This window comes from Afipia sp. GW822-FHT04G07, from assembly GCF_058800765.1.
This window is the reverse complement of the sequence record NZ_JBXAMP010000001.1, coordinates 1,108,418-1,963,357: the sequence shown is the minus strand read 5'-3', so window position 1 is coordinate 1,963,357 and position 854,940 is coordinate 1,108,418. Positions and strand designations below refer to the sequence as shown.

805 protein-coding genes, 4 tRNA genes, 5 pseudogenes and 1 riboswitch (2 of these 815 only partly in view) are annotated in these 854,940 nt (G+C 60.6%); of the genes and pseudogenes, 478 read left to right on the top strand and 336 right to left on the bottom strand.

All coding sequences use genetic code 11. The features are described from left to right. Positions 1-873: the 3' portion of a DUF5996 family protein gene (locus AC1RKJ_RS09630; RefSeq protein WP_492790837.1), read on the top strand. It extends 48 nt beyond the left edge of the window; only the last 873 of its 921 coding nucleotides appear in the window; its start codon lies beyond the left edge, outside the window; it ends in the stop codon at positions 871-873. Positions 874-1,348: 475 nt separating this feature from the next. Here the strand turns inward: AC1RKJ_RS09630 and AC1RKJ_RS09625 are convergent, their stop codons facing one another. From AC1RKJ_RS09625 to AC1RKJ_RS09595, 7 genes are all read right to left on the bottom strand, one after another. Then, entirely contained in the window at positions 1,349-2,443 is a 1,095-nt protein-coding gene (locus tag AC1RKJ_RS09625) for a hypothetical protein (RefSeq protein ID WP_492790836.1), read from the bottom strand. Between the two features lie 15 nt (positions 2,444-2,458). Next, a complete protein-coding gene (locus tag AC1RKJ_RS09620) occupies positions 2,459-3,076 on the bottom strand; it encodes a glutathione S-transferase family protein (RefSeq protein WP_492790835.1) in 618 nt (205 codons plus the stop codon). 71 nt (positions 3,077-3,147) lie between these two features. Then, on the bottom strand, positions 3,148-3,990 hold the full coding sequence (locus tag AC1RKJ_RS09615; protein WP_492790834.1) for a fumarylacetoacetate hydrolase family protein: 843 nt from the start codon (positions 3,988-3,990) through the stop codon (positions 3,148-3,150). A 106-nt stretch (positions 3,991-4,096) separates the two neighbouring features. Beyond that, positions 4,097-4,954, bottom strand: coding sequence for an MBL fold metallo-hydrolase (locus AC1RKJ_RS09610; RefSeq protein ID WP_492790833.1), 858 nt, complete (start codon positions 4,952-4,954; stop codon positions 4,097-4,099). Between the two features lie 75 nt (positions 4,955-5,029). Next, positions 5,030-5,815, bottom strand: coding sequence for an SDR family oxidoreductase (locus AC1RKJ_RS09605; protein ID WP_492790832.1), 786 nt, complete (start codon positions 5,813-5,815; stop codon positions 5,030-5,032). A 73-nt stretch (positions 5,816-5,888) separates the two neighbouring features. Then, positions 5,889-7,496, bottom strand: coding sequence for a GMC family oxidoreductase (locus tag AC1RKJ_RS09600; RefSeq protein ID WP_492790831.1), 1,608 nt, complete (start codon positions 7,494-7,496; stop codon positions 5,889-5,891). A 64-nt stretch (positions 7,497-7,560) separates the two neighbouring features. After that, the gene (locus AC1RKJ_RS09595) at positions 7,561-8,991 is read right to left on the bottom strand and encodes a coniferyl aldehyde dehydrogenase (protein ID WP_492790830.1); all 1,431 of its coding nucleotides are present in this window, start codon (positions 8,989-8,991) and stop codon (positions 7,561-7,563) included. A gap of 318 nt (positions 8,992-9,309) precedes the next feature. Here AC1RKJ_RS09595 and AC1RKJ_RS09590 point away from each other — a divergent pair. Beyond that, positions 9,310-9,386: transfer RNA gene (locus tag AC1RKJ_RS09590), tRNA-Met, on the top strand. A gap of 63 nt (positions 9,387-9,449) precedes the next feature. Here the strand turns inward: AC1RKJ_RS09590 and AC1RKJ_RS09585 are convergent. Then, entirely contained in the window at positions 9,450-9,974 is a 525-nt protein-coding gene (locus AC1RKJ_RS09585) for a GNAT family N-acetyltransferase (protein ID WP_492790829.1), read from the bottom strand. 111 nt (positions 9,975-10,085) lie between these two features. On the opposite strand from AC1RKJ_RS09585, the gene AC1RKJ_RS09580 reads away from it, so the two are divergent. The 11 genes from AC1RKJ_RS09580 to AC1RKJ_RS09530 all read left to right on the top strand — a co-directional run bounded on the left by AC1RKJ_RS09580 (position 10,086) and on the right by AC1RKJ_RS09530 (position 18,977). Continuing rightward, positions 10,086-11,327: an MFS transporter gene (locus tag AC1RKJ_RS09580; protein ID WP_492790828.1), complete on the top strand. Its 1,242-nt coding sequence runs from the start codon at positions 10,086-10,088 to the stop codon at positions 11,325-11,327. A gap of 120 nt (positions 11,328-11,447) precedes the next feature. Next, positions 11,448-12,047: a superoxide dismutase gene (locus AC1RKJ_RS09575; protein WP_492790827.1), complete on the top strand. Its 600-nt coding sequence runs from the start codon at positions 11,448-11,450 to the stop codon at positions 12,045-12,047. Positions 12,048-12,117: 70 nt separating this feature from the next. Continuing rightward, positions 12,118-12,492: a fluoride efflux transporter CrcB gene (gene crcB, locus AC1RKJ_RS09570; RefSeq protein WP_492790826.1), complete on the top strand. Its 375-nt coding sequence runs from the start codon at positions 12,118-12,120 to the stop codon at positions 12,490-12,492. A 365-nt stretch (positions 12,493-12,857) separates the two neighbouring features. After that, positions 12,858-13,070, top strand: a complete 213-nt coding sequence (locus AC1RKJ_RS09565) for a hypothetical protein (RefSeq protein WP_492790825.1) — start codon at positions 12,858-12,860, stop codon at positions 13,068-13,070. A 2-nt stretch (positions 13,071-13,072) separates the two neighbouring features. Then, positions 13,073-13,825 (top strand): metal ABC transporter ATP-binding protein, encoded by a 753-nt coding sequence (locus AC1RKJ_RS09560; protein WP_492790824.1) that lies wholly within the window; start codon positions 13,073-13,075, stop codon positions 13,823-13,825. A 5-nt stretch (positions 13,826-13,830) separates the two neighbouring features. Then, positions 13,831-14,700, top strand: a complete 870-nt coding sequence (locus AC1RKJ_RS09555) for a metal ABC transporter permease (protein WP_492792699.1) — start codon at positions 13,831-13,833, stop codon at positions 14,698-14,700. Positions 14,701-14,711: 11 nt separating this feature from the next. After that, a complete protein-coding gene (locus AC1RKJ_RS09550) occupies positions 14,712-15,611 on the top strand; it encodes a metal ABC transporter substrate-binding protein (RefSeq protein WP_492790823.1) in 900 nt (299 codons plus the stop codon). Positions 15,612-15,661: 50 nt separating this feature from the next. Continuing rightward, entirely contained in the window at positions 15,662-16,717 is a 1,056-nt protein-coding gene (locus AC1RKJ_RS09545) for a CobW family GTP-binding protein (RefSeq protein ID WP_492790822.1), read from the top strand. Further along, a complete protein-coding gene (locus AC1RKJ_RS09540; protein ID WP_492792698.1) occupies positions 16,717-17,736 on the top strand; it encodes a WD40 repeat domain-containing protein in 1,020 nt (339 codons plus the stop codon). The genes AC1RKJ_RS09545 and AC1RKJ_RS09540 overlap by 1 nt, the downstream gene beginning before the upstream one ends. 16 nt (positions 17,737-17,752) lie before the next feature. After that, a complete protein-coding gene (locus tag AC1RKJ_RS09535) occupies positions 17,753-18,475 on the top strand; it encodes an MgtC/SapB family protein (protein ID WP_492792697.1) in 723 nt (240 codons plus the stop codon). A gap of 166 nt (positions 18,476-18,641) precedes the next feature. Beyond that, positions 18,642-18,977, top strand: a complete 336-nt coding sequence (locus AC1RKJ_RS09530) for a hypothetical protein (RefSeq protein WP_492790821.1) — start codon at positions 18,642-18,644, stop codon at positions 18,975-18,977. 75 nt (positions 18,978-19,052) lie between these two features. Here AC1RKJ_RS09530 and AC1RKJ_RS09525 read toward each other — a convergent pair whose 3' ends face one another. From AC1RKJ_RS09525 to AC1RKJ_RS09495, 7 genes are all read right to left on the bottom strand, one after another. After that, the gene (locus AC1RKJ_RS09525; RefSeq protein ID WP_492792696.1) at positions 19,053-20,450 is read right to left on the bottom strand and encodes a homospermidine synthase; all 1,398 of its coding nucleotides are present in this window, start codon (positions 20,448-20,450) and stop codon (positions 19,053-19,055) included. A gap of 171 nt (positions 20,451-20,621) precedes the next feature. After that, positions 20,622-21,029 carry a nucleoside diphosphate kinase regulator gene (gene rnk / locus AC1RKJ_RS09520; protein WP_492792695.1) on the bottom strand — a complete coding sequence of 136 codons (408 nt, stop codon included), beginning with the start codon at positions 21,027-21,029 and terminating at the stop codon, positions 20,622-20,624. An 11-nt stretch (positions 21,030-21,040) separates the two neighbouring features. Beyond that, on the bottom strand, positions 21,041-21,526 hold the full coding sequence (locus AC1RKJ_RS09515; protein WP_492790820.1) for a GreA/GreB family elongation factor: 486 nt from the start codon (positions 21,524-21,526) through the stop codon (positions 21,041-21,043). Positions 21,527-21,843: 317 nt separating this feature from the next. After that, a complete protein-coding gene (locus AC1RKJ_RS09510) occupies positions 21,844-22,233 on the bottom strand; it encodes a RidA family protein (RefSeq protein ID WP_492790819.1) in 390 nt (129 codons plus the stop codon). A 291-nt stretch (positions 22,234-22,524) separates the two neighbouring features. Next, positions 22,525-23,127, bottom strand: coding sequence for a GNAT family N-acetyltransferase (locus AC1RKJ_RS09505; protein ID WP_492790818.1), 603 nt, complete (start codon positions 23,125-23,127; stop codon positions 22,525-22,527). Between the two features lie 169 nt (positions 23,128-23,296). Further along, positions 23,297-24,439: a type III PLP-dependent enzyme gene (locus AC1RKJ_RS09500; RefSeq protein WP_492790817.1), complete on the bottom strand. Its 1,143-nt coding sequence runs from the start codon at positions 24,437-24,439 to the stop codon at positions 23,297-23,299. 635 nt (positions 24,440-25,074) lie between these two features. After that, entirely contained in the window at positions 25,075-25,335 is a 261-nt protein-coding gene (locus tag AC1RKJ_RS09495) for a hypothetical protein (RefSeq protein WP_492790816.1), read from the bottom strand. A gap of 149 nt (positions 25,336-25,484) precedes the next feature. On the opposite strand from AC1RKJ_RS09495, the gene AC1RKJ_RS09490 reads away from it, so the two are divergent. The 6 genes from AC1RKJ_RS09490 to AC1RKJ_RS09465 all read left to right on the top strand — a co-directional run bounded on the left by AC1RKJ_RS09490 (position 25,485) and on the right by AC1RKJ_RS09465 (position 32,245). Continuing rightward, positions 25,485-27,596: a M3 family metallopeptidase gene (locus AC1RKJ_RS09490; RefSeq protein WP_492790815.1), complete on the top strand. Its 2,112-nt coding sequence runs from the start codon at positions 25,485-25,487 to the stop codon at positions 27,594-27,596. 83 nt (positions 27,597-27,679) lie between these two features. Then, positions 27,680-28,330 (top strand): DUF1007 family protein, encoded by a 651-nt coding sequence (locus AC1RKJ_RS09485; protein WP_492792694.1) that lies wholly within the window; start codon positions 27,680-27,682, stop codon positions 28,328-28,330. A gap of 143 nt (positions 28,331-28,473) precedes the next feature. Further along, on the top strand, positions 28,474-29,568 hold the full coding sequence (locus AC1RKJ_RS09480) for a nickel/cobalt transporter (protein ID WP_492790814.1): 1,095 nt from the start codon (positions 28,474-28,476) through the stop codon (positions 29,566-29,568). A 49-nt stretch (positions 29,569-29,617) separates the two neighbouring features. Beyond that, entirely contained in the window at positions 29,618-30,652 is a 1,035-nt protein-coding gene (gene hemH / locus AC1RKJ_RS09475) for a ferrochelatase (protein WP_492790812.1), read from the top strand. 162 nt (positions 30,653-30,814) lie between these two features. After that, a complete protein-coding gene (locus tag AC1RKJ_RS09470) occupies positions 30,815-31,783 on the top strand; it encodes an SPFH domain-containing protein (protein ID WP_492790811.1) in 969 nt (322 codons plus the stop codon). Between the two features lie 18 nt (positions 31,784-31,801). Beyond that, the gene (locus AC1RKJ_RS09465; RefSeq protein WP_492790810.1) at positions 31,802-32,245 is read left to right on the top strand and encodes an NfeD family protein; all 444 of its coding nucleotides are present in this window, start codon (positions 31,802-31,804) and stop codon (positions 32,243-32,245) included. A gap of 6 nt (positions 32,246-32,251) precedes the next feature. Here the strand turns inward: AC1RKJ_RS09465 and AC1RKJ_RS09460 are convergent, their stop codons facing one another. Further along, positions 32,252-33,265 (bottom strand): KpsF/GutQ family sugar-phosphate isomerase, encoded by a 1,014-nt coding sequence (locus tag AC1RKJ_RS09460; protein WP_492790809.1) that lies wholly within the window; start codon positions 33,263-33,265, stop codon positions 32,252-32,254. A 246-nt stretch (positions 33,266-33,511) separates the two neighbouring features. Between AC1RKJ_RS09460 and AC1RKJ_RS09455 the strand changes: the two genes are divergently transcribed. Together AC1RKJ_RS09455 and AC1RKJ_RS09450 are read left to right on the top strand one after the other, a co-directional pair. Beyond that, entirely contained in the window at positions 33,512-35,170 is a 1,659-nt protein-coding gene (locus AC1RKJ_RS09455; protein ID WP_492790808.1) for an outer membrane beta-barrel protein, read from the top strand. Between the two features lie 199 nt (positions 35,171-35,369). Next, a complete protein-coding gene (locus AC1RKJ_RS09450) occupies positions 35,370-35,564 on the top strand; it encodes a hypothetical protein (RefSeq protein ID WP_492790807.1) in 195 nt (64 codons plus the stop codon). A gap of 146 nt (positions 35,565-35,710) precedes the next feature. Here AC1RKJ_RS09450 and AC1RKJ_RS09445 read toward each other — a convergent pair whose 3' ends face one another. The 4 genes from AC1RKJ_RS09445 to AC1RKJ_RS09430 form a co-directional block, all read right to left on the bottom strand. Next, positions 35,711-36,982, bottom strand: coding sequence for a serine hydrolase domain-containing protein (locus tag AC1RKJ_RS09445; protein ID WP_492792693.1), 1,272 nt, complete (start codon positions 36,980-36,982; stop codon positions 35,711-35,713). A 243-nt stretch (positions 36,983-37,225) separates the two neighbouring features. Further along, the gene (locus AC1RKJ_RS09440) at positions 37,226-37,609 is read right to left on the bottom strand and encodes a BA14K family protein (protein ID WP_492790806.1); all 384 of its coding nucleotides are present in this window, start codon (positions 37,607-37,609) and stop codon (positions 37,226-37,228) included. Positions 37,610-37,765: 156 nt separating this feature from the next. Beyond that, positions 37,766-39,445 carry a glycosyltransferase family 39 protein gene (locus AC1RKJ_RS09435; RefSeq protein WP_492790805.1) on the bottom strand — a complete coding sequence of 560 codons (1,680 nt, stop codon included), beginning with the start codon at positions 39,443-39,445 and terminating at the stop codon, positions 37,766-37,768. A 160-nt stretch (positions 39,446-39,605) separates the two neighbouring features. Continuing rightward, positions 39,606-40,718, bottom strand: a complete 1,113-nt coding sequence (locus AC1RKJ_RS09430; RefSeq protein ID WP_492790804.1) for an ATP-dependent DNA helicase — start codon at positions 40,716-40,718, stop codon at positions 39,606-39,608. Positions 40,719-40,932: 214 nt separating this feature from the next. On the opposite strand from AC1RKJ_RS09430, the gene AC1RKJ_RS09425 reads away from it, so the two are divergent. From AC1RKJ_RS09425 to AC1RKJ_RS09415, 3 genes are all read left to right on the top strand, one after another. Beyond that, on the top strand, positions 40,933-41,325 hold the full coding sequence (locus AC1RKJ_RS09425; RefSeq protein WP_492790803.1) for a DUF4345 domain-containing protein: 393 nt from the start codon (positions 40,933-40,935) through the stop codon (positions 41,323-41,325). A gap of 21 nt (positions 41,326-41,346) precedes the next feature. Then, a complete protein-coding gene (locus tag AC1RKJ_RS09420) occupies positions 41,347-41,511 on the top strand; it encodes a hypothetical protein (RefSeq protein ID WP_492790802.1) in 165 nt (54 codons plus the stop codon). Positions 41,512-41,631: 120 nt separating this feature from the next. Continuing rightward, on the top strand, positions 41,632-42,870 hold the full coding sequence (locus AC1RKJ_RS09415) for an aminotransferase-like domain-containing protein (protein WP_492790801.1): 1,239 nt from the start codon (positions 41,632-41,634) through the stop codon (positions 42,868-42,870). A 52-nt stretch (positions 42,871-42,922) separates the two neighbouring features. On the opposite strand, the gene flbD is transcribed toward AC1RKJ_RS09415, so the two are convergent. The 8 genes from flbD to AC1RKJ_RS09375 form a co-directional block, all read right to left on the bottom strand. Continuing rightward, the gene (gene flbD, locus AC1RKJ_RS09410; RefSeq protein ID WP_492790800.1) at positions 42,923-44,299 is read right to left on the bottom strand and encodes a sigma-54-dependent transcriptional regulator FlbD; all 1,377 of its coding nucleotides are present in this window, start codon (positions 44,297-44,299) and stop codon (positions 42,923-42,925) included. A gap of 54 nt (positions 44,300-44,353) precedes the next feature. Next, the gene (gene fliN, locus AC1RKJ_RS09405; protein ID WP_492790799.1) at positions 44,354-44,713 is read right to left on the bottom strand and encodes a flagellar motor switch protein FliN; all 360 of its coding nucleotides are present in this window, start codon (positions 44,711-44,713) and stop codon (positions 44,354-44,356) included. Continuing rightward, positions 44,710-45,369: a FliH/SctL family protein gene (locus AC1RKJ_RS09400; protein WP_492790798.1), complete on the bottom strand. Its 660-nt coding sequence runs from the start codon at positions 45,367-45,369 to the stop codon at positions 44,710-44,712. The genes fliN and AC1RKJ_RS09400 overlap by 4 nt, the downstream gene beginning before the upstream one ends. Further along, positions 45,369-46,472: a flagellar motor switch protein FliG gene (fliG, locus tag AC1RKJ_RS09395; protein ID WP_492790797.1), complete on the bottom strand. Its 1,104-nt coding sequence runs from the start codon at positions 46,470-46,472 to the stop codon at positions 45,369-45,371. Before fliG ends, AC1RKJ_RS09400 begins: the two co-directional genes overlap by 1 nt. A 6-nt stretch (positions 46,473-46,478) precedes the next feature. Beyond that, entirely contained in the window at positions 46,479-48,092 is a 1,614-nt protein-coding gene (gene fliF / locus AC1RKJ_RS09390) for a flagellar basal-body MS-ring/collar protein FliF (protein WP_492790796.1), read from the bottom strand. Between the two features lie 185 nt (positions 48,093-48,277). Continuing rightward, positions 48,278-48,553, bottom strand: a complete 276-nt coding sequence (sciP, locus tag AC1RKJ_RS09385) for a CtrA inhibitor SciP (RefSeq protein WP_002714638.1) — start codon at positions 48,551-48,553, stop codon at positions 48,278-48,280. Positions 48,554-48,756: 203 nt separating this feature from the next. Continuing rightward, positions 48,757-49,464, bottom strand: a complete 708-nt coding sequence (locus AC1RKJ_RS09380; RefSeq protein WP_492790795.1) for a flagellar hook assembly protein FlgD — start codon at positions 49,462-49,464, stop codon at positions 48,757-48,759. Between the two features lie 10 nt (positions 49,465-49,474). After that, positions 49,475-51,001 carry a flagellar hook-length control protein FliK gene (locus AC1RKJ_RS09375; RefSeq protein WP_492790794.1) on the bottom strand — a complete coding sequence of 509 codons (1,527 nt, stop codon included), beginning with the start codon at positions 50,999-51,001 and terminating at the stop codon, positions 49,475-49,477. Between the two features lie 298 nt (positions 51,002-51,299). On the opposite strand from AC1RKJ_RS09375, the gene mnmA reads away from it, so the two are divergent. Together mnmA and AC1RKJ_RS09365 are read left to right on the top strand one after the other, a co-directional pair. Further along, positions 51,300-52,475, top strand: a complete 1,176-nt coding sequence (mnmA, locus tag AC1RKJ_RS09370) for a tRNA 2-thiouridine(34) synthase MnmA (RefSeq protein WP_492790793.1) — start codon at positions 51,300-51,302, stop codon at positions 52,473-52,475. Positions 52,476-52,558: 83 nt separating this feature from the next. Further along, positions 52,559-53,197 carry a class I SAM-dependent methyltransferase gene (locus tag AC1RKJ_RS09365; RefSeq protein ID WP_492790792.1) on the top strand — a complete coding sequence of 213 codons (639 nt, stop codon included), beginning with the start codon at positions 52,559-52,561 and terminating at the stop codon, positions 53,195-53,197. A gap of 33 nt (positions 53,198-53,230) precedes the next feature. Here AC1RKJ_RS09365 and AC1RKJ_RS09360 read toward each other — a convergent pair whose 3' ends face one another. Beyond that, positions 53,231-53,476, bottom strand: a complete 246-nt coding sequence (locus AC1RKJ_RS09360) for a hypothetical protein (RefSeq protein WP_492790791.1) — start codon at positions 53,474-53,476, stop codon at positions 53,231-53,233. Positions 53,477-53,696: 220 nt separating this feature from the next. Here AC1RKJ_RS09360 and AC1RKJ_RS09355 point away from each other — a divergent pair, with 220 nt between their 5' ends. The 4 genes from AC1RKJ_RS09355 (at position 53,697) to ychF (ending at position 56,643) form a co-directional block, all read left to right on the top strand. After that, positions 53,697-53,933: a hypothetical protein gene (locus AC1RKJ_RS09355; protein ID WP_492790790.1), complete on the top strand. Its 237-nt coding sequence runs from the start codon at positions 53,697-53,699 to the stop codon at positions 53,931-53,933. A 208-nt stretch (positions 53,934-54,141) separates the two neighbouring features. Beyond that, positions 54,142-54,885, top strand: a complete 744-nt coding sequence (locus AC1RKJ_RS09350; RefSeq protein WP_492790788.1) for a 50S ribosomal protein L25/general stress protein Ctc — start codon at positions 54,142-54,144, stop codon at positions 54,883-54,885. Positions 54,886-54,906: 21 nt separating this feature from the next. Beyond that, the gene (gene pth / locus AC1RKJ_RS09345) at positions 54,907-55,512 is read left to right on the top strand and encodes an aminoacyl-tRNA hydrolase (protein ID WP_492790787.1); all 606 of its coding nucleotides are present in this window, start codon (positions 54,907-54,909) and stop codon (positions 55,510-55,512) included. Positions 55,513-55,545: 33 nt separating this feature from the next. Beyond that, the gene (ychF, locus tag AC1RKJ_RS09340; protein ID WP_492790786.1) at positions 55,546-56,643 is read left to right on the top strand and encodes a redox-regulated ATPase YchF; all 1,098 of its coding nucleotides are present in this window, start codon (positions 55,546-55,548) and stop codon (positions 56,641-56,643) included. Between the two features lie 154 nt (positions 56,644-56,797). On the opposite strand, the gene AC1RKJ_RS09335 is transcribed toward ychF, so the two are convergent. Beyond that, positions 56,798-57,103: a DUF4282 domain-containing protein gene (locus tag AC1RKJ_RS09335; RefSeq protein ID WP_492790785.1), complete on the bottom strand. Its 306-nt coding sequence runs from the start codon at positions 57,101-57,103 to the stop codon at positions 56,798-56,800. A gap of 280 nt (positions 57,104-57,383) precedes the next feature. Here AC1RKJ_RS09335 and AC1RKJ_RS09330 point away from each other — a divergent pair, with 280 nt between their 5' ends. Then, positions 57,384-57,842: a MaoC family dehydratase gene (locus AC1RKJ_RS09330; protein WP_492792692.1), complete on the top strand. Its 459-nt coding sequence runs from the start codon at positions 57,384-57,386 to the stop codon at positions 57,840-57,842. Positions 57,843-57,850: 8 nt separating this feature from the next. Beyond that, on the top strand, positions 57,851-58,336 hold the full coding sequence (locus tag AC1RKJ_RS09325; protein WP_492790784.1) for a MaoC family dehydratase: 486 nt from the start codon (positions 57,851-57,853) through the stop codon (positions 58,334-58,336). 98 nt (positions 58,337-58,434) lie between these two features. On the opposite strand, the gene AC1RKJ_RS09320 is transcribed toward AC1RKJ_RS09325, so the two are convergent. The 4 genes from AC1RKJ_RS09320 to AC1RKJ_RS09305 form a co-directional block, all read right to left on the bottom strand. Next, a complete protein-coding gene (locus AC1RKJ_RS09320; protein WP_492790782.1) occupies positions 58,435-58,845 on the bottom strand; it encodes a hypothetical protein in 411 nt (136 codons plus the stop codon). A gap of 176 nt (positions 58,846-59,021) precedes the next feature. Next, positions 59,022-59,936 carry a hypothetical protein gene (locus AC1RKJ_RS09315; RefSeq protein WP_492790781.1) on the bottom strand — a complete coding sequence of 305 codons (915 nt, stop codon included), beginning with the start codon at positions 59,934-59,936 and terminating at the stop codon, positions 59,022-59,024. A gap of 260 nt (positions 59,937-60,196) precedes the next feature. Further along, positions 60,197-60,628, bottom strand: coding sequence for a nuclear transport factor 2 family protein (locus AC1RKJ_RS09310; RefSeq protein WP_492790780.1), 432 nt, complete (start codon positions 60,626-60,628; stop codon positions 60,197-60,199). 238 nt (positions 60,629-60,866) lie between these two features. Next, positions 60,867-61,112, bottom strand: coding sequence for a hypothetical protein (locus tag AC1RKJ_RS09305; protein ID WP_492790779.1), 246 nt, complete (start codon positions 61,110-61,112; stop codon positions 60,867-60,869). A 178-nt stretch (positions 61,113-61,290) separates the two neighbouring features. Between AC1RKJ_RS09305 and AC1RKJ_RS09300 the strand changes: the two genes are divergently transcribed. Next, positions 61,291-62,571, top strand: a complete 1,281-nt coding sequence (locus tag AC1RKJ_RS09300) for a serine hydrolase domain-containing protein (protein ID WP_492790778.1) — start codon at positions 61,291-61,293, stop codon at positions 62,569-62,571. Between the two features lie 23 nt (positions 62,572-62,594). Here the strand turns inward: AC1RKJ_RS09300 and AC1RKJ_RS09295 are convergent, their stop codons facing one another. Next, positions 62,595-63,047 carry a nuclear transport factor 2 family protein gene (locus tag AC1RKJ_RS09295; RefSeq protein WP_492790777.1) on the bottom strand — a complete coding sequence of 151 codons (453 nt, stop codon included), beginning with the start codon at positions 63,045-63,047 and terminating at the stop codon, positions 62,595-62,597. Between the two features lie 129 nt (positions 63,048-63,176). Then, positions 63,177-63,968, bottom strand: coding sequence for a hypothetical protein (locus AC1RKJ_RS09290; RefSeq protein ID WP_492790776.1), 792 nt, complete (start codon positions 63,966-63,968; stop codon positions 63,177-63,179). A gap of 114 nt (positions 63,969-64,082) precedes the next feature. On the opposite strand from AC1RKJ_RS09290, the gene AC1RKJ_RS09285 reads away from it, so the two are divergent. Next, entirely contained in the window at positions 64,083-64,262 is a 180-nt protein-coding gene (locus tag AC1RKJ_RS09285) for a hypothetical protein (RefSeq protein ID WP_492790775.1), read from the top strand. 28 nt (positions 64,263-64,290) lie between these two features. Here AC1RKJ_RS09285 and AC1RKJ_RS09280 read toward each other — a convergent pair whose 3' ends face one another. The 3 genes from AC1RKJ_RS09280 to uvrB all read right to left on the bottom strand — a co-directional run bounded on the left by AC1RKJ_RS09280 (position 64,291) and on the right by uvrB (position 68,426). Continuing rightward, entirely contained in the window at positions 64,291-64,653 is a 363-nt protein-coding gene (locus AC1RKJ_RS09280; protein WP_492790774.1) for a tRNA-binding protein, read from the bottom strand. A 415-nt stretch (positions 64,654-65,068) separates the two neighbouring features. Next, positions 65,069-65,434, bottom strand: a complete 366-nt coding sequence (locus tag AC1RKJ_RS09275) for a hypothetical protein (protein ID WP_492790773.1) — start codon at positions 65,432-65,434, stop codon at positions 65,069-65,071. A gap of 76 nt (positions 65,435-65,510) precedes the next feature. Next, on the bottom strand, positions 65,511-68,426 hold the full coding sequence (gene uvrB, locus AC1RKJ_RS09270; protein ID WP_492792691.1) for an excinuclease ABC subunit UvrB: 2,916 nt from the start codon (positions 68,424-68,426) through the stop codon (positions 65,511-65,513). 153 nt (positions 68,427-68,579) lie between these two features. Here uvrB and AC1RKJ_RS09265 point away from each other — a divergent pair, with 153 nt between their 5' ends. Further along, positions 68,580-70,562, top strand: coding sequence for an alkyl/aryl-sulfatase (locus tag AC1RKJ_RS09265; RefSeq protein WP_492790772.1), 1,983 nt, complete (start codon positions 68,580-68,582; stop codon positions 70,560-70,562). A gap of 93 nt (positions 70,563-70,655) precedes the next feature. Here the strand turns inward: AC1RKJ_RS09265 and AC1RKJ_RS09260 are convergent, their stop codons facing one another. From AC1RKJ_RS09260 to AC1RKJ_RS09250, 3 genes are all read right to left on the bottom strand, one after another. Continuing rightward, a complete protein-coding gene (locus AC1RKJ_RS09260) occupies positions 70,656-70,883 on the bottom strand; it encodes a hypothetical protein (RefSeq protein WP_492790771.1) in 228 nt (75 codons plus the stop codon). A 96-nt stretch (positions 70,884-70,979) separates the two neighbouring features. Beyond that, the gene (locus tag AC1RKJ_RS09255) at positions 70,980-71,582 is read right to left on the bottom strand and encodes an SCO family protein (RefSeq protein WP_492792690.1); all 603 of its coding nucleotides are present in this window, start codon (positions 71,580-71,582) and stop codon (positions 70,980-70,982) included. A 50-nt stretch (positions 71,583-71,632) separates the two neighbouring features. After that, entirely contained in the window at positions 71,633-72,745 is a 1,113-nt protein-coding gene (locus tag AC1RKJ_RS09250) for an MBL fold metallo-hydrolase (protein WP_492790770.1), read from the bottom strand. 256 nt (positions 72,746-73,001) lie between these two features. Here AC1RKJ_RS09250 and AC1RKJ_RS09245 point away from each other — a divergent pair, with 256 nt between their 5' ends. Both AC1RKJ_RS09245 and AC1RKJ_RS09240 read left to right on the top strand, forming a co-directional pair. Continuing rightward, positions 73,002-73,706 (top strand): glutathione binding-like protein, encoded by a 705-nt coding sequence (locus tag AC1RKJ_RS09245; RefSeq protein WP_492790769.1) that lies wholly within the window; start codon positions 73,002-73,004, stop codon positions 73,704-73,706. Between the two features lie 4 nt (positions 73,707-73,710). Beyond that, positions 73,711-74,412, top strand: a complete 702-nt coding sequence (locus tag AC1RKJ_RS09240; RefSeq protein ID WP_492790768.1) for a glutathione S-transferase family protein — start codon at positions 73,711-73,713, stop codon at positions 74,410-74,412. An 86-nt stretch (positions 74,413-74,498) separates the two neighbouring features. Here the strand turns inward: AC1RKJ_RS09240 and AC1RKJ_RS09235 are convergent, their stop codons facing one another. Then, positions 74,499-74,729 (bottom strand): cysteine-rich CWC family protein, encoded by a 231-nt coding sequence (locus AC1RKJ_RS09235; RefSeq protein WP_492790767.1) that lies wholly within the window; start codon positions 74,727-74,729, stop codon positions 74,499-74,501. 108 nt (positions 74,730-74,837) lie between these two features. Between AC1RKJ_RS09235 and AC1RKJ_RS09230 the strand changes: the two genes are divergently transcribed. Both AC1RKJ_RS09230 and AC1RKJ_RS09225 read left to right on the top strand, forming a co-directional pair. Next, the gene (locus tag AC1RKJ_RS09230) at positions 74,838-76,334 is read left to right on the top strand and encodes a DUF1800 domain-containing protein (RefSeq protein ID WP_492790766.1); all 1,497 of its coding nucleotides are present in this window, start codon (positions 74,838-74,840) and stop codon (positions 76,332-76,334) included. Positions 76,335-76,336: 2 nt separating this feature from the next. Next, positions 76,337-77,578: a DUF1501 domain-containing protein gene (locus tag AC1RKJ_RS09225; RefSeq protein ID WP_492790765.1), complete on the top strand. Its 1,242-nt coding sequence runs from the start codon at positions 76,337-76,339 to the stop codon at positions 77,576-77,578. Here AC1RKJ_RS09225 and AC1RKJ_RS09220 read toward each other — a convergent pair whose 3' ends face one another. Together AC1RKJ_RS09220 and olsA are read right to left on the bottom strand one after the other, a co-directional pair. Beyond that, the gene (locus tag AC1RKJ_RS09220) at positions 77,579-78,520 is read right to left on the bottom strand and encodes an aldo/keto reductase (RefSeq protein ID WP_492790764.1); all 942 of its coding nucleotides are present in this window, start codon (positions 78,518-78,520) and stop codon (positions 77,579-77,581) included. Positions 78,521-78,531: 11 nt separating this feature from the next. Continuing rightward, complete coding sequence (olsA, locus tag AC1RKJ_RS09215; protein ID WP_492790763.1) at positions 78,532-79,377, bottom strand: lyso-ornithine lipid O-acyltransferase; 846 nt, start codon at positions 79,375-79,377, stop codon at positions 78,532-78,534. A 97-nt stretch (positions 79,378-79,474) separates the two neighbouring features. Here olsA and AC1RKJ_RS09210 point away from each other — a divergent pair. Both AC1RKJ_RS09210 and AC1RKJ_RS09205 read left to right on the top strand, forming a co-directional pair. Beyond that, positions 79,475-79,854 (top strand): annotated as a pseudogene (locus tag AC1RKJ_RS09210) (YkvA family protein). 299 nt (positions 79,855-80,153) lie between these two features. Continuing rightward, the gene (locus AC1RKJ_RS09205; RefSeq protein ID WP_492790762.1) at positions 80,154-80,510 is read left to right on the top strand and encodes a DMT family protein; all 357 of its coding nucleotides are present in this window, start codon (positions 80,154-80,156) and stop codon (positions 80,508-80,510) included. Between the two features lie 179 nt (positions 80,511-80,689). Here AC1RKJ_RS09205 and AC1RKJ_RS09200 read toward each other — a convergent pair whose 3' ends face one another. Then, positions 80,690-80,869: a hypothetical protein gene (locus AC1RKJ_RS09200; protein WP_492790761.1), complete on the bottom strand. Its 180-nt coding sequence runs from the start codon at positions 80,867-80,869 to the stop codon at positions 80,690-80,692. 209 nt (positions 80,870-81,078) lie between these two features. Then, positions 81,079-81,750 carry a glutathione S-transferase family protein gene (locus AC1RKJ_RS09195; protein ID WP_492790760.1) on the bottom strand — a complete coding sequence of 224 codons (672 nt, stop codon included), beginning with the start codon at positions 81,748-81,750 and terminating at the stop codon, positions 81,079-81,081. A gap of 563 nt (positions 81,751-82,313) precedes the next feature. On the opposite strand from AC1RKJ_RS09195, the gene AC1RKJ_RS09190 reads away from it, so the two are divergent. The 9 genes from AC1RKJ_RS09190 to AC1RKJ_RS09150 all read left to right on the top strand — a co-directional run bounded on the left by AC1RKJ_RS09190 (position 82,314) and on the right by AC1RKJ_RS09150 (position 91,305). Beyond that, complete coding sequence (locus AC1RKJ_RS09190) at positions 82,314-83,516, top strand: pyridoxal phosphate-dependent aminotransferase (protein WP_492792689.1); 1,203 nt, start codon at positions 82,314-82,316, stop codon at positions 83,514-83,516. Positions 83,517-83,645: 129 nt separating this feature from the next. Continuing rightward, positions 83,646-84,167, top strand: coding sequence for a DUF992 domain-containing protein (locus AC1RKJ_RS09185; RefSeq protein ID WP_492790759.1), 522 nt, complete (start codon positions 83,646-83,648; stop codon positions 84,165-84,167). A gap of 190 nt (positions 84,168-84,357) precedes the next feature. Continuing rightward, positions 84,358-84,840 carry a DUF992 domain-containing protein gene (locus tag AC1RKJ_RS09180; protein ID WP_492790758.1) on the top strand — a complete coding sequence of 161 codons (483 nt, stop codon included), beginning with the start codon at positions 84,358-84,360 and terminating at the stop codon, positions 84,838-84,840. A gap of 271 nt (positions 84,841-85,111) precedes the next feature. Next, the gene (locus AC1RKJ_RS09175; protein WP_492790757.1) at positions 85,112-87,178 is read left to right on the top strand and encodes an elongation factor G; all 2,067 of its coding nucleotides are present in this window, start codon (positions 85,112-85,114) and stop codon (positions 87,176-87,178) included. 116 nt (positions 87,179-87,294) lie between these two features. Beyond that, positions 87,295-87,567, top strand: coding sequence for a helix-turn-helix domain-containing protein (locus AC1RKJ_RS09170; RefSeq protein ID WP_492790756.1), 273 nt, complete (start codon positions 87,295-87,297; stop codon positions 87,565-87,567). A 62-nt stretch (positions 87,568-87,629) separates the two neighbouring features. After that, complete coding sequence (locus AC1RKJ_RS09165; protein WP_492790755.1) at positions 87,630-89,396, top strand: SulP family inorganic anion transporter; 1,767 nt, start codon at positions 87,630-87,632, stop codon at positions 89,394-89,396. A gap of 53 nt (positions 89,397-89,449) precedes the next feature. Continuing rightward, positions 89,450-90,280: a shikimate dehydrogenase gene (locus AC1RKJ_RS09160; protein ID WP_492790754.1), complete on the top strand. Its 831-nt coding sequence runs from the start codon at positions 89,450-89,452 to the stop codon at positions 90,278-90,280. 13 nt (positions 90,281-90,293) lie between these two features. Next, complete coding sequence (locus AC1RKJ_RS09155; protein WP_492790753.1) at positions 90,294-90,599, top strand: hypothetical protein; 306 nt, start codon at positions 90,294-90,296, stop codon at positions 90,597-90,599. Positions 90,600-90,672: 73 nt separating this feature from the next. After that, a complete protein-coding gene (locus AC1RKJ_RS09150) occupies positions 90,673-91,305 on the top strand; it encodes a single stranded DNA-binding domain-containing protein (RefSeq protein ID WP_492790752.1) in 633 nt (210 codons plus the stop codon). Positions 91,306-91,394: 89 nt separating this feature from the next. On the opposite strand, the gene AC1RKJ_RS09145 is transcribed toward AC1RKJ_RS09150, so the two are convergent. Beyond that, positions 91,395-92,570 carry an alpha-hydroxy acid oxidase gene (locus AC1RKJ_RS09145; protein ID WP_492790751.1) on the bottom strand — a complete coding sequence of 392 codons (1,176 nt, stop codon included), beginning with the start codon at positions 92,568-92,570 and terminating at the stop codon, positions 91,395-91,397. Between the two features lie 94 nt (positions 92,571-92,664). Here AC1RKJ_RS09145 and AC1RKJ_RS09140 point away from each other — a divergent pair, with 94 nt between their 5' ends. From AC1RKJ_RS09140 to AC1RKJ_RS09095, 10 genes are all read left to right on the top strand, one after another. Next, the gene (locus tag AC1RKJ_RS09140; protein WP_492790750.1) at positions 92,665-92,847 is read left to right on the top strand and encodes a hypothetical protein; all 183 of its coding nucleotides are present in this window, start codon (positions 92,665-92,667) and stop codon (positions 92,845-92,847) included. A gap of 68 nt (positions 92,848-92,915) precedes the next feature. After that, positions 92,916-93,116, top strand: coding sequence for a hypothetical protein (locus tag AC1RKJ_RS09135; RefSeq protein WP_492790749.1), 201 nt, complete (start codon positions 92,916-92,918; stop codon positions 93,114-93,116). A 221-nt stretch (positions 93,117-93,337) separates the two neighbouring features. After that, positions 93,338-94,687: a phosphoglucosamine mutase gene (gene glmM, locus AC1RKJ_RS09130; protein ID WP_492790748.1), complete on the top strand. Its 1,350-nt coding sequence runs from the start codon at positions 93,338-93,340 to the stop codon at positions 94,685-94,687. 208 nt (positions 94,688-94,895) lie between these two features. Beyond that, positions 94,896-96,137, top strand: coding sequence for an MFS transporter (locus AC1RKJ_RS09125; protein WP_492790747.1), 1,242 nt, complete (start codon positions 94,896-94,898; stop codon positions 96,135-96,137). Between the two features lie 344 nt (positions 96,138-96,481). Beyond that, on the top strand, positions 96,482-97,327 hold the full coding sequence (locus AC1RKJ_RS09120; protein WP_492790746.1) for an outer membrane protein: 846 nt from the start codon (positions 96,482-96,484) through the stop codon (positions 97,325-97,327). Between the two features lie 158 nt (positions 97,328-97,485). Further along, positions 97,486-98,313, top strand: coding sequence for an outer membrane protein (locus AC1RKJ_RS09115; protein WP_492790745.1), 828 nt, complete (start codon positions 97,486-97,488; stop codon positions 98,311-98,313). 94 nt (positions 98,314-98,407) lie between these two features. Then, positions 98,408-98,986, top strand: a complete 579-nt coding sequence (locus AC1RKJ_RS09110) for a glutathione S-transferase family protein (protein WP_492790744.1) — start codon at positions 98,408-98,410, stop codon at positions 98,984-98,986. Positions 98,987-99,168: 182 nt separating this feature from the next. Further along, on the top strand, positions 99,169-100,341 hold the full coding sequence (locus AC1RKJ_RS09105; protein ID WP_492790743.1) for a phosphoserine transaminase: 1,173 nt from the start codon (positions 99,169-99,171) through the stop codon (positions 100,339-100,341). Positions 100,342-100,520: 179 nt separating this feature from the next. Continuing rightward, a complete protein-coding gene (gene serA / locus AC1RKJ_RS09100; protein ID WP_492790742.1) occupies positions 100,521-102,110 on the top strand; it encodes a phosphoglycerate dehydrogenase in 1,590 nt (529 codons plus the stop codon). Positions 102,111-102,337: 227 nt separating this feature from the next. After that, a complete protein-coding gene (locus AC1RKJ_RS09095) occupies positions 102,338-104,026 on the top strand; it encodes a methyl-accepting chemotaxis protein (RefSeq protein ID WP_492792688.1) in 1,689 nt (562 codons plus the stop codon). A gap of 62 nt (positions 104,027-104,088) precedes the next feature. Here AC1RKJ_RS09095 and AC1RKJ_RS09090 read toward each other — a convergent pair. The 3 genes and pseudogenes from AC1RKJ_RS09090 to AC1RKJ_RS09080 form a co-directional block, all read right to left on the bottom strand. Further along, a pseudogene (locus AC1RKJ_RS09090) lies at positions 104,089-104,377 on the bottom strand (GIY-YIG nuclease family protein). 70 nt (positions 104,378-104,447) lie between these two features. Next, positions 104,448-105,431: a Bug family tripartite tricarboxylate transporter substrate binding protein gene (locus tag AC1RKJ_RS09085; RefSeq protein WP_492790741.1), complete on the bottom strand. Its 984-nt coding sequence runs from the start codon at positions 105,429-105,431 to the stop codon at positions 104,448-104,450. 132 nt (positions 105,432-105,563) lie between these two features. Continuing rightward, positions 105,564-106,514 (bottom strand): DMT family transporter, encoded by a 951-nt coding sequence (locus tag AC1RKJ_RS09080; protein WP_492790740.1) that lies wholly within the window; start codon positions 106,512-106,514, stop codon positions 105,564-105,566. A gap of 259 nt (positions 106,515-106,773) precedes the next feature. On the opposite strand from AC1RKJ_RS09080, the gene AC1RKJ_RS09075 reads away from it, so the two are divergent. Next, positions 106,774-107,241, top strand: a complete 468-nt coding sequence (locus AC1RKJ_RS09075) for an MAPEG family protein (RefSeq protein WP_492790739.1) — start codon at positions 106,774-106,776, stop codon at positions 107,239-107,241. A 26-nt stretch (positions 107,242-107,267) separates the two neighbouring features. Here AC1RKJ_RS09075 and AC1RKJ_RS09070 read toward each other — a convergent pair whose 3' ends face one another. Next, positions 107,268-108,179: a DMT family transporter gene (locus AC1RKJ_RS09070; protein ID WP_492790738.1), complete on the bottom strand. Its 912-nt coding sequence runs from the start codon at positions 108,177-108,179 to the stop codon at positions 107,268-107,270. A 260-nt stretch (positions 108,180-108,439) separates the two neighbouring features. Here AC1RKJ_RS09070 and AC1RKJ_RS09065 point away from each other — a divergent pair, with 260 nt between their 5' ends. From AC1RKJ_RS09065 to AC1RKJ_RS09055, 3 genes are all read left to right on the top strand, one after another. Then, the gene (locus AC1RKJ_RS09065) at positions 108,440-109,732 is read left to right on the top strand and encodes an adenylosuccinate synthase (protein ID WP_492790737.1); all 1,293 of its coding nucleotides are present in this window, start codon (positions 108,440-108,442) and stop codon (positions 109,730-109,732) included. A gap of 92 nt (positions 109,733-109,824) precedes the next feature. Next, on the top strand, positions 109,825-111,432 hold the full coding sequence (locus AC1RKJ_RS09060; protein ID WP_492790736.1) for a hypothetical protein: 1,608 nt from the start codon (positions 109,825-109,827) through the stop codon (positions 111,430-111,432). Positions 111,433-111,436: 4 nt separating this feature from the next. Beyond that, positions 111,437-112,081, top strand: coding sequence for a formyltransferase family protein (locus AC1RKJ_RS09055; RefSeq protein WP_492790735.1), 645 nt, complete (start codon positions 111,437-111,439; stop codon positions 112,079-112,081). Positions 112,082-112,281: 200 nt separating this feature from the next. Here the strand turns inward: AC1RKJ_RS09055 and AC1RKJ_RS09050 are convergent, their stop codons facing one another. Then, positions 112,282-112,536: a hypothetical protein gene (locus AC1RKJ_RS09050; RefSeq protein ID WP_492792687.1), complete on the bottom strand. Its 255-nt coding sequence runs from the start codon at positions 112,534-112,536 to the stop codon at positions 112,282-112,284. A gap of 385 nt (positions 112,537-112,921) precedes the next feature. Here AC1RKJ_RS09050 and AC1RKJ_RS09045 point away from each other — a divergent pair, with 385 nt between their 5' ends. Both AC1RKJ_RS09045 and AC1RKJ_RS09040 read left to right on the top strand, forming a co-directional pair. Beyond that, a complete protein-coding gene (locus AC1RKJ_RS09045; RefSeq protein WP_492790734.1) occupies positions 112,922-113,398 on the top strand; it encodes a hypothetical protein in 477 nt (158 codons plus the stop codon). A gap of 215 nt (positions 113,399-113,613) precedes the next feature. Next, complete coding sequence (locus tag AC1RKJ_RS09040; RefSeq protein WP_492790733.1) at positions 113,614-114,588, top strand: Bug family tripartite tricarboxylate transporter substrate binding protein; 975 nt, start codon at positions 113,614-113,616, stop codon at positions 114,586-114,588. A 323-nt stretch (positions 114,589-114,911) separates the two neighbouring features. On the opposite strand, the gene AC1RKJ_RS09035 is transcribed toward AC1RKJ_RS09040, so the two are convergent. The 3 genes from AC1RKJ_RS09035 to AC1RKJ_RS09025 form a co-directional block, all read right to left on the bottom strand. Beyond that, positions 114,912-115,871 (bottom strand): Bug family tripartite tricarboxylate transporter substrate binding protein, encoded by a 960-nt coding sequence (locus tag AC1RKJ_RS09035; RefSeq protein WP_492790732.1) that lies wholly within the window; start codon positions 115,869-115,871, stop codon positions 114,912-114,914. Positions 115,872-116,083: 212 nt separating this feature from the next. Beyond that, complete coding sequence (rpoH, locus tag AC1RKJ_RS09030) at positions 116,084-116,983, bottom strand: RNA polymerase sigma factor RpoH (protein WP_492790731.1); 900 nt, start codon at positions 116,981-116,983, stop codon at positions 116,084-116,086. Between the two features lie 217 nt (positions 116,984-117,200). Beyond that, positions 117,201-118,349 (bottom strand): RluA family pseudouridine synthase, encoded by a 1,149-nt coding sequence (locus AC1RKJ_RS09025; protein WP_492790730.1) that lies wholly within the window; start codon positions 118,347-118,349, stop codon positions 117,201-117,203. On the opposite strand from AC1RKJ_RS09025, the gene AC1RKJ_RS09020 reads away from it, so the two are divergent. The 7 genes from AC1RKJ_RS09020 to AC1RKJ_RS08990 all read left to right on the top strand — a co-directional run bounded on the left by AC1RKJ_RS09020 (position 118,243) and on the right by AC1RKJ_RS08990 (position 124,435). Further along, the gene (locus AC1RKJ_RS09020; RefSeq protein WP_492790729.1) at positions 118,243-118,590 is read left to right on the top strand and encodes a hypothetical protein; all 348 of its coding nucleotides are present in this window, start codon (positions 118,243-118,245) and stop codon (positions 118,588-118,590) included. The two genes, AC1RKJ_RS09025 and AC1RKJ_RS09020, sit on opposite strands and share 107 nt — an antisense overlap. Before the next feature lie 146 nt (positions 118,591-118,736). Next, positions 118,737-118,811 (top strand) — tRNA-Glu (locus AC1RKJ_RS09015). 106 nt (positions 118,812-118,917) lie between these two features. Continuing rightward, positions 118,918-119,220, top strand: a complete 303-nt coding sequence (locus AC1RKJ_RS09010) for a hypothetical protein (RefSeq protein ID WP_492790728.1) — start codon at positions 118,918-118,920, stop codon at positions 119,218-119,220. Positions 119,221-119,300: 80 nt separating this feature from the next. Next, positions 119,301-119,969, top strand: coding sequence for a hypothetical protein (locus tag AC1RKJ_RS09005; RefSeq protein WP_492790727.1), 669 nt, complete (start codon positions 119,301-119,303; stop codon positions 119,967-119,969). A 227-nt stretch (positions 119,970-120,196) separates the two neighbouring features. Beyond that, positions 120,197-121,522, top strand: a complete 1,326-nt coding sequence (locus tag AC1RKJ_RS09000; protein WP_492790726.1) for an ABC transporter substrate-binding protein — start codon at positions 120,197-120,199, stop codon at positions 121,520-121,522. A gap of 269 nt (positions 121,523-121,791) precedes the next feature. Beyond that, positions 121,792-123,420, top strand: coding sequence for an NADP-dependent glyceraldehyde-3-phosphate dehydrogenase (locus AC1RKJ_RS08995; RefSeq protein WP_492790725.1), 1,629 nt, complete (start codon positions 121,792-121,794; stop codon positions 123,418-123,420). Between the two features lie 145 nt (positions 123,421-123,565). Next, entirely contained in the window at positions 123,566-124,435 is an 870-nt protein-coding gene (locus tag AC1RKJ_RS08990) for a hypothetical protein (protein WP_492790724.1), read from the top strand. Positions 124,436-124,842: 407 nt separating this feature from the next. Here AC1RKJ_RS08990 and AC1RKJ_RS08985 read toward each other — a convergent pair whose 3' ends face one another. Beyond that, positions 124,843-126,075 carry a multidrug effflux MFS transporter gene (locus tag AC1RKJ_RS08985; RefSeq protein WP_492790723.1) on the bottom strand — a complete coding sequence of 411 codons (1,233 nt, stop codon included), beginning with the start codon at positions 126,073-126,075 and terminating at the stop codon, positions 124,843-124,845. 255 nt (positions 126,076-126,330) lie between these two features. On the opposite strand from AC1RKJ_RS08985, the gene htpX reads away from it, so the two are divergent. After that, entirely contained in the window at positions 126,331-127,260 is a 930-nt protein-coding gene (htpX, locus tag AC1RKJ_RS08980; protein WP_492790722.1) for a zinc metalloprotease HtpX, read from the top strand. Between the two features lie 92 nt (positions 127,261-127,352). Here the strand turns inward: htpX and AC1RKJ_RS08975 are convergent, their stop codons facing one another. Next, on the bottom strand, positions 127,353-127,553 hold the full coding sequence (locus tag AC1RKJ_RS08975) for a cold-shock protein (protein ID WP_235098904.1): 201 nt from the start codon (positions 127,551-127,553) through the stop codon (positions 127,353-127,355). Positions 127,554-127,692: 139 nt separating this feature from the next. Next, the gene (locus AC1RKJ_RS08970; RefSeq protein WP_492790721.1) at positions 127,693-129,456 is read right to left on the bottom strand and encodes an adenylate/guanylate cyclase domain-containing protein; all 1,764 of its coding nucleotides are present in this window, start codon (positions 129,454-129,456) and stop codon (positions 127,693-127,695) included. Positions 129,457-129,652: 196 nt separating this feature from the next. On the opposite strand from AC1RKJ_RS08970, the gene AC1RKJ_RS08965 reads away from it, so the two are divergent. Further along, positions 129,653-131,218 (top strand): glycosyltransferase family 39 protein, encoded by a 1,566-nt coding sequence (locus AC1RKJ_RS08965; RefSeq protein ID WP_492790720.1) that lies wholly within the window; start codon positions 129,653-129,655, stop codon positions 131,216-131,218. 63 nt (positions 131,219-131,281) lie between these two features. Here the strand turns inward: AC1RKJ_RS08965 and AC1RKJ_RS08960 are convergent, their stop codons facing one another. The 3 genes from AC1RKJ_RS08960 to AC1RKJ_RS08950 form a co-directional block, all read right to left on the bottom strand. After that, the gene (locus AC1RKJ_RS08960) at positions 131,282-131,530 is read right to left on the bottom strand and encodes a hypothetical protein (protein WP_492790719.1); all 249 of its coding nucleotides are present in this window, start codon (positions 131,528-131,530) and stop codon (positions 131,282-131,284) included. 155 nt (positions 131,531-131,685) lie between these two features. Next, on the bottom strand, positions 131,686-132,729 hold the full coding sequence (locus tag AC1RKJ_RS08955; protein ID WP_492790718.1) for a YcjF family protein: 1,044 nt from the start codon (positions 132,727-132,729) through the stop codon (positions 131,686-131,688). Further along, entirely contained in the window at positions 132,726-134,195 is a 1,470-nt protein-coding gene (locus AC1RKJ_RS08950; RefSeq protein WP_492790717.1) for a YcjX family GTP-binding protein, read from the bottom strand. The genes AC1RKJ_RS08955 and AC1RKJ_RS08950 overlap by 4 nt, the downstream gene beginning before the upstream one ends. A gap of 202 nt (positions 134,196-134,397) precedes the next feature. Between AC1RKJ_RS08950 and trhA the strand changes: the two genes are divergently transcribed. Next, a complete protein-coding gene (trhA, locus tag AC1RKJ_RS08945) occupies positions 134,398-135,093 on the top strand; it encodes a PAQR family membrane homeostasis protein TrhA (protein WP_492792686.1) in 696 nt (231 codons plus the stop codon). 35 nt (positions 135,094-135,128) lie between these two features. Further along, positions 135,129-135,926 carry an SDR family oxidoreductase gene (locus tag AC1RKJ_RS08940; protein ID WP_492790716.1) on the top strand — a complete coding sequence of 266 codons (798 nt, stop codon included), beginning with the start codon at positions 135,129-135,131 and terminating at the stop codon, positions 135,924-135,926. Between the two features lie 108 nt (positions 135,927-136,034). Here the strand turns inward: AC1RKJ_RS08940 and AC1RKJ_RS08935 are convergent, their stop codons facing one another. The 4 genes from AC1RKJ_RS08935 to AC1RKJ_RS08920 form a co-directional block, all read right to left on the bottom strand. After that, complete coding sequence (locus AC1RKJ_RS08935) at positions 136,035-136,889, bottom strand: HTD2 family dehydratase (RefSeq protein WP_492790715.1); 855 nt, start codon at positions 136,887-136,889, stop codon at positions 136,035-136,037. After that, positions 136,886-138,010: a CaiB/BaiF CoA transferase family protein gene (locus tag AC1RKJ_RS08930; RefSeq protein ID WP_492790714.1), complete on the bottom strand. Its 1,125-nt coding sequence runs from the start codon at positions 138,008-138,010 to the stop codon at positions 136,886-136,888. Before AC1RKJ_RS08930 ends, AC1RKJ_RS08935 begins: the two co-directional genes overlap by 4 nt. An 8-nt stretch (positions 138,011-138,018) precedes the next feature. Further along, positions 138,019-139,182: an acyl-CoA dehydrogenase family protein gene (locus tag AC1RKJ_RS08925; RefSeq protein WP_492790713.1), complete on the bottom strand. Its 1,164-nt coding sequence runs from the start codon at positions 139,180-139,182 to the stop codon at positions 138,019-138,021. 114 nt (positions 139,183-139,296) lie between these two features. Continuing rightward, on the bottom strand, positions 139,297-140,565 hold the full coding sequence (locus AC1RKJ_RS08920; protein ID WP_492790712.1) for a cytochrome P450: 1,269 nt from the start codon (positions 140,563-140,565) through the stop codon (positions 139,297-139,299). A 260-nt stretch (positions 140,566-140,825) separates the two neighbouring features. On the opposite strand from AC1RKJ_RS08920, the gene AC1RKJ_RS08915 reads away from it, so the two are divergent. Both AC1RKJ_RS08915 and AC1RKJ_RS08910 read left to right on the top strand, forming a co-directional pair. Then, a complete protein-coding gene (locus tag AC1RKJ_RS08915) occupies positions 140,826-142,304 on the top strand; it encodes a methyl-accepting chemotaxis protein (RefSeq protein WP_492790711.1) in 1,479 nt (492 codons plus the stop codon). Positions 142,305-142,519: 215 nt separating this feature from the next. Then, the gene (locus AC1RKJ_RS08910; protein ID WP_492790710.1) at positions 142,520-143,692 is read left to right on the top strand and encodes an isovaleryl-CoA dehydrogenase; all 1,173 of its coding nucleotides are present in this window, start codon (positions 142,520-142,522) and stop codon (positions 143,690-143,692) included. 22 nt (positions 143,693-143,714) lie between these two features. On the opposite strand, the gene AC1RKJ_RS08905 is transcribed toward AC1RKJ_RS08910, so the two are convergent. Both AC1RKJ_RS08905 and AC1RKJ_RS08900 read right to left on the bottom strand, forming a co-directional pair. Then, entirely contained in the window at positions 143,715-144,500 is a 786-nt protein-coding gene (locus AC1RKJ_RS08905) for a DUF2927 domain-containing protein (RefSeq protein ID WP_492790709.1), read from the bottom strand. A gap of 178 nt (positions 144,501-144,678) precedes the next feature. Next, positions 144,679-145,251, bottom strand: a complete 573-nt coding sequence (locus tag AC1RKJ_RS08900) for a L,D-transpeptidase (protein ID WP_492790708.1) — start codon at positions 145,249-145,251, stop codon at positions 144,679-144,681. 394 nt (positions 145,252-145,645) lie between these two features. Between AC1RKJ_RS08900 and AC1RKJ_RS08895 the strand changes: the two genes are divergently transcribed. From AC1RKJ_RS08895 to AC1RKJ_RS08885, 3 genes are all read left to right on the top strand, one after another. Beyond that, positions 145,646-147,190 (top strand): acetolactate synthase large subunit, encoded by a 1,545-nt coding sequence (locus tag AC1RKJ_RS08895; protein ID WP_492790707.1) that lies wholly within the window; start codon positions 145,646-145,648, stop codon positions 147,188-147,190. Positions 147,191-147,256: 66 nt separating this feature from the next. Continuing rightward, positions 147,257-147,475, top strand: coding sequence for a hypothetical protein (locus AC1RKJ_RS08890; protein ID WP_492790706.1), 219 nt, complete (start codon positions 147,257-147,259; stop codon positions 147,473-147,475). Positions 147,476-147,785: 310 nt separating this feature from the next. Beyond that, positions 147,786-147,947: a Flp family type IVb pilin gene (locus tag AC1RKJ_RS08885; protein ID WP_492790705.1), complete on the top strand. Its 162-nt coding sequence runs from the start codon at positions 147,786-147,788 to the stop codon at positions 147,945-147,947. 11 nt (positions 147,948-147,958) lie between these two features. Here the strand turns inward: AC1RKJ_RS08885 and AC1RKJ_RS08880 are convergent, their stop codons facing one another. Then, positions 147,959-148,351 carry a hypothetical protein gene (locus AC1RKJ_RS08880; protein ID WP_492790704.1) on the bottom strand — a complete coding sequence of 131 codons (393 nt, stop codon included), beginning with the start codon at positions 148,349-148,351 and terminating at the stop codon, positions 147,959-147,961. Between the two features lie 327 nt (positions 148,352-148,678). On the opposite strand from AC1RKJ_RS08880, the gene AC1RKJ_RS08875 reads away from it, so the two are divergent. Then, positions 148,679-149,440, top strand: a complete 762-nt coding sequence (locus AC1RKJ_RS08875; RefSeq protein ID WP_492790703.1) for an outer membrane protein — start codon at positions 148,679-148,681, stop codon at positions 149,438-149,440. 3 nt (positions 149,441-149,443) lie between these two features. On the opposite strand, the gene AC1RKJ_RS08870 is transcribed toward AC1RKJ_RS08875, so the two are convergent. The 3 genes from AC1RKJ_RS08870 to AC1RKJ_RS08860 all read right to left on the bottom strand — a co-directional run bounded on the left by AC1RKJ_RS08870 (position 149,444) and on the right by AC1RKJ_RS08860 (position 151,682). Then, positions 149,444-149,518, bottom strand: a tRNA-Val gene (locus tag AC1RKJ_RS08870). Between the two features lie 143 nt (positions 149,519-149,661). Further along, entirely contained in the window at positions 149,662-150,963 is a 1,302-nt protein-coding gene (locus tag AC1RKJ_RS08865; protein ID WP_492790702.1) for a hypothetical protein, read from the bottom strand. 146 nt (positions 150,964-151,109) lie between these two features. Beyond that, positions 151,110-151,682, bottom strand: coding sequence for a DUF1134 domain-containing protein (locus AC1RKJ_RS08860; protein WP_492790701.1), 573 nt, complete (start codon positions 151,680-151,682; stop codon positions 151,110-151,112). Between the two features lie 124 nt (positions 151,683-151,806). Between AC1RKJ_RS08860 and AC1RKJ_RS08855 the strand changes: the two genes are divergently transcribed. Next, the gene (locus AC1RKJ_RS08855; protein ID WP_492790700.1) at positions 151,807-152,316 is read left to right on the top strand and encodes a YHS domain-containing (seleno)protein; all 510 of its coding nucleotides are present in this window, start codon (positions 151,807-151,809) and stop codon (positions 152,314-152,316) included. Here the strand turns inward: AC1RKJ_RS08855 and AC1RKJ_RS08850 are convergent. Beyond that, positions 152,310-153,170 carry a 3'(2'),5'-bisphosphate nucleotidase CysQ family protein gene (locus AC1RKJ_RS08850; RefSeq protein ID WP_492790699.1) on the bottom strand — a complete coding sequence of 287 codons (861 nt, stop codon included), beginning with the start codon at positions 153,168-153,170 and terminating at the stop codon, positions 152,310-152,312. The genes AC1RKJ_RS08855 and AC1RKJ_RS08850 overlap by 7 nt on opposite strands. Positions 153,171-153,373: 203 nt before the next feature. On the opposite strand from AC1RKJ_RS08850, the gene chpT reads away from it, so the two are divergent. The 9 genes from chpT to AC1RKJ_RS08805 all read left to right on the top strand — a co-directional run bounded on the left by chpT (position 153,374) and on the right by AC1RKJ_RS08805 (position 163,327). Continuing rightward, positions 153,374-154,021 carry a histidine phosphotransferase ChpT gene (chpT, locus tag AC1RKJ_RS08845; protein ID WP_492790698.1) on the top strand — a complete coding sequence of 216 codons (648 nt, stop codon included), beginning with the start codon at positions 153,374-153,376 and terminating at the stop codon, positions 154,019-154,021. 212 nt (positions 154,022-154,233) lie between these two features. Further along, positions 154,234-156,909, top strand: a complete 2,676-nt coding sequence (locus tag AC1RKJ_RS08840) for a hybrid sensor histidine kinase/response regulator (RefSeq protein ID WP_492790697.1) — start codon at positions 154,234-154,236, stop codon at positions 156,907-156,909. A gap of 11 nt (positions 156,910-156,920) precedes the next feature. Beyond that, a complete protein-coding gene (locus AC1RKJ_RS08835; protein ID WP_492790696.1) occupies positions 156,921-157,391 on the top strand; it encodes a chemotaxis protein CheW in 471 nt (156 codons plus the stop codon). Positions 157,392-157,475: 84 nt separating this feature from the next. Beyond that, the gene (locus AC1RKJ_RS08830) at positions 157,476-157,841 is read left to right on the top strand and encodes a response regulator (RefSeq protein ID WP_492790695.1); all 366 of its coding nucleotides are present in this window, start codon (positions 157,476-157,478) and stop codon (positions 157,839-157,841) included. A gap of 92 nt (positions 157,842-157,933) precedes the next feature. Further along, complete coding sequence (locus tag AC1RKJ_RS08825; protein WP_492790694.1) at positions 157,934-159,109, top strand: protein-glutamate methylesterase/protein-glutamine glutaminase; 1,176 nt, start codon at positions 157,934-157,936, stop codon at positions 159,107-159,109. Next, on the top strand, positions 159,106-159,975 hold the full coding sequence (locus tag AC1RKJ_RS08820) for a CheR family methyltransferase (protein ID WP_492790693.1): 870 nt from the start codon (positions 159,106-159,108) through the stop codon (positions 159,973-159,975). The genes AC1RKJ_RS08825 and AC1RKJ_RS08820 overlap by 4 nt, the downstream gene beginning before the upstream one ends. Before the next feature lie 135 nt (positions 159,976-160,110). After that, the gene (locus AC1RKJ_RS08815; protein ID WP_492790692.1) at positions 160,111-160,941 is read left to right on the top strand and encodes a chromate resistance protein ChrB domain-containing protein; all 831 of its coding nucleotides are present in this window, start codon (positions 160,111-160,113) and stop codon (positions 160,939-160,941) included. Continuing rightward, the gene (gene chrA / locus AC1RKJ_RS08810) at positions 160,938-162,338 is read left to right on the top strand and encodes a chromate efflux transporter (RefSeq protein WP_492790691.1); all 1,401 of its coding nucleotides are present in this window, start codon (positions 160,938-160,940) and stop codon (positions 162,336-162,338) included. The genes AC1RKJ_RS08815 and chrA overlap by 4 nt, the downstream gene beginning before the upstream one ends. A gap of 107 nt (positions 162,339-162,445) precedes the next feature. Beyond that, positions 162,446-163,327 (top strand): DUF1259 domain-containing protein, encoded by an 882-nt coding sequence (locus AC1RKJ_RS08805; protein ID WP_492790690.1) that lies wholly within the window; start codon positions 162,446-162,448, stop codon positions 163,325-163,327. Positions 163,328-163,558: 231 nt separating this feature from the next. Here the strand turns inward: AC1RKJ_RS08805 and ctrA are convergent, their stop codons facing one another. Next, a complete protein-coding gene (ctrA, locus tag AC1RKJ_RS08800; RefSeq protein ID WP_044414657.1) occupies positions 163,559-164,260 on the bottom strand; it encodes a response regulator transcription factor CtrA in 702 nt (233 codons plus the stop codon). A 369-nt stretch (positions 164,261-164,629) separates the two neighbouring features. Here ctrA and fliI point away from each other — a divergent pair, with 369 nt between their 5' ends. The 4 genes from fliI (at position 164,630) to AC1RKJ_RS08780 (ending at position 168,415) form a co-directional block, all read left to right on the top strand. Further along, the gene (gene fliI / locus AC1RKJ_RS08795) at positions 164,630-165,955 is read left to right on the top strand and encodes a flagellar protein export ATPase FliI (RefSeq protein ID WP_492790689.1); all 1,326 of its coding nucleotides are present in this window, start codon (positions 164,630-164,632) and stop codon (positions 165,953-165,955) included. A 105-nt stretch (positions 165,956-166,060) separates the two neighbouring features. After that, complete coding sequence (gene fliJ / locus AC1RKJ_RS08790; protein WP_492792685.1) at positions 166,061-166,480, top strand: flagellar export protein FliJ; 420 nt, start codon at positions 166,061-166,063, stop codon at positions 166,478-166,480. 297 nt (positions 166,481-166,777) lie between these two features. After that, entirely contained in the window at positions 166,778-167,326 is a 549-nt protein-coding gene (locus AC1RKJ_RS08785; protein WP_492790688.1) for a sigma-70 family RNA polymerase sigma factor, read from the top strand. 45 nt (positions 167,327-167,371) lie between these two features. Continuing rightward, the gene (locus tag AC1RKJ_RS08780) at positions 167,372-168,415 is read left to right on the top strand and encodes an anti-sigma factor (protein ID WP_492790687.1); all 1,044 of its coding nucleotides are present in this window, start codon (positions 167,372-167,374) and stop codon (positions 168,413-168,415) included. A gap of 174 nt (positions 168,416-168,589) precedes the next feature. Here the strand turns inward: AC1RKJ_RS08780 and AC1RKJ_RS08775 are convergent, their stop codons facing one another. Both AC1RKJ_RS08775 and flhA read right to left on the bottom strand, forming a co-directional pair. After that, positions 168,590-168,799, bottom strand: a complete 210-nt coding sequence (locus tag AC1RKJ_RS08775) for a hypothetical protein (protein WP_492790686.1) — start codon at positions 168,797-168,799, stop codon at positions 168,590-168,592. A 304-nt stretch (positions 168,800-169,103) separates the two neighbouring features. Next, the gene (gene flhA, locus AC1RKJ_RS08770; RefSeq protein WP_492790685.1) at positions 169,104-171,236 is read right to left on the bottom strand and encodes a flagellar biosynthesis protein FlhA; all 2,133 of its coding nucleotides are present in this window, start codon (positions 171,234-171,236) and stop codon (positions 169,104-169,106) included. A gap of 294 nt (positions 171,237-171,530) precedes the next feature. Between flhA and AC1RKJ_RS08765 the strand changes: the two genes are divergently transcribed. The 5 genes from AC1RKJ_RS08765 to AC1RKJ_RS08745 all read left to right on the top strand — a co-directional run bounded on the left by AC1RKJ_RS08765 (position 171,531) and on the right by AC1RKJ_RS08745 (position 176,272). After that, positions 171,531-172,766 carry an MFS transporter gene (locus tag AC1RKJ_RS08765; protein ID WP_492790684.1) on the top strand — a complete coding sequence of 412 codons (1,236 nt, stop codon included), beginning with the start codon at positions 171,531-171,533 and terminating at the stop codon, positions 172,764-172,766. A gap of 91 nt (positions 172,767-172,857) precedes the next feature. Then, complete coding sequence (panD, locus tag AC1RKJ_RS08760) at positions 172,858-173,205, top strand: aspartate 1-decarboxylase (protein ID WP_492792684.1); 348 nt, start codon at positions 172,858-172,860, stop codon at positions 173,203-173,205. Between the two features lie 42 nt (positions 173,206-173,247). Next, complete coding sequence (locus AC1RKJ_RS08755; protein WP_492790683.1) at positions 173,248-174,378, top strand: 8-amino-7-oxononanoate synthase; 1,131 nt, start codon at positions 173,248-173,250, stop codon at positions 174,376-174,378. Next, on the top strand, positions 174,375-175,016 hold the full coding sequence (bioD, locus tag AC1RKJ_RS08750) for a dethiobiotin synthase (protein WP_492790682.1): 642 nt from the start codon (positions 174,375-174,377) through the stop codon (positions 175,014-175,016). Before AC1RKJ_RS08755 ends, bioD begins: the two co-directional genes overlap by 4 nt. Next, on the top strand, positions 175,013-176,272 hold the full coding sequence (locus AC1RKJ_RS08745; RefSeq protein ID WP_492790681.1) for an adenosylmethionine--8-amino-7-oxononanoate transaminase: 1,260 nt from the start codon (positions 175,013-175,015) through the stop codon (positions 176,270-176,272). Before bioD ends, AC1RKJ_RS08745 begins: the two co-directional genes overlap by 4 nt. Positions 176,273-176,297: 25 nt before the next feature. On the opposite strand, the gene AC1RKJ_RS08740 is transcribed toward AC1RKJ_RS08745, so the two are convergent. Then, positions 176,298-176,510, bottom strand: a complete 213-nt coding sequence (locus AC1RKJ_RS08740; protein WP_492790680.1) for a DUF1328 domain-containing protein — start codon at positions 176,508-176,510, stop codon at positions 176,298-176,300. A gap of 195 nt (positions 176,511-176,705) precedes the next feature. Here AC1RKJ_RS08740 and AC1RKJ_RS08735 point away from each other — a divergent pair. Continuing rightward, positions 176,706-176,781 (top strand) — tRNA-Ile (locus AC1RKJ_RS08735). Between the two features lie 164 nt (positions 176,782-176,945). Here the strand turns inward: AC1RKJ_RS08735 and AC1RKJ_RS08730 are convergent. The 5 genes from AC1RKJ_RS08730 to AC1RKJ_RS08710 form a co-directional block, all read right to left on the bottom strand. Further along, positions 176,946-178,538: a recombinase family protein gene (locus AC1RKJ_RS08730; RefSeq protein WP_492790679.1), complete on the bottom strand. Its 1,593-nt coding sequence runs from the start codon at positions 178,536-178,538 to the stop codon at positions 176,946-176,948. Next, on the bottom strand, positions 178,535-179,041 hold the full coding sequence (locus AC1RKJ_RS08725) for a DUF2924 domain-containing protein (protein ID WP_492790678.1): 507 nt from the start codon (positions 179,039-179,041) through the stop codon (positions 178,535-178,537). Before AC1RKJ_RS08725 ends, AC1RKJ_RS08730 begins: the two co-directional genes overlap by 4 nt. 2 nt (positions 179,042-179,043) lie before the next feature. Beyond that, entirely contained in the window at positions 179,044-179,436 is a 393-nt protein-coding gene (locus AC1RKJ_RS08720) for a DUF3489 domain-containing protein (protein WP_492790677.1), read from the bottom strand. Positions 179,437-180,137: 701 nt separating this feature from the next. Continuing rightward, positions 180,138-180,476, bottom strand: coding sequence for an integrase core domain-containing protein (locus tag AC1RKJ_RS08715; RefSeq protein WP_492790676.1), 339 nt, complete (start codon positions 180,474-180,476; stop codon positions 180,138-180,140). A 51-nt stretch (positions 180,477-180,527) separates the two neighbouring features. Beyond that, positions 180,528-180,818 (bottom strand): hypothetical protein, encoded by a 291-nt coding sequence (locus AC1RKJ_RS08710; RefSeq protein WP_492790675.1) that lies wholly within the window; start codon positions 180,816-180,818, stop codon positions 180,528-180,530. A 447-nt stretch (positions 180,819-181,265) separates the two neighbouring features. Here AC1RKJ_RS08710 and AC1RKJ_RS08705 point away from each other — a divergent pair, with 447 nt between their 5' ends. The 18 genes from AC1RKJ_RS08705 (at position 181,266) to AC1RKJ_RS08620 (ending at position 198,781) form a co-directional block, all read left to right on the top strand. Continuing rightward, on the top strand, positions 181,266-182,210 hold the full coding sequence (locus tag AC1RKJ_RS08705) for a GntR family transcriptional regulator (RefSeq protein ID WP_492790674.1): 945 nt from the start codon (positions 181,266-181,268) through the stop codon (positions 182,208-182,210). A 30-nt stretch (positions 182,211-182,240) separates the two neighbouring features. Further along, positions 182,241-183,476 carry an aconitase X gene (locus AC1RKJ_RS08700; protein WP_492790673.1) on the top strand — a complete coding sequence of 412 codons (1,236 nt, stop codon included), beginning with the start codon at positions 182,241-182,243 and terminating at the stop codon, positions 183,474-183,476. Then, on the top strand, positions 183,473-183,949 hold the full coding sequence (locus AC1RKJ_RS08695; RefSeq protein ID WP_492790672.1) for an aconitase X swivel domain-containing protein: 477 nt from the start codon (positions 183,473-183,475) through the stop codon (positions 183,947-183,949). The genes AC1RKJ_RS08700 and AC1RKJ_RS08695 overlap by 4 nt, the downstream gene beginning before the upstream one ends. Before the next feature lie 136 nt (positions 183,950-184,085). Then, positions 184,086-185,105 (top strand): ABC transporter substrate-binding protein, encoded by a 1,020-nt coding sequence (locus tag AC1RKJ_RS08690; protein ID WP_492790671.1) that lies wholly within the window; start codon positions 184,086-184,088, stop codon positions 185,103-185,105. A gap of 99 nt (positions 185,106-185,204) precedes the next feature. Then, entirely contained in the window at positions 185,205-186,047 is an 843-nt protein-coding gene (locus AC1RKJ_RS08685) for an SDR family oxidoreductase (protein WP_492790669.1), read from the top strand. Between the two features lie 12 nt (positions 186,048-186,059). Further along, positions 186,060-186,899 (top strand): ABC transporter ATP-binding protein, encoded by an 840-nt coding sequence (locus AC1RKJ_RS08680; RefSeq protein ID WP_492790668.1) that lies wholly within the window; start codon positions 186,060-186,062, stop codon positions 186,897-186,899. After that, the gene (locus tag AC1RKJ_RS08675) at positions 186,896-187,672 is read left to right on the top strand and encodes an ABC transporter permease (RefSeq protein WP_492790667.1); all 777 of its coding nucleotides are present in this window, start codon (positions 186,896-186,898) and stop codon (positions 187,670-187,672) included. Before AC1RKJ_RS08680 ends, AC1RKJ_RS08675 begins: the two co-directional genes overlap by 4 nt. Before the next feature lie 101 nt (positions 187,673-187,773). Continuing rightward, positions 187,774-188,604 (top strand): SDR family NAD(P)-dependent oxidoreductase, encoded by an 831-nt coding sequence (locus AC1RKJ_RS08670; RefSeq protein ID WP_492790666.1) that lies wholly within the window; start codon positions 187,774-187,776, stop codon positions 188,602-188,604. A gap of 1 nt (position 188,605) precedes the next feature. Continuing rightward, positions 188,606-189,793 carry a thiolase family protein gene (locus AC1RKJ_RS08665; RefSeq protein ID WP_492790665.1) on the top strand — a complete coding sequence of 396 codons (1,188 nt, stop codon included), beginning with the start codon at positions 188,606-188,608 and terminating at the stop codon, positions 189,791-189,793. Between the two features lie 2 nt (positions 189,794-189,795). Beyond that, complete coding sequence (locus tag AC1RKJ_RS08660) at positions 189,796-191,286, top strand: hypothetical protein (RefSeq protein ID WP_492790664.1); 1,491 nt, start codon at positions 189,796-189,798, stop codon at positions 191,284-191,286. A gap of 41 nt (positions 191,287-191,327) precedes the next feature. Beyond that, positions 191,328-191,825 carry an acetyl-CoA carboxylase biotin carboxyl carrier protein gene (locus tag AC1RKJ_RS08655; protein WP_492790663.1) on the top strand — a complete coding sequence of 166 codons (498 nt, stop codon included), beginning with the start codon at positions 191,328-191,330 and terminating at the stop codon, positions 191,823-191,825. 40 nt (positions 191,826-191,865) lie between these two features. Then, a complete protein-coding gene (gene accC, locus AC1RKJ_RS08650) occupies positions 191,866-193,239 on the top strand; it encodes an acetyl-CoA carboxylase biotin carboxylase subunit (protein WP_492790662.1) in 1,374 nt (457 codons plus the stop codon). 16 nt (positions 193,240-193,255) lie between these two features. Beyond that, complete coding sequence (locus AC1RKJ_RS08645) at positions 193,256-194,806, top strand: class I adenylate-forming enzyme family protein (protein ID WP_492790661.1); 1,551 nt, start codon at positions 193,256-193,258, stop codon at positions 194,804-194,806. After that, positions 194,799-195,275 (top strand): PaaI family thioesterase, encoded by a 477-nt coding sequence (locus AC1RKJ_RS08640; RefSeq protein ID WP_492790660.1) that lies wholly within the window; start codon positions 194,799-194,801, stop codon positions 195,273-195,275. The genes AC1RKJ_RS08645 and AC1RKJ_RS08640 overlap by 8 nt, the downstream gene beginning before the upstream one ends. Positions 195,276-195,377: 102 nt before the next feature. Then, complete coding sequence (bioB, locus tag AC1RKJ_RS08635) at positions 195,378-196,433, top strand: biotin synthase BioB (RefSeq protein WP_492792683.1); 1,056 nt, start codon at positions 195,378-195,380, stop codon at positions 196,431-196,433. A gap of 54 nt (positions 196,434-196,487) precedes the next feature. Then, positions 196,488-197,618 carry an 8-amino-7-oxononanoate synthase gene (locus tag AC1RKJ_RS08630; protein ID WP_492790659.1) on the top strand — a complete coding sequence of 377 codons (1,131 nt, stop codon included), beginning with the start codon at positions 196,488-196,490 and terminating at the stop codon, positions 197,616-197,618. A 169-nt stretch (positions 197,619-197,787) separates the two neighbouring features. After that, complete coding sequence (locus AC1RKJ_RS08625) at positions 197,788-198,486, top strand: DUF2270 domain-containing protein (RefSeq protein ID WP_492790658.1); 699 nt, start codon at positions 197,788-197,790, stop codon at positions 198,484-198,486. A gap of 169 nt (positions 198,487-198,655) precedes the next feature. After that, positions 198,656-198,781: a hypothetical protein gene (locus tag AC1RKJ_RS08620; protein ID WP_492790657.1), complete on the top strand. Its 126-nt coding sequence runs from the start codon at positions 198,656-198,658 to the stop codon at positions 198,779-198,781. A gap of 590 nt (positions 198,782-199,371) precedes the next feature. Here AC1RKJ_RS08620 and acuI read toward each other — a convergent pair. The 3 genes from acuI to AC1RKJ_RS08605 are packed head-to-tail and all read right to left on the bottom strand — an operon-like array spanning position 199,372 to position 201,375. Next, on the bottom strand, positions 199,372-200,358 hold the full coding sequence (acuI, locus tag AC1RKJ_RS08615) for an acrylyl-CoA reductase (NADPH) (protein WP_492790656.1): 987 nt from the start codon (positions 200,356-200,358) through the stop codon (positions 199,372-199,374). 48 nt (positions 200,359-200,406) lie between these two features. Beyond that, on the bottom strand, positions 200,407-200,718 hold the full coding sequence (locus AC1RKJ_RS08610; RefSeq protein ID WP_492790655.1) for an NIPSNAP family protein: 312 nt from the start codon (positions 200,716-200,718) through the stop codon (positions 200,407-200,409). Between the two features lie 36 nt (positions 200,719-200,754). After that, positions 200,755-201,375, bottom strand: coding sequence for an NADPH-dependent FMN reductase (locus AC1RKJ_RS08605; RefSeq protein WP_492790654.1), 621 nt, complete (start codon positions 201,373-201,375; stop codon positions 200,755-200,757). A 217-nt stretch (positions 201,376-201,592) separates the two neighbouring features. On the opposite strand from AC1RKJ_RS08605, the gene AC1RKJ_RS08600 reads away from it, so the two are divergent. The 8 genes from AC1RKJ_RS08600 (at position 201,593) to AC1RKJ_RS08565 (ending at position 209,136) form a co-directional block, all read left to right on the top strand. Beyond that, a complete protein-coding gene (locus AC1RKJ_RS08600; RefSeq protein WP_492790653.1) occupies positions 201,593-202,516 on the top strand; it encodes a LysR family transcriptional regulator in 924 nt (307 codons plus the stop codon). Between the two features lie 156 nt (positions 202,517-202,672). Further along, on the top strand, positions 202,673-203,455 hold the full coding sequence (locus AC1RKJ_RS08595) for an alpha/beta fold hydrolase (protein ID WP_492790652.1): 783 nt from the start codon (positions 202,673-202,675) through the stop codon (positions 203,453-203,455). After that, positions 203,452-204,627, top strand: coding sequence for an LLM class flavin-dependent oxidoreductase (locus tag AC1RKJ_RS08590; protein ID WP_492790651.1), 1,176 nt, complete (start codon positions 203,452-203,454; stop codon positions 204,625-204,627). Before AC1RKJ_RS08595 ends, AC1RKJ_RS08590 begins: the two co-directional genes overlap by 4 nt. Before the next feature lie 228 nt (positions 204,628-204,855). Further along, positions 204,856-206,151, top strand: coding sequence for an MFS transporter (locus AC1RKJ_RS08585; protein ID WP_492790650.1), 1,296 nt, complete (start codon positions 204,856-204,858; stop codon positions 206,149-206,151). Positions 206,152-206,186: 35 nt separating this feature from the next. Then, complete coding sequence (locus AC1RKJ_RS08580; RefSeq protein ID WP_492790649.1) at positions 206,187-206,651, top strand: cupin domain-containing protein; 465 nt, start codon at positions 206,187-206,189, stop codon at positions 206,649-206,651. A 15-nt stretch (positions 206,652-206,666) separates the two neighbouring features. After that, entirely contained in the window at positions 206,667-207,464 is a 798-nt protein-coding gene (locus AC1RKJ_RS08575) for an alpha/beta fold hydrolase (RefSeq protein ID WP_492790648.1), read from the top strand. 73 nt (positions 207,465-207,537) lie between these two features. Further along, complete coding sequence (locus tag AC1RKJ_RS08570) at positions 207,538-208,329, top strand: SDR family NAD(P)-dependent oxidoreductase (protein ID WP_492790647.1); 792 nt, start codon at positions 207,538-207,540, stop codon at positions 208,327-208,329. Positions 208,330-208,341: 12 nt separating this feature from the next. Continuing rightward, complete coding sequence (locus AC1RKJ_RS08565; RefSeq protein ID WP_492790646.1) at positions 208,342-209,136, top strand: SDR family NAD(P)-dependent oxidoreductase; 795 nt, start codon at positions 208,342-208,344, stop codon at positions 209,134-209,136. Positions 209,137-209,560: 424 nt separating this feature from the next. On the opposite strand, the gene AC1RKJ_RS08560 is transcribed toward AC1RKJ_RS08565, so the two are convergent. Next, the gene (locus AC1RKJ_RS08560) at positions 209,561-211,543 is read right to left on the bottom strand and encodes an FAD-binding monooxygenase (protein WP_492790645.1); all 1,983 of its coding nucleotides are present in this window, start codon (positions 211,541-211,543) and stop codon (positions 209,561-209,563) included. Positions 211,544-211,756: 213 nt separating this feature from the next. Next, positions 211,757-212,215: a MarR family winged helix-turn-helix transcriptional regulator gene (locus AC1RKJ_RS08555; RefSeq protein ID WP_492790644.1), complete on the bottom strand. Its 459-nt coding sequence runs from the start codon at positions 212,213-212,215 to the stop codon at positions 211,757-211,759. 225 nt (positions 212,216-212,440) lie between these two features. Between AC1RKJ_RS08555 and AC1RKJ_RS08550 the strand changes: the two genes are divergently transcribed. The 5 genes from AC1RKJ_RS08550 to AC1RKJ_RS08530 all read left to right on the top strand — a co-directional run bounded on the left by AC1RKJ_RS08550 (position 212,441) and on the right by AC1RKJ_RS08530 (position 220,361). Continuing rightward, positions 212,441-213,601, top strand: coding sequence for an amidohydrolase (locus tag AC1RKJ_RS08550; RefSeq protein WP_492790643.1), 1,161 nt, complete (start codon positions 212,441-212,443; stop codon positions 213,599-213,601). A 28-nt stretch (positions 213,602-213,629) separates the two neighbouring features. Further along, the gene (locus AC1RKJ_RS08545; protein ID WP_492790642.1) at positions 213,630-214,976 is read left to right on the top strand and encodes an MFS transporter; all 1,347 of its coding nucleotides are present in this window, start codon (positions 213,630-213,632) and stop codon (positions 214,974-214,976) included. Positions 214,977-215,380: 404 nt separating this feature from the next. Further along, positions 215,381-216,535, top strand: coding sequence for an efflux RND transporter periplasmic adaptor subunit (locus AC1RKJ_RS08540; RefSeq protein ID WP_492792682.1), 1,155 nt, complete (start codon positions 215,381-215,383; stop codon positions 216,533-216,535). A 4-nt stretch (positions 216,536-216,539) separates the two neighbouring features. Further along, positions 216,540-219,713 carry an efflux RND transporter permease subunit gene (locus tag AC1RKJ_RS08535; protein ID WP_492790641.1) on the top strand — a complete coding sequence of 1,058 codons (3,174 nt, stop codon included), beginning with the start codon at positions 216,540-216,542 and terminating at the stop codon, positions 219,711-219,713. Between the two features lie 159 nt (positions 219,714-219,872). After that, positions 219,873-220,361, top strand: a complete 489-nt coding sequence (locus tag AC1RKJ_RS08530; protein ID WP_492790640.1) for a CYTH domain-containing protein — start codon at positions 219,873-219,875, stop codon at positions 220,359-220,361. Between the two features lie 284 nt (positions 220,362-220,645). Here AC1RKJ_RS08530 and AC1RKJ_RS08525 read toward each other — a convergent pair whose 3' ends face one another. From AC1RKJ_RS08525 to AC1RKJ_RS08505, 5 genes are all read right to left on the bottom strand, one after another. Then, positions 220,646-221,152, bottom strand: coding sequence for a flavin reductase family protein (locus tag AC1RKJ_RS08525; protein ID WP_492790639.1), 507 nt, complete (start codon positions 221,150-221,152; stop codon positions 220,646-220,648). A gap of 3 nt (positions 221,153-221,155) precedes the next feature. Further along, positions 221,156-222,634, bottom strand: coding sequence for a 4-hydroxyphenylacetate 3-hydroxylase family protein (locus tag AC1RKJ_RS08520; protein WP_492790638.1), 1,479 nt, complete (start codon positions 222,632-222,634; stop codon positions 221,156-221,158). 66 nt (positions 222,635-222,700) lie between these two features. After that, positions 222,701-223,345, bottom strand: a complete 645-nt coding sequence (locus AC1RKJ_RS08515; protein ID WP_492790637.1) for a MarR family winged helix-turn-helix transcriptional regulator — start codon at positions 223,343-223,345, stop codon at positions 222,701-222,703. A 42-nt stretch (positions 223,346-223,387) separates the two neighbouring features. Continuing rightward, positions 223,388-224,155: a maleate cis-trans isomerase family protein gene (locus tag AC1RKJ_RS08510; RefSeq protein WP_492790635.1), complete on the bottom strand. Its 768-nt coding sequence runs from the start codon at positions 224,153-224,155 to the stop codon at positions 223,388-223,390. Beyond that, positions 224,145-224,843, bottom strand: coding sequence for an isochorismatase family protein (locus AC1RKJ_RS08505; protein WP_492790634.1), 699 nt, complete (start codon positions 224,841-224,843; stop codon positions 224,145-224,147). The genes AC1RKJ_RS08510 and AC1RKJ_RS08505 overlap by 11 nt, the downstream gene beginning before the upstream one ends. 134 nt (positions 224,844-224,977) lie before the next feature. Here AC1RKJ_RS08505 and AC1RKJ_RS08500 point away from each other — a divergent pair, with 134 nt between their 5' ends. From AC1RKJ_RS08500 to AC1RKJ_RS08485, 4 genes are read left to right on the top strand one after another with little or no spacing between them, the layout of a single operon-like run. After that, positions 224,978-225,967: a Bug family tripartite tricarboxylate transporter substrate binding protein gene (locus tag AC1RKJ_RS08500; RefSeq protein ID WP_492790633.1), complete on the top strand. Its 990-nt coding sequence runs from the start codon at positions 224,978-224,980 to the stop codon at positions 225,965-225,967. Between the two features lie 15 nt (positions 225,968-225,982). After that, on the top strand, positions 225,983-226,471 hold the full coding sequence (locus AC1RKJ_RS08495; protein WP_492790632.1) for a tripartite tricarboxylate transporter TctB family protein: 489 nt from the start codon (positions 225,983-225,985) through the stop codon (positions 226,469-226,471). Then, the gene (locus tag AC1RKJ_RS08490; RefSeq protein ID WP_492790631.1) at positions 226,462-227,961 is read left to right on the top strand and encodes a tripartite tricarboxylate transporter permease; all 1,500 of its coding nucleotides are present in this window, start codon (positions 226,462-226,464) and stop codon (positions 227,959-227,961) included. The genes AC1RKJ_RS08495 and AC1RKJ_RS08490 overlap by 10 nt, the downstream gene beginning before the upstream one ends. Positions 227,962-228,006: 45 nt before the next feature. Continuing rightward, on the top strand, positions 228,007-228,909 hold the full coding sequence (locus AC1RKJ_RS08485; RefSeq protein WP_492790630.1) for a polysaccharide deacetylase family protein: 903 nt from the start codon (positions 228,007-228,009) through the stop codon (positions 228,907-228,909). 91 nt (positions 228,910-229,000) lie between these two features. Here AC1RKJ_RS08485 and AC1RKJ_RS08480 read toward each other — a convergent pair whose 3' ends face one another. From AC1RKJ_RS08480 to AC1RKJ_RS08445, 8 genes are all read right to left on the bottom strand, one after another. Then, a complete protein-coding gene (locus AC1RKJ_RS08480) occupies positions 229,001-230,371 on the bottom strand; it encodes a lipopolysaccharide biosynthesis protein (RefSeq protein ID WP_492790629.1) in 1,371 nt (456 codons plus the stop codon). Further along, complete coding sequence (locus AC1RKJ_RS08475; protein ID WP_492790628.1) at positions 230,364-231,170, bottom strand: nucleoside/nucleotide kinase family protein; 807 nt, start codon at positions 231,168-231,170, stop codon at positions 230,364-230,366. The genes AC1RKJ_RS08480 and AC1RKJ_RS08475 overlap by 8 nt, the downstream gene beginning before the upstream one ends. Before the next feature lie 25 nt (positions 231,171-231,195). Beyond that, positions 231,196-232,725 (bottom strand): nucleoside/nucleotide kinase family protein, encoded by a 1,530-nt coding sequence (locus AC1RKJ_RS08470; RefSeq protein ID WP_492790627.1) that lies wholly within the window; start codon positions 232,723-232,725, stop codon positions 231,196-231,198. A 75-nt stretch (positions 232,726-232,800) separates the two neighbouring features. Next, positions 232,801-234,732, bottom strand: a complete 1,932-nt coding sequence (locus tag AC1RKJ_RS08465) for an AAA family ATPase (protein WP_492790626.1) — start codon at positions 234,730-234,732, stop codon at positions 232,801-232,803. Beyond that, positions 234,729-236,735, bottom strand: coding sequence for an asparagine synthase (glutamine-hydrolyzing) (asnB, locus tag AC1RKJ_RS08460; protein ID WP_492790625.1), 2,007 nt, complete (start codon positions 236,733-236,735; stop codon positions 234,729-234,731). Before asnB (AC1RKJ_RS08460) ends, AC1RKJ_RS08465 begins: the two co-directional genes overlap by 4 nt. A gap of 1 nt (position 236,736) precedes the next feature. After that, positions 236,737-238,041, bottom strand: coding sequence for an O-antigen ligase family protein (locus tag AC1RKJ_RS08455; protein ID WP_492790624.1), 1,305 nt, complete (start codon positions 238,039-238,041; stop codon positions 236,737-236,739). Continuing rightward, positions 238,038-239,378, bottom strand: a complete 1,341-nt coding sequence (locus AC1RKJ_RS08450) for a glycosyltransferase family 4 protein (RefSeq protein ID WP_492790623.1) — start codon at positions 239,376-239,378, stop codon at positions 238,038-238,040. Before AC1RKJ_RS08450 ends, AC1RKJ_RS08455 begins: the two co-directional genes overlap by 4 nt. Before the next feature lie 350 nt (positions 239,379-239,728). Next, entirely contained in the window at positions 239,729-240,385 is a 657-nt protein-coding gene (locus AC1RKJ_RS08445; RefSeq protein ID WP_492790622.1) for a LuxR C-terminal-related transcriptional regulator, read from the bottom strand. 547 nt (positions 240,386-240,932) lie between these two features. Between AC1RKJ_RS08445 and AC1RKJ_RS08440 the strand changes: the two genes are divergently transcribed. The 4 genes from AC1RKJ_RS08440 (at position 240,933) to AC1RKJ_RS08425 (ending at position 244,847) form a co-directional block, all read left to right on the top strand. Further along, positions 240,933-241,787 carry a LuxR C-terminal-related transcriptional regulator gene (locus tag AC1RKJ_RS08440; protein ID WP_492790621.1) on the top strand — a complete coding sequence of 285 codons (855 nt, stop codon included), beginning with the start codon at positions 240,933-240,935 and terminating at the stop codon, positions 241,785-241,787. Positions 241,788-241,856: 69 nt separating this feature from the next. After that, a complete protein-coding gene (locus AC1RKJ_RS08435; RefSeq protein ID WP_492792681.1) occupies positions 241,857-243,125 on the top strand; it encodes a lactonase family protein in 1,269 nt (422 codons plus the stop codon). A gap of 23 nt (positions 243,126-243,148) precedes the next feature. Continuing rightward, positions 243,149-244,462 (top strand): polysaccharide biosynthesis/export family protein, encoded by a 1,314-nt coding sequence (locus AC1RKJ_RS08430; RefSeq protein WP_492790620.1) that lies wholly within the window; start codon positions 243,149-243,151, stop codon positions 244,460-244,462. A 34-nt stretch (positions 244,463-244,496) separates the two neighbouring features. Then, complete coding sequence (locus AC1RKJ_RS08425) at positions 244,497-244,847, top strand: VanZ family protein (protein WP_492790619.1); 351 nt, start codon at positions 244,497-244,499, stop codon at positions 244,845-244,847. Positions 244,848-244,896: 49 nt separating this feature from the next. On the opposite strand, the gene AC1RKJ_RS08420 is transcribed toward AC1RKJ_RS08425, so the two are convergent. The 6 genes from AC1RKJ_RS08420 to AC1RKJ_RS08395 all read right to left on the bottom strand — a co-directional run bounded on the left by AC1RKJ_RS08420 (position 244,897) and on the right by AC1RKJ_RS08395 (position 256,305). Beyond that, on the bottom strand, positions 244,897-246,315 hold the full coding sequence (locus AC1RKJ_RS08420) for an HlyD family type I secretion periplasmic adaptor subunit (RefSeq protein WP_492790618.1): 1,419 nt from the start codon (positions 246,313-246,315) through the stop codon (positions 244,897-244,899). Next, complete coding sequence (locus AC1RKJ_RS08415; protein WP_492790617.1) at positions 246,254-248,425, bottom strand: type I secretion system permease/ATPase; 2,172 nt, start codon at positions 248,423-248,425, stop codon at positions 246,254-246,256. The genes AC1RKJ_RS08420 and AC1RKJ_RS08415 overlap by 62 nt, the downstream gene beginning before the upstream one ends. A gap of 85 nt (positions 248,426-248,510) precedes the next feature. Continuing rightward, positions 248,511-252,638, bottom strand: a complete 4,128-nt coding sequence (locus tag AC1RKJ_RS08410; RefSeq protein ID WP_492790616.1) for a beta strand repeat-containing protein — start codon at positions 252,636-252,638, stop codon at positions 248,511-248,513. A gap of 32 nt (positions 252,639-252,670) precedes the next feature. Then, positions 252,671-253,387 (bottom strand): sugar transferase, encoded by a 717-nt coding sequence (locus AC1RKJ_RS08405; protein ID WP_492790615.1) that lies wholly within the window; start codon positions 253,385-253,387, stop codon positions 252,671-252,673. A 6-nt stretch (positions 253,388-253,393) separates the two neighbouring features. Beyond that, positions 253,394-254,635 (bottom strand): DegT/DnrJ/EryC1/StrS family aminotransferase, encoded by a 1,242-nt coding sequence (locus AC1RKJ_RS08400; protein ID WP_492790614.1) that lies wholly within the window; start codon positions 254,633-254,635, stop codon positions 253,394-253,396. A gap of 11 nt (positions 254,636-254,646) precedes the next feature. Then, positions 254,647-256,305 (bottom strand): NAD-dependent epimerase/dehydratase family protein, encoded by a 1,659-nt coding sequence (locus AC1RKJ_RS08395; RefSeq protein ID WP_492790613.1) that lies wholly within the window; start codon positions 256,303-256,305, stop codon positions 254,647-254,649. Between the two features lie 856 nt (positions 256,306-257,161). On the opposite strand from AC1RKJ_RS08395, the gene AC1RKJ_RS08390 reads away from it, so the two are divergent. The 4 genes from AC1RKJ_RS08390 to AC1RKJ_RS08375 all read left to right on the top strand — a co-directional run bounded on the left by AC1RKJ_RS08390 (position 257,162) and on the right by AC1RKJ_RS08375 (position 259,610). Beyond that, the gene (locus AC1RKJ_RS08390) at positions 257,162-257,911 is read left to right on the top strand and encodes an oxygen-binding di-iron domain-containing protein (protein ID WP_492790612.1); all 750 of its coding nucleotides are present in this window, start codon (positions 257,162-257,164) and stop codon (positions 257,909-257,911) included. A gap of 54 nt (positions 257,912-257,965) precedes the next feature. Beyond that, positions 257,966-258,367 (top strand): ester cyclase, encoded by a 402-nt coding sequence (locus AC1RKJ_RS08385; protein ID WP_492790611.1) that lies wholly within the window; start codon positions 257,966-257,968, stop codon positions 258,365-258,367. Position 258,368: 1 nt separating this feature from the next. Beyond that, a complete protein-coding gene (locus AC1RKJ_RS08380; RefSeq protein WP_492790610.1) occupies positions 258,369-258,974 on the top strand; it encodes a TetR/AcrR family transcriptional regulator in 606 nt (201 codons plus the stop codon). Between the two features lie 72 nt (positions 258,975-259,046). Continuing rightward, complete coding sequence (locus tag AC1RKJ_RS08375; RefSeq protein WP_492790609.1) at positions 259,047-259,610, top strand: c-type cytochrome; 564 nt, start codon at positions 259,047-259,049, stop codon at positions 259,608-259,610. A gap of 95 nt (positions 259,611-259,705) precedes the next feature. Here AC1RKJ_RS08375 and AC1RKJ_RS08370 read toward each other — a convergent pair whose 3' ends face one another. Next, positions 259,706-260,836: a helix-turn-helix transcriptional regulator gene (locus AC1RKJ_RS08370; protein ID WP_492790608.1), complete on the bottom strand. Its 1,131-nt coding sequence runs from the start codon at positions 260,834-260,836 to the stop codon at positions 259,706-259,708. A gap of 306 nt (positions 260,837-261,142) precedes the next feature. On the opposite strand from AC1RKJ_RS08370, the gene AC1RKJ_RS08365 reads away from it, so the two are divergent. Then, entirely contained in the window at positions 261,143-262,231 is a 1,089-nt protein-coding gene (locus AC1RKJ_RS08365; RefSeq protein ID WP_492790607.1) for a hypothetical protein, read from the top strand. A 135-nt stretch (positions 262,232-262,366) separates the two neighbouring features. Here the strand turns inward: AC1RKJ_RS08365 and AC1RKJ_RS08360 are convergent, their stop codons facing one another. After that, entirely contained in the window at positions 262,367-263,020 is a 654-nt protein-coding gene (locus AC1RKJ_RS08360; protein ID WP_492790606.1) for a TetR/AcrR family transcriptional regulator, read from the bottom strand. Between the two features lie 740 nt (positions 263,021-263,760). Between AC1RKJ_RS08360 and AC1RKJ_RS08355 the strand changes: the two genes are divergently transcribed. From AC1RKJ_RS08355 to AC1RKJ_RS08330, 6 genes are all read left to right on the top strand, one after another. Next, positions 263,761-265,407, top strand: a complete 1,647-nt coding sequence (locus AC1RKJ_RS08355) for a fatty acid--CoA ligase (protein WP_492790605.1) — start codon at positions 263,761-263,763, stop codon at positions 265,405-265,407. Positions 265,408-265,587: 180 nt separating this feature from the next. Beyond that, complete coding sequence (locus tag AC1RKJ_RS08350; protein WP_492790604.1) at positions 265,588-265,974, top strand: phasin family protein; 387 nt, start codon at positions 265,588-265,590, stop codon at positions 265,972-265,974. A 220-nt stretch (positions 265,975-266,194) separates the two neighbouring features. Next, positions 266,195-266,965 (top strand): acetoacetate decarboxylase, encoded by a 771-nt coding sequence (locus AC1RKJ_RS08345; RefSeq protein WP_492790603.1) that lies wholly within the window; start codon positions 266,195-266,197, stop codon positions 266,963-266,965. Between the two features lie 9 nt (positions 266,966-266,974). Further along, positions 266,975-267,937 (top strand): 3-hydroxyacyl-CoA dehydrogenase NAD-binding domain-containing protein, encoded by a 963-nt coding sequence (locus AC1RKJ_RS08340; RefSeq protein ID WP_492790602.1) that lies wholly within the window; start codon positions 266,975-266,977, stop codon positions 267,935-267,937. A 66-nt stretch (positions 267,938-268,003) separates the two neighbouring features. Beyond that, on the top strand, positions 268,004-269,206 hold the full coding sequence (locus AC1RKJ_RS08335; protein WP_492790601.1) for a CaiB/BaiF CoA transferase family protein: 1,203 nt from the start codon (positions 268,004-268,006) through the stop codon (positions 269,204-269,206). 41 nt (positions 269,207-269,247) lie between these two features. After that, a complete protein-coding gene (locus AC1RKJ_RS08330; protein ID WP_492790600.1) occupies positions 269,248-270,024 on the top strand; it encodes an SDR family oxidoreductase in 777 nt (258 codons plus the stop codon). A gap of 161 nt (positions 270,025-270,185) precedes the next feature. Here AC1RKJ_RS08330 and AC1RKJ_RS08325 read toward each other — a convergent pair whose 3' ends face one another. From AC1RKJ_RS08325 to AC1RKJ_RS08305, 5 genes are all read right to left on the bottom strand, one after another. Continuing rightward, positions 270,186-271,517 (bottom strand): MFS transporter, encoded by a 1,332-nt coding sequence (locus AC1RKJ_RS08325; RefSeq protein WP_492790599.1) that lies wholly within the window; start codon positions 271,515-271,517, stop codon positions 270,186-270,188. A gap of 1,127 nt (positions 271,518-272,644) precedes the next feature. Continuing rightward, the gene (locus AC1RKJ_RS08320) at positions 272,645-273,733 is read right to left on the bottom strand and encodes an ABC transporter ATP-binding protein (RefSeq protein WP_492790598.1); all 1,089 of its coding nucleotides are present in this window, start codon (positions 273,731-273,733) and stop codon (positions 272,645-272,647) included. Then, positions 273,726-274,505 (bottom strand): ABC transporter permease, encoded by a 780-nt coding sequence (locus AC1RKJ_RS08315; protein WP_492790597.1) that lies wholly within the window; start codon positions 274,503-274,505, stop codon positions 273,726-273,728. Before AC1RKJ_RS08315 ends, AC1RKJ_RS08320 begins: the two co-directional genes overlap by 8 nt. Continuing rightward, a complete protein-coding gene (locus AC1RKJ_RS08310; protein ID WP_492790596.1) occupies positions 274,505-275,311 on the bottom strand; it encodes an ABC transporter permease in 807 nt (268 codons plus the stop codon). The genes AC1RKJ_RS08315 and AC1RKJ_RS08310 overlap by 1 nt, the downstream gene beginning before the upstream one ends. Positions 275,312-275,386: 75 nt before the next feature. Next, entirely contained in the window at positions 275,387-276,436 is a 1,050-nt protein-coding gene (locus tag AC1RKJ_RS08305; RefSeq protein WP_492790595.1) for an extracellular solute-binding protein, read from the bottom strand. Between the two features lie 224 nt (positions 276,437-276,660). On the opposite strand from AC1RKJ_RS08305, the gene AC1RKJ_RS08300 reads away from it, so the two are divergent. The 12 genes from AC1RKJ_RS08300 (at position 276,661) to AC1RKJ_RS08245 (ending at position 290,189) form a co-directional block, all read left to right on the top strand. Further along, positions 276,661-277,356 carry a GntR family transcriptional regulator gene (locus AC1RKJ_RS08300; protein ID WP_492790594.1) on the top strand — a complete coding sequence of 232 codons (696 nt, stop codon included), beginning with the start codon at positions 276,661-276,663 and terminating at the stop codon, positions 277,354-277,356. Continuing rightward, a complete protein-coding gene (locus tag AC1RKJ_RS08295) occupies positions 277,356-277,757 on the top strand; it encodes a RidA family protein (RefSeq protein WP_492790593.1) in 402 nt (133 codons plus the stop codon). Before AC1RKJ_RS08300 ends, AC1RKJ_RS08295 begins: the two co-directional genes overlap by 1 nt. A 397-nt stretch (positions 277,758-278,154) precedes the next feature. Beyond that, a complete protein-coding gene (locus AC1RKJ_RS08290) occupies positions 278,155-278,547 on the top strand; it encodes a 5-carboxymethyl-2-hydroxymuconate Delta-isomerase (protein ID WP_492790592.1) in 393 nt (130 codons plus the stop codon). Position 278,548: 1 nt separating this feature from the next. Continuing rightward, the gene (locus tag AC1RKJ_RS08285; RefSeq protein WP_492790591.1) at positions 278,549-279,415 is read left to right on the top strand and encodes a fumarylacetoacetate hydrolase family protein; all 867 of its coding nucleotides are present in this window, start codon (positions 278,549-278,551) and stop codon (positions 279,413-279,415) included. 388 nt (positions 279,416-279,803) lie between these two features. After that, a complete protein-coding gene (locus tag AC1RKJ_RS08280; RefSeq protein WP_492790590.1) occupies positions 279,804-280,820 on the top strand; it encodes a TRAP transporter substrate-binding protein in 1,017 nt (338 codons plus the stop codon). Between the two features lie 153 nt (positions 280,821-280,973). Continuing rightward, the gene (locus AC1RKJ_RS08275; RefSeq protein WP_492790589.1) at positions 280,974-281,468 is read left to right on the top strand and encodes a TRAP transporter small permease; all 495 of its coding nucleotides are present in this window, start codon (positions 280,974-280,976) and stop codon (positions 281,466-281,468) included. Positions 281,469-281,474: 6 nt separating this feature from the next. Next, positions 281,475-282,779: a TRAP transporter large permease gene (locus AC1RKJ_RS08270; RefSeq protein ID WP_492792680.1), complete on the top strand. Its 1,305-nt coding sequence runs from the start codon at positions 281,475-281,477 to the stop codon at positions 282,777-282,779. Between the two features lie 41 nt (positions 282,780-282,820). Beyond that, positions 282,821-284,890: a methyl-accepting chemotaxis protein gene (locus AC1RKJ_RS08265; RefSeq protein WP_492790588.1), complete on the top strand. Its 2,070-nt coding sequence runs from the start codon at positions 282,821-282,823 to the stop codon at positions 284,888-284,890. A 262-nt stretch (positions 284,891-285,152) separates the two neighbouring features. Further along, the gene (gene hpaE / locus AC1RKJ_RS08260) at positions 285,153-286,673 is read left to right on the top strand and encodes a 5-carboxymethyl-2-hydroxymuconate semialdehyde dehydrogenase (protein ID WP_492790587.1); all 1,521 of its coding nucleotides are present in this window, start codon (positions 285,153-285,155) and stop codon (positions 286,671-286,673) included. 75 nt (positions 286,674-286,748) lie between these two features. Beyond that, positions 286,749-287,549 carry a 2-oxo-hept-4-ene-1,7-dioate hydratase gene (hpaH, locus tag AC1RKJ_RS08255; RefSeq protein ID WP_492790586.1) on the top strand — a complete coding sequence of 267 codons (801 nt, stop codon included), beginning with the start codon at positions 286,749-286,751 and terminating at the stop codon, positions 287,547-287,549. Between the two features lie 199 nt (positions 287,550-287,748). Then, entirely contained in the window at positions 287,749-288,729 is a 981-nt protein-coding gene (gene hpaD, locus AC1RKJ_RS08250; RefSeq protein WP_492790585.1) for a 3,4-dihydroxyphenylacetate 2,3-dioxygenase, read from the top strand. After that, positions 288,726-290,189, top strand: a complete 1,464-nt coding sequence (locus AC1RKJ_RS08245; RefSeq protein WP_492790584.1) for an NAD-dependent succinate-semialdehyde dehydrogenase — start codon at positions 288,726-288,728, stop codon at positions 290,187-290,189. Before hpaD ends, AC1RKJ_RS08245 begins: the two co-directional genes overlap by 4 nt. 10 nt (positions 290,190-290,199) lie before the next feature. Here the strand turns inward: AC1RKJ_RS08245 and hpaR are convergent, their stop codons facing one another. Then, positions 290,200-290,745 (bottom strand): homoprotocatechuate degradation operon regulator HpaR, encoded by a 546-nt coding sequence (gene hpaR / locus AC1RKJ_RS08240; RefSeq protein WP_492790583.1) that lies wholly within the window; start codon positions 290,743-290,745, stop codon positions 290,200-290,202. 156 nt (positions 290,746-290,901) lie between these two features. On the opposite strand from hpaR, the gene AC1RKJ_RS08235 reads away from it, so the two are divergent. Further along, positions 290,902-291,501 (top strand): hypothetical protein, encoded by a 600-nt coding sequence (locus tag AC1RKJ_RS08235; protein WP_492790582.1) that lies wholly within the window; start codon positions 290,902-290,904, stop codon positions 291,499-291,501. A 147-nt stretch (positions 291,502-291,648) separates the two neighbouring features. Here the strand turns inward: AC1RKJ_RS08235 and AC1RKJ_RS08230 are convergent, their stop codons facing one another. Genes AC1RKJ_RS08230 through AC1RKJ_RS08220 form a run of 3 tightly spaced genes read right to left on the bottom strand, consistent with a single transcriptional unit; the run spans position 291,649 to position 296,308 of the window. Continuing rightward, entirely contained in the window at positions 291,649-294,192 is a 2,544-nt protein-coding gene (locus AC1RKJ_RS08230; protein ID WP_492790581.1) for a branched-chain amino acid ABC transporter ATP-binding protein/permease, read from the bottom strand. Continuing rightward, positions 294,189-295,064 carry a branched-chain amino acid ABC transporter permease gene (locus tag AC1RKJ_RS08225; protein ID WP_006019414.1) on the bottom strand — a complete coding sequence of 292 codons (876 nt, stop codon included), beginning with the start codon at positions 295,062-295,064 and terminating at the stop codon, positions 294,189-294,191. Before AC1RKJ_RS08225 ends, AC1RKJ_RS08230 begins: the two co-directional genes overlap by 4 nt. A gap of 35 nt (positions 295,065-295,099) precedes the next feature. After that, positions 295,100-296,308, bottom strand: a complete 1,209-nt coding sequence (locus tag AC1RKJ_RS08220) for an ABC transporter substrate-binding protein (protein WP_492790580.1) — start codon at positions 296,306-296,308, stop codon at positions 295,100-295,102. A 160-nt stretch (positions 296,309-296,468) separates the two neighbouring features. Here AC1RKJ_RS08220 and AC1RKJ_RS08215 point away from each other — a divergent pair, with 160 nt between their 5' ends. From AC1RKJ_RS08215 to AC1RKJ_RS08145, 15 genes and pseudogenes are all read left to right on the top strand, one after another. Next, on the top strand, positions 296,469-297,476 hold the full coding sequence (locus AC1RKJ_RS08215; RefSeq protein ID WP_492790579.1) for a polysaccharide deacetylase family protein: 1,008 nt from the start codon (positions 296,469-296,471) through the stop codon (positions 297,474-297,476). A 63-nt stretch (positions 297,477-297,539) separates the two neighbouring features. Further along, a complete protein-coding gene (locus AC1RKJ_RS08210; RefSeq protein ID WP_492790578.1) occupies positions 297,540-298,745 on the top strand; it encodes an amidohydrolase family protein in 1,206 nt (401 codons plus the stop codon). A 196-nt stretch (positions 298,746-298,941) separates the two neighbouring features. After that, the gene (locus AC1RKJ_RS08205; protein ID WP_492790577.1) at positions 298,942-299,694 is read left to right on the top strand and encodes a TetR/AcrR family transcriptional regulator; all 753 of its coding nucleotides are present in this window, start codon (positions 298,942-298,944) and stop codon (positions 299,692-299,694) included. A 395-nt stretch (positions 299,695-300,089) separates the two neighbouring features. Then, a complete protein-coding gene (locus AC1RKJ_RS08200) occupies positions 300,090-300,833 on the top strand; it encodes an oxamate carbamoyltransferase subunit AllH family protein (RefSeq protein ID WP_492790576.1) in 744 nt (247 codons plus the stop codon). Between the two features lie 216 nt (positions 300,834-301,049). After that, positions 301,050-302,642 (top strand): gamma-glutamyltransferase family protein, encoded by a 1,593-nt coding sequence (locus AC1RKJ_RS08195; protein ID WP_492790575.1) that lies wholly within the window; start codon positions 301,050-301,052, stop codon positions 302,640-302,642. A 240-nt stretch (positions 302,643-302,882) separates the two neighbouring features. After that, positions 302,883-303,080: a hypothetical protein gene (locus AC1RKJ_RS08190; RefSeq protein WP_492790574.1), complete on the top strand. Its 198-nt coding sequence runs from the start codon at positions 302,883-302,885 to the stop codon at positions 303,078-303,080. A gap of 10 nt (positions 303,081-303,090) precedes the next feature. Continuing rightward, positions 303,091-304,341 (top strand): YlbE family protein, encoded by a 1,251-nt coding sequence (locus AC1RKJ_RS08185; RefSeq protein WP_492790573.1) that lies wholly within the window; start codon positions 303,091-303,093, stop codon positions 304,339-304,341. Continuing rightward, positions 304,338-305,870, top strand: a complete 1,533-nt coding sequence (fdrA, locus tag AC1RKJ_RS08180; protein ID WP_492790572.1) for an acyl-CoA synthetase FdrA — start codon at positions 304,338-304,340, stop codon at positions 305,868-305,870. Before AC1RKJ_RS08185 ends, fdrA begins: the two co-directional genes overlap by 4 nt. Then, positions 305,857-306,822, top strand: a complete 966-nt coding sequence (arcC, locus tag AC1RKJ_RS08175) for a carbamate kinase (RefSeq protein ID WP_492790571.1) — start codon at positions 305,857-305,859, stop codon at positions 306,820-306,822. The genes fdrA and arcC overlap by 14 nt, the downstream gene beginning before the upstream one ends. Before the next feature lie 9 nt (positions 306,823-306,831). Next, positions 306,832-307,215, top strand: a pseudogene (locus AC1RKJ_RS08170) (gamma-glutamyltransferase); the annotation flags it as partial. Positions 307,216-307,383: 168 nt separating this feature from the next. Next, a pseudogene (locus AC1RKJ_RS08165) lies at positions 307,384-307,609 on the top strand (alpha/beta hydrolase); the annotation flags it as partial. 12 nt (positions 307,610-307,621) lie between these two features. Continuing rightward, complete coding sequence (locus tag AC1RKJ_RS08160) at positions 307,622-307,888, top strand: hypothetical protein (protein ID WP_492792812.1); 267 nt, start codon at positions 307,622-307,624, stop codon at positions 307,886-307,888. A 58-nt stretch (positions 307,889-307,946) separates the two neighbouring features. Further along, a complete protein-coding gene (locus tag AC1RKJ_RS08155) occupies positions 307,947-309,275 on the top strand; it encodes an FAD-dependent oxidoreductase (protein ID WP_492790570.1) in 1,329 nt (442 codons plus the stop codon). A gap of 10 nt (positions 309,276-309,285) precedes the next feature. Beyond that, positions 309,286-310,029: an enoyl-CoA hydratase/isomerase family protein gene (locus AC1RKJ_RS08150; protein ID WP_492790569.1), complete on the top strand. Its 744-nt coding sequence runs from the start codon at positions 309,286-309,288 to the stop codon at positions 310,027-310,029. Next, on the top strand, positions 310,026-311,615 hold the full coding sequence (locus AC1RKJ_RS08145) for an acyl CoA:acetate/3-ketoacid CoA transferase (protein ID WP_492790568.1): 1,590 nt from the start codon (positions 310,026-310,028) through the stop codon (positions 311,613-311,615). Before AC1RKJ_RS08150 ends, AC1RKJ_RS08145 begins: the two co-directional genes overlap by 4 nt. A 17-nt stretch (positions 311,616-311,632) precedes the next feature. Here the strand turns inward: AC1RKJ_RS08145 and AC1RKJ_RS08140 are convergent, their stop codons facing one another. Beyond that, positions 311,633-312,313: a GntR family transcriptional regulator gene (locus AC1RKJ_RS08140; RefSeq protein WP_492790567.1), complete on the bottom strand. Its 681-nt coding sequence runs from the start codon at positions 312,311-312,313 to the stop codon at positions 311,633-311,635. 221 nt (positions 312,314-312,534) lie between these two features. On the opposite strand from AC1RKJ_RS08140, the gene AC1RKJ_RS08135 reads away from it, so the two are divergent. From AC1RKJ_RS08135 to AC1RKJ_RS08100, 8 genes are all read left to right on the top strand, one after another. After that, positions 312,535-313,713, top strand: a complete 1,179-nt coding sequence (locus tag AC1RKJ_RS08135; protein WP_492790566.1) for an ABC transporter substrate-binding protein — start codon at positions 312,535-312,537, stop codon at positions 313,711-313,713. 106 nt (positions 313,714-313,819) lie between these two features. Further along, positions 313,820-314,680 (top strand): branched-chain amino acid ABC transporter permease, encoded by an 861-nt coding sequence (locus AC1RKJ_RS08130; RefSeq protein ID WP_492790565.1) that lies wholly within the window; start codon positions 313,820-313,822, stop codon positions 314,678-314,680. Beyond that, the gene (locus AC1RKJ_RS08125; protein ID WP_492790564.1) at positions 314,677-315,615 is read left to right on the top strand and encodes a branched-chain amino acid ABC transporter permease; all 939 of its coding nucleotides are present in this window, start codon (positions 314,677-314,679) and stop codon (positions 315,613-315,615) included. Before AC1RKJ_RS08130 ends, AC1RKJ_RS08125 begins: the two co-directional genes overlap by 4 nt. Continuing rightward, positions 315,605-316,378, top strand: a complete 774-nt coding sequence (locus AC1RKJ_RS08120) for an ABC transporter ATP-binding protein (RefSeq protein WP_492790563.1) — start codon at positions 315,605-315,607, stop codon at positions 316,376-316,378. The genes AC1RKJ_RS08125 and AC1RKJ_RS08120 overlap by 11 nt, the downstream gene beginning before the upstream one ends. Further along, on the top strand, positions 316,371-317,075 hold the full coding sequence (locus AC1RKJ_RS08115; protein WP_492790562.1) for an ABC transporter ATP-binding protein: 705 nt from the start codon (positions 316,371-316,373) through the stop codon (positions 317,073-317,075). The genes AC1RKJ_RS08120 and AC1RKJ_RS08115 overlap by 8 nt, the downstream gene beginning before the upstream one ends. A gap of 29 nt (positions 317,076-317,104) precedes the next feature. Next, entirely contained in the window at positions 317,105-317,860 is a 756-nt protein-coding gene (locus tag AC1RKJ_RS08110; protein WP_492790561.1) for an enoyl-CoA hydratase/isomerase family protein, read from the top strand. Positions 317,861-317,895: 35 nt separating this feature from the next. After that, positions 317,896-319,038, top strand: a complete 1,143-nt coding sequence (locus tag AC1RKJ_RS08105; RefSeq protein ID WP_492790560.1) for an acyl-CoA dehydrogenase family protein — start codon at positions 317,896-317,898, stop codon at positions 319,036-319,038. A 321-nt stretch (positions 319,039-319,359) separates the two neighbouring features. Then, positions 319,360-319,980 (top strand): GntR family transcriptional regulator, encoded by a 621-nt coding sequence (locus tag AC1RKJ_RS08100; protein ID WP_492790559.1) that lies wholly within the window; start codon positions 319,360-319,362, stop codon positions 319,978-319,980. Between the two features lie 10 nt (positions 319,981-319,990). Here the strand turns inward: AC1RKJ_RS08100 and AC1RKJ_RS08095 are convergent, their stop codons facing one another. From AC1RKJ_RS08095 to AC1RKJ_RS08075, 5 genes are read right to left on the bottom strand one after another with little or no spacing between them, the layout of a single operon-like run. Next, the gene (locus AC1RKJ_RS08095; RefSeq protein ID WP_492790558.1) at positions 319,991-321,100 is read right to left on the bottom strand and encodes a Zn-dependent alcohol dehydrogenase; all 1,110 of its coding nucleotides are present in this window, start codon (positions 321,098-321,100) and stop codon (positions 319,991-319,993) included. A 35-nt stretch (positions 321,101-321,135) separates the two neighbouring features. After that, positions 321,136-321,432, bottom strand: coding sequence for a DUF6166 domain-containing protein (locus tag AC1RKJ_RS08090; RefSeq protein WP_492790557.1), 297 nt, complete (start codon positions 321,430-321,432; stop codon positions 321,136-321,138). A 21-nt stretch (positions 321,433-321,453) separates the two neighbouring features. Then, positions 321,454-321,651 (bottom strand): hypothetical protein, encoded by a 198-nt coding sequence (locus AC1RKJ_RS08085; RefSeq protein ID WP_492790556.1) that lies wholly within the window; start codon positions 321,649-321,651, stop codon positions 321,454-321,456. A gap of 24 nt (positions 321,652-321,675) precedes the next feature. After that, positions 321,676-322,074: a hypothetical protein gene (locus AC1RKJ_RS08080; protein ID WP_492790555.1), complete on the bottom strand. Its 399-nt coding sequence runs from the start codon at positions 322,072-322,074 to the stop codon at positions 321,676-321,678. 24 nt (positions 322,075-322,098) lie between these two features. After that, positions 322,099-322,890, bottom strand: a complete 792-nt coding sequence (locus tag AC1RKJ_RS08075) for a sterol desaturase family protein (protein WP_492792679.1) — start codon at positions 322,888-322,890, stop codon at positions 322,099-322,101. Between the two features lie 45 nt (positions 322,891-322,935). Between AC1RKJ_RS08075 and AC1RKJ_RS08070 the strand changes: the two genes are divergently transcribed. Continuing rightward, positions 322,936-323,373: a hypothetical protein gene (locus AC1RKJ_RS08070; RefSeq protein WP_492790554.1), complete on the top strand. Its 438-nt coding sequence runs from the start codon at positions 322,936-322,938 to the stop codon at positions 323,371-323,373. Positions 323,374-323,414: 41 nt separating this feature from the next. On the opposite strand, the gene AC1RKJ_RS08065 is transcribed toward AC1RKJ_RS08070, so the two are convergent. After that, positions 323,415-324,965: a L,D-transpeptidase gene (locus AC1RKJ_RS08065; RefSeq protein WP_492790553.1), complete on the bottom strand. Its 1,551-nt coding sequence runs from the start codon at positions 324,963-324,965 to the stop codon at positions 323,415-323,417. A gap of 249 nt (positions 324,966-325,214) precedes the next feature. On the opposite strand from AC1RKJ_RS08065, the gene AC1RKJ_RS08060 reads away from it, so the two are divergent. The 3 genes from AC1RKJ_RS08060 (at position 325,215) to AC1RKJ_RS08050 (ending at position 328,655) form a co-directional block, all read left to right on the top strand. Then, complete coding sequence (locus tag AC1RKJ_RS08060; RefSeq protein WP_492790552.1) at positions 325,215-326,396, top strand: peptidase M15; 1,182 nt, start codon at positions 325,215-325,217, stop codon at positions 326,394-326,396. 205 nt (positions 326,397-326,601) lie between these two features. Next, complete coding sequence (locus tag AC1RKJ_RS08055) at positions 326,602-327,630, top strand: putative zinc-binding metallopeptidase (RefSeq protein WP_492790551.1); 1,029 nt, start codon at positions 326,602-326,604, stop codon at positions 327,628-327,630. Next, positions 327,627-328,655, top strand: coding sequence for a D-alanine--D-alanine ligase family protein (locus AC1RKJ_RS08050; RefSeq protein ID WP_492790550.1), 1,029 nt, complete (start codon positions 327,627-327,629; stop codon positions 328,653-328,655). The genes AC1RKJ_RS08055 and AC1RKJ_RS08050 overlap by 4 nt, the downstream gene beginning before the upstream one ends. Positions 328,656-328,773: 118 nt before the next feature. Here the strand turns inward: AC1RKJ_RS08050 and AC1RKJ_RS08045 are convergent, their stop codons facing one another. Further along, complete coding sequence (locus tag AC1RKJ_RS08045; protein WP_492790549.1) at positions 328,774-329,790, bottom strand: LLM class flavin-dependent oxidoreductase; 1,017 nt, start codon at positions 329,788-329,790, stop codon at positions 328,774-328,776. A gap of 298 nt (positions 329,791-330,088) precedes the next feature. Here AC1RKJ_RS08045 and AC1RKJ_RS08040 point away from each other — a divergent pair, with 298 nt between their 5' ends. The 12 genes from AC1RKJ_RS08040 (at position 330,089) to AC1RKJ_RS07985 (ending at position 342,229) form a co-directional block, all read left to right on the top strand. Then, a complete protein-coding gene (locus tag AC1RKJ_RS08040; protein ID WP_492790548.1) occupies positions 330,089-331,054 on the top strand; it encodes a 2-hydroxyacid dehydrogenase in 966 nt (321 codons plus the stop codon). Between the two features lie 421 nt (positions 331,055-331,475). Beyond that, the gene (locus AC1RKJ_RS08035; protein WP_492790547.1) at positions 331,476-331,925 is read left to right on the top strand and encodes a hypothetical protein; all 450 of its coding nucleotides are present in this window, start codon (positions 331,476-331,478) and stop codon (positions 331,923-331,925) included. A gap of 5 nt (positions 331,926-331,930) precedes the next feature. Continuing rightward, positions 331,931-332,266 carry a MaoC family dehydratase gene (locus AC1RKJ_RS08030; protein ID WP_492790546.1) on the top strand — a complete coding sequence of 112 codons (336 nt, stop codon included), beginning with the start codon at positions 331,931-331,933 and terminating at the stop codon, positions 332,264-332,266. Positions 332,267-332,274: 8 nt separating this feature from the next. After that, entirely contained in the window at positions 332,275-332,739 is a 465-nt protein-coding gene (locus AC1RKJ_RS08025; RefSeq protein ID WP_492790545.1) for a MaoC family dehydratase, read from the top strand. 10 nt (positions 332,740-332,749) lie between these two features. Next, complete coding sequence (locus AC1RKJ_RS08020) at positions 332,750-333,151, top strand: RidA family protein (protein ID WP_492790544.1); 402 nt, start codon at positions 332,750-332,752, stop codon at positions 333,149-333,151. After that, on the top strand, positions 333,148-334,824 hold the full coding sequence (locus AC1RKJ_RS08015; RefSeq protein WP_492790543.1) for a thiamine pyrophosphate-requiring protein: 1,677 nt from the start codon (positions 333,148-333,150) through the stop codon (positions 334,822-334,824). Before AC1RKJ_RS08020 ends, AC1RKJ_RS08015 begins: the two co-directional genes overlap by 4 nt. An 85-nt stretch (positions 334,825-334,909) precedes the next feature. Beyond that, positions 334,910-335,872 carry a Bug family tripartite tricarboxylate transporter substrate binding protein gene (locus AC1RKJ_RS08010; protein ID WP_492790542.1) on the top strand — a complete coding sequence of 321 codons (963 nt, stop codon included), beginning with the start codon at positions 334,910-334,912 and terminating at the stop codon, positions 335,870-335,872. 7 nt (positions 335,873-335,879) lie between these two features. Beyond that, entirely contained in the window at positions 335,880-336,650 is a 771-nt protein-coding gene (locus AC1RKJ_RS08005; protein ID WP_492790541.1) for an enoyl-CoA hydratase/isomerase family protein, read from the top strand. Between the two features lie 102 nt (positions 336,651-336,752). Continuing rightward, a complete protein-coding gene (locus tag AC1RKJ_RS08000; protein ID WP_492790540.1) occupies positions 336,753-338,174 on the top strand; it encodes an aldehyde dehydrogenase family protein in 1,422 nt (473 codons plus the stop codon). Next, the gene (locus tag AC1RKJ_RS07995) at positions 338,171-340,282 is read left to right on the top strand and encodes an acetate--CoA ligase family protein (RefSeq protein WP_492790539.1); all 2,112 of its coding nucleotides are present in this window, start codon (positions 338,171-338,173) and stop codon (positions 340,280-340,282) included. Before AC1RKJ_RS08000 ends, AC1RKJ_RS07995 begins: the two co-directional genes overlap by 4 nt. Positions 340,283-340,289: 7 nt before the next feature. Next, positions 340,290-341,177: an IclR family transcriptional regulator domain-containing protein gene (locus tag AC1RKJ_RS07990; RefSeq protein WP_492790538.1), complete on the top strand. Its 888-nt coding sequence runs from the start codon at positions 340,290-340,292 to the stop codon at positions 341,175-341,177. Further along, on the top strand, positions 341,174-342,229 hold the full coding sequence (locus AC1RKJ_RS07985) for an NADH:flavin oxidoreductase (protein WP_492790537.1): 1,056 nt from the start codon (positions 341,174-341,176) through the stop codon (positions 342,227-342,229). The genes AC1RKJ_RS07990 and AC1RKJ_RS07985 overlap by 4 nt, the downstream gene beginning before the upstream one ends. A 48-nt stretch (positions 342,230-342,277) precedes the next feature. Here AC1RKJ_RS07985 and AC1RKJ_RS07980 read toward each other — a convergent pair whose 3' ends face one another. From AC1RKJ_RS07980 to AC1RKJ_RS07970, 3 genes are read right to left on the bottom strand one after another with little or no spacing between them, the layout of a single operon-like run. Then, the gene (locus AC1RKJ_RS07980) at positions 342,278-343,876 is read right to left on the bottom strand and encodes a class I adenylate-forming enzyme family protein (RefSeq protein WP_492790536.1); all 1,599 of its coding nucleotides are present in this window, start codon (positions 343,874-343,876) and stop codon (positions 342,278-342,280) included. Between the two features lie 21 nt (positions 343,877-343,897). After that, a complete protein-coding gene (locus AC1RKJ_RS07975) occupies positions 343,898-344,683 on the bottom strand; it encodes an ABC transporter permease (protein WP_492790535.1) in 786 nt (261 codons plus the stop codon). Then, the gene (locus tag AC1RKJ_RS07970; RefSeq protein WP_492790534.1) at positions 344,680-345,477 is read right to left on the bottom strand and encodes an ABC transporter ATP-binding protein; all 798 of its coding nucleotides are present in this window, start codon (positions 345,475-345,477) and stop codon (positions 344,680-344,682) included. The genes AC1RKJ_RS07975 and AC1RKJ_RS07970 overlap by 4 nt, the downstream gene beginning before the upstream one ends. A 302-nt stretch (positions 345,478-345,779) precedes the next feature. On the opposite strand from AC1RKJ_RS07970, the gene AC1RKJ_RS07965 reads away from it, so the two are divergent. From AC1RKJ_RS07965 to AC1RKJ_RS07950, 4 genes are all read left to right on the top strand, one after another. Continuing rightward, positions 345,780-346,442 (top strand): TetR/AcrR family transcriptional regulator, encoded by a 663-nt coding sequence (locus tag AC1RKJ_RS07965; protein WP_492790533.1) that lies wholly within the window; start codon positions 345,780-345,782, stop codon positions 346,440-346,442. Between the two features lie 139 nt (positions 346,443-346,581). Continuing rightward, positions 346,582-347,340, top strand: a complete 759-nt coding sequence (locus tag AC1RKJ_RS07960; protein WP_492790531.1) for an enoyl-CoA hydratase-related protein — start codon at positions 346,582-346,584, stop codon at positions 347,338-347,340. 27 nt (positions 347,341-347,367) lie between these two features. Next, complete coding sequence (locus AC1RKJ_RS07955) at positions 347,368-348,537, top strand: thiolase family protein (protein WP_492790530.1); 1,170 nt, start codon at positions 347,368-347,370, stop codon at positions 348,535-348,537. Continuing rightward, positions 348,537-348,956: a Zn-ribbon domain-containing OB-fold protein gene (locus tag AC1RKJ_RS07950; protein WP_492790529.1), complete on the top strand. Its 420-nt coding sequence runs from the start codon at positions 348,537-348,539 to the stop codon at positions 348,954-348,956. The genes AC1RKJ_RS07955 and AC1RKJ_RS07950 overlap by 1 nt, the downstream gene beginning before the upstream one ends. Before the next feature lie 90 nt (positions 348,957-349,046). Here the strand turns inward: AC1RKJ_RS07950 and AC1RKJ_RS07945 are convergent, their stop codons facing one another. Then, positions 349,047-350,150, bottom strand: coding sequence for an ABC transporter substrate-binding protein (locus AC1RKJ_RS07945; RefSeq protein ID WP_492790528.1), 1,104 nt, complete (start codon positions 350,148-350,150; stop codon positions 349,047-349,049). Between the two features lie 475 nt (positions 350,151-350,625). Between AC1RKJ_RS07945 and AC1RKJ_RS07940 the strand changes: the two genes are divergently transcribed. Genes AC1RKJ_RS07940 through AC1RKJ_RS07930 form a run of 3 tightly spaced genes read left to right on the top strand, consistent with a single transcriptional unit; the run spans position 350,626 to position 353,420 of the window. Next, positions 350,626-351,819 carry a cytochrome P450 gene (locus AC1RKJ_RS07940; RefSeq protein WP_492790527.1) on the top strand — a complete coding sequence of 398 codons (1,194 nt, stop codon included), beginning with the start codon at positions 350,626-350,628 and terminating at the stop codon, positions 351,817-351,819. A 15-nt stretch (positions 351,820-351,834) separates the two neighbouring features. After that, positions 351,835-352,164 carry a 2Fe-2S iron-sulfur cluster-binding protein gene (locus AC1RKJ_RS07935; protein ID WP_492790526.1) on the top strand — a complete coding sequence of 110 codons (330 nt, stop codon included), beginning with the start codon at positions 351,835-351,837 and terminating at the stop codon, positions 352,162-352,164. Next, complete coding sequence (locus AC1RKJ_RS07930; protein ID WP_492790525.1) at positions 352,161-353,420, top strand: NAD(P)/FAD-dependent oxidoreductase; 1,260 nt, start codon at positions 352,161-352,163, stop codon at positions 353,418-353,420. Before AC1RKJ_RS07935 ends, AC1RKJ_RS07930 begins: the two co-directional genes overlap by 4 nt. Positions 353,421-353,473: 53 nt before the next feature. Here the strand turns inward: AC1RKJ_RS07930 and AC1RKJ_RS07925 are convergent, their stop codons facing one another. After that, entirely contained in the window at positions 353,474-354,001 is a 528-nt protein-coding gene (locus AC1RKJ_RS07925; RefSeq protein ID WP_492790524.1) for a MarR family winged helix-turn-helix transcriptional regulator, read from the bottom strand. Positions 354,002-354,118: 117 nt separating this feature from the next. Here AC1RKJ_RS07925 and AC1RKJ_RS07920 point away from each other — a divergent pair, with 117 nt between their 5' ends. The 7 genes from AC1RKJ_RS07920 to AC1RKJ_RS07890 are packed head-to-tail and all read left to right on the top strand — an operon-like array spanning position 354,119 to position 361,004. Further along, the gene (locus tag AC1RKJ_RS07920) at positions 354,119-355,294 is read left to right on the top strand and encodes an ABC transporter substrate-binding protein (RefSeq protein WP_492790523.1); all 1,176 of its coding nucleotides are present in this window, start codon (positions 354,119-354,121) and stop codon (positions 355,292-355,294) included. A gap of 54 nt (positions 355,295-355,348) precedes the next feature. After that, positions 355,349-356,239, top strand: a complete 891-nt coding sequence (locus AC1RKJ_RS07915; protein WP_492790522.1) for a branched-chain amino acid ABC transporter permease — start codon at positions 355,349-355,351, stop codon at positions 356,237-356,239. Beyond that, positions 356,232-357,266, top strand: a complete 1,035-nt coding sequence (locus AC1RKJ_RS07910; RefSeq protein WP_492790521.1) for a branched-chain amino acid ABC transporter permease — start codon at positions 356,232-356,234, stop codon at positions 357,264-357,266. Before AC1RKJ_RS07915 ends, AC1RKJ_RS07910 begins: the two co-directional genes overlap by 8 nt. A gap of 11 nt (positions 357,267-357,277) precedes the next feature. Then, on the top strand, positions 357,278-358,006 hold the full coding sequence (locus AC1RKJ_RS07905; RefSeq protein ID WP_492792678.1) for an ABC transporter ATP-binding protein: 729 nt from the start codon (positions 357,278-357,280) through the stop codon (positions 358,004-358,006). Further along, a complete protein-coding gene (locus tag AC1RKJ_RS07900) occupies positions 358,006-358,716 on the top strand; it encodes an ABC transporter ATP-binding protein (protein WP_492790520.1) in 711 nt (236 codons plus the stop codon). The genes AC1RKJ_RS07905 and AC1RKJ_RS07900 overlap by 1 nt, the downstream gene beginning before the upstream one ends. 49 nt (positions 358,717-358,765) lie before the next feature. Continuing rightward, positions 358,766-359,533 (top strand): SDR family NAD(P)-dependent oxidoreductase, encoded by a 768-nt coding sequence (locus AC1RKJ_RS07895; protein ID WP_492790519.1) that lies wholly within the window; start codon positions 358,766-358,768, stop codon positions 359,531-359,533. 34 nt (positions 359,534-359,567) lie between these two features. Next, entirely contained in the window at positions 359,568-361,004 is a 1,437-nt protein-coding gene (locus AC1RKJ_RS07890) for an NAD-dependent succinate-semialdehyde dehydrogenase (protein ID WP_492790517.1), read from the top strand. A 146-nt stretch (positions 361,005-361,150) separates the two neighbouring features. On the opposite strand, the gene AC1RKJ_RS07885 is transcribed toward AC1RKJ_RS07890, so the two are convergent. Next, positions 361,151-361,489, bottom strand: coding sequence for a hypothetical protein (locus AC1RKJ_RS07885; RefSeq protein ID WP_492790516.1), 339 nt, complete (start codon positions 361,487-361,489; stop codon positions 361,151-361,153). Positions 361,490-361,649: 160 nt separating this feature from the next. On the opposite strand from AC1RKJ_RS07885, the gene AC1RKJ_RS07880 reads away from it, so the two are divergent. Genes AC1RKJ_RS07880 through AC1RKJ_RS07870 form a run of 3 tightly spaced genes read left to right on the top strand, consistent with a single transcriptional unit; the run spans position 361,650 to position 366,654 of the window. Next, positions 361,650-363,128, top strand: a complete 1,479-nt coding sequence (locus tag AC1RKJ_RS07880; RefSeq protein ID WP_492790515.1) for a cytochrome P450 — start codon at positions 361,650-361,652, stop codon at positions 363,126-363,128. Then, the gene (locus AC1RKJ_RS07875) at positions 363,125-365,173 is read left to right on the top strand and encodes a hypothetical protein (protein ID WP_492790514.1); all 2,049 of its coding nucleotides are present in this window, start codon (positions 363,125-363,127) and stop codon (positions 365,171-365,173) included. The genes AC1RKJ_RS07880 and AC1RKJ_RS07875 overlap by 4 nt, the downstream gene beginning before the upstream one ends. 14 nt (positions 365,174-365,187) lie before the next feature. Next, complete coding sequence (locus AC1RKJ_RS07870; RefSeq protein WP_492790513.1) at positions 365,188-366,654, top strand: Dyp-type peroxidase; 1,467 nt, start codon at positions 365,188-365,190, stop codon at positions 366,652-366,654. Between the two features lie 13 nt (positions 366,655-366,667). On the opposite strand, the gene AC1RKJ_RS07865 is transcribed toward AC1RKJ_RS07870, so the two are convergent. Beyond that, positions 366,668-369,883 (bottom strand): ATP-binding protein, encoded by a 3,216-nt coding sequence (locus AC1RKJ_RS07865; protein ID WP_492790512.1) that lies wholly within the window; start codon positions 369,881-369,883, stop codon positions 366,668-366,670. 278 nt (positions 369,884-370,161) lie between these two features. Between AC1RKJ_RS07865 and AC1RKJ_RS07860 the strand changes: the two genes are divergently transcribed. Continuing rightward, positions 370,162-370,881: a Crp/Fnr family transcriptional regulator gene (locus AC1RKJ_RS07860; protein ID WP_492792677.1), complete on the top strand. Its 720-nt coding sequence runs from the start codon at positions 370,162-370,164 to the stop codon at positions 370,879-370,881. Positions 370,882-370,910: 29 nt separating this feature from the next. On the opposite strand, the gene AC1RKJ_RS07855 is transcribed toward AC1RKJ_RS07860, so the two are convergent. Further along, positions 370,911-371,156 (bottom strand): hypothetical protein, encoded by a 246-nt coding sequence (locus AC1RKJ_RS07855; protein WP_492790511.1) that lies wholly within the window; start codon positions 371,154-371,156, stop codon positions 370,911-370,913. An 11-nt stretch (positions 371,157-371,167) separates the two neighbouring features. Between AC1RKJ_RS07855 and AC1RKJ_RS07850 the strand changes: the two genes are divergently transcribed. The 9 genes from AC1RKJ_RS07850 (at position 371,168) to AC1RKJ_RS07810 (ending at position 381,724) form a co-directional block, all read left to right on the top strand. Next, the gene (locus AC1RKJ_RS07850) at positions 371,168-372,490 is read left to right on the top strand and encodes a LacI family DNA-binding transcriptional regulator (protein ID WP_492790510.1); all 1,323 of its coding nucleotides are present in this window, start codon (positions 371,168-371,170) and stop codon (positions 372,488-372,490) included. A gap of 143 nt (positions 372,491-372,633) precedes the next feature. Next, on the top strand, positions 372,634-374,115 hold the full coding sequence (locus AC1RKJ_RS07845; protein ID WP_492790509.1) for an FAD-binding oxidoreductase: 1,482 nt from the start codon (positions 372,634-372,636) through the stop codon (positions 374,113-374,115). A gap of 38 nt (positions 374,116-374,153) precedes the next feature. Further along, positions 374,154-375,680 carry a xylulokinase gene (gene xylB / locus AC1RKJ_RS07840; protein ID WP_492790508.1) on the top strand — a complete coding sequence of 509 codons (1,527 nt, stop codon included), beginning with the start codon at positions 374,154-374,156 and terminating at the stop codon, positions 375,678-375,680. Between the two features lie 3 nt (positions 375,681-375,683). Then, entirely contained in the window at positions 375,684-376,736 is a 1,053-nt protein-coding gene (locus AC1RKJ_RS07835) for an ABC transporter ATP-binding protein (RefSeq protein ID WP_492790507.1), read from the top strand. 55 nt (positions 376,737-376,791) lie between these two features. Continuing rightward, positions 376,792-378,105: an ABC transporter substrate-binding protein gene (locus tag AC1RKJ_RS07830; protein ID WP_492790506.1), complete on the top strand. Its 1,314-nt coding sequence runs from the start codon at positions 376,792-376,794 to the stop codon at positions 378,103-378,105. 64 nt (positions 378,106-378,169) lie between these two features. Beyond that, on the top strand, positions 378,170-379,030 hold the full coding sequence (locus AC1RKJ_RS07825; RefSeq protein ID WP_492790505.1) for a carbohydrate ABC transporter permease: 861 nt from the start codon (positions 378,170-378,172) through the stop codon (positions 379,028-379,030). After that, positions 379,030-379,863, top strand: a complete 834-nt coding sequence (locus tag AC1RKJ_RS07820; protein WP_492790504.1) for a carbohydrate ABC transporter permease — start codon at positions 379,030-379,032, stop codon at positions 379,861-379,863. The genes AC1RKJ_RS07825 and AC1RKJ_RS07820 overlap by 1 nt, the downstream gene beginning before the upstream one ends. A 2-nt stretch (positions 379,864-379,865) precedes the next feature. Continuing rightward, positions 379,866-380,642 carry an SDR family NAD(P)-dependent oxidoreductase gene (locus tag AC1RKJ_RS07815; protein ID WP_492790503.1) on the top strand — a complete coding sequence of 259 codons (777 nt, stop codon included), beginning with the start codon at positions 379,866-379,868 and terminating at the stop codon, positions 380,640-380,642. Further along, positions 380,639-381,724, top strand: coding sequence for a glycerol dehydrogenase (locus tag AC1RKJ_RS07810; protein WP_492790502.1), 1,086 nt, complete (start codon positions 380,639-380,641; stop codon positions 381,722-381,724). Before AC1RKJ_RS07815 ends, AC1RKJ_RS07810 begins: the two co-directional genes overlap by 4 nt. 69 nt (positions 381,725-381,793) lie before the next feature. On the opposite strand, the gene AC1RKJ_RS07805 is transcribed toward AC1RKJ_RS07810, so the two are convergent. Further along, the gene (locus tag AC1RKJ_RS07805; protein WP_492790501.1) at positions 381,794-382,855 is read right to left on the bottom strand and encodes a ketopantoate reductase family protein; all 1,062 of its coding nucleotides are present in this window, start codon (positions 382,853-382,855) and stop codon (positions 381,794-381,796) included. Between the two features lie 285 nt (positions 382,856-383,140). Beyond that, positions 383,141-384,043: a LysR family transcriptional regulator gene (locus tag AC1RKJ_RS07800; protein ID WP_492790500.1), complete on the bottom strand. Its 903-nt coding sequence runs from the start codon at positions 384,041-384,043 to the stop codon at positions 383,141-383,143. 165 nt (positions 384,044-384,208) lie between these two features. On the opposite strand from AC1RKJ_RS07800, the gene AC1RKJ_RS07795 reads away from it, so the two are divergent. Genes AC1RKJ_RS07795 through cnbZ form a run of 6 tightly spaced genes read left to right on the top strand, consistent with a single transcriptional unit; the run spans position 384,209 to position 389,515 of the window. After that, the gene (locus AC1RKJ_RS07795) at positions 384,209-385,420 is read left to right on the top strand and encodes an amino acid ABC transporter substrate-binding protein (RefSeq protein WP_492790499.1); all 1,212 of its coding nucleotides are present in this window, start codon (positions 384,209-384,211) and stop codon (positions 385,418-385,420) included. A gap of 28 nt (positions 385,421-385,448) precedes the next feature. Beyond that, positions 385,449-386,315 (top strand): branched-chain amino acid ABC transporter permease, encoded by an 867-nt coding sequence (locus AC1RKJ_RS07790; RefSeq protein WP_492790498.1) that lies wholly within the window; start codon positions 385,449-385,451, stop codon positions 386,313-386,315. Further along, on the top strand, positions 386,312-387,247 hold the full coding sequence (locus AC1RKJ_RS07785) for a branched-chain amino acid ABC transporter permease (protein WP_492790497.1): 936 nt from the start codon (positions 386,312-386,314) through the stop codon (positions 387,245-387,247). The genes AC1RKJ_RS07790 and AC1RKJ_RS07785 overlap by 4 nt, the downstream gene beginning before the upstream one ends. Beyond that, complete coding sequence (locus AC1RKJ_RS07780) at positions 387,240-387,989, top strand: ABC transporter ATP-binding protein (protein WP_492790496.1); 750 nt, start codon at positions 387,240-387,242, stop codon at positions 387,987-387,989. The genes AC1RKJ_RS07785 and AC1RKJ_RS07780 overlap by 8 nt, the downstream gene beginning before the upstream one ends. Beyond that, positions 387,982-388,713 (top strand): ABC transporter ATP-binding protein, encoded by a 732-nt coding sequence (locus AC1RKJ_RS07775; protein ID WP_492790495.1) that lies wholly within the window; start codon positions 387,982-387,984, stop codon positions 388,711-388,713. Before AC1RKJ_RS07780 ends, AC1RKJ_RS07775 begins: the two co-directional genes overlap by 8 nt. A gap of 46 nt (positions 388,714-388,759) precedes the next feature. Beyond that, a complete protein-coding gene (gene cnbZ, locus AC1RKJ_RS07770) occupies positions 388,760-389,515 on the top strand; it encodes a 2-amino-5-chloromuconate deaminase CnbZ (protein ID WP_492790494.1) in 756 nt (251 codons plus the stop codon). Between the two features lie 510 nt (positions 389,516-390,025). On the opposite strand, the gene AC1RKJ_RS07765 is transcribed toward cnbZ, so the two are convergent. Continuing rightward, entirely contained in the window at positions 390,026-390,952 is a 927-nt protein-coding gene (locus AC1RKJ_RS07765; RefSeq protein ID WP_492792676.1) for a helix-turn-helix domain-containing protein, read from the bottom strand. 154 nt (positions 390,953-391,106) lie between these two features. Between AC1RKJ_RS07765 and AC1RKJ_RS07760 the strand changes: the two genes are divergently transcribed. From AC1RKJ_RS07760 to AC1RKJ_RS07735, 6 genes are read left to right on the top strand one after another with little or no spacing between them, the layout of a single operon-like run. Continuing rightward, entirely contained in the window at positions 391,107-392,327 is a 1,221-nt protein-coding gene (locus AC1RKJ_RS07760) for an amino acid ABC transporter substrate-binding protein (RefSeq protein WP_492790493.1), read from the top strand. A 32-nt stretch (positions 392,328-392,359) separates the two neighbouring features. After that, a complete protein-coding gene (locus AC1RKJ_RS07755) occupies positions 392,360-393,229 on the top strand; it encodes a branched-chain amino acid ABC transporter permease (RefSeq protein ID WP_492790492.1) in 870 nt (289 codons plus the stop codon). Continuing rightward, complete coding sequence (locus tag AC1RKJ_RS07750) at positions 393,226-394,170, top strand: branched-chain amino acid ABC transporter permease (protein WP_492790491.1); 945 nt, start codon at positions 393,226-393,228, stop codon at positions 394,168-394,170. The genes AC1RKJ_RS07755 and AC1RKJ_RS07750 overlap by 4 nt, the downstream gene beginning before the upstream one ends. Then, positions 394,167-394,916 (top strand): ABC transporter ATP-binding protein, encoded by a 750-nt coding sequence (locus AC1RKJ_RS07745; protein ID WP_492790490.1) that lies wholly within the window; start codon positions 394,167-394,169, stop codon positions 394,914-394,916. Before AC1RKJ_RS07750 ends, AC1RKJ_RS07745 begins: the two co-directional genes overlap by 4 nt. Further along, positions 394,909-395,625 (top strand): ABC transporter ATP-binding protein, encoded by a 717-nt coding sequence (locus AC1RKJ_RS07740; RefSeq protein WP_492790489.1) that lies wholly within the window; start codon positions 394,909-394,911, stop codon positions 395,623-395,625. The genes AC1RKJ_RS07745 and AC1RKJ_RS07740 overlap by 8 nt, the downstream gene beginning before the upstream one ends. Before the next feature lie 55 nt (positions 395,626-395,680). After that, positions 395,681-397,132, top strand: a complete 1,452-nt coding sequence (locus AC1RKJ_RS07735; protein ID WP_492790488.1) for an aldehyde dehydrogenase — start codon at positions 395,681-395,683, stop codon at positions 397,130-397,132. A gap of 149 nt (positions 397,133-397,281) precedes the next feature. Here the strand turns inward: AC1RKJ_RS07735 and AC1RKJ_RS07730 are convergent, their stop codons facing one another. Genes AC1RKJ_RS07730 through AC1RKJ_RS07720 form a run of 3 tightly spaced genes read right to left on the bottom strand, consistent with a single transcriptional unit; the run spans position 397,282 to position 399,908 of the window. After that, positions 397,282-398,277, bottom strand: a complete 996-nt coding sequence (locus tag AC1RKJ_RS07730) for an ABC transporter substrate-binding protein (protein WP_492790487.1) — start codon at positions 398,275-398,277, stop codon at positions 397,282-397,284. Between the two features lie 39 nt (positions 398,278-398,316). After that, complete coding sequence (locus AC1RKJ_RS07725) at positions 398,317-399,141, bottom strand: ABC transporter ATP-binding protein (RefSeq protein WP_492790486.1); 825 nt, start codon at positions 399,139-399,141, stop codon at positions 398,317-398,319. Then, positions 399,138-399,908, bottom strand: coding sequence for an ABC transporter permease (locus AC1RKJ_RS07720; protein WP_492790485.1), 771 nt, complete (start codon positions 399,906-399,908; stop codon positions 399,138-399,140). The genes AC1RKJ_RS07725 and AC1RKJ_RS07720 overlap by 4 nt, the downstream gene beginning before the upstream one ends. Before the next feature lie 110 nt (positions 399,909-400,018). Between AC1RKJ_RS07720 and AC1RKJ_RS07715 the strand changes: the two genes are divergently transcribed. The 3 genes from AC1RKJ_RS07715 to AC1RKJ_RS07705 are packed head-to-tail and all read left to right on the top strand — an operon-like array spanning position 400,019 to position 403,531. Beyond that, the gene (locus tag AC1RKJ_RS07715; protein ID WP_492790484.1) at positions 400,019-401,146 is read left to right on the top strand and encodes a mandelate racemase/muconate lactonizing enzyme family protein; all 1,128 of its coding nucleotides are present in this window, start codon (positions 400,019-400,021) and stop codon (positions 401,144-401,146) included. Positions 401,147-401,163: 17 nt separating this feature from the next. Beyond that, positions 401,164-402,759, top strand: coding sequence for a GMC family oxidoreductase (locus tag AC1RKJ_RS07710; RefSeq protein WP_492790483.1), 1,596 nt, complete (start codon positions 401,164-401,166; stop codon positions 402,757-402,759). Positions 402,760-402,808: 49 nt separating this feature from the next. Next, on the top strand, positions 402,809-403,531 hold the full coding sequence (locus tag AC1RKJ_RS07705; protein WP_492790482.1) for a GntR family transcriptional regulator: 723 nt from the start codon (positions 402,809-402,811) through the stop codon (positions 403,529-403,531). A 10-nt stretch (positions 403,532-403,541) separates the two neighbouring features. On the opposite strand, the gene AC1RKJ_RS07700 is transcribed toward AC1RKJ_RS07705, so the two are convergent. From AC1RKJ_RS07700 to AC1RKJ_RS07665, 8 genes are all read right to left on the bottom strand, one after another. After that, positions 403,542-405,332, bottom strand: a complete 1,791-nt coding sequence (locus AC1RKJ_RS07700) for a chloride channel protein (protein WP_492790481.1) — start codon at positions 405,330-405,332, stop codon at positions 403,542-403,544. After that, positions 405,329-406,168, bottom strand: a complete 840-nt coding sequence (locus tag AC1RKJ_RS07695) for a formylglycine-generating enzyme family protein (RefSeq protein ID WP_492792675.1) — start codon at positions 406,166-406,168, stop codon at positions 405,329-405,331. The genes AC1RKJ_RS07700 and AC1RKJ_RS07695 overlap by 4 nt, the downstream gene beginning before the upstream one ends. Positions 406,169-406,354: 186 nt before the next feature. Beyond that, the gene (locus AC1RKJ_RS07690) at positions 406,355-407,995 is read right to left on the bottom strand and encodes an arylsulfatase (RefSeq protein WP_492790480.1); all 1,641 of its coding nucleotides are present in this window, start codon (positions 407,993-407,995) and stop codon (positions 406,355-406,357) included. Between the two features lie 47 nt (positions 407,996-408,042). Then, a complete protein-coding gene (locus AC1RKJ_RS07685) occupies positions 408,043-408,789 on the bottom strand; it encodes a GntR family transcriptional regulator (protein WP_492790479.1) in 747 nt (248 codons plus the stop codon). Positions 408,790-408,832: 43 nt separating this feature from the next. After that, the gene (locus tag AC1RKJ_RS07680) at positions 408,833-409,885 is read right to left on the bottom strand and encodes an ABC transporter ATP-binding protein (protein ID WP_492790478.1); all 1,053 of its coding nucleotides are present in this window, start codon (positions 409,883-409,885) and stop codon (positions 408,833-408,835) included. Then, complete coding sequence (locus AC1RKJ_RS07675; RefSeq protein ID WP_492790477.1) at positions 409,882-410,721, bottom strand: carbohydrate ABC transporter permease; 840 nt, start codon at positions 410,719-410,721, stop codon at positions 409,882-409,884. The genes AC1RKJ_RS07680 and AC1RKJ_RS07675 overlap by 4 nt, the downstream gene beginning before the upstream one ends. Next, a complete protein-coding gene (locus AC1RKJ_RS07670; protein WP_492790476.1) occupies positions 410,718-411,638 on the bottom strand; it encodes a carbohydrate ABC transporter permease in 921 nt (306 codons plus the stop codon). The genes AC1RKJ_RS07675 and AC1RKJ_RS07670 overlap by 4 nt, the downstream gene beginning before the upstream one ends. Before the next feature lie 26 nt (positions 411,639-411,664). Then, complete coding sequence (locus AC1RKJ_RS07665; RefSeq protein WP_492790475.1) at positions 411,665-413,059, bottom strand: ABC transporter substrate-binding protein; 1,395 nt, start codon at positions 413,057-413,059, stop codon at positions 411,665-411,667. Between the two features lie 118 nt (positions 413,060-413,177). Between AC1RKJ_RS07665 and AC1RKJ_RS07660 the strand changes: the two genes are divergently transcribed. Continuing rightward, complete coding sequence (locus tag AC1RKJ_RS07660) at positions 413,178-414,149, top strand: ATP-dependent 6-phosphofructokinase (protein WP_492790474.1); 972 nt, start codon at positions 413,178-413,180, stop codon at positions 414,147-414,149. Between the two features lie 64 nt (positions 414,150-414,213). Here the strand turns inward: AC1RKJ_RS07660 and AC1RKJ_RS07655 are convergent, their stop codons facing one another. The 10 genes from AC1RKJ_RS07655 to AC1RKJ_RS07610 all read right to left on the bottom strand — a co-directional run bounded on the left by AC1RKJ_RS07655 (position 414,214) and on the right by AC1RKJ_RS07610 (position 426,155). After that, positions 414,214-414,903: a response regulator gene (locus AC1RKJ_RS07655; RefSeq protein WP_492790473.1), complete on the bottom strand. Its 690-nt coding sequence runs from the start codon at positions 414,901-414,903 to the stop codon at positions 414,214-414,216. Further along, positions 414,900-417,584 carry a DUF4118 domain-containing protein gene (locus AC1RKJ_RS07650; protein WP_492790472.1) on the bottom strand — a complete coding sequence of 895 codons (2,685 nt, stop codon included), beginning with the start codon at positions 417,582-417,584 and terminating at the stop codon, positions 414,900-414,902. Before AC1RKJ_RS07650 ends, AC1RKJ_RS07655 begins: the two co-directional genes overlap by 4 nt. 23 nt (positions 417,585-417,607) lie before the next feature. Next, positions 417,608-418,210, bottom strand: a complete 603-nt coding sequence (gene kdpC / locus AC1RKJ_RS07645) for a potassium-transporting ATPase subunit KdpC (protein WP_492790471.1) — start codon at positions 418,208-418,210, stop codon at positions 417,608-417,610. Positions 418,211-418,221: 11 nt separating this feature from the next. Continuing rightward, a complete protein-coding gene (gene kdpB / locus AC1RKJ_RS07640) occupies positions 418,222-420,276 on the bottom strand; it encodes a potassium-transporting ATPase subunit KdpB (protein ID WP_492790470.1) in 2,055 nt (684 codons plus the stop codon). 38 nt (positions 420,277-420,314) lie between these two features. After that, positions 420,315-422,024 carry a potassium-transporting ATPase subunit KdpA gene (gene kdpA, locus AC1RKJ_RS07635; RefSeq protein WP_492790469.1) on the bottom strand — a complete coding sequence of 570 codons (1,710 nt, stop codon included), beginning with the start codon at positions 422,022-422,024 and terminating at the stop codon, positions 420,315-420,317. Positions 422,025-422,051: 27 nt separating this feature from the next. Next, positions 422,052-422,138: a K(+)-transporting ATPase subunit F gene (gene kdpF / locus AC1RKJ_RS07630; protein ID WP_492792674.1), complete on the bottom strand. Its 87-nt coding sequence runs from the start codon at positions 422,136-422,138 to the stop codon at positions 422,052-422,054. 273 nt (positions 422,139-422,411) lie between these two features. Continuing rightward, entirely contained in the window at positions 422,412-422,825 is a 414-nt protein-coding gene (locus tag AC1RKJ_RS07625; RefSeq protein ID WP_492790468.1) for a hypothetical protein, read from the bottom strand. Continuing rightward, a complete protein-coding gene (locus AC1RKJ_RS07620) occupies positions 422,822-424,066 on the bottom strand; it encodes a glycosyltransferase family 4 protein (RefSeq protein WP_492790466.1) in 1,245 nt (414 codons plus the stop codon). The genes AC1RKJ_RS07625 and AC1RKJ_RS07620 overlap by 4 nt, the downstream gene beginning before the upstream one ends. Before the next feature lie 20 nt (positions 424,067-424,086). Continuing rightward, positions 424,087-425,364: a glycosyltransferase family 4 protein gene (locus tag AC1RKJ_RS07615; protein ID WP_492790465.1), complete on the bottom strand. Its 1,278-nt coding sequence runs from the start codon at positions 425,362-425,364 to the stop codon at positions 424,087-424,089. Continuing rightward, positions 425,361-426,155: a WecB/TagA/CpsF family glycosyltransferase gene (locus AC1RKJ_RS07610; RefSeq protein WP_492790464.1), complete on the bottom strand. Its 795-nt coding sequence runs from the start codon at positions 426,153-426,155 to the stop codon at positions 425,361-425,363. The genes AC1RKJ_RS07615 and AC1RKJ_RS07610 overlap by 4 nt, the downstream gene beginning before the upstream one ends. Positions 426,156-426,359: 204 nt before the next feature. Between AC1RKJ_RS07610 and AC1RKJ_RS07605 the strand changes: the two genes are divergently transcribed. After that, positions 426,360-427,463, top strand: a complete 1,104-nt coding sequence (locus tag AC1RKJ_RS07605; RefSeq protein WP_492790463.1) for an endo-1,4-beta-xylanase — start codon at positions 426,360-426,362, stop codon at positions 427,461-427,463. Between the two features lie 21 nt (positions 427,464-427,484). Here AC1RKJ_RS07605 and AC1RKJ_RS07600 read toward each other — a convergent pair whose 3' ends face one another. The 10 genes from AC1RKJ_RS07600 to AC1RKJ_RS07555 all read right to left on the bottom strand — a co-directional run bounded on the left by AC1RKJ_RS07600 (position 427,485) and on the right by AC1RKJ_RS07555 (position 439,556). Next, positions 427,485-428,918: a lipopolysaccharide biosynthesis protein gene (locus tag AC1RKJ_RS07600; RefSeq protein WP_492790462.1), complete on the bottom strand. Its 1,434-nt coding sequence runs from the start codon at positions 428,916-428,918 to the stop codon at positions 427,485-427,487. A gap of 2 nt (positions 428,919-428,920) precedes the next feature. After that, the gene (locus AC1RKJ_RS07595) at positions 428,921-429,976 is read right to left on the bottom strand and encodes an acyltransferase family protein (protein WP_492790461.1); all 1,056 of its coding nucleotides are present in this window, start codon (positions 429,974-429,976) and stop codon (positions 428,921-428,923) included. Continuing rightward, a complete protein-coding gene (locus AC1RKJ_RS07590; protein ID WP_492790460.1) occupies positions 429,973-431,088 on the bottom strand; it encodes an acyltransferase family protein in 1,116 nt (371 codons plus the stop codon). Before AC1RKJ_RS07590 ends, AC1RKJ_RS07595 begins: the two co-directional genes overlap by 4 nt. 48 nt (positions 431,089-431,136) lie before the next feature. After that, positions 431,137-432,234 carry a glycosyltransferase gene (locus AC1RKJ_RS07585; RefSeq protein WP_492790459.1) on the bottom strand — a complete coding sequence of 366 codons (1,098 nt, stop codon included), beginning with the start codon at positions 432,232-432,234 and terminating at the stop codon, positions 431,137-431,139. Positions 432,235-432,253: 19 nt separating this feature from the next. Then, positions 432,254-433,585 (bottom strand): VpsF family polysaccharide biosynthesis protein, encoded by a 1,332-nt coding sequence (locus tag AC1RKJ_RS07580; RefSeq protein ID WP_492790458.1) that lies wholly within the window; start codon positions 433,583-433,585, stop codon positions 432,254-432,256. An 83-nt stretch (positions 433,586-433,668) separates the two neighbouring features. Continuing rightward, a complete protein-coding gene (locus AC1RKJ_RS07575) occupies positions 433,669-435,981 on the bottom strand; it encodes a GumC family protein (RefSeq protein ID WP_492790457.1) in 2,313 nt (770 codons plus the stop codon). Then, positions 435,962-437,401 carry an outer membrane beta-barrel protein gene (locus AC1RKJ_RS07570; RefSeq protein ID WP_492790456.1) on the bottom strand — a complete coding sequence of 480 codons (1,440 nt, stop codon included), beginning with the start codon at positions 437,399-437,401 and terminating at the stop codon, positions 435,962-435,964. The genes AC1RKJ_RS07575 and AC1RKJ_RS07570 overlap by 20 nt, the downstream gene beginning before the upstream one ends. A 316-nt stretch (positions 437,402-437,717) precedes the next feature. Continuing rightward, positions 437,718-438,302 carry a polysaccharide biosynthesis/export family protein gene (locus AC1RKJ_RS07565; protein ID WP_492790455.1) on the bottom strand — a complete coding sequence of 195 codons (585 nt, stop codon included), beginning with the start codon at positions 438,300-438,302 and terminating at the stop codon, positions 437,718-437,720. Positions 438,303-438,506: 204 nt separating this feature from the next. Then, entirely contained in the window at positions 438,507-439,217 is a 711-nt protein-coding gene (locus tag AC1RKJ_RS07560; protein ID WP_492790454.1) for a metallophosphoesterase family protein, read from the bottom strand. Between the two features lie 120 nt (positions 439,218-439,337). Continuing rightward, positions 439,338-439,556, bottom strand: coding sequence for a hypothetical protein (locus tag AC1RKJ_RS07555; protein ID WP_492790453.1), 219 nt, complete (start codon positions 439,554-439,556; stop codon positions 439,338-439,340). Between the two features lie 499 nt (positions 439,557-440,055). Here AC1RKJ_RS07555 and AC1RKJ_RS07550 point away from each other — a divergent pair, with 499 nt between their 5' ends. The 11 genes from AC1RKJ_RS07550 to AC1RKJ_RS07500 all read left to right on the top strand — a co-directional run bounded on the left by AC1RKJ_RS07550 (position 440,056) and on the right by AC1RKJ_RS07500 (position 452,338). After that, positions 440,056-440,820 (top strand): sugar transferase, encoded by a 765-nt coding sequence (locus AC1RKJ_RS07550; protein ID WP_492790452.1) that lies wholly within the window; start codon positions 440,056-440,058, stop codon positions 440,818-440,820. Between the two features lie 69 nt (positions 440,821-440,889). Then, positions 440,890-442,323: a mannose-1-phosphate guanylyltransferase/mannose-6-phosphate isomerase gene (locus tag AC1RKJ_RS07545; RefSeq protein ID WP_492790451.1), complete on the top strand. Its 1,434-nt coding sequence runs from the start codon at positions 440,890-440,892 to the stop codon at positions 442,321-442,323. A gap of 61 nt (positions 442,324-442,384) precedes the next feature. Continuing rightward, positions 442,385-443,176: an FkbM family methyltransferase gene (locus AC1RKJ_RS07540; RefSeq protein WP_492790450.1), complete on the top strand. Its 792-nt coding sequence runs from the start codon at positions 442,385-442,387 to the stop codon at positions 443,174-443,176. An 87-nt stretch (positions 443,177-443,263) separates the two neighbouring features. Next, entirely contained in the window at positions 443,264-444,589 is a 1,326-nt protein-coding gene (locus tag AC1RKJ_RS07535) for a UDP-glucose dehydrogenase family protein (RefSeq protein WP_492790449.1), read from the top strand. A gap of 316 nt (positions 444,590-444,905) precedes the next feature. Continuing rightward, entirely contained in the window at positions 444,906-445,685 is a 780-nt protein-coding gene (locus AC1RKJ_RS07530; protein ID WP_492792673.1) for a FadR/GntR family transcriptional regulator, read from the top strand. 61 nt (positions 445,686-445,746) lie between these two features. Beyond that, positions 445,747-446,580 carry an ABC transporter ATP-binding protein gene (locus tag AC1RKJ_RS07525; RefSeq protein WP_492790448.1) on the top strand — a complete coding sequence of 278 codons (834 nt, stop codon included), beginning with the start codon at positions 445,747-445,749 and terminating at the stop codon, positions 446,578-446,580. Beyond that, positions 446,580-447,458: a branched-chain amino acid ABC transporter permease gene (locus tag AC1RKJ_RS07520; protein ID WP_492790447.1), complete on the top strand. Its 879-nt coding sequence runs from the start codon at positions 446,580-446,582 to the stop codon at positions 447,456-447,458. The genes AC1RKJ_RS07525 and AC1RKJ_RS07520 overlap by 1 nt, the downstream gene beginning before the upstream one ends. Then, positions 447,458-448,498 carry a branched-chain amino acid ABC transporter permease gene (locus tag AC1RKJ_RS07515; protein WP_492790446.1) on the top strand — a complete coding sequence of 347 codons (1,041 nt, stop codon included), beginning with the start codon at positions 447,458-447,460 and terminating at the stop codon, positions 448,496-448,498. Before AC1RKJ_RS07520 ends, AC1RKJ_RS07515 begins: the two co-directional genes overlap by 1 nt. A gap of 19 nt (positions 448,499-448,517) precedes the next feature. Next, positions 448,518-449,696: an ABC transporter substrate-binding protein gene (locus tag AC1RKJ_RS07510; protein WP_492790445.1), complete on the top strand. Its 1,179-nt coding sequence runs from the start codon at positions 448,518-448,520 to the stop codon at positions 449,694-449,696. Positions 449,697-449,701: 5 nt separating this feature from the next. Continuing rightward, positions 449,702-450,514: an ABC transporter ATP-binding protein gene (locus AC1RKJ_RS07505; RefSeq protein WP_492790444.1), complete on the top strand. Its 813-nt coding sequence runs from the start codon at positions 449,702-449,704 to the stop codon at positions 450,512-450,514. Between the two features lie 21 nt (positions 450,515-450,535). After that, positions 450,536-452,338 carry an AMP-dependent synthetase/ligase gene (locus AC1RKJ_RS07500; RefSeq protein WP_492790443.1) on the top strand — a complete coding sequence of 601 codons (1,803 nt, stop codon included), beginning with the start codon at positions 450,536-450,538 and terminating at the stop codon, positions 452,336-452,338. A 33-nt stretch (positions 452,339-452,371) separates the two neighbouring features. Here the strand turns inward: AC1RKJ_RS07500 and AC1RKJ_RS07495 are convergent, their stop codons facing one another. From AC1RKJ_RS07495 to AC1RKJ_RS07475, 5 genes are all read right to left on the bottom strand, one after another. Next, on the bottom strand, positions 452,372-452,821 hold the full coding sequence (locus AC1RKJ_RS07495; RefSeq protein ID WP_492790442.1) for a RidA family protein: 450 nt from the start codon (positions 452,819-452,821) through the stop codon (positions 452,372-452,374). Positions 452,822-452,904: 83 nt separating this feature from the next. Then, positions 452,905-454,551, bottom strand: coding sequence for a benzoate-CoA ligase family protein (locus AC1RKJ_RS07490; protein ID WP_492792672.1), 1,647 nt, complete (start codon positions 454,549-454,551; stop codon positions 452,905-452,907). A gap of 54 nt (positions 454,552-454,605) precedes the next feature. Beyond that, entirely contained in the window at positions 454,606-455,802 is a 1,197-nt protein-coding gene (locus tag AC1RKJ_RS07485) for an acyl-CoA dehydrogenase family protein (RefSeq protein ID WP_492790441.1), read from the bottom strand. Between the two features lie 147 nt (positions 455,803-455,949). Then, positions 455,950-456,786 (bottom strand): alpha/beta hydrolase, encoded by an 837-nt coding sequence (locus tag AC1RKJ_RS07480; RefSeq protein WP_492790440.1) that lies wholly within the window; start codon positions 456,784-456,786, stop codon positions 455,950-455,952. 36 nt (positions 456,787-456,822) lie between these two features. Beyond that, positions 456,823-457,326 carry a MarR family winged helix-turn-helix transcriptional regulator gene (locus AC1RKJ_RS07475; protein WP_492790439.1) on the bottom strand — a complete coding sequence of 168 codons (504 nt, stop codon included), beginning with the start codon at positions 457,324-457,326 and terminating at the stop codon, positions 456,823-456,825. A 478-nt stretch (positions 457,327-457,804) separates the two neighbouring features. Here AC1RKJ_RS07475 and AC1RKJ_RS07470 point away from each other — a divergent pair, with 478 nt between their 5' ends. From AC1RKJ_RS07470 to AC1RKJ_RS07445, 6 genes are read left to right on the top strand one after another with little or no spacing between them, the layout of a single operon-like run. Beyond that, positions 457,805-458,932 (top strand): ABC transporter substrate-binding protein, encoded by a 1,128-nt coding sequence (locus AC1RKJ_RS07470; RefSeq protein WP_492792671.1) that lies wholly within the window; start codon positions 457,805-457,807, stop codon positions 458,930-458,932. A 54-nt stretch (positions 458,933-458,986) separates the two neighbouring features. Next, the gene (locus tag AC1RKJ_RS07465; RefSeq protein WP_492790438.1) at positions 458,987-459,907 is read left to right on the top strand and encodes a branched-chain amino acid ABC transporter permease; all 921 of its coding nucleotides are present in this window, start codon (positions 458,987-458,989) and stop codon (positions 459,905-459,907) included. Between the two features lie 8 nt (positions 459,908-459,915). Next, positions 459,916-460,899: a branched-chain amino acid ABC transporter permease gene (locus tag AC1RKJ_RS07460; protein ID WP_492790437.1), complete on the top strand. Its 984-nt coding sequence runs from the start codon at positions 459,916-459,918 to the stop codon at positions 460,897-460,899. Then, positions 460,896-461,648 carry an ABC transporter ATP-binding protein gene (locus AC1RKJ_RS07455; protein WP_492790436.1) on the top strand — a complete coding sequence of 251 codons (753 nt, stop codon included), beginning with the start codon at positions 460,896-460,898 and terminating at the stop codon, positions 461,646-461,648. The genes AC1RKJ_RS07460 and AC1RKJ_RS07455 overlap by 4 nt, the downstream gene beginning before the upstream one ends. Further along, the gene (locus AC1RKJ_RS07450) at positions 461,648-462,346 is read left to right on the top strand and encodes an ABC transporter ATP-binding protein (protein ID WP_492790435.1); all 699 of its coding nucleotides are present in this window, start codon (positions 461,648-461,650) and stop codon (positions 462,344-462,346) included. The genes AC1RKJ_RS07455 and AC1RKJ_RS07450 overlap by 1 nt, the downstream gene beginning before the upstream one ends. A 46-nt stretch (positions 462,347-462,392) precedes the next feature. Then, positions 462,393-462,851 (top strand): cupin domain-containing protein, encoded by a 459-nt coding sequence (locus AC1RKJ_RS07445; protein ID WP_492790434.1) that lies wholly within the window; start codon positions 462,393-462,395, stop codon positions 462,849-462,851. Between the two features lie 43 nt (positions 462,852-462,894). Here the strand turns inward: AC1RKJ_RS07445 and AC1RKJ_RS07440 are convergent, their stop codons facing one another. The 3 genes from AC1RKJ_RS07440 to AC1RKJ_RS07430 all read right to left on the bottom strand — a co-directional run bounded on the left by AC1RKJ_RS07440 (position 462,895) and on the right by AC1RKJ_RS07430 (position 465,905). Further along, complete coding sequence (locus AC1RKJ_RS07440; RefSeq protein WP_492790432.1) at positions 462,895-464,139, bottom strand: flavin-dependent oxidoreductase; 1,245 nt, start codon at positions 464,137-464,139, stop codon at positions 462,895-462,897. A 93-nt stretch (positions 464,140-464,232) separates the two neighbouring features. Further along, the gene (locus AC1RKJ_RS07435; RefSeq protein ID WP_492790431.1) at positions 464,233-465,084 is read right to left on the bottom strand and encodes an enoyl-CoA hydratase family protein; all 852 of its coding nucleotides are present in this window, start codon (positions 465,082-465,084) and stop codon (positions 464,233-464,235) included. A 59-nt stretch (positions 465,085-465,143) separates the two neighbouring features. Beyond that, positions 465,144-465,905, bottom strand: a complete 762-nt coding sequence (locus AC1RKJ_RS07430) for an SDR family NAD(P)-dependent oxidoreductase (protein WP_492790430.1) — start codon at positions 465,903-465,905, stop codon at positions 465,144-465,146. A gap of 199 nt (positions 465,906-466,104) precedes the next feature. Between AC1RKJ_RS07430 and AC1RKJ_RS07425 the strand changes: the two genes are divergently transcribed. From AC1RKJ_RS07425 to AC1RKJ_RS07395, 7 genes are all read left to right on the top strand, one after another. Beyond that, on the top strand, positions 466,105-467,727 hold the full coding sequence (locus AC1RKJ_RS07425) for an ABC-F family ATP-binding cassette domain-containing protein (protein ID WP_492790429.1): 1,623 nt from the start codon (positions 466,105-466,107) through the stop codon (positions 467,725-467,727). 130 nt (positions 467,728-467,857) lie between these two features. Beyond that, positions 467,858-468,547 (top strand): RNA polymerase sigma factor, encoded by a 690-nt coding sequence (locus AC1RKJ_RS07420; RefSeq protein ID WP_492790428.1) that lies wholly within the window; start codon positions 467,858-467,860, stop codon positions 468,545-468,547. A 97-nt stretch (positions 468,548-468,644) separates the two neighbouring features. Beyond that, positions 468,645-469,178: a DUF4142 domain-containing protein gene (locus tag AC1RKJ_RS07415; RefSeq protein WP_492790427.1), complete on the top strand. Its 534-nt coding sequence runs from the start codon at positions 468,645-468,647 to the stop codon at positions 469,176-469,178. Positions 469,179-469,188: 10 nt separating this feature from the next. Next, positions 469,189-469,512 carry a cupredoxin domain-containing protein gene (locus AC1RKJ_RS07410; RefSeq protein ID WP_492790426.1) on the top strand — a complete coding sequence of 108 codons (324 nt, stop codon included), beginning with the start codon at positions 469,189-469,191 and terminating at the stop codon, positions 469,510-469,512. Between the two features lie 14 nt (positions 469,513-469,526). Continuing rightward, complete coding sequence (locus AC1RKJ_RS07405) at positions 469,527-469,775, top strand: hypothetical protein (protein ID WP_492790425.1); 249 nt, start codon at positions 469,527-469,529, stop codon at positions 469,773-469,775. Positions 469,776-470,086: 311 nt separating this feature from the next. Beyond that, the gene (locus AC1RKJ_RS07400; protein WP_492790424.1) at positions 470,087-471,520 is read left to right on the top strand and encodes an L-lactate MFS transporter; all 1,434 of its coding nucleotides are present in this window, start codon (positions 470,087-470,089) and stop codon (positions 471,518-471,520) included. A 166-nt stretch (positions 471,521-471,686) separates the two neighbouring features. Beyond that, the gene (locus AC1RKJ_RS07395) at positions 471,687-471,812 is read left to right on the top strand and encodes an MFS transporter small subunit (protein WP_492790423.1); all 126 of its coding nucleotides are present in this window, start codon (positions 471,687-471,689) and stop codon (positions 471,810-471,812) included. Positions 471,813-471,942: 130 nt separating this feature from the next. Here the strand turns inward: AC1RKJ_RS07395 and AC1RKJ_RS07390 are convergent, their stop codons facing one another. From AC1RKJ_RS07390 to AC1RKJ_RS07340, 11 genes are all read right to left on the bottom strand, one after another. Further along, entirely contained in the window at positions 471,943-472,998 is a 1,056-nt protein-coding gene (locus AC1RKJ_RS07390; protein WP_492790422.1) for an ABC transporter substrate-binding protein, read from the bottom strand. Positions 472,999-473,000: 2 nt separating this feature from the next. Then, complete coding sequence (locus tag AC1RKJ_RS07385; RefSeq protein WP_492790421.1) at positions 473,001-473,333, bottom strand: hypothetical protein; 333 nt, start codon at positions 473,331-473,333, stop codon at positions 473,001-473,003. After that, complete coding sequence (locus AC1RKJ_RS07380) at positions 473,330-474,088, bottom strand: ABC transporter ATP-binding protein (RefSeq protein WP_492790420.1); 759 nt, start codon at positions 474,086-474,088, stop codon at positions 473,330-473,332. The genes AC1RKJ_RS07385 and AC1RKJ_RS07380 overlap by 4 nt, the downstream gene beginning before the upstream one ends. Continuing rightward, entirely contained in the window at positions 474,085-474,891 is an 807-nt protein-coding gene (locus AC1RKJ_RS07375) for an ABC transporter permease (protein ID WP_492790419.1), read from the bottom strand. Before AC1RKJ_RS07375 ends, AC1RKJ_RS07380 begins: the two co-directional genes overlap by 4 nt. Further along, positions 474,888-475,667 (bottom strand): ABC transporter permease, encoded by a 780-nt coding sequence (locus AC1RKJ_RS07370; RefSeq protein WP_492790418.1) that lies wholly within the window; start codon positions 475,665-475,667, stop codon positions 474,888-474,890. The genes AC1RKJ_RS07375 and AC1RKJ_RS07370 overlap by 4 nt, the downstream gene beginning before the upstream one ends. 179 nt (positions 475,668-475,846) lie before the next feature. After that, a complete protein-coding gene (locus tag AC1RKJ_RS07365; protein WP_492792670.1) occupies positions 475,847-476,620 on the bottom strand; it encodes an SDR family NAD(P)-dependent oxidoreductase in 774 nt (257 codons plus the stop codon). Between the two features lie 2 nt (positions 476,621-476,622). Next, positions 476,623-477,120, bottom strand: a complete 498-nt coding sequence (locus AC1RKJ_RS07360; RefSeq protein WP_492790416.1) for a 2,4'-dihydroxyacetophenone dioxygenase family protein — start codon at positions 477,118-477,120, stop codon at positions 476,623-476,625. Then, positions 477,110-477,904 (bottom strand): FadR/GntR family transcriptional regulator, encoded by a 795-nt coding sequence (locus tag AC1RKJ_RS07355; protein ID WP_492790415.1) that lies wholly within the window; start codon positions 477,902-477,904, stop codon positions 477,110-477,112. The genes AC1RKJ_RS07360 and AC1RKJ_RS07355 overlap by 11 nt, the downstream gene beginning before the upstream one ends. 245 nt (positions 477,905-478,149) lie before the next feature. Further along, positions 478,150-478,428, bottom strand: a complete 279-nt coding sequence (locus tag AC1RKJ_RS07350; RefSeq protein WP_492790414.1) for a DUF1488 family protein — start codon at positions 478,426-478,428, stop codon at positions 478,150-478,152. 237 nt (positions 478,429-478,665) lie between these two features. Then, a complete protein-coding gene (locus tag AC1RKJ_RS07345) occupies positions 478,666-479,442 on the bottom strand; it encodes an SDR family oxidoreductase (RefSeq protein ID WP_492790413.1) in 777 nt (258 codons plus the stop codon). A 20-nt stretch (positions 479,443-479,462) separates the two neighbouring features. Then, the gene (locus tag AC1RKJ_RS07340) at positions 479,463-480,164 is read right to left on the bottom strand and encodes a GntR family transcriptional regulator (RefSeq protein ID WP_492790412.1); all 702 of its coding nucleotides are present in this window, start codon (positions 480,162-480,164) and stop codon (positions 479,463-479,465) included. A gap of 178 nt (positions 480,165-480,342) precedes the next feature. Here AC1RKJ_RS07340 and AC1RKJ_RS07335 point away from each other — a divergent pair, with 178 nt between their 5' ends. From AC1RKJ_RS07335 to lipP1, 6 genes are all read left to right on the top strand, one after another. Then, positions 480,343-481,599: an ABC transporter substrate-binding protein gene (locus tag AC1RKJ_RS07335; protein WP_492790411.1), complete on the top strand. Its 1,257-nt coding sequence runs from the start codon at positions 480,343-480,345 to the stop codon at positions 481,597-481,599. Between the two features lie 106 nt (positions 481,600-481,705). After that, positions 481,706-482,584, top strand: coding sequence for a branched-chain amino acid ABC transporter permease (locus AC1RKJ_RS07330; protein WP_492790410.1), 879 nt, complete (start codon positions 481,706-481,708; stop codon positions 482,582-482,584). Positions 482,585-482,595: 11 nt separating this feature from the next. Further along, on the top strand, positions 482,596-485,115 hold the full coding sequence (locus AC1RKJ_RS07325) for a branched-chain amino acid ABC transporter ATP-binding protein/permease (protein WP_492790409.1): 2,520 nt from the start codon (positions 482,596-482,598) through the stop codon (positions 485,113-485,115). 16 nt (positions 485,116-485,131) lie between these two features. Then, the gene (locus AC1RKJ_RS07320; protein ID WP_492790408.1) at positions 485,132-486,070 is read left to right on the top strand and encodes a 3-hydroxyacyl-CoA dehydrogenase; all 939 of its coding nucleotides are present in this window, start codon (positions 485,132-485,134) and stop codon (positions 486,068-486,070) included. Positions 486,071-486,123: 53 nt separating this feature from the next. Further along, positions 486,124-487,047: a 3,5-dioxohexanoate:acetyl-CoA acetone transferase gene (gene kce, locus AC1RKJ_RS07315; protein ID WP_492790407.1), complete on the top strand. Its 924-nt coding sequence runs from the start codon at positions 486,124-486,126 to the stop codon at positions 487,045-487,047. 9 nt (positions 487,048-487,056) lie between these two features. Beyond that, positions 487,057-487,998, top strand: coding sequence for a LipP1 family hormone-sensitive lipase (lipP1, locus tag AC1RKJ_RS07310; RefSeq protein WP_492790406.1), 942 nt, complete (start codon positions 487,057-487,059; stop codon positions 487,996-487,998). A 4-nt stretch (positions 487,999-488,002) separates the two neighbouring features. Here lipP1 and AC1RKJ_RS07305 read toward each other — a convergent pair whose 3' ends face one another. Then, the gene (locus AC1RKJ_RS07305) at positions 488,003-488,464 is read right to left on the bottom strand and encodes an Lrp/AsnC family transcriptional regulator (protein ID WP_492790405.1); all 462 of its coding nucleotides are present in this window, start codon (positions 488,462-488,464) and stop codon (positions 488,003-488,005) included. A 133-nt stretch (positions 488,465-488,597) separates the two neighbouring features. Here AC1RKJ_RS07305 and AC1RKJ_RS07300 point away from each other — a divergent pair, with 133 nt between their 5' ends. From AC1RKJ_RS07300 to AC1RKJ_RS07220, 17 genes are all read left to right on the top strand, one after another. Then, on the top strand, positions 488,598-490,961 hold the full coding sequence (locus tag AC1RKJ_RS07300; RefSeq protein ID WP_492792669.1) for a thiamine pyrophosphate-binding protein: 2,364 nt from the start codon (positions 488,598-488,600) through the stop codon (positions 490,959-490,961). Between the two features lie 116 nt (positions 490,962-491,077). Then, positions 491,078-491,866 (top strand): DeoR/GlpR family DNA-binding transcription regulator, encoded by a 789-nt coding sequence (locus tag AC1RKJ_RS07295; RefSeq protein ID WP_492790404.1) that lies wholly within the window; start codon positions 491,078-491,080, stop codon positions 491,864-491,866. Between the two features lie 202 nt (positions 491,867-492,068). Beyond that, positions 492,069-493,613 (top strand): glycerol-3-phosphate dehydrogenase, encoded by a 1,545-nt coding sequence (gene glpD / locus AC1RKJ_RS07290; RefSeq protein ID WP_492790403.1) that lies wholly within the window; start codon positions 492,069-492,071, stop codon positions 493,611-493,613. Further along, on the top strand, positions 493,610-494,689 hold the full coding sequence (locus AC1RKJ_RS07285; RefSeq protein ID WP_492790402.1) for an ABC transporter ATP-binding protein: 1,080 nt from the start codon (positions 493,610-493,612) through the stop codon (positions 494,687-494,689). Before glpD ends, AC1RKJ_RS07285 begins: the two co-directional genes overlap by 4 nt. A gap of 118 nt (positions 494,690-494,807) precedes the next feature. After that, on the top strand, positions 494,808-495,893 hold the full coding sequence (locus AC1RKJ_RS07280) for an ABC transporter ATP-binding protein (protein ID WP_492790401.1): 1,086 nt from the start codon (positions 494,808-494,810) through the stop codon (positions 495,891-495,893). After that, positions 495,893-496,795, top strand: coding sequence for a carbohydrate ABC transporter permease (locus tag AC1RKJ_RS07275; protein WP_492790400.1), 903 nt, complete (start codon positions 495,893-495,895; stop codon positions 496,793-496,795). Before AC1RKJ_RS07280 ends, AC1RKJ_RS07275 begins: the two co-directional genes overlap by 1 nt. Continuing rightward, the gene (locus AC1RKJ_RS07270) at positions 496,795-497,601 is read left to right on the top strand and encodes a carbohydrate ABC transporter permease (RefSeq protein ID WP_492790399.1); all 807 of its coding nucleotides are present in this window, start codon (positions 496,795-496,797) and stop codon (positions 497,599-497,601) included. The genes AC1RKJ_RS07275 and AC1RKJ_RS07270 overlap by 1 nt, the downstream gene beginning before the upstream one ends. A 2-nt stretch (positions 497,602-497,603) precedes the next feature. Further along, positions 497,604-497,930, top strand: coding sequence for a DUF2160 domain-containing protein (locus AC1RKJ_RS07265; RefSeq protein WP_492790398.1), 327 nt, complete (start codon positions 497,604-497,606; stop codon positions 497,928-497,930). Between the two features lie 103 nt (positions 497,931-498,033). Further along, entirely contained in the window at positions 498,034-499,770 is a 1,737-nt protein-coding gene (locus AC1RKJ_RS07260; RefSeq protein ID WP_492792668.1) for an ABC transporter substrate-binding protein, read from the top strand. 391 nt (positions 499,771-500,161) lie between these two features. Next, the gene (locus tag AC1RKJ_RS07255) at positions 500,162-501,037 is read left to right on the top strand and encodes a branched-chain amino acid ABC transporter permease (RefSeq protein ID WP_492790397.1); all 876 of its coding nucleotides are present in this window, start codon (positions 500,162-500,164) and stop codon (positions 501,035-501,037) included. A 9-nt stretch (positions 501,038-501,046) separates the two neighbouring features. Then, on the top strand, positions 501,047-502,198 hold the full coding sequence (locus tag AC1RKJ_RS07250) for a branched-chain amino acid ABC transporter permease (protein ID WP_492790396.1): 1,152 nt from the start codon (positions 501,047-501,049) through the stop codon (positions 502,196-502,198). Further along, the gene (locus AC1RKJ_RS07245; protein ID WP_492790394.1) at positions 502,195-502,953 is read left to right on the top strand and encodes an ABC transporter ATP-binding protein; all 759 of its coding nucleotides are present in this window, start codon (positions 502,195-502,197) and stop codon (positions 502,951-502,953) included. Before AC1RKJ_RS07250 ends, AC1RKJ_RS07245 begins: the two co-directional genes overlap by 4 nt. Positions 502,954-502,963: 10 nt before the next feature. Next, the gene (locus AC1RKJ_RS07240) at positions 502,964-503,743 is read left to right on the top strand and encodes an ABC transporter ATP-binding protein (protein WP_492790393.1); all 780 of its coding nucleotides are present in this window, start codon (positions 502,964-502,966) and stop codon (positions 503,741-503,743) included. Positions 503,744-503,817: 74 nt separating this feature from the next. Continuing rightward, positions 503,818-505,656, top strand: a complete 1,839-nt coding sequence (locus AC1RKJ_RS07235; RefSeq protein ID WP_492790392.1) for an AMP-dependent synthetase/ligase — start codon at positions 503,818-503,820, stop codon at positions 505,654-505,656. 116 nt (positions 505,657-505,772) lie between these two features. Next, positions 505,773-506,972: an ABC transporter substrate-binding protein gene (locus AC1RKJ_RS07230; RefSeq protein ID WP_492790391.1), complete on the top strand. Its 1,200-nt coding sequence runs from the start codon at positions 505,773-505,775 to the stop codon at positions 506,970-506,972. Between the two features lie 95 nt (positions 506,973-507,067). Then, a complete protein-coding gene (locus tag AC1RKJ_RS07225) occupies positions 507,068-508,063 on the top strand; it encodes a phosphotransferase family protein (RefSeq protein ID WP_492790390.1) in 996 nt (331 codons plus the stop codon). Between the two features lie 62 nt (positions 508,064-508,125). Further along, positions 508,126-508,500 (top strand): DUF6285 domain-containing protein, encoded by a 375-nt coding sequence (locus tag AC1RKJ_RS07220; protein ID WP_492790389.1) that lies wholly within the window; start codon positions 508,126-508,128, stop codon positions 508,498-508,500. Positions 508,501-508,503: 3 nt separating this feature from the next. Here the strand turns inward: AC1RKJ_RS07220 and AC1RKJ_RS07215 are convergent, their stop codons facing one another. Further along, positions 508,504-509,283 (bottom strand): enoyl-CoA hydratase-related protein, encoded by a 780-nt coding sequence (locus AC1RKJ_RS07215; protein ID WP_492790388.1) that lies wholly within the window; start codon positions 509,281-509,283, stop codon positions 508,504-508,506. 221 nt (positions 509,284-509,504) lie between these two features. Between AC1RKJ_RS07215 and AC1RKJ_RS07210 the strand changes: the two genes are divergently transcribed. After that, positions 509,505-510,800, top strand: coding sequence for an acyl-CoA dehydrogenase family protein (locus AC1RKJ_RS07210; protein ID WP_492790387.1), 1,296 nt, complete (start codon positions 509,505-509,507; stop codon positions 510,798-510,800). Positions 510,801-510,892: 92 nt separating this feature from the next. After that, positions 510,893-511,672 (top strand): helix-turn-helix domain-containing protein, encoded by a 780-nt coding sequence (locus tag AC1RKJ_RS07205; RefSeq protein ID WP_492790386.1) that lies wholly within the window; start codon positions 510,893-510,895, stop codon positions 511,670-511,672. Here the strand turns inward: AC1RKJ_RS07205 and AC1RKJ_RS07200 are convergent. From AC1RKJ_RS07200 to AC1RKJ_RS07190, 3 genes are all read right to left on the bottom strand, one after another. Beyond that, positions 511,669-512,331, bottom strand: a complete 663-nt coding sequence (locus AC1RKJ_RS07200; RefSeq protein WP_492790385.1) for a glutathione S-transferase family protein — start codon at positions 512,329-512,331, stop codon at positions 511,669-511,671. The genes AC1RKJ_RS07205 and AC1RKJ_RS07200 overlap by 4 nt on opposite strands. Before the next feature lie 82 nt (positions 512,332-512,413). Further along, a complete protein-coding gene (locus tag AC1RKJ_RS07195) occupies positions 512,414-513,565 on the bottom strand; it encodes an acyl-CoA dehydrogenase family protein (protein WP_492790384.1) in 1,152 nt (383 codons plus the stop codon). Positions 513,566-513,593: 28 nt separating this feature from the next. Then, complete coding sequence (locus tag AC1RKJ_RS07190; RefSeq protein WP_492790383.1) at positions 513,594-514,760, bottom strand: acyl-CoA dehydrogenase family protein; 1,167 nt, start codon at positions 514,758-514,760, stop codon at positions 513,594-513,596. Positions 514,761-514,964: 204 nt separating this feature from the next. Here AC1RKJ_RS07190 and AC1RKJ_RS07185 point away from each other — a divergent pair, with 204 nt between their 5' ends. From AC1RKJ_RS07185 to AC1RKJ_RS07160, 6 genes are read left to right on the top strand one after another with little or no spacing between them, the layout of a single operon-like run. Beyond that, positions 514,965-515,828, top strand: coding sequence for a beta-keto acid cleavage family enzyme (locus AC1RKJ_RS07185; RefSeq protein ID WP_492792667.1), 864 nt, complete (start codon positions 514,965-514,967; stop codon positions 515,826-515,828). Positions 515,829-515,877: 49 nt separating this feature from the next. Beyond that, the gene (locus AC1RKJ_RS07180) at positions 515,878-517,482 is read left to right on the top strand and encodes an AMP-binding protein (protein WP_492790382.1); all 1,605 of its coding nucleotides are present in this window, start codon (positions 515,878-515,880) and stop codon (positions 517,480-517,482) included. Positions 517,483-517,497: 15 nt separating this feature from the next. Beyond that, complete coding sequence (locus AC1RKJ_RS07175; RefSeq protein ID WP_492790381.1) at positions 517,498-519,117, top strand: acyl-CoA carboxylase subunit beta; 1,620 nt, start codon at positions 517,498-517,500, stop codon at positions 519,115-519,117. Continuing rightward, on the top strand, positions 519,114-521,090 hold the full coding sequence (locus tag AC1RKJ_RS07170) for an acetyl/propionyl/methylcrotonyl-CoA carboxylase subunit alpha (RefSeq protein ID WP_492790380.1): 1,977 nt from the start codon (positions 519,114-519,116) through the stop codon (positions 521,088-521,090). Before AC1RKJ_RS07175 ends, AC1RKJ_RS07170 begins: the two co-directional genes overlap by 4 nt. A 12-nt stretch (positions 521,091-521,102) precedes the next feature. Further along, positions 521,103-521,879, top strand: coding sequence for an enoyl-CoA hydratase/isomerase family protein (locus AC1RKJ_RS07165; RefSeq protein ID WP_492790379.1), 777 nt, complete (start codon positions 521,103-521,105; stop codon positions 521,877-521,879). A 4-nt stretch (positions 521,880-521,883) separates the two neighbouring features. Beyond that, positions 521,884-522,774, top strand: coding sequence for a beta-keto acid cleavage family enzyme (locus tag AC1RKJ_RS07160; protein WP_492790378.1), 891 nt, complete (start codon positions 521,884-521,886; stop codon positions 522,772-522,774). On the opposite strand, the gene AC1RKJ_RS07155 is transcribed toward AC1RKJ_RS07160, so the two are convergent. From AC1RKJ_RS07155 to AC1RKJ_RS07135, 5 genes are all read right to left on the bottom strand, one after another. Continuing rightward, on the bottom strand, positions 522,771-523,562 hold the full coding sequence (locus tag AC1RKJ_RS07155) for an enoyl-CoA hydratase (protein WP_492790377.1): 792 nt from the start codon (positions 523,560-523,562) through the stop codon (positions 522,771-522,773). The two genes, AC1RKJ_RS07160 and AC1RKJ_RS07155, sit on opposite strands and share 4 nt — an antisense overlap. A 23-nt stretch (positions 523,563-523,585) precedes the next feature. Further along, on the bottom strand, positions 523,586-524,770 hold the full coding sequence (locus AC1RKJ_RS07150; RefSeq protein WP_492790376.1) for a CaiB/BaiF CoA transferase family protein: 1,185 nt from the start codon (positions 524,768-524,770) through the stop codon (positions 523,586-523,588). Positions 524,771-524,787: 17 nt separating this feature from the next. After that, the gene (locus AC1RKJ_RS07145) at positions 524,788-525,219 is read right to left on the bottom strand and encodes a GlcG/HbpS family heme-binding protein (RefSeq protein ID WP_492790375.1); all 432 of its coding nucleotides are present in this window, start codon (positions 525,217-525,219) and stop codon (positions 524,788-524,790) included. A 2-nt stretch (positions 525,220-525,221) separates the two neighbouring features. Further along, complete coding sequence (locus AC1RKJ_RS07140; protein WP_492790374.1) at positions 525,222-528,221, bottom strand: FAD-binding and (Fe-S)-binding domain-containing protein; 3,000 nt, start codon at positions 528,219-528,221, stop codon at positions 525,222-525,224. Positions 528,222-528,370: 149 nt separating this feature from the next. Next, on the bottom strand, positions 528,371-529,114 hold the full coding sequence (locus AC1RKJ_RS07135; protein WP_492790373.1) for a GntR family transcriptional regulator: 744 nt from the start codon (positions 529,112-529,114) through the stop codon (positions 528,371-528,373). A gap of 216 nt (positions 529,115-529,330) precedes the next feature. On the opposite strand from AC1RKJ_RS07135, the gene AC1RKJ_RS07130 reads away from it, so the two are divergent. The 4 genes from AC1RKJ_RS07130 to AC1RKJ_RS07115 all read left to right on the top strand — a co-directional run bounded on the left by AC1RKJ_RS07130 (position 529,331) and on the right by AC1RKJ_RS07115 (position 533,787). Beyond that, positions 529,331-530,542, top strand: a complete 1,212-nt coding sequence (locus tag AC1RKJ_RS07130) for a pyridoxal-phosphate-dependent aminotransferase family protein (protein WP_492790372.1) — start codon at positions 529,331-529,333, stop codon at positions 530,540-530,542. A 98-nt stretch (positions 530,543-530,640) separates the two neighbouring features. Next, the gene (locus tag AC1RKJ_RS07125; protein WP_492790371.1) at positions 530,641-531,624 is read left to right on the top strand and encodes a Bug family tripartite tricarboxylate transporter substrate binding protein; all 984 of its coding nucleotides are present in this window, start codon (positions 530,641-530,643) and stop codon (positions 531,622-531,624) included. An 87-nt stretch (positions 531,625-531,711) separates the two neighbouring features. Next, complete coding sequence (locus AC1RKJ_RS07120; RefSeq protein WP_492790370.1) at positions 531,712-532,251, top strand: tripartite tricarboxylate transporter TctB family protein; 540 nt, start codon at positions 531,712-531,714, stop codon at positions 532,249-532,251. 24 nt (positions 532,252-532,275) lie between these two features. Further along, complete coding sequence (locus tag AC1RKJ_RS07115) at positions 532,276-533,787, top strand: tripartite tricarboxylate transporter permease (protein ID WP_492790369.1); 1,512 nt, start codon at positions 532,276-532,278, stop codon at positions 533,785-533,787. On the opposite strand, the gene AC1RKJ_RS07110 is transcribed toward AC1RKJ_RS07115, so the two are convergent. Continuing rightward, positions 533,784-534,146 carry a hypothetical protein gene (locus tag AC1RKJ_RS07110; protein WP_492790368.1) on the bottom strand — a complete coding sequence of 121 codons (363 nt, stop codon included), beginning with the start codon at positions 534,144-534,146 and terminating at the stop codon, positions 533,784-533,786. The genes AC1RKJ_RS07115 and AC1RKJ_RS07110 overlap by 4 nt on opposite strands. Before the next feature lie 169 nt (positions 534,147-534,315). Between AC1RKJ_RS07110 and AC1RKJ_RS07105 the strand changes: the two genes are divergently transcribed. Continuing rightward, on the top strand, positions 534,316-535,719 hold the full coding sequence (locus tag AC1RKJ_RS07105; protein WP_492790367.1) for an amidase family protein: 1,404 nt from the start codon (positions 534,316-534,318) through the stop codon (positions 535,717-535,719). Between the two features lie 438 nt (positions 535,720-536,157). Beyond that, entirely contained in the window at positions 536,158-537,618 is a 1,461-nt protein-coding gene (locus tag AC1RKJ_RS07100) for a hypothetical protein (RefSeq protein WP_492790366.1), read from the top strand. Between the two features lie 12 nt (positions 537,619-537,630). Here the strand turns inward: AC1RKJ_RS07100 and AC1RKJ_RS07095 are convergent, their stop codons facing one another. From AC1RKJ_RS07095 to AC1RKJ_RS07060, 8 genes are all read right to left on the bottom strand, one after another. Beyond that, positions 537,631-538,836, bottom strand: a complete 1,206-nt coding sequence (locus AC1RKJ_RS07095; RefSeq protein ID WP_492790365.1) for a CaiB/BaiF CoA transferase family protein — start codon at positions 538,834-538,836, stop codon at positions 537,631-537,633. Between the two features lie 53 nt (positions 538,837-538,889). Then, complete coding sequence (locus AC1RKJ_RS07090; protein WP_492790364.1) at positions 538,890-540,122, bottom strand: phenylacetate--CoA ligase family protein; 1,233 nt, start codon at positions 540,120-540,122, stop codon at positions 538,890-538,892. A gap of 123 nt (positions 540,123-540,245) precedes the next feature. Then, positions 540,246-541,085: an ABC transporter ATP-binding protein gene (locus AC1RKJ_RS07085; protein ID WP_492790363.1), complete on the bottom strand. Its 840-nt coding sequence runs from the start codon at positions 541,083-541,085 to the stop codon at positions 540,246-540,248. 160 nt (positions 541,086-541,245) lie between these two features. Next, positions 541,246-542,526 carry an ABC transporter substrate-binding protein gene (locus AC1RKJ_RS07080; RefSeq protein ID WP_492790362.1) on the bottom strand — a complete coding sequence of 427 codons (1,281 nt, stop codon included), beginning with the start codon at positions 542,524-542,526 and terminating at the stop codon, positions 541,246-541,248. Between the two features lie 67 nt (positions 542,527-542,593). Further along, complete coding sequence (locus AC1RKJ_RS07075) at positions 542,594-543,667, bottom strand: branched-chain amino acid ABC transporter permease (protein WP_492790361.1); 1,074 nt, start codon at positions 543,665-543,667, stop codon at positions 542,594-542,596. A 2-nt stretch (positions 543,668-543,669) separates the two neighbouring features. Further along, positions 543,670-544,563: a branched-chain amino acid ABC transporter permease gene (locus tag AC1RKJ_RS07070; RefSeq protein WP_492790360.1), complete on the bottom strand. Its 894-nt coding sequence runs from the start codon at positions 544,561-544,563 to the stop codon at positions 543,670-543,672. Continuing rightward, positions 544,560-546,491, bottom strand: coding sequence for a long-chain fatty acid--CoA ligase (locus AC1RKJ_RS07065; RefSeq protein ID WP_492790359.1), 1,932 nt, complete (start codon positions 546,489-546,491; stop codon positions 544,560-544,562). Before AC1RKJ_RS07065 ends, AC1RKJ_RS07070 begins: the two co-directional genes overlap by 4 nt. Beyond that, complete coding sequence (locus tag AC1RKJ_RS07060) at positions 546,488-547,309, bottom strand: ABC transporter ATP-binding protein (RefSeq protein WP_492790358.1); 822 nt, start codon at positions 547,307-547,309, stop codon at positions 546,488-546,490. The genes AC1RKJ_RS07065 and AC1RKJ_RS07060 overlap by 4 nt, the downstream gene beginning before the upstream one ends. Before the next feature lie 272 nt (positions 547,310-547,581). Between AC1RKJ_RS07060 and AC1RKJ_RS07055 the strand changes: the two genes are divergently transcribed. Next, complete coding sequence (locus tag AC1RKJ_RS07055; protein WP_492790357.1) at positions 547,582-548,256, top strand: Crp/Fnr family transcriptional regulator; 675 nt, start codon at positions 547,582-547,584, stop codon at positions 548,254-548,256. Positions 548,257-548,293: 37 nt separating this feature from the next. On the opposite strand, the gene AC1RKJ_RS07050 is transcribed toward AC1RKJ_RS07055, so the two are convergent. The 6 genes from AC1RKJ_RS07050 to AC1RKJ_RS07025 all read right to left on the bottom strand — a co-directional run bounded on the left by AC1RKJ_RS07050 (position 548,294) and on the right by AC1RKJ_RS07025 (position 554,289). Next, positions 548,294-549,220: a cation diffusion facilitator family transporter gene (locus AC1RKJ_RS07050; RefSeq protein WP_492790356.1), complete on the bottom strand. Its 927-nt coding sequence runs from the start codon at positions 549,218-549,220 to the stop codon at positions 548,294-548,296. A gap of 52 nt (positions 549,221-549,272) precedes the next feature. Then, positions 549,273-549,968 carry an ABC transporter ATP-binding protein gene (locus AC1RKJ_RS07045; RefSeq protein ID WP_492790355.1) on the bottom strand — a complete coding sequence of 232 codons (696 nt, stop codon included), beginning with the start codon at positions 549,966-549,968 and terminating at the stop codon, positions 549,273-549,275. Beyond that, on the bottom strand, positions 549,968-550,732 hold the full coding sequence (locus tag AC1RKJ_RS07040; RefSeq protein WP_492790354.1) for an ABC transporter ATP-binding protein: 765 nt from the start codon (positions 550,730-550,732) through the stop codon (positions 549,968-549,970). Before AC1RKJ_RS07040 ends, AC1RKJ_RS07045 begins: the two co-directional genes overlap by 1 nt. Next, positions 550,729-552,030, bottom strand: coding sequence for a branched-chain amino acid ABC transporter permease (locus tag AC1RKJ_RS07035; RefSeq protein ID WP_492790353.1), 1,302 nt, complete (start codon positions 552,028-552,030; stop codon positions 550,729-550,731). The genes AC1RKJ_RS07040 and AC1RKJ_RS07035 overlap by 4 nt, the downstream gene beginning before the upstream one ends. Beyond that, positions 552,027-552,974 carry a branched-chain amino acid ABC transporter permease gene (locus AC1RKJ_RS07030; RefSeq protein WP_492790352.1) on the bottom strand — a complete coding sequence of 316 codons (948 nt, stop codon included), beginning with the start codon at positions 552,972-552,974 and terminating at the stop codon, positions 552,027-552,029. Before AC1RKJ_RS07030 ends, AC1RKJ_RS07035 begins: the two co-directional genes overlap by 4 nt. 82 nt (positions 552,975-553,056) lie before the next feature. Further along, entirely contained in the window at positions 553,057-554,289 is a 1,233-nt protein-coding gene (locus AC1RKJ_RS07025) for a branched-chain amino acid ABC transporter substrate-binding protein (protein ID WP_492790351.1), read from the bottom strand. 272 nt (positions 554,290-554,561) lie between these two features. On the opposite strand from AC1RKJ_RS07025, the gene fcl reads away from it, so the two are divergent. Next, a complete protein-coding gene (gene fcl / locus AC1RKJ_RS07020; protein WP_492790350.1) occupies positions 554,562-555,497 on the top strand; it encodes a GDP-L-fucose synthase in 936 nt (311 codons plus the stop codon). A gap of 26 nt (positions 555,498-555,523) precedes the next feature. On the opposite strand, the gene AC1RKJ_RS07015 is transcribed toward fcl, so the two are convergent. Further along, positions 555,524-555,808, bottom strand: a complete 285-nt coding sequence (locus AC1RKJ_RS07015) for a DUF3551 domain-containing protein (protein WP_492790349.1) — start codon at positions 555,806-555,808, stop codon at positions 555,524-555,526. 86 nt (positions 555,809-555,894) lie between these two features. Here AC1RKJ_RS07015 and AC1RKJ_RS07010 point away from each other — a divergent pair, with 86 nt between their 5' ends. Together AC1RKJ_RS07010 and AC1RKJ_RS07005 are read left to right on the top strand one after the other, a co-directional pair. Continuing rightward, positions 555,895-556,341, top strand: a complete 447-nt coding sequence (locus AC1RKJ_RS07010) for a DUF1810 domain-containing protein (protein ID WP_492790348.1) — start codon at positions 555,895-555,897, stop codon at positions 556,339-556,341. Between the two features lie 14 nt (positions 556,342-556,355). After that, positions 556,356-556,811, top strand: coding sequence for a secondary thiamine-phosphate synthase enzyme YjbQ (locus AC1RKJ_RS07005; protein ID WP_492790347.1), 456 nt, complete (start codon positions 556,356-556,358; stop codon positions 556,809-556,811). Between the two features lie 79 nt (positions 556,812-556,890). Here AC1RKJ_RS07005 and AC1RKJ_RS07000 read toward each other — a convergent pair whose 3' ends face one another. The 4 genes from AC1RKJ_RS07000 to AC1RKJ_RS06985 all read right to left on the bottom strand — a co-directional run bounded on the left by AC1RKJ_RS07000 (position 556,891) and on the right by AC1RKJ_RS06985 (position 564,900). Further along, positions 556,891-559,356, bottom strand: coding sequence for a CaiB/BaiF CoA-transferase family protein (locus tag AC1RKJ_RS07000; RefSeq protein ID WP_492790346.1), 2,466 nt, complete (start codon positions 559,354-559,356; stop codon positions 556,891-556,893). A gap of 98 nt (positions 559,357-559,454) precedes the next feature. Next, the gene (locus AC1RKJ_RS06995; protein WP_492790345.1) at positions 559,455-562,601 is read right to left on the bottom strand and encodes an efflux RND transporter permease subunit; all 3,147 of its coding nucleotides are present in this window, start codon (positions 562,599-562,601) and stop codon (positions 559,455-559,457) included. Further along, positions 562,601-563,854, bottom strand: a complete 1,254-nt coding sequence (locus AC1RKJ_RS06990; RefSeq protein WP_492790344.1) for an efflux RND transporter periplasmic adaptor subunit — start codon at positions 563,852-563,854, stop codon at positions 562,601-562,603. Before AC1RKJ_RS06990 ends, AC1RKJ_RS06995 begins: the two co-directional genes overlap by 1 nt. 197 nt (positions 563,855-564,051) lie before the next feature. Beyond that, positions 564,052-564,900, bottom strand: a complete 849-nt coding sequence (locus AC1RKJ_RS06985) for a uroporphyrinogen-III synthase (protein ID WP_492790343.1) — start codon at positions 564,898-564,900, stop codon at positions 564,052-564,054. 248 nt (positions 564,901-565,148) lie between these two features. Here AC1RKJ_RS06985 and purU point away from each other — a divergent pair, with 248 nt between their 5' ends. Then, on the top strand, positions 565,149-566,012 hold the full coding sequence (purU, locus tag AC1RKJ_RS06980; RefSeq protein ID WP_492790342.1) for a formyltetrahydrofolate deformylase: 864 nt from the start codon (positions 565,149-565,151) through the stop codon (positions 566,010-566,012). 7 nt (positions 566,013-566,019) lie between these two features. Here the strand turns inward: purU and AC1RKJ_RS06975 are convergent, their stop codons facing one another. The 4 genes from AC1RKJ_RS06975 to AC1RKJ_RS06960 form a co-directional block, all read right to left on the bottom strand. Next, positions 566,020-566,496: an SRPBCC family protein gene (locus AC1RKJ_RS06975; protein ID WP_492790341.1), complete on the bottom strand. Its 477-nt coding sequence runs from the start codon at positions 566,494-566,496 to the stop codon at positions 566,020-566,022. Then, positions 566,493-566,828, bottom strand: a complete 336-nt coding sequence (locus AC1RKJ_RS06970) for an ArsR/SmtB family transcription factor (RefSeq protein ID WP_492790340.1) — start codon at positions 566,826-566,828, stop codon at positions 566,493-566,495. The genes AC1RKJ_RS06975 and AC1RKJ_RS06970 overlap by 4 nt, the downstream gene beginning before the upstream one ends. A gap of 17 nt (positions 566,829-566,845) precedes the next feature. Next, positions 566,846-567,526 carry a glutathione S-transferase family protein gene (locus tag AC1RKJ_RS06965; protein WP_492790339.1) on the bottom strand — a complete coding sequence of 227 codons (681 nt, stop codon included), beginning with the start codon at positions 567,524-567,526 and terminating at the stop codon, positions 566,846-566,848. Positions 567,527-567,638: 112 nt separating this feature from the next. Further along, entirely contained in the window at positions 567,639-568,100 is a 462-nt protein-coding gene (locus AC1RKJ_RS06960) for a baeRF12 domain-containing protein (protein ID WP_492790338.1), read from the bottom strand. 181 nt (positions 568,101-568,281) lie between these two features. Here AC1RKJ_RS06960 and AC1RKJ_RS06955 point away from each other — a divergent pair, with 181 nt between their 5' ends. Next, entirely contained in the window at positions 568,282-569,397 is a 1,116-nt protein-coding gene (locus AC1RKJ_RS06955; RefSeq protein WP_492792666.1) for a cobalamin-independent methionine synthase II family protein, read from the top strand. A gap of 96 nt (positions 569,398-569,493) precedes the next feature. Here the strand turns inward: AC1RKJ_RS06955 and AC1RKJ_RS06950 are convergent, their stop codons facing one another. From AC1RKJ_RS06950 to AC1RKJ_RS06930, 5 genes are all read right to left on the bottom strand, one after another. Then, positions 569,494-570,726, bottom strand: coding sequence for an HlyD family secretion protein (locus AC1RKJ_RS06950; protein ID WP_492790337.1), 1,233 nt, complete (start codon positions 570,724-570,726; stop codon positions 569,494-569,496). Further along, on the bottom strand, positions 570,719-571,171 hold the full coding sequence (locus AC1RKJ_RS06945; protein ID WP_492790336.1) for a hypothetical protein: 453 nt from the start codon (positions 571,169-571,171) through the stop codon (positions 570,719-570,721). Before AC1RKJ_RS06945 ends, AC1RKJ_RS06950 begins: the two co-directional genes overlap by 8 nt. Positions 571,172-571,713: 542 nt before the next feature. Further along, positions 571,714-572,613 carry a sigma-70 family RNA polymerase sigma factor gene (locus tag AC1RKJ_RS06940; RefSeq protein WP_492790335.1) on the bottom strand — a complete coding sequence of 300 codons (900 nt, stop codon included), beginning with the start codon at positions 572,611-572,613 and terminating at the stop codon, positions 571,714-571,716. Further along, positions 572,600-573,064: a carboxymuconolactone decarboxylase family protein gene (locus tag AC1RKJ_RS06935; protein ID WP_492790334.1), complete on the bottom strand. Its 465-nt coding sequence runs from the start codon at positions 573,062-573,064 to the stop codon at positions 572,600-572,602. The genes AC1RKJ_RS06940 and AC1RKJ_RS06935 overlap by 14 nt, the downstream gene beginning before the upstream one ends. 57 nt (positions 573,065-573,121) lie before the next feature. Next, complete coding sequence (locus AC1RKJ_RS06930) at positions 573,122-573,883, bottom strand: SDR family oxidoreductase (protein ID WP_492790333.1); 762 nt, start codon at positions 573,881-573,883, stop codon at positions 573,122-573,124. Between the two features lie 251 nt (positions 573,884-574,134). Between AC1RKJ_RS06930 and AC1RKJ_RS06925 the strand changes: the two genes are divergently transcribed. Beyond that, positions 574,135-576,081 (top strand): AI-2E family transporter, encoded by a 1,947-nt coding sequence (locus tag AC1RKJ_RS06925; protein ID WP_492790332.1) that lies wholly within the window; start codon positions 574,135-574,137, stop codon positions 576,079-576,081. A 27-nt stretch (positions 576,082-576,108) separates the two neighbouring features. On the opposite strand, the gene AC1RKJ_RS06920 is transcribed toward AC1RKJ_RS06925, so the two are convergent. Continuing rightward, positions 576,109-576,516 (bottom strand): META domain-containing protein, encoded by a 408-nt coding sequence (locus AC1RKJ_RS06920; RefSeq protein ID WP_492790331.1) that lies wholly within the window; start codon positions 576,514-576,516, stop codon positions 576,109-576,111. A gap of 199 nt (positions 576,517-576,715) precedes the next feature. On the opposite strand from AC1RKJ_RS06920, the gene AC1RKJ_RS06915 reads away from it, so the two are divergent. From AC1RKJ_RS06915 to ahcY, 3 genes are all read left to right on the top strand, one after another. Further along, complete coding sequence (locus AC1RKJ_RS06915; protein ID WP_492790330.1) at positions 576,716-578,059, top strand: hypothetical protein; 1,344 nt, start codon at positions 576,716-576,718, stop codon at positions 578,057-578,059. A 56-nt stretch (positions 578,060-578,115) separates the two neighbouring features. After that, the gene (gene metK / locus AC1RKJ_RS06910; protein ID WP_492790329.1) at positions 578,116-579,312 is read left to right on the top strand and encodes a methionine adenosyltransferase; all 1,197 of its coding nucleotides are present in this window, start codon (positions 578,116-578,118) and stop codon (positions 579,310-579,312) included. Positions 579,313-579,479: 167 nt separating this feature from the next. After that, positions 579,480-580,916 carry an adenosylhomocysteinase gene (gene ahcY, locus AC1RKJ_RS06905; protein WP_492790328.1) on the top strand — a complete coding sequence of 479 codons (1,437 nt, stop codon included), beginning with the start codon at positions 579,480-579,482 and terminating at the stop codon, positions 580,914-580,916. Between the two features lie 81 nt (positions 580,917-580,997). Here ahcY and AC1RKJ_RS06900 read toward each other — a convergent pair whose 3' ends face one another. Next, the gene (locus AC1RKJ_RS06900; RefSeq protein ID WP_492790327.1) at positions 580,998-581,159 is read right to left on the bottom strand and encodes a hypothetical protein; all 162 of its coding nucleotides are present in this window, start codon (positions 581,157-581,159) and stop codon (positions 580,998-581,000) included. 141 nt (positions 581,160-581,300) lie between these two features. On the opposite strand from AC1RKJ_RS06900, the gene rocF reads away from it, so the two are divergent. Next, entirely contained in the window at positions 581,301-582,266 is a 966-nt protein-coding gene (gene rocF, locus AC1RKJ_RS06895) for an arginase (protein ID WP_492790326.1), read from the top strand. Between the two features lie 57 nt (positions 582,267-582,323). On the opposite strand, the gene AC1RKJ_RS06890 is transcribed toward rocF, so the two are convergent. Further along, positions 582,324-582,500: a hypothetical protein gene (locus AC1RKJ_RS06890; RefSeq protein ID WP_492790325.1), complete on the bottom strand. Its 177-nt coding sequence runs from the start codon at positions 582,498-582,500 to the stop codon at positions 582,324-582,326. Between the two features lie 183 nt (positions 582,501-582,683). Beyond that, positions 582,684-583,199: a hypothetical protein gene (locus AC1RKJ_RS06885; RefSeq protein WP_492790324.1), complete on the bottom strand. Its 516-nt coding sequence runs from the start codon at positions 583,197-583,199 to the stop codon at positions 582,684-582,686. A 282-nt stretch (positions 583,200-583,481) separates the two neighbouring features. Between AC1RKJ_RS06885 and AC1RKJ_RS06880 the strand changes: the two genes are divergently transcribed. From AC1RKJ_RS06880 to AC1RKJ_RS06870, 3 genes are all read left to right on the top strand, one after another. After that, complete coding sequence (locus tag AC1RKJ_RS06880) at positions 583,482-583,691, top strand: cold-shock protein (RefSeq protein WP_426527188.1); 210 nt, start codon at positions 583,482-583,484, stop codon at positions 583,689-583,691. Positions 583,692-583,934: 243 nt separating this feature from the next. After that, positions 583,935-585,404 carry a flavin-containing monooxygenase gene (locus tag AC1RKJ_RS06875; RefSeq protein WP_492790323.1) on the top strand — a complete coding sequence of 490 codons (1,470 nt, stop codon included), beginning with the start codon at positions 583,935-583,937 and terminating at the stop codon, positions 585,402-585,404. A 21-nt stretch (positions 585,405-585,425) separates the two neighbouring features. Then, the gene (locus AC1RKJ_RS06870; RefSeq protein ID WP_492790322.1) at positions 585,426-585,851 is read left to right on the top strand and encodes a cupin domain-containing protein; all 426 of its coding nucleotides are present in this window, start codon (positions 585,426-585,428) and stop codon (positions 585,849-585,851) included. Between the two features lie 6 nt (positions 585,852-585,857). Here the strand turns inward: AC1RKJ_RS06870 and AC1RKJ_RS06865 are convergent, their stop codons facing one another. Then, a complete protein-coding gene (locus AC1RKJ_RS06865; RefSeq protein WP_492790321.1) occupies positions 585,858-586,739 on the bottom strand; it encodes an alpha/beta hydrolase in 882 nt (293 codons plus the stop codon). 147 nt (positions 586,740-586,886) lie between these two features. Between AC1RKJ_RS06865 and AC1RKJ_RS06860 the strand changes: the two genes are divergently transcribed. Further along, on the top strand, positions 586,887-588,185 hold the full coding sequence (locus tag AC1RKJ_RS06860; protein WP_492790320.1) for an amidase: 1,299 nt from the start codon (positions 586,887-586,889) through the stop codon (positions 588,183-588,185). 18 nt (positions 588,186-588,203) lie between these two features. Here the strand turns inward: AC1RKJ_RS06860 and AC1RKJ_RS06855 are convergent, their stop codons facing one another. The 3 genes from AC1RKJ_RS06855 to galE all read right to left on the bottom strand — a co-directional run bounded on the left by AC1RKJ_RS06855 (position 588,204) and on the right by galE (position 591,896). Then, positions 588,204-588,899 carry a fumarylacetoacetate hydrolase family protein gene (locus tag AC1RKJ_RS06855; protein WP_492790319.1) on the bottom strand — a complete coding sequence of 232 codons (696 nt, stop codon included), beginning with the start codon at positions 588,897-588,899 and terminating at the stop codon, positions 588,204-588,206. 61 nt (positions 588,900-588,960) lie between these two features. Then, a complete protein-coding gene (locus tag AC1RKJ_RS06850) occupies positions 588,961-590,763 on the bottom strand; it encodes an ABC transporter ATP-binding protein (RefSeq protein WP_492790318.1) in 1,803 nt (600 codons plus the stop codon). Between the two features lie 119 nt (positions 590,764-590,882). Further along, positions 590,883-591,896 (bottom strand): UDP-glucose 4-epimerase GalE, encoded by a 1,014-nt coding sequence (gene galE, locus AC1RKJ_RS06845; protein WP_492790317.1) that lies wholly within the window; start codon positions 591,894-591,896, stop codon positions 590,883-590,885. 216 nt (positions 591,897-592,112) lie between these two features. Between galE and waaC the strand changes: the two genes are divergently transcribed. After that, positions 592,113-593,060, top strand: a complete 948-nt coding sequence (gene waaC, locus AC1RKJ_RS06840) for a lipopolysaccharide heptosyltransferase I (protein ID WP_492790316.1) — start codon at positions 592,113-592,115, stop codon at positions 593,058-593,060. 136 nt (positions 593,061-593,196) lie between these two features. On the opposite strand, the gene AC1RKJ_RS06835 is transcribed toward waaC, so the two are convergent. Beyond that, positions 593,197-593,619, bottom strand: a complete 423-nt coding sequence (locus AC1RKJ_RS06835) for a hypothetical protein (protein ID WP_492790315.1) — start codon at positions 593,617-593,619, stop codon at positions 593,197-593,199. 13 nt (positions 593,620-593,632) lie between these two features. After that, positions 593,633-594,238 carry a hypothetical protein gene (locus tag AC1RKJ_RS06830; protein ID WP_492790314.1) on the bottom strand — a complete coding sequence of 202 codons (606 nt, stop codon included), beginning with the start codon at positions 594,236-594,238 and terminating at the stop codon, positions 593,633-593,635. 193 nt (positions 594,239-594,431) lie between these two features. Between AC1RKJ_RS06830 and AC1RKJ_RS06825 the strand changes: the two genes are divergently transcribed. Beyond that, the gene (locus AC1RKJ_RS06825; protein ID WP_492790313.1) at positions 594,432-594,773 is read left to right on the top strand and encodes a hypothetical protein; all 342 of its coding nucleotides are present in this window, start codon (positions 594,432-594,434) and stop codon (positions 594,771-594,773) included. A gap of 62 nt (positions 594,774-594,835) precedes the next feature. On the opposite strand, the gene AC1RKJ_RS06820 is transcribed toward AC1RKJ_RS06825, so the two are convergent. Both AC1RKJ_RS06820 and AC1RKJ_RS06815 read right to left on the bottom strand, forming a co-directional pair. Next, complete coding sequence (locus AC1RKJ_RS06820; RefSeq protein ID WP_492790312.1) at positions 594,836-596,005, bottom strand: ERF family protein; 1,170 nt, start codon at positions 596,003-596,005, stop codon at positions 594,836-594,838. A 25-nt stretch (positions 596,006-596,030) separates the two neighbouring features. Next, on the bottom strand, positions 596,031-596,861 hold the full coding sequence (locus AC1RKJ_RS06815; RefSeq protein WP_492790311.1) for a YqaJ viral recombinase family protein: 831 nt from the start codon (positions 596,859-596,861) through the stop codon (positions 596,031-596,033). Between the two features lie 94 nt (positions 596,862-596,955). On the opposite strand from AC1RKJ_RS06815, the gene AC1RKJ_RS06810 reads away from it, so the two are divergent. Next, positions 596,956-597,204 carry a helix-turn-helix transcriptional regulator gene (locus AC1RKJ_RS06810; RefSeq protein ID WP_492790310.1) on the top strand — a complete coding sequence of 83 codons (249 nt, stop codon included), beginning with the start codon at positions 596,956-596,958 and terminating at the stop codon, positions 597,202-597,204. A 348-nt stretch (positions 597,205-597,552) separates the two neighbouring features. On the opposite strand, the gene AC1RKJ_RS06805 is transcribed toward AC1RKJ_RS06810, so the two are convergent. Then, entirely contained in the window at positions 597,553-598,110 is a 558-nt protein-coding gene (locus tag AC1RKJ_RS06805; protein ID WP_492790309.1) for a hypothetical protein, read from the bottom strand. Between the two features lie 20 nt (positions 598,111-598,130). Further along, positions 598,131-598,784, bottom strand: a complete 654-nt coding sequence (locus AC1RKJ_RS06800) for a hypothetical protein (protein WP_492790308.1) — start codon at positions 598,782-598,784, stop codon at positions 598,131-598,133. 521 nt (positions 598,785-599,305) lie between these two features. Here AC1RKJ_RS06800 and AC1RKJ_RS06795 point away from each other — a divergent pair. Continuing rightward, entirely contained in the window at positions 599,306-599,482 is a 177-nt protein-coding gene (locus tag AC1RKJ_RS06795) for a helix-turn-helix domain-containing protein (RefSeq protein WP_492792665.1), read from the top strand. A gap of 748 nt (positions 599,483-600,230) precedes the next feature. Then, positions 600,231-601,175: a glycosyltransferase family protein gene (locus AC1RKJ_RS06790; protein ID WP_492790307.1), complete on the top strand. Its 945-nt coding sequence runs from the start codon at positions 600,231-600,233 to the stop codon at positions 601,173-601,175. Here the strand turns inward: AC1RKJ_RS06790 and AC1RKJ_RS06785 are convergent. Continuing rightward, positions 601,172-601,930 (bottom strand): methionyl-tRNA formyltransferase, encoded by a 759-nt coding sequence (locus tag AC1RKJ_RS06785; RefSeq protein WP_492790306.1) that lies wholly within the window; start codon positions 601,928-601,930, stop codon positions 601,172-601,174. The two genes, AC1RKJ_RS06790 and AC1RKJ_RS06785, sit on opposite strands and share 4 nt — an antisense overlap. A 48-nt stretch (positions 601,931-601,978) precedes the next feature. On the opposite strand from AC1RKJ_RS06785, the gene AC1RKJ_RS06780 reads away from it, so the two are divergent. Next, positions 601,979-602,968, top strand: coding sequence for a DegT/DnrJ/EryC1/StrS family aminotransferase (locus tag AC1RKJ_RS06780; RefSeq protein ID WP_492792664.1), 990 nt, complete (start codon positions 601,979-601,981; stop codon positions 602,966-602,968). Positions 602,969-603,315: 347 nt separating this feature from the next. Here the strand turns inward: AC1RKJ_RS06780 and AC1RKJ_RS06775 are convergent, their stop codons facing one another. The 3 genes from AC1RKJ_RS06775 to waaF all read right to left on the bottom strand — a co-directional run bounded on the left by AC1RKJ_RS06775 (position 603,316) and on the right by waaF (position 605,605). Then, the gene (locus AC1RKJ_RS06775; protein ID WP_492790305.1) at positions 603,316-603,858 is read right to left on the bottom strand and encodes a D-glycero-alpha-D-manno-heptose-1,7-bisphosphate 7-phosphatase; all 543 of its coding nucleotides are present in this window, start codon (positions 603,856-603,858) and stop codon (positions 603,316-603,318) included. After that, entirely contained in the window at positions 603,855-604,448 is a 594-nt protein-coding gene (locus tag AC1RKJ_RS06770; RefSeq protein WP_492790304.1) for a D-sedoheptulose 7-phosphate isomerase, read from the bottom strand. Before AC1RKJ_RS06770 ends, AC1RKJ_RS06775 begins: the two co-directional genes overlap by 4 nt. An 80-nt stretch (positions 604,449-604,528) precedes the next feature. Continuing rightward, entirely contained in the window at positions 604,529-605,605 is a 1,077-nt protein-coding gene (gene waaF / locus AC1RKJ_RS06765; protein WP_492790303.1) for a lipopolysaccharide heptosyltransferase II, read from the bottom strand. Between the two features lie 204 nt (positions 605,606-605,809). Between waaF and rfaD the strand changes: the two genes are divergently transcribed. Genes rfaD through AC1RKJ_RS06745 form a run of 4 tightly spaced genes read left to right on the top strand, consistent with a single transcriptional unit; the run spans position 605,810 to position 611,482 of the window. Further along, a complete protein-coding gene (gene rfaD, locus AC1RKJ_RS06760; RefSeq protein ID WP_492790302.1) occupies positions 605,810-606,790 on the top strand; it encodes an ADP-glyceromanno-heptose 6-epimerase in 981 nt (326 codons plus the stop codon). A gap of 23 nt (positions 606,791-606,813) precedes the next feature. Beyond that, complete coding sequence (gene rfaE1 / locus AC1RKJ_RS06755) at positions 606,814-608,286, top strand: D-glycero-beta-D-manno-heptose-7-phosphate kinase (RefSeq protein ID WP_492790301.1); 1,473 nt, start codon at positions 606,814-606,816, stop codon at positions 608,284-608,286. Next, the gene (locus AC1RKJ_RS06750) at positions 608,283-609,557 is read left to right on the top strand and encodes an O-antigen ligase family protein (protein WP_492790300.1); all 1,275 of its coding nucleotides are present in this window, start codon (positions 608,283-608,285) and stop codon (positions 609,555-609,557) included. Before rfaE1 ends, AC1RKJ_RS06750 begins: the two co-directional genes overlap by 4 nt. An 8-nt stretch (positions 609,558-609,565) precedes the next feature. Next, positions 609,566-611,482 carry an SDR family NAD(P)-dependent oxidoreductase gene (locus AC1RKJ_RS06745; protein ID WP_492790299.1) on the top strand — a complete coding sequence of 639 codons (1,917 nt, stop codon included), beginning with the start codon at positions 609,566-609,568 and terminating at the stop codon, positions 611,480-611,482. A 2-nt stretch (positions 611,483-611,484) separates the two neighbouring features. Here the strand turns inward: AC1RKJ_RS06745 and AC1RKJ_RS06740 are convergent, their stop codons facing one another. Beyond that, a complete protein-coding gene (locus AC1RKJ_RS06740; protein WP_492790298.1) occupies positions 611,485-612,498 on the bottom strand; it encodes an MraY family glycosyltransferase in 1,014 nt (337 codons plus the stop codon). Between the two features lie 244 nt (positions 612,499-612,742). On the opposite strand from AC1RKJ_RS06740, the gene AC1RKJ_RS06735 reads away from it, so the two are divergent. After that, on the top strand, positions 612,743-613,120 hold the full coding sequence (locus AC1RKJ_RS06735; RefSeq protein WP_492790297.1) for a hypothetical protein: 378 nt from the start codon (positions 612,743-612,745) through the stop codon (positions 613,118-613,120). Between the two features lie 17 nt (positions 613,121-613,137). Here the strand turns inward: AC1RKJ_RS06735 and AC1RKJ_RS06730 are convergent, their stop codons facing one another. Then, complete coding sequence (locus tag AC1RKJ_RS06730) at positions 613,138-614,208, bottom strand: glycosyltransferase family 4 protein (RefSeq protein ID WP_492792663.1); 1,071 nt, start codon at positions 614,206-614,208, stop codon at positions 613,138-613,140. A 597-nt stretch (positions 614,209-614,805) separates the two neighbouring features. On the opposite strand from AC1RKJ_RS06730, the gene AC1RKJ_RS06725 reads away from it, so the two are divergent. Further along, positions 614,806-616,290: a porin gene (locus tag AC1RKJ_RS06725; protein WP_492790296.1), complete on the top strand. Its 1,485-nt coding sequence runs from the start codon at positions 614,806-614,808 to the stop codon at positions 616,288-616,290. 1,005 nt (positions 616,291-617,295) lie between these two features. On the opposite strand, the gene AC1RKJ_RS06720 is transcribed toward AC1RKJ_RS06725, so the two are convergent. Then, on the bottom strand, positions 617,296-617,661 hold the full coding sequence (locus tag AC1RKJ_RS06720; protein ID WP_492790295.1) for a hypothetical protein: 366 nt from the start codon (positions 617,659-617,661) through the stop codon (positions 617,296-617,298). Between the two features lie 354 nt (positions 617,662-618,015). Here AC1RKJ_RS06720 and AC1RKJ_RS06715 point away from each other — a divergent pair, with 354 nt between their 5' ends. The 29 genes from AC1RKJ_RS06715 to AC1RKJ_RS06575 all read left to right on the top strand — a co-directional run bounded on the left by AC1RKJ_RS06715 (position 618,016) and on the right by AC1RKJ_RS06575 (position 647,976). Then, on the top strand, positions 618,016-618,660 hold the full coding sequence (locus AC1RKJ_RS06715) for a winged helix-turn-helix transcriptional regulator (RefSeq protein ID WP_492790294.1): 645 nt from the start codon (positions 618,016-618,018) through the stop codon (positions 618,658-618,660). Continuing rightward, entirely contained in the window at positions 618,657-619,172 is a 516-nt protein-coding gene (gene nusG, locus AC1RKJ_RS06710; RefSeq protein ID WP_492790293.1) for a transcription termination/antitermination protein NusG, read from the top strand. Before AC1RKJ_RS06715 ends, nusG begins: the two co-directional genes overlap by 4 nt. A 110-nt stretch (positions 619,173-619,282) precedes the next feature. After that, on the top strand, positions 619,283-620,224 hold the full coding sequence (locus AC1RKJ_RS06705; protein ID WP_492790292.1) for a Gfo/Idh/MocA family oxidoreductase: 942 nt from the start codon (positions 619,283-619,285) through the stop codon (positions 620,222-620,224). 5 nt (positions 620,225-620,229) lie between these two features. Further along, on the top strand, positions 620,230-620,814 hold the full coding sequence (locus AC1RKJ_RS06700; RefSeq protein ID WP_492792662.1) for an acyltransferase: 585 nt from the start codon (positions 620,230-620,232) through the stop codon (positions 620,812-620,814). An 11-nt stretch (positions 620,815-620,825) separates the two neighbouring features. Further along, complete coding sequence (locus AC1RKJ_RS06695; protein WP_492790291.1) at positions 620,826-621,821, top strand: NAD-dependent epimerase/dehydratase family protein; 996 nt, start codon at positions 620,826-620,828, stop codon at positions 621,819-621,821. Positions 621,822-621,842: 21 nt separating this feature from the next. Next, positions 621,843-622,991: a DegT/DnrJ/EryC1/StrS family aminotransferase gene (locus tag AC1RKJ_RS06690; protein ID WP_492790290.1), complete on the top strand. Its 1,149-nt coding sequence runs from the start codon at positions 621,843-621,845 to the stop codon at positions 622,989-622,991. A 7-nt stretch (positions 622,992-622,998) separates the two neighbouring features. Beyond that, positions 622,999-624,879, top strand: coding sequence for an asparagine synthase (glutamine-hydrolyzing) (gene asnB, locus AC1RKJ_RS06685; RefSeq protein ID WP_492790289.1), 1,881 nt, complete (start codon positions 622,999-623,001; stop codon positions 624,877-624,879). A 115-nt stretch (positions 624,880-624,994) separates the two neighbouring features. Continuing rightward, the gene (locus tag AC1RKJ_RS06680; RefSeq protein WP_492790288.1) at positions 624,995-625,288 is read left to right on the top strand and encodes a hypothetical protein; all 294 of its coding nucleotides are present in this window, start codon (positions 624,995-624,997) and stop codon (positions 625,286-625,288) included. Beyond that, entirely contained in the window at positions 625,285-626,316 is a 1,032-nt protein-coding gene (locus AC1RKJ_RS06675; protein ID WP_492790287.1) for a GNAT family N-acetyltransferase, read from the top strand. The genes AC1RKJ_RS06680 and AC1RKJ_RS06675 overlap by 4 nt, the downstream gene beginning before the upstream one ends. Before the next feature lie 187 nt (positions 626,317-626,503). Next, on the top strand, positions 626,504-626,845 hold the full coding sequence (locus AC1RKJ_RS06670) for a hypothetical protein (RefSeq protein WP_492790286.1): 342 nt from the start codon (positions 626,504-626,506) through the stop codon (positions 626,843-626,845). A gap of 3 nt (positions 626,846-626,848) precedes the next feature. Continuing rightward, complete coding sequence (locus AC1RKJ_RS06665) at positions 626,849-628,126, top strand: ABC transporter ATP-binding protein (RefSeq protein WP_492790285.1); 1,278 nt, start codon at positions 626,849-626,851, stop codon at positions 628,124-628,126. A 28-nt stretch (positions 628,127-628,154) separates the two neighbouring features. Beyond that, positions 628,155-628,886 carry an ABC transporter permease gene (locus AC1RKJ_RS06660; protein ID WP_492792661.1) on the top strand — a complete coding sequence of 244 codons (732 nt, stop codon included), beginning with the start codon at positions 628,155-628,157 and terminating at the stop codon, positions 628,884-628,886. 5 nt (positions 628,887-628,891) lie between these two features. After that, positions 628,892-629,788: an NAD-dependent epimerase/dehydratase family protein gene (locus tag AC1RKJ_RS06655; protein ID WP_492790284.1), complete on the top strand. Its 897-nt coding sequence runs from the start codon at positions 628,892-628,894 to the stop codon at positions 629,786-629,788. Then, positions 629,785-630,294: a GNAT family N-acetyltransferase gene (locus AC1RKJ_RS06650; RefSeq protein WP_492790283.1), complete on the top strand. Its 510-nt coding sequence runs from the start codon at positions 629,785-629,787 to the stop codon at positions 630,292-630,294. The genes AC1RKJ_RS06655 and AC1RKJ_RS06650 overlap by 4 nt, the downstream gene beginning before the upstream one ends. Before the next feature lie 20 nt (positions 630,295-630,314). Further along, positions 630,315-631,019, top strand: coding sequence for a WbqC family protein (locus tag AC1RKJ_RS06645; protein ID WP_492790282.1), 705 nt, complete (start codon positions 630,315-630,317; stop codon positions 631,017-631,019). Positions 631,020-631,047: 28 nt separating this feature from the next. Next, entirely contained in the window at positions 631,048-631,788 is a 741-nt protein-coding gene (locus AC1RKJ_RS06640; RefSeq protein WP_492790281.1) for a hypothetical protein, read from the top strand. Beyond that, positions 631,778-632,689 (top strand): class I SAM-dependent methyltransferase, encoded by a 912-nt coding sequence (locus AC1RKJ_RS06635; protein WP_492790280.1) that lies wholly within the window; start codon positions 631,778-631,780, stop codon positions 632,687-632,689. Before AC1RKJ_RS06640 ends, AC1RKJ_RS06635 begins: the two co-directional genes overlap by 11 nt. 66 nt (positions 632,690-632,755) lie before the next feature. Then, positions 632,756-634,123, top strand: coding sequence for a glycosyltransferase (locus AC1RKJ_RS06630; protein ID WP_492790279.1), 1,368 nt, complete (start codon positions 632,756-632,758; stop codon positions 634,121-634,123). A gap of 10 nt (positions 634,124-634,133) precedes the next feature. Further along, positions 634,134-635,489, top strand: coding sequence for a hypothetical protein (locus AC1RKJ_RS06625; protein WP_492790278.1), 1,356 nt, complete (start codon positions 634,134-634,136; stop codon positions 635,487-635,489). 40 nt (positions 635,490-635,529) lie between these two features. Next, positions 635,530-637,443 carry an asparagine synthase (glutamine-hydrolyzing) gene (gene asnB, locus AC1RKJ_RS06620; RefSeq protein WP_492790277.1) on the top strand — a complete coding sequence of 638 codons (1,914 nt, stop codon included), beginning with the start codon at positions 635,530-635,532 and terminating at the stop codon, positions 637,441-637,443. A 69-nt stretch (positions 637,444-637,512) separates the two neighbouring features. Next, positions 637,513-638,322: a class I SAM-dependent methyltransferase gene (locus AC1RKJ_RS06615; protein WP_492790276.1), complete on the top strand. Its 810-nt coding sequence runs from the start codon at positions 637,513-637,515 to the stop codon at positions 638,320-638,322. Between the two features lie 24 nt (positions 638,323-638,346). Next, positions 638,347-639,282 (top strand): NAD-dependent epimerase/dehydratase family protein, encoded by a 936-nt coding sequence (locus AC1RKJ_RS06610; RefSeq protein ID WP_492790275.1) that lies wholly within the window; start codon positions 638,347-638,349, stop codon positions 639,280-639,282. Between the two features lie 15 nt (positions 639,283-639,297). Further along, positions 639,298-640,227 (top strand): NAD-dependent epimerase/dehydratase family protein, encoded by a 930-nt coding sequence (locus AC1RKJ_RS06605; RefSeq protein WP_492790274.1) that lies wholly within the window; start codon positions 639,298-639,300, stop codon positions 640,225-640,227. A 100-nt stretch (positions 640,228-640,327) separates the two neighbouring features. Then, positions 640,328-641,110, top strand: coding sequence for a class I SAM-dependent methyltransferase (locus tag AC1RKJ_RS06600; protein WP_492790273.1), 783 nt, complete (start codon positions 640,328-640,330; stop codon positions 641,108-641,110). Between the two features lie 5 nt (positions 641,111-641,115). Continuing rightward, complete coding sequence (locus AC1RKJ_RS06595; protein WP_492790272.1) at positions 641,116-642,183, top strand: NAD-dependent epimerase/dehydratase family protein; 1,068 nt, start codon at positions 641,116-641,118, stop codon at positions 642,181-642,183. Next, a complete protein-coding gene (wecB, locus tag AC1RKJ_RS06590; protein WP_492790271.1) occupies positions 642,180-643,223 on the top strand; it encodes a non-hydrolyzing UDP-N-acetylglucosamine 2-epimerase in 1,044 nt (347 codons plus the stop codon). Before AC1RKJ_RS06595 ends, wecB begins: the two co-directional genes overlap by 4 nt. Beyond that, positions 643,220-644,482 carry a glycosyltransferase family protein gene (locus AC1RKJ_RS06585; protein ID WP_492790270.1) on the top strand — a complete coding sequence of 421 codons (1,263 nt, stop codon included), beginning with the start codon at positions 643,220-643,222 and terminating at the stop codon, positions 644,480-644,482. Before wecB ends, AC1RKJ_RS06585 begins: the two co-directional genes overlap by 4 nt. A 28-nt stretch (positions 644,483-644,510) precedes the next feature. Continuing rightward, positions 644,511-646,490, top strand: a complete 1,980-nt coding sequence (asnB, locus tag AC1RKJ_RS06580; RefSeq protein WP_492790269.1) for an asparagine synthase (glutamine-hydrolyzing) — start codon at positions 644,511-644,513, stop codon at positions 646,488-646,490. Between the two features lie 52 nt (positions 646,491-646,542). Beyond that, positions 646,543-647,976 (top strand): glycosyltransferase, encoded by a 1,434-nt coding sequence (locus AC1RKJ_RS06575; RefSeq protein ID WP_492790268.1) that lies wholly within the window; start codon positions 646,543-646,545, stop codon positions 647,974-647,976. Positions 647,977-647,982: 6 nt separating this feature from the next. Here AC1RKJ_RS06575 and AC1RKJ_RS06570 read toward each other — a convergent pair whose 3' ends face one another. Then, positions 647,983-648,825: an FkbM family methyltransferase gene (locus AC1RKJ_RS06570; RefSeq protein ID WP_492790267.1), complete on the bottom strand. Its 843-nt coding sequence runs from the start codon at positions 648,823-648,825 to the stop codon at positions 647,983-647,985. Positions 648,826-648,930: 105 nt separating this feature from the next. Here AC1RKJ_RS06570 and AC1RKJ_RS06565 point away from each other — a divergent pair, with 105 nt between their 5' ends. Next, a complete protein-coding gene (locus AC1RKJ_RS06565; protein WP_492790266.1) occupies positions 648,931-650,595 on the top strand; it encodes a hypothetical protein in 1,665 nt (554 codons plus the stop codon). Here AC1RKJ_RS06565 and AC1RKJ_RS06560 read toward each other — a convergent pair. Further along, positions 650,592-651,563 (bottom strand): lysylphosphatidylglycerol synthase transmembrane domain-containing protein, encoded by a 972-nt coding sequence (locus AC1RKJ_RS06560; protein WP_492790265.1) that lies wholly within the window; start codon positions 651,561-651,563, stop codon positions 650,592-650,594. The two genes, AC1RKJ_RS06565 and AC1RKJ_RS06560, sit on opposite strands and share 4 nt — an antisense overlap. Before the next feature lie 214 nt (positions 651,564-651,777). Here AC1RKJ_RS06560 and AC1RKJ_RS06555 point away from each other — a divergent pair, with 214 nt between their 5' ends. The 8 genes from AC1RKJ_RS06555 to AC1RKJ_RS06520 all read left to right on the top strand — a co-directional run bounded on the left by AC1RKJ_RS06555 (position 651,778) and on the right by AC1RKJ_RS06520 (position 662,418). After that, positions 651,778-653,061: a nucleotide sugar dehydrogenase gene (locus AC1RKJ_RS06555; RefSeq protein WP_492790264.1), complete on the top strand. Its 1,284-nt coding sequence runs from the start codon at positions 651,778-651,780 to the stop codon at positions 653,059-653,061. Positions 653,062-653,080: 19 nt separating this feature from the next. Then, entirely contained in the window at positions 653,081-654,079 is a 999-nt protein-coding gene (locus tag AC1RKJ_RS06550; protein ID WP_492790263.1) for an NAD-dependent epimerase, read from the top strand. Positions 654,080-654,101: 22 nt separating this feature from the next. Further along, complete coding sequence (locus tag AC1RKJ_RS06545; RefSeq protein ID WP_492790262.1) at positions 654,102-655,514, top strand: mannose-1-phosphate guanylyltransferase/mannose-6-phosphate isomerase; 1,413 nt, start codon at positions 654,102-654,104, stop codon at positions 655,512-655,514. A 189-nt stretch (positions 655,515-655,703) separates the two neighbouring features. Next, a complete protein-coding gene (locus AC1RKJ_RS06540) occupies positions 655,704-656,717 on the top strand; it encodes a Gfo/Idh/MocA family oxidoreductase (protein ID WP_492790261.1) in 1,014 nt (337 codons plus the stop codon). Between the two features lie 43 nt (positions 656,718-656,760). After that, complete coding sequence (locus tag AC1RKJ_RS06535; RefSeq protein ID WP_492790260.1) at positions 656,761-657,906, top strand: DegT/DnrJ/EryC1/StrS family aminotransferase; 1,146 nt, start codon at positions 656,761-656,763, stop codon at positions 657,904-657,906. A gap of 46 nt (positions 657,907-657,952) precedes the next feature. Beyond that, the gene (gene murJ / locus AC1RKJ_RS06530) at positions 657,953-659,479 is read left to right on the top strand and encodes a murein biosynthesis integral membrane protein MurJ (RefSeq protein ID WP_492790259.1); all 1,527 of its coding nucleotides are present in this window, start codon (positions 657,953-657,955) and stop codon (positions 659,477-659,479) included. 73 nt (positions 659,480-659,552) lie between these two features. Next, positions 659,553-661,856 carry a xanthine dehydrogenase family protein molybdopterin-binding subunit gene (locus AC1RKJ_RS06525; RefSeq protein ID WP_492790258.1) on the top strand — a complete coding sequence of 768 codons (2,304 nt, stop codon included), beginning with the start codon at positions 659,553-659,555 and terminating at the stop codon, positions 661,854-661,856. Between the two features lie 112 nt (positions 661,857-661,968). Then, on the top strand, positions 661,969-662,418 hold the full coding sequence (locus AC1RKJ_RS06520) for a cytochrome c (RefSeq protein WP_492790257.1): 450 nt from the start codon (positions 661,969-661,971) through the stop codon (positions 662,416-662,418). A 95-nt stretch (positions 662,419-662,513) separates the two neighbouring features. Here the strand turns inward: AC1RKJ_RS06520 and AC1RKJ_RS06515 are convergent, their stop codons facing one another. Next, positions 662,514-662,933 (bottom strand): CHRD domain-containing protein, encoded by a 420-nt coding sequence (locus AC1RKJ_RS06515; protein WP_492790256.1) that lies wholly within the window; start codon positions 662,931-662,933, stop codon positions 662,514-662,516. Between the two features lie 88 nt (positions 662,934-663,021). Here AC1RKJ_RS06515 and AC1RKJ_RS06510 point away from each other — a divergent pair, with 88 nt between their 5' ends. From AC1RKJ_RS06510 to AC1RKJ_RS06500, 3 genes are all read left to right on the top strand, one after another. Then, on the top strand, positions 663,022-663,939 hold the full coding sequence (locus AC1RKJ_RS06510) for a c-type cytochrome (RefSeq protein ID WP_492790255.1): 918 nt from the start codon (positions 663,022-663,024) through the stop codon (positions 663,937-663,939). A gap of 155 nt (positions 663,940-664,094) precedes the next feature. After that, positions 664,095-665,072, top strand: a complete 978-nt coding sequence (locus AC1RKJ_RS06505; RefSeq protein WP_492790254.1) for a DMT family transporter — start codon at positions 664,095-664,097, stop codon at positions 665,070-665,072. Between the two features lie 222 nt (positions 665,073-665,294). Further along, positions 665,295-667,079 carry an adenylate/guanylate cyclase domain-containing protein gene (locus AC1RKJ_RS06500; protein WP_492792660.1) on the top strand — a complete coding sequence of 595 codons (1,785 nt, stop codon included), beginning with the start codon at positions 665,295-665,297 and terminating at the stop codon, positions 667,077-667,079. Positions 667,080-667,435: 356 nt separating this feature from the next. Here the strand turns inward: AC1RKJ_RS06500 and AC1RKJ_RS06495 are convergent, their stop codons facing one another. Beyond that, complete coding sequence (locus tag AC1RKJ_RS06495) at positions 667,436-667,678, bottom strand: Lrp/AsnC ligand binding domain-containing protein (protein ID WP_492790253.1); 243 nt, start codon at positions 667,676-667,678, stop codon at positions 667,436-667,438. A 158-nt stretch (positions 667,679-667,836) separates the two neighbouring features. Between AC1RKJ_RS06495 and thiD the strand changes: the two genes are divergently transcribed. From thiD to AC1RKJ_RS06470, 5 genes are all read left to right on the top strand, one after another. Next, complete coding sequence (thiD, locus tag AC1RKJ_RS06490) at positions 667,837-668,637, top strand: bifunctional hydroxymethylpyrimidine kinase/phosphomethylpyrimidine kinase (protein ID WP_492790252.1); 801 nt, start codon at positions 667,837-667,839, stop codon at positions 668,635-668,637. A gap of 115 nt (positions 668,638-668,752) precedes the next feature. Further along, a complete protein-coding gene (locus tag AC1RKJ_RS06485) occupies positions 668,753-669,412 on the top strand; it encodes a class I SAM-dependent methyltransferase (RefSeq protein ID WP_492790251.1) in 660 nt (219 codons plus the stop codon). Between the two features lie 57 nt (positions 669,413-669,469). Next, positions 669,470-670,267 carry a UDP-2,3-diacylglucosamine diphosphatase gene (locus AC1RKJ_RS06480; RefSeq protein ID WP_492790250.1) on the top strand — a complete coding sequence of 266 codons (798 nt, stop codon included), beginning with the start codon at positions 669,470-669,472 and terminating at the stop codon, positions 670,265-670,267. Continuing rightward, on the top strand, positions 670,267-671,340 hold the full coding sequence (locus tag AC1RKJ_RS06475) for a glycosyltransferase family 4 protein (protein WP_492792659.1): 1,074 nt from the start codon (positions 670,267-670,269) through the stop codon (positions 671,338-671,340). Before AC1RKJ_RS06480 ends, AC1RKJ_RS06475 begins: the two co-directional genes overlap by 1 nt. Positions 671,341-671,403: 63 nt before the next feature. After that, the gene (locus AC1RKJ_RS06470) at positions 671,404-672,384 is read left to right on the top strand and encodes a threonine ammonia-lyase (RefSeq protein ID WP_492790249.1); all 981 of its coding nucleotides are present in this window, start codon (positions 671,404-671,406) and stop codon (positions 672,382-672,384) included. Between the two features lie 48 nt (positions 672,385-672,432). Here AC1RKJ_RS06470 and AC1RKJ_RS06465 read toward each other — a convergent pair whose 3' ends face one another. Continuing rightward, positions 672,433-673,476 (bottom strand): hypothetical protein, encoded by a 1,044-nt coding sequence (locus tag AC1RKJ_RS06465; protein ID WP_492790248.1) that lies wholly within the window; start codon positions 673,474-673,476, stop codon positions 672,433-672,435. Between the two features lie 98 nt (positions 673,477-673,574). Here AC1RKJ_RS06465 and AC1RKJ_RS06460 point away from each other — a divergent pair, with 98 nt between their 5' ends. After that, a complete protein-coding gene (locus tag AC1RKJ_RS06460) occupies positions 673,575-674,768 on the top strand; it encodes an MFS transporter (RefSeq protein ID WP_492790247.1) in 1,194 nt (397 codons plus the stop codon). On the opposite strand, the gene dgcA is transcribed toward AC1RKJ_RS06460, so the two are convergent. Continuing rightward, entirely contained in the window at positions 674,765-675,769 is a 1,005-nt protein-coding gene (gene dgcA, locus AC1RKJ_RS06455) for an N-acetyl-D-Glu racemase DgcA (protein ID WP_492790246.1), read from the bottom strand. The genes AC1RKJ_RS06460 and dgcA overlap by 4 nt on opposite strands. 122 nt (positions 675,770-675,891) lie before the next feature. On the opposite strand from dgcA, the gene AC1RKJ_RS06450 reads away from it, so the two are divergent. The 3 genes from AC1RKJ_RS06450 to AC1RKJ_RS06440 are packed head-to-tail and all read left to right on the top strand — an operon-like array spanning position 675,892 to position 678,667. Next, the gene (locus tag AC1RKJ_RS06450; protein WP_492790245.1) at positions 675,892-677,025 is read left to right on the top strand and encodes an ABC transporter permease; all 1,134 of its coding nucleotides are present in this window, start codon (positions 675,892-675,894) and stop codon (positions 677,023-677,025) included. Between the two features lie 10 nt (positions 677,026-677,035). Next, positions 677,036-677,806, top strand: a complete 771-nt coding sequence (locus AC1RKJ_RS06445; protein ID WP_492790244.1) for an ABC transporter ATP-binding protein — start codon at positions 677,036-677,038, stop codon at positions 677,804-677,806. Positions 677,807-677,854: 48 nt separating this feature from the next. Next, positions 677,855-678,667 (top strand): MlaD family protein, encoded by an 813-nt coding sequence (locus AC1RKJ_RS06440; protein WP_492790243.1) that lies wholly within the window; start codon positions 677,855-677,857, stop codon positions 678,665-678,667. A gap of 698 nt (positions 678,668-679,365) precedes the next feature. Here AC1RKJ_RS06440 and AC1RKJ_RS06435 read toward each other — a convergent pair. Next, positions 679,366-684,327, bottom strand: a complete 4,962-nt coding sequence (locus AC1RKJ_RS06435; protein ID WP_492790242.1) for an apolipoprotein A-IV repeat region-like domain-containing protein — start codon at positions 684,325-684,327, stop codon at positions 679,366-679,368. A gap of 400 nt (positions 684,328-684,727) precedes the next feature. Here AC1RKJ_RS06435 and AC1RKJ_RS06430 point away from each other — a divergent pair, with 400 nt between their 5' ends. Both AC1RKJ_RS06430 and AC1RKJ_RS06425 read left to right on the top strand, forming a co-directional pair. After that, on the top strand, positions 684,728-685,105 hold the full coding sequence (locus tag AC1RKJ_RS06430; RefSeq protein ID WP_492790241.1) for an Hpt domain-containing protein: 378 nt from the start codon (positions 684,728-684,730) through the stop codon (positions 685,103-685,105). Positions 685,106-685,208: 103 nt separating this feature from the next. Then, on the top strand, positions 685,209-685,529 hold the full coding sequence (locus AC1RKJ_RS06425) for a 2Fe-2S iron-sulfur cluster-binding protein (protein WP_492790240.1): 321 nt from the start codon (positions 685,209-685,211) through the stop codon (positions 685,527-685,529). 402 nt (positions 685,530-685,931) lie between these two features. Here AC1RKJ_RS06425 and AC1RKJ_RS06420 read toward each other — a convergent pair whose 3' ends face one another. From AC1RKJ_RS06420 to AC1RKJ_RS06410, 3 genes are all read right to left on the bottom strand, one after another. Continuing rightward, complete coding sequence (locus AC1RKJ_RS06420) at positions 685,932-687,971, bottom strand: autotransporter domain-containing protein (protein WP_492790239.1); 2,040 nt, start codon at positions 687,969-687,971, stop codon at positions 685,932-685,934. A gap of 136 nt (positions 687,972-688,107) precedes the next feature. Then, positions 688,108-689,070, bottom strand: coding sequence for a helix-turn-helix transcriptional regulator (locus AC1RKJ_RS06415; RefSeq protein WP_492790238.1), 963 nt, complete (start codon positions 689,068-689,070; stop codon positions 688,108-688,110). 135 nt (positions 689,071-689,205) lie between these two features. Further along, the gene (locus AC1RKJ_RS06410; RefSeq protein WP_492790237.1) at positions 689,206-689,649 is read right to left on the bottom strand and encodes an acyl-CoA thioesterase; all 444 of its coding nucleotides are present in this window, start codon (positions 689,647-689,649) and stop codon (positions 689,206-689,208) included. Between the two features lie 187 nt (positions 689,650-689,836). Between AC1RKJ_RS06410 and AC1RKJ_RS06405 the strand changes: the two genes are divergently transcribed. Next, positions 689,837-690,865 (top strand): NAD(P)/FAD-dependent oxidoreductase, encoded by a 1,029-nt coding sequence (locus AC1RKJ_RS06405; protein WP_492790236.1) that lies wholly within the window; start codon positions 689,837-689,839, stop codon positions 690,863-690,865. Positions 690,866-690,922: 57 nt separating this feature from the next. On the opposite strand, the gene AC1RKJ_RS06400 is transcribed toward AC1RKJ_RS06405, so the two are convergent. Both AC1RKJ_RS06400 and AC1RKJ_RS06395 read right to left on the bottom strand, forming a co-directional pair. Next, a complete protein-coding gene (locus AC1RKJ_RS06400) occupies positions 690,923-692,944 on the bottom strand; it encodes an SGNH/GDSL hydrolase family protein (RefSeq protein WP_492790235.1) in 2,022 nt (673 codons plus the stop codon). A gap of 50 nt (positions 692,945-692,994) precedes the next feature. Continuing rightward, positions 692,995-694,056, bottom strand: a complete 1,062-nt coding sequence (locus tag AC1RKJ_RS06395) for a lysylphosphatidylglycerol synthase transmembrane domain-containing protein (RefSeq protein WP_492790234.1) — start codon at positions 694,054-694,056, stop codon at positions 692,995-692,997. Between the two features lie 396 nt (positions 694,057-694,452). On the opposite strand from AC1RKJ_RS06395, the gene AC1RKJ_RS06390 reads away from it, so the two are divergent. After that, complete coding sequence (locus tag AC1RKJ_RS06390; protein WP_492790233.1) at positions 694,453-694,959, top strand: YciE/YciF ferroxidase family protein; 507 nt, start codon at positions 694,453-694,455, stop codon at positions 694,957-694,959. A 99-nt stretch (positions 694,960-695,058) separates the two neighbouring features. On the opposite strand, the gene AC1RKJ_RS06385 is transcribed toward AC1RKJ_RS06390, so the two are convergent. After that, a complete protein-coding gene (locus AC1RKJ_RS06385) occupies positions 695,059-695,493 on the bottom strand; it encodes a hypothetical protein (RefSeq protein ID WP_492790232.1) in 435 nt (144 codons plus the stop codon). A gap of 123 nt (positions 695,494-695,616) precedes the next feature. Here AC1RKJ_RS06385 and AC1RKJ_RS06380 point away from each other — a divergent pair, with 123 nt between their 5' ends. Then, positions 695,617-696,255, top strand: a complete 639-nt coding sequence (locus AC1RKJ_RS06380) for a hypothetical protein (RefSeq protein ID WP_492790231.1) — start codon at positions 695,617-695,619, stop codon at positions 696,253-696,255. 75 nt (positions 696,256-696,330) lie between these two features. Here AC1RKJ_RS06380 and AC1RKJ_RS06375 read toward each other — a convergent pair whose 3' ends face one another. Continuing rightward, positions 696,331-699,345: an autotransporter family protein gene (locus tag AC1RKJ_RS06375; RefSeq protein WP_492790230.1), complete on the bottom strand. Its 3,015-nt coding sequence runs from the start codon at positions 699,343-699,345 to the stop codon at positions 696,331-696,333. Between the two features lie 363 nt (positions 699,346-699,708). On the opposite strand from AC1RKJ_RS06375, the pseudogene AC1RKJ_RS06370 reads away from it, so the two are divergent. Continuing rightward, positions 699,709-699,969, top strand: a pseudogene (locus AC1RKJ_RS06370) (transposase); the annotation flags it as partial. A 164-nt stretch (positions 699,970-700,133) separates the two neighbouring features. Here the strand turns inward: AC1RKJ_RS06370 and AC1RKJ_RS06365 are convergent. After that, the gene (locus tag AC1RKJ_RS06365; RefSeq protein ID WP_492790229.1) at positions 700,134-700,559 is read right to left on the bottom strand and encodes a universal stress protein; all 426 of its coding nucleotides are present in this window, start codon (positions 700,557-700,559) and stop codon (positions 700,134-700,136) included. A 143-nt stretch (positions 700,560-700,702) separates the two neighbouring features. After that, positions 700,703-701,233 carry a SixA phosphatase family protein gene (locus AC1RKJ_RS06360; protein WP_492790228.1) on the bottom strand — a complete coding sequence of 177 codons (531 nt, stop codon included), beginning with the start codon at positions 701,231-701,233 and terminating at the stop codon, positions 700,703-700,705. Positions 701,234-701,367: 134 nt separating this feature from the next. Here AC1RKJ_RS06360 and AC1RKJ_RS06355 point away from each other — a divergent pair, with 134 nt between their 5' ends. The 5 genes from AC1RKJ_RS06355 to AC1RKJ_RS06335 all read left to right on the top strand — a co-directional run bounded on the left by AC1RKJ_RS06355 (position 701,368) and on the right by AC1RKJ_RS06335 (position 708,970). After that, entirely contained in the window at positions 701,368-702,789 is a 1,422-nt protein-coding gene (locus tag AC1RKJ_RS06355) for an NAD(P)/FAD-dependent oxidoreductase (RefSeq protein ID WP_492790227.1), read from the top strand. 181 nt (positions 702,790-702,970) lie between these two features. Further along, positions 702,971-703,489: a peptide-methionine (R)-S-oxide reductase MsrB gene (msrB, locus tag AC1RKJ_RS06350; RefSeq protein WP_492790226.1), complete on the top strand. Its 519-nt coding sequence runs from the start codon at positions 702,971-702,973 to the stop codon at positions 703,487-703,489. 184 nt (positions 703,490-703,673) lie between these two features. Next, positions 703,674-705,494 (top strand): flagellar hook protein FlgE, encoded by a 1,821-nt coding sequence (locus AC1RKJ_RS06345; RefSeq protein ID WP_492790225.1) that lies wholly within the window; start codon positions 703,674-703,676, stop codon positions 705,492-705,494. Between the two features lie 61 nt (positions 705,495-705,555). Next, positions 705,556-707,451 (top strand): flagellar hook-associated protein FlgK, encoded by a 1,896-nt coding sequence (gene flgK, locus AC1RKJ_RS06340; RefSeq protein ID WP_492790224.1) that lies wholly within the window; start codon positions 705,556-705,558, stop codon positions 707,449-707,451. Positions 707,452-707,458: 7 nt separating this feature from the next. Continuing rightward, the gene (locus AC1RKJ_RS06335) at positions 707,459-708,970 is read left to right on the top strand and encodes a flagellar biosynthesis protein FlgL (protein ID WP_492790223.1); all 1,512 of its coding nucleotides are present in this window, start codon (positions 707,459-707,461) and stop codon (positions 708,968-708,970) included. 78 nt (positions 708,971-709,048) lie between these two features. Here AC1RKJ_RS06335 and flbT (AC1RKJ_RS06330) read toward each other — a convergent pair whose 3' ends face one another. Next, positions 709,049-709,483, bottom strand: a complete 435-nt coding sequence (gene flbT, locus AC1RKJ_RS06330; protein WP_492790222.1) for a flagellar biosynthesis repressor FlbT — start codon at positions 709,481-709,483, stop codon at positions 709,049-709,051. Positions 709,484-709,792: 309 nt separating this feature from the next. Between flbT (AC1RKJ_RS06330) and AC1RKJ_RS06325 the strand changes: the two genes are divergently transcribed. From AC1RKJ_RS06325 to AC1RKJ_RS06305, 5 genes are all read left to right on the top strand, one after another. Then, complete coding sequence (locus AC1RKJ_RS06325) at positions 709,793-711,346, top strand: flagellin N-terminal helical domain-containing protein (RefSeq protein ID WP_492790221.1); 1,554 nt, start codon at positions 709,793-709,795, stop codon at positions 711,344-711,346. A gap of 272 nt (positions 711,347-711,618) precedes the next feature. Further along, entirely contained in the window at positions 711,619-713,184 is a 1,566-nt protein-coding gene (locus tag AC1RKJ_RS06320) for a flagellin N-terminal helical domain-containing protein (RefSeq protein ID WP_492790220.1), read from the top strand. 160 nt (positions 713,185-713,344) lie between these two features. Further along, positions 713,345-713,725 (top strand): flagellar biosynthesis repressor FlbT, encoded by a 381-nt coding sequence (gene flbT, locus AC1RKJ_RS06315; RefSeq protein ID WP_492790219.1) that lies wholly within the window; start codon positions 713,345-713,347, stop codon positions 713,723-713,725. 3 nt (positions 713,726-713,728) lie between these two features. Then, positions 713,729-714,094 carry a flagellar biosynthesis regulator FlaF gene (flaF, locus tag AC1RKJ_RS06310; RefSeq protein WP_492790218.1) on the top strand — a complete coding sequence of 122 codons (366 nt, stop codon included), beginning with the start codon at positions 713,729-713,731 and terminating at the stop codon, positions 714,092-714,094. Positions 714,095-714,118: 24 nt separating this feature from the next. Beyond that, complete coding sequence (locus AC1RKJ_RS06305; RefSeq protein ID WP_492790217.1) at positions 714,119-714,484, top strand: hypothetical protein; 366 nt, start codon at positions 714,119-714,121, stop codon at positions 714,482-714,484. Positions 714,485-714,504: 20 nt separating this feature from the next. Here AC1RKJ_RS06305 and AC1RKJ_RS06300 read toward each other — a convergent pair whose 3' ends face one another. From AC1RKJ_RS06300 to AC1RKJ_RS06285, 4 genes are all read right to left on the bottom strand, one after another. Continuing rightward, positions 714,505-714,867 carry a hypothetical protein gene (locus tag AC1RKJ_RS06300; RefSeq protein ID WP_492790216.1) on the bottom strand — a complete coding sequence of 121 codons (363 nt, stop codon included), beginning with the start codon at positions 714,865-714,867 and terminating at the stop codon, positions 714,505-714,507. Between the two features lie 198 nt (positions 714,868-715,065). Further along, a complete protein-coding gene (locus AC1RKJ_RS06295) occupies positions 715,066-715,554 on the bottom strand; it encodes a hypothetical protein (protein ID WP_492790215.1) in 489 nt (162 codons plus the stop codon). A gap of 21 nt (positions 715,555-715,575) precedes the next feature. Then, on the bottom strand, positions 715,576-715,917 hold the full coding sequence (gene flgJ / locus AC1RKJ_RS06290) for a flagellar assembly peptidoglycan hydrolase FlgJ (protein ID WP_492790214.1): 342 nt from the start codon (positions 715,915-715,917) through the stop codon (positions 715,576-715,578). Beyond that, positions 715,917-716,999, bottom strand: coding sequence for a flagellar basal body P-ring protein FlgI (locus AC1RKJ_RS06285; RefSeq protein WP_492792658.1), 1,083 nt, complete (start codon positions 716,997-716,999; stop codon positions 715,917-715,919). The genes flgJ and AC1RKJ_RS06285 overlap by 1 nt, the downstream gene beginning before the upstream one ends. A 330-nt stretch (positions 717,000-717,329) precedes the next feature. Between AC1RKJ_RS06285 and AC1RKJ_RS06280 the strand changes: the two genes are divergently transcribed. Continuing rightward, a complete protein-coding gene (locus tag AC1RKJ_RS06280) occupies positions 717,330-717,734 on the top strand; it encodes a flagellar assembly protein FliX (RefSeq protein WP_492790213.1) in 405 nt (134 codons plus the stop codon). Between the two features lie 301 nt (positions 717,735-718,035). Continuing rightward, complete coding sequence (gene dksA / locus AC1RKJ_RS06275; protein ID WP_006021432.1) at positions 718,036-718,401, top strand: RNA polymerase-binding protein DksA; 366 nt, start codon at positions 718,036-718,038, stop codon at positions 718,399-718,401. 102 nt (positions 718,402-718,503) lie between these two features. Here the strand turns inward: dksA and AC1RKJ_RS06270 are convergent, their stop codons facing one another. From AC1RKJ_RS06270 to flgF, 5 genes are all read right to left on the bottom strand, one after another. Next, positions 718,504-719,685, bottom strand: coding sequence for a GGDEF domain-containing protein (locus AC1RKJ_RS06270; protein WP_492790212.1), 1,182 nt, complete (start codon positions 719,683-719,685; stop codon positions 718,504-718,506). A 291-nt stretch (positions 719,686-719,976) separates the two neighbouring features. Then, positions 719,977-720,735, bottom strand: coding sequence for a flagellar basal body L-ring protein FlgH (flgH, locus tag AC1RKJ_RS06265; protein ID WP_492790211.1), 759 nt, complete (start codon positions 720,733-720,735; stop codon positions 719,977-719,979). 5 nt (positions 720,736-720,740) lie between these two features. Further along, the gene (gene flgA, locus AC1RKJ_RS06260) at positions 720,741-721,772 is read right to left on the bottom strand and encodes a flagellar basal body P-ring formation chaperone FlgA (protein WP_492792657.1); all 1,032 of its coding nucleotides are present in this window, start codon (positions 721,770-721,772) and stop codon (positions 720,741-720,743) included. A gap of 11 nt (positions 721,773-721,783) precedes the next feature. Continuing rightward, positions 721,784-722,572: a flagellar basal-body rod protein FlgG gene (gene flgG / locus AC1RKJ_RS06255; protein ID WP_492790210.1), complete on the bottom strand. Its 789-nt coding sequence runs from the start codon at positions 722,570-722,572 to the stop codon at positions 721,784-721,786. Positions 722,573-722,584: 12 nt separating this feature from the next. Continuing rightward, a complete protein-coding gene (flgF, locus tag AC1RKJ_RS06250) occupies positions 722,585-723,352 on the bottom strand; it encodes a flagellar basal-body rod protein FlgF (RefSeq protein ID WP_492790209.1) in 768 nt (255 codons plus the stop codon). A gap of 367 nt (positions 723,353-723,719) precedes the next feature. Here flgF and fliL point away from each other — a divergent pair, with 367 nt between their 5' ends. The 5 genes from fliL to AC1RKJ_RS06225 all read left to right on the top strand — a co-directional run bounded on the left by fliL (position 723,720) and on the right by AC1RKJ_RS06225 (position 730,448). After that, positions 723,720-724,208 carry a flagellar basal body-associated protein FliL gene (gene fliL / locus AC1RKJ_RS06245; protein WP_492790208.1) on the top strand — a complete coding sequence of 163 codons (489 nt, stop codon included), beginning with the start codon at positions 723,720-723,722 and terminating at the stop codon, positions 724,206-724,208. A gap of 17 nt (positions 724,209-724,225) precedes the next feature. Next, a complete protein-coding gene (fliM, locus tag AC1RKJ_RS06240; RefSeq protein WP_492790207.1) occupies positions 724,226-725,431 on the top strand; it encodes a flagellar motor switch protein FliM in 1,206 nt (401 codons plus the stop codon). Then, positions 725,428-725,892 carry a DUF6468 domain-containing protein gene (locus AC1RKJ_RS06235; protein WP_492790206.1) on the top strand — a complete coding sequence of 155 codons (465 nt, stop codon included), beginning with the start codon at positions 725,428-725,430 and terminating at the stop codon, positions 725,890-725,892. Before fliM ends, AC1RKJ_RS06235 begins: the two co-directional genes overlap by 4 nt. Further along, positions 725,889-726,653, top strand: a complete 765-nt coding sequence (locus AC1RKJ_RS06230; RefSeq protein WP_492790205.1) for a MotE family protein — start codon at positions 725,889-725,891, stop codon at positions 726,651-726,653. The genes AC1RKJ_RS06235 and AC1RKJ_RS06230 overlap by 4 nt, the downstream gene beginning before the upstream one ends. 117 nt (positions 726,654-726,770) lie before the next feature. Then, the gene (locus AC1RKJ_RS06225; RefSeq protein ID WP_492790204.1) at positions 726,771-730,448 is read left to right on the top strand and encodes a tetratricopeptide repeat protein; all 3,678 of its coding nucleotides are present in this window, start codon (positions 726,771-726,773) and stop codon (positions 730,446-730,448) included. 62 nt (positions 730,449-730,510) lie between these two features. Here AC1RKJ_RS06225 and fliP read toward each other — a convergent pair whose 3' ends face one another. Further along, complete coding sequence (gene fliP / locus AC1RKJ_RS06220; RefSeq protein ID WP_492790203.1) at positions 730,511-731,269, bottom strand: flagellar type III secretion system pore protein FliP; 759 nt, start codon at positions 731,267-731,269, stop codon at positions 730,511-730,513. Continuing rightward, complete coding sequence (locus AC1RKJ_RS06215) at positions 731,266-732,243, bottom strand: flagellar biosynthetic protein FliO (RefSeq protein ID WP_492790202.1); 978 nt, start codon at positions 732,241-732,243, stop codon at positions 731,266-731,268. Before AC1RKJ_RS06215 ends, fliP begins: the two co-directional genes overlap by 4 nt. A gap of 368 nt (positions 732,244-732,611) precedes the next feature. On the opposite strand from AC1RKJ_RS06215, the gene flgB reads away from it, so the two are divergent. The 12 genes from flgB to AC1RKJ_RS06155 all read left to right on the top strand — a co-directional run bounded on the left by flgB (position 732,612) and on the right by AC1RKJ_RS06155 (position 742,394). After that, positions 732,612-733,022: a flagellar basal body rod protein FlgB gene (flgB, locus tag AC1RKJ_RS06210; RefSeq protein WP_492790201.1), complete on the top strand. Its 411-nt coding sequence runs from the start codon at positions 732,612-732,614 to the stop codon at positions 733,020-733,022. A 29-nt stretch (positions 733,023-733,051) separates the two neighbouring features. Further along, positions 733,052-733,474: a flagellar basal body rod protein FlgC gene (flgC, locus tag AC1RKJ_RS06205; RefSeq protein WP_492790200.1), complete on the top strand. Its 423-nt coding sequence runs from the start codon at positions 733,052-733,054 to the stop codon at positions 733,472-733,474. Positions 733,475-733,490: 16 nt separating this feature from the next. Beyond that, positions 733,491-733,814, top strand: a complete 324-nt coding sequence (gene fliE, locus AC1RKJ_RS06200; protein ID WP_492790199.1) for a flagellar hook-basal body complex protein FliE — start codon at positions 733,491-733,493, stop codon at positions 733,812-733,814. Positions 733,815-733,855: 41 nt separating this feature from the next. After that, a complete protein-coding gene (gene fliQ / locus AC1RKJ_RS06195; protein ID WP_492790198.1) occupies positions 733,856-734,119 on the top strand; it encodes a flagellar biosynthesis protein FliQ in 264 nt (87 codons plus the stop codon). Between the two features lie 95 nt (positions 734,120-734,214). After that, positions 734,215-734,985 carry a flagellar biosynthetic protein FliR gene (fliR, locus tag AC1RKJ_RS06190; RefSeq protein WP_492790197.1) on the top strand — a complete coding sequence of 257 codons (771 nt, stop codon included), beginning with the start codon at positions 734,215-734,217 and terminating at the stop codon, positions 734,983-734,985. A gap of 9 nt (positions 734,986-734,994) precedes the next feature. After that, positions 734,995-736,068 carry a flagellar biosynthesis protein FlhB gene (flhB, locus tag AC1RKJ_RS06185; RefSeq protein WP_492790196.1) on the top strand — a complete coding sequence of 358 codons (1,074 nt, stop codon included), beginning with the start codon at positions 734,995-734,997 and terminating at the stop codon, positions 736,066-736,068. Positions 736,069-736,198: 130 nt separating this feature from the next. After that, positions 736,199-738,757, top strand: coding sequence for a cell cycle histidine kinase CckA (gene cckA, locus AC1RKJ_RS06180; protein WP_492790195.1), 2,559 nt, complete (start codon positions 736,199-736,201; stop codon positions 738,755-738,757). Positions 738,758-738,931: 174 nt separating this feature from the next. Next, positions 738,932-739,888 carry a Tim44 domain-containing protein gene (locus AC1RKJ_RS06175; RefSeq protein ID WP_492790194.1) on the top strand — a complete coding sequence of 319 codons (957 nt, stop codon included), beginning with the start codon at positions 738,932-738,934 and terminating at the stop codon, positions 739,886-739,888. A gap of 189 nt (positions 739,889-740,077) precedes the next feature. Further along, positions 740,078-740,728, top strand: coding sequence for a lectin (locus AC1RKJ_RS06170; RefSeq protein ID WP_492792656.1), 651 nt, complete (start codon positions 740,078-740,080; stop codon positions 740,726-740,728). A 66-nt stretch (positions 740,729-740,794) separates the two neighbouring features. Next, entirely contained in the window at positions 740,795-741,502 is a 708-nt protein-coding gene (locus AC1RKJ_RS06165; RefSeq protein WP_492790193.1) for a glutathione S-transferase, read from the top strand. Positions 741,503-741,598: 96 nt separating this feature from the next. Continuing rightward, positions 741,599-742,006, top strand: coding sequence for a (R)-mandelonitrile lyase (locus tag AC1RKJ_RS06160; protein WP_492790192.1), 408 nt, complete (start codon positions 741,599-741,601; stop codon positions 742,004-742,006). Between the two features lie 175 nt (positions 742,007-742,181). Then, the gene (locus AC1RKJ_RS06155; protein ID WP_492790191.1) at positions 742,182-742,394 is read left to right on the top strand and encodes an LIM domain-containing protein; all 213 of its coding nucleotides are present in this window, start codon (positions 742,182-742,184) and stop codon (positions 742,392-742,394) included. A 4-nt stretch (positions 742,395-742,398) separates the two neighbouring features. Here the strand turns inward: AC1RKJ_RS06155 and AC1RKJ_RS06150 are convergent, their stop codons facing one another. Further along, positions 742,399-742,566, bottom strand: a complete 168-nt coding sequence (locus AC1RKJ_RS06150) for a hypothetical protein (RefSeq protein ID WP_492790190.1) — start codon at positions 742,564-742,566, stop codon at positions 742,399-742,401. A gap of 206 nt (positions 742,567-742,772) precedes the next feature. On the opposite strand from AC1RKJ_RS06150, the gene AC1RKJ_RS06145 reads away from it, so the two are divergent. Further along, the gene (locus AC1RKJ_RS06145; protein ID WP_492790189.1) at positions 742,773-743,120 is read left to right on the top strand and encodes a hypothetical protein; all 348 of its coding nucleotides are present in this window, start codon (positions 742,773-742,775) and stop codon (positions 743,118-743,120) included. An 11-nt stretch (positions 743,121-743,131) separates the two neighbouring features. On the opposite strand, the gene AC1RKJ_RS06140 is transcribed toward AC1RKJ_RS06145, so the two are convergent. From AC1RKJ_RS06140 to AC1RKJ_RS06120, 5 genes are all read right to left on the bottom strand, one after another. Continuing rightward, complete coding sequence (locus AC1RKJ_RS06140) at positions 743,132-743,584, bottom strand: hypothetical protein (protein ID WP_492790188.1); 453 nt, start codon at positions 743,582-743,584, stop codon at positions 743,132-743,134. A gap of 207 nt (positions 743,585-743,791) precedes the next feature. Then, a complete protein-coding gene (locus AC1RKJ_RS06135; RefSeq protein WP_492790187.1) occupies positions 743,792-743,968 on the bottom strand; it encodes a hypothetical protein in 177 nt (58 codons plus the stop codon). 967 nt (positions 743,969-744,935) lie between these two features. Then, entirely contained in the window at positions 744,936-746,363 is a 1,428-nt protein-coding gene (locus AC1RKJ_RS06130) for a DUF8370 family protein (protein ID WP_492790186.1), read from the bottom strand. 20 nt (positions 746,364-746,383) lie between these two features. Further along, a complete protein-coding gene (locus tag AC1RKJ_RS06125) occupies positions 746,384-746,866 on the bottom strand; it encodes a hypothetical protein (protein ID WP_492790185.1) in 483 nt (160 codons plus the stop codon). 210 nt (positions 746,867-747,076) lie between these two features. Further along, complete coding sequence (locus tag AC1RKJ_RS06120) at positions 747,077-747,616, bottom strand: hypothetical protein (protein ID WP_492790184.1); 540 nt, start codon at positions 747,614-747,616, stop codon at positions 747,077-747,079. A gap of 172 nt (positions 747,617-747,788) precedes the next feature. Between AC1RKJ_RS06120 and AC1RKJ_RS06115 the strand changes: the two genes are divergently transcribed. Then, positions 747,789-749,441 (top strand): fumarate hydratase, encoded by a 1,653-nt coding sequence (locus tag AC1RKJ_RS06115; RefSeq protein ID WP_492790183.1) that lies wholly within the window; start codon positions 747,789-747,791, stop codon positions 749,439-749,441. Between the two features lie 126 nt (positions 749,442-749,567). Here AC1RKJ_RS06115 and AC1RKJ_RS06110 read toward each other — a convergent pair whose 3' ends face one another. Beyond that, complete coding sequence (locus AC1RKJ_RS06110; RefSeq protein WP_492790182.1) at positions 749,568-750,149, bottom strand: TetR/AcrR family transcriptional regulator; 582 nt, start codon at positions 750,147-750,149, stop codon at positions 749,568-749,570. An 84-nt stretch (positions 750,150-750,233) separates the two neighbouring features. Here AC1RKJ_RS06110 and AC1RKJ_RS06105 point away from each other — a divergent pair, with 84 nt between their 5' ends. Continuing rightward, positions 750,234-751,571 carry a carotenoid oxygenase family protein gene (locus tag AC1RKJ_RS06105; protein WP_492790181.1) on the top strand — a complete coding sequence of 446 codons (1,338 nt, stop codon included), beginning with the start codon at positions 750,234-750,236 and terminating at the stop codon, positions 751,569-751,571. 140 nt (positions 751,572-751,711) lie between these two features. Here the strand turns inward: AC1RKJ_RS06105 and AC1RKJ_RS06100 are convergent, their stop codons facing one another. Next, positions 751,712-752,008 (bottom strand): hypothetical protein, encoded by a 297-nt coding sequence (locus AC1RKJ_RS06100; RefSeq protein WP_492790180.1) that lies wholly within the window; start codon positions 752,006-752,008, stop codon positions 751,712-751,714. Between the two features lie 189 nt (positions 752,009-752,197). Between AC1RKJ_RS06100 and AC1RKJ_RS06095 the strand changes: the two genes are divergently transcribed. After that, complete coding sequence (locus AC1RKJ_RS06095; RefSeq protein WP_492790179.1) at positions 752,198-752,800, top strand: cysteine hydrolase family protein; 603 nt, start codon at positions 752,198-752,200, stop codon at positions 752,798-752,800. 19 nt (positions 752,801-752,819) lie between these two features. Here the strand turns inward: AC1RKJ_RS06095 and AC1RKJ_RS06090 are convergent, their stop codons facing one another. Genes AC1RKJ_RS06090 through AC1RKJ_RS06080 form a run of 3 tightly spaced genes read right to left on the bottom strand, consistent with a single transcriptional unit; the run spans position 752,820 to position 754,404 of the window. After that, positions 752,820-753,380, bottom strand: coding sequence for an inner membrane-spanning protein YciB (locus tag AC1RKJ_RS06090; protein WP_492790178.1), 561 nt, complete (start codon positions 753,378-753,380; stop codon positions 752,820-752,822). A gap of 9 nt (positions 753,381-753,389) precedes the next feature. Next, positions 753,390-753,803, bottom strand: coding sequence for a hypothetical protein (locus AC1RKJ_RS06085; protein ID WP_492790177.1), 414 nt, complete (start codon positions 753,801-753,803; stop codon positions 753,390-753,392). A gap of 43 nt (positions 753,804-753,846) precedes the next feature. After that, positions 753,847-754,404: a hypothetical protein gene (locus tag AC1RKJ_RS06080; RefSeq protein WP_492790176.1), complete on the bottom strand. Its 558-nt coding sequence runs from the start codon at positions 754,402-754,404 to the stop codon at positions 753,847-753,849. Between the two features lie 112 nt (positions 754,405-754,516). Here AC1RKJ_RS06080 and AC1RKJ_RS06075 point away from each other — a divergent pair, with 112 nt between their 5' ends. Next, positions 754,517-755,254 carry a TetR/AcrR family transcriptional regulator gene (locus AC1RKJ_RS06075; RefSeq protein ID WP_492790175.1) on the top strand — a complete coding sequence of 246 codons (738 nt, stop codon included), beginning with the start codon at positions 754,517-754,519 and terminating at the stop codon, positions 755,252-755,254. Between the two features lie 32 nt (positions 755,255-755,286). Here AC1RKJ_RS06075 and AC1RKJ_RS06070 read toward each other — a convergent pair whose 3' ends face one another. Beyond that, positions 755,287-755,946, bottom strand: a complete 660-nt coding sequence (locus tag AC1RKJ_RS06070; protein WP_492790174.1) for a hypothetical protein — start codon at positions 755,944-755,946, stop codon at positions 755,287-755,289. A gap of 185 nt (positions 755,947-756,131) precedes the next feature. Between AC1RKJ_RS06070 and AC1RKJ_RS06065 the strand changes: the two genes are divergently transcribed. Then, on the top strand, positions 756,132-756,848 hold the full coding sequence (locus tag AC1RKJ_RS06065) for an SET domain-containing protein (RefSeq protein WP_492790173.1): 717 nt from the start codon (positions 756,132-756,134) through the stop codon (positions 756,846-756,848). A 55-nt stretch (positions 756,849-756,903) separates the two neighbouring features. Here the strand turns inward: AC1RKJ_RS06065 and AC1RKJ_RS06060 are convergent, their stop codons facing one another. The 3 genes from AC1RKJ_RS06060 to AC1RKJ_RS06050 form a co-directional block, all read right to left on the bottom strand. Then, the gene (locus AC1RKJ_RS06060) at positions 756,904-757,080 is read right to left on the bottom strand and encodes a hypothetical protein (RefSeq protein ID WP_170978694.1); all 177 of its coding nucleotides are present in this window, start codon (positions 757,078-757,080) and stop codon (positions 756,904-756,906) included. 143 nt (positions 757,081-757,223) lie between these two features. After that, positions 757,224-757,625, bottom strand: a complete 402-nt coding sequence (locus tag AC1RKJ_RS06055; RefSeq protein WP_492790172.1) for a hypothetical protein — start codon at positions 757,623-757,625, stop codon at positions 757,224-757,226. Positions 757,626-757,657: 32 nt separating this feature from the next. Then, on the bottom strand, positions 757,658-757,903 hold the full coding sequence (locus AC1RKJ_RS06050; protein ID WP_492790171.1) for a hypothetical protein: 246 nt from the start codon (positions 757,901-757,903) through the stop codon (positions 757,658-757,660). 262 nt (positions 757,904-758,165) lie between these two features. Between AC1RKJ_RS06050 and AC1RKJ_RS06045 the strand changes: the two genes are divergently transcribed. Next, on the top strand, positions 758,166-759,008 hold the full coding sequence (locus tag AC1RKJ_RS06045; protein WP_492790170.1) for a helix-turn-helix domain-containing protein: 843 nt from the start codon (positions 758,166-758,168) through the stop codon (positions 759,006-759,008). Between the two features lie 61 nt (positions 759,009-759,069). Beyond that, positions 759,070-759,729 (top strand): DsbA family oxidoreductase, encoded by a 660-nt coding sequence (locus tag AC1RKJ_RS06040; protein ID WP_492790169.1) that lies wholly within the window; start codon positions 759,070-759,072, stop codon positions 759,727-759,729. Between the two features lie 126 nt (positions 759,730-759,855). Here the strand turns inward: AC1RKJ_RS06040 and AC1RKJ_RS06035 are convergent, their stop codons facing one another. Beyond that, a complete protein-coding gene (locus AC1RKJ_RS06035) occupies positions 759,856-761,109 on the bottom strand; it encodes an MFS transporter (protein WP_492790168.1) in 1,254 nt (417 codons plus the stop codon). A gap of 101 nt (positions 761,110-761,210) precedes the next feature. On the opposite strand from AC1RKJ_RS06035, the gene AC1RKJ_RS06030 reads away from it, so the two are divergent. Then, positions 761,211-762,005, top strand: coding sequence for an AraC family transcriptional regulator (locus AC1RKJ_RS06030; RefSeq protein WP_492790167.1), 795 nt, complete (start codon positions 761,211-761,213; stop codon positions 762,003-762,005). 12 nt (positions 762,006-762,017) lie between these two features. Here the strand turns inward: AC1RKJ_RS06030 and AC1RKJ_RS06025 are convergent, their stop codons facing one another. From AC1RKJ_RS06025 to AC1RKJ_RS06015, 3 genes are all read right to left on the bottom strand, one after another. After that, positions 762,018-762,962 (bottom strand): cupin-like domain-containing protein, encoded by a 945-nt coding sequence (locus AC1RKJ_RS06025; protein WP_492790166.1) that lies wholly within the window; start codon positions 762,960-762,962, stop codon positions 762,018-762,020. Then, positions 762,959-764,191, bottom strand: a complete 1,233-nt coding sequence (locus AC1RKJ_RS06020) for a GNAT family N-acetyltransferase (protein ID WP_492790165.1) — start codon at positions 764,189-764,191, stop codon at positions 762,959-762,961. Before AC1RKJ_RS06020 ends, AC1RKJ_RS06025 begins: the two co-directional genes overlap by 4 nt. Positions 764,192-764,542: 351 nt before the next feature. Continuing rightward, complete coding sequence (locus tag AC1RKJ_RS06015; protein WP_492790164.1) at positions 764,543-764,797, bottom strand: PilZ domain-containing protein; 255 nt, start codon at positions 764,795-764,797, stop codon at positions 764,543-764,545. Positions 764,798-765,099: 302 nt separating this feature from the next. Between AC1RKJ_RS06015 and AC1RKJ_RS06010 the strand changes: the two genes are divergently transcribed. Next, positions 765,100-765,369 carry a hypothetical protein gene (locus tag AC1RKJ_RS06010; protein ID WP_492790163.1) on the top strand — a complete coding sequence of 90 codons (270 nt, stop codon included), beginning with the start codon at positions 765,100-765,102 and terminating at the stop codon, positions 765,367-765,369. A 478-nt stretch (positions 765,370-765,847) separates the two neighbouring features. Beyond that, positions 765,848-766,933, top strand: coding sequence for a recombinase RecA (gene recA / locus AC1RKJ_RS06005; protein WP_492790162.1), 1,086 nt, complete (start codon positions 765,848-765,850; stop codon positions 766,931-766,933). A 364-nt stretch (positions 766,934-767,297) separates the two neighbouring features. Here recA and gcvP read toward each other — a convergent pair whose 3' ends face one another. The 3 genes from gcvP to gcvT all read right to left on the bottom strand — a co-directional run bounded on the left by gcvP (position 767,298) and on the right by gcvT (position 771,787). Then, complete coding sequence (gene gcvP, locus AC1RKJ_RS06000; RefSeq protein WP_492790161.1) at positions 767,298-770,165, bottom strand: aminomethyl-transferring glycine dehydrogenase; 2,868 nt, start codon at positions 770,163-770,165, stop codon at positions 767,298-767,300. A gap of 71 nt (positions 770,166-770,236) precedes the next feature. Continuing rightward, positions 770,237-770,602 carry a glycine cleavage system protein GcvH gene (gene gcvH, locus AC1RKJ_RS05995; protein WP_492790160.1) on the bottom strand — a complete coding sequence of 122 codons (366 nt, stop codon included), beginning with the start codon at positions 770,600-770,602 and terminating at the stop codon, positions 770,237-770,239. A 21-nt stretch (positions 770,603-770,623) separates the two neighbouring features. Then, the gene (gene gcvT / locus AC1RKJ_RS05990; RefSeq protein ID WP_492790159.1) at positions 770,624-771,787 is read right to left on the bottom strand and encodes a glycine cleavage system aminomethyltransferase GcvT; all 1,164 of its coding nucleotides are present in this window, start codon (positions 771,785-771,787) and stop codon (positions 770,624-770,626) included. A gap of 133 nt (positions 771,788-771,920) precedes the next feature. Continuing rightward, positions 771,921-772,025, bottom strand: a riboswitch (glycine riboswitch). A gap of 295 nt (positions 772,026-772,320) precedes the next feature. Here gcvT and alaS point away from each other — a divergent pair. Next, positions 772,321-774,987 carry an alanine--tRNA ligase gene (gene alaS / locus AC1RKJ_RS05985; protein ID WP_492790158.1) on the top strand — a complete coding sequence of 889 codons (2,667 nt, stop codon included), beginning with the start codon at positions 772,321-772,323 and terminating at the stop codon, positions 774,985-774,987. A 148-nt stretch (positions 774,988-775,135) separates the two neighbouring features. After that, complete coding sequence (gene ybaL, locus AC1RKJ_RS05980; RefSeq protein WP_492790157.1) at positions 775,136-776,830, top strand: YbaL family putative K(+) efflux transporter; 1,695 nt, start codon at positions 775,136-775,138, stop codon at positions 776,828-776,830. A gap of 83 nt (positions 776,831-776,913) precedes the next feature. Here ybaL and AC1RKJ_RS05975 read toward each other — a convergent pair whose 3' ends face one another. From AC1RKJ_RS05975 to AC1RKJ_RS05965, 3 genes are all read right to left on the bottom strand, one after another. Further along, positions 776,914-778,128, bottom strand: coding sequence for an NADP-dependent isocitrate dehydrogenase (locus AC1RKJ_RS05975; RefSeq protein ID WP_492790156.1), 1,215 nt, complete (start codon positions 778,126-778,128; stop codon positions 776,914-776,916). Positions 778,129-778,660: 532 nt separating this feature from the next. Then, entirely contained in the window at positions 778,661-780,250 is a 1,590-nt protein-coding gene (locus tag AC1RKJ_RS05970; RefSeq protein WP_492790155.1) for an MFS transporter, read from the bottom strand. Beyond that, on the bottom strand, positions 780,237-781,406 hold the full coding sequence (locus tag AC1RKJ_RS05965; RefSeq protein ID WP_492790154.1) for an HlyD family secretion protein: 1,170 nt from the start codon (positions 781,404-781,406) through the stop codon (positions 780,237-780,239). The genes AC1RKJ_RS05970 and AC1RKJ_RS05965 overlap by 14 nt, the downstream gene beginning before the upstream one ends. Before the next feature lie 188 nt (positions 781,407-781,594). On the opposite strand from AC1RKJ_RS05965, the gene AC1RKJ_RS05960 reads away from it, so the two are divergent. Both AC1RKJ_RS05960 and AC1RKJ_RS05955 read left to right on the top strand, forming a co-directional pair. After that, the gene (locus tag AC1RKJ_RS05960) at positions 781,595-782,785 is read left to right on the top strand and encodes a TrmJ/YjtD family RNA methyltransferase (protein WP_492790153.1); all 1,191 of its coding nucleotides are present in this window, start codon (positions 781,595-781,597) and stop codon (positions 782,783-782,785) included. 110 nt (positions 782,786-782,895) lie between these two features. Then, on the top strand, positions 782,896-783,387 hold the full coding sequence (locus AC1RKJ_RS05955) for a GlcG/HbpS family heme-binding protein (RefSeq protein WP_492790152.1): 492 nt from the start codon (positions 782,896-782,898) through the stop codon (positions 783,385-783,387). 85 nt (positions 783,388-783,472) lie between these two features. Here AC1RKJ_RS05955 and AC1RKJ_RS05950 read toward each other — a convergent pair whose 3' ends face one another. Continuing rightward, entirely contained in the window at positions 783,473-783,790 is a 318-nt protein-coding gene (locus AC1RKJ_RS05950; protein ID WP_492790151.1) for a DUF1476 domain-containing protein, read from the bottom strand. 292 nt (positions 783,791-784,082) lie between these two features. On the opposite strand from AC1RKJ_RS05950, the gene purC reads away from it, so the two are divergent. Genes purC through purQ form a run of 3 tightly spaced genes read left to right on the top strand, consistent with a single transcriptional unit; the run spans position 784,083 to position 785,846 of the window. Next, positions 784,083-784,850, top strand: a complete 768-nt coding sequence (gene purC / locus AC1RKJ_RS05945; RefSeq protein ID WP_492790150.1) for a phosphoribosylaminoimidazolesuccinocarboxamide synthase — start codon at positions 784,083-784,085, stop codon at positions 784,848-784,850. A 5-nt stretch (positions 784,851-784,855) separates the two neighbouring features. Further along, positions 784,856-785,098, top strand: coding sequence for a phosphoribosylformylglycinamidine synthase subunit PurS (gene purS, locus AC1RKJ_RS05940; protein WP_492790149.1), 243 nt, complete (start codon positions 784,856-784,858; stop codon positions 785,096-785,098). 49 nt (positions 785,099-785,147) lie between these two features. After that, on the top strand, positions 785,148-785,846 hold the full coding sequence (purQ, locus tag AC1RKJ_RS05935) for a phosphoribosylformylglycinamidine synthase subunit PurQ (RefSeq protein WP_492790148.1): 699 nt from the start codon (positions 785,148-785,150) through the stop codon (positions 785,844-785,846). 88 nt (positions 785,847-785,934) lie between these two features. On the opposite strand, the gene AC1RKJ_RS05930 is transcribed toward purQ, so the two are convergent. After that, complete coding sequence (locus tag AC1RKJ_RS05930) at positions 785,935-787,284, bottom strand: protoglobin domain-containing protein (protein ID WP_492790147.1); 1,350 nt, start codon at positions 787,282-787,284, stop codon at positions 785,935-785,937. 230 nt (positions 787,285-787,514) lie between these two features. Further along, positions 787,515-787,976 (bottom strand): PaaI family thioesterase, encoded by a 462-nt coding sequence (locus tag AC1RKJ_RS05925; RefSeq protein WP_492790146.1) that lies wholly within the window; start codon positions 787,974-787,976, stop codon positions 787,515-787,517. 238 nt (positions 787,977-788,214) lie between these two features. On the opposite strand from AC1RKJ_RS05925, the gene purL reads away from it, so the two are divergent. Further along, positions 788,215-790,428, top strand: a complete 2,214-nt coding sequence (gene purL / locus AC1RKJ_RS05920) for a phosphoribosylformylglycinamidine synthase subunit PurL (RefSeq protein ID WP_492790145.1) — start codon at positions 788,215-788,217, stop codon at positions 790,426-790,428. 42 nt (positions 790,429-790,470) lie between these two features. On the opposite strand, the gene AC1RKJ_RS05915 is transcribed toward purL, so the two are convergent. Further along, positions 790,471-790,908 (bottom strand): DUF427 domain-containing protein, encoded by a 438-nt coding sequence (locus tag AC1RKJ_RS05915; RefSeq protein WP_492792655.1) that lies wholly within the window; start codon positions 790,906-790,908, stop codon positions 790,471-790,473. Between the two features lie 47 nt (positions 790,909-790,955). On the opposite strand from AC1RKJ_RS05915, the gene AC1RKJ_RS05910 reads away from it, so the two are divergent. Both AC1RKJ_RS05910 and AC1RKJ_RS05905 read left to right on the top strand, forming a co-directional pair. Then, a complete protein-coding gene (locus tag AC1RKJ_RS05910; RefSeq protein ID WP_492790144.1) occupies positions 790,956-791,192 on the top strand; it encodes a BolA family protein in 237 nt (78 codons plus the stop codon). Positions 791,193-791,213: 21 nt separating this feature from the next. Then, positions 791,214-792,398 carry a low temperature requirement protein A gene (locus tag AC1RKJ_RS05905; protein ID WP_492790143.1) on the top strand — a complete coding sequence of 395 codons (1,185 nt, stop codon included), beginning with the start codon at positions 791,214-791,216 and terminating at the stop codon, positions 792,396-792,398. Positions 792,399-792,403: 5 nt separating this feature from the next. On the opposite strand, the gene egtD is transcribed toward AC1RKJ_RS05905, so the two are convergent. Both egtD and egtB read right to left on the bottom strand, forming a co-directional pair. Next, positions 792,404-793,381: an L-histidine N(alpha)-methyltransferase gene (gene egtD / locus AC1RKJ_RS05900; RefSeq protein WP_492790142.1), complete on the bottom strand. Its 978-nt coding sequence runs from the start codon at positions 793,379-793,381 to the stop codon at positions 792,404-792,406. A gap of 22 nt (positions 793,382-793,403) precedes the next feature. Next, entirely contained in the window at positions 793,404-794,699 is a 1,296-nt protein-coding gene (gene egtB / locus AC1RKJ_RS05895; RefSeq protein ID WP_492790141.1) for an ergothioneine biosynthesis protein EgtB, read from the bottom strand. A gap of 277 nt (positions 794,700-794,976) precedes the next feature. Here egtB and grxD point away from each other — a divergent pair, with 277 nt between their 5' ends. After that, a complete protein-coding gene (grxD, locus tag AC1RKJ_RS05890; RefSeq protein ID WP_492790140.1) occupies positions 794,977-795,312 on the top strand; it encodes a Grx4 family monothiol glutaredoxin in 336 nt (111 codons plus the stop codon). 136 nt (positions 795,313-795,448) lie between these two features. Then, positions 795,449-796,732, top strand: coding sequence for a serine hydrolase domain-containing protein (locus AC1RKJ_RS05885; RefSeq protein ID WP_492790139.1), 1,284 nt, complete (start codon positions 795,449-795,451; stop codon positions 796,730-796,732). A 15-nt stretch (positions 796,733-796,747) separates the two neighbouring features. On the opposite strand, the gene AC1RKJ_RS05880 is transcribed toward AC1RKJ_RS05885, so the two are convergent. Next, complete coding sequence (locus AC1RKJ_RS05880; protein WP_492790138.1) at positions 796,748-797,815, bottom strand: threonine aldolase family protein; 1,068 nt, start codon at positions 797,813-797,815, stop codon at positions 796,748-796,750. Between the two features lie 268 nt (positions 797,816-798,083). On the opposite strand from AC1RKJ_RS05880, the gene AC1RKJ_RS05875 reads away from it, so the two are divergent. Next, entirely contained in the window at positions 798,084-799,283 is a 1,200-nt protein-coding gene (locus AC1RKJ_RS05875; RefSeq protein WP_492790137.1) for a serine hydrolase domain-containing protein, read from the top strand. A gap of 73 nt (positions 799,284-799,356) precedes the next feature. Here AC1RKJ_RS05875 and rpsD read toward each other — a convergent pair whose 3' ends face one another. The 6 genes from rpsD to rpe all read right to left on the bottom strand — a co-directional run bounded on the left by rpsD (position 799,357) and on the right by rpe (position 804,215). Beyond that, a complete protein-coding gene (gene rpsD, locus AC1RKJ_RS05870) occupies positions 799,357-799,974 on the bottom strand; it encodes a 30S ribosomal protein S4 (protein ID WP_492790136.1) in 618 nt (205 codons plus the stop codon). A 195-nt stretch (positions 799,975-800,169) separates the two neighbouring features. After that, entirely contained in the window at positions 800,170-800,571 is a 402-nt protein-coding gene (locus AC1RKJ_RS05865) for a cupin domain-containing protein (RefSeq protein ID WP_492790135.1), read from the bottom strand. 84 nt (positions 800,572-800,655) lie between these two features. Then, positions 800,656-801,456 carry a glutamate racemase gene (gene murI / locus AC1RKJ_RS05860; RefSeq protein WP_492790134.1) on the bottom strand — a complete coding sequence of 267 codons (801 nt, stop codon included), beginning with the start codon at positions 801,454-801,456 and terminating at the stop codon, positions 800,656-800,658. 42 nt (positions 801,457-801,498) lie between these two features. Continuing rightward, positions 801,499-802,038, bottom strand: coding sequence for an MOSC domain-containing protein (locus tag AC1RKJ_RS05855; RefSeq protein ID WP_492790133.1), 540 nt, complete (start codon positions 802,036-802,038; stop codon positions 801,499-801,501). Positions 802,039-802,104: 66 nt separating this feature from the next. Continuing rightward, positions 802,105-803,409 carry an adenylosuccinate lyase gene (purB, locus tag AC1RKJ_RS05850; RefSeq protein WP_492790132.1) on the bottom strand — a complete coding sequence of 435 codons (1,305 nt, stop codon included), beginning with the start codon at positions 803,407-803,409 and terminating at the stop codon, positions 802,105-802,107. A 104-nt stretch (positions 803,410-803,513) separates the two neighbouring features. Continuing rightward, positions 803,514-804,215, bottom strand: coding sequence for a ribulose-phosphate 3-epimerase (gene rpe / locus AC1RKJ_RS05845; RefSeq protein WP_492790131.1), 702 nt, complete (start codon positions 804,213-804,215; stop codon positions 803,514-803,516). A gap of 299 nt (positions 804,216-804,514) precedes the next feature. Here rpe and AC1RKJ_RS05840 point away from each other — a divergent pair, with 299 nt between their 5' ends. Beyond that, the gene (locus AC1RKJ_RS05840) at positions 804,515-805,114 is read left to right on the top strand and encodes an EF-hand domain-containing protein (RefSeq protein ID WP_492790130.1); all 600 of its coding nucleotides are present in this window, start codon (positions 804,515-804,517) and stop codon (positions 805,112-805,114) included. Between the two features lie 117 nt (positions 805,115-805,231). Continuing rightward, positions 805,232-806,407 (top strand): outer membrane beta-barrel protein, encoded by a 1,176-nt coding sequence (locus AC1RKJ_RS05835; RefSeq protein WP_492790129.1) that lies wholly within the window; start codon positions 805,232-805,234, stop codon positions 806,405-806,407. Positions 806,408-806,507: 100 nt separating this feature from the next. On the opposite strand, the gene AC1RKJ_RS05830 is transcribed toward AC1RKJ_RS05835, so the two are convergent. Beyond that, entirely contained in the window at positions 806,508-806,768 is a 261-nt protein-coding gene (locus tag AC1RKJ_RS05830) for a hypothetical protein (protein WP_492790128.1), read from the bottom strand. Between the two features lie 181 nt (positions 806,769-806,949). Next, the gene (locus AC1RKJ_RS05825; protein ID WP_492790127.1) at positions 806,950-807,951 is read right to left on the bottom strand and encodes a P1 family peptidase; all 1,002 of its coding nucleotides are present in this window, start codon (positions 807,949-807,951) and stop codon (positions 806,950-806,952) included. A 91-nt stretch (positions 807,952-808,042) separates the two neighbouring features. On the opposite strand from AC1RKJ_RS05825, the gene AC1RKJ_RS05820 reads away from it, so the two are divergent. Then, complete coding sequence (locus tag AC1RKJ_RS05820) at positions 808,043-808,777, top strand: cytochrome c biogenesis CcdA family protein (protein WP_492790126.1); 735 nt, start codon at positions 808,043-808,045, stop codon at positions 808,775-808,777. A 67-nt stretch (positions 808,778-808,844) separates the two neighbouring features. On the opposite strand, the gene AC1RKJ_RS05815 is transcribed toward AC1RKJ_RS05820, so the two are convergent. The 6 genes from AC1RKJ_RS05815 to AC1RKJ_RS05790 form a co-directional block, all read right to left on the bottom strand. Further along, complete coding sequence (locus AC1RKJ_RS05815; RefSeq protein WP_492790125.1) at positions 808,845-809,960, bottom strand: branched-chain amino acid ABC transporter substrate-binding protein; 1,116 nt, start codon at positions 809,958-809,960, stop codon at positions 808,845-808,847. A 116-nt stretch (positions 809,961-810,076) separates the two neighbouring features. Then, positions 810,077-810,436, bottom strand: a complete 360-nt coding sequence (locus AC1RKJ_RS05810) for a DUF6867 family protein (protein ID WP_492790124.1) — start codon at positions 810,434-810,436, stop codon at positions 810,077-810,079. Further along, positions 810,436-811,173, bottom strand: a complete 738-nt coding sequence (locus tag AC1RKJ_RS05805) for an ABC transporter ATP-binding protein (RefSeq protein ID WP_492790123.1) — start codon at positions 811,171-811,173, stop codon at positions 810,436-810,438. The genes AC1RKJ_RS05810 and AC1RKJ_RS05805 overlap by 1 nt, the downstream gene beginning before the upstream one ends. Next, positions 811,170-812,012, bottom strand: coding sequence for an ABC transporter ATP-binding protein (locus tag AC1RKJ_RS05800; RefSeq protein WP_492790122.1), 843 nt, complete (start codon positions 812,010-812,012; stop codon positions 811,170-811,172). The genes AC1RKJ_RS05805 and AC1RKJ_RS05800 overlap by 4 nt, the downstream gene beginning before the upstream one ends. Before the next feature lie 7 nt (positions 812,013-812,019). Further along, entirely contained in the window at positions 812,020-813,357 is a 1,338-nt protein-coding gene (gene livM, locus AC1RKJ_RS05795; protein WP_492790121.1) for a high-affinity branched-chain amino acid ABC transporter permease LivM, read from the bottom strand. A gap of 8 nt (positions 813,358-813,365) precedes the next feature. Continuing rightward, entirely contained in the window at positions 813,366-814,280 is a 915-nt protein-coding gene (locus tag AC1RKJ_RS05790; protein ID WP_492790120.1) for an ABC transporter permease subunit, read from the bottom strand. Positions 814,281-814,439: 159 nt separating this feature from the next. On the opposite strand from AC1RKJ_RS05790, the gene AC1RKJ_RS05785 reads away from it, so the two are divergent. Both AC1RKJ_RS05785 and AC1RKJ_RS05780 read left to right on the top strand, forming a co-directional pair. Continuing rightward, entirely contained in the window at positions 814,440-814,682 is a 243-nt protein-coding gene (locus AC1RKJ_RS05785) for a hypothetical protein (RefSeq protein WP_492790119.1), read from the top strand. A gap of 228 nt (positions 814,683-814,910) precedes the next feature. Next, the gene (locus AC1RKJ_RS05780) at positions 814,911-815,441 is read left to right on the top strand and encodes a hypothetical protein (RefSeq protein WP_492790118.1); all 531 of its coding nucleotides are present in this window, start codon (positions 814,911-814,913) and stop codon (positions 815,439-815,441) included. Here the strand turns inward: AC1RKJ_RS05780 and AC1RKJ_RS05775 are convergent. The 3 genes from AC1RKJ_RS05775 to AC1RKJ_RS05765 are packed head-to-tail and all read right to left on the bottom strand — an operon-like array spanning position 815,414 to position 817,972. Continuing rightward, positions 815,414-815,806 carry a carboxymuconolactone decarboxylase family protein gene (locus tag AC1RKJ_RS05775; RefSeq protein ID WP_492790117.1) on the bottom strand — a complete coding sequence of 131 codons (393 nt, stop codon included), beginning with the start codon at positions 815,804-815,806 and terminating at the stop codon, positions 815,414-815,416. The genes AC1RKJ_RS05780 and AC1RKJ_RS05775 overlap by 28 nt on opposite strands. Positions 815,807-815,816: 10 nt before the next feature. Then, positions 815,817-816,599, bottom strand: a complete 783-nt coding sequence (pcaD, locus tag AC1RKJ_RS05770; protein WP_492790116.1) for a 3-oxoadipate enol-lactonase — start codon at positions 816,597-816,599, stop codon at positions 815,817-815,819. Positions 816,600-816,616: 17 nt separating this feature from the next. Further along, complete coding sequence (locus AC1RKJ_RS05765) at positions 816,617-817,972, bottom strand: 3-carboxy-cis,cis-muconate cycloisomerase (RefSeq protein WP_492790115.1); 1,356 nt, start codon at positions 817,970-817,972, stop codon at positions 816,617-816,619. Positions 817,973-818,143: 171 nt separating this feature from the next. On the opposite strand from AC1RKJ_RS05765, the gene AC1RKJ_RS05760 reads away from it, so the two are divergent. The 14 genes from AC1RKJ_RS05760 (at position 818,144) to AC1RKJ_RS05695 (ending at position 830,475) form a co-directional block, all read left to right on the top strand. Then, the gene (locus tag AC1RKJ_RS05760; protein WP_492790114.1) at positions 818,144-818,593 is read left to right on the top strand and encodes an SRPBCC family protein; all 450 of its coding nucleotides are present in this window, start codon (positions 818,144-818,146) and stop codon (positions 818,591-818,593) included. A 209-nt stretch (positions 818,594-818,802) separates the two neighbouring features. Beyond that, complete coding sequence (locus tag AC1RKJ_RS05755; protein ID WP_492790113.1) at positions 818,803-819,288, top strand: (2Fe-2S)-binding protein; 486 nt, start codon at positions 818,803-818,805, stop codon at positions 819,286-819,288. A 24-nt stretch (positions 819,289-819,312) separates the two neighbouring features. Next, positions 819,313-820,119: an FAD binding domain-containing protein gene (locus AC1RKJ_RS05750; protein WP_492790112.1), complete on the top strand. Its 807-nt coding sequence runs from the start codon at positions 819,313-819,315 to the stop codon at positions 820,117-820,119. An 18-nt stretch (positions 820,120-820,137) separates the two neighbouring features. Further along, positions 820,138-821,046, top strand: coding sequence for an AAA family ATPase (locus tag AC1RKJ_RS05745; protein ID WP_492790111.1), 909 nt, complete (start codon positions 820,138-820,140; stop codon positions 821,044-821,046). Between the two features lie 13 nt (positions 821,047-821,059). Then, positions 821,060-822,256 (top strand): vWA domain-containing protein, encoded by a 1,197-nt coding sequence (locus tag AC1RKJ_RS05740; RefSeq protein ID WP_492790110.1) that lies wholly within the window; start codon positions 821,060-821,062, stop codon positions 822,254-822,256. An 11-nt stretch (positions 822,257-822,267) separates the two neighbouring features. Beyond that, positions 822,268-822,597: an XdhC family protein gene (locus AC1RKJ_RS05735; RefSeq protein WP_492790109.1), complete on the top strand. Its 330-nt coding sequence runs from the start codon at positions 822,268-822,270 to the stop codon at positions 822,595-822,597. After that, positions 822,594-823,304 (top strand): XdhC family protein, encoded by a 711-nt coding sequence (locus tag AC1RKJ_RS05730; RefSeq protein ID WP_492790108.1) that lies wholly within the window; start codon positions 822,594-822,596, stop codon positions 823,302-823,304. The genes AC1RKJ_RS05735 and AC1RKJ_RS05730 overlap by 4 nt, the downstream gene beginning before the upstream one ends. Continuing rightward, positions 823,301-824,905, top strand: a complete 1,605-nt coding sequence (locus tag AC1RKJ_RS05725) for an NTP transferase domain-containing protein (protein ID WP_492790107.1) — start codon at positions 823,301-823,303, stop codon at positions 824,903-824,905. Before AC1RKJ_RS05730 ends, AC1RKJ_RS05725 begins: the two co-directional genes overlap by 4 nt. A 90-nt stretch (positions 824,906-824,995) precedes the next feature. Beyond that, positions 824,996-825,406 carry a DUF4189 domain-containing protein gene (locus AC1RKJ_RS05720; protein WP_492790106.1) on the top strand — a complete coding sequence of 137 codons (411 nt, stop codon included), beginning with the start codon at positions 824,996-824,998 and terminating at the stop codon, positions 825,404-825,406. 148 nt (positions 825,407-825,554) lie between these two features. After that, the gene (locus AC1RKJ_RS05715; protein WP_492790105.1) at positions 825,555-826,265 is read left to right on the top strand and encodes a TetR/AcrR family transcriptional regulator; all 711 of its coding nucleotides are present in this window, start codon (positions 825,555-825,557) and stop codon (positions 826,263-826,265) included. After that, the gene (locus AC1RKJ_RS05710) at positions 826,262-827,032 is read left to right on the top strand and encodes an HlyD family secretion protein (RefSeq protein ID WP_492790104.1); all 771 of its coding nucleotides are present in this window, start codon (positions 826,262-826,264) and stop codon (positions 827,030-827,032) included. The genes AC1RKJ_RS05715 and AC1RKJ_RS05710 overlap by 4 nt, the downstream gene beginning before the upstream one ends. Further along, positions 827,029-827,970 carry an ABC transporter ATP-binding protein gene (locus tag AC1RKJ_RS05705; RefSeq protein ID WP_492790103.1) on the top strand — a complete coding sequence of 314 codons (942 nt, stop codon included), beginning with the start codon at positions 827,029-827,031 and terminating at the stop codon, positions 827,968-827,970. The genes AC1RKJ_RS05710 and AC1RKJ_RS05705 overlap by 4 nt, the downstream gene beginning before the upstream one ends. Further along, positions 827,967-829,115, top strand: a complete 1,149-nt coding sequence (locus tag AC1RKJ_RS05700; RefSeq protein WP_492790102.1) for an ABC transporter permease — start codon at positions 827,967-827,969, stop codon at positions 829,113-829,115. Before AC1RKJ_RS05705 ends, AC1RKJ_RS05700 begins: the two co-directional genes overlap by 4 nt. A 43-nt stretch (positions 829,116-829,158) precedes the next feature. Further along, complete coding sequence (locus tag AC1RKJ_RS05695; RefSeq protein WP_492790101.1) at positions 829,159-830,475, top strand: adenylate/guanylate cyclase domain-containing protein; 1,317 nt, start codon at positions 829,159-829,161, stop codon at positions 830,473-830,475. A 6-nt stretch (positions 830,476-830,481) separates the two neighbouring features. On the opposite strand, the gene AC1RKJ_RS05690 is transcribed toward AC1RKJ_RS05695, so the two are convergent. From AC1RKJ_RS05690 to AC1RKJ_RS05675, 4 genes are all read right to left on the bottom strand, one after another. Further along, on the bottom strand, positions 830,482-831,762 hold the full coding sequence (locus AC1RKJ_RS05690; RefSeq protein WP_492790100.1) for an MFS transporter: 1,281 nt from the start codon (positions 831,760-831,762) through the stop codon (positions 830,482-830,484). Positions 831,763-831,877: 115 nt separating this feature from the next. Then, entirely contained in the window at positions 831,878-832,648 is a 771-nt protein-coding gene (gene bcsS, locus AC1RKJ_RS05685) for a cellulose biosynthesis protein BcsS (RefSeq protein ID WP_492790099.1), read from the bottom strand. 140 nt (positions 832,649-832,788) lie between these two features. Beyond that, positions 832,789-833,250 carry a DUF488 domain-containing protein gene (locus tag AC1RKJ_RS05680; RefSeq protein ID WP_492790098.1) on the bottom strand — a complete coding sequence of 154 codons (462 nt, stop codon included), beginning with the start codon at positions 833,248-833,250 and terminating at the stop codon, positions 832,789-832,791. Between the two features lie 27 nt (positions 833,251-833,277). Continuing rightward, positions 833,278-834,081 (bottom strand): DUF72 domain-containing protein, encoded by an 804-nt coding sequence (locus AC1RKJ_RS05675; protein WP_492790097.1) that lies wholly within the window; start codon positions 834,079-834,081, stop codon positions 833,278-833,280. Between the two features lie 294 nt (positions 834,082-834,375). Here AC1RKJ_RS05675 and AC1RKJ_RS05670 point away from each other — a divergent pair, with 294 nt between their 5' ends. The 8 genes from AC1RKJ_RS05670 to AC1RKJ_RS05635 all read left to right on the top strand — a co-directional run bounded on the left by AC1RKJ_RS05670 (position 834,376) and on the right by AC1RKJ_RS05635 (position 841,496). Then, positions 834,376-835,488, top strand: coding sequence for a glycosyltransferase (locus tag AC1RKJ_RS05670; protein WP_492790096.1), 1,113 nt, complete (start codon positions 834,376-834,378; stop codon positions 835,486-835,488). Continuing rightward, positions 835,485-836,984 carry a glycosyltransferase family 39 protein gene (locus AC1RKJ_RS05665; RefSeq protein ID WP_492790095.1) on the top strand — a complete coding sequence of 500 codons (1,500 nt, stop codon included), beginning with the start codon at positions 835,485-835,487 and terminating at the stop codon, positions 836,982-836,984. The genes AC1RKJ_RS05670 and AC1RKJ_RS05665 overlap by 4 nt, the downstream gene beginning before the upstream one ends. A gap of 213 nt (positions 836,985-837,197) precedes the next feature. Continuing rightward, entirely contained in the window at positions 837,198-837,521 is a 324-nt protein-coding gene (locus tag AC1RKJ_RS05660) for a hypothetical protein (protein ID WP_492792654.1), read from the top strand. Positions 837,522-837,651: 130 nt separating this feature from the next. Next, a complete protein-coding gene (locus AC1RKJ_RS05655) occupies positions 837,652-837,792 on the top strand; it encodes a hypothetical protein (RefSeq protein ID WP_492792811.1) in 141 nt (46 codons plus the stop codon). Next, a complete protein-coding gene (locus AC1RKJ_RS05650; RefSeq protein WP_492790094.1) occupies positions 837,785-838,081 on the top strand; it encodes a hypothetical protein in 297 nt (98 codons plus the stop codon). Before AC1RKJ_RS05655 ends, AC1RKJ_RS05650 begins: the two co-directional genes overlap by 8 nt. An 83-nt stretch (positions 838,082-838,164) precedes the next feature. Continuing rightward, positions 838,165-838,368 carry a hypothetical protein gene (locus AC1RKJ_RS05645; RefSeq protein ID WP_492790093.1) on the top strand — a complete coding sequence of 68 codons (204 nt, stop codon included), beginning with the start codon at positions 838,165-838,167 and terminating at the stop codon, positions 838,366-838,368. A 26-nt stretch (positions 838,369-838,394) separates the two neighbouring features. After that, positions 838,395-839,123, top strand: a complete 729-nt coding sequence (locus tag AC1RKJ_RS05640; RefSeq protein WP_492790092.1) for a sensor histidine kinase — start codon at positions 838,395-838,397, stop codon at positions 839,121-839,123. An 807-nt stretch (positions 839,124-839,930) separates the two neighbouring features. Beyond that, positions 839,931-841,496 (top strand): DUF5677 domain-containing protein, encoded by a 1,566-nt coding sequence (locus tag AC1RKJ_RS05635; RefSeq protein ID WP_492790091.1) that lies wholly within the window; start codon positions 839,931-839,933, stop codon positions 841,494-841,496. A 218-nt stretch (positions 841,497-841,714) separates the two neighbouring features. Here the strand turns inward: AC1RKJ_RS05635 and groL are convergent, their stop codons facing one another. Further along, positions 841,715-843,358, bottom strand: coding sequence for a chaperonin GroEL (groL, locus tag AC1RKJ_RS05630; RefSeq protein ID WP_492790090.1), 1,644 nt, complete (start codon positions 843,356-843,358; stop codon positions 841,715-841,717). Between the two features lie 56 nt (positions 843,359-843,414). Continuing rightward, positions 843,415-843,732: a co-chaperone GroES gene (locus AC1RKJ_RS05625; RefSeq protein WP_492790089.1), complete on the bottom strand. Its 318-nt coding sequence runs from the start codon at positions 843,730-843,732 to the stop codon at positions 843,415-843,417. 498 nt (positions 843,733-844,230) lie between these two features. On the opposite strand from AC1RKJ_RS05625, the gene AC1RKJ_RS05620 reads away from it, so the two are divergent. From AC1RKJ_RS05620 to AC1RKJ_RS05605, 4 genes are all read left to right on the top strand, one after another. Continuing rightward, positions 844,231-844,545, top strand: a complete 315-nt coding sequence (locus tag AC1RKJ_RS05620) for an usg protein (protein WP_492790088.1) — start codon at positions 844,231-844,233, stop codon at positions 844,543-844,545. A 113-nt stretch (positions 844,546-844,658) separates the two neighbouring features. Then, on the top strand, positions 844,659-845,246 hold the full coding sequence (locus AC1RKJ_RS05615) for a cupin domain-containing protein (protein ID WP_492790087.1): 588 nt from the start codon (positions 844,659-844,661) through the stop codon (positions 845,244-845,246). 64 nt (positions 845,247-845,310) lie between these two features. After that, positions 845,311-846,120: an aminoglycoside phosphotransferase family protein gene (locus AC1RKJ_RS05610; RefSeq protein WP_492790086.1), complete on the top strand. Its 810-nt coding sequence runs from the start codon at positions 845,311-845,313 to the stop codon at positions 846,118-846,120. Positions 846,121-846,299: 179 nt separating this feature from the next. Continuing rightward, positions 846,300-848,858 carry a bifunctional diguanylate cyclase/phosphodiesterase gene (locus AC1RKJ_RS05605; protein ID WP_492790085.1) on the top strand — a complete coding sequence of 853 codons (2,559 nt, stop codon included), beginning with the start codon at positions 846,300-846,302 and terminating at the stop codon, positions 848,856-848,858. 18 nt (positions 848,859-848,876) lie between these two features. On the opposite strand, the gene AC1RKJ_RS05600 is transcribed toward AC1RKJ_RS05605, so the two are convergent. From AC1RKJ_RS05600 to AC1RKJ_RS05570, 7 genes are all read right to left on the bottom strand, one after another. After that, a complete protein-coding gene (locus AC1RKJ_RS05600; protein ID WP_492790084.1) occupies positions 848,877-849,467 on the bottom strand; it encodes an NAD(P)H-dependent oxidoreductase in 591 nt (196 codons plus the stop codon). Further along, positions 849,415-849,600: a hypothetical protein gene (locus AC1RKJ_RS05595; protein WP_492792653.1), complete on the bottom strand. Its 186-nt coding sequence runs from the start codon at positions 849,598-849,600 to the stop codon at positions 849,415-849,417. The genes AC1RKJ_RS05600 and AC1RKJ_RS05595 overlap by 53 nt, the downstream gene beginning before the upstream one ends. A gap of 53 nt (positions 849,601-849,653) precedes the next feature. Next, positions 849,654-850,406: an SDR family oxidoreductase gene (locus AC1RKJ_RS05590; protein ID WP_492790083.1), complete on the bottom strand. Its 753-nt coding sequence runs from the start codon at positions 850,404-850,406 to the stop codon at positions 849,654-849,656. 66 nt (positions 850,407-850,472) lie between these two features. Next, positions 850,473-851,219, bottom strand: a complete 747-nt coding sequence (locus AC1RKJ_RS05585) for a proteasome-type protease (protein WP_492790082.1) — start codon at positions 851,217-851,219, stop codon at positions 850,473-850,475. A gap of 86 nt (positions 851,220-851,305) precedes the next feature. Then, complete coding sequence (locus tag AC1RKJ_RS05580) at positions 851,306-852,130, bottom strand: transglutaminase family protein (protein ID WP_492790081.1); 825 nt, start codon at positions 852,128-852,130, stop codon at positions 851,306-851,308. A gap of 42 nt (positions 852,131-852,172) precedes the next feature. After that, the gene (locus tag AC1RKJ_RS05575; RefSeq protein ID WP_492790080.1) at positions 852,173-853,117 is read right to left on the bottom strand and encodes an alpha-E domain-containing protein; all 945 of its coding nucleotides are present in this window, start codon (positions 853,115-853,117) and stop codon (positions 852,173-852,175) included. Positions 853,118-853,120: 3 nt separating this feature from the next. After that, complete coding sequence (locus AC1RKJ_RS05570) at positions 853,121-854,536, bottom strand: circularly permuted type 2 ATP-grasp protein (RefSeq protein ID WP_492790079.1); 1,416 nt, start codon at positions 854,534-854,536, stop codon at positions 853,121-853,123. 241 nt (positions 854,537-854,777) lie between these two features. Between AC1RKJ_RS05570 and AC1RKJ_RS05565 the strand changes: the two genes are divergently transcribed. Then, positions 854,778-854,940, top strand: the 5' end (the start) of a protein-coding gene (locus tag AC1RKJ_RS05565) for a competence/damage-inducible protein A (protein WP_492790078.1). Its footprint extends 575 nt past the window's final position; 163 of the gene's 738 nt are visible here — the first part of the coding sequence; its start codon is at positions 854,778-854,780; the stop codon falls past the right edge of the window.

Sequence of the window (854,940 nt, the reverse complement as noted above, 5' to 3'; positions counted from 1 at the left end):
ATTGGATGGCAGGATACCTGCGCGACCTTGCACATGTGGACGCAGGTCGTCGGCAAGATCCGCCTCGCGCTGGAGCCGATGGTCAACCATTGGTGGCAGGTGCCGCTTTATGTCACCACCACCGGCCTGACCACGTCGGCGATGCCGTACGGTTCGCGCAGTCTCCAGATTGATTTCGACTTCTGCCGTCATGTTCTTGTCGTCACCACCAGCGATCCGCGGCGTGTCGAGTTCGCGCTCGCGCCTTATTCGGTTGCGGAGTTCTACGGCAAGACAATGAGCGCGCTGCGCGATCTCGAAGTCGAAGTCGCGATCTGGACGATGCCGGTCGAAGTGCCGGGAGCCATTCCCTTTGAGCAGGATCACGATCACAAGTCCTACGATGCGGGGGCCGCTCAGCGATTCTGGCGCGTCCTGATGCAGACGGATCGCGTCATGAAGCAGTTTCGCGCTGGCTTCACCGGCAAGGTGAGCCCGGTGCATTTCTTCTGGGGCAGCTTCGATATGGCGGTGACGCGCTTCTCGGGACGAACCGCGCCGCCGCATCCTGGCGGCATGCCGAATCTCGGGGATTGGGTGGCGCGCGAGGCGTATTCGCACGAAGTCTCGAGTTGCGGCTTCTGGCCGGGCAACGGCGGCTTCGGCAAGGCTGCGTTTTACTCCTACGCTTATCCCGCGCCACCGGGATTTGCCGATGCGCCGCTGCGTCCATCGGCGGCCGTGTTCGATACGAACCTGCAGGAGTTCGTTCTCGACTACGACGCCGTCAGAGCGGCGGCCGACCCGGACGCCATGCTGCTCGAATTTTTTCAAAGCACTTATGACGCCGCCGCCAACGCCGGCAACTGGGACCGCGCCGCGCTGGAGCGGTAGATCTCGCAAGACCTGTTGTCATTGCGAGCGATGCGAAGCAATTCAGACTGAGGGTTGCGGCCCGTGGGACGAAGAACTGGGATTGCTTCGTCGCTTGCGCTCCTCGCGATGACGAAAGACGAGGATCAGCGATCGTTCCGCCGACGATTGGTGACTTGACTTTCGTTGTTTTGGATTATATTCCTATTACATTCAGGCCGCGATGTTTCATGAGCAGCGCGGCACGAAACCTGAGTGACGACGGTGGAGCGCCGGGAGGCGCAGCGCCTGTCATCTCAGGCGCGCGCGGCCCTCGCAAGGCTGCGCGGCGGACTCGATCGCAAGAGTTCGCCAAAAGGTGCCTCGCAAGCACCTTGGCGCCTCCCGCCGCTCCATCGTTCGCGCGTCCGCGCGAGACTTGGAGTTTTACAAAGCTCGGACGCATTGATTTGCGCCGCGAGATCGATGTGGGCTGTTTGAGATTCGGATAACGAGATTACGCCCGAAACCGCCCGTCGTCCGTTGCGCCGAGCGGACGCGACCGGATCGTCCATGTCAGCGGGCCGGGAACGCTTTCGGATCCTGCCGTTGCGAAGCCGAGCGACAGTCGCCGGTCATGCGCGTCCATCAATCCTTCGACCAGACCTGTGAGCGCTTTCAGGCACGCAGGATGATAGTCGGGCACGCCTGCGATCAGGCTCCATTGTGCCTGTGTCACCGTGACGGCGCCGTTCACTGTCGTCATGTCGGCGTCGTCGCCCTGCGACCGCAGCAGCCCGAGCAGAAATGCGCCGAAGCCTTGGGGGCTGTGGTCCTGAAGCGCGGGGAAATCCGCGGCGAGATCGGTGTAAAGCTGCATCCCGATCAGCCGCCCTGTCAGGTGCAGCAGATGTCCTGCATCGTGCGGCCCGAACAGTTGCACCATCACCGGCAACGCGGAGCGGACATATTCCATCGCGTAGTTGCGGTAGGCTTTTTCGAGGCGCGATCGCGGCCACGCCGCAGTCGCGAGCTTCGGCGCGGCTGCCGGATCGAACAGCGGCGCTTCGAGCTGCCGTGCGAAGGTCAGTCGCTCGTCGGGCGCAAGATCGCGGTCATATTCGTAATAAAAACCCTCGAGGCCGTTCTGGCCGTCGACGGTCTGCTTCGTACAGACGAAACCGAGCCGCGGGTTCTTGAACGACACGCCGTTATGCGCGTGCCAGCCGCGCAGCATCGCCGTCGAGACGTCGCCGGGAACGGCGCAGGCGGCGGTGCCGCGCCAGATCCAGCGCGGCGGCGGATAGCGTATCCAGGCCTTGCGGTCGGACTCGCGCATGTACTCGACATTCACGCCGCCGATTTGATTGCTGAGATAATGATACTGCGCAGCAGCGACCGCGTGCGGTGCCGTCGTCAGTCCGAATTTTTCGATGCCGGCGAGAAAGCGCTCGTGGTGCTGGCGGCGGAAAACACGAAATACAAACTCCGCCGCGTCGGCGGTGCTGCGCCTGGTCACCACCGACATGATCAGGCCGGTGAAGTAACCGTGGTAAAGATCGGCGACCGCGTGCCAGGCTTTGAAGTTTGTCTCGTCCGCGCGGTCGTTCATCGTCGCCTCTTTGGCTCAGGCCGGCGGCGGCACGGTGGTTCTGACTGATTCCCGCTGCATCATTTTTTCATGGAATGCGTCGAGCTTCGGAAACGTCTTGCGCCAGCCGCAATCGGGAAACCGGAAATCGAGGTAGCCAAGCACGCAGACGATGCCGATCTGCACGATGTCCAGCTTGCGCGTCAGAACGTCGGGATGCGCTTCGTAGCGCGCCAGACCATCCCATGCGCGCTTGAACTGGTCGTCGGCCCATCCAGCCCAGAGAAATTCTGGTGGCCGCAACATCTTCTCATAGCGGCACAGCAGCAGCGCATCCAGCATGCCCTGAAGGATGGAATGATCGGTCTTGACCTGCCATTTCGCGGGTCCGGATGCAGGGATCAGCTTGCCGCCGGCCAGTTCGTCAAGATATTCGGCGATCACGTAGGAATCGACGATGACCTGGCCGCTATCCAGGATCAGCGCGGGAATTTTTCGCAGCGGGCTGATGTTGCGCGCATACTCTTCGTTTTCGGTGACCGGGATCGCCTTGATCGGAACGGCAAACTCGATCTTGTCGAACAGGCCAAGCTCTATCGCCGCGATGCGGATCTTGCGCGCAAACGGCGACGCCGGTGAATAGGCAAGTTTCATGGAGCGTTCCTGCTGAAGAAAATAAGCCGCAGGCTCCGGCGCGAACGCCGGAGCCTGACATGGAATGCGGCTTAGGCCGCGACGATTTCCTGGCGCTGTGCGCCGAGACCGTCGATGCCGAGCGTGACGACGTCGCCGACGTTGAGGAATTTCGGCGGCTTCATGCCCATGCCGACGCCGGGCGGAGTGCCCGTGGTGATGATGTCGCCCGGGAGCAACGTGGTGATCTCCGACAGATAGGAGACGATCTTGGCGACGCCAAAAATCATCGTGGCGGTCGAGCCGGTCTGGCAGCGCGTGCCGTTGACGTCGAGCCACATGCCGAGTTTCTGCGGGTCCGGGACTTCATCGGCGGTCACGATCCATGGGCCGAGCGGGCCGAAGGTGTCATGCGACTTGCCCTTGGTCCATTGTCCGCCGCGTTCGATCTGGAAAAACCGCTCCGACACATCGTTGCAGACCGCGTAGCCCGCGACATGCTTCAGTGCGTCGGCCTCGGAGACATACTTGGCACGAGTGCCGATGATGATCGCGAGTTCGACTTCCCAATCGAGCTTGGTCGATCCGCGCGGCTTTTCGACGTTGTCATTCGGCCCGCAGAGGCTGGTGTTGGCCTTGATGAAAACGATCGGCTCCGACGGAATCGCCATTCCTGCTTCGGCGGCGTGATCGGCATAGTTCAGTCCGATAGCCAGGAACTTGCTGAATCCCGAAACCGGTGCGCCGAGGCGCGGATTGCCGTCAACCAGAGGAAGAGAGGCCGGGTCGAGGGCGGCGAGCTTGGCCAGCCCCGCTGCGGACAGGGCTTCGCCCGTGATGTCCTTGACCTGCGCCGACAGGTCGCGGATGCGGCCGGAGCGGTCGATCAGTCCGGGCTTCTCCTGGCCCACGGCGCCATAACGAACCAATTTCATAGGCTATTCCCCTTTGTTCTTGTCCGATATTCCATTCGTCGGATGTTTCATGCGACACGGCGCAGGGAAATTCAACCTCAACCGCTCTGTGTGCAGTGCGTTCTTGTCAATTGTGATTGCGCTCCGCGGTCAGTCTGAAAGCATCTCCGTCCCGCACGAGATGTCCCGGATCGAAATGGCCGCCAAACACCAGCGTTGGCGTGTCCGCAAAGCGCGAGAACAGCATTTTCCGCGTCTCGATGGACTGGATCGGGTCGGAATCCACCGTGGACGACCAGCCGAGATGCGCCATCTGGCAGGGATTGTGCGCGACGTCGCCGGTCAGCAGCGCCTCCGCGCCGTCCGACCAGATGAGAACGCTCATGTGGCCGGGACTATGGCCGGGCGTCGGGATCAGGGACACTTCGTCGCAAATGCGATGGTCGCTGCTCACCAGATCGGCCAATCCCGCTGCCACGACCGGCTGAACCGAATCCTCGAACACCGCCTTGTGCTCGCCCTCAGTGCTGTGCGCGGCCCAGTGATCGTATTCGGTCCTGCCGAACACGTAGCGGGCGTTGGTGAACGTCGGCACCCATTGGCCGTTCACGAGCTTCGTATTCCAGCCGACATGATCGACATGAAGATGCGTGCAGAGGACGATGTCGATGGCGTCCGCAGGAGCGCCTGCCGCTGCAAGATCATCGAGATATGGCGTGTCGAGATTGTTCCAGCCCGGCATGGAGCGGTTCGATTTCCCATTGCCAAAGCAGGTATCGACGATGATCTTTCGCGCCGGTGTCTCGATGATCCACGATTGCACGTTCATCTTGAGGCGGCCTTCGGGCGTCGCGTAATGCGGCGCCAGCCAGGATATTTTCTGGTTTTCTTCAGACGTTGCCTGCGGGAGAATGAATCGCGTGCCGCCGACGGTTGCGGCTTCCACGATTCTGGTGACTTTGACCCGGCCCACGGTCCAGTGCATCAAGCCTGCTCCCGGTGTTTTGTTTTCCGCAGTACAGCCCCGGCTCTGTGTCCGTCAGAACCGGGGCTCAACGCGTTACATCGTGCCGGGATAGGCGCCGCCGTCGAGCAGGATATTCTGGCCGGTGATGAAGCCGGATTTTGCGCCGCACAGGAATGCGCAGGCGAGGCCGAATTCTTCCGGATCGCCGAAGCGGCCAGCCGGATTTGCCTTCATGCGTTGCTTGAGCACTTCGTCCGGCGAAATGCCCTGTGCCTTTGCGGCGGCTTCGAGCATCGGTCCGCGAACGCGGTCGGTGTCGAACGGGCCGGGCAGCAGGCCGTTGATCGTGACGTTGGCGATCACCGTCTTGCGCGACAGGCCGGCGACGAAACCGGTGAGACCGCTGCGCGCGCCGTTCGACAATCCGAGAATATCGATTGGAGCCTTCACCGCGGCCGATGTGATGTTGACGATGCGGCCGAACTTGCGGGCCATCATGCCGTCGACGGTGGCCTTGATGAGTTCGATCGGCGTCAGCATGTTGGCGTCGATCGCCTTGATCCAGTCGTCGCGTGTCCAGTTGCGGAAATCGCCGGGCGGCGGGCCGCCTGCGTTGTTGATCAGAATGTCCGGATCGGGACACGCCTTGAGCGCGGCTTCGCGTCCCTCCAGCGTGGTGATGTCGCCGACGACTTCCGTCACCGTCACTTTCGGGTTCGCCTTGCGGATGTCCGCCGCCGTCTTCGCCAGCGCTTCCGCGCCGCGCGCGGTGATGGTGACGTGCACGCCTTCATTGGCGAGCGCGATGGCGCAGGCGCGCCCCAGTCCCTTGCTCGCCGCGCACACGATCGCTCGCCGTCCTGAAATTCCGAGATCCATTGTATCGCTCCTCTTGTTGCGTTTCTTGGTTGATGGCGTCCGCTGTATTGCCCGATCTGCGCATTCCGCGCAATCAGTGCAGGCGCATCTCTGCCTTGATCATGTCGGCGGCCTTTTCGCCAATCATGATCGTTGGTGCGTTGGTATTGCCGCCAATCACATCCGGCATGATCGATGCGTCGGCTATACGAAGCCCCTCGATGCCATAGACCTTGAGCGTTGGATCGACCACGGCCATCGGATCGTTGACGCCCATCTTGCAGGTGCCGACGGGGTGATAGACCGTGTCGGTTCTCGCGCGCAAAGCGGTGCGGATATCGTCGTCGGACTCCACGCCAGCGGTAAATGCATCCGAGGTCTGGATTGCTTTCAGAGCGGGCGCATCGAGCAAACGCTTCGTGGTCTTGAAGCCCGCGACCATCGCCTCAAGATCGTCAGGGTCGCCGAAGAAATTCGGATCGATGGCGGGCGGCTGCATCGGGTCGGCGCTTTGCAGCCAGACGCTGCCACGGCTTTTCGGGCGAAGCAGGCAGACGTGACACGAAAAGCCGTTTCCGAAAAACGGCGTGCGGCCGTGGTTGTTCACCACCGCCATGCAGAAATGAAGCTGGATATCGGGCAATTCCAGGTCGGGTCGCGTTTTGAGAAATCCGCCGCACTCCGCGATGTTCGATGTCATCGCGCCGCGCCGCTCGCGGCGATACTGGAAGATCGATTTGATGATACGGCCGATCCCCTTGAGCGTTAGCCCGGTGAAATTCGGATTGCCGGATCGGAAGCCGAACACGAAATCGGGATGATCGTGCAGGTTTTTGCCGACGCCGGGGAGGTGATGCACCGGTGCGATGCCGTGCCTGGCGAGTTCGGACTGATCTCCGACGCCGGACAGCATCAGCAGTTGCGGCGTCTGGAATGCGCCAAGACCGAGGACGATCTCGCACCGCGCATGAATCTGCCGGGTCTCCTTGCCCTGCCGGAATTCGATTCCGGTGGCGCGCTTGCCGTCGAACAGGATGCGTGTCGCGTGTGCGCCGGTGATCACATGCAGGTTCTTGCGCGCTTCCATGAAGGGATGAATGTATCCGCGCGCGGCGCTCCAGCGTTCGCCGTTTTTCTGCGTGACCTGATAGACGCCAAGGCCTTCCTGCTCCTCGCCGTTGAAATCCTCGTTGATCCGGAACTGCGCCTCACGCGCAGCTTGCAGGTAAATCTCCTGAACGGGATTGTCGGTCTGAAGCTTTGTGACGCTCAAGGGTCCGCCCTTGCCGTGATAGAAGCCGTCCAGTTCGCTGTTGTCTTCGGAGCGCTTGAAGTAGGGCAGCACGTCCGCATAGGACCAGCCGGTATTGCCCATCGATGCCCAGCGGTCGTAGTCGGCCTTGTGGCCGCGGATGTAACACATCGCGTTGATGGCCGATGATCCGCCGAGGCCCTTGCCGCGTGGCTGATAGCCGATGCGGCCGTTAAGGCCGGGCTGCGGTACGGTGCTGAACGACCAGTTGTTGACCGGGCCGGACACCATCAGGATCAGCGCGCCGGGCGTGGTGACGACCCAGTTGTCATCCTTGCCGCCGGCTTCCAGCAGCGCGACCGAAACGTTGGGATCTTCCGACAGGCGGCTCGCGACGGCGCAGCCGCCTGAGCCCGCGCCCACAACCACGTAATCGAATGTGTTCGCCATCGTTGCCCCCGCGACAAAATTTTTTACACCGGCATTGATGCCGATCGTACCCAACCCCGAAATTTTACGACATGAAACGCAGCAGCTTGATCAGGCGCGCGATCTTGCTGCCGTAAGGCGGATAGAGATCGGCGAGCCGGTTGAGCGGCGAGCGATAGAACACCGGCTTCATCTTGCTCAAGCCGCGGAAACCCCATTCGCCGTGATAGGCGCCGATGCCCGATGCGCCGACGCCGCCCATCGGCTGATTGGCCTGTACGAAATGAAACAGGCAATCGTTGATCGTGACGCCGCCGGACACCGTGCGGGCGAGAACCTCGTCGCGCGCCGCGTTGTCCTTGCCGAACCAGTAGAGCGCCAGCGGACGGTCGTTGGCGTTGATGTGGTCGATCGCGGCATCAGTCGTGTCGCATGCGAGCACCGGCAGGATCGGCCCGAAGATTTCTTCCTGCATCACCTTCATGTCGGCGGTCGCGCCGCTCACGAAGGTCGGCGGAAACTTGCGTTTCGTCTTCCATGCGGGATCGCTTGCTTTCGCGGGCTGTACGATAGTCGCGCCGCGCGCGGCGGCATCCTCCACCAGACTTTCCAGCCGGGCATAATGCCTGTCGGAAACGATCGAGGTGTAGTCCTTGTTGCCAGGGCTGGTGCCGAACATGCGCTTGACCGCGCTGTTCGCCTTGGCGACGAATTCATCCGCGCTGCTGCGCGCGATCAAAACATAATCCGGCGCGATGCAGGTTTGTCCCGCATTCATCAGCTTGCCGTAGACGATGCGTTCGGCGGCCTCGGCGATGTCGGCGGAGCGGTCGATGATCGCCGGCGACTTGCCGCCGAGTTCGAGTGTGACCGGCGTCAGGTTGCGGCCTGCGGCTTCGGCCACCAGCCGTCCGACCCGGGTCGAGCCGGTAAAGATCAGATGATCGAAGGGCAGGGCGGCGAATTGTTCCGAGATGTCGCCGTCGATGCCGGTTACCATCAATTCAGTGTCGTCGAATTTTTCCGCGATCAGTTTTTGCAGTAACGCGGAAAATTGCGGCACCAGGTCGCTCGGCTTGATCATGACCCGGTTGCCGGCCGCGATGGCGGCGATGGCGGGCGCGAGTGTCAGTTGCAGCGGATAATTCCATGGCGCGATGATGCCGACCACGCCGAGCGGCTGCGGCAGCAATTTGTTTTTTGCGGGAAAATACTGCAGCTCGGTGGCGACGTGTTTCGGCGCCATCCAGCGGCTGAGGTTTTTGGTGGTGTGCTTGATCTCGGCGAGCACGAATAGCGTCTCGGCAATCAGCGTTTCCGTTGATGAGCGGTTGCCGAAATCCGCGGAAATCACCTCGGCGAATTTCTTTTCATTGTCGGCGACAATCGCGCGCAGACGGGCGAGCCGGTCGCGCCGCTCGGCGAGGGTGGGCGACGCCGCCCGCGACAAGGCCACGGCGCGGCGGAAAATGTCGTCGATGCCGCCGGCGGCGGGATTCCTCACGGCCTGGTTCATCGGTTCCTCCCGCCCGGTTTTTGCGTATCGGTGCCCAACTGGTTCCGTTTCAAGGCTGGTCTTTCGCAAACGTATTGGCAAGTCTGCCGCAGGGGGCGTCAGAGAGCCGAGACAAGAAGCGCGGAATTGCGGTCAGGCGTCATAAATTCGTGAAAAAGATCGCCCACAGGCCTTTCCAAAGCAGGGTGCCGTTGGTACATACCCCTCGCACCATGGGCGTTTGCCTTGGCAGCCTTCTCTCGCCTCCGGACGGGTTGGATCGACGCCATCGGCGTTGAAACGTCGTCCGTCCGCTTTTGAAGGCGCGCAACGGTTTATCGCGGGGTGGAGCAGCCCGGTAGCTCGTCAGGCTCATAACCTGAAGGTCATAGGTTCAAATCCTATCCCCGCAACCAAACACCAAGCCCTTGAAAACGTGATGTTTTCAGGGGCTTTTTGTTCTCACCAATGTTGTCGTTTCACCACGGCAGGCCGCAGAGATCGATGGTGCCTTCGCGCAGCAGGCGCTTGATCTTGAGGACGTAGGGCGCCATCGCAGTGAACGGTGCCCGTCCGCCGGGCTGTTCGGCGTAGACGGGGCCGTTGAAGGTCTGCCAGCCGAGCTTTTCATACAGCGCCGCGTTGTGCGGTTCGCAGAACAACATGCCGAAATCGGTGCCGCGCTCCTCGGTCAGCGTGTGGATTGCCGCGTTGATCGCCAGCGCCGCATAACCGCGCCGGCGGCAGTCCTCGCGCGTTGCCACGCCGCCGATCCCGCCGATGGTCACCTTGCGGCCATTCCATGTGCCGGTGCGGCGGGTGATCCCGACATGGCAAACGACCTCACCGTCCATCTCGATCATCACCCGGAGGTCAGGATGGGCAAACGCGATGTGCCCCCACGGCAATGCCTTGACGACCTCGGGCGGCCACACCGCCGAGAGCAGAGGCTTTGCGGCAGGCCAACTGGAATCTCCGGTCGCAATATCGATCTCGATGCTCATTTTCTTGCTCACCAAGGTCCGTGCACATCAGCGTTGTGTTTTGATCGGATGGTAAAATGACGATTCCGATGCAATCATTCTGTTTTAGTGATCTTAAGGGAAGATTCCACTATGCAGGCCGCTCAACTCAGCTCCTATCAGCGCTGGTCCATCTTGATCGGCGCATCCGTGATGTTGAGCCTGTCGATGGGTATGCGGCAGAGCTTCGGGCTTTTCCAGCCCTCGATCCTGCATGATACCCAGATCACCAGCGCCGACTTCTCGCTTGCGACGGCAATCCAGAACATCGTCTGGGGCGTGACGCAGCCGTTCGTCGGCATGTTCGCGGATCGTTACGGTTCTCGCTATGTGATGCTCGCCGGCGTCGTCATCTACATGCTTGGCCTTGTCACCATGATTTTCTCGACCACCGCGCTGATGTTCACCCTGGGCGCTGGCATCTGCGTCGGCATCGCGCTGTCCTGCACGGCGTCGAGCATGAGCATGACGGTGTCGGCGCGTGCGGTGTCCGCCGCCAAGCGCAGCGTCACCATGGGAGCAATTTCCGCCGCCGGCTCGATCGGTCTCGTCATCGCGTCGCCGATGGCGCAGGCGCTGATTTCCAATGCCGGCTGGCAGATCGCGCTGGTCGGTTTCCTCGGGCTGGCTTTCGTCATGCTGCCCTCGGCGTTCAGCGCGGGCAAGGCCGACAAGATCGAGATCGACAAGGCGGATGATCTGAATCTCTCGCTGGGCGCGGTGGTGCAGTCGGCGCTCGGCCATTCCGGCTATGTCATCATGGCCGTGGCGTTCTTCGTCTGTGGTTTGCAGCTTGTCTTCATCACGACACACCTGCCGAACTATCTTGCGATCTGCGGCCTCGATCCGTCGCTCGGCGCGCAGGCCCTGGCGCTGATCGGACTGTTCAATGTTTTCGGGTCTTATGCGTTCGGCTGGCTCGGAGGACGTTATCCCAAGCAACTTCTGCTCGGCGGCATTTACATCGTGCGTTCACTGGCGATCGCGGTTTATTTCATCCTCCCGGCGACGCCGACTTCGACCCTCATTTTCGCGGCAGTGATGGGCTCGCTCTGGCTCGGCGTCATTCCGCTGGTGAACGGCCTCGTCGCGCAACTGTTCGGCTTGCGTTTTATGGCGACGCTGACCGGCATCGCTTTCTTCAGCCATCAGGTCGGATCGTTCATCGGAGCTTGGGGCAGCGGCCTGATCTTCGATCACCTTCATAGCTACGATCTGGCGTGGAAAAGCGCGGTCATCATTGGATTGATCGCGGGATCGGTCCAGATGCTGATGAATGTGCGTCCGCCGAAGGCGAAGGACGAACTGGCCGGAGCCCTGCCCAAAGCAGCTTAAGCGCACGGCTCGCCGCGATCTGCGGCTATTCCTCGCGGCTTACCTGTTTCCCTCCCCGGGAAACCTTCTATAGTGCGCCGCGTTGACACGTCGTCACTCACAATTTGCGGAAGTAGACCCATGACTTTCACTCTCCCAAACTTGCCTTATGCCCATGATGCGCTCCAGCCTTACATGTCGAAGGAGACGCTCGAGTATCATCACGACAAGCATCATCAGGCTTACGTGACCAACGGCAACAACCTGCTGAAAGGCACCGAGTTCGAGGGCAAGTCCCTCGAGGACATCGTGAAGGGCTCGTTCGGAAAGAACGCGCCGCTCTTCAACAATGCGGGGCAGCACTACAACCATCTCCATTTCTGGAACTGGATGAAGCCCAACGGCGGTGGCGACAAGCTCCCCGGCAAGCTCGCAAAGAAGATCGATGAGGATCTCGGCGGTCTCGAGAAGTTCAAGACCGATTTCGCAGCGGCCGGCGTCGGCCAGTTCGGCTCCGGCTGGGCGTGGCTCTCGGTCAAGAACGGCAAGCTCGAGATTTCCAAGACGCCGAACGGCGAAAGCCCGCTGGTGCACGGCGCGACTCCGATCCTCGGCGTCGATGTGTGGGAGCATTCCTACTACATCGACTATCGCAATCGCCGCCCTGATTATCTCAAGGCGTTCGTCGATCACCTCGTGAACTGGGAATACGTCGAGTCCCTGTTTGTAAAAGCAGTTTAAGACACCCGGATTGAATCAAGGGGCCGCAATTCGCGGCCCCTTTTTTTGAAGCAACTCCGATGAATTTCTCATGAGCTACATTCTGGTTTTCTTCGGCGGCGGACTGGGTGCTTCGCTCAGACATGCGATCAACGTCGGTTGCGCCCGTGCGTGCGGCACCAACTTTCCCTACGGTACTTTCGTGATCAACATCACCGGATCGCTGGTGATGGGCCTCATTGCCGGATACCTCGCCTTCAAGGGCGAGGCGTCGCAGCCGTGGCGGCTGTTCATCATGACCGGCATCCTCGGCGGCTACACCACGTTCTCAGCGTTCTCGCTGGATGCGGTGCTGCTTTATGAGCGGGGCGAAGTCGGCCTTGCTGCGTTTTACGTGGTGGGGTCGGTGGTTCTGTCGATCGCGGGACTGGTAGCCGGTCTCGCGCTGGTGCGGCATTTCACCTGAGCGGCCCGGCGTAGCGACCCCTGGTGCCCCTTGGCGGGCCGGTGGCGGGCTTTTCAATTGAGGCTGTTGCGTTCAAGAGTGGCGGTGCCGCGCCGCAGGTGGTCGCCTATGCCGTGGCGAGGGCCTGTTTGCGGCCCAGTGGCTCATTTTGCGGGAAATCCCTTTATGTCGGCCGATTCGTCCGGTTCCGGACCGCTGTATCGACCTGTTTCGGCTTCTGGCGGCGGACTATCTGCATGATGATCGGTAAGCGGTAAGTCCCGGCTGTCATCGCGGAACCGTGGACTTGGGTTATGTTATAATATAACATTCCGAGTGAATTGAGGGGTTCCGAGCCCCGGTCCACCGATCTGGAAAGCTCCACCATGGCCCATACCCACGGGCACACCCACACTCATGACGACGCCCATGGGCACGATCATCCGCACAGCCACACGCACAGTCATGGCCCTGCGTCGCCGCACCCCGCACAGCCGGTGGCGTGGTCGATTCTGCGCATGACGCTGGGCGCACGCCTGGCGGCCGCCATGGTCATCAGCGCCGCCCTGTGGACGGTCGTTCTGGTGGCGATGAGGTGAGCATGGCGGCGCAGATCAAGCTTCGCGACGTGACCCTGGGCTACGACCGTCATCCGGCCGTGCATCATCTCAGCGGCGAGGTCGCGGCTGGTTCGCTGGTGGCGGTGGTTGGTCCCAACGGCGCCGGCAAGTCGACGCTGTTTCGCGGCATCGTCGGCATTCTCAAGCCGCTCGCGGGTGTGATCGGGCTCGGTGGTCTCGATCCGCGCGACATCGCCTATCTGCCGCAAACTGCCGACATCGATCGCAGCTTTCCGATCTCGGTCTACGATTTCACCGGCACGGGACTTTGGCGGCGCAAGGGAATCTTCGGCGGGCTCGGCAAGGACGAGCAGCGGCGAATCCGGGATGCGCTCGCCGCCGTCGGCCTCAGCGGCTTCGAAAACCGTCCGATCGGCACGCTTTCGGGCGGCCAGATGCAGCGCATGCTGTTTGCCCGCGTGCTGTTGCAGGACGCGCGCATGATCGTGCTGGATGAGCCGTTCAACGCCATCGACGCCAAGACGTCGTCCGATCTGATTGCGCTGGTGCGGCGCTGGCATTCGGAGCAGCGCACCGTGCTGGCGGCGCTGCATGACATGGACCTCGTGCGTGCGAATTTTCCGGAAACGCTGCTGCTGGCGCGCTCGAAGGTGGCATGGGGCAAGACCCTGGAAGTGCTGACGCCGGAAAATCTGCTGGCCGCACGGCATATGTGCGAAGCCTTTGACGACGGCGCAGCGCCCTGCGCCGATACTCCATCGCAGGCGGCGTGAGTCTCATGGTCTATGACGCGCTGATCGCGCCCTTCACCGAATTCGAATTCATGCGCCGCGCACTGGCTGGCGTGATCGCGCTGGCGCTGGGCGGCGCGCCGATTGGCGTGTTCCTGATGCTGCGGCGGATGAGCCTTGTCGGCGACGCCATGGCCCACGCGATTTTGCCGGGAGCAGCCATCGGTTTCCTGTTGTCCGGCCTCAATCTGTTCGCGATGACATTCGGCGGACTGGTCGCGGGGTTCGCGGTTGCGTTTCTTGCGGGCGTGGTCGCGCGCACCACAGAACTCAAGGAAGACGCCTCACTGGCGACATTCTATCTGGTGTCGCTGGCGCTCGGCGTGACCATCGTGTCTATCAAAGGCACCAACATCGATCTGCTGCATGTGCTGTTCGGCAACATCCTGGCAATGGACGACCAGACCCTGCTGGTGATTGCGTTCAACGCCACCATCACACTTCTCATTCTTGCGATCATCTACCGGCCGCTGGTGATCGAGTGCGTCGATCCGGTATTCCTGCGCACGGTGAGTCGCGCCGGCGCACCCGCGCATCTGGCGTTTCTCGCGCTTGTGGTGATCAACCTGGTTAACGGCTTTCACGCGCTCGGCACATTGCTTGCGGTAGGGTTGATGGTGCTGCCCGCCGGCATCGCGCGGTTCTGGTCGCGTGACATTACCGGCATGATCGGCATCGCTGTCGCAAGCGCCGCGCTGTCGGGCTATGCGGGGCTGTTGCTATCGTTCCACACCAAGGTGCCGTCAGGCCCGGCGATCATTCTGGTCGCGGCGGCGCTGTACGTGATCTCGGTGCTGTTCGGGAGCGTCAGCGGCCTCGTGCGTCAATTGTTTCCCGGCCGCCATCTCGAAGCGTGATCGGAAAAACCATGCGTTTGTTTCTGATCCTTGCCGTTACCATGTTCGCGGCCTTGAGCCCGGTGCAGGCCCAGGAGCGGCTCAATGTGGTTGCGACGTTCTCGATCCTCGGAGATTTTGCGAAAAATGTCGGCGGCGACCGCGTCAGCGTGACGACGCTGGTTGGCCCCAACAGCGACACCCACGTCTATACGCCGACGCCGTCCGACGCGAAAAAGATCACCGATGCGAAACTTGTGATCGTCAACGGGCTGGGACTGGAAGGCTGGTTGCCGCGTCTGGTCAAATCGTCCGGCAGCAAGGCCGCGACGGTCGTTGCCACGAAGGGAATCGCGACACGCAAGATCGAAGGCGGCAGCCACGATCATGGCCACGCTGGCGAAGACGCGGACCCGCACGCCTGGCAATCGGTGGCCAACGCGAAGGTCTATGTTGGCAATATCCGCGATGCGTTGATGACGGCTGATCCTGCCGGTGCTGATGCCTACAAGGCCAATGCCGCGGCTTACCTGTCAAAACTCGATGCGCTTGATCGGGACGTCCGCGAGGCGATAGCGAAAATCCCGCCGGAACGCCGCAGCGTGATCTCGACCCACGATGCCTTCGGCTATTTTGCGGTGGCCTACGGCATCAAATTCATCGCGCCGCAGGGCGTCTCGACCGAATCCGAACCCAGCGCCCGGGACATCGCGGCCATTATCACTCAGATCAAAAAGCAGAAAATTCCGGCTGTTTTTCTGGAAAATGTCAGCGATCCGCGGCTGATGCGCCGGATTGCCTCCGAGACCGGGGCGAATATCGGCGGAACGCTCTATTCGGACAGTTTGACTGACGAAAAGGGGTCAGCCCCCACTTACATTGATATGGTCCGGCACAATATAAAGGCCCTGACCAGCGCGCTTTCGAGCTAGGGCAGGGGCCACCCCGCCGCCGGGCGCGCGATTGATTGCCTGGAGATTCCATGTCTGAAGCCGCTGCCACCAAAATCCCTGTGACCGTTCTGACCGGCTATCTCGGCGCCGGGAAGACCACGCTGCTGAATCGCATCCTGTCCGAAAACCACGGCAAGAAATACGCCGTGATCGTCAACGAATTCGGCGAGATCGGGATCGACAACGACCTCATCATCGGCGCGGATGAAGAAGTGTTCGAGATGAACAACGGCTGCGTCTGTTGCACGGTCCGCGGCGACCTCGTTCGCATCATCGACGGGTTGATGAAACGAAAAGGCAAGTTCGACGCCATCATTCTCGAGACGACGGGCCTCGCCGATCCCGCGCCGGTGGCGCAGACCTTCTTCGTCGATGAAGAGGTCCGCGAGAAGACCATGCTCGACGCGGTGGTGACCGTGGCTGATGCAAAGTGGCTGAGCGACCGGCTCAAGGATGCCCCGGAGGCCAAGAACCAGATCGCGTTCGCCGACGTCATCGTGCTGAACAAAACCGATCTCGTGAGCAAGGCTGAGCTGGCCGAGGTCGAGGCCCGCATTCGCGCGATCAATCCATACGCGACCCTGCACCGGACCGAGCGTGCGCAGGTGAAACTGTCGGACGTGCTGGAGCGCGGCGCGTTCGATCTCGACCGCATTCTGGAAATTGAACCGGAGTTTCTCGAGGACGGCGGTCATGACCATGACCACGATCATCACCACCACGACCATCATGGCCACGATCATCATGATCACGGCCACGCGCACGGTGGTCTGAAGCACTATCATGACGAGGATATGCAGTCGCTATCGCTGCGCACCGACAAGCCGATCGATCCCACCAAATTCATGCCATGGCTGCAGGAACTGGTCGCCAAGGATGGCGAGAAGATCCTGCGCTCCAAGGGCATCCTGTCGTTCAAGGGCGATGACGATCGCTATGTATTTCAGGGCGTGCATATGATGCTGGAGGGCGACCATCAGCGGAAATGGAAGAAAGACGAGGCGCGTGAAAGCCGTCTCGTTTTCATCGGTCGCGAGTTGCCCGAGCAGGCCATTCGTGACGGGTTCGAGAAAACCATCGCGTGATGAAAGAGTTCAATCCGGCCCCTGAGACGGCCTCCATCGTTTCCGTCACCGATCGCGTCACCAAGGTAGCGCTCGCGGCGCCCGCGACGGCCGTGCATTTCCTCGGCGAGGTCGCAGCGTTCGTCGGCGCGGAAGAAACCGTTACGTTTACGAACGGCGAAGACGACGCGAAATCTGTCGCTGTTCATGGCGGCGGCATTCTGTGTTCGGCATCGGACGGCAAACGCATCATCATGGGCGGCGACGACGGCAAACTGGTCTCCATCGACGCCAAATCAAACGTCGAGACGCTGGCGACTGATGCCAAGCGCCGCTGGATCGACAACGTGGCGCTCCATGCCGACGGCGCGGTGGCGTGGTCCGCCGGGAAGACGACTTTCGTCCGCGCGCCGAAAGGCGAGGAGAAAACGCTCGATGTGCCGTCGACCGTCGGCGGGCTGGCGTTCGCGCCGAAAGGCGTCCGGCTCGCGGTCGCGCATTACAACGGCGTGACGCTGTGGTTTCCCAACATGGGCGCCAAGCCGGAATTCCTGGAATGGAAGGGATCGCATCTCGGCGTCATTTTCAGCGCCGACAACAGGTTTCTCGTCACTTCGATGCACGAATCCGCGCTGCATGGCTGGCGGCTGGCCGACTCGCGGCACATGCGGATGACCGGATACCCGGCGCGGGTGCGCTCGATGTCATGGAGCGTCGGCGGAAAATTTCTCGCCACCTCCGGTTCGGACAGCGTGATCCTGTGGCCATTCGCGAGCAAGGACGGCCCGATGGGCAAGGAGCCGTTGATGCTTGCCCCGTTGCAAGCGAAGGCGACGGTGGTGGCCTGCCATCCGAAGGACGACATCTTCGCGGTCGGCTACAGCGATGGCACCATCCTGATGGTCCGCATTGAGGACGGTGCGGAGATCCTTGTGCGCAAAAACGCCGGTGAGCCGGTGGCGGCGCTGGCATGGAATGCAAAGGGATCGCTGCTCGCTTTCGCGGCCGAGGACGGCGATGCTGGACTGCTCAACCTGTAGTGAGTATTCAGGCGTCATGCGCTTCCTGACGACCTTTCAGACTTTAGATTTTTTGGACACCCTTGCCAGTCTGACGGCGGCATTTGTGCTGGGCACCTTGATCGGGGCCGAGCGGCAATATCGCCTGCGCACGGCCGGTCTCAGAACCAATGTGCTGGTCGCTGTCAGCGCCGCGGCCTTTGTCGATCTTGCAATGCATCTGACCGGTCAGGACGGCGCGGTACGCGTCATCGCCTACGTCGTATCCGGCATCGGCTTTCTGGGCGCCGGCGTCATCATGAAGGAAGGCATGAACGTGCGCGGCCTGAATACGGCTGCGACGCTGTGGGGTTCGGCAGCCGTCGGTTCCTGTGCAGGTGCCGACATGATCGCGCAGGCAGCCGCGCTCACGGTGTTCGTCCTTGCGGGCAACACGCTGCTGCGCCCACTGGTGAATGCTATCAACCGCAGCCCGCTGGACGCGCGCGCATCGGAGGCGACCTACGAGTTCATGCTCACGGTAGATGCGGCAGCGCTGAGCGATTTGCGCGAGCTTCTGGTCGAAAAACTTGAAGCGGCAAAGTATCCGGTGAGCGATGTCAACGTCATCGATCGCGCGGAGGGCGTCGTGGAGATCGTCGCCACGCTGGTCAGCACTGCCGTCGAAGCCAAGGAACTCGATGCCGTCGCAACCGATCTGGCGCGGCGTCCGGGCGTGCGTCATGCGACATGGGACGTCAGCACGAGTACGAAGGATTGAAACGGCGCAATAGCGCGAAAGCGACATCTATTCGTCGTCGTTGATGCGCCGGTTCCGTGTCGTCATTCACAATTCATTGAGTGCGACATCACGCACGCGTGTGAAAACAGGAACCTTCGCTCTGACGGTCCGTTGCCTTTCCATTGGGCGACGAACGGGTGCAGAGATGACTCCAGACGAAAAACGAAAAGCCAGACGAACCGACTTTCTTCTGTCCGCGTTGCTGGTCACCGCCGGATTGACGCTGTCGGGAATTTCCCTGATGCAATTGGCATCGCGCGGCGAAATCCATCTGGCGCAGGCGACGCAACCGTCGGACTCGCAACCCTCCGTGCCGGCCGGCAAGACCGATGGGCCGGCTGAATCAACGCCGGGCGGGACGCGGCCCACAACTCCCGCACCGGAGCCCGCGCGTCCCGATGCCGATGCCCAGAAGGCTGGCTCAAAGGCAGCGCTTCCGCCAGCGCCGGCCGAGAAGATGGGTGAGCCGATCAAGAAGTAAAAGTTACGCGTTCAAAACAAAAAAGGCCGGACATGTGTCCGGCCTTTTCCTATGCGTGTCCGTGGACTGGCGTGGTCACCACCGCACCAGAACATTCCGGAACTGCCATGGATCGCTGGTGTCGATGTCTTCCGGAAACAGTCCCGGACGATCTGTCAGCGGGGTCCAGTCAGTATAGTAGCCCTTCACCGGTCCGAGATACGGCCTCTGGATTTCAAGCAGGCGGTCGAAATCCATCTCGTCGGCTTCGACGATGCCGGCGGTCGGATTCTCCAACGCCCACACCATGCCGCCGAGTACGGCGGAGGTCACCTGCAGGCCGGTGGCGTTCTGATAGGGGGCGAGCTTCCGCGTTTCCTCGATGGAGAGCTGCGAGCCGTACCAGTAAGCGTTGTTGTCGTGGCCATAGAGCAGCACGCCAAGCTCGTCGATGCCATCGACAATCTCGTTTTCATCAAGGATGTGATGCTTCTCCTGCGCCTTAGCGGCGCGACCGAACATTTCGTGCAGCGAGAGTACCGCATCATCTGCTGGGTGATAGGCATAGTGGCAAGTCGGCCGATAGATGACCTTGTCTGATGCGTCGCGCACCGTGAAATAGTCGGAGATCGAGATTGACTCGTTGTGGGTGACGAGGAAACCGTATTGCGCGCCGCGGGTCGGACACCAGGTGCGCACGCGCGTGTTGGCGCCGGGCTGCATCAGATAAATCGCCGCGCCGCAGCCGGCTTCGTGCGTGTGTGCGTTTTCAGGCATCCACTTTTCGTGGGTGCCCCAGCCGAGTTCGGACGGCTGCACGCCTTCCGACAGGAAGCCTTCCACCGACCACGTGTTGACGAATACGTCCGGCTCTTTCGGTTTCTTCGAGCGCTGGGTATCGCGTTCGGCGATGTGGATGCCTTTGATGCCGGCCTGGCGCATCAGGTCCGCCCATTCGCCCTTTGTCTTCGGTTTAGGGGCGTTGAGCTTGAGGTCAGAGGCCACATTCAGCAGGGCCTGCTTGACGAAGAACGAGACCATACCAGGGTTGGCGCCACAGCACGACACGGCCGTCGTCGAGCCTGCGGGACGGGCCTTCTTTGCGGCCAGCGTATTCTCGCGCAGGGCGTAGTTGGAACGCGCTTCCGGACCCTTCGACGCATCGAAATAGAAGCCGAGCCAGGGCTCATTGACCGTGTCGATATAGAGCGCGCCGAGCTCGTTGCAGAGCTCCATGATATCGGTAGAGCCGGTGTCGACTGAAAGGTTGACGCAGAAACCCTGGCCGCCGCCTTCGGTAAGCAGCGGAGTCAGCAGTTCGCGGTAATTGTCCTTGGTCAGGCCCTGCTGGATGAAGCGCACATTGTGCTTCTCGCAATGTGCCTTGCGGCCTTCATCCTTGGGATCGATCACCGTGATGCGCGACCTGTCGTAATCGAGGTGCCGCTCGATCAGCGGCAGCGTGCCTTTGCCGATAGAGCCGAAGCCGACCATGACGATCGGGCCGCTGATGCGCGCGTGAACAGGGCTTGTGCTCAAGATTGTAACTCCAGATCAGACAGGGACATGCTGCCGCGAAGACCTACGGCAACTTGGGGGGGACGGCAACGCCGCTTTGGCGTCAGCTTTTCATAAAACGGTCTTGAAACCGCGCTTCAGCGGCCATCAGTCGTGCGACGGATAGGCCTTGAGCACGGTCAGGGAGCGCCATCGGCCGCCCGGCGTCTGGAACTCGATGGTCTGTCCCGCGGACAGACCGATCAGCGCCGCGCCGATCGGGGTCAGAATGGAAATCTTCCCGGTCTCGACATCCGCAGCCTCTGGATACACCAGAGTCACGGTTCGCTCCTGCGTGCTGATGTCGTCGCGGAACGTGACGTCGGAATTCATCGTCACAAGTCCGGGCAGAACGCGGGCGTCAGGCAGCACCTCGGCGCGCTCGATCTCGCGCGCGAGAAAATCGGTCGTCTGCGGATATTTCATGGCCGCCGCCTCCGCGAGATTTCGCAGCCGATCGATGTCGGACAGGCGCAAGGAAATTGGCGGAAGTTGTGGTTGCAGGTGGCTGATCATCATATTCACCGTCAAGCTGCTGTGGGACCGGAAGGGTCGGGGTTTTCTTCGTTGGCGCGGGCGAAATTCTTCATGTCCCGGCGCTGCAAAAGCGAAACCACCCCGGCCGGCGGATCGAGATTTTCCACCGTGGCGGTGTGCTTCACGCCATCAATTCCGGCGTAGCGGATACGGGCACCGGCATGGAGCCCGACAAGCGCTGCGCCAAGCGGCGACAAGACGGAGAGATGCATCTGATTGTTCCGGAAGTCGCCGGGCAGAACGAGAACACGGCTTTCGAGGGGCTCTCCGTCATCCGCGCGAAACGTCACCCATTCGTTCAGACGAACGGATCGCGACGGCACGGCAGATGGATCGTAAACGGTCGCGCGATCCAGTTCGGACAACAGGAATTGTCCGATCGGATGGCGGCTGTTGACGGCTTGTACCGCTACCTGCTTGAGCGGGCGAAGATCGCCGGAGGCGATGCTGACCGGCGGAATGGAATTCGACATCATGATGCGCCTCGCAACGCGACGCCGCGGCATCGTGGATGCCGAGCGTCTTCAATCTTCAGTTGGGAGAGGGGAACAGCAATAACCCGGGACGGCGCGGACGCGCGTCCGCCCGGGTCACCTTCGGGTTTGAAGGCGACCTGCGTGAAGCAGCAAGCGGTTATTGCAAATGTTCGACATGATGATCTTAAGCTAGGGTGGCCGGCAGGAAAGTCAACGGACCAACTGCGACATGTTGGCTCGCATACGAGCCAACATCCTGGTGAATTTCATCCGATATGACGTCAGGCGTTCCAGCGCGTAAGGTGCTGCCCTGCGCTTCAGGCCGAGCGGCGCTTCGCCGTGACTTCGATCTCGACCTTCATCTCCGGCTTGTAGAGGGCGGAGACCGCAACGATCGTTGCCGCCGGACGGATATCGCCGAGCGTTTCTCCGCACACGGCGAACACCGCGTCGAAGTCCTTGGCGTCGGTCACGTAATAGGTCGCGCGGACGAGGTCGGCCATTTCGAAGCCGCCTTCCTTCAGCGCAGTGCCGATGACTTTGAAGCAATTGCGCGTCTGTTCGGCGACGTCTTCGGGCAGGACTTTCGTAACGGGATCATAGCCCGTGGTGCCGGCGACGAAGCAGAAGTCGCCATCGACGACGGCGCGGCTGTAGCCCGCGATTTTCTCGAACGGCGATCCGGATGAAATCAGGCGGCGGGTCATGTCGTGAACCTCATAAAAGCGGCATTGCGCGCGAGTTTGAAGCCCACGCAATGCCGCGTCTTGGCGCTCAAATCAAGCGGCTATAGAGGGTCCAAATCGGGCCCATTAAAACCCGCCAGGCTGCGGTTTAGTTGCGCCGTGGCGTTCTCGTCGAGATGCGGATCGCGCTGAGAACCGGACGCCGCGTCGGCGAACGCCACCAGCGCTGGAACAGATCGGCTGCAAGCTGCAAAGCAAAAATGAGCATCAGCATGGTCCTCAGTCGCGACGGTTTGTTCATGGCGTGACCGATCACGCTGCGCGGAGCGCAAGCCGACGGGTTTTCCCGCCCGTCTTGGCGCGGGGCGTCCGCGCCTTCATGCCGGTGGCCACGATCATGCCCCAGGCTTCGTCCAGCGCGCCCTCACGCAGTTCGACCGCCAGCAGCCGGTCGCGCTCGAACGGGCCGGGCAGTGATAGTTCGCCGGTTGTCTCGGCTGAGAAGCCGAAGCGGGCGTAATAGGCCGCATCGCCGCGCAGGATGACGGCGCCGTGGCCGCGCGCCTTCGCGGCCGCCAGCGCGTGCGTCATCAGCGCCGCGCCGACGCCGAGCTTGCGGCAGGAGGCTTCAACGGCCAGCGGGCCGAGCACCAGCGCCGGAATGCCACCGGCGCTGACGTGCCACAACCGCACGGTACCGACCACGCGCCCTTCATGCACCGCGGAGAAGGCGAGGCCTTCGGCGGGCGCACGTCCGTCGCGCAGTCGCTGACAGGTGCGCGCATGACGGCCTTCGCCGAAGCACGCATCCAGCAGCGCTTCACGCGCAACGACGTCCGAGGCCCGCTCCGCACGGATCGCGAACGGAGCAGCGTCGGTGGTGAGGGCGGTGGTCTTTTTCCAAACAGCAGTCATGGCACGTCAGTCCCCACTCCAAACGGACAAGCGTCCGCGGAGTGTTGTCAGCAAAATCGCGATGTGACGGGATGGAAGCCGGCGGACCGGCTTCCGTTCTCTCGAAAGAACCGGATGCGCTCGGGCGCAAAACCGGTTCCCACTTTTGCTAGCGCATCTGGCGCAGCGATCAGATGTGGTAGGTCTTCAGCGGCGGGATACCGTTGAAAGCCACCGACGAGTAGGTCGACGTATACGCACCCGTGCCTTCGATCAGCAGCTTGTCGCCGATCTCGAGCGTGACGGGCAGCGGGTACGGCACCTTCTCGTACAGCACGTCGGCCGAGTCGCAGGTCGGGCCGGCGAGAATGCACGGAGCCATATCCGCGCCGTCGTGCGGCGTCTTGATCGCGTAGCGGATCGACTCGTCCATCGTCTCGGCGAGGCCGCCGAACTTGCCGATGTCGAGATAGACCCAACGGTTCTCGTCGTCGTCACTCTTCTTGGAGATCAGAACGACTTCCGTCTCGATGATGCCCGCGTTGCCGACCATGCCCCGGCCCGGCTCGATGATGGTCTCCGGGATCTGGTTGCCGAAGTGCTTGCGAAGCGCACGGAAGATCGACCGGCCGTACTGCACGACAGGAGGAACGTCCTTGAGGTACTTCGTCGGGAATCCGCCGCCCATGTTGACCATGGACAGGTTGATCCCACGCTCGGCGCAGTCACGGAACACCGTCGAGGCCATCGCCAGCGCGCGATCCCACGCCTTCACCTTGCGCTGCTGCGAACCGACGTGGAACGAAATGCCCACCGGCTCCAGGCCAAGACGCTTGGCGAGGTCGAGAACGTCGACTGCCATTTCCGGGTCGCAACCGAACTTGCGCGACAGCGGCCACTCGGCGCCTGCGCAGTCATAAAGAATGCGGCAGAACACCTTCGCGCCGGGCGCGGCACGGGCGATCTTCTCGACTTCGGCCGAGCAGTCGACTGCGAACAGGCGAATGCCGAGCGCGAAGGCGCGCGCGATGTCCCGCTCTTTCTTGATCGTGTTGCCATAGGAGATGCGATCGGGCGTCGCACCGGCAGCCAGCGCCATCTCGATTTCGGCGACGGTCGCGGTGTCGAAGCACGAGCCCATCGAGGCCAGCAGCGACAGCACCTCCGGCGACGGGTTCGCCTTCACCGCGTAGAACACGCGTGAGTCAGGGAGCGCCTTCGCGAAGGTCTGGTAGTTGTCGCGCACGACTTCGAGGTCGACGACGAGACATGGCTCGGTGTCGAGGCCCTCGCTGCGGCGGTTGCGCAGGAATTCCTGGATACGATCGGTCATAGCACTCTCCCAAACGGCCCTGCCAAACGATCTGGCGATGAACCGTCCAAAAAATGATGTCGGATATGAGCGCTTTGGCTGTCACGCGATGGAGGCGCGACCGAAGCCATAACACTCAGACCAAACTGTGCTGCCGTGGATTGGTTGGGAAAGCTCCCGCCCGCACACCTGGCAATGAAGGACAAGCCTCTTCGGTATTCGCGCTGGCTGGTGGAAAGCCAACAGAGACCAAAAAAGCCCGATCCGTCGTTGCTTTAAGTCGCGTCCCCCGTTGAGAGCGGGGTGCGCCGGTTCGCCTCCGGCTGCCAGTCACGGTTGCAAGGAGCAAAGTCGCCTTCAACGGCATCCCTGGAGAGAGATGCTGGCCTCTTAAGTCCAGACTGACCTAAGCGACCCTCGGCTTCTTCGTCCCTTGGCGGCTGTCCGGCCTCTTGTCCGGATACCTACCGACTGACACACGACCACAGGCACGTGCGAAATTGGGCAAGGGTGAAATATGAGTTTTGACTCGGTGGTGCAAGTATTTTTTTGCCCGCGAGGCAAGTTTCCCCAGCGCGTGATCGAAATGTCGCGCGGGCATTAACGAACGGCGAGGAAAGATGAACGCGCGTTAAGTTTTCAACGCGCGTGCAGTCTCAGATCTTGCGGGTAAACGGCTCGACGCGCTGAGCGCCGCGCACGAACGCAATCATGATGGCGACTCCGATCAGGAAGAGCACGATCTGGACGATGTGAGCGCCGGTGTCGCTGAGGCCGAACAGGATCGCGAGCGCCCAGCCGCCGGCAAAAGCCGCGCCGAACACCTCGGCGCCGATCAGGATGGCGGCGCTGATGACGGTGACGACACTGGGCCACGCGATTTCGCGGGCATTGGCTTCGAGCTTCTTGGCATTCATGACTTTGTGATCCCGTTCGGGCGGCAATCTCTGCGAAATCGTCGTCTCAATCAAGCCGTAAAGGCGTAAAAAAGCCTCACCGGATGATATACAGAAGTCCGGAAAATCGCTGCAATTAAGGCTCCAAGAAGGCCTGCATAAAGGTTCACATGTCAGAAGCCGCCAAGTCTTCCCCTGTCGCCAAGCCTGCCGACGCCGCGTCCTCATCTCACGCCAACCCACTGCTGGCGGCCTGGCGGACCCCGTTCGAGACGCCGCCTTTTACCGACATCCGGCCCGAGCATTTCCTGCCTGCCTTCGACAAGGCCTTCGCCGACCATTCGGCGGAGATCGAGGCCATCAAGGCCGATCCTGCGGAGCCCACGTTCGAGAACACCATCACGGCGCAGGAGCGCGCGGGCAAGCTGCTCTCCAGGGTGGCGGGCGTGTTCTACGATCTGGTCTCGGCGCACTCCAATCCGGAGCTTCTCAAGATCGAGACCGAGGTGGCGCTCAGAATGGCGCGGCACTGGAATCCGATCACCATGGACGCCAAGCTGTTCGCCCGCGTCTCGAAGCTCCACGACAAGGCCGCCTCGCTCAAGCTGACGCCGGAGCAGGCGCGGCTGCTGGAGCGGACCTGGACCGGCTTCCACCGCGCCGGCGCTGGCCTCTCCGAGGCCGCCAAGGCGCGGACGGCGGAAATCAACGAGCGGCTGGCGCATCTGGCGACCTCGTTTAGCCACCATCTGCTCGGCGACGAGCAGGACTGGACCATGGAGCTTGGCGCAGACGATCTCGCCGGTCTGCCTGCCAGCTTCGTCGCCGCCGCCAAGGCTGCTGCGGAAGAGCGCGGCCAGCCCGGCAAGATGGTGGTGACGCTGTCGCGGTCCTTCGTCGAGCCGTTTCTGAAGGATTCCAGCCGCCGCGACCTGCGCGAGAAGGTCTTCAAGGCCTTCACCGCCCGTGGCGACAACCGGAACGACAACGACAACAGCGCGATCATCCTCGAGGTTTTGAGGTTGCGCGAGGAGCGGGCGAAGCTGCTCGGTTATCCGAGCTTCGCCGCCTACCGTCTTGAAGACTCCATGGCCAAGACCCCGGAGGCCGTCCGCGGCCTCCTTGAGCGGGTCTGGAAGCCGGCGCGGGCCCGTGCGATGGCCGACCGCGACGCCTTGCAGGGGCTGATCGCGGAGGAGGGCGGCAACTTCAAGCTCGCCGCCTGGGACTGGCGCTACTACGCCGAGAAGCTGCGCCAGCGCCGCGCCAATTTCGACGACGCCGCGATCAAGCCGTATCTGGCGCTCGACCACATGATCGACGCCGCGTTCGACTGCGCGACGCGGCTGTTCGGCCTGACCTTCACCGAGCGCAAGGATGTGCCTGTCTGGCATCCGGACGTGCGGGTGTGGGAGGTGAAGGACGCCAAGGGGAATCACAAGGCGCTGTTCTACGGCGACTACTTCGCGCGGCCCTCGAAGCGCTCGGGCGCGTGGATGACCTCGCTGCGCGACCAGCAGAAGCTCGACGGCGATGTCGCGCCCCTGATCATCAACGTCTGCAATTTCTCGAAAGGCACCGACGGCCAGCCCTCGCTGCTGTCGCCCGATGACGCCCGCACGCTGTTCCACGAGTTCGGCCACGGCCTGCACGGCATGTTGTCGAATGTGATGTATCCGTCGCTGTCCGGCACCAGCGTGTTCACCGATTTCGTCGAACTGCCGTCGCAGCTTTACGAGCACTGGCAGGAACGGCCGGAGGTGCTGCAGAAATTCGCGCGGCATTACCAGACCGGCGAACCGCTGCCGGAAGATCTGCTCAAGCGCTTCATCGCCGCGCGCAAGTTCAATCAGGGGTTCGCCACGGTGGAATTCGTTTCTTCCGCGCTGATGGACCTCGAATTCCACACCCAGCCGGCGGCCTCGATCACCGACGTGCGTGCGTTCGAGAAGCAGGAGCTTGAGAAAATAGGGATGCCCGCCGAGATTTCGCTGCGTCACCGGCCGCAGCAGTTCGGCCACATTTTCTCCGGCGATCACTATGCGTCGGGCTATTACAGCTACATGTGGTCCGAGGTGATGGACGCGGATGCGTTCGGCGCGTTCGAGGAAGCCCACGACATCTTCGACCCGGCGGTGGCGAAACGCCTGCACGACGACATTTATTCGTCGGGCGGATCGCGCGATCCGGAAGATGCCTATGTCGCCTTCCGTGGCCGCAAGCCGGAGCCAGACGCGCTGCTGCGCCGTCGTGGCCTGCTGAACGAACCTGAAGCTGCATAGGGCATGATCCCGAAAAGTGGGAACCGGTTTTCGGAAAAGATCATGCCCAAACAAGAGATCAAAGATTGCTCATGACCGCCACGATGCGCCGTCTCATTCAGTGCTTGAGCCTTGTAGCGATGCTTGCACTCGGCACGGGTGCCGCGCAGGCGCATCCGCATGTCTGGATCGTCGCCAAGAGCCAGTTGGTCTACGCGCCCGACGGGTCGATCACCGGCGTGCGCCACGCCTGGACCTTCGACGACATGTTCTCGACCTATGCGCTGCAAGGTCTGGAGCAGAAGACCAAGGGCGTTTACACCCGCGAGGAACTGGCGGCACTGGCGCAGACCAACGTGGAATCGCTGAAAGAATATGCGTTCTTCACGTTCGCCAAGGCGGGCGCCACTGGCAGCCAGAAGAAAGAGAAATTCAACGATCCGGTCGACTACTATCTTGAATACAAGGACTCGGCGCTGACGCTGCACTTCACGCTGCCGTTCAAGACGCCGTTCAAGACGTCCGCGCTGGCGCTCGAAGTGTTCGACCCAGCTTACTTCATCGATTTTCAGTTGAACGAGAAAGATCCCGTCACGCTGGTCGGCGCGCCGGCCAACTGCAAGCTGGCGGTTCAGCGCCCGAGCGACGGCAGTGCGCAGGCGCAGAAGATGAATGAGGACACGTTCCTCAACGGCGACAATTCAAACTACGGTGCAATGTTCGCCAACAAGATCAGCGTGGATTGCCCGCAATGATGACAGAGTTTTGTCATTCCGGGGCGCGAGCAACGCGAGCGAACCCGGAATCCAGGATCATAATGGGAAGAGTGGATTCCGGGCCTGCGCCAAGGGGCGCATCCCGGAATGACGCCTGGGGTAAAATCGCTGTCGTCTCGTTGATGCTTGTCGCCGCAGTCTACCTCGATGGCATTCTTCATGCAGCAGCGGCACAGAACCCGTTCGGCGCGCCGAAGGGTGCTGTTCCCGACTCCCAGGTTGGCGGCATCGTCGGCTGGCTGCTCGCCAAGCAATCCGAATTCTATCGCCAGATGTCGGCGACCATCCGCGCCGCCAAGACCGATGGCAGCGCGGTGTGGGCGCTGCTCGGCATTTCCTTCGCCTACGGCGTCTTTCATGCCGCCGGTCCTGGCCACGGCAAGGCGGTGATCTCGTCCTATCTCGTCGCCAACGAGGAAACCGCCAAACGAGGAATCGTGCTGTCGTTTGCCTCGGCCCTGATGCAGGCGCTGGTGGCGATCGCGATCGTCGGTATCGGCGCGGCTGTTTTGAACGTCACCGCCGGTCAGATGTGCAGCGCCGAGCGCGTCATCGAGATCGCGAGCTATGGCCTGATCGCCGCCTTCGGCGCGCGGCTGGTCTGGACCAAGGGCGGCGGATTTGTCCGCGCGCTGCGGTCGTTGCGAGCGCCCACGCCGCAACTCGTTCCTGCGATGGCGCATGCGCATGGCCATGATCATGCGCACGATCACCAGCCCGCGCATTCGCACGACGCTGCTCATGCGCGCGTTGCCCACGATCACGCACATCATCACGACCACGATCACGGTCACCATGATCATGGTCATCCGGATCATGTGCATGATGAACACTGCGGCCACTCGCACGGCCCGACGCCTGCTGAGCTCGCCGGTCCCGGCGGCTGGGCGCGTGGCCTCAGCGCGGTGCTGACGGTAGGCATCCGGCCATGTTCCGGCGCCATCCTGGTGCTGGTGTTCGCGCTGGCGCAGGGATTGTTCTGGGCCGGTGTCGCAGCGACCTTGCTGATGGGGCTCGGCACGGCGATCACCGTCTCAACCATTGCGATCATCGCTGTATCGGCCAAGGGTCTCGCGGGGCGGATCGCTTCGGGCCGCGATGGTGGCGGCGCAGTATTGCTGCGTGGCATCGAGTTCGGCGCGGCGGCGCTGGTGCTGATCTTCGGCGTGGGCCTGCTGCTGGGATATATCGCCGCGGAACGCGTCACCTGCTTCTGATGTGCGCTGCCTTGACAACAACGAGGCAAAGCGCGATGCCAAAACCATCATGACAGTTGTTCCACTCGATGCGCATCGGCCGGCCCCACAGGCAGCGCCCGCGCGTGTCGGTGTGCTGCTGGTCAACCTCGGCACCCCCGACACCGCCGACGCCAAGGGCGTCCGCGTGTATCTGCGCGAGTTCCTATCCGATCCGCGCGTGATCGAAAATCAGGGGCTGATCTGGCAGGTGATCCTCAACGGCATCGTGTTGCAGGTTCGTCCCGCCAAAAAGGCGAAGGACTATCTGAAAATCTGGAATACCGAAAAGAACGAGTCGCCGCTGAAGACCATCACGCGCGCGCAATCCGACAAGCTTGCCGCATCGATCTCGGACCAGAAGCATGTCGTGGTCGACTGGGGGATGCGCTACGGCAATCCCTCGATCAAGTCGCGTATCGATGCGCTGACTGCGCAGGGCTGCGATCGAATTCTGGTGATGCCGCTCTATCCGCAATATTCTGCGTCGACCTCGGCGACGGTGGTGGACAAGGTGGCGCTCGCCCTGAAGGACATGCGCGCGCAGCCGACCGTGCGCTTCACGCCGCCGTACTACGACGAGCCGTGCTATATCGATGCGCTCGCCGTCTCGATCGAGCGTCATCTGGCGACGTTGCCCTACACGCCGGATGTGATCATGGCGTCGTTTCACGGAATGCCGCAGTCTTACATCGACAAGGGCGATCCGTATCAGGCGCAGTGCGTCGCGACGGTGGATGCCCTGCGCGCGCGCATGGGACTAGACGACAAGAAACTGATGCTGACCTTCCAGTCGCGCTTCGGATATGCCGCGTGGTTGCAGCCCTACACCGACAAGACTATCGAACGGTTGGCCAAGGATGGGGTGCGGCGGATTGCCGTCGTGACGCCCGGCTTCTCGGCGGATTGCCTCGAGACGCTTGAAGAAATTGCCCAGGAAAACGCTGAGATTTTCCACAAGGCCGGCGGTCAGGACTTCTCGGCCGTTCCCTGCCTCAACGACAGCGACGAGGGCATGGACGTGATCCGGCAGGTCGTGCTGCGCGAGTTGCAAGGCTGGATATAAAGAGGCTGGCCAAGCCGCCGGTTCTGGCCTCCATGCGGGCCATCGCGATCTTGTCCCTCGAACCATTCTCCTGTTTGGCCGACCAAGAGCAGGGCGGCTATCGCACGTCCATGCTAGGCTGACCCCAACACGCCGCGTTTCGGGTTCATCAGGGAGCTTTCAATGTCCGGTTTCGATATTTTTGCGATTGCGCTTGTTCTGCTTGTGATCTTTACGCTGTTCGCCGGTGTGAAGACGGTATCGCAGGGCTACGACTGGACCATTGAACGGTTCGGCAAATACACCCGCACCCTGGAGCCCGGCCTCAACATCATCATCCCTTATTTCGACCGCGTCGGCCGCAAGGTGAACATGATGGAGCAGGTGATCGATATTCCGGAGCAGGAAGTCATCACCCGGGACAACGCCACCGTATCGGTGGACGGCGTCGCGTTCTATCAGGTGTTCGATGCCGCCAAGGCGAGCTACGAAGTGTCCAATCTCAACCAGGCGATCGTGACGCTGACCATGACCAACATCCGTTCGGTGATGGGTGCGATGGATCTCGATCAGGTGCTATCGCATCGCGACGAGATCAACGAGCGGCTGCTGCGCGTGGTCGATGCCGCCGTCTCGCCGTGGGGCCTCAAGGTCAACCGCATCGAGATCAAGGATATCGTGCCGCCGGCCGATCTCGTCGAGGCAATGGGCCGTCAAATGAAAGCCGAGCGCGTCAAGCGCGCTGACATTCTGCAGGCTGAAGGCCAGCGGCAGTCCGAAATCCTGCGCGCGGAAGGCGCCAAGCAGTCGCAGATTCTTCAGGCCGAAGGCCGCAAGGAAGCGGCGTTCCGCGATGCCGAGGCGCGTGAGCGCTCCGCAGAAGCCGAAGCGAAAGCGACGCAAATGGTCAGCAACTCCATTGCCAGCGGCGACGTCGCCGCGCTGAACTACTTCATCGCCGACAAGTACATCAAGGCGTTCGGACAACTGGCCGAATCGCCGAACCAGAAGATCATCATGCTGCCGCTGGAAGCGACGGGAATGCTGGCGTCGCTCGGCGGCATTGCCGAGATTGCCAAGGCGACGTTCGGAGAAGGTGGATCGGCGTCCGCGCCGCGCCGCCCGCCGACCGTTCCGAACACCAAGTCCTGAACAGGAGGCTGGCAACCGATGGCGGACCTTCTGTCGAAACTCGAGACATGGAATTGGCTCATCATCGGCATCGTGCTGATGGGGATTGAGACATTCGCGCCGGGCGTTTTCATGCTGTGGCTCGGACTCGCCGCCCTGATCGTCGGGGTGCTGTCGTTCAGCATCGCGTGGTCATGGCAAATGCAGGTCATCGTGTTCGCGGCGCTGTCGATCGCGATGGTGCCGTTGTGGCGCTATTACTCCGGCCGCAACGCGAAGCCGACCGACAAGCCGTTCCTGAACAAGCGTGCGGCGGGTCTGATCGGCCGCGTCTTCACGCTGGAAAAGCCGATTGTCGATGGCGTCGGGACGGTCAAGATCGATGATACGGTATGGCGTGTCTCGGGACCGGACGTGCCGTCCGGCAGCCGCGTCAGGATTGTGAGCGCGGATGGCGCGAGCCTGACGGTGGCGGCGGAATAAGTGTCGCTAGGCCACGCCCGCGCGCAGGATGTCGTGCAGATGCACGATGCCCACCGGCTTCTTGCCCTCGGTCACGATCAGCGCAGTGATCTTCGACGAGTTGAGAATTTCCAGCGCCTCGCTGGCAAGCAGATCCGGGCTAATGGTTTTCGGGTTCTTCGTCATCACGTCGTCGACGGTTGCGGTCATGAGGTCCGGCCGCATGTGACGACGCAGGTCGCCGTCGGTGACGATGCCGGCGATCTCGCCGCGTGAATCCACAATACCGACGCAGCCGAAGCCCTTCGATGTCATCTCCACAAGCGCGTCGGACATCTTGGTGCCGAGCGGCCGCACCGGCACGGCGGCGTCCTTGTGCATCAGGTCGCGCACGAATTTCAGCATTGCCCCCAATTTGCCGGAAGGATGCAGCGCGCTGAAGTCCAGTGCGGTGAAGCCGCGGCTTTCCAGCAGCGCAACCATCAGCGCATCGCCGAGCGCGAGCTGCATCAGCGACGAGGTGGTCGGCGCGAGATTGTGTGGGCAGGCTTCGCGCGCCTTCGGCAGCGTCAGCACGATGTCGGCGGCGGCGCCGAGCGTGGAGTCCGCCTCGGAGGTTACCGCGATCAGGCCGATGCGAAAACGGCGCGAGTAGTTGGTGAGGTTCTTGAGTTCGGCGGTCTCGCCGGACCACGACAGCGCCATGATGACGTCGTCGGGCGTGATCATGCCGAGATCGCCGTGACTCGCTTCCGCCGCGTGCACGAAGAAGGCAGGGGTGCCGGTGGAGGCGAACGAGGCAGCCATTTTCTTGCCGATGTGGCCGGACTTGCCGAGACCCGTCACGATCAGGCGGCCCTTGGCGTCGCGAATGCGCTTGACGGCGGCTTCGAAGGCCGGACCGAGATCGGATTGCAGCGCGTTCACGAGCGCGGTGATGCCGCTGGCCTCGGCGTCGAGGGTGCGCAGGGCGGAGTCGATGGCGGCGGATGTGGCGCGGGTCGCGGAAGGGGTCGCTGTCCGCGATTTTGAAGAGGCCATGTGGGGTTCCAATTGAGCGGGAGCGGGCGCGATGCGCGCGCTTCGATCCGGGGCTCTACCTAGCACATCGAAACCGCCGACGCGACGCGCCGTTGCGCTGCCTAACCCCCCGTTAACCATAATTGTTTTAACTCTGTTAACGGCGCTGGCTCGCGCCGGGTGGCGGCGTGTCCGTCGTAATTAACTGAATTTGTTTGATTTTTCGATGCGGTCCCGACGGTTTCGGGAGCGAAAGGTGAGTGAAAAGTGCCAGGTCGGCAGCAACCAGTCCGGTTGTGGGACCATCGCTGGCGCGCGCCGCAATGGTGCGCGCTGCCGGTGTGCTGCCTGCTGATCCTGTTGCACCCGGCAGCGGCCGCTGCTCAGACGCTGACCCGCGACATGATGAACCCGACGCAGGATGGATTCGCGCCGCGCGACCAGTCGGCGCTGCGCCGGACGGCGCAGAACGCCGGCGATCAAGACCCCAACGCAAGTCCCAAAGCGTCGTCGCGTATCGGCGCGATTCCGACTTACGGGATTCCGGCAGCGTCTGGCGCATCCGACAGCGGATTCGATTCACTCAATCGTATTCGCAGGAAGCCGAAACTCTATCCCGGTGCGCCGAAGCCGAAGTTCGTCGGTCCCGGCAATCCAGCGCCGTCCGTATCCAGAGCGAGGGGCGCGGCGCCGGTGTCGCCGTCGGTCGCCGGCACTTTTCCCGGCCAGCCGCCGCGCCGCCGCCTGAAGCCCGATGACGATCCGTTCGCCAATGTCGGCTTCCACACCGGCTCGTTTCTGACCAAGGCCGCGGTCGAGGTCTGGGGCGGATACAACACCAATCCCGGCCGCATGAACGAGCCCAAGGGCTCGGCGTTCTATACGGTTGCGCCCGAACTCCTCATCGCGTCGGACTGGGAACAGCATTCGCTGATCGCCGATCTGCGCGGCTCGTTCACCGGCTACGGCACCACGTTTCCTCCGCTCGCGACCGGACCGTCGCCGGTGCCGACCAGCATCGACACGCCGGCCTTCGACGGCAAGATCCGCGGTCGCGTCGATGCCACACGCGACACCCGCATCAACACCGAACTGCGGATGCGCGTCTTCACTGACAACCCCGGATCGCCGAACATTCAGGCGGGCCTTTCGCAATATCCGCTGGCGACGACCATCGGCGGCACCGCCGGCGTCGAACATGATTTCAATCGTCTTCAGGTTTCCGTCGCGGGCCTCGCGGATCGCACGACCTACCAGCAATCAAAGCTCACCGACAACACGACCTCCAGCAACGACGACCGCAATTTCAACCAGTTCGGCTTGCTCTCGCGCGTCAGCTACGACCTGATGCCGGGGGTGAAGCCGTTTGGAGAAGTCTCCATCGACACGCGCAAGCATGACGTGGCGGCGGATCGTTCGGGTTATCTGCGCGATTCGAACGGCGGCTACGTCAAGGCCGGTTCGACGTTCGAGTTCTCCCGGCTGCTGACCGGCGAGGCCGCCGTCGGCTATTCGCTGCGGACCTATCAGGATCCGCGTCTCACCGACATGAAAGGCCTGCTGACCAGCGCGTCGCTGATCTGGACCGCGACGGGACTCACCACGGTGACGCTCGCCGCCACATCATCGATTGACGAGACCACGTTGCCCGGTGTGTCGGGCGTGATCTCCCGCGATTACTCGCTCCAGGTCGATCATGCGTTTCGCCGCTGGCTGATCGGCACAGCGAAAGCCGGCACCGGAACGTCGGACTATGACGGCACGCGCTTCGACAAGCGCTACTTTGTGGAAGGCGATCTCGTTTACAAACTGTCGCGCACGTTCCACATCAAGGGGCAGGTGCGTCACGATTGGCTGGAGAGTTCGATCTCCGGGGCGAACTCCGCTGCGACTGTGGTGATGCTCGGCATCCGCGTGCAGCGCTGAGGCGCGCCTCGTCCTTCGCCATGCACGGTCTGCTTGCGGCATCCATTTTTCGGTCTGAATAAACTGGCGTGGATAAACGGGATAAGCCCGCATGGCGCTCGCGAGGCGATTGACAGATTGCGAACGATAAGAACAAATAGGGAACGTATTCTGATCTGCCGACTCGCTTCTGAAGCGGGCATCACCACGGAGAGCAGCCATGTTCAGACCGGCAACGCAAACCCAGATCGATGACTACGACCGCGCGGTGGACAGCGTGATCGCAACTTGCGGCGGCGACATCCGCGGCGCGCTCAAGGCGCTTCTCATCGCCAACGAGTTTCTGGAGGAAGAGTTGAGGCGGGCGGTGGGGGAGTCCCCGGAAGATTCCATACCGCAGCGGAATGTTGCGTAGAATCTCCCCGCCCGTCATGGCCGGGCTTGGCCCGGCCATCCACGTGTTTCCTTTGACCTTGCAAGCAAGACATGGATCACCGGTCAAGCCCGGTGATGACGACCGCGTATGTTGAGTCGTTGTGTGCTATCTCGCGCGCCACACGTCTACTTCATCAATTCCTTCGCCACGGCCATGTACATCGGCAGCGAGACCGGATCGTTGGCGGCGTTGGCGGCCATCGGATGCGAGGCATAGCGCACGATCACCATTTCGGCGGTCGGATCGACATAGATGCTCTGGCCGTAGATGCCGCGCGCCGTGTAGGCGTTGTGCTCGTTGTGGGTGATCCACCACATGTCGCGATAGGACCAACCCTTCAGCAGCGTATAACCGGCCTTGGCGAAGTCCTCCTTCTTGCCGCCCTGTGTCACGTCGGCGACGGCGGCTTCAGGAATGACCTGCTGTCCGTTGAACTTGCCTTTATTGCGCATCATTTCGCCGAAACGCGCGAGGTCGCGCAGCGCGGTGTTGTATCCGCCGCCGCCGGATTCGGTGCCGACGCTGTCGACCATGAAGTAGCCGTCCTGCTCGGCGCCGAGCTTCGACCAGATTTCCGACGACAACAGCGCCGCCAGAGACTGGCCTGAGGCGCGCTTGACGATCCAGGCCAGCACTTCGGCGTTCGCCGTCTTGTAAGCGAAGGCCTGTCCGTGCTCGCCTTCCTTGTTCAGCTTGACGAGGAAGTCGTAGAAACTGCGCGGCCCCTGATAACCGGGCGCGATCGGCATCATGCCGCCGGCGCGGGCGTAGTCGAACACCTCGGCGTTCGGATCGGAATAGTTTTCCGAGAACTTCACGCCGATGGTCATGTCCATCACTTGGCGCACGGTGGCGTCGCCATAGGCCGTGTCCTTCAGTTCGGGCACATACTTCGTGACGGGGGCTGCGGGATCGAGCTTGCCGTTGGCCGCGAGCACCGCCGCCAGCGTGCCGACGAACGACTTCGTCACCGAGAACGCGATGTGTGGCAGTTGCGGGCTGCCTTCACCGAAATACTTTTCATAAACGACCTTGCCCTTGTGGAGCACGAGAATGCCGTCGGTGTAGGTCAGTTGCAGCGCGTCGTTGAGGGTGATCGGCTTACCGTCCATCGTTGTGATGGCGACGGCGCCGAGATCGCGCTCGGCGCGCGGCAGCGGCACCACAGGTCCTTCGCCGCGAGAGACGGCGGCGGTCGGCACGAGTTCGCGGAAGTGGCTGAACGACCAGCGCGTGTTCGGGAAACGTGACGACGAGCCATCGATAAAGCGGATGGTCTTGTCCGGCGGGGGCGGAAAGCCCTGCATCATGCCGAGCGTCTTCGGATCGGTCTGCGCTGCGGTTGGAAGCGGCTGGGTTGTCTGCGCATCTGCGGTGAAGTTCGACAGCATGGTCATTCCGATGCAGGTGAACGCTGTGCAGGCGATTGTGCGCGTGATGCGATGGGTCATGAATTTCCTCACTACGGTTTTTGCGCCTTCGTTTCAGCGAAGTTGTGGAAAGCCTATCCGAGCACCTTTCGGCAGGCCAGCGCCGATTGTGAGAAAACAATCACGCCGCGTTGTTTTGCGAGGGCATGAAGCTGGCATGAAAAAAGCCGCCGGGCGACGCCGGCGGCTTTGCAATCAAAAGGCGGAGAATTACGGGCAGGGATAGCGGTTGCCGTCGTTGTTCAGGTACGTGCCCGAGCGCGGATCGTAGGAGCGGTAGCGCTGCGAACAGTAGGCCGCGTTCTGCTGGGCCTGCGCCGACGATGCCGCGATCGCGCCGCCGATGATCGCACCCGCCGCAAGGCCGATGCCGACGCCCGCGGCGGTCCCACCGTAACCGCGATGACGATGGCCGTAATATCCGCGATGGCCATAGCCGCGGCGGTAGTACTGCACATTCTCGACATTGCTCGAGGCGGCTACGCCGGACAGGACCATGTTGGTCATCAGCGGCGCGGCAGATGCGGGCGCCGAGAGAGCGAACGTTGTGGCACCGGCAAGCAGCGCTGCGGCGAGAAGTTTTGCTGTTCGCATGTGTATTCCTTTTTTCAGTTTCTGGAAAATGGCTGCAGGCGGATGGAACTAGCATTCGCGCTGCGAAACGCTAAGACAATGCCATAGCTGACATGAAATGCCGATTAATAATCCGTATCAAATATGACGATATTGTGCGGTCGATAATGCCGCAGGCTATTCTTCGCGCTCGCGAACAGCGCGGCGATCCTTCACGACGCCGATAGTGACGCCCATGCGCTCGATCCTGGCGATGACTTTGCCCGCGAGCGTGCGGTCGCAGTTCATGTGCGTCGGTGCGATGTAGAAATCCGCGAGACGCCAGTCATACATCCTCAGCCATTGCAGGTTCGGCCGCGCGTACTCTTCATAGGAAACGCGCTCGCCGCAAACGGCGACGCGATAGACGTTGGTCTTCGCGGTCGCAGGCTCGGTGCGGTCGAGGAAGTCGTGCAGTTCCTCGACGGCCTCGGGCATGATGTTGACCCAGTAGTCGGTCACGAACCGTCGCGACGCGCCTTCCAGTCCGCCGACAAACTGGTTGTAGTAGAGATATTCGTAGGGGTGCAGGTGATACAGCTTGCCCGCCGTCCATGTGTATCCCGTGGCGACGACCGCGAGCCAGACGATCATGGTGCTGCGATGCAGCCGCGCTAGCGCGCCGATCGAGGTGCTGATGCCGACGCCGGCCAGAATCGCGATCGGCGGAAACACAAACAGGAAATGGCGGCAGCCGTCGAGCGCGGGTCCTTCCGTGATGACTTGACACGCCACCGGAAAAATCGCGGCGAACGCAATCAGCCCCAGTTCGCGGCGGCGCATGCCGCGAAGGCCGCCGGCGCGTGCCGGCAGCACGATCAGCGCCAGCGCCAGAAGAGCCCCGCCAAGTGTCAGCAGCGGCAGCCGGATCGCGATATAGGTCGGCACGTAATAGCGCGGAACGTCCGCCATCTCGTAGACCTTGCCGAACAGGATCGTGCGGATGTGATAGTGAAACTCGCTGAATGACAGGAGCCCGCGGACCGGATTGAGCGGCGACAGCGCCGCCCACGGCCATGCCGCGATCATGATGACATAGGCGATCACGAAGGCAGGCAGTAACCACAGCGCCGATGTCATCGCGAATTGCGCGCGCGCCTGCCAGTGACCGATCACGGGACGTGGCAGATTGATCAGGACGGCGAAGCCGGCATACCCAACCAGCAGCAGGCTGAGCGACCTGATGCCCAGCGCGGCGCCGGTCATCACACCGAAGCCGATGATGTCGCGGATACGGGGCGTTGGCAGATCGCGCGTGGCGCGGATCAGGAAATACATCGCACCGGCCATGAAGGAGGCCATCGGAATTCCCTTGGTGTGATTGTACATCCCGCCGTACCACGAGCCGCACAGCGCCAGCGCGACGATAGTGAAGAAAGCCGCGCGGGGCCCGGCGATCAGCCGCGCGGTCGCCGCTGCAGCACCGATGCCGCCGATTCCGATCAGCGCGCACAGCAGATGACGCAGCTCATACTGGTCGACCGGCAGGATCTGGCCCAGTCCCAGCGCTGCGATATCGAACAGGCCGCCGTAAAGATAAAGATTGTCGAGCTTGAACAGCGACTGGTCGGTGAAGCCGCTCTTGTAATACGCGACGATCAGCTCGCCATACTGGTGCTGCAAACCCTCGTCGTTGGAAATCGCGTAGTTCTGAAACGTCCAGACAGCGAGAATGAGAAGCGTGGCCAGCGCGGTCCATGAGGCGAGGTCGAAGACACTCCGCTCGCTGAGCCAGCGGACCGATCGCTTCAGCCGTTCGCTGGCGCCAGCGACGTCGCGGCCGGAAACATCCAGCCCCCCTGTGACGAAATCGGCCATCCCCCGGCGTTCCTCAGCCCGCTTTTGCGGAATACATGCGCCATGCCCCCACGGCGAAGCCGGCGTCTGCCGCCGGCTTGGAATGACCATAGGTGTGAAAAAGGCACTTGCTCAAGAAAATTGCATTTTGCGGTGCGATAACGGGCGTCAGCAAAAGGTATTAAACGACCACCGTTAACCGTTTCGCGGCGCGGGTAATGCCGGTGTAGAGCCAACGGGCGCGGCTGTCCTGAAAGGCGAAGCTTTCGTCGAACAGCACGACGTCATTCCATTGCGAGCCCTGCGACTTGTGCACGGTCAGCACGTAGCCATAGTCGAATTCGTCGTAGGGGCGCCGCTGCTCCCACGGGATATCCTCGATACCTCCCCCGAAGCAGTCCGCGCGCACCGAAACCTTGGTGACCTTTGCGCCGCTGAGGTCCTCATCGGGCGAAAGTCTCATCGTGATGATTTTCGATTTCGACGCCGCGCGCGATTTCACCCGCCACAGCCCGCCGTTGAACAGCACCTTCTTGCGATTGTTGCGCAGGCACACCAGCTTGTCGCCGGCCACCGGCAACGGATCTTCGATGTTCTGCTTTTGCCGCACACGCATGTTGTAGGCGCGGCGTGTGTTGTTGCGGCCGACCAGAACCTGATCGGCGCTCATCACCCGATCGGGGTCGAGCGCGTCGCGCCGCACCACTTCGCTGTCGCCGAAGGTGCCGAGATCGAGCGAGCGGCCCTCGCGCACCGCCATCGACATCCGCACGATGGGATCGTCCTGCGCCTGACGATGGACCTCGGTCAGCATCGCGTCGGGTTCGGCATCGGTAAAGAAGCCGCCGCCCTGGATCGGCGGCAGCTGCGCCGGATCGCCCAGCACAAGCAGCGGACAATCGAACGACATCAGATCGCGGCCCAATTCAGCATCGACCATCGAGCATTCGTCGATGACGATCAGCTTGGCCTTGGACGCCGGCGCGTCGTCCCACAACTCGAAGCTCGGCTGCTCCTCTCCGGATTCGCGGGTCCGGTAGATCAGCGAATGAATCGTCGAGGCGTTGTCGCAGCCCTTGTTGCGCATCACCAGCGCGGCCTTGCCGGTGAACGCCGCGAACTTCACCGCGCCGTCGACGCCGTCGGCGATATGCCGCGCCAGCGTGGTCTTCCCGGTGCCGGCATAGCCGAACAGCCGGAACACCGGCGGCGTGCTGCCTTTTCCCGGCTTGGCCTTGAGCCAGTCGGCGACGGCGCGGAGCGCCTGATCCTGATGCGGCGTGAAGGTGGTCATGAAGGCGGTCGAATGATCTTTAATCGAGAGAAAGTGAGGCGAGAAAGCGTGCGCAGCATCGCCGGGCGCCAGATGTGCATAGCTGACTCGCGGTTGTCACGATGGCAAATAATGCGGTCAGCCGTGACGAAACATCCGTCGCAATCGCCGCCGCTTCTCATATATGGTTCGGGCGGCATTATCCAACGCCTCAGGTTTTGCAGGTCTTTCGCATATGGAACGGCTCTTTCTTCAGATCGCCACGGCGGTCAGTGCGCTGGTGCTGCTCGGGATCGGCGCTTCGGGCGTGATGCTCGGCGTGCAGTTCCTGCACGGGGCCGGCACGATCACGGTCGACAACTACTTCCGTTTTCTCTCCGGCGTGATCGCCGCCATCGGCGTCGTGTTTTTGATCTCGGTCCCTCATGTGGAACGCTATCGCGAGCGGTTCGCGATTCTGACCTTTGCGATTGTGGTGGGTGGTTTTGCCCATCTCTATTCCGTTTCGCTTCATGGCATTCCGAGCATCGGCACGCTGTTCGGCCTGTTCATGGAACTGGTCTACGCGCCGCTGCTGTGGCTGCTGCAACGGCATGTCGCGAGGCGCGCGGCGCTGCATCCGCACTGAGATCGAAGTGGACCGCGCATCGTGACCCTTCTCAAGCGTCTCGTCATTTCCGTCGTCCTGCTGTTCATCCTCGTGGTGTTCGGACTGTTCGCGTTCAATTTTTACCGCCAGTACACATCCGGGGACGACCCCGACGCCAGGCCGCCGGTGATCTATGAACGTTCCAACAGGCCATCGCGCGCCTGATGCGCTGCGAAGCCGTTGCGCGGGCGGACGGTGTCTTTATAAATTGCAGCCAAGACGTCCGGGGAGAACCCGGCGATGAGGGTGTCCCTCATGAAACAATAAAAACGGGGAGACGCCGTCATGAGTGCATCATTCGATTATACGCCGCTGCTGGCCGCAGGTTTGCCGCCCGCCGCGGCGAAATGGACCGGTTTCCCCAAATACAACTTCGTCGGCGGCAACAACGATGCCGATCAGGTGCCGGTCGATCGGCTGCTGGCAGCATCGGCCGCGGTGCTGACGCGCGAGGGCGCGACGCTTGCGACCTACGGCCTGAACAGCGGCCCGCTCGGCTATCGTCCGCTGCGCGAGTTTCTGGTGGGCAAGCTCAAGCGCGACGCCGGCATTGACTGCACCGCGGATGAAATTCTCATTACGTCCGGATCATTGCAGGGGCTCGATCTCGTCAACGGCATTCTCACGTCGCCCGGCGATACGGTGCTGATCGAGCAGGAATGTTATCAGGGATCGATCACACGGCTGACGCGGCGCGGCGTCAACATCGTCGGCATTCCGCTCGATCACGACGGGATGCGGACCGACGCTGTCGCGACAGCGCTCGCTGAGCTCAAGGCCAAAGGCATCCGCCCGAAATATATCTACATCATTCCGACGGTGCAAAATCCCACCGGCACCATCATGAGCGAGCAGCGTCGCGCCGAGCTGCTGAAGCTGTCGGACGAGTACGGCGTTCCGATCTTCGAGGACGATTGCTACGCGGACCTGATCTGGAACGGTCAGCGCCCGCCCGCGCTCTACGCCATGAGCCAGACCAGCAATGTCATTCATATCGGCTCGTTCTCGAAATCCGTCGCGCCCGCGCTGCGCGTTGGTTACATCGTCGCGCCTTGGGCCGTGCTGTCGCGCATTTTGAGCATCAAGACCGACGCGGGGTCCGGCGCGCTGGAGCAGATGGTGCTGGCGGAATTCTGCGCGGCGCATTTCGACGATCACGTGCCGAAGCTGACGCGCGGTTTGCGCCTCAAGCTGGAGGCGATGATGGAGGCGCTGGCCGAACAGTTCGGCACCGCGGCCGAGTTCGACGATCCGCGCGGCGGGATATTTCTGTGGGTCAAGCTGCCGGATAACGTCGATACGATGAAGCTGTATCAGGCTGCACAGGCCGCCGGCATCGCGATCAATCCCGGCACCGAGTGGTCCGTTAACGCCGCGCACAGCCAAAGCCGGTTGCGGCTGTGTTTCGCCAGTCCGTCGGTGCAGGACATTCGCGACGGCGTCGCCGCACTGGCCGAGGTGTGTCGCCGCGAGTTCGGCGTACCCAGCCGCAGCGCGAACGTCGAGCGCAAGGCGTCCATCTAAAAGAAAACGCCAGCGCGTCGCGCTGGCGTTCATCAAGACCAGTAGGCGAAGATCAGGCCGCGGCCACGCCCCGCATTTCGCCCGAACCTGGCGGCGGGATCGGCTGGCCGTCGTCGGCATACTCGTTGAGCTTGTTGCGCAGCGTGCGGATCGAGATGCCGAGAATGTTCGCCGCATGGGTGCGGTTGCCGAGGCAATGCTTCAGTGTCTCGAGGATCAGGTCGCGTTCGACGTCCGCTACGGTGCGTCCGACCAGCGCGCGCGTCACCTGCTCGGCGGCGAAGGTTGCATGGGCCACAGCGGGCGGCGTCTTGGTGATATCGAGCCGGTCGCCATCGGGCGAGAGAATGGCGTCCGCGCCGATCTCGTCGCCGCTCGCCATCAGCACCGCACGGTGCATGGTGTTTTCCAACTCGCGGACGTTACCCTGCCAGCGGTTGGTGGTCAGCACGCGGCGCGCGTCCGCCGAGATCGGGCGCAATGCAACGCCATTGGCGTCCGCATATTTTTTGGCGAAATGCTGCGCCAGTTCGAGAATGTCGGCGGGGCGGTCGCGCAGCGCCGGAATTTTCAGGTTCACGACGTTCAAACGAAACAGCAGATCTTCGCGGAATTTTCCTTCGCGCACGGCGTCGGCGAGGTTGCGGTTCGATGTCGCGATGATGCGGATATCGACCGGCACCGGGCGGGTGCCGCCGACGCGGTCGATGACGCGCTCCTGAATCGCGCGCAGCAGCTTGGATTGCAGCCGCACATCCATCTCGGAGACTTCGTCCAGCAACAGCGTGCCGCCGGTGGCTTCCTCGAATTTGCCGATGCGGCGTGCGATCGCGCCGGTGAACGAGCCCTTCTCGTGGCCGAACAGTTCAGACTCCAGGAGATGCTCCGGGATCGCGGCGCAGTTGATCGAGATGAACGGCTTGCGCGCGCGGCTCGAGCGGGTGTGGACATAACGCGCCAGCACTTCCTTGCCGGTGCCGGATTCGCCGGTGATCATTACCGACGCATCGGAGCCCGCGATCTGCTGAGCGAGCTTGACCACCTTGGCCATCGCGTCGTCGCGGTAAATCAGGTCGCGCGAGTCGTTGGCGACGGCCGCAAGCACCGCGGCGATCAGTTCGGGATCGGGCGGCAGCGGGATGTATTCCTTCGCGCCGGCGTGGATGGCCGCGACCGCGGCCCGTGCATCAGTGGTGATGCCGCAGGCGACGATGGGAACGTGGATGTGTTCGGCCTCCAACCGGATCACCAGGTCGCGGATGTCGAGGGCGACATCGACCAGCATCAGGTCGGCGCCCTTGCCGCCGCGCACCACGCGCATCGCCTGGTCGCTATCCTCGGCGTGGGTCACCGTCGCGCCATTGTCCATGGCGATCTTGGTGGCGGTGGTGAGCTGGCCTTTGAGTGTGCCAACGATGAGAAGCCGCATGGTGTTCTCCTGTTATCGTGCCCGCGTCATTCCCGGCGCGGGTTGTCAGATTGGTTAGGCGCGTTCCGCCTTGATGATTTCGGTCATGGTGACGCCAAGCTTGTCCTCGACGAGAACGACTTCGCCGCGCGCCACCAGCCGGTTGTTGACGTAGATGTCGATGGCCTCGCCGACGCGACGATCCAGCTCGAGCACAGTGCCCGGCCCGAGCTTCAACAGGTTGGCGACATCCATCTTGGAGCGGCCGAGCACGGCAGACACCTGAACCGGAACATCGAACACCGCTTCGAGGTCGGCGGCGATGCGTCCGGCGTGATCGTCGTCGTCGTAAAAACTCTGATCGTCGAGGACGGGCGGCGCATCCGCGGCATTCAGTTCGGGAAGCGGGACGTTGTTGTTATCTGTGTCGCTCATGGTCGATCCTCATGGCCGGAGATGCCGGCCTGATTGCGGGACGCCAAATAGCGGCCCACGAGTTCGTTGATTTTCGTTTCGATCGCTGCGCGGTCGAGCGTCACGCCGCCGTCGGCCCATTCGATCTTGCAGTCGGCGGAAGCGATGTCGGGCTCGGCGAGAATGACAAGCCGTCCTTCGAAGCCGCTCCGCTTGGCGAGTTGCTCGATCTTTTCGCGTGCGGCGTCGTAAAGCGCATCGTTGATCCGCACCACGATGTGTGGGGTCGAGGTCAGGTGCCGGAAACAGTCGCTGACCAGCGCCATGATCTCGGTGAGCGGTTCGGCCGCCATCAATTCGGTGCAGAGTTTGCGGGCCACCGCGAGTGCGACGTCCACCGCCTCGGTTTCCATCCGCTCTTCGATGGTCGAGAAGCGGCCGGCAATGGCCTTGGTTGCGATGCCGATTTCCTCCAGCGCCAGCGCCATGCGGCGGTCGCTCTCCGCCTTGGCCTCGTGCCGCGCCGCCTCAAACCCCGCGCGATAGCCGCGCGCTTCGGCGTCCGCGAGCCGCTGGGCTGCTTCGACCGCGGATGCGGCGCGCTCCTGCGCGGTTTCCTTCACCGGCTCGGGTGCGGCGAAGTCGAGATCGAACAGGAATTTTGCGGGTGCGCCCATCAGTACACCAACTCGTCGTCGGCGCGGTTTTTCTGCAGCATGATTTCGCCCTTGGCCGCGAGATCCTTGGCGAGATTGACCAGCAGCGCCTGCGCCTCATCGACATCGCGCAGCCGCACGGGACCCGCCGCGGCCATGTCGTCCAGCAGCATCTTGCCGGCGCGGCTCGACATGTTGCCCATGAAGAAGTCGCGCACGCTTTCGTTGGCGCCCTTCAGCGCGATACCGAGCTTGTCCTTGTCGACATGGCGCATCAGCGTCTGCGCCGAGCCGGAATCCAGCTTTACGAGGTCGTCGAAGGTGAACATCAGCGCCTTGATGCGCTCGGCGGCTTCGCGATTGTCTTCCTCGAGCGAGGTAATGAAACGGGTTTCGGTCTGGCGGTCGAAATTGTTGAAGATTTCCGCCATCACCTCATGGGCGTCGCGGCGGCGGGTCTGCGACAGGTTCGACATGAATTCGATGCGCAGCGTCTGCTCGACGCGCTCGATGACTTCCTTCTGCACCGCTTCCATCCGCAACATGCGGTTGACGACGTCGAGCGCCATCTCCTCGGGCAGGATCGCCAGCACGCGCGCGGCATGTTCCGGCTTCAGCTTCGACAGCACGACGGCGATGGTCTGCGGATACTCGTTCTTGAGGTAGTTGGCGAGAACCTCTTCCTGGACGTTGGAAAGCTTTTCCCACATGTTGCGGCCGGCCGGCCCGCGGATCTCATCCATGATGCCGTGGACCCGGTCCGACGGCAGATACTGCTGCAGCAGCCGTTCGGTGGCGTCGAAATTGCCCATCAGCGCGCCGGAGGCCGACATGCGCGAGACGAATTCGAGCATCAGGTCTTCGACGACATCGGCTTCGACTGTGCCAAGCGACGACATCACCATCGAGAGCTCGCGCACTTCGTCGTCGTCCAGCATGGACCAGATTTTCCCGCCGTACTGTTCGCCGAGCGCGAGCATCATGATGGCGGCGCGCTTCGGTCCGGACATCGGCGCGGTTTTCGCACGGCCGTTCTGACGGGTCGCCAGCGTCGCGACAACACCTGCGATGTCGCTGGTGTTGGCGTTTTGAACGTTGGTCGTGAGCGCGGGTGTCGTTGCCATATCTGATCAAGCCGGTTCGGAAAGCCACTGACGAATAATGGAGGCGGTTTCGGTCGGGTTGCGGTCGGCCAGTTCGCCGACGCGGTGGACGGACTGGGCGTGGACCTGACCCTGGACCTGGGCGACATCGATCATCTGTGCGGTCGCGGCGTTGGCGATCTGCTGCTGCGACGGGGCCGGCGGAGCTTCCGGCAGGGCCGGGAGCGGGGCGGCAAGGGCAGCGGCCGCATCGGCGGCGAGCACGCGCTTGAGCAGCGGGCGCACCACCATGAACACGACGATGACGCCGAGGATCAGCATCACGCCCAGCTCGACGAAGTACATGATGTCGTCCTTGGTGAACTGGAACATGCCGAGAAAGCCCTTGGGGGCTTCGGTCGGGATTACCGACGGCGATTCCGCGAATTTCAGGTTGACGACCTGGACCTGATCGCCGCGCTTCTCGTCGAAGCCGATGGCGGAGCGCACCAGCGTGCCGATCATTTCGAGGTCTTCCTTCGGGCGTGCCGCGTAGACGACTTCGCCCTTCTCGTTCTTGCTGTAGCTGCCATCGACCAGCACGGCGACCGAGATGCGGTTGACGCGGCCGGCTTCGGTCACTTCGGTCTTGGTGACGCGGGAAATCTCGTAATTGTTGATTTCCTCGCTCTTCTTGCTCTGGTCTTTCGCGGTGGCGGCGCCGCCGCCCTGTCCCTGGCCGCCGGGCAGTTCATTGTTGACGGTGACCTGACCGTCATTGGCGTTCGCGGTGGCGGCCGACTCTTCGCGCGACTGGCTGGAGCGCAGCACGCGGCCTTCGGGATCGAACTTGTCCGAGGTCTGGGTGATCTTGTTGTAGTCGAAGTCCGCCGAAAGCTGGACCCGGGCGCGACCTGAGCCCACCACCGACGAGACGATGGTTTCGACCTGATCGCGCATGCGCTTCTCGAACGACGCACGGCGTTCGTCGCCGCTGCCGTCGCCGGTGGTGTCGCCGGATGCGCCGTTGGCCAGCAATTGCCCGGCTTCGTCGACGATGGAGACTCGCTGCGCCTTCATGCCGTTGACGGCAGAGGCCACGATATGGCGGATAGCGCGGACCTGCTGCGGCTCCAGCGCGCCGCGGACGCGCAGCACGATGGAAGCTGAAGGCTCAGGCGTTTCGCGCGAAAACAGCGGCCGTTCCGGTAGCACCAGATGGACCCGCGCCGCCTGGATGCGGTCGATGGCCTTGATGGTGCGCGCCAGTTCGCCTTCCAGCGCGCGCAGATGATTGATGTTCTGGACGAAGCTGGTGGAGCCGAGTGCGTCGGATTTATCGAAAATCTCGTAACCGATGCCGCCGCCCTTGGGCAGGCCGCCTTCGGCGAGCTTCATGCGCAGCCGGGTGACCTTGTCCTTCGGCACCATGATGACGGCGCCTTCGTTCTTCAGGTCGTAGGCAATGCCCTGGCGGTCCAGATCCTTGATGATCGCCGAGGAGTCTTCGTAGCTGAGGTCGGTAAAGAGCGTCGTCATCGGCGGGGTGGTGACCCGCATGATGACGAAGCCGAAGAATCCGACGAGGGCGAGCGTGACGGCGGCCATAGCCGCCATTCGTGCCGCACCCAGACCTTTCAGGAAGGAAAACAGACCCTGCAACGACCCAGCCCCACAGATTCGGTACCGCGCACCGACTGGGCAGAATTTGCCTAGGTATGGTTTCCATATGGTTAACGCCGGTTAACGGCTGGGGAGAAAAAGTGAAAATGCCGAAAACCGGCTTCTTTTATGAAGCCGGTTTTCAGAAAATTGCGATGAAATGGACGGCGAGAGCGCCGAAAGGCTTATTGGCGGTACTGCTGGATGCGGGTGGTGCGCAATCCGGCCAGGCCGTGCTGGTCGATGGAGAACTGCCAGGACAGGAATTCGTCGACAGTCAGGGTATAACGGCTGCAGGCTTCCTCGAGGGACAAGAGGCCGCCGCGAACGGCTGCCACAACCTCGGCCTTACGGCGGATAACCCACCGTTTGGTACCGGGCGCCGGGAGATCCGCGATCGTCAGCGGACTGCCATCTGGCCCGATGACGTACTTTACCCTCGGGCGGTGGGGTTCTGTCATGGTGTACTCACAAACTCGAAACAACTGAACTCGTGGGAACAAGGTACCCCCGTCGGCTTAAAATTTGCCTAAGCCCAAGCCTCCAATACGATTCTCCTTGGATTTGCCCAAAACGGGGCAAGCCGGCCCCCAAGAGGGACCGGCTTGCCGGACGACAAAATTGTGCTTGAAAGCATGCCGCGCTGGCGCGGCTGTCACATTATCTACGTGGCGGCGCCGGCAGCCACGACCCGCTTGATCTGATCGAGCGTGTAATTCTTTCCGCCGATCGACAGCAGCGCCGGGCTCGCGGTCAGATCGACGGAGTCGACCTTGCCCTGGATTTCGGTGGAGATCGCGACATCCTTGCCGTTGGTGTCCTTCGCGGTGACCGTCATCTTGTAATCACCTACCGGCCACGAGGCGCCGTCATTGCCCTTGCCGTCCCAAACGAAGCTGGAGTTTCCGGAGCCGATGGCGAAGCTGCCGGAGTAGGCGGTCTGGCCCGCTGAATTCGTGATGGTGATGGTGGCGCTCGAGTTCGACGGCGCGCTGAAATTCCAGGTCGCATTGCCGTCGAAGCGCGCGGTGCTGCCGTCAACGGCAACGGTCTGCCCGACGAATACCAGTGCCTGGGTCGATTGCGCGGTCTTTTCGATATTGACCAGCGACTCGAGCTGGCTGTTGGACTTCAGTTGCTGCTCGACCTGCGCGAACTGCACAAGCTGCTGGGTGAACTGATTGGTATCCAGCGGGTCGAGCGGGTTCTGGTTCTGCAACTGCGTGGTCAGCAGCATCAGAAAGGACTGAAAATTATCCGCGATGCCGGTCGTGCTGCTGCTGGAGCTGCTCGAACTCGAGCTGCTGCTGGAAGAGCTCGCCGCGGGCGCCGATGTCGGCATTGTCCCAATGGTCGCTGCATCAACCGCCATGATCGTCTCCTCAAATCCTGATGTCGACGCCGCTGCTCGATCCGAGCATGCGGCCGTAAGTCCGTCCTGCGACCTGCGCAGGCACTGTGTCTTCTTCGGCGATCATGACGCGCTGGGAATTGCGGCCCGATCCGTTGTCGTTGTTCTGACCCGACGACGACTGATCGCGCAGGCTGAACTGCAATCCGCTGTCGCCGGTTTTCAGGCCTGCGTCTTCCAGCGCCTGCTGCAACTGCGGCGCATCCCGGCGCAGCATGTCCAGTGTCGCAGGCCGCTCCACTGTCAGGTGCGACGTGACGTTACCGTGCTTGTCCACGTCGAGCCGAACGTCGATCCGGCCGAGTTCGGCGGGATCCAGACGAATCTCGAAGCGGCTGCTGCCGCCGGCCGCGCGCAGCGCGATATCGACCGCAAGTCCGTTCAGCGGGACTGGCATTCCGGCTGCAAGCGGCGCTGCCGGCATGGGGATTGCCGTGAGATTGGCGGCGTGGACCTGCGCCACCGATTGAACGGCGACAGGTGACTGCAAGCCGGGATCGGGCTGCGCGACCTGCAACGGTGCGGGCGCGGAGGAGGCGCGCTGCTCGCTTTGCGGCGTGTGCTTCGCGGTGCGTTCCGATGATTCGCTTTTTTCAGCGGTGCCGGTGTCCGTGGCGGCCTTGTCGTGCTCCGCCGGTTTGTCGTCAGCGGTCGCCGTGCCGTTTTCCGACGTGATGGCGTGATCCGACACGGGTTTGGCCGATACATCGGCCGCCTGCTTGCTGTCCTTGGCAGGCGCGGGCTCGCCATCCTTCGCCAGGATTTCGGTCTTGCCGCTGTCCGACTTGATAACCTGAGCAGCAGCAGAGATCGTCGCAGCGGAGGTTTCCGGCGCGGCGGTCTCGATTGCGGGAGTTGTCTCGGTCTTGACGGCGGCGCCGGTGGTTGCGGTCTCTGCAGCCTCAACTGCCTGTGCCGCCGATGCGTCGGCTGGCGCAGCAGTGACGGCAGAGGCGCTGGCGATGGCAGCGGTTGCTGCAATGGTTGTTGCGGACGCCGTATCGTCAACGGCTGGAGCGGTCGCAGCGATCACGACCGCGACCGGGTCGGTCACGATGGCAGGGATTACCGCCGTAACAGCTACAGTGGCAGCGCTAGCGGCTGCGGTTGTGTCGCCATCCTGTGGCTTGTCGTCGGTCTTGGCATCGCCGGACGCGGACTTGGTCTTGCCGGGCTTGTTGCCGGCGGCGGTCGCGTCGGTTGGCGTGGAGGAATCGGCGTCCTGCTTGGAGGCGCTGGACTCGTTATTCGAGGGTGTGGTGGAGGCATCGGCCTGCGGCCGGTCATTGCCCGGCGCAGGCGTATCGCTCCCGCGCACATCGCGGCGCGGCGCATCGGTGGCCGGACGAGCCGCGCGGTTGGTGTCGGAGGCTGCCGCAGCGTTGCTGTCGACCAGAGCGGAAAAGCCGTCCGAAGGCGGCTGCTCGGCGCGCGGCTGCTTCGCCTGCGAACCGTAGGTGGAGTTGGAGACGGCTGGTTCCGGGGTGACGCTGAACACGGGCGGCCTTTCAAATTGCTGCTCATCTGATTGAGCAAGGACCGGGCCACCGGGAGCGAAAGAAAATATATATATTTTTCAAATAGTTATTTGGTATTCGTGTCGCCAGATCGGGGCGCAGGACCGGGGGCTTTCTGCCCGGCGGCAAGATTTTCCCCATGCCGCGCCGTGGGTTTCATTGGAATAGATCAACGCGGGCTGCGATTGCCTCGTGGTGGGTCGGACTATAAGTAAAGTGCGATCCGGGCGATGACCGGATGCGGGGGCCGCGCCCCCGGAACAAAAGATCGGCCGCACCATGCTCAACAGCCTCGACCTCGAAGGTCGCCCGGAAGACACCCGGGTCGTCGTCGCCATGTCCGGCGGCGTCGATTCCTCGGCGACGGCTGCGCTGCTGAAGGCCGAAGGCTACGACGTGGTCGGCATTACCCTGCAGCTTTACGATCATGGCGCGGCGACCCACCGCAAGGGTGCCTGCTGCGCCGGTCAGGACATTCACGACGCACGCGATGTCGCCGCGCGCCTCGGCATTCCGCATTATGTGCTGGATTATGAGAGCCGCTTCCGCGAGTCGGTGATCGAGAGCTTTGCCGAAAGCTACGTCCACGGCGAGACTCCCGTGCCCTGCATCGAATGCAACCGCTCGATCAAGTTCCGCGATCTGCTGACCACGGCGCGCGACCTCGGCGCGAAGGCGCTGGCCACCGGACATTATGTCGCCTCGCGGCGTCTTGCCGATGGATCGCGTTCGCTGGTCTGCGCCGCCGATGCCGACCGCGATCAAAGCTATTTTCTGTTCGCCACCACGCAGGACCAACTGGCCGACGTGCGGTTTCCGCTCGGCGACATGACCAAGGCGCAGACGCGCGAACTGGCGCGCCGGTTCGGTCTGTCGGTGGCCGACAAGCACGACAGCCAGGACATCTGTTTTGTGCCGACCGGGCGCTACACTGACGTGATCGAGCGGCTGAAGCCGAACGCGATGGAGCCCGGCGACATCGTCGATCTCGATGGCCAGGTGCTCGGCCGCCATCAGGGCATTGTCGGTTTCACCATCGGCCAGCGCCGCGGCCTCGGCATCGCGGCGAGCGCGCCGCTGTATGTCGTTCACCTCGATGCGGCAACGCGCCGCGTGGTGGTCGGTCCACGCGAGGCACTCAACGTCCGCCGGATACTGCTGCGCGACATCAACTGGATCGGCGACGGTGAACTGGATCGCGCGGTCGGCGATGGCCTCGAGATGTTCGTCAAGGTGCGCTCCACCCGCGCGCCGCAGCCGGCGTGGCTGCGCCGCGTCGGTGATGCTTATGAAGTCGAACTCGTCGATGGCGAGGAGGGCGTGTCGCCGGGACAGGCCTGCGTGTTCTACGATGCCCCTGCGGGACAGGCGCGTGTTCTTGGCGGCGGGTTCATCAGCGCCGCTCCGCGCATGATTCGGCCCGCGCCGGGCCTGCGCGAAGCTCTTGCCGGATAACCTCTGATCCTCCAAGAATAAGAAGGCTTTCCGGCGCGGATCGTGCTGGAACAAGAACAAGTATTGCGTAACAGGGCGGGGACATGACCAACGACATCGATCGGGCCGGAGTGGCGAAGGCCTACGCCGCGTGGGCGCCGGTCTACGACATGGTGTTCGGCAAGGTGTTCGACGAAGGCCGCAAGTCGACGATTGCGGTGGCCGACGCCATCGGCGGCCGCGTGCTCGATGTCGGCGTCGGCACCGGACTGTCGCTGTCGGATTATTCGCGCACCACGAAGCTGCACGGCGTGGACATTTCCGAACCGATGCTGCGCAAGGCGCAGGAGCGCGTGCGCGCACAAAACCTCACCAATGTCGAAACGCTATCGGTGATGGACGCGAAAAATCTCGCATTTCCGGACGGCGCGTTCGATGCGGTGGTGGCGCAATACGTCATCACGGCGGTGCCGGACCCGGAGGCCACGCTCGACGATTTCATGCGTGTGCTGAAGCCCGGCGGCGAACTCATTCTGGTCAATCACATCGGCGCCGAAAGCGGACCGCGCAAGATTTTTGAACTGGCCTTCGCGCCGCTGGCGCGGCGGCTCGGCTGGCGTCCGGAGTTTCCGTGGCAGCGGCTGGTGAACTGGGCCACCCAACATGGCGGCGTGACGCTGGTGGAGCGGCGGCCGATGGCCCCGATGGGACATTTCTCGCTGATCCGTTACAGGAAAGATTGAACTTCAGCAGGTCGTTGACGTCCGGGATGGACGTTATTTCGCGCCGTCGTTGCCTTCGCCCTCGCGATGCCCCATCGGGCCGCGGCCCAGCACACCGTAATCGCTGGATTTTGTGCCATTGCCCGTCACGACCTCAGCCGAGGCCAGCCCGAACTTGAGAAGTTCGCGCACGGCGGCGGCCCGCGTCGGCATCCGGTGCTTGAACCGAAAATCATCGATCGCGGACAATTCTTCAGGTGACAGCATGATTTGCAGGCGCTCCCCGCGCAAATCGTTCATTTTTTCCTCCTGTCAGGTGGTCCGGAGCGCTCCCGGGCAAGTCAGTTTCGGCAAGTCAGGTTCGGGTGAGTAAACTACTCAATTCACTCATGGGCCCCAAGTTCCCCATCTTCCGCGGAAGTCGCCAAATTAGTAAAAAACTCTTTTATTTTCAATAAGTTATGAGTTGTGTTGGAGTTATTCTGGTGTATCGTCCATTCGGGGGTTGGGTCTTTTCAGAATGGATATTTCGATGGTCAACAACACCTCCGCAGAACTTCGCGAATGGGCCGCCCGGTGCGAGGACGGGGCAGCTGCCACAAGCGACGAAAACGAGCGCGCGTCATTGCTTCGGAAATGCGAGGCGTTGCGCGCTTTGGCCGATCAGGAAGACTGGCTGACGGGCCAACCGGCCGACGCTTCGCGGGCGAATGGTGCGGTTTTTCCTGCGTCGAACCGGCAGCAGGCGGCAGAGTAGGCCGTCTCGCGCCTTGGTTTTTCGGCCTGCGACCCGCCGGCGCCTGGGTCAAAACAGCCAATAATATCCCCTCATTTCCTTGTATTTCCGGTCCTTTGGGGCTAAGAACCCGCCACGTCCGCGGCCCCCGCACCCCTGGAGGCTTGTCGCGGCGTGAAACCGGGCCGCTTTGCGGCCCTTCACTTTTCAAGACTCAAGGAACTGAACAATGGCGACCGTCAAGGAATTGAAGGCGACCGCTCGTCCGAAGGCCGGCAAGGGGGCCGCTCGGGCTGAACGTCGCGCTGGCCGTATCCCGGCAGTGATCTATGGCAACAACCAGCCCCCGCTGACCATCTCGCTCGACGACGCAGAACTGCGTCTGCGCATCAATGCGGGACGTTTCCTCACCACGATTCACGACATCGAACTCGACGGCAAGAAGCACCGCGTGATTCCGCGCGACTTCAGCCTCGATCCGGTTCGCGACTTCCCGCTTCACGTGGATTTCCTGCGCCTCGGCGAAGGTGCGAAAATCCGCGTCAGCGTTCCGCTGCACGTTCTCAACGCGGAAACCGCACCTGGCGTGAAGCGCGGTGGCACGGTCAACATCGTGACCCACACCATCGATCTCGAAGTGCCTGCGGATAACATCCCGCAGTACCTCGAAGCCGACGTCGGCAAGCTCGACATCTCGGGCTCGCTGCACATCACCGACATCAAGCTGCCTGCGAACGTCAAGCTGCTCACGCGCGACGACGCGACGCTGGTCACCATCGTTCCGCCGTCGGGCTACGCCGAAGAGCAGAAGGCGGCTGCGGCTGCTGCTGCCGGTGGTGCTGCGCCTGCGGCCGGCGCTGCGCCTGCAGCTGGTGCTGCGGCTCCTGCTGCTGCCGGTGCGAAAGCGCCTGCGGCTGGTGGCAAGGCTCCTGCCGCTGCTGCGGCAAAGCCTGCTGCCGACAAGAAGAAGTAAGCGGCCAAGAGAACCCGCGCCATGCGCCTGTTCGTCGGACTGGGAAATCCCGGCGCGAAGTATCAGGGCAACCGGCACAATATCGGGTTCATGGTCGTCGACGAGATCGCGCGGCGTCACGGATTTGGTCCGTGGCGCCGTCGCTTTCAGGGCGAGACCTCCGAAGGCCATCTCGGCTCCGGGCGCGTCATTCTGCTGAAGCCCACGACTTACATGAACGAGTCGGGCAACGCGGTCGGCGAAGCAACGAAGTTCTTCAAGATGGGCGTCGGCGACATCACGGTGTTTCACGACGAGATCGAACTGCCGCCCGCGAAGCTGCGGGTCAAGATCGGCGGCGGTATTGCGGGGCATAACGGGTTGCGCTCGATCTCAGCGCATGTCGGCAACGATTATCGTCGCGTGCGGCTCGGCGTCGGGCATCCCGGCGTCAAGGATTTGGTGCATCAGCACGTTTTGTCCGATTTCGCCAAAAGCGAAATGCCTTGGGTCAGCGCGCTGTGCGAAGCGGTCGCCGACAACGCGGCGTTTATCGTCACCGGGCAGGACGCGTCGTTTGCAAACAAGGTGCATCTTGCGATGGATGCAAAAGGTTTCACATCGAAGGACGACGGCAGCGCAAAGTAATTCGCGCATCGTCCGGAAAATTCAGGGCAGGTTATGGGTTTCAAATGCGGCATCGTCGGACTGCCCAATGTCGGCAAGTCCACACTGTTCAACGCGCTGACGGAAACGGCGGCGGCGCAGGCGGCGAACTATCCGTTCTGTACCATTGAGCCGAATGTCGGCGCTGTCGCGGTGCCGGACCCGCGGCTCGATCAGCTGTCGGCGATCGCGAAATCGCAGCAGATCATTCCGACGCAACTGACCTTCGTGGACATCGCGGGTCTGGTGCGCGGCGCGTCGAAAGGCGAGGGCCTCGGCAACCAGTTTCTCGCGACCATCCGCGAGGTCGATGCGGTGGCGCATGTGGTGCGCTGCTTCGAGGATTCCGACATTACGCATGTCGAGGGCAAGATCGCGCCGCTGGCCGACATCGAGACCATCGAAACCGAACTGATGCTGGCTGATCTCGACAGCCTCGAGAAGCGCGTCGACAACCTTTCCAAGAAGGCCAAGGGCAACGACAAGGACGCCAAGGAGCAGCTCGAACTGGTCGAGCGCTCGCTGAAGCTGCTGCGCGACGGCAAGCCGGCGCGGTTTCTCGAGCGCAAGCCCGAGGAGGAGCGCGCGTTCCGGATGCTCGGGCTGCTGACCTCGAAGCCTGTTCTCTACGTCTGCAACGTCGAGGAAGGCGCAGCCGCCACCGGCAATGCGTTCTCGCAGGCTGTGTTCGAGCACGCGAAAAAGGAAGGCGCCGTCGCGGTTGCGATTTCCGCCAAGATCGAATCCGAGATCGCGACGCTGTCACGCGAGGAGCGCGTCGACTTCCTTGACACTCTGGGACTGGAAGAGGCCGGCCTCGATCGGCTGATCCGCGCCGGTTACGAGCTGCTGCATCTCATTACGTATTTCACGGTCGGCCCCAAGGAAGCCCGCGCCTGGACCATTACCAAGGGCACCAAGGCGCCTGCGGCAGCGGGCGTGATCCATACCGACTTCGAGAAGGGCTTTATCCGCGCCGAAACCATCGCCTATGCGGATTACATCGCGAACGGCGGTGAGTCCGGCGCGCGTGACACCGGCAAGCTGCGGCTGGAAGGCAAGGAATATGTCGTCGCCGATGGCGACGTGATGCACTTCCGGTTCAATACGTAAGCGTATTCTCTCGCAGTTATTAACGTGTGTCATTGCCGGGCTTAGGCCCGGCAATCCATCTTTCCGAGACCTATTTTTAGATGGATGCGCGGGTCAAGCCCGCGCATGACGATCCCATAGAGGGCGGCTCACGCGCCCGTCTCTCTACTTTCGTTCAAAGCTGTCGTTCGCGCTCGCGGCCTTGATCGCGGATCGCGCCGAGATGCTCGTTGATCCGGAAGATGATCAGGATCAGTTCCGCGCTGATGCGCGAGAAAATAATTCCCACGACGATTCCCGCCAATGCCGACAGGAGCTGGATGAAGCCGCCGAACGGGCTGACCGCCATCAGCGTCAGCGCGGAGAAGACGCCTGCAATGCCGAACAGGATAATCAGCGCGATCACCAGCCAGTAGAATGCCTTGATGATGGTGGGCGATATGAACCTGTCCCACTGGAAGAGATCCTGGAATTGAAACATGGGCTTTTCTCCAGATGAGCCGCGAGGTGGAGGGCGGCAAGCGAACGATCGCATGAGCGACCGGCGCGCCGCCGGGACAATGACGAATCAGCGATGGCTGAATCGCCCGGATGCCGCCGGTTGTCGCATATCGCCTGAAAAGGCGAAAGACGACGCGAAACGGATGGCTTGAGGTGTCTCGAAATAACGGCCAAACTGCGTCTAATTCTGACGCGTTTTCTTCACGCGAACCGGTATCCACTTCGCTGGAAAACGCTCGGCCCACAACGCGATCGAGATGATGAAACTCACATTCGAAGACTTCAAGCCCGGCCATTTCGGCACATTCGGACCGCACCACGTCTCCCGGGAAGATATTATTTCATTCGCCTCCGAGTTCGATCCCCAGCCCATGCACCTCGACGAGGAGGCTGCGAATCGATCCATGCTCAAGGGCTTATCGGGATCGGGCTGGCATATGTGCGCGCTCCTGATGCGAATCTGCTGGGACGGCTTCATTCACAACATCGCATCCGCCGGTGCGCCGGGGGTCGATGAAGTGCGGTGGGTTTCGCCGCTGCGGCCCGGCGACGATCTCACGGTGCTGGTCGATGTGGTTAGCACCCGCGAATCCAGAAGCCGTCCGGACGTCGGCTTCGTTCATATCAAGAACGATATGCGCAACGCGTCGGGACAGACGCTGATGCTTGCAACGCTTCCCCTGATGGTGATGCGGCGCGCCGCGGCCGGCGCGAGCTAAGGACCGACATGCCCTATTTCGAAGACATCACCATCGGCGATCGCCGCGAAACGGGATCGTTCACGTTCACTGCGGAGAATATCAAGGCGTTCGCCGCGAAGTTCGATCCGCAACCTTTTCACCTCGACGAGGAAGCGGGGCGCAAGTCGGTGTTCGGCGGTCTCGCGGCGTCGGGCTGGCATGTCGCCGCGGCCAACATGAAACTGCTGGTGGCGAACTTCAAGCGCGAGGCCGAGGAAGCTATAGCGCGCGGCGAGAAGCCGGTCGTGTCCGGACCGTCGCCGGGTTTCCGCGAGTTGAAATGGCTCAGGCCGGTTCTCGCGGGCGATACGGTGACCTATGCGTCGGAAGTCATTGCCAAGCGGACGCTGGACTCGCGGCCTGAGTGGGGGCTCGCCAGTTTCATGAACACCGGCACCAATCAGCGCGGCGAACTTGCGTTCTCGTTTATTGCACAGGGCTTCATTCTGCGGCGGCCGGTCAAGGGCGGCTAAAGCGTGACACAAAAAAAACGCCGCCACTCCCGAGGGAGAGGCGGCGTTAGTCCAGGGAGGTTGCCCAAGGGCGATCACGCCCCAGAGAATAAATTCGTTCAGTCCTGGCGCGGTTCGGGAGCCGAGCGTTTCCACTGCGCCAGATTGTCCGCGATCATCCGCGTCGATTTCATCGCGGTCTGGCCGAGCTGAGCGTAGCCGGCAAGCTCGCGCTGGATGCGCTGACCTTCATTGTGCATCAGTGTGCGAAGACCTTCGAGCTCCGCAATCAGCGTCTCGATCTCGCTGAGCGATGCACCGGCGACGCGATGGATCAGCGTGTTGACGTTGCTGACGGCCGCATCGGCGGAGGCATCCGCAGGCGCATCCGCGCCCGGCGCGGCCGGCGTCCTGCGAAGATAGGCGACGTCCTTGCGGACGAAGTCGCGAATTCCTGCCTCGACTTCGGAAACGGCTGCGAGGTTCTTGTCTTCATCCATCAGTTCGGTTTTCTCTGCTTGCGCATTCATCGGCTGTTCCTTGTTTCGCTGGTTGGAGCGAGCGCGGATGTCCCCCGCACGACGAGTTAGCGGTACATCAGTCCAGCCGATCGTGACCACAACGCGGCAAATATGGGGCGAAGGTCAATTCATACCGTGGACAAAACGAGAATGCCCGGGATGGTAGCTGTCCGGTTAAGCGGAACTTACCATTGGCGCCTGAAGCCGGCCGTCAGGCTGCCGTTGGCGGCACCGTCCGGGGTCTCGCTGATGGAGCCGGTCACGGTGACAGCACCGAACAGTTTTTGCTCCGCGCCGAACGTGCGCAGCCACTTGTTGTCGGTCGTGGAGTGGGTTTGACCAGCGATGAAACTCGTGCCGGTTTCGGCGATTCCGAGCTTTGCGGATTGTCCGGTTTCATAAATGCGCGATGCCGCGCCGAGGCCGAACACCGGCACCAGGGTTTGTTGCGTGACATTGTATCCGTTTTGCAGCGTGAGCGAATACTGATCGCCGCCGAACGGGATCTTCTTGCTCAGCGACGTTCCAAATTTGCTTTGGTCGGCTGCCGGATCGGTACGCGCCTCGATGGCGGTCTTGTCCCAGATCGAGCCGACGCCGGGCGCGGTCATTGCCGCCCACGCGCTGCCGGTCGACTGTGACAGTTGATTGTCGTGCGCGAGCTTTTGCGCCAGAACTTCCGACGAGGTCATCGGTGTCCGGGTCGTGACGTTGAGATCTGCGCCGACGCGCGTATCCCAGAACGGCGTGAGCGGTTGTTTGATCGCCACGGCGGACGATCCGTCCGGTTTGTCGGAGCGGCTCCATGACCATGCGTCGCCGCCGGGCACCGCGGCCGCTTTCCGTCCGATCGCCGCGGGCGTCTCATAGGGTGACGTGGGATCGGTATTGAGTACGCTCCAGTCGACAGTCGCCGGATCGATGTCATCCGGCGCGGCCGTTTCAGCAGCCTCCACAGGCGTCTCGTTTGTTGTCTGCGAAAAAATGTCGTCCACGGTCTGCGCGAAAACGGCCGTCGCAACGCACAGGTTGCCCGCGATCGCGAGTGCGATCCATGTCCAGGCGCGTGATGAGGCGGATTGCGGGTGTCTCAGGGGCATTGCATGTCGTCCGCGGCGTTCGTCAATCGATCCTGGCTGATCTGGAACGACGTAGGTTAATATCACCTTTCGGCATGGCCCGCGCGCGTTCGTGCACGCCGGCGAGATCAGACCATGTCTCAATGACGTTTGTCGCAATTGTGTCTGTGCGGGTTCAATCCGCCGTGATCGCGCGATTGATGATTGTGACACAAACAAAAATGCCCCACGGGAGCGGGGCATTTTTGAAACGGTTGAAGCTTCGCGGCAGCGACGCGACGTCAGGCAATCTGGGGCAGATGAATCTGACGGCCCAGCGTCTGCTCGACCAGGTCGAAGGTATCGACCAGCGCGCGCAAGCTGGTGAGGCGGCCGCCCCTGAACTGCGCGAAATGCGCCACCCTGACGCTGATCGGATTGCCCGACCTCGTCGGCGTCAGCGAGTATCGCATCAGGGATGCGGCCGTGTCGTCGCCGAGCATGATCGACTCGCGGTCGAAGCGATGAAGCTGCACGAGATCGGACATCTGGCGCACGACATCGATCACGGCTCTCTTGCCGCGCCGGGCGCCGAAGAAGGCAAACATGTCGATAGGGCCGTAGATCGCCCAGTCGACGTTATCGTCGAGAACGGAATCAAGTTGGTCGAACTGGCGTTCGTTCAGTGCGCGATGAAACGCGCGTGAAAAACGCCAGAGGCTGTGCTCTGTCATTTTATTTGGTCCTGAAATGTCATTACTGAACAGCAAACGGTCCAGAGGGCGTCTTCAATGACGCCGTGCCGGTGTGCTGGAATTCCCACTGTTGGGGCTGAAATATAGGATTCCTTGCGAAGGACAAGTTCCGATATTGCAACGCACAAATGTGGAAAACGCGGCTTTGTCGCCTAAAACGCCCGCATTGAGCCGGTCAGCACAAACGATTGCAGCGTTTTTGGAAGGGATTTGGCCCTCAGGTGTCGCGGTCCATGCGGATGCGCGACTTTGAAGCGAGGATGCCGGCGCAGATGGCCCCGCCGAGTCCGCCGAGGACGCTGCCCGCGGGAGCGAACGTAAAGAAGACTAGCATCGCGCTTTGTCCTTCAAAGTCGCTGGTCGGGACGATGTTGACCCATGCGATTCCGGCGAGAACGCCGACCGCGGCGCCGAGAATGAGACCTGCGATGGTCCCGAAAGCGGCGAGAATGACTGACTTCATGAACCCCCCGTGGCCGGGATCGAGGCCCCGGCCAGATGTTGTCGCGGGCGTCGGCAAGCAGGTTCATTCTCGAAGGGGAAGCAAATCGGGCCGGAGGGTCAGGGCGGCTTGAACGCTGCGCCGTCCCGCGTCATCTTCGCGCTTTATAAGATCATCAAGAAATTTTCAGGACGCGTTCATGACATTTCCCTTTTTGAGCCGGCTGCGCGCGGTACTCCCGTGCATGCTATTGCTGCTGCTGGCTTCCGGTGCTGCCGCATCCGGTGCGAAAGATACGGACTGCGGGCCGTCGTTCTCGATATCGGGGCCGGATGCGGAAGCCTACGGCGCGGGTCAGAACTATCCGCTCGGCACCATCGCGGATCGCACCCGTCAGGACCGCATGGTCGCGACCTTCAGCAATTTCGACAAGCTGTTGCCGGCCCATGTGGTCTTGCAGCCGGACACGCCGTTGCCGCTGGCGCGCAACTGCGACCGGATGGTCTGGCACTACGACTTCAACGGCGAGCGCAGCACGGTCGATCGCTATCTGGCGCGGCATCCGGCGACGGGCCTTCTGGTCGTGAAGGATTCGACTATCCTGTTCGAGCGCTATCAATACGGCCGCCGCGACACCGATCGTCTCGTTTCGCAATCGATGGCGAAGACCATGGTGGCGATGCTGGTCGGGATTGCCGTGAACGACGGCAAGATTCGCTCCATCGATGACATGGCGCAGGACTATGTATCCGAACTGAAGGGAAGTGCCTATGGCCAGACGTCGCTCCGCGCTCTGCTGACCATGAGTTCGGGCGTGGCGTTTTCCGAAGCCTATGATGGCCACGACGATTTTGGAAAGTTCAGCCGCGACCTGCGTCGCTCCGATCTGCCGAACGCCGGAACGATCCTCGCGCGCTACAACAACCGCACGGCGCAGCCGCTGACCCGGTTCGCCTATGCCAGCACCGAGACAGAGGTTCTGGGTCTTGTGCTGATAGCCGCAACCGGAAAGCGCCTCGCAGACTATCTGTCGGAGAAAATCTGGAAGCCGATGGGCGCAGAAGACGAAGCCAGCTGGACCGTCGATGGTCACAATCAGGAGCAGGCCTGGTGCTGTCTGGCCGCGCGGCTGCGCGACTATGCCCGCTTCGGTCTCTTGCTCGCCAGGGACGGCGGCGGAATCATCCCGCAAGCGTGGGTGATGGAAGCGACCACCGCGCCTGCGGATTCATTTCGCGCGCCACGTGTGGCGACGCCGAACCTTGGTTACGGCTATCAAACATGGATCGTGCCGGGGAAACGGCGGATCTTTGCGGCGCTCGGCGCGAACGGTCAGGCGATCTTCGTCGATCCCGCCTCAAAGCTGGTGATGGTGCATACCGCCGTGCGGCTGAAACCGAACAAGGATCCGGCGGCGCGTGAGATGTTCGCGCTATGGTTCGGGCTGGTGCAGGAACTCGGCGTTTCGGCGGCGCGCTGAGATCCGGCAGGGCTTCTGCCCAGCTATCGCATTGCGTATCTCACGCGTGCGGCGAATTCATCGGTCAGGTCGTGGCCGAGCAACTGCTGTACCAGATCGAAGGAATCGAACAGTGAGTGGTGCTCCACGATGCGTCCGTCCCGCAGCGTAAAGAAATCCCCGGTATTCAGCCTGATGACGCGCTGATCGCCGCGTTTTTTCAGCGTCGCCTGCACGAAGGCTGCGGCCTTCGTTTCATCCGCGACGATAAAATCAATCGTATGGCGTCTGTCGGAGTAGTGCTCCTGCTGAATCCAGATCGACTCGGCGATCCATTCCTTGCCCTTCTTGAGGCCAAGATGCGGAAAGATTTCGACAGGTGCGTAGGTGAGCGAGGTAAATGCGTCGCCGCAGCATTCTGCCATGCGTGCGGCGTCACCGGCGTAAAAAGATTCGATAAAAGTCCGCACACAGTGTTCGGACCGGTCGTTATTCATTGCAGTGTCTCCCCAAGCTGGCGGTTCCGTAAGTGGGAACCGCGCGGGGAGCAAGCTGCCTTTGCCGCAAGGTTTAACGAAGTCTCTCCAATCTATTTGCGATTTTTCAGGGCGCGATGCGTGGGGCAATCACTGGTAATTCACGCTCCATTGGGAGACCTGCGGGCGTACCCGGCGCAGTACGAGATTTTTCGAGGCGATCGACTGGTCCCCTGTCACCGACGCGAAGCGCGGCGGCAACGGATTGGCGATGCCCGGCTCGAATTTGATTTTCAGCGTGCAATCCCCGGGCAGATCCACGAATGGGCCCTTGAGCCCCGACGCGACGCCGCCATTGATCCCGCCAAATCCCGTCACGCTGAAGCCGGTGCCGTTGGCTTTTTCCAGATCCTTCAGCGTAAGCCCGTTGCGTACTCCGCCCGGGCCCGTCCAAGTCGACGGGGCCTCGATGGAAATGGACGCCGGTTTGCTGCGGGTCTTGTCGTCTTTCCAGAAGACGACCACACGTTTGGTCGGATCCTCGTCGAAAATCACACTGGCCTTGGTCAGGACGTTGCTTGAAAGTTCGACGTCCTTGAAAGCGACGTGCTTCGCGCCGAACTCCGTTACGAGCTTCGCGTGGGTGGTGTCCTTGGCGAACGCGCCTTCGCAGGCGAGGGATGGAGCTTTCGGCGCATCCTTCAGAGTGTTGAGCGGCGTATCCTGCGCCAGCGGCTCGGATGGTTTGGCGGGCTTCTCGGCTTTTCTGGCCAAGGCTTTTTCTCTGGCCAAGGCTTTTTCTGCAATCAAGACATCGGATGCGCAGAAGGCGACGAGCAGAACCAGCAGCGTACCGAGACTTGCCATACGCAAATGCATTTTCTTGGTTCCGTCCTGGATCCTTGGTGCCGTAGTCATAAAAGAAATCACGGCATACGCCAAGGCGGCAGAAGGATTCGCCTGACCAGCCGGACAATCGGCTTATTCGCCGCAGCATAAACAAGGAACGGCCGATCCCGGATCGCGTTGTCATATTGATCCAGCAGGAGAGCCGACATGAACAAGACCGTTCCGCGCGTTCCGGAAGACAATCGCAGCGACAAGGGGCCGAGCAGCGCCGCGCAGGCTCCGGTCGATACCACCAAAGGGCATCGCGACGACGAAAAGAGGAATATCGACGAGCAAGGCGATCACGCCAACGTCAAGCAGAACACATCCAACCGACGGTCCGGGTAATTTTTGCGATCTGAGGAGCCCGGTCGTCTCAGAAAATCTTTGCGCCGGGCGCGACGATGTCGCTGCCTTTATCATCCTTGCGCGGCGACAGCAGGATGATCTTGCCGTCGGCGGCGGGCGCGCCGAGGATCAGCACCTCGGACATGAAGCCTGCGATGTTGCGCGGCGGAAAATTGCAGACGCAGACCACGAGCGTGCCGACCAGTTGCCCGGCGGTGTAGTTGGTGATCTGCGCGCTCGACCACTTCTCGCCAAGCTCTCCAAGATCGACGCGCACTTTCCACGACGGATTGCGCGCCTTGGGAAACGGCTGCACGTCAAGAACGCGTCCGACGCGAAGTTCGACCTTGGCGAAGTCGTCGTAGGTGATGGGAGCGGAGGTCACATTCATCGGTCGCGTTCGAACTGCCGGGTGTGATGCGTCTACATCTTCAGCGTAGCGGAAGGAACATCATGGCTTCGCTACAATATATTGTTGTCTAGATGAGAGAATCCACGTGGGCAAGGTGTCCGCAAACTCATCAACGTTCGGGATAGACAGAATTGCTTCCGGTGCTAATATATTTTTGCTCCCGACGGGACGATGGACTGCTGTCCTTAACGCAGCGACAGCATGATCACTTTAATCCGTCCAGTCCGGCGCACCGAGGTTTCTCGGAGAAGCCCGCGATGACGCGGCGCAAATTTGAAGGCGTAAGCCAACAACGTGGCGACGAAAACGTCGGCGGCGTGATTTGTGATGTCCGCTCGGCGCGCCTTCAGCGACAGATCGTCTGAGAGATCCGCTGTATCACAAGCGCGCGCGATCAGGCCTTGGCTTTGCCGGTCGCTTTTTTAGCGGTCTTCCTGGAGGCTTTCTTCGCGCTCTTTTTTGCCTGCCTGGCGGTTGCATCCGCCTTCTTCGCGGCGGCGGTTTCAACCGCCTGCCGGATGGACCGCGCATAGCTGTAAGCAGCGTTGTCGGCGGACATCTGAAGCCGCTTCACGGTGGCCGTGCCGATTTCAAGAATGTCTTTCGCAAGCTGCCGGTAATGTAGCTTGCTCCCAGCGTCCTTGGCCTTGGCTGCAAGGGCGATAGTGCGGTCTCGCCGTTTTTTCACGGCAGCCGTCAGGGCCTTGTTCTGTTGCTTTGCAAGCTGACGGATGAGCGCATCGAGATCGGCGTCGGCCATTTAATCAATCCCCAGGTGACATACAGACATCTGGGAATGACCTAGCAGGCGCATAGGGGGCTTTGCAAACACGTGCCTACCGCTTCTTCCATCCGCCGCGCTTGCCCGGCGTGCCGCCCGTGGAGCGCGGAGAGGGGCCGCTAGAGCGGCCTGAAAACTCCGGCCCGGACTGACGCGAGTTGGTTGGCTGGAAAACCTTGCTCTCGGTGCCGGGTCCCATCTCGTCCAGTGTCGGCTTGCGGGGCCGCGCAACACTTTTCCGGTCCGGCTTCACTTCATGCCATGAGGCGATGCCCATCTCGTCAAGGTCCGGCTTGTGGACGCGGGATTTGTTGCGCGCCGCCTTGTCCAGTTGCGCCGGCAAGTTCGCCGCGTCGCCGTACTTTTTCTTGCCGGCATAGGCGCCGGCCTTTGCCGCGACACCACGCTGCTTGATGGTGGGGTCGTCCACCACGGCGAGTTCTGTCGCGCGCAGTCGCTTCACTTCATCGCGTAGCCGTGCGGCTTCCTCGAAGTTCAGATCGGCGGCCGCTTCCCGCATCCGCGTTTCGAGATCGGCAAGCACCGCCTCGAAATTGTGGCCGATGCTCATGACGTCGTCCGCGATACCGCCGCCGCCGATGTCCACCAGCACATGGTCGCGCTCATAGACGCTGCCGAGAATGTCGCCGATGTCGCGTTTGATGCTTTCAGGCGTGATGCCGTGCAGTGTGTTGTATTCGACCTGCTTCTCGCGGCGGCGATCGGTTTCGGCGATGGCGCGCTCCATCGATCCGGTAATCTGGTCGGCGTAGAGAATGACCTTGCCGTCAACGTTGCGCGCGGCGCGGCCGATGGTCTGGATCAATGATGTCTCGCTGCGCAGAAAGCCTTCCTTGTCGGCGTCGAGAATGGCGACCAGCGCGCATTCCGGAATGTCGAGGCCTTCGCGCAACAGGTTGATGCCGACCAGCGCGTCGAACGCGCCAAGCCGCAAGTCGCGGATAATTTCGATGCGCTCGATAGTGTCGATATCGCTGTGCATATAGCGCACGCGAATGCCCTGTTCGTGCAGGTATTCGGTGAGATCTTCCGCCATGCGCTTGGTGAGCACGGTGATGAGCGAGCGATAGCCCGCCTGCGCCGTGGCGCGCACTTCGCCGACGAGGTCGTCGACCTGCGTGCGGGCGGGGCGGATGTTCACCGGCGGATCGATCAGGCCGGTCGGACGAATGACCTGCTCGACAAACACGCCACCGCTTTCGTTCAATTCCCAGCTTCCCGGCGTCGCCGACACCGCGACTGATTGCGGGCGCATCATGTCCCACTCTTCAAACCGCAGCGGGCGGTTGTCCATGCAGGAGGGCAGGCGGAAGCCGTATTCGGCCAGCGTCGCCTTGCGGCGGAAGTCGCCTTTGAACATGCCGCCGATCTGCGGCACCGTGACGTGGCTCTCGTCCGCGAACACCAGCGCGTTGTCGGGCACATATTCGAACAGCGTCGGCGGCGGCTCGCCCGGCTTGCGGCCGGTGAGATAGCGCGAATAGTTCTCGATGCCTGCGCAGCTTCCGGTCGCTTCCATCATTTCGAGATCGAAGGTGGTGCGCTGCTCGAGCCGCTGCGCTTCGAGCAGACGGCCTTGATCGTGCAACTGCTCCAGCCGCCATTTCAACTCGGCCTTGATGCTCTTCATGGCCTGAATCAGCGTCGGGCGGGGCGTCACATAATGGGAGTTGGCGTAGACCTTGATGAATTCCAGTTCGTCCTGCTTGTGGCCGGTGAGCGGATCGAACTCCTCGATGGTCTCGATGGTGTCGCCGAACATGTTCACGCGCCAAGCGCGGTCTTCATAGTGCGCCGGGAAGATGTCGATGGTGTCGCCGCGCACGCGGAAGGTGCCGCGCGTGAAGTCAGCCTGGGTGCGCTTGTATTGCAGCGCCACCAGATCGGCGATGAGCTGGCGCTGGTCGATGCGCTCGCCCTTTTTCATCGCGAAGGTCATCGCGGTGTAGGTTTCCACCGAGCCGATACCGTAGATGCACGACACAGACGCCACGATGATGACGTCGTCGCGCTCCAGCAGCGCGCGCGTCGCGGAATGGCGCATCCGGTCGATCTGCTCGTTGATCGAGGAATCCTTCTCGATGTAGGTGTCGGTGCGCGGCACATACGCTTCGGGCTGGTAGTAATCGTAATACGAAACGAAATACTCCACCGCGTTGTCGGGGAAGAAGTTCTTGAACTCGCCGTAAAGCTGCGCGGCGAGCGTCTTGTTCGGCGCGAGAATAATCGCGGGCCGTTGCGTGGCCTCGATCACCTGCGCCATGGTGTAGGTCTTGCCGGAGCCGGTGACGCCGAGCAGCACCTGCGTGCGGTCGTTGCGCTTGATGCCCTCGACCAGTTCCTTGATCGCGGTCGGCTGGTCGCCCTTCGGCTCATACTCGGATTTGATCTCGAAACGCACGCCGCCTTCGGACTTCTCCGGACGGGGCGGGCGATGCGGCGCCCAGATTTTGACTTCGCCATTCTCGCCGCGGAATTCCGGGCGGCCGTCGCGCACCAAAGCTTCCAGCGCATCGGCGGTGGCCTGCACGCCCAGCGCTTCCATCTTGTTGCGCGGCGGACGGGCCATCGCGGCTGCGTCTTCTTCCTCGGTGGTGTAACCGAGTTGCTTCGCCAGTTCGGGATCGAGCGTCGGGATCGGCGCGCTGGTGCCGTAATTGGCCTGTGGCGCTTCCTCAAACCCCTGCCTTGGACCGGTGTCGTCGCCGACGGTCTTTGGCGTCGAGGCGCGGGCGCGGTGGATCGCGGCTTCGCCGCCGGAGCGCCGATCCTTGGAATTGTCCGGCGGCGGCTGCAAGCCGGTACCCGATCCCATTCCGCTCTCGCCGCGATTGATCGCCGGGTTCAGCAATTCCGCCAGCGCAGGCCCGATCGGCTGCACATCGGGACGATGTGCTTTCGATTTTGGGGTTTTGGAGGACTTCTTCGGGGAATCGGGTTTCTTCGCCATGGGCGGAATATGGGATGCGAAGCGGGACCAGAAAAGGGCAATTCCTTCGTCGGCCTCGATGAAGTTTGCGATGAAATTGACGCGGTTGCCCTGATAGGCTGGAACTAGCGCGTGGCACGTGCCGAGGACCACGCGACAGTCCGGGAGCTTCTTATGCCATCGTCGCGCATCGCCAGCCTGCTGGCCGCCACCCTGTTGGCCATCGCGCCCCTTTCATCCGCTTTCGCCCAGTCCAAAGACGCCGAGCCCGCCAGCCGCGCGGTCAACGACACTTTCCTCAAGGCGCTGCCCTTCAGCGACCGCGCCGATTTCGAGGATGCCAAGCGCGGCTTCATCGCGACGCTGCCGGACGGCATCATTCCCGGCCCCGGCGACAGGCCGGCCTTCAACACCAAGCAATACGATTTCCTGAAGAACGATCAGGTCCCGCCGACGGTCAATCCCAGCCTGTGGCGGCTGGCCCAGCTCAATGCCATCAACGGCCTCTTCAAGGTCACCGAGCGCGTCTATCAGGTGCGCGGTCTCGACATCGCCAATCTCACCATCATCGAGGGCGACAGCGGCCTGATCCTGATCGACCCGCTGCTGTCTAATGAGACCGCGAAGGCCGCGCTCGATCTCTACCTGAAGAACCGCCCGGCCAGGCCCGTCGCTGCCGTGATCTACACCCACAGCCACGCCGATCATTTCGGTGGGGCGAAAGGCGTCATCAGCGAGGACGATGCGAAGTCCGGCAAGGTCAAGGTGATCGCGCCGGACAAGTTCATGGAGCATGCAGTCGCGGAGAATGTCATCGCCGGCAACGCGATGGCGCGTCGCGCGCAGTATCAGTTCGGCAGCGCGCTGCCGGTTGGCGACAAGGCGCAGATTGATACCGGTCTGGGCAAAGCGCTTGCCAGGGGCACCATTTCGCTGATTCCACCGAACGACCTCATCAGGCAATCCTATGAGACGCGCACGATCGACGGCGTCGAGATCGAATTTCATCTGGTGCCGGGCTCCGAAGCGCCGTCCGAGATGATCATGTATTTCCCGCAGTTCAAGCTGTTGAACATGGCGGAAGACGCCACCCACAACATGCACAATCTCTACACCATCCGCGGCGCGGAGATTCGCGATGGCCGGTTGTGGTCGCGCTACATCAGCGAGGCAATCGAACGCTACGGCGACAAGACTGACATCGTGATTGCGCAGCACCACTGGCCGATGTGGGGCAACGAGCGCATCGTGGCGTTCCTGAAGAAACAGCGCGATCTCTACAAATTCATCCACGATCAGACCGTGCGGCTGCTCAATCACGGTCTGACATCGACGGAGATCGCGGAGCGGCTGAAGCTGCCGCCGTCGCTGGCGAACGACTGGGCGTCGCGTGGCTATTACGGCACGCTGAGCCACAACGCCAAGGCGGTCTATCAATTCTATCTCGGCTGGTACAATGCCAATCCCGCCGATCTCAATCCGCTGCCCCGCGCGGAGGAGGCGAAGAAGCAGGTCGAGTACATGGGCGGCGCGGAGGCCACGATCAAGCGTGCGCGCGACGACTTCAAGGCGGGACAATATCGCTGGGTCGCCAGCGTGATGAGCAAGGTGGTGTTCGCCGATCCTGCCAACAAGGAGGCGCGCGATCTCGGCGCCGATGCGCTCGAGCAACTCGGCTACCAGAGCGAGGCGGCGACCTGGCGCAACGCCTATCTGTTCGGCGCGCTGGAACTGCGCAACGGCGTCGGCCAGCAGGCGCCGTCAACGGCCAATGCCGATCTGCTGAAGGGCGTGTCGATCGATCTCGCCTTCGATGTCCTCGGCGTGCGGCTCAACGCCGCGAAAGCCGAAGGCAAGACCATCGTCATCAATTGGATCTTCACCGACCTCAACGAAACCTATGTGATGAACCTTGAGAACTCCGCGCTGACGCACACGTCCGGCAAGCTCTCGGACAAGGCCGACGCCAGCGTCACGCTGACCCGCGCCGCGCTCGACGCCATCACGCTCAAGCAACGGACGTTTCTCGGTAGCGTGCTGACCGGCGATGTGTCGGTCGGCGGCAATCCGCTGAAGCTGCGCGAACTGTTCGGGATGCTCGATGAATTCTCGCCGGGGTTTGAGATCGTGGAGCCGAAAAAGGCGGCGGTGGAATAGGACGTCACGCCTCAGCGGCGCCACCTGCGGTCCTGGCGCGCGTTCGCTCGAGGAAAAAAAGGAAGGGGACACATGTCCCCTTCCGGAAAAAGATCAGTTCGTGCAGACCTTGATGGTCTTCATGCCCGCCTCTGCCTCGGTGCGGGTCGTGAACACCTTGCTATCGCCAACGACGACCGTCGTTGTCGTTGTCGGCTTCTTGTCCACAATGGTGCACTTCTTTGTGGACGTGTCCTGAACGACATAGAATTCCGCCGCCTGCGCGTAGGTTGCGCTGGCCAGCATCGCTACAGCACCAAACAAAACAACAAATTTCCTCATGATGGTTCCTCCGGTTGGTATGTGTCCCCGGCATTGAACCTTCGAGAAAGCCAGTTGTTCCTGTTTGAAGGGAGAGATGGGCTTCCCGGAACCGCGCTATCGTTCGGGCTTTCCGGCCAGATGCGGGCGGATCATCCCGGCCATTTTCGCGGCGTCGGTGCCCGGCGGAAAGAAGCCGAGATATTTTCCGTCACGGTCGATCAGATAGATGAACGCCGAATGGTCGACGGTGTAGTCGTCCGGCTTCGGTCCCGTTGAGACGCGCTTGTAATAGACCCGGTAGGCGTCGGCGGCCTGTGACACGTCCTTGATGCTGCCGGTCAGTCCGATCAGCCGCGGATGAAACAGCGTCACGTATTGCGCGAGATGTTCGACGGTGTCGCGCTCGGGGTCGAGCGTGACGAACAGCGGCTGGACGCTTGCGGCGTCCGCGCCGAGCTGATCCATGGCGAGCGCGATGGCTTGCAGATCTGTCGGGCAGATGTCGGGACAATAGGTGAAGCCGAAGTAGACCAGCATGAGCTGGCCCCGGAAGTCGGCGTCGGTGCGGACCTTTCCGGTTTGATCCTTGAGCGCAAACGCGCCGCCGACTGGCTCGCGATTCCACATCACCGCGTCCATCAGTTCGGCTGCGGAGCGGGATGAACTTTGCGCCGACGCGGGCGCGGCAATCCAGAAGCCGAACAGCAGCGCGGCGATCACCGCCGCGCCGCGTTTCGCGATTAACCTCGCAAGGAGACCACTCGTGCTCACGCGCTGAAGAGCAGGCGGCTGCCGGTCGAGACGTTGATCACGTTGTCCGGCATCTGTGCGCGCGCTTCGAGCAGGAAGTTCAGTCCGCTGCAATGCATCGGAATGACGACATCGGGCTGGAGCGCCTTGATCTCGCCGACGATCTGCTTGAGATAGTCAGCTGGCGCCGGTCCGAGATGGAATCCGCCGACCACGGCGTGAACCTTCTGGACGCCAGAGATTTCCTGCGCCTGCCGCACCGAATTTACGATGCCGACATGGCCGCAGGAGGAAATCACCACAAGGCCCTTGCCACGGATGTTGAAGCATGTCGCGTGCTCGTGGACATGCTCGTCCGGAACGAAATTGCCTTGCAGTTCGGCGGCGGTGTAGTGGCCGTAGTCGCAGCCCGCGCTTTCCGGCTTGTAGTCGACGAACGTGTTCGGCAGGATTTTTTCGACGCTGTTGCGCTTGATCTTGCCAGTGGTGAAGGCGTGGCCTTCGATCACCGTGGGCGTCTCGCACAGGATTGTCTGCACCTTCTGCGCCGTGATCTGCTTGCGATCGAGCACGCCGCCTTCGCCGAACTGGCCAGTGGAAGCGCGGCTGACGCGATGGCAGAAATTATCCTCGCCGCCGGCATAAAGCTTCACGTCGGGCGGAAGCACGCTGCGATATTTTTCGAGAAAGCCGATCAGGCCGCCGTAGTGATCGATATGGCCGTGGCTGACGATCAGCGCGTTGATCTTCGCCGGATCGACCTTGAGCAGGCCGATATTGTTGATGATGGCGGGCGAGGTGTAGCCGAAGTCTAGCAGGATGTTGCGGATATCTTGTTCACGCTGCGATTCCAGAAACAGCGACAGGCCCCATTCGTTGTGAAGGACGTTGCGCGCGTCGGCGCTGCGCCCGCCGCCCGGTCCTTCGTGAACGACACCGTTCACGGTGCTGCCTTTCAGGAACTGGTCGTGCTGCTGATCGACCAGCACGCGGATCGACAGCTTGTCGATGGTCGGCACCTGGATCGGCGCAGCATTGGCGACTCCCATGCAGGAGAAACCGCCGGTCGCGGCCAGCCCCATCGCCGTCGAAAGCTTTAGAAAATCACGCCGTGCGAATTGTTGTGTCATTGTCGACCTTTCCTGACCCCAAAATTTTCTGACTAAAGTTCGGATTTGCCGGAACTCTATCTGCGGGACGCGAGAGGGACTGTTCTTAGTTTTGATCGGAGCGACGAAAATCTTCCACGATCACAAGCTTAGAACGAATGAAATATATTTGATATGTGCCGGGCGGCATTGACTTCGCAGGCGCGAAGCGCAAGTTTCATGCAATCGCATTGACTTTGCGGCACCTCCCCGATGTTTCCAATCCAAGGATAACGAGATGATCGATCTCTATTACTGGCCAACGCCGAACGGTCACAAGATCACGATGTTCCTCGAAGAAACCGGCGTTCCCTACACGATTCACCCGGTCAACATCGGCACGGGCGATCAGTTCAAGCCGGAGTTTCTGGCGTTTTCGCCGAACAACCGCATGCCGGCGATGATCGATCCGGCCCCTGCGGACGGCGGCAAACCTGTGGCGATCTTCGAATCTGGTGCGATTCTGATCTATCTCGCGGAGAAGACCGGCCAGTTTCTTCCCGCGGACCTGCGCAAGCGTTTTGACGTGATCCAGTGGCTGATGTGGCAGATGGGCGGCCTCGGCCCGATGGCCGGACAGAACCATCATTTCAGCAACTATGCGCCGGAGAAAATTCCCTACGCGATCGATCGCTATGTCAACGAGACCAACCGGCTCTACGGCGTGCTCAACAAGCGCCTCGCGGATCGTGACTATGTCGCGGGCGAGTATTCCATCGCCGACATGGCGGCCTATCCGTGGATCGTGCCGTATGAGCGGCAGGGCCAGAAGCTGGAGGACTTTCCGCATCTCAAGCGCTGGTTCGAGGCCATTCGCGCCCGGCCCGCGACGGTGCGCGCCTATGAACAGGGACCGAAGGTCAACCCCAGCATCGGCAAGACGTTTACCGACGAACAGAAGAAGGTGCTGTTCGGACAGACCGCTTCCGTCGTGAAAGGTTGAGACGATGACCGCGGCGCGAAAGCTTTTCGAACTGTGCGGCACCGATCCGGAGCGGGTGTTCAGTCCCTATTGCTGGCGCATCCGCATGGCGCTGGCGCACAAGGATCTGAACGCGGAAACGATTCCGTGGCGCTTCACCGAGAAGGATGCGATCGCGCCGCACCGGTCGGACAAGGTGCCGGTGTTTCTCGACGGCGATACATCCGTCGCGGATTCCTGGGCCATCGCGAACTATCTCGAAGACACCTATCCCGACCGGCCATCGCTGTTTGGCGGCGCGGGTGGCCGCGCCATGGGCCAGATGCTGAACTGGTGGGGCGATATTGCCGTGGTCGGCGGCATTTTCCCGATGATCGCTGCCGACATTCATGACCATCTGCGGCCGGCCGATCAGGTCTATTTCCGCAAGACCCGCGAAGCGCGTCTCGGCAAGACGCTGGAGCAGGCGGCGGCCACCCGGGATATGGCCGTCGAGGAATTCCGCAAAAGCCTCATGCCGATGCGCCTCACGCTGAAGACGCAGGCCTATCTCGGCGGTGACGCGCCGAACTACGCCGATTACATCGTGTTCGGCCCGTTTCAATGGGCGCGCGCGACCAGCGCGTTCAAGCTCCTGAAGGAAGACGATCCGATCTATGCATGGCGCGAACGGCTGCTCGACGCGTTCGGCGGCATGGCGCGGAATTCGCCGGGTTATACGGTGTAAAATTAAATGTCATTCCGGACGGTCCGCGAAGCGGGCTGATCCGGAATTCAGAACGACATAAAAGATAGATTCCGGGTTCGCTCGTTTCACTCGTGCCCCGGAATGACGGGTAGAGATTCCTGTATTTCCGCCGCCGCGCGCAGGCAGGTCCGGCACAGGCAGTCTTCGCCTTCGGCAGGCATCGGCAGCTTGGCGGTTTCGTCCATGCACCAGCAATGCCCGGAGAGGTCGCAGGTGAACGCGGTTCCGCAGCGCGGGCAATTCAACGCCCGCTGCGCTGCAGCCTTTCCTGTCGGCTTTGTCACGATGCCATTCACGATTTTGTCGAATCCTTCATGTGACGTTCAGGCCGGAAGCGATCATAGTCTTGACCACCGGCGCAGTATTGGCCTTTGCGTCGGCGAGTACAACCGCGAGATTTCCGCATGGCGCGCGACCCGCAAGGCGCTCTCATCGCACTGAACCGGTTTGGCCTTGGCGCGCGCGGGGGCGCGGCCAGTGATTTCACCAGCGCGGCATCCGATCCTCGCGGCTTCGTGAAGGCGGAGTTGGGCCGGCCCAACGCGGCGCTGCTCGATTCCCCGGGTTTGCAAGGGACCCCGGAGCTGGCGCAGGCGGTGTTTGACTATCAGAAAGACGTGAAGCAGCAGCGCGAGGCCGCGGCGAAAACGGCGCAGGCGAAAATGCCGGGCGACGGCGCGATGGAGGCGCAGGCCACGGCGAAAACAGATCCGGCGGCCAGCACGATGATGTCGCCCGATGCGATGCAGCCGAATGCAGCAAAGCCCAAGGAGCCGCCGAAGCCGCTCAACATCATTCAGAAAACCTTCCGCGCCGAGGCGCTGGCACGGATTCAGCGGGCCACCATGACCGAGAGCGGATTCGTCGAGCGCCTCGTGGCGTTCTGGTCGAACCATTTCTGCATTTCCGCGAACAAGGGCGAACTGGCGCGGATATGGGCCGGCGCGTTCGAGCGCGAAGCGATCCGCCCGCACGTGCTGGGACGGTTCGGCGATATGCTGCGCGCTGTCGAGCAGCATCCGGCGATGATCTTCTTTCTCGACAACCAGCAGTCGATCGGACCGGACTCGCGCGCAGGGAAAAATCGCAAGAAGGGCCTGAACGAAAATCTTGCGCGCGAGATCATGGAGCTGCATACGCTCGGCGTGAACGGCGGCTATACCCAGGCCGACGTCACCTCGCTGGCGCGGATCATCACCGGCTGGACCTTCGCGGGCAGGGAGGGAAAGATCGGAGCGCCCGGCACATTCATCTTCAACGCCAACGCACATGAGCCGGGGCCGCAAAAGCTGCTCGGCAAGGTCTATGACGACACCGGCGTCGGGCAGGGCGAGGCCGCGCTGGCCGACATCGCGCGGCATCCGGCGACCGCGAAATTCATCGCGACGAAATTTGCGCGGCATTTTGTTGATGACGACCCGAAGCCCGCGCTGGTGGCGATACTCGAACGCACGTTCCGTAAGACCGATGGCGACCTGCGCGCGATGACACTGGCGCTGGTCGATGCCGACGAGGCGTGGCAGGCGCCGATGACCAAGATCCGGATGCCGTATGAGTATCTGGTCGCTGCCGGTCGGATGATGGGGCGCATTCCTGAAGACCCGCAGCGCTATCTCGGCGGGCTGAACGTGCTGGGCCAGCCGCTGTGGACGCCCGCCGGTCCGAACGGATTTGCCGATACCAATGCGGCATGGGCCGCGCCGGAAGGGCTCAAGCTGAGACTCGACATCGCGTCGCAGATTTCGTCGCGCATCGCTGATACTGTCGATCCGCGGGCGTTGCTCGATGTCGTGGCGGGCGAGGCGGCCTCGACCGAAACACGGCAGACCATCGAGCGCGCGGAATCGAAGCAGCAGGCGTTCGCGCTGTTGCTGATGTCGCCGGAATTCCAGAGGAGATGAGCATGTCGAACGTCCTGATGGATTGCTGCGAAAGCCACACCCCGCGCGGACTGACCCGGCGCGCGCTGCTGATGGGCGGCGCGACGTTCGCCGCATGGGCTTATTTGCCGAAATTCGCGCGGGCGAAAGACGGCCGCGATCCGCGCTTCGTCACCATCATCCTGCGCGGCGCGCTGGACGGCCTTGCCACCGTGGCGCCGGTCGGCGATCCCGATTACGCCGGTCTGCATGGCTCGATTGCGCTGACGCGCGACGGCCCGCACGCCGCGACCGAGCTGGACTCATTCTTTGCGCTGCATCCCGCGATGCCGGCTTTTGCGCGGATGTACAAGGAGAAGAAAGCCGCCGTGGTTCATGCGGTGGCGACCTCCTATCGCGAGCGTTCGCATTTCGACGGGCAGGACGTGCTGGAAAGCGGACTGGCCGGCCCCGGCCGCGTGCAGAGCGGCTGGCTCAACCGCGCGCTGGAAGCGCTGCCGCGCGGGGAGCGGGTCATGAGCGGTCTTGCAGTGGGCCCGACCACGCCGCTGGTGTTGCGCGGCGCCGCGCCGACGGTGGGGTGGGTGCCGCCCTACATTCCACAGGCCGCCGATGACACTGCGATGCGCCTTGTGAATCTCTACAACCATCGCGATCCGGCGCTGGCTGCGGCGCTGTCGCAAGGTTTGCAGATCGACAAGATCGCCGCCAACGATGACGGCATGAAGCCGAAGCCCGGCATGAACGGCGTTGGTGCGATGAAGCTCGCGGCCAAGGGTGCCGCGCGCCTGATGGCGGCGGACGATGGCCCGCGCATTGCGGCGTTGGCGTTCGACGGCTGGGATACCCACGCCAACGAAGGCGGGCCGGTCGGGCGGCTGGCGCAGTTGCTGTCGGGTCTCGACGGCGCGCTGGCGGAATTCGAGAGCGGACTCGGCGAGCGCTGGCGCGATACCGTGATTGTGGTCGCCACCGAGTTCGGCCGCACCGCGCGTATCAACGGCACCGACGGCACCGATCATGGCACGGGCACTATCGCGTTGCTTGCGGGCGGCGCGGTCAACGGCGGCCGGGTGATTTCCGACTGGCCGGGATTGAAGCTTGCGAATCTTTACGAGAATCGCGACCTGAAGCCGACCACCGATCTGCGCGGTGTCATCAAGGGCGTGCTGCGCGATCACCTCGGCCTCGGCGAGCGGGTGCTGGCCGAAGCTGTGTTTCCCGATAGCGGTGCGGTGAAGGCGATGCAGGGGCTGGTGGTTTGATCAGCCCTTGGTAATCCCGTCGATCTGCGCCATCTCTTCCGCCGTCAGCTTCCAGTCGATCGCCTTGACGTTCTGCTCGATCTGTTCGACGCGGGTGGCGCCGGCGATCACGCTCGACACCTGTGGCCGCGCTGCCAGCCATGAGAACGCCAGTTCGAGCATGGTCCTGCCGTGCGCGGTCGCGAACTCCTGCAGCTTCTGCACGATGTCGAGATTTTTTTCGGACATGTAGCGATTGAGCAAAGCGGGCGCCTTGGCGAAGCGCGTATCGGCGGGAGCAGCCTCGCCGCGCTTGTATTTTCCGGTCAGCAGGCCGCTCGCCAGCGGGAAGAACGGCAGCACGCCGAGATTGTAGGCCTCCGCGGCCGGAAACAGATCCTTCTCATTGTCGCGGACGATCAGGCTGTATTCGTCCTGGCACGACACGAAGGCATGGGTGTTGATGCCACGCGCAGTGAGTTGCGCCTCGGCGATGCGCCATGCCGGAAAATTCGAGCAGCCGATGTAGCGCACCTTGCCCTGACGGATCAGGTCGTCCAGCGCGCGCAGCGTTTCCTCGATCGGCGTCAGAGGATCGAAGTCGTGCTGCTGGTAGAGATCGATGTAATCGGTCTTCAGCCGGCGCAGGCTGTCTTCCACCGCGTTCATGATGTAGCGCCGCGACGCGCCCTGCTTGGTGCCGTCGTCGCTCATCGCCTTGGAAAATTTTGTCGCCAGTACGATGTCCTTGCGGCGGTCGCCCAGCACTTGCCCGAGTACGGTTTCCGAGCCACCACGCCCGGCATAGATGTCGGCGGTATCGAACAGCGTAATGCCGAGATCGATCGCCTTGTGGATCACCTTGCGAGAGGTTTCGAGGTCGGTGCGCTGGCCGAAGTTGTTGCAGCCGAGGCCGACAGCGGACACGCGCAGGCCGGAGCCGCCGAGATTTCTGATGTCCATGATCTTTCCCGTCAGGTTTGTTCGAGCGCCGGAACGGCGGGCGCCGCCGCTTCTTCCGTACCTGACGGCTGCGCCGCTGGCGAGCGTAAAGCGCGCGCCGTCATCCGCCGCACCGCGGCTTCCGCGTCGCGTGCGATCTGCTTGCGGTCCGCGGTCATGCCGTAGCCCACGGCATCGCCCCAACTTACCGTGACGTCGACCGCGCCCGACGACAGCACGCCGAGCAGGTGCGGCACCAGTTCGGCTTCGCTATACCATGCCACCTTGTCGCGCAGCGCGCGCCCGACCGGCACGCCGCCGTAGCGCACGTAGGCGATCGACACCGGCTGCACCGTGACGCGATCGTGATGCGTGGAGTCGCCGATGGTGTGATGGACGGCGCCGATCAGCGCCGAGCGGAACGGCAGGATGCGGATGCCGTCGCTGGACGTGCCTTCGGGAAACAGCACGACGGCATCGCCGCCTTGCAGGCGGTCGCCCATCGCGCGCGCCGCGTCGCCGGTCTTGTGACGCCGCTCGCGTTCCACGAAAATCGTGCGCTGCAATTTCGCCAGCCAGCCGAACAGCGGCCAGTTCGCGACTTCCGACTTTGCGACGAACACTACCGGCGCGATCGCACTCAGCACGATGATGTCGAGCCATGACGCATGGTTCGACAGGATCAGCACCGGGTTTTCCTGCGTGCGTGCGCCGACCTGCGTGATCCGGATGCCGATGATCGCGCAGGCTGCGCGATGAAACAGGTTCGGCACGATGCGTTGCAGCCGGTTGTTGAGCAGGATGCCGGCCAGCTGAAACGGCAGCAGCAGCAAGGCGACACCAACAAGAATGAGGATGACGGGAAGGGCGCGGATCATGAGGACGGGTCTTGCAAAGGCGTGGCTCGGTTCATACGCGGAAGATGTCAGATTATAACGGGTGATGAGCGGTCCGCAAAAGCGGTAGAGTTCCCGGATGATCGAGCGATTGAAAAGCTGGGCGCGTGCCATCAAGCGGGACGTGGATGCCATTTACCTCGCGAGCCGCGACCCGCGCGTTCCGTGGCACGCGAAGGCGCTGGCCGTGGCGGTCGCGGGGTATGCCTTTTCGCCCATCGACCTCATTCCCGATTTTATTCCGGTGCTGGGTTATCTGGATGACCTCATCATTGTCCCGCTCGGCATCATGCTTGTTCTCAAGTTGATCCGCAGGAGATCATGGCGGAGCATCGCGATGCGGCGGCATTGGCTTTGGATCGTCCGGTCAGCCGTGCCGCAGCCTGTGTGATTGTCGGCATATGGGTGACATCCATCGCGCTAACGGGATGGTTTGCTTGCCGCTATCTCGCCGCATGACCACGACAGACCCGTCTCTATTCTGTTTTACAAAAAAGATGCGGCCCCGGCCGGATACAGCGCAGAGGGGATTTACGCGACCGGGGACCGCCTGAACGCGCGATCTGTGACGGGGGACGGATCGAGCGCATCCGGAGGCTAGGCAGGCATGGTTACAGGGCTGTGACAGGGCAGGTTGTCCACAGGGCGTTATATTTGATCCTTTGAATGCCCGTCTTTGCGGGGCCGGCATCGTGGGCTTGTTGCGTGCAACGCTCCGGTTCAGAGTCTGTGAAATCGTTCAGCCCGAAAGGTTATCCATGCCCACGACGATGTCGCCCTATCTGCTGCCGATCCTGATGCTGTTGGCTTCCAACGTCTTCATGACCTTCGCCTGGTACGGTCACCTGAAGTTCAAGGAATCCTCGCTGCCGCTGGTCATCATGGTGAGCTGGGGTATCGCGTTCTTTGAGTACTGGCTTGCGGTGCCGGCCAATCGCTGGGGCAGCGCGGTCTATTCGGCGGCGCAGCTCAAGACGATGCAGGAAGTCATCACGCTGGTCGTGTTCGCCGGATTTTCGGTGCTGTATCTGAGGGAGCCGCTCGGCTGGAATCACGCGATCGGTTTTGCCTTCATCGCCGCCGGCGCGTTTTTCATCTTCCACAAGTGGTCGTGATCGCCGGAATCATGGCCGCGCGCCTGCGTCGCGATCAGAAATCCTGCAACGAGGATGATCGCGAGCGTAAGCGACGCTGAAACCACAACAACCGGCGTTTTCATCCGTGCATCTCCACCCGCGCGCATCATCGTGCGGTCGCGGGACATCACAGGCGCGCAGGGGAAACGGGTCGGGCCTTAGCCGACGATCGGCGTGGCGGCCACGGCCCTGATCGACAATGCCGTGAGGGTGACGATCACGCACAGCGACAGCGCCGCCATGGCCAGCGAGGCGACAACGGCATTCGTCAATCTGGACGACGCAACGCGCACAGACTTCAGTTCAAAACCAATTCCTGAAACGGTCGACCGAATCATGGTCGTGAGTCCTCATAAGGCGGCGAATCACCGCTGTCGGGAAAATCACAGGAATCGCTGTCAAATTTGCGGCGCGGAAGCGCCAAACGTGGCAAAACCGGGGCAACATCAACAAAATCAAACGGTTATGCCCGCTATCCCCGTAATCCCACACGGGTTTGAGCATGATCGGGCCCGCGCAGCCTGCGCCGGCTTTCAGGTCCGGGAAACTAGGCTTCGGCGGTGAGGCCGGTCTCGGTGCCGGGGGCGGTTTCGGGCGCTGCGACCTCGGCTGGCTTCCAGGCCATCGTGACGAATCGCGGCTCCTGTTCCACTCGCTTGAGCCAGGCCCTCACCGACGGATACCCCGAAAGGTCGAAATCGCACTGGTTGGCGACGTGGGTATAGCCGTACATCGCGATGTCCGCGACCGTGAGATGTCCCGCAGCGAAATAGTCGTTGGTCTTGAGGTGATTTTCCATCACGCGCAGCGCGGCGTAGCCCCGCTCCATCCAGTCTTCCAGCGAATGGGTTTGCAGGTCGCGCCCGCCGCGCACCAGCACCAGCCAGAAATAAGCGGCGCCGACGCTGGGCTCCAGCGCATGCTGCTCGAAGAACATCCATTGCAACGCCTGCGCGCGCGCGATGCGGTCTTCCGGCGCGAGCGAGGTGCCGACCGCGACGTACCAGAGGATCGCATTGGATTCGGCGAGATAGCGGTCCTCCGCGACTTCCAGCAGCGGCACCTGACCGCTTGGATTGCGCGCGAGAAATTCCGGCGTGCGGCTTTCGCCGCGCAGAATGTCGACCTCGATGGCTTTGTACGGCGCGTTCAACAGCGCCAGCGCAAGGCGGACCTTGTAGCTGTTTCCGGAGCGCTGCATCGAGTAGAGTTTGTACATGCGGACTTTCGTGACGCCTCCGGGCCGACTTTCGTGAAGCCATCCGGCGATGACCGGCGCGAAGCAAAATTCGAAGCCGGACCCGACCCCAAGGCGATGTAACAATGAGGTCCTGCGCTACGTGCTGCAAGGCCTCGGGGTTAGAAAAAGTCAAATCCATCAGGATCGGGCGGTTGCAGGCGATTTTATTCTGTGGAGCACGCCCCGGCGCGTCAATTCGATGCACGTCGGCGTGAGGGAAAGGCGCGCAAACGCGTGCGGTCGTGATCGCCCAATTTGTTCGCACTTGCGTCAAGATTGTGAGGGCGCTGCGCTTCGGACGCCGGCCGCCAGCGTTGCCAAAAATGATTCAATTGCGGGGCAGGATTTACGAATGTTGCAGCGGACTCGTCGCGCGCTGGCCGGACGGTGCGCGCGGTCAACTTTCTGTGCCGATGTGGCCTATTTCGCCGGTTTTCGGCAAAGTTTCTTGCGATGCAGCGCAGCCCGTTTTAGGGTGCGCGGCCCGCTCAAATCGCGAATCCGGGCCTTCGCGACCCATCAGAATCCCACAGGAGAACATGATGCCGTTTCTGTCCGCTGCGCTTGACCGTGTGAAGCCGTCCGCGACCATCGCGGTCACGGATAAAGCACGTCAGCTCAAAGCCGCGGGCCGCAACGTCATCGGCCTTGGCGCAGGCGAGCCGGATTTCGACACGCCCGCCAACATCAAGCTGGCGGCGATCCACGCCATCGAGGCCGGCAAGACCAAGTACACCGCGGTGGACGGCATTCCCGAACTGAAAGAGGCGATCATCGCCAAGTTTCAGCGCGAGAACGGCCTGACCTACAAGCCGAACCAGATCACGGTCGGCACCGGCGGCAAGCAGGTGCTGTACAACGCGCTGATGGCGACGCTCAACCCGGGCGACGAGGTCATCATTCCTGCGCCGTACTGGGTGAGCTACCCGGAGATGGTGGCGCTGGCCGGCGGCACCTCGGTGCCTGTGGTCTGCACCGCGGAGTTCGGTTTCAAGCTGCAGCCGGCAGCGCTCGAAGCCGCGATCACGCCGAAGACCAAGTGGATCATCCTGTGCTCGCCGTCGAACCCGACGGGGGCTGCCTACAAGCGCGCCGAACTGAAGGCGATCACCGACGTGCTGATGAAGCATCCGCATGTCTGGGTGATGACCGACGACATGTACGAGCACCTTGTCTACGACGACTTCGAGTTCACCACCCCGGCGCAGGTCGAGCCGAAACTGTTCGACCGCACGCTGACGGTGAACGGCGTCTCGAAAGCTTACTGCATGACCGGCTGGCGCATCGGCTATGCGGGCGGCCCGCAGCAGCTGATCTCCGCGATGGCGACCATCCAGTCGCAATCGACGTCGAACCCGTCGTCGATCGCGCAGTGGGCCGCTGTCGAGGCGCTGAACGGGACGCAGGATTTCATCCCCGCGAACAACGCCGTGTTCAAGGAGCGCCGCGACCTTGTGGTGGCGATGCTGAATCAGGCGACGGGCATTTCGTGCCCGCGGCCGGAAGGCGCGTTCTATGTTTATCCGTCCTGTGCCGGGACCATCGGCAAGACCGCGCCGTCGGGCAAAAAGCTCGCGACCGATGAAGATTTCGTGACCGAGCTTCTGGAAACGGAAGGCGTCGCGGTGGTGCAGGGATCGGCGTTCGGGCTCGGCCCGGCATTCCGCATTTCCTACGCCACGAAAACCTCGGATCTCGAGGAAGCCTGCAAGCGCATCCAGCGTTTCTGTGGAAACCTGCGCTAACAAGCTAACAAAACGTCATCCATGATGACGGCATTTTGAAAGCAAATAAGGGAAGCGCCTTGTTTTCGCCACGGCGCTTCCCTTTTGTCCGGCGGCCAAATCACAAGCCAATAGCCGGAGTTCAAATCCATGCGTCTTCCATCACTTCTCGGTGTCGCTTTCGCGGCCCTCGTCGCTTCTTTCGCCACGGCCAACGCCCAGCAGCAGGGCGTGCGCGTCGGCGTGCTTGAATGCCGCGGCGGTCAGAACGTCGGCATGGTCGTTGCGTCCAACACCACGTTGCAGTGCGTTTACCGCGGCGAAGGCCGCCGGCCGGAGCCCTATCTGGCCCATGTCTCGCGCTTTGGCGTCGACCTCGGCGTCACCGAGAACACCAGCCTCGCGTGGGCGGTGCATGCCCCGACCCAGCGGATCGGCCGCGGCGATCTCGCCGGCAGCTACGGCGGCGTCGGCGGCAACGTCTCGTTCGGCCTCGGCGGCGGCGGCAACCTCCTGTGGGGCGGCTCGCAGAACTCCTTCGCGCTTCAGCCGCTCAGCCTGCAGGGCCAGACCGGCGTCAACGTGACCGGCGGCGTCGTCGGCCTCGATCTTGAACCGGTCGGCTATCAGCGCCAGTACAAGAAGAAGCGTCATCATCGCCGCCATCGCTAAGCTGGCGAATGAGATGGAAAGGCCCGCCCCGGCGGGCCTTTTTCTTTGCGTTAAGCCTTTGAAAAAGAATGTGCCGCTGAAACGCTGCGGACTTGCGAACCACTACACTGGTATGACTAGATGCGCTGATCTTTCGTGCCTTATTTCAAATCGTCGGTTCATTTCGCGACATTCAGCCGGAGAGACCCCTATGCGCCGCCTTTCGACTTTGCTGTCCGTTGCCGCAGCCGGACTCGTTGCAGCATCCATTCTCGCCCACGCGCAGTCGGGAAGCACCCAGGTCGGTGTGCTGGAATGCCGTGGCGGGCCGAACATCGGCATGATCGTCGGATCGGTCACCAATCTCGGCTGCGTCTTCCGTTCGCAGGGCCGTCCGGACGATCTCTACACCGCGCGGATCACCAAGGTCGGCGTTGATCTCGGCATCACCACCGAGACCGCGCTGTCCTGGGCGGTGTTCGCGCCGACCGTGCAGTTCGGTCCCGGCGATCTGTCGGGCAATTATGGCGGCGTCGGCGCCAGCGCCGCGGTTGTTGCCGGTGTCGGCGGCAACGCCCTGATCGGCGGTTCGCAGAATTCCTTCGCCTTGCAGCCGCTGAGCGTTCAGGGCCAGACCGGACTGAGCGTCGCCGGCGGCGTGCAGAGCCTGGAGCTTCGGCCGGGCCGGTTCTGATCGCAAATAAACTCAAGTGCATCGAAGCCCGCTGGAAACGGCGGGCTTTTTTATAGGTGTTCACGATGCTGCGCAGCGGCATGGTTCCCGCTTGCCAACCGCGCCGCTCCTTGAGACGATCATGGCGCCGACCCGCATGAGCGCATTCCGCAGAAGTGAAACGGAGCGAGCGGACTGCGCGCAGCATTGAAGTGAGAGCGTTCCGGCGGCGACCGGATTTGCACTTCGCCGGGACAGCTTGAAGCGGGCCGTGCTCCATGAGGAGACGGCAATGGGACAAGACGCGACAGGGCAAGACAACCTGAGAAGTCCCCGCGGTCCCCGGTGCATTGCGCTGGTGGGCCCTTTTCAGAGTGGCAAGACCACATTACTCGAAGCGATCCTGGCCCGGACCGGGGCCATTCCCAAAGCAGGCACCATCGAGGCGTGCAACACCGTCGGGGACCAGTCTCCGCCGGCGCGCCACCATCGCATGAGCGTGGGTCTGACGGCCGCGACCACGACGTTCATGGGTGACACCTATACGTTTATTGATTGTCCCGGCTCCGTCGAATTCGCGCATGACATGCGCGCGGCGCTGCCGGCGGTCGATGCCGCGGTCATCGTGTGCGAGGCTGACGAGCGCAAGCTGCCGCAGTTGCAACTCATCATGCGAGAACTGGAAGATCTGGGCATTCCGCGCTTCCTGTTTCTCAACAAGATCGACAAGGCCAACAAGCGCATCCGCGAAACGCTCGCGACCCTGCAGCCGGCGTCGCGCACGCCGCTGGTGCTTCGCCAGATTCCGATCTGGAAGGGCGATCTCATCGCAGGCTTCGTCGATCTCGCGCTGGAGCGCGCGTTTGTTTATCGCGAGCACATGCCGTCCGAGGTGATCGATCTCGAGCCCGGCGATCTCGACCGCGAGAAGGAAGCACGGCTCTCCATGCTGGAGAAGCTGGCCGATCACGACGACCGCCTGCTCGAACAGTTGCTCGAAGACATTCCGCCGCCGCGCGATGCGGTGTTCGACGATCTCGCCAGCGAGTTGCGCCAGGGCCAGATTTGTCCCGTGCTGCTCGGCTGCGCCACGCGCGAGAACGGCGTGCTGCGGCTGATGAAGGCGCTGCGCCATGAAGCGCCCAATGTGACCGCGACGGCAAAACGTCTTGGTGTGTCCGACGAAAAGAGCGCGCTGGCTTACGTAATGAAGACCACGCATCTCCAGCACGGCGGCAAGCTCTCGCTCGCGCGTGTGCTGCTCGGACAGATCGCCGACGGCGACACGATGCTGTCGTCCGGCGGCGGAACGGGACGGGTCTCCGGGATCGTCGCGCCGAATGGCGGGAGCGATGCCAAGCGCGCGTCGGCAACGGCGGGCGATACGGTTTCGCTCGGCAAGCTGGATTCGGTCAGGACCGGCGAGACACTGGGTAACGGCAAGACCGCGCCCGCCGCGCTGGTGGAGGTTGCGACGGCTGCGCCGGTGCTGGCGACCGCGCTCGCGGCGACGGATCGCAAGGACGACGTCAAGCTCGGTCAGGCGCTGGCACGCCTCGTCGAGGAAGATCCGTCGCTCAGCGTCGTGCACAACCCGCTCACCCATGAAATGGTGTTGTGGGGGCAGGGCGAGATGCATCTGCGGGTCGCGGTGGAGGGCCTGAAGGACCGCTTCGGCGTCAGCGTCAAACAGCATGCGCCGCCGGTCGGCTATCAGGAAACCATCCGCAAGACGATTACGCAGCGCGGGCGTCACAAGAAGCAATCCGGCGGCCACGGCCAGTTCGGCGATGTGGTGCTCGTCATCAAGCCGTTGCCGCGCGGCAGCGGTTACGTTTTCACCGAGAAGATCGTCGGCGGCGCGGTGCCGAAGAATTACATCGGCGCGGTTGAAGAGGGCGCGGGCGACGGCCTCGCGCGCGGGCCGCTCGGCTTCCCGGTGATCGATGTCGAGGTGACGCTGACCGATGGCTCCTACCACAGCGTCGATTCGTCGGATCAGGCGTTCCGCACGGCTGCGCGCATCGGCGTCACCGAGGCGCTGCCGCAATGTGCTCCCGTGCTGCTCGAGCCGATCCATGTGGTGGAAATCGTCTGTCCGACCGATGCGACCGCGAAGATCAACTCGATCCTGTCCGGGCGGCGTGGACAGATTCTCGGCTTCGACACGCGCGTCGGCTGGAGCGGTTGGGATCTGGTGCGCGCGATGATGCCGGAGGCCGAAATCGGCGATCTGATCGTCGAGGTGCGCTCGGCGACGGCCGGCGCCGGGGGCTTCACCCGGCAGTTCGACCATATGTCCGAAGTGACCGGCCGGGCGGCCGACCAGATCATCGCCGCGCACCGCGCGGCGGCATAGGCTGACCTCGAAGATTCGCTTCTAATGTGAGTGCAAAGCGGTCTCTGGTGATGTATTATACATCACTGAGACCGTTTTTTACTTGCATTCTGGTCGTTCAAGATGGAATTTTGGCATTGATCACATCATCACAGATGCGGGCGGCTCGCGCACTTCTGGGTCTCGACCAAAAGACGCTTGCCGACATGGCCGGTGTGTCGCTTCCGACCATCCAGCGGATGGAAGCCAGCGGCGGCAATGTGCGGGGCATCGTGGACTCGCTGACCAAGGTGGTCGATGCGCTGAATCGTGCGGGCGTCGACCTGATCGGTGACGGCGCGCGAAGCGAGGGCGGCGGACGCGGCGTGCGTCTGAGAGAGCCGCCTCCGGGGCGCGTGGAACAGGAGTGAGGCCGGCGATGCGCCGGCGAACACAACGCGGCGATGCCGCGTGAGACGCAGGCGCAGGACACATGGACGCCAAGCACTTGGACGCCAAGCATTTGGACGCATCGAGCGCGCAGTCGAAGCCGCAGCCGACATTCGCCGAACTGTTCACGCCGAAGTTCGTCACGGTCTGGCGCGAGGGATATGGGCTCGATGCTTTCCGCGCCGACGTGGTCGCGGGCCTGACCGTCGCCATCGTCGCGCTGCCGCTGTCGATGGCGATCGCGATCGCCTCCGGCACCACACCTGACCGGGGGCTCTACGCCGCCATCTTCGGCGGCTTTGTCGTTTCGCTGCTGGGCGGCAGCCGCTTCCAGATAGGCGGCCCCGCCGGCGCATTCATCGTGCTCGTTGCGGCGTCGGTCGCGCGCCACGGCATCGACGGTGTGCTGCTGGCGACAATGATCGCAGGATTGATTCTCGTCGTCGCCGGTTTCCTGCGGCTCGGCACCTACATCAAGTTCATTCCCTATCCCGTGACGGTGGGATTCACCGCCGGCATCGCGGTCATCATCTTCGCAAGTCAGATCCACGATCTGCTTGGCGTCACGCTCGCGGGCAAGGAGCCGGGCGAACTGATTCCGAAGCTTGCGGCATTGGCGGGCGCCATCGGCACCACGAATGCTGCGGCGGTTGCGGTTTCGGTCGTGACAATCGCCATCATCGCGGGCTTGCGGAAACTGCGGCCGACATGGCCGGGGATGCTGATCGCCGTCATCGTCACCGGCGTGGTCGCGGCGCTGCTGTCGCTGCCGGTGGAAACCATCGGCACGCGGTTCGGCGGCATTCCGCAATCGTTTCCGATGCCGTCGTTTCCCGCCGTCACGCTGGCGAAAGTCCAGGCCGTGCTGCCCGATGCGATGGCTTTCGCGCTGCTCGGCGCCATCGAGTCGCTGTTGTCCGCCGTCGTCGCCGACGGCATGACGGGCCGCCGTCATCGCTCCAACAGCGAACTGGTGGCGCAGGGCTTCGCCAATATGAGTTCGGCGCTGTTCGGCGGCATCTGCGTGACCGGCACCATCGCGCGCACCGCGACCAATGTTCGCGCCGGCGCGCGGGGCCCGATCGCGGGAATGCTGCATTCGCTGTTCCTGCTGGCGTTCATGCTGCTGGCGGCACCCCTGGCGAGTTACATTCCGCTGGCGACACTCGCCGGGGTGCTCGCCGTTGTGGCGTGGAACATGGCGGAGAAGCACGAGTTCGCCACGCTGCTCCGGACATCATGGGGCGACGCGGTGGTGCTGCTCGCGACATTCCTGCTCACGGTGTTCCGCGATCTTACCGAGGGTATCGTGGTCGGCTTCGCGCTGGGCGCGCTGTTGTTCATTCATCGCATGTCGCTGGTCACCGGCATTGACCGTTACGCGCCGCTCGCCGTGGACGACAAGGCGGATACGGCAAACGGCGACCGCAAACGCTACGATCCGGCGCTCGCGTCCGATCCCGACATCATGGTCTATCGCATTACCGGCGCGTTCTTCTTCGGCGCGGTTGCAGCCGTGGCGTCGGTGCTCGATCGCATTTCCGGCTACAAGGCGCTGGTGATCGACTTCAAGGACGTGCCGCTGCTGGATTCCACAGCCGCCAACGCCATCGCCCAGATTGCGCTCAAGGCGCGGCGTCAGGGTGTGCGAGTGTTCATCACCGGCGCGTCGCCGGACGTGCGGCGAACGCTGCTGTCCTATGGCGCGCGGCCGCCGCAGGCAAAATACCGGTCCGACATCGCGAGCGCCGTCGCGGAGATCAAGCGGCTGGATCAAGCGATTGACAGCGCCGGGCGTCGCGTGATTTGACCCGACAGCTTACACCGTTTGGTGTATGCCGATCAGGTCGAACCGGAGCCTTCATGAGCAACTCTCCCGCCGCGTGTCTGATCGGCTGGCCTGCGGCGCATTCGCGTTCGCCGCTGATTCACAAATTCTGGCTGAAAGTCTTCGAGATCGACGGCGATTATCGCATCGAGGCAGTGGAGCCTGCGGCATTCGCGGACTTCATCGGCGGTCTCAAGGCGCGCGGTTATCGCGGCGCCAATGTCACGATCCCGCACAAGGAGCAGGCGCTGGCCCTGTCGTCGCCCGATGCGCGGGCGCGCGCGGTTGGTGCTGCCAACACGCTCTATTTTCACGGCGAGGAATTACGTTCGACCAATACCGATGTCGAAGGCTTCATCAACAATCTGGATGCCAGTGCGCCGGGCTGGGACAGCGCGGAAGACGTGCTGGTCCTGGGTGCAGGTGGATCGTCTCGCGCGGTGATCTTCGGATTGATCGAGCGCGGCATCAAGCGCGTGCATCTCGCGAACAGGACGGCGTCGCGCACGCAGTTGCTGGCCGATCAGTTCGGTGCGCAAGTGCAGCCGCTGGCATGGGACGCGATCGACACCGTGTTGCCGCGCGCGGGATTGCTGGTGAACACCACCTCGCTCGGCATGAAGGGCCAGCCGCCGCTCGCCGTCGACGTGACGCTGCTTCCGTCTTCTGCCACCGTCGCCGATCTGGTTTATGTGCCGCTTGAAACGGATTTGCTGAAAGCTGCAAAAGCGCGTGGCCTTAAAACCGCCGACGGCCTCGGGATGCTGCTGCATCAGGCCGTGCGCGGCTTTGAACTGTGGTTCGGCAAACGTCCTGCCGTGACGCCGGAACTGCGAGCGTTGGTCGAGGCGGATTTGACGAAGTGAGGATGAAACAGTCGTGAACAGAACCGGAAAATTCATCGTGCTTGCGGCGCTCGCGCTGGTGATCTTCAGCGCCTACACCGTCTATCAAGGCGCGCAGGGCTTCAATCCGGCCTCGATCGATGATGTGAAGAAACGGATGCAGGCCGACTTCGCCGCGAAGAATATCACCGTGACGGAGATTACCATGCTTCGGCGCGGCCCGCGGGAACTTGCGGGCTCCGTGAAACTGAAAGCGCCGGGCTCGGACGAAATTCAGCAGAAGAATTGCACCGCGACCATGGCCGAGGACAAGGTCACCACATCGTGGAGTTGTCAGTAACACCTGCGTGACGGACGGAAATATTCCGGCTGCGCGAGCGTAGATCATGTTGGGGCCCTCCGGAGAGACCAACATGACCGTCAATCGCCTTGCTTCGCTGCGCGTTGCTGCCATATCCGCGCTGCTTCTGTCGTCGTCCTATGCTTTCGCGCAACAATCCCCGACCAGTTCCACGACGCGCGTGCGCGGAACCGTTGAAAGCCTTGAAGGCGAAACACTGCATGTCAAATCGCGCGAAGGCGCGGATGTGACGCTTCACTTGCCGATGAGCGCCGGCGTGGCGGGCGTTGCGAAAATGTCGCTCGCCGACGTCAAGGTCGGCTCTTACATCGGTGTCACGTCGGTGCCGGATTCCGACGGCAGCCAGAAGGCCGTCGAGGTCCATGTGTTCCCGGAAGCCATGCGGGGCACCGGCGACGGTACGCGGCCGTGGGATTTGAAGCCGAACAGCAGCATGACCAACGGCGCGGTCGATGAGCGCACCGTCGCCGGAAATGACGGCCACACGCTGACGGTGAAATACAAGGGCGGCGAGCGCAAAGTTCTGGTGACGCCGGAGACGCAGGTCGTGACCTATGTTCCCGCCGCGCGTTCCGACATCAAGGCGGGCACGCCGGTGTTCGCGATCGCGACCAAAAAGCCGGACGGCACGCTCGATGTCGCGCGCCTCAGCGTCGGCCGCGACGGCGTTTCGCCGCCGATGTGATCGGGACATAAGCCGTCATTGCGAGGAGCACGGCGGCGAAGCAATCCAGTTCTTGTTTTCTGGATTGCTTCGCGGCGCTGGCAACGACGTTAGTTCTTCGGGCTGCTCACCGCGTTGGTTTGCATGTAGTCCGTCAGCACGCGGCGGTCGATCTCGTCGATGCGGTTGATGCCGCACAGCCCCATCGTCGTGCTCAGCTCCTTGCCGATCACGTCAAGCGCCGTGGCGACGCCGGCCTGTCCTCCGGCGCCGAGGCCGTAGATATAGGCGCGGCCGATCATGCAGGACTTCGCGCCGAGCGCGAGCGCGCGCATCACATCCTGTCCCGAACGAATTCCGCCGTCGAACATGATCTCGGTCTGCGAGCCGACATCCTGCACGATGTCCGGCAGCACCGAGATCGACGACGGCGCGCCGTCGAGCTGACGCCCGCCGTGGTTCGAGACCACGATCGCTTCCGCGCCGGTCTTCGCGGCGAGGCGCGCGTCGGCGACATCGAGGATGCCCTTGATGATGAGCTTGCCTGGCCAGATGCTGCGGATCCACTCGACGTCTTTCCAGTTCAGCGTGGTGTCGAACTGCGAGGCGACCCATTCCGACACCGAGCCGAGATCGTGCGTCCCCGAGACGTGGCCGGCGATGTTGCCGAAATTCCGGCTCTTGCCTTTCAGGATACCGGACACCCAGCCCGGCTTGGTGGCGAAGTCGACAATGTTCTTCAACGTCAGCAATCGCGGCGGCACCGACAGGCCGTTCTTGATGTCCGCGTGGCGCTGCCCCAGCACCTGAAGATCGACGGTCAGCACCAGCGCGCTGCACTTCGCGGCGATGGCGCGTTCGATGAGTGACTTCGCGAAACCGCGGTCCTTCATGACGTACAACTGAAACCAGAACGGCTTGTCGACATTCGCCGCGACATCTTCAATTGAACAGATCGACATGGTCGAAAGCGTGTAGGGAATGCCGAGCGCCTGCGCTGCGCGGCAGGCGTAAATCTCGCCGTCGCCATACTGCATGCCGGTCGAGCCGACAGGCGCGAGAATCAGGGGCATCGCCGCAGGTTCGCCGAGAATGGTGGTGTTCAACTCACGCTTGGAGACGTCCACCAGAATGCGCTGGCGAAACTTGATCTTCTCCAGGTCGCTGACATTGGCGCGCAGCGTGTCTTCCGAATAGGAGCCGCGGTCCACGTAGTCGAAGAAAGCCCTCGGCACGCGACGCTTGTGGATCTGCCGCAGGTCTTCGATGCAGGTAATGTTCTTCATTGGACGCGTCCTCGGGTCATTGCATTCTTGATTTCAGCGATCATCTATCATGGTTGAGGCGCGTGCAAATAGCCGCTGCACCGTGGAGAGGCTCATGAGCAATAAAACCTCCAGTCCCAAATCAGCTAAAGCAGCCAAGGAGGCGGAAGCCGAGAAGCGCAAGCTGGATGATGAATTGGACGAAGCCCTGCGCGACACCTTTCCTGCCTCCGACCCGGTCAAGCTGACCCAGCCCGATCCGCACGTCGAGCCCGATCCCAAGGAGTCGAGGGATTGAAGGCCCTCGCGCCCCGGAACATGGGCTCTTTCCAGACGTTGTCCCTGTGAACCAGACAGGAGAGACAAATGGCCGATACAGGCACCAAGGCGCGGGACCATAAAATCGGGGATCAGGGCAAGGACGAGAAGGGCTCCAAGGCCCACAAGGACAAACTCGACGATGCCCTGAATAAGGGCCTCGAAGAATCGTTTCCCGGGTCGGACCCGGTGAGTGTGACCCAGCCTCCGCCGTCCAAGCACGATGAAGACATCAAGCGGAAAAGCTGAAACACGCAGTGTTTCGCGTGGATTTCTGAAAAATACCTTCTTGTTCAACAAGATAGATGCCGTTGCCTATTCCGGGCGGCGGTAATGATTCATCATATTTTTTGAAGGATTGCAGGCCGCAGAGGCTTTATAATCAGCTTCGCGCTACATTGGGGCGCTCGCCAGAGCCACGCAGGTCCTTATCGGCGCCTGCCCGGAGACTCGGCGAAGCAGGGGAATTCATGGCTCGCAAGTACTTCGGCACCGACGGCATCCGCGGCCGCGCCAACAGTCTCATTACGCCCGAACTGGCCCTCAAGGTCGGTCAGGCGGCAGGGCTGGTTTTCCAGCGCGGCGAGCATCGTCATCGCGTGGTGATCGGCAAGGACACGCGGTTGTCCGGCTACATGATCGAGAACGCGATGGTGGCGGGTTTCACCTCGGTCGGCATGGACGTGCTGCTGCTCGGCCCGATGCCGACGCCGGCCGTCGCGATGCTGACCAAGTCCATGCGCGCCGATCTCGGCGTGATGATTTCCGCCTCGCACAACCTGTTCGACGACAACGGCATCAAGCTGTTTGGGCCCGCCGGATTCAAGCTGTCTGACGACGTCGAGGCGCAGATCGAACTGCTGATGGACGACAATCTCGACAAGCGGCTTGCGGAGAGCGCCAGTCTCGGACGCGCGCGCCGCATCGACGGCGTCCACGACCGTTACATCGAATTCGCCAAGCGCACGCTGCCGCGTGATCTCAGCCTGGACGGGCTGCGCGTCGTGGTCGATTGCGCCAATGGCGCGGCCTACAAGGTGGTGCCGGAAGCACTTTGGGAATTGGGCGCGGACGTCATTTCCATCGGCGTCGAGCCGGATGGCTTCAACATCAACAAGGATTGCGGTTCGACCTCGCCGGAAGCGCTGTCGCGCAAGGTGCGCGAGATGCGCGCCGACATCGGCATTGCGCTCGACGGTGACGCCGACCGCGTCATCATCATCGACGAGCGCGGTCATGTGGTAGATGGCGACCAGTTGCTGGCCGTCATCGCGCAAAGCTGGAAGGACGACGGGCGTCTCGCAAAGCCGGGCATCGTCGCCACGGTCATGTCTAATCTCGGGCTCGAGCGTTACCTCAAGGATATCGGCATCGAGCTGCTGCGCACGCCGGTCGGCGATCGCTACGTGCTCGAGCAGATGTTGAAGGGCGGCTACAATCTCGGCGGCGAGCCGTCGGGCCATATCATCATGTCGGACTTCGCCACCACCGGCGACGGCTTTGTCGCAGCGTTGCAGGTTCTCGCTGTTGTGAAAAAGCTCGGCCGGCCGGTGTCGGAGGTCTGCCATCGCTTCGAGCCGATGCCGCAAATTCTCAAGAACGTGCGCTACCGCACTGGCAAGCCGCTCGACAATCCGCAGGTCAAATCCGCGATCGTCGATGCCGAGAAGCGCCTGAACGGAAGCGGCCGCCTGCTGATCCGGCCCAGCGGCACCGAGCCGGTCATTCGCGTGATGGGTGAGGGCGACAACCGCGATCTCGTCGAGGAAGCGGTGGACATGATCGTGTCGGCGCTCGGAACGGCGTCGGCTGCGGCCTGATCCCTTTTTCACCTCTCCCCGTTCACGGGGAGAGGGAGTGCATCCGCAGCGACGTCGGATTTCCGGTCGTCTCGGCCTGCGCCGGACGGCCAAGAAACTCGCAGTCTGGCCAATCCGGCACATCAGCCATGGGTAATCGTGTCTGGCGACCTCGCCGCCGAATTTGTATTTCAGGCGCATTCGTTTTGAAGTTTGCCGGGAAACTGCCGTGAACAAGCCCGTTATCCTGTCTGAAGACACCCTTGCCGCGCCGATCGTTGTGGACGAGCCGCCGAAAGCTGTCGCGGCTGCGCCCGCTTTCGCCGTCATCGGTGCCATCAGCGTCTCGCATCTGCTGAACGATCTGATGCAGTCGCTGATCCCGTCGGTCTATCCGATCCTCAAGGACAACTACGCGCTCGACTTCAGCCAGATCGGGTTCATTACGCTGGCTTTCATGTTCACGTCGTCGCTGCTTCAGCCGGTGATCGGCGCGTACACCGACAAGCATCCGAAGCCGTTCTCGCTGGCGCTCGGCATGGGCTTCACCTTCGCGGGTCTGATCCTGCTCAGCGTCGCGCATCACTACTGGGTTATCCTGCTCGCGGCCGCATTGGTCGGCACCGGCTCGGCGGTGTTCCATCCGGAATCCTCGCGCATCGCGCGGATGGCGTCGGGCGGCCGGGTCGGAATGGCGCAATCGGTGTTTCAGGTCGGCGGCAATTTTGGCAGCGCCATCGGTCCGGTGCTGGCGGCGCTGATCGTCGTGCCGTTCGGGCAGGGTAGCATCGCATGGTTCTCGCTGGTGGCCGCGCTCGCCATCGTCATTCTCTGGCAGATCGGCCGCTGGTACAAGCCGCGCGTCGCGCAGCGCAAGAGCGCGTATGCAGTCGCGGGAGAGGAACGCTCGTCGGCGCGCACCCTTGTCGCGCTGACGGTGTTGATGGTGCTGCTGTTCTCCAAGGCGTTCTACACCGCGAGCATCGGCAGCTATTACACGTTTTTCCTGATCCAGAAATTCGGCATCACCACGCAGGCGTCGCAGATCTATCTGTTCCTGTTCCTCGGCGCGAGCGCGGTCGGCGTGTTCTTCGGCGGCCCGCTGGGCGATCGCTTCGGCCGCAAATACGTCATCTGGTTCTCGATCATCGGGGCGCTGCCGTTCACGCTCGCGCTGCCCTATGTCGGCCTGTTCTCCAGCGCGGTGCTGAGCATCCTGATCGGATTCATCATCTCGTCGGCGACGCCCGCGATCATCGTCTATGCCCAGGAACTGATGCCGCATCGTCTCGGCATGATCTCCGGGTTGTTCTACGGCATGGCGTTCGGGTTCGGCGGCGTCGGCGCCGCGGTGCTGGGCCAGATCGCGGACTGGAAGGGCATCGACTTCGTCTATCAGATCTGCGCATTCCTCCCGGCGATCGGGTTGCTCGCGATCTTCCTGCCGCAGATCAAGCGCAGCAAGCTCTGACGTTTTTCGTCATTGCGAGCGAAGCGAAGCATCCAGTTTCCCACATCAAGGAATGGATTGCTTCGTTGCAAACTCTCCTTGCAATGACGAACGGCCGTCCGCGCCGTGGCCGCTTGCGTCAGGATTCCTGACCTGATTTCCATCAATGCATCGTTAGGATTTGCGGCGGGTTTGCGGCGCGCGGCGCCGCGCGCGTTAGGAAAACGTTTACTGCCTCGCTTAACGCCGATTAAATTTCACGGTTAAAAATTAGGGTTAAGTGCGGCTTAAACATTTGGTGCCATCGTCCGCTACGAGTTTTGTAAGTGAGGCCGTTCGCCTCATTGGACACGAGGACTGGACCAATGCGTACCCTGAAGAATCTGATCGCCGTTGGCGCGGCGACTTTGATGTCGACGGCAGCTCTCGCTGCAGATCTCCCGCCGCCTCCGCCGATGTATGTTCCGCCACCGGTCGAGGATTTCGGCGGCTGGTATCTGCGCGGCGACATCGGCATCAGCAATCAGAAGGTCAAGCGCCTCAACAATGCGCTCGATGCGACACTGCTCAGCCAGACCCAGCGTCTCGGGTTCGACAGCGCCGGCATCTTCGGCCTCGGCGCCGGTTATCGCTTCAACAACTGGTTCCGCATGGACGTCACGGGTGAGTATCGCGCCGGTGCGACCTTCTCGGGTCTCGACCTGAACACCTTCTCCGACGGGGGACTTCTCGCCAATGGCGCCGATAACTATCGCGCCATCAAGTCCGAGTGGCTGTTCATGGGCAACGCCTACGCCGATCTCGGCACATGGTGGTGCATCACGCCGTTCGTCGGTGTCGGTATCGGTACCGCACGCGTGCAGATCGCGAATTTCACCGATCAGGGTTTGACGGTTGGTGGAACGACACCCGGACCGAGTTCGGCTTATGCAGATACAGCATCGCGCTGGAATTTCGCCTGGGCCGTCCACGCCGGTCTCGCCTACCAGATCACGCCGAGCATGACGATGGAACTGGCTTACCGTTACCTCGATATGGGCGACGGCATCACCGGAGACATCCGGGCGTATGACGGCACCAACAACATCTACAATCCGATGACGTTCAAGCACATCACGTCGCACGATCTGAAACTCGGCGTGCGCTGGGCGATCGATCCGGCGCCGGCTTATCTACCTCCGATGCTGCCGCCGCTGATCCGCAAGGGCTGATCCGACTCCAGACGACCTCGACGTCTCTCCAGACGAATTTCACGGCGCGGATTTTTCCGCGCCGTTTTCTTTTTCGCGGAAAGCGCGGCGACAACGAATGATTAAGGTTAACGCGGCATGATCGAACACAGTTAAGCGTTTATGACGGAGTTTCTGTGATGCGTCGGATTGTGTTGGCGATGATGATTGCCGCAAGCGTGCAAGGCGCGCAGGCTGCCGACTTTCCCGATCTTCCGATCCTGCGCGGCATGCTGCGCGATAGTCCGCGCACCACGCGATGGCAGGGCTTCTATGTCGGTGGGCAGGTTGGGTATGGCTCAGCCGACATGAATTTTGCGGGGTCCAACAACGCGCTGATTGGTAAAGCGCTCGGTCCGAATAACATCCTTCTGGATACCGTGTTGTCGGTCTCGGAAGCGCAGAGCAAGGTCAACCTGCATCAAACGGCGGTCGGCGGCTTTGTCGGCTACAACGGTCAGTGGGATGATGTCGTTCTCGGTGTCGAAGCCAACTACATGCATGGCAAGTTCACAGGAGCGTCAACGGTTGCGCCTGTTCCGCTGACTTATGTCACGCCATTCTCTGATGGCCTTTATCATACCATCGGGCTGAATTCATCGCGATCCATTTCCATTACGGACATGGGCACCATTCGGGGTCGTGCCGGTTACGCGATCGGTAATTTCCTTCCGTATGTTTTCGGTGGCCTCGCGCTAGGAAACGCAAACATCACAAACAATGTGGTGGTGACTGACAGGTCGGGCGCGACGTTTCTCACCGCTTCAAGCGGTCCTCTTATAACTTATACGGCAGCCGATGGAATCAGCGGCAAGATGCTTTACGGCTATACAGCGGGTCTTGGTACCGAAGCGATGCTGTTCGGCGGTCTATTTGCGCGAGCGGAGTGGGAGTATATTCGTTTCGTCAACGCCGGGGGCGACGTCAGCATCAACACCGTGCGCGGCGGCGTCGGCTACCGGTTCTGATCCGGCCGCCATCTGAAATTCATTCTTGCGGCTCTTGTCGTTGACACGGGCCGTTTTGCCTGTTGGGCTGGCGGCGCAGGGAAAGGCGGCGCACATGAAAATCTATGGCGACCTGAAATCCGGCAATTGCCTGAAGGTGAAGTGGGTCTGCGACAAGCTCTCGCGGCGCTACACCTGGGTTGAGATCGACACCATGAAGAGCGAGAGCCGCACGCCGGAGTTCCTGAAACTCAACGGCGCGGGACAGGTGCCGGTGCTCGAACTCGACGACGGGCGCACGCTCGCGCAATCCAACGCCATCATCCGCTATCTGGCGCGGGGAACCGATCTCATCCCGGCGGAGGCCTTTCTGGCCGCGAAAATGGACGAGTGGCTGTTCTGGGAACAGTACAACCATGAGCCGTACATCGCCGTGTGTCGTTTCCAGATGGTCTATCTCGGCAAGTCGCTGGGTGATCTCGATCCGGAAAAGGTCAAGCGGGGATACAGCGCATTGGCGCTGATGGAGCATGAGCTGAAGCAGCGGCGTTTCTTTGTCGGCGAGGCGCTGTCGCTCGCGGACGTGTCGCTGCTGGCCTACACCCGCATCGCCCACGAGGGCGGCTTTCATCTCGACGGCTATGATGCGGTCAAGCGGTGGATTGTGGAGTCCGAAGAGGCGCTGGGGCTCTAAGCCGTTCCTTCTCCCCGTAAAACCCGGGAGAGGGAGCCGCCTAGTCGCGGCGGTCCCCGTCCGCATCCCAGCTTTGTGATTTTCGCCCGGCGAAGTTCCTTGACGAAAACCCCAACCTTCCATATTGACGGCGGCGGGACACCTCCCCCCAACGGGAGGCTAGCTATCTGGAAGGATAGAGAATGACTGTAGCGAAGCCCGGCTCAAAGCCGAACGTGCCGCATTTCTCCTCTGGCCCCTGCGCCAAGCGCCCCGGCTGGAACCCCCAAAATCTCAAGGACGCAGCCCTCGGCCGTTCGCATCGCGCGAAGGTCGGCAAGGCCAAGCTCAAGCTCGCGATCGATCTGACGCGCGAAGTGCTTGAGGTGCCCGCCGACTACAAGATCGGCATTGTGCCAGCGTCCGACACCGGCGCCGTCGAGATGGCGCTGTGGTCGCTGCTCGGGCCGCGCCCGGTCACCACCATCGCGTGGGAATCCTTCGGCGAAGGCTGGGTCAGCGACATCGTCAAGGAATTGAAGCTCAAGGACGTCGTCAAGCTCCATGCGGGCTATGGCGAGATCCCGGACCTGTCGAAGGCCGACAAGAACTCGGACATCGTGTTCACCTGGAACGGCACCACCTCCGGCGTGCGGGTTCCGAACGCCGACTGGATCGCGGCCGATCGCGAAGGCCTGACCATCTGCGACGCGACCTCCGCCGCATTCGCGCAGCCGCTCGATTGGCCGAAGCTCGATGTCGTGACCTTCTCCTGGCAGAAGGCGCTCGGCGGCGAGGCCGCGCACGGCATGCTCATTCTCTCGCCGCGCGCCGTCGCGCGCCTCGAGAACTACACGCCGCCGTGGCCGCTGCCGAAGATCTTCCGCATGACCAAGGGCGGCAAGCTCAACGCCGGCATCTTCGAGGGCGAAACCATCAACACGCCGTCGATGCTGTGCGTCGAGGATTATCTCGATGCGCTGAACTGGGCGAAGTCCGCCGGCGGCCTCAAGGGCCTGATTGCGCGCGCCGACGCCAACACCAAGGTGCTCGCCGACTGGAAGGCGAAGACGCCATGGGTGGATTTTCTCGCCAGGGATGCGGCGATCCGCTCCAACACCTCAGTGTGCATGAAGGTGATCGACCCGGCGATCACGTCGCTCTCCGCCGACGCGCAGGCCGACTTCGCGAAGAAGCTGGTCGCAGCCGTCGAGAAGGAAGGCGCGGGTTACGATTTCGCGCATTATCGCGATGCCCCCGCGGGTCTTCGCATCTGGTGCGGCGCGACTGTCGAGGCGAAGGATGTCGAGATCCTCACCCGGTGGATCGACTGGGCCTTCGCCGAGACCAAAGCCTCGCTCGCCAAGGCGGCGTAGCTCTCTTTCACCTCTCCCCGTTTACGGGGAGAGGTCGACCGCAAAGCGGTCGGGTGAGGGGCTTCTTCATCAGTTTGAAATGCCCCTCACCCCGACCCTCTCCCCGCAGGCGGAGAGAGGGAGCAGCGTCAGCCACAAATTCTCATTCAGAGCGTTCTGCTCCATTCAGGATCACATCAATGTCCAAACCCAAAGTTCTCATTTCCGACGCGCTGTCTCCCGCCGCCGTGCAGATCTTCAAGGATCGCGGCATCGACGTCGATTTCCAGCCGGATCTCGGCAAGGACAAGGACAAGCTCGCCGAAATCATCGGCAACTATGACGGCCTCGCCATCCGCTCCGCCACCAAGGCGACCGCGAAGATCCTCGAGAAGGCGACCCGCCTGAAGGTGATCGGCCGCGCCGGCATCGGCGTCGACAATGTCGAGATTCCCGCGGCCACGGCCAAGGGCATCATCGTGATGAACACGCCGTTCGGAAATTCGATCACCACCGCCGAGCACGCGATTACGCTCATGCTGGCGCTGGCCCGCGAAATCCCGGCCGCCGACGCCTCGACCCAGGCCGGCAAGTGGGAGAAGAACCGCTTCATGGGCGTCGAGATCACCGGCAAGACGCTGGGCGTCATCGGCGCCGGCAACATCGGTTCGATCGTCGCCGATCGCGCGCTTGGGCTGCGCATGAAGGTCATCGCGTTCGATCCGTTCCTGTCGCCGGAGCGCGCCAAGGACATCGGCGTCGAGAAGGTCGAGCTTGAGGATCTGTTCAAGCGCGCCGACTTCATCACGCTGCACACGCCGCTGACCGACAAGACCAAAAACATCATTGATGCGGTCTCGCTCGCCAAGATGAAGAAGGGCGTGCGCATCATCAACTGCGCGCGCGGTGGTCTGGTGGACGAGGCGGCGCTGGTCGATGCGCTGAATTCCAAGCAGGTCGCTGGCGCAGCCTTCGACGTGTTCGTCGAGGAGCCGGCCAAGTCCAACGTGCTGTTCGGTCATCCCAATGTCATCTGCACGCCGCATCTCGGCGCCTCCACCACGGAAGCGCAGGAAAACGTCGCGCTGCAGGTCGCCGAACAGATGTCCGATTACCTGCTGACCGGCGCGATCTCCAACGCCGTCAACTTCCCATCGATCACGGCGGAAGAAGCGCCGAAGCTAAAGCCGTTCATTGAACTGGCGGAAAAGCTCGGCTCGTTCGCGGGCCAACTGACCGAGAGCGGCATCGCCAAGGTCACGATCACCTATGAAGGCGTGGTCGCGGACATGAAGATCAAGGCGTTGACCTCAGCGGCGCTGACCGGGCTGTTGCGTCCGATGCTGGGTGACGTCAACGTGGTATCCGCGCCGGTGGTGGCAAAGGAGCGCGGCATGGTCGTGGACGAGGTGACCCGTGCCGCGCGGAGCGACTATGAAAGCCTGATCACGGTCACCGTCGCGACCGAACGGCAGGAGCGGTCGGTGTCCGGCACGGTCTATCACGACGGCAAGCCGCGTCTGGTCGACATCAAGGGTATCCGCGTCGATGCCGAGTTCGGCAAGTCGATGATCTACATCACCAACGAGGACAAGCCGGGCTTCATCGGCAAGTTCGCCTCGCTGCTCGGCGATGCCAAGATCAACATCGCGACGTTCCATCTCGGCCGCAACGAACAGGGCGGCGACGCCATCGCGCTGGTCGAGGTCGATGGCGCGGTGCCGGCCGATGTCCTCGCCAAGGTGTCGGCGTTGCCGCAGGTCAAGCAGGCCAAGGCACTGAAGTTCTAAGGCTTTGAAGTTCTAAGGGCGACGTTTCAGACGCATCCATCGTCGTCCCGGCGTTCGCCGGGACGACTCAAAGATCGATCTTCGCATCAAGCGGGCCGGAGCATCTCCGGCCCGCTTTGTTTTTCGGCGAACGACCGCGAGGGTGCATGGGTAACCAACCCGAAAGGAAGTTTCGATAATTGATGGGACGAATCCGCGCAGAAGCGCGGCTTGCCCCGGAGCCCATCGTGAAGCTGCTGAACAATTTGCCGATCACCGCCAAGCTCGCAATTCTTGTCGGTGTGACCCTGCTTGGCCTCAGTGCCGCCGGTCTGTATTCCGCCTACATGATGCAACGGGAAATGATGAGCGCGCGCGAGGCGCAGACCCACGCGCTGGTGGAAACCGCGCGCAACGCTGCGATCGGGCTACAGAAGCAGGTCGAAGCCGGAAAAATGACCAAGGACGCGGCCATCGCGGAGTTTGCCCGCTTTGCCCGCACGATGACCTACGACAAGGGCGACGGCTACATGTTCGTCTACGGCATGGACGGCATGACCATCGCGACGCCGGATCCCAAACAGATCGGCACCATTCGCCTCGACATCGAAACCAACGGCCGCAAGCTGGCGCGCGAACTGCGCGACGGCGTCGCGGCCAAGGGCGACGTCACCCTCCGCTATGAATACTACAAGCCCGGCGAGGAAAAGCCGATCCGCAAGCTCTCCTATGCGGTGGCTATTCCGGGCTGGAACATGTTCGTCGGCACCGGCGTTTATCTCGACGATCTTGACGCCAAGCTGATGCCCATCATCATGGCGCTCGGTGCAGCCATTCTGGGGATCGGTGTGTTTTCCGGAGCCGTGGCCTGGATCATCGGCCGCAGCATCACCCGTCCGCTCGGCCTGCTTGGCGCCCGGATGCAGACACTGGCCGATGGCCAGCTCGATGACGAGATTCCGGGCAGCGGCCGCCGCGACGAAATCGGCGCGATGGCGTCGACCGTGCAGGTCTTCAAGGACAACGCGCTGCGGATTCGCGGCCTCGAGCAGATGGAAGCCGAAGCCGGAAAGCGCACGGCTGCGGAGCGGCGGGCGGCCATGAACAGCATCGCCAGCGATTTCGAGAATAGCGTCAACGGCATCGTGCGGTCGGTGGCGGCGTCGGCGGCGGGCATGCAGGTCACCGCGGAATCCATGACGGCATCCGCCAGCGACGCAAGCGCCCGCGCGGCCACGGTCGGCTCGGCGTCGGAGCGGGCGTCGGACAACGTCGGTACTGTCGCGGCTGCTGCGGAAGAACTGTCAAGTTCGGTCGCGGAAATTGCGCGTCAGGTCAACCAGTCCAACGAGATCGCCAGCAAGGCCGTCGGTGACGCCGAGCGCACCAACGCGACGGTCCGGGTTCTGTCCAGCGGCGCCGAGAAGATCGGCGAAGTGGTGCAACTCATTCACTCCATCGCGGCGCAGACCAACCTGCTTGCGTTAAACGCGACCATCGAGGCCGCGCGCGCGGGCGAGGCGGGACGCGGCTTTGCAGTGGTCGCCTCCGAGGTCAAGGCGCTGGCCAACCAGACCGCCAAGGCCACCGAGGAAATCTCCGCTCAGGTTGCGGCCATGCAGGCCACGACGAATGACGCGGTGGTGTCCATCGGCGGCATCACCGAGACGATCGCGCGGATGAGCGAGATCACCATGAACATCTCCAGCGCGGTCGAGGAGCAGGGCGCGGCGACGCGCGAGATCGCGCGCAACATCCAGTCGGTAGCGGCGGGATCGAACGAGATCAGCGATCACATTGGCGGCGTCAGCGCGGCTGCGGCCGCGACCGGCACGGCGGCGTCGGATGTTCTGTCCAGCGCGCGCGATCTCGACCAGCAGTCGGGCATGCTGCGCTCGGCAGTGGATGAGTTCCTGGGCAAGGTGCGGGCGGCTTAAGACTCAGCGCGTATATCGCTACATCAAGGTGTCGTCCCCGCGAAAGCGGGGACCCACGCTTCCTAAGAAACTCCGGAGATGGCAAGGTCAGACAGATCGGGCCATTCCGGATTGTCCTTTTCGATTAGCTCGATTTTCCAGGCCCTGTTCCATTTCTTGAGCTGTTTCTCCCGGCGGATTGCATCCGACGCGTGTCGTAGCCTTCAACGTACACAAGACGGTCAACAGCGTAGCGTTGCGCGAATTCTGATCCGCGGTCGAGAAAGCCGCAGAGCAAGATTGTTCGTGATGCCGATATAGAGTGCCGTTCGGCCGGCTCGCAAGAATGTAAACGTGATACGTCACACTCATTCAATCGCCCGAACTTTCTTTTGAGCAATGGGTCCCCGCTTTCGCGGGGACGACACTGTGGGTGTTCAGCTCACTGCTTCTCGATCTTGGCTTCCCTGATCAGCTTCTCCCAGACCACGAGCTGTTCTTTCAGGAACGCATCGAAGCTTTCCGGCGTGCCCGAGAAGGCTTCCATGCCGCGCTCGGCGAGTTCCTTCTTGATGTCGGGCCGCTCCACGACCTTGCGGATTTCCGCGTTCAGCTTCGTGACGATGTCCTTCGGCATGCCGGCTGGGCCGAGATAGCCCTGCCACGACGTGATGTCGAAGCCCTTCACCGTTTGATCCATCGTCGGCAGATCGGGCAGCAGCGCGGAGCGCTTCACGGTCGTGACCGCCAGCGCCTTCAGCACCTTGCCGTTGACATGCGGCAGGCCGGTCGGAACATCGACGAACATCATGGAGACGCGGCCCGCGATCACGTCGGTCAGCGCCGGCGGTGAACTCTTGTAGGGAACGTGAAGAAGGTCGATCCCGGCCAAGGTCGCAAACGTAGCGCCTGAAACGATCGCCGATGAGCTGCCGCTGGCATAGGAGTATTTGCCGGGATCCTTCTTCGCCAGCGCGATCAGTTCGGCGACGGAGTTGGCCGGAATGTCCGGATTGATGACGAGCATGAACGGCAGATCGCCGGTTCGCGCGATCGGCGTGAAATCCTTGATCGGATCGTAAGTCATGTTCTTCAAGAGATACGGATTGGCCGAGTGCGACGTGTTGGTCGTCACGAACAGCGTGTAGCCGTCCGGCGCGGAGCGCGCGACATAGCTCGCTGCGATCGATCCGTTGGCGCCGGGCTTGTTGTCGATCACGATGCCGACGCCGAGTGCGGTGCCGATCTCCTTGGAAATGATGCGCGTCATGCTGTCGGTGCCGCTGCCGGCCGCGAACGGCAGCACCAGCGTGATGTTCTTGTTCGGGTAACCGGCGTTCTGCGCCAGCGAGGCGCCGCCTGTCAGTGTGCCCGCGAGTGCAAGCGCGGCGGCGATCGATACCGCCGTCCTTTTCGATGTGGCCATTCCGTCGTCTCCGCCCTGTTCGTTTTTTTGACGCGTGGACCGTCAGGCAAACGGCCTGCGGCGCCGCCGCGTCAGACTGCGCGAAGTCGGGAGGAAATGCGAGGGGTGCGCGCCACGTTGCGGCGCATCAAATCAGGGTCTGGAAACCGGCGTCCGTGCCGAGCCTTTGCGGGACGCGGTGAAAATACCCACCAGCACCAGCGCGTAACCGGCCAGATGGAACAGCTCCAGCTTTTCGCCTAGCAGGAGGATCGCCATCGCCGAGCCGAACACCGGCACCAGATGGAAGAAGGGCGCGGCGCGGTTGGGGCCGATCAGTTCGATGCCGCGATTGAAGAAAATATAGGCCAGCGTCGAGGGAAAGATCACGACGAAGACCAGTGTGGACACGGTGAGAGTGTCGAATTTCAAGAGGTCGCCGCTGGAAATCTCCCACCCCACCAGAGGAATGAGCATCACGGCGCCGGTGCCGGTGGTGAAAGCGATCAGCGACAGCGGATTGATCTTCGGACGTTTCGGCATCAGGGCGGAATACAGTCCAAACACGAACAGCGCGCCGGCGAAACTGATGTCACCTGAATTGACCTGGATCGCCGCCAGCGCGGCGAGATCCCCGCGCAGGATGATGACGAGCACGCCGAGCAACGAGACGAGGATGCCGCCAGCCTGCATCCATGACAGCCGCACGCCGAACAGCATCAACGACCACAGCGCCACGAACAGCGGTCCCGACGACTGGATCAGCAGCGCGTTCAGCGCCTGCGTGTGCTGGAGGCCCCAATAGGACAGCGCATTGTTGAAGGCGAAGCCGGTGAGAGCCAGCATCAGCAGCAGCGGAAGGTGCCGGCGTATGGTCGGCCAGTCGCGTTGCATGTGAGACCATGCGAACGGCGCGACAACCAGGAATGTTCCGGCCCAGCGCAGGAACGTCAGCGCAAACGGCGGGACGTGACCCGCCACGTATCGCCCAAGCACGATGTTCGCTGCCCAGAACAGCGCCATCAGACTGAGCATCAGATAGGGCTGATTGACCAGCCAGGAAACGAGCGACGGCTTGCGCAAGGGCGGATCGGCAATGGTCATGGGTCTTTGGGAAAGAGGACATGCCAAGTTGTGCCGATATCCACGGCGTTCACAACCGCCAATCCCGGATTGCTACCTTGCGCTGCGCGGGCATCGCGCGGTGTTTTCACCGCTTTCTGCGGGCGAAAGAGGTATCAGATCGCGTCCGGCGCGGACATGCGGACTGTCGCTGGCAACCAGTTCGGCCGTTCAGCCCTAGCCGACGTGCACTTTCGTGTGTTTGAATAATCGGGATCGCCTGAACGCAAAGGCAAGCGCCATGGACAAGCTCAGCTTCCACAATCCGCTTTTCAATGCCTATGCGATCGCGGCCTGCATCATGATTCTGAAAGCCGTCATGATGTCGTGGCTGACGGTGGTTCGGATGATGCAGGTCAACGGCGGGTTTCGCTCGCCGGAGGACATCAGGAAGACGACTCTCAATCCCAATCCAAGCGCCGAACAACTGGCGCCCAATGAATACGTGGATCGCATCCGCCGAATTCAGTTGAACGATCTCGAAAATCTGCCGTTCTTCCTGGTTGCCGGATTTCTCTTCATCCTGACCGAGCCATCGATAACGCTCGCCCAATGGCTGCTGTACGGCTACGTCGTTTCGCGGCTGCTGCATTTTGCTGCCTACTTCACGGCAAGAACTCACGACACGCGCGCAACGCTTTGGACGATCGGCTCCCTGATTCTCATCTTTATGAGTTGCTGGACGCTTTTTGTTGCGTTCCGTCAGTGACGTCCGAACTGCGGCAGCGCCCGCAGCTATCGCATGCTAGCGGGCGTTGGCGCGGCCGGCTGCGCTGAAGCCCGCCGCGCGGCGATGAAGACGCCCACCAGCACCAGTGCGTAACCCGCCAGATGAAACAGCTGCAGACGTTCGCCGAGGAAGGCGATGGCCATGGCCGATCCGAACATTGGAATCAGATGAAAGAACGGTGCCGCGCGGTTGGCACCGATCAGCTCAACGCCGCGGTTGAAGCACAGATACGCCACGATCGAGGGGAAGATCGTGAGATAGACCAGCACCGCGAGATTGTGCGGCGTGAACTGCACCACCGGGCGGGTCGACAGTTCCCATATGAACATCGGAATCAGGCACGCCGCGCCGCAGCCGAAGGTGAATATAAGAAACGACAGGTTGTGAATCGCGGGCCGCTTGACCGACAGCGCTGAGTAGAATCCGAAGATAGCCAGCGCCACGAGATAGATCAGGTCGCCCTTGTTCAGGTTGATCTGCGACAGTGCGTCGAGGTCGCCCCGCAGCAGGATCACCAGCACGCCGCAAAGCGAGATCACGATGCCGATCGCCTGCGCCGCGGTCAGCCGGACGCCGAGCAACAGCAGCGACCAGATCGCCACGAACAGCGGCCCTGACGATTGCATCAGCAGCGCGTTCAGCGCCTCGGTATATTCCAGCGCCACGTATTGCATGACGTTGAAGATGCTGATGCCGGTCACCGAGAGCACCACCATCGTGCCGAAGCGTTCGCGAATGGCGGGCCAGTCGCGGACGAGATGCGGCCATGCGAACGGCAGCACGATCAGGAAGGCGAGCGTCCAGCGCAGGATGGACAATGTGACCGGCAGAAATTGGCCCGCGACGGCGCGGCCGAGCACGGCGTTGCTCGCCCAGAACAGCGGCGTCAGGGTCAGCAGCAGGTATGGCCTGTTCATGAGCCATGATGTGGCGGATGGCGGGGCGGGAGCGTTCATGTCGATGGCGGATTATGGGCTTTGCAAGGAAGGCGGGGGCGGGCCGGAATTATTCGGGGATATCAATGATTTGCACCCCATTCAGCGCCCCCGTCAACGCCCGTTGGCGCTTGCGTCCCATGCGCGCATCCGTTATCCGGTGACATGCCTCGCAAGCGCGCACCCTGCTGCAAGGCGCTGGAATTCCGGCGGATTTGCGGGTTGCGGGAGATTGTCTGGAAATGGCCAATGTTGTCGTCGTCGGCGCCCAGTGGGGCGACGAAGGGAAGGGCAAGATCGTCGACTGGTTGTCGGAGCAGGCGGACATCGTCGTTCGCTTTCAGGGCGGCCACAATGCCGGCCATACGCTCGTCATCAACGGCAAGACCTACAAGCTCGCGCTGCTGCCCTCGGGCGTGCTGCGGCCGTCGAAGCTGTCGGTGATCGGCAATGGCGTGGTGTTCGACCCGCAGGCCTTTCTCGCCGAACTCGACAAGCTGCGTGCGCAGGACGTCTCGATCACGCGCGACAATCTGCGCGTCGCCGAGAACGTCACGCTGATTTTGCCGCTGCATCGCGAACTGGATTCGGTGCGCGAGAACGCCAGCAAGGCGACTGCCATCGGCACCACCCAGCGCGGCATCGGCCCTGCTTATGAGGACAAGGTCGGCCGCCGCGCGATCCGGCTGATGGACCTCGCCGATCCGCAGACATTGCCGCACAAGATCGATCGTCTGCTCGCGCATCACAACGCGCTGCGCCGCGGCCTCTCGCTGCCGGAGATCGATGGCGCGGAAGTCCTGAAAGACCTGATGGCGATTGCGCCGCAGGTGCTGCCGTTCGCGGATTCGGTCTGGAATCTGCTCGACCACAAGCGCCGTGAAGGCAAGCGCATCCTGTTCGAGGGTGCGCAGGGCGCGCTGCTTGATGTCGATCACGGCACCTATCCCTACGTGACCTCATCCAACACCGTGGCGGCGCAGGCCGCGACCGGCACCGGCATGGGACCCAGCTCGGTCGGTTATGTGCTCGGCATCTGCAAGGCCTATACGACGCGTGTCGGGCAAGGGCCGTTCCCCACCGAACTCACCAACGAGATCGGCGAACTGATCGGCCAGCGCGGCAAGGAGTTCGGCGTCAACACCGGGCGCAAGCGCCGCTGCGGCTGGTTCGATGCCGTGCTGGTGCGGCAGACCGCCCGGACCTGTGGCATCCATGGTCTCGCGCTCACCAAGCTCGACATCCTCGACGGCTTCGACGAGATCCAGGTCTGTGTCGGCTACACGCTCGACGGCAAGGAGATCGATCACCTTCCCGCCGGCGAGGGCGCGCAGGCGCGCGTCGTGCCGATCTACGAGACCATTGAGGGCTGGAAAGAGCCGACCGCCAATGCCCGCTCGTGGGCGGATTTGCCGGCGCAGGCGATCAAGTACGTTCGGCGGGTCGAGGAACTTGTCGGCTGCCCAATCGCGCTGCTTTCCACCAGCCCTGAACGCGAGGATACTATCCTCGTGCAAAACCCATTCGAGGCTTGAACAAAACATGGCCTGTCATGTGTGGACTGTGTTCTGTTAATTGACGTTTTTTAATTACAGGGTTCGCTGAGAATCCTGCAAACTGGACCAGGATGGCTGATTACTACCCGCTCATAGCCCGCGCCATATCCGGACTGGACCCCAGTGCTCCCGGCGAGCAGCGCCGTGCGCTCTATGAGCGTGCACGGACGGCGCTGATCTCCCAGTTGCGCAGCGTGCAGCCCGCGCTGAGCGAAGCCGAGATCACGCGCGAGCGTCTTGCGCTTGAGGATGCGGTTCGCAGGGTGGAGGCCGATGCCGCCCGGCGCGCCGCCGCCCATCAGGCCGCATCGCAGGATGCGCAGCGCGACCAGGCCGCAGCGGACCGGTCGCCAGCCGGTCCACCATCATCGTCTCAATCCAGAGCGCCTGTCCCGGCTGGCCGCCGGGATGGTCCGCGTCCCGGCGATGCGCTGCGCGAAAGCGCGCGCAACGCGCGAACCGCCAACACTTCGCCGGCCCCCGGCCGCGACCGGCCGCCCGGGCTCAACGGCGGTCCGGCCGGTGCATCCGCAGGGCCTGAGCCCCGCCCGCCACGTAATCTGCGCGGCGATCAGCCGCCGCCACTGACACGGGCGCAGCCTCCGGTTCCGCCGGGTCTGCCGTCATCGATGCGCGACGTGCGGGCGCGCGATCAGCGCTCCGACGACACCCGGATGCTGGATGACTTCACGCGGGACGCGCGTGCGGGACGCCGCCCACCTCAGGGATCGGGACTGCGCGACGTGGTCGCGGATGCCAACGATCTTGGCAGCGCCACCCGTTCGGCGCGGCGGAGCTATGCCCAGCATGAAGCCGACGGCCGTGGACCTTCGGCCTACATCGACGATGCCGACGAGGCGGGGCGGTATCAGCCGACCGACCGTCCGCGCGCGCGCATCAACACGCGCGATGAGCCCGAGAAAAAAAGAGGCGGCTTTCCGCTCAAGACCGCCATCGCGGTCTGCATTGCCGTTATCGCCATCGGCGGCGCTGTCTGGGGCGGACCGAAAGCCCTGTCGCTGTTCCGGTCGCTGACCAAGCCCGCGCCGCAGGTCACGGACACGGCGCCGAAGGATGCCTCCGGCACACGGCCGAAGATCACCGACCGGGTGGGACAGCCGGGCGCAACGCAGATCGCGCCGGTGGCGCAGCGCGTCGTGCTCTATGACGAAGATCCGTCTGCGCCGCAGGGCAAGCAGTATGTCGGCTCGGTGATCTGGCGCACCGAAGCGGTCAAGGTGCCCGCCGGCCAGCCGCCCGACATCGGCGTGCGCGCCGACATCGACATCCCCGAGCGGAAGTTCAAGATGTCGCTCTCGATCCGGCGCAACACCGACGCTTCGCTGCCCGCGAGCCATACCGCCGAACTGACATTCGTGCTGCCGCCGGACTACGGCACCACCGTCGCCAACGTGCCCGGCGTGCTGATGAAGTCCAACGAGCAGGCGCGCGGCACGCCGCTGGCGGGTCTGGCGGTCAAGGTCACAGACGGGTTCTTTTTGGTTGGGCTGTCGAATGTCGACGCCGACAAGTCGCGCAACCTGCAGCTTTTGAAAGAGCGGTCATGGTTCGATATTCCGCTGGTCTATGCCAATCAGCGCCGCTCCATCATCGCCATCGAGAAGGGCGCGCCGGGCGAACGCGCGTTCAACGAAGCGTTCACGGCCTGGGGGCAGTAACTTCATGAAGATAACACTCGCCGGCTCGCGCCATTTCGGTGTGGAGACGCTGAACATGATGCGCGGTCATGGCATCGAGGTGATCCGCGTCGTGGTGGCGGACGGAGAGGACCGGCTCGCAGCCGCGGCCCGCGCGGCGGGCATCGAGGTCGTGGTGCAGGCGAAGCCGAAACTGATCGTCGCATCTGAAATCGCGCCCGACACCGATCTGATCGTGACCGCGCATAGCCACGCGCTTGTCAGCCAGGAGGCGCTGAAGGCCTCGAAGCACGGCGGCATCGGGTATCATCCCTCGCTGCTGCCGCGTCATCGCGGCATCGCCGCGATCGAATGGACCATCAAGGAAGGCGACCCGATCGCGGGCGGCACGATCTATCATCTCTCCGAACGGCTCGACGCGGGCGCCATCGCTGCGCAGGACTGGGTGTTCGTGAAGAAGAACGAGACCGCGCGGGAATTATGGGAGCGGGCGCTGGCGCCGCTCGGCTTGCGGCTGCTCGCGCAGGTGATCGATCAGGCCAAGACCAGCGGCAACCTGCCGTCGATGCCGCAGGATGAGCAGTTCGCCACCAACGCGCCAAGGCTTGATGTTGAAAAACGGCTTGATGTGGAAAAGCCGCACGCCGCGGCGAAGAGCGCAGCGTCGTAGATATTATCTGGATCTTTTGTATCGACGACTGCCGAACTGGCAGTTTCTCTCAGGCGTCATTGCCGGGCTTGACCCGGCAATCCATCGTCTTCGCAAAATGCTCTTTTCAAGGAAGTCGTGGATCACCGGGGGGCAAGCCCGGTGATGACATTTGTTGGCATTGCGGATTCAATAAACATCCTTGCAATCGTAGCCAAGGATCACGCCGCCCGCGTCTCGCCGACCCGCACGGCGCGCGACACCAGATCGGTCGCGTCGGTCACACCGCCGGCAGCCTCGCGCACGATGGTCTGCGCCATCTTCGCTTTCGTCGCCGGCGTGCGATTTTCCACCGCGATGTTTTCCACCGCGATGTCGAGAATGCGCCTGAGCGTGGCGACGTAATCCGGATCGAATTTTTCTGCGAGATTTTCCCGGGCGTTTCCTTGGAGGTTTTTCTGCGGATGGATGACCATGTACTTTTCCTCTTTCGGTATTTCATCGCGCGATTGCGAAGCGTGGGATGTCGCCGCGATTGCGCGCTTGGTGAGCGGGCGGAACATGCCGCCGCAATGGGGCAGATGTGAGTCAGCGGGACGAATTGCACCCTGCATACGGCGATGTGAAATTGGAAAAGCTCCAGTCACATTTCTTTCAAGAATGCAGCGCTGCCGCGGCGCAATTTGATCGGAGCGAGCGAGAATCGCACCACATCTTGTGTCCATCGATGGACAATCCGCGCGCCGAGAGGCATGATTTCACACCGTCGACATAAGAGTAAACGCAAACGCACGCAAATTTTACGACAGCCCGTTGCGTCAGGATTTCATGACAGATTTTTCATGTGGAAAGTGACCGGCGATGTTCCCGAAAACCTTCTCCCGAACGGCCTTTGCGCTGCTGGCTTTTGCCATACTGGCTTTTACAGCAGTCTTGGGGCCGCTGGCCGCGGAATATGTCGTGCCGAGCAAGCCGTTCCTTGAGAAGAACGGATTTGATCTGCGTTCGGCGGGATTCAGCATTCGCCTGGCCAACGATCCCGCGAGCCAGCGCGCGCTGAAGGCGCTGCCGCCGCATCGCTTCGTGATTCACACCAAAGCGGGCGGCGTGCCGCGTTACGTCTACGCCGATCCGGGCGTGTGCAATTGTATTTTCAGCGGCACGCGCGACAACTACAAATCCTATCTCGAGATTCTTCGCCAGCCGATCCCCGGCGTCGCCGACGTCTCGCCGGATTACAAGACGCAAGCCAGCGCGCTGCTGATGGACGAGCCCGCTTATTTCGGCGTGCTCGACAACGACGACACCATGTCCGACTATTTCAGGGATTATCTCTAGAGCCTTCCGGCGTTATGCTTTGACGCGTTTTCTTCACGCGAACCGGTGCCCACTTCGCTTGAAAACGCTATGGCTGCGCATTCTTGTGCGTCGCCACACAATGGCTGCGCCGATTGTGCACTTGTGACCTCAGGATTTTGTTTGTTACGTTTCCGGTGTTGTCCATCAACACATGCTGACCGCGCGCCAAGTCGCGGCAGCCGGGAGGTAACGAGATGACGTCACGACGCGCCGCGATCGGTTTGATCGCGATGAGCTTTGCTGCATGTTTATCGATTGTCGGCGCTGCGGCGCAGGATTACCCCACGCGCCCTGTGCGCTGGGTGGTTGGTTATCCGCCCGGCGGCGCGACGGATATTCTCGCTCGCCTGGTTGGCCAACGGCTGTCCGAACGTCTGGGACAGCAGTTCGTCATCGAGAACAAGCCGGGTGCGGGCAACAATGTCGGCACCGAAGCGGTGGTGAACGCCGATCCGGATGGCTACACGGTCCTGCTCGTCAATCCCGCCAACGGGATCAACGCGTCGCTCTATGCGAAACTGAGTTTCAATTTCATCCGCGACATCGCGCCGGTCGCGGGCCTTGCGCGGGTGCCGAACGTCATGATCGTACCGCCGGATTTCCCTGCGAAGACGGTGGCCGAATTCATTGCCTATGCGAAGGCCAATCCCGGCAAGGTCAACATGGCCTCAAGCGGCAACGGCACATCGATTCATCTGTCCGGCGAATTGTTCAAGGCCATGACCGGCGTCGAGATGCAGCACATTCCCTATCGCGGCTCCGCGCCCGCGATCACGGACATGCTCTCGGGCCGCGTGCAGGTGATGTTCGACAACATGCCTTCGGCGATCTCGCACATCAGGGCGGGAACGCTGCGCGCGCTTGCGGTGACGACGACCTCGCGTTCGGCTGAATTGCCCGACGTTCCCACCGTGGGCGACACCGTGAAGGGCTACGAGGCCAGCGCGTGGTTCGGTATGGGAGCGCCCGCCAAGACGCCGAAGGACATCATCGCCAAGCTCAACAAGGAGATCAACGCGGTCCTTGCGGAGCCCGAGATGAAGAAGAAGATCGCGGAAATGGGCGGCGTCACGCTGGTCGGCACGCCGGAAGACTTCGGCAAGATCATCGTCTCCGAAACCGACAAGTGGGAGAAGGTGGTGAAGTTCGCCGGGGCGAGGGTGGATTAGGTTTCGAGGCCGAGCCGCTTCACATCGAGAACCTGAGGCGCTCGACGTCATTGCGAGCGCAGCGAAGCAATCCAGCTTGAAAAGCAAGAACTGGATTGCTTCGTCGCTACGCTCCTCGCAATGACGGACGCGCTTAACGCAAATATTGCGTCATTCTCCGGTCATCCCGCGAAAGCGGGGATCCATTCTTTGCTCAAGCCATGAAGCCGCAGTCTTGAAGACCGGTCCCCGCTTTCGCGGACGACATTGTGGGGGATGCGTCGTCATTCGCGGACGTCCTAACTGAGCGTCGCGTGCGAAAAGCCCGCAGGTTCTTCGCCGGATCACTTGATCCCCGCCGCCTTGACGAGCGCTGCGCTCGCAATGGTTTCGCGCGCGACCAGCGCGTCCATCTCGGCGGGCGTCATCGGCCATGGTTCGACGCCGAGTTTCTTGAGGCCGGCCTGCATGTCAGGCGTCGCCAGCACCCTGGTGCCCGTTGCATGGAGCTTGTCGACGACCTCCTTCGGCGTTTTCGACGGCACGAACACGCCGAACCAGATCGCGCTGTCGGCGTCCTTGAGGCCGATGTCCGGCGGCGAAGGCACGTCGGGCAGATCGGCGACGCGCTTCGGTGTCGAAACAAGCAGCGCGCGCACCTGGCCGCTCTGGATCAGCGGCAGCGCCGTCGCCAGCGGGCAGAAATAGAAATCGATGCGGCCGCCGAGAATGTCGGTGATCGCCTCCGCGCCGCCGCGGTAGGGAATGTGGGTCGCATTGAGTCCGGCGGCGAGGCGGAATTTTTCGGCGCTGATGTGAGTTGCGCTGCCGATGCCGACCGAACCGAAATTGATGGACGCGTCTGCCTTCTTCGCGGCCTCGATGAATTCCTGCGCCGTCTTCCACGGCTTCGACGGCGACGTGATCATGACGTTCGCGCTGTAGCCGATCATCAGCACCGACGACAGGTCCCTGGTGGCGTCGTAGGTGAGATCCGTGAAAATCGCCGGGGCGATGGTGATCGCGGAGGAATGCGCCAGGATCGCATAGCCGTCCGGATCCGAGCGGACGACAGAGGCGGTTCCGACCGTGCCTCCGGCGCCGGCGCGGTTTTCAACGACGATCGGCTGCCCCAGTTCGGTGGTGAGACGATCGAACAACATGCGCGGCACCACGTCCGTCGCGCTCCCTGCGCCGAAGGGGATGGTGGCCTTGATCAGTTTCGACGGCCATGTCTGTGCGGCGGCTGATGCGGATATGAGCAGGCACGCGAAAATCGTCAGCCGTTGCAGGGTCGTTCGCATGGGTTGCCCTCGTTGCATCTTTGCGCCGTGCATTCTGCACCGGCCTGCCGGGGGCATTGCAAGAATTATTCCGCAGAGGGGACAAATGCGGGTCGCTTTCGGCAACAAAAAAGCCGGCCCGAAGGTCGGCTTTTTAATTCGTGATGCGCGGGACGTCTTTACCGACGCATGATCCGATCCGAAAACCGGTTCCCACTTTTGGGGATCATGCGTTAGTACGCCGCTTCCATCGCCGCGTGTTCGGCGCGGGCGATGGTGGTCTTCACCGCCGCCTGCACCTTCTCGAACGCGCGGACCTCGATCTGCCGCACGCGCTCGCGCGACACGCCGAATTCGGCGGCGAGGTCTTCCAGCGTCATCGGCTCTTCGGCCAGACGCCGTGCCTCGAAAATGCGGCGCTCGCGGTCGTTGAGCACGCCCATCGCGCCGTTCAGCGCGCTGCGGCGGTGATCGAACTCCTCGTGCTCCGCCATGATGGCTTCCTGGTTGGGCGAGGTATCGACCAGCCAGTCCTGCCATTCGCCGGGTTCGCCGTCGTCACGGATCGGTGCGTTGAGCGACGCATCGCCGCCGAGACGGCGGTTCATGTCGACAACGTCCTGCTCGGTGACGCCGAGGCTCGTCGCGATCTGCTTCACCTGTTCGGGGCGAAGATCGCCCTCTTCAAGTGCGGAGATCTTGCTCTTCGCCTTGCGCAGGTTGAAGAACAGCTTCTTCTGGTTCGCGGTGGTGCCCATTTTCACGAGCGACCACGAACGCAGGATGTATTCCTGGATCGACGCCTTGATCCACCACATCGCGTAGGTGGCCAGGCGGAAGCCCTTTTCGGGCTCGAAACGTTTCACCGCCTGCATCAGGCCGACGTTGCCTTCAGAGACGACTTCCGAAATCGGCAGGCCGTAGCCGCGATAACCCATGGCGATCTTGGCCACGAGCCGCAGATGGCTTGTCACCAGCTGATGCGCCGCGTCGCGGTCGTCATGCTCGCGCCAGCGCTTGGCCAGCATGTACTCCTGCTGCGGCTCCAGCATGGGGAACTTGCGGATTTCGGTCAGGTAGTGAGAAAGGCCGGATTCTCCGTTGAGAACCGGAAGTGTAGCTGCACGGGCCATGTTGCGCCCTCCAGTTTTCACGCCCCCGATAGCGGCGGGCGAGGCAGGCAAGCCGCTGTGTCAAAGCCGGCAGCGCTGCAATGTTCCGCGCGGGGACGATCCCAGCGCAGGTGCAACATACTCCAAAACCCGAGGGGGAGGGAAGAACAAAACGTGGTCACGAAGGCGTGACCCGGGTTAAATGTCTGTAACCATGCGTCTTTTTAGCGCACCATCTTTAGTCTGTGCTACGCAAGGCCGCCTCAAGCAGAACTAAATCCTCCGGCAGGGCCGATTCCCAGTGGAGAATTTCTCCGCTCGAAGGGTGCTCTAACACCAGCAAATATGCATGGAGGGCCTGTCTGCCAAGGGCAGTCAGGGCGGCCTGGCTTTTCGGGCCGAGCTGACGGGCCTTGGTCTTGAAACCGGCGCCGTAAACATCGTCGCCCATCAGGGGATGGCCGAGATGAGCGAGATGGACGCGGATCTGATGGGTGCGTCCCGTCTCGAGCTGGCAGGCCAGCAGGGAGGCCACCGGCTTGGTATCGCGGCCGAGAAACGTCTCGACCGTTTCCCAGTGGGTGATGGCTTCGCGGCCGCCTTGCCGGACCGCCATTTTCTCGCGGGCGTGGGGGTGGCGGTCGATCGGCTCGTTGATGGTGCCGCTTTTGCGGTTCGGCGCGCCCCACGCGAACGCCATATAGCCGCGGCGCATTTCGCCGGTGCGGCCGTGGTCGGCGAACTGCGCCGAAAGCGACTGATGGGCGCGGTCGTTCTTGGCGACCACCATCAGGCCGGTGGTGTCCTTGTCGAGCCGGTGAACGATGCCGGGGCGGCGCACGCCGCCGATGCCGGAAAGGCTTGCGCCGCAGTGAGCGATCAGCGCGTTGACCAGCGTGCCGGTCTCATGCCCCGCCGCCGGATGCACCACGAGGTTCTTCGGCTTGTCGATGACGATGATGTCGTCGTCCTCGAACACGATATTGAGCGGAATGTCCTCGCCTTCGGGCTCGGCCGCGATGGCCGGCGGCACGTCGATTGTGATCGTATCGCCCGCTTTGACATGATAAGCGGGGTCGTGAACCGGGCGAGGGTTGTCTTGGCCAATGCTGACCTGGCCCGCGAGGATCAACGCCTTCAGGCGCGAACGCGACAGGCCGGGACTGCGCACGGCCAGCACGCGGTCCAGCCGTTGCGATCCTTCATCGCCCTCGACCGTGACGGTGTGGAGACCGGAAGTCTCGTCGCGTTCGTTTTCGTCCTGATCGGAAGAGTCTTGCATGTCTGAAACTGTTACGCCTGAAACTGTTGTGCCCGATCCGACACCCGAGCAGGCCGCGCTGATCGCGCGGGTGCGCAGGATGATGTTGATCGCAGGCCTGACCACGGCGATTGGCGTGGGAGCCTTGCTGGTGGCCATCGGCTACCGCCTTTTCCGCGCAGAGGGAAGCGTTCAGGTGACCGATGTGACGGCCACCCTGCCGAAAGGCGCGCGGATTGTCTCCACGGCGGCCTTGGGCGACCGGCTCGCGGTGACCGTCGAGATCGGCGGCGCGACCGAAATCCGCACCTTTGACGCCAAGACCCTGAAGCCGGTGGGGCGGCTCAAATTCGCCAACGAGCCTTAAGCGTTCGCGACGCGCGCGCTGGCCGGCGTTCCATTCGCTCGCGCGTCGGTGGCGGATCGCGCCGCGAAGCGAGCGCATAGTTGGATTTCGCAGGCTCTCAAGCCTTGCAGGTGCGCCGTTTCGAGGTTATTCCCTTCCCCGCGCTTGCTCCCTTCGTCTAGCGGTTAGGACGCGGCCCTCTCAAGGCTGAAACAGGGGTTCGATTCCCCTAGGGAGCGCCAGTGATTTCAAAGACTTGCATGCTATTCTGAATTGAAGCGCTATCGCGTCTTTACACTATTCTCCAACAGCTATTTTTCAGCTCTCGCGAACTGATCTGGCACAAAAATGGACCCGAGCGAGACGATCGAATTACTCGACAAGCTCGAAGCGCTCGGCTTCACCAATCAGGCTTTCTCCAAACTCCACCACTTTAGATTGGTTGGTCGAAATGCCACGATCGGCCGTCATCGCGCTTACTGCGAGGGCACTGCGTCGTTCGCAGCCGACGGCGCAAATGTATTGGTGCAGCGTCGGCTGAAGCTGGTTCTCAATGCTTATCAAGCCGGCGGATTTAGCTCGGGCCGAATAGCGGTTTTTATTGCTCTCGCTGAGGCAGCTTTTTCTGAGATTCTTTCTGAAGTAAGCTAGCTCATCCACCGCCCGAAACCGTCGTTTAACGTTTGACGCCACGGTTCCGCGACCTACAATCCCGTTGCTTGGGGGCGGTAATGAATAAGAGTGGGCTTGCGTTACTCGGCCTGGCTGGGCTTATTTTGTCTGGCTGTATCACCACATCGATGCAGGGATATGCGGATCGCGATTTACCCGCTCGACCCGTACAGCGCATCGTTACTTATGTGGTTGCGCCCATCGCGTTGGCACCAAGTCTGCAAACCAGTATCGCGGAGGAAGCCGGCAAAAACGGTGTTTCATCCGAGGACGCTTATTCGCTGTTGCCGCCGACCCGCACTTACAACGACGCGGACATCCGAAAAATTCTCAACGAGAGCGGAATCGACGCTGTTCTGATTGTTAACGTCGGGGACACTGGCGTGTTGAAAGAATATGCCGGTACTTTTTTTCAGGGCCAGTACTCTGGGACGTCTGACGCAAGCGGCACGATTACACGAAGTGGAAACATTGCGAACGCGTCGCTCTCGGGAAATTCGTCCGGGACGATGACGGGCACGGCCACACCGATCATCAGGCATAGCCGGCAGACGACGTTCAATGCGCGGCTGATCGAGGTTACTACTGCTCGCAATCTTTGGGTTGGATCGGGGCAGGTTAGCGCCGGCGGCAAGCTCTTTGTGGGCAACGGAGCAAACGCATCGCAAACAGCCTCAGCAATTTTCCAGGATTTAAGAATGAAGAAAGTTATCGGTCGAGCATCATAACGCCCAAAGATCGTTACACGGGCGCTTTTGTGTCTCTTCACAATATCAACCCGATTATTGCTCTGCACTCTCACGCAGCGTGCATTGATCGCCTCGCAGCCAGATGATTACATCGCCGCGCTGGGGCACGGCATGTCAGGCCCATTCAAGAAGGAAGCTCAATCACGCAAACGATCATCTGAAAATGATTGGCCGATCAACGGCCGATCCATAGGGAGGAGACGCTTATGACCGATTTCACACCGGATCGCCGATCTCTGCTCAAAGGAAGCGCCGCCACGCTGGCTGCGGCTGCGACCATGTCGGCCGACCAGATGCTCGGCTACGCCAAGGCCTGGGCGCAGACCGCCCAATGGAAGCCGGAGCCCGGCGCCACCATCAACATGCTGCGATGGAAACGCTTTGTGGAGGCCGAGGACGTCGCCTTCATGAAGATCGTCGACGCCTTCCAGAAGGCCACCGGCGTTAAGGTCAACATCTCCAATGAATCGTTCGACGACATTCAGCCGAAAGCATCGGTCGCCGCCAATACCGGGCAGGGCCTCGACATGGTGTGGGGTCTGTATTCGCTGCCGCATCTGTTCCCCGAGAAGTGCACCGACGTCACCGACGTCGCCGAATATCTCGGCAAGAAATACGGCGGCTGGGCGGCTTCGGGCGAGGCTTACGGCAAGCGCGGCAACAAGTGGCTCGGCATTCCGGTGGCCGCGAGCGGCGGCCTTGTGAACTATCGTATCGGCGCCATGCAGAAAGCCGGCCACAAGGAATTCCCGAAGGACCTTGGCGGCTTCCGCGATCTCATCGCGGGCCTGAACAAGAACGGCACGCCTGCGGGCATGGCGCTCGGGCACGCGACGGGCGATGCCAACGGATGGCTCGCATGGTCGCTGTGGGCGCACAACGCCTACACCGTCGACAAGAACAACAAGGTCATCATCAACTCGCCGGAGACGGCGAAGGCGCTGGAATACGTCAAGTCGCTGTACGTGAATTTCATTCCCGGCACGGCATCATGGAACGACAGTTCCAACAACAAGGCGTTTCTGGCCAACCAGCTTCATCTCACGACCAATGGCATCTCGATTTATGTCGCCGCGAAAAAGGAAAATCCCGCCATCGCAGCGGACATGGATCACGCGCATCTGCCGGTCGGGATCAGCGGCCAGCTCCGGGAGCAGCATCTCGGCTTCCCGATCCTGATTTTCAAGTTCACCAAATATCCGCAGGCCTGCAAGGCGTTCACGGCCTTCCTGATGGAAGGACCGCAATTCAACCCGTGGATCGAGGCAGCGGGCGGATACCTGTCGCACTTCCTGCTGGCTTACGACAAGAATCCGATCTGGACCGCCGATCCGAAGAACACGCCGTATCGCGATGTCGCCAAGCTGGCGTCGACGCCCGCGGGCATCGGCACGTTGAACGAGAGCGCCGCGGCCGCCATCTCGGATTTCGTCGTGGTCGATATGTTCGCGAACTACTGCACCGGCCGTGAGGACATCAAGGGCGCGATGGCCGGAGCGGAACGGCAGTTCAAGCGGATCTACCGAGCTTGATGAGAAGCTGACGGTTCCCGCGCGCGGCGATCAAATTGCCGCGCGCGGGAAAAATTCCGTGAGCATCGCTTGCGCTCCTCACGATGACGCCCATTTGCGCGGCACGTCATAAAAAATATGACTGCACAATATCATTTCGACTCAATCGGCAGTCAAACTAGACTGGCCCCACAAGGACTGGCCCGTTACTCCCGCCGGTCCCTCCGCCCTGTCCATGTCCGCAATTTTCCCCGGGCACGACCCTGCGGACACGCGCAATCGATGAGGACATGATGCTCACGTCGCAGCAGTTGAAAAGTCTTTTCCCAGAAGAGAGCCAGCTCAAGGAATGCGGTTTGCCGCCGCCGATTCATCAGCGCGACACGCTGGTGAACGGCGTGCTGGAGAAGTGGACCGGGCCGGTGGAGACGGTGCGTTCGGCGATCTGCGTGCGCAAGTCCGATGGCTCGCTGCAGCAGGTGGAGCTTGGCAGCCATCCCGTCGGCGGCATACCGGACGCGAAGATCGCGCTCGATGCCGCGGTCGCGGCCTACGACAACGGGCGCGGCGAATGGCCGACCATGACGGTCGCGCAACGCATCGACTGCATGCAGGATTTCACCCGGCAGATGGTGGCGCGACGCGAGCAGATCGTAAATCTCATCATGTGGGAGATCGGCAAGACGCTGCCGGACTCGCAGAAGGAATTCGACCGCACCGTCGAATACATCAAGGCGACCATCGAAGCGCTGAAGCGCCTCGACAACGACAACTCCCGCTTCACGGTCGTGGAAGGCACCATCGGGCAAATCCGCCGCACGCCGCTCGGCGTGGTGCTGTGCATGGGGCCGTACAACTACCCGCTCAATGAAACCTTCGCGACGCTGATCCCGGCGCTCATCATGGGCAACACCATGGTGTTCAAGCCGCCGAAGTTCGGCGTGCTGCTGTTTCAGCCGCTGCTCGAAGCGTTCCGCAGCGCGTTTCCGAAGGGCGTCATCAACACGGTCTACGGCAAGGGCTCCGAGGTGGTGCCGATGCTGCTGGAATCCGGCAAGGTTAATGTGCTGACGCTGATCGGCTCCAGCCGGGTTGCCGACCATCTCAAGAAGATGCATCCGAAGGTCAACCGGCTGCGCGCCATTCTCGGGCTCGACGCCAAGAATGCCGCCATCGTGCTGCCGGACGCCGACGTCGAACTCGCGGTGAAGGAATGCCTGCTCGGCTCATTGTCCTTCAACGGCCAGCGCTGCACGGCGCTCAAGATGCTGATCGTGCATCGCTCGATCGTTGATAAATTTCTGGCGCGGTTCACCGAGGAGTTTGGCAAGCTGAAAGCGGGGATGCCATGGGAGAAGGGCGTTACGCTGACGCCGTTGCCCGAACTCGGCAAGGTCGAGCACATGACGCGGCTGGTCGCGGATGCAAAAGACAAGGGCGCCAAGGTCATCAACGAAGGCGGCGGCGTCAGCGAGGGCACGCTGTTCTATCCGGCCGTGGTTTACCCGGTGAAGGAAGGCATGTTGCTGTATCGGGAAGAGCAGTTCGGGCCGATCGTGCCGGTGATGGCGTTCGACGATGTCGACACCGCGCTCGACTACGTCATCACGTCAGAACATGGCCAGCAGGTCTCGATCTTCAGTCAGGATCCGGAAACCATCGGACGGCTGGTCGACCCGTTGGTCAATCAGGTCTGCCGGGTGAACATCAATTGCCAGTGCCAGCGCGGGCCGGACGTTTTCCCTTTCACCGGCCGGAAGGATTCGGCGGAGGGCACGCTGTCGGTCACCGATGCGCTGCGCTCGTTCTCGATCCGCTCGATGATCGCGGCGAAGCAGACCGAAGACTCCAAGCGGCTGCTCGACGACATCGTGCGCGACCACAAGTCGAACTTCATAAATACTGGGTTCATTTTGTAGTCGATACAAAACTCACGGACGGCTGCGCGAGCCGACGTGAGTTCAATCGATGCGATCTCTCAGTTGGATTGGCGCTCCGTCCTGGTAACGAATTTTCAACCAATTCGTGGTTACCAAATAGTAAACCCATTCGGAGTTCGCGCTCATGACCGACCACAACGCCGACGGCGAGATCAAAGACACCGGTGACAAGGCTTCGGGCCATCACGATGAAGCGTCGGTGGTGCCTGAATCCGGCAACGTGGTTCATGAAGTGAAAGCACCTGAAGACGGCGCTCGCACCGCGGTCGCGAAGCAGCCGTCCAAGGAAATCACCCTGCAGCGCCTGACGCCGCACACCTCGTGGGAAGACTATGCCTTCCGCGATGAAGCCACGCATGAGCAGGCAGCCAACGCCGCCGCGTCCGAACCTGTCGCAAGCCGCCGCCTGTCGATGGCGGCCATCGTCGCCATCGCCGCTGCGGTCGGCGCGATTGGCGGCTCGCTCGCGACGGTTGGCGCGGGACACTACTTGAAGAATGATCAGACGGCGGCTGTCGCGGCCTCGGCTTCCACCGCCGCCGCCGAACACGCGCGGACGGTCGACAGCGCCATCGCGAAGATCAACGCCGATATCGCCGCGCTCAAGACGGGCAACGCCGCGCAATCCGCGAAACTCGCGGAACGCATCGATCGTGTCGAAAAGGCTCAGGCCGAGCCTGCCGCGAAACTGGCGAAGCTGAGCGACGCTGTAGAAAAGCTGCGCGCACCCGCACCGGTGGCGGCGGCAACTCCGGCGCCGGAAACCACCGGCTCGATCAAGCCCGCCGCAGCACAGCCCAGCCGGCTTCCGGTTGTCGAAGGCTGGGCGTTGCGTGAAGTGTTCGATGGCACGGCGACGGTGGTCGGTCGTGCAGGAATCTTCGACGTGATTCCCGGCGATCCGCTGCCGGGTGTCGGACGGGTCGATGCGATCCGCAAACAGGACGGCCGCTGGGTGGTCGTCACCAGCCGCGGACTGATCGTCGCGCGCTGACATCGCGGAGCCTTTTGTTTCGACGCGCTTCTTCAGCGGGCCGGCGCCCGGTTTGCTCGAAAAGCGCCGGAAATCCGCGATGTTTAACGCGGTTTGAATGCTAAAATTTGAGCGTTCACTTGAACGGACCAGCATGATCTCGCTGGCATGATGCAGCCTCTGATGAAGAGGAATGAGCATGCCTGCATATCGACTGAGCCCGCGCCTCCGTGTGGTTAACTTTTTCGCTCACGACGTCACTGATGTCGTGGGTCAGGAGCCGCGTCCGGCGAACGACAATAACTGCCCGTTTTGCGGCGGTGTGCTCGAGCCCGGCGACAACCCAGCGGATTGTTCCGGTTCCACGTCCGGCGCGTGGCCGATGATCCCGTTCCCCAAGGGGTGGGGCGCGTCCTGTTAAAGAGAGCCTAGCGCGCGGGAACCGCGCGCCTCTGCCCGGCCAGATACAAAATCAATCCCAGCATGGTTAGCGCGGCCTGTACGACACCGATGGCAAGTGTCGCGCTCGCGATCGAAGCCGTCAGCACGACGCCGATGGCGGCTCCCGCCATCTGAAGGAACCCCAGCAGCGCCGACGCGAGACCCGCCCTGTCGCCGAACGGCTGCAGGGCCGTCGCCGTGACCAGCGGGCTTACCATCCCGAATCCGGTCAGAAAGATCATGACCGGGATGAAATAGCTCCAGATCGAATGATCGGCCCAGTGCGCCAGCAGCAGCACGATGCCGCCGAGCGCCGCGATGCCAAGCCCGATGATGGTCGCGCGGGCATGTCCGAGCCGGACCGCGATGCGCGGCGCCGCCATTCCTGAGGCGAAGACCGCGAATACCGTTGTCGCGAAGAACAACCCGACCTGGATCGGCGAGAAACCCAGTCCGTCGATCAGGATGCGCGGCGACACCGAAAACATCGCGAAGATCGCGCCCATAAAGAGCCCGATGGTTCCGGCCGGCGCGATGAAGCGCAGGTCGGTGATCAATCCCCAGTAGCCGCGCGCGATGGACGCCGGCTGGATCGACACGTTGCCGTCGGCGCGGTGGGTTTCCCCGACATATTTGTAATAGGACGCCGCGACGATCGCGCCGAACAGGCCGACCACGAAGAATTCAGAACGCCATCCGGATGTTGCATCGAGCAGCCCGCCGATCAGCGGCGAGAAACCGGGAGCCGCTGACATCGCGACCATGATGAAGGCCAGCGCGCGGGTCAGGTCTTCGCCGCTCAACAGATCGCGGGCAATGGCGCGCGACAGCACCGACGCGGCGCAGGCGCCCAGCGCCTGAATGGTCCGGCCGACCAGCATCATCGGCAGGGTGGTGGAGAATTCGCACCACACGCTGCCCAGCACGAAGATGCCAAGTCCGAACATCACGGGCTTCCAGCGTCCGAAGCGGTCGGACAGCGGGCCGACGACCAACTGGCCGACGGCGAACACTGCAAGATAAACGCTGATGGTCGACGAGACCGCCGCGGTCGAGACGTTCAGGTCCTTCGCCATCGAGGGCAGGGACGGCAGCAGGATGTTCGTCGCGAACGATCCGACGGCGGCAAGCGCCGCAAGGACAATGATCCGCGCGGACATGGATGATCGCGCCTGGAGTGCGGTCGCGCTGCCGCTGTCGCCGATGTTCTGGATCGTCATTTGGAAATCCTCTTTGCACGCTTTTTATATGACGATCATCATATATCAAAACGGATACTGGCCCCGTCCGGGCAGCCCTCCCATGCGCGGACGCGCAATGAACGGGGCGGACGCGCACGGGCGGCGGGTTCCGGCGCGAGCGGCATCGCCAGCGCGGCTTGGCGCCGCAGGCGCGGCGATCTTGAAATAGGCCAGTGAGTCTCACCATTTAGGAAGGATGATAGTCACGAACCAAACGCGCATCAGGAGGCGGGGATGAGTTATTTCAAGACGGCGGTTCTGCTCGCCGGTCTGACGGCCCTGTTCATGGGCGTCGGTTACTTGATCGGCGGAGCGGGCGGTGCGTTGATTGCGCTGATCGTCGCGGCCGGCACGAACCTGTTCGCCTACTGGAATTCCGATCGCATGGTGCTGTCGATGCACGGCGCGCAGGAGGTCGATGAGCGCACCGCACCGGATTTCGTGCGGCTGGTGGCCGAGCTTGCGGGCCGCGCACAGCTGCCGATGCCGAAGGTCTACCTGATGGACAATCCGCAGCCGAACGCGTTTGCGACCGGGCGCGATCCCCAGCATGCCGCGGTGGCGGCGACGACGGGACTTCTGCAATCGCTGAGCCGCGAGGAACTCGCCGGCGTGATTGCGCACGAACTCGCGCATATCAAGAATCACGACACCCTGATCATGACCATCACCGCGACCATCGCGGGCGCGATCTCGATGATCGCGCAGTTCGGCATGTTCTTCGGCGGCAACCGGGGCAACGGTGGTCCGGGCATCGTCGGCTCGCTGGCGATGATGATCCTTGCGCCGCTGTCGGCGACCATCGTGCAGATGGCGATCAGCCGGACGCGCGAATATTCAGCCGATGATCTGGGCGCGCGCATTTGCGGGCAGCCGATGTGGCTCGCGTCCGCTCTGGTCAAGATCGATAACGCGGCGCATCAGATCCCGAACATGGATGCGGAGCGCAGTCCCGCCACGGCGCATATGTTCATCATTAATCCGCTGTCCGGCATGGGCATGGACAATCTGTTCTCGACCCACCCTTCAACGGAGAACCGTGTGCGGGAATTGCAGCGTCTTGCAGGAGAGATTGGCGCTCGGGGCGGAGCGGCTGCCGCGCCAGCGGGCCCTGCGCGTGGAGCGCGCGGTCCCTGGGGTGGACAGCGCGGCCCGTGGGGCTAAGAGAGCCGAGTCATGAGCCGGGTTCTGTACCCGGCGCGCGCATCGCAGAATAAGCAAAGGTCCGATCCAGCGTTCTGAACCGGACCTCCCTATCAAACCTTGAGATTTTCCGCGGAGGTCTTGCCGCGGTTTGCGACTTCTTCGTACTCGACCGACTGTCCTTCATTGAGCGAAGAAAGTCCCGCCTTCTCAACTGCCGAGATATGAACGAACACGTCCTTGCCGCCATTGCTGGGCTGAATAAAGCCGTAGCCCTTGGTGGGGTTGAACCACTTCACAGTACCTTTAGCCATTCCGTCGTCTCCAGAGGGTAAGACCGATAACAAAGTGTCGAACCCCGCGGGTGGCGTGTCCAACGGCGTGCAGAATACGCGGGAAGCGCGTTTCTTGATAGTGAAAATGGCGGACGCCCTGCCGCACCGGCCCTTTCGCTCAAACTTTGCGCGAATCCGCCGTTTTTTTCACTGCTGCAACTGCGAAATCGGCGACGAGGGCGGACAACATTGCAGCCTTCGTGACCGTATGGACGATCAGCGGTTCGATCCGGCCTCGGATCGGCACCTCGACATGGGGCAGACCGCCAGCGGAAACGTTGGCCGTTTTCAGGACATCCTGCGACAGCACCACCTCGCAGGACAGGGCCTTGGTCATGTCCTGCAAGCGTGCCGCGACGTTCACGGAATCGCCGAGCGCGGTGAAAACCGTGTGCTCCTGCGAGCCGATGTCGCCGATGATGACTTCCCCGCCGTGAATCCCGACCCCGAAGCGCAGCGGTTCCGGCACATCGTCGCCGAGAAATTCGTTCAGTGCATCGACATGGACCGCGATCCGGGATGCGGCTTCGATGGCCTGCCGGCAGGCGGTTTGCGGACTGGCGGAAAGCCCGAACAGCGCCAGCTGGCCGTCGCCGACAAACTGGTTCGGCTGGCCGCCGCATTCGACAACGGCCTGCGACACCGCGGTAAGAAAGCGATTGATGATGAAGACGGTATCGAACGGCAGCAGTTGTTCGGCGAGCTTGGTTGACCCGCGCATATCCACGAACATGCTGACGAGATAGCGCTCCTTGCCGGGATGGACCGGCGCCATGTTCGAAGCCGCCGATACGCTCGTATGCGGCGGGAATATCTGGAAGAACGAAACGTCTGTCTTGGGCCGCAGCTGGCAGGCAAGGCGGATCGCGGGATCGCCGCCGGTGCCGACGCGCTCCAGCACGAAGGTCTCGCGGTTCGACGGCACGGGCAATGCGCTGCAATCCCCGATGATCCGGATGCGGCAGGTCGAGCAGCGCGCCCGGCCGCCGCAAACGCTCGAATGCGGGATATTGAAGCGCGTGCTCGCCTCCAGCACGCTGAGGCCGATCGGCATGCGGATGGTCTTGCCGTTGCCGTAGGACAATTTGATGAGGCCGCGCCGCCGCTCCAGCAGCGCCCGGATACCGCGCGCCCCCAGGGTCAGGCCGATCAGGCCGAAGTATCCATAAAGCACAGTGGAACTGATGGTCTCGATCGCAGCCTGATCCGCGCTGGTCCCGACCTTGTCACGGGACAGGTTCTCCGCCCGCCATTCCGGCGCAGCGCTGGCCCGCGCGACCGTCCGGCCGGCCTGATACAATCCGAGCAGGGACAGCGTCGGCAGGATCACGGCGAGCGCGAGCAGCAGCGACGATATTTTCCTGAAGTACGGTTTGGTGCGGACCCAGAAATAAATTCCGATGCAGCCGTGCACCCAGGACACCACCAGCACGGCGGCCATCATCCACTTGAGATGCGGCCGGAACACCCAGTAGGCGAACAGGACCTGCGGGTAATCCTTCTCGTGGCCGAACAGCGGCGCGGCGACGCGCACGCCGACCAGATGTCCGATGACGAAAACCGGAATAGCAAGACCGAACACCAGCTGCGTGGCCTCGATGCCGGTCCAGCGAAACTGCCGGCGCGCATAGAGCGCCCAGATTCCGAGGCTGAGATGGATCAGCACGGCGGCGTAGAAGACGATCAGCACCGGCCAGCTTTGCCAGAACAGCATGTGGTAGGTGAGCATGGCATCCATCGCGCTGAGCGAGATGTTGCCGAGCGCATGATTGGCAAAGTGGCTGATGAGATAGGCGAACAGCACAAAGCCGGTCGCAAGCCGCACCTGACGAATTCCAATTCCGCGCATGACCCGGCTGACGGATGAAACGGTCTCTGCCATGCGTCAAATCTTCCGGGACATTGAAAAAAACTGAATATGCCGCCGCATCCGGTGGTCCGGGATGCGCCGGAAAAATCCTAAACGAGACTTCGGCTGGACGCCATGGGCGGCCTATCGGGCGTGCACACCTCATCATGCCGGACAGGGGGAGGGTACGGTTTGACTTCACTGGCGCGGTCGCGGAAAAGCTAACCGCATGGGGAAGGCGAACACGGCCAGCACGACAAAACCGGACTCTTTGACGCCGCGCGCAAGGCTTGTCGCGGCGGCGGCGATTGCCGTGATCGTGACATTGCAGGTGGTCTATGCCGCGATCACCGATCTGCGCACGGACGAGGCGTATTACTGGACGTTCTCGAAAGAAAGCGTGCTGTCCTATCTCGATCATCCGCCGATGGTCGCGTGGCTGGTGCGTTTCGGTACGGCGATCTTCGGCGACACCAGTTTCGGCGCGCGATTCGGCGTGCTGCTTGCGATGTGGATCGGCGTGGCGGTCCTTGCCGACATCGTCTGGCGGCTGACGCGCGACCGCCGCGCCGTCGTCCTCGCCGTGCTGATGCCGTTCGCGGCCCCCGAGTACGGCTTGTTCGCGTCGCGAATCCTTCCCGACGCCGCGCTGATTATGTTCTCACTCGCGATGGTCTGGTCGCTGGTGCGTCTCACTGAAAACAATGATGGCCGCTGGTGGCTGGCCGCCGGGCTGTTCGGCGGGCTGGCGCTGTTGTCGAAGTACACCGCGGTGTTCCTCGTTCCGGCCATTGTGGCGTTCGTGCTGGTGCCGCCATGGCGCGCGCGATGGCTGCGCAGTCCCTGGCCGTGGGTGTCGATGGCGATTGCGCTGCTGGTGTTTTCGCCGGTGCTGATCTGGAATTGGCAGCATGACTGGGCGTCGTTCCGCTTTCAGTTCATTCGCGTCGGCGCGGACCACGGCGTCTCGGCGCGAACTGTCGGCGATTTTCTCGGGCTGCAACTGGCCCTTGTCGGCCCGATCCTGTTTCCGGTGGCGCTCGCCGGCTCCCTGATGCTGGCGTGGCGCGGCTATCGGCAGCAGAGTCCGGCGTTCATTCTCGTCTCGATCTGTGCGCTTGCGCCGTTCGCATACTTTTTGTGGAAGTCGCTATCGCTGCGGATCGGGGACACCTGGCCGCTGCTGATCTGGCCGTTCGCCTTTACGGCGGCGGCGATCAATCTTGCCGAGATACGGAAAGAACCGCGCGCAGGCTGGATTACCCGCACGGCTGAATCGTGGGCCGTGGCGGCGGTCGCGCTCGGCGTCGTGCTGAACGTCGCGATTTTCTATTATTATGCGGTCAGCAACTTTGCCTTCGCGCCGACCAAGGATCCGGTCGCGAAGGAAGCGGGCTACGGCGAGATCGCCGCGCGCGCGAAGGCGGTGGCGGCAGAGACCGGCGCGACATGGATCGCGACGCTGGATTACCGGATATACGCGGAGCTGCGCTGGCATCTCAAGGACAGCATCCCTGTGGTGCAGGTGAATGAGCGCAGCCGCTTCATCGGCTTCAGGGACATGGCGAGCGCCGCCATGCGATCCGGCGTCGGGCTTTACGTGGACAGCGCGCCCAACGACGGCAATGTGATCGAGACCGGCACGCCCGCCAGGTTGCAGCAAGTGGGGCAGGCCAATCGCACGTGGCGCGGCGCGGTGATCGAGCCGTTCGCGTTCAAGACGGTGAGGGGATGGACGCCGGAGTTGTCGCCGCCGCCGGACTCGCCGTTTTACAAATGGCGGCTGCTGAACTGAGTCAAAGAAAAATCCCGACCGCGCGATGCGGCCGGGATTTTCGATTTAAGGCTAAGCCCGAGATCAGTAGCAGACGTTCACGGTGCGGTAGCGGATACCGCGCGCGGTGCGGACGCGCCGCGTCTGGTAGCAATCGTCGTCGGCATAGCCGCCGCTCACGATCACCGGGCTGAAACCGTAGCCATAGCCATGACCCCAGCCGTGGCCCCAGTGATGGCCATGCCAGCCGCCGGCGGACGCCGCGGTGGGAGCGAGGGCGGCTGCGCCAAGCGCAGCGGTGGCGGCAAGTGCGAGAGCGAATTTGCGAAACATGGGTCTTCTCCTGCGTAGCGCCGTCGGCGCGGGTTGGGTCAAATCCATCCATCGCAAATTGGTCGCGCGGCCCGCAGAACAGGTTCACGGATACCGCTAGGCCCTGAAAAACCTCGGGTTTTGCCCAGGCGAAGCCGCTCGGGACTTGAAGCCGCTCAGGACTTGGCCTCGCCGTCGCCCGCGCGGCGCAGCAGGTCCTTCACCAGATCGGACAGCGCCGGGCGCGGCAGCGCCGCGAACGGCAGTGGCCGCGTCACGTCCACGGCGGCGAGGCCCAGCCGCGCGGTGAGCAATCCGTTGAGCAGCCCTTCGCCGAGCTTGGCCGACAGTTTCGCGGTGATGCCGTGGCCGAGCATCTGCTGGATCAGGTTGTCGCTGGCGGCCATGCCGCCGGTGAGCGCGAGATGCGCGATCACATGACGCATCAGCCGGATCATGCCCAGAGTGCCGGGCCGTCCGCCATAGAGCCGCGCCAGCTGCCGCACCAGACGCAGCGCCGCCGCGAACACGAACAGCATGTCGATGACCACGCCGGGGCTGACGGCGGTGACCAGCGAGACGCGCTGCGCCGCGCTTGAGATCAGCCGCCGCGCTTCCTGATCGAGCGGCGTCATCAGTTCCCGCTCGGCAAGCCGCACCATGTCCGCGCCGTCGATGATGTCGCGGCCGTGTTCCTCCAGCGCCGCGCGGGCGCGGGCGAGCCGTGGATTGTCGTGGGCCACCTTGAGCAGATCGCGGACGATGGCGTCGCTTTCCTTGCGGTCGTCGCTGAGAAGAACCGCGTTGGCGCGCGCGTGCAGCTTCTCGATGGTTTCCAGCCGGGCGAGGCTCAGCGCTTCGCGCGCGATGATCACCACCAGCGCCAGCACGGCGAAGATTGCAAAGACAAGGCCGATATAGCCGAGGCTGGCGCTGCGGTTGAACAGGTCCTCGACCAGATTGGAAATGCCGAGGCCGAGCGCGAGCGCTACCAGCCCGCCGAGCGCGGTCCAGAACACGCCGCCCCAGCCGAAGCCCCTTCGGACCGGGACAACCGGCTCATCGATGACGACGGGCAACTGGGCGGGATCGGATTCCGGCGTGATGTGAACCTTGCCGCGTGAGGGACGCGACAGTTCGTCCTCGGCGTCCATCAGGATGACGCGGGGATCGTCGAGCTTGAACGCGGCCGGCTTGCGGTGATGCGGCTTGTCGCTCATTGCAGCTTGTCTCCGATCAGAAACTGAAGCGCACGGTCGAGGCGGATATGGGGCAAGGCGGGCTCTTCGCCACCTGTGCGCTCGAGCAAGGGCGGCCGGAATCGCAGAAACCGGAAATCCGTCTGGTCGGATGTGCTGTTGCTCAGGCCGCGAAACGCGCCATCGCCGCTGAACAGGTCGTCGAGCCTGGCGGGAAGGTCACCGGGAAAGGTTGCGGCCTCCGTCTCGCCGTCGAACACCTCGTCGCCGGACATCTCGCCTTCCTCCGGGGTGCCGAGGATCGAGGGCAGCTTCTCGCGCCCCTGCTGCACCATCGCTTCGCGGGTCGCGCGGACGGCGGCGAGCGCCACCACATCGACCGATGCGCCCGCGAACTCAGCGCGCGCGGCGGCGCGCTCCACCATGCGCTTCAGGATCGCTTCCAGCCGGTCGTGGCTGGAGCGGTGCAGATGGTCGGCCTTGGTCGCGGCGAAAAGAATTTTATCAATGCGCGGCCGGAACAACGTGTTGAGGATCGTGCTGCGGCCGATGTTGAAGCAATCGAGAATGCCGGACAGCGCGCCTTCGAGATCCTGCAGCGCTTCCGGTCCCGCGTTGAAGGCCGCCAGCGCGTCGACCAGCACGATCTGCCGGTCGAGCCGGGTGAAGTGATCGCGGAAGAATGGCCGCACCACGACGTCCTTGTAGGCTTCATAACGCCGCCGCATCATCGCCCATAGCGATCCGTCCGGCGCGGTGCCGTCCTGCGGCACGTCCAGCGGGGCGAACGTCAGCGCGGGCGATCCCGCGAGATTGCCCGGCATCAGGAAGCGGCCGGGCGGCAGCAGGCTCATGGCGAAACGCTCGTCGCGGCAGGCGCGCAGATAGTCCGTGAACAGTTTCGCTGCGGTCAGCGTCGCCTGTTCGTCCTCGCGTTCTTTCGGTTCGAGCGTGGCGAGATGGGCGTGCCACTGCGCCGCCAGACGCGCGCGAGGTTCACGCCGCGACAGCGCGAGACTTTCCGCCGACCATTGCTCGTAGCTTTTGTTCAGCAGCGGCAGATCGAGCAGCCATTCGCCGGGATAGTCCACAAGGTCGAGCGTCAGGGTGCGCGTCGCGCTGTTCTGGCGCTGGTATTCGATGACAAGACGCAACTCGCTGATGTCCACGGTCGAACTCGGCCAGCGCCGGTCTTCGATCAGGGTTCGGACGTGGCTCTCATAGGCAAAGCGCGGCACGGCGTCGTGCGGCTGCGGCTCGAGGCGGGCGCGGGCGATGCGTCCCGTCGCCAGCGACTCGAACACCGGAAACCGGCCGCCGCGCAGCAGGCCATGCACCAGCGCTGTGATGAAGACGGTCTTGCCCGCGCGCGACAGCCCTGTGACGCCGAGCCGCACTGTGGGATTGAACAGGCTTTCGCCGTATTCGATCAGCGACTGGATCGAAAGGCGCGTTTCCTCGACGATGTCCGAAAAGCTGGGTGCCATAATTCGATCAAGACTTTATCGGACAGAGGAATACGAGAGAAAAGAACAGACCTCGCGACAGTTTTGTGAAGCTGGAGATTTATGCGGCGGAAATCAAGTTTCAAAAGCACATGAATCTTGATCGATCCGTTTCGCCAGTTCATTGACCGTCGCCGGAATATCCTTTCTGCTCGACGGTGAGGTACATCAGTTGGCCCGGACGATCTTCAGATTGAAGCAACTCAGCTCTCATGCCCGCGTCGCCGGCGGCGGCGTGGTCCGCTGGGATTACGATCGCGCGGAGCTGATCGCGGACGGCGTGGTCCATGTCCTCGGCATCGCGTTGGGACTGATCGCCGCAACGGCGCTTGTCGTCCTCGCGGCCATGTATGCCTCGGCAAAGGAAATCGTCTCGGTTTCGGTCTATGTCGCCGGTCTGCTGGCCATGCTCGGCCTGTCCGCGACCTACAATCTGTGGCCGGTCTCGCCGGTGAAATGGGTGCTGCGGCGGTTCGATCACTCGGCGATCTATATTCTGATCGCGGCGACCTACACCCCGTTCCTCGCGCAGATGAACGATCGCTTCATGGCGACGGCGTTGCTGGTCGGCGTCTGGTCGGTCGCGGCGGCAGGCATCGCGCTCAAGATCTTTCTCCCCGGCCGGTTCGATCGTCTCTCGGTCGGGCTCTATCTCGCCATGGGATGGAGCGGCATCATTGCCTACGACAGCCTCGTGTCGTCGCTGCCGACCTCGACGCTCTGGTTCATCGCGGCCGGCGGGCTGATCTATTCCCTCGGCGTGATCTTTCATGCGTGGGAGCGGTTGCGATTTCAGAATGCGATCTGGCATTCCTTCGTATTGCTTGCTGCCGCGCTGCACTACACCGCCGTCCTCGATATGGTTCTGGTCGCGGCCTGATTGATCTGCCGGCGCTTCCCGCCTAAAACCTCCGCATGAAAGTTGCAGGTAAAGTTGTCGTCGTCACCGGCGGCGCGAATGGCATCGGCCAGGCGCTCGCTGAAATCTTCCATCGCGAAGGCGCGGCCAAGGTCGTCGTCGCCGATCTCGACGGCGCGCGGGCAAAGACCGTCGCGGACTCCATCGGCGGCGCGTCGTTCGCCTGCGATGTCGGCAAGGAGAGCGATATTCTCCGCGTCATCGACGAAACCGAAAAGCAGTTCGGCCCCATCGATCTGTTCTGCTCGAATGCGGGCATCGGTGGCGGCTTTGACATGATGTCTGAAAATGCCGGTGGGACGTCGGACGAGCCGTGGGCGCGAAGCTGGGCGATCCATGTCATGGCGCACGTCTATGCGGCGCGGCACCTAATCCCGCGCATGAGGGCGCGCGGCGGCGGATACTTCCTCAACACCATTTCGGCGGCCGGATTGTTGTCGCAGGTCGGCAGTGCTGCCTACTCGACCACCAAGCACGCTGCCGTCGGTTTCGCGGAAAATCTTGCGATCTCGCACAAGGCGCACAACATCCGTGTTTCGATCCTCTGCCCGCAGGGCGTGGAAACAAACATGATCAGGGGAATGCCGAAGGGTCCGCAGTCCAACGACGGCAATCTCACGCCGGAAGAAGTCGCGCAATGTGCGCTGGACGGCATCGACCGCGAGACGTTTTTGATTCTGCCGCATCCGCAGGTGATCGACTACATGCGCAGGAAGACCGAGAATTACGACCGCTGGATCGGCGGCATGGCCAAACTTCAGGCCATCACGCGTGAGATGTTCGGGAAGAAGTAGGGCGCTACCGCGCGCTCCATCGTCATTGCGAGGAGCGCAGCGACGAAGCAATCCAGTTTGTTCTCAAGGGTGGATTGCTTCGCTTCGCTCGCAATGACGAATGCGCCGTTACCAGCTCGCGGTGCCCTTCATGGTCGGCGCGCCTGCTGCGTTCGCCGTCCACACTTCCAGCGCGCCGTCCTTCTCATTTCCGTTGACGCTGAATTCCGCGCCGTCGAACAGCGGATTGACGCCGCGATAGACGAATTTCGCGGGCGCCTTGCCGCCGCGCTGCTTTGCCGCGAATTCGATCAGCAGCGATGCCTGCAACGGGCCGTGGACAATCAGGCCCGGGTAGCCTTCGACCTTGGTGACGTAATCGCGGTCGTAGTGGATACGGTGGCCGTTGAAGGTCAGCGCCGAATAGCGAAACAGCAGCACCGGATCGGCCATATGGGTTTCGCGGATCTTTCCTGCCGGAGTGGGTGCGGGCGCGGCAGCCAGTTTCGCGTCGCCCGCAGGCGCAAGGTCGCGGTAGACGATGTCGTGCCGCTCGCGAATGGCTGTGCCGCGCGGCGTGGTGATGGTGTGATCCACCGAGACAAAACACAGCGAGCCTGTGCTGCCGGTTTTCATCGTGACGTCCGAGATGCGGGACGCGCGGGTCACCGTATCGCCGACGCGCAGCGGGTCGATGAATTCGATCTGTCCGCCCGCCCACATCCGGCGCGGCAGCGGCACCGGCGGCAGGAAGCCGCCGCGCGCGGGGTGTCCGTCAGTTCCGATCTCGCTCATGGGGACGACCGGCTGCGCGAGGCACCAGTGCGTGGTGAGCGGCGCGGCGTCGCCTTCCTTCGGAGTGCCGATGTCGAGAAACAGCGTCGCGCGCAGGCCCTTCACCAGTTGCGCGGTGATGATGTCGGACGCTTCCTGGGTGCGGCCGATCCACTGGCGCAGGTGATCGATGTCAGGCTTGGCGGTCATGGTTTTTTGCTCGCCTTCAATGCGCTCTCGACGGTGTGGGTGCCGATCGACGGGATCGCGCCATAAGTTCGCGTCTCGCCGACGATGATCGCCGCCGGTGCGGGATAGCTCACCACGCCATTCGGTGAATCGACGTCGATGCGCCGCAGATGCGGATGCGACGACAGGCCTTCCATGGTGTTGACCTCGGCAAACGCGATGTCGGCATCCGCAAGCCGTTTCAGGAGTTCATCGCGCGTCAGTTTGACAAACGCGGCGGCGACCGTGTCGTCGGTCAGTTTTCGGTTGCGCACGCGCTCGACCATGCTGCCGAAGCGCGGATCGCCCGGCAGGTCGGGCATGTCGATCACCTTGGCGCAGAACACTTTCCATTCGCGTTCGCTCTGAATCGAAATCAGGATTTCGTTGCCGTCCTTTGAATGAAAGACGCCATAGGGCGCGACCGACGGATGCGCGAGACCCATGCGCTTCGGCGGATTTCCGTTCTCGGCATTCAGCAGCGGCACCGTGAGCCAGTCCGCCATCACGTCGAACATCGAGATGCGGATGTCGCGGCCCTTGCCGGTTCGTCCGCGCGCGATCAGCGCTTCGAGAACGGCGGCATGTGCGGCAGCGCCAGTCGCAACGTCGACGATGGACATGCCGACGCGCGAGGGCGCTTCGGGGCCGCCGGTGACCGAGCACAGTCCGGACTCCGCCTGAATCAGAAGATCGTAGGCCTTGCGGCTGGCATAGGGGCCATCGTCGCCATAGCCGCTGATGGTGCAGGAGATCAGCGTGGGATAGTCCTTCAGCAAACGCTCGCGGGAAAATCCGAGCTTGTCCATCGAGCCGGGCTTGAGGTTTTGCACCAGCACGTCGGCGCTCGCGATCAGCGTCTCGAGCGCCTTGCGTCCCTCGTCGGTGGCGAGATCGATGACGACGGATTTCTTGCCGCGATTGAGCCAGACGAAATAGCTGCTCTGGCCTTTCGCCGCCGCGTCGTAGTCGCGGGCGAAGTCGCCTTCCGGGCGTTCGATCTTGATGACGTTCGCCCCGGCGTCCGCCAGCCGCGAGGTGCAGAAGGGAGCAGCGACAGCCTGCTCGACGGCGACGACGGTTAATCCTTCAAGCGGCAGCATGGATGTTCTCAGTAAGAGCGCGGCATGCCGAGCACATGCTCGGACAGATGCGACAGGATCAGGTTGGTGGAGATCGGCGCGACCGAATACAGCCGTGTCTCGCGGAACTTGCGCTCGATGTCGTATTCCTCCGCGAAGCCGAACCCGCCGTGGGTCTGGATGCAGGCGTTGGCCGCCTCGAACGATGCATCGGCCGCGAGCATCTTGGCCATGTTGGCTTCCGCGCCGCAATCCTTGCCCGCTTCATAAAGGCGGGTGGCTTCCCGCACCATCAGTTCGGCGGCGCGCATGTTGGCGTAGGATTTCGCGATCGGAAACTGGATGCCCTGGTTCTGGCCGATCGGACGGCCGAACACCGTACGCTCCCTGGCGTAGTCGCTGGCCTTCTTGATGAACCACTTGGCGTCGCCGACGCACTCCGCTGCGATCAGGATGCGCTCGGCGTTCATGCCGGACAGGATGTAGCGGAAGCCCTTGCCTTCCTCGCCGATCAAATTCCCGGCGGGAACCTTCATGTTGTCGAAGAACACTTCCGTCGTCGCGTGGTTCATCATGGTGCGGATTGGCCGGATGGTCAGCCCGCCGGCCTTCTTCGCCTGCTGCATGTCGACGATGAAGACGGACAGTCCGTCGGTGCGCTTGGCGGCCTGTTCCTTCGGCGTGGTGCGCGCCAGGAGGATCATCAGGTCGGAATACTCGGCGCGGCTGGTCCAGATCTTCTGGCCGTTGACGACGTAATGGTCGCCGTCGCGTTTGGCAAACGTCTTGAGCGAGGTGGTGTCGGTGCCGCTGGTCGGCTCGGTCACGCCGAAGGCCTGCAGGCGCAGTTCGCCGCTCGCGATGCGCGGCAGCCATTTGGATTTCTGCTCCTCGCTGCCGTGCCGCAGCAGTGTGCCCATGGTGTACATCTGGGCGTGGGTGGCGCCGCCGTTGCAGCCAGCGCGCTGGATTTCCTCGAGGATCGCGGCGGCCGCTGACAGTTTCAGGCCCGAGCCGCCGTATTCTTCAGGGATCAGCACCGAGAGATAGCCGGCGTCGATCAGCGCCTGGACGAATTCCTTCGGATAGGCCATCTCGCGGTCGAGCTTGCGCCAGTACTCGCCGGGAAACTGCGCGCAAAGCTTGGCAACGGATTCACGGATGTCTGAAAAGTCTTGTTCTTGATGGGTCATGCGGGGTGTTTGGCAGATCGCCGTCCTGTGTTCCAGCGGTTCGGACGCGCAGCCGCATTCCGATTTTGCATCAGTGAGAAATGGCGGCTTGCCGTGTGCCGCCGGCGTTCGGGATCAGGTGTTAATGCGAACCGGCAGGGTCTCGTAACCCTTCACGAAGCTCGAATAGATGCGGGTCGGCTCGCCCACGACTTCGATATTGTCGAAGCGTTTCAGGATCTCTTCCCAGATGATCTTGAGCTGCAAATCCGCCAGCCGCATGCCGACGCAGCGATGGATGCCGAAGCCGAACGACATATGCGTGCGCGGGCGGGCGCGATCGATGATGAAGCTGTCGGGATTTTCGATCACGTCGCCGTCGCGGTTGCCGGAGACGTACCACATCACGACGCGGTCGCCCTTCTTGATCAGCTTGCCGCCGAGTTCGGTGTCCTGCAGCGCCGTGCGGCGCATATGAGCCAGCGGCGTCTGCCAGCGGATCACCTCCGGCACCATGGTTTCGACCAGCGCATGGTTGGCGCGCAGCTTGTCGTATTCGTCCGGGTTCTCGTTCAGCGCGAGCACCGATCCCGTCATCGAGTTACGGGTGGTGTCGTTGCCGCCGACGATCAGCAGGATGAGGTTGCCGAGCAATTCATCGCGGTTCATGTGGCGCGTCGCGTCGCTGTGCGCCATCATCGAGATGAGGTCGCCCTTCGGCGGTGCATTGACGCGCTCGTTCCACAGGCCGATGAAATAGTCGGCGCATTCGCCGAGTTCTTTCAGCCGCGCCTCCTCGCTTTCATAGATGCCGCTTTTCGGCAGCGCGGTGGCAAGATCGGACCAGCGCGTCAGCTTGCGGCGGTCTTCCCACGGAAAATCGAACAGCGTAGCCAGCATCTGCGTGGTGAGTTCGATGGAGACGCGCTCGACCCAGTTGAAGGTTTCGTTGCGTGGCAGGTTGTCGAGGATTTCCGCCGAGCGCTCGCGAATGAGAACGGCCATGCGATCGAGCGGCCCCGGCGTGAACATCGGCTGCACGGTCTTGCGCTGCGGACCATGCTTCGGTTCGTCCATCGCGATGAAGCTCGGCCAGCTGTAGTCTTCGGTAACGTCGCGCAGAGAGATGCCGCCGAGCTTGACGTCGGACGAAAAGATCGCCGCGTTGGTGTCGACATGCATGATGTCGTTGTACTTCGTCACCGACCAGTAATCGCCGACCGGACAGGTCGTGCAGTAATGCACCGGCTCTTCCTTGCGCAGCCGCTCGAAGTACGGCCACAGCGTATCGCTTCGAAATAATTCCGGCGCGCCGGGATGGAATTCCGACAGCGGCATGGAATACGCCTTCTCACGGGCGGCCTTCTGGCGCTCGTCGCTGGCAAGCCTGATTGTGCCGTGCATCACTCCGCTCCCTTTGGGCGCTTCCGTGTCGATTCCGGAAGCTTGTCGTTCGGAGAATTACACTCTCTCGACGGCTGGGAGGCAAGCGCGCGAGAGCCGGTCGCCGCAGCGCCTGGGCCGCGCCTGCTCGAATTTTCGGCGGTGAGTGGTAAAAATGTATGCAACTGAAACGTGAAAATACGAGAGCCTGCACGCTGATAGAGTTTGGTTAACGGATATCCGCTAATTTAGGGGCGTCTCACCCAGAAAGGGCGCGCAGGATGCCATTCTTCAGATCCCATGAAGTTAGTGCAAAACTCGAGGCGTTTGACAAATCGCAGGCCGTTATCGAATTCGAGATGGACGGAACGATCGTCACGGCGAACCCCAATTTCCTGAACGCCATGGGGTACCGGCTCGACGAGATCGCGGGCAAGCATCACAGCATGTTCGTGGCTGCGGAACTTCGCGAGGGGGCCGAGTACCGCGAATTCTGGGAGGCACTGCGCCGGGGTGAGTACCAGTCGCGCGAGTTTCTGCGGGTCGCCAAGGGCGGCAGGCCGGTCTGGATCCAGGCGTCCTACAATCCGCTGCTGACCCGCAGCGGCAAGCCTTTCAAGGTGGTCAAGCTCGCCACCGACATTACCGAGCAGAAACTCCGGAATGTCGATTACGAAGGCCAGATCAAGGCCATTCACAAGTCGCAGGCCGTGATCGAATTCAATCCCGACGGCACCGTCATCACCGCGAACGACAATTTCCTGAAGACCCTTGGCTACCGGCTGGACGAAATCCAGGGCAAGCATCACAGCATGTTCGTCGAGCCCGCGTACCGGGACAGCGCGGCCTATCGCGAGTTCTGGGATTCGCTGCGCCGTGGCGATTATCAGGCGGCCGAGTACAAGCGCCTTGGCAAGGGCGGCAAGGCGATCTGGATTCAGGCCTCCTACAATCCGATTACGGGGGCGGACGGCAAGCTCGCCAAGGTGGTCAAGTTCGCCACCGACACGACGGCCCAGGTTGAAGACCGCCTTCGCCGTAGCGAGTTGCAGAAATCCATCGACATCGATCTCGGGCAGATCACCGAAGCGGTGGCTTCGGCGTCCGAACGGGTGACATCCGTTGCAAGCGCCTCGACGCAGACCTCCTCCAACATGCAGGCGGTTGCCTCCGGTGCGGAGGAGCTTGCGGCGTCCGTCAGCGAGATCAGCCGCCAGTCGTCAGACGCGCTCACCATTTCGATGCAGGCCGTGAAGCAGGCCAATGAAACAAGCACCATCGTGTCGGGTCTTGCCGTCGCCGCCCAGAAGATCGGCGACGTGGTCAAGCTCATCAACAACATCGCCGAACAGACCAACCTGCTGGCGCTCAATGCCACCATTGAGGCGGCGCGCGCCGGCGAGGCGGGCAGGGGCTTTGCGGTGGTGGCGTCGGAGGTGAAAAGTCTCGCGACCCAGACCGCCAAGGCCACCGATGAAATCAGCGCGCAGATCGCTGAGGTTCAGGGAACCACGACCAGCGCGGTCAATGTCATCGAGGCGATCACCCAGACGATCTCGCGCGTTAACGAAATCTCGGCGGCAATCGCGGCCTCGGTGGAAGAGCAGGCGGCCGTGACCCAAAGCATTTCGGAAAATATGCAGGTGGCGGCGCGGGGCGTGACCGACATCAACGCCAACATGAACGACATCGCCGAGGCGACGCGTTCCGTCGATGAATCGACCCGCAAAGTCAGGGAAGCCTCGCGCGCGCTGGGATAACCCGGCGCTCCAGCGATCGAAATTGCGGGCGAAATGTCAGGCGCAAGACATTTCGCCCGATTGCTTTGTGGCCATCTCGCCGGCGCGGTGAGTGGCCAACGAGAGGCGCCGGCGGTGGTCCGGTGCTTCCGCTCTTCTCCCCGCAACCGGCCCGTGGCATTGTCCGGCCGAACAAACACCGGCCTGCGTAAGAGCCGCGTCCTGGGAGAAATTCGATGAGTTCGAACGCGCAAAGTGTCTTCAATTTCGATCTGGGCGAGACCGCCGATGCGATCCGCGAGACCGTCCGTGATTTTTCGCAGAACGAGATCGCGCCGCGCGCCGAGGAGATCGACAAGAGCAATCAGTTCCCGCGCGATCTGTGGCCCAAGATGGGCGAACTAGGTCTGCTCGGCATGACCGTCGAGGAAGAGTACGGCGGCTCGGGTCTGGGTTACCTCGAACATTGTATCGCGATGGAGGAAATCTCCCGCGCGTCCGCGTCGGTCGGTCTCTCGTATGGCGCGCACTCCAATCTTTGCGTCAATCAGATCCGCCGCAACGGCAACGATGCCCAGAAGAGGAAGTATCTTCCGAAGCTGATCTCGGGCGAGCATGTCGGCGCGCTGGCGATGTCCGAGCCGGGCGCCGGGTCCGACGTGGTGTCGATGACGACGCGCGCCGACAAGAAGGGCGATCGTTACGTCATCAACGGCAACAAGATGTGGATCACCAACGGGCCGATTGCCGAGACGCTCGTGGTTTACGCCAAGACCGATCCGGCGGCGGGCCCGCGCGGCATGACCGCGTTCCTGATCGAAAAGGGCATGAAGGGATTCTCCACCGCGCAGAAGCTCGACAAGTTCGGGATGCGCGGCTCCGACACCGCTGAACTCGTGTTCGAGGATTGCGAGGTGCCGGAAGAAAATGTGCTGGGTCACGTCGGGCGCGGCGTCAACGTGCTGATGTCCGGCCTCGACTACGAACGCGCCGTGCTGGCCGCCGGACCGCTCGGCATCATGCAGGCCTGCCTCGACGTGGTGATGCCCTACATCCACGAACGCAAGCAGTTCGGTCAGCCCATCGGCAACTTCCAGCTCGTGCAGGGTAAAGTCGCCGACATGTACGTGGCGATGAATGCGTCGCGCGCCTACGTCTATGCTGTCGCGAAAGCCTGCGACCGCGGCGAGACCACGCGCGAGGATGCGGCCGGCGCGATCCTGTACGCGGCGGAACGCGCGACCGAATGCGCGCTCGACGCGATCCAGTTGCTCGGCGGCAACGGCTACATCAACGACTATCCCACCGGGCGATTGCTGCGCGACGCCAAGCTCTATGAGATCGGCGCTGGCACCAGTGAAATCCGCCGGATGCTGATCGGACGCGAGCTGTTCGAAAAGACGGCGTAGTTCGTTCTACTTCGCCCCGCGCTTACTGCGGCAGGTTGTTGATCTTTGCGACCCAGGCCCGCACCTCGGGCAGGATCGCAGGCAGCAGGCCGCGGACTTCATCGACGGTCATCCCGGCCTTGATGCGCGGATCGTACAGGATGTTCATGATGTACTGGTCGTACACGTCGAAGAATCCCATCGAGACCTCGTCGTTGAACATGGTCCACGGCACCGTGTCGGTGTCGTTGATCGGCCCGAGCGATTGCAGCAGTTCCTCGTAGGCGCAATCCAGAAACACGAAGTCGCCGTTGTCGACCGTGAGGATCACATCCGAGCGCTGGATCTCGTAGTTGTCGTTCTTGCGGAATCCCGAGAGACATTGCGGGTCCAGCGAGTCGTGAATTTCCTTGGCTTTCTCGGCGCCATAGAACGCCGTGATCGTTTTCTGAAGGTCGCGGTCGCGGACCAGCGTGATGATGGTGTTGGCATCGTCGCGCTTGTGCGCCATGGCAATGTCGAGATGCTGGACGCGCTTTCCGATGTCGCCGACCACCTTTCCGATCTGCTTCTGGCGGTCGGGGCGGGTGGAGCCGTCGATGAAGACGCGTACCGGCATCTGATATTTGCGGATGCGGTCGACGCGCCCGGCGAGATGATATTCCGCGCCGAATGCCGTCTTCAGGAAACCGTCGATGATTTCCGTGTCGGTGAATGTCTTTTTTTCAATGCGCTGGCGCGCGCCGACGGACATTTCCGCGAACGCCGGCAGCGACACGCAGAGCGCGAGACCCAGCGCTACTGCGATGCCGGGCGCGAGGCGCCACATTGTGAGAGATGCTCTCATTGCAGCCAGAGCTACCGGTGGCGAGGTCTGCGCGCAAGGGAACTGGCAGGCTATATGACGATAAAACGACAAAGACCGGCCGCGAGGGCCGGTCTTTGAGGATTTTTTGGCAGGGTCCGATCCGTCGTGACGGCTCTCAACCTCTGCCTTGTTTCTGATCTCAGTTCTTGACGATCACGGTCGCGCCGACCGAGACGCGGTTGTAGAGATCGATCACGTCGTCGTTGACCATGCGGAAGCAGCCCGAGGAGACGGCCTGGCCGATGGTCTCCGGCTCGTTGGAGCCGTGGATGCGGTAAAGCGTCGAGCCGAGATACATGGCGCGCGCGCCGAGCGGATTGTCGGGACCGCCGACCATATGGCGCGGCAGGTCCGGGCGGCGGCGCAGCATCTGCGCCGGCGGCGTCCAGCTCGGCCATTCCTTCTTCGCGGTGATGCGGTGAACGCCGCCCCAGCGGAAGCCGTCGCGGCCCACGCCGATACCGTAGCGCAGCGCGCGGCCGCCTTCCTGAACCAGATACAGCCGGCGTTCCCTGGTATCGACGATGATCGTGCCCGGCGCGTAATTGCCCTGAAAGCTGACCGTCGTGCGGGGGACAGGACCTGATCCGCCTCCGCCGCGATTCATTCCGAAAATATCCAGAAACGGGTTGAATTCCTGATCCGCCATCGCGAACCCGGAGCCGGCGACCAGGGTCGCTGCGGTAAGAATTACGGTCAAAAGGCGCGTCATTAGAATCCTCGTAAAAGCCCGTCAGACGGTGCCGGAAAAAGATCAGCGAGCGAAGCGCGGCGTCGAAGCTCACAGGTGCCACGAACCCGCGAGAAAGGCCACAATTTCGTTGTTTTCGCAACCCACGGACGCGTGATGGCGTAGCCCCATGCGTCCGGAGCCTTTGACGAACTGTCATAAGGATGGTTGATCTGATCCAGTGTGGTGGTTCGCAAGTCCGCATCAATTTTGAAGCGCGTCCTGTTTGCGGACTTGCGAACCAAAACCACACTGGGATTATGGGATTCTATTGTCCTTTTGAATCCGAAGTTCGCCATGGGGCGCGCTGCGAAATGAGGCGAACTTCGGATTCAGGACACTAGCTCAATAAGAAACCTTGAAAGGGAGTGACTCGATGAACGGTGCGGAAAGCCTGGTGCGAACTTTGGTCGCGGGCGATGTGAATGTCTGCTTCGCCAATCCGGGAACATCGGAGATGCACTTCGTCGCGGCGCTCGATCGTGTCGACGGTATGCGGTGCGTGCTCGGTCTGTTCGAAGGCGTCGTGACCGGCGCCGCCGATGGTTACTACCGGATGGCCGGGAAGCCGGCATCGACCTTGCTGCATCTGGGACCGGGCCTCGCGAACGGTCTCGCCAACCTGCACAACGCCAAGAAGGCGCATTCCGGCATCGTCAATATCGTCGGCCAGCACGCCACCTATCACATCGAATACAACGCGCCGCTGACGTCGGACATCGAAGGCATCGCCCGGCCGATGTCGGCCTGGGTCCGCACCTCGCCGGATTCGAAATCGATCGCGCGGGATGGTGCTGCGGCGATCGCTGCGGCCAGAAGTCATCCGGGACAGATCGCGACGCTGATTTTGCCCGCCGACACCGCATGGAACGAAGCCGACGGCGTCGCGCAGGTGCCTGACGAATCGCAGCGCGCCAGTTATTCGCCGAAGGCCGTGGATGAAGCCGCCCGCGTTCTGCGCAGCGGCGAGCAGACGCTGCTGCTGCTGACCGGCAAGGCGCTCACCGAAGAGGGACTGGCGCTGGCCGCGCGAATCGCCGGAAAGACCGGATGCAAGGTGATGGGCCAGACCTACAATCCGCGCATGGCGCGCGGGCGCGGGCGTTTCTCCATCGACCGCATTCCTTACGTGATCGAGCAGGCGCTGCCGATCCTGAAGAATTTCCGCCACATCGTTCTGGTCGAGACCAACGACCCGGTGGCGTTCTTCGCCTATCCGAACAAGCCGAGCCTGTTGAAACCGGAAGGCTGCGAGGTTCATCGCATGTGTGAGGCTGGCGAGAATTCGGTTGCGGCCTTGCATGCTCTGGCGGATGCGCTCGGCGCGAAAGCTGCTGACGCCAAGCCGCAGCAACTCGTCGAACTGGCGAAACCCACCGGCGCGCTGACCCACGCCTCCATCGCGCAGGCGATTGCGATGGCCATTCCCGAAAACGCCATCGTGGTCGATGAATCGATCACCACCGGCCGCGGTTTCTTTCCGCCGACGGCTGCCGCCGCGCCGCACGACTGGCTTCAGAACATGGGCGGCTCGATCGGATTTTCGACGCCGGTTGCGACCGGTGCCGCAGTTGCATGTCCGGACCGCAAGGTGATCTGCATGGTCGGCGACGGCAGCGCGATGTACACGCTGCAGTCGCTGTGGACGCAGGCGCGCGAAGGCCTCGACGTTGTCACGGTGGTTTTCGCGAACCGCACGTATCAGATTCTCAAGGGCGAATTTGCAGGCGTCGATGCGGGCGAGCCGGGACGCAAGGCGCTCGACATGCTCAACATCGACAACCCGGCGCTCGATTGGGTGTCGCTGGCGAAGGGCATGGGCGTGTCGGGTGTATCCGTCACCACAGCCGAGGATTTTTCAAAGGCGCTCACTGACGCCGTGCGTGAAAAAGGTCCGCGGCTCATCGAAGTCCTGATGTGACATGACGAGGGAACCCGGTGCGGGCTTGCGGCGTTGACCTCCGCAAGCTGTTCACCGGATTTCCTCATGAATGTTTTTCAGGGCTCGTCATTCAGCCCCGACACCATCGCCGCCATGACGCAGGCCTTTCAGGAGGCCGTCGAGACCTTGCCGTTTCCGGTCGGGTCGGCGCGCGTTCAGGCGCTGGCGAAAAACATTGTCGAGTTGGCCGCGCAAGGCGAACGCGATCCGGAGCGCATGAAACTGTTGGCGCTGCTGGCCCTGAAATCGGCCGGGCACGGCTGACGGGGCCGCAGTCGCGCGCCGCCGGGCGGTATCATGAAAAGGTTGAATTAAGTTTTTTACAGGCTCTTGCCGCTAGGTTAGCCGTGGCCTCGGGATAGTGGTCCGATTCCAACATTCGCATTCCGTTTCGGCAGGCATTTTTGCGAATGTTGGAATCAAAGGACCACTAGAAATATAAGCTCTGGTGGAGTTTTGGATTTGTCATTCGCGTCGCGGACTCGCGGCCGAGTGGGGCACGAATGTCAAATCCACTCCACCAGGTTCGTATCGCGAGGCCGTCACGTGCAAGAACTGCGGTGAGGATGATCTCATGAAAACGGTGATTGCTTTTCTTCGCGACCAAAAAGCCGCGACCGCGATCGAATACGCTCTGGTCGCGTGCGGCATCGCGGTTGCTGTCATCGGCGCGGTCAACGGTCTCGGCCTCCGGCTCGGTACCACCTACGAAAACGTCCGCGCGGCGCTCCAGTAACGTCGGTTACGTCATGCGCGGCGTCTCTTTCCTGAATCCGTGACGGCTTCCCTTCGTTCAGCCCACGCCAATATCAACGAACACAGCGCGGCTGGAATCGCACCCATCAAGGCTGTGGTCACATCTAGACCTGGCTGACCAAGGGAGCGTGCGACAAGCTCTGCCAGGATAGCCGCGACCGGCATCGTCGCGATGAGGCGCACGTAAAGCGGCTGGCGCGACAGCGCCCAGTCTACTCCTGCCGTCAGCCAGGCGGGGACAATTGCGAGCACGTATGCGTACCCCATCAGCCAGGTCAGGAAGCCGATTCCGGGAGGATCGCGGAGCAGCACCGGATCGGCGGCAATGTAAACGAGCGGCACGAGTGGCGGAAAGAGAACCGTGAAAATCAGAAACCGCTTCATGTAAGCTCCCAAAACTGTTGGTCGCCTTTAACAAGGTTTGCGTTCACGTTGATACGCGAAGATTTTTGAGCATTGTGTGCACAAGCTAGTGCGTTGAGCGGGCGTCAAAGATCCTTCAACGCAATGATCTTTTTCTTGAGCGCCAATTGCGCGCTCGCGCAACTGGAGCCGCCAGCAAGGCGTTTGCCGGTAAAATGAGAGTGTCTGGAATGGACGGCCCGCTCAACTGGCAGCCTTAATCCACCGACTGTGCCACATAGGCTACTTTACGACAGTCCGCTTTCGCCTAAAGTGCTTCCCTGCTCTGGGCATTCGTTGGGGTATCGAATGAAGAAGCTTTTAATTGCTGCTGCTGTTGCCGCTCTCTCCGCAACCGCTGCGCAGGCCGCAGATGTTGCGGCCCGGACTTACACAAAAGCCCCGCCGATGGCCGCCGCGCCTTATAATTGGTCGGGCATTTATCTGGGCGTGAATGTCGGCGGTGCACAGACACGATGGGACGGATCGTTTGTCTTGCCGCCAGCCGCCACCGTTGGCTCTCGATCTACAACTGGCATCGTTGGGGGCTTTGTTGGCGCTCAATACCAATGGCAGTGGCTGGTTGTCGGCATCGAGGGGCAAGTTGCAACCCTTTTCGACAACCAGTTCAATGGTTCGGTGTGTACTCCGCCAGCAGCTTGTGGGGGCACCGCCGTCTACCAGACCCGATTTACAGATGCGCTCTATACCGGGGGCGGCCGCGTTGGCGTCGCTCTGGATAAATGGATGCCTTACTTCACTGGCGGATACGCAGCAACGAAGCTTGACTATCGAGGTTTCAACCCAGCCGTACCGGCTTTCTTTGCGTCGTCGAGCAACAATCGAGACGGCTACTACGTCGGCGGCGGCGTGGACTGGGCTATCTATCAGAACTGGATCGTTGGCGTAGAATATCGCCACTACGACTTCGGAACGCAAACCGTGTTTCCCGTGACACCTGCCGGAACGCCCGCCATTGAACAAAACAACGTAGCGGCCAAGATTGACTCGGTCACAGCCCGGCTCAGCTACAAGTTCAACTGGAGCGGCCCTGTTGTTGCGAAATACTGATCTTGGTGGGCGCACAAGGGATCGAACCTTGGACCTCTCCCGTGTGAAGGGAACGCTCTCCCGCTGAGCTATGCGCCCGGGAACGGCCGGTGACGGCCGCGCAGGCCGGGATTTACGGAACGGCAGGCCATAGTGTCAAGCGCGGCCTGTCCGCCTGACGGGATTTCGCCTTAAATCGCCAGTGAAAGCGTGATCTTGCCGGTGAAATGCGGCGGAATGCGTCAGGTCGGCTGGCGCGCACGGGAGGCATGGGCCTGCAAGGCCCGGATGCGCTCGGCGAGGGTGCCGCGCGCCTCGGTCGTCGCTCCATTCGCGGATGCGCCGTTCGGAGCTGATCCGTTCGCCGTGGTGGCTTTGACGATGGCGCTGATCGCGGGCTTCTGTTCCTCCGACGCGAGGATTGCTTCAATCGGCGAGTCCGGGCCTTCGAGCGTCACGGCGAGCTTCGCGACCTCGGCGGCGATGTCGTTGATGCGTTCGCGCAGCAGCGCATTTTCCATCCGCTCGGTGGACCAGGAACTCTCGGCCTGCTGCTGGATGAGATTGATGTCGCGCTGAAGTTTCGCGCGCTCGTCGCGGGCGACGCCGAGTTGTTCTTCGAGCGAGGCTTTTTCGGCGCGAAGTTTTTCCACCGCCGCCGAATTGCCGGCGCCCGAGGTCATGTCCTCGCGCAGTTTCTGCTCGGTCTGTTTCGCGGCCTCGGCCTGCTGGCGCAGCAGGTTGTTCTCGTATTCGCGTTCGGCGAGGATCTTGCCCTGCAGGGCGAGACGGTTTTCGAGATCGGTGACGCGCGCCGACAGCATCTCGGTCTCTTTGGTCTGCAATACAAGCTGACGGTCGAGATCGCCGACCCGTCCGTTTAAATCTTCCACTTTTCCACGCGCGGCGCTCAACTCGCGCGTCGCGATGTCCGCTTCGTTGCGATGATCGGTGAGCCGCTGCTGGCTGCCGGCGAGGTCCTTCTCGGCGTCGCTGACGCGGTTTTGCAGAACCTCGATCTGGCTGCGGACCGCGACCAGTTCGATCTGGCGGCTTTCGGCCGTCATCGAGCGCTCGGACAATTCGCTGTTGAGCTTCGCCAGTTCGGTCTGCTTGTCGGAGAACTGCTGTTCGGCGGTTCGCAGCAACTGCGTTTTGGTGGCGAATTCTTCCTCGGTCGCGCGCAACTGATCCTTCAGCGCTTTCTCGCGCGCTTCGAGGGAGAAGATCGCGGCGTTCTTTTCGCCAAGCTCGATCTTGAGGCGATTGATCGCGTCCGATTTCTTGCCGAGGTCGGCAAGCTGGCTGCTGGTCTTGTTCTTGAGCTGCTCGACGCTCATTTCGAGCCGGCGCGCGGACATTGCGAACTCGGCGCGCAACTGATCCTTGTCGGCCTGAATTTCGGCCATCGAGAGCGGAGTCGCGGCCTCAAGCCGTTTCGTCGTCAGCCGCACCGCACGGTTATGCACCAGCGGCACGATCATCAGACCGAACAGCATCGAGACCAGAAAACCGATCGCCAGATACATGATCGGCTCGACCATAGGCATTATCCCTGCGCCAGAATTAACGCGGTCACCATGCCATGGCGGGCGGGGAAAAAGCTAGCCGGACAGTGCGTTAACGTGAATCCGCCGGGCCGCTCGAAAGCGCGCCCGCAAGGCCGTTCCGGTAAAGCCGGACGGCAGCGTCAGAAGGGATTCCAGGTCGCGCGCGGGGTGAACTTCAGGTAGCCGATGTTGGCGCCCAGCCGCAGGCCGACGCCGGACCGGATCGGGACCAGCACGATGCCGTTCGCCGTCAGCGCCGTCATGCCGAATCCGCCGATGATGTAGGCGGAGCCGTCGATGCCGGCGAAGCGCTGATAGATCGCGTCGGTGGCGGGCAGATTGTAGACCAGCACCATGGTGCGTGCGCCGTCGCCGCCCCAGTCGAAGCCGACCGACGGCCCCTGCCAGTAGACCCGCAAATCGCCGGCGTTCTTGGTGTAGAGCGTGCCTTCGCCATAACGCAGACCGGCGACGAAAGCGCCGCTGCCTTCCTCTCCGAGCACGTAGCCGTTGGGCAGGCCCCATTGGCTGACAGCGCGCTCGATCACCGAGGCGAGGCCCCGGGACACGCCGCCGAAGAACCGGTGGCCTGCTGCCGACAGTTCGTCGGGGCCATAGCTGCTGCCGCCGGCGCGCTGCTGGGCAGAAGCCGGCATCGCCAGGGAAATCGTCGCTGCAAATACCAGCGCCGCAACACGCGAAGCGAAGGTCATGAAAGAAAACCCCTTGGAGCACCAGATGGCGGAGTTTCATGTCCATCGCTTAACCCCTTGCTGACAAGCACAGGCCTAAGCTGCGGTCCCACGTCCCCGACTCGAATGTTTATCGGCATCAACTATGACGGCACGGCGGCAGGAAGACAAAGGGCTCTACCTTAGAATTGCCTGCCTTGCGGTCCTTGCGGGCGCTGCCGGGCTGGCCGGACCGTGCGCCGGAGCATGGGCGGCGGTCACTGAACGGGTGGTCGTCAACCGCCACAGCGGCCTTGCCATCGATGGTTTCGATCCGGTGGCCTATTTCACGGATGCCGAGGCGGCCAAAGGACAGCCTGCGGTCGAGGCCAACGAGGGCGGGAGCATCTGGCGCTTCCGGAATGAAGCCAACAGGGCCATTTTTCTGGCCCATCCGGAGATTTACGGACCCCAATTCGGCGGCTACGACCCCATCGACGCCGCGCGGGGCAAGATCGTCGCGGGACGGCCCCAGTTGTGGCTGATTTCGGGCGGGCGGCTTTATCTGTTCAGCCGCGAAGACAACCGCAGCGCCTTCGCGGCCGATCCGAAGGGCGTGCTGAAACAGGCCGGGAGCAACTGGCCGGTGCTGGTGGAAACCCTCTCGAGCTACTGATCCAAGCTTCTTGGTCGAAGGTTACCGGCCACAGTGGCCGGGTCGCCCCATGCGATGAATTCCGGAACCAGAAAGCCCTCGCGGGCCTCCCCGAAGCGCAGGGCGGCTCCCTTGCTGTCCGTGATTCTGCCGCCTGCCGCCGTGACCACGGCATGACCGGCCGCCACGTCCCATTCGGATGTCGGCGACAGCCGGGGGTAGATGTCGGCGCCGCCCTCGGCGACGCGGCCGAACTTGACCGCCGAGCCCAGGGCTTGCCGGATCGCTCCGGGGCGGGCTGCGATGAAGGCTTCGGTCCGCTCGTCGCCGTGCGACCGGCTCACCGCCACGATCCACGCACCGCCCGGCGCGGGGTGAGGGCGGGTCCGGATCGGCTGGGCCGAACGGGTTTTGCCGTCTTTCGTCACCATCAGCCGCTCCGATTGCCGGCCCACAAGTCCGCGCCAGACCAGCCCAAGCGCGGGCGCGGCGATGATCCCGAGAAGCGGCACGCCGGAACTGATGAGCGCGACATTGACGGTATATTCGTCGCGCCCGGCGATGAACTCCTTGGTGCCGTCCAGCGGATCGACCAGAAAAAAGCTGTGTCCGTAAGGGCGCTCGGCCAGATGGGTGCGTTCTTCCGACAGCGCGGTGATGTGCGGCGCGAGTTTGCTCAATCCGCTCGCAATGATGCCGTCGGCGGCCATATCCGCTTCCGTCACCGGCGAGCCGTCGGACTTGCCGTCGATCTGCATGGTAGAACGGCTCACCGCGAGGATGGCCGCGCCGGCCGCGACCACGATGTCCGTCAATGGCTCCATCAGGGCTGCCGCAGCATCCACATCGATCGCAGGCCCGGAGGTTTTGGTCATTGATCGGTCCCGGTTGCGCGCATATTGGCCTTCAATCCGCTGCGGTTGCTGTGGTTCATATTCCCTCGTCGGTGGCAGCAGAAGCAGCCGCAGTGTATCAAATCATAGAGCAGGCGTGATTCGCCGCGTCAGCACCGCGCAGCCTTATCGTTATCGTGGTTGCAGGAAATCGCCGAGAATCTCAAGACAATCCAAGGAATCTCATGTCTGGCACGTCGACCCCCGGTCCCACTCCCGACGCTCTCGAACTCGCCGCGCTGATGTGCTCGCGTGTCTGTCACGATCTCATCAACCCCGTCGGCGCGATCGTCAACGGCCTTGAGGTGTTCGACAGCAGCAATAAGGAAGACGACAAGGAGTTCGCGCTCGACCTGATCCGCAAGAGCGCGAAATCCACCTCCGCGCGGCTGCAGTTCTGCCGCATCGCCTACGGCGCCGCAGGATCGGCTGGCTCGCAGATCGATCTCGGCGAGGCGCAGAAGATGACGCGCAATCATCTCGAGGACGAGAAGACCAAGATCGTCTGGAATCTGCCGCACGTCCTGATGGCGAAGAACCGGGTCAAGCTGCTGCTGAACATGTTCGTCATCGCGCAGCAGGCGATCCCGCGCGGCGGCCAGCTCATCGTCGATCCTGTCGGCGAGGCCGACACGATGGGCTTCACGATTCGCGCCGCCGGCACCAACGCCCGCGAGCCACAAAACGTCGCGGCTCAATTGAACCTCGACAATGCCGGGTCGGTTTCCGCCCATGCCGTCCAGCCTTATTACACGGCGCTGCTGGCGCAGGCCTGCGGGCTGAAGGTGACGCTCGCGGCAGAGCCCGACGCGGTGACCGTCACCGCGGCCTGACGTCCGGTTCTGACGTTCGCGTCGGCCGCATCTTCATAAACTCTTAATGATCGGCGCCCCGGAGAGCACGTCTTTCCGGGGCGATGCCTATTAGCGCTTTGTTCAGCGCGTTCTTTTCTGATTACTCAACCATTATTAAACGCTTTGTGTTGAAACTGACTGCATTCGGGAGGCGTGCGTTGCACGCCCGTTTTGCGTGAAGGCCTGGTTTCATGGACGATCTGTTGCGTGAATTTCTGACCGAGACCAATGAGAGTCTCGACACTGTCGACAATCAGCTGGTTCGTTTCGAGCAGGATCCGAACAACGCAAAAATTCTCGATAACGTTTTCCGGCTCGTTCACACGATCAAGGGGACCTGCGGCTTTCTCGGATTGCCGCGCCTGGAAGCGCTCGCCCACGCCGCCGAGACGCTGATGGGAAAATTCCGCGACGGAATGCCGGTCACCGGTGCCGCCGTCACGCTGATCCTGAGCACGATCGACCGCATCAAGGAAATTCTCGGACAACTCGAAGCGACCGAGGCCGAACCGGAAGGCGCCGACGTCGATCTGATCGACGCGCTTCATCATATGGTCGATCAGGGCATGGCTGCGATGGCGGCGCCTGCTGCCCCGGCCGCCGCGACGGCTGGCGTCATGACCGGTCAGACGCTCGAGCGCGAACTGCGCCCCGGCGAGGTCTCGCTGGATGAGCTGGAACGCGCGTTCCGCGAAACCGAAATGGAAATTCCCTCGCCGCCGATTGCTCCCGCTCCCGCGCCGGCTCCGAAGCCGGCCGCCGCGAAGCCAGCGCCGAAGCCGAAAAAGCCGGTGATCGAGAACGACACCGCCGAAGGCGACAAGGTCGCCAACCAGTCGATCCGCGTCAACGTCGATACGCTCGAACATCTGATGACGATGGTGTCCGAGCTGGTGCTGACCCGCAACCAGTTGCTCGAGATCAGCCGCCGCAACGAGGACTCAGAGTTCAAGGTGCCGCTGCAGCGGCTCTCCAACGTCACCGCCGAATTGCAGGAAGGCGTCATGAAGACGCGCATGCAGCCGATCGGCAACGCCTGGCAGAAGCTGCCGCGCATCGTGCGCGACCTGTCGAGCGAACTCGGCAAGCAGATCGAACTTGAGATGCACGGCGCGGATACCGAACTCGACCGTCAGGTGCTCGACCTGATCAAGGATCCGCTGACGCACATGGTCCGCAACTCGGCCGATCACGGCCTTGAGTCGACCGCCGACCGCGTTGCCGTCGGCAAGCCGGAGCAGGGCACGATCCGCGTCTCCGCCTATCATGAGGGCGGCCATATCATCATCTGCATTGCCGATAACGGGCGCGGCCTGAACACCGAGCGCATCAAGGCGAAAGCGGTTTCCAACGGGCTGGCGACCGAAGCCGACATCGACAAGATGTCCGAAGCGCAGATCCACAAGTTCATATTCGCGCCCGGCTTCTCGACGGCCGCGGCGGTGACGAGTGTCTCGGGTCGCGGCGTCGGCATGGACGTGGTCCGCACCAATATCGACCAGATCGGCGGCACCATCGACGTGAAGTCGGTGCCGGGCGAGGGGTCGAGCTTCACCATCAAGATTCCGCTGACGCTGGCGATCGTCTCCGCGCTGATCGTGGAAGCCGCCGGCGACCGTTTTGCGATTCCGCAATTGTCCGTGGTCGAACTCGTCCGCGCCCGCTCCAATTCGGAGCATCGCATCGAGCGCATCAAGGACACGCCGGTGCTCCGGCTGCGCAACAAGCTGCTGCCTCTGATGCATCTGAAGAAACTTCTGAAGATCGACGACGGCGCGGAGATCGACCCCGAGAACGGCTTCATCGTGGTCACGCAGGTCGGCAACCAGACATTCGGCATCGTCGTCGACGGCGTTTTTCATACCGAGGAAATCGTCGTCAAGCCGATGTCCACCAAGCTCCGCCATATCGGGATGTTCTCGGGCAATACGATTCTCGGCGACGGCGCGGTCATCATGATTATCGATCCGAACGGGATCGCCCAGTCGCTCGGGACCGCGGCCGCGACGCAAAGCGAGATCGGAGATGAAAGCGCGGCGATGCGCACGAATTCCGACGCGCAGCTGACGTCCCTGCTGGTGTTCCGCGCCGGATCGGCGCAGCCGAAGGCGGTGCCGTTGGCGCTGGTCACGCGGCTCGAAGAAATCGCGGTCGAGAAGATCGAGTTCTCGAACGGCCGCTACATGGTTCAGTACCGCGAGCAGCTCATGCCGCTGGTGGAGATCGAAGGCGTGTCGCTGCGGGAAAACGGCGTGCAGCCCATCCTCGTGTTCTCGGACGATGGCCGTTCGATGGGCCTCGTGGTCGATGAGATCATCGACATCGTCGAGGAGCATCTGAGCATCGAAGTGGCAAGCACCCGCGATGGCGTGCTGGGCTCGGCCGTCGTGAAGGGCCAGGCCACCGAAGTGATCGATGTCGGACATTTCCTGCCGATGGCCTTCGCGGATTGGTTCAACCGCAAGGAAATGCGCCCGTCGGCGAACGCCCAGACCGTCCTGCTGGTGGATGACTCGGCATTTTTCCGCAACATGCTGGCGCCGGTGCTGAAAGCCGCGGGCTATCGCGTGACCGTCGCGCAGAGCGGACAGGAAGGTTTGACCGTGCTGCGTTCCGGCAACCAGTTCGATGTGGTCCTGACCGACATCGAAATGCCGGACATGAACGGGTTCGAGTTCGCCGAGGCCATCCGCGCCGACCGGCGCACCGAAGCGATGCCGATCATCGCGCTGTCGTCGCTGGTTTCGCCGGCCGCCATCGAGCGCGGCCGTCAGGCCGGCTTCCACGATTATGTCGCGAAGTTCGATCGTCCGGGACTGATCGCGGCGCTGAAGGAACAGACCGCCGATATGACTCAGGCGGCGTAAGGAAAATGACCATGGATGCAAACGTCGAGAGCGCCGACCGCGGGATCACCGAATACGTGACCGCGATGATCGGCGGCCAATTGTTCGGACTGCCGATTTCGCGGGTCCAGGACGTGTTCATGCCGGAACGGCTGACGCGGGTGCCGCTGGCGTCGGCTGACGTCGCCGGTGTTCTCAATCTCCGTGGCCGGATCGTCACCGCGATCGATATGCGCGCGCGTCTCGGTCTCTCCAGGAACGACGACGGCCGTCCCCCGATGGCGGTGGGTGTCGATCTGCGCGGCGAGTCCTACGGCCTGTTGATCGACAGCATCGGAGAGGTTCTCAAGCTTGCCGACGACAGCCGCGAGGTGAACCCGGTCAATCTCGATCCGCGGATGGCGAAGATGGCCGGCGGCGTCCATCGGCTCGATGGACAATTGATGGTGGTCCTCGATGTCGATCGCGTTCTGGAGATCGCGCCAGACATGATGGCCGCCTGACGATTTAAAAGAAGAATTTGGGAAGCAACGCACAAGATCCCGTCGAGCGCCGCCAAGCGGGAACGGCAGAAACATGAGGCTAAAATGAAGACATGTTTGATCGTTGACGATTCGAGCGTCATCCGGAAAGTCGCGCGGCGCATCCTGGAAGGTTTGGACTTCCAGATCGTCGAGGCCGAGGACGGCGAGAAGGCCATGGAAGTCTGCAAGCGCGGAATGCCGGACGCAATCCTGCTCGACTGGAACATGCCCGTGATGGACGGTTATGAATTCCTGCGCAACCTGCGCCTGATGCCCGACGGCGACAGGCCAAAGGTGGTGTTCTGCACCACCGAGAACGATGTCGCGCATATCGCGCGCGCGCTGCACGCCGGCGCGAACGAGTACATCATGAAGCCGTTCGACAAGGAAATCGTGACGGCGAAGTTTCATGAGGTCGGCCTGATCTGACGCTGTGCTGGAACGGCGGCCTGCGGCCGCCGTCCGGATCGTTTGTCTGAAGTCGTTCTGTTACCTTCGGTTGCGTAGAGTTGGTTGTCCTGATGAGCGTTGCAGTCCTGAATCCGCCCGGCTCGGCTGCACAACGGCATGAACCGTTGCGCGTCATGGTGGTCGACGACTCCGCCGTCATTCGGGGACTGATTTCCCGCTGGATCGAGGCCGAGCCCGACCTGACGGTCGCCGCGTCAATCCGGACCGGGCTGGACGCCGTCAATCAGGTCTCGCGCGTCGATCCCGATGTTGTCGTTCTCGATATCGAAATGCCGGACATGGACGGCATCTCGGCGCTGCCGTTGCTGCTCGAGAAGAAGCGCAACCTCGTCATCATCATGGCGTCGACCCTGACCCGCCGGAATGCGGAAATCAGTTTCAAGGCGCTGTCGCTCGGTGCGGCAGATTACATTCCAAAGCCCGAGAGCACCCGCGAGATTTCCGCCGCCGACATCTTCAAGCGGGATCTGATCGAAAAAATCCGCCATCTCGGCGCGCGGCTGCGCCGTTCGGCGGTCGTTCCCAGCCCTTCGCTTTCGCCAGCGGCGGAACCGGCGCGCGCGCCGCTGCCACGGACGCCGGCCGGCACGCTGCCGCCGGTCGCCCATCCGAAGCTGGTGATCCGGCCGTTCAGCGCCGCGCCGCCGCGCGTTCTCCTGATCGGTTCATCGACGGGCGGTCCGCAGGCGCTGATGAGTTTGGTGGCCGGCATCGGACCTGTGATCGACCAGTATCCCGTTCTCATCACACAGCACATGCCGCCGACCTTCACGACCATTCTCGCAGAGCATCTGGGGCGCGTGAGCGGACATCCCGCCCATGAGGCCGTCGATGGCGAAGCGGTGACGGCGGGGCGGATTTATCTCGCCCCCGGTGGCCGCCATATGCGCGTCGCGCGCTCCGGCGCCGGCGCCGTCATTGCGCTCGATGACGGACCCCAGATCAATTTCTGCAAGCCGGCCGTCGATCCGCTGTTCGCGTCGGCTGTCGATGTCTGGCACGCCGGAATTCTCGCGGTCGTGCTGACCGGGATGGGATCGGACGGCTCGCGTGGCAGCAGGACCATCGTCGATGCGGGCGGCAATGTGGTCGCGCAGGATGAAGCCACCAGCGTGGTGTGGGGCATGCCGGGCGCCGTCGCCAATGCAGGACTTTGCGCGGCCGTTCTGCCGCTGAACCAGATCGCTCCAAAGGTTGTTCGTGTATTTTCGGGAGTTCGCGCGTGACACCTTTGGATTACGAGTTTCTGCGAAAGCTTCTGAAGGACCGGTCTGGATTGCTGTTGTCGTCCGACAAGCAGTATCTGATCGAAAGCCGGCTGCTGCCGCTTGCGCGCAAGGCCGGATTGGCGGGCATCGGCGAACTGGTCCAGAAGATCAAGGCCGGCTCGGAAGCAACGGTCGTCGATGTGGTCGAGGCGATGACCACCAACGAAACATTCTTCTTCCGCGACAAGGTGCCGTTCGAAAACGTTCGCGACACCGTTCTTCCCCAGTTGCTGAAGGTGCGCGCCAATCGCCGCAGCCTGCGCATCTGGTGTGCGGCGGCATCGACCGGGCAGGAGCCTTACTCGCTCGCCATGATCCTGAAGGAAGCGCTGCCCGCGGGCTGGCGCGCGGAAATCGTCGCGACCGATCTGTCTCAGGACGTTCTCGAAAAGGCGAAGTCGGGAATCTACAGCCAGTTCGAGGTTCAGCGCGGTCTGCCGATTCAGATGCTGGTGAAGCATTTCAAGCAGGTAGGCGATGTCTGGCAGCTCAATGCCGACATTCGCGCCATGGTGCGTTACCAGCAGATCAACCTGCTTCAGGATTTTTCCCATTTCGGTGTTTTCGACATCATCTTCTGCCGCAACGTGCTGATCTATTTCGACCAGCCGACCAAGATCGATGTGTTCGGTCGCATGCAGAAGGTGAACGAGCCCGACGGCTACCTTTTCCTGGGTGCCGCGGAAACGGTGATCGGGCTAACCGACGCCTATCGGTCTGCGCCGGATATGCGCGGCGTCTATATCCCCAACCCGGTGCGTTCGTCGCCATCGCTGGTGCCCGGGATGGGAACGTTCAGTCACAAGGCGGTCGCGTCGAGCTGACGCTTCACCGGAACGCGACGCGCGCGTCATTGACAACCAGCCGGCCCTAAGGTCTAAAATAGGGCATGGGGAAGCGATCTCCCCACGAGGCAACATGCCCAAGAATCGCGTCCATTCTCGTCAGAGGGACGCATCATGTCTTCCATCAATTCAATCTCACCCGACAAACTCGTCCGGCTGATCGGCACGCCCAAGTGTCCGGCCCTTATCGATGTTCGCCTCGCGGAGGACATCGCCGCTGAGCCGCAATTCATTCCGGGCGCGCGCCGCCGAGACCATGAGTCAGTTGCCAACTGGGCGTCCGAGTTCTCCGGCCGTGCAACCGTTGTCATTTGCAAGAGAGGCGGGAAGCTGAGCGAGGGTGTCGCCGCCTGGCTCCGTCACGCCGGAGCTTCAGCCGACGTGCTGGAAGGCGGCCATGAAGCCTGGGCGAAGGCGAAGTTCCCGGTGGTGCCCGTCGCGAAGTTACCGCCGCGCGATCAGCAGGGGCGCACGATCTGGGTGACGCGCTCGCGGCCGAAAATTGACCGCATCGCCTGCCCATGGCTGATCCGGCGCTTCGTCGATCCGTCCGCGGTCTTTCTTTTTGTGACCGCTTCCGAAGTGGAGGAAGTCGGTGAACGTTTTGGAGCGGTGCCGTTTGACATTGAAAATGTCTTCTGGAGCCATCGCGGTAAACTGTGCACCTTCGATGTCATGATCGAGGAGTTCGGTCTCGACACTGCGCCTCTCAAGCATCTGGCAACGATCGTGCGCGCTGCTGACACCGCGGTTCTCGACCTTTCACCAGAGGCGCCGGGATTGCTTGCAGCATCGCTTGGCCTGTCGCGAATGTATTCGGACGATCTCGAGCAGCTCGATGCAGGACTCGCGCTCTATGACGCGTTCTATCGCTGGTGCCGCGATGCCACCGACGAAACCCATAACTGGCCTTCCCATAAAGCAAAAGTGAAAGCCAAGGCATGAGCGATGTAACGACAACGTCCGCGTTTTCCGCTGAGCGGAGCACTCCGGTCTTTCCAACTCCAAGGGAAGCCTTCTGGGTCTGGTTCCGGGTCGCGATGCTCAGCTTCGGCGGTCCTGCCGGACAGATCGCGGTGATGCACCGCATTCTGGTGGAGGAGAAGCACTGGGTTTCCGAGAGCCGATTCCTGCACGCGCTCAACTACTGCATGTTGTTGCCCGGTCCTGAGGCGCAACAGTTGGCGACTTACATCGGCTGGCTGATGCATCGCACGCGCGGCGGCATCATCGCTGGCGGCTTGTTCATTCTTCCCGGCGTCATCGCCATCATGGCGCTGAGCTATATCTATGCCGCCTTTGGCAATGTCGGATTTGTCGCGGCGCTGTTCTTTGGTCTCAAGGCTGCGGTGCTGGCGATCGTGATCCAGGCTGTTTTTCGCGTTGGCAAACGCGCGCTGAAGAACCGGATCATGCAGGGACTTGCGGCCGCTGCATTCATCGCAATTTTCTTCTTCGACGTGCCGTTTCCCGTGATCATTCTGACCGCCGGGCTGATCGGCTATTTCGGCGGCCGGGCCGGCCTTCCCGCATTTGCTGCGGGCGGCGGACATGACAGCAAGACGTCGACTGCGCTGGTCGATGCCTTGCTTGGCGATGAATTGCCCGATCATGCGCGCCCGACTGTTGCGCGCTCGTTGCGGATCGCTGTGGTCTGGCTCCTTCTATGGCTGACACCGGTGGCGTTGCTCTTCCTGATGCTTGGAGGGGGTAACGTGTTTACCCAGATCGCGGTGTTCTTCAGCAAGATGGCCATGGTGACATTCGGCGGAGCCTACGCCGTGCTGGCCTACGTCGCCCAGCAGGCCGTGGAAAATTATCACTGGCTGCGACCGCATGAGATGCTCGACGGACTAGGCATGGCGGAAACAACGCCCGGACCCTTGATCATGGTGCTCCAGTTCGTGGGCTTCATGGCGGCCTTCCGCGATCCGGGGACGCTGCCGCCGATGGTCGCAGGAACGCTCGGTGGCCTGCTTGCGACGTGGGTGACATTCACGCCGTGTTTCTTGTGGATTTTCCTCGGAGCCCCGTTCATCGAGACCCTGCGCGGCAACAAGGCGCTCACCGGCGCGTTGTCGGCGATCACGGCAGCGGTGGTCGGCGTGATCCTCAATCTTGCGATCTGGTTCGCGATCCACACCGTCTTCCGGGAAACGTCTCCGGTGCGCGGTTTCGGGATGTCGTTCGATGCCCCGCTGCTCTGGAGCGTCGATCCGTGGGCGCTCGCCCTTTCCGTCGCGGCGGCAACAGCGATCTTTCGCTTCAACACAGGGATGTTGCAGACGTTGGCGGCCTGCGCCTCCGCCGGAATGCTGCTTTATTTGGCCGGAGCTCTCTGACCCACATCATATATGGGGTTCCAGGATCGTCATGACGAAGGAGTAACGAAACGAATTCGCATCGAAAGAGTTCGGGCTGGGAAATGAAAACCGAACGGAGAAAACCAATGCGTATTCTCGGATGGTTGTTGAGTGCAATGCTTGTCACCGCAGCGCACGGCCAAGACATAAACTGGAATCAGGTGGATGATGTCTTGGGGCGGACGGCAACCGTTACCAAGGATGTCCATCGCTATGGATTTCCGCGCACCGACTTGAACGTGACCCTCGACGGCATAGCAATCAAACCGGCTCTCGCGCTCGGCGGATGGGTTGCGTTCCAGCCTAAGGGCAACCAGGCCATGGTGATGGGCGATCTGGTGTTGACGGAGAGCGAAGTTAATCCGGTGATGGCCAGGGTACTTTCCGATGGGATGGAAGTGACCGCGGTTCACAACCATCTTTTGCGCGCCTCTCCGGCGACTTTCTACATGCACATCGGCGGACACGGTGATCCCGTGAAAATGGCGATGACAATCCGCGAAGCGCTTGTGCTCAGCAGGACGCCCGGCGTCGTTGCTCCCGCAACAACGGGTGCGCTCGCCGCGCTCGATCTCGACACCGCAAAATTGGATGAGGCGATTGGAGTTAAGGGCCGCGCCGCCGGCGGAGTGTATCAATTTGGCGTGCCGCGGGCCGACACCATCACAGATAGTGGCATGGCCGTTCCCGCAGCGCTGGGTTCGGCCCATGCCATCAATTTTCAACCCACCGGAAACGGTAAGGCTGCGATCACCGGCGACTTCGTGGCTTTGGCCGAGGAGGTCAATCCGCTTGTCAGCGCGCTTCGATCGAATGGCATCGAGGTCACGGCTATCCATAACCACATGCTGATGGATGAGCCCCGCACGTTCTTTATCCATTTCTGGGCAAATGACGACGCGGTGCAACTCGCGAACAGCCTGAGAGCGGCACTCGAGAAGACCAACGTGCCGCCGAAGGAAAAATGAAAGGGTGCAACGCAATCTGCGGCCGCGCCGGGCCTCGCGATAAGGTTGCCTTATCCCGCCCCGGCTTCGCCTTATCGGCCGAAGTTCGCCGCCAGTTTGCCCTATGCGCGTAATGGCTAAAAGCCGGTCGCCACGCGGCGAGATTGTGCCTTTTCCAAACAAAAACCCCGCCATTTGCGGCGGGGGTTCAGTCTGGGAGGTGAGCCGTACAGGCTCCGGTACAACCCGATATCAGGCAGGAATGCGGACTTCCTCTTCGTGAGGCTCGCGCAGCACGTAGCCGCGGCCCCAGACGGTCTCGATGAAGTTGCGGCCATCCGAAGCGTTCGCGAGCTTCTTGCGCAGCTTGCAGATGAAGACGTCGATGATCTTGAGTTCGGGCTCGTCCATGCCGCCATAGAGATGATTGAGGAACATCTCCTTGGTGAGGGTGGTACCCTTGCGGAGCGAGAGCAGCTCCAGCATCTGGTATTCCTTGCCCGTCAGATGGACGCGCTGGCCACCGACTTCGACGGTCTTGGTGTCGAGATTGACGACCAGATCGCCGGTCTGAATGACCGACTGGGCATGACCCTTGGAACGGCGGACGATCGCATGGATGCGAGCGACCAGTTCGTCCTTGTGGAAAGGCTTGGTCATGTAGTCGTCGGCGCCGACGCCGAGACCCTTGACCTTGTCCTCGATGCCGGCGAGGCCGGAGAGGATCAGGATGGGTGTCTTGATCTTCGAGACACGAAGCTGCTTGAGAACATCGTAGCCGGACATGTCCGGCAGATTCAGGTCAAGCAGGATGATGTCGTAATCATAAAGCTTTCCGAGATCGACGCCTTCTTCTCCGAGGTCCGTCGTATAGACGTTGAAACTCTCGGATTTGAGCATCAGCTCGATCGACTGCGCAGTGGCGCTGTCATCTTCTATCAGCAATACGCGCATGCCAGTCCCCTATAGTCGCCGCTCCGGGCGTCAGGCCGGCCGCATACTTGCGGCACTGGAGAAACGCCTTTGAACAACTGATTCGGATCCTGACGACATATGGTTAACAAATGCTGATTCGTGTCTGCAAGCTCTATCGTGCAATTTTTGTCGAATCGCACTAAGATATTGCGGGTAAGCAGCTTTTCGTAGCCTAGCCGTTCAAGTTCCACATTAAGAGCCGGGCCTAACCGACTCCTGCGACTCACACCTTCGTTCTGAAGGTCGAGCGCTCTCAGTCACCAAAGACAGTGACGCAATGATTAACGATGCGGGTAAACACGGGGTTAAGGGACAGGCGCGAAATCGTCGAAACTTAAGGTTTTCGCAATGAAGGCGCTTGCCGAACAGATATCCGACATCGACGGCGTCAACATTTATGGCCGAGTGGTCGGCGTGCGCGGTCTCATGGTCGAGATCGCGGGACCGATCCACGCCATGTCGGTGGGCGCGCGCATCGTTGTGGAGACCGGCACCAATCGATTCATTCCGTGCGAGGTGATCGGCTTCACCGGCAGCAACGCCGTTGTCATGCCGTTTGCGGGACTGGAAGGCGTGCGGCGCGGCTGCCGCGCCGTGATCGCAAATGCAGCCAGCCAGGTTCGTCCGTCCGCGTCCTGGCTTGGACGTGTCATCAATGCGATGGGCGAGCCGATCGACGGCAAGGGACCGCTGACTCAAGGCCCGTCACCGATGCCTTACCGGAACGCGCCGCCGCCGGCCCACTCCCGCAAAAGGGTAGGCGCGCCGCTCGATCTCGGCGTGCGTGCGCTTAATACATTTCTCACCTGCTGCCGGGGCCAGCGCCTCGGCATCTTCGCGGGCTCAGGTGTCGGCAAGTCGGTGCTGCTGTCGATGCTGGCGCGCAATGTGGACGCCGACATTTCGGTGATCGGTCTGGTCGGCGAACGCGGCCGCGAGGTGCAGGAATTCCTGCAGGACGATCTCGGAGAAGAAGGCCTCGCGCGGTCGGTGGTAGTGGTCGCGACTTCGGACGAGCCCGCCTTGATGCGGCGGCAGGCTGCTTACCTCACGTTGGCGATCGCCGAATATTTCCGCGACGACGACAAGGATGTGTTGTGCCTGATGGACTCGGTGACGCGCTTTGCGATGGCGCAGCGTGAAATAGGCCTGTCCGCAGGCGAGCCGCCGACCGCCAAGGGCTACACGCCCACGGTGTTTACGGAATTGCCGAAGCTGCTGGAGCGCGCGGGTCCGGGTATGGGGGAGGGTACCATCACCGGCATCTTTACCGTGCTGGTGGATGGTGACGATCACAACGAGCCGGTGGCCGACGCGGTGCGCGGCATTCTCGACGGACACATCGTCATGGAGCGGGCCATCGCCGAGCGCGGCCGCTATCCGGCCATCAACGTCCTCAAGTCGGTTTCGCGGACCATGCCAAAATCGGCCGATCCGGCATTCTGGCCGACCATCACCAAAGCCCGCCAAACCATGGCGACGTACGCCGATATGGAGGAACTGATCCGGCTTGGCGCCTACCGGGCCGGGTCCAGCCCTGAGGTCGACGAGGCGATCCGGCTGCATGAGCCTCTGGAGGACTTCCTGCGGCAGGCCAAGGATGAAGCGACCGGTTTGGCGGAGGGGTACCGGCGATTGGAGCAAATCCTGCAAACCTTGGAAACGGAACGCTAACTTTGTCGGGCCATGATCCAGCATCTGTGTTTGACCGGGGGGGCCCTTGTGGGGAAGCCGGTTCCGTCCCGCTTTCAGATTGGGACTTCTGGGGAGTACGAGTCGATGAAGTCACGTGAAACGCTGATCCGCCTGAAGAAATTTCAGGTAGACGAAAAGCGCCGAAGGGTTGCTCAGATCGAGGGCATGATCGCTGACTTCCAGCGCATGTCGGTCGATCTGGAGCGCGAAATCCAGCATGAGCAGGATCGCGCCGGCATTCAGGACCCGTCCCATTTTGCCTATCCGACTTATGCCAAGGCCGCGATCCAGCGCCGGGAGAACCTGACCCGCTCCGCCGATGAACTGCGGGTTCAGCTCGAGGATGCCAAGGCCGTGCTGGGCGAGGCGTTCGAGGAACTCAAGAAGGTCGAGTTGCTGGACGAGCGCGATCAGGCGCGGGAGCGCGCCGAGGAAAACGCGCGCGAGCAGGCCGATCTCGACAGCATTGGCTTGATGCGCGCCCGGATCGGGGCGATGGCCTGAGGTCCGCGGCGGGGAGCCTTTCGGGCTCACCTGCCGGGCCAACAGGAACAGCGGACAGAGGTGCTGGTTTTCGCAATCTGTTTCCGTGATATGAGACCCGGGCCGCAACGCCCGGGTTTTGCTTTTTCGCGACTTGGAATCGGCCGAGTTTGTCGCCTGACAAGAGGTCATTCGGCCGGTTGTTCATCCGGCGGAAGCTGGACCGGATGCAGGCAAGGTGTGATACGAAGGCGAAATCGCGACATCGCGGTTTGAGACGGCCGGTTGCGATAGAACGATATATTTTGAGGGAATTGAATGCTGACGCCGGCTGAATTGATCTGGCTGCTTGCATCTGTTGCGAAGGGGGACGAGGCCGCATTTGAGCGCCTTTATGCTGCCACCCGCGCGAAACTCTTCGGCGTAGTCCTGCGTATCTTGAGGCGTCAGGATCTGGCGGAGGAGGTTGTCCAGGAAGCCTACGTCAAGATTTGGAACAGCGCCGGTCAGTTCAACCCGGCGATGGCATCTCCGATCACCTGGATGGTTTCGATTGCCCGCAATCGCGCGATCGACGTTGTACGTAAACGCAGCGAGGCGTCGATTGAAGACGAGCCGGCGGCGATGGAGGTGGCTTCCGACACGCCCGATCCGCTGGCGCGGAAGGAAATGACGGAGGAGTTGAAGCGAATTCTGGAATGTGTCGGTCAACTCGATCCCGACCGGCAGAAGCTGGTGCTGCTGGCGTATTACAACGGATGGAGCCGGGAACAATTGTCGGAGAAGTTCAACACGCCGCTGAACACCGTCAAGACATGGCTACGGCGCAGCATGATTGATATTCGCGAATGTCTCGGGTTGGCATGAATTCGTCGGCAGGGACTCTTTTGAAATAGTTTCGATTGGTATGAAATGAACTACAGCGAAGACCATATCGCACTCGCGGCGGAATACGCTCTCGGTACTCTTGACGCCGATGAGCGCGCGCTTGTCGAAACTATGATGATTGTCGATCATGGCTTCATGGAAGTGGTCGATGCGTGGGATCGTAAGCTCAGCCCGCTGCACCAGATGGTCGCGCCCGTCGAGCCGCCGCCGCATCTGTGGGATAACATCAAGAACGCCATCGGCATTGTCGATCAACCAGCTCAGCCGGTTTCAGAACCCGAGCCGGTCGGGCAGAGCCCAGTTTCCCCGACCGTGTCCGACCAGTTCGAATACGCGAATATCGGTTCGCAGCAGCCGGAAGACACAAGTTCTGTCAGCGCGACACCAACTGGCGATGCCGATGCGCCGGCTGCCGCCACCGTCGCGTCGGATCAAGCTGCGCCGGACCGCGCGGAGACCGCGGCAGCGATGCCTGAAATTATGTCCGGACCGGTCGTCGATCAGCCGTCGAATGTCGTTGCTTTGTCGGATCGCAAACGCGGCGGGTCCAGTGCATTCGGTTGGGTGATGACGGCCGTTGCTGCTTCGCTCGCCGGGGTGATCGCGCTCCAGGCCTATCGTCCTGAACTGCTGCCTGAAAATCTTCGCGTGAAGCCGAAGATTCAGGTCGTGGAGGTGGCCGCGCCCGCAGCGCCGCTGCCCGCGCAATTCGTCGCGGTGCTCCAGCAGAACGCCGCAGCGCCCGCATTCATTCTGACGGTGGACACCGCCACGAAGAATTTCACCGTGCGCAAGGTCGGCGCCACGCCGGAGCCGGGCAAGAGCTATGAACTCTGGCTCGTGTCCGACAAGCTCCAGCGCCCGCGTTCTCTCGGCGTCATCGGCGGCAGCGACTTCACGATCCGTCCTTCGCTGGCGGCTTACGATGCCGAGACGATCAACAAGGCGACCTATGCAGTCACCATCGAGCCCGAAGGCGGCTCGCCGACCGGCGTCGCTACGGGGCCGATTGTCTACACGGGCAAGCTGGTCGAGAGCGTGCCTGCGCTTCCCGCGCAGCCGCGCTGACTATTTTTGGTACGATCTTTTCCGAAAACCGGTTTCCATTTTTCGGGATGCCCCCAAAATCCGGACAACAAAAAACCCCCGTGGGGAGCGGGGGTTTTTCGGTCTCAGACTTGGGGTCTTCTGAGCAATCACAAGGCGACTTCGGGGGGCGGGGAAGAGAGCCTCGTGAATTCGTTAGCGGATCGTCGATAGATCCGAACTGGTCATGACAACTGCTTTATTGGCCTTCACTGCCGGACCGCTGACGCGGGCCGTCTGGGTCAAGCCATTATCCGAAAGGCGCGCAGAGATACCGAAACCCGCGACGCCGATCGCTGCGACAAGCGCAACGACAACGATCTTCAAATGGGTCATGCGATCTGCACTGTAAAACGAATGGTTCATACAAACCTCCCGCCGCCTTTTGATGCGGTCGAACGTTCGTCTCGTTCGCCTGCCCGTGGGTTCAATGACCTCACGTGTTAAGAACGTAATTGGCAGGGATTCGTTTCCAAGCGGCCTTCACAAACGAGTGAAATGTCTTGAACTCCCGAGAGGTCGATAAACCAATCTTGGTTTTCCAAGCAAAATCAGTATGTTGACCCGGTCTATTTTGCCGCGCTGCGGTACGGAAATTTTGTGGATGCGACGAAATGCTTGTCTGTGACAGGAAAGTCGCAGCTTTTTTTACCTGGAGCGGGTGCCCGCGCTAGATGCTTCCGACCGTCTTAAGGCGGGCTCGGGGATGAATTTCCGCCTGCGAAAGCACCGTGGTCTGGGCGCGGAACCGTTCCACCAGCGAGCGCACGAACGGCCGGATCGCGGCCGATGTGACCAGCACCGGCGCCTCACCTTCGCGCGCGGCCTGCTCGAAACGGTCGCGCACCATGGTCATGAATTCCGACAGTTTTGACGGCTGCATCGCAAGGCTGCGCTCCTCACCGGTGCCGATCAGCGATTCCGCGAAGGCCTGCTCCCACTTCGCACTGAGCGCGATCAGCGGCAGGTAGCCGTTCATCGATGTGTTCTGCGCGCAGATTTGCCGCGCCAAGCGCGCGCGAACATGTTCGGCGAGCGTTGACGGATTGCGCGAGAAGGCGAGCCCGTCGGCGATACCCTCGAGAATGGTGGACAGATCGCGGATCGAGATGCGTTCGGCCAGCAGCAATTGCAGGACGCGCTGGATGCCCGACACGGTGATCTGGTTCGGCACGATGTCCTTGACCAGTTCACCCTGTTCTTTCGGCAGGTCTTTCAGGAGTTTCTGCACTTCGCCATAGGAGAGCAGATCCGACATGTTGTTCTTGAGCAGTTCGGTGAGATGTGTGGACAGCACCGTCGCGGAATCGACCACGGTATAGCCCTTGAGCGAGGCTTCTTCCTTGAGGGAGGCTTCGACCCAGGTCGCGGGCAATCCGAAGGTCGGCTCGGTGGTGTGGGTGCCCGGAACGTTGACCTGGTTGCCGGCGGGATCCATGACCATGAACTGGTTGGCCCAGATGCGGCCGGTGCCGGCATCAACTTCCTTGATCTTGATGACGTAGGTGTTGGCCTCCAACTGCACGTTGTCGAGAATGCGCACGGCGGGCATCACGAAGCCCATTTCGGTGGCGAGCGAACGGCGCAGCGCCTTGATCTGGTCGGTAAGGCGGTCGGTGCCGTCGGGTCCGTTCACCAGCGGCAACAGCGCGTAGCCGAGTTCGATTTTCAGATCGTCGATCTTGAGCGCGCTCGAAATCGGTTCGTCTGCGGCAGCTGCGGCGGCCGCGGCGGCAGCCGGTTCGGCGGCGACCCGGGCCTCCTCGACCTTGACGGCGCGGTTGCGGTTGCGTGCGCTCCACGCCAGCCAGCCGGCGCCGCCCCCGAGAAAGAGGAACGGGAGCATGGGAATGCCCGGAAGCATCGCCAGCACCAGCATCACGCCCGATGACATGCCGAGCGCCTGCGGATAGCCCGACAACTGCTTCATCATCGCCTTGTCGGCGGCGCCGGTGACGCCGGCCTTCGAAACCAGCAGGCCCGCGGCCGTGGAGACGATCAGCGCAGGCACCTGCGTCACGAGGCCGTCGCCGACCGTCAGCAGCGTGTAGGTGCGGGCGGCGTCGGCGAAGCCCATTCCCTGTTGCGCGACGCCGATGATGATGCCGCCGATTACGTTGATGAACACCACCAGCAGTCCGGCGATGGCGTCGCCGCGCACGAACTTGGAAGCACCGTCCATCGCGCCGAAGAAGCCGCTTTCGTCTTCCAGTTCCTTGCGGCGGTGTTTGGCGGTTTTCTCGTCGATCAGGCCGGCGGAGAGGTCGGCGTCGATCGCCATCTGCTTGCCGGGCATGGAGTCGAGATGGAACCGCGCCGCGACTTCTGCGATGCGGCCTGAACCCTTGGTGATGACGACGAAATTCACGATGACGAGAATGGTGAAGACGATAATTCCGATGACGAAATTGCCACTCATCACGAAATTGCCGAACGCCTCGATGACATGACCGGCGGCGGCGGTGCCTTCGTGGCCGTGCGATAGGATCAACCGCGTCGAGGCGAGGTTGAGCGACAGCCGCAGCATCGTGGAAATCAGCAGGATGGTCGGAAAGGCGGAGAATTCCAACGGCGTCTGGATGAACAGCGCCGTCATCAGGATCAGGATCGATAGTGTGATCGAGATCGCCAGAAACAGATCGAGCACCACCGCCGGCAGCGGCAGGATGAGGACGACGAGAATGGTGAGAACACCGAAGGCGAGCGCGAGATCGCCGCGCTTGAGCATGGTGCCGATGTCGGTGAAGTTGGGGAACCCCGAGGCTTTTGCCGGGCTGCCCTGGCCTGCCGTTAGATCAACCATCGTTGCCGCTTCCCCACGCGCGTGTCTGTCACGAGCCCCAAAGACTTGAGCGGCGGCCGAAGGGCCACCGTTCCTAAAGTGAGGCACCGCACTGGCATCCACGGGCATTCCCCCGGCTCTGCACGACAGACGACACTCGACTTCACCCGGCAAAATTTGCCCAGTTTATGGTTAGGAAAGAGTTAACGCGGAAAGCAGCGGCTAAAATGCCGCGCTCGGGAGGATGATATTCTCGCATATCCCCCATTCGGAGAATGACTTGACCGGCGGCTCAAGGGCGACGAAGTTGCCCCTGTGCCGGGTTCCATCGATTCAGTCTCCCATCCAGCGGGTTTCACGCCGGACTCACGTGCGGCGTGGGTGCGGCTGGGTATTGCCGTCATCATCGGATCGATCGGCAGCGTCGGCATGTGGTCGGTGGTGGTTGTCATCCCGATCGTGCAGGCCGACTTCGGCGCAACGCGGGGCGCGGCATCGCTGGCGTTCACCTGCACCATGCTCGGTTTCGGCTTGGGCGGCGTCGCGATGGGCCGGCTGTCGGATCGCCTCGGCATCGTGTCGGCCATTTCCATCGGCATCGTGGCCATGCTGCTGGGCTACGTCGGGGCAGGTTACTCTGCTGCGCTCTGGCAATTCAATCTGATGCACTTCCTGATCGGCCTCGGTGCCGCGGCGACTTTCGGGCCGCTGATGACGGAGGCGTCGCACTGGTTCAGCCGCCATCGCGGTCTGGCCGTTACCATTGCGGCCAGCGGAAACTACATCGCAGGCACGTTCTGGCCGACGGTTGTCGAACGCGGCACCGCTTATGCCGGCTGGCGCGCCACGCACATCGCAATCGGGATCGGCTGCACCATCGTCATGGTCGTTGTGGTTGCGATCCTGCGCTGGCAGATCGGCAGCGAAACCGTGCGCTCACATGAAAATGCGCCGCCGCCGCGCGTGGATCTGCGGCTCAATACAAATACGCTGACGATCATGCTTTGCATCGCGGCCGTTTCCTGCTGCGTGGCCATGTCGATGCCGCAGGTTCATATCGTCGCCTATTGCGGAGATCTTGGATACGGCGTCGCGCGCGGCGCCGAAATGCTGTCGCTGATGCTGGCCTTTGGCATCGTCAGCCGGATCGGCTCGGGCTTCCTCGCCGACCGTATCGGCGGTCTGCGTACGCTGCTTGTCGGCTCGATCGCGCAAGGCGTGGCGCTGCTGTTCTATCTGTTCTTCGACGGACTGACGTCGCTTTATATCATCTCCGCGATGTTCGGGCTGTTTCAGGGCGGCATCGTGCCGAGCTACGCCATCATCGTTCGGGAATCGATGCCGGCCAGCGAAGCTGCGACCCGGGTGGGCATTGTGATCTTCGCATCCGTGATCGGCATGTCTTTCGGGGGGTGGGTCTCGGGCGTGATCTTCGACGCAACCGGTTCTTACGCCGCCGCGTTCCTTAACGGCGTGGGCTGGAACGCGCTGAACGTCACCATCGTGGTGGCGCTGCTTCTGCGCGCCCGCCAGCGCATGGCTTTTGCCTGATTTTTCAGTGAAGCTAAGGGTTGACCGCAAGGAACGGGCGTCCTAACGGACATTCGCGCGAGATATTGCGCGCCGCAACCAGAGCATGTCGATGCAAGTCACGCTGATGAAAGGCAAGATCCACCGCGCGCATGTAACGGAAGCGGATCTGCATTACGAAGGTTCGATTTCAATAGACCGCGCGCTGATCGACGCCGCCGGTTTCCTCGTCAATGAACGGGTCGACATCTACAATATCGACACCGGCGCGCGTTTCTCGACTTACGTCATCGAAGCGCCGGCAGGCTCCGGCACGATCGGCCTGAATGGCGCGGCGGCGCGGCTTGCGATGATGGGTGACAAGGTTATCATCGTAGCTTACGCGAATTTTGACGACGCCGAGGCAAGGCAGTTTCAGCCGCGCGTCGTTCTCGTTAATGAGAGAAACCAGAAGTTGTAACTTCTTGTTACCGGTTTCCATCGCGCAGACAGGATGTGATGTATGCACGAGCTGTTCGAGGCGGATTTGCTCGATCTAGCGGGCAGGGGGCGATTGCGATCGCTGCGTGAGCGGGCCGGGATCGATTTTACCTCGAACGACTATCTGGGTCTCGCTGAATCCGATGAGTTGAAGCGCGCTGCAATCGACGCGGTGGCACGCGGCGTTCCGGTCGGTGCCGGCGGATCGCGGCTGCTGCGCGGCAACCATCCTGAGCACGAGGCGCTTGAAGCGGAAGCGGCTGCCTACTTCGGCGCGGAGACTGCACTCTATTTCGGTGGCGGCTATGTCGCGAACTTCGCAATTTTCTCGACGCTGCCGCAGCGTGGCGATCTTGTCGTTCATGACGAGCTGATTCACGCCAGCGTTCATGAGGGCTTGCGCAGTGGCCGTGCCGACCATGTCGGCGTCGCGCATAACAACATCGAAGCATTCGATGCTGCGATCGTCCGCTGGCGCGCTGCCGGCGGCAAGGGGCGTCCATGGCTTTCCGTTGAAAGTCTCTACAGCATGGATGGCGACAGCCCCGACCTCGCTGGCCTGTTCGCCGTCGCCGATCGTCATGAGGCGATGGTGGTCATCGACGAGGCGCATGCGACTGGCGTCCTGGGTCCGCAGGGACGTGGGTTGGCAGCGGCGTTCGAGGGGCGCGACAATGTCATTACGCTGCATACCTGTGGCAAGGCGTTGGGCACAGTCGGCGGCTTTGTTCTGGCACCACGCACGATCCGGGATTTCCTGGTCAATCGCTCGCGCCCCTTTATCTTTGCTACTGCTCCATCGCCGCTGGTTGCTGCGGTCACACGTAAAGCGCTGGAGATTTCCCGCACCAACCCGGAGCGCCGCGAGCGGCTGGCGCGGCTGGTTCAGTTCGCGGGTCATGAGCTTCGCCGCAGCTGTCATATGACTGCTTCCGGTTCCCAAATTCTTCCCATTATCATCGGTGCGGATCGTGCGGCGGTCGCTATCGCGGCATCGCTGCAACGCCGGGGTTTTGATATTCGCGCGATCCGTCCACCGACCGTCCCCGAAGGCACGGCGCGGCTGCGCATCGCGCTGACATTGAATATCGATGAGGCCATCGTCACCGACCTGTTCGGCGCGCTTGCCGAAGACATGCGGACAGCCGCATGACCGTGCGCATCGTTGTCACGGGCACGGATACAGGAATCGGCAAGACGGTTTTTTCGGCGGCACTTGCGGGCGCGCTCGATGGGTTCTACTGGAAACCTGTGCAGGCCGGCCTTGATGAAGAGACCGATTTTGAGACAGTGCTGCGGCTGTCCGGGCTTCCGCGCGAGCGACTGTTGCCTGAGGCTTATCGGTTGAAGACGCCGGCGTCGCCGCATCTCGCCGCGAAGATCGACGGCATTGCCATCGATCGGGACGCGCTTCTTCTGCCGGAGGTTGACCGTCCGCTGGTGATTGAAGGGGCCGGTGGCCTGATGGTGCCGCTAACAGAGAGCGACACATATATAGATGTCATGGCGCGATGGCGGGTGCCCGTCGTGCTGTGCGCACGAACCACACTGGGCACGATCAATCATAGCCTCTTGTCCATTGAAGCGCTGCGCCCGCGAAATATCCCGCTGCTCGGTGTCGCCTTCATCGGCGACGAGAATGTAGAATCCGAGCGGATCATTTGCGCCATGGCGCGCGCGAAGCGTCTTGGCCGTCTGCCGCATCTTGCGGAGCTGACAGGCGAAACCTTGCGCTCAGCCTTCGCATCGCATTTCGATGTCGCCGACTTCCTCAAGGATGCGCCCCGATGACAACGACATCGCCGGTCTGGCATCCATTCACGCAGCACGCAGTTCAGCCTGAAGCCACGATGATTTCGAAAGGCGAGGGGGCATGGCTGGAGACGCCCGACAGCAAGCGCATCTTCGATGCGATTTCATCTTGGTGGGTCGTGACTCACGGCCATCGCCACCCTCACATCGTACAGGCAATCAAGGACCAGGCGGATCGGCTCGACCAGGTGATCTTTGCCGGATTCACCCATGAGCCGGCGGAGAAACTGGCGAGGCATCTGGTTGCGATCACGCCGCCGGAACTGAAGTATGTTTTCTTTTCCGACAGCGGATCGACCTCCGTGGAAGTCGCCCTGAAAATGGCGCTGGGTTACTGGCAGCATCAAGGCAGTAAACGCAGCCGCATTCTTGCACTTGAAGGCGCCTATCACGGCGACACCATCGGTGGCATGTCGGTTGGCGAGCGCGGCGTTTTCAATGCGCCCTATGATCCTCTGCTGTTCGACGTCGAGCGGATTCCGTTTCCTGCGCCAGGCCGGGAGGACGCGACGCTGGGTGCGCTGAACGCTGCCTGCAAGCGCGGCGATGTTGCCGCGTTGATTGTCGAGCCTTTGGTTCTCGGAGCCGGGGGCATGTTGATCTATCCGCCGCACGTGCTGGCGGAGATGAAACGCATCTGCGGAGCACATGACGTGCTCTTGATTGCAGATGAAGTGATGACGGGGTGGGGACGCACGGGCACGTTGTTTGCCTGCGAGCAGGCGGGCATCGCGCCGGATATTGCCTGCTACTCGAAAGGGCTGACGGGTGGTTCGGTGCCGCTGGCGGTGACGCTCTGCCGCGCGGATATTTTCGACGCGCACTATTCGATGGACCGCAGCCGCACATTCTTTCACTCCAGTTCGTACACGGCGAACCCGATCGCCTGCGCCGCCGCTCTGGCCAATCTCGAAATCTGGCAGCGCGAACCGGTGATGGAGCGCATCGCTTCGCTTGCCTCACTACATCAGGAGAGGCTCGCACGGTTTCGCGACGACGACCGCTTCATGAACGTGCGTCAGATCGGAACCATCGCCGCGCTCGATATTGCGGTCAAGGATGCTGGCTACCTCGCCGACATCGGGCCGCGTCTCTATCGCGGATTTCTCGCGCGCGGTTTACTGATCCGTCCGCTCGGCAACACGATCTATCTCATGCCGCCTTATTGCAGCACGGCAAACGACCTCGATCTGGCTTATGACGCCATCGATGAGCTGGCGGGGAAGGCCGCCTGAAGACCCGCTTATATTGTCGTCGGTACTATCCGCTGATGGCCACGAACGCCGACGCCAACCCTGAGCTGCTGACGGCCGAGCTGACGAAATAGCAGAATCCGAGAAGCGCGAGAAATCCAAGAAAAAACAGGCCGAACAGGATCATCGAGATCCGCTTGGTGAATTCCGAAATGTTGGCAAGGCCGAGGCCTCCTGCGATCAGCGACAGAACGAGAAACAGGACAGCCCAGCGAAACACATGTATCTCCTGTTGGTCCTCAAGACTTCTTTTGCTGCGGGGCAGGCGACTGGCTGGAATATCCCTCGAAACACAGGCGAACGACGCCACAGCCCGGGATATGTTCCAGATGATCGGCGCACGCGATTGCCCAGAGGCGTCGGTCATTGTATGGGGATGATTGCACCGTTATTTGCCCCGTTGCGGGGGCCGGCGGGGCCTGTAGCTCAATGGTTAGAGCCGACCGCTCATAACGGTCTGGTTGCAGGTTCGAGTCCTGCCGGGCCCACCACACAGTCCTTCGATATCCGTGATATCGCGAGAGCGACGAGAAAAGCCCGCTGTTGGCGGGCTTTCTGAAACTACCTGTCGCTCAATCGGTCTCAGAGACCAGCATACGGTTGATTTTGGCGGTTTGTCTCTGTGGCTGGAAAATCCTGTTCCCCAGCTAGCTAATCAGGCCTGTAGGCCAAGGCTTCGGTGTTGGGCTGCCCAGAGCTCGGGCAAATCGCGAATGGTTGAGATTCCAACTCCTCTCGGAAGATGTCCGTTCACAGCAGCTTGGACGAGGGTTGGCGATAGAAACGCGAGGGAGATTGTCAAGTTGACTTGCCGCAGGGTGCATTTCTCACGCGACGCGATTTGTTGAGTAGATGTGACGCTGCCTGAGATGAGTTTGTCGACCCAAAGTCGGCCTTGAGCGATCGCCTGGACGAGCTTTGCTCGCGTTTCGGACCGGATCGGTCGTTTATCCATGCGCTGTGATGATTTTGCTGGCGGGATAATTTCTCTGGCGACTTTGGAGGGCGGTTTGGACCACGGAACGGTGAGGACGGAGGGTTGAGCATTACGCGATTTGCCCTTGGCTTCTAGCTGGGCCTTGGTCGAAAGCTGAACTTTCAACGTGCTCAGGCCAACTTCGACACGTTCAATGTGACCGCGGATGTCTGATGCGGAACTAAAGTTTGTCTGCTTCAGGTGCTTCTGAACAGCATCGAATACCAGCTTTTCAATTAGCGGCGCTGGTACCCGCGGGACACTGCCAGTATTTCGGGACTGACCCCGTAGGAGGTTGCCCGAGATGTAGTAGCGATAGCGAACACCTTTTTTGAGCTTCGAGGTCGGTGTCATCCGGTTGCCGCGGTCATCGAAGATGCGGCCCATGAGCAGGGCCTCGGAGTTATTTCTAGCTGTGGCGGTCGCTTGGCGTTGCTGGTCGAGTTTGGCTTGGACGGCGTCAAACAGCTTGCGCTCAAGGACTGGCTTCTGCTCGCCTTGCAGGACCTCGTCCTTGTATTTGACCTCGCCGATATAGAAGCGGTTGCGGAGAAGATGAGCAACCGGTCCCCTGCCGAAGGGGATGCCTCCGATGATCTTGCCGGTCGATAGAGGTCGGCGCTTCGTGGTGATGCCGCTCTTTCGTAGATCCTCAAGGAGCGTACCGATGCTTCCAAGTTCGAGATACCGACGGAAGATATGACGAACGGTCTTGGCCTCGCTCTCGACAATGGTGATTTTGCGATTTTTGGCCCTGTAGCCGAGTGGAACGACGCCCCCGACCCAAAGTCCCTTGCGCTTTGAAGCTGCTATTTTATCTCGAATGCGTTCCGACGTGACCTCGCGTTCGAACTGGGCGAAGGACAGCAACACATTGAGTGTCAGCCGTCCCATGGATGTCGTAGTATTGAACTGCTGCGTGACCGACACAAACGAGACGCCGTGCTTATCGAAAAGCTCAACAAGCTTGGCGAAGTCAGCCAATGATCTCGTCAGGCGGTCGACCTTATAGACGACGATGACGTCGATCCTTCCTTCCTGAATATCAACAAGGAGTTGTTGAAGGGCAGGCCGGTCAGTTGATCCCCCGGAGAAGCCTCCATCGTCGTACCGCTTGCGAAGCTGCGTCCATCCCGCATGTGCCTGGCTTTTGATGTAGGCAGATGCTCCTTCAAACTGAGCATCGAGAGAGTTGAAATCCTGATCCAGGCCGGCATCGGTCGACACGCGCGTATAGATCGCGCACCGAATGGTCTTACGGTGGCTGCTCATCGGTCGGTCCTTGCTTCCTTGCCGATAGTGCCGTCTCGCAGGCCGAAAAACCTAGGGCCGTTCCAACGCGTGCCGGTCATGGCAAAGGCTACCGCAGAAAGGCTCCTGTAGGTCTTCCCGTTCCAGGCAATCCCATCAGTCATCACCATGACGCGATGCTGACGACCCTTCCATTCCCGCATCAGGACCGTGCCGGCTTCTGCCTTGGTCTGCCGCCGATCATGGGCTTCAAGCTGTGAGGCAACGACGCTCCGGGATTTGGTCCCGCCGCTTCGTTCAAGCGCAGCTTTTGTCGCCGCGTCGAGATCGCCGAATGCGTCAGCCTGCAGCCGATAAGCAAGGACACCAAAAAGCAGGTGCTTTGGCAGATGGGAAAGGGCAGGCTTTCGGAAGTTGGTCTTCCAGCGGGCCTGCAATCCGCGCAGATCGAGACCGCGCAACTGCGCGATCTCGCTTTCAATCGAGTTTCTCAAAGACTGCCTCAAGCCGCGCGTGCACGCCATGGCTAGGCCATCGAGCTAGTCACGGTATCTTTGGTCGTCGATGATCGTGCAGCTTTGATGCGATAGAGGCGGTCTTTGCCCGGCTTCTCCGAGGTGAGGTCAAGTTTCAACCGCTTGCGCACAACACCGGCAAGAAAGCCCCGCACCGAGTGCTGCTGCCAGCCGGTTGTCTTCATCATCGCCGCTACTGTCGCGCCTTGTTTGGAGCGAAGCATCGCCAGCACTTTGTCGTGTTTGGTTTCTCCGTTTATCGACGAGGCCTTGGCCGCGACCGAGGCTGGGCTGATCCGCCCAGCGAGCGGCTTTCTATGTTGCTGTGCGGAATGGGGAGCAGTGGCTCGAAGCAGCGTTGCGCCACGTTTCGCGGCGGTCTTCTTGGGTTTAGCTTTTTTCACGAAAATCTCCTGAGATTGCCGCGGCAATGTCTGCCGCACGACCTCGACCCCGCGCACTGGCGGGGCAATCTCAGGGAGCCACTATGGGCGGCTCACAGATGTAGCAATGCTCGAATTGCTCTTCATTGCCAGTCATTTCTGATGTGAAATGGGACGGAATATTGGGTTCGAATCCTATTCGCCCAGCCAACCAGTGCGGCTTTCAGAGAATATCCTTCTTAGATGCCAGAAAAGCCCGCCAAATGCGGGCTTCTTTGACGTCGATGAGTCTCCAAGATACCAATTGTCGAACTTTTGCGGCGCGAATTCCCGAAAGTCTCCGGCTATCTATTGAAAAATTCCCGTTTTCTGGAGACTCGCTCTGGAGACCAGAGAATAATCCACTACACGGTGGGTGAATCAGTCGGAGCGATTTTTAGCATTCCAGACTTCGCCGAAGCGGATCGAGAGACCGGGTTCGAACTAGACTGGTTGAGTTCGAATCCTCGTTCTCCAAGATAGAGATGCCACTCTCCACGGTTTCAGTTGGGGAGTATTCCCGCAGTCGCGGATCACCGGAGGAGGGGCGTTACGCCCGCGGGCAGAGCCGCATTCTTGCCCAAGCCACCGATCAGAAGATCGGCCGTGCCACGTGCAACTTGATCGACAGTCCATGATCCATCGGATCTGTACCATTTGGTGACCCTGTGTGTACCGAAAACCTAAACCCGGACGTAGTGATGTTGAAGTCCGCCAAGGATGGCGTGTGATTTGATGTTCCGGTCCGCTGAATTTGGAGAGATCGACGTATCTTTGTTCAACGATCGATGCGTTCTGACGCTGTTGTAATAATCAGCATAGGATTTCAGAATCCGGCGCAGATGCGCCTCGCCCAAGACAATGATGTGGTCCACACACTCACGCCGGATCGATCCGATCAGCCGTTCGGCGAAGCCGTTCTGCCAGGGTGAGGTTGGTTCAGTGGGCGTGTCCCGGATCCCCATCGCGCGCAATCGGCGTGTGACGATGGTGCCAAAGATGCGATCCCGGTCGCGGATCATGTAGCGCGGGACTTCATTCCACGGGAATGCTTCGGTGATCTGGCGCGCAACTCACTCCGCGGTCGGATGTGCTGTGACGCTGATCCAGACCAGTTCTCTGCGATCCAGCCGCACTATGATGAAAGCGTAAAGCAGGTCGAAACCGATAGTCGGGACAACGAACAAGTCCATAGCGGCAACATCCGGTGCGTGATTACGCAGAAAGGTGCGCCATCCCTGGCTTGGCGGCCCGCACCGTTTGATCATGTATTTGGCGACACTCGGCTGCGCGACCTGAAACCCGAGCTTAAGCAGCTCACCGTGGATGCGCGGAGTTCCCCAAAGTGGGTTCTCCACGCTCATCCGCTGGATCAACACACGGAGGTTCGTTTCGATCTGCGGTCGCCCTCCCAGTGGGCGCGACTTCCAACGCCAGTAGCAGCGAAGCCGGCCCTGTGCCAACGCACCAGCGTCTCGGCTGGATGATTGTAAGAACCTTCAAGATTGATGGAAGCCAGCGATACAGCTGGATAAAAAACCAACGATCGTTGTTCGTCAGCCGTGGCCGATCGCGCATCTTGCGCTGCAAAACGATCAACTGATGTCGAAGTACTGCGTTCTCAGCTTCAAGCCGGTTCTTTGGTGAGGCCAAAATCCCCAGAAAGAAACGTAGTAGCCCAATCATCCCATCAGCTTAGGCGATTCCGTCACCTCATCAACGGGGGATAAGGTTTTCAGTACACACAGGCTTGTCGGCCAGGCGCGGTTGCCCAATGTTTTGGATTTTTTCCGGATTTCGCAGTTTATGTCTTGCATAGGGATATAACGTTATATAACGTCTTATCATGTTATAAGGCGAGGTCATCCAAGGCGCGTGATGGTTCCGCTCTCCTTGAGGATGAATCGCAAGCTAGGTGGGTCATGCCGCAAGTCGATAAGCAAAAGGCCGGTTCGTTGCGGACGTTGTCTCGGCAAAGCCTCGAGCCTCTCTATGAGCAACTGGCCACCCGTATCAGCAATCAGATCCAGAGCGGAGAGTTGCCGGCGGGCACCAAGCTTGAGAGCGAAGCGGAGTTGATCGCCAGATATGGTGTCAGCCGGATCACCGTGCGTCAGGCGATCGCAGTGCTCCGGAAGCAGGGTAAGCTGATGGCGCGGCGCGGCAAGGGCACCTTTGTTGCGGAGAAGGTGGTCTCGCAGCGTCTTGATACCTTGCAGGGCTTTTATGATGCGTTGCGCAGTCAGGGCCTCGATCCGCAACTTCAACTGCTTGAGTTTTCGCCCGATGCCGGAGCGCAGGATCTCGCTCGACCAAGCGAAGCTGATTTACCGGTCCGTCTGAAGCGTCTTTACTCTCTTGACGGTCAACCGTTTGCGCTTGTGATCGGCTATTTGCCGAGCCGGGCTGGAGAGATTAGCGCTGCCCGCGTCGAGCAGATGAACGTCTATCAAATCTTGGGCGAGCATCTCGGCGTTCGCGTTGCGCACGCCGAAGTGACAATCCGGTGTCAGCGGCCTCCTGCGGAGGTGGCTAAATTGTTCGACCTGAAACGATCGGAATCCATGCTTGTGATGGATCGGCAATCGTTCGCGCAGGATCGCAGCGTCTGCGAGGCCATGCGGATCTACATCGTCGCAGAGCGCTATCAGTTCAGCCTGCATGTCACTGGCGCGCTTGACATAGCGCGAGGCGTACAACCGGTCACCTTCGACGAGCGGCCGTTATTGCGTCGCGCCGTGTCTCCCGTGGAATGAGATTTTTAGTCGTCTGGTATCGAGGTTGTGATGAAGCTGAATGCCGAAGAAAATGCGATGCTTGCAGGCGAGTTCGGTCCGGTGCCGCAGATCGCTATTCAGCATCAGATCAAGGTTGGCTCTTTCTTCGGTGCGCATGATTTCGTGCCCGTCAGTCAGGCGCATGTTATGGCGGATACCGAAAGTCTCGGCGAGGCCGGCGTGCAATGGCTTGAGACGTTGGCCGCTGAACAGGTCGGTCGCCATCGGGTGTGCATTCCGACGATCACCGATCCGCGCGGCACTGATTTCACCAAGGCCAGCGCGCTCGGGCAGGCGTCTTGGATGCTGTCGCTGGAGCGGCGCGCGATCAATTCGTTCGTCAAACTCGGCGTCTCGATGACGAACACCTGCATCAACTATCAAACCATTCAGGCGCCCGTGCGCGGCGAACATCTCGCATTCGGCGATACCGGTGTGGTGATCTATTCAAACTCGGTTTGCGGAGCAAAATCGAATTTCGAAGGCGGCCCGTCAGCGATTGCTGCCGGGCTGACCGGTCGCACACCACGTTACGGATTTCATCTGGATCAGCACCGTCGCGCGACGTTGCTGATTCGCGTCGAATGGGCGCCTGTGACGCTGAACGATTGGGGCGCGCTCGGCGCAGTCGTCGGTAAGCTCGCCGGCAACTACTGGTCCGTGCCGGTTCTCGAAGGACTGACGGAAGTGCCCGGATCGGATGCGCTGAAGCATTTTGGCGCGTCAATGGCGAGCTTCGGTTCCATCGCGCTGTTTCATATCGTCGGCATCACGCCCGAAGCGCAGCGGCTCTCGGATGTCGGCGGCGATCGGCTTGAAGTCGCCCATCGCGTTGGCGAGGCCGAGATACGCGCGCTGCAGGCGCTCTACGAGAACAATGAAGAGATCGATGTTGTCGTGTTCTCGGCACCGCAGTTGAGTCTCTACGAGATGCGGGAGCTCGCGAACATGTGCGATGGCCGTCGCTTTACTAGGCCGCTGCTCGCCGTGACCAGCCCCCAGGTCAAGACCGACGCCGATCGCTTCGGTCTCACGGAGTCGATCGAGGCGGCTGGCGGACACGTACTCTCCGGCATGTGTTTCTATCAGTCGTATGCGCGGGAAATCGCCGAGGCCAACGGCTGGAAGCGCCTGGCAACCAACAGCGCCAAGCTTGTGAATATTCTCGGCGGCTACGGATATTCGGTCAATCTCGCTTCGATGGAGCGTTGCGTTGCAGCCGCCGAAACAGGGAGGCTCAAATGACGCAAGGGACCGCAGAAATTCTTGGCCGCTCACACACCAAGGTCTTCCAGGCGCGACAGGCGATGGGAGATACTGTGATCGGCGAGGCGCTCGTCGCCCAGGACAATTTTTCGGCGCGCTACGATCTTGATCGGATCGCCGGCATTTTTTCGCGACCGACCCATCGCCTGGTTGGCCAGTCCTATGTCGGCAAGATTCTGATCTTCGATACCGCCAAGGGCGGCGTTGCCAGCGCGTGGATGCTGCATGAAATGGTCTCGCGCAGCGTCGCGCCGATCGCCTTCGTGTTCAACAGCGTCAATCCCATTCTTGTGCAGGGCGCATCCTTCGCGAATCTCACGATGCTCGCGGGCTTTGACGAGGACATCACGTTGAGCGTCCCGTCCGGTGCGATGGTGGAGATCGACGGCAGGAGCGGTGTGCTGCGGATCGTGGATGAAAAGCCCTCTAGCCGCCGGCCGGAGCAACGTTGATGTGTCTGATCGCGCAGAGTGCGGCGCTGACGCGCGCCGTCCTGAGTGGAGTTTAACATAGCCGCGACAGCGGCAATGCAAGAGCCGAAAAGGCCAGCAAAATTGTCAGAGTATTGCCAGTGAGGAGGAGGCCGCAATGAAACGATCGAATACCGTGCTGGGACTTTGTCTAACGGCAGGTCTGTTGAGTGCAGGCGCGATGGCGCGCGCGCAGGAGAAGCCTGTCGTCCGCTTTCATGAGTATGGAAAGATCATTCTTCATCTGCCCAACTGGGTGATGATCCAGAAGGGATTTTGCGAGAAATACAGCATCAAGTGCGAGGCGGTTACGCTCGCAAGTGCGCCGCTCGCGCAGGCGGCATCGGCAGCGGGCAGTGTCGATATTGTCAACAGCACAATCGATACGACGTTGCAGGCGATTGCAAAGGGCAACGATCTGCAGATCTTTGGGGGGTACTGGAACAATAATCCCTACATCCTGGTGGCGCGGGCCGGTCTTCCGCTCGCTCACAAGAATGAGGGTTACCCCGGCAACATGGCCGACCTGAAGGGACTCAAGGTCGGCGTGACCACGCGCGGCAGCTCGGCCGAAATCTTCGTGAAGGCTCTGCTGAGAGAGGCGGGAATGCCGATCGACAGCGTGTCGTACATTCCGGTTGGCGGGCCGGTGACAGCCTACGCGGCCATCGTGGCCAAGCAGGTCGATGCGGCATTGAGCTGGGACCCGGTCCCGGCGCTGTGCGAAGCAGCCCAGACCTGCTCGTCGATGGTGGATATGCGCAAGGGCGAAGGCCCAGCGAGTTTCAAGTCGCTCAACAGCACGTCTGTGTTCCTGCAGGCGCAGCGTCAATACATCAAAAAGTATCCTGAACGCATCGAGGCCTTCGAGCGCGCGCTTGCCGACGCGGTGGCCTGGATTCAGGACCCGACGAACGCCGACGAGGTGTTGGCGATCACGAAGAAAAATATTGTGCTCGGCGAGAACATCCCCAATCGCGAGAAGGTCTATGAGCTGATGGTGCGTGATGCGATTCCGCACTTCACGTCTTCGCTGGTGCCGTCATCGATCAAGGGGTGGCATGACTTCCTGCTCGAGAACAAGGTGATCGACAAACCTCTTGCCGTCGACACGCTGCTTTACAAATCTGCATCCTGACCAAAGCCACCAATCGCTCGGAACCAAACGACGAAAGTTGAGCGCTTGAAATCTATCGACGCGGTCCAACGGATGTCGGCTGCGCAAAGGGAGGACGTAATGCAGATCAAGGGAGCGGTCGCCCTCATTACCGGTGGTGCTGGCGGGATCGGCGCGGCCATTGCAAGGCAACTGACCACCGCCGGCGCCGCCGCAATCGGGATCGGTGATCTCGATTTGGCGGCAGCGGAGCGCACGGCGGATGAACTCGGGAAAACTGGCGTCCGAACGTTCGCGGCGAAAGTCGACGTCGGCGATGCGGCGCAGGTGAGCGCGTTCATCGACCGTGCCGAGAAGGCTCTCGGGCCAGTTGACCTGATGTGTTCTAACGCCGGCATTTTCACGGCATCCACCGAAGAGGCTTCCGACCACGATTGGGAGAGAAGCTGGCGAGTGAACGTCATGTCCAATGTCTATGTCGCGCGCGAGATCGTACCCAGGATGATCGCGCGGGGGGGCGGCCATCTGATGATTACCTGCTCGGCGGCCGGTCTGCTGGCCAACCGCAACGCGCCATATATGGCGACCAAACATGCGGCGGTCGCGTATGCGGAATGGTTGGCCATCCAGTACCGAAGCCGTGGGCTGATGGTCAGTGCTTTGTGTCCGCTGGGTGTACAGACGTCGATGCTTGAAAGACTGGTGGCGGAAGACGGCGCCGCTGCCGCGGGGGTCCTCGCGGGAGGGGATGTGCTTCCACCCGAGCAGGTCGCCAAGATTGTGATTCAGGGGATTACCGCGCGGCGGTTCCTCATCCTGCCGCATGAAGCGGTGCGCGAACGGATTGTGAGCAAAGCGTCCGACCGCGATCTGTGGATCGGAAGCATGGAGCGGCAATACGGCATTGTGAACAGTACGCACGTTGCAGCCGGCGACTCGGATGCTGCGATGGCGCGGTCCTGAGAGGAAACGGCCATGAATGCTTCCCATCGCGTCTTCGAGCCGGCGCGTCTTACGGAACAAGGCGCGTCAGCTATCGAATTTTCCGGCGTTACCCACACCTTCGCGGGTGGAATGCAGGCCGTCACGGATGCCTCGCTGTCGGTGCGGGCTGGTGAATTTGTTTCGATTGTCGGGCCAAGCGGCTGCGGCAAGACGACGATCTTAAATCTGCTGGCGGGACTTCTGCCGCTGCAGACTGGCGTCATGACAGTGGCCGGTCGTCCGCCGCGTGCGGGTCGGCATGATGTCGCTTACATGCTGGCGAGAGACAGCCTGTTTCCCTGGCGCACTGCGCTGCAGAACGCGATGGTGGGCAGCGAATTTCGTGGCGTGAAGGAATCCGAAGGCCGGGCGCGCGCGCTTGAATTTCTCAAGCGTGTCGGCCTTGAACGATTTGCCGATAATTATCCGAAGGCGCTGTCGCACGGCATGCGTCAGCGTGTGGCGCTGGCGCGCACCTTCACCCTGAAGTCGCCGGTTCTGCTGATGGACGAGCCATTTGGCGCGCTCGATGCGCAAACCAAGCTTCAGCTTGAAGACATTCTGATGAACCTGTGGAACGAAGAGCGGCGCACCGTCGTGTTCATCACGCATGATTTGTCGGAAGCCGTGACATTGTCCGATCGCGTGATTGTCATGTCCGCACGGCCCGGTCGCATCGTTGACGATGTCACGATTCCGTTGCCGCGCCCGAGGTCGGTGCGCGCGCTTCAGCGCGACCCGCTCTATCACGAGCTCTACGCCAAGATATGGGGACGTCTCGAAGTCGCCGTCGAGCAGGCGAGCTTGGAATCGGAGATATCAGGCCAATGAGCACGCTGTATTCGGCAAAGGCTGAAAAGTGGTGGGTCATCCCGTCGATCCAGATCGCTGGATTCACCGTTGTGGTGTTGCTGTGGGAGTGGGTGTCGGTCAACAGGATCATCGACCCTCTATTCATCGGGCGTCCTTCCGGCATAGTTCGTTACCTTGAAACGTCGATTATGGACGGGACGATTCCGACAGAGACGGCGTGGACTCTGGGCTCCACGCTGGCCGCGTTCGGCCTCGGCAGTGTCGCGGGTATTGCCTTCGGTCTCTTGTTCGCGGTCTATCCCATTGCTGAGAAAGTTCTGGAGCCGCTGTTCTCCGGGCTCAATTCGCTGCCCCGTGTCGCGCTCGCTCCGCTGTTTCTTCTGTGGTTCGGCCTAGGCGTGGCCTCGAAAATCGCGCTGGGCTTTTCCCTGACGTTTTTCATCGTGCTGGCGAACACGGTCGCCGGAGCGCGGAGCGTCGATCGCGACTTTCTCATCCTGTCGGAAACGCTCGGCGCGTCGAAGGCGGTGGTGTTCTTCAAGGTGATGCTGCCGAACGCGATCCCGACGATTTTTTCGGGGCTCAAGCTGGGGCTGATCTATGCCCTGCTTGGCGTGATCGCGGGCGAGATCATCGCATCAGAGCACGGGTTAGGGCAGCTCCTGACCTACCTCGCGGGCACCTTCGACACCAATGGCGTATTCGGTGTGCTTCTGGTGCTGGGCATCGCCGGGGTCATTCTGACCAAGGCCATGACGGGGCTTGAGAAGCGCTTGCTGCGCTGGCGATGACGGCTGCCGCGTTATCGCGCGGATGCCGACATATCTTTGATGAATCGACACGGCGTGTGACGCGCCGCCGGATGTTGCCGCAAGTGGTTGAGGAGGCTGACGTGAAGAGATTTGCAGACAAGGTGGCCGTGGTAACAGGTGGTGCTTCGGGTATGGGGCTCGCGGTTGCCGAAGGGCTGCTCGCGGAAGGTGCGCGGGTCTCGCTCGTTGATCAGAACGCAGCCGCGCTGCGCGACGCACTGGCGGCGCTGGGGACCGATAACGCCAGAGGCGTCGTTGCCGATGTCACCAGCGAACAGCAGATCGGGGATGCCATAAATGGCGTCGAGGCGGCGCATGGCCGTCTCGATATTATCTGCAACGCGGCCGGCATTGTCGGTCGCGGGACGGTGGAAGAAACGGACGCGGTGCTGTGGAATCGGATTGTCGGCATCGATCTCGCTTCGATTCACCTGACGGTACGTGCGGCGATACCCGCGATGAAGCGAACCGGAAGTGGTTCTATTGTTAATATCGCATCGGTGGCGGGTCTGCGCGGCACGGCCAGCGTCAACGTCGCTTATGCCGCAGCCAAGGGCGGCGTCATTGCCTTGACGCAGCAACTAGCAGCCGACCTCGCGCCGTATCGCATTCGGGTCAATGCGGTCTCGCCCGGATTTGTAACGACGCCGATGAATCAGGACATGCGCTCCGCCGGGCTTGACCGTTTGTGGGTCGGGCGGATCCCGTTGCGGCGCTATGCGCGCCCGGAGGAACTGGCCAACGTCATCCTGTTTCTGGCGTCGGAGCAGGCAAGCTATGTCACCGGAGCCAATCTGGTGGCCGACGGCGGTTTGTCCTCGGTCCTCGCTCCCGATCCGGTGCCGTTCGTCGATGAGACCGGGGGCGCGGCGGGATCAGGCGACAGTAGCGTACTCACCGGAGCAAGATAGGATGAGCGGGACAATTATTGCGGACGCGACGCGTACCCCGATCGGAAAACTCGGCGGCATGCTGCGTGACCATTCGGCGATCGATCTGGGCGCGCATGTCGTCCGGACGCTGGTCAGTCGCAGTGCGGTCGAGCCGCAGGAGATCGACGAGACATACTTCGGAACCGCGATTCACGGCAGCCATACGCTGGTTGCCGCGCGGCAGGTCAACATCAAAGGCGGGCTTCCGCCGGATACGCCGTCTCTCACCGTCGATCGCGCTTGTTGCTCGTCGATGACGGCAATCGGCCTAGCGGACATGCGCATCCGGATCGCTGAAGCGAACATCGTGCTGGCTGGCGGCATCGAGAGTTGCAGCAATGCGCCCTTTCTCCAGCGCGGTGTGCGCTGGGGCCGGCGCTTGGGCGATTTCACCGTTGAAGATCCGTTGCAGTTCCGCAACCCGATCAACGGCGAGCCGCTTGCGCGAGTCACGGGAGAGGTAGCCATTGCCCATGGTGTCGGTCGTGAAGAACAGGATGACTGGGCCTTTCAGAGCCATCAGCGTTTCTTTGCCGCGCTGGATCGCGGTTACTTCAGTGGCGAGATCGCGCCTGTTACCGCCGAAGCACAAGGCCGCAAGCAAAATCTCGAGACCGACGAAGCACCGCGACGCAATCTGCTTCGCGAAAAGCTCGCCGAATTGCCGGTCGTCTACCAAAGCCCGACGATTACCGCAGGCAATGCGCCGGGGCTGAACGATGGCGCGGCGGTCGCTCTGCTGATGTCGGCGGAAGAAGCCCGCAAGCGCGGGATAACACCGTTGTGCGAAATCGTCGGCCATGTCCAGCTCGCCGGCGCGCTCGATTCATCGCCGGTCCTGCCGGGGCGAGCTATCGCGGCGCTTCTGAACAAGGCCGGCGTCAAGCTGTCGGATATCAAGCGCATCGAGATCAACGAGGCATTTGCCGCCATGCCTCTGGTGTCGAGCAAATTTCTCGCAGATGGCGATGACGCTCTGCTGAAGCGCCTGCGCGCGATGACCAACGTCAATGGCGGCGCCGTCGCTATTGGGCATCCAACCGGCGCGAGCGGCGCGCGGATTTCCATGACGGTCGCGCGGGCGGTCCGTGAAGCAGGCGGCGGTTACGGTATTGCGGCCATTTGCGGCGGATTCGGCCAGGCCGATGCCCTGCTGGTGAAGGTGTGAGCATGTTGAAATTCATCGATGAGACGATGCGCGACGGGCCGCAATCGCTATGGGCGACGCGGATGGATACGCGCACCATGCTCGAGGCAAGCCCCCTCATCAACAAAGCGGGGTTCGACCGGGCGACGGTGATCTCCGGCGCCTCGTTCGAGACCGCGGTCCGCTTTCTCGGCGACGATCCCTGGGAGCGGATGCGTCTGGTCCGTAGTTATCTGCCGGACACGGATATCGACATTCTGATCCGGAGCCGCAACCTGTTCAGCTGGAACCGCTATCCGGACGAGGTCGTCGAATTGCTGTTCCGTTGCCTGCAGCGCAATGGTGCAAAGTCAGTCAAGGTGTTCGATGGCCTGAACGACGTCAGCAATATCGCCGCGCATTGCCGTATCGGCAAGAAGCTCGGTCTGCAAGTCACTGGCATGATCACCTATTCGAAGAGCCCGATCCACACCGACGAACATTATGCGCAGAAGGCGCGCGAATATCTCGATCTCGGCGTCGACGGCATTGTGGTTGCCGATGCCAGTGGCATTCTCGACGGCCCGCGAACTGTATTGTTGCTGGCAGCAATCAACCGCGGAGCGGAGAACCGGCTGCCGATCGAATTCTATGCGCACGCCTCCATGGGTCTGGCGCATGACTCCTATCGCGCGGCGCTGAAAGCTGGCGTGTCGGCCGTGACCACGGCGGCGGAGCCGTTGGCGAACGGCGAATCGCTGCCGGCGACCCACGACATTGTGCGCATTGCGAACGAGCTGGGCATCCCTGTTCCGCTCGACATGGACGTCGTGCGGCGGCTGGACGATTACATGTATTGGGCGGCATACCGGGAGAACAAGCAGGTCTTCCCACTGGCGACCTTCGATCCGGTTACCTATGACCGTTTTGTCGAGCATCAGATTCCCGGCGGAATGATTTCGAACTTCCGAAATCAGTTGCGGGAAGCCGGGCTCATGCATCGCCTTGACGAGGTGCTGCACGAAGCTGGCCGGGTGCGCGCGGAACTTGGCTATCCGATCATGGTGACGCCGTTCTCGCAGTTCGTCGGCGTGCAGGCGACGCTCAATATCATTCAAGGGGAGCGTTACAAAACGATCCCGAATGAGGTTCGCCTGTTCGCACTCGGATATTACGGGTCCACCGGCGCGCCGATCGATCCGAATGTGCTGGATCGCATTCTTAACGGAAAGTCAGCCGAGCGCATCGTTCTGAAGGACTTTTACGAAGAGCGCGTCCTGGACAGTTTCAGGCAACAGAACGGGCCGTTCAGGTCTGACGAGGAGCTGTTGCTGCACCTATTTTATGGCCGGCCGACCGTCGAGGCGATGGAGAAAAGCAAGAACGTCTTCATGGGCGGCAACGCGATCAAGACGCCGCTCAAGATTCTGGTCGAAGAGCTCACGAAGCAGACAACCATCAAAGCATTGCGGATCGAGAAGCGCGGGCTTGCGGGCAATCGCGGCCCGCTCCGCATCGCCATGGACTACGCCTAGTCGGATCGACAGCACCCGTTTGTGATATCTGGAGATGTAACGTGGATTATCCTCTGACCTACCGTGATGTCGTTGACATCCTGACACTCATCAAATCTGCCGACCGGTGCCGCAGTGCGACCATCGAAGTCGGTGATTTCAAGATCAGCATTACCGGGCAAGACGGCGCGGAATTGTCGCAGCCTGCCCAACGCCTGGCGATTGCACCGAACGCGGCGGCGGCGCCACGCCCGGCCGATACTGCCGCTAAGGCCGCGGCGCCAGTCGCTGCGGCGCCGGTGAATCTGATGGCTGATGGCCACTACATCAGGGCACCGATGCTCGGCACATTCTACCGCGCCCTCGAACCCGGTGCGCCGGCGTGCGTCGAGGTCGGCGATGTCGTCGGCCCCGAGGATACCATCGGGCTTATCGAGGTGATGAAACTGTTCTCCACAGTGACCGCGGGCGTCCACGGGCGCGTGGTCGAGATCCTCGCCGAGAACTCCGTGCTGGTCGAGTTCGATCAGCCGTTGATTCGCATCGAGCCGATTGGTTGAGCTCGTTTCTGTCGTTCACAGTGCCACTCTGAGTAAGCCGATGACCGCAGGTCGCTTCCGTCGCGTTTTCATTGCCAACCGGGGCGAGATCGCGGTTCGTATTATCCGGGCTTGCAAAAGTCTGGGTATCGAAACCGTGATCGGCGTGTCTGCTGCTGATCGGGACACACTTGGCGCGCGTCTCGCCGACCGGGCGATCTGCATCGGTCCAGCTGCGGCCAAGGAGAGCTATCTGAACATGAATGCGCTCATTGCCGCGGCACAGGGCACAGGGTGCGACGCCATTCATCCCGGCTATGGATTTCTCTCTGAACGCGCGGCGTTTCAACGGCTCTGCGCGGAAGCGGGGATTGCTTTCATCGGCCCGAGCGCTGACGCCATCGAAAAGATGGGCGACAAGATAACCGCCATTTCAATGGCCAAGCGCGCAGGCGTGCCGATTGTACCGGGAAAAGAGAAAGTCTCGTCGCCGGAGGAGCTTCTCGAGGCGATCGATGAGGTGGGCCTTCCTTGTTTGATCAAGGCGACTGCCGGCGGCGGCGGTCGCGGTATGCGGGTCGTGCGGGAGTTGGGGGCGGCGACGGCTGCATTCAAGAGCGCGCAGGCGGAAGCTTTGGCGGCGTTCGGCGACGGAGCGCTCTATCTTGAAAAATACATCAGCAGGGCACGCCACATCGAAATTCAGGTGCTGGCCGATCACCACGGCAATGTCTGTCATCTGTTCGAGCGGGATTGTACGGTGCAGCGCCGCCATCAGAAATTAATCGAGGAAGCGCCATCGGTGGTGCTGGCGCCAGCCACCCGGACGGCGATGGCCGAAGCGGCGTTGGCGCTGACCCGGGCCGCCGGCTATACCAATGCCGGCACGGTCGAATTCGTCTATGACATCGACAGCGATCACTTTTATTTCCTGGAAATGAATACGCGCGTTCAGGTTGAGCATCCGGTGACGGAAATGATCACCGGCATCGACATCGTGCGCGAACAGATACTGATCGCAGCGGGCGAGAAACTCTCGTTCTCTCAGGATCAGGTCAGGATCGACGGCGTTGCAATCGAATGTCGGATCAATGCCGAGGATGCGGCGAGAGACTTCCAGCCGATACCCGGCCTAATCACCGCATGGTCGCCGCCGGAGCAGGCCGGCGTGCGGCTCGATACCCATTGTTATGCGGGTTACCGCGTGCCGCCGTACTACGATTCGATGATCGCGAAAGTGATCGTCCATGCGCCGACTCGAGAAGCGGCGATCGCGCGCATGGATCGGTATCTCGCTGAATTCAACGTCGAGGGCATTACGACAACCATCCCATTCCAGCGCCGGGTCATCACGCATCGCAGTTTCGCCGCTGCCGAGGTGACAACGACGTGGGTCGAGAACGAATTGCTGCGGGAAACGGCTGTAACAGCCTAGCTATGGAGAGCTCAAAATGAACCTGATCGATTTCTTCAACCGGAATGTTCATATGTTTCCGGACAAGGCCGCGCTGATTTTCCAGGATCAGTCATGGAGCTACAAGCAGGTCGATGACCTGGCGTGCCGCGTTGCCAATGGCCTGGCAACATTCGGGGTGCAGCGGGAAACCAAATGCGCGGTGATCAGCCGCAATCATTGGCTGTCGTTCGTGGCGCTGCTCGGCATTCTGAAGTCACGCGGGACGTGGGTTCCGATCAATGTCGGAAACGCTGAAGAGGATCATCTATATATTCTGGACTTCTTCGATGTCGAAGTCCTGTTCTATCAGAAGGAGTTTGAGGCCCTAGCGCGCCGTGTGCGCGAGGAGATTCCGGCCATTCGTCATTTTATCTGTATCGATGGCGCGGGTGAGTGTGGTCCCGCCATGGAAGAGTGGATGGCGCATCAGTCCGACGAAGCTGTTCTGCTGCCGCTGGATCCCGATGGGATGTGCATGCTGCGTGGCACCGGCGGAACCACCGGGCGGCCGAAGGCGGTGATGAACACCAACCGCAATTTCATGGCGATGATTGCGAACTATCGCTCGCGGATGCAGTCGGACGGCTCGTCGGTCTATCTGGCTGCAGCGCCGTTGTCGCATGCTGCCGCGATGTTCGCCTTTATCAATATTGCGCTTGGCGGAACCATGGTGATTCTGCCGAAATTCGACGCGCTGGCGGTGATGTCGTCGATCGAGAAACATCGGGTGTCGCTGATCTATCTGCCGCCGACCGCGATTTATGGCTTGCTGTCGCATCCGCGCGTTCATGATTTCGACTATTCGTCGTTGCGCTATTTCCTCTACGGGGCGGCGCCGATGTCGGCGGCGAAACTCGGCGAGGCGATTGGTGTGTTCGGCCATGTCATGACACAGGCTTACGGTCAGCATGAAGCGCCTGCAGGAATCACGTTCCTGAGCGCGGGGGAGCATCTCGACAGCAACGGAGAGATCGATGAAAAGCGCCTTTTGAGCTGTGGTCGTCCGGCGCCCTTCACGCGGGTAGCACTGATGAACGACGATGGTGAATTCGTCGCCAGAGGTGAGGTCGGCGAGATTGTCGCTCAGGGCGATATCGTCATGCGCGGTTACTACAAGAATCCAGAGGCGACCGCGGAAGTGTCCAAGTTTGGCTGGCATCACACCGGCGATCTCGCCTACGAAGACGAGGACGGATTCCTCTATATTTGCGATCGCAAGAAAGAAATTATCATCACAGGCGGATTCAATGTCTATCCGCTCGAGGTCGAGCAGGTGATTCAGTCACATCCGGCAGTTCAGGATTGTGCCGTTGTGGGTGTGCCGGACGCGAAGTGGGGCGAAGCCATCAAGGCGGTTGTCGAACTCAAGCCCGGCGAACCAGCTCTCGCCGAGGACCTGATCGCGATCTGCCGGGAACGCCTTGGCCCGGTGAAGACGCCGAAGTCAGTGGATTTCGTAGCGACCCTGCCACGTAGCGCGGTTGGAAAAGTCATGCGTCGAGCTGTGCGGGACACTTACTGGGTCGGAGAGACGCGCCGTGTCTGACCTTGGGGATAGCGACCGCGAGAGCATTCGACCGCGCAAGTTGCGCGATCTGAATGTTCCGCGCGAGGCGCTTGAACGGGCGCTGGACACGCATTCGCAGACATTTGGCACGTTCTTCCTGGCTCGGTTTCTGGGTTTTGGAGTGTCGTTTGACCAGGACACCTGTACCGTGACGTTCGAGGTGCGCGAGGACATGCACAACCCTCGCGCAGTGTTGCAGGGCGGCGTGATCGCCACCGCTCTGGATGTGGCGATGGGGCATCTGATCAATCACTTGCAAAGTGCGGCTGCGACGATTGCGCTCAACGTCCAGTATCACCGCCCCATTTCAGATGGCCGGTTGCGGTGCGTCGCGCAGGTTCTTCATCGCGGCTCGCGGGTCTGGTCCATGACCGCATCTGCCTACGATGGCGCCGACAACCTGATCGCGTCGGCGACATCGAGTTTTCAAGTCTTGCGACCGGCCTAGCCGGGAACGAGATCGACGGCCGCGGCCACAAGCTTCGCAGTGCGTCGGCTGGATTTAGTCGCTATCGGATGGGAGTTTTCGATGACACAGCAAGTGAACGCGATGCAGTCTTTCTCGATCTTGAACGGCGACTGTCGGCCGGAGCAGGGTGTTGATCCGGGAGCGGCGAAGTCGTTCGTGATCCGCCATGACTGGTTGAGCGAAGAGACTGCTGCGATCTATGATTCTCCGTTTATGGATCTGGTGTTCAGGGCGCAGACGATTCATCGCATGGTGTTCGATCCTAACAAGATACAGTTCAGCCGGCTGTTGAATATCAAGACCGGCGGTTGCCCGGAGGATTGCGGCTACTGCAGCCAGTCCGCCCATCACGATGCCGGGGTGCAGGCCTCCAAGCTGATGGACCCGGCGCGGGTGATCGAGGAAGCCAGGGCGGCCGCGGCGGCTGGCGCGACGCGATACTGCATGGGCGCGGCCTGGCGCTCGCCGAAGGCCCGTGACATGGGTCCCGTGATCGAAATGGTCAAAGGTGTCAAGGCGCTCGGCATGGAAACTTGCATGACGCTCGGCATGCTGACGCCGGATCAAGCGAAGCAACTGGCCGATGCCGGACTGGATTATTACAACCACAACATCGACACTTCCGAACGGCATTACGACTCCATCGTTCACACCCGGACCTTCGGCGATCGGCTAGAGACGCTGCGGCATGTCCACGACGCCGGCATGAAAGTCTGCTGCGGCGGAATTCTCGGTCTTGGCGAGCAGCCGCTCGATCGCGCCGAGATGCTGCGAACGCTGGCCAACCTTCCGGAGCATCCGGAGAGCGTGCCAATCAACATGTTGATTCCGATTGAAGGCACACCGCTTGCCGACGCCGCGCCGATCGATCCGATTTCCTTCGTGCGCACCGTGGCGCTGGCGAGAATCCTGATGCCGATGTCCGACGTCCGCTTGTCGGCGGGACGCACAGCGATGACCGACGAAATGCAGGCGCTTTGCTTCATGGCCGGCGCCAATTCGATCTTCATCGGCGACACGCTTTTGACCGCGACCAATCCAAGCGAGGATAAGGACCACCAGTTGCTTATGCGACTCGGAATGGAACGAACGGAAGCAAGGACGACCATGACGGGATCCGTATCGGCATCGGCTTAACTGTTCTAGTCCGGTTGACGAAGCTGAGCTCAGTCAGCGATGTGAGGTGCGACGATGCATGAGAAATTTGAAGCAGATTTGCTCGAACTCACGGGGCGGGGCCGGTTACGGACGCTACGCGGGCGGTTTGGCATCGATTTCACGTCGAATGACTATCTCGGCCTGGCGGAATCGGACGAACTGAAAAAGGCCGCCGTCGATGCGCTGGCGCGCGGCGTGCCGGTCGGATCGGGCGGATCGCGATTGTTGCGAGGCAATCATGCGGAGCACGAGGCGCTGGAGAGTGAAGCAGCCGCTTATTTCGGGGCAGAGACGGCACTCTATTTCGGCGGCGGATATGTCGCCAATTTCGCGATCTTCTCGACGCTGCCGCAGCGTGGCGATCTCATCGTCCACGACGACTTGATTCATGCGAGCGTCCACGAGGGACTGAGCCGTGGCCGCGCCGAGTCGGTCGGCGTTCCGCATAACGATGTTGATGCGTTCGAGGCTGCGATCGTGCGCTGGCGCGCGGCCGGGGGGAGGGGGCGGCCCTGGTTGTCGGTTGAGAGCCTCTACAGCATGGACGGAGACAGTCCGAATCTGCCGGACTTGTTTTCGGTTGCGGACCGTCACGATGCGATGGTCGTGATCGACGAGGCGCATGCGACGGGTGTGCTTGGGCCGCAGGGGCGAGGGCTCGCTGCGCCGTTCGAGGGCCGTGACAATGTCATCACGCTGCACACCTGCGGCAAGGCGCTCGGCACGGTGGGCGGCTTCATTCTTGCGCCGAGAATTGTCCGCGATTTCCTCGTCAACCGCTCGAGGCCCTTTATCTTCGCGACCGCGCCCTCGCCATTGGTCGCGGCGATCACGCGGGCTGCTCTCGAAGTATCCCGTACCAATCCCGAGCGGCGGGAACGGCTGGCACGTTTGGTTCAGTTTGCGGGGGCTGAGCTTCGTCGTTGCTGCGGTATCGAACCCTCCGGTTCGCACATTCTGCCTGTGATCATCGGTGCCGATCGCGCGGCGGTGGCGCTCGCTGCGTCCTTACAGCACAGAGGCTTCGACATTCGTGCGATCCGCCCGCCGACCGTCCCCGAAGGCACCGCGCGGCTTCGCATCGCGCTGACACTGAATGTCGATGAGGCTATCGTCTCAGAGCTGTTTGCAGCTTTGGCTGAGGACATACGGCAGGCTGCATGAACATGCGCATCGTTCTAGCGGGTACTGGCACCGGCACCGGCATCGGCATCGGGAGGACTGCTTCTGTTGCCGCACTCGCCCGGGCTCTGGATTGGTTCTACTGGAAGTCGATTCAGGCCCTGCATCTCTTTGGAGAGTCGAGCGGAGTCAGTTGCGGAGGAGAGCTGTAATGAATATCTCGCCACGTGACTTTGAAACACAGGTGCCGGTTACTATGTTTCCTGCAACCTCGCAGGAGTTCATCAACGTGATCGCGCATTATTACAGGGGCGAGATCGCGCGTATGGCAGGGTGGCGGGACCGTATCGACCGGACGACGAATTGGGCTATTACATGCGTCGCGGCGATGCTGTCCATTTCATGGTCTGGGCCAGCGCACCGTCATGAGATTCTGCTGTTCGCAATGATTATTGTTTCCATGCTTCTCGTGATCGAGTCCAGGCGCTATCGATTTTTTGACGTCTATCGCCGCCGGGTCAGGACAATCGAGCGTCATTATTATGCGCAGGTCTTCAAGCCCGAACGTGGTGCCAATCTGGATTGGGCGAATAGCCTCGGGGATGATCTGCGTTTGCCAACATTCGTTATCAGCAGACGTGAAGCGTTCTGCCATCGCCTTCGCCGAAACTATCTTTGGCTGTTCACGATTCTCCTCGCCGCATGGATGCTCCAGATTTCCCAATTGGAGATCTTGCCGGGGTCGTCTGATCTGAATTGGGCCAACCTGACCCTGAACGCCTCCATCGGCTCGTTGCCCGGTGTTGCAGTAGTCGCTGTGGTCGTAGCGTTTTACTTGACCTTGATTTCAGCGGCTCTGATCTGCAGACGATCGGACGGTGAACTTGTTATTGGCCGCGTACACGTTTAACGGCACGGTGCCGGGCATTCGGCACCGCCAATCGAGCTCAGAAATATGCGATATTAGGGACGAGTAACGCGCGCTCAGGAACTGAGCTCGTGGGAAGCGATGTGCTGATCTACCCACGCCGGGCCTTCGAGATGCGGCGGGCATACCGAGCAATAATTGGGAGTGGTCCATGAATATTGCCATCAAGGCGGCCTGGGCCTGCGCACCTGCAGAAGAGTACGGACTTGCAGGCATACCCATCGCCGAGATGCAGGCGAAGTTCTTAAACCCCGTCGCATTCTATCCCGACATGTAACTGGGTGTGATGTTGGGGCGGATCGAAACACCGACGCCAACGGAGAAAGTCTCATTCATTCTGCGTCCTTTCTGACCGGGCCGCCGGCGTACCTTATAATAACGAGCGCGGTGCGGCTCGATCGGGTCTATTTTCGTTTCCGCAATCCCTGATCGGCCCTGAAAATTCGCTGTTCCGGGCCTGTTCGATCCCTGTTCTTTGCGTAGGGAATTCTGCGAGAAAACCCTGCCAAATGGGCGTATCTCACACTTGCTGCGTGGAAAATTGCCCCGAATTCAGAAAATACCCTGTTCTTTTCCCTGTTAGCAGGGAATCCGGCGAGAGACTGGTCCGATCATAACTGGGTCGCCCACCAACAATATCAATAGCTTGAGTCGGTCCTGCACAAAGGCTGCGCGCCCATAGGTCGAACTCTCTCGATGTAAATTGACTGCCATTGTCGACCTCGATGCTTCGCGGTTTGCAAACATGGCGATGGCTCGGTTGAGCGTCGATATGATTGTCGGACGTCTTGGCTTGATATCCGACCCAAAGCGCAGGACAGATCCTAGAGAAATTACCGTCCGAACGATGCAGACCAAAGCAGGCCACTAGACGTTGACGTCGACAACGGTCCGGCCCCGGATTTTTCCCTCAAACAGTTTGCGCACGACATCGGGAACGTCTGCGAGACCGACTTCATGCGTTGTCCGTGCAAGCTTCTTCAGGTCCAGATCTCGTGCAAGACGTGACCAAGCCTCGATCCGCGCCTCCTGCGGTGTATTCACGGAGTCTATGCCAGCAAGGGTAACGTTGCGCCGGATAAAGGGCAGAACCGAGCCCGGAAGATCAAGACCCTGAGCCAGGCCGCAGGCTGTCACGACACCACGGTACTTCGTCTGCGCCAGGACGTTGACGAGTGTATGACTGCCGACGGAGTCGACGGCCCCGGCCCAACGCTCGTCGGCAATTGGACCTTTCGGCTCCGAAAGTGTCCGCCGATCTATGATGTCCGCAGCGCCCAGACTCCGCAGATAGCCGACCTCCTCAGGACGACCAGTCGATGCAACGACGCGATAACCGAGACCAGACAATAATGCGATCGCGATGGAGCCAACGCCACCATTCGCGCCCGTCACGAGGATGTCGCCACGAGCCGGCGTAATGCCGCCGTGTTCGAGAGCAAGGACACTTAGCATGGCCGTATAGCCTGCCGTGCCGATAGCCATGGCGTCCCTTGTCGAAAAAGGTTCTGGCAGCTTGACCAGCCACTCCCCTTTTACGCGCGCTTTCTGCGCATATCCGCCATGATGGGTTTGGCTCAGCCCCCAACTGTTAGCAACAACGCGGTCTCCGACTGAAATGCCGGGATAGGACGATGCCTCCACGATACCCGCAAAATCGATGCCCGGTATCAGAGGAAACTTGCGAATGACCTCCGTGCGCCCGGTAATCGCGAGCGCATCCTTGAAGTTCACGGTTGAATAGTCGATTGCAATGGACACATCTCCAGGCATGAGGTCTTGCTCACTCATCTCGACTACGCCCGTCGAAATCTTACCACCTGTCTTGTTTGCCACCAGCGCCTTGAAGGTCATCGGCCTATCCTGATCCAGTTTTCGAGATGAGAGCGTACGGTACGGCTGCTAACGGACGGGCTCAGGTTGAAGGACGATGGTTGTTTGTGCCGCGACGAGTGCGCCGTTGGTTTCCGAATCCCGTTTGACGGCCTGCCACTCTGGATCGCCCTGGAACGCTTTCCAAGCAGCCTGGCGTTTCTCATCCGTATCGAACTGCGTCAGATAATAGAGTTTCGAAGGATCGGCCGCATCCGAATAAACCCCGACTACGCCGATGCCATGCCTGGCGAAGAAGCGCAGCGTGTGCTTCATGAAGCGATCCTTCATCGCCGGAGCCGCGTTATCCGCAGCCTGATAGGTTTTCCATTCAAAGATCATGATATGCCTCGCGTGATGTGGGAATGCGCGCATCTTTCAGCAGGCGCGAGCGGCTTTCTTTTGATCGGCTGCATTTGCGGAAAGATTGGCCGCGATGTTCGACAGTGCGAAGGCGGCGACTTGTTCGGCGAGAATCGTGAGGCCGGGTTGCCAGTTGACGGCTTCGCAGGAGGACGATTGCTTCACATCGGTCTGGATCGCCATGGCGTAAGGTGTCGGCCATCCCCTCAGAGCATGGATGACGGATCGCATGGTCACTAGCGTGGTGCCCATCGCTTGGGCGCCGTTCGCGCAAACGATACAGCCGACGACCCGACCTTCGAGATAAGGCAAATCGTCACCACGCATCTCTTCCGTATAATCGAGCACGTTCTTGACGATTCCGGACATCGAACCGTGGTATCCCGGTGAGGCGATAATGACGCCGGATGCGCGACGAAGCGCATCAATCAGGTGAATGGCGCCGGGATTGTTCTGCGCGACACCCATCTCAAAGGGAGGGAGTATGAGATCGGGACCGGCGAAAGCAAGAGTGTCGCATCCGGCCGCACCCACCAGAGAAAGCGCGGATCGTAAGGCCCGCTCGGATGTCGAACCGGCGCGAGTTGAGCCGCCGATCCCAACAACGAGCGGACGGCTGTAAGCATTCTTCTTCATTAGGATTGCCTCAGTGGATTGGCTGGATTTGCTTATGTATGCAAAGCTGTTTCAAACGCAGGCGGCGCGCGGAGAGGGCGACGCCGCCATCACACGAGAGCAATTCAGGATATGAAATAGGTGCAGGGCGCACTACGTCTACAAAACAGAAGGTACATATCAACAATCGCAATACCTGCCGGTTGCAATGCGAAAGAGGAGAGGGCGGTCCCTAACGATGGAAATTAAGCAGATTCGCTATTTCATGTGGGTGTACGAGGAGGGGTCTTTCAGCAAGGCTGCCCAGAAGGCGAGGGTGGCGCAGCCCGTGCTCAGCATGCAGATTCGCCGTCTAGAAGACGAGTATGGCGTTCAGCTCTTCGAGCGTCATGCACGAGGTATCAAGCCGACCGATGCGGGCGAAAAATTATACGGTCGATGCGTCGCGATTATGCTGAATGTTACTCTCGCGGAAGAGGACCTGCGTCCAGCGCATCACGAGGACATGTTGACCGGTCAAATTCACGTCGGTCTGTCGGGGATGTTTAATCGCAGCCTGCTCAAGAATGTTCTACTGCCATTCATGGAGCGGTATCCGCAAGTTGATATCACCATCTCTGAAAGTTACACCGGCACGCTCGTGGAGTGGGTTAGGGATGGCATGATCGACTTTGCCTTGGGTGCCCGGCCTGTTGTCGAAGGAAATCTGGTCCAACGGCTGGTGTACCAGGACCGCGTGGTTCTTATGAGTGGTTCTCCACTGTTTGGGCCTTCATTCAGCCCGTGCGACCTCACGCGCACCGATCGACTGAAGTTGATCTTGCCGACGACGAAACACAGTTTCGGAAAGGTCACTCAGGAGTACATTGAGCGCGGCATTATCAAAGTCGCGAAAGTTATCGAGATCAACAGCACGGTTGGATCCGTAGGAATAGCCATGAATTCGGACTGGGCGGTGATGGCCTCATTCATTGCTGTGCTCGATGATTTGGAAAATCCGGGAGCGTACATTTATCCGGTTACTGCGCCTGCAATTCCCTTTGATCTCTATGCGGTTTATGATCGTCGCCGGCCTCTTAGTGCCGTCGCGAGAAAATTTATTGAAATGATTGAAGCAGAACTAGGAAAAGTCGACGAGCTATGGAGCAGAATGCCGCAGTAGCGTGTAAACGCTTTGCTGTTGGCCGGGTGCTAGTGTGCACTAGCAGCATTAGATTTCTTGATATCATCCATATGAGTTTGAAAGGTAGTGGTAAGTAAGCATCTATGTAGATTGCGCCAACGGTTGTGAAGTTGAGCAACAGAAAGCGCGTTCTACATGACACCAACTGGTCAAGTAATTGAAGTCGACGGCGTTGCCGTAGGCCTGCTGCGGCAAGGCAAGGGCAAGCCGGTCCTGTTTATCCACGGAGCCAACGGAGTTGCCGGTTGGCTTCCGTTCTTTGAGAATCTTTCCGGTAAGTACGATCTGATCATTCCCGATCATCCAGGATTCGGTCGCTCCGACGATCCGGAATGGATACGCAGCGTGCCGGATCTGGCGTTTTTCTATCTCGATTTGATGGAGAAGCTTGACCTGCGTGATGTTCATCTGGTCGGAACATCAATGGGCGGATGGATTGCTTCCGAGATTGCAATCCGCAACGAGAGCCGACTTGCCAGCCTCACGATGGTCGGGCCTGCCGGCGTTAGAATCAAGGGCGTGCCGTTCGGAGACATCTTCATGTGGTCGAACGAGGAGGCTACACGCAATATCTTCTTTAATCAGGCCATTGCGGATCGCTTGCTGTCGGTCAAGCCGACCGATGAGCAACTCGATGTGATGATGAAGAACAGATTCGCGGTGACGAAATACGGCTGGCAGCCGCGCATGTTCAATCCAGATCTGGAAAAGTGGCTGCACCGAATCAAGATTCCAACGTTCATTGGCTGGGGCAAGGAAGACAAGATCATTCCATCCAGCTACGCCGAGCGCTGGAAACAGCGTATTCCGCACGCGAAGGTCTCCATCTATGAGAGCTGCGGACATCTTCCGCATATTGAAGCGTCGGATGCCTTGTTAGCCGAGGTTAAAACTTTCATTGATGGGGTAGCGGTATGAAGTTCGTTCTGTTTCATCTGATGCCGTATCGAAGCTTGGACTTCGTAGCGGCCAAGAAGTATCGCTCCGCCTGGACGTTGCTGCCAAACAGCTTCTACGATCCGGCCAAGGGCGCGGAAGACTACGCTGCCTACATCGAGCAACTCGTCAGTGGCGAACGGCTTGGATTCGACATTATTAGCGTCAACGAACATCATCAGACGGCATACGGCATGATGCCTGCGCCAAATCTGATTGCCAGCGCGCTCATTCAGCGAACAAAGAACGTCAAAATCGGTGTATTTGGCCGAGCTCTTCCTTTGGTGAACAATCCGATCACCATCGCGGAAGAATTCGCGATGTTGGATAACATGTCGAGGGGGCGGCTTATCGTCGGCTTCGTTCGCGGTATCGGGTCGGAGTACCACACGTCAGGCATCAATCCGGCTTTCTCTCACGAACGCTTCCACGAGGCTCACGATCTGATCGTAAAGTCTTGGACGCAGCCGGGTCCGTTTGCCTTCGAAGGTGATCACTTCACGCTGAATTATGCGAACCCATGGCCGCGTCCCGTCCAGAATCCGCACCCGAGGATCTGGATTCCTTCACAAGGTTCGGCTGAAACAATTCACTGGGCCGCCGCACCGGAAAGAAAATACCCTTTCGTCGTGACATTCAGCACGGCCGAAGCAGTTGAAAAATACCTCAAGGTCTATCGCGGCGAGGCGGAAAAATTTGGCTACGAGGTGTCGTCCGATCAGCTGGGCTGGGCCGCGCCGATCTATGTTGCGGATACCGACGAACGTGCTCGCGAAGAAGCGCGTGAACCATTGGAGCGGCTCTTCAACGACTATCTGCCCATGCCTTGGGAAATGCTCATTCCACCCGGCTATTCATCGCTGGCTTCGTCAAAGGCGCTGGCAAAGGTGCGGACTGGCCTCGGCATCGAAAGACAGACGCTGGAACAACTCGTCGAGAAAGGCACGGCGATCATCGGCAGTCCGAAAACCGTGCGAGAGAAGATCGAGCAGATGCGCGATAAGACTGGCCTTGGAAACATGGTCTGTCTGTTGCAGTTCGGAACGCTGAACGATGAGTTGACGAACAGGAACATCGAGCGGTTTGCTTCGGATGTGATGCCGTTCCTCCAGGATCGTGCGCCAGCCAGGAAGGATGCGCAGCCAGCTGCTTAGGCTGGCCTCGCTAAACGCGGATGGCATACCCGCGCACCGAAAAAGATAAATCGCGGTTATGTCATCGCTTAGCTGCTTCGATGATCGAAGTATCCCGAGTCAATGCTGTTGTATCTAGCGGACAAATGAGGAGTGGCAGGAGCTTTCGGTAGGTCCTGATGAGAATGCGCGTCAAAAACATGACAGCCGCAAGCAATGCGGCCTTTGGTCTTCAAGGGGAGTTTGGAAATGGTTACGGGGCAGCTGACGTACGACAAGCGGGAAAAGCGAAGTGTGCTTTTCTCCACGGTTCTCGGGTTTGGTCTGGATTTCTATAACATTCTGATTTTGGCATTTCTCATGGGCGCGATTCAAAAGTCGCTGGGGATCACGCTGACAGAAGCGGGTATCATCACAACGGTCACCCTAATAGGGTCGGTTCTCGGAGGGATCATCTTCGGCTGGCTTGGCGACAAGATCGGCCGCAAGAATTCCCTGATGTTGACGCTGGCGCTATTCTCGCTAGGCGCAATAGCATCTGCTTTCGCCTGGGATTTCAATTCTCTTCTTGTGCTGCGTGCCATCACAGGCATCGGACTTGGCGGCGAATGGGGCGCTGGCATCGTTTTGTTCAATGAGGTGTGGGACAAGAACAGGCGCGGCTTCGGCAGTTGCGTCGTCCAGGCCGCGTCTTCCGGCGGTATCGCCGCTGCTGCTGTTGTATCGGTGTGGGCGTTAGGGACATTCGGCCCCGACTGGGGTTGGCGTATTGCTCTCCTTACAGGCGGTTCTCCGATCCTCCTTATGATCTACGTGCGCTTCTGGATGCCGGAATCCAAAATCTGGGCCGAGTATGAGCGGATGCGCAAGGCGGGGGAGCTTCCACCGGAGAAGGCCAAATCGGGCAGCCCGCTGATCGAGATTTTCAAGGGGGCCTCACTTCTCTACACGGTGTTGGGATTTGCAGTCGTGTCCGGCTACATGTTCGCCTTCTATTCGGTGTCGGTGTTTATTCCGGGCTACATGGTCAAGCTTGGTGCGGCGCCCGCGACGGTGCGCGACGTGACATTGCTGTTTGCGCTGGTGCTGGCGATCACTTTCCTTGTGTTTGGGTGGTACTCCGACCGCCTTGGCCGCAAGCTCAGCATCGTGTTGCCAATGCTGCTTAGCCTTATCGGTTTCTATGGCATCTACATCTCTAAGGATGCGGCTTTCCCAGGTTCGCTTTGGATCTGGCCGCTCTTTGCCTGGTATCTGGTTTGGGGCGTAGGTCAGGTTGCCGCCGGCATGTTCGGCGCCTGGTTTTCGGAACTCTACCCGGTTGAGCTGAGGTCGAGCGCTGTTTCGACGATCTACATGATCGGTCGTGGCGTCGGCAGTCTTGCTCCGTATGTTGTACCGCTCGTAGCCGCGCAGACCGGCGGCAATCTTCTCAACGGCATGATGATAGGCGGCGTGGCGGCGGTTATCTGCCTCGTGGCTGCGCTGCTCCTGCCTGAGACGGCGGGGCGCAACTTTGCGGTGATCGAAGCGAAGGCCCGGTAGATATCAATGAAGTTGCAGCAACCAAGGGGATACGCATGAGCGACGTTCTGAGAGAAGTAGTTACGATTAATGGCAAGAATGTCGTTCTTGCGCACCATGCGTCGCCGGTCGAAAACGCAGGCGTGCTCGAGTATCCGGAGATTTTCCGAATGCTCAATATTTTCGACGCCAAGTTCACGCCGAGTAACAAAAACAAGGCGGATGGCACGCCACTGCGGATCTACTCCGCGGACCGCGTCAAGATCGACCTTTCCAAGCGCAGCAAGGAAGACATGGGTTTCTGGCATCGGAACATTGATGCACATGAAGTTATCATTTGCATAAAGGGCGCTTTGCGCTGGGAAACCGAGATGGGGACACGGACGATGCGTCCGGGGGACATGCTGTTCATCCCCAAGGGCATCGCTCATCGTTCGATGCTTTGCGAAGATTCCACCGACGAGAATGTCCTCATCGAACTTAAGCTCGCGGACGATCTCACTTATGTCGGCGAAGACTAGGAAAGGCCTTCTTCAATGAAAATCGAAGTTAATGGCGTCTCGATTCACTGCGAGACCGAAGTTCAAAACAAGAATGCTCCCTGGATTACGTTCTCACACGCGTTGGCGAACAACCTGACAGTTTGGGACGATACTGTCGCTGCGCTCAAGGCGGACTACCGCATTCTTCGTTACGATCAGCGGGGACACGGGGAAACCCAGGCAGTGCAGGGGCCTTATGACTTTCCAATGCTGATGCAGGATGCCATGGGTCTTTGGGATGCGCTGGGCATCGAAAAGAGTCATTGGGTGGGCTTGTCGATCGGTGGGATGATCGGATACGGCCTCGCGATCTCTGCGCCCGGCAGACTGCATTCGCTTACGGCTTGTGACTCGCGGCCGGATGCGCCGCCCGACTACGCGGCCTATTTCCAATCGCGAATCGACAAGGCGCGCGAGAAGGGTATGGAGGGCGTGGTTGAGTCGACAATCGAGCGTTGGTTTACTCCCGAGACGGTCACAAAGAATCCTCCGGCGCTCGACAAGGTTCGGCAGATGATCCGCTCGACCAGCCCGGTCGGTCATGAGGGATGTTGCAAGGCGTTACAGACATTGGCATTCGGTGCAAGGCTGCATGAAATCCGCGTTCCAACGCTGATCATCGGTGGCGCCAAGGATAAAGGTGCGCCGCCGGAGATTTTGGCCGAAGCGGCAGCGAAGATTCCGCGCGCCCGACATGCGGTGGTGCCCAACGCCGGGCATATCGTCGCAATGGAAAATCCGCAGGGTTTCCTCGCCGAGTTGAACGCGTTTCTCTCGACTGTCGGCTCGTAAGAAGCCGAGAGCGGTTTCCGTGCCGTGCGGCCTGCAAGAAGACTAGGATGGTAGCTAGCGCTGGGAGTTGGCTGTGCAAGGCAAGGATATGTTCAATCTCGATGGTCGGGTTGCTTTTGTGACTGGAGCCGCAAAAGGACTCGGCTTCGCGATGTCCGAAGCTGTTGCCGAGCAGGGCGCGACTGTCGTGATGACGGATATCGACAGGGCTGCTCTGTCGGACGCTTGCGCTCGGCTGACCGCCCGTGGGCTTCAGGTTCATCCCGAGATCGTCGACGTATCGGACATCGATGCGCTGGTGAAGACAATTGACGGCACTGCCGCCCGCTTCGGGCGGCTTGATATCGCTTTTGCGAATGCTGGCCTTTCTGCCGGTTCGGGACCGCTGACCGAAGCGGGCGCAATGGAGCAGGTCGATTTGACCCAGTGGAATAGTCTGCTTCAAATAAATTTGACGAGCGTATTCGTGACAATCAGGACGGCGGCTGCTCACATGCGCGCGCGGCGTAGCGGACGCATCATTGTTACAGCATCGATTGCCGGTCTGCGCGGCGAACGCATGTGCGGATACGCCTATGCAGCGACCAAGGCAGCCGTCAGCAATCTGGTTCGGCAGGCCGCCATCGAACTGTCTCCGCACAACGTCAGCATCAATGCAATCGCGCCAGGACCATTCTTGACGGATATCGGGCAGGGCCGCTTGCGTCAGGCCGAGGTTGCGAATCAATTCGCCGCCGATGTGCCGATGGGTAGGATCGGGCGACCCGAAGAGATCAAGGGATTGGCGCTGCTTCTGGCATCGCAGGCTTCCAGCTACATCACGGGCGCAGTCATTCCAATCGATGGTGGCGCGTCAGCGTCGTAAGGGGAATTGGCTTTGACGGTATCATCGCAGGTATCATCGGGGGGGCCATCGGCGCCGCTCGCCGGAAAGGTTGCAGTCGTAACCGGTGCGGCACAGGGGCTTGGCGCCACATTTGCGCTGGCGCTGGCGAACGCCGGCGCGTCGGTCGTCGCAGGCGACCTCTCGAGCACCGCTGCTACGTGTGATGCAATCGAGGCAAATGGCGGTAAGGCGCTGGGTGTTTCACTTGACGTTACCGATGGCAGTTCCGTCAACGCCATGCTGAAAGCTGCGAGCGAAAAATTTGGCGGCATAGACATTCTTGTGAACAACGCCGCAATATCCGGTCAATTGAGGCTACAGCACCTCACCGAGATCACGAGCGCCGAATGGGATCGGGTGCTGACGGTCAATGTGAGGGGCACGTTCGAATGCATCAAGGCGGCGGCGCCGCTCATGAAACAACGCGGTTATGGCAAGATCATCAATCTCTCTTCAGGTACGGCCATCAAAGGCTCACCTGGAATTGCTCATTACGTCGCGTCAAAAGGTGCGGTTATCTCCTTGACGCGCGCTGCGGCGCGCGAGCTTGGTGGTGACGGTATCCGCGTGAATGCTATCGCGCCTGGTCTTACCACGAGCGAGGCCATGCTCAAGAACCCGAGTTGGACCAGCGATATCGTGGCCAACAATATCGCTAGTCGCGCTCTGAAGCGCGAAGCTGTTCCGGACGATTTGGTCGGCACTCTCCTCTTTCTTGCTTCCCCAGCCAGTGATTTCCTGACCGGCCAGACGCTTTCTGTGGATGGCGGATCTGTGATGACGTAAGCGGATGAATGGAACGAGGGCACGCATGGAGCCACAAAGTGGAGTCAGTTCGCCGACAGACAAGGAAATTATAGGATCCTATTCAGCCTGATGAGAAGGCTTATCAGTCAGCGGCGCGGGTGATCTGGGGTGTCCAGCCAATACCGGCGCGCCCATGCAAAGGGCGGCACGTGCCGCGAATGGCCAGCGGCGGCCGGATGGGCGCAACTTGAACAGTGCGCCTTGCCGAAAGGAAAGTGACGGCGGCACGGGCGGGGTCAATGGAATATTTGAGCCGATTCATTGTCTGATCGCAGTCGGGCCACCTTAAGCCGCTCCAGCCGATGAGGCGGCCATTGATCAGACGCCGAACGCAGGGAGTTTGGACGAGCAATTGCCGGCTTCGCCTCCAGCGCGGAAATACCTAGGTCGTCGGGGTCTGAAACTACGGATAGTGCTTTGTTGGTCCGCTATAGACGGCATCGACCGGCATCATAAATCCGCGAAAGAAGGCAGCAAGTTCCTCATGCGCATCTAGCGGAAGGACATTCGCTACGAATTGATCCGGCCGCACCACGACGATGCATCCGGCCGACCTGTCGATGCCTCGCTGCTCGAAAATATCGTCGTCGCTTTTTTTGTCTGGGCAGAACGCCTTCTCGTAGTCGATCAAGCCGAACCGGCCCTTGCGCGGCCGTAGCAGGTCCGGAATCGCATCACAGGCGAGATCGCGATGGGCCTGTTGAAAGACGGCGCGCACATCGATCACCGAATCGATATCTGCTGTGGTCGGAGTATGCACTCTGACAGGCGAGTGATCAGACCGGCCAAGAAAATCGCATAGCGCGCGTAGGCGCGACGCAGGATGATCCGGCGTCTTATCGTCGGCAAACAGGAACAGGCGCCAGCGGCCGTCCGCCCTCACTACATGGCCGAGATGAAGCGGCTTGGCGTCGGCCAGCCTAATTACACGCGCCGAGTGAAAGCGCATGCCGACGACAAAGCCCGTCGCGAGATGCTGATATGTGGGCGCGGCCGAGATCAGCGACGGCCCATAGTGAACGGCGGTGCCGGCGGTGAAGCGACCCTGCTTGACGAAGTAGCGCTGGAATTCCGCTGGATCGATTCCAACGCCATCGGCGCTGGCCGAATCCTTTGTGTTGGAATCACTAGGCCGGGCGCTGAACATTTTTGCGAAGGCGCGGTCGAAGTCGATCAGTTCTTTCGCGAGCGCGCGACGCTCGTCCGAATAGGTGTTGAGGATGGCAGGCGAACACTGCCCACGGATTACCGACGCCAGCTTCCATCCGAGATTGAAACCGTCCTGCATGGAAACATTCATGCCCTGTCCGGCCTTCGGGCTGTGGGTGTGGCAGGCATCACCCGCGATGAGCACCGATGGAGTTCGCGTCCCGTCCGCGCCATCCGGCATATTGTCGAAGCGATCGCAAAGCCGCTGCCCGATCTCGTAGACCGACCACCACGCGATCTCTTTCACGTCGAGACTGTAAGGACGGAAGATGCGCTGCGCGGCAGCAACGAGATGAGTCGAGGTGATGTTCTTACTCGCGACTCTTTCGCCCTCCGCCAGCTTGTCGAGTTCGATATAGAGCCGAACAAGGTATCCGCCCTCGCGCGGAATGACCAGCATGCTGCCGTCGTTCGCCGAGTGGATCGCGGCCTTCAACCGGATGTCCGGAAAGTCGGTCACCGCCAGCACGTCCATGACACCCCAGGCCTGATTGGCGGAATCACCAACCAGCGCGCGCCCGATCGCTTGCCGTACTTTGCTTCGTGCCCCGTCGCAGCCGACGACGTAGCGCGCATGGACCGTCTCGATCTCGCCTTCGTGCCCTAGATCAAGGCGTTCGAGAAACGCGGTTACCGGATAGCCTGCCGGCTCATGCGCGCTGGCGTTGACGGATGCCGTCTCAAGCTGCACCAGCCGACGCGCATAGACCGGCTCCAGTCGCGACGGCGCGTGGCGCATCGTCTCCAGCAAGAAGTCGTGCACCCGCGCCTGATTGAGAATGACGTGCGGCATTTCCGACAGCCCGTCCTCGACGTCCTGCACGCGGCCGCTGCGGACGATGCTGCCGCGATGGTCCGGGTCCGGTTTCCAGAAAACCGTTTCGTTGACCCAGTAGGCTTCCTTCTGAACGCGTTCGCTGAAACCGAGAGCCTCGAACATCTCCATAGTGCGGCAAGCGATGCCGTCCGCCTGCCCCACCTGAAGCGGGCCGTCCTTGCTTTCCACGATCATCGTGGCGATGTCCGGAAATACAGCAAGCTGGGCCGCGAGCGTCAGGCCTGCGGGACCGCAGCCGACGATGAGCACATCGATATGGCTGGGCGGACTGTCGTGCGTATCGGACGCGCGCGCGATCGCCGGGTCACCGGGCCGAAATCCGTCGAGATGAAATTGCATCGATTCGTCTTCCTACGTCGCGGTTCTGGCAATCACGCCGATTGTCAGCGTAATGTCCTGTTCGATGAAGTCGAGTTATTCTCAAACAGTCAATCTGTCGGGCAGGCATAGCGGCTGGATGCGCTCGATCGGATAAAGGCTGCCTGTCCGGGGGATCCCCGATCGATTCTATCCAGATGACTCAGACTCCAAGTCTCAGGAAAGCTCGCGCCATCAAACCTTGTTAGTCGAACCTCGGCGTTTCGACGGGACGAGTTGCCCGATCACATCCTTGCCGCCGCCGTCCACCCATTCAGTCAGTTTCTGGATGCAGGAATCCAGGGTTTCGCGCTCCACCGCGGACAACGGTGTTAGAAAGTGCTCCTCTACTTCGCCAGCGATCTGCGTGGCCTTTCCGCACATCTCGCGTCCTTTTGCGGTGGTGTGCAGATTGAATTGCCTCGCGTCTTTCTTTCCGATCGTTCGCCGGATTAGTCCGTCCTTGATGAGCTTCGACAGCAGGCGCGATGTCAGGCTTCGCTCGAACCTGGTCTCCGCCGCGAGATCGCTGAAGGTGATGCCCGGGTTGTCGTCGGTGAGACGCAGGATGCGCAGCTCGCGCACATTGAGGCCGCAGCACCGGACATAGACTTCGTTGGCCATGTCGATCGCGCTGCTGCTCAGAGTGTCCATCCTATAAGTTAAGTGGCGCTCGACCTTTTCTCGCCGCATGGGTCCCTCGTTCGCGGGCCGGTCCTGGCCCGTATTGTTGTCAAACAATATTGTTGTAAATACCAACTAATCGTGATTGGCTCCGAACAAGCGGGTGCGGCCTTGATGGCCAAATCCGTCGCGTGGAAGCCTTTGGTTCCTTGAAGCCTATCGGCTTCTGGCGCGCAACATGTCGATGGGGCGGGGATGGGTGCTCTTGAATACCTGCAGCGCGAACTGCCGTTGTTGGCGAGCTGGCGCCATGATTTCCACACCTATCCGGAAATCGGATTCCAAGAAACCCGCACCGCAGCGAAGGTTGCCGAACTGCTCACCAGTTGGGGCATCGAGGTCCGCACTGGTATAGGCGGCACCGGCGTGATCGGGACGCTGCGCGGCCGCCGACCGGGTAACAACGCTATTGGCTTTCGCGCCGATATGGACGCCTTGCCGATGACCGGGCGCGCGGACGTGCCGTATCGCTCAACTCGGCCGGACGCGTTCCACGGTTGCGGGCATGACGGGCACACCTCGACCTTGCTGGGTGCAGCCAAATATCTTTCCGAGCATCCGGATTTCGCCGGCACAGTCTATTTTATCTTCCAGCCTGCCGAGGAAACCTTGCGCGGCGGGCCGGCGATGATCGCTGACGGCCTGTTCACCCATGCGCCGGTCAGCGAAGTCTATGGCCTGCACAACAACCCGCTGATGACGCCTGGCAAGATTGGCATTCGCGCCGGTGCGATCCTGTCAGGTTGCGATCCGCTGCGGATCGAGGTGCACGGTGTTGGTGCACATGGGGCGCAACCGCATCAGGGCATCGATCCGATCGTCGCCGCTTGCGAACTCGTCGGCTTGTTGCAGACCATCGTCAGCCGCTCGCTCAACGCCATGGATTCCGGGGTCGTGACCATCGGCACCATGCACGGCGGCACGGCTGCCAATGTGATTCCCGATCTGGTGGTGCTGGAGGGCACGATCCGCTCGATGTCGAAAGATGGCCGGGCGCTGTTGCTGCGTCGCGTTCGCGAGATCTGCGACGGGGTTGCCAACTGTTTTGGCATCAAGATCGCTTGCGATATCGGGCCCGGCTGTCCGCCGACGGTCAATCACGCCGAACAATCCGCGGTGGTCGAACGGGCGGCGCGGCTCGTCGTCGGGCCGGACAATCTGGTCGCCGACATCACGCCGGTGATGGCGTCGGAAGATTTCTCTTTCATGTTGCAGGAGCGGCCGGGGGCTTACTTCTTCGTCGGGCAGAGTGGCCAGAACTGCCACCACCCCGAGTATATTTTCGACGATGCGATCATGCCGATCGGCGGCGCGATGTTCGTGCAGATTGCCTACGATAGGCTGAATAGGGACTGATCTACAAAACATAAAATTGGGGGAAGCAATGGGTATCCAAGGCAGCACTGGATCAAGAGATCTCGCTTCGGACGATGCCACGTCGGCGATGCGTCGCCGCGTGGTGGTCGCATCGACATTGGGCAACGCCTTCGAATGGTTCGACTACGCGATCTTCGGCATGTTTGCACCGATCATTTCAAAACTGTTCTTTCCGGCCAGCAACGACGTCAACTCGATGCTGCTGACGTTTGCGACATTCGCGGTCGCGTTTGCGGTGCGTCCGCTGAGCGGTGTCCTGTTCGGGCTTTATGCTGATCGGCTGGGCCGCAAACGTGCATTGACGCTGATGATCATCATGATGGCGATCGGCACCGGTATGATCGGCTTGTTGCCGACCTACGCTGCGATCGGCATTGCAGCACCGCTGCTCATGGTAGTCGCAAGGTTGATCCAGGGCATCTCCGTTGGCGGCGAATTCTCCAACGCCACCGCGATGCTGGTCGAGTATTCGCCGGAGAGCCGCCGCGGCTACTACGGCAGCTTTCAGATGGTATCACAGGCGCTTGGCTTCACGGTCGGCGCGCTTCTGGCGTATCTCGCCACCACCTATGCGTCGCCCGCGGCGCTGGAAAGCTGGGGTTGGCGGGTTCCGTTCATCCTTGGCATATTGATCGGCCCGTTCGGCTACTGGCTTCGCTCCAACATCGATGAAACGCCCGAGTTTCAGCGCTATCTGCAATCCAAGCACAAGTCGGCGAATACGCCTCTCGCCGAGCTTTTCACAAAGCATCTGCGCGAACTCGTGGTCGGCTTCTGCATCGTGGTGATGGGCACGGTTTCCTACTACGTGATGCTGCTTTACATCCCGATCTATGCTGTTCGGCAACTTGGAATACCGATGAGCGGCGCGCAGCTCTCGTCTGTGCTGTCGACGGCGCTGATCGTCGTTTTCTGCCCCCTCGCAGGCAGCCTTTCCGATCGCATCGGCCGCCGGGTGGTGGTTCTGCCGGCGGTAGTCATTTATGCGGTTGTGGTGTGGCTGACGGTGCACCACCTCCTCGCGGAGCCATCGCTCAGCCGGTTAATTCTCGCCCAAATGGCGACGTCGCTCGTGATGGCCTTCATCTGGGGACCGACACCAGTGCTGCTGATGGATCTGTTTCCGGTTGGGGTCCGTTCGACCGGCGTGGGGATGATCTACAACGTTGGCGTGGCGTTGTTCGGCGGACTGGCGCCGTTTGCCATCACTTGGCTGATCGCCATCACCGGCGACAAGATGAGCCCGGTCTACTACGTCGCCATCTCAGCGGTGGTCGGTGTGCTGGGCCTGCTTCTGTTGCGGGAGGTCCGCGCCCGTCCGGCGGTAGCAGCCGCTCCCGTTAGGTCGGCTTAAGACAACTGCTACGCAGATTGGAGGAGACAGCGGGCCGTTCAAAAGTTCGCTGTCTCCTGATATCATACGGTAATTTCAATAATATGTAACTTCGTAGCTTTATTCTGAATAGGCGCAAAATTGCGGCGCATCTGCGCCAGATTCTGTGATCGTACGCACGCTATTACAACGACATCAGAACGCATCGGTTACTGGATAAAGACGCGCCGGTCTCTCGCCCAGTTCAGCCGACCGGAAGCATCAAATCGCATTCTATCCTTGACAGCCTTCATCACCATTACGTGCGAGTTTAGATTTTCGGTACACACAATGCTATTGGGCAATCCCTCTACTCGTGATTAGATTTGGCGCGGGTCTTAGTTGTTCCCCGTGATTATTCGTCGCCGACTAAAAGGAAGCTTGCCATGCGCGCGTCCCCGTCGCTTCGTACTGTCACAATCATGGGAACACTTTTGTTTGTGGCGCCGGCGATGGCGCAAGTGCCCCCCGGCGGGCCGCCGGCGGTAGGTGTAGTCAAGGCTGAGTTTCGGCCGATGACGGAAAGCACGGAAATTAACGGTCGCATTCAGGCTCGGGATCGCGTTGATCTGGTCGCGCGCGTGACGGCGTTCATGAACGAGCGGCTTTTTGTAGAAGGCGCGGACGTCAAGAAGGGACAGCTTCTGTACCGGCTGGAGCGCGCTCCGTTCGAGGCCGACGTCGAGGCTAAAGAAGCGGCCGTTGCTCAGGCTCAGGCTCAACTGGAGAACGCCAATCTCACGCTCTCTCGCGCGCAGGACCTGTTGCAGAAAAACTCCGGTACGCAGGTCGCGGTCGACAGCGCGCTGGCGACGCAGCGCACGGCGGTAGCGCAGGTAAAGGCTGCGCAAGCGCAACTCCATCAATCGCAGATCAATCTCGGTTACACAGAAATAAAATCGCCGATCGACGGCCGCATTGGCCGAACCTCGATCACGATCGGTAACGTTGTCAGCCCCACCAGCGGAACGCTGGCGACGATTGTCAGTCCAGATCCCATGTATGTGACCTTTCCTGTCTCGGTGCGTCGCGTTCTTGAACTAAGGGACCGCTACGCTGACAAGGGCGGCTTCGACGCCGTCAAAATTCGTCTGCGCCTGCCGACCGGCGAACTTTACAGTTCGACCGGAAAGCTGGATTTCGTCGATATCGGCGTCGCGCAGGATACCGACACCATCACCCTGCGCGGCACGATCTCCAATCCCGTTATCCAGACGGTGGGGAGCAGCAAGCTTTACGAATTGTCCGACGCAGAGTTTGTCACCGTTCTGCTGGAAGCGGTTGAGCCGCTCAAAGTGTTGGCCGTCCCGCGATCCGCGTTGCTTTCCGATCAACAGGGCGACTATCTCTTTGTCGTCAGCGACAAGAATGTCGCCGAGCAGCGTCGCGTCAAACTAGGGCAGTCGACACCGGACATCGCGGCCGTGACCGAGGGCCTAAAGCCCGGCGAGCAGGTCGTAGTCGAAGGCATCCAGCGGGTGCGTCCAAACCTCGTCGTGGCGCCCGGACCAGCGTCGCCAACAGCTCGCGGCGCGAGGTGAGGGCATGATTTCTTCAACCTTCATCGACCGTCCGAGATTGGCGATCGTCATCGCGATCGTCATATCGCTTGCGGGACTGCTCGCTTTATCGCGCATTCCGGTCGCGCAACTTCCCGACATCGTGCCACCGCAGGTTCAGGTATCTGCGGTTTATCCAGGCGCGTCCGCTTCAGTTCTGGAATCTACTGTAGCGCAGCCGCTGGAATCCAAGGTCATCGGCGTCGATAAGATGCTTTACATGAAGAGCAGTAGCGGCGCCGATGGAAGTTACAGTCTCACCGTCAGCTTCGCCCTCGGTACGGATCCGGACATCAACACTGTCAACGTCAACAACCGCGTCCAGACGGCCCTGGCTTCCCTGCCGACCGAAGTTCAGGTTCAGGGATTGACGGTCCAGAAGCGGTCTTCGTCGATCCTTCAGTTCATCGCGCTGTATAACGAGGACGGTAAACTCGATCCGCTATTCATAACGAACTACGCTATCATCAACGTCATGGACGAACTGTCGCGCACGCCGGGGGTCGGCCAGGCCAGCCTCTTCGCGCGCGAAGACTATTCGATGCGGATCTGGTTCGATACGTCGAAGCTTACGAGCCTTGGACTTGCGCCATCGGATGTAATCGCGGCGGTCCGGGCTCAAAACGTTCAGGCTCCCGTCGGGCGTCTTGGCGCTCGCCCGGTGCCGGACGACCAGCAATTCCAGCTCAACCTGCAGACCCAGGGCCGTCTGGCCACACCGGAGGAATTCGGCGCGATTGTCATTCGCGCCAACCAGGATGGCTCGGTGCTGAAGGTGCAGGATGTCGCCCGCGTTGAACTCGGGGCACAGAATGAGGATACGTTCAGTCGTTTGAACGGAAACCCGTCGGTCGCCGTCGGCATCTATCTCGCCCCTGGCGCGAATGCCATCACCGTGTCCAAGGCCATCAACGTAACGCTCGACAAGTTGCGCGCCCGTTTCCCGGAAGGACTGAAGGCGCGTGTGGTTCACGATTCTACCATCTTTGTCACGGACACGATCAGCGCGGTTATCACCGCCCTGATCGAGGCGTTCGTTCTCGTCGCGATCGTCGTGTTTGTCTTTCTCGGGAATTTGCGTGCGACGATCATCCCGATCATTGCAATCCCCGTCAGTCTCGTCGGTACTTTCGTCATTCTTCTGACATTAGGCTATTCAGCCAATACGGTCTCGCTACTGGCGCTGGTACTCGCAGTCGGTATCGTGGTGGACGATGCGATCGTCGTTGTTGAGAACGTCGAGCGAGTGATGGAAGAGGAGCCGGAACTTTCCCCAGTGGATGCGGCCAAGAAAGCCATGGCGCAGGTGACCGCGCCGATCGTTGGTATCACGCTCGTGCTGCTCGCCGTCTTCGTTCCCATCGCTTTTATTTCAGGGATTTCGGGCGAACTGTTCCGCCAGTTTGCGGTGACGATCAGCGCATCGGTGCTCATTTCCGCCATCAATGCGCTCACGTTATCGCCAGCCCTGTGTGCGGTGTTTCTCCGACATTCCCCTCGGCGCGGCATCATGGGGCGCATCAGTGGGGGGATCGATAAGGTTCGTGGAGGCTATGCTACCATCGTGCGCAAGACCTTGCGGCTGTCTATCGTTTCCGTCGTGCTTGTTGCGGCATTCGGATTCGGTATCTTCGGTCTCATGAAGGTCACCCCGACGGGTTTCCTGCCCGAGGAAGATCAGGGCGCGTTCTTCATCAACGTTCAATTGCCGGACGGCGCATCGGTTAACCGGACCAGCGAAACCGTGCGTCAGGTCGAGAGCATCTTGAAATCTATGCCGCAGGTGCAGGACACTATGGCGATTATCGGCTTCTCCTTGCTCGACGGCTATTCGGCGAGCAACAATGCTTTTCTGATCGCCATACTAAAGCCTTTCGAGGATCGAACTGCAGCAGCAGATACCGCTCAGGCGCTGATCGCCAAGGTGTTCAACGCGTCGCAGCAGATACGCACGGCAAATGTACTCCCGTTCAATCTTCCTCCAGTGGTCGGCCTGTCGACGACCGGCGGCTTCGAATATCAGTTGGAGAACCTTGCAGGCGCTGATCCCAAGGTCATGGGCAGCGTCGTTCAAGGGCTTATAGCGGCAGCCAATCAGGATGCGCGCCTGTCGCGCGTTTTCTCGACGTATGGGGCCAGCGCCCCATCAATTTTCCTCGACATCGATCGAGAGAAGGCGCAGGCGCTGGGTGTGACCCTCAGCGATGTCTTCACCACCCTGCAGTCCACGCTCGGCGGCTACTTCATAAACAACTTCAATTTGTTTGGCCGTACATGGCAAGTGAACCTGCAAGGCGAGGCGGCAGACCGTCGCGACATTTCCGCGCTTTGGAAGATCTACATTCGCAATGCAAAGGGCACGATGGTGCCGCTCCAATCGATCGCCACCGCGCGGACAATCACCGGGCCGCAAGTCATCACGCGTTACAATAATTACCAGTCGGTCACGATCAATGGCAGCCCGGCTCCCGGCGTCGCGACGGGAACGGCGCTGACCGCGATGGCGGAAGTGTCGGCGAAGACGCTGCCGGCTGGCTACGCCTTCGAATGGACCGGCACGGCCTACCAGGAGCAGGGGGCAGCGGGTCAGACCACAATCGTGCTTGGCATGGCGCTGTTGTTTGCGTTCCTGTTCCTAGTCGCTCTCTATGAAAGCTGGGTCATTCCAATACCAGTGCTGCTCTCCGTGGTCGTCGGTGTTCTTGGTGCCATCGGCGGAATCCTCGTGGCCAAACTTACGCTCGATCTCTACGCGCAAATCGGCCTTGTGGTGTTGATCGCGCTGGCGGCCAAGAACGCTATTCTGATCGTTGAATTCGCCAAAGAGCAGCGAGAGCAGGGGCACGGCATCGTTGACGCGGCAGCCCGAGGCGCAGAAATGCGCTTCCGTGCGGTACTCATGACGTCTTTCGCGTTCATTCTCGGGCTCGTGCCGTTGGTCTGGGCGAAGGGCGCCTCCCAGATCGCGCGGCACGCGGTAAGCACACCCGTCTTCACTGGTATGATCGCGGCGACAGTGATCGGCCTCTTTCTTATTCCCATGCTCTATGTCGTATTCGAGAGCATGCGCGAGTGGACTCATCGGCGGTTTGCAGGAGAGGGCAGGGATCAGGCGAAGCCCGCCCGCGAGCCAGTTGGACAACCCAAATTAGGGCCCTAGGCTCGGTTAGATCAGGGATTCGCCGCCGCCGTTTTGCGAATCGAATAACGGGGCGGCCCATAGAGGCGTGGCAACGCTCCGACGCGGTGCCATGATGTAGACACGGAAGTTCCGTTGTGCAATCAGATTAGCTGGACCGCTGTTGAGTTTGGGATGTCGATGGCGCAGGAAATCGAACGTAAGTTTCTGGTCAAGAACGATACGTGGCGCCGTCGGGTCGCTCGAAGCGAGCATCTCCGTGATGGAATACTGGCGGCAAGCGACGGCCGAAAGGTCCGGGTCCGGCTCTATGAGAACCGTGCGACCCTTACGGTGAAGTCCAGGCAGCGGCAGGGCCAGCGCGCGGAGTTCGAATACGAAATCCCGCGCGACGACGCGGAAGAAATGCTGGCGTTACATTGCGGCTCCAACGTCCTTGAGAAAACCCGTTACCATGTGCCCTTCGATGACATAGAGTGGGAAATCGATATCTATGACGGTCTGTTGGTCGGCGTAGTTCTCGCCGAAGTCGAACTCGATCGCATGGACCAAGAAGTTTCGCTTCCGGAGTGGATAGGAGAAGAAGTCACTGGCCGGCCTGAATACAGGAAGAGCGCGATGCTTGAGGCGCGACAGGCCGGGCGATCGTTGGATCGCGGGACATCGTGACCATTGTGTGTACCGAAAACCTAGACACGGGCGTAGTGGTGATGGAGTCCGCCCAGGATTGCGCGTGAACTGATGACACCGGTCCAATTTGGCTCGCCTTCAGCTCCGCGGAGCAGCAGCTCATACACGGTCAATGAAGATAACAAGCCGTTTCCGGCACCCTTCAAACTCATGACATTTCCCCCTGAGTCTGAATGATAGCGCACCGTTAATTCCAATTACACTATGAATTTCTCAAAGGGCTTTCAGCAGGCTGAGAACCGCTTCAACTACTTACCTCCAAACTATTTTGACCCGTGCAACGACGCAAACATTCCGCGGCAAAAGACCAGCGGCGTTCCCGCCGAGTGATTGAAGTGCTCTACCCTTCCCAGAAATATCACATGATCGCCGCCATCGAAGCAGCTTAAAATTCTGCATTCGAATCGGGCAATACAGTCAGCTATGTATGGTGCACCCCAGCTATTCGCGGCAATCTTCACACCATTAAACTTGTCATGTGCTGGCTTTGCAAAGCGGTGAGCGAGGTCAAGTTGGTCCTCGTCTAGCACGTTGACTACGAAATGATCGGCTTTAAGGATCGCATCCTTGCTGGGGGCATCACGGCGAAGACTCCAAAGAACGAGCGGTGGATCAAGCGACACCGAAGCGAACGAACTAATCGTAAGCCCTACCGGCGATTGGCCCTCAGGTCTCGCCGTTATGACCGCCACGCCAGTCGGAAAGCACCCGAGCGCGTTGCGAAAGGCCCGTGTATCGAAAGTGGTGGGTAAGAGAGCGTCCCCCGACATTCTCTATTCCGCTGCGGCTTGAGAGGGCGACTTGGGTCCGTAGCTCGCCATTAGGTCATCGACGGTCGTGTCAAAGGTTTGCCATGGAGCCAGCCTCATGCTGTGTGCCCGCACAAGGAACGGGGGGCCAGCGTAGAAATTTTCGTACTGCACGTGCCTGGCGCCAAACTCCGAGGCGAGCAGATCCCAAGCAAGCTTGTACAGCTTCATTCGGTCGAGGGCTGTCTCGTTCTCCGTCGCCCAATAGGTCTCGAAGATGTCGTTGAGCTTCTCGCTCTCGATGATGGAAATATCAGCGGGCATCTGGAAGATGGCGCCGCCCATGAGCTCACGCACCATTGCGCAAATCGGGCCGTAGTTGTCCTGACACCAGCTTAACGCCGCGTACATATACCGTTGGTTCACGACAACATAGCCATCGCCAAGCGGCTGGTAGTCAGCAATTTGACCATGGACTAGCCCGGCAATGGTGGCTTCCATTGCGGCCAGCTTGCCCAGCGTGTCCTGAACGGCGGGAATTCCCCGCACGCCGGCAGACTTCGCAATCTTATTTGCCAAGCCGATAATCAATTGAAGTTTTGACCAGAATCGAACGTTTGACTGGTGATTGCCGAAGTAGTGGCCACCGGTTTCCATATAAATGGCACGACTAAGATCAACGTTCCCGATGGTGAACACGCGGGACCAAGGTACTTTGACATGCTCGCACACAAGCATGCAGTCACTCTCGTCGAATCGTGAAGACAGAGGGTAATCGAAGTCGTTCGCTGCGGCTTCTTCCATGGACCTGCGCGACCAAAGCGAAAGACCAGGTGAGTTGACGGGAATTGCACATGTAACGGCTTCTTTCACGCGATCCGGGGCAAGTGGGGTCAAGTTCCCGATCCAGACCTCGTCGCAAAAAGCACCGCCTGTTGCGAGGGTCTTCATCCCGTGGAGCGTGATCCCTTCGCTATCTGTGGACTCAACATGCAGGGCAGGCGATTTAAAGAAATGCGCCTTCGAATCCGATGAATAATTGCGGGCCCCCTGAGGTGGATGAGTGGCGTAACTCACGTAAAGATCATTGTCCCGGATGTACCGATAGTAATCCAATAGCCTGTTCTTGAAACCGTGATCGGCGACGTCAAAGACTTCAGGCCGGCAGGTCATGCCGGTTATGAATGAAGCGACGTGATCGGGGGACCGGCCGAAGAGACCGTAACTCGCATCGGCCCACAGCTTGTGACCCTTCATCCGGAACTGAAGATCGCGCGTGTTTCGTGGCTGTAAATAGTAGAAGCTGTGGCGATCGCCCTCAGATTCAAAGGAAAGGCTATCTGTATGGGACGCGTCCCGCTTTAGATCAAAAAGATGAGCAAAGCTCTTCGCAGAGTTTCGAAAGCCGGGGTGCGTTGTGACATCGTCAACCAGCTTATTTCCGAGATAGACTTTCCGACCATCCTGAAGCGAGCGAAGATAATCCTTGCCAGACCGAAGCATAAGTCACCCATTAGTTATTTATCTAAACTAAATAATAAACGAGTACGAAGCTGTCAAGCGTACTTATTATGCTCCCCCGGGACTGCGTCTTCGGCGGCGTGGGCGAGGGACGTTTCCCAAGACTGCCAGCCGCTGGGCGGCTGCAATTTGATCGAGTACTGCGCTAGCCTTTTCAGCCTGCGAAAGTAGGGTATCCAGCTCATCAGCGTACGAGGCTGCGCTTTTCCGATCCAGGTGTCCGTACAGCGTGTCGTTCACAATCGTCTGGACCGGAGCGATCATTGAGAGCGCTTCGCGTCCTTTTGTTGTCAGAGCCAGAAAGCTCATTCGCCTGTCATTTGGGTTGGTTACCTTTGCTAAAAACCCTTGGGCTTCGAGGCTACTAATTTCCGTACTGACGTATGCGTCGGTCATGCGCATCTCGCGTGCGACCGAACGCACGGTCCAGTTCGTGTCCGTCTGAAGCCGTCCAAGCGCCTGCATCAGCACATACTGGAATGAGGAGACGCCGATCAGCGATGCAAATCCGCCACGAATATTCTCGAGCATCCCCGATAGCACGTAGTGCAAATGCGTAATCCGGCGTACGAGCGCGTCAGAACCGTCAAGCATCAGAGCTGCGCGCGAAATGGTCGGCGGAAGCAAAGTTTCCTTCGATCCGGTAGTCCTCGGTTTTGCGCGTAACGATTGCTTGGGTTCTTTGGATTTCATGGACTGACTACCTTGTGCGCCCATATAGCGCTGTCTTTCGAATCATCTGTAATTTAGTCGGGCTGCCCAATCCTTGATTAACATGCTTTTGTCCTCCCTGACAGGCAGCGCTGACGGGTGCCCGATCGCACGCAAAAGTGCCCATGCGAGACAAAGGTTTGAAGAAAATACCGGTTTTCCCGATCGCGCCGAAATTTCAGGAATTGCTGTGAGGGTAGGCGCGCCAGTCCCGGTCAAAACGATTGCGTCGGCTTTGCTCCAGTCCATCTTACTGACAGCTTCAACGATACTGCTCGTCCGCAATCGGTAGATTCCCAGGGTATCGCCAGTCCCGAGATCGACTCCGCCCTTCGAAACAAGATCAAAGCCGCACTCTGTCCAAAAATTGAATGACGCGTTCTGCAGCCAATCCGGGTAGGGGCCGAATATCGCGATGCGGGTTGCTCCCAGTTCTTTGAGAGCCATACGGATCGCTTGAGCTGAAGAGATTATGGGATATCCAAAACGCTTGGACAGCCGATCAAATTCGCGGTTCGCTTCAGGTTCACCACGCAGATAGGTGGTTGCCGTACAGGCGAAGCCAAAGGCCCCCAATTTGATCGCCCCATATCCTTCAAGGCTATCTCCAAGGTTTGTGAGATACTCACCGAATCTCTTTCGGGCGTCGTTCATGTCACCGCGCAGACGGGTCGTGACCATCGTAACATCCGCCGGGATAAGCGTTGCCATTTCTGGCTCGACGGTTGGATTCGATTGCGGTGGAGCAATGCCGATGATGCCTGCCGAACCATATTCGAAATCATCCCGCATCTTCGTCATCACCTTGGAGATTGGCGAGCTGTGAAAGCAGTGTCGCGGTTGGCAAAACTTCTGCATACTTCTGCGACATATCGAAAAGGTTCACGGCATGGGTTGTCGTACTGCGGTCGTAGACACACTCTTCAGGAATTGCGACATGAAAGTTATAGGAAAATGCGTCGACGACGCTGCTCCTGATGCATCCTGATGTCGTGCAGCCGGTCATGACTAGAGTGTCGACCTTGAGATCTACAAGATGGCTGACAAGCGTTGTTCCAAAAAAGGCACTAGGATGCTTCTTCGGAATTAGTATGTCTTGTTCAACCGGTGCCACTTCTTTCACAAATTGATAGCCCTGGAGCGGAATTGACATAATGGCGGGCACTTTGCCGGCCAGTCGCCCGCCGTCGTTCGCCGTTTTCGGTGCGACATGCGGATAAAGGACCGGCCATCCCTTGTCGCGAAACAAGGTCAAGACGGTTTGTATTTGATGGACTGCCTCCCAAGCGACATCGCCACAGGATGTTGGAAACTCCTCCACCGCCCTCCAGAAGGGCAGCGGTTGCGTACCAGTAGTTCGATACTGAACGTCGATGATAAGTAGCGCCGGGCGCTTTCCAAGGCCAGCCGATCGACCGAAACCAGCCGCTTCGTAGGCGCGCTTTTCTTCGGCGGAGATAAAGGGGTCCCACGGTCTCATGATCGTCCTTTGTGCTAAGCGGCAAAATTTTGTGCATATTTTTAGTTTGCAAAATTAAATATCTTGAACTAGCCTTTTAGTCAAGTTGGGTTCGGCTGCGTGTCAGCAGTAAGCAGGCACAGTTTGGAGGCGTTATGCTTTATTCAATTTGGTCAAAGATTGGACGTCTGACGGTTTTCTTTGCTATTGCGCTTTTTTCGCCAAGCGCTCTTGGCGCGGACTATCCCAGCAAACTTGTAAGGATCATTGTGCCGTTTCCTCCTGGTGGCGTGTACGATCTTTACGGTCGCATGGCTGCAGAACATCTGACGAAAGCGCTCGGACAGCAATTTATCATTGAGAACATTCCCGGCGGCCAGGCGATTCTCGGCTCGCAGACAGTCGCGAACGCGGAGCCGGATGGCTACACATTGCTGATGGGCGGGCAGGCGACGCACGCAACCAACCCGCATCTGTTCACGAGCCTGAAGTTCGATGTTTTGAAGGACTTCGAACCAATCGCGCTGATTGCGATGCTCGGAAATGTCCTAGTCGTTAATCCAAACCTGCCTGTGAAAACGGTTCAAGAATTCGTCGCTTACGCAAAAGCCAACCCCGGAAAAGTTACCTTCAGCCACGCCGGCTCAGGAACCTCAATGAGCATTGCCGGTGAACTGTTCAAAGAAAGGGCAGGCGTCAATCTTCTGAGCATCCCATACCGAGGCTCCGCTTTGGCGGCAAATGCGGTCGCGGTCGGCGAAGTTCAATCGATGTTCGCGAACACCATTTCGGTGATCAGCCAAATCAAGGCAGGCACAGTGCGACCTTTGGGAGTAACGACCACCAATCGCCAAGATCTCATCCCCGATGTTGCGCCAATCGCTCAGCAGGGAGTGCCAGGTTACGAAATGCGATCATGGTTCGGTCTCTTCGCCCCAGCTAAAACGCCGAAACCAATCGTTGAAAAAATAAATACAGAACTGCGGAAGATGGCCGAGATGCCTGAATTTAAGAAGCGCATTATCGACAGTGGCGCTACACCGGGTGCGTTCACGGCCGACGAATTCTCAGCGTTCGTAAGAAGTGATTTTGAAGTCATTGGCAAGATCGTCAGAGAGGCGGGCCTTAAGGCCGACAGCAACTGAGCGATGGGCAGATAAATGACCAGAAAGTTGTTCCTCAACAAAGATGTCCTGGCGGGAATCTTGTTTGCGACTCTGGGGTTAGCGGCGATCGCGTTAAGCCTGAATTATAAGATTGGAACTGCCGGCCGTATGGGGCCGGGGTATGTGCCGCTCATGATCGGAAGCGGAATGGCGCTTTTTGGGCTTGTTATCGCTGCAAAAGGCTTTGCTGCTACCCTCCGAACGGAGAGCCTTTCGATAAACGCGGATCACTGGAATACGCGGCCGCTGTTTAGCGTCCTGATCGGCATATTGCTGTTTGCTGTCTTGGTAAAGCCAGCGGGGCTGATCTTTTCAAGCCTGGCGTTGCTTGTGTGCGGCGCTCAGGCGGTTAAAGGCAATAGCATCATGGAGACGCTGCTTCTCGCCGGCGTTCTTATCATCGGGGTCGCATTAGTCTTTGTGTATGGCATCGGCGTACGCATCGATCTTCTTCCTAGACTGCCGGTGTTGCCATGGAGCTAGGTCTCAATCTTCTGAACGGACTGGCTTCGGCGTTGTCGCTTGCAAATCTTTTTTACTGCTTCGTCGGCGTTCTGATTGGAACTCTGATCGGTGTTCTGCCTGGCTTGGGTCCGACCGCAACGCTCGCAATTCTGTTGCCCATCACCTATCAGTTGCCAGCCGACGCTGCTTTCATCATGTTAGCTGGCATCTATTACGGCGCTCAGTACGGCGGCTCCACGACGTCCATCCTGATTAACCTTCCGGGTGAAGCATCGTCGGTGGTGACGGCACTGGACGGTCATCAGATGGCCCGGCGAGGCAAAGCTGGGACAGCGCTCGCAATAGCCGCCATCGGCTCGTTCTTTGCCGGAACTGTAGCGACTGTTTTCATCGCGTTGCTGAGCCCTCCGCTTGCGGCGTTCGCGCAGAAGTTCGGTGCGCCAGAATATTTTGCCTTGATGGTCCTCGGACTTGTGGCCGCCGTCGTGTTGGCCAACGGTTCGTTACTGAAATCGATCGCCATGATATTTCTGGGCCTATTCCTCGGCCTGGTTGGTACTGATGTGAGTTCGGATGCGCAGCGGTTTACGTTTGGCTTTCTGCAACTAGCCGATGGCATCGACTTCACCATAATTGCAATGGGACTGTTTGGAATCTCAGAGGTAATCTTGGCGCTCGAGAAGCCTGAAACGCGTAGGCTTGTCACGACCAAGCTAAACAAAATACTCCCTAGTGGCGAGGAGTTGCGCGAGTCGTGGCCGGCCATGCTGCGCGGTACAGGAATCGGATCAGTTCTGGGAATCTTGCCTGGGGGAGGCGCTATTCTTGCGTCATTCGCGAGTTACGCGCTTGAAAAGCGAGTTGCGAAAGATCCCTCAAAATTCGGACACGGAGCTATAGCGGGTGTGGCCGGACCTGAATCGGCGAATAACGCGGGCGCTCAGATGTCCTTTATTCCGCTGCTGACGTTGGGCATTCCAGCCAATTCCGTCATGGCGCTTATGCTTGGTCTCATGACGGTGAAGGGTATTATCCCAGGGCCGAAAGTTATCGAGGAACAGGCGCAACTGTTCTGGACGGTTGTCGCGAGCATGTGGATTGGCAATCTCATGCTCCTCGTTATCAATCTTCCCTTGGTGGGCCTCTGGGCGCGGCTGGTGCTCGTTCCTTACAGGCGGCTCTTTCCAGCTATTCTGCTGATCTGTTGCGTCGGGGTGTTTAGCGTCAATTTGCAGGCCTTCGATGTCGTGCTGATGGCCGGATTTGCCCTTGTTGGGTACATTTTACGCAAGTTGGATTGCGAGCCTGCGCCGTTGTTGCTGGGATTCATCCTCGCGCCTTTGCTGGAAGAGAATTTGCGCCGTTCTCTGCTGCTTTCGGGCGGGGATCCCGCCATTTTAGTCCATAGCAAAATCAGCTTAGCGCTGTTCTTAGCAACCCTGTTGTTGATCATGTCGCTGCTGCTCCCCGCGCTGCGAGCGAAAAGAGAAGCAGCATTCGCTGAGTAAGCTAGCGACTGTGATTTACGTCCATCAAACCTATCAGAGAGATGCATGACCAAGTTCGAAACAAAAATGAACCGTTACCCCTTCGTTCCTATTCCAAAACGCCCGGTTTACGAGTGGCCAAATGGCAAGCGGTTGGCAGTTTACTTTGCGATTAACATTGAAGCTTTCGAATTCGGCCGAAATCCAGGTCCCGATTTTACGACGATGCCGAGCGCACCGTTTCATCGTGGCTACGCCTATCGCGACTATGGAAACCGTGTTGGAGCATGGCGTCTTTTAGACATGTTCAACGAGTTGAATATACCGCTGTCAATTCTCACCAATGCAGCGGTTTATGATGCTTATCCTGAGTTGCTTGCCGCGTTTCGCGAGCGAAAGGATGAATTTGTCGGTCACGGTCGTACGAACTCCGAGCGCCAAGTCGATATGACAGAGGATCAGGAGCGAGAGATGCTTCGTGAGGTTTGCGAAAAATTTACAAGGGAAGAAGGTGCGGCACCGCGGGGTTGGCTCGGTCCCTTCATCTCGCAAAGCGCAAAAACTCCCGAACTTCTGGTTGAAAATGGGTTTCGGTACATGCTGGATTGGTTCTTTGATGAGCAGCCACAGCTGTTTCGAACGGATAACGGTCCAATTCTCAGCGTGCCTTATCCGTCGATGGAGCTCAACGATCTTCCGGCGATTTTCAATCGCAAAGTAAGTGATGAAGAATTTGCATCTCTCTTGATTGATGCATTTGACCAACAGCTCGAAGATTCAAAAAAGTATCCGCTCGTCTATTGTGTTGCATTGCATACCTTTGTGATGGGTCAACCCCATCGCGCGCGCAGGCTTCGGCGTGCCTTGGATCATGTTGCCAAGCATCGAGACGATATCTGGATTACAACCGCCGGCGAAATCGCTAAGCATTCCCTAACACTTCCGAAGGGCGTGTTGATTGAGCCGTAAAAGGGTTAGCTAATTCGATACGAACATTAATCCACAGGTCTCGCTAGGCGACTCTTCGCGTGCGGCCGGCGCAGTCGCGCATCAGTTCCGGTCAGATCGTGGGACTGCCACGCGTCGTGCGAATAATCGTCTTCGTCCTGAACATCGATTGAAGCATGAAGATCGGACCCGGCAGTAATCGCATGTAATGCCAGATAAAAATTGCCATCGCTATATTCCAGACAACGAGTGTAACCGTTGTCGAGATTGCCGCACCCGTTAGTCCTAACGGGTAAACGAGAACGGCACTGAGAAGAAGGTTGAATAGAGCGCTCAGTATGAGAAGAAGCGCAGCTCCACGCTCGCATCCCGTCATGGTCATAATCGATAGTTGTGATCCGCAACTCGCGGCAATGACCTGGCCTGCAAGGAGTATGTGCAACGCGGGGGCTCCGGTCTCATAATCCCGACCAAACCAGGCGAGAAGCGGCGCAGCCATAGCGGAAAGCGCCAGCGCACTGATAGCGGCTCCGCACAGCGTCCACAATGCGATCCTAGTGATCAGGATTTGTAGCGAGTGGTGTTGCTTCCTGACAAACAGATCCGAGATGGTGGGCGCTAGTAAGGTGTTGGCAGCGGTTCTCGGCAGAGCCACCAGGAATGAAATGCTAAATATAAGGGCGTAGATGCCTGCATCCTTAGTAGATCCGGTCCAGCCGAGCACTAGCACGCCGCAACGATTCAGTAGAGCTTCTGTCGCGGTAATTGCCATGAGAGGTAGAATGATCTTTCGCCAGGCCGGAATATTGTAGTCTGGTAAGACGCCGTCAATTTCGGAAGGATGTAGCCGCCGCACGGCCAGGCTTGCCATGACGAGAGCCGCGGCCGTGCTGGCAAGTGTTGCCATCATGATCAAGGGGGCGTCGAGGTGCCATTTCAGCCCCCAGCTCAAGAGCGCGATGATGGATATCAGAGTGCCGTCCCGTACCATTCGATCCGGAACAACAGCCGACAGGACTCCGCCAAACGCCCGCACGATTGAGCTTCGAAGCCACAACAGGGCCCAGACCGGCACCAGAGTGAATCCCGCCAGAAAAGTATTTCTCAGCTCCGGAGTTATTTCGTTGGCCGAAATCGCAACCGCGATCGCGCCGACCGCGACGACGAGGGTGCCGGCGATCATCATGCGTCGCTCCGAATACTGGATAACGCCACGAAGCAGACCCCACGCCTGACTGGCGCGGTAAGCGGACACAAAGCGTAGAAGCGCAATATCGAAGCCAAGCGCCGAGAAATAAGCAAGAACCGTGATCCAGGCGAGAACGTAAGAGTAGATTCCGAATGTATCCACCCCGACGATTCTCGCTATCAGGAATTGTGAGCAGGCTGTTAACCCAGCGCCAACGACATAAACCGCGAGCGCGGTCATTCCCCCGAGGGTGACGCGTCTGACAGAGCCGCTGCCGAGTACTTTGTCAAACATGCGGTAGACCCTCACCGAAGAAGTTCTCCGAAATTGCGCGGTGCTTCTGATGTCGCGCGCGGAGCATCGTTCTCACCTGTTCTGCGACTCTGTTCACCGCATCGGCAAGTGAATTCGGATCGGATGAGCAGACGCAGGTTACGGCCTGCGCCCGTTTTCGAAGAAGATTGTACAACTGTTCGAAAATCGGTTTGCCTTCGATATTCGTTTTAGGATCGATCTCAAGCATGCGTTCTACCAAGCCCTGGAGGCGCTGTCGGTCGCGAAGACGGATTGCCAGGATCTCCGGAGGCGCATCGAGCTGGATCAGCACATCGGGTTTCGGGATGACGTCGAGCGCGTGCGCGATCAGTGTTTCGTCGACCGATCGGCCAAATAGCGCGAGCGAGCACACGGCCTGGACGAAGGCTTGATCGAACAATGTGATATGGTCTGACTCGGAAGCAAGATGCCAGGAGCGGGAGAGGCGAAGGATGTACTGGCTCAATCGGATCGACGAAAGAAAGTTTTTCGGCGGCAGGGCTCTCAGCAGGTTCGCAACCCTATTGACGTCGTTCGAATAGGCGAACGGGTGGAGCATCATTGTCAGCAACTCAATGATCGGCCGGGCCAGGCGGATAGCTACGGCTGCTGATCGGGCGGGCGCAGGATGTTTGCGCGGATCTGGTCGCACACGTTCGGCAGGCCGGTAGCTGAGAACAAGATCAACGATGTGACCCTGTTCCTGCAATTGAGCAGCAAGTGCGCGGGCGAAAGTCGTTTTGCCGACACCTTGGGGACCGAAGATCTCGATAATCATGCTCCAGTTTCCCCGAAAAACAGGTCTACAAAAGATTCCAGATCTCGGATTTGATCAGGCGTATCACTTCAGGCAGCGGTTGTTCGGCATTCACAGTCACGACACGCCTGGCCCCGAAGTTCAGGTGTTGTAGTACGTCTATGCGTTCGCGAATGACCGCCGGGTTCATGTTTGGCTCGCGCGTCTCTGCCGTTTTCGGCGTGACCTGCAGTTTGATGACGAGATCCGGCGGCAGGCGATGCGCGAGGGCGTAGGCAGAACCTTCCAGACGGCGAATCCATCGCGGAGCACCAGGAAGACGGTTGAGGAGAGGGCCGTCGTTGAAGGCGGGGATTTCGTTCTGGGGGTATCGATCCGTCAGAACGATCAGTCCCCTGTTGGCTCCGCGTCGCGCAGCCAACAGTTTGCTTAGCTTTTCCCGAGCGACAACGATCGCCCAGACAGTGAGAAGCGAGCCGTAGAGAAAGCCCGGTGCTCGGTTCGAAATCTTGCCATGCGAAGATCCCCTGGGACGCGATCGGAGGATGCGTGCGATCGGAGGCATCATCATCTTGAAAGGACGCAGAAGCAGTGACGGTCTGCCGTCCCCGGTGCCGAAGTATATGGGAACGACGTCGATCTCCGAGCCCAGCCACGCCCTGATTGCGGCCACGGCAGTAGACTTGCCGCTGCCATCGACGCCGACGATTGCCACGACGGCACCGCCGCCAGGCGCACGTCGGTTCCATGGCCGGGGCAAGTGAAAGAACCGCTTGTTAAGACCACCGGCGATCCAGCGAACCGCGCGGCCGGCTGCTCGCAAGCGTGCCTCAACCGTTCCGTAAGCGCGGTAAGGTGCAAGAAATTTTTCTATGTGATGTCTCAGTGCGTGCCGATCTGCCAGCGGTTTATCGTCGTAGACCTCAACGATTTCCGTCGCGAGATGCCGATTCATGAGGCTTGAGGCCAGATGGTGGAGGGCTTTGCGATCGAGATGAGCCGCGAGTATCTCGCGATCCAAGGCAAATTTTCGTGTTGTGGAGGTCCAATGCCACAGTGTGACCGGATCGCGGCGCCGCAGTTCCAGGCAACAGCGAATGATCAGCAGTAACGCCTCGCTTGCCGGATCGAGCATCTTGATGGGGAGTGACGGATGCTGAATGGCGCGTGCGAGGATCACTTCTTCCCACGGGAGGCGGTAATTCTTGAGTAATCGCTCGCCGACCACCAGGCAGAAGTGCAAGTGAATATGCACCAGTCGGCCAGTCAAATTATCATAACCGAGAAAACTTAGGACTGCCGGATCATCCCGGCTGGGAACCGACGGAAAGAGCTTCAAGCCGCGTTCGAGCAGGATGATCTCGCAACGGTGCTGATCTTTTCGTGCGATGAGAAGGTCAAGATCACCTTCACCGGTCAGGACGGAATGAATGCTCCTGCTGCTTTTCCAGAAGCAGTAAGATATTTCTGTCCGGTGGAAATCATGAAGAACAGCCAACAAGACGAGGGAGACGGAGCTTTCCGTGCGCGGTGGTGCAGTTACTTTAAGCTCTCTCTGGATATCTATCTGTCTCATGGTCGAGGCACTCCGGCTTCAACGGCGTTCGCTGGCAGCGATGGGTTTCACGATGGCAAACCACCTTTGTTGCAGTCAGGACCGAACCGAGTGCGAGTAGTAATTTTCGTATTTCACGAGAGCCTCACCGACATCGCCATAGCGATAGTCTGCGTGCGCTTGCAGATCGACCTGCGTCAGAAGAACGATGGGGATATCGACGTCCCTGGTGAGACCATCCGGGCTGCGCAGCAAGCTCATCGCGTTCTGCGCGACCTCGCGTCTCGTGCTACCCCACTTCACCACGAAGAGAACCTTGTCCGCCATCAGAGCCAGCAACCGGGATTCGACGATCCCGAGAAGAGGTGGTCCGTCAATAATGACGCTGTCGTAATTTTCGCTCAGTTGACGCAGCAGGAGCGGCAGTTTCTGGCCGGAAAGAATCGGCAAGGCGTCAAGCGGAGATGTGAACATCGCAAGATAATCGATTCCAAGATCCGGAATATGCGTAATGACCTCTGTCGGAGACTGGTTGCGCAGAAGGATATCGAAGATTTCCCGCTCCGCATTGCCGCCGAGTTCACGCGCGACGGATGGCCGCTTGAAGTCGAGGTCGATCAGCAGCACCCGTCGTCCGAGCGATGCGGCGCAGACGGCGATACTTACGGCGGCCGTGGTCTTTCCCTCTCCAGGCACGCTTGAACTGATCAGCACCGTCCTTGGCGCGCTCCGGGACGAGGCCAACCACAATTCGCTGACAACCGAGCGGATTGTCTCTGTGTACGCGGAGAAGGGCTCCGTCAGCATATATTGATGGGGCTTCATGTCTCCGATGCCAGGCAGCCGCGGCACAAGACGAACGCAGGATATCCCGAGCGCATCATTAATGTCGCGCTCGCTGCGCAGTCCTCTGTCGCCCTGCTCCGCGATCACGGCGATGATACTTCCGCCGATCAGCAGAATGATCAGGATCGGCAGAATGAAGAGAATGGGATTGTGGGAGCTTGGCTGCTCCGGCGGAGTGGCAAGAGAAACGATTCGGATAGTTGATCCCATCCCGTCTCGCTGGTCGAGGATTTCCTTCTCGCGCCTCTGGAGCTTGGAATAGGTCAACGCGCTTGCCGCTGCTTCGCGCTCAAGTGCGCGAAGACGGGTGTTGATCTCCCGCGTTCCATCGCGGCCCTGATTCTGCGAGGCCTGGGTCTGTTCCTGGGCGACCTTCTGGACGGCGGCAGTATTCTGCACGACATCGTTTCGCGCTTCGGTAATCCGTTCACGAAGCTGCGCAAGTTCATGAGAAGTGTATTTCGACTGCTGTTCGCTTTGGCCGTCAATGTACAATTGTATGGTCTTGTTCGCGACGATGGCCGCTTCTTCGGGATTCTGCGACGTATATCTGACGGTAATCACGCGGGAGCGGCCTTCCTGAGCAACCTTCAGACGCCGTTCAAGATCCTCGACATCGAGAGGCGCTCCGTGCCTGTCTCTGAAGAGCATTCCCACCCAGATGTGAAGGCGGCGATTAAGTTCGCCCAACCAGGATGTCCCGGCTTCGGTAGCTACAGATCTGGAGGGTTTGTTCGGGGATGCCGTCATTGCCGCGGCCCCGGCTCGTTTCGCTATCGCGAGGAATTCCGGATCTGCCAGCAAGACTTCGACAATCCGCTGCAGGTGATCGTGCGATGTTAGCACCTTGACCTGCGTATCAACGGCCGATTCATCCGATGCCGGCGAGGCAGGTGGTCCGCTGGCGCTCTGAACTGGGGTAACGATGATCTGAGCTGCGGCGGTGTATTTCGGCGCAACCAACAACGCAACCACGGTTGCCAGCAGCGTACCGCAGGTGGCAATCGTCAGAATGAGCTTCCGGCGGCGCCGCAGGGTATCAAGCAATTGCGCAAGGTAAAGTCCTGGAGCGGGTCGTTCATCGCCGGGATGCGCGTATCCGGCGTTGTACACGTTTGGCAACGGCCTGAATGCAGGAGCTATCTTGTGGGCTGCGTCCATGTCTATGCGCGTCCAGTTCATGACTCAATCTCCACAAGACATTTGGTTCCGGCGTTGTCGGGAGCAGGCAGTGACATACCTGTTTTGCAGTTCGCATCGAGCCATGATTGAATCATCAGAACCGACCACAGATAGCGCGACTGGTCGCGCCGGCCAGTCAGGTGCTCCTGCCAGCATGCCTGGACGCTTCGAGAATTGAGAAAGCCATCGTTCCGAATGCGGTGCATATCGAGCAATCCCTGGGCCCAGTCGCGTAACGGGCCGCGGAGCCAAGGGCCGATCGGCACATTGAAGCCTTGCTTCGGCCGCTCGAAGAGGTACTCCGGAAGGTAGCGGCGCAGAACCTGCCGCAACAGCCATTTACCTTGCCCGCCGCGAATCTTCAGGGACGTCGGCAAGCGCCACGAAAATTCAATCACGCGATGATCGAGGAACGGGCTGCGCGCCTCGAGACCTGCCGCCATGGTGGCTCTGTCGAGTTTCACGAGAATGTCGCCGACGAGGTAGCTGGCCATGTCGCAGTAGATGAGGCTGGCTGCCGCATCGGGCAGATTGGGAATATCCTCGATTCCGACTAGTCCGGGTGAAGTCGATTGCCATCCACAGCCGAACGTCATGAGCCGATGGTAGAGTTCGTGATCGTCCCTCGCGTTGAGGACTCGGCCGAGTTTTTCCAGATTTTCCGCGGTTAAGGTCGCGCGCAGATCTTCGGGGAGGGGCAAGCCGCGGAGCATGCTCTCCCAGCTTTCCGTGCTCAGCACGCGGAACGCCGAGACGGTCATCTGGCGCAGCTTCGCCGGAAGCTGGAAGAAAGGCGCCAGACGCGCCATCATGACATGGCGAGAGTAGCCACCAAAGCACTCGTCACCTCCATCGCCTGACAGCGCGACCGTGACATGCTCCTTCGCTAGCCGGGAAAGAAGCAGTGTCGGAATTTGCGATTCGTCGGCGAACGGCTCGTCCCAAACGTGCGGAATATCCGGAATGACGGCGAGCGCTTCTTTGGGCGTGACCCGGAACTCCGTGTGCTTTGTGCCGAAGTGCCGCGCTACCAGCGAGGCATGTCGCGCCTCATCGTAGTTGGATTCGGCAAAGCCGATCGTGAACGAGCGAATCGGTTGTTGCGATTGCGCCTGCATCAGTGCGGCAATAATTGAACTGTCGACACCTCCAGAGAGGAATACGCCGAATGGCACGTCAGCTCTCATCCGCTGTTGCACGACGGTTCGCAGCAGTTGATCGAGTTCGGTTTCGAGATCGGATTGATCCCTTGTGATCGGGTTTTGCTGGCCCTCTTGTGCGATCGTGGCGAGAGACCACCAGCGTTGGACTCGTTGGCGCAGATAGGAGACGCTGCCATTTTTCAGATCATCGGCGGTCACGGAGAGCATTGTACCGGGCGGCAGCTTGAAAACGCCCTCCCAGATGCAGCAATGATCGGGAACGAAGCCGTGCCGCAACACCATGGCGATGGCGTTGCGATCGACCGTTGGCTTGAAGCCGGGGTAAGCCAGAATAGCCTTGAGCTCAGACGCGAAGACAATGCCGCCGCGGACGATCGCGATGTACAGAGGTTTCTTTCCGATGCGATCGCGAATTAAATGCAGAATTCGGTCCTTGCGATCCCAGACACCCAGAGCAAACATCCCGGAAAACTGCGTCAGTGCAGATGCGATGCCAAAATTCTCGAACGCAGCGAGCATGACCTCGCTGTCGCTGTGACCTCTGAAATGACAACCAGCTTCCTCCAGCTTTAGTCGTAGCTCCTCAAAATTGTAGACCTCGCCGTTGAAAGTCATGGCCAGACCTTTGCCGTGAGACAGCAACGGTTGTTTGCCGGCCTCCGACAGATCGACGACCGAGAGTCGGCGATGACCGAGGGCTATACCGCTATCCGCGTCGATCCACGTGCCGCTGGCATCGGGTCCACGATGGTGCAGGGTCGTGGTCATCGCTTCTATCGCCGCGAGTTGGCGCGGATCGGCAGCTTTTTGATCAAGAAAGATGCCGACAATTCCGCACATGTCATTTGCTCCGGTTTAGCAGGAAGGAGGGGATGCGGGCTTCTGTCCCGGCAACCAGCACGAAGGCGATTGTGAACCAGAACAGCGGATGGCGAACGATCAAATGGAAGATGCTGAGGACAGTGATGCTCCACACCACCATCGTTAGGGCGTCCAGATTGGATCGATAGACCGATCGGAAAGCCGTTGCGATGAGCCAGGTGAAAGACAGAACCGCGATCAATCCGCCCTGCGTGAAAAGATCGAGAAACGTGTTGTGCGCTTCGAAATTCGGTGTGCCGTTGACTTGGGGATGTTCGATGTATTTTGGCTCGGTCGCTTCCCGCCTGGCTGCGACGAGTACGGGTGGAATTTCGATGTGCGGGCCCGGTCCCAACCCAAGCATTCCCGACTCTATACCGCGATCGATTGCGCGACCCCATGATTGTAGCCGGATGTTGGCGGTTTCGGATGTTTCCTGGGGTGTGCCCTTTGCCATCTCCTTGATGACATCTAGCGCGTCGACCTCGATCAGGTTGGTGAATAGCAGTGCAGTGGAGGCGATAATCGGCAAGGTGACGACCATGACGCCGGCGATTGCGCTCCTGAACGGGATGCTCCGCTTGGACGTCAGCAGCCAGTATCGGAGCTTGAGCGCTGCGAAGAGCGGAAGCCCGCTCGCCAGGATAAGGCCAAACGTATCGCTCTTCGTGAGCCGGCCGACATACATCGAGAGGATCGAACAGGAGACAGCAAAGATCTTTCTGCCTGGTCCCGCTGCGTGTTCGACGAAATGAATCGCCAGGAACGTGATCAATGCACAAAAAATGGCGAGCTGATTTGGGTTTTCCGACAGGCCGCGAAATCTGTCCCAATACCAGGGGTCCATGTTCGGGATGGTGATGAAGTCCCACGCAAGGGCGAGTTGAACACCAAAAAACACAGCGCTGAAAAGCGTAAGAAACCACGCTGCGCGATGAATGTGGCAACCAGCGTGGGACTCCACCGTACTCAGGAAGCTCACAGCGGCGAGAAGCGGATACGCTAGGATATCGTGGATGAACAGATCAGGATCGTGAATGTCGCTGATCGCAAACGCCGTCGCGGACCCCAAGCACAGGGAAATGATGAAGAGGACCCAGAAAACAAACATTCGAGAAAGAGCCGCTGTCATCCTCGAGCGAAGCAGGTCTTGCATCCCGCCCAGCATCAAGGTGATCCAGATGACCAGGCAAATTTCACCCGGCCCGATCGGGACGCCATCGGGGCGCAGCTGCGACGCCGTGGACAGCAGCAAGCCGAGAGCGAGCAGGGCGTCCCGCATCATGAGGGCGCCTCCTGCAATATAGTCTCGTGTCTTGTTTCATCGCGCTCTCCATGCGAGGGGACCTGGGCCGATCGATCCATCAACGCGCTGTATGCTTCCGTGTATCGATTAACTGTGAGCTGAAGGCCGAATTCCTTTCTCACCAGTTGACCGGCGCGGGTACCCATCACCCGCGCAGATTCGCGGTCGTGCAGCATGTCCATAATTCTCGCAGCGAGCAGGCGCGGATCACGAGGTGGAACGAGAAATCCGCTCCACCGATCACGGACAACGTCGGTGCATCCCGGCATCTTCGTCGTGACTATCGGCAAATTCGCGAGCGCTGCCTCAAGCAAAACGCGAGGCACGCCCTCACGATATTCTGTCGGAAATGCGAAAACGTCGGCGAGACCGAGGAGTGCGGGGATGTCTGACCGTTTTCCGATGGGTATCACATAGGGGGCGTGGCGATCGATTTCGGCCTGTGTGACCGCAGACGATCCCTCACCCTCGCGTGGCCCGACAAGCAGGAAGCGCACATGGGGGCGTACCTTGTTCACCAATGCCGCTGCCGCAAGCAGGGTCGGAATTCCCTTCTGACGCGTCATACGGGTGACCGTGATCACAACCTCTGAATTATCAAGCTTGAGTTGTTGACGGAGCTCGTTTGCAGAGGGGCCTGTGAGAAGAGTCTTGTCGAAGGCCTCGATATCGACGCCCGAGCCAGGTATCAGCAGGCTCGTTCCCTTGCCGATCATCCGATGGCGTTCGAAGTAAGCCTGATCGTCACGGTTTTGAAATATCGTCAGGGCCGTGGAGCGCGCTGCCACCCGATGGAGCGTTGGAAAGATCTGACGCAGTGTGAGGGCCAACAACGAGCGCGATGAATAGATTTGTCCAAGCCCGTTGATTGTGCGTACTACGAGGACATTCGGCAGGCTCCTCGCTGCAAGGGGGACCAGCAAATTTGGCTTCGTATCAAAGCTCTGGGCGATGTGGGGTCCCACGTCGGCCATGAGTCTGGTCAGGGCGCGAACTGCGGAACCGTCCGCAAGCGGATTGATAAACCGGTTGAAGCAAAACGGACGGAAATCGATGCCGTGCCGCATGAATGGGCCAGGATCGCCTGTTCCAGCCGCAGTCACGCGATAGCCACGATCCCGGAGCGCGAGCAAGAATGGAATGCGCAGATTATGGTCCTCGCCTCCGATACAAAGCAGGTGCGGGTTCTTGCAGCGACTGTCGGAAAATCGGGCTTTGCCATTTTCGGTGCCGGCAATTTGCGGGCTGCTATGGCTGAATTGATATGTACTGCCGCGAGCTGGATTATCGATGTCACAGGAAAAGCTTTCGGTCATGAACGTATGTCCTACAAACGCATGAGTCTCGCGCGTGAATCTCGATGTCGCCGCAATCTCCCTGCTGCGTGTGTGAAGAACCCCATCATTGGCTCTGCCAAGCGGCCCTATCGAACGGAGGAGCCACAATGCTACCAGCAGGAAGGCTGACAGAGTTTGTGCATTAGGGAGTACCCATAGGGAGGTATGGTCCGAAGTGCCTGCGATTGCGGATGAGGATTTTGAAACTTGCGGCAGAACTGCAAGGGCATGATGCGCTGCCTCGCCTCGGAGGACGAGGGCGTAGATGACGTTACATCATCCGATGTTGCGGAAACCCGGAGATGGAATTGAGTTCCCCGCCCGACGGTTCAGACGGCAAGCCAGGTCGGCCCGGAATGATTGACCGCCATCGCAGCAAGTGCAGCCCGATTTTTGATGGAAAGCTTGTGATAGATATGGTGCAGGTGAACCTTGATCGTGCCCTCGGAAATGTTTAGTCGCCGGGCGGCCTCTTTGTTCGAAAGTCCTTCGGATATCTCATACATGATCTCGCGCTCGCGTTCGGTTAGACATGCAAGCGATTGGTTGGATATACCGGCGTGCGCGGAGTGATGCCGTCCCCCCGAAACATTTTTATCGTCGGGGAGCACACGGCCGATCGATCTCTGACAAGCCGCGACCTGACGCAGGGAGTGCACCAACGTCGTTTCCTTGAGGCACAATCCATAGGGAGTGGCGGCGGATGCTACAATCAGCTCGCGAAGCTGGGATGATGCCGCTAGAAAGACCACCCGCGTGAACACGGATGCCGACGCGATGGCCGCGAGAATATCGAAACCTGGTATGCCAGACATGGCTTCGATGAGCGCGATGTCCGGAGATTCAGCCTGGATAATCCGAATGCATTCGGTGCTGTTGATGCAGCCAGCTATGACCTTGAAGCTCTTCTCCGCATTCAGAAGATTGGCAAGGCCTTGCAAAACCAATGGATTGCGGTCCGCAATAACTACTCTTACGCAACGCATAGCACACACCTCTGAAATGGGTGCCCCCAGTCAGTATCGATGCGGCCTTCGGAGATATCTCGTCAGGCACGATATAGCGTAGTAAGGCCTTATTTTTTTCACATTTCCACACGGGCAGCAAGTCAAGAATTTGTAACTCGTGAGTGTGGTGGCGGGTTTGGCCGCCGTTCAGCCGCAGGCGCAAGTTGCGCCCGGCCGCATTCGCACCGCGCTGCGCACTTTCACTGAGATCTCGCTTTTTCAAAGCTCAGCATTGAATCGCCGTTGCGGATCGCAGGGGCGAAAGGCGGTCTCGTTTCGGAAGGACGTCATTCGCACATAACGAACGATATATATGAGTATCGGGGATTGTCATTTATATTTCATAAAAGAGTTGCAATCGGTGGCGTCGAAATTTCAATCGCACTGTCGGCTTTGGAAGGAGAAAAATCGCACCGAAACGAGTGTGCATGGGATTTCAAGCGGCTTGTTTGACGTGCTGCCAATAATGACTCCGAAACGGAGCGAATGAATTGATCAGAGGTGGGAACAATTAGGGAGCAGCAAAATGCATGCGACCGTCATTGTTGGATCGAACAATCTCTTCCGTGAAGGCCTTATCAGTATTCTCGGAGCGGCGAATTTCCGGATACTGGATGCAATTGCCAGCGTTAACAGCTCCGTTCTGGATACCTTGGCCGAGGAGCGCGACGGCATCTTGTTTATTCTCGAAGCCGGCGATGATTCAGCAGCCATGCTGGATCAAATCAAGCTTATCAAGGCACACAATCCAATGTGGCGGGTTGTGGTGTTGGATAGCACCAATCAGTTGACCAATGCCGCCTCTGTCTATCGTGGGGGGGCGAGTGCCTATTTTGCCAACGTCGCAAGCTCCGTGGCCTTCATCAAGTTTCTGGAACTGGTGATGTTGGGCGAAACAATACTGCCTGCTGAATTTCTTCCATTTGTGCTAGACCACGAAAATTGCGACGAGAATGGCAGAAGTCATCACGATGACGGGGGCGCGTGCAAAACTGACTTGAAACAGGAATTTCTGACGGTGGCGGACAGCGCGCCCATGAGGCAATTGTCAGCGCGGGAAAAGGTGATCCTGCGCTGTATTATTGATGGGTGCTCAAACAAGGAGATTGCACGCAAGATCGCTATTTCAGAAGCGACCGTAAAGGTTCACGTCAAGTCGATCCTTCGTAAGATACGGGTTCATAGCCGTACGCAGGCGGCAATTTGGGGTATGAGCTACGGCCTTTCCATCTGGCAGGTAGGAAACGGTTCGACACCTCTTGCGCAGATATCCGTTCAACCGTCTGTGTCTCAGCACGCAATGCCGGCACTGCCTCCAGCTAAGAGAAGCGAGTCATCGCTGTTCACGGCGGCTGCTCTTCGAAAGAGCGAGCCGTGGTAAATCGAAGATTTTGTTGATCACGGGCGGGTGAGCCTCGATTGAAAGAACGGCTGATTGGTCGGCTCGAAAATGCACGGGACCAGGGCACCGACAGCGAGAGGCGTGTTGTGTGCGGCATCGCTGATTGTCGCGTTGCATACGGTTGCGCTGGCTTATGATGAATTGACGGCGGCGCGGATCCTCGCGACGCCTCCCATGCCAAATGTCGGCTATCTGCAAGAGGCCAAGGATCCGGTCTTCGGAACGCCTGTAACCCGAGTCACTGATCCAGGTGGGAAGATGCCCGGCGGCGTTGTCTGCAAGCTGGCATACTGCACCCACAGATATTCCAGTTCGCAAGCCTGGAACGCAGATCAGAGTTTGCTGCTGATCACAAACGGCTGTTCCGGGTTCTGTTTCCTGGACGGGCAGACCTACGTCCCCCTCTTTCAGCGCTCAATGTTTAACAAATGCGAGTGGCATCCGGCCGATGCAAGGCTGATGATATGCGTCAGCAGTCGCGCAATCTATACGTGGGCACCGCGGAGCGACACCAAGACGATTGTTTTCGTCGGAGATGCCGACCGCGATCTCCAGTTCGGGCCGAACAAGGGCAATCCATCCAGAGATGGCAATAGGCTGGTTGTGCGCGCAACGACGAAGTCCGGGACGCTCATCGCCTTTGCATTCGATATTTCAACGAAAACGAGATTTCCGGATATCAGGCTCACTGACCTACCCGGGACTAATGGCTATTGCGGCATTTCACCATCGGGTCGTTACATATTCTGTAGTCAAAATTTATCCGGCGGGATCACTGAAGGGTATGTTTTCACGGTCGATGGGGTGCAGCTCCAGCACTGGACCGATCATCATCGTCCGGGCCACGGCGACCTGACGATCGATGCGGACGGCAGCGACGTCTATGTCGGCATCAGCAAGGATAATCCAGACAAGTTTCATATTATCAAGCGGCGGCTGGCGGACGGTAAGGTAACTGACCTTGCGCCTTACGGCGAGGGCCAGCATGCCTCGCTTCGCAATATCAATCTGCCCGGATGGGTATTCCTGAGTTATGGCGGATATTTTTCCGAGGTCTCGCGACAGCGGGGCTGGGCGCCCTTTTACCAGGAAGTTGTCGCGCTCCGCATTGACGGCAGCGGAGAGGTGCGCCGGATCGCGCAGACCCGCAATCCCAAGCATGATTATTGGAGCGAGACCCATGCATCGCCTTCGCCCGATGGGTCGCAAGTCATCTGGTCCAGCAACTGGGGGCAACCGGGCGGCGCGGTCGCGGATTACGTCACGCGATTGTCCTGGCCGGAAACTTCGCGAAAGCAATCATCTATGCGTCAGTGATTACCGACACAGGGAGATACAATATGCCGACCATTCGATTGCCACCGGGGACCAGCGCCTCCTTTTTCCGCAAGGTCGTTCGGCTGGATGGAGCATCCGGTCTAAAGTGGGCGCTGTTCGCAACGGCCATGTTGTGTTCGGCCCCTCAGGCAAGGGCCGATTATCGGTTGCATGTCGGTGATGTGGTCGAAATCTCGGTAGCCAGGGCGCCGGAACTCAAACAACGCGTTCCTGTGCAACTGGACGGATCGATCTCGTTCCCCATGCTCGGCAATCTTCCGATAGCAGGTCTTACGCCCTCGGAGACGCAGGCCAGAATTCAGGCGATCCTGGCCACCAAGGTCTTCCGGCAGCGGATATCGGATGGCCGCGAGAACGAGATCATGATCGACCACGACGAGGTGACGGCGACCGTCGTGGAATACCGGCCGGTATACGTTAATGGCGACGTCTCCAAACCTGGCGAATATTCCTATCGGCCGCTAATGACGGTGCGGCAGGCGGTGGCTCTTTCGGGCGGTTATGAGCTTATGCGCTACCGCATGCAGAATCCTATTCTCGAGTCGGCGGATTTGAGAGCCGAGTATGAAACGCTTTGGGCGGGGTTTGCCAAAGAGCAGGCCCATGTGTGGCGCCTGAAGACGGAGCTCGGAGAAGACAGGAATCTCGATCGGAGCAGTCTGAAGGACCTGCCTCTGGGTCAATCAACCATCTCCGAAATCGTGCATGTCGAGGCGGAGCAATTGAAGGCTCGTCAGGCAGACTACGATAGTCAGAAGGAATTCCTGCAACGCGCAATCGCACTGGGTCAAAACCAGGTCGGGGTTCTCACGGAGCAGCAGAAGCAGGACGATGAGGGCGCGCAAGCGGACATAGACGAGTTGCAGAGGACAATGGATCTCTATGGCAAGGGGTCGCTTCCAAGTCCTCGCGTTGCCGACTCCCGTCGTGCGGTGCTGATGTCTTCAACAAGAAAGTTGCAGACATCGGCTCAACTGATGCAGATCAAGCAACAGCAAGACGATTTCACACGACAAATCGGAAAACTCGACGCCCAGCGCAAGATGGAGCTGCTCCGCGAGTTGCAGGACGCTAATCTGAGGCTCAGCGAGATTCGGTCGAAGCTGCAGAGCACAGCGGAGAAACTGCAATATGCGACCGTCGTCAAGTCGCAGTTTATACGTGGAAGCGGTAGTGAGCCCCAGATCGCAATCATCCGGATCAGCGAAAAGGGTCAGCAGCGCATCCTTGCGAATGAAGAATCCGAGCTTCAGCCAGGCGATGTCGTGGAGGTCACTCTGCGGCCCGGACTATCCGGCGAGCCGCGTGGACAATAAGACGATGTAAGATGACTGTGCGAGGTTATCCCGAATGAGCGCCGCCGCGACCAGGATTATCGGCTGGCTGGCGGTGCTGTCGGTCGTGGTGATCTCGCTGGTGCCCGGCCGTCTGCGCCCTCACGTTCTAGCGAACAACTATGAGGAGCATTTTGTCGCCTATATCGTTGTCGGCTGTCTCCTTGCAGCGGGCTATCCCGCGCTCAGGCAGCGGCTTGCCCTTGGTATTGTGCTGATCGTCGGTGCTGCCTCGCTCGAGGCAGCACAAATGTTTATTGTCGGACGGACCGCAAGCATTGAGGATTTCACGGTCAGCGTATTGGGGGCCTGGATAGGTCTCCATCTGTTGTTCGTCGTGCGGGTCTGTCCAAGGCTGTTTGATTGAGGCTGTTTGATTGAGGCACACCTTGTCTCCGGGCACTTCTCGATCGGAGTTATCGCTCTCGCAGGATGTCGTGCCTGTACCGCGTGAGCGGAGAGAGCAGATAGCTGATGATGCGGCGCGATCCTGTTTTGATTTCGGCTGTCACCGCCATTCCTGGAGAGAGCGGAATAAGTTTATCCTCGATCTGCATCTGTGTGCGGTCGAGCGCGATGCGCGCGGCATAGGTGAGTTCCTGGCCTTTGGGTTCGTTCGCTGCGCTCTCCGTCTGGGATGATTTGTCGCGTAACTTATCGGGAATAATGGCGTCGTGCGAAACGTTGATGATGCGTCCGTGGACGAGGCCGTAACGCGTGAAGTTGAATGTATCGACCTTGATCTCGGCGTCCTGCCCGGGGGATACAAAGCCTATATCCGTGTTTGATACCATGGCCTCGATCTCGACCGCGCCATCGGTTGCGACGACAACGGCGAGGGCCTGTGCCGGCGTGACCACGCCCCCGATGGTATGCACGGAGAGTTGCTGGACAACGCCGTCAATTGGCGCGGTGAGGATTTGCAGTTTGGCTTTTTGTTCCGCCTTGATGACCTCCTGGCCAAGGCCACCGGCCTTCTGTTCCGTCTTTGCCAGATCGTCGAACAGCGTGCGGCGGTATTCCGCCTTCGCTTTGGATCGTGTCTCGTTCAATGCCGCGATCGCGGCGTCCGCCTCGCGCTCCCTGCTTTTCTGAACAAGGATCTCGTGCTGTTGCCCCACAAGATCCTGCAAATCCGACAGATAGGTAATTTTTGAGCCAAGCTTGCTTTCATAGAGGTACCCTCTCAGATTCGCTCGCTCCTCAAGCAAGGGGGTCGTGGCCTCAAGTTTGGCAACGTTGGTGGAGATGGTGTTCCGCTCTGCTTCCTTTTGACTGATCTGGCGATTGATCTCGGCGATCTTTGCACGATGCTCCTGAGTCTGGGTCATGAGGAACTGGCGCTGTGTTTCAATGAGTTCTTTGGTTGCGCCGTTCGGCGAGATAAAGTCATCGAACGGATTGTCGCCGTCCGCGAGTGCCGCGCGAAGACGGGCAACGTCGAGTTCCGCGGCGACGTAGTCAATTCTCATGTGCTTGACATCGGCTGCATTGATCGTGGGATCGAGTTCGATCAAAACATCTCCGGCCGTCACCACTGACCCGTCGTGAACGTGAATGGCCCGGACGATCCCGGTTTCGAACGGCTGGATAATCTTGGTGCGGCCGGTTGGAATGACCTTGCCAGGCGCGATTGCGACAATATCGACGCGGCCGAGCGACGCCCATACCAGTGCCGCACTGAAAAGCGCGATGATCGCCGCGCCGAGCGCGCGCGCGGTAGGCGAGGCAGGAGTCTCGACGATTTCAAGTGCGGCGGGAAGAAAGGCCGTCTCATCGTGGCGAGAGAGCTTCTGCCGTTCCGGGAACTGAATGATTTTTTTGACGGATGTCATGGAATCCCGCCTGTATGTCATGGAGGGTGGCGTAGCGTCCGTTGGTATGAATCAATTCCTCATGCGTTCCGTCCTCGACGAGGCGTCCCCGGTCGATCGTGAGGATGCGGTCGGCGCCGCGTACCGTCGAAAGGCGGTGAGCGATCACGATGGCGGTGCGCCGCTCGCAGATGCGCCGCATATTGTACTGTACGATCCGCTCGCTCTCGTAATCGAGCGCGCTCGTCGCTTCGTCGAAGATCAGAATGCGCGGGTCGGTGACGAGGGCGCGAGCGATTGCGATCCGTTGCCGCTGTCCGCCAGAGAGGCTGCAGCCACGTTCGCCGACGAGCGTATCGTAACCTTCGGGAAGCTGGAGAATGAATTCGTGTGCACCGGCAAGCGTCGCCGCGGCAATGATCTGATCCATCGACAACGCAGGGTCAGCGAGCGCGATATTGTCGCGCACTGAGCGATTGAAAAGCATGTCTTCTTGCAGAACGACGCCGACCTGGCGGCGCAGCCAGGCTGTGTCGACCATGGCGAGATCGACGCCGTCAACGAGTACGCGGCCAGCCTCAGGCAAATAGAGGCGCTGGACTAGCTTGGCGAGGGTGCTTTTGCCCGAACCTGAAGGTCCGACGATGCCGACCACTTGCCCGGCGGGCACGTGGAATTGCACATCGTGCAGGACTTCAGGTCCATCTATGCGATAGCGAAAGCCGACATGCTCGAACGTGATCTCGCCACGGATCGGCGGAAGCGCAGCGCGGTGAGCCGTGATCGACGATTCCGGGCGCGTATTCAGGATATCGCCGAGCCGTTCGATGGAAAGGCGGGCCTGGTGAAAATCCTGCCAGACCTGTGCGAGTCGCAGAACCGGCACATTTACCCTGCTGGCGAGCATGTTGAATGCGACAAGCTCGCCGACAGTCAGGCTGCCGTCGATGACAAGCTTGGCACCCAGGAACAAGATGGTGGCTGTGACAAGCTTGCTCACGAACTGAACGGCCTGGCTTGCCACGTTGCCAAGATTTAGAACCCGGAAGCTCGCAGCGACATAACCCGCGAGTTGTTCTTCCCAATGGCGCTGCATCTGAGGTTCGACCGCCATCGCTTTCAACGTTTCCATCCCGACGATGCTTTCGACCAAAAAGGCCTGGTTTTCAGCGCCGCGGTTGAATTTTTCATCAAGGGATCGGCGGAACAGAGGCGTCGCGGCGGCCGAAATTGCGATGTAGAAGGGAAAAGCGCCGAGCACGATCCAGGTAAGCAGCGGGGAATAGATGAACATCACGCTCAGGAAAACGAACGTGAAGACCAGATCGATGACCAAGGAGAGCGCGGAGCTTGTGAGAAAATTGCGAATATTCTCGAGTTCGCGGACGCGCGCGACTGAGTCGCCGGCGCGGCGATTCTGGAAATAGGCGAGCGGCAGCGATATCAGGTGCCGGAACAGCCGCGCGCCAAGCTCGACGTCGATCCGATTGGTCGTATGGGCAAAGAGATAGGTGCGTAGTGCGCCGAGAATTGCTTCAAAGATAGCAATGGTTATGAGGCCGATGGTGAGGACTTCGAGCGTGCCGAGCCCGCGGTGTACCAGCACCTTGTCGATCACCACCTGAAAGAACAGCGGTGTTACGAGCGCAAAGATTTGCAAGAAGAAGGAGGCTATGATGACTTCGCCAAGGAGCCGGCGGTATTTTTGAATGGCGCCAACGAACCAGGTGACGTCAAAGCGCCGTGAAAGGTCGGAAAGCGTTGCACGACGTGTCATCAGTATCAGGCGGCCACTCCACAGAGTTTCGAAGTCCGCCTTGCTCATCCCTTCCGGCTGTAGCCCTGGCGGGCGCTGGATGAGTACCTTGTCATCCCCGGTGCTGCCAAGGATCAGGAAGCCGCCGTCGGCGAGAGCCGCGATTGCCGGGAGGGGAGTTCGTGCCAGGCGGGCCCAATTTGTCTTGATGGCGCGCGCCTTGAGGCCAAGATCACGGGCGCAGCGGAGCATCTCCGTTGTGCCGATCGTATCTGTCCCGATGCGGTGACGAATCTGTTCAGCTTCCGCGGCAATGCCGTTCATCCGAAGCAGCAGCACGAGGGCAAGAAGTCCTGAATCGTTTTCTGGTGTCATTAGCTGACGTCCCGCGTTTCAGGAAAACGAAATTCAAAGCGACTAGTCTCATGCCATCGGAGGCGGTTGAACTCGTCTTGGTGCGTCATGCATGATGCGGCGCGAACAGAAGCGGCGGACCGTCTGGTCCGATCTGCGTCGATAGCGATTGCACAATCTGGCTGAAGCCATTGCTGCCAGCTCCGTGGAGGAAACCCGCGGCCGTATATTGGTCCATCAGCGCGATGAGTTGGCCGAGCGGCGTCCCCTGAGGAATTCCTCCAGCCGTGACGGGAGTCACGGGTGGGTCGGTGACGACAATTGTCTGCGATGCCGAGGTTGCGGCTTCGCCTGAGGTCGTGTTGCTTGCGCTGATCGTCAGTGTGTTCACCGGATGATCTGATCCGCTATAGGACGACAGCAGTGTCAGTCCGCTGTTGACCTCCGCCGCGCTCAATGTGACGGAGCTGCCGCTGAAGACCGTCTTGTCGAGTGCGTTGGTTACGGTCTCGTAGCTTGTCAGTCCGCTGATCGTGACAGATACGGCGTCGTCGGCGTCGAATGCGGTGACGCTGATTGGTAACGCCACCGATCCCCCGGCATTCACTGTCAGGGCGGTGCTGCCAAGAGTGAGCGTAGGCGTTTCCGGAGTTGACTGGATCTGCACCTGGGAGATTGCGGTCTGCCACCACCCATTCGCGATGTACTCGTTCGAAATCCAGAACGAACTCGGATTGTTAGGGTCAGCGATCGCCGTTGAATTGATGCCCCAGCGCTGGACGCTGTTCCCGTTGCCTGAATTGAAAAAGCCTGAACTCGCCTGATACAGGATAGGTGCGCTGAAAGATCCCGTTCCGCTGCCCGCCGACTGGAAGACGTAGTAGTCCGACGGATACATGTTCGGGCCGCTGGCGGTGAAATTGATGATGACGTCGCCCGTACTATCCGCAGCGATGGAGCCGTTGAAGGTTGCCACATTGGTGCCGAGCGAGGCGCCTGAGATGTTGCCCTGCGCTACCAGGGTCGGGCTGTTCGGATTGCTGACGTCGATCTTGAACCAGTGGACCAGCGGCACGCTCGATCCGATTGGCTTTTCCTCGGTGACGCCGTAGAGGAAGCCGTTGGAGTAGGCGAGATTCTGGACGCGCTTGTCTGTTGCATCCAGCAGCAAGCTCGTTCCCAGTTGCTGGGCGGTATAGGATCCGCCCTGATCGATATTGCCCAGCCCGATGGTGCTGATCGGTCCGAACGTTTTGGTGGCCACATCGTAGACCTGCAGGGTCACGACAATCTGACCGCCGGCGGAGTAGCTGCTTGCATAATAGGTGTTGCCGTTGTTGCCGGCCACGACACGGTAGATTCCTTGATTGGGGGAGGTGACCTCGCTAGCGGTAACTGTCATCGTGCCGCCGTTGTAGATGCCGCCACCGGTGCCAGCCGTGTCGCCGATAACCCAGACGCCTGTTCCCTGCCAGCCGCCGCCGCTAATGTTGTACTGTGGAGCGGTGATGTAGATGTTGGTGCCGTCGACCGACACCACGGGCGTATCCGAACTGGTCGGTTTCCCGTTGATGGTGAGTGCGGTATTCAGCGAGGCGAAGTACCAGCCGTCGTTCGGATTGGAGTCCTTGGAAACTGCGATGTCGATGTTGCTGATCGCACCGTTGGAGCCGATATTGTCCATGGTAATGATGTAGCGGCTGTTCACGCTGTCATAAACGGCGCGGGGATCGAACAGGGCATTCGTCGCCGTCGTCCCCAGCGGCTTGAAGAACTGATAAACTGATTGAAGTGTCGGCGCACCGCCGCTCAGATTCGTCCATTCAATCTTTGAGCTTTCCAGCATCACGATGTAGTTGGGCCCCACAGCAAGCGCGTTGTGAGGTGGATAACCGGATTTGTCGGAAATGCCCGAGAATTGAGTTTCAACCTCTGAGGTGGCTGCAGGTGGGGCTGCGGTCTCGGTGACCGTGTACGCCGCTGATACTGTGCTGGTGTTGCCTGCGGTGTCCGTCGCTTTTGCCGCAATGCTGTGAGTTCCGACAGCGAGCGGCAGAGTTGTGATGGCGAACACGCCGGTCGTTACGTTGGCAATTCCCGTGCCGAGCACGGTGGTGCCATTGGTGTCGTATAACGTTACGCTACTGCCGGGCTCCGCTGTACCGTTAATCTTCACTTGCGTGAAGTTGGTGATTCCGTCGCCTTTGGTGCCGCTGTCGGTGGCCGGGTCGAGGGTAAGGCCGGTTGGCGCATCCGGTGCGATGGTGTCGATTGTCACCGCATAGACGACCGATCCCGTACCGGTATTGCCGCCCGCATCCGTCGCTTGCGCAGTGATGCTGTGCAATCCATTGGCGAGCGCAGTTGTGCCTATCGCGAAGGTGCCGGTCGTAGCGTCGGCAATCCCTACGCCGAGCACGGTGGTGCCATTGGTGTCGTACAATGTCACAGTGCTGCCGGGTTCGGCCGTGCCATCGATCTTCACTTGCGTGAGATTGGTGATGCCATCGCCCTTGGCGCCGCTGTCGGCCGTTGTGTCGAGCGACAGCCCCGATGGTGCTATCGGCGCGACTGTGTCGATCTGCAATGCTCCGGCTGGATTGTAATTCACCGCACCCGAAAGATCGGCATTGTTGCCGAGCCCGTCCTGAATCGTGGCGCCATTGAGAATGATGGATGATATCGCGAGATCGGGTGTGTTCTGGCCCGGCGTAACAACATAACTGAAGACAAGAGCGTTGCTGCCCGAGCCTCCGACATAACTTGCGATGCCGCCATCGTTGAGCGCCAGTGTCGGCGAACCGTTTGTCGTGTTGACCGTCACGGCAACGCTGAAATTGACCGTCAGTGTCACGGTCTTGCCGGCGTTAAGGTCGCCGCCGCCATTGGTGACGCCTGCACCGGTGGTCACGACCGACGCGATAGCCGGGATATTCGTCGCCTTGATCTCGATCTGGGAAACGGCGGTTTGCCACCAGCCGTTTGCGACGTACTCGTTGGATACCCAGACCGCATTCGGATTGTTGGGATCGGGGATCGCTGTCGAATAGGCCCCCCAGCGCTGCACGCTGGACCCGTTTCCGGAATTGAAGAAGCCTGTGCTTGCCTGGTACAGGAGCGGCGAACTGAAGGTGCCAGTGGGATCGGACGAGGCCTGGTAAACGTAGTAGTCCGAAGGATACATGTTCGGACCGCTGGCGGTGAAGTTGATGACCACATCGCCGGCACCGTCGACGGCGAGAGAGCCGTTGAAGGTTGCCACATTGGTCCCGAGCGACGCGCCGGAAATGTCACCCTGGGCGACAAGCGTCGGGCTGTTCGGATTACTGACATCGATCTTGAACCAGTGGACCAGCGGCACGCTGGAGCCGATCGGCTGCAGCTCGCAGACACCCCAGAGAAAACCGTTGGCATACTGGAGATTCTGGATGCGCTTGTCGCCGGCGTCGAGCAGCAAGGTGGTGCCTTGCTGTTGGGCGGTATATGCGCCGCCCTGGTCGATATTGCCGAGCGAGATGGTGGTCGCAGGACCGAACGTGCTGGTGGAGGTGTTATAAGCCTGCACCACAGCGATGATCTGGCTGCCCGTGGAATAGTCGCAAGCGTAGTATGTCGTGCCGTTGTTGCCTGCCGCGACGGAAAAAATACCCTGGTTCGACGGGGTGATCTGGTTGGCGACAACCGTCATCGTGCCGCCGTTGTAGAGACCGCCGCCGGCACCGGCGGTTTTTCCTATGACCCATGTCTCGGTTCCCGCGTAGCCCGAAACATTGACGTTGTACTGCGGCGCGGTGATGTAGATGTTGCTACCGTCGATGGAGATGGACGGTCTGTCGGAAGAGGTCAGCTGTCCGTTGATGGTGAGCGAGGTGTTCAGCGACGCAAAGTACCAACCGTCATTCGGATTGGAGTCCTTTGACACGGCGATGTCGATATTGCTGACGGTGCCGTTAGCGCCGATGTTCTCCATGAGGATGATAAAGCGGCCGCTGGCGCTGTCGTAGATGCAGCGCGGGTCGAACAGCGAGTTGGTTGCCGTCGCTCCGAGCGATGAGAAGAAGCTGTAGACCGACTGAACTGTGACCGCGCCGCCAGTCAGGTTGGTCCATTCGATCCGCGATCCTTCGGCCATCACGATGTTGTTCGGCCCAACCGCAAGGCCATTGTGCGGCGGGTAGCTCGACGTGTTTGAAATGCCAGAAAAGAGCGTGTCTATCTGTGAGATCGAACTCATTTGAACACTACCTTATTCCGTATGCTGCCACGTTACTGTGCTATCGTCTCGCGGGTCAGATCAGGGAGTTCGGATTCGATCCCCAACATTCCGGGAATATGTCCGACCACAAGCAGCAAAACCGTCGCCAGAATGATGCGCAGGTCGTTGATCGCGCCGATCTCGCGACTGTAACGTTCATAGTGGCCGAATTTGATAGGCATGATCTTGTGCCTGTAGACAGCGACAGGGTCCTGGTTCTGATCGAGCATGGCACTCTCGTCGCGAAACAGGATCGCGGCATAGTCGGTCATTCCGGGTTGCATCGAGAGAAGGATCGCCCGCTGTTCGGGAGAATAGAACCCCATGAACTCGGGAACCTCGGGGCGGGGGCCGACCAGCGACATGTCCCCTGCGAGAACGTTGATGAGCTGCGGCAGTTCGTCGATCTTCGTTCTTCTCAAGAATCTGCCGATGCGGGTTACTCTCTTGTCCGCGCGCACTGTCAGGGCCGTACGGTTCGCCCCCTTTGCGGTGCTCATCGATCGAAACTTGTAAATCCGGAATGGACGGCCGTTGAGCCCGACCCGCGTTTGGCGGAAGAAAGCCGGTCCCGAGCTTTCCAGCCTGATTGCGATTGCAATGATAACGAATAGCGGCGACAGCAGAATCAGTCCGAAAGCTGAACCGGCCACATCTAGAGCGCGTTTGAACGAGAGCGTTGTCGCAGATGGCCGCGTTATGGAGAGGCTGGTATCGCAAGCGGGCATGGCGTGTCACTCCAGCAAATCTCGCAAAGCGTCAACGACCCGATCGATCTCTTGATCGGTCATGGTGGGGAAGAGCGGCAATGACACCGCACCGGAGAAATAACGATCGGCTTCCACGAAATCGTCCGGCTTGAAGGAATAACGCTGTCTCCAGTAAGTCATCTGGTGCAGCGGCCGGTAATGGACCGAGGTGCCTATGCCCTGTGCGGTCAATGCTGCGATGACATCGTCGCGCGTGACGCGCGCGGTTTCGTGAATGCGGATGGGAAACATGTGCCACGAATGAAGGCTGCCGGCGGGCGCCGGTGCGGGGCAATCGAGCGGCAAACCGGCGAGTTTCTCCAGATAGCGTTGCGCTGCGCGTTGCCGGCCGGATTGCAGCCCCCTGGCGCGGTCGAGCTGAACCACACCCACAGCCGCAGCGACGTCGGTGAGATTGTATTTGAACCCGGGCGACACGACATCGTATGCCCACGATGCGCCGACCTTGCTGAAGCGATCGAACGCATCGCGATTGAGTCCATGGGTCCGCATCACGCGTGCGCGTGCGGCGATTTCCGGATTGCGGGTGGTGATCATGCCGCCCTCGCCGGTGGTGATCGGCTTGGTGGCATAGAAACTGAACACGCAAGCGTCCGACTCCCAGGTGCCGACTTGACGATCGAACCGATGCGCCGGCAGGGCGTGGGCCGCATCCTCGATAACTTTGAGGTTATGGCGACGGGCAAAGTCCAGTACCGCAACCATATCGCAGGGAAACCCGCCGAAATGGACCGGAATGATGGCTTTGCAGCGTGGCGTGATGCGCCGCGCGGCGTGTTCGAGGTCGATCGTGCGGGTTTTCTGATCGACGTCGACGAAAACGATTTCCGCACCGAGATAACGTATCACGGACGCGGTGGCGGTGAATGTGAGCGTCGGCACCAGCACCTCATCGCCGGGGCCTATTCCGCAAGCTTCCGCCGCCAGATGCAGCCCGGCTGTCGCCGAGTTCACCGCCACGGCCTCGATCCCGCCGCCGAGAAAGGTCGCGAATTTCTGTTCGAACTCGCGAGCCTTGGCACCCGTGGTCAGCCATCCCGAACGGAGCACGGCTGTCACGGCTTCAATCTCTTCCTCACCCACCACGGGACGGAAGCACGGGATGTTCGTGAGAAGCTCGTGAACCTTGGGCTTATGAAGTTTAGGGACGTGCGGCGACCGGCTAATTCTTGAGGCGCGGATTTCCTGTGCTTGCTGGTATCGCATTGCAATGTCCTTTAAGCTGCGGCTGTCTGTCTCACTCCGTGACTCGGAGCGATGCGATCGATTTTCATGTATTCGGCTTCCCAGCCTGTAATCTTGAAGCTACCGAAGCTCTGGCTGCCGCATTCCTTCAGATAGAGGACGTTGCTGTAGTTCGGCAGGGAATAGTGACCCACTTCATTCGATCGCACGACCGAGATGACCTGCGTTATGCCGCGTTCGAGCGTCCACGCCGGTTCGAATCCGAGCTGGTTGCGGATCTTCGCGAAAGACACACGATAGTTGCGCTTGTCCGTGCAGTTGTTGTCGGAAACGATCCGAGCGTCCGGCACTTGTGCTTTGATGAGCGCTGCGAGTTCGCCGAGCGTGTAGTTCTGGGTATCGCTGCCGACATTGAATACTTCGCCAGCGACGTCTGCAACCGGAGCCGTGAGAGCCGTCACGATGGCTCTTGCAACGTCATCCACATGCACGAAGGGGCGCCACTGATCCGCACCGAAAACCGTGATGACCCCGTCACGAACGGCTTTCGCACACAGCAAATTGGCCACGAGATCAAAACGTGTGCGGCCGGAAATACCGTAGACCGTGGCGAAGCGCAGGCATGTCACGGCGAAATCATCGCTGTTGAGTGTGCCGAGTAGCGCTTCAGATGCGACTTTACTGCGTGCATAAAGTGACTGAGGGTTGAAGTGGGAAGTTTCGTCCACCATTTCGTCGCAAGCACCGTAGACTGAGCATGAACTGGCGAAGATGAAGCGCTTGGCGCCGCGTGCCTTGGCGATTTCGCCAACGAGCTTGGTCGCCGTGACGTTGATGTCGACGGTGAGGTCAGGGTCGACCGCGCATGCCGGATCGCCCACAAGGCCGCCAAGGTGTATCACCGCGCCTATACCGCTCATGACGCGGGTGAGAACTTCAATGTGCCGAAAATCTTCCCGGACGATCGTCAGCTCTGGATGTCCGGCAACGCGCGCAAGCGGTTCATCACCATAATGCATGGCGTCGAGAACCGTGACATGCTTCCCGAGATTCAGCAGCTTCTCGACCAGCGCAGAGCCGATATAGCCCGCGCCGCCGATCACCAGTACCCGCGACTCGTCGGGGCTTTCATGCGCGTCCGATCCGCCGGGCTCCCGATCTTCGGAGCGCAGAACGAAAGAGATCATTCGCGCAACGCAGGCGAGAAGCGTCGCGCCTGTAATGGTCGTCAAAAGAATGCGAGGCGTGATGCCGGAAGCGGACGGCGCAAACGCAAGGATGACGCCTCCAATAATCAGCAACACGAGATTGATCCGGATGATACTGCTGATCTTTGTCGTGAGAGAGTAGCCGTGCCGGCACGTATAGAGGCCGGCATCAGCGTAGGTGATAAAGATCATGAGCGAGAAGAGCCCAAGGAACGGAAAAATATATTTTGTTTCGGCGATGGCGGCGAGATTCCGTTCTTCTATGAAGAACCAGCCAAACAGAAATGCCGCCCATAGGGAGCTGGCGTCGGCTGCGATACGTAGTGCGGAGCCTTTGGTTGGGCGCAATGCAAAGAACGCCTCGAAGGAAATCAAACGATGCAACAAAGTCATACGCGTTACTCCGGGCAACAGACCGCGGACACATACATTTGCTCGGATAAAACCGAGCGAAATGCGATGCAGAGAGAACTTGGATTGCAATCTCCAGCTTGCGTCTTTTTACTTTTTTATTCTGAGGTCGATTCCTGTTGTTAGTCGCCAGACAACCGGCCGGCCGTTTATTATAGCGCGGTCGGAATTTTTGGCTGATGACTAAACCGGAGTACTACCGTCGCAGGCGAGCGCACCTCGTGAAGACGAGGGGAGGTACTTACAAATGGGTACTTTATGATGCTGCTTTTGCGGATGTCAGCGTTCGATGGTGATGCGCAGCTTCAACCGAGCCTTGACCCGAAATGGATGATGTCCGAGCTGAATAGCTTATAGTGTTGCAACGGCGGAGAGCGAACCGAAGCAAATCGCATCGCAATGGTACGAAGCCTTTGCATGCCATGAAGCTGAGTTGCTCGGGAGGATACTGGCGCCGAGCTTGGTCTATATTCCATGGTCCGGAGGCGGCAAAGCGACAATGGCGGTGCGGAGCTTCAAGCGCATGCGGACTACATTTGAGCGCCAGATGGGCACGAATCCCATTCTTGTGTCCTGAAGCTGCAGATATCCACCGGGTGGCGCTCCGGTTGTAAGCAGCACGCTCAAGATCGTCGAAGTCGCCCGCAGCATACTGGCGGCCGCTTGGGTCAAAAAAGCGCAGTGAATGCGTGGTCCCGCTGACCGGCAGATGTTCCGGCTGCTACCTACCCCGTTGGGGCCCTTCCTTGTCCGAAGCAGATAACGGGTTGTTATTAAAGGTGTTTACACGTAACGAGATTTTAGTATTGACATGAGACGATTATCTCATTAGATAAAACTTATCTCGTTTAGTGGCGCGCTTTTTTCAACTGCCATATGCCTGACGGATGTCCGGGGCAGGCACGCGCCGATTTTTCGGGGGAAAGTCATGGAAACCCAAATCACCGAAATTGCCGATGGTATCTATCGTCTCTCAACATTTGTGCCGGATATCGCGCCACCGGCAGGTTTCACCTTCAACCAGTTTCTCGTCCTCGGGGATGAGCCTCTGATGTTCCACACCGGCTTGCGAAAGATGTTCACGCTCAATAGCGAGGCGCTTGCTCGGATCGTTTCGCCTGAAAAGCTGCGCTGGATTGCTTACGGCCATTTCGAGGCGGACGAATGCGGAGCCATGAATGAATGGCTGTCGATTGCACCGCACGCGACCGCCGCCCATGGGAACACCGGCTGTATGGTGTCCCTCAACGATTTTGCCGATCGTCCACCGCGCGTCCTCAACGATGGCGACGTAGTTGATATTGGCGGTGGCAAGCGGGTGCGCTTTATTGACACTCCCCACACGCCACATGGCTGGGATGCCGGTGTCATGTATGAGGAATCGACCGGCACGCTTCTGTGTGGGGATCTGTTCACACAGCTCGGCAACAGTTCGGCGCTAACGGATCGTGATATTGTCGGCCCCGCCATCGAAGCCGAAGACTTATTCAAGTATTCAGGACTCAATCCCGAGATGGGGACGACGATACGCGCGTTGTCGAAGCTGACGCCAAAAACGCTTGCGCTCATGCACGGTCCTTCGTTTTCCGGCGACGGCGCCGCAGCGTTGTGCGCGCTGGCAGATGACTACGATCGACGCATGCGGATCGCCGCGCTTTCGAACGTCAAGGCAGCTTGAATTTCGTATTCATAGCCAGAAAGGGCGACTTCTATGGCACTGACTTCGAGACAGATGGACGACAAGATGGACGAGCATTTCGCGTTCGAAGGGAACGACGACGTTGACGGCGTGCTTGCCACTCTGACCGATGATGTGGATCATGACATTGTGGGCTGGCCGTTAGGTCCTTCGCGTGGTCATGAAGGCGCGCGCCGTTTCTATGAAACAATGTTTGTTGACCTTGCCGACAGTAAGGTGCGGTGTGTGAAACGACTCTATGGGTCGAATTTTATGGTCGATGAATCGATCTGGTCAGGCAAGGCGCCAGGAAGGCCGTTCGGGCTGGAAGGGCGAAACCGACCCCTTGAGTTCAGGTTGCTTCACGTCCTGGAGTTTGCCGAGAGTGGCGATATCAAGCGTGAGAATGTCTGGATCGATCTGGCCGCCATCATGCAGCAATTGCCACAGGACTGACGTGACACAATCGGAATCATTGGGGCGTCCGAACCAGAAAGCCCGCACACGGAAGGATCTCCTTCAGGCTGCGGCCCAGTTGATCAAGCAGGGCCGCACGCCAACCTTGGAGGAGGTCGCCGAGGCTGCCTTGGTATCGCGCGCAACAGCATACAGATACTTTCCGAGCGTTGAAGCTCTTATGGTGGAAGCGGTAGTTGACGTCGCCGTGCCTGAGCCTGGGGAGTTCTTCCGAAATGAGACGTCGCGTGATCCGGTGGCGCGGTTGCAGCGTGTTGAAACCACGCTCTACGATATGATCCTGGCGAACGAGTCGTTGCTGCGCAACATGCTCGCTTACACCATCCAGAGGGACTTCCTCACCGATGGCGATGCCAAGTTGCCGAAGCGCCAGGATCGTCGCACGCCGTTGATTGAAGCGGCGCTGGAGCCGGCGCGCGACCAGTTCAAGCTGGCCGATCTACGCATGCTCACGAAGGCGCTTGCGCTGGTCATGGGCCCGGAAGCAACCATCGTTATCAAGGATGTTCTGCGTCTCCCCGATGAGGATGCGCGAAAGGTCAAGCGCTGGGTCATCCGCTCACTTGTCGAAGCGGCAAAAAAGTAAATACTTCTGGTCGGGAAGTTTTTCCCGCGTTCCGAACTCACGATCTGTTTTTCATAAACTGGTGGATTAGCCATGATCGACATTATTCATACGTTGTACCGAACCGTCTCCAGGATCGCTGTTCGTCTTGCAGCAGTGGCTGCGGCGTTGACATTCGTCATGTGCTGTGCGGCCTCTGCCCAAAACGCCCAGATCAAGCGCGGCCAGTATCTGGTTTCCTTCGGAGGCTGTAACGATTGCCACACGCCAGGATATTTCTTCGGTAAACCGGACACGGCACGTTATCTCGGCGGTTCGGAAGTCGGATTTGAAATTCCAGGCCTCGGCGTATTTCACGGCCCGAATCTCACGCCGGATCGTGAGACCGGGCTTGGCCAATGGTCATCGGAGGATATTGCGGCAGCAATTACCAAAGGCCGGCGGCCCGATGGCCGGATGCTGGCGCCGATCATGCCCTGGCATGCATTCGCCAATCTCACGCGCCAGGATACTCTAGCCATTGTCGCCTTTCTCAAGAGTCTGCCGCCCGTGAAGAACAAGGTCCCTGGTCCCTTTGGACCCGACGACAAGCCAGTGTCATTTGTGATGAAGATCGTGCCGCCCGCCAGTTCCGCAAGCGCGGCAGAGCAAAAATAGTGATCTATAAATATGAGACCCTGGCGTGCTTTGGTGGAGCTGCAGCGTAGCGTGGAAGCGCCCGCTTCCACCTACTATGTTGCAGAGCGGCGAAATCAGGTTGATAGCGGAGTGCTGATCTCGCTTAGGAGCTTCACCAAATCGGCCTGGCGCGACATCCCTGTTTTCGCGTAAATCCTGTTGAGATGGGTTTTTAGCGTATTCTCGCTAATGCCCAAGGTCTCCGAACCCGATGCAGAGGTCGAACCACCTCCGATTGTCCGGAGCACACGGGCTTCGGCCGGTGTCAGCTCAAACAACGTGGCAAGAACTGCTTCGGGCATCGGCGACGCGGATGTCGTCGTCGAAATAAAGATCGCTGCGCATGCAGGTCTAAGCGCTGAACGAGTTACGCCCTGATTTAGCGGAAGGACGTAGGCCACCGCAGGCGGTTTACCCCTCGCCGATATGGGGAGACCGATTCCTTTTGATCCCACTGAAAGGTCCGAGGAGCCGCTTGTTAGGGCTTGAAGTAGCGCGTCACCGATAGCTGGATTTTCAGGTTGTATTCTCCTGTCTTGCCGCTGGATCGGTCCTCCATCGGCGAACATCTTTTCCGCGCGCATATTCGCGTAAAGAATTTCACCGCGTGCATCTGTCAGCACGATCGGCACGGCGAGGTTCTGAAGAGTATCGCGAAAGCGGAGGGTGGCCAGCCGCGCATTATCCAGCAAGTCGCCGATGAGAGCCGCGCGGCGAAGGTGAGGAGATAATAGAGCTAGAAATTTCTCATCGTCCGGGTCAAACGCGGCGCGGCTCATACGTGTCGTGACCCCCAGGAGACCTATCCGGTCCGGCGTATGCACGAATTTTGTGATGCAGCCTTCGCGCAATCCTTGCGGGCCAGCCCAATCGCGAAAGAACTGCGTTTGCTGAAGTTCGCCTTCCGACATTAATGACAATGTGGAAATTGGCGCATCGACGTCTCCGGTCACAGCAGCCTTGAGACCTGGAATTTGGTCAAAGTCATATTCTTCCAGCTCACGCATGCGTGCCGGCTCCCAAGGCGATTGGGCAGCAAAACGGCCTTGATTGTCGGATATACCGGCTAACGCGATAGTGGTGTACGCGGCATCCATGGTCCGCGTAATACGAGTCAAAACATCAGGCCAACCGTCTGGATTCAATGCACAGTCGTAAATATCGCCGATGATCGAAGAGAGAGTCTCGTTGCTTACGGCAGCCATTCTTGGCCTTTTAAGGTTCTGTGCTCGTTGTGTGTGCGAAAGGCGAGGTCAAGTCAAACTGTGTGATTCTTGCCACCACGCGATGTTGAATCGTTCGCCTCATACCTGGGGGTGACGACACGTTACACCCGGCCCAATAGCCATAAGTTCTCGATTTCCGGGATGAATCGGTGTTGAGGGCGTTTGGGAGCTGATTTTGCGATTTGCGGAATGTCCGCCTCGCTGTGCCTTCAGTCCGACCCATGTCTGGCTTCCCGAAATCCGCAGCGTACATTTTATTCGCGTCATTGCCATTGGAATTAACGTATGAAATTGACTGTACTGCACACGGTTGCGCTGATTACTTTGATGTCCGCCGCAACCGCAAATGCCGACGATGTTTCTCTTCGGCGGCAGCAGCCAATCCCGTCATTTGAGGGCGCCGGCTTTTACGCCTCGATTGAGGGATCGTCGCAAACCATCAATCTGCCAGCCTACGATCTCGGCTGGAAACTGACCGACTACACCACGGGAGCCAATCGCGGGCCGTCCGAGACTTACAAGCCTCGCGTCGATGGCTATGGCATCGCGGGCACAGCTGGGTATGTCGCGCCGGACGGAACGTTTGCGAACATGTGGGGCCGCAATGTTCGGCTTGAAATCGGCGCGTCCTACATCCACGCCAGCGGAACAACGACCGGCCGGAGTGCCGATATTGCGGGCTTTGGCTACAGCTATGCCGCGCAGATGCTGGGCGGTGGCTTTGGTGAAACCAACGGTTTCGGCAGCACGTCATGGACCAACTCGACGCTCACGACCGATTACACTGCCTGGAAAATCGGCCTGAAGTCCGCAGCAGACCATTCCTTTGGCCCGGTGACATTGACGCCGTCGCTGTCCGTCTTCGCAGGTCACGCAAGCAACAACCAGACTTTCTTTCAGCAACTGAACACCGGTGTATCGCCCTCGAACCGGAATTATCGCGCGAACTCCTTGCTCGGCTGGACTGATTGGGGCGCACGCGCTGGGCTCGACGGAAAATGGCAACTCGCGAACTGGTTGAGCGTCGGCCTCGGCGGAAACATTGGGACCGCCTGGCGTGATGTTTCGATGAATGCGAGTGACGAGTACAACCATCTGGGTGTGGGCGGCTATACTGTCTATTCCGCCGCAGCTGGAAGCCATGCCACCGCGCCACTGCTCGCCAGCGCTGAAGCCAGCGCGACAATCCAGCCGCTTGCCGGTGTCTCACTGAAAGTTTTCGGCGGCCTGAATTTCGACAGCCGCGTTCCTGGTATGTTGGCGGCCTCCTTTGTCGGCGGCGCTCCCACTGGCGTTACCCCGGCCGGAATCAAGTTCGCGTCGGAAACCAGTTATTACGCTGGCGGACGCCTGACGGTCGGGTTCAATCCTTAAGATCGTTATCGTGTTTTCCGGATGCGCCGTATCCGCTTTGTCGGGAGATGTCGCCGAAGCTAGCCGATTTCTTTGATGATTGTCAGGAGATGGGTGTAGCGGTAGTTCTCGCCAGACTGCGATTATCCCATAGCTTCAAGAGTTTCGTTTTTCACCAACGCTATTTTTGGTCGCGGCGGTGCTGGCGGCGCCCCGTACCATCAGGGCTATCTGCCGACCAACATCGTCGACACTCAAGCGACCGCCTGCGGTGTACCAGAACACCGTCCAGTTCATGGCGCCAAGGATCGACAGCCGAAATGCGTGCCGGTCGCAATCGGCGCGCAGAGGCAAATCGTCGATGAGGCTGGCGAAGATCTGCTCGTATTCGTCGCGCTGACGGACAAGTTTTCGGACACCCTTGAGATTGTAGTAGCGCGGCGGCGTGAGGATCGCGCGAGTCACGCTGCCGCCGAGCAATATCCGGCAGTGCGCAGCGATGGCCTCGTCGAGCCGCTTCCAGGGCTCTTTGATTTCAGCAATGGCGGTCTCGACCTCCTGGCGCATCGCCGTGAGGCTTTCCTGGTGCACCGTGAAGAGCAGGTCTTCCTTAGACGGAAAGTGATAGTACAGCGAACCGGACAGAACGCCTGACGCGGCTGCGATGTCGCGGATCGACGTGCCTTCAAATCCGTTGCGCGCAAACAGTTCGGACGCTGCGGCAATGATCTGCCGGCGGCGATCGGGACCCTTTCGCAAGGATTTCGGCTTTTTTGTACGAGCCTTCGCGCGCCCTAAGGGCTTCGTCATCTTCTTCTCAGTCCGTCAACAATGAAGAACCTGGCTGCAACGTAAGATTTGGCCACTCCTGGCTTCCAATCGCCTCGGCAGGGTTTGCAGAAACCATTTCGCGGAGTGCAGACCATCTACACTTTTGGGGAGGCATTGTCGAGAATCGATCAAGCGACCGATAGACGCGAGAGTCCGCTAACCGACGTCACAGGCCGCCGCGTCGCCGCGGCTCGTGAGGCTGCATTTCAAGCCGGTGCGCCTTGGCCCGCAGTGCGTCGATCAGACACGCCGGTCTTTATCAGCGCACTGGCAGTGCTCGCTCGGGCCGTTTCATTCGACCCGCCCATCATTGCGGTGCATCGATGCTTGCCGGCGGCAGCTCATCACGGCCCCGCTTATACATTCGGCTTGACTTACTATTCAATCAAGCGAACGATAGAATAAGAAATGCTCGGCCGTCTTCCGCTGGATTTTTCCGGTGCGGGGCAAAAGGAGACAAGCCGAGCAAACAAAACGGACGGAAACAATTCCGCCGGCACGAGGAGCGCCGTGAACGACCCAGCTTTTTCCGGATTTCGGAAACCTGTGGTGCAAACTGCTGCGCCTCCGGGAAGACGCCGGTTGTTCATCGGGTGCGTCGTCGTGAAAGGCACCGACTTCAGCGAATTCATCGATCAAGCGACCACGTCTTGTAACGCGTTCCTTTGGATTTGAGGTGAAAGGGTCGCTGACGTCATCCAGCCCTTAAGGAGAAATCAATGTCTGATTTCCTGATCGAGCACACACCGTCGGCCTACAGATATCCGCTCCTGATCAAACACCTTCTTCACACGCCGATGACACAGTCGGCCGATCAGGAGATCGTATACCGCGACATCAGCCGCTACACATATCGCGATCTGCGCGAGCGAATTGGACGTCTTGCGAGCGGTTTGACTTCGAAAGGCGTTCGCCGCGGCGATGTCGTGGGCGTGCTGGATTGGGATAGCCATCGCTATCTGGAATCCTATTTTGCAATCCCGATGCTGGGGGCCACGCTTCAAACCGTCAATATCCGTCTGTCGCCCGAACAGGTTCTGTTCACCCTCAATCACGCGCGTCCGAAACTGCTGCTGGTGAACGTTGAGTTTCTTCCGCTGATCGAGCAGTTGCACGGTCAGCTTGAATCCGTCGAAGGCATCATCTTGATGTCGGACGACGGTGTCTTTCCGAGCAGCTCGATCAAAACTGTTGGTCATTATGAAGAGATGCTGGGCAAGAGCGCTCCCGATTTCACGTTCGAGGATTTTGACGAGAACACCCGCGCGACGCTGTTTTACACGACCGGGACCACAGGCGCGCCGAAAGGCGTTTATTTCAGCCATCGCCAGCTCGTGCTGCACACGCTGATCGATCTGGTCGGGTTCGGCTCGCCTGCGCGGCAAGGGCGCTTCCACCGCGAAGATGTATACATGCCGATCACGCCGATGTTTCACGTCCACGGCTGGGGTTTGCCTTACGCTGCGACTGCAGCCGGTGTGAAGCAGGTCTATCCCGGCCGATACCAACCCGAGCTGCTTCTGAACCTGATCAAGACTGAGGGCGTTACTTTCAGTCATTGCGTTCCAACGATCCTGCAAATGTTGCTGTCGGCTCCCAACAGCAAGGACGTCGATCTCTCCAAGCTGAAAATGGTGATCGGGGGCGCGGCGCTAACCAGAGCGCTGGCCAAGGCCGCGATGCAGCGCGGCATCGACATCTTTGCCGGCTATGGCATGTCGGAGTCCGGCCCTATCCTGACGATCGCGCAGCTCAAGGAGCATGAGCTCACGGGTGACCTTGATGCAGAGGCCGAGCTTCGCACCAAGACAGGGACGCCGGTGCCGCTGGTCGACTTCCGCATCGTGGATGCCGAGATGAAAGACGTCGCTCACGACGGCCGTACCCCGGGCGAAATCGTAGTCCGCGCGCCCTGGTTGACGATGGGATACCTCAACAATCCGTCATCCTCGGAAAAGCTCTGGGAAGGCGGTTATTTGCACACCGGCGACATTGGCACCATGACCGCCCACGGCGTCGTTCAGATCACCGACAGGATCAAGGACGTGATCAAGACCGGCGGGGAATGGATTTCGTCGATCGAACTTGAGGATATCCTGCTCCAGATGCCGGGCCTGCGCGAGGCGGCGATCATCGGCGTCGCGGATGCAAAATGGGGCGAGCGTCCGCTAGCCATCCTGGTCGCTCATCCGGGTGGCAACGTGGACGATGTGGCTGTGCAGAAGCATGTAAAAAGCTATGCCGAAAAAGGCGCCATTTCGCGCTTCGCGATTCCGGACCGGATCATGTTCGTCGATGCTCTGGACAAGACCAGCGTCGGCAAGATCGACAAAAAGGTGCTGCGCGCAAAATACGGGGACGGTTAAGCCGCTACCGAAGAAATAGACCGCGATCCGGATTAATTGATCGATCGCTTGATTAGTCGAAAGCGGTCTGGCTATGATGAGGTCAGACAACGACATGGAGTAGGCAAAAAAGCTCCAGGCACAACAGTACAACCGGGAGGGAAAATGGCCGACAAGACAGTCATGGATATGCTCGCCGACATGGCGAAGCAGATCAATCTGCCGAAGATTGATTACGAGGCGTTTCTCGACATCCACCGCAAGAATATCGAAGCCATGCAGAAGTCTGTGGCGGTGCTGTCGGACGGTGGGCGCGCCGTCTTCGCAAAACAGCAGGAAATCCTGTTGGAGGTTGCGCGCGAGGCGCGGCTGTTGATCGCTGACTTCAAGCCGGGCGGTTCTCCGCAGGAAGTTGCAACCAAGCAGGCGGAACTGACCAAGCGCATTTTTGAAGCAACCGTCAAAAACACCAGGGACATTGCTGAACTGGTTCAGAAGTCGAGCAGCGAAGCGCCCAAAATCATTCTCGGTCGCATGCGCGAAAGCTTTGCCGAGGCGCGCACGGCCATTGAAGCAAAAAAGTTCTGAGTTCTCATGTCTGACGTTGCGGGCGGCATCTGCTGCAACGCGGAAGAATTGGCGCATTGCACGTCGTCTCCGCGGCAGCCTCACGACTTAGCCATGATCCGGCTTGCAGTGACAGGCTCAATGGTTCGTACTGGTGGCGGGTGTGGAGCGCAGCGGGGAGGTTGCGAGGCCGTCGCCAATACCGAACGCTGAAACGTCTAACTCAAGGGTGAGCGTCAAGATGAAAAAAGAGGACGTACTCAAGCAATACACAACACCGACAGGAGCTCCGGCTTTCGTCCCGGGGCCACATCGCTTCACCTCTCGGGAATATCTCAACATCACCTACCGGACGGATCGGGAAGCCCTTCAGAAACAGGTGCCCGAGCCGCTCGAAGTCGACGAGCCCCTGGTGCGCTTCGAAGTGATGAACATGCCTGATACCACAGGCTACGGCTCGTATGTTGAATGCGGACAGGCCGCGGTCGTGCGTCACGGCGATGAAGTCGGCGAATACATTATCGGAATGTATCTCGACAACCTGCCTGCGATTGCCGCGGGCCGCGAACTCAGCGCGTTTCCGAAAAAGCTGGGTTCGGCGAAGCTGTTTGTCGATTCCGATACGTTGGTGGGAACGCTGGATTACGGCACACTGAGCGTCGCCCGCGCGACGATGGGCTACAAGCACAAGCCGATGGATCTGGAAAAGGCGCGACAGGAAATCTGCGTGCCGACGTTCATGTTGAAAATTCTTCCGAGCTACGAAAGGCGTCCGCGCATCTGCGAACTGGTCCGCACCGAGATCACCAACATCTCCGTGAGGGGCGCGTGGCGCGGGCCCGCCCGATTGCAGCTGTTTGAACATGTGCTGGCGCCGCTTGCGGACCTCCCCGTGCGTGAGATCATTTCGGCTACGCACATCCTGACCGATCTTACGCTGTCGCCGGCCACGGTCATCTACGACTATCTCAACGACAGCGCACCTGCTGCCGATCCCAAGAAGAAAAAGTAGGCGAATGCGATGGCCACAGCTCAGCAAGACATCCTGAACAGGTATTCAAAAGTCACTGTGATTGGCGCTGGCGTGATCGGCGCATCGTGGACGGCACTCTTTCTGGCGCATGGCCTTTCCGTTGTCGTCAACGATCCGCGCCCGGATGTCGAGACCATCGTTCGCGATTACATCCGCAATAACCTTTCGACCTTGAAAGAACTCGGATTGCCGACGGACAATCTGGAACGGAAGTTGAGCTTCGAGAGCGATCTCGAACGCTCGGTGGCCGGCGCCGACCTCGTTCAGGAAAATGGACCGGAGCGGATCGAATTCAAGCAGGATTTGTGGGCGCGCATCGACAAGGTGGTCGGCGGAAACACGCTGCTGGCGTCGTCAAGCTCCGCCAAGACCGCGACGGAGCAGGCGTTGAAGATGTCGCGGCCCGAGCGGTTGCTGGTGGGGCACCCGTTCAACCCGCCGCATTTGATTCCTCTGGTCGAGGTTGTGCCCGGCGAGAAGACGAGTCCGGAGGCCGTTGACGACGCCGTTGCATTCTACGCGGCGCTCGGAAAGGTGCCGCGCGTCGTGCGCAAGGAAATGCCGGGCTTCGTCGCGAACAGGCTGCAACGGGCGATCTTTCGGGAGTGTTGCTACCTGGTTATTCAGGGGGTCGTGAAGGTCGATGAACTCGACGACATCGTGACGAGTTCGATCGGCCTGCGCTGGGCGGCGGACGGGCCGTTCCGCTCGTTCCATCTCGGTGGCGGCGCTGGTGGCTTCAAGTCGTTCTTCAAGCAGTTTGGGCCCGGCCTCAACGAGGCTTGGAAGAACATGGCGCCGGTCAATCTGGACGAAGTCGCGCAGGACAGGATTATCGCGCAGGCCGAAGCGTCATTTGCCGCCCAGCCGCCTGAGAAACTCGAGGGCGAGCGCGATGCGAAGCAACTGGCCATTATCCGTGCGCTGAAGGCGGTGAAGGCTCAAGGATAAGCAGTAACAAAGGCTGCAATCGTGCCGTCCGAAAGGATCAAGGCGCGTTCTAAGGGAGGAATGAAAATGGGACTTCTGTTTGAAGGCTTAAAGGTGATCGACTGCGGCAGCTTCATCGCAGCGCCCGCTGCGGCCACGGTGCTCTCGGACTTCGGAGCCGACGTGATCAAGATCGAGCCGCCGGGAGCGGGCGATCCCTACCGGCATCTGACCAAGCTGCCCGGTCATCCAAAAAGCGACCAGAACTACGCCTGGATGATGGGCTCGCGAAACAAACGTAGCCTCGCGGTGGACATGGGTAAGCCCGAGGGCAGGGAAGCGATCCTGCGGCTGGCGTCAAAGGCGGATGTGTTTATCACCAATTACCCAGCCGCAGTGCGCAAGAAGCTCGGCATCGGTTACGAGACGCTTTCAGCGTTGAACGACCGGCTGATCTACGCGTCATTCTCCGGCTATGGCGAAAACGGCGCGGAGGCAACCAAGCCGGGATTCGACGTCACGGCTTGGTGGGCGCGATCCGGCCTGATGGATACCGTGCGTGCGTCGTCGCAATCGGTGCCGGTGCGTCCCGCCAACGGCATGGGCGACTACTCGGCGGGCTTCACGCTATTCTCCGGCATCGTGATGGCGCTCTATCAACGCCAGATCACCGGCAAGGGCACGGAGGTGTTGTCGTCACTGTTGGCGAACGGGCTTTGGGCCAACGGTTACAACGGACAGGCGGCGCTATGTGGCGCGACCTTCACCGATCGTCCGCCGCGTGAAGTCGCTTTCAATGCGCTGACGAACTACTACAAGTGCCGCGACGGAAAGTGGGTGATCCTGACCATCCTCAACGAGGAGAAGCAGTGGCCGGAATTCGTGAAATGCCTTGATCGTGAGGATCTGATCGAAGACCCGCGCTTTGCCAAAAAGGCTGACCGATTGGCGCGCTCGAAGGAGCTGATTGCGTTGCTCGACAAGGAGTTTGAGAAGCAGGACCGTGCCGATTTGCGCAAGCGGCTCACCAAGGCTGGGATCGTCTTTGACGTCGTGGCGACGCCGGAAGATATTCCAACCGATCAACAGCTTCACGATAACGATATCCTCATTCCCTTCGCCGACAGCGAAACAAAGACGATCAATTCGCCTATCGCTTTGCGTGGAGCCGACAAGGTGCAACCGCGGATGCCGCCTTCGGTGGGGCAGCACAGCGACGAGATTCTGAGGGAAGCGGGCTTCGATGCGGCGGTCATCGCGCAGATGCGGGCCGTCGGAGCGATTGGTTGAGGATGATTTCGTCAAGGTAATTCCAATTTGAGGAGCGACGCATGAAGATCGAGGAATTGTTCAGTGTCCGCGGTAAGGTTGCGCTGGTCACCGGCGGCAGCCGCGGTCTCGGCGAGATCATTGCCCGCGCCTATGTCGAGAACGGCGCGAAGGTCTATATTACCGCGCGCAAGGCCGACGCCTGCATGGCGCTGGCAGAAGAGCTGTCGAAATTCGGGGAGTGCATCGCCATTCCGGCAGACTTGTCGCGGATGGATGAGATTGAGCGGTTCTCCGCAGAACTCCACAAGCGCGAGAAGAAACTCGACATCCTCGTCAACAATGCTGGCGCGAGCTGGGGATCGCCCTTCGCCGAGTTTCCCGAGAGCGGCTGGGACAAGGTGATGAACCTGAACGTTAAGTCGGTGTTCTTCCTCACGCAGAAGCTGCTCGATCTTCTGGAAGTTGCGGGTTCCAAGAATTCCTACGCGCGGGTCATTAACATAGGATCGATCGAGGGCATTCGCACGTCCAGTTTGGAAGCCTATTCCTATGCAGCGTCAAAGGCGGGCGTGAACCATCTAACGCGCATCATGGCGAAATTCCTCGCGCCGAAGTACATCGCCGTCAACGCCATCGCGCCGGGTTACTTCCCGTCCAAGATGACGGATGCGATCGAAGAGCAGGAAGCCAAGATGGTTATCGAGGGGGCGCCGATGAAGCGTATGGGATCGCCGGAGGACATGGCGGGAATTGCGCTGTATCTCGCCTCAAAGGCCAGCGGGTTTGTCTGCGGTGCTGTGATTCCGGTTGATGGTGGTTTGGCCACGACGGCTTGAGGTCCGCGCTGTAAAGCAAGACTCCAGCGCGTATCAACGGGCTTCGAGAGCCTCCCAAAAAAAACTGGCGCCGCATGATGCGGCGCCTTCTTCTTGAACCATCAGTTCTCGGGAGCGAGCGTCTGCTTCAGACGTTCGCCGATCGTGATAGCTGTCCTGCCTCAGGCCTCGTCGGGGCCTGCGGCTTTTACGATGATCAGCAATAACAACCCGGACAGCAGATAGGCTCCGACGATAAGATATGTGCTGTAAAGCGAGTTGCCCGTCGTCGCGCTAATATAGCCCGTGAGGGAAGGTGCGACGGCAGGGCCGAGATTACCGAGGCTGCTGATCAGCGCGATGCCGCCCGCGGCACTCGCCTTGGACAGGTACTCAGTGATGGTGGTGAAGAACAATGGCGTCGCTGAAATGAACCCGAGGCCGGCAAGTGTCAGACCTATGATCGACGCCGGCAAGTTGCCGTGGGAGAATGTGATGGCCAAAAGGCCGATCGCAGCGACGGCGACGCAAGTGGCGTAGTGCCATCGCCGCTCTCTTGTCTTGTCGGAGTGACGTCCCATCAGGATCGTTCCGATGATACCCGCGATTTGCGGCAGGGTGGCAAGCAAGCCCACATACAAGAGGTCGGCCACGCCCCAGCTTTTGATCAGCGTGGGAATCCAGAAAACCATGGTGTAGGTCGCGCCCAGCAACAAGAAGTAGGTGAATGCGAGGCCGTAGACCTTCGGGTCTTTCAGCATCTGGAAGAACCCGGCGTGGTGCGCGGATTCGACGTCCTTGTGATCGTGATCAAGCTGGAAGCGCAGGGCCGCTTTTTCCTGGCTGCTCAGCCATTTCGCATCTTCGGGTTTATCCTGAAGATAGAAGTAGGCGGCAAGACCGAGGATCGATGCCGGCAAGCCTTGGGAAATGAAGAGCCACTGCCAGCCGTGCCAGCCCTCGATGTCGTTGAAATACTTCATCGTGGCGCCGGACAGCGGACCTGCGATGACGGACGCGATAGCCGTCGCGGTCATGAACATCGCGATGATCTGGCCGCGCCGCGCCGAAGGATACCAGTACGTCAGATAAAGGATGATGCCCGGGAAGAAGCCCGCTTCGAGTGCGCCAAGCAGGAACCGGGCAATGTAGAATTGCAGCGGTGTCTGCACGAACGCCATCGCGCACGCCACGATGCCCCACGTGAACATGATGCGCAGCAAGGTCTTGCGGACACCAATACGTTCAAGCAGTAGGTTGCTGGGAACTTCAAACAGAAAGTAGCCGACGAAGAAGATGCCTGCACCGAAGCCGTAGGTTGCGTCGCTGAAAGTCAGCGTCTGCTTCATTTGAAGCTGGGCATATCCGATGTTGATGCGATCCAGGAACGCGATCATGTAACAAACAATCAGGAAGGGCAGGATCCGCCAACTGATCTTGGAGAACAGCTTCGCGACGGCGATTGGCTCTTCAGCGGAAGGAACTGTGCGGATACTGGTCGCATGTACAGCCATTGTTACCCCCTCGTTTGTATTCCTTCGGAGTCGTTTTTGCTCCGAGTTGGAACTTGCTGGTTCTTACTCCTTGGCGTCCGGCGCGCCGTAACCGCGGCTGCTGACGTTTCGCATGTTGAAAATCTGAAATCCCAGACGATGACTGTTCGGGACCGCTGCCAGTCGCGCTGCGCGCGCGTGGCCGGATCTTTTGAACGTTCTCGGGCACACGCTCGGCGTTGTCCGCATCGTGATTGACTTTCGGGCAAGAACCAAGGCCAAAACGGTCACGGTCAGCTTCAAAAGACTCTTGCCATTAATCTATCAGTCGCTTGATTGTTTAGCAACACGCGCCGGTTGTCCCGGATGCGCTGCGAACAGGGGACATGCTGCTGCTACCCGCATCTGGCGGTTTCGGCTGGGGTGTGTAGCCGAGCAAGAAACCAGTATTGTCAGGCAATTGAGGGGGCCACGCACAGGCGAAGGAGCTTAAGGCAGCCTTAAGCTCGCGGGGCAATTGAGGGGCAAACTTGAGGGCACCTCGGGAAAATGCACCTGTCACGTCGGAAATAGTGGTCCTTTAAAAGACCATCCAGGCCGAGTCGCCGAGATCGTGGCCATCACCTGGCTGCCAAAGATGGTGGCAGCTGTTCGTGAGCAGTATCCGAAGCTGATCTTACAAGTTGAGATTTTGCTCAATTATGAAGCTCGGATCTGGCGAATTGGATATCGCGATCATGGCGGGTGTTGAAGCCGAGGTGCCCTTCGAGGCGCGTTATTTCGGGAGCGTACAGTTTGCTTGGATGGCGAGCGGTTCCGGGCTTGTCCGTAGAAAGGCTTCACGCCGATCGATCACAAGCTCAGAATCTGATTCTCGGAATTAACAGGCGAACAGCGCCTGTTGCGGCATCGCAAAGGGAGGGTAGTCCGGTTGCTTACCCACTAATGTGGAGGAGGTGAAGGGCAACAGAACGCAGGGATGGCTCGCGAAGTCGCTTTTCAGGCGAATAAAACCACTGTGCCGTAAGGTGTCAGTGATGGTCTCAGCCAAGGGAATATGGACTTCAATGGCTCGTGACGTGCAGTTCGCGGAATGATCGATTACGGAATTTCTTCAATTCGGGCGATCTTACGGTCGGTTTTGCTTTCTAAAGGCGCTGGCCTTCGCGGAACAATGCGGAACTATCCTCTTTCCAGCCCAGTGTAATCTGATCACCGATCGCCGGTACCTGAACTTGCTCAAACCTTACCAGGAATCGGACGCGATCTTGTACGTCGACGAGGATTTGCTGGCGGTCGCCAAGAAATGTGGTCGCAGCAACGGTACCGGTAACGCGGTTCGATAGATTTTCACTCGAAGTGGTCGGTTGGATTGCCTCAGGACGGAGGAAATAGTCAATCTCTCCCTCTGGCAAAGATTGCCCAACTCTGTGTGGTAAGCTGAAATCGCCAATACTGGTTCTGACCATTGATGATGACGCGTCTTTGATAATCCTTCCCGAAATGAAAGTTCCCTTGCCGATGAAGGCGGCGACATTTTTGGTCGCTGGGGTGTCATAGAGAGAGCGGGGTGAAGCAATCTGCTCGATCCGGCCTCCGTTCATGACGGCGACTCGATCCGACATCGAGAGCGCTTCGTCTTGGTCGTGGGTGACGAAAACAGTTGTGATGTCGAGCCTGCGCAGCAGCGCGCGAACCTCGATCTGCAAGTCTTCCCGCAGTTGCCTGTCAAGGGCACCGAACGGTTCATCCAGCAGCAAAATTGCGGGCTCGACGATGAGAGCGCGCGCCAGGGCGACACGCTGCTGTTGACCGCCGCTCAGTTCCTTGGGCTGTCGATCAAGCAGATGGTCAACCTTCACCAGTGTTGCGACCCTGCGCACGCGCGGCTCGATATCGGCCTTGGCGGTTCGCCGCATTTTCAGGCCGAATGCGATGTTTTCCGCCACGGACATGTGCGGGAAGAGGGCGTAGTTCTGGAACACCATCCCGATGTCGCGGCGCTCTGGGGGCAATGATTCTACGCGCTGATCGCGAATGGAGATCATTCCGGAATCGGGGCGCTCAAACCCCGCGATCATGGACAACGTTGTCGTTTTTCCGCAGCCGCTGGGGCCGAGCAGCGCGAGGAACTCGCCCTTGTTCAGCGCAAAAGAGACGTCGCTGACGACGAGCGTCGATCCGAAGCTTTTGCTGACGCGGTTTAGGTGGAGGTCATAGCGCGAAGGTTCAGCCACGATCCAGAGCTCCCAGTTTTCTCGTCATTAGAAGGACCACGATGATCATCAAGACCTGCACAACGGAAACCGCTGCTACCATCGGCTCGAAATTGTTGATCATGTAGTTAAAGATTGCGACCGGCAGTGTGATATTGTCCGCAGTCGTCAGAAAAAGCGATACAGGAATGTTGGTGAACGATACAATGAACGCGAAAGACGCGCCCGCGACGATGCCCGAGCGGATATAGGGAAGCGTAACGTAACGAAACGCCTGCCAGGGATTGGCGCCCGCCACGCGCGCCGCGCGCACGTAGTTCGGAGGCATATCGCGCAAGATCGCCAGCGTGATACGCAGGACATAAGGAATGGCGATGACCGTATGGCCGAGCATGATCGTCCAAAGCGACAGTCGCTGGCCGGTTAAGCTCCAGAAGAACAACAAGGCCAATCCGTAAACTAACCATGGAATAGCGAACGGCGATAGCAGAAGCGGGTAGATGAACTGTTGAGACACCGCGCCGCCTCGCGCGATCGCAAGGGCGGCGGGGATGGCGATCACTGTTCCCAGGACGGACGACGCAATTCCGACGATCAGGCTGTTCTTGAGCGCAAGAACAATCGTCTCGTTCGCCCACATCTCGACGTACCAGCGGACGCTGAAGCCGGATGGGGGAAATGCAATGTAGCTCCCGGGATCGAAAGAGACTGCGGCCACGATCACCAGAGGGAAGACGAGCAGAACCGCGACTGCTGCGGCATATATGCGGATCGGAAGGGGCATGCGTTGCATCAGACGAGATCCTTGCCGCGCATGATCCTCAACTGGAGGATCATGATAATGATCGAAATCAATATCAGCGCGACCGAAAGCACAGCCGCGAACGGCTTGTCGGATGAGACTGTAATCTGCTCCCAGATCGAGATCGGAATCATAGACAGGCCCTGACCGCCGAGCAGCAGCGGCAATACGAAGGCGCCGCAGACCTGCAGAAATACAATGAGAAAGCCGGCGGCCACGCCCTGCATGCTCAGAGGCAGGATTACCGCGATGAACGTCCTGATAGGGCCGGCACCAAGGGTGCGCGCCGCCTTTTCCAGGGACGGATCGATCTGTCGGATCACCGCTTCGATCGGCAAGACCATGAAGGTGAAGGTGACATGCACCATCCCGACGATGACCGAGCTCCAGCCATAGAGAAGTTGAAGCGGGTCGGTAATCAAGCCGGTCCCGGTCAACAGTGAATTGATGAAGCCTGTGCGTCCGAGGATCACCATCCAGCCGAGCGTAAGCATGTTCATGCCGACGGCAAGCGGCGTGAAGGTGAGGACGGCGTAAAAGCTGGTCAGTCTGCTGCGGGTGCGCGCCAGATAATAGGCAATCGGAAATGCAGCGATGGCTGTGATCGTCGAAACGATCAAGCCCATTGCCAAGGTGTAGCCAAGGATCCGGGCGTAATAGGCGTCGGTGAATAGCCGGCCGTAGTGTCGGAAGCTGAGAGAGTCGAGGGATGTCGGCCAGCGAAACGGGACTTCCAGACTCATCGCAAAAAGCGCGAGACCAGGCAGCATGTAGCCCACGAAGATGATGGCGAACACCGGTCCCAGTAAAAGAACCGCTGTCGACCGGCCAAATGCTTGCCTGGTTCCGTTCATCGTAACTGCGCTTGTGTCTTAGGTGCGGATTTCACGGTTCCAGCGATCGACGATCCCCGGTATGGCTCGAATGAGATCCCTATAGGGAGGCGTGATGCCCTTCTCCAGCGGCATGATGTTGCCGCGCAGTTCGGCAGGAATCTCCACCCTGCTGTTGGTCGGAGTGAAGTTGATCAGCTTGAAGTATTTCAACTGCGGCTCGGGATCGAGGAGGGTGTTGACCCACTGATATGCGAGGCGCTCGTTTCCACCCTTAACAACCTGGGCTGGAGACAACGTGATCAGCGAGTGAGGATCCAGTCGTGTGAACTGAAGGAATTTCGCTCCGCCGCTCATCATGGCCGTAACGCGGCCATCCCAGAGAACGCCGATATCGACTTCCTTCGACATCACCATACGCTCGACTTCGAGAGCCGTTCCCCAGAACTTTACAATGTAGGGCTTGATCTTCCGCATAGCCTCGAAAGCCGGATCGAGATTGGTGATACTGCCACCGAGTGCCACCGCGTAGTGCCACATCAGATGCGGTCCCCACGGATAGCTGATGTCCGGCAGCGTGATCGAGCGGCCGAATTCACCTTTGCCGGCGCGCTCAAAGAACTCCGCCCAGGATTTGGGCTGATTCTTGATTTTATCTGCGTTGAAGAAAAGGCCCGACGTCGAATATTGATACGATGCGCCGTAATCATCAAACGGTTTGCGGAACAGATCAGGTGTGTTCGCCAGATTGGGGACCTTGTCGACGGTCAGTTTTGAAACAAGTCCCTTGTCGATCAAAGAGATTGCCAGTGTCTCGCTGTTGTCGACCGCATCGAGAGGGGGCTTGCCGGGCAGCGCTTCGATCTGAGACGACCATTGCGTTGGGGAGCCGAGCACAACTTTTACATCAGCGCCCGTGCGCTGCTTGAACAGCGGAATGAAGTGCTCGCGTATCGATTGCTCCCATTTGCCGCCAAGGCTGGTGATCGTGATCGAATTTTCCTGAGCCTGGACCAGCATGCCGCTGGGCCATACTGCTGTTGCCATGCCTGCGCCCAAGCCGCCGAGAATATACCGTCTGGAATACATGCGATCGCTCCATTTTGAGTTCTGCATAATTGGATACACATATTACAATTCTTGCAAGGCGATTTATGAGAAGTTCTCGCTTATATTTGCGGTAAGCGCATAAAATGCCATTATATCGATGGTTTATGTGGATTCATTCGTCCGCGACTAATTGACTTCACTGAATAACTGAATACACTTTTGTGAACAATGGTCGCGCTTCACCTCTTGCGCGGGAACGCCCGATGAATGCCCAATCAAAAGCCTACAATTTTCTCAAGGATCGGATTTTGGCCGGGAAGATGCCGGCGGGGACGGCGATCAAGCCTGCGGACATCGGCAGCAAACTCGGCTTGAGCCGCATGCCCGTGCGCGAAGCGATCGTTCAGCTCGAGGCGGAAGGGTTGGTGACGTTCGGCGCAAATCGGCGGCCGGTCGTGACAGTGCTGAGCGTGAAGGAGATTCTGGAGCGCCTGGAGATCAGAATTGCTCTCGAAGCGCTCGCTATCGAAAGAGCTGTCTTGCGGCTCACACCTGCGGTGTTTGCCGAACTCGAGCTTCAGCTCGACCGCATGGAGCGGGTCTCAGCCGATACCAAGCGGTGGCTCCTGCTGCACGATGAATTCCACGACATGATCTATCGTCATGCGGAGATGCCGCGCTTGCTCGATGAGATCCATCGCGTTCGACAATCCATCCGTCCTTACATTCTGATGTACATCGACGTCTATAAGGAGCCCGAAATGCCGGGCGTCGAACACTCGTCGCTTCTCAGGGTGTTGCGCACGGGTGATCCGGCAATCGCCAGAACAGCGCTGGCAGAGCACATCCGCCACACTGGCGCCGGCCTCGTCTATTTTCTGATGAATGGGCAGACCATGCCGTTTCCATCGGGATCAGCAAAGAAGAAATCCACCCAGCAAACCAAGGTAGGTTCATAGTGAGCAATTCCAAAGCCGTGCGTCGCGAATACTCCGTCGGTCTCAGCCCTCCCATCAGCCACTACTGCGATGCAGTCTCGTTCGGGAATTTGCTGTTCATATCGGGCATTGCGCCTCTGGACGAAAATCTCAACCTGATCGGCGGAGATGATCCGGCTGCGCAGGCCGAGGCCATCTTCTCCGCGATGGACAAGATTCTCAAAAAGGCCGGCGCGACGTTCGGAGACATTCTGAAGGTGACGGTTCTGCTCACCGACGTGAACGACCGAACCAAGATCAATCCCGTCCGCGAGAAGTATTTCGGCGCGGCACGGCCCGCGAGCACCTTGTTTGAAGTCAGCAAGCTTGCAGTGCCGGGAATGAAGGTCGAAGTCGAAGCCGTGGTCGGGCTGCCGACCTAACGATCAATAGCCAATTTCTGATCAGCGTCGCCGAAAATTGGCGACGCTGATTCACTGCCGTGATTCAAGGGCGCCTACTTCCGCATGCGTCAGATAACGAAAGCCTTCCCTTTGGGAACAGGCCTAATCAACGGGGCTGCGAAAGGGCTTGCTGATGAGCTTTTCATTGGATGAGCTTGTTTAGCTTAATGCGAAGGTGCAATGCGAGCCAGAGTCGGCACCGCGTATCATGGCAGCCTGGAAACGATAGGTTGCCGCGATATAGGTGAAGGCCCGCGCGATCTATTTGCGATCCTGCAATCTCCTCCGGGAGCGCAGAGCGCGAATATCAGTTGACACGCCCGTGCACATACTTAACATGTTAAGTAATAGCGGAGAGCCCGGTCTCGGAGGAAACATGCCGCATCTCTCGTTGGAGTATTCGGCAAATCTCGAGTCGAAGGCAGATATTCCTGCGCTGTGCCGGGATTTGCATCAGTCGATCATGGATAGCGGGCTGTTTGAGCTTGGGGCAGTGCGTGTGCGGGCATTTCCGGCACGCCACTATGCAATCGCCGACCTCGACGACCGGAACAGCTTTCTCGACATGTCATTTCGTATTGGGCGCGGGCGCACCGCCGAAGAAGCGAAGCAGGCAGGGGAACTGATTTTTGCCGCCGCGAGCAAGCGGCTATCCGATCTCTTCGTCACCCCTCATTTTGCGCTATCGCTGGAGGTTCGCGAGATTGATGCAGCTCTCAGCTGGAAGAAGAACGCCATCCATCCCAGACTTCGCGTTATGAAGGGATGACATGACCGCGAGACTTATCAGTTTCACCACAGGGGGCAGGGCCGGATACGGGCTTTTTACCGAAGATGGGGTCGTCGACCTTTCCGTCCGGTATGCCGATCGCTGGTCAACTCTAAGGGAAGTTATCGCCGAAGGCGCGTTGGCGCGCCTTGCGGATGATGCTGCGAAATTTTCACCGGATATTGCAGCGACCGACATTCGCTACGAAATTCCGGTGCCCGGTCCCGAAAAGATCATTTGTGTCGGGGTCAACTATCCGGATCGCAATGAAGAATACAAGGACGGAAATGCGGCGCCCGCGAACCCATCGCTGTTTGTTCGTTTTCCGCGCAGTTTCGTCGGGCATGGGCAACCGCTGGTCCGGCCCCCGGAATCCGGGCAGCTCGACTATGAAGGCGAAATCGTTATCATCATCGGCAAGAGCGGGCGGCGCATCGCGGAGAAAGACGCGCTCGGACATATTGCAGCGCTGTCGCTTTGCAATGAAGGCACTATTCGCGACTGGGTACGCCACGCCAAATTCAACGTAACTCAAGGCAAGAATTTCGATTGCACGGGATCGATCGGCCCGTGGCTCATTCCCTACATTGGTGAAACGCAAATCGCTGATATTGGTCTGGAAACTCGCGTGAATGGTGATGTCCGCCAGCGCGACCGAACCGGGCGCATGATTTTCTCATTCCGCAAGATCATCAATTATATCTCGACATTCACCACGCTGGTGCCAGGCGATGTGATTGTGACCGGAACGCCGACGGGCGCCGGTGCCCGCTTCGAGCCCCCCGTGTGGCTGAAACCCGGAGACATCATAGAGGTGACGGCGGACGGTATCGGCACTCTTCGCAATGGTGTGATGGACGAGGCTTAGCGCATATTCTCGATGCAGCAGATCGACATTGAGGTCGATCAGCTCGATTAAATCGAGCGCACCCATAGGCTGCACGGGCAGACGCCTTCGATAAAGAGTCGGCTGAACTGTATCGCCGTTACATTTGGATTACGCCGCCGCGTCAATGCGTTGATCATACCTTGCAGCGATGCCGTGCCGTTCAAAGGTGTGGCCACCTTCTTCGATCGAATTCAGCATTTGCTCCAAGACGCGGCGGATCGTCGTTTTCCCCGGACGATACGCCGCTCAATGGCAATGGCTTGCATCTTGTTTTTTTAAAAGATAACATGTTAATCATTGCCATGTTAACAATCATGGGCCGCCAGAAGCCCGATCGTGTTCACTGCAGTCTCAGGGAGAGATGCCAATGCAACGGATTTCTTTTGCGCTGATTTTGCTTGCCGGAATTCTCGCGTCTCCGGCGTTGGCTCAAGACAAGACGGTTACTCTGAAAATTTCCCTGTGGGTGCCTCCTGCGCACCCACTGGTGCCGGCGACGCAAGCCTGGGCCAAGGACATCGAGGCGGCGTCCGGCGGGACTATCAAGGCCGTCGTCTTCCCGTCCGAACAACTTGGCAAGGCGTTCGACCACTATGATATGGCGCGTGACGGCATTGCCGACGTGACTTACGTGAACCCAGGCTATCAGCCCGGCCGCTTCCCGATCATTGCAGCGGGTCAGCTCCCATTTGTCTTCAATGATGGCAAGAAGGGCACGCAGGCACTCAACGAATGGTACCAGAAGTACGCCAAGACCGAGATGAAGGATACGAAGCTCTGCTTCGCCTTCATCCACGATCCGGGTGCCTTGCATGGCAGGAAGAAAATCGTCGTTCCTGCGGATCTGCAGGGCATGAAGGTCCGTCCGGCCCAGAGCACAATCGGCGAGATGGTGAAGATGCTGGGCGGCACCAATGTTCAGGCCTCGGCGCCGGAAGCGCGTGACGCCATTGAGCGCGGCGTCGCCGACGAGATCACCTTCCCATGGGGATCGATCTTCCTGTTCGGTATCGACAAGGTGACGAAGTTTCACATGGACGCGCCGCTCTACACGACCGTGTTCACCTACAACATCAATCCGAAAATCTATGACGTGATGTCCCCGGCTCAGAAGAAGGTTATCGACGATCATTGCACCTCTGAGTGGGCATCGAAGGTTTCGGATCCTTGGAATGATTTTGAGGCGAATGGCCGGACCAAGATGAAGGCGCTCAACGATCATGAGGTCTATCCGTTGACCGCCGATCAACTGGGTCAGTGGAAGAAGGCGACCGAGCCGCTGAAGACGAGCTGGGCGGATGGCGTCAAGAAGGCCGGCGGCGATCCGGACAAGATCGAAGCCGATCTTCAGGCCGAATTGAAGAAGTTCAACGCCGGATTCTAGTTGTTGTGTGTGGGGCACTGAGTCGCGGCGGCCTTGCCGTCGCGGCGATTTTTGGATGTGGGGGAATGCATGGCGGCAGCGGTCGGATCCAGTGGTGCTGGCGGCATTGACGAAACGGGGAGTGAGCCGAATGGTCCGGCGAAGAAGAGCCCCATGGACCGCTTTATCGACTCGATCGAATGGGTGGCGGCGGCGTTTGTCGGAATTGTCGCGCTGAACACCTTCATCGCGGTTTTCCTGCGCAAGTTCTTCGCGATATCGATTCCGGATTATTATGATTTTGGACGGCTACTGCTCGGTATTCTGATTTTTTGGGGCATCGCTGCGACCAGTTATCGCGGAACTCACATCACGGTTGATCTGGTGTGGGCCAATGCGACGCCGAAGTATCAGCGCTGGATCGATATCTTTGCGACCTTGGTGCTGCTGTTCGTGGTGACGGTGCAGACCTACACGCTGTTCGACAAGGTGGTCTCGACCTATCACGATCATGTCCTGACCTACGATCTGCGCCTGCCGAACTGGCCGTTCTTCGCGGTAGCCTGGATCGGTGACGTTTCCGCGGTGTTGTTGATCGCGATCCGCACCTGGCGGCTGATCTTCAATCCCGAACTGATGCACGAACCCAAAATCAAGACCGCGGAGTGACCGATGTTGAGCCATGAAGCGGTTTCCATCATCGGCTTTGTCTCGCTGTTCGGCCTGATGTTGCTGCGCGTGCCGGTCGGCATGGCAATGGGCCTCGTCGGCACCGTCGGGTTCGGTTATCTCACCGGCTTTGAGCCGGCGCTGAAACTTGTCGGTCAGACCGTCATGCGGACGGTGACCGACTACACCTTCGGCGTGATCCCGATGTTCCTGCTGATGGGCGCGTTCGTCTCGGTCTCCGGCATTAGCCGCGAGTTGTTCCGCGCCGCCAACACTTTCGTTGGACACTGGAAGGGCGGTCTCGGCATCGCCACTATCGCAGCCTGCGGCGGGTTCGCGGCGATCTCCGGCTCGTCTGTCGCGACTGCTGCGACGTTCTCGGCGGTTGCTTATCCCGAGATGCGGCGCTTCGGCTATCCGCAATCCTTTGCTGCCGGCGTGATCGCGGTCGGCGGCACGCTTGGCGCGATGCTGCCGCCATCCACCGTGCTTGCGGTCTACGGCATCATCACCCAGCAGGACATCGGCAAACTGTTCATCGCCGGCGTCATTCCGGGATTACTGGCGATTGTGATGCACATGGTTACGATTGCGATCATCGGCGTCGTCAAGCCGGACTTCCTGCCGAGTGGGCCGAAAAGTCCATGGAAGGACCGGATGCATGCACTAAGGGACGTCTGGTCGCCGCTGGCGCTGTTCGTGTTCGTGATCGGCGGCCTCTACGGAGGCTTTTTCATCCCGACCGAAGCCGGCGCGGTCGGCGCGGTCGGCGCCTTTATCATCGGCGTCATGCGCGGCAAATTGACGAAAGACGGGATGCTGGAATCGCTGTTGCAGGCGACCCGCACGGCGGCGGCGGTGTTTACCATCCTGATCGGCGCGTTGTGCTTCGGCTATTTCCTCACTATCACCCAGACGCCGCAACATGTGACTCAATTTCTCACCGGCCTCGGCATCGGCAAATACGGCGTGCTCGCGCTGATCCTGCTAATGTATCTGGTTCTGGGCTGCCTGATGGACGCGATGGCGATGGTTATTCTGACCGTGCCGATCGTGTTTCCAGTGGTCACAGCGCTGGGCTTCGATCCGATCTGGTTCGGCGTCATTATCGTTATGACCGTTGAACTCGGCCTGATCCATCCGCCGGTCGGCATGAATGTCTTCGTCATCAAGAGCGTCATCAAGGACGTCAACATGTCGACGATTTTCATGGGAGTGCTTCCTTTCGTAGTCACGGATCTGATCCGTCTCGTGATCCTCATAGCTTTCCCGCTGCTCGCGATCTGGCTTCCACAACGCATGATGGGGTAGGGCGGTGGCACGGTTGGGTTCGGGACAACAAGGGGCCGCCTATGAGTGACGCATTGCAGGTTGATCCTTCCTATGACGTCCTCAAGGTTGACCGGCAGGTATCGACACCGATGGTGAATCAGCCCTGGATAGCCTCGGTTCGCGCGCGGATCGTGGCGCTCGCCATCATTCCAGTGTTCGGGTTCATTGCTAACGGGATCAGCTTCGACCTCAATGAGAAGCAAGTCGATCACGCCTTCGCCAACTCGGCCAATTCTCGGCAGATGATTGAATCGGGCCTCGAGCTCAAAGGGGCGCTCACGACGTTGCAGGGAATAGCGAGGGAGTTCTCGACCCAGCCGAGTGCGTCGCTGGTGCAGGCGTTCGATGCGACATACGAGCTTGCAAAAACCGGTATCAATGCCCTCGACGCTCATGCGGCGGCGGATAGCCGTGGACTGATTGCGGGGCTGGATGGCCTGCTCAGCGGCCTGAAAGCAAAATTTTCAGCTCTGGCGAAGGAGCAAAACACGTTCGGCTTGTCGCCGCGCGATGGCATCAGAGGACGGCTTCAGGCCGCGGGCGCGGCAGTTGATCGAATCGCCACCGGTGACGCGGCCACGAGTCCCGCCGACAAAGGTTTTGCGATGTCGCTGATGGCTGCGCGACGCCTGGACTTCGAGTATCGCATCGATCGGGTCGGGTTCGTCCCACAGCTTTTTCGCGCCGAGATCGAAAGATCCCGGTCGTTGTTTCAAGGCGCTGTCCTGAACGCCGATCAAGCAGTTGAGATCAATACTGCGATTACCGGGTACGCCGAGGCGTTCGATGCGTGGTTAAAGAATGCCGGGGCAGTGGCTCCGTTATTGAGCGGCATCAATTCGGATATTCAGTTAATGTTGCCACAGGCCAGTGAACTGATCGCCGCGGCGAGGGACCACGCCGATAAAGCGACGGCTGCGCAAAGAGCATCGCAGGCAGTGGCAAGAACAGCGGTGATAGGGATCGGGATCGCGACCGCTGTTGTCGGCCTGCTGCTGAGCTGGTTGATCGGTCAGGGCATCAGCACGCCGTTGCAGAAATTGACGCGTGCGATGGAGCGGCTTGCCGGCGGAGAAACCGGGATCGACATTCCGGGCGCTTCGCTCCGCAGCGAGATAGGCTCCATGGCAAGAACTGTCGAAGTCTTCAAGCAGAACGCAGAGGAGGTGAGCCGTCTGACCATGCAGCAGCAGGACGCCCGCCAGAAGCTCGATGCGGAGCGCCGGCAGCTTCTGGTGGCGACCGCCTACCAGTTCGAGAGTTCGGTAGCCCACCTTCTGGATGAGGCATCGCTCGCCACCGATCGGGTGACAACCTGCGTCGGCGAAATGAAAACGCGCATCGACGGTGTTGCCCGGCACGCCGGGAAGGTCCAATCCGCTACCGAGCAAACGCTCAGCAACGCTAACGCTGTTTCCGCCGCTATTGGCGAAATGTCGCGTTCCGTCGAGCGCATCTCCGAACAGACGGCGCAGAGCGCTGGCTTTTGCGCCAATACCTCGACCGCAGCCAGTGAAGCCTGCGCAGCGATCGAAAACCTTGCGGCAAGGTGCCTGGAAATCAGTAGCATCGTGAATGTGATCCGCGAGATTGCCGAGCAGACCAATCTTTTGGCGCTGAATGCGACGATCGAGGCGGCGCGTGCCGGCGACAGTGGCCGCGGCTTCGCGATTGTCGCCGAAGAGGTCAAGACCCTCGCCGGGCAGACCGCAAAGGAAATTGAGGGGATCGAAAAGAAGATCGCCAGTGTTCAGAACGCGACTGTCACCAGTGTTGAAAGCGTCAAGCACATCTCGCAACTGGCGATGCGATCGCAGGACGCGACCGCTGAGATCGCCGTTGCGGTAGAGCGCCAAAGCCTGACGGCGCGGGAGATCAGCACGAACGTCACCGAAGCGGGACGAACCACGCAGGTTGTCGCGGATATCCTCGTTCTGGTGACGGGAGATGTTGTCGCTGCAGAGCGAGCGACCGGCGATGCGCTGAGCGATGTCGAGTTCCTCAAGCAGAAATTCGATGTGCTGGTCACCCAGATTCGTGAATTCCTTAGTTCCATGAAAGACAGCGAATTCAAGTCGAGCGCAACCTGACGGATGCCGGGAAAATCCTTGTGGTTCGCAGCGGTGCCGAAACAGTTTGCGGCGGGAAGAGCGTTCCCGCTGCCATGGCGAGCCTCCCAAACTAGTCGGTCGTATGGATATGCCGTGCGGCCGATACTTTTTGCCCTCAAACGCGGCTTGCCGGATTGCGATTGACACACGCGTATAATTCATTAACATGTTAATGAAATGAAGGTGGCGATGCCCATAATCGCTGTTGCCGAGCGATTTGGACGGATGCATTGGAGGCTGGATGTCGGATTTGAGTGAGAACCTCAGAAAGGCGGAGAGATATCTCCAACGGTTCCGGGGCGCGCCGGTTTGTCATCATATCGGCGGGGTCAGCGTTCCGTCGGCTGACGGGAGTTACTTTGAAACCATCTCGCCGATCGACCTGAAGCCGCTCGCAAAAATCGCTGCCGGCAAGGCAGAGGATATCGACCGTGCCGCGAAAGCGGCAAAAGCGGCTTTCCCCGAATGGTCGGCTATGCCGGGAGGGAAGCGCAAAAAACTGCTTCACGAATTTGCGGACGCTATTGAAGCCAGGGCGGAAGAGATCGCCCTGGTTGAATGCATGGATACAGGTCAATCGCTGCGGTTTATGGCAAAGGCTGCGTTGCGCGGTGCGGAGAATTTCCGCTTCTTCGCCGATCGGGCGCCGGAAGCGCGGGATGGCAAGACGTTGCGCGCGCCGGGTCAGATCAACATGACGTCACGAGTGCCGATCGGGCCGGTCGGAATCATCACGCCGTGGAACACGCCGTTCATGCTATCGACCTGGAAGATCGCGCCGGCATTGGCTGCGGGCTGCACCATCGTTCACAAGCCCGCGGAGTTCTCCCCGTTGACGGCACGGTTGCTTGCGGAGATCGCCGTCGACGTGGGAATTCCAGCCGGCGTGTGGAATCTGGTGAATGGGTTAGGTGAAGAGGCCGGGCGGGCGCTCACCACTCATCCGGACATCAAGGCGATCGGCTTCGTCGGCGAAAGCCGGACGGGATCGACCATTCTCAAGCAGGGCGCGGATACCCTGAAGCGGGTGCATTTTGAACTGGGCGGCAAGAATCCGGTGATCGTATTCGCAGATGCCGATCTGGATCGTGCGACCGATGCCGTCCTGTTCATGATCTATTCGTTGAACGGCGAGCGATGCACGTCATCGTCGCGGCTGTTGGTCGAAGCTTCGATCTATTCGGATTTTACGGCCAGGCTTGCTGAGAAGATTGGAAGGATCAAGGTCGGTCATCCGCTCGATCCTGCAACCGTCATCGGGCCGATGATTCATCCTGAGCATCGCGAGAAGGTGCTGTCGTACATTTCTCTCGGGCAGGCCGAAGGTGCCAGATTGTCTGCGGGCGGAACGGCGGTCGAGGGCCCTGGAGGTGGATGCTATGTGGCGCCCACGCTTTTTACAAACGTGACTAACACGATGCGTATCGCTCAAGAGGAAATTTTTGGCCCAGTTCTGGCAGCCATTCCTTTTGATACGGAAGATGAAGCGTTGGCCTTGGCCAACGATAGCCAATATGGCCTCACGGCGTATCTCTGGACGTCCGACGTTGGCCGGACATTTCGGTTCACCGACCGGCTCGAAGCGGGGATGATCTGGGTCAATTCGGAAAATGTGCGTCATTTGCCAGCACCGTTTGGCGGCGTGAAAAACTCCGGCATCGGCCGGGATGGCGGAGACTGGTCGTTCGACTTCTACATGGAGACAAAGAACGTCGCATTCGCGACACGTGCGCACGACGTTCAGCGTCTCACCGGTGACTGAGCCAATCGAGGTCATGTTTGTTCCAGGAAACCGGCTGTTGCGGATTATCAGGATCGTTGGATTGCATTTATGTCGTTGAAGCCAGAATTGATACGTGATGCGGCAGCCCAGTTGAGCAGGGCGGAACAGACCCGCGTGCAGATTCGGCAGCTATCGCTGCAATACCCGGACCTCACTATCGAGGACTCGTATGCCATTCAGCAGGCTTGGATGGGCATGAAGATCGCGAATGGTCGCACCATGCGCGGCCACAAGATTGGCCTGACCTCCAAGGTCATGCAAAGCGCGTTGGCAATCGACGAGCCGGACTCCGGAGTTTTGCTCGACGATATGTTCTTCGAGAATGGCGCGGTCGTGCCGTCCGATCGTTTTATCGCAACCCGGGTCGAAGCAGAACTGGCGTTTGTGTTGAAGTACAGATTGAAAGGGCCGGATTGCTCTTTGCTCGATGTGCTCAACGCGACCGATTTCGTCGTGCCGGTGCTTGAGATTCTTGATACACGAATCGAGCGCGTCGATCCCAAAACAGGATCGATGCGGAAGATCTTTGACACCATTGCCGACAATGCAGCGAATGCCGGCGTCGTGCTCGGCGGGCGTCCGTTTCGCCCGACAGATACAGACCTGCGATGGGTAGGTGTGCTGGTCCACAAGAACGGGCAGATCGAGGAGACCGGAGTTGCGGCGGGAGTCCTGAACCATCCTGGCAGCGGTGTGGCATGGCTCGCGAACAAAATCGCGGCGCAGGGATATTCGCTGGAAGTGGGGCAGGTGATTCTGTCCGGATCCTTCATACGGCCGGTTGAAGCCAGGAAGGGCGATACGATTCATGCGGATTTCGGCGCATTCGGCAGCGTCACTTGTCATTTCGGCTAAAGTCCATGAACCGCTCGCAAAATTCGTTCAAGACGGCCAGGCGATATTTCCGGAGCCGTGCTGGGAAGATCAGATCGCTTTGCAATGGTGTTATCGAAGGCAGCGCTAGGCCGTGAGCAAGCTGAAAACGCTGACATAGGCCTGATCGAGCCAAGCAAACCTACTGAAAGACAAAAACGAATATCGAGGTGAGGAAATCATGGCGATCCCTGTCTGTGTGTTGAATCCTCCGTTCAACGTCGTCCGTCTCAGTCATATTGTCTTGACGGTGACGGATTTGAGCGCATCGCGTAAGTTCTACGTCGAAATTCTTGGCTTGCAGGTTACGGATGAAACCGAAAACCGCATCTATCTGCGGGCCATGGAGGAACGCGGCCACCATTGCATCGTGCTGGAGAAGGGCGATGTGGCGGTTGCCAACGAACTTGGCTTCAAGGTTCAGAACGACGAGCATCTCGATCAGGCGAAGGCATTTTTTGAATCGCAAGGACTTGCGACCTCTTGGGTCGAAACTCCGTATCAGGGGCGCACGTTCAGAACACGCGACCCGCAAGGTATCCCGCTCGAGTTCTACGCGCGGATGGAGCGACTGCCGGCCATCCATCAGAAGTACGCTCTCTATCGCGGCGTGAAGCCGCTGCGGATCGACCACTTCAACTGCTTCAGCCCTGATGTCGCCGAGGCGGTGAGCTTCTATAACTCGATCGGCTTCCGGTTGACCGAATACACCGATACCAAAGACACCGGTGAGTTCTGGGCGGCCTGGATGCATCGTAAAGGCGGCGTGCACGACATCGCCTTTACCAACGGCATGGGCCCGCGGCTGCATCACGTGGCGTTCTGGGTGCCGACGCCGCTGAACATCATCGATCTGCTGGATGTTATGTCCACATCCGGTTATGTGGCCAACATCGAGCGCGGGCCGGGGCGTCACGGCATTTCGAATGCTTTTTTCCTCTATATCCGTGATCCCGACGGGCATCGCATCGAAATCTATTGTTCTGACTATCAGACAGTCGATCCGGATCACGAGCCGATCCGATGGGATCTCAAGGATCCGCAACGGCAAACGCTGTGGGGCGCGCCGGCTCCCCGTTCATGGTTCGAGGAAGGCAGCTTGTTCATCGGCGCCACACCGAGAAAGCCCAAGCTGCTGGCGACACCCATCGTGGCGCCATGATGCGCCGCGTCGATCTGCGGCTGCTGCGTGACCGTGCCTATCTCGGCGGCGAATGGGTCAGCGCAGCGGATGGCGGCACCTTCGCGGTGACAGATCCCGCCGACGGCTCTGTCGTTGCGATGGTGGCTGACCTATCGCGGGATGATGCGGAGCGGGCGATCGCGGCCGCACAGGCAGCATTTCCGGGCTGGCGGGCAACGCCGGCGAAGGAGCGCGCGAACCTGCTGCGCCGATGGTTTGATCTTGTCATGGAGCGTGCGGAGGAACTCGCAGCCATCCTCTCTCGCGAGCAAGGAAAGCCCTTTCCGGAAGCGCGCGATGAGGTTGTCTATGGTGCATCTTTCATCGAATGGTTTGCCGAGGAAGCGCGCCGCGTGTATGGCGACGTGACGCCCGCACCGAGGTCGGGGCGCGAGATCGTCGTCCTGAAAGATCCGGTCGGCGTGATCGCAGCGATCACGCCATGGAATTTTCCCAATGCCATGATCACCCGCAAGGTTGCGCCGGCTCTGGCGGCGGGCTGTACCGCGATCGTGAAGCCAGCCGGCGAAACGCCGCTTTCGGCGCTGGCGTTGGCTGCCCTTGCGGAAGAGGCGGGAATTCCGCCTGGCGTTCTCAACGTCCTGCCGACGACCCGCACCAGGGAAATTGGCGACATTCTGACGAGCGACCACCGCGTGAGGAAAATATCGTTCACAGGATCAACCGAGACCGGCAGGCTGATCATGCGGCAATGCTCGGATACGATCAAGAACGTGTCGCTCGAGCTTGGAGGGAATGCGCCTTTCATTGTGTTCGATGATGCAGATGTGGATCAGGCCGCGAGCGGAGCTATTGCGTCGAAGTATCGTAACTCGGGACAGACATGCGTTTGCGCCAATCGGTTTTATGTTCAGTCCGGAATTTACAACGCGTTCGCTGAAAAACTGGCGCTCGCCGTAAGCCAGTTGAAGGTTGGCTCAGGTTTTGAGAGAGGTGCCCAGCAAGGTCCTCTCATCAGCGAAGCAGCTATCAAGAAGGTGCAACTACTGGTGGACGATGCGCTTCGGGGAGGCGCCCGCGCAATTGTCGGCGGTCGGCCTCACGCACGTGGCGGTCTATTTTATGAGCCGACCGTGCTCGTCGATGTTCCTCCTACTGCAAGACTGTTGCGCGAAGAGATATTTGGACCTGTTGCGGCACTGGTCAGATTCGAACACGAGGACGAGGCTGTCGAGCGGGCCAACGACAGTGAGTTTGGGTTGGCCTCATACGTCTACACCCGAGATCACGGGCGGGCTTGGCGCCTTGCTCGTAGTATCGATGCCGGAATCGTAGGGATCAATGAAGGTGCGATTTCAACGGCCGAGGCGCCCTTCGGTGGAGTGAAGCAGTCCGGCATCGGCAGGGAAGGATCACGATACGGGATCGATAGCTATATCGAGATCAAATATGTTTGTATGGGAGGGCTATCGCACTAGCGCAAGGATTCTAACCCGACGCCTTGCGTGCTTTTCTTGGCTTTCCGTCGGCTCGGCTTGCTTCCTTTTTGCCGGCTGCGGAAACCGGCTGGAAGATTGGGCTGGACATTGCGTCCTCCAGCTCCTTCAGCATGTTTTGCAAGGTCAATAGCTTCTTTGCACCATAGCGCTCAGACATCTGAGCGTAGATTGATTCGGAGTATACGCCGACGTTCTCGATCAGGCGTAAGCCTGGAAGGGTGATGGATACGATGACGCGCCGCTGGTCACTGTTCGGTGTTCGGCGAACGATGAGCTTGCGGCTCTCAAGCTCCTTGAGGATGCGTGACATGCTCGGACCAAGCAGAAATGTCATTTCGACAAGCTCGGAGAATTCGACAGATTCCTTTGACGTCAAGGCCCGCAAAACCCGCCACTGCTGTTCCGTGATCCCGAATGTGCGAAGCATGGCGCGAAAATGTTGCATGACCGATTCACGTGCGCGAAGGAGCGACATCGGCAGCGACATCGAGAAGCCGCGAAGGCGGCCTCCGGGGGGCGAGGGATCGTCAATCATGGTTATCTTTTTGGGCGGACGTGAAGTGTATTGGCTAGCGTTTTTGTGGTCATTTTACCAGTGGAGATTTGGACAGGCTTGCGATTTGAAGCGGCTTGGATCTGCATTCAAAAATGTTCAGATTGTTCAATCTGAACGGCTCGAAAGGTGGGTATCATGGAGTTCGAGAGCGCAACGCCATCAATCGTACGGTCAATCAAACAGCGCGATTTGCTGAACCAATGGCTTCGCTTGTTCGCAAAGCATGAGCAGCAACCGCGCGTAGTCGATTATCAGCCTGACCGGATCGGTGATGAGTTACCGAAGTTGGCGCTGTTTACAGTCGATCGGCAGACGGTGCCTCCACGACTGTTCTTCGAGCGGGAAAGCACCCACATGGCTACGGTCTACGGCCATGCCAGCACGGGGCAAGCTCTCGATCAGTATCTCGGCCCCCAGCTCGCCCCGATGATTATTCCGGCGTACGTCGAATGTATTTCCCGCGCTCGCCCAGTTTATACGATCTTTATGATCGAGGATGTACTTCACAGGCCCGTATCTTACGAACGTCTGCTACTGCCATTCTTCGAGGAGGGGCTGGTGACGCAGATCATCGCCTCGCATCACAATATCAGTATAGACGGCGCCTTTGAGATCAATGATTTGATGGGCGCAAACCGTGCCACTCCCAGGCTGGAACTGTGTGTCGTCATCGATCGCCATCTAGACAGGCATAGTCCGATGACGGGTTCGAAGAATGACATTGTCGAAATGTGAGGTCACAGTGGGGTCGATCTTGCTGGCATCGTTTGTTTGATCGTCTCCCGATATGCTGAGGAGGAAGCTCAAACGATTTGGTTTGGGCAGGGCACTTGCTTGTGGACCAAGCCATTGCCCCGTTGGATGTACCAGCTTCACGGATCATCAGGCGCCGACCGCAGTCCTTTGATCAGCGCTTGCCTGAGCATTTCCACCCAGATACGCGGCTTCGAGCGAGGGATCCTCCGCGATGATTTCTGCCGCGCCGCTTTTTACAATGGCGCCCGTCTCCAGGAGATAGGCCCTATCAGCCAGAGCAAGCGCTTGTCCGGCCATCTGGTCGACGACGATCAGTGTCATGCCTTCAACGCGGAGTCTCTCGAACGACGCAAAGAGTTCATCGACAACAAGCGGAGCAAGACCAAGCGAGGGTTCATCCAGCATCAGCACCTTCGGCGATGTCAGCAGGCCGCGCGCAACTGCCAGCATTTGCTGTTCACCACCGGAGAGGAGACCGGCGCGGTGATCGATGCGTTGGTTCAAGCGCGGGAAGCGGGCCAACATGGCTTCGACTTCGGCATCGAGGTCGATACCCGTGCGAGCATAGGCGCCAAGCTGCAGGTTCTGCCGGACGGTGAGTTCTGGAAATACCTGTCGTCCTTCCGGCACCAGCACAACTCCGATACGGGCTCGCGCATGCGCGGGCAGGCCGTCGATCCGTTTGCCGGAAAGCGAAATCTCGCCGGTTGCACGTGGCGGCTCGAGGCCCGCGATGGAGCGCATTAGCGTAGTTTTGCCGGCACCGTTTGCGCCAAGCACCGCGATCGCTTCGCCGTCTCCGACAACAACATCGATGTTTTCGAGCGCCTGCGACAGACCGTAGAACGCATTAAGCTTCTTAATATCGAGCACAGTTTCCTGTCCGGTCTGACGTGCGGGACGGTGGTGCTGTTCGCTTGCCGTAGCGTCGCCAAGATAGGCTTTCCGAACCAGCGGATCGTTCCGGATGGCCGCAGGCCCGCCGATGGCGATGCGCTTGCCACCATCGAGCACCACGATGTGATCGCTCAGCGACATGATCATTGGCATGTCGTGCTCGACAATGATCACGGCGACACCGAGGTCTGCGATGCGGCGCAGGAGCGTCGCTAAGCGCTGCTTGTCGCCTTTCGACAGGCCTGCGGCGGGCTCGTCAAGAAGCAGAACTTTTGGCCGCAACGCCAACGCGCGCGCGATTTCGACCAGACGCTTCTCGCCATGCGGCAGGGATTCCGCCGGCCGGTCGAGGTCGCCGTCGACACCGGCGAACCGCAGCAGCGATCGTGCGAAACGCTCCGTATCCGGGTTGCGCAGCGGCGAGACGATGCCGCCGAGCTTACCCGCGGTTTCCGCCAGAAGCGTGTTCTCGATAATGGTGAGTGATCCGAACAGTTGCGTGGTCTGAAATGTTCGGGCCACGCCAGCGCGGGCGAGGACATGCGACGGCAGGCCGGTCAGGTCACGATCGCCGAGCTTTACCGTCCCTGAGCTCGGCCGATAAAACCCGCAGAGCAGGTTGAGAGCGCTCGTCTTGCCGGCGCCGTTGGGACCGATCACGCTCGTAACGTGACCAGGCTGTGCCGTAAATGTCACGTTCTGCACCGCGCGCACACCACCAAATGCAATCGAGAGATCCGTCACGTCGAGCGGAGGAACGCTGTTGGTTTCCACACGAAGCCCGGCGCCCGGTTCGCCGATTGCGGACACGGCTTCCGTTTCGGATTGCAGCCGTGACGCTGGAAAGAATTTTGCGATGAGCTGTCCGACAAGGCCTGCAACCCCGTTTGGAGCGACGCGCAGCACAGCGAACAGCAAAAGACCAAACGCGAGCAGGCGATACTCCGCCAGATCCGACAGAAGCTCCGGCAACAGCACGACAAGCGCTGCACCGATGACCGGGCCGAGCGCCGATCCGGCTCCGCCGATCATGACGCCGAACAGCAGCAGGATCGATTGCAGGAATGGGAATGAACTTGGGCTGATGTACCCCTGAAGCGGAGCGAACAACGATCCTGCCAGCGCCATGGCCGCCGCGGAAATGACAAAGGCCATAGTGCGCACGCGGACGAGATCGATACCGACCGAGCGTGTCGCAACCTCGGAATCGCGAGCGGCGCGCATGGCATAGCCCCAGCCGCTGCGCTTCAGCCGATCGAACAGGACGACGCCGGCGAACATCAGGATGACGCTGGCGATCGCGAGGCCGCGTTCCGACAACGGCACGCCGAAAATGCTCGGCGGAACGGTAAGGACGAGGCCGTTGCCGCCGCCGGTGAGATCGCGCCATTCGATGGTGCCGTGTTCGACGATGAAGCCGAACGCGATCGTGACCATGGCCAGATACGGGCCCCGGACGCGTAGCGCGGGCATAGCAAGAAGACCGCCGATGATGCTGACAAGGACGATGCCTGCGCCGGTAGCCGCTAGATATGGCCAACCCGCTTTTTCCATCAGAAGCACCGTGGTGTAGGCGCCAATAGCCATGAAACCGATGTGCCCGAGCGAGATCTGGCCCGCGAGTCCGAGCAGGACATTCAGGCCAATGCAGGCAATTGCGGTTAGTGCGATCGTCGCGATGAGAAACACCGCGTAGCTGTCGGCGAGGGCGGTATAGCCAAGAGTGATCGCAAGTACGGCGCAGCCGATGAGAAGAGACGTGCGGGAAGTCATACCTTTTTCACTCCAGCGCGGCCGAGCAGCCCGTGAGGCAGAACTACGAGAATCACGATGACGGAAGCGAATGTGATGATCTGGGTGTAAACCGAGCCGAGATAGCTGGTGGCGAACACCTCGATGAGACCGAGACAGAGTCCAGCCAGCATCACGCCCCATGCGCTACCTAGGCCGCCGATAATCGCGGCGGCAAATGCCTTGATGCCGAACAGTGTGCCCATTTCCGAAGAGACGTTGAATAGCGGCGCGATCAGGAGGGCGGCGATCCCGGCGAGAACTGCCGACACCGCGTAGCTTGCAGCGATGGCGCGGCCGACATCGATGCCCATCAGGCGCGCTGCATTTGGATTTTGCACGACGGCAAGCATAGCGACGCCGTGGCGTGTACGGCGGGTGAAAAGATGGAGAGCCGTTGCCAGCAGAAGGCCGATGACCGGGATCAGTAGCTGAAGCGGATAGACGCCCGCTCCTTCGACGATCTGGATGGGCTTCACCGCGAGCATCGACGGGAAACCGCGAGGCTCCTTGCCGAACACAAACAGCATCAGGTTATCGACGATGATGCCGACGGCGACAGTCGCCATCAGCCAGTTGTCCGATCCACGCTGCACGAACGGGCGCACGGCGTAACGTTCGATGATGAGGCCATACAGAGCGCAGATCGCGAGCACGGCCGGAATTCCAAGTGCGCCCGGCCAGCCCCACAGGACAAGAAAAAAGTATCCGGCCACGGCTCCCAGGGTCATCGAACTGCCCTGGGAGAAATTCACGGTGCCGGATACGGCGTAGGTGACATGGAAGCCAAGCGCGAGCAGCCCATACATGCTGCCGAGCGCCAATCCTGTGATGATCGCAGGAAGAAGTGACATGTGCTGAGCGCCTTGGTTATCGGCTAACGAGCCGGTTACTTCTTCACAAACGGCAGGATGTGGTTGTCCTCGAAGCGCGTCCAGATGTAGTCGCTCTCCGTGAGCGCGTCGTGCTTTGTCTTCGTGAACGGCTTCTCATATGTTTTGATCAGGCCATCGACTCGGTCGATTGTGTAGAGGCCGTCACGAATTGCGACGGGTTCTGCCTTGCCGGCCTTCTCGATTGCCTTCGCAATGACGAGGACGGAGTCGTAGGCGTTGGCAACGCCGACGGCAGGGGTAATGTCAGCCGGACCCTTGATGTCAGGATACTTCGCCTGCAGTGCCGCGATGACTTTCTTGCCGACAGGCGAGAGGTCGCCGAAGAAGCTGTAGGTCTGGACGAAAATCACGTTCTTGGCGTTAGGGCCTGCAAGTTCAGTGAAGCGGCCGCCGGCGGGACCCCAATGCGAAACGATCGGCGGAGCCCAGCCCATTCGGTCGAGTGACTTCACCACCTGCGAAGCGGGGCCGACGTTGCCGACCAGGAACAACGTATCGGCGCCTGCCTGCTTCAATCGTGAAAGCTGCGGCACGACATCGACGTCGTTGCCTTCGAATTTCTCGATGCCGGCGGGCTCTGTGCCAGATGCTTTCATGGCCGCCTTGAGGCCATGCTCGTTCGACTCGCCCCATGGATTGTTGACCAGGATCAGACCGGGTTTTTTGGTGTCGTAGGTCTTGCGGGCGAATTGGACGATGGCCTTGTCGACTTCATCATCCATCGCCGAGACACGGAACACGAAGTTGTCGGCGGCGCCGTTCTGCGTGATGTTGGTGCCCGCAGCCCATGGCACGACGAAGGGCATCTTGGCGTTGTTGACGAACGGCACGATCGCGAGTGCGACCGGCGTGTCGAGGCCGCCGAGCAGGGCTGAGACCTTCTCACGCTGGATCAATTCGCGTGCGGCAATGAGTCCTTTCGCCGGATTGCTTTCGTCATCGCGGCGAACGAGTTCAAGTGGCCGGCCGAGAACGCCGCCCTTGGCGTTAATCTCTTCGATGGCGATGGTGGCTCCACGAGTCAGAGCTTCGCCAGCTCGTGCCGATTGGCCTGAAAGGGCAGTGACGAGACCAATCTTGATAGGGTCAGCGGCGTGAGCTGGTGAAACGGCCAGTGTTGCCGCGAAGGCCGCGCCTATCATGCCTTGCCGGAACGAAAGACGAGGAAAGGCACGGTTCGATGATGTCGAATTGTAGCGCATTCTGTTATTCCTCCCAATAAGGCGGTCACTCTGCGTATCGAGAGCGAACTCGCCAGCATTTCCGCCGCTCATCGTTTTGCGAACTTGACGGAAGTAAAAACTTTCTTCAACTATAGTCGAAATGTCAAGCGGCCATAATTACTTTGAAGGAGTTTTCGGGATGGTCGAGAAAACGTCCACTCCAAAAGAGGAGCAAAATGTGCCCAGATCTGCGGCAGTTGCCGACGCTTCGAGCAGTCCGAAAAATCAGTTGCGTTCGCCGGCAAGGAAGAATCTCGAGGTTCCTTCGCACGGGCGGTATGGCTACAGCGCGATCGTCAACCGGCCCGATTTTAGTTGGCCCGACGGTAAACGCCTTGCTGTCTATATCGGTCTGAATCTTGAGCATTTTTCATTCGGAGATGGGCTGGGCGCAGAGTTGTGTCCTGGCGGGCCGCATCCGGACGTTCTGAATTATGCATGGCGCGACTACGGCAACCGGGTCGGTGTCTGGCGGTTGATCGATCTCTTCGATGAGTTGTCGCTGCCCGTATCAGTGCTCGCGAATAGCAGCATCTACCACTACTGCCCGGAAGTGATGGAAGCTTTTCGGAAACGCGGATCCGAGGTTGTCGGCCACGGGCGCACGAATTCCGAACGGCAGGGCATCCTGCTTGAAGCGGAAGAACAGCAATTGATCGCAGAGTGCACTGCGGTGATCGGCGATGCCGAGGGGCGCCAGCCGGCAGGTTGGCTCGGACCGTGGATTTCGCAATCCCACCTCACGCCGGATTTGTTGGCCGAAGCCGGTTACGGCTATCTGCTCGACTGGTGCATGGACGATCAGCCGATCTGGTTTTCAACCCGCAATGGCGGGAAAATTCTGTCCGTGCCCTATCCACAGGAAATGAACGATATTCCTGCCATCGTAGGCCGAAAGGATTCGGGCGAGCAGTTTGCGAACATGATCGTCGACAACTTCGAGGAGATGCTGGAGCAGTCGACGAAGCAGTCTCTCGTGATGGGCATCGCGCTGCATCCTTATCTTGTAGGCCAGCCATACCGCCTGCGATCGCTCCGGCGCGCGTTGCAAGCCATCGTTGCGAAACGCAGCGACATCTGGATCACCACGGCTGGAGGTATCGCCGATTATTGCCGGACGCTCCCGGAAGGAATCATCCAGTCATAACGCGGCGCTGTAGTGCGGCCGACTGACCATGCATTCGCTTGCCTACAGATTTGGAGACTTCAATTGACTGACATCGACACGCTGTTTCAAAATGCACGACTGCCTGATGGTCGAACCGCCGATATTGCCGTGAAGAACGGGCGTATTGCTGCTATCGCAGCCGGTCTGCGCGTTACAGCGCGTGAAAGTTCCGATCTCAACCATCGCCTCGTGCTGCCGGGTCTGGTCGACGGTCATATCCATCTCGACAAGGGCTTCATCGGCGACGAGTGGAAGCCGCACCGGCCGTGCACCGCAGGTTTCAATGTCCGCGAACGGGTCGAATTCGAGAAGCAGGCGCTTGCCAAGGCGAAGCCGATTCCCGTACGCGCCGCTGGCTTGATCGAACTCTGCGTTTCACAGGGCACGACCCACATGCGCAGCCATGTCGATATCGATCCGCAGATCGGGTTGCGGAATCTTGAACAGGTGTTGGCGGTGCGGGACGCGCATCGCGACAAGGTATCGATCCAGATCGTCGCCTTTCCGCAAAGCGGCATCGTGACCGCGCCCGGCACGCGCGAATTACTTGACGAGGCCGTCCGCAACGGCGCCGATCTTGTAGGTGGTCTCGACCCGGCTGGTTACGACGGCGATATCGCGGGGCATCTCGACGCTATCTTCGACGTCGCGGAACGGCATGGCGTCGGCATCGATATCCATCTGCACGATGGCGATCTGCTCGGTGTGTTCGAAATTGAGGAGATCGCACAGCGCACGAAAGCACTTGGGCTTGGCGGCAAAGTGACGATCAGTCATGCTTATGCGCTGGGTCAGGTTCCGCGCGACGTCGCGCAGCGAGCGGCGAATCGGCTCGCAGAGGCGGGGGTCTCGATTCTGACGAATGCGCCCGGCGCCCACGCCTTTCCACCGGTCCTGCTGCTTCACGAAGCCGGCGTAAATGTCTTCGCGGGCAATGACAACATCCGCGATTCTTGGTGGCCCTATGGAGACGGCGATCTGCTCGAACGGGCAATGATTGTGGGATATCGCTCGGGTTTCAATACCGACGCGGAACTCGCGCTCGCATTTGATATGGTGACGTCACAGGCGGCGCGCGCCCTCAATATCAAGGGGTATGGTCTTGCGGCAGGCGGTCCTGCGGACTTTCTGGTGATCGATGCGCAGCACGTTCAAGAGGCGGTTATCGCGCGGCCGAAGTGCCGTGACGTCTATAAGGCCGGCCGCATGGTCGCCCGCAACGGTGCGATGATCTCCAATGCGCATTGAGCAAGCGCATTGGCTAATGGGCCATCCATCTGGTGCAGACGGTCTATCTCGTCATTTGATTGCGGTAGCGGCGATGTGGTAACTAGGACCGGTATTGCCCGCAGAATGTCGAATGACTCGCCGGTAACGGCAACGATATTAAAGTCACCATTTCAAAGTCACCAAATGCTTTCAACGGTGTTGACCAGGTGCACGAATGAACGAGACGTCAGTAAAGAAGCAGCCCGCGCGAAAGAAAGCCGCTGGAGGCAAGCGTAAGCGGGATTCCGCCCTCACTAAGGAATCGATTTTGCGGGCTGCGACTTATGAGTTCTGCCGCAATGGACTTGGCGGTGCCCGTGTCGACGCGATTGCACACCGCGCGAAGGCCAACATGCGCCTGCTGTATCACTATTTCGGCGACAAGGACGGCCTTTATCTGGCTGCTCTGGAACACGTCTACACGGATATCCGCGCCGCCGAACAACAGCTTAATCTCGATAGCCTCGATCCCGCGGCAGCTCTGCGCGAACTGGTCGATTTTACGTTCACGTTCTTCCAGAATCACCAAGACTACATCGCGATGATCAACACGGAGAATCTGCAACGCGGAAAGTATCTTCGCAAATCCCGCAAGATCGCTGCGCTCACGATGCCGCTTGTATCCAACATCGAGAATATCCTGCGGCGTGGCGTGGTGGCTGGCATTTTCCGCAGCGGGGTGGACCCGATCCAGCTCTACGTGACGATTACAGCATTCAGTTACTTCCATGTGTCGAACCGGCACACGCTGTCGCTAATGTTCGACAAGGAACTGGGCGATCCGAAATGGCTTGAAGATCGCCGCATGCATACTCACGATGTGATCATGACATGGTTGACGGTCTCCAATGCCTTGCGCAAGGACGGGAAGAAGGTTCCCTCGCCGAAACTGTCGCCTGTGCAGGGGAAGGCGTCCCACCTCGTCTAACCCGTTATTATCGGCGCCTTCTGCGGGCGCGCGCCGCAGGCGACCCCATTCTCGATCATGCCTTGACGCTGCCGGGCGACTGGACGCGGCTGCGGCTTACTGTTTGACATCGATAAGTAAGAATATTATTACTTATATGCTTGCAGGGCGTGGCCGCCTGAGAATTAGATATGGCAATTGCGGATCGAATACGGACGTCGGTGTCACAGTCGGAGCGAGCCGCGAGCCGGCCGTCGCCGGCCATTATCGAGCTTGGCTTTCTCGCCGAGAAGGTTCTCCTTAGCGAAAGCGAGGGGCGAATTGCCGCTGTTTTCGAGAGTTCATTTTATGCCGCGCTTGGGGATCGGTGGATCTGCGTCGGTCTCCCGCATCTCGGCTCTGGTCCGCTGCATGTCTTGTATGAGCGCCGGCCGCTTTGCTGGCCAGAGATAGGGGCCGCAATCGCGGTGACCGGTTCAACTCTCTGGGTCGACAATAAGCCATTTGCGACATTCGGCGATGCGTCGATCTGGAGGCCAGAATTGCCGGTAAGCTGGACGTTTGCAGAGTTGCGGCTTGGACTCAGCGCTGTTGAAGAGTCTTTTCGTTTAGGACCGGCGGAGGAGGGATTGGCGGCTGCGGGATGTGTGCAGCCTCCCGTGACATTCACGCCACTTATTGCTGCCGCCGCACCGGGAATTGCGGCTCTTGATCGCGTCATCACGAATGCGCTCGATGGATGCGCTCCGTCGTCAACGGATAGCGCAGAGCTTGCGACGCTGATCGGTCTGGGACCCGGTCTGACACCGTCGGGCGACGATTTGCTCGGAGGCGCGCTCATCGCGTTGGCGGCACTCGATCTGTCGAAGGTGCAGGATCTGCTGTGGAGCGCCTGCCGCGATCACCTTCATCGTACCAACGACATCAGCGCGATACATCTGCGCACAGCGGCGCTGGGTTATGGAGCTGCCGCGATGCATGCTGCAATTCAGGCGACGATAAAAGGCGACATCAGTCGCGTGGAGCAGGTCTTGGCTGCCGTATCGGCGATCGGTCACAGCTCGGGCAGGGATGGTTTTGCAGGTGCCCTGGTTGCGCTACGAGCCGTCGGGCGGCATTTCGCCGGCAATGAAGAACGGGCTTCAGTTTTCAACATCTAACAGCACCAAATTCCGGCAACTTTCTCCCAACTTGGCTGCTCCGGGTGCAGGCCCGGAGCAGTTCTTTCTCTGCTGCGTGCTGCTCTCGCCGTCTATGTATTTTTTCGATGCGGCACCACGCAATCGCACGTCGATTGTGGTGCGGTTCGCTCACAAAAGGCTCTTGACGATATATAAGTAAAAACATTATTACTTATTTTTCTCCGGAGCGTTCTGATGTTGCAGACGAAGAGAAGCTATCGAGGCATGGTTACGGCGCCGCATCACCTCGCGGCCCAGGCTGGTCTTTCCGTTCTGTCGGACGGCGGCAATGCGATTGAAGCAATGATCGCCTCGGCTGCGGCAATCGCTGTCGTCTATCCGCACATGAACGGTCTCGGCGGCGATAGTTTCTGGCTGATCGGCAAGCCGGGATCGGCACCGATCGGAATTCAGGCATGCGGGCGCTCCGCGATGGCTGCCGATCGCAACTGGTATCGGGATCGCGGATGCACAGCCATTCCCGGACGCGGTCCGCTGGCGGCGTTGACGGTTGCAGGCACCGTGGATGGCTGGGAGAAAGCGCAAAATCTCAGCCGCCGGCAGCATGGCGGCCGATTGCCGATGTCGCGGCTTCTTCAGGACGCGATCCGTTATGCATGGGAAGGGGTGCCGGTTCCGCAAACCCTTCATGAGAACATCAAGAAGAAGCGCCCGGAGTTGCAGGATGTGCCGGGCTTTGCCGATGTCTATTTGCCAAATGGCGCTCCGCTCGCTATCGGTTCAAAGCTGCGGCAGCCTCGCGTGGCCGATACGCTCGCGCGTCTGTCGCAAGCGGGCCTGTCGGATTTCTATCGCGGTGATCTCGCCCGATCGATGGCCGCGGATCTTGAAAAGGCCGGCAGTCCGGTTCGTCTGGCCGATCTCGAGCGCCATCAAGCTACGCTCGTGACACCATTGTCGCTGGATGTGGCCGGCCACAAGGTTTTCAATATGCCGCCGCCGACGCAGGGTCTTGCGTCGCTTTTGATCCTTGGGCTTTACGCACGGCGCATCGCCAATGTGGCCGATGGCATCGATCATCTTCACCGGCTGGTTGAATGCACCAAGGCCGCGTTCCGTGTCCGCAATCGGCACGTGACGGATCCTGACTACATGGAGCGTGCTGCGGCCGACTTCCTGACCGCGGAATCGCTCGTTGCTCTCGACAAAACTGTTTCGACAGGGCGTGCTGCGCCGTGGCCGGATCCGTCAAAGCAGGGCGACACGGTGTGGCTCGCCGCAACCGATCGCAGCGGTCTCAGCGTCAGCTTCATTCAGAGCATCTATTGGGAGTTCGGTTCGGGCGTCGTTCTTCCGCAAACCGGCGTGACCTGGCAAAATCGCGGAACAAGCTTCAGCTTATCCGAGGGCGACACCAACCTGCTGGAGCCGTCGCGGCTTCCATTCCACACCATTCAGCCTGCGATGGCGGAACTGAGCGACGGCCGCCTGATGTCTTACGGCACGATGGGCGGTGAGGGACAACCTCAAACGCAGGCCGCGATTTTCTCGCGTTATGCGCTGCACGGCCAAGATCTCCAGTCGACGGTCACCGCTCCGCGCTGGCTGCTGGGCCGAACCTGGGGTGAGGAAAACAACAACCTCAAAATCGAATCCCGTTTCGATCCCGGAACGATCGAGGCCCTGCGCAGTCTCGGACACGATGTCCAGGTTGTGGGCGCGTTCGAGGAATTCATGGGGCACGCAGGCGCAATCGTCTGGCATCCAGACGGATTGCTCGAAGGCGCAAGCGATCCCCGCAGCGATGGCGTGGTCGCTGCGCGATAGCTGCGATTTGCAGCGCGACGTCGGTGTGGCTGGTGAGAGCTAGTCTCGTATGCCGATCGCGCGGCGTCTTGATGCTGTTTCAGCATCGTTCAGCCGCGACGAGCGGCGTGCAGTGCATTGCTGCTGCGACCCTTCACTCACACCATGATTTTCGCTGCATCTATTGAGCATGCTTGCATCGACAATTGACAAAGTAAGAATTTTCTTACTAATCTTAAATCGTCGATAAAGAGTGGAGGAATGACGTTCGTGGCAACTGAGAAAGACACGCCGTACCAAGCCTTGCTGACGAGCGACGTGAAAGTCGTGAACGTCGGACTTGAAGGCTTCGTGAAGGATCTGCGCGACTGCGACATCGAGGTCATTCATGTCGACTGGTCGCCACCCGCCGGCGGCGATCCTGAGATGGCCGCGCTGCTCGCAAAGCTCGGCGTATGAGGAGGCATTCATGAAATTGATCGAAGAAGCAAACAAGCAGGCGCTGGCGCGCATTTTGGAAGGCGAGCCGAAGCTAATCGACATCGTTCCGGCGCGGGAGGTGTTGAAGGGATTGAAGGACCGGATGGTTCTTCATGCCGGACCGCCGATCACTTGGGACAAGATGTGCGGTCCGATGCGCGGTGCGGTCGCCGGCGCGGCCGTCTTTGAAGGTTGGGCGCCCGATCTCGATGCCGCCACTGAATTGGCAGCAAGCGGCGGTATTGAATTTCATCCGAACCATCATTTCGGGGCGGTCGGTCCAATGACTGGAATGACGACCGTCTCGATGCCGCTTTTTGTCGTCGAAAACTCCAGGTTCTCGAACCGCGCCTACTGCGCCATCAACGAAGGGCTCGGAAAGGTGATGCGTTTCGGTGGGAATGACGCGAGTGTGTTGGCGCGTCTGGCCTGGTTGCGGGACGTGTTTGGGCCGGTCCTCGCCAAGGCGATCCGGGCGCGCGGTGGCATTGAACTCAAGTCGATCATCGCGCGCGGTCTTTCGATGGGCGATGAGATGCACCAGCGCAATCTCGCCTGCTCGAGTGTGTTTCTGAGAGAGGTGGGACCGTCGATGGCGCGAACGTCGACCGACAACGAAGTTCTCGCCGATTGCATCGCGTTCATTGCGCAGAACGATCAGTTCTTTCTCAACATCGCGATGGCGATGGGCAAGGCGATGACCGATCCGGCGAGGGGCATTCGCGGTTCGACCATCGTTACCGCCATGTGCCGCAACGGCACCGACTTCGGCGTGCGCGTCAGCGGCTTGGGTGACCAGTGGTTCACCGCGCCGGTCGAGATGCCGGAGGGGCTCTACTTCGCAGGCTATTCAGAAAAGGACGCCAACCCCGACATGGGCGACTCCGCTATTGTCGAGACAATCGGTCTCGGCGGTTTCGCCATGGCTGCGTCGCCCGCCGTTGCCGGATTCATCGGCGCCGGTGCGCCGTCCTCCGCGGGAAACTTCACCCGGGCGATGGGTGAGATTACCGTTGGCCAAAATCCTGAATGGACGATCGCAGCGCTCGACTTCGCTGGCGTTCCAACCGGAATTGACGTGCGGCTGGTGGTCGAAACCGGATTAGCGCCGGTGATCAATACTGGCATCGCACATCGTGAGCCCGGGATCGGGCAGGTGGGCGCCGGCGTGGTGAAGGCGCCGATGGCCTGCTTCCAGCAAGCCGTCCGAGCCATTGCGAAAGACCTGGGGGTATCATGAGCGCGTTCGTTCTGAATGAGATTCGAAAAGGTTTCTATCTGGATTCCGTCGCGCTGATGCGACTGTCCCGTGAGATCGCGTCGGCGCCTGGCATTCTCGAAGCCGCGCTGATGATGGGGACGCCGTCCAACGTCGCCATTATGCGCAACGCGGGATTGCTTGATGGCGATGTCGCTGCGCAAGGCAATGATCTGATCCTGGCGGTCAAGGCCGAGAGCGAACAGGCCGCGCGGGCGGCGCTCGGCGATGCGCTCAAGGCGCTCGACAAGCCGAAGACACAGAGTTCGGGAGAAGCCGCATGGCGGCCGCGCAGCATCGGCGCCGCGGTCAAGGCCGCGCCTGACGCTAATCTGGCTCTGATATCCGTTCCGGGTGAATTCGCCGCGGCGGAAGCACGCAAGGCACTCAATCGCGGACTCCACGTTTTGATGTTCAGTGACAACGTCTCGATCGCTGATGAGTTGTCGCTCAAGCAGCATGCGCGGGAGTTAGGTCTGCTGATGATGGGACCGGACTGCGGTACGGCCATTATCGGCGGCGCGCCGCTGGCATTTGCCAACAAGCTGAAGCGCGGCAAGATCGGTATCATCGGCGCGTCCGGAACCGGCACGCAGGAAGTCTCGTGTCTCATCTCCGAAGCGGGCGAGGGCATCTCCCATGCGATCGGTGTGGGCGGCCGAGACCTGAAAAAGGAAATCGGCGGCATCACGACGCTGATGGCGATGGACGCGCTGGACGCTGATCCGGAAACGGAACGCGTGGTGCTGATTTCCAAGCCACCGCATCCGGATGTTGCGAAAGCTGTGATCGCGCGTATTGCCAGAAGTCCAAAGCCCTACACGGTGTGCTTCATCGGCGCAGCTTCGGCTGAGCTTCCGCCGAATGCGAAGTTTGCCCGCACCCTCAAGGACGCGGCGGAACTCGCGCTCGGAGGCCGGACCATTGGCGGCAGCTTCAACGTCACGAAACTGGCCACGCGCCTGCCTAGGCGCAGAGGCGAGCGCCGGATCGAGGGACTGTTTGCCGGAGGAACACTCTGTGCGGAAGCGCAGGTGATCCTCGGAGCAGGCGGCCGCAAGGTAGCGTCGAACGCAGCAATTCCCAACGTTCCCTATCTCGATGCACCGGAGAGCGTGGGTCGAGATCGGATTATCGACCTGGGTGCCGACGAATATACCCAAGGCCGGCCGCATCCCATGATCGATCCGTCGGTGCGCGACGATGCATTGCGCGCGGCGCTGATCGATCCCGAGGTTGCGGTCATTCTCGTCGATCTCGTGATTGGTTACGGCGCGCATGCTGATCCCGCCGCGCATTTGGCGGAGATCGTGGCAGACCGCGCTGACAATGCGCCCTTCATTGTCGCTTCAGTGACGGGCACCGAACTCGATCGGCAGGTCCGCTCCGCGCAGGCCCGGCGTCTGGAAGAGGCGGGCGTTATGGTCGCGCCATCGAATGCACAGGCATGCGAACTCGTGCTGGCCCTCGCGGCCACTGACATGAAGGTGAACCGTTATGCGAACACTTAGTGAAGTTCCGCGCCGCCTCGTGATTGCGATCGGCGGCAACGCTGTTCACCCGGAAGACATCAGCGGGACCTCCGAAGAGCAAAAGTCCGTCGCGCAGCAAACCGCGGAAGCGCTGTTGCCGCTTGCCCAGATCGACAACGAACTGGTGATCACGCACGGCAATGGTCCCGTGGTCGGCAAGATCATGATGCGCCAGATGCTGACCATGAGCCGTATTCCGCCCATGTCGATGGACATCTGTGTGGCGCACAGTCAGGGCGGCATCGGTTATCTGCTCATGCAGGCGATCGAGAACGCGCTGCGGGAACAAGGCAATCAGCGGCACGTCGCAAGTCTCCTTACTCAGGTCGAAGTCGATGCCGACGATCCTGCCTTCCGTAACCCGACCAAGTTCGTCGGGCCGTTCTTTACGGAAGAGGAAGCCAAGAACATCAGCAAGGAGCTCAACTGGGCGATGCGTGAGGATTCGGGCCGCGGCTGGCGTCATGTCGTGCCGTCGCCGAAACCAAAGCATGTCTGCGATATCTCGCTGGTCGATGCACTGGTCAAGCGAGGTACGATCGTCATTGCCGGCGGCGGGGGCGGCATGCCGGTGATCCGCGATGCGAAGGGCGTGCGCACCGGTGTGCCTGCGGTCATCGACAAGGACCTGACGTCAGCACACATCGCCAACGTGCTCGACATCGACGAGTTGCTGATCCTTACGGCGGTGCCGCGTGTCGCCATCAATTTCGGTAAGCCCAACCAGAAAGAGCTTGCGGAGGTGACCCTCGACGAGATCAAGGCCTATCACCGGGAGGGACATTTTCCGCCCGGCAGCATGGGACCGAAGATCGATGCGGCGATCCGTTTTATCGAAGGAGGTGGTAAGCGCGCCATCATCAGTCATCTCGATCACGCGATACCTGCGCTTCGCGGCGAGACCGGCACGCATATCGTACGGAATCCGTGACGTGGTTCCGCGCCACGGGAAATATGCGCAGTCAAGCGCCCGTTCCACACGCTCAATCCGGGCATGTATCTCAAGCAGGGACGGCCTCATCTTCTGTATGGAACGCAGGGCGCCGACGGTCAGCCGCTCGCTGCCGTGCTCACGCGGCTCATCGACTACAACATGGACCCGCTCACGGCGCTTTCGCGGCCGCGCTTCCTGCTCGGAAGACGTTCTCCGATTCACGCGACAGCCTGAAACTGGAGAAGGACGCGGGCGAAGAGGTGTTCAAGAAACTCGCTGAACGCGGCCACGAAATGAGTCCGATTCCCGCCCAGAGTCCTCTGGCAGGACATCCCGGCGCGATCCGTAGCGCACGATCCGCGCAGCGACGGGCGAGCACTTGGCATGTGATGCAGCGGAACTGAGTAACGGCATTTTATGTTGTCGTTCAATCTGAGTGTCGAGAAGGCACGCCGGAACGGGCCCCGCGTCCGCGCTGTTCGTTAAATCCCACCGCCAGCGGACATTGTGCACATGCCTCCTTTTGATCCGACGCGGGCAACCGGGTTGCGGCGATAATATCCCACGATGCCGACTGCACGCTACGGCGCGGACAATTGGCGGGTGCGATTGGCCATGGCGAAGCTCTGGGTCGAAGCCATCAACAAGCACGGCGGCGACGCCGGCTGGTGCATCTGCCCGTCATCGCCATTCCCGGCAACACACACACTTCCTGATGTCGGACCTGAACAACGTGGAGATTGCGGATCAGGTCTCGAAGCTCCTTGCCGAGAGGAGACTCGAAGGGGGGACCGAAATGACCAACGGCGTCATCAGCGAAAGGCGGCGCGAATTCCTGGGTAGATCCGAATCCGTTTACGTAAGGGGGCAGGTCGCGGACCTGTATGCCCAGCATCTGGCGCAACAGGGCTGCATCACGACCGCCGTGGATGATCGAGCTGGGCCTGGCATCTATCTTCAACTTAGAACGCTTTTGGTAGCCGGCACAAATGGGTCGGTGTCGAATGGCTGCGCTGCAATTTTCAAAGATCGTCCCCTGAACATATCAAGCCGGTTGCGCTGAACAGGCCTCAGTACTATAACATACCAATAGTGCATCACTAAGATATCAGAGGCAATCCTTGGACAGTCGTAATTCCGTTCGGATCGATACGGACGTCGTCGTAGTAGGCGGAGGTGCGGCCGGAGTCGCGGCCGCAGTATCGGCGGCCCGACAAGGACTTAAGGTGACTTTGATCGAGCGCTATGGGTTCTGCGGGGGCGGTGCTGTTGCCGGCCTGTCAGGGACAGTATGCGGTCTTTATGAAGCGACCGAGAACCTGGCCGGAGGGCCTAAGCAAGTTGTCTTTGGCTTTGCCGATGAATTTTGTCGGCGATTAGAGGCAATGGGTGGTCTCGCTGATCCGGTTTTGTACGGGAAAACCTGGGCGAGAGTGCATGACCCGCATGTTTGGCGCGAAGCCGCCGATGCCATGCTGCGCGAGGCGGGCGTTGATATTGTCTTTCATGCGGTTGCGACCGGGGTCCATATGGATGGAGACCGTGTTGCTGGTCTGAAGGTCTGGACCAAACAGGGTCCGATCGACGCGCGTGCGAAAATTGTGATCGATGCCAGTGGCGATGCGGATGTCGTGGCAATGGCTGGATTGCCCAATTTTGTTGGTGATCAAGGCCGGGTGCAGAACCCCACAATGATCTTCCGGATCATGGGAGTGGATGTCGATCGCTTCATTGGTGAATACGGCACGGATACCATCATGCCGGAGAAAATCTCCGCGATGATCCGCTCCAAGCACAATGCGGGCGACTATGTGCTGCCTCGTGCAAAAATATGGCTATTTGCAACGACGCGTCCAAACGAACTTCTTTGTAATTGCACTCGTGTGATCGGCTCCGACGGCCGGGAGCTGAATACGCTGTATGCCCGAGATTTTACCGATGCGGAGATCGAAGGACGACTGCAGGCACGGCAGTATGCAAGGTTCTTCCAGGAGAATCTTGTCGGTTGCGAGAATTCCTTCCTGAACGATACCGGCGTGCAGGTCGGGGTGCGCCAGACGCGCCAAGTATCGGGCGTCAAACGTCTGATGAACTCCGATGTCGTGCAGGGAACGAAGTTCGCCGACGGCATCGCCGTTTCGCCGTGGCCTATCGAGCTTCACTCGGGTGAAAAGCCGAAGGTTGAATGGCTGCTCAATGATTATTACGAGGTGCCTTACGGATGCTTTGTCCCGGAGGGGGGCGAAGGACTGCTTGTTGCGGGCCGCTGTCTTTCGGCGGAACACGAGGCCGTAGCGTCGGCGAGGGTGACCGCGCAATGTTTCGCTTACGGTCACGCTATAGGGCATGCCGCGGTCATGGCCATCCGGAACAACCTCACCCCCCGTGAAATCCGCGGAGAGGATGTCCGCGCTGCCGTGAACGCCGACGGCGCACGCATCGGCCAATAGGATATCTAGAATGATAACGTCCGAGTTACATGGTGCGGTAGCGGTCGTGACAATCGATCGGCCCCAGCGCCGCAATGCGCTGGGCTCAGAGCTGATGGCGCAGCTTGGCTCCGCTCTGGCCGGGGCCGAGCGCAACAAAGATGTGCGTTCGATCGTTCTGACAGGTGCGGCCCCTGCGTTTTGTGCAGGCAGTGATCTGAAAGAACTGGCCGGATTGTCAATCGCGGACATGTGCCATCATGAAGCTGTGACAGCGGCCTTTGCCCGTGCGATTGGCTACCGGGCAAAGCCGGTGATCGCGGCAGTAGAGGGCTACGCTCTCGGCGGTGGATTCATTCTTGCCGCCTCGTGCGACATCGTCGTGAGCGCATCGAATGCGCGCTGGCATTTGCCTGAAGCCCCAAATGGCTGGCTGCCGCCATGGGGTTTGATGGCGCTCACCGCGCGGGTAGGGCCGGTGCGCGCGCGGCGGCTGACATGGGGCGCCAAACCCATCGATGCCATCGAAGCCGAGCGGATCGGTCTTGTCGATGATTTGGCTGAGCCAGGCGCGGCGCTTTCAAATGCGGTTGATGTCGCCAATCAGCTCGCTGCGGTGCCGCCTGAGGCAATTGCGTCCACCAAGCGGTTCTTCGAGCCGCTTATCATGGCGGATGCAGAGCGCCTTGATGAAGTCGCGGGGCGAGAATTCGCGCTGAATTGCGAATCCCCCAGTTCCAAAAAAACTTTCGAGCGTTTTACGGTGAAGTCATGAGCAAGATTGTTGACGCTGCAACGGCAGTAGCGTCCATTTCAGACGGGTCGTCGGTTGGTTGCGTCGGCGTGATCGGGTGGGTGACTCCCGATGCGCTGCTCAAGGCTTTGGGTGATCGCTTCCGAAAGGAAGCTGCTCCTCGTAATCTGACATTCTATTTTCCGGTGGGCACCGGCGATGCCCAGGGCATCAGAGGAATGGATCATGTCGCCCAAGAAGGGCTGATGAAGCGCATTGTCGGGGGCTCCTATATTAATCCCGTCGATCCAGTGACCGGCAAGCGGCCGGAGCTGATGCGTCTGATCCGCGAAAACAAAGTTGAAGCCTACTCCTGGCCGATCGGAGCCACGATGCACTGGCTGCGCGAGGTGGCGCGCCGGAGTCCGGGCTACATGACGCGCGTCGGATTGGATACCTATATCGATCCAAAGAACGGGGGCGGACGGTTCACCGAGCGCGCGAAGGACGATCTCGTTAAGCGCATCGAGTTCGAAGGGAAGCCATATCTGTTCTACCCAGCCTGGAAACTCGACACCGTATTCCTCTGCGCCTCGTCGTCGGATGAGTACGGCAATCTTTCCTTCGAGGAAGATGCGTTGGTTTCCTCGAATATTGCGCTTGCGCTGGCCGCAAAGGCGAGCGGTGGACGGGTGATTGCGCAGGTACGACGTCGGGTTTCGCACGCCACGCGGTCGGCAACCGATGTGCGAATTCCGGGAATGTTTGTCGATGCCGTCGTTGTCGATCATGAAATGATGATGACCACGGACGTGAAATTTGATCCCGTTTACTTCGGTGGTTCACGCAGACCTTTGTCGCAACTGCCGCCGATCGCAATGTCAGCAGACAAGGTCGTCGCGATGCGTGCGGCCAAGGAAGTGCGCAAACGAGAATTATCAATCTTCGGCTTTGGTGCAGCGGCGGATGTCCCGCTGGTCATGGCAGAGCAAGGAATGTTCGCTGCTGGCGAACTGCAAGACTATTGGTTCACAACCGAGCACGGATCATATGGCGGGCTCGTTATGTCCGGTTGGCAGTTTTCCGCGAACTTGAATCCAGACGCAATTCTCGACGGCATTTACCAGTTCGACGTTATTGACGGAGGCCTTTGCGAATTTGCGGCGTTGGCGTTCGCGCAGTTCGACGCCAAGGGGACCGTCAACGTCTCGAAATTCGGCGTAGCAAATCCCGGCGCGGGGGGATTTATCGATATCGCCGAAAACGCGAAGCGGCTTGTTTTTACCGGGACGTTTACGACGGGCGGGCTTGAAGTGGCATGTGAGAATGGGAAGCTTCGCATCCTTAAAGAGGGGAAGGTGCGTAAATTCGTACCTGATGTTGAACACATCACATACTCTGTTTCATCGGGAATCCTCCGTGGCCAAACCGCGAAGGTTGTGACTGAGCGCGCTGTCTTCGAGGTCACGACAAAGGGACTCGTTCTCACCGAGGTCGCACCTGGCATCGATGTAAGGAAAGACATCCTTGACCAAATGGAGTTCGCGCCAGCGCAGATTTCCGATCAACTGCGGACAATGGACGCGGCTTTCTTCTCAAAGCCCATGGCGGAAGCACAGGCGAGTTAGGCCGGGGCCGTTACGAACTAGTTCCCGGCAACACTCAGGTTGAATATCTTTCTGGTGTAGCTCTCGATCTGGTCCAGAAGCGCGTTGGCCTTCTCAACAGCTAACCGCTCGTCTTGCTGGACAATCGCTCGCGCGCGATCGGCGTGAAGTCCGCCCATTGCGCGCAAGTTCTGAAGGTCTCTTTCGTACCTGTAGTAAAATCGCCGAGACAGAGCATGAAGCGGGGAAATTGATCTTGCAGCAAACGGATTTCCGGCAGCCTTCGCAATCAGATGGTTGGCGTTGAAAACCTCACGGAGGTACTTTTCCAGATTTCCTTTAATGCCCGCATTGTCGATTTCCTTTGCCGCTACCGACAGGAGTTCCCTGTCAGATGCCGTTATGCGAAGGGCGGCGCGCTTTGATATAAATGCCTCCAACTCCCGTCTAAATTCTATGACCAGCAACTGATCATGCACGCTGATCTCAGTGATCATTAGGCCGTGTCTTGGAAGAATACTTACCAGATAGTCAGCCTGCAGACGTTTTACCGCCTCGCGCACAGGGGTGCGCCCAATTCCGATTTCATCGGCGAGCCCTTCCTCGGACCAATGGCTCCCCGGGGCAAGCTTCAGCGTAACTATCATCTCTTCGAGCCGCTGATGGGCCAGGTCGGCCTGCGAAGCGGGTGGAAGGGAAATCTCGGGTTTTTTAGCCATGGGATATCGAGCCTAAGGGCAAGTGGTCGCTTCGGGGCCAGTAATACCACACTACTGGATTCGTTAGTTAGCGTGGGCACGTAACCTCTGCCAGAGCGCAACCTCCGCCGGCTTCGATTCTCAATAAGGGCGAATCCTTCGCGGGCGGATTGACCTCAAGTTCGTAGTATATTACTAGTACGTTAGCTAAATAATACAAACGTTTTGGGGAGGAATAATCCATGATGCATCTCAAGAAGGTGGCGGTAGCTGTGATCGCAGCAGCCGGCCTGGCACTCTCGAACCAAGCGGTGCGCGCGCAGGACACCGTGAAGATCGGTCAGATCGAAGCGCTGACCGGCGCGACTGCAACGTATGGCTGGATGTCGGCACAAGGCACGAAAGTCGCAGTTGAAGAGATCAACGCCAAGGGCGGCTTCAAGGTGGGTGACAAGACCTACAAGATTCAATTGCTGCAGATGGACACGCGTGGCGAGCCGCGCGAAGCGACCGTGCAGTTCCGAAAGATGATGGAAGAGAACGTCCAGTTCGTTTTCGGCCCGTTTCTGACCAACGTGTTCAATGCGATCGAGCCGATCGCAAATCAGAACAACGGCAAGTTTCTTCTGTTTGCAGGCGCCACGTCCGCGCACCATGCGCTTGGAAAGCCGGAGCATGACTATTTGCTGCGAACCTGGAACTGGGACGCGGGGCAAACCGGTTTTGGAAAGCTGATGGTCGACTATCTGAAGAAGTTGAACACCAAGAAGGTGGCAATGCTTTTCCAGAACGACGCGTTCGGCAAGACTGCCGTCGACATCTACGCCGCGCTATTCAAGGAAGCCGGTATCGAGCTTCAGGTTGAGCTCTTCGAGCCTGGCACGAAGGATTTCAGCGCCGCGCTTGCCAAGCTTGCATCTGGAAAGCCTGATATCCTTTTTCCCGGCTACTCGGACGCGGTGCTCTATGACATCGTTCGTCAGTCGACCGAGTCCGGTTTCGGGAATCGCTTTTTCCTCGTTCGTGGTTCGATCGGACCTGCTCTGAAGAACAAGGACACCATCGCCGACTACATCGCTTACGTTCCAAAGTATTTCGAAGAGGCGGAGAAGACCGAACCGAAGACCAAGGCCTTCATCGAAAGCTACAAGAAAATTCACAAGCGCGACTTCCCGTATGACCAGGCGCCGCTCTGCTCGTCGTCTTGCTACGACCATGTCTACATGCTGGTCGAAGCCATGCAGAAGGCGGGAACTGTGAGCGACATCGCCAAGATCCGTAAGGCGCTCATGGAGATCACTTACGACGGCCTGTGGAAGATCAAGTACGACCAAACCGGCGAAGCGGTCTTCGGGTTTGACGTTGTGCATGTTCGCAAGGGCGGCACCATCGAAGTCGTCAAGTTCGACCCCACCAAGTAGCCAAAACAGGGCGGCGCCTCGGCTTTGTCCGCGGCGCCGTTCCTTGATTTTCAACGCACACAATAGCGATCTCCGCGGAGCGAAACCGCAACGGATACATTCATCCATGACACAGCTCATTATTGGTCAGCTGCTCAACGGCATCATCGTAGGCTCGCTCTACGGGATCATCGCGTTGGGTGTGACTCTTACGTTTGGGCTCACCGGCATCGTGAACTTCGCACTCGGTGCGTTCATGATGCTTGGCGCCTACAGCACATGGTATCTCTACGATGTAAATCACCTTCCTTATCCCGTGGCGGTGGTTGGCGCGGTTCTCATCGTCAGTGTTATCGGTTATCTATCCGATCTATTTCTGTTCCGTTTCACGCGAGGTAATCTCGTAAACGGTCTTCTTGTTTCGATCGGCCTCATCTCGGTGTTCGAGGCGCTCGTGCTCGCGGCCTTCACGACGACACCGAAGGATTTAACCTACGTTCTACCGGGCGCTTTCCAGGTCGCGGGCATGTTCCTCCCGAAGATCAAAGTTGTCGTTTGCCTGGTCTTCCTGGCAATTATCTTCGGTACGTACTTGGCTCTAACGCGGACATGGCTTGGGCGAGCTGCGTTCGCATATGCGCAGAATCCGGAAGCCGCCGCGCTGATGGGCATTCGCACTGAACGGTTGCAGACTATTGTCGTCGTTTACTCGACAGCTTTGGCAGGGTTGGGCGGTGGTCTCTACGCCAGCATGTACTCCCTCGAACCCACAATCGGCGCGGCCTACATCTTGAAGGCCGTTGAAGCTGCGATCCTCGCCGGTGTCGGAAGTGTGATCGGAGCGCTGGGGGGCGGAATCATTCTCGGTGTGAGTGAGAATATCGGATCGGTGTTCTTTCCGTCCGCTTTCCGCGACGCGTATGGACTCGTCTTCCTCATCGCAATCCTTCTTGTCCGCCCGAGCGGACTGTTTGGAGACAAGTCATGAGACTAGCTATCCTGGGCGGTTTGCTTGTCGCGCTGATAGCGCCGTGGTTCGTGAAAAGCGACTCCACGCTGGCGATCGCTGTTTACGGCTTCATGGCAGCATCGCTGGCTGTGAGTTTTAACTTGATTTTCGGTTTCACCGGTCAGCTCTCGATGTTCCATGCCGCCTCGTTCGGGGTGTCAGCCTATGTAGTGACGATCCTTGTCACTACGTTTGGCTGGAATTTCTGGCTCGCCATTCCATGCGCCCTTGTGCTGGTGATTCTTCTCTCCCTTCTGGTGGGTACGATTTGCTTTCGCTTCAAGCTGAAGGAATTCTACTTCGCCGTCGTCACGATGGCATTCTCGGAAGTTCTGCGTCTCATCACACTGAACTGGAACAGCGTCACTAACGGTTCGCTCGGCATTACGGTGGTTGAGAAGCCCTCGCTTTGGACGCCATGGGGTTCGGTCGTGTTTTCGAGCGGCTTCTCTTGGTACTATGTGACGCTCGCGCTGCTGGTTGTCGTTTACATAATCTGCCACCGGGTTCTCCATTCGTGGATTGGCCAGTGTCTTGCAGCCATCCGCCTGAACGATCAGTTGGGCGAGACGCTCGGGATCAATGTCTTCAAGTACAAGCTGCTCAGTTTCGCTATCGGCAGCGCACTTGCCGGTCTCGTGGGCGCTTTTTATGGCTTCTACGCCGGCTTTGTTGAGCCGCACTATCTGTCAATCACGCTCGGCCTCGACATCGTGGCGATGGTCCTGCTCGGCGGCATCAACTCGCTGATCGGACCTGTGATCGGCGCGCTCCTGCTGACTGCGCTGCCTCACATGATCGAGCTGAGCGCTGAACTTCGCATCGCGCTTTACGGCGCAATTCTCATTTTCGTGATCCTGGTGATGCCCAAGGGCATCATGGGTCTTTTGTCGAGCAGAAAAAATGCTGCTTAATATCAAAAATCTTACTAAGCGCTTCGGCGGTTTGACCGCCGTCTCAAATGTCACGTTCGGTATCGAGCGCGGCGAAATCATCGGTATCTTTGGACCCAACGGTTCGGGGAAAACCACGACGCTTAGCCTTATCGCCGGCATTTTGAAGCCGACGAGCGGGGAGATCGTCTGGAAAGGTGAGAATATAAATACGCTCACGCCGTTCGAGGTTGCGCAGCAGGGGCTAGTCAAAACCTTTCAAAATCCGCAGCTTTTCCCCGAACTGACCGTTGCCGAGCACATGCGCATTGCATGTCATCTTCACGTCAAGCGGGCGCTCGGCCCGAAGCGACTGCTCACGCTTTTCGGAAAGGGCGCAACGGTCGAGCTTGAAAAGACGTTGAGCAAGAAGATTGATCAAATGCTCGAGTTGTGCCGGCTCTACAAGCACCGTAACGACGAAGCAGGCGCGCTATCTTACGGTGGTGAGAAGATGCTCGGCGTCGCGATGGGAATGGTCTGCGACCCCGAACTCCTGCTGCTCGACGAGCCGGCTTCGGGCCTTGGTCACGACGAAATCACCAATCTTGACGCTGTGCTTCGCGATTTGAAAACGCACGGTATCACGCTTTGCATTATCGATCACAAGGTGGGCTTTCTCGGTCGTCTGGCTGACCGGTCTATCGCTTTGCATCATGGAGCAGTTATTGCTTCCGGAAAGACCGCCGACGTTCTCGCCAACGACGCGGTCGTGACCGCCTATCTGGGCAAGAAACATGCTTGAACTCAAAAATATTAACGTAAGCTATGGAAAGCAAAAGGTTCTGCGCGATGTGAACCTATCGCTTCAGGAAGGCGAGGTCGTCGCTCTCATTGGTTCGAATGCGGCCGGTAAATCGACGACGCTTCGTACGATTGTAGGTTTGAAGAAGGCGGACTCCGGAACAATCGGATTCGGCGGAGCCGATATTTCTGCGCTCCCGACCGTCGAACGCGTTCAATCCGGGCTGGTGCTGGTTCCGGAAGGGCGTCAGATATTCCCGCGTCTAACAGTCAATGAAAACCTGCTGATGGGCGCCTATCACCGTGCGGACCGTAACGATCTCGACAGCGATCTTGAACGAATTTTCACAATGTTCCCGCGCCTCAAAGAGCGTCGGGTTCAGCGCGCCGGCTCGATGTCGGGAGGCGAACAGCAGATGCTTGCCATCGGCCGTGGTCTCATGTCTCGCCCAAAGGTCATGCTTCTCGACGAACCAACGCTCGGTCTTGCGCCGATCATCATTGAGGAGCTTGGCTCAACGATCAGAAATCTTGCGCAGGCGGGTCTGGCGATCCTGCTCGCCGAGCAGAATGCCATGATGGCGCTTGGTTGTGCTGATCGCGCGTACATCCTGCAATCGGGCAGCATTGTCATGAAGGGCGACGCCCAACAGCTCTCGGCAACCCCCGAAGTTAAGCAAATGTATCTTGGTACGTGATTGTCGCGCGTACCTGACTGAAGATGAGCATGAGTAACGATCAGAGTGTAGTTGGTATCGAAATGCGTGGCGCGGTAGCGATCGTTACGCTGCTGCGCTCAGCGCGACGTAATGCGATGGACCAAGCGCTGGTCGACGGTGTGAGGGCCGCGCTTCTCAAACTCGATCGGGACCAAAACGTTGGCGCAATTGTACTGGTTGGCGCAGCACCGGGTTTTTCAGCTGGTAGCGATCTGAAGTTTATCGGCAACCTCGATCTTGAAGTCATGGGGCGCTTCGAGCAGGAGTGCGGGGATCTGGGGCGGCTGATGGGGTTTCTCGAAACGCCTGTGATTGCGGCTGTCGAGATGTTCGCCGTCGGCGGCGGATTCACGCTTGCGACAAGCTGTGATGTCGTGGTGGCCGGACGTGGCTCGCAATGGAGCCTCCCTGAAGTGCCGCATGGTTGGCTGACACCTTGGGGTATCAAATCGCTCGTTTCGCGAGTCGGTCTCGTGAAGGCACGGCAGCTTTGCTTTTGCCTCGAACCGCTCGACGGCGAAGCTGCGCGTGAGATTGGCGTGGTCGACTACTGCTGTGACGACGGCACAGCGCTCGAAACGGCATTGGCCATCGCGGGGAAGATCGCGACGCTGCCGCGGCCGGCAGTCCGCGCAACCAAGCGCTTCTTCTCGAACTATCTAATGGAGGATGCCGAGGCGATGGATTTCGAGGCGAACAGGCTCTTTCTCGACAATTGCCGCGAGAGCGCTGCGCAGCAGACCCTTGCCAAATACCGGCGCTGAGCGACAGGGCCAACACAACGAGCAGGACAGGCACGATGCTACTCGATCTCAACGAAGACGAAACCATGCTGCGCAACGGGTTGCAGCAGTTCGGGGAGGGCGCGCTGCGCCCGAAGATCAAGCCGTTTGCGGACGAGCACAAATTCCCGACCGAGCTGATGAAGGAGTTTCTTGCGCTCGGGTTTATGGGCACGGCGTACGATCCCAACTACGGTGGAAGCGGGCTTGGCACCCGTGGAGCGGCGATCGTTGCAGAGCAGCTTGCCCGCATCGAGCCGGGCTTTGCGGCGATATATCTCTGCAACAGCGCTCCTATGACGACGATCGCTCGGTATGGCTCGGATGAGATCAAAAAAAAGTGGCTTGAGCCGTTGTGCCGTGGAGACATGATTGCATCGTTCGGCGTCACCGAGCCGAGTGGCGGCTCCGACGTCGCAAGCGTCAAGATGCGAGCGGTCGAAGACGGCGATTCGTTCGTACTCTCCGGATCAAAGGTGTTCTCAACCAATGCCGGAACGCCTCTGCACGGCGTCACGACATTCGTCGCGGTGACAGATCCCGACCTCGGTCCGCGCGGACTTTCCACTTTTGTGGTGCCGGTAGGTACGCCCGGTTTCACCGTCGGCAAGCCTGGCCGCAAGATTGGTTGGCGTATTGCGGACTCGGTTGAACTCTTCCTCGATGGCTGCCGGATCCCGAAAGCCAACATGATTGGCAATCGCGGTGACGGGCTGAAGCAGATTCTGACCACGCTCAGCATTGGACGCATTCTGGTCGCCGCCACGGCACTCGGTCTGGCCCGCAAGGCGGTCGATCTTGCCAAGGCCTATGGTGGCGGGCGCAAGGTCGGTGGTGTTCCGGTGTTTACCCATCAAGGGCTGACATTCCCGCTCGCGGATTCTCTGACGAATATTCACGCCGCTGAACTGATGATTCGAAATGCTTCGTGCCTAGCGGACGCAGATCGGCCATTCCGGCTCGAAACGTCCATGACAAAACTGTTTGCAACGGAGATGGCAGGTCAGGCTGCCGATATTGCCCTTCAGGTCCATGGCGGTTATGGCGCATTTGAAGAGTATGATGTGTCGAGCCTCCCAGGCGAGGCGCGGGTACTCAGGATTCTGGAAGGCACCAGCGAGATTCAGCGTCTGGTGATCGCCCGCGAACTGACCGCCTAGTTCTCGCGCCGCGACAACCCCCTGTTGTTCGCAGGTTTGTTCGTTCAGTCGGCTCCTTGCCGCACTCTGGCGCTCCACGCTGGAGTGATTCCTGTGTGTGGCGTGAAAAGGCATTGAGCCGGAGCGCTTTAGACGCATAATGCGCCCGTTCGTATCCGGCCTCGGCTGAATTTTCTTCAGGCTGCAGATCAAGAAACGGAGCATCAACCGTTGGCAACAGCGAAGACGCCTATACGTGCGGGACGCGGGCCAAAAAGTCACGCAGCCGCTTCCCGGCCCCGGCGCGAGATCGAAGCTCCGGATCGGCTGTCCGAGCAGACGATGACGGATCGAGCTTATGCCGAGCTCGAGGAAATGATCGTCACATTGCGGCTTGAGCCGGGCACTGTTCTGTCGGAGGCGGTGCTGGCTAAGCTGTTGAAAATTGGCCGCACACCGATCCGCGAAGCATTACAGCGGTTGTCGCGAGACGGGCTCGTAAACATCTTGCCTCGTCGCGGAATTCTGGTGTCCGAGATCAATCTTCACAGTCAGTTGCGCTTGCTTGAAGTGCGGCGGGAGCTTGAGCGGCTGATGGCCAGAGCTGCCGCTGAGCGGGCAAATGACATCGAGCGCAAGAAGTTCACTGTTATCGCCGAAAGTATGAAGCGTGCTTCGCGCGAAGCCGACGACATCGCGTTCATGCGACTCGACAAGGAGTTCAACGCGCTTATTTCAACGACTGCGCGAAACGAGTTCGCGAGCCGCTCTATGGGGCTGATGCACGGCTTGTCGCGCCGCTTTTGGTATCAGCATTACCGCCAGACGGCGGACCTTCCGCTTGCTGCGCGGCTACATGCGGAGGTTGCTGAAGCCATTGCGGAGGGCAATCTGGATAGGGCGGGTGCGGCCTCCGACCGCTTGGTCGGCTATATCGAAAGCTTTGCAAGATCCACGTTGTGATGATGCATCGCTAGAATTCGATGACAGTGCGAATAGTCTTTCCGTTACGCAGAAGGTCAAATCCCTCGTTTATGGATTCGAGCTTCATACGATGGGTTATTAACTCGTCGAGCTTCAGCCGCCCGTCCAGATAGGCTTTGGCAAGAAGTGGAAAATCACGGCGCGGCCGCGCACCGCCATAGCTGGACCGGCGCAGGCGCTTTTCGCCCATCAGCGATCCCCAGCGGAAATTCACATCCTTGGTGACATCGATCTTGCCAAGCCAGATCACCTGGCCGCCGAGACGCACAGCCTCGGTGGTCTGGCGAAAGGCGACGGGATGACCGGCGGATTCGAGTACGACATCTACCCCACGGCCGCCTGTGGCGGCGCGGGCTGCTTCGACGGGATCTTCCTTCGTGGCGTTCACCCGCCGGTCTGCCCCTAGGCTGGCCGCGATCTGAAGTTTGGAGTCATCGAGATCAACCGCAATGATGGCGCCGGCACCGGCGAGCTTTGCACCTTGAATGGCGGCAAGGCCCACGGCGCCACAACCGAAGACCATCACAGTGTCGCCCTGGTGGATTTTAGCAACATTCAACGCGCCACCGACCCCTGTCATGACGCCACATCCGATCAGGCAGGATCGATCGAATGGAATGTCCTTGGGTACCACGATGGCCTGCTGGGATGGCACCACGCAGTACTCTGCGAAGGTACCGAGGAACATGAGGTGGGTGAGGGGTGAACCCGATGCGAGAGTAGCTTTCGACGCGCCATCGAAATGCAGCCCGCGCGGGCCGGCCTCGATATAGGTGTCGCAGAGGATCGGCTGGTCGCGATCGCATTGGAAGCAATGGCCGCAGTGTGGATTCCAGGACAATACCACATGGTCGCCTACCTTCAGATCGGTAACCCCGCGGCCAATCTCCTCGATGATGCCCGATGCTTCATGGCCGAGCACCATCGGCAGCGGATTGCGAAGGGAGCCGTCGATCACTTCAAGATCGGTGTGGCAAAGGCTGGTGGCACGAATCCGTACCCTGACGTCATCCGGACCGACAGGAGGGGCGGTGATTGTCTCAATTGCCAGCGGCGTACCGACCTTGTGCAGCACGGCGGCACGGAAATCTGAACTCATTGATTTGTTCCGGGGCGGCGTAAGAGAACTGCTGTCTATGCGTTCAGAGCCTTGATCGACTCGTCCATATCCTCTGACGTCAGCTCCCAGACATTGTCAAAGTTCGCTACGATGCTCTTCATGAACTGGTCATGGAGAGCCTTTGCTCGGTTGGCGTCGCGCAGATGGTCGTACAGCAACGCAAAGGCCAGTTGCGCGGGCTCCGGCCCCTCGTAGCTCCATTCGAACCCGCGATCTGTGAGGGCTAGCTGGTCATAATAAGTGGACAGCGGCTTTCCATCAGCCGATACCGCGATTCCGTCGATCGTTCTGTCGCCAACGTAGTGAGTCATGTTCCGGGCCCTTTGGTGAGCTTACGAGTGGGTGCGTTGGCTGCTGTCGCCCTTCTTCATCACCTCAGGGAACACCCACATGGCGACGGTGGCAAAAACGCCGAGGAACGCGACCGCATAACTTGGGCCGGTTTTGCCCGCCTGCGCCATATAGAAATAAGCTGCTGCGGCCACCAGGAGACAGCCCACGGAGAGAAAGAATTTGATGCGAGGAGGCATTCGTCGTGTCCTAAACGTGAAAGATTAGATGATCGATCTCAGAACATTCGTTAGCAGATTTGGTGTGAAGACACAGAAAGCGATTAAAGTCACAGCGAGAGTCAGTCCCGTAACGATCAACCCCGCCGAACTGTTTCGCCACCTTTCCGGTATTGCTTGAAAAGGTTCAGGCGTGAACAGGAAAAGCAGTCCAGCGACGACAATGGTGCTCGTCCACCGCAGTTCGGTGACAGCGTATGCGAGCGCGGTCACCAGCAGGGTCATCCAGATTGCAGTACTCACAATCACGACCGAAGCCGGAATCTTCGCGCTTCGCGAAGCGAGTGGATACATGCCGGCGAGCTGAAAAAAGCCGAGACAACAAACGCTCCAGAGTAAAGTAAACCAGACAAGCTCTATGATATTTGGTTCTAGCTGGCTCATTGATCGTCTCGGCTTCGAGGTCGCTCAGGTCTTGGTCTGCTGAAGCGTCGTCGTTGATACGCGTGGCGTACGAGCGGTCTTGCGCATGTTCTTCTTCACGTAGCGAGTCTCGTAGCCGTTAAAGATATGGCCAAGCAGACCTCGGTCCAGATCAGAAGTTCCGAACACATAGTCCATCACCGGGAAAGTGAGGTTCATGTTGCGCTCCATCATGATCGACTGATTGTGGTGAGCCGTATGATGTCTGCGAATTGTGTTTACGAAAGGCATATTGCGTACGAACCAGTTATCTTCGACATGGCAGCAGAAGTGCATGAATTCATAGATCAGATACATGGACGTCGTTGTCGTAATCAGCAGCCAGCCAACGTTTGGGGTAATGACGTAACCGGCTGCGATTGCCGCAGGGATCGACATGAATGTGAACACGACGAGGGCGTACGGCGGGAAAAACGTCACGCGCCAGTCCTGATGGTCGGCGAAGCGCATTTCTTCTTCGGTGAAGAATTGATGGTGCATCAAAGTGTGGCGGCTGTAGACCGCGCGCAGCACCGGGATGTTGGAGGGACGATGCATGACATAGCGATGCACGGCCCACTCGAAGAAATTGGCGATCAGGAAAACAGCAGGAACTGTCAGCAATTCCCATGAACGCACGTCGCGCATGTTGGCGATGTAGATGTAAAGCGCAGTGAATCCAATTGTGTAGATCAGAAGTACGTGCAGCCAGCCATTATACCAGCCCGCAACACGCTCCCGATAGGTTGCTCGGTACTTCCGTTGCCGTTCCGCCATTACGCTCTGAACGAGTTCCATCATGCGGCTCCAAGGTTCGATTGCTGACATATCAGTAACATATTAATGGCCGATCGCAAGGTGTTTTCGAAGGCGAAAATGAGTTTGGCCAAGCAGGGCTGCGGCTCTGCGCGCTCGAACCATCCATTGCAAAACTTAGAAAAACGCAATGAAGACCAGTCCAGAGATAAGCCGTCAGGCCGCGACCTCGCTGACTTGGTCTTCCTGCAGGAAAGTCTCTCGGCGGTGCCGCAGGCGATTGCGTTGACTCGCGGGGCGGGCCGTCTGGTGCGCCAAAATTTGGCGCTGGCGGTTCTTTACAATCTCGCGGCGGTCCCCATTGCTATCCTTGGCTATGTCACCCCCCACTGTTTGCCGCAGTGGCTATGTTTGGGATCGTCAATCGTGGTTGTCGCGAACGCGCTGCGGTTGACAGGACGCCCGACGGCGTCGCGCGCGCGGCCGAAGCTCCCGCGGGCAGTGCTGCAGACTCCGCGCTCCTGACCCGAAGCGGATATTCTGGCCAAAGCACGGCGTGCCGCGTCTTACCACCAGCCTCGTTGCACCGGAGCAATGAACTGGCTGCCGCTCCGGCGCGTATTGTTCGGATTTCGCTGGGAAAAGACGCCGAAGCCGTCGTCGTCCTGTCGGCTGCCGTAACCCCAGCCGTTGTCGTCCGCCATGAGAACCTCGCTCGGTTGGCGTGTGATGAAGCCGCCTTGGGGCTGGTCGCTCAGTACCGCAACAAATTCGGTGCGATAGTTGGTCTCCTCGCTCAGCGGCTCGTCAGAGACGATGATCGAGGATCGCGGCAATGCGGTCGGCGCGATGCGGTCGAGGACCTCCTTCGGGAGAGTGATCCGATCGAGCGCGTTTTTGGCCTCATCCCCATTATCGATCGTGACGGCGGTCCAGCGCAGGCCCGCGTCATTGCGCGCCACCGCCGTGAACACATGCGTGCCGAGTGGTTTGCCGAGATCTCGAATCGCGACCGGGACCTCGATGGTCGCATCGAACACTTCGCCACCCCCGTCCGGCGCCGGCTTATGCGTGTTGCGCCGGACGTAAAGCGTCCGCGTTGCACGGCTGATATAAATCGAGACCGGCTCAAGTGCGAGCTTCGCGTCAAGCGCCGCCTTGGCGGTGTCGGCCTTTTTTGTCTGAGCCGTCTTGGCCGCTTCTTTTGCGGCGCTGGCTGCGTCGAGTTTTGATGACGCGTCCGCCTTGGCGGTGTCGAACTGGGTCCCCAGTTCCGCTGCCCTGGCGGCGGCCTTCTGCTTACGAACCTCAGCCTTTGCCCTGGCTTGATCGATCTTGGCGGCTGCCACCGCCTTGTCGGCGGATACGAGCTCGGCGTCTGCCCGCGCCTTGAGCCGCTCCAGCTTGCGCAGAGACGCTGCGAGCGGTGCCGACTCGCGAGCCATTGCCGCAGCAGTCTTCTTGGCCGCGTCGGCCGTCATGACAGCGTCCGCCGCTTCGCGTGAGAGCGTCTCGGCCTTTGCCGGGGCAGCTGCGATGACCTCCGCGTTTGGTACGAAGAGCGCTAGCGCTGGGTGAGAAAATTCGACCGGGGCCGTATCGCCCGGCGAGATGACCACGCGCATCCCGATCCGCGTCTTGTCGAACAGCTTCTCCGCAAAGCCAAAAGGCATTCGCACGCAGCCGTGTGAGGCTGCATAACCGGGCAACGGCCCGCCATGCAACGCCAGGCCGTTCCAGGTGATGCGCTGCATGTTCGGCATCGAGGCGTCGTCATACATGTTCGAGCGGTGGTCCTTGTTCTTCTGGACGATGGCGAAGACGCCGGCTGGCGTCTCGCGCTCCCTGATGCCGGTCGACACCGGCGCGCGCAGGATCCAGCCCTCGGCGTCATAGACCGTGACGTGCTGGCTCTTGATCGACACGATCGCCATGATCGGCTCGCCTGCCTCGCGCGGCGCAGCCGTCTCGGCGGGTTGCGCGCGGCGCGCCTGTTTCGCCGCGGCATCTGCGGCCGGCGCCATCAGCGCGGCCATCGCTGCGAACATCACAACGGCTGAAAATCGCCAATGGCGCATCGCCATAATGGATTTCGCCGACGTCAATCCATCCACCATTCGCTTCTCCGATGCAGCGCGCGTCCGCTGCCGTGAACCGAACATCAACATATCCGACTCGTGAGGAACAAGCGTGCCCGCACCTGAATTTGGCGCAAAGCGGGCCCGCCATCCACCGTTGCGCACAGGCAACACTTCGGGGAAAAGGGCACAGCCTGTCGGGTTACGCATTGCGTGGTCATGACGTTGCCCGAACAATCAGCGGCGTCCGCATGCTTGGCTGTGCAATCCGGTTCCGATGAGGCTGGAATGATGAACCTGCAGCGACTTTGGACAGAGCCGTCGCTATTGTTGCGATTAGCCATTCTCGCGACCGGGGTCGTCGGCTTGCTCGCTGCTTCCGGGCCAGAAGGAATCCGGAGCACCGGCGCGGCCCCAGGCAAGGGCATCATCGCTTCTTCTCACTCCATCAAACATGAGCTTGCTGGGGGATCGCAGTTTGCCTCAGTGCCCAATGACGATCTCGATCGAGCCGATGGTGCGATGGCCGAACTTGCAGGCGCAGTTGCCGAAGCATTCATCGCTTTGAACAAGCCGCTCCCGGCTGTCGAGACGACTTCGATTAATTCCCCGGATGTGCCGCCGACGCAACCAGGGCCTGTTCAAGTCGCAAGCGCTGATCCGTCGGATATCGTAATCGGCGACGCAAGCAGGGTCGTCAACTCCATCGAGATTATCGATGAGTGCCTGGTCGTGGACATTTGCGTCGATCGTTATCTGTGGGCGCTTTATCAACGGACGCCCAAGGAGGACACCATCAAGGTGCGTGAACGGAGGAACGTCTCCGTCAAGCGGAAGCGCAAGATGGTGACTGTCGTTAGAACCTTCACCAAGCTTGTCGATCAAGGTTTTGGGTGGAAGGATCCCAAGGCGGCGGACCGGGTCCGCATGTCGATGATGGACTACGTGATCGGAGGCATGGATCGGAGTTTCAAGCTAAAATTGTTTCATATGCTTCACGCGGCGGAGGCGGCGGGCCTTTCGCCCGGCATCACCAGCGCATTCCGTGATGACTACCGCCAGTCGATCGCAAGCGGCCTCAAGGCGGCGAGCAACAAATCGTTTCATGGCGGGAGCTCCCGCGGTGGCTATGGGCATGGACTTGCGGCCGATATCGTGAGTGTCCAAGGTGGAACTCGCGACCAGCGATGGGCTTCCTCCGATAGGCTCTGGAAGTGGGTTGATGTGCATGGGAAGGAATTCGGAATCGGGCGCCCATATCTCGGCAGGGACCCGCCGCATGTCGCACCGATCGATGGCCGAGAATATGCAGCGCACAACCGCGACACCAGACAGGCGGCATTAGACGTGAAGAAGGTGAACGTGAAGAAGCTCGACGTGAAGAAGCTGAAGCGCGTGACCACACGCGACCACTCACGCCCTGCGAAGCGCCCGAGAACTGCCGCCGTCTCAAAGCTGAGAGCGAGCTGAGTGCTTGGGTCCGATATCAGACTCGCAAAATGAATTCCTGACGTCCCTTACTGGCGCAAAAGCAGATATCTGTAGATCGTCGCTTCTGACCCAAAATCGAGAAGCGCGGCCGAACAGCGGTGCGCCTCGAAGACCCACACGGTTGTTGTAAGCGACATCTTGTGACACCATCCGAACATCGATGTTTCATGACCTCAGATATCCTATGTCACGCCAAAAATTTGCCTGGGAAAAGCTATCGGACGACAAGTTGCTTGCGCGCCGCCTCAGCAGTTTGAAGGTTGGCGTCAAAGGCACCTGGCTCGACGATTGCCTCGCAACCCTGCATGAAGAGCTCGAAGAGCGGGGAATCCGGCTGCGGCCGCACGCATGGATCTCAAGCGAATGGTTCAGCCCGGCAAATTCGCCGGGTATCGCCATTCCTTTCTATCTCACTCATCCCCGCCTGATGAAGATCGAGAAGAAGATGATGCTCGAGGTCGAGGGCGGCACCTGGTCCGAGTGCATGGCAATTCTCCGTCATGAGGCAGGCCACACTGTGCAGCACGCCTACCAGCTACAACGCCGCCGACGCTGGCAACAGCTGTTCGGCCCGTCCTCGAAACGCTACCCGCGCTACTACCGGCCCAATCCGGCCAGCCGGCGGTATGTCCAGCATCTTCGGCTCTGGTACGCGCAGAGCCATCCGGACGAAGATTTCGCCGAAACCTTTGCGGTGTGGCTGCGGCCGCGTTCGAGCTGGCGGACCCGTTATGCTGGCTGGCCGGCGCTCAAGAAGCTCGAATATGTCGACGAGCTGATGGGCGAGATCGCCGGGAAACGGCCGCTGTTGACGACGCGGGAGCGGGTCGAGCCCCTGAATGAACTCAGCCAGACTCTCGAAGAGCACTACCGGAAAAAGCAGGCGTTCTATGCCTTCACACCGCCGAAAACATACGACCGCGATCTCTCCCGGCTGTTTTCCGCGGACCCCAGGCACCACCGGGCGCAAGCAGCGTCGGGCTTCATCCGGCGGCACCGCGCGCGTATCCGTGAGTTGGTTGCGCGTTGGACCGGTGAGAACCAGCTGACGCTAGATGCCGTGTTGGACGACATGATCTCCCGCTGTCGCGAGCTTGATCTGCGCGCAGTCGGCTCTGAACAGAAACTCGTGATGGACTTCACAGTGCTGCTGACCGCCAAAACCATGCACGCACTGTTCGGCCCATCACGACGCAAATGGATAGCACTATGAGGCGCCTCCGTATCCTCGTGCTCATGCATCCGGACTTCGTGCCTCCGGATTCGGCCGATGGGTACACCGCGCAGGAAATCAATAAATGGAAAACGGAATACGATGTCGTAAGCACCCTGCGCGCGGTCGGCCATAACGTTCGTCCGCTCGGCGTGCAGGAAGAAATCAAGCCTATGCGCGACGAGATTGAAAATTTCAAGCCGCATGTGGTGTTCACTCTACTGGAAGAGTTTCACTATCAGACCGCGTACGATCAGCACATCGCAAGCTTTCTCGAATTGATGAAGGTTCCTTATACGGGGTGCAATCCACGCGGCTTGGTGCTGGCGCGTGGCAAGGACCTGTCGAAGACGCTGGTGCATCATCGCCGGATCGCGGTCCCGGCTTTCGCCGTGTTTCCGATGCGCCGCAAGGTCAAGCGGCCGTCGCGCCTGGCGCTGCCGCTGATCGTCAAGAGCCTGAACGAGGATGGATCACACGGCATCTCGCAGGCGTCTGTCGTCGATACCGACGAAAAGCTCGCCGAACGCGTCGCATTCATCCATGAGCGGATCGAAACTGCGGCTATCGCCGAGCAATTCATCGAGGGGCGTGAGCTGTATGTCGGCGTACTCGGAAACAATCGGCTGAGGGCTCTGCCGGTGTGGGAATTGAAGTTCGGCACCATGGGCGGTGCTCGGAACATCGCCACCGAGAAGGTCAAGCACGATACCAGTTACCAGGAACGCGTCGGAATCGTGGACGGACCAGCCAAGGGCCTGGCGCCGGAAGTATCCGCCCGCGTTCAGCGAGCAGCGAAACGCATTTACCGGACGCTGGGGCTCGATGGATACGCGCGCATCGACTTTCGCCTCTCGTCCGACGGGACGCCGTATTTCATTGAAGCAAATCCCAATCCTGAAATCGCGAAAAGCCAAGAATTCGCTACCGCCGCTCAGCATGACGGCCTCGATTATCCGGACCTGCTGAACCGCATTCTTGCTCTCGGAATCAGGCGGGCAAAAGCGGGTGTATCTGTAGGTTAAAAGACAAAGCCCCGCTTGAGCAGCGATATGGTGTCAGTTCGCCCACTCATAAGGAAACTGAACAATTGATTCAGTCAGCGACTAATAAGGCAAGGTAAGCTGATCACTGACAATCACGCTAACGCCAGCCCATTGCCGGAGCCACGTGCTTGAGGATCGCTTCTATGACGTGCGCGTTATAGTCCACCCCGAGCTGGTTCGGGACTGTAAGGAGGAGGGTGTCCGCCTCAGCAATCGCTTCGTCCTTCTTGAGTTGTTCGACAAGGACGTCCGGCTCGGCGGCATAGGACCGGCCAAAGACAGCGCGCATGTTGTCGATGATACCGATCTGATCGCTGCTGTCGTCGCGGCCGAAGTAAGCATGGTCGCGATCATCCGTTAGCGCGAAGATCGAGCGCGAGACCGAAACGCGCGGATCGCGCGTGTGTCCTGCCTCGCGCCACGCATCGCGGTAGCTGCGAATTTGCTTTGCCTGTTGGAGATGAAAGGGTTCGCCGGTCTCGTCCGCCTTCAGCGTAGAGCTTTGCAAGTTCATGCCCATGCGTGCGGCCCAGACCGCTGTCGCGTTTGACGCCGAACCCCACCAGATGCGTTCGCGCAGGGTTGGTGAGTATGGCTCGAGACGCAGAAGACCCGGCGGGTTCGGAAACATCGGATGGGGACTTGGCTCGGCGAAGCCTTTCCCCTTCAACAGTTCAAGCAGGACCTCCGCGTGCCGGCGTCCCATATCTGCATCGCTTTGTCCTTCACTTGGCACGTAGCCGAAATGACGCCAGCCATCGATGACCTGTTCAGGCGAGCCGCGGCTAATGCCGAGCTGAAGTCGTTCCCGACTGATGAGGTCGGCCGCGCCAGCGTCCTCAAACATATAAAGAGGGTTCTCGTAACGCATGTCGATTACCCCGGTTCCGATTTCGATCCGCTTCGTTCGGGCGCCAACCGCCGCCAGCAATGGGAACGGTGACGCGAGTTGCCGTGCGAAGTGATGGACGCGGAAGTAAGCGCCGTCGGCTCCCAGTTCCTCCGCAGCGACCGCGAGATCGATCGATTGCAGAAGGACATCACCGGCAGAGCGCGTCGCTGAACCGGTAGCGGCGGACCAATGTCCGAACGAAAGAAAACCGATCTTTTTCATTGTACCATCCAAACCTGTCATCTTAAGCCCAATTAGCTGGCCGTGAGTGAGCTCTGTTGCAAGAGCTCAACGGGAAACTCAACGTTTACGGCTTTGAACGGGTCGTCTGCAATTGCGCAAGCGAATCGAGTGGGCGTTGTCCGGGGCTATTCGAGCGTCGCCGTGCGCGTTCGGTAGGACCATTTGGTTGGAGATTAGTAAGGAAAGATGCAAAACCTTATCGGTTGGATATGCAAGCCGCTGGGCATATACGTGGTGATGTCGCTGAAATTATTATGGCGCGGTTTGGAGTTTCCAGATGTCGAAGGGCGCTTTAGCGCTGCTCATCAGCGGCGGTACTGATAACTGGGCTCCGGATCGCTGGAAGTTGCGGTTCAATCAGAAGCTCAAGGACCGAGATATTGCTCTGCTTCCTGCTGACAGGGCTGACCCGGATCTGGTGCATTATGCTGCCGTTTGGCAGCCAAAACCGGGCCTTCTTCGGACCTTCCCGAACCTCAAAGCGATCTTCAATCTAGGTGCGGGCGTTGATGCAGTCTTACAAGATCCTTTGCTTCCAGCTGTGCCGCTTGTCCGCGTCGCGGATGATGACCTGACGTCTCGCATGACGGAGTATATCGTCATGCATACGCTGATGTATCATCGGCAACAGGCTTATCTCGCCGACTGCCAGGTCAGGGGAGTCTGGGCGCCTCGCTTGCAATGGCCGGCCCGAGCTGTTCGCGTCGGCATGCTTGGAATGGGTGTGTTGGGCCGGCAGGCCGCGCTTGCGCTTCGTGATATCGGGTTTCAGGTCGCAGGCTGGAGCAAGACTGTGAGGTCAATCGAAGGTATCCAATGCTATGCAGGACCCAGTCAGCTCAACGCCTTTCTTGCGAGAACCGATATTCTCGTGGTGCTTCTGCCCTTGACGTCGGAAACGCGAGGGCTTCTTGCGCGTGATCTTTTTGTGCAGCTTGCAAGCGACGGCCCTCTCGGGGGACCGGTGATTATTAACGCTGGCCGTGGCGGACTGCAGAACGAGAAGGATATAATCACCTGTCTTGAGGATGGCACACTTAAAGCAGTCACGCTTGACGTGTTTGAGCGCGAGCCGCTGCCGTCCGACAGTCCGCTTTGGGCACATCCTGCGGTTACGATCTCCCCGCACAATGCCGCAGATACAGATCCCGATACCATCGCTTCATATGTTGCCACGCAGATTTTGAACTTCGAGGCAGGACAACCGCTGCAAAACGTGGTCGATCGCCAGCGTGGCTACTGATTACCCAATTTCTTTCGTTCTAGTACGGCGGCGAGCGATTCATCAGTCAGAGACCGCGCGTGCGCCAGAAAGCCAAAATTAAAATTGGGCAGGCGGCTGTTCGATAAGAAAGCCTGCTTCGATTGGTGCGCTTAGAGAATCCGCTGAACTGATAGCGGATAAAGATCGCGTAGAGAGCGGTGCCTGAGCTCACTGTCGCTCCTTTCGATAGAGCAAGACGCATCGTCTTTTGTAATCGCCGACTTTAGCGCCCAACGGGCGACGGCGGCCCGCGCTCTATCTGCCTTTCGACCAAACAGCCCCGGGAATACGTCCGCCGCGAAAACAATTTTCGCCACGGTGCCCCGTTGACAGAACCTTTCGTCTGAATACACTGTGCGCATATAGAAACTATTGTGCGATTATCGCACAGGAGGCAAATGTGACCAGACCGAGTGAGATCAAGCCCCGCGAAGGTTCTGTGCGGGGAACGCTATATGACGAATTCGCGGAAGGGGCTCGACTTGGACCGGTAAGTTTCGAGATAACCCCGGCAATCGTGGAGGAGTATTTTACTGCGGTCTCTGCAGATCGTGCTCTCTACAAGATTGACGATCGTCAAGCTGCGCCACCGAACGTGCTGCTGCCTTACATGACGGTGCCGATCTACATGACCTATCCGCCGAACCAGGGGATCGTCATGGCCGAGCTGGACATGACCTGGCACAAGCCGATCTGGGCGGATGAGACGACCTCGGTCGTCGCTACCGGGCGCGTTCTCACGAAGTTCGAAAAGCGTGGCCGTCGCTACATCAATTGGGAGGCGACATTCGCCCGCACGGACGGCGAGCCAATTGCAACGCTGATCAACACCTTCCACGTGCCGGAGTAAACGTTATGAAGCGCGAGATCGACATCACCCAGGAAATGATCGACGGCTACGGCCGCATCAACGGCGACAACGATATCATCCATTATGATCACGAGTATGCTTTGGCTCGCGGATTTCGCGGCACGCTTCTGCACGGTCCTCACATGACTGCCTTTGCTTCGGATCTCGGGGCAAAGCGCTACGGCAAGGAATGGCTCTATCGTGGTCATCTCAAGACCAAGTGGATCGGCCCGGTGTGCCCAAGGGATCGCTTCGTGGTTGAGCTTTCCGACGATGGGACTGTGAAAGCCGTATCGGGCGGTGAAGTCGCCATGGTCGGCTCTGTCACGCTTAAGGATTGAGGGAAGCCGTGTCCGACACGAAGGTAATCGGCGATCAGCTCGCAGCGTGCGACCTCAACCCCGGGGAGCTTTTAGCGGAGCGCGCTATCATGCTAAACAGGGGCACGTTTGATGCCTTCGCGTCGCTGACCGGCGACAATCACCCGATCCACTACGACGTCGCATATTCGAGAGCGCGCGGACTGCGAGCTCCTATCGCTCATGGCCTGCTGCTTGTCGCAATGACGGCGCTCGGTGCGACGCCGATCTCGGATCGCTTACACGCGAGCATGGTGGCCATGGTGGGGACCGAGGCCAAGTTTCTCGGTCCCGCATACTTGGATGATGCGATCAAGATCGAACTGCGCGTTGGCGAGATCGTGCCGAAGTCAAACGGTGTGTCGCTCGTGGGCTTTGATGTCGAGCTTCTTTCTGAAGCTCGGCAGGTGCTGGCGCGGGTAAGCCACCGATTTCTTCTCAAGACGACACTTTAGTGGGCGCATTATGCATTCTTCATTGAATCCGATCCAGGTCGCCGGCGCCAATCCGAAGGCGACTTTCTCGTCGGCGGTGCGTGCTGGAGATTTTCTTTATGTCTCCGGTATCACCGCCACCGATGATCAGCGTCGAATCGTCGGTGTTGGTGATATCGAGGCTCAGGCCAGATTTATTTACAGCAAGATTGCAAAGGTGCTGGAAACCGCAGGCGCAGATCTTGGCCAGATTGTCGAAACGGTAGACTACGTCACCACCTTCGAGGGTTATGAGAAAACGGCGAAGGTTCGTCGCGATGTATTCGGCGATGGTCCTTTCCCCACAGCGACGGGCGTCAAGGTGTCCGAACTCGTGCGGCCGGACGCTCTTATAGAGATCCGGGTAATTGCCTATCTCGGCGGCGGCGCATGACCTCCAGCCGCAAGTCAACGCGTTCGGTAGCAGCACAGTATCTCGAATGTCTGCGTTCCCATGGTGTCCGCTATATCTTTGGCAATGGAGGAACGGATTTTCCTCCGCTCGTCGAGGCGCTCTCCCATGATGATACCGGCATTGAGCCGATCGTCGTTCCGCATGAGAACGTCGCCGTCGCTATGGCGTATGGCTACACGCTGATCACCGGGCAGCCACAGGTTGTGATGGTGCATGTGGGGCTTGGAACTGCCAATGCTCTGTTGGGTATATTCAACGCCGCCCGCGAGCATGTGCCGATGATCGTCTCGGCTGGCCGCACGCCAGTTCTCGAGCATGGACGGCTGGGGGCCCGCAACAATTTCATCAATTGGGCCCAGGAGATGTTCGACCAGGGTGGCATGGTGCGAGAGCTCGTGAAGTGGGACTATGAGCTGCGTGACCCCGCTCAGATATCGGACGTTGTGGACCGGGCTTTCGCGATATCCCGATCTTCTCCGGAAGGCCCTGTCTATCTCGTTCTGCCGCGCGAAGTGCTTGCGGCTAATGCGATCGAAGCCACCAATCGTGGTCTCGGCGTGCAGATGCCGGCGGTTGCGGGCCTTCCGCCGGAAAGCGATCTCGAAATCTGTCGGAAATGGCTTTCAAGTGCGCGGCGCCCGCTGGTTATCACATCTGGTGCAGGGCGGACCCGCGAAGGGTTCGATGCGCTGACCGAGCTTTCGCTGAAATATGGCGTACCGGTCGTGCAATATCGGCCACGCTATCTCAGCATTCCTTGCTCTTCGCCGACCCATGCAGGATATGAAGCGGCGTCTCTCCTCCCGGATGCCGATCTCGTCCTCGTCGTCGAAAGCGATGTGCCGTGGTTACCAGACGGTGTGTCTCCAGCGTTGGGCGCCAAGATCGTCCACATCGGCCGCGACCCGCTCTATGCCGATTATCCAATGCGCAGCTTTCGATCGGATCTGACGTTGCAAGGAAGCACGCCCTTGATCTTGCGCGAGCTGATGGCTGCTCAGCCCACCGCAGCGCCGCGCACGGCTTGGCTGAAGGCTGCCACGCAGTGGCGAGACAAGATTCCTTCTGTCGGTCATGCCCTAACAAACCAATATGTTTCACGGTGCATCGCCGACGCGATGGACCAGAACAGTGTTCTCGTCAACGAATACACCTTTGCTCTGGAAGAACTGCGGGTCGAAACAAATGATCAATTCTTCACGCACAGCCCGGCTGGGGGGCTTGGATGGGCGCTGGGTGCTTCACTCGGCATTCGCATGGCGCGGCCAGACGCCACCGTCTTCGCTACGATCGGTGACGGCACGTACATGTTCGGCAATCCAACGCCGGCTCACTTCGTAAGCGCGAGTCGCGGACTTCCGTTTATCACCGTGATCTATAACAACCGGCGATGGGCGGCAGTGCATCGTGCGACGCTATCCATGTATCCGCAGGGAGCGGCAGCCGCGCAACCAACGCCTGTCTTCGCAACGCTCGAACCGGCTCCCGACTATGAACGCATCGTTGAAGCGAGTGGTGGGCTTGGCTTGCGGGTAGAGCAGGTCAGCGAGCTACAGCCGGCCATCGAGCGCGCGGTCTATGCGGTTCAAAAGGAACGCCGACAAGCGGTCATCAACGTTCTCACGGAGGCGACTTACACTCGTACAAGCTAAGGCGGACATGGAGTCCGTAGGAGAAAAAACTCTCACTATCGCAACACGATCCAATTGTTCAGACCAACAATTCAGGAATTCAGCCATGATGCGCGCTGCCCTTATCATCGTTGCCACATTATCCATGTCGCTAGCTGCTGCAGCGGAGTCATATCCGACGAGGCTGATTACGCTGGTGGTGCCGTATGCGGCCGGCGGAACAAACGACATCATTGCGCGCGCAGTTGCTAACAGGATGGCGTCCAGCCTCGGCAAGCCTGTTGTCGTGGAAAACCGGTCGGGAGCTGGCGGAAACGTGGGCGCATCCTCCGTGGCGAAGGCAACGCCTGATGGGTATACGCTGTTGACAGCGCCCATCGGTATTCTCGCGATCAACAAATGGCTCTATACGAACCTTGGCTATGATCCCGAGAAGGAATTCGCACCCATTACGCTTGCGGGTTCGGTGCCGAACGTTCTGCTCGGGCATCCTTCTGTGCCCGCGCGTGATATCAAGGAACTGATTGCCTACGCACACGCGAATCCGAAAAAGATAACATTTGCTTCAATGGGTACCGGGACGACCGGGCATCTCAATGGCGAGATGTTAAAGATCCTGGCAAACGTGGATATTCAGCACGTTCCTTATCGTGGTAGTTCACCCGCGCTTCAGGACCTCCTGGGCGGACATGTCAATATCATGTTCGACAATCTGCCTACCGCGCTGCCGCTCGTGAAGTCCGGACAACTCAAGGCGTTTGCGGTCACGAGCGCGACCCGTTCCGATGCATTGCCAGACGTTCCCACACTGGATGAAGCGGGTGTCCGCGGTTTTGACGCGACAGCCTGGTTCGGATTCGTCGCGCCGGCGGGGACCCCGGCAGAAATTCTCGATCTACTCAACAGCGAGATGGTGAAGGCGCTCAAGGACCCGAGTGTCGCAGATAAACTCAAGGCACAGGGTGTCACGATTGTCGCCAATAGCCGCGCGGAATTTAGAGATGTCATCGGTCGTGAATCGAAGCGCTGGAAGGACGTGGTCGAGCGATCCGGCGTGAAGGTGGAGTAATCTGTCAATGCGGATTGAATATCCTAATCTGACGTATGAAGTTCGAGATCGTGTCGCGACTGTAACCCTCAATCGCCCGGAGCGGCTGAATGCCCAGGACTATCCCAGCAAATGGGATTTGAAATCAGCGCTCGTTCATGCGGCGGAGGACGCAAGTGTTCGTCTTGTTGTTTTCCGCGGAGCCGGCCGCGCCTTCTGCAGCGGAATTGATCTAAAGGAGCTTTCGAGCCGAAAAATCGACGAACGCAATTTTGCCCTGTGGGAAGACTGTCTGCGGATCGTCGAAACCATGGACAAGATCGCGGTGGCGCTTGTCCACGGCTATGCGTTTGGCTCCGGCGTGCAACTCGCAATTGCGTGCGACCTGCGCATCTCGACGCCGACGACGCAGTTCGGCCTTCCGGCAGGGCGCGAAGGGCTCCTGCCTGGCCTTTCCGTGTGGCGGCTGGCCAAATTCGTCGGGATGGGACGTGCCAAGGAACTGGCTCTACTCGGAGATCCGATCGATGGCAGGGAGGCGTTGCGGATTGGTCTCGTGTCCAAGCTTGTCTCCGACGAGAATCGCGAGGCGGAGTTCGCCGACTGGGTCGGGAAAATCGCCGACCTCTCATCCGAGGGAGTGAGGGCGACCAAGCGCGCGATGAACGAGCTTGCCACCATGGACTACGACGCAGCGTTGGCTGCTTACATGGGTTATCAGCGCAAGGGTCTCGTGTCCGATGATTTTGCGGAAGCCATGCTCGCATATCGCGAGAAACGCGCGCCGCGGTGGAAATAGGACAGCACGATGACTTCCGTGAAGCACGCTTATGATCCGTCCGATGTCATGCCGCCGGCAGGTCATTGGGTGCATGGACGCGCTCGAACCGATTGCGTTTCGATGCTTGATGTCATGCGCCCTTCCGATGGCTGCGTACATGGGCGCATACCTCAGGCGAATGAGGGATTGGTGGACGCAGCTGTCGCTTCGGCGCGCGATGGTCATCGCGTTTGGGCCGCTATGCGCCCGCGGGAACGCGGAGCTGCGATGCGTCGCTGGGCTGAATTCGTGCACCGGGATATTGTGGCGCTGGCGCAGCTCGAGTCCGTTGTCTCTTCGCGCCCCTACCACGAAGCTGTCGCCGCGGATGTGCCGGCCGTGGCGGAATGGCTGCGTTTTTACGGTGAATATGCCGACAAGCTCGAAGGGACTGTGACCGCGAGCGGAAATGATCGCCTCTCGTTGGTGTTGCGGGAGCCTTATGGCGTAGTCGGCATCATCACGCCCTGGAATTTTCCACTTTTCCTCGCGGCCTGGAAGCTCGCGCCGGCCATCGCTGCTGGCAATGCCGTTGTGGTCAAGGCATCCGAACTGACGCCATACTCCATCCGCAAGCTGGCCGAACTCGCCAGTGAGGCGGGACTTCCCGATGGCGTTATCAATGTGATCCACGGATCGGGGCCGGAGACTGGTGCGGCGCTCGTCCGGCATCCGGGTATCGATTATGTGACCTTCACGGGATCGACGGCAGTCGGTGCGCGTATCATGTCGGATGCTGCAGCGTCAGGGATCAAGCCCGTTTCGCTTGAACTCGGCGGCAAAAGCGCGACGGTCGTCTTTTCCGACTATGGAGACCTTGAAACAGTTGCCGATCATGTCACGTGGGGTATCACGCGAAACGCCGGGCAGCTTTGCTACGCCGGAGCGCGGCTCGTCGTGGAGGAAAGCATTGCAGACGAACTGATCGAGCGCATTGCCAAGCGCATGCAAATGTTGGTGCCCGGTCCGACCTGGTCGCCGCAAACGACATTTCCGCCCATCATTAGCCAGAAACAGTGCGCGCGCATCTCGTCGCTTGTGCGCTCGACGCGCGAAGAGGGTGCCATCTCCCGATGCGGTGCCGGTGCCTTTGAATTGCAGGGTGGTTCATTTTTCCGTCCAACAATTCTCGATAGAGTGAAGGATGGAATGACCGGATACCGCGAGGAAATCTTCGGTCCCGTTCTTTGCGTGCAACGCTTCGCGAAGCGTGAAGAAGGGCTGCAACTTGCCCAGCATCCAGTGTACGGCCTGTCTGCCGCGGTGTTTACCCGAGACGTCGCTACGGCCCTATCTGCGGCGCGCACGCTGAAAGCAGGCACAGTGTGGATCAATCGTTGGGGGCGCACTCCGGAAATGATGACAAGCCCCTTTGGTGGCTACGGACAATCGGGTTTCGGCAAGGAGTCCGGCAGGCAGGGAATTGAAGGTTTCATGCGTGCGAAGGCCGTCTGGATCGATTTCAGCCAGACAGCCGAGCTGTCGCAGGGAGGTCGTCAGTGAGTCGAAGCGCCCACAACGACGCCTGGATTTCGGCAGCGCTGGACCCGGCATCGGTTGCTATTATCGGGGCATCCGAGAACCCCGAGAAGATCGGCGGCCGTCCCATCAAATACATGAAAGCCCACGGCTACCGTGGTGTGATCTATCCGATCAATCCGACCCGTTCCGAGATCCAGGGACTGCGCTCCTATCCGGATATCTCTGCGCTTCCTGCTGTTCCGGAGATGGCTATCGTCTGCATTCCGGGCCAGCTTGCGGTCGAGGCGGTTGAGGAATGCGCGCGGCGCGGTGTGAAGATCTGCGTCATTGTATCCTCCGGATTCGGCGAGACCGGCGCTGAAGGGCGGCAGCTTCAGGATCGCATGTTGGACGCAGCTCGCCGGCACGGAATGCGACTCGTCGGACCCAATACGCAAGGGCTCGTGAATTTCAGCTCGGGTGCAATTGCCAGCTTCGCGACTCTGATCGGCGAACTCGGTGCTGAAGATGGACCGGTCGCCATTGTGAGTCAGAGTGGGGCAATGAGCGTTGTGCCTTATGCCTTTCTGCGGGCCGAAGGCATCGGGGTGCGCCACGCGCATGCGACTGGCAATGAGTGCGATTTGACTGTTGCCGACTTCGCGCTTGCCGTGGCGCAAGATCCTGGTGTCCGGCTGATCTTGCTCTATATGGAATCGATATCCGATCCCGCAACTCTCAGTGAAGCGGCCCGTGTCGCGCGCGCGCGCGGCGTGCCGATCGTCGCGCTTAAAGCCGGCGTGTCCAGCCGAGGGCAGGCAGCGGCCAGCTCTCACACCGGAGCCCTCGCGACCGAAGACAAGGTCGTCGATGCGTTCTTCCGCCAAGCCGGAATTTTACGCGTCTCCGATATGCGGTCGCTCGTGCGTGCCGCGCGCGTGCTCATCAATGGGGCCAGGCTCGATGGCCGACGTGTGGTGGCGATCAGCAATTCGGGCGCTTGCTGCGTCATGGCGGCGGACGCTGCGGAACGCCACGGGCTAGACCTCGAACCGCTGGCCTCTCATACGCGCAGCATGCTGGAGCGCGTACTGCCTCCCTTTGCGAGTGCCGCAAACCCGATCGACTTGACGGCTGCGTTGCTTTCCAACAGCAAGCTCTTTAGCCAGGTTCTGCCGCTGCTGGCTCCGAATGATGTTGCAGATGCTTACTTCATCAGCCTGCCGATGTCCGGGAAGGGTTATGACGTCCCACAGTTCGCAGAGGATACGGCCTCTTTTGCAAGGCAGACGGGGAAGCCGACGGTAGTTGCAAGCCCGCTGGCGAGTACGCGCGACTTGTTCGAGAAGGCAGGCGTAGCGAGCTTTGAGCATGACGAGGATGCTATGCTCGCGCTTGGTCAACTTGCGCGCGTAACTGCGTTGCAGAACGAGGCCGAGCGCCTTGTGGGCGCGTCTATGAAGACTGTGAAATCAGGGTTGCCAGTGTCGGCGGGGGGCTTCCTGTCCGAGAGCGACAGTCTCGCCTGTCTTGCGGAACTCGGTATACCCGTTGCTCCTTATCGGTTGTGCCGGTCCAGGCAGGAATTGGCCGTCGCGTTGCGGGAAGTGCCGGGCCCCTGGGTTATCAAGGCCTGCTCGGCGGAGATCCCGCATAAGACCGAGTATGGGCTCGTCAAACTTGGTATTGCGGATCAAGAGACTGCTATCTCTGCCTTCGACGCGATCACCGAGGCGGTGCAGAAACTCGGGAAGGGTCTTGATGGTGTGATCGTTGCGAGCATGTTGCGTGCGCAGCGCGAGATGATTATCGGTGCGCGCTGGGATGCCCAGTTCGGAAGCATCGTGATGATCGGTGACGGTGGCAAGTACGTCGAGGCCATGCCCGATGTCGTCACGCTGATCCATCCCTTCGATGTGGAGCATTGTCTCGCGCGGATGCGTGCTTTGCGTATGGCTCCTCTCTTCTCTGGCGTCCGCGGGGAAGCCCCCCTTTCTGCAACGCATGTTGCCGAGATTGCGGTGAAGCTAGGTAGCTGGGTCCACTATCATGCTGGACGTGTAAAGTCTGCCGACATAAACCCTCTCATGTTAGGACCAGCCGGCGCAATGGCGGCAGCGGACGCGCTCGTTGAGCTGGTGCGCTCATGAGGGAAATATGACGACGAAGGCCAAAAAGTCTCGACGCGGCAAGGCGGTGGATCGCCGCCAGGATAGTGAGGAGGACAGCGCCCGCGGAAAGCACTTCGTCAATGGTTTGGCGAAGGGGCTTTCCATGATCCAGGCGTTCAGTGCGGAAACACCTGCTTTGACACTTGCAGAAGCGGCTGCCGTAACCAGCCTCACGCGAGCATCGGCGCGGCGCATACTCATGACGCTTGAGGATCTCGGCTTCGTCGCGCGCGAAGGGGTGCGGCACTTCATCCTTACGCCCAAGGTGCTGGCGCTTGGATATTCCTACCTCGCATCTACGCCATTGTGGTCGTTTGCCAGCCCGATATTGCAGGATCTTGTCGAGGAAGTGGGCGAAACCTGCGCCATAGCCGTCCAGGACGATACAGATCTCGTCTATGTCTTGCGCATTCCCATTCATCGCATTTTGAGCCAAGGGGTAATCGTCGGCTCGCGCCTACCGCTCTATTGCCATTCGGGGGGGCGGGTGCTGCTCTCTGATTTAGGCCCCACACAGCTCGATTCCTACTTCGCGCGCGCGCGTCTCAAGGCGTTTACACCCCGCACGGTTGTGGACCCAGCACGTCTGCGCAAGCTGCTCAAGGATGTCACTCGCCAGCAGTATGCATGGGTGAGCAGCGAGATCGAAGAGAACGTCTCCGGACTATCGGTCCCCATTCGTCAGGTCGATGGCAGGGTGATTGCTGCGTTGAACGTCAGCATCAATCAGCCCGCGGTCAAGGAAGATGCAATGGTCAAGCGGCTGCTGCCGAGCTTGCAGACTGCGGCAGACCGAATTCAGGCTTCGCTCTCGGTCGGACAACCGATGCGCAGGGCGGCTGCCTCGCAGAATCTCAAGGGACGGGGCGGATGAAGGCACTCAAGCCGACGCGTCTCGCGTCCATGGAACTGCGCAATGCCGTGGTGGTCGCTCCCATGTCGCGCATGCAGGCTCAGACCGACGGCGTCGTTTCATCCGATATGCCCGACTATTATGCGCGCTACGCGCGCGACGGCGCTGGGCTGGTGATGACCGAGGCCGTCTATACCGATGAAACATCCGGCCGCGCATATTTCAATCAACCCGGACTTGCCAACGACAGGCAGGGCGAAGGGTGGCGGAAGGTCGTCGATGCGGTGCATGCCGCTGACGGTCGGATTTTCGCGCAACTCCAACACGGCGGACGGCTTGCCGAGCCGGGTTTGAATCCGCTGCATCTGGCCGCAAGCGATGGCGTTGCGGCAGGAAATACGTGGCAGACCGGACGCCCGAATGCGGTGGCGCGCGCTGCTACCGTGACTGAAATCCAAGAGATCGTTACGTCATTTGGAGATGCTGCTCGACGGGCATGCGAGGCCGGGTTCGATGGCGTGGAAATCCATGGCGCACGCGGCTACCTCATCGATGATTTTCTTTCTGCCAGCACCAACCGCCGTACCGACATGTTCGGTGGGTCGTTAAAGTCGCGTCTCGAGATACCCCTTGCAATGGTGAAGAGCGTGCGTGCGGCGATTGGGGCTTTGCCGCTGAGTTTCAATTTCTCCCTCTACAAGATGGATGACCCTGCGTATCAGCCGCCTGGTGGCCAGGACGAGGTGACGGAGATAGTGCGAGCGCTGTGCGGTGCGGGCACCGACATCATCCACGTCAGCACGCGCAAGGCGTTGCGCACCGAGGCATGGGGTGAGCCGCTCTTTCGTACCGTCCGGGCAGCAGCATCCGGCGATATCATCGCCAATGGCGGTTTGACGACACTTGAGGATTGCGAAGCTGCGCTTCAGGAGGGTGGTGCAACCGCGGTCTCGATCGCTCGAGCTTATCTCGCTAATCCAGACTGGTTGACTCGCATGATCGCCAAGAGCGATGTGGTGCGATACGCGCCTGGACAAGAGCGTTTGCCGCTGCTTGGTGACGTTCGGGCCTGACATGCTCGACCGCGCTCGCTTTGATCCATCGATTCTCGAGAGAGAAATCTATGGCTTAGCGAAATCGGCTTTCAGTTTCGATTTTAAGATTTTGCCTGTCGGGCCAATCGGCAATTCGTTGGTCAGAACAATTTCCTTTGGCCGTTTATAGGCAGTGAGATTCTCCTTCGCCCAGGCATCAAGTTTGGCAACATTGAGCTGACGGCCTGCTGTCGGTTGAACATAGGCGATGATTTCCTCGTTGCCATCCACGGCGCGGCCAACCACAGCCACCAGCGCAACGCCGGGGAACTGCGACAAGACCGCCTCCACCTCGATAGGGTAGACGTTGAATCCGCTACGGATGATAACGTCCTTCGTTCGACCGACCAGAGACAGATTACCGTCCTGATCCAGAGATCCGATGTCTCCCGTTGTCATGAAGCCGTCGGGCCGCCTGACTTCAGCGTTTGTGAGCTCGTTTTTATAGTATCCCAGCATGAGATTGGGGCCCTTGACCCATATCTCTCCGGGTTCTCCAATCGCGGCATGCTTGCCGTCTTCGCGAACGATACGGATTTCGATTCCGGGCTGCACCACACCGACCGATCGACCTATTGTGGCGCCGCGTGATCGCGTGATCGGCGCGATCTCTGTCATCCCGTATGAATTACCGAGCTCGAGCCCGAAGGCCTCTTCGATTTGCGTCTTCAGTGTCAGGTCGAGCGGCATTCCACCGACGGCAATGAAGCGCAACCGATTGGATCGCAGCGAAACGTTGTTGCTCTTGGCGTATTCGAGCAGTCGCGCGAAGATCGTGGGTACGCCCATGACGTAGGTGATGCGATCGGCCTTGAGCGCGGTCACGAAACTGTCGGGACGGAATTGAGTCACGAGTTCGGTTGTGCCGCCGGCCCAGATTGCCGTTGTCAGCATCGCTCCGAGACCGATAACATGACTCACCGGCGTGATATTGTAGAACACATCGTCTGGCGTAATGTTGCGGAGCTCGGCCATGTTTCCGCCCATATACATGATAGCCTGGTGGCTCAGCATCACGCCTTTCGGCGCACCTGTGGTGCCCGACGAAAACAGCAGAATGGCGGTCTGGCGTTCTTTCTCCGCATAAACCGGCTCAGGTTGCGCGTTGACGTCCGTGGCTCCGAACGCGACTTTGCCAAAAACAGGATCTTCGTGCGGCCGAGCCTGTGCCTGCGCGGCGTGATCCGCCGCCGCCGTTGAATCTCCGACCGTGTAAACGACTGTGCGGCACCCGCTGTATGCGCGGCAGGCCTCGATCTCGCGCGCTGACATTCGTGCATTGATGGGACTCGCCCATGCGTCGAGATCGGTCGCGGCAAAAATGAATGTGACAGCGGCAATGGAGTTCTCGTTCACGATCATCACACGATCGCCACCGACAACACCGGTCGCTTTCAGCAAGTCCTTGGCGCGTTCAATAGCTTGCCAAAAATCCAGATATGTAACGGACTTCCCAGCCGAGATGAGCGCGATGCGATGCGGCGCGGTCAAGGCCTGCCGCTGAACCAGCCCTGCGAGCCGCGACGGCATGGACGCCAGCAAGGCTTCCGCGCTGCCGCCGTTGAGCGGGTCAACCGCGCTGAATTCCGTCTCGTGCATTGCGGCTGCTTTTACTGTCGACGACATGGCCTTCCCCAAGCGCTATGATTATGCGCCTTCTGCCGCAAGATGGTTTCTGTTCTCCCAGAAGACCACCTTGCGATGCAGGTATTGCAGGATCTCATTTCCGGCCACCCCGATGGCGGCGAGAACGATGACCACCGCGAACATCGTTGCGACATCCATCGTCATAGAGGAAGCCTGCAATAAGTTACCAAGTCCGGCCTTGGATGCGATGAATTCGCCAACGACTGCGCCGATCAGCGCCATAGCGACGCTGATCTGAAGGCCAGCGAAGATGGATGATGCTGCCGCGGGGAGTTTGACATTGAGCAGGATATTCCATCGCGATGCACTGAACGCACGGTAGAGGTTCACGATGTCCGGATTGACCGAGCGGATGCCGACCAGTGTGTTGATGAAAACAGGGAAGAAGCAGATCAGTGCGACCAGGACGATTTTGGAGGATATCCCAAATCCGAACCAGACGATGATGAGCGGCGCGAGGGCGACCTTTGGCATCGATTGCAACGCGACGATATAGGGCATCAGCGCTCGCTCGATGAGCGGAATTTCGGCCAGAAGGGCGCCGATCGCGATGGCGAGAAAACAGCCGAGGAGATAGCCAACGACCACTGCATAAAGCGTCGCGGCGATATGCGGATAGAAGGTGCCTCCTATAAGGCCATCGATGAGCGCTCCACCGACGGAAAGCGGCGAGGGGACAAGATAAGCGGGCACCTTGAAGAAGCGGACCGAGAGATCCCACAGCAGCAGGGTGATCACGAAAAACGAGATGGAAATCCCAATTTCAATCCAGCGAAATTTTGTCATGCGGTCCTCGCAGATTGCGTGGTGCTTGATTTGAACAGCGCCCTGAGGTGGGTTGCATACTCGCCGAACATGGATTGTCCCATGGTTTCGACGTCCCGGACGCGAGGAAGGTCGATTTTAAGGTCGTCAATAACGCGACCCGGACGCTGCGACAGCGTCAGGACACGATCCGATAGATACACCGCCTCCGGAATCGAGTGGGTGATGAACAGCACGGACTTTCCGGTGGTCATCCATATCTGCTGCAATTCGTCCATCATGAATTCGCGCGACATTGCGTCGAGTGCTGCAAATGGCTCATCCATCAACAGCATCGCAGGGTCGTGAATAAGGCCGCGCGCGATGCCGACCCGTTGCTGCATTCCGCCGGAAAGTTCGTACGGATAGTGATTGACGAAGTCGCCCAGCCCGACGAGCCGCAGAAGATCGTGCGCGCGATCCTTGTATTCGGCGATGGGCATGCGCATGGCCCTGATCGGCACGAGAACGTTCTCCAGAACAGTCTTCCATGGGAGAAGCGTCGGTTGCTGAAAGACAATTCCGACATCCGGCCGCGGCGCTTTAACCTCGGCGTTAGCCAGAACAACCTTGCCTGAGGTCGGACGCAGCAGACCGGACACAATCCGAAGCAAGGTCGATTTGCCGCATCCGGACGGCCCGAGGATCGAAACGAATTCGCCTTTCCGGATCGAGAACGACAGATCGCGGATGGCTGGAATCGGGCCACGGCTCGAATTGTAGGTCAGATTCATCTGGTTGATCGAGAGCACGGGATTCGGAGAATCGCCACGCATCTGTTTTGTTGTCTGATCCGGTTTCGACATATTGGTGCGACCTTGGGCCTCTCGCGAGATATCTGCGGTTTCCCGTCCGCGGATTGATGGGTTTTGTGTGTGCGGGTCTGCGCCCGTTTGCCGGTTGATCCGCCATTCGGCGGCAGTGCAGGAGCCATTGTGCACAATTCGCACGGTCGTGCAAATAATTTCATTGCGGGTTATTTTTGCGACGTAAAACTGCTATCATTGCCGGTAGATGCAAGACCCGATAATTTGCCGCATCGGATCGCGGACAACGCTCGAAATTGGATTCCCGGAACATGAAGAGTAAATCGAAAGCCATTGCCGGAAAGCGGCCTGGTCGAGTTCAGAGGCGCAAGGATTTGCTGGGCATTGTTTACGAAGTCATTTCGGAATCCGGCATTGACGGAGCCAGCATGCGACAGATCGCCGACCGGGCGGAGGTCAGCACCGGAACGATCAACTACCATTTTGGAAACAAACAAAAGCTGATCATGGCGGCGCTTCAGGCTGCCTATGAGACACCCTCCGAAGAGGAGCCCAGTTCTTCACCGCTGGCGCAACTCAAGGTGTTTGCCTTCAGCCATATTTTTCGCTCGTCGAACGACCGGTTCTGGCGCTTTTGGGTCAACTACGCCGCTGCCGGCACCAGAAGCACTGAGCTGCGGAAGCATCAAAACCGGCGTTTCGAGAAGCAACTCGGCTTCTGGAGGAGGCTGATCGAGAGCGCTATCAAGGCTGGGGAGTTGCCGGCCGATCTTGAGGCGCAGCGCGCTTCCGAGCATCTCCTGATCTTCGTCCACGGACTCGTCATGCGTCAGATATTGCGTGCAGATGCAGAAAATCGTGCGCATTGCGAAAAGCTTCTCGAGGAGTATTTCGAGGTCTTGGAGCGGCGTAAGCCTGAGACGGATGGCAAGACTTTGAAGCCTTCGATCCGGGAATTGTCCGAGATCAGCTAAGCTCATTGGCGCAATTATAGAGACCGTCGGTCATAAGGCCGGCGGTTTTTTTGTATCTTTGGATTATTTGCACGGTCGTGCGAATTATGTTAACCGATCCCGGATTGCCCGTAGCAAGATCAAAGGAAAGATAGCCCGCATGCCTGTTGTCCTTGTCGAAAGACCATCTCCGCACGTCGCCGTCGTCCGCTTCAACCGCCCGGATGTGCGTAACGCGCTGAACACCGAAGTGCGCCGCCTTCTGCATGGACACTTCGCCCAGCTGGCGGACGATCCCGATGTCCGTTGCGTTGTTTTGACGGGCAACGAACAGGCATTTGCCGCCGGCGCGGACATTCAGGAGCAGGCAGGCCGCGACGTCGTCGGCGCGATCGAGGCTTACACGACCCGCGCCGTGATGGATTTTCCGAAGCCGGTCATTGCGGCAGTTAACGGCTTTGCGCTTGGCGGCGGTTGCGAATTCGCGATGCAGTGCGACATCATCATCGCGAACGACAAGGCCAAGTTCGGTCAGCCCGAAATCAAGCTGGGTCTGATTCCAGGCGCTGGCGGAACACAGCGGCTGCCGAGGACGGTCGGCAAGTACAACGCGTTGTACCTGCTGCTGACAGGCGCGTTCATCAACGCCAACGACGCGCATCGCATGGGCCTCGTCAGCGAAATTGTTCCGGGCAACTGCGAACCGCGCGCGCTTGAGATCGCCGCGCAGATTGCAACGCTTGCGCCGCTGGCAGCGCAGCAGATCAAGGAGGTGGTGAATGCGGGCCTCGATACGTCGCTCGATGCCGGGTTGAAGCTCGAGCGGCGCGGCTACCAGTTGATGTTCGGTACCGCGGACATGCGCGAAGGCGTCAAGGCATTCACGGAAAAGCGTGTAGCCGCCTTTGCGGGCAAGTAAAACGTCGAGGAACCCTGAGGAAAATCAATGATAAATCGCGATATCGCAATTATCGGCTTTGCCGAGACAAAGATCGAATTCCGGTCTGGCCGCAGCGTCTACGATCTGGCCGGCGAAGCCATGGCTGGCGCACTCGCGCATGCCGGGATTGAAAAATCCGAGATCGATGGCATGGCTGTCTCTTCCAGCTTTGCGGATGCCGGCAATCCGTTTTATGGGCCGATTCTATCGGCCTATCTCGGGCTTGAACTGGACTGGTGCCAGGTGACGGATCTTGGCGGAGCGTCGGCCTCCGGCAACATCGCGCGCGCTGCCGCGGCAATTAAAGCAGGGCTCTGCGAAACTGTTGTTGTCATCGCATCCGATCCGCAGTCCAGTGAAAACAAGCAGGCTATTGGAGCTTTCCGAGGCGAATTCCAGTACCCGATGGGCATCATGGGTCCTCCGGGATACTTCGCATTGATCAGCCAGCGCTACGATCATCAGTACGGGCTGGATCCCAAGGCGCTTGGAAAGCTTGCGGTGACTCAGCGGAACCATGCGCTGATGAATGATCTCGCATGTGAGAAGCTTAAAAAGCCGATCACGGTCGACGATTACCTCGCATCGCCGATGATTTCCGACCCGATCCGGATGCTGGATTGCGTCATGGTATGCGACGGCGCCAGCGCGTTTATCGTTACGACGACCGAGCGTGCGAAGAAGATGGGCGCAAAGAAGATGGTCCATCCGATTGGCTATGGCGAACGGGTAAACTACATGGAGACAAACCCGACTCCCGACATCACCGAGGGCGGTCACCGCGCTGCGGGCAAGCGGGCGTTTGAACGCGCTGGCATGAAGCCTTCCGACATCAAGATGTTCCAGCCCTACGACGACTTTCTTATCGCCATCGTCATGCAACTCGAACATCTCGGTTTCTGTGAAACAGGGCGCGGTTGCCAATTCGTCAACGAGCGCGACATGACCTATCGCGGCGATCTTCCGTTGAACACGGGCGGCGGACAGATTTCAGCAGGGCAGGCCGGACTGGCAGGCGGTGCGCATAATCTGTCGGAAGCTTTGCGCCAGTTGTTTGGTGAGGCTGGCGCCCGCCAGATCAAGGATCATGCCAATGCGATCGTTACCGGAATCGGCTGGATACCGTACGGACGTAACTGGGGCTCAAGCACCGCATTGATTTTGGAGGCTGCATAATGTCGATCGAATTCGATCCCTTGGCGGGACAGCGTCCTGCTCCGATTCCGTTGAACTTCAGCAAGCCGTTCTGGGACGGCGCGAAGGACAAGAAGCTGATGCTTCAGTATTGCCCGAAATCGGGCAAGTACCAGTTCTATCCCCGGCCGGTCAGTGTCTACACCGGCACACGCGAACTGGAATGGCGCGAAGCCAGCGGGAAAGGGCACATCTATTCGTTCTCGCTGTCATATAAGGCTCCGCCTCCGTTCAAGGACGTGAAGCCTTACGTCATCGCGAGCGTCGAGCTCGAAGAAGGCGTGCGGATTCTGACCAACATCATTAATTGCGATCCGAAAGCCCTCAAGATCGACATGCCGGTCCGCCTGACATGGGTGCTGGCCGGGACTTCGAACTATCCGGTGTTCGAGCCGGCATAAACAACCCGTCGAGGTTGACCCTTCGACCGACCAAAAGCAAGCCGCCGACAATTGTCGGCGGCTTTGTCGTAAGAGGACTCCGGATATCGTTTACTTCGTAGCCGCCTTGGCTCGCTTGATGACGTCCGCGCGGTCGAACTTGTTGAAGTCGGCTACAAAGCGGTTCGTATAAAGCTTGTCCATCGGTAGGTCGGTGACCGTAATTACGCCGCCGAGCTTGAGCGACTTGATGACGCCTTGCCACTCGGCATCGGTAAAGCTGCCCAACAGCGGCTTTTCTCCCGGCCCAAAGTAAAGCAGCTTCTTCATACGCGCCGACAGGATCTTCAGTTCTTTTGCCATCGCCTCGCTTTCCAGGCCTTGCGGTTTTTGGGCAGGGTAAGCTCGCCAGAACGACCGGATGCATTCTTCTAGATTGGCGTCACAGGCGACGATGCTTTTAGCGATGGCGCGGCCAAAACGGGCAACGAACTCGGGCTTGTTTTTCATCAGATCGTCTGTGACCGCGAACCCGTGACTTGGGTTTCCGTTGAATTCGCTTGGAAAGTTGACCTCGCGGAGTTTGAAGCCGGAAGCTTCGAGAGTCGCGTGCATGGTGTCCCAAAGATTCAAGGCATCCACCTGTCCAGTCGTCATCGCCCGGAATGCTGGACCGCCAGTACCGACGGTGAAAAGCGAGTATTGACTTGGCTGGATACCGACAACGCCCAACGCAGCCTTGGTGACGGGGACGTTGCCGAATGTCGGACCGGCGATTCCGATTGTTTTACCTTTCAGGTCGGCAAGTCCTTTGATCGGGCTGTTCTCGGGAACAACGATCTCCCAGATCGACTGCCGCGTGTAATTGAAAACAAAGCGCAATGGAATTGGTGTCGCGCCTGGCTGAAGTGCATTGACCACGGTTTCCACGCCCACATAACCGGTGTCGAATCCTCCCGACAGTATTTGCTGAATGACGGGATAAGTCCCCTGCATGGAGACGACCTCGTAGTCGAGGTTGTCGTCCTTGAAGAGGCCAAGCTCCTTGCCGAAAGTCAGGTGCGCCATGTTGGACGCAAAGCCGGCTGGCCAGCCGATTTTCACGACGTCAGGCGACTGGGCGACAGCGACCGAGGAAAGGAGTGGGATGCTGCCAGCAATCACGAGCGCGAACCGCAACTGTGACAATGCCTTTCGATTGATACAGTGTGACAATTTTCTCTCCCCTATAGTAATTAATTTTTATTTGCACGATCGTGCGATTAGGTGAGAGACAAGTCAAGCCTCATTCGATACGAGCGCCATCACGTCGCAGCACTAAGGCACGGGAATAACTGCAGGAAGGCGGAATCCGCTGCGTGCATGCAGCGGCATGTCGAACAACGCATTTCGCCTGGGTCTCTATTTCCAGTGCTTGGTGACGCCGGACCGTTCATTTCCAAGCTGTCGAAATGGGTGCAATGCAAAACAGAAATGCAAATTGTACGCCCGTACAATTCCTGAAGTTGGTTGACAGAATAAAGTTGAGGTGGCAACTAACTAGGCGCATGCGAGTGCGGACGGTTTGCTGATCGCTCGGAGGAATCTGGTTTTGCCGAACGAGCGGGCCTGATGAATCACAGGGGCTCGTTTCTCTTGTGCGATGCCGGATCGACGGACGTTCGTTTCAGTCACTAGGAGGAGAATGACCATGGACGTGATTGCTGATCGGACCGCTACCGACATCGATCCTTTTTCATCGGGTTACATCCTCGATCCCTATGCATCTCATGAGCGGATGAGAGATCTTGCCCCCGTTGTCTGGCTCGAGAAATGGAACGTCTGGGCTGTTGCTCGCTACGAGCAAGTGCAGTCCGTTCTGACAGACTGGCGGACTTTTTGTTCGGGCGGCGGCGTCGGAATTCTCGATCAGCGTAAGAATGGCGGCTGGAGAACGCCAAGCCTTCTTCTTGAAACAGATCCGCCCGACCATACCGCCAACCGCGCAATCGTCGGCCGCATTCTCTCCCCCGCGGCGCTGCGCGCTTTGCGCGCTACGTTCGAGAAGGAAGCGGAAATTCTGGTCGATAAGGTCGTCAAGGCCGGAACGGTTGAGGGCATTACCGGATTTGCTGAAGCCTTCCCCATGAAGGTATTTGCAGATGCGGTTGGCGTACCTCTCGAGGGCCGGCACCATCTGATCGCTTGGGGCAACATGGTGTTTAATGGCATGGGGCCTCGCAACGAACTGTTCGACTGTGCAATGGCGAATGCCGACGAGGTGTCGCAATGGGTCAACATGGCCTGTCAGCGTGAAAACCTGACGGACGGCAATCTTGGCGCGCAAGTTTATCGTCATGTTGATTCTGGAGAGATCGACGAACGGCACGCCGCGCTGTTGGTCCGGTCCTTTCTGTCAGCCGGAATTGATACGACAACATACGCGATAGCCAGTGCGCTTTTCTGTTTCGCCAGTCATCCCGACCAATGGGACATCGTTAGGAGCGAGCCGGCGATGGTGAAAGCGGCGTTCGAGGAAATGATGCGCTTTGAATCGCCGTTTCAGACATTCTTCCGAACGACGACGTGCGATACGGAACTCGCGGGCGTTCAGATTGAAAAGGACAGCAAGGTCCTTGTGTCCATCGGTGCCGCGAACCGCGATCCGCGCAAATGGAACAATCCCGACAATTTCGACGTTCGGCGCAGCACAACGGGGCATGTCGGGTTCGGGGCCGGCATTCACGGTTGTGTTGGACAAATGATCGCCCGGCTCGAAGTTGAGGTGCTCTTATCCGCGCTTGCGCGACGGGTGAGTCGGATAGAAATGACCGATTCACCGGTTCGCCAGTTGCACAATACGCTGAGGGGCTTCGAGCGCCTTCCTCTGCGCTTTCACGCGTGAGGCGGTAAAGATTCAATGCCGTCGATCACCTTCATTCAATCTAATGGACGCCAGGACGTCCTCGATGTGCCGGTCGGCACCACGCTCATGCACGCGGCCGTCGGCGCAGGTCTCAACGGTATCGTTGGTGAGTGCGGCGGATCCGCGATGTGCGCAACATGTCATGTCTATGTGGATCAAAAACAGGATCAGGCGAAAGCAATTCCCCCGGTCAGCGCTGTTGAAGACGCGATGCTCGATTCTGCGGCATCGGAGCGACGGAGTGAAAGCCGTCTGAGTTGCCAGCTCCGTGTTACAGAAGCGTTCGATGGCCTTGTGGTTCATCTACCCGAGAGCCAGCTATGACGGCGCCCGAAACGGTCATCATCGTCGGCGCGGGTCAGGCGGGATTCCAAGCCGCGGCTTCGCTGCGCGATGAGAAATTCGCGGGCCGCATTCTTTTGATTGGCGATGAACCGCATTTGCCGTACCAGAGACCACCTCTCTCCAAGGCGGCGCTCGAATCCGGGGCGCAGGCCACCGGACTATCACTCAGGCCGTCGAAATTCTTCGACGACAGAATGATAGAGGTCCGGTCCAATGAGCCGGTTTCAAAAATCGATCGTTCGAGCCTATTGGTCACGCTGCGCTCAGGAGAAATTCTCCGATACGATCATCTTGTTCTTGCGACCGGCACGCGGAATCGGCTTCTGCAGGTTCCCGGCGCAGATCTCGACGGGGTTTGCTATCTTCGAACTGCGGCCGATGCCGAGGTTCTCCGGGCCAAGCTTGAACAGGCCAAACACTTGGTCGTCATCGGTGCTGGCTTTATCGGTCTCGAAGTCGCTGCGGTTGCTCGGAAGCGCGGTATTGCCACGACGGTGCTCGACATCGCGTCGCGGCCTATGGCGCGTGCCGTCAGTTCACTGACGTCGGATTATTTTCACGGCCTTCACGCAAAAAGCGGCGCGAAGATTCATATGAATGCCGACGTTGTTGCGATCGACGGCGTCGATGGGAAGGTGACTGGAATTCAACTCGGAACCGGTGAGCGGCTTGCGGCGGATCTCGTTCTGGTTGGAATCGGTGTGGTTCCAAATGCAGAGCTGGCAGCTTCAGCGGGGTTGTTGGTGGACAATGGCATCGTCGTCGATGAATTCCTGACGACCAGCGCCCCGCATATTTCCGCCATCGGCGACTGTGCAGCTTTTCCGGCCGGCGCGGACGGTATGTTGACGCGGCTGGAATCGGTGCAGAACGCCGTCGATCAGGGACGTGTCCTGGCTGCGAAACTCGTGGGCCGGCAGATGCGTTATGCAAGCGTGCCGTGGTTCTGGAGCGACCAGGGCGACGTCAAATTGCAGATTGTTGGCCTTGCAGCAGGGCATGATGAAGTCCTGGTTTCAGGCGAAATGGATGGCGGCTGCTTCTCAGTATTCTGCTTCAGAAGAAAAAATCTCGTTGCCATCGAATCCGTCAACCGCCCGGCCGATCACATGGCTGGCCGGCGCTTATTAAAGCATAACGTTCGGTTGTCACCGGAGCAGGTCACTGCCGCGCAGTTCGATATCAAGGCAATGGAGATTCAGGCGCGTGAGACGGCGTTGGAGGTTTGTCCATGACAGGCCGAGCCATCCGCGAAAGCCATCTTCGCCAAAGAAATGCCTCCATCTCGCTACTTTTTCCGTTTGCCTTGAGTGGGGCTCGTGGGGTCGTAGGCGTTCACGTAAGGCACATTAGCGCGCATCTTTCGCAGGCAGACGATGAGAGTTTCGATCTCTTCCGGCGAAAGAGTCGACAGCAGCCGTTCTTCGCGCGCAAGCGCTGCAGCAATAATGCGGTCATGGAGAGCATTGCCGGATTTGGACAGCCGCATGATCCGCGAGCGGTTGTCATCGGGATCGGGCTCACTCGTAACAAGACGCTCGTCCTCAAGGACGTGCAGGCTGCGACTGACCGCGCCTTTATCGAGTCCGATCGCGTTGATGATCTGGTTCGCGCTGATGTCAGGCATTCCCGCGAGGACGCCCATCACGCGCCACTCGGTGATCCCAAGACCGAAGTGATTCCGGTAGGTGTCGGAAGCACCGCGCGACAGCCTGTTCGAGATGTAAGTGAAAAAGTACGGGATGTGCCGATCCAGATCGAGCACGGTGCGGCCGGATACGGCTGTAGCTCCCTGACGAACATTTTTCTTTTGCACGAATATTTTCCCCGCAATTTCTCAAAGGAAATCCGGTCACTTGCATAAGACCGAACATACAAAGTGATGATCTAAAGCAAACGCAGAGTCATTGAAATCAGAATGAGGGAGGAAAAAATGGAAAAGTTCAAGCACATCGTGATGACAGGGTTGTTCGTCGGACTGTGTGCATCGTCTCAAAGTCATGCACAAGAGCCGCTCAAGGTCGGAGTGGTGACGCCTCTCTCCGGTACTTATGCGGGCATCGGACAGCCGGTCCGGTGGGGGTTGGAGCTCGCAGCAAGTGAGATCAATAGCGCCGGCGGCATTGCTGGCCGAAAAGTTGTCCTCATTTTTGAAGACGAGGAAGCAAATCCCTCTGTCGCCGTTCAGAAGGCCGAACGCCTGTTTCAGGTCGAGAAGGTCGATTTCCTGACAGGCATGGTCAACTCGGGTTCGACGCTCGCAGTTGGACAACTCGGGGAGCGAAACAACAAGCTGGTGTCGACCACCGTTTCGTTCGCGGATTCGATCACGGGCGACAAGTGCTCGCCGAACGTATTCCGCGTCAATGCTCGCGCCGAGCAGCAATCCTATGCACTGACGAATTGGCTTGGGAAAGAAAAGCCAACCGCCAAGGTATTTGCGGTCGGTCCTGATTATGAGATGGGACGGTCAAGTGTAGCCGCGCTCAAGGCCGGCGCTGCGAAAAACAAGATCGAGGTCGTGGGCGAGGTTTTTGCTCCGCTGGATTCGAAGGACTATTCGCAATACTTCGGCCAGATTCGCGCAGCGCGACCTGACATGATCTACACGTCGGTGGCTGGCAACGACACTGTTCGCTTTCTGACCCAGCTCGATGAATTTGGAATCCTGCGGACAGCGGGTGTGGTCGGTTCGTCGGGAACGATCACTTCGCAAAATCTGGCTGCTGTCGGCAAAGCCGCGGAGGGTTACGTTACGGGATCGGGGTATTCACCCAAGATCGATACCATCGAGAATAAAAAGTTCGTCGGTGCATTCCGCGCGATGTTCAAGACGGACCCTGATCTGTTCGCCGCGGACTCCTATGGGCTGCTCTATGCCTACAAGGCGGCGGTTGAGAAGGCTGGCTCGGCTGACACCGACAAGGTTCGTGAAGCGCTGCGCGGACTGTCGTGGCAGACGCCTCAGGGCCAGAAGACGATCCGCGCCGGTGACAATCAGGCCATGCAGCCGATGTACATCGTGAAGATCAAGAACGGCCAGTTCGATGTCGTCGGTCAGGTCGCGGCCGAAGACGCGATCGGTCCGGATCAGTGCACTCGCTTCTGATTCTTTCGCTGCGGCGCTCGAAGAGCGCCGCAGCGCCACACGGTGGAAAGCATCATGGGATTGATCGACTACATTCAATTTGTCCTGGCGCCTCAGGTCATCAACGGGCTGGCGCTGGGGACGGCTGTTGTGCTTGTCGCGCTGGGACTGACCATTATTTTTGGCTTGCTTGACGTCATTAATATGAGTCACGGTGAATTCTACGCGGTAGGTGCATTTGCAGGCCTTTCTTTGGCGGCTACCGGAGTCAATTTCTGGATTTTGATCGCGCTGGTGCCGATTTTGATGGCGCCATTGGGGATACTCACAGAGCGATTTTTGATACGACGCGTGTTCGACGGCAAGGATCGGCATGTCTCGACGCTTCTGCTGACGTTCGGCCTGTCTTTGATCATCGAGGATGTTCTGAAGGCAATTTACGGGCCCAACACCCACCGCATCGATGCGCCGGTATCAGGCGCACTCGAAATCTTCGGAATTATCGTTCCGAACTATCGGCTGCTTCTGATCGGAATCGGTGCAGCCATCATCTGTGCTGTGGCGTTCGTGACCTATCGTACGCGCCTGGGAGCGGTGGTGCGTGCTGCGGCGTTCGACCGCCTGATGGTTTCGTCGCTGGGCGTTCCGGTGGGCTGGGTTTATGCGGGCACGTTTGCGCTCGGTGTTTCGCTTGCCGGACTCGCAGGTATTTTGCTTGCTCCCTTGTACTCGGTGTTTCCGACGATGGGACGCGATTTTATCCTGCTCGCGTTTTCCGTGGTCATCATCGGTGGAATGGGGTCAATTTGGGGCGCGGTCATTGCCGGCATTTTCCTGACGCAGGTGCAGGCCCTCGCAAGCCTCGTGATCTCACCGGTCTGGACCGACCCGATCGTGTTTGGAACGATGGTCGCGTTTCTTATGTTCCGCCCGCAGGGACTGTTCGGGAGACTGGGTCATGCTTGACCGGCAATCCCAGATCATGCGCGCAAACCACCTTCTGATGCTGGTCTTCGTCGGCGGGGCGCTGGCTTTGGCTCTTTTCGGTATGGTGTCCGGCAATGCATTCTATCTTCGCTTGAGTACAGAAGCTCTCATTTTTGCGGGCCTTGCGCTCTCCGTCGATCTGCTATTGGGTTATACTGGAGCCTTGTCGCTTGGGCAGGCGCTCTATTTCGGCATCGGCGCATATGTGTCGGCGCTTGTGCTGCTCAGAACGCCGTCATTCTGGCTTGCAATGGTTGCGGCCGGTGGGGTCTCCCTCGTCGTGGCCTTTGTCGGTGGCATTATCGCCAATCGTGTCCGCGGTGTTTACTTCACCTTGATCACTCTTGGTCTCGCTCAGGTCGTCGGCAAGATCGTATACAACACCCGCGAACTGGGAGCGTCAGACGGTATCATCGGCATTCCGGTGATTGATATCGGCATCGGTACGTTGTCGGTGTCCGCGGGCAATCCGGTCGGCTTTTTTCTGGTCGTTCTCTGCATTATGGCGGCGCTCTACGCGACCCTTTCATACCTTCTCGAAACGCCGTTCGGGCGCGTTCTGATTGCACTGAAAGTCAACGAAAAGCGTGTTCCGTTCCTGGGTTACTCATCGTGGCGCGCGCGGATGGTGGTTTACGTGCTCGCTGGGTTGGTGGCAGGCCTGTCCGGGGCGCTCTATCCGATGCTGCGCGGCTTCGTGTCGCCCGAACTGATGTCGTTCACTGTGTCCGGCAATGCGGTGGTCTCTGTGCTGTTGGGGGGCGTGGGGACGCTGGCCGGAGCACTTTACGGCAGCGTCCTGCTTGTCATCATCAAGTCGATCGTCGGGAGCTGGACCGAGCATCATCTGATTTTCATTGGTGCGCTTTTCATGTGTTCGATCCTGTTCCTGCCTCGAGGGCTGATTGGGATTGTTCAGCCCTGGCTTCTGCGATTTGCGGCACGGTCAGCCAAATCCGAACCCGTTGAACGTGTGGTGGCTGTCTCGCAGGAGGTCAAATCGTGACATCACCTGTCATGAAGATTGAGGGACTCGGCATCGCCTTCGGAGGATTGAAGGCGGTTGACGATGTCACCTTCGATATCGAACGGTTTCGGGTGACCACCGTGATCGGCCCTAACGGTGCGGGTAAATCGACGCTCTTCAATTTGATGAGCGGCGCGCTTCGTCCCCGCTCCGGACGGGTGTGGATCGACGGCGTCGACATGACGGGAAAGTCGCCAGAGCAGATGAAAGCGAGCGGTCTGTCACGCTCATTCCAGATTACGAATCTGTTTTTCGATCTTACGGTGCGGGAGAATCTGAGGATTGCAGCGCAAGTTCTGGAGCCGCGGCGAAACGCTTTCCTGTTGACTCGAAAGAGCGTCCGCGCGCTGGCCAAGGTCAAGGAAATGCTCGACCGGTTCGATCTCGGTTCAAAAGCCGACGAACTTGCGGGGAGCTTGTCCCATGGTGAACAGCGCCGGCTGGAAATCGCTGTCTGTCTTGCCTCCGAACCGAAAGTTCTGCTGCTCGACGAACCGACCCAGGGGATGAGTCAGGGTGACACCGAGGAGACCAAAGAATTAATCCGGTCGCTCGCCAACAGTGTGACGGTCGTTTTGATCGAACATGACGTAGGTCTAGTGATGAGTATATCGGATTACATTGTCGTCATGCATCAGGGCCGCAAGCTCGCTGCCGGCGATCCCAAATCCGTGCGCGCCAACCCTGCCGTCCAGGCAGCCTATTTCGGACACGCGTAATGCTGCTGAAAATCGAAGGGCTGCACACGTATTATGGCCTGAGCCATATCATTCAGGGAATCGATCTCGAAGCTGACAGCGGCGAGATCATCGGCATTTTTGGCCGCAACGGCGTCGGCAAGACGACACTGCTGAAAACGATCGCGGGCTGGGTGGCGCCTGCGCGGGGACAGATCATGCTGGACGGCGCGCGGCTGGATGGCCGCAGCTCCGACAAGATATGTCATCTGGGTGTCGGGATTGTGCCGGAAGACCGGCGCATCTTTCCGGGCCTGACGGTTGCGGAGAACCTCAGTATTGCTCTGCTGCAAGTGAGAGGCCGCAGCGCGCGAGAGGAACGACATGCGCTCGACCGCATCTACGTGCGGCTGCCGCGCCTGGCGGAGCGCCGCAAGCAGTTCGCGACCACGCTATCAGGTGGCGAGCAACAGATGCTCGCGATGGCGCGCGTGATGCTGGGAAAGCCGAAGCTCGTGTTGATCGATGAGCCTACGGAAGGATTGGCGCCCATGATCGTGGAAGACATTTTCAAAATGATCCGCGATCTGCGCGACGACGGCGCCTCAATCTTGCTAGTCGAGCAGAATGTCCATCAGGCACTCATGGTGACCGATCGTTTCTGTGTGGTGGAACGCGGGCGCATTATCGTGACAGGCGATGGAAAATCCGAAGCGGATCGCGAGCGGCTCTTTGCCGCGATCGCCGTCTAAGCGGCAAGCTGACCCCATCCGAACTCTCAATTGTATGCAGGAAAATGGAATGACAACGGCTTCGAAGCGACTTGATGGCAAGGTTGCCATCGTGACTGGCGCAGCACAAGGCATTGGGCGCGTCTATGCGTTGGCGCTCGCCGCCGCCGGCGCCAAGGTTTGTGTGTCGGATATTGCGGTGCCTGAAGAAACTCTCGCCGAGATCAACGGAGCCGGTGGGGAGGCGAGTGCCGTGAAGGCCGACGTTTCTAGTCAATCGTCACTTGATGCCATGATCGAGCACACAGTTGCGAGGTTTGGGCGTCTTGATGTGCTTGTGAACAATGCCGGTATGTTCGGATCGTTGAAGATGCAGGGTTTTGCCGACATCGCATCCGAGGAGTGGGATCGCGTCATGACGGTCAATGTGCGCGGTGTCTGGCAGGCGATAAACGCCGCGGTTCCCGCCATGAAAAAGTCCGGTGGGGGCAAGATCATCAATATCTCATCCGGCACTGTATTTAAAGGCAGCCCGTATCTATTGCACTATGTGACGTCCAAAGGAGCCGTGATCGCGCTGACACGCGCCATTGCTCGCGAGCTTGGAGACAGCAATATTTGCGTCAACGCTATCGCGCCGGGGCTTGTCATGAGCAGCAACGTCCAATCCCATCCAGACTGGCAGAATGTTGCCGCGGGCATTGTATCGAGCCGTGCAATCAAGCGGGAATCGATGCCAGAGGATCTCGTCGGCGCATTACTTTTTCTTGCTTCAAATGATAGTAATTTTGTCACTGGCCAGACCTTGGTGGTCGATGGTGGCTCTGTTATGCACTAATTGAAACTCAAGAAACCGCTAAGGGAGAATTCGGGTGTCAAAAGTTCAGCTCTTTATCGACGGCGAGTGGTGCGACAGTCTGTCCGGGAAGACGATTACAGTCGTTAATCCAGCTACGGAAGAAAAAATCGGCGAGGTCGCCCATGCCCAGCGCGAGGACCTTGAACTTGCAGTGAATGCGGCTGAACGCGGCTTTCGGGTTTGGCGCAAGATGTCGCCGCTCGATCGCTCCGGAATCTTGCGCAAGGCCGCGGATCTGCTGCGCCAGCGCGCTGAGTCCATCGCGCCCATGATGACGCTCGAACAGGGCAAGCCTGTCGCTGAGGCGAAAATCGAGATTCTGGGCTGCGCGGACTTTCTCGACTGGTTCGCCGAAGAAGGCCGCCGGACCTATGGGCGGATGATCCCGGCGCGGGGTGAGGGCATCTACAATCTGGTGATGAAGGAGCCGGTCGGGCCGGTGGCGGCATTCACGCCGTGGAATTTCCCTATGAGCCAGGCGGTGCGTAAGCTGGGCGCGGCTCTGTCGGCCGGTTGCTCTGTGGTCATTAAGCCGCCTGAGGAAACTCCTGCATCCCCGGCTGAGTTAATCCGCGTGCTGGCCGATGCGGGCTTGCCGAAAGGTGTCGTCAATCTGGTTTATGGCGTGCCGTCGGAGATTTCGGATTACCTGATTTCACATCCGGTCATCCGCAAGGTTTCCTTTACGGGGTCGACGCCGGTCGGCAAGCAATTGGCCTCTTTGGCTGGTGCGCATATGAAGCGCATCACCATGGAGCTTGGCGGCCATGCTCCGGCGATCGTATTTAACGACGCCGACGTCAAGTTCGCAGCGGCCGTGCTGGCAGGTGGGAAGTACCGCAATGCCGGCCAAGTTTGCATCGCGCCGACGCGCTTCCTGATCCAGGACGGCGTTTACGATCAGTTTGTCGATGAATTCGTTGCGAAAACCAAGGCGCTCAAGGTGGGCAACGGTCTTGAGGACGGAGTGACCATTGGGCCGCTGGCCAACGATCGTCGTCAGGCGGCGATCGGCTCGCTTGTCGATGATGCGCTCAAGAATGGCGCCAAGGCGCTCACCGGTGGCAAGCGAAGCCAGAACAAGGGCTATTTCTTCGAGCCGACCGTGCTCGTCGATGTGCCAAAATCCGCGCGCGCCATGAACGAGGAGCCGTTCGGCCCCGTCGCTCTGATGTCACGCTTCAAGGATTTTGATGAAGTCATGACGGAAGCCAATCGTCTTCCATATGGCCTTGCATCTTATGCCTATACGCGTTCGGTGAAGACCTCGACCGCACTGGCAACCGGTATCGAAAGCGGAATGCTGTCGATCAATCATTACGGACTGGCATTGCCCGAGTTGCCATTTGGCGGGGTTAAAGATTCGGGCTACGGCTCTGAAGGCGGGCTTGAGGCAGTGGAAGCCTATCTCGCCACCAAGTTTGTCTCGCAAGGCAGCCCGGCATCGTGATTGATGATCCGAGGTGAACGCTTTGGGTTCGTTGCGTGTGCGAGTGTCAACAGGGCGCGGACGCTCTGTTGACACTCGCTTGCAACGATCATGCTTTCAGTGAAGCCTGCCATTTTCCGTTCTTAATCTGCTCTTGAACAAGATTTTCAATACTTTGAGCCATCGCGCTGACCGCCGGAGACCGTGGGCGGTCGCGCGACGTCGCCAATACCCATTTCAGTGACATTCCGCGAATAGGCATAGCTTTCGGGCGCATGCGAGCCGGCGCTTGGGCGGACAATCCAATCCTGTTTTCTTTGTAACTTATGGAAATAGAAGGCTGGTGCTCGGGAGAAGCCCGACGGAGCGTTACCTTCCGCGCATGCAAACATGGCGATTTCTTTCAAAGGCGCGAGACGGTCGAACAATCCCGGCCGTTGCTGCGCGCGGTAGCCATGGGCACCGCCCAAACTATTGTTGTTATTGGAGATTTGCAGAGCGTGCATTGATGTCTTCGTTGTCCCAAAATCCTGCTGGCTGGTTTCCGCTCACATGCCTCTGAGTATTGGCCGTTCCTTCGTGGAGATGATATTCTGCGATTTGCTGAACCTGTTGCCGGCTTGGATTTTTAAGGCTCGTTGCCAACGATAATTGCGGGATGTCGTCATGAGCACGAACGTTCCTGATTCAATGATCGAAGGTCGGCATCGCGGCTCTGCTGCGCCTCGGCGCCGCGAGTGGCGGGCGACTGACGGTGGCGCGCTGACCCGGTTTTTGCAAAAGATATCGCTGGCCAGACAGATGGCTGGCTACCGTTTCAGCTCCTACATCTTTTCACAGCTCTGGCTTCTCAAGCTTGCCTTTACGCTGCTGCGCGGCGTGAGGCCGATCTCGATCTTCGGAAAACTCGTGGTTCTCACCAAGATGAGCGATGTCCGCGAAGTGCTCGGACGCTTGGATGACTTTACACTTGGCGAGGTAATCGAGCCGGGAATGCCGTGGGGCCCGTTCCTGATGACGGTTGACTGGAACGAGCAGCACGCGCGCGAGCGGGGGCTCCTCCAGAGTGTGGTCAAGCGGGAGATCGATCCGCAGACAATCCGGAAATCTGTTGCTGAAGAATGCCGCGAGCGGATAGCTGCCGCCAATGACGGTCGGATTGACATGGTGGCCGAGCTTGCGGAACCTGCTGTTATTCGCATCGCTGCTGACTATTTCGGCGTTGCTCCGTTGAAGAACGACATGCGCCGCATGGCGCGCGTCACGCGTAATTTGGCCGGTATCATTATGGTCAATCCGCCGGTCGGATCGAAGCCGTGGATCGACTCGCGTGAGGACATGGTGGCCCTGACGGAACAACTGCTGGAGCAGATTGCAGTTGTAAAGTCGGTAATCAACGCGTCGCGCCGAACCGAGCTTCCCGATAATTTGCTGACGCGTCTCACTGTACTGCTGCACGCGGGTGGCACGCCAAAGTGGTTTGATGAAGACTGGATACGACGATACCTGACCGGTCTGGTTGCGACCGGCTTGGCAACAGTCGTCCGCGGCACGTCGCAGACGGTCGATCAACTCGTCGCACGTCCGGATGCCTTGAGGGAGGCGCAGAGGCTCGTCGCGGCGCTCGACGAAGCGGAAGTAGATGAGAAACGTTTCGCCAGCGGTGCGTCGGAAATCGAGCGGCGCTCGGCCACCGAGCGTGTGTTGAAATCACACGAGGCGCTGACGCACTACATCTATGAGGCTCTCCGGTTTCGGCCGATGCTTCCTCTGCTGGTCCGCGATTGTCCGCGCGAAACAATCATCGCAAGCGGAACTAGGCGTGTGCGCATTGTGCCGGCGGGTGCGCGTGTTCTGGCAGCGCCGCTGGCCGCCATGTTCGACCCGGACGCATTTCCACATTCGTTGCGCTTCGATCCGCAGCGACCGCTCAAGAGTTACATTCATTTTGGTGACGGGGAGCGTCGTTGTTTTGGGAGATATGTTGCGGAAGGCGCGCTCATGGAAATGGTGCGGGCACTGCTGCGTCTGCCAGGTCTCGCCCGTGCGTCCGGCTCTGATGGCCGGATCCGCTATGAGGGGCCCGCGCCATATTCATTTGTACTTACATTCAATAAGCAAGCGACCGGGGCTCAGGAACGGTGAACCCGAACTACACGACCATCATCACGCCGCTCGATCCCGATCGTGTGGATGAGTGTCGGGAATATCTGCGCAACAATGCCGAGCCAGGTCTCGCCGGTGACTCCATTGAATGCCGGCCGCTGTTTCGGTTCGACAAGATCGGAAGCCTGCATTTTTGCAGCTTCGTTGTCCTCGAACCCGACAGCGAATTTTCACCTAGCCTCGTGTTCGAAGCAACATTCGACGGGTCCCGAGAGGATTTTCTCAGTGAATTGCTGGATGTCGCGTCTGCAGGCATGCATGAAGTGTATCGGTTTTGTGCGGACTATCCGTTTTCCGGGCTCGCGGCACCGCAGCTGATCGAAGAATATCTTGTGAGCCATGACGTCGGCGCGAACACTTTTTTCAGCGGCAGTCCGGGACGTTCCGTTGCGCAAATTCAAGGCGAAAGCCTTGTCCGCCGCGATATTCTCACGTTCCTTTCGAAACGATGCCAGCCGGGCGAAGCTATTCCAACGCGGTCGGTCGGGTTTCTGGACGAGGTGCGTCGGCATGTGATCCGCGGCCAGAACGATAATCGCTGGTTCGAGCAAGTTGCGCCAATACCCTGGGAGATACGACAGCGCTCGGCGATTGTGGCTGGGACCGTCATCGCGGCGTTCGTCGTGGTCTGTGCGGTCGGTGTAGCCGTGGGCGCGCTGCTCGGGTGGGGGCCATTTGTGCTGCACGAACATATCGTTCGGACATTCGAACAAGTGAGTCACATCGGGGCCAAAATCAGCAACCTTATGGTGTCTCGGTTCCCCGGGATTGCCAGTCACATCACCATTGAGCCCGCGATCCTCCACATCCTGATCGCGTTGACTGTCGTATGGCTGATCGTGCGTGTCTTTGAACTGTTTCTGACCAGCTGGACGAAGAATCCTCACGATCAGCTTTTCATCAATCGTTTCCCGCTCCAGATCGCGGTTATCGTCAGATATGTTTTGATTGTGTTTCTTGTCGGCTCCGTCGTCCTGGCCATTATTTCAGGAATGACCGCGGCGCGATCGGCAGGCATTGCTCAATCCGGCTTCTGGGCATCGTTCATAACGACAGCATCGATCATCGGGCGTCTCATTGCGGTCGGCTTGATCTTGGCGGTTCTGAACTATTGGGCGATGTCGCTGAAGCTTGCCGTCCAGCTTCGGCCATACGACGCCGTTCGTGAGAATGTGCGCCGGTTGCTGTTGGATATTGACAGGTTCGCGATGGTTGTCGTGGGCGCGATCGGCATCCTGCTCGTTGCACGTCATATCCCGTTTGCCGTCAGCGAGCAGATCGCGATGGTCGCGCGATCATTCGTTTATGTGATTTTTGTCATTGTGGCTTACGGGTTCATTGGCATCCTGACCTTTTATGCCGCTGGAGTTTTGATCTTCGCGCTCATACGAACGCTCGAGATCAGGGACAAAAGCAACTTTTCGGAGCCTGCCGAGCTCATCGTCCGAGCCCGTGCGAACGCCGTGAAGTATGCCCGCGAAGAGGGTGGCATCAACAGATATCAGAACCATCTGGCGAGCATAACATCCGTAAAGCCGGGCTTCATTCGGTGTTGGTTGCTACGGCTTGCACTGTTTGTGATCAACCTGCTGTCCCGTTTCTGGTTTAACCGGGGGGAGCTTGGCGGCATACCGACAATCCTGTCGGCGCGGTGGGTGATGATCGACGGCGGGAAGCGACTCCTGTTTCTAGATAATTACGGAGGCGCCTGGGAAAGCTATCTCAACGAGTTCATCGATCTGGCGGCGGTGAAGGGTCTGAATGCCATTTGGTCGAACACGTTCGTTACGGCCGATGGAAAATCCTACGGTTTTCCTGCACCGAAATTTCTCTTCTGGAAAGGCGCGCAGGCCGAACAGCCCTTCAAGGCTTATGTCCGCCAAAGCCAGGTTGAGACGATCGTCTGGTACAGTGCATATCCCACGCTCAGCGTTATCAATATCAATGCGAGTACCGATTTGAGACAGTCGTTGTTCAAGCCGCTGAACTATGGCGAGATCGACGCGATATTTCGAAACCTCTGATATGGACAGCTGCCATGGAGAAGGTTGAATGGGATGACGTTCAGAGGCTGGTGCTGAGCGGGTATCCAAAGTTGCCATTCTCCGCTTACGTCTTTTGGCACTTCGTGCCCGGCGAGGTTGACTCTGCAAGAGAATGGTTGCGACGATTGTCGAGCCGTTTGACGTGCGCGACGGCCAACGGTGGCAAGCAGGCGATAAACCTGGCGCTTACGGCGTCTGGCCTGAAGCATCTCCGTGTCAGTGACGACGTACTGAACAGCTTTTCTCTGGAGTTTCTGGAAGGAATGGCCCCGAAGCCGACAGCGGAAACGAAGTTTCCGCGACGGTCAAACGTTCTCGGGGATGTTGGTGACAGCTCGCCCGAGCTCTGGGAGTGGGGTGGTTGGAAAGAAATTCGCGACATCGACGGAATGCTGCTGCTTTACGCTGCCGATAAAACGAAACTTCTCTCGTTCATCAATGCCGAGATCGCCGAAATGGCGGGTGCCGCCGTGCTTGCTATGCGGCAGAACGGCGAACCGCTCATTATCGACGGCCGGATTTATGAAGATCGCAAGGAGCACTTTGGATTTACCGACGGCATTTCCCAGCCTTTGATTGAAGGTTCGCCAAAGGCAAACGGGCGCGGCAAGAAGCGCAGCAGCGACGCCGACCACAACAAGAAGCTGACCCCGGATGAAAAGCGAATTCTCCTCGTCAAGCCGGGCGAGTTCGTGCTCGGTTATAAGAACGAGCGTCGTACCAGCATCTCGGATATCTCCGGCGCGAAGATCAGCGCAAATGCAGAACCAAGAGACATTCGGCGCAATGGGACATACCTTGTATTCCGGCAACTGGAACAGGATGTGCCTGCATTCAGCGAATTTGTCGCGAAGACGGCTGAACGTATCTATGGACGGGCAGATCAACTTGCCCAGGGAAAGGTTGCATCCCAACTCGTTGGGCGAACGCGCCAAGGCGATCCTCTGTTTCCGATAGACCGGCCTCCTGGCGCGGCGCCGCGTAACGATTTTCTCTATTACTTCGAGGATCGCTTTGGCATGGCTTGCCCAATCGGGGCTCACATCAGGCGCGCGAATCCGCGAGACACGATCGGGCCGGATGCCGATACAGCGCTGCGTCTTTCAAAAATGCATCGCATTATCAGGCGCGGCAGGCCTTATGGCGAAAGATTGGATATGGCCAAGGAAAGTGCGGCTGGCAGCCAAACGATGCGTGGAATTTCATTCATCGCTCTCAATGCAGATATCGCCGGGCAATTCGAAATGATCCAGCATTCATGGTTGAACAACACTCACTTCGACGGCCTTTACGCCGGCACAGATCCACTTGGACATTTCAGTTGCGCTGGAGACGTGGCCACGATCCAGGACAGGCCAGCGAACCACCATATCGACCGGCCGCGCCCGTTTGTCCGTGTCCGTGGTGGTGCTTACCTGTTTCTGCCCGGCATTGAGGCAGTCCGCGCGTTGGCGGGTTAATTCTGGCCGACATTCAAGGCTGAGGCAGCTGACTTGCTGCGATGCTCGGCTCTTTGTTTCGGCTTGCGGCGCTCATTGCCGCGTGACGGCAGGTTGCCACCAGAATCTGCATGCCGCATTTTTCTGCAAGCTCAAGTGCGCGCTTGAAATAGGATTCCGCCGTGGCGCGGTCCTGCGGATTTCCGGCCCGCGCAGTCTCACCGAGCAAATGCGCAGCGTACGCCTGCTGCGGCGGCTCCCCGCGCTCTTCCGCGAGCGCCAGGGCGCGCTCACCCGCGGCCTGCGCTTCCGTAAGGCGGCCAGCAGCGAGCAGGGCCCGTCCTTGAGCAACAAAGAGATAGCGCCAGCCGAACGAATGCTCCGCCAATGGCACGTCGAGCCGCTCAGGCGCCGACAGGATTTCGAGGGCAGTCTCTATGTCGCCCGTCGCAAGATAAGCCTCTCCTATCCGGGCTGCGAAGACGGGATACATTTGAACCATTTCGAGATCCAGGCAGGTTTGCCAACTCTCGCGCAAAAGGAAAAGCGCTTCGGCATGTCGCCCCTGGGCCGTCCGCAGGCGACCGAGCACATGATTGATATTTGCACGTGAGTAAGCGTGATCCAGAATTTCAGCGCGTCTGCTGGCGTCCTCGGCCACGGTTTCCGCGCGGTCGAGATCGCCGAGTTCAATCAGTGAGTCCGCCATGAACGTTCGCAAAAGAACGCTGGGATAAGCGGCCCAGCCAGCCCTCTTCTGATCAAGCTCCGGGGTTTCAATGGCAAGGCACCTTTCGTGCATATTGATTGAGGTTGCGAAGTTTCCGAGCTCGTGATGGACAATGCCGACAATGAGAAGTGAAGCGAACTGGAGCGAGGGGTCGCCGATTTTATTTGCGATCCGGCTTGCGATTTCGGCAGCTGCCATTGCGGCGTCATGCTCTCCGAGTCTCCAAAGTGCTACAGCAAGCTGACAATTGACTGCAGCCGTGCGCAGCGGGTCTCTGGAGGCATCGGCCAGACGGCTCGCCTCGCGCAATATGTCCGCGATCTGGCGATGTTTGCCGAGCGGCTCAAGCGCAATTACCAGCGTCAAGCGGAAATCGATCTCGGCTTTGATCTTGGCGGGAGAATCAGCCAAATGCGACAGGGTTTCCAGGCCACGCTCGAAGATGCTGATAGCGTCCTGATTGGCGCCGCGCTTTATAGCACGCCGGCAACTGCGCAATTGATAAGGAACGGCTTTTTCCCATAACTCGGCCTTGAACGCGTGATCGGCGAGGCGATCAATGTACTCGTCAAGGCGATCTGAAAAACGCGACTCAATGATTTCGACGGCTTTGGCATGAAGGGAACGTCGAAGGCCTAGCAGCATCGTGCTGTAGACAACTTCGCGCGTAAGCTCATGCTTGAAGGAATAGTCGGCTGATGTGGTGCTTCTGATTTTGCGAAGAAAATCGGCAGCTTCCAGCGTTCTAAGTTCGCTGGAGATCTCCGCTGGGGTCACGTCAAGCATTTCCGAGAGCAATGCGACGGAAATTTCCATACCGATGACGGCTGACGTCTGCAGCAGGGACTTTGGGAATCCATCCAGCAGATCGATGCGAGCCGCGAGGACAGAATGAATGGTCTGTGGAATTTCAGCGCGCCCGGTCCGCTTGATCGCCCGATAGCTGCCGGGCTGTCCCTCAAGAAACCCCGTTTCCTTGAGCGTCTGGACCAGTTCTTCCATAAACAAGGGATTGCCTTGCGACTGAGCCAGTATTCTCCGTTTCAACGGGGCAAGACCGCTGTCGTCACCCATGAGCCAGTCCATCAACTGGTGAGACGTCATATCGTCAAGCGGTGACAAATCGATACAGGTTGTGCCGCGATTCAGGGGGCCGCCTTCGGGGCGCTGCGTTCCAATGAGAACGCTTCGCGTTCCTTCGAGGGCGGTAGCCAAATTCTGCAGAATGAGCTTGGTCTCTGCGTCGGCCCAGTGAAGGTCCTCGACCAAAATTACCGAGGGATTCGATTGTGCGTAGTGAAAAACCAGCGACCTGACGGCCTCCATGGTTTTGAGCCGCCGCTCTGATGGCTCCAGTTTCTTCCATTCCTGATCATCAGCGTTGAGGTCCAGCAGCGAGAGAATAGGCGGCAAGAAAACGGACAGATTGCCGTCCAGCCGGTCGATTCCTTCCTCGACGCGGCTGATAACAGCTTCGGGGCTGTCATCAATGCCAATTCCAAACATGGCTCTGATCAGTATGCCGATGGGATAGTAGCTTGAACTTGTCCGTTGCGAGGGGCAGGCGGTCTCGAGCACGGTCCATTCAGCGGAGAGGTTCCGGATGAAATCATGTATCAGCCGGGATTTTCCCAGTCCCGCTGCACCGACAATGCTTAATGACTGTCCATTGCCTGCCGCGGCATTCTCGATTGCGCTTCTGAGGGCGCGCAATTCATTTTGGCGGCCAACGAGGACGCTGAGGCCACGCGCGGACCGGACCTGCCATCGCGTTCTCATTCTTATTGCCGATAGCTCGAAAACTTCAACTGCTTCCGAGATGCCCTTTACCTCCGCAAATCCCTGCGGCTTGACCGTGATAAAACCTTTCGCAAGATCATGCGTTGCCGCCGTCAACAGGATCTTGCCTGGCGCGGCGAGTTCTTCCATTCGCGCGGCCAAATGGACGCTTTTCCCGACAGCATCGTAATTCATCGCGAGATTATTGCCGATTGAATGAATGACGACCTCTCCGGAGTTCATGCCAATGCGGATGGCGATATCTCGTCCGGTCCTTTGATTGAGTTCGCCGACGGCGGTTCGCATCGCAATCGCCGCGCTGCATGCTTGAACCGCGTGATCCTCTCTCGCGATCGGAGCTCCAAAGAGTGCCATAATTCCGTCGCCAAGCGTCTGGTTCACGAAGCCATCGTGATGATGGACCGCATCCATCAAACTTTTGAGGACAGGACCGAGAACCTGGAGCGCTTCCTCCGGATCGAGCTGATCGATCAGGGCCGTTGAATCGCGGACATCCGCAAAAACGACCGTAACGTGTTTGCGTTCGCCAAGCATTGCACCGCCGGAACGCAGGATGCGTTCGGCAAGATCGGCGGGGATGTTCGATTGTAGAAAGGAAAGCGCGTGCGACGCTGTCTCGCTGGAACGAGCCTTCGGGCGCCCGCAGCCACCGCAAAACCTAGCTGTCGGTTCCAAAAGGAAACCACAGTAGCTACAGCGATGATCCGTGCTGCCGACCATGCCACGCTACCTTATGCTTATGGTAGCCCGCAGTTCCAAGCCTAGGCTAGACTTAGGGGGTTCTATGGCAATAGCAAGACAGATGAGCCTTTTGGGGCGGGTCAGACCTCTGAAAGATAGCGGCAAGCCGGCCGAATATTGCAAATATATTATAGACTTCGCCGCTCTGCAGCGGCATTTGATTGAAATTTCTCGAAGCCAATATTGTTCCGTACCGGCGTTGCCAGGAGCGTCGAATGGGAAGAAGTTTAGTTGTTTTGCAGGCGGGCCATACACCGATGCTTCAAGACGATAAGCCGAGAGCAGTCCGATCCGCCGGCGACAAGACCCATGTCTTGCGCAGCCATCCGCTGTTTCGCGGCCTCGGAGCTGATGCCCTAAATCAACTATGTCATTGCGCAAAAAAGAGAACCTTCAAGCGTGGCGCAACAATTTTCGCGAAGGGTGATCCTGGCCAGAGCCTCTTCTTCATTATCAGCGGCACGGTAAAAATCGGTGTTTCATCCGCCGACGGCCGAGGTGCGATCTTCAATATGGTCGATGCGGGAGAAATGTTTGGTGAGATAGCGGTCCTTGACGGCCTCGCGAGAACAGCCGACGCCATCGCTAACTCTGACTCCGAACTGTTTGTCATCGATAGGAAAGATTTTCTATCGTTGTTGGCCGGTCAACCGGTGCTGGCGACAAAACTGATAGAGCTGCTTTGTGTCCGATTGCGCTGGATCAGTGATCATGTGGAGCAAGTCATATTTCCTGACTTGTCCGGCAAGCTGGCCAAGGCGCTGATCCGCCTGATCGATCGACGGGGCGCTGCGCTGGACAAGAAAATCACCATCACGCAGCAGGAAATAGGTGAGATGCTTGGCATGTCGAGAGAGAGCGTCAACAAGCAACTGCACGAGTGGGCTGAGCGGAAGCTGGTGCGTCTTCAGCGCGGGTCGATCACCGTCATCGACGTGGATTCGTTGAAGGGTATGGCGGAGCGCACGCAGGATTGATCGCTTGCGATGGCCGGCCATCCGAGATTTCAGATTTTCTGGAGGTTAACCAGCGGACAAGCCTTGCGGCTATGAGTCGGGTTCTGCTGCGCCTGTTCGAGCTGCGAGGATGCCTTTACTGGCAAGGCTGATCGGGGGGTTATAGCGAATCCGATCAAGGCCATGACGAAAGCAAATTCCACCGCCAGAACTGTAACAGACCATCTCCAACACACCGTCCAATTTCGCCGGTTGCCTAAATCGGGGTGAGCAAAGTTTCCTGATGGCACTTGCATGAATCCCTCCTTTGAAGGACGGCGATTCACTAGCCTGGATTTCCATAGAGGTCTGTGAACTAAGTCACAGACCAAGGCGGGCCTCCGTATGTCAGCTTCGGAGCTACCCGACAGCGGGTCACCATGATGAGGTGTGGCGGCGAGTTAAACTCCCCCGCAAAATGCAAGCAACAACATCGGCTCACATGCGATCAGCGCGCAACATGATTGTCGCGTGCAAGATCGCTCGCTCACGCGTTGGCTCGCTAAATCCAAAAGGTACCAGACGATATGCTTGCTTCACACCAAACGGTCTCCTAGGTTACCACTTCATTGCAACTGTCGGTGTCTTGATGAGATCGCGTTTGACCGATGTCGCCCGTATGGCAGGCGTGGATATTTCCACCGCGTCCCGCGTGCTCCGCGGCGAAACCAATCAGCGCATTCGCGAAGAGACCCGCAAACGGATTCTTGAAAGCGCGCGTAGCCTTGATTATTCGCCGAATACACTGGCGCAAGGTTTGCGGACGTCACGCAGCCGGACGCTCGGCCTGATCGTTCCGCAGCTTGATAACCCGGTGTTTTCGTCGGCTATCCGAGGTGCGGAGAAATCGTCGGCAAAGCACGGCTACTCATTATTGATCGCTCATAGGGAGCCGGGCGCAACCGATGCTGTCTATCACCGCCTGTCGCATGGCAACCGGGCCGATGGTCTTTTGGTCGCGAGCCTTGATGACGACGGTCTGTTGCGTGAGGAACTGGAATCCACCCATACGCCCTTTGTGCTGCTTAATCGGCGATTGCCGGGCAGTCCCTATTGCGTCGTGCTGGACAGCCGCGCTGCGGCGGCAATCGCTGTCGATCATCTTGCAGAGATGGGGCACAAGCGGATTGCGCATCTCGCAGGGCGACCTGGCGGATTCAATGCGGGCGAACGTCTCGCCGGCTATCGTGATGGACTGAAGCGTCACGGGATTCCGTTCGATCCGAAGTTGGTTGCCGTTGCGGGCTATACAGCAGAGGGCGGTGCGGACGCGATGCGCAGTCTTCTTGCGCTCAAGCCGACGGCGGTTCTGGGTGCAACGCTCGTCACCGCGGCGGGCGCGATGGCTGTTTTGCATGATGCAGGTTTGCAAATTCCGCGCGACGTTTCTGTGATCGGTCTGCACGATGCGCCCGTTGCGACCATGCTTTATCCGCAGTTGACGTCGGTGAAGATGCCGACCGAATTGATGGGCGAGATTGCATCCGATCTTCTGATTGATCTTTTGAACGGCGGTACGCCGCAACCCGTCGCGCCATTGGCGCCGGACGGTCTGGTCGCGCGCGCGTCTACAGGTCCAGCTCCACGCTGAATTTTTAACTTGACCGACGGGCAAGTTTAGACGACGTTTGAACAAACGATTGCGCAAACTATTTGTTCAATCATAGAAAAGCGAAGTTGTCGGGGAGTACGTCGAGTGAGCGTGGCGAACTTGGCCTCCGAACAGGGGCTGTCATGACCGCAAACACCATCGTTGCCATTCGCAATACCGATCAGGTCGATGAAGGCCTGGCTCAGGCGTTCGCCACCATTGTCGGACCGGCGAACGTTCTGACGTCCTTCGACCAACGGCTTGGTTATTCAAGGGACCGGTTGCCGTTCGCCGTATTCCGCGAACGCGCGGGCGCAATTGCTGGAGCTGTGCCGCGCCTGGTTGTCCGCCCGGCGAACCAGGATGAAGTCGTTCGTATCGTTGAGCTTGCGAAAGCGCGCAGCATCGCATTGATTCCATATGGTAACGGCTCCGGCGTGCTCGGCGGCGCGATCCCGCTGGGCGGCGAGGTTATGGTGGACATCCGCCGGCTCGACCAGATTGTTTCGATCAATCCCACTGATGCGATGGTGACCGTGCAGGCGGGAATGAATGGTGCTGATTTCGAGCGTCAGCTCAATGAAGCCGGATACACCAGCGGGCATTTGCCGCAATCCATCGAGATATCGACCGTCGGCGGCTGGCTTGCTTGCCGTGGCGGCGGGCAGTTGAGCAGCCGTTACGGAAAAATCGAGGATATTGTCGTGGGCCTCAAGGCTGTGCTGCCAGACGGCACGCCGCTTGAAGTGCGGCCCGTTGCCCGGCGTTCGGTCGGTCCCTCCATCCGTGACCTGATCATCGGCAGCGAAGGCACCCTCGGGATTATCACCGAGGCGACGCTGCGTATCTTCAAGAAACCCGCCGTGGAACGCGGTATCGTGCTTGCGTTCCCGTCGTTGCAGTCCGCTTTGGACAGCGCGCGTCTCATCATGCAGGCCGAACTGCGCCCGTCGATTGTACGTCTTTATGATCGCGTCGAGAGCGACGAGCGCACCAAAGACATCGAACTGTTCAAAACCAAGCCGTTTCTCGCTGTCTTCCAGTTCAGTGGCAGCGAGCCTCTCGTGTCGGCCGAACAGGACATGTCGCTCAAAATCGCCGCAGCACAGGGCGGCGAGGTAGGACCCGATGGACCGTACCAACACTGGAAGCAAAACCGTTACGTTGCCTATTCCCAGAAGTGGCATGACGCCGGGTACTTCAACGACACGATTGAAGTGACCGGAAACTGGTCCACGATTCCTGCAATGTATGACGCGATTGGTAAGGCTGTGCGGGCGATTCATCCCGGTGTTCATTTTGGCGCGCACTGGTCGCACGTGTATCCGGAAGGTGCCTGCCAGTACATGACAGTGCGTTTGCCGCCCATGGCAGACGATCAGGCGCTGCCGATTCACCAGAAGCTCTGGGACGCGGTGCAGCAATTGACGCTGGATCATGGCGGCTCCATCGCGCATCACCACGGTGCGGGATTGTTCCGCAATCCCTGGATGAAGCGTGAACTGGGCTCAGGCCTTGCAGTGTTGCAGGCGATCAAGGATGCGATAGATCCGGAAAACCTGTTCAACCCGGGAAAGATCGGCTTGCGCGCGAGCGCGAATGCGAAAGACATTCGCCGTGATTGACATCGCGCGCACCTGCGCTGTTGGGGAGGGCGCGCGTCATGGCGGTGTCTGATCCTCTTCTGGTCGGCATCGATCTTGGTGCGGGCTCGCTCAAGATCAGCATCATCAAGAGCGATGGTTCGCTGGTCAGCGAAGCGTCCGCGCCGGTCGCGACATCGTCACCGCACGCGGGCTGGAGCGAGCAGAATCCCGATGACTGGTGGCTTGCAGCCTGCGACGCACTGCGTCGCGGGTTACAGACGTCGGGCCGCCCGGCCTCCGATATCGCCGCGATTTCATTTTCAGCCGGTGCCCATACCCAGGTGCTGGAGGATGCCGACGGTCGTGTGATCCGTCCGGCCATTCTCTGGAACGATCAGCGCAGTCGGGATGAAACGCAACAACTCCGCGAAAAGGCCGACGCCCGCATCCTTGAGATCGGTGCGAACCGTGCCAATCCGACCTGGACGCTGCCGCAGATGCTATGGCTGCGCACGCATGAGCCGGAGGCATTTGCCCGCGTAAAGCGCCTTTATGTCGCCAAGGATTGGCTCCGCGCGCAATTCACCGGCACATGGGAAACCGACACCATCGATGCGCTCGGCACCCTCATGCTGGATGCGCAAAGCGCCGAATGGTCGAAAGAACTGTGCGACATGATCGGCTGGCCGATGGCGACGTTGCCGCCGATCGTCAAGCCGAGCGCCGTGGTTGGCAAGGTCACGGCAATGGCAGCACAGGCGACGGGCCTCGCCGAAGGGACCCCGGTGGTTTGCGGCACATCGGACACGGCGGCGGAGACCTTTGGCGCCGGCATGGTGCGCGAAGGTATGGGTGTCGTGAAGCTCGCCACGGCCGCGACAGTGAATGTGTTGTCGCCGAAAGCGCGGCCGGACTTCTCGTTGATCAATTATTATCATGTCGTGCCGGATCATTGGTACGTCATCGCGGCAACCAATTCCTGCGCGTCGGCACATAAGTGGCTCCGCGACACGTTCTTTCGTCGCGAGGGTGAGGACGGAAGTGCTGTGTTCGACGCCATGGATGCGCGGGCGGCTGCGGTGCGCCCGGGTTCTGAGGGCCTGTTCTTTCACCCTTATCTCAACGGCGAACGCAGTCCATACTGGGATCCGCTGCTGCGCGCGGATTTTGTCGGAGCGGGCTTCAATCATGGTGGCGGCCATTTCGTTCGTGCTCTCTATGAAGGCGTGGCCTATTCCCTTCGCGATTGTCACGAGGTCATGAAATCGAAGGGACTCGGCTTCACAACCGCGCGCCTGACGGGCGGCGGAGCGCGAAGCGCCTTGTGGCGGCAGATCGTTGCCGACGTGCTGAACATCACCGTCGAGCTTCCTGCGGTGGCGGACGCCTCGTATGGCGCGGCATTGCTGGCAGGCGTTGGCATTGGCGTCTTCGAGAGTGAGCGCGCCGCCGCGGATGTCGTTCAAATCGTGTCGCGTGCGACGCCGAACCCGGTTCGTGCAGCGATCTACGATCAAGGTTTTCCCATCTACCGCGATATCCAGAAGGCGCTGGCGCCAATCAATCATCGCATCCACGGTTTCGTAGCCGGTCAGAGCAAGTGACGCATGTCAGAGATTAGACTGGAAAAGGTTCGCAAAGCGTATGGCCCGGTGGTCGCCGTTCACGGCGTCGATCTGACCATCCGCGACGGCGAGTTCGTTGTATTCCTGGGTCCTTCGGGTTGCGGAAAGTCTACCACGCTGCGGATGATGGCTGGCCTTGAGGAAATTACCTCGGGCAAGATCTTCATTGGTGATCGCGATGTCACGGCGCTGGAGCCGAAGGATCGCAACATCGCAATGGTGTTCCAGAATTACGCGCTCTATCCGCACAAGACGATCTACGAAAATCTCGCCTTCGGCCTGCGGATGCGGAAGATGGATCCGGCGCAGATCGATATGCGGGTCCAGCGCGCCGCAAAGATGCTTGGCCTCGACGAATTCCTGAAGCGCAAGCCAAAGCAGCTTTCTGGCGGCCAGATGCAGCGTGTTGCCCTCGGTCGCGCGCTTGTGCGCGAACCGGAAGTGTTTCTGCTCGACGAGCCGTTGTCGAACCTGGATGCCAAGTTGCGCGTGCGCATGCGCGAGGAGATCGCACGGCTGCATCAGGAAGTCGGCACCAGTATGGTGTACGTCACCCACGATCAGGTCGAGGCGATGACGCTCGCCAATCGCATTGTGATCATGCGCGACGGTCACGTGCAACAGGTCGGTGCGCCGCTCGAAGTCTACGATCGCCCAGTCAATCTGTTCGTCGCCGGCTTCATTGGCTCACCTGAAATGAACCTGATTGAGGGGCGTGCGGCGAACGGTGTGTTCGAAAGCGGCGCGCTGCGGATAGAACTGCCTGCGCAGTTTCAGGGCATCAACGAAGACATCGTGCTCGGCATCCGCCCGGAGCATGTCACGCTCGGCGAAGGTCCCGGTGCGCTCGCATTCGAGGTCGGCGTGATCGAGCAGCTCGGTGCACAAACTCTCGGCATCGGTGAGGTGAGCGGCGCGCGCCTGCGTATTCTCACGGATCGCGTCGATAACTGGACGTTCGGTCAGCGAATTCCCGTCCGGCTTCAGGCCGGGCGGCTCCATCTGTTTTCGAAATCTACAGGACAACGATTTTAGACGGCCAAGAAACTAAAACAAACATAAGGGGTGAATTGCCATGGGAGAAAAGGAAATGGCTAAGAACGGAAAATCGGGTATCGACCGCCGCATGCTCATCAAGGGCGCCGGTGCGGGGCTTGCCGCCAGCACGCTTGGCGCGCCGGTGGTTTGGGGGCAGGGCAAGAAGACGATCCGCTTCCTCAACACCGAAACGTCCATCGACAGCATTCGCGCGCTGAAGGTCGCATGTGCTGAGTACGAACGGATGACAGGCACACAGGTCGTCGTCGATTCCGTGCCGCTTGACGACGCTTTTACCAAGGTGACGACATCGCTGCGCGGCGGTCAGCCCTATGACATCGCGACGTTCGCATTTGTCGGCCACGTGTTGCTGCTGCAGGCGGAAGGGCATTTGATGCCGCTGACCGAACTGACCAGCAAGCACAAGTGGGGGCCGAAGATACTCTTCCCGATCAAGGGTGAAACCTACTGGTATCCCTACGATTACAACCTCGCATGGATCTACTATCGCAAGGACCTCTACGAGAAGAAGGGCCTGAGTGTTCCCAAGAACTGGGCTGACATGCTCAAGAACTCGCAGGCTCTGAATGAGGATGGCCGCGCGGGTTCCCTGTTCCCCATCGGCAGCAACGGCGCGACCAATTGGCTGTCGCCGGGCTTCATGTGGGCGGAAGGCGTCAAGCTGTTCGACGACAAATGGAATGTCGCCATCGACAATGCCGCCAACGCTCCGAAGGTCGCGGCCTATCTCGATTTCTTCGCCGATCTCTACAAGACGATGCCGTCCGGCACCAGCCAGGCAAGCTTCGGCGAAGTGCTCTCCAACTTCTCTTCAGACAAGGTCGGGCACACGGCCTACGCCGGCCGCATCATCGAGGCGCTCGAGCGCACGTCGCCGGCTCTCGCGACCAAGTACGGAATCATGCCGTATATGGACAGCGCGGGGAAGGCGAAAGCCGTCAATCACGGTTACGATGGATGGGTTGTGCTGAAGACGCCGAACTCCAGCGAATCGATGAAGTTCATGAAATGGTTCACCGAGAACCAGTACATCAACTTCCTGCACACCGCGCCGTTGCACTTCCAGCCGCCGCGCCTCGACGTCTATGAGGACGCTCGCTGGCGTGCTCACCCGCTGATCGAAAAGCACAAGGATGCCGTCGAGACGATGAAGAACTTCATCGTCGACAAATCGATGATCCTGACCTCGGTCGACACCGAGGGCCCGGCTCCGGATCTGCGTCCGGGTAAGGTGTTCGAGGGCTTCGTGATCCCCGAGATGCTGCAGAACCGTATCCTCAAGAACATGCCGGCAGCTGACTGCGTCAAGGCGGCAGGCGACAAGATGCGCAAGCTCACGGCATAAGAAACGCGTTTGCCAACTGCCCCGGCCGGATGCTCCCGGCCGGGCTTTTCCCGGAAAGACGAATTTGAGTTCGAAGACGACGATATACACCTTTCTGGTGATTGGACTTCTCGTGACGCTCGTTCTGATCGTCGCGCCGGTGGCCTATGCGATCAGCCTGAGCTTCTACAAGCTCGATTCGTTCGTCGGTGAGGCCAAGTGGGTCGGTCTCGATAATTACATCGCGATCCTGCAATTGCCGGAATTCTGGCGTGCGCTCTGGAATGGCGTCGTGTATTCGGCCGGCTCCATTGTGCTTCAGGTCGTGCTCGGCATCGGGTTTGCGCTGATCCTCAACGAGACGTTTCCGGGCCGCAATTTCGTGCGCGGATTATCCATTCTTCCCTATCTCCTGCCGACAGTGGTCGTCATCCTGACCTTCAAATGGATGGTGGATGGCAGCATCGGCATTCTCACCAAGACCATCGCGGCGTTGGGATTGCCGCCGGTGAATTGGTTTGAGAGCTCTGGCGCCGCGATGACATCGGTCATTCTGGTGAGCGTCTGGATGTGGACGCCGTTCGTTACGACCTGTTTTCTCGCGGCACTGCAAACTGTTCCCACGTCGCTCTACGAGGCCGCGCGGGTTGATGGAACGACCGCGGTCCAGCGCTTCTTCCACATTACACTTCCGATGCTGAAGCCGATTCTGACCGTTGTCGTGTTGTTGCGCGCGATCTGGATGTTCAACAAGTTCGATGTGATCTGGCTCCTGACGCGCGGTGGCCCGGTCGGTTCGACCGAGCATCTGGCGATCCTGTCCTATCGCCATGCCTTCAGCCTGTTCGACATCGGCGGGGGCGCGGCGATTGCAACGATCTCCTTCGCAATCCTGTCCGTCGCCGTATTTTTCTACTTTCGCATCTTCCCGCTGGAGGACGATTAATGGCTGCCGTCAAATCGCTCCCGGCCCGGCTCAGCCTCTATGGTGCTGCGATCGTTATCGCAATCTATTCGGCATTTCCGATCTACTGGATGTTCATCTCCAGTCTTCGGGAACCGACCAGCCTGCTCAGTACCGTCTCGCTGGTGCCGGGCCCGTTCACGCTGGAATATTATCGCAACCTGCTCGAACTGACTGATTACCCCACGCACTTCATGAACAGCGTGATCGTCGCGGTGGTGACGGTCGTCGTGACGATGATCTTCTCGATCATGATTGCCTATGCGGTGACCCGCCAGCGGATTCGCGGCAAGAAGCTGATCGTCGGCGCGATGCTCTATGCTTACATGTTTCCGCCGCTGCTGATCGCAATCCCGATGTTCACGATCTTCGCGCGCCTCGGCCTCAGCGACACCCTGATCGGCCTGATCGCGTCGCATTTGACGCTGACGCTGCCGTTGGGAGTCTGGTTCCTTTGGGGTTTCTTCAAGGGCATGCCTTTTGAGCTTGAGGAAGCCGCGATGGTCGACGGCTGCACACGGCTTGGTGCGTTCCTGAGAGTCGTTCTGCCGCTGTCGCTGCCGGGATTGATCACGGTTGCGATTTTCTCGTTCTTGCTGTCATGGACTGACTACACCTTCGCGCTGATCATGATCGGGAGTGATGCCAACAAGACGCTGCCGGTGGGATTGGCGTCGATGGTTGGTTCGTTTGACCTACGCTGGGGTGAAATCATGGCGGGATCGACCTTGATCGCGCTTCCGCTGTTTGCGGCATTCGTGATGCTGACGCAGTATTTCATTCAAGGTCTCGGCGCTGGCGCCGTAAAGGGTTGATCATGGATCTCGGACTGAAAGGCAAGGCTGCGCTGGTGACTGGAGCTGCGCGCGGCATCGGCAAGGCGGAAGCACTGGCATTGGCGGCGGAGGGCTGCTCCATTGCCATCAATGACATCGACAAGGATGCCGCCGACGCCACGGTTGCCGAATTGCGCGCAAGCGGGATCAAAGCCGTGGCCTGTGTTGGCGACGTATCGGAAGAAGCAGGCGCAGAGGCTGTGGTGCGCGCGGCACGTGAAGGTCTCGGTTATCTCGACATTCTGGTTAACAACGCTGGCGCGGGCGGCCGCCATCTTGGTCGCAACGCTGAAGACATGTCGATCGACGATTGGGATATCATCGTCCGCACGCACCTGCGCAGCACGTTCCTGTGCAGCAAGTATGCTGTGCCGTTGATGCGCGAACGTGGCTTCGGGCGGATCGTGAATACATCCTCTATGAACGTCACCGGAGGCGGCCGGCCCGGTGTGACGAACTATTCCGCCGCGAAGGCCGGTGTGATCGGCTTTACGCGGACGCTGGCCAAGGAAGTGGGCAGCGCAGGGATCACGGTCAACGCAATTGCTCCAGGGTATGTCGAAACCGCTTTGATTGCGGGCTTCTCGGCGGAAAAGCGAGCCATTATTGCGGGCCAGAATCCGCTCGGACGTTTCTGCCAGCCGGACGAAGTGGGATCGTTGATCGCGTTTTTATGTTCCACTCAGGCGGCTTTCATCAACGGCGCGCTGATCTGCATGGATGGCGGCAAGCGCGATTTCTTCTGGGGCGACCAATGACCATTCGCGCGTTCGGCGGGCCGCATCGTTACGTTCAGGGGCCGGGTGCCCTGGAACAACTTGCTACGCTTGTCCCGATGTATGGCCGGCGTCCGTTCGTTCTTGCAGATACCGCCGTTCTCGGATCATTGCGCGCGCAGCTTGAGGGGATTCTTAAGCCCTGCGTCGATGGATTGCAGTTCGCGGAGTTCTCAGGGGAATGCTCTTCGACTCAGATCGATGCAATGGCAAGCAAGGCCGATGCTGCGGCGAGTGACGTCGTGATCGCCATTGGCGGCGGCAAGGCGATCGACACTGCGAAGGGCGTTCGCATTCTGCGAGGGGGAGGGATTATCGTCGTGCCGACGGTGGCCTCCAACGATGCGCCGACCAGCCGGCTCGCCATCGTATACACGGATGACCACGTTCTGAAGGAAGTCAGGCTGATGCCGACCAATCCAGACGCGGTCGTCGTCGATACGTCGATAATCGCGCGCGCGCCGCGAAGGTTCTTTGTCGCAGGAATTGGCGACGCGCTTACAAAGAAGTTTGAAGCGGAGCAGTGCTACAACTCCGGTGGCTTGAATTTCTACAAGGAGCGGCCTGCGGCGCTCGCTGTATCGATTGCCGATCAGTGCTATCAGGTAATCCGTCGCGATGCGATTGCTTCTCTCGCGGCGGTGGATCGCAAGCAGCCCGATGCTGCGTTCGAGAACATTGTTGAGGCAACGATCCTGCTCAGCGGTCTCGGCTTCGAAAGCGGCGGTCTATCGATTGCGCACTCGCTGACGCGCGGCTTCTCGGCCATTCCCTCGCTCAACGGCGCGCTACACGGGGAGCAGGTGGCGTTCGGGCTTCTCGCACAACTCTGCCTCGAGCAGCGGTCGTCTGAATTCCTCACCGATATGGTCGCATTCTTTCGGGCAGTCGGTCTGCCCACGAGCCTTAAGGACCTAGGATTTTCAGGGAACGCGCAGGATGGTATTCGGATCATCGCGCAGCGGTCGATTGCCGAAGCGCCGTATCTGAAGCAGTTCGTTGGTGATGTAACAGAGCAAGGTCTTGTCGCGGCATTGGACAAGGCGAACTGCTGCGCGGGATAGCAGGGAGAGCTAGGTCCCTGAGCCAGAGCATAGGGTGAGTTGTCGCAAATGGGGCATCGCTCGCTGCGGTTATCCGCCTGATCCACCCGTGACGATCTTTTCGCTGAGCTTTTGATCGACGATTTGCACCGTGCGGTCGATTTCGGCATTGGGCATGCCTAGCTGCTGCGAAATCAGCTTCACCAGCAGATCGACCCGCTCAATGAACGGCGCACCACTTGCAACCGCGCGCGCTGCGGACGAGGGCTTGAGAAGGCTTTCCGCTGCTTTCGCGTACTTCTCGAATGGCACCGCATCCTGCGGGTCGGCTCCCAGACGCTGCGCGATTGCATCGACATGGGTGTAGATCGACTTCGAGAGTTTCAGATCACCGTGCACAGCGTCGCGGATCGGCTGAGGATCGTTTGGCGTGATGCAGCGGTAGTTGCCGGTCAACAGCATCGACCATTTCGCCAGCGGCACGAACAGTGAGTCGAACACCTTGAGCTTCACGGGAACGTCCTGGCCATCGAGCTTCACAGCGTCGATGTCCGCCTCCAGCTCCCGAAGCAGCTTGTTGTGCGCTTCGTCTTCAAATATCGCGGCCTTGAAATTTGTCGGCAAGCCCACGTGAAGGACGTTTGCCGGTTCCTCCGGTGGACGGAAGGCCTGTGGATCGGGCGAGCAGAGCGTCACCAGTCCCGGCTTGAAGCGTTCCCACACCTGAGCATTCGTATAGGCCTCTTCGAGATCCATGTCCGCCAGCGCCGGAATCCGCTTGAGATAGGGCAGGGGCGGCATGTTCATGATCGAAAGACAAGGCAACTTCGCCTCGGCGATTTTGATCATCAGAACCCGGATCGTATGGTTGGTGTATTGCGGCTCCTGCATGGCAAGAGCAACGAGGTCATACCGGGAAAGGTCGACCTTATCGGGTGAGGTCGCATCCAGTTTCCCGGGCAGATCGCGGGAAAAGATTGACCGGTGATTCGGCTCATCGCGAAGCTTGATACGAACTTCGGTGCCCTCGCGGTTGATCAATTCCGCAGTGTTCTTCCGGCAAACCAAAGTCACGTTGTGACCAGCCATAAGCAGCTTTGTTGCCAGCAGCGAGCCGTACGAGGCTCCAAGAATCAGAATATTGCGCGCCATGCTCGCTCGTCCTCAAATTACGTCTCTAGCCCAGATGGGGCTGGGAAATGTCGGTCACGTCAGAAACACCACCTGGGCGAAGGAACGGCGCAGGCCAAACCCTTAACATCACAGGGGAATAGCTCCTTTGGGCAAGGAGGCGTTGGTATCTACCGCAAGTCGATAGACATAACAATCATATAGGGGGCCGACTTTGACCGTCGCCGATGCGCATCCGGCCAAGTCGAAATGCAGACATATGAACATTTCTTCCAGTGTGATGCACCGCCACGGGGCCAGCCTCGTTCAAGTCTTGCGGTCTTTCATCCTCTCCATAAGAAGCTGCGCGACGCGAAGACCCGACGGCGTGGTATTTCTGGTTGCAAGCTGCACGAGCGTTACCTGCGTCGCTTCCAGACGTTTATCGCGCAATGGCACCGCTACAAGCGTGCCTGCGAGCAGTTCGGGCATGGCGGAGTCACGCGGCAGGAAGGTTCCTATATTGGCCTTCATGGCGATCGTGCGGAGGAAGGCAATCGAGTTTGTCTCGCTGTAGAGATCGAGCTGCACGTTGGCCTTGGCGCAAGCACGGTCGATCTCCTGGCGAATACCGAACGACGGGTCGGGCAGGATCACGCGCAAACCTGCGAGGTCTTTGACCGTGCAATACTCCTTACCTGCCATCGGATGACCGGGAGCGACCATGAGGCACAGCGATTGGCGCATACGCGCGAGTTCGATCAGGTCGCGCCGCGGTGCGCGCCCGAAAACGAGACCGAAATCGACTTCGTGCCGTCCGACCTTTTCCGCGACGCCGCTGGTGCCTGCGGTCGTGACCGTGATCGAGATGCCGGGATAGTCTTTTGAAAGATCGACCACGAAATCGGACACAAAGCTCGCGAGCAGACCTTCCACCGTTGCAAGTTTGACGTGGCCGCGCTGCAGCGAGTCGAATTCCTCCACCTGGGCGCGGATCCTGTCGAGCCTGTCCTCGCTTTCGACGGCATAGCGATAGAGCAGGTGGCCGGCGCCGGTCAGGCTCATGCCGCGCGCGCCCCGCTCGAACAGTTTCGCTGAAAGTTCGTCCTCAAGCCCCTGCACCTGCCGGCTGATGGCACTTGGTGCGATGCGCAACGATTCGGCCGCGCGCTTGATGGAGCCGCGCAGCGTGACCTCCCGAAAGTATCGCAAAGCTGTTGATTCAATCATGTTTCGTGTCCCTGAGGGGCCTCGTTGCTTGCCCGGAAAGAATGCAGGCGTTGCATAGCATTCGAATTTTCAGACCGCTCGGTTCGAAATTCAATGCTTTTATTCGACCCCTCAATTTGTCATGCTTTCTTCAGGTCCCGCTCTCGGTCCCGATGGAGAATTTGGATGACTCATTTCCGGCTTGCATCACTTCGCTTGAATGCGCTTCTTCTCGCCGCCTGTTTCGGGCTATCCTCCTCTGCTGCGATGGCGCAGGATGTCATCAAGTTCGGCGCGCCGCTTCCGCTGACTGGCCCGCTGGCGCCCGAGGCCATCAAACAGCAGCAGGGATACGACCTCTGGGCCGAGCAGGCCAACAAGGCTGGCGGTATTTCGGTCGGCGGCAAGAAGTACAAAGTCGAGATCGTCTACGCCGACTACCAGTCGAACACACCGCGCGCGGTGCAGACCACCGAGCAGATGATCACGCAGAACAATGTCAACTTCCTGTTCAGTCCGTTCGGTTCGGGCGCCGCCAAGGCCGGCAGCAGCGTCTCCGAGAAATACAAGGTGCCAACTATTGCATCGACCGCGTCTTCCGCGCAGGTCTACGACCAGGGCTACAAGTATTTGTTCGGGACCTTTACGCCGAACGACACGCTGACCACACCGCTGACGCAAATCGTCAAGGCCAAGGCGGCGGATGTGAAGAAGGTCGCCATTCTGGCGCGCAACGATCTCTTCCCGCTGGCGATTGCGCAGGAAATGGAAAAGTCGGCCAAGGCTAACGGCCTTGAGGTCGTCTACTTCGAGAAATACGCGATCAACACGCTGGATCACTCGGCGACGCTATCGCAGATCAAATCGCTCGCACCGCAGTGGGTTTTCGTAACCGGCTACATCAATGATCTGCTGCTGGTCCGCAAGCAGATGAGCGATCAGCAGATCAAGGCCAGCGTGGTCTCGATGATCGCCGGTCCCGCGTATCAGGAGTTCATCGATGCCGCTGGTGCGAGCGGCGAGAACATCACGAGCGCGGCCTGGTGGCATCCGGCCGCACAATATTCCGGCAAGGACATTTTCGGCACCACCGCGAATTACGTGAAACTGTTCCGTGAGAAGTTCAAGTCGGATCCCGACTATGCGCAGGCCTCCGCGTCTGTTTCCGGCGCGCTGTTCCAGATGGCCATCGAACGGGCCGGTTCGCTGGACCGGGACAAGGTGCGTGACGAACTTGCCAAGCTGAACGAAATGACCTTCTGGGGACCGGTGAAGTTCGGCCCCACCGGACAGATCGATTCACTGGAGCCGCCCGTATTCCAGCTTCAGGGCGGCAAGGCCGTGGTTCTCTCACCTGCGATTATCAAGCAGGGCGAATTCAAGCTCGGCGTCAACTGATACGCCGTAGCTGAGGAGAGGACACGACATGCTGGCGGCCCAGGTTCTGATCAATGCGTTAGTGCTGGGCTGCCTTTACGCGTGTATCGCGATCGGCTTCTCGCTGGTCTGGGGCGTCTTGAACGTCATCAACCTGATCCACGGATCCTTTATCGTACTTGGCGCCTATCTGGCGTGGGGGCTCTATCAGTCGCTCCACATCTCGCCGTGGTATGCGCTCGGCATCGCAGCTCCGGCTTTTTTCGTTTTTGGCTACGTCATCCAGCGCCTGATCCTCAATCGTGTGATCACCGCGCCAGTGCTTGTCACGCTGACTTTGACATTCGGGCTCGACCTGATCCTCAACAACGCGATGATCTACTACTTCAAGGCGGACTACCGGAAACTGACGCTGACGCCGCCAACGGGTTCGGTTTCGCTGTTCGATGTTGTCGTGCCGGTCGATCGTTTGATCGCAACCGTGTCGGCGCTGGCATTGACCGGCGTGCTCTATCTAATCTTGCGACGGCTGCGTGTCGGTCGCGCCATCGTTGCGGTCAGACTCGATCGCGACGCGGCCAAACTCATGGGCGTCGACGTCAATTCGATTTATGCGATTGCGTTCGGTCTTGGCGCCGCGCTCGCGGGCTGCGCCGGCGTGCTGATGGCGCTGATCTTTCCGATTTCACCATTGACGTCCACGGCCTATCTCGGAAAGGCCTTTGTAGTCTGCGTGCTAGGCGGCCTCGGCAGCGTGTCCGGCGCGCTGGCGGGCGGCATTCTTCTGGCGCTGATTGAAGGGATTGGCTCGACGCTGATAGGTCCCGCTCATGCAACAACGTTGTCGTTCGCGCTGCTGATCGTTTTTCTGATCGTGCGTCCTCAAGGTCTGCTCGGCCGAAAGGGCTTTGAATGACACGGTCGAACTTCATCCTGCTGGCGCTGGTCGTCTGTATCGCCGCGTTGCCGATAGTCGGCGGATCCTACGCGCTGCGGCTGGGCACAATCGCCTGCATGTACGGCATCCTCGCGCTGTCGTGGAATGTCGTCGGCGGCTTCGCAGGCTATCCGTCATTCGCGACTGCGGCGTTCTTTGGCTTCGGCGCCTATGCGGCGGGTGTCCTTATCGGCAAGGGCGTGCCACTGCTGGTGTCCGTTTCTGCTGCGGGACTGATGTCGTTTGCGCTGGCGTGTCTGCTCGGGGCGGCGCTGCTTCGTCTGCGCGGGCATTATTTCGCCATCGCCAGTCTGTCGCTGATCGAGGTATTCCGCGAACTCGTTAACAACGCCACCGATCTAACTGGTGGTGGCATGGGGCTCAACATCCCGCTGACCTCGGCAGCTGGTGTGATGGCGGACGCAACATTCTTTTTCTACGTGATGTGGGGGCTGCTGCTCGGCACTGTGCTGATGGTCATTCTCGTCGCTGGCTCCAAACTCGGCTTCGGCCTCGCCTGTATCCGCCAGAATGAGACCGCGGCCAACATGATCGGACTCAACACCACGCTCTATAAGAGCATCGCCTTCGGTCTGTCCGCCTGTTTCGTGGGCGCCGCAGGCGGGGTCTATGCGGCGTGGGTGCATTACATTGATCCATCCGATGTCTTCGATATTCTTTATTCGGTGAAACCGATCGTTATGGCGCTCATCGGAGGGTTGGGCTCGCCGCTCGGTGTTCTGATCGGGGCTTTCGTATATCTCGGTCTGGAGGAGGTGGTCTGGCGCAACTACATCCAGATTCACAGCGGCGTACTCGGCGTTCTGATCGTCATACTGTTGCTGTTCCTGCCGCACGGGTTGATGTCGATGCGTGATCGCCTTCTCTCATGGAGGCCGAAGCGTGTCTGAAATCCTCCGGCTCCAGTCCGTCTCCCGAAATTTCAGCGGCCTGAAGGCGCTGCGCGACGTCTCGCTCGGCGTCAATAAAGGCGAAGTCCTGGGCCTCATCGGCCCGAACGGCGCGGGCAAGACCACGCTGGTGAATGTCGTTACCGGCGTTACTCCGGCAAGCTCCGGCGCCGTGACATTCATGGGGCAGGATATCACGCGCGTGAAGACCTATCAGTCTGCGCGTCTCGGACTGTCGCGCACGTTCCAGGTGGTGCAGCCGTTCGCGGAATTCAGCGCGCTGGACAACGTCGCCGCAGCCGCACTGTTTTCGCAGCCCGGCGAGAGCATCAGAACGGCGCGAGAAGAAGCGCGTGCGCATCTCGCGTTCGTCGGCCTTGAAACGCAGTCAGATCAACCCGCAGCGACATTGACTCTGGCGATGCGCAAGCGCCTTGAACTCGCGAAGGCGCTGGCGATGAAGCCGAAGTTGCTGTTCCTCGACGAGGTGAATGCAGGTCTGAACAGCGCGGAAGTCGAACGTGCGACGCGCCTTATCCATCAGCTTGCGGAAAGCGGCATCACCATCGTGATGATCGAGCATTTGATGAAGGTGGTGCTAAATGTCTGCACGCGGATCGTGGTGCTGCACAACGGTCAGTTGATCGCCGATGGCGCTCCGCGGGACGTGATCAAGAATCCGGCAGTCGTTGAAGCCTACCTCGGTCAGCAGTATGCGCAGAGGGCCGGTGCTCATGGCTGATACACCCATCCTTGAATTGCAGGGCGTGCGCGCTGGCTATGGCGAGGTTCAGGTGCTGTGGGGCATCGATCTTTCCGTGCGAAGCGGGGAGATCACTGCGCTGATCGGCTCCAATGGCGCGGGCAAGACGACGCTGATGCGTGCCTTATCGGGCCTGATCCCGATCCAGTCGGGAAGCTATCGTTCCGACGGCGTGGACCTCGTCGGTGCGACTGCGGCAGCAATCCTGTCACACGGCATCGTGCATGTGCCCGAGGGCAGGCGGCTGTTCGGCGCGATGAGCATTGAAGACAATCTTCTGATGGGGGCTTATTCGCGCACGGCCGGACGCGCTGAAATCAGTCGCGATATGGACCGCGTTTACGCGACGTTTCCGAAATTGTTCGAACGCCGCAATCAGGCGGCCGCGACATTGTCCGGCGGCGAGCAACAGATGTGCGCGATCGGGCGCGGGCTGATGAGCGCGCCGAAGCTATTGATGATCGATGAATTGTCGCTTGGATTGTCACCGTTGCTGGTCGAGCAACTCGTCGCTGCGCTTCGCGCGCTAAACGCAGAGGGCATGTCGATCCTGCTGGTCGAGCAGGATGTGACGACGGCGCTCGACCTGTGTCATGCGGCTTTCGTGATGGACATGGGCCGAATCGTGCGGACGGGGTCCGGTACGGAGCTATTGGCCGATCCGATCATTCGCGACGCCTATCTCGGCGTGCTCGAAGAGTAACTTGAAATCCACCGGAAAAGAAATTCCTGCAGTAAGAAGAGGCAACATGATCGAGACTGTCGAAGCAGCAAAGGGCGGCTACAGGTTCATGCCCGGCGTCAGCCAGTATTCAGCCGGAGTCGCGGCGCTGCCGGGATTCTCCCTCGAGCGGGTGCGGTTCACCAAGCCGGTGCCGCTGCGGCAAGGCTTCGATCGCATCGCGCAGCATCTAAAGGACGCCGGCAGGCCGTTGACCGCATTCGCTGCTTGCGAGTTGCGCTCGCCCGCACCGTTCACGGAAAGCGGATTCGTGCAGTTCAATGAAGTGTACACCGGTACTCTGAAGGCATGGGGATTGCTGTCGGACGGACTGAATCCGGTATCGCGCAGCAACGTTTGTCCGAAAATCAATCCGCCGGCAGAGCCAAGCTTCCACGCGTTTTCGTATGCGGTGCCGGCTGCGAATGCGCCTACATCGTTCGTTGTCGCGGGCAGCGGCGAGGCGCCGGAAGGCAAGGGCAGCTATCGCGATCATGCCGTTCGGCTCGGTGACATTAGTCCGGCGGCGATGGTCGAGAAGGCGCGGTGGGTTCTGGGCGAGATGGAACGCCGCATGAGCGCATTCGGTGGCGACTGGAGTCAGGTGACCGCGACCCAGCTCTATACCGTTCATGATATCTACCCCTTCATCGAAAGCGAGCTGGGCAAACGCGGCATTTTCGGACAGGGCCTGACCTGGTACCTCAACCGGCCGCCGGTTCAGGACCTGGAGTATGAAATGGACTGCCGCCGCGTCCATGTGGAACGCGTCATAGAGAGCTGAGCCGCCGGCAGGCTACTTTCAAATAGCTCTAAACCAATGCCCGCCCCGTTGAGTGGGCGGGCGTCCGCTTCCATGGCGACAGGTTAGACCAACCTGAGCAGCGGCGAAGCTCCGAGCGGAGCCATACGAGCTGTCGATATCGCCTTTCCCGCTCGTCGATTGCGGCGCTGAGTATCGAGCAAAAGTTTCTCGATCTGTTCAAGGCAACCGACAGGCGGGATCGAGCCGCCGGTCGTTCAACGTGCGCTTTCGGGCGGCTTACGGCATCAGCGCCATCGACTATCTGAGAACCAGACGGCTTGAGGTCGCGCGCGAGGCGCTGGTCAGATCAACGGCCAGATCTTCTCGATATCGATTGTTCTCGGTGCGCTGAGTGCGATCGTCCTCATATCAGCGCTGGTCGGTGACGGCTTCTGGGACGGCGTGTCATGGATGATGCTCGCGACCCCGATCCTGTTGTGCGGATACTTTTTCCTCAAGCGCAGCTGACTTTATGGTCGCCGCCGAGCGTTATGGCCAAGCCGCATAAAATGGTCCGCGTTTCGCATGCTCAACTCTGGTGCGACGTCGATAGGCGCCCGGTGAAATGCCCTGATGCTTGCGGAAGAAGCGGCTGAAATAACCCGGATCGCGAAAGCCCAGGCCGTATCCGATCTGTTCGACCGGCAGATCGAGTTGATGCAACCGGGTGCAAGCCTCGTGAATCAGCCGATCGTGGATGATGGCGCGCGGACTGCTGGCCTTTTCGCGTTTGCAATGTGCATGAAGCTTGTCGTCTGTCACGCCGAGCGCCGCGGCATAACGTGCGATCGGCCAGCCGTCGCGATAGTGCAGTTCGACCATCTGGAGAAAGTTGCCGACAAGACGCGGCCCGTCGCCGCGCTGAGCTGTCTCGCTTGTGGCGTCCTCCCGGGTCGCCGAACGCCACAGATGCAGACACAGCAACAGGATATGAGATGAAACCATGCTCATGCTGCCGCGGCCCGGCGTGTGGAGCTCGCGTACCAGCGTCGCACAGGACCCCGCGACGGCATCGATTGCACCGTCGATCTGCCGGCCGCTCAGCATCACGAACCGGCCGATCGCGCGCTGCAAATGGAGAGCTTCTGCGCTGCTCGCGACGATCCGGGTCAGGAAATCCTCGGAGATGGCGACGAGATGGCCCGTCGTGCCGGCTTCCACTTGGAGATGGCCCTCCACATCGCCCGGCAGCCACAGCACAGTGGGAGCTTCGAACGCAACAGCCGTTCCACGTAGCGTCGCCGTGCCGTTTCGTGTCTCGATCATGAGCAGATGCGCGCGCCGGTCGACATGCTGGCGGATGACCCAGTCACGCGGCGCGAGCCCGCCGGAGAAGGTTTCCGCATGAAGGGCCGGGCTGGCTTTCTCGAGAAAACCGGCCGGGCCGGGGATGACATGGGTCGTGCCGTCCTGCACCTGAGACAATCCGTCGCCTGTGAACCAGTGGAATTGACGGAAGAATACAATCTTTCCCCGGAACCGTCCAATTATCTGCAGATGGTGCTCGATTAATCTCTTACCGTCGAACGCCATTCAAGGCGACGGACGGAATTATCTCTGGGAGGAGAACATGGTGTCATCAGTCACCCGCCTCGCGGCGGGGTTGCTCGCGATTGCCGGCGCTGCCGTTTTGGGGGAGGCCGCTCAGGCGCAGACCTCGATCAAGATCGGTTACGCTATCTCGCGCACCGGCCCGAACGCCGGAGGCGCCGCGGTCAGCACAATCCCGAACTACGACCTGTGGGTGAAGGAAGTGAATGCCGCCGGCGGTCTGAAGCTCGGCGACAAGCGCGTGCCGATCGAGATCGTACAGTATGATGATCGCTCAAGCGCGGAAGAGGCGGCGCGCGCGCTGGAACGGCTGATCAGCCAGGACAAGGTGGACTTCATCCTGCCGCCATGGGGCACGGGTTTGAATCTTGCGATGGGGCCTATTCTCAACAAGGCCGGTTATCCGCATCTTGCCGCGACTGCGGTGACCGACCGCGCGCCTGAACTGGCAAAGCGCTGGCCCAACAGTTTCTGGCTGCTCGGCACCAGTGCGGATGCCTCCAAGACCCTCGTTGAACTGCTGGTCAAGCTGCGAACCGAGGGAAAGATCGGTGACACGGTCGCGATGGCAAGCATCGCGGATGGTTTCGGCATCGATCTGTCAGCTGCAGCGCGCCCTGCGCTGACGGCGGCAAAGTTCAAGCTCGTTTACGACAAGACCTATCCGATCGGCACGCAGGATCTCGGTCCCATCGTCAATGAAGCGAAAGGGCTTAATCCCGACGTTTTCATCGCCTTCAGCTACCCGCCGGATACTCTCGCGATCACGGAACAGGCGCGCATTGCCGGCTTCAACCCCAAAATCTTTTACACAGGCGTAGGCACCGCGTTTCCGCTGTTCCGGCAGAAGTTCGGCGCAAACGCCGAAGGCGTGATGGGCATAGGCGGCTGGAGCGGCGATAGTCCGGCGATCAAGGACTATCTCGCGCGGCACAAGGCTGCATCCGCGAACGGGGCTGAGCCGGATCGCTGGGCCAGCGCCGTAACCTACGCCAGCCTTCAGATGCTGCAGCAGGCTATCGAGCGCGTCGGCAAGGTCGACCGCGCTGCGGTCATCAAGGATCTACAGACCGGGACGTTCGACACGGTGATCGGCAAGATCAAGCTCGAAAACAACATGCCGACCAAATACTGGTGGGTCGGACAATGGCAGGGCGGCGAGTTCTATGGCGTCGGGCCTGCGGTTAACGAAGGCGCGCGCGGCGCCGTCGTGCCAAAGCCAGCCTGGAAGGCTCCGTAATCGTCCGATCTCTCCAGCTAGTCTGAATAAAGATGACGAACGCGGTCCTCACCGGACTCATGCTCGGCGGTATGTACGCGCTGATTGCCATGGGTCTGACGCTTCAATATGGCGTCGCGCGGATCATGAACCTGTCCTACGGCGAGTTTCTCGTCGCCGCAGCCTTTGCGTCTTACTGGCTGTTCACGGGATGGGCTCTCAGTCCGCTGCTTGGACTGACGCTCGTCATTCCCATTAGTTTTGGCGTGAGCTACGCACTCTATCGTGTGCTGCTCACGCCACTGGTGCGGCGCGCCCGCACGCGCGATGCGCTCGAGGTTGAAAGCATTCTGGCGACGTTCGGAATGATGTTCATCGTTCAGGGCATCATGCTGGCGATGTTCGGTGGCGCTTATTACAGCTACTCATTTCTTGCGATCCCGGTCGAATTGCTTGGCGAAAATCTGGCACTGAACCGATTGATGGCGTTCGGCCTCGCCGTGGCGATCGGCCTTGCGCTGTATCTGGTGCTAACGCGCACCCGCATTGGGACGGCCATTCGCGCCGTCGCGGTCGATCCCGCCGCTGCGCAACTGGTCGCGATCAATGTCGGGCAAACGTCGGCGTTGGCCTTCGCGCTCGGTGGCGCGCTGGTGACGACGGCCGGGGTGTTGATCAGCATGTTCATGACATTCAGCGCGAGTTCGGGTGTGGTGTTCACGATGAAGGCGCTAATCATCGTTGTGATGGGAGGCGTGGGCAATCTGCTGGGGTGTCTGGTTGCCGGCCTTCTTTTGGGGCTCAGCGAGGCACTCGTGGCGACATACGTCGATCCAGGATTGACGCTCGCGGTCAACTTCGCGCTGTTCCTGACGGTGCTGCTGATCAAGCCGGCTGGCTTGTTCGGGAGGGCTCAGCGATGAAAGCATCGCAGATGGCGCTCGCGGTGGCGGCTCTTGGCAGCCTGATCGTGCTGATCTTTCTTCCGCTTTACGTGAACGCCTACTATCTGTCGCTGGCGATAAGCCTCCTTCAATTCACTGTTCTTGCGACGGCATGGGGCATGTTTTCCGGCCCCACACGGTATGTCTCGCTGGCAACCGCGGCTTTCTTCGGTGTCGGCGCCTATACGGTCGCGGTGCTGGGCGAAGTCCTGGCATGGCCACTGGTGCTCGGCATTGCCGCGGCGATCGGCGGGTTGATGGCCGTGATCGTCGGCCTGTCGACACTCAGACTCAGCGGCGTCCATTTCGTGATCTTCACGTTTGGCCTCGCGGAACTCGTGCGCCAACTCGTCGTCTGGTACGAGGTCAACAAGACGCGCGTGCTCGGCCGCTATGTCTTCGTGGAGATCACGCAGAACGACATCTACTGGCAACTTCTTGTCCTTGCGGTTGTGGTGTTCGCCGTCGGATGGATGATTGCCCGCTCGCGGCTCGGATTTGCGCTCCGCATTATCGGTGAAGACGAAACCGTCGCGCAGCATTGCGGAATCAATGTCACCATCGCCAAGGTGGCGCTGTTCACGATCAGCGCCATCGTGATGACTCTGGTCGGCGCGATCATGTCACCGCGCTGGACCTATATCGAGCCGTCGATTGCGTTCAATGCAACGATCTCCTTTCAGGTCGTGATCATGGCGTTGCTTGGCGGCGCGCACCGGCTGTGGGGGCCTGTCCTCGGTGCGGTGCCGCTGACACTGCTGTTCGAGTTCCTGTCGGCGCGTTTCCCGAGTACCTCGACGCTCGTCATGGGCGTTGTCTTTCTGTTGATCGTGTACGCGCTGCCGTCCGGGGTGGCCGGTTTGTGGGACCGGTTGGTCTCGCGGCCTGCGTTGCGCATGATGCGGAGGGCGGAGACATGATCCGGGCCGCCTCGTCATCGCCTGTGCTTGAGGTCATCGCGCTCACGCGGGCGTTCGGCGGCCTCGTTGCGGTCAACGCGATCGATCTCGCCGTGCATCGTGGCGAGATCGTCGGGTTGCTAGGCCCGAATGGCTCAGGCAAAACGACGGCGCTCAATCTGATGTCGGGCCTGCTGCGCCCGGATTCCGGGACGATCCGTTTTGCCGGAACGGATATTGCGGGATTGCCGGCGTATCGCATCGCACGCCTCGGTCTGGCCCGCACATTTCAGCTTGTGCGTGTGCTTGGCGGCATGACCTGCGCCGACAATGTCCGCGCGGGGCTCGCATTTCATCGTACGCCGCTCGCGTCCGGCGAGATGAATGATGCCGCAGCAATGTTGCTGGAACGCGTCGGGCTGGGCGGGCAGGGCGAGCGGCCGGCATCCGAACTTACCTATATCGATCAGAAGCGGCTTGAACTGGCGCGGGCGCTGGCGCTGACGCCACAACTTCTGCTGCTCGACGAGTGGCTCGCGGGCCTCAATCCATCGGAACTGCTGATCGGGATCGAACTGATCCGTTCTCTGAAGGACGACGGGCTCTCGATCCTGCTCGTCGAGCATGTCATGGACGCGATCCGTTCGCTTTGCGATCGTTGTGTGGTCATGAACACTGGCCGCAAGATCGCGGAGGGCGAACCGAACACTGTCCTCACTGATCCCGTTGTCATCGAGGCTTATCTTGGGGTGACAGCGGATGCTTGAAGTCTCGGATGTGAGCGTCGCCTATGGCCAGCACCGCGCGCTCACCGAAGCAGCGCTGAACGTCGGCGATGGCGAAATCGTCGTTATTCTTGGCGCGAACGGCGCCGGCAAGACGTCGCTCATGAAAGCTATTGCAGGCATCGTGCCGTGTCTTCCCGGGAAGAGCGTCAAACTTTCAGGTCGCGATCTTTCCAGCTTTCCGGCGCATGAGATCGTGGAAGCCGGGCTGGCATCGGTGCCGGAAGGGCGGGGCATCTTCGGGGAACTGACCGTCGCCGAGAACTTGTTGCTCGGTGCCAATCCGAAGCGGGCGCGCGATGGTGAGGCGGCGCGACGCAAGCGGGTGCTGTCGCTGTTTCCCCGTCTCGGCGAGCGGCTCACTCAAACCGTCCGCACCATGAGCGGCGGTGAGCAGCAGATGGTTGCGATCGGCCGCGCACTGATGTCGAACCCTGAGATTCTGCTGCTTGACGAGCCTTCGCTCGGTCTGTCGCCATTGATGGTCCGTGAACTATTCGCGTCGCTGCGTCAGGTGCGCGAGGCCGGCGTCGGCCTGCTGCTGGTCGAGCAGAACGCACAGGAAAGCCTCGCGCTTGCTGATCGCGGCTATCTCATCGAAAACGGAAAGATCGTCGGCAGCGGAACGGCGTCGGCATTGAAGTCCGACCCGGCGGTGCGGCGTGCTTATCTCGGTGGGCTTCCGGGCTAGTCCTGACCCGGAACCAAGCTATGCAGCATCAGGAAATCACAGAGAGGAAGCTGGCATGAATCAGATCAATCTGTTGCTCGAGAATCAGGATGTTCAGGCGATCGACGGTGTGACATTTGACCGGCTCAACCCGATCACGGGCGATATTGCCACACGTGCGGCTGCGGCGAAGATCACCGATGTCAGGCGGGCGGCCGACGCCGCAGCAGCGGCCTTTCCGGCGTGGTCGGCTACCGGGCCGAGCCAACGCCGCATGATCCTGCTGAAAGCGGCGGACATACTGGCGAGCAAGGCCCCGAAGTTCATCGAATTGATGGCTGCGGAAACCGGCGCGACCGCCGGCTGGGCGGGGTTCAATGTCAATCTTGCGGCGGGGATGCTGCGTGAGGCGGCATCAATGACCACGCAAATTTCCGGCGAGGTGATCCCATCCGACAAGCCGGGATGTATCGCAATGGCAATCCGCCAACCGGCTGGCGTCGTGCTCAGTATTGCGCCTTGGAACGCGCCGGTCATCCTCGGCGTGCGCGCGGTGGCGCTGCCCCTGGCTTGCGGAAACACCGTTATCCTCAAGGCGTCGGAAATTTGCCCCGGCACGCACCGGCTGATCGCGGAGTGCCTGCGCGAGGCAGGTCTGCCGCCGGGCGTTCTGAATGTGATCACGAACGCGCCGGAAGATGCGCCCGCTCTCATCGATGCACTGATCTCTCACCCGGCGGTGCGGCGCATCAACTTCACAGGCTCCACGCGGGTCGGACACATCATCGCCCAGACCGCTGCAAAGTACCTCAAGCCCGTTTTACTTGAACTCGGCGGCAAGGCGCCGCTGCTTGTACTGGACGATGCTGACATCGATGCGGCGGTCGCGGCAGCAGCGTTCGGTGCCTTCATGAATCAGGGACAGATATGCATGTCGACCGAACGGATTGTCGTCGATGCGAAAATCGCTGATGCCTTCGTCGCCAAACTTGCCACCAAGGCAGGGACGCTCGTGGCCGGCGACCCGCGTACGGGGAATACGCCGCTTGGATCGCTAATCGGAACGGATGCCGCGGATCGGATTCAGGGGTTGATCAAGGACGCGGTCGGGAAGGGGGCACGGGTGGTTGCGGGCGGGAAGGTCGATGGGACGCTGATGTCGGCGACGGTGGTCGATCATGTCACTTCGACAATGCGCATCTATGGCGAAGAGTCATTCGGTCCCATTGTCTCGGTCGTTCGGGTCAATGGCGCGGATGAAGCCGTGCGGGTTGCGAACGACACAGAATACGGATTGTCGGCCGCAGTTTTTGGCCGCGACATTGCGCGCGCACTCGACGTCGCGAAACGGATCGAATCCGGCATCTGCCATGTCAATGGGCCGACAGTACATGATGAGGCCCAGATGCCGTTTGGAGGGGTGAAAGCGTCGGGCTATGGGCGTTTCGGGGGCAAAGCAGGCGTAGCCGAGTTCACCGAACTGCGATGGATCACCATCGAAACCGGCCCGCAGCATTATCCCATTTGAGGTACCGAAGCCCGGCAAAGGTTCGGATAGAGGATTCTGCGGTCGCAGATGGGACGCACGGCGGCGTGCTGGTCTCGATTGCGCAGTTGTGCGTCATAACGAGAGCGGTGGACGGCAATCGTAGGGTCGCCGTCCACACGCGAGAGACTTCAAGCAATCGTCTTGAGGTAAATGCTCGGGTCGAAATACTTGCTTGCCGGCGTAAAGTCCTTGACCCCGGCATTTGCCATGAAGAAGTCGGTCGTCTGCTGCAACCAGTTGGTCACAGTTCCGTCCGAATAGAGCCGCTTCCAGTCGCGCGACGTGAACATCTTCTGCGCCTTGAACTGCTCGTTGATGTCCGTCAACGGCGTCTGGCTGTAGTGATTTTTCTGAAGCGCTTCCATCGCCTCTTTGCTGTTGGCGATGATGTAATCATTTGCTTCGGCCCAGCCCTTGATGATCTTGGCGAGAGCCTCCTTGTTCGTATCGTAGTAGCTGTTGCTGGCCGCCCATCCGCCGATGATCGCGGCTTGCGGATAATAGGCTGACGCGTCCGCAAGCTTTACGGCGCCGGGTACCTTGTCGCGGACGGTGACATTGAACGGCACCCAAAGCGCAACCGCCGGCACTGCCCCTGAGATAAAGGCCGTCACTGCTGCGGGCATGCTCTGGTTGACGAGTTCGACCTCCTTGGGGTCGACCTTGTTGGCGCGCAATGCCTTGTCGAGGAAAACGTGTGCGGTCGTGCCGGTGGCCGTCGCGATACGTTTTCCCTTCAAATCCTCGAACGACTTGATGCCTTGATCGGAACGCACCCAAAGCTGCGCGGTTGCGACTTCGATGTCGTTGATCAGGAATGCCTTGCCCTGTCCACGCGCAGGGAAATTTGAGAGCACAGCGCCGGTGGCCAGCACATCGAGGCTGCCGCCTATCAGGGCCTGGAAGATTTCCAGGCCAGTGTTGAACTGGCGCAGTTCCAGATCGAGCCCTTGCTTCTCGAACGAACCCCGGTCCATTCCGGTCCAGATCTGTCCGTCAACGGCGACCGTATGCAGATAGCCGACGCGGACCTTGGTCTTGGCTTGTGCAATGGCGGGCGCGGAAGCTGCGAAACCACTCAGTGCGACGCCTGCTGTCGTTGCGAGAAACTGTCGTCGATCCATGGCATTATCCTCCCGGTTGATTGTGATTTGTGTTTGCGATTATTCCGAAAATGAGGCGGGACGCATCTGTGCCTGCTGCGCGCGGTATTCGCTCATAACGAGTTCTCGGATGTAGCTTCTCAGTTCACCGAATTCCGGGCGCTCCTGTATCGATTCATCGCGCGGATAGGCGAAGGGCACATCGATGATCTGCTTGATCCGGGCCGGACGCGCCGTCACCACCACGATGCGGGAGGCGAGATAGATCGCTTCCTCGACGGAATGCGTGATGAGCATGACGGTTTTGCCTTCGGTGGCGAGAACCTTCAGCAGCAGGTTTTGCATATTGGCCCGGGTCTGCGCATCGAGAGCGCCAAACGGCTCGTCCATCAGGAGAAACTGCGGCTTCACGGCATACGCGCGGGCGATCGCAAGGCGTTGACGCATTCCGCCGGACAGGTGCTTCGGATAGGAATTCGCGAAATCCGAAAGTCCCATCAGCGCGAGATAGTGCTCGCAGATTTGATTCCGCTCCGTGAGCGGAACGTGGTTCGCCTTGAGCTGGAGACCAAACGCGATGTTTTCCTTCACGGTCAGCCACGGAAAAACACCGTACTCCTGGAAGATGACGCCTCGTTCGGGGCCGGGTCCTTTGACGGGATGTCCGTCGAACAGGACATTACCCGTAGTCGGCTTCTGGAATCCGGCCAGCATACTCATCATCGTGGTCTTGCCGCAGCCGGAAGGGCCAATCACCGCGATGAAATCGCCATCGTTGATGTCATAGGTGACATCCTCCACGACGGTGAGTTTGCCCTTGGGTGTATCAAAGGCGAGTGAGACGTGGTCGAACTGCACTCTCTTGAGGCTAGCTGTCTCGCTCATGCCACAGCCCGTTCTTGCCAGACCAGAAGGCGCGCACTGATCCGCCGCAGGATCAGGTCCATGATCAGAGCGATAAAGCCGATGCAGATGATGCCGACATAGATGACGTCGAGCAGAAAGTAGGTCGAGGCGTTCTGGATCATTGCGCCGAGACCGCGCTGAGCTGCAACCAGCTCGGATGCAACAAGCGTTGCCCACGCCACACCCAGTGCGACCCGCAATGCGGTCAGGATATGGGGGACTGTCAGCGGGATGATGACTTTTCGGAAAATCTCGAACTCGCCGGCGCCGAGGGTTTGTGCCACGCGTATATACAGCGGCGTGATTTGCGACACGCCTTCGTACATCACGATCACGCCCGAGAAAAACGAGGCATAGAACAGGATCACGAGTTTTGCGGCTTCGTCGACGCCGAAATAGACGATGACGAGCGGGATCAGCGCGATTGGTGGAAGTGCCCGAAAGAAATTGATCATGGGATCGGCGAAGGTCCGGGCAGGCCGATACCAGCCCAGCAGGAAGCCGACCGGAACGGCGGCGAGAATGCCCAGCACTACGCCGATCAAGACCCTTCGCGTCGAGGCGTAGATGTCGAACAGCAGCCCTTCATTGAGCAGCAATTCGACAAACTTGGCTGCGACCTGATGAGGCGCTGGAATCAAGGACTCGTTGACAAACCCGCTCCAGCGCACGCCATACCAAAGAAGGACAGCGCCGACCCACGGTGCCAGCCCAAGCAAAAAGCGTCTCGCGACACTCCCATTCATTCGTGCATCCCGCAAGCAATTGCAGTTGATCCGATGGCAGTCATATTATAAATAGGATGACCATACAAGAGGCGGCCGCATGTTGCCGGTCGCGCTGTCGGATCGCAGAAATGACATCGCAGACGTTCGCCATCCGTACCGTTCAGGCATTTTGTTACCGCTACCCGCTCTCCACACCGGTCGTCACATCATTCGGCCGGATGCTGGATCGGCCTGCGGTCTTCGTTCGCGTTGAGGACGATAACGGCACGGTGGGTTGGGGAGAAGTCTGGGCTAACTTTCCCTCGACGGGCGCCGAGCACCGGGCGAGGCTGGTCAACGAGGTTCTGGCGCCGGCGGTAGCCGGATTTTCCGTCAGCCAGCCCTCGGATGTTTTCGAAAGGTTGACGCAGGCCACCGCCGTCCTCGCGCTGCAATCGGGGGAGCCGGGCCCTTTTGCGCAGGCGATCGCCGGCATTGACCTCGCGGTGTGGGATCTCTGCGCGCGTCGCCGCAACATGCCGCTATGGAAGTTGCTCGGGGGCAACGGTAATGAAATCCGGGTCTATGCCAGCGGCATCAACCCGACAGGCTCGGCGCAAATGGCGGAAGCGGCGCTGAGCCGGGGGCATCGCGCGCTGAAGTTGAAGATCGGCTTTGATCTGGCGGTTGACCGCGCAAATCTCGGGGCGCTTCGCAGGCTCATCGGAAATGGAATGTTGGCGGCGGATGCCAACCAAGCCTGGTCAAAGGAACGGACGCTTGAAGTTGCGCCGCACCTTCAGGAATTTGGTCTGGCGTGGCTTGAAGAGCCAATCCGTGCCGACCGGCCGTGGAGTGAATGGCAGGCACTTCGTAGCGGCAGCGATCTGCGGCTGGCGGCGGGAGAAAACATTGCGAGCCGCGAAGGCTTTGCACAAGCGCTAAGTGACGATGTCCTGCAGGTCGTTCAGCCGGATATCGCCAAATGGGGCGGATTGACCGCTTGCGCGGAGATCGCGCGCGATATTCTGAAGTCGGGCAAGATGTTCTGTCCGCATTATCTCGGCGGCGGCATAGGCCTGCTGGCATCGGCACACTTGCTGGCAGGGGTCGGCGGCGACGGATTGCTGGAAGTCGACTCGAACCTCAATCCGCTGCGTGACCAGTTCTGTGGGCCCGTCAGCAAGATCAATGACGGCCGGGTGACGCTGGACAATCATCCGGGTCTTGGAATCGAACCCGACCTCCTTTCGATCGAACAATATCGGACAGCCTGATCTGTCGGGAAGCAAGTATGGCTGCTCAGGGATATGACTACATCATTGTCGGCGCGGGATCAGCCGGTTGCGTGGTTGCGAACCGCTTGTCCGCCGATCCGTCCTGCCGCGTGCTGCTGCTGGAGGCCGGAGGGTCCGATCGGAATTTCTGGTTGAAGCTTCCGGTGGGTTACTACCGCACGATCTACAACGAGCGCTTCTCACGTCTCTTCAAGACCGAACCCGGAGAAGGCACCGGCGGACGGTCGATCATTTGGCCGCGCGGGCGGGTGCTTGGCGGGTCGTCATCGATCAACGGTTTGATCTTCATCCGCGGCCAGCATGAGGACTTCGACGACTGGGAGCGTCTTGGCGCGAAAGGTTGGAATTACCGCGAACTGCTGCCGTACTTCCGGCGTTACGAGCGGTACCAAGGCGGTGAGAGCCAGTACCATGGCGGCCTCGGTGAATTTGAAGTCTCCGACCTTCGGACAGGGAATCGCGCTTCTGCAGCGTGGGTCGATGCTGCTGTGGAATTCGGCCTTCCGCGTAATCCGGATTTTAACGGCGCCTCCACGTTGGGTGTCGGCACGTATCAACTCGGCATTGGCCGCCACTGGCGTACCAGTTCTGCGTCGGCGTTTTTGCGGCCCGCCAGAGATCGTACCAACCTGACTGTCGTGACTGACGCTCAGGTCAGCAAGGTCACATTCAGAGGCCGCGTCGCGAGCGGCGTAGAATGGGTGCGCAAGGGAGAGGTTTTCACCGCTGCAGCCGACCGCGAGGTCATTCTGTCGGCCGGCGCGTTGCAATCGCCGCAGGTATTGCAACTCTCCGGCGTCGGTCCGCCTGATCTGCTGCGTGGACTCGGCATTCCCGTCATTGCCGACTCACCCGAGGTCGGCCGCAATTTGCAGGATCACTATCAGGCCCGCATGATTGTCCGGTTAAAGGATCGAATTTCGCTCAACGATCAGGTCCGCAATCCGTTCGAGCTTGCAAAGATGGGTTTGCAGTGGATGCTGGCGGGTAGCGGTCCGCTGACCGCGGGCGCGGGACAGGTCGGCGGCGCTGCCTGCACGGAGTATTCCGTGGGCGGACGTCCCGATATTCAGTTCAACGTGATGCCGCTGTCGGTCGATAAACCCGGTACCCCCTTGCACAATTATTCAGGATTTACGGCGTCGGTCTGGCAATGCCACGGAGAATCGCGAGGACATCTTGCGATTCAATCGACCGATCCGTTCACTCAGCCGCGCATTGATCCGAACTACTTTGCCGAAGATATCGACCGCAAGACCATCGTTGCAGGCTTGAAAATGCTGCGTGATATTTATCGGCAGAAATCATTCCGAGATCTGTGGGATACCGAGGTGGTGCCCGGCGCTTCGGCGGACGATTCGGCCGGCCTGTGGGATTTCGCGCGAAACACCGGCGGCACCGTGTTTCATTGCGTCGGCACCTGCCGGATGGGAAGCGACGAGAAATCGGTGCTCGATCCTGAATTGCGTGTCCGCGGTGTCGAAAAGCTGCGCGTCATCGATGCCTCGGTGATGCCGAAGATTACCTCCGCGAATACCAATGCGAGCAGCCTGATGATTGGAGAACGGGGCGCGGCGCTGGTCATGTCGTAGGTCGCGTGGCGTTAGTATCAGACCAATGATCTGAAACATGAGAACAGCGATGGATTTGATTTCAAACAGCCATGTTCCAAAATACGCCCAGATCGCCGATATTTTTCGTCAGCGTATCGCCCGCGGAATATGGGCGCAGGGCCTCCGGTTGCCGGCCAATGAATCGCTCGCAGCGGAGTTCGGTGTTTCGCGCGTAACCATCCGGCAGGCGGTCGATCTGCTCGTGCGCGATGGAGTTATGGAGGCTCAACAAGGGCGTGGTACCTTTATCACAGGTACATTGACCGAGAACCGATGGTTGAAGGTCGAGACGACGCTGTCCGACCTCGCGGAGGTCTACCGGGACACATCGCCGGAGATCATCAATATTTCGGAAAGCCGTACCGACGCGCCGCTGCGGCCGGAAGAGGGCAAGGCGGCGGCGCATTATGTTTTCATGCGCCGGGTGCATTCACGTGATGGCCGGCCTTATTGTGTGATCTCGATCTATCTCGACGAAAAAATATTCCGCAGGCATCCAAAGCGCTTTCGCAAGGAAACCGTGATTCCGATCCTGAAGGATATGCGCGATCCCGCGATCAGCAGCGCGCGGCAAACGCTGACGATCGGCACTGCCGACCTCGAAGTCGCGAAGCTGCTGCAAGTACCGTTGAATTCGCCCGTCGCTGAAGTTCGGCGGGTTTTCACAACTGCAGACCGGACCGTGATTTATCTTGGTGAGGTGACCTATCGCGGCGACTTCGTCCGGATCGATATGGATTTGCGGCCTTGAAGTAGGCGGCTCACCGGAAATACAGTTCCTGATTGCGCCGTTCGAGTTCCTCACCGTAAGTCCGCAGAACGTGCGCCTCGCTGACCGTTCCGATGGCGGCACGGTGGTCTGCGCGGTCAACGACCGTCAGCACATCGGCCTCGGTCCGTTCAAAGGCTGCCATGATGTCCCGGATCGTCGCATCAGGCAGCAGGAACTCCTCGCTCTGTTGCGCCAACGTGGCGAGCGGAAGATTGTCGATTGTTGCGATCGAATGCAGATCGGCGGACGAAACGAGACCTGCATAAGTCCCGTTTGGATCGCGCAGCACAATCTGTTTGACGCGCGCGGGCGAAAACAACTTCTGGGCTTCGACGATCGGCATTGTGCTGAGAGCATTCTCGAAGTCCGAGCGCATCAAGGATGTCGCGCTCAATTGCTGGATCCAGCCGACATCCTGAGGACCGCGAATAACCTCACCCCGCAAGTGGAAACGCCAGGTCGCGAAGCTGTAACCGAACAGTTCCCTGACAATCAGTGCGCTGACGGACGAGGCGACGACGGCGCCGACGGTGACCGAAAAATCGCCGGTAATTTCGAGCGCCAGACAGATCATGCTGAAGGGCGCCCCAAGTACCCCGGTGCCAAGCGCTGCGAGCGCGGCGATGGCCGCTGTTCCCGGCTGCAAGGCAATGTCGGGCAGCAGGATGCTCATCACGGTGCTATAGAGTTGACCGACCAGCGCGCCAAGCAGCAGGGATGCGAAGAACAAGCCGCCGCGAAATCCGGACCCAAGCGATATGGCCGATGCCAGTGTCTTGAGGACGATCGTCGTCGTCAGCAGCAGCCATGTTGGGTTGCTTACGAGCAGAATCTGCATCGCGCCGTGCCCGGCGCCGAGCACCGTTGGTGTCAGGAGAGCGAGGGCGCCCAGCAATGCACCACCGAGAATTGGTCTCAGGAAACCGCCGAAAGCCGACAATCGTTGGAAAAGACGTTCGGAGGAAGCCACCGCCAACATCAGGATGATGCTGGCGAATGCGCAAATGACGCCGATCAGAACGGTTTGACCGATCATCTCGACCGAAACGGGCGAGGGAAAGCCAGGGACCATCAGGAATGACTGATGAGTCAGATGGCGCGCCACCAGCCACGAAGCCACGGCGCTTGCAATGACCGGCACCAGCCCGGCGGATGTGTATGCACCCAGAACAACCTCGAACGCATAGAAGGCGCCAGCCAGCGGCGCAGAGAATGCCGCGCTGATCGCACCGGCTGCGCCGCAAGCCACCAGCAGCCGCATGTCGCTGCGGCGTGCCGCGAGGCGCTTGCCGATGTGAGAGCTGAACGCGGCGCAGATTTGTGTGTAACCGGCTTCCAGACCGACCGATCCACCGAAGCCGTTCGAAAGCAGGGTCTGCATCGAGATGAGAAGACTGCCTCGCATCGAAACGCGGCCGCCGTAAAGTGCATTGGCTTCAATCGCGTCGGCGAGTTGCCCCTTAAAGCGCCCGGCCACAAACATTGCGATCACGGCGAGGACCAGACCGCCCGCGATCGGCACCAGCAATGTGCGTTGCCATGAGATCATGCCGGTCGCGCTTAGATGTGCGTCGTAGGGAATATCGAACAGCAATGCGTGCGCGATTTCGCTCAGCTTCGAGATGATAGCAACAAGGAGGCCGGAGAGAAGCCCGATCACGATCGCGACTGCGACGACGCCGGTTTCGCGATTACGGACGAAATTGCGCAGCACGGTGGGCAGCAGATAGCCCGCGACGCTCGGCTTTTTGGGAGAGTCCGGCGGGGTAACGTAGGTCATGGCGTCTTCCGGGTGTCGCCGTCAGCGATCCGTGCCACGCGAAATCCGATATTGCTGGACGAACTGTCCGGCGTGTTCGAGCTGCGTGCGGCGACACGATAGCGGTTACAGTAGGACTCATGGCAGAGGAATGATCCTCCCCGGAGCGAGCGAGTGGCGGTTGGCTGGCTCTGGAGCGGATTGGTCACGTCGGTGATGCAATGATAGTCGGGCGAGAAATAGTCTTGGCACCATTCCCAGACATTGCCGGCGACATTGTACAGATCGTAGCCGTTCGGTCCGAAGGCATGAACGGGAGCGGTTCCGGCATAGCCGTCATCGGTCGTATTGCGATCGGGGAAGCTGCCCTGCCATATGTTGCAGCGATGTTGTCCCTCAGGCGTGAGCTCATCGCCCCAGGGATATGTCGCTTGCTCAAGTCCGCCGCGTGCGGCGATCTCCCATTCCGCTTCCGTCGGCAGGCGCGTACGGGCCCATTTGCAGTAGGCCTGAGCGTCATTCCATGAAATGTGCACAACGGGATGATCGAGCCGATCGAGTATCGTACTCGGCGGGCCCTCCGGTTGCGCCCAGTAGGCGTGTGGTACGGGAATCCACCACGGCGTATCGGCCGCCCGGCTGCCGATGTCACGCTTGAGATCGTCTGATAGAAAGCCTTGGAAGACAAAGCTCCAGCCATATCGCTCCGCGTCGGTGGAATATCCGGTTGCGCGAACGAAGTCACCGAACTGGAGGTTGCTGACCGCGTAACAGGCGATCGCAAATTCGCTCACGGTTACGGAGCGCGGCGGTCCTTCGCCATCCTCCGGGAACCGTCTGTCATTCGATCCCATGATGAAAGAGCCGCCGATAGAAGGACTCCATCTACGCGCAATGAATGCTGAGCTCGGTTCAATTCCGTCGCGTGATGCCGCCGAAACATCGTCGGTACGGCGAGCCACACAGCAACGGGGAGAACTCTCGGTCATCGGTGCTCAGCGATCGTATCGCGCTCCATTGTTTTTACTTGCCTAACAGCCGCGTTACTGTCGTTCCTGCTCCCAGAATGCCGTGCCGCCTTCGGCTTTCATCAATTCGAGTATCTTCTCGCGCGGGATCACGCCGCAGCGATTTGCCCAAGCCGCGTATTGCTCGCTCATGGACTGAACACGCTCCGGATGCTGCGCGGCGAGATCGTGCATCTCGGTGCGGTCAATTTCCATGTCGTAGAGTTCCCACGGACCGGGATAGTTGCGCACCAGCTTCCATTTTCCGATGCGAATTGCGGCGTTGCCTTCGTGCTCCCAAAACAGCGGGCCGCGACCGCCATACGCTGCCGCAAACGATGGCACCAGGCTCTCGCCTTCGCATGGCAGAATGGTGTTGCCGTTGAACGTCGCGGGGTAGGTGGCGCCGGTGACATCGACGATGGTTGCCATAATATCCGGGAGCTGGCTGGGATTATGCCGCAGGCCGCCCTTATCCTTGATGCCTCGCGGCCAGTGCACGATGAATGGTGTGGCGATCCCGCCCTCGTGCACCCAGTGTTTATAAAGCCGGAATGGTGCGTTCGACAGGTTGGCCCACGCCGTACCGTAGCTTTGATACGTATCTTCTGCGCCAGGCATCAGGGACGGATCGTTTCCGAACCGGACTGGTTCGCCGGCCCGTGTCTTCGCCTTGGCAATCATAAGCTGATCGACCAACTCCTGCGCCGTGACGTTGTCTGGAATGTCTTCCGCGCACGCACCGTTATCCGAGAGAAAGATGATGAGGGTGTTATCCAACTGGTTCGTTTCCTCCAGCGCCGCGATAATCCGGCCGATGCCCTGGTCCATCCGGTCGATCTGGGCTGCGTAGACTTCCATGCAGCGCAGCGTCCACGCGCGATTCTCTGCTTCAGTAAAGGGCGGCTGTGTTGGATCGCGGTCCGTCAGTTGCCAGTTCGGATGGATGATTCCGCCGTCTATCAGCCGTTTCATGCGTTGTTCGCGCAGCTTGTCCCATCCAGCGTCGAACCTGCCCTTGTACTTGGCAATATCCTCTTCGTGGGCATGAAGCGGCCAGTGCGGAGCCGTGTAAGCAACATACTGAAAGAACGGGGCGTCGGGATTGGCCTGCTTGTGCTGCCGGATATAGGTGACAGCCTGATCGCTGATCGCGTCGGTGTAAAAGAAAGCCGGATCCTTTTCGGCTTCGTGTTCGATGTTGTCGTTGCCGCGCGTCAGCGTGTTCGGATGATAGAAGCTTCCTGCGCCGATGATGGTGCCGAAGAAATAGTCGAACCCCCGTTGCAGGGGCCACGAGTCCGTGGGCACGGTCAGGCTGCTGGAGATATGCCACTTACCGCTCAGGTAAGTCTTGTAATTCTTCTGTTTGAGAACTTCGGCCACCGTCACGCAACTCTTGTTCAGGTTACCTGCGTAGCCCTCTGGTCCGTTGTTGTAGGTGAGAATTCCGATCCCGGTCTGATGCGGGTGCAAGCCGGTCAAAAGCGACGCGCGTGCAGGGCTGCAGCGGGCGGTGTTGTAGAATTGCGAATAGCGAAGGCCATTCGCTGCAAGCCGGTCGAGATTCGGGGTTTCGATTTCGCCGCCATAACATCCGATATCGGAAAACCCCATGTCGTCGTTGAGGATGATCAGGATGTTGGGGCTGTCGGATGCTTTACCACCAGTTCGCACGGTTCTTGTCCTTCTTGAGCTTTACTAAAAAACGTCCTGCCAACCGGTCAGAGATGGCGTCTCGTCAGATTGATGCTGAGGCGAAAGTAGTTCGGCAGATAGACCGAACGCAGCAGTTCCAGGGGGCGCCCGTCTGCATTTACGGTGAGGCGTTCGATCGACAGCAGCGGGCTGCCGGCCTTCACGCCGAGAAGCTTTGCGCTGGTGGCGTCCGCCAGGGATGCGCTGATTGTTTGGGTCGCTTCCTTGATGTCGAAGCCGATCTCGGCTTCGAACACGCGGTACATCACGATGGACGTCAGATCGCGCTTTTCCAGCTCGAGCCCGATGTCCGGAGGATAAAAAGCGTGCTCGATTGCGATGGGAATGTCGTCAGCGAGACGGACGCGTTTGAGCTGCCAGACGGCACGCTCCCGCAATTGTTTGCGGACGTCGGCGTCGTGCTTGTTCGTCATTCCCTGCAACAGAATCTTTGCGCCGGGCTGATAGCCAGCGTCCTTGATGGTTTCCGAGAAACCCATCAGCCGCCCGACCCAGTTCTCGGGCTGATTTGTGCGCAGGAACGTTCCGCGGCCGCGCTCACGCTCGAAGATGCCTTCATCGACCAGCGGCTTGATGGCGTTGCGGATGGTTATCCGGCTGACGCCGAAATGCTTGCCGAGTTCGGCTTCTGTCATGAGCCGGCCGGCCTTGTCGATCAGCTTGCCGACCTTGACCTGCCGCCGGATGGTCTCTCGGACCTGAATGTGAAGCGGCGTAGAACTTGCGTTCACGGGCTCATGGGAGCTGGTCATTGTCGGTCGTGCCTTTTGAGTGCGAAGACGCGGAACATTGTCATCACAAACGCTTGCGTGTCGCCTTATCGAAAAGATGAATGTCTTGCGGCCGCGCGGTTATCGATAGCCTCGTACCCTCGCGTGGAACATCGCCATCGCTGACGCGCGCGCGAATCAAGGTGCCGCCGCAGTCAAGATCGAGGATCGCCGTGTCGCCAAGGTCTTCGACGAGATCGACGATTGCCGGTATTCCGTTCGGAGTGATCCGGACGGAACCGGGCCTGATGCCCACGACGACATCGCGATCGCCGCCGTCCTTCATTCCGGTGTCGAGACGATGGCCCGCGATGTCGATGCCGCCGTCGCTATAGCGTGCCGGGATCAGGTTCATGGGCGGACTGCCGATAAAGGCGGCCACATCGATGGAGTTAGGCCGGGCAAAGACTTCCGCCGGGCGGCCGATCTGCTGGATTTCACCGGCCATGAACACCGCCATGCGGTCGGCCAGCGTCATCGCTTCCTCCTGGTCGTGCGTGACGTATACGGCCGTCACACCGAGCGAACGTTGCAGCTTCTTCAGCTCCACGCGGGTTTCCAGCCGCAGCTTGGCGTCGAGGTTGGACAGCGGTTCATCGAGCAGGAACAGCCGCGCCTTGCGCACAATGGCCCGCGCGAGCGCGCAACGCTGCTGCTGGCCTCCCGACAACTGGCCGGGTTTGCGTTCGAGCAGATGTTCGATAGCAACCTTGCGCGCAGCCTCATGCACCGCAGGCTTGATCTCTGCTGTCGGCAACTTCGCCATCTCAAGCGGGAAGGCGATGTTTTCGAAGACGGTCATATGCGGATAAAGCGCGTAGCTCTGAAACACCATGGCGATGTCACGGTCGCGCGCGTCCGAGGCCGTAATATCCTGAGCGTCGATAAAAACGCGGCCCGCGGTCGGCGCGTCGAGGCCGGCGAGAATTCGCAAGGTGGTGCTCTTTCCGGAGCCCGACGGGCCGAGCAACGCAAAAAACTCTCCGGGCTCAATCTCGAATGTCACGCCTTTCAGCGCGGCGAATTCGCCATGCATCTTCGAGATGCCATCAAAACGTACCTGACCGCGACCGCTCACCGACGTCCTCCGCCCTTGACCGCCCCGACGGTCAGTCCCTTGACGATATTTTTCTGGGCGACAATGCCGAGGATCACGACCGGGAGCATCGCGAGCACGGAAACAGCTGCGAGCTTAGCCCACAAGGTTTGTTCCACAGAGATGAAGTTGAACATGGCGACTGTGACCGGCCGCACGGTGTTGCCGCTCAGCACGACCGCGAACAGGAATTCGTTCCACGCATTGAGGAATACGAATACGATGGTGACGGCGATCCCGCCGCGTACCTGCGGAATGATGATCCGCCACAGAGTCCGCATCCGGCTCGCGCCATCGAGATAGGCGGCTTCCTCCATCTCGAACGGAATGTCCTCGAAGTAGGAAACCAGCAGCCAGATTGCGAAGGGCAGGGAAAACGACAAATAGATAAGAATGATACCCTGATAGGTATCGATCCAGCCGACGTTTCGCAGAATCAGGAAGTAGGGGATGATGATGCCGACTGGAGGAAGCATCTGGGTTGCGAGAACGTAGAAGCCCGCTGTTTTCTTGCCGCCGAAGCGCAAGCGCGCCAGCGCATAGGCAGCCGGCACGGCCATCAGCATTGTAATGACGGTGGTCCCGATCGAGATGATGAAACTGCTGATAAGATTCGGCAGGATCGATGCAGAACCGAACAGAACGTCGCGATAGGCACTCAAGGTCGGTTCAAAGAAGAGTTTTGGCGGGTAGGCGAGGACGTCGCGATCGGTCTTGAGCGAATTCAAGACACTCCAGACGATCGGGAAAACCCATGCCAGCAGAAACACCAGCGAGATTCCAAGCGTTACGGTGACACGAATTCGTCTGGCCGTCATTTTGCCCTCCGCAAGGCGAACAGCACGCCGGAGATCAAAATGGTCACCACGAGAAGGGCCACAGCGAGCGCGGAGCCGTAGCCGATCGACAATTCCGTGAAAGATTTACGGTAGGCGTAGAGGTTGAGAATTTCGGTGGCGGTGCCCGGGCCGCCTCCCGTCACAGTGAAAATCGCGGCGAACGCAGTCAGCGCAACCATCGTCCGCATGATGATCACCATGACAATCGCAGGCCGCAGCAGCGGCAGCGTGATGCGCCGGAAACGCTGCCACGCGGTTGCCCGGTCAAGGCGGGCTGCTTCATAGATATCTTCCGGAAGAGACGCGAGACTGGCCAGCAGCACCATGAACGCAAACGGGGTCCACTGCCATGTATGGATGACAATGACCGAGACCATTGCCAGGAAGGGGTCGCCGAGCCAGTTCTTGCTGCCGATGCCGGCATTGATTGCGAGGTAGTCGACAATGCCGAATTCGGGCGCGAGCATGAATGTTCGCCAGATCATGCCGACCACCGCGGGCGACAGCACAACAGGCAGAATGGCGATAACACGAAACCAGCTCTGCCCGCGCTTCATGTCCATCACGAGCAAGGCCAGCGCCAGCCCTAGTGCGACCTGCAGGATAACGGTGGAGCCGGTGTAAATCAGGCTGACCAGCAGCGACGACCAGAACCGATCATCGGCCAGCAGGATGCGATAGTTCTCAAATCCGACAAAGCCATCCGAAAACGGCATTGCGAGATCCATTCGGAACGCGCTCGTCCAGATCAGAAACAGGAGCGGGAAGGTCGTGGTTGCCATGAGCGCAACGAACGCCGGTGCAAGCAATGCACCTGCGAACCGCCGCTCGCGCTTCGCCAGCACGCGGCCGTAATCGCCCGATGCGATGACGGCCGCGTTGCCGGAAGCCCGCATGATTGTTGTCGCTGGCTTCGCCAAGATCAGCCACGCATCATCGGTTCGACGCGGCGCTGGGCGTCATCCAGCGCTGCCTTGACCGTCGCCTGACCGGACAGCGCCGACTGGATCGCAGTTGCCATGGTGTCGCCGATCGCCGGCCATTGCGGTACGCGCGGACGCCAATCGACATCAGTGTCGCTTTGCAAGGTCTGCATCGTGGCTTCGACGAAGTTGTCGCCGAAACCGTTCATCAGCTTGACGTAGTCCGGATCGCGCCAGATCGAGGTCCGGTTGACGCCCGAGCGTTTTGCCGGACCGGCGAAGCGATGCGCCGTTCGCGCCTGTGTCTCGGCGCTTGCAGCCCACTGGATAAACAGCCAGGTCGCTTTCTTCTTCTTTTCGGAAAGGGCTGCGTTGATCGGGAAGCCCCAGTTCCAGATCGAAGTCACCCGTTTTCCCGACGGCCCCTTGGGCCAGCGTGCATAGGCAACCTTGCCGATGACTTTCGATTTTTCGGCATTGTTGACGACCGACGCCGAGGAGTGCGCGTCGATATAGCTTGCCACCGTTCCCTGCGAGAAGGCGTCGGCAATGTCGGGCCAGTTCCAGTTGGCCGCGGCGGTCGGCGCATACTTGCGCATCACGTCAATGTACCAGGCAAGGGCCGCCTCGGCTTCGGGGCCGTTGACCGTGAGCTTTCCGCCCTTGAACCATTCGCCGCCGAATTCGCGGAAGATGGAGGGATAGATGTACATGTTCTGGCCCGCGCCGGCGACGCCGCGCAGCGCGGTACCCCAGATGCGATCATTCGGTGCGTTTAACGCGACGGCGTTGGCAACGAATGTCTGAAGGTCGTCGGCTGGCTTCAGCCCCTTCGCGTCGTAAAGATCCTTGCGATAGACCTGAATGGTGACTTCGCCGTCGTAAGGCACGCCGTAGAGCTTGCCGTCGATGCTGTCGGCGTTTCGCCAGGCCGGAATAATGTCGTCGAATTTGAACCAGTCGGCGTCGGTCAGCGATTTATCGCCAAGGTAGCTGTCGAGCGGTTCCACCCATTTGTTAGCGGCATAAAGCGAATAGTACATCGGGTCGGCAGCATGGGTTGCATAGGTCGCGGTTTTCGACGTGAGATCAATCACGCTCTTTTGGCGGATTTGCGCAGGCGGAATTTTTTCGAACCTGACATCAATGCCCGTGAGCGCCTTGAACTGCGGCGCGAGCGAAATCAGATTATCGAAATAACTCGCTGGAATAACCGCAACGGTGATGCTTTCACCTGAGGTTTGCTGCCAGTCGATTTTGGCGGATTTGTAAGGCGCGAGGTCGGCGTCCTGTGCAGAAGCCTGCCTGAGCAGAGCAGGGGCACCGATGATCAACCCTGATGCAGCGGCGGTTCCCGTCAGGAATTTTCGGCGCGTTGGCTTGTATGACTCCATATGTCGTCCTCCCTTGGCCCGGCTTTATAACCGGTTATGTTAGAACATTGGTCAAATGTTATAACATGTCAAGCTGCACTGCATCGACGCGTCACCAGTCCGAGGGTAACGTCAGGACATGAAAAGCATTGCGATTCTCACCAGCGGCGGAGATGCGCCGGGCATGAACGCCGCGATACGTGCTGCGGCGCGTAGCGCTCTCGATCAGAATATGACGGTCTATGGCATCCGCCAGGGATTTCAGGGTCTGATTGAAGATCAGATGCGCCAGCTCAATGCGCGCGACGTTGGTGGTGTCATTCATCTGGGCGGCACCTTTCTCGGAAGCGCCCGCTCCAAGGAATTTAGGGAAGAGAGCGGCCGTTCGAAAGCCATACGTAATCTTGCCCAGCGCGGGATCGACGGGCTGGTGGTGATCGGCGGTAACGGATCGCAGACCGGCTCTTACATGCTGAGTAAGCTCGGATTTCCTGTGGTGGGCATTGCATCGACGATCGACAATGATCTGTTCGGAACCGACGTCACTATCGGATGCGATACCGCGATCAACGTGACGCTCGAAGCCATCGATTATCTGCGGACCACTGGATCGTCCCACAATCGCGCGTTTCTTGTCGAGACGATGGGGCGGGATTGCGGTTACCTTGCAATGATGGCGGGCCTTGCGGGTGGTGCGGAGGTGATCTCCACTCCGGAGCTTGAAGTCTCCGCCGCTGAAATCGCGCAGCGATTGCGCGCAGCCTATGAGCGCGGCAAGACTCACGCCATCGTGGTCATCGCGGAAGGGGTCAAGGACAACTCTGCACGAATTCTTTCTTATTTCGAGAAAGACAAGCAGATGATCGGCTTCGAGTTGCGCGCAACCGTGCTGGGGCATGTCGTGCGCGGCGCTCCGCCGACCGCCGTTGACCGGTTCCTTGCGACTCGGCTGGGTGTTTGCGCCATTCAGGCTCTCAGCGAGGGCAAGTCAGGTGTACTGGTTGGTTACCAGAAGGGAAACATGACCCTCACGCCTCTGGCAGACATTGCGGGGCTCACCAAACCAATTGAACCAGGGCTTATCGAGTTAGCCCGGATCCTAGCAAAATAAGATATGAGGTTGCGGCTGTCAGACGCGGGCCGGGCGTGATTTTCCGCGATCGTTGCATTTGCAATCAAGCTTCCACGATCCTGTATCCAATGCCGGGTTCGGTCATGATGATGCGGGGATCGTCGGCTTTCGCTTCGATCTTCTGGCGTAGTTGTCCGATGTAAACCCGTAAATATTGGGTGTCGGCCGTGTGAGCAGGCCCCCAGACCGCAGTGAGAATGTGGCGGTGGGTGAGAACCTTGCCCGCGTGTTTCGCAAGAAACGACAACAGCTCGAATTCCTTCGGTGTGAGTTTGATCTCGGTCCCGCCGCGGGTAATGCGATGACGCACACTGTCGATTTCAAGATCGGCCACGGCAAGCACCGCCGTTTCATCCTTGCGCTGCATACGATGCCGGCTTGCCGTTCGCATCCGAGCCAGCAACTCGCCGACGCCGAACGGCTTGTTCACGAAATCGTCGGCGCCAAGGTCGAGCGCCTCGATTTTTTCGGTCTCACGGTCGCGAGCTGACAGCACGACAATAGGAACGTCCGACCATTCGCGAACGCTTCGAATCACATCCTTGCCGTCGCCGTCGGGCAGGCCGAGATCGAGCACCACGATGTCCGGCGCAGTGGCCGCAATCTGACGTATCGCCTCAGCGACCGTACCGGCAACCGCAATATCGTAGCCGTTGGCCTCAAGCGCCGGCCGCAAAAATCTCAGGATCGCGACTTCGTCATCGACAATAAGGACGCGCGTATTTGCCGTCATGACGCGACCTCACTAATCGGGAATTCCATTGTAATCCGTGTGCCGCGGCCCGCAGACACCGGACTTTGCGCCAAGGCGTCACCGCCATGAGCTTTCATGATGCCTTTGGCGATGGCAAGCCCGAGACCCGTACCCTGGCCCTTGTTGGTCGTGGTCTCCGACAATGTGCGGGCACTGACGAATTTTTCGAACACGCGAGGCAGAACGTCTGGCGGGATGCCGGGGCCATTGTCCTGAACAGACAATGCAAGCGTCTTTGACGAGACCTCGGCAGTGATCACAATTGTGGTTTCGTCCAGTGTGTGTTCGATGGCATTGCCGATGACATTTCCAAGCGCTTGCTCGACGAGCAAGGCATCGGCCCGAACGAGCGGCAGTTCCGTTGGGAGCTGGATTTTTAACTCCTGATGCGCCCCGCGGCGCCGCGCAGCGCTGACCACCCGATCGATGATCTCGCGCAGGTCGACCCAGTCCTCACGCAACTCGAGGGCGCCCGCGTCGATCCTCGTCATGGACAACAGGTTGCGCACCATGCCGTCGAGATGCTCGACCTCTTCCTTGATATGGCTGAGCAGGTCCGTGCGGCCTCGCGCGTCGATCTTGTCGCCGTATTCAATCAGGCTTGTCGCTGAACCGAGAATGGAGGCGAGGGGAGTGCGGAAATCATGGGAGATCGAGGCGAGTACGGTATTACGCACTCTTTCGGCTTCGATCTCCGAATTCGCGGTCACCATATCCCGCGACAGCATCGCGCGCTCGACCGCAGCGGCGGCCTGCTCGGCAAGCGTGTCGAACAATACGCGTGTTTCCGAGTCCATCGCGCGCTGGTCTTCGACAACGATGCCGACGACACCGAGCGAGCGCTGCGACGCTCGCATCGGGACAAAGAACCACGGTACAAGAGGCAGCGTCGATGTGTTCCGTCCGGCGGGTTCGCCGTGCTCGAATGCCCAACGCGCCGCTGAGAGGGAAGCGGTATCGAGCGTATCTTCCGGAGGCCATGCCGCGACGACGTTCAACCCATCGTCTCTCTCGAGCAGGATGATTGCCGGTTTTCCGAGGCTGCCGTGAATTTCGCTGACCGCACCCTCGGCAATTTCATCGACGCTGGCGAGGCCGGACAGTCTGCGGGTGAACTCGTAAAGCCGGCGCGTGGCGCGGATGCGACCGGCGGCATTGCTCGCTTGGGTTTTGACGCGGCCGGCCAGTGCAGAGGTGGTTACGGCGACCGCGAGAAAGATGACCAGTGCCAAAAGTTCGTATGGTTCGGCAACGGTCAAATTATAGAGCGGTTCTATAAAGAAGAAATTGTATGCCAGAAACGACAGCAGCGACGCATAGATCGCAGGGCGGATACCGAACGTGACGGCGGGAAGCAGCACAGCCACAAGAAAGATCATCGACAGATTCGGCAACGGCGTCAGCGACGTTAATCCGCGTCCGATCAGTGCGGCCGCACCGACGCCGACAGAGGACCAGATATAGGGCATCGGATCAAAGGACAGATGCTGCCAGGACGGCGACCATGATCGTCGCGGCGCGGACGAGGTGTTTCCGGTCACGACATGAACAGCGATGCCTTCCGCGCGCCTGATAATCTCCAATTGCAAGGAATTGCGGAATAGCTCTGTGAGAAAGCGTGGACGCGCGCGGCCTATGACAATCTGGGTTACATTCTCAAAGCGGCAAAAGCGTAGAATTTCGTCGGGCAGATCGTTTCCGATCAGGGTCTTCGTTTCGCCGCCAAGCGTCTCTGCAAGCCGGATCGCGTCGTCGATACGCCTGCGGGCGTCGTCGGCGAGCGGGCGGCCAGGCCGCTCCACGGTCACGGCGATCCACGGCGCGTCCATCAAATCGGCCAGCCGTTTTGCGGTACGCACAATCGTTTCCGCGGCGGCTTCAGGCCCAATGCAGGCAACGATCCGTTCTCCCGCAGCCCACGGCCCTTCAATGGCGTGCGCCTGCATACGGGAGACGAGATGCGCGTCCACCCGTTCGGCGGCCCGACGCAATGCCAATTCGCGAAGCGCTGTCAGATTTTGCGGCTTGAAGAAGCTTTCGACAGCGCGCGCGGCGGTGTCCTGGACATAGATTTTGCCCTCTGCAAGCCGTTTCAGGAGTTCGTCCGGCGGGAAATCCACCAGCACGAGCTCATCGGCTTTGTCGAAAACGGTATCCGGCACGGTCTCGCGCACGCGAACCTTGGTAATTTTCTGGATGACGTCGTTGAGGCCTTCGAGATGCTGAATGTTCAGCGTGGTCCAGACGTCGATGCCCTGGTCCAGTAGTTCATCGATGTCCTGCCAGCGTTTCGGATGTCGGCTGCCGGGGACGTTGGTATGCGCGTATTCATCGACCAGCAACAGGGCCGGCTTGCGCGCCAGCGCGGCATCAAGATCGAATTCCTTGATCACCTGGTTGCGATAAACGATGGGTTTCCGGGGCAGAGTCTCGAGATTGGCGATGAGTGCCTCGGTCTCGCGACGGCCATGGGTCTCGACCAACCCGGCGACAACGTCATGCCCTTCGTCCTGCGCGGCGCGCGCGGCAGATAACATTGCATAGGTTTTCCCGACGCCGGGTGCCGCGCCAAGAAATATCTTGAGGCGCCCGCGCGACTCCCTGTTAGCGAGGGCGAGCAAGGCGTCGGGAGAAGCTCTGGCGTCGGATCTGGCGGGCATGGTTGTCCTTATGCCCTTCGATATTAGGGCTGAATTACCTCAAGCGCGAGGTTAAGTCCGAGAACATTGACGCGCGGTTCACCAAAAATGCCCAGCGTCCGTCCTTCCGTCCGGGCGTCGACGAGATCCCGGATCTGTTGTTCTGACAGTCCGCGTGCCTTGGCGACCCGTGGAATCTGGCTCTTCGCATTGGCCGGCGAGATGTGCGGGTCCAGCCCGCTGGCGGACGTCGTGACGCTGTCGGCCGGCACCGGACCGCGGATGCCGTCTGCGCGCAGCTTCTCGATATCGCCCTTGACGCGGTCGACGAGCTTTTGCGATGTCGGCCCCAAGTTCGAACCGCTGGAGTTGGCGGCGTTGTAGGGCGCGTCGATTGTCTTGCTTGAATCGGCGGGATCGGGGGCGCTGGTGGCCGAGGGTCGGCCGTGGAAATATTTTGCGTCCGCGAAGTTCTGCCCGATCAAACTGGAGCCGACGACCTTGCCGCCTTTCTCGATCAGGCTGCCGTTCGCCATTCGCGGCATCGTGGCCTGTGCGATGCCGGTGATTGCGAGAGGGTAGGCGAGGCCGGTCAGGGCGACGAAAAGCGCCAACAGGACGATGGCGGGGCGAAGATGCGTGAACATGACAACCTCCTTCAGGCCAGATGCAATGCGTTGACGATGATATCGACGATCTTGATGCCGATGAACGGCACGATCAGTCCGCCCAGGCCATAGACTACAAGATTGCGCCGCAGCAGCGCGGCGGCCCCGACCGGTCGATAAGAAACGCCCTTCAGCGCCAGCGGGATCAGCACCACGATGATCAGCGCGTTGAAGATAACGGCCGACAGGATAGCGCTTTGCGGCGTCCCGAGCTGCATGATGTTGATGGCGCTCAACTCGGGATAGGTTGCAATAAAGAGAGCCGGGATGATCGCGAAATACTTTGCGACATCGTTCGCGATGGAAAACGTCGTCAGCGATCCCCGTGTCATCAGAAGCTGTTTGCCGATACCGACAACTTCGATCAGTTTTGTCGGATTGGAGTCGAGATCGACCATGTTGCCGGCTTCGCGCGCAGCCTGTGTGCCGGTCTGCATCGCGACGCCGACGTCGGCTTGCGCAAGGGCAGGCGCGTCATTGGTGCCGTCGCCGCACATGGCGATCAACCGGCCCTTGGATTGTTCCTCGCGAATGTAGCGCAATTTGTCTTCCGGCGTCGCTTCCGCAATGAAATCGTCAACACCGGCCTCCGAAGCGATTGCCGCGGCCGTGACCGGGTTGTCGCCCGTCACCATCACGGTGCGGATTCCCATCCGCCGCAGTTCGGCAAAGCGCTCCTTGATGTCTGGTTTGACGACGTCTTTCAGATGGATCACGCCAAGCAGGCGATCGCCGTCGACAAGCCCGAGCGGCGTTCCGCCGGACCGGGCGATCCGGTCATAGGCGCTGCGGAATGCAGCAGGCTCCTGCTGGTCGTGGCTTCCGCTGTCGCGCGCAAATTTCAACACCGCGTCGATAGCGCCCTTGCGTAGGCGGCGTGACCCGGTATCCATGCCGGACAATCGTGTAGTTGCGGAGAATTCCACAAAGACTGCGTCGGCTGGCTGCTGATGTGTAGCGATGCCATACTTTTCCTTCGTGAGCGCGATGATCGAACGGCCTTCTGCTGTCTCGTCGGCGAGGCTGGCCATCATGGCGGCTTCCGCAGCCTCCCGTTCGGTCACGCCTGCAACCGGGATAATTTCGCTGGCCAGACGATTGCCGAAAGTAATGGTCCCGGTTTTGTCGAGCAGCAGCGTGTCGACGTCGCCGGCCGCCTCGACGGCGCGTCCGGACATTGCCAGCACGTTGAACTTCAGCAGACGGTCCATTCCGGCGATGCCGATCGCCGACAGCAGGCCGCCAATCGTGGTTGGGATCAGGGTGACGAGCAACGCCGTCAGCACCGTGATCGAAAGCACGGTGCCGGAATAGCTGGCCAGGGGCCACAGCGTGACGACGGCGATGAGGAAGATCAGCGTCATGCCAGACAACAGGATGGAAAGGGCGAGTTCGTTCGGAGTTTTCTGCCGTGCAGCGCCTTCGACCAGCGCGATCATCCGGTCGAGGAATGACGAGCCGGGCGCCGACGTGACGCGAATGACGAGCCAGTCGGAGATGACGGTTGTGCCGCCGGTGACGGCGGAGCGGTCGCCACCGGATTCGCGGATGACCGGCGCAGACTCGCCTGTCACCGCAGCTTCGTTAACCGATGCGATGCCTTCAACAATCTCGCCGTCGATGGGAATGATCTCGCCGGCGTCGACCCGTACCAGATCCCCGACTTCGAGATCGGATGCGGTGACACCTTCGTAAAGCTCGTTATTTCCGGTCATCAGAATTCGCTTTGCCCGCGTTTCCGTCCGGGTCTGCCGGAGTGTATCGGCCTGAGCGCGGCCACGGCCTTCAGCGATGGCCTCGGCAAAATTGGCGAATAGTACGGTGAACCAGAGCCATGCCGCGATCTGGCCGCTGAACAACGCGGGTTGGCCATGGAACAGATCGTTGGCAAAGGTGATGGTAACGACCGCTGCGACGACCTCGGTCACGAAAATGACCGGGTTCTTCATCAGGTGCCGCGGGTTGAGCTTCCGGAATGCGTCAGCGATCGCACGCATCATCAAGGCGGGATCGGCGATTGCGGTTTGCTGTGTCTTGCGTGTCATTGCGATCAACTTTCATTCGAAATTGCAATGGTTACAGTTCAGAACGTCTTGCCCGCGAGCATCTGGAAGTGCTCGACGATGGGGCCAAGCGCCAGCGCAGGGAAGAATTCAAGTCCCGCGACAATCAGGATCGTGCCGATCAAGAGAGCGACAAACAGCGCGGTATGGGTCGGAAAGGTACCCTCGGACGCTGGCGCCTTGATCTTGCCGATCAGCGAACCGGCAATCGCCATCGCCGGCACGACGTAAGCGAACCGCCCAAGCAGCATCGCAAGGCCGAGCGTGACGTTATACCAGGGCGTGTTGGCACTGAGTCCGGCGAAAGCTGAGCCGTTGTTCCCTGTCGCCGATGAATAAGCGTAGAGGATTTCCGACAAGCCATGCGGACCGCTGTTGGCGAGGCTGGCGAGAGCAGTGGGTAATACCGCTGCGATCGCAGCGAAACCAAGAATCGACAGCGGCAGGATCAGCAGCGCCAGCATGGCGAGCTTCACTTCCTTGGCCTCTATCTTTTTGCCAAGATATTCCGGCGTGCGGCCCACCATCAGACCCGCGATGAACACGGCGACGATCGCGAACACCAGCATGCCGTAGAGCCCGGAGCCGACACCACCCGGCAATACTTCGCCAAGCTGCATCATGACGAGCGGCATCAATCCGCCGAGCGGCGTGAATGAATCGTGCATCGCGTTGACGGCGCCACAGGAAAGACCCGTGGTAATCACGGCATAGAGCGCGGACATGGCCGTGCCGAAACGAACCTCTTTGCCCTCTATGTTGCCGGCGGATGGGTCGACATTCAGCGAGGTGAGTAGCGGATTTCCTGCGGCTTCAGCCCAGTAAGCAACGATGACACCTGCGATCAGGATCGTCAGCATGGCTGCAAGCAAAGCCCATCCTTGTCGCGTATCGCCAACCATGCGGCCGAATGCGTATGGGAGAGCGGCCGGGATCACCAGCATCGCCCAGATTGAAATCACATTGCTGATCGCGCTCGCGTTCTCGAAAGGGTGCGCCGCGTTGACGTTGAAAAAGCCACCGCCGTTGGTGCCAAGCTGCTTGATGGCTTCCTGGCTGGCGACCGGGCCAAGCGCGATGGTCTGCTTGATGCCCTCAAGTGTTGTCGCATCAACGGAGCCCAGCAGCGTCTGCGGCAGGCCGGTTGCGATATAGGCGAGGGCAACGACAGCCGATAGCGGCAACAGCACGTAAAGAGTCGCGCGCGTTAGATCCGCCCAGAAATTGCCGACGGTCGAACTTCCCGAACGGGCCAGCGCGCGCACGAACACCAGCGCCAACGCAATGCCGGTTGCCGCGGACAGAAAGTTCTGCACCGTCAACCCTGCCATCTGCACCAAATGGCTCATGGTGGTCTCGCCACCATAGGCCTGCCAGTTTGTATTGGTGACGAAGCTGGTCGCGGTATTGAAAGCCAGATCTGGCGGGACCGCGGAGAATTCCTGCGGATTGAGCGGGAGCACGCCTTGGAGACGCAGTAAGGCGTAAAGAAACATGAAGCCGGCCGCGTTAAACACCAGCATCGCGACGGTGTAACCGCGCCAGGACTGTTCACGCGACGGATCGACGCCGGCGAGGCGGTAGAAGCCGTTTTCAACGGGGCCAATAACGGGCGACAAAATCGTCCGGCCGCCGCTGAAGACCTGCGCCATGTAGACCCCAAGCGGCTTCACGCACAACAATACCAGAATGAAAATGGCGGCGATCTGAGTCCAGCCGATTAATGTCATGACAAAAGTCCTCGCAAGCATGCGTCGTTAAAATCGCTCCGGGCGGAGCAATGTGATGAGCAGATAGATGCCGAGCGCGACAGCGACGGCGAGGCCAAGGAGGGGTTCAATCATGACAGCCTCCTACAGTCGCTCGGTCGCGGCTGCGTAGAGGATCATGGATGCGAAGAACGCGAGCCCGAGGCCCAGGTACAGAAAGTCCAGCATGGTCGTCTCCCGGTGAGATGGAGCAGGACCAGAGCTAGAGCGCCTGACATAAAGGATCGATTGGGAATGAGGCTTGAGATCGTAAGGATCGTATAAAGATGCGGGCGCGTCGCATTGCGAGGCGAAAAGCCTAGATTTCTCTTATGGTTACGGATCTGACGAAAATTGACGATCGGACATTCAGGACAACGAGTTACCCTTTATCTTCCGGCACGGCGTTGATCCCGTCGATGAGAATTGCACGATACGTGCGACCGAGGGCGTCTGACGCAAATCCTTGCGGGACAGGAATCGCAGGGTGCCTCGCGGATTGGCATCGCAGAAAGCTGAAAGCGTGCCAGCAGTTGCCGCGACATTATCCTGCTTCGGAATCACGGCGATGCCGCCATCCTTCAAAATGTACGCGTCCTTGACGTTCGACATACGGGTCGTCGCCAGACATGTCTTGAACAGGCCTTGATAAGTCTGCGGTGGCTGCGGGAGATCGCCCTCGACGCCGCCCAGCAGATAGTCACGACTCTTGCTGCAGCTTTCGGCATGGGCGGGGGCAGTGATGAACCCGATCAAGACGAGGCTCGCGGCGAGTGCTTTCATCTCACAAGCCCCGCCGAAGCCGCGGTCCAGGGAATGCCTTCCTCCCGCCGCGCCTGATTTTGGGTGGAATGCCGATTTGATGCCCTGAAAATCGCGCGCTCGCCAGACCGCGGCAGACCGTAAGTTTCGGCGGCGCAGCGTTCCCATGACAGCGCGCGTGCATGCGCTGATGCGCCTGCGGCGAGAATCGAGCGCGTATCACTGTCTTCAACAATTTCCGTAATGGCGTGCGCGATAGATTCGGGTGCGGGTTCAACGAGAAGTCCCGTTTCATCGTCAATCACCGCGTCGGGAACGCCGCCGATGGCGGTTGCGACGCTTGGCAGGCCGCCAGCACCGGCTTCGAGATAGACAAGACCGAAACCTTCCACCCGCCCGGACGAATCCGGCACGCCGGTCAGGCAAAAGAAATCACTGGCGCCATAGATGTCGCGGATGGCTTCATTTGGCAGCGAGCCCAGAAGATGGACGTCGCAACCCGACGTGTCGACCATATCGCGTAGTTCCTCGACATAGTCCGGTTCGCCATTCGGGCCAATGACCAGCCATGTGATGCGCTTCCGTAACTGTTCCGGCAGGAGGGCAAGCGCTGCGAATGTCATATGGTGCCCCTTGCGGCGTGTGAGCCGGGCAACCGTGACCATGACGATCTTGTCCGCTCCGATGCCGTAGGCTTTGCGGGTCGCCTCCCGGGCGTTAGGCGGACCGAACCAGAAGTCCGATACGCCAAGCGGGATCGCACTGATCCGCTGGGGCGTGATGGCAAAACGGCTGTGAAAAAGATCACGCGTATAGCGGCTGTTCGCAGCCACCTCCATCCGCGGTCCAAAAACACCCGCGGTGCGGATCGCAAGACGCTTGAGCGGTGTCTGCGTCTCGTTGATTTCGGTGCCATGAACGGTCATCAGCAGACGAGCTCGCGTCCGACGTCGCGACAGAGCCAGCGGAATGAAAAACGGCCAATCCGCGGCATGAACGATGTCGTAATCGTCCACGCTCAGGCGATTGCGCGCGAGAAGAATCTTGGATGGCAGATTCCGCATCGAATGGAGACCGCCGCGAAACCGTTGAAGCTCGAAAGGAAGCGATCCGTCTTCGGCCGGAGCATTCTTCGAATAGTCCGGAGCAAGAACCGTCATTTTTGCGCCGAGGCCGGCGGCGGCGGCGGCGATCTCGCGTGCGTAGGTGCCGATCCCGCCGGTCGCGGGAGCGAACTCGCTTGTGAGCATCAGAATATTCATGGAGCTTCCCCAATAGCCGTTCAGTGGGTCTGCGGATTGACGATCATACCCCGCGTATTCTGGATTTCCTGATGGTAGCGGAAGACCCGCGCAAGCTGCGTTCCTGGCGTGAAGCTCTTGATTCCCGCTGCGATACGTGACGAATCCATCTCGCCGTTGGCGATGGCGTCGCGGACGTTGATGAAGCGGTGAGCGAGACGTTCCACCATGTCGGATCTCGAATCGCTACGTCGCACCAGATAACCACCTTCGCCGTCGCGAATAACGGCCTCGAGCTGAGGCAGGTGCATGGCGACAACGGGGCGCCCGACGGCCAGCGTTTCAAGAACGAAGCGCGGCATTCCCTCGAATTCCGAGGTCAGAATCCCAACATGCGAACTGGCCAATGTCGTTGCCATGCCGGCAGCGTCCTTGAATCCATGTCGAATGGTGTTGTTTTCGATCGCCGCGAATTCGGCGAACCGGTGCGGGTCGCTGGTCCCTATATAGTGAAACTCGACCTTTTCCTGCATGAGTTGCTGCAGCCGCCCGATGGTTTGGAACATCAGCGGCGGGTCCTTGAACTCATCAAGGCGGCCCGCAAAGACAATGCGGAACGTCGTTGTGTCACGGGACAGTGGCTGTGGCTTGAATATCTCCGTGTTGACCCAGGTCCACAGCGTATCGATTTTTTCCTTCTGCCGCGGATAAGTCTTCTGAAGCCGCTCGGTGATGTACGGGTTCACGCAAAGAAATTTGGAGCTCGTCGCCATGGCAAAGCGCTCACCGGCATTGTGGACAAACGAGTATTTTTGCAGCAACGAGTCCATCCGCAGCTTCGGCGCACCTTCACCATGCAGCATCTGGACGAAGGGCAGTCTAAGAACGGCAGGCAGCCAGGAGAATTCCACGCGGCGCAAGTCGATCGAGCAGCGGCGTGCACGGATCAGCTTCGCGATAGTGCCGAAGTTGCGCAGCAGTGCCATGAAAAACTGCCCTGTCAGTGAAGTTCGGATGGTGCGAGCAGCTTCGCGCGCCTGCTGATCTGAATAGTGTAAGATCGGAAGGAAATCGAAGGTCCGGCCTCGAAAGATGAGCTTGTGAATCTCGCCAAGTTTCAGGTCCCCCGCTGAGTCCACTCCGATGAACAGCAGATCGGTGTCGTTAGGATGAAAAGTGATGAAATCCCTGATGTAGGTCTCAAGGCCGCCAACCTTCTCGCCGCGCGGATCGAACGGGTGGATCAGGCAGATTTGATAACGCCGCTCGACGCGACCCGCATTTCTGGCCCGCTGCGCAAGTGTCAGTATTGATGTCATGCCGCTTTCCTTATTCGTGCTGTTACGATTTGCGGAATGCTGCGAGCGACCAGCCCGGGGACAATCGCCATGCATCGTGCATAACGCGGTCCCAGCCGGCGCGGATTGCGCAGCATTCGCCATGCCCATTCGAGGCCTATCTTCTGCGTGATCGCCGGGGCGCGATCCTGTGTGTGGGCGATAAAGTCGAGGGCAGCGCCGATACAGAGCAACCCGACGCCAGGAAGTTCATCGAGACAGCGCGCCGCGAAAATTTCCTGCCGAGGCGCACCTAACGCAACGAAGCAGAGTCTTGCGCCGGATGCCCGGATCTCGTCGATCGCACGGTCGGCCTCTTGGGAGTAGGGATCAAATTTGGCGTTCGGCGAGAACCACCCAACGACTTCAAGCCCTTTGAATCTTTCAGACAATCGGCGGGTTGTTCTGTGAAGGGTGAGATTGTTGGAGCCAAGAAAGAAAACGGGGATCCCGTTTCGTCCGGCCTGCTCGCAAAGCGGCTCGACAAGGTCGGCGCCGGTTGTTCTCTCGATTTGCGCTCCGGCGAGACGACCTAGAATAACGATCGGAAACCCATCGGCTGTAACGAATCGCGCTCGACGATAGGCCGCGCGAAAGTCAGGTCGTTGTTGCAGTTGCGCAACGTGATCGAGGTTGAGCGTACAGACGCTGAAGCCGTCACCCGATCTCGCTGCCGATACGATTGATGATACGGCCGCTGGCATCGATAGAACGTTGATGGCGATGCCATCGACGATGAGGTTGTCCGGCTGTCGCATCTGCGAGTCCAGCATGTCGATCTCCTGACATTGTGGTCGAGGTACGCGTGCACAAAAACAAGGTGCCCTTCGTTGATGACGATGGACCGACGCACTCGAAGATTTAATTCTTCGAAACGATGACGTCACGAAATCGCACCATTGCGACGCAACGATGGCGTCTGGCTCACTTAGTTCAGCGACGGCGAGACAAAATTATTCTTTCAAAGGAGGTCTGCCATGCATGTGGCGTGTTCACGGCGACAAGCACTTGCGGTTCTTGCTGGCGCGAGTGTTGCATCTAGCCGAGTGACGTTTGCGGCTAGCGCAAATGAAAGTCTTGGCGCAATTGCGGCGGCGAATGGATTCGTGTTCGGCGCGGCCGCAGGGCCCGTGATCGATAAGGATCTTGCGTACCGGGAACTCTATACAACGCACACTAGGATTGTGACGACAGACGTCGCCATGAAAATGGGCACGATTGCGCCACAACCGGGACCGAAGCGTTTCGAAAGCGCGGACCGCCTGCTGCGATTCTGTGCAAGCAACAAGATCCCGATGCGCGGCCATTGTCTCATTTGGAACGAGTGGGTTCCATCATGGGTGAAGAGCATGACGACCGCAGAGCGGCAGACATTTTTCGACGGCTATATCGAAGAGGTGGTCGGCCGCTATGCGGGCAAGCTGCATTCTTGGGATATTGTGAATGAGCCATTCTGGCCGGGGCACAAGGCGCCGGGTGGTTATCGGCTGGGTCCGTGGTACGACACATTCGGAACAGGTTACGTGCGGCGCGCGTTCGAACGTGCGGCGTTGGCCGACAAGAAAACAAAATTTGTCCTCAACGAAGCTCAGACCGAGCGCGACGATGATGTCGGACGTACGGTTCGCAAAGGCCTGCTCCGCTTGGTCGATGAACTACAAGACGCCGGCGTGCCGCTCCATGCCGTCGGGTTGCAGGGACATCTTCAACCGCGCTATCCGCACGATCCCGCACGGTTCGCGGATTTCGTCCATACGCTCGCCGAGCGTAAGGTCGATATCTATATTACCGAGTTCGATGTTCGAGACGATACGTTTCCGGATGATATTCCGAGCCGCGACGCAATGATTGCCGAAACTGCCGAAAAATTCCTCAACACCGTGTTGCAGATCCCTGCCGTCAAGGTCGTGATCGCCTGGGAGCTTGCCGATAACTATTCGTTCTATACGGATGCGGCCAAGAAGAAGAACCCGCTTGCCGAGCGGCTTCCGCGGCCGCTGCCCTTCGACGATGCAAACCAGAAGAAGCCGCTCTGGTACGCGATGGCGCGCGCGTTCAAGAACAACGCGAGAAAGGTGTAGCCGTCGAAAACCCGGTCGCCATCACGTTTGCTGCGGCCGGGCGCGGCGCAGCTTCAACATGGACGGCGCATAAAGCACGGCGAGTATCGCCATATAGGTCGCCGCGCCCATGGCAATGTGCGCGGTGAGCGCGACGAAGTTGGCAGCGTTCGGCAGAATCCGCAAAACAGCGCCCATCCCGACGGTTGCAAGTGCGATGCGGACCAGATGACCCAGCGGCAGCGTCAATCCGAACTGCGAGAATCCGATCGTGAAGCTCGCAATCGCTGCGGCTGAAGCGGCGACGACGGTCGCAACGGCCCCGCCAACGATGCCCCAATACCAGATGCAGATAAAGCTGAGGATGACGGTCACTATGGCATCTATGCTCGCGACCACTATCAGCAGGCGGGTCCGGCTGTGCAGGAGAAATACCTGATCGCCGAAATGTGCGCGCAGATTGCGGATAGCGCCGGCCAGAACGGACAACGGCAGAACCGCCAATGTCACCTGCTGAAATGGCGCTGCGATTAGCAGATGGACGATCTCGGCGCGCAGCATGAATATTCCCACGATGCTTGGCGCCAGAATAGCAATGAGAAGCGCACTGTTGTCTGCGAGCTGCCGCATCGCGGCCTTGCTGCCGCTGTCCTCCATGCGCTTGACCGCGATCGGGAATGCCGCAGCCGTGACGAGCATTGCCGCGACAGCCGCCGCCCGCTGTCCGAGACCGTAGCCAACCGCGAACAAGCCGGCAGCAGCAACGCCCAGCATGTCGTTGACGATGAAGCGAGAGGCGTTGAGGCCAACCCAGCCCAACGCACCGCCGATAATGATCGGAATGCCGTAATGCAGCGCGTGCCTGACAATCGAACGATCGATCGGCCATAACCGCCAGCCATAGCCGATTTTCGGCAGCACGATAAGGATGGCGACCAGCTGCGCGATGGCGTAACCCACCAGCGGCCATTCAGGATCCTGACCGAGCAGTTTAATCAGGATCAGGCCAATGATGAACCCGATCGCCGGCCCGACAACCTGCTGGATCGAGTAGACGGCGATCTGCTGCTGCACACGGGCGCGTTCGCCGATGTAAAGATTGAATGAGCGGGTGATAATGTAGGCGACGGTTGCAATGAGCAGTCCGGCATTTGCATCCGGCGCAATCACCAGAATCAGAATACCGATGATGGCCGCGCTCTGGATCGCGATCGAGGCGAGCAAAACGGCGCTTTCTGTCCGGCGAAAGCGTTGCGCATCGTCGCCGCTCTGAAAGCGTCCAAAGAATCGCAATGCGTATTGCGACCACCACGCAAGAAAGCCGATCTGCAGGAGTTCATGCGTGGCTGTAATCAGCGTAATGACGCCGAGGGTATGCTCGCTGACGACATGGGTCCAGACCACCATGGCGATCAACTGGAACAGCGGGCCGACGATCTGCGCCGGCATATAAAGAAGTGTGTGGCGCAACAGCATGGTCAGGCCCCCAGCCAACGCGAAAAATGGGAAGGAGCGATCCGCCGTACAGCCAGCAGGGCGCCGACACTGACGAGAGCAGTTACCGCATAGGTGGTTGCAAAGTCCGCGATGGGTCCGAAGGCGCGCAACGATGTGTGGTCGCGCAGCGCCATGACCGGGAAGATATGCCAGAGGTAAATGAAGTAGCTGCCTGACCCGATGGTTGCCAGCAACGGCAACCGCGGACGAAGAACCAGCAGCAGGATGCAGAGCAATGACGCATAACCGAAGAATGCAGTCGAATCGTAGTCGGCGGCGTCGCCGATACCGAATATCCTCACCGCTGCATATATTAAGTAAGCCGCCAAAGCCGACGCAGCCAAGATGAGGCGCATGTTACGAAGTTCCGGCCCGCTGGTGAATAGCCCCACAAGGGCGCCTAATGCCACAAAGGAAAACCAGAACGGAATATCACGCAGACGCACTTCCTGAACGATCGATTCTGAAATGCTGACGCGAGCCAGCAAGGGATCGATGTAACTCCCGGCAATGAGGCCGACCACGATCGAAAGCGAAAGGAGAACAGCAAGCCGTTGCCGGTCGTTGGAAGCGTTACGTTCAGCGATCAGAAAAATCAGCCACAAGCCGAGAGTGCAGCCGATATAGACGAAGACGTAGTAGTAGACAAAGACGTAGGCGAAAATGAATCTGGCAGCGGCCGTCGTGACGCGGTGATCCATCGCAGCATTATGCAAGGCCATGTAGATATAGGCCGCGACGAAGACAATGGCATACGGAATGAGCGCCGCCTTGACGCGCTTCCACAACGCAACCTTTCCCGAGAGCGCGGTCAAATAACCTGATGCGAACAGAAAAATCGGCACACAGGGGCGCAGCGCCGCATCGATCAATTTTTGCCAGGATGCATCGAGCGGCTGGGGAAGCGAGTGGATCGCGATCACCATGAGGATGGCGATACCACGCGTGGTGTCGATGACAGAGTCCCGGCCCACCGTTCGCGTGCGTGCGTCCTGGTTGGCTATCCAATGGTCGGAAGCGCGCGACACCATCGTCATCGCGTGTTCTCCGGCTGCGGGATGGCTGGCGCCGAAGCTCGTTGTGCGATGCGATGGTCGAACATCTCGTTTAGATATAGGCGCGAAGGCGTTTCAAAGAACTGGTATGACAGAGCGCTTGTGGCCGCGAGAACCGCGACGGCGACCGGCAGTAGAGCCAGCTTCCCGCCCGGCGTGCCGATGGGCAGATAACGCGCACCGAACGTCAATACGGCGGTGGCAACCGGAATGTGGAGCATATAGCAGGAGTAAGTGTAGACGGAGCTTCGATCGAAGCGCATCCGCGTCAGTAAGGTCGATGCGCCGAAAGTATCGCAATGGATCGCGAGAACGGCGATCGCATAGACTGCAATGAGAGCCGCCAATTCCGGCAGGAGCCACCCGAGCAGAATGAATGCCGTCAGGGCGCTCGTCAGAATGCCTGGAATTATGGGCCAGCGCGCGATCTGGTCGCGGAAGAGATAACATGCGACGCCGAGATTGAAACCGGGAAGCGCCCGGAATACGCCGCCTTTGTTGATCCATTCAGCCCATGGTGCGGTTCCGGTCGCCGCTGCATAGAAGCTGTTTGCGATCATCAGGATGACGACAAGCGCGAGGACAAGTTCCTTGCGACGGACAGCGAGAACGGCCGCAACGGGAAAGGCGAGATAGCAGAACATTTCCGCGGACAGCGACCAGCTCGGAAAGTTGAAGGTCAGCCGTTGACCGTCGAGAGCGTGAAGCAGGAAAAGCTGTGCTGGGATATCGGACAGAGGATAGCGCGCGAGATTTCCGTCATTTGCATAGCCGGTATAAATTGCGAGCGCGATAATCACATAGAACGCCAGCGTGGCCAGATGGAGCGGATAGATGCGCGCCAGCCGCCGCCAGAGAAATCGTCCGATCGATGGAAAGTCATCGACCTTGTCGAGGTACTGACTTGCAATCACAAAGCCGGAGATCACAAAGAACAGGTCTACGAACAAATTGAAATGCAGGGTATGCGCGAGCATAAAGCGCCCTGCAGGGACGTCCTTCACGTAATCCGCATAATGCAAGACAACGACGGCGCTGGCGGCGATGATCCGCAACGCATCCAGATGTCGCGTGTTGTGGCGTGGTTCCTGCAACGGTTCTTTCCTGGTAAATTGATTGCTTGTGCGAAAGATTGCTCTTGCCTACGGCGTGATGCCGCGGTCATCCCGATTGAACTGAACAAGTGCCGCTGGAACGGACGTGCGCCGCTGGGCGACTCGGGTGATCAGGTTGATGACGGCGTCGTGGTCCGAGGCGGCAAGAGCATTCCAGCGCGCCAGGTTTTTCGCCGCGCGCGTGGCGTGGAACGCTCGCCATTCCGGCGCTGAAATGGCGTCGGAAATTGACCTGACCGATGACGAAAGATCGGCGGAATCGATGAAGATTCCGGATTGACCCAGCACTTCGCGGAAAATCGCGGCATCAGGCGCCACGATTGGAAGGCCCGCATACTGCGCTTCGAGCAGCGGCAGGCCGAGGCCTTCTTCGTGGGATGTGCAAATGAATACGTCGGCATCCTGAAGGACCTGTCTGGCACGATCCGTCGATTGGTAGCCGTGCAGGATAACGCCCGGGCATGCTTCAAGCATACGCCAGTCTTCGCCCCAGCCTTCGCGGCCGACAATTTCCAGCGTCGCGTTTTCGAAACCACGCTCGCGTAGCGCGGCGAGAATTCGTGCAGCTGCGAAAAAATTCTTGCGCGGCTCGACGGTTCCAAGTGCGACGAGGCGAAGCGGGGACATCCTCCCGGAGGGATCGGAACGTTTGTCCGGGGACAGGTTGAACACGTTGCGCACCGGCGGGCGGTAAAGTGTGATCTCTGCATCCGATCTGCAGTACCTGGAGAGCTTGTGCCAGGTATCGACCGAATTCACGAGAAAGCGAGGATAATTCTTGACCGCTAACTCAAACGGCTTTGCCATATAGAGCTTGGCGCGCCAGTTGAGATCGGCCCGCCGTGACAACAGAAACATGTCGTGAATGTAGGGAATGACGCGCGCCGCGAACGGCCGCAGCAGCGGGCTGGGCGGAAAGCCAGGGCACAACAGGATGGAGGATGGATCCAGCAGCCGGGACGGGAGCCCGAACGTCTGCGTCGCTACCATGCGTCCGGCGCCCTGCACGGTCACTGGAACGACGTTGAGCGGCGCGAGAGTTTCCTGCGAGAACAACTCAAGCGTAATGCGTTCGAGGCCGGTAACATGACGTCCGAGATGGGTGTGGTCGACGTAAATGGTCATGTGAGTCCAATCTCGGCATTCATCCACGAAGTGGAATCGATCTTCCGGGAAAAGGCTGCGCCGCCGCGCGACGTGCTTCGTCTCGCGGCAACAGCAGCGTGATGATCATGATAAACTGCGCAAGCTGGATGTTTTTTGACGAGAAGCTGACCGAACTTGCCGCGATCACCAAAATCAGCAGAACGATCGCCCATGCGGCAGAGCTGGCGCGCTTCATGACTTCCACAAAGAAGCCGATCAGCCCGATCGTCAGCAGGGCGGTATGGATCACGCCGAACTGGACGATGCACGAAATCCAGAAGTTCTCGATGCCGTAGTTGAGCCCGAGCTGCGCCTGAAGTGCGTTTACGCGCACTGGATTCGGTCCCATGATCAACTCATGCCAATCGAAATGGGACAGCAGATCAAAGGTGGCAAAGCGTGCGAGCGCGCTGCCCTTATCCGACGAGAATCGCAACAGCATCTTGTCGAAGGTGCCAAGATCGAATGCAGCGAAAAGGCCGGCACCCGCGACAAAGAGCAGGCAGATGGTTCCTATCAGCGCCGGAAGCGATACTCGCTTGCCGCGCAAGATTAGAAATACTTCCGCGATAGCAAGCAAGCCCAGCACGATGAGCACTGTAACCAGCGCTGTCCGGCCGCCGAACGCCATCAACGATCCGAGACAGAACGTAACGAGTGCAATCCGAAGCACGACGGGTGGGCAAAGCGCGGGCCGCAAAACCAGCGCAAGGATGTAAGCGCTAACCAGCCCGGACGCGGTCAGCGGATGCCCAAGAAACGCCGAGGAGCGCCACTCACCGACCACGAGTACATTGCCAAGTGTGAGCGGAATGATCCGGTGACCGGAAAAATATTCATAGTATCCAAGGCATACGTTCAGGAGAATTGTAAGGTGAACGGCCCATACCAGCGGCTTTCTTTGCGCCGGAGTGAGCTGCCAGATGAGAAGGCACAGCACCACCGGCAGGAGGAAAGTGTCGATGATGACCGTGAATGGACGTTCCAACACGAACATCTGAACGAGAAGCAACAACCAGCACATCAAATAGACAATGACGAGCTTTGCTTCAGAAAACATCCGGTCGAGTTCGCCGACCGGATCGCTGTTGCGTATTAGCAGCAGGCCGAAGGCGAGAAGTGTAAGGTAGGCCGCGGGATGCAATTTCTCATAGAAGTTTCCACCGGCTGTTAAATAGTGGATATTCCAGTTCGTTAGCATCGCCGCGGACAGCGTGAATGTTGCGATCACTGCGAGCAGCAACAATCCCACGACTATGACGTCGATGAACGATGTACCTGCCACCGATGCACGGTCCGCGGCGAACGGCAACTGGCGAGCGTCCGCCATGGCAAGGCGCCCGCCGGGATATGGCGAAAGCGGCCCATTCACCGGGAATGCGCGTGGAGATCCGCTCATCGGCCCGCGCGCTCTCATTCCGCTGGCCTCGGGTTCAATCCCGCAGTGCCATAAGGTTTGAGATAGGCCGAGCTGCGATAGTAGTCGTAGAATCGAAGGCGGCTGAGGTCGACTCGCGTCAGCACGGTGCCGAGAATTCGGTCGTAGACGGGAGCTAGCAGGTTGATGGTATGCGTGAGAACGTCTTGAGGAGTCTGGTCCCACCCCACAGCGAGAACGATGCGATCGGCAAGTTCCGCCAACGCTCGCCCATCGACCAGCGGAACAAGCGGCGGCGAGTCGATGATGATCAGCTCGTAGCGCTGACGCAAATGATCCAGAATTTCGACGATCCGCTCGGAGAACATCAGCTCGGTGACGATGTCGACGTTCTTTACTGCGGGTGATGGCAGGATCGAGAGCCCGGAAGCGCGGTCGAGCAAGATGGCCTGTTCCAGCCGTGTCTGACCGGTCGCGACTTCGAGCAATCCGGCATCGGCATGAGGGCAAAGCGCTCGCGTCAGCTGCGGGTTGCGGAGGTCGCCGTCGATGAGAAGAGTCTTGATTCCGAGTGTCGCAAGCGACAGGGCGAGGTTCGCAGCAAGCGTCGTTTTCCCCTCGTTGTCGAGCGAGGATGTCACCAGTACAACCTTGACCGGCTGAATCCGCATTGTCCGCTGAAGGGCGAGGCGAACGGCGCGTACTGCCTCAGCAAAGAAGGTGCCGGGCTCGTCTAAGGCATATCGCATCAGAGGCGGTTGAAGCGGCGGCGGCAAAAGCCGTACGGTTTTTGGGTCATAACGACCGAGTTCGTTCCGGCCGCGTTTGGCCCGCGCGGCAAGCTCACGAGTGCCGATCAACGGAACGGCTGCGAGCGCCGGCACGCCCGAGATGGATTCCACTTGTTCAAGTGTCTTCATGCGACGATCGAGGTAGTCGGCCAGGAACGCGAAAACACTTCCGCCGCCGACGCCGAGCATGAGCGCAAGACCAAGAATGAGCATGGTCTTGGGCGACGATGGCCGGATCGGGATGCTCGCCCTCGTCACAACGCGGGAATCGGGCATCTCCAGGCTCTCTTGCGCCGACGTTTCCTTGTAGCGTGCGAGATAGGATTCATAGAGTGTGCGATTAGCCTCGGCCTCACGCTGCAGTTCGTGAAGGCGTACCTGCGCCTGACCGGACGAACTCGATACGTCCTGAACCTTATCAAGGCTTTCCTGCAAAGATGATTCACGGGAGCGTGCAACATCGTAGTCGTGTTGCGTACTGTCGAGAATGCGGCGGATTTCTTCATTGATCAGACGCTGGGTGTCACGCAGCTGCGCGCGTATGTTGGCGACGAGCGGATGGCGAGGGCCGTACTTGCTCGAAAGATCCGCTTCGTTCTTGGCGATGTCGGCATATTGCGTGCGCAACTTGGTGATCATATCCGACGTAATGGCGGCGTTGATCCCTCCGGGGTCGCTGCCCGATTTGGCGAGTTGCTGAACTTGATCATATTTGGCGCGCGCCTCGGCGGTTTGTACGCGCGCGGCAATGAGCTTGTTGTTGAGGTCCGTGATCTGCTGGTCGTTGACCGTCACGCCCTGCGACACCGCAAGATTGTTGGTGGCTCGAAAATCCTCCACGACTTGCTCGGACGTCACAACGCGCGACTTCAGCCCCTCGATCTGGCTATTGAGCCAGCTGGCAGCGATTTTCGTCGCGTCATACTTGGCGCGGACCTGTTCCTCGAAGTAGCTCTGGGCTATCTCGTTTGCGATCGCCGCGGCCTTTCGCGGCTCTTCCGAGTTAACGCTGATGTCGACAAGAAACGTGGTGCCTTGTCGCGTCACCTTCATCCGCTTCTGAAGGATCTCGACGGATCTTGCCTTTGCGGCATCCTCCGGACTTGCGCCCGCGGTGGGGCCGCTGCTGCTGAACAATCCCTTGAGCGGATCGAGAAAGCCGGGTTTCGGCATGAATTCCGGATCCGCGGTGAGCTTGAGCTTTTCCACAACGCGCTGGAGAATCGCTACCGACTGGATCAGAAGCGTTTGGCTTTCGATCGTTGCGTCGTCAGTACCAAAGTTGGAAAGCACAGTCTGGCTGGTATCGACGACATTGGCGCGGCGCGGATCGACTAGAACCGTCGATGTTGCAGTGTACAGCGTGCTGATCGCCATGATGTAGATCAGGGCAAGGACAGTCAGTGCGAGCGGCGCGGCCGCAACCAGCTTCCAGCGTCGTCGCAGAATGCGCGCCATCTCGCGCAAGTCGACCGTCGGCGGCGACCATTTTCCAACGGCCGGGCCCGCCGGCTCTTCCAGCTTTTGATAATCGTATTCAGAACTGCGCTGTAACATTTATTCCTACCTGATGTTTGTCGAAGCTGAAGGCGGGAATGTCGCTGTCGCGCTCGGTGTATCTGTGGAAGAAAGAAATGGCGCCGTATCGGTTGATCAAGTATTTAATCCGCGAATCCGCGGTAATGACCTTGTCCTTGCGCTGCTGTCCGACGAATCGATCGCTCTCATATCCGCCTGCCAATGAAAGGATGATGTTGCGGCGGAGTTCGTAGTCGAGGCCGAGTTGAAACGCGTTCGCCAGTACGCCAGTAGAACTGGTATCGGATGTCTCCGTGACGATCTGTTCCGCTTTGAAATGGACGTCGAGCAGGCGAGTGGGGCGCCATGTCAGCATCGCGCGATAGGATGGGCCTTCGATGGTTCCGATCGACAAGGCGTCGAATCGCTGCTGGGCATAGCCAGCGCCGAATTCACCACTGATGAGATTTGTGAATCCGACGGTAAAGCCGGACAGCGCGCGATAACCCTGTGAATCGAGCGTCTGACCGGGCGTGCCGCGAATGTTGCGTTGATTGCCTTCCACGCCCGCGAACCATCCCAGGACTGGTGAGAATGCGTAGTCCACACGGCTGTGAAGGGAATAAATCTGACCGTCGCGACTGTCCTGATTGATGATCGAACCGTCCTGCGCGCGCGTTTTGCCGTAGTCATAGGAATCGACGCGCATACCGGCCGAGGTCGTGAAGCGGTTGAATTCCTTGCGGACGGTCAGATCGCCCGAGAACAGATCGTAAGGTGTCGGCGAAATCGCGTTGACCGGCGAACTCAGCGTGCCGACGCCCTCATTCAGGTGAGCGATCTGAAAATTGGCGAGAACAGTGAGGTCGTGTGCGATGTCGAACCAGCCGTTGCCTTTCAGGCTGGCATTGGTCTGATTGAGGCTGGAGTTCTCATTATATGTCGTGGACTGCGCATCCAGCTTCAGATCCAGGCCGTGGCGCTCCCACAGGGTGTGCGCCCGCAACGATGGGGCGAACACGGCGGCGATATCCGAGCGCTTGGTGGTGTTGGAGGAGAAAACGTTGCTGTCGTAGAGCGCGCCGGACATCAGCGACGGATTGAACATCCAGGATCCGGCGCGTATCCCGACCGGCTCATATCCGGGCTGCTGTCTTCTTTTCACCGGCATATCCTCTGGTGGAATCTCGTCGCGCGTATCCCGGTCGGTCAGGTCGGGCAATGAGGACGGTTCAAAAACTCGCTGTGCGTTCCATGGAGGTGTCAGCAGCTCAGTCGTTGGCGGTATCACCTGCGCATTCGACGGTGACGCGAGGCCAAGCACGATCGCTGTCGCCGGCCACTGTACGTTTCTCAAGCGTGCAATTTTCGGTCCACAGCGATTTTGTCGTGTCCTCGAACGCGTAGTTCGCGAGCGCTCTTTGATTTTTCTCAACGCGGTCAACGCAAAAGCACTCATCACTCATCGGCCCTCGCGGGAAGCGCTCATGTCGGCTGAGAATTCCGAATACTCGATTGTTCGTCATCGCCCAGAAAGTCATCGCGCCTTCGCCCACAAAATCGTCAGTGTGGATTCGGTTCACGCAGTCAATCTCCCGGAGAATGATGTCTCGCGTTGCATCCGAAGTTGTGGCTCAACGCGCAGTTCCGGAGATTGTTCTGCATTGCAGAAAAAATTGCACCGCAAAGAGACGACACTATGACCAGATGAAATTCATCCGATGCCAATACGAACGTGGGCGCCTTGCTCGAATGTGGAGGAATAAAGATGAGCGCTAGAAGTATCGTTCCGATACCCGAATGTTGTCGCCCGGAAAAATAAGCACCGGCGCGTCGAGTGAGTAAATTTCTTCCACAGTGCTGCCGGACCGTCGCAAATGAATCTTGTTTTCATTGGCGCGATAAGTGAACCCGCCGGCGCTCGCAATGGCATCGAGCACGGTCATGCCAACGCGATAAGGATATTCTCCGCTCTTTTTGACTTCGCCGAGAATGTAGAAGGGGCGATAGAGGGCGATTTCCACATTGACGCGCGGATCGCGCACGATTCCTTTTGCTAGCGCCGACGTAATCGAGCGTTCGAGCTGCCCCGTCGTTAGCCCACTGGCGCGGAGGCGTCCTGCCAAGGGAACCGACACATAGCCGCTGGCATCGACTTCATATTCGCCAGCGACATCGGGTTCGCCATAAACCTTAACTCTCACCTTGTCGTTGGGTCCCAAAACGTAGGCGCCAGAAGCCGAAGGAGATGACTTATGTTTTTGCTGAGCGCGAGCTTCGCCGGAGAACCCCGCGATGCTGCAAGCGATGATGGCAAGAACGACAAAGAGTGTCGCGATACGAACCGATGATTGCGTCATGCCGTCCCCACTAAACGCATACAAATTACTGACATGCGCTCCGGCAGAGCCGGCCGCGCTCTGATGACGATTGCAATGAATGATAGTCGGTCAAACAAGGCAAAAAAATGTGAGACATTGTTCCAATCACTGTGCGGTGGTTCCATCGTCCGCTTCTGCGCAACGGAATTGCACAAGTGATTTGCAGGGAGATCGCCGTAATTCTCACAACACTAGGATCGTTGCGCCTTCAATCGCGACACAAGTCAAGGTTCCCGTCCGCCACGCGCCGGTGTCGATATTGATGCGATTTCTGCGGATATCCGGATGGTCCACCGGGGTGTGACCATGCACAATCACCTTGCCATGATCTGCCGTCGAATTCAGGAACTCATCGCGAATCCAGAACAGGTCTTCGGGGATCTGTTGCGCTATGGGAATGCCCGGCCGTATTCCCGCGTGAACGAACAGAAAATCTCCGCACATATAGCTGTTGTGGAGGCACTGGAGAAAAAGATCGTGTGTGCGTGGGAAGACCTGGCGCAAAGATTGCTGAAGTTCGGACGGTGACATCGCGGCAGCGCCGATGCCCATCGAAACGCCATAAGACGCAAGAGTTTGCAGCGCGCCCAGTTGAGCCCAGTGCCGGATGACGGCCGGATCGTCACGGAGAAATCTTTCGAGGATTGCTTCATGGTTGCCGCGCAGGCAAATCGCGCGCCGCTGAGCGATCCGGACGGCGAGTTGATCGATCACGCTCTTCGAATCGGGCCCGCGATCGATATAGTCGCCGAGATAGACTTCGAGCGCGTATTCGATAGGTCGTCGCTGAAGATCGTCCTCGATGTGAGCGATGGTTTCAGCAAGCAGATCGGCCCGGCCGTGAATGTCGCCGACGGCATAGATACGCGCATTGGCCGGCAGTGAGGCAGGCATCGTTCGCGGATTATCGGAGGAGACAGATCGTATCATGAGTGAGCTTCGCCACGGGAAAGTTCCACGGTCAATCGGCTGACCGCCGATAGATAGCGTGATGCTCTCCAGTGACGAAATTTTTCAGAAGAAAATCATCCTGATTACGAGAATGATGACGATCCAGGCAACGACATTGACCAGGATGAGTCGGTTCCTCAGCCGCCGATTGGAACCTGCGGCCGGTGCGAGCGAGGGAATGTTCGCGCGGTCGGCGATCATCGGCGACTCCGGCGAAGACACGCGCGGCGCAAACGAGTCATCGCCGCCCGTCGTATCGATCTTCTGCAGCCTGACAATCATTTTGCGGCTCGTTGCGAGCTAAAACACATCTATTCGAGGAGTCTACGGTGTCTCTTTTAGTTTTTAGTGAACGTGGTTGCTCAAAGTATCAGCGCGACTGCGCATTCCCGCATCAACTCAACAATGCGCTTGTTCGATACGAATATCGACTCTCATTTTGAACTTGCGCGCGATTGTGGTTGCGCATGGCAGCTTCAACAGAACCGCAGCGTAAGAATTCGGCATCTCGTCTTAACCGCTTCGTACCGCAGCAAATTCTCGCGTCGCACAAATGTGGCGTGCATCAAACCGTCATAACGTGCGCGAACTTTCCGTTTTCCCGCCCTATTTCGTACAAAACTTTAGGAAAACTTTAATCAACGAAGGTTGGTGCCTTCCTCATGCGATTTGAATTTCGCAAGTGCGAAACGTTGGATCGGAGATCGAGGCGCTGTGCTTCTTAATAAGCGCGTTGAATTCCATTCCAGCGTTTGCGGACGTTAAGCAGAGAGCGAGAGCAATGGCATCCACCGTCACAGCTCGTTTTATCCAGGATAACACATCGACGCAGTGGAGCGGTCCGCGGTTTATCTCCGTGCGTCCTGTCGAATACGCGAACAACAGTGCTTACCGTAAGCACAGCGCTTATCGACGGACGACCCGCGTCGCCCACAGTGAGCCGGCGTCTGCTTTCGGGAAGCGGATTTTCGACGCCACAGCCGCCGCGCTGGCGCTCCTGTTTTTTGGGCCGCTGTTCATCGCCATTGCAATCGCGATCAAGACGACGTCGCGCGGTCCGGTCTTCTTTCAGCAAAATCGCTACGGTTACCGCAACCGGCTCTTCAAGATTTACAAGTTCCGGTCCATGTACACGGACCTCGGCGATGCTGCAGGCATCACGCAGACAGTGCAAGGCGATCCCAGAATCACGCCGATCGGGCGCATTCTACGGAGCACCAGCCTCGACGAGATTCCCCAGTTGATCAATGTCATCAAGGGCGACATGTCTCTTGTTGGGCCGCGGCCTCATGTGCCCGGTATGCTCGCCGCGAACATGCTCTACGAGGACCTCGTCCCATATTACTTCCAGCGTCATAGCGCACGGCCGGGGATCACCGGTCTTGCGCAGGTGAGCGGCTGCAGGGGCAGCACTGTCGAACCCAGCCTCGCGATTGCGCGTATCGACCACGACCTTGATTACATCGAGAAGTGGTCGCTTCGGATGGATATCGCAATCATCGCGCGCACGGTTCGAAGGGAGTTTCTGTCAGGCAGCGGCAGTTAACGGGACCGCCGTTTCAAACCGAGCGTCTGACTTCGCGCAGACCATTTCACGCATAACTGGGGCAACGAGATGAAACAGCGACAACGCCGTATTACTCCTGTTTTGCTGTCGGGTGGGACCGGTTCCCGGCTGTGGCCGCTATCACGCGAGACCTATCCCAAACAGCTTCTCTCCCTTCTTGGCGAAAAAACGCTCCTGCAGCAAACTGCCCAACGCGTTGCCGATTCATCCATTTTCGGTGATGCGATCGTGGTCGCCAGCGCGGAGCATCGGTTCGCCATTGCTGAACAGTTGCGTGCGATCGGGGTTACCAATCCAACGATGGTTCTAGAGCCTTTCGGGCGAAATACTGCGCCCGCCGTTGCCATCGCTGCGCTCATCGCAAGCGATTCCGATCCCGACGCGATCATTCTTGCCATGCCGGTGGATCATTGGGTTCCTGACGCCAAGGCGTTCAGCGCCGCTGTCGAGGTCGGGATGACGGCCGCGATGGCGGGCAAGTTCGTGCTTTTCGGATTGCGCCCGACTGCTCCGACGACCGGCTTTGGCTATATTCGATTCGGTGATCAACTCGACGCCGCGCTAGGTGTCCACGATGTCGCGGGGTTCGTTGAAAAGCCTAATCTGGTCACCGCGGAGCGGCTTCTGGCCGCAAACGATCATCTCTGGAACAGCGGAATCTTCCTGCTGCCGGCCCGATTGCTCATCGAAGAGTTGGCACGGTTGGTGCCGGATGTGCTGGCGGCGTGCCGGGCGGCATTGGCCGATGCCACTCGCGATCTCGATTTTCTCCGCCTCGACGAGAACGCCTTCAAAGCCTGCCCCTCCATATCACTCGATTATGCGGTGATGGAGAAGACCGAACGGGCCGCCGTTATTCCAGCGGATTTCGACTGGAGCGACATCGGAAGCTGGTCGGCGCTGTGGAAAATGGGTGACAAGGATAATTCCGGCAATGTGGCGATCGGCGATGTCGTCATGGAAGACGCCAACGGGTGCTACGTCCGGGGCGAAGGACCGCTGGTTGCCGCGCTCGGCGTCGAAGATCTGATAATCACGGCAACTCCCGATGTCGTTCTTGTTGCCTCCAAGGATCGCGATCAGGACGTCGCCAAACTCGTGAGTCGGTTGAAAGCCAATGGTCACCGCTCGGCGACGCAAACCCAATCCGTCCATCGGCCATGGGGATACTATCAGTCGATCCATGCCGGCGATCGTTTTCAGGTCAAGCGCATCACCGTCAACCCTGGCGCCAAACTATCGCTGCAGAAACATTTCCATCGCGCTGAACACTGGGTTGTGGTGAACGGCACGGCGATCGTCACGCGCGACGACGAAGAGATTCTGCTCCGCGAGAACGAATCGGTGTTTGTACCGCTCGGTTGCATGCACCGGCTGGAGAATCCAGGGAAAGTGCCGCTCAACCTAATCGAAGTGCAGTCAGGCCCGTATCTCGGCGAGGACGACATCGTCCGCGTGGAAGACATCTATCATCGGGTTTGAACCGGGCGAACTCGTCCGGGATGCAGAACTCTTTCAAGACCTGAACAGAAAGGCGGCCATCATGAACGCCGTGAGACAAGCTAAGAACGTTCTCAAAGAAGCGTTCCCGTCACTCTGGTTGCGCTGGCACTTCATGCATCGTCCGAAATCCGCCGAAGTCGAGTTATCGTTTCTGGACAAGATCGTGCCAAATGATGCCGTCACCATCGACGTCGGCGCAAATTGCGGCCTCTATACGCGTGAACTGGCGCGGCTTTCAAAGCGCGTCCATGCGTTTGAGCCGTCGCACCAGATGGCCGACGTCCTCCGGCAAACTTCCGCGACCAATGTCGAGGTGCATGAAATCGCCTTGTCGGATCGGGAAGGCGAGGCGGATCTTCTGATTCCGCAGAGCGAGCAGGGAGCGGTGCATGGTCTTGCTTCTCTTGAGCCGCAATTGGCGGTTTCGGAGAAATCCTGCGTCGCGCATCACGTTCCGCTGGCGCGTCTCGACTCTCTTATCCAGGAGCAGGTGGCATTTGTGAAGATCGATGTCGAAGGACACGAACTGAGTGTCTTGAATGGCGCGGTCGGGATTCTGGAGCGAAGCCAGCCGATATTCCTCGTTGAGGCAGAAGACCGGCACCGCGCAGCTGCCACTGAATCTGTCTTCGAGTTTTTCCGGGACAAGGATTACCGCGGATTCTTTGTCGAGGACGGCGACATCGTCTCCGTCGATCAATTCGACACGGGGATTTTTCAGGACGCCGATTCGCTTCTGCCCGATGGCGGGCGCAAAGCCGGATGCGCTTACGTGAACAACTTTTTCTTCTTTCCGCCGCACAAGGACGGGAAAGCAATCCTGAGCGGTTAGAAAAAGCCACGCTCCGCTTGATCTCACAACTTGAAATGACATGCGCTGTAAGCGCCACAGGACCGTTTTGGTTAGACAGGATCGTCGATGCGAATTGCCATGATTGGAGCTGGATATGTCGGATTGGTGTCGGGGGCGTGCTTCGCGGATTTTGGACACCACGTGGTTTGCATCGACAAGGATATGGAGAAAGTCGCCGCGCTTGGCCGTGGTGAAATCCCGATCTATGAGCCCGGCCTTTCCGAACTTGTCGCGAGCAATGTCAAGCAGCGCCGTCTGACATTCTCGAGCGAGACAAAAGCAGCAGTGAGCGATGCCGAGGTCGTGTTTATCGCGGTCGGAACGCCCTCCCGCCGTGGCGATGGCCATGCCGACCTTTCCTATGTGTATGCAGCCGCCCGCGAAACTGCTGCCGCGCTTTCGGGATTCACGATTATCGTGACGAAATCGACCGTTCCGGTCGGCACAGGGGATGAGGTGGAGCGCATTATTCGCGACGAGAACCCCGATGCAGAATTCGCGATCGTCTCGAATCCCGAATTCCTGCGTGAAGGCGCCGCGATCCGCGATTTCAAGCACCCTGATCGAATTGTCATCGGCACCGATGACAAGCGTGCGCGAGACATCATGGCGGCGGTCTACCGCCCGCTTTATCTCAATACAGCGCCGATTGTGTATACCGACCGCCGCACGGCCGAATTGACGAAATACGCGGCGAATTCGTTTCTCGCGACCAAAATCGCCTTCATCAATGAGATCGCCGATCTTGCGGAAAAAATCGGGGCGAACGTGCAGGAAGTTGCGCGGGGAATTGGGCTGGATAATCGCATCGGCGCGAAGTTCTTGCACGCCGGGCCGGGATATGGTGGGTCGTGTTTTCCGAAGGATACGCTGGCGCTCATCAAGACCGGTCAGGACAATGAATCGCCGCTGCGCATTATAGAGACGGTCGTGGCCGTGAACGACCAGCGCAAACGCGCGATGGCGCGGAAGGTGGCAAATGCGTTCGGCGGCAACGGAAATCTGCGCGGAAAGACCGTCGCGGTGCTGGGTGTGACCTTCAAGCCGAATACCGATGACATGCGCGATGCGCCGTCGATCCCACTGATTACGGCCTTGCAGGACATGGGCGCGATCGTGCGCGCGTTCGATCCGGTGGGAATGGAGCAGGCCAGGAAGGTTTTGGAGAACGTGGATTTCTCCGACGATGCCTATGCCTGCGCGAAAGGCGCCCACGCGCTTGTCATCGTCACCGAGTGGGAGCAGTTCCGCGCAATCGACCTCAAGAAAATGGCGACGATCATGGCGACTCCCGTCATCATCGATCTTCGCAATATCTACTCGCCGGAAGAAGTCTCGCGAAACGGGTTTTTGTATTGCGGGGTCGGGCGACCGCAGCCCGTGGCTTACTGATATTCGCAGGCTTATCGAGGTACGGCATCGAGGACTACCTCGAAATCAAATACCTCTGCATGGGCGGCATTTGAACGGTCGGGATTGACCGACTACCAACTAGATCCGGGTGCGTCGGCCATCGCTAGAGCGATTGGCTGGCGTTTCATTTTCTACGCCCTCATTGGATGGTTGAGTTTGTCCGACAAATGAACAGAGCCAAAGGATCTTGGTTTATCTTCTGCGGTGCAGCACAAAAACCTTTATTTACTTGGATTGACGGCACTCTAACCCCGCCCTAGCATTTGTCCGACAAACGACAAAGGCTGTTGTGACGATCGCCTCCGCACCCAGCTTCAAACGCATCGAAGTCGCGCCGGCCTATCAAAGGGTGGCGGATGCGATCGAGCGCGAAATCGTCAACGGGCGTATCAAGCCTGGTGATCCGATCGGCACCGAATCCGAATTGGTTCAGCAATTCGGGGTCAATCGCTCGACCGTACGCGAGGGCATTCGGGTTCTGGAAGAAGGCGGGCTGATCCGGCGGGATTCAAGCCGGCGGCTCTTTGCCTGCATGCCGCGTTACAACAAACTGGCAAGCCGCTTGAGCCGGGCGCTCGTCCTGCACGAAGTCACGTTTCGCGAATTGTATGAAACCGCAATTATTCTTGAAATCGCCGCCATCGAATATGCGGTCGATCACGCCACGGACGACGACATCGGCGAGATTGCCGCCAACATCGAGAAGACCGAGCAGGCAGTTACCAATCCCGCCTTGTTCGCGGAACTGGATGCCGATTTTCATGTTCTGATCGCAAAAGCATCGCACAACCGGGTATTGCAACTCGCGCGCGAACCGGCTGGCCTGCTGTTCTTTCCTACCACCGAGATGGTTGTGCGCGATGTCGCCGAAGGGATGCCGCGTCTGATCGCCGCACATCATCATTTGCTTGATGCGATCCGCAAGCGCGACAAGGAAGCCGGTAAGGTCTGGATGCGGCGGCATGTCGAGGACTGGCGCCGCGGTTTCGAACGAGCGGGCAACTCGCTCGATCGGCCGGTCGAGCGAATGTACATGGAACACGCATTGGTGACGCAAAAGCGATTGGGCGCGTGAGTTTGTAGAATACGGCCGAAAGAGCGCGAAAAGCGCCGGGAGGGTCAAGGGGGAGTGTCAATTGTCGGATTTTACGAAGCCTGGCTCGGCCAGCTTGAACGTCAACGGTTTGTCGCTCGCATTCGGCGGCCTGAAGGCGTTGACGAATGTGTCGTTCTCAGTGGCACCAGGGTCGATCACGGCGGTGATCGGACCCAACGGCGCGGGCAAAACCTCGCTGTTCAATTGCATCTCCGGATTTTACCGGCCATCCACCGGGGCCATTGAGTTTGCCGGCGAAGACATCAGCAGGCTGCATCCTCCGGCGCGCGCGAAGATAGGTCTGGCGCGCACGTTCCAGAATATTGCGCTGTTCCGCGGCATGACCGTGCTCGACAACATCAAGCTCGGCCGCCACGCACACATGCAAACCAATGTGTTCGATGCGCTCTGGTATTTCGGGCGCGCGAAGCGCGAGGAACTTGAACTGCGTTCCGAGATCGAGCGGCGGGTGCTGGATTTCCTCGAGATGGAGCATATCCGCGACCAGCCGGTCGCTTCGCTGTCCTACGGTTTGCGAAAGCGCGTCGAACTCGCGCGTGCCCTCGCCATGCGGCCCCGCATTCTCATGCTCGACGAACCCGTCGCGGGCATGAACCGCGAAGAGACCGAAGATATGGCGCGCTTCATTCTCGACGTGAAAGAGGAGTGGGGGGTCACCATTCTCATGGTCGAGCATGACATGGGCCTCGTGATGGATATTTCCGACCATGTCGTTGTACTGAATTTCGGTCAGGTGATCGCGGCAGGAAAGCCGGCCGAAATCCAGAACAATCCGGATGTCATCGCTGCGTATCTCGGGTCGGGTGACGTCGGAGACCTGTCGCGGCGCATCGCAGGCGAAAAGGCGGCGTGATGGATTGGCTGTTCCTCTTCGAGATCGTGCTGTCGGGCCTTGGATCTGGCGCGTTGCTGGCGCTGACCGGCATCGCCTTCGTGCTGATCTACAAGGCGACCCGGGTTCTCAATCTTGCCGTCGGCGAAATGCTGATGCTCTGCGCCTACTTCTTCTTCGGATTGACGACCGCCCTTGCGCTTCCGGTGTGGCTGGCGATCATTCTGACGATCATCGGCGGGGGAATTCTGGGTGGCGTAATCGAGCGCCTGTTGATCCGGCCGATGCTGGGTGAAAGCTCGATTTCAGTGTTCATGGTGACGGTCGGCCTCGGCTCTGTGCTGATTGGCTTTGTCGAATTCGTCTGGGGCAGCGATCCCGCAACGCTGCCGAATTTTCTGCCCACGAAGCCGATCTTTATCGGAGATGCCTATGTTTCACCGAAGATTGCGGTGGGTTTCGTGGTCGCGTCGGTCTTGATCGCGGTGTTCCTGGTGATCTTCCGGACTTGGCGGGGCGGCGTCGCGCTTCGTGCCACGGCGACCGATCAGGGCGCTGCGTTCTCGTGCGGGATCAACGTCCCGGCGGTGTTTTCGATTTCGTGGATTGTTGCGGGCATGGCGGCTGCCGGTGCTGGCATTCTCATCGGCTCGATTGGCGGTATCTCGCCCACCATGGGCGTGTTCGGGCTGTCGGTGCTGGTCGCGGTGATCGTCGGCGGCCTCGATTCCATTGCCGGCGCACTGGTGGCAGGTCTCGCCATCGGTGTCGTCGAAGCGCTGGTCGGCACTTATATCGGCGGAGAATTCAAGCTGCTTGTGACGTTCGTCATCCTCGTCGTCGCCCTGATGATCCGGCCTTACGGATTGTTCGGCACTGTTGAAATCGAGCGACTCTGATGCGTATCGGCGCCACTCACGAAACTTACGCTCAGGCAGAATCGCTGCTGGATACGAACTTCCAGCGCGTGATGCTGGTCGCACTGTTTGCCGCGCTGGTGTTGTTCCCGTTCTTTGCCGATCAGTACTGGATCTACCTTACCTGCCTTGTTGCCATCCATATTGTCAGCACCACGGGGCTCAATATCCTCACCGGCTACACCGGCCTGGTCAGTCTGGGACAGGCCGCCTTCATGTCGGTCGGAGCCTATACCGTTGCGATTCTCGAAATCCGTGTCGGCACGCCGTTCATTATCAATCTGATCGCTGCCGGATTTGTCTCTGCGGGCGCCGGAATGGTTGTCGGAATTCCAAGCCTGCGGGTGAAGGGACTTTACCTTGCGATTGCGACCATCGCAGCGTCCTTCATCCTGCATTTTCTGTTTGCCAACGGGCCTTCGATCTTGGGTGGCACGCAGGGGCTGAGTATGCCTCCAGCGCGGATATTCGGGTACGATCTTGCGCGGCCGTTCGAACTGTACTGGTTGTTCATGCCGCTGACTGTGCTGTCGGTGGTTGCCGCAGCCAACCTTTTCCGCACGCGGATCGGTCGGGCCTTCATCGCGATTCGGGATCGGGATATTTCGGCGGAAGTGCTGGGTATTCCGTTGCTGAAGTACAAGCTGCTCAGCTTCGCTCTATCATCGTTCTATGCCGGCGTGGCTGGCGGAATGTGGGCATATTTCTTTCGTGTCGTGACGCCGGAAAGTTTTCCGCTGATCTATTCGGTTTTCTTCCTCGCAGCCGTCATCGTCGGCGGAATGGGCACGATCCTCGGCGCCATTCTGGGCGCGATCTTCATGACCATGGTGCCGGAGTTTCTCAAGATTGTTGTTGGCTACATGACGTTCATTCCGAATGCGGTGGCGCAGCTGTCGCCGATCCGGACAATTGTTTTCGGTGCCCTCATCATCGGCTTTTTGCTGTTCGAGCCGCAGGGTCTTGCCGAAATATGGCGTCGGACGCGACGCTTCTTTCATTTATGGCCGTTCAAAAAGTGACATCAAAGGGAGAGAAAAAATGAAATTGCTTCCATCGCGCCGCAAGGTGCTGTCCTTCGCAGCCGCCGGCTGCCTCGCATTGGGGCTGCAAAGCCCGGTTCGTGCGGCCGACGATATCGTCATCGGCGCGTCGATGCCGATGACTGGCGTGTTCGCTTTCGCGGGCATCGCGCTCAACAACGCGTTTCAGGATTACGTGAAGATCGTGAACGACGCGGGCGGCATCAATGGCCGCAAGATCAAGTACGTGGCCGAAGACACCGGCTACAAGGTCGACAACTCGGTGGCGGTTTTCAACCGCATCACCAGTCAGGAGAAGGTCAGCCTTTATTATGGCGACTCCACAGCTTTCTCCAAGACCATCAATCCAGAGCTTAACCGCCGTGGCGACATCATGCTGGCCGGCGCGTCCTTCGCGACCGAGCTGAACGATCCGAAGAATTTCTCCAATCAGTTCATCGCCGGTCCGGACTATTCGGAGATGATCGGCATCCTGCTGGAATACATCGCGAAGACGAAGCCCGGCGCCAAAATCGCGCTGGTCAACTCGGATACCGAATTCGGACGCGATCCGATCGTGCCGACTGAAAAGCGGGCGGCGGAATTGGGTTTGAAGATCGTGGAGAAGATCGCCACGCCGCCGACCAGTGTCGACGTGTCGACCGAAGTGCTCAAGTTGCGCCGTGCCGACCCGGATTACACGATCTTCCACGGCTATATTCTTGCGCCGCTGCCCGAGTTCATGACGCAGGCCAAGCAACTCGGCCTCAAGACCAAGTTCATGGGCACGTTCTGGTCGATGGACAACGCCATTTGGGCGAAGTCAGCCGAGGTGGCCGATGGTTTCATGGGCGTGATGCCGTATCGCTACTATTACGACACGGAAGGCAAATCACCGATGCTGGAGAAAATCCGGCAGATCCGGCCGGAGTATCAGTCAACCGGGTACATGCAGGGCTTCCTTACGGCGATGCTGATGACCGAGGCCGCCAAGCGCACGCTCGATGCAAAGAAGGAGTTGACCGCGGCCAACATGAAGGCCTCGCTGAACTCGATCAAGGACTTCGACACGGGGGGTCTGATCGGCGTGCCGATTTCGATTCCGGGCAACACCGTTCCGGTCGGGCGCGTCTATCAGTATGACGGCGCGAAGAAGACGATGCTTCCCGTCTCCGACTGGATCAAGATCGCGAAGTAGCAGCCATGGCCGTGGAAGCACTTTTGTCCGTGAACAATATCGAGGTCGTCTATAACAAGACGGTCCAGGTGCTCCGCGGCCTTTCGCTGAAAGTCGACAAGGGTGCGGTGGTCGCCTTGCTGGGCTCCAATGGAGCCGGCAAGTCGACCACGCTGAAGGCGATTTCCAATCTGCTTGAGCTTGAAGACGGCAAGGTCACGACGGGTGAAATCCTGTTTAAGGGCGATGCCGTCTCAAACCACGCGCCGCACAAGCTGGTGCGGAACGGCTTGTTTCACGTCATGGAAGGCCGCCGGATATTCGAAGACCTGACGGTCGAGGAAAATCTCACCGCGGCAACCTATGCCATGTCGGGCCGTTCCGGCACCAAGACGCCGTTTGAATTGGTTTATACTTATTTTCCTCGCCTGTACGAGCGGCGCAGCGGGCGGGCAGGGTATCTGTCGGGCGGCGAACAGCAGATGTTGGCTATCGGACGGGCTTTGATCGCCCAGCCGGAACTGATGCTGCTGGATGAGCCATCGCTCGGCCTGTCGCCGATGCTGGTGGAGGAGATATTCACGATCATCGCGCGCATCAATCGCGAGCAGGGCGTTTCGATGCTTCTGGTCGAACAGAATGCCGCTGTCGCTTTCGCGGTCTCTAGCTATGGCTACATCATGGAGTCTGGAAAGATTGTCACCGACGGGCCGACGGAGCAATTGCTGCGCGATCAGGACGTCCGGGAATTCTATCTCGGCGTCGGCGCAGCGAATGCCGAGGCCAAAGGCTTCCGTGGCATCAAGCATTACAAGCGCCGCAAGCGCTGGCTGTCTTAACGATGGGACTGTGAGGCCAGCATGACTGAAAAATTCGCTGAATTGACCTTGCCGCAAGTTCTGCGCGACAACGCGCGGCAGCATCCGGACCGTGTGGCGATCCGGCAGAAGAAATTCGGAATCTGGAATCCATACACATGGAAGGCCTATTACGATCGCGCCCGGCGCGTCGGCCTCGGCTTTCGCGCGCTTGGCCTGACGGCGGGCGGTCACATCGCTATCCTGTCCGAGAACCGGATCGAGTGGGTGCTGGCCCAGCTTGGAGCGAACGTCGTGGACGCTGTTGTCGTCGGCGTTTATCCGACGAGTCCGTCGAACGAAGTCGGGTATGTGCTTGCGCATTCCGAGTCCGAGATTGTGGTCTGCGAGGATCAGGAACAAGTCGACAAGGTGCTGGAGCGCCGGGACGAGTTGACGAGGCTGCGCCGTATCGTGGTGCTCGAAACGAAGGGACTGCGGGACTATTCGGCCGATCAGGTCATTTCGTTCGATGCGCTGGAGGCACTGGGCGCAGAGTACGAGGGCAGGCACCCTAGGCTGGTCGACGATGTTCTGGACCGCCAGACTCTCTCGCAGATCGGTTTGCTGATTTACACGTCAGGTTCGACGGGCAAGCCAAAAGGCGCGATGTTGAGCTACAAGAACATCCGCGCGCAGGCCATCGCGGTGGTCGATCGGCTCGCGCTCGATCAATCGACCAGTCTGCTGTCATATTTGCCGCTCTGTCATGTCGCGGAACAGTTCACGACGGTGATGGTCCCGCTTTATCTCGGGTCTCTGGTCAATTTCGGCGAATCGATCCGCACCGTGCAGGAAGACCTGCGCGAGGTTGCGCCGAGCATGTTTCTCGGAGTTCCGCGCATCTGGGAAAAGCTGCACTCATCGATTCACGTCAAGTTGCTCGAGGCTGGCCGCGTTCGCCGCGTGCTGTTCGAGCGTGCCTACGCGGCATGTGAACCGTTTGCGGTGAAGAGCGCTGCGCAGCGCACCGTTGTCGAGCGGGCTACTTACAGCGTTTGCTATCTGCTCGTGTTCCGCGCGTTGCAGAACTTCATCGGGCTGCGAAGAACGAAGATCGCCATGACCGGCGCCGCACCGATATCGCCATCAATTGTTCATTTCTTCCGGACCATCGGTGTGCCATTGATCGAGGTCTATGGCCTGACGGAAAGTTCAGGCATGGCGCTGGCGCAAGTTCTGGCTGACAAACGTGTCGGCACAGTCGGGATCGGCATCGATCGCATGGAGACGAAACTCGGCGATTCAAATGAGCTTCTCATTCGCGGCGATACGGTGTTCGCCGGTTATTACCGCAACGAAGAGGCGACGAAGGCAGTTATCCGAGACGGCTGGTTGCATACCGGCGACGTTGCCGAATTGACCGATGGCCATTTTCGGATTGTGGACCGGCTCAAGGACATCATGATTACCGCGGGCGGCAAGAATCTCAGCCCGTCCGAAATCGAGAATACCGTGAAGTCGAGCCCGTTCATCAAGGAATGCATTGTGATCGGGGAGGCCCGGAAATATGTCTCAGCCTTGATTCAGATCGATCTCGAACTCGCCGGGAAATGGGCTGAGCAGAGAGGCATTGCCTACACGAACTTCAAGAATCTCGTTGAAAACGAGAGCTTGCGCGAGCTGATTCAGTCCGAGATCGACGCATCGAACGCACAACTCGCGCAAGTTTCGCAGATTCGGCGCTTCTACCTGCTGACCAAAGAGCTTGATCATGACGATGACGAAGTCACCGCCACGATGAAGGTGCGCCGCGCCAACGTGCAGAAGAAATACCAGGCGGAAATCGAGAGCCTTTATCATTAAGACGATTTAGCCGGACGACCGATCTCATCCGGCTCATATCTTGCCGGCAGGTGAGGAGCGCGGAACGATCGCGGTCGCCTCAATCTCGACGCGCGCGGACTTTTCAACGAGGCGGACCACCTGGACCAGCGCCATGGTCGGATAGTGCGAGCCGAAAACCTCGCGGTACGCCCGGCCAATCGCCTTCAAGTTGGACAGGTATTCCTCCATATCGACAACGTACCAGGTCAGGCGAACGAGGTTTTCGGCACGCGCTCCTCCCTCGGTCAGGATGGCGAGGATATTTTCCAGCGTCTGCTTCACTTGGTGCACAAAATCATCGGAGAAAACACCGGCCACATCCCATCCCACGACGCCGCCGGTCAGGACCATTCGTCCTTCGGCTGCCATGCCGTTGGCGTATCCGGCAGGGCGCGGCCAGCCGCCGGGTTGCAGCACTTGCGGAAGATCCGGGTTAGATTCAGCCTGCGCCGACGCCGCCACGCTCGTTCCCTTTGATACACTCACCACACTGTCTCCCTGTCGATGTTGATGGCGCTCTGGATTGTTCGCGCCACCGCAATTACTTACTCAGCCGCCGACCTTGCGCGTGTCGCGCTCGCCTGCGCGGCCTCACGCAATGCAAACCGCTTTAATTTTCCGCTCGCGGTTTTCGGCAATTCAGCGACGAACTCGATTGCACGCGGATACTTGAAAGGCGCGATCTCGCGTTTGACGTGATCCTGCAACGCAGTGACCAATGCGGCGTCGGCCTGTACCCCGGACTTCAGTACCACATAGGCTTTTACGATTGCGCCACGCTCATCGTCGGGAGCGCCAACGACGCCGCATTCCAGGACCGCATCGTGGGTCATCAGCGCGGCCTCGACATCCGGCCCTGCGATGTTGTATCCGGCCGACACGATCATGTCGTCGGAGCGCGACTGGTACCAGAAGTAGCCATCGCGATCCATTACATAGGTGTCGCCGGTCAGATTCCAGCCGTTCAGAATGTATTTGCGTTGCCGTTCATCGCCAAAATAGCGGCATCCCGTCGGACCGCGAACGGCGAGGCGACCCGCAGCGCCGGGCGCCAACTCATGGCCCTGTTCGTCGACAACCTTCGCTTCATAGCCGGGAACGGGTTTTCCAGTCGCGCCGGGCCGGATGTCTTCTTCGGTGGCGCTGATAAAGATATGCAGCATCTCTGTAGAGCCGATGCCGTCGATCAGCTTGATGCCTGTCGCCTTGAGCCATGCGTCGAACGTGCCTTTGGACAAGGTCTCACCCGCAGAAACGCATTTGCGCAGCGACGTCAGATCGTGTGTTCCAAGCATCGTCAGCATGGCCCGATAAGCGGTCGGCGCGGTGAAGCAGACGGTCGCCTTGAATTGTTCGATGGCGACTGCGAGGTTTTCGGGAGTGGGTTTTTCGAGGAGAATAAACGACGCGCCGATGTGCATCGGAAACAACACGCCGCCGAACCCGAACGTAAAGGCCAGCGGCGCGGATCCGATGAAACGGTCGTCGCGCCGCGCGCGCAGGATATTTCCTGCGAAACCGTCGCACACGGCCAGCATGTCGCGATGAAAATGCATGGTGCCTTTGGGATCGCCCGTCGTGCCGGATGTGAAGGCGATCAAGCAAAGGTCATCGGCCGCGGTATCGACGGCCTTGAAGTCAGGGCTGGCGTCGGCAATCAGGGCTTCGAGTGAATCCGGTCCGCTGGCTCCCCAGTAGACGACTTGTCTGAGTTCGGTGGCGAGGGCCTTCGCCTTCTCCATCTCGTCAGCGAGGCTGTGGTCGCACAGCGCGAGCGAGATTTTGGTCTTCTGGATTGGGTGAACGATTTCCTTGGCGCGCAGCAGCGGCATGGTAGCGACCGCAATGCCGCCCGCTTTCATGACGGCCAGATAGGCCGCCACCATCATGGGATTGTTGGCGGAGCGCAGCAGCACCCGTCCGCCCGTAACCAGTCCAAGCCGGTCGACCAGAACGTTGGCGATGCGATTCACCAGCGCCTGAAGTTCGCCGTAGGTGTAGGTTTTCTCGCCGGTGAAAATGCAAGGATCGCCGCCGTGTCCCTCATCGACCCAGCGGTCGAGAAAATTGAACACGCAGTTCAATCGTTCGGGATACTGGAATTCGGGTCGCGTGAAGATCAGGTCAGGCCAGAGTTCTTTTGGCGGCAGATTGTCACGCGCAAACGTATCGATATGAGCCGTCTTTGCCATCATGCGTCCTTTCATCGGCACCGGCACACTGGCTGTCGCCACTCATTCGCACTGCTATTCCGCAGCGTGTTGAGCGCTCGCTGTGTATGCTGTTTTCATCAGTTCCCGGCCAATGATCACCTTCTGCACTTCCGTCGCTCCCTCGTAGATTCGCAACGCGCGGATTTCCCGATAGAGCTCTTCGACCTTGCTTCCTTTCTTGACTCCCAGGCCTCCGAAGATCTGCACGGCGCGGTCGATCGTCGCCTGTGCTGCTTCGGTTGCGAACATCTTCGCCATGGCGGCTTCGCGGGTGATTTTCTGTGCGCCCTGATCTCGCATCCACGCGGCGCGATAGACCAGAAGGGCGGCCGCATCCATTCCGGTCGCCATGTCGGCCAGCCCGGCCTGGGTCAATTGAAGATCGCCGAGTTTCCCGCCAAACATCTTGCGCGTTGCGGCGCGATCGATCGCTTCGTCGAGCGCCCGCCGTCCAAGTCCGAGCGCGGCCGCCCCGACGGTGGATCTGAACACGTCAAGAGTGCCCATGGCGACCTTGAAGCCTTCGCCTGAAAGGCCAATCCGGCGGGTGAGGGGAACGCGGCAATCTTCAAACCGCAGCGTCGCCAGCGGATGCGGCGCGATCACATCGATACGTTCCGCGATGGTCAGGCCGGGCGTATTGGCATCGACCACGAACGCGCTGACCCCTCGCGCGCCGTCCGCTTCGCCGGTTCGCACGAACACCACGTAATAGTCGGCGATGCCGCCGTTGGAGATCCATGTCTTGAGGCCGTTGATCCGCACATGATCCGCACCATCCGGTACCGCTGTCGTGGTCATTGCGGCAACGTCGGAGCCGGCGTCCGGCTCCGACAGTGCGAAGGCCGCGATGGCTTCGCCTTTCGCGACGCGCGGCAGATAGGCTTTCTTTAACTCGTCCGAACCGAACAGCGTGATGGGCGCGGAGCCGAGGCCCTGCATGGCGAAGGAGAAATCCGCCAGGCCACATTCATAGCCGAGCGTTTCCCGGACAAGACAAAGAGTGCGGACATCGAATGCCTGCGAAAGACCGCCATAGCTTGCCGGCACCACGGTGCGGAGCCATCCGGCTTCACCCATAGCGCGAACCAGCTTCCGGCAGGAGCCGTCGACATCGTCGTGATTGACAAGTCCGCCGAGTGTGGCCGCTGCCCAGCGTGACAGATTTGTCGCGAGTTTGCGGTGCGGTTCTCCGAAGAACGGCCAGGACAGGAATGATTTATCGGCCATCGCTTTATCCGCCGGATTAAGGATTGGGTTCCGGAACATCCTTCGCCAATAATTTTAAACCTAAAATAGTTTTCCGCAACAGGAGAATCGACAGGCGACAGTCACGCTTTGGGCGAGACGTGCTGTCCGTAGGAAAACGAGAGAGGGTCAGGCGCGACGTGCAGCCAGTTCCGCAAGGCGCGCTGCCATACCGGATTGCGGATCCGCCATCGGCGCGATCACGGTAAAATGGTTGGCTTCGGGCAGCGGTGCAAATCTCGTCGGCAGGCCAGCGCTGCCCCAGATTTCTGCCATCACTTTGCTCTGCCTCAGGAATTCACCGCTCTCGGCGGCACCCACCACGGCGTCGAGACTCCCTTGCCGCGGCGCGCGCCAGAACGCCGGGCTCACTTCGCGCGCGGACGTTGCATCGAGTTGTAAGGCGACGTTGAGCGGGGTGCCGATCAGCGGCACGAGGTCGAACACGCCGGAAATACTATAGGCTGCGGTCACCAGATCCGCGGGCAGATCGGCCGCAACCTGTTTCCAGTCGGTCGCCAGCAGACAGGCCGCCAGATGACCGCCGGCGGAATGTCCGCTGATGACAAGGCGCTTGCCGAGTTTCGCAAGCTCGCGCGACATGCTGCGCATCTGTTCGATGATGGTCCGGACCGAGACTTGAGGACACAGATCGTAACCTGGGATGGCGACGCTGATCCCGCGCGCGTTCAGGCCGCGGGCGAGATGGCTGAAGTAAGAGCGGTCGAGCGATTGCCAATACCCGCCATGGATAAATACAACTACGCTGTCCTCGCCGCCGCCGCCGGATGGAAAAAAGTCGATCCGGTGCCGTTCGCCCGGCCCATAGCTGATGGTGCGCCAATCGCCGTCGCACGATGCGCGATAAGCCTCCGCATCCCGAGCCCAACCCGCGATGATTGCGGGGTGATCCGGAACGCGCGCCCGGTTGTTGTATTCAGCATCGTAGTCAATGATCGTGACCAATGAACGGCCCTGCCATGATTTCCGTCGTTGCATCGGTCAGGTGAGATGCAGAGCCCGTTCCTTCGCGGCTTGCTGGGTCGATGCCTTCGCTTTCGCAAGCAGGCGCATCAAATCTCGAACGTCCTTCTCCGACAGGTCGGAAAAGAAACGCGCGACCCATGTCTCGTGTTCGGCGGCCATCTTCCGGAATGTCGTGCGGCCCGTTTTGGTGAGGCGAATGTATTGAACGCGCCGGTCTTCCGACGAGGTCCGGCGTTCGATATGTCCGGATTCAACCAGACGCTCGACCAGACCAGTGACGTTGCCATTGGACACCATCATCCGCTTCGATACATCGGACAATGTCATGCCATCGGGCGCCCGGTCGAGTTGCGCCATCAGATCGAAACGCGGCAATGTGACGTCGAAGCGCTCCCGAAGCCGGCTCCGGATTTCGCCTTCGATCAGCGTCGTGCAGGTCAGTAGCCGGAGCCACAACCGTAGTTCGGAGCCATGATCTTCCGGGGTTTCGACGGCTTTGGTTTCTGAATCGAACGGCATGTCTAGGCATCATATTCTGGAGTCTTCAGGATCGGCTCCGGGGGCGGGGCGACTCTGTCGACAATCCGGTCGTATCAGCTTGAACCTTGAAATAATTCAATCCGAAAGTCAAAGTTGCGAAACTGGCTGACTTGAAGGCTCAGAAGGGCGTGCTGGGGATGCATATCGCGCTGCGATAATTTTGGGCGCTCCCGGCAAACAGACTGCGCAGATGTCCCAATGCGAGCGGTGATGCCACGTAAAACGCCGCGCGGCCTCGCTTGACGAATAGGCAGGGGCGCCGCTTGCGCGGAATAAAATGATGCTTTAGGATTAAAACAATTCAGGATGTGATACGCGCGGCTAATTGTCGACACGCTTCACCTTGCAGCCGTGTCTCAAAGACCGCTAGATTGATTTCGGCAGTTTTTATAGGGCACGGAGAGTGACAATGAAGCAGGTTTTCGGGCGTGTGGCGGTTGCGGCCTTGTTTGGCCTGATGGCCGGTCAAGCGGTTGCACAAGAGAAAATCAAGATCGGTCTGGTGCTGACGTTGTCCGGTCCGCCTGCGGTGCTCGGGCAGCAAGCCCGCGACGGCTTCAATCTCGCTTTGAAGGATCTTGGCGGCAAGATGGGCGGCCGTGAGGTCGAAATCGTGATCGCAGATGACGAGTTGAAGCCGGACGTGGCCGTGACCAAGGTCAAGGGGCTGCTGGAGCGTGACAAGGTCGACTTTGTCGTCGGCCCGATCTTCTCGAACATCCTGGTCGCGATCCAGAAGCCGGTCGTCGAATCCAAGACCTTTCTGATTAGCCCGAATGCCGGCCCCTCAAGTCTGGCGGGCAAGGCCTGCAACTCTTTCTTTTACGTGACCTCCTATCAGAACGACCAGGTCCATCAGATTCTCGGCAAGGTCGCGCAGGAGCGCGGCTACAAGCGCGTCTATCTGTTGGTCCCGAACTATCAGGCCGGCAAGGACGCGGTGGCCGGGTTCAAGCTGGATTTCAAGGGCGAAGTGATCGAGGAATCTTATGTCCCGCTGAACACGCTCGATTTCCAGGCCGAACTCTCCAAGATCGCATCTCTTAATCCCGACGCGATCTTCACCTTCATGCCCGGCGGCATGGGCGTCAATCTTGTGAAGCAGTACAAGCAGGCGGGTCTTGCCGATCGCATTCCTCTGCTTTCCGCCTTTACTGTCGATGAGTCCACGCTTCCCGCGCAGCAGGACGCCGCGGTCGGCGTGTTCGGCGGCGCGAACTGGGCGCCCAACCTCGACCTGCCGCAGAACAAGAAGTTCGTGGCGGCCTATGAGGCGGCTTACAACCACGTTCCCGGCACCTACGCATTTCAAGCTTACGATGCAGCCATGCTGATCAACAGCGCGGTTGTCGCCACCAAGGGTGATCTGAGCAACAAGGACGCCGTCAAGGCCGCACTCAAGAAAGCGGATTTCACCTCATTGCGCGGCGCATTCAAGTTCAACACCAACGGCTATCCGGTCCAGGACTTCTATCTGGTCAAGGCCGCCAAGCGGCCCGATGGCAAATATCAGACCGAGATTGCCCAGAAGGTCTTTTCCAACTTCGGCGATAACTTCGCCAAGGATTGCCCAGCCGGAAACTGAGTTGTCCGCCCGCATCGTCACGATGCGGGCGTCTCGAATTGGTGAATGGCTCGCATGACGCTTACACTCGCCCTGGTCCAGGTCTTGAACGGGTTGCAGTTCGGACTGATCCTGTTTCTGATTGCGGCGGGACTGACGATCGTGTTCGGCGTCATGGACTTCATCAATCTGGCTCACGGCGTGCAGTATATGGTCGGAGCCTATCTCGCGGCGACGTTTACGGCGATGACCGGAAGCTTCGCCGCGGGAGTGGCTCTTGCGCTGCCGACAGCGCTATTGTTCGGGCTGCTGCTTGAGGTTCTGATCTTTCGACATCTTTACGATCGCGATCATCTCTCTCACGTGCTGGCGACGTTCGGCGTCATCATCTTTCTCAATCAGGCAGTGAAACTGCTCTGGGGAGCGGCACCCCTTAGCGTGCCCGTCCCGGAATTGTTGTCAGGCACCGTGACGCTCGCGCCCGGCATTCTTTATCCGGTCTATCGCCTCGCGATCATCGGGGCAGGGCTCGCCGTGGGACTGGCGCTGTACGTGATCGTCAATCACACCCGGCTTGGCATGCTGGTGCGGGCCGGCGCGAGCAACGCACCCATGGTGTCCGCGCTCGGCGTCAACATCGGGCTTCTTTTCAGTATCGTATTCGGCGTCGGCGCCATGCTGGCCGGATTTGCCGGAGCAATGGTGGCGCCGATCCTCTCGGTCGAGCCGGGCATGGGCGATAACATCCTGATTCTCACCTTCGTGATCATCGTGATCGGCGGCATTGGCTCCATTCGCGGTGCGTTCATAGCGGCATTGCTGATCGGGTTGACCGATACGCTTGGGCGCTTTTTTGCGCCGACCTTGTTGCGCGCGATTCTGGATCCCGCGACTGCCAGTCAGGCGGGCCGCGCGATCGCGCCGATGCTGATTTACATTCTGATGGCGGCGGTGCTGTTCTTCCGGCCCAATGGCCTGTTCCCCGTGAAACGATAGGCCCTGGCGTGAACGATCTTGCCGATACCGACACTGTTGCGCCGGTCGCGAAATCCCGGTCGTGGCGTCAATCGATCGTGTTGCCGGGCATCCTGTTTGCGCTCTTTGCGATCGTGCCCATTGCCGCGCAGTTCGGTGCATCGGGCTTCATTCTGGCGATGCTGACGCGAACCATGATCCTCGCTCTTGCGGCGATGTCGCTCGACCTTCTGATTGGTTGCGGAGCCATGATCAGTTTCGGCCATGCCGCCTATATCGGCATCGGGGCTTATTCGGTCGGTATCCTGTCGAGCCACGGCATCGACGATGTGTTCATTCATATCGGCGTCGCATTGGCGGCATCGTGCATCTTCGCATTGTTCACGGGCTCGATTTCGCTGCGCACGCGTGGCGTCTACTTCATCATGATCACGCTGGCTTTCGGGCAGATGCTGTACTTCCTTGCCACGTCGCTCGCAGCCTATGGCGGCGACGACGGCATGAGCCTCGCGTCGCGCAGTCTGGTGTTCGGCAAGCCACTGCTGAAAAACGACGTTGTTCTTTACTATGTGACGTTCGGCTTTCTTGTTGGGCTTTATCTCGTCTGCCGCGCCATCGTCGCATCACGCTTCGGGCGGGTTCTGCGCGGCATCAAGGAAAATCCGGTGCGGATGGAGGCGATAGGGTTCGCGCCCTATCGCTACCAACTGACCGCCTATGTGATCGCCGGCATGATCGCGGGTCTCGCCGGCGTTCTACTCGCCAATCAGACGGAGTTCATCAGTCCTGCCTATGCTGCCTGGCAGCGCTCCGGCGATCTCATTTTCATGATTGTGCTGGGCGGTCTCGGTTCGCTGCACGGGGCAATCCTCGGCGCGGCGGCGTTCACGCTGCTGGAAGAGTATCTGTCGGGGATCACCGAGTATTGGGGAATGATCTTCGGCCCAATCCTGATTCTGGTGGTGCTGTTCGCGCGCGGCGGTCTTGTCGGTCTTTTGCGGGGCAGTCGATGATTCAGCCGGTTCTTAAGCTCGAGCATCTCCGGAAAAGCTACGGCGCACTGTGCGTGACTGACGATGTCTCGCTGGAGATCGCTCCGCGGGAGCTTCATGCGATCATCGGGCCAAACGGGGCCGGCAAGACGACGCTGGTGCATCAGATTTCGGGACATGCACCTTCCGACTCCGGCCGCGTGATCTTTGAAGGCGAGAATATCTCCGCGTTGCGGATGGATGAGCGTGCCAAGCGTGGACTGGTGCGCTCGTTCCAGATCATCTCGATCCTGCCGGGGTTTTCCGTGTTGGAGAATGTGGCCATTGCTGCACAGGCGCATGCGGGGTCGAGCTTCAAGTTTTTTGGCGCGGCATCTGACGAATGCGCACTCAACGACATCGCGATGAACCTCCTGACGCGCTTCGGACTGGCGGCTCGCGCCCATGTGTCGGCGGGTCGGCTTTCGCACGGTGAAAAGCGGCAACTCGAACTTGCCATTGCGATTGCAGGGAAGCCGAAGCTGCTGCTGCTGGACGAACCGCTGGCGGGCACAAGTCACGAGGAATCGCGCAACGTCATCGCGACCTTGAAGGAGTTGAAGCAGGAATTGCCGATCATTCTGATCGAGCACGATATGGACGCGGTGTTCGCGCTGGCTGATCGCGTTTCCGTGCTGGTCTATGGCCGCATCATTGCCAGCGGTTCGCCCGAAAGCATCCGGAACGATCCGGCTGTTCGCGCGGCCTATCTCGGGGAGGAGGTCGCCTGATGCTGACCGTCTCCAACCTGCAAGCGTCCTACGGCGAAGCGAAAGTTCTGTTCGACATATCGTTTGGCGTGGGAGCGGGTGAGGTGGTCACGCTGCTCGGCCGCAACGGCATGGGCAAGACGACCACCATCAAGTCCATCATGGGCCTGCTGCCACCGACCGGCGGCGCCGTGACATTCGGCTCCACGGCGCTGGCGGGTTTGCCGCCGTACCGGATCGCGCAATGTGGTATCGGACTTGTGCCGGAGGGGCGGGAGATCTTTCCAACGCTCACGGTTGATGAAAACCTGACAGCGACCGCTGCCGCGCGCGACCGCCCCGCGCGCTGGACGCTCGACGCCGTGCACGCGTTCTTCCCCCGCCTGAAAGAGCGGCGCCGTAATCTCGGCAGCCAGCTTTCGGGCGGAGAACAGCAGATGCTCGCCATCGGGCGTGCCCTGATGACCAATCCGAAGCTGCTGATACTCGATGAGGCGACCGAAGGCCTTGCTCCGCTGATCCGTATCGAGATCTGGAATTGCCTGAAGCAGCTCAAGAGCGAGGGCTACGCGATTCTCATCATCGACAAGAATGTCGATGCGCTAGCGGCCTTCGCCGACCGGCATGTGGTGGTCGAAAAAGGCCGCGTGGTCTGGACCGGCGGAAGCGCCGACATCGTGAACGATCCGAGCGTGAAAAACCGTTTTCTGCATGTATAAAGGTGGCGTCCCGGCGGGGACGAGCATCCAAGGGAGGACTGAAATCATGGCGACACCGATCGAGACGGCGGGCATCACCCGCGCCAACGAGGGAATGCAAGGCATCAGCTGGAGTATTCTCGGCCAGACTTATGTGCCGAAAACCCGCACTGAACATTCCTTCTCGTGGCACGCGACGTTGCCGCCCGGCACCTTCGTTCCGCCGCACATCCATCCCGACCAGGACGAGTATCTCTACCTCCTGGAGGGCAAGCTTGATTTCATGCTCGATGGCGCGAACGAGTCCGCAACGTCAGGAGATCTGGTGCGCCTGCCAATGGGCAAGCCGCATGGAATCTTCAACAACGCCCAGCAAACGGCGAAAGTGCTGTTCTGGGTGTCCCCGACGCGGCGGCTCTACGATCTGTTCTGGGGAATTCACAACCTGAAAGAGCAGAATCCCGAGACTGTCGTCGCGCTTGCGGCCGAGTTCAACATTCACTTCCTGCCGCCGCCGCCCGCCTAAAAGGCGACAGGCTAGGACGGAGACGCGCCGAGACGCGACGCCATCAGGCCTGCCGCGTGACCACTCGCGCGGCGAAGCCCGCCTTGGACGCGTAGCCGCGAACGATCGCTTCGCGGGATTCGTAACTCAGGATCGCGTCGAGATTGGAAAAGCCTTGCGGCGCGATTTGTTCGACGGCGTCGATCACGCCTTCCGGTCCGCCTCTGCGATTGGACGCGACGATGTCGGCGGTCATCGGCAGCCGCTGACGTTCGTATGCGATCAACCCCTGTCGAGGATGCTCCGCCCGCGCCAGTGCGTCGGCGATACAGCGGGCGTCGAGGATCGCCTGCGATGCGCCATTCGAGCCGACCGGATACATCGGATGTGCAGCATCGCCGAGCAGGGTGACCCGCCCACTCGACCAATGAGGCAACGGATCGCGGTCGCAGGTCGGATACTCCCAGAATTCGCGCGTCGCGCCGATCAGCGCGGCGAGGTCAACCTGGGGAATCGAAAAGCCCGCGACATGCGGCATCAATTCTTCACGTTTGCCGAGGCGTGACCAGTCTTCGCGGCGCGGCGGGGGCGTCGTGCCGTCGCCGATGCGGACCAGCACGGCCCAGTTGGTCAGCCGGTTGGTGGGGCTGGAGCCTTCCGCGATCGGATAAACCACAGCCTTGGCGTTCAGCCCTCCGGCTACGATCATCGAACTGCCGGTGAGGAACGCCGGCCAGTCGGTCGCGCCGCGCCACAACATCAAGCCGTTCCAGCACGGCGGGCCTTCGTTGGGAAACAGCGCGTTGCGCACACAGGAGTGGATTCCGTCAGCGCCGATCAGGACGTCGCCCCGGGCTGCTTTAACGTGCGCGCCAGAACGATCGAAGAAATGCGCAGTCACGCCGCCTTCGTCCTGCGTGAACGCACCAAGACGGCAGCCGGTCTGAATGGCATCGGCGCCGAGACGCTCGACCACGGCCTGATGAATGACGCCTTGCAGACGGCCGCGATGAATCGAGAACTGCGGCACGTCGTGTCCGGCGCCGAGACCGCGCTTCTCATGCCAGACTTCCTGGCCATGCCGCGTAAGATAGAACAGTTGATCGGTGCGGATCGCGACATCGTCGAGCCGATCCAGCAGGCCCAGTCCGGCCAGTTCCCGGATCGCGTGCGGCAGCGTATTGACGCCGACGCCGAGCTCGCGAATGGTCTCGGACTGCTCGAACAGTTCGCAGTCGATGCCGCGCGCCCGCAGCATTAGCGCTGTGGTCAGTCCGCCCACGCCGCCGCCGACAATAATTGCTTTCATTGACCTAACCTCACGCAGTCAATCCTGCCATTCAGTCTTCGGCGATCATAACCGCGCGGCTATTCGACAGCCAGTGGTTTGACCGGGTTAACCTTAGTTGCCCTGAAACACCGGTTTCTGCTTGTTCGCAAATGCATGAAAAGCCCGCTCGAAATCCTTGGTGGTCATGCACAGCGCCTGAGCGATGGCCTCGGATTCGATGGCTTCCTCGACCGACATAGCCCATTCCATCGCCAGCATACGCTTGGTCATGGTGTTGGCGAATGTCGGGCCTTCCGCAATCGAGACGGCGAGGGCGCGCGCTGCCTCCAGCACCTCGGATGGCGCGACAATGCGGCTGAAAAAGCCCCATCGTTCGCCCTCATCGGCGGTCATGAAGCGGCCGGTGTACAACAGCTCCGATGCGCGGGATTGCCCGATGATCCGGGGCAGGATTGCGCACGCGCCCATGTCGCAGCCCGCAAGACCCACCTTGTTGAACAGGAATGCGACCTTGCTCCCGGTCGCCGCAAGGCGCAGATCCGAAGCCATGGCGATGATCGCGCCGGCGCCCGCGCAAATGCCTTCCACCGCAGCGACGATCGGTTGCGGACATGCGCGCATCGCCTTCACGAGTTCGCCGGTCATGCGGGTGAAGGCGGTGAGGCCCTTGGTGTCCATCTCAACCAGCGGACCGATGATCTCGAACACGTCGCCGCCGGACGAGAAGTTGCCGCCCGCGCCAGTGACGACGATGACTTTCACGACGTCGTCATGCGCGCAGGCGTGAAAGAAATTGGCCAGTTCGCGATAACTCTCGAACGTGAGCGGGTTCTTTCGTTCCGGCCGGTTGAGCGTCACGGTCGCGACACCGCCGGTCACCGACAGCAGAAAATGCTGCGGGACGTATTGCGACAGCGGCAGCGTGACGGAGTTGGCGAAACTCGCCGTTGAACCTGTGGTCATGATATCTCCTGAACGCTTTGGGTTGTCTCGATGGTAGCCGCCGCTGCGGCCGGATGATTTTAGATTTCTCCGCCCGCGACCGCGATGGCCTGTCCCGTGATCGCGGCAGCGCCCGGTCCGCACAGCCAGGTTACGGTGTCGGCGACTTCCGCGGGCTTCACCAGACGGCCTTGCGGATTGTGTTTGGTCAGTTCCGCGACCGCCTCGTTGCGATCCCGTCCGGTTTTTTTCATGATGAGATCGAGACTGCCGGCGACCAGATCGGTGTCGGTAAAGCCGGGACAGACCGCATTGACGGTCACGCCGGTGGCGGCGACCTCCAGCGCGAGCGCGCGCACGAACCCGACGACAGCGTGCTTGGCCGCGCAGTAGGCGGACACGTAGGGGTATCCCTTGAGGCCTGCGGTTGAGGCGATGGCGACGATCCGGCCGCTGCGGCGCTCGATCATCGGCCGCAACACCGCATGAGCCGCGCAAACCACGCCCATCAGATTGACGTCGATCATCCGCCGAAACACGGCAGGATCGGACTTCGCGAAGGGGGCGGACTCGGCAGCGCCCGCATTGGCGACCAGAATGTCGATAGGCTGTCGCGCAGCGGCTTCCGCGATGGTCTGGCGCATTGCCGCTTCATCGGTGACATCGGCCACCAGACTCGTATTTGCCGCGCCCGCCGCGATGGCCGCGTCGAGCGTGGCGCGATTGCGTCCGAGGATCGTGACAGTCGCGCCGGACTGCGTCAGGGCTGCGGCCACTTCCCGTCCAATCCCTCGTCCGCCGCCTGTGACAAGCGCATGGGTCTGACGGGTAAATGCCGGCATTTTCGACCTCGCGTGATGACCGCCCGCCAATATATTTTAGGCTTCAAGTTTTTGCAAGAAATCGGGCTTTTGCGTCAATATCCGGCATACGCCCGGGGCATGGGAAATGAGCAATTTAGCGGGCCTGAATGCTCTTCCATCGGCGCGGCATGTGGCATAAGGGCCGCCACAACTCTCTTTCTGACAGGCTCGCGTGCATATGATTCGTCTCGACAATATCTCCAAGCAGAATGGTCACCAGATTGTCTTCATCGAGGCCGCAGCAGCCCTCCAGAAGGGCGAAAAAGTAGGCCTCGTCGGTCCCAACGGGTCCGGCAAAACGACGCTATTCCGGATGATCTCGGGACAGGAACTGCCTGACGAGGGCCAGGTGGTCGTCGAACGCGGCATGACCATCGGCTATTTCAGCCAGGACGTCGGCGAAATGTCCGGCCGCAGCGCCGTCTCCGAGGTGATGGATGGCGCAGGCCCCGTGAGCGCTGTGGCGACGGAATTGAAGGAACTCGAAGCCGCCATGGGCGATCCGGACCGCGCCGGCGAGATGGAAGAAATCATCGCGCGTTATGGAGAGGTGCAGGCGCGCTTCGAGGAACTGGACGGCTATGCGCTGGAGGGCCGGGCTCGCGAAGTCCTGAGCGGCCTGAGTTTCAGTCAGGAGATGATGGACGGCGACGTCGGCGCGCTGTCCGGCGGCTGGAAGATGCGCGTGGCGCTCGCCCGCATCCTGCTCATGCGCCCCGACGCCATGTTGCTGGACGAGCCGAGCAACCATCTCGATCTGGAAAGCCTCATCTGGCTGGAACAATTCCTCAAGGGCTATGAGGGCGGATTGCTGATGACCTCGCATGATCGCGAGTTCATGAACCGCATCATCAACAAGGTGGTGGAGATCGATGGCGGTTCGTTGACGAGCTACTCGGGCAATTACGAGTTCTATGAGCAGCAGCGTGCGCTCAGCGAAAAGCAGCAGCAGGCGCAGTTCGAGCGTCAGCAGGCGATGCTCGCCAAGGAAATCAAGTTCATCGAGCGTTTCAAGGCGCGCGCCTCGCACGCGGCGCAGGTGCAGAGCCGCGTGAAGAAGCTGGACAAGATCGAACGCGTCGAGCCGCCGAAACGTCGCCAGACCGTCTCGTTCGATTTCCTTCCCGCGCCCCGATCGGGCGAGGACGTGGTGAGCCTGAAGAATGTTCACAAAGGCTATGGAAGCCGGAGCATCTATGAGGGACTGGATTTTTCGGTGCGCCGCAGGGAGCGCTGGTGCGTTATGGGCATCAACGGCGCGGGAAAATCCACGCTGCTGAAACTGATCGCGGGCTCGACTGAACCCGATAACGGAACGGTCGCTCTCGGCGGCAGCGTAAAGATGGGTTACTTCGCGCAGCACGCCATGGATTTGCTGGACGGCGAGCGCACGATCTTCGAGGAGCTGGAATATTCATTCCCGCAGGCGGGGCAGGGTTCGTTGCGCGCGCTGGCCGGTTGCTTCGGCTTCTCCGGCGACGATGTCGAGAAGCGCTGCCGCGTGCTATCGGGCGGCGAGAAGGCGCGATTGGTGATGGCGAAGATGCTGTTCGATCCGCCGAATTTCCTGGTGCTGGACGAGCCGACCAACCATCTGGACATGGCGACCAAGGAGATGCTCATCACCGCGCTGTCGGAATACGAGGGCACCATGCTGTTCGTCTCGCATGACCGGCATTTCCTCGCGGCATTGTCTAACCGCGTGCTGGAACTGACGCCCGAGGGCATTCACCAGTATGGCGGCGGCTACACGGAATACGTGGCGCGCACCGGCCACGAGGCGCCGGGCCTGCGGAGCTAAAAGACACGGCCGCAGCCCCGCTGGGTCGTGGTATGGTTGACCGCGTCCCGGCGCGTTTTGAGGATTCCCGGCTTTTTGCCGGGAACCTTTTCGATCCTGAGCCATCCAAGAGCGCAACAGGAGATCGGCCATGGGCAAAGTTCGACGACCGGCGGTTCCGCTGGATGCCTCCGATGACGCCGGACTGGTCCGGCGGACGCTGGCACAGGACGGTGATGCATTCCGGGCCATCATGCAGAAGTACAACCAGCGGCTTTATCGGATTGCCAGAGGCATCCTTCGCAACGACAGCGAGGCGGAAGACGTTGTCCAGGAGGCTTATGTCCGTGCTTTCACGCACCTCAAGGGCTTTCGCGGCGACTCCAGTCTGGCGACGTGGCTGTCCCGCATCGTCATGAATGAAGCGCTGGGACGATTGAGGACAAGACGTCCGACGGTCGATTTCGCGACCTACGAGGCAGCGAGCCCGGAAGCTGAAATTATTCAGTTTCCTCATGCGGCAAGATCGGATCCGGAACGAACAATGGCGCAACGCGAACTCTTGCAGCTCGTCGAGCAGGCCACGGACAAATTGCCGGAGGTCTACCGGATTGTCTTTATCACACGGGTGATAGAGGGAATGAGCGTGGAAGACGCCGCGGAACTTCTCGGTCTTCTCCCGGAGACCGTCAAGACGCGGCTGCATCGTGCGCGCCGGCTCGTGCGCGAGCACCTCGACAAGCAGATCGGTCCGGTCCTGATGGATGCTTTTCCGTTTGCCGGCAAGCGTTGCGAGCGGATGACCGATGCGGTGATGAAACGCATTTTTGTTTCCGGCTGATTGCCGGGAACCTTTTCGATCACAGACCATCCAACGAACGTCAACATTGACCAAAAGCATCGGCGCCCTTTCCGGCGGCCGACCACAGGAGTCTATCATGTTCGTCCGATTGAGCGCGGCTATTGCCGCTGTTGCTGCTGTTGCTCTGCTGAATGGCGCGGCCTTCTCGCAAGGCGCCGCAAAACCGACCGATCCTCAGATCGCTCATATTGCATACACCGCCGGCGTGATCGACGTCACGGCGGCGAAGCAGGCCATCGCGAAGTCAAAGAACAAGGCCGTCGTCGCGTTCGCGCAGGACATGGTGCGCGACCATGAAGCTGTGAACAAACAGGCTCTCGATCTTGTCAAGAAGCTCGGCGTCACCCCCGAAGACAACGACACCAGCAAGTCGCTGGCGAAGCAGGCCGCCGACAAGCAGATCGAACTCGCGAAACTGAGCGGCGCTGCTTACGACAAAGCCTATGTCGCCAACGAAGTCGCCTACCACAAGGCGGTGAACGGTGCGCTGGAAACCTTGCTGATTCCGTCGGCGTCCAACGCGGAGCTGAAGAGCCTTCTGCAAACCGGTCTCAAGATTTTCCAGGGCCATCTGCAGCATGCCGAGCACACCGCCGCATCCGTGAAGTAAGGGTGATCGCATGAGGCAGCGACGCAGGCTCTTTCTGTCTCTGACCGCGCTGTGTGGGATGATTTCCTTTCCGGCTTTTGCGGAAACCATTCAGGTCACGGTCGACAAGCTCGTGTTTTCGCCTGCGGATATCTCCGCAAGGGTCGGCGACACCATAGAGTGGGTCAACAAGGACATCCTCGCGCACACCGCGACGGTCAAGGGAGATTGGGATGTAATGATCCCGGCCAAGAAGTCGGCAAGCTTCGTTCTGAAAAAGGCCGGCGATGTCGAGTACTACTGCCGCTTTCATCCCAACATGAAGGGACGAATTTCGGTGGCACCGAAACCGTAACGTCGGTTACCGTTGTGAAACAGAAAGAGCGCGCGGAATTTTCCGCGCGCTCTTTTGTTCGGCGCATGTCGCAATGGAAGAAAAATCCGCTGAAAAACGAGAATTCGAGAGTTTCGACTAAAGTTCAATGTATCGATATGTTAGATAATAAGGCGCAATATTATTCGTTTGTCAAAATAGTTGGCAAGCGTAGCGTGACGCGCGGGACGACTGGTGAAGGCACGATGTCTGCATTTTGCGTACTCCAAGAAAAGGCCACGTGAGGCGGAGTGCTTTCGCCAGTTGCCACATGAAGAACAGAGCAATGCAGTCTGACCGACCTTTTCACATGGCCAATCAGACCGACAAGCTCTTCGCCGCGCAAGAGGGCAAGGCCTTCGCCGCGACTGCCGAACATCCCGGAAAACGATCGAAGCCGACTGTGCGAGCGCAAATCTGCGCGCATCCCACAGGCGGCGAAAGCGATTCTGATCCGTTGGTTCGGCAGGCCGTCGGAGCCACTGGCTCCGCGAGTGAGGTGCTGCATCATCGCAGCTAATCAACACATTCAAAAAAATAGGGGGAGATAAAACGAATGGCTGTTATCAATCACGCTGAAACCTACACGAAATCCTGGCTACCGTTTCTTGATCGGTCGCGCACGATAGCGAGGCCCGGCTACAGCCGCTGGATGGTGCCGCCCGCCGCACTCTGCGTGCACTTGTGCATTGGCCAGGCTTACGCGTTCAGTGTTTTCAATTTGCCGATGACCAAGCTTCTTGGCGTTTCCGCGTCCGGTCCGGGCGACTGGAAACTCACCGAACTCGGCTGGATTTTCTCGATTGCCATGCTGGTTCTCGGCCTGTCGTCCGCAATCTTCGGGCGCTGGGTTGAAGAAGGCGGTCCGCGCAAGGCGATGTTTACGGCGGGCATCTGTTGGGCCAGCGGCTTCCTGATTTCCGCGCTGGGCGTGAAGTATCACCAGCTCTGGATGATCTATCTCGGCTACGGCGTGATCGGCGGCTGCGCACTGGGCATCGGCTACATCTCGCCGGTCTCGACGCTGATGAAATGGTTTCCCGATCGTCCCGGCATGGCGACGGGCATGGCGATCATGGGCTTCGGTGGCGGCGCGTTGATTGCCTCGCCACTCTCGGTCTGGCTGATGAGCAAGTTTTCCGGCCCGACCGACGTCGGGGTTTTCAGCTCCTTCGTTGTTCTCGGCTGCGTCTACTTCTGCTTCATGATGTTCGGTGCGTTGATCGTGCGCGTTCCGGCGCCCGGCTGGAAGCCGGAGGGCTACGTGCCTGCCACGACGGCGTCCAAGCTCATCACCAAGAATGACGTCTACGTCTATGACGCGGTCAAGACGCCGCAGTTCTGGCTCATCTGGATTGTTCTGTTCGTCAATACGACGGCCGGCATCGGTGTGCTTGGACAGGCGTCCGCGATGAGCCAGGAAATGTTCCCCGGTCATATTACTGCGATCGCGGCAGCCGGACTCGTCGGCCTCATGAGTCTCTTCAACATGGGCGGACGTTTCAGCTGGGCTTCGCTGTCTGATTACATCGGGCGCAAGAACACGTACTTCGTCTACATGACGCTCGGCTTCATCCTGTATGTGACCGTGCCTTATGCAGGCGGAAACGGAAACGTCGTCCTGTTCGTGATCTGCTTCCTGATCATTGTCAGTATGTACGGCGGTGGCTTCTCGACGGTTCCGGCCTATCTGCGCGATATGTTCGGAACGCGATATGTCGGCGCTATCCACGGCATCCTGTTGACGGCCTGGTCGGCCGCGGGCATCGCTGGTCCGGTGCTGATCAACTACATTCGTGAGTACAATATCACGCATGGTGTGCCGAAAGCGCAGGCTTACAACGTCACGATGTACATCATGGCGGGTCTTCTCGTGATCGGCTTTATCGCAAATGCCCTCGTCAAGGCCGTCGACAAGCGTCATCACATGGTCAAGGAGGCGGATACCGATGCCTTACCGTCAGGTGCACAGGCGGCGGCCGGCTCATAGGACCACTCACAGATGCTTCGGTCGGATGCTTCATCCCTGCGGAATACCGGATTGAAGCATCCGTCGGGCATCGAACACCATGATACGCAAAAGCAAATGCGCTGTACGGGCCAACCGCTGGTTTGAAGTCGGCGGCAGTTTGCCGGGAACATAAAGGATAACAATCATGCAGAACGTGGAAGTTCGTAAAACCGGAACGTTGCAACTTGCGCTGGCGTGGAGCATCGCCGGCATTCCGTTGCTGGCGGGCGTCGCGCAGACGCTCGTCAACGCGATGAAGTTGTTTCATTAGGCGTAGATGGGTTGCTGGCTGGTTTTGTAATCACCTGTCGAGGCGGCCTGCACATCGATCAGGAATGCGGCGGGTGGATCAGATCCACCCGCCGCATTTTCTTGAGGATAAGCTCTCAGGCTTGCAAGTCTCAGGGCTTGAATGTGTAACCCGCTCCGATCGCCACGTTTGCCGGGATCGGCGGCAGATCGGCGAACAGTTCGGGCTTATCCTTCATCACCTTCAGGATGTGCTTTGGTTCGATGTGCTTGTTGACGTCGAACGTGGTCTTCAGGATTCCCAGCCGATTGAGCCGATCCTCCGCACTCCAGAGAGCGCGAAAGTTGTTCGCCGACAGGCGCCGGTCGGCCTGCTGGATGTTGAACTGCATCGCGGCCTCGGCAATTTCCTGCTTGAGGCCGGGAATCCAGCGCGTGGCGACCTGCGCGGCCAGTTTCGGATTCTTGCGCATCCACTGGTCGGCTTCGGAGACGGCGGCTAGGAATTTCTCGATGGTCTCGCCGTTCTTCTCGATCCACGGCCGCAACGCGACGTTAAAGCCGAGATATGAAATCACGTCGCCGCCGCGAATGACCTCGATGGAGCCCGGAATATCCTTCCCGGCGACGATCGGCCACGGATCCCATGCCGAAAAGGCGTCGATGCCCTTGGCAAGCAGCGCGACCGTCATATCCGGCGGCGGCGTGTTGACCAGCGTAACGTCCTCAGGCTTCAGACCGGCCTTTTCGAGGATCGCCAGAATATAGAGATGGTTGATGGTGCCGAACGAGGCTGCGATTTTCTTGCCTTTCAGGCTCGCGAGGTCGCCTTTGACGATTCCCGCGCCTTCGCGGGCGATGACTGCCATGGTGGCGTCGGAGCCCGCCTTGGTCGCGTTGCCGCTGTAATTGCCGAGTGCGACGAGATCCATCCCGCGCAACACCGCGCCGATCATCGGCACGCCGACTTGGACGATGTCGCTTTCGCCGGCTTGCAACGCGTTGAGTGCATCGACGCCGGTTGCGTAGGGGCGTGCGATGGTGACATCAAGGCCGTTCTTTTCAAAGAAGCCGCGCTCGAGTGCGATCGGAAGCCCGATCTGATCGATGCCGGTGACCATGCCGGCTTTCAGTTTCACCATGGTCTGCGCTTGCGCGGGCGCGCATGCCAGAATCAATGCCGCGCCAAGCATCAGTAGTCGTTTCATGTTCATCCTCCCTCTTTTATCGGCCCGACGCTCGTCACCCAGTAAGGCCGGGCAACCGCGTTGAGATCCGTTCGTTTGACACCACGCAGTTCTATCGAATGGCCATCCGCACCGGAGACCCTTCCATATTGCTGGAACGCGAGAACGTGAAACCGTTCAGGCGTGAAAGGCAGTTCGATCTGCACATTGACCTTCTCGGAGCTGCCCGCGAGTTCGGGCGACACTTTCGCGGGTGCGGCCATCGTCAGCCAGAGCTGGAAGCCGAGCCACGCAGCGATCACGCCGAGCACGACGCGGGCTTTGGTCGAACGCAGGGCTTCGGACGCAAGGCTCATGCGGAGCGCACCATTTGCAGCACCTGCGCGGACAACCGCTTGAACGTGTCGTCCTCGATCAGGTTGTCCCAGACGCGCGGGCGGGGCAGGTCGACCTTGATCTGGTCGAGAACGCGGCCCTTGGAGAGCACGACGACGCGGTTGGCGAGAAACACCGCTTCCGGCACGTCGTGCGTAATGAAGATGACTGTCGGGCGGCGCTCCTGCCAGATGCGGGTGAGTTCCTCCTGAAGCGTCATGCGAGTTTGTGCATCGACGCTTGCGAATGGCTCATCCATCAGCAGTACTGCCGGATTGTTGGCGAGCGCGCGGACCACGCCGACGCGCTGCTGCATGCCGCCGGACAGTTCGTTGGGGTAGCGGTTCGCAGCATGGGTCAGGCCGGCGAGCGCAAGATATTCATGGGCGATCTTGTCGCGTTCGGCTTTCGGAACGCCGCGCATCTTCGGGCCAAAGCCGACATTGTCGAGCACGGTCTTCCAGGGAAACAACGCGAACGACTGGAACACCACGCCGCGCTCCGGGCCGGGACCGTCGATCGCCTTGCCATTGAGCAGGATTTCTCCGCCTGAGTGCGGAATGAAGCCCGCGATCATGTTGAGGATCGTGGTCTTGCCGCAGCCCGATGGCCCGACGACCGAAACGAATTCCCCCTGTTCGACGTCGAGCGAGACGTCATGCACGGCGTTGACGTGTTCTCCGGCATAGGGATCGAAGTAAGTTTTCGCGAGATTGCGGATTGAAAGCATGCTCATGATGTCACCAGTCCCCAGCGTTTGCCGGTTGCGCGCTCGATCGGCGCGAGAATCCATGCGTCCACGATGTACCAAAGCAGTCCGAGAATGATCATGCCGAGAACGATCTCGACGGTGGAGCCGGCACGGCGCGCGTCGAACATCATGAACCCGATGCCGCTGGTGCCGACGATAATTTCCACGGCGATCAGCGCACGCCAGCCATAACCGAGCCCGTTGCGCAAACCGGTGATGATGTTGGGCAGCGCGCCGGGCAGGGTGACTTCCCATAGAACGCGCGCGCGCGATGCGCCGAGGCTGCGGGCGGCGCGCGCCAGATCGCGCGGCACGGACTCGACACCGAGCACTGTGTTGAGCACTACCGGAAACAGGACCGTGTAGACGATCACGAACGTCATGGTGGTGAGGCCGAAACCGAACCAGATCAGCAGGATCGGCAGCCACGCGATATCGCCGATGGCCTGGAAGAACAGCAGCACCGGCCAGCACGCGCGATGCGCCCAGCGGCTGGTGCCGATCAGGATACCCAGCGGAATGCCAAGAGCCATGCCAACCGCCGCCCCGGTGATCAGCCGGATCAGGCTGTCCTGAAGGTAGTCCGGCAGGATGCCCTTATATGTGAGAGTCACGAACGATTTCATGACATCGACAGGCCCCGGCAGGAACGCGCGGGGAAATACGCCGGCTTCGACGATCGCGGTCCACAGCAGCACCAGGGGAATGAACGGAACGATGGCGGCAACACCCGGCCAGCGGGCGGTCATCCGCGTGTAGGCGCTCCAGCTTTTGAGGACAATGTTCATGCGCGCCTCACCATGCCCCAACGCTCAATGGTCGAGCGTTCAAGCGGCACCAGCAGCAAACGATCGATCAGCAGCCAAATGACGCCGATGACGATCATGCCGAGCACGATGACTTCGGTGCGGTAGAAATCGCGGGCGACGAACAGCATGTAGCCGAGGCCGACATTGGTCGCGATCATCTCGGCCGCGATCAGCGCGCGCCATGCGAAGCCGAGGCCAGTGCGAATTCCGGTAACGATGTTCGGCAGCGCGCCAGGCAGCAGGACTTGCGTCAACAGCGCCCAGCGACCCGCGCCGAGCGAGGCGGCGGCGTTGCGCAATGCATGAGGAATAGTCGAGACGCCGAGCAGGGTGTTGTAGGCGACAACGAAGAATACCGCGTTGAAAATCACGAAGATGATCGCGCCGAAGCCGTAGCCGAACCACAACGTCGCGATAGGGATCCATGCGATGCCGGCCAGCACCGAGAAGAAACGAAACAGCGGCGTCAGGAATGTGGAGACCGCGGGACTGACGCCCATCGCGATGCCGAGCGGTACGGCTGTGACGATGCCGATTAGCGTTCCCAGCCCGACACGGAGCAGGCTCGCGCCGACATGACTGATGAGCGTCCCGTCACGGATCGACTCAAGTCCGGCGCTGCCGACCGAACCGAGCGACGGGAAGACGCGCGGATTGATCTGGAACAGCGGCACCGCGACGGCCCACAGGATCACCAGAACAAGCAGGGGCGCGACAAACATCGCGGTGCCCGCGATCGAGTTGAACCCCCGCACGAGCCATCTCGGTTGAACCTTTCGACTGGGCGTGACCAGCACGTAACCTCCCTGCGGCCGATCGTTCGGCCCGTCTTGTTGTCGTTTTCTTGCAGGCGGCTTTGTTGTTCAGCAGCCTTTAGATTAAACGCGATCGGTCTCACCAATACGCGGCACGTCGCCACACGCTGACGTTGCTGTCATGCGATGGCGTATCCTCCATCGATTGTGAGAACGGTTCCGGTGACGAACGATGCAGTTGGCGAACACAGATAAAGTACGCCGCCCAGAAGGTCCGCCGGCTTGCCCCAACGGCCCAGCGGCGTGCGATCGAGAATGGGCTTGCTGCGGCTTTCGTCGCTTTGCAGCGCCGAGGTGAGGGGCGTTTCGATCCATCCGGGTGCGATGGCGTTGACGCGAATGCCGTCGCCGGCGTAGGCGATGGCAAGAGATTTCGTCAGTTGCGCGATACCGCCCTTGCTGGCGGCATATCCCGGAACAAGGCCGCCGCCAAAGAACGACAGCATCGATGCGAGATTGACGATTGCCCCATTGGAATGCGCCAGCAGCGGCCGCGCCGCCGCGCACATGCGCATGGTTCCGTTGAGATTGATGTCGACTACCGACTGGAAAACCTCGGGGTCGAGCTCTTCGCCGCGGCGGATGACGCCCGCGCAGTTGACCAACACATCGAGGCCGTCGAGCGAACTGATAAGCGCTTTAACGGCGTCGCCGTCGCGGACGTCGAGCTGGTGCGCGCGCGCCTTGCTCAACACGGGATCGGAAGCAGCGGCCGAGACTTCGGCGTCGCCGACGCCGGCCACGGTGACAATTGCGCCGGCCTCGATGAAACCGCGCGCAATGCCGGCACCGATACCGGATGTGCCGCCGGTCACAAGCACGCGCTTTCCGGAATACCAGATCGACGCCCAGGCGCCGGACGTGGTCGCGCGCGGGATGGTTGCCGTGTCCATCATCAGCGCACGAACTGGTCGACGTAATCGCGACCGAGGCCGCTGGCCTCGTAATGCGCGCGGCACATATCGATCTTGGTGAACACGTCCTCATAGCCGACGTGCTTATTTTGTTCGTCCAGATACACCATCGATCCCTGAATGTTGAAGAAGGTGATCATCTCGGTGGTGTCTTCCGGCACTACCAAGGTGTGAATTTCACCCGGCGGCTCGAACACATACGAGCCCTCGGTGGCGACCCATTTATGCTCGCGATAGAACCATTTGCCCTTGAGGACGAAGCCATGGACCGGATTCGGATGCAGATGCCGCGACAGCACGCCGGATCGGCGCACGCGCAGCAGATTGCACCACTGGCCCTGCCGGGTGTTGAGCATTAGCGGACGGAACCAGACGTCGGGCGCTTGCGGCACCCAGACGCGCTCGTCTTCCGGAATCGCGACGACTGCGATCTCCGGCGATGCGAGGACGTGGGCGGAGCCCTTCATATCACGATACATCTTGCTTCCTCTTGATCTTCGGCTTGGCCGCGCGCGGGTTCGGTAAAACCCGAACGGTGCCGGGCTTCTTCTTCGACAGCTTGGTCTTGGTGAATCCCAGCACCTGCTCCATGGCGATCCGCGCCTTGCGGGCGTTGCCTTCGTCGATGGCGCGGGCCACAGCGGCGTGATTGGGAAGGTTGTCGTCGAACCAGCCGACGCTGCCGACGGCCACAAGAAAGACTGTGCTCAGGATCGTGTCGATCGCACTGCGGAAGCCCTGAAATACGCGATTGTGCGTGGCATCCAGAATCGCAAGATGGAACGCCTTGTCAGCGGCGATGGCGCTGTCCTGATCGTGCGATGTTTCCATGGCGACCAGCGCGGCGTTGATGCGTTGGCGGTCGGTCCTTGTCGCACGTTCGGCAGCCAGCGCGGCTGCGGCCGGCTCGATGATCGAGCGCACTTCCTGAATTTCCAGAAGCAGTTCGCGATCCGGGTCGCCTTTGCCGACAAGCCAGCTCAGGACGTCGCGGTCGAGCAGGCTCCAGTCATGGCGGGGCAGCACGCGCGTGCCATGACGGGGACCCACACTGACAAGTCCTTTTGCAGCGAGGGTTTTGATCGCCTCGCGGATGACGCCGCGGCCGACGCCAAACCGGGCTTCGAGATCCGGTTCGGGCGGTAGCGCCGCGCCAACGGCAATGAGATCGCGCGCAATCTCGGTGCCAAGCGTGGACAGCACTTCATGAATGCGGCCGGGTTTGGCGCGTTTGACGATGAACCGGGTGGTCGCCTTGGCCAACGCTCAGTCTCCCAATCGCCGTCTTGGAGCGGCGCGCCAAAACGCTAGCACGCAGGAAACGGGGATTGCAATCATCCGATGTTAAACATCGGATGATTAGGCAATTTGCTGCAACGCAAAGCGCCTGGCAAATTGTCGCAGAGTTAGATGCGTGGACGCTTTCCGCGCTCGCATAACGAAACGCATGAGGATGCCGACGACTTAATCTTCGGGTTTTTCGCGAGGTATTTCAGGCAGCCGCCGCGTTATGTGCGGAAGTCGATGCTGCGCAGAACGATGCTCGGCGGATGGCCTTCAAACTCGGTGGCGAGGACCTTCGCTTCGGCGCGCGCGTCGATTTTGGCGCGCAGTCGCATGTACTGGGCTTCGCGTTGCTCCGGCTTGGTCGATTTGGTGCCTTCGATGTCGTCCATCGCTGTGGTGCTGATCGCACACGGTACTTCCGTCTGCTCATCCATCACGGTGAAGAGCACGACCATCCGGTTGTAATCGTAGGACTGGAAGGAGCCTTGGCTAATCGTCATTGCTGTTGTCCTCATTGTCCGGTGGATCGTCGCCCGCGCCGCTGGCTGGCAAGGTTCGCGGTCGGCGTGGTGTACGAGGAAGAGGACTTGATTCTTCGAACTCTCAGCGAATTCGAACGCCTCGGGCGCGGCGCTTGTGCAGCGAATTGCGTGCAGGGACACAATGCGCCCTTCCGGGCGCAATAGCCATCGGCTTGTTTCGCCGATATTGCCGCATGAACGGCGTGGTTTTGTGGTCTAACCCAGCATCTGCGTATCGCCGCACACCGAGATGGCCTGTCCGGAGATCGTCTTGCCGCGCGGACTGCACATGAAGACGATCTGGTCCGCGATCTGTTGTGGCGTCACATAATCCTTGATGGAGGTGTAAGAGAACGCGGTCTTTTCCATCTCCGAAAACGATATGCCGCGCTGCTGTGCCTTGGCTTCCAGCACGCGCCGTTGCCTGTCGCCCGCAACGAGGCCCGGCAGGATTGCGTTGACGCGGATGTTATCCGGGCCGAGTTCGATGGACAGGGATTTGGTGAAGCCAATTACACCCCATTTGGCGGCGGCATAGGGCGAGCGCATGGCAAAACCGAGACGGCCTGCCGCAGAAGAAATGTTGACGATGGATGCGTTCTTGCTCTCACGCAGCAGCGGCACCGCCAGCCGCGTGCAGTTGAATTGTCCGGTCAGGCAGATTTCGAGGCAGCGATCCCAATCTTCGGGATTCATCTCGTCCACCTTTGCCGTCGGTCCGGCGACGCCGGCGTTGTTGACCAGCACATCGAGCCCGCCGAGGACGGTGGTAGCTTCCGCGAACAGCACCTTCACGGCGGCGCGGTCCGCAACGTCGCAGATCGTTTGCGTCAGCGCAGGATCGCTCGTTTTCAGCGCGGTGAGGGCGGTCGTGTCCACGTCGCAAACGTGAACCTTGGCGCCTTCGCCGGCAAAGGCCCGCGCGATGGCGAGGCCGATTCCGTTGGCGCCTGCCGTCACCAGCACCCGAAGTCCCTTGATATCGAGGTTCATGTCGTCTCCAGCGATAGCAATTATTGTTCGGCGAGGCCGCCACGCGACAGTATCACTTCCGCCGCGTTGTCGATGTCCGCCGCGATTCCCTTACGTGCGCCGGCTTCGTCACCCGCCTTGATGGCAGCAAGCACTCCGGCGTGGAAGCGCACCGCGTCTCCCTTTGCCAAGCGTTCCGGATTGGCGCGCAGATCGAGATTGATAACCGGCCCCGCCTTGAGCCAAAGCGCGCGGATGATTTCCACCAGCGTTGCCGAATGCGCCGCTTCATAGACCGCGAAGTGGAATGACTTGTTCAACTCGACCGCGCGCGGCAGGTTTGGCTTGGCCGCACGGCTTTCGGCGCGCATCGCCGCTTCCGTCCGCGCGATCGATTTCAGATCGGTATCGTTGCGATTCTTGGCCGCGAGCGCCGCGACGTGTCCCTCGATGGCGATGCGGGCTTGCGTGAGATCGCGAAACTGCGCTGCAGTCATCACGCGCACGCGCACTGCGCGGTTCGGCGTGACTTCGAGCGCGCCATCGGCGACCAGCCGCGAGACGGCTTCGCGCACCGGCATGATAGAGACGCCGAGCACCTCGGCTGCCTGGCGTAGCGAGATTTTTTCGCCGGGCGCCATCCGGCCGGAAATCAGCAAATCTGAAAGTTGCGCATAGGCGCGTCCGCCAAGTGTCTGACGGTCAAGCGGTTCAACCAGATCAAGCGCGGCGGGGCGGTTCATGACCGTTGATCCTGCGGGACGTGCAAAAAGCGAAACAAGGGACTCGACAACATCGTTCTCCTTTGTCAGTCTAAGTGTGATCACAGATCACGGCAAGCGATATAAGCGCCGACAAGACGCGCAACGCCCTGCCGGAAATAAGCGCCGCGAAACGCGGCCGTCACAGGGAGGATGGCTTATGTTGACCAAGGACAAATTCACGCGACGTAGTTTGCTGAAGACCGCTGGCGGCCTCGCGCTGGTATCCGGAATCTCCGCGCCGTCAATCCTGCGCGCGCAATCCGCCGACGTCATTCGAATCGGTCATTTGACCCCGCGCACGGGCTTTCTCGGCCCGCTCGGAGAATATGCCGTGATGGCGGTGGATCTTGCCGTCGAGGAAATCAACGCGGCGGGCGGCATGATGGGCCGCAAGGTCGAAGTGCTGAAGGAAGACTCGGTTAATCCGCAGACTGCCTCCACCAAGGCCGAACGCATGATCGAGCGCGACAAGGTCGCCTGCATCATCGGCGAGATTTCGTCGGCGTCCTGCCTCACCATCGCGCAGGTGGCATCGCGCAACAAGACGCTGTTCATCAATACCGGCGGTAACTCCGACGCGCTGCGCGGCAAGGACTGCCAGCGCTACATGTTCCATGTCGAGTCGCAGAACTCGATGTATGTGAAGACGGTCGGCCGCTCGTTCCTTCAGGAAGGCCTGGTCAAGGGCAAGAAGTGGTATTCGCTGACGGCGGACTATGCTTTCGGCCACGATCTGTTGCGTGTCGCCAAGCGGTTCATGGAAGGCAATGGCGGGCAGTTCGCCGGCGACGATCTGGTGCCGACCGACGCCACGGACTTCTCGGCCTATCTGCTCAAGATCCGCGATTCCAAGCCGGACCTCGTCGTGATCAATCTCGCCGGAAACCAGATCACTAACTTCCTCAAGCAGTATGCCGAATTCGGGCTGACCTATCCGGTCGGCGGCTTCGGCTTCGATACCGCACTGGCCTGGGCGGCGGGCAAGGGCAATTTCGTCGGCACATGGCCGGTGGTCTGGCATCACTTGATCGACACCCCCGGCACCAAGGCTTTCGTCGGCGCATTTGTGAAGAAGTACAACAAGCCGCCGGAAAATCAGGCGTGGGGCGATTACATCGCGACCAAGATCGTGGCGCAGGCCGTCAACGACCTGAAGTCGGCCGAATCGCCGAAGATCATCGAACACTTCGAGAAGGGCGCGAAGTTTGATCTCCTGAAGACGCGGCCGGGTTACTTCCGCGCCTCCGATCATCAGTTGATGCATGAGATGTATGCGGTGAAGGCGCTGCCTGCCGCGCAGGTCAAGAACCAGTGGGACATCTTCTCGTCGAGCGGTCCGGTGCCCGGCCCGAACGAGGATCTCGAAATCATCGCGGCTACCAAAGAAGAGAACAGTTGTACGTTCCCGTCCTGAAGCCAACTTGATGCGTCCCTCCGGGTGATCCCGGAGGGCGCGCTCTTCATCCTTCTTGTTTTCCGGCACGCGCGATGCGTGGCCCATCGATTGCGGGGCGACGACCATGTCCGGCATTTTGCTCGCGCAGCAGGTTCTGAACGGACTGCTCGACGGCGTTTACTATCTGCTGATCGCGCTGGGGTTGTCGCTGATCTTCTCGCTCGGCGGCATTGTCAATCTCGCGCACGGCGCGTTCTTTGCGATCGGCGCATATCTCACGCTGGTGATCTCGCCTTATCTGGGGTTCGGCGGTGCGTTGGTGTTTTCGCCGGTGGCGGTGGCGCTACTCGGCGTCGTCATCGAGAGGCTGTTGTTCACCAGGTTCTACCGTTCCGATCCCATTCTTTCGCTGCTGCTGACATTCGGGCTTGCAATGGTGGCGGAGCAGGCGCTGCGCATGATCTTCGGCGCGCCGCCGCTGTCGTACTCGATACCGGACGCACTGCGCGGGCAGGTCGTGGTCGGCACCTTCATCTATTCGTTCTACCGCGTCGTGTTGCTCGGCATCGCGGCCGCCTGCGTCGCCGGATTGTGGATGCTGCTGCGGCTGACGGCGTTCGGCCGCGTCGTGCAGGCCGGCGTGCAGAATCCGGATATGGTGGGCGCGCTCGGAATTTCATTGCAGCCTTATATGTCGGCTGTCGCTGCACTCGGCATCGGCCTCGCGGGGCTGGCGGGCGTGCTGCTCGCGCCGATCTATGCGGTGCATCCGGCGATGGGCAATGAAATCATCACGCCGGCCTTCGTCGTGGTGGTGATCGGCGGCCTCGGCTCGTTCTGGGGCGTCGTCGTCGCGGCCTTGCTGGTCGGGCTGGTGAAGGGCGTGATGGTCGGCATCGGCTATTCGGCTGCGTCCACCGCCGCGATCTATCTTCTGATGCTTCTGGTGCTTGTGTTCAGGCCGCGCGGTCTGTTCGGCGAGCGCATCACCCGCTTCGAGTGAGGCGACCTGCCATGCTCAAGCGTATTCCCGTTCCGCTTCTGATCGCCGCCATTGGTCTGCTTGTCCTGCCATCGATACTGATTGCGCTCGGCCTGACCATGACATCGGCGACGGAAGTCGTTGTGTTCGGCATCGCCTGCATGGCGCTGAATATTCTCGTCGGCCACACCGGGCTGGTGTCGTTCGGTCACGGTGCATGGTTTGGGCTCGCAGCCTATGCCGCGGGGTTGCTTCAGCGCAACCTGATGCCGGACTCGTTTTTCGGCCCGGCGATCGGAGCCACTCTGATTATTGTGGTGGTTGCCGTTCCGTTCGGATTTCTGATCCTGCGGCGGCGCGGCGTATATTTCTCCCTGCTGACGCTGGCGCTCGCCGCGATGCTTTATTCAGTGTCGTTCCGGTGGACCGACGTGACCGGCGGCGAGAACGGCCTTGGCGGCATCGTTCGCCCGTCGATCCTGGGCCTCAATCTGGATTCGTCGGTCACGTATTACTGGTTCGTCGCAGCCATCGCCTTCGCGGTGCTGGTGCTGCTGTGGCGCTTCCACAATTCGACCGTCGGCACGGTGCTGGTGGCGGTTCGCGAAAACGAGCAGCGCGCGCGTTTTCTCGGCTATCCGACCAATCGCTACAAGCTCGCGGCGTTCGTGCTGTCCGCGGCGCTGACCGGGCTCGCCGGCATCCTGCTGCTTTACAAGAACCGCATGACCTCGGCCGATCCGATTTCAGTGGCGTTCTCCGGCGAGTTGCTCGCGATGGTCGTGATCGGCGGGATGCGCAGCTTTCTCGGGCCCGCGCTCGGCGCGCTGTTTTTTATTCTGTTCCGCGAATTTTTCGGCATCTACACCGAAAACTGGCTGCTCTGGTTCGGTCTTGTCTTCGTCGGCTTCATCGTATTCTCGCCGACAGGCCTGATCGGTGTCGGCGAGCGATTGCTGGCGCCGTTCCGCAAGAAGGTCACCGAAGACGCGGCGATGTCGGCCCGCAAAATCGAGGCGCTGCCGCTGCCGGAATTTCTGCGGCCGAAAGCCGCCGTTGAGGGCCCGGTGCTGGCCGCCCGCGACATGGTCAAGAGTTTCGGCGGTATCAAGGCGGTGCAGGGCATCGATATTTCGATCGCGGACAAAACGCTCCACGCGCTGATCGGCCCCAACGGCGCGGGCAAGACCACGGCGTTCAATCTGCTGTCCGGCATGTTTCCGCCGGATGAGGGCGAAGCCACGCTGATGGGCAAGCCCATTGCCGGTCACACGCCGGAAGAGATTGCCGAAGCCGGCATTGGCCGCTCATTCCAGATCACCAATCTCTTTCCCCAATTGAGTGTTGGCGAGAACATTCGCCTTGCGGTGCAGGCGCGGCACCCTCGAAGATTCGATCCTTTCACCAACGCGCTATCCATTGACGCCATCAACCGCGAGACCGACGAGGTCATCCGCTATCTGGGTCTCGCGGGCATCGAGAAGGCGGAAGCCGGCGCGCTGTCCTATGGCGGCCAGCGGCTGCTCGATATGGGCGTCGCGCTGGCCACCGCGCCGCGCGTGCTGTTGCTGGACGAACCGCTTGCGGGCCTTGCCGCCGCTGAGCGCGAGCGCATTGGCGCGATCATCAAGCGCATTTCGTCCGATCTGCCGGTGCTGCTGGTGGAGCATGACATCGACCGGGTGTTTGCGCTCGCCGATCATGTCACGGTGATGAACGAAGGCCGGGTGCTGCTCGACGGCACCGTGGACGATGCGCGCAGCAGCAAGAAGGTTCAGGACATCTATATCGGCTCGGGAGCCGCAGCCGTGGCGGCGAAGCCGCGCGAAACCTCCGCCAAGGCCAGCGCGCTGCTGACGGTGGACGGCGTTGATACGTTTTACGGCAAGAGCCATATCCTCAACGGCGTCAACTTCACGCTGCACAACAACGAAATCATCGCGCTGTTGGGCCGCAACGGCGCCGGTAAATCGACGCTGCTGAAAACGCTGGTCGGCATCGCGCCGGCATCGAACGGATCGATAAAGCTGGCCGACGCCGAACTGGTCGGACGCGCCTCCGCCGAATGTGCGCGTCTCGGCATCGGTTATGTGCCGCAGGGACGCGGTCTCTTTGCCGGGATGAGCGTCGAGCACAATCTCGAACTCGGCGGATTGAAGCGGCAGACCGGCAACGGCGTGCACTGGACCCGCGAGCGGGTCTACGAATACTTCCCGCGTATTCGCGAGCGGCTGGACAGTCCGGCGGATTATCTCTCAGGCGGCGAACAGCAGATGGTCGCGGTGGCCCGCGCTCTCTCCGGCGACGTGCGGGTGCTGTTGCTCGATGAGCCGTTCGAGGGGCTGGCGCCGGCCGTGGTCGAGCAACTGTTCGAGGCGTTCGATCGCCTGCGCAAGGAGGTCGCCATCATCATCGTCGACCATCACCTCGATCTGGCGCTGGCATTGTCCGACGCCACGGTGGCGCTGGAGCGCGGTCGCATCATTCACGAAGGTCCGTCGAAAGCGTTGCGCGACGATCTCGATCTGCGCCGCAAGGTGCTCTGGCTTTAAAAGAAAGAAGAAACGCATGCCTGACAACAAGACTGTCGCAATTGTCGGAGTGGGTCTGATCGGACGGGCCTGGGCGGCGATCTTCGCCCGCGCGGGATGGACTGTGCGATTGACCGACCCCCATGCCCCGACGTTGAGCGCCGCGCCCGGCCTGATTCGCGATGAGTTGCGCGCGCTCAACCGTCATGGGCTTGCGAATGATCCCGACGGTGCGGCGTCGCGCATTTCGGTGGCGGCAAGCCTCGCCGATGCGGTGAAGGACGTCGCGTTCGTTCAGGAAAACGGCCCCGAGAAAATCGAGGACAAGATCGCGCTGTTCGCCGAGCTCGACCGGCTTGCGCCTGCGAATGCTCTGCTGGCGTCGTCCACTTCCGCCATTGTTGCCTCGCGCTTTACGGAAAATCTCAAAGGCCGCGCGCGCTGTCTCGTCGGCCATCCGGTCAACCCGCCGCATCTGGTGCCGCTGGTCGAGCTTTGCGGTGCGCCCTGGACCTCGCCGGACACGATCAGCCGCGCGCGCGAGATCTATCGCGACATCGGGCAAGTGCCAGTGACGGTCAACAAGGAGATCAACGGCTTCGTGCTCAACCGCTTGCAGGGCGCGCTTTTGGCGGAAGCGTTTCGGCTGGTGGGCGAGGGCTATATGTCTGCCGAAGACCTCGACCATACCGTCAAGGACGGCCTCGGGTTGCGGTGGTCGTTCCTCGGGCCGTTCGAGACCATCGAACTGAACGCGCCGGGCGGCATACCGGATTATTGCGCGCGCTACACAGGCTTCTATAAAGAACTGGCGGCGGAAGCCGCGGGCCCGGAGGTTTATCAAAGCCCGAATGTCGATCGCGTCATCGCGGCTTGGCCGCATCAGCCGGCGCCGGATCGCATAGTCAGGCTCACCACCCGCCGCAACGAGCGGCTAGCGGCGCTGGCCGCGCACAAGGCGAGACAAGCCGACTGATTTCTGTTCGCCCATCCTGTGATCGATCAACCTACAAAATGAAAGACAAGAAAATGAGCCGTAAAATCATCATCACCTGCGCCGTCACTGGCGCGATCCATACGCCGTCGATGTCCAAGGCCTTGCCGGTGACGCCGCAGGAGATCGCCGACGCGGCCGTTGGTGCTGCGGAGGCGGGTGCGGCCATCGTGCATCTTCATGCGCGCAATCCGAAGACCGGCCAGCCGGATCAAAGCCCGGAGGCGTTCGCGCCGTTTCTCAAGATCATCAAGCAGCGCTCCAACGCGGTCATCAATCTCACCACCGGCGGATCGCCAACGATGACGGTGGACGAGCGCGTTCGCCCGGCGGCGGTCTACAAGCCGGAAGTCGCCTCGCTGAACATGGGATCGATGAATTTCGCGTTCTTCGGGATGCTCAACCGCTTCAAGACTTTTGAGCACGAGTGGGAGCGCAAGCATGTCGAGAACAAGGACATCGTGTTCCGCAATACATTCGCGGACATCGAGTATGTGCTGAATGCGCTGTCGGGCAGCGGCACGCGCTTCGAGTTCGAGTGCTACGACACCGCGCATCTTTATAACCTGAAGTATTTTCTGGATCAGGGGCTGGTGAAGGCGCCGCTGTTCATTCAGACCGTATTCGGATTGCAGGGCGGTACGGGCGCGCATCCGGAGGATGTGTTGCACATGAAGCGCACGGCGGATCGACTGTTCGGCGATCAGTATGTCTGGTCGGTGCTGGGAGCCGGGCGCAACCAGTTGCCGATCGCGGCAATGTCGGCGGCGATGGGCGGCAACATCCGCGTCGGCCTCGAGGATTCACTGTGGGCCGCGCCGGGCCGCATGGCGGAGTCCAATGCCGAGCAGGTTCGCCTCGCGCGCAAGATCATCGAAGGCCTCGGCCTGGAGGTTGCATCGCCCGACGAAGCACGCGAAATTCTCGACCTGAAGGGTGGAGATACCCTGCAGGTTTGAGGAGCCACCATGCCGGTCACGCTCGATCCCGATGCCGCCGCCGTTCTCGCCGCCTTCCGTGCGGCAGGGCGTCCTCCCTATGAAACGCTGTCGCCGGCAGAGGCTCGTGAGATGTATCTCGCCGCCCGCGCGGTGTCGCAGCCCGAGCCGCCGAAGATCGCGTCGGTGGACTCGCTGTCGGTGCCGGGACCGGCGGGAGATATTCCCGCGCGCATCTATAGGCCGTTGACGCTCCGGCAGTCCGATGGACTGTCGCCGTGTCTGGTATTTTTTCATGGCGGCGGCTGGGTGATCGGCAATCTCGATTCTCATGATGTGGTGTGCCGGACGCTGGCCGACGAAGGCCAGCTCATCGTGATCTCGGTCGATTACCGTCTGGCGCCGGAACACCAGTTTCCCGCGGCGGTCGACGATGCGATCGCTGCGACGGTGTGGATTTCAACGAACGCCCGCCAGTTGGGAATCGACGCGGCGCGGCTGCTTGTGGGCGGCGACAGCGCCGGCGGCAACCTGGCAGCGGTGGTCGCGATCCATGCGCAGGAAGCGGGGCCAAAAATTGCCGGTCAGGTCCTGATCTATCCCGCCACCGACTTCGCGATGACGCATCCCTCGCACCGCGAACCCGAGACCGATGCGTTGCTGACCCATTCCGTGATCCGGTGGTTTCGCAATCACTATCTCGGGGCATCCGACGGCGAGCACTGGAAAGCCTCGCCTGCGCGGATGGACAAACTCGCAGGTCTGCCGCCGGCCTTCGTGCTGACGGCGGGCGCGGACCCTTTGCGAGACGAGGGCGATGAGTATGCCCGGCGGCTCGGCGAGGCCGGCGTGCCGGTCACCTGCCGGAGCTATCCTGGCCAGTTCCACGGTTTCATCACCATGGGAAAACTGCTGCCGAAGGCTGGCGACGCGATGCGCGAGATCGGCGCGTGGCTGAAGGCGCTGAACTAGCTGCCTAGACCGGCAACGCGTTGGTGTACTTCACCTGACTGAGCGCGAAGCTGGATTCGATGGAAGCAATGCCGTCGAGCCGCGTCAGTTTGGTCTTGATGAAGGCTTCATAGGACGGCAGGTCGGCGGTGACGACGCGCAGCAGGTAATCCCGGTTGCCGGTCATCAGATAGCATTCCAGCACCTCTTCCCATTTCGAAATCGCTTTCGCGAAACGGTTGAGGTCTTCTTCTTTTTGCCGTTCCAGCTTGATCGAGATGAAAACGCTGACCGGAAGCCCGACCGATTTCTGATCGACCATGGCGATATAGCGCGTGATGACGCCGCGCTCCTCCAGCAGTTTCACGCGCCGATGGCAGGGCGATACCGACAGGCCGACCCGATCCGCCAGGTCCTGCATGGTAACGCGGCTGTCGGCCTGCAGAATCGCCAGGATTTTACGGTCGATCGCATCGAGGTCGGTCATTGGTATGAAATCCGTAAATGGAAACCATTATTGGAATGATATCCCAATATCATGTTGCCAGTCGAGAGGATTTGAGATTTTTCGGGATCGCCCGAGGGATAGCATGGCGGGGTCTCAACCGCTGGTGACCGCCATGCCGATCGATCCATCCCGTCTGGAAATTCTGAACGCGCTGAACAGGAAAGCGCTGTGGCTGTCGTCATGGACGATTCATCACGCCAACCATCTGCGCAGCGACTCCGATGGCCTCAAGGTCGGTGGCCATCAGGCCTCGAGTGCGTCGCTGGCGACCATCATGTCGGCGCTCTATTTCGGCGTGCTGAAGCCGGAGGACCGCGTCGCGGTGAAGCCGCACGCCAGCCCGGTGTTTCATGCGATCCAGTATCTGCTCGGACAGCAGACGCGCGAGAAGCTGGAGAATTTTCGCGGCTTCAAGGGCGCGCAATCTTATCCCTCGCGCACCAAGGACATCGACGACGTGGATTTCTCCACCGGCTCCGTCGGACTCGGCGTGGCGCAAACGCTGTTCTCGTCGCTGGTGCAGGATTACGTCAAGTCGCATGGCTGGATGAAGGATCGCCCGGAAGGCCGGATGATCGCGCTGGTCGGCGATGCCGAACTGGACGAAGGCAACATCTTCGAGGCGTTGCTGGAGGGCTGGAAGCAGGGCCTGCGCAACACCTGGTGGGTGATCGACTACAACCGCCAGAGCCTCGACGCGGTGATCCGCGAAGGGCTGTGGGAAAAACTTGAGACCATGTTCCGCAATTTCGGCTGGGACGTGGTGATCGTAAAGTACGGCAAGCTGATGCAGGCGGCGTTTGCCGAGCCGGGCGGGGAGGCGCTGCGCAAGTGGATCGATAGCTGCCCGAACCAGATGTACGCGGCGCTGTGCTTTCAGGGCGGGGCCGCGTTCCGCAAGCATCTGCTGGACGACATCGGCGATCAGGGCGCGGTCACGAAGCTGATCGAGAAGCGCAGCGATGATGAACTGCTGGCGCTCATGTCGAATCTCGGCGGCCACGACATGGCGAGCATGCTGGAGGCGTTCGAGGCGATCGATCACGATCGCCCGGTGTGCTTCATCGCCTATACTATCAAAGGCGTCGGTCTGCCGTTTCAGGGCCACAAGGACAATCACGCTGGGCTGATGACCGTGGCGCAGATGGAAACGTTTCGCGCCGCGCAGAACATCCGGCCCGGACACGAGTGGGACCGGCTGGAGGGACTGGCGCTGGAGCCCGCGCGCATCGAGGCTTTCCTGAAGAATGTGCCGTTCGCGCGCGACGGCGCGCGGCGGCTTGAGGCGCCGAAGGTGGAAGTCCCCGCGCAGCTCGGCGTCACGCTGACGCCACGCATGGCGACACAGCAGGGATTCGGTCTGATCCTGAATGAACTGGCGCGCGGCGATACCAAACTTGCCGAGCGCATCGTCACCACATCACCGGACGTCACGGTCTCGACCAATCTCGGCGCATGGGTCAATCGGCGCGGTCTGTTCGCGCTGGCAGAGAAGGCCGATCTGTTCCGCAAGGAGAAGATCCCATCGACCTTTGCTTGGGATTATTCGCCAAAGGGCCAGCATATGGAGCTGGGCATCGCGGAGATGAATCTCTTCATCATGCTCTCCGCGCTCGGCCTGTCGCATTCGATTAACGGTGAGCGTCTGCTGCCGGTGGGCACGTTGTACGATCCCTTTATCGAGCGCGGTCTCGATGCGCTGAATTACGCCTGTTATCAGGACGCGCGCTTCATGGTGGCGGCGACGCCGTCGGGCATTACGCTTGCGCCGGAAGGCGGCGCGCATCAGTCGATTGCGACGCCGCTCATTGGCATGGCGCAGGGCGGACTTGCCTCGTTCGAGCCGGCTTTCGTGGACGAACTCGCGGTCATTATGCGCTGGGGCTTCGACCACATGCAGCGCGACGAGGGCGAGGGCGGCTCCGTCTACCTGCGGCTTTCGACGCGCACGCTCGACCAGCCGCAACGCACGATGACGCCGGAGCTGGAGCAGGATATTGCGGCGGGCGCCTACTGGATGCGCAAGCCGGGACCGAATTGTGAGTTGGTGGTCGCCTATACCGGTGCGGTTGCGCCGGAAGCGATTGAGGCCACGGGACTGCTCGGCGAGTCACGGCGGGACATCGGCCTCCTTGCGATTACGTCGGCCGATCGTCTTCATTCCGGCTGGAATGCATCACGCAAGCTCCGCCGTGCCGGCGGGCCGCGCGAGCCCAGCCACATTGAGCGGCTGCTGTCGCCGCTGCCGCGCGATTGCGGATTGATCACCGTGATCGATGGACATCCCGCGACGTTGGCATGGCTCGGCAGCGTGCAGGGTCATCGCGTCGAGGCGCTCGGCGTGGAGAAGTTCGGCCAGACCGGCACCATCGGCGATCTCTATGCGCACTATGGAATCGACACCAATACCATCATCGACGCCGCGGCGAGCCTGACGTTCGGCTCGCCGATCCGGCATCGCAAGATGGCGGTGTGACCCCTCTGCACGGCAGGTTTAACCAAGTGCAGCGGTCGTCGCGCGCCGGACCGATTGTTAAGTTGACCGGACGCGGCAACGGCAGCACCATTGGCTCACACGAGTTAAGGTGCTGAATGACCGAGCTTTCCAATCGCCAGTCCGACATTCTGAATATCGCGCGCACGTCCGGGCGCGTGACGGTGGAGGATCTGGCGCGGCGGTTCGAGGTCTCGGCACAGACCATCCGCAAGGATCTCAACGACCTGTGCGACCGCCGGTCGATGACGCGTGTTCATGGCGGCGCCATCATCGCCTCCGGCGTGGAAAATCTCGCTTACGAGGCCCGGCGGTTCGTCGCGGCGGATGAGAAGAAAGCCATCGGCATCGCGGCCGCCGCACAAATCCCCAATGGCTGTTCGCTGTTCATCAACATCGGGACCACAACTGAAGAAGTCGCGAGCGCACTGACATCGCATGAGGATCTGCTGGTCATCACCAACAATCTGAACGTTGCGATGCTGCTGTACCGGCATCCGCGTATCGAGGTGATTGTAGCCGGCGGCACGGTACGCCGCGGCGATGGCGCGGTGATCGGATCGACGGCGAACAACCTCATCACCCAGTTCAAGGTCGACTACGCCATCATCGGCGCGTCGGCGATCGACGAGGAGGGCGCGCTGCTCGACTTCGACTATCGCGAGGTGCAGGCAGCGCAGGCCATCATCGCCAATGCGCGAAGCGTGATGCTGGTGGCCGACAGCACCAAGCTCAGCCGCAACGCGCCGGTGCGGATCGCGCATCTCAGCCAGATTCATACGTTCGTGACCGATCTGCCGTTGCCGGGCGGACTTCAGGCCATTTGCAACAGCCGCGGCATCGATGTGATCGCCGCGATGCCGGACAAGCCCGCCGACCTCGCCTGAACCGCTTCGTCCGGCTTGTCGGCTCGTCGTCACGGGCTCGGCCCCGCCCCAACCTAACGCATTGGTACAATGACGATTCTTCGGATCGTCAGTTGACTGCCTATGAAATCATCTCCCACTTGCTTTCGTTTTTGGTTGTGATTTAATCACATCCGAAAGCGAAACCGCTAAATCTGAAAATAGCGAGCGCTGGGGAGACGCGGTGGGACAGGTTTTCGACCTCGCTATTATTGGCGGCGGGATCAACGGCTGCGGTATTGCCCGCGACGCCGTGGGCCGTGGAAATTCTGTCTTCCTGTGTGAAATGAACGATCTCGCCAGCGGCACCTCGTCGTGGTCGAGCAAGCTCATTCACGGCGGCCTGCGCTATCTCGAGTATTACGAGTTTCGTCTGGTGCGCGAGGCGCTGCTGGAGCGGGAAGTGCTCTGGCAGATCGCGCCGCACATCATCCGTCCGCTGCGTTTCGTACTTCCGCATCATGCGGGACTGCGCCCGGCGTGGCTGCTGCGGCTCGGCCTCTTCATGTACGATTACCTCGGCGGCCGCCGGTTGTTGCCTGCCACGCGCACGGTTGATCTTGCGCGCGATCCGGTCGGTCGGCCGTTGGCGCCGGGCCGCTTCACAAAAGGTTTCGAGTATTCCGATTGTTTCGTCGACGACGCGCGCCTTGTGGTTCTCAATGCGCGCGATGCGGCGGATCGCGGCGCGGTGATCCGCACGCGAACCCGTGCTGTTGAGGCACGGCGGCAGGACGGACTCTGGCAGGTCATCCTCGAAGACACCGAGACCGGCGCGCAGAGCAGCATTCAGGCGCGCGCGCTGGTGAATGCGGGCGGCCCGTGGGTCGAGGATGTTCTGAACCGGCGTGCCGGTATCAACGCCAAGGCCAAGGTGCGTCTGGTGCAGGGCTCGCATATCGTGGTGCCGCGTCTTTACGAGCACGATCACGCCTACACGTTCCAGAATGCGGATGGGCGCGTTGTGTTCGTGATTCCGTTCCAGAACGATTTCACGCTGATCGGCACCACCGACCGCGATTACGATGGCGATCCGTCGAAGGTGAAAGCCTCGTCCGAGGAAATTGCCTATCTCTGCGAGTCGGTGAACGACTATCTCGCGAAGCAGGTCAAACCGGACGACGTGGTGTGGGCCTACGCCGGTGTGCGCCCCCTCTATGACGATGGCGCCAGCGAAGCCAAGGCCGCGACCCGCGATTACGTGTTCGAGTTCGATGCGCCGGACGGACTGCCGCTGCTGTCGATTTTCGGCGGCAAGATCACGACCTATCGCCGTCTCTCCGAAGAAGCGCTGGAACGGCTGGATCAATACTTGCCGGGTAAAGCAAAGCCGGCTGGCTGGACCGCGACCGCGCCGCTGCCCGGCGGCGATCTCGATGTGTCGGCGATACCGGCGCTGGCCGACGAACTGGTCCGCGACAATTCGTTCCTGCCGCACTCTCTCGCGCTTCGTCTTGCGCACGCCTATGGTACGCGGGCCAGCAAGGTTCTCGACAATGCAGCATCGACGGCCGATCTCGGGCAATTGTTCGGCGATACGCTGACGGAACGCGAAGTCCGCTATCTGATTACGCACGAGTTTGCGCGCACTGCCGAGGACATCGTCTGGCGGCGATCCAAGCTGGGCTTGCGCCTTTCAGTTGATGAGGTGAGAGCGCTCGATGACTGGATCGCCACGCATCGCAGCGGCTTCGACCGGCCGCTGAGGGAAGCGGGAGGCCGCGCATGAGCGTCACCCTCGACAACGTTTCGCGCGAGGTGAACGGCGTATCCTGGATTCGCGATATTTCGCTCACCCTTGAGCGCGGTACCTTGAGCGTGCTGCTCGGGCCGACGCTGTCGGGCAAGACCTCGATCATGCGGCTGTTGGCCGGTCTCGATAAACCGACGTCCGGGCGCGTTCTTGTCGACGGCAAGGACGTGACGGGCTTTGACGTGCGCAAGCGCTCGGTCGCGATGGTCTATCAGCAGTTCATCAATTATCCGACGCTGACGGTGTTTGAGAACATCGCCTCGCCGTTGCGCGTGCAGGGTGTCGCGCGCGGGGAGATCGAGAGCCGCGTCAGGGATGCGGCGAAGCTGCTCAAGCTGGAGCCCTATCTCAACCGCACGCCGTTGCAATTGTCCGGCGGCCAGCAGCAGCGCACGGCGATCGCGCGGGCGCTGGTGAAGGGAGCGGACCTCGTGCTGCTCGACGAGCCACTGGCCAATCTCGACTACAAGCTGCGCGAGGAACTGCGCACCGAACTGCCGCGCATCTTCGAGGAATCCGGCGCGATTTTCGTCTACGCGACAACGGAACCATCCGAGGCGCTGCTGCTTGGCGGCCGCACCATCTGCATGGGGGAAGGGCGGGCGCTTCAATCGGGCCCGACGCCGGATGTCTATCGGCGGCCTGACACGGTGGAAGTGGCCGAGGTGTTTTCCGACCCGCCGCTCAACACCGTCGGCATTGAAAAGAAAAACGGATCGATTTTCTATTCCGGCGGCGAACGCGCCTCGGTCGCGGGTCTTTATGAAGGCTTGAGCGACGGCTCGTACAAGGTTGGATTCCGCGCGCACCAGCTTGACGTTGCGGGTGCATCTCCCGGCCGTCATGCGTTCGTGACGACCGTGAGCGTCACGGAAATCACCGGCTCCGAAAGTTTCGTGCATCTCAAGCGCGAGGGCTACAATTGGGTCGCCGTGCTGCCGGGCATTCACGAATTCCTGCCGGGGCAGGAACTGGATGCCGTTCTCGACCCGAACGATCTTTTTGTTTTCGATCAATTCGGCCGGCTTGTGGCCGCGCCGGCGGCAAGGTGAGGGCCAGTGATCCGATTTTGATCGCTGGAATCGTAAATTAACGAGTGTCCTTTCGAGTTCGGCGTTCGCGAAGGGACACGCTGCAAATTTAAGCGAACGTCGAATTCGGGACACTCGCATGGCTCGCATTGACCTTGTCGATCTTGCGCATTCCTACGGCGGCGACGCAGCCGATCCCGCATCCTATGCGCTGAAGCCGATGACCATGACCTGGCGGCAGGGCGGGGCCTATGCGTTGCTCGGGCCGTCCGGCTGCGGCAAGACCACGTTGCTGAACATCATCTCGGGCATCGTCACGCCGTCGCACGGCAAGGTCCTGTTCGACGGTGCCGACATCACGAGTTCGACCACGCGCGAACGCAATATCGCGCAGGTGTTCCAGTTTCCGGTGATCTACGACACCATGACCGTGGGCGAGAACCTTGCGTTCCCGCTGAAGAACCGCGGGCTACCGCGCAATCAGATCCAGACGCGCGTCACCGAGATCGCAAAGCTGCTCGATCTTACGCCCTATCTCGACCGCAAGGCGGTGCGGCTCAGCGCAGATGCCAAGCAGAAGATATCGCTTGGCCGCGGCCTCGTGCGCTCCGATGTGGCGGCGGTTTTGTTCGATGAGCCGCTGACGGTGATCGACCCGCATCTGAAATGGGAATTGCGCTCGAAGCTCAAGGCGCTGCATCAGGCGCTCGACCTCACCATGATCTACGTGACCCACGACCAGACCGAGGCGCTGACATTCGCCGACACGGTGGTTGTGATGCATGACGGCAGCGTCGTGCAGAGCGGCACGCCGGAAGAGCTGTTCGCGAAACCCGCTCATACCTTCGTCGGCTATTTCATCGGCTCGCCCGGCATGAACATCGTTCCCGCCGAGGTGAGAGGCCGCGATGCGATCATCAGCGGCCACACCATCAGGCTTGACCGGACCTACGACAGCCAGCCGCCAGCCGCCAGGATCGAAATCGGCGTGCGGCCGGAGTTCGTCCATGTCGCGCCGCCCGCGTCGGGACTTCTGTCGGCGCAGATCGAGCGGATCGACGATCTCGGGCGTGTGCGGTTTGCGCGCGTGCGGATCGGCGACGCGAAGTTCGCGGCAAGGGTTCCGAACGGATTTTCGATACCGGACAAGACAGCCGGTCTTGTTTTCGATCCGGCGCATGTTCACGTTTATGCCGATAGCCTGCTGGTCGAGGGGCGCGTCTGATGGACAAGACGATCAACAACAAGGCGTGGCTTCTGGTCCTCCCGGTGTTCCTGATCGTGGCCTTTTCCGCGATCCTGCCGCTGATGACGGTGGTCAACTATTCGGTGCAGGACACCTTCGGCAACAACAAGTTCTTCTGGAACGGCGTCGGCTGGTTCAAGGAGTTGCTCGATCCGACGACAGACCTCGGCGACCGCTTCCTGACCTCGCTCGGGCGTAATCTTCTGTTCTCGGCGATCATTCTCGCCATCGAGGTGCCGCTCGGCATTCTGGTCGCGCTGTCGATGCCGCGCGACGGCTGGCGAGTTGCGGCGTGCCTCGTCATCCTCGCGCTGCCGTTGCTGATTCCGTGGAACGTGGTCGGCACCATTTGGCAGATATTCGGGCGTCCCGACATCGGCCTGATGGGTTACGCCCTGAACAAGATGGGCCTGGATTACAACTACGTCTCCAACAGCTTCGATGCGTGGTGCACCATCATCGTGATGGACGTCTGGCACTGGACCAGCCTCGTCGCATTGCTGTGCTACGCGGGCCTGAAGTCGATCCCGGATGCCTATTATCAGGCGGCGCAAATCGACGGCGCGTCGCGCTGGGCGGTGTTCACGGCGATCCAGTTGCCGAAAATGAAGCGCGTGCTGTTGATCGCGGTGCTGCTGCGGTTCATGGACAGTTTCATGATCTACACCGAGCCGTTTGTCGTGACCGGCGGAGGCCCCGGCAACTCCACGACCTTCGTGTCCATCGAGCTGGTCAAGATCGCGCTCGGGCAGTTCGACCTCGGCAAGGCGGCGGCCCTGTCCATCGTCTACAACCTCATCATCCTGATCGTGTGCTGGGTGTTCTACACGGTGATGACGAACGCCGATAACGAGCGCGCGCAACCGGCGGGAGGCGCGTGATGCATACAATTCCCGGACGCCGCATTATTCTCGGGCTGTTCCTGATCTTCCTGTTGTTGCCGATCTACTGGCTCATCAACATGAGCTTCAAGACCAACACCGAGATTGTCACGACCATGACGCTGTGGCCCAACAATCCGACGCTGATGCATTACAAGCGCATCTTCACCGACGCGAGCTGGTATTCGGGTTACATCAATTCGCTGAAATACGTTATCATCAACACGATCATCTCGATCTCGTTCGCGCTGCCTGCGGCTTATGCCTTCTCGCGCTACCGCTTCCTCGGCGACAAGCATCTGTTCTTCTGGCTGCTGTCGAACCGCATGGCGCCGCCGGCGGTGTTCGCGCTGCCGTTCTTCAATCTGTATTCGGCGATCAACCTGTTCGATACGCCGTGGGCGGTGGCGCTGGCGCATTGCCTGTTCAACGTGCCGCTGGCGGTGTGGATTCTCGAAGGCTTCGTCTCCAGCGTTCCGAAGGAAATCGACGAGACCGCGTTCCTCGACGGTTACTCGTTCCCGCGCTTCTTCGTGAAGATCCTGATGCCGCTGATCGCGAGCGGTATCGGCGTCGCGGCGTTCTTTTGCTTCATGTTCTCGTGGGTCGAATTGCTGCTGGCGCGCACGCTGACATCGGTGAACGCCAAGCCGATTGCCGCGACCATGACGCGCACGATTTCCGCGTCCGGAATGGATTGGGGATTGCTGGCGGCGGCCGGCGTGCTGACCATCATTCCGGGCGCGCTGGTGATCTGGTTTGTCCGCAACTACATCGCGCGCGGTTTCGCGCTGGGCCGGGTGTGATCATGGAAAATATCGCATGGATGGCATGGACTGCCCCGACAGCAATCTTCTTCTGCCTGCTGGCGGCGACGCTTGGAACCATGACGTGGCTGGCGGTGCGCTATCCGGAGGCGGAGCGCGTCGGGATATTGCACATTCCGACCACACGCGGCGACCGGCTGTTCATTTCGCTGATCATGGCGGCGATCATTCATCTTTTGTGGATTGCATTTGCGGGCACGAACCCGATTGCGACGCTCCCCCTTGGAGAAGGCGTCGAGATATCGAGTTTGTGGATCGCCAGCGTCATTTCGGTTGGCATGGCCGTTGTCATATTTCGCAACGTCTAGCTAAGCGAAAAGAGGCAGATCCGGGATCAACCCGGAGCTGAAGTTGTGTTTCAACGGAGGAAACCAAATGCGACATCTAACCGGGAAGAGCCGTCTTCTGTCGATGGCAAGCGCGGTGGCCTTGATAGCAGCGTCGGCTGCGATCATGCCGGCGCGCGCCGATGATGCGGTCAATCAGAAGTGGATCGACAGCGAATTCCAGCCATCGACGTTATCGAAGGCGGATCAGATGAAAGAACTGCAATGGTTCGCAAAGGCCGCTGAACCCTTCAAGGGCATGGAGATCAACATCGTCTCCGAAACCATCGCGACCCACGAATACGAAGCCAACACGCTCGCAAAGGCCTTCAGCGAGATCACAGGCATCAAGCTCAAGCATGACGTGATTCAGGAAGGCGACGTGGTCGAGAAGATCCAGACCCAGATGCAGTCCGGCAAGAACGTCTATGACGGCTGGATCAACGACTCGGATCTGATCGGAACGCATTTCCGCTACGGTCAGGCCATCGCGCTGTCTGACTACATGACGGGCGAGGGCAAGGACGTCACCAACCCGATGCTCGACATCGACGACTTCATCGGAACGTCATTCACCACCGCGCCGGACAAGAAGCTCTATCAGCTTCCGGATCAGCAGTTCGCGAACCTTTACTGGTTCCGGTACGACTGGTTCACCAATCCGGACTTCAAGGCAAAGTTTAAGGCCAAGTATGGCTACGAGCTCGGCGTGCCGGTGAACTGGTCGGCGTATGAAGACATCGCGGAGTTCTTCACCAACGACATCAAGGAAATCAACGGCGTCAAGGTCTATGGCCACATGGACTACGGCAAGAAGGACCCGTCGCTGGGATGGCGGTTCACCGACGCCTGGCTGTCGATGGCCGGCAACGGCGACAAGGGTCTTCCGAACGGTCTGCCCGTCGATGAATGGGGCATCCGCATGGAAGGCTGTCGTCCGGTCGGCTCGTCTGTCGAGCGTGGCGGCGATACCAACGGTCCGGCGGCGGTCTACTCGATCGTCAAGTATCTCGACTGGATGAAGAAGTATGCTCCGCCGCAAGCGCAGGGCATGACCTTCTCTGAATCGGGTCCGGTGCCGGCGCAGGGCAATATCGCCCAGCAGATGTTCTGGTACACAGCCTTCACCGCCGACATGGTGAAGCCGGGTCCGGTGGTGAACGCCGACGGCACGCCGAAGTGGCGTATGGCGCCGTCTCCGCACGGCTCGTACTGGAAAGAGGGCATGAAGCTCGGCTATCAGGACGTGGGCTCGGGCACGCTGCTCAAGTCGACGCCGCCGGATCGCCGCAAGGCTGCCTGGCTCTATCTCCAGTTCATCACCTCCAAGACGGTGTCGCTGAAGAAGAGTCACGTCGGTCTCACCTTCATCCGTGAATCCGACATCTGGGACAAGTCCTTCACCGAACGCGCGCCGAAGCTCGGCGGTCTGATCGAATTCTACCGCTCGCCCGCGCGCGTGCAGTGGTCTCCGACCGGAAACAACATCCCGGATTATCCGAAGCTCGCCCAGTTGTGGTGGCAGAATATCGGCGATGCGTCGTCCGGTACGAAGACCGCTCAGGCTGCGATGGACTCGCTGGCTGCGGCCCAGGACTCGGTGCTTGAACGCCTCGAAAAGTCGGGCGTGCAGGGCGCCTGCGGACCGAAGCTCAACAAGAAAGAAACCGCTGAGTTCTGGTTCGCCAAGTCGGAAAAGGACGGCAACATCGCGCCGCAGCGCAAGCTGGCGAATGAGAAGCCGAAGGGTGAGACCATCGACTACGACACGCTGATCAAGTCGTGGCCGGCCTCGCCGCCGAAGCGCGCCGAAGCCAAATAAGGACTTACAAAGAACCTCCCTGTGCGCCTAAGCCTTGCAAACGAGACTTGCGCACAACTTGAAGGCCGGGAGCGATCCCGGCCTTTTTCCTTTGCGATGCCTCGTGCGCGAGCGCTTGCGCGGCAAGACATCGCACCCCGAGCAATCGTGACTGCCGTTCCTGAAAAGAACTGCCAAACGCAAATCTCGTTGCGGCGCACCCAGTGCCCTGAACGGCAGGCGAGCGCGAGGATTGTTGACACGCCATCGCCGTTTGGCTCTGATTGCCGGAAGTGCGCACGCAAAAAACGCATAGCTAATCGACACAAGAACTGACCAAAGCGATCGTTAGGATCGCAACGTGACCTAGGCGATCGACAGAATCGCGGCACGTGGGGGAGGGATACCGGGAATGCTGGACTTCGTTCAGCAGTTGGTGAGCGGCGTTGCGCTCGGCTGTGTTTATGGCCTGATCGCTCTTGGCTTCGTCCTTGTTTACAAGGCCACCGAAGTCGTCAATTTCGCGCAAGGCGATCTGATGATGCTGGGCGGATTTTTCGCCTTCACCTTCATCAGTCTGCTCGGTTTCAACTACTGGCTCGGCTTCATCGCCGCCGTCGGCGCGATGGCGCTGTTCGGCATGTTGGCCGAACGCCTCGTGGTGAGGCCGATCCTCGGCTATCCGCAATTCTCCATTATCATGGCGACCATCGGGCTCGGCTTCTTCCTGCGTTCCGTCGCGGGCATGGTCTGGGGCACCGACGATCTCAAGATCGAGACGCCGTTCAGCCATGGCGTGCTGCGGCTTGGCAGTCTCGTGCTGGCCTATGACAAACTGTCGGTGATCGCCGCGACGGTCATCCTGTGCGGCGTGCTGTATCTCTTTTTCAACAAGACGACGCTGGGCACCGCGATGCGCGCCAGTTCCGAGAACATGCTCGCGGCCTACTATATGGGCATCCCCGTCAAGCGGGTGGTGTCGATTGTCTGGGCGATCAGCGCCGCGGTCGCGACCTGCGCCGGCGTGCTGCTCGCGCCCATTACGTTCGTTCACTCCAACGTCGGGCTGGTGTTGGGACTGAAAGCGTTCCCGGCCGCCGTGCTTGGCGGCTTCGGGTCGATCCCGGGCGCGGTGGTCGGCGGCGTGCTGGTCGGCGTGATCGAAAGCATGGCGGGATTTTATCTGCCGCAGGGATGGAAGGATGTCGCCCCATACATCGTGCTGCTCGCAGTTCTGCTGTTGAAGCCGGAAGGCATCTTCGGGCTTCACACCCGGAAGAAAGTCTGAGGGGCGCAGATGCGGTTTCTTTTCAAGACTGACTATGACGACGACATCCGGCTCGTCCCGCACAGCGGGTACATCTGGTCTTACGGCGCGCTGCTGGTGCTGCTGCTGGCGGCGCCGTTCGTCCTCAGCAGTTATCTTGTCAGCCAGCTTGTCTTCGTCTGCATCTACGCCACCGTCGGCGTGGGTCTGATGATCCTGACCGGATTCACCGGACAGGCCTCGCTGGGACACGCGGCGTTTCTTGCCATCGGGGCCTACACCGCCGCCTACCTTCAGCAGATGGGCGTTCCGTTCATCGTCTATTTTCTGGCGGCTGGGGTTCTGGCCGGTATTGTCGGCGCGATGGTCGGATTTCCGGCGCTGCGGCTGCAGGGTATCTATCTTGTCATCGCCACGATCTCGTTTGCGCTGATAGTGGAAGAGATTCTGGCGCGCTGGGAAAGCGTGACCCACGGCAATGACGGGATGCGTGTCCGCGCGATCCAGATGTTCGGCGGCAGCATCACGCGCGACAGTCCGACCTTCTATTACATGTGCCTCGGCCTTTTGATCCTGGTCATTGTCGGGACACTCAACCTGATGCGCTCGCCGACCGGCCGCGCGTTCGTCGCTATCCGTGACAGCGAGACCGCCGCGAAGAGCATGGGCATCAACATCTCGCTCTACAAGGTGAAGTCGTTCGCGCTGAGTGCTGCGATCACGGGCCTCGCGGGCTGTCTCTTTGCCCACAAGATGTCCTTCATCAGCCCGGAGATGTTCACGCTCCAGCTGTCCATCGAATTCATAATGGTGATCATTATCGGCGGTGTGCTCAGCCTGCATGGCGCGGTGCTGGGCGCGATCTTCATTGTGATGGTCGATCCGTTCCTGACCTTCCTGAAGGACGACATCCCGGGGATGATCGCCGGTCTTTCGGCGATGTTCGGCGCGGGCGCGGAGCAGGCGGCCAGCATCCAGAGGAACGTCGCGGCGATTGCGTCCGCGAACGGCCTGAAAGGCGCGATCTACGGCCTGATCATCATGCTCTTTATCCTGTTCGAGCCTTACGGCATTTACGGCCGCTGGCTGAAGATCAAGCTCTTCTTCCAGTTGTTCCCGCTCTACAAGCGCGCGACCTTCAAGCGGCAGAAGATCTACGTCAAATCGGAGCGGAACCGATGAGCTGTCTCCGCGCCGAGAATCTCTCGCTCCACTTCGGCGGACTGAAGGCGGTGGATTCCGTCAGCTTCGCGGTGGAGAAGGGCGAAATCCTTTCCATCATCGGGCCCAACGGCGCAGGCAAAAGCTCGATCTTCAACCTGATCTCGCGCCTTTACGACCCGACCTCGGGACGGCTTTACTTCGAGGATCAGGACATCACCAATGAGCCTGCTTACGGCATCGCGAAGCTGGGCATCGCGCGGACGTTCCAGAACATCGAATTGTTCGAGAATGCTACGGTCCTGAGTAACCTCCTGGTCGGACGGCACCGCCACTGCACCACCAGCCTGTGGCAGGAGCTGCTGTTCCTGCCCAATGTGCGCCGCGACGAAAAAGCGCATCGCCGCCGCGTCGAGCAGGTCATCGATTTCCTTGACCTTGCCGCCCATCGGGACAAGCTCATCTCCGGATTGCCTTATGGCGTGCGCAAGGTGATCGAACTTGCCCGCGCGCTATGCACCGAGCCGAAGCTGATCCTGCTCGACGAGCCGTCGTCGGGCCTGAATGTGGAGGAGACCGACGACATGTCGTTCTGGATCCGCGACATGAAGACCGAGCTTGGCATCACCGTGCTGATGGTCGAGCACGACATGACGCTGGTCAACCGGGTGTCGGACCGTGTGATCGCGCTGAACTACGGCCGTGTGCTGGCGATGGGCGCGCCGGCCGAGGTTCAGGCGCATCCCGACGTCGTTGCAGCCTATCTCGGCGCATGAGGACGATGTCATGAGCAATCCCGACATCATTCTCAAGCTCAGCAACATCGAAAGCTACTATGGGCCGATCATGGCCATTCGTGGCATCAGCCTGGAGGTGCCGCGCGGCAAGATCGTCACATTGCTCGGCGCCAACGGCGCCGGCAAGACCACGGTGCTCAAGACCATCTCCGGCATTCTCGATCCGCAAAAAGGCTCCATCGAATTCAAGGGGCAGGCGATCCAGCGCATGGAGGCGGACAAGATCGTGCGCCTCGGCCTCAGCCACGTGCCCGAGGGCCGCGAGGTGTTTCCGTTTCTCAGCGTGCGCGAGAACCTGATGATGGGCGCGTATCCGCGCAAGGATCGCGACGGGGTCGCTGCCGATCTGGAGCGGGTGTACGGGTATTTCCCGAGGCTGCGCGAGCGCGTCGATCAGCCCGCCGGTCAACTGTCCGGCGGCGAGCAGCAGATGCTGGCCATCGGCCGCGCGCTGATGAACCGGCCCGTTCTGCTGCTGCTCGACGAGCCCTCGCTAGGGCTGTCGCCGATCCTGGTGAAGGAGATTTTCACGATCATCAAGCGCGTCAACGCGGAGCAGGGCATGTCGATCCTGCTGGTGGAGCAGAACGCCAAGGTGGCGCTGGAAACCGCGCATTATGGCTACGTGCTGGAGATCGGGCGCGTGGTGATGAACGACACCTGCGAGCGGCTGATGATGTCACAGGACATTCAGGAATTCTACCTTGGCGCCAAGGAAGACGGCGCACGAGGCGAGCGGCGCTGGAAGAAGAAGAAAACCTGGAGATAAGATTGCGGCAAGACCGGCGGTAAGCCGGCGAAAGCGCAACACGCACGAGGTAACGAGAGCACAAGGATCAAGCCATGGCGAGACCCGCAGTGATCACCGTCGCGGATACGATCGCGAAGAGCTTTCTGCTGGCGGTCGAAACCCGCGGCGACAAGCCCGCGATCCGTGAAAAATATCTCGGCGTCTGGCAATCGACCAGCTGGCGCGAGTGGTTGCAGAAGGCGAAGGAAATCGCCTACGCGCTCGACGCAATCGGGTTCAAGCCCGGCGACGTCGCCTCGATCGTCTCGAATGCGACGCCGGAATGGGTCTACGCCGATATGGGCGTGCTGTGCGCGGGCGGCGTGTCGTCGGGTATCTATCCGACCGACTCCCCGAGCCAGGTTGAATATCTGGTCAACGACTCCCGGACCAAGGTGATCTTCGCCGAGGATGACGAGCAGCTCGACAAGGTTCTGTCCTGCCGCGCGAAATGCCCGACCGTCGAGAAGATCGTCGTGTTCGACATGGAGGGCCTGAGCGGCTTCAGCGATCCGATGGTGATGTCGCTCGATGAATTCATGGCGCTCGGCCGCAATCACATGCAGGGGCGGGACGCTCTGTGGAACGAGATGATCGAAAGCCGGGGCGCAAACGATCTCGCCATTCTGGTCTACACGTCGGGCACGACGGGACCACCGAAGGGCGCGATGCATTCCAACCGCAGCGTCACCCACCAGATGCGCTACGCGGACTATCTGCTGGTGCCGACCGATCATGAAGAGCGGTTGGTGTTCCTGCCGCTGTGCCACGTCGCGGAGCGGATCGGCGGCTACTATCTCTCGATCGCCGTCGGCTCGGTGATGAACTTCGCCGAAAGCCCGGAAACCGTGCCGGACAATCTGCGCGAGGTGCAGCCGACCGCATTCCTGGCGGTGCCGCGAATCTGGGAGAAATTCTATTCAGCCATTACGCTGGCCTTGAAGGATGCAACGCCGCTCCAGCAATGGATGTATCGCCGCGCCATCGGCGTCGGGCAGCGGCTCACGGACTACAGGCTGGAGGGAGAGATAGCGCCGTTATCGCTGCGGCTCGCGGGCAAGGCCGCCTACTGGCTGGTGTTCCGCAACATCCGGCGGATGCTGGGGCTGGACCGCGTGCGCATCGCGTTCACCGGCGCAGCACCAATCTCGCCCGACCTGATCCGCTGGTATCTCGCGCTCGGTCTCGATATGCGCGAGGTCTACGGCCAGACCGAGAATTGCGGCGTGGCGACGCTGATGCCCAACGAGCGCATCAAGCTCGGCTCGGTCGGAAAGGCCGCGCCCTGGGGCGAGGTGATGATCTGTCCGCAGGGCGAGATCCTCATCAAGGGCGACTTCCTGTTCATGGGCTATCTGAACCAGCCCGAGAAAACCGCCGAGACCATCGACGCGAAGGGCTGGCTGCATACCGGCGACGTCGGCACCATCGACAACGAAGGTTTCGTCAAGATCACCGACCGGATGAAGGACATCATCATCACGTCGGGCGGCAAGAACATCACGCCTTCCGAAATCGAGAACCAGCTCAAGTTCTCGCCCTATATTTCGGATGCGGTGGTGATCGGCGACAAGCGGCCGTTTCTGACGTGTCTGGTGATGATCGATCACGAGAACGTCGAGAAATTCGCGCAGGATTACGACATTCCGTTCACGAACTACGCGAGCCTCTGCCGCGCGCCGGAAGTTCAGGACCTGATCCAGCGCGAGATCGAGACCGTGAACGCGAATTTAGCCCGCGTGGAAACCATCAAGAAGTTCCACCTGATCGAACGGCAACTGACGCCGGAGGATGAGGAACTGACCCCGACCATGAAGCTGAAGCGCAGTTTCGTGAACAAGTCCTACGCAGCCGAGATCGATGCAATGTACCGGGCGAGCGCCGTGGCGTAAGCTCGCGACATATTGCGTCACAAGAAGCGCATTCCGCGGCCTGAAAGGGCCGCTCAGCGGCGAAGGTAGCAAGGCCCGGCCTTCGCTGAATATGGGCCAACAGGAAGGAGACCGTTATGTCGAAATCGTTCAAGGCGCTGGGCCTTGCGGTGGGGGCGCTCGCGCTGACCCAGTCGCCGGCCTTCGCACAGACCAAGGTGACCAACGAAGGCATTTCGCCGACCGAAATTGTCGTCGGGTCGCACCAGGATTTGTCCGGCCCGATCAAGGGCTGGGGCGTGCCGGTGGCCAACGGCCTGAAAATGGCGGCTGACGAGATCAATGCCGCCGGCGGCATCAACGGCCGCAAGATCAAGCTGATCGTGGAAGACTCCGGCTACGATCCGAAGCGCGCGGTACTGGCCTCGCAGAAGCTGATCGAGAAGGACAAGATCTTTGCCATGGTCGGACCGATGGGTTCGCCCACCGTGCTCGCGGCCCAGGACATCCTGTTCGATGCCGGCGTGCTGCAACTCTTCCCGCTGACGGCCGCGGAGTTCACCTTCAAGTTCGATCCGGCAAAGCCGCAGGAAAGATTGAAGTTCAACAACATTCTTCCTTATGTTGAAAGTACACGTGCCGCGCTCAAGCACATGATCGAATGGAAGAAATTCGCCAAGCCCTGCATCATGCATCAGGATGACGAATTCGGAAAAAGCGTTCTTGATGGCTTCAACCAGCAAGTCACCGCGATGAAGCTGACACCGGCTTCGATCACCAGCTACAAGCGTGGCGCGTCCGATTTCAGCGCGCAGGTTGCGAAGATGAAATCGGACGGTTGCGATCTCGTCGTCCTTGGCACGGTGATCCGCGAAACCATCGGCGCGATGGGTGAAGCCAAGAAGCTCGGCTGGGATGTGACGTTCCTCGGCGCAACACCGACCAACGTCCTCGAAGTTCCGGCGCTCGGCAAAGAGGCTGTCGAGGGTCTGTATGCCGCCGCCGGTTTCGAGATTCCCTATCCGGACACGGCGAAGGGGAAGGCCAAGGACTGGCTGGACAACTACAAGAAGGCGTTTGGCGCTGACGCCAACACGCAGGCCATCATCGGCTACAACGCCATGATGACCTTCGCCCACTATGTGAACAAGGCGGGCAAGGATCTGACCGGCCAGAAGGTGCTCGATGCGATGGAATCCGGCGACGTATTCCAGGATATCTTCAATTCGCCGCCGACCAAGTTCTCGAAGACAAACCATCTCGCCAGCACGGTGACGCAGGTTCAGCAGGTCAAGAACGGCCGCTGGGTTCTGGTCAAGGACGGCCTGATGTTCTAGCGCTTACGGAACGCGGGCGCGGGCCGGTCAATGACTGGTCCTGCGCCCGCGTTTTTCTTTGCGGTCCAAACTCCGAAACGATACCTTGCCTCACAATGACAATTGAAAGCCCGGTCAAAGCCGGCATCGCAAACTGGTTCCCCGGAGCCACGGGGGTCGGCGGTCTGACTCAGCTTTCCGGCGGCGCGAGCCAGGAGACCTGGGCATTTGATGTCTTGCATCCGTCAGGAAACATCGCGGTCATTCTTCGCCGCGCGCCTGCGGGATATGGCGCCGCTCCCACGCGTGCTGCCGGGCTCAAGGCCGAAGCCGTTCTGATGCAGCAGGCCTATGAGGCCGGAATTCCGTCGCCGCGTGTGCGTCATGTGTTGAGCCCGCAGGACGGTCTTGGCAGTGGCTTCATCATGGACCGGGTCGAAGGCGAGACGATCCCGCGCAAGATCCTGCGCGACGCGCAATTTACGCAGGCGCGCGCGGTGCTGACGTCACAACTCGGCAAGGCGGTCGCGGGCATTCACGCGCTGGATAAGGCGCGTCTGCCTCAACTGCGGCTGATGACGGTCGCCGGCGAAATCGGCGACCTTGCCGCTGAATACAAATCATTTGATTGGCCGCGGCCGGTGTTCGATCTGGCGTTGCGCTGGCTGCGCGACAACGCGCCTGTGCAGTCGCCGGTGGTGACGCTGGTCCACGGTGATTTCCGCCATGGCAATCTCATTGTTGGCCCGGACGGGCTGCGCGCGGTGCTCGACTGGGAACTGGCGCATGTCGGCGATCCGATGGAAGATCTCGGCTGGATCTGCGTCAATTCATGGCGCTTCGGCGAAATCGACAAGCCTGTCGGCGGCCTCGGCAGCCGCGAGGAATTTTTCGCAGCCTACGAAGCGGCGTCGGGCCGGGTCGTGGATGTGCCGCGCGTGATGTTCTGGGAAGTTCTCGGCACCCTGCGCTGGGGCGTGATGTGTTGCGGCATGATGCAGCGGTTTCGCGCGGGCCCGGATCATTCCATGGAGCGCGCGATGATCGGCCGCCGTGCATCCGAAACCGAGATCGATCTGTTGCGGCTGCTGGCGCCGCGTCGCGGCGCATGACGCAAGAAAAGCGTGCAGCGGTTTCGGACAACGTCATGCGCCAAGGATAAGTTGAGGGTCACATGCAGGATCATCCCACGCCGGTCGAGCTCATCAACGCGGTGGCGGAATTTCTCCGTGCCGACGTCGCGCCGCAAATGTCCGGGCATGGCGCGTTCAAGCTGCGGGTCGCGCTGAATGCGCTGGATCTCGTGGCGCGGCAGATGACGCGCGCGGCCTATAGCGACGCCGGTGAGGCGGAGCGTCTGTCGAAGCTGCTCGGCCGGGAAGGGGGGCTCGAAGACCTCAACCGGTTGCTGTCATCGCGTATCCAGAGCGGCGAACTTGATCTTGAAACGCCGGGCCTTGCCGAGCATGTCTGGCAGACCACCATGGACAAGCTTGCCGTCGACCAGCCGAACTATGCGTCTTACCGGCGCGAGCGCGACGAGCAGTAAGGGCTACTTGCCCTTCCATTGCGGTGGGCGCTTCTCCGCGAACGCCTTGGGGCCTTCGACATAATCCTCCGACGCGGCCAGCGCCTTGACGGCGGGATAGTCGAACTGCTCGCCGAGGGCCTGTTCCAGCGACACGCCGAGGCCGCGATGCATGGTCTGCTTCGAGGCGCGGATCGACATAGGGCCGTTCTGCAAAATGAGATTGGCCCAGCGCTCCGCGCCGGCCAGCGCTTCGCCCTTGGGAACGACTTCATTGACGAAGCCGAGTTCAAGTCCTTCGCGCGCGGGGACGTGGCGTCCGGTCAGGATCATGCCCATGGCGCGCTTCAGGCCGATCAGGCGGGGCAGGCGGTGCAACCCTCCGGCGAGCGCGGCGAGGCCGACACGCGGTTCGGGCAGGGCGAAGGTTGCGTTCTCTGACGCGATGATCAGGTCGCAGGCCAGCGCGATCTCGAATCCGCCGCCCATCGCCACGCCGTTGACGGCGGCGATGATCGGCTTGTCGCAATCGAAACGATGGGTCAGCCCGGCAAAGCCGCTCTTGTCCCAGCCGCGCTGGCCGCCCTGGGCCTGCCATTTCAGGTCGTTGCCCGCGGAAAACGCCCTGTCGCCAGCGCCGGTGACAATGGCGATCCATTGATCCGGATCTTTGCTGAATTCGTCGAAGATACGATGCATCTCGAAGTGCATCGGCGAATGCACCGCGTTCATCACCTCCGGGCGGTTGAGCGTGACGATGGTGAGCGGACCTTTGCGGTCGACCTTTGCGAATTCGTAAGCCATGCGTTCCCTTACGCTGCGTTGCAACACATGCGTGTTTTTGTGCGCCCAGTTAGCCAGCAAACAACGCGCTTCACAAATTAATTAAGCGCTTGACTAACGACCCGGGCCTTATCTTAATTCGGCCTCCCGTCGCGGGCTCCTCCGAGTGCCGCGACGTCAGGAAGGCGTCAAAGAACGTCGAGAAAAAACGAAGCCCGGGATGGACCGCCAGGAGCGCTGCGTTGGATTTCTCACTGCCTGACGATCTGGTTGCTTACCTCGCGGAGCTTGATCGCTTCATCGATCGCCAGATCAAGCCGCTTGAGGCGCGTGACGACAACAAACGCTTCTTCGATCACCGGCGCGAATGGGCGCGAACGGATTTCGACCGCGACGGTCTGCCGCGTCGTGAATGGGAAGACCTGCTGCGTCAGGCGAAAAACCTCGCCGATGAAGCGGGGCATCTGCGCTTTGCGATTCCGTCACGCTACGGCGGCAAGGACGGCTCCAACCTGTGGATGGCCGTGATCCGCGAGCATTTCGCCGCCAAGGGTCTCGGGCTGCATAACGATCTTCAGAACGAACACTCCATCGTCGGGAATTTTCCGCTCGTCACCATGCTGGACCGCTATGGCCGCGACGACCAGAAAGCGATGATCGAAGGCGCGATCACCGGCAAATACCGCATCACCTTTGGCCTGACCGAGCCCGATCACGGATCGGACGCCACCCACATGGAAACCATGGCGGTTCCGGCCACGCGCGACGGCGTCAGCGGCTGGGTCATCAATGGCGAGAAGATGTGGACGACCGGAATGCACGTCGCCACCCATTGCGCGACGTTCGCGCGCACATCCGGCAAGAGCGGCGACGCGAGGGGCATTACCTGCTTTCTGGTCCCGGCCGATGCCGAGGGCGTGAAGGTCGAGGAATATCTGTGGACCTTCAACATGCCGACCGATCATCCGCGCGTCAGTTTCACAGACGTGTTCGTGCCTGACGACGCGCTGTTCGGCGAAACCGGCCGCGGCCTGTCGCTGGCGCAATGCTTCGTGCATGAAAACCGGATTCGACAGGCCGCGAGTTCGCTGGGTGCGGCCGTCTACTGCATCGAGGAAAGCGTGCGCTACGCGCGCGAGCGCAAGCCGTTCGGACAGGCGCTGGCCGAGAACCAGGCGATCCAGTGGCCGCTTGTCGAGCTTGCGACGCAAGCCGAGATGCTGCGGCTGCTGATCCGCAAGACCGCGTGGGAAATGGACCGCATGACGCAGGCGGAGGTCGAGCAGCGTCTCTCCGACAAGGTCTCGATGTGTAATTTCTGGGCGAACCGGCTGTGCTGCGAGGCCGCCGACCGCGCGATGCAGGTGCATGGCGGCATGGGCTATTCGCGACACAAGCCGTTCGAGCATATCTACCGTCATCACCGGCGCTACCGCATCACCGAGGGCAGCGAGGAAATCCAGAAGCGCAAGGTCGCCGGGTTTCTGTTCGGCTACATGGGTGCGGGGCGGACTGAGCAGGCTGGGAAAGATCGATAAGACCCTTCACAAAGAAGCGAACCATCGCTCAAGATCGAAGTCTCGGGGAGAACATCATGCGCGTGTGCAAGTCCGTCCGGTCCGACCGGTTCATGTTGATCAGTTCGGAGCGCGTGTTCTATGCGGGGCTGCACGGCACGCCGTCGGTGCGGGCTCTCGGCGCGCTGGCGGTCTGCGTGCCGCTGCACGGCACGGCGCGTCTTGAAATCGAGGGGCAGCCGCCGCGCGTCGGCGAAATCCTCGCCGTTCCTGCCTATCTGCCGCACAAGATCACCTCGGAATCCCGCGAAATTCTTGGACTTCTGATCGAGCCGGAATCGGTCTGCGACGAAGATCTCGCGGAGATCATCCGCCAGTGCGACGATCCGGTTGCGGCGAGCCGGCTCGCTGCGCGGTTTCGCGAGATCTATGCGACGATGGCGCTGAGCGGCACCAGCGGTTTCACCTCCGCGGATTTCGACCAGATATTTCTCCAGCGCCGCCTGAAGCAGCGGGATCTGGATACGCGCATATCGACCGTTGTGTCGCGGTTTCAGGCGAAGCCGTCCAGCAGCATTTCGGGTGACGATTGCGCCAGCGGCGTCAGACTGTCGCTGTCGCGCTTCCTGCATCTGTTCAAGGACGAGACCAACATGAACTTCAAGACTTTCCGTGCCTGGAAGCGCGCGCGGAATATCCTGCATCACGTCAACGTCGAACGGAATCTCGCGCACTTCGCGCTCGATGCGGGCTATCCGGATTCGACACATTTCAGCCATTCGCTGCGCCGCATTTATGGATTGCAGCCGAGCGCGTTGTTTTCCGGCTCGCGCCGCTTGCAGATCATCAACGGACGCGATGTTGCGAGCGACGCAACGGGACTGCGGGCTTAGGTCGCCGCCGGAACGCGCGGCGCGACGCCTTGCTCGGCGCCAGCGCGGTCCTGCGCCGCAATCGCCTTGCGGAATCCGTCGCGCTGTTTGAGTCGCTCCCAATACGCGGTGACAGCCGGGGTGAATTGCTCGGACAGACCGTTGGAAACCGCGAACATCAATGCGTATCCAACCGAGATGTCGGCCGCGGTGAAGCGTCCGGCGCAAACCATCTCCGACCCGGTGACCGCCGTTTCGAGCGACCGCAGCCGGGCCAGAAACCAGCGCGCGTAATCGCTTGCAGCCTGCGGATTTCTGCGTTCTTCCGGCTCGAGCTGCGCATAGCGGAAGTAGATCGTCTGCGGAAATGTCAGTGTCGCTTCGCCGAAGAACAGCCAGTTCAGATAAGCGCCGTAGGCGGGTTCATCGACCGTGACGTTCAGAGGGGTCGGGCCGTACTTCGTCACAAGGTAATGGCAGATTGCGGACGACTCCGTCATGCGCGTGTCGCCGTCGATTAGCAGCGGAATGGTGCCCAGCGGATTGAGCTCAAGATATTCGCGCTTCAGGAATCGCGGCGGGAAGGGCAGCATCTTCAGGTCATAGGGGATGCCGAGTTCTTCCAGCGTCCAGAGCGGCCGGAACGAACGCGCGCTGGCGCAGTGGTAAAGGGTCAGCATGTCGAATGGTTCCTTGCTTCTCGGCACTATACAGCGCGTCTCATGACATGGCGCAAGCCGCTTGCTGCTCCGGCCAAAGCTCTTACTGCTCCGGCAGCGTGCCCATGTACTTGCACAGCACGCTCAGCATCACCTCGTCAGCGCCGCCGCCGATGGAGGTCAGCCGCCGGTCGCGGTAAGCGCGGCTGACGCGGGTTTCATTCATGAAGCCCATGCCGCCCCAGTATTGCAGGCAGGCGTCGGGAATCTCCCGGCCCAGACGGCCAGCCTTCAGTTTACCCATGGTCGCCAGCGGGGTCACGTCGTTGCCGCTGATGTATTCCTCGCAGGCGCGATAGAGCAGGGAGCGCAACAACTCTATCTCGGTTTTCAGTTCGGCGAGCCGGAAGTGGATCACCTGATTGTCGAGCAGAGGCTTGCCGAACGCCTTGCGGGCGCGGGTATAATCGATAGTCTCGTCGATGGTCTTCTCGTGAGACTTCAGGCACGCCGCCACCGCCCACAGCCGTTCCTCCTGGAATTGCAGCATCTGATAGGTGAAGCCCTTGCCTTCCTCGCCGATGCGGTTGCGCTTCGGCACGCGCACGTCGGTGAATTTGATTTCCGCCGTGTCCGAACAATGCATCCCGAGCTTGTCGAGCTTGCGCAGAACCTCCACGCCTTTGGTCTTCATCGGCAGGCAGATCAGCGACTTGTTGCGGTGGACCGGACCATCGCCGGTGTTGGCGAGAAGGCACATCCAGTCGGCCTGTGTGCCGTTGGTGATCCACATCTTGCCGCCGTTGATAATGTAGTCGTCTCCGTCGGAGCGCGCGGTGGTCTTGATCGACGCCACATCCGAGCCCGCGCCGGGCTCCGACACGCCGATACACGCTACAAAGTCACCCGCGATGGAGGGCGCGAGAAATTCGCGCTTCATCTCGTCGGAGCCGAAGCGCGCCAGCGCCGGTGTCGCCATATCGGTCTGCACGCCGATCGACATGCCGACGCCGCCCGCGTTGATCGCGCCGAGTTCTTCCGCCATCACCATGCCGTAGCTGTAATCGAGACCCGCGCCGCCATATTCCACGGGCTTGCACAATCCGAGCAGGCCGAGGTCACCCATCTTCTTGAACACCTGATGCGCCGGATAGATTGCGTCGCGCTCCCATTCGTCGACGAACGGATTGATCTCGTTCTTGATGAACTGCTGCATGGTGCGGCGGATGGCGTCGTGCTCCTGCGTGAACTGCATTGCGTTTCCCGGTTCTTCTTGTGATTGCCTAGAGTCCCATCTGGCGGCTCGCCAGATCCTTCATGATTTCCTCGGTGCCGCCGCCGATGGCGTTGACCTTCACCTCGCGATAGATGCGTTCGACCTTGGGGCCGCGCATGTAGCCAGCGCCGCCGAAAATCTGCACCGCTTCGGAGGCGCAGTACGCCAGCGTCTGCGTCGCCTGGTTTTTGCACATGCAGACTTCAGCCACGGGATTATCGCCTTGCTCCAGCCGCCAGATCAGCAGTTCCAGCATCGCCTGCGTTGCGGCCACGCGCTGCGCCATGTCGACGATCTTGTGCCGGATGACCTGATGATCGGCGAGCCGCTTGCCGAAGGTTTTACGCTCGCGTGCATAGGCGATGGCTTCCTCGACGCAGACCCGCGCAAAGCCGGTGCAACCAGCCGCAAGGCCAAGCCGTTCGCTGTTGAAATTCTTCATGATCAGCTTGAAGCCGGAATTTTCGGTGCCGATCAGGTTTTCCGCAGGTACACGACAATCGTCGAAGTAAAGTGTTGCGGTATCGGATGCCCACCAGCCCATTTTCTTGAGCGGCGTGCGTGAGAAACCCGGCGTGTCGCGTTCGATAAGAAGCAGGCTGACACCGCCGGCGCCTTCGCCGCCGGTGCGCACCGCGACGGTGGTATAATCCGCGCGCATGCCCGAGGTTATGAAGGTCTTCTCGCCCTTGACCACATAGTGGCCGCCGTCGCGCCGCGCAGTGGTGCGCAGGTTGGCCACGTCGGAGCCGCCACCGGGCTCGGTGATCGCGAGCGCGGAGATTTTCCGGCCCGCCAGAATGTCGGGCAGCACGCGCGCTTTCAGTTCGTCTGATCCGCCATAGACGATCGGCGGTGCGCCGATGGTGTGGCTCTTGAGGCTGGCGCTGACGCCGCCGGCGCCTGCACGGGCCAGTTCCTGTGCGGCGATCATGGACATGAAGCGGTCGCAGGGGACGCCGCCGTATTCCTCTGGGAATCCAAGCTGAAGCAGGCCGATGGAGGCCGCTTTCAGATAGAGTTCGCGGGGAAATTCTCCCGCTTCGTCCCATTGCGCTGCAAAAGGCTCGATCTCGGTCGCCACGAAGCGCCGCAACATATCGCGGAACGCAACGTGTTCGGGCGTCAGAAAGGGGCTGGCCGGGGTCTCGGCGAACCGCTCGGGGGCATCCATCTTCATCCTCCATGTAGGAGATTTATGGCCCGTTCCCGCGGCGCAGACTTGCGTTAAGCCGCCATGTCTTCTGAAATTATGTCTTCTGAAATTGTGTCTTCTGAAATTATGCGTCCGAATTGTCGCAAGGCCAGCTAGTTTTCACAAGACGTTACCGGGCCCGGCCTCTTACCCTCCGGGCAAATTCGCGACCACCCGAGGGCCATCATGGATAAAGCCGTCGTCACCTGCGCGCTCAACGGCGTGCTGACCAATCCCAAGCAGCATCATGTGCCGGTAACCCCGGAGGAGATGGCGCGGGAGGCGAAGGCCGCGTTCAATGCCGGTGCCTCGGTGATGCACATGCACCTGCGCCAGCAGGAACCCGACAAGGGGCATATGCCGTCATGGGACGTGAACCTGTCGAAGGAAGTCCAGCAGGCGATCCGCGAGGCCTGCCCCGGCGTCATCATCAATCACACCACCGGCGTCAGTGGGCCGAACTATCAGGGCGCGCTCGATTGCGTGCGCGAGACGAGGCCTGAAATGGCCGCCTGCAACGCCGGTTCGCTGAACTATCTGAAGGTCAAGGCCGACGGCTCATGGGCCTGGCCGCCACATGTGTTCGACAACGCGCCGGACAAGATCCAGAAATATCTCGACGTCATGAAGGTAGCGAAGTCGCTCCCGGAATTCGAGTGCTTCGACGTCGGCATCGTGCGTAGCGTGGCGATGTACAAGCAGAACGGAATGTACTCCGGGCCGCTCGAATACAATTTCGTCATGGGCGTCGCGTCGGGAATGCCCGCCGATCCCGATCTGCTGCCGATCCTGCTCAAGCTGAAACTGCCGGACGCCAACTGGAGCGTCACGGCGATTGGCCGCGAGGAGATATGGCCGCTGCATCTGCGCTGCGCCGAACTCGGCGGACATCTGCGCACCGGGCTCGAGGATACGTTCTATCTCGGCGACGGCACCAAGGTGACCTCGAACGGTCAGTTGATCGAGGGCATCGTGGCCTGCGCGCGCAAGGCGGGACGCGAGATCGCGTCGCCGGCCGAGGCGCGGAAAATTCTCAAGCTGAACTAACGACAACCGAAACGGACAAAGAGCCGTGGGTTAAGACAGGGAGGTCTTCATGAGCGATCTGACAGCAACGGGCGGCGTACCCGGCCCCGGACGCATCGGGCGCGTGGCCGTCGGCGATATCCTGCGCCGCGCCGCCAAACGCTTCCCCGACCGCATCGCGCTGACTGACGGCGCGCGGCAGGTGACGTTCACCGAGATCGAGCGCGACGCCAATCGCTTCGCCAACTATCTCGTGGCGCGGGGGCTCAAGCCCGGCGAGAAGATTTCAACGATTTGCAACAATTCGGTGGAGTTCGTCAAAGCGCTGTTCGGCATTCACCGCGCGGGCCTCGTCTGGGTGCCGATCAACACCATGCTCGGCCCCTCGGACATGGATTACATTCTCGACCACGCGGGCGTGCGCTTTGCGCTGATCGACGACATGCTGCACGCGCAGCCGGAGCGGCGCGCGGCGCTGGAAAAACGCGGTGTCGATCTGATCGCCGTCGATCTTGCCGGAAAGGCCAAAGAGCAGGGGCTGGAGAGCTTCAATGACCTGATCGCAGGACAATCGGATATCGAGCCGGAAGTTGAATTCAACGACCGCGATCTGGCGATGATCATCTACACGTCGGGCACGACGTCGCGCCCGAAAGGCGCGATGCACTGTCATCTCGCGGTGGTCATGGCGGCGATGAGCAACGCCATTGAAATGAACCTCGGCCGCAATGACGGCATCACCGGGCAGTTCCCGCTGTTTCACTGCGCCGCTCATGTCCTGCTGCTGACCTATCTCTCGGTCGGCGGCAAGCTCGCGATCATGCGCGGCTTCGATCCGGTAGCCTGCATGGAGGCGGTCCAGCGCGACCGGCTGACGGTGTTTATTGGATTGCCGGCGATGTATCAGGCGATCCTCGATCATCCGCGCCGCAAGGAATTCGATCTGTCGAGCCTGCGGGCCTGTCTCTACACCATGGCGCCGATGCCGCGCCCGCTGCTGGAGCGGTGCGTTGCAGAACTGTGCCCGACATTCATGCAGCCGAGCGGCCAGACCGAAATGTATCCGGCGACGACGATGTCGCAGCCGGATCGGCAGTTGGCGCGCTTCGGCAACTACTGGGGCGAATCGATGATCGTCAACGAAACCGCGATCATGGACGACGACGGCAACCTGCTGCCGGTGGGGCAGGTCGGCGAGATCGTGCATCGTGGGCCGAACGTGATGATGGGGTATTACAAGGACCCTGAAGCCACCGCCGCCGCGCGGAAATTCGGCTGGCATCACACCGGCGACCTCGCGCTGATCGACGAGCATGGCGAGGTGCTGTTCATCGACCGCAAGAAGGACATGATCAAGTCCGGCGGCGAGAACGTCGCCTCGGTGAAGATCGAGGAAACGCTGCTGGCGCATCCGGCGGTGCTAAATGCCGCTGTTGTCGGGTTACCTCACCCGCAATGGGGCGAAGCGGTGGCCGCCTTTATCAAGCTGCGGCCCGGCGCGCAGACCGGCGAAGCCGACATCATCGAGCACTGCCGCAAGTCGCTCGGCGGATTCCAGATCCCGAAGCTGGTGCGGATTCTTGACGAGATGCCGATGACCGCCACCGGCAAGCTGCGCAAGGTCGAACTGCGCCAGAAGTTCGTCGAGCACTTCAATGCGACATCGGCTGCGTGAGAGCAAAACCCATCCATGACCGTCATTGAGAATTCGATTTCCCGCACCGGCGAGACCTATCAGGCCAACCGCGCCGGAATGCTGGCGCAGATCGCGCGGGTCAATGCGGTGGTGGGGCGCACCAGCGCGGCGTCGGAACTGTCAAAGAAAAGGTTTCATGAGCGCGGCCAGTTGCTGCCGCGCGAGCGCATCGCGCTGCTGCTCGATGCGGGTGCGCCGTTTCTCGAACTGTCTGCGCTCGCGGGCTATTGCCTCGATACGCCGGACCCGGAGAAAAGCATTCCGGGCGGTGGGACGATTGCAGGGATCGGATTCGTCTCGGGTGTTCGCTGCATGGTGACCGCCAGCGATTCCGGCATCGAAGCCGGATCGTTGCAGCCGATGGGTCTCGACAAGCGGCTGCGCTCGCAGGAGATCGCGCTGGAGAACAAGCTGCCGTCCGTGCAACTGGTGGAAAGCGCGGGCGCCAATCTCATGCGCTATCGCGTCGAAGATTTCATCCGCGGCGGCACGACCTTCCGCAATCTCGCGCTGCTGTCTGCGGCCGGACTGCCGGTGGTCACCGTTACCCACGGCTCGTCCACGGCGGGAGGCGCATACCAGACAGGGCTCTCCGACTACATCGTGATGGTGCGGGGACGAACGCGCGCGTTTCTGGCCGGGCCGCCGCTGCTCAAGGCGGCGACCGGCGAAATCGCGACGGAAGAAGAACTCGGCGGCGCGGAGATGCACACCAGCATTTCCGGGCTCGGCGATTATCTCGCGGAAGACGACCGCGAGGCACTCGGCATCGCGCGGCAGATCATGGCGGACCTCAACTGGGACCGCGCGCAGCCGGAGAGCGCTGATCCGGTGCGCGAGCCGTTATACGATGCCGAGGAACTGCTCGGCATCATGCCGATGGATCACAAGCGGCCCGTCGATATGAAGCAGGTGATCGCGCGGATTCTGGACGGCTCGGATTTTCTCGAGATCGGCGCGAACTATGGCCCCGCCACGGTCTGCGGCCACGGCCGCATCGACGGCCACGCCATCGGCATCATCACCAACAACGGCCCGCTGGACCCGAACGGCGCCAACAAGGCGACGCATTTTATTCAGGCCTGCTGCCAGTCGCGCACGCCGATCCTGTATCTGAACAACACCACGGGCTACATGGTCGGCAAGGCTTACGAGGAAGCCGGCATGATCAAGCACGGCTCCAAGATGATTCAGGCGGTGACCAACGCCACCGTGCCGCAGATTACGATTTACTGCGGCGCGTCGTTCGGCGCGGGCAATTACGGCATGTGCGGGCGCGGCTTTCATCCGCGCTTCTGCTTTTCGTGGCCCAACGCGAAGACGGCTGTGATGGGCGGCGAGCAGGCGGCCGGCACCATGGCGATTGTCGCGGAGGCCGCTGCCGCCCGGCGCGGCAAGCCGATCGAGCCCGAGAAACTGGAGGCGATGAAGTCACAGATCATCGATGTGTTCGAGAAACAGATGGACGTGTTCGCCACCAGCGGCCGGCTGCTCGACGACGGCGTGATCGATCCGCGCGACACCCGCGCGGTGCTGGCCAATGTGCTGGCGATCTGCCGCGAGGCGGAGCAGCGCAATCCGCAAAAGGTGCAGTTCTCGGTGGCGCGGCCATGAGCAAGCTAACGCCGTTCCGCAAAATCCTCGTCGCCAATCGCGGCGAGATCGCGTTGCGGGTGATGCGCACCGCAAAGCGTCTCGGCTATGAGACCGTTGCGGTCTATTCCACCGCTGACGCCAACGCCCGCCATGTGCGCGAGGCCGATCAGGCGGTGTGGATCGGCGAATCGCAGCCGTCGCAGTCATATCTGCGGATCGATGCCATCGTGGAGGCGGCAAAGGCGAGCGGCGCGGACGCGGTGCATCCGGGTTACGGCTTTCTCGCGGAGAACGCGGAGTTCGCCAAAGCCTGCCGTGAGGTTGGCCTCATCTTCATCGGGCCGTCGCCCGAGGCGATCCACGCCATGGGCAACAAGGCCGGCGCCAAGGACATCATGGAAAAAGCCGGCGTGCCTTGCGTGCCCGGCTATCAGGGCGAGGATCAGAGCGACGGCACGATGCTGACCGCCGCCAAGCGGATCGGCTTTCCGGTGATGATCAAGGCGGTCGCCGGCGGCGGCGGACGCGGGATGCGTCTCGTGCCGGACGACAAGGCGTTTCTCGAGTTTTTGCGCGCCGCGCGCTCGGAGGCGCAAAATGCGTTCGGCGATCCGAACGTCATTCTCGAACGCGCCATCGTGCAGCCACGTCATATCGAGATTCAGGTGTTCGGTGATCGTCACGGCAACGCGATCCATCTCGGCGAGCGCGATTGCTCGGTGCAGCGGCGGCATCAGAAGCTGATCGAGGAAGCGCCATCGCCTGCGGTCTCGTCTGAGTTGCGCGCGCGGATGGGCGCGACCGCCGTCGCAGCTGTGAAGGCGATTGGGTATGAAGGCGCAGGCACGCTGGAATTCCTGCTCGATGCTGCGGGCAACTACTATTTCATGGAAATGAATACGCGGTTGCAGGTGGAGCATCCGGTGACGGAAGCCATCACCGGCCTCGATCTGGTCGAACTTCAGTTGCGCGTGGCGGGTGGCGAGCCGCTGCCGCTGACGCAGGATCAGGTGACGTTCTCCGGCCACGCCATCGAGGTGCGGCTGTGCGCGGAGGATGCCGCGCATGGTTTCATGCCGCAGTCGGGCCGCACGTTGCGCTGGCTCGCGCCGCGGGAATTGCGCGTTGAGGATGCGCTGGAGTCCGGCAGCGAGATTCCGCCGTTCTACGATTCGATGATTGCAAAAATCATCAGCCATGGCGCGACACGCGACGAAGCGCGGCGCAAGCTGGCGGCAGGTCTGGCGCAGATGACGGCGCTCGGCGTCACCACCAATCAGGCGTTCCTCGCGCGGTGTCTCGACCATCCGGCCTTCGCGGCGGGGCAGGCCACCACGGCATTCATCGCCGAGCATTCGGCCGACCTGCTCGCGGCAAAGGAGGATGACGGACTGCACGCGGCGGTGGCGGCGCTGCTGGTTCATGTGTCGGCCATCGGGCCGGTTCACACGCAGCAGCGTCTGGGTCTGGCGCATGGCTACCCGATTCCGCTGCGGCTCGACCTCGACGGCCATATCATCGAGCCGGCCGTGCGGCGCGAGCGCGGCGATGTGTTCCGGATTGGTCTCGCGGAGCGCGAACACGCCCTGACGCTGAGATCGGTCGATGGCGGCGCGATCCATTTCGCCTGCGACGGCATTCTCGCCTCGGCGGACGTCGTTCGCGACGGAGCGAGCGTGTTTTTCAAATTTGCCGGAGTTACCTCGCATGTGCGCGACCTGTCCCATGCCGCCGTGCTGAAAGCCGGCGATGCGGGATCGGACGGCAAGCTACGCGCCTCCATGAACGGGCGCGTGGTCTCGGTGCTGGCCAGGGCTGGGGATGCCGTCGCGGCCGGCGCGCCGATTATCGTGCTGGAAGCCATGAAGATGCAGCATGTTCACGCAGCCCCGGTATCGGGTAGACTGGTGAGCCTGAACGCCATGGAAGGCGATCAGGTCACGACCGGGTTCGTGATTGCCGAGATCGAGGCGGCGCAGGACGCCGCTTGAGGAGAACATAGAATGTCTGACGCAACGGTGCTGCACGAAAAGCGTGGGCACGCCTTCTGGATTACCATCAATCGCCCCGACAAGCGCAACGCGCTGAACGCGTCGGTGCTCGCGGGCATTGTGGACGGCTATCGCCGCGCCCATGAGGACAACGATGTGCGGGTGATCGTGCTGACCGGCACCGGCACCAAGGCGTTCTGTGCCGGTGCGGATCTTCAGCCGGGTGCAGGTTTCGCGTTCGATCTGGCGAAGCCCAATCTGGATTATGCCGACATGCTGCGCACGGCGCAGAATGCGACCAAGCCGACCATCGCCCGGATCAACGGCGTCTGCATGGCCGGCGGCATCGGGCTGCTGTGCATGACCGACATGGCGATTGCGTCCGACGACGTGATTTTCGGATTGCCCGAGGTGAAGGTCGGCGTTTTCCCGATGCAGGTGCTGAGCCTGCTGCAGTCGATCGCGCCGCAGCGGCTGGTGCGCGAATGGTGCATCACCGGCGAGCCGTTCAGTGCGGCGGAAGCGATGGACGCGGGCTTGCTCAATCACGTCGTGCCCGCCGCCGAACTGGACGCCAAGGTCGAATGGCTGGTGTCACGGATCATCGACAAGTCGCCGACCGCGATCCGGCGCGGCAAGTACGCCATGCGCGCTCTTGCGTCGATGTCGTTCGATCAGGGCATCGCCTACACCGAATCGCAGATCGCGATATTGTCGATGACGCAGGACGCGAAAGAGGGCATGGCGGCCTTCGCGGAGAAGCGAAAACCGGTCTGGACCGGCAAATAGCGCGATGGGCAAGGTCTGGATCGAAGCCGCGCTGAACGGTCCCTGGACCCGCGCGAAGCAGCGCGGCATTCCCGTCGCCGTCGAGGAGATTGTCGCGGATGGTATCGCCTGCGCCGAAGCCGGCGCGGCCATCATTCATGCCCATGCCTATGATGTGACGACCGGGCATCAGAAGGACGACTGGGAAATCTACGCGCGCATTATCGAAGGCATTCGCGCGAAGGTGGACGTCATCGTCTATCCGACCATTCCGAGTCCTGCGTTGGGGCAAAGCCAGACGACCGACCGTTTCGGTCACACTGCCGAGCTTGCAAGGCGCGGTCTGATCGAGTGGGCCGTGATCGATCCCGGTTCGGTTCATTTCGCGCGCTTCGATGATCTGGGGCAGGGCGGCGTCTATCAGAATCCGCATGCGGATATTCTGGAAGGAATGCGGATCTCGCGAGCCCACAACGTCCATCCGAGCTACGCGATCTACGAGCCCGGATTCACGCGCCTTGGCGCGGCACTCGCGGCCATCGCGCCGCCGTCGCCAACGCCGATCTATCGCTTCATGTTTTCCGAGGAGTTCGCCTGGGGTTTTCCGCCGCGCGACAAGTATCTCGATGCGCATCTGGACTTGCTGGCGGAGGCGGCGCCCGGCGCGCCGTGGATGATTGCCGGCCTCGGCGTCGATATCACGCCGCTGATCCCGCACACGGTGGCGCGTGGCGGCCATGTCCGCGTCGGTCTCGAAGACATCAACTGGGGATCTACGCAGACCAACGAAGCGCTGGTGAAGGATGCCGCGCGCCGCGTCCGCAACGCGGGCGGTGAGCCCGCAACAACTGCTGAGGTCAGAAGTGCCTTGCGATCGATGGACGCAGTGCGCGGGCGTTCGTCTAAAGAAGCTTAGCGCCCCTTGAACACCGGCTTGCGTTTTTCCATGAACGCTGTGCGGCCTTCCTCGTAGTCCGCGCTCTTGAAGCAGGCCTGAACCACATCGTCGCAGCGCTTCATGTCGCGCTGGCTTTCGTCCTTGCAGGCCTCGCCGACAATGAACTTGATCGAATCCACGGTGAGCGGCGCGTTGCCCGCGATCGTGGCGGCGTAGTTCTTCACATAGAACTCGAGTTCCTCGTTTTCGACGATGCGGTTCACAAGGCCCATCTCGACGGCTTCCATGGCCTCGAAAATTCTTGCCGTGAAGAAGATTTCCTTGGTGAAGGACGGACCGACCACATCCATCAGCCGCTTTACGCCGGGATAGCCGTAGCCGAGGCCGAGCTTGGCGGCGGGCACGGCGAACTTGGCGTCCTCCGAGCAGATACGCAGGTCGCAGCAGCTCGCCAGTCCCATGCCGCCACCGACGCAGAAGCCGCGGATCATCGCAATCGTCGGCTTCGGGAATTCGTGGACGCTGGCATAGGCGGCCTCGACGGCCTCATTATACTTCTTCACGCCTTCCTCGGAGGCGCGCTCGTCGCCGAACTTCGAGATGTCCGCGCCCGCGACGAATGCCTTGTCGCCCGCGCCGGCCAGCACGACCACGCGGATGCTGTCGTCCTTCGCGTACTCGTTCATCAGCCGGGTGCAGGCTTCCCACATCTCCAGCGACATCGCGTTGCGGCGCTCGGGATTGTTGAAGATCACATAGCCGACGTTGCCGTCCTTGCGGGAGATCACCTTGTCGGTCGAAGCCATACGCACATTCCTTGGTTTAAAATTCAGACGACCTTGCTCTGCTCGAGCGAGGCGATCTCCTGTTCACTGAAGCCGAACTCGGCAAGCACGTCGCGGGTCTGTTCACCCGTGAGAGGCGGGCGCGCGGCAAAGCGGCTCGGCGTGCGCGACAGCGTGAACGGCTGGCCGACAAGATGCTTGCCGTTGCCGGGCAACTGCTGCGCGATGCCGAGGTGCTTCACCTGCTCGTCGCCGAACACCTCGTTGATGGCGTAGATCGGGCCGCAAGGCACGCCGGCCTCGTTCAGGATGGTCACCCATTCGTCGGTCGGGCGCTTCATCATGTGTGTTTCGATTTCGGCGTTCAGCGCGTTGCGGTTCTTCGAGCGCAGCGAAATGGTTGCGTAGTCGGGATGCGTCACCAGCTCGGGTGCGTCGATGGCCTGCGCGAACCGCTCCCAGATGCGCCCGCCCGCGGTGGCAATGTTGATATGGCTGTCGCTGGTCTTAAACACGCCGGTGGGAATGCTGTTCGGGTGATTGTTGCCGGCCTGCTTCGGCACGTCGCCGTCGACCAGCCAGCGCGCGGCCTGAAAGTCGAGCATGAAAATCTGCGCCTGCAACAGCGAGGTCTGCACCCACTGGCCTTCGCCGGAGACGTCGCGTTCCAGCAGCGCGGTGAGAACGCCGAGCGCGCAAAAGAGTCCCGCGGTGAGATCGGCGATCGGAATGCCGGCGCGCATCGGGCCTTGTCCCGGCTGGCCGGTGATCGACATCAGCCCGCCCATGCCCTGCGCGATCTGGTCGAAGCCGGGGCGCTTGGCATAAGGACCGTCCTGACCGAAGCCGGAAATGCTGGCATAGACGATGCCCGGATTGATCGCGCGGATGGCAGCGTAATCGATGCCCAGCTTGGTCTTCACGTCGGGCCGGAAGTTCTCGACGATAACGTCGGCCTTCGCGGCGAGGCGCTTGAACACATCGAGACCCTTCGGGTCTTTCAGGTTCAGCGTCATCGCGCGCTTGTTGCGGTGAAGGTTCTGGAAGTCCGGGCCTTCGCGGGGACCGCCGGGCTGCTCGCTGTCGGCGACATCCGACGGCGCGTCGATCTTGATGACGTTCGCGCCCCAGTCCGCAAGCTGCCGCACGGCGGTCGGCCCGGAGCGAACCCGGGTCAGGTCCAGCACCGTAAATCGCGACAGGGCGGCCGAGGCGCGCGGAAACGTCATGTCATTCTCCGCGCGGATTATCCGGTGTTGCCGACAAGACCGGCGGCGGCGATGCCGGCCAGTGCGGCGGTCTCGTCGTTGTCGGAGGTGTCGCCGCTGATGCCGATAGCGCCGACCAGCGCGCCGTTCTTGTCATTGATGAGAACGCCGCCGGGCACCGGGATCATCGCGCCGCGGGTCATGGTGCTGATGGCGTCGATGAAATACGGCTGCTCGTTGGCGCGCTTGAAGATCGCGCGCGAGCCCATGCCGAGCGCGAGCGCGCCGTAGGCCTTGCCGTGGGCGATTTCGCTGCGCATCAGGCTGGTGCCGTCTTCCGCCACCACGGTCTTGAGTGCGCCGCGCGCATCGAGAATGACAATTGCCATCGGCTTCAGCTTCATCTCGCGGCACTTGGCCAGCGCGGCATCGGAAATCTTGCGGGCAACGTCGAGGGTCAGGTCAGTCATTATCATGTCCTTGTGAGAGATTGATGTGCAGGGGCTTTCGCCGCGCCGTTGTCCAGACTTATGGCAAGGACGCGGGCGACGTGCAATGCGCCGCGGCCTGAACCGTCCTTGATTTGATGGCGGCAGGAGGTGCCATCGGCCACGATCAGCGCGTCATCGTCAGCCTTGCGTATAGCGGGCAGCAGGGATGCTCCAGCCATCTCCATGGAGACATCATAAGTGTCCGCGCCGTAGCCGAACGCGCCGGCCATGCCGCAGCAGCTCGATTCGATCTTTTCGACCTTGAGTCCGGGGACGAGCCGCAGGATTTTCTCCACCGGCGCAAAGGCCCCGAACGACTTCTGATGGCAATGGCCGTGAACCAGCGCGCTCTTGTCGATGGCTCCCAGCGGCAGTTGCAGGCGGCCGGCTTCGGCCTCGCGAACCAGAAATTCCTCGAACAGCAGCGCGTGGGCGCCGATGGTTTTCGCGGCGTCGTCCGCGCGCAGCGACAGCAGTTCGTCGCGCAGCGTCAGCAGGCAGCTCGGCTCCAGCCCCACGATGGGCACGCCACGTTGGGCAAAGGGCGTCAGCGTTTCGACCACCCGCGCGAGTTCGGCTTTCGCGTTCTCGATCAGCCCCGCCGAGAGGAATGTGCGGCCGCAGCACAGCGGCCTACCGCCATCGACAGGGCGGGGCAGGTGCACGCGGTAGCCGCCATCGACCAGCACGCGCAACGCGGCGTCGAGGTTTTCACGCTCATAGGCGCGGTTGAAGGTGTCAGCGAACAGCACGACCTCGCGGCCGCCTTCCGGGCCATAGGCATCATGCGCGGGCTCGAACACATCGCGCCGGAATGCGGGCAAATCGCGCGCCGCGCTGATGTTCGCCACTTCTTCGAACAGCCAGCGCAGGATCTGGCTCTTGTTGCGGAGATTGGCGAGCCAGGAAAAACGGGAAGCGAGTGCGGCGTAATGCGGAAGATAACCCACCAGCCGGTCGCGCAGCGTGAGGCCGTGCTTTGCGACGCGTGCCGCGAGCACCTCGATTTTCATCTTGGCCATGTCGACGCCAGTCGGGCATTCGTGGCGGCAGGCCTTGCAGGAGACGCAGAGCTTCATCGTCTCCATCATGGCGTCCGATGACAATGCATCGGGGCCGAGCTGGCCGGAGATCGCCAGCCGCAGCGTATTGGCGCGGCCGCGCGTGACGTCCTTCTCGTTGCGGGTGGCGCGATAGGACGGGCACATCACGCCGCCTTCGAGTTTCCGGCACGCGCCGTTGTTGTTGCACATCTCGACCGCGCCCTGGAAACCGCCGGCGGCGCCAGGATATGCCGACCAGTTGAGAACCGTTTTGATGTTCTCGACTTTGTAATCGGGCGCATAACGGAACAGCGAGCGGTCATCCATCTTCGGCGGATGCACGATCTTGCCGGGGTTGAGGGTGTTGTCCGGGTCGAACCGCTCTTTTACTTCCTCGAAGGCGTGAACGATTTTCGGGCCGAACATCTGCGCGTGAAATTCCGAGCGTACGAGGCCGTCGCCGTGTTCGCCGGAATGCGAACCCTTATACTCGCGCACCATGGCGAAGGTTTCTTCGGCGATGGCGCGCATCGCCTTGACGTCGGTGTCGAGCTTCAGGTTCAGCACCGGGCGCACATGCAGGCAGCCTTCGGACGCATGGGCATACATGGTGCCGCGCGTGCCGTGCTTCTCGAATATTTTGTTCAGGCGCTCGGTGTAGTCTGCGAGGTGCGGCAGCGGCACCGCGCAATCCTCGACGAAGGACACAGGTTTTCCTTCCTGCTTCATCGACATCATGATGTTGAGGCCGGAGGTGCGGAAATCCGAGATCGCGGCCTGCATCGCCGGATCGGCGACGTCGACCACGCCGCCCCAGCGCTGCTTGGGCTTGTCCCAGCCGAATCCGAGATCGGCCATCACGTCGCCGAGTTGCTGGAGCTTGTGCAGGTTCGCGGCCTGATCGGCTTCCGCGAACTCGACGATCAGCAGCGCATCGGGGTCGCCTTTCACCACGGATTCGATGATCGGCCTGAACATCGCGATATCGCGGCCGAGCGCGATCATGGTGCGGTCCACCAGTTCCACCGCGATGGGCTTCAGCTTCACCAGATGCTGGGCTGCGCCCATCGCCTCGTAGAAGCTGCCGAAATGGCAGACGCCGAATACTTTTGGGCCGAGCAGCGGCCACAGCTTGAGTTCGACGCGCGTGGTGAAGGCAAGCGTGCCTTCCGAGCCCACCAGAAGGTGCGCCATGTTGTTGACCGGCTGCGGCGTCAGCGCGTCGAGATTGTAGCCGCCGACCCGGCGCTGCACGTGCGGAAACCGTGCCGCGATCTCGTTCGCTTCGCGCTCGCCGATCGCCAGCATGTCGCGAAACAGGTCGCGGCCCGGCATCTCGGTATTCTGCCGCGCCATGTCGCGCGGCACCTCGCCGAAATGCAGCAGCGTGCCGTCGGCCAGCGCCGCGTCCATCGCAATGGTGTTGTCGCGCATGGTGCCGTAGCGCAGCGAGCGCCCGCCGCAGGAATTGTTGCCCGCCATGCCGCCGATAGTGGCGCGCGACGCGGTCGAGACGTCCACCGGAAACCACAATCCATGTTTCTTCAGTTGCCGGTTGAGATCGTCGAGCACGATGCCGGGCTCGACCACGCAGGTGCGCTTCTCGACGTCGAACGAGATCAGTTTGTTCAGGTGCTTCGAGACATCGATGACGATGCCGTCATTGACCGTCTGGCCGCATTGCGAGGTGCCGCCGCCGCGTGGCGTGACGACGCGTCCGTCATCGCGCGCAATCGCCATGGCGCGCAGCGCATCGTCCACGGTGCGGGGCACGACCACGCCGAACGGCTTGATCTGATAGAACGACGCGTCGGTGGCGTAGCGCCCGAGGTCGAACGGATTGAACAGCACATCGCCGTCGATCTCGCGCGTCAGGCGCGCGGCGAGGGCGCTGTCCTGCGCCGTGGTCTTTCCGGTCGCGGCTTTCTGATGAGCCATTTGTTCCAGATGCCCTAACTTTCGTACGCGCGGAGGCCAATCAATTACACGCCGTCATTGCGAGGAGCGCTTGCGACGAAGCAATCCAGTCTTTCTCGGCCCAAAAGAGGTGGATTGCTTCGCTTCGCTCGCAATGACGAGCAGAGACTTCAACTCTCTTCGCCGCGCAGCGGCGCGACGTCCGCCGGGGGATTTCCGGTCGGCTGATTCTCAAGCAGATACTCGCAGACGGCGTCGCACTTCTTGCGCATGTGATCGAACATCAGCCGGCTCATCTGATCGCCGTCGCGGCGGCGCAGCGCATCGACGATGGCTTCATGCTCGCGCATGGCGTCGCTCAGGCGGTCACGGCGCACGAGATTGGCCGAATAGCGCAGCCGCTTCACGATGGCGTTCGCAGTGGCGTAGCTCGACGACAGAAACGGATTGGCGGCGGCATCGACGATGGCCTGGTGAATTTTCTGGTTGAGGCGGAAATAATCCGCCACTTCCTGCCGCAGATAGTGCGTGTACATCTCCAGATGCATCTGCTCGATGGCGGCGATGTCGGCGTCGGAGATTTTCTCGCAGGCCGCCTTGCCCGCGACGAAGTCGAAACCCGCGAGCAACTCGAACAGGTTGCGGATGTCGGTTTCGGAAAACTGCCGGACCCGCGCGCCGCGATTGGGCAGCAGCTCGATCAGGCCTTCGGAGGCCAGAACCTTGAGCGCCTCGCGCAGCGGCGTGCGCGACACGTCGAACCGTTCGCACAGTTCACGCTCGGGAATGCGGCTGCCGGGCTCAAGATGTCCCTCAACGATGAAGTCGCGAATCTGGCTGAGCAGGTCGCTGTGCAGCGACGACGGCGCGGCCGCGACGACTTCCAGCGAACTGGCTCTCAAAAGATTATTCAAAATCTCAGGCCTCCCGACCTTGTGCCGGCGCGTCAGTCTGCGGGATTGAGCGAATAAATCCAGCAAATACAGAGAAGGCTGCCGCGTTATTCCCAACTCCCTTAGAGGTATCGGATATTTCGGTTGTGAAAAAGAATTATCTGAATACAATCTTCTTCAAGAAAATCTCGCAATGCACAAATGTTGCATTCAAAAAGAGTTTTGGGAGCGCCAACGATGTCCAATGCCTCTGTCCACACTGGACGGCACTTCCTCCAGATTCCTGGACCGACCAACGTGCCCGACCGCGTGCTGCGGGCGATGGACATGCCGACCATCGATCATCGCGGGCCGGAATTTGCGCAGCTTGGCTTCGAGGTGATCGAAGGCGCCAAGAAGATCTTCAAGACCAAAAACCCGGTGGTGATCTATCCCTCGTCGGGCACCGGCGCGTGGGAAGCTGCCATCGTCAACACGCTGTCGCCGGGCGATAAGGTGCTGATGGTCGAAACCGGGCACTTTGCGACGCTGTGGCGCGCGCTCGCCGAGCGCATGAAGATCGAGGTCGAGTTCGTGCCCGGCGACTGGCGTCATGGCGTCAGCGCGGCCGAGGTCGAAGCGCGGCTTGCGAAGGACAAGCAGCATCTCATCAAGGCCGTGATGGTGGTGCACAGCGAAACCTCCACCGGCGTCGCCAGCCGCATCCACGAGGTTCGCAAGGCGATGGACCGCGTCAAGCATCCGGCGCTGCTGATGGTGGATTCCATCTCGGGTCTCGGTTCGATCGAATACGATCATGACGGCTGGGGCGTCGACGTCACCGTCTGCTGTTCGCAGAAGGGGCTGATGCTGCCGCCGGGGCTCGGCTTCAACGCGATCTCCGAAAAGGCGCTGGCCGCGTCCAAAACCGCCACGTCGATCCGCTCCTATTGGGACTGGCACGAGATCCTCAACGCCAACAAGGCCGGCTCGTGGTCCTACACGCCCGCGACCAACCTGCTGTACGGCCTCAAGGAAGCGGTCGCGATGCTGCTGGAGGAGGGGCTGGACAACGTGTTCGCCCGTCACAAGCGCTATTCGGCGGCGACGCGCGCGGCGGTGTCCGCATGGGGCCTTGAAAATCTTTGCCTCGAGCCGCTGGAATATTCCCCGATCACCACGGCCGTGCTGATGCCGGAAGGCCATGACGCCGACCAGTTCCGGAAGGTGACGCTGGAGAATTTCGACATGTCGCTGGGTTCGGGTCTCAGCAAGGTCAAGGGCAAGGTGTTCCGCATCGGGCATCTCGGACATTTCAACGACCTCATGCTGATGGGCACGCTGGCCGGCGTCGAGATGGCGCTCGGTCTGGCCAAGGTGCCGCACCGCAAGGGCGGCGTGATGGCGGCGATGGAGGTTTTGACGGGGCGCGATGCGTCGCCGGCACTTGCCAAGACGGCGGTGGCGTAAGGCCGCTGCCCGCACTGAATTCAAATCCGCAGCATAGCGGAAGCACAAACCAAGGTCCGGCAACGCCCGGATTCAGAAAGTTACAGGGAGAAGACCGCATGAAGACTCTCATCAAGGCCACAAGCGTGCTTGCGATGATGGCGGCCAGTGCGCCGGCTGTTGCGTGGGAACCGGCCAAGCCTGTCGAAATCGTCGTCGCCGCCGGCGCCGGCGGCGCATCCGACCAGATGGCGCGCATGATGCAGGCCGCGATCCAGAAAAATAACCTGATGAAGCAGCCCGTCATCGTCTCGCTGAAGGGCGGCGCATCCGGCGCGGAAGCGCTGATGTACATGAAGGGCAGCGAGGGCGATCCGAACAAGGTGCTGATCGCCTATTCGCTGATCTACATGCTGCCGCTGTCGGCGAAAATCCCGTTCAACTGGCGCGACCTCACGCCGGTGTCGGTGGTTGCGATGGACCAGTTCGTGCTGTGGGACAATGCGGCAGGCGCGAAATCCGTGAAGGATTTCATCGCCGCCGCCAAGGCGTCGAGCACGCCGTTCAAGATGGGCGGCACCGGCTCCAAGCGTGAGGACCACGTGCTGACGGTGTTCATGGAAAAGAAGACCGGCGCGAAGTTCTCCTATCTGCCTTACAAGTCGGGCGGCGAAGCGGCGACCCAGCTCGTCGGCAACCACACCGAAGCCAACGTCAACAATCCGTCCGAGAACCTCGAAGTGTGGCGCGCCGGTCAGGTGCGTGCGCTCTGCGTGTTCGACAAGGAGCGCATCTCGTACAAGACCAAGGTCACCGAGACGCAGTCGTGGAACGACATCCCGACCTGCAAGGAAGAGGGACTCGACATGCAGTATCTGATGCTGCGTGCACTGTTCCTGCCCGGCAAGGCGACGCCGGAACAGACCGAATTCTATGTCGATCTGTCGAAGAAGATTACCCAGACGCCGGAATACAAGGACTACATGGAGAAGCAGGCTCTGAAACCGGTCTTCATGACCGGAAAAGAGATGCTCAAGTTCCTTGAAGAGGACGATGCCCTGAACAAGTCACTCATGACTGAAGCGGGTTTCGTCGCAAACTAACCTCGTCCATCGGGGATCTGGCGCCGCTGTCCAAGCGGCGGCGTCAGATTTTACTCATCTCTCTCAAGATCGCCGCGGATTCCCGACATGGCCCAAGACATTGAAATCGTCGTCGAGGATCCGACAGCGCCGGATGAAAATTCGCCCGCCGTCACCAACACCCGCACCGTCGAAGCGGTGGTCATGGTGTTGCTGTTCGCGCTGGCCCTGCTACTCGGCTGGGACAACTGGCGCACCGGCGCGTCGTGGGATTCGACCGGCCCGCAGGCCGGCTATTTCCCGTTCTATCTCTCCATCATTCTCGGCGGCGCAGCCCTTTACGGCCTCGCCGGACTTGTGATGAGGCGCGCCGAGGGACTGGACACCTTCGTCACCCGCGCGCAGTTGCGGCGGGTCATGCAGGTGTTCGTGCCGACGCTGCTGTTTTGTCTGGCGATGCAATGGCTCGGGCTTTATGTCGCCAGCTTCCTTCTCATTGCAGGCTTCATGGCGATCATCGGCAAGATCGCGTGGTGGAAGTCGCTGCTGACCGCCTTCATTTTCGTCGCGATCATGTTCGGGGTCTTCGACATCGCGTTCGACGTCATCATGCCGAAGGGACCGCTCGAAGCGGTCTTCGGACGCTAAGCAACAGGCCGGTAGGACACGATCATGGAAGCACTCGGCCTGTTGTTTCACGGCTTCGCGGTTCTCTTCACCTGGAAGATTCTCGCGCTGATGATGGTCGGGCTCGTGCTCGGCATCTTCGTCGGCGTGCTGCCGGGGCTCGGCGGCCCCAACGGCGTGGCGATCCTGCTGCCGCTGACCTTCACGATGGACCCGACGTCGGCCATCGTCATGCTGTCCTGCATTTACTGGGGCGCGCTGTTCGGCGGCGCGATCACCTCGATCCTGTTCAATATTCCGGGCGAGGCATGGTCGGTCGCGACCACGTTCGACGGTTATCCGATGGCGCAGAACGGCCAGGCCGCGGAAGCACTGACCGCCGCGTTCACCTCGTCGTTCATCGGCTCGCTGGTCGCGGTGATGCTGATCACGTTTCTCGCGCCAAGCATCGCCGGTTTCGCGCTCAAATTCGGGCCGCCTGAATTCTTCGCGGTCTATCTGCTGACCTTCTGTTCGTTCGTGGGGCTCGGCCGCGAGGCCAAGCACAAGACCATTATCTCCATGGCGCTCGGCCTGCTGCTGGCCGGCGTCGGCCTCGACACCGTGTCGGGTCAATTGCGCATGACCTTCGGTTCGACCGATCTGTTGCGCGGCGTCAACTTCCTCGTCGCGGTGATCGGCCTGTTCGGCATCAGCGAGATCTTGCTGACGATGGAGGAGCGGCTCGCGTTGCGCGGCCATGCGGCGCGCATCAGCCTGCGCACGGTCATCGATGTCTGGAAGAGCTTGCCGAAGTATTGGGCGACGCTGCTGCGCTCGTCGGTGATCGGCTGCTGGCTCGGCATCACGCCGGGCGGCGCGATCGCGGCGTCGTTCATGGGTTACAATCTCGCCAAGCGTTTTTCCAAGGACAAGGAGTCGTTCGGCAAGGGCCGCATCGAGGGCGTGTTCGCGCCGGAAACCGCCGCCCATGCCTCGGGCACGGCGGCGCTGCTGCCGATGCTGGCGCTCGGCATTCCCGGCTCCGGCACCGCGGCGATCCTGCTCGGCGGCCTGATGGTGTGGGGGCTCAATCCCGGCCCGCTGCTGTTCGTGGAGCACAAGGATTTCGTCTGGGGCCTGATCGCGTCGATGTATCTCGGCAACGTCGTCGGCCTCATATTGGTATTGACGACCGTGCCCATTTTCGCGTCGATCCTGCGCGTGCCGTTCGCGGCCATCGCGCCGATGATCGTGGTGTCCTGCGCCATCGGCGCCTACGCCATCCAGAACGCGATGTTCGACATCTGGCTGATGCTGCTGTTCGGCGTGGTCGGCTACGTCTTCAAGAAGATCGGCATTCCACTAGCGCCGTTCACGCTGGCGCTGGTGCTCGGCAGCCGCGCCGAGGACGCGTTCCGTCTCGCCATGATCGGATCGGGCGGCACCGTGAAGGTGTTCTGGTCGAACGGCCTCGTCGGCACCATCACGACGCTCGCCATCGTGCTGCTGTTCTGGCCGGTGATCGACAAGGTCTTCGACATGTTCCGGCGCAAACCAAGTCCGGCGCGGGCTTAACCCTGCGTCGCGCCGGTGACTTTGCACGAGCCTGTCGCGGCTTCCTGATCGATGAAGGGAAACTTGGTCTTCTTGAACAGCTTCGTCGTCTTCGGCTTGACGGTCAGCGCCAGCCGCTGATCGGTCTCGATCTTGCGGCCGCCGGTCTTGGACATGTAATCGCACTTCACGCGAATGTCCTTCACCGCGAAATCATTGTCGTTGGTGACGGTGATGTCGGCGGTCCCGATATTGTTGGAGCCGGGCTTGCGCCACTTCTCGATGGAGATCTTGACCTTGTCGCCGGGTTCGGCGGCGAAGGCCGGGCCGGTTGCACCCAGAAAGATCGCTGCGATGGCGGACATGATGATCGGTTTCATTGTTCGAAATCCTGACGGTTTAAAATAAAATCTGAGGGCTGGGACGCAGCGGTCCCGGAATACTGAAATCAAGGTGTAGCCATTGAGTGCCAGCGTTTCGCCGCTACTATAGTGGCCGTGAAGCCGGGACGGCAACGGCATCTGGATATGACTCGCGACAGGATTTGCAATGAACGACATCTGGCGACTCCCGGCTACTGAACTTGCGTCGCACATCCGGTCTCGAAAACTCTCGGCCAGAGAAGCCGCATCGGCCGCTCTCGATCGATTGAACGCGGTCAATCCCGCGATCAACGCGGTCGTCGCTCACCGGCCCGAGGAGACGCTGGCGCAGGCGGACGCTATCGACGCCATGATCGCCAGGGGCGAAGATCCCGGCGCGCTCGGCGGTGTTCCCGTTACGACCAAGGTCAACGTCGATCAGGCCGGATTCGCTACCACGAACGGGCTGAAGCTGCAGCGTGACCTGGTGGCGCAGACCAACAGCCCGGTAGTGGACAATCTGCTCAGGGCAGGCGCTGTCATCGTCGGACGCACCAACGCGCCGGCCTTTTCGGCCCGGTGGTTCACGACGAATTTGTTGCACGGCGACACCAAAAACCCGCGCGATCCATCGATCACGCCCGGCGGCTCATCCGGTGGTGCTGCGGCAGCCGTCACGGCCGGCATCGGCCATATCGCCCACGGCACCGACATCGCGGGCTCGATCCGCTACCCGGCCTATGCCTGCGGGGTGCATGGCCTGCGGCCGACCGTTGGCCGCATCCCGGCCTTTAATGCGTCATCGCCGGAGCGCCCCATCGGTCCACAGATCACGGCCGTCTCGGGTCCGATCGCGCGCACCGTCGGCGACGTGCGGCTGGCGTTTCACGCCATGTCGAGGCGCGATCCGCGCGATCCGTGGTGGGTGCCCGCGCCGCTGGAAGGGCCGGCGCGCGAGAAACGCGCGGCGATCTGCCTGCGTCCGGACGGTCTGGAGACGGCGAAGGCGGTCAGCGATGCCGTTGCCGATGCCGGCAAGCGGCTGGAGCGGGCAGGCTGGATCGTTGAGGAGATCACCGACATTCCGCCCTTCGCCGAGGCGGCCGATCTGCAAATGAAACTCTGGCTGTCGGATGGCTATGACGCCCTGCGGGATGCCGCCGAGCGCGAGGGCGATCCCGGTGCGCTGGCCATTCTTCGCGATCAGGAGAAGGTCGCGCGGGCGCTCGATCTTGCCACGTTCTCGAAGCTGCTGACCCGGCGCGCGACGCTGGTGCGCGCGTGGGAAATGTTTTTCGAGACCTACGCGGTAATCGTGATGCCGCCTTGCGGAGAACTGCCGTTCGAATGGCAACTCGATCTGAAAGGCGAGGCATCGTTGCACCGGGTGCTTCGGGCACAGATGCCGCAGATCGCGCTGCCGTTCATCGGAATGCCGGGGCTCACCGTCTCGACGGGGCTCGTCGGGCGGGTGCCTGTCGGCGTTCAGATCGTCGCGGGCCGTTACAGGGAAGACCTTTGCCTAGCGGCAGGCGAAGCCGTTGAGGCCGGCGGCGTGCCGGCAAGCCCGATCGATCCCGTGCTGGCCTGAAGGCGGCGCTTGGCGCGAAAGACACTTTCGGTCTCGGAAAGCAGCTGCTGCGTGCGCCGCACCACGCTTCGTCCGGCCTTGAGATCGCGGTTGGCCACGTGAAGCAGCCGGTGGCCCTCCACGACGAGTTCGCGAGCGTGTTGCATTTGCTCCGCAAATGAAACAGCCGCAGATACTGCTTTGACCGTGGTCATGGTGCGTTTCCTGTCTGCGTGCCCGGCAGTCACCAACGGCGATGCTAGCCAATAGTTCAGCGTGAGTCCCGCCGGGCGATGAAATTTTCCACCGCCAACCGATTCGCAGCCAACGCCTTGGCATTCCGGAGGGATTCTCCGTTGAACCGGTTCGGGGGCGGGGCCGTCCAACCAAAATGCCGCAGCGCCACCCCTCTCCATCCTTTGACTTGGCAAGGGGCGAACGGCGTCGCAGAAGGGTCGCATGCGAATTCGCGCGGCCCTCTGGATATTGCTTTGCCTGCCGGTGGTTCTCGCGGCCACGCAGAGCCATGCGGGCACAATGGAGCGCGGCGCTGCGATCACCGATCCCGAGATTTTGCGCGCGCTCGACGGCGCAAGGTTATCTCTCGCGCGGCTGCTCGGCGCGGATCCCGGCAGTTCGAGCGCAGGCCTGTTCGCGCTGCCGTCGATGGCGACCGTTCAGGCCGCGACCGACCGCGACTTCAACAGCTATGTCGTTGCGCACAAGGATGGGACCGACAAGGTCAATCTGTTCGACCGCGACGCGCTCAATGCACCGGACACGCGCTTTGAACTCGTCGGCGTCGTCAACCGGATGGACCGCGCCTATGTGTCGCCCGGCGAATGCGGTGAAATACGTCTGGTCTATCGTCCCATTGCGAACCACGAGTCCACGAACAAGGACAGGCCGCCGTCGCGGCTGCCGATGACGCTCAGCCTCATCATGAAGGCGAGGCCGGCCAATGCAGGCGGGCTGACCGGTGGCGAACTGTCGAAGCGCTGGCTCACGTTGGGTGATCCGCTTCCTGCGGATGCAGGTTCAACCCTGACGGCCAGTGGCGGCGCGCTGGAATGGATCACGCACGAGGCCATCGACCGCATCGAGATCAACATTCAGGTCGCGCGGGCGTCGGCCAATGCAAGTGATTTCGAGGGCAGGGCGGATTATCTGATGAAGGTGTTCCGCTACGATCTGCAAGCTGCGCGCTTCAACGAGTCGCCGATGGAGAACCAGATCGACATTGAGCGGATTCGTTCGGATGCGGCGCTCGCTGTGGACTTCAGGCAGTGGCTGCTCGATCCCGCGCACCTTGCAGACTTCGACCGCGGCACGGTTGTGCTGCCGGATCGTTTTCTCGCCATGAGCGTCATCAACCAAACGCCGTCGCATGTCGATAGCGCGGCGAGCGAACTGTTTGCGGACGACGACATCGTTGCGGCATTGGCCAAAGCTTCGGAGAAGGCATCGGCGAACGCGCCACTCCAGAACATCCTGTCGCCGGCAGGCTTCGCGCGCCGTCTCGACGACATGACCTGCGCCGGATGTCACCGCACCCGCGCGGTCGGCGGCTTTCATGTCACGGGTCTTGAGCATCCGGGGCGGCCGTCGGCCAGCGTTGTGGCGGCGGCCTCGCCGCATTTCTTCGGCGATCAGGAGCGCCGCCGCGACATTCTCGCGGCGTTTCGCGACGGCCGCACGCCGGACTTCTCGCGCGGATTTTCTGCGCGTCCGCAGCCGCGCCGTTCGCATGAACTGGCCGGCACCACCTACGTCAACGGCTGGGGTGCGGTGTGTTCCGCAACCGCCGCCGATGCAGCACCGGACAAGAGCTTTACGTCATGGACCTGCGCGGAAGGGCTGACGTGTCAGACGCTCCCCGGCGCGACTGCATCGCGCACCGGGTTCTGTTTTCCGAAATGACCCGTTGCGTTGTTACGCCACGATCCCTGCGGCGCGCATCTTGGCGATCTCCGCCGCCGTGAAGCCCGCAGCACCCAGCACCTCGTCGCTATTCTGCCCGACATTCGGCGCCATGCGCGGCTGCACTTTCTTTGCGCCTTCGATGAAGATCGGTGTGTTGATGGTGCGCAGCTCGCTGTCGGCAAACGGTACGACGGCCTCCGTCACACGCATCTGTTCGTCGTCCGGAATGTCGGTCGGAATGCCGACCACGCCGAAGATCAAGCCGTTGCCGTCAAGAGCCTTGCGCCAGTAGGCGAGGGGCTTGGTCGCGAACACCTTGTCGAGAATCGCGATCAGTTCCGGCGCATGCTTGTGACGCGCCACCTTGGTCTCGAACCGAGGATCGGCCAGCAGGTCTTCGCGCTCGATCACCTTGGTGAAGACGGGAAACTGCTTCTCCTCGTTGAGAAGCGACAAGATGATCCAGCGATCGTCGGCGCATTTGTAATGGCAGGTCACGGCATTGAGCGCGCGGTCGCGCGGCGGACGCTTCTGGAAGGTCGCGCCGCAGAGTGCGGCCTGCGCATAGATGCCGTTGGACCAGATGCCGTTGACCATGAGGTTCGACATCACCTGTGTGCCCTTGCCGGTGCGCTCGCGCTGGTACAGCGCGGTGACGATACCGGCGAACAAAGACATCGCGCAGGGATGGTCGCCCATGCCGGGCATCGAGCGCGCGGGCGTGGATTCGTCGGTCTCGCGCACGAGGTCCATCAGGCCGGAGCGCGCCCACCATGCGTTGCTGTCGAAGCCCGGCTTGTCGGCTTCCGCGCCGGTCTCGCCGTAGCCGGTGAACGACGCATAGATCAGCCGGTCGTTGAGCGGAGCGAGATCCTTCCAGGTGACGCCGAGCTTCTTGCGCACAGGCGGTGGAAAGTTGGTGATGAACACGTCGCACTCGGCGGCGAGCTTGCGCAGCACGGCCTGGCCCTCGGGCTTGGAGAGATCGAGCGCGAGGCTCTTCTTGTTGCGGCCTTCCAGCATCCACGCATAGTTGTACGGGCTGATCGGATATCCCGGCAGGTTGGGCAGGTTGCGGACCGGATCGCCCGCGCCCGGCGGCTCGATCTTGATGACGTCGGCCCCGAAATCGGACAGCGCGGTGGCGGACGACGGCGCGGCGATGAAGCTCGCACAGTCGATGACCTTGAGACCCTCGAAAATTCCCTGACCCATTACGGCGTATTCCCTTGTTTCTTGCTTCGGGACCGCCGGTGGGTGGGGCCCCGCTAATCGTTTTTGCGTTCGTCCGAGATCGCCTTGCCGTCGTTCGGCAGCGCGCCCGGGGCGACCAGAGTGACATTGCCCTGCAGCTTTGTCACGGCACGCAGGGTGGACGCAATCGCATCCCGCAATGCATCGCCGGGGGTTGCGGTTTCCGCCGACAGCGTCATCACATCGGCTTCGTTGTCGCGGGTGACAATGAGGCGAAGCCGCCCCAGTTCGGGGTGCCGTTTGCCGACTTCGGCGATCTGCTCGGGACGAACGAACATGCCCTTGACCTTCGCGGTCTGATCGGCGCGGCCCATCCAGCCCTTGATGCGCATGTTGGTCCGGCCGCAGGGGCTTTGTCCGGCAAGGACCGCGCTGAGATCGCCGAGCGCCAGGCGAACCCACGGATGATGCGGGTCCAGCGTCGTGACCACGATCTCGCCGACATCGCCGTCCGCGACCGGCTCGCCGGTTCCGGGCTTGACGATTTCGACGATGATGTTCTCGTTGACCACCAGGCCTTCGCGCGCGGAGGTCTCATAGGCCACGACGCCGAGGTCGGCGGTGCCGAACATCTGATAGGCGTCGATACCGCGCGCTTTCATTTCGTCTTGAAGTGATTTTGGAAACGCAGCGCCTGACAAAAGCGCGCGCTTGATCGAGGATGCGTCGCGGCCCGCCTTGTCGGCGGCGTCGAGCAGGATCTTGAGGAAGTCGGGCGTGCCGGTATAGGCGGCGGGGCGATAGGCCTCGATCAGTTCGAACTGCTGTTCGGTGTTGCCAGGGCCGGCGGGAATCACCGCGCATCCGAGCGCGCGGGCCGCGCCGTCGAAGATGAAGCCGCCCGGCGTCAGGTGGTAGCTGAAAGTATTGAGCACGACATCGCCGGGGCGGAAGCCGGCGGCGTACAGCGCGCGCGCGCCGCGCCACGCATCGAGGCTGACGGACTCGGGCTCGAAGATGGGGCCGGGCGAGGTGAACAGCCGCCCGAACGTTCCGGCATGGGCATGGACGAAGCCGCCGAATGGCGGCGCGGCCTTGTGGAAGACAGGCAATTCCGATTTGCGCAGCACCGGCAATGTCGCCAGCGCCGCGCGGTCCGTGATGGTCGCGAGGTCGATACCCTTGAAGCGCTCGGCATAGGCCGGGGCCTTCGCGGCTGCGCGCAGCAGGTCAGGCAACCGCATGAACAGTTCGGTGTCGCGCTCCTGCGGCGAGCGTGTTTCGAGGGCGTCGAAGTGGCTAGTCATTGACGGTCCATTTATTCGTCATTGCGAGGAGCGAAGCGCCGAAGCAATCCAGTCTCTGCTTCAATTCTCATCGCGACTCGGTGTCGGCCATCCGTGGATTGCTTCGCCGCGCTCGCAATGACGTTACAGCCAGCGCTTGCGGCGTTTGAAGCTCTTGAGGTTCTTGAAGCTCTTGCGCTGATCGCCGGCGCCGCCGAGATAGAATTCCTTGACGTCTTCGTTGTCGCGCAGTTCGGCGGCGGTGCCGTCGAGCACAACCTTGCCTTGCTCCATGATGTAACCATGGCTCGCCACCGACAGCGCTGCGCGCGCATTCTGCTCGACGAGCAGGATGGTGACACCGAGGTCACGGTTGATCTGCTTGATGATGCCGAAAACTTCCTTGACCAGCAGCGGCGACAGACCCATCGACGGCTCGTCCATCAGGATCACTTTCGGGCGCGCCATCATGGCGCGGCCGATCGCCAGCATCTGCTGTTCGCCGCCGGAGAGATACCCGGCGAGGCCGGTGCGCTCCTTGAGGCGCGGGAAATACTTGTAGACCATGTCGATGTCGTCATCGACATTCTTGTCGCTGCGCGTAAAGGCGCCGAGCCGCAGATTTTCCAGCGACGTCATGTCCGAGATAATGCGGCGGCCTTCCATCACCTGAAAGATGCCGCGACGCACGATCTTGTCGGGATCGATGCCGTCGATGCGCTCGCCGTCGAATACGATTTCGCCGCGGGTGACTTCACCGTCCTCGGTCTTGAGCAGGCCGGAGATCGCCTTCAGCGTGGTCGACTTGCCCGCGCCGTTGGCGCCCAGCAGCGCGACGATTGCGCCCTTCGGCACGTCCATGCTCAGGCCGCGCAGCACGAGGATGACGTTGTCGTAAACCACCTCGATATTGCGCACGGCGAGCAGCGGCGCGGCAGTTGCTGCGGCGGCCGGTCGGGCATCTTGTTCAGCGGCTGTTTGCACGGTGGTCGTCCTGGGTTTTCTGAACCTCTCCCTGTTTACGGGGAGAGGTCGAAGCCTGAGCCTAGCGAAGGGTTCGGGTGAGGGGCGATGCTCCGAACCGGGAGTTGTGTGCCCCTCACCCCAACCCTCTCCCCGCAAAGCGGGGAGAGGGAGCAGGGTGTTACCAGCCGAGCCATTCGTTCTTGCGCGGCAGATCGACGGTCTTCACCTTCTCGAGCTTGACCGTGCCCGCCTTGACGAGATCAGCGACGGACGCATCGGTCGCGCCGGAGACCTTCATCCGGTAGATGTCGACCTTGAGCGTCGGACGGTGATCCTTGTCGGTCCAGGTCGAGGGATTGCAGACGCCTTCCATACCGGCCGGCACCCAATCCTTCTTCTGGTAGAAGCCCTTCTTGACGTTCTCGCCGACCGCGCCGCCGTTCTTGGCGGCCCATTCGACGGCTTCCTTCATGTACAGCGCGGTGCAGACGCCCGCGACGTAGTGCACCGGACGGTAAGCCGTGCCGGCCGCGTCGGACATCTTGGAGATCTCCTGGACCATCTTCATGCCGGGTGCGTTGCCGCCCCATGCCACAGCGGTGCGCAGCGGGAACACCACGCCATCGGCGGCGGTGCCGGCGGCCTTCGCGGCGTTCTCGTCCATGCCCCAGACGTTGCCCATGAACTGGACGTCGGTACCCGCGGCCTTACACGCGTTCAGCACCGAGATGTTGGAGCCGGCGGTGTTGCCGAGATAGGCGTAGTTCGCGCCCGAACTCTTCAGCGTGAGACACTGCGCGCTGTAGTCGCCGGGGGTGAGGGCGAACACAATCGCCGGAAGCACCTCGAAGCCGAGTTCGGCGGCGAGCGCCTCACCGGCTGCCTTCGGCGCGTTCGGATACGGATGGTTCGCACCCATGTGAACGTATTTCGGCTTGCCGGACTTGCCCTTGGACTTCCAGTCGTCCGCGGCCCACGTCAACATGCCGCGCAGCGCGTCCGAGTAGCTCGGGCCGTAGAAGAAGTTGTAAGGCGCGGGCTTGCCCTTGCCGCCGGCGCCGGTCGGGTCCGAAAGCGCCGCTGCGTAGGAGCCCGAGATGTCCGGAATCTTGTCTTCCGACAGGAAGCCGGTGAGGGCTTCGGTATCGGCGGTGCCCCATCCGAGAATGGCGGCGACCTTGTCGGAGCCGGACCATTTCTTGTACTGCGCGATGGCGCGCGGCACCTGATAGCCGTAGTCGACGGTGTCGACCTTCACCGGCTTGCCGTCGATGCCGCCGTTCTTGTTGACGTAGGCGAACGTGTCCGCGACGCCCTGGCCGAACGGCGTGCCGACGTCGGACGTCGCGCCGGAATAATCGGCCAGATGGCCGAGCGAGACTTGCGCCTGAGCGACGCCGGCCGTACTGCCGAGCAGCAGGGCGAGCGACGCCGTACTCAATAATTTCGTCATGGTCATAAGCGTAGTCCTCCGGTTTCCTCTTGAGATTTCTTGCGAGGTCTTCTTGTTTTGTCCCGTTCCGACCTCAATGCGAGAACGGGTAGAGTTTCCAGTAAGCCTTGATTTGCCGCCACCGGTGGGCAAGCCCGTCCGGCTCAAAAATCAGAAAGACGATAATGATGACGCCGATGGCCATCTCGCGCAAGAAAGCGATGTTGTTCTTGAGGCCGAGGGCTTGATCGATCGAGCTGCCGCTGAGTGCTGCGCTGATCCATTCCATCGATTCCGGCAGCAGGACCATGAACGCGGTGCCGAGCAGGGTGCCCATGATCGATCCGATGCCGCCGATGATGATCATGGCGAGGAAGATGATGGAGCGGTCGATGCCGAAGCCTTCGTTGGAGACCACCTGATTGTAATGCGCGTAAAGCGCGCCGCCGACGCCGGCGAAGAATGCCGCGAGGCCGAACGACAGCGTGCGGTATTTGGTGAGATTGATGCCCATGATCTCGGCGGAGAGATAGTGATCGCGCACCGCGACCAGCGCGCGTCCGTCGCGCGTCCGCATCAGGTTGGTGACGAACAGATAGCAGACGATCACGTAGGCCAGCACCACGTAGAAATATTGCCGGTCGCCGCGCAGCGTCTTGCCGAAGATCGAGAAGGCGTCCGCGTGCGCGGGCACGCTGCCGCCGGTGAACCATTCGGCGCGCGAGAAGAAGTCGAGCAGGATGAACTGCGCGGCCAGCGTGGCGATGGCCAGATAAAGTCCTTTCAGCCGCGCGGCGGGCAGGCCGAAGATCAGGCCGACGAGCGCGGTGACGAGACCGGAAAGCGGAATGGCGAAGAACACCGGAACGTGCAGCTTGCTCGACACATAGGCGGAGGTAAACGCGCCGAAGCCGAAGAACGCCGCGTGGCCTATGGAAATCTGGCCGGTGAAGCCGACCACGATGTTGAGGCCGAGCGCGGCGATGCCGAAAATGCCGATCTGGATCAGCAGGCTCAGCGCGTATTCGTTCAGCACATAAGGCGCGAAACAAATCAGCACGATACCGACGATCATCGCGTTGCGGCTGGTCGTGGTCGGAAACACAGTGGTGTCCGCCGCGTAAGTGGTGCGGTAATCGCCTGCGGGGAGAAGGGTGTGGCCAGCCATGATCAGATCCGCTCGATGTCTTTGGTGCCGAACAGGCCGTAAGGCTTGATCATGAGGATGATGATGAGCGCGTAGAATGGCGCGATCTCGAACAGGTTGCCCCAGTGCAGGTATTCGCTGTCGACAAAGTGCGCGAGATTCTCAAGCAGCCCGATGATGATGCCGCCGAGCACCGCGCCGCCGACGCTGTCGAGGCCGCCGAGGATCGCTGCCGGGAACACCTTGATGCCGTAGGCGGCGAGGCCCGCCGACACGCCGTTGACCACCGCGACGACGACGCCGGCCACTGCCGACACCGTTGCGGAAATCGCCCACGCCATCGCGAACACGCTCTTCACGGAGATCCCGAGCGATTGGGCGACCTGCTGGTTGAATGCGGTCGCGCGCATGGCGAGGCCGTACTTGGAAACCTTGAAGAACCACGCCATGCCGCCCATCATCGCCACCGACACCGCGAGGCTGAGGATGTAGACGGTCTGCACCTGCATCCCGAAGATATTGACGAGCTGGGTGTTGAAGATTTTCGGGAACGGCTGAAGGTTGACGCCGAACATCCATTTCATCAGCGCCGAGAACACCGTGGACAGCGCGATCGTCACCATGATGACGGAAATGATCGGCTCGCCGATCATCGGGCGCAGGATGATGAGCTGGATCAGGATGCCGAAGATGAACATGAAGACGAGCGTGATCGGCATACCGATCCAGAACGGCACCTGATACTTTGTCAGCAGGAACCAGCACACCCATGCGCCGATCAGCAGCAGTTCGCCCTGCGCGAAGTTGACCACCTGCGTGGCCTTGTAGATCAGCACGAACGACATCGCGACGACGCCATAAAGCGTGCCGACGACGAGGCCGTTGATCAGGAGCTGGATGAGAAGCTGGGTGTTCACTCTGCGGCCTCCGCCGTCTTGTGGCGCGTGCCGAGGTCGATCACCGGCAGCGTGCAGCGGATGCGCTGGGTGGTGCCGTCCTGGAAGCGGATCACGGTATCGATGTCGATGTCGGGCCTGTCGCCGTAGATGGCATTGATGATGTCGGCGTACTTCTCATTGATGACGGTGCGGCGGACTTTTCGCGTGCGCGTCAGTTCGCCGTCGTCGGCATCGAGTTCCTTGTACAGCAGCAGGAACTTGGAAATGCGCTGCGCGGGCGGCAGCGAGGCGTTGACGGCTTCGACTTCCTTGCGCAGCAGTTCATAGGTCTCGGGGCGCGAGGCGAGGTCGGTGTAGGTGGTGAAGGAAATCCGGTTCTTCTCCGCCCACTTCGAGACGATCGAGAAGCGGATGCAGATCATCGCCGCGAGGTAATCACGTCCGTCGCCCAGCACCACGGCCTCGGCGACGTAGGGCGAGAATTTCAGCTTGTTCTCGATGTATTGCGGCGAGAAGCGGTCGCCGCGCGCGGTCTGCGCCAGGTCCTTGATACGGTCGATCACCACAAGCTGCTTGGCCTTGTTGAAGTAGCCCGCATCGCCGGAATGCATCCAGCCGTCGCGCATGTCGACGGCGGTCGCGGCTTCGTTTTTGTAGTAGCCGGTGAACATGTTCGGATGACGCACGACGATCTCGCCGACGCCGTTGACGTCGGGGTCCACGATCTGGATCTCGATGGTTTCGCCCATCGGCACGCCGGTGGTGTCGGGATCGACGGCATCGGCCGGATGCAGGGTGAACGCGCCGAGCGTTTCGGTCTGGCCGTAGAGCGTGCGCAGCGGCACGCCCATGGCGCGGAAAAACTTGAACGTGTCCGGACCAAGTGCTGCGCCGCCGGTCGCTGCCGAGCGCAGCCGCGTAAACCCGAGACGGTCGCGCAGCGCGCGGAACACCAGCGTTTCCGCGACCACAGACTTCTTGCCCGCGTCAAGCGCCGAGAGCCCGGCCTTCATGCCGGTTTCATACAGGGTCTGTTTCATCGCCGAGGCGTCCATCACGCGGGCGCGGACGTCGGCGGCGATGGCTTCCCAGATCCGCGGCGCGAACAGCACGAATGTCGGCGCGATCTCGCGGAAGTCGTTCATCATGGTGTCGGACTGTTCGACGAAGTTCACCTTCATCCGGCTCAGCAGCCCTTTGCCGAGCGCGTAGACCTGCTCCATGATCCAGGGCAGCGGCAGCACCGAAACGTATTCGTCGTCCGGACCTTTGGGATCGAACGAGAGATAAGTCGCGCAGTGGCGCAGCACGCTGCCGGCGGTCAGCATCGCGAGCTTGGGGTTCGACGTGGTGCCCGATGTGGTGCAGAGAATGGCGACGTCGTCGCTCTTCGTCGCGTCCACGAGCTGGTCGTAAAACTGCGGCTCGCGGGCGGCGCGGTCGCGTCCCATCTTCGCCAGCACGTCGGCCTCGATCAGGCGCGGGTCGCTGTATTTGCGCATGCCGCGCGGATCGGAATAGACGATGTGTTTGAGATGCGGCGCGCGGTCGCCGAGTTCGAGCAGCTTGTCGACCTGTTCCTCGTCCTCGGCGAACACGATCTTGGTTTCGCCGTAGGTCAAAAGGTACAGCACTTCTTCGGGAAGCGATTCACGGTACATGCCGAGCGACATGCCGCCGATGGCGTGGGCCGCGATTTCAGCGGCGACCCAGTCCGGCCGGTTGTCGCCGATGATGCCGATGACATCGCCGCGCTTGATCCCAAGCTCAACCATGCCCAGCGTGAAATCACGGACGCGGTTCTGGTAGTCGTCCCAGGTGAAGACGCGCCAGAGACCGAAATCCTTTTCGCGCAGCGCGATGTCTTTGCCGTTGTCCCTGGCGTTCAGCCGCAGCATTTTCGGATAGGTGTCGGCCTGCGCGACGCGGCCTGTGTAATCCATCATGACGCGGCCTCCGCAACCGGGAGCGTGTCGTCGAGGGCATCGAGCACCTCGTCCTCCTCGCCGAGATAGGCCTTGCGCACATGCGGATCGTCCAGCACGTCGGCGGGCAGGCCTTCCGCGATCTTGCGGCCGAAATCCAGCACGGTGACGCGATGGGAAATGTCCATCACCACCCCCATGTCGTGCTCGATCATCATCACCGTCATCCCGTACTCTTCGTTGAGATCGACGATGTAGCGGGCCATGTCTTCCTTCTCCTCGAAGTTCATGCCGGCCATCGGCTCATCGAGAAGAATGAGTTTGGGTTCGAGCGCCATGGCGCGCGCGAGTTCGACGCGCTTGCGCAGGCCGTAGGAGAGGGTGCCGGCGGTCGCCTTGCGCACCGACTGGAGATCGAGGAAGTCGATGATCTCCTCGACCTTGCGGCGGTGCTCGAGTTCCTCGCGCCGCGCGCCGGTCAGCCAGTACAGCGAGCCGGTGATGAAATTGTTTTTCAGGAGGTGATGCCGGCCGACCATGATGTTGTCGAGCACGGTCATGTGGTGGAACAGCGCGAGATTCTGGAATGTGCGGCCGATGCCGAGTGCCGCGCGGGCATTGGGCTTGAGGCCGGTGATGTCGCGGCCCTGATAGAAAAGCTGTCCCTCGGTCGGGGTGTAGCGGCCGGATACGCAGTTGACGATCGAGGTCTTGCCGGCGCCGTTGGGGCCGATGATCGAGAACAACTCGCCTTCGTTGACGCCGAAGCTCACATCGGTCAGCGCGCGGACGCCGCCAAACCGCAGTGAGACTCCCCGTACCTCCAACGCGTACGACACTCAGTTCCTCCCAGATACGGCGCTTGGCGCGCTCTTTATCTATGGTTCGCTACCACGGCACCGATCCTACAACGGGCGGTCCGGGTAAGCCATTCTACTATTGATGTTTTGCGCCACACGACGGATGTGTCGCAGCCGTCCTTACGGCAAAGCGCGACATCAAAATGTCTTGCGCCTGACAATTCGTTGGGCAATTTCCACAAGTGCGCGGTATACCAAAGGACATTTGCCGCGCCGCAACATTGCGCGATGCGAGGGGCAGTCGAGACAGCATGGTTTCCGCGGAATATCTGAAGCGCATTGCGGTCTGGTCGCGCGGCCTGAACGAGCGGGAGATCGAAGTCGCGCGCGCCGGTGTGACGGAGAAGTCGTTCAGCACGAACGAATTCATCTGCATGCGCGGCGACCACTTCGAATACTGGATGGGCGTTGTCACGGGGCTGGTCCGGATCGGCACCGGCTCACGCGACGGCAAGGCCGTGAGCTTCACCGGCATGACCAACGGCGCATGGTTCGGCGAGGGAACCGTGCTCAAGAACGAAGCCCGCCGCTACGATGCCGTGGCGTTGCGCGACACGCGCCTCGCGCTGATGGACCGCGCGACGTTCTTCTGGCTGTTCGAGAACAGCGTCGGGTTCAACCGGTTCCTGGTGGGTCTGCTGAACGAGCGGCTCGGCCAGTTCATGGGTCTCGTCGAATACGGCCGGATGCTGGATGCGAAGGCGCGCCTCGCGCGCTCAATCGCGTCGCTGTTCAATCCGATCCTGTATCCGGATCATACGCGCCACCTGGACATCACGCAGGAAGAACTCGGCGCCATCTCCGGCATCTCCCGGCAGAACGCCAATCAGTGCCTCAAGACATTGGAGCAGGAAGGCCTGCTGCGTGTCGAATACGGCGGCGTGACGGTGATCGACCTGGAAAAATTGCGCGGATACGGAGAATAGGCGGAGCTGTCTCACCACGCATTCTTTCAGGCGCGTTTCACTCCGCCCATTCCTGATCGGTCGTAAAGACAATGGACAGCCAGCGGTCGGGCGTGTCGTTGCCGATGGCCTCGCCGATCTCGTCGCGGATCTTGTCCCATTCCTCAAGCCGCTTGGGCGGCAAGCCGGCGGGGACGATGAAGTAAAGCTCGATCTGCCGTCCGCGGCCGACGCGCGCGACATAGGCCCGGTAGGACAGGAATTGATAGCGCAGCACGATTTGCTGGGCGATGGCCTCGACGTGCTGCATGAGATCGGGCGGCGTGACCAAGAGCGCGTCGGCAAGCGCCTGACGCACGGTGCCGATCGGAATCGGAATCACAATCAGGCAGACGATCGCCAGCGCGGCCGGATCGATGTAGGGCGACATCCATTTCAGGCTGGTGCCCTGAATCATATAGCCGAAGATGAAGGCAACGAGCAGGGCGGCTGTCAGCCCCGCGGACATCATCCAGGCCTTTGCGTCCAGCGCCACGAAGTTGGATTTAATGGTCCGGTTGGCTCTTGCGTCGAAGATCGCCATGCCGATGGCGGCAAGCGTTATCACCACGGCGTAGATGATCGCCTGGTCGAAGGCGAGTTCGCGCCCTCCCGTCAGCAGGCTGCCAATTGCGTTGATCAATGCATAGATCGCGGCACCCATCAGCAGAATGCCGTTCAGTCCGAGAACCATCGGCTCCAGATGCCAGAAGCCCATGGTGAACTGTGCGATCAGTCTGGATTTGGAGCCGCCTTCGCGCGTCGATGCCGCGATCAGATTGGCGACGAGCAGGGCGAGGATCGTCATGACAGCGTCGATCAGCGCGTAGACGCCATCGAAAACAATCGCGTAGGACCCTGACAGAAGACCGAACAGAATTCCCAGCCCGGCCAGAACCAGGGTGACAACTATCGACAGGCGCAGAACGTTTTGTTCGGTCCGCATGTGTTATCCGACGGGTCTGCGATGTCATCCGGACATCACAGAACGGACGATATCACACCTCCAGCCATTCCTTGCGGATGGCGTCGTTGGCCTTGAGGTCGGCGGGCGTGCCCTCGAACACGATGCGGCCGTGGCCCATGACGTAGACCCTGTGCGAGATGCGCATCGCGATCGACAGCTTCTGCTCGACCAACAGGATCGAGACGCCTCGCCGGGCAATCTCGGCGATGAGATCGCCGACCTGCTGCACGATCAGAGGCGCGAGGCCCTCGGTCGGCTCGTCGATCATGACCAGTTCGGGATTTCCCATCAGCGTGCGGCAGATGGTCAGCATCTGCTTTTCGCCGCCCGACAGCACGCCGGCCGCCGTGTCGGCGCGTGCTTTCAGGTTCGGAAACATCTCCAGCATGTCGTCCAGCTTCCACTTGCCGGGATGCCGGGGGTCCTTGACGCCGAGCAGCAGGTTCTGCCGCACGGTCAGGCCGGGGAAGATGTCGCGATGCTCCGGAACGTAGCCGAGGCCGAGATGCGCGATCTTGTAGCTCGGCAGGCCGGCGATGTTCTGGCCCTTGAAATTGATGGTGCCGTGCGGCGGCACCTCGCCCATGATCGCCTTCACGGTGGTCGAGCGCCCGACGCCGTTGCGTCCGAGCAGGCTGACGACCTCGCCGGCGCCGATGGTCATATCGACACCCTGAAGGATGTGGCTTTTGCCGTAGTAGGCGTGCAGATCCTGAACGTCCAGCATCAGGCAGCTTCCTCGCCCAGATAGGCTTCCTTGACCTTCGGACTGTTGCGAATTTCTTCGGGCTTTCCGGAGGCGATGATATTTCCGTACACAAGAACCGAGATACGGTCGGCGAGGCCGAACACCACGCTCATGTCGTGCTCGACGATCAGCAGCGTCTTGCCGACGGTAAGGCGGCGGATCAGTTCGACCGCGCGCTCCGTCTCGGCGTGGCTCATGCCGGCGGTCGGTTCATCCAGCAGGATGACGTCGGCGCCGCCCGCGGTGGTGATGCCGATTTCAAGCGCGCGCTGTTCGGCGTAGGTCAGAAGGCCGGCGGGGACGTCGCGCCGCGAGGTCAGGCCGATGTCCTCCAGGATCTGCGCGGTGCGCTCGCGCACCTCCGGCAGCTTGTCGACGCTTTTCCAGAACGCGTATTTGTGTCCCGTCGCCCACAGCACGGCGCAGCGCAGGTTCTCCCACACCGTCATGTTGGCGAACACGTTGGTGACCTGAAACGAGCGCGACAGGCCGCGGCGGTTGATCTGATAGGGCGGCAGGCCCGAGATTTTCTCGCCGCGCATCAGCACCTCGCCGCTGGTCGGCGCCATATAGCCGCTGATGAGGTTGAACGTGGTCGACTTGCCGGCGCCGTTCGGGCCGATCAGCGCATGGCGTTCGCCCTGCGCGACCTTCAGGTTGAGGTCGCGGATCACCTTGGTGATGCCGAAACTCTTCTGGACGTCGCGGATTTCGATGGCGTCGGGCTTCACATCGGACATCATGCCCCCAGCTCCTTCGCGCGCGCTGCGGTCAGCGCTTCGTCCCAGGCCACGGCGACCCGCTTCCACGTCATGCGCGCAATGATGAAACCACCGACGACCAGGACCAGCGCAGCAATCCACGTTACCGGGCTTGCTGCATTGAAAGGAATGCCGAACGCCCTGACGTTCGGGTCCTCCATCGAATGCATCGTGTAGTGAACGACGGACTCGATGGCGAGCATCAGCCCGACCATCATCGCCAAGGTGGGGATCAGCGCCACGACATAGGACGGCAGAACCTTGCCCAGCGTACCGCCCCGGATCAGGGGACGATGCATCATCAGGAGCCCGGTGATGCCGCCGGGCGCGAACATCACGACCGCGATGAAGAACAGGCCGAAGTAAAGCTGCCACACGGTGGTCACGTCGCTCAGGCCGAGCGACAGGATCGTGACAAAGACCGCGCCGACGATCGGGCCGATGAAGAACCCGATGCCGCCGATATAGGCGGCGAACAGCACGGTGCCGGATTGCACCGCGCCGAGGTAGGCGGAGTTCGCGATCTCGAAGTTGATGGCGGCCAGCGAGCCGGCGATGCCCGCGAAGAAACCCGAGAAGCAGAACGCGAGGTAACGCACCACATGCGGATCGTAGCCGACGAACTGCACGCGCTCGGGATTGTCGCGCACGGCGTTGGACATGCGGCCGAGCGGGGTGCGGGTCAGCGCGTACATCGCGATCATGCTGATCAGCGTCCACGCCGCGACCAGATAGTAGATCTGGATCTGCGGGCCGAAGTTCCAGCCGAACACGCTCAGCAGCTTGGTGCGGTTCGCGGAGATGCCGGCTTCGCCGCCGAAGAATGTCCGCAGGATCAGCGCTGACGACGCGACGAGTTCGGCGACGCCCAGCGAGATCATCGCGAAGGCCGTGCCGCTTCTTTGTGTCGATACCCAGCCGAGCAGGATCGCAAACACAAGCCCGGTCAGGCCGCCGATCAGCGGCACGATGGCCAGCGGGATCGGCCACTTGTTGCCGCCGATGATATTGATGGCGTGGATCACGAGGAAGCCGCCGAGGCCGTAATAGACGGCGTGGCCGAACGACAGCATGCCGGTCTGGCCGAGCAGGATGTTGTAGGACAGCGCGAAGATGATCGAGATGCCGATCAGGCTGAACGTGGTGAGTGAGCCGCCGGAACTGAAAATCTTGGGCAGGATCAGCAGCGCAAGGCCGGCTGCAATCCAGAGCCCGTAGAATTTCAGATTCTCGGTGGCGGTCGGCGGCGGGGGCGCTACGCGTGCGGTGATGTCGCTCATGTGTCGCGCGTCCCCATAAGGCCCATCGGGCGGAAGGCGAGGATCAGCACGAGCAGCACGTAAGGCATGATCGGCGCGACCTGCGCGACGGTGACATTCCAGATGTCGGACAGCCATGTCGAGGCATAGGCCGGGCTGAGCGGGCCGAACACCTCGGATAGCGAGCCGTTCATCGACACCGCAAAGGTTTGCAGTAGGCCGATCAGCAGCGAGGCGATGAAGGCGCCCGACAGCGAGCCGAGCCCGCCGACCACAACGACCACGAACAGAATGGGTCCGAGCAGACCGGCCATGTTCGATTGCGTCACCAGCGCCGGGCCGGCGATTACGCCCGCCACCGCGGCGAGCGCGGTGCCGACGCCGAACACCATCATGAAGATGCGTCCGACATTGTGGCCGAGATGGCCGACCATGTGCGGATGGGTGAGGGCGGCCTGCACGATCATGCCGACGCGGGTTTTCTTCAGCGCAACCAGCAGGGCAAGGAAGATGCCGACCGAGACCAGCAGCATGAACATCTTGTAGGCGGGATAGTTGGTCGAGAAGATCGTGAACGCCGGAAAGTCGAGCAGGGGCGGCACGCGGAAATCCACCGGGCTCTTGCCCCAGATGATCTGCACGATTTCTTCAATGGCGAACGCGAGGCCGAAGGTGAACAGCAGTTCGGCGACGTGGCCGTTCCTGTGGACCTGCCGCAGGCCGTAGCGCTCGACACCGGCGCCGATCACGCCGGCGATCAGCGGAGCGATCAGCAGCGCGGGCCAGAACCCGAACCACCGGCTGATCTGGAATCCGAAAAATGCACCGAGCATGTAGAAGCTTGCATGCGCGAAGTTCAGTACGCCGAGCATACTGAAGATCACTGTCAGGCCGCTGGCCATCAGGAACAGCAGCATGCCGAACAGCACGCCGTTGAGCGTGGATATGACGATTAGCTCAAGCACGACCCCAGCACTCCCCCCGGATACATGAAGGTCACGCTCACCCCGGCCGGAGCCGGGATGAGCGCAATGGTAAAGCGGCCCGTTACGGGCGGGTCATCTTGCAGGTGGTCGGCAGAACGGTCTTGTCGGCATCGATCTTGGCGACGCCCTTCCAGCCCCAGCCGGTCTTTTCCTCGTCGAACGTTTCCTTGTTCTTCAGTTCGCCGAACTGCGCGATGTAGATCGGCTGGAAGAACTGGTGATCGTCCTTGCGCATGAAGCCCTTGCCGCCGTTGAACACTTCATAGTCCATGCCTTCGAGAGCGGCAGCGACCTTGACCGGCTCAAGCGACTTGGCCTTTTCGGCGGCGAGCGCGAACATCCGCATTTCGTTGACGGCGCGCGGATAGAACAGGCTGAAGCCGTACTTGTCGCGGAGCGCCTTTTCAAACGCCTTCGACGCATCATGCTCGATGTTCGGATAGCCTTCGGCGACCTGGAAGACCTGATCGTTCAGGTTGGCCTGCTTGATGGCGGTCGGGCCACCCGTGCCACCCGCGTAATAGGTGTACCAGTTGACCTTCAGACCGGAGTCGGCGGCTGCTTTCAGCAACAGCGCAAAGTCCTGGCCCCAGTTGCCGGTGATGACGCTGTCCGCGCCGGAGGCCTTGATCTTCGCGATATAGGGCGCGAAGTCGGTGACCTTCAGCAGCGGATGCTTCTCGTCGCCGACGATCTCGATGTCGGCGCGCTTCGCTTTCAGCATGGCGCGCGCGGTGGTGCGCACGGATTCGCCGAACGAATAGTCCTGATTGATCAAGTACACTTTCTTGATCGCCGGAACGCCCTTCATGTAGTTGGTGAGGGCTTCCATCTTGATGTCGGAGTTGGCGTCCCAGCGGAAGTGCGAGAAGCTGCACTTTTCGTTGGTGAGAACCGGATCGACCGCGGCGTAGTTGAAGAACAGCACTTCCTTGCCGGGATTGCGCTCGTTGTACTTGGTGATGAAGTCGGTGAGCGCGCCGGCAACCGCAGAGCCGTTGCCCTGGGTGATGTAGCGCACGCCGGCGTCGATCGCCTTCTGGGCCTGGATCAGGCTTTCCTGCGGATTGGTCTTGTTGTCGAGCGGCACGATCTCGACCTTCTTGCCGAGAATTCCGCCCTTGGCGTTCACTTCATCGGCCAGAAACTGAAACGTCTTGAGGCCGATTTCGCCGACGCTGGCGCCGCCGCCCGAAAGCGGGTCGATATAGCCGATTTTGACGGTCTCCTGAGCCAGTGCGGTCCCGCCCAACAGCGGAAGCATCACAGCGGCAGCAAAAATAGATTTACGCATTCTTCTCTCCCTGAATTAGTGACGGCTTTTTTGAGGGATTGCGCATGTTCTGAACGCATCCCAGCCATTCAGTTGCGGATTGTGGGCCAAGGGATCGGGACTCGCAAGCCCGGTCTTGAGCGGCCGGGGGGAATGCTTAATGTGCGGCCACAACAGCGAACGCTATGAAATTGCGAAAAGAACAGGCATGGATCGTTTTGCGTATCGGATTACGAGAAATTCATCCGGGGCGATCAGCGGACGGGGACAGCGCGTGATTTCCAAAGGCCGCCATGCCGTTTGATCTGAAAGGTAAGCGGGTCTTTGTCGCCGGTCATCGGGGGATGGTCGGCAGCGCCCTGGTACGGCGTCTTGCCCGCGAGGACGTCGAGGTGCTGACAGTTTCGCGCAGCGAAACAGATTTGGGCGATCAGGCTGCGACCAACCGCTGGTTCGCCGCGAACCGTCCACAGGTTGTTTTCCACGCCGCCGCGAAGGTCGGCGGTATTGTCGCCAACAACACGCTGCGGGCGGAATTCATCTACGACAACCTGATGATCGCGGCCAACGTGATCCACGCGGCGCATGTCAACGGCGCCGAAAAGCTGCTGTTTCTCGGGTCGTCCTGCATCTATCCGAAACTCGCCCCGCAGCCGCTGCGCGAGGATTCGCTGCTGACGGACACGCTGGAGCCGACCAACGAGCCTTATGCGATTGCCAAGATCGCGGGCGTCAAGATGGCGGAGGCCTACCGCAGCCAGTACGGCAGCGACTTCATCAGCATCATGCCGACCAACCTCTATGGCCCCGGCGACAACTACCATCCCGAATACAGCCATGTGGTTGCGGCCCTGATCCGGCGCTTTCACGAGGCGAAGCAGACCGGCGCGCGCGAGGTCGTGGTCTGGGGCACCGGGACGCCGCGCCGCGAGTTTCTTTATGTGGACGACATGGCGGACGCGTCCGTCCATTTGATGAAGACCTATTCCGAGAGCGGTCTCATCAATGTCGGCACCGGCGAGGACATTACCATCGCCGAGTTCGCGAAGGTGGTGGCGAAGACCGTGGGCTATACCGGCGAGATCGTCTTCGATCGCACCAAGCCGGACGGCACGCCGCGCAAGCTGCTCGATGTCGGCAAGCTCGCGGCAACCGGATGGCGCGCGCGCACCTCGCTCGACGATGGCATCAAGCTGGCGTATGCGGCGTTTCTCAAGGAACAGCCATAACGGCTGCTGAACCAGATCTCCCGGATCTATTGCGACGACGCCGGATTTTTGCGGCCCTGCCTGGCGTTCGCTGCGCGCGGGTTGCGGTAGCATTCGGCATAGACCGCGGCGCCCGATTCCTTGCACGCCTTGTAGGACGCAAACATGCAGTCGCCGGGTCGGCTGATATCGCCCTTCGTCCGGATGCAGAACGCCTTGTCATCGGCCGACGTCGATGAAGGCGAGGTCGCGCCGACAAGCGGTGTGGCGAGCCCGGCGGCAGGCGCGGCCAGACCGGCGATGGAGACCAGGAATGCGAACATGAGCTTCATGGGGACCTCCTTGATCGAACGAATAAACCCTGCCGGGAGGTCAAGGTTCCGCGATATCCTCACGTATCCGGCGCGGAACGGGCGTCATGCCCCATCGTTGGCTGCTCATGACGACAAACGACACCTACGACCTTCAGCGATTTGTCCATGCGCAAGAGCATGTCTATCCGCGCGTGCTGTCGGAACTTCGGGCGGGACGGAAATCGAGCCACTGGATGTGGTTCATTTTTCCACAGATCGCGGGCCTTGGGGCGAGTGCAATGTCGCAGCGATATGCGATCGGCTCGCGTCTTGAGGCCGAGGCCTATCTCGAGCATCCGGTGCTCGGGCCACGGCTGCGCGAATGCACGCAACTGGTGACCGCGGTCGATGGCAGGACGATCACCGGCATTCTCGGCTCGCCCGACGACATGAAATTCAGGTCGTCGATGACGCTGTTTGCAAAGGTCGCATCCGACAATGCTGACTTTGTCGCTGCTCTCAAAAAATACCATGACGGCGAATTCGACGGCGCGACAATGGCCCGGCTTTGAGCGACAGTGAGATCATGAAACAGGGCCGTATTCTTTCGACCGGCGTTGAAACCATCGCCACCTCGGTGCTCACCGTGCCGACAAAGGGCGAAGGCTTTATCGACATCACGAACGAGGTCGCGCGGTTCCTGGAGCAAACAGGCGGCGAGACCGGCGTCGTCAGTTTGTTTATCCGGCACACCTCGGCCTCGCTGACCATTCAGGAGAACGCCGACCCGGATGTGCTGGCGGACCTGATCACGTCGTTGCGGCGGTTGGCCCCTGCCGACGGCGGCTGGCGTCATACGGTCGAAGGTCCGGACGACATGCCGGCGCATATCAAAACCATGCTGACCTGCACCAGCCAGCAAATTCCGGTCATCGATGGGGCGCTCGCGCTCGGCACCTGGCAGGCGATCTATATGATTGAACACAGGACCCGGCCGCACAGCCGCGAGGTTGTGATGCAGTTTATGGGGAGCAAAAGTTAGCAGGGCTGCGTCAGGGCAGAATGCGCTCCCTCGCCCCGCTTGCGGGGAGAGGTCATGCACGCACACCCGGTATTCTGTGTTACCCCGCCGCGCTCGCGGTCTTGCCGTCGGTCTTTTTCTTTTTCGGCTTCGGCAATGTCGCGACAGTGCCGATCACTTCGCTGCGTTCCAGTTCGGCAATCTCGGCGTCGCTCAGTCCCAGCAGTTCGCGCAGCACTTCATGATTGTGCTGGCCGAGCGTCGGTGCGAGATGCGTGATGGCGTAAGGCAGTTCGCTGTCGCCTTCGCGATACGCCACCGACGGCAGCAGATGCGGCCCCATGAACGGCCGGTCGCTCGGCTGCCAGTGGCCGGTTTTCAGCAGGTGCGGATCGTTAGCGAGATCCTGCGGCAGCTTGGCGATGCCGGCGGCGATGCCGGCCTTCTGCAACGTCACCATCGCAATGTCGGGGCGCACGTCGGCAAGCCATTGCCGGATCGCAACCTCGATGCGGTCCTCGTGCGCGCGCCGGCCTTCGACGGTGCCAAGTTCGGCATCAGCCGCGAGGTCCGCCCGCCGCATGACGCCGCACAGCGCGCGCCACTCGTCGTCGGTTCGCACCGCAAGCGTGATCCATTGATCGATGCCGAGCGTCGGGAAGCAGCCGTTCGGCACGTGCTGCGGATGGCGGTTGCCGATGCGCGGGCTGGTTTTGCCGGTGGCCGATTGTTCGAGGATTGAGGGCGCGACCATCGGCAACATGCATTCGACCTGGCTGAGATCGATGTGCTGGCCTTCGCCGGTGTTGCGCTGGTGCATGAAGCCAAGCAGCAGCGCCGCCGCGCCGTTGAGGCCGCCGATCGGATCGCCGAGCGCGGCGTGCAGCATGGTTGGCGGATCGTCCGGACCGCCGGTGACGGAAGGAAGCCCCGACGCCTGTTCGAGCGTCGAGCCATAGGCGCGCACGCCGCTCCATTTGCCGGTCATGCCGAACGCGGGCATCGTCACCACCACAAGGCGCGGATTGATTTTCAACAGCGTCTCAAAGCCGAGGCCGAGACGCGGCATCACGTCGGCGGCGTAATTGTCGATCACGGCATCGGCGTCCTGCATCAGCCGCTTCAGCAGCGTGAGGCCCGCGTCCGAGGTGAGGTCCAGCGTGATGCCGCGCTTGTTGCGGTTGTTCATCTGGAACCAGTACGTCTTCTCGTAGGTCCGCTCCTCGTGATAGGGCGGCCGCGTGTCGGTGCCGCGAAACCAGTCCGGATACTGGCAGGACTCGACTTTAATGACATCCGCGCCGAGATCGCCCATCTGGCGCGTCGCGGTCGGTCCGGCCCAGCCCATGGTGAGGTCGATGATGCGCAGGCCTTTCAGCGGCAGCGCATCCGCCGGCGTCGCGGCGCGCGTTGCTTTTCGCCTGTGCGCGGGCAGGGCGGTTGTGTCGTCCGCACCGGCGAGCGGTGCGCGCCCGTTGGCTTTTGGCCGCGCGCGCGTGAGATGCTGCGGCAGCACCGGACCTTCGAAGCTCGCGTCGTCGATGCTTACGGGACCGAACGCGCCGCGGCTGCGATGCACCTCCTGCGCAAGCAGTTCTTCCATGTCCGGCACGATGGCGAGCGGCAGCCGCAATTCGATGCCGCGCTCGAACCATTCCATCGCGGTGCGCTTCAGCAGCGCCGGCGTGATGATCGCCTTCAACTGATCGGCATGATGAAAGCGGCCAATGGTGGTGTTGTAGACCGGATCGGCGGCGAGATCCGGCATGTCGAGCAGGGTGCAGAACGCCGTCCACTGCGCGGGCGTGACCACGGTGACGCCGAGCCAGCCGTGCCGGGTTTGAAAGTTTCCGCTCGGATAGCCGCGCCCGAAACGGTTGATGCCGGCGCGCGGGCGCGTGAAACCGGCCTCCAGCGCCAATCCCGTATCGAACTCGCTGATGTGCAGCAGTGCTTCGAGATCGTTCACCGCGAACCGCCGCGCGCCGTGCGCGTGTCCGTACAGGCCTGCGAGACTTGGAATGAACGCGGTCAGTCCGCCGACCACGCCGATCTGGCCGTCGCGCGGCAACACCGGCGGCCCTTCGACGGCGCCGACCAGTTTCACCAGTCCTGCAAGGCTGCGGCATACGGAATCGGTCGCTTGATAGTTGCGATAGGGGCCATGTTCGCCGAACCACGACAGCGCGGTGATCGCCAGGCCCGGATCGTTCGCGCGTAAGAGATCATGCGAAATCCGTGATGCTTTCACGTCGTCGGGATGCCGCGCGTCGAGCAGCAGGTCGGCGGTGGCGAGCAGCGCGAGAATTCTGTCCGCGTCCGCAGGCGTCTCCGGATCGGCCAGAATACTTTTCTTGTTGGTGTTGAGCCATGCGAAGTTAAGGCTCTCGCGCTGTCCGGAGCCCACATCGGCCAGCGGCGGAATGCGGCGGCCGGGATCGCCGCCTTGCGGTTCGATCTTGATGACCTCCGCGCCGAAATCCGCGAACAGCTTGCCGCAATAGCCGAGCGTGTCGCCCGATCCGAGTTCGACCACGCGCAACCCTGACAGCGGCAAGTTCGGCATGAGCGCTCCGCTTTTCTTATTTGCAGCGCACAACATTCATGTGCGTGCGCGGCGGTTGTCTTAGCAAGGACCACCGCGTTCGCAAAGCCGATGAAGCGTCAATGATCCGTTGGCGACGGCAACTGCTTTGCCGTTTCGCCCTGCAAAACTTTGCGTTCCGCCGTGCGCGTCACCAGCCGGAAGAACAGCGGCACGAAGATGATCGCGAGCGCGGTCGCAGCGATCATGCCGCCGATCACGCCGGTGCCGATGGAGTGACGGCTGGCCGATCCTGCGCCGGTGGAAATCGCCAGCGGCAGCACGCCGAGGATGAAGGCGAGCGACGTCATGACGATCGGGCGGAAGCGCAACCGCGCGGCTTCCAGCGCGGCGTCGTAGATCGAAAGGCCGTCGCGATGCCGTTGCGCTGCGAACTCCACGATCAGAATCGCGTTCTTTGCTGCAAGGCCGATCAGCGTCACGAGTCCGATCTGGAAATAGATGTCGTTCTCGATGCCGCGCACCCAGATTGCGAGGATCGCGCCGAACAGCGCGAACGGCACGGCGGTCAGCACCGCCAGCGGCAGCGACCAGCGTTCGTATTGCGCGGCGAGAATGAGGAACACCATCAGCAGGCCGAACAGGAAGCCCTGATAGCCGGTGCCGGCGGTGGCGAGTTCCTGATACGCCGAGCCGGTCCAGCCGACCGAGTAATCGGTGCCGAGCGTCTTGTTGACGATCTCCTGCATCGTCGCCAGCGACTGGCCGGAGGAATAGCCCGGCGCGGGGTTGCCGAGAATTTTAGCCGCCGGGAAAATGTTGAAGCGATCCACCGTGTCCGGTCCGACCACGCGCTCCACCGTCACCAGCGCATTCAGCGGAATCATCGCGCCGGAATCCGAGCGGACATAGATGAAGCGCAGATCGTCGGGCGAGGACCGGAAATCGGCTTCGGACGACAGGCTGACGCGGTAGGTTCGCCCGAACAGCGTGAAGTCGTTGACATAGAGGCTGCCGACGCCGCTTTGCATCGTGTCGAAAATGCTGTTGATCGGCACGCCGAGCGTCTTGGCCTTGTTGCGGTCGACATTGATCCGGTATTGCGGGATCGATGTGGAGAACTGGTTTCTGACGCCGGCGAGTTCGGGGCGCTTGTTGGCTTCGGCCACCACCTTGTTGGCGGCTTCCGCCAGCGCTTCGAGCGATGCACCGGAGCGGTTCTGCAAGTACAGCTCGAAGCCGCCGGTGGTGCTGATGCCCTGAATGGGCGGCGGGTTGAACGCGAACACCACGCCGTCACGGAACAGGCCGCTCAGGCTGGCGAGCGATGGCGCTATATTGCGGGCGTCGTCCTCCGGCTTGGGACGTTCCGCCCAGTCCTTCAGGGTGATGAAGGCGACGCCTGCGCTGGTCATTTGCGCGCCGGAGAGAATGTCGAATCCGGAAAATGAAACGACACCCCGCACCGCCGGCATCTTGTTGATCGCATCGACCGCCACCGCGTTGACCGCGCGCGTGCGGCTCAGGGACGCGGCTGGCGGGAGTTGCGTCACCATCAGCACGTAGCCCTGGTCCTCCTGCGGGACGAGACTGCCGGGCACCACCCGGAACAGCAGCGCGGTCGCGCCGAGCATGCATGCGACGATGATCAGCGAGAGGGCGGTCCGTCTGAGGAAGAAATCGACAATGCCGGTATAGCGCTCGGTGAGCCATGCGAAGCCGCGGTTGAAAATCCGGAACGGCTTCGCCGGTTCGTGATGCTGCTGCTCCAGCAGCAGCGCGGCCAGTGCGGGTGTCAGCGTCAGCGCGACGATGCCTGAAATCACCACGGACACCGAGATGGTGACTGCGAATTGCCGGTACAGCTCGCCGGCGAGGCCGCCGAGAAACGACACCGGCACGAACACGGCGCACAGCGTTAGCACGATGGCGACCACCGGGCCGCTGACTTCCTCCATCGCCTGGATGGCGGCGTCGCGCGGCGTCTTTTTCTGGGTGCGCATGATGCGCTCGACATTTTCCAGCACCACGATGGCGTCGTCGACCACGATGCCGATGGCCAGCACCATGCCGAACAGCGTCAGCAGGTTGATGGAGAATCCCAGCAGGTACATGCCGGCGAAGGTGCCGATCAGCGAGACCGGCACTGCGATCACCGGGATGATCGTCGCACGCCAGCTTTGCAGGAAGATGAACACAACCAGCACGACGAGAATGATCGCCTCGATGAAGGTCTTGATGACTTCCTCGATCGACACTTCGACGAACCGCGTGGTGTCGAACGGGATCTGGTATTCGAGTCCCTCCGGAAAGCGCGCTTGCAGCCGCTCCATCGTCGCCCTGACGCTCTTGGCGACCTCGAGCGCGTTGGCGCCGGACTGAAGGTAGACGCCGATCGGCACGGTCGGCGCGCCGCGATAGGTCGCGGAGAAGGCGTAGTTCAGCGAGCCGAGTTCCACGCGCGCGACATCCTTGACCCGCAGCGCCCCGCCGAATTCGTCGGAGCGTATGATGATGTTCTCGAATTCGTGGGGATCGGCGAAGCGGCCCTGCGTGGTCACGGAATAGGTGAAGGAGGGCGGGTTGGTCTGCGGTTCCTCGCCGAAGCGCCCGGCGGGAAACTGCGCATTCTGTTCGCGGATGGCGGTGGCGATGTCGCTGGTCGTGAGGTTGTACTGCGCGAGCTTGTCCGGCCGCAGCCAGATCCGCATCGAATAGTCCGATGCGCCGAACAGCGAGGCGTCGCCGACGCCCGGCGTGCGGCGCAGTTCGTCGATCACGTTGATCAGCGCGTAGTTGCTGATGAAGATGGTGTCGTAGCGCTGGCTGGGCGAGGCCATCGCGATCACTTGCAGGATCGACGCCGAGCGCTTCTGCACCACCACGCCCTGCCGCTGCACTTCGGACGGCAGCAGCGGGGTGGCGCGCTGGACGCGATTGCTGACGTTGATGGTGTTCTGGTCGGGATTGGTGCCGATTGCGAAGGTGATGGAAATGGTCAGCGTGCCGGAGCCGGTCGAGGTCGAGCGCATGTAGAGCATGTTCTCGACGCCGTTGATCTGCTGCTCCAGCGGTGCTGCCACGGTTTCCGCGATGGTCTGCGCCGACGCGCCGGGATAGGTCGCGGACACCCGCACCTCGGGCGGCACGATCTCGGGATATTGCGCGATCGGCAGCGCGCGCATGGCGATGAATCCCGCCAGCACGATAACGATGGAAATGACCGCGGCGAAGACCGGCCGGTCGATGAAGAATTTCGAGAACATTACTTGGCCTGACCTGACTTGTCGGAGCCCTGCGGCGGCGTGCCGCCGTTCTTCGCATTGTCGTTAGTCTTGTCGTTCTTGGGACCATCGTTCTTGGGATCATTCTTGGCGACGAACGGCACCGGCTTGACCGGCCCGCCCGGACGCACCCTCATGACGCCATCGACGATGATCCTGTCGCCTTCATTCAGTCCTTCCCTGACGATCCAGCCCTCCTTTGTCTCGCGGTCGAACTTGATCGGCTTGACGATGACGCCGCTGCTGGCCGGATTGATCACATAGACGAAAGGTCCCTGCGGCCCCTGCGACACCGCCTGTTGCGGGATCACGAAGACGCCCGGCACTGTGACGCCCGTCAGCAGCACGCGCACGAACTGGTTAGGCAGCAGCGCGCCGTCGGGATTGGGGAAGATCGAGCGGATCTGGATGGTGCCGGTGCGCGCATCCACGGTGGAGGACGAGACGTTGAGCTTGCCCTTCACCGGATAGGCGGTGCCGTCGCCGAACTGGATGGTGACGGTGATGTCGTCCTCGGTCAGCGGCTTGTCGCGCGCGCGGTTGAGATCGCGCAGTTCGGTGAACTCCGATTCGCTGGTGGAGAAATTGACGTAGGCCGGATCGAGCTGCGTGATCGTGGTCAGGATGGTTTGCTGCGCCAGCGCGAGCGAGCCTTCCGGCGGCGACACCAGACTGGTCGGGCCGGATACCGGCGCGGTGATGGTGGTGAACTCGATATTCAGCTTGGCGGTGTTGATGTCCGCCTTGGTCGCTGCAATCGCGGCGCGTGACTGGTCGCGGGCGGCGCGGGCGTCCTCAAGCTGCTTGGCGGTGGCGACCTGGCGCTTCGCCAGTTCGTCGATGCGGTTGAAGTTTTCCTCGGCCTGCACCGAGGTGGCCTCCGCCTGCGCCAGTTGCGCATTGGCGCGGTCGAGCGAGGCCTGATAGGTGCGCGGATCGATGCGGAACAGCACGTCGCCCTGTTTGACCTTGGAGCCTTCGATATATTCGCGCTTCAGGATGGTGCCGCTGATCTGCGGTCGCACCTCGACAATGCGGTAACCCGCGACCCGTCCGGCATAGGTCAGCGCAAGCGGCACCTCGGTGCGGCGCAACTCGACCACGCCCACTTCCGGCGGCGGAGGTGCGGCCTTCTGCGCGACCTGACCGGACCGGCCGTGCAGGAAATAATACGCGGCCGCGATCAGGGCGAGGAAAACGAGTGCGCTAACGATAAAGCGCGGTTGCCTGTACATTACTTTAACCTGCTGCTGGAGCGTACTGCTTGGTGAATCGCGGCGATGCGGCAGGCGCGCGATCCGAAAGGTCAAACAAATCACGAACGTGCGGATGGAGCAACGGCCGGGAAACCCGGTTCGCTTTCCGAATGCTACTGCATCGCGCGGGGCGCCATGGAACCGGAGCGCCCGGTGTCCCGCGCGTCATGACGATGTCACGCGGTGCGGGTCTGCGCCCGCGGAGGTGACTTGTTCAATGTCGCGGCCATCGCGCTGATCAGCGGCTTCATGAAAAAGGAGTCGTTGGCGGGATAGATGTTCGTGGTCAGACCGTTCACTTTTAATTCATCGGATACCACCGGGCCGACCGATGCGACCGGCGTCTGCGCCAGTCCTGCGCGCAGTTGATCCTCGCAGCCATGCGCGCGCGCCACGTCGATCAGCCGCCGCACCTGTCCGGAGCTTGTCAGCGCGATCGCGTCAATGCGCCGCGCCGCCATCTCGCCGATGGCTTTGACGATATGAATGTCCGCCGCCTGGCTGTCATATACATAGGGCAGCACCGTCTCGACGGTTGCGCCGAGTGCAGCGATCGCGGCGATCAGCCTTGCATGGTCCTTGTCGGGATAAAGCTGCAGTCCGACGCGATGGCCCTTCAGGTCTTCCTTAGCCAGCATCGCGGCGACGCCGTCCGACGTCGGTGTTTCGGTCTGCACGTTCGCCTCGAGGCCGATCTCGCGCAGTGCGCGCACCGGCTTCGGGCCGCGCGCGAACCGTTTGGATTTCGAAATCGCGGCGACGAAATCCTGATCGACGCCCATGCGCTTCGCCACGGTCATCATGCGGCGCAGGCCTTCGCCGGTCATCAGCACGAGATCGTCGAACGGCTGCTTGATAAAGAGCCTGATCCACGCCTCGACCGGGGCAGGGTCCGGCGCGTCGCGGATGGTGAACATCGGACATTGCAGCACGTCGGCGCCTTGCTCGGACAGCAGGCGCGAAAACTGCGCTTCCTCGCGCGTTTCCAGAATCAGAATCCGGTAGCCATCAAGTCTGCCTGCCATGTGGGCCTTTCGCGACCAAAGTCGAATGGATGGTTTCAACTTATGCCTGCGCACCTTCGGGCGAAAGCCCGTTTTTGCAGATCTCGGCATCCTCCGTTATTGAGGAGCACTTGCGACGAAGCAATCTAGCTTTTGTCGCTATGGATTGCTTCGCTCGCAATGACGAAGAAACCCGGCGATGCCATTGGCGAAAGTTCCGCATGGGTGCTAGAGGAGGGGCCACATTCACCCTCCAGATCAAGTCCCCCATGTCCGCACAACAATTCGTACTGACCCTGTCCTGTCCGGACCGCCCCGGCATTGTGTCGGCGGTCTCGACCTTCCTGTTCGCCAACGGACAGAACATTCTCGACGCCCAGCAATACAGCGACATCGAGACCGGCCGGTTCTTCATGCGGGTGATGTTCGATTCGCCGTCAGCGACCGCCGATCTCGCCACGCTTCAGGCCGGCTTCGGCGTCATCGCCAAGCCGTTCGACATGGTCTGGCAGATGCGCGAGCGTAGCACGCGCCAGCGCGTGCTACTGATGGTGTCGAAGTTCGATCATTGCCTTGTGGACATTCTCTATCGCTGGCGCACCGGCGAGCTGCCGATGACCCCGACCGCGATCGTCTCCAACCATCCGCGCGAGACCTATGGCGGGCTCGATTTCGGCGACATCCCGTTTCACTATCTGCCGGTGACGCGCGCCACCAAGGACGAGCAGGAAGCGGCGGTCTGGAAAATCATCCAGGACACCAAGACGGACCTCGTGGTGCTGGCGCGTTACATGCAGGTGCTGTCGGAGGATTTTGCCGGCAAACTGTCCGGGCGCTGCATCAACATCCACCACTCGTTCCTGCCGGGTTTCAAGGGCGCGAAGCCCTACCATCAGGCGCATGAGCGCGGCGTCAAGCTGATCGGCGCGACCGCGCACTATGTCACCAGCGATCTCGACGAAGGCCCGATCATCGAGCAGGACATCGAGCGCATCAGCCATCGCGACGCGCCGGAAGATCTGGTGCGCAAGGGCGCGGACATCGAGCGCCGCGTACTCGCCCGCGCCATGCGCTATCACCTTCAGGACCGCGTGATCCTGAACGGCCGCAAGACCGTGGTGTTTACGGACTGACCTTTCATCATTGCAGGGTGGACCGGTCCTGTTCCATGACGGCGGCGAGCCGTTCAAAACCGCTCCCGGTGCCGGATGCGCGCGCGTCGATCCCGGCGTCGGCGTCGAGCACGGCGGCCTGCTCGGTGAACGTCATTCTGGTTTGTGCGCCGTCTGCCGTGAACACGACAGTCGCCAGCGAGGCCGAGAGCCGCCGCGTGCCAAGCGTCATGTCATAGGCGTAGATGATCCGCTCGCCCGGCACGATGTCGAAGTAGTGCGCGCGAAATCCCCGCATCTCGCCCTCGGCGGTTCGCCATCGGACCACTTCCGATCCGCCGATCCGGAAATCGAAACTGTCTTCAAGCACGGTCCAGTCCGGATGACATGACGTCCATTTGCGCTTGAGATCGAATTCGGACCAGAACCGGAAGGCATGCGGCGGACGTCCCGGTAGCATGCGTTCGACAACGAAAGTGGCGTGGTCCACGGAATTGCTTTTCATCTGGTGTCCTCGGGAAATTCTGCCATCGCCTGCGCCAGCCGGTCGAAGGCCTGATTCATTGCGGTCTCGCGCTGCTTCACCCATTTTCCAATGGAGGCGAGCGCCTGCGGCCGCATGGTGTAGGTGCGAATGCGCCCGGCCTTTTTTGAAACCACGAGACCGCCGTCCTCCAGCACCTTGAGATGCTTGACCGCGGACGGCAGCGCCATGTGCACCGGGTCCGCCAGTTGCTTCACCGACGCAGGGCCGCGGCTCAGCCGCTCAATCATGCTCCTGCGATGCGGGTCGGCGAGGGCGTGAAACATGTGATCGATTTGTTGCGAAGCCGGCACGCGTGCCTCCCTCTGTGTCAGAGCGCAAGATAATGCGCAGGCATGACGTCCCGGTAGGGAAACATCTCAAAGAATGGCCGCGCCTCGCTCATCGTTCGCCTAATCGATGGCCGCGCGAGAAGCCGGTCCAGATAGCTCTGAAGGCTGGTCTGGTCAGCGGCGAACGGATGCACGATGGAGGCGAAGAACAGGGCCGACGCCGCCGAACAATCCGCCATCGTGAACTCCTCGCCAGCGGCCCAGTGATTGCCGGACACCTGCCGCTCGATCATGGCATAAGCGGTGTCGAGTGCGGCATGTGCCTCCGCGACGCCGTGCGGATCGTTATAGCCCTCAGGCCGGATGCGATCGGTCACGATCTTCTGCATCGGCGTGCTGACGTAGAGATCGAAAAACCGGTCCCATAGCCGTGTCTGCAATCGCGCCTGGGGATCGTGCGGCAGGAGCGGCGCGGGGCCGGGATAGTTCTGCTGCAAGTATTCGATGATGATGCTGGTTTCCGGGACGGTGCGGCCGGCCGTGTCATCGTGGAGGACCGGAATTTTCCCGACCGGCCAGCGCTCCAGCAGGGCTGCCGCCGACGCCGGATCGCCGAAGTTGACCATCTCCGCGCGAAACGCCGTGGCGTTCTCGTACAGTGCGATGAGGACCTTGTGGCAGAACGATGCCAGCGGGTGGATGTAGAGTGTCAGGGCCATGGCCGCCTCAGGTAGTATAGTTTCCGATATTGGAAACTATATTATTTGAGGCTCGCGGGGCATGGCAACAAATAGTTTCCTCATGTGGAAACTATTTGCCGGTGGCGTGCGGTCACGCAGCCGACAGATGCCGCTCGATGTCTTCGACCGGATGGCCGGTGAGGTCCTTATCGATCTCGGCGAGGACGCGGCCCTTCACGGTTGAATTGATGAGCCGGCGCAATTCCGCCAGCGTGCGCGGCGGCGCGACGATCACGAAGCCGGGAATGTCCCGCTCGCGCGCCAGCGCTTCGAGCGCGTCGGCGATGGTGCGTGCAAACCGCTGCTCGCCGATCTCGTGCCAGTCGGTCTGCTCGACGGAGCTGCGGCTGCTTCCGACGCTCGCGAACGAGCGCCCCGGCTGATCCGATCCCTGTTCGCGCGTCGGCGGATTGTCGTTGCGCAGCACCTGTTCGGTTTTCAGTCGTACTCCGGTCGCGTTGCCCTCGTTGCGCAGAAACAGCGCTTTTCGCCCGTCGCCGACGATGACGTAGGTATTATGGGGAATGCGGATGATTTCGGTCTTTGTGGTCATTTGATGCGATCTCCTGCGCCGCTGGCATCAGCCAGTCGTTAACCAACCGTCTCGATCCACCTTCGTTCCGGATGCTGCGCGACCTGTTCTCAAAGCGTTCCTGCTCAAAAGATGTTCCGCTCCGCCGTCCGGTTTGCGATAGTAAGCGCACCCATCCGTAGGACCGATTCCGGAGACGATGATGCAGAAATCGAGGCCGCCGTTTCGCGCGGATCACGTCGGCAGCCTGTTGCGGCCGCAGCGGATTAAAGACGCGCGTGCGCGTTTCGCCAAGGGCGAGATCGCGGCGGCGGAATTGCTGCGGGTCGAAAATCTCGAAATCGGCAAGATCGTGCAGAAGCAGAAGCAATCCGGCTTGCGGCTTGCGACCGACGGCGAATTCCGCCGCTCATGGTGGCATTTCGATTTTCTCAAAAATCTTGACGGCTGCGAGCTTTACCAGACCGAAGGCATCCAGTTCGCCGGGGTCACGACGCGCGGCGAGAGCATCCGCGTCACCGGAAAGCTCGATTTCCCGGACGCGCATCCAATGCTCGAACATTTCAGGCTGCTCAAGGACAAATGCGATCTCGCCGGAATCCTGCCGAAGATGACGATTCCGTCGCCGTCGGTGCTGCATTTCCGCGGCGGCCGCAAGGCGATCTCGCAGGAGGTCTATCCAAACCTCGACGACTTCTTCGTCGACCTTGCGAAAACCTATCGCCGCGCGGTGAAGGCGTTCTACGACGCCGGCTGCCGCTACCTGCAATTCGACGATACCGTGTGGGCCTACCTCTGCTCGCAGGATGAATTGGCGAAGCTGCGCGCGCGGGGCGACGACGCCGACGGTCTTCAGGACATCTATGCGCGCGTTATCAACTACGCGATTGCCGAGCGTCCCGCCGACATGACGATCGCGACGCATGTCTGCCGCGGCAATTTCCGCTCGACCTGGATTTCATCCGGCGGCTACGAGCCGGTGGCGGAAGCGCTGCTGTCGCGTGTCAACTATGACGGCTATTTTCTCGAATACGATTCCGAACGCGCGGGCGGGTTCGAGCCGCTGCGCTTCCTGCCCAAAGGCAACAAGATCGTGGTGCTCGGCCTCATCACGTCCAAGACGGGAATCCTCGAGACGAAGGACGACATCAAGCGGCGCATCGGCGAGGCGGCGAAATTCGTCCCGCTCGATCAGCTCGCGCTGTCGCCGCAGTGCGGCTTTGCTTCGACGGAAGAGGGCAATGTCCTCACCGAGGACGAGCAATGGGCCAAGCTGCGTCTCACGGTGGAGATTGCGAACGAGGTGTGGGGGAAGTAGGCGCGGCCCATAACTGGAGTCGCCCCGCACTCTATGTCGTCCCCGCTTTTGCGGGGACGACGCTGTAATAGTCTCGCTATCGCGGCTGAATCGCCATCAATGCCCGCTCAACACCAGCGCCTTGACCGGAAGCAGCAACGCCTGAATCCGCAAGAGCATCGCATGAACGATCCCGACCGCGTCGACGGCATGGAGCCAGATGCGTTTACCCGTGCCGGTCTCCTTGGCCGAGATCACATCGTGATTGCTGGTATAGGCATTGGCGATGCAACTGCTGCCGGGCGTCACGCCCTCAAGGCCGCCTTTGTAGATCGGCTCCATGAAGACGAGAATTGAACCGGGCCTCACGGTCTGCTGCGCTTCGACGAGTTGCTCGCCGCCGCGGAACTGGCCCGCCGCGATGTAGTTCTGCACGCCGGTAATCACCATCGGAATCACGGTCCATGGCTTTGAGATGCATGTGGCCTCGGCGACCATCCCGACCTTCATGACCTGCGCTTCGATCTGTCCAAACCCGGCGGCCAGCGCTTTCTGTCCCGCGCCGTCCGGAATCAGGATGCCGGCGGACCGCATGACGGGATTCACGACATCGCCCGGGCGCAGCGTGAACTGCTCGACGCGGCCGTTCACGCCGGCGCGGATGAAGCTCTTGTCCAACTCCACCTGCGCCTGCGCCAATGCGGCTTCCGCGCTGGCTTTCTCGGCGGGCAGAAGTGTCGTCACGCGGATCACGGCGGATTGTTTCGCGGCCGTGACGGCATCGAGGGTGCCCTGTCGCCCTGTCAGGGCCACTTCGAGCTTCTCGATGTCACGCTGCGGGACGATGCCGGGATTGCGCTTCTGCAAATCGCGTTTGACGTCGAGTTCATCGGACGCCTGCTGGTAGGAGCTTTTGGCTTCCTGTATCTGGGCCTCGGCCTTGATGACATCCGATTGCGCAGCGATCAGCGTGGCATCGACCTCCGCGATCTTGCGCCGGGCGGTTTCCAGCGCCGCTGCCTGTTTCGCGCTGTCGAGCGTGAAGATGACGTCGCCCTTCTTCACCGGCGCGCTGAAGTCGACATTCACCTCCGCGACGCGCCCGATTGTTTCCGGAACCAGAGGGACAGTCCTGTAGTACAGGGTCGCGCTCGTGGTCGATGGATGGAAATAGAAGATCACCGTGATCAGGGCGACCGTCAGCATCACGCAGGTCGTGATGCCCCAGCGCAGTTCATACCAGACGGAGAAAAGCGTGATCTCCTTGCCGAACCGTTTTCCCTGCGCATAACGCCGGTAAAGATAGTCCGGAAAAATCGTCAGAAGCGAACAGAGGGTCAGCTCAAGCATGACGCGGCTCCTCGCTCTTGGCGGGGGCGCTTGTCGCGGGTGCATCCGCGGGCGCGTCGTGAGTCGTCCTTTCAATGGGTTCGGACGGATCGGGGTCCGGCGGAATGCCGGCCATCTTCTGCACCGAGCCCGCGATGCTGCGCAGCGGCGTGCTGAAATCGGGCAGGTCGACCATGGCAAGCAGCAGCGCGATCACCCAGAACAGATGATTGTGCGTGAACAGCGCGAGCAGACAGAGCACGGCCACGATTTCGAATTGCAGCTTCTGCGATTTGTGCGCCATCCGCTCCGGCAGCGAATGGATCTGCAGATAGATGTTGCCGACAAAGAGAACGGAGACGAGCAGAATGACGCCGACGGCCACCGTCAGGATGTCCGTGTCACCGGGCGCGGTGATAAAGGACGGCAGATGATGGGGCGCGGTTGGGTGAAGCGACTCGCTCAAGGCTGCCTCCGGTTCAGAAAATTGTGCGCTAAACAAAAAATCAGTGAGACGTCTCGGCTACCCCCGAGAGTTCCATACTTGCACAGGGCGGGAACTTCGCAAGCGTCAGGTTGTCGCCATCGCTGTCGATGCGGTCTTGTCCATCTGAAAAGAGAAAGCGGAGTTTGTCGTCCCATTTTGATGCAATTTGTAATGTGCCGGTGCGATGGGCCGCAAGAAAAATGCGCTCGCCGCGTTTTGCTGGTGGGCGGCGCGCGCGATTGCCGACGAGACGGCGCGCCCGCGTGCGGTCACCATCCCGCCTTTTGCGCCAGTGTCCGTCACCGTTTTGCCTTTTGACGGAAACTCTCGTTTCGCAGCGTCATCCTGAGATGCGATGACTGATTCGGGGGAGCCGCGCCACACAACAGATGTCGTCCCCGCGAAAGCGGGGACCCATACTTCCTGCGCAAGCTGTTAGTGCGGCGAAACGAACACCATTCGGTGGTTCTGGGTCCCCGCTTTCGCGGGGGCGACACTGAGGCGGGTCGCGCGAACGGCGCCTAGTGCTGCGTCGATTCCGATCCCGTGATGTTCAGCGCCGCCACGATATGGCGCAGCTTTTCGGGATTGCGGGTGATGTAGATCTCGCTGATCTTGCCGTCTTCGATGGCGAAGGCCGTGGTCTGGAAGATATCATCGCGTTCATAGCTGACGTAACCGGGCAGGCCGTCGATCTGCATGGGGCGGAAAAAGCCGTCCTGCCTGATGCCCAGTTTTCGCGAGAGGCCTTCGTAGAGGCGAATCACGCGCTCAAGCCCGGCAATCGGATTGATGAAGGCATGCACCTTGCCGCCGCCGTCCGACCGGACCACCACGTTCTGCGCCAGAATGGATCGCAGGGCGTTGGTGTCGCCGCTGCGTGAGGCCGTGAAGAAAGCCTCGGCGATGCGGCTGCCTTCGTCCTGCGCGACGGTGTAGCGCGGACGGGCATCCTGGACATGCTTGCGCGCCCGCGCGGCGAGCTGACGGACCGCCGCGGGATCGCGTTCGACCGTGACGGCGACTTCGTCCAGCGGCACGCCGAACACGTCGTGCAGCAGGAAAGCCGCGCGCTCCAGCGGCGACAGCCGTTCAAGCGCAAGCATCAGCGTGAGCGTCAGATCGTCCTGGTCCATCTCGTCCGGCTCCTCGATCATCGGCTCCGGCAGCCACGATCCGACATAGGATTCGCGGCGCACGCGCGCGGACTTCATGACATCGAGACAAAGCCGGGTGACGATCCGCGACAGGAACGCGATGGAAGATTCCACCCTGGACTGGTCGGTCTGCTGCCAGCGCAGCCACGCGTCCTGCACGACGTCCTCAGCCTCGGCCACGGAGCCCAGCATGCGATAGGCGAGGCGCACCAGCCGCGGCCGGTGCGTCTCGAATGTTTGCGTGCCGGTGTCAGGCTGCGGCACGGCCGCCTTCCTTCGGATGCGCGAAACGGAAACCGATCGCCAGCCTGTTCCACGCATTGATTGCGCCGATCAGCATGGTGAGGTTGACCTGTTCGGCGTCTTTGAACTCGGCCTTCACGAGGTCGTAGTCCTTGTCCGGCGCGCCGGTGGCGGCGATCAGCGTCAGGCTTTCGGTCCAGGCCAGCGCGGCGCGCTCGCGCGGCGTGTAGAACGTGGACTCGCGCCAGGCGTTCAGCATGTAGAGCCGCATTTCGGTTTCGCCCGCCTTGCGTGCGTCGGTCGAGTGCATGTGAATGCAGAAGGCGCAGCCGTTGATCTGCGAGGCGCGCATCTTCACCAGTTCGATCAGGCTGTGTTCGAGGCCGCTGGCCTTGATGGCGGCTTCGAGCGCCGACATCGCCTTGTAGGCTTCGGGCGCGAGCTTGAACGGGGCTTCCAGTCTTGGCTGCATGAGAGTCTCCTGTGAATTGTTGCGAGGTTATCCGATCGGATCAGTTGTTGGTAGGCGTCACGCGGCTGCAGCAGCTTGTTGGCGGCGCAGCCATTCGCCGAATGTGATTTTACCGATGCGCGCGCCTTCGTCCGGCGTCAGCGAGCGATCGTCGAGCGTGATGCCGAAATAGCGCGCGGCGGGATCGGTGATCACCTCTTTCGGATCGTTCCGGGCGGTGAGGAATTTCCGGATCAGTTGATCCATCTGGACGGATTCCGGTCCGGCAACCTCGATCGTCCCGTTTACAGGCTCCGCGAGGGCTGCATCCACGACCGCGGCAGCCACATCCTCGGCCGCCATCGGCTGGAAGCGCGCGGGTGAAACACGGACGGTGTTGCCCTGTGTTGCTTCCTGCGCGATGCCGCCGACGAACTCGAAGAACTGTGTGGCGCGCACGATGGTGTAGGGCTGTCCCGAATTCTTGATCAGGCCTTCCTGCCCGAGCTTGGCGCCGAAGTATCCGAACGCCAGCAGGCGCTCGGTGCCGACCACCGACAGCGCGACGTGATGCTTCACGCCGGCGGCTTTTCCCGCCGCGAGCACATTGCGTCCCGATGCTTCAAAGAAAGCGAGTGCCGCCGCGGTTTCGAACGACGGCGAGTTCGCGACGTCGATCACGATCTGCGTGCCGGCGAAGGCGTCGGCCAGTCCTTCGCCGGTCACGACATTGACGCCGGTGGACGGCGAGGCCGCCAGCACGTCATGGCCGCGCTGGCGCAACTGGGCGACGACTTTGGATCCGATAAGGCCGGTGCCTCCGATGACAACGATCTTCATGATTGCCTCCGTGTGATGCCGCGATTTGCGGGGTTGATGCCGGATGCGTGAAGCCGTCGGTTTCCCGAACCCTTCATGCACCTTCGCCATCAAGACGAGGCGGCCTGTGCGGAAAGTGACATGGCGGGAAAATAATTCCGGAAGCTGGGTTTTCCGGCTGGAATTGCACGGAAAAGGCCCGTTCCGGAACGATTTTGCCCGACCTTCGTTCTGGTCAGGGGCGCGCCGATGCGCGCAGGGGGAGGCTTCCTTTGAACATTGATCAGATCGCACGACAGGATGTACCGGCGGCCGGACGCGGTCCGGGCGTTTCCGCGGCCATCATCGCCGCGCTGGTGATCACCGGCCTGTATGTCGGGCGAGAAATTTTCGTTCCCATCGCGCTTGCGATCCTGCTCAGTTTCGTTCTGGCTCCGCCGGTCGATTTTCTGGAGCGTTGGCGGGCTCCGCGTGTTGCCGCAGTGGCCGTCGTGGTTCTGACGGCCTTCCTGGCGATCTTCGCGCTCGGCAGCCTGATCGCGTCACAGGTGACGCAGCTTGCGGAAAAGCTGCCCAGTTATCAGCAGACCATGCGGACCAAAATTTCGACGCTTCGGAGCGCCACGACGGTCGGGCCGCTGGAGCGCGCCGCAAGCGTGCTGCAAAGTCTCGGCAACGAATTGAACAAACCTGAGGGTCAAGCCGAGTCGTCCGTGCCGCCTTCATCGGACCGTCAGGTGCGTCCCATTCCCGTTGAAGTCCGCTCGCCGCCGCCGACAGCGCTGGAAAGCATATCCTCCCTGATCGCGCCGCTACTGCATCCGCTTGCAACAGTGGGCGTGGTCATCATCTTCGTGGTGTTCATTCTGTTTCAACGAGAGGATCTGCGAAACCGGCTGATCAAGCTTGCAGGAGCGAACGATTTGCAGGCCACGACGTCCGCCATCGATGATGCCGCGAGCCGCCTCAGCCGCCTGTTCCTGTCGCAGCTCGGATTGAACACCGCCTTCGGGTTGGTGATCGCGCTCGGGCTATGGATCATCGGCGTGCCGAGCGCGATCCTGTGGGGCATTCTCGCAGGCATCATGCGCTTCGTGCCGTATATCGGCGCGTTCGTTGCCGCATTCTTTCCGCTCACGCTGGCGATTGCCGTCGATCCTGGCTGGTCGATGCTGGCGTGGACCGCCGCGCTTATCCTGATCACCGAGATGCTGGTCGGTCATGCCATCGAGCCGATGCTGTTCGGTCACAGCAGCGGCCTCTCGCCCTTCGCCGTGGTGGTCTCCGCGACGTTCTGGACCGCACTCTGGGGCCCGATCGGACTTGTGCTCGCCACACCGCTGACCGTGTGTCTCGTCGTGCTCGGCCGCCATGTGGAGCGCCTGAAGTTTTTCGACATCCTGCTGGGCGACCGTCCCGCGCTGTCGCCGCCGGAGATTTTCTATCAGCGCATGCTCGCCGACGATCCCGGCGAGGCGGTCGAGAAGGCCGAGGAGTTTCTGAAGGAGCGCACGCTGTCCGAGTATTATGAAGAGGTGGCGCTCAAGGGTCTGAAGCTCGCGCATAACGATGTGAAGCGCGACCGCCTGCCGGCCGCGCGCCTCGCCGATATTCGCGACAGCGTTGTCGAGCTGATCGACGATCTCGCAGACCAGGACGACGACGCGCGCGACGGCGACACCGATGACGCGGAAGCCGAAGCCGCGATCCATGCGAACCTCGTGCCGATGCCCGAACTTCCTTTCCTGATCAGGGAAGGGCTGCCGCCCGAATGGCAGGCGGAGCATCCCGTGCTTTGCGTAGCTGAACGCAGCGATCTCGACGAGGCGGCAGCGCTGATTCTCGCGCAAATTCTCTCCAAGCACGGGCTCGGCGCGCGTGTCGCCAAAAAAGAAGACGTCTCAAGCTCCGGAATCTTTCGCATCGACAGCGAAGGCGTCGCGCTGGTTTGCGTTTCGGCACTCGACGATGGAAGTCCGGCCTATACGCGCCACGTCGTGCGCAAGCTGCGCCGCAAGATTCCGCGGGCGAAGATCCTTGTCTGTCACTGGATGGCGGAAAGTATCGCGATCACGAAGGATACGGTGCAGGCGGATGCGCTTGCGACGAGCCTCAGCGCGGCCGCGCAGTATTGCCTGGACCTCGCCCAGCCGGCGCAGCCGGATGGCGGCGAGGGCGGCTTGCCTTCACGCGATGCAGGGCTGCGGATCTCCGGCTAGTGTTGCACGCGCCTGCGGGGCGCGCAGCTATTTCATGGACGTGAGAACCATGAGATCGAATCCGCCCTTGTCGAGCAGCACGAGCTTTCTCTGCGCCTGATCGATGCGCCATGCCGTGACTTTTTCAAGCGTGCTGTGGAATCGGGATTCCTGCCGCATCACCGCCGCCGTGCAAGCCATGCGCGTGCTCGCCATCGGCAGAAATTTGATCGCGTTGCCGCTGATCGTCGCCGATCCCGCGTAGCGGTTGCAGCCACCCATACCGGTGACGATGCCGTCGTCGCGGATTTCCAGCGTGGTTTGCAGCCGGTCGATCACGCCGCCGCCGTCGATGTCTTCCGCCAGCCATTTGCCCGTCAGCGATACCGGCTCCGCGCCGGCAGTCAGCGTCAGCGCGAGAGAGAGAAGGGCCGATGCAGCTAACCTGACGAGCATGATGCCTGCCTCAAAAAGATGGGAATGCGCATCCACGGTGGACGCGCATTCTCGCCTGAGTGGGTCGCGAAGCGGCCAATTTAAAGGCTGTATTCTTTGGAATGGCGGTTTCCATCGTGGGCAGATGGTGGTAGGAAGCCGAACGCAAAAATGTTCTGCCCACAAGTTTCGGCCCACCCTCATCCTGCCCAACGATCTGATGAAAAACGATCTGCTTCTGGCCCAGATTTCCGAATACTGCCGACAGGCCGGTATGGCGGAATCGACGTTCGGCCGCCGCGCGGTGAACGACGGCAAGCTGGTGTACCGGCTGCGGGAAGGCAAGCGCATCACGGTCGACACGCTGGAGCGGATTAGAGCTTTTCTTGGGGACGGCGTTCCGGTCGTCACGATCCCTGAGCCCCCGATCGAGAAGCGCGATCCCACCGGAAATTTCCGCTTTTTCGAGAACCGGCAGAAATATCTGCTGTTCGTCCATACCTGCTCGGAAAAGCGGGTGATCGCCGACCGGGTGGCGCTGGAGTTGGGGAGCATCCATCCGCGACCGCCCGCATTGCGTGTTTTCGACGCAGGCGTGGGCGACGGAACGGTGCTGGCGCGGGTCATGCGCGCGATGCACAGCCGGTTTCCCAACATGCCGTTCTACATCGCCGGCAAGGAAATCAGTCTCGAAGACGTCAGGCTGACTTTGAATAAGGTGCCGGACCGGCTGTTCGAGCACCCAGCGACCGTTTTTGTCCTGACCAACATGAACTATGCCGAGGCGCCATGGCTGGCGCCGAAGTCGCCGACCGCCGCCGCCGGCATGATCTGGCGCGAAGTCGCCCTGCGCGGCAACTCGTCCGGCGAGTTCGAGACGCAAATCGCCGATTTGCAGCCGTTTCTGGAAGAAAACTGGCGTGCCGCGGTCAGCGCGCGCTCCGGGATGCCGGTCTATGAGCGTCCCATCGCGCTGGTGATTTACCGCGAGGACCACCGGTTCCTGCTCGACGCCATGATTCCGCGGGCCGGGCGGGTCGAGGCCAATTTCGATCTGGTGATCGCCTCGCAGCCTTACCGGGCGCGTTCGTCGCTGAATTTCCGCGCCAAGAAGATCGTGGCGCCCCTGGCGCGGGCGCTGCGCGCCGGCGGCCGGCTGATCGGGATTCACTCCTACGGTCACGATCCCGGCATGGAGATTGTGCAGTCAGTCTGGCCCGGAGAAAATCCTTTCGCGGTCAGCCGCCATGAGCTACTGCGCGCCGTGAAATACGAACTGGGATCGTCCGGGCGCGATCTTAACTTTAATGCCTATGCCGATAACCGCTCGATCTTCCGATACGATATGGAAGCCCTGCCAAACGAGGTCACGGGGCCGATCGGCACCTCGACGGCCTTTGCAGCATGGAACGCGGCGGTGTATGTCGCTCAGGTCGAAGACGACCGCCTGGACGAAGTCACGCAAAGCGGACGTTATCTCGATGCCACCAGGGACGTGCTGCGCAGGCATAACGGCCTCTGGTTCTACGATGAATCCTACGTCATCTCACGGCGTCGAGATTAAAGTTTAACTGAAAGTTCAAACGGGCCGACCGCGGCCCATCTGGAAGGGATTGGTTGATGCGCGCGTCTTATCTGTTCACGAGTGAATCGGTTTCTGAGGGTCATCCGGACAAGGTTTGCGACCGGATTTCGGACGAGATCGTCGATCTGTTTTTCCGTGAAGGCCCGAAGGCCGGAATCGATCCGTGGGCCATTCGCGCCGCGTGCGAAACGCTGGCCACCACCAACAAGGTCGTGATCGCCGGCGAGACGCGCGGTCCGTCGACCGTCACCAACGACCACATCGAAGCGACCGTGCGCGCCGCGATCAAGGACATCGGTTACGAGCAGGACGGCTTCCACTGGAAGAACTGCGACATCGAGATCCTGCTGCATCCGCAGTCGGCCGACATCGCGCAGGGCGTCGACGCGCTGCAGCCCGGCACCAACAAGGAAGAAGGCGCGGGCGACCAGGGCATCATGTTCGGTTACGCCACCAACGAAACGCCGGAACTGATGCCGGCGCCGATCCACTACGCGCACAAGATCCTGCGCCTGATCTCGGAAGCCCGTCACTCGGGCGTCGAGAAGGTGCTCGGCCCGGACTCCAAGAGCCAGGTCACCGTGCAGTATGAAAACGGCAAGCCGGTCGGCGTCCGCGAGATCGTCGTGTCGCATCAGCATCTCGTCGAGGACATGACCTCGAACCAGGTGCGCGAGCGCGTCGAGCCGTATGTGCGCAAGGCGCTGCCGGAAGGCTGGATCAACGGCAAGACCATCTGGCACATCAATCCCACCGGCAAGTTCTTCATCGGCGGTCCGGACGGCGACGCAGGCCTCACCGGCCGCAAGATCATCGTCGACACCTACGGCGGGGCTGCTCCGCACGGCGGCGGCGCGTTCTCCGGCAAGGACTCCACCAAGGTCGATCGCTCGGCGGCTTATGCCGCGCGCTATGTCGCCAAGAACGTCGTCGCGGCCGGTCTCGCCGACCGCTGCACGCTGCAGCTCGCTTACGCCATCGGCGTCGCGCGCCCGCTGTCGATCTACATCGACACCCACGGCACCGGCAAAGTCTCGGACGACAAGATCGAGAAGGCCGTCGCGGAATCGATGGACCTGACGCCGCGCGGCATCCGCAAGCATCTCGATCTCAACAAGCCGATCTACGCCCGCACGTCCGCCTACGGTCACTTCGGCCGCGCGCCGGACGCCGACGGCGGCTTCTCGTGGGAAAAGACCGACCTCGCCGACGCACTCAAGCGCGCGGTGTAAGTCCTTTACCTCTCCCCGCAAGCGGGGAGAGGTCGTCGCATTTTTGCGGCGGGTGAGGGGCGACCCTCGCAGTTAAACATGATCATCGAGGCCGACGTACTGTCCGCCCCTCACCCCAACCCTCTCCCCGCATGAGCGGGGCGAGGGCGAAGAGCAGGAAAAACCACATGAGCACCGCCACCGCGAAAGCCCCCGCAGGCTTCAACGACTACATCGTCGCAGACATCGGCCTCGCCGATTTCGGCCGCAAGGAACTCTCGCTGGCCGAGACCGAAATGCCCGGCCTGATGGCGACGCGCGAGGAATACGGCCCGAAGCAGCCTTTGAAGGGCGCGCGCATCGCAGGCTCCCTGCACATGACGATTCAGACCGGCGTGCTGATCGAGACGCTGAAGGCACTCGGCGCCGACATCCGCTGGGTTTCGTGCAACATCTATTCGACGCAGGATCACGCCGCCGCCGCCATCGCGGCCGCCGGCATTCCGGTGTTCGCCATCAAGGGCGAGACGCTGAAGGATTACTGGGACTACACCGCCAAGCTGTTCGACTGGCACGGCGGCGGCCATCCGAACATGATCCTCGATGACGGCGGCGACGCCACCATGTACGTCCATCACGGCCTGCGCGCCGAGCAGGGCGACACCGCGTTTCTCGACAAGCCGGGCTCCGAGGAAGAGGAAGTGTTCTTCGCGCTGCTCAAGAAGCAGCTCAAGGAAAAGCCCAAGGGCTACTTCAAGGCGATTGCCGACAGCATCAAGGGCGTTTCGGAAGAAACCACCACGGGCGTGCATCGTCTCTATGACATGCAGAAGGCCGGCAAGCTGTTGTGGCCTGCCATCAACGTCAACGACTCGGTGACCAAGTCGAAATTCGACAACCTTTATGGCTGCCGTGAATCGCTGGTCGACGGCATCCGCCGCGGCACCGACGTCATGATGTCGGGCAAGGTCGCGATGGTCGCGGGCTTCGGCGACGTCGGCAAGGGTTCGGCGGCCTCGCTGCGCCAGGCCGGCTGCCGCGTGATGGTCTCCGAAATCGATCCGATCTGCGCATTGCAGGCGGCGATGGAAGGCTATCAGGTCGTGACCATGGAAGACGCGGCCCCGCAGGCCGACATCTTCGTCACCGCGACCGGCAACAAGGACATCATCACGATCGAGCACATGCGCGCGATGAAGGATCGCGCCATCGTTTGCAACATCGGCCACTTCGACAACGAGATCCAGATTGCTTCGCTGAAGAACCTGAAGTGGGACAACATCAAGCCGCAGGTGGATGAGATCACCTTCCCGGACGGCCACCGCATCATCATGCTGTCGGAAGGCCGCCTCGTGAACCTCGGCAACGCGATGGGTCATCCGTCGTTCGTGATGTCGGCGTCGTTCACCAACCAGACGCTGGCGCAGATCGAACTCTGGGCGAACAACAAGGATGGCAAGTACAAGAAGGAAGTGTACGTGCTGCCGAAGTCGCTGGACGAGAAGGTCGCGCGGCTTCACCTCGCCAAGATCGGCGTCAAGCTCACCGAACTGCGCAAGGACCAGGCCGACTACATCGGCGTGAAGCAGGAAGGCCCGTTCAAGAGCGATCACTACCGCTATTGAGCGCTACACGGGTCGCTCACGATGCTCGCGCCCGGAACGATAATCTAAATAAAAGCCCCGGAGCGATCCGGGGCTTTTTTGCTACTTGCTGGGCGCTGCGGGCGCCGTAATGGTCACGCTGGGCTTGGAAGCTCCGCCGCCCTTCATGCCGCCCTGCAGAAAAAAGAAACCAATGCCGACAACGATCGCAGCCCCCACGATCACGCCCAGCAAACCAATTCCACCACTTCCACCGTCAGCCATCGAATCCTCCTCCTAAAGAAAAGGCAACGGTCACGAAGCTGTTATGTTCCCGTTGCCGCGACCGGCGTTTGCGTATCGCGGCGCGCGAATCCCGATAAGATGGCCGCAGGCTCGGGTCTTTTCGCTGATACGAGGCTGCTCGTGACCGCTGATTCAAACGCCTACCCAACGACAATCGCGCTGCTCGGTGTGCCGATCGAGGTCGGCGCGTCGCAGAAGGGCGCGCTGATGGGACCGGCGGCGCTGCGCACCGCGGGACTTGCGCCGCTGCTGGAGAGTCTCGGCTTCACGGTCGAGGACCACGGCGACCTGCTGCGCCGCGAACTCAAATTCATCGACGGCGCGGAGCCCGCGAACACCAAGCACTACCGCGAAATCCAGGGCTGGATTCGCGCGACCAGCGAACGCGCCTACGCGATGGCGAAGTCCGGTGCGATCCCCGTTTTTCTCGGCGGCGATCATTCGCTGTCGATGGGCTCGGTCAACGGCGTGTCGCGCCACTGGCGCGAGCAGGAGCGCGAATTGTTCGTGCTGTGGCTCGACGCCCACGCCGATTACAACACGCCGGCGACGACGATCACCGGCAACATGCACGGCATGTCGGGCGCGTTCCTGTGCGGCGAGCGCGGCCTCGACGAATTGCTCGCGGGCGATCCGCGTGCGCCGATCCCGTCAGGGCAGTTGAACCTGTTCGGCCTGCGCTCGGTGGACAAGCTGGAGCGCGAATTGCTCGCGCGGCGTGACGTCTGGATCGCGGACATGCGCAGGATCGACGAATTCGGCGTCGCGGTGCTGATGCGCGAGGTGATCGAGCGGGTGAGGGCGCAGGACGGCGTGCTGCATGTCTCGCTCGACGTGGATTTTCTCGATCCGGTGACGGCGCCCGGCGTCGGCACCACGGTGCCGGGCGGCGCGACCTATCGCGAGGCGCATCTGGTGATGGAGATGCTTCAGGATTCAGGGCTGGTGCGCTCGCTCGATCTGGTCGAGCTCAATCCGTTTCTGGATAACAAGGGCCTGACCGCGCGCACGGTGGTGGAGCTTGTCGGGAGTTTGTTCGGTCAGCAGACGACGGACCGGCCGACACCGACCAATGCGGTGGTGTAGAGGGGGAAGCTATTAAATCGGTGTTGCTGATAGTTGCCTGCTGGCCATAATACTCGCTCACCTGAAACCCGTACCTATAGCAACGAAAACAAACACAACTGCAATCAGCACCAAATAGACCTTGAGCATGCTGACGGCAGCGTTCTTCGCTTCTGGTCCACAAAATCCGAACAGAGCTAGAAGAATGAGGATTGGCGCGATAAGAAAAACGATAATCCAGCGCGTCTTTGTCATGGGGCGACATTACCCTTAGGGATTTAGGCGTCCAACTACGCAGTTGGGAATAGTTACCTATCTTGACTCAACTAGGTTGACAAATTCGAATTTTGGGTTTATATTCCTATTCATCCCGTCCCACAGAGGGGCGGCTCGCGATCGTCACGATACGCGGGGCGGGATGCGGTGGACGCGGCAGCGTCAGGCGCGGATGAGGCAGCAGGGCGGATTCCCCGCAAAGGGTCCGTGAGTTGCCGATGAAGCGCTGACGACGACGTTGCCCGGACGGCCCAAGTCGTGTGGTCCTGAAGCCCGTACGTTGGCAAAAGTTGCCCCGGAGAGCCCCGCCCAACCGGGCAGGGAAACATCCTCAGTCGCAACGACGGTGACAAAACAACTCGATCGATCACCGGGGAGAGCACGAAGCAAGCCGTAACCCATTGCGTGCGGAACGCCGGATGTTTTCGGCGTGTTCGTGGTGACTACGCTCGTGTGCTTTTCTACTTTGCACGCGAGGCTGCGGATGCGTTGAGCATCCGGCGTTCCGCACGCCCTCTCTTTGAAGGGCGACGAAACGTTATTCACACCTCGGGCGCGAAAGCGCGTCGCGAGATAGCGAAGCTGTATCCGGATGAAGCTCGATATCTGGAAATTGTCGTGCGTGAGGTGGCTGTCTGAAAATTGAATCGGGAAGACGTGATGCGCGTCGCGCACCACCTTCGATGTCGTCCCCGCGAAAGCGGGGACAATGTGAAGAGAGATCGTTAACGACCTCCGCCGCGCGGTTGCGCCTTCGGCTGAACACAATTGATCCCTTGCTATCGGCCCGCAACCTGCTAGACACCCCGTATTCGATTTGCGGCCAGCTTTTGTTAAAGCGCCCTTTGGACCTTTTGGGTCCCCTCCGGCTCCTTACCCTAAGACATCGCTAGATTGGATTATGCTCCGCGCGACGTCGTGCGGAATTGCGCATGTACGCGCCTAAAGGAATTGTTTGTTATGACGACTGGTACTGTGAAGTGGTTCAACGGCCAAAAAGGCTTCGGTTTCATTCAGCCCGACGATAGCGGCACCGATGTGTTCGTTCACATCAGCGCTGTCGAGCGTGCTGGCCTGACCGGCCTCGCCGAAGGACAGAAGGTTTCGTACGAAGCCAAGGTTGACAAGATGCGCGGCAAGACCAGCGCAGAAAACCTGCAGATTCTTTGAGACGTGATCCCGGCGGTCTAGCGGCTGCCGGACAGATCGTGTCGCGATAAGAAAAAGAGCCAGGCGCTGTGTTGCCGCGGATGTACCGGTCATAGCAGCCAGCTTTTCGCTCGTTTCACGGATGTAATGAAACGGACGTCACCAAGCCCCGTCAGCAATGATGGGGCTTTTTGCTGCCCTGCTTTGCAAAATCGAGTTGCCATTTTGTGTCCCTTGCCGGTTAATTCGGTCAGGGAGACTGAAATGCTCGACAAGACCAAACCGGAAAGCAACCACTTCGATGTGCTGATCGTGGGCGCGGGATTGTCCGGCATCGGCGCGGGCTATCACCTGCAAAAGAATTGCCCGGGAAAGAGCTACGCCATTCTCGAGGGCCGCGACGCCATCGGCGGCACCTGGGATCTGTTTCGCTATCCCGGCATCCGCTCCGACAGCGACATGTACACGCTGGGCTATTCGTTCAGGCCGTGGACCGAGGCCAAGGCCATCGCGGACGGGCCGCGCATTCTCAACTATGTGCGCGAGACCGCGAACGACAACGGCATCGACCGCAAGATCCGTTTCAATCACCACGTCAAAAGCGCGTCATGGTCCTCGCAGGATGCGCGCTGGACGGTGGAGGTGGAGCGGGGGGCTGCGAAGGAGAGCGTGCGCTTCACCTGCGGCTTCCTGTTCATGTGCAGCGGCTACTACTCTTACGAAGGCGGCTACCTGCCGGAGTTTCCCGGCGCGGATCAATTCGCCGGCCGTATCGTGCATCCGCAGAAATGGACTGAAGACATCGACTACGCCGGCAAGCGCGTGGTGGTGATCGGCTCCGGCGCCACCGCCGTCACGCTGGTGCCGGAAATGGCGAAGACCGCGGCGCATGTCACCATGCTGCAGCGCTCGCCGACCTATGTGGTGGCGCGGCCTGCGGAGGATGCGCTGGCCAACAAGCTGCGCGAACGGCTTCCTGCGAAGCTCGCCTATCATCTGATCCGATGGCGCAATGTGCTGTTCGGCATGTATTTCTTCCAGCTCTGCCGCCGCAGGCCGGAACGCGCCAAGCAGATGATCCTCGGCGGCGTGCGTCATGCGCTCGGGCCGGACTACGACATCGCCACGCATTTCACGCCGCGTTACAATCCGTGGCAGCAGCGGCTGTGCCTCGTGCCGGACGGCGACCTGTTCAAGTCGATCAAGGACGGCCGCGCCTCTGTGGTGACCGACACCATCGATACGTTCACCGAAAAGGGAATCCGCCTCAAGGATGGCCGCGAACTTGAAGCCGATCTGATCGTGACGGCGACCGGGCTGAACTTGCAGGTGCTCGGCGGGATGCAGGTCAGCGTCGATGGCCGCAAAGTCGATTTCGCGCGGACGCTGAACTACAAGGGCATGATGTATTCGGACGTGCCGAATCTCGCGTCGTCGTTCGGCTACACCAATGCCTCGTGGACGCTGAAATGCGATCTCACCTGCGAATACGTCTGCCGCCTCATCAACTACATGGACAAGCGCGGCTATAAACAGTGCACGCCGCGCAATGTCGATCCGGGCGTGACCGAGGAGAACTGGCTCGATTTTACGTCGGGCTATGTGCAGCGCTCGGTGGCAAAGATGCCCAAGCAAGGCTCGAAGCGGCCGTGGAAGTTGTACCAGAACTATGCGCTCGACATCGTCACCTTGCGGCTCGGCAAGGTGGACGACGGCGTGATGGTCTACGAGTGACGCTGCGATAAGGAATCCCCGATGAAGTCTCTTCCGTTCGTGCTTGGGCTGATGCTGCTTGCGTCGCCGCTTCATGCAGACATGCAGGCGGCCGGCAGCAAGGTCGTCGTCAAGCCGGTGTTGTCTTCGACGGTGACATCGAGCGGCCAGCCCATCGTGCTGCCGCAGAAGGACGCGCAGGTCATCGTCTCGACCTACGAGATTCCGCCCGGCGCGGTGCTGCCGAAGCACAAGCATCCGTTTCCACGTTATGGCTATGTGCAGGCGGGAACGATCGAGGTGACCAACATCGACACCGGCAAGACCGAGACCTTCAAGACCGGCGATTTCATTCTCGAGGCCGTCGACCAATGGCACTTCGGCGCGAACAAAGGGAAGGTGCCGGTGAAACTGCTGGTCATCGACATGGTCGAGAAGGGCCAGGGCAATACGGTGTTGCAGAGGTAAGCCCGCTCACATGTGACGGCGGAGGAACGCGCCCGCACTGGCCAGCGCGCGCCGGCCGGGTTCGAGATGCGCGTTCCACAGCGGCCAGGCGTGGATCATCTCCGGCCACACCTCCAGCGTGACATCGACGTCGGCGGCTCCGAGCGCCGCCGCAAAGTGCGTGGCGTCGTCGAGCAGCGTCTCGTGCGAGCCGACCTGAACCAGTGTCGGCGGAAAGCCGCGCAGATCGGAAAACAGCGGCGAGATGCGCGGGTCGTTGCGCGCAATTCCCGAAGGCACGAACGCGTCGGCGAGCTCGCCGAGATAGCCCTTGTGGATGATCGGATCGACCGCATCTTTCGTCATCAGCGAACTGCCGGACATGGTGAGGTCGGTCCACGGCGAGGCCAGCCACGCGCAAGCCGGATGCTCGCCTTGCGCGCGTAGTTCGTTGATCAGCACGGCGGTGAGGTTGCCGCCGGCACTGTCGCCGCCGACGGCGATCTGCGACGGCAGGTAGGCCTGCTGGTGCAGGAAGCGCCACGCCGTCATGGCGTCTTCGTATGCGGCGGGAAACGGATGCTCCGGCGCAAGGCGGTAGCCGACTGCCAGCGTGCGGATTTTCGCCGCGCGTCCTGCCTCGGTGACCATGCGGCGATGGCTGAGGATCGAGCCCGAGCAATAGCCGCCGCCGTGGAAAAACATCAACACCCGCGACGTATCGCTGCCGGGCGCGAGCGACCATTCGGCCTCAACGCCGCCGAGATCGGCACGTGTAAGGGTGATATCCTCTGCGACTGGCCAGACCGAGCCGATCTCGTCGAGGCGCTCGCGCCGTGCGGTCCAGCCGACAGGGCGGGCTTTCGATGTCAGCAACGCGCGGATGGCATCGATTTCCGGGTTGGACATTGGATATGTTCACTCCGCTTTGGCCGTCTCTATTGAAGCATCTGTGAAACCATAAAATCCAGCCCTCCGCAGGCATTGCCTTCTGGCTTCGGAAATCCCATTCTCCCGGCCCGATTTCCAAAAACAAGAAACCAAAGATAAAGCGACATGACCTCATCCTCCCGCGACCGCCTCGAGCAAGCCCTTCTCAAGATTGCCGATCCTGCCGGGGAAGGCGCACGCGCCTGCCTCACGGTCTATGCCGACGCGGCCCGCAAAGCCGCCGATGCCGCCGACGCCCGCAAGAAATCCGGCAGCTCGCTCGGTCCGCTCGATGGCGCGATCCTCACCATCAAGGACCTGTTCGACGTCAAGGGCGAAGTCACCCGCGCGGGATCGAAAGTGCTGGCTTCGCGCGGCAAGCCTGCGACATCGGATGCCGCCATCGTGACGCGGCTGCGTGAGGCGGGTGCGGTGATCGCCGCGAAAACCAACATGACCGAGTTCGCCTATTCGGGCCTCGGCGCAAATCCTCACTTCGGCACGCCGGGCAATCCTGCGGATCGCAAACGTGTTCCGGGCGGCTCATCCTCCGGTGCGGCCGTCGCGGCGGGTGACGGCATGTGCGAGATCGCCATCGGCACCGATACCGGCGGCTCGACGCGCATTCCCGCGGCGTTCTGCGGCGTGGTTGGCTACAAGCCGACCGTGAAGCGGGTGACGCGCGAGGGCGCTTTTCCGCTGTCGTACTCGCTGGATTCCATCGGTCCCGTCGCGCGCAGCGTCGCGGACTGCGCCAATGCCGATGCCGTGCTGGCGGGAGAAATCCCGTCACCGCCCAAGCCGCCCGCGCTCAAGGATGTGCGCGCAGGTTTTGTGCAGGGTTATCCCATCGAAGGATTGGACGAGACTGTCGGCAAGGCCTATCCGCAGGTTTTGACGAAGCTCGCCGCGCACTGGAAATCGGGCGCGGACATTACGCTCGCTGCGCTGGACGTCATGCACGCGATCAACAACCGGGGCGGCGTCGCGCCGCCGGAAGCCTATTCGGTTCATCGCACCTTGCTTGCCGAGGCGGGCGAGGGTGTCGATCCGAACGTGCGGATGCGTCTGCTGCGCTCGGAGAACGTCAACGCGGCCGATTACATCCAGAATTTGCGCGATCGTGAAAAAGGCATCGCGCAAATGGATGCCGTATTCGATGAGGTTGATGTGCTGGTGATGCCGACGGTGCAGATCGTCGCGCCGACCATCGACGAGGTCTCCACGACGGATAATTTTACCAGGCGAAATGTTCAGGCGCTGATGAACACCTCGATCTGGAATTTTTTCGACACTTGCGCGATCTCGCTGCCGATCAGGCTCGGCAACGCGCTGCCTTGCGGGTTGATGCTGGTCGGCCGCCACGGCGACGACCGCAAGCTGCTCGCCATCGCTGCCGCTGTGGAGCGGCAGTTGGAGGCGTGATTCTGAAAGGCGGTCGGCTTAGCCGATCGCCGCCTTCAGCGTACCGATGCCGTCGATGCCGCATTCGATCTTGTCGCCGGGCTGGAGCGCTGCGACGCCGGCCGGCGTGCCGGTCAGGATGATGTCGCCCGCACCGAGCGAGACCTGCAATGAGAGCTTGCCGATGATCTCGGCGACGTTCCAGATCATCTCGGACAGATCGCCCTTCTGTTTCTCGACGCCGTTGACCGAAAGCCAGATCCTGCCCTGAACCGGGTGGCCGATCTCGGCGGCGGGGCGCAACGCGCCGCACGGCGCGGAGAAGTCGAACGACTTGCCGATTTCCCAGGGCTGTTCCTTCTTGCGTGACGCCATCTGCAGGTCGCGGCGGGTGAGGTCGATGCCGACGCCGTAACCGTAGACGTGGTCCAGCGCCTTGGCCGGGTCGATGTTGGCGCCGCCGCTTTTCAGCGCGACAACCAGTTCGACCTCGTGCTGGAAATCCTTGGTCAGCGATGGATAAGGCACCGTCGCGCCGTCGGCCGCGATCATGTCGGCGTGCTTGGCGAAGAAGAACGGCGGCTGGCGCTCGTCGTTGCCCATCTCGCGGATGTGCTCGAGATAGTTTCGTCCCACGCACCAGATGCGGCGCACCGGAAAGGATTTCGATTCACCGGCGACCGGAATGGAAGGCTGCGGATGTGCGGGAATGACGAAGGGTGCGCTGGCGCTCATGACAGAATCCGGGGTCTGGAAGGAAACACGGGGCGGGAAAGCGATCTCGGGAAAAACGATCTTACGCGCTGGCGGCGATGGGGGCCAGCGGGTTGGCATCACGATGCTGCAAACGGAAGAACGACGCGTAGCGTCCGCCGCGCCGCAGCAGATCGTCGTGGCGTCCGGTTTCGACGATGACGCCGTTCTCGACCACCAGAATCTGGTCGGAATGCATGATGGTGTGCAGACGGTGCGCGATCACGATCGTGGTGCGATTCTGGCAGAGGTGTTCGATGGCTTCCTGCACCTGCTTCTCGGACTCGGAGTCCAGCGCGGCAGTGGCCTCGTCCAGCAGGATGATCGGCGCGTCCTTCACCAGCGCGCGGGCAATCGCGATGCGCTGGCGCTGGCCCCCGGACAGTTGCGTGCCGTGTTCGCCGACCGGCGTGTCGTAACCGAGCGGGAAGCTCATGATGAAGTCATGGGCGCAGGCGGCTTTCGCAGCGTCCACGATCTCGGCTTCCGTAGCGCCGATCCTGCCGAAGGCGATGTTCTCGCGGATGGTGTCGCGGAACAGGTAGACGTCCTGCCCGACATAGGCGGTCTGCTGGCGCAGCGAGCGCCGCGACACATCGGAAATGATCTGGCCGTCGATCACGATGGCGCCGAACTTCGCTTCGTAAAGCCGCAGCAGCAGCGCCAGCACCGTGGATTTTCCGCCCCCGGATGGGCCCACCAGAGCTGTGATCTTGCCGGGTTCGGCGACAAAGCTCATGCGGTTCAGAACGGTTTCATCGCCCCGATAGGCAAATGTCACGTCGCGGAATTCGACCTTGGCGTCGGTCAGTTTCAGCGCGGGCTTGTCGCTGTCGTCGGGTTCGCTGGCGGGACTATCGACGATTTCGAGCAGCTTGCGCGCGCCGATCAGGTAGCTGTTCAACTCGATGTTGAGGCGCGCGAGGCGCTTGGCCGGCTCATAGGCCAGCAGGAACGCCGTGATGAACGAGAAGAACTGGCCCGGCGTCGCGCCGGTCGCGATCACACGATAGCCGCCGTACATCAGGCAGCCGGCGATGGCGATGCCGCCGAGGGTTTCCATCAGCGGGCTGGACCGGCTCTGGACGCGCGCCATCTTGTTGGCGTTGGCCTCGACCACGCCGATGCTCTTGTCGATCCGCGCCTGCATGGTGTCTTCAAGCGTGAAGGCCTTGACGGTGCGGATGCCTTGCAGGGATTCCTGCATGGTCTCGAGAATGTCAGCGGTGCCGGTGAACTGGTCGTGCGCGAGATGCTTGATCCGGCGCACCAGCTTGCGGATGAAGAACAGCGCAGGCGGCGCGATCAGCAATCCGAACAGCGACATGTACGGGTCCTGAATCACCATCACCGCGGCGAGCCCGAGCAGCGACAGGAAATCGCGGCCGACCGCGCTGACGAGAAGGCTGAGCACCTGCGTGACGGACTGCGCGCCCGCGGTCAGGCGCGCCAAGAACTCGGAAGAGTGACGTTCGGAATAGAAGCCGACATTCTCCCGCATCAGTTTGGCGAACAGCCGCCGCTGGTTGTTGGCGAGAATCGCGTTGCTGATCCTGGACAGGATGACCGTATGACCGTAGGTCGCCGCACCCTTGGCCGTGAACAGAACGATAATCACCAGCGACAGCATGACGATGCCGTGAACGCTGCGGTTGACATAGGTCTGGTTGATGACCTCGCCGAGCAGCCACGCCGAGGCTGCCGTCGCTCCGGCGGATACCGCCATCAGCGTGAACGCGACCGCATAGCGCCGCCAGTGCTGGAGGCCTTGCTCGGTGATCAGGCGGCGGATAAGGGCCGCCGCCCCATAGGGATCGTCAGTGATTTTTCGTGGAAGCTCGGTCATCCGCGTTCCATTGACGGCAAGGCGCAACGGCGCTCCGTCAGGGTTTCTGCGATGTCCGTCTCTTGCCCGCTATGGACCGGATTTTCAAGTGAAATCAGGGCTTTTTGGTCAATTCTACACTATGCTGAAACCGCCTCCCGGCCGTCCCGGAGCCGGTCCGCCAGCAGCTTTTCTTCCCATGCCAGCGCGTGGCGGGCGATGGTGTCGAGGTCGTCGTATTGCGGCGTCCAGTTCAGCGTGGCGCGCATCCGTGCCGTATCCGCGATCATGGTCATGATGTCGCCGGGCCGGCGATCGGCGTACTGGACCGCGAAATTGCGGCCCGATGCGCGGCGCACCGCTTCGATGGTTTCGAGCACCGAATAGCCGCGGCCGTAACCGCAATTCAGGGTCGCCGAAGGGCCACCTTGTTCGAGATATGTGAGAGCGGCGCAATGCGCCTGCGCCAGATCGGTGACGTGAATGAAATCGCGAACACAGCTTCCATCGACGGTCGGATAATCCGTCCCGAACACGTCGATTTTGGCGCGCTGGCCCGTCGCGGCCTCGACGGCGATTTTCAGGAGATGCGTTGCGCCGACGGTGGCGAGACCGATCCGGGCCTGCGGATCGGCGCCGGCGACATTGAAGTAGCGCAGCACGACGTAGTGCATGCCGTGTGCGCCGGCGACGTCGTGCAGCATGATCTCGGTCATCAGCTTCGAGGAGCCGTAGGGCGACAGCGGACGCGTCGGCGCCTCCTCGGCGACGGGCGTGTGATCCGGATTGCCGTAGACCGCCGCGGTCGATGAAAAGATGAAGCGGCTGATGTTGCACTTGACGGCGGCGTTCAGGAGATTGCGCGTCGTCATGGTGTTGTTGCGATAGTAACCCAGCGGATCGCGCAGCGAATCCGGCACGACCACCGAGCCCGCGAAATGGATGATCGAGCTGACGTTGTGCGCGGCGATCACACCCTCGACAAGGTTTTCGTCCGAGACATCGCCGATGAACAGCGGCACGCCTTCCGGCAGGAACTGCGAGAAGCCGGTGGAGAGATTGTCGACGACCACGACGCTCTCGCCGGCGTCCACCAGTGCGCGGACGGTATGGCTGCCGATATAACCTGCGCCCCCGGTGACCAGTACTGTCATGGCATTCAACCTTGCATCGTTTCTGCGCGATCAAGTCCGCCGCGCCAGTTGCGCGGAATGTGCCGCGAAACTGTTGCCGGAAGCTTGCAGATCAACGATGGAAATGGGGTATAAAGCCGGGCTTTTTCGGCGAATCCCTTCGCTTTTCCCGCTGGAAACCGCTTTATGGTTTCCAAAACGTAACGCGCATTCAAGAGTTTCAGGCTGACCCCGCCGATGCACGGTATTCTGTTCATCAAGACATCATCGCTCGGCGATGTGGTGCATCACATGCCCGCCGTCACCGATGCGCACCGGCAGTGGCCGGATGCGCGGCTGACTTGGGTTGTTGAAGAGGCATTCGCGCCGCTGGCGCGGCTTCACCCGGCTATCGACGAGGTAATTCCCGTTTCGACACGGCGCTGGCGCTCGCGGTTGTTGCAGCCCGCAACGTGGAATGAGATTTCGGCGTTCAAGGCGCGCTTGCGATCGGTCAATGCGGAGAAGGTCATCGACACGCAGGGTCTGATCCGTTCCGCGTTGATTGCAAAAGCGGCGAATGGCGAGCGTCACGGCTACGATGCATCGAGCATCCGCGAGCCGCTTGCGTCGCGGTTCTACGACGTCACGCACACAGTCGCGCGGGCTCAGCACGCCGTTGCGCGCAACCGGCTGCTGACTGGATTGAGTCTCGGTTACTCGCCTGACGCGACAATCGACTATGGACTGGTCAAGCCGGCGGCGGATGGCGGCGCGCCATATGCGGTGCTGTTGCACGGAACGTCGCGCGCCGCGAAGGAATGGCGCGAGGTGGACTGGATCGGCACCGGCAAATGGCTGCGCGGGCAGGGCCTCGATGTGGTGTTGCCGTGGGGATCGGAAGCGGAGCGCCTGCGCTGTGTACGGCTCGCCGCCGCGATTCCTGGCAGCCGCATTCTCGAACGTCAGCCGCTCGACGCGACGGGACAAGTGATCGCGAATGCCGCGCTGGTCATCGGCGTGGACACCGGACTGCTGCATCTTGCAGCGGCCTACAGCGTGCCGCTGATCGCGGTATTCCTCGCGACCGATCCCGGTCTGACCGGCCCCGTCGGTAACGGTTCGATCACGGTTGTCGGCGGGAAGGGCTTCTATCCCTCGTTCGAGCGCGTCATCGAAGCGGCGAAGACGATGTCATTTACGTAATAGCAATGGCACGCGTGACTTGCGGTAACAAACACGTTGGGCCGCGGCAGGCATTCACCCCTTCATCAACGATCCTCAGATATATCGTCGTTGGTAACACTCACGAAAATTGGGTTCGTTCTGCCAAATTGAGGGTTTATTTCGATCCGGAAAGCTCCCGGAAAACTCGCTTCTTTCGCGACGTCGCCCGGCGCACGTATCTATCCACCTTTTGCAATTCTGTCAGCGCCTCCAGGATCGATCCCTCAGCGTATCGTTTTTCAAACGAGTCATGAAGATCAGCGATCGCCTTTGTTCGTACCGAGCGCGCACGCATCAATGCAGCAGCGGCTGCGCTAGCGGCTATGGCGGCCATTGCTGAACGATCATCCCGTTCCGCAACGAGAGCCCGGGTCAAGCGATCACCTGCCTGATCGATATCGAGGTCGCGTGTGCTATTCGAAGCCAATCCATGTTTGATGGCGTTACGTGCGGCCCGTGCCTTTCCACCCGCGCTTCGCGGTCCCGTGCTTTTTAAGGCATTTTTCCGATTTGCCGCGATTTGCCGTTCAGAAGCCATGCGCGCCTTCTAACTATTCGGCAGCCTCGCTGAATTCGCCGTCGATAATCTTCGGTAAATCTTCAAAACGTCTCGCCATCGCAGCATCATGGCGCGAGATCTCGCGAAGAGTCGCCATGCGGCGGGTTTCGAGATCGGTGATGCTCCGATCAATTTGCGTAAGTGGCACGATGCAGCGCAAATAGGCCTTCGCAAGAACCGAGTTGCGATCATACCCCCGGAGGGCAAGTCGCTCATCAATCTTTCCGCCAAACTCGGGATTGCTCGCCCATTTACGAGCCTCGTTCTTTGCATCGATGATAACGTAGAGATGTGCAGCAACTACGTTTTCGGCATCGTAGGTCGACTTGAGCAGTTCCTCCACCACCTGCACTTGGGCCTCGACCAAAATGCCTGAGCGAATGCGCCGAAAGCGACGGCCTTCCCAGATTTGATATGCGATGTCGCTGCACCACGACCAACCGACAATGTCATGAGTGCCTGTCGCGTTTGCGATGGAGAGAAGCAACGAATGAAACTCTTCAGGGCTTTCGCCCCGTACGAGATTTGGCTCGCCCAAAAGAGCGGCTATTTCCTTTGGGATTTTTCCCAGCGGTGATTTCGCAATCGACTGTGGCACCGAATCATTCCGAGCAGAAGCGTCGAATCAAGCTTCGGGTAGGGCGCGCTTTCCAAGTTGAAAAAACAAGAATCATTTTAGACGATCAACAAGATTCTGGTGTGAGTTTCTGAGCCTTTGTCAAAGGACACCACATTGCCGCCGCTATTTCCCTACGAGCTTTTTACCGTTCTGATTCTGTGGGGAGGTTCGCTTGGAAATCATGGATATGGCGCACGTGGTCAACGTATTTGACATGTACACCGGTCTCTTTAAGACGGCTCGCGACAGGGCGGCTGATTGCCTTGTGGAGGAATCTGACGATGCTGAATTGAAGCAGCGTAAGATCAAGCTGCAGGCCGCGTTGCGGAAAGCGATCAAAGAATCTCAAGTATTTTCTATCGTAATCCGTGAAGAGCTGATCGCTCGGCTTGATTACTATCTGCATTACGTGAAAGAGCATACGGCTATTGTGCGAGCGACCACACGTTATGCCCAAGCGCTGCAAGAGGCTCGTGAATTAGCCACGAAGTTTTGCCCTTCAACGAGTGCTTAGTCCCAAGGTGCCTACACCAAGCTGATCAGCCTTACTTGTGGAAACCAGCGCTGGCTTATTAACTACAATCCCGGGTGCTTCGCTTCAGCGCTCATTTGCTCTGAGTGTTTGCGCGACCTTCGCCAGAGGCTAGCGGCGACTTGAAGCGGATCGATTTTCCAATTTTTCCACCACATCTCCTCCCGACCGGTCTGATGATTTTCCCGATGATGCGCGCGGCAAAGTGGCACGGTAAATTCGTCGCTGGTTTTGCGGCCCATTGCGCGTAGCTGTGCGAACCGTAAATGATGAGCGTCGGCCGGGGCGCGATCACATATCAGGCATGGCTGAGAGGCCACGAAACGTAAGTGATCTTTGTCTCTGAGGCGCCGCGGCTCGGCCAGGGCGAGCGCGCTTTTATCAATCTTCCGGTCGCCTAACTCCTGACTTACGACCTTGCGATGCGTACCTGCTCGCTTTGATTTGGGGGAATTTTTCTTCGGAGGTAACTCCGCTTCTTGAGCTGCGTTGAATGCAAGCTCCACGGGCTGAGTGACAGGCGGGACGTCGACCAAACTTATAGGCAAACCATCTTCCGGGCTCAACGCAGCCAACTGACGGGCAAAGGCTTCTTCGATAACCTTTGCATCGGGTGCTGGCAGCGTATTTTTGACCTTGAGTAAAGCCGGAGCCTTTTCTCTTAAATCGTCCAGAGTTACGCAAGCTTCGATATCCGAAAGCAACGTGACCCCGTCATCCAACAGCGGTTGAACGTTCGTGATAGCAGCTTTCATGACACTTGATTGGGCAGAAGCATTGTTGCGTGTCGTCGTCCGTTCACGGGCCCCCGCGCGTGCCTCGTCGCGCGGCAGATCCGGAGCATCCAGATCATCCTCCCCCGCGATACCAACCAGCGTGAAAAGTGCGTAGCGGCGAGCGTAGGTGAGTGCTGCCCCCATTCGGCGCGGTGCGGATGCGTCCGACAGCGCGCAGACCGGCCAATCCGAGGATATCCACTCTCCGGACGTATGCATCAGGATCGTGGTCAGGTTGACCACACCGTTGACCCGATCAATGTCTGTGGTCTGCGCAATCGCAATTTGCTGTCCGCCCAACGTCTTGCGAACAAGGTCAAGGCCGCTGGCCAGCGGCGCATAGCGGAAGGTCTGAGGGTTGTCGTCCCGGTTGTTGTGATGAATGGTCCCGGTCATCGATTTTTCAGGATTGGACAATTCCGTTTGGGCTTTGGCCAAGGCAGTCGCGATGGCGGCAACGCTCTCACTGCACCGGTGCATGAGCGGCCTCCATTTCGACCAAATCAAAACTGACGGCGCCGGATTTGGAGCGCTTGGCGCGGATGCCATGACCCATGGCTTCCTTGGCATCCTCCGGCATTAGGATCTTAAGCTCCCCTTTGGCGCGTTCATGCTCGAGATGAGCGCCACGAGTTTCCAGATACAACGACGCGAACTCCGCCCACGAATTCGAGGCGTTCATATCGACAACCCTGACCGCTTCAATCCGCGGCTTCGGTGGCTCGCAGTCGAACAGGGCCGGCGCATCCCCTGTTTTCACTGCTCGCCAGAAGGCCTTCTCTGCAGCGATCAGGACGGTTTGGTAGATAGGATCGGCCTCGATGGACAGTTCCACCCATTTGCCGCCGCCGTTGATGATGGACAGCACCGATTTCTTCGTGTCCGCGACCAGCATATTGTGCTGAAGCTGAGCCATGTGCTTCTCGGCTGCGGCCACCTCTGAGAATGACCATGGCAGCATAAACTTGGCCTCAAATACCGCGCCCGTGGTCTCGACCAAGCCGTCAAGGGTAGCGGCCATCCAGGGAAAGACGCGATGAATGGCGCGGTGCTGGACGGCGACAATCCGCTGCCCAGATTGGCGTTCGAACCAACGCCTGTTGAGATCCTCCGTCACCAGACCCAGTTGAACGATCAATTCGCCCGAGAGGTCGAGTCCGCCCACCTCACCCCGCTTTTCCTTCCAGAGGCGGAGGAGCGCTTTTTCATCCTTGCCCATAATAATGCGAGCGTCGGACCCTCCGATGAAGTGCCGTCTATCGAGATGTGTTTGTTTTTCTGTAGAAATCGCCATTGGCTATTCTCCAACGAATGTTTCAGGGTAAATCTGCGTTCGCCTGAGCGAGTATATCTATCAACATTTTATGTTGAACCATGCGATCTATCATATGTCAATTAAAATTTTACACGCCATCACTCCGGGCCAGTGCCGGGCAGCACGGGCCATGCTCGACATCACGCAGCCTGCCCTCGCTGAATTGGCGGGGCTTGGGCTGTCTACAATTGTGGATTTTGAGAAAGCCCGGCGCGACGTGTCGCGAGACGCTGTCCATGCACTTCAAACGGCTTTGGAAAAGGCAGGGATTCAGTTCATTGCACGTAATGGCGCTGGACCCGGCGTGCGGCTGCGCAAATAAAAATCGGATTTCTGGAAGGCGTTAAAAGATCGGCGCATCGGGTCGGCGATCTTTCGAGTCTGGTTCGATTCTGTTGGCCCGGGTGGCGGCTGTGGACCGCATCCAAAGAAGACTACGTGGCCCTTGTGTCTCCGAAACAAGCCCGGGACGAAGCGCGGACCATCGGTGGGCGTGCTTTTGGGAGGTTACAACGCGCTTGGTGTTAGTTTCCAAGTTGCCTGTCGCCCGATCCATTTAGCTTCCGGCGCTGGCGTTCCAAAGTATCTATCGAGGAATCAGAAGGCTTTGCTCGCAGAAATTTTGCCGCGATGGCGCGATCCAATTCCGAGGCCCTTAGCCGCTTCGATCTTAGGGCGGAGGGTAATCCCGATATCTTGCTCTCATCGTGGTTGCGATGAACTTTAATAGATGATCCTGTTCTTCGTCGTCCCTCTCCGGAGGCTGGTGATCAGGTCCGACCGCCCCCACCAAAGAACGAAATCCGTCCGCCCAACCCAACAATTTCACCATCATCAAGGTATCCAGCCTGCTGTTCTGAGCCCAGCCTTCAAACAGGTCCGCGAGATTAACAAGATCGTCGGTGGAAAGGCGCACAAGTGTCGCCACAGGCGGGATGGAGCATACGGATCTCACAAGCTCAGCTTCGGCTTCACTGATGGTTCGGTTAAGAATTGGACTATTTCTTTCCTTAAGCGCCCTGACAATGTCATTGGGAAGGTGCCGGTGCCTGCGGTTACGTTCACATTCAGCTTCCAGGACGCCGGATTTCTGGATGTAATGCAGAAGCTCGCAGCACGTCTGTCTCTCTTCACTCGTGGCGGCCAGTCTGTATTTCTTAGCCGTCATGGCGAACTGGCTTGCACACAATAGAACGTAGTGATCTGGAGTGGCTGTTATCTTGGGCATAGTCGCTCGGAATCCAACTTTTAGAAGGCGTCGCGGCTTATCCGGTCCGTGTGCATATTGCCTTGCGTTTGGAGGATTAGCTCTAAGGTGTAGCCTTCACCTTCCGCGAAACTGAAGAGCTGACGGAGCTTGCTAACAGTCGTAGATTTTCCAAACAGGTCACGATCGCCGCACCATGATTTTCCGGTCGCGTATTTCAATACGAAAGACCCTTGCGGAACACTTGCTCGTAAAGTGGTCCCACCTTCAAAATAGAACGTCATAACCGGCATGCGTGTGGTTGCATCTTCCAGCTTCACAAAATAGTTCAAGCCGGGGCGCGTCTTTATGGTTAGCGGTGCAACGCCGGCCGCCTGCGAATATCGGGCATACAGGCCGGAACGAGGTTGCGGATAAACTTCGCAAAGGTCTTTGTCGGCTTCTCGCTGTTGAGCGGTTTGAAAGCGTGTCCACAGGTCCGACAGATCAAAAGCTGGGAGCGGTCTCCAGATAGATAAGAGGGTTAGCACCGAGATGACCGCCCCCAGATAGCGACCTCGGTACGAGTATCGAGTAACCTTGGTTATAATCGGTTCCGGAAGCGCCGCGCGGCAGCTCCCGCACCAAGGGCGTCGCTTAAAGGTAAATGATACCCTGTTTTTCATCCCGCATGAGTTACAGGTGACCAGTTTCATACCGGCGCTCAAAATTTCAATGACGGCATGGGCTGCGCTCTAGAAACAATGTGTGGCGCTATCACCGTCGCCCAAATCCATTGTCCTGCAATGAATCTCGTTGGAAGGACGACTTTGGCTCGATCTGCGAGGCGAGGTTTCGACAGGGGTGCCGTATTGCGATAGATCCGGAAGCCTCCGTTGTGCTTCGTCGGCTACCTCTGCTTCGCGATCTCTGGCTCTCCGACGCGCAATGTCCTCAAGGGACCACTGCATCAGTTGATCTATAGCGGTTTCCGGATTTACCCGTTGGGCATGCGAAGGCGTTTGGGCCGCAGAGATAGCCAGCAGCGTGATCGAAGCTAAAACCAGTCTCATAATTTACCCGCAGCAAAAATGAGCAGACCTCAGGCAGGGTCGCCAGCGACGATTATAGTCACGAATGTAACTTAAAAGCGGTCGCCTTAAAAGCGGCAATCCGCAGAAATCGGAGTGTGAAAAAGACTCACAAAGGGCCGCTTAGGGATGTTCTGGCGCGAAACATGCGTCGGCTTCGTGCCGTTCGGAAATTGAGTCAGGAAGCTCTGGCTTTCGAGTGCGGGATAAACCGAACCTATTTGAGCGGCGTCGAGCGGTCAGAGCGGAACGTCTCGATAGATAATATTGCTCGCATCGCACGTGGTCTGAAAGTTAAGCCGAGCGAGCTTTTGCACGAGTGATGCACCGCTCGCGCTAAGATTGGGGAACAGTATCGATTGCTCTGAAGCGCCAGTATTCGGAGGCCGAGAATGTATCGATCAGCAAAGATCGCCGCTGCTTTTCTTGCCATAATTAGTTCGTTGATCTCAGGGACCGCACCAGCGACGGCACGTGGCGGCGGGCAGGAATCGCGACAGGTATTGGGATTAGTATTCGCAGCCTTATACGCAGCCGCCATCAGACTATCCGCGCAAGAAATAGCGGCATCGAGGGCGGTCGCGCTTTAGCGCGCCATGCTGACGCCCACATCGATCGACCTGCCGACGCGAACGCAGATGTCCCGAGCCCGGCATCCGCACAAACCCGGCGCCGAATTCCGTGCAGGTGTCGCGGCGCGGGGCTGCGCGATGGGCTTCGGTTTCTGAGTTTCTTTTGATGCCGCTTGCTGTGGTTGGCGTCTGCCTGTAATTCTCGGAAATGCTTGGTTTAATACTGCGCCCTTCTTCTGTTGTAGTTCAGTCTGTCTCGCTTGTCGCGTCGGTGGCCTACGCGGCTGTTATGCGGCGAAGGACAGAGAAAGAACTAGTGTGGGGGGTCGTCCCCATCATAAACGTAAAATATTGGTCGCGCGCGTTTGCGAAGGTCGGGATTCGCTCCAAATCTTTGGTCACCCACCGATTTTCGAATTCTAACGTCAGTGACTTCGACGTCTATTTTTCCGATCTAGTGCCAGCGTTCTTCAAGCGGACTTGGTGGCTAAGTGAGTGGGTGACACCCTATTTCGCGAACGCCTATTTATTATCGCATGCAAGCGTTTTTCACGGATACTTTAACGGCGGTCCTCTCGGCGCGACCATGTTCGCGAGCATTGAACCTTGGCTTTTCAAATTATTCGGGGTCAAGACGGTAATCACCCCTTACGGCGGCGATGCTTGGATTTACTCAGAGGTGGCAGATCCACGATTCCGGGACGCCTTACAGGAGGAATATCCTCAAACCGCGCGTCAGCAGAGGAAGATCATTCGGCAAGTCGACCGTTGGAACAAATTTGCGGACGCCGTGATTACAGGTCCAGTGCCAGACGTGGCGCGGAATGATTGCCCTAGCGTCTCTCCACTGACCATCGATACTTCGCTGTGGCCGATGTCTGAACGATATTCGATGAACGACGGGACGAACGGCCCTGTTCGGATTATCCATACCCCTAACCATCGAAAATTCAAGGGTACCCAATTCCTTCTTGACGCAGTTGAGAGACTGAAGGCCAAGGGCCTGAAGATCGATCTCGATCTTGTCGAGAAAGTTTCGAACCTAGAAGTCGCTAATAGGATGCATCAGGCAGACATTCTGGTAGAGCAATTGGTTTTTCGCGGGTACGCCCTTTCCGCAATGGAGGGAATGGCGACGGGTGTTGCTGTCATTGCAAACCTTTCAGATAATCCAACGATTAAACACCTTCGAGAATGTTCTTATCTCAATGAGTGCCCCATATTTTCCGCCACGCCGGAGACGATCGACACTGTCCTTGAGCAGTTGGTGACAGATCCCTCTCTTCGAGAAAGGAACGGCAGGGCGGGACGCGCCTATGTGGAGAAGTATCATTCAGACGAAGCGACAAGGTTTCTCTTTGGCGCTGTTCACGACAAAATTTTGCAACGCCGCGAAGTTGCTTTACGGACCCTGTTTCGTCCAAATCCCTCACCCGAGACTTAGATCATATCGCCTTCATCTTCGCCCTTGTCCGGGCGCCACATTTTGATGCAGACCTTCTCGCCTTCGTGAAAAAAATAAGCTGGGAAACGATCGGGGTCAGATGACCTTATTTTGTTGAATAGTTCGGAGAGTGATTTTGAGGGGTCTATCTCGGAGTGTTCAGGTTTACGGTTTGGAAATTCTGGACCAGCCAAGTCTGGCTGCGGTCGAGCAATTGACCGGCCGTGCTTTTGGAATATCGCTAGGGCGTCCACAACCGCTGATGGTTCTATTTCGAGAACCTTTCGCGTGATGCTTCTATAGGTATCGAAAGGGGACACGGGTATCGCCCTCTGCAAGATGATGTCGCCGGTATCGACTCCCTCATCGATCAGATGGATGGTAACGCCGGCTTCCTGTTCGCCGGCCTCGATTAGCCACGGCGACGTGCCCATCCCTCGAAACTTCGGGAGCAGGGTCCCGTGCACGTTAAGAAAAGCGTCGGCCGATTTAAATACGGCTGGTGGAAGGACGTAGCAAAAGCCGACAGATAAGCAGAGCTTGCCGCGTAATTCGGGGGCAATGCTCTCTAGGTCGGCCTTCCTCCTGATCACCTTAATCGGTATGTTCCGGGCGGTTGCCATCTCAATGGTCGGGATGACGCGCGGGAATATTTTTGGAGAGTTGACATACAGGCATGAAATTGTGTGCCCGTGAGTGAGAATGCGATCTAAAACGCGCTCCCTTGGTCCGCCAGCGAAGTACAGAATATCCATGGTCATCCTGGGATTGCGCATCGAGGAAAGACGAGAGCTGAATTGGCTATGATACCACACTCAAAGCCTCTGATAAGCCAGCAGGACATCGAAGCGGTCTCCCGTCAGTTAATGTCGGGAATGTTGGCTAACGGTGCCGTTACGGAGGATTTTGAGGAGCGGCTGCTAGCTTGGACCGGCGGCTCTGCGGCGTTGGCGACAATGAGTGGGACGTCTGCTGAAGTAGCCTGTCTTGTCGCGCTTGGTGTTGGAGCGGGGGACGAGGTGATCCTTCCAACTTACGTGTGCGAGAGCGTGGCGTTTGCGGTTCAGTCCATCGGGGCCGTTCCTGTTCTTTGCGATTCTGGTCCGTCATGGAACGCAGACCGAAATTCCATTAAGTCAAAGATCACAACGCGCACCAAGGCCGCCATTGTAGTCAACATCTTTGGCATAGAAGCTGATGTCGGCGATCTCGGAATCCCAATGATCGAGGATCACTGCCAGAGCTTTGGTATATCAAGACTGAAATCAGATGCTGGCTTCTATTCGTTTCACGCTACGAAATGCTTGACAACAGGCGAAGGCGGGGCGGCGGTATTCCGTGACAAGTCGTTGGTGAGATCGTTGAGGGTGGCGACGCCGGCAATGTCCGACCTACAGGCGTCTCTTGGAATCTCTCAGTTAGAAAATTATGCCGCGATGATGGAGGCGCGCAAAAAGATTGCGGCGCGATATCTAAAAGAGATGCCATCTTCGACGACAGCGGGCGTCAGAAGTCAAAAATCCATGTACTTTCGATTCCCGCTTTTGATGATCGGTGAGTTCGAAAAGATCCAATCGGAATATGCCGAGCAAGGAGTGTCTGTACGGCGAGGCGTCGATGCGCTCTTGCATCGCAAGTTTGGGAGGCGGGACGACGACTACCCTAACGCGGTGAAAATGTTTAATTCGACCGTCTCAGTTCCGATTTATCCCGCTCTCAACGACGAGGAAATGACCCAGGTTATCCGAGCGACCCGATCGCTCACTTTACAGGGCGGGTCAGACCAGCGGTAATTAACCGGATTGGGTCTCGCTCTCCTTCTCGATGGAATGTCGCTGCATGTCTGTCGACATGCGAACATACTGCGCGGCTTTGTTCTCATAGAGCAGCATTGCTGGATCTGAACAAAAATAAATAAAGGCATTGAGAGGTGATCCGGAAGATTGACGCTTATCTGAATCAACATCGCGACGGGGACAGCTGTCCCCGTTTGTCTATTGGGTGACACTGGAAAGTGCTTGGGTGTGGTCCGTTTATTATCGGCGCCTTAGATTAGGCCGACAAAGATTTTGACAGGGGATGGGTAGGGAAGGCCGATTTTGTGCGTGGGAAACAACAACTGTACAATCTGATAATTAAATCAATTGGCAGAAGGGGTGTCTGCGCGTAGCTGTTTCCCCAAGATCTCTTCGACAAATCCCGAGATGTCGTTCCCGGAAAACAGATAGCCCCTGATCCCCGCCGCCAGGCCCGCGTCGAGATCGCGCTGCTTGTCGCCGATGACTAAACTGCGCTCCCTGTCGACCGGCCAGTGCTTCATGAGGTCGAGGATCATCCCCGGCTGCGGCTTGCGCCAGTCGCATTCGCGTGTGTACGCCGGAACCGTTCCATCGGGATGATGTGGGCAGTACCGGAAATCGTCGATGCGTGCGCCGTCGCGCGCCAGTTCGCTGCGCATCCACTCATGGAGCGAGCGGACGTCATCCTCGGAGAAAAAGCCGCGCGCAACGCCCGACTGGTTCGTGAAGACGAAAACGAAGTAGCCTGCATCATTCAGTCTTTTGATTGCGGGGGCGATGCCCGGCATCCACCGGAGTCTGTCACGGGTGCCGACATAGGCATCGTCCAGATTGATGACGCCATCGCGGTCGAGAAACGCCGCGGGCTTTTTGTCGCCGGTCATTTTGCCTTCGTCGCGCCGATTAGCGTTTGCTCGACCTCGTCGCAGATCGCGTGCAGCGCCATCATGTGAATTTGCTGGATCACCGGTGTATCGTCGCTCGGCGCGATGAAGAGATGATCGCAGGAGGCGCGCAGGCTTTCGCCCTTTGTGCCGGTGAAGCCGACCGTTGTAACGCCAAGATCGCGCGCCGTTCGAAGTGCTGCGAGAATATTCGGTGACCGACCGGAGGTGGTCAGCGCAAACAACACATCGCCGCGACGGGCGAGGCCTTGCACCTGCCGCGCGAAGATCTGCTCGAAGCCGTAATCGTTGGCGATCGCGGTCAGCGCAGAGGTGTCTGTTGTCAGCGCGATCGCCGCCCAGCCGGGACGCTCCTGCTTGTAGCGGCCGACGATTTCGGCGGCGATGTGCTGGGCGTCGGCGGCGCTGCCGCCATTGCCGATCAGCAACAGCTTGTGTCCGCCCTTCAGGGTATCGGCGACCGTGCGCGCAATCGTATGCGTCGTCGCAAGCAATTCACTGCTCTGCGCGGCCTTGGTCAGCCCGTTAAGAGAGCTTTGAAAATGTGCTGCGATCCGATCCTGGCTCACATGTCACCGTGTTCGTTCAAGTTGCACGTCAGTGGTAGTCACGGCGCGATACCGGCGCAAGAGCGGCCAGCGCGCGATACTTAATGCGCCGCGCTTGCTCCGGCCGCCGCCATCACGCCCTGCGCTGTCTCCACGACCTGCGAGGCCGGGATGTCGCGCATGCAATGATGATCGTTCTGGGTGCAAACGGGGCGGTGGCAGGGCTGGCAGGGCAGGTTAGTCGCCCGCTTGATGGTGGCGGCGAGGCCGTTCAGCGGTGCCCAGTGATAGGGACTGGTCGGGCCGAAAATTCCGATAGCAGGCGTGCCGATGGCAGCCGCGATATGCATCAAGCCGGAGTCGTTGGAGATCACCGTTTTGGCCGCGGCCATGGCCATGATGCCATTGCGCAGATCGTTGCCGGTGAGGTCGCGGACCCGCGGTCCGGCAACATTGACGATCTCGGTGGCGATGGCTTTTTCACCGGGACCGCCCACCACCCAGACGTCGAGACCTTGTTCGGCGAACATGCGGGTCGCCTCCGCATAATAGGTCCAGCGTTTTGACGACCCGACCGATCCCGGTGCTAGCGCGACTGCGGCGCTCTGGCCGAGATTGTTGGCCTGCCGCCACGCCGCGACTTCCGCCGATGGCACCACGAGCTGCGGCACCGGCCATGCCTCTGGCAGCGGCGCATCGGCGGGCAGGGCGAGGGCGGCGTTCTTGTCGATAAACCGGGGCATCTTTCGCTCGCCCCAGCGCCAGTCGTTGATCAGTCCGAACCGGACCTCGCCGACAAAGCCGGTTCGCTGTGGAATCCCGGCAAGCGTCGGCGCAATGGCCGACTTCCACGTCCGGGGCATCACCAGAGCGGTGCCGTAGCCGGCCTCCCGAAACTGTTTGGCCAGCGTCCACTGCTTGGCCAAGGCAAGTCGCCCCCGTGGCAGGTCCCAGACGATGCCCCTGCGGACGCCGGGCATGTAATCGACCAAGGGCGCGCAGAGGCTCGTAACCAGCAGATCGACCGGACGGTTGGGCCAGCGTTCCTTGAGGACCCGCACCACGGTGTGACCGCGCACGAAATCTCCGATCCACATGTACGGAATGACCAGAACCGGACTGGTTTCCGAGGGATCGGGCGCAACCTGCAAGTCGTTTAGAAATGAATTTATATTCATTTATTCAAGGCTTTGCGGCGGGTTTTCGTGGAACGGGTAGAATTGTGCACGATCAGCCGGTTACAGCGTCGTTTGCGCGACGTCCAGTTGCGTTTTTTGCACACCGGGGGAGCCTCCAAGCCTTCACCAAGTCAACCGACGTGAGTTGCCTGCCGGGCGGGACTGAGGCAAAGGTGACCCGCATCAATCGGGCGGGATTCCTTCATGCTGCTGGTGACCGGTGGAGCCGGTTTTATCGGGTCAAATGTCGTCGCCGCCCTCAACGATGCGGGCCGCGCGGACGTGGCGGTGTGCGATTTTCTCGGGCACGACGGCAAATGGCGCAATCTCGCCAAGCGCCAGCTCGCCGACATCGTTCCGCCGGCGGAACTGATGCAATGGCTCAATGGCCGCAAGCTCGACGCCATCGTGCATATGGGCGCGATCTCGGAGACCACCGCGACCGACGGCGATCTGGTGATCGAAACCAACTTCCGCTTGTCGATGCGGCTGCTCGACTGGTGTACGGCGAATTCCGTTCCGTTCATTTATGCCTCCTCCGCCTCGACCTATGGCGACGGCGAGCAGGGATTTCGCGACGATGCTTCGCTTGCGGCGCTGAAGACGCTGCGGCCGATGAATCTCTACGGCTGGAGCAAGCATCTGTTCGACATGGCGGTGGTTGAACGCCTCGCGAAGGGTGAGAAGATGCCGCCGCAATGGGCGGGTCTGAAGTTCTTCAACGTGTTCGGGCCGAACGAGTACCACAAGGGCACGATGATGAGCGTGCTGGCGCGGCGTTTCGACGACGTGAAGTCCGGCCGCGTCGTGCAGTTGTTCAAGTCGCATCGCGACGGCATCGCCGACGGCGATCAGCGGCGCGATTTCATTCACGTCGATGATGTGGTGCGTGTCATCATGTGGCTGCTGGCGACGCGGTCCGTGAATGGCATCTACAACGTAGGCACCGGCAAGGCGCGCAGTTTCCGCGACTTGATTCTAGCGGCTTACGGCGCGCTCGGCGCGAAGCCGAATATCGAATACATCGACATGCCGGAACAAATCCGCGGCAGTTATCAATACTTCACGCAGGCAGAGGTCGATCATCTGCACGGCGCAGGCTACAATGGCGGCTTCACGGTGTTAGAGGATGCCGTCGGCAGCTACGTCAGGGATTTTCTCGACCGGCCCGATCGCTACCGCTGATCGCGCAACAGGGATGCGTTTTCATGTTTGATTTCGACGCGCTGTCGCAAGCGATTGTCCGCCAGACCGTGCTGTGCGTCGGCGATCTGATGCTGGATGAATTCGTCTATGGCGAAGTCTCGCGTATTTCGCCGGAAGCGCCGGCGCCAGTGATTGCGGTCCAGCGCAGCGAAACCAATGTCGGCGGCGCGGGCAATGTCGCGCGCAATATCGCCTCGCTGGGCGCAAAATGCATTTTCGTGGGGCTCGTCGGTAGCGACGTGGCAGGCGACACGCTGAAGGCGGAACTCGCCAAAGAAAAACTCATCGAGCCAATTCTGGTCATCGATCCGTCGCGGCCGACCACGCGCAAGGTGCGCTTTGTGTCGGAGCATTTCTCGACGCATATGCTGCGGGCCGATTGGGAGCTGTCGGCGCCGGCCTCCGAAGCGACCGAGAAAAAATTGATCGATGCCGTCGTGTCTGCGCTGCCGCGGGCGGACATCGTGCTGTTGTCTGACTATGCGAAGGGCGTGCTGACCGCGCGGGTGATCCGCAATGTCATCGATGCCGCGCGCAAGCGCGGCAAGCGCGTCATCGTCGATCCGAAGAGCGCCAATCTCGCGATCTATCGCGGAGCGACATTGCTGACGCCGAACCGCAAGGAATTTGCGGAAGCCACACGGCGGCGCATCCAGTCCGATGCCGACATTGCCGATGCCTCGATCGAGGCGCTGCGGACGGCTGACGCCGAGGCAGTTTTGGTCACGCAAAGCGAAAACGGCATGACGCTCGCGCATCGCGACGGCACTCTGATCCATATCCCGGCGCAGCCTGCGAAGGTCCGCGATGTGTCCGGCGCCGGCGATACGGTGGCTGCGGTGCTGGCGGTGACACTGGCTGCGGGCACGGACTGGGACACCTCACTGCGCTGCGCGACGGCTGCTGCCGCTGTTGCCGTCAGCAAGCCGGGTACGGCAACAGTGTCAGTTGCCGAATTGCGGCGGAAGATTCTGCCGCACGCGTCGCTTGCCGCCGAAGAGAAAATCGCCTCGGACGCCGCCGATCTCAAAACGCACCTCGAAGCGTGGCGCAGGCAAGGGCTGCGCGTCGGCTTCACCAACGGCTGCTTCGATATCCTGCATCCAGGCCATGTGCGTGTTGTGACGCAGGCGCGCGCCGCGTGCGATCGCCTGATCGTGGGCCTCAACAGCGATGCATCGGTGCGGCGTCTGAAGGGACCCGAACGTCCCGTACAGGACGAGCGCGCGCGCGCCGAGGTGCTGGCGGCACTCGAGGCGGTCGATCTCGTCGTAATCTTTGAACAGGATACGCCGCTGGAACTGATCACCGAGATCAAGCCCAGCGTGCTTGTGAAGGGCGGCGATTACAGCCGCGAGCAGGTGGTTGGTCACGAAATCGTCACGGCAAACGGCGGCGAGATCGTTCTTGTCGATATTCTGCCGGGGCACAGCACAACGTCGCTGGTCAAGCGCGCGCGCGAGAACCGCGCATGATCGCAAACGCGTCGAGCGGGATTGGCGTCGTGCCTTTCGTCCGGCGCAACGCGGCGGCGTGGACGAGGGCGGCCGACATCGCGGTGGTCCTTCTGGCGGTTTCGCTGCCGTGGTCGACCTCGCTTGTCGCGATCTTTGCGGCGGTCTGGCTGCTGCTGCTGATCCCGACTATCGATCTGCAGGATTTTCTCGACACGATGAAGCGGCCGGCCTGCGCCATTCCGCTGCTGTTTTTTGCGCTCGCCGTTGTCGGGACGCTGTGGGCGACAGATACGCCATGGGCCGCCCGTCTGAAAGGCATCAGTCCGGTCGCCAAGCTGCTGGCGATCCCCGTTCTGATCTATCATTTTGAAAGGTCCGGGCGCGGCCTGTGGGTGGCCCTCGGATTTCTGGCGTCATGCACGGTCGTCATGCTGATGTCGTGGCTGAGTTTTGCCGATCCGCGTCTGTCGTTCGACCCGACGCGCGCCATCGGCATCCCGGTCAAGAACTACATCTCACAGAGCCAGGAATTTGCGCTTTGCGCCTTCAGCGCCTTTGGGGCGGCTGTTTATGTGTCGAGAACGAACCGGAAAACGCTGGCGATGTGTCTGATGGGGCTCGGCGTGGTCTTTCTTGCCAACATGATTTTTGTTGTAAGTTCGCGGACTGTCCTGGTCTGCATCCCGGTGCTGTTTGTTGTTTTCGCCGTCATGCATTTCAAGCGCGGCGGGGTCCTGATCATTATGGCCGCTGTCGTGGCCGCGGGTGCGATCGGCTGGATGTCATCGCCCTATCTGCGTGAGCGTACCTCCAGAGTGATCACGGAATATCAGGACTACCACGAGAACAACGCCGTCACCTCGACGGGGCAGCGTCTGGAATTCTGGCGCAAGTCGATCAGGTTCATCGCGGAAGCGCCCGTTGCCGGACATGGAACTGGCTCCACAAGAGGACTCTTTGAGAAGGACGCCATCGGAAAGACCGGCGTTTCGGCGGACATTATTGGCAATCCACACAACCAGACCCTGAACGTTGCCGTTCAGTGGGGATTGATCGGCGTCATCGTTTTGTACGCGATGTGGTTGATGCACCTGAAATTGTTCGTTGGCGCAACCGGTCTCGCCGGATGGATCGGTCTGGTCGCCGTAACGGAGAATTTTGTAAGCTCGTTGCTGAACTCTCATCTGTTCGATTTTACCGAGGGCTGGATCTACGTGCTGGCGGTCGGCGTGGCGGGAGGCGTCGTCGGTCTGCGAAGACCATCGACAACTGATGCGGGACAGGCGTAGCCATGGCCATGTCCCGAATCAGATTTCCGCGCCTCACCTGGCGAAACGTCCTGATTATCATCCACGACGTCTTGGCGACGATCTTCGCGGTTATTGCGAGTTTCTATCTGCGCTTCGAAGGCAGCGGCCTTATCGAGCGCTTGCCGCTGCTGCTGAAGATACTGCCTTACTTCATTATTTTCAGCATCATCGTCTGTTACATCTTCAAGCTCACCACCACGAAGTGGCGGTTCATTTCGCTGCCGGATTTCTTCAATATCGTGAAGACGTCGACGGTGCTGGCGATGATGTTGCTGGTGCTGGATTATATTTTTATCTCGCCGAATATCTACGGCACATTCTTCTTCGGCAAGACGACGATCATCATCTACTGGTTCCTGCAGAATTTCGCGCTCGGCGGCCTGCGCGTCGCCTATCGCTATTTCCGCTACACCCGGACGCTTAACCAGGCGCGCAATCTCGATGCGTCGCCGACATTGCTGGTCGGCCGCGCCGCCGATGCAGAGGTGTTGCTGCGCGGGATCGAAAGCGGCGCCGTGAAGCGGACATGGCCGGTTGGCGTGCTGTCGCCGTCGATCTCGGATCGAGGACAATCGATTCGCGGCATCTCGGTGCTTGGCGGAATCGACGATCTCTCCGATATCGTCGCTGATTTTTCACGCAGGACGAGGCCCATCGAGCGCCTCATCATGCTCCCCTCGGCCTTCGAGGCCGATGCATCGCCCGAGTCAGTGCTGACGCGCGCCCGGAAACTTGGGCTGGTGGTCAGTCGTTTGCCGTCGCTGGAAGGTGGCGGAGAAGCGCCGCAGCTTGCGCCGGTGGCAGTGGAGGATTTGCTGCTGCGGCCGAGCGTCAAGATCGACTACCAGCGGCTTGAAACGTTCGTGAAGGGGAAATCCGTCGTCGTGACGGGCGGCGGCGGATCGATCGGCTCCGAAATATGCCGCCGCGTCGTGACGTTCGGTGCATCGCGCTTGATGATCGTTGAAAATTCGGAGCCTGCGCTGCACGCGGTGGTGGAGAGCCTGAAAGAAAAATTTCCGGCGACGGTTGTCGAAGGCCGCATTGCCGACATTCGCGATCGCGCGCGCATCACGCATCTCATTACCGAATTCAAGCCGAACATCGTTTTTCATGCGGCGGCACTCAAGCATGTTCCGATCCTGGAGCGGGATTGGGGTGAGGGCGTCAAAACCAACATCTTCGGCACCGTGAATGTGGCGGATGCGGCCGCGGGCGCCGGCGCCGACGCCATGGTGATGATCTCGACCGACAAGGCCATCGAGCCGGTGTCGATGCTTGGCCTGACGAAGCGTTTCGCGGAAATGTACTGTCAGGCGCTTGACCGCGAATTGATGAACCGGGCGAACGGAAAGACCCCGATGCGGCTGATCTCCGTCCGCTTCGGCAACGTGCTGGCGTCGAACGGATCGGTGGTTCCGAAATTCAAGGCGCAGATCGAGGCAGGCGGTCCCGTCACCGTGACGCATCCGGATATGGTCCGCTATTTCATGACCATTCGTGAAGCGTGCGATCTTGTGGTGACAGCGGCAACTCACGCGCTTGGTCCCATCCGGCCCGATGTTTCCGTCTATGTCCTGAACATGGGACAGCCCGTGAAGATCGTCGATCTTGCCGAGCGCATCATCAGGCTGTCCGGTCTTCAGCCGGGTTATGACATCGAGATCGTGTTTACCGGCGTCCGGCCCGGTGAGCGTCTGAACGAAATTCTGTTCGCCCATGAAGAACCGACCGCGGATATCGGCATTGCCGGCATCGTCGCGGCGCGCCCTAACGAGCCTCCGCTCGATACCTTGCAGCGGTGGTTGTCTACCTTGGAGAAGGCTGTCGGAAGCGAGCAGCGCAACGTCATCGTGGGCGTGCTGACGGACGCGATCCCTGAATTCAAGAACGGGGCTGCGTAACCTTAGCGAAGCGGTTCGCGCGGCCGTGAGAACCGACTGAGCACGAGAGCCACGCCGCTCGCGCCCAATGCGAGCGCCATGCCCTCGACATAGGCTGATTTCAGCCAGATCGATAATGCGGCAAGGCCCACGAGAACGACGTTCAAAACGAAGACTTCGCCGACGACCTGCATCACGCTGAAGCCGTTGTCGGTCGCTCGCTGATAGAAATGCGAACGGTGCGCGATCCAGATCTTCTCACCATTCAGCAGGCGTCTGAAAAGCGTGATCGTGGCATCGGCGAGATAATACAACGGGAGCAGCAGTGCGGCGATCAGATGACCGCTTCCTGCGAGTTGAAGCAGACACCATCCCACCAGCAAGCCGACCGGCAGACTGCCGACGTCGCCGAGAAAAAGTCTGGCAACGGGTCGATTGAAGGGTGCAAAGCCGATCATCGCGCCGCAGAGCGCGAGCGCAACGAGCGTTGGGCCCGGAGGCAACTGACCATAAAGGCCGAATAGCGCCAATGCGACTGTGACGGGAATGGTCTCTGCGACCGTGATCCAGTCGAGACCGTCCATGAAATTGACGAGATTGACGAACCATAGTCCACCGACCAGCAACAACGCGCGCTCTATCCAGACGGGCAAGGACGGCACGAGATGAAATTCTGCAGGAAGAGTCGCGAGAACCACGCCGACTGCGACCGCTTGTAGCAACAAGCGAGGCGCGACGGGCATCGTCCGCAAGTCATCATATGCGCCGACGAAGGCGAGGAGGACCGTTGCCGCGCAAATCGTCAGCAATACCGGATCAGCAACTGTACCGAAAAAAGCTATCGAAAGGACGATCGATGACATCACTGCAACGATCACTGCGACACCGCCGCCCTGCGGCGTCGGCACAACATGCGACGACCGCGCATTCGGCCGCGCCAGCGCGTAACGCATGAGCAGAGGGCGCAGCAAGACGATCAGCAAGGCGCAGACGACGCAAGCCGCCAGTGCGATTGCTATGGGGTATAAAGTCATCATGAAACGAGGGTCATCCCGTCAGCGCTTGATGCCGCGCGCCGGCGGCAAGTCTATCGAAACCGCAATGATCTCGCACAAGGCGCTGGTGCCTCTTTAATCAAACTCGCCGCAGGTGACAACGCTCCCGGAATGCGTGGTCAATTCGTGAGCGCTGATGAAGTCATCCGATCTTTAACGGGCGACGGCGCTTCTCAGAGGCTTGCCGAAGCGTTAGTAAGGGACCGGGCCAGTCGGGGAGTGAGCCTTGATTTTCATTCGATCGCTGCAGGTGGTGCTGGCAGCCTTGCTGCTCAGCGGATGCACGTTCTTTTTCGATGTGCAGGATGGCGGCGGCACTCAGTCGGCGCCCGATGCCCGACAGAAACGCGTCATTGCCGACCAGGTTTACAAGATTACCGAACAGATGAAGTTGACGGGTGTCGCGGAAATTTCCGACGTCGGAACCAATGAGGCGCAATCAGGTCCCGAAAAATGGACGGTGTGCATGCGTTCCAATTTTCCGACGGGGTGGCGCTACTTCGCGTTTTTCCTGAAAGGAGAGACGGTGGTTAATTGGCGGCCGGCTGTTATCAACGATGGGTGCGAAGCGCGCAGCTTTGCCCCTCTTGCGCAGTCCGGATAGATCGTCCGCCAACACCGTCACGCTCGCGCGGATTGCTGTAGACATTTTTTGTAGAGGGCCACGGTGGCAGCGCCGATGCTTTGCGCGGACATTTTTTCCACGACGAGTTGACGAGCAGCCACGCCATAGCCGGCTCTGAGTTCTTTCGACAGGGCGAGCTTTTCAATCGCATCGGCCAGCGCGGGTGGATCCTCGATCGGCACCAGCAGCCCTGTCCGTTCATGAATAACGATTTCCCGGCAGCCGGGAGCATCGGCGGCAATCAGCGGCCGGCCGCTTGCGGCGGCTTCGAGCAGGCTTTTCGGCAAACCCTCGCGGTGGGAGGGAAGCGCCGCGATATGTGATCGCCGCCAGAGCGAAATGATGTCCTCGACGTGGCCGAGCCATGTGATGCCGGGTTCGTTGCTCCACTGGCGTGCTTCTTCGAGCGACACCGATGCGGGATTGGCCGGATCAGGTTCGCCGGCGATGAGCAGGTTGATATCCGCGCCGCGCGCGCGAAGAATGCGCTGCGCGGCAACGAGCGCGCGAATGCCTTTGTCGGTCAGAAGCCGGCCGGCGAAGCCGACCGTGACTGCGCCGTCGGGCTCGGGAAGAGGTGTCAGCATATCTGTGTCGACACCGGAGCCCGGAATGAGCCGGATATTGGCGGAGGCGATGCCCATGCCTTCCAGAGTCTGCTGATCATCCGGATTTTGGACGAGGGTGGTCGAGTTGTCGCGATTGAGCAAAAACCGAAGCACGGCCGAGATCATGAAGCGCAATGTCTGCGCGCGGGCAGACGTTCCGGTGAATGCATAGCCGAGGCCAGTCATCGCATTGACTTGCGGTATCGCCATCCCAAGCGACGCGAGGCCGCCGAGGACGCAGCATTGCAGGCCGGAATGATGAAGCAACTGCGGCTTGATCCGCTGTTGAATGGCTCGGATGGCCCTTATCGATGCGATGGCGTCGATCGGAGAGCGGCTGCCGCGCCTGAGCGATATGGGATGAAGCACAAAGCCTTCGGCGCGTATGGCCTCTGCCTGTGTCGATACGTTTGTTGCAACGTGAACATCAAAGCCAGCCGCCCGCGCGGCGCGTGCCATGGGCAATCGATGCTGGACGAAAGCCCAATCCTCGTTTGCGAGGTAGAGCAGCGCCTTTTTTGCGGGGAAATCGGTGGAATTCAACCTGGCGCTTCCGATGGGCAGGTGGTCGGAACGATAAAGATGGTTTGAATAGCCTAACGTCAGCAAACCGCGAAATTTGATCGTCACGATTCGGACCGAAAGTGACGATGCATGATGTCTTATCCCCCGCGCGGCATGGGCGATCGTGGCTTAACTTGTCGCTAACGAATGACTTCCTTCCGATGTAAGCAAATGAAATTGCTAGTGTTTTTGTCTTTATGTGGGTTCCCTGTTATGTGGCTATAAAGTCACATCAGTGTGACGAAATTCGAGCAGTAGCTAATCAAATCTTGTGCAACTCAGTCATGTTCCGCCATTGTCTGTGGAGCGACGGAGGGGGGCATCCCGAGGTCGTCCTGCTTGGAAGTTTCGCTTAAGTCGCTCGCGTTCAGCGGGAGTGTCCGAAAGCGCGAGGCGACCAGGCGGTTAGCGGGGATTAAGGGAACTACCCTTAGGTGTGGCTTACACCGACGGACCGGAACCTTCCCTAACAGAGCAAAACTTGGAGGTTTTATGAGCAAGATTAAGAGCCTTATCCTGGGTTCGGCGGCGGGTTTCGTCGCGATCGCCGGGGCACAGGCAGCTGATCTTCCGGTGAAGGCGAAAGCCGTTCAGTACGTGAAGATCTGCTCCCTTTATGGCGCCGGATTCTACTACATCCCCGGCACCGAGACCTGCATCAAGATCGGTGGCTACGTTCAGTTCGACGTGAACCTGAACTCGAACACGTATGACAGCCCTTACATTCAGGGCAACAACGCGTTCGGCAGCCGCGACATGGATTCCTTCACCACCCGTCAGCGCACGCAGTTTACGGTTGATACCCGCACCGCCACTGAATACGGCGTTGTTCGTTCGTACTGGGACGTGAAGTTCCAGTTCACTTCGAACACCGACGCAGTCGCCGGCGGTTCGATCGAAGTCGACTACGGCTTCGTTCAGTTCGCAGGCTTCACCTTCGGTAAGTCGGTTTCGGCTTATTCGACGCCGTGGCACAGCGCTGGCGCCAACAACAACACCTCGTCGCTGTTGGGCGGCCATGACAACGCAACTGGCGTGAGCAACATCAACTACACTTGGCAGTTCGGCAACGGCGTTTCGGCCCAGTTGGGTATCGAAGAGCCGAAGACCACGCTCGCCGGCAACAGCTATGACCGCGGGATTCTGCTCAACGTGAACCCGGGCACCGCCATCACGGCGGCCCAGATCGCTGGCAGCACCTACACCAACGCTTACGGCGGCAACGCTGCTCCTGACATCGTCGGCAACATCCGCGTCGATCAGGCTGCGTTCACTGCACAGCTGTCCGCAGCTGCGCATAACATTCACGCCAACTACTACGGCGCGAACGAAACCACCGGTCATCCGTCGGATACCTGGGGCTTCGCGGTTCAGGGCGGTCTTCAGCTGAAGAACCTTCCGACCGGCCCCGGCGACAAGTTCACCATTGACGTTGCTTACGCGAACGGCGCAAACCGTTACGTCATCGGCGGCACCTTCGGTAACTCGTACGCTGTGTACAATGGTCCTTCGTCCAACCCGCTCAGCTACCAGACCGTTGCTCTCGGCCTGAACGCTGACGGCGTCTACGGACAGGGCACCAGCATTGAAAAGACCGACGCGTTCGGTGTTCGTGCCGGCTTCGTGCACAACTGGAACCAGTACTGGGAATCGGACGTGTTCGGTTCGTACTCGAAGATCAACTTCAACGGAAATGCGACCAACCTGTATTGCAATATGTTCAATGCAATCAGCGGTCCGAAGGCTAACGGTTACAGCTGTAACCCAGACTTCGCGATCTGGCAGATCGGCACCCGTCTCGGCTGGACCCCGGTTCAGAACCTGACGTTCTCGGCGGAAATCATGTACACGGCGCTCGACCAGTCCTTCACCGGATCTGCTGGTCTCGCTCCTGGTGCGTTCAAGCCAGCCGCGACCTATGACTTCAAGGACCTCGGCACGCTGCATGGCAGCCTCCGCGTTCGCCGCACCTTCTGATCGTAACCGCCTCACGGCGATTACTATCTGAACTGCAAAAGACCCCCGGCAGGAAACTGCCGGGGGTTTTTTTGTTGGAGGCTGCCTGTGTGGCGGTTGTTCGAGTGGCGCTTGTTGTTCCCGTGCCAGTCTCAACATGATGGCGAGCCGGGCGCATAAACCCAGGCTGAATGCTATCTTCCCAGCCGGGTATGAATGTCCTTGAACTTCGCGAGTTGATGACCGAGAGCGCCTGTTCTCTGCCGCGCTGGCAGGCCATGCGAAATCAAGCCGGACTGCCGTGGAGGCTGCGGGCGCTTTGACGAGCGAAGCTCGTCAGATGATTCCTGTCAGCAAAAGGCGTATGCGCATGTCGGACGGAGTGGGCCCCGGAACAGACCGCCGGAACTGATCATGAAAGAGACGAGAGTTTTCACTCTTGCCTCCACTTCAGCCGATGTGGTTTTGACAAGGTCTGTGACTACGAGGGCAGGATTGAGCCGTAGCGGACGGTCAGTAACGCCCACAGTCCTCCAGCGCCTGCGGCTGGTTCATGCAGGCCTGGAAATTATAAGTCCTGCGGCCGTACAGCCGTGAGCACTGGCGTTGCCAGTTTCCGCAGAGATCTTGGCCGTACCCGCCGCCGCCATATCCGCCACCGTAGCCACCGCCATATCCGCCTCCGCGACCACAGTCGAATCTCGCCTGTGGCTGGTTCATACAGGCATTCCAGTTCGGGGAGCCCTGGCCGTACAGTCTTGCGCATTCCCGATGCCAATTGCCGCAAAGATTACCGCCGTATTGAACCACGACGACGTTGTTCTCGGTCAAGCCTGTCCGTCCCGGCAGGGGCGCTGCTGAGGCTGCTCCAACCATTGGGAGAGTGATGATGGCCGCGAAAAAGAGCCCTGAGATTCTGTTCATGCGTTCACACCAATGAGGGTAAATGACCGGATCGATTTGAATTGAGCCCTATATGCTCAAGCGGGGCAGGCGAATACGCCAGTACCTGAAATTCTGAGCCAATCAAGTCGGCAAGCCAGAGCGCTTCCGACCTTGCTTTTTTTCAAGTCCCTCGGCGGATTCGCCGGGATAGATGAGCGGGTCGAAATGCAGGCCTATGTCAAAGCCGTCATCACTCATCGAACGAAGCAATCTGCGATTTTCCCGCGAGGCAAGGTTGTAAAATTCGCAAGATGGCAAAAAGAAGAATGACGCGCGGAGGCCATGCTTCTTCTCGATTTGAGCCATTCCCCATGCAGGCAAAACTTCAAAATCGACATCATGCCTCAAAATGATGCCGGGTCGGCCTTGCCACTCCTTGAGAGAGAAAAGGTCAGATCGCTGCTTGGCGCGCTCAAAGAAGTTTTCGAGTTCAGAATAGCTAAACATTTGAGTAACGGCTCTGATCCTGATGATTACGCTGCCATTCTAGCAGTATCCATGCCGAAAAGTGAGGTCGCTTTTTGGCTGTGTACGTCCCCGTGGAACCTCGCCATGACCTGTCGCATCACCAAGACGTTGAGTGGTCAGCTTTACGAAAAACTCTCAGTGGAATGTTGAGATGTTGGCGTTTCGTGGAAGCCAATTGGAGGCCGCCGAGAGGCGACGCATCTCAGGAGGGTTATATCAATTTATAACAACTAAAAATATACAATAAATTCAATTAGTTATGATGTTCATCAAGTGAACGACGGGATTGACGTTCATGGCCTGAACGCTATAAGAACGCTGCGGAGATCATGCATGTCGAATGCGTTGGATAGCGAGCGGGGAGATGACGACAGGATCATCCTCAGTCTCCTGAATTCCGTCGAGAACGATGGATCGCAGTCTCAGCGGCACATCGCTGCCGACCTCGGCATCGCCCTCGGTCTGGTCAACGCTTACCTGAAGCGATGTGTCAGAAAGGGTCTTGTGAAGGTAAGCACCGCACCCGCGCGCCGCTATGCCTATTATCTCACGCCGCATGGCTTCACCGAGAAGTCCCGTTTGACCGTTGAATATCTGTCGTCGTCCTTTTCCTTTTTCCGGCAGGCGAAATCAGATTGCGCCGACGTTTTCAGAATAGCGCAGGCGCGAAATCTCCATAATCTTGTTCTGGTTGGAAAGTCGGATCTTGCCGAAGTAGCGATTCTCTCCGCTGCCGATAGCGGTGTCTCCATCGTCGCGGTCGTTGACGAAAGCGCAGACGGCGCGCCGTTTCTCGGTCGAATCGTGTTTTCTTCCTGTGACGCGGTGGCTGTGCCTTTCGATGCGGTCGTTGTGACCGATTTGCGGAACGCCCGGAAATCGTTTGATGGAGCCGTCAAACAGCTTGGCGCTCAGCGTGTCCTGGCTCCCAAGTTGCTGGGATTGAACGCGCTGGCGGTCGGGGAAGGTGAGTCATGACAGACGTCATTGACGATACTTGGTACGTCGTCCAGACTCAGGTCAATTCCGAGCTCAAGGCCGTGCGCAATCTGTTGCGGCAAGGCTTTGAGACCTATCTGCCGCGCTATCTCAAGTGCCGCAGTCATGCACGAAAAATCGAGCAGGTCGCCGCGCCTCTGTTTCCGCGTTATTTATTCGTGAGGGTCGATCTGGCAACCCAGCGTTGGCGTTCGATCCAATCGACGTTTGGCGTGTCTCATCTCGTACTTAATGGCTCCGAGCCTGCACGGATCGGGTCCGATGTCATGCGCGTGCTGAAAGCGCGGGAAGACGACAGCGGATTTGTAAAGCTGGATCGGCGGCCGCAGTTTCCGCTCGGTGCGAAGGTGCGGATTCTGAGCGGCGCGTTCGCCGACAATCTTGGACTGTTCGACGGGCTGGGGGATCGCGACAGAATTGCGGTGCTTCTCGATCTGCTCGGCCGGAAGGTTCGCGTCTCTCTTGACGCAGACATGGTCGCGGCCGCCTGAAGCGGCGCGATGCGCGTGAGCGCGGTTGATTCTGTTACGGTCTGGTGGCATCGGTCACCCGGACTGCGGTAGCTCGAGATAATGCACCCCAGGTTGAAGGTAACTTCCAGATGACTTCTTTCGCGTTGATCGGTGCAGCCGGATATGTCGCGCCGCGCCATATGAAAGCTATTCAGGTCGTCAAAGGCGACCTAAAAGTTGCGTACGATCCGAATGACTCGGTCGGCGTGATCGACAGTCACTTTCCGGATGCGCATTTTTTTACGGAGTTTGAGCGGTTCGACCGTCACATCGACAAGCTCCGCCGCCGTGGCGAGAAGATCGACTACATCTCGATTTGTTCGCCCAATCATCTGCATGACGCCCATTGCCGTTTCGCCCTGCGCTCCGGCGCCGATGCGATTTGCGAGAAGCCGCTCGTTCTTAATCCCTGGAACATCGATGGGCTTGCTGAGATCGAACGCGATACAGGTCGCCGTATCTCGACGATCCTTCAGCTTCGGCTTCATCCGGCAATTGTCGCACTACGCGATCGTTACGCGACAAGCACCAAGCGCCATCAGGTCAATCTTACTTACATCACGTCGCGTGGCCGTTGGTACTATGCGTCTTGGAAAGGCGACGACGCGAAATCCGGGGGCGTGGCAACCAATATCGGCGTCCATTTCTTTGACATGCTGAGTTTCGTGTTCGGTAAGGTGACACGCAACGAAGCGCATGTTCGTGAACCGGAGCGTGCGGCAGGTTTCCTCGAATGCGAGCGCGCGGATATCACCTGGTCGCTCTCGGTCGATAGCAAAGATCTGCCCGAAAACGTGAAGGGTAAAAAAACGACGTTCCGGTCGATCACTGTGGACGACGAAGAAATCGAGTTCTCTGAAGGGTTTACCGATTTGCACAGCAAGAGTTACGAGGAAATCGTCGCCGGGCGTGGTTTTGGCCTCGACGAAGTCCGCAGGTCGATCGATATCGTCTCGGGGTTCAGGCAGGCGCCGTTAACGCCGGTGCACCCTCCGCTGAGCGGAGTCGCTCAGGGAGTTGCCCGCAAGTGAGCGAAATGCGGGAAGATCCGCGTTTTCCGGGCGCGCTGATTCATCAGTCCAGCTACGTGGATGAGGGTGCAGTCGTCGGGCGCGGCACGAAGGTTTGGCACTTCTGCCATATTTTGCCGGGCACCGTGATCGGCGAAAATTGTTCGATCGGCCAGAACGTCATGATCGGCCCTAACGTAAAGCTCGGCAATGGATGCAAGATCCAGAACAATGTTTCACTTTATGCGGGCGTCGAGCTTGCCGATGATGTGTTCTGCGGGCCGAGCTGCGTCTTCACCAACGTCAACAACCCGCGTGCCAACGTCTCGCGCAAGGATGAGTTTCGCACGACACCGATCGGACGGGGCGCCAGCATCGGGGCCAATGCCACGATCGTTTGCGGCCATTCGCTGGGCGAATATTGCTTTATCGGCGCAGGTTCCGTTGTCACGAAGGATGTGCCGGCATTCGCGCTGATGGTCGGTAATCCAGCGAAGCGGCTCGGATGGATGAGCCGCGTCGGCGAAAGACTTCCAGCCGATCTAGTTTGCCCGCGCAATGGCGAACGCTACCGCGAGATTTCATCGTCTTATCTCGCGCTCATCGATTAACGGAGAAAATTTTGGATATTCGCGGAAAGCGCTTCGTCGTCATCGGCGGCGCGGGATTGATCGGATCGCACGCTATCGACCAGCTGGTGCAGCAGGACGTCGGAGAGATCGTCATCTACGATAACTTCGTTCGCGGCACGCATGAGAATCTGGCCGGCGCCTTGCGCGATCCGCGCGTGAAGATTTTCGAAGCAGGTGGTGACATTACGCAGACGGACGTTCTGGATGCGGCCCTTAAAGGCGCGGACGGCGTGTTCCAGTTCGCAGCGCTCTGGCTGCTGCAATGTCATGAATACCCACGCACGGCATTCGATGTGAACGTTCGCGGCATGTTCAATGTGCTGGATGGCTGCGTGCAAAATGGCGTGAAGCGCCTGGTTTGGTCGTCGTCTGCCTCGGTTTACGGCGATGCCGTGGAAGAGCCGATGACGGAAGATCATCCGTTCAATAACAAGAATTTTTATGGCGCGACGAAGATCTGCGGCGAGGCAATGGCGAGGGCGTATCACTTTCGATATGGGCTCGATTATGTCGGGCTGCGCTACATGAACGTCTATGGTCCGAGGCAGGATTATCGCGGCGCTTATATCGCCGTGATCATGAAGATGCTGGATGCAATCGACCGCGGTGAGGGGCCGACGATTCTAGGCGACGGTTCAGAAGCTTTTGACTTCGTGGCCGTCGAGGACTGCGCGCGCGCCAATCTGTGCGCAATGGGGTCTAACTCCACCGATCGCTTCTATAATGTCGGCACCGGCAAGCGCACCTCGCTCAAGGAGGTCGCTGAAAAGCTTCTCAATCTCACGGGTTCGAATCAGCCCATCAACTACGCACCTCGCAGTCAGGCGACGCTTGTTCGCAATCGTATCGGTTCGCCCAAGCGCGCAAAGAGCGAGATCGGTTTCGAGGCCGGAATCGATCTGGACGATGGCTTGAAGCGCTTGATCGAATGGCGAAAGACGCACATCGATCAGGTCGATTCCCGCCGTTCGAAGGCAAGTTCTTAATTGTCGAACGAAGCATCCAAAATGACCCTGCCGCCAAGACAAATCGCAATCTCACGTCCCGACATGGGGGATGAGGAATGGCAGGCGCTGCGCGAACCGCTCGAAAGCGGCTGGCTGACGCATGGGCCCAAAGTCTCTGCTTTCGAGAAAGCTTTTGCGACGCGGCACGAAGTCCCGCACGCCATGGCCGTCACGTCGGCGACGACGGGACTGCATCTGGCGCTGGCGGCACTCGGTATCGGTCCTGGCGACGAAGTGATCGTTCCGGCCTTCACCTGGGTGTCTACGGCAAACGTGGTGATCTATTGCGGGGCAACGCCCATTCTGGCGGACGTGGATCGCGTCACGTTCAACATCGATGTCGCGGATGTTACACGAAAGATTTCGCCACGCACCAAAGCCCTGATTGCGGTTCATCTGTTCGGCCTTTGCGCGGATATACCGGGATTGCGAGCCGCGCTTCCCGCAGACATCGCGATCGTTGAAGATGCGGCCTGTGCCGCGGGCGGCGCGCTCGGAAATGTTCCAGCCGGGGCGCTCGGCGACGCCGGTGTCTTTTCCTTTCATCCGCGCAAGTCGATCACGACCGGCGAAGGCGGGATGGTCACGACCCGCGATCCAGCGCTCGCGGAGCGGGTGCGTGTAATGAGGAACCATGGCGCGTCGATCTCCGAGCAGGAGCGTCACCACGGCCCGCAGCCATATCTGCTGGCTGCATTCGATGTGCTGGGTTTCAATTACCGTATGACCGATCTTCAAGGCGCTGTTGGGCTCGTTCAATTGGCGAAGCTCGACCGCTTCATCGACGAGCGCGCCAAATGGGCGCAGTGGTATCGTGAAGAGCTCGCGGACCTGAGCTGGTTGCGGCTGCCTGATGAGCCCCTCTCAGGCCGCCATGCATGGCAGTCTTTCGTTGCTTATGTCGATCCGGATCGCGCACCGCGTTCACGTAACGAGATCATGGCGCGGCTGCATGAGCGCGGCGTGGCGACGCGGCCGGGAACTCATGCGGTTCACATGCTCGGGCACTACGAAAAAATATACGGGCTGAAGCCGGACGATTTCCCCGGCGCGCGTGACTGTGATCGCAACACAATGGCCATTCCTCTGCACAACAGGATGTCGCCGGACGACTTCGCGTACGTCGTGCAAATGTTGCGAGAGGTCTGACGCACTGATGTGCGGCATTGCTGGAATTCTGAACCTGGCGAGCGAGCCGGTCTCGCCTGTCACGCTTCATCGCATGGCGGAAGCCATCGCGCATCGAGGGCCGGACGGTGAGGGCTTCTATACTGACGGCAATCTCGGCTTTGCCCATCGCCGCCTGTCGATCATCGATCTGTCGACGGCCGGTCAGCAGCCGATGATCAGCCACGATGGCCGTTTTGTTCTGACTTACAACGGCGAGATCTATAATTTTCAGGAATTGCGGATCGAACTGAACGCGCTGGGGCATCGTTTCGTTTCCCGCTCCGACAGCGAAGTGTTGCTGAATGCGCTCGCGGCGTGGGGTGAGGGCGCGCTTGACCGGTTGAACGGCATGTTCGCCTTCGCATTGTGGGACAAGACGGAGCGAAGTCTTCTGCTGGCGCGCGACCGGTACGGTATCAAACCGCTCTACTGGACTCAGCAGGGCCAAACGTTTCTGTTCGGCTCCGAAGTCAAGGCTATCCTCGCGCATCCGGCTTATACGGTCGATGTCGATCGCGAGGGGTTGATCGAGTATTTTACGTTCCAGAATTTTTTCACGGACCGGACTCTTTTCAAGGACGTGCGACTGCTGCCGCCGGGTTCGTTCATGAAAATCCAGAGCGGCTCCGGCCGGACGCTTAAGCCGAGAATGTTCTGGGATTTCGACTTCAAGGAACCAAACAAGCGGCTTAAGGATCAGGAATATGAGGAAGAACTGAGCCGCCTCTTTAAACAGGCGGTCAGCCGGCAACTCGTAAGCGATGTCGATGTGGGGGCCTACCTCTCGGGCGGAATGGACTCCGGTTCGATCACGGCGGTTGCGGCAGCCCAGTTGCCGTACATGAAAAGTTTCACGACGGGGTTCGATCTGAATTCCGCGTCCGGTGTTGAACTTCTGTTCGATGAGCGTGAACAGGCTGAGCACATGTCTTACCTGTTCAAGACCGAGCATTACCAGATGGTGCTCAAGGCAGGTGACATGGAACGGGTCATGCCGCGCCTCACCAATCATCTGGAGGAGCCGCGCGTCGGCCAGAGCTATCCGAATTTTTACGCGGCCCAGCTTGCCGGAAAATTCGTGAAGGTCGTTCTTGCCGGAACGGGCAGCGATGAATTGTTTGGCGGCTACCCGTGGCGTTACTACCGGGCCGTGGTGAACGACGGCTTTGAGCAGTATGTCGACAAGTACTATAACTTCTGGCACCGGCTAATCCCGAACAAATCCATTCAGGATATGTTCAAGCCGATCTGGGGCGACGTGAAGCACGTCTGGACTCGTGACATTTTTCGAGATGTCTTCGCGGATCATGCGAGTTCGCTGACCAGTCCGGAGGACTACGTCAACCACTCGCTGTACTTCGAGGCGAAAACCTTTCTCCACGGTCTTCTCGTCGTCGAAGACAAGCTCAGCATGGCGCACGGTCTTGAATCGCGCGTTCCGTTTCTGGACAATGACTTGGTCGATTTCGCGATGAAGGTTCCAGTCCGGTTGAAGCTAGGCAACCTCGGCGAGGTCGTTAAGCTGAATGAAAACGAGCCCGGTCCGAAAACCCAGAAATATTTCGAGAAGACCCGCGACGGAAAGTTGTTGCTGCGTAACGCTATGAAGAAGTTCGTGCCGGACGTCGTTTCGTCGCGCGAAAAGCAGGGTTTTTCCGCGCCTGACGCCAGTTGGTTCAAGGGCGAGAGCATCGATTATGTCAGGAAGCGCCTGCTGAACAAGGACGCACGTATCTATCAGTTCTTCGATTATGCAACCGCCAGCGGATTGGTGCAGGAGCATCTCGATGGCCGCGCCAACCGCCGCCTGCTGATCTGGTCGCTGCTCAGCTTTGAAGAGTGGTGCCGAAGGTTTCTGCCGAACTAGATCGTCCAGCAATAATGTCCGCGAAAGGCCCATCTGTCCGACACTTTCGTCAAGCTGGATGATTTTCGCAGATTGAAAGAGAAGTTCGATTATGTGGTCGTCGCCGGCGTGTTCAATGCGCTGTACAGCGAGAGCGAAGAGACGCACCGACGATATTTTCGATGTCATCGAACATCTGTTTTCACTTTCTCAGGAGTATCTGGCGGTCAACTTCATGACTGATGTGGTCGATTTTCGTCAGCAGGGCGCATACCATCAGAGTCCGCATGAACTTTGTGAATTTGCCAACGAGCGCCTTTCCCGGCGCTGGGTGCTCGATCAATCGTACATGCCCTATGAATTTACGCCGACGATCTTCCGCGATGCCGAGATTCAGCGTTTGGACAATATTTACCGGACACGCGCGTGAAGGTTGTTGAGCTTCGAGCCTCCATGGAGGGCACTTACCGTTCGTTTGTGAACGGGCGAAGCGATGCGTTGATCTATCACACCTTGGAATATCGAAACTTGCTGACGGAATTGATGCATGGCGTTGCGCGCTATCTCGTCTGCGAAGATGATAGAGGAGCCATTCGCGGCGTTCTGCCCTTGTTTCAGGTCGACGGGCCTAACGGACCTGTTCTGAATTCCTTGCCGTATTACGGAAGCAATGGCGGAATCGTCTCGGAAGTGCGCGATGCGCGCGACGCGCTGATGGCCAGGTACAATGAACTTGTATCCAGCAGAGATGTCGCGGCTTCCACGATCATCGCAAATCCCTTCAATGACGACGCACTCGATGACGCCAGTCATGATTACGTGGACCGCCGAATCGGACAGGTCTCGCCAATCAATGCGGAAGCCGATCATGAAGACGTGTTGATGGATCGTTTCCATTACAAGACGCGTAATATGATCCGCAAAGCAGCGAAGTCGGGTGTGATCGTGACCGCCGACAACAGCAGGGTCGATCAACTGCGCGAAATCCACGAAGAGAATATGCGCGCGCTCGGCGGCGTGCCGAAGTCGCCGGCGTTCTTTGAGGCAATGGTCAGAATATTTTCGCTCGAACAGTACCGAGTTTATACCGCGACCATCGATGGAACAATCGCTGCTGCTCTTCTGGTTTTGTTTCACGGCGAAGTCGTGGAATATTTCACACCGGCGGTGCGCAAGGAGTATCGCGACAGCCAGGCGCTCAGCCTCGTTATTTTCAAGGCGATGGCGGATGCGTCGCGCGAAGGGTATCGCTGGTGGAATTGGGGCGGGACGTGGGCCTCGCAGGAATCGCTTCATCGATTCAAAAGTCGATGGGGGACCGAAGATCGTCCTTATGTGTATCGCACCAAGGTCAATGACGACTGCCTGAGGAACATTCCCGCCGCGCAGCTGCTCAAGGATTATCCCTACACTTACGTCTTGCCGTTCAGCGCCTTGCGTGTGGAGCGGTCGGCATGACGCAGGTATCAAACGTTGTGGTCGGCGGTGGCATTTCAGGAATGCTGGCGGCGTTTTCTGTTAGCAGAGAAACGAAAAGAAAAAATTATTCTTGCTCGTCTTCGTTCAGCATTGGCTCCCTACTTTGCTTTTGTTTACTTGCTGAACAAGGCTGGCATTTTGCACACGTCAATGCGTGGTGGACCACTTGGCCAAACTCGCTTTTGGTTTTGGAGGTCATGTTGTCGATGGGCAGGAATTCGAACAGTATGGCGGCGACGGCTATAAGTATTCAAAGATGCAAGATCTAAGCTTACGCCACGGCTTTCTACTGAATTGCCCCCAAGCCGCTAGAAACGAAGGGGAAATCGAAACGCGTGTGCGGTATTGGACGCGCCATGCAGATGTGTTCCTGTGTGGGATACTTGTCGATGGTGTAGGTCGTTGGGATGTGCTGACGCCATATTACCTTGCAATAGATACAGAACTCTGGCTGTCAAAGGCAACTTACCCGATGCCCTCGATGCGGACGAACGACAGTTTGCAGTAGCGTATGTCAAGACCAGCAATCGAAATCGAAGGTTTGCGCAAGACCTTCCGTCTGTACCCTGATCTGGTGACCTCGCGGGTCAAACAGGGAGTGTTTTTCTGGAATACTTACTATCGCGAAAAGGTGGCGCTGGATGATGTAAACCTCCGCCTCGAAAAAGGTGAGGTCGTCGGCGTTATCGGGCCGAACGGAGCTGGCAAATCAACGCTTCTCAAGATTATCGCGGGTATTTCCCGCGCCTCGGAGGGACGCGTTAGTGTGAACGGGCGCGTCGTTGCCGTTCTCGCGCTGGGACTCGGATTTCATCCCAGGTTGACCGGCCTGCAGAATATCGATCTGGCCGGAATGATGCTTGGTATGTCGCGTGAGGAAGTTCGTCGGAAGCGCGACTGGATCATCGATTTCTCAGAGCTCGGCAGTTATATCGAAAGTCCGATCACGAGCTACTCGACGGGAATGCGCGCTCGCCTGTCGTTTGCGGTCGCCGCCTGTCAGGACCCTGAGATACTGATCATCGATGAGGCGCTGGCAACGGGAGACGTCCGTTTTGTCCAGAAGTGCATCGACCGGATTCATCACATAACAAAATCAGGAACGACGGCGCTTTTCGTTTCGCACAGCGTCTGGAGCATCAAGCGTCTTACGAGCCGGTGTATTCTCATTCATGATGGCAAAGTCGCCGACGACGGCGATACGTCACGCGTTGTGGACCGATACTACGAGTTTATGCTCAAGAGCGAGATCGCCGACACCTACTCCCGCGAACAGGCGGAGGGCAGTTTTGTAGGTACCGGGGAGGTCAAGCTCAGTCGGGTGGATCTGCGGAATGATTCGGGAAAAAGCATCCGCATCCTCAACTCGGGAGAGGGTGGCCAGTTGCTGCTGGAACTCGACAAAAGCGGACTTCCCAAGAATGTTGCAATTTCAGTGATTGTTCATCGAGGAGATGGAATTGTTGCAACTGCCATGGCGGGCCTGGCTGGCGGCACGCTGAATGAGAAATACGAGTTCGTGCATCCGGCCTTCGAGTTGAAAGCGGGCCTCACAACTGTGAAATTCAAGTTTGATCACCTGCTGCTCGCTCCCGGCGATTACAGCATCGATCTCCATCTGTTTGACCCCGAGGAATACAGCGGCTTCACCGGCGGTCAGCAATTTTTCTTCAAAACGCGCATTCTGGAATTTGGCGTGCGCCGGATCGGAAATCCGAACCGCGCGGCCGTTTACTATCAACCGGCATCGGCGGAATTGGTGCCATGGAGCGATCCCGTTGCGACTTGATTTTCTGATCGAACTCACTCGTCGCCGTGTGGTGGACAAGTATATCGGGACCAGTTCTCGTCTTTTCTGGGTTTTGTTGTCGCCGGTTATCCCGCTGATCGTGAACGTGGCGGTGTTCTATTTCATTGCACGAATTCCGGAAATTCAGGCGATGGGTCTGGCCGCCTATGCGGCCTTCATGTTCAGCGGCTTGCTTCCGTTCCGGATTGTGCAGAAGGCGACTATCGAGAGTTGCGATCTGCTGCTCGGCAATATGGAGATGCTGAAAACGGCAGTATTTCCGCTGCCATTCTTGACGCTTTCCGCTGTTGGTGCGTTGCTTGTCGAGTTTATGATTCAGTGTGCGTTCATGGCGGCTCTTCTCATGATCGCTGGATCTGCGCTGACGTGGACAATCCTGTTGCTTCCGGCTGCGCTGTTGGCACTGTTCGCCTTGGCGGTGGGTCTTAGCTGGTTTCTATCTATCCTGACTTACGCTCTGCGCGATCTTCAGGAGATCATGACTGTACTGTTTTCCGCGCTGCTTTACGTGACGCCGATCATGTATCCGCCGGAGTCCGCTCCGCCTTTTCTACAGAAACTGATCTATCTCAATCCGGCAACGAGCTATGTGATCATATTTCGCGATGCTATCCTGCCCGGCCCTGGAGGAATCCATGTTGGAGCATGGATAGCCGCTCTTTCGACGTCGGCGTTCTTCTTTATCGCGGGCTGGTTTGCGGTTCGCGGCGCTCAGCGTTTTGTCGGCGACATGGTTTAGCGCGCGTGAAAATTCTCATCACAGGAGCGGGAGGGTTCGTCGGCAAGCGCCTTGTCGCCGTTCTTTCTGATGCCGGTCACGAGGTGGTCGCGCTGGTGCACTCCGCTCCGTCGGAGAAAGACCGGTCATATTTCCTGAGAGAGCGCGTAACGCTGGTCGAAGCCGATCTCACCAAGTTTGATATCGCTGGTCTGCCTGCCGGCATCGAGGCCGTCATTGCTTTGGCGCAGTCGGCGCACTTTCGCGAATTTCCCGAGCGTGCGCTGGAAGTATTCGACGTCAATGTTACCGCAAATCTCAGATTGCTCGATTGGGCTGTAAGGTCGGGCGTGCGGCGTTACGTCTTGGCGTCGTCGGGCGGAATTTACGGCGGTAAACTCGGAGCGCAGTTTCAGGAAACGGACAGCTTTCCTGTTAATTCGCCGCTTGGATTTTATCTCGGAAGCAAACTGTGTTCTGAGATTGTGTTTCAGAACTATCGGCAGTTCTTCGAATGCGCGGTTATCGTTCGGCCATTCTTCATTTATGGACCAGCGCAGCGGCCTGATATGTTTGTAACGCGTATCATAAATTCGGTGCGTGATGGGCGGCCTGTCACTCTTCAGGGCTCAGAGGGCCTGAAGATCAACCCGATTTATGTAGACGATGCGGTCGTCGCGTTTGCTCGGGCCCTCGATCTATCGGAACGCCGGATCATCAACATCGCGGGAAAGGATACCTTGAGTCTTCGGGCGATTGCAAACATGGCTGGAGACCGGCTTGGAAAAACACCGGTGTTTGAGGCAGTGCAGGGCGAACCAGTGGACTACGTCGCCGACATCGCAATTGCGAGGCAAGTGCTGGCTCTTGAACCGCGCTCGTTCGAGTCCGGTCTCGCAGAGACGGTTGGCGAGCAGATATGAAAATCGATCTGCGACCTTTAAAGTCGGATGACAGCGAGCTTCTTTTCAAATGGATCAACGATCCCGATCTGGTCGCTCTCAGTGCTCCTTTCCGCGAGGTCGACAGAGAATCCCACGACAAATGGTTTGAGAGAGTTCGTTCCATCGATGATCTGCGGATTTTTGCAATTGCGCTTGAGGACGATGACTCCACTATCGGTTACTGCCAGTTGAAAAAGATCGATCGCACCAACCGCAACGCTGAATTGCAGATACGGATCGGCGATGGCGTTATGCACGGAAGAGGTGCTGGAACGGCTGCAGTTCGGAAGCTATTGCACTACGCCTTCGGCACGCTGGAACTGCATCGTGTCTATTTACAGGTGTTCGCTACGAATGTTCGCGCGCAACGCGCCTACTTGAAGTGTGGCTTTCAGATCGAAGGTGTCCAGCGTCAAGCCGTTCGTATTGACGGTCATTTCGTGGATATAGTCATGATGGCTGTCTTATCTGGCAAGCAGAAGTAAGTAAGGCTGCGACTCTAATCATGAGTGTAACCGTCGCCTGCCATCAGCCGAACTTTCTGCCTTGGCTTGGATTTTTCGCGAAAATCAAACGTTCGGATGTATTTTTCCTTCTGGACGATGTGCAGTTTACCCAAGGCGCGAACAAGCACAACTGGACCTCACGTGTGCGGATCAATGCCGCGAACGGCCCGGTTTGGTTGAGTCTGCCGGTGCGGCGTTCGGGCGAAGGCAGGCAACTGATTCTGGATATCAGGACCGATGAGCAACCGCGTTGGCTGCCGAAGATGTTGAAGACGCTCGATGAGTCGTATCGTAAGGCGCCGCATTTCGCTGAATGTATGCCCCCGATTGTCGAGATAATTGCGCGCCATCGGGGTTTTGTGTGTGAAACCAACATCGCAATAATTTCTGCAGTTTGCCAGATGCTGGGTATGAAGACGACCATCATGCGTTCGTCCGAGCATCCCGTCGATGGAACGGCGACCGATCGGCTTGTCAATCTTACGCAGTCAGTGAATGGAACCACCTATCTGTCCGGGGACGGCGCTGATGACTATCAGCTGATCCAAAAATTTGACACAGCAGGTATTCGTCTGTCCAAGTTGGGTTTTCGTCCACTGCCATATCCCGGTCGGAGGGGCGCTGAGTTCGTTCCAGGACTCAGCATCATCGACGCGCTGTGTTACGTCGGCGTTGAGAGAACAAGAGAATTGCTGAAAGGCTAGGGCGCGTATGGTGGACAGCGGATTCGAGTTGAAATCTTACGAAAGTCTTCTGCGGTGCGGACTCGACGCCAATTATAAGTTCGTTGAGTTTGCAGAGATCGGGAAAGAAGATTCACCGCGCAGCTGTCTGCTGCGTCATGACGTGGATTCGGAATTGCTCGATTGCGGCGGCATGCTCGATATCGAAAAGTCGCTGGGTGTGACAGCGACATACTTTCTCATGACGCGTTCCACGGCTTACAACCTCTTCTCGGTTGAGGCGACAAAAATAGTTGCACGCATGCTCCGTGATGGTCACAGGATCGGTCTTCACTTCATGGGCGAGCGTTGTGAAGGGAAGGACGCTTCCTACATTGTTGACGAGGTATTGCGCGAAACTGCGTGGCTGGAACAAGAATTCGGCGTGAAAAGCGACGCGGTTTCGTTTCACCAGCCGACGCGGCAAATCCTCGATGCGCAGATCGAAATACCGGGTCTTAAAAACACCTATAATGCGGAGCAAATGTCACCATATTTTTATGTCTCCGACACGAATATGATCTGGAGACACGATCATCCTAAGGACATTTTCTCTCGCGGTTTGCATCCGCGCCTCCAGTTGCTCATTCATCCCATGTGGTGGACGCCAGAGCCGCTGGCGACAATCGAAAAATGGCGCAACGTCCTTCGCAACAATCAAAAAGCGGTCATTGATCACTGGCAGTCGCGGGAGCGAACGCTGGTGAATATTGATCTGTATGGAGAGACGGGATCGCGCGATGCGGAGTGATTCATCAGATCGCGAGGTGTCCGGTGTCAGCGATGAGCAGCAGACGCATCAATCGTTCTCGGACAAATGGACAAAAAATCCATCTCTGGTCCTCCAGCAGACGCTGGATCCGAATTCCATGTTTCAGAAGTGGATTCTCGATCGCAACGGGTGGATGACTGCTGACGGCTTGAGAGATGTGTTGGGAGCGCGAAAGCGTATACTGGATGCCGGATGTGGAAACGGCCGTGTCACCGCGCTTCTCGCTTCTCTCGCGCCTCATGCGGAGGTGGTTGGGATTGATCAAATCCCGCTTTCAGCCGCTTGCGAGAACACCGGTTCTTTTTCAAACATTTCGTTTCGGAATGCGAATCTCCGCGAAAGGCTCGATCAAGTTGGAATGTTCGACTTCATTTATTGTCAAGAAGTCTTGCATCACACGGGCGATGCGCAGGCTTCCTTCGATAATCTCGTATCCATCCTTGCGGCCGATGGTGAAATCGCCATCTATGTTTATCGGCAAAAGGCGCCGGCTCGGGAGTTCATGGACGATCTCGTGCGCGAACGAATTTCATCGCTGTCTTACGAGGAAGCAATGACCGTTTGCCGCGAGATCACGGAGTTTGGCCGCAGACTTTCGGAAGCGAAGCAAGAGATCGAGTTCGATGATGTTCCCGTTCTAGGTATTGAGGCTGGGCGCTATACTCCTCAGCGGATCCTCTATAATTTCTTTCTCAAATGCTATTGGAATCCGGATTTATCGTTCGAGGAAAATGCCGTCATCAACTATGATTGGTATCACCCGACGCAGTGTTCCCGCCACACTCTCGAGGAGGTGCGGGATTGGTTCGCTCAGGCAAAGCTGAACGTGACGTGGGAGTACCAGGATCTCTACGGGATTACGATGCGCGGGAAGCGATAAGACGAGCCCGGAAAATTTATCGATTTTGTCTCGCGAGATCGACTGGAACGGCAGCATTCAAAGACGATGAAGTTTCTTAAGGAGATTTTCTCCGGAAATACCGAGAGATTGCGTTTTGGTCGAGTTTTGTCTTTCGGCAGCTGGGCCATTATGCGTCAGACCCACCTTGCCAACATGTACAGACGAATATCCGAACTTGAGTGGCTTGCGACGCAGGGCGCGAGAATTAGCGAATCTTCTCCGAAGGACGTCGAAGCTCACAGTCGGCGTAGCGTCGTTTTTCTCCACAACAGCTATTACAATTTTTATTACCTGGCGCAGGCTTTGCGAAAGCGAGGTTGGGACGCGCTTTCTGTCAGCATTGAAGACCCCGACGGGCCGAATGCGAGATTTCAGCATGGGAGCGACCTAAATCTCTACGACGCGTCGGATGAGAAAATGCATGCGAACATCCAGTCGTTTTTCTCGGAGAGTATCGACCGTTTCAAGATGGTCCATTTCTACGGACGCGGGCACATGTCGTTTTTTCCATCGGAATTCGACACTGAGCAGACTTACGCTCGGCTGCCGCTGAGCTTTCTTAGGCTTAAGCAAGGCGGTGTAAAAATCGGATATTCGGTATGTGGATGTCTCGATGGAGTCTCTCAATCATCGTTCTCCCGATGGAGCAGCGCTAGTTGTGATAGGTGCGTCTGGCAGAATTCCCCACATATTTGCGACGATCGTTTGAACCTTGCCTGGGGCCACAAGGTCGAGACGTTCTGCGACTTGATCTCGTGCGAGGGATTTCCTGCGCTCGATTATCAGTCCGGTCCAAAGGCGTATCGCAACCCGCTCACCACTGCGCTCGATCCTGATATCTGGAGTCCAGAGCTTGCCGTTCCCGATCAGTTTCTGCTGCCTCGGGAAAGCGGGGAACTCATCGTCTTTCACGCCGTCGGAAATTTTGAGTTTCGGTCAACCGGGCAGCGAAATCTGAAAGGGACGGGTGCCGTGGTTGAGGCGATCAAGCGATTGCGGGCGGAAGGTATGAAGGTGAGACTGGAGTTTGTCACGAATGTGCATAGTAAGGACGTCCGGTTCATTCAGGTCCAGGCCGACGTCATTGTCGATCAGCTAAATCACGGGCGCTATGGTGCTGCCGCTCGCGAGGGCATGATGCTCGGTCGGCCAACGATTTGTCACATCAACAAGGCGGAACTGACGGGCGAGGCGCGTCTTGAATCGATCGAGACTTGTCCGCTTGTTTCGGCGAACGAGACCACGATCTATGAGGTTTTGCGCGATCTTCTCAACGATGCGCAGAAGCGAAAAAGAATAGGCATTGCCAGTCGCGCGTTTGCCATGAAATGGCATTCGGCGGACGCCTGCGCTGAACGGTTTGAAGATGTGTACGACCGGCTGATGTCAGGCATGCCGGTTTCGCGTGCGTGAGAGTGTGACGATGAGTGGACCGGCTGAAGACAAGAAAGACGTGAGACCGTTGGAAGTTCTTCTTCTATGCGACTATCGGGAAGGCCTTACGGCGACGGTTCGCGATCATATCGACGCGCTCACATCTCACTCGCATCATCATGTCCGCAAGGTTTCAATTCTGGGAGATCTCCCGCCGCGTCTCAATCTTGATCATTTCGATGCGGTGATTGTCCATTATTCTCTGGTCCTCTGTCGTAACTCATACGTCAGCGCGTCCGCGCGCGCCGCTATCAAGAGGTTTCGCGGCCTCAAAGTCGTTTTTATCCAGGACGAGTATCGCTTCATCGACGAAACCATTGCCGCCATGCGTGAGATCGGCATGAATGTGCTATTCACGTGCGTGCCGGAAGAAGAGATCGAGAAGGTTTATTCATCGGAGCGACTCCCCGGAGTGGTCAAGGTCAATGTGTTGACGGGATACGTTCCTGAAGCGCTGCTGGGCAGGCGGGTGTTGCCGTATAATCAGCGATCGGTGGACGTTGGCTATCGCGCGCGGAAGGTTCCGGCCTGGCTCGGCGAACTGGGGCAGGAGAAGTACGATATCGGTCAACGGTTCCGAGCCGATGCCGTGACCGACGGTCTAAATCTCGACATTTCCTTCCGTGAGGAGGACAGGCTTTACGGCGACAGCTGGATCGATTTCGTCGCGAGCTGCAAGGCGATGCTCGGAGTCGAAAGCGGTGCGTCTGTCTTCGACTTCACTGGAGATATCCAGCGAAATGTCGAAGATCACGTGCGGCGAGAGCCGGGTATCGAATTTCAGAAGCTGAAAGACCTTTATTTCGCAGAAGCTGAAGGTCAGATCAGGTTGAATCAGATCTCTCCGCGGTGCTTTGAGGCTGCGGCGCTTCGCACCTTGCTGATTATGTACGACGGAGAATATTCGGGCCGGATGCAAGCGTGGCGGCACTATGTTCCGCTCCGGAAAGATCATTCCAATCATGCGGAAGTAGTCGCCGTCCTGAAAGACGAAGCGCGCTCGCAACAGATTATTGAGACGGCATTCCGTGAGGTTGCTTGCAATCCGGGTAACAGGTATCAGGCGTTTGTCGATGACTTCGATGAGACGATCGATGGGGCATTCAACCCGAACCAGAAAGCCGCGCTGTCCGCTCTGGACGACCGGCAATTTGCAAAATTATCGTCTCCTAGCTGGGTCGCACGACGACGATGGGCGACACGGCGAGTGATCGAGTATTTTCATCGGCTTGTCTTTTCGACCATTCTTGGTCGCGCCCGACCCGAGACCCGCGAGACCGTACAGGCCTGGTTGAAGTATCTTCTTCATCCGGTCCAGCTTGTGCTGCGGCAGATAAGACCCTGATCGCGTGAGCGCGAAAACCCCGAACTGAGAGACGTTCATTATGTGCGGCATTGCCGGCTTTGCATCGCTGACTGCAAAGCCTCTTACCAGGTCGGCTCCCGCGCTGAGGGCGATGTCGTCATTAATTTCGCATCGAGGTCCAGATGGCGAAGGAGAATGGGTCACATCGGATCAGCGAGTCGGATTCGTCCACCGCCGCCTTGCGATCATCGATCTGTCGCCGGGCGGCGCACAGCCGATGCATGCGCCAAACGGCACCGTCATCACCTACAACGGTGAAATCTACAATTACATCGAGTTGCGCGACGAGCTTTCCGCGCACTGGAATTTTCGCTCCACGTCGGACACCGAGGTCATTCTCGCCGCCTACGAACGCTGGGGAGAGGACTGCGTCTCTCATTTGCGCGGCATGTTTGCCTTCGCCATCTGGGACGAGCGCAAACACAAGCTGTTCGCGGCGCGCGACCGCTTTGGCATCAAGCCATTCTATCATACCGAACAGAACGGCGTGCTGTACTTTGCGTCGGAAGCGAAGGCGCTTCTGCCGTTCCTCCCGGACATTGAGACGGACTCGGTCGCTCTCGCAGAATATCTGACCTTTCAGTACACCATTGGCACGAAGACCCTTTTCAAGGGCATCGATACTCTTTTGCCGGGCCACTCGCTTGTGGTCGCCAACGGTCAGGTCAGGATCTCCCGCTACTGGGACGTCCAGTACGAGGTCGATTTCGATCACAGCCCGCGCTACTTCGAGATGCGCTTCAAGGAGTTGCTCGCCGATTCCATGAATGTGCATCTGCGTGCCGACGTTCCGGTCGGCGGCTATGTCTCCGGGGGGCTGGACTCGAGTCTGGTGGCGCTGCTTGCTTCAAAGCACGACCACCGCAACCGGTTAGCCTTCCACGGCCGGTTTCTGGAGCATCCCGGCTACGACGAGAGTCATTATGCCCGCGAGGTGACGGATCTCGCGGATATGTCGTTGCATATCGCCGATATCACGGCGGAAGACTTCCGCACGCATATGCATGACGTTATCTATCATCTCGATTTCCCCGTCGCCGGGCCCGGATCGTTTCCGCAGTTCATGGTGTCTGCGCTCGCCGCGAAGCATCTCAAGGTCGTGCTTGGCGGGCAGGGCGGCGACGAGTTGCTGGGCGGCTATGCGCGCTATCTCGTCGCTTACTTCGAGCAAAGCATCAAGGCGGCGATGGACGGTACTTACAAGCAGGGCAACTACGTCGTGACGATCGAGTCGATCGTGCCGAATCTCGGGCTGCTCCGCGAATACAAACCAATGATCAAGGAATTCTGGCGCGAAGGATTGTTCGAGGACCTCGACAAGCGTTACTTCAGGCTCGTCGACCGCTCGACCGACATGGTCGGCGAGGTTGATTGGTCGTCTCTGGATAAGGGGCGGGTCTTCGAGGCGTTCCGCGCGATCTTCAACAATCAGGACAACGTCCGCAAGGAAGCCTATTTCGACAAGATGACTCACTTCGACTTCAAGTGCCTGTTGCCGGCGCTACTGCATGTGGAAGACCGCATGAGCATGGCGCACGGGCTTGAAAGCCGTGTCCCGTTCCTCGATCACCCGCTGGTCGAGTTTCTCGCCACTGTGCCGGCCGATATCAAGTTCCGCGGCGGCCAGATGAAGCAGATCATGAAGGAAGCCTATAAGGATACGCTTCCGAAGAGTGTCGTCGAGCGGCGTGACAAGATGGGTTTCCCGGTTCCGCTGAAGGAATGGTTCGAGGGGCCGCTGGCGAGCTATGTCCGTGATATCTTTGCCCAGCAGAAGGCCCGCCATCGGCCGTATTTCAACAGCGATCTCGTGCTGGAAAATTTCGGATCCGCCTCGCGGTTCTCCCGCAAGACGTGGGGCCTGCTGAGTCTGGAATTGTGGCATCAGCGGTTTCACGATCGCGCTGCCGAATTCAGGGCGATGGTGAACTGACGTGCCGTTGTCTATGATCGTTTACCGCAAGTGCGCTGAAGTCGTTGTTATGAGCATTGGAGATTTCGCGTGAGCGCCGTCGATGAGAAAAACATCGCTTTCTGGAACGAGCTGTGCGGAACGGGACTTGCTACCGAACTGGGTATCAAGGACGATTCCGCGGCGAGCTTGAAGAAGTTCGATGACTGGTACTTCGACTTCTATCCTTACCTGTGCGATCATATCCCGTTCTCCCAGGTATCCGGCCGGAATGTTCTCGAGATTGGCCTCGGATACGGAACCGTTGCGCAGAAGCTGATGGAATCGGGCGCCAACTATCACGGACTCGATATCGCCGACGGCCCGGTCGCGATGGCTCAGCATCGCGCGGACATGCTGGGCAAACCCATCAAGGCGTCGCAAGGCAGCGCGTTGGCCATTCCGTACCCCGACGCGACATTTGATTTCGTCGTCACAATCGGCTGCCTACATCACACGGGTAATCTGGCGTTGGCGATGCGCGAAGTTCACCGCGTGCTGAAACCAGGTCAGCAGGCGATGATCATGGTCTACAATGCGCTGTCGTATCGTCAGTGGCTGGGAAACCCGCTGGCGACTTACAGACGTATGAAGACGCCGGATTTCGAGTGGTCAAACGCCGATCCGAAACTCCGCAACGCATACGATTCCAATCGGGAAGGTGTCGCTGCGCCTTCGACGACATTCATTTCACCGGGAGAGGCGAAACAGTATCTGTCGAAGTACTTTAGTTCGGTAGATGTCGTGCCTCGCAATATCGGCAGTGGTATATGGCCCCGCCGCATCTGGCCGCGTTCGTTCATGAATGCGTGCTTCGAGCCGTTCTTCGGGCTTGACCTCTACATCAAATGCATCAAGTAACCCGTTCACTCTAAGGAACCTCATATGAAGATTTTCGTAACCGGCGGAGCCGGACAAGTCGGGTCGACCGTGATCGATATGCTGCTGGCGCGGGGCGATCAGGTGCTCGCAATCGACAATTTCTCGACCGGGCGGCGCGACAACCTCACGGAACATGCCAACCTGAAACTCGTCGAGGACACCATCACCGACGCAGCGGTGGTCGATGCGCTGTTCGCGGATTTCAAGCCGGAGGTCGTCATTCACACTGCGGCTTCGTACAAGGATCCTGACGACTGGGGTACTGATGCGCTGGTCAACGCTGCAGGCACGGCGAATATCGCCAAGGCGTCGAAGACCCACGGGGTGTCGCGTCTGATCTATTTCCAGACGGCGCTGTGCTACGGCACCAAGCCGCTGCAATCGCCGATCCAGCTCGACCATCCGATCGATCCGGTGAACTCGAGCTATGCGATCTCCAAGACAGCCGGCGAGCATTACGTGCAGTTCTCGGGCGTCGATTGGGTGACGTTCCGTCTCGCCAATGTGATCGGGGAGCGCAACGTTTCGGGTCCGCTGCCGATTTTCTTCGAGCGCCTGTCGGCGGGCAAGAAGTGCTTTGTGACCCCGGCGCGCCGCGATTTCTGTTATGCGCGGGATCTCGCGCGAGTCGTGGTCCGCGCGGCCGACGGCGACGGACGCGGCACGTATCACTTCTCGTCCGGCAAGGACGTTGCGATTATCGAGCTTTACGACGCAGTTGTCGCGGCGATGAAGCTGAACGATTATCCGGAGCCTGAAGTGAAGCCGCTCGGCAAGGACGACGCTGCCTCCATCCTGCTCGACCCATCGCGGACGTTTGCCGATTTCGGCGCGGTGGAATTCACGCCGCTGGCGAAAATCGCCGAAGCCGCCGTCGAACGCTGGAAGAAGGAAGGCGTGCAGGGCGGTTACACCCATCTCAAGGTCGCGCGATCCTGACGAAAGACATCTGACATGCGTATTCTGATCACCGGCGGCGCCGGCTGCCTCGGTTCGAACCTAATCGAGCATTGGCTGCCGCAAGGCCACGACATCCTTGTCCTCGACAATTTCGCGACCGGAAAACGCGAGGTCGTGCCTCCGGTGAAGGGCTTGACGCTGGCGGAAGGATCCGTTGCCGACCGCGATCTGGTGTCCCGCGTTTTCGACAGGTTCCAGCCGACGCATGTGGTGCATTCCGCCGCCGCGTACAAGGATCCGGCGGACTGGCGCGAGGATGCGGCCACCAACGTCGCCGGAACGATCAACGTCGCGGATGCCGCGCGCACGCATCAGGTGTCCCGCATTCTCAACTTCCAGACGGTGCTTTGCTACGGCCGCCCGGAAACCGTGCCGATCCCGGTCGATCATCCGCTGCGGCCGTTCACGAGTTACGGCATTTCCAAGGTGGCCGGCGAGCAGTACCTTGCCATGAGCGGCTTGCCGTTTGCATCGCTGCGGCTTGCTAACGTGACCGGACCCCGGCTTGCCATCGGGCCGATCCCCACGTTCTACAAGCGGCTGAAAGCCGGGCAGGGCTGTTTCTGCACCGACGCGCAACGCGACTTTCTCGACATGACCGACTTTCTCGCAGCGGTCGATCTGGTGATGAAGGACGATGCGCCGGCCGGAATCTTCAACGTGTCCAGCGGCGAGGGACATTCGATCCGCGACGTCTACGACGCGGTGCGCGCCCATCTCGGGCTGCCGGCCGATCCGGACGTCAAGGTCGTGCCGGTTGGTGACGACGACGTGCCGGCCGTCGTTCCGGACCCGTCGCTCACTCATTCGCGCCTTGGCTGGAAAGCCAAGATTCCGTTCGCGGAGACCATCAAGCGAATGCTGTCCTGGTATGACGCGCACGGCGTGAGCGACGTTTACAGTCATCTCGCGGCCAAGCACTGACCTGACAATGCTTCCTGAATTGAAATTCTAAACGATGCCAGCCCCCAACGATCCCGGCGTCAAAATTGAGAACGTCAAGACGTTCTGGGAAGCCAATCCCGTGGCTGCGGAAGGCATTTCACATGAATGGGGATCGGCTGAGTATTTCCGCGCGTTCGATGCGCTGCGCGAGGATGATTCCTGTGAGCCGCTCGCTTTGTCTGACGCCATTCATGGTTACTCGGATTCAGGAGGCCTCAAGGTTCTCGATATAGGCTGCGGTAACGGCTACGTGCTGTTTCAATACGCGCGCCATGGCGCGGACGTGACAGGTGTCGATCTGACGCGGACGGCGGTTGAATTGAGCCGGAAGCGTTTTGCCCTCGGGCAAACGCGCGGCGAATTTCTGGAAGTAGACGGCAACAACTTGCCGTTTCCGGACAACCACTTCGACATCGTCTGTTCGATGGGTGTGCTGCACCACATCTCTGACCCGCGACCTATGGCTGACGAAATCTTCCGGGTTCTCAAGCCAGGCGGGCGGCTGATCGCGATGCTTTATCATCGCTATAGTTGGAAAAACGTTGTTCTGCTGCGGGTGAAGCGGCTGCTCGATCCGCGCTATCGCGGTAAAAGCCATCAAGAAGCGCTGAATATGAACGATGGTGACGATTGCCCGCTTGCGCTGGTGTACAGCCGCGACGAGGCCGCCGCGTTGTTTTCGAAGTTCTCTGATATCGAATTCCGGTTGACCCAGTTGAGCTGGCGTCAATTCCTGATGCTGCCGCCATTGGTGAAATTGGCGGAGAGATTTTTCCCGCCATCCAGCGACTGCTGGCCCGCGCGGACAATGGGCTGGAATCTGAATATTCGCGCACTTAAACCTGCTTCGCAGAAGGCTTGATTTCTATGACACAGAAGACATTCGCGGGCGCCAACGTCCTCGTCGTGGGTGGCGCGGGATTCGTCGGCTCGAACCTCGTGCGGCTGCTGCGCGAGCAGGGACCGTCACGTATCGTTATTGTGGACAATTTGCTGTCAGCGGACATTTCCAATGTGCCGGAGGGAGACGACATCGACTTCCGCCTCGGCTCGGTCGCCGATGACGCGATCCTCGAGAAGCTTCCCAGCGATCTGGATTATGTTTTTCATCTTGCCTGTTATCACGGCAACCAGTCGTCGATCGCAGATCCGATGGCCGATCATGCCAACAACACCCTGACGACGCTGAAACTGTTCGAGCGGCTGAAGGGCATGGGGTCGCTGCGCAAGGTCGTGTACGCTGCCGCCGGATGCGCCGTGGCGGAGAAAACCTTCGACGGCGCCAGTGCGACGACGGAAGACGCGCCGGTTTCGCTGTTTCATGACAGCCCGTACTCGATCTCGAAGTTGATCGGGGAGATGTACGGCAACTACTATTTCACGCGCCACAAACTGCCATTCGTCAAGGCGCGGTTCCAGAACGTCTATGGCCCTGGCGAAATTCTCGGCGCGGGACGCTGGCGCGGAACGGTCCATACAGTGTGGCGCAACGTGACGCCGACCTTCATATGGAAAGCGCTGCATGGCGAGGCGCTGCCGGTAGAGAATGGCGGTATCGCCACGCGCGACTTCATCTTCGTGGAAGACATGGCGCGCGGCCTGATGGCCTGCGCGCTCAACGGCGATCCGGGCGAAATCTACAATCTCGCCTCCGGCGTTGAGACGACCATTCGGGAATTGGCGGAGCGCATCAATGCGTTTGCCGGCAATGCAACGCCGATTGCATTGACGCCCGCCCGGGATTGGGACCGTTCCGGTCAGCGTTTCGGCGATCCTTCAAAGGCATCCGAGAAACTCGGCTTCGCCGCAAGCGTCGCGCATAAGGATGGATTGGCGAAAACCATCGCATGGACGCGAGATAACAAGGAACGTATCCTCAACTGCATGAACCAGCACGCCCGCTACGTGCCGCAAGTCCGGACTTACAGCCGGTGACCCGCAAGATCGTCACCGTCGTCGGCGCCCGCCCTCAGTTCATCAAGGCGGCGGCGGTCAGCCGTGCCATTCGCGAGACGGACGGCCTCCATGAGGTCATGATTCACACCGGGCAGCATTTCGACGCCGACATGTCGGATGTATTCTTCGATGAGCTCGATATTCCGGCACCCGCGCACCGGCTCGACATTCACGGCGGCGGCCATGGCGAGATGACGGGGCGGATGCTCGCGGCCATCGAGCCCGTTTTGATATCCGAGAAGCCGGACTGGGTCGTGGTTTATGGCGACACCAATTCGACGCTCGCCGGCGCACTTGCCGCGGCGAAACTTCACATCCCGATTGCCCATGTTGAGGCCGGTCTGCGATCCTACAATCGGCGGATGCCCGAGGAGGTCAATCGCGTCCTGACCGATCACCTGTCAGCTTTGCATTTGTGTCCGACGCGGGCGGCTGTCGAGAATCTCGCAAAGGAAGGCGTCTCCAAGGGCGTCCATCATATCGGCGATGTCATGTACGACGCGACGCTGTTCGCCATCGGTCGTGCCGAGGGCGCGTCGAACATCCTTGCCGAACTCGGCCTTGCGACGAAGGGCTACGGCGTTGCGACCGTCCACCGCGCGGAGAACACCGACGATCCCGCGCGGCTCAAGGCCGCCATTTCATTTTTGCAGAAGGAAGCGGAGACCCGCCCGGTCGTCCTTCCGCTGCATCCCCGCACGCGGCAGAACGCGGAACGCATGGGCATCGCGCTCACCGGCCTGAAAGTGCTCGGCCCGGTGGGATATCTCGACATGGCCCGGCTGCTGAACGGAGCCGTCGCCGCGTTTACCGATTCCGGTGGACTGCAGAAGGAAGCGTATTTCCACCGCGTTCCGTGCACGACCTTACGCGATGAAACCGAATGGGTCGAAACCGTTACGCACGGCTGGAACCGGCTTTGGCAAGGTCCGGATTTCACCGCGCGCAAGGAAATCGACGAATACGGCGATGGCCGCGCGGCGTTCCGGATCGCGGACCTTTTGAAAATTTCCCTATGAATTCAGGCGGTGACAGCCGGATGCGGCTGCTGGTCGGTTATGCCGACTATACCGACCGCCTGTCTTATTATGACGACTGGCGCGATGCGTTCACGCAAGCGCCGCAGTTCGATGCTGTTCCCTTCAACATCGCCGCTTCCGACGCGAAGGCGAAGCTTCCGCATCTGCTGCGCGAGGTCGATGCCGTCGTTCTGCTGCATTCGACCAACGGCGATACCACGATGTATCTGGAGCCGCATCTGGCCGCGCTTGCGGAGCGCAAGGTGCCGCTTCTGACCTTTGTCGGCAACGAGGTGAATCTTCCGGGCTCGCCGATTGCCGACAAGCGCAGGGCATTCGGCGCAATGCGGCCGGACTACATCGCAACCCAGCTTCTGCCCGAAGCAGGGAAGTATCTTTTCGGCGATGTTGCCGTTCGGGATGTCGTTGCCATTCCTCATGCGTTAAATCCTGAGGCCTACCAGCCGGTGCGATCGCAGAACGAGCGGTCGCTCGATGTCGGAGCGCGGGCGGTCAAGTATCTGCCCCACCTCGGCGACGACGACCGCAATCGCCTGCTGCAGTGGTTCGCGGATCATGGATCTGAGCGCGGCCTGAACGTGGAGGTCTCCGATACGCGGCTCGACCGCCGGGGCTGGGCCGATTATCTCAACAGTTGCAAGGCGACGGTGGCCACCGAGGCCGGAAGCTGGTTTCTCGAGCGCGACGACACGACCGTGAACGCGGTTCGTGAATACGTTCTGTCGAAATCTTCAAGCGGCTTCGTGCTTAAAAACGATTCCATTTTCCGGCGCCTCGGCCATCGGCTTCCGTGGTGGACAAGATCGATTGCGCGGCGCGCGATGCGCAACGGTCCTTTTCGGCATGAGGCGCTCGTGAACGAGCAGCTCGATCACGACGAGATCTTCGAGAAATTCTTTGCCGGGCGTCCGCGCCCGGCCCATTACAGCAAGTGCATCAGTTCACGGCATTTCGATGCCGCCGGCACCAAGACCTGCCAGATCATGTTTCGCGGGCGGTTCAATGACATTCTGCGGGCCGACGAACACTATCTGGCGCTGGAATCGGATTTTTCCAACATTGACGATGTGCTCGATGCATTCCGTGATTCCACCAAGCGTCAGAGAATCGCTGATGCGGCTTTCGATCTGGTGATGTCCGAGCATACCTACGCGCATCGGATGCAGCAGGTTTATGACGTTCTCGCCGGCATGCCCAAAGCTCAGCCGCAATCCTTGAACTCTGGTCTCAGTTCGTGACGGCGAGATTAGCCGAGAGCGGGCGTCCATGTGCGGGATAGCGGGCATTTTCCGCAGACAAGGCGGCGCTGCCGCGCTTGCGGAGTCGGTCGGGCGTATGACGGATGCTCTCGCGCATCGCGGACCGGATGCCAGCGGTGTATGGACCGACACGGGGGGCAAGATTTGTCTCGGGCACCGCCGGCTGTCCATTCTCGAATTGTCGGCGGCGGGAGCCCAGCCGATGCACAGCGATTGCGGCCGGTTCAGCGTGACGTTTAACGGCGAGATCTACAATCATCTCGATATTCGCCGCGAACTTGAGGCGGACGGCGCTGCTCCCAACTGGAACGGGCATTCGGACACCGAAACGCTGCTTTATGCGGTTCGCCGCTGGGGTATCGAGGGCGCGCTGCAGCGCTTCAACGGCATGTTTGCGTTTGCAATCTGGGATGCGCGCGATCAGGTCTTGACGCTGTGCCGGGATCGTTTCGGCGAGAAGCCGCTGTTCTATGGCTGGATCGGAACGGATTTGGTATTCGCGTCCGAACTCAAGGCCTTTGCCCGTCACCCGCAATGGAAGCCGTCGATCGATCGTCGCGCGATGACGTCGTTCATGCGCTATTCCTATGTGCCGGCGCCTTTGACGATCTGGGAAGGAATCAAAAAACTTGAGCCCGGATCCTTTCTCTCGATTTCCCAGGACGTAAACCCCGGGAGTTGTCCTGAGTCTCGGGCCTATTGGTCGATGCGAGATCAGGTGGTCGCCGGCCAGCATCAGCGCCTGGACGATCCGGTTGCGGCGACCGATGAACTGGAGCGGCTTTTGTCGCTGGCCGTCCAGCGCCAGTCGCTGTCCGACGTTCCGCTCGGAGCGTTTCTGTCGGGCGGCATCGATTCCTCGACCATCGTGGCGTTGATGCAGAAGCAATCGGCGCAGCCGATCAAGACATTTTCGATTGGATTTGCCGAATCCGAGTTCAACGAAGCGGTCCATGCGCGCGGCATCGCAAGGCACCTCGCGACCGATCATACCGAACTGATCATCGCGCCCACAGATGCGCGCGACGTGATTCCGAAGCTGGCTGAGATGTTCGACGAGCCGTTCGCGGATTCGTCGCAGATTCCGACGCGGCTTGTTGCAGCGCTTGCGCGGCGCAGCGTCACGGTTTCACTGTCGGGCGACGGCGGGGACGAACTGTTTGGTGGTTATAACCGGCATGTCTGGGGCGGGCGGCTTCACGCGCGGTTAGGTTCGCTTCCCATGCCGGTCAGGCGCGTTCTTGCCGGGCTGTTGGGACTTGTTTCACCGGAGCCTGCAAACACCATCGGACAAGCTCTCGGAAGAGTGCTTCCGCCACGCTACCGGATTCTGCGGGCAGGGGACCAGATCGCCAAAATCGCGCGGATCGTCAATTCGAACAATCTTGACGAGATGTACCGGCGGCTGAGTTCGATCGACGACGACCCGGTTCTTGCGGTTGTCGGCGGAAGCGAGTCTCCCAACTGGTTTACCGGCCAGATGGGCGCGATCAATCAACCGCTCGACCCGCTCGACCGGATGACTTTGTCGGATGCGCTCAGCTATCTGTCGGACGACATTCTTCAGAAAGTCGATCGCGCGGCCATGTCGGTCAGCCTCGAAACACGAGTGCCGTTTCTCGACAAGGATGTCGCGGAGTTCAGTTGCCGCGTGCCGCCCGACATGAAAGTGAAGGACGGCGGCGGCAAATGGCTGGTGCGGCAGGTGCTGGACCGCCATGTGCCCCGCAAACTGATCGACCGGCCGAAGACCGGATTTGGCATCCCGCTGGACGATTGGCTTCGTGGGCCGCTCAGGCCGTGGGCATCGGATCTGCTGTCGCCGGCCCGTCTCCAGCGTCAGGGCTTGTTCGATGCGTCTCGCGTCAGCCGAATATGGGGAGAGCATCTGAGCGGATCACGCAATCACGGGCATTGGCTCTGGAATGTGCTGATGGCACAAACCTGGGCCGATGCCTGGTATCAGCCTGCACAGGTTTCTCGATAAATTTCAGCCACTCCGGCATTTCACCTTTCTCAAACCAGAACAGTCAGCCATCATGATTCCGTTGTCGTCGCGCAAAGCGGCCATTCTCAAGCATTCCGAAACATACGCTGCCGACCGTGAGGCTTGGCGCGCGAAGTCCTCGTTCTTTCATCGCGAGGATGAAAAGTATCTGCGCTTCCTGATTCCTGCGGGCGCGCGGGTTCTGGAGATCGGTTGTGGCACCGGCGATACGCTCGCGGCGCTGGAGCCGTCGTACGGCGTTGGTGTCGATTTCAGCCCCGGCATGATCGCACAGGCTCAAAGGCTGCACCCAGAGCTGACGTTTGAAGTCGGCGACGCGGAAGACGCTGCGACGATCGAGGCGCTGGAAGGGCCGTTCGACTTTATTCTGGTGCAGGACACCATCGGATCGCTCGACGATTGCCAGAAGTTTTTGGCGCAGTTGCATCCGTTGTGCGCGCGTCATACGCGCATCGTCATCGGGCATTTCTCGCATCTTTGGCAGCCTGTTCTGCGTTTCGCCGAAGCCATCGGCCAGCGGATGCCTTATCCGGAGCAGAACATCCTGTCCCCCGATGACGTCGCGGCGCTTGCCGATCTGGCCGACATGGATCCAGTCAAGGCGGAGCGGCGCTTGCTGATGCCGGTGTCGCTCTTCGGGATCGGGCGTCTCATCAATCGCTTTATCAGCGTGCTTCCGGGAATCCGGCTGCTCGCGCTTCGTCATTATGTCGTGTGCCGGTCGCTGCGCGCGGCTGGCGATGAACTGAAGTCGGCAACGGTTGTGATTCCCGCGCGCAACGAGCGCGGCAATATCGAGCCCGCGGTGCAGCGGTTGCCGCAATTCTGCGACGACATCGAGATCATTTTCATCGAGGGCCACAGCAAGGACGGCACCTTCGAGGAAATCGAGCGGGTCAGGGCCGCTTACCCAGAGAAAGACATCAAGGCGATGCGCCAGCCCGGCAAGGGCAAGGCCGATGCCGTGTTCACGGCTTACGACGTCGCGCGCGGCGATGTGCTGATGATCCTGGATGCGGACCTCACGATGCCGCCGGAACAGTTGCCGAAGTTCTGGGATGCCATCAAGTCGGGGAAGGGAGAGTTCATCAACGGTTCACGCCTTGTCTACCCGCTGGAGGAAGATGCGATGCGCTTCCTAAATCTGATCGCCAACAAGATATTCTCATATCTGTTTTCGTGGTTGCTCAACGAGCGTTACACGGACACGCTGTGCGGTACCAAGGTGATGCGCAGGACCGATTACTATCGCCTGCGTGATGGGAAAGCCTATTTCGGTGACTTCGATCCGTTCGGCGATTTCGATCTGATTTTCGGCGCCTCGAAACTGAACCTCAAGGCCATCGATCTTCCCATCCGCTATGCCGCGCGCTCTTACGGCGAGACGCAGATCTCGCGGTTTCGTCATGGCGTGATGTTGCTGAAAATGGTGGTCTTCGCGTTCTTCAAGATCAAGGCGATCTGACCCGCGTTAGCCGGTGCGGGCGATCACGTTGATGCTTGCGCCGTCGCCGACAAGCCGGCGCAGGTCTTCAGGCGCCGTGGGAAGAAGACGTTCGGTTCGTTCGTGATAGAAGCGATAGCCGTGCGGAGCGAAGCAGGCGAGCAGTTCTTCAAGCGACGAGCCCCGCTCGTCGAGCACATACGGCGACAATTCCATCAGGAACACAGGGCGGCTGTCGCGCAACAGCGCCGTCGCGCCACGCAGGACTTCGGTTTCAAACCCGTCGACGTCGAGTTTGACAAGCTGCACGGCCGGATTGCCCCTCTCGGCGAGAACGCCGTCGATGCTGCGGGCGCTGGCTTTCTCGGTCGGCATCGCCTGACCGAGATGCTTGGCGTGCAGGTCTTCGCTCGGCTTGAGCGGCCAGCTCGAATAGATCGAGGCCGGCACCTTTGCTTCGTCCTTCGCCGCGAGAAAGCAGTTGAATGGTGTCACGCGCGCCGCAAGATCGGGGTTGAGTTCGAGGTTGCGAAGCAGTTTCTTGTAGGCGTAATCCGTCGGCTCGAAGGAGAGTACGCGCCCTGACGGGCCGACGAGCTGGGCGAGCGGGAGGGAATGCGCGCCGATGTTTGCGCCGATGTCGAGCACGAGCGATGACGGCTTGACCCATTTCCGCAATGCATTCTGCGTTCCCCGCTCGAACATGTTGCCGAGAAAGATCGCGAGATCGATGCCTTGCGACAGATCGAGATCGTATCTCACGCCATTTCGTGTCACCACGGACCGATCCGAGAGCCCGGCCAATGCACGCGCCATGTGAACGCCGCGGTAGGCAAGGCGCGCCAAAGCGAGTTTGTGGACGGTCTTCATTCGTTTCTCTATTGATGGAAAATACGGCGCGGCGGCAGGAATTGCCCGTTCTCTTAGCCGGTTTATTTCGCAAGCAAAATAGCCTTCATCATTCAGAAGTGCCTCATGTCCCGATCAGTTGAACCGTCCCCATCCCCATCGGACAAGGCCCACGGCCGGCCCGACGCGCTGGCGCGTCTGGCGCCGTTCGGGTGGCGCGGCGGCCTCATGGTCATTGTGCTGCTGCTGGTCGCTTCCTTTGTGCTGGCTGGCTATTTCGTTATCTATTGGCGCAACGCCGATATGGATTTGATCGTTGTCTATGACGCGCTGGCGCTGAATGACGGCCGCTACGTCTTCTTTCCTCATCCTGCCTATCTCACGATTATCTCGCTCAGCCGCTGGTTTCAGTTCCTGCACCAGATCGGCCTTCTCGATGCCTCCTCGCTTTCGGCGATCCCGTCCGCGGCGAATGTGCCGGCCTTCGATGCGGCAATGACCGCGGCGGTCCGGGCGGGCAGGGTGTACGCGCTTCTCACCGCGCTCGTGTTTGTCCTGGCTTTCGCTGGTCTCGCGCGGCGTCTCGTTCGCGATTGGCGGGTCGCGCTGCTCGCAACCTTTGCGTTTGCGTTCTCCGGCGGCGTCGCGGTTCATCTGCGCATTCTGCGCAGCGAAATGATCGCGGGCTGTTTCTTTGCGTTTGCACTGATGATCCTGATCGCGGTTGCGCGGCGCGGGACCAACTGGCGGCCGCTGGCGATGGGTTTTGCCGCGATGCTTTGTATGCTGGCTCTGGAGAACAAGATTCATGCAATCCTGCTGATTGCGCTACTTCCGGCGCTGATCCTTTCGTTCGGGTCGTCGTCCGGGGCAAGCCGCGCCTTCTGGAATAACACGACGCGTGCATGGCTCGCCGTCATGGTTGTGGCAGCGGTCGCTGTATTGACGCTTTATCTGGCGCGGCCCCTGATAGCGCTTGGACTCAACCCGCCGGCTGTTGACTCCCCGTCGTTGAAAATTATTCTTTTTGAGAAGCCGATATTCTTTGGCAGGTTCGGCATCTATCAGGCGGCGCTGCTCGGCTGGATTTTCGCATGCATGATTGCATTCGCCAAAATCTGGCATGTGCGGTTGACGGAAACCCTTGCGGCGATGTTCGCCGTCGCGGCTGGCGCGGCGCTCGGTCTGCTGGCTTTATTCATTCATTTCGACACCAGCAATGTCGCCGTTGTTTTAAACCCGCTCGAGGAAATGCTCACCTTCGCGGATCCCCAGGCAGTCTCGGCGGCGGGTGCGAGCGGGCCATTCGCGGCTATTGGCCTGTTGCTGTCCGGTGTGCTGAGCGTTCTGCAGCGCTACACATTCTTCTTGTTTACGTCGCCGCGCCCGACGGTCTTCCTGACGTGGCTGATCTTGCCGGGCATCGTCTATGCGTGGCGGCGGGGCGAACGGCAGGTTGCGTTGCAGGCGGCCTTTCTCATGCTGTCGGCGATTGGCATCGACGCGCTTGGCGTCCGCCGCGGACTGAAAGCCGAGTATTTCATACTCACTGATCCGCTGATCATCATTGCGGGCATGATCCTGCTCGACCGTCTGAGCGAATTCAGATTTCACAGATGGGCCTATGCGGTCGGCGCGGTGCTGATCGTTCTTCATGTCAGCATCAGTCAGGCCGAGGCCATCAAGTCGATGACCCGCCGCGCCGGGCCGGAAGGCATTTGCGTGTGGAACGAGTTGTATCTGCCGCAGCTTCCGGTGCCGTGGTGCGCCGTTCCGGCGAAGCCGTCCTAGCCGTCGGTCAATTCGGCGGCCCGTTCAAGGTCGTCAGGGGCTGCGGCCTTCTCGGCGCTCAGGATCCAGACAAGCCCGCCGATGGCCCCCACCACGAATGACGACGCGCCGAACAGCAGCGACACCACGGTGCCGTCGGTCTGTGCCAGCCCTGCATAGCCGAATGCCACCATCATCGTCGCTTCGCGCACGCCCCAGCCGGCAATGGAGATCGGCAGCATCGTGATCAGCATGATCGGCGGGATCAGCATGAAAAGCTGTTCGAAGCCTGCCGATGCCGCGATGGAACGCACGGCGCACCAGGCGATTACGACGGCCATGATGTGAATGAGCAGCGACAAGACCGCGACCTTCGGCCCGGTGCCGGCGCTGAAGAGGACCCGGTTTGCGATCACCGAACAGGCGTGAACATGTTTGGTCGGCCAGAACGTTGTCAGCCATTTCCAGGGCAGGTGACCAAGCAACAGAAATCCGAGCCCGGCGGAAATCGCAGCGACATCGATCAGCAGCAGGGCGATGCGTCCGCGCGGACTGGCGATCAGATCGTAGCTCCACGGCAGGCTTGCGACCACGATGATCGCCAGTGCGATCAGGCCGATCGCCCGATCGACCAGAACCGAATAGGTCGCCGCGCGCCAGCCTGCACCGGTTTGCTTTACCAGCCACAGCCGCATCGCGTCGCCGCCGATGGTGGAAGGGAGCGTCTGGTTGAAGAACATGCCGATCATATTGTAGCGAAAGGCCTGCCCGGCACCGAGCGGTGCTGCGCAGCTCGCACTGATTTCACGCCAGCGCAGCGCGCCCAGAAGAATCTGGAATACGGTTGCCAGCACGGCGAGCGAAACCCAGCCCACGTTGATCTGGCTCAGACGTGACTGAATGGCCGCAAAATTGATGCCGCGAAACGCAAAATAGAGAAGCGCTGCGGAAACCAGTATTCGAGCGGCAAGAAGGAGAAATCCGCGCATTCCGGACCGCGATGGTTAACTTCTGGAGGGTCTGGCAAAAGGCCCCAATACGGTGGCTGCCAGGCGATTTTCACCGTCTTGGTATGGCTTTAGGGCCGCTCTGGCAATAGTAAAGCTCTCGCCTATTGCGGCGGTTGCGGCGCGCCGGGTAAAGAGAGCAAACCGATCCAAACCGGCGCAAACAGCGCCTTTTCAAGTACGAGGACAGCCACGCGTGGCACACGGACGCAAGATTGCGGTTATTGGTCTGGGGTATGTCGGATTGCCCGTTGCGGTGGCATTCGCACGGGCCGGCGTTTCAGTTGTTGGATTTGACATCGACCAAAGGCGCATCGGCGAATTGCGTGAAGGGCATGACCGCACCCACGAGGTCGAGCCCGCGGATCTGCATCATGCATCACTGTCGTTCACCCACGATATCGCAACGCTCGCGTCCTCGGACTTCTACATTGTCACCGTGCCGACACCGATCGATGCGGCCCGCCAGCCCGATCTCGGCGCGATGTTCGCGGCGTCGCGCACCGTTGGCAGTGTGTTGAAGAAAGGCGACATCGTCGTCTATGAATCGACAGTCTATCCGGGAGCAGTCGAGGAAGATTGCATCCCCATTCTTGAGAAGGCTTCCGGACTCAAGGCGGGATCGGATTTCAAGGTCGGCTATTCGCCGGAGCGGATCAATCCCGGCGACAAGCAGCACAGGTTCGAGACCATCATGAAGGTGGTCTCGGCGCAGGATGCCGCCACGCTTGATATCGTCGCCGATGTCTATGGATCGGTTGTCACGGCCGGGATCCATCGGGCTCCCACGATCAAGGTGGCCGAGGCCGCGAAGGTCATCGAAAACACACAACGTGATCTCAATATCGCGTTCATGAACGAGTTGTCGCTGATTTTCCAGGCGCTCGACATCGATACCGGCGATGTGCTGGCTGCCGCGCGGACCAAATGGAACTTCATGCCGTTCCAGCCAGGGCTTGTCGGGGGACACTGTATCGGCGTCGATCCGTACTATCTCACCTATCGCGCAGAGAAGGCGGGCTACCATCCCGAAGTTATTCTTGCGGGACGCCGGATCAATGACGGCATGGGACAGCGCATCGCGCGTGAGTGCATCCGCGGCCTGTTGCGCCGAAAGGGCAGCGGCGGCGTCGTCACCGTGCTCGGCCTGACCTTCAAGGAAGATGTTCCCGATACGCGCAATTCGCGTGTGGTCGATGTGATACGTGAACTGGAATCGTTCGGTCTCAAGGTGCAGGTCTGCGATCCGATGGCGGATCCGGCTGACGCGAAGCATGAATATGGCGTTACACTGACCGATTTCGGCGCATTGCAGCCTGCCGACGCCGTGATTGTTGCTGTCGCACATAAAAATTATATCGATGCCGGCTGGCCGATGATCCAGAAATTGCTTGCTGGCGGCGGAGGCCTTGTTCTCGACATCAAGGCGAAGCTTGATCGCAGCAAGCTGCCCGCTGGCGTCGAGTTGTGGCGCCTCTAGTCGTTCGTTTGGAGAAAGAATGTCGGATCAGACGGTACTGGTGACAGGTGCGGCGGGCTTCATCGGCTTTCATGTCGCGCAGGCGTTGTTGCAGGCGGGACGCAATGTCGTGGGCCTGGACAACCTGAACAGCTACTACGATCCGAAACTGAAGGATGCCCGGCTCAGCATTCTGAAAAACAATCCGAAGTTCAGTTTCATCAAGCTTGATCTCGCCGATCGTGCCGGGATGGCGGCTCTTTTTGCCGAGCACAAATTCCCCGTCGTCATTCATCTCGCCGCGCAGGCGGGCGTGCGTTACTCGATCGAAAACCCTCATGCGTATGCCGACGCAAACCTCGAGGGTTTCGTCAATGTGCTGGAGGGATGCCGGCATAACGAATGCCGCCACCTTTTGTATGCGTCGTCGTCATCGGTGTATGGCGCAAACACCAAGCTGCCGTTCTCCGTGAACGACAGCGTCGATCATCCCATCAGCCTGTACGCGGCCTCCAAAAAGGCCAATGAATTGATGGCGCATTCGTACAGCCATCTTTACCGGATTCCCTCGACCGGTCTTCGTTTCTTCACGGTGTATGGCCCATGGGGCCGGCCGGACATGGCGATCTTCCTGTTCGCGAAGGCGATCCTCGAAGGGCAGCCGATCAAGATGTTCAATCACGGCGATATGCGCCGCGATTTCACCTACGTCGATGATGTCACGGAAGCGATTGTGCGGCTGATCGACCACGCCCCCGTTGGAAAGTCCCAGACGTCCGGGACTAGCTCGGCTCCGTGGCGGATATTCAACGTGGGAAACAACCAGCCGGAAGAGCTGTCGAAGGTTGTGGCGATTCTCGAAAAGGAATTCGGACGCACGGCGGCAAAGGAAATGCTTCCGATGCAGCCGGGCGACGTTCCGGCCACCTACGCAGACGTTGACGATCTGATGCGGGAAGTCGGGTTTCGCCCGTCGACCTCGATCGAGGACGGCATCGCGCGATTTGCCAGATGGTATCGCGACTATCATCGGCTGTGAAATCTGTGGATTTTGAGGGCGCATGAGCGAACGAATTATTCCATTGATCATGTGCGGCGGCGCGGGAACGCGCCTGTGGCCAGCCTCGCGCGAGGGGCGTCCGAAACAGTTTCTTAGGCTGTTCGGCGAGCGATCGACGTTTCAGGACACCATGCTGCGCGTCAGCGAGCCGACCTTGTTCGGGCGTCCGATCGTTATCACCAATGCTGCGTATCGCTTCATGGTGCTCGAGCAACTGAACGAGATCGGCCTCGATGCGGATATTCTTCTTGAACCCGCGCGGCGCGATTCCGGACCGGCGATTGCTACCGGTGCTGCCTTTGCGCTGACGCGCGATGCGGATGCGGTCGTGCTGGCGCTCGCCGCCGATCATGTGGTGCGCGATCCTGGTGCTTTCATCGAGGCCTGCCGCAAGGCATTAAGTGTCGCCAGCGCCGGGCGGATTGTGACCTTCGGCGTGCTTCCGGAACGGCCTGCCACTGAATACGGCTACATCCGGCCGGGCGATGTTGTGTCCGGCGACGTGCGCGCGGTCGCAACGTTTGTCGAAAAACCGAATCCCGCAACCGCAACCCGCTACGTCGCGGAAGGCTATTTTTGGAACTGCGGTAACTTCATGTTTCGCGCGCAGATGTTGCTCGACGAATATCGCGCCGTCGATTCCGCCAGCGTCAGCACATTGACCGAGGCCGTGAACAACGCCGGGCGCGACCTCGACTTCATCACGCTCCCGCTGGAATCGTTCGGCAAAGCGAAAGCCATTTCCATCGATTACGCCGTGATGGAGAAAACCACGCAGGCCGCGGTCATTCCCGTCGCCTGCGGCTGGTCGGATGTCGGCTCGTGGCACGCGGTTTGGGAACTGTCGGACAAGGACGAGCACGGCAACGTGGCGCAGGGCCTCACGGTGTTCGAGGACTCGCGCAACTGCAACGTCTCCACCGACAAGGCGCTGGTTGCGCTGGAGGGCGTCGACGATCTGGTCGTGGTGGCGACGCAGGACGCGATCCTGGTCTCGCGCCAGAGCGATCCGAATGGATTGAAGCGGCTGGTCGGCAAGCTGAGAACCGTGGCTCCGCAGGTGACCGAGGATCATCTCAAGGTTCATCGGCCCTGGGGATCGTACCAGTCGCTCGATACCGGCGAGCGCCATCAGGTGAAACGGATCATCGTCAAGGCTGGTGGCCGCCTCTCATTGCAGAAGCATCATCATCGATCCGAACACTGGATCGTGGTGCGCGGCACTGCATTGGTCACGGTCAACGACCTGCAGAAGATGGTTCACGAAAACGAGTCGATCTACATTCCGATCGGTGCCGTCCACCGCATGGAAAATCCCGGCAAGATTCCGCTGGAGCTTATCGAGGTCCAGACCGGCAGTTACCTGGGTGAGGACGACATCATCCGGATCGAGGACGATTACCGCAGGTCATGACATCCGGCCCGGCGGCAAGCTAGAAAGATTCTAGTTTTTCAATGGGTTATGTCGCCGATTGGTGTAATTGTTTGCATCAAAATGTGTAGCGCATTCCGGCAGCAGCGTTCGCCACATATGTGACGCCATGCTAGGACATCGCAGGCGAACGGCGAGGCGACTCGCGCACAGGATTCAAAGGTTTCAAATATGAGTTCGACGGTGTCGGCTAAAAGTTCTGCGGACGATACACGGTTGCTGCGCGTCGGCGTTGTCGGTGCGGGCGTCATGGGCACCAACCATGCGCGCGTGCTGGCCGGTCTGCCCGGCGTCAAGCTGATCGGCATTGTCGATCCGCTGTCCGCGCATCGCACGCGTGCCGAGCAAATGCTGAACTGCCCGACGTTCACGACGCTGGATGAAATGCTTGATGCGGGTCTCGATGCCGTGACCATCGCGGCGCCGACGCACCTTCATCGCGAAGTCTCGCTCGCCTGCATCGCGCGCAAGATTCACGTCCTCGTCGAAAAGCCAATCGCGTCCTCGGTCGAGGAGGGCAATGAAATCGTGGCCGCCGCGCGCGCTGCCGGCGTGACCCTGATGGTCGGCCATGTCGAGCGTTTCAATCCGGCGGTGGCTGCGATCAAGCAGGCGATCAAGGATGAGGAAATCCTGTCGATTGCGATTACCCGCGTCGGACCTTTCCCGCCGCGAATGTCGAATGTCGGCGTCGTCATCGACCTTGCGGTTCACGACATCGATCTCATTCGCTGGTTCACCGAATCCGACATCGTCGACGTGCAGCCACAACTGGCGAGCGCCGTGGCCGAGCGCGAAGACATCGCCTTGCTTCAGTTCCGCACCGCCTCCGGCGTGCTCGCTCATATCAACACCAACTGGCTGACGCCCTTCAAGGCGCGCAGCGTCACCGTGGCGACGCGCGGCAAATACATTCAGGGCGATCTGCTGACGCGGCAGGTGACCGAGTGCTTCGGCTTCCAGCGCGACGGCAGCTATTCCATGCGTCATCTCTCCGTCGGTCACGACGAGCCGCTGCGGGCTGAACTGGTCGCCTTCCTCGATGCGGTGCGGACCGGCAATGCTCCGGCCGTGACGGGCGACGAAGGCGTCGCCAGCCTTGAGATTGCAATCAGGTGTCTCGACGTTCCCGCCGGCTCCATCGCTACACCGCTGCGCAAGGGACCGCGCGCGGTCGCAAGCTGACGGCAGACTTCATTATTATTTTCACATCAATCCGGCACGCATCATGAACCAGCATCTGCGATCAGAACCCGTGGCTTTCATCGACATTGTCGCGCAGCGCCAGCGTCTCGGCACGAAGATCGACGACGCTGTTACGCGCGTTCTCACGCACTGCCAGTTCATCAACGGTCCCGAAGTCGCCCAGCTTGAAGCGGATCTCGCTGCGTTCTGCGGCGCCAAGCATGTGGTCGCCTGCGCCAGCGGCACCGACGCCCTGCTGATGGTGCTGATGGCTGAAGGCATTGGCCCCGGCGATGCGGTGATCTGTCCGTCGTTCACGTTCTGCGCAACCGGCGAAGTCGTCGCGCTGACCGGCGCGACGCCGGTGTTCGCCGATGTCGACGAAGCGACTTTCAATTTGAACATAGGTTCGCTGAAGAAGGCGATTGCGACCGCCAAGAAGCTTGGGCTCAAGCCGAAGGCCGTGATCCCGGTTGATCTGTTCGGCCAGAGCGCGGACCACGATGGCATCGCCGATGTGGCGAAAAGCGAAGGGCTGTTTGTGCTGGACGATGCCGCGCAATCGTTCGGCGCGAGTTACAAGGGCCGCCGGCTCGGCACGTTCGGGCTTGCCACGGCCACCAGCTTCTTTCCCGCCAAGCCGCTGGGCTGCTTCGGCGACGGCGGAGCGATCTTTACCGATGACGCGGGCCTTGCAGAACGGCTGCGCAGCGTGCGCGTGCACGGGCAGGGCCGCGAGAAATACGACAACGTCCGCATCGGCCTGACCGCGCGCCTCGATACCATGCAGGCTGCGATCCTGATCGAGAAGCTGAAGATTTTCGACGACGAAATCGAAGCGCGCAACAAGGTCGCGGGCCGCTATTTCGATGCCCTGCATAACATCGTGATCGCGCCGCGCGTCGCGGAGGGCAACGTGTCGACCTGGGCGCAGTACACCATCCGGCTGCCGAATGGCGGCCGCGACGCCTTCGCCGACGCCCTCAAGGCGCAAGGCATTCCGACCGCGATCTATTATCCGAAGTCGATGCACCAGCAGACAGCCTACAAGCACTATCCCTCGGCTGAGGGCGGGCTGCCGGTCAGCGAGAAGTTGTCGCAGGACGTTATCAGCCTGCCGATGCACGCCTATCTCGATCAGGCTTCGCAGGATCGCGTGATCAAGGCTGTGCGCGACGCGCTTTCATAACGATTTGAGCATTTTGCGACGCTGTCTCATGATATAGAAGCAGCGGATGCTCGGGCGAATTTTCACCGTCGGCGGCTATACCCTTCTCTCGCGGGTCACGGGCTTCGCGCGCGACATCATGCTCGCGGCGATCCTCGGCGCCGGTCCGTTGGCGGACGCCTTTTTCGTGGCGCTGCGGCTTCCCAATCATTTTCGGGCGATCTTCGCGGAAGGCGCGTTCAACGCCGCCTTCGTCCCTGCCTACTCGCATCTCTATAACCAGAGCCAGCCGTCCGCGAAGCTGTTCGCCGACCGCATCTTCACGCTACTGTTCAGCGTGCAGGCTGTCCTGCTGGTAATCGCCTGGCTGTTCATGCCGCAGGTCATCGCTGTTCTCGCGCCGGGGTTTACCAGCGACCCGGTGCGCGGTGAGCTTGCGGTCTCGTTGTCCCGCATCACCTTTCCGTACCTGCTGCTGATCACGCTGGTCACGCTGTACGGCGGGATGCTGAATGTCATGCATCGCTTCGCGACGGCGGCGGCGGCGCCCATATTCCTCAACCTGTCGATGATGCTCACGCTGGCGCTGGCTGCGTTCTTCCCGAATGCCGGCTACGCAGCCGCGTGGGGCGTTCTGATCGCGGGATTTTTAGAGTTCTTCCTGCTGGCCGGGGACGCCGGGCGCAACGGCATTCTGCCGAAGTTTTCCGCGTTCAAGCTCGACAATGATGTACGCGCGTTCTTCCGCGCGCTTGGCCCTGCGACGGTCGGCTCGATGGGCACGCAGATCGCGCTGTTCGCCGACACGATCATTGCGACCTTCCTGGCCGCGGGCGCGTTGTCCGCGCTTTACTATGCCGACCGGCTCAATCAGTTGCCCATCGGCGTCATCGGCATCGCCATCGGCACGGTGTTGCTGCCGGAAATGTCCCGGCGAATCACCGCAGGCGATCATGCAGGCGCCATGGCCTCGCAACGCCGCGCGTTCGACTTCACATTGCTGTTCTCGATACCGTTTGTCGCTGCTTTCCTCACGGTGCCTGATGTCATCATGCGCGCCATGTTCGCGCGCGGCGCATTCTCGAAGGCCGATGCCGCCGCAGCCGGAGCGACGCTTGCGGCCTATGCGATCGGGTTGATTCCCTTCGTCCTGATCAGGAGTGCGATCGCCACCTTCTATGCCCGCAAGGACACCGCCACACCGGTCAAGGCCGCGCTCACTGGGGTTGCGGTCAATGTCGCATTGAAAATCGCGCTGGTGGGTTCGCTGGCGCAAATAGGCCTGGCGCTCGCCACCGCCGTCGGCGCATGGGTCAATTTGCTGCTGGTGGTGCTGTTTGCCGTGCGCCGCAAATACCTCGTATTTGATCGCGTTTTCCTGACGTCGCTCGGAAAGTTCGCAGTGGCAGGTGTTGTGCTTGCTGCGGCGCTTTGGCTGATGTCGCGATGGGTGTACTCCGTGCTGGCCGGCATGACCTCGCTGCGCGATGAAACCGCTCTCGGAATTTTGATCGCGGCGGGCGCGATCGTTTATGGCGGGTCCGTGTTGCTGCTGTTCGGACGGCGCTGGCTGGGTGCCCTGGTGCGCCCTTAGGGCAATTGCACTTCCGCTCATTCCCCTGCATGATGGACGTTAGAAACGTTCCAGTTTTGCAGTCGGAGATCGCATGGCTCCAGTCAAGTTCGGCGTCGGGCAAAGTGTCCTGCGCAAGGAAGACGATGCTCTTATTCGCGGCAGGGGGCGCTACACGGACGATTACGCGCCGTCGTCCGCGCTTCATGCGCTGGTGCTGCGTTCTCCTCACGCCCACGCGAAGTTCAAGATCGATGCATCGCGCGCCCGCGGCCTGCCTGGCGTCGCCGCTGTTCTGACAGCCGACGATGTGAAAGACCTAGGCGGTCTTCCGTGTCTGTTCAATCTTCCGGACGAGCCTTTCACCGGGCCGCCATATGCGATCCTCGCGCGCGATGTCGTCCGGCATGTCGGCGATGCGGTCGCATTCGTCGTGGCGGATACGGTGGAGCAGGCGCGCGACGCGATTGAAGCGATCGAGGTCGAATGGACGCCGCTGCCGGCCGTCATCGGTCTGGTCAACGCGGTGAAGAAAGGCGCGCCGCAGGTCTGGCCGGAACATGCAGGCAATGTGCTGTTCGATACGGCGCTGGGCGACAAAAAAGCGACAGAAGCGGCCTTTGCGAAAGCCCACGCGGTGGCTGAAATCACCATCGTCAATCCGCGCGTCGTGACCAATTACATGGAAACCCGCGCGGTGGTTTGTGAGTACGATGCCAAGCGCGATCACCTGACGCTGACGATCGGCAGCCAGGGCAGCCATCGGCTGCGCGACATTCTCTGTCAGAACGTTCTCAACATCCCCGTCGAGAAAATGCGCGTGATCTGCCCCGATGTGGGCGGCGGTTTCGGCACCAAGCTGTTTCCCTATCGCGAATACGCGCTGGCTGCGGTTGCCGCGCGTAAGCTGAATAAAACGGTGAAATGGACCGCCGAGCGGGCCGATCACTTTGTCGGAGATGCGCAGGGACGCGACAATCTCACCACCGCGCGCATGGCGCTCGCCGAGGACGGCAAGTTTCTCGGCATGGACGTCGATCTGATGGGCGACATGGGCGCCTATCTCTCGACCTTCGGCCCCTACATCCCGCACGGCGGCGCGGGAATGCTGCCGGGCCTCTACGACATCGACGCGTTTCATTGCCGTGTCCGTACGGTGTTCACCAACACCGTGCCGGTGGATGCCTATCGCGGTGCTGGACGCCCGGAAGCCGCCTATGTGGTCGAGCGTCTGGTCGATGCCGCCGCGCGCAAGCTCGGCATGACGCCCGATGCGATCCGGCGCAAGAACTTCATTCAGCCGCGCGCGATGCCGTACACGACGGCCACCGGCAAGATCTACGATTCCGGCGACTTCGCCGCGCACATGAAGCGCGCGATGGAGGTCGCGGAGTGGAAGGATTTCCCCAGGCGCGCCAAGGCCGCGAAGAAGCAGGGTCTGGTGCGCGGTATCGGCCTCGGCACCTATGTCGAGGTCTGCGGCACCATGGGCGAGGAAACCGCGCAGGTGCGGCTCGATCCGACCGGCGATGTTTCGATCCTGATCGGCACGCAGTCGACCGGGCAGGGACATCAGACCGCCTATGCGCAACTTGTCGCGGAACAGTTCGGGATCGCACCCGAGCGCGTTCATATCTTTCAGGGCGACACCGACCAGATCCCCACAGGTCTCGGCACCGGTGGATCGAGCTCCATTCCGTCCGGCGGTGTGAGCGTGGAGCGGGCCACCCGCAAGCTCGGTGCGAATTTGAAAGACATCGCGGCCGATGCGCTTGAAACAGGCGCGGGCGATCTCGAATTCAGCAACGGTTCGATCCGCGTCGCCGGCACCGACCGGTCGATTTCATTCGCCGATCTTGCGAAGCGCGCGGGCGATCCGTCGAAGCTGAGCGCGAGCGAGACGTTCACCAGCGCGGACGGCACCTATCCGAACGGCACGCACCTTGCCGAAGTTGAAATCGACCCGGCCACGGGCGCGATCCATGTCGTGAACTATGTCATCGTCGATGACTTCGGCGTCACGCTCAATCCGTTGCTGCTGGCGGGACAGGTGCACGGCGGCACCATCCAGGGCATCGGACAGGCCCTGATGGAGCAGGCGGTCTACGACAGCGTGGACGGCCAGCTTGTGACGGGCACGTTCATGGACTACGCGCTGCCGCGCGCGGCGGACGGGCCTTCGATCAAGTTCGAGACCCGCAATGTGCCGTGCACGACCAACCCGCTCGGCGTCAAGGGCGCCGGCGAAGCAGGCGCGATCGGTTCATGTCCCGCGGTGGTGAACGCAATCATCGAGGGCCTCTGGCGCGAGTACGGAATCGATCACATCGATATGCCGGCCACCGCCGAGCGGGTCTGGACGGCGATCGCGCAGAGTCGTCGCGAGCACCGATTGTAGAAATTCCCGCACCACAAAAAATTGTTGGGCTTGTCAGTTCGCGACGGGAATGTTGGACTCTGCCAGGGTTGCGGAAAGAACCATTTTGAAACCGAGGGAAGGAAATATCCTGATGATGCGTTCCGTTCTTGTGGCCGCCGCGATCGTGCTCGGTGTGACGGCTGTCTCCGCCCAGCAAGACATCGCCGAGCAGCAGGATAAGCTGATGAAGACACTGGCGAGACCGATGTATGGGGTGCTCGGCCGCACAGTGAGAGGCCAGTCCGCCTACGATCAGGCGGCTATCAATGCCGCACTGGTTCAGCTCGAAGAGAATGTTGGAAAGGTTGCGAATGTTTTTGCGATCAATCCGAAGGAAGATGTTTTCGGTGCGGACTATGGATCGTCGCAAAAAATCTGGCAGAACAAGGCGGATTTCGATTCGAAAATTCCTCCGGTTGCCAAGGCTATTGCGGACGCCAAGGGCAAGATCAAGGATGCGGATAGTCTGAAGGCGGCTTACACCACCATCAACGACCGGTGCAACGATTGTCACGAAACCTACCGGGTCAAGCTGAAGTGACCGCTTGATTTCATCCAGTTCAGGCAAATGATCACGGGGCGGTCGCATTCAAGCGATCCGCCCCTTTTGGTATCCGATAAGATCTCGGTGCGAAACTACTTGGTGACCTGTCCGCGGATCTCGCCGCCCTTGTTCGCCTCGGTATGGATGTTGATGTACATCTTTCCGGCCATCAGGTCGGCGGCCTGAGCGTCGGTGAGGGTGGCGCTGCCCTGGGCCCCGCTGGCAGCATCCTTGAACGGAACGGCTACCGGCGCGTTCTTGCCGGCTTCGGCGGGACCGTGGAAATGCGCCATGGTGGCCGGGCCGGTGAGGCCGGAATAGGTCACCTTCCATGTCAGCATTTTGGTCGCCGTATCATATGTGACGTCCGCGGTGCCCTTTCCCGGGCTGGTATTGGCAGGTACTTCGGCTGCGCTGGTCAGATTGACCTTCATGGTCATCTTCTCGGCGAATGCCGGTCCGCTGAGTGCGATGCACGCCAGGGCCGCGACCGTAAATGTTTTGCCGTTCATGGTTTTCTCCCCTAGTTTTGGTACTTCCAATATCGATTGAACACTGGCCTTGGTCTTTTAGTTCCTGTCGATTTCTCCGGGGGCGATAATGTTTCGGAAGCTTTTCCTGCTGGCGATCGTCGCCCTTGTCGCCGGCCTGGGAGTTTTCTGGTTCGTCACCGTGCCGGCGGTAGTGTCTGCCGAAGCGTTGCCCGCCTATTCGCCGAACCTCGCCAACGGCAAGGCCGTATTCGATGCCGGCGGCTGTGCGTCATGCCATGCGGTGACCGGTGAGCCGCGCACCATGCTCGGCGGTGGGCTCGCCATTCCGTCGCCATTCGGCACGTTCTACGCACCGAACATTTCGCCGCACAAGCAGAACGGCATCGGCGGCTGGACCGAGGCGAATTTCGTCACCGCGATGAAGAAGGGAACGTCGCCTGCTGGGACGCACTATTTTCCTGCGTTTCCCTACGGCTCCTATCAGCACGCGACCGACAACGACATCCGCGACCTGTTCGCCTACATCAGGACGCTGCCGCCGCTGTCGGGGCGCATCCGCGATCACAACGTGAGTTTTCCGTTCAACGTGCGGCGTCTGGTCGGCGGCTGGAAATTCCTGTTCCTCGACGACAAACCGTTTGCGCCTGATCCGAAACAATCGGCGGCATGGAATCGCGGCGCTTATCTCGTGAACGGCCTCGGTCACTGCGCCGAGTGCCACAGCCCGCGCAATTTCCTCGGCGGCATCGTCTCTTCGCAGAAGTTCGCCGGCGGACCGAATCCCGAAGGCGAGGGCTGGGTGCCGAACATCACCCAGAAGGGTCTCAAGGACTGGTCGGAAAAGGAGCTCGCATGGTTCCTCAAGACCGGCGAGACGCCGTCAGGCGACACTGCGGGCGGTTCGATGGTACGCGTCATCAAGAATACGTCTGAGCTGAGCGACGCGGACCGCGCGGCCATGGCGGCCTATCTGAAGTCGCTTCCGGCGGTCGATGGTCCGGCGCGGCCCAAGAAAAAGACCTGAGCAAAAAGACCTGCGCAGAAGACCCTAGCCGCGGGCCTGTCGGCGTAGGTCTGCCCGCATAGCCCGGCGGAAAGCCATGTTGAGACCGGGGTTTTCCGGAGCCTCCCTACATGCTTTGTCGGGCTGAATTGCCCCCGGATTCCCGCTTTCCTCAAATGAATATCGTCAAAGCCGTATCGTTCAAGGCTGCCAGCACGCTGATGTTTGCGGCCATGGGCGCCCAGGTGCGCTATCTGGGTGGAGCCTATCCGGAAGGGCAGGTTGCGTTCTTTCGGTCCGTGTTTGCGCTTGTCCCGATCCTGATCGTGTTTGCCTGGCGCGGGCAACTGCGTGGCGCGCTCTACACCAAGCGGCCAGCCGATCATCTGCTGCGTGGTGTCTTCAGCGTGGTCGGCACCTTCGCGACCTTCGCGGCGCTTGCCCGCATTCCGCTGGCGGATTTCACCGCCATCGCATTCCTTGCGCCGCTGATCACCGTGATCTTCGCGGCTGTGTTCCTCAAGGAGCACGTTCATGCCTACCGCTGGTCGGCGGTGGTGTTCGGCTTCGGCGGCGTGATCTTGATGCTGACGCCTTATGCACGCGACCACACAGTGTTGACGGCCTCGATGGCGGCGGGCGTGTTCTTCGCGCTGACCAATGCATTCACCTCGGGCGGCGCGTCGATTCAGATCCGCCGCCTGACCGCGACCGAGACGACGTCGTCCATCGTGATTTTCATGACGCTGCTGGTGCTGGTCGTGTCGCTGCTGACGGCGCCGTTCGGTTGGCGCATTCCGTCGACCTGGGAGGAGCTTGCGATCCTCGCCGGGATCGGCATCGCCGGCGGGCTCGGGCAGATCTTCTTCACCGACAGTTATCGCTACGCGCCGGCGTCGTTTCTCGCGCCGTTCGACTACACCGCGATGCTGTGGGCGTTCATGCTCGGCTACTGGTTCTTCGGCGAAGTCCCGACGCTCTATGTCGTCGTCGGCGCAGTGGTGGTTGCCGGTGCTGGGATTTTCGTGATCCTGCGCGAGCGCTATCTCGGCCTGAAGCGGCTGCGCGACATGCCGGTTGCGGCCATCGCAACCACCGCCGACGACGAGGAAGATCCCGACGCGCCGGTCACAGGCACGGCGAAGGCAGCCTGAAGACCTCCTAGGCCGTGTACCCATAAACCCGGTCGCGTGGCGCAACGAGGTCGATGTCCGCTTTGCTCCTCAAGCGACGCAGTTGCTGCGCAGCAGCGAAATGACGCGATGTGCCAACAACCGACATGAGCCCGTCCCGTGACGCTCGGCGCGTTAGGTGTTGATGTTGGCGCGGCGACCCGATTTGTCGTACCAAAGAGCCTGGAAGGGGCCGCGCGGGGTATGGGGCAAGACCGGATAAGGGTCGAACGACGGCTGTCAGCAATATTGGCCGCCGACGTGGCCGGCTATTCGCGCCTCATGGGGATCGATGAGGTAGGCACCGCCCGAAACCTGCGTGAACACCGGGTCATATCCGATGCGCTGATCGCCAGGCATGGCGGCCGTATTGTGAAGACCACGGGTGATGGCTTGTTGCTGGAGTTTGCCTCGGTCGTCGATGCGGTGGAATGCGCGGTAGCAGTACAGGCGGTCATGGCCGAGCGTAACGTCGGTGTGCCACAGGATCGGCGCATGCTGTTTCGGATCGGGATCAACCTCGGCGACATCCTGATCGAGGGCGATGACATTCTCGGTGACGGCGTCAACGTCGCGGCACGACTTGAAGGTATCGCCGAGCCCGGGGGCATTTGCATCTCGGGCTCCGCCTACGATCAAGTTCGCGAAAAGGTCGCGGTTGAGTTCACTGATTTGGGCGAGCAGAGCCTCAAGAACATCGCGCGTCCAGTGCGGGCTTATGCCGTTGTCCAGGATCGACTTAACCCGGACATGCAAGCTGATCACGCAATGTCGAGCCAGCATTCGACCCCTCGTCTTTCAATCGTGGTGCTGCCCTTCGCCAACATTGGTGGCGATCCCGAGCAAGACTATTTCGCCGATGGCGTGACCGAAAGTCTTACGACAGATCTGTCCCGTATCAGCGGCTCATTTGTTATCGCTCGTAACACGGCCTTTACATACAAGGGCAACGCCGTTGATGTGAAGCGGCTTGGGTCCGAGTTGAACGTCCGGTACGTTCTCGAAGGATCGGTGCAGCGTAGCGGCAACCGCCTTCGCGTGAATGTGCAGTTGATCGATGCCGGAACCGGCAATCACCTCTGGGCCGAACGTTTTGACAAGCCCGTCGCCGATCTGTTCGACATGCAGGACGAAATCGTATCGAGGCTTGCAAACACGCTGGGCGCGCAGCTTGTTGCAGCCGAAGCACGGCGAGCCGAACGATCTCCAAATCCCAGTTCGATGGATTTATTCTTTCAAGGCAGGGCTTGGTTTAACAAGGGGCTAACTCCTGAATTGATGACACAAGCGCAAATTTTCTTTCAACGAGCTCTGACGCTTGACCCCGGAAACCTCGATGCGATGCATGGTTTGGCGATGGTCGATGCGTCAGTTGGGGCTGCGGATATGACCGACGACAGGCTGGCGCGATTTGCGAACGCCGAAACCACCTTAACCAGCGTGTTGTCCCTCGCACCGAATCATCCAATGGCCCACTTGCATCTGGGTCTAGTCCTCATGTTAACGAAGCGCCCAGCCCAAGGCATCGCAGAGTGCGAGCAGGCATTGGCACTGGATCGTAATTCGGCGGGTGCTTATGGTCTCATTGGCTACGCCAAGTATCTGCTCGGTCGCGGCGGAGAAACGGAACACCACATCAACGAGGCATTTCGCCTTTCTCCGCGCGACACACTTGCGAATGTATGGATGCTGTGGGCCGGCCTCGGCAAGGCGCAGCTCAATGCCGGCACTGAAGCCGTCGGGTGGATGCGCCGGGCGCTTGAAGCGAACCGAAATTTTTCTGCCGCGCATTTCCATCTCGCGGCTGAGCTGGCGCTTGTCGGTGAGCTCGACCAGGCGCGCACAGCAGTTCAAACGGGCCTCGCTCTCGATCCAGGCTTCACCATACGGCGTTTCCGCGCCGGCACAGCGACTGACGAGCCAACTTACCTCGCTGGGCGCGAGCGCTGCTATGAGGGCTTGCGCATGGCCGGCGTTCCCGAAGGTTGAGCGGCCAAAGATTGCGCTGAACATCTGACAGGTCCGGCTTGGGTCATTCGCGACCGGGTCGAGCCAGCAGTAAGTCCGGCCATGTCCGCTATGCCGCCGAAAGCGGAAGTCAATTCGGAGTATTAGCGGCTCCGCGACGGACGTGATTCAAGCTCCGAAACCGGAGCCTCGAATCATGCGCTACGAACTCAGCGACTTTGAATGGACCGCCATCAAGCCGATGCTGCCGAACAAGACGCGCGGCGTTCGGCGTGTAAATGACCGTCGCGTGCATACGACAAACTCGCGGCGAACTATCTGGCGTTCATCAAGCTTGCATCAATCCGAATCTGGCTGCGTGCTAATGAGTCCACGCCCTAAGCCCCGAAGGCCTTGAAGGTGATGATGGTGTAGGTTTCCTGGATGCCGGGAATGACCTGGACCTTCTCGTTGACGAAATGGCCGATGTCGGTGCTGCTGTCGACGTAGAATTTGACCAGCAGATCGTAGTCCCCCGCGGTCGAGTAGATTTCAGAGGCGATCTCGGCTTCCGCGAGCGCATTGGCGACAGTGTAGGACTGGCCCAGCTTGCATTTGATCTGGATAAAGAAGGGGACCATCGCTGTTTCTCCCGGCAAATCGTATCGTGGGGCATCGTGCTGAAGCGCAATAGAGCCAAATCCGGCCACCGTGGCAACCCGCCTTGCTGGGGGGACTCCGGCGCGTTAAATCATACAAATAAGGGGTTTCGGCAGGCGAAACGCCCGATGAGAACGCCATGACCATACCGATTGCGCTGACGATTGCGGGCTCCGATTCGAGCGGAGGCGCGGGCATCCAGGCTGACCTCAAGACGTTCGCGGCCTGCGGCGTCTACGGCGCGTCGGCGATCACCGCGTTGACGGCGCAGAACACCAAAGGCGTCACCGGCATCCACGACGTGCCGGCGGACTTCATCACCGCGCAGCTCGATGCCGTGTTCACCGACCTTGATGTGAAGGCGGTCAAGATCGGTATGGTAGCCCGGAGCGAAGCCATCGAGGCCATTGTCGCGGGGCTCACTCGCTGGTCGCCGAAGCATGTCGTCGTCGATCCCGTGATGGTGGCAACGTCGGGAGCACGGCTGCTGTCGCCCGACGCGATCGATGCCTTGCGCAAAAAGCTTTTCCCGCGGGCAAGCCTGATCACGCCGAACCTGCCGGAAGCCGCCGCGCTGCTCGATGAAGCTATCGCCGACAACGAGACGGACATCGAACGTCAGGGCAGGCGGCTGCTGGCGCTCGGATGCCCGGCGGTGCTGATCAAGGGCGGTCACGCCCACGGCCCCGAGAGCATCGATTATCTGGTCGACGGCAGTTCAGTGATCCGGCTGGCGGCGCCGCGCATCGCCACCAACAACACCCATGGCACCGGCTGCTCGCTGTCCTCGGCCATCGCAGCGGGGCTTGCGAAAGGCGGCAGCCTGGAAGCTGCGGTCCGCGATGCCAAGGCCTATGTCAGCGCCGCCATCGCCGCGGCGGACCGCCTCAGTGTTGGCCATGGTCACGGACCGATCCATCACTTCCACGCCTTCGATTAACGAAACCAACGCGACAACCCGCCGCGTCTGTCGCCTGTTTGTCGCACTCCGCTGTTATTCGCCAGTCAAGCAAACGATGTGTCTGATTCCTGTCAGGCCGCTTACTGGATCAAAAATGACGAGCACCGATCTCGACAAGTCCATCGTTGAAACCGCCTACGCCCGCTGGGCGCCGATCTACGACGCGGTGTGCGGCCCCGTCATGGTGAAGGGCCGGCGCGCCGCCGCCGCCGCCGCCCGCTCCATCGGCGGCAAGATACTCGAAGTTGGCGTCGGCACTGGTCTTTCGTTCGACGACTACGACCGCAGCACCGAGATCACCGGCATCGACATGAGCGCGCCGATGCTCGAGAAGGCGCGCATGAAAATGGCGAGCGGAAAGTATCCGTTCGTCAAGGCGGTCCACCAGATGGACGCGCACCATATGACGTTCGACGACGCGACATTCGATTGTGTGGTAGCGCAGTTTGTCATCACGCTGGTCGCCAATCCCGAGCAGGTGCTGTCCGAATGCCACCGCGTGGTGAAGCCGGGCGGGCGCATCATCCTCGTCAATCATCTCTATTCGGAGGTCGGCGTTGCCGCCGCCGTCGAGCGCTGGGCTGCGCAGAAAACCCGCGCGCTCGGTCTTCGCCCGGAATTTCCGTTCGCGCGGCTTCAGGCGTGGGCGCAATCAAACGCAAGCACCACCCTCATCGAGCGTCGCAAAGTTGCGCCGTTTGGCATCTACACGCTGGTTTGTTTCGAGCGAACTCTCACGTCGCAGGCCGCCTGATCCGTCATCGGGCTGTCATGCGATTCTGATAAGCGCTCGCCTATGGAAAGACAGGTTATGAGCGACGGCAGTCCAGATCGGCTCTTTCGCACTTTGTTTATCTCCGATGTCCACCTCGGAGCCCGCGGCTCGCAAGCCGACCGTCTCCTCGATTTTCTCCGCTGTCACGACGCCGACACCATCTATCTCGTCGGTGACATCATCGATGGCTGGGCGCTGAAATCCAACTGGTACTGGCCGCAGTCCCACAACGACTTCGTGCAGAAGATGCTGCGCAGGGTCCGCAAGGGCGCGCGGGTGATCTATATCCCCGGCAATCACGACGAGTTCCTGCGCTCCTACTACGGCACGCATTTCGGCGGCATCGAAGTCGTCGAGAACGCGATTCACGAAGGCGCGGACGGCAAGCGCTATCTCGTCATCCATGGCGACATCTTCGATCTCGTGGTGCAGAACGCGCGGTGGCTCGCGCATCTCGGCGACAAGGCTTACGATTTCGCGATCCAGATGAACCGTCTTGTCAACGCATTCCGGAAACTGTTCGGCGTGCCGTACTGGTCGCTGTCGCAATGGGCCAAGCTGAAGGTGAAGAACGCCGTCAACTATATCGGCGCGTTCGAACAGACGCTGGCCGGAGAAGCCAAACGGCACGGCGCGGACGGCGTGATCTGCGGCCACATTCACTACGCCACGATCCGCGACGAGAACGGCATCCGCTACATGAACTGCGGAGACTGGGTCGAAAGCTGCACCGCGCTGGTCGAGCACGAAGACGGCCGCTTTGAAATCCTGACATGGACCGACCCGTTGCGCCGGACGCAGTCCGTTCCGCGCGTGACGGCGCAGGCCGCCTGATGCGCATTCTCATCGCAACGGACGCCTGGCATCCGCAAGTCAACGGCGTGGTGCGGACCCTCACCAAGATGGCTGAGGCCGCCACGTCGATGGGCGTCGATGTCGAATTCCTGACGCCGCAATCGTTTCGCACGGTCTCCTTGCCGAGCTACGCCGATCTGCATGTGGCGTTGCCCCGGCCGGGCAAGATCGCGCGGATGATCGAGGAAGCGCAGCCCGATTACGTTCACATCGCGACCGAAGGCCCGATCGGGATTCTGGTGCGGCGGTATTGCCAGAAGAACAAGGTGCCGTTCACCACGAGCTTCCATACCCGCTTTCCCGAATACATTTCCGCGCGTTTCCCGATTCCCGAAAGCTGGGTCTGGGCGGCGTTGCGCTATTTCCACAGCACCAGCGACGCGGTGATGGCGGCGACGCCAGCGCTTGCGGACGAGTTGCGCGGGCGCGGATTCCGTAATGTCGTGTTGTGGTCGCGCGGCGTCGACGCGACGACGTTCCGGCCGCGCGAGTTCGATCTCGGGTTGCCTCGTCCGATTTTTCTGTCGGTGGGCCGCGTCGCGGTCGAAAAAAACCTCGAAGCGTTTCTGGAACTGGATTTGCCCGGCACCAAGATCGTGGTCGGCGACGGCCCAGCCCGCGTCGAGCTGGAACGCAAATTCCCCGACGCCGTGTTTCTTGGCACCATGCAGGGCGAGAAGCTGGCGGAGACTTATGCCGCCGCCGACGTCTTTGTGTTCCCGAGCAAGACCGACACCTTCGGCCTTGTCCTGCTTGAGGCGCTCGCCAGCGGCGTGCCTGTCGCGGCGCTGCCTGTCTCCGGCCCGCTCGATGTGATCGGCGATGCGCCGGTCGGTGTCCTGAACAACGATTTGCGCGCGGCATGTCTGGCGGCGCTGGATATCTGCCGCGAGACCTGCCGCGAGTTCGCGGTCGCCCGAAGCTGGGGCGCATGCGCTCAGACCTTTATCGACAACGTGACGCGCGAACGGCCCCCGCAGGTCAAGCGCCGCTGGCGTCGTCGGCTGGCCCGCAGGCTCCGGTTGACGTCGGAATCCATTCCGAACGTCTGATCGCGCATAGCCGTTTCTCGCTGGCGATCTTGCCCGGATGAATCGGCGCGCTATACATGCGCCATGACCGAACTTGTCCTTCCCACCATCGCCGATATCGATTCCGCCGCGCGGGTGCTTGCGCCCGTCGCCGTCAGAACCCGCCTTGTGACGTCGCCCGCGCTCGATGCGCTTGTGGGCGGTCGGGTGTTTCTCAAGCCTGAAGTGTTGCAGCGAACAGGTTCTTTCAAGTTTCGCGGCGCCTACAACAAATTATCCTCCATCCCGGAAGCCGCGCGAAAAGCGGGGGTCGTGGCGTTCTCGTCAGGCAACCACGCGCAGGGCGTGGCGGCGGCCGCGCAACTGCTGAACATGCCGGCGGCGATCGTGATGCCGTCGGACGCGCCGGTCTCCAAGATCGAGCGGACCAAAGGCTATGGCGCGGAGGTCGTTCCCTACGATCGCGACAGGGAGGATCGCGATGCCATCGCGCGCGATCTCGCAAGCAAGCGCGGTGCGACGGTGGTTCCGCCCTATGACGATCCATGGGTCATCGCGGGGCAGGGCACGGTCGGCCGCGAGATCGCGGAGGATCTTGCGGCCCTGGGCATCGCACCCGACGTCGTGTCCGCGCCCGCATCCGGCGGCGGCTTGATGGCCGGTATCGCGCTCGCGACAAAAGCGAAGTTTCCCGGTGTCGGGCTGGTCACCGTCGAGCCTCATGGCTTCGACGATCACGCCCGGTCGTTCAGCGCGGGCCACCGCGAACCGCATCGGGCTGTCGGCCGCACCATCTGCGACGCGCTGATGGCCTCGATCCCCGGTGAGATCACATTCGCCGTCAACCAGAAGCTCGGCGTGAAGGGCGTCACGGTTACCGACGATGAGGTGGCGAAGGCGGTGGCGTTCGCGTTTCGAGAACTGAAGCTGGTGGTCGAGCCGGGCGGAGCGGTTGCGCTTGCCGCGCTTCTCGCAGGGTATATCGACGCCAAGGGCAAGATCGTCGCCATCGTGCTGTCCGGCGGCAATGTCGATGCGGATTTGTTCGCGAGGCTGATTCAGTAAGGCGTCACAGTTTCGCCCTTTGCGGCGAAGTTCGCCGCCATTTAGCCTTTAGCTGAAAAACGCGATTTTCTCGGCCTGGCTCATGCGCCGGATCGGGGCCAGCGGATCGCTGCGCGACGACGCAGGTTTCGCGACGATACCGTTTGCGATCAGGCTTTCACCCAGCGTCGACAACGGCGCCGCGGCGACTGGCTGCGGCACGATCGCCGCAACGGGCTCGACCCTTGCGTCGGGGACGATCTCCAGATGCACCGTCCTGCGGGGCTCCGGTGTAACGTCCATCTCAACGGAAGCGGGGACCGTTTCCACCGCCGGGCTTACGTCAACCGGCGGAGCGGCCTCGGCCATCGTGTCCGGCGCTGCAGCCTCCGGAGCGGCTGCCGCCAGCTCAAACAAACTGTCATCGATGGCGATGTCTTGGATCGCGATGTCCGGAGCGTCTTCGGGCGGCTCAGCCGGCGCGTGGCCGAAATCGACGGAATGGACCGCCGCAACAGGCTCATCCAGCAGCGATGCTGCCGGGCCGATGCCGTCAATCTGCTGCGCCGCCTGATCGAAGGCTTGCAGAATCTCATCGCGAAGACCGCTTGCCACGACATTGTCGCAGGCGGCGTTGATCGCATCGACCTGCGACTCCAGCAGGGAACAGATGCGGCCGTCCGCGCCGGATTCGCGCAGTCCCCATGCGATCTCGCGGATCACGCGCGCGCATTTGCGCGACGGAGCGAGGGCTTCCTCAAGGATCGGGCCGGCCATTGCCATTGCGGCGCTTTCGCGCGCCGCGGCCACGATAAGTTTTACGGCCGCCATCGCCTCCGGCAGTCCGCTGGAAGGCACTTCACTGGGAGTCGGGTCGTTTGAAACTAGCGGGCCCGCCTCTTCCTTCTGGGCGGCAAGCGACTGTTCGATGCGCGCGACGGCTTCCAGCACCATCGCCGTATCGGCGTTGCGGTTGCGCTTCGTGTATTCGTCCAGAAACCAGCGGCCACGCGCGGTTTCCAGAAACGCCTCGCGGATAGCTTCGAAGTCCGCGTCGCTCGGTGAAGCGGCGCGGGCCGAAATAGGTGACAAGGCGAAGGCTTCGTTGGCCATAAGAACCTGACTGGAAACCCAAAGCTGAAAGCGGTGTCCATAAGCGCCGAACAAGCGCTAGATACGATCAACACGAACCGCAGCGAATCGCAATTCCCGTGTCTGCCAGCGAATCACAAAAGCACCCGACCGGGCAATCCGTCGCTGACCGATTTGCTCGCCGCATCAGTCTGTTTTACGCCTCGACCTTCGGCATCATCGGGGTGCATATGCCGTTTTTCCCGGTCTGGCTGAAGACCATCGGCATCGATGTCTCCTGGATCGGAATCATCACCGCGGCGCCGTCGCTCTCCCGTTTCACGATATTACCGTTCGTGACGGCATCAGCCGAACGTCGCCAGATCATGCGCGGAACGATGATCGCGCTGGCGTTCGCGACCGCCACGGGATTTGCCGTGCTGGGACAGCTTCGCGATCCGCTGACGATCCTGGTTGTCTATGCGCTGATCGCGTGCCTGTGGACCCCGCTCAGTCCGCTGACCGACGGCTACGCGCTGAAAGGCGTCGCGCGCCATGCTCTCGACTATGGGCGGATGCGGTTGTGGGGCTCCGCGTCCTTCGTGGTGTTCGCGCTGCTGGCGGGGCTGTTGTTGCAGGTGATCGACCCGCAGCACCTGATCTGGATCATCGTGGCTGTCGCGGCCATCAGCGCGTTCGTCGGTCTCGGCATCGTCCCGCTGGACGCACCTGCGACCGGATCGCCGCCACATGGGCGGGCGAGCGCGCTGCTCCGGAAGCCGCCATTCCTTGCCATTATCGGAGCGTCTGCGCTGATCCAGGGCAGCCACGCCGCCTATTACGCTTTTTCCTCCATCACTTGGCAAAACGCCGGTTTCGGCGGCTTCACCATTGCCGCACTCTGGTCGCTCGGCGTGATCGCGGAGATCGTGGTGTTTGCGATCTCGCCGCGCTTCACATTGTCGCCGGCCGTTCTTGTGATGATCGGCGCGGTGAGTGGTGTGTTGCGCTGGGTGATCACCGCGCAGGATCCGCCGTTCGAGGCTCTCGTGGCGGTGCAATTGACGCACGGCCTGACCTTCGGGATCACGCAGGTCGGCACCGTCGCCTTGATGGTCCGCAGCGTGCCGCACCACATGCTCGCCAGCGCGCAGGGCTACATGGTGGCGTTGCAGGGGGCCGTGACCAGCCTGACCATGATGCTGTCCGGTCTGATTTATGCGCGGGTCGGCGAGGGCGTCTACTACGCGATGGCGGCGATGGCGCTCGCGGGCGGTATCGTGATGGCGATAGCGCGCCGGCGGCTTGATGCGCACCACACCTTGACGGACTAACCCCAAAGGCCGGCGTCGGGCGGATGCACCGTGCTGCCGTCGTAGCGCAGGCCGTTGTCGCGGTCCCGGGCCAGCAATAGCGGGCCATCAAGGTCAACCACCCGCGCGCCCTGCGCGATCATCATCGCCGGGGCCATGGCCAGCGAGGTGGCCACCATGCAGCCGACCATCAGGTCAAATCCCAGCGCCCGTGCCGCCTCGGCTATCGCCAGCGCTTCCGTGAGCCCGCCTGTCTTGTCGAGCTTGATGTTGATGGCGTCGTAGCGCTCGCGCAATCCGTCGAGCGAGGCGCGGTCATGCACGCTCTCATCGGCGCAGACGGCGACGGGCCGCTTGATACGGGCCAGCACCGCGTCCTGTCCGGCAGGCAGGGGCTGTTCGACCATGGTCACCCCGGCCGATGCGCAGGCCGCCAGATGCCGTTCCAGGTTGCCGTCGGTCCACGCCTCGTTGGCGTCCACGATCAGTTCCGCATCGGGGGCCGCCTTCCGGACCGCTGCGATCCGGGCTTCGTCACCGTCGCCTCCAAGCTTGACCTTGAGCAGCGGCCGATGGGCGGCCTTCGCGGTCGCTTCGGCCATGGCCGGCGGCGTCCCCAGCGAGATGGTGTAGGCCGTGGTCAGCGGCCGCGGCGCGGGCTGTCCGAGCAGGTCCCAGATCCGCTTATTCGCTACCTTGGCCTCCAGGTCCCAGAGCGCGCAGTCCAGCGCGTTGCGGGCGGCTCCCGGTTGCATCCGCTGCTGGAGTGCCTGCCGGTCCAGCCCGCCGCGAAGCGCCTCCTGCATGGCCAGGACCGCTGCCAGCGTGATTTCAGGCGTCTCGCCGTAACGGGCATAGGGAACGCATTCGCCGCGCCCGAGAATGACCTCACCATTAAGGCCTTGGCGACTTACCTCGGCCACAATGACCACGGCTTCTGTTTTCGCGCCCCGGCTGATGGTGAAGCTGCCGGCGATCGGCCAGCGCTCGATCCGGGCGGCAAGGTTGAGCGATGGCGTCATTTGTGAAATCGATTTTCGTGAGGGCGGGCTTGCCCGGGCGCGGCAATTATGGCTCTTAGCAGCATCCCCGTACAGATTGTTGGCATCGTGGTAGGTTGTTTGATCAACCGCAGGAGCTGGGCTTGAACGGCAATCCGACATTGGAGCAGGTTACCGTCGGCGCGGGCGTCGCGCTGCGCGCGGCTGGCCAATGGACGGTCCATCACGCGCCCGATCTTGAAAAGATCGTCGAGGACACCGAGAAGCGAAACGGCGGCTCCGCCAATATCGTGATCGACGTCTCGCAGGTCTCCAGCCTCGACACGTTCGGGGCCTGGCTGATCGAACGGCTGCGCCGCAGCCTGACCCAAGGCGGCGTCGAGCCCCGGGTCGCCGGCCTGTCCGAGAACTATGCGAGCCTCGTCAATGAAGTTCGGCAGGTGAAGGCCGGGGTCGTCCATCAGCGGCACCGGCAATCCCTGACCGGGATGCTTGAGGGCGTCGGCCGCAGCGTCGTCGAGGTCGGCGGTACGCTGGTCGGCCTGATCGGCATGATGGGCGCGATCCTCAATGCGATGTTCCGCGTCGTGCGCCATCCGACCAGTTTCCGTTTCACCTCCATGGTCCATCATCTGGAGCAGGTGTGCTGGCGCGCCGTTCCGATCGTGGTGCTCATCACCTTCCTGATCGGCTGCATCATCGCCCAGCAGGGCATTTTCCATTTCCGCAAGTTCGGCGCGGACGTGTTCGTGGTCGACATGCTCGGCGTGCTGGTGCTGCGCGAACTCGGCGTGCTGCTGGTGGCGATCATGGTCGCGGGCCGTTCGGGCAGCGCCTACACCGCCGAACTCGGTTCGATGCGGATGCGCGAGGAAGTCGACGCGTTGCGGACCATGGGGTTCGATCCGACCGAGGTGCTGATCCTGCCGCGGATCGTGGCGCTTATCATCGCCATGCCCATTCTCGCGTTCCTCGGCGCCATGGCCGCGCTTTACGGCGGCGGGCTTGTCGCGTGGGGTTACGGCGGCGTGCAGCCCGATGCGTTTCTGGCGCGTCTGAAGGAAGCGATTTCGATCAATCATTTCACGGTCGGCATGGTCAAAGCGCCCTTCATGGCGCTGGTGATCGGCGTGGTCGCCTGTGTGGAAGGTGCGGCCGTGAAAGGCAGCGCGGAGTCGCTCGGCCAGCACACCACGGCGTCGGTGGTGAAATCGATCTTCTTCGTCATCGTCATGGACGGTCTGTTCGCGATCTTCTTCGCGACGATCAATATTTGAGGCGAGGACGATGGCGGCCTATTCCGACGATGCGATCATCCGGGTGCGCGACCTCACGGTCGGTTTCGGCGACAACCTGATCCTCAACCATCTCGATCTCGACGTGAAACGCGGAGAAATCCTCGGCTTCGTCGGCGCATCGGGCGCGGGCAAGTCGGTGCTGACCCGCACCATCATCGGCCTGATGCCGAAGCTCAGCGGCAACATCGAGGTGTTCGGCGTCAACATGGGCGAAGCGAGCGAGGACCAGCGCCGCGCGGTCGAGCGCCGCTGGGGCGTCTTGTTCCAGCACGGCGCGCTGTTCTCGTCGCTGAACGTGCGGCAGAACATCCAGTTCCCGGTGCGCGAGTTCATGAACGTGTCGGAGCGGCTGCTCGATGAAATCGCCATCGCCAAGCTCGCCATGGTGGGCCTCAAGCCGGAGGTCGCCGACCGTTTTCCGTCCGAACTGTCGGGCGGCATGATCAAGCGCGTCGCGCTGGCGCGGGCTCTCGCGCTCGACCCCGAAATCGTGTTTCTCGACGAGCCGACGTCCGGCCTCGATCCCATCAGCGCCGGCGACTTCGACCAGCTGGTGATGACGTTGCAGCGTACTTTAGGGCTGACCGTTTTTATGGTAACCCATGATCTCGACAGCCTTAAAACGGCCTGCAATCGCATCGCAGTGTTGGGGGATCGCAAGGTTCTCTTGGTAGGCACGATGGACGACATGCTGGCCTCGCAGCACCCATGGCTGCGGGCCTATTTTCATGGCAAGCGCGCCCGTGCAGTTGTCGCCTAGTCTGCGTCAGTCTTGTGTTCTATTGCGTAGGTATTTGGAGTTAAGTTTATGGAAACAAAGGCAAATTACGTCCTGATCGGGACGTTCACGCTGGCGGTGGTAGCCGCGGCCTTTGGCTTTGTGTTCTGGTTTCAGAACCTCGGGGCGGCCGCGCAGCGCATCCCGCTTCGCATCGTGTTCGAGGGCGCTGCGTCCGGCCTGCGCACCGGCGGCAACGTCAACTTCAACGGTATCAAGATCGGCGAAGTGACGTCGATCAAGCTCGACGATCCGAAGCGCGTCGTCGTCATCACCGCCGTCGACAAGTCCGCGCCGATCCGCAAGGACTCGCTGGTCGGTCTCGAGTTCGCCGGCCTCACCGGCGTGTCCTCGATCTCGCTCAAGGGTGGTTCGCTCGAAGCGGGCGACGTGCCGACGGCAGAGGACGGCGTTCCGACGCTGACCGCCGATCCGAACGCGATCCAGGACATCGGCGAGGCGGTGCGCGGCGTGCTGCAGAACGTCAACAAGCTTGTCCTCGATAACCAGGAAGCCCTGAAGAGCAGCATGGCCAACATCGAGGTGTTCTCCAAGAGTCTCGCTGCCAACTCCACGCGCATCGACAGCATCATGGCCGGTGTCGATGGGCTGATGGGCGAGAAGGGCGAGTTGCAGGGGGCTGCGAAGTCCTTCCGCGAGCTGGCCGAGAACCTCGACAAGCGCTCCGCCGGCCTGATCATCGACGGCCGCCGCACGCTCGCGGACATCAGCCGTGCGGTGAACAACTTCGACCGCAACCCGACCCGCGTGCTGTTCGGCGCAGGGCAGAAGGATGCAGCACCGGCGCCTAATCCCGCCGACGCCCGCGCGCGGCAGCGGTAAGCTCAACCTCTCCCCGTAAACGGGGCGAGGTGAAAGAGCGGACCTCCAGATTCAATTTTCAAACAGCCACGGTCATTCCACGCGCGCGCGTTCGTTCTCGCGTCACGCGCGAGTTGTGTCCGCTAATCTCCCCTCAAACAGCGAGGGGCATGGAGCGCCGTAAAGCGCATCTTGTGTTTGTTTCGCTTCCGGCACCGCGTGCGAAGCGGCGTGTCTCCGGAAGCGCATCGCCTCACGGCGCTCCACTGCGGCGATTTTGGGCGAGAGGACCGTACTTCCGGGACAGGACGGACGCGGTGCGTCCTTTATCCGGCGGGATTTCTCCGCCTTCATCCTGTCCGCGTCCAGCCGCGAACGGCAGAGCCACGTAGTTGGCCCGGACGGTGACCCCAGCCTCCCGAGCGTGTGTTTGCGAAACACACGTGCAGGCGCCGCATCCTGCTCCGCTTCAAAGCGCCCTCGAGAAGCGCCCCTCACGAACAGGACGTGCTGAACATAAGAGAGGTCCGGAGCGCGGGGATTTGTGTCCCCATCACGAAATATTTCTGCGAGGACCGCAGCCGTGGATTCCGGGCCTGCGCCAAGAGGCGCATCCCGGAATGACGGGTGGGAAATCACTCCGCTTCATCCAGCGCACAAACAAAAAAGCGGAGGCTCGCGCCTCCGCTTTTCGTATCTGATTTGGATCAAGCCTGCGCTTATCCCAGCCGTCCCGCGGCGTGAGCGAGCAGGGTGTAGACCAGCCCGGTTTCCGAGACGAGATGGTTGCGCAGCGCTGCCGGTCCACGCTCGTCGCGCGAGACTTCGTCAAGCAGCCGCTCGAACTCGTTGATGTAACGGTCCACCGTCTGCTTGAAGCTGCGGTCGGCGCGATACTTCCGCGACACTTCGTCGAACGCTTTCTGGCCAGCCGGCGTGTAGAGCCGCTTGGAGAACGCCTTGCGCTCGCCGCGCTGATAGCGATCCCACATCTCGGCCGCGAGGTCGCGGTCGAGCAGCCGGGCGATGTCGAGCGACAGCGCCTCGAGCGGGTTGCCGGCCTGACGCGAAGCGCCACGGCCGCGCGGGCCTTCCTCCGAGTCGGAACGGTTCAGCAGGTCGGACAGCCATCCGTCACGGTCCGCGCTTGCGGGGCTGACCGACGGCGCTTCGGTGCGGCGCGGCGGAGCAGCAGGCGCTCCGAGATCCGGAGGCGGCAGGCTGGAAGCGCTTGCGACGTCGCGCTGACGCGGCGCGGGGCGCGATACGGTCTCGGCGCGGCCGCCGGCTGTGGCCATCTCTTCCTCGCGATAGCTGACGCGATTGGGGGCGGCGACATCGAGGCCCTTGCCGTGGCGGGCGACGATCCGGTTCAACTCGGCCAGTGCTTCGATCTGGTCGACAATGACCTTGCGCATCTGTGCCGTGCTCTCGGCCGCTTCCTGTGGCACTTCGAGGACGCCGCGGCGCAGCTCGGCGCGGGTGGCGTCGAGTTCGCTGTGCAGCTCCGACGCCATCTGCTTCATGCCGTGCACGATGGTGGCGAACTTGTCGGCCGCCTGACGGAACATGCTGTCAGCTTCGCGTGTGCCCTGGTCGTACAGTTCGGACATCGCCTCGGAGGTCTGGCGGCGCTCGTCCTCGACCGCCGCGCGGACGGCTTCGAACTGGCGGCTGACCTCGGCCGAGCTTGAGCCGGCGGTCTGCGCCACGATCTGCGCGATGTCGCGCGCCCGCGTTTCGGCCGCGGCGAGGGAGTCGTCGAGCAGCGACGTGAAGCGCGAGAGCCGCTCGTCGAGATCGTGCGTCCGCAGATCGATGGTCGAGACCAGCGATTCGAGCATGGCGCTGCGGTCCGTAATGGAGTCGCTGGCGCGGTCGTTGCTCTTCTCCACCATGGCGGCGGCTTCCGCCAGCGCGCGGCCGTGATTCTCGAATTGCGCCGAGAGGGCGTTGAGGTTTTCCAGCGCGCCGGAGGTCTTGGACGTGAACAGCCCGAGCTGCTGTTCGAGCGCGCCCGTGGACTCGCCGTTGCGCGAGGTGACGTCGTTCATCGTCGAGACGAATTCCGCAACCCGCGTGACGAGCGTCCGCTCGAGCGAGTTGAGGTTGTCGTGAGCGCCGGTGAGGACTTCCTGGAGCAGGATGTTGCCTTCGCGCAGCCGCTCGAACAGGGCGAGCGTGTCGGTGCGGAGGATCTTGCTGGTTTCCTGCAACTCGCTGATGGTCGAGGTCGCGACCTGACGCGACTGGTCGATCGCCGCGCGGGAGGTCTGGTCGATGTCCTTGAGCGACTTGCTGACAGCGCCGATGGCGATTTCGCTCGCCGTGTTGATCTGGCGCGCCAGATCGGAGGAGTTGTTCATCATCGCGACGGTGAATGCGCCGCCGTGATTTTCGATCGACTTCAGCGCGGAATCCGCGGCGCTGCCGATGGTGAGGGAGATTTCGGCGGCCTTGCTGCCGAGCGCTTCCACCAGCGAACCGCGGCGGCTGTCGACGAGCTGCGACAACTGTTCGGTCTGTTCGCGAACGCCGTCGGTGATCGCCTCCACCTTGCCGGTGAGGGTCGAGCCGAAGCGGTCGGTCGATACCGCGATGGTGCGTTCGATTTCGGCGGATGCCGACTTCACCTGCGTCGTTGCATTGGTGGACGCGACGGTGATCGTGCTTTCGGCTTCGCGCGCGGCCATCTGGATGCTGCGTTCGACTTCGCCGGACATCGCCTTGAGGTTGGTGCCGACATCGCTGGAGACACCGCGGAGCTGCGTGCCCACTTCGCCGGAAATATCCCGGAGCTGGGTGCCGACTTCGCCGGTGATGCCGCGAAGCTGCGATCCCACTTCGCTGGAAACGCCCTTCAACTCGACGCTGACCTCGCTGGACACGGTCTTGAGCTGCGAGCTGACTTCGCCGGAGAGCGCGAGCAGCGACTGCTGGGCGGTGCGGGCGCTGCCCTGAACCGTCGCGGTGGTGTCGGCCATCAGGCCGGTGAGCATACGCTCGGCCTCTTCGACGCGCGACTTGATCGCGTTCGACATTTCGTCCGCGCGGGAGCCGATCGCCTCGGCGGCGTGCTGGCCGCTGATGGTGACGCGGTTGGCGGCGGCCTCGACACGGGTATCGAGCAGGTTCTCGAACTGCGAGACCCGGGCGCTGATGTCGGAGGCGAGGGAGGAGACGTTGAACTCCAGGTTGTTCTGGATGTCCTTGACGCGCGCGGTCACGGCATTCGCCATGTCATCGACGCCGGTCGTCATGGCGCTCAGCACCTGCGCACCGCGGGCTTCCATGCTGTCGGCGATCGAGGCCGTGCGGCTTTCGACGATCGAGGCGAAGGCAGCGGCCCGGCTGTCGAAGGTCTGCACGACGGCTGCGGTGCGGGTATCGACGATGTCCGCGAACGTCGCGGTACGGCTGTCGAAGGCGTCCGCGATGGCTGCGGTGCGGGCATCGACCACGGTGGCGAAAGCTTCCGCCCCGGTGTTGATCCGTTCGGTCACCACCGCCGTGCGTGCATCGACCAGATCGGCGAATGCCGTGGTGCGGCTGTCGATCGTATCGGTGAAAGCGGTGGTGCGGCCGTCGATGGTGTCGGTGAACGAGGCTGTCTGATTGGCGACGGCCTCGGTGAACGCGGTGGTTTGTTGGGCGACCAGTTCGGCGATCGTCGAGGCGCCCTTGTCGATGGCGTTCTTGAGGTTATCGGTGTGCGTGCCGATGACTTCGGTGAACGATACGGCGCGGCCATCGATGGCCTCCATGAAGGAGCCGGTGCGTGCGTCGATCACCGAGGTGAAGGAGGCGGCCCGGCCGCTGACCGCGTCGCTGAACGAGGCGGCGCGTGCGTCGAACGATTCCTCGATCGCCTTCATGCGGGCGATGATGGTGCCGTCCAGCGAGTTGATCTTGCCGAGAAGCGACGTGTCGAGGTCCTCGACACGCGTTTCGATGGCGGTCTTGAAGCCGGAGAGGCTCTGGTCGAGCTTGGCGTGCAACTGGTCGCCATGCGAGGTCACGCGGCCATCGAAGCTGTCGACATAGGTCTTGAGATTGTCCGTAAGGCCCTGGGTGTGCTGGCCCATGCGTTCGACGATCTCGCCGCCATAGGTCTTCACGGTGCGGTCGAATTCCGCGATGTGACGGGTGATCAGCGCGCCGAGTGTGCCGCTGTCGCGCGCGAACTTCTCGGCCAGCTCGGTTCCCTGTTCCTTGACGATGCTGTCGAACAGGCCGATCTGGTTGCTCAGCGTCTCATGTGCGGTCTCGGTCTGGCTGACGATCTTGGAGACCAGCGTGTTGATGGTGACGTCGAGGGCCTCGCCGGCCTTGTCGCCGCTGGACAGAACGCGGTCCGCCAGCCGGTTGCCGGCCTCGTCGATCTTGTCGGTCAGGTCCGCGCCGCGGACGTCGAGTTCCAGAAGCATCGATTCGCTCGAGTTCTTCATGGACTCGAAGATCTTTTCGGTGCGTTCGACCACGCTCGAGACGATTTCCTCGGAGCGGGCCGCGATGCCGTCGACGATGGTCGTCGAGCGTTCGGCGAAATTGCCCGTCATCTTGTCGAGGCGGTCGTTGAGCGCGTCGTGGACGCGGTCGGCGAGGTCCGCGAATTCCTCGTGGACGTGGCCGGTCTTGAAATTGAGGCTGGCGGTCAGCTTCTCGCTGGCGTCGAGCACGCTGGCGGCGGTCTGGGTGCTCGCTTCCTCGAGGCGGTCGAGCAGGTCGCCGCCGCGCTCGCCGAGCGCGATGATCATGTTGTCGCCGGCGCTGGAGAGCGCCCGCGTGATGTGCTCGCTGCGCTCTTCGAGCGCGCCGGTGATGCTGCTGGCGACTTCGTCGACGCGCGATGCAATCGCGTCGCTGATCAGGGCGATGTCCTGACGCAGATCGATCTGCACGCCGGAAATGGCGTTGCGGACCTGTTCGGCCTGACCGACGAGGTTGTCGCGCTGAACGGCGATGTCCTGGAGCAGGGCGCGGATGCGCACTTCGTTGTCGCTATAGGCACGTTCGAGCGACGACACTTCGTTGGCGACGAGCGCCTCGAGTTCGCCGGCGCGGGCAATGGCGCGTTCGACGCCGTCGCCCATCGCCGCGACTTCACGGCGGATCGCCTGACCCACGGTCACAATCGCGCCGTTGGCGACGTGCTCGGGTTCGGAGAAGCGGACGGCCATCTGCGCCATGGACTGCGCGATCATGCTCATTTCCTGGCTGCGCCAAGCGATGCTCGCGAGCGCATAGAACAGGACGAGGGGGGCGACGATGACGGCCAGAAGGCCGATCAGTGCGAGAATACCGGCGCTGCCCTGACCGATGACGGCTTCGAGGGCCGGCATGAAGGCGAATGCCAGAAAGCCGACGCCTGCGATCCACAGGCCGGCGAAGAGTGTCGCGATGGTGTAGGCGTTGCGGCGCGGACGGCCCTTCTGAATGGTCTGCAGGATGGCGCCGATGGTCTCGCGGTCGTCGTTGGCCGGCGGGCGGCCGAAATTCGTCATGTCGATGTCGTCGGCAGGCTGCCGGAGATCGTCTCCGCGGCTGGCCCCGCGCAGCGACGGTTCATTGCGATTATCCCGGCCACTGTCGGACGCAGGCAGATCGCCGATGTTCAGAGCTTCCTGGATCGCCGAAAGAGCGTCTTCTGTGGGGTCCTTGACCTTTGGATTTTTCGCCATGTGTCCCATACGCCTTTACTTTTTTACGCATCCGGAATTAGCCAAGCTGACGGCTGGCTGCGCGCCCCGGATGTCGCCCCAATATTTTCGATCGACACGAAGTTGAAGTCGCCGAATTCCCGCCGGTTGTCCCGCACTTCCGGAAACATCCTATTGGCTCGGCCGGTCGAATGAAATGGGACCGGTTAATAGATTTTTAATCATCGTTAATTTGTGCACGGTTAACACTTTAAGAAATCAGCGGTTTTAGAAAGCACTTCGGTACTTCGCGGCGGCGGCACGGCAAAAAAATGGCTAAATCGCGGCGGGAACCGCATACATTCCGTTAACCATTGGTGTGATTGCTTGAGGGTGTTTTCCGGCCGGAATCGATCCGGCGCCGTCAGCAGTCTGGAATGCCATGCACCCCTTTATGGAGCACTTGAACTGGATGCCGTCGCCCCCGCTCATTCCAGAAGACTCCGCCATCGATATGCAGCATCTCGGCCGCATGACGCTCGGCGAAGCCGCCCTCGAAATCGAAGTTCTCGCCCTGTTCGCGGCCCAGAGCCGCGATCTCATCAACCGCCTCGCAGCAATCCCGGCTGACGCCGCGGCGCTGGCGCACACATTGAAGGGCTCCGCGCGGGCCATCGGCGCGTTTCGTGTCGCCGACGCCGCTTTCGCGCTTGAAGCCGCCATGAAGAACAGCGGCGACGTCACAGGCGCGGTTGCATTGCTGAAACGCGCCGTCGATGAAGCCAGCGCCACGATCGACCGGATGTTGAACCGGTCCTGACAGGCTTTTTTCCGGCCCGCTTTATCCCCGGCAGTGCTGGTATCTCCCGGATTGACCCGTTATAGGACTGGTCCATCTGAACACTTCGGGCAGCACGACAATCATGGTCAAGATCAACTTCACCGATCACTCAGGAACAACCCGCACCGTCGACGTCGAGGCGGGTGCGACGGTGATGGAAGGCGCGATTCGCAATGCCATTCCCGGCATTGAGGCGGAGTGCGGCGGCGCATGTGCGTGCGCGACCTGCCATGTCTATGTCGATGAAGCCTGGCGCGAGAAGGTCGGCTCGCCGACGCCTATGGAAGAGGACATGCTCGATTTCGGTTACGACGTGCGGCCGAATTCCCGGCTGTCGTGCCAGATCAAGGTGACCGACGACCTCGAAGGTCTCACGCTCTCGACGCCGGAGCGGCAAGCTTAAGCGCCTGCGTGATCCGCCGCCGCTGAGAAATTTTTACGTGATGAAATAGAAGCGCGGGAAAATACGAACGCGACAAATTCTTACGTTATGAAAATCGATAAAAAGCCCCGCCTGTTCGCGGGGTTTTTTGATTCTTGGGCACACCATGCGCCGCCGGGACATCGCGGTATGTGTGGCAGATCGATGAAAGGCCGTCTTCTCGTTGCGCGCAAATATCCGATCCGGATGCAAAAAAATCAGAATCCCTTCAGAAATTTTTCAGGTCCCGCGGGCGAGGGGCGTCGATGGAGAAGCCGATGATGCTGTTTCTCGTACCCCAGCGGTTGAACGTGGCCAGCCACGGCTGAAACCGCGCGGTAATGTCGGGCGTCGCGCGGCGACCGCGTCGCGCTGTCGATGCGTTCAAAACACCTGGCTGATGCCGAGGCGCGAGACATAGGTCGTCGTCTGGTTCGGCGTGAGCGACGCTGTGACCGATGCGGTGATCGCGCCGTTGTTCCACACCGGCAGACGCACGCCGCCGCCGACCTCGGCCCAGTCCTTCGCGAACGAGAGACCTGGCGCGGTCAAGGCAAATGCATCGACCAGCGCTCCGGTGATATTCGCGCCCTTGCCGCCGTCGAGGCGATACCCCCACGCGAACGTGCCCCACACCCAACCGTTCGGCGTGAAGGTGTAACGCGCGTCACCGCCGACACGCGACGTGTGCGAGGTCGAGATGAAATCGTCGAAGTTCGCCGCGAAAACGCCGCTGGTTTCGGAATAGCCGTGAAATCGCGTCTCGGCGAATGTGTAGGAGGCGAACGGCGTCACGGTCACCTGCGGCATCAACGCGAAACCCCAGCCGATGCGTGCCGTCGCGCCGTAGCCGTTGCCCGACGTCGATCCGCTCGATGTTGTAGGCGTGATGCCGTTGAGATAGCCACGGGTGATGTCGCCCTTGAGGTTGATCAAGCTGCCGCCGACAAGCCATTGAAAACCACTATCCGGCACGCGCGCGACGAACGCGCCGACTGCGCCGCCGGACATCTTGGCGTTGCCGTTGTAGATCATGTCGGTCTTCACATAATTTGCCGAAGCGGAAAATCCGGCGACGAGACCGAACGGCAGATCGGCGGTGAGGCCGAGCGTGCCCGATGCAATCGGATCGCTGTCATAGGCACCATAACTGAAGACGGAGTAGGGCGTGCTGCGGCTGCCCTGCGATCGCATCGCCTGTGTGGCGTATTCCTGCATTGTGCCGAGCGTACCGCCGATTGCGGCGTTTGCCGTCTGGCCGACGGCGGACTGTCCGGCAAATGATCGCATAACGTCGTCCACAGTCACCAGTCCCTGGCAGAGGGCCGATTCGCAGCGGGCGATAAAATACTGGTTTGTGTTGGACGCATCATACCCGTAGCCGACGATGATTTTTCCATTGTCGGAAACGCCAGTCGCGGCCCGCAAGGTCATGCCGCCGGTCTGGATGCCACTGGCGCCCAGCAAGCTGCTGAGTGCCTGCATGCCGCCGGTACGGGTCCAGCGCATCGCGACGTTCATGCCGTTCGTGGTGGTATTGGCTTCACCCACGATCACCGAACCGTCGGCATTCACGGCATTGGGCGTGGAATAGTTGCCGCCCGCGATGCTGCCGAGGTTCTCCATGCCCCCGCTATGGGTCCAGCGGAAAACGCTACGGGTAACCGAGCTATCGTTGCTGAACCCAACGATCGTGGAGCCGTCGCGGCTGATGGCATTGGCTGTGCTTTGCGTGCCACCCGCGAACGTGCCGAGACCGACCCAGCCGCCGCCTTGTGTCCAATACGCAGCTTGGCTGCTCGCAGCCGCCGTCGACATGACGGTTCCGACGACCGTCTGCCCGTCACCCGAAACGCCGTATGCGTTGCTGCCGTCGTAGCCCGCCAGGAAGCCCAGTCCCACCATACCGGTCGCCTGTGTCCAGCGGAAAGCCTGAACCCCAGCTCCGATTGCAAAGCCGACTGCAACTGATCCATCGCTGCTCACGCCACGCCCGAAGCTGAGGGTGTAGCCATCCAGCGACCCGCCAGGCGCAAATGCGGCTCCGCTGTGGAGATCGGTGATGACGGTGCCACCCGCGGTCCACATGACGGCATGCTGGCTCGCTGCGACTGCTGTCCCGACAATCGCGGAGCCGTCAATGTTCACCGCGGAAGGTGTTGCCTGATCTCCAAGGCCCGGCAGTGTAATCGCGGCTCCATTCGTCTCCAAAAGCGGCAGCGCCGGATCGAATCCGACGCGATTGTCCCTGACGGTGACCTTGCCGTTGCCGCTGATGACGATCAGCGGCGACGTGAAGCCCGGCGGCGGGAACAACACATCAAACCCGTCGGCGGCCTGCGCCATTGGCGTCGCAGCGAGCGTCGCGCTCGCGAAGAGCGCCGCGCGCCGCAGCCCGCGCGTCGATAGTCCAGTCCCGGTCATCCGATTGTCCCCAAAAATCAGGGTTATCAGGCGGGAAACCAGCCGTCTTCTCACTCTGCGCAAACGCGCCCGTGCGGGTGCAAAAATCAGAATCTCTTCAGAAATGTTTCGGTCCGGGGCGCGCGTATCGCGAGGTTTACGCGTTCGGAGAAACTGCCCGGACGTCGCCCGGCGTCATGCCGTAGGTGCTGCGAAAAACCCGGTAGAATGTCGCAATACTGTCGAAGCCGCACGCATAGGCAATGTCCGCAACCGGCTGTGCCGGCATTGCTTGCAGCAAGCGCCTCGCTTCCGTGAGCCGCATCGCCAGCAAGGTTCGTGAAAAGCTGGTGCCGGTCGGCTCGAACAGAAGGTGCACTTGCCGCGTCGAAATCGCGAATTCGTTCGCGACCGATGCGGGCGACAAATCGAAACGATGCATATCGCGCCGGAACATGTCGCGGACGGCTTGGAGGAGGCCGAAACGGAGCGCGCTCCGGCTTTCCTGCGAGCCCGACGATACGCGCTCGCGCGCGAGCAATGCCAGTTGGGCAAGATGCTCGATGGCGTGATGGCGATCGGTGCCGGGGTCTGTCGCGGCATCCCGGGCAAGGGCATTGAATGCGGCCGAAATGACCCGCTCCAGACGCGGATCGTTGCGCGGAAGCGACGGCGGAAGACCGCGCGCCCGCGACGTCAGTATGGCGCGCCCGGTCAGAGGAATCTTGAGAACGCGGAGATCAAATCCGTGCGGTGTGGTCGGCGTCGTCAGATAGGGCAGATCCGAGTGGCTGATGGCCAGACGGCCGGCTGTCACCATGAACTCGCCGCCGCTTTCGGTGTGGAACCGGCTCGCGCCGCCGACCTGCTGATAGATGCAGAGGCTGTCGCTCGATGCCTGGGAGATGTCGGCCTCGGTGCGCGATACCATGTAGGGCGAGGCGTGCATCTCGCTCAGGGTCGCGCCGCCGACGTTCATGGCCGAAAAGCGGCCCCGGAAATTCAGCCGGTCGTCCCGCTCCAGCGATATCGTCACGCCGAACAGATTGCGGGCGCGCACCTCGCACCAATAGTCGAACCGGTCCTGCGGACGAAGATCGTCGGTGGAAAAGCTGAGCATGACGGCGGGCTGCCGGGTTGGTTGCAATACGCGTTTGTGCTGGTTTGCACGTCCGCACGATGGGCGTGCAGGACACCACAAGAGACTTAGAGCCAGACTTTTGCGACGGCAACACCAATCGCGCGGGGACCGCGACTAGCCTTGCAACATCCACGGCTGAAACCGCGCAATGATGTCGGGCGTCAGCGGCGTCGGCTTGCGTGTGGCCGCATCGACCAGCACCGTGACGGCTTCGGCCGATGCCGTGCAGACATCCCCGGCAAAGACCACCTGAGCGAATCTCGCAGAGGTCCGGCCCAGCTTCGAGACGCCGATGCCGAGCTCGAAGCTGCCGGGCCAGTGCATCTCGGCGCGGAAGTCGATCGCCAGATGCACCAGCATCCAGCTCAGGCCCTTCGGCATCAGGCCGCGGTCGCCGCTGCGCAGCAGGGTGACGCGGCTGGTTTCGAAATAGGTCGCATACACGGCGTTGTTGACGTGCTTGTTCGGATCGAGGTCGCCGTAGCGGACGTTGTCGGTCAGGCGAAACGGATAGTCGGCCAGGCTGAAGCTGGGATTTTGGCGGATCGGCGCGTTCACGTGTTCGGTCTCCAATTCAAGGCCTGCATAGCGGGAAATGTTGCTGCCTCACAAGGGACCGGCAGGTGCGGGGACGGCGGGCCCGACCCCCGAATAGCGCTTCCCCCAAACGGCTGTCTTGGCTAGACAAAAGCCGCACTTTTCTGTCCCCGTTCGCTGATCCCCACCCATCAAAGCCGGAACGCGCATGACCGACACGACCAAAACCGACGTCCTGATTATCGGCGCTGGCCCCTGTGGCCTGTTCGCTGTGTTCGAACTGGGCCTGCTCGATATGAAAGTGCATCTGGTCGACATTCTCGACAAGCTGGGCGGCCAATGTGCCGAGCTTTATCCGGAGAAGCCGATCTACGACATTCCGGCGATTCCGATGGTCACGGGGCAGGGCCTCACCGACGCGCTGATGGAGCAGATCAAGCCGTTCAATCCGACCTTCCATCTCAACGAGATGGTCGAGACCATCGAGAAGATCGGCGATCCGCTGTTTCGCGTCACCACTGACGCCGGCCAGGTGTTCGAGACCAAGGTCGTGGTGATCTCGGCGGGCGGCGGATCGTTCCAGCCGAAGCGGCCGCCGGTGCCGGGCATCGAGGCCTACGAAGGCACCTCGGTGTTTTATGCCGTGCGCAAGATGGAGCAGTTCCGCGACAAGAACTTGCTGATCGTCGGCGGCGGCGACTCGGCGCTCGACTGGGTTCTCAACCTGCAACCGCTCGCCCGGCGCGTGACCTTGCTGCATCGTCGCGACGATTTTCGCGCAGCACCGCACAGCGTCGACCAGATGCGCGCGCTTGTTGCATCGGGAAAAATGGATCTGAAGATCGGTCAGGTCACCGGACTCGAAGGCGCGGACGGCAAGCTGTCCGCTGCTCAGGTCAAGGGCAACGACAACGAAATCTCGAAAGTTGAGTGCGATACTATTCTGCCGTTCTTCGGACTGACGATGAAGCTCGGTCCGGTGGCGAACTGGGGCGTCAAGCTCGAGAACAATCTGGTGCCGGTCGATACCGAGGCGTTCGAGACCAACGTGCCGGGCATCTTCGCCATCGGCGACATCAACACCTATCCCGGCAAGCTGAAGCTCATTCTCTCGGGCTTCCACGAAGGCGCGCTGATGGCGCAGAAGGCGCATCGCTACGTCTATCCGGAGAAGCGGCTGGTGTTCCAGTACACAACGTCATCGTCGAGCCTGCAGAAGAAGCTCGGCGTGAACTGAGCGGTATAGATTTATTATTCCGGGTTCGCGCGAAGGCGCGCGCCCCGGAATGACGGTTTATTGTTGACCGGGCTGCATCACCGGCGCGATCGGCTCGCTTGTGACCACCGCTTCCGGGCCGCCGAGGCCGAGCACCGATGCCGCGGCCGGAAGTGCGGCATCCGCCATCGCCGCGTGGCCTTCCGCGGTCGGATGGATCGCGCCGCCGTAGACCGCGGACAGCACGCCCCATGTCGCGTCGTGAATGTCGCCCGGCTGGTTGGTCGGCGCCTTTTGCGCCTGCGGATAGGTCATCGCCGTGAAGTAGCTGTCATTGGCGTCGCGGATCCAGCGCGCGCGCGGCGCGTAAGCACGGAAGTCGCTCGCGGCCGCACCGCAGACCAGGGGATTGTTCGGCGCTGTCGTAATGTCGGCGACGAAGCTTTCGCCGTTGGCGGCAAAGCATTCGCGGTCGAATGGCGGATCGGTTTCCGCACGCGCGCAGAAGCCGTGATTGGCGAACGCCGCCTGATGCTGATCGACAAAGGTCATGCGGTCGCGGTTGCGGTCGCTGCACAACACGCCGCCGGTGCACAGCGCGAGTTTCTTCAGCGCAGGCAGAAACTCGCTCTGCACGAACTCCGTCACGTCGGCGAGCCGCTGCGGATCGGCGTTGAAGGCCGGATGAATGTCGAAGCCCGCGCGTCCGCCGGGGCAGGGCGCGCCGTTCAGCAGCGACGGGTTGGCATAGGAAACGTACACCACGCGCGACAGGTCGCCGCCGACAAGCGGCTTCAACGCCTGACGCAGCTTGCTGAACCCGCGCGGCAGATCGGTCTGCAAAATGCCTCGCGCCTCGTCGACGGAGGTGAGGACGCCTGAGCGCCGCGACAGCGCGCGCTCGGTCTGCCGTTCGACGATGACGTCCGCGACCAGACCCGAGAAGTCGACATCGTTGGCGCCGATCGACAGCAGCACGAGGTCGAGTTGCCGGCCCGGCTGGCGTTGCGTGGCCGCAGTCAGCGCTTCGCGCAATTCCGAGATCTGCGCGTTGACGGTGCCCTGACAGGTCACGCTGTTGCGGCCGACCACGCATTCGCGCGCGCGCTGCGATCCGAACAGGCCTTCCGCGATGGTCGCCCCGGTGCAGGCCAGCGGCAGATACGTCACCGCGATCTGCGGATTCTGGACCGCCAGCGCGATCGCCATGCGGGTCTGATAGCTGTAGAGCGAACGGTGACAGGCCGGATTGAACCACTGCGCACCGGCGCGCTGCCAGTTCTGCAGGCTGGTGCCGTCGGACGTGTCGCAGGCGCGCGCGCCCTTGAATCCGGCGCGGCCGGGACGGAAATACATCCCGGCGGGACCGCCGAGATAGGACCGGAAGCAGAAGCCTTCGTCGGACAGCGCCACGGCCTTGTCAGGATTGCCTTCGCCCGATGCGATCGAGTCGCCGAGCCCTGCGATGAAAATGTCGCGCACCGCGATTTCGGTGGTGACGCGCTGAACCGGATCGGAGCCGCTCGAGACATCGACGGTGACCGGCGTCGCGCGGCCATAGCGCACCCGCAGATTGATCGGCTCGGCGCAGTCGAGCGTCGACTGGCGTGGCGGGTCGCCGTCGGCGAAGGTCCACGCGCATGTCGCGCCCACCGGCACTTCGCCGGTCAGACGCACGACGACGGGATGATCGACCGGGGTGAGATAGCTTTCCTTGACGTTGTCCCGCGTGCAGGGCTCGCTGACGCGACCTGCCGCATCGATGCAGAGCCGTCCGACCGCATTGCGCGCCCAGCCGCGCCCGTCACTCTGGACCGCCAGCGCCTGCTCGGCTGCAAGAATGCTTTGGCCTCGGAGCGAGGCGGCATGGAGATTGAAATCGCGCTCTTCACGGAAGAGGCGGAAGCGGTTGCGGACTTCCCATGAAATCTGCATCGCCGTTGATTGCACGACCGGCGGCGGCGCGACCGATGGCGGTGCCGCGGATGGCTCGGCGATCGGCGGTGTCTGCGCGGCGACGGGACTTGCCGTCACACCGCAAAGCGCCCCGATCAAGAGGCAAGCTCTGAGCGACAGGCGGATGGCGCGCGACTGGATCATGCTGTTTGATTTGAAGCCGACGGATGAGGCCAAAATGTGGGGTGAGTGGATTACTCGGCCGCCTGCTTCGGCTTCACCTGCTGGGGCTGCGACTTTGCCACGGCGGTTGCAGGCCGGAGTTTCCGGCCTTGCTGCCACGGCTGAATCACGCTGAGCCACAATTCCCGGATGCCCATGATCGTGATCGACATGGCGAAGGGGATCAGGAAGTAGAGAATGCGGAACACCAGCAGGGAGGCCAGCAACTGTTCCTTGCCGAGCATCGGCAGCCCGATCAGCATGGCCGCATCGAATACGCCGAGACTGCCCGGCGCGTGGCTCGCAAATCCGAGCAGCGTTGCGAGAATAAAGACCACCGACAGCGTGACGAAATCGAGGTCGGGATTCGACGGCGCCAGCAGGTACATCGCCAGCGCGCAAAAACCGAGATCAACCACGCCGATCAGAATCTGCAGCGCGGTGAGCGGCGCGGACGGCAGGTAGACCTTCCAGCCGTCCTTGCCGAGCTGGCGGCGGCCATGGCCGGTTGCGATCCATGTGAGATAGGCCGCAATACCCGCAAGCAGTCCTACGCCGATCAGCTGGTTGATGCTTTCCGGCAGCAGATCGATCGAGGATGCTGCGGCGGGATGCCAGATCATTCCGATGCCGAGGACGAACGTGTTGCCGAGCCAGAACGTCAGGCCGGAGATGAAGCAGATTTTCGCGACGTCGATCGCGGATAGTCCCCAGTCGGAATAGATCCGGAAACGGATCGCGCCGCCGGTGAAAACCGTGGCGCCGATGTTGTGGCCGATGGTGTAGCTGGTGAAGCTCGACAGCGCGGCGATGCGGTAGGGTACATGCGTCTTGCCGATGGTTCGCAATGCGAACAGATCGTAGAAGGTCAGCGTGAAGAAGGCGCAGAGCACGCACAGCGCGGCCATCGCGATCTGGCCCTGCGATTTTTCGGCGAGCGCCGACAAAACGATGGCCGTATCCACGCCCTTCAGGGTGCGAAACAGATGCATGACCGCGATAGAGACGATCAGAATGCTCGCCGCGATCCCCAGCCGTTTCCAGCCGATTTTGTCTCTGAAGACACGCCCTAGCGTGCTCAACACCTGTTGCATTCGTCCTCCCGGCAGGGCGCGAAACCTATAAAAGCCGATTGAGGCGACAGTGAGCAAGCGGCTGCGGCGGTAGTCATACGCGAAATCCCGGGCTTGGAAAATAGGCCGTTGTGCAGCGCGAATGTCCGCCATGAAGCGGAAATCGACACCGGCAGGCGTCATCCAGGCTTCATATTGGCGCCGGCGGCGTGCGTCAGTGTCGCCCTCTGATATGGGGTATGAAACCATCGTTCAAAGGGCAGACGCGTTCCATTCCACTCGTTTCTTTTTCAGGAACATCGTTCAGCCTTCGCCGTTACACCCACGCAAATCAGGCACGGAAGCGGACGATCGGCCGCATGTTTCGCGGTGGGTCATCGCGTTGCCGAAATTCAGCAATAAAAAAAGGATCAAGCGATGGGACTGTTCACAAAAGACATCAAGACCATGGACGATCTGTTCGTTCACCAGCTTCAGGACATCTACTATGCCGAGAAGCAACTGGTGAAAGCGATTCCGAAAATGGCGGAAAAAGCCAATGACAATCAGCTAAAGCAAGGCTTTCTCGGGCATCTCGAACAGACCAAGGGCCACGTGACTCGTCTCGAGCAGGTGTTTCAGATGCACGGCGTCGAGCCGAAGGCGGTGACTTGTCCGGCGATCGACGGCATCATCAAGGAAGCCGACGAAGTGATGGGCGAAGTCGAGGACAAGCAGGTGCTCGATGCCGCGCTGATCAACGCGGCGCAAGCCGTGGAGCATTACGAGATCACGCGCTACGGCACGCTGGTGACGTGGGCGAAGCGGCTCGGCCGCAATGATTGTGCCTCCGTGCTGCAAAAAACGCTTGATGAGGAAAAGGCGACCGACCAGAAGCTGACGCAATTGGCCGAAGGCGGGATCAACCTTAAGGCCGCAAGTTAGCGCGCGGTTGTCCGTTCGTTCGTCGCGCCTTGAATGAGGCAAAAAGCCGCGCCGGTGCAACACCGCGCGGCTTTTCTCATGAGGTAGGTACGGCTGCCGTCAGGCGCGGCGCAGCGCAAACTTAGCGCCGCAGAATGCCATCAGCGCTCCGAGGCCGAGCGCCGCGAGCCCCGCGAGAACGCCGGACAGGGTCGGAATCGGGCTTGGCGCCGCGGCTGCCTGACCGGCGGCTGCGAGCATGATGACGCCGACAGCGATCAGGAATTGCCGCAGCCGCAGCGGAAGCTGGCCTGAGACCGCGCTGTTCATCAGCGACGCGGTGATGAAGCCCGCCAGGAACGCCACCCCTGCGATCAGCCACCATGCCACCGCCGCCCGCGCGGGGATCAATTCCGGCACATCCGGTCGCCACAAATCGCCGACATTGAGATTGAAGCGCTGGATGATGATGTGGATGCCGAGCGCAAGCAGCACGCCGAACAGAATCGATCCGGCGAGAATGATCGGTTGCGAGAAATAGGCTGGCTTGGTCATCAGGCTGTTTCGTCCGGGCGCGGCGGGCTGCTATGACTTGTAGAATGGAGGCTGGCTGGCGCGCAAGACAGAACCAGACAGCCCCGGACCGTCGGTGTCGCCCAAGGATCACCAAGGATCGCCATGCTCTCGCAAATGTTCAACGCCGGCCTGCGCTCCAAGGCAACTGGCGGCAAGGCCGCCGGATCGGAACCGGCCAGCGACGGCACGCAATATGTTTTCAAACCGTCACTCGTGGGTTCCGCTTCGCAGTTCGATCTCACCGGCGATGGATTGTCGTGGCAGTCACGGGGAAAGAAGGGCGTGTGGCCGCTCGACAAGATCGCGGCCATTCGCCTCTCGTACCGTCCGGTGTCGATGCAGTCGCGTCGGTTTCGGGCCGACATCGAGGATACGCGCGGCGAGCGCGTCACATTGTACTCGACCACCTGGCACACAGTTGCGCTGATGTCGCCGCAGGATAATGGCTATCGCGCGTTCATCGTGGAATTACATCGCCGCCTCGCGGAGATCAAAAGCAAGGCCGTGCTGGTCGTCGGCATCAATCCGAACATCTATCTGGCGGGGCTTGTACTGGTGGGATTGGTCGGCGTCGCCATTTTGGGGCTGCTGATCCGCGCACTGTTTACGGGCGAATTCGCCGGCGCGCTTTTTCTGGTCGGCTTCGCGGCGCTGTTCGGCTGGCAGATCGGCGGGTTCATGCGACGTAACAAGCCGCGCGGCTACACGCTGGACGCCCTGCCTGAAGACGTTCTGCCCTGATGGAGGAAGTGATAACGACCAAATCCGCGGCACAGCCAAATGACGCGATGTGCCACGAACCGACATTTGCAGAACTTAGAAACTCCAGCGGACATTGCCTTTGACGGCATTGTCATGGCTCTGGTCGGCATATTGACCGGTCCAGGACACGCCGAGCGTGGCGTTGGCTGCGACGGCAACATCGACACCAGCTTCCGCCACCAGCGCGTTGCGGGCGATAGGGGAGCCCGCCAAGGTGAAGGCAGCTCCGCCGGATTGGAACGCGAGTGCTGCAACCGGGGTCACGTCGCCGAGCGCATGCCGCCAGCCCAGCATACCGCGCGCCGTCAGCGTGCTCGTCAGCGCCGTCGCGCCGCGCAGCCCCAGCGTGGTGTAGGTGGTGTCGAGCTTTGATGACCCTGCCACCGCCGCTGTGCCGGTTTCGTTGATCCCGCTGTCAACGAGCACATAAGCGATTTTGGCGAACGGCTCGAGCGCAACAACGCCGAACCTCGTGTTGTAGCCGACCTCGCCGAACACCTGGGTCGTCTCCGCCGAATAGCCGCCGTTCTGCGGGCCGCGCAGGCTGACCACGCCGCCCTGCCGCGACGTCGTGATATCGCTCGACGAGAAGCTCGCGCCGCCGCGCAAGCCCCAGGCGCCGAGCTGCCCGCCGCTATAGAGCGCGATATGGTAGTTGAGGCTTGAGCCGGACGCCGCGATATCCGGCGACCTGAAGGTCGACTGGCTGTAGCCGCCTGCTAGACCGACGCGCCACTGGCCATTGAAAGTGACGTCGAGGCCGGACAGCAAACCGCCGAGCGAATGATCCGTTTTCGCCGCGTTGCCGTCACCCTTCAGCGAGGCCCAGCTGCCGAGCGCCTGCGCCCATACGGCATAGACCTGTGCAGGCGTTAGCGCGGCGACCGGCGGCGCCTTGGTGAATGGCGCGTTGCGATCGGCGGCATAGGCGTTGCGGGCGGCGGACGCATCCGGCGCATAGGCCAGCGCGTTGCTCGCCGGCGCCAGCGATGTGCCGTAGGCAAAGTTCTGTCGCAAGCGATCGGTCACTGCGTCGCGCAAATGCTGCGACTGCCCTGACAGCGCGCCGGTTACGTTGGCGTGGAACGACGCGGAGGCAAGACTGCTGAACGCCGCGCGCGCCTGCGCTTCGCTGGCGCCGACGATCTGCTGCCACAGTGGATTGGCTGCGCCCGCCGCATCCAGCACATTGGCGACCATCTTCTCGTTGCGCGTCGTCGCCAGTTCGGCGAATGCGCCTGCGCCGCGCGACGTGGTCAGGTAAGCGTTGAAGCCGTCATTGCTGAGAGCAAAGTTCAGGAACGGGAAGTCGGCAAGTCCCACGCTCGGCGACGTTCCTGTGAGCCCCCCAACGGTGGTGAGGATCGTATAGGTCTTGCCCGGCAGCACCGGCGGAGATGTCGTATCGGTGTCGTGCCCGATGCTGAAAGTCGAACTCAGAATGTTCGCAGTCCCGGAGACCTGAATGAGGTCGCTCTTCGTGCCATTGATCTCGACATGATATTCCGAGCCGGCCCCCATATTGAGGTTGCCGTTGATTACGATGGTGCCGATCGAATTGCCCGGCGACACCTTGCCGCCATTGTTGTTGACGTTGCCGAACGTGCCGTTGCCGGACAGCGTGCTGCCGGTATTGACGTCGACCACCGACGAACTTGCGAGCGAGCCATTCACATTCAGATTGCCGGCATCGACGGTGGTTGCCCCGGTATAGGTCTGGGTGCCGCTGATCGACAGCTTGCCTGTGCCGGTCTTGGTCAGAGTGCCGGTACCTGACATGACGCCGGCATAGACGCCATAGCCGGTCTGGTCGAAAATCACCGAGGCATTGTTGGCGATGTTGCCCTGGAGACCTGAGGCGTTGCCTTGCAGGACGCCCGCATTAACGAAAGTGCCGCCGGAATACGCATTGGCGCCAGTGAGGATGGTGGTGCCGGAGCCGTTCTTGACCAGCGACCAGCTGCCGCCGCCGCCCGACACTCCGGTCTGGTCGGCAATCGCGTCGCTGATCATTTGCGTTTGTCCGCCACCCGGGTTGACGGAGAATGAGCCGTTTCCCTGCAGGAAAATGCCATTTCCGAAAGCTTGGCCATTATTAGCGCCCATGCCGCCCTCAACGGAGCTTCCGGAGATGCTGAACGCGCCGGCCAGAACCAGTGTGCCGCCCTCCTGAACGAAGATTGCACCGCCCATACCGGCGCCGCCCCCACCGGAGCCACCGATGTTATAATCCTCTCGGGAGCCTGCACCGCCGCCGAAGCCACCGGGCGCGGCATTGCCCCGTCCATGCTTCAAAAGTGCGCCAGCGCCACCGCCGCCGCCGCCAAAGCCGCCGCTTCCGGCAGATTCTACGACAGAGCCGCCGCCGCCTCCGCCAAAGGCAGCTGGACTAGCACCCGGATCGCCGGCTCGACCGCCGCCGCCGCCGCCGGCACCCCCAGCACCATTCGACATGCCATGGGCGTTCCCTCCGTCGCCGAACATGCCTCCGCCACCGCCAGCAACTATAGTGACCAGAACACCATCATTTCGCGGACTACCGCCACCGTTGCCGCCGCGCGCGGAGTTACCCTGGAGACTGACGTTGCTCACCGTGACATTGGCACCGCTGGCGACAAACAGCGCTCCCCCCAATCCGGCACCGCCTCCGCCGCCACCACCACTGCCAGAGGCCGTTACCCCATCACCACCCTTGCCGCCCTGGGCAATGACATTGACGATCACGAGGTCGCTGATTGCGACAGTGCCTGACTGAACGAACAGACCGCGATACTGGCTGTTACCGGAAAGCGTAAAGTTGCCGCCATTGAACGTCACGTCGGCCTGCACGAGCGGCAAAGCCCTATCGAGGGTGATATTCCCTGTAAGCTTGATGACGTCGCCGTTCTGGGCGCTGCTGATAGCGTCAGAAAGTTGCTGTGCGGTGCCGACGTTTATGGTTGCGGCATATGCCGGCAAGGCGAGGAAAAGTATCCCCGCAGTCACCAGCGCGGCTAGCGCCTCGCGTGAGCCTAGCGTCGACAAGCAAGCTTCACGCAGCAGAACAGCCGCCAGACGATCGAGCCTCATGCGCGGATTTCGTTACGCACGCGATTGACCACACAACCGGCTCCGACGATTTCCCGCGAGGCTTGAGACGCTACAAAAATAATACAAACCAAACTCCCGCCGCCCAAATAGCGACGTTTGAAAATTCCATGTGCCTTTGCGGCGCCGGTCCGGCTTGGACCAGTTAAGCGGCATTCAGTTGAATGATCTAACGGCGGGGCCAGACAGAGTCTCGGCAATGTCGTTTATCGACTAAGCCGACACTTCGTATTCGGAAGGACTGCGCTCTAAATATCACAGGAGGCGAGACGATTTGACATTGCCACGCGAGTCATTTTTTCGGCCCCACTTCGCGGATGACTGGAGTACCACTGACGCGCGAAGTTCGACGCGGACTGGATCATGGGGTTTGCCCGCCAGCAAGGAGCATGGGCGAACATTTCACCAAAACGAAATCGCAAAGATCCGATCTGCTTCAGGCCGTATCTGTATCGTGCGCGAAACTTGATCGAACGGCTCTTCAACAAGATCAAGCAATGTCGGCGTGTCGCGACCCGGTACGACAAACTCGCAGCCAACCATCTGGCGTTCACCAAGCTCGCATCAATCCGGATTTGGCTACGCGCCAATGAGTCCGCGCCCTAAGTGAAGGCTTGCGAAGGTCAGCTCGGCCGGGCTTCGTTGGCCGGCCCGGCCAAACCTCAGCCGCCCGATGATGGGGATCACCTCCCGGCGGCACGCAACACTAGCCAAAGAGAGTGTCGAACGGAAGACGGTTGTGACCGCGATCATCGCTCTTGACGTAGCCATTAATGCCGCACCACCAGCACCGAACATTTTGCATAGCGCACGACATGACCGGCATTGGAGCCGAGAAAGTAGCTTTGCATTGAGGGCCGGTGCGACGTCATGACGATCAGGTCTGCGCCGATGTCGGCGGCTTCCTCCAGCACTTCGTGATAGATGCCGCCTTGCCGGACGGTGACCGAGATGCGCCTGCTTTCGATTCCGGATTCGCGCGCCACGATAGCCAGCGCTTCCTCCGACGACTGGCGCTGCTGGAGTTCGAAATCGGGCGGAACATACTCCGCCAGCATCACCGGCGTGATCGGCATCACGTTGACCAGCCGAACGACACCGCCGGACGATTTCGACAAGGATGCCGCGGTTTCGATGGCCGGCCTTGCAAGATCGGTGTCGGCAAGGTCGATGGGCACGAGGATGGACTGAAACATCGGTCTCTCCGCTCGGAAGCCATTGATCCGCTGACGATGAATTCGTTGGCAGCAAGATGCAAGCCGCTTTGCGGCAAACGACGGCGCTGGTCGGCGCCGTTTATTTTTCCGGTTGGGGCATGACTTTCTCGGGATCGTGCCCTTTAGTCGCTGTCGGACCATTCCCTGAGGAGTTTCGGGCTGGCGAAACGTTCGAGCCGCCCGCGGCGGAAGCTCACGTCACCCCAATCGTCGGTCGCGAAATCGATCACGGCGACGCCCGACGTCGGCAGATTGACGGCGAGTGAACGCCGGCCGGCCGCATCGCCGCCGGAAATCAGGCCGAGCGCCAGTTCGTGCAGGCCGGGATTGTGCGCGAGGATCAGCAGGCACTTCAGATCGGCTGCCGTCCCGTGAATCATTTTCAGAAGCTCCGACGGGTCGGCGCCGTACAACGCAGGCAAATGCTTTGCCCGCACCGACGGCATGGCGGCATGAAGCAGTTGCCAGGTTTCCTGAGTTCTTGTCGCCGTCGACACGAGCGCGAGATCGGGGAGATAATCATAAAGCGCCAGCCATCCGCTGATCTCGGCGCCATCCTGCCTGCCGCGTTCGTCGAGGCGGCGGTCCTGATCCTTTCCCGAGGGGGCGTCCCGTTCGGTTTTGGCGTGACGCAGCAGGATCAGACGGCGCATGTCGCGATCTCGTTCGGTGGGATTAGGGCACGAGCCGAAATAGTGTACAAGTTCACGCGGGCAATGTTACAGCCACGAGCGCTGTTACACCCCAAAAATATGGTCATTAAAAGAGACGGTTTGCGGAACAGCGCATGAACGAGTCTTCGGCAAATTCTTCGGCGGATATGCCTGTCCGTCCGCGGCTGACGTTCGATCTCGATGTGGACGTTTGCGTGATCGGGGGAGGGCTCGCCGGCCTGACCGCCGCGCGTGAAGCAGCCAGGATGGGCGCAACCGTCGCGCTTCTTGAAGGCCGCAATATCGGCTGGAATGCATCCGGCCACAATCTCGGCACCGTCATGCCCGGTTACGGTGTCGCCGTTTCGGATTTGATCGATCGCGTCGGCTTCGACAATGCGCGTGACCTTTGGTCGCTGGCGCAGGAAGGCGCCGACTATGTCCGAAGCGCTGTGACCGGCGGCGCCATGCCCGGCATGACTTTGACCGAAGGCGCGCTCGAAGTCTCCAAGGTTGATGCGGGCGAAGAACTCATCAGCCGCTTGCAGACGCTCGGAGAAGATTTCGGCGCCGATATCGAGGGCTGGCAGATCGATCGCGTGCGCGGAGCGTTGAAGACGGATCGCTATTTCCATGCGATCCACTTCCCCAAGGCGTTTCAGATCGACGGGAAGACATACATCCACGGCCTCGCCGCGCTTGCGGAAAGCGCCGGTGTGCGAATCTTCGAGGACACGCCGGTGGTCAGCATCGATCCCGGCGGTATCCGCAAGCGCGTGGTGACGCCGTCCGCGAAATTGCGCTGCTCTCATATCGTGATGGCGGGCAATGCGCATCTCGGCGCGCCCGGGCCGCGCCTCACGGCAACGCTGCTGCCGACATGGCGATACGCGGCGTTGACGGAGCCGCTCGGCGAGCGGCTGGCAAGCGCGATCACCTTCAAGGGTTCGGTGAGCGATACCCATGACATCGATCATTTCCGTGTGGTCGATGGTGACCGGCTGCTGTGGTCAAGCCCGGAGACGACATGGCAGGGCGATCCGCGGCGCTACGCGGTACGCATCCAGAAACGGATCGCGGCGATCTTCCCACAACTCGGAGCGGTCAAGATCGCCGACGCCTGGAGCGGTATGTTCGGGCAGACGGTGCACGGGATGCCGCAGATCGGCGAACTGCAACCCGGACTCTGGGTGCTGAGCGGCTTTGGCCGTCAGGGATTGAACACCACGGCCATGGGCGGTCAGATTGTGGCGCGAGGCATCGTCCACGGCGACGACCGCTGGCGGCTGTTCTCGCCGTTCGAACTGGTGTGGGCCGGCGGTTCGGCCGGACGTGTCGCAGGGCAGGTGGTCGGAGCGTGGTCGCGTGGGCATTCGGCGGCGGCGGGCGCGCTGTCGCGCTACCGCGAACGTGCGCGCGGCCGCGAACAGGCGCGCGAGAGCGCGCGTGAAACACGGATGACAGCGGCGAGGGCACAAGCGAGGACCGCCGGACGGCAGGGCTCCTCCGCGACGCCACGAAACGAGGATCGCGGTGGTCCGGCGGGCACTCACTAAATAACATCGGCGAATAACTGTCGGGCGGCGGGGTTATTGGAACATGCACGGCCGGCATGGCCGTGGCGGTCAGCCTCGCGGGAAAGTGAGCCGGCCGCCGGGATGTTCCTGTAACTTTTCGCGAAATGGATCGTAGATCGTGATGGACAGCCCATTTTCTGATTTGCAGGGAGCATTGACCATGATCGACCGCCGACTTTTGCTTGGATCCGCCATGAGTCTTGCCGCGTTCTCGGCATTCCGCTGGCTTGGGCTCGGCGGTGCTGCCAATGCGGCCGAAAAGGCCGGAGCGGGGAAATTCGAGATCGAAAAGACGCCGGAGGAATGGAAGAAGCAGCTCTCGCCGGCTCAGTATAATGTGCTGCGCGAGGCCGGCACCGAACGGCCGTACTCCAGTCCACTGAACAATGAGAAGCGCAAGGGAACCTTCGCCTGCGGCGGCTGCGACCTGCCGCTGTTCTCGTCCGACACGAAATTCGAGAGCGGCACCGGCTGGCCGAGTTTCTATCAGGCGTTGCCCAACGCCATCCTCGAGAAATCCGATCGCACCATGATGATGGTGCGGACCGAGACGCTGTGCAGGCGCTGCGGTGGCCATCTGGGCCATGTTTTCGACGACGGCCCGAAACCCACAGGGCTGCGCTACTGCATGAACGGCCTCGCGCTGTCGTTCAAACCGGCGGACGGCTCCACAACCTGAGTTGAGCGGCAATTCTTGCCCGCTAGGCAATTGTGCCCCGGTCAATCGGCCGGGGCATTTTATTTAAGCGATTGATTTTGCTTCATTAATTTTGTTGGCACGTTGCTTGCGACCTCTTTCTTCGAATGCGGCCATGACTATGGGCACCGGATAGGCCGCCCGGATCGAAGTTGGAGATAATGTAATGGGTCTCTTTGGCGCACTCACCACATCCGTCGCGGGTCTTCGTGCTCAGTCCTATGCGCTGGAAAATATCTCCGGCAACATCGCGAACTCGCAGACGACGGCGTTCAAACGCATCGATACGAGCTTCCTCGATTTGATTCCCGAGACCGGCACCAACAACCAGCTCGCCGGCAGCGTCGCGACCGCATCGCGCGAAACCAACACGGTGCAGGGCGACGTTCAGAAGGCCGCCGTTTCGACCTACATGGCGATCAGCGGCGACGGCTTCTTCGTGGTGCAGAAGCCCGGCAGCTTCACCGACAACAGCCCGGTCTTCAACGGCGTCAATAACTACACGCGCCGCGGCGACTTCACGCTCGACAAGAATGGTTATCTCGTCAACGGCGCCGGTTACTATCTCGAAGGCATTCCGATCGACCCCACGACGGGCAACGTCACCGGCAGCAACCCTCAGGTTCTGAAATTCGGCAGTGACTTCCTTCCGGCTCAGCCGACCACCACCGTGACCTATCGCGCCAACCTGGCGTCGTATCCGCTGACCACGAAGAGCGACAAGTCCGTTCCGGGTTCGGAGTTGCTCAACGTCGGCGACTTTACGGTCAATCCGAGCACAGTCGGCACGCCGCCGCTGCCTTATCTCGACAACGTCGGAAGCGGCGCGTCGATGAACAGCGCTCTGACCACGCCAACCAAGATCAATGGTGCGACCACTCTGGCCGGTGGCGTCAACGTCAACGCGCTATCAGCCGGCTTTGCCGCTGGCGACACGATCACGGTGAACGGAACGCCGATCATATTCACCGATGCATCCAGCGTTCCGCCGAACCAGGATGACGCGACCCATATTCCGATCGGCAGCACGATCGACCATCTCCTCGACAAAATCGACGCCTTGAACGGCAACTCGGCGCTGTCCTCGACTGTCAACAACGGCTCGGTTCAGTTGCATACGGGTCTGGCGAACAATCTTGTTCTCACCTCAAGCAATGCAACGGCGTTTGCCGCGCTCGGTTTCTCCGGGACGGTCACCGTGAACCGGCTGGGCGGCGGCACAGCGGGTGTCGGGACCGTGATCGGCTCCGACGCTGCGACATTCGTTTCGGAATCGATCGCGGGTGGTGCGACAACCGGCTACGACATCTCCGGCTCGCCGGTGAGCATTCAGTTCCGTTGGGCGAAGATGGATTCATCGACGCTCGGCCCTGGCCATACCGACAAGTGGAATCTGTTTTATCAGACGGATCCGAATGCGACCGGCGCCGCGACGGCATGGCTGAACGTCGGCACCGATTTCACCTTCAGCGCAAGCGGTCAGCTCACGCCGCCGGTGGCCTCCGTTACGCTCACCACCCCGACTATCAGCGGCATCACGCTGAACAACGTTACCGTGAACTTCGGCGTCAGCGGCCTGACCTCGTTCGCGGATGCCAACGGCAACGCCCAGGTCAACGACATTCACCAGGACGGTTTCCCGGCGGGCTCGTTGCAGACGGTTTCGATCGGCGACAACGGCCGCGTGGTCGGCAATTACTCCAACGGCCGCAACATCGATCTCGCGCAGATCACGCTGGCAACCTTCAACGGCGCAAACTTCCTGAAGCGCCTCGACGGCGGCGCGTTTGAGGAGACCGACCAGTCCGGTGGAGCGATTTATGGAAAGGGCGGCACGATCACGGGTTCGGCGCTCGAGGGATCGAACAGCGATATCGCGGACGAGTTCACGAAGCTGATCGTCACGCAGCAGGCCTACTCGGCAAACACCAAGGTCATCACGACGGCGAACCAGATGGCGCAGGATTTGCTGAACGTGCTTCGGTAAGTGTGCTGCGATAATCGCGAACGCGTGGTCGCGTGATGCGATCTGAGATGGACAGTATGTCATGGGTCTGAGCCAAGCTCTTTCAACCGCGATGTCCGGCTTGCGGGCAAACCAAGCGGCGTTGTCGCTGGTTTCGTCAAACGTGGCGAATGCGGAAACGCCGGGTTACGTCCGCAAGACGACCAATCAGGTGCAGACCGCGGTCGGAAACGGCGCCGGTGTCGAAACCATCGGCGTCAATCGCGTTCTCGACGATTACATTCAGAGCCAGCTGCGGACGGAAACGTCCGGCGCGTCTTATACGCGGACGCGCGCGAACTTCCTGAGCAATTTGCAGGGCGTCTACGGCGATCCGGCTTCGTCCGCGACGATCGAGTCCGCTTTCAATTCGCTCACGACCGCGCTTCAGGCGCTTTCAACAAGCCCGGATTCGCAATCGGCGCGAACAGGTGTGCTGAATGCCGCGCAGGCGCTCGCGCAGCAGCTGAACACCACCTCGCAAGGTATTCAGGCTCTGCGCAACAGCGCTGAAACGGGATTGACCAACTCCGTATCGACGGCCAACGCCGCGCTGACCCAGATCGCGAAGATCAACCGGCAATTGCAGGGCTATTCCAATCAGGATGCAGCGACAGCTGCATTGATGGATCAGCGCGATCAATTCATCACGCAGTTGTCGGGATTGATGGATGTGCGCGTCGTCAAAGGCGACGGCAATCAGGTTTCCGTTTACACGACCTCGGGTGTGCAACTCGTCGGCGGTTCCGATGCCGCGCAACTGTCTTTCAATACGCAAGGCCTGGTCACCCCGCAGGCGCAGTGGAATGCCGATCCGTCGAAGAGCGCGCTCGGCACGATCTCCATTTCCTATCCGAATGGCGGAAGCATCGATCTGGTTGCAAGCGGAGCAATCCGTTCCGGATCGATCGCGGCTTATCTCGAACTGCGCGACAAGACCTTGGTGCAGGCGCAGGATCAGGTCGATCAGCTTGCGGCCGCGATGGCGAGCGCGCTGTCCGACAAGACAACAGGCGGCACGGCATACCCGCCCGCCACGCCCGTTCCGCCGCCCGGTACGCCGGCCGGATTCGATCTCGATCTTTCGGGTATGCAGGCCGGCAACGTCGTCCATCTGACGTATACCGACAGCATCACCGGCGTTCAGCATAACGTTTCGATCATCCGCGTCGATGATCCGAGTGCTTTGCCGCTGAAAGATACGGCAACGATCGATCCGAACGACAAAGTGATCGGGGTCAATTTCTCCGGCGGCATGTCGTCGGTCGTATCGCAACTCAATGCCGCGCTGGGCGGAGCCAATATCCAGTTCTCGAATCCCGCCGGCTCAACGCTGCGCGTTGTGGATGACGGCGCAGGTGGTCTCTCTGACGTCAACGCCGCATCGGTGACGACGACGGCGACGTCGCTGACCGGCGGCGGACCGCAGATCGCATTATTCACGGACGGCGGAACCGCTTACACGGGAGCGATTACTGCGAACGGTTCCCAGCAAACCGGACTGGCGGGACGGATCACCGTCAATACGGGGCTGCTGGCGGATTCGTCGCGCCTGATCGTCTACAGCACGAGTCCAGCGACACCGGCCGGTGACACAACGCGTTCGGATTTCATCCTGACGCAGCTGACATCCAGCACCTACAGCTATTCGGCATCAACCGGCGTCGGCTCGAGCGCTACGCCATATAAGGGGACGCTGCTCGGCTTCACCCAGCAGTTCACCAACTTGCAGGCCAACGCCGCAAGTTCGGCACAGCAGTTGTCCGCTGGTCAGGACGTGGTGCTCAACACGCTGCAGAATAAAATGGACTCGACGTCAGGCGTCGACATCGACGAGGAGATGGCGAACCTGCTGGCGCTGCAAAACGCCTACTCGGCCAATGCTCGCGTAATGTCCACGGTGAATTCGATGTTCCAGTCATTGTTGCAGGTATTGTGAGGGTCTGATGGCAATCGATGGCGTTAGCGGCAGGACTTCGTATCTCGGCTCGTCGATTCTCGGCATCAAGAGCCAGCTCGACGCGCTGACGGAGCAGCTTGCGTCGGGAAAGAAATCGACGACCTATGCCGGCCTTGGAGTCGACTCGGGCACGGCGACGGGACTGCGCGCGCAGATTTCATCGATCGCCGGCTACAAGGACACCGGGACTGTCCTCAACACGCGTATCAATGTCGCGAATTTGTCGTTGCAGGGAATCAGCGATGCCGGCAGCCAGGTCAAGGCCGCAGCCGCAGGCGCGACGCTGACGCTCGACAGCAACGGAAAGACCGCCGGACAGAAAACCGCGATGGCGTCATTCACGCAGGTCATCGCGCTCCTGAATACGGAGGTCGGCGGACGCTACATGTTTTCCGGCCGCGCCACCGACTCGCCGGCGACACAACCGGCTGATGTCATTCTGAACGGCAGCGGCACCCAGGCTGGATTGAATCAACTGATCGACGAACGTGGTCAGGCGGACGGCACCACCGGTCTCGGCCGCACGGTGATCACGTCGCCGACACCGACATCGGTGACGATCGGCGAAGACGTGGCCGGATCTCCGTTCGGCTTGAAGCTAAGCGCGATTACGTCCACAGCCGCCGGCGCAACCGTGACGGGACCGGCGCCTCCGGCAGCGCCTCCGGGCGCGCCTTCGGAAATGTCCGTGGATCTGGGCCTCACAAATCCGAGCGATGGCGACAAGTTCAGGTTCACGTTCAGCCTTCCGGACGGCACGTCCGAGACGATCGAGCTGACCGCCTCGACCACAACGCCGACACCGGCGGGAAGCTTTCCCATCGGCGTGGATTCGACGGCGACGGCGGCCAGTCTCAATGCGGCGCTCAATATTGCGGTAGGCACCCTCGCGAATACGGCTCTGGTCGCCGCCTCGGCTATCACGGCGTCCGACAATTTCTTCAGTTCGTCGCCGCCGCTGCGTGTCGATGGTCCTCCGTTCAACACCGCCACTCAGCTTGTGAACGGCACGCCGGCCAATACGGTTTCCTGGTACATCGGCGAGAGCGGGACCGATCCCGCGCGCGGAACGGCGGTCGCCGGCATCGATCAATCGATCAGCGTGCAGTATGGCGCGCGCGCCAATGAAAGTGCGTTCGTTACGCAGCTGAAGAACATCGCGGTCTATGCCGCGGTATCGACCAATGCGAGCAACCCGAACGCGAACGGGCAATTGACGGCGCTGAACTCGCGGATGGTCGATAACCTCGCCGTGCATCCAGGCACGCAATCGATTCAGGACATCCAGGCCGATTTCGCCGGGGCGCAGTCTGCGATCAAGATTGCAAAAGATCGCCAGACCCAGACCGGATCGATCGCCCAGTCGATGCTGGATTCGATTCAGGGTATTTCGGACGATGAAGTCGCGACGAAGATTCTCGCGCTGCAGACCAGCCTTCAGGCCTCGTATCAGACGACGGCCTCGCTCTACCAGATGAGCCTGCTGAAATTCCTGTAGGCCGCCTTACGCTCCCAGCCCGAAACGAAAAGGGCTTCCTTTCTGGAAGCCCGTTCGTCCATTCGTCTGCGTGTGGCGTTAAGCGGCGCTGGAAAGACTGGCTTCGCCCGCTCCGGCGGCCTGGTTCCTCGCGAGTTCGAGGAGCTGGTGCTCGTAAGCGATCAGCTTCTTGGATTCCTTCAGCGCTCTATAATAGTCGCCGTTTAAGATGTGGTTATTGATCTCCTGAATCGGGTCTGCGGCGCTCGGCATCGCGCTCAGCACATCCCGCATCAGGTCGAAGTACACTGCGTGGTGCTCCTGCGGATCGTGCGAAATGTACATCAGCTGGACCGCCAGATAGATCAGCTTCGAGGGCGTATCGGCCGTGTCGGGCGTCAGGATGTCTTTCTCGCGCAGCACCGGAAGACGGTCGCCTTCGATGAGCAGCTTCGCCCGCTGGTCGGTATTCGTGATCACGCACGATCCGACGATGATCTTCTCGTGCGGCTTGAGTTCGACTTTCAAAGCCATGACATGTCTCCCGTGCGGGCCGGTTTCACTCTGACCGGCAGTTGCCGTGATCCTTTCCCATCATGGTTAACGCGGGGTAAACAGGAAAGCCGATGCGCGATGGCGGTGTTTGCGGAATAAGCCCGTTAAATCAGCACAATCGTCAATTTCCGTGCAGCACGCGCCACGCGCCGATCCCGACAGTTGCGCGGATTCGCTTCACACCTTTTTAGATTGTTGAATTCAAGGTGCCTCGGCTCGCTGGTCGAAGCTACCAGCGGCACGCTTGTACACGTTGCGTTTGCGTTCACACCAGAAAGGTTGCGTATCATGTCTTCCATCGTCCTCTCATCCTCGGTTCGCCAGAACCTGCTCTCGCTGCAGTCGACCGCCGACCTCCTCTCCACCACCCAGACCCGCCTTGCCACCGGCAAGAAGGTTAACTCGGCTCTCGACAATCCGACCAACTTCTTCACTGCCGCCGGCCTCGATGCCCGCGCCAGCGACATCAACAATCTTCTCGACGGCATCGGCAACGGCGTGCAGGTCATCCAGGCCGCCAACACCGGCATCACCTCGCTGCAGAAGCTGGTCGATACCGCGAAGTCGATCGCCAATCAGGCGCTGCAGACCCCTGTCGGTTACACCAAGTCGAACGTCACTTCGCTCGCGACGACCGGCGCAACCGCTGCCAACCTGCTCGGATCGCCTGATACAGCTGCGACGCGCACCGGTACTGCAACTGGTACCCTCGCGTCTGCTGCGGCTCTCACCGGCGCGACGGGCGGCAGCTTCGTTGCTGGCGACACCATCATCGTCAACGGCACCACGATCAAGGTCACGGCTGCCGGCGTGGGTACTGCTGCCAGCACCACCGATCCGGATGGCACCATCAACCTGAACACGACTGCGACGGTTGCTGCGACCACGACGGACCTGACCAATGCGATCAAGGCGGCTCTCGGCGGCGGTAGCGCTGCTGCGTCGATCGCCACCAACCAGCTGACGATTACGGCTGGCAACACCTCGGGCAGCATCACACTTGGCGGCAGTGCGCTGGCCAAGGTCGGTCTGACGGCCGGCTCGACGGCGCCGACCTCGACAGTGACCGGCAAGACGCTGACCATTGCTTCGACGGGTGGCGGCACCGCGACCAACATCACCTTCGGTACGGGTGCTGGTCAGGTTTCGACCCTGAACGAACTCAATGCAGCTCTGTTGTCCAACAACCTGCAGGCGTCGATCGACACCACTGGCAAGATCTCCATCACCACCTCCAACGATGCCGCTTCTGCGAACATCGGAACGATCGGTGGCACGGCGGCTGCATTTGCCGGTGCGACAGCGTCTCAGGCCGTTATTGATCCGAACTCGCAGGCCACTCGCGCCAGCCTGGTCAATCAGTACAACAACGTCATCGACCAGATCCGCACCACTGCTCAGGACGCGTCGTTCAACGGCGTTAACCTGCTCAACGGTGACCAGCTCAAGCTGGTGTTCAACGAAACCGGCAAGTCGACGCTCAACATCACTGGCGTCAACTTCAACCCGGCTGGCCTCGGTCTGGCCACGCTGACCGCCGGCACGGACTTCGTCGACAACGCTGCGACCAACAAGGTTCTGTCGTCGCTCAACGACGCCAGCACCACGCTGCGCTCGCAGGCTTCGGCTCTCGGTTCGAACCTGTCGGTCGTGCAGATCCGTCAGGACTTCTCGAAGAGCCTGATCAACGTGCTGCAGACCGGCTCGTCCAACCTGACGCTCGCCGACACCAACGAGGAAGCGGCGAACAGCCAGGCGCTGGCGACCCGTCAGTCGATCGCGGTCTCCGCGCTCGCGCTGGCCAACCAGTCGCAGCAGAGCGTGCTTCAGCTCCTGCGCTGATCTCGCAAACGCCACAGACGATCAGAACGGCGGGGGAAACCCCGCCGTTTTTTATGTGCTGATTTTCGGGAGATGCACCGCTATGCAAGGCTGCGCGGCCGCCATCGCAAGCTCGCCGCCGGGTGATTAACTCTTTGTTAAGGGAACAATTTAAGTCGGCCTTAACCATAATTTAAACCGTACCTCCTATAAAAACGGGCAAGACGCCGCTCTCAGATTGCAGCTCGCCGATTCGGTGGCCGGCATTTTGTCTATGTAAGGAAGGTACTCACATGTCCGATATTGTTCTCACGGCGTCAGTTCGCCAGAATCTGCTGTCGCTGCAATCGACCGCGGACTTGCTGGCCACCACGCAGAATCGCCTTGCCACCGGCAAGAAGGTCAATTCGGCCCTCGACAATCCGACCAACTTCTTCACGGCCGCCGGGCTCGATGCCCGCGCCAGCGACATCAACAACCTTCTCGACGGTATCGGTAACGGTGTGCAGGTCCTGCAGGCTGCGAACACCGGCATCACCTCGCTGCAGAAGCTGATCGACAGCGCCAAGTCGATCGCCAACCAGGCGCTCCAGACCAACGTCGGCTACACCAAGTCGAGCCTGACGACCGGCCCGAATGCGGGCGCGTCCGGCTCCAACCTGCTCGGATTGCCCGACACTGCGGCTACCGTGACGGGCACCGTTGTCGCCGGCCTGACGGCTGCTTCCACCCTGGCTGCGGCGGGCTTCGCCAACGGCAACACGTTCACCGTAAACGGCAAGACGATTTCGTTCGTGACCGGCTTGCCGGCCGACCCGGCGTCCACAACCGATCCAGTCACCGGCAACGTGTCGATCAGCCTCGCCAGCACGGGCAACACCGTCGCGACCGTTCTCAGCGCAATCAACAGCATCACCGGCGGCACGTCGAGCATCTCCGCTGGCAACCAGCTCACAGTCAGCAATGCCGCCGCCGATTTGGGCAACAGCATCGCGTTTGGCGGCACCAGCAGCGTCCTGTCCAAGCTCGGCCTCACCACCGGCACCACGCCGCCGACTTCCACATTCTCCGGCAAGACGCTGACCATCACCTCGACCACAGGCGGTCCGGCAACCAACATTGTCTTCGGTACTGGCGTCGGGCAGGTCTCGACCATCAACCAGCTCAATGCCGCGCTGCTGCCGAACAATCTTCAGGCAAGCATTTCTTCGACCGGCGCGATCACCATCACCACCTCCAACGATGCAGCGTCTTCGACGATCGGCACTATCGGTGGTACGGCGACGGCTCCGGGTGAGTTGTTCGCAGGCGCGACTGTCTCGGCGCCGGTTGCGGATTCCAATTCGCAGTCAACGCGCGCGAACCTCGTGTCGCAATACAACAACATCATCCAGCAGATCAAAACGACCTCGCAGGATGCTTCGTTCAACGGCGTCAACCTGCTCAATGGCGATCAGCTCAAGCTGGTGTTCAACGAAACCGGCAAGTCCACGCTCAACATCACGGGCATCAATCTCGATCCGGCCGGACTCGGTCTGGGCGCTTTGACCCAGGGCTCCGACTTCGTCGACAACGTCGCCACCAACAAGGTGCTGGACTCGCTGAACTATGCGAGCAGCTTCCTGCGCTCGCAGGCCTCGACGCTGGGTTCAAACCTGTCGATCGTGCAGATCCGCCAGGACTTCTCGAAGAACCTGATCAACGTGCTGCAGACCGGCTCGACGAATCTCACGATTGCCGACACCAACGAGGAAGCGGCGAACAGCCAGGCGCTGGCGACCCGCCAGTCGATCGCGGTCTCCGCACTCGCGCTGGCCAACCAGTCGCAGCAGAGCGTGCTTCAGCTTCTCAGGACGTAATAGAAGACGAAAGCCTGAACGGAAAAGCGGCGAGGCAAATCCTCGCCGCTTTTTTGTGCCTTAAATTGCTACTGTTCCTTGGAAGCCGGATTTGATTAGCTAACAACCGGATGGACCGAAAGCGGCCCACGGGTATCGCGGATATTTTTGGAGACGGGAAGTGCCCCTCAGAGTCGAACTCAAGCCGTTTGAACGGATCATCATCGGCCAGAGCGTCATCACCAATTCGGACACGCGCGCGACGTTCCTGATCGATGGGGATACGCCGATCCTGCGCGAGAAGGATATCCTGACGGCGGAGACAGCCACCACGCCGGTGAAGCGGATCTATCTCTGCATTCAGCAGATGTATCTCGAGAATGACATTCCGAAGTATCAGGAACTCTATCTCGGCTTCGTCAAAGACCTGCTGGAAGCTGTGCCAAGTTTTCGCGAACATATTGAAGTCGCAAGTAATCTTATTTTAAGCGGTTATCTTTACAAAGCTCTAAGAGAAATCAGGAAACTGATAAGTCGCGAAGACGAACTCCTATCGAGGTGATGAATGTCTACAGCCGCTCAGGCTTACGCAAAGACCGCTCGCACGACAGCATCTCCTCGCGAGATTGAAGCGCAGGCACTCCTGAAGGCCGCGAACAAACTCCAGAACGTCATGTCGAACTGGGATCATCCGGATACGGATTTCGCCGAGGCGCTGCTTTTCAACCGCAAGCTCTGGTCGATTCTCTTGAGCGCAGTCACCAGCGACGAGAATCCGCAGACCATCGAGGTGCGCCAGAACATCGCCAATATCGGTACTTTCGTCATGACCCAGACCGCGGAATTGCAGCTCAATCCGCAGCCCGAGAAATTGAAGCCGCTCATCGACATCAACTGTAATCTTGCGGCGGGACTGTCCGGCCGCGCTTGACGCGCTTCAACGCGAGGACGGACGATGGCCGATCTTCTCAGCATTATATCATCGAACTACGTCGCGGTCGGCTCCAACGTCAACCTGTCGAAGACGCCCTATGTCCCTGTTGAGGCGGCGAACTACGAAGGAACGTGGAGCGGGAAATACGCCAACAACGACAGGTTCTCGGTCCAGGTGATGAATGTCATCGGATTTCGCGCCAAGGTCAGGTACGAAAGCGGCGCGACCGTCAAATACCAGGACGTCCTGATCAAGGACAATTCCTTCAAGATCGGCGATTCCAAGTTCACGCTGACGAAGATCGGCACGGCGCAGATCAAGACCGTGATGACCAATGCGGCCACCGGCGCCCAGTCGCTCGAGACGGCTTACGCGACCCAGAGCTAAGCACCGGGCGCGCGAAACACTCAGACCCTCAGATCCGTATTCCGGTGCATGTTATCCTGCCGTGCCGCGTCGAGCGCCCGCAGGTAGGCACGGGCGCGCAGCCGGGCTTCGTCGGGGAACTGGCGGACCACAAGGCTGGTTCTGCTATCGACCGTCCGGTAGACGATTTCGGCCGAGGCGCGATCGATGACGACCTGACGCGACAGCCTGTCGGTTTCCGCCTGCGAATTATTGCGCGCCTGCAATGACGCATCCGGAGCCGTAACGGCCTTGTCGGGCGGCAGTTGCGTCGGGACAGCCGTCTTCGCTGCATTGGATGCAGGTTCAACGTAGGTCGCCGCAACCGATGCCCCCACCGGTTTAATGTTGAAATCCGCGCTCATGGCAGCCTCTGGCTTCCTCTAGCGTCTAAACCCCAACCCTCCGGAACCGATTATGAGCGGAACCGTCTGAATTCCTTCCTTACGTTTCTGCGGTGATTTAAATCAAAGTGGATGCGTTTCGCGGTGCGGCTATCCCCGACGCAATATAAAGGCGCATGGCAATGCCATGCGCCTCGCAATTTCGGGCGGGAGAAAAACCTAAAGCGAGCGGCTAACGGAGAGGGGCGTGACGTGACGCGGCCCCGGCGTCGCGCGATGTCCGGCGGCCGTATAGCCGTTCGGAAGATGGCGGCGCTGCATCTCGCTGTTGACCCCGCGCACGATGCCTTCGGACACGGCGTGGGCTGTCGCCAGCACGGTGAGATTGACCTGCAGCATCGCGCGGAAGGTGTCGTGATGACGGTGCAGCGCCGTCAGGAGTTCCGGCGTCGATTGCATGAGGTAGTCGCGGCTGCGCGTCAGCCTGGAAATCGCATCGACATATTGCCGCGACGTTTCGCTTTTCTGGGTTTCGAGCGCCATGGCCTCGCGGACGTTGCCGGCGCGAACCAGTTCGGTCTCGCGCTCCACGATGCTGAGCAGCGTCCCCATGATCTGGATGAGGCCCTCGGCCAGCTTGCGGGCTTCGACGGGCGTCGCTGCCGGAGCAGGCGCGGCGGGTGAGTTTTTTCCAGGCTGAGATGTCATGCGGCGTCCCTTCGGATGCGCTTAGCCGGCGCGATTGGCCTGCTGAAGAATGAGGGTGCGGAAGACGTCGTTGGAAATTCCAACGCCGCCGGCTTGCGCGAATGATTTCGAATACTGCTCGGTCATCATCGAGCGCCAGACTCCGGTGCCGGGTGTGTTGCCGTAAGGACCGTCACCCTTGATGCCGCTCGTCATCTGCGAAAACATCGAATTCAGGAACACCGCCTCGAAATCCTGCGCCTGGCTTTTCGCCTTGGCCTGCGCCTGCGGCGAGACTTTCGTCAGCGCATCCTGCAGCAAGAGGTCGGGACGGCCGCCGGTGAAGGTCGTCGGAGCCTTTGTCAGCGTCGGGGTGATGCTCATCACATCACCTCAATGTCGGCCTGGATGGCGCCCGAAGCCTTGATGGCTTGCAGGATGCCGATCAGGTCGCGTGGCCCAATGCCGAGGCCGTTGAGGCCATCGACCAGTTGTTGCAGCGAGACGCCGTCCTTGACGACGGCGAGTTTCTTGCCGTCCTCCTGAACGCCCACCCGTGTGTTCGGCGTGACGACGGTGCGGCCGTTCGAAAATGGCGCGGGCTGGCTGACCTGCGGGCTTTCGGAGATTGAGACGGTGAGGTTGCCCTGCGCGACCGCGACGGTGGCGACGCGGACGTCGCGGCCGATCACAATGATGCCGGAGCGTTCGTCGATGATGATCTTCGCACCGACATCTGGCTCGACCTGCAATTGTTCGATCTCGGTGAGCAGTGCCACCACGTTGCCCTTGAATTCGGACGGAATGCTGAGCTGCACGGTGGAGGGATCGACCGGCTCGGCGGTCTTGGCGCCGAGGAAATCATTGACGGCCGCAGCGATGCGCTTGGCGGTGGTGAAGTCGCCGTTTCGCAGAGCGAGACGCACGTTGGGCAGACGGTTCAGCGCGAATTCGATCTCGCGCTCGACCAGTGCGCCGTTGGCGATGCGGCCATTGGTCGGCACGCCCTTGGTGACGCTGGCGGCTGCGCCTTCAGCGGAGAAGCCGCCGATTGTCAGCGAACCTTGTCCAACCGCATAGACATTGCCGTCAGCGCCGAGCAGGGGGGTGACCAGCAGCGTGCCGCCCTGCAGGCTCTTGGCATCACCGAGCGCGGACACGGTGATGTCCATGCGGGTGCCCTGGGTGGCGAACGCGGGAAGGTTGCCCGTGACCATCACGGCGGCGACGTTGCCGGTGCGGATCGTCGTGCCGCGGATATTGACGCCCATGCGTTCAAGCATCGCCTGCAGCGACTGCTTGGTGAAAGGGATGTTGTTGAGCGTGTCGCCGGTGCCGTTGAGGCCGACCACGAGGCCGTAACCGATGAGCTGGTTCTGGCGCACGCCTTCGATGTTCGCGAGATCCTTGATCCGCGACGTTGCATCGGCCGGTGCGCTGAAGGCGGTCAGCAGGGCGATGGCCATGCAGGCTGCCTGAAAAGTCCGAAACATCCTCTGCTCCCCGCTGAGGTCTCTGCGGCCCGTACCCCGTGCTCCCCACGAGGCTGGTCCGGCATTAACTATGCGAGGGCCGTGCCAGAGCTTGTGATGTCTATAAGATACTGGTTTATATCGATAATTCTGGAATACACCGGGACTGCGCACCGCGGTCCTCGCGCCGAAGTTGCCGTATCCGGCATAAATTGCCGGGTCGTTTACCTCTCGTTAACCATAAACGTTCACTTTGAGGCGTGGGTTCCGCGGATCGATATAGGCTTGATGCCGGTGGTCTCCGACCCGTTGCGAGATAGCACGATGCGAATCTACGGACCCAATGGAGCCAACCTGGCGTCGCCGGCGGCAACCGCCCGGCGTTCAAGCTCGACAACATTTACCCTCGACATCGGCACAGCGGCGGAGACTCGCTCTGCTGCGCCGCCGCGCGCCGCCAGCGGAATCGACGCGCTGCTGGCCATGCAGGGTGTCGAAGACTCGGTGGAGCGCCGCAAACGCTCCGTCGCCCGGGGCCGGACCGCGCTTGGTGTGCTCGACGATCTCAAGATCGGCTTGCTCGCAGGATCCTTCGATTCGAACACCATCGCCCGCCTGCGCACTGCCGCAGCCGATCTGAAAACCACGTCGGGCGATCCCGGTCTGGATCAGGTGCTATCCGAAATCGAGCTTCGCGTGGAAGTCGAACTCGCCAAAGCCGGCCAGTAAAGGCCGGCCAGCCAGGGCCCGGTCGGCACCCCCCAGCCTTAAGAGATTGCCGCCGGACACGGACCGTTTGCGTTCGGGCGACCGGTGTTCCCGCACAGCCGGGCAGGCGATGTTCCCTGTGGAAGGGCCGCCAAAAGGAGCATATCGGCGTAATTTCCGGGATATAGGCGATATTGTCTGTCACAGGCCGCCGCTATATAAGCTCCGGCGCGCGGGACGTTTTCCGTCCCGCCTTGCACGTCGACATGGACCGCACTTGGAAAAGTTGAAGAACTACAGGCCCTCGGAAAAAGAGCCTTTCATGAACGAGCGTCAGCGGGAGTATTTCCGCAGGAAGCTGCTCGACTGGAAGGAAGAGATCCTCCGGGAATCGAAGACCACGCTTCAGCAGCTTCAGGAAGAGAACGTCAATCATCCTGATCTGGCCGACCGTGCTTCATCGGAAACCGATCGCGCCATCGAACTTCGCGCGCGCGATCGCCAGCGCAAGCTCATCTCCAAGATCGACGCCGCCTTGCAGCGGATCGAAGACAACACCTACGGATATTGCGAAGAAACCGGCGAGCCGATCTCGCTGAAGCGGCTCGAAGCGCGTCCCATCGCGACGCTGTCGGTCGAGGCGCAGGAGCGCCACGAAAAGCGCGAGAAGGTCTATCGCGACGAATAGGACAGCCGGCTCATTGTTGTCCGCCGATGATTGCAACAGGCCCGGTCACCGAAACGGTGGCCGGGCCTTTTTTGTCGTCGCTGAAAATCGTTCGCCGTCAGATCACGCGGCGACGCTGAAGCCGGAGATCTGAACACGGTTGCGGCCCGAAGCCTTGGCTTCATAAAGGGCAGCATCCGCATTGTTCAGCAGCGACTGGAGTGTTTGCGGCTCAGTCGAGCGAATGGCGATGCCGGCGCTCACCGTTGCGCGGATCGGCCCATTCGCGGTCTGCACAACCGTTGCCTCGATCTGTGCTCGTATGCGATCCGCGACAGCGGCGGAAGCCTTTGGGCTTGAGTCCGGCATGACGATGCAAAACTCCTCGCCGCCCATGCGCGCTGCGAGGTCGTTCGCGCGGATATTTGCACGGATCAGGTCGGCGAAAGCCTTCAATATCCGATCGCCGGAATCATGTCCGAAGCGATCGTTGATTGTCTTGAAGTAGTCCAGATCCATCATGACCACAGCCGTTCCGGCAGGAGCAACATCCAGCGGGTCATCGAATAGCGCGCGCCGGTTGAGGAGACCGGTCAGGGCGTCCTTCATTGCATCCGACTTGTGGCCGTCCGCAATGCGCATCTGATTGAGGGTGAGGCTGAGGGCTCCGATACCGCTCAATCCGGCAATCGCCATGATGGAGTTAATATCTTCCGCCCAGTTCGCAGGCCGGGACGTGAGTACGATCTGGCCCTGTTCGGCGAGCGCGTAACCGCATGCAATGAATGACGCCGCCGTAGCCGCGCAGAATACTGCATTGGCTGTCATCAGAAGGGGGGATTCCGCGCGAGCAAGCCAATAGTGACGCGCAGTCATTATGAGAAGGATGCCGATCGCGACGTTGCCGATCATTATTCCGACGCCGGAATAGCCCAGCGCGAAAGCTGTCGATATCGAGATGAACGAAAGGGCGACAGACACAGTTGTCGAAGTCCGGCTAGTCTGACCGGAGCAAAATCTGGCGCAACCGGCGTGAAGCAGTCCGAATCCAGCGATCAGAAACAGGAAAGAGGTCAGCAGCAATCCCGAATTGTACTGCTCGACGACGGCGCCAAAGAAAACAACGCCGACGACGATAAGGACAAGTCCAACTGACCACATCAGCAGATGCGTCTCGGATCGCCCGATCGCCCACATCATGAAGAATGTGAGGCCGAGCGACGCGCCCGAAAAGCCGATGGCGACGAGAACGGATAACTGATCGAGAAACATATGACGGATACCGTTGGACTTGGCGCTCTTCATACGTCAATGGTCGTTATCGAACCAACACGCGCAGTGTCATTCGCTTTCCAGGGTGATCAAATGGTTACCGTGTGCGGTTTTGTCTGATGGTTTTTTCGTGGCTGCGATGTCTGCCGAAAAAGAAGTCAGAAACGAGCACGGCTCCGCGTCAGGGGAGCTGACGCGGAGCCGTGTCGTATTACACCGTGCTGCGCCTAGGTTCGCCGCATGGTGTGGGAGCCGGGAGAAGGCGCGGGAGGGGCGCCGGTCTGGCCGCCGCAAGTTCCGAAACTCGCGGCGGGGAATTTGCGACTAGAACGGCAGCAGGATGTCGGAGACCTGCTGGCCAAGGCGGGGTTGCTGCACGTCGGTGATCTGGCCGCGTCCGCCGTAGGCGATGCGGGCCTGCGCGATCTTGCTGGAGTCGATGGTGTTGTCGCTCTGGATGTCTTCCGGCCGCACGATGCCAGCGACGATCAGTTCGCGGATTTCGAAATTGACGCGGATTTCCTGCTTGCCTTCCACCACGAGATTGCCGTTCGGCAGCAACTGCGTGACCACGGCGGCGACATTGGTCTGCAACGCTTCCTGCCGGTTGACCGAACCCTTGCCGTCGCTGGACGACGTGGAGTCCGTCGTCAGCAGCTTGCCGGGAGGGATCGCGGAATTGGTGAGCGGCACCTTGGTGATGCCGAAGAAATTGGTGATGCTGGAATCTTCCTTGTTAGCGCGGCTGCGCTGGGTCTCGTTGGCGATGTTGGCCTTGTCGGTGATGTTGACCTGCACCGTGAGAATGTCGCCGATCTGATGCGCGCGCTGATCCTTGAAGAAGGCGCGTGAGCCGTTCCGCCACAACGAATTCGGATTGAATGAGGCCGGCTGCGGCGCGGGCATCGGCATCGACACCGGCTTGTAACCCGCCTGCGCCGTCGGATTGTCGATCGCGGACAGTTTCGGCTTTTCGCCGATCGCCGCGAGGCGATCCAGTGACGAGCACCCGCTGGCCAGAGTTCCGAGCGCCAACAAGCTGCCGGCGACAACGATGCGATTGAACAGGTGAAACTTCGACATGACTGTTACTCGGCTTTTCTGGATACGGGGGCGGACGGTGTTTCGCGGGCGGCGAGGGCGGCGGTGTTGAGACGGGGCATTGCGGCGACGACGGAGACCTGACCCGGTCCGATCACGACGCCCTGGATGGTGCGCTTCGATTGCAGGTTGACGACATTGACCACATCGCCTTCGGTGCCGCTCTCGACGGCCTTGCCGCGGCCGGTGAGGTAAAGTCCGGGCGTTTCATAGATCAGCGTGACGCTTTGATCGCGCGAGACCATGTCGGGCTTTCCGAGATCGGCCGCTTTGAGAGCCTGCCCCGCGCGCATCTGCTTGCGGGCCTGCATCCCGATGGAGCGTTCGCGGGTTGCAATGTCGTTTCCGACTTCGGCCTTCGGCCGCCGCTCGACGGTGATGTCGGAAGATTTCAGGATTTCATTGCGCTCGACGGCGCGCGTTAGCACGGCAGCCTCGACGGTTTCGACCGCGGTGCCGATGAAGCGCAGCTTGGTCGGCGAGTAGGTCGCGTCGTTGGCGATCTCGAACGTAATGTCGAAACGGCCGTTGCGAGGATCGTACCGCACGATGGTGGCGCGCATGTCGCCGGTATGCGCAGCGTCGAGTTGCAGTTCGCGCAAGTCGCGCTCGAACGTGACGGAGATGTTGGCGGCGTCGCCGAGGCCGTTGCGCCGTTCGAGCGCGCGGGCGATCTGAAGTTCGACGTCTTTGGAGACAAGGAGGCGCGACGAGCGTGTCACCGAAACTTCGCGGATGTCGCGGGTGTCGACGCCGATCACCTGATGCGCACGCAGCGCCGAAAGCAGTTGCGATGTCGGCAGCGAGCCGGTGGTGCCGAGATCCGGCGCACGGAAGATTGCGATCTGCGCGGCGGTTCCGGCGTTCTCGATGACGTCGCCGATGCGGACGACATCGCTGTTGACGGTGATGCTCGCGCGCAGCACCGGGCTCGACAGGCCATCCTGTTCGGATTGCGCGAAGGCCGCGCCGGAGAGCCCGGCGAGTACGGCTGCGACGATGAGGAACGGACGCAACATCATGGTCTCCCTCAACGGAACATGCCGGTGGTGGACTGCATCATCTGGTCGGCGGCGCTGACGACCTTGGCGTTCATTTCATAGGCGCGCTGGGCGGCGATCAGATCGGATATTTCCGAGACCACTTCGACGTTGGCCTGTTCGAGATTGCGCTGCTGCATGTCGCCGAAGCCGTCGGCATTGGCGAGACCATCCTGCGGCGGACCGGACGCCGGCGTGTCGGTGAACAGGTTGTCGCCGATCGATTGCAGGCCCGACTTGTTGATGAACCGCGTCAGGCTGATCTGGCCGACGACCGTCGGGGTGGTCGTGCCGGGTGTCATGACCGAAACCTGGCCTTGCGGGTTGATGGTGAGGCCGGATGAATTCTGCGGGATCGTGATCGTCGGCTGCACCGGATTGCCCTGCGCCGTCACCACGCGGCCGGTGCCGTCGGTCGTGAACGAGCCGTCGCGCGTGTAGGTGTAGGTGCCGTCGGTCATCTGGATCTTGAAATAGCCTTCGCCGCGGATGGCGATGTCGAGGTCGCCGCCGGTGGGCAGCAGCGTGCCTTGAGTCATCAGGCGCGGCGTGCCGACGGTCTTGACGCCGCCGCCGATGTCGATGCCGACGGGAAGGACGGTGCCCTGATCCGACGCCTGCGCGCCGACGCGCTTGACGTGTTCGTAGATGAGATCCTGAAACTGCGCCCGCTGCTTCTTGTAGCCGGTGGTGCGCAGGTTCGCGATGTTGTTGGAGATGACCTGGACGTTGAGTTCCTGGGCCGCCATACCGGTCGCTGCTGTGTAAAGTGCGCGCATGGGTCTGTTTCCTTATGCCGATGAATCGCCAAGCGTCTGGATCGCGGTTTTGCGGAGGTCGTTCTGCTGCTGCATCATCGAGGCGACGTTCTGATAGGTTCGCATCACTTCCATCATACGGGTCATCTCGGACACCGCGCTGACGTTGGATTTTTCGACGAAGCCCTGATTGACGCGCGACGCGAGGTCGGGCTGTGCAATGTTGCCGGCCGGCGCTGAATAGAGGTTCGCGCCTTCCTTCTGGAGCCGCTGCGGGTTGTCGAACTTGACGAGCTTGAGCCGGCCGCGAATGGAATCGAACTGGGTGACGGTGCCTTCGCGGACGGTGATGGTGCCTTCGCCCGAGATCACGATTTCTTTGTCGGTCGGCTGGAACACGATCGGGCCGTTGGTCCCGAGCACGATGTTGCCGCCGGTGGTCACGAGCTGACCCTGGGCATTGATCTGGAACGAGCCGTCGCGCGTATAGCGCTCACCGGCTGGCGTCTGCACCGCGATGAAGCCTTTGCCGTCGATCGAGATGTCGAGCGGGTTGCTGGTCTTTTCCAAGGGGCCTTGCGCGAAATCATGGTAGGCGGCGCGGTCCTGCACGAAGCTGACGCGGCGGTCGCTGACCGAAAAGTTGTCTTCGTGCGCGCCCGAGTTCAGATATTCCTCGAACAGCGACTTGTTGGCCTTGAAACCGTTGGTGTTGACGTTGGCCACGTTGTTGGCAATGACGTCGATCTGCCGCTCAAGCGACATCTGCCGCGACAAAGCGACGAGAAGCGTATTCTCCATCGGTCAATCTCCCCTTGTTGAACCGCGGCCTGCCTCTCCCAAGGCGTGACGCGGATCGTGCGAACCGTTGAGGCTCTCCCAAGCCGCGGTTCGCTTTCAACAATGCGAGGGTCGTGCCAACTCGAAAATACGAGTATTTTCAGATTGTTATCGATTTTTGCAGGGTGCCGCCGGGCGGCAATAACCTCTTGTTGACCATGTTGCCCCGGCAAATTTTTCCCACCTGAAGGACAAAAGAAAGATTTCGTTAACCATTGCGTCCGTACGGTGGACATAGAGGGCGCTCACGCGCCGGCGGCCTTTGTATCGCGTCATTTAAAGCCAGTTCGGCAGCATCGAGCCCATCCCAGAACGACGGGCGGGGGCTATGGCAGACGACGATAAGGTCGAGGAGAGCGCGGAAACCGCAGCTCCGCCGAAGGGCAAACGTAAACTCATTATGATGGGTGGCGGCGCCGTGCTGCTGCTCGCGCTGGTTGGCGGCGGCTGGTTCTTCTTCCTGCGCGGACCCGGCGAAGTGAAACAGGCCGTTGCGCCGCCCGCGAAGCCTCCGGTGTTCCTCGATGTGCCTGAGGTGCTGGTCAATCTGGCGAATTCTCCGGGCGAGCGGGTTCAGTATCTCAAGGTGAAGGTGGTTCTCGAGGTCAAGGATCAGCCGCTGGTCGCGCAGATCCAGCCGACGATGCCGCGCGTCATGGACCTGTTTCAGACCTATATGCGCGAGCTGCGCCCCGGCGACCTGAATGGATCGGTCGGGCTGTTCCGCCTGAAAGAAGAACTGACGCGCCGCGTCAACGCCGCCATCTCGCCCAATCAGGTGAACGCTGTGCTGTTCAAAGAAATCATCATCCAGTGATGGACGAAAGTTGAACCATGTCTCCGGATGATAATGACGTCGATCAGGATGCGCTGGCCGCCCAATGGGAAGGCGCGCTCGATTCCGAAGATCCTGAAGCGGCGGCGGCGGAAGCCGAAGCGAATACGCTGACCGAAACCATGGCCGAGCAGTGGGCCGCCATGGTGGACGATGGCAGCCGCACGATCGACATCAGCAAGGGTGGCGGCGAGCGTGTTCTGTCGCAGGAAGAAATCGACAATCTGCTCGGTTTCAGCGACGGCGAGGTCAATCTCGACGAGAACTCCGGCATCCGCGCCATCATCGACTCCGCGATGGTGTCGTATGAGCGTCTGCCGATGCTCGAAATCGTTTTCGACCGCCTGGTGCGGCTGATGACGACCAGCCTGCGCAATTTCACGTCGGACAACGTCGAAGTGTCGCTCGACCGGATCACCTCGGTGCGTTTCGGTGATTATCTCAATTCAATCCCGCTGCCCTGCGTGCTGTCGGTGTTCAAGGCCGAGGAGTGGGAAAACTTCGGTCTGTTCACGGTCGATTCGAGCCTGATCTATTCGATCATCGACGTGCTGCTCGGCGGCCGCCGCGGGCAGGCGGCGTTGCGCATCGAGGGCCGTCCCTACACCACGATTGAAACCAATCTCGTGAAGCGTCTTGTCGAGGTCGTGCTTGCGGATGCCGAGCAGGCCTTCCGGCCGCTATCGCCGGTGACCTTCAGCATCGACCGGCTTGAGACCAATCCGCGCTTCGCTGCCATTACGCGGCCGGCAAACGCCGCCATCCTGGTGCGCCTGCGCATCGACATGGAAGATCGCGGCGGCAACATCGAGCTGCTGCTGCCTTACGCGACCATCGAACCGATCCGCGACGTGCTGTTGCAGATGTTCATGGGTGAAAAATTCGGCCGCGATCCAATCTGGGAAGGCCATCTGGCCACCGAGATCGCGCAGGCTGAAATCGCGGTCGATGCGGTGCTTTATGAAGCCCATATTCCGCTGAAGCAGATCATGAGCCTGAAGGTCGGCGACACCTTGCCGCTTAACGTACGCCCCGATGCGCTGGTGTCGGTGCGATGCGGTGACGTTCCGCTTAGCGAAGGACGGATGGGGCGGGTGGGCGATCGCGTCGCCATCCGCGTCACCAAGCCGCTGCGCAAGCCTCATACGACCTACGCGATGTTCGAGAAACAAGACGAGCAAACCAAATTGATGGAGGCACAATGAGTCACTCATTAGGACTTGTAATCGAGAGCCTGGTTGCTGTGCTGCTCGTGCTCACGATCGGTTACTGCGCGCTGCTGAACAAGCGGCTCAAGCGGCTGAAGGCCGACGAGCAATCAATGCGCGGCACCATTGCCGAACTGATCACTGCGACGGAAATCGCGGAACGCGCCATCGGTGGATTGAAACTCACCGTGCGCGAATGCGACGAGAATCTCGGCAGCCAGCTCACCATGGGAACGGCGCTGTCGGCAAAGCTTGCAAAGCAGGTGGTCGCCGGCGAGGAAGTTTTGAGCCGGCTGTCGCGGATCGCGCTTGCCGCGCGTCCATCCGGCGCGGAAGCCACGGCTCCGGCTGAGGCGGAGTCGCCGGCTGGGTCGGCACCGAAAACAAATGCGAAGGCGCTGCTCGCAGCCGCCCAGGCATTCTCTGAACGTCGAAAGGCGACCGGTCTCGCGGCATGAAAACGCTTCTCCGCGATATCCGGATCGTTCCGGTCGTCCTGATTGCGATCTGTTGTCTGGTCGTGCTCAAGGTCGCGGGCCTGCTTCTGGAAGGCGGATATATTCTGAACGACGATGCGCCACGGCCCAAATCATGGGCGCAGGACACGTTCAATTTTCCTGCGCCGGGCAAGATGTCCGACGTGGACGTGACCGGTTCGGTCGAGAAGAAAGACGACAAGCCGGTGGTGGCGGCGCCCGAAGTTGCGCCGATCCCCGACGGGACTGTGGTCTATCCCGATCCGAATCGTCCGGTGTCGGCATCGGAGCGCGCTGTGCTCGAACGCCTGCAGTCGCGGCGGCAAGAGATCGAAACCCGCGCGCGCGAAATCGACATCCGGGAAAGCCTGATGAAATCCGCCGAGAAGCGGATCGAAGGCCGGATCGAGGAAATGAAGGCGACCGAGGCGCGTATCTCATCCGTGAGCGAGAAGAAGAGCGAAGCGGAGGCGGCGCGCTTCAAGGGTCTCGTGACGACATACGAGGCCATGAAGCCGAAGGATGCCGCGCGGGTTTTCGACCGGCTTGAATTGTCGGTGCTGTTCGAGATCGCATCGCAGATCGCGCCGCGCAAAATGTCCGACATCATGGGGCAGATGCAGCCGGAAGCAGCCGAGCGGCTGACGGTCGAAATGGCCCGCCGCGCGAGCGGGGATAAATCGTCGTCCGCGAACGATTTGCCGAAGATTGAGGGCAGGCCGCAAGCGCAGGTTCGCAATTGAGGCGTGTGATTAACAGCTCCTTAACAGGCGAATTCTAGATTCGATTGGCAAGGACGCGTTCAAAAAGCGCGTTGAAGAAAGACTTTCGCGAAAGACTTTCCGGGAAAGATTTGGGGAATGTCCTGCAAGGCGGCCCGCATGTGCAAGCCCACCCGCGAACCCGGGTCGAAGGCCCGGTCTTTCGCGGACTGGCTCGGCCGCGGTCTGCGGCCGTCGGCGCTTGTCCTGGCTGCCGTGCTGTCGTGCGTTTCCATCGCCGCCGGAGCCGCGCCGGCTGATCCGGTCAAGGGTGAAGCCACGCTGACGGCGCAGCCGGGATTCGCGCGGCTGATCCTGAAATTTCAGGAAGACGTGCCGACCGAGGTGACGGTCGCGGGCGCCATCCTTGTGATCCAGTTCAAGAAGCCTGTGGATGTTCCAATCGACCTGCTGGCCGACTCGGTGCCGGCCTATGTCGGGGCGGTTCGCCGCGATCCGGACGGGACGGCGATCCGCATGGCGATGACGCAGAAAGTCCGCATCAACACGATGACGGCGGGCGAGCGCGTGTTCATCGATCTACTGCCCGACAAATGGACCGGCTTGCCGCCCGCGCTGCCGGCCGAGGTCGTGAAGGAATTGTCCGAACGCGCGATTGCGGCGGAGCGCGCCTTGCGGATGCAAAGACTGGCGGAGGAAGCGAAGAAGCGCCCGCCGGTCCGCGTGCGGGCGTCGGTGCAGCCGACCTTCGTGCGGTTCGTTTTTGAAATGCCGGACGGCGTGACGGTGTCGTCGTCGCTGAATGCCGACAAGTTTTCTCTGTCGTTCACCTCGGCGCTGATCTTCGACCTTGCGGACGCGAAGATTGCGATGCCTGCGAACATTCTGTCGATCAATCAAAAGGTCGAAGGCGATGCATCGCGGGTCGATCTGGCGCTGGTCGGCGAGGTGGATGTTCACGCATTCCGCGAAGACAGAAACTATGTCGTCGATATCGCCTTCGATCAGGCCCAAAAGCCGAAAACCGCCGATGCGCCGCCGCCCAAGGCACCGCGGCCGACGACGCCCGCCGACAAGGCCAGCGAAATCGTGCCGCCGACCTCCGAGCAGTTCGCGCGCGAGGCGGGATTGAACGTCAAGCCGGATGTCAAACCGCCCGCCACTGTGCCTGATGCCAAGGCCGATGCCGGCGTAGCAAAGAACGATGTCGCAAAGATCGTTCTCCCCAAATCCGATATCGCCAAGCCTGAGATCGTTGTCGAAGCTGCGCCAGCGGCCAAGCCGGTTGTCGTCGCGGAAGCTCCTGCGCAGGTGCCGCCGCTGTCGATGCCGCCAGCATCACCGATGAAGGCGCCACCGCTCGCTGCCAACACTGCTGTGCCGGGTGTGACCGCGGAGGCGAGGCTTTCCAGTGACGATTTCCGCCTGACATTTCCCTTCAGCAGTCCCACCGCCGCGGCGGTGTTTCGTCGTTCCGATTCGATCTGGTTGGTCTTCGGCACCGAGCAGCCCATCGACGCCAGCGCGATCCGGCGCGAGGGTGGGCGGATCGTCGCCGATGTCACCCCGGTCGATCTGCCGAAAGGCCGCGCGCTCCGGATCAGGCTGAACCGTCCGCAACTCGCCGCGCTGACCGGCAACGAGCTTGGCTGGACTCTCGTTCTTGCCGACAAGGCACTGTCTCCGCCGCAGCCGCTTACCGCGACACGCGACATGGCCGACCCCGCCCGCGCCAGCGTCAGCATCGGCCTCGCAAAGCCCGGACAGCTTTATCGCTTCACCGATCCCGACGCGGGCGATCCATTGCTGGTGGTGACGGCCGGCGGTCCGGTGCAGGGATTTATCAAGCGCCAGGACTTCGTGGAATTTTCGCTGCTCGAGTCGATCCATGGCGTCGTTGTTCAGCAGAAATCGGACGATGTGACCGCCAACATGTCATCCGACATGCTGACCCTGACGCGGCCCGGCGGCCTGACGCTGTCCACGGCCATGACTGCGCCGGAACGCGCGTCGGCTGCCATTCGTCCGATTTTTGACGTCGGTGAATGGCGCGGCTTTCAGACCTCGGATTTCTTGGCCACCCGCAACAAACTGCTGACAGCGGCGGCGCAGGCGACTGGCCTGTCGCGCTTGCCAGCGCATGTGAACCTCGCGCGATTTTACACGGCGCGCGGATTGTATCCCGAGGCGAAGGGCATTCTCGACCTCGCGTTCTCGGATATGAAGCCGGGCGAGGAAGAGGCGTCGTCGCTCACGCTCCATGCTGTCGCCAGCACGCTTGCAGGCCGTCCCGAAATCGCGCTCGTGAACCTTGCGAGCCCGGCGATCACGGCAAACATCGATTCCCAACTCTGGAAAGCGCTTGCTTTTGCAAGGCAAGAGAAGTGGTCCGAAGCGCGGGAGAAATTCAAGAACGTCGAGTTTGCGATTACGGCGCTGCCGCTCGACCTGCAACGCATCGTGATTGCAGCGGCGTTTCGCGCCGCGCTGGAGGTCAGGGATTATCCGGGCGCGGCGGTTCGCAGCAACGATCTCGATGTGGTCGGTGTAGGTTCCGACCAGACGGGCTCGATCGCATTGCTTCGCGGGCGGCTGGCTGAGGCGCTGGGCCGCGATCAGGACGCGCTGGCCGCATTCCGGGCGGCTGTGGCATCCGAAGATCGTGCTGCCGCCACGGAGGCCCGGCTGCGCGAAATCGAGTTGCAACGGAAGCGCAACGAGATCAGCGAAGACGAGGTCCTGCGCGACCTCGAAGTCATCGCCGTGATGTGGCGCGGCGACGCCATCGAGGTGAAGACGCTGGATATGCTGAGCCGGCTTTATGCCGCGAAGGGGCGCTATCAGGACGCATTCGCGGCTGTTCGCGCCGCAACCGTCCTGCAGCCGAATTCCCTGCTATCGCGAAAAATGCAGGATGACGCCTCGGCGCTGTTCGAGCAGATCTTCAACGGTTCGAAGGGCGACGAGCTTCCCCCTGTGGAAGCCCTTGCGATGTTCTACGAGTTTCGCGATCTCACGCCGATCGGCCGCCGCGGCGATGAGATGATCCGGCGGCTCGCTGATCGCCTCGTTGCGGTCGATCTGCTCGAGCAGGCGAGCGAACTGCTGCAATACCAGATCGATCACCGGCTCGAAGGTTCGGCGCGCGCGCAGGTCGCGTCGCGTCTTGCGATGGTCTATCTGATGAATCGCAAGCCGGAGCGCGCCATCGCGGCGCTGCGCACCACGCGGATTGCCGATCTGGCCGGTGAGATTCGCCAGCAGCGCCTGTTGCTGGAAGCGCGGGCGCAGACCGACATCGGCCGCCACGACCTTGCACTCGACATCATCTCGAATGTCTCGGGGCGCGAAGCCGTCCGCCTACGCTCGGACATTTACTGGGCGTCGCGGCGCTGGCGCGAGTCCGCCGAGCAGATCGAACTGCTGTATGGCGACCGCTGGCGCGATTTCCAGCCGCTGACCCCGACCGAGAAGAGCGATGTCATTCGCGCCACGATTGGATACGCACTGGCGGAAGACGCCATCGGTCTCGCGCGGTTTCGCGAGAAGTACACGCCGAAGATGGAGGGCGGCGCCGATCGCGCGGCCTTCGATCTGGCATCGAAGCCGGCCACCGCGAACAGCGCCGACTTTGCTCGGATCGCGAAAATGGCGGCGACCATCGACACGCTCGACGGGTTCCTGCGCGAAATGAAGCAGCGTTTCCCCGACGCCATGGCCCGCGCCAAGCTGCCACCGGAAATCAAGACCGATCCGAATCCGACGGGATCGTTGCCGGCCATCAAAGGCCTGAGGCCCGTCGCAGCCGCGCGCTGATCTCGCCGTCATGGCGAGCAAAAAGCTCCTCGCAATGACGAGGCCCAGACCACTTTCGTTTGCTATCCGCCGCCGTAGCTTTGCACCAGACTGCCCGCCACCAGTGACCAGCCGTCCACCAGCACGAAAAAGATCAGCTTGAACGGCAGCGAGACCACCACGGGCGGCAGCATCATCATGCCCATCGACATCAGCACCGAGGCGACCACGAGGTCGATGATGAGGAACGGCAGGAACAGCAGGAAGCCGATCTCGAACGCCCGCTTCAATTCGGAAATCATGAAAGCGGGGACCAGGATGCGCAGCGACATCTGCTCGGGCGATGCCGCCGGCGGCTCGCCGGACAGATCCATGAACAGCTTGAGGTCCTTCTCGCGCACATTCTTCTGCATGAAGCCGCGCAGCGGAGCCGTGCCGCGTTCGAACGCCTGCTCGACGCTGATCTGGTTGGCGACCAGCGGCTTGATGCCGTCGTCGTAGGCTTTCTGCAGCACGGGACCCATCACGAAGCCGGTCAGGAACAGCGCCAGCGCGATGATCACCGAGTTCGGCGGCGCGGTGGCGGTGCCGAGCGCCGTGCGCAACAGCGACAGCACGACCACGATGCGCGTGAACGACGTCATCATGATCAGGATCGACGGCGCGATCGACAGCACCGTCAGCAGCGCGATCAGCTGGATCGCGCGCTCGGTGACGCCGCCATTGCCGGCGCCGAGATTGATGCTGATATCCTGCGCGTTCGCCGGATCGATCAGGAACCCGGCGGTGGCGACAAGACTGGCAAAAAATAAAACTCTACGCGGTGTTTTCGAAGGGCTCACGCGGGAGGCTTTGGACGGCCGAGCAGGCTGGCCATCTCGTCTTCGAGATTCTCGAACGGTGTCGCCGGCGTTGATGCCGGCGGCGGAGCCGGAGGACCTGCCGGGCGCGGGGCGCTTTCGGATCGCGGCGGCGGACGGCTTGGCATGGGTTCAGGCGCGACCGATGGCGCGCTCGGACGCTCGACGGGACCGACCGGCGGCGTGCGCGGTTCTCCAGCGTCGAAACGCGGTTCGCTTCCGGGCCGGCGCAGCGCGGCTTCGAGCCGTTGCGCCATATCCGCCAGATTTTGATCGGCCGACGATAACGCGGTATCGGCCGGGCGCGGCGGCGGGCGGGGTGTTGGCGGCGGCATCTTCGGCGCGCCGTCACTGGACCGCGGCATCCGTGGCATCAACGGTTCGTTGCGTTCGCTGCGCGGGATGGCGCGGGATGGTTCGGAACGCAGCGAAGGCTCGGGCCGCACCATAGGTTCCGGCGCAAAGCTCGCCATCGAATCGGCTCCGTGGCGATCGGGCAGCGGAGGCGGGGGACGGCGCGTGTCGTCGGCAAACGGAGCGCGGAGCGGACGCGGCGGCAATTCCGGCACCGGCGGTTCGCGGTGCTCGAACGGGTCGCGGGTTTCACTGTCGGACCAGCCGGCGTCAGGCGCCAGCCGCGGCGGGAGCTCGGTTCCGGCGGGCGACCGCGTGGTCTGGTCGCGCTGCGGAACGCCGCGAACGATATTGGGCTCGACCACGACGTCGGTCGGTCCGCCGATCATCAACAGGTGCTCGACGTTGTCACGCCGGACCAATACCAGCCGGCGGCGGCCGTCGACGGCCGCGGCATCGATCACGGCGAGCCGGGGCATGCGTCCGCGATTCGCGCCCGATCCGAGGCTGTTTCCGCCAAATCTGCGAACCAGCCAGGCGGCAACTCCGATCAACGCAAGAACGATGACGAAGGCTATGAAGAACCAAAGCGTTTGCGGCATGTCCTGTCCCCGTCAAACTATACGTTTATCTATGCCAGATTCGCAGGTCGCTCGCCGCGAAACAAGCAGCCAGTGTCCTGAATCCGAAGTTCGCTTCATTTGCGAACCACCACGCCTGTGACGAGTTGGGTTCGAAACGCGAGTGACCGTTAATTCCCGACGGCAAATACTGCCGCCGGCGAATGAGTAACCCATAAAGTGCCCCGGCCCAAAAGACTTCTTGTGCCGGAACTTCAATGACTTGCCCGATTGGAGGCATTTCGTGGCGAAAGTGGGTCAAGCCGGTTCTTAACTCCTTATTAACCATACACACGGCAAATTCTGCCTACCTGAGGCATCGCGCTTCGGGTCACAGGCGGAGCAGGCCGATGGCCATTACAGATCTTCCCATGTTGTCCGCACTTCGCACCAAGATGCAGTGGCATCAGGAGCGTCAACGGGTGCTTGCGGAAAACGTCTCGCATTCCGACACGCCAAACTTCAAGCCGCGCGATCTGGTGGCGCCCAAATTCGACGCTACTGGAACGGGACCGGTGACCGGCACGATGCCGTCCCTTTCGATGGCGCGGACTAGCCCCGGCCACATCCAGGGCGCTGGCGTCAGCGACAGTTTCAATTCGAACAACCGCGGCGGCTACGAGACGAGACCGGCCGGCAACGCGGTCAATCTCGAGGACGAGATGCTGAAAGTGTCCGCCAACCAGGGTGACTACGCAGCGGTGACCGCGCTCTACAGCCGCAGTCTAGGTCTTCTGAAGACCGCCATCGGGAAGCGGTGACACATGATCGCGTTTAAAGGAGCAAGGTCATGAGCGACGGCAATGATTTTCTGCGGTCGATGAGCATCGCGACATCGGGTCTGCGCGCGCAGGCGGGCCGGATGCGGGTGATTTCCGAAAACATCGCCAACGCGGATTCCACCGCGAAAACTGCTGGTGCGGACCCGTATCGCCGCAAGGTGCCGACGTTCTCTTCCGAACTCGACCGTACTCTCGACGCGCGGGTCGTCACCCTCGGCAAGATCAAGCCGGACAATTCCGAATTCCGCGTCAAGCACGAGCCAAGCAACCCGGTGGCCGATGCCAACGGCAACGTTAAATACCCCAACGTGAACCCGCTGGTCGAAATGACCGACATGCGCGAAGCGCAGCGGTCCTACGAAGCCAATCTCAACATCATTTCCGCCACGCGCCGCATGATCCAGCGCACCCTCGACATCCTCAAGGCCTGACAAAGGGAAATAACTCATGGCTTCGCCAACAGTCGCTGCCAATGCCTATGCAAGCCTTGCGAAAATCATGGAGTCTGCCGGGGGAGCCGCGAGCGGCGCCGGCAAGGCGGGAGAAACCGGCGGCGTGTCGTTTGGCGCGCTGCTCAAGGAAACGCTCGGCAACGTCATGGATGCGGGCAAAAAATCCGACGCGCAGACCATCGCGATGGCGCAGGGCAAGGCCAACGTCATGGACGTCGTGACCGCGGTGGCCGAAACCGACGTCGCCGTCTCGACGCTGGTGTCGGTGCGCGATCGCGTGATCCAGTCATACGAAGACATCATGCGGATGCCGATCTGATTTTCCGGACTTTGTGACGTGCCTGCGGGCAGGGGATTGAAATGACTGGTGCCGAAGTTCTCGACGTGTCGCGCGATGCAATCTGGACCATCGTAAAGGTGTCGTCGCCGCTCCTGATCGTCGGCCTCGTGGTCGGCGTGGTGATCTCGCTGATTCAGGCGCTGACGCAAATTCAGGAGCAGACGCTGGTGTTCGTGCCAAAAATTCTCGCGATTTTCGTCACGCTGGTGCTGGCGCTGCCCTACATGGCCGATGCGCTGAACAGCCAGATGCTGCGGATATCGTCGCGAATCATCGGCGGCTAGCGCATGATTGAAGGCCTGATGTTCCAGGATCTGATGTTCAGAGGCTGGACGTTCAAAGGTCTTCCAGAGGCAAGTCCTTCCGAGGCAAGTCTTCCATGCGTGTCGATATCTCGCTGCTTCCGGCGCTTGCCGCGGCATTCATGCTGGTGTTTGCGCGTATCGGCGCCATGGTGATGCTGCTCCCCGGATTCGGTGAAGCCAATATCCCTGTCCGGGTCCGGCTGGCCATCGCGCTGGCGCTCACGCTCATCATCCTGCCGCTTCACCGCAGCGCCTATCAGGTCGACATGACCTCGATGGCGCCGCTGCTGGTGCTGATGGTTCATGAGATCATCATCGGCGTCGTGCTCGGGGCGACCGCGCGGGTGACGCTGTCGGCGCTGGCGGTTGCGGGCTCGGTCATCGCGCAGCAGCTCGGCCTTGGTTTCGTGACCACGATCGATCCGACGCAAGGTCAGCAGGGCGCGCTGATCGGCAACTTCCTGACGTTGCTGGGACTGACCCTGCTGTTCGCGACTGACATGCACCATCTGGTGATCGCAGCGTTGAACGAGAGCTACAACGCCTTCTCCCCGGGCGAGCTGATGCCGAGCGGCGACGTCGCGGCGCTGGCGACCAAGGCTTTCGCAACCGCGTTCAAGATCGGTATCCAGTTGTCCGCGCCGTTCATTGTGTTCGGCCTGGTCTTCAACCTCGGTCTCGGCGTGCTGGCGCGGCTGATGCCGCAGATGCAGGTCTTCTTCGTCGGTGTGCCGCTTTCCATTCTGGGCGGGTTCCTGATTCTCGCCGTCGTCATCGCCACCATGATGGGCACGTTCCTCGACTATTTCAGCGGTGTCCTCATTTCCCTCGCGCCGCGAAGCTGAGGGCAGGGCATGGCCGACGAGGATAAAGAATCAAAAACACAAGACCCCACGCAAAAACGTCTCGACGATGCGCTGGAAAAGGGCGATGTCGCCAAAAGTCAGGAGGTCAATACCTGGTTCGTGATCGCGGCCTCGACGTTGCTGCTGTCGTCGTTCTCGGGATCGATCAGCATCGGCATTGAAGTGCCGATGCGCAATCTTCTGATGAACATGCATCAGATTCGCGTCGATGGCCCCGGATTGCTGTCGCTTTTGACCCGGATCGAGATGATGCTGATCGGCGTACTGGGAATTCCGCTGCTGCTGCTGCTGATCGCCGGCATCGGCAGCAACCTGATCCAGCATCGGCTGGTGTGGTCGGCGGATCCGCTCACCCCGAAGTTCAGCAAGATTTCGCCGGCGGCGGGCGCTGCCCGGCTGTTCGGCAAGCAGGCGGGCGCGAACTTCCTCAAGGGCGTTTTCAAGGTGATCGCGGTCGGCGTCGTCATGGCCCTGGTGCTGTGGCCCGAACGCCACCGCCTCGACGCCATGGTCCGGTTCGATCCGATATCCCTTCTGACGGTGACCAAGACGATTTCCGTGCAGTTGATGGGAACCGTGGTGGCGATGCTCGCCGTGGTCGCCACGCTCGATTACCTGTTCCAGTACCGGCAGTGGTTCGAGCGGCAGAAAATGTCGTTCCAGGAAATGAAGGAAGAGTACAAGCAGTCCGAAGGCGATCCTCATATCAAGGGCCGCATCCGGCAGATCCGCTTCGCCCGCATGAAGAAACGCATGATGGCGGCGGTTCCAAGTGCTTCGGTCATCATCACAAACCCGACGCACTACGCGGTCGCGCTGAAATACGAGAAGGGCATGGCCGCACCGATTTGCGTGGCCAAGGGCATCGATGTGCTCGCGCTGAAGATCAGGGAGATCGCGGGCCTTCACAATGTGCCCATTGTCGAGAATGTTCCGCTCGCCCGCGCGCTTCACGCAAGCGTCGAGATCGATGACGAAATTCCGGTCGAACACTATCACGCGGTCGCCGAGGTGATCGGCTACGTCATGCGCCTGCGGCGCGGGGTGACGGGCCTTGGGTAATCAAGGATTTGGCCAAGGCCGCATGGCCGCTCCTCTAGCGCGGCTGTTGGCGCGGTCGTAATGTATCTTGCGTCGGGATGCCCGATTCAGGCACTCAGGGGCTTGTGAAGCCGATTTCCAACAGGCTGCGATGACAACCGACACAGACGGCGATCTGCGTTCCTCCTTTGCCACTCCGCTTGAACCGGCGCGGCGCGGCGGCAGCATCCTGCTGGTGCTGCTGGTGGCGGGCGCGATCATTGCCGCGGCGGTGGCCTTCATGACGCTGGGCCGCAGTCAGGCCCAGCCCTACATTCTGGCGCTGCTGGCCTTGCTTGCCATGGTCGGGCTGTTCACCCTGTTCGCCTTCGCCGCAGGCATCGTCAGGTTCGCCGACCGCCTCGCGGAAGACCCGATCACGCGCCCGATCGCCGATCATGCGTTCGACGGGCTCGCGGTGACCGATCAGCGCGGCCATGTCGTTTATGCCAACACCGCCTATCTCGCGCTCACCGGAGCGTCCAGTCCCAACGAGGTACGCCCGGTGGAGCGGGTTTTCATCGGCAACCCGGATGTTTCCGAAGCCGTGTTTCGCCTGCTCAAGGCGGCGCGTGAAGGCAAGCGCCAGCAGGAAGAGGTTCGCGTCGCGGGCGTGGATAATGCGCATGGCCGCTGGCTGCGGATGCGCGTCCGCCCGCTGGCGTCCGACAAGCGCCAGTCGAAGTTCGCTGTCTGGTCAGTCGCCGACATCACCCGCGACCGCGAGCGCCAGGAAGACGTCTTCCAGGAATTGCAGCACGCCATCGAGTATCTCGATCACGCGCCCTGCGGCTTCTTCTCGGTTAACGCGGCGGGCGAGCTCGTCTACGTCAACGCGACGCTCGCCAACTGGCTGGACTACGATCTTGCTGAAATCGGCTCCGGCGGGCTGAAAGTTGCCGACATCATGTCCGGCGACGGAGCGTCGCTTCTGACGTCGATCGTGCCGGAGCCGGGCGAAGTCAAAACCGAGGTGTTCGATCTCGATCTTAGGATGCGCAACGGCAAGACCATGCCGGCGCGGCTCTATCACAAGCTGGCGTTCGGCGCGGACGGTGCGCCCGGCGCGTCGCGAACGCTGGTGATCAACCGCGCGCGCGACGATCATGCGGACCCGCAGCGCGCGGCGGAAGTGCGCTTCATGCGCTTCTTCGACCACACGCCGATGGCGATTGCGACCGTCGACAAGTCGGGCAACGTCGTGCGCGCCAATGCCCGCTTTGCGAAGCTCACCCAGAGCCTCTCGCCGGCCGGCGGCGCCAGCAAGTCGATCTTCGCGGTGGTCAACGAGCGTGAACGCGGCGAACTGGTCGCTGCGATCAACAAGGCTGCCGACGGGCAGGGCGACATTCCGCCGGTCGAGGCGATGCTGGACAGCGCCAAGGAGCGCTGGGGCCAGTTCTTCGTCACGTCCGTGGAGCAGGACGCGCGCGACGCCGAGGCGGCGATCGTCTACCTGTTCGAGACCACCGAGAAACGCACGCTGGAAAACAGCTTCGCGCAGTCGCAGAAGATGCAGGCTGTGGGTCAGCTCGCCGGCGGCATCGCCCACGATTTCAACAACGTGCTCTCCGCCATCATGATGGCGAACGACTTCCTGCTGAACGCGCACAAACCGACCGATCCGTCGTTCCAGGACATCATGCAGATCAAGCAGAACGCCAACCGGGCCGCCGCGCTGGTGCGGCAGCTGCTGGCGTTCTCGCGCAAGCAGACGCTGCGTCCGCAGGTGCTCGACATCGGTGACGTGCTGTCCGACCTCAACGTGCTGCTGAAGCGATTGCTCGGCGAGAAGGTGAAGCCCGAGTTCGTCTATGGCCGCGACCTGTGGCCGGTGAAGGCCGACCTCTCGCAATTCGAGCAGGTCATCGTCAATCTCGCGGTGAACGCGCGAGACGCGATGCCCGATGGCGGCAAGCTGACCATCCGCACGGCCAATGTCTCCGCCAGGGATTCCGAGCGGCCCGAGTACAAGGGGATGCCCGCAGCCGATTACGTCGCGATCGAGGTTGCCGACACCGGCAGCGGCATTCCGGCCGACATCGTCGACAAGATTTTCGAACCGTTTTTCTCGACCAAGGAAGTCGGCAAGGGAACGGGCCTCGGCCTGTCCACGGTCTACGGCATCGTCAAGCAGACCGGCGGCTTCATTTATGTCGACTCGATACCGGACCACGGCACGACATTCCGGATTTTCCTGCCGCGTCATCACCCCGAGGTGGAAACGGTTCAGGAGATCGCTGCCAGCGAAGTTGCAGCGAGCGTCGCGGCCAAAACCAAGGCGCCGGATCTTACCGGACAGGGCACCATCCTGCTGGTCGAGGACGAGGACGGATTGCGCTCACTGAATGCGCGTGGCCTGCGCTCGCGTGGTTACACGGTGATCGAGGCGGAGAACGGTCTCGATGCGCTGGAAGCGCTGGAGCGTGAAGAAGGCGCTGTCGATCTCGTGGTGTCCGACGTGGTGATGCCGGAAATGGACGGCCCAACCATGTTGATCGAGATGCGCAAGCGCAATCCCGATCTGCGAATCATCTTCGTGTCCGGATACGCCGAGGATGCTTTCGAGAAGAGCCTGCCCGAGAACCAGCAGTTCAACTTCCTTCCCAAGCCTTTCACGCTGAGCCAGCTTGTCGCAGCGGTGAAGGAAACGATGACGGCGGCGTCCTGAAAACTGTCACAATTGGGCACAACGGGGCGCCAAAACGCCTCTGAGGGTGGCCCGCGACTGAGCGCCGCAGCCGGTTCCGTGCGTATCTGCTTCCCTTTCCTCCGCCGGTGCCCATGTTAGGACGTGTCCCCGCCGGGGGAACGTCGCCCCAATGAGGGCTGAGAGGGAACGAACATGATTTTTCCAAAGCGCATCCGCGCCGTCATCAAAACGCTGGCCGTTGTCGCGGCCGTGGCGATGCCGTTGGTGATTGCCGTCTCGTCGTCGGTTGATGCCCGCGTCAGCAGCGGCGGCAGCCGCGGTTCGCGGACATACTCCGCGCCGCCGTCCACGGCGACCGCGCCCAACAGCGCGCAGCCCATCCAGCGCAGCATCACCCAGCCTGGCACGAAGGCTCCTGCCGCTGCACCCGCAGCCGGCGGCTTCCTCAATCGGCCCGGCCTGCTCGGCGGTCTCGCCGCCGGCTTCCTTGGCGCCGGTCTGCTCGGCATGCTGTTCGGCGGTGGCCTGTTCAGCGGTCTCGGCAGCCTGTCGTCGATCTTCGGCCTGATCATCCAGCTCGGACTGGTCTATCTTGTGGTGCGGCTCGCCATGTCGTGGTGGAAGCGCCGCAATGCGCCGGCCTATGCCGGTGCCTCGGCCGCTCCCGGCCCGGCGCCTGCGCAGCAGCAGGGCCCGCTCGCGAGCATGCGGACAGGCTTTGGCTTTGGCGGCGGTTCGGGCGACGCACCGCTCGAAATCACGCCAGATGACTATGACTCGTTCGAGCGCCTGCTCGGCGAGGTCAACACCGCATGGTCCAATCAGGATATCGCCAAGCTGCACACGCTGGCGACGCCCGAGATGGTGTCCTACTTCACCTCGGACCTCAACGCGAACAAGGAGCGCGGCGTGGTCAATACCGTGTCCGATGTCAAGCTGCTGCAGGGCGATCTTGCGGAAGCCTGGCGTGAAGGCCCGACCGACTACGCAACCGTGGCGCTGCGCTTCTCGCTGATCGACAAGACCGTCGAGATCGCCAGCGGCAAGGTCGTCGAAGGCGGCGACACGCCGACTGAAGTCACCGACGTGTGGACGTTCACGCGGCGTCCCGGCAGCGGATGGGAAGTGTCGGCGATCCAGTACGCCTGAGCCGCTTCGGTTCCAGTCCAGATCAAGGCGTCGCGCTCGCGCGGCGCCTTTTCGTTTGTCGATCACCGGAGGCCCGGGAATAAGTCGCGCCGTTGTGTGTTGAACTTAGCTCACCGCGCGTTCAAAGAAGCGCGTCCAGGAACGTCCAATTATTCAAGAAAATTTCAAAGGGAGAGATAAGTGTCCAGATTGTCGATCATTGCAGCTTCACTCGTTGTTTTCGCAACCGCGCCGGTTCATGCGCAGCAGGCGAACATGACATTCTTCATCACCAGCACCCCGATCGGCAACGGCGGCAATCTCGGCGGATTGGCCGGCGCGGATAATCAATGCCAGACACTGGCGCAGGCGGCCGGCGCCGGTGCGAAGACCTGGCGCGCGTATCTCTCGACACAGGCCGCCGACGGCAAGCCCGCAATCAACGCCAAGGACCGGATCGGGAAGGGGCCGTGGACCAACGCGAAGGGTGAGGTGGTCGCCAAGGATGTTGCGGACCTGCACGGCGCCAACGCGTTGACCAAGCAGTCGGCTCTGAACGAGAAGGGCGAGGTCATCAACGGCCGCGGCGATACGCCAAACCGGCATGACGTTCTGACCGGATCGCAGCCCGACGGAACCGCCTTCGCAGCCGGCGACGACAAGACCTGCAAGAACTGGACAAGCAGCACGCAGGGCTCGGCTGTGGTCGGTCATTCCGATCGCATCGGATTGCGCGATGACGACGCATCGAAATCCTGGAATTCTTCGCACGGTTCGCGGGGACCGGATGGCGGCTGTTCGCAGAACGATCTGAAGAGCACCGGCGGCGACGGGCTCTTGTATTGTTTCGCGTCGAACTGATTTTCACGAAAGACGTTGACCACTCGGCGCGGAGGCTCTCCGCGCCGAAACCGTTTTGAGGTTTCCATGCGCTATGAACTTTACTACTGGCCGACCATTCAGGGACGCGGCGAATATGTCCGCCTCGCGCTGGAAGACGCCGGCGCGGATTATGTCGATGCCGCCCGGCGCAGCGGCGGCGTAAGCAGGATGATGGCGATGATGAAAGGACGCGGTGTGACGCCGCCGTTCGCGCCTCCGTTTCTGAAAGCCGGCAAGCTCGTGATCGGGCAGACCGCGAACATCCTTCTCTATCTCGGCGCGCGTCATGGTCTTGCGCCGAAAGCCGAAGCGCAGCGTCTCTGGGTGCATCAACTTCAGCTGACCATTGCCGATTTTGTCGTCGAGGTTCACGACACCCATCATCCGCTCGGGCCGACGCTTTATTATGAAGACCAGCGGCCCGCCGCGAAGAAACGCACCGGGGAATTCTGGAGCGAGCGCGTGCCGAAATTCCTCGGCTATTTCGAGCGATTGATCGATGGCAGCGGCGGGCCCTATCTCAACGGCCGCAGGCTGTCTTACGCAGACCTGTCGCTGTTCCAGATCGTCGAGGGCCTGCGCTATGCGTTTCCGAACAACATGAAACGCTTCGAGCGCAAGGTGCCGCGCGTGATCGAACTGCATGACCGGGTCGCGGCGCGGCCCAACATCAAGGCCTACCTCGCAAGCGAGCGGCGCATTCCGTTCAATGAGGACGGCATCTTCCGCCGCTACAAGGCGCTGGACGGCTGAAGCGCTTCCGTCGAATGTGAATGTTCAACGCCTTGACTTTCCCCGCCTGAAACGCTCGTTGAGCAGCGACGCCTTCCGGCATCTGAGGAGTTTCCCATGAAGATCACCCCATCCGGCTCCGTGCCGACCAAGCGCGCGCCCGCATCCTATTTCACCGGCACCGTGTGGCAGGACCCGGTGATTGAGACGCCTGCGCCCGGACGTCTCAATGCGACGCGCGTGACCTTCGAGCCCGGCGCGCGCACCGCGTGGCACACCCATCCTGTTGGCCAGACACTTTATGTGCTCTCCGGCCGCGGACGCGTGCAGACCGAAGGCGAGCCCGTGCGCGAGATTCGCCCCGGCGACGTGGTGTGGATTCCGCCCGGCGAAAAGCACTGGCATGGCGCAGCACCAACCAGCCTGATGACTCACCTCGCGATGCAGGAGTCCGAGAACGGCAGCTTCGCGACATGGCTCGAGCATGTCACCGACGCGCAGTATGCGGAAAACCCGGTGGAGTGATCGCGTTGTGGTGTCGCGGTTATGCGCCTGTCGCATTTTTCCGCGAGATCGTGCTTATCATTTCGTTTGGAAACATGTCTGAAACGCTGACGCATCCTGTTGCGCGGCGCAATGTCGATTGCGCTTGACGGGTTGCTCTCTCGCGCATTTAGTTTCGCGGTCTGGGAGGTGCGTCATGGCAGCATCGGATTGCAGCTTTCTTCTCAACAAAAATCCCTGTGCCCAATGCGGCACGCTGATTAGCTCGCCGCTCTGGTCGGAGCGCGAGCGCAACCGTGTCTCGTACCTCTGGTCATGCAAGGCTTGCGATTATCAGTTCGTGACGATCGCGATCCTCAAATCCGAGGCGCTGGAGGTTCCAGTTCCGCAGCCAGCAATAGCCGCCTGAATCTTCACGCGTCGGTGCGGATCAGCGCGAGACCGGATTCCGGATCATGCCGCTTGCGCAGATGCGCCGGGCTTTCGGTCAGGATGACTTCGAGAGTGGGGCGCGCGCCGATGGCGCTGATCTGCGCGGCGGTAATCTTTTCGCGGGTCACGAAATCCGTGAGGCAGGCCATTACCTCGTCGCCAGTGGCGAGGATGACCGCGAAAGTGCGCTGGCCGTCGCGTTATGCAGCAGCCTGGATCGCATCGGCGGGGTTTCCTTTGACGGGGGCCAACCGCGCGCGGGCAGGAGGGTTCCCGAATCGCCGCCGTTGCCGCAATGCTGTCGCATTCACGCTGTCTGTTGAGGTCTCACCCCAATCACCCAGCAGGAGGACCGATGCGCATCGTCACCCCCGCCATCTACGCAGCCCTGCTCGGGGGCGCGATCTATGTCGCCGTTGCGCAGAACCCGCTGCCGAACGCCATCGCGTCAGTGCAGCCTGAGGGCACCAAGCTCGCTTATGCAGTGCCGACCGATAGCAAGTCGCCGCCGGTGATGCGTGTCGGCAAGCGCGAGACCTGCCGCCAGTCGATTGCGCCGAAACATCTCGGCAAGCATCAGGCGCGCGACCAGATGCAGCTTTGCGTGGCGCAGGCGCGCGTCGAATGCCTCAAGCAGGCCATCGACCAGAAGCTGCGCGGCGCGGCCCGCCGGGTTTATGTGAAGAGCTGCGTCGCGGCCTGAGCCGACCCGCCTTAGTAGATCAGCGAACTCCCAAAGCGCGAAGCTGCGGTTTCCGCAGCAGCCGCTTCCGAAGCCGTGGTTTCCGTCGTCTCTGGCTGTGCTTCACGCATCGGCACGGCCGGGAGTTGCAGCACCGTCGCCCACTGACCGGGATCGAGCTGGGTCAGCAACACGAGCTGTCCATCGGGAAATTCCAGCGCGTCATGGTGCCGGTTCGGATTGTCGAGATCGACGGTCCGGAACCGCGCGACGGTATGACGAACCTTTTTCCTGAAGAACGCGCCGTCGAAATCGACCGCCCGGTCGAACGCGAGTTCGGTGCCGGGGCGGACACAGACAGCGACATTCGGCTCGCCTTCGCCGGTGAAGCCACGGGTGACTGTCAGGGGGAATTTTGTGGAGACCAACCGCTCGCCAACCCTGGCGGGCCGGCTTGCGACGGCATGCAGGCTATAATCACACATTGCGGTTACTCCTGTTCGGATCAACCGGGTGATGCGCGGTGATAAAAAGGTAATGCTCTCAGGGCGGCGTTGATATGATGGCGCGCCGTCACCTTTTCGTGAAACGAAGAAGCCCCGCGACACCGACGACAACGCGCTGCGCGCAACGCCCCGATTTGGTTTTCAGATGGTGCGCCTGGACGCTTCTCGCGAAAATCCTGGCGCCGATCAGCGGCTCATGTGAACGGGTGCCTTCGCGCCCATGCGCGCGGCGCATTTTTCCCGCGCCATGCGTTCGGCGAGTTCGACGATCTTGAGTCGGCCCTGCATGTTGGGAATCGACCGGAACGCGGCCAGCAGGCGCTGCGCTTCCTCGTCCGATGTCACCAGAATATCCTTGAGCATTGTCCGTCCCTGCGACTTCAAGCGTCTCTTGGTTAGGGCCGTCTCTTAGTCGCTGGACGTTACCATTCGGTTCATGCGCGAATGTGACGGTTTGTCATGCCGCACAGCCATGGTTAAGCGGGCGTGAGCGCGGCGAGGGGAACAATTTTGTCCGTACGTGCGCTCGCCAATCGTCATGATCCGTTGTTCCGCGCGATTTCTCTCCACGTCGTCCCCGCGAAGGCGGGGACCCATACTTCGGGGCACTCGATGTTGTCGCGATAGCGGGCCAATTCTTTCCTTCGCACGTTACATCCGGTGGTTATGGGTCCCCGCTTTCGCGGGGACGACATCGTGGGTGAGCGAGCGCATTGCCTTACTCCGAATCCCAGATTCAATTTTCAAACAGCCGTGCGCGATCACCCCTGTTGTTGTGACGGCGCGGGGGCGCCCGAATTCATCTCATGCGCCTTGCACCCAAATGAGGGCGCGCGGAACGCCGGATGCGCCAACGCATCCGCAGCCCCGTGTGCAAAAGTAAAAAGCACACGAGCGTAGTCACCACGGTTGCGCCGGTTACATCCGGCGTTCCGCACGCGGTGGTGCTCCGGCTTGCTTCGTGCTCTCCCCGGCGAACGCCCGTGGGCTGTCACCGTCGTCTCCGCTGAGGCCGATGCTTCCGGTTGGAAGCAAACGGGGCAGACCGGATTTCGCAGGACCACACGACTTGGGCCGGCGCGGATGTTGCGCGGTCATGCAAGCGTTGCCGCCCGCAATCCCGCGCACAGCGTGGTCCGTCTAGCGCTTGCTCGGATGGTTCACACGCCCTTTGTACAAGGAACGCGCCCCGCCATCCTCGCGCGCGCCTGACGCTGCCGCGCCACCGCATCCCGCCCCGCGTATCGTGACGATCGCGAAACGCCCCTCATGACGGGGCGGGATGAATAGGAATATAGTCTTTAGATCAAAAATGTCAATAGCTGCGGTGTTATCTGGCGCTGGCGGAGGGTTTAACGCTCGCGTCCACGACGACGATATCGGAAGTTTTATCACCGCGCTTTGCGGCTGCGTTTTTTGCCTCAAATATCGTCTCAAGTTTCTTGCCGATTTTACCCACATCTATGATGAGGAAAATAGCGTCGAACGCTTTAGCGGCGGTGGTGTAAACTTGGATTTGTGTCTTGTAGCCGTGTACCACAGCACCGGTAGATAATTTGAGCTCGACAAGTATTCGTCCGGCATATCCGGAAGAGAATTTGAAATCTACCGGACCGCCACCGCTGTCCGTTTCGGGGCTAATATCTAAATTATTTGCCCTGCAATAGACGTCGGCAATCGCGAAAAAGAGTCGTTGTGCGGCTTTCTCAGTGCGCGGTTTGTTTCCATTCCATAAAAGATAGTTGATGCCATTGGACTCGATAAGCTCCCTGAAGTGTTCAACGATTGTATCTACTATGGAGCGTAACTCTTTATGAGTTTTGGTCGCGGGCTTCTTAATTTTAAGTGGGAATTTTTTTCCGACCTCGGCTAAGGCTTCTCTGAATATACGATGTCCTTCGGGGTCAGCTTCAAAGTCGTAGGAATCCTCACTGAGGTTGTATGCCGCCGCCATGAGGGCTTTGAATGATTTTTGATCTTTTAAGGCACTTGCCCGAAGTTGGTCCTTTTGTTTTTTGCCCGAGATCATCCAAACATTGCCTAGATATTTATTCACGCGATCTCGAATTTTTTGATTTTCGATTGCTGCCGTTTCAATGTCAGACCAGTCAGATGCTATGGGTAAGTCTCTGAGAATATCGTTCGGCGCCAATAGCTGAGGTTTTCCGGAGTATTTATTGTAAGGTAACTTCGCTTCGATGCCGTCGACGAATTGCAGCTTGGTCTTTATGCCTAATTTGCGAGCCGCGTCCGCTGTCAACTCAACAAGTACAGGTAGAAGTGCATTAGCAGTCATATCGCCTATTGTGTCGGGTCCGACGCCTTCCTCAAGAAGTCCAACCAAACTGAACAGTTCGGGGTCCACGATTCCTAGATCGATAATTTCCTTCGCTGTGCGCAAAATGGCGTTTTGGATGTTTTTAGGTATATCTCTGCCCCGCGTAGTGCCGCCACCAAAGCCCAAGCAGAGTTCTGGTCTCTCATCAAGTTTGAGCAAACGCGCGGAATTTCGCCAAGCAACATCGCCGATTGTCTTCGAATGTTGAAGCAGTTGAATGACTTTTCCAAAATGCTCAGCAAACTGAGCAACTCCCTTTGATTTAATTAATGGGTGCTTGCTTGATTCCAAAAGTACGGGGTCAATAAATAGCTTCGTATCGGCAGTGAGGATGGGATCAAGCAAGCCTAGTTTGTCGATTTTTTTTGGATCAACCTTGAATTCTTGACTAAATAGAATTGGATTCGAGATGCGAGCCAAGTTGAGCTCCTATGTTGCCCTCACACACCCTTTTCGCGCGACATCGTGATCCGCACACCGGTCTTGGCGACGGTGCAGTGGATGTCGAGGCGGCGGTAGCGTGAATCAATGTTGTAGCCGCGGATGATGTTGGTGCGCTTGACGCAGCGGCGCGCGCCGTTCTCCGCGTCCTTCTTCGGAATCGTGAACACCAGCGCCGACGCCGTTCCGATGAAATCGTAATAGGCGTCGTCGGGCTTCTTCTTGTCGGTGGAGGCGAACACGTCGTTGCTGCGGTTGCGGCTCTGGCAGCCGAGCGAGGCCTGCTTCACCGCCGGGTGTTCGAGATAGATCACGCCGGCGACCGTCTTGCCGACCTTGAGCCCCGGGATCTGCCCCGCGAGGTCCTTCGCCAGATCGTCGCAGCGGTCGGCGCGGGCAGGGGTGACGCCAAGCGCGGCCACGGCCAGCACGAGCGCCGCTGCTGCGGCCGTAAATCCGGAAAATGCGATGCGTTGTGTCATGGTGTCCCCCGCGCCATTGAAGCGCGCGCGTTACGTTTGTGCAAGGTGTGCGAGGTGAGGGGTGCCATCTTCACCTCTCCCCGTTTACGGGGAGAGGTCGGAGGCTTCGCGAAGCGAAGGCTCCGGGTGAGGGGCCACACGGGCTTGCCCCTCACCCGCTCGCCTGACGGCTCGCGACCTCTCCCCGCAGGCGGGGAGAGGTAAGCAAAGTCAAAACCCGTAAATCATCACGCCGACGGCAAAGCCGACGATCATGACGATGCCGAACAGCGTCGGGACGGCGACCAGCAGCGTGGCGCGGCCAAGATGTTCGTTATGCGCAGCATAGGCGATGGCGCAGGCGGCCATCAGCGGAAAGGCGATGATCTTCGAAAGGGTCTCGACGGCGGAGAACGCGCTCCTGAATTCGAGTCCGTGCGCGGCCACCGACGGCATGTCGCTCAGCCATGTCATGATGATGATGGCGCCGAGCGCTATGATGGCGTGGCGCACGCGGCCCATCGCGGCAAACACGATGGCGGCGAGCGCCAGCACCGGATGCGCCGCCAGATGCGCCTTGATCAGCCCGCCGCCGATGCCCGATCCGATATGCGACATGTCGCCGAACAGCACCGGCGCGTCGGAGATGCCGAGGACCGTCTCGATCACCGCCAGGACGATCAGCGCGATGCGAAGCCCCATCATCGGCAATACTGGCTCGGGCGCGGCGGGCGAGGTGTCGGCAGCAGCGGTCGGCGTGGCGGTCGTCATGTCCTTAATCTTTCCTGGCGCGGCGGCTGGCGTACGGCCGCCCTGCAAGGGGGCATGGGCAGCTTTTGGCCATCTTCCCTTTGTCGGAAAAGCGATTAGAACGGTTCAAACGTCAGCCCTCCAGCGCCTGTCCCCTTGAAAAACCGGCGCTTTTTCGAACCGTGAGACCTCCATGAACGCTCCGATCCCAGTGCCTGCGCCGAAAGCCGTCCCGCCCTACAAGCACACCCCGCTGTTTCCGCTCGGGGCGGACAAGACACCGTACCGCAAGATTACCAGCGACGGCGTCCGCGTCGAGACGGTGATGGGCAAGGAGATGCTGGTGGTGACGCGCGAGGCGCTGCGCGCGCTGTCGGAAGCCGCCTTCGGCGACATCAACCACTACCTGCGGCCGGGGCATCTGGCGCAGTTGCGCAAGATTCTCGATGACACCGAGGCCAGCGACAACGACAAGTTCGTCGCGTTCGACTTTTTGAAGAACGCCAACATCGCCGCCGGCGGCATCCTGCCGATGTGCCAGGACACCGGCACCGCGATCATCATGGGCAAGAAGGGTTTTCGCGTCATCACCGAGGGCGACGACGAGGCCGCGCTGAGCGAGGGCGCGCGCGACGCTTACTTACGCCGGAACCTGCGCTATTCGCAGGTCGCACCCTTGTCGATGTTCGAGGAGAAGAACACCGCCAACAACATGCCGGCGCAGTGCGAGATCTATGCCGAGGGCGATGACAGCTACAAGTTCATGTTCATGGCGAAGGGCGGCGGCTCCGCCAACAAGAGCTTCCTGTTTCAGGGCACGCCGTCGCTGCTGACCAAGGATCGCCTTCATGCATTCCTGAAGGAAAAGGTGCTGACGCTCGGCACCGCCGCGTGCCCGCCGTATCACCTCGCCATCGTGATCGGCGGCACCTCGGCTGAACTCTGCATGAAGACGGTGAAGCTCGCCTCGGCGCGCTATCTCGATGAACTCCCGACCCACGGCTCGCCGGACGGCAATGCCTTCCGCGATCTGGAGATGGAGCAGGAAGTTCTCAAGATGACGCAGTCGCTCGGCGTCGGCGCGCAGTTCGGCGGCAAGTACTTCTGCCACGACGTGCGCGTGATCCGCCTGCCGCGTCACGGCGCGTCATTGCCGATCGGATTGGGCGTGTCGTGTGCTGCGGACCGTCAGGTGCTCGGCAAGATCACGAAGGACGGTGTCTATCTGGAAGAGCTGGAGCACAACCCCGCCCAGTATCTGCCGGCAGTGGAAGAGAAGCTCGGCGGCGAGGTGGTGCAGATCGATCTCAACCAGCCGATGAAGGATATTCTTGGCACGCTCACGAAGTATCCGACCAAGACGCGGCTGTCGCTCACCGGCACCATGATCGTGGCGCGCGACTCTGCGCATTCCAAGCTGCGGGAACGTCTGGAGAAGGGCGAGCCGCTTCCGGATTATTTCAAGAACCATCCGGTGTATTACGCCGGTCCGGCCAAGACGCCGGAAGGTTATGCGTCCGGCGCGTTCGGCCCGACCACGGCGGGGCGCATGGATAGTTTTGTTGATCAGTTTCAGGCAGCGGGCGGCTCGATGGTGATGCTGGCGAAGGGCAACCGCTCGGCGCAGGTGCGCGACGCGTGCAAGAAGTACGGCGGGTTCTATCTGGGCTCGATCGGCGGCTCTGCGGCGAACCTTGCCGAACACTGCATCAAGAAGGTCGAACTCGTGGAATATCCAGAGTTGGGCATGGAAGCGATCTGGCGCATCGAGGTCGAGAATTTCCCGGCCTTTATCATCATGGATGACAAGGGCAACGACTTCTTCAAGGAATTGAATTTGGGGTAGCTCTTACCTCGCCCCGCTTGCGGGGAGAGGTCGACGCGCGCAGCGCGGCGGGTGAGGGGCTCTGTCATCACCGGGATTCGCCCCTCACCCCAACCCTCTCCCCGTAAGAACGGGGAGAGGGAGCATTTACTTCCCCGGCGCGATGCCCTTGAACGACAGCCGCAGCGCGGCTGCGACGCGCGGATCGTTCTTCTTCCACATGCCGTCGCTGATGAGCGAGGCGATGCCGTGCGCGACCGCCCACGCGAGCGACAGCGTATCCGGATCGACCGGCTTGCCCGGATCGGTCTGCACGCCCGCCACCGCGATGCGCAACTGGTCGAACGAGCCCGGGATGCCGTCGGTTTCCGCGCGGCTGTCCGAGCCGAAGCGGCTGAACGCCAGGCGAAACAGCCGCGGCTCGGCGGAGGCGAAGTCGATATAGGCCATCGCTGCTGCGTGTAGCCGCTCCTTGCCTTTCAGATCCGACGTCGCCTTCCGCGTTCGCTTCGCCAGCAGCGTCAGCGCCTCGGCGGCGACGGCGGCGAGCAGTTCATCCTTGTCCGCGAAATGCTTGTAGGCCGCGCCCGACGTCACGCCGGCATCCCGCGCGGCCTCACGCAGGCTGAAACTCTCCGGGCCGCCGCGGCGGACGCGCTCCAGCGCCAGCGCCACCAGCGCGCTGCGCAGGTCGCCGTGGTGATAGGTCTCTTTTTTGACCGGCTTCATGTGACCAGTGTTTACATTGGCGCGGCCAGCGCGTAAAGTATGCACTGTTCACTTCAAGTCATAAACGCCAGGGAGGATATTGCGATGAGCCAGCTTGAGGCCAAGACCGAGACGAAACCGTTCTGGGAAAAGGGCAATCTCGCGCCGGTCTTTGAAGAGGTCACCGCGTTCGACTTGCCGGTGGAGGGGACGATCCCGCCCGAACTGAACGGGCTTTATGCGCGCAACGGTGCGAATCCGCGCGAGGGTCATTCCGGTCACTGGTTCATGGGCGACGGGATGCTGCATGGCGTCTCGCTGCGTGACGGCAAGGCGGAGTGGTATCGCAACCGCTGGATCCGCACCCCGCGCTTCAACGGCGCGCCGCGGCGGCCGGGCGTTCCCGATATTCGCGCCTCGACCGCGAACACCAATGTCATCGCGCACGCCGGAAAGATCATGGCGCTGGTCGAGAACGCGCTGCCGATGATGATGACCCGCGATCTCGATACGGTCGGCTTCCATGATTACGGCGGCAAGCTCGATACGTCGTTCACCGCGCATCCGAAGATTTGTCCCACGACCGGCGAGCTGCACTTTTTCGGTTATGGCTTCGTGCCGCCGTTCCTGACCTATCACGCGGTGGATGCCAGCGGCGCGCTGATGCGCAGCATCCCGATCCCGACACGCGCGCCGACCATGATGCACGACTTCGCGATGACGTCGGATCACATCATCTTCATGGATCTGCCGGTGGTGTTCGACATGCAGGCCGCGCAGCGCGGCACCATGCCGTTCGCGTGGAGCGACAGCTATGGCGCGCGGCTCGGCATCCTGAAGCGCGGCGCGGGCATCGAGTCGCTGCGCTGGGTGGAAATCGAGCCCTGTTATGTCTTCCATGTCGCCAACGCCTTCGAGGAGGCGGACGGCGCCATCGTCATCGATGTGGCCTGGTACAACGAGCTGTGGCGCGGCGGGCCGTCGGCGACGACGTTCGACAAGGCGATGCTGAAGCGCTGGCGGATCCCGCCCGGCGCGACAAAGGCGCAGGAGCAGCAGCTCGATGACCGCTCCATTGAATTTCCGCGCGTCAATGAAGGCCTGACCGGCGCGCATCACAACATCGTCTATTCAGTCGATACCGGCACGGATCTCGCGTCGGAACGATACACCAGCCTGCGCAAGTACGATCTCAAGTCCGGCAACAGCACGGTGCACGATTTCAACACCGGCCTGCCGAGCGAGTTCGTGCATATCGCGCCGGAAGGCAGCAGCGGCGAAGACGACGGCTGGCTGATCGGATTCGTGTACGACCGCACGCGCGCCGCCAGCGACCTGATGATCCTCGATGCGCAACGGATCGAGGCGAAGCCGATCGCGCGGATCGGTCTGCCGGCGCGTGTGCCGCAAGGCTTCCACGGCAACTGGATGCCGGGGGTGTGATTTCGTTCGCGCTACATTGCTGATGTGAGGCGCGCGACGCCTCAACGTTCTCAAGCGTCATCACCGGGACAAGCCCGGTGATGACGCTTGAATGTGTTGATCGGTAAGCGGCCTTGATCTTACCACGGAGCAGGCGCGCCTTACGCCCTTGCTCCCTTGAACGGGAAGCTGCCCATCGGGCCGATGCTGACATCGCCGGAGATGGAATCGCCGTCCACCTTGCCGGTGAAGGCCAGCGTCAGCGGCATCGGGTCGGTGATCGCCGCCTTCCATGCGACGTCGTTGCCGCTCACCGTACCGTCGACGATGTCGGCTTCGTTGCCCTCGGCGGCCTGCTTGCCGGTCAGCGTTCCGCCATCGGCCTTCAGCGTCAGCGTTGCATCGCGGTCGCCCAGTGGCGTGCTCAAGGTGATCTTCCAGTTTCCGTCGACGGCCATGTGTTACCCCCTCTACGCGTGCCGCAAAGCCTGAATTGGTCTTGGAGCGGAACGCAGCTCCCGCCGATATAGCGCATTTTTCTGATGGGAAAGCGACATTTGTCGCCGCAATTTGTCGCGTGATCGCAGCCGTGCCGGAACTCCCGCCCGCGATGGCCGTTTCTCCCGGCGTTTCCCGAGGAGGGGGCAATGGGAGAACTGAAGCGGGACGTGCCCTCGCAAGCGACGCATCTCTGCATCGACATGCAGCGGATGTTTTCCACCGAGGGGCCGTGGCCGACGCCGTGGATGGAGCGGGTGCTTCCTAACACCATTGCGCTGGCGGATCATGCGCCGGAGAGAACCGTCTTCACACGTTTTATCACGCCGCATCGTGCAGCCGACATGCCGGGCACATGGGCGCGCTACTATGAGAAGTGGCCGGAGGTAACGCGGACACAGCTCGATCCGCGCCTGTTGCATCTAATGCCGGAACTGGAGCGGTTCGTCCCGCCGGCAGCGGTCTTCGACAAGATGGTCTATTCGGCGTTCGCCAACGGGCGGCTGCACGCCACGCTGCGCGCGCGGTATTGCAACACGCTGATCGTGAGCGGATCGGAAACCGACGTCTGTGTGCTGTCGTCCGTTCTCGCCGCGGTCGATCTCGGCTATCGCGTGATTCTGGCCGCCGACGCCGTTTGCAGTTCATCCGACGAGAGCCACGATGCGCTGACCGATCTTTATCGGCGGCGCTTCGATGTCCAGATCGAGATCGCCGACACGAAGGAGATTATCGCGCAGTGGCGACAATGAGCGTGATTGCGCGCCGGCTTCAGGCGGACGCCGCCGCTGCGGCGCGCAGCTTGCGTGTGACGGCGACACGCATGACGACATAGTTGATTCCGAACGCCACGATCTTGGCTCCCATGGCGATCACCGAGACGTAGATCGCCCACAATTTCACGTCGCCCGTCATGGCGACGGCGATCACGCCAAGTCCAAGCGCGAACATCAGCGCGGCCCAGACATAGCCCGCCCTGATTGCAAGCTCAGGAACGTTGTCGCGAATGATCGGCGGCGAATAGCGCAGCATCCAGCCGCGCCGGAGCATGATCGCGCCGATGGCGAAATGACCGATGGCCGGTTTGACGAGAACGAAGCGGGGATCCTTTGTCAGCAGCGTGGCGCCACCCAGCACGATGACGAGCGCAAAGCTCGCCCATGTCATGATGTCCAGCGTCTGCTTTTTGATCCGGGCATGAATGAACTGCCCGACCGCGCCCGCGATGGCGACGCCGGTCGCGATCAGGATGTCGCCCGTCACGCCATAGACCACCAGGAAAACGATGGTGGAGAAGAAATCAAAAAACAGTTGGCGGAGGACCGAAGCCATCCGCCAATCTCACACCCGTCCGGGGGGCAGAGCAAGACCCTTCGAGTTTTCGTAAAGCGGAACGGGCGTCACTTGCGCCGGGGTGGTGGCGTCCTTCGGGCTACAGTGGCAGTTGTGTTGCGCCGCGTTCACCTGCGTCGCATTCAGCGGCGCAAATGTATCGTCGCCTGTCATGCTGAAGCCGGTGAGGGCGAGAACCACAGCGAGGCTCGCCCATACCGGAATGCCGGATCGTGATTGATACGATTGCGCGAGAACGAACTGCGCGACCGCGGCGGCAATCGCAGCGATGGCTGCTATCAGCACGTCGCCGATCAGGAAGAAGCCCGCGAAAAACACCGCGGTGGAAAGAAAGCCGAACAGGGTCTTGGGAATCACCATGGCGCTTTGAAGCGCATGGTTTAACGGGGACAGGCGGGCCATTCGCGGCTCCTTGAAGATTGTGACGTTGGACATGTCGTGGCGATCAGGCGGCGGATGTCGCGATCGCGGCGCGAACGTGCTTCGGGTACCATTGGGTGAAGGTGGTGGCGGCGTTGCGGGCGGCGAAAGCGATCGCGGCGCAGACCCACAGCGGCATGCTCGGGAGATAGATCGATACGATGTCCGCCACCAGCATGAGAACGAAAGCCGCGCTCCACACCCAGGTCAGGACGTAGTTGGTCTTGATGAAGCGGGGCAGCTTGCTGGTTTCGGCGTCGACGGCCTCGCGCGCATATTGCAGCGTGAAGGGCTTGCGGATTGCGATTGACACCAGCGCGATTGCGAGCACGCCCGTGTCGATGATGAGGCGCACGGTGGTCGGGCTGAGTTCATCCCGGGCCATCAGGTGGTATCCGCACAGCGAGAGGAACAGGACCAGCGCGCCGGCGGTGAGCATCTTCAGCGAGCGGCCCTTGAAGAAGTCCCAGCCGATCAGCCCGAACCCTACGGCGGCAGCCGCCGCGAGGCTGATCGTGACCGAGGTCAGCAGCGTCAGCGTGGCAAAGGTCGCGAATGGAGCCAGGGTCAGAAACAGGGTCATGCCGGCCTCCTGCGGAAATATCTTGACGTTGTAAAGATGCGTTTAGGCCGCCCCACGGGGTGTCGTCAAGCAAAATCTTGACAGCGTCAAAATGCATACCTAGATTGCGTTCATGGCACCACGGAGCGCGAGCAAGCCGTCTGACCGCCCCAAGGCCGCTGCGGGGCTGAAAAAGCCCGTTGTGTCGGGCGCGAAGGCCGTGTCCGTGACCAAAAAAGCGGCTGCTGGCGGCAAGGCCGCACATCAATCTGACCGCGACCAACCCTATCATCACGGCGATTTGCACGAGGCGCTGCTGCTGGCCGCCAAGCGCGTGGCCGAGCGCGAGGGACTGAACGGACTGACGCTCCGGGCGGTGGCGCGTGAAGCCGGCGTGTCCCATGCCGCGCCCGCGCACCATTTCGGCGACGTCACCGGCTTGCTCAGCGAACTGGCGGCCATCGGTTTCAAGCAATTCTCGGCGGCGCTGGGCGAGGCCGCGTGTCTTGCGGGATCGAGCGAAGCCGCGGCGCAGGGCAGGGCCAATGCTTATATCGGCTTCGCGCGCGACAACCCCTGCATGTTCCAGTTGATGTTCCGCGCCGAGCGGCTCGATCACGACAGGCCGGTGTTGCACGAGGCGGCGAAGACCGCGTTTGCCAAGCTCGCGGGGATTGTCGCCGCTCGCCGTCACGAAGAGATCGAGCCGGATCATCTGACGTTGCCGCAGGCGGCCGAGATCGCGCGGATCTGGTCGCTGGTGCACGGCTTCGCCATGCTGCATCTGGACGGCCGGCTGAGGCACATCCTGGATGCCGCTCCCGGCGTCACTGAAGAGATGCTGCTGGCCGCCATGCTCAAGGCGCATTGAGCGGCGGGTGATCGTTTTCACGTGACGGTTCTCTACGGCCGCGCCAGTTCTACGGCCCGGCCGCTCGCGCCCACGACCTTCACCTTGTCGGTCCCGCATTTGAAATCGCGCGCCAGTGTATCGGCGGCCTCGCGGGCGAGATCGTTGGCGTTGGGATTGGCTTTCACATCCACATAGGCCACACGGCAAACGGCGTTTCCAGAATTCGCGCGTATTCCGTTCGCGCCCGCCGACAATCGCGTCACCACGAGAAGTTGCTTGGCGATGGGCCGGCCGTCCTTGCCCTCATCCGCGATGTCCGCGACATGCCAGCGCTGGATCATGGCGACCGGCGGCTTGTCCTTGCCCGGATGGCGCCATTCGATGGTCGGTGTTGTCGAGTTGAATGGCCCGAAACGTTCTTGCGCCGCGGGTTCGTTGTCCGCCGCCTTGCGGTTGCGACCCACCGTCACCGTCTCGCGCAGGTCGCCTTCGCTGACCACAACCACAAGCCCTGCAGGTCCACGGCAGACTCGCGTGCCGCCGCCGTCATCGGCGCTGCTGGCGCGGATCAGCCGGCAATCCGTTTCCGCAGTCGAGGTGTAGCTGCTGATATTTTGAGCCGTTTGCCCCGATGCCGTTCCGGCAACGCCCGCGCAGGCACCAGCCAGCAGCGCGGAGGCTATTGTGACACTGAGGGATTTGCCGGGCATCAACTGGAACCCATTTTGCAAGGCGCCGTTATAAAGGCGGTGTTGTCGGAGATATCCGCATTGGTCGCGTCAGGCGTGTGGATCGTTCATGTGCTGGCCGCGAAAAGCATGTCATGATAAACGGAATCGCTTTAGAACCACGGCCAACAGGTCCCAGTCATCCTCGTTCAGTTTGTCAGTGAGCCATGCCCGCCATATCGTCCAGCAAGCCCTATCGCATCGGCCGGTCCAAGACCGGGCTCGGTCTCTTCGCCACCCAGAAGATCAAGAAGGGCACCAAGATCATCCGCTATTTCGGGCCGATGCTCGATTCGAAGAACAAGAAGCACGACGACATCGACAACAAGTATCTGTTTGAAATCAACAATCGCTGGACCATCGACGGTTCGGTGCGCAAGAACATCGCCCGCTATATCAACCACGCCTGCCGCCCGAACGCCGAATCCGACGTCAGCTCGCGCAAGCGCAAGGTTGTGATCCGCGCCATCAAGACCATCCAGCCGGGCGAGGAAATCAACTACGATTACGGCACCGACTACTTCAAGATTTTCCTCAAGCCCATCGGCTGCAAGTGCGATCACTGCGAGAAGAAGCGTGCGAAGAAGCGCAAAGAAGCTCGCGAGGAAAAGAAGCGGCTGAAGCTCAAGGCCGAGAAGAAGGCCGCCAAACAGGCGCTGAAGGACGGTGGCAAGACCGCCGTCAAGACGGCGAAGGCCGCAAAATCGAAGGTTGCGCCGAAGCGCAATGCCCTGAGCGGCGTCAAGGCCAATGCGCACGCGCGCGGCACCGGCAAGCCGACCAAGACCAAGGCGGCGCGGACCAAGCCGTTAGGATCAAAATCGGTGTCGCGGCTCGCGCAGCCGAAGCGCCCGAATCTTGCGAACCGGGCTTCGTCGACCTGATCTCTCTATGATTTGAAGAAAACGCCGCGGCTGGAAATGCCGCGGCGTTTGCCGTTCAAAGTCCCTTGAACATGTTTCCTGCGAGCAGCAGCAGATAGCTGATCCCCAGTGTCGCGAAGCCGTGGCCGCTGATGAATGGAATCTTGACCCGCGCATACACCGTGAGGGCGGCGAGGATCGCCAGAATGATCGACACCAGAAAAATCGGGAATGACGGCGCGCTGAGGTTCATGATGGGTTCCTTGTGAATCCGCGAAAGTTGCCGGATTCAAGCCCGTGCGCGCGCCATGTTGCAAGGGGCAGGACTGTGAGCGACTGTGGATGAATGCCGGGCGGACAATATGTCTCGCCCGGCATTGTCTTTTAGTTGTCACGTCAGTGCGCGGCGATGGCGTCCGCGCTCTTGCGCAGTCCGATGAACTGCAATTCGGCGAACACGCCGACGGCCACCGCCTGCATCACGATGAAGGCCTGTCCCAAGAGGTTGGGCGACACCCAGCCGCTCACCAGCAGGATGAAGCTGTCGATGGCCCAGATCACATTGACCGCGATCACGGCCCAGACTGCCGCCTTCGACATCATGTTCCGCGTGCCGAGGAATCCGACTAGCGCGGCGTAGGCCACTAGAATGAGGCCGGTGTTGCGCAGGAAGGTTTCCGGCAGGTTCAGCAGCGACGCGAAGAAGCCCGCGGCGGTCACCAGCAGCAGCGCGGATGCGCCGCTGAAGATCGCATCGGCCTGAAGGGCGCGGCGAAGAAACAGGGAGGGATTGATCATGGCAGTCTCCTTTGTGCGAGGTGGGTGGTCGATCAGAATTTGCGGCGGCGGGCGAGAAACTGGCGCAGCAGCGTGAACGGGCAGAAGGTCACCGCGCGTTGTTCGGCGGCAGCGACATGCGCGAACACGAACAACCCTGCGTCGTGCAGCAGCGGCTCGGGCATGTTGAGCGAGCGCGCCGCCATCCGGGTCGTGAGCCTGAGCGCCCAGTTGAGCGTTGCGGTGGAAGCGCTGGTTGCGGCGGTCTTGGGACGGGCAGGTCGGTCAAGCGTGGTCATCGGTCATCTCCTGTGATGCGGAAGATGATCCGGCGCGGACCCCAAATCGATTACCTTGCAGGTAATGGAATGCGAGAAACCTGCATGGTAGCGTGGCGGTTCGCTAGTCCGCATCGTTTTCGCAGCGCGGTCTGTTTGCGGACTGGCGAACCAAAGCCACGCTACAAGTTATATTTTCCTAGTGTCCTTTCGAATCCGACGTTCGCTAAAAGGGCGCTGCAAGTGAGGCGAACGTCGGATTCGGGACACTAGATTTTTCGCCATGATGAACCCACCGTCTTCGGCGCGCCGCGCCGTCAAACCGTCAGTCAAGGCAAGGTCCAACGCTTTCGGCGATCACCTGCGCGAGTGGCGGCAGCGCCGCCATCTCAGCCAGCTCGATCTCGCGGGCCATGCCGAGATTTCGGCGCGGCATTTGAGTTTCGTCGAAACCGGCCGCGCCGCGCCGTCGCGCGACATGGTGCTGCGGCTTGCCGAGCGCCTCGACGTGCCGCTGCGCGAGCGCAACGTGTTGCTGGTCGCTGCGGGCTTCGCGCCGGCATTTCCCGATCGCTCGCTCGACGATCCCGCACTGGCCGCAGCGCGGCAAGCAGTCGAGACGGTCCTGAAAGCGCATGAGCCGTATCCGGCGCTTGCGGTCGACCGGCACTGGAATCTGATTTCCGCAAACAGGATGGTGACGCCGCTGCTCGACGGCGTCGCGCCGTCACTGCTCGCGCCGCCGCTGAACGTGATGCGGCTCAGTTTTCATCCGGAAGGTCTTGCGCCGAGCACGGTCAATCTCGCCGAATGGTGCGCGCATCTTCTGGAGCGGCTGCATCGCCAGATCGAGACCACCGCCGATCCGGTACTGGTCGCGCTCTACGATGAACTCAAGACCTATCCGATCCCGGCGCGCACGACGCCGCGCACCAACATGGCCGAGAATGTCGCGGTGCCGTTCCAGATGCGCTTCGGCGAGAACGTGCTGAGCTTCATTTCGACCACCATGATTTTCGGCACGCCGGTGGACGTCACATTGTCGGAACTGGCGCTGGAAACCTTCTTTCCGGCGGATGACAAGACCACGGTCTTCGTGCGCGAACTGGCGAAATCGCTGGGCTGACCGGCTTGCCTTGCGCCTCATTCGGCTTATCTTCCGGGCACATTCAGGCAAGGAACGTCCCATGAGCACCGTGAAGCCGCTGCAAATCGACATCGTGTCCGACGTCGTGTGTCCATGGTGCTATATCGGCAAGAAGCGCATCGAGGATGCCCTGGCGCTGGCAAGCGACGTGCCGGTTCACGTCAACTGGCGGCCGTTTTTCCTCAATCCGTGGGTGCCGCGCGAGGGTATCTCGCGTGACGAATATCTCACGAAGAAATTCGGCTCGCCCGAAGCCTACAAGGGCATCGCGGGCCGCGTGGTCGCGGCGGCGGCGGAAGAAGGCCTCGAGTACAATTCGGATCGTGTGAAGCGCCAGCCCAACACCATCGACAGCCACCGTCTGATCTACTGGGCCCATGCGCAGGGCAAGGCCGCGCAGATGAAGCAGCGGCTGATGGAGCTTTATTTCCGCGATGGCGGCGATCTCACCAGCACCGACGTGCTGGTGCAGGCCGCCGCCGATGTCGGCATGGATGCGGACAGCGTGCGCAAGCGTCTCGCCACCGACGAAGACGTCGAACGGATTTCAAGTCAGGCGCAGGAAGCGTCCGAGAAGGGAATTTCCGGTGTGCCGACCTACGTGTTCGCGCAGAAGTATGCGGTCTCCGGCGCGCAGCCGGCGGATCAGCTGGCCCGCGCCATCCGGCAGGTGTCGGAGGAGATCAATCAGGGGGCGTGATTCCTCAACCCGTCATTCCGGGATGCGCCCTCTTGGGCGCAGGCCCGGAATCCATGCTGCCTTCTGAAGATTGTAGATTCCGGGCTCTCTCGCTGCGCTCGCGCCCCGGAATGACAGGGAGTGAAACTAAGCCGTCGCAGCAGCCGGCGCCGGCAATTTCGCCGGCAGGCACGCCACCGCCACGAAGATGATTGCCGCTGAACTCGCCATCAGGCGAAACAGCGTGTCAAAGCCGTAGTTGCCGTAGACGAACGAAATCATCGGCAGCGCCAGCGCGAACACCGTGAAGCTGACGACATAACGCACGCCGTAGATCCGCGCGCGGGCTTCGCCGCTCGCCATCTTGCCGATCATGAAATCATTGATCGGAATTTGCCCGAACGCGCCGAGCATGAAGCCGAGTGCTGCCGCCAGCGCCCAGGCGTCGTGCAATCCCGGCATCGCCGCAAAGAACACGACCTGGATCGCAGCGACGATCATGAAGACGATGCGCGGGCCGAGCTTGTCGAGCAGGCTGCCGACCACGAGTTGCGCCAGCGAGGCGACCGCGAAGACCACGAAGGTGAGCGCGCCGAGCATGGTGGCGATGTCGCCCTTTGCTGCCGCCACGCCGCTCGCGCTCAACCATTGCGTCATCTCGGTGGCGATGCCTTGCAGGCGCTCGTCGAAAATCTTCGGCAGCGCGAATGTGGTCGACTGGAAGACGAGGCTGGATACAGCGGTGGTGAGAAACACGATCGCCGTCACGCGCAGGATGAGCGCCTTCATGTCGGCGGTCTGCGCCGGTGCGGCGACGGCCGGTGCCGCCACCTTCTGGTGCGCGGTCGAAACCTCGCCCCACTGATGGATAGTGTAGAGCACGCCGACGATGATGGAGAAGATGCCGGGCACCACGAATGCCGCGCGCCAGCCGCCGTGGTCGATGAAGTAGCCGGTGATGAGCGCCGCGCTCGCCACGCCGAGATTGCCCCAGATGCCGTTCACGGCGAGACGCATCCCGGTGTTCTTCCAGCGCTGCGTGACGATGGCCAGACCGACCGGGTGATAGATCGCGGCGAAGATGCCGACGACGAAAAGACCGATGCCGACCTGAAGCGGCGTCTGGGCGAAAGCCGTCGCGATCGACGACGCGCCGATGCCGACGAAGAACACCGCGATCATGCCTTCGCGGCTCCATTTGTCGGCGAGCCAGCCGGCGGGCAGCGAGAACAGGCCGAACGCGAAGAAGCCCGGCGTCGCGTATTTCAGCAATTCGGCGTAGCCCAGTCCCCATTCGCGCGAGAGCGCCAGCGCCGCCACGGTTGCGAAGATCAGCGTCAGCAGGTGATCCAGAAAATGGCCGATGTTCAGAAACAGGAAGTGGATGCGGTCGCGCGTCATGGGAGCCCCGAAAAAGCGATTCTGAGCTAAAAATAGCCTTGGCGCGCTGGCGCTGTCATGCCAATTTTCATCGAGAACGTGCCATCAGGGTTTTTCGGGTCATGCCGCCTCGTCCACGCATTCGCAGCACCGACGCCCGCGACTATCAATCCGTGCCGCGTCCGCTGGCGGCCATGTCGAAGAGCTTCGCGGACGGGCATGAAATTGCGCCGCATCACCATCCGCGCGATCAACTCGTCTATGCCGTCTCCGGTGTGATGCGGATTCGCACGCAGACCGAAGCCTGGATCGTGCCGCCCGATCGCGCGGTCTATCTTCCCGCGCACATCGAACATTCGATCAGCATGCGCGGCCGCGTGGAGATGCGCACGCTCTATGTCGCGCGCAGGACGAGCGACGATCTGCCGGATGCGCCGACTGTGCTGGAAGTGTCGCCGCTGTTGCGCGAACTGGTGCTGGCGCTTATCGAGGAGCCGGTGATCTACGACGAACAGGGACGCGGCGGCGCGGTGGCGCTGCTGATCCTGAGCGAAATCGCGAAGGCGCGCCGGCTCTCGCTTGTCATCCCGATGCCGCGCGATCCGCGCCTGCTGCGCGTCTGTCACGCGCTGCTGGCCGATCCCGCCAGCCGTCGCACGCTCGACGGCTGGGTCGATACCGCAGGTGCATCGGCGCGGACGCTGGCGCGGCTGTTCGAGGCGGAACTGGCGATGAGCTTCGCGGCGTGGCGGCAGCGAGTGCGGTTTCACAACGCGCTGGAGGCCATTGTCGCGGGCGAGCCGATCTCGCGCGTGGCAGAGCGCAACGGCTATCGCAGCTCGAGCGCGTTCTCCGCGGCATTCCGCAAGGCGATGGGGCAGGCGCCGTCATCGCTGCGGGTAGAGGGTGTGGTGTGAGGGCCTAAACCCTCACGCCTTCTTCAGATAGTAGTTCGCGTTCTTGCCGAGCGCGACGCGGCGGATCACGCGGCGCATGGTCTCGGAGGCGCGCAGCGGTTCGATGATCGCGGCAGCCGTGCGGTAGACCGCGAGCTTGGCGGCGTCGAGCGCGGGCTTCGCGCCCGGAGCCGCCTGCGGCAGGCCCATGCCGCGCAGCATCGAGTTGAAGCGATGCAGGTCGTTCAGGCGGCGCACTTCCTTCGTCTTCCAGGTGATCGCGAGCGAGATCGAGTGCGAGCCTGCGGTCTTCACCCAGTGCGGCCACTGATAGGGAATGTAGCAGCCGTCGCCGGCGTCGAGATTGAATTCGATGCCGCGCGGCCGGAAGCTCTCGTTGAACGGCACGTTGCGGTGCTTCACGGTGGAGTATTCCACCTGCTCGTCATTGGCGATCTGGCCGTCGCGGTTGTCATAGACCGCGAAAATCTTTTCGCCGTGAATCTGCACGAAGAAATTATCCTCGGCGTCCATATGGAACGGCGTGGTCGAATTCGGCGACGACACGAACAGGAAGCCCTCGATCTGCTCGAAGCCCGCGTCTTTGACGCTGTTGAAGCCGCGCGCGCGCGCGACCGAGGTCAGCGCGTCTTCGAGCAGCGCGCGGTAGTCCGGCGATTTTTCGACGCGCTTGAGCACCATCCATGCGCCTGCGGTCTGGATGCGGTTGACGACCTCGACCGGATCGAGATCGACGGCCTTGACCTTGTCCGGGTCCTGGCTGACGGAGGCGTCGCCGGAATTGTATTCGATCAGGTCGCGCGGCATGTCCGCCGCAAGCTGAGCGATGCGCGACAGCGACAGCAGCGGATGCCCCGCAAGCTTGTGGCGGATCGCGAACGGCTTCAGCGGGAAATCCCGCTTCAGGGCTTCATTGTCGGCGGTGATGACGGGCGCAATGCCGGATGCGGCGTTCATGAGCGTGTCTCCCGGAGTTTTCGGACGATGTGAACAAGACGGCGCGCCGGCTCGCGGATGAGCTTGCGCAAGGCGAGGCCGAGCCGGATGGCCGGCACAAAGGGATCGTGGCGGTTGAGCGGGATCAGCACGTCGCCGATGGCAAGGCGTCCGCGCCAGATCGGATCGATCATGGGATGGCCGGGGATCGCTGTGGAATCGACCATCGCAATCCTGTCGTCGGCGCACATGTGGCGGGTCAGCTCCAGCGTGAGCTGCACGCCCGGAGAGCATTTCGCGAAATTCTCGTCGACGCCAAGCTTGAAATAGAACGCGCGGTCGAGATGCCGCAGCACGATGGCGGAGGCCACGGGCGTTTCGCCCGCATGCAGCGTCACGATCTCGCAGTTACCGTGAGCGGCGGCGTCTAACACCGCGCGGCGGACGAACGCGGCGTCGCCTTCGTTCTGGGCCAGCGCCGTGCCGCGTTTGGCTTTCCAGCCCGAGGCTTCGAGCGCGAGGAAAATCGCAAGATCGCGCGCAATCTCGCTCGGCGTGGTAGCGATCGTGAAAATCACTTCGCCATGTTCGGCGAGGCGGTTGCGCTGGCGGCGCAGTTCTTTCAGTTTTTTCGGGCCGAGCGCGTCGCGCAGAAGATCGTCGGCGTTGCGTGTCGCATCGAGGCTGGCGCGCGCATGGCTTTGCAGGATGCGCGGCTTCAGTCCGTTTCCTGCGAGCGCGCGGGTGAACGCGAGCATCGCCGCGCCGTCGAGCGCGATGTCGCGCAGGATCAGCGCATGGGCGCCGGCGTCGCGCGCCTGCTGCAGCAGCTTGCCTGCGGCCTCGTCGGCGCGATCGCGGTCGAGCAGCGGTGTCGCCAGTGTTCCGTAGGGATCGGCGCTGACCAGCGCCGGCAGCGGAAGGCCGTAGGCGCGCCACGCCGAGATCGCCGGCATCAAACCGATCAGCGCGGGCGTTTCATTCTTTGTCACGGTGTCGGCGGCGGCGGCGAGGGCACTGACGTTCATGCGTCCCTGTGCAAAGGCGTTTACCGCCAGCTCCCACTCCGGCAGATAATATCCGTTGGGCTCGATGGCATTGTCGGCAAGCCTTCGCCAGCGTTCGGCAGCGATGCTGTCGAGCGGCGCGAGCGCGTTTCCGGAAACGGCGCGAATCCCCTCGGGCCGCTCCGTGGCAAAGCTCACCTCGCGGCGCGCGGCGGCCTGTGCTGCATCGGCGATTTCGACCACGTCCCAGTCCCCGTTACGCAATATTTGAGCGCGGAGCTCGATGAGCTGCGCGCGATTGTTTTTTGTGCGTTCGTGATCCCGGACGTTAGGCGTCAAACCTCAAAATCGGATTTTGGATTAGGGCTAAATGCGCGGGGCTATTTTTACGCGCCGTTAAGGACGCCGCGGCGCGTGGACGAGGCGCGATTTCGTCAGCGGTATCGGGCTGTCGATACGATACCGCGGCGTGGCGATCGCGGCCCGTGGACTTATCGCGATACCGTTCCAGCATCGGCTTCCGCGACGCGGTTTCATTGACGACGATGGGTTTTGTAAACCGTGTTGCGGTTGTCTTTGTACAGGCAGCCGCGCTCAGTCGAACGCGATGCCGTAGCGCCGGCCGCTGCTCCAGACCACGCGGCACCGGGCCATGAAGTCGTCCGCCTTGATGGCGAGCCGGAATGTTTGCGGGATCGCCACCGCATTCGCGATATCCAGCGCCGCGCCATTGTCCGACATGTTGCGCACGGTGCAATCGACGCCGGCTCCATTGAAGGTGATGACGCCGCCCTTGAAGACACGGCGGCGTGTTTTCGACCGTCGCTCCGCCAATGGCATGTTCGTCATGGCCGCCATCCTGTGGTTCATATCGGCAGACTAGGGCGTGGCCGGTTGCCGGACGCTAAATCGATGCCCGTCGCTGGGGGCTGCCGCGTTTACAATTGATTCAGGACATTGACGCACCCGAGAGCGTTCAATCCGGCGTGAAGTCGCATCAGCGCCCGTTTTTGGGTGCATTGCCCGGTCATGGTCCCGTCTTGGCCATCGTTTCGGCGTGGGGTAGACTTCGAGCGGCTGGCGGCTTGCGGGCCGGGCGATTCAGAATGACACCCTCAAAAAGTGACTTTGATTATCCGGGGAGAGTTTCGATGCGCGTGTTTCGGGTTGCGATGGCGGTCGGATTGTTGACGATTCCGGTCTCGGTTTCGGCGTTTGCACAGAACATGACGCCCGGCTTCCGGCTGAACGAAACCAAGGAACTGTCGGAAGACGAAATCGCGCGGAACAAGGCCAATGAGGACGCGGCCCGGGCCGCCCGCGCCAAGATCCCCGATGCCAAGCCGAATGCCGACCCATGGGCCTCGGTGCGCAGCGAGCCCGCGGCCAAGGCGCCGAAATCCAAGACGACCGCGAAGTAAGCGACGTTGGGGCGCGCCAACTGAGGCGGCCTTACTGCTTTTTTTCCTCGGGCAGGAGTGCCTTTAAAAGGTTCTGCACCTGAGGCGATTTGATTGGGTCTGGCCGGTCGCAGTCGATGCACTGATATGTGCGCGGGCCTGTGCCGCCCGGTGGCAGCATCAATTTCACGGGCTTTCCGCACTTCGGACAGATTCGCTGGTTGATGGGCATTGCGGTCACCGCACCAAAGAGACGGGCAAAATTCTAAATCCTGGGCGTGATAAAGATCGAGTCCATTTTCCAAATTCGGCTGCTGCTCAATTCAAATTGAGCCACCAGGGGCAAAAGCAGGCCAGTATCCCCCAATTCGAAAAGAACATATTGCGAACTTAGAACAAATGGGGTACATTGGTTCCATCGGATCAAGCCGATTCCGGTCCGCCGTCCCTGGGAAGCCGTTTGTCCGGCTGGCGAATCCCTTACATAAGGAGCACCACTATGGCCCCCGCCGCGCTGCGTATCGTCGAAGGATCTTCCATGGACAAGACCAAGGCCCTGTCGGCCGCGCTCTCTCAGATCGAGCGCCAGTTCGGCAAGGGCTCCGTTATGAAGCTCGGCAAGAACGACCGCTCCATGGATATCGAGACGGTTTCCTCGGGCTCGCTCGGGCTGGATATCGCGCTCGGCGTCGGCGGCCTGCCGAAGGGCCGTGTGGTCGAGATTTACGGCCCGGAATCCTCCGGCAAGACCACGCTGGCGCTGCATACGGTGGCCGAAGCCCAGAAGAAGGGCGGCATCTGCGCCTTCATCGATGCCGAACATGCGCTCGATCCGGTCTATGCCCGCAAGCTCGGCGTCAACGTCGATGAACTTCTGATTTCGCAGCCCGACCACGGCGAGCAGGCGCTGGAAATCGCCGACACGCTGGTGCGCTCCGGCGCGGTGGACGTGCTCGTGGTGGACTCGGTGGCGGCGTTGGTGCCGCGCGCCGAACTCGAAGGCGAGATGGGCGACAGCCTTCCCGGCCTGCAGGCGCGGCTGATGAGTCAGGCGTTGCGCAAGCTCACCGCCTCGATCAACAAATCCCACACCATGGTCATCTTCATCAACCAGATCCGCATGAAGATCGGCGTGATGTACGGTTCGCCCGAGACCACCACGGGCGGCAACGCGCTGAAGTTCTACGCCTCGGTGCGCCTCGACATCCGCCGCATCGGCCAGATCAAGGAGCGCGACGAGGTTGTCGGCAACCAGACCCGCGTCAAGGTGGTGAAGAACAAGTTGGCGCCGCCGTTCAAGCAGGTCGAGTTCGACATCATGTATGGCGAGGGCGTTTCGAAGCTGGGTGAAATTCTCGATCTCGGCGTCAAGGCCGGCATCGTCGAGAAATCCGGCGCGTGGTTCTCCTATGACAGCGTGCGCCTCGGTCAGGGCCGCGAGAATTCCAAGGCCTTCCTCAAGGCCAATCCGGAGATAACGGCTAAGATCGAAGCCTTGATCCGCCAGAACTCCGGGCTGATCGCGGAGCAGATCCTCGCAGGCTCGCCCGAGCGCGACGCCGACGGCGAAGAGCCGGAGGAATGATTGAGACACCCGTCATTCCGGGTCTGCGCGTGAAGAACGCGCATCCCGGAATGACGGGTTGGATTTTCTGAGACTTGAGTTGTTTAAGGCTTGAGTTACGGCGTGATCCCGAAAGACGGGAATCCTTTCGGATCAGATCACGCTTCGGAAGCAAACGGGCGTTGTGGATGTTGAGTTGCCGACATCCCCAGCGCCCGATTTGTTTTGTGAGATACGATCAAGAAGCGTCATCCTGAGGTGTGCGAGCCGCAACGCGGCGAGCCTCGAAGGATGACGATGGAGTACGGACTACTCTTGTCATGCTTCGAGGCCGTCGCTTCGCTCCGGCACCTCAGGATGACGATCCCCTTTGTTGCTAGGCTGGCTACTCCGCCGCCTGTGCGTAGTCCGCCACCGGCGGGCACGAGCAGATCAGGTTGCGGTCGCCGTGGACGTTGTCGACGCGCCCCACAGGACACCAGTATTTATCGGTGCGTGACGTCCCTGCCGGGAAGCAGCCCTCGGCGCGCGAGTAGGGCCGTTCCCACCTATCCTCGGCGATGTCGTGCACGGTGTGCGGCGCATGGCGCAGCGGCGAGGCCTCGATGGTGAAGCGCCCGGATTCGACGTCGGCGATCTCGCGGCGGATCGCGATCATGGCCTCGCAGAAGCGATCCAGTTCCGCCTTCGATTCGGATTCCGTCGGCTCGATCATCAGCGTGCCCGGCACCGGGAAACTCATGGTCGGCGCGTGGAAGCCGTAGTCGATCAGGCGTTTGGCGATGTCGTCCACGGTCACCCCGGAGCCCGCCTTGAGGCCGCGCGGATCGACGATGCATTCATGGGCGACGCGACCCTTGGCGTTGCGATATAGCACCGGGAAATGCGGATCGAGCCGCTTGGCGATGTAGTTCGCGTTCAGGATCGCAACTTCCGTGGCGCGGGTCAGACCTTCGCCGCCCATCATCAACATATAGATGTAGGAAATGACGAGGATCGACGCCGAGCCGTGCGGCGCGGCCGACACTGCGCCGACCGGCGCCTTGCCGCCGTCGTTCGAAACATGTCCGGGCAGGAACGGCGCGAGGTGCGCGCGTACGCCGATCGGCCCCATGCCGGGGCCGCCGCCGCCATGCGGAATGCAGAAGGTCTTGTGCAGGTTGAGATGGCTGACATCGGCGCCGTATTCGCCGGGCCGCGCGAGGCCGACCTGGGCGTTGAGATTGGCGCCGTCGAGATAGACCTGTCCGCCGTGGCCGTGAACGATGTCGCAGATCTCGCGGATGTGCTCCTCGAACACGCCGTGGGTCGAGGGATAGGTGATCATCACGGCGGCGAGATCGTTTGCGTGCTGCGCGGCCTTCTTGCGCAAGTCTTCCACATCGACGTCGCCGCGCGCGTCGCAGGCGACCACCACGACGTCCATGCCGACCATGCTGGCCGACGCGGGATTGGTGCCGTGGGCCGAGGAGGGGATGAGGCACACCTTGCGATGCGGTTCGTTGCGCGATTGATGATAGGCGCGGATCGCCAGCAAGCCGGCATATTCGCCCTGCGCGCCGGAGTTCGGCTGCAGCGACACGGCGTCGTAGCCGGTGATGTCAGCGAGCCATTTTTCCAGCGTGGCGAACATGGCGTGATACCCGGCAGCCTGCTCCTTCGGCGCGAACGGATGCAAGCTCCCGAATTCCGGCCATGTCACCGGGATCATTTCGGTGGTCGCGTTCAGCTTCATGGTGCAGGAGCCGAGCGGGATCATGGCGCGGTCGAGCGCGAGATCGCGGTCGGAGAGTTTTCGCATGTAGCGCAGCAGTTCGGTCTCGGAGCGGTGCTCGTGGAACACCGGATGGGTCAGGAACTTGCTGCTTCGGGCAAGACCTGACGGCAGCGCGTCGCGCGCCTCTTTCTCGATGTCGGCATAGACGAGATTGCCGCCGAAGGTGCGCCACACGCTCTCGACGATGGCGGGCGTGGTGGTTTCATCCAGCGCGATGCTGACGGTGGTCTCGTTGAGACGCAGATTGATGCTCTCATGGGCAGAATGCGAGATGATGGCTTGCCGTTGACCGTTAATGGCCACCGTAACCGTATCGAAATAGCTGTCGTTCAGCGGCGCGAAGCCGAGTTTCTTCAAGCCGGCCGCCAGCACTGACGTGCGCCGGTGCACGGTCCGTGCGATATGGCTCAAGCCTTCGGGTCCGTGATAGACCGCGTACATCGACGCGATCACCGCGAGCAGCACCTGCGCGGTGCAGATGTTCGAGGTCGCCTTCTCGCGGCGGATGTGCTGTTCGCGCGTCTGCAACGCCAGCCGATAGGCAGGCGCGCCGCGTGAATCCACCGACAGGCCGACAATGCGCCCGGGAAGCGAGCGTTTCAGCGCATCCTTCACCGCCATGTAGGCCGCATGCGGCCCGCCGTAACCCATCGGCACGCCGAAGCGCTGCGTCGATCCGATCGCAATGTCCGCGCCGAGATCGCCGGGTGAGGCGAGCAGCGTCAGCGCCAGTGGATCGGCGGCAACGACGGCGATGGCGCCCTTTGCTTTCAATGCGGCGATCGCGGTGCGCGGGTCGTGCAGCGCCCCATGGGTGCCGGGATACTGAAACAACGCGCCGAACACGTCGGCCTTGTCGAGATCGCGCGCGGGATCGCCGACGATCAGCGACCAGCCGAGCGGCTCGGCGCGGGTGCGCAGCACCGCCAGCGTCTGCGGATGCACTTCATGATCGACAAAGAAGGCCTTGGTCTTCACCGGCGACGAGCGCTCCGCCAGCGCCATCGCTTCCGCAGCCGCGGTGCCTTCGTCGAGCAGCGAGGCGTTGGCAATATCGAGCCCCGTGAGGTCGCAGATCATGGTCTGGAAATTGAACAGCGCCTCGAGCCGCCCCTGGCTGATCTCCGGCTGATACGGCGTGTAGGCGGTGTACCACGCAGGATTCTCGAGAATGTTACGCTGGATCACGGCGGGCAGGATAGTGCCGGAGTAGCCTTGGCCGATCAGCGACGTAAACACCTGATTGCGACTGGCGATGTCGCGCATGTGCGCCAAAGCCTCGGTCTCGCTGAGCGGTTTCCCGAGAGCGAGCGGCGCCTTCTGGCGAATCGAATTCGGCAGCGTCTCGCCCATCAGTGCCTGAAGGCTCGATGCACCGACTGTCGAGAGCATGCTTTCGATATCGCGCGCTGAAGGGCCGATATGCCGGCGGACGAAATCGACGGCGGGTTCAGCAGGTTTGCGATGCGCGGTCATATCGAACTCTCCCTAAAGCGTTTTCGAGCGAAGTGGGTACCGGTTCGCGTGAAGAAAACGCGTCTTGAAAACTAAGCCGTGTGGGCCTTGTAGGCAGCTTCATCCATCAGGCCGTCGAGGTCGCCCTTGTTGGCGATGCGCAGCTTGAAGAACCACGCGGCCTTGCCGGGATCGGAATTCACCAGCGACGGATCGGCGGCGACGGCGTCGTTGACCTCGAGCACTTCGCCCGCGATCGGCGCGTACACGTCGGACGCCGCCTTGACGCTTTCAACCACGGCTGCGGCTTCAGCCTTCTTGAAGGTGCGGCCGACTTTCGGCAGTTCCACGAACACCACGTCGCCGAGCTGGGTCTGCGCGTAATCGGTGATGCCGATGGTGGCGACGTCGCCGTCGATCTGGAGCCATTCGTGATCGAAGGTAAACAGCGTGGTCATGATGATCCTCAGCGTTGGAAATTATCGTTTGTATCCGTTGGGCACGAACGGCATCGGTGTGACGCGGAGCGGCAGCCGCTGCCCGCGCACGTCAGCGAACACCACAGTGCCGTCGGTGGAGAGGGCGGTCGGCAGATAACCCATCGCGACCGGCGCGTTCAGCGTCGGACCGAAGCCGCCGGATGTGACGGTGCCGATTTTGTCCGGTGATGTTTCGCTGGCATAGAGCGCAGCGTTCTCGCGCACCGGCGCGCGGCCTTCGGCGCGCAGGCCGACGCGGCGGCGCGATGCTCCGGTTTCGAATTGTTTCAGGATGATGTCCGCGCCGGGAAATCCGCCGGCCCGCGCGCCGCCGCTGCGGCGGCTCTTTTGCACCGACCATTCCAGCGCGCCTTCGACCGGCGTGGTCGTGGTGTCGATGTCATGGCCATACAGACAAAGTCCGGCCTCCAACCGCAGGCTGTCGCGCGCACCGAGCCCGATCGGCAGCACCGCCGGATCGTCCAGCAGCGTCGTTGCCAGCCGCTCGACATCTTTCGCGGGCACCGAAATCTCGAAACCGTCCTCGCCGGTGTAGCCCGAGCGCGAGACGAAGCAGTCGATGCCCATTACCTTGTGCGGCCCGGCATCCATGAAGCGCATCGCGGCCACGGTGGGCGCGTGTTTGCCCAGCACCTCGACCGCCTTCGGTCCCTGCAACGCGATCAGCGCGCGGTCCGGCAGCGGTTCGATGACGCAGACATCGGAGAGATGCTTGCGAAGATGCGCCTCGTCCTCGGTCTTGCAGGCGGCGTTGACCACCAGAAACAGATGGTCGCCGAAATTCGCCACCATCAGGTCGTCGAGAATGTCGCCGCTGTCGCTGGTGAACTGCGCGTAGCGCTGACGGCCGTGCGGAACGCTAAGAATGTCCTGTGGCACCAGACGCTCCAGTGCGCGGGCGGCGTCCTCGACCTTGCCGGATTTGGCCGTGAGCGTGACCTGGCCCATATGCGAGACGTCGAACAGCCCTGCGGAGGCGCGGGTGTGGAGATGTTCCTTCAGCACGCCGGCGGCATATTGCACCGGCATCTCGTAGCCGGCGAACGGCACGATCTTGCCGCCGCGCGTCACATGCAGGTCATGCAGCGGCACGCGCTTCAGCGTCGGTTCGGCGGAGTCTGGTTTGCGTTCAGTGGCAAGCATGGTCGGGCTCCTGACGGATTTCGGGACGGTTCCCGAAATCTTGTCGAAGCCCCATCTGTCGCTGTGCCTGAGAGTATTATCCCGTCGGCGGATGCCGCGCCGGTGACCCGGCCGCATCTCTTTCCAGATTTCAGTTCGTCACGCGGTCCGTTTGCCTGAGAGTTTCCGGGGCGGTTGCTCCTTCGGCGCCAGCCAGCTCTTGAATTAAAAGCGGCCAGTCTCTCCCGACGTGACTTGTCCTGTATTCCTTACTTAAGCAGGAAAACACGGCTTTCGAGGGCCTGTCAACGCAACTGCGAGATTATCAACGGGCTTCGCGGCGCTTCTGAGGCTGCCCGCAAGCCGCTGATCCGTTGCACACTTTCTGGACATTCCGGGTCCGTTCCGTCTAGAAACGAGGCGGGACAAACTGCGCTGCACGCGTCATTGAATGCGGACTGTGCAGGAAAGCGTTTTCGAGCGAAACGGGCCCCGGTTCGCGTGAAGAAAATGCATCAAAACATCAGAGCTTTTTTGGGCGCGATTGGACGAGCATGAGCGGCGTTAACGAGATCAGGTCGGCGTATCTGAATTACTTCGCGAAGAATGGCCACGAAATCGTGCCGTCGTCTCCGCTGGTTCCGCGCAATGACCCCACACTGATGTTCACCAATGCGGGCATGGTGCAATTCAAGAACGTCTTCACGGGTCTTGAGAAGCGCCCTTATCAGCGCGCCACCTCGTCGCAGAAGTGCGTTCGGGCCGGCGGCAAGCACAATGACCTCGACAATGTCGGTTACACCGCGCGGCATCACACGTTCTTCGAGATGCTCGGAAACTTCTCGTTCGGCGATTATTTCAAGGACCGCGCGATCGAGCTTGCCTGGAATTTGATCACCAAGGAGTACGGGCTTCCGAAGGACAAGCTGCTGGTCACGGTTTATTCCGAGGACGAGGAAGCCGCGAAGCTCTGGAAGAAGATCGCGGGCCTGCCCGATTCGAAAATCATCCGGATCGGGACGTCGGACAACTTCTGGCAGATGGGCGACACCGGCCCCTGCGGTCCGTGCTCCGAGATTTTCTTCGACCATGGCGACAAGATTCCGGGCGGCCCTCCGGGCTCGCCGGATGAAGACGGCGACCGCTTCATCGAAATCTGGAATCTGGTGTTCATGCAGTTCGACCAGATCGCGCCGGGCAACCGCGTGCCGCTGCCGAAGCCGTCGATCGACACCGGCATGGGGCTGGAGCGTTTCGCTGCCGTGCTTCAGGGCAAGCACGACAATTACGAGATCGATCTGTTCGTCGCCCTGATCCGCGCCATCGCCGAATTGACCGGCGCGGACCCGCATGGCCCACAGAAGGGCTCGCTGCGCGTGATCGCCGATCATCTGCGCGCTTCGTCGTTCCTGATTTCCGATGGCGTGCTGCCGTCGAATGAGGGCCGCGGCTATGTGCTGCGCCGGATCATGCGCCGCGCGATGCGCCACGGGCAGTTGCTCGGGGCCAAGGAGCCGCTGATGTATCGCCTCGTCTGGGCGCTGGTGCGCGAGATGGGTCAGGCCTATCCCGAACTGGTGCGCGCCGAGAACCTGATCGAGGAAACGCTCAAGCTGGAAGAGACCCGCTTCCGCAAGACGCTTGATCGCGGCCTCGTGATTCTGGACGAGAAAAGCGCGTCGCTGAAAAAGGGCGACATGTTCGACGGCGAGACCGCCTTCACGCTGTACGACACTTATGGTTTTCCGTTGGATCTCACGCAGGACGCGCTCCGCAATCGCGGCATCAGCGTCGACATCGCATCGTTCACCGATGCGATGGACCAGCAGCGCGCCAAGGCGCGCGCGGCGTGGTCCGGCTCCGGCGACACCGCCACAGAAGCGATCTGGTTTCCGCTGCGCGAGAAGCTCGGCGCGACGGAGTTTCTCGGCTACGACACCGAGATCGCCGAAGGCGTCGTCACCGCGCTGGTGAAGGACGGTAAGGAAATTACAAGCGCGAAGACCGGCGACAGCGTCGCCATCGTTATGAACCAGACGCCGTTCTACGCCGAATCCGGCGGTCAGGTCGGGGACAACGGCATCCTGAGCGGCGAGGGCGCGCGCGTGCGCGTGACCGACACGCAGAAGCGCGCCGGTGATCTTTTCGTGCATTTTGGCACCGTCGAACAGGGCACCGTGAAGCCCGGCATGGCGTTGCAGCTCGAGGTGGATCACGGGCGGCGCACCGCGATCCGCGCCAACCACTCCGCGACGCATCTGCTGCACGAGGCGCTGCGTCAGGTGCTGGGCGATCATATCGCCCAGCGCGGTTCGCTGGTCGCGCCCGAGCGCCTGCGCTTCGATTTCGCGCACAACAAGCCGATCTCGGCCGATGAGCTGCGCCGCATCGAAGACATCGCCAACGATGTCGTGCTGGAGAACGGCGAGGTGGTCACGCGTTCGATGGCGGTGGACGATGCGCGGGATTCCGGCGCGCGGGCATTGTTCGGCGAGAAGTACGGCGATGAAGTGCGCGTCGTGTCGATGGGCGCCGGGACGGGCAACGCGCTCGGCTGGTCGGTCGAACTGTGCGGCGGTACGCACGTGCGACGCACCGGCGACATCGGCCTGATCTCCATCAGCGGCGAAAGCGCCGTGGCCTCCGGCGTGCGCCGCATCGAAGCGTTGACCGGACGCAATGCGCGTCACGCCGTGAACGCGACCATCCAGACCGCGAAAACCGCGGCGGCAGAACTGAAAACCACGCTCGACGATCTGCCGGTGCGCATCGCGGCCTTGGTGGACGAACGCAAGAAGCTGGAAAGCGCGCTGTCCGAGGCGCGCAAGAAGCTCGCAATGGGCGGCGGGGCTGCGGCAGGCGGCGGCGCAAGCGCTGCGTCGGATATTCGCACCATCGGCGATGTGAAATTTCTCGGCCGCGCAGTGCAGGGCATCGAGATGAAAGATCTCAAGAGCCTTGCCGATGACGGCAAGAAGCAGATCGGCTCGGGCGTGGTTGCGATCATCAATGTCGGCGAAGACGGCAAGGCCGGTGCGGTGGTCGGCGTCACGTCGGACCTGACCTCGCGTTTCAGTGCTGTCGATCTGGTGAAGATCGCGTCGGAGGCGCTCGGCGGCAAGGGCGGCGGCGGCCGTCCCGATATGGCGCAGGCCGGCGGACCGGATGGCGCGAAGGCCGATGCCGCTTTGAAAGCCATCGAAGCCGCGATGGGGGCCTGATAACGCGTCAATGTGAGTCGTCGAAACCACATTGCGATGTTCGATTCATAACGATTCGATGACGTGTTTGATGCATCGTGATTCAAGTGCGGCGATGGGTCACGAATAACTGTCTGGCATCATCTTCCTCGATGCGGCAAAATGCGGCATGCATCACAATACGCCCTTGATTTCCACGGTTGTCGTCGGCCTCGTGCTGGCTTTCGTCCTCGGCGCGCTGGCACAACGCATCCGCGTTTCCCCTCTCGTGGGCTACCTCGTCGCCGGCGTGCTGATGGGACCGTTCACGCCCGGCTATGTCGCCGATCAGAACATCGCCAACGAACTCGCCGAAATCGGCATCATTCTTTTGATGTTCGGCGTCGGACTGCATTTCTCGCTGAAGGATCTGATGTCGGTGCGCGCCATCGCGGTGCCCGGCGCGGTGGTGCAGATCACGGTCGCGACCCTGCTCGGCATGGCGATGGGCTGGTGGCTGGGCTGGCCGGTCGGCGGCGGGCTGGTGTTCGGACTTGCGCTTTCAACCGCCAGCACCGTGGTGCTGTTGCGCGCCATGCAGGAGCGGCGGCTGATCGACACGGAGCGGGGGCGGATCGCGGTCGGCTGGCTGATCGTCGAGGATATCGCGATGGTGCTGACGCTGGTGCTGCTGCCGCCGCTCGCGGGGCTGCTGAAAGGCGGTGCGGCGGAAGGTGTCGGATACGCCGCGCTGGCATGGCCGATTGCGATCACGCTCGGCAAGGTCGCGGCCTTCCTCGTCTTCATGCTGGTGGTGGGCCGCCGCGTGATTCCGTGGATCCTGCACTATGTCGCGCATACCGGCTCGCGCGAACTGTTTCGTCTCGCGGTGTTCGCGATCTCGCTCGGCGTCGCCTTCGGCGCAGCGATCCTGTTCGACGTGTCGTTCGCGCTCGGGGCGTTTTTCGCCGGCATGATCCTGAGCGAATCCGAACTCAGCCAGCGCGCGGCGAATGAAACGCTGCCGCTGCGCGACGCTTTCGCGGTGCTGTTCTTCGTCTCGGTCGGCATGCTGGTCGATCCGGCGATCGTGTTGCGGGAGCCGCTACCGCTGCTGGCGACCTTGCTGATCATTATTGTCGGCAAGTCGGTGGCGGCGTTCGGCATCGTCCGGCTGTTCGGTCATCCTAACTCGACCGCGCTGACCATTTCGGCAAGCCTTGCGCAGATCGGCGAATTTTCCTTCATTCTTGTCAGTCTCGGCGTCAGCCTTGCGCTGTTGTCCGATCGTGGCCGCGATCTGGTGCTCGCCGGTGCGATCATTTCGATCATGCTCAATCCGTTGTGGTTTGCGCTGCTCGACCGGGTGCTGGCGGAGAAGGACGACAAGACGAGTCCTGCGGAGAGCAAGGAGCCCGCCGCGCCGCGGGTGCCGCTCGATGCTTCGAAACAGACAAATCATGTGGTGCTGGTGGGACATGGCCGCGTCGGCAGCGTCGTGTGCAAGGCCTTGCTGCAGGCCGGTGTGCCGCTTCTGGTGATCGAGGATAATCCCGGCAGCATCGAAAAACTGAAGCAGGACGGTGTCGAGGTCATCACCGGCAATGCGGCTGCGCCCGACATGCTTCAGGCCGCCAATATCACGGCGGCGCGGGGCCTTTTGGTCGCGATCCCGGATGCGTTCGAGGGTGGACAGATCGTCGCCAAGGCCCGCGCCATCAGCACAACCCTTCCGATCATCGCGCGCGCGCATTCCGAAGCGGAAATCGCGCATCTCAAGCATCACGGCGCGAATTCGGTCGTCATGGGCGAACAGGAAATCGCCAAGGCGATGGTCGCGCAGATCGCAGCCGCAGAGTTGGCGGCGGCGATCACCTCATCCTGAGGCGCTGGTTCAGACGCAGATTCAAGACATGGAAAAGGCGCGGAGATCATCCGCGCCTTTGATGTTTTTGCGGTGAGGGTTGCTTACGCAGCCATCGCCTTGGTGAGGTTTTCCGCGACCTTGTCGAGGAAGCCGGTGGTCGAGAGCCAGCGCTGATCCGCGCCGACCAGCAGCGCGAGATCCTTGGTCATGAAGCCGGCTTCGACGGTCTCGACGCAGACCCTCTCCAGCGTGGCGGCGAACTTCGCCAGTTCCGCGTTGTTGTCGAGCTTGGCGCGATGGGACAGGCCGCGCGTCCAGGCGAAGATCGACGCGATCGAATTGGTCGAGGTTTCCTTGCCCTTCTGGTGCTCGCGGTAATGGCGCGTCACGGTGCCGTGGGCGGCTTCTGCTTCCATCACCTTGCCGTCCGGCGTGAGCAGCACCGAGGTCATGAGACCCAGCGAGCCGTAGCCCTGCGCGACGGTGTCGGACTGCACGTCGCCGTCGTAGTTCTTGCAGGCCCAGACGTAGCCGCCGGACCACTTCATCGCAGCCGCGACCATGTCGTCGATCAGGCGGTGCTCGTAGGTGATGCCCTTGGCGTCGAAGTCCTTCTTGAACTCGGTGTCGAACACTTCCTGGAAGATGTCCTTGAAGCGGCCGTCGTACTGCTTGAGGATCGTGTTCTTGGTCGACAGGTAGACCGGATAACCCTTGGCCAGACCGAGGTTCATCGAGGATCGGGCGAAATCGCGGATCGAATCGTCGAGATTGAACATGGCGAGGGTCACACCGGCGCTCGGCGCCTTGTAGACTTCGCGCTCGATCACCTTGCCGTCGTCGCCGGTGAATTTCAGGGTGATGGTGCCTGCGGTCGGGAATTTGAAGTCGGTCGCGCGATACTGGTCGCCGAAGGCATGGCGGCCGATGATGATCGGCTTGGTCCAGCCTGGGACCAGACGCGGCACGTTCTTGCAGATGATCGGCTCGCGGAACACGACGCCGCCCAGGATGTTGCGGATGGTGCCGTTCGGCGACTTCCACATTTCCTTGAGGCCGAATTCCTTCACCCGGGCTTCGTCAGGGGTAATGGTCGCGCACTTGACGCCGACGCCGTACTTCTTGATCGCGTTGGCGGAGTCGATGGTGACCTGATCGTTGGTCTTGTCGCGGTATTCCATCCCAAGGTCGAAATACATCAGTTCGATGTCAAGGAAGGGGTTGATCAGCTTGTCCTTGATGTACTGCCAGATGATCCGGGTCATCTCGTCGCCATCGAGTTCGACGACGGGGTTGGTCACCTTGATTTTTGCCATGGGGGATCGGGCCTTAATATTGGGGGCGGAAAGGGCGTGGAGAACCGCGACGGGTTCCGAACGAGCCTATAGCACCCGCCTTCGCGGGCTGGAAGGCAAGGCACCTGAGACTTTCTGGCATGCCGGGCGGGCCGCGTCCGCGTAAGCCGATCTGGAGCGATTCCACCCTCAACGCTGACGCCACAAGGCGCTTTTCCGCGCTCGGAAAACCGGGCAGTGCCGGAACATCGCGGCACTTCCGCCGGAGGCGTTTGAGGCGCCGTGGCGGTCGCCGCAGCTTGCACCTCGCGTTTTCCGCGAGATTCAAACCATTCGGTAACCCCGTTGATTTATAACGATAATTCCGGATAAATAGACGCCGACTTGAATCAGTCCCTTCGCGTCTTGATTCAATGTCTTCACGCCTTGAATCAAAACCTTCACAAGGTGATTCAAGATCGTCGGCGGTTGAATCAGAACCTTCAGACCTTGATTCAAGGCGTTCACCGCCCGGGTTCGGGGTGCCCGGATTTCTGGCCATGCCTGAAGGGCTTTATCGGCCTTTTGCGACCGGTGTGAAGGGCCCCGGCGGGGACCTGGTGATCAGGGCGGTGAAAAGCAGCGCAGCGATCGCGAAGCCGAAGGTCAGCCAGAAGGCGTCGATATAGGCGAGCACGTTTGCCTCGCGCTGGACAATGCCGGCGACGGTTCCGATGCTCCGCCCCGCGGCCGTTCCGGTGCCGTGACTGGCGAAATACCCCGACAATTTGGCGAGCAGGCGCTCCACCTGATCCGATGTGCTGGTGACGTGCAGCCCGAGCAGGTTGGAATGGACCTGTTCGCGCACCCGCAGCCAGGTCCCCATCAGCGCAATGCCGATCTCCGTGCCGCCGAGGCGCATGATCTGGATATAAGCGGCAAACGCCGTCGCCCGGGTCGGATCGGAATTGGAGAGCGCGATGATGACGATCGCGAACAGGGTGAATGCCTGACCGACCGATTGCAGCAGCACGATCGGAATGAAGTCGGCCAGCCGCCATGCGTGGGTGATTTGCGTTCCGAGCAGGGCAGCGGCGGCAAAGGTGGTCAGGCCGGTCAGCAACACGATCCGCACGTCGAATCGCCGCAGCAGCCAGACCGAGAGGGGAAACGTCACCGTCATCGGCAGGACGCCATAGACCAGAAGCAGGTTGCCGGTCTGTTCGGGCCGAAGCTGGCCTACCGTTGAGAGGAAATTCGGCACCAGCGACGAGTTGGAGAGGCCGGTCAGGGTGTAGAAAAAGATGACGACCAGAGCGAAGCCGATATTGCGCGAGAACAGCACATTGGCGTGCGCCCACGGTTCTTTCACCAAGGCCTCGTTGATGAAAAACGCCACCAGCAGAGCCACGCCGCAGGCGAGCAGCGCAACAACGGTTCCGGAGCTGAGCCAGTCCAGCCGGTTGCCCTGATCGAGGCCGGCATAGACCATGGCAATGCCGGTGCCGAGCAGCAACATGCCGCCCCAGTCCGCAGTTTCCAGCAGATCCCGGTTGACCGGATCACGGGCGGCACCGAAGAAAACGAGGATCGCCATCAACAATGCGATGATCGCATCCTGCCAGTACAGCCACTGCCAGCCGAGCTGATCGACATAGAAGCCGACCAGCGCCGGACCGAAGTTGAGCGAAAAGCCAACTCTCAGGGCATAGATGCCGATCGCCAGCAGCCACCATTGCATCGGCAGGTTGCGGAAAATGATCAACAGCGTGGCCGGCACGAAGGTGCCGAGCAGCAGGCCGTGCAGAATGGTGAGTGCAAGAAGTGTCTGGTATTCGCGGACAAACGGAAGAACGACCGAGATCACCGCGAAGACGAGGCTGGGGACACCGAGGATGCGGCGCAGGCCGAACACCGTGGCCAGCCACGCCACGGCGGGCGCGATGAAAATCTGCGACGCGGTCGACGCCGTGCTCAACCACGCCCCTTCGTCGTAACTGAGGGAAAAGGCGCCCTTGATGTCGGGCAGGCCGATCGAAAACATCCGGCTGTCGATGTTTGCCATCGACGAGCCGAGCAGCACGCCGATCACGGCAAGCAGCGGATAGTGAACAGCCTGGCCGACCGAGACCGGCCCGCTGGCGATGATTTTAGCGTCCGCCACCGGCGTTGGCTCCGGCGTTCGAGGGGGGGACAGTTCCTTCGGTGTCGATCCGCGTCACCGCCGACATGCCCGGTAGCAAACGGTCGAGCAGCGGCTGGCCCTTGTCGAATTCGATCCGCAGCGGAATCCGCTGCACGACCTTGGTGAAATTGCCGGTGGCGTTGTCGGGCGGCAGCAACGCGAACTGCGATCCGCTCGCGGGGGAAATGCGCGCGACGTGGCCGAGCAGCTTCTCGTCGGGGAAGGTATCGATCGTGATTTCTACCGGTTGTCCCGCCTTTACGCGGGTGAGTTGCGTCTCCTTGTAGTTCGCGATGACGTAGACATTCGGCAGCGGCACCACATTGAACAGGTTGCTGCCGATGTTGACGTAATCTCCCGGCTGAACCTGCCGCGCGCCCACCACGCCGTCGAACGGCGCCACAATCCGGGTATAGCCGAGCTTGAGGTGCGCAGCCTTCAGCGCCGCCTGAGCAGCAAGAATGTCGGCGGCGCGCTGCTTTTTCGTTCCGGCGAGAACTTCGAGCTGATGCCGCTGGGCAGCGATCGCCGCACGGCTGGCGCGGACATCCGCCTGCGCCTTGGCAAGCGCAGCGGTCGCCTGTTCCAGCCTCTGGCGGGTACCCGACGAACTTTCGGTCAGCGACCGCTGGCGCTCCAGTTCCTGCTGTGCCTCGACTTCGAGGGCTTCCGCGGAGGCGCGCTGCGCTTCGGACTGCGCAATGGTGGCGTACTGGAGCTCGACCTGATTGGCGAGATTGTCGAGGGCGGCCTGAGCGCCCGTCACCGCGGCTTCGGCCTGCGAAACCTGCGCTTCATAGTCCGCCGGATCGATCTCGACGAGCGGATCGCCCGCCTTGACGCGCTGGTAGTCGCTCGCGGCGACCTTGATCACTTCGCCGGCGACGCGGCTGCTGAGTTGTGTCGTCTCCGCGCGAACATAGGCATCGTTGGTGGTTTGAGTCCGGGTGCCACTGATCCATGCGTCCCAGCGCAGCGTCGCCAGCGTCACGAAAATCGCAGCGGCAACCACGCACGCGATCGGGATCGCCACCCGGCGCAGCATGGCGCTCACGGGCGAGCGCTCCGGAGGCGGGCCGGACGATGCAGGAGCCGCCTGCTGAGGAATGGGGCCGTCAGTATCTGTTTGAGCCATGGGTCACCCTCAATCACGCTACTCCAACCGGCGGCGAGAATTCAAAGCCGAACCTGCAATTTTCGGCATGGCCGTACTGCACTGTACTGTAAAGAATTTTGCCGGGCTTCCATCAGCCCTAAAAATGTCTTGACCTGTCCGGCGTCAACTGCGTTACGGCAGGACGCAACAAAAACCAAAGCAGAGTCATGACCGGTTCAGGCACCGACAAAACCAAGATGCGCAAGGATATGACCGGACCCGTGGTGATTCTGGTCGAGCCCCAGCTTGGCGAAAACATCGGCATGTGCGCGCGCGCCATGGGTAATTTCGGGCTGACGCGGCTGCGCCTCGTCAAGCCGCGTGACGGCTGGCCCAATATTCACGCCCAGCGGGCGGCGTCGGGCGCCGATCACATTCTGGAGCAGGTTCAGTTGTTCGACACGGTGGAAGCCGCCGTCGCCGATTGCTCGCTGCTGTTCGCGACCACCGCGCGGGCGCACGATCAGGCCAAGCCGGTGGTGGGTCCGGAGGAAGCCGCGCGGCAGACCGTTGTCGAGGTCGCCGGAGGCGGCACCGCCGGCATCCTGTTCGGCCGCGAGCGTTACGGGCTGGAGAACGACGAGGTGGCGTTGGCCAACCGGATCGTCACGTTTCCGGTCAATCCGGGCTTCGCCTCGCTGAACCTTGCCCAGGCGGTTCTGCTGATGGGCTACGAATGGTTCAAGCTCGTCACCGGAAATTCGCTGCCCTACGACATGCCGGAGCGTTCGGAGCGCGCCTCGAACCACCAGATGCAGGCGTTTTTCGACAATCTCGTGAACGAACTCGACAAGGTGGAATTCCTGCGGCCGCCTGAAAAGCGCGACGTCATGCTGGTGAACCTGCGCAACATCTTCACCCGGATGGAGCCCACCAAGCAGGACATGCATACGCTGCACGGTGTGGTCATGGCCATCGCTGAGGGCCGCAAAGGCCCTGCAAAAGGCGGGGTTCTCGACGGCGTCGAGGCGACACGGTTGCGCGCGCTGCTGGCCGAGCACAGCGACGGGCGTTCGCCGTCGGAAAGCGGCACGGTGAGGGGGCTCGCACGCCTGCTGCGGCGGAATCCGACCGATGCCGAACGGATTCTCTGGCAGGCGCTGATCACCGACCGGCGCTTCGCCTCGCAGTTCAAGCGGCAGACGCCGGTGGGGCGTCACATTCCGGATTTCGTGTCGTTCTCGAAGCGCATCGCCATCGAACTGGTCAACGCCAACGAGACCGAGGTGATCCAGCGCGACCGTGCCGCGCGGCGCGCGTGGCTCGAAGAGCGGGGGTATCGGGTCCACTTCGTCAACGCGGCGGATGTCGAGGCCGACCTCGACGCTCAGCTCGACCGGCTGGCCGCCGAGGCGTAGCTCTTTCGCTTCTGCAATATCGAATCTTGTTCTGCGGTGGGATTAAAGCGCGATAGGAAGGGTTGCTTACGAAGGCGCAAACTAAAAATCCGCCACAGGGAGGCTTCCAGATGCGTTTACTTAGTCTTGCGGCATTGACGACTGCTGCAATCGTTATCTCCGGTCCGGCCCGCGCTCAGGCGCCGCAGGTCGAGAAGAATGTGTCGATGGCAATGGCGATCGCCATCATCCAGGGCACCATCGAGCAGTGCACGAAGGACGGTTACAAGGTCTCGGTCACGGTGGTGGACAAGGCCGGCAACGTCGCGGCGCAGATTCGCGGTGACGGCACCAACCCCCACACCATGGAGTTCAGCCGTCTGAAGGCCTACACCTCGCGCACGCGCGGCATAACCTCGCTTGAATTCCAGAAGCAGACCGAGAAGCCTGAAGCCGCCTCCCTGAGGCAGATTCCAGGTGTGGTCGCGGCGGGTGGCGCGGCCCCGATCAAGGTCGGCAATGAGGTGATCGGCGCGGTGGGCGCCTCGGGCGCGCCCGGCGGCGACAAGGACGAGGTTTGCGTCCTCGCCGGGATCGCCAAGGTTCAGGACGCGCTGAAGTAAGGCGCGCGCTGAACTCACGCTTCCGAATATCAAAAACGCCGCGCGATCGGACTCGCGCGGCGTTTTTCGGTTCAATGCGGCGGGATTACTGGCCGGCCTTGATCTGTGCGACGGCGGTGGCGACCAGTTCGTCCATTTTCTTGCGGACATCGGCCTCGCTCACGCCCTTGCCCTCGAGATCCTTCGTGACCTTGCGCAGCACATCGCTGTCGCCGGCTTCCTCGAAATCGGCCGAAACTACCTCTTTTGCGTAGGCGGCGGCATCGTCGCCGGTCTTGCCCAGCTTTTCGGCGGCCCACAGGCCGAGCAGCTTGTTCCGGCGGGCTTCCGCCTTGAACTTCAGTTCCTCGTCGAGGGCGAACTTCTTCTCAAAGCCTTCCTGGCGCTTGTCAAAAGACGACATATATCTGTTCCATAAGCTGAATTTGATGGCGCCGGACCCGGCTGCGGAGCCCATTGCATATAGCTTTCAAAGGCTGAAAGGCAACGGTTGAGAGGTCGCAGTGGGGCGGCCAAACAGGCCGGTAAAACGCCTCTCCTTGCGTTGTATCGGCGGGATCAATCGGTTAGGTTGCCGATGAGTCCGGTTCGCGGTTTGTTTCACGATTCCGGGCTTCACGGCAGCTCCGCCGTGGGTCGCGTAAATCACCCGGAGCACCCCTTTCATGGACTTCAACAACACACGGTACATCCCTATGAGCCGTCGGCGTCGCATTTACGAAGGCAAGGGCAAGACCCTTTACGAAGGGCCGGAGCCTGGCACCCTGATTCAGCATTTCAAGGACGACGCCACCGCGTTCAATGCCAAGAAACACCAGATTATTGAGGGCAAGGGCGTCCTCAACAACCGGATTTCGGAATACATCTTCCAGCATCTGAACGACATCGGCGTGCCGACCCATTTCATCAAGCGGCTCAACATGCGCGAGCAGTTGATCCGTGAGGTCGAGATCGTGCCGCTTGAAGTCGTGGTGCGGAACGTCGCCGCAGGCTCGCTGTCGCAGCGCCTCGGCATCGAGGAAGGCACGCAACTGCCGCGCTCGATCATCGAATTCTATTACAAGAACGACCAGCTCGGCGACCCGATGGTGTCCGAAGAGCACATCACCGCGTTCGGCTGGGCCACCCCGCAGGAGATCGACGACATGATGGCGCTGGCCATTCGCGTCAACGACTTCTTGACCGGACTGTTTCTTGGCGTCGGCATCCGTCTTGTGGATTTCAAGATGGAATGCGGCCGGCTGTTCGAGAACGACATGATGCGCATCATCGTCGCCGACGAAATCTCGCCGGACTCGTGCCGGCTGTGGGACATCAAGTCGAACGAGAAGATGGACAAGGACCGCTTCCGCCGCGATCTCGGCGGCCTCGTGGAGGCTTACACTGAAGTCGCCAAGCGCCTCGGCATCCTGATCGAGAACGACCGTCCCGCGGGCTCCGGCCCGGTGCTGGTGAAGAGCTGAATTCGATGAAGGCGCGCGTCACCGTCACATTGAAGAACGGCATTCTCGATCCGCAGGGCAAGGCCATCGAAGGGGCGCTCAAATCGCTCGGCGTCGATGGCATCACCAGCGTGCGGCAGGGCAAGGTCTTCGACATCGAACTGGCCGGCGCGGACAAGGCCAAGGCTGAAGCCGCGCTGAAAGCCGCTGCCGACAAGCTGCTGGCGAACACGGTGATCGAGAACTACCGCGTCGAGGTTCTCGGGTAGTTTTCGGTAGCTTTCCTCGGCACTTTATCTTGGCTAAGGCGCACGATCGATGAAATCAGCGGTCCTCGTTTTCCCCGGCATCAATCGCGAGCGCGACATGGCGCGGGCGCTCAAGCTCGCGTCCGGCAACGACACCGCCATGGTATGGCACGCCGAAACGTCATTGCCGAAGGGCACCGATCTGGTCGTGGTACCGGGCGGATTTTCCTACGGCGACTACTTGCGCTGCGGGGCGATTGCCGCGCGCGCACCGGTGATGGATGCGGTCCGTGCCCATGCCGCTGCCGGCGGCCTGGTGATGGGCGTCTGCAACGGCTTCCAGATCCTCTGCGAGTCGGGCCTGCTGCCCGGCGTGCTGATGCGCAATGCGCAGCTCAAATTCATCTGCCGCGACGTGCATTTGCGCGTCGAGCGTTCCGATACGCCGTTCACGCGTGGCTATAATGCCGGGCAGGTGATCCGCGTGCCGGTGGCGCACGGCGAGGGCAACTACGCCGCCGACGAGGACACCATCCGCCGTCTCGAAGGCGAGGGCCGGGTGCTTTATCGCTATTGCAGCGCTTCGGGCGAAATCGGCGACACCCACAACATCAACGGCGCGGCAGCGTCCATCGCCGGCATTGTCAGCGACAAGGGCAACGTGCTCGGCATGATGCCGCATCCGGAAAATCACGTCGAAGACATCATGGGCTGCACCGACGGCCGCGGATTGTTCGCGGGTCTGGTGGAGCATCTGAAGGCGGCCTGACAACCGCGCCGCCTCGCTTCTTCTTTTTCAGTGATCAATATCGCGGCCCTTGTCAGGGCCGCGATATTTTTGGGCCACGATATTTGCGTCAGGCGCTTCGCAGTGTCTTGAGGAAGCTGTCGACTTGGGCCCGCAATTGCTGGTTCTCGGACGTCAGCGCGGTCGCTGAGGAATGCACCTCTGCCGCGGCGTGGCCGGTGTCTTCCGCGCCCTTGTTCACCTGAACGATGCTGGCGGCCACCTCAGTTGACCCGGCCGCCGCCATCTGGATATTGCTTGTCACTTCCCGCGTCGCCGCGTTCTGCTGATCGACGGCCTCGAAAATCGCACCTGCGATTTGCGAGATGGAGCCGATCGTGCTGCTGATCTCGGCAATCGCTGAGACGGTCGCGGTCGTCGATGCCTGCATCTCGACGATCTGCGTGCCGATTTCGCCGGTCGCCTTCGCGGTTTGCGATGCGAGCGCCTTGACCTCCTGAGCAACGACGGCAAACCCCTTGCCGGCTTCGCCTGCGCGGGCCGCCTCGATGGTGGCGTTGAGGGCGAGCAGGTTTGTCTGATCCGCGATGGCGTTGATCATCTTGATGACGTTGCCGATACGGTCGGCGGCTTCGCTGAGGCCCGCCATCCGGCCGCTGGCGCTTTCGGCCTGCTGGACGGCGTGTTTCGCGATGCTCAGGGATTCTTCGACCTGCCTTGAAATCTCGGATACCGACGCGCCCATTTCTTCCGCGCCGGCCGCCACGGACTGCACGCTGGCGGATGCTTTCTCGGAGGCGGACGCGACTGACGTCGAGAGAAGCCGGGTTTGCTCGGCGGTGGATTTCAACGCATTGGCGGCGGCGTTGAGGCTGCTGGTGGTTGTTCCGACGCGCGCGACGATCTGGGCGATGGACTGGTCGAACTGACCGGCGAGGCGGTGCATGACCTCACGCTTCTCGCGTTTGCCGGCATCGAGATAGACCGATACGGCGAAATCCATGTCGAGCAGCGCGGCGGCGACGATGGCGTCGATGATCGCAGCTTTCTTTTCGTAAAAGGCGCGCCCGGCGAAACGCGTGGTCATGCCGGTTTCGATCGCCGCAGTCAGTCCGCTGATAATCTGCTTGTAACCGCCGATATACCAGTGCGGTTCGAGCCCGAGACGATGGTGGGTTTCGCCGATCCGCGTCACCGAGCGGACGTAGTCGTCGTCGAATTTCGCGGACAGGATCATGTCCCAGTGGACGAGTTGCGCCGCCTGGGCATGGCTGGCGATTTCCGGACGCGGAAACATCCTTTGAACGTCGGGAAACGTTGCGATGGTCCGATAGAATTTTTCGAGAATGGCGGGAAGCGCCGCCATGGCCATCGGGCGAATCTCGCGCAGCAGGGTGCGCGCAGCGTCGTTGATTCCAATAAAGGCCATGCGGCCAGCGAGGGTTTCAGATGGGTTCATGAGGTTTGGACCTGACACAAGGCGTGGCGGCGCACTTACCGCATGTTGGCGCAGGCAGTCGATGACGCTGTCCGATGGATGGGGATGATCCGGCGCGTTCAAGGCGCGCTGACTACCGGATGCTATGGCGGTTTGGTTAATACTGTCTGAATACCGTTCGGTACGGTGTCGTTTCGACAGTCTTTTCAAGGAGGTGCGTTCAGGGCGGTGCTGTGGAGCGAGGAGTTGCCTTACGCCTTCTTCTTCATCCGCTTGATCGTCCCCGAAAACGTGAACAGCGGCCTGTCGCCGGTAACCAGCGTGCCGCGCAGGAAGATCAGCGAGCCGCCCGCGCGCGTGACGCCGCCGATCGCCTCGATCAGGTCGCCTTCTTTCGCCGCATCGAGAAACTCGCAGGCGAACGACACCGTGACGGCAGGCGCCTGAAGCTCGTGCACGGCGAAGGCGAACAGGCAGTAATCCGCGAACGTCATGTAGCAGCCGCCGTGAACATTGCGCATGCCGTTGAGGTGCTTGTTCTCCACCCGGAACGCGCAGCGGACCGTGCCGTCGTCCTCGATCTTGTGCCAGAACGGGCCGTTGTTGGATTCGAAGCTGTCGCGCCTCCAGGTTCGCCAGCCGGCGAACTCGCCCTCGGTGGCGATGTGCAGGTCCGGGCGGGGGCGGCCGATCTGAGGGGGCGAGACGTTCACGGTGCGACTGTCCTGAGGCTGGGATGCCGATAACGGCTGGTTTCTGAGGGTGTCTTAGAGGCGCCGGGGCCCTGCGGCAACCGGGGCTTTTTTAGCCGGGATTTCTGCCTATCTGATGCTTGCCGCAGACCGGGCTGCCGTGCACAAAGAAGCCCGGAATCACGCCTATTCCGCCTTGTCCCATCCTCCGGCCCGCCCGGTGGAAGTAGCTGCATTTGAGCCCCGGAGCGACGTCGCCTTGACGATCAGGAACGAACCCCAGATCACCCCCGACCTCGTCGCCAGCCACGGCCTCAAGCCCGACGAATACGAGCGCATCCTGAAGCTGATCGGGCGCGTCCCGACCTTCACGGAACTCGGCATCTTCTCGGCGATGTGGAACGAGCATTGCTCGTACAAATCCTCGCGGCTCCATCTGCGCGGCCTGCCGACCAAGGCGCCGTGGGTCATTCAGGGGCCTGGCGAGAATGCGGGCGTCATCGACATCGGCGACGGGCTCGCCGTGGTCTTCAAGATGGAGAGCCACAACCACCCGAGCTACATCGAACCGTATCAGGGCGCGACCACCGGCGTCGGTGGCATCTTGCGCGACGTGTTCACCATGGGCGCGCGGCCGATCGCGTGTCTCAATGCGATTTCGTTCGGTTCGCCCGATCATCCGCGCACGCGGCATCTGGTGTCAGGTGTGGTCGCCGGCATCGGCGGCTACGGCAACTCGTTCGGCGTGCCGACGGTCGGCGGCCAGACGCGTTTCCACACGCGCTATGACGGCAACATCCTCGTCAACGCGATGGCCGTGGGCCTCGCCGAGACCGACAAGATTTTCTATGCGGCGGCGTCCGGCGTGAACATGCCAATTGTCTATCTCGGCTCCAAAACGGGCCGCGACGGCATTCACGGCGCCACCATGGCGTCCGCCGAATTCGACGACGACTCAGCGGAGAAACGCCCGACCGTGCAGGTCGGCGATCCGTTCGCGGAAAAGCTGCTGCTGGAAGCCTGCCTCGAAATCATGGAAGCGGATTGCGTCGTTGCCATTCAGGACATGGGTGCTGCGGGCCTCACGTGCTCCGCGGTTGAGATGGGCGCGAAGGGCGATCTTGGCGTCGAGCTTGATCTGAACAGCGTGCCGACGCGCGAAGCCGGCATGAGCGCCTACGAAATGATGCTGTCGGAATCCCAAGAGCGAATGCTCATGGTGCTGAAGCCCGAGAAGGAAAAGCAGGCCGAAGCGATCTTCAAAAAGTGGGGGCTGGATTTCGCGATCGTCGGTTACACCACGCCGACGCAGCGTTTCGTCGTCAAGCACGGCGGCGACGTGATGGTGGATCTGCCGATCAAGGAACTGGAGTCGGAAGCGCCGCTCTATGACCGGCCGCATGTGCCGTCACCACAGCTTCCCGTGATCCATGCGCGCGACGTGACGCCGCCGCTGTCGATTTCCGACGCCCTGTCGAAACTGATCGCGACGCCTGAACTCTGCTCGAAACGCTGGGTGTGGGAACAGTACGATCACGTCATCGGTGGCAATACGCTGCAACGCCCCGGCGGCGATGCGGCGGTGGTGCGCGTACAGGACGGGCCGAAGGGCCTCGCGCTGACCTGCGACGTCACCCCGCGCTATTGCGAGGCGGACCCGTTCGAAGGCGGCAAACAGGCGGTGGCGGAAGCCTGGCGCAACATCACGGCGGTGGGCGGACGTCCACTCGCCATCACCGACAATCTGAATTTCGGCAACCCTGAACGCCCCGAGATCATGGGCCAGTTCGTCGGCTGCCTGAAGGGCATCGCGGCGGCGTGTACCGCGCTGGATTTCCCGGTCGTGTCCGGCAACGTCTCGCTCTACAACGAGACCAACGGCCGCGGCATTCTGCCGACACCGTCAATCGGCGGCGTCGGACTGCTGGACGATTTCACCAAATCAGCGACGCTGGCGTTCAAGGCCGAGAACGAGGCGATCCTGCTCATCGGTGACACGCAGGGCTGGCTCGGCCAGTCGGTTTATCTGCGCGATATTTGCGGTCGCGAAGAGGGCGCGCCGCCGCCTGTCGATCTCGATCACGAAAAGCGCAACGGCGACGTGGTGCGCGGTATGATCAAGGGCGGCACAGCGAGCGCGGTGCATGACGTCTCCGACGGCGGTCTCCTGGTTGCGCTGACCGAGATGGCGATGGCGAGCGGCATCGGGGCTATTCTGGATGCGCCGCCCGAGGAGATCGTTTCGCACGCCTGGTGGTTCGGCGAGGATCAGGCCCGCTATGTCATTACCGTGCAGGAAGAGCATCTGCTGCCGGTCCTGAGCAAGCTCAAGGCCGTGGGTGTGCCGTGCCATGTGATCGGCAAGACCGGCGGGCACGACATTGCCGTGGAAGGCGAGACGCCGGTTTCGGTCGCCTCGCTCAAGGCTGGCTTCGAGGGCTGGCTGCCGGGTTATATGGCGGGCAAGGGCTGAGCTTTAAAAAAGTCCTGAGTCTTTTGAAGCTCTGCGCTTCGCTCAGATCTCCTCGATTGTCACCTTGTCGGGATAGAACGCCAGATGTCCGGCGATCTCCTTCACGGAGTCGTAAGGCGTCTCGTAGGTCCAGACCGCGCTCTCCAGCGTCTTGCTGCCGGACACGATGCTGAATAATTCGCGTCGCCTTTGTAAGACAGCAGGTGCTGTGGTCGGTCCGCTTGAGTTTGGCCGGGTCGGTGTCCTCGCGAGGAGCATACTGCACCGCCGGATAGCTGCCTCTTTCAGGGGCAGCGCGCGGGTGGTTTCAGCGATGATCTCGCCGCCGACGCGGACCCGTTCGGGTTCGGGGCAATGGTGATCGGGCCGGGAATTTTCATCCGAACGTTTATGGGCAAATCTCCTGTGGGGGCCAATATAGGAACGATCCGGCACAATGCTTGCGTGACGCCGCGGCTTGCAGGGGCTAGAATCAGTCATATTTTCGTGCATTGCCTTGGCCGGGCACAGATCAGGAGACTTCAGGAATGCCAATGGACGCGCGGGACATCGAAACGATGATCAAGGCTGCGTTGCCCGACGCGAAGGTGGAAATCCGCGACCTCGCGGGCGACGGCGACCACTACGCGGCGACTGTGATCTCGGAGTCATTTCGCGGCAAGTCGCGGGTGCAGCAGCACCAGATCGTCTATCAGTCGCTGAAGGGGCAGATGGGCGGCGTGCTTCATGCTCTGGCGCTCCAGACGGGCGTGCCAGACGCCTGATCGGGCGAAGCGGGGGCTACCGTGTCAAACGACGGAACATTGCTGCGGGGACGCGCGGCGCACGACCATCATCACCGCGTGACCTACGTCGAACTGTTCTTCGACCTCGTCTTCGTTTTTGCCATCACACAAATTTCTCACACGCTGCTGGCGCATTTCACGCCGCTCGGTGTGCTGCAAACCACCATCCTGTTTCTTGCGGTGTGGTGGGTGTGGATCTTCACCTCGTGGATCACCAACTGGCTGGATCCGGAGCAGACGCCGGTCCGCGTCATGCTTTTCGGGCTGATGATCGCCGGGTTGCTGCTGTCCACCTCGATTCCCAAGGCTTTCGAGAGCAGGGGTCTGGCGTTCGCGCTGGCCTTTGTCGCCATGCAGGTGGGCCGGTCGTTCTTCACATTCCTGTCGATCCCGAAATCGCAACCCGGCTGGCGCAATAATCTGCTGCGCATCACCTGCTGGCTGACGTGCAGCGGCGTGTTCTGGATCGCGGGCGCGTTCGCGGACGGACAGGCGCGGCTGATTATGTGGATCGTTGCGGTTGCGATCGAGTATTGCGGGCCGCTGACGCGGTTCTGGTTTCCCGGTCTCGGCGCGACGCCGCTTGCGGACTGGGAGGTCGAAGGCGGCCACATGGCGGAGCGCTGCGCGCTGTTCATTATCATCGCGCTCGGCGAATCCATCGTCGTGACCGGCGCGACCTTCGCGGCAACGGCATGGACCGCGACGACGATCACGGCGTTTGTCGTGGCGCTCGTCGGCAGCATTGCGATGTGGTGGGTCTATTTCCACATCGGCGCGGAGGCGGGGGCCAAACACATCTCGCACTCGGAAGACACCGGTCGTTTCGCGCGGCTCGCCTACACCTATCTGCACCTGCCGATCGTCGCCGGCATCGTGGTCACGGCTGTGGGTGACGAGTTGCTGCTGGCGCATCCCGACGGTCACTCAGACCTCAAGGCGATCCTCAGCATGATCGGCGGGCCGTTGCTGTTCCTGATCGGAACCATATTGTTCAAGCGCAGCATCCGCGGCATCTTTCAGCTCTCGCACCTTGTCGGCATCGGTCTGCTGATCGTGCTGATTCCGTTAGCGCACAGTCTGTCGCCATTGGCTCTGTCGGCGACCACGACGGTCATCATGCTGATTGTCGCGGCGTGGGAGGCGATCTCGCTCGGCACGCGCGAGGCGTCGGCGAAAGCCTGACGCCGTCAGTCGAAATCGGGCTCCGCCACCAGCGCGTGAACCGAGAACATTTCGTCGGGATCGGTCCATGAAGCCCGCGGCGTCCATCCCGAGCCGCGCGCCAGCGCCGTGAAACGCCCGATGCTGTATTTGTAGCTGCTCTCGGTGTGGATCGTCTCGCCGGCGCGGAATGTTGCCGCATGGCCCAGCACGCGCGCGGTCTGCGCCTTGCGGCTGATGAGATGCATTTCGATGCGATGGCGTTCGCGGTTGTAGATAGCCCGGTGCTTGAACCCGGACAGATCGAAATTGCCGCCGAGTTCGCGGTTGATCCGCACCAGCACATTGAGATTGAAGTCGCCGGTGACGCCCGCCGCGTCGTTATAAGCGTCGTGCAGTACGCGCTCGTCCTTTTCCAGGTCGACGCCGACGATCAGCGTTGCGCCGTCGCCGAGAATGGCGCGCGCGCTGCGCAGGAAGGCAGAAGCTTCGTGCGGATCGAAATTGCCGATGGTCGATCCCGGAAAGAATCCGACTTTGGGCATGTCCCTGATTTCTGCCGGTAGCTCAAACGGCGCGGTGAAATCCGCCGTCACCGGATAGACGGCGAGGTCCGGAAAATCCTCGCGCAGGGCACTCGCCTGTCCGTTGAGAAAATCGCCCGAAATATCGACAGGAACGTAAGCCTTGAAAGCGCACTGCTTCAGCAAGAGCCGCACCTTGGTCGTGGCGCCTGCTCCAAATTCAATCAGCGCGGCATTCTTCGGAATGGCTGCTGCGATCTCCGCGCCGCGGTCGCGCAGGATGCGCAGCTCGGTGCGGGTCGGATAGTATTCCGGCAGCAGCGTGATCTGTTCAAACAGTTTTGAGCCCGTCTCGTCATAGAAATATTTCGGCGACAGCCGCTTGGGCTGTTGCGACAGTCCCGCAATCACGTCCTGTGCGAAGGTGCAGTCCTTCGGGTCGATGGAATCGCGGGCCAGCGCAGTCATATGCACATTCATGACGATCTCGTGTGTTCGGAGGTCAGACGGTGTAATCGGCGAGGCGAAGCCCCGTAAATTGCCAGCGATGGTACGGGTAAAAGAAATTCCTGTAAGTGATACGGCTGTGGCCGTCCGGAGTTGCAAGCGACGAGCCGCGCAACACAAGCTGGTTGACCATGAACTTGCCGTTGTATTCGCCGAGCGCGCCTTCGATGGCGCGATAACCGGGGTAGGGGGAATATGAACTGCGGGTCCACTGCCAGACGATGCCGAACGCGTCGTTGAGATGTCCGGCGCGGGCGGCCACTTCCCATTCCATTTCGGTCGGTAGGTGTTTGCCGCTCCAGCGCGCGAACGCGTCGGCCTCGTAGTAGCTGACGTGAGACACGGCCGCCGACGAATCCACCGGCTGCAATCCGCCGAGCGTCATGATGTGCCACTGGCCATCAATGTTGCGCCAATGGCCGGGCGCCTGCCATTGCTCTTCGCTCGCCTTCGCGAAACCGTCCATCAGCCAGAGCGTCGGCGTCGTATAGCCGCCGTCTTTCATGAAGGCGAGCCATTCGCCATTCGTGACGAGATTGCGCGCGAGCTTCACGGGGCCAATCAGCGCGCGGTGCGCGGGCTTCTCGTTGTCGAAATGAAACGAGGAGTCCGGATGGCCGATGGTGTGAATGCCTTCCATCAAGGTGACCCAGTTCTCGCCGGCGCGGGTCGAAGCGGGAAACGTCCAGGCCGGATCATAGGCGGGAGGAATCGGGTTCTGGGCAAAGGCGTGCAGGATGTCGGTCAGCATCAATTCCTGATGCTGCTGCTCGTGGTTGAGGCCGACCTCGATCAGGGGCTCCAGCTTCGCAAGTGTCTTCTCGTCCGCGCTGTCGAAAAATGCCGCGACGGCGGCATCGACGTGCTTGCGGTAGGCCGTCACCTCTTCCGCGCCGGGGCGGGTGAGGTGGCCGCGCTGGGCCCGGGCGTGGCGGGGACCGGCGCTGACGTAATAGGAATTGAAGATGTAGGCGTAGTCCGGATGATAGGGCGTGTAACCGGGGCTGTGCTCGCCGAGCAGGAATTGCTCCCAGAACCACGTCACATGGGCGCGGTGCCATTTGGCGGGACTGGCGTCCGGCATCGACTGGACAAGCTGGTCCTCCGGCGACAGAGGCGCGGCCCGCCGCTCGGTTTCGTCCCGTACCGCGCGATAGGCGGCCAGCAGCCGCTGCGCCAGTTCATCACGAGATTCTTGGCGGGATTCATGGCCGGAATCGGCCTGAAATGCGGAGGAAGTCGTGACGTTAAAGCCGGGCTGGGCGTTTGGCTGGGATGCTGGTTTCGTCACGAGAATCTCCGGTTCAGGAGAGAACGATGCTTCTCCGGATCGGTTCCGAAGAACAGATGCCTCTACATGGGTCCCCGGGTTCAAATTAAAAGGCTTCGGTGGCCATGAAATGGGGCTAAGCATGGCAGGTCCGCAGGGCCTGTTCGGGGGATGGCATGGCATCCCCGCTGCAATTTGATTGGGCTGTAAAGCGGTTTCGGGCTACATATATGAACGGAAGCGGCGGCCGGTGACATCCCTGGCCCCGCCGCAGGGCAGAGTCACCAAGGACGCGATTATGAGCATCGACCAATTTATCGACAACGAAGTGAAGTCCAACGACGTCGTGCTGTTCATGAAGGGCACGCCGCAGTTTCCGCAGTGCGGATTCTCGGGCCAGGTGGTCCAGATTCTCGATCACGTCGGCGTCGCCTACAAGGGCCTGAACGTGCTCGAATCGGGCGAGCTGCGCGACGGCATCAAGACCTATTCGAACTGGCCGACCATTCCGCAGCTCTACGTCAAGGGCGAGTTCGTCGGCGGTTGCGACATCATCCGCGAGATGTTCCAGGCCGGTGAATTGCAGCAGTTGCTCGCCGACAAGGGCGTCGCGGTTCAGCAGCCGGTTGGCTGATTGACTTGCATTTACGGGACGGCAGCCTCGCGCGCCGTCTCGCTTGTGCAGCGGCCTTTCTGACCGATACATTCCTCCCAAGCCCGGACGCAAACGATCCGGGCGTTTGTCTGAACAGGACTTGGGAGGTTTTTGTATGCTCGTATTCCGCCACATCAAGGCGCCGCTGTTTGCCGCTCTGACGCTCGTCGCTGCAAGCGGCGCATTCGCCGAGAGCGTCGTCCGGACAAGTCCCGCCGAGGCAGGCCTGTCGCCCGCAGGGCTCGCGCGGATCGGCGCTTACATCAAGAACGAAATCGCCACCAACAAGATCCCAGGCGCTGTGATGCTGATCCAGCGCCACGGCAAGGTCGCGTATTACGAGACCTTCGGCGTGCGCGATCCCGCCACCAAGGCGCCGATGACGGCGAACACGATTTTCCGCATCTATTCGATGTCGAAGCCGATCACGACGGTTGCCGCCATGATGCTGGTCGAGGAGGGCAAACTGCAACTCGACGACGCGGTCGCGAAATTCATTCCGGCGTTCAAGGACGTGAAGGTCGGCGTCGAGAAGAAGGGCGACGACGGCAACATGACGCTCGATCTCGTCGCGCCGCGCCGCCCGATGACGGTGCAGGACCTGATGCGACACACGTCCGGCATCACCTACGGCTTCTTCGGCGAAGGCCTCGTCAAGAAAGCCTATGTCGATGCCAAGATATTTTCGGAAGATGTCGACAACGCGGGTTTCGCCGATCGCATCGCGAAGCTGCCGCTGGCCTACCAGCCCGGATCGACATGGGATTACAGTCACTCGACCGACATTCTCGGCCGCGTGGTCGAAGTCGTGTCCGGCAAGTCGCTGTATCAGTTCGAGAAGGAACGCATCCTCGATCCGCTCGGCATGAAGGACACCAGCTTCTATGTCACTGACAAGGCGAAGCAGCCATTGATCGCCGAGCCGTTCCCCAACGACCGCAAGATCGGCAATGACGCCGAGATGAACGACCCGCGGATCGCGCGCAAATGGGAATCCGGCGGCGGCGGAATGGTCTCGACCATTGGCGACTACGCTCGCTTCGCGCGGATGATCGCGAACGGCGGCACGCTGGATGGCAAGCGGTATCTGAGCCCCAAGACCGTTGCCTATATGGGATCGAACCATATCGGTCCGGCGTCAGGCGTTGTGAACGGTCCTTATTATCTGCCGGGACCGGGCTTCGGGTTCGGCCTCGGATTTGCGGTGCGGACCGAGCCGGGAGTCAGCGTCATGGAGGGCAGCGTCGGCGAGATGAACTGGTCCGGCGCGGGCGGGACTACTTTCTGGATGGATCCGAAGGAAGACATGTTCGTGGTGTTCATGTCACAGACCGTGCAGCATCGCGGACGTCACCGCATCGCGCTGAAGAACATGGTCTACGGCGCGTTCGAGAAATAGCCGTTCGCGCGGCAATCACACGCGCGCGGCGATGTCGCGGACGGCCGATACGGTTTCCTCGATCATCGCCGCGCTGACGTCGAGATGGGTGCAGGCCCGGATTCGATGATCCAGCGCGCCGGCGAGGATGCCGCGCCGGTCCAGCTCGGACATCATGCGCGCAGTATTGATCCCGCTTTCGGACGGATCGAAGAACACCAGATTCGTTTGCGGCTGATTGACGGCGATGCCGGGGATCTGCGCCAGTCCGCGCGCCAGCGCGCGGGCATTGGCATGGTCGTCCGCGAGCCGCTCGACATGGTGATCGAGCGCATACAGGCAGGCGGCAGCACAAACGCCGCTCTGGCGCATGGCGCCTCCGAGGCGCTGCTTCCAGCGCCAGACCTCGTCGATGAAATCATCCGTCCCCGCGATCACCGCACCAATAGGTGCACCGAGGCCCTTGCTGAAATCGATCCAGACCGAATCCCAGCCGTCGGCCATGTTCCGTGCTGAAATACCGCTGGCTACGCAGGCATTCATCAGCCGCGCCCCATCCATGTGGGTGACGAGGTCATGAGCGTGCGCGATGTCGGCAATCGCATCGAGGTCGGATTTTTTCCAGACCGTGCCGCCGCCGATATTTGCCGTCTGCTCGACGGTCACCACGCGCTGCGGTGCCGAATAGCGCGAGGGCGGCTGGATCACCGCGCGTAATGTGTCCGGCGTAAACAGGCCGTCGTCGCCGGGCAACGCGGTGATCTGGAATCCGCCCAATGCAGCGTGCGCGCCGCCTTCTCGGGTCAACACGTGCGCCGAGGGATGCGCGAGAATTTCATCGCCGGGCCGGCAATGCACCAGTGTCGCGGCGACGTTGCACATCGTGCCGGAGGGCATGAACACCGCCGCCTGCTTTCCCAGCAATTCCGCGACACGTTCGCACAGTGCATTGGTGGTCGGATCGTCGCCGATCTGTTCGTCTCCGACCTCGGCCCGGGCCATCGCCTCACGCATCCCAGGCGTGGGGCGTGTCTGCGTGTCCGACATCAGGTTGATGCGAACCGGCGGCAGGCTCCCGTCGCGTGGAGCAGGGGTCATTCTCATCCGGATGGGTCCTTGGGCTCAGGTGTTTCGTCTATTCAAAAAATGACGGCGCTCCAACCCCCAAGTAACTCCCAAGTCATTCCCATGTATCCGAACGGGCTCTCGTGGGTCCTTGCGCGGTTTGTCCCGGACGGTAGACTCTACGCTCCCTGGGTCTTCTCCAGCCACGACAGGTCTTGTTTTGCAACATTTCGCCTTGCCCCGACGGTCGTCGCATATTCTGGTTGCTCTTGCTTTTTTGAGTGCGGCGGTCATTCCGACCAATGGCGTGGCGGAGACCATCGGAAAGCCAAACCCGGACAAGGCGGGCTTCTCCAGTCCGCGGCTTGCCCGCATCACCGAGTATTTCAACAACGAAGTGGCCAAGGGGAAAATCCCCGGAGCCATCGTGCTGATCCAGCGCCACGGTCAGCCAGCCTATTATCAATCCTTCGGCGTGCGCAGCGTCGCGACCAAGGCGCCGATGACGCCCGACACCATCTTCACGCTGTTCTCGATGACCAAGCCGATCACGTCGGTCGCGGCGATGATTCTGGTAGAGCAGGGCAAGCTCGCGCTCGACGATGAGGTCGGCCAGTACATCAAGGGATTCTACGACATCAAGGTCGGCGCGGAAAAACCCGGACCGGATGGCAAGCCTGTGCTCGATCTGGTCGCGCCGAAGCGTCCGATCCAGATTCACGATTTGCTGCGGCACTCCGCCGGCATTCCCTACGCATCGCTGGCCTACGGCGTAGTGAAGAAGCCTTATGAGGACGCGGACTTGATGTCCGGAAAATTCAACAACGCGGAGGTTGCGGACAAGATCGCGGCGCTGCCGTTGATCAGCCAGCCCGGCGAATACTGGACCTATGGTCACGCCACCGACGTCCTTGGCCGGGTGATCGAGGTCGTCTCGGGAAAGACGCTCTATCAGTTCGAGAAGGACAACCTGCTCGATCCGCTCGGCATGGCGAACACCAGTTTCTTCGTCACCGAACCGGCAAAGCTGGCGTTGCTCGCCGAGTCGCTGCCCAACAAGTGGGACAAGCTCGACCGCGATCCGCGCGTCGTGACGAAATGGGAGGCTGGCGGCGGCGGCATGGTGTCATCCATCGCCGACTACGCGCGCTTCCTGCAAATGCTGCTGAACGGCGGCGAACTCGGCGGCAAGCGCATTCTGGCGCGCAAGACCGTGGACTTCATGACGTCGAACCACATCGGCGGATCGACGGGTATCAAGCCGTGGGTCTATTATTTTCCGGGCGGGGGTTATGGTTTCGGGCTCGGCGTTGCCGTGCGAACCGACGCTGGCGTCAGTCACTGGGCCGGCTCGGTCGGCGAGTACGAGTGGAGCGGCGGCAGCGGAACCTATTTTCTGGTCGATCCGAAGGAAGACATGTTCGCGATCCTGATGATCCAGTCGCCGTCCCAGCGCGGCCGGATTCAGTCGGCGCTGAAAAGCCTGGTGTACGGCGCGCTGAAGTAGCGGCCGGAATTCGTGCAAACAAAAAGGCCGCCCGGGTGGGGCGGCCTTTCGTATTTCTGTCCTGCTGAAACAATCAGCGTGAGTAGAATTCGATGATGAGGTGCGGCTCCATCTGAACCGGGAACGGCACTTCCGAAAGACCAGGAATGCGAACGACCTTGGCGACCTGCTTGCCGTGATCCACTTCGAGATAGTCCGGCGTGTCGCGCTCGCCGAGCTGGTTGGCTTCGAGTACGAAGGCGAGCTGCTTGGAGGATTCCTTGATCTCGACGACGTCGCCAACCTTGACCTTGTAGCTGGCGATGTTGACGCGCTTGCCGTTCACCTTGATGTGGCCGTGGTTGATGAACTGGCGCGCGGCGAACATGGTGGCGACGAACTTCGCGCGATACACCACGGTGTCGAGGCGGCGCTCGAGCAGGCCGATCAGGTTCTCACCCGAGTCGCCCTTCAGGCGGCTGGCTTCGACGTAGATGGCGTGAAACTGACGCTCGGAAATGTTGGCGTAATAGCCCTTGAGCTTCTGCTTGGCGCGGAGCTGCGTGCCGAAGTCGGAGAGCTTGCCTTTGCGGCGCTGGCCATGCTGGCCGGGGCCGTATTCGCGCTTGTTGACGGGGCTCTTTGGGCGGCCCCAGATGTTCTGGCCCATACGGCGATCGATCTTGTACTTCGCCTCACTACGCTTAGTCATCGCGTCCTCTTTTCAAAAGTTAGGTTTTTGAGGAAACGCGCCCTCCTGTGTAACGGGACTAATCCCGGTACCGACAGGTCCGCCTCATAAGCTTGACGAGGAGGACCACGGGTCGCGAAACGCAACGCGGGCCGAAAACGGCCCGCGAGCAAGGGGGTTCTATGAAAAAACCCCCGCGAAGTCAAACAGATCAGCTCATTTCGCGGGCGCCGGGGAGGCCAGCGGCTTGGTCTTGTCCACGACGTAAACCCCCAGCACTTTCATGGGCTTATCGCCATGAACGGCGGCATCGTGAACTGCGCCTGCTGGAATCTGGTAGGATTCGCCGGATTTCAGCGTCTTGTCGGGCTGGCCGTCGATCGACAGCACAAGCTCGCCTTCCAGAACATAGCCGGTTTCGATACCGGGATGGGTATGGCGGCCGGCCTTCACGCCGGGTGCCAGTTCGGCGATGCCGACCACGGTGTTGTAGCCCTCGGGGAAGGCGACAGTCTGGAGCGGCGTGCGCTTGATGCCCGCGGGCGGCTGCTGCGCCGAAGCTGCGCCAATGCCGGCGAGAGCGAGAACGGAAACGCAAAGCATTGTGGTCTTGAGCATGGTGTCCTCCATTGCTGCTCTCTTTGCGGAACAGCGTGCGCGGAGGCTAGCAGCCGGACGGTACCGGCGGAAGGGTTCTACGCATCAGCCCACGAGGCTCGCGCCGAAGAACGGCTCCAGCGCCTTGGCCAGGACCGGATTTGGCGCCTGTCCAGAGGTGAAGGCGATCCGCGCCCGCAGCATATCGCCGTGGCCATTGGCCGGGCCGAGCAGGTCGCTCACGCGGCGCGCGATGGCGGGAGCGGGGTCGATCCAGTCCACGCGCCACGGCGCCAGCGCGAGCATCTGGTCGATCAGCAACGGATAGTGCGTGCAGGCCAGCACGACGGTGTCGGTCCGTGCATCACCATTCAGGAAGCATGGCGCGATCTCGGCCGCGATGGCGTCGTCGCTGACGCGCTCTCCCCGCAAGGCGGCTTCCGCCAGACTGGCGAGATTTTCCGCACCCACCAGCGTCACGTCGCAGCCGTGGGCGAAATCGGCGATGAGCTTTTTGGTGTACTCGCGCTTCACGGTGCCCTTGGTACCGAGCACCGAGACGCGCTTGGTTTTTGACGAGGCGCAAGCGGGCTTGATGGCGGGCACTGTGCCGACGAACGGCACGCTGTAGGCCTGGCGCAAATGGGTCATCACCAGTGTGGACGCCGTATTGCAGGCGATCACGACGAGGTCCGGCGCATGTCTGGCGATCAGATCCCCGACCACCGGCACGACACGGGCGACGATCTCGTCCTCGGTGTGCTGGCCGTAGGGAAAATAGGCATCGTCCGCCACGTAGACATAGCGCGCGCCCGGCCGCAATTTGACGATCTCGCGGAATACGGTGAGACCGCCGAGGCCGGAATCGAACACAAGTATCGTGGGCGCCTGGGACACAAAAGCCATGATAGCCGATCTGCGGTTACCACTTTGTTGTAATCGGGGCGCTCACACCGGCTGAAGTGGCCGATGTGGCTCGGCGGGCAGCACAACCCGGACGCTGTCGCCGGGACGGACGTCGCCGTCAGCCAGCACCACGCTCATGACGCCGGCTTTGCGGATCAGGTTGCCGTCGGCGTCTTTATCGAGCGTCGCGGCCATCAGGCCTTTCTGGAAACGGTCGATCTGGATGCAGGGGTTGCGCAGGCCGGTGACCTCGACAACGGCACTGTCGCCGAGATGCAGCCGCGTGCCGGTGGGCAACGCCAGCAGGTCAATACCGTGCGTGGTGACGTTTTCGCCCATGTCGCCGGGCCGGACGATGAAATTCTTCGGCGCCAGTTCGTCGAACAGTTCTTCGTGGATCAGATGGACCTGACGCAGGTTCGGCTGGGTCGGGTCTCTCGCAACACGGGAGCGGTGCTTCACCGTCGCGCCCATATGCGCGTCACCGGCCACGCCGAGGCCGGTGAGCAGGCGAATGCTCAGGCTGTTCGTCTTGCTGAAGTGGTGACCCTTGCGCAGGCTCACCGCGGTGACGACGCCCATCAGATCAGGATGCTCCTTTGATAGCGGGCATGATTTTATCCGAAAACCGGAGCCCACTTTTCGGAATCATGCCCCGAAGACCCGCTTAAAGATCGTATCGACGTGCTTGAAGTGATACGCGAGATCGAATTGTTCCTCGATCTCCTTGTCCGACAGATATTTTTTCACGTCGGCGTCCTTCTTCAACAATGTCATGAAGTCGCCTTCGCCGCGCCAGACCGGCATGGCGTTGCGCTGGACCAGCTTGTAGGCGTCCTCGCGCGACGCGCCTTTCTGCGTCAGCGCGATCAGCAGGCGCTGCGAATGAACAAGGCCGCCGAGGCGGTCGAGATTCTTCTGCATATTGGCTGGATACACCAGCAGCTTTTCAATGACGCCGGCGAGACGATTGAGCGCGAAGTCGAGCGTCACCGTGGCGTCCGGGCCCATCATGCGTTCGGCGGAGGAGTGCGAGATATCGCGCTCGTGCCACAGCACGACGTTTTCCAGCGCGGGCGTCACGTAAGCGCGCACCATGCGCGACAGGCCGGTGAGGTTTTCGGTCAGAACCGGATTGCGCTTGTGCGGCATCGCCGAGGAGCCCTTCTGGCCTTCGGAGAAGAACTCCTCAGCTTCCAGCACTTCCGTGCGCTGCATGTGACGGATTTCGGTGGCCAAACGCTCGACCGACGAGGCGACCACGCCGAGCGTCGCGAAGAACATCGCGTGGCGGTCGCGCGGGATCACCTGCGTCGAGATCGGCTCGACCGCGAGGCCCATGGCCTTGGCGACGTGTTCTTCGACGCGCGGATCGATCTGCGCGAAGGTGCCGACCGCGCCGGAAATCGCGCAGGTCGCGATTTCCTTGCGTGCCGCGATCAGGCGTTCTTTCGCGCGGGTGAATTCGGCATAGGCATAGGCGAGCTTGAGGCCGAACGTGACCGGCTCGGCGTGAATGCCGTGCGAGCGGCCGATGGTCGGCGTCATCTTGTGCTCGAAGGCGCGGGTCTTCAGCGCAGCCAGCACCTTGTCGATGTCGGCGATCAGGATGTCGGCGGCGCGCGACAGTTGCACGTTGAGACAAGTGTCCAGCACGTCGGACGACGTCATGCCCTGATGCACGAAACGGGCTTCGGGTCCGACGATCTCGGCAAGGTGTGTCAGAAAGGCGATGACGTCGTGCTTGGTCTCGCGCTCGATCTCGTCGATACGGTCGACGTTGAAGGTCGCGTCCTTGGCCTTGGCCCAGATGGTCTTCGCGGCGTCTTTCGGAATGACGCCCAGCTCCGCCAGTGCATCGGCGGCATGCGCCTCGATCTCGAACCAGATCTTGAAACGCGTCTGCGGCTCCCAAATGGAGACCATTTCGGGGCGGGAATAGCGGGGAATCATCGCGAACTCTTGGGCTGAAGGGATTACGCCGCGCTTTACCAGATCGTATCCGGCGAGACCACCCTAGAGCCGCGGTTCTGCGCGGAAAATCGGGCCTTTTCGGCCTAAATCGCTTCGCCGCGGGCGGAAGCCGCTGCGGCACGGATCGCGGAAATGTTCGCCTTGTAGCTGTCCATCGTGCCGCCCTTGAACACGGCGGAGCCGGCGACCAGCGCGTTGGCACCGGCAGCGGCGATCCTGGCGGCGTTGTCCGCCGTCACCCCGCCATCGACTTCAATGTCGATGGGCCGTCCGGCGCACATGGCGCGAACCTGCGAAATTTTCTCAAGCTGCGAAGCGATGAAAGACTGGCCGCCGAAGCCAGGATTGACCGACATCACCAGCACAAGGTCGACCATGTCGATGACGTATTCGATAGCGCTGGCGGGCGTCGCAGGATTGAGCGACACGCCGGCCTTCTTGCCGAGCGCGCGGATCGCCTGCAACGAGCGATGCAGATGCGGTCCGGCTTCGGCATGGACCGTGATGTGATCGCAGCCGGCCTTGGCGAAGGCCTCGAGATACGGATCGCATGGTGCAATCATCAAATGCGCATCGAAGATCTTCTTCGAGTGCGGCCGCATCGCCTTGATGACATCGGGGCCGTAGGAAATGTTCGGCACGAAATGGCCGTCCATCACGTCGAGATGCATCCAGTCGGCGCCCGCCTGATCGACAGCGCGGACTTCCTCGCCCAGCTTCGAAAAATCCGACGCCAGGATCGACGGCGCGATAATCAGCGGTCGGGATGCGAGAGGCTGAGACATGGCGTTTCCGGTGCGTCGCTTGGCGTCGTCCGGCCTGATGGGGCCAGCGGTGGCGGACGGTTTCGCCTAACACGCCGCTTGCCCCCGGGCAACGAGAGGCGAGCGGCGTACACAGAAGTTGCGCGGGATGAGCCGCTATTCATGGGCAATTCCTGCCGTTGCGGCAGAAATTGCCGCGTCAGATCGTGTCCTGGAATAGGGAAATCGCACGATTTACAGGGGTTTCGGAGCGGCACGGCAATTGCTGGATATTTCCCGGATAGTTGCGCCGCCATGCGCGCGGCTTTGGGAGTGTTGCGATGATCTTTGCCGCAGGCGCCGTTGGGGCTGCCGCTGCTGCCGCCGGCACAGCGTTGGACTTGCTGTCGACCCTCGCGCCGGGCAAATCCGGCGCGGCGAAGACAGCGGGCGTCAAGCAACCCGGCTCGATCTTCGATCTCGTAGGGCTGTCAACAACCGCGCAGAGTTCCAAGTCCGCTGCGAGCGCGGCGCCCGGCGGCGCTCTTGCACCGTCGACGTTCAATGCGCTGCTGTCGGCCCAGGACGCAAGCCAGCCGCCTTCCGCGAGCGCATCGGATGCATTGAAGAGCCTGTTCACGCAGATCGATGGCAACACCGACGGCAAGATTACCAAGGCGGAATTCGAGGACAAGCTCGGCGCCGGCGGCACCAATACGCAGGCGGCCGACAATGTCTTCGGGAAGATGGACGCCGACGGCGACGGCTCGATCAGCTTCGACGAGATGGCGGCCGCATTGACGAAAAAGAAGGATACGCCACCGCCGCCACCCGCAGCGGCAAATGCGTCGTCGCAATACAATATCATCGACAAGATGGTGCAGCGTCAGACGGACGCGCTCGCCACTGCGGCGAAGCAATCGGTGTCGATCAAGGTTTGATCCACGTAGCCGGCAACCGCCTGCATCCGTAGCACTACGCAGCGGCGGGCCGTTTTCATCAGTCGCTAACCACATCGGCCCGGTAATCACCCACGCGAGATTTTGCGGGGTGATGCGGTGTCGAGAACGATCGTGTGGGCTGGTGTCCTCTGTCTGGCGGCAAATGCCGTACATGCCGAGGATGAATTTGTCGCATCGTTGCGGCTGCGTGGAGGCTACGACACCAATCCGGTGTTCTCGAACGGCGGCGGCATTGGCGGCAGCGCCTTCATCGGCACGGACACCGCGCTTGTCGCCGGCACCAAGGAAAAGGACTACAGCTACGGCGTCGCCGCCGAGGCGGGTACGACGCAATATGCCAATCCGCTCGCGCTGCCCGCGCTAACCGGAAAGGTGGTGCTGCGCGGAAGCTACGGCGATGACACCGCGAACATCTCATCGACAACCACGATTGCCGACACCAACACCTACAATTTGCGCTCGTCTGATCTCGTGCAGTCTCTCAAGGGCGAGGCGAGGTTCGGCGCGATCAAGGTATTCACCACCGTTGAGGGCGCGCGCTCGACGCTGAACCAGAGCAACGCGATCTTTCAGGATTTCCTGCCGACCCCTCATGTCTACCTGCGGGGCACCGTGATTCCCGGTGTCGCCTGGGTGCGGGACAATCTCGAAATTGGCACGTCGCTCAATCTGTCGGTGCGGCGCTATCAGCGCGAGTTCGACGATTTCGGCTATCGCCGCGACAACGAGCGCATGCAGCCATACCTGTTCGCGAAATACGAAGACAAGGATATCACCGTCTTTGCGTCGGTCTCGCAGTTGCGCGGCACGTTCCACGATGTCGATTTCACCAATGTCAATGCGACACTGTTCGATGGCAGCCTGTCGTGGCGCATTGCGCCGTTCAAGGTCGACCTTGCCGCGTACCGCCGGGCCGGGGAAACCACGTTTCCGATTTCGCCGATCACGCTCGATACGGCCTACACCGCGCGGGCGAGCTGGCAGGTCGAGCCGAAGCTGACGCTGACAGCTGCGGTTGGCTACGCCACCACCGACTATCTGGATTCACGTTTCAGCCAGCAGGTGCTGACCTATGGCATCGGAGCATCGCACGATCTCGGAGGCGGCTACGCCATCGGCCTCGATCTGACGCGGGCGGAGGGCACGTTGATCTCGGGCGGCAAGGCGAGTGCGATCATTATTAGTTCGTCGCTGACGAAGAAGTTCACGCCGTTTGCGAAGGATGAGATTGCAAAAGATGCACAAAAAGAAAACCCCGTGACCAAGGGCTAGAGGTGACAGTCTGATCCAGCGGGGGCGCCGGACCAGACTGTCGCGCGAACGAGGTTTGGGAGGTGGGGTTCTCGTCCGCGATCGTGCAGTGGCCTAAATGTCAGTGACCGCAGCCGCACCCGCCGCCGAGCAAGCCGCCAAGGACACCGCTCTTGCCGAGCACCGCGCCGAGAACGCCGCCCTTGCCGGTGGTCACTGCGGCGTTGACGACGAGAGCGCCCCGGCCATCGAGCAGACCGAGCACGCCGCCTTTGCCGGTGAGCACGTTCGCTCCGACGTTCAGGCCTTTGCCTCCGCCTGCGAGCGCGGGGGCGCTGATGAACGCCGTCGCGAGAACGAGCGCACAGAGCATTTTCTTCATGACGTTTTCTCCACTGTTACGTGCGCGTCGTTGCGCACGCAGCGGACCGTATTGCGGAAAATGCTCTCCGCAATTGAAACGCAAAGATAACCTTAAACGGCGGGGGTTTTCTGCATTTTGCGACCGCATGATGCGCAGTTGCTTACGTGAATTCCCGTAAGCTGCGTCAGGCGCAAATCAGTCACTTTTCAAAACGCATTTTCCACGACGGCAACGCGCCGGCGAATGGCAGCGCCTTTGCTTCATAGACACCGCGCGCGATCGCGCGCGCGATGACGTTGGCAGCGACTGCTCCGAGTTCGGTCAGGCCGTACAACGGATCGATGGGCTTTTCGCAGGTTGCCGCCGCGAACACGGCATCGCCATCCAGCGGCGCGTGTACCGGATAGATCGCGCGCGCGAATCCGGTCTGCGAGATTATCGCCAGCCGCTTTGCCTGGGCCTTGGTGAGGATCGCGTCGGTGACGACAACGGCCAGCGTCGTATTCTCGATGGCTGTCGCCGCGGGACCGCCCTTCAGCCGCATCGCGAGCATGTCGGGGGTGAAGGATGGCGGCAATCCGCGTCCGCCGAATTCGTTGTCGATCTCGAAGGGCGACGCCCAGAACCAGGGGCCGTCGCCGACATTGACGCTGCCGACGGCGTTCACCGATGCGATGGCGGCGACGCGAATGCCATCTGTTGTGGTGGCAGAGGCGGAGCCGATACCGCCCTTGAAGTTGGCGGTGGTTGCGCCCAACCCCGCGCCGACGCTTCCGAGCGCGAACACTCCGTTCGTCGCTGCTGCGGCGGCTGTGTAACCGAGATCGCGATAGGGCGGAAAGCGGCCCCATGTCTTGTTGCCGCCGTTGAGGATGTCGAATTGCACAGCACCCGGAACGATGGGAATCAGGGCATCGCCCACCGCGAAGCCCCGGCCATGCTCTGCGAGCCACGCCTGGATGCCGCCGCCGGCTTCGAGGCCGAAGGCGGAGCCGCCGGAGAGCGCGATCGCATCGATACGCTCGACCGTATTGACGGGATCCAGCAGCGCGCCGTCCCGCGTGCCTGGTCCGCCGCCTCGAATGTCGATCGAGGCAACAGCGGGCTGGTCGAACACGACAGCCGTTACTCCGGAGGCGAGAGCGGCATCGTCGGCATGGCCGACACGGACGCCCGGAATATCGGTGAGCAGGTTCTTCATGGGACGAATCTCCGGATAACGCGCGATCACAACACGGAGAAGGAGCGGCGCGGAGCTTGCATAGCATATGGGCGGCAGTGCAATAAGCGGCATGATCAACGATGTCTCCATTCCCGCCGCGCTTGCCGCTGGCATCATCAGCTTTCTCTCGCCATGCGTATTGCCGCTGGTGCCGCCGTATTTGATCTATCTGACCGGCGCGACCATCGAGCATGTCGCCAATGACGAGGAACAGCGCGCCTCGAAGCGCGCCGTCATGGTGTCGGCGCTGGTGTTCGTGCTGGGATTTTCGACGGTGTTCGTGGCGCTCGGCGCCAGCGCGAGTCTGATCGGGGGGCTGATCCGGGCCTGGTCTGCGCAACTCTCCATCGTCGCGGGCATCGCGATTATTCTGATGGGGCTGCACTTCCTCGGATTGACGCGCATCGGTTTCCTGATGCGAGAGGGACGGTTGCCGATCCCGAAGCCGGTCGGCTTGTGGGGCGCCTATGTGATGGGGCTGGCGTTTGCGTTCGGCTGGACGCCGTGCATCGGGCCGATCCTCGCGGCGATCCTGTCGGTCGCGGCGTCGGAAGCGACGGTGACGAAGGGCGCGGGCCTGCTCGCGGTTTATTCCGCCGGCCTCGGCATTCCATTCCTGATTGCGGCCTTCATGGTGGAGCGGTTCTCATCGGTGCTGGCACGGATGAAAAAACATCTTGCCACCGTCGAGCGGGTCATGGGCGCGCTGATGATTCTGGTCGGGATCGGATTTCTGACCGGCGCGGTGACGAGCGCCAGCATCTGGCTGCTGGAGACGTTTCCGGCATTGCAGAATTTCGGGTAGTTGAAACAGTCAGGCCGGGACAAGTCCCGGCCATGACGTAACTTGATTGGTGAGGGGTGAGGCTAACTCACGACCCCTTCGCCAGCTCGGCGTAGTTGCCCTTGGCGTCCCACTTGTAGACGACATAGTCGAGCAGCTTGATGTCGCCCTTGGCGTCGAACGACAGCTTGCCCAGCACGGTGTCCCATTCGCCGCCCTTGATGGCTTCGACGAGTTTCTTGGGATCGGTGCTGTTGATCTTCTTGGCGGCCTGCGACCAGACCTGGAACGAGGCATAGGTGTAGAGCGTGTAGCCTTCCGGATCGATGCCCTTCGCCTTGAACTTCTCGACGATGGCCTTGGCGGTCGGTTTGTTGCGCGGGTCTGGGCCGAAGGTGAACAGCGTGCCTTCCGCGGCAGCGCCCGTGATCGAAGCGAATTCCTTGTCGTTCATCGCGTCGCCGGCCATCAGCACGGTTTTGAGGCCCTGGTCGCGCATCTGGCGCAGGATCAGCCCGGCTTCCTGATGGTAGCCACCGACATAGACCAGATCGATGTTGTCGCGCTTCAGACGCGAGACGATGGAGTTAAAGTCCTTGTCGCCCTTGTTGTAGGACTCGAACAGCTTCTCCTTGAAGCCGGCGGCGTTCAGCGCCTTCTTGGTTTCGTCCGCGAGACCCTTTCCGTAGGTGGTCTTGTCGTTGAGGATCGCGACGTTCTTGCCGGCGAAGGCTTTCTGGATGTACTGCGCGGCGACGAGGCCCTGCTGATCGTCACGGCCGCAGACGCGCAGCACGTTCCACAATTTGCGCTCGGTGAAGACCGGATTGGTCGAGGCCGGCGTGATCTGGAGGACGTTGCCCTCCGCATAGGCTTCCGATGCGGGAATCGACGACGACGAGCAGAAATGCCCGGCGACGAACTGCACCTTGGAGCTTGCGAGCTTTTCGGCGACCGAACGGGCCTGCTTCGGATCGCAGGCGTCGTCGCCGACTTGCAGGGCTAGCTTCTTGCCGTTGACGCCGCCCGCGCTGTTGAGATCGGCGATGGCCATGTCCGCGCCGTTCTTCATCTGGCGCCCGAACGCGGATTCGCTGCCCGTCATCGGACCGGCAACGGCGACAGGGATATCTTGCGCAAACGCAGCAGTCGACAAGGCAATCGACGCGCCGAGTGCGAGGCCAAGGATGTGGATTGGTTTCATAGGGCAGTCCTCATGCAGGTCTCGATAGGCGCAGCCAACTGGCCCGCCGGGGCGAACAAATCGCGGATATTGTCCGCTGATTTTACCGCCAAGTCATCGGCAAATTTCGCGCCTGCTCAGGAGTTGGCTGGCGCATCTTGCCGCAGCCGCCAGCCGAGGGGGCCGTTTGGCTCGTACAGCCAGTAATACTGTTTCACCATCTGTGACGCGCGGGTGCGCTGAAATGACAGGCAGGCGACCGCAATCAGGATGGCGGTCTCGACGATGTAGGTTTTCGGCTGGAGCAGGGTTTCGTTGAACAGCGCAAAGTGCACGAACCGCACGGCCATCCCCATGGGGATCATGGCGATGACCGCGATCCAGATGCTGCGCCAGGTCAGCGCTATGGCGCGCCCGGCGAGCAGGGCGCAGCCCGCGCCCAGAACGAGGGTGACGAACAGCACCTGAAAAATGGATTCGTTCGAATACAGGTCCATCAGTGCCGGCCTCCCTCAAGATAGGCCGCGCGGATTTCTGGCCGCGCGAGAAGTTCCGCGCCGGTTCCGCTCAGCGTGATCTTGCCATTGACCATCACGTAGCCGCGATGCGCGAGTCTGAGGGCATGATTGGCATTCTGTTCGACGATCAGCACCGTCAGTCCGTCTTGCTTGTTGAGCGTGCGGACGGCGTCGAAGATCTGCCGCGCGATCAGCGGTGCGAGGCCGAGCGACGGCTCGTCCAGCATCAGGAGACGCGGACGGCTCATCAGCGCGCGGCCGATGGCCAGCATCTGCTGTTCACCTCCTGAGAGCGTGCCGCCGCGCTGGGCGATGCGCTCCTTGAGGCGTGGAAACAGCGCGAAGACACGTTCAAGGCTTGCGTTGCGCTCGGCCTCGGTGCTTTCAACGGCGGCGTCCGCGCCCATGCGCAGGTTTTCCGCCACCGTCATGCGCGGAAAAATTCGCCGTCCTTCGGGTGACTGGGCGATGCGCAGCCGCGCGACGTGATGGGTCGGCTCGAAGGTAATGTCGCGGCCGTCGAATTCGATGGTGCCGGCCCGCGCGCGCGGCCGGCCGAACACCGACATCATCAGCGTGGACTTGCCCGCGCCATTGGCGCCGATCAGCGCCACGATTTCGCCGGTCTTGATGTCGAGATCGACGCCTTTCAGCGCTTCGATGTTGCCGTAAGCGGCGACGAGGCCGCGAATGGAGAGGAGGGAGGCCGCACTCACGTTCCGCCCTCCATTACTTCGATGGCGGTTTGCTCGTCGGCGCCGAGATAGGCCGCGATGACTTTCGGATCGTCGCGTATTTCGCGCGGCGTGCCCGCTGCGATCTTGACGCCGTGATCGAGCACGAAGATGCAGTCGGAAATTTCCATCACCACCGACATGTCGTGTTCGATCAACAGAACCGATGTGCCGTGATCCTTGCGGATTGCCAGCAATAATTCGCTCAGCGCGTCGCTTTCGCGCGCGTTCAGACCGGCAGCGGGCTCGTCGAGGCACAGCAGCGACGGCTCGGAACACATCGCGCGCGCGATTTCCAGCCGCCGCTGGTCGCCGTAGGGCAGGTTGCCCGCCGCGTCGTCGGCACGGGCGGTGAGGCCGATGCGGTCGAGCCAGTAGCGCGCAAGCTCGATGGCGCTGTTTTCGGCGCGGCGAAAGCCGGGCGCACCGATCAGGCCGAGGAACGTATAGCCCGACGCGCGCATCAGCGCGTTGTGCTGCGCCACCAGCAGGTTTTCCAGCGCGGTCATGCCCGCGAACAGCCGGATATTCTGGAATGTGCGCGCGACCTTCGCTACTTTCGAGATGCGATAGTCGAACAGCCGCTCCAGCAGAAACTCACGATGGTCGTCGTGGATGAGCCGCATCATGCCGGTGGTCGGCTTGTAGAAGCCCGTGATGCAGTTGAATACGGTGGTCTTGCCGGCGCCGTTGGGGCCGATCAGCGCGGTGATGTCACCGCGCTTCGCCGTGAACGACAGGTCGTTGACCGCGACGATGCCGCCGAAGCGCATCGACAGATGATCGACATCGAGAATGTTGTCTTCGGCCTCGCGTATCATGCGGAAATCATCCTTGGCCTTCCTTGACCATGGTGGATGAAATCTCCGTCGGCTTCTCGAGAAACACCGATGGAGCGCGATGGCCGATCAGTCCGCGCGGCCGCCAGATCATCAGCAGCACCATCGCCGCGCCGAACACCAGCATACGGAACTGTTCCAGTCCTCTGAACAGTTCAAACCCGCCGATCATGGCAAGCGCCGCCAGCGCGACGCCGAGCTGCGAGCCCATGCCGCCCAGCACCACGATCGCCAGCACCAGCGCGGATTCCTGGAACGTGAACGACTCAGGGCTGATGAAGCCCTGACGGGTCGCGAAGAAAGCGCCGGCAAAGCCGCCGAACATCGCGCCGGTGGCGAATGCGGTCAGCTTCGTCGTGGTGGTGTTGATGCCGAGCGAGCGGCACGCGACTTCGTCTTCGCGCAAGGCTTCCCATGCGCGGCCGATGGGCAGGCGGCGCAGGCGGATCGTGACCCAGTTGGTTAGCAGCGCGAGCGCGAGGATCAGGTAGAACAGGAAGACCACGCGATGGGTCGCAGAGAATTCGATGCTGAGCAGGGTAGCGAGGCCGTCATCGGTGTTGGTCAGCGGAATGCCGAAGAAGGTCGGACGCGGAATGCCGGTGATACCGTTGGGACCGCCCGTGACGTGCTGCCAGTTCAGCAGGATCAGACGGATGATTTCGCCGAACGCCAGCGTGACGATGGCGAGGTAGTCGCCGCGCAGTCGCAGCACCGGAAAGCCAAGCAGCACGCCCCAGAATGCCGCGAGAATTCCCGCCAGCGGCAGGCAGATCCAGAACGACAGATCGAAAGTCGTCGCCAGCAATGCGTAGGAATATGCACCGACCGCGTAGAACGCGACGTAGCCGAGATCAAGCAGGCCTGCGAGGCCGACGACAACATTCAATCCCCATCCGAGCATCACATAGGTGAGCACCAGAATGCCGAGGTCGAGGATGTAGCGCTGCTCGTAGAAGATCACCGGCACCAGCAGCGTGAAGACGAGCAGGGCCGGCGCGAGAAACCGGCGCAGCATGGTGATGACGCCGGTGGCGGATTCAGGAACCAGCGAGATGGTTCTGGACGGTCCAATCCATTGTCGAATTAATTCGACAATGATGCTGCCGAAAAACACAGCGGCGACGAGCGCGGCGAGATCGCCGAACCGCGTCCAGTAGATCAACTGGCCTTCTGGTCCGGCCTCGGTGCGAATGCCGATCATCAGCGAAAACAGAACCAGCGCCACGAGGGCGCTGATGAATGACTTCTTGAGGATGAAGGCGATGCCGTGCGGGGCTGCGGCGGCTTTCGGCGCGTGGGCGGCGGAATCGACTGAACGCGCCACGCTGCCTCTCAGACTTTTTCGACTTCCGGACGGCCGAGAAGGCCGGTCGGAAGAAAGATCAGGACGACGATGAGAATCGAAAACGCCGCGACGTCCTTGTATTCGGACGTGAAGTAGGCGGACCAGAAGGTCTCGATCAGGCCGATCAGCAAGCCGCCGAGCATCGCGCCGGGCAGGGAGCCAATGCCGCCGAGCACAGCGGCGGTGAAGGCCTTGATGCCGGCGACAAAGCCCATGAAGAAATCGACCACGCCGTAATAGAGCAGATACATCATGCCCGCGACGGCGGCGAGGGCTGCGCCGATCACGAAGGTCATCGAGATGGTGCGATCGACATCGACGCCAAGCAGGGCGGCCATGGTCTGGTCCTGTTCGCAGGCGCGCATGTCGCGGCCGAGCCGCGTGCGCGCCACGAGCCATGAGAAGATCGCGAGCAGAATGACGGTGGTGACAACGACGATGATCTGGATATTCGACAGCCGCACCACGAAGCCGTCATTCTCGAACAGCGTGTAGCCGCCGGTGATGACGGGCGGCACCGGCTTGACCCGCGCGCCTTGCGACACCTGCGCGAAATTTGTCAGCACGAACGACATGCCGATGGCGGAGAGCATCGGCGCCAGACGGAACGACTGCCGCAACGGCCGGTAGGCAATGCGTTCGACGGTCCAGCCATAGAGCGCGGTGACGGCCATCGCCACCAGCAGCACCAGAAGCAGAATGACGGGGACGACGGTGAGGCCGATCGATACCAGGATGAGAAAGGTAATGAGGGCGATGAAACCGCCGATCATGAAAATGTCGCCGTGGGCGAAATTGATCATGCCGACGATGCCGTAGACCATCGTATAGCCGATGGCGATCAACCCGTAGATCGACCCGAGCACCAGTCCGTTGATGAGTTGCTGGGCGAAATAATCCATGGGCTGCCGTGTTCGAGCGAACAGATCGACACGTCGAAGGCCCCGGCAGCCGGATCGTCGCGTCGTCCCATTTTCTAACAGCGGGAACCGGATGCGGCAACCGGCGCGGGTGCGGCGTGAGGTCGTCGTCCACGACGTTTGCGCTGCGATGGAGAGTTCATGAAGGAACCCGCTGTTCCATTGAAACCAACCGCAGTGACCTTGGTTGGTCTTTCGTTCAACGAAGGAGATGTCAACATGGGCAACCAGAACAATCCGAACCAGAAACCCGGCCAGCAGAGCCAGAACCCGAGCCAGAAGCCGGGGCAGCAGCAGCAAGGCGGCGGCCAAAAGCCCGGTCAGCAGCAACAGGATCCGAGCCAGAAGCCGGGTCAGCAAGGTCAGCAAAAGGGCGGGCACTAAATTAGGGGCATGATCTGATCCGAAAACCGGCATCCGCTTTTCGGGATCATGCCGTAAACGCCCGTTCGGAATGCCAGGAAGATCCCGCCGGAAGGCGGGATTTTCTTTTGGGTGTTCCGTGCCCGTTGTCCACAGGCGAAGCCCGGCCGTTAAGGTTAAGAAACGGTTTAAATTGCCGCTCCGAGTTGAGCGGAGTTAGCTCCGGCCTCACGGTCGGAGTAGGCGGCAATGTCCAGGGATTGGCGGATCAGCACGGTCAACGGCACGCTTCTGGCGTGCTATTTCATTCCGTCCTGGACGATCTCGGCGCTGAAAATCTGGATCTCGCCGATCCGCGGTTTCTATGACCGCACCAACATCGCCGCAGCGTTCTATGTCAGCGACTTTCTCAGCCTTTCGGCAATGGACACGATTCGGGTCGCGTGGCTGCTTGCGCTGGGCAAGGTCATTGTTGCCGCGTTCTTCCTGGTCTTCCTGCTGCTGGTTATTCGTGTCGCGATACGCCGGAAGGGCGGTTGCGACGAGGCGCTGGCTTTTGCGCTGGGCCTCGGCGCGTTCATCAGCATGGCGAGCCTGATTGCGGCATCGAAGGTCGGCGAGATGGCGGCGTTGCGGCTTCACGCCAGCGAGTCGCTGTTGCTGATCGGAGCGGCGATCCTGCTGATCATCGATACCGATCCCGCCGTCGTCGCGTCCCGTGAGGAAGCGACGTCCACCATGCCGCAGCAGGGCTACTTGTCGAGCAGTCCCAATTCCTGAATCACGCCGGCTGATTCCTTAACCGCATGGTTGGCGGTGGGGACGCCGCAGTAGATCGCCTGCTGAAGCAATATTTCCTTGATATCGTCCGGCGTGAAGCCGCCCTCGGTGAGGGCCGCGCGGACATGCATCCGAAACTCATCCCATTGCCCGAGCGCCATCATGGTGCCGATCACCAGCACGCGCCGGGTGCGCTCGTCGAAATGCGGCCGCGTCCAGATTTCGCCCCAGGCATAACGGGTGATGAGATCGAGAAAGTCCGCATTGAACGAGTTTTTGCCTGCCGCCGACTTGTCGACCCAAGCGTTACCGAGCACCTTGCGCCGGCGCTGTGTTCCCTGATCTCGCCGTTGATCGTCGTCCATCGGGTTGCTCTCAGCGTTGGGTCAGGAAGCCGACCACGGCCTCGGTGAAGTTGTGTGACTGCTCAACATTCGAGATGTGTGCCGCATCGAGCAGCGTCATGCTCGCATTCGGGATGTTGCTGCGAATGTACACGCCGGCCTCCACCGGCGTCGCCACATCGTGGCGGCCGGCGATCACCAGTGTCGGCGCCTTGATGCGCGGCAACAGTTCGCGCTGATCGAGCCGGCTCAATGCCTCACAGCAGGCGACGTAGCCTTGCTGCGGTGTGGCGACCAGCATTGCCTTCATGCGCGTGGCGATCTGCGGCTCACGTTCGCGGAAATCCGCCGTCAGCCATCCGGCGATCACGGCATCGGCAATCGAGGCGATGCCGCCTTCGTTCACCGCCCTGATGCGGTTCAGCCAGTTGGTCGGATCGGGATAATAGCAGGACGTGTTGGCAAGGATCATCCGGTCGATCCGTTCCGGCGCGTTGGCGCCGAGCCACTGACCGACCATGCCGCCCATTGAGAGCCCGCACCAGTGGATTTTCTCGATGTTGAGATCGTCGAGAATCGCCAGCACGTCCTTGCCGAAACGCTCCATCGAATAGGGGCCCGGAGGCGCACCGGACTTGCCATGGCCGCGCCGGTCGTAGCGCACCACGCGGTACAGTTTCGTCAGCGCCGCCATCTGCGGCTCCCACATCTGCATTGTCGCGCCGAGTGAATTCGACAGCATGATCGTCGGCCCGCCATCGCGTCCTTCGACCGAGACATTGAGCAAGCAGCCGTCGGCGTCGATCATGGGCATTGAATTTTCTCCGTTTCTTATTTGTGGTCGAGCGACGCGAGCAGCCGGTCGATCATCGTCTGCGATACGCCCTGATAGGCGCGCGGTTCGAACAATTGCTCAAGCGCCTCAGCGCCGAGATAGGCGGTGATGCGCGAATCTTTCGCCAGCACGTCGCGAAGGTGTTGCCTGGTTTCGATCGAAATGCGGCTTGCGGCTTCGACCACGTGATGGGCTTCGCTCTTGCCGACCTTGTCCGCGAGCGCCATCGCGACCGCTTCGGCCATGATCAGGCCGTGGGTCGTGCCGAGATTGGCTTGCATCCGCGTGGTATCGACTTCAAGTCCTTCGGCGATGTCGGCAATGGCCGCAAGTGCGCCGGATGTCACCAGTTGCAGCGTCGGTAATGTCGGCCATTCCGCATGCCAGGGACCCGCGCTTCGCTCGTGCTCCTGCACCTGGGCTGCGAAGATGGTTGCGGCCAGGTTCGGCGCCATGGTCGCCGCGGCCAGAGCGGACGCGGCCGCGACGGGATTGCGTTTGTGCGGCATCGTCGAGGAGCCGCCGCGGCCGGCGGCGGCGGGCTCAAAAGCTTCCGCGACATCCGTCTGCATCATGAGCGACACATCGCGAGCGATCTTGCCGCAGGTGCCTGTGAGAATGGCCAGCACCGAGGCGACATCGGCGATGCGGTCGCGATGCGTGTGCCAGGGGGCGTCCGGCAGCGGCAGCGACAGTTCAATGGCGAGGTGCTCGGCCACCTTGAAACCCTTGTCGCCAAGAGCGGCAAGTGTTCCCGCCGCGCCGCCGAATTGCAGCGCGAGCGTTTCGCCGAGCAGGCGCTTCAGCCTCTGGCGCGAACGATTCAACGCGGCTGCATATTCGGCCAGCTTCAGTCCGAATGGCATCGGCAGCGCGTGCTGCAACCATGTACGTCCGACCATGATCGTTTCGCGATGCTGCGCGGCCAGTTTCGCAAATCCGGCAATGGCGCGGTCGAGATCGGTGGTTAATGCGTTGATGGCCGCCCGCAGGCCCAACATGGTGGCGGTATCGATCACGTCCTGGCTGGTCGCGCCCCAGTGCACGTAGCGCGCGGCGGAAGGGTCCGCCTGAGCGACCTTGGCCGTGAGCATTTTGACCAGCGGGATGGCGAGATTTCCGGCCTGGGCCGCGGCCTCGGCAAGCGCGGTCCGGTCGAAGGCTTCGGCATGGCAGGCGTTTGCGATGCTTGCGACGGCGCTCGCCGGAATCAAGCCCGCCGCCGCCTCGGCTCGCGCAAGCGCATGTTCGAAGTCGAGCATGTGCTGCAAATAAACCTGATCGTCGCACACCAAGCGCATGGCGGCGCTCGACAACAAGGGTGCGAGCAGGGGAGGCAGTGATGAACTCATGATGGGCGGACCCTAACCAACCGGGGAAGGCGTGCCAATAGCGCAATGCACGGCTTGCAATATTGGTACGGTCGAATGCTGAACGAGCCCCTTTCATTTGCGCAGCCAGTGGCTTACTTGGGTATAAGATAAGAGCGTGCCCGGCGCGGCCAGTGAATGGGGAGAACCACCATGGCGATGACGATGACAGGCGAAGTCCAGCTTCCGGCGACTCGCGAAGTGGTGTGGCAGAAGCTCAACGATCCGGCTGTTCTGAAGGCCTGCATTCCGGGCTGCGAGGAATTGAATGTGGCCGGGGAGAATCAGTTCGAGGCGGTCGCCAAGATGAAGGTCGGCCCGGTGTCCGCACGCTTCAAAGGCAAGGTCACGCTGAGCGATTTCGATCCGCCGAACAGTTACAAGATTTCCGGCGAGGGCGAGGGCGGCGTTGCGGGCTTCGCCAAGGGCGGCGCGACGGTGGCGTTGGCGGACAAGGATGGCGGCACGCTGCTGAGCTATAATGTCGACGCCCAGATCGGCGGCAAGCTCGCGCAGCTCGGGCAGCGGCTCATCAACGGCTCGGCCAAGAAGCTTGCTGATGAGTTCTTCGCGAAATTCGCAGAAGCTGTGAAGGCGGGCTGAGGCCGTTTCGGCATATCAGCCCCCCACGCAAATCAAGCCTTCTTGTCCGCATGTGCTGTGCCGCGAGGTTGCTCATTGCCGGAAGGGGCCATATTATCAGTTTGGAACCATTTTAAACGCGTTGGCCGCGCCATGCGGTGCCGCGAAACCTCAGTGCCAGAACCCGGGCGCCAAACCCTGGGTGCCAAGCCGAAAACAAGAGAGTGTTGATGGCCAAGATTTCACTGATCGTGAACGGCAATCCCGTGACGGGCAAGGTCGATTCACGCACGCTGCTCGTCCAGTTCTTGCGTGAGAACCTTCGACTGACCGGCACCCATGTCGGTTGCGACACGTCGCAGTGCGGCGCGTGCGTCGTCCATCTCGACGGCAAGGCCGTGAAGTCCTGCACCACGCTGGCGGTGATGGCCGACGGCCATGAGGTCAGGACCATCGAGGGTCTCGCCGCGGACGGTGCGCCGCTGCACCCGATGCAGGAAGCGTTTCGCGAGCATCACGGACTGCAATGCGGCTTCTGTACGCCCGGCATGATCATGACGGCGGTCGATCTCGTGCATCGCAAGGGCCACGACCTCAGCGATCATGTCATCCGCGAAGAACTCGAAGGCAATCTCTGCCGCTGCACCGGCTATCAGAACATCGTGCTGTCAATCGCGGCTGGCGCAAAGGCGATGGCCAAATCCGATCTCGCATAACGACACGCTCCCGAAGGACAATTTATGTACGACTTCAAGTATCATCGTCCGGGGACCGTGCGGCAGGCCGCCAACCTTCTCCTCAAGAACGAAGACGCGAAGCTGGTCGCCGGCGGTCATACGCTGGTGCCGGTGATGAAGCAGCGGCTCGCCAGCCCGCCGCATCTGGTCGATCTCAGCCATATCGAAGGCCTCAACGGTATCGAGATGAAAGGCCGCAGCCTGGTCATCGGCGCGACCGCGACGCATGCGGAAGTCGCCAACTCCGCCATCGTCGGTGAAGCGATTCCGGCACTGTCCGAGCTTGCCGGTCTGATCGGTGATCCGGCGGTTCGTCACAGGGGCACCATCGGCGGCTCGCTCGCCAACAATGACCCGACGGCAGACTATCCGGCAGCGGTGTTGGCGCTGGGTGCGACCATCGTCACCAACAAGCGCCGGCTCAAGCCGGAGGAATTCTTTCAGGGCCTGTTCACGACGGCGCTCGAGCCCGACGAGATCATCACCCGCGTGATGTTTCCGCTGCCGAAGAAAGCTGCGTATCAGAAATTCCGCAATCAGGCCTCGCGCTATGCGCTGGTCGGCGTGTTTGTGGCGCGGCGTCCGTCGGACGTGCGTGTTGCCGTGACGGGCGCAGGCGGCGACGGCGTGTTCCGCGTTACCGAGTTCGAAGAAGCATTGAAGAAGCGCTTCTCTCCGAAGTCGCTTGACGGGTTGACGGTATCGGCCGATGGCCTGAACAGCGACATTCACGGCAGCGCGGAATATCGCGCGCATCTGATCGGCGTGCTTGCGCGGCGCGCGCTGGAAGCTGCGACGGCGAAGAGCTGAATTTGGAGTGATTTGAGTATGAGCAAGATTCCGGCGTCAGTCGATGCAACGCTCGATCTGCTCACCAGCCGCGGCTATCTCGCCGAGCGCTCGCTCGCGACCGTCGTGTATCTGTCGCTGCGCATGGGCCGTCCCTTGTTTCTGGAAGGCGAGGCGGGCGTCGGCAAGACCGAGATCGCCAAGGTTCTCGCTGCAGCGCTCGGGCGCAAGCTGATCCGTCTGCAATGCTATGAAGGTCTCGACGTCGCCTCCGCAGTGTACGAGTGGAACAGCGCAGCGCAGATGATTGCCATTCGTCTGGCCGAGGCCAGCGGCGAAACCGATCGCGACCAGCTCTCGTCCGATGTGTTCGCGGAAAAATATCTCATCAAACGTCCGCTGCTTCAGGCGCTCGAAAGCGATGTCGCCGGTCCGCCCGTGCTGCTAATCGATGAACTCGACCGTGCCGATGAGGCCTTCGAAGCGTACTTGCTGGAAATCCTCAGCGATTTTCAGGTGACGATTCCTGAATTCGGCACCGTGAAAGCGCCGCAGCCGCCCATCGTCATTGTGACGTCTAACCGCACCCGCGAGATTCACGACGCCCTCAAGCGACGCTGCCTTTATCACTGGGTCGATTATCCATCCGCCGAGCGCGAACTGGCCATCGTCAAGTCGCGCGTGCCGAACATCAGCGCGAAGCTGTCGCAGCAGGTGGTCGGATTCGTGCAAACGCTGCGCGAACAGGACCTGTTCAAGGTGCCGGGCGTGGCGGAAACCATCGACTGGGCAACGGCACTGACCGAACTCGACGCGCGTTCGCTGACGCCGCAGGTGGTGGGCGATACGCTCGGCGCGTTGCTGAAGTATCAGGATGATATCGGGCGTATGCAGGGCCCCGCGCTCGACAAGGTCATCAAGGAAGCTGTCAGCGATCCTGCTGCCTGAATGCGACATCGTCATGCCGAATGACATCGAGACCCCAGCCACCGGACTGATCGCTGACAATATCATCGGCTTTGCGCGTGCGCTGCGGGTCGCGGGATTGCCCATCGGTCCGGGTGCTGTGATCGACGCGCTGAATGCGATGCGCTTGATCGACATCGGCAACCGCGCGGACCTTTTCACCACGCTCGAATCTGTTTTCGTGAAGCGCCGCGAGCACGCGCTGGTGTTCGCGCAGGCGTTCGATCTTTTCTTCCGCCGCGCCGAGGGCACCGAGCACATGCTGGATTCGGTGCCGCTGCCGCCTGAAGCGCAAAAGCCGCCGCCGCCGGCCTCGCGGCGCGTTCAGGAGGCCTTTGCAAAAAGCCGAAATATGGAGGCGCCCGAAATCGAGGAGAAGAACGTTCAGCTCTCGGTGTCGGATCGCGAGGTTCTCCAGCGCAAGGATTTTGCGCAGATGAGCGCCGCCGAGATCGCCGAGGTCGCGCGTGCAATTGCGCAGATGAAATTGCCGCAGGCCGAGTTGCGTACGCGGCGCTTCAAGCCGGACACACACGGCACACGACTCGATCTGCGGCGGACGTTGCGCGGAAGCCTGCGTACCGGCGGGGAGATCGTGAAATTTCATCGCCTCGGTCGCATCGACAAGCCCGCGCCGATCGTCGCGCTGCTCGATATTTCCGGTTCGATGACGGACTACACGCGGCTGTTCCTGCAATTCCTCCATGCGATCACCGATGCGCGCAAGCGCGTCTCGGTGTTCCTGTTTGGCACGCGGCTGACTAACGTCACGCGAGCGCTTCGTGCGCGCGATCCCGACGAAGCGCTGGCGGCGTGCTCAAGCAGCGTCGAGGATTGGGCCGGCGGCACCCGGATCGCGACCTCGCTGCACAATTTCAACAATCTCTGGGGCCGCCGGGTGTTGGGGCAGGGCGCCATCGTGCTGCTGATCTCGGACGGTCTGGAGCGTGAGGCGGATTCCCGGCTGGAATTCGAGATGGACCGGCTGCATCGCTCGTGCCGCCGTCTGATCTGGCTCAATCCGTTACTGCGGTTCGATGGCTTCGAGGCCAAGGCGCACGGCATTAAAATGATGCTGCCGCATGTTGATGAATTCCGCCCCGTACATAACTTGAAGTCCATGGAAACGCTGATTGCCGCGCTGTCGTCGGAGCAACCGCCCCGTCGCATCGACGCCCGCTCCGCAGCCTGAGGAATCGAATCATGCTCAACCGCGACGAAGATATTCTCAAAGCCGCTGAGACCTGGACCAAGGCCGGACACGGCGTTGCGCTCGCGACCGTGGTCGAAACCTGGGGCTCCGCGCCGCGTCCGGCAGGATCGAGCCTTGTCATCAATGACGACGGCACCTTTCTGGGCTCCGTCTCCGGCGGCTGCGTTGAAGGTGCCGTGGTAACGGAAGCGCTGGACGTGATCGCAAGCGGCAAGCCCAAGATGCTCGAGTTTGGCGTTGCGGATGAAACGGCATGGAATGTCGGGCTGTCGTGCGGTGGGACCATCCGCGTGTTTGTCGAGAAGGTGGGCAACTCTTGAAACAGGATACGCTGACTGAACTGAATGCGGAGCGCGCCGCGCGCCGCGCCGTGGTTGTTGTCACGGATGTCGCAAGCGGCGAGCAGCGCCTGATCAAGGCTGCCAACGTCGCGTCCGATCCGCTGCACGCCGAACTCGACAAGCACTTGCGCATGGGCAAGAGCGGCATGATCGAGATCGACGGCAAGAAGCTGTTCCTGAACGTCTATGCGCCGACCGCGCGTCTTGTCATCATCGGCGCGGTTCACATCAGTCAGGCGCTGGCGCCATTGGCACAATCGCTGGATTACGATGTATTCGTGGTTGATCCGCGCACGGCGTTTGCTTCGCCCGAGCGATTTCCCGACGTCCCGCTGTTCGCAGACTGGCCCGATGTGGCGCTGCCGCCGCTCAATGTCGACCGCTACACGGCGTTCGTCGCGCTGACGCACGATCCGAAGGTCGACGATCCGGCGTTGCTGCATGCGCTGGAACGTGACTGCTTCTACATCGGCGCGCTCGGGTCGCGAAAGACGCATGGCAAGCGCGTGGATAGGCTCAAGGCGCAAGGCGCAAGCGAGCAGAGCATTGCGCGCATTCACGCGCCGATAGGCCTGAACATCGGCGCAGTCTCGCCCTCTGAGATCGCAGTTGCTATCATGGCTGAAATCACAGCGCGCCTTCGGCTGCCGGCCGATGCGCCGCTCAAAACGAAGTCCGCAGCATGAAATTCGGGTCTGTTGCGCCGGAAGACGGTCTTGGCGGCGTCACGGTTCACGCCATCCGTCAGGGCTCGCTCGTTCTCAAGAAGGGGAGCGTGATCGGGGCTGCTGAAATCGCCGCGCTGAAGCAGGCGGGCATCACGGAAATTGTCGTCGCAAGGCTGGACGACGGCGACGTGTCGGAAGACGAAGCGGCGGCGAGCATTGCGCAGGCGGTGGCTGGCGAAGGCGTCAGCGTCGAACGCGCGTTCACCGGACGCGCCAATCTGTTCGCCGCAGAAGCCGGTGTGCTGGTGGTGGACCGCGACGCGGTGGACCGCATCAACCGCGTGGACGAAGCGATCACCTTCGCAACACTGTCGGCTTTCAAGGCGGTCGTGGTTGGCGAAATGATCGCGACCGTCAAGATCATTCCGTTCGGTGTGGAAGCGAAACTGCGCGATGCTGCGGTGGTCGCTGCAGCCGCCGGACGTATGCATGTTGCGCCGTTCAAGATCAAACGTGTCGGAGTCGTCTCGACGATGCTGCCGGGGCTGGCTCCGAAAGTGATCGAGAAGACGTTGCGCGTGACGCAGGAGCGTCTCGCGCCGGCCGGCGCCGAGATCATTGCCGAACGCCGCGTTCCGCATGATGAAGATGCATTGGCGCCTGCGATCGAAGAACTGCTCGCACTGGGCGCCGAACTGGTGCTGGTGTTCGGCGCATCGGCCATCGCCGACCGCCGCGACGTGATTCCGGCCGCCATCGAAAATATCGGCGGTCTGGTCGAGCATTTCGGGATGCCGGTCGATCCCGGCAATCTCATGCTGATCGGAAAGGTCAACAACCTGCCGGTGCTGGGCGCGCCGGGATGCGCGCGCTCGCCGAAGGAGAACGGCTTCGACTGGATCCTGATGCGGCTGCTGGCCGGGCTTCCGGTCACGCGCGCCGATGTCACCGGCATGGGCGTCGGCGGCCTGCTGATGGAAATCGTGACCCGGCCGCAGCCGCGCGTGCCGGTCGAGACCGGTGGCGACCGGAAAGTTGCAGCAATGATCCTTGCCGCGGGGCGCTCGACCCGTATGGGCGGGCCGAACAAGCTGCTGGCCGAACTGAACGGCAAGAAGCTGGTACGAATTGTTGCCGAGCAGGCGCTGGCTTCGAAAGCATCACCTGTCATCGTCGTCACGGGTCATCAGGGCGACGAAGTCGAGGCCGCGTTACAAGGGCTCAAGGTCCAGTTCGTGCGCAATCCGGCCTTTGCCGAAGGTCTCGCGACGTCGGTGAAAACCGGCATCGGCGCGGTCCCTGAAAGCACCGATGGTGTGGTGGTCTGCCTCGGCGATATGCCGCTGATCGATTCAAAACTGATCGACCGCCTCGTCGAATCGTTTGCGCCGGATCGCGGCTCGCTGATCGTCGTGCCGGTGGCCGGGGGACGGCGCGGTAATCCGGTATTGTGGTCGCGGCGGTTCTTCCCCGAATTGATGACGCTCGACGGCGACATCGGCGCGCGGCATCTCATTGCGCAACATGCGGAGACGGTGGCGGAGGTCGAGGTCGAAGGGAAAAGCGCCTTCCTCGACATCGACACGCCCGAAATGCTGGCGGACGCGCAGCGCAAATAGAGAACGCTCAGGCATGATCGCTTTTCGGGATCGTGCCTTTCCGTTTCGTTCACCAAGTTGAAACGCCCTTCGGCTTAGATGACTCCCGGGATGACCTCTGGGGAGGGGATTTTGCTCGACCGTAATGCCGCGTATTTCCGCGCGATTTTCGTTTTTGCTTTGGTTTTGTCTTTTGCCTCTTACTGCCTTGCGACGTCCGTTCACGCAGCGGGCGCGCTGGCTGTCGGAAAATGCGGGGCTTACGGCCAGGCTTTCGACTACCCGGCAGAGCAGGGCGCGCGCGCCGCTGCGCTCAAGCAGTGCAAAGGCAATTGCAGCGCGGTCACCATGAAACGCGCCTGCGCTGCGTTGTCCCTCGACATGGCCAAGCCTTGCGGCGCTCACGGCTACGCGGTTGCACCGCGCATCTCCAGCGCGCTCAATGAGGCGATGAAGAAATGCTACGCGTTCGGCGGCAAGGAATGCGTGATCCGTGCCTGGGCCTGCGACGCGCGGGGTTGAGCGAAGCTTCAGCCCTGTCGTGAGCGAAACTGAGTTTCGGCCAGACTCGCAGTCTGAAATTTATCATAAAATCAAAGGCTTATAGAGGTCTGGCACTGCCGCTCAGTTTATTCTTGAATATGACTGACCCGTCAGTCATATTCAAGGCATGACAAAAGTACCGCTCATCAATACCCGCCCGTCGAAGGATCGCTCCGACCGCAACGTAAAAGCGCGTGCGCCCAGCGAGCGCGCCGCGACGAAACGTCCATCCAAGCGCGCGGTCGGCGCGACCGAACGGCGCGCGGCGATCGTTGCCGCTGGTCTTGATGAATTCACCGCCAAGGGTTTTGCCGCGACGCGCCTCGATGATGTCGCCAAACGGGCGGGGGTCGCCAAGGGCACGATCTATCTGCACTTCAAGGACAAGGAAGCGCTGTTTCAGGAACTGGTGCGCACCGCACTGGGGCCGCTGATCGTGCGGATTTCGAATCCGCCGATAGGGGCCGATGCGGGATCGGCGCGCGCTGCGATGGAGGCGCTGGTGAATACGTTCGCCCATGATGTCATCGGAACGCGGCGTGCCGACATCGTGCGCATGATCATTGCCGAAGGCACGCGCTTTCCCGCGCTGGCCGAATTCTATTACCGCGAGGTGATCGCTCATGGCATCGCCGGGATGCGGAAGCTGATTGAATATGGCATCGCGCGCGGCGAGATCCGCAATCCGGGTCTGGCGGACTTTCCGCAGCTTGTGGTCGCGCCTCTAGTGGTGGCGATCATCTGGCAGGGCCTTTTCGGCAAACATGCGCCGCTCGATGCGGCGGCGATGCTGCGCGTTCATCTCGATTTGATTTTTGATGAAGGGAAGGCGGCATGATTGCGTCGCGAAAAGTTATGCCGGCTCTCGTCCTGTTGCTGGCGGCAAGTCTGGCCGGATGCGGGGACTCGAAGAATCCCGGTTACCAGGGCTGGATCGAGGCCGACCTGATCTTCGTCAGTCCTGATGAACAGGGCCGCGTCGTCAAGCTCAATGTCCGGGAAGGCGATCACGTCGAGGCAGGCGCGCCGCTTTATGCGGTCGATGACGATCTCCAGCGCGCCGATCTGAACCAGAGCAACGCGACACTCGCCAACGCGAAGCAGGCCTATGATCGCGCCGCCGCGTTGAGCAAGACCGGCTCGGGGACGCAGGCGAATTTCGATTCCGCGCTGGCCTCGCTGCGGGTTGCCGAGGCACGGGTGAACACCTCGCAGACGAAACTTGAACGGCGTCAGATGAAGGCGCCTATCGCTGGCACGATCCAGCAGATCTATTTCCGGGAAGGCGAGACCGTTCCGGCGCAGCGGCCTGTGATTTCGATTCTGCCGCCGGGCAACATGAAGGTCCGGTTCTTCGTTCCGGAGCCCGAATTACCGAAGCTCAAGGTCGGCCAGGACGTTCGCGTCACATGCGACGGCTGCGCCGGCGAGCTGATCGCGAAGATCTACTTCATTGCCACCACGGCGGAATACACGCCGCCCGTGATCTACAGTCTCGATGAGCGCTCGAAGCTCGTCTATCTGATCCAGGCGCGGCCGAACAAACCCGAGAGCCTGCGCGTCGGTCAACCGGTGAGTATTTTCACCACTGGAAAGACGCCGTGAGCAACGCAGCAGCGCCGTCCGACATCGCGATCGAGGTCAAGGGCCTGTCGAAATCGTTCAGCGGCCGCGAGGTGGTGCATGACCTGTCGATGAAGGTGAAGCGCGGCTCAATCTATGGCTTCCTCGGGCCGAACGGCTCCGGCAAGACCACGACCATCCGCATGCTGTGCGGACTGCTTACGCCCGACAGCGGTGAGGGGAGGTGCCTCGGCTACGACATCCGGCGCGATGCCGACAAGATCAAGCGGCATGTCGGCTACATGACGCAGCGCTTCAGCCTTTATCAGGATCTCTCGGTGCGCGAGAATCTCGAATTCGTCGCGCGGCTTTATGGCGTGCGTGATCCACGCGCCGCGGCGCGCGAGATGATCAAGCGCATCGGTCTCTCCGGGCGCGAGGAGCAGCTTGCAGGTGAACTTTCCGGAGGCTGGAAGCAGCGCCTCGCGCTCGGCGCATGCACATTGCCCAGCCCGCAATTGCTGCTGCTCGACGAGCCGACCGCGGGCGTCGATCCCAAGGCGCGGCGTGAATTTTGGAACGAGATTCATGCGCTCGCGGCGGATGGCCTCACGGTGCTGGTCTCGACGCATTACATGGACGAGGCCGAACGCTGCCATGAGATCGCGTATATCGCCTACGGCAACCTGCTGGCGCACGGCACCGTCGAGGAGGTAATCGCGAAATCCGCGCTGACGACGTACACCGTGACGGGCGAGGGATTGAACCAGCTCACCATGGAGCTGATCGACAAGCCGGGTATCGACATGGTCGCGCCGTTCGGCACCAGCCTGCATGTTTCCGGGCGTGATGACGCCGCGCTGGAAGCGGCGATTGCGCCCTACAAGACCGGCAGCGGTGTCTCGTGGCACAAATCCGAACCGTCGCTCGAAGACGTCTTCATCGAGTTGATGGGCCGCTCGAAGGATAATTTCCAATGAGCGAAACACAGATCACAAATGGTGGCATGGCGGGTTTCTGGCAGCGCACCTATGCGATGCTGACCAAAGAGTTCATCCAGTTGCGGCGCGACCGCGTGTCGTTCGCGATGATTGTGATGCTCCCCATCATGCAGCTTTTGCTGTTCGGCTATGCCATCAACACCACGCCGCGCCAGTTGCCGACGGCCGTGCTGTTGCAGGAAGACAGCGATCTGGGGCGTTCGATTCTCAAGGCGCTCCAGAACACGACGTATTTCCGGTTCACCCGCGAGGTTCACACCGTAGCGGAATTCGACAGCCTGCTGGAATCCGGCAAGGTGCTGTTCGGTGTGGAGATTCCGCGCGGCTTTGAGCGCGCGGTCCGGCGCGGCGACAAGCCCGCGTTGCTGGTCGCTGCCGATGCGACCGACCCGGTGGCGTCGGGATCGGCGCTCGGGGCACTCGGACAGATCGTGCAGAGTTCGCTCAAGCATGATCTGCAAGTCGGCGAGCCGCCGGAGATGCCGTTCGAGATTCGCGCTCATGCGCGCTACAATCCCGCGGCGTCGTCGCGGCTGAACATCGTGCCGGGGCTGGTGGGCACCATCCTGACCATGACCATGCTGATTTTCACGGCGCTGTCGGTGACTCGCGAGATCGAACGCGGCACGATGGAGAACCTACTGGCGATGCCGATCACGCCGGTCGAGGTGATGCTCGGCAAGATCATTCCCTACGTGCTCGTCGGATTTTTACAGGCCACGATCATCATCGGCATCGGGTTCTTTCTGTTTCAGGTGCCGATCCTCGGCAGCCTGTGGATGCTGGCGCTGCTGTCCACGCTGTTTATCGCGGCGAACCTGTCCATTGGATACACATTCTCGACCATCGCGCAGAACCAGTTGCAGGCGATGCAGATGTCGATGATGTTTTTCCTGCCGAACATCCTGCTGTCCGGCTTCATGTTTCCGTTCGCCGGAATGCCGGTTTGGGCGCAGTGGATCGGCGAAGCGCTGCCGCTGACGCACTATATCCGCATCGTCCGCGCGATCATGCTGAAGGGCGCGTCCATCGAAAACCTCCAGTACGACGCGATTGCATTGTGCGTGCTGGTGCTGGTGGCCATGACTATCGCGGTCACGCGATTCCGACGCACGCTGGATTGAGGCGCTCCGGTATTTCTGTATTCTGTCCCATGCCGGAAGGCAGATGCTGTGGGGCCGGGCGATGGGCAAGCCGGAAAGCCATGCTTATGGAGAAGATCCGGCGATGTCGGAGGACTTCCGGCGCGCGCTGACGCGTCAGATACTCAAGACCGAACTGATCCGCATCAAGGCCTTGATTGTCACGGTATCGACGCTGACCGCAGTGCTCTGGACGTACTATATCATTGCGCCCGAACAGGTGGACCGGCTCTGGCACGGCAATCTCAAGCCGGCGTATCTCTACATTATTCTGGTGCCATTTATTCTTTTCGAGATTGCGGTTCACACGCTCGTCAAGCGGCAGCTCGCTCTCGATCGTGATGTGCCGGTTGTTCGCCGTTACCTGAGCGCATTTATCGAGATCAGCACGCCGACAGTCGCGCTGGCGCTTCACATCGACAACATGGGCTCCGTTCAGGCGCTCGGCTATGTCGTGCCGTTGACGTATTTCATTTTCATCATTCTCTCGACACTGCGGCTGGATTTCTGGCTATCGACCTTCACCGGATTCGTTGCCGCGGCGGAGTTGTTCGCGATGGCGATGTTCTATCATCCGGATGCACCGCCGGATGTGGACTATCATCTCATTCGCAGCATGATTGTTTTTATCTGTGGAATTCTCGCCGGCGCGGTCGGGGTTCAGTTGCGCCGGCAATTTGTGAAAAGCATCGCGGCGGTCAACGCACGGGACAGGGTGACCAACCTGTTTGGCCAGCACGTCTCCCCCCAAGTCGTCGAGCGGTTGCTGACGGAAGGGACCAGCACGGAAAGCAATACGCGCCACGTCGCCGTCATGTTCGTGGATTTTCGCAGCTTTACGGCGGCTGCACGGTCGCGCAGTCCGCAGGAAGTCGTCGACCGGCTGGACGGCATCTTTGCCGTGCTGGTCGAAATTCTCGATCGTCACGGCGGTATCGTGAACAAGTTTCTCGGCGACGGCTTTCTGGCCTTGTTCGGCGCGCCGCTGGAGACGCCGGATGCCGCGCATCATGCCGTTGCGGCGGCCCGAGAAATGCTGGTGGCCATGACGAACAACAACGAAGCCAGCGCATGGCCGCTGCGCATCGGGATCGGACTTCACTTTGGCGAAGTCGTCGCAGGCAACATCGGCTCATCGCGGCGCAAGGAATATACCGTGATCGGTGATACCGTGAATCTCGCCGCGCGAATTGAAGCTCTCAACAAGGACTTCAATTCGCAATTTCTTCTATCCGACGTCGTCCGGCGTGCGGTCGGCGCGGATTGCGACGACGCAATCTCGCTCGGCGCAGTCGATATTCGCGGTTACGACCGTCCCATGGCGATCTGGCGTCTGGGCTGAGCGGATCTACGCGGCCTCCGCCATCGGGCTTTTCCTGAGCAGCAGCACGGCCCCGGCCGCGATGATGCAAAGAACGCCCGCCGCAAAGAAGGCTGGCAGATAGGTCTCGTATACCGTCCGCGTCAGTCCCGCTCCGAATGCTGCCGTCGCCGATCCAAGCTGGTGGCCGACGAAAACCCATCCGAACACCACTGCGGCGCGTTCGGGGCCGAAGTGTTTCGCTGACAGCTTCACGGTCGGCGGGACGGTGGCGATCCAGTCGAGGCCGTAGAACATCGCGAAAATCGACAGCCCGTAGAACGAGAAATCGGTGAAGGGCAGGAACAGCAGCGACAGCCCGCGCAGGCCGTAATACCAGAACAGCAGCCAGCGATTGTCGTAGCGATCCGATAGCCAGCCGGATGCAATGGTGCCGAAGAAATCGAAAATGCCCATGGCTGCGAGCAAGCTCGCAGAGGTTGTCGCGGGTATTCCGAAGTCGGCGCACATCGGAATGAGATGGGTCTGCACCAGCCCGTTGGTGCTCGCGCCGCAAATGAAGAACGTGCCGAACAGAATCCAGAACACCCGGGTTCGCGCCGCATCGCGCAAGGCCGTGAAAGCCGCTGCGACGATCGAGGTGGCAGGAGGCGGCACCGGGGCAGGGGCGGTGCCGTTATCGCCAACCGGCCGCAATCCGAGGTCGGAAGGGCGGTCTCTCATGAACAGCACGACCACAAGGACGGCGACTGCGAGCATCACGCACATGGTGCCCAAGGCGGTGCGCCAACCGAATGCTTCCGTGAGGTAGGCCATGATTGGCAGGAAGACGAGCTGCCCTGTGGCGACGCTGGCGGCGAAGATTCCAACCACCAAGCCCCGATGCGCGGTGAACCAGCGCGTCGCGACCGTCGCGCCGAGAACCATTGCCGTCATGCCGGTTCCGAATCCGACCACGAAGCCCCATAGCGCGATCAAATGCCAAGCCTCGGTCATGGCCAGCGACGCGAGCAGACCTGTCGTGATGATCGTCAGCGCGGAGATGACAACGTTGCGCAGTCCAAAACGGACCATCAGCGCCGCCGCGAAAGGGGCCATCAGCCCGAACAGCAACAGGCGAATCGAGAGCGCGGACGAAATCTGCGTGGTGGTCCAGCCGAATTCCTTCTCCAGGGGCAGGATGAATACGCCCGGCGCGCCGACCGAGGCCGAGCTCACGAGCGCGGTAAAGAACGTCACTGCGACCATGACCCAGCCGTAGTGGATGCCTCGTGCGGCAAGGCGTGCAGCAACCCATGAAGAAATCATCGCAAGTCCTGAAAGACGGAGAAAACGGAAGGTGTATTTATAGTATGATGATCGTCATACTATTCAACCTTTCGTGTCCTGTTTTTGAACATCTAGCAAAGTCTGGTCTGTGACGCTATCGGCGGGTGAGAAGGCTGAGGCGCCCGTACAGCCCGGAGCGGTGGCTGTTGTCCTCGACGTAGCCGGCGCCGAGCGACCACTCGAAGGCGGCCAGTTTGAACGACGTGATATGCGCACCGATCCGGTACTGCCGGTATACCTCGTCACCCGATGTCTCCAGCTCGGGCCCGGCCCAGAAGCGGTCCATGACGCGCCATCCCGCAGCGGCGCGTACGCCAAACGTGGTTCCGATCGTCGAGCCGGAAATCGATGACGCCAGCATGAGTGTCGTGGTCGGCTCCCACCACAGATCGGCACCGACGCGCAGGCCGGCGCGATTTCCGCGCAGGCTGTTTCCGGGATCGTCCGGGGAGAGACGATGGTTCTGGAGGTCAAGACCGGCGAAGATCTTGGCTTCGAAGTTGCCGTGCTTGATCCGCCATCCCGGCATAAGCGAAGCGAGTAGTCCGGTGCCGCGGATATTGGTTGTGCCTGCGAGGTAGCGATAGGTGCCTGATGCGAGCAGCAATTTCAGCGTGAAGCCGTCCTGGTTCAGGCCGCATGGCGCCCATTGCATGCCGCCGTAGAACGATCCGCCGGTGCGCCAGAGATCGAAGCCGCTGAAATAAAGGAATTTTTCGGGAGACGCGCCACCGTTCAGGCGGCTTTCAACAGGTGCGATCGCATCGGTATCGACGATGGCCGGATCGGCAATAGCTGGCGCGCTACCGCAAAACAGGACAGCGGCAGTGACGCAAAACGCGCCCACTCGTCCAACGCAACACATGGAGCCCCCAGAGCCCCGATGAAAAAACTTAAGTAAAATTACGTAGGTAATTAGAGCGGTGGGGAGGGAGTTCGTCTAGCGAACGAGACGGGAACACCCCATGAACGCAACCAAAGTTATTCTCAGGCCCTGTGGATAACTCAGAATTGCGGGGCGGCCAGGTTGTCTATCTTCACGCCCTCGCGCTCCCCGATAATCTCGGCGATGAACCTGCGGTGGCAGACCTTGTGATCGCGCTCGTAGCAGAGGATGCACACGGGTCCGGCTTTCACGACCAGAGCTTGCAGTTCAACCAATTCTTCGCGCGCCTGCGGAGTCTTGAGATGGGCGTGGTAGATTTTTGACATTGTCTTTACGTCGCCGCTACGTGCCGCCTCGCGTCCGTCCTTCGGTGTGCCCAATCCCCGAAGATGGACATAGCCGATGCCGCGCTCATCCAGGCCTGCGGCGAGTTGCGTCTTGGAAAATCCCGGACGGCGCGATGAAGCGATCGCGCGCACGTCCACCAGCAGTTTCACGCCGGCGCGCTGCAGTTCGTCCAGCACTGCCCTGGCCGGTGTTTGTTCGTAGCCGATGGTGAAAAGCTTTTTGGCTTTGGCCATGCCGACTCCCGTTCGGTTCTTGTTGAATCACTTAACCCGCTCGATCAATTCCATCGCGCCCGCGGGCGCGCGGATTTTGCCTTCATGGATCACATAGGCGAACACGTCGCGGGGCTGTTTCCTGGCAGGCGTCTTGTCGGCGCGGGGCAGGTCATCCGGCTCGCCGCCTTCCGCCCACAATGTCAGCCGTTTCGCCCATTCATCCAGCGCCTTCGGCGGGTAGGCGGTCTTGATCGTGTCCTGTCCAGTCTGAAGACGCGCGTAGACGAAATCGGTGGTGACGTCGGCAATCGCCGGATATTTCGCATGATCGGCGTAGACGACGGCGACGTTATGCTTGCGCAGCAGCGCGATGAACGACGGCGTGCGGAAGCTCTCGTTCCGCACCTCCACCACATGGCGCAGAGCGACGCCGTCGAACTTGCGTGGCAAGAGTTCGAGAAAGGCGCCGAAGTCTGCCTCATCGAATTTTTTGGTCGGCGCAAACTGCCACAGCACTGGGCCGAGCCGGTCACCCATTTCCGTGACCCCGGAATCGTAGAAGCGCTTGATGGAATCGCCGGCCTCCGCCAGTACGCGGCGGTTGGTGGCAAAGCGCGGTCCCTTGACTGAAAATATAAAGCCGTCCGGCACTTCGCTGGCCCATTTGCGGAAGCTCTCGGGCTTCTGCGATCCATAGTAGGTGCCGTTGATCTCGATCGAGGTCAGCTTCGAAGCGGCATAGGAGAGTTCTTTCGCCTGGGTCAGCTTCTCCGGATAGAACACGCCGCGCCATGGCGCGAAGGTCCAGCCGCCGATGCCGATGTGGATTTGGCCCGATTTTTTCGCCATTTTTGCTTCCCTGAGGGGCTCTTGCGGAGCGCGTGTCTCGTACCTATCTAGAACATATCGGCGATGTTGCAGCCCCGCTCCGTCGCCGGGACGACCACGAGAAGACACCGTGAGAGGTTGAGCGCGCCGGATGTACGCGCAGCCTTGATTCTCTCACCGGTTTCCCTCCGTGGTCGTTGGCATTTCTGGACCCCTGACGACGCCCAGCCACCCGATTCCCGGCATTATCGCACCGAAATCGCGGCAGGCGAGGCGTCTTGGCATCGTCCTGCACCCCGGATATACGCTGGCCCCATGACTGAGGCCATCTCCTCCGGGGCGGCGCCTGCACGGCAATTATGCGTCGTGGTGCCGACTTTCAAAGAGCGCGAGAACGTCCCCAAGCTTTTTGCGAAGCTGGACGCCGCGCTGTCCGGTATTGCGTGGGAAGTCATCTTCGTCGACGACAATTCCCCCGACGGCACCTGGGAAGTAGCGCGTCAGTTGGCACAGGCCGACTCGCGGGTCCGGTGCATTCGCCGCGTCGGGCGGCGGGGTCTTTCCGGCGCATGCATCGAGGGCATTCTCGCCACAAGCGCGCCTTACGTCGCGGTGATGGACGCCGACCTGCAGCACGACGAGACCCAGTTGCCCAAGATGCTTGCGCTGCTGCAATCGGGCGAGGCTGAACTTGCCGTCGGCAGCCGCTATGTCAGCGGCGGCGACACCGGCAGTTTCGGCAGCGCGCGTCTCGGCGGCAGCGTGTTCGCGACCAACATCGCCAAGAAACTGCTGCACATCGAGATCGCCGATCCGATGAGCGGGTTCTTTATGATCCGCCGCGACCGCTTCGAGCAGCTTGCGCCCTCGCTCTCGGTGCAGGGGTTCAAGATCCTGCTGGACATCGTGGCGACCGCGGGCGGAAAGCTCCGCGTCACCGAGGTGCCATATTCCTTCGGCGAGCGCCTGCATGGCGAGAGCAAGCTGGATTCGCTGGTAGTGCTGGACTTCCTTGGCCTTGTGCTGGCGAAGCTGACCCACGATCTGGTCTCGCTGCGCTTTCTCCTATTCGCTGTGGTGGGCGCCATCGGCCTTCTGGTCCACTTCGCGACGCTCTATATCGCGCTCGCGTTCAAGGCTCCGTTCGCGGAGGCGCAAGGCATCGCGGCGTTTGTCGCGATGACTGGAAACTTTCTGCTCAACAATCAGCTGACCTATCGCGATCAGCGGTTGAAGGGGCTGTCTCTCGTCCGCGGCCTGTTGCTGTTTTATCTGGTGTGCAGCGTCGGTCTGCTGGCCAATGTCGGCGTCGCGGCCACGGTGTTCGATCAGGAGCCGATCTGGTGGCTCGCGGGCGCAGCCGGCGCGCTGATGGGCGTGGTCTGGAACTACGGCGTCTCCAGTCTTTTCGTCTGGCGCGCGAAATGATCTCCCCCGACGCGAAGCTGGCGCGCGGCACGGCACTCACCGTCGCCGCGTTGGTGCTGCTTCGCCTCATCGCAGGTGCGTTGACGCCGCTGACATTCGACGAGGCCTATTACTGGACCTGGTCGAACCATCTCGCGGGCGGTTATTACGATCACCCATCGATGGTCGCAGTGGTGATCCGCCTCGGCACCATGATCGCAGGCGACACCGCATTCGGCGTGCGGCTGGTCTCGATCCTGCTCGCGCTGCCGATGAGCTGGGCGGTCTATCGCGCGGCGCGCATCCTGTTCGACGACGCCCGCATCGCCGCGACAGCTGCCGTTCTACTCAACGCGACGCTGATGGCTTCGGTCGGCACGACCATTGTGACGCCGGATGCGCCCCTGATGGTGGCAGCGTGCTTCGTGCTCTTTTTCCTCGCCAAGGTCTGGCAGACCCAGCGTGGCGTGTGGTGGCTTGCGGTCGGCGTGGCGGTGGGCTGCGGGCTGTTGTCGAAATACACCGCGCTGTTTTTCGGCGCCGAGATTCTGCTGTGGCTCTTGCTGGTGAAGGACCAGCGCCGCTGGCTGGCGTCGCCGTGGCCGTATCTCGGCGGCATCGTGGCGTTCGCGGTGTTCTCGCCGGTAATCCTGTGGAACGCCGATCATGAGTGGGTGTCGTTCGTCAAGCAGCTCGGCCGCGCGCGGGTCGAAGGCATCACGCTGAAATATCTCGGCGAGATGCTGCCGACACAGTTCGCCTTCGCGACGCCGTCCATTTTCATTCTTGGCGCGTTTGGCCTGACTGCGCTGGCGCGACGCAGATCCAGCAACGTCGCGGGCGCGGCGCTGATCGCCATCAGCGTCTGGATGATCTTCCTTTATTTCGTGTGGCATTCGCTGCACGCCCGCGTCGAGGCCAACTGGCTGGGGCCGGTGTATCCAGCCTTCGCCATCGCGGCTGCGTTCGCGGCGTGGGGCACGGCATGGAGTGCGCGCAACCAGCGCACGGTGGATCTGTCGCGCCGCTTCGCGCTGCCGATCGGTGTCGCGCTGTTCGTCGTTCTGATCGTGCAGGCCAACACCGGCATCTTCACAGGCTTCCGCCGCGATGCGACGGTGCGCAGCGTCGGCGTCGGCTGGCCGCAACTCGCAGCCGAGATCGAGGCGATCCGTTTGGCGCAACATGCGGACTGCGTTGTCGCCGCCGATTACGCCACCACGTCCTGGCTGATCTTCTATCTGCCGAAGGGCACGTGCGTCGCGCAGTACCAGCAGCGCTATCGCTGGACGTTCATGCAGGAGCCGGATGCCGCGCTGCTGAAAGGACGAGTGCTGCTGGTCGGCCCGCCGGGCGCGAGCCTTCCATTCCGCGACGCTTATGCGCGCAGCGAAAATCTCGCCGACCTGGAGCGCAAGCGCAGCGGCGTCGGCTTCGAGACCAATCAGGTCACGCTGCTGGAGGGCGCGAAAGGCGATCCGCTGAATCGCTCGCCGGCGCCGGAACTGCGCGACTAGCTCCCGCGTCCTGCCATTCGTTTGCCCGCATTTTGCCGGTTTCGCGGCGCATTGAACGCGGCTGGCGCCAGGCGCGCTCATCATTTGCGCTTGAAGAAGATCACGAAGCGGGAAACTTTTTGAAGCCTGCGCGATTCTATCCCAGTCATCCGGGAGAAGATCATGACGTCAAAAACAGTCTTCGGCCTGATCGTGCTATGTGGCGTTTCGCTGATGGGGCATGGCGCGCTTGCGGAGCAGGGCTCCGAGCAGCAGCGCGAAGCCTGCACGCCGGATGTGTTTCGCTTGTGTGGACGATACATTCCGGATGAAGGCCGGATCACGTCATGCCTGCGAAATTCCGGGCCGCGCCTGAGCCCGGCCTGCTATGCGGTGTTCTATCCGCCGCAGGCGACGCCGCCGCAAGCCGCGGGGCAATCGGCCAACTCGCAGACCACGGGTCAGGCGAACAATCCGCGCGTCATCCGGCCGCAAGCGCCGCCGTCCTCGCAAGCGCCACTGGCTCCGCCGCCGCCTGCGGACAATGACGACGATTGAACGGGGCCTGTGGCTTGCCTCATTCGCGCAAATTCACGCGATTTTCCTGCAATAAACCGATAGCTATCCGCGTGGGAAAGGCGCACAGTCAACCCATGCAAAACCATTGCGCCGCTGCAGGATGCTTCTCATGTCCATGAGAACGCGGCGGGAGACGGTTATCTTCAAGCGTCCGGCACGTATCAAAGGCATTGAACGCCTGCTTCCGGCCGGCGCTTATGAGGTCGTGACCGACGCGCAGCATCGCGATGCGGTGACGCCGAATGTCTAACGACCCCGTCGAACTCGACTCTCATCGTGGCATGGCTGCACAGAAAGCCACCGGGCTGCGGCGGATACTCGCGGATGCGGAAGCCCATGCCGCTATCCTGCGCGAACGCCAATTGGAAATCGAGGCGCAGCTGCTCGATGCGCCTGCGGCGTCGTGGCCGGAAGCTGCGGCCAAGGCGCGTTATGTTTTGAACCTCTTCTACGCCAGCCTGAGTGAGCAGAATACGCATCATCGTGACCTTGTCGCTTCGGTTCTCAAGGACTTCGCCCGGCTCGACAGCGAAAGCTGATATTTTCGACATTCGATTGTTTTTCCGCGAACGATTGATCCTGAAATTCATCCAGACGTTCAGCGGGAACGTGAGGGTCACACATGCTCGATATTACAACCAAGGAACTCACGTCACGGCACGTCAAGCAGGAGGAGTCGCTTCGGCTTGGAGTCGTGTCGGGATGGTACACTCTCAAGATGAGCGGCACGTTCGTCACCGGCCCGCACGCGACCGAACAGGAAGCGGCCTTGAAGATCGCGGAACTGAGGCCGCCGCCGCCGGTTGTCGCAAAGCGCAAGTTGTGACGGCTGGCCGCAATACAGGATGATCAATGAGTACTGTGCGATATCTCGCGCCGTTACGTGACGTCGAGAGTGAAAATGACCAGCTTCGGCAGTTGCTGATTCAGGCAGGTGTCGAAGCTCACGCCCATGAGGTCGCTGCAAGGTTGCAGACCGTCCTGATCGGCGAACTTCACCACCGGGTGAAGAACATGCTGGCCATTGCATCGGCCATCGCGTCGCAAAGCCTGCGCGGTGCGCCGAATGTCGAGGCGGCGGCGAAGACAATCGCCAGCCGTCTGGCCGCGCTTGGCGTGTCTCACGATCTTCTGATCCGCGAAAGCTGGACAGGGGCGGGCTGCCGCTCGCTGATCGAGAACGCGATCCTGGCCTTTCAAACCGAGGGGCTGAAGCAATTCACCATCACCGGCGACAACATCGCGATTTCGTCGGGGCCTGCGGTGGCGCTCTCGATGGTGGTTCATGAGTTGAGCACCAACGCGCTGAAATACGGCGCGTTGTCGGTGCCGGAAGGCCGCGTCTCGATCGTCTGGGCGGTCGATGCCGAGGCGGGACGTTTCAAGCTCGAATGGCGCGAGAGCAATGGTCCGGCCGTTGTCGAGCCGGCGGAAAAAAGTTTCGGCAGCCGTTTCATCGAGCAGGCCTTGCCCGGCCAGCTTCAGGGCGAGGCGCGGCTGATTTTCGAGCCGTCGGGCCTCGTCTGCGATGTCAATATCCCGATCGCTTCGCTGCAGGAGCCTGTGATCGGGCTCAAGTGATCGCGTCGGTCAACGGCAGATTCAATTTTCAAACAGCCACTTTCAATCAGTCGTGTCTTGTGTTTGCGCATGACCTGATCCGAAGACCGCTTCACGCTTTTCGCTGACGCGGCCGTTCCGGTCGGGGTCATGCGGCATCACCCCTGTTGTTATGACGGCGCGGGGGCGCCCGAATTCATCTTATGCGCCTTGCACCCAAATGAGGGCGCGCGGAACGCCGGATGCGCGAGCGCATCCGCAGCCCCGTGTGCAAAAATAAAAAGCACACGAGCGTAGTCACCACGGTTGCGCCGGTTACATCCGGCGTTCCGCACGCGGTGGTGCTCCGGCTTGCTTCGTGCTCTCCCCGGCGAACGCCCGTGGGCTGTCACCGTCGTCTCCGCTGAGGCCGATGCTTCCGGTTGGAAGCAAACGGGGCAGACCGGATTTCGCAGGACCACACGACTTGGGCCGGCGCGGATGTTGCGCGGTCATGCAAGCGTTGCCGCCCGCAATCCCGCGCACAGCGTGGTTCGTCCAGCGCTTGCCCGGATGGTTCACGCGCCCTTTGTACAAGGAACGCGCCCCGCCATCCTCGCGCGCGCCTGACGCTGCCGCGCCACCGCATCCCGCCCCGCGTATCGTGACGATCGCGAAACGCCCCTCATGACGGGGCGGGACGAAAGGGAATATAATCCTATAAAGAGAAATGTCAAGAGTCATGGAACGCTGATAAAACCTCCTGGCTCGCATCGGGCTTCGCTCAACCCAAGCTAAGCTCGATGATGTGCACGAGACCGTCAAGTTGCGCGGGATTGGGAGGACAGTTTGGTTGATGAGAAGCGAAAGCCGGTCCTTGAGGATCACACAGTCGTCAAACGCAAGCTCGTCCCGCCCTTTGTTCATAAACTCGGAAGGAAGCTCTCTCAGTACTCTTGGGCCCGCCAGCTTGTTCCTGAAGCAATTTGGATCGGCTTAGTAATCGACGATTGTGGTTATGAGGCAGCTAGAAAATATTGCCTCGCGCTAAGTCGAGCTACATGCGCTGTAATCGATGGCACTGAACGCCCAATGTTTGTGAAGCTCAGCGCTTTCGCAGAGCTTTCAGAAACGGAAAAGGCGGCCGCGACATCCAAACTGAATCGCGAGACCCTTTCGATTATCCGCCGATCGCTGGCGCCGCTGGCGGCTACGATACCGGATCATCCATTGGCCTTTTTAGGCAACGTGAGCGCTACGACCGAACAGATGGCGCGCTTTCCACAATTGCTCCAAGAATTCTACGATCGCAACGGGCGCATCGCAGTTTTGTCGAGAGCACTAGGATACGAGCTTGGACTAGACCAAGGCAAGATACACGTTGCGCCGCACCTAATCGATGATCTGATCGAGCGGTTCAAAGTGATCCATCGTTACCCCGAGACGGAAGAAGCCAACCGCGCCGCTGGGGCTTTTCGCGCGGCGGAATCGATGTTGTTTATGTCGAGGACGATTGACGACGGCAACTTTACGGATGATGCACCATGGGTAAACAATTTTTGGAACCATATTTCTGGTTTTGGTTCTTGTCAGCTTCCGCAAACGCTCGACGACGAAAGTAGCGAAAGCGAAGATCCTTTGGAGCGTTTTATTTTTGCCTATCGCAATGCAGTTCGAGCGGATCTGCGTAGCAGATTGGCGAATCTGGAGTTTGATCTGAACGAGATTGAGCCCTTCGAGGTCATATCGGCCCTCCTTTCTCGGCAAGCGACGCTGGCTATGGAAATGGCATCTTCACCCGGTGTTTGGACCCCGCACTTAGCGCCTATTTTGTTGAGGGCAATGGCTGACGTATTTATCAGCTTGGCTTGGATACTCAGAGACCCAGGGCCGCGGGCCCGACTTTTTATCGAAGATGGGCAAGGCGCTATCAAATTGCAGATAGCCCATCAAAAGCGAGCACTAGAAACCACGATCGACCAAGATGAGGCTGAGAGTCTGCGTCATATGATCGAGATGTGGGGTGACTGGCTAAAGGCTCAACGAATGGAGGCATTCGTCGAAGTGAATTTGGGCAACTGGTCCGGCCTCACTGCGCGTAAGATGGCCGAAGAAGCTGGCTTCATTGACTTTTACAACTACGTGTATCAGCCGTTTAGCGCTGCGGTTCATTCAAACTGGGCTCATATTAGTGTGTTCAACACAGCCTATTGCCAAAATCCGGCTCACCGTTTGCATCGTGGCGCGTCAATTGCGCCTATGACTCCTGATTTAAGCTGGCTCCATTTGGCATCAAAATATTTTAGCAAAACGCTTGGACATCTCGACGAGGTGCTGGGTGTTTTACAAGCTCATAGCGCATTCGATCTTATTAATGCGCAAATGTCTGAAATGTCTCAATACGACGACTCCTAGGATAAATCTGTACGCTCTTTAATTGATCAACGGATGAAAAAAGAAAATTCCGGCATCGCTTCCGTGGTTTTGTATTTTCCGTTTGTCATACGCGGGCTTGCCCGCGCATCTATCTTCTCAAAAAGAAGGATTGCCGGGGCAAGCCCGGCAATGACGAAAGAAAAAGGCCCGGATTGCTCCGGGCCTTTCGCATTTCATAGCTGCGAAGGAAGCGTGGATCAGAAATCCATGCCGCCCATGCCGCCGCCCGGAGGCATTCCGCCGCCGCCTGCGCCGCCCTTCTTGGGAAGCTCGGCGATCATGGCTTCGGTGGTGATCAGCAGCGCCGCAACCGAAGCTGCGTTCTGGATCGCCGCACGAACGACCTTGGTCGGGTCGATGATGCCCTTGGAGACGAGGTTGCCGTATTCGCCCGACTGCGAGTCGAAGCCGTACGAATACTGATCCTTCTCGAGGATCTTGCCGACGATGACCGAGCCGTCTTCGCCTGCGTTGATGGCGATCTGGCGGGCCGGAGCGGAGAGCGCCTTGCGGACGATCTCGACGCCGGTCTTCTGGTCGTCGTTCTGGGTCTTGATGCGCTTGAGCTGCTCGGAGGCGCGCAGCAGGGCGACGCCGCCGCCCGGCACGATGCCTTCTTCAACAGCCGCGCGGGTCGCATGCATCGCGTCATCAACGCGATCCTTGCGCTCCTTCACTTCAACCTCGGTCGCGCCGCCGACGCGGATCACCGCGACGCCGCCTGCGAGCTTGGCCAGACGCTCCTGAAGCTTCTCGCGGTCGTAGTCCGAAGTGGTTTCTTCGATCTGCGCCTTGATCTGCGACACGCGCGCCTCGATGTCGGCCTTCTTGCCGGCGCCGTTGACGATGGTGGTGTTTTCCTTGTCGATCATCACCTTCTTGGCGCGGCCCAGCATCTGCAGGGTCACGTTCTCAAGCTTGATGCCGAGGTCTTCCGAGATCGCCTGGCCGCCGGTCAGGACAGCGATGTCCTGCAGCATGGCCTTGCGGCGATCGCCGAAGCCCGGAGCCTTGACGGCTGCAACCTTGAGGCCGCCACGGAGACGGTTGACGACGAGGGTGGCGAGAGCTTCGCCTTCGACGTCTTCAGCAACGATGACAAGCGGCTTGCCGGTCTGCACGACGGCTTCCAAGAGCGGAAGCAGTTCGTTCAGCGACGAGAGCTTCTTCTCGTTGATGAGGATGTAGGCGTCGTCGAACTCGACGCGCATCTTGTCGGCGTTGGTGACGAAGTAGGGGGAGATGTAGCCGCGGTCGAACTGCATGCCTTCGACGACGTCCAGTTCGGTCTCGAGCGACTTGGCTTCTTCAACCGTGATGACGCCCTCGTTGCCGACCTTCTTCATCGCGTCTGCGAGGAACTTGCCGATTTCGGCGTCGCCGTTGGCGGAGATGGTGCCAACCTGGGCGATTTCCTCGTTCGAGGTGACCTTCTTGGAGTTCTTGACGAGGTCAGCGACCACGGCTTCCACAGCCAGATCGATGCCGCGCTTCAGGTCCATCGGGTTCATGCCGGCGGCGACAGACTTGGCGCCTTCCTTGACGATGGCCTGGGCCAGAACGGTCGCGGTGGTGGTGCCGTCGCCGGCAGCGTCTGCCGACTTCGAGGCCACTTCACGGACCATCTGCGCGCCCATGTTCTCGAACTTGTCTTCAAGCTCGATTTCCTTGGCGACGGTGACGCCGTCCTTGGTGATGCGGGGAGCGCCGAACGACTTGTCGAGAACGACGTTGCGGCCCTTCGGACCGAGCGTCACCTTGACGGCATTGGCGAGGATGTCGACGCCGCGCAGCATCTTGTCGCGCGCTTCGACACCGAATTTGACTTCTTTAGCTGACATGTTGGGTTTCCTTGGAGTTCAGGAAGTTTTGGAATTTCAGGTGAGAGAGGGCGCTCTTAAGCGGCCTTCTTCTTGGCGGCGGGCAGTCCGGTGATGACGCCCATGATGTCGCTTTCCTTCATGATCAGGACGTCCTGATTGTCGATCTTCACTTCGGTGCCCGACCATTTGCCGAACAGGACGACGTCGCCGACCTTGAGGTCGATCGGGATCAGCTTGCCGGCTTCGTCGCGGCCGCCCGGACCAACCGAGAGGATCTCGCCCTGCGAGGGCTTCTCTTTGGCGCTGTCCGGAATGATGATGCCGCCAGCAGTCTTCTCTTCGGCGTCGATGCGCTTGACCACGACGCGGTCGTGAAGCGGACGGAATTTCATGCAGTCCTCCTAAAACTTTGATGATGCTTGTATTTTACGAATTGGCAGTCTTGATGAGCGAGTGCTATCGCGACTGCTGTGGACATAGTCCGACGGCCCGGAACGGGCAAGGGGGTCTAGCAAGTTTCTTGGCAATCTGAAACCGCGACTGCCAGGGAATTGGCCATCATTGTTAACCCTGAGCATGATCCCGAAAAGTATGCCCTTGGGCGCGACCCGAGGGCGCCGGTTCTCGGTCCAGACCATACGCCATCAGGGCATCCGGCTGTTAGCAGACCGACTCCCATGCTGCTAATGCCTGCGGAATCAACAACTTAGTGAACTTTTCATCTTGTTGGCGCTTGATTCTCATTCGACACTTGCACGCGTGTTCCGCAAAAGTGAGCACCGGTTTTGCGATCAGAACACGCGTTGCTTTTGATTTGACGCGTTTTCTGCGGCTAACCGGCGGACCACTTGGCCGGAAAACGCTACGGGGGGCCGGATCAGGAGGATCGGATGGGTCAGAAGCATGTTGGTCAGACTGGCGTACAGCCGGGCGGGATTGCCTCGGACGATTTCAAAAAGCAGCTCGCAGGCTACGGCCTGACCACGGCCGAAATTCTCTACCGCCGCCCCGATCACCAGTGGTTGCTGCAATCCTACGTCTGGCAGAACTACGACCTGTTCCCGAACTTCCCCGCGCTGAAGGATTTCCTCGCCTTCTGGCAGTCCAAGCTGGACGGGCCGCTGGTCGGCGTCACCGTCGCGCACTCCAAGCTGATCAAGCCGGCCGAGCTGAAGGCGGTGGACGGGATGTTCAGGCTGCACTGAGGCACAGCCCTTCGCATCGGCCTTTCGGGCGCGCCGGCCGCATTGTCGGGACGGCGGGCAGTGGCTAACCTCCGGCACGGTCGCATCGGGACTCAGGCACAGGGAGGCAGCGCATGGCCGGGAAAAAAGCGGCGACGACCAGGTCGACCAAGACGAAATCGGCCGCCACAAAATCCGCAAAAGCGAAACCGGCGGCGCGGGCCGCCGCTTTGAAAAAATCCGCGCCGCGCACGAAGACCGCCGCCTCCACGTTGCGCGCAAAGGCCAAATCGCGAAAGTCTGTGCGGGGCGCATCGCCTGTGAAGCAAGCACGTGCGAAGCAGCGGTTCGTCGTCAGCCATCATCGCGAAGAAGATTTCAGGGCCGATGGCTTGCGCGCCTATGCGCAATATCGCGATCTCGGCATCGCGAAGGGCACTCACGGGTTAGCGCAGGCTCATGTCATCCGGCTGATCGGACCGTGCGATCCGAAGGAAGTCTCGAAACTGCATTTCCACAGCGTGGATTTCCAGATGGTGTACGTCCTCAGAGGCTGGGTGAAGACCTACCTCGAAGGTCAGGGCGAGATCCTGATGCGCGAAGGCAGCTGCTGGACGCAGCCGCCGCGCATCAAGCATCTCATCCGCGATTACTCGGACGATTGCGAATTGCTGGAAGTCATCCTGCCGGCGGAATTCGAGACGGTTGAACTGACGGCGTAGACCTTGATACGTCCGATTGCCGCAGGATGGTGCGAACCCGCATTCCATGTCGTAAGTATCGGCGATGTTCGATCAATATCTGCGCACCTGGAATCTGATTCCCGACGGGGCACCCATCATAACGCGCGCGTCCCGCCTCTTGCCGGTCCGGCATAACGGCGCGGCGGCGATGCTGAAGATTGCCGATCACGACGATGAGCGAATCGGCGGATCGCTGATGCAGTGGTGGAACGGCGAGGGGGCGGCGCGCGTACTGGCGCGCGACGACGTTGCTATTTTGCTGGAACGCGCGGAAGGCATGGCGTCGCTCGCCGAAATGTCCCGCACGGGGCGCGACGATGAAGCCTGCGCCGTTCTCTGCAACGTAGCTGCGCGCTTGCATGGGCATCGATCCAATCCGCCGCCCGGCCTGGTGCCGCTGGTGCAGTGGTTTCGCGACCTCGAACCCGCCGCGGCAAAATTCGGTGGCATCCTGCTGCAATCCGCGGAAGCTGCGCGACTATTGCTGGCAGAGCCGCGCGATGTCCGGGTTCTGCATGGCGACCTGCATCATAACAATGCGCTGGATTTTGGCGCTCGCGGATGGCTCGCGATCGATCCGAAGCATCTCATCGGAGAACGCTGCTTCGATTATGCGAACATCTTCACGAACCCGGACCTCGACCATCCGCAATGGCCGGTCGCGACAATTCCGGAGCGGTTTGCACGGCGGCTGGAGATCGTGACGGATGCCGCGAACATCGAGCGGACGCGGATGCTGCGCTGGATTCTGGCTTGGACGGGTTTGTCCGCAGCCTGGTATCTCGAAGATGGCGATCCCGCCGAAATCGACCTGCGCGTCGCGGAATTGGCGTCGGCGGAATTAAACCGCTGACGCGAACTGAGTGACGATACGCGCCGGCAACGGTCTATGGCTGATTTCAGTTCCAGGGCTGTTTATTTATACCGCCGGTTTTTACGGCTCGGTAACTACACCACCAGAAGTTGCATTTCGTTAGCAAGAAGGAATATCCGATCGGATAAACCATCAGGGACAAACGTGAGCAGAATGCCATGTTCCGCATTTTAACGTGCGTTACTGATGAGCATGATTGGCGGCTGATTATGCTCGCCGGGCTTGTCTGCTTCATTGCCAGCGTTGTCGCCGTCAACATTTTCCATCGTGCGGTCGCATCCCCAGCAAGGACGCGGTTGATCTGGATTGCAATTGCCGGCGCCGTCTTCGGATACGGAGTCTGGGCGACGCATTTTATCGCAATGCTCGCTTATGAGCCCGGCGTTTCAACCGGATACGGCGTCGCTCTGACGGCATTGTCGCTCGCGGCGGCGATAGTGCTCACCTTCTGCGGTCTGGGCTTTGCCGCAAGCGATCCCGGCCGGTGGCGCGCGCCGGTCGGCGGCGCGATTGTGGGCGCCGGCATTGCCAGCATGCACTATCTTGGAATGTGGGCCCTCGAAGTGCCCGGACGGGTAGTCTGGTCCATGGACCTCGTCCTCACGTCCATCGCGCTCGGGTTGTTCTTCGGTTATGCCGCGCTGCTGATTGCAGTGCGCCGCAGTGACAGATGGGGAACGCTTCTCGCCGCGGTTTTCCTGACACTTGCAATTGTCTCCCATCATTTCACGGCGATGGGTGCGGTGGAAATTGTGCCCGATCCGACACGGGCGCCCGATGCGCTGTCTCTTTCTCCCGCCGTGCTTGCCCTGGCAATTGCCGGAGTCGCTCTGTCCGTGCTCGGCATGAGTTTCGTCGGGGCGCTCGCCGACCGCCGCCTCGTCACCCGAACGCGCAAGCTGGAAGAAATCATCAACCAGCTTTCGCTCGCTCAACAGCAGATCGAAGATTCACAAGGAGAGCTGCAGGCGCAGAAATTCAGACTGGATACAGCCATCAACAACATGGGCGAGGGCCTGTGTATGTTCGATGGTGACAAGAAGCTTGTCATCAGCAACGATCGTTATGCGGAAATGTATCGATTGCCGCCGGAGCTTTTGCAGGCGGGAACGCCGCATCACAAGATCATCGAACATCGCATTGCAAGCGGCATCCTTAAAGGTGAGACCAGCGAAAGCGCCGCAACGCAATGGATATCGACCTTGAGCGCATTGCCGCGGGACGAAGTGTCGAGCCGGATCGACGAACTCATGGATGGCCGCTTGATCTGCGTCACGCGGCAGCCCATGGCCGGCGGCGGCTGGGTCGCCACGCATCTCGACGTTACCGAACAGCGGCGGTCAGAAGCCAGGGTCACCCACATGGCGCAGCACGATGCGCTGACCGATCTGCCAAATCGCGTGTTGCTTCGAGAGCGGCTGGAGCAGGCCCTTGCCGTCACGCGCAGGGGAGGGTCGCACCTGGCGGTGCTCATGCTCGATCTCGACCGCTTCAAGGAAATCAACGATACGCTCGGACATCCGGCAGGCGATACCCTGCTGCAGGCTGTCGCGGCGCGCCTGCGCGTCTGCATCAGGAATACGGCCTTGATCGCTCGACTGGGGGGCGATGAGTTCGCCGTTATCGAGCACATGCAAAATCCGGTTGCCGAAGCCGCAGCGCTTGCCGAGCGGATCAAGCAGGCGCTGTCCGAACCCTTCGACCTTGGCGACCATCAGGTGACCACCGGAACAAGCATTGGCATTGCTGTCGCGCCGACTGACGGCATCGATTCCGACCAGATTCTAAAGAATGCGGATCTTGCACTCTATCGCGCGAAAAGCAGCGGACGCGGCACGTTCCATTTCTTCGAGCCGGAGCTGGACCAGCTCATGCATGCCCGGAAAAATCTCGAGCGCGACATGCGTCATGCGCTCGTCAGCGGAGAATTCGAACTCCACTATCAGCCGTTTGTCGATCTGAAGAGCGGGGGCATCTGCGGTGTGGAAGCGCTATTGCGCTGGCATCATCCTGAACGCGGACTGGTTTCGCCGGCCGATTTCATCCCGCTTGCGGAAGAAACAGGTCTCATCGTGCCGATCGGGGAGTGGGTTATCAACGCGGCGTGCGCCGAAGCCGCCAGATGGCCCGTCGATCTCAAGATAGCGGTCAACCTGTCGCCCGCCCAGTTCAGGAGCAAGGAATTGGTGCCGATGGTCGTCCGCGCGCTGGCGACGTCGGGGATTGCGCCGCAACGGCTTGAACTCGAGGTGACCGAGACGGTCATCATGCACGACAGCGAAGCCGTATGCGCGGCCCTTGGCCAGTTGCATCAGTTGGGCGTGCGAATTGCCCTGGACGACTTTGGGACGGGCTATTCGTCGTTGAGCTTTCTCCAAAAATTTCCCTTCGACAAAATCAAGATCGACCGCAGCTTCGTCAATGAACTGCTGGGAGCGAAGACGGAGTCGCGCTTGATTGCTCGCGCGGTGGTCCGGTTCGCGGTCAGCCTGGGCAAGACGACGACAGCCGAGGGAGTCGAAACGAAGGAGCAACTGGATATCCTGCGCGAAGAGGCCTGCACCGAGATGCAGGGCTATTACTTCAGCAGACCGAAGAGCGCCTCTGAAATCGCGCTCATGATACAGGCGCAGGCTAAAACACCGGCGAACGCGAGTATCCCGGATCAACCCGCCGAAGATAAGCGCCGGGTGCGGGCGCGTGCCGGCCGCCGATGACGGTGCAGCGTTCCGCCCTTACTCAAGCGGCAGTTGCGGCTTGCGGCGAATGAAGGGAGAGTAGACCGGCGCCTCGGGTTTGATCCGGCCGTCGCTTCCCCAATGCGCCATCTGGTTGAACGGGATCGCCGGAATTTTCTCAACTGCTGAGAGCGTTGTCGCAAAATCGCTGCTGATCGCCTTCAGGCGCGCTTCGATCTCGACGGGATCGGAGTAACGCAGCCCGGCTTCGACGCCATAGGCAACGAATGGTTCGAGGACGGAGTATCCGCCATAGGCGAGGGAGAAGTTGATCGGCCACAGCAGCAGGTCGATGTCGCCGCTGCGTCCGTTATAGGCATAGGTGTCTTCGCTGGTGCCGACCGTCACCGACAGCATCGCCTTCTTGCCGACAAACCGGCCGTTCTCGAAACGCTTCTTGCTGGTGTAGACGTCGCCGTAAATGAAAACGCGGTCGAACCATCCCTTCAATATCGCGGACGGAAGGTGCCACCACATCGGATATTGCAGGATCAGGAGGTCCGCCTGATCGAGCCGCGCGATTTCGTCGGCAACGTCAGGCGGGATCGTTTTGCGTTGCGGAGGCGTGGCGCTGTTCGGATTGCACATCGAAGCGGCTGCGATCCAGCGGCGCCGGGTAGTGCTCCGGACGCTCGCAGGGATCGAACCCCATCTGGTAAAGATCGGAGACGGTGACCGACCAGCCGTTCCGTTCAAGCGCCTCCCGGCCGGTTGTGGCCAGGTGCGCATTGTACGATTTCGGCGCGGGATGAGCGACGACGATGTGCGCGCAAGCTATCCTCGCCCGACGAACGGCATCTTGGTCGCCATGATGTTGAGGAACAGCGCGTTGGCGTCGAGCGAGCGTGTCGCCATGAACACGATGGCGTCGGCGACGTTCTGAACGTCCATGCGCGGCTCGACCATCTTGTCGCCGCGCGGCTGCAACACGCCGCCGGTCATGCGCTCGGTCATTTCCGTCGCGGCGTTGCCGATGTCGATCTGGCCGCAGGCGATGTCGTAGGCGCGGCCATCGAGTGCGGTAGCGCGGGTGAGGCCCGAGATCGCGTGCTTGGTCGAGGTGTAGGGCGAGGAGAACGGCCGCGGCGCATAGGCCGAGATCGATCCGTTGTTGATGATGCGTCCGCCGCGCGGCGTCTGGTCCTTCATGATGCGGAAGGCGTGCTGCGTGCAGAGGAACGGCGCGGTGAGGTTGGTGGCCACCGTGGTCTGCCACTGCTCGAGGCTGAGGTCTTCCAGCGGCACGGGCGGCGTGCCGACGCCCGCGTTGTTGAACAGCACATCGAGGCGGCCGAACACCTCCATGGTCTTGGCGAACAATGCGCCGATCGCCGCCGGATCGGTCATGTCGCTCGGCACCACGAGGCTTTTGCCGAATTCCTTGCCGGCTTTCGCGGTGTCTTCGAGCGCGTCCTTGCGCCGCCCCGCCAGCACCAGCGAGAAACCGGCCTTCATCAGCGCCAGCGCGCTGGCGCGTCCGATTCCCGAACCGGCGCCGGTGACGATTGCGACTTTAAGTGCGGACATGCGTTTCTCCCTTTTTAATGCCGCGGTTATTGCGTGCGGCTTGTTTTCGCTTTGCTTGTGGTGGTCTCAGGTTTTGTTGGTGTAAGGCGGGCGCGGGATGCTCTGATGCGCAGCGCGCAAGGCGGCGGACCAGCGGGAGCGCAGATCGTGGAAGTATGGTTCGCCGGCTTCGATGCGGTAATCCAGTTCGGCGTCGCAGACGTCGGGGCGTACCGTCAGGATATCGATCGGCATTCCGACGCCGAGATTGGAGCGCATGGTCGAATCCATCGACACCAGCGCAACCTTGAGCGCGTCGGAGAGGTCGACGTCATAGGAGATCGCGCGGTCGAGCACCGGCTTGCCGTATTTGTGTTCGCCGATTTGCAGATAAGGCGTGTCGGTGGTGCATTCGATGAAGTTCCCGGCGGTGTAGATCATGAACAGCCGCATCCGCGCGCCTTTGATCTGGCCGCCGAACAGGAAGGAAATATCGAAATTGATGTCCTCGGCGCGCAGCGCGCTGTCTTCGAGCGAGTGGACGGTGCGGATGGCGCGGCCGATCCGCTGCGCCGCCTGAAACATGGTCGGCGCATTCATCAGCGTTTCGACTTCGCCGGTCTCGGGATTCTCAAGCCCCTCGTTGAGCGTCGAGATGACCGACTGCGTAAGGGCGAGATTGCCGGCGGTGGCGATCGCCATGATGCGGTCGCCGGGCTTTTTGAAGATGTGAAGCTTGCGGAAGGTCGAAATGTTATCGAGACCCGCATTGGTGCGGGTGTCGGCCATCATCACGAGGCCGTCACGAACCAGAATTCCGCAGCAATAGGTCATAAGCCCAACTCTCCACCGCGCTTTTCTACGCGGCGGAGGGGGGCGGGGCAACCGGGGCAATACCGTTCAATTTGACGGGAATAACCTCAGGACTGGCTTTGTCGCCCGGCCTGATCGACCCTGACGGCGACTTCGAGGATTTCCTTGCCGCCGCCGTAGCGCGTGCCGCGAACGGGCGCGGCGCTGAGATAGTCGAGGCCGACCGCAATCCGGACATGGGCGTCGGTGGTGCAGACCGCGTTGGTGGCGTCGAAACCGACCCAGCCGAGTTTTTCGACATAGGCTTCCGCCCATGCATGTCCCGCATCCTGTGCGACCATGCCGTCGGAGCGCAGCAGATGTCCCGACACATAGCGGGCAGGAATCCCGGCGTTGCGCGCGCAGGCGATAAAGATATGCGCATAATCCTGACAGACGCCGCGCCTGAGCGCGAAGGCTTCCGCCGCCGAGGTCCCCGAACTGGTCGGGTCGGTATCGAACGTCATGTGCTCGTTGATCTGGAGCAGCAGCGCGTGGAGGAATCCCAGCGTGTCGCCGCCGGCCTCGAGGCGCAGATCGCCGGCGAACTTCGCCATCGCGGCGTTGACCTCGGTCAGCGGCGTCGCGCGCAGGAACAGGCTCGGCGGAAAACGCTCTGATGTGCCGCGCAGCACACCGCCGGTGTCGTGGGTTTCGATCAGCCCCTCGACATTGATGGTGAGGTCCGCAAGCGGGCCATGGGTCAGCACATGGGTGATGTTGCCAAACGCATCCTCGTGGACGTCCAGCCGGGAATCCGTGGACACGTCGATTTGCCAGTTGGCGACGTATTGCCCGTCATGACTGCCCGGCGTCATGCGCAGAATCTGGATCACGCCGCTGGCCGGCGGCTCGTAGCGGTAGGTCGTTTTGTGAGCGATCTTCAGGCGCATTGCGGACTCAAAAGTCGTCTGAGTTCCACCATAAAGGCCAGCTCAGATCAGGTATTGCTTCGAGATGGTATCGCCCAGCCGCGCGTTGTCCGCAATGAATTCCTGAATGAATTCGTGCAGGCCGCGCTGGAACAAATCATCCATGTTGCTGTGTTCGAGCCGGTTGCGGACGCCGCGGGCGTGACGTTGCGCTGCGCCCTGACGGCCATAGGCGACGCCGATCTGATCGAGATTGCGCACCAGATTGCCGTAGCAACTCGCGAGCGAGCGCGGCAGCGATTCATTGAGAATGAGCAGGTCCGCGATCAGCCACGGCTTCAGCGTCTCGCGATAGACCCAGTGATAGGCCGTGAGTGCGGAGACCGAGCGCAGGATGGAGGTCCACTGATAATAGTCGAGCGGGCCGCCGACATGTTCTTCTTCCGGCAGCAGCACGTGGTATTTCACATCGAGAATACGCGCGGTGTTGTCGGCACGCTCCACATGCAGGCCCAGCCGCGAGAACCAGTAGGCGTCATTGCGCAGCATGGTCCGGTAGGCGGAGCCGTCAAAGCGCAGCGACGTTTCCTGAACGAAGCGGAGAAATTTGGTCAGGTCTTCGCGCGTTTTCGCGCCGTTCGGCCAGCGCGCATGCAGTTCGATCCACGCGCTGTTGATGGTGTCCCACATCTCGCTGGTCAGCGCGGTGCGCACCGAGCGTGAATTCAGCCGCGCGTTCTCGATGCAGTTGCGGATCGAGGAGGGGTTGTCGAGCGAGAACGACAGGAAGTCGACGACGGTGCGCTCGTTGGCCTCGTCGTGAAACTGATAGAATGTGTCCTCGATGCCGGCGGTCAGCAGCGCGGATTCCCATTCGTTGCTCTTGCCGACATAGGCGTCCGGCAGCGCGGTGGCGCGCAGCGTCGCCTCGATGGTGCGCGCGAGGTATTCGGCGCGTTCGACGTAACGAGCCAGCCAGTAGAGACTTTCTGCGGTGCGCGACAGCATGCGTTACTCGAGTATCCAGGTGTCTTTGGTGCCGCCGCCCTGGCTGGAATTGACGACCAGCGAGCCTTCCTTCAGCGCGACGCGGGTGAGACCGCCGGGCACGACGGTAACGTGATCCCTGCCGGTCAGCACGAAAGGCCGCAGGTCGACGTGACGCGGCGCCAGGCCCGAGGCTGTGCAGGTCGGACAGGTCGAGAGCGCCAGCGTCGGCTGGGCGATGAAGCCTTCCGGCTCCTTGATGAGCTTGGCGCGGAAGGATTCGATCATGTCCTTGGTGGAAGCGGGACCGATCAGCATTCCGTAACCGCCCGAGCCGTGAACTTCCTTGACCACGAGGTCTTTCAGGTTGTCGAGCACGTAGGCGAGATCCTTCGGCTCGCGGCAGCGGAATGTCGGCACGTTCTTCAGGATCGGCTCTTCGCCGAGATAGAATTTCACGATGTCCGGCATGTAGCTGTAGACCGCCTTGTCGTCGGCAATGCCGGTGCCGACGGCATTGGCGAGCGTGATGTTGCCGGCCATGTAGGCCGACATCAGGCCCGGAACGCCGAGCACCGAGTCGGGACGGAAGGTGAGAGGGTCGAGAAAATCGTCGTCGACGCGGCGATAGATCACGTCGACGCGCTTCAAGCCCTCGGTGGTGCGCATGAACACTTCATCGTTCTTGACGATGAGGTCGCGGCCCTCGACCAGTTCGACGCCGAGCTTGTCGGCCAGAAACGAATGTTCGTAATAGGCCGAGTTGTAGATACCGGGCGTCAGCAGCGCCACGGTCGCCTCGGCTTTCGAGGTCAGCGGGGCGACCGAGCGCAGCGCGGCCAGCAATTCGTCCGGATAATTCTCCACCGGCGCCACGCGATGCCGCGCGAACAGGTCCGGAAACAGCCGCATCATGATTTCGCGGTTTTCCAGCATGTAGGACACGCCGGATGGCGTGCGCGCGTTGTCCTCGAGCACATAGAAGTTGTCGGCGTCGACGCGGACGATGTCGATGCCGGCGATATGGACGTAGACGTCGTGCGGGACGTCCTGGCCGTTCATCTCGGGCCGGAAGACCGGGTTCTGGAAAATCAGGTCGTCGGGGACGATCTTGGCGCGGAGGATGTCGCGGCCATGATAGATGTCGCTCAGGAACATGTTGAGCGCCTTGACGCGCTGCTTCAGTCCCTTCTCCAGCGTGGTCCATTCCTTGCCGGACAAAATGCGGGGGATCACATCGAAGGGGATCAGCCGTTCGGTCGACTCGGCCTCGCCATAGACGGCGAAGGTGATGCCGATCCGCCGGAACAGCAGCTCCGCTTCCTGACGCCGGTATTCCAGCGCGTCCGGAGGGGTCTCCTTCAGCCAGAGGGAGAGCTCCTGATAGGCTGAGCGAAGATCGCCGCCCGGCCCATTCATTTCATCGAAGGCAACTGCCATAAACGAAAACGCTTCTTTCAGGCGGCAACGGACACCGGTCCGCGGCTCAAAGTGATGGTAGCAAGGCTTGGGCCAGCGGGATATGCATTGCCGGCGGGCAATTGGCGCGACCTTGCGTTAATCTGCCTGAAAAACGGGCGGGCGGCTGCTCAGTGATGCGGCAAAAGCTCGTGACTTCAATGTGTTGGATGCGCCAAAGTTCCCGGACGTATTCAGCGCCGGACGGATTTAGGAGAAAAAGATGAGCGACATCGTCACCGCCGGCATTCTGGTGATCGGCGACGAGATCCTGTCCGGGCGTACCAAGGACAAGAACATCGGCTTCATCGCCGAATACCTGACCAACATCGGCATCGACCTCAAGGAAGTGCGTGTCGTCGCCGACGATGAGGACGTCATTATCT

Bases quoted from the DNA above. Each gene is read 5' to 3' on its own strand.
- AC1RKJ_RS09625 (WP_492790836.1), bottom strand. From the start codon at position 2,443: ATGAACGACCGCGCGGACGAGACAAACTTCAAAGCCTGGCACGCGGTC.
- AC1RKJ_RS09620 (WP_492790835.1), bottom strand. From the start codon at position 3,076: ATGAAACTTGCCTATTCACCGGCGTCGCCGTTTGCGCGCAAGATCCGC.
- AC1RKJ_RS09615 (WP_492790834.1), bottom strand. From the start codon at position 3,990: ATGAAATTGGTTCGTTATGGCGCCGTGGGCCAGGAGAAGCCCGGACTG.
- AC1RKJ_RS09610 (WP_492790833.1), bottom strand. From the start codon at position 4,954: ATGCACTGGACCGTGGGCCGGGTCAAAGTCACCAGAATCGTGGAAGCC.
- AC1RKJ_RS09605 (WP_492790832.1), bottom strand. From the start codon at position 5,815: ATGGATCTCGGAATTTCAGGACGGCGAGCGATCGTGTGCGCGGCGAGC.
- AC1RKJ_RS09600 (WP_492790831.1), bottom strand. From the start codon at position 7,496: ATGGCGAACACATTCGATTACGTGGTTGTGGGCGCGGGCTCAGGCGGC.
- AC1RKJ_RS09595 (WP_492790830.1), bottom strand. From the start codon at position 8,991: ATGAACCAGGCCGTGAGGAATCCCGCCGCCGGCGGCATCGACGACATT.
- AC1RKJ_RS09585 (WP_492790829.1), bottom strand. From the start codon at position 9,974: ATGAGCATCGAGATCGATATTGCGACCGGAGATTCCAGTTGGCCTGCC.
- AC1RKJ_RS09580 (WP_492790828.1), top strand. From the start codon at position 10,086: ATGCAGGCCGCTCAACTCAGCTCCTATCAGCGCTGGTCCATCTTGATC.
- AC1RKJ_RS09575 (WP_492790827.1), top strand. From the start codon at position 11,448: ATGACTTTCACTCTCCCAAACTTGCCTTATGCCCATGATGCGCTCCAG.
- crcB (WP_492790826.1), top strand. From the start codon at position 12,118: ATGAGCTACATTCTGGTTTTCTTCGGCGGCGGACTGGGTGCTTCGCTC.
- AC1RKJ_RS09565 (WP_492790825.1), top strand. From the start codon at position 12,858: ATGGCCCATACCCACGGGCACACCCACACTCATGACGACGCCCATGGG.
- AC1RKJ_RS09560 (WP_492790824.1), top strand. From the start codon at position 13,073: ATGGCGGCGCAGATCAAGCTTCGCGACGTGACCCTGGGCTACGACCGT.
- AC1RKJ_RS09555 (WP_492792699.1), top strand. From the start codon at position 13,831: ATGGTCTATGACGCGCTGATCGCGCCCTTCACCGAATTCGAATTCATG.
- AC1RKJ_RS09550 (WP_492790823.1), top strand. From the start codon at position 14,712: ATGCGTTTGTTTCTGATCCTTGCCGTTACCATGTTCGCGGCCTTGAGC.
- AC1RKJ_RS09545 (WP_492790822.1), top strand. From the start codon at position 15,662: ATGTCTGAAGCCGCTGCCACCAAAATCCCTGTGACCGTTCTGACCGGC.
- AC1RKJ_RS09540 (WP_492792698.1), top strand. From the start codon at position 16,717: ATGAAAGAGTTCAATCCGGCCCCTGAGACGGCCTCCATCGTTTCCGTC.
- AC1RKJ_RS09535 (WP_492792697.1), top strand. From the start codon at position 17,753: ATGCGCTTCCTGACGACCTTTCAGACTTTAGATTTTTTGGACACCCTT.
- AC1RKJ_RS09530 (WP_492790821.1), top strand. From the start codon at position 18,642: ATGACTCCAGACGAAAAACGAAAAGCCAGACGAACCGACTTTCTTCTG.
- AC1RKJ_RS09525 (WP_492792696.1), bottom strand. From the start codon at position 20,450: ATGGTCGGCTTCGGCTCTATCGGCAAAGGCACGCTGCCGCTGATCGAG.
- rnk (WP_492792695.1), bottom strand. From the start codon at position 21,029: ATGATCAGCCACCTGCAACCACAACTTCCGCCAATTTCCTTGCGCCTG.
- AC1RKJ_RS09515 (WP_492790820.1), bottom strand. From the start codon at position 21,526: ATGATGTCGAATTCCATTCCGCCGGTCAGCATCGCCTCCGGCGATCTT.
- AC1RKJ_RS09510 (WP_492790819.1), bottom strand. From the start codon at position 22,233: ATGACCCGCCGCCTGATTTCATCCGGATCGCCGTTCGAGAAAATCGCG.
- AC1RKJ_RS09505 (WP_492790818.1), bottom strand. From the start codon at position 23,127: ATGACTGCTGTTTGGAAAAAGACCACCGCCCTCACCACCGACGCTGCT.
- AC1RKJ_RS09500 (WP_492790817.1), bottom strand. From the start codon at position 24,439: ATGACCGATCGTATCCAGGAATTCCTGCGCAACCGCCGCAGCGAGGGC.
- AC1RKJ_RS09495 (WP_492790816.1), bottom strand. From the start codon at position 25,335: ATGAATGCCAAGAAGCTCGAAGCCAATGCCCGCGAAATCGCGTGGCCC.
- AC1RKJ_RS09490 (WP_492790815.1), top strand. From the start codon at position 25,485: ATGTCAGAAGCCGCCAAGTCTTCCCCTGTCGCCAAGCCTGCCGACGCC.
- AC1RKJ_RS09485 (WP_492792694.1), top strand. From the start codon at position 27,680: ATGCGCCGTCTCATTCAGTGCTTGAGCCTTGTAGCGATGCTTGCACTC.
- AC1RKJ_RS09480 (WP_492790814.1), top strand. From the start codon at position 28,474: ATGCTTGTCGCCGCAGTCTACCTCGATGGCATTCTTCATGCAGCAGCG.
- hemH (WP_492790812.1), top strand. From the start codon at position 29,618: ATGACAGTTGTTCCACTCGATGCGCATCGGCCGGCCCCACAGGCAGCG.
- AC1RKJ_RS09470 (WP_492790811.1), top strand. From the start codon at position 30,815: ATGTCCGGTTTCGATATTTTTGCGATTGCGCTTGTTCTGCTTGTGATC.
- AC1RKJ_RS09465 (WP_492790810.1), top strand. From the start codon at position 31,802: ATGGCGGACCTTCTGTCGAAACTCGAGACATGGAATTGGCTCATCATC.
- AC1RKJ_RS09460 (WP_492790809.1), bottom strand. From the start codon at position 33,265: ATGGCCTCTTCAAAATCGCGGACAGCGACCCCTTCCGCGACCCGCGCC.
- AC1RKJ_RS09450 (WP_492790807.1), top strand. From the start codon at position 35,370: ATGTTCAGACCGGCAACGCAAACCCAGATCGATGACTACGACCGCGCG.
- AC1RKJ_RS09445 (WP_492792693.1), bottom strand. From the start codon at position 36,982: ATGACCATGCTGTCGAACTTCACCGCAGATGCGCAGACAACCCAGCCG.
- AC1RKJ_RS09440 (WP_492790806.1), bottom strand. From the start codon at position 37,609: ATGCGAACAGCAAAACTTCTCGCCGCAGCGCTGCTTGCCGGTGCCACA.
- AC1RKJ_RS09435 (WP_492790805.1), bottom strand. From the start codon at position 39,445: ATGGCCGATTTCGTCACAGGGGGGCTGGATGTTTCCGGCCGCGACGTC.
- AC1RKJ_RS09430 (WP_492790804.1), bottom strand. From the start codon at position 40,718: ATGACCACCTTCACGCCGCATCAGGATCAGGCGCTCCGCGCCGTCGCC.
- AC1RKJ_RS09425 (WP_492790803.1), top strand. From the start codon at position 40,933: ATGGAACGGCTCTTTCTTCAGATCGCCACGGCGGTCAGTGCGCTGGTG.
- AC1RKJ_RS09415 (WP_492790801.1), top strand. From the start codon at position 41,632: ATGAGTGCATCATTCGATTATACGCCGCTGCTGGCCGCAGGTTTGCCG.
- flbD (WP_492790800.1), bottom strand. From the start codon at position 44,299: ATGCGGCTTCTCATCGTTGGCACACTCAAAGGCCAGCTCACCACCGCC.
- fliN (WP_492790799.1), bottom strand. From the start codon at position 44,713: ATGAGCGACACAGATAACAACAACGTCCCGCTTCCCGAACTGAATGCC.
- AC1RKJ_RS09400 (WP_492790798.1), bottom strand. From the start codon at position 45,369: ATGGGCGCACCCGCAAAATTCCTGTTCGATCTCGACTTCGCCGCACCC.
- fliG (WP_492790797.1), bottom strand. From the start codon at position 46,472: ATGGCAACGACACCCGCGCTCACGACCAACGTTCAAAACGCCAACACC.
- sciP (WP_002714638.1), bottom strand. From the start codon at position 48,553: ATGACAGAACCCCACCGCCCGAGGGTAAAGTACGTCATCGGGCCAGAT.
- AC1RKJ_RS09380 (WP_492790795.1), bottom strand. From the start codon at position 49,464: ATGGCGGTTGATGCAGCGACCATTGGGACAATGCCGACATCGGCGCCC.
- mnmA (WP_492790793.1), top strand. From the start codon at position 51,300: ATGCTCAACAGCCTCGACCTCGAAGGTCGCCCGGAAGACACCCGGGTC.
- AC1RKJ_RS09365 (WP_492790792.1), top strand. From the start codon at position 52,559: ATGACCAACGACATCGATCGGGCCGGAGTGGCGAAGGCCTACGCCGCG.
- AC1RKJ_RS09360 (WP_492790791.1), bottom strand. From the start codon at position 53,476: ATGAACGATTTGCGCGGGGAGCGCCTGCAAATCATGCTGTCACCTGAA.
- AC1RKJ_RS09355 (WP_492790790.1), top strand. From the start codon at position 53,697: ATGGATATTTCGATGGTCAACAACACCTCCGCAGAACTTCGCGAATGG.
- AC1RKJ_RS09350 (WP_492790788.1), top strand. From the start codon at position 54,142: ATGGCGACCGTCAAGGAATTGAAGGCGACCGCTCGTCCGAAGGCCGGC.
- pth (WP_492790787.1), top strand. From the start codon at position 54,907: ATGCGCCTGTTCGTCGGACTGGGAAATCCCGGCGCGAAGTATCAGGGC.
- ychF (WP_492790786.1), top strand. From the start codon at position 55,546: ATGGGTTTCAAATGCGGCATCGTCGGACTGCCCAATGTCGGCAAGTCC.
- AC1RKJ_RS09335 (WP_492790785.1), bottom strand. From the start codon at position 57,103: ATGTTTCAATTCCAGGATCTCTTCCAGTGGGACAGGTTCATATCGCCC.
- AC1RKJ_RS09330 (WP_492792692.1), top strand. From the start codon at position 57,384: ATGAAACTCACATTCGAAGACTTCAAGCCCGGCCATTTCGGCACATTC.
- AC1RKJ_RS09325 (WP_492790784.1), top strand. From the start codon at position 57,851: ATGCCCTATTTCGAAGACATCACCATCGGCGATCGCCGCGAAACGGGA.
- AC1RKJ_RS09320 (WP_492790782.1), bottom strand. From the start codon at position 58,845: ATGAATGCGCAAGCAGAGAAAACCGAACTGATGGATGAAGACAAGAAC.
- AC1RKJ_RS09315 (WP_492790781.1), bottom strand. From the start codon at position 59,936: ATGCCCCTGAGACACCCGCAATCCGCCTCATCACGCGCCTGGACATGG.
- AC1RKJ_RS09310 (WP_492790780.1), bottom strand. From the start codon at position 60,628: ATGACAGAGCACAGCCTCTGGCGTTTTTCACGCGCGTTTCATCGCGCA.
- AC1RKJ_RS09305 (WP_492790779.1), bottom strand. From the start codon at position 61,112: ATGAAGTCAGTCATTCTCGCCGCTTTCGGGACCATCGCAGGTCTCATT.
- AC1RKJ_RS09300 (WP_492790778.1), top strand. From the start codon at position 61,291: ATGACATTTCCCTTTTTGAGCCGGCTGCGCGCGGTACTCCCGTGCATG.
- AC1RKJ_RS09295 (WP_492790777.1), bottom strand. From the start codon at position 63,047: ATGAATAACGACCGGTCCGAACACTGTGTGCGGACTTTTATCGAATCT.
- AC1RKJ_RS09285 (WP_492790775.1), top strand. From the start codon at position 64,083: ATGAACAAGACCGTTCCGCGCGTTCCGGAAGACAATCGCAGCGACAAG.
- AC1RKJ_RS09280 (WP_492790774.1), bottom strand. From the start codon at position 64,653: ATGAATGTGACCTCCGCTCCCATCACCTACGACGACTTCGCCAAGGTC.
- AC1RKJ_RS09275 (WP_492790773.1), bottom strand. From the start codon at position 65,434: ATGGCCGACGCCGATCTCGATGCGCTCATCCGTCAGCTTGCAAAGCAA.
- uvrB (WP_492792691.1), bottom strand. From the start codon at position 68,426: ATGGCGAAGAAACCCGATTCCCCGAAGAAGTCCTCCAAAACCCCAAAA.
- AC1RKJ_RS09265 (WP_492790772.1), top strand. From the start codon at position 68,580: ATGCCATCGTCGCGCATCGCCAGCCTGCTGGCCGCCACCCTGTTGGCC.
- AC1RKJ_RS09260 (WP_492790771.1), bottom strand. From the start codon at position 70,883: ATGAGGAAATTTGTTGTTTTGTTTGGTGCTGTAGCGATGCTGGCCAGC.
- AC1RKJ_RS09250 (WP_492790770.1), bottom strand. From the start codon at position 72,745: ATGACACAACAATTCGCACGGCGTGATTTTCTAAAGCTTTCGACGGCG.
- AC1RKJ_RS09245 (WP_492790769.1), top strand. From the start codon at position 73,002: ATGATCGATCTCTATTACTGGCCAACGCCGAACGGTCACAAGATCACG.
- AC1RKJ_RS09240 (WP_492790768.1), top strand. From the start codon at position 73,711: ATGACCGCGGCGCGAAAGCTTTTCGAACTGTGCGGCACCGATCCGGAG.
- AC1RKJ_RS09230 (WP_492790766.1), top strand. From the start codon at position 74,838: ATGGCGCGCGACCCGCAAGGCGCTCTCATCGCACTGAACCGGTTTGGC.
- AC1RKJ_RS09225 (WP_492790765.1), top strand. From the start codon at position 76,337: ATGTCGAACGTCCTGATGGATTGCTGCGAAAGCCACACCCCGCGCGGA.
- AC1RKJ_RS09220 (WP_492790764.1), bottom strand. From the start codon at position 78,520: ATGGACATCAGAAATCTCGGCGGCTCCGGCCTGCGCGTGTCCGCTGTC.
- olsA (WP_492790763.1), bottom strand. From the start codon at position 79,377: ATGATCCGCGCCCTTCCCGTCATCCTCATTCTTGTTGGTGTCGCCTTG.
- AC1RKJ_RS09205 (WP_492790762.1), top strand. From the start codon at position 80,154: ATGCCCACGACGATGTCGCCCTATCTGCTGCCGATCCTGATGCTGTTG.
- AC1RKJ_RS09200 (WP_492790761.1), bottom strand. From the start codon at position 80,869: ATGATTCGGTCGACCGTTTCAGGAATTGGTTTTGAACTGAAGTCTGTG.
- AC1RKJ_RS09195 (WP_492790760.1), bottom strand. From the start codon at position 81,750: ATGTACAAACTCTACTCGATGCAGCGCTCCGGAAACAGCTACAAGGTC.
- AC1RKJ_RS09190 (WP_492792689.1), top strand. From the start codon at position 82,314: ATGCCGTTTCTGTCCGCTGCGCTTGACCGTGTGAAGCCGTCCGCGACC.
- AC1RKJ_RS09185 (WP_492790759.1), top strand. From the start codon at position 83,646: ATGCGTCTTCCATCACTTCTCGGTGTCGCTTTCGCGGCCCTCGTCGCT.
- AC1RKJ_RS09180 (WP_492790758.1), top strand. From the start codon at position 84,358: ATGCGCCGCCTTTCGACTTTGCTGTCCGTTGCCGCAGCCGGACTCGTT.
- AC1RKJ_RS09175 (WP_492790757.1), top strand. From the start codon at position 85,112: ATGGGACAAGACGCGACAGGGCAAGACAACCTGAGAAGTCCCCGCGGT.
- AC1RKJ_RS09165 (WP_492790755.1), top strand. From the start codon at position 87,630: ATGGACGCCAAGCACTTGGACGCCAAGCATTTGGACGCATCGAGCGCG.
- AC1RKJ_RS09160 (WP_492790754.1), top strand. From the start codon at position 89,450: ATGAGCAACTCTCCCGCCGCGTGTCTGATCGGCTGGCCTGCGGCGCAT.
- AC1RKJ_RS09150 (WP_492790752.1), top strand. From the start codon at position 90,673: ATGACCGTCAATCGCCTTGCTTCGCTGCGCGTTGCTGCCATATCCGCG.
- AC1RKJ_RS09145 (WP_492790751.1), bottom strand. From the start codon at position 92,570: ATGAAGAACATTACCTGCATCGAAGACCTGCGGCAGATCCACAAGCGT.
- AC1RKJ_RS09140 (WP_492790750.1), top strand. From the start codon at position 92,665: ATGAGCAATAAAACCTCCAGTCCCAAATCAGCTAAAGCAGCCAAGGAG.
- AC1RKJ_RS09135 (WP_492790749.1), top strand. From the start codon at position 92,916: ATGGCCGATACAGGCACCAAGGCGCGGGACCATAAAATCGGGGATCAG.
- glmM (WP_492790748.1), top strand. From the start codon at position 93,338: ATGGCTCGCAAGTACTTCGGCACCGACGGCATCCGCGGCCGCGCCAAC.
- AC1RKJ_RS09120 (WP_492790746.1), top strand. From the start codon at position 96,482: ATGCGTACCCTGAAGAATCTGATCGCCGTTGGCGCGGCGACTTTGATG.
- AC1RKJ_RS09115 (WP_492790745.1), top strand. From the start codon at position 97,486: ATGCGTCGGATTGTGTTGGCGATGATGATTGCCGCAAGCGTGCAAGGC.
- AC1RKJ_RS09110 (WP_492790744.1), top strand. From the start codon at position 98,408: ATGAAAATCTATGGCGACCTGAAATCCGGCAATTGCCTGAAGGTGAAG.
- AC1RKJ_RS09105 (WP_492790743.1), top strand. From the start codon at position 99,169: ATGACTGTAGCGAAGCCCGGCTCAAAGCCGAACGTGCCGCATTTCTCC.
- serA (WP_492790742.1), top strand. From the start codon at position 100,521: ATGTCCAAACCCAAAGTTCTCATTTCCGACGCGCTGTCTCCCGCCGCC.
- AC1RKJ_RS09085 (WP_492790741.1), bottom strand. From the start codon at position 105,431: ATGGCCACATCGAAAAGGACGGCGGTATCGATCGCCGCCGCGCTTGCA.
- AC1RKJ_RS09080 (WP_492790740.1), bottom strand. From the start codon at position 106,514: ATGACCATTGCCGATCCGCCCTTGCGCAAGCCGTCGCTCGTTTCCTGG.
- AC1RKJ_RS09075 (WP_492790739.1), top strand. From the start codon at position 106,774: ATGGACAAGCTCAGCTTCCACAATCCGCTTTTCAATGCCTATGCGATC.
- AC1RKJ_RS09070 (WP_492790738.1), bottom strand. From the start codon at position 108,179: ATGAACAGGCCATACCTGCTGCTGACCCTGACGCCGCTGTTCTGGGCG.
- AC1RKJ_RS09065 (WP_492790737.1), top strand. From the start codon at position 108,440: ATGGCCAATGTTGTCGTCGTCGGCGCCCAGTGGGGCGACGAAGGGAAG.
- AC1RKJ_RS09060 (WP_492790736.1), top strand. From the start codon at position 109,825: ATGGCTGATTACTACCCGCTCATAGCCCGCGCCATATCCGGACTGGAC.
- AC1RKJ_RS09055 (WP_492790735.1), top strand. From the start codon at position 111,437: ATGAAGATAACACTCGCCGGCTCGCGCCATTTCGGTGTGGAGACGCTG.
- AC1RKJ_RS09050 (WP_492792687.1), bottom strand. From the start codon at position 112,536: ATGGTCATCCATCCGCAGAAAAACCTCCAAGGAAACGCCCGGGAAAAT.
- AC1RKJ_RS09045 (WP_492790734.1), top strand. From the start codon at position 112,922: ATGTTCCCGAAAACCTTCTCCCGAACGGCCTTTGCGCTGCTGGCTTTT.
- AC1RKJ_RS09040 (WP_492790733.1), top strand. From the start codon at position 113,614: ATGACGTCACGACGCGCCGCGATCGGTTTGATCGCGATGAGCTTTGCT.
- AC1RKJ_RS09035 (WP_492790732.1), bottom strand. From the start codon at position 115,871: ATGCGAACGACCCTGCAACGGCTGACGATTTTCGCGTGCCTGCTCATA.
- rpoH (WP_492790731.1), bottom strand. From the start codon at position 116,983: ATGGCCCGTGCAGCTACACTTCCGGTTCTCAACGGAGAATCCGGCCTT.
- AC1RKJ_RS09020 (WP_492790729.1), top strand. From the start codon at position 118,243: ATGTCTGAAACTGTTACGCCTGAAACTGTTGTGCCCGATCCGACACCC.
- AC1RKJ_RS09010 (WP_492790728.1), top strand. From the start codon at position 118,918: ATGGACCCGAGCGAGACGATCGAATTACTCGACAAGCTCGAAGCGCTC.
- AC1RKJ_RS09005 (WP_492790727.1), top strand. From the start codon at position 119,301: ATGAATAAGAGTGGGCTTGCGTTACTCGGCCTGGCTGGGCTTATTTTG.
- AC1RKJ_RS09000 (WP_492790726.1), top strand. From the start codon at position 120,197: ATGACCGATTTCACACCGGATCGCCGATCTCTGCTCAAAGGAAGCGCC.
- AC1RKJ_RS08995 (WP_492790725.1), top strand. From the start codon at position 121,792: ATGATGCTCACGTCGCAGCAGTTGAAAAGTCTTTTCCCAGAAGAGAGC.
- AC1RKJ_RS08990 (WP_492790724.1), top strand. From the start codon at position 123,566: ATGACCGACCACAACGCCGACGGCGAGATCAAAGACACCGGTGACAAG.
- AC1RKJ_RS08985 (WP_492790723.1), bottom strand. From the start codon at position 126,075: ATGACGATCCAGAACATCGGCGACAGCGGCAGCGCGACCGCACTCCAG.
- htpX (WP_492790722.1), top strand. From the start codon at position 126,331: ATGAGTTATTTCAAGACGGCGGTTCTGCTCGCCGGTCTGACGGCCCTG.
- AC1RKJ_RS08975 (WP_235098904.1), bottom strand. From the start codon at position 127,553: ATGGCTAAAGGTACTGTGAAGTGGTTCAACCCCACCAAGGGCTACGGC.
- AC1RKJ_RS08970 (WP_492790721.1), bottom strand. From the start codon at position 129,456: ATGGCAGAGACCGTTTCATCCGTCAGCCGGGTCATGCGCGGAATTGGA.
- AC1RKJ_RS08965 (WP_492790720.1), top strand. From the start codon at position 129,653: ATGGGGAAGGCGAACACGGCCAGCACGACAAAACCGGACTCTTTGACG.
- AC1RKJ_RS08960 (WP_492790719.1), bottom strand. From the start codon at position 131,530: ATGTTTCGCAAATTCGCTCTCGCACTTGCCGCCACCGCTGCGCTTGGC.
- AC1RKJ_RS08955 (WP_492790718.1), bottom strand. From the start codon at position 132,729: ATGAGCGACAAGCCGCATCACCGCAAGCCGGCCGCGTTCAAGCTCGAC.
- AC1RKJ_RS08950 (WP_492790717.1), bottom strand. From the start codon at position 134,195: ATGGCACCCAGCTTTTCGGACATCGTCGAGGAAACGCGCCTTTCGATC.
- AC1RKJ_RS08940 (WP_492790716.1), top strand. From the start codon at position 135,129: ATGAAAGTTGCAGGTAAAGTTGTCGTCGTCACCGGCGGCGCGAATGGC.
- AC1RKJ_RS08935 (WP_492790715.1), bottom strand. From the start codon at position 136,889: ATGACCGCCAAGCCTGACATCGATCACCTGCGCCAGTGGATCGGCCGC.
- AC1RKJ_RS08930 (WP_492790714.1), bottom strand. From the start codon at position 138,010: ATGCTGCCGCTTGAAGGATTAACCGTCGTCGCCGTCGAGCAGGCTGTC.
- AC1RKJ_RS08925 (WP_492790713.1), bottom strand. From the start codon at position 139,182: ATGACCCATCAAGAACAAGACTTTTCAGACATCCGTGAATCCGTTGCC.
- AC1RKJ_RS08920 (WP_492790712.1), bottom strand. From the start codon at position 140,565: ATGCACGGCACAATCAGGCTTGCCAGCGACGAGCGCCAGAAGGCCGCC.
- AC1RKJ_RS08915 (WP_492790711.1), top strand. From the start codon at position 140,826: ATGCCATTCTTCAGATCCCATGAAGTTAGTGCAAAACTCGAGGCGTTT.
- AC1RKJ_RS08910 (WP_492790710.1), top strand. From the start codon at position 142,520: ATGAGTTCGAACGCGCAAAGTGTCTTCAATTTCGATCTGGGCGAGACC.
- AC1RKJ_RS08905 (WP_492790709.1), bottom strand. From the start codon at position 144,500: ATGTGGCGCCTCGCGCCCGGCATCGCAGTAGCGCTGGGTCTCGCGCTC.
- AC1RKJ_RS08900 (WP_492790708.1), bottom strand. From the start codon at position 145,251: ATGACGCGCCTTTTGACCGTAATTCTTACCGCAGCGACCCTGGTCGCC.
- AC1RKJ_RS08895 (WP_492790707.1), top strand. From the start codon at position 145,646: ATGAACGGTGCGGAAAGCCTGGTGCGAACTTTGGTCGCGGGCGATGTG.
- AC1RKJ_RS08890 (WP_492790706.1), top strand. From the start codon at position 147,257: ATGAATGTTTTTCAGGGCTCGTCATTCAGCCCCGACACCATCGCCGCC.
- AC1RKJ_RS08885 (WP_492790705.1), top strand. From the start codon at position 147,786: ATGAAAACGGTGATTGCTTTTCTTCGCGACCAAAAAGCCGCGACCGCG.
- AC1RKJ_RS08880 (WP_492790704.1), bottom strand. From the start codon at position 148,351: ATGAAGCGGTTTCTGATTTTCACGGTTCTCTTTCCGCCACTCGTGCCG.
- AC1RKJ_RS08875 (WP_492790703.1), top strand. From the start codon at position 148,679: ATGAAGAAGCTTTTAATTGCTGCTGCTGTTGCCGCTCTCTCCGCAACC.
- AC1RKJ_RS08865 (WP_492790702.1), bottom strand. From the start codon at position 150,963: ATGGTCGAGCCGATCATGTATCTGGCGATCGGTTTTCTGGTCTCGATG.
- AC1RKJ_RS08860 (WP_492790701.1), bottom strand. From the start codon at position 151,682: ATGACCTTCGCTTCGCGTGTTGCGGCGCTGGTATTTGCAGCGACGATT.
- AC1RKJ_RS08855 (WP_492790700.1), top strand. From the start codon at position 151,807: ATGACGGCACGGCGGCAGGAAGACAAAGGGCTCTACCTTAGAATTGCC.
- AC1RKJ_RS08850 (WP_492790699.1), bottom strand. From the start codon at position 153,170: ATGACCAAAACCTCCGGGCCTGCGATCGATGTGGATGCTGCGGCAGCC.
- chpT (WP_492790698.1), top strand. From the start codon at position 153,374: ATGTCTGGCACGTCGACCCCCGGTCCCACTCCCGACGCTCTCGAACTC.
- AC1RKJ_RS08840 (WP_492790697.1), top strand. From the start codon at position 154,234: ATGGACGATCTGTTGCGTGAATTTCTGACCGAGACCAATGAGAGTCTC.
- AC1RKJ_RS08835 (WP_492790696.1), top strand. From the start codon at position 156,921: ATGGATGCAAACGTCGAGAGCGCCGACCGCGGGATCACCGAATACGTG.
- AC1RKJ_RS08830 (WP_492790695.1), top strand. From the start codon at position 157,476: ATGAAGACATGTTTGATCGTTGACGATTCGAGCGTCATCCGGAAAGTC.
- AC1RKJ_RS08825 (WP_492790694.1), top strand. From the start codon at position 157,934: ATGAGCGTTGCAGTCCTGAATCCGCCCGGCTCGGCTGCACAACGGCAT.
- AC1RKJ_RS08815 (WP_492790692.1), top strand. From the start codon at position 160,111: ATGTCTTCCATCAATTCAATCTCACCCGACAAACTCGTCCGGCTGATC.
- chrA (WP_492790691.1), top strand. From the start codon at position 160,938: ATGAGCGATGTAACGACAACGTCCGCGTTTTCCGCTGAGCGGAGCACT.
- AC1RKJ_RS08805 (WP_492790690.1), top strand. From the start codon at position 162,446: ATGCGTATTCTCGGATGGTTGTTGAGTGCAATGCTTGTCACCGCAGCG.
- ctrA (WP_044414657.1), bottom strand. From the start codon at position 164,260: ATGCGCGTATTGCTGATAGAAGATGACAGCGCCACTGCGCAGTCGATC.
- fliI (WP_492790689.1), top strand. From the start codon at position 164,630: ATGAAGGCGCTTGCCGAACAGATATCCGACATCGACGGCGTCAACATT.
- fliJ (WP_492792685.1), top strand. From the start codon at position 166,061: ATGAAGTCACGTGAAACGCTGATCCGCCTGAAGAAATTTCAGGTAGAC.
- AC1RKJ_RS08785 (WP_492790688.1), top strand. From the start codon at position 166,778: ATGCTGACGCCGGCTGAATTGATCTGGCTGCTTGCATCTGTTGCGAAG.
- AC1RKJ_RS08780 (WP_492790687.1), top strand. From the start codon at position 167,372: ATGAACTACAGCGAAGACCATATCGCACTCGCGGCGGAATACGCTCTC.
- AC1RKJ_RS08775 (WP_492790686.1), bottom strand. From the start codon at position 168,799: ATGAACCATTCGTTTTACAGTGCAGATCGCATGACCCATTTGAAGATC.
- flhA (WP_492790685.1), bottom strand. From the start codon at position 171,236: ATGGTTGATCTAACGGCAGGCCAGGGCAGCCCGGCAAAAGCCTCGGGG.
- panD (WP_492792684.1), top strand. From the start codon at position 172,858: ATGCAAGTCACGCTGATGAAAGGCAAGATCCACCGCGCGCATGTAACG.
- AC1RKJ_RS08755 (WP_492790683.1), top strand. From the start codon at position 173,248: ATGCACGAGCTGTTCGAGGCGGATTTGCTCGATCTAGCGGGCAGGGGG.
- bioD (WP_492790682.1), top strand. From the start codon at position 174,375: ATGACCGTGCGCATCGTTGTCACGGGCACGGATACAGGAATCGGCAAG.
- AC1RKJ_RS08745 (WP_492790681.1), top strand. From the start codon at position 175,013: ATGACAACGACATCGCCGGTCTGGCATCCATTCACGCAGCACGCAGTT.
- AC1RKJ_RS08730 (WP_492790679.1), bottom strand. From the start codon at position 178,538: ATGAGCAGCCACCGTAAGACCATTCGGTGCGCGATCTATACGCGCGTG.
- AC1RKJ_RS08725 (WP_492790678.1), bottom strand. From the start codon at position 179,041: ATGGCGTGCACGCGCGGCTTGAGGCAGTCTTTGAGAAACTCGATTGAA.
- AC1RKJ_RS08715 (WP_492790676.1), bottom strand. From the start codon at position 180,476: ATGATCCGCGACCGGGATCGCATCTTTGGCACCATCGTCACACGCCGA.
- AC1RKJ_RS08710 (WP_492790675.1), bottom strand. From the start codon at position 180,818: ATGAGCGTGGAGAACCCACTTTGGGGAACTCCGCGCATCCACGGTGAG.
- AC1RKJ_RS08700 (WP_492790673.1), top strand. From the start codon at position 182,241: ATGAAGCTGAATGCCGAAGAAAATGCGATGCTTGCAGGCGAGTTCGGT.
- AC1RKJ_RS08695 (WP_492790672.1), top strand. From the start codon at position 183,473: ATGACGCAAGGGACCGCAGAAATTCTTGGCCGCTCACACACCAAGGTC.
- AC1RKJ_RS08690 (WP_492790671.1), top strand. From the start codon at position 184,086: ATGAAACGATCGAATACCGTGCTGGGACTTTGTCTAACGGCAGGTCTG.
- AC1RKJ_RS08685 (WP_492790669.1), top strand. From the start codon at position 185,205: ATGCAGATCAAGGGAGCGGTCGCCCTCATTACCGGTGGTGCTGGCGGG.
- AC1RKJ_RS08680 (WP_492790668.1), top strand. From the start codon at position 186,060: ATGAATGCTTCCCATCGCGTCTTCGAGCCGGCGCGTCTTACGGAACAA.
- AC1RKJ_RS08675 (WP_492790667.1), top strand. From the start codon at position 186,896: ATGAGCACGCTGTATTCGGCAAAGGCTGAAAAGTGGTGGGTCATCCCG.
- AC1RKJ_RS08665 (WP_492790665.1), top strand. From the start codon at position 188,606: ATGAGCGGGACAATTATTGCGGACGCGACGCGTACCCCGATCGGAAAA.
- AC1RKJ_RS08660 (WP_492790664.1), top strand. From the start codon at position 189,796: ATGTTGAAATTCATCGATGAGACGATGCGCGACGGGCCGCAATCGCTA.
- accC (WP_492790662.1), top strand. From the start codon at position 191,866: ATGACCGCAGGTCGCTTCCGTCGCGTTTTCATTGCCAACCGGGGCGAG.
- AC1RKJ_RS08645 (WP_492790661.1), top strand. From the start codon at position 193,256: ATGAACCTGATCGATTTCTTCAACCGGAATGTTCATATGTTTCCGGAC.
- bioB (WP_492792683.1), top strand. From the start codon at position 195,378: ATGCAGTCTTTCTCGATCTTGAACGGCGACTGTCGGCCGGAGCAGGGT.
- AC1RKJ_RS08630 (WP_492790659.1), top strand. From the start codon at position 196,488: ATGCATGAGAAATTTGAAGCAGATTTGCTCGAACTCACGGGGCGGGGC.
- AC1RKJ_RS08625 (WP_492790658.1), top strand. From the start codon at position 197,788: ATGAATATCTCGCCACGTGACTTTGAAACACAGGTGCCGGTTACTATG.
- AC1RKJ_RS08620 (WP_492790657.1), top strand. From the start codon at position 198,656: ATGAATATTGCCATCAAGGCGGCCTGGGCCTGCGCACCTGCAGAAGAG.
- acuI (WP_492790656.1), bottom strand. From the start codon at position 200,358: ATGACCTTCAAGGCGCTGGTGGCAAACAAGACAGGTGGTAAGATTTCG.
- AC1RKJ_RS08610 (WP_492790655.1), bottom strand. From the start codon at position 200,718: ATGATCTTTGAATGGAAAACCTATCAGGCTGCGGATAACGCGGCTCCG.
- AC1RKJ_RS08605 (WP_492790654.1), bottom strand. From the start codon at position 201,375: ATGAAGAAGAATGCTTACAGCCGTCCGCTCGTTGTTGGGATCGGCGGC.
- AC1RKJ_RS08600 (WP_492790653.1), top strand. From the start codon at position 201,593: ATGGAAATTAAGCAGATTCGCTATTTCATGTGGGTGTACGAGGAGGGG.
- AC1RKJ_RS08595 (WP_492790652.1), top strand. From the start codon at position 202,673: ATGACACCAACTGGTCAAGTAATTGAAGTCGACGGCGTTGCCGTAGGC.
- AC1RKJ_RS08590 (WP_492790651.1), top strand. From the start codon at position 203,452: ATGAAGTTCGTTCTGTTTCATCTGATGCCGTATCGAAGCTTGGACTTC.
- AC1RKJ_RS08585 (WP_492790650.1), top strand. From the start codon at position 204,856: ATGGTTACGGGGCAGCTGACGTACGACAAGCGGGAAAAGCGAAGTGTG.
- AC1RKJ_RS08580 (WP_492790649.1), top strand. From the start codon at position 206,187: ATGAGCGACGTTCTGAGAGAAGTAGTTACGATTAATGGCAAGAATGTC.
- AC1RKJ_RS08575 (WP_492790648.1), top strand. From the start codon at position 206,667: ATGAAAATCGAAGTTAATGGCGTCTCGATTCACTGCGAGACCGAAGTT.
- AC1RKJ_RS08560 (WP_492790645.1), bottom strand. From the start codon at position 211,543: ATGCAATTTCATCTCGACGGATTTCGGCCCGGTGACCCGGCGATCGCG.
- AC1RKJ_RS08555 (WP_492790644.1), bottom strand. From the start codon at position 212,215: ATGGACACTCTGAGCAGCAGCGCGATCGACATGGCCAACGAAGTCTAT.
- AC1RKJ_RS08550 (WP_492790643.1), top strand. From the start codon at position 212,441: ATGGGTGCTCTTGAATACCTGCAGCGCGAACTGCCGTTGTTGGCGAGC.
- AC1RKJ_RS08545 (WP_492790642.1), top strand. From the start codon at position 213,630: ATGGGTATCCAAGGCAGCACTGGATCAAGAGATCTCGCTTCGGACGAT.
- AC1RKJ_RS08540 (WP_492792682.1), top strand. From the start codon at position 215,381: ATGCGCGCGTCCCCGTCGCTTCGTACTGTCACAATCATGGGAACACTT.
- AC1RKJ_RS08535 (WP_492790641.1), top strand. From the start codon at position 216,540: ATGATTTCTTCAACCTTCATCGACCGTCCGAGATTGGCGATCGTCATC.
- AC1RKJ_RS08530 (WP_492790640.1), top strand. From the start codon at position 219,873: ATGGCGCAGGAAATCGAACGTAAGTTTCTGGTCAAGAACGATACGTGG.
- AC1RKJ_RS08525 (WP_492790639.1), bottom strand. From the start codon at position 221,152: ATGTCGGGGGACGCTCTCTTACCCACCACTTTCGATACACGGGCCTTT.
- AC1RKJ_RS08520 (WP_492790638.1), bottom strand. From the start codon at position 222,634: ATGCTTCGGTCTGGCAAGGATTATCTTCGCTCGCTTCAGGATGGTCGG.
- AC1RKJ_RS08515 (WP_492790637.1), bottom strand. From the start codon at position 223,345: ATGAAATCCAAAGAACCCAAGCAATCGTTACGCGCAAAACCGAGGACT.
- AC1RKJ_RS08510 (WP_492790635.1), bottom strand. From the start codon at position 224,155: ATGCGGGATGATTTCGAATATGGTTCGGCAGGCATCATCGGCATTGCT.
- AC1RKJ_RS08505 (WP_492790634.1), bottom strand. From the start codon at position 224,843: ATGAGACCGTGGGACCCCTTTATCTCCGCCGAAGAAAAGCGCGCCTAC.
- AC1RKJ_RS08500 (WP_492790633.1), top strand. From the start codon at position 224,978: ATGCTTTATTCAATTTGGTCAAAGATTGGACGTCTGACGGTTTTCTTT.
- AC1RKJ_RS08495 (WP_492790632.1), top strand. From the start codon at position 225,983: ATGACCAGAAAGTTGTTCCTCAACAAAGATGTCCTGGCGGGAATCTTG.
- AC1RKJ_RS08490 (WP_492790631.1), top strand. From the start codon at position 226,462: ATGGAGCTAGGTCTCAATCTTCTGAACGGACTGGCTTCGGCGTTGTCG.
- AC1RKJ_RS08485 (WP_492790630.1), top strand. From the start codon at position 228,007: ATGACCAAGTTCGAAACAAAAATGAACCGTTACCCCTTCGTTCCTATT.
- AC1RKJ_RS08480 (WP_492790629.1), bottom strand. From the start codon at position 230,371: ATGTTTGACAAAGTACTCGGCAGCGGCTCTGTCAGACGCGTCACCCTC.
- AC1RKJ_RS08475 (WP_492790628.1), bottom strand. From the start codon at position 231,170: ATGATTATCGAGATCTTCGGTCCCCAAGGTGTCGGCAAAACGACTTTC.
- AC1RKJ_RS08470 (WP_492790627.1), bottom strand. From the start codon at position 232,725: ATGAGACAGATAGATATCCAGAGAGAGCTTAAAGTAACTGCACCACCG.
- AC1RKJ_RS08465 (WP_492790626.1), bottom strand. From the start codon at position 234,732: ATGAACTGGACGCGCATAGACATGGACGCAGCCCACAAGATAGCTCCT.
- asnB (WP_492790625.1), bottom strand. From the start codon at position 236,735: ATGTGCGGAATTGTCGGCATCTTTCTTGATCAAAAAGCTGCCGATCCG.
- AC1RKJ_RS08455 (WP_492790624.1), bottom strand. From the start codon at position 238,041: ATGATGCGGGACGCCCTGCTCGCTCTCGGCTTGCTGCTGTCCACGGCG.
- AC1RKJ_RS08450 (WP_492790623.1), bottom strand. From the start codon at position 239,378: ATGACCGAAAGCTTTTCCTGTGACATCGATAATCCAGCTCGCGGCAGT.
- AC1RKJ_RS08445 (WP_492790622.1), bottom strand. From the start codon at position 240,385: ATGCGTTGCGTAAGAGTAGTTATTGCGGACCGCAATCCATTGGTTTTG.
- AC1RKJ_RS08440 (WP_492790621.1), top strand. From the start codon at position 240,933: ATGCATGCGACCGTCATTGTTGGATCGAACAATCTCTTCCGTGAAGGC.
- AC1RKJ_RS08435 (WP_492792681.1), top strand. From the start codon at position 241,857: ATGCACGGGACCAGGGCACCGACAGCGAGAGGCGTGTTGTGTGCGGCA.
- AC1RKJ_RS08430 (WP_492790620.1), top strand. From the start codon at position 243,149: ATGCCGACCATTCGATTGCCACCGGGGACCAGCGCCTCCTTTTTCCGC.
- AC1RKJ_RS08425 (WP_492790619.1), top strand. From the start codon at position 244,497: ATGAGCGCCGCCGCGACCAGGATTATCGGCTGGCTGGCGGTGCTGTCG.
- AC1RKJ_RS08420 (WP_492790618.1), bottom strand. From the start codon at position 246,315: ATGACATCCGTCAAAAAAATCATTCAGTTCCCGGAACGGCAGAAGCTC.
- AC1RKJ_RS08415 (WP_492790617.1), bottom strand. From the start codon at position 248,425: ATGACACCAGAAAACGATTCAGGACTTCTTGCCCTCGTGCTGCTGCTT.
- AC1RKJ_RS08410 (WP_492790616.1), bottom strand. From the start codon at position 252,638: ATGAGTTCGATCTCACAGATAGACACGCTCTTTTCTGGCATTTCAAAC.
- AC1RKJ_RS08405 (WP_492790615.1), bottom strand. From the start codon at position 253,387: ATGCCCGCTTGCGATACCAGCCTCTCCATAACGCGGCCATCTGCGACA.
- AC1RKJ_RS08400 (WP_492790614.1), bottom strand. From the start codon at position 254,635: ATGCGATACCAGCAAGCACAGGAAATCCGCGCCTCAAGAATTAGCCGG.
- AC1RKJ_RS08390 (WP_492790612.1), top strand. From the start codon at position 257,162: ATGGAAACCCAAATCACCGAAATTGCCGATGGTATCTATCGTCTCTCA.
- AC1RKJ_RS08385 (WP_492790611.1), top strand. From the start codon at position 257,966: ATGGACGACAAGATGGACGAGCATTTCGCGTTCGAAGGGAACGACGAC.
- AC1RKJ_RS08375 (WP_492790609.1), top strand. From the start codon at position 259,047: ATGATCGACATTATTCATACGTTGTACCGAACCGTCTCCAGGATCGCT.
- AC1RKJ_RS08370 (WP_492790608.1), bottom strand. From the start codon at position 260,836: ATGGCTGCCGTAAGCAACGAGACTCTCTCTTCGATCATCGGCGATATT.
- AC1RKJ_RS08365 (WP_492790607.1), top strand. From the start codon at position 261,143: ATGAAATTGACTGTACTGCACACGGTTGCGCTGATTACTTTGATGTCC.
- AC1RKJ_RS08360 (WP_492790606.1), bottom strand. From the start codon at position 263,020: ATGACGAAGCCCTTAGGGCGCGCGAAGGCTCGTACAAAAAAGCCGAAA.
- AC1RKJ_RS08355 (WP_492790605.1), top strand. From the start codon at position 263,761: ATGTCTGATTTCCTGATCGAGCACACACCGTCGGCCTACAGATATCCG.
- AC1RKJ_RS08350 (WP_492790604.1), top strand. From the start codon at position 265,588: ATGGCGAAGCAGATCAATCTGCCGAAGATTGATTACGAGGCGTTTCTC.
- AC1RKJ_RS08345 (WP_492790603.1), top strand. From the start codon at position 266,195: ATGAAAAAAGAGGACGTACTCAAGCAATACACAACACCGACAGGAGCT.
- AC1RKJ_RS08340 (WP_492790602.1), top strand. From the start codon at position 266,975: ATGGCCACAGCTCAGCAAGACATCCTGAACAGGTATTCAAAAGTCACT.
- AC1RKJ_RS08335 (WP_492790601.1), top strand. From the start codon at position 268,004: ATGGGACTTCTGTTTGAAGGCTTAAAGGTGATCGACTGCGGCAGCTTC.
- AC1RKJ_RS08330 (WP_492790600.1), top strand. From the start codon at position 269,248: ATGAAGATCGAGGAATTGTTCAGTGTCCGCGGTAAGGTTGCGCTGGTC.
- AC1RKJ_RS08325 (WP_492790599.1), bottom strand. From the start codon at position 271,517: ATGGCTGTACATGCGACCAGTATCCGCACAGTTCCTTCCGCTGAAGAG.
- AC1RKJ_RS08315 (WP_492790597.1), bottom strand. From the start codon at position 274,505: ATGCAACGCATGCCCCTTCCGATCCGCATATATGCCGCAGCAGTCGCG.
- AC1RKJ_RS08305 (WP_492790595.1), bottom strand. From the start codon at position 276,436: ATGTATTCCAGACGGTATATTCTCGGCGGCTTGGGCGCAGGCATGGCA.
- AC1RKJ_RS08300 (WP_492790594.1), top strand. From the start codon at position 276,661: ATGAATGCCCAATCAAAAGCCTACAATTTTCTCAAGGATCGGATTTTG.
- AC1RKJ_RS08290 (WP_492790592.1), top strand. From the start codon at position 278,155: ATGCCGCATCTCTCGTTGGAGTATTCGGCAAATCTCGAGTCGAAGGCA.
- AC1RKJ_RS08285 (WP_492790591.1), top strand. From the start codon at position 278,549: ATGACCGCGAGACTTATCAGTTTCACCACAGGGGGCAGGGCCGGATAC.
- AC1RKJ_RS08280 (WP_492790590.1), top strand. From the start codon at position 279,804: ATGCAACGGATTTCTTTTGCGCTGATTTTGCTTGCCGGAATTCTCGCG.
- AC1RKJ_RS08275 (WP_492790589.1), top strand. From the start codon at position 280,974: ATGGACCGCTTTATCGACTCGATCGAATGGGTGGCGGCGGCGTTTGTC.
- AC1RKJ_RS08265 (WP_492790588.1), top strand. From the start codon at position 282,821: ATGAGTGACGCATTGCAGGTTGATCCTTCCTATGACGTCCTCAAGGTT.
- hpaE (WP_492790587.1), top strand. From the start codon at position 285,153: ATGTCGGATTTGAGTGAGAACCTCAGAAAGGCGGAGAGATATCTCCAA.
- hpaD (WP_492790585.1), top strand. From the start codon at position 287,749: ATGGCGATCCCTGTCTGTGTGTTGAATCCTCCGTTCAACGTCGTCCGT.
- AC1RKJ_RS08245 (WP_492790584.1), top strand. From the start codon at position 288,726: ATGATGCGCCGCGTCGATCTGCGGCTGCTGCGTGACCGTGCCTATCTC.
- hpaR (WP_492790583.1), bottom strand. From the start codon at position 290,745: ATGATTGACGATCCCTCGCCCCCCGGAGGCCGCCTTCGCGGCTTCTCG.
- AC1RKJ_RS08235 (WP_492790582.1), top strand. From the start codon at position 290,902: ATGGAGTTCGAGAGCGCAACGCCATCAATCGTACGGTCAATCAAACAG.
- AC1RKJ_RS08230 (WP_492790581.1), bottom strand. From the start codon at position 294,192: ATGACTTCCCGCACGTCTCTTCTCATCGGCTGCGCCGTACTTGCGATC.
- AC1RKJ_RS08225 (WP_006019414.1), bottom strand. From the start codon at position 295,064: ATGTCACTTCTTCCTGCGATCATCACAGGATTGGCGCTCGGCAGCATG.
- AC1RKJ_RS08220 (WP_492790580.1), bottom strand. From the start codon at position 296,308: ATGCGCTACAATTCGACATCATCGAACCGTGCCTTTCCTCGTCTTTCG.
- AC1RKJ_RS08215 (WP_492790579.1), top strand. From the start codon at position 296,469: ATGGTCGAGAAAACGTCCACTCCAAAAGAGGAGCAAAATGTGCCCAGA.
- AC1RKJ_RS08205 (WP_492790577.1), top strand. From the start codon at position 298,942: ATGAACGAGACGTCAGTAAAGAAGCAGCCCGCGCGAAAGAAAGCCGCT.
- AC1RKJ_RS08195 (WP_492790575.1), top strand. From the start codon at position 301,050: ATGTTGCAGACGAAGAGAAGCTATCGAGGCATGGTTACGGCGCCGCAT.
- AC1RKJ_RS08190 (WP_492790574.1), top strand. From the start codon at position 302,883: ATGACGTTCGTGGCAACTGAGAAAGACACGCCGTACCAAGCCTTGCTG.
- AC1RKJ_RS08185 (WP_492790573.1), top strand. From the start codon at position 303,091: ATGAAATTGATCGAAGAAGCAAACAAGCAGGCGCTGGCGCGCATTTTG.
- fdrA (WP_492790572.1), top strand. From the start codon at position 304,338: ATGAGCGCGTTCGTTCTGAATGAGATTCGAAAAGGTTTCTATCTGGAT.
- arcC (WP_492790571.1), top strand. From the start codon at position 305,857: ATGCGAACACTTAGTGAAGTTCCGCGCCGCCTCGTGATTGCGATCGGC.
- AC1RKJ_RS08160 (WP_492792812.1), top strand. From the start codon at position 307,622: ATGACCAACGGCGTCATCAGCGAAAGGCGGCGCGAATTCCTGGGTAGA.
- AC1RKJ_RS08150 (WP_492790569.1), top strand. From the start codon at position 309,286: ATGATAACGTCCGAGTTACATGGTGCGGTAGCGGTCGTGACAATCGAT.
- AC1RKJ_RS08145 (WP_492790568.1), top strand. From the start codon at position 310,026: ATGAGCAAGATTGTTGACGCTGCAACGGCAGTAGCGTCCATTTCAGAC.
- AC1RKJ_RS08140 (WP_492790567.1), bottom strand. From the start codon at position 312,313: ATGGCTAAAAAACCCGAGATTTCCCTTCCACCCGCTTCGCAGGCCGAC.
- AC1RKJ_RS08135 (WP_492790566.1), top strand. From the start codon at position 312,535: ATGATGCATCTCAAGAAGGTGGCGGTAGCTGTGATCGCAGCAGCCGGC.
- AC1RKJ_RS08130 (WP_492790565.1), top strand. From the start codon at position 313,820: ATGACACAGCTCATTATTGGTCAGCTGCTCAACGGCATCATCGTAGGC.
- AC1RKJ_RS08125 (WP_492790564.1), top strand. From the start codon at position 314,677: ATGAGACTAGCTATCCTGGGCGGTTTGCTTGTCGCGCTGATAGCGCCG.
- AC1RKJ_RS08120 (WP_492790563.1), top strand. From the start codon at position 315,605: ATGCTGCTTAATATCAAAAATCTTACTAAGCGCTTCGGCGGTTTGACC.
- AC1RKJ_RS08115 (WP_492790562.1), top strand. From the start codon at position 316,371: ATGCTTGAACTCAAAAATATTAACGTAAGCTATGGAAAGCAAAAGGTT.
- AC1RKJ_RS08110 (WP_492790561.1), top strand. From the start codon at position 317,105: ATGAGTAACGATCAGAGTGTAGTTGGTATCGAAATGCGTGGCGCGGTA.
- AC1RKJ_RS08105 (WP_492790560.1), top strand. From the start codon at position 317,896: ATGCTACTCGATCTCAACGAAGACGAAACCATGCTGCGCAACGGGTTG.
- AC1RKJ_RS08100 (WP_492790559.1), top strand. From the start codon at position 319,360: ATGACGGATCGAGCTTATGCCGAGCTCGAGGAAATGATCGTCACATTG.
- AC1RKJ_RS08095 (WP_492790558.1), bottom strand. From the start codon at position 321,100: ATGAGTTCAGATTTCCGTGCCGCCGTGCTGCACAAGGTCGGTACGCCG.
- AC1RKJ_RS08090 (WP_492790557.1), bottom strand. From the start codon at position 321,432: ATGACTCACTACGTTGGCGACAGAACGATCGACGGAATCGCGGTATCG.
- AC1RKJ_RS08085 (WP_492790556.1), bottom strand. From the start codon at position 321,651: ATGCCTCCTCGCATCAAATTCTTTCTCTCCGTGGGCTGTCTCCTGGTG.
- AC1RKJ_RS08080 (WP_492790555.1), bottom strand. From the start codon at position 322,074: ATGAGCCAGCTAGAACCAAATATCATAGAGCTTGTCTGGTTTACTTTA.
- AC1RKJ_RS08075 (WP_492792679.1), bottom strand. From the start codon at position 322,890: ATGGAACTCGTTCAGAGCGTAATGGCGGAACGGCAACGGAAGTACCGA.
- AC1RKJ_RS08070 (WP_492790554.1), top strand. From the start codon at position 322,936: ATGGCCGATCGCAAGGTGTTTTCGAAGGCGAAAATGAGTTTGGCCAAG.
- AC1RKJ_RS08065 (WP_492790553.1), bottom strand. From the start codon at position 324,965: ATGGTGGATGGATTGACGTCGGCGAAATCCATTATGGCGATGCGCCAT.
- AC1RKJ_RS08060 (WP_492790552.1), top strand. From the start codon at position 325,215: ATGATGAACCTGCAGCGACTTTGGACAGAGCCGTCGCTATTGTTGCGA.
- AC1RKJ_RS08055 (WP_492790551.1), top strand. From the start codon at position 326,602: ATGTCACGCCAAAAATTTGCCTGGGAAAAGCTATCGGACGACAAGTTG.
- AC1RKJ_RS08050 (WP_492790550.1), top strand. From the start codon at position 327,627: ATGAGGCGCCTCCGTATCCTCGTGCTCATGCATCCGGACTTCGTGCCT.
- AC1RKJ_RS08045 (WP_492790549.1), bottom strand. From the start codon at position 329,790: ATGAAAAAGATCGGTTTTCTTTCGTTCGGACATTGGTCCGCCGCTACC.
- AC1RKJ_RS08040 (WP_492790548.1), top strand. From the start codon at position 330,089: ATGTCGAAGGGCGCTTTAGCGCTGCTCATCAGCGGCGGTACTGATAAC.
- AC1RKJ_RS08030 (WP_492790546.1), top strand. From the start codon at position 331,931: ATGAAGCGCGAGATCGACATCACCCAGGAAATGATCGACGGCTACGGC.
- AC1RKJ_RS08020 (WP_492790544.1), top strand. From the start codon at position 332,750: ATGCATTCTTCATTGAATCCGATCCAGGTCGCCGGCGCCAATCCGAAG.
- AC1RKJ_RS08015 (WP_492790543.1), top strand. From the start codon at position 333,148: ATGACCTCCAGCCGCAAGTCAACGCGTTCGGTAGCAGCACAGTATCTC.
- AC1RKJ_RS08010 (WP_492790542.1), top strand. From the start codon at position 334,910: ATGATGCGCGCTGCCCTTATCATCGTTGCCACATTATCCATGTCGCTA.
- AC1RKJ_RS08005 (WP_492790541.1), top strand. From the start codon at position 335,880: ATGCGGATTGAATATCCTAATCTGACGTATGAAGTTCGAGATCGTGTC.
- AC1RKJ_RS08000 (WP_492790540.1), top strand. From the start codon at position 336,753: ATGCTTGATGTCATGCGCCCTTCCGATGGCTGCGTACATGGGCGCATA.
- AC1RKJ_RS07990 (WP_492790538.1), top strand. From the start codon at position 340,290: ATGACGACGAAGGCCAAAAAGTCTCGACGCGGCAAGGCGGTGGATCGC.
- AC1RKJ_RS07985 (WP_492790537.1), top strand. From the start codon at position 341,174: ATGAAGGCACTCAAGCCGACGCGTCTCGCGTCCATGGAACTGCGCAAT.
- AC1RKJ_RS07980 (WP_492790536.1), bottom strand. From the start codon at position 343,876: ATGTCGTCGACAGTAAAAGCAGCCGCAATGCACGAGACGGAATTCAGC.
- AC1RKJ_RS07975 (WP_492790535.1), bottom strand. From the start codon at position 344,683: ATGACAAAATTTCGCTGGATTGAAATTGGGATTTCCATCTCGTTTTTC.
- AC1RKJ_RS07970 (WP_492790534.1), bottom strand. From the start codon at position 345,477: ATGCGTGGCGATTCTCCGAATCCCGTGCTCTCGATCAACCAGATGAAT.
- AC1RKJ_RS07965 (WP_492790533.1), top strand. From the start codon at position 345,780: ATGAAGAGTAAATCGAAAGCCATTGCCGGAAAGCGGCCTGGTCGAGTT.
- AC1RKJ_RS07960 (WP_492790531.1), top strand. From the start codon at position 346,582: ATGCCTGTTGTCCTTGTCGAAAGACCATCTCCGCACGTCGCCGTCGTC.
- AC1RKJ_RS07955 (WP_492790530.1), top strand. From the start codon at position 347,368: ATGATAAATCGCGATATCGCAATTATCGGCTTTGCCGAGACAAAGATC.
- AC1RKJ_RS07950 (WP_492790529.1), top strand. From the start codon at position 348,537: ATGTCGATCGAATTCGATCCCTTGGCGGGACAGCGTCCTGCTCCGATT.
- AC1RKJ_RS07940 (WP_492790527.1), top strand. From the start codon at position 350,626: ATGGACGTGATTGCTGATCGGACCGCTACCGACATCGATCCTTTTTCA.
- AC1RKJ_RS07935 (WP_492790526.1), top strand. From the start codon at position 351,835: ATGCCGTCGATCACCTTCATTCAATCTAATGGACGCCAGGACGTCCTC.
- AC1RKJ_RS07930 (WP_492790525.1), top strand. From the start codon at position 352,161: ATGACGGCGCCCGAAACGGTCATCATCGTCGGCGCGGGTCAGGCGGGA.
- AC1RKJ_RS07920 (WP_492790523.1), top strand. From the start codon at position 354,119: ATGGAAAAGTTCAAGCACATCGTGATGACAGGGTTGTTCGTCGGACTG.
- AC1RKJ_RS07915 (WP_492790522.1), top strand. From the start codon at position 355,349: ATGGGATTGATCGACTACATTCAATTTGTCCTGGCGCCTCAGGTCATC.
- AC1RKJ_RS07910 (WP_492790521.1), top strand. From the start codon at position 356,232: ATGCTTGACCGGCAATCCCAGATCATGCGCGCAAACCACCTTCTGATG.
- AC1RKJ_RS07905 (WP_492792678.1), top strand. From the start codon at position 357,278: ATGAAGATTGAGGGACTCGGCATCGCCTTCGGAGGATTGAAGGCGGTT.
- AC1RKJ_RS07900 (WP_492790520.1), top strand. From the start codon at position 358,006: ATGCTGCTGAAAATCGAAGGGCTGCACACGTATTATGGCCTGAGCCAT.
- AC1RKJ_RS07895 (WP_492790519.1), top strand. From the start codon at position 358,766: ATGACAACGGCTTCGAAGCGACTTGATGGCAAGGTTGCCATCGTGACT.
- AC1RKJ_RS07885 (WP_492790516.1), bottom strand. From the start codon at position 361,489: ATGCACGCTCTGCAAATCTCCAATAACAACAATAGTTTGGGCGGTGCC.
- AC1RKJ_RS07880 (WP_492790515.1), top strand. From the start codon at position 361,650: ATGAGCACGAACGTTCCTGATTCAATGATCGAAGGTCGGCATCGCGGC.
- AC1RKJ_RS07870 (WP_492790513.1), top strand. From the start codon at position 365,188: ATGGAGAAGGTTGAATGGGATGACGTTCAGAGGCTGGTGCTGAGCGGG.
- AC1RKJ_RS07865 (WP_492790512.1), bottom strand. From the start codon at position 369,883: ATGGTCGGCAGCACGGATCATCGCTGTAGCTACTGTGGTTTCCTTTTG.
- AC1RKJ_RS07860 (WP_492792677.1), top strand. From the start codon at position 370,162: ATGCTTCAAGACGATAAGCCGAGAGCAGTCCGATCCGCCGGCGACAAG.
- AC1RKJ_RS07855 (WP_492790511.1), bottom strand. From the start codon at position 371,156: ATGCAAGTGCCATCAGGAAACTTTGCTCACCCCGATTTAGGCAACCGG.
- AC1RKJ_RS07845 (WP_492790509.1), top strand. From the start codon at position 372,634: ATGACCGCAAACACCATCGTTGCCATTCGCAATACCGATCAGGTCGAT.
- xylB (WP_492790508.1), top strand. From the start codon at position 374,154: ATGGCGGTGTCTGATCCTCTTCTGGTCGGCATCGATCTTGGTGCGGGC.
- AC1RKJ_RS07835 (WP_492790507.1), top strand. From the start codon at position 375,684: ATGTCAGAGATTAGACTGGAAAAGGTTCGCAAAGCGTATGGCCCGGTG.
- AC1RKJ_RS07830 (WP_492790506.1), top strand. From the start codon at position 376,792: ATGGCTAAGAACGGAAAATCGGGTATCGACCGCCGCATGCTCATCAAG.
- AC1RKJ_RS07820 (WP_492790504.1), top strand. From the start codon at position 379,030: ATGGCTGCCGTCAAATCGCTCCCGGCCCGGCTCAGCCTCTATGGTGCT.
- AC1RKJ_RS07815 (WP_492790503.1), top strand. From the start codon at position 379,866: ATGGATCTCGGACTGAAAGGCAAGGCTGCGCTGGTGACTGGAGCTGCG.
- AC1RKJ_RS07810 (WP_492790502.1), top strand. From the start codon at position 380,639: ATGACCATTCGCGCGTTCGGCGGGCCGCATCGTTACGTTCAGGGGCCG.
- AC1RKJ_RS07805 (WP_492790501.1), bottom strand. From the start codon at position 382,855: ATGGCGCGCAATATTCTGATTCTTGGAGCCTCGTACGGCTCGCTGCTG.
- AC1RKJ_RS07800 (WP_492790500.1), bottom strand. From the start codon at position 384,043: ATGATTGAATCAACAGCTTTGCGATACTTTCGGGAGGTCACGCTGCGC.
- AC1RKJ_RS07795 (WP_492790499.1), top strand. From the start codon at position 384,209: ATGACTCATTTCCGGCTTGCATCACTTCGCTTGAATGCGCTTCTTCTC.
- AC1RKJ_RS07790 (WP_492790498.1), top strand. From the start codon at position 385,449: ATGCTGGCGGCCCAGGTTCTGATCAATGCGTTAGTGCTGGGCTGCCTT.
- AC1RKJ_RS07785 (WP_492790497.1), top strand. From the start codon at position 386,312: ATGACACGGTCGAACTTCATCCTGCTGGCGCTGGTCGTCTGTATCGCC.
- AC1RKJ_RS07775 (WP_492790495.1), top strand. From the start codon at position 387,982: ATGGCTGATACACCCATCCTTGAATTGCAGGGCGTGCGCGCTGGCTAT.
- cnbZ (WP_492790494.1), top strand. From the start codon at position 388,760: ATGATCGAGACTGTCGAAGCAGCAAAGGGCGGCTACAGGTTCATGCCC.
- AC1RKJ_RS07760 (WP_492790493.1), top strand. From the start codon at position 391,107: ATGGTGTCATCAGTCACCCGCCTCGCGGCGGGGTTGCTCGCGATTGCC.
- AC1RKJ_RS07755 (WP_492790492.1), top strand. From the start codon at position 392,360: ATGACGAACGCGGTCCTCACCGGACTCATGCTCGGCGGTATGTACGCG.
- AC1RKJ_RS07750 (WP_492790491.1), top strand. From the start codon at position 393,226: ATGAAAGCATCGCAGATGGCGCTCGCGGTGGCGGCTCTTGGCAGCCTG.
- AC1RKJ_RS07745 (WP_492790490.1), top strand. From the start codon at position 394,167: ATGATCCGGGCCGCCTCGTCATCGCCTGTGCTTGAGGTCATCGCGCTC.
- AC1RKJ_RS07740 (WP_492790489.1), top strand. From the start codon at position 394,909: ATGCTTGAAGTCTCGGATGTGAGCGTCGCCTATGGCCAGCACCGCGCG.
- AC1RKJ_RS07735 (WP_492790488.1), top strand. From the start codon at position 395,681: ATGAATCAGATCAATCTGTTGCTCGAGAATCAGGATGTTCAGGCGATC.
- AC1RKJ_RS07730 (WP_492790487.1), bottom strand. From the start codon at position 398,277: ATGGATCGACGACAGTTTCTCGCAACGACAGCAGGCGTCGCACTGAGT.
- AC1RKJ_RS07725 (WP_492790486.1), bottom strand. From the start codon at position 399,141: ATGAGCGAGACAGCTAGCCTCAAGAGAGTGCAGTTCGACCACGTCTCA.
- AC1RKJ_RS07720 (WP_492790485.1), bottom strand. From the start codon at position 399,908: ATGAATGGGAGTGTCGCGAGACGCTTTTTGCTTGGGCTGGCACCGTGG.
- AC1RKJ_RS07715 (WP_492790484.1), top strand. From the start codon at position 400,019: ATGACATCGCAGACGTTCGCCATCCGTACCGTTCAGGCATTTTGTTAC.
- AC1RKJ_RS07710 (WP_492790483.1), top strand. From the start codon at position 401,164: ATGGCTGCTCAGGGATATGACTACATCATTGTCGGCGCGGGATCAGCC.
- AC1RKJ_RS07705 (WP_492790482.1), top strand. From the start codon at position 402,809: ATGGATTTGATTTCAAACAGCCATGTTCCAAAATACGCCCAGATCGCC.
- AC1RKJ_RS07700 (WP_492790481.1), bottom strand. From the start codon at position 405,332: ATGACCTACGTTACCCCGCCGGACTCTCCCAAAAAGCCGAGCGTCGCG.
- AC1RKJ_RS07685 (WP_492790479.1), bottom strand. From the start codon at position 408,789: ATGACCAGCTCCCATGAGCCCGTGAACGCAAGTTCTACGCCGCTTCAC.
- AC1RKJ_RS07675 (WP_492790477.1), bottom strand. From the start codon at position 410,721: ATGACGGCCAGACGAATTCGTGTCACCGTAACGCTTGGAATCTCGCTG.
- AC1RKJ_RS07670 (WP_492790476.1), bottom strand. From the start codon at position 411,638: ATGCGGGCTTCCGGCAACGCGGCCGTCATCGCATCGGGCGATTACGGC.
- AC1RKJ_RS07665 (WP_492790475.1), bottom strand. From the start codon at position 413,059: ATGGAGTCATACAAGCCAACGCGCCGAAAATTCCTGACGGGAACCGCC.
- AC1RKJ_RS07660 (WP_492790474.1), top strand. From the start codon at position 413,178: ATGAAAAGCATTGCGATTCTCACCAGCGGCGGAGATGCGCCGGGCATG.
- AC1RKJ_RS07655 (WP_492790473.1), bottom strand. From the start codon at position 414,903: ATGACGGCAAATACGCGCGTCCTTATTGTCGATGACGAAGTCGCGATC.
- AC1RKJ_RS07650 (WP_492790472.1), bottom strand. From the start codon at position 417,584: ATGCCCGCCAGATCCGACGCCAGAGCTTCTCCCGACGCCTTGCTCGCC.
- kdpC (WP_492790471.1), bottom strand. From the start codon at position 418,210: ATGTTCACGCATCTTCGCCCCGCCATCGTCCTGTTGGCGCTTTTCGTC.
- kdpB (WP_492790470.1), bottom strand. From the start codon at position 420,276: ATGACACGCAAGACACAGCAAACCGCAATCGCCGATCCCGCCTTGATG.
- kdpA (WP_492790469.1), bottom strand. From the start codon at position 422,024: ATGACATTAATCGGCTGGACTCAGATCGCCGCCATTTTCATTCTGGTA.
- kdpF (WP_492792674.1), bottom strand. From the start codon at position 422,138: ATGATTGAACCCCTCCTTGGCCTCGCCGTCGCTGTCGCGCTCGGCATC.
- AC1RKJ_RS07625 (WP_492790468.1), bottom strand. From the start codon at position 422,825: ATGAAAGCACTCGCCGCGAGCCTCGTCTTGATCGGGTTCATCACTGCC.
- AC1RKJ_RS07620 (WP_492790466.1), bottom strand. From the start codon at position 424,066: ATGAATATTCTGATGCTCACAAGCGAGTTCGCTCCCGCGACCGGCGGG.
- AC1RKJ_RS07615 (WP_492790465.1), bottom strand. From the start codon at position 425,364: ATGACATCAATACTGACACTTGCGCAGCGGGCCAGAAATGCGGGTCGC.
- AC1RKJ_RS07610 (WP_492790464.1), bottom strand. From the start codon at position 426,155: ATGCTGGACTCGCAGATGCGACAGCCGGACAACCTCATCGTCGATGGC.
- AC1RKJ_RS07605 (WP_492790463.1), top strand. From the start codon at position 426,360: ATGCATGTGGCGTGTTCACGGCGACAAGCACTTGCGGTTCTTGCTGGC.
- AC1RKJ_RS07600 (WP_492790462.1), bottom strand. From the start codon at position 428,918: ATGCTGTTGCGCCACACACTTCTTTATATGCCGGCGCAGATCGTCGGC.
- AC1RKJ_RS07595 (WP_492790461.1), bottom strand. From the start codon at position 429,976: ATGACGATGGTGTCGCGCGCTTCCGACCATTGGATAGCCAACCAGGAC.
- AC1RKJ_RS07585 (WP_492790459.1), bottom strand. From the start codon at position 432,234: ATGACCATTTACGTCGACCACACCCATCTCGGACGTCATGTTACCGGC.
- AC1RKJ_RS07580 (WP_492790458.1), bottom strand. From the start codon at position 433,585: ATGGCGGACGCTCGCCAGTTGCCGTTCGCCGCGGACCGTGCATCGGTG.
- AC1RKJ_RS07575 (WP_492790457.1), bottom strand. From the start codon at position 435,981: ATGTTACAGCGCAGTTCTGAATACGATTATCAAAAGCTGGAAGAGCCG.
- AC1RKJ_RS07570 (WP_492790456.1), bottom strand. From the start codon at position 437,401: ATGAGTGCTTTTGCGTTGACCGCGTTGAGAAAAATCAAAGAGCGCTCG.
- AC1RKJ_RS07565 (WP_492790455.1), bottom strand. From the start codon at position 438,302: ATGACGCAATCATCGGTTCGTATCGCGACACTCTTTGTCGTTCTTGCC.
- AC1RKJ_RS07560 (WP_492790454.1), bottom strand. From the start codon at position 439,217: ATGCCTGCCTCACTGCCGGCCAATGCGCGTATCTATGCCGTCGGCGAC.
- AC1RKJ_RS07555 (WP_492790453.1), bottom strand. From the start codon at position 439,556: ATGATTGTCAGGCTGCAGAAGATCGATACGACGGGCGGCGATGACTCG.
- AC1RKJ_RS07550 (WP_492790452.1), top strand. From the start codon at position 440,056: ATGGCATCCACCGTCACAGCTCGTTTTATCCAGGATAACACATCGACG.
- AC1RKJ_RS07545 (WP_492790451.1), top strand. From the start codon at position 440,890: ATGAAACAGCGACAACGCCGTATTACTCCTGTTTTGCTGTCGGGTGGG.
- AC1RKJ_RS07540 (WP_492790450.1), top strand. From the start codon at position 442,385: ATGAACGCCGTGAGACAAGCTAAGAACGTTCTCAAAGAAGCGTTCCCG.
- AC1RKJ_RS07535 (WP_492790449.1), top strand. From the start codon at position 443,264: ATGCGAATTGCCATGATTGGAGCTGGATATGTCGGATTGGTGTCGGGG.
- AC1RKJ_RS07520 (WP_492790447.1), top strand. From the start codon at position 446,580: ATGGATTGGCTGTTCCTCTTCGAGATCGTGCTGTCGGGCCTTGGATCT.
- AC1RKJ_RS07515 (WP_492790446.1), top strand. From the start codon at position 447,458: ATGCGTATCGGCGCCACTCACGAAACTTACGCTCAGGCAGAATCGCTG.
- AC1RKJ_RS07510 (WP_492790445.1), top strand. From the start codon at position 448,518: ATGAAATTGCTTCCATCGCGCCGCAAGGTGCTGTCCTTCGCAGCCGCC.
- AC1RKJ_RS07505 (WP_492790444.1), top strand. From the start codon at position 449,702: ATGGCCGTGGAAGCACTTTTGTCCGTGAACAATATCGAGGTCGTCTAT.
- AC1RKJ_RS07500 (WP_492790443.1), top strand. From the start codon at position 450,536: ATGACTGAAAAATTCGCTGAATTGACCTTGCCGCAAGTTCTGCGCGAC.
- AC1RKJ_RS07490 (WP_492792672.1), bottom strand. From the start codon at position 454,551: ATGGCAAAGACGGCTCATATCGATACGTTTGCGCGTGACAATCTGCCG.
- AC1RKJ_RS07485 (WP_492790441.1), bottom strand. From the start codon at position 455,802: ATGGCCGATAAATCATTCCTGTCCTGGCCGTTCTTCGGAGAACCGCAC.
- AC1RKJ_RS07475 (WP_492790439.1), bottom strand. From the start codon at position 457,326: ATGCCGTTCGATTCAGAAACCAAAGCCGTCGAAACCCCGGAAGATCAT.
- AC1RKJ_RS07470 (WP_492792671.1), top strand. From the start codon at position 457,805: ATGGCCGGTCAAGCGGTTGCACAAGAGAAAATCAAGATCGGTCTGGTG.
- AC1RKJ_RS07465 (WP_492790438.1), top strand. From the start codon at position 458,987: ATGACGCTTACACTCGCCCTGGTCCAGGTCTTGAACGGGTTGCAGTTC.
- AC1RKJ_RS07455 (WP_492790436.1), top strand. From the start codon at position 460,896: ATGATTCAGCCGGTTCTTAAGCTCGAGCATCTCCGGAAAAGCTACGGC.
- AC1RKJ_RS07450 (WP_492790435.1), top strand. From the start codon at position 461,648: ATGCTGACCGTCTCCAACCTGCAAGCGTCCTACGGCGAAGCGAAAGTT.
- AC1RKJ_RS07445 (WP_492790434.1), top strand. From the start codon at position 462,393: ATGGCGACACCGATCGAGACGGCGGGCATCACCCGCGCCAACGAGGGA.
- AC1RKJ_RS07440 (WP_492790432.1), bottom strand. From the start codon at position 464,139: ATGAAAGCAATTATTGTCGGCGGCGGCGTGGGCGGACTGACCACAGCG.
- AC1RKJ_RS07435 (WP_492790431.1), bottom strand. From the start codon at position 465,084: ATGACCACAGGTTCAACGGCGAGTTTCGCCAACTCCGTCACGCTGCCG.
- AC1RKJ_RS07430 (WP_492790430.1), bottom strand. From the start codon at position 465,905: ATGCCGGCATTTACCCGTCAGACCCATGCGCTTGTCACAGGCGGCGGA.
- AC1RKJ_RS07425 (WP_492790429.1), top strand. From the start codon at position 466,105: ATGATTCGTCTCGACAATATCTCCAAGCAGAATGGTCACCAGATTGTC.
- AC1RKJ_RS07420 (WP_492790428.1), top strand. From the start codon at position 467,858: ATGGGCAAAGTTCGACGACCGGCGGTTCCGCTGGATGCCTCCGATGAC.
- AC1RKJ_RS07415 (WP_492790427.1), top strand. From the start codon at position 468,645: ATGTTCGTCCGATTGAGCGCGGCTATTGCCGCTGTTGCTGCTGTTGCT.
- AC1RKJ_RS07410 (WP_492790426.1), top strand. From the start codon at position 469,189: ATGAGGCAGCGACGCAGGCTCTTTCTGTCTCTGACCGCGCTGTGTGGG.
- AC1RKJ_RS07400 (WP_492790424.1), top strand. From the start codon at position 470,087: ATGGCTGTTATCAATCACGCTGAAACCTACACGAAATCCTGGCTACCG.
- AC1RKJ_RS07395 (WP_492790423.1), top strand. From the start codon at position 471,687: ATGCAGAACGTGGAAGTTCGTAAAACCGGAACGTTGCAACTTGCGCTG.
- AC1RKJ_RS07390 (WP_492790422.1), bottom strand. From the start codon at position 472,998: ATGAAACGACTACTGATGCTTGGCGCGGCATTGATTCTGGCATGCGCG.
- AC1RKJ_RS07385 (WP_492790421.1), bottom strand. From the start codon at position 473,333: ATGAGCCTTGCGTCCGAAGCCCTGCGTTCGACCAAAGCCCGCGTCGTG.
- AC1RKJ_RS07380 (WP_492790420.1), bottom strand. From the start codon at position 474,088: ATGAGCATGCTTTCAATCCGCAATCTCGCGAAAACTTACTTCGATCCC.
- AC1RKJ_RS07375 (WP_492790419.1), bottom strand. From the start codon at position 474,891: ATGAACATTGTCCTCAAAAGCTGGAGCGCCTACACGCGGATGACCGCC.
- AC1RKJ_RS07365 (WP_492792670.1), bottom strand. From the start codon at position 476,620: ATGGACACGGCAACCATCCCGCGCGCGACCACGTCCGGCGCCTGGGCG.
- AC1RKJ_RS07360 (WP_492790416.1), bottom strand. From the start codon at position 477,120: ATGTATCGTGATATGAAGGGCTCCGCCCACGTCCTCGCATCGCCGGAG.
- AC1RKJ_RS07350 (WP_492790414.1), bottom strand. From the start codon at position 478,428: ATGACGATTAGCCAAGGCTCCTTCCAGTCCTACGATTACAACCGGATG.
- AC1RKJ_RS07345 (WP_492790413.1), bottom strand. From the start codon at position 479,442: ATGAACCTCGATATCAAGGGACTTCGGGTGCTGGTGACGGCAGGCGCC.
- AC1RKJ_RS07340 (WP_492790412.1), bottom strand. From the start codon at position 480,164: ATGAACCGCCCCGCCGCGCTTGATCTGGTTGAACCGCTTGACCGTCAG.
- AC1RKJ_RS07335 (WP_492790411.1), top strand. From the start codon at position 480,343: ATGTTGACCAAGGACAAATTCACGCGACGTAGTTTGCTGAAGACCGCT.
- AC1RKJ_RS07330 (WP_492790410.1), top strand. From the start codon at position 481,706: ATGTCCGGCATTTTGCTCGCGCAGCAGGTTCTGAACGGACTGCTCGAC.
- AC1RKJ_RS07325 (WP_492790409.1), top strand. From the start codon at position 482,596: ATGCTCAAGCGTATTCCCGTTCCGCTTCTGATCGCCGCCATTGGTCTG.
- AC1RKJ_RS07320 (WP_492790408.1), top strand. From the start codon at position 485,132: ATGCCTGACAACAAGACTGTCGCAATTGTCGGAGTGGGTCTGATCGGA.
- kce (WP_492790407.1), top strand. From the start codon at position 486,124: ATGAGCCGTAAAATCATCATCACCTGCGCCGTCACTGGCGCGATCCAT.
- lipP1 (WP_492790406.1), top strand. From the start codon at position 487,057: ATGCCGGTCACGCTCGATCCCGATGCCGCCGCCGTTCTCGCCGCCTTC.
- AC1RKJ_RS07305 (WP_492790405.1), bottom strand. From the start codon at position 488,464: ATGACCGACCTCGATGCGATCGACCGTAAAATCCTGGCGATTCTGCAG.
- AC1RKJ_RS07300 (WP_492792669.1), top strand. From the start codon at position 488,598: ATGCCGATCGATCCATCCCGTCTGGAAATTCTGAACGCGCTGAACAGG.
- AC1RKJ_RS07295 (WP_492790404.1), top strand. From the start codon at position 491,078: ATGACCGAGCTTTCCAATCGCCAGTCCGACATTCTGAATATCGCGCGC.
- AC1RKJ_RS07285 (WP_492790402.1), top strand. From the start codon at position 493,610: ATGAGCGTCACCCTCGACAACGTTTCGCGCGAGGTGAACGGCGTATCC.
- AC1RKJ_RS07280 (WP_492790401.1), top strand. From the start codon at position 494,808: ATGGCTCGCATTGACCTTGTCGATCTTGCGCATTCCTACGGCGGCGAC.
- AC1RKJ_RS07275 (WP_492790400.1), top strand. From the start codon at position 495,893: ATGGACAAGACGATCAACAACAAGGCGTGGCTTCTGGTCCTCCCGGTG.
- AC1RKJ_RS07270 (WP_492790399.1), top strand. From the start codon at position 496,795: ATGCATACAATTCCCGGACGCCGCATTATTCTCGGGCTGTTCCTGATC.
- AC1RKJ_RS07265 (WP_492790398.1), top strand. From the start codon at position 497,604: ATGGAAAATATCGCATGGATGGCATGGACTGCCCCGACAGCAATCTTC.
- AC1RKJ_RS07260 (WP_492792668.1), top strand. From the start codon at position 498,034: ATGGCAAGCGCGGTGGCCTTGATAGCAGCGTCGGCTGCGATCATGCCG.
- AC1RKJ_RS07255 (WP_492790397.1), top strand. From the start codon at position 500,162: ATGCTGGACTTCGTTCAGCAGTTGGTGAGCGGCGTTGCGCTCGGCTGT.
- AC1RKJ_RS07250 (WP_492790396.1), top strand. From the start codon at position 501,047: ATGCGGTTTCTTTTCAAGACTGACTATGACGACGACATCCGGCTCGTC.
- AC1RKJ_RS07245 (WP_492790394.1), top strand. From the start codon at position 502,195: ATGAGCTGTCTCCGCGCCGAGAATCTCTCGCTCCACTTCGGCGGACTG.
- AC1RKJ_RS07240 (WP_492790393.1), top strand. From the start codon at position 502,964: ATGAGCAATCCCGACATCATTCTCAAGCTCAGCAACATCGAAAGCTAC.
- AC1RKJ_RS07235 (WP_492790392.1), top strand. From the start codon at position 503,818: ATGGCGAGACCCGCAGTGATCACCGTCGCGGATACGATCGCGAAGAGC.
- AC1RKJ_RS07230 (WP_492790391.1), top strand. From the start codon at position 505,773: ATGTCGAAATCGTTCAAGGCGCTGGGCCTTGCGGTGGGGGCGCTCGCG.
- AC1RKJ_RS07225 (WP_492790390.1), top strand. From the start codon at position 507,068: ATGACAATTGAAAGCCCGGTCAAAGCCGGCATCGCAAACTGGTTCCCC.
- AC1RKJ_RS07220 (WP_492790389.1), top strand. From the start codon at position 508,126: ATGCAGGATCATCCCACGCCGGTCGAGCTCATCAACGCGGTGGCGGAA.
- AC1RKJ_RS07215 (WP_492790388.1), bottom strand. From the start codon at position 509,283: ATGGCTTACGAATTCGCAAAGGTCGACCGCAAAGGTCCGCTCACCATC.
- AC1RKJ_RS07205 (WP_492790386.1), top strand. From the start codon at position 510,893: ATGTTGATCAGTTCGGAGCGCGTGTTCTATGCGGGGCTGCACGGCACG.
- AC1RKJ_RS07200 (WP_492790385.1), bottom strand. From the start codon at position 512,331: ATGCTGACCCTTTACCACTGCGCCAGCGCGCGTTCGTTCCGGCCGCTC.
- AC1RKJ_RS07195 (WP_492790384.1), bottom strand. From the start codon at position 513,565: ATGCAGTTCACGCAGGAGCACGACGCCATCCGCCGCACCATGCAGCAG.
- AC1RKJ_RS07190 (WP_492790383.1), bottom strand. From the start codon at position 514,760: ATGGATGCCCCCGAGCGGTTCGCCGAGACCCCGGCCAGCCCCTTTCTG.
- AC1RKJ_RS07180 (WP_492790382.1), top strand. From the start codon at position 515,878: ATGAGCGATCTGACAGCAACGGGCGGCGTACCCGGCCCCGGACGCATC.
- AC1RKJ_RS07175 (WP_492790381.1), top strand. From the start codon at position 517,498: ATGACCGTCATTGAGAATTCGATTTCCCGCACCGGCGAGACCTATCAG.
- AC1RKJ_RS07170 (WP_492790380.1), top strand. From the start codon at position 519,114: ATGAGCAAGCTAACGCCGTTCCGCAAAATCCTCGTCGCCAATCGCGGC.
- AC1RKJ_RS07165 (WP_492790379.1), top strand. From the start codon at position 521,103: ATGTCTGACGCAACGGTGCTGCACGAAAAGCGTGGGCACGCCTTCTGG.
- AC1RKJ_RS07160 (WP_492790378.1), top strand. From the start codon at position 521,884: ATGGGCAAGGTCTGGATCGAAGCCGCGCTGAACGGTCCCTGGACCCGC.
- AC1RKJ_RS07155 (WP_492790377.1), bottom strand. From the start codon at position 523,562: ATGGCTTCGACCGACAAGGTGATCTCCCGCAAGGACGGCAACGTCGGC.
- AC1RKJ_RS07150 (WP_492790376.1), bottom strand. From the start codon at position 524,770: ATGACGTTTCCGCGCGCCTCGGCCGCCCTGTCGCGATTTACGGTGCTG.
- AC1RKJ_RS07145 (WP_492790375.1), bottom strand. From the start codon at position 525,219: ATGACTGACCTGACCCTCGACGTTGCCCGCAAGATTTCCGATGCCGCG.
- AC1RKJ_RS07140 (WP_492790374.1), bottom strand. From the start codon at position 528,221: ATGGCTCATCAGAAAGCCGCGACCGGAAAGACCACGGCGCAGGACAGC.
- AC1RKJ_RS07130 (WP_492790372.1), top strand. From the start codon at position 529,331: ATGTCCAATGCCTCTGTCCACACTGGACGGCACTTCCTCCAGATTCCT.
- AC1RKJ_RS07125 (WP_492790371.1), top strand. From the start codon at position 530,641: ATGAAGACTCTCATCAAGGCCACAAGCGTGCTTGCGATGATGGCGGCC.
- AC1RKJ_RS07120 (WP_492790370.1), top strand. From the start codon at position 531,712: ATGGCCCAAGACATTGAAATCGTCGTCGAGGATCCGACAGCGCCGGAT.
- AC1RKJ_RS07115 (WP_492790369.1), top strand. From the start codon at position 532,276: ATGGAAGCACTCGGCCTGTTGTTTCACGGCTTCGCGGTTCTCTTCACC.
- AC1RKJ_RS07110 (WP_492790368.1), bottom strand. From the start codon at position 534,146: ATGAAACCGATCATCATGTCCGCCATCGCAGCGATCTTTCTGGGTGCA.
- AC1RKJ_RS07105 (WP_492790367.1), top strand. From the start codon at position 534,316: ATGAACGACATCTGGCGACTCCCGGCTACTGAACTTGCGTCGCACATC.
- AC1RKJ_RS07100 (WP_492790366.1), top strand. From the start codon at position 536,158: ATGCGAATTCGCGCGGCCCTCTGGATATTGCTTTGCCTGCCGGTGGTT.
- AC1RKJ_RS07095 (WP_492790365.1), bottom strand. From the start codon at position 538,836: ATGGGTCAGGGAATTTTCGAGGGTCTCAAGGTCATCGACTGTGCGAGC.
- AC1RKJ_RS07090 (WP_492790364.1), bottom strand. From the start codon at position 540,122: ATGACTAGCCACTTCGACGCCCTCGAAACACGCTCGCCGCAGGAGCGC.
- AC1RKJ_RS07080 (WP_492790362.1), bottom strand. From the start codon at position 542,526: ATGACCATGACGAAATTATTGAGTACGGCGTCGCTCGCCCTGCTGCTC.
- AC1RKJ_RS07075 (WP_492790361.1), bottom strand. From the start codon at position 543,667: ATGGCTGGCCACACCCTTCTCCCCGCAGGCGATTACCGCACCACTTAC.
- AC1RKJ_RS07065 (WP_492790359.1), bottom strand. From the start codon at position 546,491: ATGATGGATTACACAGGCCGCGTCGCGCAGGCCGACACCTATCCGAAA.
- AC1RKJ_RS07055 (WP_492790357.1), top strand. From the start codon at position 547,582: ATGGTTTCCGCGGAATATCTGAAGCGCATTGCGGTCTGGTCGCGCGGC.
- AC1RKJ_RS07050 (WP_492790356.1), bottom strand. From the start codon at position 549,220: ATGCGGACCGAACAAAACGTTCTGCGCCTGTCGATAGTTGTCACCCTG.
- AC1RKJ_RS07045 (WP_492790355.1), bottom strand. From the start codon at position 549,968: ATGCTGGACGTTCAGGATCTGCACGCCTACTACGGCAAAAGCCACATC.
- AC1RKJ_RS07040 (WP_492790354.1), bottom strand. From the start codon at position 550,732: ATGATGTCCGATGTGAAGCCCGACGCCATCGAAATCCGCGACGTCCAG.
- AC1RKJ_RS07035 (WP_492790353.1), bottom strand. From the start codon at position 552,030: ATGAGCGACATCACCGCACGCGTAGCGCCCCCGCCGCCGACCGCCACC.
- AC1RKJ_RS07025 (WP_492790351.1), bottom strand. From the start codon at position 554,289: ATGCGTAAATCTATTTTTGCTGCCGCTGTGATGCTTCCGCTGTTGGGC.
- fcl (WP_492790350.1), top strand. From the start codon at position 554,562: ATGCCGTTTGATCTGAAAGGTAAGCGGGTCTTTGTCGCCGGTCATCGG.
- AC1RKJ_RS07015 (WP_492790349.1), bottom strand. From the start codon at position 555,808: ATGAAGCTCATGTTCGCATTCCTGGTCTCCATCGCCGGTCTGGCCGCG.
- AC1RKJ_RS07010 (WP_492790348.1), top strand. From the start codon at position 555,895: ATGCCCCATCGTTGGCTGCTCATGACGACAAACGACACCTACGACCTT.
- AC1RKJ_RS07005 (WP_492790347.1), top strand. From the start codon at position 556,356: ATGAAACAGGGCCGTATTCTTTCGACCGGCGTTGAAACCATCGCCACC.
- AC1RKJ_RS07000 (WP_492790346.1), bottom strand. From the start codon at position 559,356: ATGCCGAACTTGCCGCTGTCAGGGTTGCGCGTGGTCGAACTCGGATCG.
- AC1RKJ_RS06995 (WP_492790345.1), bottom strand. From the start codon at position 562,601: ATGTTCTCGAAATTCTTCATCGACCGGCCGGTCTTCGCCGCGGTCATT.
- AC1RKJ_RS06990 (WP_492790344.1), bottom strand. From the start codon at position 563,854: ATGTACAGGCAACCGCGCTTTATCGTTAGCGCACTCGTTTTCCTCGCC.
- AC1RKJ_RS06985 (WP_492790343.1), bottom strand. From the start codon at position 564,900: ATGGCAGGCAGACTTGATGGCTACCGGATTCTGATTCTGGAAACGCGC.
- purU (WP_492790342.1), top strand. From the start codon at position 565,149: ATGTCCGCACAACAATTCGTACTGACCCTGTCCTGTCCGGACCGCCCC.
- AC1RKJ_RS06975 (WP_492790341.1), bottom strand. From the start codon at position 566,496: ATGAAAAGCAATTCCGTGGACCACGCCACTTTCGTTGTCGAACGCATG.
- AC1RKJ_RS06965 (WP_492790339.1), bottom strand. From the start codon at position 567,526: ATGGCCCTGACACTCTACATCCACCCGCTGGCATCGTTCTGCCACAAG.
- AC1RKJ_RS06960 (WP_492790338.1), bottom strand. From the start codon at position 568,100: ATGACCACAAAGACCGAAATCATCCGCATTCCCCATAATACCTACGTC.
- AC1RKJ_RS06955 (WP_492792666.1), top strand. From the start codon at position 568,282: ATGCAGAAATCGAGGCCGCCGTTTCGCGCGGATCACGTCGGCAGCCTG.
- AC1RKJ_RS06950 (WP_492790337.1), bottom strand. From the start codon at position 570,726: ATGCTTGAGCTGACCCTCTGTTCGCTTCTGACGATTTTTCCGGACTAT.
- AC1RKJ_RS06935 (WP_492790334.1), bottom strand. From the start codon at position 573,064: ATGCAGCCAAGACTGGAAGCCCCGTTCAAGCTCGCGCCCGAAGCCTAC.
- AC1RKJ_RS06930 (WP_492790333.1), bottom strand. From the start codon at position 573,883: ATGAAGATCGTTGTCATCGGAGGCACCGGCCTTATCGGATCCAAAGTC.
- AC1RKJ_RS06920 (WP_492790331.1), bottom strand. From the start codon at position 576,516: ATGCTCGTCAGGTTAGCTGCATCGGCCCTTCTCTCTCTCGCGCTGACG.
- AC1RKJ_RS06915 (WP_492790330.1), top strand. From the start codon at position 576,716: ATGAAAAACGATCTGCTTCTGGCCCAGATTTCCGAATACTGCCGACAG.
- metK (WP_492790329.1), top strand. From the start codon at position 578,116: ATGCGCGCGTCTTATCTGTTCACGAGTGAATCGGTTTCTGAGGGTCAT.
- ahcY (WP_492790328.1), top strand. From the start codon at position 579,480: ATGAGCACCGCCACCGCGAAAGCCCCCGCAGGCTTCAACGACTACATC.
- AC1RKJ_RS06900 (WP_492790327.1), bottom strand. From the start codon at position 581,159: ATGGCTGACGGTGGAAGTGGTGGAATTGGTTTGCTGGGCGTGATCGTG.
- AC1RKJ_RS06890 (WP_492790325.1), bottom strand. From the start codon at position 582,500: ATGACAAAGACGCGCTGGATTATCGTTTTTCTTATCGCGCCAATCCTC.
- AC1RKJ_RS06880 (WP_426527188.1), top strand. From the start codon at position 583,482: ATGACGACTGGTACTGTGAAGTGGTTCAACGGCCAAAAAGGCTTCGGT.
- AC1RKJ_RS06875 (WP_492790323.1), top strand. From the start codon at position 583,935: ATGCTCGACAAGACCAAACCGGAAAGCAACCACTTCGATGTGCTGATC.
- AC1RKJ_RS06870 (WP_492790322.1), top strand. From the start codon at position 585,426: ATGAAGTCTCTTCCGTTCGTGCTTGGGCTGATGCTGCTTGCGTCGCCG.
- AC1RKJ_RS06865 (WP_492790321.1), bottom strand. From the start codon at position 586,739: ATGTCCAACCCGGAAATCGATGCCATCCGCGCGTTGCTGACATCGAAA.
- AC1RKJ_RS06860 (WP_492790320.1), top strand. From the start codon at position 586,887: ATGACCTCATCCTCCCGCGACCGCCTCGAGCAAGCCCTTCTCAAGATT.
- AC1RKJ_RS06855 (WP_492790319.1), bottom strand. From the start codon at position 588,899: ATGAGCGCCAGCGCACCCTTCGTCATTCCCGCACATCCGCAGCCTTCC.
- AC1RKJ_RS06850 (WP_492790318.1), bottom strand. From the start codon at position 590,763: ATGACCGAGCTTCCACGAAAAATCACTGACGATCCCTATGGGGCGGCG.
- galE (WP_492790317.1), bottom strand. From the start codon at position 591,896: ATGACAGTACTGGTCACCGGGGGCGCAGGTTATATCGGCAGCCATACC.
- waaC (WP_492790316.1), top strand. From the start codon at position 592,113: ATGCACGGTATTCTGTTCATCAAGACATCATCGCTCGGCGATGTGGTG.
- AC1RKJ_RS06835 (WP_492790315.1), bottom strand. From the start codon at position 593,619: ATGGCTTCTGAACGGCAAATCGCGGCAAATCGGAAAAATGCCTTAAAA.
- AC1RKJ_RS06815 (WP_492790311.1), bottom strand. From the start codon at position 596,861: ATGGCGATTTCTACAGAAAAACAAACACATCTCGATAGACGGCACTTC.
- AC1RKJ_RS06810 (WP_492790310.1), top strand. From the start codon at position 596,956: ATGTCAATTAAAATTTTACACGCCATCACTCCGGGCCAGTGCCGGGCA.
- AC1RKJ_RS06805 (WP_492790309.1), bottom strand. From the start codon at position 598,110: ATGCCCAAGATAACAGCCACTCCAGATCACTACGTTCTATTGTGTGCA.
- AC1RKJ_RS06800 (WP_492790308.1), bottom strand. From the start codon at position 598,784: ATGAAACTGGTCACCTGTAACTCATGCGGGATGAAAAACAGGGTATCA.
- AC1RKJ_RS06795 (WP_492792665.1), top strand. From the start codon at position 599,306: ATGCGTCGGCTTCGTGCCGTTCGGAAATTGAGTCAGGAAGCTCTGGCT.
- AC1RKJ_RS06785 (WP_492790306.1), bottom strand. From the start codon at position 601,930: ATGGATATTCTGTACTTCGCTGGCGGACCAAGGGAGCGCGTTTTAGAT.
- AC1RKJ_RS06780 (WP_492792664.1), top strand. From the start codon at position 601,979: ATGATACCACACTCAAAGCCTCTGATAAGCCAGCAGGACATCGAAGCG.
- AC1RKJ_RS06775 (WP_492790305.1), bottom strand. From the start codon at position 603,858: ATGACCGGCGACAAAAAGCCCGCGGCGTTTCTCGACCGCGATGGCGTC.
- waaF (WP_492790303.1), bottom strand. From the start codon at position 605,605: ATGAATATAAATTCATTTCTAAACGACTTGCAGGTTGCGCCCGATCCC.
- rfaD (WP_492790302.1), top strand. From the start codon at position 605,810: ATGCTGCTGGTGACCGGTGGAGCCGGTTTTATCGGGTCAAATGTCGTC.
- rfaE1 (WP_492790301.1), top strand. From the start codon at position 606,814: ATGTTTGATTTCGACGCGCTGTCGCAAGCGATTGTCCGCCAGACCGTG.
- AC1RKJ_RS06750 (WP_492790300.1), top strand. From the start codon at position 608,283: ATGATCGCAAACGCGTCGAGCGGGATTGGCGTCGTGCCTTTCGTCCGG.
- AC1RKJ_RS06745 (WP_492790299.1), top strand. From the start codon at position 609,566: ATGTCCCGAATCAGATTTCCGCGCCTCACCTGGCGAAACGTCCTGATT.
- AC1RKJ_RS06740 (WP_492790298.1), bottom strand. From the start codon at position 612,498: ATGATGACTTTATACCCCATAGCAATCGCACTGGCGGCTTGCGTCGTC.
- AC1RKJ_RS06730 (WP_492792663.1), bottom strand. From the start codon at position 614,208: ATGGCACGCGCCGCGCGGGCGGCTGGCTTTGATGTTCACGTTGCAACA.
- AC1RKJ_RS06725 (WP_492790296.1), top strand. From the start codon at position 614,806: ATGAGCAAGATTAAGAGCCTTATCCTGGGTTCGGCGGCGGGTTTCGTC.
- AC1RKJ_RS06720 (WP_492790295.1), bottom strand. From the start codon at position 617,661: ATGTTTAGCTATTCTGAACTCGAAAACTTCTTTGAGCGCGCCAAGCAG.
- AC1RKJ_RS06715 (WP_492790294.1), top strand. From the start codon at position 618,016: ATGTCGAATGCGTTGGATAGCGAGCGGGGAGATGACGACAGGATCATC.
- nusG (WP_492790293.1), top strand. From the start codon at position 618,657: ATGACAGACGTCATTGACGATACTTGGTACGTCGTCCAGACTCAGGTC.
- AC1RKJ_RS06705 (WP_492790292.1), top strand. From the start codon at position 619,283: ATGACTTCTTTCGCGTTGATCGGTGCAGCCGGATATGTCGCGCCGCGC.
- AC1RKJ_RS06700 (WP_492792662.1), top strand. From the start codon at position 620,230: ATGCGGGAAGATCCGCGTTTTCCGGGCGCGCTGATTCATCAGTCCAGC.
- AC1RKJ_RS06690 (WP_492790290.1), top strand. From the start codon at position 621,843: ATGACCCTGCCGCCAAGACAAATCGCAATCTCACGTCCCGACATGGGG.
- asnB (WP_492790289.1), top strand. From the start codon at position 622,999: ATGTGCGGCATTGCTGGAATTCTGAACCTGGCGAGCGAGCCGGTCTCG.
- AC1RKJ_RS06680 (WP_492790288.1), top strand. From the start codon at position 624,995: ATGCGCTGTACAGCGAGAGCGAAGAGACGCACCGACGATATTTTCGAT.
- AC1RKJ_RS06665 (WP_492790285.1), top strand. From the start codon at position 626,849: ATGTCAAGACCAGCAATCGAAATCGAAGGTTTGCGCAAGACCTTCCGT.
- AC1RKJ_RS06650 (WP_492790283.1), top strand. From the start codon at position 629,785: ATGAAAATCGATCTGCGACCTTTAAAGTCGGATGACAGCGAGCTTCTT.
- AC1RKJ_RS06645 (WP_492790282.1), top strand. From the start codon at position 630,315: ATGAGTGTAACCGTCGCCTGCCATCAGCCGAACTTTCTGCCTTGGCTT.
- AC1RKJ_RS06635 (WP_492790280.1), top strand. From the start codon at position 631,778: ATGCGGAGTGATTCATCAGATCGCGAGGTGTCCGGTGTCAGCGATGAG.
- AC1RKJ_RS06630 (WP_492790279.1), top strand. From the start codon at position 632,756: ATGAAGTTTCTTAAGGAGATTTTCTCCGGAAATACCGAGAGATTGCGT.
- AC1RKJ_RS06625 (WP_492790278.1), top strand. From the start codon at position 634,134: ATGAGTGGACCGGCTGAAGACAAGAAAGACGTGAGACCGTTGGAAGTT.
- asnB (WP_492790277.1), top strand. From the start codon at position 635,530: ATGTGCGGCATTGCCGGCTTTGCATCGCTGACTGCAAAGCCTCTTACC.
- AC1RKJ_RS06610 (WP_492790275.1), top strand. From the start codon at position 638,347: ATGAAGATTTTCGTAACCGGCGGAGCCGGACAAGTCGGGTCGACCGTG.
- AC1RKJ_RS06605 (WP_492790274.1), top strand. From the start codon at position 639,298: ATGCGTATTCTGATCACCGGCGGCGCCGGCTGCCTCGGTTCGAACCTA.
- AC1RKJ_RS06595 (WP_492790272.1), top strand. From the start codon at position 641,116: ATGACACAGAAGACATTCGCGGGCGCCAACGTCCTCGTCGTGGGTGGC.
- AC1RKJ_RS06585 (WP_492790270.1), top strand. From the start codon at position 643,220: ATGAATTCAGGCGGTGACAGCCGGATGCGGCTGCTGGTCGGTTATGCC.
- asnB (WP_492790269.1), top strand. From the start codon at position 644,511: ATGTGCGGGATAGCGGGCATTTTCCGCAGACAAGGCGGCGCTGCCGCG.
- AC1RKJ_RS06575 (WP_492790268.1), top strand. From the start codon at position 646,543: ATGATTCCGTTGTCGTCGCGCAAAGCGGCCATTCTCAAGCATTCCGAA.
- AC1RKJ_RS06570 (WP_492790267.1), bottom strand. From the start codon at position 648,825: ATGAAGACCGTCCACAAACTCGCTTTGGCGCGCCTTGCCTACCGCGGC.
- AC1RKJ_RS06565 (WP_492790266.1), top strand. From the start codon at position 648,931: ATGTCCCGATCAGTTGAACCGTCCCCATCCCCATCGGACAAGGCCCAC.
- AC1RKJ_RS06560 (WP_492790265.1), bottom strand. From the start codon at position 651,563: ATGCGCGGATTTCTCCTTCTTGCCGCTCGAATACTGGTTTCCGCAGCG.
- AC1RKJ_RS06550 (WP_492790263.1), top strand. From the start codon at position 653,081: ATGTCGGATCAGACGGTACTGGTGACAGGTGCGGCGGGCTTCATCGGC.
- AC1RKJ_RS06545 (WP_492790262.1), top strand. From the start codon at position 654,102: ATGAGCGAACGAATTATTCCATTGATCATGTGCGGCGGCGCGGGAACG.
- AC1RKJ_RS06540 (WP_492790261.1), top strand. From the start codon at position 655,704: ATGAGTTCGACGGTGTCGGCTAAAAGTTCTGCGGACGATACACGGTTG.
- AC1RKJ_RS06535 (WP_492790260.1), top strand. From the start codon at position 656,761: ATGAACCAGCATCTGCGATCAGAACCCGTGGCTTTCATCGACATTGTC.
- murJ (WP_492790259.1), top strand. From the start codon at position 657,953: ATGCTCGGGCGAATTTTCACCGTCGGCGGCTATACCCTTCTCTCGCGG.
- AC1RKJ_RS06525 (WP_492790258.1), top strand. From the start codon at position 659,553: ATGGCTCCAGTCAAGTTCGGCGTCGGGCAAAGTGTCCTGCGCAAGGAA.
- AC1RKJ_RS06520 (WP_492790257.1), top strand. From the start codon at position 661,969: ATGATGCGTTCCGTTCTTGTGGCCGCCGCGATCGTGCTCGGTGTGACG.
- AC1RKJ_RS06515 (WP_492790256.1), bottom strand. From the start codon at position 662,933: ATGAACGGCAAAACATTTACGGTCGCGGCCCTGGCGTGCATCGCACTC.
- AC1RKJ_RS06510 (WP_492790255.1), top strand. From the start codon at position 663,022: ATGTTTCGGAAGCTTTTCCTGCTGGCGATCGTCGCCCTTGTCGCCGGC.
- AC1RKJ_RS06505 (WP_492790254.1), top strand. From the start codon at position 664,095: ATGAATATCGTCAAAGCCGTATCGTTCAAGGCTGCCAGCACGCTGATG.
- AC1RKJ_RS06500 (WP_492792660.1), top strand. From the start codon at position 665,295: ATGGGGCAAGACCGGATAAGGGTCGAACGACGGCTGTCAGCAATATTG.
- AC1RKJ_RS06495 (WP_492790253.1), bottom strand. From the start codon at position 667,678: ATGGTCCCCTTCTTTATCCAGATCAAATGCAAGCTGGGCCAGTCCTAC.
- thiD (WP_492790252.1), top strand. From the start codon at position 667,837: ATGACCATACCGATTGCGCTGACGATTGCGGGCTCCGATTCGAGCGGA.
- AC1RKJ_RS06485 (WP_492790251.1), top strand. From the start codon at position 668,753: ATGACGAGCACCGATCTCGACAAGTCCATCGTTGAAACCGCCTACGCC.
- AC1RKJ_RS06480 (WP_492790250.1), top strand. From the start codon at position 669,470: ATGAGCGACGGCAGTCCAGATCGGCTCTTTCGCACTTTGTTTATCTCC.
- AC1RKJ_RS06475 (WP_492792659.1), top strand. From the start codon at position 670,267: ATGCGCATTCTCATCGCAACGGACGCCTGGCATCCGCAAGTCAACGGC.
- AC1RKJ_RS06470 (WP_492790249.1), top strand. From the start codon at position 671,404: ATGACCGAACTTGTCCTTCCCACCATCGCCGATATCGATTCCGCCGCG.
- AC1RKJ_RS06465 (WP_492790248.1), bottom strand. From the start codon at position 673,476: ATGGCCAACGAAGCCTTCGCCTTGTCACCTATTTCGGCCCGCGCCGCT.
- dgcA (WP_492790246.1), bottom strand. From the start codon at position 675,769: ATGACGCCATCGCTCAACCTTGCCGCCCGGATCGAGCGCTGGCCGATC.
- AC1RKJ_RS06445 (WP_492790244.1), top strand. From the start codon at position 677,036: ATGGCGGCCTATTCCGACGATGCGATCATCCGGGTGCGCGACCTCACG.
- AC1RKJ_RS06440 (WP_492790243.1), top strand. From the start codon at position 677,855: ATGGAAACAAAGGCAAATTACGTCCTGATCGGGACGTTCACGCTGGCG.
- AC1RKJ_RS06435 (WP_492790242.1), bottom strand. From the start codon at position 684,327: ATGGCGAAAAATCCAAAGGTCAAGGACCCCACAGAAGACGCTCTTTCG.
- AC1RKJ_RS06430 (WP_492790241.1), top strand. From the start codon at position 684,728: ATGCACCCCTTTATGGAGCACTTGAACTGGATGCCGTCGCCCCCGCTC.
- AC1RKJ_RS06425 (WP_492790240.1), top strand. From the start codon at position 685,209: ATGGTCAAGATCAACTTCACCGATCACTCAGGAACAACCCGCACCGTC.
- AC1RKJ_RS06420 (WP_492790239.1), bottom strand. From the start codon at position 687,971: ATGACCGGGACTGGACTATCGACGCGCGGGCTGCGGCGCGCGGCGCTC.
- AC1RKJ_RS06415 (WP_492790238.1), bottom strand. From the start codon at position 689,070: ATGCTCAGCTTTTCCACCGACGATCTTCGTCCGCAGGACCGGTTCGAC.
- AC1RKJ_RS06405 (WP_492790236.1), top strand. From the start codon at position 689,837: ATGACCGACACGACCAAAACCGACGTCCTGATTATCGGCGCTGGCCCC.
- AC1RKJ_RS06400 (WP_492790235.1), bottom strand. From the start codon at position 692,944: ATGATCCAGTCGCGCGCCATCCGCCTGTCGCTCAGAGCTTGCCTCTTG.
- AC1RKJ_RS06395 (WP_492790234.1), bottom strand. From the start codon at position 694,056: ATGCAACAGGTGTTGAGCACGCTAGGGCGTGTCTTCAGAGACAAAATC.
- AC1RKJ_RS06390 (WP_492790233.1), top strand. From the start codon at position 694,453: ATGGGACTGTTCACAAAAGACATCAAGACCATGGACGATCTGTTCGTT.
- AC1RKJ_RS06385 (WP_492790232.1), bottom strand. From the start codon at position 695,493: ATGACCAAGCCAGCCTATTTCTCGCAACCGATCATTCTCGCCGGATCG.
- AC1RKJ_RS06380 (WP_492790231.1), top strand. From the start codon at position 695,617: ATGCTCTCGCAAATGTTCAACGCCGGCCTGCGCTCCAAGGCAACTGGC.
- AC1RKJ_RS06375 (WP_492790230.1), bottom strand. From the start codon at position 699,345: ATGAGGCTCGATCGTCTGGCGGCTGTTCTGCTGCGTGAAGCTTGCTTG.
- AC1RKJ_RS06365 (WP_492790229.1), bottom strand. From the start codon at position 700,559: ATGTTTCAGTCCATCCTCGTGCCCATCGACCTTGCCGACACCGATCTT.
- AC1RKJ_RS06360 (WP_492790228.1), bottom strand. From the start codon at position 701,233: ATGCGCCGTCTGATCCTGCTGCGTCACGCCAAAACCGAACGGGACGCC.
- AC1RKJ_RS06355 (WP_492790227.1), top strand. From the start codon at position 701,368: ATGAACGAGTCTTCGGCAAATTCTTCGGCGGATATGCCTGTCCGTCCG.
- msrB (WP_492790226.1), top strand. From the start codon at position 702,971: ATGATCGACCGCCGACTTTTGCTTGGATCCGCCATGAGTCTTGCCGCG.
- AC1RKJ_RS06345 (WP_492790225.1), top strand. From the start codon at position 703,674: ATGGGTCTCTTTGGCGCACTCACCACATCCGTCGCGGGTCTTCGTGCT.
- flgK (WP_492790224.1), top strand. From the start codon at position 705,556: ATGGGTCTGAGCCAAGCTCTTTCAACCGCGATGTCCGGCTTGCGGGCA.
- AC1RKJ_RS06335 (WP_492790223.1), top strand. From the start codon at position 707,459: ATGGCAATCGATGGCGTTAGCGGCAGGACTTCGTATCTCGGCTCGTCG.
- flbT (WP_492790222.1), bottom strand. From the start codon at position 709,483: ATGGCTTTGAAAGTCGAACTCAAGCCGCACGAGAAGATCATCGTCGGA.
- AC1RKJ_RS06325 (WP_492790221.1), top strand. From the start codon at position 709,793: ATGTCTTCCATCGTCCTCTCATCCTCGGTTCGCCAGAACCTGCTCTCG.
- AC1RKJ_RS06320 (WP_492790220.1), top strand. From the start codon at position 711,619: ATGTCCGATATTGTTCTCACGGCGTCAGTTCGCCAGAATCTGCTGTCG.
- flaF (WP_492790218.1), top strand. From the start codon at position 713,729: ATGTCTACAGCCGCTCAGGCTTACGCAAAGACCGCTCGCACGACAGCA.
- AC1RKJ_RS06305 (WP_492790217.1), top strand. From the start codon at position 714,119: ATGGCCGATCTTCTCAGCATTATATCATCGAACTACGTCGCGGTCGGC.
- AC1RKJ_RS06300 (WP_492790216.1), bottom strand. From the start codon at position 714,867: ATGAGCGCGGATTTCAACATTAAACCGGTGGGGGCATCGGTTGCGGCG.
- AC1RKJ_RS06295 (WP_492790215.1), bottom strand. From the start codon at position 715,554: ATGACATCTCAGCCTGGAAAAAACTCACCCGCCGCGCCTGCTCCGGCA.
- flgJ (WP_492790214.1), bottom strand. From the start codon at position 715,917: ATGAGCATCACCCCGACGCTGACAAAGGCTCCGACGACCTTCACCGGC.
- AC1RKJ_RS06285 (WP_492792658.1), bottom strand. From the start codon at position 716,999: ATGGCCATCGCCCTGCTGACCGCCTTCAGCGCACCGGCCGATGCAACG.
- AC1RKJ_RS06280 (WP_492790213.1), top strand. From the start codon at position 717,330: ATGCGAATCTACGGACCCAATGGAGCCAACCTGGCGTCGCCGGCGGCA.
- dksA (WP_006021432.1), top strand. From the start codon at position 718,036: ATGAACGAGCGTCAGCGGGAGTATTTCCGCAGGAAGCTGCTCGACTGG.
- AC1RKJ_RS06270 (WP_492790212.1), bottom strand. From the start codon at position 719,685: ATGAAGAGCGCCAAGTCCAACGGTATCCGTCATATGTTTCTCGATCAG.
- flgH (WP_492790211.1), bottom strand. From the start codon at position 720,735: ATGTCGAAGTTTCACCTGTTCAATCGCATCGTTGTCGCCGGCAGCTTG.
- flgA (WP_492792657.1), bottom strand. From the start codon at position 721,772: ATGTTGCGTCCGTTCCTCATCGTCGCAGCCGTACTCGCCGGGCTCTCC.
- flgG (WP_492790210.1), bottom strand. From the start codon at position 722,572: ATGCGCGCACTTTACACAGCAGCGACCGGTATGGCGGCCCAGGAACTC.
- flgF (WP_492790209.1), bottom strand. From the start codon at position 723,352: ATGGAGAATACGCTTCTCGTCGCTTTGTCGCGGCAGATGTCGCTTGAG.
- fliL (WP_492790208.1), top strand. From the start codon at position 723,720: ATGGCAGACGACGATAAGGTCGAGGAGAGCGCGGAAACCGCAGCTCCG.
- fliM (WP_492790207.1), top strand. From the start codon at position 724,226: ATGTCTCCGGATGATAATGACGTCGATCAGGATGCGCTGGCCGCCCAA.
- AC1RKJ_RS06235 (WP_492790206.1), top strand. From the start codon at position 725,428: ATGAGTCACTCATTAGGACTTGTAATCGAGAGCCTGGTTGCTGTGCTG.
- AC1RKJ_RS06230 (WP_492790205.1), top strand. From the start codon at position 725,889: ATGAAAACGCTTCTCCGCGATATCCGGATCGTTCCGGTCGTCCTGATT.
- AC1RKJ_RS06225 (WP_492790204.1), top strand. From the start codon at position 726,771: ATGTCCTGCAAGGCGGCCCGCATGTGCAAGCCCACCCGCGAACCCGGG.
- AC1RKJ_RS06215 (WP_492790202.1), bottom strand. From the start codon at position 732,243: ATGCCGCAAACGCTTTGGTTCTTCATAGCCTTCGTCATCGTTCTTGCG.
- flgB (WP_492790201.1), top strand. From the start codon at position 732,612: ATGGCCATTACAGATCTTCCCATGTTGTCCGCACTTCGCACCAAGATG.
- flgC (WP_492790200.1), top strand. From the start codon at position 733,052: ATGAGCGACGGCAATGATTTTCTGCGGTCGATGAGCATCGCGACATCG.
- fliE (WP_492790199.1), top strand. From the start codon at position 733,491: ATGGCTTCGCCAACAGTCGCTGCCAATGCCTATGCAAGCCTTGCGAAA.
- fliQ (WP_492790198.1), top strand. From the start codon at position 733,856: ATGACTGGTGCCGAAGTTCTCGACGTGTCGCGCGATGCAATCTGGACC.
- fliR (WP_492790197.1), top strand. From the start codon at position 734,215: ATGCGTGTCGATATCTCGCTGCTTCCGGCGCTTGCCGCGGCATTCATG.
- flhB (WP_492790196.1), top strand. From the start codon at position 734,995: ATGGCCGACGAGGATAAAGAATCAAAAACACAAGACCCCACGCAAAAA.
- cckA (WP_492790195.1), top strand. From the start codon at position 736,199: ATGACAACCGACACAGACGGCGATCTGCGTTCCTCCTTTGCCACTCCG.
- AC1RKJ_RS06175 (WP_492790194.1), top strand. From the start codon at position 738,932: ATGATTTTTCCAAAGCGCATCCGCGCCGTCATCAAAACGCTGGCCGTT.
- AC1RKJ_RS06165 (WP_492790193.1), top strand. From the start codon at position 740,795: ATGCGCTATGAACTTTACTACTGGCCGACCATTCAGGGACGCGGCGAA.
- AC1RKJ_RS06160 (WP_492790192.1), top strand. From the start codon at position 741,599: ATGAAGATCACCCCATCCGGCTCCGTGCCGACCAAGCGCGCGCCCGCA.
- AC1RKJ_RS06155 (WP_492790191.1), top strand. From the start codon at position 742,182: ATGGCAGCATCGGATTGCAGCTTTCTTCTCAACAAAAATCCCTGTGCC.
- AC1RKJ_RS06150 (WP_492790190.1), bottom strand. From the start codon at position 742,566: ATGGCCTGCCTCACGGATTTCGTGACCCGCGAAAAGATTACCGCCGCG.
- AC1RKJ_RS06145 (WP_492790189.1), top strand. From the start codon at position 742,773: ATGCGCATCGTCACCCCCGCCATCTACGCAGCCCTGCTCGGGGGCGCG.
- AC1RKJ_RS06140 (WP_492790188.1), bottom strand. From the start codon at position 743,584: ATGTGTGATTATAGCCTGCATGCCGTCGCAAGCCGGCCCGCCAGGGTT.
- AC1RKJ_RS06135 (WP_492790187.1), bottom strand. From the start codon at position 743,968: ATGCTCAAGGATATTCTGGTGACATCGGACGAGGAAGCGCAGCGCCTG.
- AC1RKJ_RS06125 (WP_492790185.1), bottom strand. From the start codon at position 746,866: ATGACACAACGCATCGCATTTTCCGGATTTACGGCCGCAGCAGCGGCG.
- AC1RKJ_RS06120 (WP_492790184.1), bottom strand. From the start codon at position 747,616: ATGACGACCGCCACGCCGACCGCTGCTGCCGACACCTCGCCCGCCGCG.
- AC1RKJ_RS06115 (WP_492790183.1), top strand. From the start codon at position 747,789: ATGAACGCTCCGATCCCAGTGCCTGCGCCGAAAGCCGTCCCGCCCTAC.
- AC1RKJ_RS06110 (WP_492790182.1), bottom strand. From the start codon at position 750,149: ATGAAGCCGGTCAAAAAAGAGACCTATCACCACGGCGACCTGCGCAGC.
- AC1RKJ_RS06105 (WP_492790181.1), top strand. From the start codon at position 750,234: ATGAGCCAGCTTGAGGCCAAGACCGAGACGAAACCGTTCTGGGAAAAG.
- AC1RKJ_RS06100 (WP_492790180.1), bottom strand. From the start codon at position 752,008: ATGGCCGTCGACGGAAACTGGAAGATCACCTTGAGCACGCCACTGGGC.
- AC1RKJ_RS06095 (WP_492790179.1), top strand. From the start codon at position 752,198: ATGGGAGAACTGAAGCGGGACGTGCCCTCGCAAGCGACGCATCTCTGC.
- AC1RKJ_RS06090 (WP_492790178.1), bottom strand. From the start codon at position 753,380: ATGGCTTCGGTCCTCCGCCAACTGTTTTTTGATTTCTTCTCCACCATC.
- AC1RKJ_RS06085 (WP_492790177.1), bottom strand. From the start codon at position 753,803: ATGGCCCGCCTGTCCCCGTTAAACCATGCGCTTCAAAGCGCCATGGTG.
- AC1RKJ_RS06080 (WP_492790176.1), bottom strand. From the start codon at position 754,404: ATGACCCTGTTTCTGACCCTGGCTCCATTCGCGACCTTTGCCACGCTG.
- AC1RKJ_RS06075 (WP_492790175.1), top strand. From the start codon at position 754,517: ATGGCACCACGGAGCGCGAGCAAGCCGTCTGACCGCCCCAAGGCCGCT.
- AC1RKJ_RS06070 (WP_492790174.1), bottom strand. From the start codon at position 755,946: ATGCCCGGCAAATCCCTCAGTGTCACAATAGCCTCCGCGCTGCTGGCT.
- AC1RKJ_RS06065 (WP_492790173.1), top strand. From the start codon at position 756,132: ATGCCCGCCATATCGTCCAGCAAGCCCTATCGCATCGGCCGGTCCAAG.
- AC1RKJ_RS06060 (WP_170978694.1), bottom strand. From the start codon at position 757,080: ATGAACCTCAGCGCGCCGTCATTCCCGATTTTTCTGGTGTCGATCATT.
- AC1RKJ_RS06055 (WP_492790172.1), bottom strand. From the start codon at position 757,625: ATGATCAATCCCTCCCTGTTTCTTCGCCGCGCCCTTCAGGCCGATGCG.
- AC1RKJ_RS06050 (WP_492790171.1), bottom strand. From the start codon at position 757,903: ATGACCACGCTTGACCGACCTGCCCGTCCCAAGACCGCCGCAACCAGC.
- AC1RKJ_RS06045 (WP_492790170.1), top strand. From the start codon at position 758,166: ATGATGAACCCACCGTCTTCGGCGCGCCGCGCCGTCAAACCGTCAGTC.
- AC1RKJ_RS06040 (WP_492790169.1), top strand. From the start codon at position 759,070: ATGAGCACCGTGAAGCCGCTGCAAATCGACATCGTGTCCGACGTCGTG.
- AC1RKJ_RS06035 (WP_492790168.1), bottom strand. From the start codon at position 761,109: ATGACGCGCGACCGCATCCACTTCCTGTTTCTGAACATCGGCCATTTT.
- AC1RKJ_RS06030 (WP_492790167.1), top strand. From the start codon at position 761,211: ATGCCGCCTCGTCCACGCATTCGCAGCACCGACGCCCGCGACTATCAA.
- AC1RKJ_RS06025 (WP_492790166.1), bottom strand. From the start codon at position 762,962: ATGAACGCCGCATCCGGCATTGCGCCCGTCATCACCGCCGACAATGAA.
- AC1RKJ_RS06015 (WP_492790164.1), bottom strand. From the start codon at position 764,797: ATGACGAACATGCCATTGGCGGAGCGACGGTCGAAAACACGCCGCCGT.
- AC1RKJ_RS06010 (WP_492790163.1), top strand. From the start codon at position 765,100: ATGCGCGTGTTTCGGGTTGCGATGGCGGTCGGATTGTTGACGATTCCG.
- recA (WP_492790162.1), top strand. From the start codon at position 765,848: ATGGCCCCCGCCGCGCTGCGTATCGTCGAAGGATCTTCCATGGACAAG.
- gcvP (WP_492790161.1), bottom strand. From the start codon at position 770,165: ATGACCGCGCATCGCAAACCTGCTGAACCCGCCGTCGATTTCGTCCGC.
- gcvH (WP_492790160.1), bottom strand. From the start codon at position 770,602: ATGACCACGCTGTTTACCTTCGATCACGAATGGCTCCAGATCGACGGC.
- gcvT (WP_492790159.1), bottom strand. From the start codon at position 771,787: ATGCTTGCCACTGAACGCAAACCAGACTCCGCCGAACCGACGCTGAAG.
- alaS (WP_492790158.1), top strand. From the start codon at position 772,321: ATGAGCGGCGTTAACGAGATCAGGTCGGCGTATCTGAATTACTTCGCG.
- ybaL (WP_492790157.1), top strand. From the start codon at position 775,136: ATGCATCACAATACGCCCTTGATTTCCACGGTTGTCGTCGGCCTCGTG.
- AC1RKJ_RS05975 (WP_492790156.1), bottom strand. From the start codon at position 778,128: ATGGCAAAAATCAAGGTGACCAACCCCGTCGTCGAACTCGATGGCGAC.
- AC1RKJ_RS05965 (WP_492790154.1), bottom strand. From the start codon at position 781,406: ATGGCTCAAACAGATACTGACGGCCCCATTCCTCAGCAGGCGGCTCCT.
- AC1RKJ_RS05960 (WP_492790153.1), top strand. From the start codon at position 781,595: ATGACCGGTTCAGGCACCGACAAAACCAAGATGCGCAAGGATATGACC.
- AC1RKJ_RS05955 (WP_492790152.1), top strand. From the start codon at position 782,896: ATGCGTTTACTTAGTCTTGCGGCATTGACGACTGCTGCAATCGTTATC.
- AC1RKJ_RS05950 (WP_492790151.1), bottom strand. From the start codon at position 783,790: ATGTCGTCTTTTGACAAGCGCCAGGAAGGCTTTGAGAAGAAGTTCGCC.
- purC (WP_492790150.1), top strand. From the start codon at position 784,083: ATGAGCCGTCGGCGTCGCATTTACGAAGGCAAGGGCAAGACCCTTTAC.
- purS (WP_492790149.1), top strand. From the start codon at position 784,856: ATGAAGGCGCGCGTCACCGTCACATTGAAGAACGGCATTCTCGATCCG.
- purQ (WP_492790148.1), top strand. From the start codon at position 785,148: ATGAAATCAGCGGTCCTCGTTTTCCCCGGCATCAATCGCGAGCGCGAC.
- AC1RKJ_RS05930 (WP_492790147.1), bottom strand. From the start codon at position 787,284: ATGAACCCATCTGAAACCCTCGCTGGCCGCATGGCCTTTATTGGAATC.
- AC1RKJ_RS05915 (WP_492792655.1), bottom strand. From the start codon at position 790,908: ATGACTGATTCTAGCCCCTGCAAGCCGCGGCGTCACGCAAGCATTGTG.
- AC1RKJ_RS05910 (WP_492790144.1), top strand. From the start codon at position 790,956: ATGCCAATGGACGCGCGGGACATCGAAACGATGATCAAGGCTGCGTTG.
- egtD (WP_492790142.1), bottom strand. From the start codon at position 793,381: ATGAATGTGCATATGACTGCGCTGGCCCGCGATTCCATCGACCCGAAG.
- grxD (WP_492790140.1), top strand. From the start codon at position 794,977: ATGAGCATCGACCAATTTATCGACAACGAAGTGAAGTCCAACGACGTC.
- AC1RKJ_RS05885 (WP_492790139.1), top strand. From the start codon at position 795,449: ATGCTCGTATTCCGCCACATCAAGGCGCCGCTGTTTGCCGCTCTGACG.
- AC1RKJ_RS05880 (WP_492790138.1), bottom strand. From the start codon at position 797,815: ATGAGAATGACCCCTGCTCCACGCGACGGGAGCCTGCCGCCGGTTCGC.
- rpsD (WP_492790136.1), bottom strand. From the start codon at position 799,974: ATGACTAAGCGTAGTGAGGCGAAGTACAAGATCGATCGCCGTATGGGC.
- AC1RKJ_RS05865 (WP_492790135.1), bottom strand. From the start codon at position 800,571: ATGCTCAAGACCACAATGCTTTGCGTTTCCGTTCTCGCTCTCGCCGGC.
- murI (WP_492790134.1), bottom strand. From the start codon at position 801,456: ATGGCTTTTGTGTCCCAGGCGCCCACGATACTTGTGTTCGATTCCGGC.
- AC1RKJ_RS05855 (WP_492790133.1), bottom strand. From the start codon at position 802,038: ATGGGCGTCGTCACCGCGGTGAGCCTGCGCAAGGGTCACCACTTCAGC.
- purB (WP_492790132.1), bottom strand. From the start codon at position 803,409: ATGATTCCCCGCTATTCCCGCCCCGAAATGGTCTCCATTTGGGAGCCG.
- rpe (WP_492790131.1), bottom strand. From the start codon at position 804,215: ATGTCTCAGCCTCTCGCATCCCGACCGCTGATTATCGCGCCGTCGATC.
- AC1RKJ_RS05840 (WP_492790130.1), top strand. From the start codon at position 804,515: ATGATCTTTGCCGCAGGCGCCGTTGGGGCTGCCGCTGCTGCCGCCGGC.
- AC1RKJ_RS05830 (WP_492790128.1), bottom strand. From the start codon at position 806,768: ATGAAGAAAATGCTCTGTGCGCTCGTTCTCGCGACGGCGTTCATCAGC.
- AC1RKJ_RS05825 (WP_492790127.1), bottom strand. From the start codon at position 807,951: ATGAAGAACCTGCTCACCGATATTCCGGGCGTCCGTGTCGGCCATGCC.
- AC1RKJ_RS05820 (WP_492790126.1), top strand. From the start codon at position 808,043: ATGATCAACGATGTCTCCATTCCCGCCGCGCTTGCCGCTGGCATCATC.
- AC1RKJ_RS05815 (WP_492790125.1), bottom strand. From the start codon at position 809,960: ATGAAACCAATCCACATCCTTGGCCTCGCACTCGGCGCGTCGATTGCC.
- AC1RKJ_RS05810 (WP_492790124.1), bottom strand. From the start codon at position 810,436: ATGGACCTGTATTCGAACGAATCCATTTTTCAGGTGCTGTTCGTCACC.
- AC1RKJ_RS05800 (WP_492790122.1), bottom strand. From the start codon at position 812,012: ATGATACGCGAGGCCGAAGACAACATTCTCGATGTCGATCATCTGTCG.
- AC1RKJ_RS05790 (WP_492790120.1), bottom strand. From the start codon at position 814,280: ATGGATTATTTCGCCCAGCAACTCATCAACGGACTGGTGCTCGGGTCG.
- AC1RKJ_RS05785 (WP_492790119.1), top strand. From the start codon at position 814,440: ATGAAGGAACCCGCTGTTCCATTGAAACCAACCGCAGTGACCTTGGTT.
- AC1RKJ_RS05780 (WP_492790118.1), top strand. From the start codon at position 814,911: ATGTCCAGGGATTGGCGGATCAGCACGGTCAACGGCACGCTTCTGGCG.
- AC1RKJ_RS05775 (WP_492790117.1), bottom strand. From the start codon at position 815,806: ATGGACGACGATCAACGGCGAGATCAGGGAACACAGCGCCGGCGCAAG.
- pcaD (WP_492790116.1), bottom strand. From the start codon at position 816,599: ATGCCCATGATCGACGCCGACGGCTGCTTGCTCAATGTCTCGGTCGAA.
- AC1RKJ_RS05765 (WP_492790115.1), bottom strand. From the start codon at position 817,972: ATGAGTTCATCACTGCCTCCCCTGCTCGCACCCTTGTTGTCGAGCGCC.
- AC1RKJ_RS05760 (WP_492790114.1), top strand. From the start codon at position 818,144: ATGGCGATGACGATGACAGGCGAAGTCCAGCTTCCGGCGACTCGCGAA.
- AC1RKJ_RS05755 (WP_492790113.1), top strand. From the start codon at position 818,803: ATGGCCAAGATTTCACTGATCGTGAACGGCAATCCCGTGACGGGCAAG.
- AC1RKJ_RS05750 (WP_492790112.1), top strand. From the start codon at position 819,313: ATGTACGACTTCAAGTATCATCGTCCGGGGACCGTGCGGCAGGCCGCC.
- AC1RKJ_RS05745 (WP_492790111.1), top strand. From the start codon at position 820,138: ATGAGCAAGATTCCGGCGTCAGTCGATGCAACGCTCGATCTGCTCACC.
- AC1RKJ_RS05740 (WP_492790110.1), top strand. From the start codon at position 821,060: ATGCCGAATGACATCGAGACCCCAGCCACCGGACTGATCGCTGACAAT.
- AC1RKJ_RS05735 (WP_492790109.1), top strand. From the start codon at position 822,268: ATGCTCAACCGCGACGAAGATATTCTCAAAGCCGCTGAGACCTGGACC.
- AC1RKJ_RS05725 (WP_492790107.1), top strand. From the start codon at position 823,301: ATGAAATTCGGGTCTGTTGCGCCGGAAGACGGTCTTGGCGGCGTCACG.
- AC1RKJ_RS05720 (WP_492790106.1), top strand. From the start codon at position 824,996: ATGACCTCTGGGGAGGGGATTTTGCTCGACCGTAATGCCGCGTATTTC.
- AC1RKJ_RS05715 (WP_492790105.1), top strand. From the start codon at position 825,555: ATGACAAAAGTACCGCTCATCAATACCCGCCCGTCGAAGGATCGCTCC.
- AC1RKJ_RS05710 (WP_492790104.1), top strand. From the start codon at position 826,262: ATGATTGCGTCGCGAAAAGTTATGCCGGCTCTCGTCCTGTTGCTGGCG.
- AC1RKJ_RS05700 (WP_492790102.1), top strand. From the start codon at position 827,967: ATGAGCGAAACACAGATCACAAATGGTGGCATGGCGGGTTTCTGGCAG.
- AC1RKJ_RS05695 (WP_492790101.1), top strand. From the start codon at position 829,159: ATGCTGTGGGGCCGGGCGATGGGCAAGCCGGAAAGCCATGCTTATGGA.
- AC1RKJ_RS05690 (WP_492790100.1), bottom strand. From the start codon at position 831,762: ATGATTTCTTCATGGGTTGCTGCACGCCTTGCCGCACGAGGCATCCAC.
- bcsS (WP_492790099.1), bottom strand. From the start codon at position 832,648: ATGTGTTGCGTTGGACGAGTGGGCGCGTTTTGCGTCACTGCCGCTGTC.
- AC1RKJ_RS05680 (WP_492790098.1), bottom strand. From the start codon at position 833,250: ATGGCCAAAGCCAAAAAGCTTTTCACCATCGGCTACGAACAAACACCG.
- AC1RKJ_RS05675 (WP_492790097.1), bottom strand. From the start codon at position 834,081: ATGGCGAAAAAATCGGGCCAAATCCACATCGGCATCGGCGGCTGGACC.
- AC1RKJ_RS05670 (WP_492790096.1), top strand. From the start codon at position 834,376: ATGACTGAGGCCATCTCCTCCGGGGCGGCGCCTGCACGGCAATTATGC.
- AC1RKJ_RS05665 (WP_492790095.1), top strand. From the start codon at position 835,485: ATGATCTCCCCCGACGCGAAGCTGGCGCGCGGCACGGCACTCACCGTC.
- AC1RKJ_RS05660 (WP_492792654.1), top strand. From the start codon at position 837,198: ATGGGGCATGGCGCGCTTGCGGAGCAGGGCTCCGAGCAGCAGCGCGAA.
- AC1RKJ_RS05655 (WP_492792811.1), top strand. From the start codon at position 837,652: ATGTCCATGAGAACGCGGCGGGAGACGGTTATCTTCAAGCGTCCGGCA.
- AC1RKJ_RS05650 (WP_492790094.1), top strand. From the start codon at position 837,785: ATGTCTAACGACCCCGTCGAACTCGACTCTCATCGTGGCATGGCTGCA.
- AC1RKJ_RS05645 (WP_492790093.1), top strand. From the start codon at position 838,165: ATGCTCGATATTACAACCAAGGAACTCACGTCACGGCACGTCAAGCAG.
- AC1RKJ_RS05640 (WP_492790092.1), top strand. From the start codon at position 838,395: ATGAGTACTGTGCGATATCTCGCGCCGTTACGTGACGTCGAGAGTGAA.
- groL (WP_492790090.1), bottom strand. From the start codon at position 843,358: ATGTCAGCTAAAGAAGTCAAATTCGGTGTCGAAGCGCGCGACAAGATG.
- AC1RKJ_RS05625 (WP_492790089.1), bottom strand. From the start codon at position 843,732: ATGAAATTCCGTCCGCTTCACGACCGCGTCGTGGTCAAGCGCATCGAC.
- AC1RKJ_RS05620 (WP_492790088.1), top strand. From the start codon at position 844,231: ATGGGTCAGAAGCATGTTGGTCAGACTGGCGTACAGCCGGGCGGGATT.
- AC1RKJ_RS05615 (WP_492790087.1), top strand. From the start codon at position 844,659: ATGGCCGGGAAAAAAGCGGCGACGACCAGGTCGACCAAGACGAAATCG.
- AC1RKJ_RS05610 (WP_492790086.1), top strand. From the start codon at position 845,311: ATGTTCGATCAATATCTGCGCACCTGGAATCTGATTCCCGACGGGGCA.
- AC1RKJ_RS05605 (WP_492790085.1), top strand. From the start codon at position 846,300: ATGTTCCGCATTTTAACGTGCGTTACTGATGAGCATGATTGGCGGCTG.
- AC1RKJ_RS05600 (WP_492790084.1), bottom strand. From the start codon at position 849,467: ATGTGCAATCCGAACAGCGCCACGCCTCCGCAACGCAAAACGATCCCG.
- AC1RKJ_RS05590 (WP_492790083.1), bottom strand. From the start codon at position 850,406: ATGTCCGCACTTAAAGTCGCAATCGTCACCGGCGCCGGTTCGGGAATC.
- AC1RKJ_RS05585 (WP_492790082.1), bottom strand. From the start codon at position 851,219: ATGACCTATTGCTGCGGAATTCTGGTTCGTGACGGCCTCGTGATGATG.
- AC1RKJ_RS05580 (WP_492790081.1), bottom strand. From the start codon at position 852,130: ATGCGCCTGAAGATCGCTCACAAAACGACCTACCGCTACGAGCCGCCG.
- AC1RKJ_RS05575 (WP_492790080.1), bottom strand. From the start codon at position 853,117: ATGCTGTCGCGCACCGCAGAAAGTCTCTACTGGCTGGCTCGTTACGTC.
- AC1RKJ_RS05570 (WP_492790079.1), bottom strand. From the start codon at position 854,536: ATGGCAGTTGCCTTCGATGAAATGAATGGGCCGGGCGGCGATCTTCGC.